Annotated in this window: 756 protein-coding genes, 2 tRNA genes, 3 rRNA genes and 7 pseudogenes (2 of these 768 running past the window's edge); 382 read left to right on the top strand and 386 right to left on the bottom strand. The window is 69.2% G+C overall.

What is annotated here, in order from left to right; genetic code table 11:
- From F0U63_RS04795 to F0U63_RS04765, 7 genes are all read left to right on the top strand, one after another.
- Nucleotides 1-1077: the 3' portion of a VWA domain-containing protein gene (locus F0U63_RS04795; RefSeq protein ID WP_395844159.1), read on the top strand. It extends 42 nt beyond the left edge of the window; only the last 1077 of its 1119 coding nucleotides appear in the window; its start codon lies beyond the left edge, outside the window; its stop codon occupies nucleotides 1075-1077.
- On the top strand, nucleotides 1074-3092 hold the full coding sequence (locus F0U63_RS04790; RefSeq protein WP_395844157.1) for a hypothetical protein: 2019 nt from the start codon (nucleotides 1074-1076) through the stop codon (nucleotides 3090-3092). The genes F0U63_RS04795 and F0U63_RS04790 overlap by 4 nt, the downstream gene beginning before the upstream one ends.
- An 84-nt stretch (nucleotides 3093-3176) precedes the next feature.
- Complete coding sequence (locus tag F0U63_RS04785) at nucleotides 3177-4919, top strand: ATPase, T2SS/T4P/T4SS family (protein ID WP_395844155.1); 1743 nt, start codon at nucleotides 3177-3179, stop codon at nucleotides 4917-4919.
- A 93-nt stretch (nucleotides 4920-5012) separates the two neighbouring features.
- The gene (locus tag F0U63_RS04780; protein ID WP_395844153.1) at nucleotides 5013-5927 is read left to right on the top strand and encodes a hypothetical protein; all 915 of its coding nucleotides are present in this window, start codon (nucleotides 5013-5015) and stop codon (nucleotides 5925-5927) included.
- 8 nt (nucleotides 5928-5935) lie between these two features.
- Nucleotides 5936-7474: a PE-PGRS family protein gene (locus F0U63_RS04775; protein WP_395844151.1), complete on the top strand. Its 1539-nt coding sequence runs from the start codon at nucleotides 5936-5938 to the stop codon at nucleotides 7472-7474.
- Nucleotides 7456-9012 (top strand): PE-PGRS family protein, encoded by a 1557-nt coding sequence (locus tag F0U63_RS04770; RefSeq protein ID WP_395844149.1) that lies wholly within the window; start codon nucleotides 7456-7458, stop codon nucleotides 9010-9012. Before F0U63_RS04775 ends, F0U63_RS04770 begins: the two co-directional genes overlap by 19 nt.
- 249 nt (nucleotides 9013-9261) lie before the next feature.
- Nucleotides 9262-10866, top strand: a complete 1605-nt coding sequence (locus F0U63_RS04765) for a serine/threonine-protein kinase (protein ID WP_395848316.1) — start codon at nucleotides 9262-9264, stop codon at nucleotides 10864-10866.
- A 16-nt stretch (nucleotides 10867-10882) separates the two neighbouring features.
- On the opposite strand, the gene F0U63_RS04760 is transcribed toward F0U63_RS04765, so the two are convergent.
- On the bottom strand, nucleotides 10883-11647 hold the full coding sequence (locus F0U63_RS04760; protein WP_395844147.1) for a transglycosylase domain-containing protein: 765 nt from the start codon (nucleotides 11645-11647) through the stop codon (nucleotides 10883-10885).
- Between the two features lie 59 nt (nucleotides 11648-11706).
- On the opposite strand from F0U63_RS04760, the gene F0U63_RS04755 reads away from it, so the two are divergent.
- Nucleotides 11707-12399 carry an NAD-binding oxidoreductase gene (locus tag F0U63_RS04755; protein ID WP_395844145.1) on the top strand — a complete coding sequence of 231 codons (693 nt, stop codon included), beginning with the start codon at nucleotides 11707-11709 and terminating at the stop codon, nucleotides 12397-12399.
- Here F0U63_RS04755 and F0U63_RS04750 read toward each other — a convergent pair.
- Complete coding sequence (locus F0U63_RS04750) at nucleotides 12396-14000, bottom strand: aspartyl protease family protein (protein WP_395844143.1); 1605 nt, start codon at nucleotides 13998-14000, stop codon at nucleotides 12396-12398. The genes F0U63_RS04755 and F0U63_RS04750 overlap by 4 nt on opposite strands.
- A complete protein-coding gene (locus F0U63_RS04745; protein WP_395844141.1) occupies nucleotides 13997-16159 on the bottom strand; it encodes a penicillin-binding protein activator in 2163 nt (720 codons plus the stop codon). The genes F0U63_RS04750 and F0U63_RS04745 overlap by 4 nt, the downstream gene beginning before the upstream one ends.
- Nucleotides 16160-16451: 292 nt before the next feature.
- Between F0U63_RS04745 and F0U63_RS04740 the strand changes: the two genes are divergently transcribed.
- Nucleotides 16452-16655 (top strand): hypothetical protein, encoded by a 204-nt coding sequence (locus F0U63_RS04740; protein WP_395844139.1) that lies wholly within the window; start codon nucleotides 16452-16454, stop codon nucleotides 16653-16655.
- Between the two features lie 35 nt (nucleotides 16656-16690).
- On the opposite strand, the gene F0U63_RS04735 is transcribed toward F0U63_RS04740, so the two are convergent.
- The 3 genes from F0U63_RS04735 to F0U63_RS04725 form a co-directional block, all read right to left on the bottom strand.
- Nucleotides 16691-18970, bottom strand: coding sequence for a protein kinase (locus tag F0U63_RS04735; RefSeq protein ID WP_395844137.1), 2280 nt, complete (start codon nucleotides 18968-18970; stop codon nucleotides 16691-16693).
- Between the two features lie 275 nt (nucleotides 18971-19245).
- The gene (gene dnaJ / locus F0U63_RS04730; RefSeq protein ID WP_395844135.1) at nucleotides 19246-20370 is read right to left on the bottom strand and encodes a molecular chaperone DnaJ; all 1125 of its coding nucleotides are present in this window, start codon (nucleotides 20368-20370) and stop codon (nucleotides 19246-19248) included.
- Between the two features lie 144 nt (nucleotides 20371-20514).
- Nucleotides 20515-20961: a hypothetical protein gene (locus F0U63_RS04725; RefSeq protein ID WP_395844133.1), complete on the bottom strand. Its 447-nt coding sequence runs from the start codon at nucleotides 20959-20961 to the stop codon at nucleotides 20515-20517.
- A 139-nt stretch (nucleotides 20962-21100) separates the two neighbouring features.
- On the opposite strand from F0U63_RS04725, the gene F0U63_RS04720 reads away from it, so the two are divergent.
- Together F0U63_RS04720 and F0U63_RS04715 are read left to right on the top strand one after the other, a co-directional pair.
- On the top strand, nucleotides 21101-22864 hold the full coding sequence (locus tag F0U63_RS04720; RefSeq protein WP_395844131.1) for an ABC transporter ATP-binding protein: 1764 nt from the start codon (nucleotides 21101-21103) through the stop codon (nucleotides 22862-22864).
- 130 nt (nucleotides 22865-22994) lie between these two features.
- A complete protein-coding gene (locus F0U63_RS04715) occupies nucleotides 22995-23951 on the top strand; it encodes a hypothetical protein (RefSeq protein WP_395844129.1) in 957 nt (318 codons plus the stop codon).
- 28 nt (nucleotides 23952-23979) lie between these two features.
- Here F0U63_RS04715 and F0U63_RS04710 read toward each other — a convergent pair whose 3' ends face one another.
- Nucleotides 23980-24603, bottom strand: coding sequence for a hypothetical protein (locus tag F0U63_RS04710; protein WP_395844127.1), 624 nt, complete (start codon nucleotides 24601-24603; stop codon nucleotides 23980-23982).
- A 153-nt stretch (nucleotides 24604-24756) separates the two neighbouring features.
- Here F0U63_RS04710 and F0U63_RS04705 point away from each other — a divergent pair, with 153 nt between their 5' ends.
- A complete protein-coding gene (locus F0U63_RS04705; protein WP_395844125.1) occupies nucleotides 24757-25521 on the top strand; it encodes a hypothetical protein in 765 nt (254 codons plus the stop codon).
- A 4-nt stretch (nucleotides 25522-25525) separates the two neighbouring features.
- Nucleotides 25526-26098, top strand: a complete 573-nt coding sequence (locus F0U63_RS04700; RefSeq protein WP_002625897.1) for a hypothetical protein — start codon at nucleotides 25526-25528, stop codon at nucleotides 26096-26098.
- A 39-nt stretch (nucleotides 26099-26137) separates the two neighbouring features.
- Here F0U63_RS04700 and F0U63_RS04695 read toward each other — a convergent pair whose 3' ends face one another.
- Nucleotides 26138-29179, bottom strand: a complete 3042-nt coding sequence (locus F0U63_RS04695; RefSeq protein WP_395844123.1) for a helicase-related protein — start codon at nucleotides 29177-29179, stop codon at nucleotides 26138-26140.
- A gap of 236 nt (nucleotides 29180-29415) precedes the next feature.
- On the opposite strand from F0U63_RS04695, the gene F0U63_RS04690 reads away from it, so the two are divergent.
- The 7 genes from F0U63_RS04690 (at nucleotide 29416) to F0U63_RS04660 (ending at nucleotide 38220) form a co-directional block, all read left to right on the top strand.
- Nucleotides 29416-29799, top strand: a complete 384-nt coding sequence (locus tag F0U63_RS04690) for a hypothetical protein (protein WP_395844121.1) — start codon at nucleotides 29416-29418, stop codon at nucleotides 29797-29799.
- A 210-nt stretch (nucleotides 29800-30009) separates the two neighbouring features.
- Nucleotides 30010-31806: a cytochrome C gene (locus F0U63_RS04685; RefSeq protein ID WP_395844119.1), complete on the top strand. Its 1797-nt coding sequence runs from the start codon at nucleotides 30010-30012 to the stop codon at nucleotides 31804-31806.
- Between the two features lie 37 nt (nucleotides 31807-31843).
- Nucleotides 31844-33007, top strand: a complete 1164-nt coding sequence (locus tag F0U63_RS04680) for an FIST signal transduction protein (RefSeq protein WP_395844117.1) — start codon at nucleotides 31844-31846, stop codon at nucleotides 33005-33007.
- A gap of 3 nt (nucleotides 33008-33010) precedes the next feature.
- Nucleotides 33011-35941: a response regulator gene (locus tag F0U63_RS04675; protein WP_395844115.1), complete on the top strand. Its 2931-nt coding sequence runs from the start codon at nucleotides 33011-33013 to the stop codon at nucleotides 35939-35941.
- The gene (locus tag F0U63_RS04670) at nucleotides 35934-36311 is read left to right on the top strand and encodes a PleD family two-component system response regulator (RefSeq protein ID WP_395844113.1); all 378 of its coding nucleotides are present in this window, start codon (nucleotides 35934-35936) and stop codon (nucleotides 36309-36311) included. Before F0U63_RS04675 ends, F0U63_RS04670 begins: the two co-directional genes overlap by 8 nt.
- 74 nt (nucleotides 36312-36385) lie before the next feature.
- Nucleotides 36386-37201 carry a tryptophan 2,3-dioxygenase family protein gene (locus F0U63_RS04665; RefSeq protein WP_395844111.1) on the top strand — a complete coding sequence of 272 codons (816 nt, stop codon included), beginning with the start codon at nucleotides 36386-36388 and terminating at the stop codon, nucleotides 37199-37201.
- Nucleotides 37198-38220: a methyltransferase gene (locus F0U63_RS04660; RefSeq protein WP_395844109.1), complete on the top strand. Its 1023-nt coding sequence runs from the start codon at nucleotides 37198-37200 to the stop codon at nucleotides 38218-38220. Before F0U63_RS04665 ends, F0U63_RS04660 begins: the two co-directional genes overlap by 4 nt.
- 6 nt (nucleotides 38221-38226) lie before the next feature.
- Here F0U63_RS04660 and F0U63_RS04655 read toward each other — a convergent pair whose 3' ends face one another.
- Nucleotides 38227-38910 (bottom strand): response regulator transcription factor, encoded by a 684-nt coding sequence (locus tag F0U63_RS04655; protein WP_395844107.1) that lies wholly within the window; start codon nucleotides 38908-38910, stop codon nucleotides 38227-38229.
- 530 nt (nucleotides 38911-39440) lie between these two features.
- Here F0U63_RS04655 and F0U63_RS04650 point away from each other — a divergent pair.
- Nucleotides 39441-39848, top strand: coding sequence for a response regulator (locus F0U63_RS04650; RefSeq protein WP_002625909.1), 408 nt, complete (start codon nucleotides 39441-39443; stop codon nucleotides 39846-39848).
- 156 nt (nucleotides 39849-40004) lie between these two features.
- A complete protein-coding gene (locus F0U63_RS04645; RefSeq protein ID WP_395844105.1) occupies nucleotides 40005-40658 on the top strand; it encodes a glycoside hydrolase family 15 protein in 654 nt (217 codons plus the stop codon).
- On the opposite strand, the gene F0U63_RS04640 is transcribed toward F0U63_RS04645, so the two are convergent.
- Entirely contained in the window at nucleotides 40646-43720 is a 3075-nt protein-coding gene (locus tag F0U63_RS04640; RefSeq protein WP_395844103.1) for an FAD-binding and (Fe-S)-binding domain-containing protein, read from the bottom strand. The genes F0U63_RS04645 and F0U63_RS04640 overlap by 13 nt on opposite strands.
- A 333-nt stretch (nucleotides 43721-44053) precedes the next feature.
- Here F0U63_RS04640 and F0U63_RS04635 point away from each other — a divergent pair, with 333 nt between their 5' ends.
- Both F0U63_RS04635 and F0U63_RS04630 read left to right on the top strand, forming a co-directional pair.
- Nucleotides 44054-45841 carry a thiamine pyrophosphate-requiring protein gene (locus F0U63_RS04635; protein ID WP_395844101.1) on the top strand — a complete coding sequence of 596 codons (1788 nt, stop codon included), beginning with the start codon at nucleotides 44054-44056 and terminating at the stop codon, nucleotides 45839-45841.
- Nucleotides 45842-45878: 37 nt separating this feature from the next.
- Nucleotides 45879-46985, top strand: coding sequence for an enolase C-terminal domain-like protein (locus tag F0U63_RS04630; RefSeq protein ID WP_395844099.1), 1107 nt, complete (start codon nucleotides 45879-45881; stop codon nucleotides 46983-46985).
- 14 nt (nucleotides 46986-46999) lie between these two features.
- Here the strand turns inward: F0U63_RS04630 and F0U63_RS04625 are convergent, their stop codons facing one another.
- The 3 genes from F0U63_RS04625 to F0U63_RS04615 form a co-directional block, all read right to left on the bottom strand.
- The gene (locus F0U63_RS04625) at nucleotides 47000-48307 is read right to left on the bottom strand and encodes an ABC1 kinase family protein (RefSeq protein WP_395844097.1); all 1308 of its coding nucleotides are present in this window, start codon (nucleotides 48305-48307) and stop codon (nucleotides 47000-47002) included.
- 15 nt (nucleotides 48308-48322) lie between these two features.
- Nucleotides 48323-50098: a protein kinase gene (locus tag F0U63_RS04620; protein WP_395844095.1), complete on the bottom strand. Its 1776-nt coding sequence runs from the start codon at nucleotides 50096-50098 to the stop codon at nucleotides 48323-48325.
- Between the two features lie 428 nt (nucleotides 50099-50526).
- Nucleotides 50527-50859 (bottom strand): type II toxin-antitoxin system RelE/ParE family toxin, encoded by a 333-nt coding sequence (locus F0U63_RS04615; RefSeq protein WP_395844093.1) that lies wholly within the window; start codon nucleotides 50857-50859, stop codon nucleotides 50527-50529.
- 240 nt (nucleotides 50860-51099) lie between these two features.
- Between F0U63_RS04615 and F0U63_RS04610 the strand changes: the two genes are divergently transcribed.
- The 3 genes from F0U63_RS04610 to F0U63_RS04600 all read left to right on the top strand — a co-directional run bounded on the left by F0U63_RS04610 (nucleotide 51100) and on the right by F0U63_RS04600 (nucleotide 55753).
- Nucleotides 51100-52443: a short-chain fatty acid transporter gene (locus tag F0U63_RS04610; protein ID WP_395844091.1), complete on the top strand. Its 1344-nt coding sequence runs from the start codon at nucleotides 51100-51102 to the stop codon at nucleotides 52441-52443.
- A gap of 76 nt (nucleotides 52444-52519) precedes the next feature.
- Nucleotides 52520-53026 (top strand): hypothetical protein, encoded by a 507-nt coding sequence (locus F0U63_RS04605; RefSeq protein WP_395844089.1) that lies wholly within the window; start codon nucleotides 52520-52522, stop codon nucleotides 53024-53026.
- Nucleotides 53027-53263: 237 nt separating this feature from the next.
- Nucleotides 53264-55753, top strand: a complete 2490-nt coding sequence (locus tag F0U63_RS04600; protein ID WP_395844087.1) for a sodium-translocating pyrophosphatase — start codon at nucleotides 53264-53266, stop codon at nucleotides 55751-55753.
- Nucleotides 55754-55855: 102 nt separating this feature from the next.
- Here F0U63_RS04600 and F0U63_RS04595 read toward each other — a convergent pair whose 3' ends face one another.
- Together F0U63_RS04595 and F0U63_RS04590 are read right to left on the bottom strand one after the other, a co-directional pair.
- Nucleotides 55856-56176 carry a transcriptional regulator gene (locus F0U63_RS04595; RefSeq protein WP_395844085.1) on the bottom strand — a complete coding sequence of 107 codons (321 nt, stop codon included), beginning with the start codon at nucleotides 56174-56176 and terminating at the stop codon, nucleotides 55856-55858.
- 72 nt (nucleotides 56177-56248) lie between these two features.
- Complete coding sequence (locus F0U63_RS04590) at nucleotides 56249-57115, bottom strand: fatty acid desaturase family protein (RefSeq protein WP_395844083.1); 867 nt, start codon at nucleotides 57113-57115, stop codon at nucleotides 56249-56251.
- A 294-nt stretch (nucleotides 57116-57409) separates the two neighbouring features.
- On the opposite strand from F0U63_RS04590, the gene F0U63_RS04585 reads away from it, so the two are divergent.
- Nucleotides 57410-57613, top strand: coding sequence for a cold-shock protein (locus F0U63_RS04585; RefSeq protein ID WP_002625921.1), 204 nt, complete (start codon nucleotides 57410-57412; stop codon nucleotides 57611-57613).
- Between the two features lie 60 nt (nucleotides 57614-57673).
- Nucleotides 57674-58246, top strand: coding sequence for a DUF99 family protein (locus F0U63_RS04580; RefSeq protein WP_395844080.1), 573 nt, complete (start codon nucleotides 57674-57676; stop codon nucleotides 58244-58246).
- A gap of 31 nt (nucleotides 58247-58277) precedes the next feature.
- Here the strand turns inward: F0U63_RS04580 and F0U63_RS04575 are convergent, their stop codons facing one another.
- The 5 genes from F0U63_RS04575 to F0U63_RS04555 form a co-directional block, all read right to left on the bottom strand.
- Nucleotides 58278-59744, bottom strand: a complete 1467-nt coding sequence (locus tag F0U63_RS04575; protein WP_395844078.1) for a TolC family protein — start codon at nucleotides 59742-59744, stop codon at nucleotides 58278-58280.
- A 40-nt stretch (nucleotides 59745-59784) separates the two neighbouring features.
- Nucleotides 59785-62907 carry an efflux RND transporter permease subunit gene (locus F0U63_RS04570; RefSeq protein ID WP_395844076.1) on the bottom strand — a complete coding sequence of 1041 codons (3123 nt, stop codon included), beginning with the start codon at nucleotides 62905-62907 and terminating at the stop codon, nucleotides 59785-59787.
- Between the two features lie 34 nt (nucleotides 62908-62941).
- A complete protein-coding gene (locus F0U63_RS04565; RefSeq protein ID WP_395844074.1) occupies nucleotides 62942-64042 on the bottom strand; it encodes an efflux RND transporter periplasmic adaptor subunit in 1101 nt (366 codons plus the stop codon).
- The gene (locus F0U63_RS04560) at nucleotides 64039-64809 is read right to left on the bottom strand and encodes a TetR/AcrR family transcriptional regulator (RefSeq protein WP_395844072.1); all 771 of its coding nucleotides are present in this window, start codon (nucleotides 64807-64809) and stop codon (nucleotides 64039-64041) included. Before F0U63_RS04560 ends, F0U63_RS04565 begins: the two co-directional genes overlap by 4 nt.
- Nucleotides 64810-64947: 138 nt before the next feature.
- On the bottom strand, nucleotides 64948-65643 hold the full coding sequence (locus F0U63_RS04555) for a DUF2293 domain-containing protein (protein ID WP_395844070.1): 696 nt from the start codon (nucleotides 65641-65643) through the stop codon (nucleotides 64948-64950).
- Between the two features lie 145 nt (nucleotides 65644-65788).
- Here F0U63_RS04555 and rnz point away from each other — a divergent pair, with 145 nt between their 5' ends.
- Complete coding sequence (gene rnz / locus F0U63_RS04550; RefSeq protein WP_395848315.1) at nucleotides 65789-66712, top strand: ribonuclease Z; 924 nt, start codon at nucleotides 65789-65791, stop codon at nucleotides 66710-66712.
- A 5-nt stretch (nucleotides 66713-66717) separates the two neighbouring features.
- Here rnz and F0U63_RS04545 read toward each other — a convergent pair whose 3' ends face one another.
- Nucleotides 66718-67233: a hypothetical protein gene (locus F0U63_RS04545; RefSeq protein WP_395844068.1), complete on the bottom strand. Its 516-nt coding sequence runs from the start codon at nucleotides 67231-67233 to the stop codon at nucleotides 66718-66720.
- 77 nt (nucleotides 67234-67310) lie between these two features.
- Here F0U63_RS04545 and F0U63_RS04540 point away from each other — a divergent pair, with 77 nt between their 5' ends.
- Nucleotides 67311-67832: a YkgJ family cysteine cluster protein gene (locus F0U63_RS04540; RefSeq protein ID WP_395844066.1), complete on the top strand. Its 522-nt coding sequence runs from the start codon at nucleotides 67311-67313 to the stop codon at nucleotides 67830-67832.
- A 121-nt stretch (nucleotides 67833-67953) separates the two neighbouring features.
- On the opposite strand, the gene F0U63_RS04535 is transcribed toward F0U63_RS04540, so the two are convergent.
- From F0U63_RS04535 to F0U63_RS04525, 3 genes are read right to left on the bottom strand one after another with little or no spacing between them, the layout of a single operon-like run.
- Nucleotides 67954-68181: a hypothetical protein gene (locus tag F0U63_RS04535; RefSeq protein WP_395844064.1), complete on the bottom strand. Its 228-nt coding sequence runs from the start codon at nucleotides 68179-68181 to the stop codon at nucleotides 67954-67956.
- A 7-nt stretch (nucleotides 68182-68188) separates the two neighbouring features.
- On the bottom strand, nucleotides 68189-68935 hold the full coding sequence (locus F0U63_RS04530) for a hypothetical protein (RefSeq protein WP_395844062.1): 747 nt from the start codon (nucleotides 68933-68935) through the stop codon (nucleotides 68189-68191).
- Between the two features lie 8 nt (nucleotides 68936-68943).
- A complete protein-coding gene (locus tag F0U63_RS04525; RefSeq protein WP_395844060.1) occupies nucleotides 68944-69897 on the bottom strand; it encodes an alpha/beta fold hydrolase in 954 nt (317 codons plus the stop codon).
- 123 nt (nucleotides 69898-70020) lie between these two features.
- Here F0U63_RS04525 and F0U63_RS04520 point away from each other — a divergent pair, with 123 nt between their 5' ends.
- The gene (locus F0U63_RS04520; RefSeq protein ID WP_395844058.1) at nucleotides 70021-70794 is read left to right on the top strand and encodes a rhomboid family intramembrane serine protease; all 774 of its coding nucleotides are present in this window, start codon (nucleotides 70021-70023) and stop codon (nucleotides 70792-70794) included.
- A gap of 142 nt (nucleotides 70795-70936) precedes the next feature.
- A complete protein-coding gene (locus F0U63_RS04515; protein ID WP_395844056.1) occupies nucleotides 70937-72658 on the top strand; it encodes a hypothetical protein in 1722 nt (573 codons plus the stop codon).
- Nucleotides 72659-72664: 6 nt separating this feature from the next.
- On the opposite strand, the gene F0U63_RS04510 is transcribed toward F0U63_RS04515, so the two are convergent.
- Nucleotides 72665-74650 (bottom strand): hypothetical protein, encoded by a 1986-nt coding sequence (locus tag F0U63_RS04510; protein ID WP_395844054.1) that lies wholly within the window; start codon nucleotides 74648-74650, stop codon nucleotides 72665-72667.
- Nucleotides 74651-74706: 56 nt separating this feature from the next.
- Between F0U63_RS04510 and F0U63_RS04505 the strand changes: the two genes are divergently transcribed.
- Both F0U63_RS04505 and F0U63_RS04500 read left to right on the top strand, forming a co-directional pair.
- Nucleotides 74707-75882 (top strand): DUF6068 family protein, encoded by a 1176-nt coding sequence (locus F0U63_RS04505; protein ID WP_395844052.1) that lies wholly within the window; start codon nucleotides 74707-74709, stop codon nucleotides 75880-75882.
- 62 nt (nucleotides 75883-75944) lie between these two features.
- Nucleotides 75945-76559, top strand: a complete 615-nt coding sequence (locus F0U63_RS04500) for a YdeI family protein (protein ID WP_395844050.1) — start codon at nucleotides 75945-75947, stop codon at nucleotides 76557-76559.
- A 15-nt stretch (nucleotides 76560-76574) separates the two neighbouring features.
- Here the strand turns inward: F0U63_RS04500 and F0U63_RS04495 are convergent, their stop codons facing one another.
- A complete protein-coding gene (locus F0U63_RS04495; protein WP_395844048.1) occupies nucleotides 76575-77063 on the bottom strand; it encodes a hypothetical protein in 489 nt (162 codons plus the stop codon).
- Nucleotides 77064-77289: 226 nt separating this feature from the next.
- Between F0U63_RS04495 and F0U63_RS04490 the strand changes: the two genes are divergently transcribed.
- The 3 genes from F0U63_RS04490 (at nucleotide 77290) to F0U63_RS04480 (ending at nucleotide 80003) form a co-directional block, all read left to right on the top strand.
- Nucleotides 77290-78102 (top strand): monalysin family beta-barrel pore-forming toxin, encoded by an 813-nt coding sequence (locus F0U63_RS04490; RefSeq protein WP_395844046.1) that lies wholly within the window; start codon nucleotides 77290-77292, stop codon nucleotides 78100-78102.
- 246 nt (nucleotides 78103-78348) lie between these two features.
- The gene (locus F0U63_RS04485) at nucleotides 78349-78744 is read left to right on the top strand and encodes a YciI family protein (RefSeq protein ID WP_395844044.1); all 396 of its coding nucleotides are present in this window, start codon (nucleotides 78349-78351) and stop codon (nucleotides 78742-78744) included.
- Entirely contained in the window at nucleotides 78744-80003 is a 1260-nt protein-coding gene (locus tag F0U63_RS04480) for an RNA polymerase sigma factor (RefSeq protein WP_395844042.1), read from the top strand. The genes F0U63_RS04485 and F0U63_RS04480 overlap by 1 nt, the downstream gene beginning before the upstream one ends.
- A gap of 38 nt (nucleotides 80004-80041) precedes the next feature.
- Here the strand turns inward: F0U63_RS04480 and F0U63_RS04475 are convergent, their stop codons facing one another.
- Nucleotides 80042-81103: a terpene synthase gene (locus F0U63_RS04475; protein WP_395844040.1), complete on the bottom strand. Its 1062-nt coding sequence runs from the start codon at nucleotides 81101-81103 to the stop codon at nucleotides 80042-80044.
- A gap of 14 nt (nucleotides 81104-81117) precedes the next feature.
- Nucleotides 81118-82434, bottom strand: a complete 1317-nt coding sequence (locus F0U63_RS04470) for a cytochrome P450 (RefSeq protein ID WP_395844038.1) — start codon at nucleotides 82432-82434, stop codon at nucleotides 81118-81120.
- 615 nt (nucleotides 82435-83049) lie between these two features.
- On the opposite strand from F0U63_RS04470, the gene F0U63_RS04465 reads away from it, so the two are divergent.
- The 8 genes and pseudogenes from F0U63_RS04465 (at nucleotide 83050) to F0U63_RS04430 (ending at nucleotide 87828) form a co-directional block, all read left to right on the top strand.
- Nucleotides 83050-83184 (top strand): hypothetical protein, encoded by a 135-nt coding sequence (locus F0U63_RS04465; RefSeq protein ID WP_395844036.1) that lies wholly within the window; start codon nucleotides 83050-83052, stop codon nucleotides 83182-83184.
- Nucleotides 83185-83416: 232 nt separating this feature from the next.
- A complete protein-coding gene (locus F0U63_RS04460) occupies nucleotides 83417-84115 on the top strand; it encodes a hypothetical protein (RefSeq protein ID WP_395844034.1) in 699 nt (232 codons plus the stop codon).
- Nucleotides 84112-85095: a type VI immunity family protein gene (locus tag F0U63_RS04455; protein WP_395844032.1), complete on the top strand. Its 984-nt coding sequence runs from the start codon at nucleotides 84112-84114 to the stop codon at nucleotides 85093-85095. The genes F0U63_RS04460 and F0U63_RS04455 overlap by 4 nt, the downstream gene beginning before the upstream one ends.
- A 297-nt stretch (nucleotides 85096-85392) precedes the next feature.
- Nucleotides 85393-85695, top strand: coding sequence for a hypothetical protein (locus tag F0U63_RS04450; protein ID WP_395844030.1), 303 nt, complete (start codon nucleotides 85393-85395; stop codon nucleotides 85693-85695).
- Nucleotides 85682-85822, top strand: a pseudogene (locus F0U63_RS04445) (NUDIX hydrolase); the annotation flags it as partial. The gene F0U63_RS04450 and the pseudogene F0U63_RS04445, both read left to right, overlap by 14 nt.
- Nucleotides 85823-86116: 294 nt before the next feature.
- Nucleotides 86117-86617 carry a hypothetical protein gene (locus tag F0U63_RS04440; protein WP_395844028.1) on the top strand — a complete coding sequence of 167 codons (501 nt, stop codon included), beginning with the start codon at nucleotides 86117-86119 and terminating at the stop codon, nucleotides 86615-86617.
- A complete protein-coding gene (locus tag F0U63_RS04435; protein WP_395844026.1) occupies nucleotides 86614-87261 on the top strand; it encodes a hypothetical protein in 648 nt (215 codons plus the stop codon). The genes F0U63_RS04440 and F0U63_RS04435 overlap by 4 nt, the downstream gene beginning before the upstream one ends.
- Nucleotides 87262-87357: 96 nt before the next feature.
- Nucleotides 87358-87828, top strand: coding sequence for an NUDIX hydrolase (locus F0U63_RS04430; protein ID WP_395844024.1), 471 nt, complete (start codon nucleotides 87358-87360; stop codon nucleotides 87826-87828).
- 36 nt (nucleotides 87829-87864) lie between these two features.
- Here F0U63_RS04430 and F0U63_RS04425 read toward each other — a convergent pair whose 3' ends face one another.
- Both F0U63_RS04425 and F0U63_RS04420 read right to left on the bottom strand, forming a co-directional pair.
- Nucleotides 87865-89067 carry a VWA domain-containing protein gene (locus F0U63_RS04425; RefSeq protein WP_395844022.1) on the bottom strand — a complete coding sequence of 401 codons (1203 nt, stop codon included), beginning with the start codon at nucleotides 89065-89067 and terminating at the stop codon, nucleotides 87865-87867.
- Nucleotides 89068-89079: 12 nt separating this feature from the next.
- Nucleotides 89080-89922 (bottom strand): AAA family ATPase, encoded by an 843-nt coding sequence (locus F0U63_RS04420; RefSeq protein ID WP_395844020.1) that lies wholly within the window; start codon nucleotides 89920-89922, stop codon nucleotides 89080-89082.
- Between the two features lie 183 nt (nucleotides 89923-90105).
- Between F0U63_RS04420 and F0U63_RS04415 the strand changes: the two genes are divergently transcribed.
- Both F0U63_RS04415 and F0U63_RS04410 read left to right on the top strand, forming a co-directional pair.
- On the top strand, nucleotides 90106-91092 hold the full coding sequence (locus F0U63_RS04415) for an endonuclease/exonuclease/phosphatase family protein (protein ID WP_395844018.1): 987 nt from the start codon (nucleotides 90106-90108) through the stop codon (nucleotides 91090-91092).
- 135 nt (nucleotides 91093-91227) lie between these two features.
- The gene (locus F0U63_RS04410) at nucleotides 91228-92709 is read left to right on the top strand and encodes an ATP-binding protein (protein WP_395844016.1); all 1482 of its coding nucleotides are present in this window, start codon (nucleotides 91228-91230) and stop codon (nucleotides 92707-92709) included.
- Between the two features lie 77 nt (nucleotides 92710-92786).
- Here the strand turns inward: F0U63_RS04410 and agmC are convergent, their stop codons facing one another.
- Nucleotides 92787-97550, bottom strand: a complete 4764-nt coding sequence (gene agmC, locus F0U63_RS04405) for an adventurous gliding motility protein AgmC (protein WP_395844014.1) — start codon at nucleotides 97548-97550, stop codon at nucleotides 92787-92789.
- A 20-nt stretch (nucleotides 97551-97570) separates the two neighbouring features.
- Entirely contained in the window at nucleotides 97571-99430 is a 1860-nt protein-coding gene (locus F0U63_RS04400; RefSeq protein ID WP_395844012.1) for an OmpA family protein, read from the bottom strand.
- Nucleotides 99431-99764: 334 nt separating this feature from the next.
- On the opposite strand from F0U63_RS04400, the gene F0U63_RS04395 reads away from it, so the two are divergent.
- The gene (locus F0U63_RS04395; protein WP_395844010.1) at nucleotides 99765-102086 is read left to right on the top strand and encodes an ATP-binding protein; all 2322 of its coding nucleotides are present in this window, start codon (nucleotides 99765-99767) and stop codon (nucleotides 102084-102086) included.
- Between the two features lie 9 nt (nucleotides 102087-102095).
- On the opposite strand, the gene F0U63_RS04390 is transcribed toward F0U63_RS04395, so the two are convergent.
- Nucleotides 102096-104309: a methyltransferase domain-containing protein gene (locus F0U63_RS04390; protein ID WP_395844008.1), complete on the bottom strand. Its 2214-nt coding sequence runs from the start codon at nucleotides 104307-104309 to the stop codon at nucleotides 102096-102098.
- 151 nt (nucleotides 104310-104460) lie between these two features.
- Here F0U63_RS04390 and F0U63_RS04385 point away from each other — a divergent pair, with 151 nt between their 5' ends.
- The 8 genes and pseudogenes from F0U63_RS04385 (at nucleotide 104461) to F0U63_RS04350 (ending at nucleotide 111384) form a co-directional block, all read left to right on the top strand.
- Entirely contained in the window at nucleotides 104461-105453 is a 993-nt protein-coding gene (locus F0U63_RS04385) for a hypothetical protein (protein WP_395844006.1), read from the top strand.
- Nucleotides 105454-105611: 158 nt separating this feature from the next.
- Entirely contained in the window at nucleotides 105612-106043 is a 432-nt protein-coding gene (locus F0U63_RS04380; protein WP_395844004.1) for a hypothetical protein, read from the top strand.
- 5 nt (nucleotides 106044-106048) lie between these two features.
- Nucleotides 106049-106792, top strand: a complete 744-nt coding sequence (locus F0U63_RS04375; protein ID WP_395844002.1) for a hypothetical protein — start codon at nucleotides 106049-106051, stop codon at nucleotides 106790-106792.
- A gap of 70 nt (nucleotides 106793-106862) precedes the next feature.
- The gene (locus F0U63_RS04370; RefSeq protein WP_395844000.1) at nucleotides 106863-108710 is read left to right on the top strand and encodes a serine/threonine protein kinase; all 1848 of its coding nucleotides are present in this window, start codon (nucleotides 106863-106865) and stop codon (nucleotides 108708-108710) included.
- Between the two features lie 61 nt (nucleotides 108711-108771).
- On the top strand, nucleotides 108772-109698 hold the full coding sequence (locus tag F0U63_RS04365) for a DUF2381 family protein (protein WP_395843998.1): 927 nt from the start codon (nucleotides 108772-108774) through the stop codon (nucleotides 109696-109698).
- A gap of 258 nt (nucleotides 109699-109956) precedes the next feature.
- Nucleotides 109957-110382: a hypothetical protein gene (locus F0U63_RS04360; protein ID WP_395843996.1), complete on the top strand. Its 426-nt coding sequence runs from the start codon at nucleotides 109957-109959 to the stop codon at nucleotides 110380-110382.
- Nucleotides 110383-110444: 62 nt separating this feature from the next.
- Nucleotides 110445-110690: pseudogene (locus F0U63_RS04355) on the top strand (DUF4265 domain-containing protein); the annotation flags it as partial.
- A 49-nt stretch (nucleotides 110691-110739) separates the two neighbouring features.
- Nucleotides 110740-111384, top strand: coding sequence for a hypothetical protein (locus tag F0U63_RS04350; protein WP_395843994.1), 645 nt, complete (start codon nucleotides 110740-110742; stop codon nucleotides 111382-111384).
- Nucleotides 111385-111394: 10 nt separating this feature from the next.
- Here F0U63_RS04350 and F0U63_RS04345 read toward each other — a convergent pair whose 3' ends face one another.
- Entirely contained in the window at nucleotides 111395-112531 is a 1137-nt protein-coding gene (locus F0U63_RS04345) for a hypothetical protein (RefSeq protein WP_395843992.1), read from the bottom strand.
- Between the two features lie 201 nt (nucleotides 112532-112732).
- On the opposite strand from F0U63_RS04345, the gene F0U63_RS04340 reads away from it, so the two are divergent.
- Entirely contained in the window at nucleotides 112733-113533 is an 801-nt protein-coding gene (locus F0U63_RS04340) for a M50 family metallopeptidase (protein ID WP_395843990.1), read from the top strand.
- Here the strand turns inward: F0U63_RS04340 and F0U63_RS04335 are convergent.
- Entirely contained in the window at nucleotides 113520-114053 is a 534-nt protein-coding gene (locus F0U63_RS04335; protein ID WP_395843988.1) for a TspO/MBR family protein, read from the bottom strand. The two genes, F0U63_RS04340 and F0U63_RS04335, sit on opposite strands and share 14 nt — an antisense overlap.
- 106 nt (nucleotides 114054-114159) lie before the next feature.
- On the opposite strand from F0U63_RS04335, the gene F0U63_RS04330 reads away from it, so the two are divergent.
- A complete protein-coding gene (locus F0U63_RS04330; RefSeq protein WP_395843986.1) occupies nucleotides 114160-114738 on the top strand; it encodes a DUF924 family protein in 579 nt (192 codons plus the stop codon).
- Nucleotides 114739-114747: 9 nt separating this feature from the next.
- Here the strand turns inward: F0U63_RS04330 and F0U63_RS04325 are convergent, their stop codons facing one another.
- From F0U63_RS04325 to F0U63_RS04300, 6 genes are all read right to left on the bottom strand, one after another.
- On the bottom strand, nucleotides 114748-115503 hold the full coding sequence (locus F0U63_RS04325) for a ferritin-like domain-containing protein (protein ID WP_395843984.1): 756 nt from the start codon (nucleotides 115501-115503) through the stop codon (nucleotides 114748-114750).
- Nucleotides 115503-116699 carry a hypothetical protein gene (locus F0U63_RS04320; protein ID WP_395843982.1) on the bottom strand — a complete coding sequence of 399 codons (1197 nt, stop codon included), beginning with the start codon at nucleotides 116697-116699 and terminating at the stop codon, nucleotides 115503-115505. The genes F0U63_RS04325 and F0U63_RS04320 overlap by 1 nt, the downstream gene beginning before the upstream one ends.
- Before the next feature lie 211 nt (nucleotides 116700-116910).
- Nucleotides 116911-118023 (bottom strand): extensin-like protein, encoded by a 1113-nt coding sequence (locus F0U63_RS04315; RefSeq protein WP_395843980.1) that lies wholly within the window; start codon nucleotides 118021-118023, stop codon nucleotides 116911-116913.
- A 32-nt stretch (nucleotides 118024-118055) separates the two neighbouring features.
- Complete coding sequence (locus F0U63_RS04310) at nucleotides 118056-119015, bottom strand: ParA family protein (RefSeq protein ID WP_395843978.1); 960 nt, start codon at nucleotides 119013-119015, stop codon at nucleotides 118056-118058.
- A 42-nt stretch (nucleotides 119016-119057) separates the two neighbouring features.
- Nucleotides 119058-120743, bottom strand: coding sequence for a HEAT repeat domain-containing protein (locus F0U63_RS04305; protein ID WP_395843975.1), 1686 nt, complete (start codon nucleotides 120741-120743; stop codon nucleotides 119058-119060).
- A 248-nt stretch (nucleotides 120744-120991) separates the two neighbouring features.
- Nucleotides 120992-121864, bottom strand: coding sequence for a lytic transglycosylase domain-containing protein (locus tag F0U63_RS04300; protein ID WP_395843973.1), 873 nt, complete (start codon nucleotides 121862-121864; stop codon nucleotides 120992-120994).
- A gap of 345 nt (nucleotides 121865-122209) precedes the next feature.
- On the opposite strand from F0U63_RS04300, the gene F0U63_RS04295 reads away from it, so the two are divergent.
- The 3 genes from F0U63_RS04295 (at nucleotide 122210) to F0U63_RS04285 (ending at nucleotide 124305) form a co-directional block, all read left to right on the top strand.
- Nucleotides 122210-122797, top strand: a complete 588-nt coding sequence (locus tag F0U63_RS04295) for an NYN domain-containing protein (RefSeq protein ID WP_395843971.1) — start codon at nucleotides 122210-122212, stop codon at nucleotides 122795-122797.
- A gap of 170 nt (nucleotides 122798-122967) precedes the next feature.
- Nucleotides 122968-123432 (top strand): helix-turn-helix transcriptional regulator, encoded by a 465-nt coding sequence (locus F0U63_RS04290; protein ID WP_395843968.1) that lies wholly within the window; start codon nucleotides 122968-122970, stop codon nucleotides 123430-123432.
- Nucleotides 123433-123624: 192 nt separating this feature from the next.
- A complete protein-coding gene (locus tag F0U63_RS04285) occupies nucleotides 123625-124305 on the top strand; it encodes a helix-turn-helix domain-containing protein (RefSeq protein WP_395848314.1) in 681 nt (226 codons plus the stop codon).
- Nucleotides 124306-124327: 22 nt separating this feature from the next.
- Here F0U63_RS04285 and F0U63_RS04280 read toward each other — a convergent pair whose 3' ends face one another.
- Entirely contained in the window at nucleotides 124328-125662 is a 1335-nt protein-coding gene (locus tag F0U63_RS04280) for a sensor histidine kinase (RefSeq protein WP_395843966.1), read from the bottom strand.
- A 49-nt stretch (nucleotides 125663-125711) separates the two neighbouring features.
- A complete protein-coding gene (locus tag F0U63_RS04275) occupies nucleotides 125712-126338 on the bottom strand; it encodes a phospholipase D-like domain-containing protein (RefSeq protein ID WP_395843964.1) in 627 nt (208 codons plus the stop codon).
- A gap of 143 nt (nucleotides 126339-126481) precedes the next feature.
- Between F0U63_RS04275 and F0U63_RS04270 the strand changes: the two genes are divergently transcribed.
- From F0U63_RS04270 to F0U63_RS04260, 3 genes are read left to right on the top strand one after another with little or no spacing between them, the layout of a single operon-like run.
- Nucleotides 126482-127921, top strand: a complete 1440-nt coding sequence (locus F0U63_RS04270; protein WP_395843962.1) for an aldehyde dehydrogenase family protein — start codon at nucleotides 126482-126484, stop codon at nucleotides 127919-127921.
- Between the two features lie 10 nt (nucleotides 127922-127931).
- Nucleotides 127932-128558 carry a phenylalanine--tRNA ligase beta subunit-related protein gene (locus F0U63_RS04265; protein ID WP_395843960.1) on the top strand — a complete coding sequence of 209 codons (627 nt, stop codon included), beginning with the start codon at nucleotides 127932-127934 and terminating at the stop codon, nucleotides 128556-128558.
- 29 nt (nucleotides 128559-128587) lie between these two features.
- Nucleotides 128588-129676 carry a hypothetical protein gene (locus tag F0U63_RS04260; RefSeq protein ID WP_395843958.1) on the top strand — a complete coding sequence of 363 codons (1089 nt, stop codon included), beginning with the start codon at nucleotides 128588-128590 and terminating at the stop codon, nucleotides 129674-129676.
- Here F0U63_RS04260 and F0U63_RS04255 read toward each other — a convergent pair.
- Complete coding sequence (locus tag F0U63_RS04255; protein WP_395843956.1) at nucleotides 129661-130191, bottom strand: gluconokinase; 531 nt, start codon at nucleotides 130189-130191, stop codon at nucleotides 129661-129663. The two genes, F0U63_RS04260 and F0U63_RS04255, sit on opposite strands and share 16 nt — an antisense overlap.
- 268 nt (nucleotides 130192-130459) lie before the next feature.
- Between F0U63_RS04255 and F0U63_RS04250 the strand changes: the two genes are divergently transcribed.
- Nucleotides 130460-131821 (top strand): serine/threonine-protein kinase, encoded by a 1362-nt coding sequence (locus tag F0U63_RS04250; RefSeq protein WP_395843954.1) that lies wholly within the window; start codon nucleotides 130460-130462, stop codon nucleotides 131819-131821.
- A gap of 166 nt (nucleotides 131822-131987) precedes the next feature.
- On the top strand, nucleotides 131988-132761 hold the full coding sequence (locus F0U63_RS04245; RefSeq protein ID WP_395843952.1) for a hypothetical protein: 774 nt from the start codon (nucleotides 131988-131990) through the stop codon (nucleotides 132759-132761).
- A 52-nt stretch (nucleotides 132762-132813) separates the two neighbouring features.
- Here F0U63_RS04245 and F0U63_RS04240 read toward each other — a convergent pair whose 3' ends face one another.
- From F0U63_RS04240 to F0U63_RS04230, 3 genes are all read right to left on the bottom strand, one after another.
- Nucleotides 132814-133995 carry a nitrogen regulation protein NR(II) gene (locus F0U63_RS04240; RefSeq protein ID WP_395843950.1) on the bottom strand — a complete coding sequence of 394 codons (1182 nt, stop codon included), beginning with the start codon at nucleotides 133993-133995 and terminating at the stop codon, nucleotides 132814-132816.
- Nucleotides 133996-134213: 218 nt separating this feature from the next.
- Nucleotides 134214-134822, bottom strand: a complete 609-nt coding sequence (locus tag F0U63_RS04235; protein ID WP_395848313.1) for an acyltransferase — start codon at nucleotides 134820-134822, stop codon at nucleotides 134214-134216.
- 101 nt (nucleotides 134823-134923) lie between these two features.
- Nucleotides 134924-135661 (bottom strand): phosphatase PAP2 family protein, encoded by a 738-nt coding sequence (locus F0U63_RS04230; RefSeq protein ID WP_395843948.1) that lies wholly within the window; start codon nucleotides 135659-135661, stop codon nucleotides 134924-134926.
- 335 nt (nucleotides 135662-135996) lie between these two features.
- Between F0U63_RS04230 and F0U63_RS04225 the strand changes: the two genes are divergently transcribed.
- Nucleotides 135997-136407, top strand: coding sequence for a DofA protein (locus F0U63_RS04225; protein WP_395843946.1), 411 nt, complete (start codon nucleotides 135997-135999; stop codon nucleotides 136405-136407).
- A 37-nt stretch (nucleotides 136408-136444) separates the two neighbouring features.
- Here the strand turns inward: F0U63_RS04225 and F0U63_RS04220 are convergent, their stop codons facing one another.
- Complete coding sequence (locus F0U63_RS04220) at nucleotides 136445-137143, bottom strand: class I SAM-dependent DNA methyltransferase (protein WP_395843944.1); 699 nt, start codon at nucleotides 137141-137143, stop codon at nucleotides 136445-136447.
- 197 nt (nucleotides 137144-137340) lie between these two features.
- Nucleotides 137341-138753, bottom strand: coding sequence for a hypothetical protein (locus tag F0U63_RS04215; protein ID WP_395843942.1), 1413 nt, complete (start codon nucleotides 138751-138753; stop codon nucleotides 137341-137343).
- A gap of 427 nt (nucleotides 138754-139180) precedes the next feature.
- Here F0U63_RS04215 and F0U63_RS04210 point away from each other — a divergent pair, with 427 nt between their 5' ends.
- The gene (locus F0U63_RS04210) at nucleotides 139181-140581 is read left to right on the top strand and encodes an NAD-dependent succinate-semialdehyde dehydrogenase (RefSeq protein ID WP_395848312.1); all 1401 of its coding nucleotides are present in this window, start codon (nucleotides 139181-139183) and stop codon (nucleotides 140579-140581) included.
- Here the strand turns inward: F0U63_RS04210 and F0U63_RS04205 are convergent.
- Entirely contained in the window at nucleotides 140571-141791 is a 1221-nt protein-coding gene (locus F0U63_RS04205) for a hypothetical protein (RefSeq protein ID WP_395843940.1), read from the bottom strand. The genes F0U63_RS04210 and F0U63_RS04205 overlap by 11 nt on opposite strands.
- A gap of 394 nt (nucleotides 141792-142185) precedes the next feature.
- Between F0U63_RS04205 and F0U63_RS04200 the strand changes: the two genes are divergently transcribed.
- On the top strand, nucleotides 142186-143151 hold the full coding sequence (locus F0U63_RS04200; RefSeq protein WP_395843938.1) for a COX15/CtaA family protein: 966 nt from the start codon (nucleotides 142186-142188) through the stop codon (nucleotides 143149-143151).
- Nucleotides 143152-143163: 12 nt separating this feature from the next.
- Here the strand turns inward: F0U63_RS04200 and F0U63_RS04195 are convergent, their stop codons facing one another.
- Nucleotides 143164-143991, bottom strand: coding sequence for an SIR2 family NAD-dependent protein deacylase (locus tag F0U63_RS04195; protein WP_395843936.1), 828 nt, complete (start codon nucleotides 143989-143991; stop codon nucleotides 143164-143166).
- Nucleotides 143992-144091: 100 nt separating this feature from the next.
- Between F0U63_RS04195 and F0U63_RS04190 the strand changes: the two genes are divergently transcribed.
- From F0U63_RS04190 to F0U63_RS04175, 4 genes are all read left to right on the top strand, one after another.
- Nucleotides 144092-144688 carry a hypothetical protein gene (locus F0U63_RS04190; RefSeq protein WP_395843934.1) on the top strand — a complete coding sequence of 199 codons (597 nt, stop codon included), beginning with the start codon at nucleotides 144092-144094 and terminating at the stop codon, nucleotides 144686-144688.
- Between the two features lie 254 nt (nucleotides 144689-144942).
- Nucleotides 144943-147282: an immune inhibitor A domain-containing protein gene (locus F0U63_RS04185; RefSeq protein ID WP_395843932.1), complete on the top strand. Its 2340-nt coding sequence runs from the start codon at nucleotides 144943-144945 to the stop codon at nucleotides 147280-147282.
- A 656-nt stretch (nucleotides 147283-147938) separates the two neighbouring features.
- Complete coding sequence (locus F0U63_RS04180) at nucleotides 147939-148466, top strand: cupin domain-containing protein (RefSeq protein WP_395843930.1); 528 nt, start codon at nucleotides 147939-147941, stop codon at nucleotides 148464-148466.
- 127 nt (nucleotides 148467-148593) lie between these two features.
- A complete protein-coding gene (locus tag F0U63_RS04175) occupies nucleotides 148594-149784 on the top strand; it encodes a cytochrome P450 (protein ID WP_395843928.1) in 1191 nt (396 codons plus the stop codon).
- Between the two features lie 16 nt (nucleotides 149785-149800).
- On the opposite strand, the gene F0U63_RS04170 is transcribed toward F0U63_RS04175, so the two are convergent.
- A complete protein-coding gene (locus tag F0U63_RS04170; RefSeq protein ID WP_395843926.1) occupies nucleotides 149801-150418 on the bottom strand; it encodes a TIGR02265 family protein in 618 nt (205 codons plus the stop codon).
- A gap of 189 nt (nucleotides 150419-150607) precedes the next feature.
- On the opposite strand from F0U63_RS04170, the gene F0U63_RS04165 reads away from it, so the two are divergent.
- From F0U63_RS04165 to F0U63_RS04155, 3 genes are read left to right on the top strand one after another with little or no spacing between them, the layout of a single operon-like run.
- The gene (locus tag F0U63_RS04165) at nucleotides 150608-153073 is read left to right on the top strand and encodes an Hsp70 family protein (protein ID WP_395843924.1); all 2466 of its coding nucleotides are present in this window, start codon (nucleotides 150608-150610) and stop codon (nucleotides 153071-153073) included.
- Complete coding sequence (locus tag F0U63_RS04160) at nucleotides 153070-153426, top strand: hypothetical protein (RefSeq protein WP_395843922.1); 357 nt, start codon at nucleotides 153070-153072, stop codon at nucleotides 153424-153426. Before F0U63_RS04165 ends, F0U63_RS04160 begins: the two co-directional genes overlap by 4 nt.
- Entirely contained in the window at nucleotides 153423-154910 is a 1488-nt protein-coding gene (locus tag F0U63_RS04155; protein WP_395843920.1) for a hypothetical protein, read from the top strand. Before F0U63_RS04160 ends, F0U63_RS04155 begins: the two co-directional genes overlap by 4 nt.
- Nucleotides 154911-154917: 7 nt before the next feature.
- Here F0U63_RS04155 and F0U63_RS04150 read toward each other — a convergent pair whose 3' ends face one another.
- The 7 genes from F0U63_RS04150 to F0U63_RS04120 form a co-directional block, all read right to left on the bottom strand.
- The gene (locus F0U63_RS04150; RefSeq protein ID WP_395843918.1) at nucleotides 154918-156417 is read right to left on the bottom strand and encodes a glycine betaine ABC transporter substrate-binding protein; all 1500 of its coding nucleotides are present in this window, start codon (nucleotides 156415-156417) and stop codon (nucleotides 154918-154920) included.
- The gene (locus tag F0U63_RS04145) at nucleotides 156414-157157 is read right to left on the bottom strand and encodes an ATP-binding cassette domain-containing protein (RefSeq protein ID WP_395843916.1); all 744 of its coding nucleotides are present in this window, start codon (nucleotides 157155-157157) and stop codon (nucleotides 156414-156416) included. The genes F0U63_RS04150 and F0U63_RS04145 overlap by 4 nt, the downstream gene beginning before the upstream one ends.
- 43 nt (nucleotides 157158-157200) lie before the next feature.
- Nucleotides 157201-158853, bottom strand: a complete 1653-nt coding sequence (locus tag F0U63_RS04140) for a mechanosensitive ion channel family protein (RefSeq protein WP_395843914.1) — start codon at nucleotides 158851-158853, stop codon at nucleotides 157201-157203.
- 156 nt (nucleotides 158854-159009) lie between these two features.
- A complete protein-coding gene (locus F0U63_RS04135) occupies nucleotides 159010-159507 on the bottom strand; it encodes a thermonuclease family protein (protein ID WP_395843912.1) in 498 nt (165 codons plus the stop codon).
- Entirely contained in the window at nucleotides 159495-160649 is a 1155-nt protein-coding gene (locus F0U63_RS04130; protein WP_395843910.1) for a lamin tail domain-containing protein, read from the bottom strand. Before F0U63_RS04130 ends, F0U63_RS04135 begins: the two co-directional genes overlap by 13 nt.
- Nucleotides 160649-162823 carry a hypothetical protein gene (locus F0U63_RS04125; protein ID WP_395843908.1) on the bottom strand — a complete coding sequence of 725 codons (2175 nt, stop codon included), beginning with the start codon at nucleotides 162821-162823 and terminating at the stop codon, nucleotides 160649-160651. The genes F0U63_RS04130 and F0U63_RS04125 overlap by 1 nt, the downstream gene beginning before the upstream one ends.
- 82 nt (nucleotides 162824-162905) lie before the next feature.
- Nucleotides 162906-163670, bottom strand: coding sequence for a TVP38/TMEM64 family protein (locus F0U63_RS04120; RefSeq protein ID WP_395843906.1), 765 nt, complete (start codon nucleotides 163668-163670; stop codon nucleotides 162906-162908).
- Nucleotides 163671-163892: 222 nt separating this feature from the next.
- Between F0U63_RS04120 and F0U63_RS04115 the strand changes: the two genes are divergently transcribed.
- Nucleotides 163893-164642 carry an alpha/beta hydrolase gene (locus F0U63_RS04115; RefSeq protein ID WP_395843904.1) on the top strand — a complete coding sequence of 250 codons (750 nt, stop codon included), beginning with the start codon at nucleotides 163893-163895 and terminating at the stop codon, nucleotides 164640-164642.
- Between the two features lie 19 nt (nucleotides 164643-164661).
- On the opposite strand, the gene F0U63_RS04110 is transcribed toward F0U63_RS04115, so the two are convergent.
- From F0U63_RS04110 to F0U63_RS04100, 3 genes are all read right to left on the bottom strand, one after another.
- Nucleotides 164662-165825 carry a carboxylate--amine ligase gene (locus tag F0U63_RS04110; protein ID WP_395848311.1) on the bottom strand — a complete coding sequence of 388 codons (1164 nt, stop codon included), beginning with the start codon at nucleotides 165823-165825 and terminating at the stop codon, nucleotides 164662-164664.
- Between the two features lie 99 nt (nucleotides 165826-165924).
- Nucleotides 165925-167265 carry a hypothetical protein gene (locus tag F0U63_RS04105; protein ID WP_395843902.1) on the bottom strand — a complete coding sequence of 447 codons (1341 nt, stop codon included), beginning with the start codon at nucleotides 167263-167265 and terminating at the stop codon, nucleotides 165925-165927.
- On the bottom strand, nucleotides 167262-169271 hold the full coding sequence (locus F0U63_RS04100) for a hypothetical protein (RefSeq protein ID WP_395843900.1): 2010 nt from the start codon (nucleotides 169269-169271) through the stop codon (nucleotides 167262-167264). The genes F0U63_RS04105 and F0U63_RS04100 overlap by 4 nt, the downstream gene beginning before the upstream one ends.
- A gap of 331 nt (nucleotides 169272-169602) precedes the next feature.
- Between F0U63_RS04100 and F0U63_RS04095 the strand changes: the two genes are divergently transcribed.
- Nucleotides 169603-171438 (top strand): protease pro-enzyme activation domain-containing protein, encoded by a 1836-nt coding sequence (locus tag F0U63_RS04095; RefSeq protein WP_395843898.1) that lies wholly within the window; start codon nucleotides 169603-169605, stop codon nucleotides 171436-171438.
- A 1-nt stretch (nucleotide 171439) separates the two neighbouring features.
- Here the strand turns inward: F0U63_RS04095 and F0U63_RS04090 are convergent, their stop codons facing one another.
- The 5 genes from F0U63_RS04090 to F0U63_RS04070 form a co-directional block, all read right to left on the bottom strand.
- Complete coding sequence (locus tag F0U63_RS04090) at nucleotides 171440-174217, bottom strand: DUF4135 domain-containing protein (RefSeq protein WP_395843896.1); 2778 nt, start codon at nucleotides 174215-174217, stop codon at nucleotides 171440-171442.
- Entirely contained in the window at nucleotides 174214-178011 is a 3798-nt protein-coding gene (locus F0U63_RS04085; RefSeq protein WP_395843894.1) for a protein kinase, read from the bottom strand. The genes F0U63_RS04090 and F0U63_RS04085 overlap by 4 nt, the downstream gene beginning before the upstream one ends.
- 73 nt (nucleotides 178012-178084) lie before the next feature.
- Nucleotides 178085-179530, bottom strand: coding sequence for a SagB family peptide dehydrogenase (locus F0U63_RS04080; protein WP_395843892.1), 1446 nt, complete (start codon nucleotides 179528-179530; stop codon nucleotides 178085-178087).
- 23 nt (nucleotides 179531-179553) lie between these two features.
- Nucleotides 179554-181803: a TOMM precursor leader peptide-binding protein gene (locus F0U63_RS04075; RefSeq protein ID WP_395843890.1), complete on the bottom strand. Its 2250-nt coding sequence runs from the start codon at nucleotides 181801-181803 to the stop codon at nucleotides 179554-179556.
- Nucleotides 181804-181831: 28 nt separating this feature from the next.
- Nucleotides 181832-182053: a hypothetical protein gene (locus F0U63_RS04070; protein ID WP_395843888.1), complete on the bottom strand. Its 222-nt coding sequence runs from the start codon at nucleotides 182051-182053 to the stop codon at nucleotides 181832-181834.
- Nucleotides 182054-182256: 203 nt separating this feature from the next.
- On the opposite strand from F0U63_RS04070, the gene F0U63_RS04065 reads away from it, so the two are divergent.
- Nucleotides 182257-183483, top strand: a complete 1227-nt coding sequence (locus F0U63_RS04065) for an amidohydrolase family protein (RefSeq protein WP_395843886.1) — start codon at nucleotides 182257-182259, stop codon at nucleotides 183481-183483.
- Nucleotides 183484-183612: 129 nt separating this feature from the next.
- Here F0U63_RS04065 and F0U63_RS04060 read toward each other — a convergent pair whose 3' ends face one another.
- From F0U63_RS04060 to ettA, 3 genes are all read right to left on the bottom strand, one after another.
- Nucleotides 183613-184383: a hypothetical protein gene (locus F0U63_RS04060; protein ID WP_395843884.1), complete on the bottom strand. Its 771-nt coding sequence runs from the start codon at nucleotides 184381-184383 to the stop codon at nucleotides 183613-183615.
- Nucleotides 184376-185527 (bottom strand): AAA family ATPase, encoded by a 1152-nt coding sequence (locus tag F0U63_RS04055; protein WP_395843882.1) that lies wholly within the window; start codon nucleotides 185525-185527, stop codon nucleotides 184376-184378. The genes F0U63_RS04060 and F0U63_RS04055 overlap by 8 nt, the downstream gene beginning before the upstream one ends.
- 78 nt (nucleotides 185528-185605) lie before the next feature.
- Nucleotides 185606-187285 carry an energy-dependent translational throttle protein EttA gene (gene ettA / locus F0U63_RS04050; protein ID WP_395843880.1) on the bottom strand — a complete coding sequence of 560 codons (1680 nt, stop codon included), beginning with the start codon at nucleotides 187283-187285 and terminating at the stop codon, nucleotides 185606-185608.
- A 154-nt stretch (nucleotides 187286-187439) separates the two neighbouring features.
- Here ettA and F0U63_RS04045 point away from each other — a divergent pair, with 154 nt between their 5' ends.
- From F0U63_RS04045 to F0U63_RS04035, 3 genes are all read left to right on the top strand, one after another.
- Nucleotides 187440-188420 carry an ABC transporter ATP-binding protein gene (locus F0U63_RS04045; protein WP_395843878.1) on the top strand — a complete coding sequence of 327 codons (981 nt, stop codon included), beginning with the start codon at nucleotides 187440-187442 and terminating at the stop codon, nucleotides 188418-188420.
- A gap of 11 nt (nucleotides 188421-188431) precedes the next feature.
- A complete protein-coding gene (locus F0U63_RS04040) occupies nucleotides 188432-189181 on the top strand; it encodes an ABC transporter permease (RefSeq protein WP_395843876.1) in 750 nt (249 codons plus the stop codon).
- Between the two features lie 93 nt (nucleotides 189182-189274).
- Nucleotides 189275-190831 carry a serine/threonine protein kinase gene (locus F0U63_RS04035; protein ID WP_395843874.1) on the top strand — a complete coding sequence of 519 codons (1557 nt, stop codon included), beginning with the start codon at nucleotides 189275-189277 and terminating at the stop codon, nucleotides 190829-190831.
- 12 nt (nucleotides 190832-190843) lie between these two features.
- On the opposite strand, the gene F0U63_RS04030 is transcribed toward F0U63_RS04035, so the two are convergent.
- The 3 genes from F0U63_RS04030 to treZ all read right to left on the bottom strand — a co-directional run bounded on the left by F0U63_RS04030 (nucleotide 190844) and on the right by treZ (nucleotide 195351).
- Nucleotides 190844-191914, bottom strand: coding sequence for an ATP-binding protein (locus F0U63_RS04030; RefSeq protein ID WP_395843872.1), 1071 nt, complete (start codon nucleotides 191912-191914; stop codon nucleotides 190844-190846).
- On the bottom strand, nucleotides 191911-193386 hold the full coding sequence (locus F0U63_RS04025; RefSeq protein ID WP_395843870.1) for an ATPase domain-containing protein: 1476 nt from the start codon (nucleotides 193384-193386) through the stop codon (nucleotides 191911-191913). Before F0U63_RS04025 ends, F0U63_RS04030 begins: the two co-directional genes overlap by 4 nt.
- Nucleotides 193387-193506: 120 nt before the next feature.
- Nucleotides 193507-195351 (bottom strand): malto-oligosyltrehalose trehalohydrolase, encoded by a 1845-nt coding sequence (treZ, locus tag F0U63_RS04020; protein ID WP_395843868.1) that lies wholly within the window; start codon nucleotides 195349-195351, stop codon nucleotides 193507-193509.
- Between the two features lie 187 nt (nucleotides 195352-195538).
- On the opposite strand from treZ, the gene F0U63_RS04015 reads away from it, so the two are divergent.
- Complete coding sequence (locus F0U63_RS04015; protein WP_395843866.1) at nucleotides 195539-196678, top strand: AAA family ATPase; 1140 nt, start codon at nucleotides 195539-195541, stop codon at nucleotides 196676-196678.
- 73 nt (nucleotides 196679-196751) lie between these two features.
- Here the strand turns inward: F0U63_RS04015 and F0U63_RS04010 are convergent, their stop codons facing one another.
- The 4 genes from F0U63_RS04010 to F0U63_RS03995 form a co-directional block, all read right to left on the bottom strand.
- Nucleotides 196752-197474 carry a LysM peptidoglycan-binding domain-containing protein gene (locus tag F0U63_RS04010; RefSeq protein ID WP_395843864.1) on the bottom strand — a complete coding sequence of 241 codons (723 nt, stop codon included), beginning with the start codon at nucleotides 197472-197474 and terminating at the stop codon, nucleotides 196752-196754.
- 253 nt (nucleotides 197475-197727) lie between these two features.
- Nucleotides 197728-198522 (bottom strand): M57 family metalloprotease, encoded by a 795-nt coding sequence (locus tag F0U63_RS04005; RefSeq protein ID WP_395843862.1) that lies wholly within the window; start codon nucleotides 198520-198522, stop codon nucleotides 197728-197730.
- Between the two features lie 301 nt (nucleotides 198523-198823).
- Nucleotides 198824-199399 carry a DUF2378 family protein gene (locus F0U63_RS04000; RefSeq protein ID WP_395843860.1) on the bottom strand — a complete coding sequence of 192 codons (576 nt, stop codon included), beginning with the start codon at nucleotides 199397-199399 and terminating at the stop codon, nucleotides 198824-198826.
- A 163-nt stretch (nucleotides 199400-199562) separates the two neighbouring features.
- Nucleotides 199563-203888 (bottom strand): DNA topoisomerase 3, encoded by a 4326-nt coding sequence (locus F0U63_RS03995; protein ID WP_395843858.1) that lies wholly within the window; start codon nucleotides 203886-203888, stop codon nucleotides 199563-199565.
- Between the two features lie 415 nt (nucleotides 203889-204303).
- On the opposite strand from F0U63_RS03995, the gene F0U63_RS03990 reads away from it, so the two are divergent.
- On the top strand, nucleotides 204304-204624 hold the full coding sequence (locus tag F0U63_RS03990) for a hypothetical protein (protein WP_395843856.1): 321 nt from the start codon (nucleotides 204304-204306) through the stop codon (nucleotides 204622-204624).
- Between the two features lie 199 nt (nucleotides 204625-204823).
- Here F0U63_RS03990 and F0U63_RS03985 read toward each other — a convergent pair whose 3' ends face one another.
- Nucleotides 204824-206113, bottom strand: a complete 1290-nt coding sequence (locus tag F0U63_RS03985) for a pyridoxal phosphate-dependent aminotransferase (protein WP_395843854.1) — start codon at nucleotides 206111-206113, stop codon at nucleotides 204824-204826.
- Between the two features lie 223 nt (nucleotides 206114-206336).
- Here F0U63_RS03985 and F0U63_RS03980 point away from each other — a divergent pair, with 223 nt between their 5' ends.
- The gene (locus tag F0U63_RS03980) at nucleotides 206337-206807 is read left to right on the top strand and encodes a CHRD domain-containing protein (RefSeq protein WP_395843852.1); all 471 of its coding nucleotides are present in this window, start codon (nucleotides 206337-206339) and stop codon (nucleotides 206805-206807) included.
- A 115-nt stretch (nucleotides 206808-206922) separates the two neighbouring features.
- On the top strand, nucleotides 206923-207564 hold the full coding sequence (locus tag F0U63_RS03975; RefSeq protein WP_395843850.1) for a hypothetical protein: 642 nt from the start codon (nucleotides 206923-206925) through the stop codon (nucleotides 207562-207564).
- 12 nt (nucleotides 207565-207576) lie between these two features.
- On the opposite strand, the gene F0U63_RS03970 is transcribed toward F0U63_RS03975, so the two are convergent.
- From F0U63_RS03970 to F0U63_RS03960, 3 genes are read right to left on the bottom strand one after another with little or no spacing between them, the layout of a single operon-like run.
- The gene (locus F0U63_RS03970; protein ID WP_395843848.1) at nucleotides 207577-209532 is read right to left on the bottom strand and encodes a 4-alpha-glucanotransferase; all 1956 of its coding nucleotides are present in this window, start codon (nucleotides 209530-209532) and stop codon (nucleotides 207577-207579) included.
- A 25-nt stretch (nucleotides 209533-209557) separates the two neighbouring features.
- Nucleotides 209558-209887: a DMT family transporter gene (locus F0U63_RS03965; protein WP_395843846.1), complete on the bottom strand. Its 330-nt coding sequence runs from the start codon at nucleotides 209885-209887 to the stop codon at nucleotides 209558-209560.
- A complete protein-coding gene (locus F0U63_RS03960; RefSeq protein WP_395843844.1) occupies nucleotides 209884-211086 on the bottom strand; it encodes an oxygenase MpaB family protein in 1203 nt (400 codons plus the stop codon). Before F0U63_RS03960 ends, F0U63_RS03965 begins: the two co-directional genes overlap by 4 nt.
- Nucleotides 211087-211377: 291 nt before the next feature.
- Between F0U63_RS03960 and F0U63_RS03955 the strand changes: the two genes are divergently transcribed.
- From F0U63_RS03955 to F0U63_RS03920, 8 genes are all read left to right on the top strand, one after another.
- Entirely contained in the window at nucleotides 211378-212052 is a 675-nt protein-coding gene (locus F0U63_RS03955) for a response regulator transcription factor (RefSeq protein ID WP_395843842.1), read from the top strand.
- The gene (locus tag F0U63_RS03950; protein ID WP_395843840.1) at nucleotides 212049-213530 is read left to right on the top strand and encodes a sensor histidine kinase; all 1482 of its coding nucleotides are present in this window, start codon (nucleotides 212049-212051) and stop codon (nucleotides 213528-213530) included. The genes F0U63_RS03955 and F0U63_RS03950 overlap by 4 nt, the downstream gene beginning before the upstream one ends.
- Before the next feature lie 64 nt (nucleotides 213531-213594).
- Nucleotides 213595-214500 carry an SMP-30/gluconolactonase/LRE family protein gene (locus F0U63_RS03945; RefSeq protein ID WP_395843838.1) on the top strand — a complete coding sequence of 302 codons (906 nt, stop codon included), beginning with the start codon at nucleotides 213595-213597 and terminating at the stop codon, nucleotides 214498-214500.
- 377 nt (nucleotides 214501-214877) lie between these two features.
- A complete protein-coding gene (locus tag F0U63_RS03940; RefSeq protein WP_395843836.1) occupies nucleotides 214878-216383 on the top strand; it encodes a hypothetical protein in 1506 nt (501 codons plus the stop codon).
- Nucleotides 216343-216768: a DUF5372 family protein gene (locus tag F0U63_RS03935; protein ID WP_395840196.1), complete on the top strand. Its 426-nt coding sequence runs from the start codon at nucleotides 216343-216345 to the stop codon at nucleotides 216766-216768. The genes F0U63_RS03940 and F0U63_RS03935 overlap by 41 nt, the downstream gene beginning before the upstream one ends.
- Nucleotides 216765-219134, top strand: a complete 2370-nt coding sequence (locus F0U63_RS03930; protein WP_395833432.1) for a recombinase family protein — start codon at nucleotides 216765-216767, stop codon at nucleotides 219132-219134. Before F0U63_RS03935 ends, F0U63_RS03930 begins: the two co-directional genes overlap by 4 nt.
- A 48-nt stretch (nucleotides 219135-219182) precedes the next feature.
- The gene (locus F0U63_RS03925) at nucleotides 219183-219539 is read left to right on the top strand and encodes a hypothetical protein (protein WP_395843834.1); all 357 of its coding nucleotides are present in this window, start codon (nucleotides 219183-219185) and stop codon (nucleotides 219537-219539) included.
- A gap of 326 nt (nucleotides 219540-219865) precedes the next feature.
- Nucleotides 219866-220915 (top strand): hypothetical protein, encoded by a 1050-nt coding sequence (locus F0U63_RS03920; protein WP_395843832.1) that lies wholly within the window; start codon nucleotides 219866-219868, stop codon nucleotides 220913-220915.
- A gap of 131 nt (nucleotides 220916-221046) precedes the next feature.
- On the opposite strand, the gene F0U63_RS03915 is transcribed toward F0U63_RS03920, so the two are convergent.
- From F0U63_RS03915 to F0U63_RS03895, 5 genes are all read right to left on the bottom strand, one after another.
- Nucleotides 221047-221676, bottom strand: coding sequence for a hypothetical protein (locus F0U63_RS03915; RefSeq protein ID WP_395843830.1), 630 nt, complete (start codon nucleotides 221674-221676; stop codon nucleotides 221047-221049).
- Between the two features lie 148 nt (nucleotides 221677-221824).
- Nucleotides 221825-224017, bottom strand: a complete 2193-nt coding sequence (locus tag F0U63_RS03910; protein WP_395843828.1) for a DUF4132 domain-containing protein — start codon at nucleotides 224015-224017, stop codon at nucleotides 221825-221827.
- Between the two features lie 93 nt (nucleotides 224018-224110).
- Nucleotides 224111-227899, bottom strand: coding sequence for an SUMF1/EgtB/PvdO family nonheme iron enzyme (locus F0U63_RS03905; RefSeq protein ID WP_395843826.1), 3789 nt, complete (start codon nucleotides 227897-227899; stop codon nucleotides 224111-224113).
- A gap of 39 nt (nucleotides 227900-227938) precedes the next feature.
- On the bottom strand, nucleotides 227939-228346 hold the full coding sequence (locus F0U63_RS03900; RefSeq protein WP_395843824.1) for a response regulator: 408 nt from the start codon (nucleotides 228344-228346) through the stop codon (nucleotides 227939-227941).
- A gap of 200 nt (nucleotides 228347-228546) precedes the next feature.
- Nucleotides 228547-230187, bottom strand: coding sequence for a carboxypeptidase-like regulatory domain-containing protein (locus F0U63_RS03895; protein ID WP_395843822.1), 1641 nt, complete (start codon nucleotides 230185-230187; stop codon nucleotides 228547-228549).
- 125 nt (nucleotides 230188-230312) lie between these two features.
- On the opposite strand from F0U63_RS03895, the gene F0U63_RS03890 reads away from it, so the two are divergent.
- Nucleotides 230313-230756, top strand: a complete 444-nt coding sequence (locus tag F0U63_RS03890; protein ID WP_395848310.1) for an HIT family protein — start codon at nucleotides 230313-230315, stop codon at nucleotides 230754-230756.
- A gap of 21 nt (nucleotides 230757-230777) precedes the next feature.
- The gene (locus F0U63_RS03885; protein ID WP_395843820.1) at nucleotides 230778-233648 is read left to right on the top strand and encodes a TonB-dependent receptor domain-containing protein; all 2871 of its coding nucleotides are present in this window, start codon (nucleotides 230778-230780) and stop codon (nucleotides 233646-233648) included.
- Nucleotides 233649-233654: 6 nt separating this feature from the next.
- On the opposite strand, the gene F0U63_RS03880 is transcribed toward F0U63_RS03885, so the two are convergent.
- A complete protein-coding gene (locus tag F0U63_RS03880) occupies nucleotides 233655-235793 on the bottom strand; it encodes a serine/threonine protein kinase (protein ID WP_395843818.1) in 2139 nt (712 codons plus the stop codon).
- Between the two features lie 308 nt (nucleotides 235794-236101).
- Between F0U63_RS03880 and F0U63_RS03875 the strand changes: the two genes are divergently transcribed.
- Entirely contained in the window at nucleotides 236102-236491 is a 390-nt protein-coding gene (locus tag F0U63_RS03875; protein WP_395843816.1) for a hypothetical protein, read from the top strand.
- 18 nt (nucleotides 236492-236509) lie between these two features.
- On the opposite strand, the gene F0U63_RS03870 is transcribed toward F0U63_RS03875, so the two are convergent.
- Together F0U63_RS03870 and F0U63_RS03865 are read right to left on the bottom strand one after the other, a co-directional pair.
- Nucleotides 236510-238168, bottom strand: coding sequence for a M14 family zinc carboxypeptidase (locus F0U63_RS03870; protein ID WP_395843814.1), 1659 nt, complete (start codon nucleotides 238166-238168; stop codon nucleotides 236510-236512).
- A complete protein-coding gene (locus tag F0U63_RS03865) occupies nucleotides 238165-239589 on the bottom strand; it encodes a cytochrome P450 (RefSeq protein ID WP_395843812.1) in 1425 nt (474 codons plus the stop codon). Before F0U63_RS03865 ends, F0U63_RS03870 begins: the two co-directional genes overlap by 4 nt.
- Before the next feature lie 73 nt (nucleotides 239590-239662).
- On the opposite strand from F0U63_RS03865, the gene nudC reads away from it, so the two are divergent.
- Entirely contained in the window at nucleotides 239663-240502 is an 840-nt protein-coding gene (gene nudC / locus F0U63_RS03860; RefSeq protein WP_395843810.1) for an NAD(+) diphosphatase, read from the top strand.
- Nucleotides 240503-240623: 121 nt separating this feature from the next.
- Nucleotides 240624-241316, top strand: coding sequence for a radical SAM protein (locus F0U63_RS03855; protein WP_395843807.1), 693 nt, complete (start codon nucleotides 240624-240626; stop codon nucleotides 241314-241316).
- Nucleotides 241317-241319: 3 nt separating this feature from the next.
- Here F0U63_RS03855 and F0U63_RS03850 read toward each other — a convergent pair whose 3' ends face one another.
- Together F0U63_RS03850 and F0U63_RS03845 are read right to left on the bottom strand one after the other, a co-directional pair.
- Nucleotides 241320-241853 (bottom strand): hypothetical protein, encoded by a 534-nt coding sequence (locus F0U63_RS03850; RefSeq protein ID WP_395843805.1) that lies wholly within the window; start codon nucleotides 241851-241853, stop codon nucleotides 241320-241322.
- Nucleotides 241854-241866: 13 nt separating this feature from the next.
- Nucleotides 241867-242151, bottom strand: a complete 285-nt coding sequence (locus F0U63_RS03845; protein WP_395843803.1) for a hypothetical protein — start codon at nucleotides 242149-242151, stop codon at nucleotides 241867-241869.
- Nucleotides 242152-242222: 71 nt separating this feature from the next.
- Between F0U63_RS03845 and F0U63_RS03840 the strand changes: the two genes are divergently transcribed.
- The gene (locus tag F0U63_RS03840; protein ID WP_395843801.1) at nucleotides 242223-242549 is read left to right on the top strand and encodes a hypothetical protein; all 327 of its coding nucleotides are present in this window, start codon (nucleotides 242223-242225) and stop codon (nucleotides 242547-242549) included.
- A gap of 25 nt (nucleotides 242550-242574) precedes the next feature.
- Here the strand turns inward: F0U63_RS03840 and F0U63_RS03835 are convergent, their stop codons facing one another.
- Nucleotides 242575-243495: a LysR family transcriptional regulator gene (locus F0U63_RS03835; protein WP_395843799.1), complete on the bottom strand. Its 921-nt coding sequence runs from the start codon at nucleotides 243493-243495 to the stop codon at nucleotides 242575-242577.
- 134 nt (nucleotides 243496-243629) lie between these two features.
- On the opposite strand from F0U63_RS03835, the gene F0U63_RS03830 reads away from it, so the two are divergent.
- Both F0U63_RS03830 and F0U63_RS03825 read left to right on the top strand, forming a co-directional pair.
- Nucleotides 243630-245258, top strand: a complete 1629-nt coding sequence (locus tag F0U63_RS03830) for a hypothetical protein (RefSeq protein WP_395843797.1) — start codon at nucleotides 243630-243632, stop codon at nucleotides 245256-245258.
- On the top strand, nucleotides 245255-246259 hold the full coding sequence (locus F0U63_RS03825) for an NAD(P)H-dependent flavin oxidoreductase (protein WP_395843795.1): 1005 nt from the start codon (nucleotides 245255-245257) through the stop codon (nucleotides 246257-246259). Before F0U63_RS03830 ends, F0U63_RS03825 begins: the two co-directional genes overlap by 4 nt.
- A 6-nt stretch (nucleotides 246260-246265) precedes the next feature.
- Here the strand turns inward: F0U63_RS03825 and F0U63_RS03820 are convergent, their stop codons facing one another.
- The 3 genes from F0U63_RS03820 to F0U63_RS03810 form a co-directional block, all read right to left on the bottom strand.
- Entirely contained in the window at nucleotides 246266-247507 is a 1242-nt protein-coding gene (locus F0U63_RS03820) for a sensor histidine kinase (RefSeq protein WP_395843793.1), read from the bottom strand.
- Nucleotides 247508-247654: 147 nt separating this feature from the next.
- Nucleotides 247655-247942: a GIY-YIG nuclease family protein gene (locus F0U63_RS03815; RefSeq protein WP_395843791.1), complete on the bottom strand. Its 288-nt coding sequence runs from the start codon at nucleotides 247940-247942 to the stop codon at nucleotides 247655-247657.
- A gap of 48 nt (nucleotides 247943-247990) precedes the next feature.
- Nucleotides 247991-248221 carry a CBS domain-containing protein gene (locus F0U63_RS03810; protein ID WP_395843789.1) on the bottom strand — a complete coding sequence of 77 codons (231 nt, stop codon included), beginning with the start codon at nucleotides 248219-248221 and terminating at the stop codon, nucleotides 247991-247993.
- Between the two features lie 183 nt (nucleotides 248222-248404).
- Between F0U63_RS03810 and F0U63_RS03805 the strand changes: the two genes are divergently transcribed.
- The 5 genes from F0U63_RS03805 to pdxA all read left to right on the top strand — a co-directional run bounded on the left by F0U63_RS03805 (nucleotide 248405) and on the right by pdxA (nucleotide 253631).
- The gene (locus tag F0U63_RS03805) at nucleotides 248405-249421 is read left to right on the top strand and encodes an alpha/beta fold hydrolase (RefSeq protein WP_395843787.1); all 1017 of its coding nucleotides are present in this window, start codon (nucleotides 248405-248407) and stop codon (nucleotides 249419-249421) included.
- 97 nt (nucleotides 249422-249518) lie between these two features.
- Entirely contained in the window at nucleotides 249519-250565 is a 1047-nt protein-coding gene (locus F0U63_RS03800; protein WP_395843785.1) for a peptidylprolyl isomerase, read from the top strand.
- Nucleotides 250562-251590 carry a peptidyl-prolyl cis-trans isomerase gene (locus F0U63_RS03795; RefSeq protein ID WP_395843783.1) on the top strand — a complete coding sequence of 343 codons (1029 nt, stop codon included), beginning with the start codon at nucleotides 250562-250564 and terminating at the stop codon, nucleotides 251588-251590. The genes F0U63_RS03800 and F0U63_RS03795 overlap by 4 nt, the downstream gene beginning before the upstream one ends.
- Complete coding sequence (locus tag F0U63_RS03790) at nucleotides 251521-252597, top strand: peptidylprolyl isomerase (protein ID WP_395843781.1); 1077 nt, start codon at nucleotides 251521-251523, stop codon at nucleotides 252595-252597. The genes F0U63_RS03795 and F0U63_RS03790 overlap by 70 nt, the downstream gene beginning before the upstream one ends.
- Nucleotides 252598-252656: 59 nt before the next feature.
- Entirely contained in the window at nucleotides 252657-253631 is a 975-nt protein-coding gene (gene pdxA / locus F0U63_RS03785; RefSeq protein ID WP_395843779.1) for a 4-hydroxythreonine-4-phosphate dehydrogenase PdxA, read from the top strand.
- Here pdxA and F0U63_RS03780 read toward each other — a convergent pair.
- The gene (locus F0U63_RS03780; RefSeq protein WP_395843777.1) at nucleotides 253561-254742 is read right to left on the bottom strand and encodes a hypothetical protein; all 1182 of its coding nucleotides are present in this window, start codon (nucleotides 254740-254742) and stop codon (nucleotides 253561-253563) included. The two genes, pdxA and F0U63_RS03780, sit on opposite strands and share 71 nt — an antisense overlap.
- A gap of 147 nt (nucleotides 254743-254889) precedes the next feature.
- Between F0U63_RS03780 and F0U63_RS03775 the strand changes: the two genes are divergently transcribed.
- The gene (locus F0U63_RS03775; RefSeq protein WP_395843775.1) at nucleotides 254890-255162 is read left to right on the top strand and encodes a hypothetical protein; all 273 of its coding nucleotides are present in this window, start codon (nucleotides 254890-254892) and stop codon (nucleotides 255160-255162) included.
- Nucleotides 255163-255270: 108 nt separating this feature from the next.
- Nucleotides 255271-257229, top strand: a complete 1959-nt coding sequence (locus F0U63_RS03770) for a lamin tail domain-containing protein (RefSeq protein WP_395843773.1) — start codon at nucleotides 255271-255273, stop codon at nucleotides 257227-257229.
- Nucleotides 257230-257417: 188 nt separating this feature from the next.
- Here the strand turns inward: F0U63_RS03770 and F0U63_RS03765 are convergent, their stop codons facing one another.
- Nucleotides 257418-257915: a hypothetical protein gene (locus tag F0U63_RS03765; RefSeq protein WP_395843771.1), complete on the bottom strand. Its 498-nt coding sequence runs from the start codon at nucleotides 257913-257915 to the stop codon at nucleotides 257418-257420.
- Nucleotides 257916-258083: 168 nt separating this feature from the next.
- Here F0U63_RS03765 and F0U63_RS03760 point away from each other — a divergent pair, with 168 nt between their 5' ends.
- Nucleotides 258084-259625, top strand: coding sequence for an ABC transporter substrate-binding protein/permease (locus F0U63_RS03760; protein WP_395843769.1), 1542 nt, complete (start codon nucleotides 258084-258086; stop codon nucleotides 259623-259625).
- 28 nt (nucleotides 259626-259653) lie between these two features.
- Here the strand turns inward: F0U63_RS03760 and F0U63_RS03755 are convergent, their stop codons facing one another.
- On the bottom strand, nucleotides 259654-259968 hold the full coding sequence (locus F0U63_RS03755; protein ID WP_395843767.1) for a hypothetical protein: 315 nt from the start codon (nucleotides 259966-259968) through the stop codon (nucleotides 259654-259656).
- Between the two features lie 424 nt (nucleotides 259969-260392).
- On the opposite strand from F0U63_RS03755, the gene F0U63_RS03750 reads away from it, so the two are divergent.
- Nucleotides 260393-260920, top strand: coding sequence for a pyridoxamine 5'-phosphate oxidase family protein (locus F0U63_RS03750; RefSeq protein ID WP_395843765.1), 528 nt, complete (start codon nucleotides 260393-260395; stop codon nucleotides 260918-260920).
- A gap of 222 nt (nucleotides 260921-261142) precedes the next feature.
- On the top strand, nucleotides 261143-262333 hold the full coding sequence (locus tag F0U63_RS03745; RefSeq protein WP_395843763.1) for a cysteine desulfurase-like protein: 1191 nt from the start codon (nucleotides 261143-261145) through the stop codon (nucleotides 262331-262333).
- A 66-nt stretch (nucleotides 262334-262399) separates the two neighbouring features.
- On the opposite strand, the gene F0U63_RS03740 is transcribed toward F0U63_RS03745, so the two are convergent.
- A complete protein-coding gene (locus F0U63_RS03740) occupies nucleotides 262400-262801 on the bottom strand; it encodes a helix-turn-helix domain-containing protein (RefSeq protein WP_395843761.1) in 402 nt (133 codons plus the stop codon).
- A 273-nt stretch (nucleotides 262802-263074) separates the two neighbouring features.
- Here F0U63_RS03740 and F0U63_RS03735 point away from each other — a divergent pair, with 273 nt between their 5' ends.
- Nucleotides 263075-263794, top strand: coding sequence for a hypothetical protein (locus tag F0U63_RS03735; RefSeq protein WP_395843759.1), 720 nt, complete (start codon nucleotides 263075-263077; stop codon nucleotides 263792-263794).
- Here the strand turns inward: F0U63_RS03735 and F0U63_RS03730 are convergent, their stop codons facing one another.
- The gene (locus F0U63_RS03730) at nucleotides 263795-265084 is read right to left on the bottom strand and encodes a CapA family protein (RefSeq protein ID WP_395843757.1); all 1290 of its coding nucleotides are present in this window, start codon (nucleotides 265082-265084) and stop codon (nucleotides 263795-263797) included.
- Between the two features lie 76 nt (nucleotides 265085-265160).
- Between F0U63_RS03730 and F0U63_RS03725 the strand changes: the two genes are divergently transcribed.
- The 4 genes from F0U63_RS03725 to gloA all read left to right on the top strand — a co-directional run bounded on the left by F0U63_RS03725 (nucleotide 265161) and on the right by gloA (nucleotide 267156).
- Nucleotides 265161-265493: a hypothetical protein gene (locus F0U63_RS03725; RefSeq protein ID WP_395843755.1), complete on the top strand. Its 333-nt coding sequence runs from the start codon at nucleotides 265161-265163 to the stop codon at nucleotides 265491-265493.
- Nucleotides 265490-265957 (top strand): NUDIX hydrolase, encoded by a 468-nt coding sequence (locus tag F0U63_RS03720; protein ID WP_395843753.1) that lies wholly within the window; start codon nucleotides 265490-265492, stop codon nucleotides 265955-265957. The genes F0U63_RS03725 and F0U63_RS03720 overlap by 4 nt, the downstream gene beginning before the upstream one ends.
- A gap of 72 nt (nucleotides 265958-266029) precedes the next feature.
- Nucleotides 266030-266764 (top strand): hypothetical protein, encoded by a 735-nt coding sequence (locus F0U63_RS03715; protein ID WP_395843751.1) that lies wholly within the window; start codon nucleotides 266030-266032, stop codon nucleotides 266762-266764.
- A 5-nt stretch (nucleotides 266765-266769) separates the two neighbouring features.
- Nucleotides 266770-267156, top strand: coding sequence for a lactoylglutathione lyase (gloA, locus tag F0U63_RS03710; protein ID WP_395843749.1), 387 nt, complete (start codon nucleotides 266770-266772; stop codon nucleotides 267154-267156).
- Between the two features lie 3 nt (nucleotides 267157-267159).
- Here gloA and F0U63_RS03705 read toward each other — a convergent pair whose 3' ends face one another.
- The 3 genes from F0U63_RS03705 to F0U63_RS03695 all read right to left on the bottom strand — a co-directional run bounded on the left by F0U63_RS03705 (nucleotide 267160) and on the right by F0U63_RS03695 (nucleotide 271171).
- Nucleotides 267160-268719 carry a CotH kinase family protein gene (locus tag F0U63_RS03705; RefSeq protein WP_395843747.1) on the bottom strand — a complete coding sequence of 520 codons (1560 nt, stop codon included), beginning with the start codon at nucleotides 268717-268719 and terminating at the stop codon, nucleotides 267160-267162.
- Between the two features lie 260 nt (nucleotides 268720-268979).
- Complete coding sequence (locus F0U63_RS03700; protein WP_395843745.1) at nucleotides 268980-269378, bottom strand: response regulator; 399 nt, start codon at nucleotides 269376-269378, stop codon at nucleotides 268980-268982.
- A gap of 203 nt (nucleotides 269379-269581) precedes the next feature.
- Entirely contained in the window at nucleotides 269582-271171 is a 1590-nt protein-coding gene (locus F0U63_RS03695; protein ID WP_395843744.1) for a glucose-6-phosphate isomerase, read from the bottom strand.
- 179 nt (nucleotides 271172-271350) lie between these two features.
- Between F0U63_RS03695 and F0U63_RS03690 the strand changes: the two genes are divergently transcribed.
- On the top strand, nucleotides 271351-272157 hold the full coding sequence (locus F0U63_RS03690) for an alpha/beta hydrolase family protein (RefSeq protein WP_395843742.1): 807 nt from the start codon (nucleotides 271351-271353) through the stop codon (nucleotides 272155-272157).
- Nucleotides 272158-272167: 10 nt separating this feature from the next.
- Here the strand turns inward: F0U63_RS03690 and kynU are convergent, their stop codons facing one another.
- The 11 genes from kynU to F0U63_RS03635 form a co-directional block, all read right to left on the bottom strand.
- Entirely contained in the window at nucleotides 272168-273448 is a 1281-nt protein-coding gene (kynU, locus tag F0U63_RS03685; protein WP_395843740.1) for a kynureninase, read from the bottom strand.
- Nucleotides 273445-274620 carry a hypothetical protein gene (locus tag F0U63_RS03680; protein ID WP_395843738.1) on the bottom strand — a complete coding sequence of 392 codons (1176 nt, stop codon included), beginning with the start codon at nucleotides 274618-274620 and terminating at the stop codon, nucleotides 273445-273447. The genes kynU and F0U63_RS03680 overlap by 4 nt, the downstream gene beginning before the upstream one ends.
- A 17-nt stretch (nucleotides 274621-274637) precedes the next feature.
- Nucleotides 274638-276200 (bottom strand): ATP-binding protein, encoded by a 1563-nt coding sequence (locus F0U63_RS03675; RefSeq protein ID WP_395843736.1) that lies wholly within the window; start codon nucleotides 276198-276200, stop codon nucleotides 274638-274640.
- A gap of 35 nt (nucleotides 276201-276235) precedes the next feature.
- Entirely contained in the window at nucleotides 276236-281518 is a 5283-nt protein-coding gene (locus tag F0U63_RS03670; RefSeq protein WP_395843734.1) for a HAMP domain-containing protein, read from the bottom strand.
- A gap of 108 nt (nucleotides 281519-281626) precedes the next feature.
- Nucleotides 281627-282058 (bottom strand): thiol-disulfide oxidoreductase DCC family protein, encoded by a 432-nt coding sequence (locus F0U63_RS03665; protein ID WP_395843732.1) that lies wholly within the window; start codon nucleotides 282056-282058, stop codon nucleotides 281627-281629.
- Between the two features lie 73 nt (nucleotides 282059-282131).
- Complete coding sequence (locus F0U63_RS03660; RefSeq protein WP_395843731.1) at nucleotides 282132-283478, bottom strand: hypothetical protein; 1347 nt, start codon at nucleotides 283476-283478, stop codon at nucleotides 282132-282134.
- Complete coding sequence (locus F0U63_RS03655; protein ID WP_395843729.1) at nucleotides 283475-284548, bottom strand: hypothetical protein; 1074 nt, start codon at nucleotides 284546-284548, stop codon at nucleotides 283475-283477. The genes F0U63_RS03660 and F0U63_RS03655 overlap by 4 nt, the downstream gene beginning before the upstream one ends.
- Nucleotides 284549-284703: 155 nt before the next feature.
- Entirely contained in the window at nucleotides 284704-285285 is a 582-nt protein-coding gene (locus F0U63_RS03650) for a transposase (protein WP_395841548.1), read from the bottom strand.
- Nucleotides 285282-285800, bottom strand: coding sequence for a helix-turn-helix domain-containing protein (locus tag F0U63_RS03645; protein WP_395848309.1), 519 nt, complete (start codon nucleotides 285798-285800; stop codon nucleotides 285282-285284). The genes F0U63_RS03650 and F0U63_RS03645 overlap by 4 nt, the downstream gene beginning before the upstream one ends.
- Entirely contained in the window at nucleotides 285764-286771 is a 1008-nt protein-coding gene (locus F0U63_RS03640) for a hypothetical protein (protein WP_395843727.1), read from the bottom strand. The genes F0U63_RS03645 and F0U63_RS03640 overlap by 37 nt, the downstream gene beginning before the upstream one ends.
- A 36-nt stretch (nucleotides 286772-286807) precedes the next feature.
- Nucleotides 286808-288766 carry a PAS domain S-box protein gene (locus tag F0U63_RS03635; RefSeq protein ID WP_395843725.1) on the bottom strand — a complete coding sequence of 653 codons (1959 nt, stop codon included), beginning with the start codon at nucleotides 288764-288766 and terminating at the stop codon, nucleotides 286808-286810.
- A 97-nt stretch (nucleotides 288767-288863) separates the two neighbouring features.
- Here F0U63_RS03635 and F0U63_RS03630 point away from each other — a divergent pair, with 97 nt between their 5' ends.
- The gene (locus F0U63_RS03630; RefSeq protein WP_395843723.1) at nucleotides 288864-289364 is read left to right on the top strand and encodes an ureidoglycolate lyase; all 501 of its coding nucleotides are present in this window, start codon (nucleotides 288864-288866) and stop codon (nucleotides 289362-289364) included.
- Nucleotides 289365-289367: 3 nt separating this feature from the next.
- Here the strand turns inward: F0U63_RS03630 and F0U63_RS03625 are convergent, their stop codons facing one another.
- Nucleotides 289368-290123, bottom strand: coding sequence for a hypothetical protein (locus F0U63_RS03625; protein ID WP_395843721.1), 756 nt, complete (start codon nucleotides 290121-290123; stop codon nucleotides 289368-289370).
- Complete coding sequence (locus F0U63_RS03620) at nucleotides 290123-290725, bottom strand: RNA polymerase sigma factor (RefSeq protein ID WP_395843719.1); 603 nt, start codon at nucleotides 290723-290725, stop codon at nucleotides 290123-290125. The genes F0U63_RS03625 and F0U63_RS03620 overlap by 1 nt, the downstream gene beginning before the upstream one ends.
- A 211-nt stretch (nucleotides 290726-290936) precedes the next feature.
- On the opposite strand from F0U63_RS03620, the gene F0U63_RS03615 reads away from it, so the two are divergent.
- From F0U63_RS03615 to F0U63_RS03595, 5 genes are all read left to right on the top strand, one after another.
- The gene (locus F0U63_RS03615; RefSeq protein ID WP_395843717.1) at nucleotides 290937-292196 is read left to right on the top strand and encodes a hypothetical protein; all 1260 of its coding nucleotides are present in this window, start codon (nucleotides 290937-290939) and stop codon (nucleotides 292194-292196) included.
- Complete coding sequence (locus F0U63_RS03610) at nucleotides 292193-292939, top strand: hypothetical protein (protein ID WP_395843715.1); 747 nt, start codon at nucleotides 292193-292195, stop codon at nucleotides 292937-292939. The genes F0U63_RS03615 and F0U63_RS03610 overlap by 4 nt, the downstream gene beginning before the upstream one ends.
- Nucleotides 292936-293997 carry an Ig domain-containing protein gene (locus F0U63_RS03605; protein ID WP_395843713.1) on the top strand — a complete coding sequence of 354 codons (1062 nt, stop codon included), beginning with the start codon at nucleotides 292936-292938 and terminating at the stop codon, nucleotides 293995-293997. Before F0U63_RS03610 ends, F0U63_RS03605 begins: the two co-directional genes overlap by 4 nt.
- Nucleotides 293998-294142: 145 nt before the next feature.
- The gene (locus tag F0U63_RS03600) at nucleotides 294143-294775 is read left to right on the top strand and encodes a hypothetical protein (RefSeq protein WP_395843711.1); all 633 of its coding nucleotides are present in this window, start codon (nucleotides 294143-294145) and stop codon (nucleotides 294773-294775) included.
- A 151-nt stretch (nucleotides 294776-294926) separates the two neighbouring features.
- Nucleotides 294927-296318: a cytochrome P450 gene (locus tag F0U63_RS03595; protein WP_395843709.1), complete on the top strand. Its 1392-nt coding sequence runs from the start codon at nucleotides 294927-294929 to the stop codon at nucleotides 296316-296318.
- Nucleotides 296319-296368: 50 nt separating this feature from the next.
- Here F0U63_RS03595 and F0U63_RS03590 read toward each other — a convergent pair whose 3' ends face one another.
- Nucleotides 296369-297193, bottom strand: a complete 825-nt coding sequence (locus F0U63_RS03590) for a hypothetical protein (protein WP_395843707.1) — start codon at nucleotides 297191-297193, stop codon at nucleotides 296369-296371.
- Nucleotides 297194-297578: 385 nt separating this feature from the next.
- Nucleotides 297579-299210, bottom strand: coding sequence for a DUF6895 family protein (locus tag F0U63_RS03585; RefSeq protein ID WP_395843705.1), 1632 nt, complete (start codon nucleotides 299208-299210; stop codon nucleotides 297579-297581).
- Nucleotides 299211-299392: 182 nt separating this feature from the next.
- Here F0U63_RS03585 and F0U63_RS03580 point away from each other — a divergent pair, with 182 nt between their 5' ends.
- Complete coding sequence (locus tag F0U63_RS03580) at nucleotides 299393-300046, top strand: sterol desaturase family protein (RefSeq protein ID WP_095983981.1); 654 nt, start codon at nucleotides 299393-299395, stop codon at nucleotides 300044-300046.
- 49 nt (nucleotides 300047-300095) lie between these two features.
- Here the strand turns inward: F0U63_RS03580 and upp are convergent, their stop codons facing one another.
- The 5 genes from upp to F0U63_RS03555 all read right to left on the bottom strand — a co-directional run bounded on the left by upp (nucleotide 300096) and on the right by F0U63_RS03555 (nucleotide 306160).
- Nucleotides 300096-300734, bottom strand: coding sequence for a uracil phosphoribosyltransferase (upp, locus tag F0U63_RS03575; RefSeq protein ID WP_395843703.1), 639 nt, complete (start codon nucleotides 300732-300734; stop codon nucleotides 300096-300098).
- A 32-nt stretch (nucleotides 300735-300766) separates the two neighbouring features.
- A complete protein-coding gene (locus tag F0U63_RS03570) occupies nucleotides 300767-301963 on the bottom strand; it encodes a URC4/urg3 family protein (RefSeq protein WP_395843701.1) in 1197 nt (398 codons plus the stop codon).
- Nucleotides 301956-303209, bottom strand: coding sequence for a GTP cyclohydrolase II (locus tag F0U63_RS03565; protein ID WP_395843699.1), 1254 nt, complete (start codon nucleotides 303207-303209; stop codon nucleotides 301956-301958). The genes F0U63_RS03570 and F0U63_RS03565 overlap by 8 nt, the downstream gene beginning before the upstream one ends.
- 40 nt (nucleotides 303210-303249) lie before the next feature.
- Nucleotides 303250-304734: a CoA-acylating methylmalonate-semialdehyde dehydrogenase gene (gene mmsA / locus F0U63_RS03560; RefSeq protein WP_395843697.1), complete on the bottom strand. Its 1485-nt coding sequence runs from the start codon at nucleotides 304732-304734 to the stop codon at nucleotides 303250-303252.
- A gap of 202 nt (nucleotides 304735-304936) precedes the next feature.
- Nucleotides 304937-306160 (bottom strand): cytochrome P450, encoded by a 1224-nt coding sequence (locus F0U63_RS03555; RefSeq protein WP_395843695.1) that lies wholly within the window; start codon nucleotides 306158-306160, stop codon nucleotides 304937-304939.
- Nucleotides 306161-306641: 481 nt separating this feature from the next.
- Here F0U63_RS03555 and F0U63_RS03550 point away from each other — a divergent pair, with 481 nt between their 5' ends.
- A complete protein-coding gene (locus F0U63_RS03550) occupies nucleotides 306642-307364 on the top strand; it encodes a DNA-methyltransferase (protein WP_395843693.1) in 723 nt (240 codons plus the stop codon).
- Between the two features lie 13 nt (nucleotides 307365-307377).
- On the opposite strand, the gene F0U63_RS03545 is transcribed toward F0U63_RS03550, so the two are convergent.
- The 4 genes from F0U63_RS03545 to F0U63_RS03530 all read right to left on the bottom strand — a co-directional run bounded on the left by F0U63_RS03545 (nucleotide 307378) and on the right by F0U63_RS03530 (nucleotide 314249).
- The gene (locus F0U63_RS03545; RefSeq protein ID WP_395843691.1) at nucleotides 307378-309936 is read right to left on the bottom strand and encodes an ATP-binding protein; all 2559 of its coding nucleotides are present in this window, start codon (nucleotides 309934-309936) and stop codon (nucleotides 307378-307380) included.
- Nucleotides 309936-310394, bottom strand: coding sequence for a response regulator (locus tag F0U63_RS03540; RefSeq protein WP_395843689.1), 459 nt, complete (start codon nucleotides 310392-310394; stop codon nucleotides 309936-309938). Before F0U63_RS03540 ends, F0U63_RS03545 begins: the two co-directional genes overlap by 1 nt.
- Nucleotides 310391-313453, bottom strand: a complete 3063-nt coding sequence (locus tag F0U63_RS03535; RefSeq protein WP_395843687.1) for an ATP-binding protein — start codon at nucleotides 313451-313453, stop codon at nucleotides 310391-310393. Before F0U63_RS03535 ends, F0U63_RS03540 begins: the two co-directional genes overlap by 4 nt.
- 265 nt (nucleotides 313454-313718) lie before the next feature.
- Nucleotides 313719-314249 (bottom strand): DUF2062 domain-containing protein, encoded by a 531-nt coding sequence (locus F0U63_RS03530; RefSeq protein ID WP_395843685.1) that lies wholly within the window; start codon nucleotides 314247-314249, stop codon nucleotides 313719-313721.
- A gap of 240 nt (nucleotides 314250-314489) precedes the next feature.
- On the opposite strand from F0U63_RS03530, the gene F0U63_RS03525 reads away from it, so the two are divergent.
- Complete coding sequence (locus F0U63_RS03525) at nucleotides 314490-315047, top strand: hypothetical protein (protein WP_395843683.1); 558 nt, start codon at nucleotides 314490-314492, stop codon at nucleotides 315045-315047.
- On the opposite strand, the gene F0U63_RS03520 is transcribed toward F0U63_RS03525, so the two are convergent.
- On the bottom strand, nucleotides 315044-315712 hold the full coding sequence (locus F0U63_RS03520; RefSeq protein ID WP_395843681.1) for a TetR/AcrR family transcriptional regulator: 669 nt from the start codon (nucleotides 315710-315712) through the stop codon (nucleotides 315044-315046). The two genes, F0U63_RS03525 and F0U63_RS03520, sit on opposite strands and share 4 nt — an antisense overlap.
- A 135-nt stretch (nucleotides 315713-315847) precedes the next feature.
- Between F0U63_RS03520 and F0U63_RS03515 the strand changes: the two genes are divergently transcribed.
- Nucleotides 315848-316858, top strand: coding sequence for a Rieske 2Fe-2S domain-containing protein (locus F0U63_RS03515; RefSeq protein WP_395843679.1), 1011 nt, complete (start codon nucleotides 315848-315850; stop codon nucleotides 316856-316858).
- Nucleotide 316859: 1 nt separating this feature from the next.
- Here F0U63_RS03515 and F0U63_RS03510 read toward each other — a convergent pair whose 3' ends face one another.
- Entirely contained in the window at nucleotides 316860-317360 is a 501-nt protein-coding gene (locus F0U63_RS03510; RefSeq protein ID WP_395843677.1) for a hypothetical protein, read from the bottom strand.
- A gap of 106 nt (nucleotides 317361-317466) precedes the next feature.
- On the opposite strand from F0U63_RS03510, the gene F0U63_RS03505 reads away from it, so the two are divergent.
- Nucleotides 317467-318765, top strand: a complete 1299-nt coding sequence (locus tag F0U63_RS03505) for a citrate/2-methylcitrate synthase (protein WP_395843675.1) — start codon at nucleotides 317467-317469, stop codon at nucleotides 318763-318765.
- A 69-nt stretch (nucleotides 318766-318834) separates the two neighbouring features.
- Here F0U63_RS03505 and ychF read toward each other — a convergent pair whose 3' ends face one another.
- From ychF to F0U63_RS03475, 6 genes are all read right to left on the bottom strand, one after another.
- Nucleotides 318835-319944 (bottom strand): redox-regulated ATPase YchF, encoded by a 1110-nt coding sequence (ychF, locus tag F0U63_RS03500; protein ID WP_395843673.1) that lies wholly within the window; start codon nucleotides 319942-319944, stop codon nucleotides 318835-318837.
- A gap of 31 nt (nucleotides 319945-319975) precedes the next feature.
- Nucleotides 319976-320515 (bottom strand): F0F1 ATP synthase subunit B, encoded by a 540-nt coding sequence (gene atpF / locus F0U63_RS03495; RefSeq protein WP_395843670.1) that lies wholly within the window; start codon nucleotides 320513-320515, stop codon nucleotides 319976-319978.
- Nucleotides 320516-320610: 95 nt separating this feature from the next.
- Nucleotides 320611-320841: an ATP synthase F0 subunit C gene (locus F0U63_RS03490; protein WP_071902781.1), complete on the bottom strand. Its 231-nt coding sequence runs from the start codon at nucleotides 320839-320841 to the stop codon at nucleotides 320611-320613.
- 100 nt (nucleotides 320842-320941) lie between these two features.
- Nucleotides 320942-322015 (bottom strand): F0F1 ATP synthase subunit A, encoded by a 1074-nt coding sequence (gene atpB, locus F0U63_RS03485; RefSeq protein ID WP_395843668.1) that lies wholly within the window; start codon nucleotides 322013-322015, stop codon nucleotides 320942-320944.
- Complete coding sequence (locus F0U63_RS03480) at nucleotides 322015-322410, bottom strand: hypothetical protein (RefSeq protein ID WP_395843666.1); 396 nt, start codon at nucleotides 322408-322410, stop codon at nucleotides 322015-322017. The genes atpB and F0U63_RS03480 overlap by 1 nt, the downstream gene beginning before the upstream one ends.
- Nucleotides 322407-322670: an AtpZ/AtpI family protein gene (locus F0U63_RS03475; protein ID WP_395843664.1), complete on the bottom strand. Its 264-nt coding sequence runs from the start codon at nucleotides 322668-322670 to the stop codon at nucleotides 322407-322409. Before F0U63_RS03475 ends, F0U63_RS03480 begins: the two co-directional genes overlap by 4 nt.
- Nucleotides 322671-322895: 225 nt before the next feature.
- On the opposite strand from F0U63_RS03475, the gene F0U63_RS03470 reads away from it, so the two are divergent.
- From F0U63_RS03470 to F0U63_RS03455, 4 genes are all read left to right on the top strand, one after another.
- Entirely contained in the window at nucleotides 322896-325028 is a 2133-nt protein-coding gene (locus F0U63_RS03470; protein ID WP_395843662.1) for an ATP-binding protein, read from the top strand.
- A 272-nt stretch (nucleotides 325029-325300) separates the two neighbouring features.
- On the top strand, nucleotides 325301-326323 hold the full coding sequence (locus tag F0U63_RS03465) for a hypothetical protein (protein WP_395843660.1): 1023 nt from the start codon (nucleotides 325301-325303) through the stop codon (nucleotides 326321-326323).
- 31 nt (nucleotides 326324-326354) lie between these two features.
- Nucleotides 326355-327764: a hypothetical protein gene (locus F0U63_RS03460; RefSeq protein ID WP_395843658.1), complete on the top strand. Its 1410-nt coding sequence runs from the start codon at nucleotides 326355-326357 to the stop codon at nucleotides 327762-327764.
- A gap of 61 nt (nucleotides 327765-327825) precedes the next feature.
- The gene (locus F0U63_RS03455) at nucleotides 327826-328299 is read left to right on the top strand and encodes an ankyrin repeat domain-containing protein (protein ID WP_395843656.1); all 474 of its coding nucleotides are present in this window, start codon (nucleotides 327826-327828) and stop codon (nucleotides 328297-328299) included.
- 13 nt (nucleotides 328300-328312) lie between these two features.
- On the opposite strand, the gene F0U63_RS03450 is transcribed toward F0U63_RS03455, so the two are convergent.
- On the bottom strand, nucleotides 328313-329260 hold the full coding sequence (locus tag F0U63_RS03450) for a hypothetical protein (protein WP_395843654.1): 948 nt from the start codon (nucleotides 329258-329260) through the stop codon (nucleotides 328313-328315).
- 342 nt (nucleotides 329261-329602) lie between these two features.
- Between F0U63_RS03450 and F0U63_RS03445 the strand changes: the two are divergent.
- The 6 genes and pseudogenes from F0U63_RS03445 to F0U63_RS03420 form a co-directional block, all read left to right on the top strand.
- A pseudogene (locus F0U63_RS03445) lies at nucleotides 329603-330157 on the top strand (cysteine dioxygenase); the annotation flags it as partial.
- Nucleotides 330158-330319: 162 nt separating this feature from the next.
- The gene (locus tag F0U63_RS03440; RefSeq protein ID WP_395848308.1) at nucleotides 330320-331285 is read left to right on the top strand and encodes an ABC transporter ATP-binding protein; all 966 of its coding nucleotides are present in this window, start codon (nucleotides 330320-330322) and stop codon (nucleotides 331283-331285) included.
- A complete protein-coding gene (locus F0U63_RS03435; protein ID WP_395848307.1) occupies nucleotides 331167-331925 on the top strand; it encodes an ABC transporter permease in 759 nt (252 codons plus the stop codon). The genes F0U63_RS03440 and F0U63_RS03435 overlap by 119 nt, the downstream gene beginning before the upstream one ends.
- Before the next feature lie 58 nt (nucleotides 331926-331983).
- Nucleotides 331984-332988 (top strand): ABC transporter substrate-binding protein, encoded by a 1005-nt coding sequence (locus tag F0U63_RS03430; RefSeq protein WP_395843652.1) that lies wholly within the window; start codon nucleotides 331984-331986, stop codon nucleotides 332986-332988.
- Nucleotides 332989-333117: 129 nt separating this feature from the next.
- On the top strand, nucleotides 333118-333582 hold the full coding sequence (locus F0U63_RS03425) for a hypothetical protein (protein ID WP_395843650.1): 465 nt from the start codon (nucleotides 333118-333120) through the stop codon (nucleotides 333580-333582).
- 41 nt (nucleotides 333583-333623) lie between these two features.
- Nucleotides 333624-334586, top strand: a complete 963-nt coding sequence (locus tag F0U63_RS03420; protein WP_395843648.1) for a ketopantoate reductase family protein — start codon at nucleotides 333624-333626, stop codon at nucleotides 334584-334586.
- A gap of 5 nt (nucleotides 334587-334591) precedes the next feature.
- Here the strand turns inward: F0U63_RS03420 and F0U63_RS03415 are convergent, their stop codons facing one another.
- On the bottom strand, nucleotides 334592-335041 hold the full coding sequence (locus tag F0U63_RS03415; protein ID WP_395843646.1) for a hypothetical protein: 450 nt from the start codon (nucleotides 335039-335041) through the stop codon (nucleotides 334592-334594).
- A gap of 236 nt (nucleotides 335042-335277) precedes the next feature.
- Here F0U63_RS03415 and F0U63_RS03410 point away from each other — a divergent pair, with 236 nt between their 5' ends.
- The 4 genes from F0U63_RS03410 to F0U63_RS03395 all read left to right on the top strand — a co-directional run bounded on the left by F0U63_RS03410 (nucleotide 335278) and on the right by F0U63_RS03395 (nucleotide 349153).
- Entirely contained in the window at nucleotides 335278-336984 is a 1707-nt protein-coding gene (locus tag F0U63_RS03410) for a glutamine--tRNA ligase/YqeY domain fusion protein (protein ID WP_395843644.1), read from the top strand.
- A 271-nt stretch (nucleotides 336985-337255) separates the two neighbouring features.
- Nucleotides 337256-342511, top strand: a complete 5256-nt coding sequence (locus F0U63_RS03405) for an AAA family ATPase (protein ID WP_395843642.1) — start codon at nucleotides 337256-337258, stop codon at nucleotides 342509-342511.
- Between the two features lie 95 nt (nucleotides 342512-342606).
- The gene (locus tag F0U63_RS03400; protein WP_395843640.1) at nucleotides 342607-347874 is read left to right on the top strand and encodes an AAA family ATPase; all 5268 of its coding nucleotides are present in this window, start codon (nucleotides 342607-342609) and stop codon (nucleotides 347872-347874) included.
- A 52-nt stretch (nucleotides 347875-347926) separates the two neighbouring features.
- The gene (locus F0U63_RS03395) at nucleotides 347927-349153 is read left to right on the top strand and encodes a lanthionine synthetase C family protein (RefSeq protein ID WP_395843638.1); all 1227 of its coding nucleotides are present in this window, start codon (nucleotides 347927-347929) and stop codon (nucleotides 349151-349153) included.
- A 45-nt stretch (nucleotides 349154-349198) separates the two neighbouring features.
- Here F0U63_RS03395 and F0U63_RS03390 read toward each other — a convergent pair whose 3' ends face one another.
- Nucleotides 349199-350338, bottom strand: coding sequence for a M12 family metallopeptidase (locus F0U63_RS03390; RefSeq protein WP_395843636.1), 1140 nt, complete (start codon nucleotides 350336-350338; stop codon nucleotides 349199-349201).
- Nucleotides 350339-350461: 123 nt separating this feature from the next.
- Complete coding sequence (locus F0U63_RS03385; protein WP_395843634.1) at nucleotides 350462-350845, bottom strand: hypothetical protein; 384 nt, start codon at nucleotides 350843-350845, stop codon at nucleotides 350462-350464.
- A gap of 121 nt (nucleotides 350846-350966) precedes the next feature.
- Between F0U63_RS03385 and F0U63_RS03380 the strand changes: the two genes are divergently transcribed.
- Nucleotides 350967-353120 carry a metallophosphoesterase gene (locus F0U63_RS03380; protein ID WP_395843632.1) on the top strand — a complete coding sequence of 718 codons (2154 nt, stop codon included), beginning with the start codon at nucleotides 350967-350969 and terminating at the stop codon, nucleotides 353118-353120.
- A gap of 44 nt (nucleotides 353121-353164) precedes the next feature.
- On the opposite strand, the gene F0U63_RS03375 is transcribed toward F0U63_RS03380, so the two are convergent.
- Nucleotides 353165-353653, bottom strand: coding sequence for an SMI1/KNR4 family protein (locus F0U63_RS03375; RefSeq protein WP_395843630.1), 489 nt, complete (start codon nucleotides 353651-353653; stop codon nucleotides 353165-353167).
- Between the two features lie 939 nt (nucleotides 353654-354592).
- Between F0U63_RS03375 and F0U63_RS03370 the strand changes: the two genes are divergently transcribed.
- The 3 genes from F0U63_RS03370 (at nucleotide 354593) to F0U63_RS03360 (ending at nucleotide 356175) form a co-directional block, all read left to right on the top strand.
- A complete protein-coding gene (locus F0U63_RS03370; RefSeq protein WP_395843628.1) occupies nucleotides 354593-354799 on the top strand; it encodes a hypothetical protein in 207 nt (68 codons plus the stop codon).
- Between the two features lie 158 nt (nucleotides 354800-354957).
- Nucleotides 354958-355458: an Hsp20/alpha crystallin family protein gene (locus F0U63_RS03365; protein ID WP_395843626.1), complete on the top strand. Its 501-nt coding sequence runs from the start codon at nucleotides 354958-354960 to the stop codon at nucleotides 355456-355458.
- A 120-nt stretch (nucleotides 355459-355578) separates the two neighbouring features.
- On the top strand, nucleotides 355579-356175 hold the full coding sequence (locus F0U63_RS03360) for an HD family hydrolase (RefSeq protein WP_395843624.1): 597 nt from the start codon (nucleotides 355579-355581) through the stop codon (nucleotides 356173-356175).
- A 105-nt stretch (nucleotides 356176-356280) separates the two neighbouring features.
- Here the strand turns inward: F0U63_RS03360 and F0U63_RS03355 are convergent, their stop codons facing one another.
- Nucleotides 356281-357012 carry a hypothetical protein gene (locus F0U63_RS03355; protein ID WP_395843622.1) on the bottom strand — a complete coding sequence of 244 codons (732 nt, stop codon included), beginning with the start codon at nucleotides 357010-357012 and terminating at the stop codon, nucleotides 356281-356283.
- 348 nt (nucleotides 357013-357360) lie between these two features.
- Here F0U63_RS03355 and F0U63_RS03350 point away from each other — a divergent pair, with 348 nt between their 5' ends.
- A complete protein-coding gene (locus tag F0U63_RS03350) occupies nucleotides 357361-358383 on the top strand; it encodes a LysR family transcriptional regulator (RefSeq protein ID WP_395843620.1) in 1023 nt (340 codons plus the stop codon).
- Between the two features lie 118 nt (nucleotides 358384-358501).
- Here F0U63_RS03350 and F0U63_RS03345 read toward each other — a convergent pair whose 3' ends face one another.
- Nucleotides 358502-359206 carry an endonuclease V gene (locus tag F0U63_RS03345; RefSeq protein ID WP_395843618.1) on the bottom strand — a complete coding sequence of 235 codons (705 nt, stop codon included), beginning with the start codon at nucleotides 359204-359206 and terminating at the stop codon, nucleotides 358502-358504.
- Between the two features lie 236 nt (nucleotides 359207-359442).
- Nucleotides 359443-360564 carry an NADH:flavin oxidoreductase gene (locus tag F0U63_RS03340; RefSeq protein ID WP_395843616.1) on the bottom strand — a complete coding sequence of 374 codons (1122 nt, stop codon included), beginning with the start codon at nucleotides 360562-360564 and terminating at the stop codon, nucleotides 359443-359445.
- A 97-nt stretch (nucleotides 360565-360661) separates the two neighbouring features.
- On the opposite strand from F0U63_RS03340, the gene F0U63_RS03335 reads away from it, so the two are divergent.
- A complete protein-coding gene (locus F0U63_RS03335) occupies nucleotides 360662-361036 on the top strand; it encodes a winged helix-turn-helix transcriptional regulator (RefSeq protein ID WP_395843614.1) in 375 nt (124 codons plus the stop codon).
- Nucleotides 361037-361174: 138 nt separating this feature from the next.
- Here F0U63_RS03335 and F0U63_RS03330 read toward each other — a convergent pair whose 3' ends face one another.
- Entirely contained in the window at nucleotides 361175-361621 is a 447-nt protein-coding gene (locus F0U63_RS03330) for a DUF441 domain-containing protein (protein ID WP_395843612.1), read from the bottom strand.
- A 72-nt stretch (nucleotides 361622-361693) separates the two neighbouring features.
- Here F0U63_RS03330 and F0U63_RS03325 point away from each other — a divergent pair, with 72 nt between their 5' ends.
- Both F0U63_RS03325 and F0U63_RS03320 read left to right on the top strand, forming a co-directional pair.
- On the top strand, nucleotides 361694-362230 hold the full coding sequence (locus F0U63_RS03325) for a hypothetical protein (RefSeq protein ID WP_395843610.1): 537 nt from the start codon (nucleotides 361694-361696) through the stop codon (nucleotides 362228-362230).
- A gap of 134 nt (nucleotides 362231-362364) precedes the next feature.
- Nucleotides 362365-364740 (top strand): FdhF/YdeP family oxidoreductase, encoded by a 2376-nt coding sequence (locus F0U63_RS03320; protein ID WP_395843609.1) that lies wholly within the window; start codon nucleotides 362365-362367, stop codon nucleotides 364738-364740.
- On the opposite strand, the gene F0U63_RS03315 is transcribed toward F0U63_RS03320, so the two are convergent.
- Both F0U63_RS03315 and F0U63_RS03310 read right to left on the bottom strand, forming a co-directional pair.
- Complete coding sequence (locus tag F0U63_RS03315; protein ID WP_395843607.1) at nucleotides 364737-365483, bottom strand: PP2C family protein-serine/threonine phosphatase; 747 nt, start codon at nucleotides 365481-365483, stop codon at nucleotides 364737-364739. The two genes, F0U63_RS03320 and F0U63_RS03315, sit on opposite strands and share 4 nt — an antisense overlap.
- Before the next feature lie 29 nt (nucleotides 365484-365512).
- Nucleotides 365513-367207 carry a dipeptidase gene (locus tag F0U63_RS03310; RefSeq protein WP_395843605.1) on the bottom strand — a complete coding sequence of 565 codons (1695 nt, stop codon included), beginning with the start codon at nucleotides 367205-367207 and terminating at the stop codon, nucleotides 365513-365515.
- A 235-nt stretch (nucleotides 367208-367442) separates the two neighbouring features.
- On the opposite strand from F0U63_RS03310, the gene F0U63_RS03305 reads away from it, so the two are divergent.
- Nucleotides 367443-369071, top strand: a complete 1629-nt coding sequence (locus F0U63_RS03305; RefSeq protein WP_395843603.1) for a fumarate hydratase — start codon at nucleotides 367443-367445, stop codon at nucleotides 369069-369071.
- 48 nt (nucleotides 369072-369119) lie between these two features.
- Here F0U63_RS03305 and F0U63_RS03300 read toward each other — a convergent pair whose 3' ends face one another.
- From F0U63_RS03300 to hemL, 9 genes are all read right to left on the bottom strand, one after another.
- Entirely contained in the window at nucleotides 369120-369512 is a 393-nt protein-coding gene (locus F0U63_RS03300) for a hypothetical protein (RefSeq protein ID WP_002624703.1), read from the bottom strand.
- 54 nt (nucleotides 369513-369566) lie between these two features.
- Nucleotides 369567-371483 carry a response regulator gene (locus F0U63_RS03295; RefSeq protein ID WP_395843601.1) on the bottom strand — a complete coding sequence of 639 codons (1917 nt, stop codon included), beginning with the start codon at nucleotides 371481-371483 and terminating at the stop codon, nucleotides 369567-369569.
- A gap of 22 nt (nucleotides 371484-371505) precedes the next feature.
- Nucleotides 371506-373269: an ATP-binding protein gene (locus tag F0U63_RS03290; RefSeq protein WP_395843599.1), complete on the bottom strand. Its 1764-nt coding sequence runs from the start codon at nucleotides 373267-373269 to the stop codon at nucleotides 371506-371508.
- Nucleotides 373266-374279, bottom strand: coding sequence for an ATP-binding SpoIIE family protein phosphatase (locus F0U63_RS03285; RefSeq protein WP_395843597.1), 1014 nt, complete (start codon nucleotides 374277-374279; stop codon nucleotides 373266-373268). The genes F0U63_RS03290 and F0U63_RS03285 overlap by 4 nt, the downstream gene beginning before the upstream one ends.
- The gene (locus tag F0U63_RS03280; protein WP_395843595.1) at nucleotides 374270-374650 is read right to left on the bottom strand and encodes an anti-sigma regulatory factor; all 381 of its coding nucleotides are present in this window, start codon (nucleotides 374648-374650) and stop codon (nucleotides 374270-374272) included. Before F0U63_RS03280 ends, F0U63_RS03285 begins: the two co-directional genes overlap by 10 nt.
- A 4-nt stretch (nucleotides 374651-374654) precedes the next feature.
- On the bottom strand, nucleotides 374655-375056 hold the full coding sequence (locus F0U63_RS03275; RefSeq protein ID WP_395843593.1) for an STAS domain-containing protein: 402 nt from the start codon (nucleotides 375054-375056) through the stop codon (nucleotides 374655-374657).
- Nucleotides 375057-375070: 14 nt separating this feature from the next.
- Entirely contained in the window at nucleotides 375071-375940 is an 870-nt protein-coding gene (locus tag F0U63_RS03270; protein ID WP_395843591.1) for an STAS domain-containing protein, read from the bottom strand.
- A gap of 170 nt (nucleotides 375941-376110) precedes the next feature.
- A complete protein-coding gene (locus tag F0U63_RS03265; protein WP_395843589.1) occupies nucleotides 376111-377484 on the bottom strand; it encodes a serine/threonine-protein kinase in 1374 nt (457 codons plus the stop codon).
- Nucleotides 377468-378763 (bottom strand): glutamate-1-semialdehyde 2,1-aminomutase, encoded by a 1296-nt coding sequence (gene hemL / locus F0U63_RS03260; protein WP_395843587.1) that lies wholly within the window; start codon nucleotides 378761-378763, stop codon nucleotides 377468-377470. The genes F0U63_RS03265 and hemL overlap by 17 nt, the downstream gene beginning before the upstream one ends.
- 379 nt (nucleotides 378764-379142) lie before the next feature.
- Here hemL and F0U63_RS03255 point away from each other — a divergent pair, with 379 nt between their 5' ends.
- Nucleotides 379143-380072 carry a DUF6929 family protein gene (locus tag F0U63_RS03255; RefSeq protein ID WP_395843585.1) on the top strand — a complete coding sequence of 310 codons (930 nt, stop codon included), beginning with the start codon at nucleotides 379143-379145 and terminating at the stop codon, nucleotides 380070-380072.
- A 1-nt stretch (nucleotide 380073) separates the two neighbouring features.
- Here F0U63_RS03255 and F0U63_RS03250 read toward each other — a convergent pair whose 3' ends face one another.
- The 7 genes from F0U63_RS03250 to lspA (F0U63_RS03220) form a co-directional block, all read right to left on the bottom strand.
- On the bottom strand, nucleotides 380074-381018 hold the full coding sequence (locus F0U63_RS03250) for a tol-pal system YbgF family protein (protein ID WP_395843583.1): 945 nt from the start codon (nucleotides 381016-381018) through the stop codon (nucleotides 380074-380076).
- Between the two features lie 311 nt (nucleotides 381019-381329).
- Complete coding sequence (locus F0U63_RS03245; RefSeq protein WP_395843581.1) at nucleotides 381330-381707, bottom strand: hypothetical protein; 378 nt, start codon at nucleotides 381705-381707, stop codon at nucleotides 381330-381332.
- Nucleotides 381708-381865: 158 nt separating this feature from the next.
- Complete coding sequence (locus tag F0U63_RS03240) at nucleotides 381866-382375, bottom strand: KdsC family phosphatase (RefSeq protein ID WP_395843579.1); 510 nt, start codon at nucleotides 382373-382375, stop codon at nucleotides 381866-381868.
- Between the two features lie 12 nt (nucleotides 382376-382387).
- Nucleotides 382388-383383, bottom strand: a complete 996-nt coding sequence (locus F0U63_RS03235; protein ID WP_395843577.1) for an MXAN_5187 C-terminal domain-containing protein — start codon at nucleotides 383381-383383, stop codon at nucleotides 382388-382390.
- A gap of 50 nt (nucleotides 383384-383433) precedes the next feature.
- Complete coding sequence (locus tag F0U63_RS03230; protein WP_395843575.1) at nucleotides 383434-384750, bottom strand: prolipoprotein diacylglyceryl transferase; 1317 nt, start codon at nucleotides 384748-384750, stop codon at nucleotides 383434-383436.
- A gap of 80 nt (nucleotides 384751-384830) precedes the next feature.
- Nucleotides 384831-385448 carry a signal peptidase II gene (gene lspA, locus F0U63_RS03225; protein ID WP_395843573.1) on the bottom strand — a complete coding sequence of 206 codons (618 nt, stop codon included), beginning with the start codon at nucleotides 385446-385448 and terminating at the stop codon, nucleotides 384831-384833.
- Between the two features lie 10 nt (nucleotides 385449-385458).
- Nucleotides 385459-386079: a signal peptidase II gene (gene lspA, locus F0U63_RS03220; RefSeq protein WP_395843571.1), complete on the bottom strand. Its 621-nt coding sequence runs from the start codon at nucleotides 386077-386079 to the stop codon at nucleotides 385459-385461.
- Nucleotides 386080-386214: 135 nt separating this feature from the next.
- Here lspA (F0U63_RS03220) and F0U63_RS03215 point away from each other — a divergent pair, with 135 nt between their 5' ends.
- From F0U63_RS03215 to rd, 3 genes are read left to right on the top strand one after another with little or no spacing between them, the layout of a single operon-like run.
- The gene (locus F0U63_RS03215; RefSeq protein ID WP_395843569.1) at nucleotides 386215-386556 is read left to right on the top strand and encodes a hypothetical protein; all 342 of its coding nucleotides are present in this window, start codon (nucleotides 386215-386217) and stop codon (nucleotides 386554-386556) included.
- The gene (locus tag F0U63_RS03210; RefSeq protein WP_395843567.1) at nucleotides 386553-387293 is read left to right on the top strand and encodes a Mut7-C RNAse domain-containing protein; all 741 of its coding nucleotides are present in this window, start codon (nucleotides 386553-386555) and stop codon (nucleotides 387291-387293) included. The genes F0U63_RS03215 and F0U63_RS03210 overlap by 4 nt, the downstream gene beginning before the upstream one ends.
- Before the next feature lie 45 nt (nucleotides 387294-387338).
- Complete coding sequence (rd, locus tag F0U63_RS03205) at nucleotides 387339-387503, top strand: rubredoxin (protein WP_395843565.1); 165 nt, start codon at nucleotides 387339-387341, stop codon at nucleotides 387501-387503.
- A gap of 24 nt (nucleotides 387504-387527) precedes the next feature.
- Here the strand turns inward: rd and F0U63_RS03200 are convergent, their stop codons facing one another.
- Entirely contained in the window at nucleotides 387528-388445 is a 918-nt protein-coding gene (locus tag F0U63_RS03200) for a LysR family transcriptional regulator (protein WP_395843563.1), read from the bottom strand.
- Between the two features lie 109 nt (nucleotides 388446-388554).
- Between F0U63_RS03200 and F0U63_RS03195 the strand changes: the two genes are divergently transcribed.
- The 3 genes from F0U63_RS03195 (at nucleotide 388555) to F0U63_RS03185 (ending at nucleotide 391342) form a co-directional block, all read left to right on the top strand.
- Complete coding sequence (locus F0U63_RS03195; protein WP_395843561.1) at nucleotides 388555-389259, top strand: type 1 glutamine amidotransferase domain-containing protein; 705 nt, start codon at nucleotides 388555-388557, stop codon at nucleotides 389257-389259.
- Nucleotides 389260-389333: 74 nt separating this feature from the next.
- Complete coding sequence (locus tag F0U63_RS03190; RefSeq protein WP_395843559.1) at nucleotides 389334-390497, top strand: endonuclease/exonuclease/phosphatase family protein; 1164 nt, start codon at nucleotides 389334-389336, stop codon at nucleotides 390495-390497.
- Nucleotides 390494-391342 (top strand): hypothetical protein, encoded by an 849-nt coding sequence (locus F0U63_RS03185; RefSeq protein WP_395843557.1) that lies wholly within the window; start codon nucleotides 390494-390496, stop codon nucleotides 391340-391342. The genes F0U63_RS03190 and F0U63_RS03185 overlap by 4 nt, the downstream gene beginning before the upstream one ends.
- A gap of 124 nt (nucleotides 391343-391466) precedes the next feature.
- On the opposite strand, the gene F0U63_RS03180 is transcribed toward F0U63_RS03185, so the two are convergent.
- The 4 genes from F0U63_RS03180 to F0U63_RS03165 form a co-directional block, all read right to left on the bottom strand.
- Nucleotides 391467-392180 (bottom strand): hypothetical protein, encoded by a 714-nt coding sequence (locus tag F0U63_RS03180; protein WP_395843555.1) that lies wholly within the window; start codon nucleotides 392178-392180, stop codon nucleotides 391467-391469.
- A 74-nt stretch (nucleotides 392181-392254) separates the two neighbouring features.
- Nucleotides 392255-392878 (bottom strand): imm11 family protein, encoded by a 624-nt coding sequence (locus tag F0U63_RS03175; RefSeq protein ID WP_395848306.1) that lies wholly within the window; start codon nucleotides 392876-392878, stop codon nucleotides 392255-392257.
- A 5-nt stretch (nucleotides 392879-392883) separates the two neighbouring features.
- Complete coding sequence (locus F0U63_RS03170) at nucleotides 392884-393720, bottom strand: AHH domain-containing protein (protein ID WP_395843553.1); 837 nt, start codon at nucleotides 393718-393720, stop codon at nucleotides 392884-392886.
- Nucleotides 393720-394844: a hypothetical protein gene (locus tag F0U63_RS03165; protein ID WP_395843551.1), complete on the bottom strand. Its 1125-nt coding sequence runs from the start codon at nucleotides 394842-394844 to the stop codon at nucleotides 393720-393722. The genes F0U63_RS03170 and F0U63_RS03165 overlap by 1 nt, the downstream gene beginning before the upstream one ends.
- 230 nt (nucleotides 394845-395074) lie before the next feature.
- Here F0U63_RS03165 and F0U63_RS03160 point away from each other — a divergent pair, with 230 nt between their 5' ends.
- The 4 genes from F0U63_RS03160 (at nucleotide 395075) to F0U63_RS03145 (ending at nucleotide 400089) form a co-directional block, all read left to right on the top strand.
- A complete protein-coding gene (locus F0U63_RS03160; protein WP_395843549.1) occupies nucleotides 395075-395536 on the top strand; it encodes a DUF4150 domain-containing protein in 462 nt (153 codons plus the stop codon).
- Nucleotides 395537-395940: 404 nt separating this feature from the next.
- A complete protein-coding gene (locus tag F0U63_RS03155) occupies nucleotides 395941-396462 on the top strand; it encodes a hypothetical protein (RefSeq protein ID WP_395843547.1) in 522 nt (173 codons plus the stop codon).
- A gap of 60 nt (nucleotides 396463-396522) precedes the next feature.
- Entirely contained in the window at nucleotides 396523-397560 is a 1038-nt protein-coding gene (locus F0U63_RS03150) for a DUF2169 domain-containing protein (protein ID WP_395843545.1), read from the top strand.
- A gap of 225 nt (nucleotides 397561-397785) precedes the next feature.
- Complete coding sequence (locus F0U63_RS03145; RefSeq protein WP_395843543.1) at nucleotides 397786-400089, top strand: protein kinase; 2304 nt, start codon at nucleotides 397786-397788, stop codon at nucleotides 400087-400089.
- A 32-nt stretch (nucleotides 400090-400121) separates the two neighbouring features.
- Here F0U63_RS03145 and F0U63_RS03140 read toward each other — a convergent pair whose 3' ends face one another.
- On the bottom strand, nucleotides 400122-400655 hold the full coding sequence (locus F0U63_RS03140; RefSeq protein WP_395843541.1) for a DUF6580 family putative transport protein: 534 nt from the start codon (nucleotides 400653-400655) through the stop codon (nucleotides 400122-400124).
- 98 nt (nucleotides 400656-400753) lie between these two features.
- Nucleotides 400754-402190, bottom strand: coding sequence for a serine hydrolase domain-containing protein (locus tag F0U63_RS03135; RefSeq protein ID WP_395843539.1), 1437 nt, complete (start codon nucleotides 402188-402190; stop codon nucleotides 400754-400756).
- A 156-nt stretch (nucleotides 402191-402346) separates the two neighbouring features.
- Here F0U63_RS03135 and F0U63_RS03130 point away from each other — a divergent pair, with 156 nt between their 5' ends.
- Nucleotides 402347-402748 carry a hypothetical protein gene (locus F0U63_RS03130; RefSeq protein WP_395843537.1) on the top strand — a complete coding sequence of 134 codons (402 nt, stop codon included), beginning with the start codon at nucleotides 402347-402349 and terminating at the stop codon, nucleotides 402746-402748.
- 53 nt (nucleotides 402749-402801) lie between these two features.
- The gene (locus F0U63_RS03125; RefSeq protein ID WP_395843535.1) at nucleotides 402802-403665 is read left to right on the top strand and encodes a class I SAM-dependent methyltransferase; all 864 of its coding nucleotides are present in this window, start codon (nucleotides 402802-402804) and stop codon (nucleotides 403663-403665) included.
- 3 nt (nucleotides 403666-403668) lie between these two features.
- Here the strand turns inward: F0U63_RS03125 and F0U63_RS03120 are convergent, their stop codons facing one another.
- Entirely contained in the window at nucleotides 403669-405024 is a 1356-nt protein-coding gene (locus F0U63_RS03120; protein ID WP_395843533.1) for an MEDS domain-containing protein, read from the bottom strand.
- A 184-nt stretch (nucleotides 405025-405208) separates the two neighbouring features.
- A complete protein-coding gene (locus F0U63_RS03115) occupies nucleotides 405209-406564 on the bottom strand; it encodes an MEDS domain-containing protein (protein WP_395843531.1) in 1356 nt (451 codons plus the stop codon).
- A 361-nt stretch (nucleotides 406565-406925) separates the two neighbouring features.
- On the opposite strand from F0U63_RS03115, the gene F0U63_RS03110 reads away from it, so the two are divergent.
- The 4 genes from F0U63_RS03110 to F0U63_RS03095 all read left to right on the top strand — a co-directional run bounded on the left by F0U63_RS03110 (nucleotide 406926) and on the right by F0U63_RS03095 (nucleotide 415734).
- Nucleotides 406926-407825 carry a hypothetical protein gene (locus tag F0U63_RS03110; RefSeq protein ID WP_395843529.1) on the top strand — a complete coding sequence of 300 codons (900 nt, stop codon included), beginning with the start codon at nucleotides 406926-406928 and terminating at the stop codon, nucleotides 407823-407825.
- Between the two features lie 236 nt (nucleotides 407826-408061).
- On the top strand, nucleotides 408062-409885 hold the full coding sequence (locus tag F0U63_RS03105) for a Hint domain-containing protein (RefSeq protein ID WP_395843527.1): 1824 nt from the start codon (nucleotides 408062-408064) through the stop codon (nucleotides 409883-409885).
- 282 nt (nucleotides 409886-410167) lie between these two features.
- Nucleotides 410168-411466: a cytochrome-c peroxidase gene (locus F0U63_RS03100; protein ID WP_395843525.1), complete on the top strand. Its 1299-nt coding sequence runs from the start codon at nucleotides 410168-410170 to the stop codon at nucleotides 411464-411466.
- A gap of 167 nt (nucleotides 411467-411633) precedes the next feature.
- The gene (locus tag F0U63_RS03095) at nucleotides 411634-415734 is read left to right on the top strand and encodes a protein kinase (RefSeq protein ID WP_395843523.1); all 4101 of its coding nucleotides are present in this window, start codon (nucleotides 411634-411636) and stop codon (nucleotides 415732-415734) included.
- A gap of 7 nt (nucleotides 415735-415741) precedes the next feature.
- On the opposite strand, the gene F0U63_RS03090 is transcribed toward F0U63_RS03095, so the two are convergent.
- Complete coding sequence (locus F0U63_RS03090) at nucleotides 415742-416497, bottom strand: ceramidase domain-containing protein (protein WP_395843521.1); 756 nt, start codon at nucleotides 416495-416497, stop codon at nucleotides 415742-415744.
- 155 nt (nucleotides 416498-416652) lie between these two features.
- On the opposite strand from F0U63_RS03090, the gene F0U63_RS03085 reads away from it, so the two are divergent.
- Nucleotides 416653-418011 (top strand): TonB C-terminal domain-containing protein, encoded by a 1359-nt coding sequence (locus F0U63_RS03085; RefSeq protein ID WP_395843519.1) that lies wholly within the window; start codon nucleotides 416653-416655, stop codon nucleotides 418009-418011.
- 29 nt (nucleotides 418012-418040) lie between these two features.
- On the opposite strand, the gene F0U63_RS03080 is transcribed toward F0U63_RS03085, so the two are convergent.
- The 5 genes and pseudogenes from F0U63_RS03080 to ileS all read right to left on the bottom strand — a co-directional run bounded on the left by F0U63_RS03080 (nucleotide 418041) and on the right by ileS (nucleotide 424507).
- Nucleotides 418041-418760, bottom strand: coding sequence for a hypothetical protein (locus F0U63_RS03080; RefSeq protein ID WP_395843517.1), 720 nt, complete (start codon nucleotides 418758-418760; stop codon nucleotides 418041-418043).
- A gap of 346 nt (nucleotides 418761-419106) precedes the next feature.
- A pseudogene (locus F0U63_RS03075) lies at nucleotides 419107-419466 on the bottom strand (DUF2019 domain-containing protein); the annotation flags it as partial.
- A complete protein-coding gene (locus tag F0U63_RS03070) occupies nucleotides 419451-420914 on the bottom strand; it encodes a hypothetical protein (RefSeq protein WP_395843515.1) in 1464 nt (487 codons plus the stop codon). The pseudogene F0U63_RS03075 and the gene F0U63_RS03070, both read right to left, overlap by 16 nt.
- 234 nt (nucleotides 420915-421148) lie before the next feature.
- Nucleotides 421149-421610: a DUF4430 domain-containing protein gene (locus F0U63_RS03065; protein WP_395843513.1), complete on the bottom strand. Its 462-nt coding sequence runs from the start codon at nucleotides 421608-421610 to the stop codon at nucleotides 421149-421151.
- The gene (gene ileS, locus F0U63_RS03060; RefSeq protein ID WP_395843511.1) at nucleotides 421607-424507 is read right to left on the bottom strand and encodes an isoleucine--tRNA ligase; all 2901 of its coding nucleotides are present in this window, start codon (nucleotides 424505-424507) and stop codon (nucleotides 421607-421609) included. The genes F0U63_RS03065 and ileS overlap by 4 nt, the downstream gene beginning before the upstream one ends.
- Before the next feature lie 122 nt (nucleotides 424508-424629).
- On the opposite strand from ileS, the gene F0U63_RS03055 reads away from it, so the two are divergent.
- Nucleotides 424630-424923: a hypothetical protein gene (locus tag F0U63_RS03055; protein ID WP_395843509.1), complete on the top strand. Its 294-nt coding sequence runs from the start codon at nucleotides 424630-424632 to the stop codon at nucleotides 424921-424923.
- A 38-nt stretch (nucleotides 424924-424961) separates the two neighbouring features.
- Here F0U63_RS03055 and F0U63_RS03050 read toward each other — a convergent pair whose 3' ends face one another.
- From F0U63_RS03050 to F0U63_RS03030, 5 genes are all read right to left on the bottom strand, one after another.
- Nucleotides 424962-425726 carry a hypothetical protein gene (locus tag F0U63_RS03050; RefSeq protein ID WP_395843507.1) on the bottom strand — a complete coding sequence of 255 codons (765 nt, stop codon included), beginning with the start codon at nucleotides 425724-425726 and terminating at the stop codon, nucleotides 424962-424964.
- Complete coding sequence (locus F0U63_RS03045) at nucleotides 425726-426715, bottom strand: pilus assembly protein (protein ID WP_395843505.1); 990 nt, start codon at nucleotides 426713-426715, stop codon at nucleotides 425726-425728. Before F0U63_RS03045 ends, F0U63_RS03050 begins: the two co-directional genes overlap by 1 nt.
- On the bottom strand, nucleotides 426715-428286 hold the full coding sequence (locus F0U63_RS03040) for a pilus assembly protein TadG-related protein (protein WP_395843503.1): 1572 nt from the start codon (nucleotides 428284-428286) through the stop codon (nucleotides 426715-426717). The genes F0U63_RS03045 and F0U63_RS03040 overlap by 1 nt, the downstream gene beginning before the upstream one ends.
- A gap of 26 nt (nucleotides 428287-428312) precedes the next feature.
- On the bottom strand, nucleotides 428313-429071 hold the full coding sequence (locus F0U63_RS03035; RefSeq protein ID WP_395843501.1) for a TadE family protein: 759 nt from the start codon (nucleotides 429069-429071) through the stop codon (nucleotides 428313-428315).
- Between the two features lie 165 nt (nucleotides 429072-429236).
- On the bottom strand, nucleotides 429237-430682 hold the full coding sequence (locus tag F0U63_RS03030) for a sigma 54-interacting transcriptional regulator (protein WP_395843499.1): 1446 nt from the start codon (nucleotides 430680-430682) through the stop codon (nucleotides 429237-429239).
- A 68-nt stretch (nucleotides 430683-430750) separates the two neighbouring features.
- Here F0U63_RS03030 and F0U63_RS03025 point away from each other — a divergent pair, with 68 nt between their 5' ends.
- The 4 genes from F0U63_RS03025 to F0U63_RS03010 all read left to right on the top strand — a co-directional run bounded on the left by F0U63_RS03025 (nucleotide 430751) and on the right by F0U63_RS03010 (nucleotide 434809).
- A complete protein-coding gene (locus F0U63_RS03025; RefSeq protein ID WP_395843496.1) occupies nucleotides 430751-431782 on the top strand; it encodes a RimK family alpha-L-glutamate ligase in 1032 nt (343 codons plus the stop codon).
- Between the two features lie 152 nt (nucleotides 431783-431934).
- Nucleotides 431935-432606: a DsbA family protein gene (locus F0U63_RS03020; protein WP_395843494.1), complete on the top strand. Its 672-nt coding sequence runs from the start codon at nucleotides 431935-431937 to the stop codon at nucleotides 432604-432606.
- Between the two features lie 91 nt (nucleotides 432607-432697).
- Nucleotides 432698-433795 (top strand): hypothetical protein, encoded by a 1098-nt coding sequence (locus F0U63_RS03015; protein WP_395843492.1) that lies wholly within the window; start codon nucleotides 432698-432700, stop codon nucleotides 433793-433795.
- 165 nt (nucleotides 433796-433960) lie between these two features.
- Nucleotides 433961-434809: a carboxypeptidase regulatory-like domain-containing protein gene (locus F0U63_RS03010; protein WP_395843490.1), complete on the top strand. Its 849-nt coding sequence runs from the start codon at nucleotides 433961-433963 to the stop codon at nucleotides 434807-434809.
- Between the two features lie 10 nt (nucleotides 434810-434819).
- Here the strand turns inward: F0U63_RS03010 and F0U63_RS03005 are convergent, their stop codons facing one another.
- On the bottom strand, nucleotides 434820-435965 hold the full coding sequence (locus F0U63_RS03005) for a tolB protein precursor protein (protein WP_395843488.1): 1146 nt from the start codon (nucleotides 435963-435965) through the stop codon (nucleotides 434820-434822).
- A gap of 9 nt (nucleotides 435966-435974) precedes the next feature.
- Nucleotides 435975-437597, bottom strand: coding sequence for an N-acetylmuramoyl-L-alanine amidase (locus tag F0U63_RS03000; RefSeq protein WP_395843486.1), 1623 nt, complete (start codon nucleotides 437595-437597; stop codon nucleotides 435975-435977).
- 310 nt (nucleotides 437598-437907) lie between these two features.
- Here F0U63_RS03000 and F0U63_RS02995 point away from each other — a divergent pair, with 310 nt between their 5' ends.
- Nucleotides 437908-438642: a metallophosphoesterase gene (locus tag F0U63_RS02995; protein WP_395843483.1), complete on the top strand. Its 735-nt coding sequence runs from the start codon at nucleotides 437908-437910 to the stop codon at nucleotides 438640-438642.
- A gap of 37 nt (nucleotides 438643-438679) precedes the next feature.
- Here F0U63_RS02995 and F0U63_RS02990 read toward each other — a convergent pair whose 3' ends face one another.
- Both F0U63_RS02990 and F0U63_RS02985 read right to left on the bottom strand, forming a co-directional pair.
- Nucleotides 438680-440785, bottom strand: a complete 2106-nt coding sequence (locus tag F0U63_RS02990; protein ID WP_395843481.1) for an HYR domain-containing protein — start codon at nucleotides 440783-440785, stop codon at nucleotides 438680-438682.
- Nucleotides 440786-441022: 237 nt separating this feature from the next.
- Complete coding sequence (locus F0U63_RS02985; protein ID WP_395843479.1) at nucleotides 441023-442954, bottom strand: potassium transporter Kup; 1932 nt, start codon at nucleotides 442952-442954, stop codon at nucleotides 441023-441025.
- A gap of 342 nt (nucleotides 442955-443296) precedes the next feature.
- Here F0U63_RS02985 and F0U63_RS02980 point away from each other — a divergent pair, with 342 nt between their 5' ends.
- The gene (locus F0U63_RS02980; RefSeq protein WP_395843476.1) at nucleotides 443297-443659 is read left to right on the top strand and encodes a hypothetical protein; all 363 of its coding nucleotides are present in this window, start codon (nucleotides 443297-443299) and stop codon (nucleotides 443657-443659) included.
- A gap of 44 nt (nucleotides 443660-443703) precedes the next feature.
- Entirely contained in the window at nucleotides 443704-444654 is a 951-nt protein-coding gene (locus F0U63_RS02975) for an HPP family protein (RefSeq protein WP_395843474.1), read from the top strand.
- Between the two features lie 172 nt (nucleotides 444655-444826).
- Here F0U63_RS02975 and F0U63_RS02970 read toward each other — a convergent pair whose 3' ends face one another.
- Nucleotides 444827-445696 (bottom strand): hypothetical protein, encoded by an 870-nt coding sequence (locus F0U63_RS02970; protein ID WP_395843472.1) that lies wholly within the window; start codon nucleotides 445694-445696, stop codon nucleotides 444827-444829.
- A 476-nt stretch (nucleotides 445697-446172) separates the two neighbouring features.
- On the opposite strand from F0U63_RS02970, the gene F0U63_RS02965 reads away from it, so the two are divergent.
- Nucleotides 446173-446763: a hypothetical protein gene (locus tag F0U63_RS02965; RefSeq protein WP_395843470.1), complete on the top strand. Its 591-nt coding sequence runs from the start codon at nucleotides 446173-446175 to the stop codon at nucleotides 446761-446763.
- A 76-nt stretch (nucleotides 446764-446839) separates the two neighbouring features.
- Here the strand turns inward: F0U63_RS02965 and F0U63_RS02960 are convergent, their stop codons facing one another.
- The 7 genes from F0U63_RS02960 to cra all read right to left on the bottom strand — a co-directional run bounded on the left by F0U63_RS02960 (nucleotide 446840) and on the right by cra (nucleotide 454613).
- Nucleotides 446840-448183: a nicotinate phosphoribosyltransferase gene (locus F0U63_RS02960; RefSeq protein ID WP_395843468.1), complete on the bottom strand. Its 1344-nt coding sequence runs from the start codon at nucleotides 448181-448183 to the stop codon at nucleotides 446840-446842.
- A 31-nt stretch (nucleotides 448184-448214) separates the two neighbouring features.
- The gene (gene ppsA, locus F0U63_RS02955) at nucleotides 448215-450593 is read right to left on the bottom strand and encodes a phosphoenolpyruvate synthase (RefSeq protein WP_395843466.1); all 2379 of its coding nucleotides are present in this window, start codon (nucleotides 450591-450593) and stop codon (nucleotides 448215-448217) included.
- Between the two features lie 90 nt (nucleotides 450594-450683).
- Nucleotides 450684-451361 (bottom strand): acireductone synthase, encoded by a 678-nt coding sequence (gene mtnC / locus F0U63_RS02950; protein ID WP_395843464.1) that lies wholly within the window; start codon nucleotides 451359-451361, stop codon nucleotides 450684-450686.
- A 5-nt stretch (nucleotides 451362-451366) separates the two neighbouring features.
- Nucleotides 451367-451909: a 1,2-dihydroxy-3-keto-5-methylthiopentene dioxygenase gene (locus F0U63_RS02945; protein ID WP_395843462.1), complete on the bottom strand. Its 543-nt coding sequence runs from the start codon at nucleotides 451907-451909 to the stop codon at nucleotides 451367-451369.
- A complete protein-coding gene (locus tag F0U63_RS02940) occupies nucleotides 451906-452538 on the bottom strand; it encodes a methylthioribulose 1-phosphate dehydratase (protein WP_395843460.1) in 633 nt (210 codons plus the stop codon). The genes F0U63_RS02945 and F0U63_RS02940 overlap by 4 nt, the downstream gene beginning before the upstream one ends.
- Nucleotides 452539-452549: 11 nt before the next feature.
- Nucleotides 452550-453578, bottom strand: coding sequence for an LLM class flavin-dependent oxidoreductase (locus F0U63_RS02935; protein WP_395843458.1), 1029 nt, complete (start codon nucleotides 453576-453578; stop codon nucleotides 452550-452552).
- Between the two features lie 48 nt (nucleotides 453579-453626).
- Nucleotides 453627-454613, bottom strand: a complete 987-nt coding sequence (gene cra / locus F0U63_RS02930) for a catabolite repressor/activator (RefSeq protein WP_395843456.1) — start codon at nucleotides 454611-454613, stop codon at nucleotides 453627-453629.
- A 139-nt stretch (nucleotides 454614-454752) separates the two neighbouring features.
- On the opposite strand from cra, the gene ptsP reads away from it, so the two are divergent.
- From ptsP to F0U63_RS02915, 3 genes are read left to right on the top strand one after another with little or no spacing between them, the layout of a single operon-like run.
- Nucleotides 454753-457611 carry a phosphoenolpyruvate--protein phosphotransferase gene (ptsP, locus tag F0U63_RS02925; protein ID WP_395843454.1) on the top strand — a complete coding sequence of 953 codons (2859 nt, stop codon included), beginning with the start codon at nucleotides 454753-454755 and terminating at the stop codon, nucleotides 457609-457611.
- Nucleotides 457611-458582, top strand: coding sequence for a 1-phosphofructokinase (gene pfkB / locus F0U63_RS02920; RefSeq protein ID WP_395843452.1), 972 nt, complete (start codon nucleotides 457611-457613; stop codon nucleotides 458580-458582). Before ptsP ends, pfkB begins: the two co-directional genes overlap by 1 nt.
- The gene (locus tag F0U63_RS02915) at nucleotides 458579-460375 is read left to right on the top strand and encodes a PTS fructose-like transporter subunit IIB (RefSeq protein ID WP_395843450.1); all 1797 of its coding nucleotides are present in this window, start codon (nucleotides 458579-458581) and stop codon (nucleotides 460373-460375) included. The genes pfkB and F0U63_RS02915 overlap by 4 nt, the downstream gene beginning before the upstream one ends.
- Before the next feature lie 10 nt (nucleotides 460376-460385).
- On the opposite strand, the gene F0U63_RS02910 is transcribed toward F0U63_RS02915, so the two are convergent.
- Both F0U63_RS02910 and F0U63_RS02905 read right to left on the bottom strand, forming a co-directional pair.
- Entirely contained in the window at nucleotides 460386-461168 is a 783-nt protein-coding gene (locus F0U63_RS02910; protein WP_395843448.1) for a DUF4184 family protein, read from the bottom strand.
- Nucleotide 461169: 1 nt separating this feature from the next.
- The gene (locus F0U63_RS02905; protein WP_395843446.1) at nucleotides 461170-464832 is read right to left on the bottom strand and encodes a hypothetical protein; all 3663 of its coding nucleotides are present in this window, start codon (nucleotides 464830-464832) and stop codon (nucleotides 461170-461172) included.
- A gap of 227 nt (nucleotides 464833-465059) precedes the next feature.
- Between F0U63_RS02905 and F0U63_RS02900 the strand changes: the two genes are divergently transcribed.
- The 3 genes from F0U63_RS02900 to F0U63_RS02890 all read left to right on the top strand — a co-directional run bounded on the left by F0U63_RS02900 (nucleotide 465060) and on the right by F0U63_RS02890 (nucleotide 468829).
- Complete coding sequence (locus F0U63_RS02900; RefSeq protein ID WP_395843444.1) at nucleotides 465060-466100, top strand: hypothetical protein; 1041 nt, start codon at nucleotides 465060-465062, stop codon at nucleotides 466098-466100.
- A 109-nt stretch (nucleotides 466101-466209) separates the two neighbouring features.
- Nucleotides 466210-467568, top strand: a complete 1359-nt coding sequence (locus F0U63_RS02895) for an AHH domain-containing protein (RefSeq protein WP_395843442.1) — start codon at nucleotides 466210-466212, stop codon at nucleotides 467566-467568.
- A 13-nt stretch (nucleotides 467569-467581) separates the two neighbouring features.
- Nucleotides 467582-468829, top strand: a complete 1248-nt coding sequence (locus F0U63_RS02890) for an imm11 family protein (protein ID WP_395843440.1) — start codon at nucleotides 467582-467584, stop codon at nucleotides 468827-468829.
- Nucleotides 468830-468858: 29 nt separating this feature from the next.
- Here the strand turns inward: F0U63_RS02890 and F0U63_RS02885 are convergent, their stop codons facing one another.
- A complete protein-coding gene (locus F0U63_RS02885; RefSeq protein WP_395843438.1) occupies nucleotides 468859-469317 on the bottom strand; it encodes a group II truncated hemoglobin in 459 nt (152 codons plus the stop codon).
- A gap of 188 nt (nucleotides 469318-469505) precedes the next feature.
- Here F0U63_RS02885 and F0U63_RS02880 point away from each other — a divergent pair, with 188 nt between their 5' ends.
- A complete protein-coding gene (locus tag F0U63_RS02880) occupies nucleotides 469506-470090 on the top strand; it encodes a hypothetical protein (RefSeq protein WP_395843436.1) in 585 nt (194 codons plus the stop codon).
- A gap of 18 nt (nucleotides 470091-470108) precedes the next feature.
- Here the strand turns inward: F0U63_RS02880 and F0U63_RS02875 are convergent, their stop codons facing one another.
- The 3 genes from F0U63_RS02875 to F0U63_RS02865 form a co-directional block, all read right to left on the bottom strand.
- A complete protein-coding gene (locus F0U63_RS02875; protein ID WP_395843434.1) occupies nucleotides 470109-470870 on the bottom strand; it encodes an SDR family NAD(P)-dependent oxidoreductase in 762 nt (253 codons plus the stop codon).
- Nucleotides 470871-470985: 115 nt separating this feature from the next.
- Nucleotides 470986-471738, bottom strand: coding sequence for a hypothetical protein (locus F0U63_RS02870; protein ID WP_395843432.1), 753 nt, complete (start codon nucleotides 471736-471738; stop codon nucleotides 470986-470988).
- 30 nt (nucleotides 471739-471768) lie between these two features.
- Nucleotides 471769-472527 carry a hypothetical protein gene (locus tag F0U63_RS02865; RefSeq protein ID WP_395843430.1) on the bottom strand — a complete coding sequence of 253 codons (759 nt, stop codon included), beginning with the start codon at nucleotides 472525-472527 and terminating at the stop codon, nucleotides 471769-471771.
- Nucleotides 472528-472839: 312 nt separating this feature from the next.
- On the opposite strand from F0U63_RS02865, the gene F0U63_RS02860 reads away from it, so the two are divergent.
- Nucleotides 472840-474234 carry a ferritin-like domain-containing protein gene (locus tag F0U63_RS02860; RefSeq protein WP_395843428.1) on the top strand — a complete coding sequence of 465 codons (1395 nt, stop codon included), beginning with the start codon at nucleotides 472840-472842 and terminating at the stop codon, nucleotides 474232-474234.
- A gap of 158 nt (nucleotides 474235-474392) precedes the next feature.
- A complete protein-coding gene (gene cglD / locus F0U63_RS02855) occupies nucleotides 474393-477212 on the top strand; it encodes an adventurous gliding motility lipoprotein CglD (protein ID WP_395843426.1) in 2820 nt (939 codons plus the stop codon).
- A gap of 101 nt (nucleotides 477213-477313) precedes the next feature.
- On the opposite strand, the gene F0U63_RS02850 is transcribed toward cglD, so the two are convergent.
- Entirely contained in the window at nucleotides 477314-478921 is a 1608-nt protein-coding gene (locus F0U63_RS02850; RefSeq protein ID WP_395843424.1) for a M28 family metallopeptidase, read from the bottom strand.
- A gap of 263 nt (nucleotides 478922-479184) precedes the next feature.
- Here F0U63_RS02850 and F0U63_RS02845 point away from each other — a divergent pair, with 263 nt between their 5' ends.
- Both F0U63_RS02845 and F0U63_RS02840 read left to right on the top strand, forming a co-directional pair.
- Nucleotides 479185-480819 carry a PAS domain S-box protein gene (locus F0U63_RS02845; protein WP_395843422.1) on the top strand — a complete coding sequence of 545 codons (1635 nt, stop codon included), beginning with the start codon at nucleotides 479185-479187 and terminating at the stop codon, nucleotides 480817-480819.
- Nucleotides 480812-481270, top strand: coding sequence for a response regulator (locus F0U63_RS02840; protein WP_395843420.1), 459 nt, complete (start codon nucleotides 480812-480814; stop codon nucleotides 481268-481270). Before F0U63_RS02845 ends, F0U63_RS02840 begins: the two co-directional genes overlap by 8 nt.
- Nucleotides 481271-481311: 41 nt before the next feature.
- Here F0U63_RS02840 and F0U63_RS02835 read toward each other — a convergent pair whose 3' ends face one another.
- Nucleotides 481312-483129, bottom strand: coding sequence for an ATP-binding protein (locus F0U63_RS02835; protein WP_395843418.1), 1818 nt, complete (start codon nucleotides 483127-483129; stop codon nucleotides 481312-481314).
- Nucleotides 483130-483562: 433 nt separating this feature from the next.
- Here F0U63_RS02835 and F0U63_RS02830 point away from each other — a divergent pair, with 433 nt between their 5' ends.
- The 6 genes from F0U63_RS02830 to F0U63_RS02805 all read left to right on the top strand — a co-directional run bounded on the left by F0U63_RS02830 (nucleotide 483563) and on the right by F0U63_RS02805 (nucleotide 489158).
- Nucleotides 483563-484705 carry a PilZ domain-containing protein gene (locus F0U63_RS02830; protein ID WP_395843416.1) on the top strand — a complete coding sequence of 381 codons (1143 nt, stop codon included), beginning with the start codon at nucleotides 483563-483565 and terminating at the stop codon, nucleotides 484703-484705.
- Nucleotides 484702-485106 carry a response regulator gene (locus F0U63_RS02825; RefSeq protein ID WP_002625589.1) on the top strand — a complete coding sequence of 135 codons (405 nt, stop codon included), beginning with the start codon at nucleotides 484702-484704 and terminating at the stop codon, nucleotides 485104-485106. The genes F0U63_RS02830 and F0U63_RS02825 overlap by 4 nt, the downstream gene beginning before the upstream one ends.
- Before the next feature lie 20 nt (nucleotides 485107-485126).
- Nucleotides 485127-485786, top strand: a complete 660-nt coding sequence (locus tag F0U63_RS02820; RefSeq protein WP_395843414.1) for a GAF domain-containing protein — start codon at nucleotides 485127-485129, stop codon at nucleotides 485784-485786.
- Nucleotides 485770-487434: a chemotaxis protein CheA gene (locus F0U63_RS02815; RefSeq protein WP_395843412.1), complete on the top strand. Its 1665-nt coding sequence runs from the start codon at nucleotides 485770-485772 to the stop codon at nucleotides 487432-487434. The genes F0U63_RS02820 and F0U63_RS02815 overlap by 17 nt, the downstream gene beginning before the upstream one ends.
- Before the next feature lie 124 nt (nucleotides 487435-487558).
- Nucleotides 487559-487933: a hypothetical protein gene (locus F0U63_RS02810; RefSeq protein WP_395843410.1), complete on the top strand. Its 375-nt coding sequence runs from the start codon at nucleotides 487559-487561 to the stop codon at nucleotides 487931-487933.
- Between the two features lie 163 nt (nucleotides 487934-488096).
- Entirely contained in the window at nucleotides 488097-489158 is a 1062-nt protein-coding gene (locus F0U63_RS02805; protein ID WP_395843408.1) for a chemotaxis response regulator protein-glutamate methylesterase, read from the top strand.
- Nucleotides 489159-489170: 12 nt separating this feature from the next.
- Here the strand turns inward: F0U63_RS02805 and F0U63_RS02800 are convergent, their stop codons facing one another.
- A complete protein-coding gene (locus F0U63_RS02800; RefSeq protein WP_395843406.1) occupies nucleotides 489171-489794 on the bottom strand; it encodes an energy transducer TonB in 624 nt (207 codons plus the stop codon).
- A 75-nt stretch (nucleotides 489795-489869) separates the two neighbouring features.
- Between F0U63_RS02800 and F0U63_RS02795 the strand changes: the two genes are divergently transcribed.
- Entirely contained in the window at nucleotides 489870-491186 is a 1317-nt protein-coding gene (locus F0U63_RS02795) for a hypothetical protein (protein WP_395843404.1), read from the top strand.
- Nucleotides 491187-491198: 12 nt separating this feature from the next.
- On the opposite strand, the gene F0U63_RS02790 is transcribed toward F0U63_RS02795, so the two are convergent.
- The 3 genes from F0U63_RS02790 to F0U63_RS02780 all read right to left on the bottom strand — a co-directional run bounded on the left by F0U63_RS02790 (nucleotide 491199) and on the right by F0U63_RS02780 (nucleotide 496740).
- Nucleotides 491199-492578 carry an MATE family efflux transporter gene (locus F0U63_RS02790; RefSeq protein ID WP_395843402.1) on the bottom strand — a complete coding sequence of 460 codons (1380 nt, stop codon included), beginning with the start codon at nucleotides 492576-492578 and terminating at the stop codon, nucleotides 491199-491201.
- A 65-nt stretch (nucleotides 492579-492643) separates the two neighbouring features.
- On the bottom strand, nucleotides 492644-494737 hold the full coding sequence (locus F0U63_RS02785) for a beta-propeller domain-containing protein (RefSeq protein WP_395843400.1): 2094 nt from the start codon (nucleotides 494735-494737) through the stop codon (nucleotides 492644-492646).
- Nucleotides 494738-494925: 188 nt separating this feature from the next.
- Complete coding sequence (locus F0U63_RS02780; RefSeq protein ID WP_395843398.1) at nucleotides 494926-496740, bottom strand: Hsp70 family protein; 1815 nt, start codon at nucleotides 496738-496740, stop codon at nucleotides 494926-494928.
- Between the two features lie 192 nt (nucleotides 496741-496932).
- On the opposite strand from F0U63_RS02780, the gene atpH reads away from it, so the two are divergent.
- The 3 genes from atpH (at nucleotide 496933) to atpA (ending at nucleotide 500802) form a co-directional block, all read left to right on the top strand.
- Nucleotides 496933-497478 carry an ATP synthase F1 subunit delta gene (gene atpH / locus F0U63_RS02775; protein ID WP_395843396.1) on the top strand — a complete coding sequence of 182 codons (546 nt, stop codon included), beginning with the start codon at nucleotides 496933-496935 and terminating at the stop codon, nucleotides 497476-497478.
- A gap of 82 nt (nucleotides 497479-497560) precedes the next feature.
- Nucleotides 497561-499078, top strand: a complete 1518-nt coding sequence (locus F0U63_RS02770) for an ATP-binding protein (protein ID WP_395843394.1) — start codon at nucleotides 497561-497563, stop codon at nucleotides 499076-499078.
- A gap of 176 nt (nucleotides 499079-499254) precedes the next feature.
- On the top strand, nucleotides 499255-500802 hold the full coding sequence (gene atpA, locus F0U63_RS02765; protein WP_395843392.1) for a F0F1 ATP synthase subunit alpha: 1548 nt from the start codon (nucleotides 499255-499257) through the stop codon (nucleotides 500800-500802).
- A gap of 84 nt (nucleotides 500803-500886) precedes the next feature.
- Here the strand turns inward: atpA and F0U63_RS02760 are convergent, their stop codons facing one another.
- The 4 genes from F0U63_RS02760 to F0U63_RS02745 form a co-directional block, all read right to left on the bottom strand.
- Nucleotides 500887-501213 (bottom strand): hypothetical protein, encoded by a 327-nt coding sequence (locus F0U63_RS02760; protein ID WP_395843390.1) that lies wholly within the window; start codon nucleotides 501211-501213, stop codon nucleotides 500887-500889.
- A gap of 3 nt (nucleotides 501214-501216) precedes the next feature.
- Complete coding sequence (locus F0U63_RS02755; protein ID WP_395843389.1) at nucleotides 501217-502179, bottom strand: hypothetical protein; 963 nt, start codon at nucleotides 502177-502179, stop codon at nucleotides 501217-501219.
- A 65-nt stretch (nucleotides 502180-502244) separates the two neighbouring features.
- Entirely contained in the window at nucleotides 502245-503099 is an 855-nt protein-coding gene (locus F0U63_RS02750) for an HAD family hydrolase (protein WP_395848305.1), read from the bottom strand.
- Nucleotides 503100-503462: 363 nt separating this feature from the next.
- Nucleotides 503463-503696: a hypothetical protein gene (locus F0U63_RS02745; RefSeq protein ID WP_395843387.1), complete on the bottom strand. Its 234-nt coding sequence runs from the start codon at nucleotides 503694-503696 to the stop codon at nucleotides 503463-503465.
- Between the two features lie 196 nt (nucleotides 503697-503892).
- Between F0U63_RS02745 and F0U63_RS02740 the strand changes: the two genes are divergently transcribed.
- Nucleotides 503893-504267 (top strand): flagellar motor protein MotB, encoded by a 375-nt coding sequence (locus F0U63_RS02740; RefSeq protein ID WP_395843385.1) that lies wholly within the window; start codon nucleotides 503893-503895, stop codon nucleotides 504265-504267.
- Between the two features lie 66 nt (nucleotides 504268-504333).
- On the opposite strand, the gene F0U63_RS02735 is transcribed toward F0U63_RS02740, so the two are convergent.
- From F0U63_RS02735 to F0U63_RS02725, 3 genes are all read right to left on the bottom strand, one after another.
- Entirely contained in the window at nucleotides 504334-505020 is a 687-nt protein-coding gene (locus F0U63_RS02735; RefSeq protein ID WP_395843383.1) for an NTP transferase domain-containing protein, read from the bottom strand.
- 155 nt (nucleotides 505021-505175) lie between these two features.
- Entirely contained in the window at nucleotides 505176-505466 is a 291-nt protein-coding gene (locus F0U63_RS02730) for a CBS domain-containing protein (protein WP_395843381.1), read from the bottom strand.
- A gap of 154 nt (nucleotides 505467-505620) precedes the next feature.
- Nucleotides 505621-506208, bottom strand: coding sequence for a hypothetical protein (locus tag F0U63_RS02725; protein ID WP_395843379.1), 588 nt, complete (start codon nucleotides 506206-506208; stop codon nucleotides 505621-505623).
- Between the two features lie 145 nt (nucleotides 506209-506353).
- Between F0U63_RS02725 and F0U63_RS02720 the strand changes: the two genes are divergently transcribed.
- The gene (locus F0U63_RS02720; RefSeq protein WP_395843377.1) at nucleotides 506354-507640 is read left to right on the top strand and encodes a YecA family protein; all 1287 of its coding nucleotides are present in this window, start codon (nucleotides 506354-506356) and stop codon (nucleotides 507638-507640) included.
- Nucleotides 507641-507668: 28 nt separating this feature from the next.
- Here F0U63_RS02720 and F0U63_RS02715 read toward each other — a convergent pair whose 3' ends face one another.
- The 3 genes from F0U63_RS02715 to F0U63_RS02705 all read right to left on the bottom strand — a co-directional run bounded on the left by F0U63_RS02715 (nucleotide 507669) and on the right by F0U63_RS02705 (nucleotide 511489).
- A complete protein-coding gene (locus F0U63_RS02715) occupies nucleotides 507669-508988 on the bottom strand; it encodes a carboxypeptidase-like regulatory domain-containing protein (protein ID WP_395843375.1) in 1320 nt (439 codons plus the stop codon).
- A 179-nt stretch (nucleotides 508989-509167) separates the two neighbouring features.
- Nucleotides 509168-509905 carry a class I SAM-dependent methyltransferase gene (locus F0U63_RS02710; RefSeq protein ID WP_395843373.1) on the bottom strand — a complete coding sequence of 246 codons (738 nt, stop codon included), beginning with the start codon at nucleotides 509903-509905 and terminating at the stop codon, nucleotides 509168-509170.
- Between the two features lie 24 nt (nucleotides 509906-509929).
- Complete coding sequence (locus F0U63_RS02705) at nucleotides 509930-511489, bottom strand: LVIVD repeat-containing protein (protein WP_395843371.1); 1560 nt, start codon at nucleotides 511487-511489, stop codon at nucleotides 509930-509932.
- A gap of 224 nt (nucleotides 511490-511713) precedes the next feature.
- Between F0U63_RS02705 and F0U63_RS02700 the strand changes: the two genes are divergently transcribed.
- Together F0U63_RS02700 and F0U63_RS02695 are read left to right on the top strand one after the other, a co-directional pair.
- Nucleotides 511714-512331: a hypothetical protein gene (locus F0U63_RS02700; protein ID WP_395843369.1), complete on the top strand. Its 618-nt coding sequence runs from the start codon at nucleotides 511714-511716 to the stop codon at nucleotides 512329-512331.
- 59 nt (nucleotides 512332-512390) lie between these two features.
- Nucleotides 512391-513710, top strand: coding sequence for a WD40/YVTN/BNR-like repeat-containing protein (locus F0U63_RS02695; RefSeq protein WP_395843367.1), 1320 nt, complete (start codon nucleotides 512391-512393; stop codon nucleotides 513708-513710).
- Between the two features lie 21 nt (nucleotides 513711-513731).
- Here the strand turns inward: F0U63_RS02695 and F0U63_RS02690 are convergent, their stop codons facing one another.
- Entirely contained in the window at nucleotides 513732-514358 is a 627-nt protein-coding gene (locus F0U63_RS02690; RefSeq protein ID WP_395843365.1) for an FMN-binding negative transcriptional regulator, read from the bottom strand.
- Between the two features lie 152 nt (nucleotides 514359-514510).
- On the opposite strand from F0U63_RS02690, the gene F0U63_RS02685 reads away from it, so the two are divergent.
- Genes F0U63_RS02685 through F0U63_RS02665 form a run of 5 tightly spaced genes read left to right on the top strand, consistent with a single transcriptional unit; the run spans nucleotide 514511 to nucleotide 519005 of the window.
- Nucleotides 514511-515128, top strand: coding sequence for a hypothetical protein (locus F0U63_RS02685; protein ID WP_395843363.1), 618 nt, complete (start codon nucleotides 514511-514513; stop codon nucleotides 515126-515128).
- Complete coding sequence (locus F0U63_RS02680) at nucleotides 515125-516441, top strand: AHH domain-containing protein (RefSeq protein WP_395843361.1); 1317 nt, start codon at nucleotides 515125-515127, stop codon at nucleotides 516439-516441. Before F0U63_RS02685 ends, F0U63_RS02680 begins: the two co-directional genes overlap by 4 nt.
- The gene (locus F0U63_RS02675; protein ID WP_395843359.1) at nucleotides 516438-517022 is read left to right on the top strand and encodes an imm11 family protein; all 585 of its coding nucleotides are present in this window, start codon (nucleotides 516438-516440) and stop codon (nucleotides 517020-517022) included. The genes F0U63_RS02680 and F0U63_RS02675 overlap by 4 nt, the downstream gene beginning before the upstream one ends.
- Nucleotides 517023-517038: 16 nt before the next feature.
- Nucleotides 517039-518295, top strand: coding sequence for a hypothetical protein (locus F0U63_RS02670; protein ID WP_395843357.1), 1257 nt, complete (start codon nucleotides 517039-517041; stop codon nucleotides 518293-518295).
- Entirely contained in the window at nucleotides 518292-519005 is a 714-nt protein-coding gene (locus F0U63_RS02665; RefSeq protein ID WP_395843355.1) for a c-type cytochrome, read from the top strand. The genes F0U63_RS02670 and F0U63_RS02665 overlap by 4 nt, the downstream gene beginning before the upstream one ends.
- A 6-nt stretch (nucleotides 519006-519011) precedes the next feature.
- Here F0U63_RS02665 and F0U63_RS02660 read toward each other — a convergent pair whose 3' ends face one another.
- A complete protein-coding gene (locus tag F0U63_RS02660) occupies nucleotides 519012-519971 on the bottom strand; it encodes a hypothetical protein (RefSeq protein WP_395843353.1) in 960 nt (319 codons plus the stop codon).
- A 461-nt stretch (nucleotides 519972-520432) separates the two neighbouring features.
- Between F0U63_RS02660 and F0U63_RS02655 the strand changes: the two genes are divergently transcribed.
- From F0U63_RS02655 to F0U63_RS02645, 3 genes are all read left to right on the top strand, one after another.
- The gene (locus F0U63_RS02655) at nucleotides 520433-520942 is read left to right on the top strand and encodes a hypothetical protein (RefSeq protein WP_395843351.1); all 510 of its coding nucleotides are present in this window, start codon (nucleotides 520433-520435) and stop codon (nucleotides 520940-520942) included.
- A gap of 68 nt (nucleotides 520943-521010) precedes the next feature.
- Entirely contained in the window at nucleotides 521011-521928 is a 918-nt protein-coding gene (locus tag F0U63_RS02650; protein WP_395843349.1) for an NmrA/HSCARG family protein, read from the top strand.
- An 81-nt stretch (nucleotides 521929-522009) separates the two neighbouring features.
- Nucleotides 522010-522681 (top strand): hypothetical protein, encoded by a 672-nt coding sequence (locus F0U63_RS02645; RefSeq protein WP_395843347.1) that lies wholly within the window; start codon nucleotides 522010-522012, stop codon nucleotides 522679-522681.
- 31 nt (nucleotides 522682-522712) lie between these two features.
- Here the strand turns inward: F0U63_RS02645 and F0U63_RS02640 are convergent, their stop codons facing one another.
- Nucleotides 522713-523003: a YgaP-like transmembrane domain gene (locus F0U63_RS02640; protein ID WP_395843345.1), complete on the bottom strand. Its 291-nt coding sequence runs from the start codon at nucleotides 523001-523003 to the stop codon at nucleotides 522713-522715.
- Between the two features lie 173 nt (nucleotides 523004-523176).
- Between F0U63_RS02640 and F0U63_RS02635 the strand changes: the two genes are divergently transcribed.
- The gene (locus tag F0U63_RS02635) at nucleotides 523177-523434 is read left to right on the top strand and encodes a hypothetical protein (RefSeq protein WP_395843343.1); all 258 of its coding nucleotides are present in this window, start codon (nucleotides 523177-523179) and stop codon (nucleotides 523432-523434) included.
- 9 nt (nucleotides 523435-523443) lie between these two features.
- On the opposite strand, the gene F0U63_RS02630 is transcribed toward F0U63_RS02635, so the two are convergent.
- The gene (locus tag F0U63_RS02630; protein WP_395843341.1) at nucleotides 523444-524406 is read right to left on the bottom strand and encodes an ornithine cyclodeaminase family protein; all 963 of its coding nucleotides are present in this window, start codon (nucleotides 524404-524406) and stop codon (nucleotides 523444-523446) included.
- A 142-nt stretch (nucleotides 524407-524548) separates the two neighbouring features.
- Between F0U63_RS02630 and F0U63_RS02625 the strand changes: the two genes are divergently transcribed.
- Nucleotides 524549-526612, top strand: coding sequence for an ATP-binding protein (locus tag F0U63_RS02625; protein ID WP_395843339.1), 2064 nt, complete (start codon nucleotides 524549-524551; stop codon nucleotides 526610-526612).
- Between the two features lie 27 nt (nucleotides 526613-526639).
- Here F0U63_RS02625 and F0U63_RS02620 read toward each other — a convergent pair whose 3' ends face one another.
- Nucleotides 526640-527050: an Mpo1-like protein gene (locus F0U63_RS02620; RefSeq protein ID WP_395843337.1), complete on the bottom strand. Its 411-nt coding sequence runs from the start codon at nucleotides 527048-527050 to the stop codon at nucleotides 526640-526642.
- A gap of 108 nt (nucleotides 527051-527158) precedes the next feature.
- Here F0U63_RS02620 and F0U63_RS02615 point away from each other — a divergent pair, with 108 nt between their 5' ends.
- A complete protein-coding gene (locus tag F0U63_RS02615; protein WP_395843335.1) occupies nucleotides 527159-528196 on the top strand; it encodes a hypothetical protein in 1038 nt (345 codons plus the stop codon).
- Between the two features lie 4 nt (nucleotides 528197-528200).
- Here the strand turns inward: F0U63_RS02615 and F0U63_RS02610 are convergent, their stop codons facing one another.
- A complete protein-coding gene (locus tag F0U63_RS02610; protein WP_395843333.1) occupies nucleotides 528201-528647 on the bottom strand; it encodes an acyl-CoA thioesterase in 447 nt (148 codons plus the stop codon).
- Nucleotides 528648-528761: 114 nt separating this feature from the next.
- Here F0U63_RS02610 and F0U63_RS02605 point away from each other — a divergent pair, with 114 nt between their 5' ends.
- From F0U63_RS02605 to F0U63_RS02575, 7 genes are all read left to right on the top strand, one after another.
- Nucleotides 528762-530609, top strand: coding sequence for a metallophosphoesterase family protein (locus F0U63_RS02605; RefSeq protein ID WP_395843331.1), 1848 nt, complete (start codon nucleotides 528762-528764; stop codon nucleotides 530607-530609).
- Between the two features lie 135 nt (nucleotides 530610-530744).
- Nucleotides 530745-532553, top strand: coding sequence for a hypothetical protein (locus F0U63_RS02600; RefSeq protein WP_395843329.1), 1809 nt, complete (start codon nucleotides 530745-530747; stop codon nucleotides 532551-532553).
- A gap of 204 nt (nucleotides 532554-532757) precedes the next feature.
- Nucleotides 532758-533141, top strand: a complete 384-nt coding sequence (locus F0U63_RS02595) for a hypothetical protein (protein ID WP_395843327.1) — start codon at nucleotides 532758-532760, stop codon at nucleotides 533139-533141.
- Nucleotides 533138-533743, top strand: a complete 606-nt coding sequence (locus F0U63_RS02590) for a type II toxin-antitoxin system VapC family toxin (RefSeq protein ID WP_395843325.1) — start codon at nucleotides 533138-533140, stop codon at nucleotides 533741-533743. The genes F0U63_RS02595 and F0U63_RS02590 overlap by 4 nt, the downstream gene beginning before the upstream one ends.
- 125 nt (nucleotides 533744-533868) lie before the next feature.
- Nucleotides 533869-534798 (top strand): aldo/keto reductase, encoded by a 930-nt coding sequence (locus F0U63_RS02585; RefSeq protein ID WP_395843323.1) that lies wholly within the window; start codon nucleotides 533869-533871, stop codon nucleotides 534796-534798.
- Entirely contained in the window at nucleotides 534795-535832 is a 1038-nt protein-coding gene (locus F0U63_RS02580) for an LLM class flavin-dependent oxidoreductase (RefSeq protein ID WP_395843321.1), read from the top strand. Before F0U63_RS02585 ends, F0U63_RS02580 begins: the two co-directional genes overlap by 4 nt.
- Before the next feature lie 41 nt (nucleotides 535833-535873).
- Nucleotides 535874-536989, top strand: a complete 1116-nt coding sequence (locus tag F0U63_RS02575; protein ID WP_395843319.1) for an MBL fold metallo-hydrolase — start codon at nucleotides 535874-535876, stop codon at nucleotides 536987-536989.
- Here F0U63_RS02575 and map read toward each other — a convergent pair.
- From map to F0U63_RS02560, 3 genes are all read right to left on the bottom strand, one after another.
- Complete coding sequence (gene map / locus F0U63_RS02570) at nucleotides 536959-537957, bottom strand: type I methionyl aminopeptidase (RefSeq protein WP_395843317.1); 999 nt, start codon at nucleotides 537955-537957, stop codon at nucleotides 536959-536961. The two genes, F0U63_RS02575 and map, sit on opposite strands and share 31 nt — an antisense overlap.
- 216 nt (nucleotides 537958-538173) lie before the next feature.
- A complete protein-coding gene (locus F0U63_RS02565) occupies nucleotides 538174-538575 on the bottom strand; it encodes a hypothetical protein (protein ID WP_395843315.1) in 402 nt (133 codons plus the stop codon).
- A gap of 196 nt (nucleotides 538576-538771) precedes the next feature.
- Nucleotides 538772-539191: a 2TM domain-containing protein gene (locus F0U63_RS02560; RefSeq protein WP_395843313.1), complete on the bottom strand. Its 420-nt coding sequence runs from the start codon at nucleotides 539189-539191 to the stop codon at nucleotides 538772-538774.
- A 121-nt stretch (nucleotides 539192-539312) separates the two neighbouring features.
- Here F0U63_RS02560 and F0U63_RS02555 point away from each other — a divergent pair, with 121 nt between their 5' ends.
- The 4 genes from F0U63_RS02555 to F0U63_RS02540 are packed head-to-tail and all read left to right on the top strand — an operon-like array spanning nucleotide 539313 to nucleotide 542776.
- Nucleotides 539313-540119 carry a hypothetical protein gene (locus F0U63_RS02555; protein ID WP_395843311.1) on the top strand — a complete coding sequence of 269 codons (807 nt, stop codon included), beginning with the start codon at nucleotides 539313-539315 and terminating at the stop codon, nucleotides 540117-540119.
- Nucleotides 540116-541021 carry a type VI immunity family protein gene (locus tag F0U63_RS02550; protein WP_395843309.1) on the top strand — a complete coding sequence of 302 codons (906 nt, stop codon included), beginning with the start codon at nucleotides 540116-540118 and terminating at the stop codon, nucleotides 541019-541021. The genes F0U63_RS02555 and F0U63_RS02550 overlap by 4 nt, the downstream gene beginning before the upstream one ends.
- Before the next feature lie 49 nt (nucleotides 541022-541070).
- A complete protein-coding gene (locus tag F0U63_RS02545) occupies nucleotides 541071-541877 on the top strand; it encodes a hypothetical protein (protein ID WP_395843307.1) in 807 nt (268 codons plus the stop codon).
- Nucleotides 541874-542776: a type VI immunity family protein gene (locus F0U63_RS02540; RefSeq protein WP_395843305.1), complete on the top strand. Its 903-nt coding sequence runs from the start codon at nucleotides 541874-541876 to the stop codon at nucleotides 542774-542776. The genes F0U63_RS02545 and F0U63_RS02540 overlap by 4 nt, the downstream gene beginning before the upstream one ends.
- A 17-nt stretch (nucleotides 542777-542793) precedes the next feature.
- Here F0U63_RS02540 and F0U63_RS02535 read toward each other — a convergent pair whose 3' ends face one another.
- The 3 genes from F0U63_RS02535 to F0U63_RS02525 all read right to left on the bottom strand — a co-directional run bounded on the left by F0U63_RS02535 (nucleotide 542794) and on the right by F0U63_RS02525 (nucleotide 547004).
- Nucleotides 542794-544155 carry a M24 family metallopeptidase gene (locus F0U63_RS02535; protein WP_395843303.1) on the bottom strand — a complete coding sequence of 454 codons (1362 nt, stop codon included), beginning with the start codon at nucleotides 544153-544155 and terminating at the stop codon, nucleotides 542794-542796.
- 66 nt (nucleotides 544156-544221) lie between these two features.
- On the bottom strand, nucleotides 544222-546090 hold the full coding sequence (locus tag F0U63_RS02530) for a serine/threonine protein kinase (protein WP_395843301.1): 1869 nt from the start codon (nucleotides 546088-546090) through the stop codon (nucleotides 544222-544224).
- Nucleotides 546087-547004: a DUF2381 family protein gene (locus F0U63_RS02525; protein ID WP_395843299.1), complete on the bottom strand. Its 918-nt coding sequence runs from the start codon at nucleotides 547002-547004 to the stop codon at nucleotides 546087-546089. Before F0U63_RS02525 ends, F0U63_RS02530 begins: the two co-directional genes overlap by 4 nt.
- A 103-nt stretch (nucleotides 547005-547107) precedes the next feature.
- Between F0U63_RS02525 and F0U63_RS02520 the strand changes: the two genes are divergently transcribed.
- Nucleotides 547108-547305, top strand: coding sequence for a hypothetical protein (locus F0U63_RS02520; RefSeq protein ID WP_395843297.1), 198 nt, complete (start codon nucleotides 547108-547110; stop codon nucleotides 547303-547305).
- On the opposite strand, the gene F0U63_RS02515 is transcribed toward F0U63_RS02520, so the two are convergent.
- Entirely contained in the window at nucleotides 547302-547937 is a 636-nt protein-coding gene (locus tag F0U63_RS02515; protein WP_395843295.1) for an SRPBCC family protein, read from the bottom strand. The two genes, F0U63_RS02520 and F0U63_RS02515, sit on opposite strands and share 4 nt — an antisense overlap.
- 111 nt (nucleotides 547938-548048) lie before the next feature.
- Here F0U63_RS02515 and F0U63_RS02510 point away from each other — a divergent pair, with 111 nt between their 5' ends.
- Nucleotides 548049-549551 (top strand): HAD-IG family 5'-nucleotidase, encoded by a 1503-nt coding sequence (locus F0U63_RS02510; RefSeq protein ID WP_395843293.1) that lies wholly within the window; start codon nucleotides 548049-548051, stop codon nucleotides 549549-549551.
- 19 nt (nucleotides 549552-549570) lie between these two features.
- On the opposite strand, the gene F0U63_RS02505 is transcribed toward F0U63_RS02510, so the two are convergent.
- Nucleotides 549571-550089 (bottom strand): YfbM family protein, encoded by a 519-nt coding sequence (locus F0U63_RS02505; protein WP_395843291.1) that lies wholly within the window; start codon nucleotides 550087-550089, stop codon nucleotides 549571-549573.
- A 65-nt stretch (nucleotides 550090-550154) separates the two neighbouring features.
- Here F0U63_RS02505 and F0U63_RS02500 point away from each other — a divergent pair, with 65 nt between their 5' ends.
- Nucleotides 550155-551072 carry a LysR family transcriptional regulator gene (locus F0U63_RS02500; RefSeq protein WP_395843289.1) on the top strand — a complete coding sequence of 306 codons (918 nt, stop codon included), beginning with the start codon at nucleotides 550155-550157 and terminating at the stop codon, nucleotides 551070-551072.
- A gap of 112 nt (nucleotides 551073-551184) precedes the next feature.
- A complete protein-coding gene (gene trxA / locus F0U63_RS02495; RefSeq protein WP_395843287.1) occupies nucleotides 551185-551520 on the top strand; it encodes a thioredoxin in 336 nt (111 codons plus the stop codon).
- A 31-nt stretch (nucleotides 551521-551551) separates the two neighbouring features.
- On the opposite strand, the gene F0U63_RS02490 is transcribed toward trxA, so the two are convergent.
- On the bottom strand, nucleotides 551552-552007 hold the full coding sequence (locus F0U63_RS02490) for a DUF2267 domain-containing protein (protein WP_395843285.1): 456 nt from the start codon (nucleotides 552005-552007) through the stop codon (nucleotides 551552-551554).
- A 167-nt stretch (nucleotides 552008-552174) separates the two neighbouring features.
- Here F0U63_RS02490 and F0U63_RS02485 point away from each other — a divergent pair, with 167 nt between their 5' ends.
- The 4 genes from F0U63_RS02485 (at nucleotide 552175) to F0U63_RS02470 (ending at nucleotide 554134) form a co-directional block, all read left to right on the top strand.
- A complete protein-coding gene (locus F0U63_RS02485; RefSeq protein WP_395843283.1) occupies nucleotides 552175-552675 on the top strand; it encodes a hypothetical protein in 501 nt (166 codons plus the stop codon).
- Between the two features lie 119 nt (nucleotides 552676-552794).
- The gene (locus F0U63_RS02480; protein ID WP_395843281.1) at nucleotides 552795-553061 is read left to right on the top strand and encodes a hypothetical protein; all 267 of its coding nucleotides are present in this window, start codon (nucleotides 552795-552797) and stop codon (nucleotides 553059-553061) included.
- Nucleotides 553062-553124: 63 nt separating this feature from the next.
- Nucleotides 553125-553781, top strand: a complete 657-nt coding sequence (locus F0U63_RS02475) for a hypothetical protein (protein ID WP_395843279.1) — start codon at nucleotides 553125-553127, stop codon at nucleotides 553779-553781.
- A gap of 83 nt (nucleotides 553782-553864) precedes the next feature.
- A complete protein-coding gene (locus tag F0U63_RS02470; protein WP_395843277.1) occupies nucleotides 553865-554134 on the top strand; it encodes a hypothetical protein in 270 nt (89 codons plus the stop codon).
- Here F0U63_RS02470 and F0U63_RS02465 read toward each other — a convergent pair.
- The 5 genes from F0U63_RS02465 to F0U63_RS02445 form a co-directional block, all read right to left on the bottom strand.
- A complete protein-coding gene (locus F0U63_RS02465; RefSeq protein ID WP_395843275.1) occupies nucleotides 554097-555278 on the bottom strand; it encodes a S1 family peptidase in 1182 nt (393 codons plus the stop codon). The genes F0U63_RS02470 and F0U63_RS02465 overlap by 38 nt on opposite strands.
- A 44-nt stretch (nucleotides 555279-555322) precedes the next feature.
- Nucleotides 555323-555862: a hypothetical protein gene (locus F0U63_RS02460; RefSeq protein WP_395843273.1), complete on the bottom strand. Its 540-nt coding sequence runs from the start codon at nucleotides 555860-555862 to the stop codon at nucleotides 555323-555325.
- Between the two features lie 17 nt (nucleotides 555863-555879).
- Nucleotides 555880-556227, bottom strand: coding sequence for a hypothetical protein (locus F0U63_RS02455; RefSeq protein ID WP_395843271.1), 348 nt, complete (start codon nucleotides 556225-556227; stop codon nucleotides 555880-555882).
- A gap of 17 nt (nucleotides 556228-556244) precedes the next feature.
- The gene (locus F0U63_RS02450; RefSeq protein ID WP_395843269.1) at nucleotides 556245-557147 is read right to left on the bottom strand and encodes a hypothetical protein; all 903 of its coding nucleotides are present in this window, start codon (nucleotides 557145-557147) and stop codon (nucleotides 556245-556247) included.
- A gap of 97 nt (nucleotides 557148-557244) precedes the next feature.
- Nucleotides 557245-558069 (bottom strand): CheR family methyltransferase, encoded by an 825-nt coding sequence (locus tag F0U63_RS02445; RefSeq protein ID WP_395843267.1) that lies wholly within the window; start codon nucleotides 558067-558069, stop codon nucleotides 557245-557247.
- Between the two features lie 218 nt (nucleotides 558070-558287).
- Between F0U63_RS02445 and F0U63_RS02440 the strand changes: the two genes are divergently transcribed.
- On the top strand, nucleotides 558288-558863 hold the full coding sequence (locus F0U63_RS02440; protein WP_395843265.1) for a CAP domain-containing protein: 576 nt from the start codon (nucleotides 558288-558290) through the stop codon (nucleotides 558861-558863).
- An 81-nt stretch (nucleotides 558864-558944) separates the two neighbouring features.
- On the opposite strand, the gene F0U63_RS02435 is transcribed toward F0U63_RS02440, so the two are convergent.
- The gene (locus F0U63_RS02435) at nucleotides 558945-559718 is read right to left on the bottom strand and encodes an FKBP-type peptidyl-prolyl cis-trans isomerase (protein ID WP_395843263.1); all 774 of its coding nucleotides are present in this window, start codon (nucleotides 559716-559718) and stop codon (nucleotides 558945-558947) included.
- A 290-nt stretch (nucleotides 559719-560008) separates the two neighbouring features.
- On the opposite strand from F0U63_RS02435, the gene F0U63_RS02430 reads away from it, so the two are divergent.
- Genes F0U63_RS02430 through F0U63_RS02415 form a run of 4 tightly spaced genes read left to right on the top strand, consistent with a single transcriptional unit; the run spans nucleotide 560009 to nucleotide 565197 of the window.
- Nucleotides 560009-561247, top strand: coding sequence for an ATP-binding protein (locus F0U63_RS02430; protein ID WP_395843261.1), 1239 nt, complete (start codon nucleotides 560009-560011; stop codon nucleotides 561245-561247).
- The gene (locus tag F0U63_RS02425; RefSeq protein WP_395843259.1) at nucleotides 561237-562805 is read left to right on the top strand and encodes an ATP-binding protein; all 1569 of its coding nucleotides are present in this window, start codon (nucleotides 561237-561239) and stop codon (nucleotides 562803-562805) included. Before F0U63_RS02430 ends, F0U63_RS02425 begins: the two co-directional genes overlap by 11 nt.
- Before the next feature lie 26 nt (nucleotides 562806-562831).
- A complete protein-coding gene (locus F0U63_RS02420; RefSeq protein WP_395843257.1) occupies nucleotides 562832-563938 on the top strand; it encodes a GNAT family N-acetyltransferase in 1107 nt (368 codons plus the stop codon).
- Between the two features lie 44 nt (nucleotides 563939-563982).
- Nucleotides 563983-565197, top strand: coding sequence for a tetratricopeptide repeat protein (locus F0U63_RS02415; protein ID WP_395843255.1), 1215 nt, complete (start codon nucleotides 563983-563985; stop codon nucleotides 565195-565197).
- Between the two features lie 4 nt (nucleotides 565198-565201).
- On the opposite strand, the gene F0U63_RS02410 is transcribed toward F0U63_RS02415, so the two are convergent.
- Nucleotides 565202-566836: an ATP-binding protein gene (locus F0U63_RS02410; RefSeq protein WP_395843253.1), complete on the bottom strand. Its 1635-nt coding sequence runs from the start codon at nucleotides 566834-566836 to the stop codon at nucleotides 565202-565204.
- Between the two features lie 198 nt (nucleotides 566837-567034).
- Nucleotides 567035-568342, bottom strand: a complete 1308-nt coding sequence (locus F0U63_RS02405) for an MFS transporter (protein WP_395843251.1) — start codon at nucleotides 568340-568342, stop codon at nucleotides 567035-567037.
- A 132-nt stretch (nucleotides 568343-568474) separates the two neighbouring features.
- Between F0U63_RS02405 and F0U63_RS02400 the strand changes: the two genes are divergently transcribed.
- Nucleotides 568475-569119 carry an AbfB domain-containing protein gene (locus F0U63_RS02400; RefSeq protein ID WP_395843249.1) on the top strand — a complete coding sequence of 215 codons (645 nt, stop codon included), beginning with the start codon at nucleotides 568475-568477 and terminating at the stop codon, nucleotides 569117-569119.
- Nucleotides 569120-569130: 11 nt separating this feature from the next.
- On the opposite strand, the gene F0U63_RS02395 is transcribed toward F0U63_RS02400, so the two are convergent.
- The 8 genes from F0U63_RS02395 to F0U63_RS02360 form a co-directional block, all read right to left on the bottom strand.
- Nucleotides 569131-570063 carry an alpha/beta hydrolase gene (locus F0U63_RS02395; protein WP_395843247.1) on the bottom strand — a complete coding sequence of 311 codons (933 nt, stop codon included), beginning with the start codon at nucleotides 570061-570063 and terminating at the stop codon, nucleotides 569131-569133.
- A gap of 1 nt (nucleotide 570064) precedes the next feature.
- Nucleotides 570065-570454, bottom strand: coding sequence for a MerR family transcriptional regulator (locus tag F0U63_RS02390; protein ID WP_395843245.1), 390 nt, complete (start codon nucleotides 570452-570454; stop codon nucleotides 570065-570067).
- Between the two features lie 95 nt (nucleotides 570455-570549).
- Nucleotides 570550-571110 (bottom strand): imm11 family protein, encoded by a 561-nt coding sequence (locus F0U63_RS02385; RefSeq protein WP_395843243.1) that lies wholly within the window; start codon nucleotides 571108-571110, stop codon nucleotides 570550-570552.
- A 19-nt stretch (nucleotides 571111-571129) separates the two neighbouring features.
- On the bottom strand, nucleotides 571130-571963 hold the full coding sequence (locus F0U63_RS02380; protein WP_395843241.1) for an AHH domain-containing protein: 834 nt from the start codon (nucleotides 571961-571963) through the stop codon (nucleotides 571130-571132).
- Nucleotides 571964-572591: 628 nt separating this feature from the next.
- Complete coding sequence (locus tag F0U63_RS02375; RefSeq protein WP_395843239.1) at nucleotides 572592-573779, bottom strand: Rieske 2Fe-2S domain-containing protein; 1188 nt, start codon at nucleotides 573777-573779, stop codon at nucleotides 572592-572594.
- On the bottom strand, nucleotides 573776-575425 hold the full coding sequence (locus tag F0U63_RS02370) for a GH3 auxin-responsive promoter family protein (protein WP_395843237.1): 1650 nt from the start codon (nucleotides 575423-575425) through the stop codon (nucleotides 573776-573778). Before F0U63_RS02370 ends, F0U63_RS02375 begins: the two co-directional genes overlap by 4 nt.
- Complete coding sequence (locus F0U63_RS02365) at nucleotides 575422-576192, bottom strand: hypothetical protein (protein WP_395843235.1); 771 nt, start codon at nucleotides 576190-576192, stop codon at nucleotides 575422-575424. Before F0U63_RS02365 ends, F0U63_RS02370 begins: the two co-directional genes overlap by 4 nt.
- Nucleotides 576193-576202: 10 nt before the next feature.
- Nucleotides 576203-579043 carry an FG-GAP-like repeat-containing protein gene (locus F0U63_RS02360; protein ID WP_395843233.1) on the bottom strand — a complete coding sequence of 947 codons (2841 nt, stop codon included), beginning with the start codon at nucleotides 579041-579043 and terminating at the stop codon, nucleotides 576203-576205.
- 102 nt (nucleotides 579044-579145) lie between these two features.
- On the opposite strand from F0U63_RS02360, the gene F0U63_RS02355 reads away from it, so the two are divergent.
- From F0U63_RS02355 to F0U63_RS02340, 4 genes are all read left to right on the top strand, one after another.
- The gene (locus tag F0U63_RS02355; protein WP_395843231.1) at nucleotides 579146-579781 is read left to right on the top strand and encodes a hypothetical protein; all 636 of its coding nucleotides are present in this window, start codon (nucleotides 579146-579148) and stop codon (nucleotides 579779-579781) included.
- Between the two features lie 44 nt (nucleotides 579782-579825).
- Nucleotides 579826-580185 (top strand): hypothetical protein, encoded by a 360-nt coding sequence (locus F0U63_RS02350; protein WP_395843229.1) that lies wholly within the window; start codon nucleotides 579826-579828, stop codon nucleotides 580183-580185.
- Between the two features lie 49 nt (nucleotides 580186-580234).
- Nucleotides 580235-582001 carry a hypothetical protein gene (locus F0U63_RS02345; protein WP_395843227.1) on the top strand — a complete coding sequence of 589 codons (1767 nt, stop codon included), beginning with the start codon at nucleotides 580235-580237 and terminating at the stop codon, nucleotides 581999-582001.
- 235 nt (nucleotides 582002-582236) lie between these two features.
- Nucleotides 582237-583796: a S8 family peptidase gene (locus F0U63_RS02340; RefSeq protein WP_395843225.1), complete on the top strand. Its 1560-nt coding sequence runs from the start codon at nucleotides 582237-582239 to the stop codon at nucleotides 583794-583796.
- 7 nt (nucleotides 583797-583803) lie between these two features.
- Here the strand turns inward: F0U63_RS02340 and F0U63_RS02335 are convergent, their stop codons facing one another.
- Complete coding sequence (locus F0U63_RS02335; RefSeq protein ID WP_395843223.1) at nucleotides 583804-584022, bottom strand: DUF3185 family protein; 219 nt, start codon at nucleotides 584020-584022, stop codon at nucleotides 583804-583806.
- Between the two features lie 198 nt (nucleotides 584023-584220).
- Between F0U63_RS02335 and F0U63_RS02330 the strand changes: the two genes are divergently transcribed.
- Together F0U63_RS02330 and F0U63_RS02325 are read left to right on the top strand one after the other, a co-directional pair.
- Nucleotides 584221-585750 (top strand): RAD55 family ATPase, encoded by a 1530-nt coding sequence (locus tag F0U63_RS02330; protein ID WP_395843221.1) that lies wholly within the window; start codon nucleotides 584221-584223, stop codon nucleotides 585748-585750.
- The gene (locus F0U63_RS02325) at nucleotides 585747-586103 is read left to right on the top strand and encodes a response regulator (RefSeq protein WP_395843219.1); all 357 of its coding nucleotides are present in this window, start codon (nucleotides 585747-585749) and stop codon (nucleotides 586101-586103) included. Before F0U63_RS02330 ends, F0U63_RS02325 begins: the two co-directional genes overlap by 4 nt.
- A 40-nt stretch (nucleotides 586104-586143) precedes the next feature.
- Here the strand turns inward: F0U63_RS02325 and orn are convergent, their stop codons facing one another.
- Nucleotides 586144-586722, bottom strand: a complete 579-nt coding sequence (orn, locus tag F0U63_RS02320; RefSeq protein WP_395843217.1) for an oligoribonuclease — start codon at nucleotides 586720-586722, stop codon at nucleotides 586144-586146.
- A gap of 51 nt (nucleotides 586723-586773) precedes the next feature.
- Between orn and F0U63_RS02315 the strand changes: the two genes are divergently transcribed.
- From F0U63_RS02315 to F0U63_RS02305, 3 genes are all read left to right on the top strand, one after another.
- A complete protein-coding gene (locus F0U63_RS02315) occupies nucleotides 586774-587688 on the top strand; it encodes a ribose-phosphate diphosphokinase (RefSeq protein ID WP_395843215.1) in 915 nt (304 codons plus the stop codon).
- Nucleotides 587689-587754: 66 nt separating this feature from the next.
- Complete coding sequence (locus F0U63_RS02310) at nucleotides 587755-588504, top strand: enoyl-CoA hydratase (protein ID WP_395843213.1); 750 nt, start codon at nucleotides 587755-587757, stop codon at nucleotides 588502-588504.
- A 281-nt stretch (nucleotides 588505-588785) separates the two neighbouring features.
- Entirely contained in the window at nucleotides 588786-591089 is a 2304-nt protein-coding gene (locus tag F0U63_RS02305) for a PAS domain S-box protein (RefSeq protein ID WP_395843211.1), read from the top strand.
- Between the two features lie 7 nt (nucleotides 591090-591096).
- Here the strand turns inward: F0U63_RS02305 and F0U63_RS02300 are convergent, their stop codons facing one another.
- The 3 genes from F0U63_RS02300 to F0U63_RS02290 form a co-directional block, all read right to left on the bottom strand.
- Complete coding sequence (locus F0U63_RS02300; RefSeq protein WP_395843209.1) at nucleotides 591097-591321, bottom strand: hypothetical protein; 225 nt, start codon at nucleotides 591319-591321, stop codon at nucleotides 591097-591099.
- Nucleotides 591322-591494: 173 nt separating this feature from the next.
- Nucleotides 591495-592835 carry an AAA family ATPase gene (locus F0U63_RS02295; RefSeq protein ID WP_395843207.1) on the bottom strand — a complete coding sequence of 447 codons (1341 nt, stop codon included), beginning with the start codon at nucleotides 592833-592835 and terminating at the stop codon, nucleotides 591495-591497.
- 54 nt (nucleotides 592836-592889) lie between these two features.
- Nucleotides 592890-595613 (bottom strand): M1 family metallopeptidase, encoded by a 2724-nt coding sequence (locus F0U63_RS02290; RefSeq protein ID WP_395843205.1) that lies wholly within the window; start codon nucleotides 595611-595613, stop codon nucleotides 592890-592892.
- Between the two features lie 93 nt (nucleotides 595614-595706).
- Between F0U63_RS02290 and F0U63_RS02285 the strand changes: the two genes are divergently transcribed.
- The 3 genes from F0U63_RS02285 (at nucleotide 595707) to F0U63_RS02275 (ending at nucleotide 597910) form a co-directional block, all read left to right on the top strand.
- Entirely contained in the window at nucleotides 595707-596693 is a 987-nt protein-coding gene (locus F0U63_RS02285; RefSeq protein WP_395843203.1) for a lysophospholipid acyltransferase family protein, read from the top strand.
- 2 nt (nucleotides 596694-596695) lie between these two features.
- On the top strand, nucleotides 596696-597361 hold the full coding sequence (locus F0U63_RS02280) for a metallophosphoesterase (RefSeq protein WP_395843201.1): 666 nt from the start codon (nucleotides 596696-596698) through the stop codon (nucleotides 597359-597361).
- A gap of 99 nt (nucleotides 597362-597460) precedes the next feature.
- The gene (locus tag F0U63_RS02275) at nucleotides 597461-597910 is read left to right on the top strand and encodes a thioredoxin family protein (protein ID WP_395843199.1); all 450 of its coding nucleotides are present in this window, start codon (nucleotides 597461-597463) and stop codon (nucleotides 597908-597910) included.
- Nucleotides 597911-597913: 3 nt separating this feature from the next.
- Here F0U63_RS02275 and F0U63_RS02270 read toward each other — a convergent pair whose 3' ends face one another.
- The 5 genes from F0U63_RS02270 to F0U63_RS02250 all read right to left on the bottom strand — a co-directional run bounded on the left by F0U63_RS02270 (nucleotide 597914) and on the right by F0U63_RS02250 (nucleotide 603538).
- Entirely contained in the window at nucleotides 597914-599029 is a 1116-nt protein-coding gene (locus F0U63_RS02270) for an isoaspartyl peptidase/L-asparaginase family protein (RefSeq protein ID WP_395843197.1), read from the bottom strand.
- Nucleotides 599030-599122: 93 nt separating this feature from the next.
- Nucleotides 599123-599929 carry a hypothetical protein gene (locus F0U63_RS02265; RefSeq protein ID WP_395843195.1) on the bottom strand — a complete coding sequence of 269 codons (807 nt, stop codon included), beginning with the start codon at nucleotides 599927-599929 and terminating at the stop codon, nucleotides 599123-599125.
- Between the two features lie 108 nt (nucleotides 599930-600037).
- Nucleotides 600038-601501, bottom strand: a complete 1464-nt coding sequence (locus tag F0U63_RS02260) for an ATP-binding protein (RefSeq protein ID WP_395843193.1) — start codon at nucleotides 601499-601501, stop codon at nucleotides 600038-600040.
- A 143-nt stretch (nucleotides 601502-601644) separates the two neighbouring features.
- On the bottom strand, nucleotides 601645-602424 hold the full coding sequence (locus tag F0U63_RS02255; RefSeq protein WP_395843191.1) for a hypothetical protein: 780 nt from the start codon (nucleotides 602422-602424) through the stop codon (nucleotides 601645-601647).
- A 43-nt stretch (nucleotides 602425-602467) separates the two neighbouring features.
- A complete protein-coding gene (locus F0U63_RS02250; protein ID WP_395843189.1) occupies nucleotides 602468-603538 on the bottom strand; it encodes a nicotinamidase in 1071 nt (356 codons plus the stop codon).
- A gap of 544 nt (nucleotides 603539-604082) precedes the next feature.
- Between F0U63_RS02250 and F0U63_RS02245 the strand changes: the two genes are divergently transcribed.
- The 5 genes from F0U63_RS02245 (at nucleotide 604083) to F0U63_RS02225 (ending at nucleotide 608319) form a co-directional block, all read left to right on the top strand.
- On the top strand, nucleotides 604083-605069 hold the full coding sequence (locus F0U63_RS02245; RefSeq protein ID WP_395843187.1) for a hypothetical protein: 987 nt from the start codon (nucleotides 604083-604085) through the stop codon (nucleotides 605067-605069).
- Between the two features lie 28 nt (nucleotides 605070-605097).
- The gene (locus F0U63_RS02240) at nucleotides 605098-605556 is read left to right on the top strand and encodes a SitI3 family protein (RefSeq protein ID WP_395843185.1); all 459 of its coding nucleotides are present in this window, start codon (nucleotides 605098-605100) and stop codon (nucleotides 605554-605556) included.
- Between the two features lie 354 nt (nucleotides 605557-605910).
- Nucleotides 605911-606699 (top strand): toll/interleukin-1 receptor domain-containing protein, encoded by a 789-nt coding sequence (locus F0U63_RS02235; protein WP_395843183.1) that lies wholly within the window; start codon nucleotides 605911-605913, stop codon nucleotides 606697-606699.
- 403 nt (nucleotides 606700-607102) lie between these two features.
- Complete coding sequence (locus F0U63_RS02230) at nucleotides 607103-607738, top strand: hypothetical protein (RefSeq protein WP_395843181.1); 636 nt, start codon at nucleotides 607103-607105, stop codon at nucleotides 607736-607738.
- Nucleotides 607735-608319 carry a head protein gene (locus F0U63_RS02225; RefSeq protein WP_395843179.1) on the top strand — a complete coding sequence of 195 codons (585 nt, stop codon included), beginning with the start codon at nucleotides 607735-607737 and terminating at the stop codon, nucleotides 608317-608319. Before F0U63_RS02230 ends, F0U63_RS02225 begins: the two co-directional genes overlap by 4 nt.
- 95 nt (nucleotides 608320-608414) lie before the next feature.
- Here F0U63_RS02225 and F0U63_RS02220 read toward each other — a convergent pair whose 3' ends face one another.
- From F0U63_RS02220 to F0U63_RS02200, 5 genes are all read right to left on the bottom strand, one after another.
- Nucleotides 608415-609065, bottom strand: a complete 651-nt coding sequence (locus F0U63_RS02220; protein ID WP_395843177.1) for a hypothetical protein — start codon at nucleotides 609063-609065, stop codon at nucleotides 608415-608417.
- A gap of 201 nt (nucleotides 609066-609266) precedes the next feature.
- Nucleotides 609267-611135: a hypothetical protein gene (locus tag F0U63_RS02215; RefSeq protein ID WP_395843175.1), complete on the bottom strand. Its 1869-nt coding sequence runs from the start codon at nucleotides 611133-611135 to the stop codon at nucleotides 609267-609269.
- 4 nt (nucleotides 611136-611139) lie between these two features.
- Nucleotides 611140-611946 carry a protein phosphatase 2C domain-containing protein gene (locus F0U63_RS02210; RefSeq protein WP_395843173.1) on the bottom strand — a complete coding sequence of 269 codons (807 nt, stop codon included), beginning with the start codon at nucleotides 611944-611946 and terminating at the stop codon, nucleotides 611140-611142.
- A gap of 77 nt (nucleotides 611947-612023) precedes the next feature.
- Nucleotides 612024-612713, bottom strand: a complete 690-nt coding sequence (locus F0U63_RS02205; protein WP_395843171.1) for an NUDIX hydrolase — start codon at nucleotides 612711-612713, stop codon at nucleotides 612024-612026.
- Nucleotides 612714-612786: 73 nt separating this feature from the next.
- Entirely contained in the window at nucleotides 612787-613800 is a 1014-nt protein-coding gene (locus tag F0U63_RS02200) for a diacylglycerol/lipid kinase family protein (protein ID WP_395843169.1), read from the bottom strand.
- Between the two features lie 393 nt (nucleotides 613801-614193).
- Between F0U63_RS02200 and F0U63_RS02195 the strand changes: the two genes are divergently transcribed.
- From F0U63_RS02195 to F0U63_RS02185, 3 genes are all read left to right on the top strand, one after another.
- The gene (locus F0U63_RS02195) at nucleotides 614194-615684 is read left to right on the top strand and encodes a PEGA domain-containing protein (RefSeq protein ID WP_395843167.1); all 1491 of its coding nucleotides are present in this window, start codon (nucleotides 614194-614196) and stop codon (nucleotides 615682-615684) included.
- 28 nt (nucleotides 615685-615712) lie between these two features.
- Nucleotides 615713-617131: an IgA Peptidase M64 gene (locus tag F0U63_RS02190; RefSeq protein ID WP_395843165.1), complete on the top strand. Its 1419-nt coding sequence runs from the start codon at nucleotides 615713-615715 to the stop codon at nucleotides 617129-617131.
- Nucleotides 617132-617245: 114 nt separating this feature from the next.
- Entirely contained in the window at nucleotides 617246-617698 is a 453-nt protein-coding gene (locus tag F0U63_RS02185) for a DUF2267 domain-containing protein (protein WP_395843163.1), read from the top strand.
- Nucleotides 617699-617770: 72 nt separating this feature from the next.
- Here F0U63_RS02185 and F0U63_RS02180 read toward each other — a convergent pair whose 3' ends face one another.
- The 12 genes from F0U63_RS02180 to F0U63_RS02125 all read right to left on the bottom strand — a co-directional run bounded on the left by F0U63_RS02180 (nucleotide 617771) and on the right by F0U63_RS02125 (nucleotide 629001).
- On the bottom strand, nucleotides 617771-618520 hold the full coding sequence (locus F0U63_RS02180) for an SIMPL domain-containing protein (RefSeq protein WP_395843161.1): 750 nt from the start codon (nucleotides 618518-618520) through the stop codon (nucleotides 617771-617773).
- 144 nt (nucleotides 618521-618664) lie between these two features.
- On the bottom strand, nucleotides 618665-619069 hold the full coding sequence (locus F0U63_RS02175; RefSeq protein ID WP_002629394.1) for a response regulator: 405 nt from the start codon (nucleotides 619067-619069) through the stop codon (nucleotides 618665-618667).
- Between the two features lie 477 nt (nucleotides 619070-619546).
- Nucleotides 619547-619927 (bottom strand): hypothetical protein, encoded by a 381-nt coding sequence (locus F0U63_RS02170; protein WP_395843159.1) that lies wholly within the window; start codon nucleotides 619925-619927, stop codon nucleotides 619547-619549.
- Nucleotides 619928-619946: 19 nt separating this feature from the next.
- Nucleotides 619947-620687, bottom strand: a complete 741-nt coding sequence (locus F0U63_RS02165; protein ID WP_395843157.1) for a YecA family protein — start codon at nucleotides 620685-620687, stop codon at nucleotides 619947-619949.
- Complete coding sequence (locus F0U63_RS02160) at nucleotides 620674-621837, bottom strand: hypothetical protein (protein ID WP_395843155.1); 1164 nt, start codon at nucleotides 621835-621837, stop codon at nucleotides 620674-620676. Before F0U63_RS02160 ends, F0U63_RS02165 begins: the two co-directional genes overlap by 14 nt.
- A gap of 89 nt (nucleotides 621838-621926) precedes the next feature.
- A complete protein-coding gene (locus F0U63_RS02155; RefSeq protein WP_395843153.1) occupies nucleotides 621927-623069 on the bottom strand; it encodes a B-box zinc finger protein in 1143 nt (380 codons plus the stop codon).
- A 7-nt stretch (nucleotides 623070-623076) separates the two neighbouring features.
- Nucleotides 623077-624120, bottom strand: a complete 1044-nt coding sequence (locus tag F0U63_RS02150; protein ID WP_395843151.1) for a chemotaxis protein CheB — start codon at nucleotides 624118-624120, stop codon at nucleotides 623077-623079.
- Nucleotides 624101-626269, bottom strand: coding sequence for a response regulator (locus F0U63_RS02145; RefSeq protein WP_395843149.1), 2169 nt, complete (start codon nucleotides 626267-626269; stop codon nucleotides 624101-624103). Before F0U63_RS02145 ends, F0U63_RS02150 begins: the two co-directional genes overlap by 20 nt.
- A gap of 12 nt (nucleotides 626270-626281) precedes the next feature.
- Entirely contained in the window at nucleotides 626282-627700 is a 1419-nt protein-coding gene (locus F0U63_RS02140) for a protoglobin domain-containing protein (RefSeq protein ID WP_395843147.1), read from the bottom strand.
- A 26-nt stretch (nucleotides 627701-627726) separates the two neighbouring features.
- Nucleotides 627727-628233, bottom strand: coding sequence for a chemotaxis protein CheW (locus F0U63_RS02135; RefSeq protein ID WP_395843145.1), 507 nt, complete (start codon nucleotides 628231-628233; stop codon nucleotides 627727-627729).
- On the bottom strand, nucleotides 628223-628624 hold the full coding sequence (locus F0U63_RS02130; protein WP_395843143.1) for a chemotaxis protein CheW: 402 nt from the start codon (nucleotides 628622-628624) through the stop codon (nucleotides 628223-628225). The genes F0U63_RS02135 and F0U63_RS02130 overlap by 11 nt, the downstream gene beginning before the upstream one ends.
- The gene (locus tag F0U63_RS02125) at nucleotides 628621-629001 is read right to left on the bottom strand and encodes a response regulator (RefSeq protein ID WP_395843141.1); all 381 of its coding nucleotides are present in this window, start codon (nucleotides 628999-629001) and stop codon (nucleotides 628621-628623) included. Before F0U63_RS02125 ends, F0U63_RS02130 begins: the two co-directional genes overlap by 4 nt.
- A gap of 244 nt (nucleotides 629002-629245) precedes the next feature.
- Here F0U63_RS02125 and F0U63_RS02120 point away from each other — a divergent pair, with 244 nt between their 5' ends.
- Nucleotides 629246-630157: a flagellar motor protein MotB gene (locus F0U63_RS02120; RefSeq protein WP_395843139.1), complete on the top strand. Its 912-nt coding sequence runs from the start codon at nucleotides 629246-629248 to the stop codon at nucleotides 630155-630157.
- Between the two features lie 25 nt (nucleotides 630158-630182).
- Here the strand turns inward: F0U63_RS02120 and F0U63_RS02115 are convergent, their stop codons facing one another.
- Together F0U63_RS02115 and F0U63_RS02110 are read right to left on the bottom strand one after the other, a co-directional pair.
- Nucleotides 630183-631541, bottom strand: coding sequence for an NAD(P)/FAD-dependent oxidoreductase (locus tag F0U63_RS02115; RefSeq protein WP_395843137.1), 1359 nt, complete (start codon nucleotides 631539-631541; stop codon nucleotides 630183-630185).
- 124 nt (nucleotides 631542-631665) lie between these two features.
- A complete protein-coding gene (locus F0U63_RS02110; protein WP_395843135.1) occupies nucleotides 631666-633306 on the bottom strand; it encodes a Kelch repeat-containing protein in 1641 nt (546 codons plus the stop codon).
- Between the two features lie 344 nt (nucleotides 633307-633650).
- Between F0U63_RS02110 and F0U63_RS02105 the strand changes: the two genes are divergently transcribed.
- From F0U63_RS02105 to F0U63_RS02085, 5 genes are all read left to right on the top strand, one after another.
- Nucleotides 633651-635870, top strand: coding sequence for a PhnD/SsuA/transferrin family substrate-binding protein (locus F0U63_RS02105; RefSeq protein ID WP_395843134.1), 2220 nt, complete (start codon nucleotides 633651-633653; stop codon nucleotides 635868-635870).
- 31 nt (nucleotides 635871-635901) lie between these two features.
- Complete coding sequence (locus tag F0U63_RS02100; protein WP_395843132.1) at nucleotides 635902-636582, top strand: Fe2+-dependent dioxygenase; 681 nt, start codon at nucleotides 635902-635904, stop codon at nucleotides 636580-636582.
- A gap of 90 nt (nucleotides 636583-636672) precedes the next feature.
- The gene (locus F0U63_RS02095; RefSeq protein WP_395843131.1) at nucleotides 636673-637536 is read left to right on the top strand and encodes an energy transducer TonB; all 864 of its coding nucleotides are present in this window, start codon (nucleotides 636673-636675) and stop codon (nucleotides 637534-637536) included.
- Between the two features lie 49 nt (nucleotides 637537-637585).
- Nucleotides 637586-638875 carry a PepSY-associated TM helix domain-containing protein gene (locus tag F0U63_RS02090; RefSeq protein ID WP_395843129.1) on the top strand — a complete coding sequence of 430 codons (1290 nt, stop codon included), beginning with the start codon at nucleotides 637586-637588 and terminating at the stop codon, nucleotides 638873-638875.
- Nucleotides 638876-638994: 119 nt separating this feature from the next.
- Nucleotides 638995-641277 carry a TonB-dependent receptor gene (locus F0U63_RS02085; protein ID WP_395843127.1) on the top strand — a complete coding sequence of 761 codons (2283 nt, stop codon included), beginning with the start codon at nucleotides 638995-638997 and terminating at the stop codon, nucleotides 641275-641277.
- Nucleotides 641278-641328: 51 nt separating this feature from the next.
- Here F0U63_RS02085 and F0U63_RS02080 read toward each other — a convergent pair whose 3' ends face one another.
- Nucleotides 641329-641655 (bottom strand): hypothetical protein, encoded by a 327-nt coding sequence (locus F0U63_RS02080; protein ID WP_395843125.1) that lies wholly within the window; start codon nucleotides 641653-641655, stop codon nucleotides 641329-641331.
- Nucleotides 641656-642593: 938 nt separating this feature from the next.
- On the opposite strand from F0U63_RS02080, the gene F0U63_RS02075 reads away from it, so the two are divergent.
- The 3 genes from F0U63_RS02075 (at nucleotide 642594) to F0U63_RS02065 (ending at nucleotide 646075) form a co-directional block, all read left to right on the top strand.
- A complete protein-coding gene (locus F0U63_RS02075) occupies nucleotides 642594-643961 on the top strand; it encodes an AAA family ATPase (RefSeq protein ID WP_395843123.1) in 1368 nt (455 codons plus the stop codon).
- A gap of 68 nt (nucleotides 643962-644029) precedes the next feature.
- Entirely contained in the window at nucleotides 644030-644698 is a 669-nt protein-coding gene (locus F0U63_RS02070; RefSeq protein WP_395843121.1) for a hypothetical protein, read from the top strand.
- A gap of 126 nt (nucleotides 644699-644824) precedes the next feature.
- Nucleotides 644825-646075: an imm11 family protein gene (locus F0U63_RS02065; RefSeq protein ID WP_395843119.1), complete on the top strand. Its 1251-nt coding sequence runs from the start codon at nucleotides 644825-644827 to the stop codon at nucleotides 646073-646075.
- Between the two features lie 353 nt (nucleotides 646076-646428).
- Here the strand turns inward: F0U63_RS02065 and F0U63_RS02060 are convergent, their stop codons facing one another.
- A complete protein-coding gene (locus tag F0U63_RS02060) occupies nucleotides 646429-646722 on the bottom strand; it encodes a hypothetical protein (protein WP_395843117.1) in 294 nt (97 codons plus the stop codon).
- A 238-nt stretch (nucleotides 646723-646960) separates the two neighbouring features.
- Between F0U63_RS02060 and F0U63_RS02055 the strand changes: the two genes are divergently transcribed.
- The gene (locus tag F0U63_RS02055) at nucleotides 646961-647749 is read left to right on the top strand and encodes a hypothetical protein (RefSeq protein WP_395843114.1); all 789 of its coding nucleotides are present in this window, start codon (nucleotides 646961-646963) and stop codon (nucleotides 647747-647749) included.
- Between the two features lie 133 nt (nucleotides 647750-647882).
- On the opposite strand, the gene F0U63_RS02050 is transcribed toward F0U63_RS02055, so the two are convergent.
- Nucleotides 647883-648428, bottom strand: a complete 546-nt coding sequence (locus tag F0U63_RS02050) for a hypothetical protein (RefSeq protein WP_395843112.1) — start codon at nucleotides 648426-648428, stop codon at nucleotides 647883-647885.
- Nucleotides 648429-648692: 264 nt separating this feature from the next.
- Nucleotides 648693-649937 carry a YncE family protein gene (locus tag F0U63_RS02045; RefSeq protein WP_395843110.1) on the bottom strand — a complete coding sequence of 415 codons (1245 nt, stop codon included), beginning with the start codon at nucleotides 649935-649937 and terminating at the stop codon, nucleotides 648693-648695.
- 206 nt (nucleotides 649938-650143) lie between these two features.
- Between F0U63_RS02045 and F0U63_RS02040 the strand changes: the two genes are divergently transcribed.
- Nucleotides 650144-652006 (top strand): glycoside hydrolase family 71/99-like protein, encoded by a 1863-nt coding sequence (locus F0U63_RS02040; RefSeq protein WP_395843108.1) that lies wholly within the window; start codon nucleotides 650144-650146, stop codon nucleotides 652004-652006.
- Between the two features lie 97 nt (nucleotides 652007-652103).
- Here F0U63_RS02040 and F0U63_RS02035 read toward each other — a convergent pair whose 3' ends face one another.
- On the bottom strand, nucleotides 652104-653051 hold the full coding sequence (locus tag F0U63_RS02035) for a hypothetical protein (RefSeq protein ID WP_395843106.1): 948 nt from the start codon (nucleotides 653049-653051) through the stop codon (nucleotides 652104-652106).
- A 361-nt stretch (nucleotides 653052-653412) separates the two neighbouring features.
- On the opposite strand from F0U63_RS02035, the gene F0U63_RS02030 reads away from it, so the two are divergent.
- The 3 genes from F0U63_RS02030 (at nucleotide 653413) to F0U63_RS02020 (ending at nucleotide 655999) form a co-directional block, all read left to right on the top strand.
- The gene (locus F0U63_RS02030; RefSeq protein WP_395843104.1) at nucleotides 653413-654672 is read left to right on the top strand and encodes an FAD-dependent monooxygenase; all 1260 of its coding nucleotides are present in this window, start codon (nucleotides 653413-653415) and stop codon (nucleotides 654670-654672) included.
- Between the two features lie 404 nt (nucleotides 654673-655076).
- The gene (locus F0U63_RS02025; RefSeq protein WP_395843102.1) at nucleotides 655077-655277 is read left to right on the top strand and encodes a hypothetical protein; all 201 of its coding nucleotides are present in this window, start codon (nucleotides 655077-655079) and stop codon (nucleotides 655275-655277) included.
- Nucleotides 655277-655999: a hypothetical protein gene (locus F0U63_RS02020; RefSeq protein ID WP_395843100.1), complete on the top strand. Its 723-nt coding sequence runs from the start codon at nucleotides 655277-655279 to the stop codon at nucleotides 655997-655999. The genes F0U63_RS02025 and F0U63_RS02020 overlap by 1 nt, the downstream gene beginning before the upstream one ends.
- A 59-nt stretch (nucleotides 656000-656058) precedes the next feature.
- Here the strand turns inward: F0U63_RS02020 and F0U63_RS02015 are convergent, their stop codons facing one another.
- Complete coding sequence (locus F0U63_RS02015; protein ID WP_395843098.1) at nucleotides 656059-656685, bottom strand: DUF2267 domain-containing protein; 627 nt, start codon at nucleotides 656683-656685, stop codon at nucleotides 656059-656061.
- Nucleotides 656686-656924: 239 nt separating this feature from the next.
- On the opposite strand from F0U63_RS02015, the gene F0U63_RS02010 reads away from it, so the two are divergent.
- The 5 genes from F0U63_RS02010 (at nucleotide 656925) to F0U63_RS01990 (ending at nucleotide 664052) form a co-directional block, all read left to right on the top strand.
- On the top strand, nucleotides 656925-657485 hold the full coding sequence (locus tag F0U63_RS02010; protein ID WP_395843096.1) for a Uma2 family endonuclease: 561 nt from the start codon (nucleotides 656925-656927) through the stop codon (nucleotides 657483-657485).
- Nucleotides 657486-657522: 37 nt separating this feature from the next.
- Nucleotides 657523-658527, top strand: a complete 1005-nt coding sequence (locus F0U63_RS02005) for a cysteine synthase A (RefSeq protein ID WP_395843094.1) — start codon at nucleotides 657523-657525, stop codon at nucleotides 658525-658527.
- Between the two features lie 202 nt (nucleotides 658528-658729).
- A complete protein-coding gene (locus F0U63_RS02000; RefSeq protein ID WP_395843092.1) occupies nucleotides 658730-659155 on the top strand; it encodes a response regulator in 426 nt (141 codons plus the stop codon).
- Nucleotides 659152-662946, top strand: a complete 3795-nt coding sequence (locus F0U63_RS01995; protein WP_395843090.1) for an SUMF1/EgtB/PvdO family nonheme iron enzyme — start codon at nucleotides 659152-659154, stop codon at nucleotides 662944-662946. Before F0U63_RS02000 ends, F0U63_RS01995 begins: the two co-directional genes overlap by 4 nt.
- Nucleotides 662947-663062: 116 nt before the next feature.
- Nucleotides 663063-664052: an ADYC domain-containing protein gene (locus F0U63_RS01990; RefSeq protein ID WP_395843088.1), complete on the top strand. Its 990-nt coding sequence runs from the start codon at nucleotides 663063-663065 to the stop codon at nucleotides 664050-664052.
- A gap of 21 nt (nucleotides 664053-664073) precedes the next feature.
- Here the strand turns inward: F0U63_RS01990 and F0U63_RS01985 are convergent, their stop codons facing one another.
- Complete coding sequence (locus tag F0U63_RS01985; protein ID WP_395843086.1) at nucleotides 664074-665360, bottom strand: hypothetical protein; 1287 nt, start codon at nucleotides 665358-665360, stop codon at nucleotides 664074-664076.
- A 161-nt stretch (nucleotides 665361-665521) separates the two neighbouring features.
- Between F0U63_RS01985 and F0U63_RS01980 the strand changes: the two genes are divergently transcribed.
- The 5 genes from F0U63_RS01980 to F0U63_RS01960 all read left to right on the top strand — a co-directional run bounded on the left by F0U63_RS01980 (nucleotide 665522) and on the right by F0U63_RS01960 (nucleotide 674922).
- Nucleotides 665522-665890: a hypothetical protein gene (locus F0U63_RS01980; RefSeq protein ID WP_395843084.1), complete on the top strand. Its 369-nt coding sequence runs from the start codon at nucleotides 665522-665524 to the stop codon at nucleotides 665888-665890.
- A 58-nt stretch (nucleotides 665891-665948) separates the two neighbouring features.
- Nucleotides 665949-666476 carry a hypothetical protein gene (locus F0U63_RS01975; RefSeq protein ID WP_395843082.1) on the top strand — a complete coding sequence of 176 codons (528 nt, stop codon included), beginning with the start codon at nucleotides 665949-665951 and terminating at the stop codon, nucleotides 666474-666476.
- 1632 nt (nucleotides 666477-668108) lie between these two features.
- The gene (locus F0U63_RS01970; RefSeq protein WP_395843080.1) at nucleotides 668109-671927 is read left to right on the top strand and encodes a serine/threonine-protein kinase PknK; all 3819 of its coding nucleotides are present in this window, start codon (nucleotides 668109-668111) and stop codon (nucleotides 671925-671927) included.
- 82 nt (nucleotides 671928-672009) lie between these two features.
- Nucleotides 672010-673464 carry a hypothetical protein gene (locus F0U63_RS01965; RefSeq protein ID WP_395843078.1) on the top strand — a complete coding sequence of 485 codons (1455 nt, stop codon included), beginning with the start codon at nucleotides 672010-672012 and terminating at the stop codon, nucleotides 673462-673464.
- Nucleotides 673465-673479: 15 nt separating this feature from the next.
- Entirely contained in the window at nucleotides 673480-674922 is a 1443-nt protein-coding gene (locus tag F0U63_RS01960) for a serine/threonine-protein kinase (protein ID WP_395843076.1), read from the top strand.
- An 8-nt stretch (nucleotides 674923-674930) separates the two neighbouring features.
- Here the strand turns inward: F0U63_RS01960 and F0U63_RS01955 are convergent, their stop codons facing one another.
- Nucleotides 674931-675701: a hypothetical protein gene (locus F0U63_RS01955; RefSeq protein WP_395843074.1), complete on the bottom strand. Its 771-nt coding sequence runs from the start codon at nucleotides 675699-675701 to the stop codon at nucleotides 674931-674933.
- Nucleotides 675698-676180 carry a hypothetical protein gene (locus F0U63_RS01950; RefSeq protein ID WP_395843072.1) on the bottom strand — a complete coding sequence of 161 codons (483 nt, stop codon included), beginning with the start codon at nucleotides 676178-676180 and terminating at the stop codon, nucleotides 675698-675700. The genes F0U63_RS01955 and F0U63_RS01950 overlap by 4 nt, the downstream gene beginning before the upstream one ends.
- Nucleotides 676181-676465: 285 nt before the next feature.
- On the opposite strand from F0U63_RS01950, the gene F0U63_RS01945 reads away from it, so the two are divergent.
- Genes F0U63_RS01945 through F0U63_RS01930 form a run of 4 tightly spaced genes read left to right on the top strand, consistent with a single transcriptional unit; the run spans nucleotide 676466 to nucleotide 679399 of the window.
- A complete protein-coding gene (locus F0U63_RS01945; protein WP_395843070.1) occupies nucleotides 676466-677179 on the top strand; it encodes an SDR family NAD(P)-dependent oxidoreductase in 714 nt (237 codons plus the stop codon).
- A 47-nt stretch (nucleotides 677180-677226) separates the two neighbouring features.
- Complete coding sequence (locus F0U63_RS01940; protein ID WP_395843068.1) at nucleotides 677227-677826, top strand: TetR/AcrR family transcriptional regulator; 600 nt, start codon at nucleotides 677227-677229, stop codon at nucleotides 677824-677826.
- 56 nt (nucleotides 677827-677882) lie between these two features.
- Complete coding sequence (locus F0U63_RS01935; protein ID WP_395843066.1) at nucleotides 677883-678923, top strand: hypothetical protein; 1041 nt, start codon at nucleotides 677883-677885, stop codon at nucleotides 678921-678923.
- A gap of 5 nt (nucleotides 678924-678928) precedes the next feature.
- On the top strand, nucleotides 678929-679399 hold the full coding sequence (locus F0U63_RS01930) for a hypothetical protein (RefSeq protein ID WP_395848304.1): 471 nt from the start codon (nucleotides 678929-678931) through the stop codon (nucleotides 679397-679399).
- 6 nt (nucleotides 679400-679405) lie between these two features.
- On the opposite strand, the gene F0U63_RS01925 is transcribed toward F0U63_RS01930, so the two are convergent.
- Nucleotides 679406-680161 (bottom strand): hypothetical protein, encoded by a 756-nt coding sequence (locus F0U63_RS01925; RefSeq protein ID WP_395843064.1) that lies wholly within the window; start codon nucleotides 680159-680161, stop codon nucleotides 679406-679408.
- Nucleotides 680162-680559: 398 nt separating this feature from the next.
- On the opposite strand from F0U63_RS01925, the gene F0U63_RS01920 reads away from it, so the two are divergent.
- The 8 genes and pseudogenes from F0U63_RS01920 to F0U63_RS01885 all read left to right on the top strand — a co-directional run.
- Nucleotides 680560-680868 carry a hypothetical protein gene (locus F0U63_RS01920; RefSeq protein ID WP_395843062.1) on the top strand — a complete coding sequence of 103 codons (309 nt, stop codon included), beginning with the start codon at nucleotides 680560-680562 and terminating at the stop codon, nucleotides 680866-680868.
- A 285-nt stretch (nucleotides 680869-681153) separates the two neighbouring features.
- Nucleotides 681154-681738: a Uma2 family endonuclease gene (locus F0U63_RS01915; protein ID WP_395843060.1), complete on the top strand. Its 585-nt coding sequence runs from the start codon at nucleotides 681154-681156 to the stop codon at nucleotides 681736-681738.
- A gap of 148 nt (nucleotides 681739-681886) precedes the next feature.
- Nucleotides 681887-684049, top strand: a complete 2163-nt coding sequence (locus F0U63_RS01910) for a hypothetical protein (protein ID WP_395843058.1) — start codon at nucleotides 681887-681889, stop codon at nucleotides 684047-684049.
- Between the two features lie 136 nt (nucleotides 684050-684185).
- A complete protein-coding gene (locus tag F0U63_RS01905; protein WP_395843056.1) occupies nucleotides 684186-684815 on the top strand; it encodes a hypothetical protein in 630 nt (209 codons plus the stop codon).
- Between the two features lie 32 nt (nucleotides 684816-684847).
- On the top strand, nucleotides 684848-685609 hold the full coding sequence (locus F0U63_RS01900) for a hypothetical protein (RefSeq protein ID WP_395843054.1): 762 nt from the start codon (nucleotides 684848-684850) through the stop codon (nucleotides 685607-685609).
- Between the two features lie 802 nt (nucleotides 685610-686411).
- Nucleotides 686412-687323 carry an alpha/beta hydrolase family protein gene (locus F0U63_RS01895; protein WP_395843052.1) on the top strand — a complete coding sequence of 304 codons (912 nt, stop codon included), beginning with the start codon at nucleotides 686412-686414 and terminating at the stop codon, nucleotides 687321-687323.
- Nucleotides 687324-687353: 30 nt separating this feature from the next.
- Complete coding sequence (locus F0U63_RS01890) at nucleotides 687354-687743, top strand: RNA polymerase sigma factor (RefSeq protein ID WP_395843050.1); 390 nt, start codon at nucleotides 687354-687356, stop codon at nucleotides 687741-687743.
- A 60-nt stretch (nucleotides 687744-687803) separates the two neighbouring features.
- Nucleotides 687804-688190, top strand: a pseudogene (locus F0U63_RS01885) (NrsF family protein); the annotation flags it as partial.
- An 852-nt stretch (nucleotides 688191-689042) separates the two neighbouring features.
- On the opposite strand, the gene F0U63_RS01880 reads toward F0U63_RS01885, so the two are convergent.
- Nucleotides 689043-690221, bottom strand: a complete 1179-nt coding sequence (locus tag F0U63_RS01880) for a right-handed parallel beta-helix repeat-containing protein (protein WP_395843048.1) — start codon at nucleotides 690219-690221, stop codon at nucleotides 689043-689045.
- A gap of 344 nt (nucleotides 690222-690565) precedes the next feature.
- Nucleotides 690566-691831 (bottom strand): dicarboxylate/amino acid:cation symporter, encoded by a 1266-nt coding sequence (locus tag F0U63_RS01875; RefSeq protein ID WP_395843046.1) that lies wholly within the window; start codon nucleotides 691829-691831, stop codon nucleotides 690566-690568.
- A gap of 406 nt (nucleotides 691832-692237) precedes the next feature.
- On the opposite strand from F0U63_RS01875, the gene F0U63_RS01870 reads away from it, so the two are divergent.
- Entirely contained in the window at nucleotides 692238-692654 is a 417-nt protein-coding gene (locus F0U63_RS01870) for a hypothetical protein (RefSeq protein WP_395843044.1), read from the top strand.
- Nucleotides 692651-693568 (top strand): DMT family transporter, encoded by a 918-nt coding sequence (locus F0U63_RS01865; RefSeq protein WP_395843042.1) that lies wholly within the window; start codon nucleotides 692651-692653, stop codon nucleotides 693566-693568. The genes F0U63_RS01870 and F0U63_RS01865 overlap by 4 nt, the downstream gene beginning before the upstream one ends.
- A 9-nt stretch (nucleotides 693569-693577) precedes the next feature.
- Here the strand turns inward: F0U63_RS01865 and F0U63_RS01860 are convergent, their stop codons facing one another.
- On the bottom strand, nucleotides 693578-694528 hold the full coding sequence (locus F0U63_RS01860; RefSeq protein ID WP_395843040.1) for a D-2-hydroxyacid dehydrogenase: 951 nt from the start codon (nucleotides 694526-694528) through the stop codon (nucleotides 693578-693580).
- A gap of 60 nt (nucleotides 694529-694588) precedes the next feature.
- Between F0U63_RS01860 and F0U63_RS01855 the strand changes: the two genes are divergently transcribed.
- Together F0U63_RS01855 and F0U63_RS01850 are read left to right on the top strand one after the other, a co-directional pair.
- Nucleotides 694589-694843: an FAD-linked oxidase C-terminal domain-containing protein gene (locus tag F0U63_RS01855; RefSeq protein WP_395848303.1), complete on the top strand. Its 255-nt coding sequence runs from the start codon at nucleotides 694589-694591 to the stop codon at nucleotides 694841-694843.
- 151 nt (nucleotides 694844-694994) lie between these two features.
- A complete protein-coding gene (locus F0U63_RS01850; protein ID WP_395843038.1) occupies nucleotides 694995-695624 on the top strand; it encodes an O-methyltransferase in 630 nt (209 codons plus the stop codon).
- Between the two features lie 261 nt (nucleotides 695625-695885).
- Here the strand turns inward: F0U63_RS01850 and F0U63_RS01845 are convergent, their stop codons facing one another.
- The 4 genes from F0U63_RS01845 to F0U63_RS01830 form a co-directional block, all read right to left on the bottom strand.
- Nucleotides 695886-696608: a copper homeostasis protein CutC gene (locus tag F0U63_RS01845; RefSeq protein ID WP_395843036.1), complete on the bottom strand. Its 723-nt coding sequence runs from the start codon at nucleotides 696606-696608 to the stop codon at nucleotides 695886-695888.
- Between the two features lie 5 nt (nucleotides 696609-696613).
- Nucleotides 696614-699022, bottom strand: coding sequence for a GH92 family glycosyl hydrolase (locus F0U63_RS01840; RefSeq protein WP_395843034.1), 2409 nt, complete (start codon nucleotides 699020-699022; stop codon nucleotides 696614-696616).
- 72 nt (nucleotides 699023-699094) lie between these two features.
- Nucleotides 699095-699598 carry a cupin domain-containing protein gene (locus tag F0U63_RS01835; RefSeq protein ID WP_395843032.1) on the bottom strand — a complete coding sequence of 168 codons (504 nt, stop codon included), beginning with the start codon at nucleotides 699596-699598 and terminating at the stop codon, nucleotides 699095-699097.
- 209 nt (nucleotides 699599-699807) lie between these two features.
- A complete protein-coding gene (locus F0U63_RS01830; RefSeq protein WP_395843030.1) occupies nucleotides 699808-701082 on the bottom strand; it encodes a hypothetical protein in 1275 nt (424 codons plus the stop codon).
- Between the two features lie 401 nt (nucleotides 701083-701483).
- On the opposite strand from F0U63_RS01830, the gene F0U63_RS01825 reads away from it, so the two are divergent.
- Complete coding sequence (locus F0U63_RS01825; RefSeq protein WP_395843028.1) at nucleotides 701484-702032, top strand: hypothetical protein; 549 nt, start codon at nucleotides 701484-701486, stop codon at nucleotides 702030-702032.
- A complete protein-coding gene (locus tag F0U63_RS01820) occupies nucleotides 702029-702928 on the top strand; it encodes a type VI immunity family protein (RefSeq protein ID WP_395843026.1) in 900 nt (299 codons plus the stop codon). The genes F0U63_RS01825 and F0U63_RS01820 overlap by 4 nt, the downstream gene beginning before the upstream one ends.
- 15 nt (nucleotides 702929-702943) lie before the next feature.
- On the opposite strand, the gene F0U63_RS01815 is transcribed toward F0U63_RS01820, so the two are convergent.
- Nucleotides 702944-704350: a sigma 54-interacting transcriptional regulator gene (locus tag F0U63_RS01815; protein WP_395843024.1), complete on the bottom strand. Its 1407-nt coding sequence runs from the start codon at nucleotides 704348-704350 to the stop codon at nucleotides 702944-702946.
- Between the two features lie 95 nt (nucleotides 704351-704445).
- Between F0U63_RS01815 and F0U63_RS01810 the strand changes: the two genes are divergently transcribed.
- Nucleotides 704446-704781, top strand: coding sequence for a TerB family tellurite resistance protein (locus tag F0U63_RS01810; protein WP_095983649.1), 336 nt, complete (start codon nucleotides 704446-704448; stop codon nucleotides 704779-704781).
- A 10-nt stretch (nucleotides 704782-704791) separates the two neighbouring features.
- On the opposite strand, the gene F0U63_RS01805 is transcribed toward F0U63_RS01810, so the two are convergent.
- Nucleotides 704792-705955, bottom strand: a complete 1164-nt coding sequence (locus tag F0U63_RS01805) for a hypothetical protein (protein ID WP_395843022.1) — start codon at nucleotides 705953-705955, stop codon at nucleotides 704792-704794.
- Between the two features lie 70 nt (nucleotides 705956-706025).
- Nucleotides 706026-706685: a DUF4476 domain-containing protein gene (locus tag F0U63_RS01800; RefSeq protein WP_395843020.1), complete on the bottom strand. Its 660-nt coding sequence runs from the start codon at nucleotides 706683-706685 to the stop codon at nucleotides 706026-706028.
- A gap of 338 nt (nucleotides 706686-707023) precedes the next feature.
- On the opposite strand from F0U63_RS01800, the gene F0U63_RS01795 reads away from it, so the two are divergent.
- The 5 genes from F0U63_RS01795 to F0U63_RS01775 all read left to right on the top strand — a co-directional run bounded on the left by F0U63_RS01795 (nucleotide 707024) and on the right by F0U63_RS01775 (nucleotide 710625).
- Nucleotides 707024-707227, top strand: coding sequence for a cold-shock protein (locus tag F0U63_RS01795; RefSeq protein WP_002629483.1), 204 nt, complete (start codon nucleotides 707024-707026; stop codon nucleotides 707225-707227).
- 89 nt (nucleotides 707228-707316) lie between these two features.
- Nucleotides 707317-707499, top strand: a complete 183-nt coding sequence (locus F0U63_RS01790; protein WP_095983647.1) for a hypothetical protein — start codon at nucleotides 707317-707319, stop codon at nucleotides 707497-707499.
- 470 nt (nucleotides 707500-707969) lie between these two features.
- On the top strand, nucleotides 707970-708425 hold the full coding sequence (locus tag F0U63_RS01785) for a response regulator (protein WP_395843018.1): 456 nt from the start codon (nucleotides 707970-707972) through the stop codon (nucleotides 708423-708425).
- A gap of 134 nt (nucleotides 708426-708559) precedes the next feature.
- Nucleotides 708560-709120 (top strand): hypothetical protein, encoded by a 561-nt coding sequence (locus F0U63_RS01780; RefSeq protein ID WP_395843016.1) that lies wholly within the window; start codon nucleotides 708560-708562, stop codon nucleotides 709118-709120.
- Between the two features lie 158 nt (nucleotides 709121-709278).
- Nucleotides 709279-710625: an SGNH/GDSL hydrolase family protein gene (locus F0U63_RS01775; RefSeq protein WP_395843014.1), complete on the top strand. Its 1347-nt coding sequence runs from the start codon at nucleotides 709279-709281 to the stop codon at nucleotides 710623-710625.
- Nucleotides 710626-710630: 5 nt separating this feature from the next.
- On the opposite strand, the gene F0U63_RS01770 is transcribed toward F0U63_RS01775, so the two are convergent.
- Complete coding sequence (locus F0U63_RS01770; RefSeq protein WP_395843012.1) at nucleotides 710631-712040, bottom strand: deoxyribodipyrimidine photo-lyase; 1410 nt, start codon at nucleotides 712038-712040, stop codon at nucleotides 710631-710633.
- Between the two features lie 83 nt (nucleotides 712041-712123).
- Here F0U63_RS01770 and F0U63_RS01765 point away from each other — a divergent pair, with 83 nt between their 5' ends.
- The 6 genes from F0U63_RS01765 to F0U63_RS01740 all read left to right on the top strand — a co-directional run bounded on the left by F0U63_RS01765 (nucleotide 712124) and on the right by F0U63_RS01740 (nucleotide 720401).
- Nucleotides 712124-712570 (top strand): hypothetical protein, encoded by a 447-nt coding sequence (locus F0U63_RS01765; RefSeq protein ID WP_395843010.1) that lies wholly within the window; start codon nucleotides 712124-712126, stop codon nucleotides 712568-712570.
- A gap of 88 nt (nucleotides 712571-712658) precedes the next feature.
- Nucleotides 712659-713987 carry a GDSL-type esterase/lipase family protein gene (locus F0U63_RS01760; protein WP_395843008.1) on the top strand — a complete coding sequence of 443 codons (1329 nt, stop codon included), beginning with the start codon at nucleotides 712659-712661 and terminating at the stop codon, nucleotides 713985-713987.
- A complete protein-coding gene (locus tag F0U63_RS01755; RefSeq protein ID WP_395843006.1) occupies nucleotides 713984-715954 on the top strand; it encodes a serine hydrolase in 1971 nt (656 codons plus the stop codon). Before F0U63_RS01760 ends, F0U63_RS01755 begins: the two co-directional genes overlap by 4 nt.
- Nucleotides 715955-716038: 84 nt before the next feature.
- Complete coding sequence (locus F0U63_RS01750; RefSeq protein ID WP_395843004.1) at nucleotides 716039-717388, top strand: serine/threonine protein kinase; 1350 nt, start codon at nucleotides 716039-716041, stop codon at nucleotides 717386-717388.
- 72 nt (nucleotides 717389-717460) lie between these two features.
- Nucleotides 717461-718033, top strand: coding sequence for an imm11 family protein (locus tag F0U63_RS01745; protein ID WP_395848302.1), 573 nt, complete (start codon nucleotides 717461-717463; stop codon nucleotides 718031-718033).
- A 358-nt stretch (nucleotides 718034-718391) separates the two neighbouring features.
- A complete protein-coding gene (locus tag F0U63_RS01740) occupies nucleotides 718392-720401 on the top strand; it encodes a protein kinase (RefSeq protein ID WP_395843002.1) in 2010 nt (669 codons plus the stop codon).
- Between the two features lie 43 nt (nucleotides 720402-720444).
- Here F0U63_RS01740 and F0U63_RS01735 read toward each other — a convergent pair whose 3' ends face one another.
- Nucleotides 720445-721062 carry a hypothetical protein gene (locus F0U63_RS01735; RefSeq protein ID WP_395843000.1) on the bottom strand — a complete coding sequence of 206 codons (618 nt, stop codon included), beginning with the start codon at nucleotides 721060-721062 and terminating at the stop codon, nucleotides 720445-720447.
- A gap of 596 nt (nucleotides 721063-721658) precedes the next feature.
- Entirely contained in the window at nucleotides 721659-723284 is a 1626-nt protein-coding gene (locus F0U63_RS01730) for a DUF262 domain-containing protein (protein WP_395842998.1), read from the bottom strand.
- A gap of 293 nt (nucleotides 723285-723577) precedes the next feature.
- On the opposite strand from F0U63_RS01730, the gene F0U63_RS01725 reads away from it, so the two are divergent.
- The 4 genes from F0U63_RS01725 (at nucleotide 723578) to F0U63_RS01710 (ending at nucleotide 731510) form a co-directional block, all read left to right on the top strand.
- Nucleotides 723578-723988 (top strand): VOC family protein, encoded by a 411-nt coding sequence (locus tag F0U63_RS01725; RefSeq protein WP_395842996.1) that lies wholly within the window; start codon nucleotides 723578-723580, stop codon nucleotides 723986-723988.
- A 79-nt stretch (nucleotides 723989-724067) separates the two neighbouring features.
- Nucleotides 724068-725159, top strand: a complete 1092-nt coding sequence (locus F0U63_RS01720; protein ID WP_395842994.1) for a glycoside hydrolase family 3 N-terminal domain-containing protein — start codon at nucleotides 724068-724070, stop codon at nucleotides 725157-725159.
- A 54-nt stretch (nucleotides 725160-725213) separates the two neighbouring features.
- A complete protein-coding gene (locus F0U63_RS01715; RefSeq protein ID WP_395842992.1) occupies nucleotides 725214-731048 on the top strand; it encodes a DUF3320 domain-containing protein in 5835 nt (1944 codons plus the stop codon).
- Between the two features lie 18 nt (nucleotides 731049-731066).
- Nucleotides 731067-731510: a hypothetical protein gene (locus F0U63_RS01710; RefSeq protein WP_395842990.1), complete on the top strand. Its 444-nt coding sequence runs from the start codon at nucleotides 731067-731069 to the stop codon at nucleotides 731508-731510.
- A 3-nt stretch (nucleotides 731511-731513) separates the two neighbouring features.
- On the opposite strand, the gene F0U63_RS01705 is transcribed toward F0U63_RS01710, so the two are convergent.
- The 8 genes from F0U63_RS01705 to F0U63_RS01670 all read right to left on the bottom strand — a co-directional run bounded on the left by F0U63_RS01705 (nucleotide 731514) and on the right by F0U63_RS01670 (nucleotide 743264).
- Nucleotides 731514-733289 carry a hypothetical protein gene (locus tag F0U63_RS01705; protein WP_395842988.1) on the bottom strand — a complete coding sequence of 592 codons (1776 nt, stop codon included), beginning with the start codon at nucleotides 733287-733289 and terminating at the stop codon, nucleotides 731514-731516.
- Between the two features lie 323 nt (nucleotides 733290-733612).
- Nucleotides 733613-735367 carry a hypothetical protein gene (locus tag F0U63_RS01700; RefSeq protein WP_395842986.1) on the bottom strand — a complete coding sequence of 585 codons (1755 nt, stop codon included), beginning with the start codon at nucleotides 735365-735367 and terminating at the stop codon, nucleotides 733613-733615.
- 132 nt (nucleotides 735368-735499) lie between these two features.
- A complete protein-coding gene (locus F0U63_RS01695) occupies nucleotides 735500-737263 on the bottom strand; it encodes a hypothetical protein (protein ID WP_395842984.1) in 1764 nt (587 codons plus the stop codon).
- Between the two features lie 569 nt (nucleotides 737264-737832).
- Nucleotides 737833-739515, bottom strand: a complete 1683-nt coding sequence (locus tag F0U63_RS01690) for a hypothetical protein (protein ID WP_395842982.1) — start codon at nucleotides 739513-739515, stop codon at nucleotides 737833-737835.
- Nucleotides 739516-739887: 372 nt separating this feature from the next.
- Nucleotides 739888-740391, bottom strand: a complete 504-nt coding sequence (locus tag F0U63_RS01685) for a hypothetical protein (protein ID WP_395842980.1) — start codon at nucleotides 740389-740391, stop codon at nucleotides 739888-739890.
- A 22-nt stretch (nucleotides 740392-740413) separates the two neighbouring features.
- Nucleotides 740414-741340 (bottom strand): hypothetical protein, encoded by a 927-nt coding sequence (locus tag F0U63_RS01680; RefSeq protein WP_395842978.1) that lies wholly within the window; start codon nucleotides 741338-741340, stop codon nucleotides 740414-740416.
- Nucleotides 741341-741651: 311 nt separating this feature from the next.
- Nucleotides 741652-742326 (bottom strand): hypothetical protein, encoded by a 675-nt coding sequence (locus tag F0U63_RS01675; RefSeq protein ID WP_395842976.1) that lies wholly within the window; start codon nucleotides 742324-742326, stop codon nucleotides 741652-741654.
- A 53-nt stretch (nucleotides 742327-742379) separates the two neighbouring features.
- Nucleotides 742380-743264 carry a hypothetical protein gene (locus F0U63_RS01670; RefSeq protein WP_395842974.1) on the bottom strand — a complete coding sequence of 295 codons (885 nt, stop codon included), beginning with the start codon at nucleotides 743262-743264 and terminating at the stop codon, nucleotides 742380-742382.
- 189 nt (nucleotides 743265-743453) lie between these two features.
- Here F0U63_RS01670 and F0U63_RS01665 point away from each other — a divergent pair, with 189 nt between their 5' ends.
- Nucleotides 743454-744074, top strand: coding sequence for an RNA polymerase sigma factor (locus F0U63_RS01665; protein ID WP_395842972.1), 621 nt, complete (start codon nucleotides 743454-743456; stop codon nucleotides 744072-744074).
- Nucleotides 744071-744544, top strand: a complete 474-nt coding sequence (locus F0U63_RS01660) for an anti-sigma factor family protein (protein WP_395842970.1) — start codon at nucleotides 744071-744073, stop codon at nucleotides 744542-744544. The genes F0U63_RS01665 and F0U63_RS01660 overlap by 4 nt, the downstream gene beginning before the upstream one ends.
- Nucleotides 744545-744554: 10 nt before the next feature.
- Here F0U63_RS01660 and F0U63_RS01655 read toward each other — a convergent pair whose 3' ends face one another.
- Complete coding sequence (locus tag F0U63_RS01655) at nucleotides 744555-746399, bottom strand: S8 family serine peptidase (RefSeq protein WP_395842968.1); 1845 nt, start codon at nucleotides 746397-746399, stop codon at nucleotides 744555-744557.
- 173 nt (nucleotides 746400-746572) lie between these two features.
- Nucleotides 746573-748276 (bottom strand): glycerol-3-phosphate dehydrogenase/oxidase, encoded by a 1704-nt coding sequence (locus tag F0U63_RS01650; protein ID WP_395848301.1) that lies wholly within the window; start codon nucleotides 748274-748276, stop codon nucleotides 746573-746575.
- 272 nt (nucleotides 748277-748548) lie between these two features.
- Here F0U63_RS01650 and F0U63_RS01645 point away from each other — a divergent pair, with 272 nt between their 5' ends.
- The 3 genes from F0U63_RS01645 (at nucleotide 748549) to F0U63_RS01635 (ending at nucleotide 750536) form a co-directional block, all read left to right on the top strand.
- The gene (locus F0U63_RS01645; protein ID WP_395842966.1) at nucleotides 748549-748974 is read left to right on the top strand and encodes a hypothetical protein; all 426 of its coding nucleotides are present in this window, start codon (nucleotides 748549-748551) and stop codon (nucleotides 748972-748974) included.
- Nucleotides 748975-749132: 158 nt separating this feature from the next.
- Nucleotides 749133-749480, top strand: coding sequence for a hypothetical protein (locus tag F0U63_RS01640; RefSeq protein ID WP_043431590.1), 348 nt, complete (start codon nucleotides 749133-749135; stop codon nucleotides 749478-749480).
- 45 nt (nucleotides 749481-749525) lie between these two features.
- Complete coding sequence (locus F0U63_RS01635; protein ID WP_395842964.1) at nucleotides 749526-750536, top strand: tetratricopeptide repeat protein; 1011 nt, start codon at nucleotides 749526-749528, stop codon at nucleotides 750534-750536.
- 12 nt (nucleotides 750537-750548) lie between these two features.
- Here F0U63_RS01635 and F0U63_RS01630 read toward each other — a convergent pair whose 3' ends face one another.
- On the bottom strand, nucleotides 750549-750848 hold the full coding sequence (locus tag F0U63_RS01630; protein ID WP_043431672.1) for a hypothetical protein: 300 nt from the start codon (nucleotides 750846-750848) through the stop codon (nucleotides 750549-750551).
- A 63-nt stretch (nucleotides 750849-750911) separates the two neighbouring features.
- Here F0U63_RS01630 and F0U63_RS01625 point away from each other — a divergent pair, with 63 nt between their 5' ends.
- Nucleotides 750912-751115, top strand: coding sequence for a SlyX family protein (locus F0U63_RS01625; protein ID WP_071902915.1), 204 nt, complete (start codon nucleotides 750912-750914; stop codon nucleotides 751113-751115).
- Nucleotides 751116-751142: 27 nt separating this feature from the next.
- On the opposite strand, the gene F0U63_RS01620 is transcribed toward F0U63_RS01625, so the two are convergent.
- The 6 genes from F0U63_RS01620 to F0U63_RS01595 form a co-directional block, all read right to left on the bottom strand.
- Nucleotides 751143-751592: a hypothetical protein gene (locus F0U63_RS01620; RefSeq protein WP_395842961.1), complete on the bottom strand. Its 450-nt coding sequence runs from the start codon at nucleotides 751590-751592 to the stop codon at nucleotides 751143-751145.
- A 193-nt stretch (nucleotides 751593-751785) separates the two neighbouring features.
- Nucleotides 751786-751902, bottom strand: a 5S ribosomal RNA gene (gene rrf / locus F0U63_RS01615).
- Nucleotides 751903-752064: 162 nt separating this feature from the next.
- Nucleotides 752065-755031: ribosomal RNA gene (locus tag F0U63_RS01610) — 23S ribosomal RNA — on the bottom strand.
- A gap of 249 nt (nucleotides 755032-755280) precedes the next feature.
- Nucleotides 755281-755353 (bottom strand) — tRNA-Ala (locus F0U63_RS01605).
- 65 nt (nucleotides 755354-755418) lie between these two features.
- Nucleotides 755419-755495 (bottom strand) — tRNA-Ile (locus F0U63_RS01600).
- A 177-nt stretch (nucleotides 755496-755672) separates the two neighbouring features.
- Nucleotides 755673-757208, bottom strand: a 16S ribosomal RNA gene (locus F0U63_RS01595).
- The 16S, 23S and 5S rRNA genes sit together here with 2 tRNA genes alongside, the layout of an rRNA operon.
- 1290 nt (nucleotides 757209-758498) lie before the next feature.
- Here F0U63_RS01595 and F0U63_RS01590 point away from each other — a divergent pair.
- The 3 genes from F0U63_RS01590 to F0U63_RS01580 all read left to right on the top strand — a co-directional run bounded on the left by F0U63_RS01590 (nucleotide 758499) and on the right by F0U63_RS01580 (nucleotide 761922).
- Nucleotides 758499-759434: a LysR family transcriptional regulator gene (locus tag F0U63_RS01590; RefSeq protein ID WP_395842959.1), complete on the top strand. Its 936-nt coding sequence runs from the start codon at nucleotides 758499-758501 to the stop codon at nucleotides 759432-759434.
- 71 nt (nucleotides 759435-759505) lie between these two features.
- Nucleotides 759506-761077 (top strand): aromatic amino acid hydroxylase, encoded by a 1572-nt coding sequence (locus F0U63_RS01585; protein ID WP_395842957.1) that lies wholly within the window; start codon nucleotides 759506-759508, stop codon nucleotides 761075-761077.
- Between the two features lie 152 nt (nucleotides 761078-761229).
- A complete protein-coding gene (locus F0U63_RS01580) occupies nucleotides 761230-761922 on the top strand; it encodes a TetR/AcrR family transcriptional regulator (protein ID WP_395842955.1) in 693 nt (230 codons plus the stop codon).
- Here F0U63_RS01580 and F0U63_RS01575 read toward each other — a convergent pair.
- The 4 genes from F0U63_RS01575 to dnaN form a co-directional block, all read right to left on the bottom strand.
- A complete protein-coding gene (locus tag F0U63_RS01575; RefSeq protein ID WP_395842953.1) occupies nucleotides 761910-762794 on the bottom strand; it encodes a hypothetical protein in 885 nt (294 codons plus the stop codon). The genes F0U63_RS01580 and F0U63_RS01575 overlap by 13 nt on opposite strands.
- Nucleotides 762795-762916: 122 nt before the next feature.
- Nucleotides 762917-766042, bottom strand: a complete 3126-nt coding sequence (locus tag F0U63_RS01570) for a two-component regulator propeller domain-containing protein (protein WP_395842951.1) — start codon at nucleotides 766040-766042, stop codon at nucleotides 762917-762919.
- Between the two features lie 66 nt (nucleotides 766043-766108).
- The gene (locus tag F0U63_RS01565) at nucleotides 766109-767230 is read right to left on the bottom strand and encodes an acyltransferase family protein (protein ID WP_395842949.1); all 1122 of its coding nucleotides are present in this window, start codon (nucleotides 767228-767230) and stop codon (nucleotides 766109-766111) included.
- Between the two features lie 25 nt (nucleotides 767231-767255).
- Nucleotides 767256-768362, bottom strand: a complete 1107-nt coding sequence (gene dnaN / locus F0U63_RS01560; RefSeq protein ID WP_395842947.1) for a DNA polymerase III subunit beta — start codon at nucleotides 768360-768362, stop codon at nucleotides 767256-767258.
- A gap of 291 nt (nucleotides 768363-768653) precedes the next feature.
- On the opposite strand from dnaN, the gene F0U63_RS01555 reads away from it, so the two are divergent.
- Both F0U63_RS01555 and F0U63_RS01550 read left to right on the top strand, forming a co-directional pair.
- On the top strand, nucleotides 768654-768959 hold the full coding sequence (locus tag F0U63_RS01555; RefSeq protein ID WP_395842945.1) for a hypothetical protein: 306 nt from the start codon (nucleotides 768654-768656) through the stop codon (nucleotides 768957-768959).
- A gap of 73 nt (nucleotides 768960-769032) precedes the next feature.
- Complete coding sequence (locus tag F0U63_RS01550) at nucleotides 769033-769506, top strand: DUF6748 domain-containing protein (protein WP_395842943.1); 474 nt, start codon at nucleotides 769033-769035, stop codon at nucleotides 769504-769506.
- 1 nt (nucleotide 769507) lies between these two features.
- Here the strand turns inward: F0U63_RS01550 and F0U63_RS01545 are convergent, their stop codons facing one another.
- Nucleotides 769508-771901: a YfhO family protein gene (locus F0U63_RS01545; protein ID WP_395842941.1), complete on the bottom strand. Its 2394-nt coding sequence runs from the start codon at nucleotides 771899-771901 to the stop codon at nucleotides 769508-769510.
- A gap of 270 nt (nucleotides 771902-772171) precedes the next feature.
- On the opposite strand from F0U63_RS01545, the gene F0U63_RS01540 reads away from it, so the two are divergent.
- Nucleotides 772172-772462 (top strand): hypothetical protein, encoded by a 291-nt coding sequence (locus tag F0U63_RS01540; protein ID WP_395842939.1) that lies wholly within the window; start codon nucleotides 772172-772174, stop codon nucleotides 772460-772462.
- Between the two features lie 166 nt (nucleotides 772463-772628).
- Complete coding sequence (locus tag F0U63_RS01535; protein WP_395842937.1) at nucleotides 772629-773528, top strand: DUF4202 family protein; 900 nt, start codon at nucleotides 772629-772631, stop codon at nucleotides 773526-773528.
- Between the two features lie 15 nt (nucleotides 773529-773543).
- On the opposite strand, the gene F0U63_RS01530 is transcribed toward F0U63_RS01535, so the two are convergent.
- The 6 genes from F0U63_RS01530 to F0U63_RS01505 all read right to left on the bottom strand — a co-directional run bounded on the left by F0U63_RS01530 (nucleotide 773544) and on the right by F0U63_RS01505 (nucleotide 779384).
- Nucleotides 773544-774734, bottom strand: a complete 1191-nt coding sequence (locus F0U63_RS01530; protein ID WP_395842935.1) for a cytochrome P450 — start codon at nucleotides 774732-774734, stop codon at nucleotides 773544-773546.
- A gap of 155 nt (nucleotides 774735-774889) precedes the next feature.
- Nucleotides 774890-775459, bottom strand: coding sequence for a PEGA domain-containing protein (locus F0U63_RS01525; protein WP_395842933.1), 570 nt, complete (start codon nucleotides 775457-775459; stop codon nucleotides 774890-774892).
- A 433-nt stretch (nucleotides 775460-775892) separates the two neighbouring features.
- On the bottom strand, nucleotides 775893-776306 hold the full coding sequence (locus F0U63_RS01520; RefSeq protein ID WP_395842931.1) for a hypothetical protein: 414 nt from the start codon (nucleotides 776304-776306) through the stop codon (nucleotides 775893-775895).
- A gap of 23 nt (nucleotides 776307-776329) precedes the next feature.
- Nucleotides 776330-777145: a hypothetical protein gene (locus F0U63_RS01515; protein WP_395842929.1), complete on the bottom strand. Its 816-nt coding sequence runs from the start codon at nucleotides 777143-777145 to the stop codon at nucleotides 776330-776332.
- A 98-nt stretch (nucleotides 777146-777243) separates the two neighbouring features.
- On the bottom strand, nucleotides 777244-778275 hold the full coding sequence (locus F0U63_RS01510; RefSeq protein WP_395842927.1) for a medium chain dehydrogenase/reductase family protein: 1032 nt from the start codon (nucleotides 778273-778275) through the stop codon (nucleotides 777244-777246).
- A 17-nt stretch (nucleotides 778276-778292) separates the two neighbouring features.
- Nucleotides 778293-779384, bottom strand: a complete 1092-nt coding sequence (locus F0U63_RS01505; RefSeq protein WP_395842925.1) for a hypothetical protein — start codon at nucleotides 779382-779384, stop codon at nucleotides 778293-778295.
- Nucleotides 779385-779567: 183 nt separating this feature from the next.
- Between F0U63_RS01505 and alr the strand changes: the two genes are divergently transcribed.
- The 3 genes from alr (at nucleotide 779568) to F0U63_RS01490 (ending at nucleotide 784006) form a co-directional block, all read left to right on the top strand.
- Complete coding sequence (alr, locus tag F0U63_RS01500; protein ID WP_395842923.1) at nucleotides 779568-780773, top strand: alanine racemase; 1206 nt, start codon at nucleotides 779568-779570, stop codon at nucleotides 780771-780773.
- A 178-nt stretch (nucleotides 780774-780951) separates the two neighbouring features.
- Nucleotides 780952-782004, top strand: coding sequence for an alpha/beta fold hydrolase (locus tag F0U63_RS01495; RefSeq protein WP_395842921.1), 1053 nt, complete (start codon nucleotides 780952-780954; stop codon nucleotides 782002-782004).
- A 58-nt stretch (nucleotides 782005-782062) separates the two neighbouring features.
- Entirely contained in the window at nucleotides 782063-784006 is a 1944-nt protein-coding gene (locus F0U63_RS01490) for an esterase/lipase family protein (RefSeq protein ID WP_395842919.1), read from the top strand.
- A gap of 81 nt (nucleotides 784007-784087) precedes the next feature.
- Here F0U63_RS01490 and F0U63_RS01485 read toward each other — a convergent pair whose 3' ends face one another.
- From F0U63_RS01485 to F0U63_RS01475, 3 genes are read right to left on the bottom strand one after another with little or no spacing between them, the layout of a single operon-like run.
- Nucleotides 784088-785635 (bottom strand): long-chain fatty acid--CoA ligase, encoded by a 1548-nt coding sequence (locus F0U63_RS01485; RefSeq protein ID WP_395842917.1) that lies wholly within the window; start codon nucleotides 785633-785635, stop codon nucleotides 784088-784090.
- Between the two features lie 33 nt (nucleotides 785636-785668).
- Complete coding sequence (locus F0U63_RS01480) at nucleotides 785669-786664, bottom strand: 3-oxoacyl-ACP synthase III family protein (protein WP_395842915.1); 996 nt, start codon at nucleotides 786662-786664, stop codon at nucleotides 785669-785671.
- Entirely contained in the window at nucleotides 786661-787344 is a 684-nt protein-coding gene (locus tag F0U63_RS01475; protein ID WP_395842913.1) for a TetR/AcrR family transcriptional regulator, read from the bottom strand. Before F0U63_RS01475 ends, F0U63_RS01480 begins: the two co-directional genes overlap by 4 nt.
- 114 nt (nucleotides 787345-787458) lie before the next feature.
- Here F0U63_RS01475 and F0U63_RS01470 point away from each other — a divergent pair, with 114 nt between their 5' ends.
- Nucleotides 787459-788205 carry an SDR family oxidoreductase gene (locus tag F0U63_RS01470; protein WP_002628560.1) on the top strand — a complete coding sequence of 249 codons (747 nt, stop codon included), beginning with the start codon at nucleotides 787459-787461 and terminating at the stop codon, nucleotides 788203-788205.
- 456 nt (nucleotides 788206-788661) lie between these two features.
- Here the strand turns inward: F0U63_RS01470 and F0U63_RS01465 are convergent, their stop codons facing one another.
- Both F0U63_RS01465 and F0U63_RS01460 read right to left on the bottom strand, forming a co-directional pair.
- Nucleotides 788662-788937 carry a hypothetical protein gene (locus tag F0U63_RS01465; protein ID WP_095983593.1) on the bottom strand — a complete coding sequence of 92 codons (276 nt, stop codon included), beginning with the start codon at nucleotides 788935-788937 and terminating at the stop codon, nucleotides 788662-788664.
- Nucleotides 788938-789122: 185 nt separating this feature from the next.
- Nucleotides 789123-790538 (bottom strand): S8 family peptidase, encoded by a 1416-nt coding sequence (locus F0U63_RS01460; protein ID WP_395842910.1) that lies wholly within the window; start codon nucleotides 790536-790538, stop codon nucleotides 789123-789125.
- Nucleotides 790539-790962: 424 nt separating this feature from the next.
- On the opposite strand from F0U63_RS01460, the gene F0U63_RS01455 reads away from it, so the two are divergent.
- Complete coding sequence (locus F0U63_RS01455) at nucleotides 790963-791781, top strand: prolipoprotein diacylglyceryl transferase (protein WP_395842908.1); 819 nt, start codon at nucleotides 790963-790965, stop codon at nucleotides 791779-791781.
- Nucleotides 791782-791803: 22 nt separating this feature from the next.
- On the opposite strand, the gene F0U63_RS01450 is transcribed toward F0U63_RS01455, so the two are convergent.
- The gene (locus F0U63_RS01450; protein ID WP_071898194.1) at nucleotides 791804-792085 is read right to left on the bottom strand and encodes a rhodanese-like domain-containing protein; all 282 of its coding nucleotides are present in this window, start codon (nucleotides 792083-792085) and stop codon (nucleotides 791804-791806) included.
- A gap of 64 nt (nucleotides 792086-792149) precedes the next feature.
- Here F0U63_RS01450 and F0U63_RS01445 point away from each other — a divergent pair, with 64 nt between their 5' ends.
- The 5 genes from F0U63_RS01445 to F0U63_RS01425 all read left to right on the top strand — a co-directional run bounded on the left by F0U63_RS01445 (nucleotide 792150) and on the right by F0U63_RS01425 (nucleotide 800896).
- Nucleotides 792150-792668, top strand: a complete 519-nt coding sequence (locus F0U63_RS01445) for a GreA/GreB family elongation factor (RefSeq protein WP_002628555.1) — start codon at nucleotides 792150-792152, stop codon at nucleotides 792666-792668.
- A 130-nt stretch (nucleotides 792669-792798) separates the two neighbouring features.
- Nucleotides 792799-795339, top strand: a complete 2541-nt coding sequence (locus tag F0U63_RS01440) for an ATP-binding protein (protein WP_395842906.1) — start codon at nucleotides 792799-792801, stop codon at nucleotides 795337-795339.
- Nucleotides 795340-795466: 127 nt separating this feature from the next.
- Nucleotides 795467-798301 (top strand): PAS domain S-box protein, encoded by a 2835-nt coding sequence (locus F0U63_RS01435; protein WP_395842904.1) that lies wholly within the window; start codon nucleotides 795467-795469, stop codon nucleotides 798299-798301.
- A 105-nt stretch (nucleotides 798302-798406) separates the two neighbouring features.
- Nucleotides 798407-799801, top strand: coding sequence for a VWA domain-containing protein (locus F0U63_RS01430; protein WP_395842902.1), 1395 nt, complete (start codon nucleotides 798407-798409; stop codon nucleotides 799799-799801).
- A 12-nt stretch (nucleotides 799802-799813) separates the two neighbouring features.
- Nucleotides 799814-800896 carry a hypothetical protein gene (locus tag F0U63_RS01425; RefSeq protein ID WP_395842900.1) on the top strand — a complete coding sequence of 361 codons (1083 nt, stop codon included), beginning with the start codon at nucleotides 799814-799816 and terminating at the stop codon, nucleotides 800894-800896.
- A gap of 34 nt (nucleotides 800897-800930) precedes the next feature.
- Here the strand turns inward: F0U63_RS01425 and F0U63_RS01420 are convergent, their stop codons facing one another.
- The gene (locus F0U63_RS01420) at nucleotides 800931-801272 is read right to left on the bottom strand and encodes a hypothetical protein (protein WP_395842898.1); all 342 of its coding nucleotides are present in this window, start codon (nucleotides 801270-801272) and stop codon (nucleotides 800931-800933) included.
- A 458-nt stretch (nucleotides 801273-801730) separates the two neighbouring features.
- Here F0U63_RS01420 and F0U63_RS01415 point away from each other — a divergent pair, with 458 nt between their 5' ends.
- The 4 genes from F0U63_RS01415 (at nucleotide 801731) to F0U63_RS01400 (ending at nucleotide 805846) form a co-directional block, all read left to right on the top strand.
- A complete protein-coding gene (locus F0U63_RS01415) occupies nucleotides 801731-802231 on the top strand; it encodes a DUF3304 domain-containing protein (RefSeq protein WP_395842896.1) in 501 nt (166 codons plus the stop codon).
- Nucleotides 802218-804002, top strand: a complete 1785-nt coding sequence (locus tag F0U63_RS01410) for a T6SS phospholipase effector Tle1-like catalytic domain-containing protein (RefSeq protein ID WP_395842894.1) — start codon at nucleotides 802218-802220, stop codon at nucleotides 804000-804002. Before F0U63_RS01415 ends, F0U63_RS01410 begins: the two co-directional genes overlap by 14 nt.
- Nucleotides 804003-804233: 231 nt before the next feature.
- Nucleotides 804234-804806 (top strand): hypothetical protein, encoded by a 573-nt coding sequence (locus tag F0U63_RS01405; RefSeq protein ID WP_395842892.1) that lies wholly within the window; start codon nucleotides 804234-804236, stop codon nucleotides 804804-804806.
- Nucleotides 804807-804970: 164 nt separating this feature from the next.
- Nucleotides 804971-805846 carry a Virginiamycin B lyase gene (locus F0U63_RS01400; protein ID WP_395842890.1) on the top strand — a complete coding sequence of 292 codons (876 nt, stop codon included), beginning with the start codon at nucleotides 804971-804973 and terminating at the stop codon, nucleotides 805844-805846.
- 12 nt (nucleotides 805847-805858) lie between these two features.
- On the opposite strand, the gene F0U63_RS01395 is transcribed toward F0U63_RS01400, so the two are convergent.
- The 6 genes from F0U63_RS01395 to F0U63_RS01370 all read right to left on the bottom strand — a co-directional run bounded on the left by F0U63_RS01395 (nucleotide 805859) and on the right by F0U63_RS01370 (nucleotide 812236).
- Nucleotides 805859-806983 carry an FAD-dependent oxidoreductase gene (locus F0U63_RS01395; protein ID WP_395842888.1) on the bottom strand — a complete coding sequence of 375 codons (1125 nt, stop codon included), beginning with the start codon at nucleotides 806981-806983 and terminating at the stop codon, nucleotides 805859-805861.
- A 77-nt stretch (nucleotides 806984-807060) separates the two neighbouring features.
- On the bottom strand, nucleotides 807061-808449 hold the full coding sequence (locus F0U63_RS01390) for an MFS transporter (protein WP_395842886.1): 1389 nt from the start codon (nucleotides 808447-808449) through the stop codon (nucleotides 807061-807063).
- Nucleotides 808450-808583: 134 nt separating this feature from the next.
- Nucleotides 808584-809708, bottom strand: a complete 1125-nt coding sequence (locus F0U63_RS01385) for an FAD-dependent oxidoreductase (RefSeq protein ID WP_395842884.1) — start codon at nucleotides 809706-809708, stop codon at nucleotides 808584-808586.
- A gap of 21 nt (nucleotides 809709-809729) precedes the next feature.
- Entirely contained in the window at nucleotides 809730-810086 is a 357-nt protein-coding gene (locus F0U63_RS01380; protein WP_395842882.1) for a Rieske (2Fe-2S) protein, read from the bottom strand.
- Nucleotides 810087-810097: 11 nt separating this feature from the next.
- Nucleotides 810098-811051, bottom strand: coding sequence for a VOC family protein (locus F0U63_RS01375; RefSeq protein WP_395842880.1), 954 nt, complete (start codon nucleotides 811049-811051; stop codon nucleotides 810098-810100).
- Nucleotides 811052-811078: 27 nt separating this feature from the next.
- Nucleotides 811079-812236: an alpha/beta hydrolase family protein gene (locus tag F0U63_RS01370; RefSeq protein WP_395842878.1), complete on the bottom strand. Its 1158-nt coding sequence runs from the start codon at nucleotides 812234-812236 to the stop codon at nucleotides 811079-811081.
- A gap of 111 nt (nucleotides 812237-812347) precedes the next feature.
- On the opposite strand from F0U63_RS01370, the gene F0U63_RS01365 reads away from it, so the two are divergent.
- Nucleotides 812348-813268, top strand: coding sequence for a LysR family transcriptional regulator (locus F0U63_RS01365; RefSeq protein WP_395842876.1), 921 nt, complete (start codon nucleotides 812348-812350; stop codon nucleotides 813266-813268).
- Nucleotides 813269-813281: 13 nt separating this feature from the next.
- Here the strand turns inward: F0U63_RS01365 and F0U63_RS01360 are convergent, their stop codons facing one another.
- Entirely contained in the window at nucleotides 813282-814265 is a 984-nt protein-coding gene (locus F0U63_RS01360; protein WP_395842874.1) for a fumarylacetoacetate hydrolase family protein, read from the bottom strand.
- Between the two features lie 137 nt (nucleotides 814266-814402).
- Between F0U63_RS01360 and F0U63_RS01355 the strand changes: the two genes are divergently transcribed.
- Complete coding sequence (locus tag F0U63_RS01355) at nucleotides 814403-815233, top strand: cyclase family protein (RefSeq protein WP_395842872.1); 831 nt, start codon at nucleotides 814403-814405, stop codon at nucleotides 815231-815233.
- Nucleotides 815234-816228: 995 nt separating this feature from the next.
- Here F0U63_RS01355 and F0U63_RS01350 read toward each other — a convergent pair.
- Nucleotides 816229-817422, bottom strand: coding sequence for a glycosyltransferase (locus tag F0U63_RS01350; protein WP_395842870.1), 1194 nt, complete (start codon nucleotides 817420-817422; stop codon nucleotides 816229-816231).
- A 228-nt stretch (nucleotides 817423-817650) separates the two neighbouring features.
- Here F0U63_RS01350 and F0U63_RS01345 point away from each other — a divergent pair, with 228 nt between their 5' ends.
- From F0U63_RS01345 to F0U63_RS01335, 3 genes are all read left to right on the top strand, one after another.
- The gene (locus F0U63_RS01345; protein ID WP_395842868.1) at nucleotides 817651-819357 is read left to right on the top strand and encodes a lamin tail domain-containing protein; all 1707 of its coding nucleotides are present in this window, start codon (nucleotides 817651-817653) and stop codon (nucleotides 819355-819357) included.
- A 728-nt stretch (nucleotides 819358-820085) separates the two neighbouring features.
- On the top strand, nucleotides 820086-820466 hold the full coding sequence (locus F0U63_RS01340; RefSeq protein ID WP_395842866.1) for a DUSAM domain-containing protein: 381 nt from the start codon (nucleotides 820086-820088) through the stop codon (nucleotides 820464-820466).
- Nucleotides 820467-820601: 135 nt separating this feature from the next.
- Complete coding sequence (locus F0U63_RS01335) at nucleotides 820602-821498, top strand: hypothetical protein (RefSeq protein WP_395842864.1); 897 nt, start codon at nucleotides 820602-820604, stop codon at nucleotides 821496-821498.
- A gap of 4 nt (nucleotides 821499-821502) precedes the next feature.
- Here F0U63_RS01335 and F0U63_RS01330 read toward each other — a convergent pair whose 3' ends face one another.
- A complete protein-coding gene (locus F0U63_RS01330; RefSeq protein ID WP_395842862.1) occupies nucleotides 821503-821859 on the bottom strand; it encodes a hypothetical protein in 357 nt (118 codons plus the stop codon).
- 282 nt (nucleotides 821860-822141) lie between these two features.
- Here F0U63_RS01330 and F0U63_RS01325 point away from each other — a divergent pair, with 282 nt between their 5' ends.
- Complete coding sequence (locus F0U63_RS01325; protein ID WP_395842860.1) at nucleotides 822142-824826, top strand: AsmA family protein; 2685 nt, start codon at nucleotides 822142-822144, stop codon at nucleotides 824824-824826.
- A 114-nt stretch (nucleotides 824827-824940) separates the two neighbouring features.
- On the opposite strand, the gene F0U63_RS01320 is transcribed toward F0U63_RS01325, so the two are convergent.
- The gene (locus tag F0U63_RS01320) at nucleotides 824941-826500 is read right to left on the bottom strand and encodes a methyl-accepting chemotaxis protein (RefSeq protein WP_395842858.1); all 1560 of its coding nucleotides are present in this window, start codon (nucleotides 826498-826500) and stop codon (nucleotides 824941-824943) included.
- A gap of 228 nt (nucleotides 826501-826728) precedes the next feature.
- On the opposite strand from F0U63_RS01320, the gene F0U63_RS01315 reads away from it, so the two are divergent.
- A complete protein-coding gene (locus tag F0U63_RS01315; RefSeq protein WP_395842856.1) occupies nucleotides 826729-827466 on the top strand; it encodes a GNAT family N-acetyltransferase in 738 nt (245 codons plus the stop codon).
- Between the two features lie 137 nt (nucleotides 827467-827603).
- On the top strand, nucleotides 827604-831638 hold the full coding sequence (locus F0U63_RS01310) for an AAA family ATPase (protein ID WP_395842854.1): 4035 nt from the start codon (nucleotides 827604-827606) through the stop codon (nucleotides 831636-831638).
- A 9-nt stretch (nucleotides 831639-831647) separates the two neighbouring features.
- Here F0U63_RS01310 and F0U63_RS01305 read toward each other — a convergent pair whose 3' ends face one another.
- The gene (locus F0U63_RS01305) at nucleotides 831648-834020 is read right to left on the bottom strand and encodes a D-arabinono-1,4-lactone oxidase (RefSeq protein WP_395842852.1); all 2373 of its coding nucleotides are present in this window, start codon (nucleotides 834018-834020) and stop codon (nucleotides 831648-831650) included.
- 212 nt (nucleotides 834021-834232) lie between these two features.
- Here F0U63_RS01305 and F0U63_RS01300 point away from each other — a divergent pair, with 212 nt between their 5' ends.
- Nucleotides 834233-835615 carry a sigma-54-dependent transcriptional regulator gene (locus F0U63_RS01300; protein ID WP_395842850.1) on the top strand — a complete coding sequence of 461 codons (1383 nt, stop codon included), beginning with the start codon at nucleotides 834233-834235 and terminating at the stop codon, nucleotides 835613-835615.
- Here F0U63_RS01300 and F0U63_RS01295 read toward each other — a convergent pair.
- The 8 genes from F0U63_RS01295 to kdpF form a co-directional block, all read right to left on the bottom strand.
- A complete protein-coding gene (locus F0U63_RS01295; RefSeq protein WP_395842848.1) occupies nucleotides 835612-836289 on the bottom strand; it encodes a hypothetical protein in 678 nt (225 codons plus the stop codon). The two genes, F0U63_RS01300 and F0U63_RS01295, sit on opposite strands and share 4 nt — an antisense overlap.
- 192 nt (nucleotides 836290-836481) lie before the next feature.
- The gene (locus F0U63_RS01290) at nucleotides 836482-837765 is read right to left on the bottom strand and encodes a hypothetical protein (RefSeq protein ID WP_395842846.1); all 1284 of its coding nucleotides are present in this window, start codon (nucleotides 837763-837765) and stop codon (nucleotides 836482-836484) included.
- Between the two features lie 244 nt (nucleotides 837766-838009).
- On the bottom strand, nucleotides 838010-839854 hold the full coding sequence (locus F0U63_RS01285; RefSeq protein ID WP_395842844.1) for an ATP-binding protein: 1845 nt from the start codon (nucleotides 839852-839854) through the stop codon (nucleotides 838010-838012).
- Nucleotides 839851-841005, bottom strand: coding sequence for a sensor protein KdpD (locus tag F0U63_RS01280; RefSeq protein WP_395842842.1), 1155 nt, complete (start codon nucleotides 841003-841005; stop codon nucleotides 839851-839853). Before F0U63_RS01280 ends, F0U63_RS01285 begins: the two co-directional genes overlap by 4 nt.
- The gene (gene kdpC, locus F0U63_RS01275) at nucleotides 841005-841604 is read right to left on the bottom strand and encodes a potassium-transporting ATPase subunit KdpC (protein ID WP_395842840.1); all 600 of its coding nucleotides are present in this window, start codon (nucleotides 841602-841604) and stop codon (nucleotides 841005-841007) included. The genes F0U63_RS01280 and kdpC overlap by 1 nt, the downstream gene beginning before the upstream one ends.
- Nucleotides 841605-841619: 15 nt before the next feature.
- A complete protein-coding gene (kdpB, locus tag F0U63_RS01270) occupies nucleotides 841620-843659 on the bottom strand; it encodes a potassium-transporting ATPase subunit KdpB (protein ID WP_395842838.1) in 2040 nt (679 codons plus the stop codon).
- A 1-nt stretch (nucleotide 843660) separates the two neighbouring features.
- On the bottom strand, nucleotides 843661-845379 hold the full coding sequence (gene kdpA, locus F0U63_RS01265; protein ID WP_395842836.1) for a potassium-transporting ATPase subunit KdpA: 1719 nt from the start codon (nucleotides 845377-845379) through the stop codon (nucleotides 843661-843663).
- A gap of 11 nt (nucleotides 845380-845390) precedes the next feature.
- Nucleotides 845391-845480 carry a K(+)-transporting ATPase subunit F gene (kdpF, locus tag F0U63_RS01260; RefSeq protein ID WP_063724950.1) on the bottom strand — a complete coding sequence of 30 codons (90 nt, stop codon included), beginning with the start codon at nucleotides 845478-845480 and terminating at the stop codon, nucleotides 845391-845393.
- Nucleotides 845481-845819: 339 nt separating this feature from the next.
- Between kdpF and F0U63_RS01255 the strand changes: the two genes are divergently transcribed.
- Entirely contained in the window at nucleotides 845820-846203 is a 384-nt protein-coding gene (locus tag F0U63_RS01255) for a C40 family peptidase (RefSeq protein WP_002628508.1), read from the top strand.
- Nucleotides 846204-846481: 278 nt separating this feature from the next.
- Here F0U63_RS01255 and F0U63_RS01250 read toward each other — a convergent pair whose 3' ends face one another.
- Both F0U63_RS01250 and F0U63_RS01245 read right to left on the bottom strand, forming a co-directional pair.
- A complete protein-coding gene (locus F0U63_RS01250; protein ID WP_395842834.1) occupies nucleotides 846482-847183 on the bottom strand; it encodes a DJ-1/PfpI family protein in 702 nt (233 codons plus the stop codon).
- Between the two features lie 286 nt (nucleotides 847184-847469).
- A complete protein-coding gene (locus tag F0U63_RS01245) occupies nucleotides 847470-847874 on the bottom strand; it encodes a DUF4145 domain-containing protein (RefSeq protein WP_395842832.1) in 405 nt (134 codons plus the stop codon).
- Between the two features lie 133 nt (nucleotides 847875-848007).
- Here F0U63_RS01245 and F0U63_RS01240 point away from each other — a divergent pair, with 133 nt between their 5' ends.
- Nucleotides 848008-850701 carry a hypothetical protein gene (locus F0U63_RS01240; RefSeq protein WP_395842830.1) on the top strand — a complete coding sequence of 898 codons (2694 nt, stop codon included), beginning with the start codon at nucleotides 848008-848010 and terminating at the stop codon, nucleotides 850699-850701.
- Nucleotides 850702-850716: 15 nt separating this feature from the next.
- On the opposite strand, the gene F0U63_RS01235 is transcribed toward F0U63_RS01240, so the two are convergent.
- The gene (locus tag F0U63_RS01235) at nucleotides 850717-851460 is read right to left on the bottom strand and encodes a phospholipase D-like domain-containing protein (RefSeq protein ID WP_395842828.1); all 744 of its coding nucleotides are present in this window, start codon (nucleotides 851458-851460) and stop codon (nucleotides 850717-850719) included.
- A 464-nt stretch (nucleotides 851461-851924) separates the two neighbouring features.
- Nucleotides 851925-852572 carry a hypothetical protein gene (locus tag F0U63_RS01230; RefSeq protein ID WP_395842826.1) on the bottom strand — a complete coding sequence of 216 codons (648 nt, stop codon included), beginning with the start codon at nucleotides 852570-852572 and terminating at the stop codon, nucleotides 851925-851927.
- Nucleotides 852573-852674: 102 nt separating this feature from the next.
- On the opposite strand from F0U63_RS01230, the gene F0U63_RS01225 reads away from it, so the two are divergent.
- From F0U63_RS01225 to F0U63_RS01210, 4 genes are all read left to right on the top strand, one after another.
- Nucleotides 852675-853256 carry a GNAT family N-acetyltransferase gene (locus F0U63_RS01225; RefSeq protein WP_395842824.1) on the top strand — a complete coding sequence of 194 codons (582 nt, stop codon included), beginning with the start codon at nucleotides 852675-852677 and terminating at the stop codon, nucleotides 853254-853256.
- A 40-nt stretch (nucleotides 853257-853296) separates the two neighbouring features.
- Nucleotides 853297-853557, top strand: a complete 261-nt coding sequence (locus tag F0U63_RS01220) for an acyl-CoA-binding protein (protein WP_395842822.1) — start codon at nucleotides 853297-853299, stop codon at nucleotides 853555-853557.
- 135 nt (nucleotides 853558-853692) lie between these two features.
- Nucleotides 853693-854154: a Wall-associated protein precursor gene (locus F0U63_RS01215; protein ID WP_395842820.1), complete on the top strand. Its 462-nt coding sequence runs from the start codon at nucleotides 853693-853695 to the stop codon at nucleotides 854152-854154.
- Nucleotides 854144-854809, top strand: a complete 666-nt coding sequence (locus F0U63_RS01210) for a hypothetical protein (RefSeq protein ID WP_395842818.1) — start codon at nucleotides 854144-854146, stop codon at nucleotides 854807-854809. Before F0U63_RS01215 ends, F0U63_RS01210 begins: the two co-directional genes overlap by 11 nt.
- A 102-nt stretch (nucleotides 854810-854911) precedes the next feature.
- Here the strand turns inward: F0U63_RS01210 and F0U63_RS01205 are convergent, their stop codons facing one another.
- The 3 genes from F0U63_RS01205 to F0U63_RS01195 form a co-directional block, all read right to left on the bottom strand.
- Nucleotides 854912-855307: a hypothetical protein gene (locus F0U63_RS01205; RefSeq protein ID WP_395842816.1), complete on the bottom strand. Its 396-nt coding sequence runs from the start codon at nucleotides 855305-855307 to the stop codon at nucleotides 854912-854914.
- A gap of 48 nt (nucleotides 855308-855355) precedes the next feature.
- Entirely contained in the window at nucleotides 855356-855832 is a 477-nt protein-coding gene (locus F0U63_RS01200; RefSeq protein WP_395842814.1) for a hypothetical protein, read from the bottom strand.
- Nucleotides 855833-856055: 223 nt separating this feature from the next.
- Nucleotides 856056-856856, bottom strand: coding sequence for a hypothetical protein (locus tag F0U63_RS01195; RefSeq protein ID WP_395842812.1), 801 nt, complete (start codon nucleotides 856854-856856; stop codon nucleotides 856056-856058).
- 343 nt (nucleotides 856857-857199) lie between these two features.
- Between F0U63_RS01195 and F0U63_RS01190 the strand changes: the two genes are divergently transcribed.
- Nucleotides 857200-857943 (top strand): PP2C family protein-serine/threonine phosphatase, encoded by a 744-nt coding sequence (locus F0U63_RS01190; protein WP_395842810.1) that lies wholly within the window; start codon nucleotides 857200-857202, stop codon nucleotides 857941-857943.
- 13 nt (nucleotides 857944-857956) lie between these two features.
- Here F0U63_RS01190 and F0U63_RS01185 read toward each other — a convergent pair whose 3' ends face one another.
- Nucleotides 857957-859291, bottom strand: coding sequence for a sigma 54-interacting transcriptional regulator (locus F0U63_RS01185; protein WP_395842808.1), 1335 nt, complete (start codon nucleotides 859289-859291; stop codon nucleotides 857957-857959).
- A 44-nt stretch (nucleotides 859292-859335) separates the two neighbouring features.
- Here F0U63_RS01185 and F0U63_RS01180 point away from each other — a divergent pair, with 44 nt between their 5' ends.
- Nucleotides 859336-860256, top strand: coding sequence for a serine/threonine-protein kinase (locus F0U63_RS01180; RefSeq protein ID WP_395842806.1), 921 nt, complete (start codon nucleotides 859336-859338; stop codon nucleotides 860254-860256).
- 24 nt (nucleotides 860257-860280) lie between these two features.
- Here F0U63_RS01180 and F0U63_RS01175 read toward each other — a convergent pair whose 3' ends face one another.
- Nucleotides 860281-861045, bottom strand: a complete 765-nt coding sequence (locus tag F0U63_RS01175) for a hypothetical protein (RefSeq protein ID WP_395842804.1) — start codon at nucleotides 861043-861045, stop codon at nucleotides 860281-860283.
- 226 nt (nucleotides 861046-861271) lie between these two features.
- Between F0U63_RS01175 and F0U63_RS01170 the strand changes: the two genes are divergently transcribed.
- Nucleotides 861272-863020: a hypothetical protein gene (locus F0U63_RS01170; protein WP_395842803.1), complete on the top strand. Its 1749-nt coding sequence runs from the start codon at nucleotides 861272-861274 to the stop codon at nucleotides 863018-863020.
- A 116-nt stretch (nucleotides 863021-863136) separates the two neighbouring features.
- Here the strand turns inward: F0U63_RS01170 and F0U63_RS01165 are convergent.
- The 3 genes and pseudogenes from F0U63_RS01165 to F0U63_RS01155 form a co-directional block, all read right to left on the bottom strand.
- Nucleotides 863137-863941, bottom strand: a pseudogene (locus F0U63_RS01165) (IS5 family transposase).
- A gap of 503 nt (nucleotides 863942-864444) precedes the next feature.
- Nucleotides 864445-868230 (bottom strand): hypothetical protein, encoded by a 3786-nt coding sequence (locus F0U63_RS01160; protein WP_395842802.1) that lies wholly within the window; start codon nucleotides 868228-868230, stop codon nucleotides 864445-864447.
- Between the two features lie 382 nt (nucleotides 868231-868612).
- Nucleotides 868613-869869 (bottom strand): glycosyltransferase, encoded by a 1257-nt coding sequence (locus F0U63_RS01155; protein WP_395842801.1) that lies wholly within the window; start codon nucleotides 869867-869869, stop codon nucleotides 868613-868615.
- A gap of 209 nt (nucleotides 869870-870078) precedes the next feature.
- Here F0U63_RS01155 and F0U63_RS01150 point away from each other — a divergent pair, with 209 nt between their 5' ends.
- Entirely contained in the window at nucleotides 870079-871083 is a 1005-nt protein-coding gene (locus tag F0U63_RS01150; RefSeq protein WP_395842799.1) for a hypothetical protein, read from the top strand.
- A 64-nt stretch (nucleotides 871084-871147) separates the two neighbouring features.
- Entirely contained in the window at nucleotides 871148-873376 is a 2229-nt protein-coding gene (locus tag F0U63_RS01145; RefSeq protein WP_395842797.1) for a glycoside hydrolase family 3 N-terminal domain-containing protein, read from the top strand.
- Nucleotides 873377-873396: 20 nt separating this feature from the next.
- Here F0U63_RS01145 and F0U63_RS01140 read toward each other — a convergent pair whose 3' ends face one another.
- The 3 genes from F0U63_RS01140 to F0U63_RS01130 form a co-directional block, all read right to left on the bottom strand.
- On the bottom strand, nucleotides 873397-874662 hold the full coding sequence (locus F0U63_RS01140; RefSeq protein ID WP_395842796.1) for a serpin family protein: 1266 nt from the start codon (nucleotides 874660-874662) through the stop codon (nucleotides 873397-873399).
- A gap of 25 nt (nucleotides 874663-874687) precedes the next feature.
- A complete protein-coding gene (locus F0U63_RS01135) occupies nucleotides 874688-875947 on the bottom strand; it encodes a serpin family protein (protein ID WP_395842794.1) in 1260 nt (419 codons plus the stop codon).
- Between the two features lie 192 nt (nucleotides 875948-876139).
- Complete coding sequence (locus tag F0U63_RS01130; protein WP_395842792.1) at nucleotides 876140-876907, bottom strand: RNase H family protein; 768 nt, start codon at nucleotides 876905-876907, stop codon at nucleotides 876140-876142.
- Nucleotides 876908-877107: 200 nt separating this feature from the next.
- Between F0U63_RS01130 and F0U63_RS01125 the strand changes: the two genes are divergently transcribed.
- On the top strand, nucleotides 877108-877530 hold the full coding sequence (locus F0U63_RS01125) for a hypothetical protein (protein ID WP_395842790.1): 423 nt from the start codon (nucleotides 877108-877110) through the stop codon (nucleotides 877528-877530).
- A gap of 159 nt (nucleotides 877531-877689) precedes the next feature.
- Nucleotides 877690-878751, top strand: coding sequence for an ADP-ribosylglycohydrolase family protein (locus F0U63_RS01120; protein WP_395842788.1), 1062 nt, complete (start codon nucleotides 877690-877692; stop codon nucleotides 878749-878751).
- Between the two features lie 56 nt (nucleotides 878752-878807).
- Here the strand turns inward: F0U63_RS01120 and F0U63_RS01115 are convergent, their stop codons facing one another.
- The gene (locus F0U63_RS01115; protein WP_395842786.1) at nucleotides 878808-879245 is read right to left on the bottom strand and encodes a hypothetical protein; all 438 of its coding nucleotides are present in this window, start codon (nucleotides 879243-879245) and stop codon (nucleotides 878808-878810) included.
- A gap of 183 nt (nucleotides 879246-879428) precedes the next feature.
- Nucleotides 879429-880358 carry a pirin family protein gene (locus F0U63_RS01110; protein ID WP_395842784.1) on the bottom strand — a complete coding sequence of 310 codons (930 nt, stop codon included), beginning with the start codon at nucleotides 880356-880358 and terminating at the stop codon, nucleotides 879429-879431.
- Between the two features lie 217 nt (nucleotides 880359-880575).
- Between F0U63_RS01110 and F0U63_RS01105 the strand changes: the two genes are divergently transcribed.
- Nucleotides 880576-880989 carry an OsmC family protein gene (locus F0U63_RS01105; protein WP_395842782.1) on the top strand — a complete coding sequence of 138 codons (414 nt, stop codon included), beginning with the start codon at nucleotides 880576-880578 and terminating at the stop codon, nucleotides 880987-880989.
- Here the strand turns inward: F0U63_RS01105 and F0U63_RS01100 are convergent.
- The 3 genes from F0U63_RS01100 to F0U63_RS01090 form a co-directional block, all read right to left on the bottom strand.
- Nucleotides 880958-881506 carry a PTS sugar transporter subunit IIA gene (locus F0U63_RS01100; protein ID WP_395842780.1) on the bottom strand — a complete coding sequence of 183 codons (549 nt, stop codon included), beginning with the start codon at nucleotides 881504-881506 and terminating at the stop codon, nucleotides 880958-880960. The genes F0U63_RS01105 and F0U63_RS01100 overlap by 32 nt on opposite strands.
- Nucleotides 881507-881762: 256 nt before the next feature.
- Nucleotides 881763-882284 (bottom strand): DUF6232 family protein, encoded by a 522-nt coding sequence (locus F0U63_RS01095; RefSeq protein ID WP_395842778.1) that lies wholly within the window; start codon nucleotides 882282-882284, stop codon nucleotides 881763-881765.
- Nucleotides 882281-882640, bottom strand: a complete 360-nt coding sequence (locus F0U63_RS01090; protein WP_232537290.1) for a DNA-binding response regulator — start codon at nucleotides 882638-882640, stop codon at nucleotides 882281-882283. Before F0U63_RS01090 ends, F0U63_RS01095 begins: the two co-directional genes overlap by 4 nt.
- Nucleotides 882641-882968: 328 nt before the next feature.
- On the opposite strand from F0U63_RS01090, the gene F0U63_RS01085 reads away from it, so the two are divergent.
- Nucleotides 882969-884942, top strand: a complete 1974-nt coding sequence (locus tag F0U63_RS01085; protein WP_395842775.1) for a potassium transporter Kup — start codon at nucleotides 882969-882971, stop codon at nucleotides 884940-884942.
- A 10-nt stretch (nucleotides 884943-884952) separates the two neighbouring features.
- On the opposite strand, the gene F0U63_RS01080 is transcribed toward F0U63_RS01085, so the two are convergent.
- A complete protein-coding gene (locus F0U63_RS01080; protein WP_395842774.1) occupies nucleotides 884953-886299 on the bottom strand; it encodes an FG-GAP repeat domain-containing protein in 1347 nt (448 codons plus the stop codon).
- Nucleotides 886300-886559: 260 nt separating this feature from the next.
- Here F0U63_RS01080 and F0U63_RS01075 point away from each other — a divergent pair, with 260 nt between their 5' ends.
- Nucleotides 886560-887111, top strand: coding sequence for a hypothetical protein (locus F0U63_RS01075; protein WP_395842772.1), 552 nt, complete (start codon nucleotides 886560-886562; stop codon nucleotides 887109-887111).
- Nucleotides 887112-887113: 2 nt separating this feature from the next.
- Nucleotides 887114-887854, top strand: coding sequence for a hypothetical protein (locus tag F0U63_RS01070; protein ID WP_395842771.1), 741 nt, complete (start codon nucleotides 887114-887116; stop codon nucleotides 887852-887854).
- A 9-nt stretch (nucleotides 887855-887863) separates the two neighbouring features.
- Here the strand turns inward: F0U63_RS01070 and F0U63_RS01065 are convergent, their stop codons facing one another.
- Genes F0U63_RS01065 through F0U63_RS01050 form a run of 4 tightly spaced genes read right to left on the bottom strand, consistent with a single transcriptional unit; the run spans nucleotide 887864 to nucleotide 892216 of the window.
- Nucleotides 887864-889225, bottom strand: a complete 1362-nt coding sequence (locus tag F0U63_RS01065) for a sigma-54-dependent transcriptional regulator (RefSeq protein ID WP_395842769.1) — start codon at nucleotides 889223-889225, stop codon at nucleotides 887864-887866.
- Nucleotides 889215-891332, bottom strand: coding sequence for a nitrogen regulation protein NR(II) (locus tag F0U63_RS01060; protein ID WP_395842768.1), 2118 nt, complete (start codon nucleotides 891330-891332; stop codon nucleotides 889215-889217). Before F0U63_RS01060 ends, F0U63_RS01065 begins: the two co-directional genes overlap by 11 nt.
- 39 nt (nucleotides 891333-891371) lie before the next feature.
- Nucleotides 891372-891764, bottom strand: a complete 393-nt coding sequence (locus F0U63_RS01055) for a hypothetical protein (RefSeq protein ID WP_395842766.1) — start codon at nucleotides 891762-891764, stop codon at nucleotides 891372-891374.
- Entirely contained in the window at nucleotides 891761-892216 is a 456-nt protein-coding gene (locus tag F0U63_RS01050) for a helix-turn-helix transcriptional regulator (protein ID WP_395842764.1), read from the bottom strand. Before F0U63_RS01050 ends, F0U63_RS01055 begins: the two co-directional genes overlap by 4 nt.
- Nucleotides 892217-892512: 296 nt before the next feature.
- Here F0U63_RS01050 and F0U63_RS01045 point away from each other — a divergent pair, with 296 nt between their 5' ends.
- A complete protein-coding gene (locus F0U63_RS01045) occupies nucleotides 892513-896616 on the top strand; it encodes an ELWxxDGT repeat protein (RefSeq protein WP_395842762.1) in 4104 nt (1367 codons plus the stop codon).
- A 56-nt stretch (nucleotides 896617-896672) separates the two neighbouring features.
- Here the strand turns inward: F0U63_RS01045 and F0U63_RS01040 are convergent, their stop codons facing one another.
- From F0U63_RS01040 to F0U63_RS01030, 3 genes are all read right to left on the bottom strand, one after another.
- Nucleotides 896673-900335 carry an FG-GAP-like repeat-containing protein gene (locus F0U63_RS01040; protein ID WP_395842760.1) on the bottom strand — a complete coding sequence of 1221 codons (3663 nt, stop codon included), beginning with the start codon at nucleotides 900333-900335 and terminating at the stop codon, nucleotides 896673-896675.
- A gap of 177 nt (nucleotides 900336-900512) precedes the next feature.
- Complete coding sequence (locus tag F0U63_RS01035) at nucleotides 900513-901154, bottom strand: HAD family hydrolase (RefSeq protein ID WP_395842758.1); 642 nt, start codon at nucleotides 901152-901154, stop codon at nucleotides 900513-900515.
- Nucleotides 901155-901180: 26 nt separating this feature from the next.
- The gene (locus F0U63_RS01030) at nucleotides 901181-902218 is read right to left on the bottom strand and encodes a Gfo/Idh/MocA family protein (protein WP_395842756.1); all 1038 of its coding nucleotides are present in this window, start codon (nucleotides 902216-902218) and stop codon (nucleotides 901181-901183) included.
- A gap of 93 nt (nucleotides 902219-902311) precedes the next feature.
- On the opposite strand from F0U63_RS01030, the gene F0U63_RS01025 reads away from it, so the two are divergent.
- From F0U63_RS01025 to F0U63_RS00990, 8 genes and pseudogenes are all read left to right on the top strand, one after another.
- The gene (locus F0U63_RS01025; RefSeq protein WP_395842754.1) at nucleotides 902312-904432 is read left to right on the top strand and encodes a type VI secretion system Vgr family protein; all 2121 of its coding nucleotides are present in this window, start codon (nucleotides 902312-902314) and stop codon (nucleotides 904430-904432) included.
- 25 nt (nucleotides 904433-904457) lie between these two features.
- On the top strand, nucleotides 904458-905759 hold the full coding sequence (locus tag F0U63_RS01020) for a hypothetical protein (RefSeq protein ID WP_395842752.1): 1302 nt from the start codon (nucleotides 904458-904460) through the stop codon (nucleotides 905757-905759).
- Nucleotides 905760-905810: 51 nt separating this feature from the next.
- A pseudogene (locus F0U63_RS01015) lies at nucleotides 905811-905894 on the top strand (hypothetical protein); the annotation flags it as partial.
- 128 nt (nucleotides 905895-906022) lie between these two features.
- Nucleotides 906023-909835, top strand: a complete 3813-nt coding sequence (locus F0U63_RS01010; RefSeq protein ID WP_395848553.1) for a DUF6531 domain-containing protein — start codon at nucleotides 906023-906025, stop codon at nucleotides 909833-909835.
- A 5-nt stretch (nucleotides 909836-909840) separates the two neighbouring features.
- Nucleotides 909841-911271 (top strand): HEAT repeat domain-containing protein, encoded by a 1431-nt coding sequence (locus F0U63_RS01005; RefSeq protein WP_395842750.1) that lies wholly within the window; start codon nucleotides 909841-909843, stop codon nucleotides 911269-911271.
- A 214-nt stretch (nucleotides 911272-911485) separates the two neighbouring features.
- Nucleotides 911486-913843, top strand: coding sequence for a glycogen debranching protein (locus F0U63_RS01000; protein WP_395842748.1), 2358 nt, complete (start codon nucleotides 911486-911488; stop codon nucleotides 913841-913843).
- Nucleotides 913844-913999: 156 nt separating this feature from the next.
- On the top strand, nucleotides 914000-915202 hold the full coding sequence (locus F0U63_RS00995; protein ID WP_395842746.1) for a hypothetical protein: 1203 nt from the start codon (nucleotides 914000-914002) through the stop codon (nucleotides 915200-915202).
- Between the two features lie 285 nt (nucleotides 915203-915487).
- A complete protein-coding gene (locus F0U63_RS00990; protein WP_395842745.1) occupies nucleotides 915488-916117 on the top strand; it encodes a hypothetical protein in 630 nt (209 codons plus the stop codon).
- 22 nt (nucleotides 916118-916139) lie between these two features.
- Here F0U63_RS00990 and F0U63_RS00985 read toward each other — a convergent pair whose 3' ends face one another.
- The 4 genes from F0U63_RS00985 to F0U63_RS00970 all read right to left on the bottom strand — a co-directional run bounded on the left by F0U63_RS00985 (nucleotide 916140) and on the right by F0U63_RS00970 (nucleotide 921415).
- A complete protein-coding gene (locus F0U63_RS00985) occupies nucleotides 916140-917024 on the bottom strand; it encodes a DUF2381 family protein (RefSeq protein ID WP_395848552.1) in 885 nt (294 codons plus the stop codon).
- Nucleotides 917025-917123: 99 nt separating this feature from the next.
- Nucleotides 917124-918962, bottom strand: a complete 1839-nt coding sequence (locus F0U63_RS00980) for a serine/threonine protein kinase (protein WP_395842743.1) — start codon at nucleotides 918960-918962, stop codon at nucleotides 917124-917126.
- Complete coding sequence (locus F0U63_RS00975; protein ID WP_395842742.1) at nucleotides 918959-920113, bottom strand: serine/threonine protein kinase; 1155 nt, start codon at nucleotides 920111-920113, stop codon at nucleotides 918959-918961. The genes F0U63_RS00980 and F0U63_RS00975 overlap by 4 nt, the downstream gene beginning before the upstream one ends.
- Nucleotides 920114-920221: 108 nt before the next feature.
- Entirely contained in the window at nucleotides 920222-921415 is a 1194-nt protein-coding gene (locus tag F0U63_RS00970; protein ID WP_395842740.1) for an XdhC family protein, read from the bottom strand.
- Between the two features lie 176 nt (nucleotides 921416-921591).
- Between F0U63_RS00970 and F0U63_RS00965 the strand changes: the two genes are divergently transcribed.
- Nucleotides 921592-922182, top strand: a complete 591-nt coding sequence (locus F0U63_RS00965; protein WP_395842739.1) for an NTP transferase domain-containing protein — start codon at nucleotides 921592-921594, stop codon at nucleotides 922180-922182.
- A 19-nt stretch (nucleotides 922183-922201) separates the two neighbouring features.
- Here F0U63_RS00965 and F0U63_RS00960 read toward each other — a convergent pair whose 3' ends face one another.
- On the bottom strand, nucleotides 922202-922746 hold the 3' end of the coding sequence (locus tag F0U63_RS00960; protein ID WP_395842738.1) for a DUF4032 domain-containing protein. It continues 751 nt past the right edge of the window; 545 of the gene's 1296 nt are visible here — the last part of the coding sequence; the start codon falls outside the window, past its right edge — the gene reads right to left on this strand; the stop codon is at nucleotides 922202-922204.

Genomic DNA, 922746 nt, shown 5'->3' with positions numbered 1-922746 from the left:
GAGGCCTCGGAGGGGGCGCTCGGCGACTGCCTGGACGCGCGCGGACGGGCGATGGACTCGGCGCTCTCGTGGCTCTACGGCCGGGAGGGAGACCTCTCCGGGCGCGGCGTGCGCGAGGGCGGCTCGGGCGAGTCCGTGCTCAGCGTTCCCGAGTGGATCAACGACGTCCACACGCTCTTTCCCAAGGAGACCATCGAGCGGCTCGAACAGGATGCCGTCGAGCGCTACCAGATCGACGAGGTGGTGACACGCGCCGACGTGCTCGAGCGCGTGGAGCCCAACGAGACGCTGCTGCGCGCGGTGCTGCGCACCAAACACCTGATGAATCCCGAGGTGCTCGCGGTGGCCCGCCGCATCGTGCAGCGGGTGGTGCGCGACCTGATGGAGAAGCTGGCCCAGCAGGTGCGCCGCACGTTCTCGGGGGTGCTCGACCGGCGGAGGCGCTCGCCCCTGAAGGTGGCGCGCAACTTCGACTTCCGGCGCACCCTGCGCGAGAACCTGCGCCGCTACTCCCCCACCGAGCGGAAAATCGCCATCGAGCGCGCCGCGTTCTACTCGCGCACCCGCCGCCACGTGGACCGCTGGCAGGTCATCCTCCTGGTGGACCAGTCCGGCAGCATGACGTCCTCGGTCATCCACTCGGCCGTCACCGCCGCGTGCCTGTGGGGACTGCCTGGCATCCAGACACACCTCGTCGCCTTCGACACGGCGGTGGTGGACCTCACCCGGGACGTGACGGACCCCGTGGAGCTGTTGATGAAGGTGCAGCTCGGCGGCGGCACGGACATCCAGCTCGCGGTGGCCTACGCCGCGGGGCTCATCGAGGCGCCCCGGCGCACCCTCGTCGTCCTCATCACCGACTTCTTCGAGGGCGGCCCCCCGGGGATGCTCGTGCGCCGGGTGAAGGAGCTGTGCGACCAGGGCACGAAGGTGCTGGGGCTCGCGGCGCTCGAGCCGGACGCCACGCCGAACTACGACCGCGACCTCGCCCGGCGGCTGGTGGACGTGGGCGCGCACGTGGCGGCGATGACCCCGGGCGAGCTGGCCGCGTGGATCGCCGAGAAGGTGCGCGCATGAGCCGCGCGGATCTGCTCGCGCTCACGCCCCAGGCCATCGCGAGCCTGTCCAATCCGGGGCTCGTCAAGCGCGCCCAGAAGGAGCTGGAGCAGGGCAAGGGGCCACGCCTGGAGGAGCTGGCGGACGGCACGGTGGTGGGCACCTTCGAGGACGGCATCATCGCCCGGCTCGTTCCGGGCAAGGCCTTCAAGGACAGTCCCTGCACCTGCAACGCCACCGCCGTGTGCCGCCACCGCGTGGCCACGGCCCTCGCCTATCCGGCGTTGATCGCCACGAGCGCCGCCCCCCCCACGGCCGAGGCGAAGGCGGAGGCCCCCTGGTCCCCGGGAGCGGTGGACGACGCGGAGCTGGCGCGAGTGCTGCCCCGCCGGGCCCTGGAGCGGGCCGAGGGCTTCCGGGACCGTGGCTACCTCGCGCAGGTGCGGCGCGGAACCTTCGAGGGGGAGGACATCCCCTCGGTGGCGCTCGCCACGTGCACGGTGCGCTTCCTCGTGCCGAGGGACTTGAGCTACGCGCGCTGTGACTGCTCGCTCGGGACGGGCTGCGAGCACCTGCCCCTGGCCATCTGGGCCTTCCGCGCCGCCGATGAGAAGGACCCCACGCGCCGCGAGGTCTCCGTCGAGGTGACCCGGGGCGCCATCACCTCCACCGTGGGGGGAGCGGCGCTGGACACCGCGGGCGACCTCGTGCGCTTCCTCCTGTTGGAGGGCGTCCAGCACGCCAGTCAGGGGCTCGCGGGGCGCTTCGCCGTGGCCCGCGCGGGCCTGGAAGAGGCGCGCATGACGTGGCCGCTCCTGGCGCTCGAGGAGCTGGAGGAGTTGCTCGGCGCCTACGTGAGCCGCGCTGCCCGCTATGACGCCCCGCGCTTCACCTCCGTGCTGACGGAGTTCTTCGCGCGCCAGAGAGCCTCGCGCACGCCGGGCCCGGTGCCCCCCCGGGCGGTGCTGGGCATGGACGAGGCGCCGGAGACGAAGCTCGACTACGTGCGGCTGGTGTCGCTCGGCCTCCGGCTCTTCGCCGAGGGCCGGGAGCGCCGCGCGGAGGTGGTGCTCGCGGATCCGGCCACCGCGGGCCTGCTCGTGGTGCGCCGCGCCTTCACCTACGCGGAGGACCAGACACCCGAGGACGGCGCCCAGCTCGGGCGCCGGCAGGGTGCCCCCGGTGCCACCCTGGAGGCGCTCGCGCGCGGACAGGTGCTGACGTCGGGCGCCACGCGGCGCACCAACCGCCTCATCCTCTTCTCCACCCAGGGCTTGCAGCGCACCTCGGTGACACCGCAGTCCGGGGACTGGAGCCTGCTGCCCGAGCCGCTGCTCGTGAAGGACGTGCGCGCGCTGGAGTCCGCCTGGCGCTCCCGCCCTCCGCGCTTCCTGCGGCCCCGGCTGCTCGCGGAGAACGTGCATGCCTTCGCCCTCTCCCGCGTGGGCGAGGTGACGTACGCCCCGGGCGCCCAGGAGGTGCACGCGCAGTTGGAGGACCCCCAGGGCCATGGCTTCCGCGTCGAGCTGTCCCACCGCTCGGTGGCTCCCGGGGCGCTGGACGCGCTCGCCGGGGCGCTCACGGGCAAGCACGGAGCGCCGCGCTACGTCTCGGGCGAGGTGCGCCGGACGGCCCGGGGGCTCGTCGTGGAGCCCATGGCCCTGGCCTGCGAGAACGGCGTGGTGGCGCTCGACGTGCAACCCGCCGTCACCTCGGGGAAGTTGAGCACGGCGGCGGACGCGCCCGCGCTGCCCCCGCTGGCCGCGGCCCTGAGCGAGGTGGAGGGCTGCCTCGCGGACGCGGTGCACCAGGGCCTGCGCCATGTGCCCCCCGCGTGGAGCACCCGGCTCGACACCGTGGCGTCACGGGCGCGGGGGCTGGGCCTGAAGCGGCTGGCGGAGGACCTGGGCGCGCTCGGCGCGGCGCTCGCGAGGGCCCGGGCCTCGGGCGCCGCCGGGGACGAGGCCGCGCTCGCCGAAACCTGGGCCAGCGCCGCCCTGCGCACCGGGGTGGGACACGAGCAGCTCGGCGGGTAGGAGGCGTCTCGCCCCCCCGCCCGGCCGCTTCCCGGGGCCGCTTCTTGGGCTTGGAGCCCCAGTCGGGCTAGCCTCCATGCCGCCATGTCGATGTACAACGAGTCGCTCCGCGCCTTCCTCAAGCCCGTGCTGCCCCATCTCGACGACCCCACGGTCTCCGAGATCATGATCAACGGGCCCACCGACATCTGGATCGAACGCAAGGGCAAGGTCACCAAGATCGACGCCTCGTTCACCGAGGAGGGCCTGCTGGGTGCCGCGCGCAACATGGCCCAGTTCGTGGGCCGTCTGCTCAACGACGAGCGTCCGCGCCTGGACGCGCGCCTGCCCGACGGCAGCCGCATCCACGTCGTCATCCCGCCCATCGCCCGCAAGGGCACGACCATCTCCATCCGCAAGTTCTTCAAGGACAAGCTGACGGTCGACTCGCTCATCAAGTTCAAGTCGATGACGCCGCAGATGGCGCGCCTCATCGACGCCGGCATCCACACCAAGCTCAACATGCTGGTGTCCGGCGGCACGGGCTCGGGCAAGACGACGCTGCTCAACATCGTCTCCTCGCTCATCCCCGACGAGGAGCGCATCCTCACCATCGAGGACTCGGCGGAGCTCCAGCTCAACCAGTCGCACATCGTCCCCTTCGAGAGCCGGCCCCCGGACAAGTTCGGCAAGGGCGGCGTGGACATGGGAGACCTGCTCAACTCCGCGCTGCGTCTGCGTCCGGACCGCATCGTGGTGGGCGAGGTGCGCGGCGGCGAGGCCTTCTACCTCGTGCAGGCGATGAACACGGGCCACGGCGGCTCGCTGGCCACCACGCACGCCAACACGCCCACGGACACGCTGCGGCGCATCGAGTCGCTCTGCCTCATGTCCGGCATCGAGCTGCCCCTGGTGGCCATCCGCGCCCAGGTGGCCAGCGCCATCAACTTCGTCATCTGCTGCGAGCGTCTGCACGACGGCAGCCGCAAGACGATCGCCCTGTCCGAGGTGCTCCCGCTCAGCGAGAAGGGCGAGTACCGCACCCAGGACATCTTCGTCTTCACGCCGGTGACCAAGGACGAGGAGGGCCACATCCTCGGCTACCACGCGCCCACCGGCATCATCCCCAGCTTCGTGGACCGGGCGCGCGCCTACGGCTTCAACGACCTGGACGAGTCCTTCTTCGATCCGGCCACCTACGGCGTGCCCCCGCCGCCCTCCTTCCGCCTGGGCGAGTCCTACAACGTGCGCTGGGTGCCCTCGCTCAAGCACCGCGAGCGCGGCGAGCCGGATCCCTCCACCTTCAAGAAGGAATGGTTGGCGTTCGAACAAAGGCTCAAGGACGAGGCGCACGACGCCAAGGGGGGCAAGCCCGCCGCGGCGCCCGCCGTGCAGGTGCAGGTGCCCGCCGCGCTGACGCCGCCACCGGTGGCGACCCCGCCGGCCCGGCCCGCGCTCCGGCCCAGGCCCCCACCGCCCGTGGAGTTCGACGCGCCGCTCGGGGACGACGACAAGACGCCGCCGCCCACACCCAACCCCTTCGCCATGGACGGGGACGAGGGTCTGCCGCCCATGGACGAGCCCAAGGTGCAGGTCGCCGCGGACTTGCAGGAGGAGATGGAGGCCACCCAGAGCCGGGCCACCGCGCTCTCGCGGGCGTCCCGTCCCACGCCTCCCGCCCGGCCCGCGGCGTCCGTGCCCCAGCGTCCCGCGTCGACGCCCGTGCGCCGTCCGCTCGCGTCCCGGCCGCCGCCGCCGGTGCCGGACGAGGACCTGGTGGATGACGCGTCGCAAGACAATTCGGAGAAGACGGCCATCCGGGCCATGCCCGAGAAGCCACGCCGCTGATTCGCGCCCCGTGGGGCCGGGCATCCGGAACCCGACCTCACGGAGAGGCCGTGTCCTTGCGGCAAGCACGACATGAGGGGAAAGTGGCACCCCGTGTTCCTCTCCCTTCTCACCACGCTCGTCGTGCTCGGCCAGGCCCCCGCTTCTCCTCCCAGTGCCTCGCCGCTCACCGTGCTGATCGCCCCACCCGATGCCGCGGGAGTGCCGCCCCACATCGTCTCCTTCGCCCAGGAGCACGTGTACGAGCAGCTCAAGACCGAGGGCCTGCAGGTGATCCGCGCCTCGGAGTTGTCCCAGGGGCTGCCGGCCGCGCAAAGAAAGGCGGTGCTCGGCTGCAACCGCCTGGAGGCCGCCTGCCGCATCACACTCGGGGAAGCGGCCGTGGCCGACGTGGTGATGATCGCCGAGCTGGTGCAATTCCTCAGCGGCTACCGGGTGGGGCTCAAGGCCTACGCCACGCGGGACGGGGAGCTGCTCGCCGAATACTACGTGCCGGGCGTGCACGAGGATCAGCTCCTCGACGCCTTCACGGAGGCGAGCAACAAGGTGCTGCCGCCGGTGCTCCGCGCGCTGCGCCCCGCGCAGGAGCCCGTGGCCCAGACACCCCCCGTGACGCCGGGAACGCTGGTACCGGGCGCGACCGGGCCCAAGTCCGGAGCGGCCACCGCCCGCCAGGGCACGCCGGAGTGGGCGTGGATGCCCGCCGCGGGAGGCGCGGTGATGCTGGGCCTGGGGACGTTCTTCACCATCCAGGCGGGCAACAACCACTACCGGCTGACGACGGTGAAGTTCGACAAGGCCGAGGATGCCCGGGCCGAGCGGGACGCGGGCCTGCGCAATCAAGCGCTGGGCACGACGGGCCTGGTGCTGGGCGTGGCCGGGGCGGCGACGACGGGCGCCCTCTACTTTCTGAAGGGCAAGAGCCCGCTGGACTTCCTCCCCGTGCGGCCCACCGCGTCGGTGGGGCCTTCGGGCGGCTCGGTGGGACTGGTGGGTACGCTGCCGTGAGAGAGCACATGCGAGACAACAAGGGCTTGTGGATCCTGGGAGGCGCGGCGGCGCTGGTGGCGGCCTGGGGCTGTTTCGACATCAATGGCGCCTTCAAGCAGTGTGTGGATCGGGGCGACTGTCCGGTGGAACCCGGCGCGTGTGACCCGAGCTACCGGGACGTGCCGGATGACAAGTTCGTGGATGCCAACTGCGATGGCATCGACGGCACGGAGAAGGAGGCCATCTTCGTCGACGCGGCCACGGGCGAGGACGAGCGCCTCAACGTGGGCGAGAAGATGACCCCGTACCGCACGCTCGGGGCGGCGTTGGCCCAGGCCGTTGAGTCCGGCAAGTCCATCTATCTGGCCAAGGGCGACTACACCGAGCGGAGCCTCCAGTTGGACAAGCCCGTTTCGATCTACGGCGGCTACTCGGGCACGAACGAGAACTGGACGCGCGGCCCGCAGTACACCACGCGCATCGTCGTGGGAGGCATTGGCCTGACGGTGATGAACCTGGGCGAGGACGCGGGCGTCACCCTGGACCGGCTCACCATTCAAGCCACGACGCCGGCGGACGTGGCGGGCGCTCCGTGCATTGGCGTGCGGGTGGTGGATTCGGGTGGGGTGCGGCTGCGCAATCTGGCGGTGTCGGCCGGCGCGGGCAGCCCGGGTGCCTCGGCTCCCAGCACGCCTCCGGCCGCCGATGGCGGAGCGGGCTTTCCGGGAACCGCTGGAGCGCAGGGCGGCGATGGGGGCCTGCCCGGCCCGAGTGACTGCAACCCCGCCGGGTTCGGGCAGGGAGGAAACGGAGGCATCTTCACGGCCTACGCGACTCGAGGACAGGCCGGCGCACCGGGCGTGGAGGGCGGGAGCGCGGGTTGTGACGGGGGCTCCGATTCCAACTGTGACAATCTCAAGGGAGGGCCGGGGCAGAATGGCCTGAATGGAGACGCCGGCACCCCCGGCCAGGAAGGCGATGGCCTCGGGCTGGTGGCCCAGGGCGTGTGGAGCGCGAGTTCTGGCGAGCAGGGCAAGCCGGGCACGGGAGGCACCCATGGCGGTGGGGGCGGCGGCGGCGCATTGGCCCTCATCGGCAACGGCTTGAACGGCGGAGGCGGCGGCGGGGGTGGAGCCGGCGGCTGTGGCGGACAGGGCGGCCTGGGGGGCCAGGGCGGAGGTGCCTCCATCGCCCTGCTGCTCATCAACGGGCAGGTCTCCGTGGAACACTGCGCCCTGCGCACGGCGGGTGGAGGCAAGGGCGGAGTGGGCGCACCTGGCGCCGAGGGTGGCCAGGGTGGACCCGGCGGCCCGGGTGGAGGCGGCGAGACCTCGGGCGGAGTGAGTGCCGGAAACGGAGGCAAGGGGGGTGATGGCGGCAAGGGCGGCCGGGGCGGCAACGGGGGCGGCGGCGGAGGCGGGCCCTCGGTGGGCGTGTGGTGCCAGGACTCGTCCGTCAGCACCCAGGACACCGCCATCAACCTGGGCAACGCGGGCGCGCCAGGCGTGTCCTCGGGCAACCCGGGGCTGCGCAAGGATTACCATCAGTGTCCCGGCTTCCCATGACGGTGCAGGGGGACAAGAGGTGGTGGCTCCTCGGCTCCGGGTTGGCGCTGGTCGTGGCCTCCGGCTGTCTGGACTTCGAAGGGGCCCACAGCGAATGTCAGCGCAACGGGAAGTGCCCGGTCTTCCCTCAAGAGTGCGACCCGAACTTCCCGGACGAGCCGGATGACACGTTCGTGGATGCCAACTGCGATGGCATCGACGGCACGGAGCGGAAGGCCATCTTCGTCGACGCGGCCACGGGCGAGGACGAGCGCCCCAAAGTGGGCGAGAAGATGACCCCGTACCGCACGCTCGGGGCGGCGCTGGCCCAGGCCGTTGAGTCCGGCAAGTCCATCTACCTGGCCCAGGGCGACTACACCGAGCAGAGCATCCGGTTGGAGAAGCCCGTTTCGCTCTACGGCGGCTACTCGGGCACGAACGGGAACTGGGCGCGCGGCCCGCAGTACACCACGCGCATCACCCTGCCGGGCATCGGCCTGACGGTGATGAACCTGGGCCAGGATGCGGGCGTCACCCTGGACCGACTCACCATTCAAGCCACGACGCCGGACGCGGCGGGCGCTCCGTGCATTGGCGTGCGGGTGGTGGATTCGAGTGGGGTGCGGCTGCGCAATCTGGCGGTGACGGCGGGCGCGGGCAGCCCGGGCGCCTCGGCTCCCAGCACGCCTCCGGCCACGGACGGCGGGGTGGGCATCCGGGGGAACAATGGAGAGGCGGGCGGCGCGGGGGGCCAGCCCGGCCCGAGTGACTGCAACCCCGCCGGATTCGGGCGGGGAGGAAATGGGGGCACCTCCACGACCCCCTCGACTCGAGGACAAGCCGGCGGGCCGGGCGTGGGGGGCGGGAGCGCGGGTTGTGACGGGGGTTACGGTTCCGGCTGTGCGGATTTCGATGGAGCGCCGGGGCAGAACGGCCTGAACGGAGATGCCGGCACCCCCGGCCAGGAAGGCGATGGCCTCGGGCGGGTAGCCCAGGGCGTGTGGAGCGCGAACTCCGGCGAGCAGGGCAAGCCGGGCACGGGGGGCACCCATGGTGGCGGAGGGGGCGGCGGAGCATTCGCCGCCGTCGGCAGCGGATTGAACGGCGGGGGCGGCGGCGGGGGCGGCGCTGGCGGCTGTGGAGGACGGGGCGGCCTGGGAGGCCAGGGCGGAGGTGCCTCCATCGCCCTGCTGCTCATCAACGGGCACGTCTCCGTGGAACACTGCGCCCTGCGCACCCTGGGTGGAGGCAAGGGCGGAGTGGGCGCACCAGGCGCCGAGGGCGGCCAGGGTGGACCCGGCGGCGAGTGGGGAGTCGGCGCGACCTCGGGCGGTATCAGGGCCGGAAGCGGCGGCAAGGGCGGTGACGGCGGCAAGGGCGGCCGGGGTGGCAACGGGGGCGGCGGCGGAGGCGGGCCGTCGGTGGGCGTGTGGTGCCAGGACTCGTCCGTCAGCGCCCAGGAAACCACCATCACCCTGGGTGACGGAGGTGTGCCGGGCGTGCCCTCGGGCCACCCGGGGCTGCGCGAGGACTCCCACCAGTGTCCGGGCTTCCCATGATGGCGCAGGGGGACCAACCACACCCCTGGACGCCCGCCCGCTTGTGGGAATCCGGCTCAGGTCTGATAACCTGGGAATAACTCCCCAATGGCTGACTCCCGTAACTGCGAAACCTGCGGCGGCACCGTGCCCGTGGACACGGACATCTGTCCGCGCGACGGCACCGTCCTGCTCGATTTCTCGACGGCGCCGCGCCTGGCCGACCCTGGTAGCACCCGGGAGACCTCGCCCGGCAAGAACGTGCACGTCATGGAAGACGTTTCCACGCAGGACACCCTCGTCGGATTGAAGGTCGGTGAGTACGAGCTCGGCCAGCGCATTGGCGTGGGCGGCATGGGGCTCGTGTACGACGGCATCCAGCCCCTCATCGGCAAACGTGTGGCGGTCAAGGTGCTGCGCCCCGAGCTCGCCGCCGCCGAGGAGCAGGTGGCGCGCCTGCTCGCCGAGGCCCGCGCCGTCAACGCCATCCGCCACCGCGGCATCGTCGACATCTTCGGCTTCGGCCAGGTGCCCGACGGCCGCCAGTACATCATCATGGAGTACCTCGAGGGCGTGGCGCTCGACGCGCACCTGGCCGAGCGCGGACGCATCCCCGTGTCCGAGGTGCTCGACATCCTCGACGAGGTGCTCAGCGCGCTCGGCGCCGCGCACGGCGCGGGCGTCGTCCACCGCGACCTCAAGCCGAGCAACGTCTTCCTCGTGAAGCAGCCGGATGGCTCGCGCTACGTGAAGCTGCTCGACTTCGGCCTCGCGAAGATGGGCCTGCCCGCCGGGCGCACCGCCCAGACGCGCACCGACATGGTCGTGGGCACCCCGGAGTACATGGCCCCCGAGCAGGCCCGCGGCCAGCCCGTGGGTCCCATGACGGACCTCTACGCGCTGGGCGTGGTGGCCTTCGAGATGATCACCGGCCGGCTGCCCTTCACGGGCACCTCGCCGGTGGACTTGCTGATGAAGCACGTGGACGCGCGGCCGCCCAAGCCCTCCGAGTTCCTCCCCGGGCTGCCCCCCGCGCTCGACGCCTTCATCCTGCAGATGCTCACCAAGGATCCCGAGGCCCGCCCCGGGTCCGCCGAGTTGCTGCGCCGGCAGCTCCAGCGGCTGCGCGACAGCCTCCAGGCACCCGCCGAGGTCCCCGCTCCCGCGCCCGCGCCCTCCGCGCCCGTGCGCCAGTCCAAGCCCACGGTCGTCGAGTCCCAGCTCCCCTCGCTCCCGGAGCCCCCGCCCCTCGATGCGCAAGAGCCGCTGCCCACGCTCGAGCCGTTGAAGACGACACCCTCCATCGAGCTGCCGCGCACGGCGGGCCACTCGCGGCGCTGGCTGTTGCCCCTGGGCCTGGGCGTGCTCGGCCTGGGCGTCGTGGGAGGTGCCGTGCTCGTCCTGCGCGAGCGTCCGTCGCAGCCCGCGCCCCCGGTCGCCGTCACCGCCCCACCCCGCCCGGAGCCCAAGCCCGCGCCCCAGGTGGCCAACCCGGTGCCCGAGGCACCGGCTCCGGCCGCGACTCCCGACACGGGCCCGTCCGCCGTGGCCCAGGCTCCGGCTCCCACCGGCGAGGCCACCACCACGGTGCCCGCGGTCGCCCACGCCGACGACGCACAAGGCTCGACGCAGAAGGGCCGGACCGTGGCCACCGCCGCCCAGGCGCCCAACCAGGCCACGCTGCGCCTCCGCATCCGCAAGCTCGAGCAGGACATCAACACTCAACTGGCGTCCGGCAACAAGCTCAGCCCCGCCACGCGCCCCACCCTGGAGAAGATCCGCAAGAAGGCGGAGGGGGCGGTGAGCGCGGAGGAGCGCCGCCAGGTGGCCACCGAGCTGGATGGTTGGGAGAAGCTCTTCCTGCGCCGCCGGTGATGGGGCGGCGCGCCCGCTAGTGGCAGGTGACCGGCTGGGCCATCGCGTTGCGGGCCCGCTCCACGGTCACCAGCTTGTAGTCGGCCAGGTCCGCCAGCAGCACGTCCCGGTTCTGGCGGATGATGCTCTCGTTGCGGCACTGCACGGCGTCCACGTAGAAGCCGTGCGGCGGCAGGGTGAGCGACAGCTCGGCGAGCTGCGACAGCTCGAGCGCGTCCAGCTCCTTGCCGAAGAGCTTGTACGCCGCGTCATCCACTCCGACGACGCCCCGCTCGAAGTAGATGCTGGCCAGGTCGTAGGCGATGAGCTGATCCTTCTGGAGGAAGGAGTGCAGGCGGTGGGCGGCCACGGCCTGCTGCAGCGGCTCCTCGATGCCCAGTGCCATGGCGAGCCGCATGGCCAGCTTGCGCTCACAGGAGCCATCCCCCGCGAGGTTGGCGCCCACGGCCACCTTCACCAGCAGACGCCAGGCCCACTTCGGCCCGTCCTCGCGCTCCGTCTGGAAGAAGGTGGGGCAGCCGAGCTGGGAGATGTAGAGGGCGACCAGATCCTTGGGCAGGCGGGAGAAGTCCGGCCGGGGGAACTCCACGGAGCGGCCCTGCTCGAAGGTGCCGGCGCGCATGCTCATGCGCTCGCCCTCGATGGAGTGGCGCAGCTGCTTCTCCAGGTCGAACTCCGTCTCCAACTGCGGCAACTTGCTGGCCGCATGAAGGTAGGCGGCGGGCAGCGCGACTCCCGCCAACCCGATGAGGAACAACACCAACCAGAGCACGGTCTTCACGCCCCCCACGCTATCAAAGGGAGACGGCGGGACGGGTCCACGTTAAACCTTCTTTTCACATGAACGACTGGCACCCCACCACCGTGGCGGCCGTGCTCCCCGCCGCGGAGGATCTCACCGAGCTCGTCCTGGACATCTCGGGCACCCCCCTGGTGGGACACCACCGGATGCCCGGGCAATACGTGCGCCTGTCGCTGCCAGAGGTGGGCGAGGGCATGTTCGCCATCGCCTCGGCGCCCGAGCCCTTCGGCACCCGGTGGGAGTTCCTCCTCAAGGGGGGCAGCCCCCTGTGCGAGCGGCTCTTCACGCTCGAGCCGGGGGCTCGGGTGTACAGCAAGCGGCCCGAGGGCCAGGGCTTTCCCCTGACCCTGGCGCGCGGGCGGGGGTTGCTGCTGTTCGCCACCGGCTCGGGCATCTCCCCCATCCGCTCCGTCATCGAGAGCATCCGTCAGGAGCGCATCGCCTACGGACGGGTGACGCTCTTCTTCGGGGCACGCACCCCACGCGCGTTCGCCTACGAGGACGAATTGCGCCACTGGGAGGAGGCGGGCATCCGCGTGGTGCGCACGGTGAGCCAGCCAGGAGCCAGCGGCTGGCAGGGGCTCACCGGCTACGTCCAGGCCCACCTGAACGAGGAGCCGGTGGAGGACACCGTGGCCTTCCTCTGTGGCCAGTCGAGCATGGTGAAGGGCGTCATCGAGGCGCTGTGCGCGCGCGGGCTGCCCCGCGAGGCCATCCACCTCAACTACTAGCGCCGCTGGACGCTGGGGGCGGCGTAGCGCACGGAGAAGAGGGCCGCGGCGGGATCGCTCTGCTGATCTCCCGTCACCTTCTGCGGCGTCCACGCGGCCACGCCCACGAGCCGCCCGTCCGGGCCGAAGCGGGCCCGGCGCACGGACCAGCCCAGGCGGCGCTCGGCCACGGGGGCCTCCTGGCCCTCGCGCCAGAGCAAAAGCCGCTTGTCCCAGCTTCCACTCACGAGCGCGTGCCCGTCGGGAGAGATGCCCGCGGAGGCCACCACGCCCTCATGGCCCGTCCACTTGCGCAGCACCGCACCCGAGCCCGCGTCCACCACCGCCGCGGCGTTCCAGGCGGAGGGCGGCTCGGCGAGGCCCTTCTTCTCCCGCTCGTACACGGCGCGGGTGCGCTCGGCCTTCGCCGCCGAGAAGGCCACGCCCAGGCGGCGCCCGGCCGCGTCCACGGTGACGTCGTTGACGTGCGCCTCGAAGGAGAACGTGGCGCGCGGGGCGAGCACCAGCGCCCGCTCCTCCACGGCAGCCGGTGGCGCGGGGGCCTTGAGGGTGAGGACGGCCTCGGCCGTGGCCTCGTCGAACGCCACGTCCACGCGCTCGGCGAAGGGCGCGCCCAACACCCCGCCCACGTCCGCGGGGAGGCACGCGTCACACACCGCCACGTCCACGCCCTCGAGCACCAGGCCCTTGAAGCGCAGGCGCTGGGCCCGCACGAGCCGCGCCAGGGTGGAGCCGAGCGCGGTGGGCAGGGACACCGTCTCCTGGACGAAGGCCGTGTCGATGCCCGCCTCGCGCGCCGCCGCCGTGCCGAGCACGAGGGCGGGCATGCGCGCATCCAGCGCGAAGCGCACCGGGGCACCACCGTTGACGGTGCCCACCACCACCGCGTGGCCCGAACGCCGCTCGAAATGCACCCGCGCGCCATCGCGCCGGGGTGCCTCCTCGCGCGTGGCGAGCACGTGGATGCGCTTGTCCCAACCGCCCGAGTACAGCGTCCCGTCCGGCGCGAAGGCGAGCGCGCTCACCCGGTCCGCATGGGGCCGCGCCTCGAAGGAGAAGCCCAGGTCCGCCGCGCGCAGCACGGTGACGAGTCCCCGGGCACTGCCCACCACGAGGTAGCCACCCGCCGGATGGAAGGCCACGGCGGTGAGGGGCTCCTCGGTGCGCAGGCTCGCCCGGGGCGCGCCAGTGGCCGCGTCGAACAGGCGCACCACGCCGTCCCACCCCGCGCTCGCCAGGAGCGCGCCGTCGGCGGAGAAGGCCAGCGCCTCCACGTCGAACTCGGAGGGGTTGAGCGAGGCATCCACCACGCGCGCCGGCGGGGGCCCCAGACTCCAGAGCCCGAGCCGGTAGTCCTGCCCGGCCAGGTGCGTGAAGGCCACGCGCGCGCCGTCCGGCGAGAAGTCGAGCGTCCAGACGAAATCGCGGCGCTCCAGCACGGCCGCGTCCGCGAGGCCCACCGCGTCGCCCGCGAGGTAGCCCCCCGGCGTGGACTCGAGCCGGGAGGAGACGTCGGGGGCGAGCACCGGCGCGGCGTGCTGGCAGGCCGCGAGCAGCAGGACTCCCGCGGCCCACCCGGCCCGCGGCGCGCCCCGGCTCACATGTCCCTCGCGGACGCTCTCTCGTCGGGAGTCACCTCGGTGACGCCCTTGCTGCTCACGGACAGCAGGAACAGGGGCTTGCGCGCCTCGCGCTTGTCGTCGAAGGACGTCTTGCCGGTGGCGCCATCGAAGTCCTTGAGGTTGGCCAGCGCCTCGCGCAGCTCCGCGCGGCTCTGCGGGGCCTGCTTGCTCTCGAGCATCTGCCGCAGCATGCGCGCCGAGTCATAGCCGTAGGCCTCCAGGAGGCTCGGGTCGCCGTTGTACGCCTGGCGGTAGGCCTTCACGAAGCGCTGCGTGGCCGGGCGCTGCGAGTCCACGAAGAAGCCATCCACGTACACCGAGCAGTTGACGAACTTGCCCCCGCGCTCGACGAGCTCGGGCAGGCCGCTGGCGCCCTTGGCGCTGCTCCACGCGTTGGTGCCCAGCAGCATGACCGTCTTGATGGTCTTCTTGCCCGTCGTCTTGCGGATGCGCTCCAGGTCGCGCGCGTCGCACGAGTTGGTGATGATGTCCTCCACCGCGAGCGCCGGGGCCACCAGGCTCACCCGCCGCCACTCGTCGGGGATGAAGATGGCCTCGAAGTCGATGATGGGCTCCACGCTGCCCTTCATCTTCTCCATGGCCTTGCGCTTGCGGAACGCGTCCTGGCCGCTCGTCTGCTGCTCCACCTCGCGCACGCCCTCGTAGTAGTCGCCGCGGTCCTCCAGGTAGTAGCGGCCCACGAGCTTCTTGGCCTCGGAGGTGAAGGTCGTCTGATCATGCGCGTACGTCTCGGCGCCGCGCACCTGGCCGCCGTTGTCCACCACCTGGTCCCAGAAGTCGTTGGCCAGCTCCACGCCGTAGGGCAGGTTCGGATAGAGCATGGCGAAGCTGCGCAGGCCCTTCTCCTTCATGGCGTAGTCGGCGATGGCGCGCGCCTGGGCGGAGTTGGTGAGCATGTTGCGGAAGACATACGGCCCGATGGCGGTGATGTCCTCCTGGCGCGTGAACGTGAGCAGCGGCACCTGGAGCTCCTCGGCCAGGAGCGCCGCGCGCCGCGAGTCATCGGAGGCGATGGGGCCGAGCACCGCGATGGCGCCCTCGTCATAGGCGAGCTGCTCCATCGCCTGGCCGGTGATGTTCACATCGCCCTGGGTGTCCTTGACGATGAGCTCCACGTCGCTGCCGGACAGGGCCAGTTTCACGCCCCGCAGCACCGCCTCGCCCCAGGCCTTGTACTTGCCCGTCATGGGCAGCAGGAGCCCCACCGTCCGGGGCTGCACCACCACGCGCCGTGTGGCGCGCGCGAGCAGCTCGCGGGCCTGGGGCGCGAAGGGATGAGAGGGGGCCTCGGCGAGGAAGCGGTTGAGCGTCTCCTCCAGGCGCGTCCAGTCACGCAGGTGGTAGTGGATGCGCGCCAGCTTGAAGGTGAGCACCGGCCAGGCGGGATGCGAGGCGGGCATGCCCTCCACCACCCGGGCCACGTCCACGAAACCCGCGCGGCCCTCCACCAGTTGCTGCACCCGGGCCACCGCGGCCTGCTGCTCCTCGGGCGTCTGCGCGCTGCCGGCCAGGTCCACGGCGATCTGCAGCGACTGGCCGTAGAGGCCCGCCTTCTCCCCGGCCCTCGCGGCGTCCTGGAGCAGCCGTACCCGCTCGGCACCCTCGGCACGCTCGGCGAGGCTGGAGAGCATCAGGTAGGCGTCGCGGTAGGCACCCACCTCGAGCGCGGAGCGGCCCAACCGGAGCTTGGCGTCCTCGGCCTCGGGATGGAGCGGGTTCTCGAAGAGCAGCTCGTTGAAGGACTTGCGCGCGTTGGCGTAGTCCTGCGACTCGTAGAAGAGCACGCCGGCGCGGTAGAGCGCCTCCTGGCCCGCGGTCGTCTCGGGGTAGGCCTTGCGCACCGCGAGGAAGAGCTCCGCGCCCTTCTTGCCCGGCGCCGACTGGGCCTGCTGGGCCGCCTGCGCGAGCGCCGCGTCCGCCGCGGCGTCCTGGCGCGCCTTCACGGTGGGCTTCGTCGGGAAGGGGTTTTCCTGGGTGACTTCACCCGGAGAGGAAGGGGTGGAGTCGGTGCCGGAGCTCGTGGCGGAGGGCGTCTTGCAGGCGGCAAGCAGCATCGTCAGCGCGAGCAACAGGGCGCGGCACGGAGAAAGGCGGGCATCCATGGTAGGGGCGTGCATAGCAGTGGGGCGCTTCTGCGTCGACAGCCGAGCGGGGGGAAGATTCCCCGGGGAGCGTGGCCTGCCGTGCAGCCAACGTGCCGTCGCGCTTCCCCTCGGGGCCGCCCGGGAGCGCGGACGGGTGTGGAGCGGGGACCACGCGGGTGCGGCCCCTGGGACTCGCCCGCTGGACCAGCAAGGAGGAGAGCGGGCATTCGGGAAGGACGGGAGGGGTCCGGGTGGGGCATTGCGCATCCCGTCACCCGACCCCAACGTCAATGATTCGAGGTTCTCTCCAACCCAGGAGCACACGATGGCGAACAAGCCGACGAGGACGCGAGAGGGGTATGGGAGCACGAGCGAGCAGCGGCAGCGCAATCTGGAGGGAGACGCCTTCCAGGAGCGCGCCCCCCAGACCCCCGAGGAGAGCGAGGCGGCGCGCGGCTCACCCGACAAGGGCGGGCAGGTCATCCAGGTGAACGCCCTGCCCGGGCCGCTCGACGAGCCCCAGGAGTAGGGCGCGACCCCTCCCGCGAGGCCCGCGGCGCGGGCTCATGACGAGACGACCGTCGCGGAGTCCACCGGAGCGGGGACGAGCGCCGGGGCCCGGACGCCCTTGGACTCGGCGGACACCCGCGCCATCACCTCCGTGCGGAGGACATCCAGAACGGGGGCGGGCAGCCGTCCAGCCGTGCGCAGCCGGGCGAGGGCCTGGGACACGTCCGACGCCCCGAGCGTGGCCGGGCCCGCTTCCTCCAGGAAGGCCACCGCGGCGGACAGGGCCAGCACGGCCTTGGGGGCGGTCGCCGGGGGAGGCGGCGCGTCCCGGACGCAGGCGTCGATGAGGCCGTCCAGTTCCTCCGAGCCCCGGCCGAGGATGACGCGCACGGCCTCGCGCGAGGGCCGCGTGAAGCGCGCACCGGACGCCTGGAAGGCCGCGAGCGCCACGGCATACGCCACCGCCGAGGCACTCTCGGCCTCCGTGGGAGCCGCGCCCAGCCGGCCCGCCACGTCCCGGGCCAGACTGGCGAGCACGGAGCCCCACACCCCCGCGCCTCCCAGCATCGCGAGCGCCGCGTCCACCACGCGCGAGTGCCACCGCGCCGCGCGGCTCATCTCTCCAGTCCCTCCCGGGGCCGCCGCCATGTCCCCGGCTCCACCGCCGGAGGTGGTGCCCCCCTGGCGCGGGTCCGAGCCTGCTGGAGGCAAGCGCTGGAACGACTCCCCGGCCCGCTCCACGGCCTCGCCCCGGTAGAAGCGGCCGAGGGCGCGGCGCAGAGCGCTCTGGGTGGCGTAGATGCCGCGCACGGCGTGCCCGGTGATGAGCTTCAGCTCGTCCAGACGCGCCAGGTCGCGGGGCTCGCGCATGGCGCACACCAGCACCCCGGCCTGCTGGGACACCGGGACCACCTCCAGCCGCTCGGCCGTCTCCAGCGGCAGCAGGGGCAGCAGCACGCGGGGCACGGGCATGGTGCGCAGCACCCGATCCGAGATGAAGGGGATGCCGCTCTGCTCGCTCAGGGCGCGCACCACGTCTTCCTCGGAGAGCAGCCCGTCGGCGACGAGCAGCTCACCGATGCGCCCGCCGGAGCACCGCTGCCGCTCCAGCGCGCCCCGGAGCTGCGGCTCCGACACCTTGCCGAACACCAGGAGCATCTCGCCCAGCTTGCGGTGCGCCGGACGCAGCACCCGCGAGGCCAGCTCCAGGACACCCGTGCTGGAGGGGGGCGCCGAAGCGGGAACGCGGCCCGGCTCCGTCTGCGTCCGGATGGGGGCGGGCGTGCCCAGCCGGGGCCCTCCGAGGAACGGCGGGCGCGAGCGCACCGAGGTGAGCGGCGTCGGGCGCTGCAGCCCCACATCCGAGCCCAGGCGGATCTCCTCCCCGAGCGCCTCGTGGGAGCCACCGTCCACGCCCTCCAGGAGCGAGCGCCGTCCCGGGAAGCAGCGCTGGAAGAGCGCCGCCACGTCCTGGGGCCCCACGCGCAACCGGTGCTCGTGGAGGAAGTCGCGCAGCGCGTCCGCGAGCTCTCTCGCCCGGTAGAAGCGCGCCGCCGGATCAGGCGCCAGCGCCCGGGTGATGATGCTCCAGAGCGCCGTCGGCACGCCGGGCAGCGGCACGAGGCGCCTCACGTCGAACTGGGCGATGGCGCGCAGCGTCTGGAAGGAGTCCGTCCCCTGGAAGAGCTGCCGGCCCGAGAGCAGTTCGTAGAGCAGCAGGCCCGTCAGGAAGAGGTCCGCGCGTTGATCCACCTCGGCGCCCTTCACCTGCTCGGGTGCGACGTAGCCCGCCCTGCCCTTCACCACCCCCGCCTGGGTGCCGCTCTGCGCGTTGAGGGCCTTGGCGATGCCGAAGTCGGCGAGCTTCACCTCGCCGCGGCTGGACACCAGCACGTTGGACGGGTTGACGTCGCGGTGGATGATGTGGAGCGGCCGGCCCGCCGCGTCCACGCGGCCATGCGCGTAGGCGAGCCCCTCGGCGAGCTGCTGGACGATGAAGCACACCTCGCGCAGTCCGAGCAGCAGGCCCCGCGCCGCGGCGCCGCGCTGCAGGGCGCGCAGGTTCTCCCCCTCCACCCACTCCATCACCATGTAGTACTGGCCCTCGAGCGCCCCGAGGTCGAGCACCTGCACCACGTTGGGGTGCTGGAGGCAGACGGTGAGCCGGGCCTCGCGCAGGAAGAGCTCCACGAACTCCCGATCCCTCGCCATGGACGGCAGGATGCGCTTGACGGCCACGGGCTTGTCGCACCCCTCCGCGCCCACCACCTTGGCGAGGAACACTTCCGCCATTGCGCCCACCGCCAGTTTGCGGATGAGTCGGTACGTGGCCATGCCCACCCCCCTTCCCAGGGTTGAAGGCTCGGTATGCGCACGCGCCGAGGCGTTGGTGAGTGTCCTTCTCCCGGGGACGCCATGAACGTCCAGACCCGGGCATTGCAACCGAGGGGACCCGGCCACTTCGTTCACCGATGGCCAGCGCGACGCGACTCCAGGTCCGGTGGGGTGAACCGCGCCCAGGGCGGACACCCCAACACATGCTCCCGCATCACCCTCCCTCTCCCCGAATCCCGTCCGCTCGTAGGATTCGAGGAGGGAGCGACAGGCGGCTAGCCGAACAGCTCGCGCACCTTCTCGAAGAAGTTCTTCGACTGCGGGTGCGCTTCCTCGCCGCTGGCCTCGGCGAACTTCTCGAGCAGCTCGCGCTGCTTCTGGGTGAGCCCGGTGGGCGTCTCCACGACGATGCGCACGTGCTGGTCGCCGCGCTGGCCGCTGTGCAGGTGCGGAACGCCCTTGCCCTTGAGGCGGAACACCTTGCCGGACTGGGCGCCCTCGGGGATGGTCATCTTCACCTTGCCGTCGAGCGTGGGCACGTCGATCTTCGCGCCCAGCGCCGCCTGGGTGAAGGAGATGGGCACCTCGCAGTAGACGTCGTAGTCCTCGCGCTGGAAGAGCGGGTGCTCGCGGACGATGACCGTCACGTACAGGTCACCCGCGGGGCCGCCCCGGTCTCCCGGCTCGCCCATGCCCGTCAGCCGCACCCGCGTGCCGTTGTCCACGCCCGGCGGGATGTTGACCTCGATGACCTCGTCACTGGGCACCTTGCCCGAGCCCTTGCACCTGGCGCACGGGTCCGGCACCACCGCGCCCGTCCCGCCGCACTCGGAGCACGGCCGCGACACGGCGAAGAAGCCCTGGGTGAAGCGCACCTCGCCCGCCCCGCCGCACGTGCTGCACGTCTTGGGCGCCGAGGCGCTCTTGCTGCCCGTGCCCGAGCACGTGTCGCACTTCTTCGGCCGCGGAATCGGCACCTTCGGCCGGCAGCCGAACGCCGCCTCCTCGAAGGAAATCTCCAGGTTGAAGCGCAGGTCCGCGCCCCGGTTGCTCGCCCGGCGGCCCCCTCGCCCTCCGAAGATGTCTCCGAAGATTTCCCCGAAGATGTCGTTGATGTTGACGCCCTGGAACCCGCCGAACGGGTCTCCCCCGGCCGCCCCGCCCACCCCCGCGTGACCGAAACGGTCGTAGCGGTTGCGGCGCTCCGGATCACTCAGGACCTCGTAGGCCTCCGAGGCTTCCTTGAACTTCTCCTCCGCCTCGTGGTTCCCGGGGTTGCGGTCCGGGTGATACTGCAAGGCCACCTTGCGAAAGGCGCTCTTGAGCTCCTGCGCCGAGACGGTCTTCTGGACCCCCAGCACCTCGTAATAGTCCCGCTTCTGGCCCGAAACCGCTGGCATTGCTTCAAACCCCTGGATTTATTGGACTTTGGCCGCGCGTGGCGAATTCCGAGTCACTATAACGCAGCGTTGGGGTCCAGCAATCCGCGCCCGCCCCGGCGAGGGAGCGGGCGCATCTCGGGGTGGACGCCTGGGGACGAGCCCTCAGACGGTCCAGATGCGGTTGGCCGTCAGCTCCATGCGCGCCAGACGGCGCTTGAGGATGGGGTCAATGACGCCCCGGCTGACCGACCACTTGGGAACCACGAAGTGGAGTTCCGCGTTGTAGAGCTTGGCGGCGCTCGACAAGAGGCTCCAGCGGTTCTCCGCGGCGGGCTCATCCACCATGCTCGGAGTGACGATCTCCAGGATGATGGGTGTGCGGGCCGAATCGGACTGGCGGCAGGTGAAGTCCGGCCGATGGTCCTCGATGGTCCCCGAGAGCACAGGGGGTGGCAGGAAACCAGGCAGGCGAGCCTTGATGTCCGTGCAGCCGATGGTCCTGAAGTACTCCGCCATCAGCCACAGCAATCGACGACGCTCCTCGTCCTCGACCACTGGCTCACAGCCCGGGCTGTTCAGCACTTCTTTCTCAGTGTTGTTCGTGTCCATGGCTAGCCGAAAGCTGTCCGTCCCGGGCCGCTGAGGCAATGAACGCACCTACATGGTGAGCTGGGAAGGCCGTGGGGCGGGCGGCCAGGCGAGTCCCTTTGCCTGGGCCCTGGCGCGATGACACAGTGCGCGCCTCGCCGTGGCGCCTCGTCCCTCCCCTCACGTCTATCGTCGGCTCCTGGGTTATGTGCGGCCCTACCGCCTGCTGCTCGGAGCGGGACTGGGTGCGTCGCTCGTGGCCGCCGCGGCGACCTCCACCTACGCCTGGCTCGTGGGGCCCCTCTTGCGCGCCGTGCTCACCGGTGGCCCGGTGGAGCTCGCGGGCGTGAAGCTGCCCGGAGAGCGGCTCCTGGGCGTGCTGCCCCTGATGGTGGTGGGCGTGGCGGTGCTCAAGGCGGGCGCGAACTACCTCCAGGGCGGGTGGATGCAGCGGCTGGGGCAGCGGGTGATGGCGGACCTGCGCGCGTCCCTCTACGCGCGCCTGCTGTCCTGGCCCCCCGCCTTCTTCGAGCGCCAGCACTCGGGCGAGCTCCTCACGCGCTTCACCGCGGACGTGCCCCTGGTGGAGTTCTCCGTCACCCAGGCGCTCTCCTCGTACGTGCGCGACGGGCTGCAGATTGTCGCGCTGCTCGTCACGTGCCTGCTCATCGACGCGAAGCTCTTCCTGCTCACCTTCGTGGTGATGCCGCTCACGGTGCTGCCGGTGCGTGCCTTCACCCGCTCGCTCAAGAAGGTGGCCCAGCGCTCGCAGACGAGCCTGGGCGCGCTCACCGCGCTGACGGCGGAGCAGTTGCAGACGCTGCCGGTGGTGCGCGCCTATGGCGCCGGACCCCGGGCGCTCGCGCGCTTCGAGACCGAGGCGGCGCGCTACCTCGGGGAGATGCGCCGCTCGCTCTTCCTGCGCGGCGCGTACAGCCCCACCGTGGAGCTGATGGGGATGGTGGGCGTGGCGGTGGCGGTGGCCTGGGGGGCGCGCGCCATCTCGGGGGACCCCTCGCTCTCCGGACGGCTCCTGTCCTTCATCACCGCCACGCTCCTGCTCTACCAGCCGGTGAAGTCACTCAGCGGCACGCTCTCCCAGGTGGTGACGGGCCTCGTCGGCGCCGAGCGCCTCTTCGCGCTCGCGGACCAGCCCGTGCCAGCGGATGAGGGCGAGGACGCCCCGCCCCTTACCCAGGCCCTGACGCTCTCGGGCCTGCGCGCCACCTACCCCGACGGCCGCGAGGCCCTGCGAGGGGTGGACCTCACGGTGCCCGCGGGGGCCCGGGTGGCGCTGGTGGGCGCGTCCGGCGCGGGCAAGACGACGCTCTTCTCCGTGCTGCTGGGCTTCTTGCCCCCCAGTGGCGGCACGGTGAGCTGGGATGGCGTGCCCCTGTCACGGCTCAAGCCCTCGCGCGTGCGCGAACGCCTGGCGTGGGTGCCCCAGGAGCCGGTGCTCTTCTCCGGCAGCGTGCGGCACAACGTGCTGCTCGGGCGGCCGGACGCCTCGGACGCGGAGGTGTGGGAGGCGCTGCGACTCGCGCACGCCGAGGACTTCGTGCGCGCCCTGCCCGGGGGACTCGAGGAGCCGGTGGGCGAGCGCGGCGCGCGGCTGTCGGGAGGACAACGCCAGCGCCTCGCCCTCGCGCGCGCCTTCCTGCGCCAGCCCTCCGTCCTCCTGTTGGACGAGCCCACCAGCGCCCTGGATGCCCAGAGCGAGGCGGCGGTGGGCGCGGGCCTCGCCACCCTGATGAAGGGGCGCACGGTGCTCGTCATCGCCCACCGGCTGTCCACCGTGCGGGACGCGGACCTGATCGTCGTCCTCGACGCCGGGCGCGTGGTGGAGGCGGGCACCCATGCCGAGCTGTCCGCCCGGGGCGGCCGCTATGCCCAGCTCCTCGGTGAAGGGGCCGTCGCCGCCTAGCGAACAGAGGGAGAACCCGGCGGCTGCCCGCTCGCTCCCCTGCCTTCCAGAGCGTTCACTGTTCGCCGGCTGTTCCGTACTCGGGGGCAAATTCATGATTTCACGGGATTCGGTTTATACTCTTTAAACCATGCTGACTCCCGTCAGATTCACGCCGCTCTCCGGACTGTTGCTCGCCGCGCTTCCCCTCCTGGCGATGGGGAGCGTCGGGCTCGCGCTTCCCCCGCTCCTGGGTGGAGGCAGCGAGGTGTGGCGGATGGCGGGCGCGCCCGGCCTCTACAGCGTCTTGATGTGGCTGGGCATCGGGGGGGTGACGCTCGTGCTCTCGACGCTGCTGTGCAGGGGAGCCGCGGGAAGACACGCGCCGCTGGTGCTGCTGGTGGGGCTGGCCACCCTGCCCTGGCTGCTGGGCATCGCCGGCACGCAGGAGGCGATGCGCCGGGTGCTGGCGGCGCTGCCGGAAGTGGGGGGACGGGACGCGCTGGCCATGCTGGCCGCGGGCACCGGCGAGGCCATGGTGACGCGCCGGCTGGGAGCCTGGACGAGCGCGGCGCTGCTCGGCGCCGTCGCGGTGGGACTCGTGCTGGTGCACAAGAACCGGCGCGCGGGAGAGGACTCCGAGCGGATGCTCGGCGCCGCGCTGGCGCTGGTGCTGGGCTTCAGCGCCCTGCTCGCGGCGCTCGAGGCCCACCTGCTCGTGGATCTGCTCACGCCCCGGACCCTGCCCGACGCCGGGGACCCCGCCGCGCGGCTCGCCACGGACACCGCGCGGCTCACCTCCTTGCAGGAGCTGCGCTGGGCGCTCCTGGGCGCCCTGACGGTCCTCGGCTTCGCGCTCGTCGGCTGGCGGTTCTTCCCACGCCCGAGGGCCGTGGCCCAGTGGGCGGGAAGCCTCACGCTCATGGCGATCGCCGCGGCGGTGCTCGCGCTGGACACGCGGCCCCTGCAACTGGCGGCCTGGGGCGCGTGGAGGGCGGATGCCTCGCACATGTCGCCGTCCTCACGGCTGCCCCACGTCCTGGCCGGGGCGCTGGGCGCGGTGCCCACCGCGCACTGCGCGAAGCCCGCGGTGCGCACCGGGCCCTGAGCAGAACCAGAGCCCCTCCCCAGGCCCCTCAGAGGAGCCAGATCAACAGGGCCACGCCCACCACGAGCCCCACCCCGAGCACGAGGAGCATGGTGAGGCCCTCGCGGCCCTGCCGGCGCTCCAGGTCCGAGGCGATGGCGCTCGGGGGAATGAGGGGAATGGGCGCGGAGGCCACTTCATTGGGAGCGCGAGCGGGGGAGGGAGCCGCCACGGGCGGCGGGGGGGCCGGCAGCGGGTTGCCGGCGAGCGCGAGGCTCTGGCGCGCGAGCGCGAGCACGCGCTGGATGTGGAGGATGTAGCGATCCTCGCCCTGGTAGTCCTCGAGCGCGAGCGCGGCGCGCAGGAGCCGCTCGGGGACGGGCTCGCGGTCGGGGTGGACGACGCTGGCCTCGGTGCGCGCGGCGTCCACCTGCTCCACACGTCCGGTGCGCAGGCCCACGCCGCTCGTCCACACACAGTGCTCGCCCAAGAGCGTCAGCTCCTGGCGTTGCACCCTTCCCTCGGGGTCCACGAAGGACAGCAGCTCGGCGCCCTGGGCGGACAGGTGCCAGACCGAGCGTTGACCGTCGTCGCCGGGAGGCCCCTCCACGGGGCGGGCCAGGGACAGCGCCTGGATGGCGAGCTTCACTTTCTGGGACGACGGTTCGCTCATGGAGGCGGGGGAGCCTAGGGACGGAAGGGCGAAAACGGAAGGCGCTCGTGACAGGGGAGAGGCCGTCCAGGACAGAACGGGTCATTCAGTCCCCCGGCTCCCTGGTGGGTTCTCAGGAGGCAAGAGGGCCCGTCAGGGGCTACGGTGAGAGGTATGAGCCGTTCCCGTTCCAAACAGATGGAGTTCACCCACGAATTCGAGGGCGCGCAGGTGCTCGACGGGCTCCTGGAGCTCGCGGGCGTGCCGCACGACAGCCTCACGGTGCTCGCCCACATGCGCCAGGCCCACGCCGAGGGACGCCCCTCGAGCGAGGTGATTCCGAGCCTCTTCGAGCGCGAGCCCCGCTTCGAGTCCCCGGAGCTCGCGCGCCGCTTCTTCCAGAACCTGCTGGGGCTGTGGGACCTGGTGCAGGAGGGCAAGCAGGTCCGCCTGGAGGACGGCCCCCGCCCCCCGCGCCCGAAGAAGCAGAAGGTAGAGCCCCCGCCCGTCTTCGCCCCGGGCGAGCCGGACACGGCATTCGTGGAGGCCGCCTGGCGTTACCTGGAGGACGACGAGAAGGCACGTACGCGGCTGCACGATTCCTTCGAGAACCGGCAGGACGCGCTGCTGGGAGAGCTTGACGCGGTGGGGCTCACGGACGAAGGATATGCCGTTGCCCGTCACTTGCTCTTCGAGCTGCACGCCATGCTGGAGCTGGGGTGGCCACGAGGAGTGGCGGGAGTGCCCCCCGAGGCGTTGAGGGGGACGGGCACGGAGCTTCCGCCAGTGCCCACGGCGCTCGCCGCGTACGCGGACGAGGCCCTGTTCGAGGCGGAGCACGACGAGGAGCACCCCCTGGCGTCCGAGGAGCTGACACGCGTCCGTTCCCTGGTGAGGAGCGGCCTGGCGGCGCTGTGGGGGGCTCGCAAGGGGAAGTGACGCAATGGCACGTGACAGGGATGACGATCGGGGCGGCGGCGGATTCTCCGGCAAGCGCACCAAGACGTGGCGGGAGCTGGACGCCCAGCGCGGCAAGGGCCGGGGGCACACCTCGCGGCAGGATGACCCGGCGCAGCAGCGCATCGAGCGCAGCGCCTCCTACGAGAAGTACAAGTCGGCCGCGGACGCGCTCTTCAATGGCGGCGAGCTGCCCGAGGGCCTGGCGAAGACCTTCGATCCGGAGGGCAAGCGCAAGGCGCAGAAGCAGGCCATGCAGAAGGTGCTGGAGAGCGCCGAGGACCCCCGCGCCTGGGCCCAGGGCGTGCTGGACTACCTGGAGAAGTACCCCGAGCTGCCCGAGGATCCGTACTTCCTCGACAGCCTGCTGGGCCACCCCAAGGAGCGCATCGCGGACAAGGCGCTCGGCAAGCTGGAGGCGATGGAGGCCGAGGGCAAGCTGGTGAAGGGCAAGCTGCCCAAGAGCCTGGACCAGCGGCTCAAGGGCATCGAGATGACGCACTCGGATCCGGAGACGCAAGAGCGGGCCAAGGCGCTGCGCGAGAAGGTGCGCGCCTGAGCCGGAGCCGGGGGGCTCCCCCCCGGACCCCCAAGCCCCTCAGCGGTTGATGACGAAGCCGCAGGCCGAGTCGAGCACCACCTGGGCCCCGGCGAGCGCCTGGAGCAGCCGCTCGTAGTGCTCGTGCTCGGCGTCGAGCTGCGCCCGCACCGACTTCTCCTCCAGGCCCTGGTGCGTGAGCGACAGCTTCATGCGCGCGAGCGCCGCGTCCCGCTCGGCCTCCACGGCCTTGCGCGCACGCGCCTGGAGCTTGCCCAGCTCGGCCTCGGCGGCCTTGAGCGCCACCGGCACACCCGCGTCCACGAAGGCCGCGAAGCCCGGGAAGGCCCGTGCCACCTCGTCCCCCTTGAGGGACTTGCCCTCCGCCTCCAGCGCGCTCAGCACCCCCGTGTCCGCCTTGGGACCCGAGGGGCCCTCCACCACCGCCACGTGCACCAGCGTGCGCTCCAGGAAGCGCGCGAGCTGACGGCTCGGCACCCGCGCACCCGGCGAGGTGTCCTCGGGCTCGGGCAGCTGCACGTGGTAGAGCAGCTCCACGCCCCGCGCCTTGAGCGGCCCGCGCTTCTCGATGAACCGCGCCGCGCTGCGCCCGTACGGCCCGTCCCGCAGGAAGCCGAACAGCGACTCCACGATGGGGTGGCCCGTGGCGTAGTACTCCAGCTCCTCGGCCTCCACCGCCGTGTCGCGCCAGAAGGTGCCCAGCACCGTGCGATCCTCGTTGATGTCGATGCCCGGCAGGCCCTCCACCTTGAGCGCGTGGCCGAACTGGAACGCGCACTGGAAGGCATCCACCTGCTCGTCCGTGTCCACGCCGATGCCCACCCGGCGCGCCAGCTCCGTCACCGACTCCTCCAGCCGCTCGTCCAGGTCGCGCGCCACGCTCCACAGCCCCTCCTCCAGGCTCGGCGTGTCCTCGTCCTCCTCCTCCTCGTCCAACCCCATGCGCTCCTGCGCCCGCTTCACCAGCCGCGCCACCGCGTCCTTGTCGAACGAGCGGATGTCCAGCAGCGGATCATACGCGCGCTTCACCTGCGCCCGCGCCGCCTCCACCTTCGCCTTGAGCTCCGCGGCGTACGCCACGCGCGACTCGCGCGGCAGCAGCGCCAGCTCGGCCAGCCGCGGCTCCACCTCCTCCAGCACCGCGTCCAGGCCGCCCACCGTCTCGCCGAAGACACCCACCGCGTCCGCCAGCAGCATCAACACGTCCGCGGCCAGCGTGCCCGCGGGATCGAAGACGTGGATCTCCACCGGGTGGTTCTGCCCGATTCGGTCCAGTCGCCCGATGCGCTGCTCCACCGTCGCCGGACTCCACGGCAGGTCGTAGTGCACCAGGTGGTGCGCGAACTGGAAGTTGCGGCCCTCGCCGCCCACCTCGGTGCACAGGAGCACCAGCGGGCCCTCGGGATCGCGGAAGCGCGCCACCTGCCTGTCCCGCTCCACCAGGGGCAGATCACCATGGTAGGCGAGCGCCTCGGTGCCCTCGCGGCCCAGCTCCGTGCGCAGGGTCTCGAGCGTGTCACGGCTCTCGGTGAACACGAGCACCTTGGCCCGGGGCTCCGCGCTCCAGATGCCGCGCAGCACGTCCTGGAAGGCGCTGAACTTCGCGTCGCGCGCGGGCAGCTTGAGCGAGCCCGCCACGCTCGCCAGGGCCTTGTTGCCCTGGAGCGCCTCGGCGAAGGCCGCGGGGCTCGACTCCAGGCGGCGCAACAGGTTGCCCAGGGGCGCGCCGCGCAGGGTGGACGAGGCGAGCGCGGCCAGCGCGGCGTCGCGCGTGCGCAGCTCCTCGGCGGACAGCTTCACCGGGTGCCGGTGCAGCCGGCGCGTGGAGAAGCCGCCCACCACCGCGCGCCGGTTGCGCACCAGCCGGTCCGACAGGCTGTACGTCTCCGCCAGGTGCTGCAGGAGCGCGTCCCGGTCCTTCAGCGCCGTGAGCCGCGGGTCATCGGGGAAGCGCGCCGCCAGCGCCTTCACCGCGCCCTTGGCGTCCTGGCCCTCGAGCAGCCCGCGCACCGCCGCGCTCAGCTCCTCCTGCCGCGCCAGCCGCTGCTCGAAGCCCGCCACCGTGGGCGCCGTCGCCGCGTCGATGAGCGTGAGCAGCCCGTGGTACTCGGCCGGATCCAACTGCATGGGCGTGGCCGTGAGCAGCAGCAGGCCCCAGCTGTTGGCGGCGAGGCCCTCGGCGGCCGCGAAGGCCTTCTCGCCCTTGAGGTGGTGCGCCTCGTCGATGATGACCAGGTCCCAGAACGCGTCCTCGCCCGCCACGGCGCGCCGGTGCTCCTCGCTCCGGGCGAGCATCTCCAGGCTCGTCACCACCAGGGGGAAGCGCGCCCACGGGGACACCTGGGGCTGCTCCTTGAGCGAGCTCGCGTACCGGTCCGAGTCCATGAACGTGAAGAGCTGGTTGAACTTGTGGAACAGCTCCACCAGCCACTGCACGGTGAGGTGGCTGGGGGCCACCACCAGCACGCGCCGCGCGAGCCCGGACAGCCGCAGGGCGCTGAACACCATGCCCGCCTCGATCGTCTTGCCCAGGCCCACCTCGTCGGCGAGCACGAAGCGGGGCCGGCGCGCGCTGAGCACGCGCTGCACCACGCCCACCTGGTGCGGCTTCACCATCACCCGGCTGGCCAGCAGCGCGCCGAGCGCGTCACACCGCCGCTCGTCGTCCAGCCGCAGCGCCTGCTTGCGCAACATGAAGGCGCGCGCCTCGCCCACCCGGCCCTCGCGCAGCGTGGACAGCACGTCCGAGCGCGGGGCGAGCGCGTGCACCTCGGACTCGGGCAGCTCGTCCTCCTCGCCCGTGTCGGCGTAGCGGATGACGTAGCGGCGCAGGCCTCGGCCGCCCTCCTCCTCGCCCACCACGGTGGCGCGCCGGCCCCGGGCCGTCTTCACGGGCTCGCCCTTGGCCAGGCGCTGGAGCACCAGGGCCCCGCCCTTGGTGGACACCAGCACCGGCTCGGCCTCCCGGGCGGGAAAGAGGACGAGCGCCTTGGCGCCCTCGTCCTGCAATTCGAGGAGATGCCCCACGCCCCACTCGGGCTGGGGGAGGTAGCGAACCTTGTTGCCTGAAACGAAGGACATGGTCGGAAACAGACCCTCACGTCGGAAGAAGCAGAAGAAGGGGTTGGCTCATAACCCCGCAACACCCTCCGGGCCATTGTCTGGCGCCCCCCAGGGGGCCTCCGGAGCACACGAGTGCTGTCCTTTAACGGACAGCGCTCCATCCCACGAGGGTGATTTCCTGGCCGTGAAGCCACGACCAAGTTGAAGAGCACCAGCGGCTCCGCCCCAGGGAGACGCTGAGGGGAGACCAACCCATGCCGCCGCGTCACTCAAGCCGCCCGCCGCTCGCGGGCGTGGGCCTGCTCGCGCTCATTCCCGCCACCCTCGCCGCCCTGGGTCTCGCCACCGGGTGGCGGCACCTCCCCCCCTTGGATGGCCTGGTTCCCCTCTCGCTCGGGGTGCTCGGGGGCCTGTTGAGCGGGGCGGGCTTCCTCGTCGGCTACGCCCTGGGCTGGATGCTGCGCCCCCCGCTCGCTCCCCCACCGCCCGCGCAGCTCGTCCCCGCGCGGGTGGATCTCTCGCGGCTGTCCACCGAGCAGCTCTACCTCGAGCTGGAGCGCATGAACCGGGAGGCCCTGCGCTCCGCGCCGGCCTGCCGGGCGCTCGCCCCCTGGCTCAGTGCTGAGTCTGAAAAATGACTTTTCAGCAGTGTGAATAATTCCCTTAGAAGTTGAAATCCATAGGGGAAACCGCTCTAATCTGTTCAGACGCGAATCTTCGTGTTTCCGGGAATAGGGAAACGAACGGGATTTCGCGGGCGCTGGGCTGGGTGGCACGGGCGGGGTCTACGCGAGAACCAAGGCTGGAGGGGTGGCCCCCGCCACCTCTACTGGGAAAGAGGGTCCGCCATGAGCGGTCAGTTAGCACTGGGCGTGCCATCGCCCGCGTCTGTCCTTTTGCGAGGCCTGGGTCTGGCGGCGCTCCTCTTCGGGGCGGGCTTTGGGCGCTCGGCGGCGGCCTCCGAGGTGGCCCCCGGGGAGAAGACCGGGGAGGACACGCGCGTGGGCTCCAAGCCCATCCCCCTGGCGCTCGAGGTGGGCTACGAGGGCCTGGCTCCTGGCAAGGCCCAGCCGCTGCGGGTGAAGGCCGGGCAGAGCTTCTACATCAACCAGATCGACGTGCGCGAGGTGGTGAAATCCACCCGGGACGAGGGCGTGGACGGACTGCGCCGGACGGGCCGGTTCGCGCAACTGCCCTGGCAGGGGCTCAAGCTGGTGGACGAGGAGCCCATCATCCTGGCCAACGCGGACAACACCTATACCCGGCGCCGCTTCTACCGGCAGGCGCAGTGGATGGAGCAGACGAGCGTCTTCACCGTGCTGCCCGTGGACGGGTGGGGCCGCCCCACCGGCCGCCCCATCCTGCTCAACATCGGCCGGGGGGATCGCCGCCAGCCCACGGACGACTTCTTCATCCGCCGGCTGCGCGCGGTGCAGACCACCGCCGACTGCAAGAGCGTGAGTGACTGCTCCACCGCGCGCAACTTCACCGAGGAGGCCATCGTCGAGGTGCGCAACGCGCGCACGGGCGCCACGCCCTTCACGCTCACGCGCAACACCCGCGCCCTGCGCCTGTTCTGGACGATGCGCGCCGGCGCGGACTACTACACCATCCCCATCGAGCAGGAGGACAAGCCCGCCTACGCCTATGGCGCCTCGGTGGACATCAAGGCCCTCACCCCGCCACGCGCCAATGGCACCTACGCGGCCGGCTCGAGCATCACCTTCCAGCTCACCCTGCGCGATGGGGCCGGCAAGCGCCTGCACCCCCAGGGCAGCCTGCCCACCTACAAGCAGTACACCTCGGGGCAGGTCGAGTCGGGCATCCAGTACTACCGGGCCTTCTTCGAGCCCACCACCACCTATTACCTGCGCAAGCACCGCGAGCGCATGCTGATGACGCAGATCATCGGCCCCGCGCAGAAGCTCCAACCCATCCGCAGCATCGTGGACCTGGATGCCTTCTTCGGCGACGACGACGTGCAGACGGTGGGCACGCTCGAGCGCGACGGCGTGTTCGCGCAGTTCCAGACCTTCCCGCCCGCCAATGACTTGTTCGGCGGCGCCTTCTTCCCGGACAAGGGCGGCTGGGACGCGGCCGTGAGCGACACCTGGACGTACACCCTGCCGGCCAACGCCGAGCCCGGCACCTACCTGGTGACGGTGAAGGGCCGCCGCGTCTACCTGGGCGAGGACATCCCCTTCAGCAAGACGATCAACATCCAGGTGGAGTCCGCCCAGCCCACCCAGCCCAGCCTCACCACCGGCCCGTGCAACAGCTGCCACAGCGAGGGCGGCGAGCTGGCCAAGGTGCTGCACGCCAATGACAACCGGGCCGGGTGCAACGCCTGCCATGCCCCGCTGGGCTTCGAGCTGGAGGGCCCCATCGCCGTGCGCACCCACTTCATCCACTCGCGCTCGGGCCGCTACGACTCGCCCCTGCAGCAGTGCGACAAGTGCCACCTGAAGGCCGAGGGCATCCAGCGCACGAGCAAGTCCGCGTGTCTGTCCTGTCACAAGAGCTACCCGGACTCGCACGTGCAACAGTTCGGTGCCATCGAGAGCATGTACGTGGGCGGCGGCCGCGAGTCCTTCCAGCAATGCACGGATAGCTGTCACAAAACCCACCCAGGCAGTAACCTGTAGGCCGCACTGCCCCTACTGCCCCCGCGGGAGGTCCTGGTTGGCTCGAGTGAAGATGCAGACGGCGCGCAGCACATTGGTGGAACCGGTTGCCGTGGCAGAGGATCTCATCCGGCAGCTCGAAGGCGGCGAGACCCCCCGGCTCGTCACCCTGTTCGCCTCACGCGAGCGGGATCAGCTCGCCCTCAACCGCGCGGTGCGCGAGCGGCTGCCCCCGGGCACTCGCCTGGTGGGCGCCACCACCGCGGGCGAGCTGGACAACCGCGGCATCCACTCGGGCAGCGTGGTGCTGGGCGCGCTCTCGGGCGACTTCGAGGTGGGGCTCGGGCTGGGCACCGGCCTGTCCGTGGACGCGGTGAGCGCGGGCGCCATGGCCATGAAGCGCGCCGCCCAGGAGCTGGGCGTGCGCCAGTCGGACATCGATACGCGCCGCTACGTGGGCCTCGTCATCGATGACGGCTTTCGCTACAAGAAGGAAGAGCTGCTGCTCGGCCTGCTCGAGAAGAACCAGGCGCTGATGCTCGTGGGCGGCGGCGCCGCCGACTCGGATCCGGATCCCCAGAGCCAGTCCGCCCAGCTCCACGTGGACGGAGAGGTGACCACGGACAGCGTGCTGGTGGCGCTCTTCAAGACGAGCGCGCCCTGGGCCGCCCTGCGCTCGCACTGGTACCAGCCGCTGGGCGAGCGCCTCACCATCACCCGCGTGGACGACAGCGCCACGCGCGCCCTGGAGATCGACGGCCAGCCGGCCGCGCGGCGCTACGCCGACATGCTGGGCGTGTCGGTGGAGGACCTGGAGTTCGGCAAGCCCCGGGGCTTCGCCGCGCACCCCACCGCCCTCAAGGTGGGCCGCGAGTACTTCATCCGCGCCCCCTGGAAGGTCCTGCCCGACGACTCCATCCTCTTCGCCAACCTCCTGGAGGAAGGCACCGAGCTGGAGCTGATGAAGGCCGGGGACCTGGCCGGCATGACGCGCGCCTTCTTCCAGGAAGAGCTGCCCCGCCGCGTCCTCAATCCCCGCGCCACCCTGCTTTTCCATTGCAGCGGCCGCATGTGGTACGCCCAGGCAACCGGAGCGGTCGGGGGCATCGCCGACTCCTTGCGCCACGCGCCCACAGCGGCTGGAATGAATGTGCACTTCGAGGTCTACTCGGGGTTTCACATCAACACGACGCTGACGGTCTTGGCGTTCGGGGAAAACTGACGGATGAGCATTCCGCCCCCTGTCGTGACGGACACCAGGACACTGAAGTTGCTGCTGATGGCGGGAGCGTCCGAGAGCGCCCGCATCCTCGAGGCCCTGCGGCGCGCGAACCTCGAGGTCTCCGCCGAGCACCCCTCCACCCCCGAGGCGTTGAAGACGGCGCTGGAGCGGGAGTGGGACGTGGCCGTGTGTGGCCCCGGCCTGCCCGGGTTGGGCTTCCGCGAGGCCGCTCCCCTCCTCCAGGAGCGCCAGCCCCTGCTGCCGCTGATCGTCATCGGGGCGGCCTGGGACGAGGCGGAGGTGCTCGCGGCCCTGGAGCAGGTGCGTGCCAACAGCTACCTGGAGATGGACCGCCTGGCGCTGCTCGCGCCGGTGGTGCGCCGCGAGCTCCAGCGCACCCTCGAGCGGCGCCAGCACCAGCAGGCCGAGCAGGAGCAGGAACACTCGCGCTGGCTGCTCGAGCGCATCGTGGACAGCCTGCCCTTCGTCCTCTTCGTGAAGGACGGCGAGGATCGCCGGCTGCGCGTGGCCAACCGCACCTTCGCCGACGCCTTCGGGGTGACCAAGGAGTGGTTGCTCGGCAAGCTCGACCACGACTACTTCCCCAAGGAGCAGGCCGACTCCTTCGTCGCCATCGACACGGAGATCCTCGAGACGGGCAAGCTCAAGACCTTCGAGGAGGTGGCGCGCACGGGCGGGCAGGATCGCGTCTACGCCACGCGCAAGCTGCCCCTGTTGGATGACTCGGGCCGGGCGCGCTACGTGCTCGGCATCACCGAGGACATCACCGAGCGCAAGGCCGCCGAGGAGAGCCTGCGCCGCTCCAAGGCCGAGCTGGAGGCGGCCAACCGGCGCCTCGCCGAGAACCTGGAGGAGCTCACGAAGAGCCGCGCCGTGTCCGCGCGCACGCTCGCCAGCTACCAGCAGCGCGCGCTGCAGATGGAGATCATCCGTCAGCAGAACGAGGACCTGGACCGGCTGGCCACGGAGCTCGCCGCCGCCAAGCGCAACGAGGAGGAGCGGGCGCGCGAGGCGGAGAGCGCCTTCCGGCTGCGCAGCGAGTTCCTCGCCAACTTCAGCCATGAAATCCGCACGCCGCTCAACGGCATCATCGGCTATTGCGACCTGCTCATGCGCGAGGAGGGCAGCCGGCTCACCGCCCACGGCCGGCGCGACCTCAACGTGGTGAAGAAGAACGCGCAGACGCTGCTGGCGCTCATCAACGACATCCTCGACCTGTCGAAGATCGAAGCGGGCCGGATCGAGGTCGTGGTGGAGCGGGTGGATCTGGTGGAGCTGGCCGAGGAGTGCACGGCCACGGTGAAGGAGTACCTCAAGGGCAAGGACGTGGAGCTGCGCACGGACATCGACGAGCACGTGGCCCACGTGCGCACGGACGCGCTCAAGCTGCGGCAGATCCTGCTCAACCTCCTGTCCAACGCGGCCAAGTTCACCGAGTCGGGCGAGGTGTCGCTCACCGCGCGCGCCGAGGGCAACGAGGCCGTCTTCATCGTCGAGGACACGGGCATCGGCATCCCGCCGGACCAATTGCCCTTCATCTTCGAGAAGTTCCGCCAGGTGGACGGCTCCACCACGCGCAAGGTGGGCGGCACGGGCCTGGGGCTCGCCATCGTGCGCGAGCTGAGCAAGATCCTGGGCGGCGGCGTGGAGGTGGAGAGCACGCTGGGCCGGGGCACCACCTTCACGGTGCGGCTGGCGGGCGTGCTCGAGGGCGAGGCCCTGGGCCAGTCGCGCGAGCTGGACAAGCCCGTGGCCGCCGAGGACGTGGGCGCCGTGCTGGCCCCCATGGTGCGCGGGGGCACCGTGCTGGTGGTGGATGACGACGTGCTCGTGCAGCAGCTCGTCGCCGGCCAGCTCGAGCCCTCGGGCTTCGTCGTGGTGACGGCCTCGGACGGCATGGAGGCCTTGCGCAAGGCGCGCGAGCTGCGCCCGCAGGCCATCGTGCTGGACATCCACCTGCCGCGCCTGGACGGCTGGAGCGTGCTGTCCACGCTCAAGAGCGAGGCGGACCTCGCGCGCATCCCCGTCATCATCATCTCCGTGGAGGAGCAGCGCGCGCGGGGCTTCTCGCTCGGGGCGTGCGAGTACCTCGTCAAGCCCGTGGAGCCCGAGCACCTGGTGGACGTGGTGCGCCGCAGCATCGGCTCCTCCGCGGGCGCCGGCGAGGTGCTCGTGGTGGACGACGACGCCTCCACGCGCGAGCTCGTCAGCCGCTCCTTGCGCCGCGCGGGCTTCTCCACCCACGAGGCCCACAACGGCGAGGACGCCCTGCTCAAGGCGCGCGTCTCCCCGCCCACGCTCGTGGTGCTCGACCTGATGATGCCCAACCTGGACGGCTTCGAGGTCATCCGCCGCATGCGCGCGGACAAGCTTCAGGTGCCCGTGGTGGTGCTCACCGGCAAGTCGCTCACCGCCGAGGAGCAGGCCGTGCTGCGCGACGGCTTCGCCGGCTTCGTGCAGAAGGGCGGCCACGCGCTGGAGGACGTCATCGGCCAGGCCAAGGGGCTCTTGCTCAAGCAGAGCGCCCAGCGCGCCAGTCGCCAGCCGCGCATCCTCTACGTGGAGGACAACCCGCAGAACCGCGACATCGTCCGCCGCTACCTCGGCGGCCAGTTCGAGGTGCTGGAGGCCGAGGACGGGGAGATGGGCGTGGAGCGCGCCACGCGCGAGGTGCCGGACCTCATCCTCATGGACCTGTCCCTGCCCCGCGTGGATGGTTGGGAAGCCACCCGGCGCCTGCGCCAGGTGCCCGCCGTGGCCAACGTCCCCGTCATCGCCGTGACGGCCCACGCCGGCCGCGAGTATCAGGAAAAGGCCTCGGCCGCCGGCTGCGACGCCTATCTCACCAAGCCCTTGGATCGCGAGGTGCTCCTCGACACCATTCGCAAGCATTTGGGGAAGACCCATGGCTGAGCGCATCACCACCAGGGCCCGCGTCCTGGTGGTGGACGATGATCCGGACCAACTGGATCTCGTCCGACGTACCCTGGCCCCCCACTTCGACGTGCAGACCCACGACTCGGCCCTGGGCGTGTCCAACCTGGTGCGCCAGGGCGAGCCGGATCTCGTGTTGTTGGACGTGAACTTCCCCGCCCTCAAAGGTGACCAGGTGCTTACCCTGGCACGCCGGTACGCTCCCAAGGGGACCAAGTTCATCCTGTACTCGGCAACGGACGAGTCCCGCCTGCGCTCCCTGGCTCTCGCCGCGGGCGCGGATGGTTATCTCTCCAAGAGCATTCAAGGGGCCGAACTCATCCAGAAACTCAACGCCTTCCGCGGATAGGTCCCCCTGGCTCCTGTCCGAGGCGGCCGTGTCCTCGAAAGGGGCCCCTGTCCCGGATGCCCCCAGGAGGACTCATGGAACAGATCCCCGAGGTCGTCAGCGCCGCCGAACAGTTGAGACGCCAATTGCAGGGCCCGTGGCTCAACCCGCTGCTCAAGAAGTGGGTGGGCCACGGCGAGCTGGACTACGAGAAGTACGTGCGCACCCCCGAGCTGCTCGCGCTCCAGACGCCCCCCGCCCAGCGGGTGACCCCCGACGAGCTGCTCTTCCAGGCCGTGCACCAGTCCCAGGAGCTGTGGCTCAAGCTGCTCGCCCACGAGTCGGTGGAGGCCGTGGATGAGCTGGACGCCAATGCCCTCTGGGCGGCCTCGGCGCGGCTGGAGCGCCTGCCCCGCATGGCGCGCGTGCTCGCCGCGGAGCTGGGCGTGCTGGAAACCCTCACCCCGGACACCTATCAGATCATCCGCCGCAGCCTCGGCAACGGGAGCGGACAGGAGTCACCGGGCTACAACGCCGTGAGCACCGCCGCCCGGGGCCTGGACGAGGCGCTGGAGCGGCTGCTGCGACGGCGCGACGTGCGGCTCGCCGACGTGTACGCGACGCCCCGCCACCCCGACCTCAAGCGCGTGTGCGAGCAATTGCTCGACTACGACGAGGCCTGGCAGAACTGGCTGTACACGCACTTCCAGCTCGTGCGCCGCACCATCGGCGTGGACTCCACGGTGAAGGCGCTCGATGGACTGCCCACGCGGGTGCTGCCCGGACGCATGACCCAGCCCCTCTTCCCCGAGCTGTGGCGGGTGCGCGTGGAGATGACGGCCACCTGGCAGCGCGAGGGCGGCCATGAGCCCGGCGCTCCCCGGGACGCGAGCGGAGCGGGTGCCCCATGAGCGAGCCGACCCCCGGGCCTCGCGCCCTGCTTCACCTGCTCTTCAACGGAGCGCGTGCCGTGGACGTGGTGGAGACGGCGCTGCGCCTGGGGCTGCTCGACGCGCTCGAGCCAGGGCCGGTGACGCTCGCGGCCCTGAGCGAGCGCCATGGCCTCGTGCCCGCGCGCCTGGACAAGTTCCTCGACTGCCTGGAGAGCCTGGGGCTCGTGCGGCGCGAGTCCACCCCGGACGCGCGCGGCGAGACCCGCTACGCGGCGGTCCCGGGCCTGCGCGCCGCGGCCGAGGCGGTGCTGGGTCCCCGCTCGCAGGAGAGGGATCGGGAGAGGTACGCTTGGCGCGAGCTGCACGGCCATCTGCCCGAGGTGCTGCGCGGGGAGCGCAGCGTGTCCCCCCGCTCCTTCGACTGGCCTCCGCGCACGCCCGAGCAGGTGGCCGGCTTCGAGGCCAGCATGGCGGCGGGGCTCGGCCCCATCGTGGAGACCTTCCGCGCCCACGCCAACGCCCTCTTCCCCACCGGCACGCGGCTGCTGGACGTGGGGGGGGGCGATGGCAGCCTCGCGGCGCACCTGCTGGAGGCCCGGCCCGACCTGCGCGTGGACGTCTACAACCTGCCCTCGTGCGAGCCCCTGGTGGAGCGCACCCGGCGGGCGCGTGGCCTCGAGGGCCGGCTCGGCTTCGTGGCCGGGGACTTCCTGCGCGAGCCCCTGCCCAACAGCCACGACGCCCTGTCCTTCGTGCGCGTGCTCCATGACTGGCCCGAGGACACGGCGCACGCCCTGCTGCGCGCCGCCTTCGAGGCCCTGCCTCCGGGCGGCCGCGTCCTCATCTGCGAGGAGTTCCGCACCCCGGAGCGGCTCGCCGCCCAGTTCTTCTGGTCCTACTTCCTCATGGGAGTGGACTCGTGCGGCAGCCGTCTGCGCGACGTCGCGTTCTACACGCGCGCCCTCCCGGCGTCGGGCTTCCGCGAGGTGCGCGTCCTTCCCGGCCCCTTCGAGCTCGTCACCGCCCTGCGTCCCTAGCAGGCGCTACTTGGGAAACTCGGCCTGCTGCGGCGACGGCGGCGGCGGGCGGGCGAAGCCGCTCTGGTAGGCGATCATCGCCATCTCCACGCGGTTCTGCACGCCCATCTTCCGGTAGAGGTTGGAGACGTGGGCCTTCACGGTGCGCTCGGTGATGCCCAGGCGCGCGGAAATCTGGAGGTTGTCCGTGCCGGCCGCCACGAGCTCCAGCACCTCGCGCTCGCGCTGGGTGAGCCGCTCCAGCGGGGAGGCTGGAGCGGCAGGGTTCAGGCTCACCAGCTCCGGGGGAACGAGGCTCTCCCCGCGCGCCACCTGCTCGACGGCGGACAGCAGCGCCGCGCCGCTCGCGTTGAGCTTGCACAGGTAGCCGGCCGCTCCCGCCTGGAAGCAGCGCTCCAGCAGGGAGGCCTCGCGGTGGGCGGAGAACACGATCGAACGGGTGTTGGGGTAGCGCTCGCGCAGCACTTCCACCAGGCGCAGGCCATTGTCCACCGCCCAGTTGCCCGGGTTCTCCAGGCGCAGATCCACGATGGCCACATCCAGCGGCTTGTCGTTCATCTGCGCCAGCAGGCTCTCCACGTCCCCACCCGAGGCACACACCTCCATCCCCGCTCCCTCGAAGAGGGCGACCAGGCTCTCGCGCAGAACCGTCTGATCCTCCAGGATGCCGACCCGAATACGTCCTTGCATGATGTGACTCCCCGCTGAGAGTGGTCCCCGCCCGCTCGGCAACACCTACGATCAACTTGAACTCTACTACCCGGGATACAACCGGCCCCCCCTGCGGCATGATGGACCTGTTGTGTAGCGCCCAAAGTCTCGTGCGGCGCGCATCTCACACACCCAGGGGTGAACGCCTCGCCGAGGGGCGGCGCGGCGACCGGCGCGGGAGCTTGTCCTCGAGTCCAGTTGCGCCGTCGCCCCGCCCTGCTGAAGGGCCGACGACGGACCTCCCGGGATGATTGTCATTGGGCGCCGTGCGGCCCACCGCCCGCCTGCCGCCTCCTGACTTTTCGTCCCTGGCCGGGTTCATTCCTGGAAGCTCTTGCTTGATTTACTCGCTTGACGGGGTTACAGGCGTCCGATTTCTGGCCTCCGGCGCGAGTTCCGGGAGGGTTGAGCCTCCCTGATAGCGGCCGGAGCAGTATTGTTCGGGTGCGCAGCCCCCGCTGCCTCTTGGGGAAGAGTCCCATCTCCGAACAGCCTCCGAAAGGGAGCCCATGTCCGAGATCGAGAACAAGATCCGCGTGCTGGTGGTGGACGACGACGTCGACCAGCTGATGCTGGTCGAACGCACCCTCCACGCCTACGGCTTCGAGATCCGCACCCACCGCTCCTCGCTGGGCGTGTCCAACCTGGTGCGTACGGTGATGCCGGACCTGGTGCTGCTGGACGTGAACATCCCGGCGCTCAGCGGGGACAAGGTGCTGGCGCTCGCGCGCAACCAGGCGCCCTCCACCACGCGCTTCATCCTCTACTCGGCCTCGGACGAGGCTCGGCTGCGCTCGCTCTCCCTGGCGTCGGGCGCGGATGGCTACATCTCCAAGAGCGTCCAGGGCGAGTCGCTCGCCCGCAAGCTCATCAGCATCTACAAGAAGAGCCGGCTGCCCGCCGCGAGCGCACGCTAGGAGCCTGGGCGGCCGGCGGCTCGAGCATGAGCAGCCCCTCTTCGCCAGGCACCCACTGAGCAGGCGCCGGGCCCTCGCCCATGGCTGATGCTCCCTCCGGAGATGACAAACATCCTGGGAGGGAGACCCGCATGCGGCCCGCGCGCATTCACGACTATGAAGCTGCTGACGTTCGGCCCCTCGGGAGGAGTGGTGGCGGCGCCCACCACGTCACTGCCGGAGGTGCCGGGCGGCGAGGACAACTGGGACTACCGCTTCTGCTGGGTGAGGGACTCGGCCTTCACGGCCCGGGCCTTCTACGGGCTGGGCTATGAGCAGGAGGCGGAGTCCTTCGTGTCCTGGCTGCTGCGCTGGGTGGTGGGAGGGAGCGCGGGCACCCTGGTGCTGACGGGGCTGCTGGCGGGGAGCCAGCGGCTGAGGCTGACGCGAATGAACCTGCCCTTCCTGCTGGGGACGATGGTGACGGCGGACCGGGACAGGGCGAAGCTGTACGGGCTGGGCCTGCACCTGCTCAACGGACTGGTGGTCTCCGGGGTGTACCTGGCGGCATTCGCCGCGTGGGGAAGAGCGGGCTGGTGGCTGGGAGGACTGCTGGGCGTGCTGCACGCGGGCCTCGTGCTGCTGGTGGTGCTGCCCGCGATGCCGACGCTGCACCCGAGGATGGCGGCCGAGTCCCAGGGACCAACGGAGGTGAAGCCATTGGAGCCCCCGGGCTTCCTCGGACTGCACTACGGGACGTGGACGCCGCTGACGGTGTTGGTGTCACACGTGGCGTTCGGCATGCTGCTCGGCGGCCTCTACCCACCGTGAGGGGGCTTGAGCAGCCGCGGGCCGCCGAGCAGCAGGCTCATGCCCACCACCACCGCCGCGCGCAGACCCCAGCGTGCCGGGGGCCTGCCCAGGCCATTCGTCACCCAGCCGCGCTCGGGGTACCCGCCCGCGGGGCCCGAGGCCCCGTACACCTTCGCCATCCGCACGACCTGCGCCATGTGCAGGGCCTTGCGGTCGGTGTTCTGGGCGATCTGCTCCCGGCAGCTGAAGCCATCCGCGATGAGGAGTGTGTCCTTGGGCGTCTCACGGACCTTGGGCAGCAGCACGCGCTCGCCCACCTTCTGGGACACCTCGTACTTCTCTCCCTCCTCGAAACCGAACGAGCCCGCCATGCCACAGCAGCCCGTCTCCGGTACCTGGTAGTCCAGCCCCAGCTTGTCGAGCAGGCCCTTCTCGTCGTTCAGCTTGAAGAGTGACTTGTGGTGGCAGTGCCCGTGCACCACCGCCTTCTTCTCCATGTGTGGTGGCTGCCAGTCCTTGGCGTACTTGCCGAGGAAGTCACTGAAGAGGAACGTCTGGCGCCTGAGCTGCGTGGCGAGCCCCCAGTCCGGGAAGAGGTTGCGCAGCTCGTCGCGGAACACGGACACGCAGCTCGGCTCCAGGCCCACCAGCGGCACGCCCTCCTCGATGTACGGCCGGAGCCGCTCGACCGTGCGCCGCAGCATCCACTTCGCCGTGGGCAGCATGCCGAAGTCGTAGAGCGGACGGCCACAGCACAGGAAGCCCTGGGGCACCACCACCTCGAAGCCCGCGTCCTCCAGCACCTCCAGCGCCGAGGCCGCTGTCTCCGGGAAGAAGTGGTTGTTGAAGGTGTCCGGCCACAGCAGCACCCGCTGGTGGCCCTGGTGGCGTGGCACGGGCCGCTGCCGCCCCACCCAGCGCTGGAAGGACTCGGGTGCGAAGCGGGGCATGGGCCGCTTCGTGGTGAGGCCGCCCAGCTTCTGGAGCAACTCCTTGGTGGGTGAGTGCTGCGTGAGCAGGTTCACCAGCCCCGGCGCCAGCATGGCCGCCCGCGCCCAGAACATGATGAGGCCCATGGCGTAGGCGGGCCTCGGGCGCAGGTGTCCCTGGTAGTAGTGCGAGAGGAACTCCGCCTTGTACGTGGCCAGGTCCACGTTCACCGGGCAGTCGCCCTTGCACCCCTTGCACGCCAGGCACAACTCCAGCGACTCCTTCACGTTCTCGTCGCGCCAGCCCTTCTTGATGACCTGGCCCTGCAACATCTCGAAGAGCAGGTGGGCCCGGCCGCGCGTGGTGTGCTTCTCCTCCTTCGTCACCATGTAGCTGGGACACATGGTGCCGCCGCTGTCGCGCCGGCACTTGCCCACTCCCACGCAGCGCTCGGTGGCCCGGTACAACAGGCCGTCGTCATCCGGGAACTTGAAGTGCGTCCGCGGCTTCCACGTTCGTGCCTCGTAGTCCCGTCCAAAGCGCAGCTGCTGGTCGATGGGGTTGGGGTCCACCACCTTGCCCGGGTTCATCTTCCCCAGGGGATCCCAGATGGTCTTGAACTCGCGGAAGGCGAGCACCAGCTCCGGGCCGAACATCCGCGGGAGGAACTCGGCGCGTGCCTGCCCATCCCCATGCTCGCCCGACAGCGAGCCCCCCATGGACACGCACAGGTCCACCGCCTCGTTCATGAAGGCGCGGTACTTCTGGATGCCCCGGGACGACTTGAGATCGAAGTTGATGCGCGTGTGCACGCACGCCTGGCCGAAGTGGCCGTAGAGCGAGGCGTCATAGCCATACTTGTCGTAGAGCTCGCGCATGCCCCGGAGGTAGTCGCCCAGCTTCTCCGGAGGAACCGCCGAGTCCTCCCATCCGGGATGGGTATCCGGCTGGCCGGGCACGCGCGCGGTGGCTCCCAGGCCCGACTCGCGAATCTTCCACGCGTGCTCGATGTGCTCCATGTCCGAGTACAACCGCATGTCCTCGGGGGGCCGCCGATCCTCGCGCAGCTCGTCCATCATCTCGCACGCCCGCTCGATGGCCTCCTGCCTCGTATCCCCTCCGAGTTCGAGCATGAGGTAGCCATGGCCCCGCGGCAGCAGCTCGAGGAACTCGACGTGCGAGCTCCGGGGATGAATGGTCGCCTGCTCGCTCGTATGGCCCTTCACGACGACGTTGTGGATGAGCCGGTAGTCCAGCCCCTCCAGCGCGAGTGGGTGGAAGCGCTCGGCCAGTTCATGGGCGTGGTCTCCCGCGGTGTAGATGTCGGGGTAGCCGAGCATCACCACCACCCGATGGGGCGGGCTGTGAACGAGCTTGAGCTTCGCCGAGAGAATGGTGACGCACGTGCCCTCGGTGCCCACCAGGGCGCGCGCCACGTCGAAGCCATGTTCGGGGAGCAGCGCGTCGAGGTTGTAGCCGGAGACACGCCGGGGAATGCGCGGGTAGCGGCGGCGGATCTCGTCCGCGTAGCGGTCTCTCAGGTCGCGCAACTCGCGGTAGATGTCACCACGCCGGCCGCCGGCCCGGATGATGCTCTGGAGTTCCTCGTCGCTGGTGGGGCCCACCGTCAGGCGCAGTCCGTCGTAGGTGAGGACATCCAACTCCAACACGTTGTGGGAGACGGGTCCGGCCATCTGTGCATGCGAGCCGCACGCGTTGTTGCCCAGCATGCCGCCCAGGGTGCAGTGATTGTGGGTGGAGGGGTCCGGGCCGAAGGTGAGGTGGTACTCCTCGGCCTGGTGGCGCAGCACGTCGAGGATGGTGCCGGGCAGCACCCGGGCCGACTTCGTGGCCACGTCTATCTCGAGCACCTTGCCGAGGTACTTCATCCAGTCGATGACCACGGCCACGTTGCAGCACTGGCCCGCGAGGCTGGTGCCTCCGCCGCGAGACAGCAGCGGAGCGCCGTACTCCCGGCAGACACGCACCGTCTGGAGGACGTCGTCGAGGCTTCGGGGGATGACGACACCGATGGGCACCTGTCGGTAGTTGGAGCCATCCGTGGCGTAGAGCGCGCGGCTGCCATCGTCGAAGCGGACCTCGCCCTCCAGGGCGCGGCGCAGGTCCTCCTCCAGCCCCCGCACGTCCACCGTGCTCTCGCCTCCTTGTGAGCATGGGAGCGCGCGGGGTGCCGGCCGTTTGCGCGCGACTCTCGAGAGTGCGTGTTGGATGGCATCCATGGGCCGCATGCCTGCTTCCTCCCTTGTTCATGCCTCACGATGTGCGGGCTTGGGTTTCAAGCTAGGCACCCCGCGCCAGGCGAGAGTGTTCAAGAGCGCCTGGATGGGGTCTCTCGCACGCATACCCCAGGGCGGATGAGACGAGGGCTCATCGAGTTCTCACCACTCACCTGGGTTCCACTCTCCACACGGAGATACCCAGCTTGAGCGGTGAACGCACCTCGCATGGAGGATGGAACCTCGATGAGTGCCACCGTCAGCGATTACCTGCTCTATCGCCTCGCGCAGTGGGGCATCCGCCGCCTCTACGGCTACCCGGGAGATGGCATCAACGGCCTCCTCGGCGCGCTCGGACGCAACTCCGAGTTCCAGTTCATCCAGGCACGCCACGAGGAGATGGCGGCATTCATGGCGTGTGCCCATGCGAAGTTCACGGGCGAGGTGGGCGTGTGCGTGGCCACCTCGGGCCCTGGTGCCATCCACCTGCTCAACGGCCTCTATGACGCGAAGCTGGACCACCAGCCCGTGGTGGCCATCGTGGGCCAGCAGAAGAGCATGGGATTGGGCGGACACTATCAGCAGGAAGTGGACCTGCCCGTGCTCTTCAAGGACGTGGCGTCCGAGTACACCGTCCTGGTCTCCAACCCCTCGGCCATCCGCCACGCGGTGGATCGGGCGGTGCGCATCGCCCAGTCGCAGCGCACGGTGACGTGCATCATCATCCCCAACGACGTGCAGGAGGAGCCCTATCAGCGGCCTCCGCAGGTGCATGGCTCCATCCACTCCAGCGTGGGCTACAGCGAGCCGCGCGTGATTCCCCAGGAGAGGGATCTGCGGCGCGCCGCCGAGGTGCTCAACGCCGGCAAGAAGGTAGCGATGCTGGTGGGCGCCGGTGCCATGCGCGCGGCGGATGAAATCATCGAGGTGGCGGAGCTGCTGGGCGCGGGCGTGGCCAAGGCGCTGCTGGGCAAGGCGGTGCTACCCGATGACCTGCCCTTCGTCACCGGCGCCATCGGCCTGCTGGGCACCAAACCGAGTTGGGACATGATGATGGAGTGCGACACCCTGCTCATGGTGGGCACCAGCTTCCCCTACTCGGAGTTCCTCCCGCCCGAGGGCCAGGCGCGCGGCGTGCAGATCGACATCGATGGGCGCATGCTCGCCATCCGCTACCCCATGGAGGTGCCGCTCACGGGCGACTCCCAGGAGACGCTGCGCGCGCTCGTTCCCCTGCTCAAGCGCAAGGAGGATCGGAGCTGGCGCGATGGATTGGAGAAGGGCATCCGCCAGTGGTGGAAGGTGGTGGAGGGGCGGGCGATGAACGGCGCCCATCCCATCAATCCCCAGCGCGTCTTCCATGAGCTGTCGCCGAAGCTGCCGGATGGGGTCATCCTCTCGTCGGACTCGGGCTCGGCGGCCAACTGGTTCGCGCGGGATCTCAAGATTCGCAAGGGAATGATGGCGTCCCTGTCGGGCAACCTGGCCACCATGGGCTGCGGCGTGCCGTATGCCATTGGCGCCAAGTTCGCCTACCCGGACCGGCCCGTCATCGCCCTGGTGGGCGACGGTGCCATGCAGATGAATGGCAACGGCGAACTCATCACCATCGCGAAGTACTGGAAGGAGTGGAAGGATCCGCGGCTCGTCATCCTGGTGCTCAACAACCGGGACCTCAACCAGGTGACGTGGGAGCAGCGTGTGCTGGCGGGAGACCCGAGGTACAAGGCGTCGCAGGAGCTGCCGGACTTCCCCTACGCGCGCTACGCCGAGTCGATTGGCCTCCGGGGCATCCGCGTGGACAAGCCGGAGCAGATCTCCAGCGCGTGGGAGCAGGCGCTGAGCGCGGACCGTCCGGTGGTGCTCGAGGCCTACGTGGATCCGGACGTGCCCCCGCTGCCGCCACACATCACCCTGGAGCAGGCCAGGCACTTCTCCGAGGCCATCCTCAAGGGAGACGAGAAGTCCGCCGGGCTCATCAGGCAGTCCATCAAGGGAGTGGTGGAACAGCTCATTCCTCACAAGAAGAACTAGCGCTGGGCGTTCCAGGAACGACGGGAGGGGGGCGGCCATGGGCCAGAAGAGCAGCGAGGTGGTGCCCATCGAGCGATGTGAGGCTCGGGCCTACGAGATACCGACGGACGCGCCGGAAGCGGATGGCACCGCCGAGTGGAACAGCACGACGCTGGTGGTGGTGGAGGTGACGGCGGGAGGCCGGCGGGGGCTCGGCTACACGTACGCGGATGCCACGGCGGCGAGCCTCATCCACCGCACGCTGTCCAAGGAACTCGAGGGGCACGACGTGATGGACGTGCCGGCGCGGATGGTGTCGCTGCTGAAGCGGGTGCGCAACAAGGGACGGCCTGGACTGGTGGCCATGGCGCTCTCCGCGGTGGACGCGGCACTGTGGGACACGAAGGCGCGGCTGCTGGACGTGCCGCTGGTGAGGCTGCTCGGGGCGGTGCGGGCGGCGGTGCCCGTCTACGGCAGCGGAGGTTTCACCTCGTATTCCATCGCGCAGCTGAAGGAGCAGCTCGCGGGGTGGGTGGAGCAGGGGCTGGCGCGGGTGAAGATGAAGGTGGGCAGCCACCCGGACGAGGATGGCGGGCGGGTGCGGGAGGCGCGGGAGGCCATTGGCCCGGACATACAGCTCTTCGTGGATGGCAATGGCGCCTACACGGCGAAGCAGGCGCTGGAGCTGGCCGACAGCTTCGCGGAGGCGGGGGTCGTCTGGTTCGAGGAGCCGGTGTCGAGCGATGATCTGGCGGGTTTGCACCTGCTCCGGCAGCGGATTCCCAGCGGGATGGATGTGGCGGCCGGGGAGTATGGCTGGGACGCCATCTACTTCCGCAGGATGCTGGGCGCCGAGGCGGTGGACGTCCTGCAAGCGGACGCGACGCGGTGCCTGGGCGTGACGGGCTTTCTCCAGGTGGACGCGCTGTGCGAGGGCTTCCAGGTACCGTTGTCGGGGCACTGCGCGCCGAGCCTCCATCTGCACGTGGCCTGCGCGGCGCGCAACCTCGTGCACCTGGAGTACTTCCACGACCATGTGCGAATCGAGCACATGCTCTTCGACGGAGCGCGGAGCCCGGTGATGGGGGCGCTACGACCGGACCTGTCCAGGCCCGGGATGGGACTGGAGTTCAAGCGACAGGATGCCGAGCGCTACGCCCTGTGAGACGGCGGGCGTGCTCACAAGAGCGCGGCGACCTCCTGGTACACCCGGGTGAAGTCGCCCTCCGCGCCGACCAGCCGCAGGTTCTGCACGAGCCCTCCGGTGGAGCGGAAGAACATGACCGCCTCGGCGGGCGGACGGATCTTCAGGAAGCGGGGCGCGTTGCGCGTGAAGTGCGAGCGCAGGTCCCGGGTGATGGAGCAGGTGGCGAAGTCGTACGGAGCCAGGCGCATGGGCCGGCCGACGATCTGGAACACCTCCTGGATGAGGGCGGTCCCCTCCTCGTCGGGCAGCTCGCAGGTGAAGCCCACCTCGCGGCTCAGGGCGAGGATGTCCATGGGCTCCTTGCGCATGGCGTGCAGGAACATGCGCCGGTTGGCGTCCACGAAGTGCGCGCTGAAGCGCTTGATGGAGCCGAAGTCGAGCACGCCCAGGCGCCCATCCTCGAGCACCATGAAGTTGCCCGGGTGGGGGTCGGCGTGCAGGTCGCCCACGGTGAAGAAGGGCCCGTAGATGGCGAGGATGAGCTGGCGCGCCACGCGGTAGCGCTCCTCGGCGGAGGGCTGGGTGACGACCCAGTCCTTGAGGGTACGGCCGCGCAGGAGTTCCAGGGTGAGCACGCGCCCGGTGGTGAGCGCGGTGATGACCTCGGGCACCTTGAGGTCCGGCAGGCGCTCGGCGCTCCGGGCGAAGGAGGCGCACAGCGCGGCCTCGCGCAGGTAGTCCGTCTCCAGCAGCATCTCGTCGCGCAGCTCGCGGAAGTAGGCGGTGCCGTCGGTGAGCTTCGACGCCTTGGAGACCGTCTTCACCACGAGGCCCAGATTGTCCATGTCCCCGGAGAGCGTCTCGGCGATGCCCGGGTACTGGACCTTGACGGCCACCGGCCGGCCATCGTGCAGCACGGCGCGGTGCACCTGGCCGAGCGAGGCGGCGGCGAGCGGCGTCTGGGAGAACTCGCGGAAGAGCTTCTCCGGCGCGTCGCCGAGCTCCTCGCGGATGACGCGCTCCACCAGGGCGTAGGGCATGGGAGGCGCCTCGTTCTGCAGCCGGGCGATGACCTGGCGCACCTCGGGCGAGAGCATCTCCGTGTCCATGGCCACCGCCTGGCCGATCTTCATCGCCGCGCCCTTCATCTCTCCGAGCGTGGTGACGAGCTTCTCCGCGGCGGACATGCTGAGCAGCTCCGGATCCTGCCCCACGAGCCGTTTGGCGCCGCTCTTGAGCACATCCGCGCTGAGCTGCGCGGAGAGGCCCGCGAGCTTGCGGAAGCGGGTGAACCGGCCCTGGGTGGGGAGCTTGTCGTCGTCGGGGGGATTGGAAGCCATGTCAGGACCCGCATCCTAACGGGATGCGGTGGCTTCCGCCGAGTGGCGCATCCTTGCTTGGAGGGCATACCAGCGCTTGAGGGCCTCGAGGTGGAGGGGGTCCACGCGCAGGGCGGCCTCGTAGCAGGCGAGCGCCTCGGACATGCGGCCGGCCGACAGGTAGGCCTCGCCGGAGGCGATGTGCAGGAGCGAGTGGCCCTCCGTCTCGGGGTGGCGCTCGAAGTAGCGGCGGCGGCACGCCTCCAGGACGGTGACGGTGAGCCCCGCGGACAGGCAGCGCATCACCCCCTTCACGTTGCGCAGCTCCGCGTCGTACTCCACGCGCCGCTCGGGGTGGCCCAACACCTGGAGGCACTCGGTCACCCGGGCGAGCGCGCGCTGAACGAAGGTCCGCTGGGCGTCGGACAACGGCAGGGAGAGCAGGGACTCGAGCCGGGCGCGCGCCTCGCGGGCGTGGGCCCGCACGCTGTCGGCGTCCGCGTCGCGCGGCACGCCCAGCACCGCGTACCGGTCTCCCTGGAGCCGCTGGCGGAAGTCGCGCAGCACGGCCTCGGCGCGCGGCTCATCCGGCGTCGGCGCCGCGGGCGCGGGAGGCGTCCCCGTGAGCAGGCGCGAGAAGCGCTGCTGGAAGGCCGGGGTGGCGTCGCGCAGCTCCACGCCGAAGCCCGGCGCCATGTTCCACGCCCGGGCCTGCTCGGCCGACACGTGGCGCACCACCTGGCCGACACAGGGCAGCTCCCCGCCCGGTAACTGGAGCACGAGCGACACGTCGGAGCGCAGCGGGGGCGGCGTCCCGGTGCAGCGAAGGAAGAGGCCAGCGCGGCCCACCCGCTCCGCCGGATAGTCCCGCGCGCTCGCTCCCGGCACCCGCGCGGTGAAGGCGGTGGGGGCGGGCGCCGCGGGCGCCGGAGCCGCCTTGAGGGCGGACTCCAGGGCGGCGCGCAGTTCGGCGGCGGTGGCGAAGCGCTCCTCGGGGCGCTTGGCCAGCGCGCGCATCAGCACGGCGGAGAGCGCCGGAGGCACACCCGGGCGCACCTCGTGCGGAGGCACCGGCTTCTGCGTCAGGTGCGCCACGAGCACCGCCGCGGTGCTCTCGTTGGAGAAGGGAACGCGGCCGGTGAGCAGCAGGTAGCCGAGGACGCCCACGGCGTACAGGTCCGTGCGCGCATCCACGGCCTCTCCGCTGCACTGCTCGGGCGCCATGAACTCGGGCGTGCCCAGCAGCACGCCCGTGCGCGTGGGCGTCTCGCCCTCCATGCGCGCCAGCCGCTTGGCGATGCCGAAGTCGAGCAGCTTCACCCGCTGGCGGCCCTGGGGGCCCGGCACGAGGAAGATGTTGGCCGGCTTGAGATCCCGGTGGACGATGCCGCGCGCGTGCGCCGCCCCGAGCGCGTCACACACCTGGGTGAGCAGCTCCACGGCGAGCGCCGGCTCGATGGGACCGCGCGCGAAGGCGGCGAGGCTCTGCCCCTCGAGGTACTCCATGACGACGTACGGACGGCCGTCGCGCGTGTCGAGATCGTAGATGGTGACGACGTTCTCGTGCTGCACGAGGCTCATCGCCCGCGCCTCGGCCAGCAGACGAGAGACGAGCTCCGGCTCCTCGGCGAGGTGACTGTGGAGGACCTTCACCGCCACGCGCTTGGGCATGAGGACGTGCTCGGCGAGCAGCACCGTGCCCATGCCGCCGCGGCCCAGCTCACGGATCGCCCGGAAGCTGCCGAAGCGTTGACCCACGAGTTCCCCGCCGCGCTCGGCCTTGGGCGGCAGCGTGGGCATGGACGCGGGCACGAACGTGGGGCATTCCGCGCCCTCATGAGGCGCCGGACAGCAGCAGGATGACTGGGAATTGAGTTCCACGCGAACATCCATCCTTGCGATGTTCATGCCGAGGGCTGGAGGGAGTCTCGGCGGCCAGGCTCCCACCTGGGATCAAGCGTGCTTCCCCTCGACAGGACGTCGGCGGCTTCTTCCCCCCTGACGGAGCCCTGCTCCGACAGCAGGCGGACAAGGATGTAAATAAAGCCAAAGTGGGCCGGTAATTCCTTCCGTCTTTCCGATCACCCGTCCGGTGGATGACACGTTTCAACCGTCAGCACCTCGCACCTGACGATCAGGGGAGGAAACCTGGGACGGGAGGAACGCGAAACGCACCACCCCTCACACGAGGAGCGGTGCGGAGCGCACGAGCGGAGCCGAGGCGGGGCGCCGTGGGCGCATCAGTGGTGTTCGCGCGCGGAGAACGAGTCCGCGCCCGGGAAGAGCGATTCGGTCTCTTCCAGCTCCACATCGAGCACGGAGACGGTGCGGCAGGACTCGTCGACCTCGTAGAGGAGCGCGTGGCCATCCACGATGCAGCGCAACAGGGGCCGGTCGGTGGCGCCGAGCTTCAGCCAGAGCGGGTTGAGCGGAGGAGCCACCTCGGCCAACTGGGCGATGCCATCCAGGCGCCGATGAACCTGCTCGACGAGCGCGGGCGGGAGCGATTTGAGGGTGCTCCACAACTCCACGGGGATATGGACGCGGTAGGCCATTGCCAACCAAGTGGCCATTGTCCCCAGGCGCGACAAGGGGGGGGTTGCGCATTGCCGGACACCTGCAACTTTGTGGGACCCCTGTTTGGATGACCGGAGGACATCCCCGCTGCCGGAAGTGTCCACGGGACGCCAGACGCGGCGCGGCGGTGGGAGACGCGCCGCGGAGGGGATTTCTCGGAAGACCCACTGAACCATGCTCAGATGGCGACGGGGGGTGGAAACACCCGCCGATCTTCCCAGGGAGCTCGACGTCGCGTGGAAACCCTCGTTCGCATCGCCGAGGCGCTCGGCCGGTTCTCCGCGCGCTACGTGCCCGGCTCGTTCGCCATCGCGGTGCTGTTGTCGCTCTTCACGATGGGACTGGCGGTGGGGTGGACGGACACGCCCGCGCCGCGTGTGCTGGACGCGTGGGGGGCGGGCTTCTGGGAGCTCTTGAGCTTCTCCATGCAGATGGCGCTGGTGATGTTCACCGGCTACCTGCTGGCGCTCACCCGGCCGGTGCGCGCGCTGCTCGAGTGGCTGGCGGGGCTGGCGCGGGGGCCCCGGGGCGCGGTGGTGCTCATGGCCACGGTGTCCATGGGGCTGGCCTACCTCAACTGGGGCCTGTCGCTCGTGGCGAGCGCCATGCTGGTGCGCTTCGTGGCGCGGCGCCGGCCCGAGGTGGACTACCGGCTGCTCGTGGCGTGCGCGTACTTCGGCCTCGGGGCCACGTGGCACGCGGGCCTGTCCGCCTCGGCCCCGCTGCTGGTGGCCACGCCGGGGCACTTCCTGGAGAAGCAGCTGGGCCTCATCCCCATCGAGCGCACGCTCCTGTCGCCCTTCAACCTCGGGCTCACCGCGGTGGTGGTGACGGGGCTCGCCCTGCTGGCCTGGGCGCTGCACCCCAGCCCCGAGCGCGCGGTGCGGGTGGACCCCAAGGTGCTCGAGCGCTTCCAGGACTTCGAGCCGCCCGAGCGGCCCGTGGGCAACAGCCCCGCGCTCTGGCTGGACTACGCGCCGGTGCTCACCACGGTGTTCGGCGTGCTGGGGTTGGTGTGGTTCGCGCGCGCGCTGTGGTTCGGCGGGGGCTGGAAGGCCCTCAACCTCAACGCGGTGAACTTCCTCTTCCTCACCCTGGCGGTGCTGCTGCATGGCACGCCCGCGCGGCTGCTCAAGGCGAGCGAGGAGGCCGCGAGCGTGCTGCACGGCATCGTGTTGCAGTTCCCGCTCTACGCGGGCATCTACGGCATCTTCAAGGCCACCGGCCTCACCGAGCGCATCGGCCAGCTCTTCGTGTCGCTGTCCACCACGGCCACCTTCCCCGCCATCGTGTATCTCTACAGCGGCGTGGTGAACTACTTCGTGCCCTCGGGCGGCTCCAAGTGGGCCATCGAGGCGCCCTACCTCCTGGAGGCCGCGCGCACGCTCGGCGTGGCGCCGGAGAAGGTGGTGCTCGCCTACGCCTGGGGCGACATGGCCACCGACCTCATCCAACCCTTCTGGGCGCTGCCGCTGCTCGCGGTGGCCCGGCTCGACTTCAAGGACATCCTCGGATTTCTCCTGGTGGCTTTTGTCTTCTACCTGCCACTCGTCACCCTGGCCTTTTTCGTCTGGGGTTGAGGGAAGAGGGGTTGTCCAGCGCGGGTCTGTCTTGTGCTAGACACCGCCGGAACACCCGAACATGGGGGAGGACAACATGACAGGCACCCTGAAGAAGCTGGCGATGTGCGCGCTGATGGCGTGGGGCGGTGGGGCGATGGCGCAGGACGCGGCTCCGGCTCCCGCCGCCGAACCGGTGAAGGCGCCGTCGGCCGACGCGGTGCGCGACACCTGGAACTACTTCTACAAGGCGCAGGGACAGGGCCCGGTGCTGGTGGAGGCCAAGCTGTGCACCGAGGTGGGCAAGGAAGGGCCCAACAAGTTCGAGTGCACCGTGGAGGTGCCCGCCGAGGGCGTCAAGGCCAACACGTCGGTGATGGTGTGGCAGTCCTATCTGGTGCCGCAGGGCGACTCCATCGAGGACCTGATGGTGCAGACCAAGCAGGGCAACGTGGTGCGCGAGACCAAGGACGTGAAGGTCAAGGGCGAGGGCTGGCGGGCCCGGCAGTGGACGGGGGTGCGCCTGAGCAAGCCGGGTGACTGGAGCGTCTCCATCCTGCGTGGCGATCAGGTGCTCAAGACCTTCAATGTGAAGGTACTGTAATCATCACTCCTCTCCGGGAATTCGACTTTCCTCCCGGGGACGTGGTACACGCGGGCCGCCTTCAAGGCGTGCTCTCCGTCCTTGAAGGGCGAGGCTGAGCTGAAGCGTTCGCGGGGGGGGGGACTTCAGGTGACCCACCGCGAGCGGCCAACCCCTCGATACTCACGTTTTCTTCATCAGCGCGCGCCGGCGGGGAGCGCCACGCGCCACGAGATGAGCTTTGAGGAGTTGCATCGAATGATTCCCACATCCCTCTCCGCCAAGGCCGGCAGGATCCTCGGATTCCTGGCGGTACTGGCCAGCAGCACCGCCCGCGCGAGCGAGGCGGATCTCATCCTCCCGGACTTCCGCGCAGTCACCTTCCTGGGTGGCGCGGTGAACGGGGCCACCCTGCTCATGGTGGGCATCGCCATCTGCATCGTGGGCCTGGTGTTCGGCGTGCTTCAGTTCTCCGCGCTGCGCCGACTGCCGGTGCACAAGGCGATGCTGGAGATCTCCGAGCTCATCTACGCCACGTGCCAGACGTACCTCGTCACCCAGGGCAAGCTCATCCTCCTGCTCGAGGTGCTCATTGGCGCGGTGATGGTGGTGTACTTCGGCTTCCTGCGTCACCTGGAGCCGCTCAAGGTCATCGCCATCCTCCTGGCGAGCCTGATGGGCATCGCCGGCAGCTACGGCGTGGCCTGGTTCGGCATCCGGGTGAACACGTTCGCCAACAGCCGCACGTCCTTCGCGTCGCTGCGCGGCAAGCCCTACCCCACCTACGCCATCCCCCTGCAGGCGGGCATCTCCATCGGCATGGTGCTCGTGTCCACCGAGCTGTTGCTCATGCTGCTCATCCTCCTGCTGGTTCCGGCGGACTACGCGGGCTCGGTGTTCATCGGCTTCGCCATCGGCGAGTCGCTGGGCGCGAGCGTGCTGCGCATCGCGGGCGGTATCTTCACGAAGATCGCCGACATCGGCTCGGACCTGATGAAGATCGTCTTCAAGATCAAGGAAGACGACGCGCGCAACCCGGGCGTCATCGCCGACTGCGCGGGTGACAACGCGGGTGACTCGGTGGGCCCGTCCGCGGACGGCTTCGAGACCTACGGCGTGACGAGCGTGGCGCTCATCACCTTCATCCTCCTGGCGGTGCCCACGCAGTACCAGGCGCAGCTGCTCGTGTGGATCTTCATGATGAGCAGCGCCATGGTGCTCGCGAGCCTCGGCTCGTACTTCATCAACGGCATCATCCAGGGCGGCATGTACAAGAACGCCGACCAGATGAACTTCGAGAAGCCGCTCACGGTGCTGGTGTGGCTCACCTCGATCGTGTCCGTGGTGGTGACGTTCATCGTGTCCTATCTGCTCATTCCGGACCTGGGCGGTGACAAGTCGCTGTGGCTGCGCCTGAGCGCCATCGTGACGTGCGGCACGCTCGCGGGCGCCATCATCCCCGAGGCCATCAAGGTCTTCACCTCCACCGAGAGCCGCCACGTGCGCGAGGTGGTGACGGCGTCGCGCGAGGGTGGCGCGTCCCTGAACGTCATCTCGGGTCTGGTCGCCGGTAACTTCTCCGGCTACTGGATGGGCATCATCATCATGGTGCTCATGGGCGCCGCCTACTACTTCAGCCTGGGCATCCCGAGCACGCTGATGATCGCCCCGGCGGTGTTCGCCTTCGGTCTGGTCGCCTTCGGCTTCCTGAGCATGGCGCCGGTGACCATCGCGGTGGACTCGTACGGCCCGGTGACGGACAACGCGCAGAGCGTGTACGAGCTGTCGCTCATCGAGAACATCCCCAACGTGAAGCAGGAGATCCAGAAGGACTTCGGCTTCGCTCCGGACTTCGACAAGGGCAAGGACTACCTCGAGCAGAACGACGGCGCGGGCAACACGTTCAAGGCCACGTCCAAGCCGGTGCTCATCGGCACCGCGGTGGTGGGCGCCACGACGATGATCTTCTCCATCATCGTGCTGCTGGTGGGCATCACCACGGGCACCGACGGGCTGCGCATGCTCAACCCGGCCAACACGGACAAGCTGTCGCTGCTGCACGCGCCCTTCCTGCTCGGCCTCATCGCCGGCGGCGCCGTGGTGTACTGGTTCTCCGGCGCCTCCATGCAGGCGGTGTCCACGGGCGCCTACCGCGCGGTGGAGTTCATCAAGGCCAACATCCGGCTGGAAGGCGTGGAGAAGGCGAGCGTGGAGGACTCCAAGCGCGTGGTGGCCATCTGTACCCAGTACGCGCAGAAGGGGATGATCAACATCTTCCTGGGCGTGTTCTGCAGCACGCTGGCGTTCGCCTGCTTCGAGTCCTTCTTCTTCGTGGGCTACCTCATCTCCATCGCCATCTTCGGTCTGTACCAGGCGCTCTTCATGGCCAACGCCGGTGGCGCGTGGGACAACGCGAAGAAGCTGGTGGAAGTGGAGCTCAAGGCCAAGGGCTCGGAGCTGCACGCGGCCACGGTGGTGGGTGACACGGTGGGCGACCCCTTCAAGGACACGTCCTCGGTGGCGCTCAACCCGGTCATCAAGTTCACCACCCTCTTCGGCCTGCTCGCCGTGGAGCTGGCGGTGGAGCTGAAGCAGGCGGGCCAGGGCACCATCACCCAGGTGATCGCCGCCGTGCTCTTCCTGGTGTCCTTCGTGTTCGTGTACCGCTCGTTCTACGGCATGCGCATCGAGACCCCGATGTCCGTCCTCACCGGCGAGGCGCCCAAGACGGGCGTGAAGCCGGCCTAGTCACCGGCCCCGGGGCCCTCGCGGCCCCGTCTGGGTGACACGAGCGGCGGGAGGCCCCAAGGCTTCCCGCCGCTTCGCTTTTGGGGAGCACGCCGCCCGCGCTCAGCGGATGAGGAAGGCGGGCGGATCGATGCGGGTGGAGCGGCACTCCGGGCAGGAGCCGGGCCGGGACAGGCGCTTGCGGTCGCGGAAGACATAGCCACACGCGACGCACTCGGCGGGCAGCACCGTGAGCGCGGCCCCTCCGGCCTTGAGGGACTTCTCCAGGTGCTCCAGGTGGCCCGCCACGTCCTTCTCGGAGATACCCACGAGGGCGGACAGCTCCTTGGCGGTGAGGCCCGTCTCGGGCGCCGAGGCCAGCTCCGCCTCCAGGGCTCCACGGACGGTAACGCCCCGGGGGGGCGGAACGAACTCTCGAGTCATGCGCCAGGCTCTCCCAGGGAAGAAGCCCGGCACGAGGCCCGGCCTCGGGGACCGGGACCCCTTCCGGAAAGACTAGGTCGTCTCCGCCCCGGCCATGGACGCCGACGCGGCCGACGCGGCCGAGGACGACGGGGAGAAGGTGGGCGGGCGCGCGGGCAGGAAGGGCCGCAGGATGAAGGTGCGGAACATGAAGCCCCACCAGCTCTTCACCAGCAGCTCGGGGTGGATGTTGTGGGCGTGCTCGGCATGCAGCGCGGGCGTCTGCGACCAGTGCACGCCCGGCTTCTGGTGGTGCACCGTGTGGTAGCCGTTGTTGAAGAGCAGCGCGTTGAGCACCGGGGAGACGAAATTGCGCGAGTGGTTCCAGGTGCTGCCCGTATCCACCTCGATGTGCTGCACGTAGTTGAACACCTGGATCATGAACAGAGAGAACTGCTGGGGGATGACGAAGAAGAGCAGCGCCTTGCGCCAGTCGAGCACCAGCAACACCGCCATGGTGCCGAAGTACACGACGAACTCGGAGAACGCCCAGGCGAAGGCCTTCTTGTCGCGCTGGTACAGGTTCTTCATGTAGGCGGAGATCTCCGGCGCCTGCTCCATGCCCGTGAGCGTGGGGTAGACGAGCAGCGCCAGCAGGTGGTTCTTCTTGAAGAACTTGGGGCCGCGCGAGGTGTCACCCTCGGCGAAGTTCAGCTTGTGGTGCGTCTGGTTGTGGGTGGGCACCCAGGCCACCGTCGGCGTGCCGTAGTAGAGCGCCAGCACGTAGTTGGTGAAGGTGTTGGCGGGCCGCCACTTCCAGATTCCCAGGTGGTTGTGGTTGTGGCTGATGACCGCCACCGTTACCCCCATGAAGAGACCCAGGGCGTAGAGCACCGGGTACACTCGATCCAGGTTCCACTGAAGGATGGAAAGGCCCACGGCGAGCGCGAGGTAGGCCACGGTACGGCGATCGGCGGTATAGCGAAGCAGAGGATGCCTCCTCGAAGAAAGGTGAGAGGGTGGAAAACCGCGCGGACTGTACCGTGCGTGAACCGAAAAGGCTCGAAGTCGCTCCCCGGAGCCCTGTCCCGGCAACTCTCGAAGCACGGGACTTCATCCCCGCACTGTTCGGGCATCAACAATCTTTCCCTCTTCTCTCGACTTTTGGATCCGGACGGACTACGCCAGTGCTCCGGCTCAAGTCCGGGCCGAGCAGGCGGCTCCACCCGTCTGGTGACGAAAGAAGAACGAATTATGGCAACCGGTGTGGTCAAGTGGTTCAATGACGCGAAGGGCTTCGGGTTCATCACGCAGGACGGCGGTGGCGAGGACGTGTTCTGCCACCACACCGCCATTCAGGCGGACGGCTTCCGCAGCCTGCAGGAGGGCCAGCGGGTGTCGTTCGATGTGACGCGCGGCCCCAAGGGCCTGCAGGCGCAGAACGTGCGTCCGGTCTGATTCCCACTGCGTGGGATTCCTGGAGCCTGACCTCAACCGGGGTCGGGCTCTTGCTTTTTCATGACCCCGCGATTGCCCCCCCTGCCCCGCGCCGTGGGCTTCGACGATGCGCCCTTCGCGCGGCGCGCGGGCGTGCGCGTCAACCTCGCGGGGGTGGTGTGCGCGGGGACGCGCTTCGAGGGGCTCGTCTGGGGCCACGTGCGGCGCGATGGGTGGACGGCGACGGCTGAAGTGTGCCGGCTGCTGGTGGGAGGCAAGTTCCTGCCCCAGCTCCACCTGGTACTGCTGGATGGGCTCGCCTTCGGCGGCTTCAACCTGGTGGACCTGCCCCGTCTGGCGCACACGCTCGGCAAGCCCTGTGTGGCGGTGATGCGGCGGATGCCGGACCTGGAGGCCGTGGAGCGGGCGCTGCGCAACCTGTCGCGGCCCAGGGCGCGTCTGGAATTGCTGCGGCGCGCGGGCCCCATCCATCAGCGCGGCGGCTTCACCTTCCAGGTGCAGGGCGCGGAGCCCCCGTGGGTGGAGGAAGCACTCCAGCGCCTCACGGATACGGGCCGCGTGCCGGAGGCACTGCGGCTGGCCCACCTCATCGGCTCGGCGGTGAAGACCGGGGAGAGCTCCAAGCGCGCCTGAGCGTCCCCGGTGTCACGGGGACGCGCGGGACTCACCGGGGCGAGGCGGCGTCGTCCGGCTCGAGCGAGGCGGCGATGCGGCCCGCGGCGGCCGCCAGCTCCACGCGGCGCACCTCCAACTGGGAGCGGGCCTGGGCCGCGCTGCTGGCGGCGAGGAAGCGGCGGTTGTCCGCGTCCGACATCTCCAGGCTGGTGGCCACTCCGGCCTTGTAGCCGGCGGCCACCTGCTGCTGCACCCGGGCGGCGAGCTGAGACTGGGACTCGGCCTGGGTCAGCGCCACCCGCGCGGCCTCCAGGTTGGCCTGGGCCGCCACCCAGTTGGCGCGAGCCCGGGCCCGCGCCGACTCGTACTGCGCCCGGGCCTGGGCCAGCCGCGCCTCGTCCTCGTGCAGGGCCGCGTAGCGCTGGCCCCGATCGTACAACGGCAGGCTGGCCGCGACGGACACCTCGTAGGAGGTGTTCTGCCCGGTGAAGCCCGTGTTGGAATTGTAGAGACCCCGGCCCTGGGCGACGACGCTCGGCAGCCACGAGAAGCGGTCATACGTCACCTTGCCCTCGTTGGCGCGCACCGCCAGCTCCGCCGAGCGCACCGCGTAGGTGTCCTCCCAGGGCCGCTGGTCCTCGGAGGGGATCCGCCAGGAGGAGTCCGAGTTCTCGAGGGGCACCGGCTGCACGGGCTCGCCCACCAGGGCACCCAGCAGCGCGAGCAGCTGCGTGTACTGGCCGGACAGCTGCGCCAGTTGCACGCGCGCCTGGGCCGTCTCCGTCTGGGCCCGCAGGAGCGCCGCCTCCACCGTCATGCCCACGTCGAGCTGCGCCTTGGACTCGGCCTCGCGCTGGAGCGCCACCGCCTCCGCCTCGCGCGCCGCCGCCGTCAGCTGCATGATGCCCTGCAACCCCAGGTAGGTGCGCGCCACCGCCAGCAACACCTGCTCGCGCGCCTCCAGGGCGCCCAGCTCCGCCGCCTCCGCGCCCGCCTTGGCCGGGCCGATGAGGAAGGCCCCCGCGGGCGTGAAGAGCGGCTGGGAGATCTGCACCGTCGCGTAGCGCGAGTTCTCCGCGGAGATGACGACAGGGCCCGGGATGATCTGCGGGTTGACGGGCTGAAGCGCGAAGACGCCTCCCATCAACTGGATGATGGAGCCCAGGTCGAACTGCGCCGGAGCGCTGGAGTGGACGAACTGCGCGCTGACCGTCAGCTCGGGCTGCCACGCCGTCCAGGCGCGGTTGACGCCCGCGGCGGCCACGGCGGCCTGGGCCCGGGCGGCGACCACGTCCGGGCTCTGCTTCGCGGCGAGCAGGAGCGTCTCGCGCAGCGTCGCGGTGCGCAACGTGCCCGGGGCGGGAGACTCCCCGGCGGCGGGCGGGGCGGCGGAGGGCTGCTGCTGGACGGGCGCGTCCGCGGGCGTCTGGGCGAGCGCGCCGAGCGGAGAGAGGGAGGCCAGCAGCAGCAGGGAGAGGGGGCGCCGGAGGGAGCCGGCGGAGCGTCGGATGGACATGGGGAACACAGGGGAGATGACGGGGGACGACGCGCCGCGCTCAGGCGGCGCGGTCGCTGTGCTGCCTCGGCTCGGGAATGGGGAGGACCGGGGCGTCGGCCGACTTCGGAGCGCGCTTGGAGAAGCCCAGGCTCTCCATGGCCGCGAAGACCACGGGGACCACCAACAGCGTGAGGAAGGTGGAGGTGATGACGCCGCCGATGACCGCGATGGCCATGGGGGCGCGGAACTCGGAGCCCACGCCCTGGCCGATGGCGGTGGGCACCATGCCGATGGCCATGGCGGCGCTCGTCATGAGGATGGGACGCAGCCGGCGAGGCCCCGCCTTCATGAGCGCCTCGTCCACCGTGGAGCCCTCGCGCAGGTACTGCAGCGCTCCATCCACCAGGAGGATGGCGTTCTTCGTCACCAGGCCCATCAACAGGATGATGCCAATCATGGCGCCCATGGAGACGTGGAAGCCGCCGAAGTACAGGCCCAGCAGCGCGCCCACGAGCGCCAGCGGCAGCGACACCATGATGGTGAAGGGGTGCTTGAAGGACTCGAACTGGCTGGCGAGCACCATGTAGATGAAGACGAAGGCCAGGATGAACGCCGAGCCGAAGGCGTCGTTCTGCTCGGTGAGCATCTTCATCTGCCCGTCGTAGATGATGGAGTAGCCCGCGGGCAGCGGCTGCGCGTCCACCTTCTGGCGGAACTTCGCCGCCACGTCGCCCAGGGGCGCGTCCTGGAGCTGGGCATAGACGGCGATCTGCTTCTGGCGGTTCTCGTGCTCGATGACGCTCGGGCCGTCGCGCAGCTCCACCTTCGCCACGTCCGACACCGGCACCATGCCCCGGGGCGTGGCGAGCAGCAGCTGGCCCACGCGCTCGGGCGTGTCCCGGTCCCGCGAGGACAGGCGCACGCGGATGTCCGTCTCGTCCACGCCCTCGCGCAGTTTGGCCGACACGTCACCGCCGATGGCCAGCCGCATCTGCATGGCCAGCGCCGCGGCGCTCAACCCCAGGTCCTTGGCGCGCGCCCGATCAATCTCGATCGCCAGCTCGGGCTTGGGCGGGTTGAAGTCCACGCGCACGTCCACCGTGCCGGGAATGTCGTGCAGCATCCCCGCGATGCGCTCGGCCTCCACCTTGAGCTGTGACAGCTCCGGGCCGGTGACGCGCACGATGATGGGATAGAAGTCCCCGCCGAGCCCATCGATGATGGGCGGATCCATCATCAGCACGCGGGTGGCGACCAGCTCGGGAACGAGCCGGGCCCGCGCATCCTCCTTGATGGCCTGGATGCCCCGGGTGCGCACGTGCTTCTCCGTGGTGAGCACCCGGATGCGCGCCTTGTTGACGTCGCCGTTCTCTCCCACGATGGAGTAGATGTCCGTGACCTCGGGAATCTCACGCAGCAGCTTCTCCGTCTGCTCCACGCGCTTGCCCGTCTGCTCCAGGTTGGAGGAGTCCGGCAGGATGAGCTGGACGAAGAACTGCGAGCGGTCCTCCGGGCTCATGAACTCCATGCCCAGGCTGCGCGCGGCTCCGAAGGACAGCACCATCGCCACCAGGGTGATGCCCATGGTGGCCCACTTGTGATCCAACACCCAGCGGAGGATGCGCGAGTAGACGCGCTCGCTGCCGTCCAGGAAGCCGCGGATGGAGCGCGCCAGAGCGTTCTCCTGGTGGTGCTCGCCGACCTGGCGCTGCTTGGCCAGGCGCGCGGACAACATCGGGTCCAACGTGAAGGAGATGAAGAGCGAGATGAGCACCGCCACCGAGATGGTGATGCCGAACTGCTGGAGGAACTGACCCACCATGCCGGGCATGAAGGCCACCGGGACGAACACCGCCACCAGCGCGAGCGTGGTCGCGAGCACCGCGAGGCCCACGTCCTTGGTTCCATTGGACGCGGCGGACACGGGGTCCTCGCCCTGCTCCAACCGGTGGGTGATGGCCTCGCGCACCACCACCGCGTCGTCGATGAGCAGACCGATGGCGAGCGAGAGCGCCAGCAGCGTCATCTGATTGAGCGAGTAGTCGAGCAGGTACATCACGAAGAACGTGCCGATGACCGAGGTGGGCAGCGCGAGCGACGAGATGAAGGTGCCGCGCGGATCCAACAGGAACATCAGGATGATGAGCACCGCCATCGCGCCACCGAAGACGAGGGCGATCCACACCTCGTGGGCGTTCTCGCGGATGGGCACCGACTGGTCGATGAGCAGCGTGGTCTTGAACTCGTGGCCCAGCGTGGGCACGAGCTTCGTCATCGCCGCCTTCACCGCGTCGCTCACCGCCACGGTGTTCGAGCCCGGCTGCTTGACGATCTCCAGGATGACCGCGTCCTGGCCATTGAGGCGCGTCGTGGTGCGCCGCTCCTCGGCTCCGTCGGTGACGGTGGCGATCTCCTCCAGCCGCACCTGCGCGCCCGTGCGGCTCTGCGCCACCGGCAACTGCCGCAGCTCCTCCACGCTCTTGAACTGTCCGAGCGAGCGCACCGTCAGCTCCGTGGAGCCGAGCTGCAACCGGCCCGCGGGCAGGTCCAGGTTCTCCGAGCCGATGCGCTGGCCCACGTCCATGGGGGACACGCCCACCGCGCGCGCCTTGTCCAGGTCGATGTCCACCTGGATCTCCCGCACGTCACCGCCGTTGATGCGCACGTCGGCCACGCCCTCGAGCTGCGCGAGCGCCGGCTTGAGCTGGTCCTCGATGAGCTTGCGCACCGTGCGCGAGTCGGCCTGCGCGCTCGCCGCGTAGGTGAGCACCGCCACCGCCGACAGGTCCACGCGGCCAATCACCGGCGCGTCCGCGTCGGAGGGCAGGCGGTTGGACACGCCCGACACCTTGTCGCGCACCTCCTGCACCGCCCGGTCCAGGTTCGTGGACAGCTTGAACTGCACCACCACCGTGCCCACGTTCTCGCGGCTGAAGGAGTGGATCTTGTCCACGCCGTTGATGCCCGCGACGGCATCCTCGATGGGCTTGATGACCTGGGTCTCGATCTCACCCGGGCCCGCGCCCTTGTAGATGGTGTTGACGACCACCACCGGAATGGACACGTCCGGGAAGAGGTCGGTGCCCAGCCGGGTAAAGCCCATCACCCCGAGGACGATGAGGCAGAGGGACATCATGGCCGTGAAGACCGGCCGGCGAATGGAGACGTCGCTGAGGAACATGGGGGGACGCTCGAGAAGGCGTGCGGCGGGAGGACTACTTCACGGAGACGCGCGTCCCCTCGGTGAGGGAAGGCGTGAGGTATTCGACGACCTTGTCCAGCGGCGCGGCGGCCTTCACCACCACCTCGCGCACCCCACGCTCGAGCACCTGGACGTCCACGCGGCGCACCTCGCCCGAGGGCGCCACCACGAACACGTGGTCTCCCCCGGAAGAGGACAGCGCGCTCGTCGGCAGGGCATGGGCCTCCTCGGCCTCGCCCAGCGGCAGCACCACGCGCGCCAGGGTGTTGGCCACGAAGCGGCCGTCCTTGTTCGGCACGAGGATGTCCACCGGGATGCGGCGCGTGGCCGGGTCCGCCGAGGGGATGACGGTGCGGATGACGGCCTCGTCCGTGAAGGTGCTGCCGCCGATGACCTCCACGCGCACGCGGGTGCCCGGCTTGAGGCGCGCGCGCGTGGACTCGGCCACCGTCGTCTTGAGCAGCAGCGTGCCCACGTTCTCCAGGGCGAAGAGCGACACGCCCGGGCCCACGATGGCGCCCACCTGCTCGGGCGCGTCGGTGACGGTGCCTGCGAAGGGCGCCTTGAGGTCATGCCGGCGGCGGCCCGCCTGCGCCTGGGCGAGCTGCGCGCGGGCGGCGAGCAGCTGCGCCTCGGCCTGACGCGCCTGGGTGCTGGAGGTGCGGTTCTGCAAATCACTCACGTTGCCCTGCTGCTGCAGCTTCGCGTTGCGCTCGGCCACGTCCGCGGCCATGGCGGCGCTCACCTCGGCGGCGGCCACCGAGGCCTGCGCCTGGGCGAGCTGGGCGTCGGCGATCTCCGGGTTGAGCTGGCCGAGCGTCTGGCCCTCCTGCACCGTCTGGCCCTTCTTCACCCGCACCTTCTCCAGCCGGCCTCCGACCTCGAAGCCCACCTGCAACGACTGGGAGGGGAAGAGCGTGCCCGTCACCTCCTCGCGGGGCGTACTGCGCACGGCGCGCGGCGCGGCGAGCGTCACCGACTGGAGGCCCGGCGTGGCGGCCGGAGTCGCGGCGGTCGGGGCCGCGTCCGCGCGGCAACCCGAGAGGGACAACGAGGCGGCGGCCATGCCCACGGCGGCGAGCCCGGCGACGAGCGGCGTCCTGAAGAGTTTCACGATCCTGACCTCGGGGTACTGCGAGTGCGGGAAAGCGCGCGGGACGAGGCCCGGCGCGAAGAAGTCGAAGTCTCCGGTGGCGGCGCGCGCGGCGGCTCCACCGGGGCGGCCACGTCACACCGGGGCACGCAGCCCTCGCGGATGAGCAGGTGGATGGAGTTGGCCCAGGCGGCCAGGTCCGGCTTCTCCTGCATCTGGCTCATCCGCTGCGCCAGCAACACGTAGGTACCGACAATGAGCGAGCCGATGACCTCGGAGGGCACGTCCGAGCGCAGCGCGCGGCCGGACTGCAGGCGCCGGAACTCCTGGGCCACCCGCGACACCTCCCTGTCCACGAAACCCCACATCAAGGACTCGAAGTCCGTGCCCTGGCTGCCGCGCATGAGCACCTGCATCACGTCGCGGTAGGCCCACATCAGCTCGAGCGTGCGCAGATCCCCCTCGGCGCTCATCGCCAGCAGGCGCTCGTAGCGCGCGGAGCGCTCGGACACGTCGCGCGCCTCCACCGCTCCCTGCTCGGCGAAGAACCGCTCCGTCTCCTCGCGCCGCTGGTCGATGAGGCCCTGCAGCGCGGACATGAACTCGCTGAGCACCTCTCCGAAGAGGGCCTCCTTGGACGCGGCGTGCAGGTAGAAGGCGCCCTTGGAGAGTCCGCACGCGGCGGTGATGTCCTCGATGCGCGCGCCCTTCAGCCCCTTCTTCATGAACTCCACCCGGGCGGCGGCGATCAGTGCTGCTCGGGCGTGAGGATCCGCGGGACGGGCCATGGTGGCCGCATTCCTAACCCGCCGGTCAGAAACGGCCAAGGGGGATTCCTGAACCCCCGGTCAAGAATACATCCAATCTACTTATGACACCCATCAGTACATCTTGATTCTGATTCCCCGGACTCCGGGTATGTCTGTCTATGAGGGCTGAACCGGAACGAGCTTCGCGAGGGCCTTGCACAGCGGACACGCGGCCACCGGGTGACTGCCCTCGCGGCGATGCAGGTCCAACACCGCGCGCGACACCTCGGCGAGCTCCCGGCGCACCTCGCGCCGTGCCCCCTTCACCCGGGCGATGGAGAGGTTGTCGTAGGCCGTCGTCTGGTGGCGCATCCACGCGATGACGGCCGCCTCGGCGCGCCGCTCGATGGGGATGCGCTCGGTGCGCGCCACGGTGCCGCTGCCCACGGGCGTGGCATGCGCGGACACCGCCACCGCCATCAACTTCGCCTGGGGCATGAAGGAAGGCGCGAAGGCGAGGAAGCGCAGCACCGCGTTGGCGAAGTCCACCTCGTACTCGGACTGCTCGCGCTCGCGGCGGCGCACGTCGGCCTCGCGGCGGCGGGCATAGGCCGGGGTGGCGCGCTCGGCCTCCAGGGCCGCCTGCGCGGCGGTGATGTGGGCCTCGGGTGCCCAGACCCCGCGGGAGAAGATTTTACGGCCCTTCTTCTCCACCACCGTCCAGCTTGGGCCGGCGGCCTTCACCCGGCGCGTGAGGCCCGCGTCGCCCGGGGGCAGCAGGGCCCAGCCAGCGGGCACGGTGAGGACGGAGCCATCGGCCGCGCGCACGCGGCGCGGGTCGCTCGTGGGGGACACGGTCAGGGAGTCGCTCATGGGAAGGGCGCGCCTCTTAGCCCACCCACCCCCCGGGCGAAAAGAGCCCCCACGTCAACCCCCTCGTCCTCGTGGTACATGAGGCGGATCGCGCACACATCCGGTCGCCGCGCCGGGAGGAGTTTCATTCATGGGCAGCGCTGGCATGTCCATCCTCAGGCTCACCTTCCTCGGCACCTCGGCCGCCCAGCCGACGTTGCACCGCAACCTCTCCGGACTCGCGGTGAAGGCCAACACGGATCTGCTCCTCTTCGACTGTGGCGAGGGCAGTCAGCGGCAGATGGTGCGCTACGGCACCGGCTTCAGCGTGGACGCCGTCTTCTTCACCCACTTCCACGCCGACCACTACCTGGGCATCATCGGCTTCCTGCGCACGCTCGGGATGATGGGGCGCGATGGCGCCGTGCAGCTCTATGGGCCCCCCACCGCGCGCCGGCTCCTGCACCAGGCGGTGCACCTGGGCGTGGAGTCCCTGTCCTTCCCGGTGGAGATCCACGAGCTGCGCGACGGCGACACCGTGCGGCGGCGTGGCTACTCGGTGCAGGCCGTGGCGGTGGATCACCGCATCAACGCGCTCGGCTACGTGCTGCAGGAGGACGAGCGCCCGGGGAAGTTCAACCTGGAGAAGGTGAAGGAGTTCGGGGTGCCGTCCGGGCCGCTCTATGGCCAGCTCCAGCGGGGCGAGCCGGTGCAACTGGCCGACGGCCGCACCATCCGTCCCGAGGAGGTCGTCGGCGAGCCCCGGCCTGGACGGCGGCTGGTCATCTCCGGGGACACCCGCCCCTGCTCCGCGATGGTGAAGGCCTCCCGGGAGGCGGATCTGCTCATCCACGAGTCCACCTTCTCCGATGACGAGCAGGCGCGGGCCCTGGAGACGCGGCACTCGACGGCGCGCGAGGCGGCCCAGGTGGCGCGCGAGGCGGGCGCCCGGCGGCTCATCCTCACGCACCTGTCCAGCCGCCACGACACGGACCCGTCCCGGCTGCTCACCCAGGCGCGCGAGGAGTTCAAGGGCCCCGTCGAGGTGGCCTACGACGGGCTCACCGTGGAGCTGCCCCTGCGCGACTGAGCCCCCTACTTGACGGCCGTCTCGGCCTCGGCGCGCAGGGCGCGGGCGCCCTCCGGGTCCACGCGCTGCAACAACTCCCACTCCAGCTCCCGGTCGCGCGTCATGTTGGTGGTGTCCGTGCCCAACGCCTGGCGCTGGCCCGTGCGCGAGTCCACCGGTCCCGGGCCGGACTCGGTGCGGTTCTGCCGGAAGATCTCCACCGCGCTCAGCGCCGGGCTGGGCTGCTTGCCCCGCACGTAGTAGCGCACGTAGTTGGTGCCCAGCGACGAGGGCGCGCCCACCATGGCCCAGTCGGTGGCGATCTCGAACGCGCCCGGTGCCTCGCGGATGGGCAACTCCTTCTCCTTCAGCAGCGAGCGCAGCTGGGGCCACACCTCGGCGAGGGGCTTGCGGTACACGTAGCCGCTCGCCTTCTCCTGGAGGTACATCTCGCGGCGGCTGGAGGCGCATCCAGCGGCGAGCAGGGCGGCGGTGAACAACACCACGAACTGAAACCACGGCGAGTGCTTCGAGGAACGCATGGCAGCTCTCCTGGTGAATGAGGCGGAGAGCGGGCATTTGAAGCATGGGGGCCCGGGGAGCGCTAGACTCACGCGCCATGAAGGATGGGCCCCTTCGCCGGAGCATCAAACGCCTCGCGCGGCTGCGCTACGACTTCGACCTCGCCGTCACGCGGCTGCTCCTGCGAGCCCGGGGGGAGCCCCGCTACCGGTTGACGGGCGCGTGCAACGGGTGTGGCCGCTGCTGTGAGTCGCCCACCCTCGCGGTGAGCCGGCCCGTCTTCTTCCTGCGCTCGCTGCGCTGGCTCGTGCTCACCTGGCACCGGCTCGTCAACGGCTTCGAGTACGTGGGCGAGGACCGTCGGCACAAGCTCTTCGTCTTGCGCTGCACGCACTACGACTCCACGACGAAGCAGTGCGACTCATACGACAGCCGGCCGGGGATGTGCCGCGACTACCCGCGCAACCTCGCCTTCGAGGCCCTGCCGGAGTTCTTCCCCGAGTGCGGCTACTCGGCCGTCTACAAGAAGGCCGAGCCGCTGCGCCAGGCGCTCAAGAACAGCAACCTGTCGCCGGAGAAGTACGAGGAGCTGGTGCGCAAGCTGCACCTGCGCGAGTAGCCCCGCGCAAGCCCTGCCTCACGTCGGGGGAAACTTGCGTTCCTCCCTGATGACTCGATTCGCATCCCCTACCTGCCTGTGAGATCACCACCGCGTGCCTCGTCGGATCTCCAGGTGATTCTCACTCGTCAGGGCGTCCCAGGGTCAGATCGACTTGACCGTGCCTTGCCTGTTGTACGGAGCGCATCCAATCGTCCCAGACTCCGGGATCCGCAGGTGTACCGTCTTCAAGCAGCGACATGCTGCCTAAAAAACCACCCAAGTCGTCCGAGCCTGTCATGTCGTAGAGCATTTTAAGGTAGGCGTACATCGCCGCGTATGCTTCCTTGATCGTGATCTTGTCTTCCATGTCAATCTCAAGGTTTTGAAGGAGCGGATAGACCCATTTGGGAATTGTAGTTTCGCGGAACTTGATTCAATCCACCGTTGATGATCTCACCATGACGCACTTGCACCCATACTTGCGTCCCATCCGGGTTTGTTCTCGCGAACCACTCGTTCCCGAATTTATCTGTCCCGAGTTTCGCTGATTCATCCGCCGCCATCTCTTGTAGCAATTGCCTATTGGTAGGGGTGTCACGAAGATGACCTGGTGTATTGCGAAAGATGTGCTTCGCTCTTCCGTCCGGGATTGCAATGTCCTTTTTCTGATTGCCGCCACCGCTCGGACCTCGCGCTGTCATCGCCACCGCGCCCGGCGCCAGGGCGATGGTGACGGTCTCGGCACTCACGGCGATCATCTCCACTTCCCCCACCGCCGCGAGACGGATGCCCACCTGCGTCTCGGCTTGTACGGCCGCCTGCATGGAGCCGGGCAGCTTCGGCACCTTCGCGGCCAGACCCGGTGCGGTGTTGCCAATGGCCGCCATGGCCAGCATGGCGAATGCTCGCGCCGCGTTCCGGCCCATGAGCTTGCCGTACCGCTCGCCCGCCGCGCGCAGCCCGTTGAACGTGGTGGCCCGATCCGCTTCGTCCATCAGCCGTTTGAATCCCACGACGAGTCCCCAGAAGGTCTCGACCCCCACGTAGGAAATGAGGGTGGCGGTCATCACCGCCGCCAGACCCTTGGAGACTGTCACGTCGGGAAGCGAGTAGCCCCGCACGCCCTGCCTCACGCCGGGGGATGAAGCTCGCGCTCCTGCTCCCGGGCGCGCACGTCCACCCGCTCCACGCCACTCGTGGCCCGCGCGGCGCGGAAGTGTTCGAGCAGCAGCGACGCCACCTTGTCCGGCGCCTCGAGCGGCAGGGTGTGGCCCTCCTCGGGCAGCCGGCGCACGATGGGGCGCTGCTCGAAGTACGGCTCCAGTCCCTGGGTGAACGCCGTGCGCAGGGCGGGATCCCGCTCGCCCCAGATGAGCATCAGCGGAGCGCGCGCACGCGGCGTGGCGAGCAGCCGGCGCCTGCCCCCGGGCGTGAAGAGGAAGCGGAACAGCTCGCGGTAGTAGGTGATGGGCGGGCGCACCGCCTCGGGCCGCGAGAAGTGGGCCTCGTACTCCGCCAGCTTCCCCGGAGGCACGCGCGAGTCGTCCACCATCTGCCGCCGCAGCATCCGGGACACCAGGGCCCCACCCCCCGCGGACAACAGCCGCTCGGGCAGCCACGGCAGTTGGAAGAAGAAGGCGTACCAGGAGCGCAGCATCTGCGCGGGTCTGGCCAGCTCGCGCACGAGCAGCGCCGGGTGTGGGGCGTTGACCACGGCCAGCCGGTCCACCACCTCCGGGTGATGGGCGGCCACGTAGAAGGCAATGATGCCGCCCCAGTCATGCCCCACCAGGTGCACCGGCCGACCCGGGCTCAGGTGTCTCGCCAGGTGCACGACATCCATCGCCAGGGTGTCCAGGTCGTAGCCCGTCTCGGGCCGCTCCGTGTCGCCGTAGCCGCGCATGTCCGGCGCGACGACGCGCAAGCCCGCCTCCGCCAGCGGACCCATCACCTCGCGCCAGCTCTCGGACAATTCGGGGAACCCATGGAGCAGGAGCACCAGCGGCCCCTGGGCGGGCCCCGCCTCCAGGGCCTGCATGCGGAGACCGGGCAGCGAGACGGGACGGGAGAAGATGGCGTTCATGGGCGTACAGTTAAGAATCGCCCCCCGCGCCAGGAAGCACCCCGCGTGCCCGTCCGCTCCCCCACAAGCAGGAGGGAAAGCGCTGCCCCCGCGCGCCGCAGTGGGCATGATGGGGCCCGCGCGATGATTCCTCTCAGTGACGACAACCCCACGCTCCGCAGTCCCGTCATCACCTACCTGTTCCTCGGTGCCATCGGCGCCACCTGGGTGCTCGTCCAGGGAGCGGGCTTGAACCCCACGGTGCTGGCCGCCAGCGTGTGCAACCTCGGGCTCGTTCCGGGCGAGCTCACCGGCCTGGCTCCCGAGGGCTTCCCCGTGCAGATCGGCCAGGGCCTCGCGTGCGTGGTGGACCGCGAGCCCATCAACACCTTCACGCCCCTCACCTCCATGTTCCTGCATGGCAGTTGGAGCCACCTCCTCGGCAACTGCCTCTTCTTCTGGGTGTTCGGCAACAACGTAGAAGACAGCATGGGGCGGCTGCGCTTCATCGTCTTCTACATCGTGTGTGGCCTGGCGGCGGCGGCGGCGCAGGTGATGGTGGACCCCTCCTCGCCCATCCCCATGGTGGGGGCCTCGGGCGCCATCTCCGGCGTCATGGGGGCCTACCTGCTGCTCTACCCGCGCGTGCGGGTGAACATGCTCTTCATCTTCATCATCTTCTTCAAGATCATCCCCCTGCCCGCGTGGATGGTGCTCCTCTATTGGTTCGGTCTCCAGGTCATCACCGGCCTGCCCCAGCTCAACTCCCTGAGCGCCGAGGGAGGCAGTGGCGTGGCGGTGTGGGCCCACGTGGGTGGGTTTGTCGCGGGGCTCGTCCTCATCAAGTTCTTCGAGAAGCCCCGGCTCACCCGTCAGCGCTCGGGATGGCGGCACCGGCTGCACCCCGACCATCCGTGAGAGCGCTCGGGACGCGCCGGGAACGAACGCGCCGGTTCGTCTGTTTCGGCGTCCGCGCCAGGGCATGAAGCTTGCTCCCTGGACAGCAATCACCCCCGGGGAGCCCGCCGCTCCCCAGAGAAGTCCGTGAGGTCGTGGCAAGATGCGCTGGGGCAGGCAGTTGCGGTGTGGCATTGCGCGGCACTCGCCGCTCCTCGTGGCGCTGATGTGCCTGGGGCTCTGGGACTCGCCCCCGCGGGCATCGACCCGCACGGAGACCGATCCCCTGTTCCCCCGGGGCCTCACGCTCGAGCTTCCTCCGCCGCAGACGGTGAACGAGGAGGAGGTGCTGCGCATCACCATCCCCGTGAAGGGCGGCCGTCCAGGCACCCGTGTCTTCGTGGAGGGCCTGCCGCCCGGGGCCATCTGGCATGAGCCCTCGCGCACCCTCACCTTCCAGCCGGACTTCATCCAGGGCGGCTGGCGCCACGAGGTGACGTTCACCGCCGTGGACGGGGAGCAGCGGGTCCGGGGCGAGTTGATGGTGACGGTGCGCGACACCGTGCGCCCGCCCGAGCCCCGCATCGTCCAGCGGGAGGAGGAAGCGGGCAGCCTGCGGCTGACGCTGGAGCAACCCACGGACACGTGGCTGGACAGCCCGAGTCAGGCCGGCCGTACCTTCCCCGCGGTGGTGACGGTGCCGCTGGCCGCCACGGCCCGCCAGCCCATGGCGGTGACGGTGCGCCTGCACGGGGTGGGCAACTGGCCCCCCGCTCCCGAGGTCGCCCGGGATCGCTTCATCATCCAGCCGAGCGATCCGCAGCTCACCTATTGGTACGGCTATTCGGAGGACGTGCTCCGGGGCACCGCGCCCCGGGGCAGCGTGCCGCCGTACACCGTGCGCCGGGTGCTGGCGCTGCTGGAGTGGGTGCTGCGCAGCTATCCCAGCGCGGATCCCAACCGGGTCTTCGTTGAGGGTGACTCCATGGGCGGAGCGGGCGCGCTGACGCTCGGCCTGCTGGACGCCCGGCACTTCGCGGGGGTGTTCGCCCGCCATGCCCAGCCCGTGGCCCGGGCCCACCGGCCCTGGCGGCTGGCGCAGCTCTCGTCCTTGTGGGGCATGCCCGAGGAAGAGGTGCCGGGGCCCGAGGGCCTGGGCGTCTGGAGCCGGCTGGACATGACCCGCGCCCTGCGCGACGAGCCCGAGGCGCGCTCGCAGTTCCTCATCCTGGAGCACGGCAAGGACGATCCCATCATCCACTTCGGCTCCATGGTGAGCCCCAGCACCCTCACCGGCGCCTCCTTCTACGAGACGCTGCAAGCCCAGCACATCGGCCACGTCGCCGTGTGGCACGAGGGCGGCCACATCGAGCCGGATCCCTGGCTCGGGGAGCGCTGGTGGGACCGGGGCTGGAGTCCGCGCACGGATCCGAAGTCCTTCCTGCGGCGGGACGTGGCCTTCCCGGCCTTCAGCCGCTCGTCCTGGGATGGAGATCCGGGCCGGGGCGGCAACGGGCACCAGCCGTGGCGCAAGGAGTCCGGCTACGCGGGAGACCCCAAGGTGGCGGGCGACACGGGCTGGGATGGAGACGTGGCGGGCATGTTCAACCGGGCGCTGCGCTGGGATGCCAGCCGGCTGGTGGACACCCCCCAGCGCTTCGTGATGCCGCTGCGCGCGGTGCTCGGCCCCGGTGTCAACACCACCCCCCAGGTGGATGTGACGCCCCGGCGCGTGCAGCGCTTCCAGTGCCTGCCGGGCGAGCGCATCCGCTGGTCCTTCGGGCATGCCCACGGCACCGTGTTCGCCGCGCCGGATGGCGGCGTCACCGTGCCCCGCCTGAGCCTGCGCGGGGACTGGACGCCGCTCGTGCTCGAGCGCGGCTGAGCCGGCTCACGGCTTGCCCGGCTCCGTGCTGAAGGCGAGCCGCTGGATCTGCCGGTTCACCTCCTCCTGCGCCTCGCGCTGCTCCTGGGAGAGCCGCTCCAGCTCCCGGGCGATCCCCTCCAGCCGATCCTCCTGCTCGTTGAGCTTGGTGACGAAGCGCGCGACCAGCTCGCGCTGCGGCGTGCCGCTCTTGAGCGACTCGATGTTGGCCCGGATGCGCTCCTGATCCTTGAAGAGCTGCGCCCGCTCCTCCGTGCGCTGGCGTACCTCCTCGGAGCGCCGTGCCACGCGCTCGCGCAGGGAGATGATCTCCCGCAGGCTCCGGGCCACGCGCTCGTCAATGAAGCCCGAGCTCAGGAAGAAGCTCACCTCGTCCAGGCCCGTGTTGGCCAGCAGGTAGGTGCGCTGGCGGCCCGAGGACTCCGTCACGGTGAACGTCTCCGACCCCCCCGCGGCCAGCCCCCGCGTGAAGCGCCAGTAGTGGTCCGTCGTCTCGTCGGGCGCGCCCACCTGGTCCAACCGCCACCCCTCCGTGCGCGGATGCTCCAGGAAGAGGATCTGCGCCCGCTTCGCCTTGTTGCGCAGGTGGTAGTGGGTGCGCCGCATCATCATGAACTCCACCGTCAGCACGCCATGGCTCACCATGGCCCGGCGCACCGGCCCCTCCTCGGAGCGATCCTCCACCGACACCACGAACCCGAGCTCCACCGCGTAGGGCACGAGCCGCCGGTCCTCCGGCTTCATGGTGTCCAGCATCGCCTCGCCCACGTACGTGTCCCCCTCCGTCACCGTCACCGGGCCCCCTTCCAGGGTGAGCCCCGTGGTGTTGCGCAGCTCCAGGCACGCCAGGGGGTTCTTCTCGCGCGTGGCGCGGTTGTAGAGCAGCACCCGCCGTCCCTCGAAGGGCCGGTGGAGGATGGGCACCAGCGCGCTCTGGTTGCGGCGCACCGTCACCGGGTGCTGCACGCGGTACTCGAAGAGCTCGCCCACCTCCTTCGTCACCGTCTGCACCGCCGCGCTGCGCTCCTGGGCCTCGCGCCGGGGCAGTCCCCCGGTCGACATGGCCCGCATCATGGGCGCGGCCACGGGAGCGGACGCGGCCATGGGCGCCACCACCGCTTCCGGCTCCGCGGCCATCTCCCGCACCGCGCCAAAGCCCTCCTCGGGGATGACGGGCGCGACGGCCGCCTCGGTGCGCACCTCCACCACGGGCCGCCGCAGGTAGCGCGGGTTGTACAGGTCGTGCACGAAGGACACCGGCAGCCCGGCCATGAGCGTCAGCTCCACCTGCTCCCAGTCCTCGTCCCCGGTGTTGTCCACCACCGCCCAGCCCTGGAGCACCGGCGGCTTCCCCTCCTCCAGGAGCATGCGGTAGCTCGTCTTCCACACCGGCGCTTCCAGCACGTAGGAGACGAACAGCTCGCGCTTGCCCTCGCCCGCGGTGAGCACCGACACGCGCTTGCTGTCCTTCTTGTACGAGGAGAGCATCGTGGACAGGTAGAACTCCAGGTCCGCGCGCACGGCGTCATCCAGGAAGGTGAGCTCGGCCACCTCCAGCAAGTCGAAGCCGCGCAGCGCCGCGCCCACCAGCAGCGTCAGGTAGGGCCGCTCCACCGCCGTGTCGCCTTCGGCCACGGGCATGGAGTCGAGCCCCACGATGACGCCCTCCACGAGCTGCTCCGTGCCCACGCGCACCCGCACCCGCGCGCCCTTCACCTGCCCGAGCAGCGCGGTGAGGCTGCCCGACTCGGGAATGCGCAGGGTGATGTCCTGCAGCCGCTGCTCCAGGGGCCGGGTGGAGTCGTAGCTCACCGAGGACACGGAGCCGCCCGACAGGTCCAACACCGTCATGGACTTGAGGACGTCGTTCATGTCCCGGGCCTTGAAGTCCAGGTGGAGCGTCTCACGGCCCTCCACCGTGCCCCGACGCTCGAAGTAGCCAACGCCATGCTTGTAGAGAACGACGCGGCGGATGGGCAACGACGGGGACATGCAGCGGCTCCAGCGAAAGATGGGAGGGGCTTCACCCCCGGTGTATCAAGTCCCCCATGCGAATGCGTTTCCCTTTCCGCTCCGCCTCCATGACCCTGGGCATGGCGCTCGTCCTCCTCGCGGGCTGCCAGAGCACGAAGTCCGGCGGCCTCGCCCCCACCCCCTCGGAACCCCCCACCGGGACCGCCCCCTCCGCGACGTCCCCCTGGCAGCGCGCCCGGGTGGGCGACGCCGTCACCTACACCTTCTCGGCACAGCAGGGCGCGGCCCCGGGCGGCACGGCGCGCTCGCTGCGCGGCCTGGTGGCGCTCGAGGTGGTGGCCGTGCAGCAGCCCTGGGTGTGGGTGAACGTGTCCTTCACGGACGAGGCCGGCAAGCCCCTGGCCCCGGTGTGGCTCGCCTGGCCGCAACTGCTCCCGGTGCGCTCGGACGTGACGCGCCCCATCGAGGTGCCCCCCCTGGGCGAGCCCGCCGCCGAGCGCCCCACCGTCGCCGGCCGCGCCTGGGACGCCCAGCGCTTCGAGAAGGACTCGCGCCCGGTGGATGGCCCGCTCGTCACGCGCGTGTACGCCACCGAGCCCGGACCGCTCTACCTCACCCGGGGGCTGCTCAGCGCGCGCACGCAGACCGCGGGCTTCCACGTCCCGGGCGGCAGCGAGCTGACGCTGCGCGACTTCCGCGAGGGCTCGTCCACGGCCAGCCCCGCCGCGCCCGCCCTGGAGCGCCCCCTGGGCTCCGGCACCTATTATGACCGGCGCCTGGAGCAGGGCCCCACGCCCACCCTGACGCGCGTGTGCTTCGGCGCCGAGCGCGGCTATCTCCTGCGCACCGAGGCCCCGCTGGACACCCAGGCCGCGCCGTGCACGAACTTCGCCGAGGCCGAGCCCGAGCCCCTCGAGGAGGTGCTGACGGGACTGGTGTGGGAAGCGGTGGCCGTGCCATGGCCCCCCGCCACGGCGGCCACCGGCGCGCGCGGCACCTTCGAGGCCGAGGGCCACGCGGTGCCCGCGCTCACGGCGCAGCGCACGGAGAACGACGGGAGCACCCAGCGCGTCCTCTCGGAGACGTACGCGGCCGACCCGTGGTCCCCCACGCTCGCGGGGCTGGCGCGCGAGGCGCGCTTCCAGCCGCTCGCCGAGAGCACCGAGCGCGTGGAGAAGGGTGGCAAGCGCGAGCCCGAGGGCGGCTCCCGGCTCGTGCGCTGGGGCTCCTGGTTGAGCGGCGCGAAGTAGCGCCCACCCAAAGAGGACGCGAGGGGAGGCGGCATGCCGGAGTCCGTATACTCCCCGGCACCATGAAGCCGCCCTCGAAACCCCCGTCGAAGCCCCTCTTCTTCGCGACTCCCGCCGACTGGCGCGCCTGGCTCGAGAAGCACCATGAGCAGCAACCGGAGCTGCTGGTCGGGTTCCACAAGAGGGATTCGGGCCGCCCCAGCATCACGTGGCCCGAGTCGGTGGATCAGGCGCTGTGTTTCGGCTGGATAGACGGAGTGCGCAAGCGGCTCGACGAGCACAGCTACACCATCCGCTTCACCCCCCGGAAGCCACGCAGCATCTGGAGCAGCGTCAACATCCAACGCGTCCGGGAACTCACCGAGCAGGGATTGATGCGTCCCGCGGGACTCCGGGCCTTCGAGGCCCGCACGGCGGAGCGCTCGGAGATCTACGCCTACGAGCAGAAGCAGGAGGCCGCGCTGCCCGAGGCGTATGACAAACAATTGAAGGCAAACAAGAAGGCCTGGAGCTTCTTCCAATCGCAGGCGCCCTGGTATCAGCGGACGGCCCTCCACTGGATCACCAGCGCGAAGAAGGAGGAGACGCGGCTCAAGCGGCTCGCCACCCTCCTCCAGGACTCCGAGGAGGGGCGCACCCTGCGCCACCTCACCCGGACGCCCCCGACGTCGAAGTGAGCACCGCGCCGCCGCCTACCTGCGCACCTCGGGCGGCACCTGCGCCAACCACCCCACCTCCAGCGCGCCCCACAGCCCGAGCAACACGGCCTCGGCGGCGTCGTGCCGCAGCGAGGTGGGCCGGGGCGCACCGGACCAGTCAATCACCCGGCGCGCGAGCACTCCGGCCGCGTCCTTGGCGACACCTCCGCTGCGCTGCTCGCGGGCGTACAAGAGCCGCGCCCGCCAGTCCTGGGCGGACACGCGCAGCACCGGAAGCGCCCGCCGGAGGGCCTCGCGCTCCCACACCTCGGCGATGGGCCCCCCGCCCTCCAGCACCAGCCACGCGAGCGGCCCGGCCGAGTGCAGCACCGCGGGCACCGCGCGCTTGAGCCGGGACGGGGAGCCAAAGTTCTGCGAGCGGTACCAGCGCAGCCGTCCGTCCTGGCCATAAAAGGCCAGCCCCGAGCGCAACCCGAGGTCCACCGCGAGCAGGCCCGGCGCCGCGGGCGCCTCCGGACTCACCCCGCCTCCGTCCAGGCGATGTCCACGCGCGTGCTCCTCGTCCTCAAGTCCAATTCCATATCTCCGAACACCGTGCATTGAAGCACACCGGGACGGATTGTCTTCTTTCGAGGGTTCATGGCGCTCCACCCCCGGGTCCACTCGACAGCTTGGGGAGCTTGCCGGGATGATCCGGCGGGAGGGAATCGGGCCGATGGCGACATGGGTCCGAGTGGGGGGTTCCACCATGAGCGACGAAAAACCCGTGAACGTGACCCAGCAAGACGCCAGCCTTCTGGAGCTGAGGAATGTGAGCGACTTCCTCCGGCACCAGAAATCGGCGGTCGCCGCGCCAAACATCGTCACGGGCCAGAGCAACTCGGCGAGCTATCCCTGGGCCGTGGGCGGTGACTTCGGCATCGACTCGTGCCTGAAGAACCAGGATCCGCCGCCGGGATGCTGGGTGGACGGAGAGACCGTCCATGGCGACATCTACATCAAGACCCAGAACTGGGGCACCTACACGCGGCCGATCTTCGCCTACCTGAAGTACGTGAGCACGTACACCTATCCGAGCGGCGCCACCCAGCACTACACCACGACCCAGACCGTGGGCCTCACGGAGACCTTCACGAAGGAGGTCAAGGCGAGCTACTCGGTGGGCGCCAACATCGACATCGTCAATGTCGGCTCCAGCATCGAGACCGGGTTCTCCAGGTCGTCGTCCTGGTCCCAGCAGACGATCCAGAGCTGGACCACGACGCTGCAGGGGCCCGCGACCTTCTATATCTATCAGGTCGCACTGGTGTACGCCCACTGCGCCACGGCGGCGGGCAGGAGTTGCGCCTCCAGCTTCAAGTACCAGCGCACCCGTGTCATCAATGATTGGCGGACTGATCTCTATTACCTCTCGTCCATCAGCAAGAAGGACATGGTGATTTTGGGCAAACCCCTCATTCCGCTGAGCTGGGACCAGGTCCAGCAATACGTGCTGATCGACAACTGGAACACCTGGTACTTCGATTACAGCGCCTACAGCGATCCGTTCCGCCGTTACTAGGCGCCTCCCCGCACGGTGGGAACGCGCGGGTGACCCGGGTTGGCCGTGTGCTCGTCCACGGTGGAAACGAGCAGGCGCCCCTTGGTGAAGGCGGCACCGCAACCCCCTGGAATCACGGGGTGACGCTGGAACCTTCCGGAAAAAAGGCCTCGAAAAAAGCGCCGATGTCGAGAACCCTCGTCCCGCTCCGACTCCTGGGTGAAAGCGCGCTCCAGGGAGGAGCGCCCGAACGAAAGGAATCGACCAATGAAGTACCTCCTGATGATGCACACCCCGGGCAAGGGCCCCTACCAGATCACCCAGTGGTCGCAGCAGGACTTCAAGGCGCACATCGCGTTCATGAAGGACTTCGCGAAGAAGCTCGGGGAGTCGGGCGAGCTCGTATCGGCCGAGGGCCTGGCAGGCCCCGATCAAGCCAGGCGCGTGCGTGCCGGAAAGGATGGCAAGCCCATCACGGACGGCGTGTTCCCCGAGGCGAAGGAGTTCCTCGTCGGGTACTGGATCGTGGAGGTCGGCAGCCCCGAGCGCGCCTACGAGATCGCCGCACAGGCCTCCGCCGCCCCGGGTCCTGGCGGCGCGCCCCTCAACATGGACATCGAGGTGCGGCAGGTGATGAGCGGGCCACCTCCCGAACTGCTCTGATGCCCCCGTCACTGGACATCCGCACCCAGCACCTGTTGCGCGACCTCGCGCCGCGGGTGCTGGGCGCCGTCATCCGGCGGTTCCGCGACTTCGCCGCATCGGAGGACGCGGTGCAGGAAGCCTTGCTCGCGGCGGCGACGCAGTGGCCGAGCCAGGGCCTGCCCGGCAATCCACGCGCCTGGCTCATCCAGGTCGCGTCACGGCGCATCACCGATCACGTCCGCGCCGAGGCGGCCCGCCGCCACCGCGAGGCGCTCGTGGTCAGCCTGGTGCCCCCGGAGGAGCAGCTCGCCCTGGCCGCGGATGAGGCACACGCCACGGAGCGGGATGACACCCTCGACCTGCTCTTCATGTGTTGCCACCCCGTGCTCTCGCCACCGTCCGCGATCGCGCTCACGCTGCGCGCCGTGGGTGGCTTGACGACCTTCGAGATCGCCCGCGCGTTCCTGGTGCCGGAAGCGACCATGGCGCAGCGGATCAGCCGGGCCAGGCAGAGCATCAAGGACTCGGGGGTGCCCTTCCAGGTGCCCACGGACGAGGAGCGCGCCGAGCGCCTCGGCGCCGTGATGCACGTGCTGTATCTGCTCTTCAACGAGGGCTACACGGCGACCTCCGGCCCAGCGCTCCACCGAGACGACCTCTCGGGGGAGGCCATCCGCCTCACGCGCATGCTCCATCGCCTCGTGCCCGAGGAGCGTGAGGTCGCGGGGCTCCTGTCGCTCATGCTCCTGACCGACGCGCGGCGCGCCGCACGGACCGGACCGGCGGGAGAGATCATCCCGCTCGACGAGCAGGACCGGACCCTGTGGGACCGGGACGAGATCACCGAGGGACTGGCGCTGCTCACCGCGACGTTGCCGCGAGGCGAGGTCGGCCCGTATCAGGTGCAGGCGGCGATTGCCGCGGTACACGACGAGGCCGCGAGCACCGAGGAGACGGACTGGGCACAGATTCTCGAGCTGTATGGCCTGCTGCGGGGCATGTCCGACAATCCAATGGTGGCACTCAACCAGGCGATCGCGCTGGCGATGGTCCACGGCCCGGCCGCGGGACTCGAGCGGCTCGACGCACTCGACAGGGACGCGCGCCTCGCGGGTCACCATCGCCTCGACGCGGTCCGCGCGCATCTGCTGGAGCGGGTGGGCGACAAGGAGGGAGCCATTGCCCACTACCGGCGCGCGGCGGAGCGAACGACGAGCCTGCAGGAGCGCAACTACCTCCTGACGCACGCGGCCCGGCTGAGCGAGACCCGGAAGTAGCAAGTCTCAGGGCGGTGCTCGCGCGGCCAGTCAGGGGCTCACCCCCGGTTTGTCCGGGTGAGCTCGTGCGTCAGCTCGATGCCCGCGTCCAGGTGCAGATCCTGGATGAAGCCCCGGCCCGCGATGGGCCGGGTGTGTTCGGGCCGGGTGGAATACCGGACGCACTCGGCATGTGAATAGACGGAGCCGTGAGCCATGAGTTCGAGACAGTGGATGTACCGCTCCATGCGGGCACGGTCGGTGGCGCCAAGACCGAGGGTGTCGTAGAGGGCGGCCATCCCCGCCTTGACGGTGAGGAACCGCTGGACCGTCTCGTCGACCAGGGCGGCGGTGCGTTCCAGGGCCTGGGCGGTGGTGAGGTTCTCCGAACGCTCCATGGCGAGGACCACGTTGACCTCTTGTTGATGCCGGTCCTTCGGAAGGGAGAAGACGTCGTTCTGCAGCAGCACGATGTCGATCACGCATTGGCGCAGCGTCTGGATCTGGCTGGTTCCAATGACAGACGCGGGTATCTCGAAGCCCTCCGCGACCTCGATGAAATCAATCATGGCATTCATGCCGATATCGAGGCGGCGGATCTCGAACGCGGTCTGGGTGTCGATCTCACTGAGGCGTTTGCGGAAGGTGGTCATCCGGAGCACCCCGATGAGGTACCATCTCAAGTGGTCGCGGAACCGGGCCATCCAGGTCGTGGACATCATCGGGGTGAGCCGGTGGAGGATATCCGCGATGCCCCGCGCGGCCGCGTTCCCGCCCGGTATCCCGGACGTGGCGTAGAGAACACCAATCATGTTCTCGGTGATGCGGGCCACCCGCTCCGGCTGGTTCCCGAGAGGGCCGGCGAACTGGTCGTCGTACAGGAACCCCCAGGTGATCCACTCCGTGGCCAGGTCCAGGACGTCACCGCGCCCGGTGGGCAGACAGTGTCCGGTGAGACGTCCCCAATTCCACGCCTCCAGTTGCCCGAGCGCGAAATCGGTGGTGGCCAATCCCATCTGGCGGGCCCATTCGACGCTGTGACGTTGGGCCTGTTCGATGTCGGGACTGAGGTCACGAGGGAACGGAAATCGGAACTCGATCGCGGCACGCTGAGTGTCCATCTGCAACGGCGCTCCTAGGAGGCAGGTGTGGAGGAACGGGGAACGGCGGTCATCAGGACCTGGTTGGGTCGCAAGACCGCGCGGGGAACCTCCCGGACACGGTGGCCGGGCACCGGGACGAGCCGCCACCGGGCGGCGATGGTGGCGACAGCGATCACCATCTCGGTGCGAGCGAAGACGTCACCGATGCACTTGTGTTTCCCGTCCCCGAAGGGGATGAAGGCATGACGCGGAATCTTCTGCATCCGTTCCGGCAGCCACCGGTCGGGGTCGAATCGCAACGGCTCCGGATGGAGACGGGGGTCGCGATGGACCATCATCGGGCTGATGATGACCTCGGCCCCCGCCGGCAGGTGGGTGCCCGCCAGTTCCACGGCGCGGGTGGTGCGCCTCGTCAACACCCAGATGGGCGAGTGCCGGCGCAGCGTCTCGGAGATCACGTTCTGGAGGTACTGCAACCGGGGCAGATCCTCCGGGGTGACGGGCCTGCCACCCAGCTCGGCGTCGACCTCGGCGTGGAGGCGCGCTTCCACCTCGGGGTGGCGTCCCACTTCGTGGAAGAGCCAGGTCAACGCGGTCGCCGTGGTCTCGGACCCGGCGACGAACAGACCGGAGATCTCCATCCGGAGCTGTTCATCGCTCATCCCCTGGCCGGTCTCGTCATCCTGTGACGCCAACAACGCGGACAGCAGATCCCCCTGGTCGCGGCCATCCGCGCGCCGCGCTTCGATGTACGCGGCGATGATCTCATTGAACCGGGCTTTCTTGCGCACGAAAGCCTGGTTGATTGGAATTGGCAGCATTTCGAAGAAGCGGCCAGAGAGCAGGGTGTGGAAACCCACCCAGGAGTTGGCGGCGTCGATGTAGTCGCCGATCTCGGCGGCGATGCGCGCCTCGGTGTTCGCGCCGAACAGCGTCCCGGTGACGGCATTGAGCGTCAGACGCTGCATCTCCTCGCGCAGGGAGAGGTGGGCACCCGGCGACCATCCGGCAATCTGCGCGTCCACTTGCCGGTGGATCGTCTCCATGTAGCCGTGGATGCGCGCGCGGTGGAACCCTGGCTGTAGGAGCTTTCGTTGCCGCCGGTGAAAAGCTCCGTTGGAGATGATGAGCCCCTTTCCGATCGCGGCGGCCGCCTTGTCGAAGATGCGCCCCCTCTCGAAACTCTCGGCGTGAGTGACCAGCACCTCATGGATGCACTCAGAAGAAGTAACCACATACAAGGGCGAGGGCCCGACCCGGATCTGGACGATGTCACCGAGTCCACGTAACGACTGCAGATAGTCGAGAGGTGAGCGCAGCAACCGGAGCGCATGGCCAAGCAGCGGCAACCCGCCTGGCGCCCCTGTGAAGGAGGCAGGGGGCGGAGAGGTCACGGTGTTCATGGGGGTGGACGCTCCTCGCTGGATGATTCCCCGCGGCGGCCATGGCCCACGTCGGGAGATCCGAAAGTTGGAGAGGAAAGCCTGGGCGGGAGGCAATGTTTCTCCTAGCGGAATCCCGGGTGGCCAGCAACGCAAGTTTCCCACGGAACATCGAGAAGACCCAGTGATGAGGCCCACGGGCCCAACAGGTGAAGTCACCTCCCGAGCACTCGCGGGGCTCGGCGCACTTCGCTCCGTCCGGGCCAGGCTCCGGTACCTCCGCCGCGAAGGGGTCATGGAGACAAAATGCCCATGCGGGACAGGTCATGTGGGAAGCGCGGTGCCGTCCTCCAGGTCACCGGACGAGCACCCGAGTCCAAGAGCACTTGCGCATGTGGCGACGTGACGACCATGCCCCGCCAGGGACGAGCCGCAAGCGGCTCGACATCCTGGTCGCGATCAGGGCCCTGGTGGTGTTCCGCCCATGCGTGAGCGCCGAGCTGCTGGAAGGAATCAGCGTAGACACCGCACGCCCCCCGGCAAGGTGTCGGGCGAGTGCCCCAACCATGAGTTGACGCGGGTGTGCGTGGAGGTGTCAGCGGCGACGAGGGACTCGACGTGTGGAGCACCTCCAGCGCGGAGCGTGAGCGAGCGGATGGGACCTCCATCCCAGCGGGCGATCCCTTCAACGAAGTGAACCACGTGTTCGACCGGTGACCAGGGCCCTACGGCACCGGCTCGGCCCCCCACACCGTCCACCATTGGTGGCACCACGTCCTCGACGGAGCACACGTCCTCGGTAATGCTTCCCGAGGGCTTGTTGCTGTGTCGTGATGTGGAGGGGCATATGCCGGAGGGATGGTTCGTATCGCGAGGGAACGGAAGTGCGCGAAAGAAGGCCGTGTGCGCACTGGCTCTCGCGGGCTTGGTACTGCTCTCGGGGTGTACCATGAGGCTGAGCGACCCGCTGGAGATGACCCCATCGCTCCAGAGTCAGTCTTGCATGTTCAGCCCCGGGTGCATGGCGCCAGCAGCCAGCGGAGAAATCATACCTGCGACGCCTGCGGTGATAAGGGCCGCGCAGAGAGTGCGGGGACTGCTCACGCTCAAGGACTTCCTGGACGAGGCGGAGGTGGCGCGAGTGGAGGCAGTGCTGGTGCAGTGCGCTCGCGAGGCGGACTTCGAGGTCAACGAGCGCGAGTATCCTCGAGAAAGGTATCCAAGCGACGCGGAGTGTAATCGAGAGGTAGGCCGTGACAGGAATGGTGATCCTATAACCCGCGCCATGAAACTCGGAATCATGAAGCATGAACGAGCGTTCGCATGTGTCGAGCGAGAACTCGGACGGGACTTCTCGGAGCATTTCACCCGCGAGCCTCGTTATGGCAAGGACGCCTCCACGGAAACGTATGTCCTCACTGAAGAGGGCCTGGGCTCGCTCGTTCCCGACATCGTGCTGCACCTGGTGCGAGATGCCACCCGGATCCAATTCCTCTATGACTTCTTCTTTCCCTGTACATCCAAGAGCAAGAGTGATCCGCTGGGTCCAGGCAGGCAGGTACTGATCAAGAAGTTGGTGAAGTATGGACCGCTGGCGAAACGTCAATCCCGTGCCCTCGTCACCCCTCAGTTGGGAATCAGCCGATGAGCCGTCGCAATCCCCGCATCCGCCACTACGCCGCAACGCCTCATGGAGAAGTGCTCGTCCAGCGGGACGTGGTTCGGCTCGTGTTGCACCTGCCTTTCGACCATGCGGACCTCTCCGCGGGAGTGAACCGTGCGCTCGACATGTACTTGAGTGCCGTGGGGCATGGACCGGAGATCCTGTCCGAGTGGTGTGACGTGAAGGGCGAAGACGATCTATTTCCGCTCGATGCTCAGGGCTGGGACTTCATCCGCTCCGAGTTGTCCCCGCCCCGGGGGGAGCGGTTCCTGGATGACGTCCCCGATGAACGGTACGTGCTTCGCCGAGTGAAGAAGCAGTTCGATCGTTCCGTGGAACTCTCGGGTGGAGAGGGGGGCCTGAGCGGCTACGGCTTCTTCTATTGGGCACGGCTACCATGGCGCACTCCACAGGCGGACGAAGTCAGTCTTGTGAGTTTCTCGTGGCCCACCGAGTACATGGAGGCGCGGGGCCCCGGGAAAATGCGAGCGGAGATAGAGCAACTGGCCGCGATGCTGCCCTATGCATCGGGCCACGCGGGGCTGGCGTTCTATTCGCCCAGCGTATGGGGGCCCGTCATGAAGGACATTCACGAGGAGGCACTGCGCTACCCGGGCATGGACGTGACCCACGGGCAGCGAGCGCTGGGCACACGGGTGGACGGGGTTCACTGGCTCAACTTCCTGGGCCCGGAAGTGCTGGCGCAACTGGGCGGAGTCGCGGCGCTCCGCGCCCGGCTGCACGCACCGACCACCACGGTGACAGCCCTGGAGGAAGAACGGGCTTTGGTAGCACTGGGTCCGGAACCCGAAGCAGGAGACGTGAGCCAAGGCGACACGTTACCGGCTTGGCGCGAACTGGCTCGTGTGCTTGAGCCCTGGCTCCTTCCCTTCCCCCACTACCTGTCCTGGCAGGATAGTCCGCCTGACACCGCAAGCCGCTGGTGGCGGCGATTCCTCGACTGAGCTAAACCGCAGGTATCGAGGAAGACTTCCTCTCCTTTAATTTCAACGTGGGCGCCACAACTCGCGTACATCCGATTCACCAGCGCGCTAGAATTTTCGTCAATCAGATCCGAGAAAAGCGACTTCACCCTAGGCAAAAAAATGACATTTGAGCCTGCCTCCCTATGTATTGAATGTGCAAAGCACTCCAGTCTCAAACGATTCATCGAATCTCGCGGCAGCATAGGCTTCCACTGTGCCGTTTGTGGGCAAGCGGACTCGACTGCTTCACGACCGGAGGACGTACGAGACATCGCAATGATTATTCGTGGCCTAATACGCTTCTACTACTCGGAATGGGAGTACAACGGGCACATAGGCGGCGAAGAAATAGAATCACTGCTTTTCAAAGAAAACAAAATTCTAACACTCCAATCAGAACCCGGGCGCAACCGCGACATCTACAACATAGAATCCTTCCTAAAAGAATCCATTTTCAACAATCCTCACGAAGGAATTGCTATTCATGCTGGCTACTCTGATCACGTCCCCCTACCACCACTCACAGCAATCTCAACCCACCCATCTCCTCTGTTAAAAATCAACCAGCTTCACTCCTGACACCCACAAGGAGCGGGTCATGCAGGCCAGGGCAGTGCTCCGCGACACGCCACCATCGCCCGGCTGGCATCCGCTCGGCCCTGACGACGAGTTGCTGCGCACGCTCCTGCCCGACGAGGAAGTCTGAACATCACCCTCACCATCACCAGCTCTTGTCGTGCCGCCCCACCTGTTCGGCGCGATGGGGCTCGACAACCACCGCCGACTGGGTTCTCTTCTCCCAGGTCTGCGGCGTCGACCCCCGCGGACCACCCTCTCCATGCGATGGCTCTCGCTCCTCTTCTTGCTCTGCTCCACCCCAGCCGTGGCTGCTCCGGAGGGGTCCCCCCGCGGAACCTCCCGCAAGAAGCCGAAGGCGCCCGCACGGGAGGTGCCTTCGCGCACCGGGACCCGACCGGCCACAACGCAGCCCACGCAGCAGATGCGCTACTCCCTCGCGCTCGCGGGTGGCGGGTTCTACGGCGGTGGCTTCAACCGAGGCCCCCAGGGCTCGGCGCAACTCACCTTGACGCCTCCCGGCTGGGGTCGCTTCTCCATCGACGTGGAGCTCGGCTGGCGGCTGGCGCGCTTCCGCGAGGACATCCCCGGCACCGGCGTGGCGGTCTCCGCCCTGCACTCCATGCCCCTTCTCGCGGTCGGGCGGATGAACCTCGTGCGGATGGCTCACCTCGGCGCGGACGTGCGCGTCGGCGTGGGGCCGCTCCTGGCACTGCACCACCTCTCCAGCGACTTCTCCGCGAGCTCCGTGCGCTCGGCGGTCGGCTGGGAATTGCTCGCGGGAGCCCAGCTGCGATTCCCGCTGGGGGCGCTCGAGCCGTTCCTCGACGCGCGGGTGGGGTTCGGCGAGGCGAACATCCCCTTTGTCCTCGGGCGCTCGACGGGTGTGCAGGGGCTCCTGGGTGTGAGGTATCAGCTGCCATGAGGAAGCTCGTCTCCATCGCCGCGCTGCTCTTGCCCCTGGCCTGCCGGGACTGGCCGGAGCCGGCCATCCGCTCGGTCTCGCCGTCGGAGATGCGCGCGAGCGAGGCCACGGCGCTCGCCGTCGACACCGAGTTGGTCCTGCCCGCGACGGTCGACTACGACAAGGGGAGCGTCGAGGTGGACACCCGGGCGTCGGTGCGCATCGGAACGCTCGAGGTGCCCACGCTCGCCGTCTCGCCCACGGGCGTCATCTCCACCCGCGTTCCGTCGGTGCTCGCGCCTGGCAGCTACGACGTGAAGGTGACGCTCGGGGACGGCCGCACCGCCGTGCGCCCGGGCGGCCTCACCGTCGTCGAGGGGGAGTGGCCGGAGGGCTACAGCATCGATCCCATCGGCCCGCAGAAGCGCCTGGAGCCCTTCACGCTGACGGTGCGCGCGACCGGCGCCAACGCGGCGGCGTTCCGCGGCAACGTGCGCCTGGACACAGGGGCCGGCGGCACCATCGGCCCGCGTGTGAGCGAGCCCTTCGTGGACGGGGTCCTCACGCAGCAGGTCGTGGTCAACTCCATCCAGTCGGACGTGGTCATCCTCATCACCGACATCGCTGGCCACGAGGGCAAGTCGAACACGTTCCTGGTGCAGTGACGGGGTGACTCGAGAGGACGGCGTCGCACGGCCCCTGCTCCCGGCCGCGGCACCATCCTCCTAAATCTCGATGAACTTCGTCCCCGGGAGAGGACCATGACAGAGGGGAGTGCCTGGCAGGGCCCCTGGAAGGTGCGCCTGTACGAGCGGGTTCGAGAGCTCGGGTACACCTCGCTCACTGCCTTCGCGGAAGCGCGCCCTGCCGTCCCGCTGTACTTGCTGGCCGAAGAGCTTGGCAAGGACGACGTCGCCGGGGTGCAGGTGTTGAGCGGGCTGCTCGCCGAGGCGGAGCAGCGCAAGCAAGTCACGCGCTTCGTGCGTGATGTACTCGTGCGCCTCTTTTCCCAGAGCGTCCCTGACGGCTGGCCGGCCGTGATGGACGACGCCAACCGTTTCAAGGTCGCCGAGGCACTTGGCTCGTGGTCTGCCTACACCCCTGAAACCCATGAGGAACGCGTCGCACGAGCCAGGGCAGCGCTCCGCGCCACGCCGCCACCGCCCGGCTGGCGTCCGCTCGGCCCTGACGACGAGCTGCTGCGCACGCTCCTGCCCGACGAGGAAGTCTGAACCTCAACCCCAAGAGAGGACGGCGTCGCAAGGCCCCTACTTCCGGCCGCGCACCATCTTCCCCTTGGTCAGGTGCCCCACCGCCTCGCCCAGTCCGTCGAGCGTCAGGGGGAACATGTCGAACACGTTGCGCACGGCGGCGATGGTGTTGCCCCTCCACGTCTGGATGGGCTCGGGGTTGAGCCACACGCTGCGCTCGAAATGCCGCGCCAGCTCCATCAGCCACACCAGCCCCTCCTTGCCTTCATCCAGCGCATAGCGGCCGTACACGTCCGTGCGCAGGGTCAGCTCGTAGGGCGCCATCAGCGCGTCCCCCACCATCACCAGCTTGTAGTGCCGCCCCACCTGTCCGATGAGGTCCGGCACGCTGATGCCACCCGTCAGCGTCGCGTTCTCGAACACGCGGCCATACACGCAGTTGTGGAAGTAGTAGGTGCGCAGCTCCTTGAAGTGCGTGGCCTGCTTCGCCACCGAGAACAGCCGGCTCACCAGGTGGGCGTACGGGTCCATCGAGCCGCCCACGTCCATCATCAACACCACGCGCGTGTTGGGCCGGCGCGGCGGACGCGTCACCACCTCCAGCTCGCCCGCGTTCTTCGCCGTCGCCGCGATGGAGCCCTCCACGTCCAGCTCGTCCGGCGCGCCCTCGCGCGTGAAGGCCCGGAGCTTGCGCAGCGCCACCGCCATCTGCCGCGTGTCCAGCACCACGTCGCCCCGGTAGCCCTGATACGCCCGCGCCCCGGCGAGCCGCATCGCCTGTTTGCTGCCACTGCCCGCGGGGCCTCCCACCCGGAAGCCCTCGCGCGGCTGCCCCGAGTGCCCGAAGGGCGACGCGCCCCCCGTCCCAATCCACTTCGGCCCGCCGTCGTGCCGCTCGCGCTGCTCCTCCAACCGCTGCTGGAAGAGCTTCTCCAGCTCCTCCACGTCGAACTGCTCCAACAGCGCCCGCTCCTCCGGCGTCAGCTCGCGCCGCTCCCGCGCCTCCTTGAGCCACTCGAGCAGCTCCTCGGTGAGCTGCTGCCCCGCGGCCTCCACTCCCTTGAAGTGCGCCAGGAAGGCCTGATCGAAGGCATCCAGGTGCGTCTCCGAGTGCACCAGCAGCGCGCGCGCCACGTGGTAGAAGCCATCCAGCGAGCTGTCATGCAGCCCCGCCTTCAGCGCCCCCGCGAGGGAGATCGCCTCGTGCGCGCCCACCGGCACCCCGCGCCGCCGCAGTTCGTAGAGGAAGGGCAGGAACATGGGTCGCTCCGCTCAGGCCTTCGTCCGCCGGCCGCGTCCGAACGCGTCCGCCACCGCCATCAGGTCCTGCTCACGCTTGAGCAGCGCCCCCAGGAACGGCAACTGCTCGTCCAGCTTCACCTGGGTGACACCGTTGGCCTTGAGCACGGCGATCCAATCCACCAGCTCGCTCGTGGACGGGCGCTTGCGCAGCCGCGTGAAGTTGCGCAGCTCGTAGAACACCTTGAGCGACTGCTCCGTGAGCGATGCGTCCAGGCCCGGGTGGTGCACCTCGACGATGCGCCGCATCAGCTCCTGGTCCGGGAAGTCGATGAAGTGGAAGACGCACCGGCGCAGGAAGGCGTCCGGCAGCTCCTTCTCGTTGTTGCTGGTGATGATGACCACCGGACGGTGCGTGGCCACCACGTCCTCGTTCGTCTCCGTGATGCGGAAGCGCATCCGGTCCAGCTCGTGGAGCAGATCGTTGGGGAACTCCACGTCGGCCTTGTCCACCTCGTCCAGGAGCAGCACCACGCGCTCCTTCGAGGCGAACGCCTCGCCCAGCGGCCCCAGGCGGATGTAGCGACGGATGTCGCGCACGTCCCCATCGCCAAAGCGCGAGTCGTACAGGCGCTGCACGGTGTCGTAGACGTAGAGCCCGTCCTGGGCGCGTGTGGTGCTCTTCACGTGCCAGGTGAGCAGGCGCAGGCCCAGGCTCTGGGCCACGGCCTCGGCCAGGAGGGTTTTTCCCGTGCCCGGCTCGCCGCGCACCAGCAACGGACGCTGGAGCGTCAGCGCGCAGTTGACGGCGGCCTGGAGGCCCTCGCTGGAGAGGTAGGTATCGGTTCCGTGGAAGCGGGAAGGAGGAGGCGTCATGGCGTGCCGACTCCTTTAACACCCCCCCGTCCCGCCCGCCCGCCTGGAGGACGAGTCCACCCCCGCCTCCGGCGGCTCACCCTCCGCCCCCCTGGATGCCTGCCCCCATGCCCCTCCCCCCGGGCCCAGGCAGGCCCTACTTTCCCACGGACCTCTCTCTTCCACGCGGTGTGGGTGATGGGCATGACCGACAGTCTCCGCATCGTCAGCTACAACGTCCGCTACTTCGGGCACGCCCTGCGGGGTCTGGCCAGCACGCTGGGCCCCAAGCGGCGGGTGGCCGCCGCGCTGGCCACGTTGGAGCCCCTGCCCGACATCATCTGCCTGCAGGAGGTGGAGACGCAGTCGTTCCGCAGCAGCGTCGCCCACCGCCCCTCGCGCCCCGGCGAGACCCAGCTCGAGGCCTTCATGGGCCGCATGGAGGAGACCTTCACCCTCCTCAACCGCCCCATGCCCTACGAGGCCTTCTACTTCCGCGCCCACCGCTACGGGGTGCGCGACTTCTCGCTCTACACCACGGGCCTTGCCATCCTCGTCAACACCCGGCGGCTCTCGGTGGACACCCACAACGTGGACGCCCCCCACCGCATCACCCACCACCACGTGCAGATGCTGCGCGAGCGCAAGCAGAGCCGCATCTGCGCCCACATGCGCCTGGTGCGCCAGGAGGATGGGCTGCCCCTGCATGTCTTCAACACCCACCTGAGCCTGCCCACGCCGTTCGCCCGCGCCTTCTGGGCCACCCGGGACAAGATGGGCAACGGCATCAACCAGTTGCACGAGGCGCGCGCCCTGGCCGAGCTCGTCCAGCGCCACTCGGGCGGCGAGCCCTTCGTCGTCTGTGGGGACTTCAACTCGCCCCCGGCCTCGCCCGTCTACCAGTTCTTCTGTGACGAGGCGCGCTTCACCAGTGCCCAGGCGGCGGTGGGGCAGATCGATCCGCGCTTCTCCCGGGGCTTCCCCACCGCGGGCTTCATGCACATGCGCATGCACCTGGACCACATCTTCTCCGGCGAGCGCGTGCGGTGGCTCGACACCGACGGCACGCACGCCTTTGGCGACCTGCGCAGCTGCTTCCATGGGCTGTCGGACCACATGCCCCTCATCGCGCGCTTCCAGGTGGAGCCCCCGGCCGCGCGGGCCGAGGCGTCCGTGGCCCCCGCGCCGTGAAGTCCCCGCCCCCGTCCGCTCGCTCGCCGCCCGAGCGGGGACACGATGCTCCGTGGATTCGCCCGGAAGGGCTCACGGCACAGCCGGGCCATCTCCACCCTACCCATCAAAGAGGCCGCCCTTTCGGGAGGAGGCATGTCTGGAGATGACTCACGGCGATGGATGGATGCGCTGGCGGATCCGCTCGTGGCTTGCGACGCGGGCGAGCGCGTGCGCTACCTGAATCCCGCCGCCGAACGCCTGCTGGGTTGGAGCGCGGGGCAGCTCGTGGGGCAGCCCTTCTCGCGCCTGCTGCCCGTGCGCCCGGAGACGTCCGGCGAGCGCTCCTTCCTCCACGCCTTGCTCTCCAAGGACTCCGGCGGGCAGCCCGTGCGGACCGTCCTCCTGCGGAGCGATGGGTCGCGGCAGGAGGTCGACGTGACGGTCGGGTGCTCCGGCCAGGAGCGCGAGGAATACATCAGCGTGCTCGTGCGGCGCCCCGCCGAGGTCACGTCCGGGGAGCGCGCCCACCAGCTCGTCTTCGACAACGCCCCCCTGGGCCTGTTCCACTTCGACGCGGCCTCCACCCTCCTGGCGTGCAATGACTATCTCGCGCGCATCATCGGCGCGGCCCGGCCCCGCATCATCGGGCTGCGCCTGCTGTCGCTGCCGGACAGGCCCCTGGCGGACTGCGTGCGCGACGTGCTCGACGGGCGCCATGCCTATTACGAGGGGGACTACCACTCCAGCACCTCGGACAAGGTGACGCCCGTGCGCGTGCACCTGGCCCCGTGCATCGGGGAGCATGGCGAGGTGGAGGGCGGCGTGGGCATCGTCGAGGACATCACCGAGCAGCGCCACGCGGAGACCGAGCGCACCCGCCTGCTGCGCGAGGCCCAGGAGGCCATCCGCGTGCGGGATGACTTCCTCACCATCGCCTCGCACGAGCTCAAGACGCCCCTCACCCCCCTGTCGCTGCGGCTGGCGGGCATGGAGCGCCGGCTGGAGCGGCAGGAGCCGGTGGACCCCGCCCTGCTGCGCCACGCGCGCCAGCACCTCATGCGGCTCACCGCCCTCATCAACGACTTGCTGGATGCCTCGCGCATCGAGGCGGGCCGGCTCGCGTTGCATTTCGAGCCCACTCGCATCGACATGATCGCCGAGCGGGCCCTGGCCAGCATGGACGCCGAGCGCGGCCAGCACCGCATCGACTACTCGCACCCGGAGGAGCCCGTGCGCATCCGGGGTGACACGTTCCGGCTCGAGCAGGTCATCGCCAACCTGCTGGAGAACGCCCTCAAGTACAGCCCCGGCACCAGCACCGTGCGCGTGGCACTGGAGGTGCGCGGGGACTTCGCGCTGTTGACCGTGTCGGACGAGGGCATTGGCATCCCGAAGGATCAGCAGGAGCTGCTCTTCGAGCGCTACTTCCGCGCGCGCAACGTCTCCATCACCTCCTATGGCGGACTGGGACTGGGGCTCTACATCAGCCGAGACATCGTGGAGCGCCACGGGGGCCGCATCTGGGTGGAGAGCGAGCTGGGCCGGGGCTCGACCTTCTACGTGGCCCTGCCGCTGCTGTCCGCCGTCAACCCCACGCCCCCCGAGCCCCACGCCCTGTCCCAGCACCTGCATTGAGCGGGAAGCAAGAAGGCCGGGCCCCGCTTCCCCACGAGGGAAGAGGAACCCGGCCTCCCGTCACGGCGCAGGGGGACTCAGCGGGCGGCGCGGCGGCGGCGAGCCATCGCGAGCAGCGAGCCCAGGGCCATCAGCACGAGCGAGGAATCACCGCCCGAGGCCGAGCAGCCGAACCCGCCGCCGAGGTAGGCGATGTCCGCCTCGCCCACGGTCCACGTCCGGGAAGCCGGGGTGGCATCCACGACGCCGCGGGCATCACGGGCGCGCACCTCGAACGTGTGCTCGCCCTCCGCCAGGCCGGTGTAGGTCACCGGCGAGGAGCAGGAAGCGAACTCCGCGCCGTCCAGGCGGCACTCGAACGACACGCCCTGCTGCGAGCCGAAGGTGAACGTCGCGTCGCGCTCCGCCGTGGTGCCCGACGGGCCCGAGGAGATCTCCGTGTCCGGCATGCGCGCGCTGTCCAGCACGGTGAAGGAGCGCGGGTCCGACTCGGGGCCGACATTGCCGGCCGCGTCCCTGGCCCGGGCCGTCACCTGGTGGGGACCGGGGGCGAGTCCGCTGGCGGTGTAGCTCCACTCGCCCGCGTCATTCGCCGTCACCACGAACTCCTGCCCATCCAGCAGGAGCGTCACGGTGCTGCCCGGCTCCGCGGTGCCAGTGATGACCACGGGCGAGTCGGACTCCAGCGCGGCACCCTCCGCCGGAGCCACCACCACCGGAGCCTCGGGCGCGACGGTGTCCACGGTCCAGGTGAAGGAAGCCGGAGTCGCATCCCTGTTCCCCGCCGCATCCACCGCGCTGACCGTGAGCGTGTGCACGCCCTCGATCACGATGAGCTCCAGGGACTCCGTGCACGCGATGGGCTGACCGTCCAGGGTGCACACATACGTCCCGGGCAACGACGCATCCTCCGCGCGGAAGGTGAAGGCCGCGTCCGTGGTCGCGGAGAACTCCGGGGGATGGGTGACGATGAAGGTCTCCGGCGCGCTCGCATCCACGGTGAAGTGGCGCACGGGAGCCACGGTGCTGTCGTTGCCCGCGGCATCCGTGGCGGAGGCCGTCACCGCATACGTGCCGTCCTCCAGCCGCGCCGTCCTGAAGCTCCAGTTGCCCACGCTGTCCACCGGCGCCGTGCCCACGGACGAGCCGTTGAGGTACACCGTCACCCAGGTGCCCACCTCGGCCGTCCCCATGATGATGTTGATGCGCGTGTTGACGAGCGCCCCGTCGTCCGGAGCGGTGATGACGGGAGCCGCGGGAGCGGTCGCGTCCACGCGGAAGGTGCGGGTGTTGGACTCGGGGCTGGTGTTGTTCGCCGCGTCCGTGGCCGTGGCCTTCACCGCGTACGTCCCGTTCGGCAGTTCCGCCGTGGTGAAGCTCCAGGCCCCCGCGCCATCCACGGGCGCCGTGCCCACGACCGAGCCGTTGAGATAGACCGTCACCGTGGTGCCCACCTCGGCCGTGCCCGAGATGACGTTGACACGCGTGTTGACGAGCGCTCCATCGGCCGGAGCGGTGAGGACAGGAGCCGAGGGAGCGGTCGCGTCCACGCGGAAGGTGCGGGTGTTGGACTCGGGGCCGACATTGCCCGCCACGTCCGTGGCCGTCACCTTCACCGCGTACGTGCCGTCCGTCAGTTCCGCCGTCGTGAAGCTCCAGTTGCCCAGGGTGTTCACCGGCGCGGTGCCCACGGCGGAGCCGTCGAGGTAGACCGTCACCGTGGTGCCCGCCTCGGCCGTGCCCGTGATGACCGGCGTGCGCGTGTTGAACAGGGTGCCCTCGTCGGGTGTGGACACCACGGGGGCCACCGGAGCCGTCACGTCCACGTGGAAGGTGCGGGTGTTGGACTCGGGGCCGACATTGCCCGCCGCGTCCCTGGCCGTCACCTTCACCGCGTACGTCTCTCCGTCCGTCAGCTCCGCCGTGGTGAAGCTCCAGGTCCCCGCGCCATCCACCGGCGCCGTGCCCACGGCCGTGCCGTTGAGATACACCGTCACCGTGGAGTCGGCCTCGGCCGTGCCGGTGATGACCGGCGTGCGGGTATTGACGAACGCCCCGTCGGCCGGAGTGCTCACGACCGGCGCCACCGGAGCCGTCACGTCCACGTGGAAGGTGCGGGTGTTGGACTCGGGGCTGATGTTGCCCGCCGCGTCCGTGGCCGTCACCTTCACCGCGTACGTCCCTCCGTCCGTCAGCTCCGCCGTGGTGAAGCTCCAGGCCCCCGCGCCATCCACCGGCGCCGTGCCCACGACCGAGCCGTTGAGATACACCGTCACCGTGGAGTCGGCCTCGGCCGTGCCCGAGATGACGTTGACGCGCGTGTTGACGGGCGCCCCCTCGGCCGGAGCGGTGACGACCGGCGCCACCGGAGCCGTCGCGTCCACGATGAAGGTGCGCGTGTTGGAATCGGCGCTGGTGTTGTTCGCCGCGTCCGTGGCCGTCACCTTCACCTCGCGGGGACCCTCCAGCACCGCGCTGATCTCATAGGTCCACTCACCCGAGGCGTTCGCGGTGGCGACCCCCACGGGCACGCCATCGATGACGACCGTCACGGTGCTGCCCGCCTCGGCCCTGCCCGTGATGATGACGGGAGTGGTCACATACGAACCCTCGGTGGGTGTCGACACGACCGGTGCGGCGGGGGCCTGCGTATCGATGGTGAAGGTGCGGGTGTTGGACTCGGGGCTGACATTGCCCGCCGCGTCCGTGGCCGTGACCTTCACCGTGTACGTGCCGTCCGTCAGCTCCGCCGTGGTGAAGCTCCAGTTTCCCGCGCCATCCACCGGCGCCGTGCCCACGGACGAGCCATCGAGGTAGACCGTCACCGTGGCATTGGCCTCGGCCGTGCCCGTGATGACGGGACGCGTGTCTTTGGAATGGGAGCCCTGGGCGGGCGTGCTCACCACCGGAGCGGCGGGCACCAGGGTGTCCACGTTGAAGCCGCGCACATTGGACTCGGGGCTGACATTGCCCGCCGTGTCCGTGGCCGTGGCCTTCACCGTGTGGCCTCCCTGCGCCAGGTCGAAATCCGGCGCATACGTCCAGACCCCCGTGCCGCTCGCGGACACGGTGACCGGAGGCCGGTTGTCCAGGTAGACCGTCACCGTGGTGTTGGCCTCGGCCGTGCCCTGGATGACGGGACGGAGCGTGCTCAAGAAGTCGCCCTCGCCCGGCACCGTCACGACCGGGGCCTCCGGAAGGAGGGTGTCCACGGTGAAGGCATTCGCCGTGCTCTTGAAGCTCTGGACGCCATCCAGCTCCGTCGCGGCCTGGACGGAGTGAGCCCCCTCGGCCAGGGCATCCAACAGCGCCACGACGTAACCACCCGCCGCGTTGGAGATCCCCCGGCCCGCCTCCCTGCCATCGATGTAGATGACCACGGTCGTGTTGGGCGTGGCCGTGCCCGCGACATTGGGGCGCGCGCTGTTCGTGGAGGTACCGTTGCCGGGCGCGCTCACCGTGGGCACGGTGGGCATGACGAAGCCCCGATCGATCGTCTCCACCCGGCCGCCCGCGCCCCTTTCCGCACCGTACGACGCCCCGCCTGGCGCGGAGGGCTCCTTCTGACTGCCCGACAAGCCGCCCAGGACGCTGCTGCTATCGGCCACGCAGCCAGCGCCGTTGGCGGCCTGCAACAGGATGACACCGCCACCACCACCACCACCCGGACCGACCTGCTTGGTGTTGGGGCTTCCTCCGTTGCCACCGCTGGCATCGATGTCACCGCAGGTCGCGCTCGTGGCCAGGCGCAGGTGGATGCTGCCACCCGCTCCACCACCGCCCCCGGCCTCCGTGTTGCTGAAATAGCCCGTGGAGCCCGTCGCGAGCAGGCTTCCCCCGCCTGAGAGGGAGAGGGCACGGATGAAGATCACGCCACCTCCGCTGCCCCCTCGCGGGACGGACGCCGGGCTGCCGTGACCCGCGCCACCCCCACCGCCAGGAATGAACCGACCGAGGAGCGAATAGTCGCGAATGGGCGCTCCGGCGAGGCCACCCACGCTCCGGCTCCCATCCGGGGAGGAGGAGAACCCTCCCATGCCGCCCTTGCCATGGTTGGCGCCTCCGCCTCCGCCAGACCTGAGGCAGACACCCCCACCGCCGCCATTGAGGACGTAGCCGCGTCCCGTATGGCCAGGCCCATGGTAGGCATTGGCGATGCCCTCTCCTTTTTGAGCCCCCTTGGCCGCGGACTCCGCACCCGAGCATCCCGTCGAGCCGCTCCCACCGGAGTCACCGACGAACACGCCCCCCCGGAAGCCCGCCCCGTCCGCGCTGATCATCCCCAGGTTGCGGACAGTGCCCGTGGCCAGGAACGCCAGGACCCCTCCCACCTTGCCATCCCAGGGCTTCGCGATGATGGTCTCCTCCGGACCCACGTTGACGTCGGTGAACTCGGGCACCCGGATGACCTGGGTCACCTGCGCCGCGTACCCACGAACGAGCGGCGCCCTGAGCTTCAGCGTCGTCCCCGACACGGACTCCACCCGCGCCAGCTCCCAGCGGCCCACCTCGGTGCTGTTGAGAGAAGTGGGCGGCGCGGGGTCCTCGACCGGGGGAGGAGTCCCCAGGAAGCCGGTCGTCTGGAACACCATCACCAGATCCCCGCCCGCGAAGCAGGGCGACGCCGTGCAGGCGGTGACCGAGAGCTCCGTGTCCCCCTCCAACAGGGGCGACACCACCTGGGCATAGCTGTTGACGGTGCTCTCGGCGCCCGCCCGGAACGCGCCGTTGTGCCCATCACCCAGATAGAAGGTATCCGGCTCGGCCAGCGCCGCCGTCGAACCGAGCGCCAGCACCCACAGCGCGGCCGCGAGCCACTTCGTGAAGAGTGTGTTCTTCATGGTCTTCCTGTCCTCGTCGGCTACTTCTGCGCGCGCTCAGGGGTGGCGATGATGAATTCCACGCGGCGGTTGGCCACGCGGCCGCTTTCCGTCAGGTTGGAGCGGATGGGCTGGTCGGGACCCAGGCCCTTCGTCTCCAGGCGCGAGGCCTGCACGCCCTTGCTCACCAGATAGGCCTTCACCGCCTCGGCGCGAGCCAGCGACAGCTTGCGATTGGCCGCCGCGTTGCCACGGTTGTCCGTGTGCCCCTCGATGATGACGTGCCCGAACTCCGGGTGCTGGCCGAGGATGCTGGACACCTGATCCAACAGCGCGAAGGAGCTCGGCTGGATGACGGCCTTGCGGTTGGCGAAGGCCACCTGCTCCTTGAGCTCGAGCTTGCCGGACTGAAGGGCCACGAGCTGCGGCTGCCGCGCCGGGCAGCCCTGGTTGGTGGCCACTCCCGCCTCGGCGGGGCAGTTGTCCAGGGCATCCGCCACGCCGTCCTGGTCCCTGTCCCCATTCGCGTTCGCGTTCGCGTTCGCGCGCTTCACCGGGCAGCCCTGGCTCGAGGCCGGACCTGGCTCCTTCGGACACCCATCCACGCTGTCCGCGACCCCATCCTTGTCCGCGTCCGCGTCCACGAGCCGCACCGGGCAGCCCAGGCTTGAGGCCGGACCCGGCTCCTTCGGGCAGTCATCGCCCGTGTCCGCGATGCCATCCTGGTCCGTGTCCTTCACCGGCGCCGGGCAGCCCAGGCTCGAGGGGGGCCCCGGCTTCGTGGGGCACTTGTCGTACTCGTCCGCGATGCCGTCCCGGTCCTCGTCCTTCACCGGGCAGCCCTGGCGCGAGGCCGGACCCGCTTCCGTGGGGCACTTGTCCCGCGCGTCACCCACCCCGTCCCCATCCGCATCCGGACCCACCGGCGCGGAGGCCGCCGAGCGGTCGCGGCCCCCCACGGCCACGCCGAACAGCACGCGGAAGGCCGGCGTGCCCGGGGCGGAACCGAACCCCGGACCGCCCAGCGCATAGGCCTCGGCGGACGAGCCCACCGGCAGGCGCAGGCCCGCCAGCACCTCCACGGCGCCCGACTCACGGGCGGCGAGCGGCACGGAGCCCCGCACGTTCAACTCACCGCGCAGGCCCTCGCCCCGGGTGGACACCGCCGCGCCCAGGCGCAGCTCGTTGCCCACCTCGTCCTGCACCTTCGTCCCATCTCCGAGGATGACCGCGGGGCGCACCAGCACCCCCGCCTCCAAGCCCGCGCGCAGCCAGCCCAGCTCACGGCCCAGCATCACCTTGGGGGCGAGCCGCACGGCGCCATCGCGCGAGAGCGCCTCCGCGCTGCCCAGGGGCAGGCCCGCGCCCAGCTCGAGCGCGAGGTCCACCGGCGCCTGGCGCTGTTGCGCGAGCAGGCCCAGCCGGACGTGGAGCAGGGGCGTGCCCAGGCCCGCGCTCGCGGGCGCCGGGACACCTCGGGCCGAGAGATCATCTCCCCGCTGCCAGACCACCAGGGGCACCTGCGCGCCCAGCTCCAACCAGCGCGTGGGCGCCCACGCCGCCAGCAGGTGCCCGGTCACGCGATCTCCCACCACCGCCCCCAGCCGCTCTCCCTCGCGGTAGAGCGACAGCGGGTTGCTCTCATAATGACCCGCCACCGACAGGCGCGCGCTGCCCTCGGGCAACAACTCGCCGGTGCCCAGCACCAGGGAGCCTCGCGCACTGGGATTCAGCTCCAGCCGCTCCAGCTCGAAGGAGGCCAGCCCCGCCGGTTGCGCGAACACGGCCGGGGAGGACAACAGGGAGGCGGCGACGCACAGGCGTCCAGCGACCGTCGACCACTTCGACGGGCCTCCCTCCCACTTCGTCCCCGGGGGGGAGGACGGTTTGGTGTGGCTCATGATTTCTCCGTGATGGGGTCTCAACGGGTCTCGTCCCAATCGAACCCCGCCATGGCACTGCGTTCCAGTTTTGGAGCAGGAGAGGAAAAACGCCTGGGCGCTGGAACGGCGGGCATTCCAACCACTCAGGCAACGGGGGCCATCCCAGGCCCTCTCCCAGGCGTCCGCCAGCCGGCCCAGCAAGGGGGCGCCCTTGGGAAGCCAGACGCCCGGGAAGGGGCCATCCGTTCCCACCTGCTCATGCATCCGTGAATGCCACCGTCCTACTCCGGGCGAGTAGTCAGGGCAAAAGAATCGTTGCCAGGACGTCATCTGGTGCGCACCCTGGGCGCCGATGAAAGTCCTGGGGCGAATCGGGTACGGTCTGGCGCTCGGGCTGTTCGGGTGCGGGCTGAACCTGGCGGCCCTCGAGGTGCTCCCCGGGGTGCATCTGCTGCTCGGGCCCCTGCTGGTGCTCATCACCGCGGTGCTGTTCGGTCCGGTGAGTGGAGGCATCGCGGGGGCCGTGGCGGGTCTGGCGACCCTGCGGCTGTGGCACCACCCGTGGGGCACGCTCAACCTGGCGCTGGAGGGGCTCTTCGTGGGCGCGCTGCGTCGGCGCCTCACGCCCCTGGTGGCCGATGCCCTCTACTGGCTGATGAGCCCGCTGTACTTCTTCCTCACCTACTACCTGGTGGAGGGCATCCCGGCCGAGGGCGTGCTGGTGGCGGGGGTGAAGCAGGCGGTGAACGGGCTCCTGGCGGCGCTGGTGCTCCAGGTGCTGCTGCTCATTCCCCGCGTGCGTCGGCGCCTCCGGCCGCTCTTGCCGCCGCCGCTGGCGGAGGTCTCCATCGGCCGGACCTTCAGCTCCGCGCTCACGCTGGGGGCGGTGGTGCCCCTGTTGGTGCTGGGCGGGGCCGAGGGCCGCGAGCGCTATGACTCGCAATTGCGCCAGGTGGAGGAGGAGAACCTGCACGCCGCCCGGGTGGTGGCCAACGAGGTGGAAAGCAGCATCGGGCACGTGCGGCATGGAGTGGGACAGCTCGCGCGCACGCTGTCCCAGGGGCTCACCGCCGGGGGCCAACTGCCCGGCCAGCACTTCCTCGAGGGCGAGCTGGACGCGCTCGTCACCTACTCGCCCGAGGTGCACCAGGCCTATGTGGGCAATCCCGAGGGCCTGTCGATCGCCTACTCCCCACGCCACGACCTGTCGGGCCGCCCGCTGGCCGGCTCGGACTACTCCGACCGCGCCTATGTGCGGCTCGTGCAGCAGGCGCGCGGGCCCATCGTGAGCGATGTGCTGAGCGGACGCAGTCACAGCCCCGGACCACTCGTGGTGGCGGTGGCCCCCATCCGCCAGGACGAGCGCTACGCGGGCTACGTGCTGGCGGCGATGGACCTGCCGAGGTTGCGCCAGCACGCGCACGCCCAGGTGCAGAACAGCGATCGGCGCATCCGCGTCACCGATGCGCGCGGCAGCGTGGTCTTCGACTCGGCCACCACGGGGCTCGAGCCCCTGCGCACCATCACCGGCACCGCCCTGGCGCGCGCGCTGGAGGAGGTGACCAGCGGCGGCACGGGCACCTATTCGACCGAGGCGGAGGGCTTGCCGATGTTGCGCGTGGGGCAGCTGCACCACTTCGGCATGGTGACGGTGCCCTCGCTGGGCTGGCGCGTGGTGGTGGAGCAGCCCGGCACCCGGCTGCAGCGCGAGGTGGAACGGGCCTACTTCAGCCTGCTGGGCACCATGGTGCTGGCCATCGGGGCCGCGGTGCTGCTGGCGCTCGTCTTCACGCGAACCATCGTCTCGCCGGTGCAAGCCGTGTCCGACGCGGCGGCCCGGCAGGTGGCCGGAGAGCGCATGGCGCGCGCCTCCGAGGCCGCCCAGGACGCCCCCCGCGAGCTCAGCCAGCTCGCGGAGACGTTCGATCGCATGACCGGGCAACTGTCGCGGCAGATGGAGGCCATCGAGCGCACCAGCCGGGAGAAGGACGCCTTCCTGTCCATCGCCTCGCACGAGCTGAAGACGCCGCTCACGGCGCTCAAGGCGCACGTGCAGCTCTTGCGGCGCAAGCTGGGCAGCGAGCACGGCGAGCGCCTGGACAACGTGAGCCGGCAGGTGGACCGGGTGACGCGCCTGGTGAACCAGCTCCTGGATGCCTCGCAGCTCGGCCTGGAGCAGCTACCCCTGCAGCGCACGCGCCTGGACCTGAGCGAGGTGGTGCGGCGGGTGGCCGAGGAGCTCGTGGCCGCCTCGCCCCTGCACACGCTCGCCTTCACCGCGCAGCCGCTCCTGGGCGACTTCGACGAGCTGCGCCTGGAGCAGGTGGTGCACAACCTCATGTCCAACGCCATCAAGTACAACCCCACGGGGGGAGTCATCGAGGTGGAGCTCCAGGAGGTGGCGGGCTGTGAGGCGGAGCTGCGCGTGAGCGACCGGGGCATCGGCCTGCGCGTGGAGGACGAGGAGCAGCTCTTCGGCCGCTTCGAGCGCGGGGACAGGCGCGAGCTGACGGGCATCTCGGGCATCGGCGTGGGGCTGTACGTGTCGCGGGAGATCGTCCGCCGGCATGGCGGCCGCATCTCGCTGCGCTCACGCGAGGGAGGCGGCGCGGTGGCCACGGTACGGCTGCCCCTGGCGCCCGTCGAGCAGCGCTCCGCCGCGCCCGCCTCCTAGAGCGCGCGCTCAGCCCAGCACGCCCAGCGCGTGCGCGAGGCGCCACGCCACCACCAGCAGGTGCGCATCCATCCCGTCATCCAACCGGGAGATGAGCGTCTCCAGCGGGAGCCAGCGCAGGCGGGAGTCACACGCCGCGTCGGCTTCGATCTCCACGGCGAAGGGCCAGGCCAGCTCCGGGGTGACCCCGGGCGTCGTGTGGTAGGGGCCACCCAGCTCCCACGCGCGGCGCACCGTCACGGAGAACTCCTCGCGCAGGCGCTCGGCCGCGAAGGCGGGCACCTGGGACAGATGGGAGAGCGTGCGCGGCAACCGCCAGGCCGGCGCCACCGCGAGCCCCGCGCCGCCCGTGAAGTGCTGCACCGCCGGCAGCTCGCGGTGCTCCAGACCCACCCGGAAGCCCTCGCGCGTGCGCACCACCGGCAGCGCCACCGCCGTGTTGCGGCTCGCCCCCGCCGGCACGAGGTACTCGCGGGGCACGCTCGCGAGCACGCGCCCCTGGGCGTCCCGCTCGGTGAAGGTGCCCGTGCGCGGAGACAGGTAGCCCGTGGCCCCATCGTCGTGCGCGGAGAAGACGGCGCGGCGCTCGGGGGTGAGCGCGTCCGGCGCCTCCCGAGGCCCGTGGGGCTGCTCGGTGAGCGCGAGCGGGGCGCCGATCCACGGCCCCGGGGAAGCGCCCAGCCGGCGCAGGAGCCGGTGGATGTTGATCTCCAGGCGCGCGTCCACCATGCCGCCCACGTGGCAGGCGCGCAGCACCTGGCGCGCGTCCAGCTCGCGCACCGAGCCCGCGCTCGTGAACGGGCCGTAGTCGAGCGCGGGCGGCACATCCGACGGGAGCACCTCCACCAGGTACGCGGAGACGCGCTCGTTCACCCCGCCGGGCGAGGTGAAGTAGCGCACCGGCTCGCTCACGTGGAGGACATGGCCCTCGCCCAGCCCGGCGCGCTCGCGCAGGATGCGGGCGATGGCCTGGGGCGCGGCCTCCCCCCCGAGGGTGATGGCGGCGAGGGGCTCGGTGACATAGCCCGAGAGCGCCGCGCCACCGAGGTTGGGATGGTCCGCGCACGCGTTGACGATGGGCCGCGGAAAGCCCTTCTTGGCGAGCACGAACACCTGGCCGTCCAGCCGGAACCAGGGCAGCACGTCCAGCGTGCGCCCCGGCCGCTCCACCAGCTCGAACACCTCGCGGGACGCCTCGTGGCGCCAGGTGCTCAACGACAGGAAGCGCGGCGTGGTGAGCGGCTCGGAGCGCTCCTCGCGCAGCTCCACGCCCGCGCCCGGCGGCACCTTCTCGCCCACGATGAGGTAGTTGGTGGGGGGAAACGGCAGGGGCCGCCCGTCCACGCCCGACAGGTGGAAGCGCCCCTCGTAGCGGTGGGCGAGGATCCACGGGTTGCGGATGGGCATGGAGCTGAGGATGCGCAGCCCGCGCGCGCGGAAGGCGGCCTCGAAGTCCGCCTGGGAGAAGTAGGTGTACTCCTCGAGCAGCTCCACGTCCCAGTCGGCGCGGTAGTCCTTGCGGAGGATGAACTCGTTGGCGGCGCGCAGGGCGAGCCGGTAGCGCGCATGGCCCGCGTGGGGCGAGGCGAGGCGCGTGTAGGGCACCGGCCCCGAGCGGTTGACGCTACAGCGGAAGTCGCGCGCGAAGCGCTCGAAGAGCGCGGCGGTGGACAGGCCGGGAACGTCGCCGTCGGCGGCGCCATCCGTGGTGGGCAGATCGAGCCAGACCTCGGCGGGGCCCTCGGGGATGACGAAGTCGCGGATGATGATGACGCCGCCGGTGCGTAGCGCGCGCACCTGGTTGTCCAGACACGTCTCCAGCCGGGCGAGGGAGAAGTCATTGAAGCTGGTGACGTGGTGGAGCACCGACGAGTCGAGCACGCCATCGAGGGACTCGGGCGGGAAGACGGGGTCGGCGATGTCCCCGGCCACGAAGCGCAGGTTGGGGCGCTGGTAGGAGGCCTGGGCCATGTCCACGGACACGGGGTTGATGTCCACGCCCACCAATTCCAAACCATTGTAGAGACAGGCCAGATCGTAGGTGCCCCGGCCCGAACCACTGCCCATATCGGCCACCCGGCCGCGCGTGGGGAAGTGCGCGGTGGTGAGGGCCACCTTCTGCTGCATGGAGGCATCCATGCCCGCGAAGTAGGTGGCGTAGTGGTCCGCATCGCCCCGGTGCTGGGCGGCGTAGAGCTCGGCGGTGTGCTTCGGCTGTGCCATACGGGGCGGGAGTCTAGCAGCGTGGGCTCGGTCCGACGAAACAGGCCCCTTCTCGAGCAGCTTCCCATGGCGCGGCGCCATGAGAGCGCGCCATGCACGACGTCAGACCTTCTGGGTCTTATGCCCCTGTCCATACGTATCAGGGGGTCCCATGTCTTTATTGAAACAAGTCTCCGCGCTGCTGCTCATGGCGGCACTGGGGGGCTGCGGATCGACGAACGAATCCGTCCACCCCGATGCCAACTCCGAGGTGTACGACGTCGAAGCCGATGAGTCCGCCGAGGATCTCTACTTCGAACTGATGCGCCTCCATTCGGCCGGACTGCTGCCACCAGGACGCATGGAGTCCCTCCTGCGCGCCCTGGACGAGGTCGATTCCCGCCATGAAGAAGGGAGCGATGAACACCGCCAGCAACAGCGCGTCGTCCTTGCCTCCTTCTTGCGCCGCGCGCTACGTGAGTTGCGTCACGGAGAAGACGCCGCTGTGGTGGAGGCATGGCACGAAGGCCGTGCCTACGCACGAAAACTGAACCATGCCGGAGTGCACGAAGCGGAGCGCTACGCCGAGAACACCCTCCAGATCGCCGGCATGATGGGGGTGCCCACCAGCAAGGAGGATCTCGTCCTCATGGTGGGTATTCCCGTGGGCGGCTACGTGGTGGTGAAGGCAGGGGGCATGCTGATCCAACGCGCCGCCTTCCTGATGCGCAAGCTCCGCTCGGTGGACGACGTGGTGGAGCACGCGAAGGTGTTGAAACTCCACATGAGTTATGCCGCCAACGAAACCGAACTGCGGCAGGTGGCGGGAGACGTGGCAGCGGATGCCGTGCTCCGAACAAAAGTTCATGTCGGTACCCATCAGGAGAAGCGGCTCCCGGGCAAGGAGAACGCCTGGAACCCCTCCGACCGTGATGATAACTGCAAGGCATGTGTCGCAACCGTCATCCGCAACAGCCTGGAGGGTTACTTCAAATATACGGCTGACGAGATGGAGCAACTCTTTGGTTACACTGGTCGTGAGAGTCGATTGAGCGTGGAAAAATCCTTGAAGTACATCGAGAACGCCACTGGACTGACGGCGGCTCCCACCCCCGTGTCCATGCTGGGAGGAGCACCCGTGAGCCACTACGCCGTCTTCACCTGATGGATTGATGGCAGCTACAATCACGTCGTCTATGGCCGGGTCACGCCAACGGGCCGCGTCGTCATCTTCGATCCTCAGACCATGGAGCACATGACCTATCAACAAATGCAGAAGCGATATGGCAACAGGGCAAGGCCGTATCGGTTGGAGGTAACGAAATGAGCGACGAGCAATTCTTCTGCGAATACTGCGGCTACAACTCCGGCAACAGGGAGCGATGCACCCACTGCGGGCGGGAAATCGCCCACCTGTTCGAGAATCCTCCCCAGTTCACCATTCCCCGCACGGGAAGGATAACGCTCCGCCTCCATGACAGAACTGACTCCGAAAATACCTGGAAGGAACTGGCCGAGGTCTGGCGAGAGAAGGTAGAGGATACGAGGCCCCACAAGCCAAGTCAGCTGGAGAATTTCAACACGAGCGCGGACACGGTGGAGTTGTACGGACTCAGCTACATGGTCAGCCTCATGCAAGAAGCCATGGGCGCACGCGGCTCCGTTGAATTCCAAGAACTCCCCCATGAGCAGATGCCTCACCGTCCAAAGTATCAACTTCCTCGTCCTCCCACCGTCCCTCGGAACAAGCGCTGACCCCCATGCCGACCCAGCCCATCAGGCTATTGCTCGTGGCGCTGCTCCTGCCCCTGTCCGCCTGCAAGAAGTCACCCTCCCAAGATGTGTCCGCCCCGCCGTTCACGGACTGCCAGGAAGACCTTGGCTGCTTCATCGCTCGGGCGCGCGCGTGCGCTCCAGCGTCCGTCCTGCGCCGGGAGCAGGTGGAGATATCCGGCAGCCAGGTGCACACGGTGACACGCCTCGAGGTGGTCGGCCGTGTCCGGGGCCGCTGCCACCTGCGACACACCCGGATGGAGCCACCACCGCCGCCCCTCCGTGAGCAGAAGGATCCCTTCGCCTGGAACGCGGAGCCCCAGGAGGAGGACAGCCCCGAGCAGAAAGCCCTCGACGAGCGCAGCCCACCCCGACTGCAATGCCTCTACCGTGAGACCCAGGCCACCGAGGCCATGCAACGGCTCGTGGAGGGGCACCCCACTCCCGAGGATCTCGAGCCATGCTACCCCGGTGACGGTCGCTGCGGCCCGGTCCCCTTGCTCATGCCCGGCTGCGTGCTGGGCGACTGCTTGCTGGGACGTTGGACCTACACCTGCGAGTCACGCGGAGGCAGGGACATCTTCCAATGTGAGGGGACACGATTGTCGGACACGAGCCCTCCCGAGGTGGTCTGTTCCTCGTGGTGCGGCGCGGATGGCAAGGAACAGGTGGATTGCCGCAAGAGAGACCCAGCCAAGCGTCCCACCTCTCCTTTCGACATGTCCCGTTAGAGCCCCCCTGGAAGACTCCCACCGGGCGTCAGGGGTCATGTTACACTGGCCCACTCTGGAGGTCAGGTGCATGGAGCGGGCAGCGCGAGGGGAGGGGCCACCGGGCGTGGGCGAGGTCGTGGATGGCTACCGGCTGGAGCGTCGGCTGGGAGAGGGCGGCCAGGGCACCGTGTTCCGCGCCCGCCGGGACGGACAACTCCATGCCCTCAAGTTCCTCCCCCTGCGAAACGAGGACCGGGCGTGGCGCGAGCTGGAGGTGCGGCTGCGGCTGCGGCGCATGCAAGAGGTAGGGGTGTCCGCGTGCGGGCCGTGGCCCTCGGCGCGGCCCCACTATCTCTACCTCGTCATGCCCTACGTACATGGCCGTCCCCTCCCCGACTGGGCAAGTGAGCACAACCCCACGGCGAGGCAGACCGCGCGCGTGGTGGCGGACGTGGCGCGGCAGCTCGTGCGGGTGCACCGGGCCGGCGTGGTGCACCGGGACATCAAGGGCGACAACGTGCTCGTGCGGCACGAGGACGGGTGCGCGGTGCTGGTGGACTTCGGCGTGGGCACGTACCGGGGCGCGCTCGACATCACCCACCCCCTGGCCATGCCCGGCACGCCCCACTACCGAAGCCCCGAGACGCTGCACTTCCGGCGCGAACACCTCGGCGAGCACTCTCCCGGGCGGCCCTCGGATGACCTCTGGGCGCTGGGGGTGGTGCTCTACTGGCTGCTCACGGGCGTCTACCCCTTCGACACGGACGTGCCCGACGAGGGAGCACTCGCCAACGTCATCCTTCAACACCACCCCGAGCCCCCGCATGTGCTCAACCCGCGCGTGCCCCGCGCGCTCAGCGAGCTGTGCCTGCGCATGCTGGAGAAGTCGCTCGCCGCGCGCCCCCAGAGCGCCCAGGCCGTGGGAGAAGAGGTGGAAGCGTTGCTCGCGAGCGCGGACGGCACCTGGGACGTGGCGCTGTGTGAAGAGTGGGAGGAGAGCGACGCCACCACTTCCCGGGAGGCGTGGCTCGACTGGGGCGAGTTGCGCGAGCGGGCATGGCGGCTCGCGCGCCAGGCCCTGCGGCGCCCCGTGCGCGGCAGGGCCCTCCCTCCCGAGGAAGCATCCACGGCCGCTGCGCCCCCCACCTTCGCGTCCCGACGGACCCGTCTCTGGTCCGGGACCCTGGCCACCTTCGTCCTCGGGGGCTCGCTGTGCATGTCGCCCCCGGTCTCGGGCCTCGTCCCACGAGGGGTTGCTCGCTCCGGCCAGGAAGTGGCGGCTCCTCACGAGCCACCTGAAGGTGGACGTGGCGCAGCGCCCGAGTGGTGGGCGGCAATCCCTGTGCCCGTCGCCAGCGCGACGCCCTGGAAGGACAGCACGCGCGTGAGCACTTCGACTCCATCTCCCGTTCAATCCCCAGCGCCCTCCTCTTCCCAGACACCGGTGTTCGGCAAACTGGCGTGGGCCTGCACCACGGCCGCCGCCCTGGCCCAGGCGTCCTGCGCCGGCCCGAGCCAGGAGCTGCGGCGCTTCTACGCCGAGCCGCCCCCCGCCGAGTGCCCCGAGGGCGCGGTGGAGACCATGAAGAAGCTGGGCATGTTCGATGTCCGGGTCGAGCCCACCGCGGAGTTCCCCAATCCAGGGTTGAAGAACGCCGAGGTCCGCCCCGGCCCCGTGACGGTCATCAGCCTCATGGACTGGGGAGAACTCCCGTCCCAGAGCACCCGCTTCACGGGAGAGCTGTTCTTCGGAGAGACCCTTGTCCACGGACGATTCACCCAGGCGCACACCGCGGATGGGCACACCTATCCCATCTGCGCGGAGCTCTGGCTCGGCTACATGCGCAAGGGCCTCGTCAAGGAGAAGGGCAGCACCCGGGACACCGCCCTCGTTCGAGCGTGGCCCACGCTGCGGGCCGTGAAGCGATTCGAGTAGACGAACAGCGCGGCCAACGTCAGAAGTCTCTGGTACCCTGACCACTCCGGAGGTCTGACACATGTCGCCGTCCCTTCCGACCACGCTCTTGTCGCTTCACCTCCTCGCGGGTGCACCCGGCGCGGCCGGAGCCTTCCCAGGACAGGCCGCGCCGACAGACGAGCGCCACATCGAGCTGACAGCAGACAGAGCGGGACAACACTGGGAGGTTCGGATCAGCCCCAATCAAGCCTCCAACCTGATGTTCAACGCGCCTCTGCGCAGAGGGAGCGTCACCGTCCAGGAGCGCGAACTCTTCCAGTCGGTGATGGTGGATGAAAGCGCTGGGTTGATCACCCTTCTTCCCACCGCGATGGCGCCGCCGGGCAAGACAGTGATGTTGGTGGTGGGCTTCGCGGACAACAACGTCCCGGAGAACACCACCTTCCGGCTGGTGGTGCGCACCGATCAGGTGGAGCGACAAGTCCGAGTCGACCGGAAACCACGCTCGGCCGCCTTCTTCCAGGAGGAAGCAAGACAGGCACGCGAGCGCGCCGAGCACTGCGAGGTGGCGCTTGCACGACAACCGGCACGAAAATGCCAGGAAGACCTCGTGGGCCTGTTCGGTGCCGGGCTCGTGAAGAAGGGGATTGGCATCCGCTCGCTGGACTTCTTTTCCGACTTCCCCCAGTCGCCCGCGGACAGCCTCTTCGTGAAGGAAGCCTACAGCTACCAGGCCATCGGCCGGGTCGCGGTGGAATTGTGGATGGTTGAATCCCACCAACAGCCCTGGCGGGTGAAATCGGCCGAGCTGGTCACCGAGGAAGGTCACGCGTTGCGAGTGCTCCGCACCTGGCAGTCGCCGGGCGTGCTCCGCCCGGGACAGCTGCGACAGCTCGTGGTGGAGGCAGAGGCCCCCGAGCCCCAATCCCGAGGGCCATACCTGCTGCGGCTGACGGAGTCGGAAGGAACCCGGACTCTCACCGTGCGCGGCGTGACGTTTCCTTGAACACACCCATGCCGCCACGGCCGATGCGAGTGCTGAACGGACTGGCGTGAGAACACGGCCAGTGGAGGAGACCTGAGACCCATGAATGAAGTCGACCTGAGCGAGGTGCTGGGTTGGGAGACGGAGCGGATTCGCCGGGATGCGGCAGCCGTCGCGCGGTTGGTGCACGCCTGACAAGCCCTGTCCGGGAGCGTAACCATGCGACGCACACGAAAAGAGCGCGGGCTGGCTCGCGGGCAGGAAAAGGACCAACTCCTCGTGAAGCTGCTGAAGGCCGACGCCCCATACGAGGGGATCAAGCGCGCATTGCTGGAGCTGGAGAAACGGTGGTTGCGCGAGGCGAAGACCGAGGTCGAGCATCAGCTGACCCGGCGCGGCATCGCGGAGGAGCTCGTCTCCCAGGCGTATGCGTTCGACATGCCGTGGGAGGAATTCGGCCAGTGGCTTCGTCGTATCCAGCGGCTCGGCTTCTCCAACCTCGCGCTGCGCGTCCATATCGCCTGCCTCTACGTGCAATCCCTCCACCTCTTCCCCCGCCGGGCCCGAGAAGCATGGGACATGCTGGAGGACGCGGAACGGAGGGTCCTGCGCCTTCGCAAGGAGCGCTTCCTCCGGAAGGAGAGCCTGAACGCCATTGCCCACGCGAAAAAGGTGGCCACGGTGAGCAGGCCCGCCTCCCGATGAAGGGGAGCAAGGAACCGAGCCAGGAGGAAGCGCCATGACCGCCTCCACAGCAGGAGCTTCGTTTCCGGGAGGTCGTGCGCCCCTCGAGTCACAGCACCCTTCGCCTCATCATCTACGACGAGAAGGACATTCCTCCCGTCAGGCAGTTACTCGAGGAACTGGGCTGCGATATCGAGCGAAGCCACATCCCGGGGCTGATCTCCGTGGACGTTCCCCCCTCTGTCCCCCTGGCGGTATTGAAGAGGCACTTGGACGAAGGCGAAGCCCAGGAGCGATGGGGCTACGAAGAAGCCTGTCTCGCTCCATGAAAGAAGTTCGTACTACGCTCCCCGCGTTCCAAGTGCGGGGAGGAAGCAGATGGCCGAGCAATCACGGGCGACGAAGATGCTGGAAGGCGCGCTCGACTGGGTGAAGCGACTGCCGTCGACGATGTCGGCGGACGTGGCGGTGGACGTGGGGCGCAAGCGGGTGCGCCTGACCCACGCCCGCGTCGAGGCCCTCACCCGCCAGGTGCTCCAGCAGGTGAAGCACCTGGAGCTGACCGCGTGGAGCTCCGGCCCCGCGCTGTACGACGTGCGGCTCTCCATCAAGGGCTGGCGCCTGCGGGTGGAGACCACCCTGGAGCGCGTGGAGCTGGCCTCGGGGCGCTACAAGGTGCGGCTGCGCACGCCCGGCAAGGTGGAGATGGAGGAGACCGCCGCCGCGTCCGCGCTCCTCATGGGCGTGATGCGCACCGGCGCCGGACAGGCCGCCCTGCGCGCCCTCGCGGACAAGCTGCTCCCCCCGGGCCTGCGCTGGGACGGCCAGGTGCTGGACATCGAGGGCAGCCTCCCGAGCGAGGGCGTGGTGTCCGCGCGCCTCTTCGAGTCCTCCTCCCTGGCCATGTCCGCCGAACATGCCCCGGAAGGGCTGTGGTTGTCGGCCGAGGCCTGGCCCGGACTGATGGATCTGCTCCAGGCCGTGTTCACCACGGACCTTCCCCGCAGGGCCCCAGGCACCTGACCCGCGGCGCTCACGTCCTGAAGCCCCAGCCCCCCGCCGGGCTCTCTCCGCGCAGGTGCGCCTGGAGCCGCCACACGCACCGCGCCGCCTCCGGCGCGCCCACCGCCTCCAGCCGCAACCGGTAGGGCTCCAGTTCCTCCGGGCGCCACCGCTCGCGCCCCCGCAGCGCGTGCACCCACTCGGCCTCCCCCGCGAAGCGCTCGAGCAACACCGCCTCGCGCGCCCGCGCGAAGGCCCCGAAGAACGCCACCGGCCGCGCCACCAGTACCTTGTAGGCCCAGGAGAACCACTGCTCCGCCTCCGGCGGCGACGAGCGATCCCTCCCCGCCGCCTCCACCCGGCTCAGCACCACCTGCTGCACCCGCGCGTCGAGCACTCGCAAGAGCGCCAGTCCGTCCGCGGCCGGCGCCCGGTCCGGATCCAGCGGCTCGCGCAACACCGCCGTCATCCACAGCCACTCCTCGCCATGGAGCACCTCGGGCGTGCGCCCCGCGAGGATGCCTCCCAGGATGGCCACCTCGAACTGGCCCAACAGCTCCATCAGCTCGGGGTCCACCCGGGCCGCCCGCTCCAGTGCCGCCTCGAGCACCTTGGGCTCCGTCACCACGCCCCCGATGAACCCCGCGTGGAGCCCCGCCCCGCGCGTGTTCCCCAGCGCCTCGTCCACCACCGTCTGCACGCGCTGACGGCGCGCCACCCACTCGTCCACCTGCGACATCAACAGCCACGACACCACCGACAGCCCCTCCTTCGGGTAGGGCGGATGCCGCGGCGCGGACAGCAGCTCCATCACCGCCACCGCCAGCGCGCACTTCTCGTCCGCCGTGCGCTCGGGGGACATCAACGCGCGGCGCAGGCCCTCGTTCAGCCGCTCCAGCCGCTCGGGATCGATCAGGTCCGGCGCGCAGCGCTCGAACAGCCGCTCGTGCCGCTCGTCGATGCCCTCCACCTCCGCCATGACCCGGAAGATGTGCCGCTCGACGGGCGGCACGAGCTCCTCCCAGGGCCAGCGCAGCGACGAGAGCGGCCCTCCCTCGCGGAACATCTCCCGCAGGAGCTCCATGCAGTCGGACATGCGCTGGAAGGCGTCGGGCGCGCCCAGCACCCGCTGCGCGTGGAGATAGGCCTCGGTGAGGACCGGATCCAACCCCGGCGGAGGCTGCTGGGGAAAGAGCGTCGCCCTCGCACAACACCGCGTGACTTTCCGTCCGCTACCGCAGGGACACGGTATCTCGCTCATCGTCATGACCCACTCATAACATAGGATTCGGGACATGACTTCCCCAGTCATGCGCCCCAGGGGCTGCGGATATTGGAACCCCCGGGGCCGTGGTAGCGTCCAAGGCCCATGCGTCCCCTTCCGGAGCCGCCGCCCCTGTCCACCCGCGCCCTGCTCGCGTGCCTGGTGCTCGCCGCGGCCGCCAGTGTCTTCCTGTGGCAGACGGTGTGGCTCTACCCCTTGAGGCTGCTCGTCACGCTCATGCACGAGAGCGGACACGCCCTCACCGCCTGGGCCCTGGGCTCACACGTGAGCAGCGTCACCATCAGCCCTGCCACCGGCGGCCTCACCTACCACTCCCTCACCGGCTCGCGCTGGAAGGAGATGCTCATCGCCTCGGGCGGCTACGTGGGCTCCTCCGTCGCCGGCGCCCTGCTGCTCGTGGCCGCCGGGCGCATGCGCAGCGGACGGTTGCTGTTATGGGGTCTCGTGGCGTGGATGGTGGGCGTCGCCGTGCTCTGGGTGCCCCTGCTCCCGCCGGATCCCGGCGGCTCCTACGCGCACTTCACCGGCTCCTCGCGCTCCGACGGCCTCTTCACGCTCGGCTTCATCGCCGGCATGGCCGCCCTGCTGGGACTCATCGCGTGGAAGGGGCCGGTGTGGCTGCGGCGCGGCGTGGTGCTGTGGATCGCCGCGCTGTCGTGCCTGCTGGCACTCCAGGACATCAAGGGTCTGTTTGGCTTTGGCCTGGAGGTGGGCGTCTCGGATGCCCACGCCATGGCCGAGCTCACCTGGCTGCCCGCGCCCTTCTGGGCGGCGGTGTGGATGGCGCTGTCGCTTCTGGCCATGGGGCTCGGGCTGCGCTCCATCCTCCGGCGGCGCGAGCGGGTGCGCTCGCGCATGCCGTTCGGTCAGTTCAGCGGGGGTTGAGCCGGACGATCTCCTCGTTGAGCGCGCTGGCGAAGCCCACCCACGCGAGGTAGGGCACCATCATCCACGAGGCCCCCCGGTCCACCTGGCGCGCCGCGCCGGTGTACGCGGCGAGGCTCACCCCGAGCGCCGCGATGTCCAGCAGCGCCGTGCGCGGGCGGTGCTTTCCGAAGAACAGGGGCGACCACAGGGCGTTGAAGCCCAGCTGCACGCCCCACAGCGCGAGCGCCCAGGAGCGCCGGGGGCCCGCGGGCCGGTTCCACACGCGCCACGCCGACAGGGACATGAGGCCGTAGAGCGTCGTCCACACCGGGCCGAACACCCACGCGGGCGGCTGGAAGCGCGGCTTGCGCAGGCGCTGGTACCACACCTGGGTGCTGCTGGAGGAGCGCGCGCCCAGCAGGGCCGCTCCCGCGGTGAGTACTCCGAAGGTCCCCAGGGCCGCGAGGGACTCGGTGCGCAGTGTCGGGTTGCTCAGCGTCGACAGCGAGGGGCTGTTGAGTGCGTGGTGCTCCGTCATCGTCCACCTCCAGTGGGCAGTGCCGGGCAAAGGTGCGGACGCCCCCATCCGAGGGCCACCCCCGCATAGGAGGGATGCTAGAAAGGAGTCCCTTCCAGGAGGCCCCATGGTCCGCGTGGATGACGTCCTCGGTTTCTGGTTTGGCCCACCCTCGGATCCCGCCCACACCCGGCCGCGGGGCGCGTGGTTCGAGCGCGACGAGGCCTTCGACGCCGAGTGCACCCGCCGCTTCCAGGAAGCATGCGAGCAGGCGGCCGCCGGAAAGCTCGACTCCTGGCGGGACGAGCCCCGGGGTGCCCTGGCCCTGCTGCTCTTGTTGGATCAACTCCCGCGCAATGTCTTCCGGGGTTCGCCCCGGGCATACGCCACGGATGAGCGGGCGCGTGAGGTGGCGCGGCAGGCACTCGCGCGCGGGCTCGACGTTCCCCTGCCTCCGGTATGGCGGTGGTTCTTCTACCTGCCCTTCATGCACAGCGAGGACCTCCAGGACCAGCGGCGGTGCGTGGCGCTGACCGAGCCCCTCACCTGGAAGAACGCGGACAGCGTCATCACGTACGAAAGCGCCCGGCGCCACCACGACATCGTGGCGCGCTTCGGGCGCTTCCCCCACCGCAATGCCGCGCTGGGCCGGGAGTCGACTCCGGAGGAAGTCGCCTTCCTCCAGGAGCCGGACTCCGCGTTCTAGCGGGACGGACTACGCCGGGGCGCCGGCGGCCTCCTCGCCGACGCGCGCCTCCAGCATCGTGCCCGTGGAGATCCAGCTGCGCACCAGCGCCAGGTGCTCCTGCTCCGCGTCGAGCGCCCGCTGGAACTCCTCGGCGATCTCCGTGTGCCCCAGTTGCTCCGCCAGCTCGATGAGCAGCTCCCAGCTCGCGTTGTCCACGAGCTCGGCCGTCAGCAGACCCTCGAGCGACTGCAGCAGGTTGACGTGCGGGTCCACCAGCATCCGGGGCACGCCCTCGGACATGTTGGCCTGCAGCTCCGCGGCGGGCGTGAGCGCCGTGGCGTCACCGCCGAGCTTCTCGATGGTGCGCACGACGAGCGCGAAGTGCGCCAGCTCGTCCAGGCGGATCTTCTCCAGCTCGACGCGCGAGGGTCCTCCCTCCCACGTGCCGAACACGTCCAGCTTGGACAGGGCCGCCTCGTACAGCCGCACGCCGGTGCGCTCGAAGCCGGCGCGCTGGCCCAGCTTGTCGATGAAGACGGTGGCCCGCCCGCCCTTGAGCAGGTCCACCGCGGCCTTCACCATGCCCTTGGGCGTGGGCGGCGGCACCGAGCCGAAGTTGCCCACCTCGCGGGCGAACTCCTGGCGCACCCGGGCGATGGCCGTGGCATCCCCGAGGCTCGTGGCCCCGCGCTTCTCCGCGCCCTCGATCTCCTTGGCGCTCTCCACCGGAGAGGTCTTGATGCCGGTCCGGTTCATCCCCATCTCACTCGCCTTGCGTTCCATTACTGAATCCTCCCTTCGGACACGACGCCCTCACGTTTGGCTTCGACCGACAGCTCGGTCCCCGGACGCCAGATGTACCCGGCGGAGGCGATGTCGGACGGCGAGCCGTCCGCGTTGAGCTGCTCGCGGTAGAGCAGCGTGCGCTCGGCCTCCTCGGCGCGCGGCACGAACTCGGTGCCCTTGGCGCTCAGGCCCTCCTCGTCGCGCAGCACCTTGCGCACGAACTGGCGGTGCTCGTGGAAGCCGATGGGCTCGGGCAGCTCCTTGGGCAGCACCTCGGCCGCGTCGCGGCCCTCGATGCGCTGGAACAGCTCCTTCACGTAGTGCAGGTGTCCCAGCTCGTAGTCCACGAAGCGCTGCCACACTTCCTTGAGGACGGGGTTCGTCTCGGATTGCAGGCAGCTGTAGTAGTTGTAGACCTCGTTGGCCTCGTGCAGCAGCCACTTCTCCAGCCACGTCTCGCTCGGGTCGCACAGCGCCTCGTACTGCGTGACGTGCTGCTCCTCGATGGCGGCGATCTCCGCGTAGAGCATGCGCGCCACCGGATCCGTGAACTGCGGCCCGATGTTCATGTAGTACGTGTGGACCTGGTTCTCGGCCGACACGATGGTGAGCGCGTTGAGCTTGGAGATGGGGTCCGCCGTGCGCGAGGCATAGGGGCGGCGCACGTCATCCAGCGGGTGGCGGTGCTCGAGCACCGTGGGCCGGCCAGGAATGATGTCCGAATAGCTCTGGACGATGTAGTTGGGATCCTTGCCCGTCAGCCGGTCGTACAGCGCCGAGTAGCGGTAGAGGTGATCGAAGTCCTCGAGCATGCCGAAGCGGTAGGTCTGCGCGAGGTAGGGATCCGGCTCGTGCAGGGCCACGCTCGCCGTCACCTCGATGGCCGTCTGCTCGTAGCCGAGCGTGGTCTCCAGCGGCGACTGGTTGCCCGGGTTGAGCCAGTTGACCAGCGTCTGCTGGAAGTGCTCCACGCGCCGGATGAGCGCCAGGGGCTCGCGCAGGTCGAGGTTCATGCGCGCGCACGCATGGCTGAAGCGCACCGATTCCGACTCGATGCCATTCATCAGGATGACGCGCACGCGCGTGAACGCGTCGTCATCCAGCTTGCTGATCATCCGCCGCGTCAGATCCTTCCAGGTGAACTTCTGGCGATCCAGGGGAACGCCCTTTTCCTTCAAGAGGTCCAAGCCCACGTGTAGCTCCTTCGCGCCCTGGGGGTGCACCGGTGGGCCGGAAAGGCCTTACCCCACCCCCTTCGCGTCGCGGGTAAAGGTCCGGCGCACCCACAGTTCCGGCAACCGGACCCAGGGCCAGCGGGGGTTTACGCTCGCGAGACGTCTGGAGTTACGAAGGCTCGACTGGCCGCCTGCCTTGGACGGGCGACCAATACAGCGCACGAGGGGCTCAGCGCGCCACGGCCTGACTGAGGGCGCGGTGCACGGCCTCGAGCGCCTTGCGCGCCTCGAGCAGCTCGGCGCGCTCGGCGGTGAGGGAGGCCACCTGCTGGGCCAGCACGTCGCGCTCGCCCTGGAGCGTGTCGACGGTGCGGCGCATCACGGCCACCTCGTCCTTGCAGGCCTCCAGCTCGCCGGCGAGCCGCTCCTCCTCGGAGAGGCTGTCGGCGAGGGCCTTCTTGGCCTCGGCGACGGCGGCCTCGAGCGTGGAGCGCTCGTCGGCGGCGGCCTGCATGGCCTGACGGGCCTCCTGCAGGGACAGAAGGGCCTCGTCGCGCTCGCCCTCGAGCGCGGCCAGCTCCCGCTCCAGGTCGGCCAGGAGCTTCACCCGGCCCTCCACCTCGGTGGCGAGCCGGCGCGCCTCGTCCATGCGCAGGCGGGCCTCCTCGGTGGCCTTCTCCGCCTGGCGCCGGGTGACTTCCAGGTCCTGGGTGAGCGTGAGGTTGATGGCCTTGACCTTCACCAGCTCGGTCTGGAGGGCGGAGATGCGCTCCACGGCGCGCATGCCGGCCTCGGCGACGCTGGCGGGCAGGGGCTCGGGGCGGGGGTTCTCGCGCACCGCCTTGAGGCGCTCCTTGAGCCGCTCGCGCCGGGCGTGGGTGTCCACTTCCTCGCGGGGCGGGGCCGGCGTCTGCACCTCCACCTCGGGCTCGGGCGCCTCGGCGCGGGCCATGGGCGCTACGGGCGCCTGGGCCACGGCGGCGACGGTCACCCGCGCCGGCTCCTCGTCCTGGGGGTCCTGGCCCGGCGGGGGCGTGGTGGAGGCGCGCAGGGCGGCGTCGAGCACCTCGGCGGCGGTGGGACGGGGGGCGCGGGCGCGCTCGATGCGGGCGCGCACCTCGGCCGACAGGTCATGGGCGGCGGGCACGGGCTCGGGGGCGCGCACGGGCTCCGAGTCCAGGGCCCGCGCGGGCTCGGCGGCCCGGGCCTGCTCGAGCTCGGCGTTGGCCCCCTCGGAGCCATCGGCCCCGTCGGGCGCCGCGGGGTCGACGGCGCCGGTGAAGGCGCCCAACCGCAGGCGCGGCTTGGCGCGGGACACGTTCTGTTCGAAGGCCTTCTTCATGGGCGGACTTGAAAGCGGAAGAGAGGAGGACGTCAACCGGCCTGCTGCGCACCCGTATCGCTACCGGGTGCCGCGCCCGCCCGCAAGCGCGGAAGTACATGCTGGATGAGGGATTCGATGTCCGTGGCCCCCTTGGAGCTGGGGTCGGCCACGAAGATGGGGCGGCCCTCACTGGCGGCCTGCGCGAATTTGGTGCACTGGCGGATGATCGTGGGCAGCAGGTACTCCGGGTAGTGCGTCTGCAGCGCCTCCAGCGCCTCCTTGGCGAGCCGGAAGGTGGCGTTGAAGGAGTTGACCACGATGAAGACGTGGTCCAGCACGTGGTTCAGGTCCTCGTCCAGGCCCTGCACCGTCTCGAAGAGCAGCTTGAGGCCGTGGAAGGACAGGAAGTCGGCCAGCACGGGGACGAACAAGTCGTTGGCCGCCATGAGGGCGTTGAGGTTGAGCAGGCCGAAGGAGGGCGGCGCGTCGAAGACGATGACGTCATAGCGGCCCTCGACTTCCTTGAGGGCGTTGCGCAGCTTGAACTCGCGCCCCGCCATGGGCATGAGCGCCAGGTCCACCGTGGACATGGTGAGGTTGGAGGGGACGAAGTCCAGGTTGGGCAGGCTCGTCTTCTGGATGACCTCGGACAGGGGCGCCTTGCGCACCAGCACGTTGAGCAGCGTCTGGTCGAAGTCCTCGCCCTCGTAGCCCAGGCACTTGGTGGCGTGGCCCTGGCTGTCCAGGTCGATGATGAGCACGGTGTAGCCCAGCTCCGCCAGGCGCCAGGCGTAGGAGGTGGACAGGGACGTCTTGCCCGTGCCGCCCTTGAAGTTGAGGAAGAGCTGCTTGCGCCGGCCGAGCGGCGCCGGAAACCGCCCGAGCCGCTCACGCAGGGCCCACACCTCGGCGCCGGTGTAGCTGTCCTGCTCGAGCGCCGGCGTGAGGGACTTCAGGGGCACGCCGAGCATCTCGGCGACCTGCTTGGGGCTGTACGTCGGCGCATCCATGAAGAACCCTTCGTCGAATCCGGGGGGGTCTCATACCTTGCCCTAAGCGGCGAAGTATTTGTGACCCCGGCGTATGACCGAGCCCCTGGCGACCAGCAAGGCGAGCGCCTCCTGGGCCAGCTCGGTGGTGGCCCGGATGCCCGCGGCGAGCTCCCCCAGGGAACGGCCCCGGATGGCGGCCCGGACCTCGGTGAGCAGGGGGCCACAGAGGGCCTCCACGGGAGAGGCGGCCGCCCGGGCGGCGGCCCTCGAGGAAGAGACGGGAGGAGGGGCGGGGGCGGCCGGCGGCGGGGCCCGGGGCGCGGGCCGGGGGGACGGAACGGCGGCCAGGGCTGGAGCGGGCCGGGGGGACGGCACGGCGGCCAGGGCTGGAGCGGGGGCCGGAGCGGGTTCGGGGGCCCGCGCGGGCGGCGGCCGGGCCAGGAGCGAGGCGCGCACCGGCTGCACGGGGAGCGTGGCGAGCCGACGGATCTCCCGGCGGCGGCGGCCCTCGTCCAGGTCCACCACGGCGGAGACGTCCTGGCCGAGGATGCGCCCGAGGCTCTGGGCGGCGGAGCGGCGCACGCGGACCTCGGGGTCCTTGAGGGCCTCCAGGAGCAGGCTCCGGGCGGACTCGCCACTGCCCGCGCCGAGCGCCAGGGCGGCGAGGCTGCGCACCTCGGCGTCGGGGTCGTGGATGGCCTCCTCGCCGAGCCGCCGCGCGCTCTCCCCCTCCAGGCCGAGCGCGAGGAGCGAGGCGCGCCGGCGCACGCTGCGGTCCGGATCCTTCACCGCCTGGGCGAGGTGGGGCGCGGCCTCCTGGGGAGAGAGGGACAGGAGCGCCTTGAGGGCGGCGATGCGCACCTCGGGGACGCTGGAGGACAAGAGCGGGGACACCACCGAGACGCCCTGCTCCTTGCCCACCTCGGCGAAGGCGGCCAGCAGGGCCACCTGCACACTGGGGTCGTCCTCGGCGTGCAGGGCGCTGGCCAGGGCGGGGGCGGCGGCCGGCTGGGCGAGGGCCTTGAGGCGCTCGGCGGCGCGCACGCGCGAGGTGGCGTCCGGCGCGGACAGCTCGCGCACGGAGAAACCGAAGAGCGACTCGTCTCCACCCCCTCCGCCACCGGCCAGCTCCGCGAGCTGCCCGGCGCTCACCGCCAGACGGCCCTCCTGCTGCAGGCGCCAGGCGTGCTGCACCACGGGCGAGGCGGTGGAGGCGGCGGAGGCCGAGGCCCCCACCACGGCGAGCGCGGGCACGGTGTCCGAGGCGGGCACGCTCTCACCCTGCGCGGGCCAGGGGAAGGCGGGAGCGGCGACACCTGGAGTCGCGGAGCCCGCCTGCGCCGGGCGCTCCAGCACCTCGCTGCGCAGCTGGGAGATGAAGGAGGCCAGGTCGATGCCCAGGCCGTCCTCGTCGTCCTCCTCGCGCTCGGGCCGGTCCGAGGCGCGGATGCGGCTGGCCTCCAGGAGCTTGCCGAGCAGTTGGCCGCGCTCGGTGCGCAGGGCCTGGTTGAGCCGCAGCAGCTCCTCGCGCTCGGTGCCCAGCCGGCCCATGCGCACCTCGAGCTGCGCCACCTCGCGCCGCAGGTCCAGCTCACGCTGCTCGGACAGGGTCAGCTCGCGCTTGAGGTGCTCCAGCTCCGCACGCGTGGACGTCAGCTCGTGGTGGAGCTGCTCGGCACGGGCCTCGAAGTAGACAATCTTCTCGAGTGCGCTCTTGAGCAGCGCGTCCGGACGCTCGTCACTCACGACCTGAACAGCCCTCCCTCGTTCCGGGGCATACCGGGTCGTCTGGTCCGTGCCTGGGAACACGGGGGGACCACCCGTTTCCCGGCCAAGCCGGGAGCGCGCAACCTATGTCAGAACGATCCGCGAGGTAAACCCCTGAAATGGTTGGGGGTTTTCCCACGAAGCGCCCGGTCGGGGATTGACAATCGCGCCGGGGCCGAGTTTTCGGCCCTCGCGGCGCTCAGCACCCCCACGACCGAGGGAGGGAATCAGGGAGGCAGCGTGCCGTTGCCGGACTCGATGATGTTCCAGAAGTTGCTCACCTTGTCCACGTAGGTGGCATCGCCGGTGCCGGCGGGCAGGGCGTTGAGGTTGCTCTTGTCCACGCCGTTGGGGCCGGAGTTGTAGGCGCGCAGGGCCGTCTTCCAGTCGCCGAACTGCTCCTTCATGTCCTTCATGTAGTAGGCGCCCGCGAGGATGTTGTTCTCGGGGGTGGACAGGTCCTTGCCCTGGAGCTCGGGGTGCTTGGCCTGCAACTCCCCGTAGGTGTTGGGGTTGACCTGCATCAGGCCGGTGTCCGTCAGGCCATTGCCGCCGTTGGTGGAGACGGCCGCCAGGTTGCCGCGCGACTCCTGCCAGATCTGCGCCGCCAGCATGTTGGCCGGCACGCCCGTCTTGGCCGAGGCGGACTCGATGGCGCCGCGGTACGGCTCGAGCTCCTTGGCCAGCCCGGGGCCCAGCTTCGACGAGCCGGAGCCCTCGGTGCCCGGGTTGGCCGACACGCCGTCCGGCGTCGTACCGCCCGGGATCTGGCCCTGGGGCGGGGTCGGGCCCTGGGGCGGGGTCGGGCTGAACAGCTCCTGCGGCGTGTTGCTCGGATCGCCCAGTTCGGGCGCCAGCAGTTCCTGGAGCTGACCGAGCGTCTCCATGAGCTGATTGGCCGTCTGGAGGAACTCATTCCACTGACCGCCCTGCGTGCCGTCGGTGAAGCCGTCGTTGAACAGGGAGGGCGGGTTGGATTCCAGCGGAGTCGGGGAAGGCGTCGTGGGGCTCGACGGGCCCTCGGTCTTGCTCTTCTCGGCCAGAGCGATGAGCGCCAGCAGGGCCGCGGCCTTGTTGCCTGAAACGGAGGAGACGGACATGGAGGTATTCCTGGGCGATGGAGGGATGACGTACTGATTCGTACCACAAACTAGACATGACAGCTACAGGGGTAGGCAGGAAAAACACATTATTTTTATCCCAGACATTGAGACTCAAACTCAGAAGTTGAGAATCCCGGTCCCTCGGGCCGCAGCGGGGGAGCGCTCTCCAGGAGCGCCATGGCCAGTCATGCCGGGCTCCAAACCAGACACGCCAGACGCGGTGTCTGTCTCGAAAGCAGAGGCCGCCCCCCTCTCACCCCGGGTCCGCTCGTCCTTGGACTCCCGGCGCGGGCGGCAAGAAGTCCAACGCCGCCGGAGGCACCCCGGCTATCTTCCCCCGCCATGACCCCGAGCCGACCCGCAGCCGCGTCCTACGTCCTCATCGATGCCGAGAACATCGACTGGGCCGTGTCCAACGTCGTGGGGCGCAAACCCGAGCCCCAGGATCGCGTGCAGTTCGACCGGCTGGTGGCCTTTTGCGAGAGCCGCTTTCCCAACCCCGTGCGCTGCATCGTGGTGCTCAACGCGCGGGGCGAGCAGCTACCGGACATGATGATCGGCTTCGTGCGCGCCCTGAAGACCGCGGGGTGCGAGGTGGTGCTGCTGCACGGCCGTCCCGAGCAGAAGGTGGTGGACATGGGCATCCTCAAGCTGCTGGAGGCCATCCGCCAGCAGCGGCCGGGCGCCGCCGTCGTGCTCGCCAGCCACGACGGCAGTGACTTCGCCGCCGCCCTGCGCCCCCTGCTCGAGGAGAAGCGCAAGGTGACGCTGCTGGGCCTGCGCGAGTACGTGAGCCAGCGCTTCCGCGAGTTCGTTCCCGCGGGCCTGGAAATCCTGGACCTGGAGATGGACGCCAAGGTGTTCCAGCGGCCCCTGCCCCGTCTGCTGCCCATCCGCGTGGACGAGTTCGACCCCTCTCCGTTCCTGTAGGCCCCCCTCCCCCGCCTCGCCTCCGCCCCCCTCCGGGTGTCCGCCACCCCAGGGGGGCTTCTTCTTTCCGCCAGCCCACACTCGATCGCACTACTTTTGAAGTTAGTCGCTGACACCTGACTTCATGAGTCATATAACCTCCAAAGTCGGTATGGAGGCGAGGTCGAGCCATGGCGTCGAAGACTACTTTTCCAGGCCCCCCCGAGAAGACCACCCCACCTCGGAGGTGGTCTCGCGGCAAGGAGGGGGCTCCCCGAAGCAAACACGAAACCCGGCAGCACCTGGCGAGGAGCCTGGGTGACACCGCGCGTGAAGCCCGCAAGCGCGAGGGGCTGACCCAGGCGGACGTGGCCGAGCGCATCGGCGTGGCCACGGAGGTCTATGGACGGCTGGAGCGCGGGCTGCTCATGCCGAGCGTGCCCACGCTGCGGCGGCTGTGCGTGACCCTGGGGCTGGCGGCCGATGCGCTCCTGGCGCTCGGCCCGGCCGAGCCCCCCGCCTGGGCCCGGGCCGCGCCCCCGCCCGAGCAGGAGTCCCCCCAGCTGCGGCGGCTCTTGCGCCACCTGCGCAAGCTCAGCCCCGAGCAGCTCCGGGCCCTGGGCAACGTGGCCGCCACGCTCCGACGTCAGGAGTGAACGGTCTCCAGACGAACCGGGCCCTCCGGCTCGCGGAGCGGTATGCTCCGCGCCGTGCGCTCCGCGGATGGACTGGACGACTACCTGCAGGATCCCATTGGCCGCTACTTCGTGGGGGAGAGCTTCCTCCACTGGTACGCCTCGCCCGATGTGTGCGGCTTCACCGTGTGGGGCCGTCCGGGCGAGGCGCAGATCTCCCGGCTCACCCAGGTGCTCAACGTGGAGCTGGCCCCCGCCGCGCCCCACGTGTCGCTCGTGGACGCGCGCCGCGTCGAGTCCCCGGACGCCAACGGCCTGTCCGTGCTGGTGAAGTACATGGCGCCGCGCATCTCCGACTTCTCCCAGACGGTGCGGCGTCAGGCGCTCGTGCGCCCCGAGGGCATCGCCGGCGCCGTCGTGGGCGGCTTCTACAGCCTGGTGAGCTCCAGCTACCCCACGCGCGCCTTCGCCGATCCGCTCGAGGCCCTGGGGTGGCTCGGCCGGCCCGAGCCCGAGGCGCGCACCCTGCTCGTGGAGCTCAACGAGCTGGTGATGCGGCAGCAGGGCCAGTCGCCGCTGCTCGGCGAGCTGCACCGCGTGCTGCGCACCCGGCTGTGCGACGAGCTGGTGCTCGCGGACATCGCGCGGGAGATGGGCATGTCCGAGCGCACCCTGCAGCGGCGGCTGCGCGAGTCGGGCACCTCCTTCCAGGCCGAGCTCAACACGGTGCAGGTGCGCACCGCCCAGGCACTGCTGCTCAACAGCGACGCCAAGCTCACCGCAGTGGCCGCCGAGGTGGGGTGCGCCTCGCTCCAGCACTTCAGCAGCCTGTTCCGCAAGCTGACGGGTGAGTCCCCCAGCGCCTGGCGCGCCCGGCACCGCCAGGGCCCCTGAGCACCGCTGAGCACCTCCGGCCTCACGCCAGCGCCGCGGCGGGCGCGCCAACCACGGGCAGCCGCAGCACGAAGCGCGCGCCGCCTCCCGGGCGGTTCTCCGCGTGCAGCGAGCCGCCCGCGCGCGACACGTACTCGCGGCACAGCGCCAGCCCCAGCCCGGTGCCCCGGCCCGGCGGCTTGGTGGTGAAGAAGGGCTCGAAGAGCCGGGGCAGCACCTCCTTGGGAATGCCCGGGCCGTTGTCATCCACCTCCACGCGCACCCCCTCCTCCACCTGCCACGCGCGCACGGTGATGTGGGCCTGGCACGTGGGGTCCGCCAGCTCCACCGCGTCCGCCGCGTTGAGCAGCAGGTTGAGCAGCACCTGCACCACGCGCCGCTGCTCCAGACGCACCGCCGGCAGCCCCGGGTCCAACGCCAGCGACACCTCGCCCCGCTCGCGCAGGCGCACCGACGCCAGCCGCCTCGCCTCGAGCACCGCCTCCTCCAACACCGCCCGTGCCTCGTCGCCCCCATTGCCCGCGCGCGAGAAGTCCTTCAGGTCCGTGACGATCTGCTGGATGCGCAGCACGCCCTGCTGCGTCTCGGCGATCACGCCGCGCAGCTCGTCCCGGTCCAACGGCCGCTGCGCGTCCTCCACCTCGCGCTCGAGGAAGCTCAGGTTGGCCTTCACGTAGGCCAGGGGGTTGTTCACCTCGTGCGCCACCCCGGCGGCGAGCTGCCCCACCATGACGAGCCGCTCCACCTCCGCGCGCTCGCGCGCCGCGTCCCCCCGCCGCCGCTCGCTCTCCGCGAGCTGCTCGAGCGCCACGAGCCGCGCCTGATGCGCCACGCGCTGCGCCTCCGCCATGCGCCGGTACGTGCGCGTGCCGAAGAGCGCCAGCCCCAGCAGCATGGCGAAGCCCACCAGCTGCAACACGATGGTGCGCGAGGGCACGCCGGCCAGCACGTCCACCACCGCCACCGCGCCCAGCGTCACCGCGCCGCCCACCAGCGTGGGCAGGAGCGTGGCGGGGGTGAACATGGCCAGCAGGAACGGCAGGGCGGCGAACACGTGGAAGTAGGGGCTGTCCGGCCCGCCGCTGAGGATGACGAACACCGTGGCGCCCACGATGGCGAGCACCGCGGCCGCCGAGTCCATGATGCGCGTGGGAATGCGCCCGGAGCCCAGGCTCCACGCCATCACCCCGAAGAGCGCGCCCACCGCGAGCTGCGACACGACGAGCCCCACGGGCAGCGTCCGCGTCACCAGGCAGTGCACCAACGCCACCGCCGGGAGGAACGCTCCACAGACGAGGTAGTTCTTCCGATCCGCGCGCAGCAGGGCCTTGGCGTCATCGGTGGCGTTGCCCATCATCACACTGGGAATCCTACTCCAGCGGCCCGGGCCGCACGGCGGGCAAGCCCTACCGGGAGGACTTCGCGCCCCGGCGCACCAGCCGCCGGGCCTTGCCGAGCTGGACTCCGCCCGGCGCGCCCTTCTGCGCCCGGGCCGCGCCCGCGGGCAGGATGGGATCCGGACACACCTCGCGCAGCCGGCAGCCCCGGCACGACGCGCCGCTCCACACCGACTCGTAGAACGCCGTCACCCGATCGATGACGTCGAAGTCCTCGGTGACGAAGCCCATCTCGAAGTTGCGCGCGTGCTCGCCCTTGGCCCCCAGCCCCGCTCCCGTGAGGTTGGCGCTGCCCAGGTAGGCCCAGGCCCCATCCACCAGCACCGTCTTGAAGTGAACACGCGGACACACCTTCAGCTCCAGGCCCCCCTTCACCAGCCGCGCCCGCCGGTCGAACTCCTCCCGGAAGGGCCTGCTGGGCAGCTCCGCGTGCAAAAGCCGCAGCGCCACTCCCCGCGCCGCCAGCCCGTCCAGCACCTCGAGCAGCGGCACGAAGCGCCCCGAGCGCTCCACGTACATGGCCTTCACGTTCGCCGTGGCGATCCACACCGACTCGCGCGCGTGCGCCAGCTTGCCGAGCACCACTTCCCGGTACAACGCGCCGCCGTCGAGCAGCTCCGCTTGGATGGGACGCATGCCTACATGCTCGCACATCCACCCTTCCACGTCCAGGCGTGGACATTGTCCTCGCGGGCCCGAGCGGGGGACGGGAGGATGACGTAGAGGCTGCGAGGCGTTGAAGCCAGGACGGCCATGGGCGCGGGCCCGGGAGGCAAGCGATGCACGTGGTGAGCAAGAGCGAGGCGAGCCGGACGAATCCCTTTCAGGACACCTTCGAGCGGCTGCGGGCGCGGCGCTGGGAGCAGGCGCGCACGAGCGCGAAGGAGCGGGTGGCCCGGTTGCGCAAGCTGCGCGAGGCGATCGTCACGCGGCGCGAGGAGCTCTATCAGGCGCTGTACGCGGACTTCCGCAAGCCGGCGGCCGAGGTGGAGAGCACCGAGGTGCTGGTGGTGCTCATGGAGCTGGACCACGCCCTCAAGCACGTGGCCCAGTGGATGAAGCCGCGCCGGGTGCCCACCCCGCTCCTGCTCGCCGGCACGCGCAGCCAGGTGCGCTACGAGCCCAAGGGCGTGGTGCTCATCATCTCGCCGTGGAACTACCCCTTCCAGCTCACCCTGTCGCCGCTGGTGGCGGCGGTGGCGGCGGGCAACTGCGTGTGCATCAAGCCGAGCGAGAAGACGCCGCACACCGCGCAGGTCATGGAGCGGCTCATCCGGGACGTGTTCGACCCGTCCGAGGTGGTGGTGGTGCAGGGCGGCGGGGCCGAGAGCCAGGCGCTCTTGGAGCTGCCCTTCGACCACTTCTTCTTCACGGGCGGCGCGCGCGTGGGGCGCAAGGTGATGGAGGCGGCGGCGCGGCACCTGGCGGGCGTGACGCTGGAGCTGGGGGGCAAGTCGCCCGCGGTGGTGGACGGCACGGCGGACCTGAAGGCGACGGCCGAGCGGCTCGTCTTCGGCAAGTTCATCAACGCGGGGCAGACGTGCGTGGCGCCGGACTACGTGATGGTGCCCGCGGCGCGCGAGGAGGAGCTGCTCGGCCACCTGCGCGAGGCCATCGAGCACGCCTACGGCAAGACGGAGGAGGCGCGCCGCGCCAGCCCCGACTTCTGCCGCATGGTGGATGACGCGCAGTTCGGCCGGGTCAACGGGCTGCTGGAGCGCTCGGTGTCGCAAGGGGCGCGCGTGGTGCTGGGCGGCACGGTGGACGCGGCCAGCCGCTACATCGCGCCCACGGTGCTCGCGGACGTGAAGCCGGAGACGGCCATCATGGAGGAGGAGATCTTCGGCCCGGTGCTGCCGGTGCTGCGCTACGACACCCTGGACGACGCGGTGCGCTTCATCCGCGAGGGGACCAAGCCCCTGGCGCTCTACATCTTCAGCCAGGACGACGCCACGGTGGAGCGGCTGCTCGCGGACACGACGGCGGGCGGCACGTGCGTGAACACGGTGGTGATGCACCTGACGAGCGCGGAGCTGCCCTTTGGCGGCGTGGGCGAGAGCGGCCTGGGCAACTACCACGGCGAGTTCGGCTTCCGCACCTTCAGCCACGAGCGCGCGGTGCTGCACCAGGGGCCCCTGTTCCTGCTCAAGAACTTCTTCCCGCCCTACGCGGGCCGGGCGGGCAAGCTGGGGCGCGTGGCCAGCCGCCTCTTCGAGTGAGGAGCCCGGCGTGTTCACCCAGGACGCCCACCCCCTGCTGGAAGCGGTGGCCTTCGAGACCCGCTTCCCCGCGCCCCTCTCCCAGCTCCCCTCGCCCGAGTGGCTGGTGGCGCTGCTGAGACCCGACGCGCCCGCGCCCCTGAGCGCCGACGACGCCGTGCGCGGCGCGGTGCGCGACCTGCTGCGCCACGGCGGCTACAAGCCCACGGGCCGGGGCAAGCCCGCCTCGGAGTACCTCGTGCGCGCCGCGGGCGAGGGCGCGCTCGGCACCATCAACGCCGCGGTGGACGCCTGCAACGCGGTGTCGCTGCACAGCGGGCTGCCCATCAGCGTGGTGGACCTGGAGCGGGCCCGGCCCCCCTTTCGCGTGGGGCTCGCCCCCGAGGGCGCGAGCTACGTCTTCAACGCCTCCGGCCAGGGCATCGACCTCGGGGGCCTGTTGTGCCTCTTCGACGCCGAGGGCCCGTGCGCCAACGCAGTGAAGGACTCGCAGCGCACCAAGACGCACGAGGCCACGCGCCGCACCTTCACCGTGCTGTGGGGCACGCGCGCCCTGCCCGGCCGCGCCGAGCGGGCCTTCTCCTGGTACCGCGAGCTGCTCGAGCGCCTGGGCGCGGCGGTGGAGCGCGCCCCCTGAACCCGCCGGAGCCGCTCGCGGACCTGTTGATGCGGGGCGCGCGGGCCCTGTCGGCCGTCTGGAGCCGGCCCGTCCTGCTCACCGCGCCCGAGCCCCTGGAGACGCGCCCCGGGCTCACCCTGGTGCGTGCCCAGGTACGCGGGGGCCTGGTGCCGGGCGTGCTCCTCAAGTCCTTCCCGGACGAGCCCGTGCGCGGCTTCGACGATCAGGCGGGCGCGGAGTTCCTCACCCGGCGGGGCCTGGACGCCGCGCCCCGCTTCCTCGCGGGCGACGTGGAGGCGCGCCTCTTCCTCCTGGAGGAGCCCGGGCCCGGCCGCACCCTGGAGGCCCTGCTGCGCGCGCGCGATGCACGCGCCGCCACCGCGGGGGTGATCGCCACCGCGCGGCTGCTCGGCCAGCTCCAGGCGCGCACGCTGGGCACCGCGTCCGACTACGAGCTCGTGCGCCAGGCACTGCCGCCCCGCCCCGAGCGCGTGCGCCTGGAGGAGGCCCGCGGCCTGCTCGAGCGCGAGGAGCGGCTGACGCGCTGGCTCACCGCGGTGGGCACGCGGCCCTTCCCCGGCACCCACGAGGAGCTGGAAGCGGTGGCGCGCGCCCTGGCGGACCCCGGCCCCCTGCTCGCCTTCACGTGGGGACACCCGTCCCCGGCCGGGGTGTGGTTCACGCTCGGGGGGCCGCGCCTGCTGGACCTGGGCGCCTCGGGCATGCGCCACGCCTTGTGGGACGCCCTGCCCTGGCTCGTCTCCCTGCCGCTGCCCGAGGAGCTCACGGCTCGCGCGGACACCACCTACCGCATCGGCCTGTCCCCCCAGTGCCAGGCGGCCCAGGTGGACTCGCACTGGGCCCGCGCCCGCGCCACGGTGGCGCTCGCCCGCACGGTGCACGTCCTCCAGGGCCTGCACCCGCGCGTGCTGGAGGAGGATCGCCCCGGCGCCTTCCCGGAGCTGTCCGCGCGCGCCACCGTGCTGCACCACCTGGCGCGCTGCCGGCAGTGGCTCGTCCCCGTCGACGACTTCCCGGGCCTCACCCGCACGCTGGAGGAGCTGGAGACACGGCTGCGCGAGCGCTGGACGCTCGCCCCCTTCACCTGGCCCGCGCTGCGTCAGACGGACGGCTGAAGGCCCAGGCCCCGGAGGATGCGCGCCACCACCTCGTCCGGCGGCACCGACACCTCCACCGAGCAGACGCCCTCGGGCTCTTCCAGCACCGCGAGCTGGTTGTCGAGCTGGCTCGGCGGCATGAAGTGATCCCTCCGGGAGGAGAGCCGCTGGGCGAGCAGCTCGCGCGAGCCATGCAGGTACACCCAGTGCTGCCGGGCCGGCTCCACCGTCAACCGCTCCCGGTAGGCGGACTTGAGCGCCGAGCACGCCAGCACCAGCCCCTCGCCCGACTCCAGCGCCCGCTGGATGACCTGGCGCATGCGCTCCAGCCACGGCGCCCGATCCTCGTCCGTGAGCGCGCCGCCCGCGGCCATCTTCGCGATGCTCTCGGCCGAGTGGAACTCATCCGCGTCCCGGAAGCTCCACCCGAGCACCCGGGCCAGCCGCGTGCCCACCGTCGTCTTCCCCGCCCCAGCCACTCCCATCACGATGACCACCACGCGCGCTACCTCCCAACGCTCCTGGATGCGCATGCACTTGCAACGGAGACGGGCACCCAGAACAGAAGTTCCATCAAAGCCGTGAAATGTGGAAGTTTTGAGCAATTCCTGTCTCACCGACTGAACGAATTGAACATTCCGTACAACACTTCCCGGCCCGTTCAGGAGTGGACGTTCCAAGGCCGCGTCTTCACGAGGCCAGAAAGGGGGGCTGCCCTCCAGGGCGGTGCATGGGGATTGCAAGTCGTTGACTGCTCCTCATCGCCCCACCTGGCCAACACTCATGAATCGAGAGCTTTGTTTGTCAGAAGACGCGGAGTCGACATGGACGGGGGCCGACATCACGGATCGGGTGTCGCGCCGACAGCCCAAGCTGAGGCCGGCCCCGGTGGACCTGTGTGGACGCGTGCTCGGGCACTACCGGCTGCTGGAGCCGCTGGGCAGTGGGGGCATGGGCACGGTGTACCTCGCCGAGCAGCGCATGGGCGAGCGCCGGGTGGCGGTGAAGGTGATGCACCCGGAGCTGGCGCGGGACGAGGCGCTGCGCGCGCGCTTCTCCGCCGAGGCGCGCACGGTGAACCTCATCGGCCACCCCAACATCGTGCGCATCTTCGAGATCGACGAGTCGCGCGAGGGCCTGAACTACTTCGTCATGGAGTACCTGGAGGGCACGCCCCTGTCGCGGCTGCCCCGGCCCATGGATCCAAGCCTGCTCGCGTGGCTGCTCGTCCAGGCCTGTGACGCGCTGGAGGCCGTGCACCGCAGCGGCGTGGTGCACCGGGATCTCAAGCCGGACAACCTCCTCATGGTGGAGCGCCCGGGCGAGGCCCCGGTGCTCAAGGTGCTCGACTTCGGCGTGGCCCACGCGCGGCACGAGCCCCTGCCCCCGCTGGCGAACCTGAGCGGCCAGGTGATGGGCACGCCCGCGTACATGGCGCCGGAGCAGTGGGTGGGCAAGCAGGTGGATGGACGCGCGGACATCTATTCGCTCGCGGTGACGGGCTACCTGCTCGCCACCGGCCAGCTTCCCTATCCCCGCTGCCAGCTCGCGGAGCTGGTGCTCGCGCCCCGGCCCCCTCCGCCGCCCATCGCGCCGCATGAGCTGGCGCCCGCGGTCCCCGAGGCGCTGTCACGGGCGCTGCTGCGCGCCCTGGCGAGGGATCCCGACGCGCGCTTCGCCAGCGCGGCCGAATTCAAGCAGGCCCTGTTCACCGCCGTGAGGACGGCGCCGCGCCCCGCGCCCCGCGTCCCGCTGCGCCCCTCGGGCCGCCTGCCCATTCCCACCTTCCCCTCGCGGCCCGAGCCCAATGATCCCACCCCGCCGCCCACCTGGACGGCGCGCGTGCACCTGGGCAGCGGCGTCAACCAGGTGGTGGTGCACTGCAGCGAGCTGCACCACGACGGCCTCTTCATGTGCTGCGCCGAGCCCCTGCCCGCGCTCGCCACGCGGCTCGAGTTCACCCTGCAGATGGGAGGCGAGGAGGTGGAGTGCGTGGGCGAGGTGGTGCGGCAGGTGGATCCGCTCCAGGCCCGCTCCCGCCGCCAGCCCCCGGGCGTGGGGCTGCGCTTCCTCCATCCCTCGCCCCGGCTGCGCGAGCTGCTCACGCGCCTGGGTCCTCCCCGCCTGGCGTCCCCCCAGGAGCTGCGCTCGCGGTGCTCCTGAATCCCGCGCGCTGTCCGCTTTCCATCACTCGGCCACACGCAGGGTGTCTGGCGTGGCATCGTGAGCGGCAGGGAAAAGGCGGTCCGCGGAGGCAGGGGTTACGCTCGTCTCCGACATGATGCACGGCGCGGCTGAATCAATCCGATGGGGCTGGAGACTGGTGCTCGTGGGCGCCGTACTGTTGGGGGCCTGCCGGGATCCGGCGAAGGCCTCGGGGACGGCGCTCTACGTCACCACGGAGTTCGATCCCTCGCTGCTCCTCACCCAGGTGCGCGTGTGGGGAGACGTGGATGGGCAGCCCCACTTCGGCCCCCAGGTGCTGCCCGAGAAGGCGCAGCGGGTGCTCAACAGCGGGGAGACGCTGCGGGTGCTGCTCGGGGACGTGCCCAACGGCGTGCGGGCGGACGTCAATGTCGAGGGACTGCGCGACGGCGCGGTGGTGGCGCGCGGGACGGGCGGCGCGGACATCCGCGATGGGTACGAGGTGGAGGTGACCCTGCGGCTGGAGCCCACCACCACCCCCGACCCCGGCACCTTCTGCGTGGGGTGCGAGGGGTGCTGCATCCAGGGCCAGTGCACCCCGTCCACCTTCAACACGTGTGGCACGGGCGGCATCGCCTGCACCGCGTGTGATCCCAACTTCGCCTCGCACTGTGACGGCCGGGGCTTTTGCGCGTGTGGCGGCAGCCCCGCCTGCTCGTCCCGGACGTCGGACCGCTGCCTGCTCGGGCAGTGCCGGTGTGGCAACAGCCCGGCGTGCGGCCCGGGGCTGCAGTGCGTGAGTGGCCAGTGCGTCTGCTCGCCGGAGAGCTGCGCGGGCTGCTGCGCGGGCAACGTCTGCGACGTGGGCACCACGTCGGACCGGTGCGGCCGGGGCGGTGTCGTCTGCCAGAAGTGCGACAAGAACAGGAGCTGCACCGCCGAGGCCGTCTGCGGCTGAGCGGCGCCCGTGCCGCCCCGCGAGACGTCCCTGGACTTCCTGGGGACGGCCTTCAGGAGACGCCGGGCAGCGTCACCCGGAACGTGGTGCCCCGGCCCCGCGACGACATCACCTCGATGTCCCCGCCGAGCTCGCGCACGATGTCGCGGCTCACGGAGAGCGCCGGCCCCGAGGCGTGCCCGTCCCCCGCGGGGAAGAGCGGCTCGAAGACGTGGGGCAGCAGCTCGGGGGCGAGGCCCGGGCCGGTGTCATGGACCTCGATCACCACGTGGCCCTGGCCGTCGTCGCGGGTGACGATCCGCACCTCGTGCGACTCGGGATCCTCTCCGTCGTCCGGCAGCGACAGCACCGCGTGCAGCACGAGGTTGAGCAGCGCCTGGCGCAGCGAGCCCCCGCCTCCGGGCACGAGCGAGCGGGCGCCATGGTCACGCACCAGCCGGCCCCGCGAGCGCAGCACGCTGGACACCAACTGCCCCACCGTATCGAGCAGCAGGTTCACATCCACCGGGCCCTGGCCGGGCTCGGGCCGGAAGCCGCGCAGGTGGCCGAGGGTGCGCCGCAGCCGCTCGGAGCCCTCGATGATCTCCTCCACCGCCTCGCGCCACGCGGCCACCTCGGACGAGGGGGCCCCCGCCGCGCTCGCCTGGCCCATGCTGGTCAGCAGGTAGTCGAGGTTGGCGGCCATGAAGGCCAGCGGGTTGTTCATCTCGTGCGCGAAGCCCGGCACGAGCATCCCCAGCGTGGCCAGGCGGTCCGCCTGTTGGAGCCGGGCCTGGAGCTGCCGACGCTCGGTGATGTCGGTCAGCGTGCCCAACAGCTCGCCCTGGCCGGTGGGTGAGCTGAAGGCGGCCAGTTCCACCCACTGCGTCCCCTGTGACGTGAGCAGCCGCACCTCCAGCCGGAAGGAGGCCTGCACCCGCGCGGCGATCGACTCCAGCAGGCGCTGCACGTCCTTCTGATCCTCCGGGTGCACCCGCTGCATCAGGGACTGGCCGAGCGCGCTCTCCACCGACACGCCCGTGAGGGATGTCCAGGCCGGGCTCAAGAAGGTGAAGTGCCCCTGGCGGTCGAGGTGGAACACCACCTCGTTGAGCCGCTCGGCCAGGAAGTGGTAGCGCAGCGCGTCCGCGGACAACCCCGGGCGGGGACTCGCGGCGGGTGCCAGCCGGGCCCGTCGCGAGGACTCCCGCGCCTCCCCGATGGCGGTGACTTGAGACGGTTGCGGGTATGACATGACCTCGCTCCTTTTCCCCAGTGAAGAAGGGGGACCCCCCGTGAGCCCACGCCGCACCCCACACCCCCCGCGGCCGCGGGCACTCCAACGCTCCGAAGAATAAGTCCGCCCCCGTAAAACGCGCCTTTCCGGAGAAGAATCCCGACTCCCGGACACGTGAGTGGACAGAAGGACGAGGGTGCCCCGGAGATCCAGGCGCCTGAAATGTCCAGTGGAGGTCACCCGTCGCTGGGGTCACCGGAGGAGGGGCTCCCAGAGGAGGGGCGCTCGCGGCGATCACCGATGACGCGCGCGGGAGCACCGGCGACGATGGCCCAGGCGGGCACGTCGCGGGTGACGACGGCGCCCATGCCCACCACGGCGTGATCACCAATGCGCACCCCGTCGGTGATGCCGGCGTTGGCGCCCACCCACACGTCCTTGCCCAGCACGATGCCCCGGGAGGTGACGGGCTGGGAGCGTACGGGCCGGTCCGGCGCCAGGCCATGATCGAAGGCGTAGAGCGTGGCACCGGTGGCGATGCGGCTGCCCTCGCCGATGTGGATGCCCGCGGCGCCCCCATCCAGACTGACGCGCGCGTTGAGGCTCACCCCGGCCTCGAGCACCACCGGGCCGTGCACGAAGGCGTTCGCGGCGATGCTCACCCCGGGGCCGGTGAGGCGGATGGGCCGGCCCGGCTCGGCGAACAGCCGCGCGTCCGGGGAGATGAAGCAGCCCTCGGCGATCTCCACCGTCTCCAGCTCGAGCAGCCGCGCCTGCACCTCGCGCTGCCAGGCCTCGGCCCACGCGCGGTGGCGCGGCTTGAGCGTGAAGTACAACCACGGCATCCAGGAGAGGCGCTGCTTGTGCTGCTCGCGCCGGAGTGCGTCCAGATCGTCCACGGCCCCTGCCTACCATGAGTGGCCACCCGGAGCGGCACGCGGCGGGCTCACGGCGGGGCGGTGTCGCCACGCGCCTCCTCGCGCAGGCCGGCGCTCTTGCGCCGGGCCACGCGCGCCACCAGGGCGGCGACGAGCGCCCAGCCGAGGCCGGCGATCCACCCGCCCACCACGTCCGTGGGGTAGTGCACCCCCAGGTACACCCGCGTCAGCCCCACGAGCAGCGTCAGCCCGAGCGCCACCGTCAGCAGGTACACCTTGAGCCAGCGCTTCTCCACGAGCTCGGACAGGATGGCCCCCAGCGTCAGGTAGACGATGGCCGAGAGCATCGCGTGCCCGCTGGGAAAGCTCTCCGAGAGCACCGAGGTGAGGTGCGGCACCACCGAGGGCCGCGGCCGGGCCACCAGGTTCTTCAAGAGCGCGTTCACCCCCGTGCCCCCGAGCGTGGAGCCGAGCACCAGGACGATGGTGCGCCAGCGCCGCACGAGCACCAGGAAGCCGCACACGGCGATCACCACCAGCGTGAGCACCGTCAGGCTGCCCAGCGCCGTCACATCCCGCGCCGCCTCGGCGAGCCACCGCGGCCCGAGCGGCTCGGCCGGATCGTCCGCGCGCCGCAGGGCGCGCAGCACCTGCTCGTCGAAGGACTGGGTATCCTGTTCGCGCACCTCTTCCAACAGGGTGAGGAAACCGCCGCCCAGCAGCAACAGGACGAGCAACAGTCCGAACACATCCGTGCCGCTCCACCGCACCAGATGCGCCCGGAGTCGATGAAGCGTGGGTCGCATGCCCACAACACCCTAGACGCCCCGCCATCCCGGAGGCGGACGCGTCCACGGAGTGTCGGCGGGCCAACGCGCGAGCCGTGCACCACTGGACGTTGGCGCGGGGCCATTCGTGTTCTCGAAGGCAGAGAAGGCCAAGAGGCCTTGGGAAAGGCCCAAAAGCGCCCCAGATTGCCCTCACCCTGTCGTCGCCGTGCCGGGCGCGTCAGCCCGCTCGAAATGCTCTTTCGGGCTCCCGTACGGCCGTTCTCGGAGTGATGGTCATGTTCGCTACCGCAACAACTACTACCACTGCTACCGTTGCCCCTCCGAACTACAAGACAGCCCTCATCAATCGCGTGTTCTTCATTCGGTGGGAGCAGCCGCCCAGCGCCCAGGACATCCAGCTGGTGACCACGCGCTTCCGCGAGGCCTACGAGGCGCACCGCCAGCAGCTGTGCGTGGTCATCGTCACGGGCGCCAAGGCGCGCGTGCCCAACGGCGAGCAGCGCAAGGCGCTCTTCAAGATGCTCGAGGACCACCGCAAGTACATCTGCGAGCTGCACCTGCTCATGGAGGGCAACGAGCTGCAGCACAACCTGCAGCGCATCATCGCCTCGGCGCAGCTCATCGTGACACGCATCTACGACAGCAACTACGCGCGCCTGCACAAGACGCCCGATGCGATCGCCCCCTTCCTCACCAGCCGACTGAAGGCGGACGGCAACCGCATCATCAACGACGCGCGTCTCCTGGGCGTGCTGCACTGACGCCCCGCGCGGGCGTCAGGCGGCGAAGGCGAGGGGCTCAGCGCGCCATGCAGACGTAGTAGTTCTCTCCGTAATAGTCATCGCTGTCCGCCGCGATGACGCGCGAGAAGCCCAGACGCCGCAGCGTCTCCACGAGCGCCTCGGGCTCGAAGAACGTCACCATCTCGTTGGGGTCCGTCACCAGCCGGCGCGTGAGGTCCACGTGGTAGGCGGTGGTGGCCTGGAGGGCCTCGTCCCAGCGGCCCTCGGCCTGCCATTCCTCGATGGACTTCGTCATCACCTTCTGGAGATCCGGCCGCTTCCGGGGACCCGCCGAGATGAGGCGCCCGCCCGGCTGCAGGTGCGCGAGGCTCTCGCGCAGCACCTCCTCCGGCTCGCGCACGTAGAAGAGGACGTTGTTGAGCACCACGGCATCCGCGCGCGCCGGCACCCCGGGGGGAAAGGAGCGCACATCGCCCTCCAGCACCGTCCAACGCCGGCGCTCCTCCACCGGACAGGCCGCCTGCTTGCGCAGGGCGAGCGAGAGCATGCCCGGGTTGTTGTCGAAGCCCACCACCGAGAGGCCGCGAGAGACGAGCGCCTGGCTCACCAGTCCCGTGCCGCACCCGGCGTCGATGACGGTCTCGCACCCCTGGGTGTCGCGCAGGATCTTGTCGACCATCCGCCGGTAGCAGTTGAGCTGGGAGCAGATCGCATCGTAGCTCTGGGCGAAGTCCGTCCAGATATTGTCGACCATGGTGGCAAGGCCCTCGGTGCCGCCCGGGGAAAGTCCCGGAGCGCGAGCCCTCCTCTATGGCACGAGTCCCCCGCCCAACGCCCCGGGCATGGCGCGGTTTGGTCGGAAAGACAAAAGACGAAAAAAACGAGGGGTCCCGCGCATGGCGCGGAGCCCCGGACTGGCTCGAGGGCCGCGAAGGCCCCGCGCCCCGTCTGCTAGTGCTTCTTCATCCACTTGTAGATGGGCGCCCACACCTTCTCCTGGGCGTCGCCGGCGAGCCACAGGTCCGCGTGGCCGTACTCGGCGGCGCGGCTCAGGTCGCGCTGGGCGCGCAGGATGGTCACGTCCTTGCTACCCAGCAGCGACTTGACCGTGTACTCGCCGTAGGTGCCGAAGCCGCCCGCGGCGCCCACGTAGAGCACCGGCACCTTCACGTCGTCGAGGTGGTCGTCATAGGGCAGGCTCGTCGTGCCGCACTGCAGCGCATCCCCTTCCACCTGCTCGCGCAGACTCTGGTAGGGGTTGGCCGAAGCGAGGAAGTCGAAGAACCGCGGCGAGGACACGTACCTCAGCCCCACCGGCGCGCCGTTGGCGAACTCGCCCGCGGTGAAGTGGTAGAAGGGCACGGGCGCGGAGATGAAGGAGTAGGTGGCCGCGCCCAGGGCAACACCGAGCTGGCCGTAGGGCAGCGGCGGCAGCGGCGCCTGGGCCGGGGCGTCGGGCGAGTTCAGGGCGCCCTGCCCCACGGCCAGGATGGCCAGGCCCGCGCCCGGACCCCCCAGGTTCCCCTCGTAGCGGCCCTGGGCGAGGATGGCCTCACCCGCCTGCGCGCGCTCGCACGCCGCCTGACGCTCGGCCTGGGCCTCGGGGCCGAACTTGAACACCATGTCCACCGGGATGAAGCCACGCACGTGGCGCTCCGACGCCGGCGCGCGCGTCTCCGCGCTCATATAGGCGTAGGCCACCTGCGCCCCGCGGCTCCAGCCCAGCAGGTTCATCTTGCCATTGCCGCTGCCCGTGAGGGTGCGCACCCGGCGCGCCACCGCCATGGCCTTGCCCACGTCCTCGGCGTGGGTGCCCAGGCTCCAGTCCTTCATGAAGGAGAAGTCCGCCGTCTGCAGCGGCACCTGCGTCCAGCGCAGATCAATGCCCCACACGTCCACGTCCTGCTGCGCCAGGTACACGGCGAAGGAAGACTCCGCGCGCGCCGTCTTCGTCTGCGTACCGGGCAGGAACGCGTCCTCGAAGTCCCACGCGTCCCCGTGCACCAGGAAGGCGGACTCGGAGGCGGACACCGGCTGCCACGCGAAGCGCTCCCGCACCACGCGGTGCAGGCCGATGATGTCGTGCCGCGCGTCCGGGCCCACCTGCACGCGCACGCTGTAGTGGTAGATGTCGCCCGTCACGTGCTCGCGCGTGAAGTCCCCCAGCAGGCGCGCCTCGCCCGACTCCACCAGGCAGCGCAACAGGGGCAACCACCGCATCGACAACGCCTGCTCCTGCTCCCCGACCTGCTCCTGCTGCCCGACTTCCGTCCCCACCTCGGACTGCTCGGGCAAGGACGACTCGACACCGCATCCCGTCGACAGCAGGGCGAGGGGGAGGATGTGGCGGAAATTGAAACGCATGGGTCCCTCTTCGAAAAATCTTATAAACCAAAAAAGCAAAACCGATACCACCCGTCCGTCCTATCTCGCCACCCAACAAAGTGGAGACAGAGCAGGAAATGGGCCAAGCCGATAAGCCCTCGGAAGAAGGGAAATACCTCAAAAAGCTCACCGTCAGCAGTGAAACATCACCGCCCCATCAAACAAAAGAAAGCCCTTTTGTCCGAGGAGGCCCCGCGGATGCGTCAAAAGTGAACTCCTGGATTCAAAAGTGAAGCAGAAAACCCGTGTTTCCCGGCGGGCAGGACATGTTTGTCAGGGCGTGGGGAAACACCCCGCTCTCCCGGCTCAACCCGGACGTCGGGCCGTGAACGGGGCAGGTGCAAGCGCCTTGTCGGCGCGCGGAGCGCGGACCCACACTCCGAGCCCCTCCCGCCAGGAGAGCCCCCTGCCCTTCGCCATGATCGATCCCCGCACCGGTGAGACGCTGCGCACCTTCGCCCCCCACACCTGGGAGCAGGTGGAGGAACGGTTGGAGCGAGCCGAGCAGGCCTTGCGCGCCCTGCGTGGCACCTCGTTCGCCGAGCGCGCCGGGTGGATGCGGAGGGTGGCCGGGCTGCTGGAGGAGGAGGCGGAGCGGCATGGACGGACGATGACGCAGGAGATGGGCAAGCCCCTGGAGGCCGCGCGCGCCGAGGCGCTCAAGTGCGCCGCCACCTGCCGCTACTACGCGGAGCACGCCGAGCGCTTCCTGGCGGACGAGCCCGTGGACACCGCGCCCGACACGAGCTTCGTGCGCTACCAGCCGCTCGGGGCGGTGCTGGCCATCATGCCGTGGAACTTCCCCTACTGGCAGGTGGTGCGCTTCGCGGCGCCGGCGCTCATGGCGGGCAACGTGGGCCTGCTCAAGCACGCCCCGAGCGTGCCCGGGTGCGCGCTCGCCCTGGAGGAGCTCTTCGCGCGCGGGGGCTTTCCCCCCGGGGCCTTCCAGACGCTCTTCGTGGAGGTGGCCGAGGTGCGCCGGCTCATCGAGGAGCCCCGCATCAAGGCGGTGACGCTCACGGGCAGCGAGGGCGCGGGGCGGGACGTGGGGGCGCGCGCGGGCGCCCAGCTCAAGAAGGTGGTGCTGGAGCTGGGCGGGAGCGATCCCTTCGTGGTGCTGCCTGGCGCGGACCTGGACGCGGCGGTGGAGACGGCGGTGAAGGCCCGGCTCATCAACACCGGCCAGTCGTGCATCGCCGCCAAGCGCTTCATCGCCCCCGCCTCCATCTACCCCGAGTTCGAGCGCCGCTTCGTCGAGCGGATGCGGCGCGTGGTGGTGGGAGATCCGCTGGAGGCCGGCACCGAGGTGGGGCCGCTGGCGCTCGCGCACATCCGCGACGGGCTGCACGCGCAGGTGGAGAAGAGCGTGGCCGCGGGCACCACGCTGCTGCTGGGCGGACAGAAGCCCCCGGGGCCCGGCTTCTGGTACCCGCCCACGGTGCTCGCGAACCCGCCCCCCGGCTGTCCCGCCCACCGCGAGGAGCTGTTCGGCCCGGTGGCGGTGCTCTTCCGGGCGAAGGACACCGAGGACGCGCTGCGCATCGCCAACGACACGCCCTATGGCCTGGGCGCCACGGTGTGGACGCGGGACGAGGCCGAGCAGCGGCTCTTCATCGACGGCCTCGAGGCGGGCACGGTGAGCGTCAACGGCTCGGTGGCGAGCGATCCCCGCCTGCCCTTCGGCGGGGTGAAGCACTCGGGCCACGGGCGGGAGCTGGCGCGCCACGGCCTGCTCGAGTTCCTCAACATCAAGACGGTGCGGATAAGCCCCTCCCGCGCGCCCGCCAGCACCCAGGCTAACGAGTAGGCACGCGCCCCCGCGGGGCCCCCAGGGGGACGTCGGACGGCTCGCCGTGGACCTCCTCCAGGGCGCTGGCCACCGCGTCCATCTCCAGGCCGAGCTGCTCCACGCTCCGGCGCAGGCCCGCGCCCGCCACGTCCGCGCTCGCCGCGTCCGCCGAGCGCACCCGCAGCACCTGCGTGTAGAGGTTCTCCAGCGTGTAGAACAGGCGCATGTGCTCGGCCTCCAGGCGCGAGGCCGCCGTGGCCAGCTCCGCGCGCTGCTGGCGCTGCTCGTCGAGCAGCCGCAGCGTCTTCTCCAGCCGCTCCTTCACCACCGCGTCCGTCTCCGACTCCACGCGCGCGCTCAGCCGTGCCCGCTCCTCCTCCAGCCGGCGCTCCTCCTCGGGAGGCGAGAGCGAGCGCAGCTCCCGCTCGCGCCGCGCCAGCTCGTGGCAGCTCTTGCGCAGCCCCTCCACCGTCTGCTCCGGCTGGTGCACCACGTCCCGCAGCACCCCGGGCCCCGAGCGCAACTCCCCGAGCAGCTTGTCGCACAGCACGTCCACCCGTGCCCGGCGGGGATCCTCCCCCTCGCGCGCCGGCGCGGGGGCCGCGGCACGCACCGGCTCGGCCACGGGCGTGCCCTGCTCCAAGCCCTCGCCCAATCGTGCCCGCTGCACCACCTCCAACTGCCGCGCCCGCCAGAAGGTGCCCGCCGCCGACGAGCCGAGGCCGAGCGCCACGAAGATGAGCCACCACATCTCCTCGAAGGAGTAGATGGCCATCCCGGCCATCACCAGCGCCGCCAGCGCGAACACCACCCCCTGGAAGGGATTGGCGCGGGCCTCCTCCTTGCGGCGCTCCTTGCGCGCGCGCTCCCGCTCCCGGCGCTGCTCCCGCCGCTCGCGGCGCAACTCCTTGCGGCGGTGCTGGCGCTCCACCCGCGAGGCCCACTTCTCCGCGCGCTTGGAGCTCTTCTCCGCCCACGCCTCCACGTGCCGGGCCTGGCGCTGCGCCCACTGCTCCACGCCCCCGACGTAGCGCTCCGCCCACTTCTCCCAGTCCGCCCCGCCCTTGCCCCCCTCGCCCTCCAGGCGCTCCCAGCGCGCCCGCTCCCGGGCCTCCATCCGCTCCCACTTCTCCAACCACTCGGCATGACGCTTGCGGCCCTCGGCGAGGGCCTCCAGCATGCGGCGCAAGTGTTTCTCGATGGGAGACTCGGGAGGAGAGGGAGCCATGGGGCTTTCATCCTGCCCAAGCGGCCCCGCGTCCACCAGATGCGCCGGCGCACCGCGCGAGCCCTTGGCGCGCCGCGAAGCCAGAACACATCCGAGCCGTGGGACGAAAAAGTGCGCCCGTGGGCCGAGGTGGGGGGGATCCTCGGCCCACGAAGCGCTTCGAACGATACTCCGTCCGAACCTGATACCGCGTGCGCCCACCGTTTCCGGGCGACGGCTCGACCATACCCTGGCTTTTACGCCTTGGCCAGAAATTTCCATCGTTGCTGTTAGCCGTACTGGGAGGGAGGGCTGGGAGGCAGGCGGGCGGAGGAGCGCGCCAGAGGGGCAACCGGAGACGAAGTGGGATAGGGAGGGAAGCCTCCCCCCGCCGAGCCAGGGAGCGTGATTGTCGATGAGCGCCACCGAGTCGTCCCGTGCCTTCCGAGTCTTCAGCTGGTTCTCCCTCGTGTGCACCCTGGGCGTGGTGCTGTGGGGGGCCTACGTGCGGGCCACGGGCTCGGGCGCGGGCTGCGGAGACCATTGGCCGGTGTGCAATGGCCAGGTGGTGCCGCGCGAACCCAGCGTGCAGACCCTCATCGAGTACACGCACCGGCTGACCAGCGGGCTGGTGATGATCTTCGCGGTGGTGCTGTGCGTGTGGGCCCTGCGCGCGCACGCCAAGGGCCACCCGGTGCGCCGGGCCGCGGTCTTCTCGCTCGTCTTCATGCTGACGGAGGCGGCGGTGGGCGCGGGGCTGGTGCTCTTCAAGATGGTGGCCCACAACGAGTCGATCGCCCGGGCCTTCTGGATGGCGACGCACCTGCTCAACACCTTCCTGCTGGTGGGAGCGCAGGCGCTGACGGCCTGGTGGGCCGGGGGCCGGGAGCGGCTGGTGCTGCGGCGCCAGGGCCTCACGGGGTGGCTGCTGGTGGGCAGCATCGTGGGGCTGCTGGTGCTGGGGGTGAGCGGGGCCATCGCGGCGCTGGGGGACACGCTCTTTCCGGCCACGAGCCTCACGCACGGCCTGAGCCAGGACGTGTCGCCCACGGCGCACATCCTCTTGCGGCTGCGGGTGCTGCACCCGGTGCTCGCGGTGCTCGTGGGCGCGGGCGTGGTGTTCAGCGCGGCGATGGTGGCGCGGCTGCGGCCTTCCCCCTCGGTGCGGCGCTCGGCGTGGCAGCTCGGGGTGCTCTACGGCCTGCAGTTGTTCGCGGGCATGTTCAACGTGGTGCTGCTCGCGCCCGTGTGGCTGCAGCTCGTGCACCTGCTGCTCGCGGACCTGGTGTGGATCGTCCTGCTGCGGCTGGGCGCGGCGGGACTCGCGCTGGGCGCGCCCCGGGCGGACGTGAAGGTGCGCTCCGTGCTCTCCCCCACCTGAGGCCCCGCGGGCTCACCCCCGCGCGAGCTCCTCGTCGAGGGCGCGCAGGGCCTCCAGCGCCCGCAGGGGCAGGCCTATACCGCCCTCGGGCACCTGGGGCTCGCGCACGTTGACGCGGATGAGCGTCCCACACCGGGCCGCCGCGCGCTCGCAGAAGCGCCGCACCGAGGGAACCGCCGTGCCCGCGCCGCACTCGATGACGGCGAGCGAGCTGGGATCCACCCCGCCCAGCCACCGCGCCAGCCGCGCCTCCTGCTCCCGGGTGCGCGAGTCATCCCACTCCCCGTCCCCGAACATGAGGATGTTGGGCCGCAGGAGCGCTCCGCAGCGGGCACAGGTGGGCAGCGCTCCCCGGGCCCGGAAGGACTCCGGCTCCACGTCGACGGAGAGAGACGCGGCGGACTCCACCCCGGCGCAGCCCTTCAGGCACTGGGTGAAGTGGATGGAGCCGTGCACCTCGAGGACACGCTCCTCGGGGAAGCCCGCCTTCTGGAACTGGCCGTCGACATTGGAGGTGAAGACGAAGGCGCCCTGGGGCATGCGCTCGGCCCAGGAGCGCAGGAGCGCGAAGCCCGCGTGGGGCAGCGTGTCGCGGTACAGGTGGAGCCGGTGGCCATAGAAGCCCCAGGCGAACGGGGGATCCTGCTCGAACCAATGCGGGTTGGCCATGGAGGCGAAGTCGAGCCCGAGCTTCGCGTACGGGGGGTAGGCCCGCCAGAAGCCCTCGGTGCCCCGGAAGTCGGGCAGACCCGAGTCCACCCCCATTCCCGCCCCCGCCCCGATGAGCAGGGCACGCGCGGAGCGGAGCACCTCGGCGGCACGGCGCAGTTCCTGGTTCATGTCACCAGTGTAATCCCCGGAGCGCTCCGCGACCCAGCGCCGCGGGCTGAAGACAGGCATGCTGTGAACCCTTGGGAAGGTCCGCACACGGGAGCACTTCATGTCGACGGATGACAAGCACACCGGCACCACGCCCACCGCCGCGCCGGAGGCCGGGTCCAGCCAGCGCCTCGCGGTCCCGCGCTGGGCGGAGCTGCTCGCCGTGCACCAGGCCGCCCTGCGCCGCTGGCAAGAGGTGCTGACCGGCCCGGACGACTCGCTGCGCCTGACGGTGCTCACCCTCTACGTGAAGCTCGAGCACCTGGGCTTGTGGGGCTTCGTCGGGGAGCCGGTGGAGAGCACCGGTGGCGGCCGGCTCGAGTTCAGGTGCCCGGATGTCCCCGGTCTCAAGCAGGCCCTCCGGATGCGGGAGGACTTCACCTCTCCGGAGGACTCGCCCAAGGACTGGTCCTGCCGCGAGCTGAGGAAACGGGGCTCGCTCCACTTCAAACACTTCAGCGGGTGGACCGACGAGGTGGTCCAGGCCCACATCGACAAGGAGGGCCTGTACCTCAAGGGATGGCGCAACCTCTTCCTCCCCATCCAGGCGGTGCTGCACCTGCTCGACGCGCGCGCCAATGGCTATACGGATGTCTTCGGCATCCGCGACATCCTGCTCGCGCAGGGCCTGGATCCGGTGGCGCTGCGGGGCAGGTGACGGACAGCGCCGAAGCGCATGCAACGGATTGAAAACCCATCGGGTCCAAGCCAAAGAAAAACAAAGGAAGCATTTCCTGTTCTCCCCGCCTCGCTCCTCCCCTTCTTCACCTTTTCCCAGACACCAAGAAAACCTCCGTGTTTCCCGTGAGGAGTATCCGCCGAGGTGCTCTTCAAACAGCCTGGGTTTTCCGTTATAACTATCATCTTCCCGGCGCGTGCCGGGATGGCTGTCTTACATGGGAAGGAGCAGCAATGCGGAAGCCCCCCTCCTGGCTGGCCTGGAGTCTCGTCGCGTTCGCCGCGCCCGCCGCGTACGCGGAGCGAGCCTGGTATGAGAAACCTCAACCCGATATCGCACCGCCATCCACGTTCCTGCGCAAGCAGGCCGAGGACCTCTCCGACAACCTGCCCCACCGGCTGGGCGAACAGCAGAAGGAGCTGCGGGCCCAGGCCTTGAAGGAGCGCCTCGAGGGTCGCGGCCAGGGCAAGGTGCACCGCGTGGGCCGCGGCAAGTTCGTGGAGCTGGAGCTGGAGCGCACGGATCGCGTGTTCGTCATCCTGGTGGAGTACGGCACGCAGGTGCACCCGGTGCTCGGCGACCCCGCCACCAACCCGGGCGGCGACGCCCCCGGACCGGTGCACAACCTGATTCCAGCGCCGGACCGGGTAAAGGACAACACCACCATCTGGCAGCCCGACTACGACCGCGCGCACTACGAGAAGCTCTACTTCGACACGACCCCGGGCGCCGACTCGGTGGCCAACTACTACCGGGCGGCGTCCTCGGGCCGCTACACCATCGAGGGCGCGGTGTCCGAGTGGGTGCGCGTGCCCTACAACTCCGCGCGCTACGGCAACAACCTGTGCGGCTCGACCAACTGCTCCAACTCCGTGTGGCCGCTGGTCAGCGACGCCCTCAAGACGTGGACGCAGAACCAGCTCGCGGCGGGCAAGACACCGGAGCAGATCAAGGCCTACCTGGACACGTTCGACGTGTGGGATCGCTACGACTTCGACGGTGACGGCGACTTCAACGAGCCGGATGGCTACATCGACCACTTCCAGCTGGTGCACGCGGGCTCGGGCGAGGAGACCGGCGGCGGCGCGCAGGGCACCAACGCGGTGTGGAGCCACCGCTGGTTCGCGTACAGCAACGGCCTGAGCGCGGACGGCCCGGGCCCCAGCTACAACCCGAACGGCGGCACGCGCTTCGGCGCGGGCATCGACAAGTGGGTGGGCGACTACACCATCCAGCCGGAGAACGGCGGACTGGGAGTGTTCGCGCACGAGTACGGCCACGACCTGGGCCTGCCGGACCATTACGACGGCCAGGCGGACAATGGCACCGGCTTCTGGAGCATCATGTCCAACGGCTCGTACCTCAACGATGGCACCCAGGACATCGGCTCGCGGCCGGGTGACTTCTTCGCCTGGGACAAGCTGCAGCTGGGCTGGCTGGACCATGAGGAGGCCAGGGCCGGCAAGCGCTCCAATCACAAGCTGGGCCCCGCGGAGGTGACGTCGCGCCACGCGGCGCAGGCGCTGCTGGTGAACCTGCCACCCAAGCCCCGGCCCCAGGTGACCACCCCGCCCTTCGCCGGCCAATACTCCTGGCAGGGCGGCGCGGCCAACAACCTGGACCGCACGCTGGTGAAGACGCTGAAGCTGCCCTCCAAGACGCCCATCACGCTGTCGCTCCAGACGTGGTTCGACATCGAGGAGGACTGGGACTACGGCTACATCGACCTCGCCGTGGACGAAGGTGACTTCATCCACCTGCCCAGCAGTGTCAGCCGCACCACGAACCCCAACGGCAACAACCTGGGCAATGGCATCACCGGCCTGTCCAACGGCTGGGTGCCGCTCACGTTCGACCTGAGCGCCTACGCGGGCAGGAAGGTGACGCTGAAGCTGCGCTACAAGACGGACGGCGCGGAGTTCGGCAAGGGCTTCCTGGTGGACGACGTGCGGGTGACGGCCCGGAACAAGACGGTGTTCGCCGACGGCGCGGAGGACGGCGAGGACGCGTGGGACGAGGCGACGTTCTTCCTCAGCGACGGCGCCAATGTCTTCTATGACCACTACTACCTGGCCGAGTACCGCCAGTACCGCGGCTACGACGAGGGGCTGTTCACGGGCCCCTACAACTTCGGGTTCTCCGCGGACGGCCTGCCCGACTACGCCGAGCGCTACGCCTACAACCCCGGCCTGCTCATCACGTACTGGGACACGTCGATGTCCGACAACCGCGTGTCGGTGCACCCGGGCGAGGGCCGCATCCTGCCCATCGACGCGCGCCCGCGGCCGATCATCCGCGCGGATGGCCGCTACTGGTCCGGCCGCGTGCAGACACATGACGCCACCTTCGGCCTGGAGGCCAGCCTCCCCCTGTCGCTCAAGCCCAATGGCCAGCCGCGTGAGGACTACCCCTCGCAGCCCGCGGTGCGGGTGTTCAACGACCTGAACACCTTCTGGTACCCCGAGCAGCCCTACGCGGGCGTGAAGGTCCCCCCCACGGGAACCCTCATCGAGGTCCTGAGTGAGAAGGACGAAGCGACGGTGTTGCACGTGCGCGTGCGTCCGGTGAACTGATTCGCCCAGGGGGAGCGGGGCGGCCACGTGGAGGCCCGCCTCGCTCCCAGCCCTCACCCCGCCCTCCCGCCTGTCTGGGTAGAATCAACCCCACTTCCCTCCCGCAGGGTGTTGGACGTGAGCCAAACGGGCCCGCCCGGGTGCCGTCCAAGGCCCGCCCGCCCTGCTTGTCTTCGAGCGGAAGAGGCCCAGGGTCCTGCCGCCGCCTCCGTAAACTTCCAGGCGAAGGGCGGCCCTTCGCGCAACGCAACTGGTGAATTCCATCTCGAGCGTGCTCTTCCCGCACCGTCACGAGAGTCCGAATCGTCAAGGCCAACGCGAAACAGAGCGCCCCCATCGCGGCGCCTGGGTACGGATGACCTCAGGAGGCACCCATCGAGGCATCTGGACCCCCCCCTTCCACCCTCTCCGCCCCCAACCGCTCGCGCCATTTCCCGCCCCGGGAAACAAGCGGAATGCTCAACCAGACGTGTCCGGGATGGCCCTGTAAAAACGGTAATTCCTCCTCTGTAGAAAGGGGGGTCGCGGACGTGAAGCCCGGAGGCGAAACCGGAGCGGGAGGCCCGCCCGACGCACGCCCAGGCGCCAGGACTCCAACGCGCAGGCCCGGCTGTTGCAATGGAACCCCGCCAACGTTCCACCTTCGGAGAGACACCATGGCTCATCAAAATCGGCGTGAAACCTGGCTCGTGGCTCTCTACGGTTCCGTCCTCCTGGGCCTCGTGAGCTCGTGCGGTGGCCTCCCGGAGCAGGAGTCCGCTCCCGCCACGCAGAGCCTGGCCTCGCGCGCGGCGGCGATGGGGGCTGCCTCGATGATCGTCTACTCCCCGGACGACACCATCGATCAGTCGACCCTCGCTCCCCTGGGGGCACCCGAGTCGCTGGGGGGCCGGGTCCTGCAGGGCTCCCCCACCCTCTCCGCCCGCATCGACTACAGCGCGCAGGGCCTGACGGCGGGCATCTTCAAGGCCACCACCGGCCGCATCGAGATCACCTTCCCCTTCACCGAGCACGCCACCATCCTCGTGGGCGAGGTCACCATGACCGACGAGTCGGGCCAGTCCCGCACCTTCAAGAAGGGGGACAGCTACTTCATCCGCCAGGGGCAGGTCGTCCTCTGGGACGTCAGGACCCCGTACGTCATCAAGAGCTTCTTCAACATCACCGAGCCGGCCCAGCCGTGAGCCGTCTCCCCCGGGCGCCACCCGCGCCCGAGGGACCCCGGATGCCGGCACGCACCGGGAGTATGAGAGGATTCCCCCACCGTGGACTCCCCACGGAGGCTCGACGCGAGCCCACTGGAAACCCTCCATGACCTCCCCCCGCGTGAACATCCTCGCGCCCGAGTTCCGGGCCAACCCCCACCCCGGCTATGCCGAGCTGCGCCGCAGCGCTCCCGTCACCCAGGTGGAGCCCGCCGGGTTCTGGGCCATCTCCCGTTACGAGGACGTGGCCTTCGTCATCAAGAATCCCCAGCTCTTCGCCTCCCAGGGCTTCAAGGCGGCGTGGCAACCGGAGTGGGTGGGCTACAACCCCCTGGCCAACTCGATGATCGCCTCGGACGGAGCGGGGCACACCCGGCTGCGCACCCTGGTGAGCCGGGCCTTCAACGCCAGCGCCATCCACCGGCTGGAGACCCGCATCCGCCAGCTCGCCCACCGGCTCGCGGAGGGGCTCGCGGAGAAGGGCGAGGCGGACTTCGTCTCCGCCTTCGCCATGCCGCTGCCCGCCTTCGTCATCGGCGAGTTGCTCGGGCTGGACGTCTCGCTCCACTCCCGGTTCAAGGGCTGGTCGGACGACATCGCCAGTGTCACGCCCGTGCCCCTGAGCCCCGAGCACGCCCAGCGCACGCTCACCTCCATCGCGGACGCGACACGCTACATCTCCGAGGTCATCGAGGCCCGCCGCCGCTCGCCCGCCGATGATCTGGTCAGCGATCTGGTTCGCGCGGAGGTGGACGGTCAATCCCTGACGGATCGGGAGATCATCGACTTCCTCATCCTCCTGCTCATCGCGGGCCTGGAGACGACGGTCCACCTGCTGGCCAACTCCCTGCTCTTCCTCGCCGAGCGTCCCGAGGAACAGGCGCGGCTGCGCGCCCAGCCCCACCTGGTGCCGAAGTTCATCGAGGAGATGTTGCGCTACGACTCTCCGGTGCAGTCCCTGGTGCGCATCGTCACCTCCGACGTGACGCTCTCCGGAGTGCGCATTCCAAAGGGAGCTGTGGTGCTCGCCATCGTCGCCTCGGCCAATCGGGACGAGCGCCACTACACCGAGCCCGATCGTTTCGATCTGCACCGCGACGATCCCGGCCTCTCCTTCGGGTACGGCGCCCACTACTGCATCGGCGCGCAGCTCGCCCGGATGGAGGCGCGCTGCGGCCTGGAGGCGCTGCTCTCCCGCTTCAGTGGCTTCCAGCGGACCTCCGCCGAGCTCACCTGGAGTCAGGCCATCACCGTGCGCGGCCCCCACACCCTGCCGCTGCGCTTCATCCCCGCCTGAGGCACGGCACCCGCCGTCACCAGGAGCACTCCAGGTCGAGGCTGAGCGGGCCCGTCCAGCGCGCGCGGACACTCACGGGCGTCAGGCCCATGCGCCCGGAGATCGCCCAGGCACCGCCCTCGTGGTACGCGAGCGGCATGAAGGAGGCCTGGACGGAGAGCACCCCCTGGTCCAACCGGGGGAAGGACAGCGCGGGCTTCCCATAGCTCGTCAGGCCCTCGTAGAGCGTCTGCAGCGCGAACATCAGGCGCTGCGGACGGGTTCCCGTCTGTTGCAGCACCGCGCGCCCGACCGGGGTGTCCATGTAGCTCTCGCCCCCCCTGGCGCCCAGTTGCCGCAGCACCTCCTCGACACTTCCATACCGGCCACTCAGGGCCTCGGCCGCGGTGGAGATCAACAACAGGAGCGAGCGCGTGGGGTAGTGGAAGAACTCCACGAAGGACGTCTCCCCAGTCGCCTCCAGGCAGCGCCGCACCACCTCGTCGTCACCACCCAGCTCCCTGACCGCCTTCAACATGGAGGGGAACAAGAAGCCACGCGTCGTGAACTCCGGCGTCGCAAGCCTCAATCGCTCTTGGAGATCCTGCTCCGCGGTCCGCGCGGAGTCGCTGCCCGAACTCGATCCGGTACTCATGTGCACGGGGGGCACCCAGGACAACACGGTGCCATGGCCTCGGATGCTACTACGAATCCCCACGCCCCCAGGACCCCCCTCCTCCGTCTCGAAGTCTCTGACACCTTCCCGGTCTCGAAGTCTCTGACACCTTCCCGGGGGGTCTCGAAGTCTCTGACACCTTCCCGGAGGCTATGCTGCCATCCCATCATGGCCACTCCCCTCTACCTAGGGATCGACCTGGGGACCACCAACTCCACCGCGGCCGCCTTCGACGGAGAGCAGCTCACGCTCATCCGCACGGCCCAGGGGGGCAACCTCACCCCCTCCGTGGTGCGACTGGATGCCCGCGGCACCGTGACCGTCGGAGAGCGAGCCCGGCGCCTGCTCGATTCGGATCCACAGAACACCCGCTCCGAGTTCAAGCGCCTCATGGGCACCACCCAGACGCTCGAGTTCACCGCCGCGAAGCTCTCCCGCCGGCCCGAGGAGCTGTCAGCCGAGGTCCTCAAGTCCCTGCGCAAGGACGTGGAGCAACAACTGGGCGTGGCCCCCACCTGCGCCGTCATCTCCGTGCCCGCCCTCTTCGAGTTGCCTCAGAACGCCGCCACCTCCGAGGCCGCCCGCCTGGCGGGCTTCTCCCGGGTGGAGCTCATCCAGGAGCCCGTGGCCTCGGCGCTCGCCGCCGGGTGGCGCGCCGACGCGGACGAGGGCAGTTGGCTCGTCTATGACCTGGGTGGGGGCACCTTCGACGTGTCGCTCCTGGAGACGCGCGACGGCCTGCTGCGCGTGGTGGGCCACGATGGCGACAACTTCCTGGGTGGACGTGACTTCGATCAGGCGCTCGTGGACGAGGTGCTCGCCGAGCTCCAGCGCACACAAGGCATCGACATCCGCCGCGCGGACCCCCGCCATGCCACCGCCCTGCGCAAGCTCAAGCACGCGGTGGAGGAGGCGAAGATCGAGCTGTCGCGCGCCAACGAGGTGCCACTGCTGGTACCCGCCGCCTTCGAGACCGACCAGGGCCCGGTGGACGTGGACATGCTCCTCACCCGCGAGCGCATGGAGGCCGCCTGCGCTCCCCTGGTGAAGCGCTCCCTCGACGTGTGTCTGCGGCTGCTGTCCTCCCAGGGCCTGGAGCCCTCCCAACTCGGCAAGGTGGTGCTGGTGGGCGGACCCACCGTCATGCCCTTCCTGCGTGCCCAGGTGCAATCCGTGCTGGGCGCTCCGTTCGCCGTGGGCCTGGATCCAATGACCCTGGTGGCCCAGGGCGCCGCGCTCTACGCCGCCTCCGCGGGGCTCGATGGCCGCCCTGCCGCGAGCGACCCCGTCCCCCAGCCCACCGGCCGCAAGGTCTGGCTCCAGTACCCGGCGATGAGCTCGGATCTGTCCCCGCACGTCGTGGGCCGGATGGTGGAGGGAGACCCGGGACCCCGGCCCACGCACGTCCGGCTCGTGCGGACCGATGGCGCATGGAGCAGTCCCGAAACCCCCTTGTCCGCCGAGGGCGCCTTCGTGCTCTCCGTGGAGCTGGTGCCGCGCAAGCCCAACCACTTCCAGTTGGAGGGGCGCGGTGCCGATGGCAAACCCCTGCCGCTGTCTCCCGCCCGATTCACCATCGTCCAGGGCCTCACCCTGAGCGATCCGCCCCTGTCCCGCAGCATCGGCGTGGCCCTGGCCAACAACACCGTGCGCGTCTACTTCGAGCGCGGCACGCCCCTGCCCGCCCGCCGCACCTTCCGCCAGCGCACCGTGGAGGCCGTGGCCAAGGGCTCCACCGGCCACGCGCTGCGCATCCCCATCGTCCAGGGCGAGCTGGAATGGGCCCACCTGTGCCGCCTGGTGGGCGCGCTGGAGCTTCGCGGGGAACAGCTCCAGGCCTCGCTGCCCTCGGACGCGGAGGTGGAGCTGACGCTGGAGCTGGACCGGGGCGGCCGGCTGTCGGCCCGTGCGCTGGTGCCCGCGCTCGGCCAGGTGTTCGAGCAGGTGGCCCAGCTCCAGGTGCCGGATGCCACGCCCGAGTCCCTCCAGGAGGGGCTCACCGCGGCCCGCGAGCGGCTGGGCCTGCTGCGCGGCTCCGCCTTCCGCCGGGGCGCATCCCAGGTGGTGGCCGGACTGGCCCACGTGGATCAATCGCTCGCGGAGGTGGAACGCGACCTGGAGGCCGCCCGGGGGGGCGACGCGGACGCGGCGCAGAAGGCCCGGCGCGGGCTGTTGGATCTCGACGCGCAACTGGAGCAGGCGGAGTCCGGCCTGCGGTGGCCGGAGTTGGAGGAGACGGCGCGTGAGGAGCTCGCCCTCGCGTCCTCGTGGGTGGCGCAGTTCGGCACGCCCGTGGAGCAGCGGCTGCTGGACGACGCCATGCGGGCGTGTGAGCGGGCCAGCGCGGGCCGCCAGGCGGTGGAACTGCAACGCAACCTGCGCAGCGTGCGCAAGCTGTGCAACGCCGCCTACTTCCGCCACCCGTCGGTGTGGGAGTGGCAGTTCGAGTCCGCCGCCAGCCGCGTGTCTGAGGCCTCCGACGTGGCCCGGGCCGAGGAGCTGGTGCAGCGGGGCAACCGCGCCCTGGCCCAGCAGCGCCGCGAGGAGCTGCGTCAGGTGGTGGAGCAACTCTGGCGCCTGCTGCCCGAGGACGCCAAGGAGCGCCGTCTGGCGCACGACTCGGGGGTCCGGTGAGCCTGTCCGAGCAGGAGGTCTTCGCGCGGCTGAGGGAGAACGCCTTCCACGTGCTGGGCCTGCGCCCCACCTGCACCCGGATGGAGGTGGAGCGCGCGGGCCAGAAGCTGCTGGCCATGCTGGAGCTGGGGCTCGCCGAGGCCGCCCACTACGACACCCCCCTGGGCCAGCTGCCGCGCACCGCCGAGACGGTCCGCGCCGCCATGGCCACCTTGAGGCAGCCCCAGGCCCGGCTGCTGCACGCGCTGTGGGCGCAGCTGCCCGCCCAGGGCCCGGCCCCCCTCGCCGCGAGGCCCGAGACCGAGCCGTGGTCCGAAGCCCTGGTGCGGCTCGGCTGGCGGAGACGGACATGACGCCCGCGCTCGCGGGCCTCATGCTGATCTTCCTGCTCCGGGCATTCAGCAACCGACGGAGCGGCCGGCAACGGAGCAACCCCTCCTACTCGCCCCAGGTGGGCTACTTCGGAATCACCCTCTTCTTCCTCCTGCCCCAGGCGCTGTTCCAGCTCGTCTGGATCGTGCAGGGGCAGTGGTGGATCACCCCCTTCTTCCTGGGCCTTCTCACCCTGTGTCTTCCCTGGACCACCACCCGCTGGGTGTTCATCCCCCTGGGCTGGCCCCGAGTGGCCTACGGCTTCAGCTACCTGGCCGCGTGGAGCTGGGGAGCGGATCCCAAGGGCGGTCGAGTGCTCGCCGCGGCCTGGGCGCTCCTGCGCGCACGCACGCCCCCCACCCAGGAATATGACCACTGGCTGCGACAACACCTGGAGACCACGTGCACCCCGAAACGAGGCGCGGCCCTCGTCGCCTCGGCACTTCTGGCCGCCTCGCGCGGAGACCTGGAGACCGCCCGGCTCATCTGCCGGGGCATGAATCACCTGGATCCAAGGGTCGCGCCCCGGCTCGCCCGGAAGATCGCCTTGGAGTGGAGCCTCGCCGATGCCGCCGCGCACGGACGGTGGCGCGAGGTGATCGAACTCGCCCGGAGCGGCAGTGGCTCCTTCCTGCTCGCCGCGTTCTTCCGCGACTCGGCCCGGCGGCTGCTGGGCGAGCCAAGCGTGGGAAGGTTCGTCCTGGGCATGGAGTGGGTGCTCGCCCGGCGCTGGGTGTCCACCTGGCCCCTGCTCGAGCGCGCGTGGCGGGCCACCCCACACGCCTCCTCACCTGGAGAGACGCCCGTGGCCACCGAGCCCCTGGAACACGCGCTGGCGTGCCACGCGGCCCTGGCCCGGGTCACCCCCGGCCACGAGGAGGCGGCGTTCTCCTCGGCCGTGAGCGCCTGGGAGCAGGCCCTGGACTCCGAGCGGGTGAGGGAACTCGTGGAGGAGCGCGCGAGGGGAGCGGGCCCCGGCGTGGACGCCCACGAGGCCCTCGAGACACTCCGGCACGAGGTCACCGAGGAGCTGGCCGCCTGGGCACTGGCGAGGGAGCTGCCCCTGCATTCGCTCGCGACGGGGAGCGCCTTGCTCGAGGCCGTGACGTACCAGGCCTGCAACGAGCAATTGGAGCGGATCGAGTCCATCGCCTGGGACATGTCCCGCCGGATGGAGGAAAAGCAGCCCCTGCCGTCTTCCGACGTGTACGAGCAGTGGCGCGACTTCCTCGCGCTCCAGCGGAGGTGTGCCCGGGTGACGGCCATGGGCGGGCTGGACGCGCGGCGGCTCGCCTTCGAGGCGGTGAACGTCCCCTTGTGCAACCTGGGCGCGTGGCTGTTCAACGTGCGCGAGGAGCGCGCCGTGGCGAACGGGATGTTCCGCTGGCTGCTCGCGGAAGCACGCGTCGTGGGCAGCCAGGAAGACCAGCAGCGCTACCTCGACAACGTGAACTGCGGACCTTGAGAGGGCGTCAGTCCCCCAACGCTCGGCGCCGCAGTCCCCGGGGCACCACCACCCGCTCGACGAGCCCGAACAAACCGCTGACGAGCAGCGCCAGCCCCGCGGCGGGAATGGCCCCCTGGAGGATGAGCGCGGTGTCATCCAACCGGATGCCCGTGAGGATGGGCTGGCCGTAGCCTCCCGCGCCAATGAGTGCGCCCAGCGTGGCGGTGCCCACGTTGATGACCGCCGACGTCTGGATGCCCGCGAGGATGGAGGGGGCCGCCATGGGCAGTTCCACGAGCCGCAGCCGCGCGCCGGACGGCAGGCCGAGCGCCTCGGCGGACTCGCGCACCTCCGGGGCAATGCCCGACAGCCCCGCCGCCGTGTTCCGGATGATGGGCAGCAGGCTGTAGAGGAACAGCGCCACGATCGCGGGCCGGGCCCCGATGCCCAGCAGCGGAATCATGAACACCAGCAGCGCGAGCGAGGGCACCGTCTGGATGATGCCCGCCAGCGCGAGCACTCCCCGTCCGAGCCCCGGCCGGCGCGCCACCAGCACCCCCAGCGGCACCGCCACCGCGATGGCCCCGAGCAGCGACAGGCCCACGAGGAACAGGTGCTCGCGCGTGTGCCCCCACACACTCCGCAGCACGCTCTCCCCCCGCACCGTCACCGCGAGGCCCAGCTCGCGCGCGAGGAACGAGGCCGCCACCTGGCGCTCGGGCACCCGCTGGAGCTTCGCGCTCGCGTTGAGCGCCACCATCTCGGACGCGGAGACGCGGCCCTCCAACCGCTCGAGCGCGGCCACCACCTGCGGGGCCCGCTCCGCGAGCTCCGCCCGGTACAGCAGCACGGCGTCATAGGCGGGGAAGTGGTGCAGGTCGTCCTCCAGCACGCGCAGGCCGTAGTAGGCGATCTCCGCGTCGGTGGAGTACAGGTCCGTCACCTGCAGGGCACCACTCTCCAGGCCCCGGTACGCCAGGTCATGGTCGAGCCCGCGCACCTCCGTCTGGGGCAGCCCGTAGCGCGCGCGCAGCGAGGGCCAGCCATCGGCACGGTCCATGAACTCGTTGCTGAAGGCCAGGCGCAGCTCCGGGTGCTGGCGCAGGTCAGACAGCGTGCGGATGTTCAGCCGCGCGGCCTCCTCCTCCTTCATGCCGAGCGCATAGGTGTCATTGAAGCCCAGGAACACGCCCAGGCGCACCCCCTCGGCGGCGAGTGCCTCGCGCAGCGCCTCGTCATTGGGCAGGGCGCGGCCGGCGAAGAGCTCCTGGCGCAGCGTGCCGGTGTACTCGGGGTACACATCGATGTCCCCGCGCCGCAGGGCCTGCCAGAGCACCTGGGTGCCCCCGAGCTCGCGCCGGTGCTCGACCCGCGCGCCGGTGCTCCGGGCGAGCTGCGTCGCCATGTCTCCGAGGATGACGGACTCGGTGAACTTCTTGGAGCCCACGCGCACCGTGGGGCCATCCGCGGAAGCCTCCGAGCACGCGCACAACACCAGCAGCACCCACGCGGCGAGCCACCTCATCGGGAGACACCCTCGAGGGGCAGGCGCTGGGCCTGGAAGAAGCGGGTGACGAAGGGATCGGCCGGCGCTCGCGCGAGCTCGGTGAGCGGCCCCTGCTGCACGACGCGGCCCTCGCGCAGGAGCACCGCGTGCTCGCCGAGGAAGGCCCCCTCCGCGAGATCATGCGTGACGAGCACCACCGTCTTGCCGAGCCGGGAGAAGATGTCGCGCAGGTCCTCCTGCAACTCGTAGCGGATCATCGGATCCAACGCCCCGAGGGGCTCATCGAGCAGGAGCACGTCCGGCTCGAGCATCAACGCGCGCATGAGGCTCACGCGCTGGCGCTGGCCTCCGGAGAGCTGGCCGGGGTAGCGGCCAAGGGCCTCGGCGGGAAAGCGAGTGAGGGCCACGAGTTCCTCCAGCCGCTCGCGCACCCGCGCCCGGGGCCACTTCAGGTAGCACGCCATGAGGGTGGCGTTGCCCTCGGCGGTGAGGTGAGGGAAGAGGCCGCCGCCCTGGAGCACGTAGCCGATGCGCCGCCGCACGGTGAGCAACGCCTCCTCCCGCAGGGGCTCGCCCCGGAAGAGGACGCGCCCCGAGTCGGGGCGCAACAGCCCATTCATCAACCGCAGCACGGTGGACTTGCCGCAACCGCTCGGACCCAGGAGGACGGTGGTGCGCCCCTCGGGCACCCGCAGGTCGAGCGGGTGCAGGGCCCACGTGTTACCGAAGCGCTTGGAGACCTGCTCGAGCTGGAACACGCGCCACCCTTCTCCGCCCCAGGCAGGGGCCCATGGCCGTGTGTTACTCCGCGCGTCCCCCGGGGGCCACCACGTTCCGGCCTCCGGTCGAGGGAAGCACCGGGGCCGTTCGGGACTCGACGGCCTCCGCGGGGAACAGCGCCTCGGCGCGCACCACGGGCAGACCCGCGGGCTGACGCTGGAGGAAGGCGATGAGCCGCTCGCGCACGATGCACCGCAGGTCGAACGCCTTGCCCGCGTCCGGCGCGCTCACCAGCGCGCGCAACGTCATCGTCCGCTCGCTGAAGCCCGTCACCTGCAACCCCTGCACCTTGCCATCCCACAGCGCGCGGCCCTCGTCATTGAGGATGCGCGAGAGCTCGGCCCGCACCGCCGGCACGTCCGTGCGGTAGTCCACGTACAGCTCCGCCGTGCCGAGGATCTCCGGCGACACCTTGCTCCAGTTCTGGAAGGGCTTGTCGAGGAAGTGCGTCATCGGCACCACCAGCCGCCGCAAGTCCCACACCTTCACCACGACATAGGTGAGGGTGATCTCCTCGATCCATCCCCACTCGTTCTCCACGATGACGGTGTCGCCGATGCGCACTGGCTGGGTGAGGGACAACTGGATGCCCGCGAGCAGGGTGGAGATGGACTTCTGCGCCGCGAGGCCCAGCACCAGGCCGGCGATGCCCGCCGAGGCCAGCAACGACACGCCCACGTTGCGCACGGCCTCGAACTGCAACAGCAGCAACGAGGCGGCGATGACATAGGTGGCCGCCTCGACGATGCGCCGCATCACCACGAGCTGGGTGCGCAGCCCCCGCGCGCGGCCCACGTCCTGGCCCGCCTGCTCCGCCACCTTCTGCTCGAGGAAGCCCGCCGACAGCTTGACGAAGCGCAAGACGAACCACGCCGCCGACACCAGGGCGAGCGAGCGCGCCCCCAGGTCCACCGCCTTCTGCGCTGGCGGCGGCAACAGCAACAGCCGCGATCCCGCGGCACCCAGCAGCGCCACGAGGGCGAAGCGCATCGGCCCCCGGCCCGCCGTGAGCATCTGGTCATCCCACCCGGACTTCGTCAGCCGCGCCGCGCGGCCTCCCAGCCAATGCGCCCAACGCTCCAGCACCTGGCTCGCCAGCAACACCACGCCCGCGAGCAGCACGAGCCCCAGCCACTGCCACAACTCCAGCACCCACGCCGGGCGCACGAAGAAGAACGACGGCAGGCGCTCGAGCAGCGGCGAGCCATGCTCCTCGAACAGCGCGTCGATGGCGCGCACCGTCCCCTCACTGAACACCCAGATGGGTGTGCCGTCCGGCCCCTCCACCCGGCGCAACCGGATGTCGCGTGTGCCCAGGCCCAGGGACACCTGGCCCAGCGACACACTGGCCGCCCCGGGCGCGTCCCCCAGGGGCTCCTGGCCGATGCGCGCGAAGTCGAACCACATCGCCCGGTCCAACACGAACATCAGCCGCCGCCCGAGCCGCTCGCCTTCCGCCCGCTGCTGTTCGGGCGGCAGATGCGACAACCACAGGTAGTGCGGCAGCAGCGCCATGTACCGGGCATGCGAGGCCTCCAGGAAACCCGTCACCGTGGCCGAGGGCGTCTGCCGATCCACCTCCGGTGGCGGCTCGCCGAGCCCTTCGTTGAGCCCTCCCGCGAGCGCGGACACGGGCGAGAGCAGCAGCAGCAGGACGAGGAGGTTTCGGTGCATCAGGGTTCCCAGGACAGGGCCTCACGGGAAGGAACCACCACCGCGTCCCCTCCACCGACAGCGTTCCCCTCCCCTTAAACTAGTTTGAGGGCAAATAAAACCCATGGTCACACGGAGCGACTCGCCGCGTGGGCGGGCAAGCAGGCGTCTCACTTCTCATTCGCACGCGACCTGGGCGCACTGGCCCCACATCCCCCGCCGGGCGCGCCGGGCCGCCGACTCGAGCGCCTGGAACTCCGAGCGCCGCGAGCCTCCCGCCGGAGGCACGTAGAGGACGCACGCATAACCCTCCTGGGCGAGCACGCTGTTCACCTCGCGCCCGTCCACGCTCACGTACGCGAGCAGCCGCCCATACCGGTCCGTGCAGGCCTCCCCGTACGTCAGCCGGACCACGCGCCCCTCGACGAGCGAGCGGTTGAAGTCCCGGGACTCGGCGCCGAAGCAGTCGTGCTTGCCCCCGGTGCTCTCCGGCGTGTCCACGAGCAGGTAGCGCACGCGCTCGCCGCTCTGGAGCACCACCGTGTCCCCATCCACCACGCGCGACACCACGCCCCCACCCGGGCCACAGGCGGACTCCGAGCCGCACCCGCTCCCCGCCCCGAGCCCCCACACCAGCACTCCCAGCCGGCGCCACCGTCCGCTCACGGCACGCATGGAAGGTTCTCCTGTCCGGGCGTGCCCCGCTCCCCCGCCGTGCCATAACGCCCCCCCTCTGGAGTCAGACACTCGCGCGTGCCCTGCCATTGCCTGGACACGCCCGGCACCGCCGCCCCCGTCCACGTCGCCTCCGCCAGCACCCCCCCGTCCAGGGACAACCGGAGCGCGTGAGGTCCCGCGGTGTTGCTCAACCCGAAGCCGAAGGTGCCCAACACCGGAGGCAGGCCGCCATTGAGCGAGGGCTCCTCCCCATGCGCGAGCACGGCGTAGGTCCCGGCCCGCATCTCCAGACACCTCGGCGGAGCATCGAGCACGCTCCGGCCACCGCCCTCGTTCGCGAGCGTCACGCCATTGAGGTCCACGTCCCTCCGCGCGTACACCTCCACCCATTCCCCCTGCGCATCCGCGACGGCCTTCGGATCGGCCATCACCTCGGTGAGCACGAGGTCTCCGGGAAGCGGTCGCGACACGCTCCTCGGCAAGCCCGTGCGTGGAGACAGACACGTTCCCGGGGACACGCCCGCGTCCGCGCCAGAGGGCTCCGGGCACGCGGGATTGGGAGCACCGGGGCTCACCCGGACACCGCCATCCGGGGACTCCGGCGTGTCACACCACCTGTCCGGCGCGTCGTTGTCGAAGGCATCCGGAACACGCCGGCCGTCATAGCTACGCGACACTCCGGCCCGGCTCGTCTTGGAATAGCGCACCTCATCCACCACCACCTCCGCGCATCTCAACCCCACGACGCCCCCCGCGTTGCCCAGCACGCGCAGGGCATCGCCATACGAATGATCCACGTGCACCGGCAGCTCCCCGGCGCGCACGTCCCCGAGCACCACGTAGTCCTTCGCGGCCACCGGCACGGACTCCTCGAAGAGGTACGCCCGCTCCTGCGTGCCGTCCAAGCGCGCCGAGTAGAGCATCAACCCGCGCAGTTCCACGTCGGAGCGCCCGGGGTTGTACAGCTCCATCCACTCCTGCCCCGTGTCCGTCCCCTCGGGGTTCGGCAACAGCTCGGTGATGACGAGGTCTCCCGGGCGCCAGCCCTCGCACGCGGGCTCCTCGCTGCGCGCGGGCTCCTCACAGCCGCTGAGCATCAGGGCCGCGAGGACCCACGACATGCGTTCCATGGGCGTCATCAGAAGCGGCCCTCCATGTCCAACCGGGCGGCGTGCCACGCAGGCTCGGGAGGCGTGACCGCGCCCACGGGCGCCTTCAGGTCCAGGACGACCTCGTAGCGGACGCGCGTGCTCCACCCGGACAGGAACGACCAGGCCACCTCCAGCGACGTGCGCAGGGTCTGGGACAACCGCGTCGCCTCGGCGAGGTCCTCGTCCCGCCAGCTCACGCGTCCGTGCAGTCGCAGCGAGGACATGGGACGCACGATCAAATCCACCAGCGCCTGCCCATCCTGGCGCACGCCCTCGGGGCGTTGGGAACTGCCCATCCAGGTGTGCTGGTACTGCGCCGCCAGGGCCCACTCCTCGACGGGCGCGAACCGCACCCGGGCCGCGATCCGGGAGCGCTCCCCCGCGCAAGGTTTGGGCTCACCGTCCGGAGACGTCCCCTCATCGCCCTCGAAGCACAGCCCGGGGCCATCGCGGCCCAGGTGCTTGTTCTGGTGCTCCACCCACACCGAGGGCCGCAGCTCCGGCACGCCCTGGAAGTCCACCCGGACCGAGCCCCCGTGGTTCACCGGCTCGGGGGTGCTCGCTCCAGGCGGTCGCGTCCACACATCCCACTGACCCACCAGCCGCCACGCGTCATCCGCCGTCGAGAAGAGGGAGCGCAGCCGGGCCCCCATCTCGTTGCTCGCGCGCAGTCCACGCCACTCATCGGGGCTGGAGAGGGCACGGCTGTAGGGATTGTCGAAGTCCCGCCCGTAATACCGCAGGGACACTTCCAACTCCCGGGAGCGCTCACCAAGCACCGTGCGCTGGAGCACCCCGACCCCACCCGCTCCCACCGGCCCCGAGAAGCTCCGAGCGCCCTCGAGGAAGAGGTTCACCGGCCCGGTGCCCCAGGCGGCATCCACGCCCAGCGCGCCATAGGCGCCTCCCCCGGGATAGCGGGCCTGCTCGCGGAAGTCGGGCGACAGCCCCGTCACCGCCCATCGCGGCCAGGCGCCCCACCCCGTCACGCCCACGCGTGCTCGCGGCGAGAACCCCACGCTGGCATGTCCTCCTGCCGCCAGCTCATGAAAGACATCCGGCAGCGTGCGCGAGACGAAGCGCGCGGTGCCAGACGTCTTCGTCCCGGGCAGCACCACGTCCGGCGCCTTGCACGTGCGAGCGTCCTTCGTGGACGGACACGTCTCCGGCTCGAACAGCTCGTATTGGGAGAGGCCTCGCGACTGGTAGGAGCCGAAGCCCGTGAACGACAGCGTCACGTCCTCCACCCGCCCCTGGACCTGGCCCACCGCGCCCCGGAAGCCCTCCGTCCAGCCGAAGTCCGGCGTGACGCGCCCCTGGAACTCCTCGGCCTCGCAGGCCCCCGGCCCCGTCAACACACACCGCCGCTCGGGCGCCCCCGGAGGAGCGAAGTCCTCATCGGGCACGAAGCCATCGGGTGCCGGGCGGCCCGTGGTGTCCAGCGTGAGGCGCTGGCCGAAACCCAGCCGGTACGTTCCCACCAGCACCGAGGCGTGCGCGCCCTCCCACCGCGCATACAGCTTCGGCAGCCGCACCCCCACCGAGGGCAACTCCGTCACCAGGGCCCGGCGCTTCGAGTCGTAGCGCACGCCCTCCAGCTGTCTGCGCGTGAGCGAGACACCGCCTCCCGCGCGCAGGCCCCAGGGTCCGTCCACCCGGGCGAGGAGCAACAGCGGCGGCACCCACGCATCCGCCGCGCCCTGGGCGCCCATCAGCCGCACGCGCCCGGAGAACTCCCGCGCTCCCCGCTCCGGCTCCACGAGAAAGGCCCGGAGCTGGCGCAGCTGCGTGGAAGTCAGCAGTCCCGCCTCCACGAGCGCCGCGCCCTCCATGGAGCCCCCGCCCCGCTCCCGGTACGCGAGCAGCTCATCCACCTGCGCCCACGTCAGTCCAGGCAGGGCGAACACCACCTCACGCGAGGCCGTGCGGAGATCGACCCCCGTGCGCAGCAGCTCTCGCAGCACCTCGAAGTCCTCGTCCGCGAGGGCGCCCTCCTCATTCAGCGCGCGCAGCGCCGCTTCGTCCTCGATGGGACGCGCATCCGCGTACGTCTCGGCGGAAGCGCGTTGGGGAAGCAGGGAACACCACGTCGTCACCAGGAGCAGGAAGTGGACACGTCGCACGCGGGCGGCGCTCTGCACGAAGGAGACCAGCGAGGACACCTCGGCGACCCCACCTCCGAGGTGTCCCGCGCGACGTCACCCCGTCCAGCCCGCGGACGTGGGAGGCCAGACGGCGCCAGGCTCAGGCGCTCACGCCGCGAGGCAGCTCGCTCCTCATGACGGGGTGGCGTGCGGGGGTTCTCGCCGCCTCCCGGGCGGAAGGCTCGGCCTCGCCCTTGGTGGTCAGCTCCCCGGCCAGCCGCCGCCCCAGGATGATGCCCAACGTCAGGCTCACCAGCAGACCGGCCACCGAGGCCACCGTCGTCCACGTCTTGCCCTGGCTCAGCGAGCTGCCGAAGAACGTGGTGAGCAGGGTGCCCGGCACGCTGCCCACGACGGCGCCCAACGCCAGCGGCCAGAACCGGGCCCCGGCGGCGGACGCGGCGGCCAGCATCACATCCGCGGGAATGACCGAGTTGATGCAGGCGAGGAAGCCCACCTGGAAGCCATGTTTGCGGGCCGCGCGTTGGATGCCATCGTGCCGGTGCCCGGCCAGCCGCTTCATGGGGCCCCGGCCGAAGCGGCTCGACAACAAATGGATGAGGGCGGTGGCCAGCAGGCTGCCCACGAGCGCGTAGACGGTCCCCATGAGCGTGCCGAAGAGGATGCCGCCCACCGCCGCGAAGAGTTGTCCAGGCAACAGTGTGACCGGGCGCGCGCCCAGCAGGAGCACGAACACCAGGGGAGCCCAATGTCCCAGGGGCCGCAACACCCCGGACAGATGCTGTTGATCCAGGTACTGGGGCCCCACGATTCGGAGGCCGACGAGCAGACCAACGGAGATGCAGAGCGGAGCCACGAGCTTGAGCCCGAGCTTCAACTTCCCGCCCTTGGTGTGTCCGTGCATGAGCATGGCGCAAAGGTGGCGGCCCTTCGCGCCCCCGGCAATTCCCACCCTCCGAGTGATTGGCCGCTGAGCAGCCGGGCGTCCCCCCAGGCCTTGCGTCATGCGCCGTTCATTGCCGCACGGAGACTTGACCGGAAGTGTTTGACGCTGACCGGAAGTGTTTGACGCGGGGTATGACCCATTTATCGTGAATGTCCCCCTTTTCACTGGTGCCCTCGCCCCATGGGTCACGTCCACATCATTCGCGACTTCTACTCTCCGTCGGAGGGCTTCTCCCGAACGGTGCGCATCTACACGCCGGATGGATACGACCAAGGCTCCGCCCACCGCTACCCCGTGCTCTACATGCAGGACGGGCAGAACGTCTTCGCGCACCCGGAATCAGCACGCTTCGACACCTGGTGCGCCAACACGGCCCTGGAGCAAATGGTGCACGAGCACCGCCTGGAGCCCTGGCTCATCGTGGGCATCGACTCGGGCATGGGGCGTCTGGACGAGTACTCGCCCTGGAGCCGGGGTGATGCCTACGCGCGCTTCCTCGTCGATTCGCTCAAGCCCCATATCGATGGCACCTACCGCACGCGCCACCAGCCCGAGTGGACCGCCGTCATGGGCTCGTCGCTGGGCGGGCTCATCTCGCTCTATCTGGGCATGCGCTACCCGGATGTGTTTGGCCGCATCGGGGCGCTGTCGCCCTCGGTGATGTGGAACGACTACCGGATCTTCCAGCACTGGACGGCCCACACCCACCGCTGGACGCGCATCTACCTGGATGCCGGCACCCACGAGTGGATCAACCCCGCGGGCACGCCCCTGCCCTACGGCGAGGCCACGCGCGACTTCTACCTCCACCTCAAGCGGCTCGGGTACGCGGACCACGAGCTGCGGCTGGTGTTGGACGAGAACGGCATCCACCACGAGAAGGACTGGCAGCGGCGCCTGCCCGACGCGATGCAGTGGCTGCTGAGCTGAGCACCCCCTGGGAGCCCGCTCAGAGGGTGGCCTGCACCAGGCGCACCGCCGCGCGCATGGAGTCCAGGTCCTCGTGGCGGGTGAGATACATCTCGTTGCCCATGCCGGCGTGAAAGACGGCGGGCATCTCCTGGTGCATCAGGAGCGAGCCCCCCAACCGGGACACCAGCTCCGAGTGCGAGTGACGGTATTGACGCATGGCGCGCCGGGAGCTGTGACAGACATGGTAGCGGGGCGAATAGGAGAAGCCCCGCACGTCGTCGCCGGTGAGCAGCCGGGCCCAGAGCCGGTACACGTCGATCTCACATGCGTAGTTCATCATGTCCGTCATGAAGGCGCCGGGGGGACGCAGGTTGGCCTCCAGCACGACGAAGCCGCCATCGGACAGGCGGAAGAACTCCAGGTGGAACCAGCGCTCGCGCAGGCCGAGTGCGTTCACGGCGCGGCGGCCGAGCGCCTCGAGCGCTGGGGGGATGTCCCGGAGGCTCCAGAAGGAGATGTCGCGCTGCTCGAGCACCACCTCCATGACGCCATCGCTGTACTCGTGGCTGAGGCGGAAGATGATTTCGCCGTCGCGGTCCACGAGTCCGTCATAGGTGACGATGGCGCCGCGCACGAAGGCCTGGGCGACGTAGCCAGTGAGGGAGGAACCGGAGAAGGCATGGTCGACGTCCGCGTCGGAGTTGACCTTGAAGGTGCGGGCGGCGCCGACGCCGACGTCAGGCTTGAGGACGAGCGGATAGCCGACGTCATGGGCGAAGGCCTTCACCCCGGCCGCGTCGCGCACGCGGATGCAGCTCGGGTGGGGCACGCCAGCCTGCTTGAAGACATCATGCATCCCGAGCTTGCTGCGCAGCCGGTCGATGTCGGCGGGACGCAGGCCGGGGACATTGAAGTCCTCGCGCAGCTGGGCCTCGATGCCGAGCCACGTCTCGTTGAGTGAGTCGATGCGATCGATGCGGCCATGGCGCCAGGTGAAGTAGGCGACGGCGCGCAGGACGGCGTTGTGGTCGTGGAGGTTGGGGACGAAGAAGTACTCGGAGAGGGCCTTGCGCAGCTCGGGGCGGAGGGTCTCCTGGGGGGTGTCGCCGAGCCCCAGCACGTTGACACCGCGCTCGCGCAGGGCGGTAACGAAGTGGAAGAACTGGGGCGGGAAGTGGGGCGAAATAAAGACGACGTTCATGGGCGGGAAGGGGCGGAGGACGCGCTCCGCGACCATAGCGCAACCCCGCCCCCGGCCTACTTCCCCGCGGGGCAGCTTGAAGGCGAAAGGTTGACTACTTCAGCTCCGATGCCTTTCGGCGACGCGGTAGAGCCAGGTGAGGGAGTAGTCCAGCAGCGCCTGTCTCGAGCCCATGTAGTGGCGTGCCCGGACGAAGGGAAACCACACGCGGTTGCCCACGAGCACCTGGGCTTCCTCGAGCTTCTGGCGCGGTATCCAGCTCCCTCCCAGGTGGCGTACCAGCACCTGGCCGAGGTACGCGCCGATGGCGGGTATCGCGTATTGCTCGATGGCTTCCGGCAGACGGCTCTTCGGGAACTCCTCGCGCCAGAAGTAGAAGTCGACCTCCGTGAGCGACTCGGGCGTCTCCTTGAACACGGAGGGGACCTCGGTGTGCAGCAGGGCCACGAGGTGCTCGGCGAGGGTGTCGTAGTGCTCGCGAGCCGCATCCGGGTCCTCCACGTCCGAGGGCAGAGCGGAGTCGGCGGGGCGCCACTCCTCGGGCTCGGGCGGGCGCCAGACGTTGAACTCGGCGATTCTCCGCTGGCGCTCGTGGCTGGCGGCGCGGTCCACCACGCGGGAGAGCAGCGGCGCCATGTCGGGGTCGAAGCAGGGCTCCACGGGAGCGAGCATGGCGCTGCGCTCCTGGAGGGTGCGCAGCACGGTGTCGAAATCCAGGTCGGGCCGGAGGTGGACGTGGGCGCGGGCCTGGGCGAGCCGTGCCTCGGGGCTGGCGAAGTCGGTCACCGTGGGCCATGTCACCAGGAGGATGGAGCCGTTGGGGAGCTCCTCCACCCGGTGGGCGGGAGTGGACAGCATGCGCTCGCGACCGACGGTCTCCACCAGCTTCGGACCGAAGACGTTGAGCCAGAACACCTCGTAGATTTTGTCGAACCCATCCCTGCGTCGGGTCTCGTCGTCACGGCCGAAATTGGGAGAGCCCGTCAATTCCTTGTCATCAGAGCTGTGGGCCGCGGCATGAGTGACCACGTAGCGGGAAGCCCAGGCACGCACCATCTCCACGAATTGGTGACAGCGCTCCACCTCCGAGAAGAAGGAAAGTGGCTTAACACTGACCATGATGTCCAGCATGGGAGGAAGAGGCGGCAACTTGACACCGAGAAATATATCCAACGCGGGCCACTTCGTGCGAGAGAAGCCACAAAATGTGTACCTTTCGTAGCCCCGTTCCTCCAAGGCCTTCCAAACGGCAGCAGTGGTATATTTGCGTCGCCGCTTGCCGTTGACGACGTCCGGCATCCACTCGCCGGCGTACGCTTCCAACGTTTGGAGAAAGGGCTCCAACTCACGTTGCAACTCCGTCTGCCGGGTGAAGGCAGCTTCAAGCATGAGTCTGAGGCTGTCCTCTGGCTTCACGCCATAAAACTCCAGCACCTTCATTGGAAGGACACCTCCACGCCCGGAACGATTGCCCGGGTCGATTCTACGGCTGCATTCAACACGTCTGCCTCATTGGGCCTGAGATCGCCCCCCTCGTAGATGAGGCGAACCCGTTGGACCGGCACCTCACCGCCCTCACGGAGAAGAGGCTGGAGAGAGTCTCGGCGGATGTCCAGGGTCTCGCCGTATTTCCGCAGAGCTTCCTTCGCATCCGCAATCATCTGCGCCGTCAAGGCTTCTTGCCTCAGCCCGGAAAAGTTTCGGCTCTTGAAGCTCAACGTCTCGACACGACGTGGCCGCCCGGCGAGTTCACCTTCTTCGATGATCAGTACATCCGCGTAGCGCAGGCCGATGCCTGGCTTTCTCACGCCCACGTAACTCTCGATCCGAGGCTTGTCGAAGTCCCCGAGGAAGCGGCGCTGTGTCCGAGGCAGTCTCGCGTCGGCCCTCAGCAGCTTCACCATGAAACGCTCGAAAACCAGTCCCCGGGTGAATCCTCCCCACATCGTCTCATAGGAAACCCAGCGCAGCGGCCCCTTGACTGTTTTGCCATCCTTGATCTCCCCCATCCTGTTCTCGTAGTAGGCGACGTACTCGCGCCAGCGCGGATTGTCCTGGGCCCCAGGCGGCGGAGCATCGAGGGTGGGACGCTGCTTCTCCAACACCGCCACGTTATTGGGCAGGCGCGGGCTCGTGGATTCAAGCTCAGCCGCCGCGAGCTTGGCCTCCACCACCTGCTGCGTGAGGCCAGCCTCGTGGTCCACCAGCGAGGCCAGACTTCCGGAGTGCTCCGCGGCACTGACTGTCTTCAGTCCAGGGCGTGAAGCTTCGCCCACCGCGCGGGCCCCTTCCCCTGTCCTTTCCGCCGAACCACTCCCTACCGCCGAGGAGAGCGTGCTCTCGGGTCTGGCCTTGGACATCATCGCCTGGGCCCTGGCCACGTCGCCCCGGGCCTCGCGAAGGGCCAGGGCGGCGTCCACTCCCCCCACGGCCACGAAGCGGCCCGCCTCCCGGCTGGCTTGGATGTCCCGAGCCAACTCTCGCAGGCCCTCCACACCCAGTCTGGCCTTCCACTGCCGCCCCAGTTCCTGGAGGCCCTTGAAGCGGGACTCCATCACCTCCAGCCCGCTCGGCACCCGCGCTCCCCCCGTGCTCCCCCGAGCCTCGGACAGGAAGCGCGCCCCCTTTCCCCCGGCGTACACAGTCACCAGCAGGACAGCGGGCGTCAACTCACGCACGGCCTGCTCGTAACGGCCCTGCCCCAGCGCATACACGCCGTGACCCGTTCCGGCCACCAGGCTGTAGAAGCCCAGCGGCACACCGAAGGTCATGTGGTCCAGCAAGCCCACCGCCAGGTGGCCCTTCGAGAACCGTCGCGCGAGCTGCTCGCGCTCCACCACGTCCAGCGCCTCTTGATAGGGCGGCGGCAACTGGGCCCGAATCGTGGAGAGTTCCATGAGCCGCGACTGGGCTCCGTCCACCAGGGGACTGGTGGAAAGCGCATCCCTGCCCGCACGAGCCAGACCTCGGCCCACGTCGCTCCATTGGAAGTCCCGCTCCGCGTGGGCCGAAGGCTTGATTTCCCTCGCCCCCAGCGCCGGACTCAGTGAGGGCAACAGCTCCAGCACTTCCTGGAGCCGCTTGTCCCGAGCCAGCAGGGTGAGGATGTCGCGCACGTCGTCGTCATGGGACGAGTCGAGGACGAAGTGGGCGAGAACCTCGGCGTTGGCCGCGCCGTAGCGCTCGGGAGACTGGAGCAGGAAGGAGGTGCGCTTGCGATTGAGCACTCCGGCGGCCTCCTCGCGTACGGGCCCCAACGAGCCGAGCCGTACGGCGCTCCAGTCGTCCAGCCGCATTACCAGCCGGGGCATGTCCACGCGCTGCTGCAAGGCGAGGAAGTCGGCGGGGGAGGAGCAGGCGAGGAAGGGCGCCAGCAACTCCTGACGGTCATCAGAGGAGAAGTCGGGCCAGCCTGGAGGGAGGGCCTGTCCTGCACAAGAGGACACTGTCCCCGGCATCTCAGCCCTGGAGGACGCGGCCACCTGCGCGGGCAGAAGCAGGAGCCAGGCCAGGACGAGGAACGCCAGGCCAACGCCTTGCGCGGTGAAGCAACGCCTCACCTCGTGGCCACCGAAGTGGAAGAACCGGGGCGGCAAGCGGGGCGAAATGAAGACGACGTTCATGGGCGGACAGAGGCGGAGGACGCGCCCCGCGACCATAGCGCAACCCCGCCCCTGGCCTACTTCCCCGCCTGGCCTCCTGGGGAGGAAAGGTTGACGACTTCGGCTCCGGCGCCGTCCGGCGACGCGGTGCGGAGTTCGCATATGCTCGCGCGCCATGGCACCTCACGCATCGCAGACCCGGGCTGTCATCGGCCCTCAACACAAGCTCGCTCTTTCCTCGAAGCTCCGTCCTACCGGTCCACGCTCCACGAGAGAGGCAGCGGGTCTGAGCCAGGAGCGCCTCGCCGTCCGCCCTTCGCCTGACGCTCCGCCCATCACGGTGACGTTCGTCCTCCGCCGCCGCAACCAGGTGCCCGCCCTCGTCGAGATGGAGCACAAGCTCCCGGCGGAACGAAAGTACCTCTCCCAGGAGGACATCGTGGCGAAGTACGGCGCCACGCACGAGGACATCCTCCGGGTCATGGGCTACGCGATCGTCGCCGGGCTCAAGGTCCTCGAGTGCAGTCGTCGAGGCGCTTTCGTCAAGGTGTCCGGCAGCGTGGAAGCCCTTCGGGCCGCGTTCCAGGTCACGGAGGATGCGCGGGGGTTCTTCACCTTTCGTGTTCCCGCGGACGTCAGTGAATGCGTGCGGTGGATCCTCGGCCTGGATGACCGGATCATCACGCGTCCATCCTTCCACTACAAGGCCCAGCCGCACACCAAGAAGACCACCGCGCCTCTGGAAACGGATGCCGCCCTCGCTTCCATGGGGTGGGCCCCCGATCCGCTCCAGCCCATTTCCTATACGCCTCAAGAGGTTGCCAGGCTCTACCAGTACCCTCCCCTGACAGGCCATGGACAGTGCCTGGGCATCATCGCGCTGGCGGGCAGCTACTCCGACCAGGACATGAAGGCATACTTCATGGCGCTCGGGGTCGAGATGCCGAGGATCATCAAACTCGGCGAGGGCACGCCCGACGACTCCTGGCTGCCCAACGCGGAAGTGACCCAGGACATCCAGATCGCGGCGGCGCTCTGCCCCCAGGCGGAGATTGTCGTCTACCATGCGCGGGGTACGGGGATCCGGGAGTACTTCGACATCCTCCAGTACGCCATCTTCGATGGCAAACACAGACCATCCGTGCTGTCGGTGAGCTGGTCCTTCCCCGAGGTGGACGGCCGGGGGCCCACCCCCGAGGAGGCTGAAATCTTCGACGAGCTGTTCCGGCTGGCGGCCCTCCAGGGCATCACCGTCTGCTCCTCCTCCGGAGACTATGGCTCGGTGACGCCTGTCATCCAGCAAGGCAACCCCTGCATGACTCCCGCGGCCAACTTCGCCGCCACGAGCCCCTATGTGCTGGGCTGTGGTGGAACGACCCTGCATGCGAGCCACGGCCACATCCTGGAGGAAGTGGTCTGGAACAGGCTCCATGAGCACACACTCTGGAGCGCCGACGAGGAGCAGCAGGGTGACGCCATCCACTTCTCCATGGCGAGCGGTGGAGGCATCAGCAAGATGTTCCCGCTCCCCAACTACCAGCGGAGCGCGCAGGTACTGCCCGCCATCACCCGGCGATGGAACAAGTTCACCCTCGCCGAGACCAGCAGCTACGCGGGCCGAGGCACTCCCGACGTCGCGGCGAACGCGGACATGCTGACGGGCTACCAGATCTTCTTCGATGGCCAACCCGCCGTCGGCGGGGGAACGAGCGCGGCGGCGCCCATGTGGGCGGCCCTCGTGCTGCTCATCAACCAGGGCCTGGCCCTCAATCACGGTCCGAAGGTGCGAGTGGGCTGGCTCAACCCCCTGCTCTACTCGCTCTGCGTGACGCAGAAGCTGAAGGTCATCCGGCCGGTCACTCAAGGGAGCACCGGTGGCTACTCGGCCTCCAGCAAGACTCCCTGGAATGCGTGCACCGGCCTCGGAACGCCCATCGGGGATGCACTGGCGGAGGCCCTCGGCGCCTGGCCTCTCGCGGACACACGGAAACACGCGAACACGGGGAGCTGACTCAAGGCGGAGCGAGCAGCCGCGGAGAAGAAACCCGAGGCTCGTGCAGGCGCAGGAAGGCGTGCGCCACGGCGGACAGCCCCCAGATGGCTGATAGCTGATGCGCATCCGCCTCGAGGCGCTCGGGAAACCAGCGTCCTCGGAGGCGGCGCCTCGCGAGCAGGGCGGCCCCGAATCGCCGTGCGCATGAGGTGAGCGCGGCGTCCTCCCACGTCTGGGCCGCGTCCAGGGCGAGCTCGATGGCATCCAGTTGGACGGCCACCGCGGACGCGGCTCGAGCCTCCTCGAGCGCGCGCAGCACGCGAGGCCGGAGCGAGCCGTCGGGTCGTTCTTGTTCGCGCACCATGGCGAGCCGGGTCAACAAGGCGCCAGGGGTATCACGCTCCCCTGGCGCGAAGCGCCGCCACCGCGGCACCGAGCCGAGCCGCTTCTCCACACGTCCGGCACACAGCCCCAATCCTTCGGCCAGGGGAGGCAGTCCGTCCAGGGTGTGAGCGCCCGGCCACGGCGGGGGCGCGGCGCCCGTCGCGAGCCGCTGCTCCAGCACCTCCACCACGAGCCGGGCGGCCCCGAGTTCATCGGAGGCGAGCAGGACCAGCAGCAAGCCCGTCATGCCCGACACCACGTCGAGCGAGGTCTTCGCGAGGAGAGCCTCCAGTGGAAGCGCGGCGAGACGAGCCCTCGCCAACGCCTGAAGCTCCGGCGCATCCAGGACGAGGCCGCATTGGTGCAATGCATGGAGCTGCGCTCCGAGGCCACGGAACGCACCGGTCTCGAGGAAGGGCGGAGGGGTGGAGCCGGCATGTGCCATGGCCCACCGCACCGGCTCGAGCGCTCCAAGCGCCGCGGCCCGGAAGCGCTCGAGGCCGCTCACCCTGTAGAGGTTCGCGAGCACGAGGGCGATCCCCGCGGAGCCCGTCAGCACGTCCGCGGGCAGGACATCCAGTTGCCAGAGATCGTGGAGTGGCTGGTAGGTCATTCCCAACCAGGCCAGCGCGCCCCCCTCGGAGATCGCCTCACCCAGCAGGGTGTCCCCGACGCCGATGGCCTCCGCCAGCCAATCCGGGGAGTCCTCCGCCTCGGCCCAGACCGGCTCCAAAGGTGCCAGGGCATGCCGTCCGGCCGCGAGCGTCGAGCGCAGCAAGTCCTCATGCCGCCCGAGCGGAAATCCATCCAGCTCCCGGATGCGCTGCCTCAGACGAGTGAGCGCATCGCCTTCGAAAAAGCCCTCCTGGAGTGGCTGCCCGTCGGCGCCGAGCAGCACATCGCCGCCGACAGGACAGAGGAAGTAGGGCACATCCAGCCAGCGCATGGCGTCCACCTCCGCATGCACCACCCGGCCTTCCGCCTCCGCCTCCGGGTGGGCACGGGCCCCGCGGAGCAGGCTGGAGAAGGACTCCTCGCGACGCTCCTGCTGGCTCAGCAACGCCGGCGCCAGCCCTGCCTGGATGAGCCGGTGGCACGACCAGGTATTCCGGTGGATGTACCGGACTGGCAGCCCAGCCATCCGCGCGAGCGGACTTCCGGCCTCGAGCAACTCCTGGCGGCTCGCTCGCAACCGGGCGTGCATCGCCCGGTACCCTTCCAGGAGGGCATCGAGGTGCTCCACGGCCCTCACGGGCTCACCCGCCAGCATCGGAGCATGCGCCTCATGCGTCCAGCGGGCGTGGCCCTGCCGCAATGGGCTCATGAAGACACGCGGCGGCGTCAGCGCTCCGACATCCTCCGCGGGGACACCCGGAGCAATGGCCAGAGGCGCGGCGAGGATGCCGAGCAGGGCCACCGACTCGCGAAGGTGCTCCTCCGCCAACCGCGAGACCGGTGGCTCCGCGGACATGCGCCGGCGGGGCTGCAACACCATCTCCAGGTCCACGAGCACCGGGAACTCCCCCGCCGCCACCACGTTGTCGAGCCAGAAGTCCCGTCCCTCCAGCAGTTGCAGCAGGCGCACGAGCATTCCCATGCGGAAGTAGAACCGCCCGGCCGCGGCGGCGCTCTCACAGGGTCGCGGCGGAACGAACTCCTCCCACGTGTAGCCCTCTCGGCAGAGGACCTCGCGGACGTGCAAGGACAGGGGGAGCCCCCGCTCGTTCAGGAAGGCGCAGAACTCCTGGACCTCGCGCGTGATGCGCAGATCCTTCGGCTTGTAGACGGCGTGAAGCCCTCCCTCGAACTGGAGGACCGCCACCGAGCGGCCACCGTGCAGGTCGCCGAGATCTCCCAGGACACCAGCGAGAACTGGCACGGGAGCACCGTGGAAGAGCCTCTTCCCCAACAGCTCCGAATCCACGGCGAGCCGCGACAGCATCTCGAGGACATGCACCCGCCAATCCAACATGCGCCGTGTCACAAGAGCGGCGAGGACGGGGTACGCCTCCAGCCGCTGCAACCACCCCTTCGTGCTCGCATCGAGCGCAGCGGGGCCGCTGGACACGGCCTCGATGGCCCGGCGCTCGTACGCCAGCACCTGGGCGCACGCGGCCACGAGACGGCGGGAGAGCAGCCCCACGAGCGCCCCGTGCGCGGAAGGAAGCATCCTCACGTCCACGTGCGCGAGCTGGCGCGTGAGGGCTGCCCCGGCGGCGGCGAGGAGCGGGCCCAGCACGGCCTCTTCCGGACTGGCGTTCCAGGCCATGACGGCCTCGCCCTCGGCCCGTGCGGCCTCCTCCAACCAGAGCGCGAGCTCACGCTCCCAACCCGGCACGCCGCCCGCCAGGGCCGCCCGGGCGGCGAGTCGCGCCACCCGGGCATGCAGCGCGGCCGAGGGCTCTTCCCTCATCGCCTGGGGAAGCCGGGTGCGAACACGTCCACCCAGCGCTCGGCGTGGCGGATCCCCTGCTCATGCATCACGGCCTCCGCCTCGGCGACGAGCGTCCGTCCCTCGTCTCCGCCAAGCAACCGCCCCTTGTGCCAGCGCGCGCACGCGGCATAGAGCGCCATGTCCGCCTCGGTGAAGCCCGCGAGCGCCGACTCCAGCTCACGCAGCGCCTCCTCGGGCTGTCCTCGCGTCATGGCCAGGCCCCCCAGGAGGAGCGCGGCCGATGCGCGAGCGTAGTGCCGGCCCTCTTGCCGCATCTGCTGCGTCTCCTGGGAGACGATCGCCAGCAGCCGCTCACGCTCCGAGGGCCGCTGACCCGCCAGCGCCAGCGCGGCTCCCGCGCGGAAGTGCAGCCCCTGCACGCGGGTGAACTGCCAGCCCATGGCATTGGCGGCGAGCGCCGTCTGCCACGCGCCCTCGATGAGCGTCCAGGCCGCTGCGGCATCCCCCTTGTACAGCTCGCACTTCGCCGAATCCACGACCCCATAAAGGTTCTGGGGCGTGAACAGCTCCGAGGACCACTTGGAGAGCGCCCTCCGGAGCTGCTCGAGCGCGGCCTCCGGCTGGTCCGCCGCCAGCAAGGCATCGCTCGTGTGGATCTCCAGCGAGACCCCGCCGAACAGATCTCCCGTCTCCTCGGCGAGCCGCGACCAGCGGTTTCCCCGGCTCGCCGCCTCCCGGAGCAGCCCCAGCTGCCCGAGCGAATAGACGTCGCACATGCGTGCCTGGCTGATCTCCCACGCGATGCCGGCGCAGCGCTCCTGCAACAGCTGGTCACCTTCCGTGAGCAGGCGATCCGCGACACGCCAGTGGCCCAGCGACATCTCCGCCGTGCCACGCGTCACCTTGTACAAACCCGTCAGATAGGGATCGTCGCCCCCGGCGCTCAGGATGCGCTCGCCCTCGGCGAACATGAGGTTGCCCGCCTCGACATCCGCGGGCGTACCGCGCGCCACGGTGACCAACCCGAGGACGGCCAACCCCCGCGCGGTGCGCCTGGCGTCTCCCGCCTGGGCGGAGAGCAGCGTGCTACGCGTGCTGTAGTAGCCCCCCCGCAGGATGTCCACCGAGCCCAGTCCCTTGGACGCGCTCCAGGCCACATCCGCCTGACGCAGCAACAACGGCGAGCCCGCTCCGTCCGGCTGCTCCTTGAGCCGGTAACCTCCGCTCTGCAACTGGATGGAGTGCTCGATGATTCCTTGCAAGGCCTCCTGAAGAGTCGCCGGGTACGACAGCCCCAGCTCGGTCACCAGCGGCCTGAGGACCTCGGTTCCCTCGCGCATGCACCCGCTGACCAGGTACTGCTCGGCGGCGCGCCGGCGCAACTCGAGAGCCTCCTCGGACGGGGCACTCCGCGCCGCCTCCAGGTACAGCGGCGCGGCCTCCGCGCACCGGCCCGCGTTGACGAGCGCGTCCGCCCGCTTTCCCACCAACGCCGTCTCTCCGGGCAGGCACTCCAGCGCGTCCCGGTACAGTTGAGCGGCACGCTCGAACGCGAGCGCGTTCGCGGCGCGGTCACCGGCCAGGGCCGCGTAGCGCCCGGCCTTCTCACGCACACCGGCGCCCCGGAAGTGCAGCGCCAGGAGTTCCGGCTCCGCTCCGCCCTTGTCCTCGAGGAGCGTGGCGAACTTCAGGTGATGCGCCGTGAGCACTGGCGCCGCCAGGTGGTTGAAAACGCTCTCACGGATCCGATCGTGATAGCACTCCACCAGATCCTCCACCCGCGCGCCCCGGGTGCGGACCAGGTTGGCCGAGCGCAGGAGGGTCCACGGGGCATGCGGGTCCGTTTGAATCCCGGCCGCGTCCGACACGAGCCCCTGCTCCACCGGCCTGCCCGCCACGGCCACCAGCTCCAGGAGGCGGCGCACGTGCTCGGGCAGTTGCCCCACCCGGCTCAGCACCACCTGCTCCAGCGTCACCGAGGTCAGCTCTGGCCCCCGCGCGCCCCGTGAGCGCGTGTACTGAACCAGCTCCTCGACGAAAAAGGGGCTCCCGTGCGCCTCTCGAGCGATGGCGTGGACCCGGGGATCCGCCACGTCCACCTGAAGCAGGGATGCCGCGAGCTGACGTGACTGCTCCTCCGTGAGGGGACCGAGGACCACCTCGCGCACATCGAGCGGGTTCTCCAACACGGCGCCGCGTGCACGGTGCGCCACGAGCAGTCCCGCGGCCTCCCCCTCCCCCGTGCGGTAGCCGCACAGCAACAGCAGCCGAGGAGCGTCCGGCGGATCGATCAACTCGCCCAACGCGATGATGCTGTCTTGATCTCCCCACTGGAGGTCATCGATGTGGAGGACCACGCGGTTGTTCCGCGCCAGGCGCGCCAACAGCTCCTTGAAGCCGCGGAAGGCGCGCAGGCGGAGCTCTTGTTGATCCCGGCTCGAGTCCGTGGGGCTGGGCGCCACGCGCGAGAACGCCTCCACCTGGCGCAGCACGGGGAAGATGCGCAGCAACTCGGGGAGGTGCTGGGGCGCCAGCGCCTGTGCCTCGGCCAGGGGCAGGGTCTGCAGGTAGCGGGCGAGTGCGTCGATGAGCGGATCGAAAGCCTTGTAGGGGACGGATTCACGCTCGTAGCACCGCCCGCTGAGGACGATGGCGTCCCGCTGCTCGCCGATGGCCGCGAAGAAGCGGTGCACGAGCGCCGTCTTGCCCATGCCGGAGAGGCCGTGGACGTGGACGACGACCGTCCGGCTGCCGATTCCCACGGCCGTGTAGGCATCCCACAGGGCGGCGAGGTGCTCCTCGCGGCCGATCAGGCCACTGTCCCGAGACGCCACCGCGAGCGGCGCGTCCGTGGCCTGCCCTAGCAGGGACAGCACCTCGTGCCCCTTGGGCCGCAGGGACGGGTCGCGCTGCAGCAGCGCACGGCACAGCGCGCCCAGATCCTCCGGCACCTCATTCGAGGGGGGAAGAGAGGGCGGATCGATCAGGACCTTCCCACTCAGCAGCCGGCTGCGCGAGAAGGCCTTCCTCCCGGTGAGCGTCTCGTAGAGCATCACGCCGAAGGAGAACCAGTCGCTCGCCTCGGAGGCGGGCAGCCCGGCGATCTGCTCGGGTGAGATATAGGCGGGGGTGCCGGCCAGCTCGCTCACACTCGGCTCCGCGCGGTTCTTCGACAGGCCGAAGTCCACCAGCACCACCCGCCCGTCACGCGCCAGGAGCACGTTGCGAGGCTTGATGTCGCAGTGGAGCCTCTTGGCTGAGTGCAATGCTTCGATGGCGAGGGCGATCTGCCGGAAGATGCGCCGGATCTCCTCGGCTGGCAGCAGGGGCCGGGGCGGAACCACCGCGAACGCCGCGGCGCCCAGAGCGTCCTCCGAGCTGGACGAAGCCTCCGGGACGCTCGCCATGGTGGCGGTCGCGCCCTCGTGGGTGTTCCTCACGGAGGTGACCGTGTGGGAGGGCTGGAAGGCGGTAGCCCCCGCGTTCTCCTGGACGGCCCGCTGCAGCCGCACCCAGAAATCCTCCCCGTCGATGTACTCCATGGTGAAGAACCAGCGATCCTCCACCGACATCAGCTCATGGAGCGACACGAGGTTCGGGTGGTTCACGTTCGCCATGAACCGGAACTCGTTCTTCAACCGCAGGAGCGCGCCAGGCTCCAGCCGGTGCAACGTCTTGAGCGCCACGATGGTGCCGCGCTCGAGATCACGCGCCTGGTAGACAACCCCCATGCCGCCGACGCCCACGCGCTGGAGGATCTCATACCGGCCGAGCCGGTATCCCGGCGGGAAGATCTCGTCAGGCGTGCTCACGTTGCTGGAACTGGCACCCTCTCCAACGCTCCCCGCGGTCATCATTCGCTCCGTTGTTGGGCGGCGCCGGACGTTAGGGCCTGGAGTGTGGCTCTGCCAAGGGTGGCCCCTCGGGAGTACATCCGTGGATCGCGAACTCCGCGACCGAGGACTCCGCCGCGCCCTCCGTCGCGGCAGCCTGCTCGAAAAGTTCCGGGTTGCCACGCCCCACCACACAGGTGGCGAGTCCCATGGCCGTGGCGGCCAGTGAGAGGGACTGGAGCAGGACACCCGCTTCCTTGAGGATGAGCGCGTAGGCGATGGACTCGTACTTGAAGGAAGTCCGTGCGAACCGGGCCGCGAGGATCAACAACACCCGCGGCGGATGCGAGCCCACCTGGGCATCCGCGAGCAGCGCCCGCACGGTGGGAGTCATCCCGCAGCGCTGCTCGAGCCGGTGACCCGCGGCATCATGATGATAGAGGCCGGGCTCCAGCCCCTCACACTGACCCACAACGACGTAGGTCTCCAGGGGATAGCGGGCACCCCCGGAGGGATGGGGACGGCTGGATTCCTCGTCGCGCTCGCCTGGATGCACCTGCCTCACGCGCGCGCACCGGAACAGAAGCTCTCCCAGGTGGGCGAGCATGAGGCCCCGCGCTCCAGGCTCCCGGTGGGAGCGGCGGCGCTCCATGGCCTCGACGAGGGGTAGATCCCTCCGCGCCAGCAGCGCGAGGTCGGGGCGGGGCAGCACGATGGCTGGCTCGGAGGGAGGAGGGACCACGGGAGGCGGGGCGAGCGTGCCCGCCAGACGGTAGGTGCCCCCCACGCGCCGCCCGTAGAGCCGTCGGCGGGAGGCCGCATGGAAGAGCAGATCGTGAAACTCCCAGGGGGCCAGGGCGGGGCGGTGCTCCTCCTCGGTGTTCCCATCGGACTCCGCGGCCAGGACGAACCCCGTGCGGAAGAGGAGCTCCAACAGGGTCAGGGCGGCGGGGATTTCGTGAGGAGCGAGCCGCTCCACCGCGGCGTCAGGCGTCGTGGGCATCGCGAGCCCGGCCAGGAGCACCAGGGCGGCCGCATGACCAAACACCACCCGGCCATGAGCGCGAGGGCTCTCGAGGACCAGCGCCTCCCCCTCCCTCCGGACGTGCGCGAAGCGCGAGAGCCGGAGCCGCCGCACCGAGGCCAGCGGCTGGGACGACAGCTCGAACCGCGGAGAGAGCGGCTCCAGGGTGGCGAGTGTTCCCGCAGGACCCTGGACGAGGTAGCGAAGAGCGCCCCGCCGCGCGAGCTTCGCCAGGGCGACATGCAGGAACACCACGGCCTGGAATCCCCCCGCCTTCTCCACCTGCCCGACGAGCGCGTCCTCGGAAACACTTCCTTCCGCGAGCCATGCGAAGGCCTCCCAGAGCGCCCGTGGCAGGACCCCCAGGGAGAGGAGTTCATCCCGAACCCAGAGCCGGGGGCCGTCCTCGCCCTGTTCGATGCGGATTCCAGCGGGAAAGGCGACGTGGAGGAACGAGGAACTGGAGTCAGACATGGCCTTCACTCGGAGGAATGCCTTCAGATGAAGATGCCCACCGGGTTGAGCTGCTCCTCGGGGGTGAGCTGGGACAACCATCCCAGACGCACGGGGACATCATAGAGACGCCCGGGGCCCAGCCGCGGCCACATATGGCGCAGCCCGGGCACGATGACCCGGGCCACCGAGAGCCCGACATCGGGCCGTGTCTGGTCGAGCACCAGCGTCTCCAGCCCGAGCCGCCGCGCCCTCTCGACACAGTGCTCCACGTCCTCGCGAAGATCCTCGCTCCCGGGGTGAGCCCGGTACGCGGCGGTGTCCGCGAGCGCCCCCTCCGCCGGAGCCAGATGCGGGTGCTGGGCCAGGGTGGCCGTCTCAAGCCACCGGGTGAACTCGGACTCACCAGGAGCGGCGCCCGCGGCCGAGTGCTCCAGCAACGGAAGGAACTGGTTCATCTCGGTCAACGCCCGGAGGATGCCCATGCGGGCCTCCAGGTGGGCGCCGAAGCCCATGCTGATCCGCTCGGGCGCCCGTGACACATCGCGCGAGAGGGCCGCGAACGTGGGGATGCCCAGATCATTCGTGAGGTCCAGGACCCAGAATTCGCGGCCCATGCGCTGGTAGGACTTCGCCAGCTCGTGGCAGTACGGCTCGTCGAAGTCCTCCAGACGCACGCGCGGGCGGCGCACCCGGTTGTACCACCAGAGGGCCACCGCATCCCGCTCCGCCAGCTCGAGGAAGCCCTGGAGGATGGCCTCTTCCAGGCTGTTGCCAGCGGCGCACCCGTTGGAGTCCGCCCAGCAGAAGGCGGGAGCACCGTCCGAGTAGCCGTAATAACAATAGGCGGTGGGCACGTAGCGCCTCTTCCGCTGCGTGAGGGACCACACGGGCGACCACTCCACCCGTCGGCCCTCGTCGAAGGGATGGGGAACCTGGTGGATGCGCGGGGTGCTCGTGGCGTTCCATTGCTCCCGGATGCGGTACTGCCGTTCGCTGAAGCCGAGCAGGAGTTGGGGAGGGAGCGCCTCCTCCCCGAGCCCCCGGAACGTGTCCCAGCGCCGGGCTTCATCTCCCTGGAACACACCGCAATAGCGCTCGATGGCCTCGCACAGTCCGCTGGCCCGGGCCTGGGCCCACGTCTTTCCCTTGCCGGTGCTCCGATTCCGCAGCGTCTGCTTGAGCAGCTCCAATTCCTGACTCCGACGGGCGAAGTTGGGCCCGGAGTCGATGATGGGCGCGAGTTCGCCCTGCCCGGTGTGGATGGGTTCGAGCTGTTGGACCACCCCCGTGAGCCGGCTGACGTGGTGTTGGTGGAGGCGCAACGTCTCCTCGGGGCTGATGAGCCGATGCCCCCCATCCTGGGTGAAGCGCTTGCGCTGGGATTCGAGCTGAAGGGGACGGAGCTGCCGCTCCTCCATGAGTCTGGGATTGCCACACGCGGGGCACTGCGGGCGATGGACCACCGTGTGGTGCTCCGTCCGGAGCGCCCTCATGTCCAGCGTGACGAGCACCTCCTCGAGCCCACTCTTCCCGGTGACGAGGCCTCGGACCATCGCCATGGCCAGCAGGGAGGCCGCCGCGCGCAGGGAGCTCTCGCTCGAGCCACGGCCCTGCTGGGAGAGGAAGCCCTGGCCGCGGCGCTCCTCGATGAACTTGAGGACGAGGCGGTTGGTGCGCAGGCGCTGGGCCAGACACTCCCAGCACGCCGTCTTCCCTGGCACGAAATAGGGGCCGAGCCAGGCCACCTTGCCCGTGAGCCGGGCCAGCACCCAGGGCCCGCCGGAGCGCAGCGCCCGCTGGTTCAGCTCCGCGAGGGAAGGATTCAAATAGTCATCGGTGACGACAAGGGTCAAACCACCGCCATGCTCGACGAGCGGGATACCCGCCGCCTCGAGCGCCTCTTCCAGGATCGTATCGAGCGTTGCATTCCCGGACCGCACCAGGGACACCCGCGACGAAGCCAGGGCTCTGGCTCCGCTGGCGGCGTCCACTCCCAGTCCATTCCAATACTCGACATTTTCGGGAGGGATTCCAGGAGCCGCCTCGACGAGCCAACCCTTCCGTGTCAGGCGTTCCAGCGCGTAATACACCTTCGCGGCCGTGTAGCGGGGCTCCAGCGCCGTGACGATGTCTTCCTGTGTTCTCCGGCCATCGGCCAGGGGCACCAGTGCCTGGTAAAGCTCTCCGCCAAGCCAGACGACATCCTCGTCGGTGATCAGGAAGACACCGACGGAGTCGACGGACTCGATCTGGAGATGCCGACTGAAGACAGGAATCCGGGGAACAGCCATGCGGCGAGGATACCACCTGCGACAACCCTCAAGCCGTGCTCGAGTTGGCGCAGCTGTGCCTCTCGGCGTACTCGGAGAGCGTCTCCAGGCTCTCGTCCTGCAGATCCCCCGGCTTCGGAGGAATGCTCAGGACCACGGAGATCACCGAGGCGGGATTATCGTAGACGACGACCTGATAGGCGGCGTCCTCGATGATGGGCAAGTCATACTCCTTGGCCACACTCAGCGGATCCCGCTTCAGCCGCTCCATGAATGCGTCGTCTGCCCATGCCCGCGCCACGATCTTGGGCCACGTCCGCTTCCAGGATGCATTCGCATCCGACACGCTGCGATCCGTCATCTGACCACCGTAGAGGGTAGCGCGAGAGGACCCGACCTAACCACGCCCTCCCCCTACCTGTCAACGCGGGAAAACTTGAGCTGTTTTCGCGTGCGGTCGAGGAAACTCAAGTCATGGCATCTCAACTGCCCATCCTGGATTCAGAAGCACACGTGATTGAACCCCTGGACCTGTGGAACAAATACCTGGAGCCCGCCTTCCAGTCGCGCGCGCCCACGTTCCGCGAGGCTCAGCGCTCCCAGGGAGAGGAGGGGATGAGCGACGTCGTGAACCAGGCGCGTTTCCATTATGCATGTGCCAGGCAGGGGCTCTCCCCCGAGGCGGTGCAGCGGGCGCTCGACCTGTCGAGCCCTGGCTTCCACAACATGGAGATCGACGGCGAGCTGCTGCTGGGACCCGTGGCCCAGCGTGTCTGGCATCGCGGCGCCATGCAGGCGCTCGTGCACTATCTGCCGCAGATGTTGGCGGGGTATGACGCGGCCTCGCACGTGGACACGCTGCGCGCCATGGGCGTGGAGCGTGCCTATCTGTACCCGACGAAGGGGCTCTTCCTGTTCGCCGTGGACTCGTTGGAGCCAGCGCTGACCGCGGCGCTGGTGCGCGCGTACAACGACTGGCTCCGGGAGTTCAGCGCCCATGCTCCGGAGTTCCTGCGCGGGGTGGGGGCGCTGTGCCAGCATGACCCGGAGCAGATGGTCTCCGAGCTGGAGCGGATCGCCTCCTGGGGCTGGAAGGCCGTGATGCTCCGTCCCAATCCCGTGCGGGGGCGGATGTTGAGCGATCCCGCCTACGAGCGCTTCTGGACACGCTGTGAAGCGCTGGACGTGGCGGTCGGCGTGCATGAGGGAACCCACGCCCGGGTGCCCACGCTGGGGAGCGAGCGCTTCCAGACGCACTTCGCGAGGCACGTCTGCTCCCACCCGTTGGAGCAGATGACGGCCCTGCTGGCGCTCATCGAGGGGGGCGTGCTCGAACGCCATCCCAGGCTTCGCGTCGGGTTCCTGGAGGCGGGCTGTGGTTGGCTTCCCTATTGGCTGTCACGCATGGACGCCAAATACGCGGACGTGAAATGGGAGGTCCGCGACAACGTCCGGATGAAGCCCTCGGACTACTTCCGGCGGCAATGTTTCATCACCTGCGAGGCGAACGAGCCGGGAATCGAGCTGGTCATCGACATGGTCGGCGAGGGGTGCGTCCTCTTCGGCTCGGACTACCCCCACGTCGATCATCCCCCCCGCATCCGCGAGGACAGCGCCCTGCTCGTGGAGCGGCTCACTCCCGCGGTCGCCAGACGGGTCCTCTGGGACAACGGCTGCCGCTTCTACGAAGGGCGGAGCTGAAGCGTCCGACTCAACTCCAGACACGCCCCCCGGCCCCTCCCCCCTCCGGGAGAGGAGCCATGGCCCCTCCCCCGCTCAGCTCTTGGTGAGCGGGCGTCAGGCGAACGCCTTGCTCGGAGAAGGAACTCCTCACGGGGGCGAGTGAGCTCCGGGTGCGCGGTGGCCACCCAGGATAGGGACAAGCCGTTCACGAACGTCCTGGAGATAGGCCGCGAGACCCGTTTCGCGTCCAAGGGTCGACAGAGTGCCCAGGGGAGTCTCCTCCAGACACACGCGCTCGCGCTCCGGGTCTCCTCGAGTCAGGGCCTCCAGTGCCTTCTTCGCGTCCTTCTTGGCACCGTGCTCACGCGCGGTCAGTTGGTGCGCGTCGCGAACGGGATGGAATGAGAGCCGCCGCTCTTCCTTTTGCAGTTGCGCCTTCTCCTCCTCGGTCCTGGGCTCGAACCCCACGAGCACCCAGCACTCACGCTTGGGCTCGGCCAGACCGATGACGACCGGGAAGGGCCACTTCCGTGCATCCCTCGCCTGTTCGAGTCCGGTGCGCCGCTCAGGGTTTCCATCGCTGTCACGAACCAGGAGCACGGCATCAGGGAGATGCTTGGACGAAGCCAGCAACAGGAGCGCGCGCCGCGCGGCGTGTGCATCAAGCGCCCCGGGCTGACCACCAAACCCGCCGAAAATCCCCTTGATGCCCGTGCTCTGGAACTCATCTCGCACGGAAGCCCACCTCAAGAAGGGCTCTTCCGAGGTGCGGCCCCTCCATTTTCGACAAGAGTCCAGCGTCTCGGGAGCGAGCCAATCCACCTCCTCGAGGAGCACGCGATCCGCGAGCCCACACGCGGCATCCCGGTCGGCCCGCGCCTCGCAAACCACCGCGAATTCGTGTGCGGCGTCACTCATTGCCCGCCGGAGTCTCCACCTTCTCCACCCAGGACTCGCCCACGGTGCTCCAGAACTCTCCGGGGCTCATGAGGTCCTTCCAGCGCTCGAACTCGGGGTGGGCCGTGAGCTTCTCACACCGAGCGAAGCCGTTTTCCGCGAGGAAGGTCATCCGCACCTCCTCGGGCTTGAGGTAGTTCAGGATGAAAGGCGAATGGCTGGTCGCGATGATTTGCAATTCAGGGTCGCGCTCTTGGAGTTTGCGCAGGGCTTCGATGAGCTTGCCTTGCGCCACGGGATGAAGATTCAGCTCGATATCATCCAGAAGAACCAACCGTGGCTTGCTCGGCCCCATCAAGACGGTGAGCAGCCCGAGCACCATGAGGGTGCCTTCGCCAGCGGAATCAGCGGCAACGCCCTTGGCCCCCTTCATGTCCAGAACGACCCTGTTCCCCCAGAGTGTCTGCTGTTCGGGAACCTGATGGCGTTGCTCATCCAGGGCAATGGTTCTGAACATGGTTCGCTCGACCGCCGCACGTTCGATCCGAATGCGACGAACCGAAGGAACGACCTGCTTGAGCGCTTGTTCAATCCCGTCGAACACCTCATCCTGGCTCAATTTCAAATAAGCCAAGACCGAGGCGAGTCCCTCTCCGCTTCCGCCAATGTCAGGGATTGGATCTTCACTGTAGGAGGCCTCCGCCAAGGCTTGCGCCTCGAAACGAAGGATGGAGGTCGACAGCAACGCATTCTTGAAGTCCAGGGGCCCAAGATATGGAATCGGCGCTCCTCTCCCAAAGCCTCCGGCTCGGCGCCTACCCAACTCAATACTGCTTTCGAAAGTCTCTCCCGCCCACATACCAGCCACCGTGGCGTCCTTCACATTGGACGCAATCGCGACTTGCACGGCCCCGGCCGTACCAGCCCACATCCCTGAAAGACTCCAGTCGATAGGACGGGTCGTTCCGTACGAATTCAGCGCGACTTGCGCCGAGGGGCTCACGATGTCTCCTCGTCCCCCCGCCAGACTCGTCGCGAGATGCAATCCCTGCAACAGCGTCGTCTTGCCCGACGCGTTGGGACCCACCAGGACGGTGAGCGGCTCCAGCTCCAAGTCGAGCGAGCGGTACGCCTTGAAGTTCCGGAACGAGACCTTCTGGATCATGACCACCCTCCCACCTGGAGCGAACAGCCCACCCGGCCCCTCCCCCGTCCGGGAGAGGAGCCGTGACTCCCGTGCCTCTCAGCTCTTGGTGAGCGGGCGGTAGCGGATGCGGTGCGGCTCGAGGGCCTCGGGGCCCAGGCGCTTCTTCTTGTCCGCCTCGTAGTCCTCGAAGTTGCCCTCGAAGAAGAACGCCCGGCTGTCGCCCTCGAACGCCAGGATGTGCGTAGCGATGCGGTCCAGGAACCAGCGGTCGTGGCTGATGACCACCGCGCAGCCCGCGAAGTTGAGCAGCGCCTCCTCCAGGCTGCGCAGCGTCTCCACGTCCAGGTCGTTCGTCGGCTCGTCGAGCAGGAGCACGTTACCGCCGCTCTTGAGCATCTTCGCCAGGTGCACCCGGTTGCGCTCGCCGCCCGACAGATCCTTCACCCGCTTCTGCTGGTCCTGCCCCTTGAAGGCGAAGCCCGCCAGGTACGCGCGGCTCGGCATCTGTCCCGCCCGACCCAGGTCCAGGAAGTCCAACCCACCGCTCACCTCCTCGAAGACGCTCTTGTCGCCGTCGAGCGCGTCGCGGCTCTGGTCCACGTACGCCAGCTTCACCGTCTCGCCGATGCGCAGCTCGCCCCCGTCCGGCTTCTCCGCGCCCGTGAGCATCCGGAACAGCGTCGTCTTGCCCGCGCCGTTCGGTCCGATGATGCCCACGATGCCGCCCGGCGGCAGCTTGAAGTTCAGGTCGTCGATGAGCAGCCGGTCCCCGAACGCCTTGCGCAGCCCCTTGGCCTCCACCACCAGCCCGCCGAGCTGCGGTCCGGGCGGAATCGTCACCTCGCCCGTCGGGTCGCGCTTCTCCTGCGTCTGGTTGAGCAGCTGCTCGTACGCCGCGATGCGCGCCTTGCTCTTGGCCTGACGCGCCTTGGGCGAGGCACGCACCCACTCGAGCTCGCGCTTGAGCGTCTTCTGCCGCGCGCTCTCCGTCTTCTCCTCCAGCTCCAGCCGCTTCTGCTTCTGCTCCAGCCAGCTCGAGTAGTTGCCCTTCCAGGGCACGCCCTCGCCGCGGTCCAGCTCCAGGATCCACTCGGCCACGTTGTCGAGGAAGTAGCGGTCGTGGGTGATGCAGACGATGGTGCCCTTGTACTCCTTGAGCGCCTGCTCCAGCCACGCCACGCTCTCGGCGTCCAGGTGGTTGGTGGGCTCGTCGAGCAGGAGCAGGTCCGGCTTCTCCAGGAGGATGCGACAGAGCGCCACGCGGCGCTTCTCACCACCGGACAGCTTCGTCACGTCCGCGTCCCCGGGCGGCAGGCGCAGCGCGTCCATGGCCATCTCCAGGGTGCGATCCAACTCCCAGCCGTTGCTCGCGTCGATGGCGTCCTGCAGCCGGCCCTGCTCGGCCAGCAGCTTCTCCATGGCGGCGTCGTCCATGGGCTCGGCGAACTTCGCGCTCACCTCGTTGAAGCGATCGAGCAGCACGCGGATGGGCTTGAGGCCCAGCTCCACGTTGCCCTTCACGTCCAGGGTGGGGTCGAGCTGCGGCTCCTGGGCCAGGTAGCCCACGCGCGCGCTCGGGTCCGGCTTGGCCACGCCGAAGAACTCCTTGTCCACGCCGGCCATGATGCGCAGCAGCGTCGACTTACCGGAGCCGTTGGGGCCGATGACGCCGATCTTCGCGCCCGGGAAGAAGGACAGGTAGATGCCCTTGAGGATGTCCTTGCCTCCCTTGACCTTGCGCAAGTCCTGCATGGTGAAGATGAAGTTCTGGGCCATCGTGCTCTCTCGCTCTCTTGAGGCTGGGTAACGGGACGCTGGCGGATACTAAGGAGCCACGGCGGGCGCAAGACGCACGGATGGTGCGATGGCGTCCAGCGGGCATCAAAACGCTGCCAGGACGCTCGGCCAGGGTGCTAAAGCCCCTGCCATCATGTCCTCGCCTCCCGCGCTCGAGCTCCGAGGTCTCTCCAAGACCTATGGCGGTAACAAGCTCACCGCCCTGTCCGATGTCACCCTCAGCATCCGCCCCGGGGAGATCTTCGCCCTCCTCGGTCCCAATGGTGCCGGCAAGACGACGCTCATCGGCTCGGTCTGCGGGCTGGTGAAGAAGACGAGCGGCAAGGTGCTCGTCTTCGGGCAGGACCTGGACGAGGATCCGGTACGGCCTCGCTACCAGGTCGGCCTCGTGCCCCAGGAGGTGAACTTCGATCCCTTCTTCACGGTGGCCGAGTCGCTCTACATCCAGCAGGGCTACTACGGGCTGCCTCGGGACGAGGCGCGGGTGAAGGAGGTGCTCGCCGCGCTCAACCTGAGCAACAAGGCGGACTCCATCACCCGGGCGCTCTCGGGCGGCATGAAGCGCCGGCTGCTCATCGCCAAGGCGCTGGTGCACCGGCCGAAGCTGGTCTTCCTGGACGAGCCCACCGCGGGCGTGGACGTGGAGCTGCGGCGCGACCTGTGGACCTACGTGCGCCGGCTCGCCGCCGAGGGCACCACCATCGTGCTCACCACGCACTACCTGGAGGAGGCCGAGGAGCTGGCCGACCGGGTGGGTGTCATCAACGAGGGGAAGCTCCTGCTCGTGGAGGACAAGACGACGCTGTTGCGCCGCCTGGGCGAGAAGCGCCTCATCGTCACCTTCACCGAGCCGGTGACCACGCCCCCCGAGTCCGCGCGCCAGGCGGGCGCCACGCTCTCCGCGGACGGCCTCACGCTCACCTACCCCGAGCGCGAGGGCGGTCTGCCGGGCAATGACGTCCTGCGCCTGCTGTACACCCAGGGCTTCCCGGTGGGCAACGTGGAGACGCGCAGCTCCCGCCTGGAAGACATCCTCATCGAGATCCTCCGCGGCAAACCCGCCGCCAGCGCCGCCGCCGCGCTCAACGCCCTGCCCTCCCCCGCCACGCCATGAACACGACTGGGATGAAGACGCTGTTGGTGAAGGAGGTCCGCCGCTTCATGCGCGTGCCGGGCCAGACGGTCCTCTCACCGCTCATCAGCACCTCGCTCTACTTCCTCGTCTTCGGCTACTCGCTGTCCGGACGGGGGGCCCACGCGGTGGAGGGGGTGCCCTACCTGTCCTTCATCGTCCCGGGGCTCGTCTTCCTGGGCCTGGCCAACAACTCCTTCCTCAACAGCTCCTCCTCGCTCTTCATCAACAAGATTCAAGGCACCATCGTGGACCTGCTCGTGGTCCCCCTGGGCCCGCTGGAACTGCTGGCCGGCTTCATCGGAGGCGCCATGGTGCGCGGGTTGATGGTGGGCCTGCTCACCTGGGGGGTGGCCACGCTCTTCACCGGCTTCCAGCTCGCGCACGTGCCCGCCACGCTCCTCTTCCTGCTGCTGTCCTCCTACACCTTCAGCGTGCTGGGCGTGCTCGCGGCGGTGTGGGCCGAGAAGTTCGAGCAGGTGAACTTCTTCCCCACCTTCGTCATGCTGCCGCTCACCTTCCTCGGCGGGGTGTTCTACTCGGTGCGCGAACTGCCTACGCCCTGGAACCACGTAAGCCTTTTCAACCCCATCGTCTACATGGTGGAGGGGCTGCGCTACGGGATGCTGGGCAGCAGTGGCTTCTCGCCGCTGTGGGGGGGAGCCATCCTGCTGGGGGTGGCGCTGGTGGCGACGGCCCTGGCCTGGGTGGCGTTGCGCTCGGGTTACAAGCTGAAGGCCTGAGGGCCCGGTGCCGGACGCTTCTCTTGCTCCGCCGGACGAGGAGCAAGCGGGGGCGTTCGCGGATTCTCGAAAGCCACGCTATGTTGGCGAAGCATGGCGGTACCCCTCGGTAAATACCATTTGCTGCGCAAGATAGCGTCCGGCGGGATGGGGCAGGTGTTCCTGGCGCGCGAGCACAGTGGGGGGATCGAGCGGCTGGTGGTCATCAAGCGGGTGTTGCCCCACCTGGCCGAGGACGAGGACTTCCTGGCCATGTTCCAGGAAGAGGCCCAGCTCGTGGCGAGGCTGCGCCACCCCAACCTCATCACCATCCTCGAGTGGGCCCAGGTCGACGGCCGCTACTGCCTGGCCATGGAGTACGTCCAGGGCGAGGACGTGCGGCGGCTGGACAAGTTCGCGCGGGCGCGGGGCACCCCCGTGCCGGTGGGGCTGGCGCTGCGCATCGTGGCGGAGGCGGCCGCGGGGCTGCACTACGCCCACCAGGCGCGCGACGCCGAGGGCCGGCCGCTCCACCTCGTGCACCGGGACGTGTCACCGCAGAACATCCTGGTGGGCTTCGATGGAGGGGTGAAGGTCATCGACTTCGGCGTGGCCAAGGCCGCCGGGAGCGCCGCGACCACGGCCACCGGAGTGCTCAAGGGCAAGTACCCCTACATGTCGCCCGAGCAGGCGGATGGCCGGCCCGTGGACGGGCGCAGTGACCTGTTCGCCCTGGGGGTGGTGCTGTGGGAGCTGCTCACGGGCCACCGGCTCTTCAAGGGCGAGTCGGACCTGATGACGCTGCGGCTGGTGCGCGACTGCCAGGTGCCCCCGCCCTCCCTGCTCAACCCCGCGCTGCCCGCCGGGCTGGACGCGCTCGTGCTCCGGGCGCTGGGCCCCACGCCCGAGGCGCGCTTTCCGGATTGCGGCGCGTTCCGGCTGGCCATCGAGGACTTCATCGTCCAGAACCGGCTGTCCGCCAGCAGCGCGCACCTGTGCGCTTGGCTGAGGGAGCTGTACGCCGAGCGCATCGCCAACGAGGCCAACCCCTCCTCCCTGGATCAGCTCACCGAGGACTCGGACCTGGACGCCCGGTCCAACACCTCGCGCAGCGGCAGCGACGCGCGCTCACTGTCCCTGACGTTCGCCCCCCTCACGCCCACCACCCACACCGGCGACTCCGGAAAGCGGGTGTATGTCACGCGCACCGTCTCACCCGAGGTGCCCCGGCGGCACATGAGGTGGGGTTGGGCGGCGATGGGCCTGGGCATGTTGCTGCTGGCCGGCGGAGCCGCCGTCATCCTCCTGCGCCAGCAGAAGCCCGCCCCGGCCCCTCCTCCCATCACGGCCTCGGCCCCGCCGCTCGCGGTGCCTTCCGAGCCGCAGCCGCTGCCACGGCCGGTGACGCTCACGGTGCGCTCGGAGCCGGCGGGCGCGCGGGTCGCGGTGGAGGGGGCGCCCTACGGCGAGACGCCGCTGGAGCTGCCCCTGGAGCCCAACGCGCCACCGGTGACGCTGGCCCTGACGCTGGAGGGGTATGAGCCCACGTCGCGGCGGGTGTCCGCCGGAGACGCCCCCGAGCTGTCCGTGAAGCTGCGCCCCCGGCAGGCGGTGCAGAAGCCTCCGCGCCGGGGCAACACCCCCCCGCTCGACATCAAGCTGGGCCGCTGAGCGCCGCGCGGCCTAGCGCATGAGGGGCAGCCGCAGGCTGAAGGTGGAGCCCTCGCCGAGGCTCGACTTCGCGCTGAGCGAGCCTCCATGCAGCCGGGCGATCGCCGAGGCGATGTACAGGCCGAGTCCGTGCCCGCTGCCTCCCGAGCCCTCCGCGCGGTGGAAGCGGTTGAAGATGTTGGGCACCTCCGAGGCCGCGATGCCCTGGCCCCAGTCCCGCACGTGAACGACGGCGAGCCCGGGCGAGAGCGACAACACCAGCTCGACGCGCTTGCCCGCGCCGCCGTACTTCACCGCGTTGGACAAGAGGTTGTTGAGGACGCTGCGCACGCGCTCGGCATCGAAGGAGAGCGGGAGCGGCTGCTCCGCGCCCTCGAGGGAGAAGTCCACCTGGGGCTGAAGCTCCCGCCACTCCTGCACCACGCCCTGGAGGAACGAGGCGAAGTCGCCGGGCTCCTGGCGCAGCACCATCTTCCCATCGGAGAGGCGGGCCGCATCGAGGATGGAGGTGACGAGGCCATTCATCCGGTCGAGCTGCCGCAGGATGACCTCGGCGTGTCTGCGCTCCTCGGGGTCCGCTCGCGCCGCCTGCCTGCGCAGCAGCATCTGGGCATTGAGCCGCGCGGAGCTCAGGGGCGTCTTGATTTCATGCGCCACCCAGTTGAGCATCTCCTCGCGCAAGGCGCCGCCGGGGTCCGCCGCGGGGGCCTTGGCCCGCGGCTCCACGTCCGGGGGACGCACGCGCAGCACCTGGCGCACCGCGCGCTCGAAGGTGTCGAGGTCCACGGGCTTGGCGAGAAACGCGGTGGCCTCTTCCAGGCCCGGCGGGCGCGCGGCGCTCAACAGCAGGAAGGGCACCTCGCGCAACGCCGCGTCCGCGCGCAACTCGCGCAGCAGCTCCATGCCGGTGCGCCGGGGCATCATGTGGTCGCTCACCACGAGATCCGGCGGCTGCGTCCGGGCCAGCAGCAGGGCCTCTTCTCCGTTGTGGGCCCGAAGCGTGCGGTGGCCCATGTCCTCCACGATCTGCGCGAAGATGTCGAGCATCGCGTCCTCGTCCTCGGCGATGAGGACGAGGCTCATGACGACGCACCACCCATGCTCGTGCCCACGGCTCGGGCCTGTCCCGTCAACAACCCCTCCGCCGAGCGCATGGGCGCCAGCACCCGGATGCCCTCGTCATTGATCTCGAACTCGCGCAGGTCCCCGTCGTACCGGCTGTCGCGCATCTTGAGGATGGACAGGACACGATGGATGCGCCCACGCAACTCCACGTAGCGCAGCAGCACCAGGTTCTCGCCGAGCATCGCGATGGGCGAGTCATTGAAGTCCAGCTCGGTGCCAGCCACCTTCGACACCTCCTTGGTGAACAGCGACGTCACGCCGGCGTGGCGCAGGTGCACGCTGAGCGCGGCCATGAAGATGTGCCGGCGCTCGGGGTCGCTGATGGACCGCTCCAGTTCCGACAGACCGTCCACCACGAGCCGCTGCGCGCCCAGCCGTGCCACCTCCTCCAGGAGGCGCTGGGCGATGGCATCGGCTTCCTGCTCGGACGGAGGAAAGTGGAGCATCTTGAGCGCCCCGCGTGACAGGTCCTCCGCCACATCGAGGCCAATGCGCCGCGCCCGGACGACGGACATCACCGGGGACTCGAAGAAGGACGCGAAGAGCGTCTTCTCCCCCTGCCGGGCCCCTTGCGCGGCGAAGTGTGTGGCGAGCAGCGTCTTGCCAATGCCCATGCTTCCCGCGAGCAGGGTCGTGCTCTGCACGGGCAGGCCTCCATGCAGGAGGGCATCGAACTCGGGCAGGCCAAAGCCGCACCGGCTCGAGGACGGGGCGCGCTCGGAGTCGGAAGGCACCTGGGTCTCCAGGCGGGGGATGACTTCCACGCCCCCGGCCCCCAGCCGCATGAAGTGCTCACCGGTCAGGTGCTCCCGGCCGCGCAGCTTGACCACCTCCATCCGGCGCAGGCGCTTGCCTCCCTGGCGCAGGACATCCAACGCCACGATGCCATCCACCGTCGTGGCCTCCGGCAGCGCCAGCAACTGCTCCAGGGAGTACTCGGTGGTGAACAGCCCGATGCAGTCCATCGCGGCCAGCCCGATGCCCAGCTCGTAGAGGAACTCGCGCAGCTTCGCCTCGTCCTGCCACAGGTCGCGGATGGAGCGAAGTCCGTCGATGAAGAGCAGCTTGGCGCCGCGCTCGCGCACGGTGTGCAAGAGGATGTCGCGCGCCTCCTTGGCGCCCTTCTTGAGCGAGGCATAGGCGCTCATGAGGAAGAGCTTGTCGCCCAAGAGCCCGCGATCGAAGAAGGAGAAGCCGGAGAGGGCCTGGACCAGCTTGTCGTGGGGCTCGGAGGTGACGGTGGCCACCACCACGGGGATGCCGCGCGCGGCGGTGTGGAAGGCCATCTGACCGCAGAGGATCGTCTTCCCGCAGCCGGGGTTTCCCGTGATGATGACCGACTGGCGCCGGGGGATGCCGCCACCCAGCAGCAGATCGAAGCTCGGAACGCCAGAGGAGAAGATCTGCTGGGAAAGGGATGTGTCCATCATGGCTTGCTCGCCGCGAGCAGGAAGGGGGATGCCGGGCTCCAAACCTCCTAGCATGGAACAGCACCCCTCCCATGCCCGTGTACGCCTGCCCGGCTCCCCTCCTCGCGTCTCGCCTTTCGTTCAACCCGCCAGACGCACCAGCGCGGCCGAGGGCCCGTCGAGCCGGAGCACTCCCCCGCTCAACGGAGCGTGAGTGGAGGCGCCCCCGAACCGGGACTCCTCGCTCCACAACTCCAGGCGCGCGCCGTCGGGCAGACGGTGCTCCAGGCCGCCCTTGACGTTGACGATGACCTGGAGCACGCCTCCCGGTCCCCGGCGCTCGAGCACCAGCGCGTTCTGCCCCAGGGGCCTCGCGTCGAAGGAGCCCCGGCGGTTGGCCTTGAGGATGGGCTCCTGGGCGCGCAGGCGCAGCAGCTCCCGGTAGAGCGCGAGCACCCCGGCATGCTCGGGCTTGCCCGCCTCGTTCCAGTCGAGCTTCGAGCGGGTGAAGGTCTCCAGCGCCTGGGGATCCGGTACCTCGCTGCCGGAGAACTTCGAGAAGCCGGCGAACTCCTTGCGCCGCCCCTCGGTCACGAGCTTGCCCAGCTCGGCGTTGTGGTCGGTGAAGTAGAGGAAGGGCGTGCTCGCGTTCCACTCCTGCCCCTGGAAGAGCAGGGGCGTGTAGGGCGAGAGCAACAGCAGCGTGCTCATGGCGCGGAAGGCCGCCGGAGAGACATCCGCCCCCAGCCGCTCGCCCTGCGCCCGGTTGCCAATCTGATCGTGGTTCTGGATGCAGTGCACGAAGTGCCACGGCTCCAGCTCGCTCGCGGGCGTGCCCCGGGTCTTCTTGTGCACCTGGGACGTCTGCCCCTCGTAGAACCAGCCCTGGCGCAGCGTGCGCGCGATGTCCTCCACGCTGCCCGTGTAGTCGGCGTAGTAGCCCTCGCTGTCCCCGGCGAAGGCCCGGCGCAACTGGTGGTGGATGTCATCCGCCCAGATGCCATCCAGCCCCAGGCCCTTCTTCTCCACGGGGCGCGCCAGGCGCGTGTCGTTGCGATCGTCCTCGGCGATGACGACCACGCTCCGGCCCCGCGCCGCGGCCCGCGCCCGCCGGGGAATCTCCTCCAGCAGGTGCGGCGAGCTGTCGTCGATGATGGCGTGCGCCGCGTCCAGGCGCAGGCCATCCGCGTGGTAGTCGCCAATCCACATGTCCACGTTGGAGAGCACCAGCTCGCGCACCACGTCGGAGCCCTCGCCGTCGTAGTTGATGGCATCGCCCCAGGGCGTGTGGTGGTGGTCAGTGAAGTAGTGGGGCGAGTAGCAGCGCAGGTAGTTCCCGTCCGGGCCGAAGTGGTTGTAGACGGCGTCGATGAGCACCCCGAGCCCCTGCGCGTGCGCCGCGTCGATGAAGCGCCGCAGGCCCTCGGGGCCGCCGTACACGGCCGAGGGAGCGAAGAGCGACACGCCGTCATAGCCCCAGTTGCGCGTGCCCGGAGCGCTCGCCAGCGGCAAGAGCTCCAGCGTCGTCACCCCCAGTTCCTTGAAGGCGCGCAGCCGGGGGATGAGCGCGTCGAAGGTCCCCTCGGGCGTGGCCGTGCCCACGTGGATCTCGTAGATGACCTGGGACTCCGGGTGGATCCCCTTCCAGTCGCCGTCCTTCCAGGCGAAGTCGGGCACCACCACCTCGGAGGGACCATGCACGCCCTCGGGCTGCGAGCGGCTCCAGGGATCCGGGAAGGGGCCCTCTCCATCCACCCGGAGCTTGTAGCGCACGCCGGCGCCCTTCCCAGCGAGCGTGGCGGTGAAGAAGTCACCGCTCTCCCGAGTCATGGGCAGCGTGTCGCCTGGCTGCCCCTGGGGCCCGAACAACACCACTTCGAGCTTCTGATGTCCGGGAGCCCAGACCCGCCAACGCACGCCCGCCCCCTGCTCCACCCACGCGCCCAGACGAGGCACCGCCGTCCGCGCCTTCTTCGTCTTGTCCATGGAGGGCTACTTACCCACCCGCTCCGTGCATGGAAGGCCCGAGCGAGTCCATCCCCGTGGAAGATGTTCACTGGTCACCCTGGAGAACGTCCGGTGGATGCCCCCTCCGAGAGCGGGCGGGCACTGGCGGCCAGAGCAGGCAACGCTTGTCCCCGACGGGGGCTACCGGAAAGATGCCGCCCACCGCATGAGCCTCCGCCCCGAACGTCGAGTCCTCCCCTTCGAGCCCAACGCATCCGTTCGCGATCATGTCGCCGCCCTGGAGGTGCTCTCGCCTCGGGACATAGACCGGCGCCTGTCGGAGCTGGGCTACCGGGGACAACAGGAGGCACGGCGCGCGGCGTCGGTGCTGGCCTACCGGCACCTGCAGCGGCTGCGGCGCATCCACCTGGAGGGCATTCCCCCCGAGCCGGGGATGCGCGAGAACTGTCTGTTCCTCGGGCCCACGGGCAGCGGCAAGACGTTCCTCGTGGAGCTGCTGTTCCGGGAGATATTGGGCGTGCCCACCGTCATCGTGGACGCCACGCAGTTCTCCGAGACGGGCTACGTGGGGGACGACGTGACCACGATGCTCTCGCGGCTGTACGAGGCGGCGGGCGGAGACGTGGAGTGGGCGGCCTGTGGCGCCATCTGCATGGACGAGTTCGACAAGCTCGCCACCAGCCGCTCCGACGCGCGGTTCGCCGGGCAGCAGACCACCAAGGACGTGAGCGGCTTTGGCGTGCAGCGCAGCCTGCTCAACCTGCTCAGCGCGCCCCGGGCGGACTTCCCGCCGGACTTCGGCTTCACCAGCCGCACCCCGCCCGTGCCGCTGGAGCTCTCGGCGCTCACCTTCATCGCGTGCGGGGCCTTCAGCGGGCTCAAGGGCACGGCGGAGGAGCTGGGCGGCCAGAAGGAGCGGCTGGGCTTCGGCCGCGAGGCGCGCAAGCGCGAGGCGGCCATCGCGGAGAAGGTGACCGAGGATCAGGTGGAGCAGACGGCGGCCTTCGCGCGCTACGGCTTCATCCCGGAGCTCATCGGCCGCTTCAGCCGCATCGTCTCCTTCGCGCCCCTGGACGAGACCACGTTGGGCAGCATCCTGGAGGACAGTGTGCTGCGCGGCTACCAGCGCGAGTTCTCCCACGAGGGGCTGGAGCTGGTGGTGGAGCCCGCGGTGCGCGAGTGGGTGGTGGCCCGGGCGCTCAAGCGCGAGACGGGAGCGCGCGGCCTGCGCGCCGCCCTGGTGCCCCAGCTCGAGCGCGCCGCCTACGAGCACTTCGGCGAGCCCGAGGTGTCCACCGTGCGGCTGGTGCTCGCGGGCGACCAGGTGGCGGTCGTCACGGACTGAGCGCTCCAAACGACGACGCGGTGCCAGGGAGGCTCCCCGGCACCGCGCGAGTCCTTCCAGAGCGTGGGCTTTCTCAGCCCTGGTACTGGTGGATGGACATGATGGGGTAGTTCATCGACGTCATGGTGATGCGCTGCGAGCCATCGCTGTTCACGTTGTTGGAGCCGATGAACTGGGGCTTGCCGTCCTTCATGCCGGCGTACATCACCACGTGGTGGCCGCCCGGGGTCTTCATGCTCACCACGTCACCCGGCTTGGCATTCGCGAGCGACACGCGCTTGAAGTTGGGATCCTTGTCCAGGTTGGCCTGCAGGCCCACCACCGCGTTGTGGTGCTGGCCGTTCTTGATCTGCCCGGCCTGCTCCAGACACGCGGAGACGAAGTTGGCGCAGTTGACGTTGTTGGGCACCCAGTCATCCATGTCCGCGCCCACGCCGTTCTTCTCCAGCTTGAGGCTGCCGGCGTTCTTCTGCAGGTGCGACCTGGCGATGTCGAAGGGGCTGCCGCCCGGACCGCGCGTCGCCGGGCCCGTGCCGCCCGTGCCCTGCGCGGAGCCCGTGCCACCCGTGCCGCCCGTGCCGCCCGTCTTGCCGCCGCCCTTGGCCGGCTCGAAGCTGTCCACCCGGCCCGGGATGTTCAGGCCCTTGCCCGCGTAGATCTTGTTCGCGTCCTTGATCTGCGGATTGGCCTTCATGAGCGCGTCCACCGTCGTGCCGTTCTTCTTGGCAATGCCCGACAGGGTGTCGCCCCACTTGATCTGGTAGTTCTGCGACCGGACGGGGGAGATGGAGCTCATGGGGATTTCCTCAGAAAAGGGGGTTCAAATTCGCAAACTCGAAGAAATTATCGAGTCCCCCGGGCGGAAGTTGCGGCCCCTGGCTCCAGATTCCCGACATGACCCCCGATAATCCCGTGACGCGGCGCGGCGAGAAAACCCCGCAAAGACGAAGGGCCGGAAGGCCCCGCCCCCGTGCTGGGAAGCGAGAACCCCTCCGGCCCTCGTCATGTCCCGTCCTCCTCCCGAGCGGGAGGAGGAGCTGGGAAGGGGCTTACGGGTAGAGCGCGCGGGCGCCGGTCTTGTCCGAGGACGTCAGCACGAGGTCACCCTTCTGGGTGCCCTTGCACTGGGGGTAGTGCATGACGGAGGAGGCGTCGTAGCTCGTCAGGGCGCGCCAGCTGGCGTCCTCGTAGCAGCCGGTGCTGGAGAGGCGGGTGTGCTCGTGGCGGAAGCCGAGCGTGTGGCCCAGCTCGTGGCGCAGCACGCCGGTGAGCGTCCAGACGCCCAGGTTGCCGAAGGCGCTGCTGTCCACGAGGACGTTGCGGCTCGCGCGGCTGGAGTTGGGGAAGAAGGCGCGCGCCGTGTAGGACTGGCCGCTCACCATGCGCACGTCGAACACCACGCCCGTCTGCGACGCGGTGCAGTTGGTGTCGAGGGAGCTGTTGTGCACGAAGTTGACGTTGGCCGTGGCCTCCCAGGCGGCCGTGGCGCTGTTCATCGCGCTCACCACGGTGTTGTAGCGCGTGCCGAAGGAGGACTTGCTGATGCAGTAGGTGATGTTCTTGGCCGCGGTGGCGCTCCACTTGATGTCGCTGCCGGTGTTGTACACGGCCAGGCCACCGGTGCTCTCGCCCACGTCACCACGCGCCACGACGGCGTCGTAGTACGCGCGCAGGTCCTCTACCGCCTCGTCGCCATTGACGATCCACACGTTGCCCTCGTCCTTGATGGCCGAGGCCTGAAACTCTTCGAACGACGGAATGCGAGCGCTCTCCTCGACGGACTCGGGACCGCCGCAACCAACGAGAGCCGCACCAGCCAGCAACGCCATGGAAATCTTGCGCATTGAACTTCCTCAAGGGGGACAACGAGGGGGCGCGAGCCGCCGGAGGTCACCCGCCGCGGCTACGCGCCCCGGGCCTTGAGCAACTCGCGGGCCAACGCCCTCGCCCCTCGAAGACGCCCCCCTCCTCCCTCTTTTACGCGGTAAGCCTGGAGTGCTCTTGCTCCAGGAAAAACTGCCAGACATGTAAACCCCCCTGACATCCCCCGCCCGGCGGGTCCACTTTCCGAGGGGTTGGAGGGCCCCCCTCGCACTGTCTGCACTCAGGACAGGGGTGTCCGACTTTCGGGCAGGGGCGGTTTCGTCATCCGAACAGGGCGCGGGAAGGGGCGTCGCGCCAGCGGATGAGGAAGGTGCCGGCGGTGCCATCGAAGGACCACACATCCACGAACACGTTGCGCGCGCCGGCCATCTGCTGGGCGCGGAGGATGAGACCGGCGGCGAAGGAGGAGTAATCGTCGAGGACGTCGTTCATCCACAGCTCGACGTAGCGGGGGGCGTGCTCCACCAGGCGAACCTCGCTGAAGTTGTTGCCGCTGCTCAGGTCCGCCCCGATGCGCTCGAGCATCCGGCGGGGGCCGAGCACCGGCGCCAGCTCCGCCAGCACGCGCCCCATGGACGTCTGGAGGTAGCCTTCCACGAAGTGGATGCCCATCCACCAGTGGGCCTCGGCGGAGGGCAGGTGCGGGTAGAGCACCTGGGCGGCGATGTGCAGGAAGACCTTCCACTGCGCCAGGGGGTAGGCGACCTCGAGGGGGCGCTCCAGGTCCAGCCCCACGTCGCGCAGCAGCCTGCGGCCCACGCCCGACAAGGTGGCGCCCAGCTCGCGCACGAACAGCGCCTCGACAGCGGTGGCGAACACCAGCTTCTGCGGCGGCATGGACGGCCTCCCTGTCACTCCAGCGGCGCTCCGCCCGACAGAAAAGCGGATCCCCGGCGAAAGTGCTCTCCCTCCCACCGGGCCGATGCTCACTTTCCCATAGACACACGCCCGTCAGCGGCCGTCCCGCCCCGACACAGGACACACGGCTCCGACTGGAGTCTCAGACGGGCATGCGCCCCACGAGCGCGAGGATGGTTTCGCCATAGCGCTCGGTGAGCGTGGGACCGACCCCGTGGATGCGCTGCAGGGCGGCACCATCCCGGGGACGGGCGCTGGCGATGGCCCCGAGCACCCGGTCGGTGAGGATGCGGAAGGCGGGCACGCGGCGCCTGCGCGCCTCGGTGAGACGCCAGGCCTTGAGCGCCTCCACGAGCTGGGGCGGGGCGCCATCCACGCCCGGAGCCGTCCCCGCGCGCCGCGAGCGAGAGCGCTCCAGGGCGCGCGACAGGGCCTCACGGCCGCGAGGGGCCTGGGGGGTGGATGGCGACGGCTCGGCCGCCTCGTATTCGAGCTCGGACCGGGCCGGGCTCTTGCGGCGCGAGCCCCGGCGGCTGGCCCGGGGCTTCCTGGCCGGGGCGCGGGAGTTCCGTCGTCCGCGAGCGGGAGCCTCCTCGGGGGGCAGCGGCAGTTGCACGAGGCCCGCGGCGGGAGCATGGGTCCGGCGGCCCTCGGGGGTGAGCGCCACGCGCTGGAAGGAGATGCTCTGGCCGTCCTTGTCGAAGGTGTCCTCGGACAGCCGCACGAGCCCGGCGCGCACGAGACCCCCGAGCAGGCGCTCGAAGTCGCGGCGGGGGAGCGCCTCGCCGAACAGCTCCCGGTGGAGCCGGCCGGTGGCCTGGGCATCGCGCTCGTGGAGCGCGCCGAGGATGCGGGTGAGCGCCTGGGTCTCGGCGGCGGAGGGCGCGCCGAAGCGCAGGGTGGCGCAGTCCTGGGGGGCGCACACGTCGCACAGGCCGCAGGCGGCGCCCGAGTCCTGCACGTCGCCGAAGTGCGCCACGAGGTGTTTCATCCGGCAGCCGTGCGCCTCGGCGTAGCGGGCCATGTGCTCGAGCTGCGCCTGCTTGTGCGCGCGCTGCGCCGTGTAGGACGTCTTCCAGCCGGGCTTGGCCTGGCGCACGGACTCGTCCGGGGACAGCTCCAGCCCGCCGTGGATCCACAACTGCTCGAGCGCCTTGTCGAAGACGTCCGACTCCATGCGCACCCGGGCCGCGAGCGCCTCCTTGGGCTCGGGCTCCTCGCGCGCGGCGCGGTAGAGCCGCTCGAGCACGGCGGGCTCGGGGTAGTCGCGCTGGTGGAAGAACTCGTGGGTGCGCCGGTCGATGAAGCCGTGCAGCAGCACCGCGCGCGAGGGCAGACCATCGCGGCCCGCGCGGCCCAGCTCCTGGTAGTAGCCCTCGAGGCTGGCGGGCAGCGCGGCATGCACCACGGTGCGCACGTCCGCCTTGTCGATGCCCATGCCGAAGGCGGTCGTCGCCACGATGACCTCCAGCCGCCCGCCGAGGAAGGCCGTCTGCACGGCGTCGCGCTCCGAGGCACTCATGCCCGCGTGGTAGGTGCCCGTGCGGAAGTCCGCGCCGAGCCGCTCGGTGTACAGCTCGGCGTGCTTGCGCGTGGCGGCGTAGACGATGGCGGGACGGTGGGAGGGCTCGGCGAGCAGCTCGCGGATGGCGTCGGGGCGCTGGCTCGGGTTGAGCTCGCGCACCTCGATGGAGATGTTGGTGCGCCGGAAGCCGTGGATGAAGGTGCGGGCGGGCGCGCTGCCGGCGCCCTCGAGGCCCAGTTGCTGGAGGATGTCGCGCTGGACGTCGGGGGTGGCCGTGGCGGTGAGGGCGATGACGGGAGCGGGGCGCAGCATGGGCAGCCGGGCACCCAGGAGCCGGTAGTCGGGACGGAAGTCATGTCCCCACTGGGAGATGCAGTGTGCCTCGTCCACCGCCACGAGCGCGGGGGTGCGCCGGGCGAGCAGCTCCACGAAGCCCGGCACGCCGAGCCGCTCGGGAGCGATGAAGAGGAAGTCCAGCCGGCCCTCGAGATAGTCCGCGCACACCTGGCGCGACGAGGCGCGATCGCGTCCGGAGTGGATGCGATCCGCCGCGAGCCCCAGGGACTGCAAGCGCGCCACCTGGTCCTCCATGAGGGCGATGAGGGGGCTGATGACCAGCGTCGTCCCGGCGCGCGCGAGGCCCGGCAACTGGTAGCACAGCGACTTGCCCGCGCCGGTGGGCATCACCAGCAGCAGATCCTTGCCCTCGGTGGCCGTGCGGCACACCGCCTCCTGGTACGGGCGGAAGTCCGGGAAGCCGAACACGGCCTTGAGCAGGCCGCGCAGCTCGGAGGGAGGCGTGCGCGGACGCACCGTGCGCTCGGGCCGGACGGTGCCGGGCAGGGCGAGCGCGGGCTGCCGGAGCGGGGAGGACGCGGGGGGGTCGCCCGGGGTGCTCGCGCGCTTGCCCTTCTTCACGGGGGCGGCTCTGGGAGCCGGGTCGGAGGCCACGGCCAGGGAGGGGCGCGATGGAGGGGAGAGGGCTCCGGGCGGCAGGGAGATGGAGGGAGGCACCTTGCCCACCACCTCGATGACATAGGCCTCGATGCCGCGAAGGAAGGAGTCGAGGTCCCCGCTGCCGCCCTCGATGCGCCGCAACCAGGCTTCCCACTGGCCCGTCATCGCCGGGCTCTTCACGTCCGGGTGCACCACGCGGATGAGGCCGATGCCCTTCTCCGTCGCCTCGAACGACTTGCCGCGCCGCACGAGGTAGCCCCGGTCCAGCAGCGTCTCGATGATGGCGGCGCGCGTGGCGGGGGTGCCCAGACCCGACTCGCGCATCGCGTCCGCCAGCTCCTTGTCGTCGAGCGTGCGCCCCGCCGTCTCCATCGCCGTGAGCAGGCTCGCGTCCGAGAGCCGGGGGGGAGGCCGCGTCCGCTTGGACACCGGTTTCACGTCGCGCACCGTGCGCGCCAGGCCCTTCACGAGCCCCGGGGGCAGTTCCTGCTCGTCCTCGGGCTCCTCCGCCTCGGCCTCGCCGTCCTTCTTCGCCTTGGCCGCCTCGCGGGGCTTGGGCGCGCGCTGTCCACCGCCCACGTCCAGCACCTTCCAGCCCTGACGCTCCACGAGGGTGCCCGCGCTGTGGAAGCGATCCACCGTGGGCACGGCGGGGTCCACGCCCGGCGAGGAGACGGCGGTGATGACGGTCGTCACCGACCAGACGAAGTCCTCGTGCCATGCCGCGAGCAGCCGCCGGCAGACGAGCTCGTAGATGTTGCGCTCCTCCACGGACAGCCGCGCGTCCCCGGGTGGGGTCGTCGTGGGGATGAGGGCATGGTGGTCCGTCACCTTCGCGTCGTCCACGAAGCGGCGGCCGAGCGCGCGCGTGCCGGTGCCCGGCGCGAGCTGGGCCTCCCAGGGGGCGCGGATGGCGTCCACCACCTGCGGCAGGGTACGGGCGATCTCCTGGGACAGGTGCCGGCTGGAGGTACGGGGGTAGCTCAACAGCTTGTGCTTCTCGTAGAGCGCCTGCGCCAGCTCCAGGGTGCGCTGGGCGCTGTAGCCATACAGGCGGTTGGCGTGGCGCTGCAGCTCGGTGAGATCGTAGAGCAGCGGCGGCGCCATGCGCTTGGTCTCGGAGGTGATGGACTCCACGACGGCGCGGCCCGTCTTCACGCGCGCCACCACCGCGCGCGCCTCCTCGCCATCCGCGGGCAGGCGCCGGGCCTCGCGCGCGTCCCACTCCTTCTCCTTGCCGGGGAGCGCGGGGCGGAACCAGGTGCCCTGGTAGCGGCCCGGCGCCTCGGGGCCCGCCGGGTCGAAGGTGGCGAGCACCTCCAGGTACTCCTGGGGGACGAAGTCGCGGATGGCCAGCTCGCGCTCCACCACCATGGCCAGCGTGGGCGTCTGCACCCGCCCCACCGAGAACGTGTCCCCGCAGGCGAGCGTGTACAGGCGCGACAGGTTCATCCCCACCAGCCAGTCCGCCCGGCTGCGGCCCCGGGCCGCGTCCGCCAGGGGCTCGTAGTCCCGCCCCGGCTTGAGCGTGCGGAAGCCCTCGCGGATGGCGCCCTCCGTCAGCGAGGACACCCACAGCCGCCGCACCGGCTTGCGGCACCCGGCCGCCTCGTAGATGTAGCGGAAGATGAGCTCGCCCTCGCGCCCGGCGTCCGTCGCGCACACCACGCCGTCCACCTCGGGGGCGTTCATCACCCGGCGCACCACCTGGAACTGGCTCGCCGTCTTCTCCTCCACCACCAGCGGCCAGTCGCCCGGCAGCATGGGCAGCAGCTCGCGCTGCCAGCGCTTCCACTCGGGCCGCATCTCGTGCGGCTGCGCCAGTCCCACCAGGTGGCCGATGGCCCACGTCACCACGTAGCCGTTGCCGCGGAAGCACCCCTCCCCCTGCTCGCGCGCGCCCAACGCCCGGGCGATGTCGCGCGCCATGGAGGGCTTCTCCGCCACCACGGCCATCACACCCCGCGCTCCCTCACCCATGCTCATCCCACCTCACTGGCGTCTCCCACCGGCGTCCCGGTCCCCCCGACCATACCCCGCGCCGCTCCCTTTCACCTGCAAGTCCGTTCAGCCCAGGGGTCTTCCCGCTGGAGAGCAGGCAAGCAGGCCGCCAGAGGTCCGCTGAGAGTGAAAATCGAGGGCCTCGCCCCTCCAGGATGGCGCTCGGTTCCCGGGTTGGCGCCTTCGCGCAAGCGGTTGTCGTCCGCGTGGAAAACTCGCCGGCGCGTTTTGGTCAATATCCGCGCCTGTCACCAACGCGCTCACGAGCAAGCCACGGGGTCGGGACACCATGCAGCTGCAAGTGGAACAGGGGATGGGGGCTTCGCGTCACGGAAGCCAAGGGGTGGTCGAGGGACGGGCGGGAGGCGTGCTGTACCGGGGGGGTGAGCACTCCGCGTCGGTGGCGAAGACTCTGACCCGGCTGTCCTGGACGGCCGGGAAACACGAGCCCGATGGGAGCCATCGGCTGGAGGTGTCGGCGCTGGCGTCCTTCGCGGGGGCGAAGCGAAGCCAGTTGGCGGCACTGACAGAGGCCGAGGTGACGGCTGGACTGCGCGGCGTGGTCACGGGGGTGACCACTCTGGCGCGGCTCCGGTCTCGCGCACCGCGGCTGGCGCTGGCTCCCATCGTGCTCGTCAGAGAGCGTGGTCTCGGCCCGTCCTCGTTCGAGCACGGTGCCGGGATTCACGAGGTGGACGAGGGCGGTATCTACAGCTGGTAGAGCCTCCCACCACCAACGACATATGCCGTACCAGGATGCCGTCAGGAGGACCCGCGGGGGCGGGGAGTCCTGGCGGACGACCCAACGATGCCCATCCGCCGCAAGGGGGAGGATGGAGCGGTCGGGGTCAAATATGGTGGGGGGTGTCTCGCTTTCAAACGAGGCACCCCCCATTTTTTTCTGGGCTCGCGCGTGGGGCCTACTTCACCACCTCGCGCAGCACCGCCTCCACGCGGGGCAGCGCCGCCTGGATGTCCTCCACCGACACGGCCCCGACCGACAAGCGGAACCACCCGGTGTCCTCCATGAGGCCGAAGGCCTGGAAGGGCACCAGCGCAAAGCCCGCCTTCTCCAGCAGGAGCTTGCGGATGTCGGTGTTGGTGCGCAGCCCCGCCTTGCCGATCAGCTCGAAGCGGACCGACAGGTAGATGGCGCCCTGGGGAGCAATGGACAGCACGGGCAGACCCGCCGCGCGCATCGCGGAGAAGCCCTGGTGCAGCGCCGTCAGCCGCTCGTCCACCCGCCGCCGCATCGTCTCCAGGTAGGCCGACACGGCCGGGGCGTCATCCAGGAAGCGCGCCACCGCCACCTGCTCGGCCTTGGGAGCCCAGGCGCCCACATGGCCCAGCACGTCCTTCATCCGCGAGATGATGGACGGGGCTCCCACCGCCCAGCCCACGCGCACGCCCGTGGAGGCGAAAGCCTTGGAGATGCCGTCCACGAACACCGTGTAGGGCGCCAGCTCCGGCACCAGCTCCACCGGCGTCACATGCCGCGACTGGCCGAAGGTGAGCGTCCAATAGATGTGGTCGAACAGCACCAGGAGGGGCCGGGCGCCCCGCGCCTCGCGCTGGCGGTTCTCCTCCACCACGCGCTGGCCAATGGCCTTCATGGCCTCGGGGGAGAGCATCGTCCCCGTGGGGTTGAGCGGACTGCACAGGCACAACAGCCGGGCCTGCGACAGGTGCGGCGCCAGTTGCTCCACCGTGGGCATGAAGCCGTGCTCGGCGTCCGTCTTCACCTCCACGGACCGCGCCCCCATCATGTGCGCGTAGTGGTTGTTGTTCCACGAGGGCACCGGGTAGACGACCGTGTCGCCCTCGTCCAGCACCGAGCGGTAGACGCCATAGATGATGGGCCGCGCGCCCGCGGTGATGAGCACGCCCTCCAGCGGGTACTTCAGGCCCAGCGCCCGCTCGTAGAAGCGCTGCACGGACTGACGCAGCGCCGGCATGCCGTCCGAGGGCGGATAGTTCGTCTCGCCCGCCTTGAGCGCCTGGGCGATGCCCTCGCCCAGGGACGCGGGGATGGGGAACTCGCGAGGGCTGAAGTCGCCCACGGTGAGGTTGCACACCTGCTTGCCCTGCGCCACCAGTTCGCGGATCTCCGCCGCAATGCGGAGGATTTCACTGCCCTGGAGTCCTCGCGCCATCGTGCCGACGGTGTCGTCCCGCCGGGGGCCAAACAGGGGATTGAGATCAAGAGCCATGGGTTTCACACTCCAGGGAAGCGCCAAGTGCGACGAGTCGCGGCGACGATATACGCGCCACGTGGCCTCCGCCCAAGCAGTCCGTGCGCTACCGGGCACTTGCCCGCACACCGAATCGATGAAGGCCCGCAAGTCCTCTAGACACGGACCGACACTCAGGGTCAGGGTCCCCGGCCCATCCCGGGCACCCGCCCGGACCCAGGTGGAAGACAGAGGAGAAGCAATGAACATGCGTTACACGATGCGTCAGGCGGTGCGGATGCTGGTGGGAGTGGGACTCGTCGGGCTGGTCGGCTGCGGAGGAGCGCCCTACGTCGCCACCGCCCAATTGTCGGGTGCCAACGAGGCGCCCGCGGTGAACACCAACGCCACGGGCGTCGCCACCGCCGAACTCGATGGCAGTGAACTCAAGGTCCAGGGCACCTTCAGCGGCTTGTTGAGCGACCTGCATGAGGTGTCTGGCAGCTCGGTCCACATCCACCAGGGCGCGCCCAGCGTGGCGGGAGGCATCGTCTTCGGCCTCCAAGTCACCACCGGCACCGACCTGCGCATCGGCAGCTTCTCGGGCACCCGTAAGCTCAGCTCCGAGGAGCAGGAGGCCTTCAAGGCCGGGCAGTTCTACGTGAACGTCCACACCGTGAACAATCCGGGGGGCGAGATCCGCGGCCAGTTCGTTCCCCGTCAGCAGGACTGAGTCCCCTCCGGCGGAACGGGCGCCAGGCCCGTTCCGCCTTCCTTCTTGGCTGCCGGACGTCCCCCGTGACACACCGGGCCTCCACTTGGCCCCAGGGGCCACCAGGAGGACGTGCATGAAGCGCAGGGGATGTTCGCTGTCGGCCGTGGGACTCGCGGCCTGTCTCGCACTCGTGGGCTGCAAGGAAGCGGCGCCTCCCGCTCCCGCGACTCCTCCCGCGAAGACCCAGCCCCCTCCCGCCACTCCCCCGCCGAGCGCGCCAGCCCCGGCCGCCGAGCCCGCCTCCCCCCCTCCTCCCGCCACGCCCACCCCGGCGGAGAAGGAGCCCGAGTGGATCCAGGCGAAGACGAACGTCCCGCGCTCCGGCCAGAAGGCCGCGACACTTCGCGAGGTGCGCGCCGCGCGCAACGAGGGCTTCGACCGCGTCGTCTTCCAGTTCGACGGGGAGACGCTGCCCGGCTACCGCGTCGAGTACCTCGACGGGCCCGCCATCCGCTGCGGCTCCGGAGACCCCACGGAAGTCGCCGGACAGGGCCGCCTGCAGGTGAGCCTCCAGCCCGCCCAGGCCCACGAGAACGGCCAGGCCACCATCGCCAGCCGCGAGCGCACCGCCGCCCTCCCCGTGCTCCAGGAGCTGGAGCAGACGTGCGACTTCGAGGGCGAGGTCACCTGGGTGCTCGGCGTGAAGCAGCCCCAGGCCTACCGCGTCCTCGAGCTGCACGCCCCCACCCGCATCGTGGTGGACGTGCGCCACTGAGGGTGCCACGCCCTACCCGTGCCGCAAGCGCGCCGCCAGCCGCTCCAGGTTCTCGATGAGCGGCTGCATCTCCGGCTTCACCGCGCGCAGCGCCAGCGCCAACGCCCCGGGCAGGTTCAGCGCCTCGTCGCGCCCGAGCTTCTCCCCATACTCGCGCCGGTACTCCTGGGGAATGCGCAGACTCCAATTCTCGTCGCTCACCGTGCCGGGCGCGTTGTACGTCTCCTTCAGCCCCAACAGGTCCGCGAAGAACACCATCACGTTCTCCGCCCGGCTGACGAACAGGTCCGCGAACTTCGCCTGCACCAGCATCCCCCGCTCCTCCACCAGCCGCCGGGCGAATTCCTCCCGTCCCTCCTCCTCGGGATGCAGCCGCCACGCCAGGTAGTCCGCCTGCGCCTGGGCCTCGCCCACCTTGAACCACCGCTCCGCCAACGCCCAGATGGACTTCGTGTCGTGGTTGCCCAGCATGATCCAGTCCGTGGGCTCGGCGTTCTCTCCCCGGTACACGTCCCGCGGATTCGTCAGGTCCGCCTTCTGCGTCACCCGGAAGCGCCCCAGCCCGTACTGCTCCAGCACCCGCCGCAGCGGATACGGCATCGTGCTGAGCACCTCGCACAGCAGGTCCGACACCTGGCGCCCCTGCGCGTGTACCGCCGCGATGATGGCGTCGAAGAGCGCGCTGTAGCGCGTCACCTGCTCCGGCGTCAGCTCGCGCACCCACCCGTCCGCGTAGCGCGCCACCGAGCGGTCCAACCCCTCCGGCGGCACGAGCGCGTAGCGCGCCAGCTCCGGATGATCCGCCAGGTCCGGTGACGCGAACAGCCGCGCCCCGTTCTGCACCGCGCGCACCGGCTCCAGCTCCCCCGCCCGGTACACCCAGGGACACACCAGCCCGTGCGGATGATCGATGCGCAGCCCGTCGTACTCGGCCAGCATCTTGTTCACCCGCGCCGCCATGAACCACAACACCGGGCCGGGCTTCGCCACCGGCTCGTAGGCATGGGGCTGCCCGGGCGGCTCGTGGTAGCGCGAGGGATCCAACACCGGATAGTTCCACGGTTGGCCCTCGGGATTGGTGCGGCTGGGCGGCGCCCCCATCAGATACGAACCCAGGAACAACCCCTGCCACGCCCACGCGTCCCGCGGCGAATAGCCAATCTGCAGATCCCCATACAGCTTCAGGCCCCACTCCGCCGTGCGCTCGCGCAACGTCCGATGCTGCTCGTGCACGAGGAATTGCCGGAAGGCATACGCCTCCACCCGCGCCGCGTGCTTCGTGCGCAGCACCTGCCGGCGATGGGCGAACGCCCCCTCCTCGCTCGGACGCGGATTCCACAACCTCCGGTCCCACTCGCTCGACCACTCCCGCCAGTACGAGCGGCCATGCTCCAGGCACAACACGTCATAGAGCGCGTCCCGCTCCAACCACTGCCCATGCTCGCGCTGGAAGTCCTCGAAGCGCTCGGCCACCCGCGCGATGACACTGCCCGGCTGCGCCTGGGCCCGCTTGAACTGGAACGTCTCCCACGCCTCCTCCAGAGCCTCCTCCTGCACCCGGAAGACATGGCGGTGCGGGACACGAGACTCCCCACCGGGCCGGGACGCGGCGACGGCGCGCACCCGCTCGGGCCGCAAGAGCGCCCCCCAGGGCTCCTCCCGCATGAGCTCGCCCAGCGCCACGTTCAACACGTTGCGCGAGAAAAGCGTCCCGTCATACGGCGAGGGGTTGTCCTCCGTCGTCTGCCCCTGCGGGCCCAGTTGGATGCCGGTGAAACCCAGCTCCCGCGCGAACTCGAAGAAGCGCTGCCCCCCCGCCGCATAGGGCGAGCCCCGGCCCACGTCCTCCCCAGGCGCCCCCGGCAGACTCGGGTCGTGCAGGCTCAGCACCAGATTGCGCACGTCGAGCGCGGCCAGGGCCGCCGTCACATGGCGTCGGTAGTCTTCGGGAAGAGTCACGGGAGGCATGGGCGCGCGAGAATACACCGCCCGCTCAGTGCCGCACCGTCCCCCCGACGTTGAGCACCACCACCCCCGCGATGATGAGGCCAATGCCCACCAGCCCGCTCCAGTGGAACGCGTCCCGGAAGTAAAACCAGCCAATCATGGCAGTGAGGGCCGTGCCCACGCCGCTCCACACCGCGTACGAGAACCCCAGTGGCAGCGACCTCAACGCGTGACTCATCACGTAGAAGGCCGTGCCATACCCGATCACCACCACGACGCTCGGCACCAGCCGGGTGAAGCTCTCGCTCGCTCGCAACGAGGAGGTCGCCACCACCTCCATGAGAATCGAAATGCCCAGCAACACATAGGGGTTCACGCGGACGATCTCTCCAGCAGGGATTCGTGCTCCTCGCGCATCCTCGCACGCTCCTCGGAGCCACGGACCCGCCAGGACTCCTGCAGCACCTCCGGAATGCGGAACGGCGGCCGGTTGCCACCCCCCCGCCCCATCCACACCAGCCCCTCCACCAGCTTGCGGCCGAACAGCCCGCACATCCTCGCCGTCAACTCACTGCACTCGCTGCCCTCCACCAGCCACCCCAGCAACCACAACGGCTTCATCACCGAGTGCGACCAGTCCGAGGGCGGCACCGCGAGCAGATCCGCCGTCTCGTCCCCCACCAGGTGACGGATGAGCGTGGCCGCCAACCCCTCGAACACCTGGCCCGGCACGAGGTGATCCAACCGCTCGATGAGCACGCGCGTCATCTCCCGGCCCTGCACGCTGGGGGCGAACACCCGCCCGAAGATGAGGTCCGCCAGGCGCTCGCCCTCCTCGAGGCTCGCGGGCAGCAGGCGCTCGTCCACGCCCATGAGGAAGCCCACCACCCGCCACGTGTGGTAGTACGCCTGCGCCTCGCGCGCCGAGGGCGTGTAGCCCAGCTTCCTCAGCGCGCGCAGCGTCACCACCGAGAAGGTCAGCAGCGTGCCCGCCATGTCCTCCTGGTTGACGGGCTGGCCCCACGCCTCGTCCCACCGTCCACTCCTGCGCACCAGATGGCGCACGGCCGCATGCATCAGCCGCACCCGCTGCGCGTCCCGGATCCCCCACCCGTTCTCCTCCAATCCTCCCGGGCCCATCACATCCACCACCATCTGCGCCGTCTCCACGATGCGGCGGTAGATGTCCGTCTCCATGCGCGACGTCAGGTGCAGCACCTGCACGCCCTGCGCCCCCGCGTAGCACGTGGGCAGTGCCGCCCCCACCAGCGCCACCACCGACAACGGCCCACACCGGTGGAACAGCGCCTGGCCCTCGCTCAACAGCTCGCGGTCCACCCAGGCCGGCAACCGCCCGCTCCGCTCGCAGTAGCTCCGCAGCGGCTCGGGCACCCGCTCCATCCCCGTCGAGCCCTGCCTCATCAGATAGGACATCCACACATTCGCCGCGCCCACCTCGCCCCGCGCGAACAACTCCTGGATGACCTCGTCCGCCAGCGGATCCACCTGCGCCCTCATGGCCTCCAGCAGTTGATTCGTCTTGTGTACGTCCATCATCTGGATGTCCCTCGACATGGCCCGGCCTCCGCGCTGAAGGGAAATGGGGAAAAAACGACGTTGTCAGTGTGACATGGCCCTCCAGTGCTCTTTGTCCAGAGCCGCACATCCGTGGGAGCTTTCCTCGCGAACTCTTCAATCCCTTACACTCGCGGACAAGCGGCCATGTCCGCCCCCGGGTCCACCGGGCGCGCGTCGCCGCATCCCCGAGCCGTCCGCCCGGTAAGCACCTGCTGGCCCCGCCGGACCCCGGCCGCAAGCCGCCGCCTTAAGATTCTCTTACGACTCGTCCGCTAGGAGACAGGACCCATGGGAGAACGACTCCTGCTCATCGAGGATGATCCCCAACTGGGCACGCAGATCTCCGGCTGTCTGGAGCGCGCCGGCTTCGAGCCCACCTGGTGGACCGTGGGCCGCCCCCTGCCACCTGGCGAGGCGTCCACGTATCGCCTCGTCATCCTGGACCTCATGCTGCCGGGCACCTACGGCCTGGACATCCTCCGGGAGCTGCGCGAGGGCGCCTCGGACGTGCCAGTGCTCATCCTCAGCGCGCGCAACGACACCGCGGACAAGGTGCGCGCCCTGAAGCTCGGCGCCGATGACTACATGACCAAGCCCTTCTGGCCCGAGGAGCTCGTGGAGCGCGTGCGCGCCCGGCTGCGCCGGCCCATGCTCCAACGCCAGAGCCTCGTGGAGGCCGGCTCGCTCCAGGTGGATCTCGACTCGCGCGAGGTCCGCGTGCTCGGCAAACCCGTGGAGCTCACCCGCGTGGAGTTCGATCTGCTCGCCGCGCTGGCCCGGCGGCGCGGCGCCTCGGTGACGCGGCAGTGGCTCGCCGAGCACGTGTTGGACCCCGAGCGCGAGGGCACCGAGCGCACCCTGGACGTGCACGTGTCCCGGCTGCGGCGCAAGCTCGGCCCCGGCAAGCACATCGAGACGGTGTGGGGCATCGGCTACCGGCTCGGCGAGGGAGACGACACGTGAAGCTGCGCATGCGGCTGGCCCTCACCACCGTGGCGGTGGCCATCCCCGTCGCGCTCTGCATGGGGTGGATCCACCTGGTCCTCGAGACGCGCGCCGTGGAGACCGCCCTGTCCGAGTACGCCCTCGCGCACATGACCGGCGAGGGACGCGAGCAGTGCGAGGCCACCCCGGACACCTGGAGCGTCGAGGGCTCGCGCGCCCCGCGTCCTCCCCCACCCGAGCGCCCCAAGGGCCCTCCTCCCGAGAGAGGCTGGGGGCCCCCACCCCGGCTCCGCGGGCCCCGGGGCAACACGCGGCTGTTCGCGTACGACCCGAACCTCACGGCCCGCAACGCCCAGGCCCCCCCGTTGGAGCCCTCGCTCGCGCGCGCCATGCGGCAGGGTGAGGACGTGGCCGGCCAGGCCCTCGGCTGGGGAGGACCCAATGACGCCCGGGACGTGCTCGTGCGCATGCCCTGGAACAGCGGACCGTGCGCCTTCGTGCTCGTGCGGATGTCGGAGCGCCCCGGACCGGGGCCTTCCTGGTACTCGCCCATTCCGCCGGAGTTCTGGCTGCTGCCCACGGTGATGTCGCTCGTGGGCGTGCTCTTCGCGCTGGGTCCGGTGGTGCGCCGCCTGCGCCAGCTCACCGGCGAGGTGAAGGTCTTCGTGCGCAGCACCTACCAGGGCCCCATCACCGTGCACGGAGACGATGAAATCTCCGAGCTGGCGCTCGCCTTCGACGAGGCGGGCCGCGCCATCCACGCGCAGATCGATCTGAAGGAGAAGCGCGAGCAGACACTGCGCTCCTTCCTGCAGAACACCACCCACGACGTGATGATCCCCCTCACGGTGCTCCAGGGGCACCTGGCGGAGATGCAGCAGCGCGCGGCGCGAGGCGAGCCGGTGGAGCGCGAGGTCATCGCGGCGGCCAGCCAGGAGGCGCACTACATGGCGGCGCTCCTGCACAACCTGGGGGCCGCGGCCCGGCTGGAAGCGGGCGAGCCCGGGATGCAACGCGCGCCGGTGGACCTCAACGCCCTGGTGGGCCGGTGCATCGGCCGCCACCGCCCCATCGCGCGCCAGCAGGGAGTGCAGTTGGAGCACGCCGTGCCCGAGCCGCCCGTGCTCGTCCTCGGGGATGACACCCTCATCGAGCAGGCGGTGAGCAACGTCATCTACAACGCCGTGCGCTACAACGCGCGAGGGGGCCACGTGGCGGTGGTGCTCGAGCGCGAGCCCGGCGCCACCTTCCGCCTGCGCGTGTTGGACGACGGGCCCGGCATCCCCGAGCACGAGCTGCCCCACATCCTCGAGCGCCACGTGCGCGGCGACGCGGCACGCACCCGCGGGCCGGGAGGACACGGGCTGGGGCTCGCCATCGCCTCGCGGGTGACGGTGCTGCACGGCTGGAGCCTGAAGCTGGGCCGCTCCGAGTACGGGGGACTCCAGGTGGACTTCCTCGGCGAGGAGTCGGCCCCCGGACAGAAGGACGCGTGAGCGGCGGCTCGCCGGAGCGGGCCGATATAACCGGGCGCTCAACCCCCCTTTAGGGAGGCGCGGGATGAGTGGAGCGAGTCAGGTGCGGTGCGTGCTTCGGGCCCGGGCCCTCAATGGCGAGAGCCCCGTCTGGGATGAGCGCTCGGGCCGCCTGTTCTGGGTGTGTCTGCGCGAGCCCGCGCTGCATGCCTTCGATCCAAGGACGGGCGAGGACACCGCCTGGAAGATGCCCGCGTGGATCGGCTGCTTCGGCCTGACGCCCACCGGGGCCGTGGTGGCGCTGCGCACCGGCCTGTTCGAGTTCACCCTGGGCGACGGCTCGCTGCGCTTCCTCGCGCCCGCGCCGTTCGATTCGCGCCGCTTCGTCTTCAACGATGGCGGGGTGGATCGGCAGGGCCGCTTGTGGGCCGGGCCCATGTACGAGCCGCTCGAGCCCGGAGACGCGAGCGACGCGCCGCGCGCCCTTCCCTTCTGGCGCTACGACGGCGCGGGGAAGTGGCACCCGGGCACGGCGCCCGTGCAGACGGCGAACTCGATGACGTGGAGCCCGGACGGGCGGACCATGTACCACGGCGACACGTCACAGAAGACGATCTGGGCCTCGGACTACGACACGGAGACGGGCACGCCGTCGAACTTCCGCGTCTTCGCGCGCATTACCGAGGGCACGGGTCCGGATGGCGCCACGGTGGACAGTGAGGGCTTCGTGTGGTGCGCCATCCACGGGGCCGGGAAGGTGGTGCGATTCGATCCCTCGGGCCGCGTGGAGCGAGAGGTGCGCATGCCGGTGCAGTACCCCACCATGCCCGCCTTCGGAGGCGAGGGACTGCGCACGGTCTTCGTCACCTCGGCCAATCACACGATGAGCGAGGAGGAGAAGCGCCAGCGGCCCGAGGAGGGAAACCTGTTCGCCTTCGAGGCCCCCGTGCCGGGCGTGCCCCGCGCCGACTTCCGCCCGCTCGGGACGTGAGGGTCACGGTGTTCATGCGCCTTGAAGGAAACGCGGCTCGACGACCCGCCTGCTCACACCTCCTGGTCCTGGTGGCGCTGGTGCTGTGGAGCGGGTGCTCCGCCAGACGCGCGAGCACCTCGTCACGCGTCCCCTCCGGCCAGCAACAGTCGGCCACTTCCTTGGAGATGGTGGGACGCACGGGTGGGTTTCTCCTCGACGATGGGCCACTGTCCTTCTGGCTCCGACCAGGAGACGGAACACCGCCCCGAGGATGGCTTGACTCATCCTCTCACTGCCCTGACAAGCTCTTTGCTCCCGACCCCGAGAAGCCCCTCTCCCGGCTTCTCGCGTGCACCTCGCCCGCCGCCTTCGTCGAGTTGCAGCGCGGTGTGGACATGACCCGGCTGGTGGAGAGGCTGGACGACTGGAACGCCGTCCGGCTTGGCTCGCTAGGACCCGTGCTTCCGGAGGCCGCCCAGGCCCTCAACCGCAAGCGAGCTTCATTCCTCGTCACCGCCACCCAGCAGTACGGCGTCGTGCTCGCCGAGGTGTTTGCGCTCTTCATCATCCACTCCGCGTTCGACAAGGACCTGGAGCAAGTGCTCCGCCAGCTCGCCCGCGACAAGCAATTAGGGCAGACGCTGGGGCAAATGGCCGTTGCTCGCGAGCACTTACGCCGACGAGGCCTCAACCTCACGGACTATCCGGAGCGGCCTGAACGTCCCATGAGGGATGGCGGCCGGGGTGCTCGCCAGGGATTGAGCGATCTCCTGTCATCCGCCCCAGTCCATGAAATGGGCGTGACCACCGAATACATCGCGCAGAAAGGGCAATTGCCTCCGCCCTACCGGCAGGCCCTCGACGAGGTGGAGAACTCACTGGCGAAGCAGACCCTCGAGCCGGGCAACGTGGCTCTGGGAGTGTTGGACGAGATGACGTTCGGTGTGCCGCTGGGCTTCTACCATCTGGCGGCTGGAATCAGCCACGGCGCGTACACCCTGTCGCAGGGACAGTACGAGCAGGCCACCCGCGAGCTGACGCCAGCGGCACTCATGGTGGCTTTGTACGCGAGCGGCAAGGGCGTCCGCTACCTCTCCGAGGTCCGGGGTGCCCCGGGCGATGCCATGCGAACACGCCAGGGGCTGGAACTGCGCCTGGAGGAGTTGAAGGCAACAGCGGAGCGCCTCCGGGAGCAACTGGGAAGCGGAGGCTTTCAGGAACTGGCTCGCTACATCCGGGCAGACCCGGAAGCGGCCCTCCTCGTTACCGAGGGAGGAGAAGCCGGTGCAACGGCCCTTTACGAGGCTCGCGGCAACGTGCCGAAGACGCAGGCCTGGTTGTCCCAAGCCAGGTCCGACCGCCCTGGCCCGCTCCGGACACAGGGCGGGGGAGGAAAGGGTCCGAGCGGCGTGCTCTCCCTCACGGACGAGGTAGCGGGCCTCCCCAAGGAAGTGCTGGACGCCAAGCGCCTGGAAGTGGAGTTCGACATCCCAGGCCCACGCCTGTCCGGGGACGTCGAAGTGCTGGAGAAGCAACTAGCGGCCCTGGAGAAGACTCCGCCGACCGGGGCCATGGACCACCCGCTCTGGAGCGAGTACCTCGACTACGGCAAGGGGCGAATCGCGGACCTCAAGCAAGGGACGAAGGTGAAACATGGAAGAAACCTCGAGCCGCCCCTTAAGTGGGAAAGCTACCAGACGATGCGTGGGCTGGTGTCCCGAGGACTGGCCTTCGAGCGCGACATGGCGAAACTGCTGCGCGAGGATGCGGCTCTCCCTCGTGCGCAGCGACGCTTCCTCCAGGACTTCAACAAGCCCCCATCGACGCACCCCCTCATTGTCGCAATGGTCGCGAAATTCGGTGGTCATCACCCATCCACTCCATCCGTTCGCAGGCCGTAGGCTTCCTCTGCTACAGCACATCCGGCACCTCGGACGCCCTTGTGTCGTGCTGCTCTTTCCTGATGGCCGACCCGCCAAGCTCCCCGAGGACTGGACGGACTTGAGGCCCTGGCCCACTCCGGTCGAGTTCCGAGGGAAATGTCCGAAGCTACACCCTGAATCGCTCCGCGAGCTGAGTGCCCTTCTTGACGACTTGAAGCATAGGTCGCAGCCTTATGACCAGAAAAGTAGTACGTCGAACGAGAAGCCCCCACGGTCGGCCACCGCCGGGCACGCTCTACGCCGCACTGACTGCGGCGGCCCGGCACGAGCTGCTGGGCGTGCTGGCCGACGTGCTGCTCAAGGCCACCACCGAAGCTCCCTCAAGACACGAGACAAGCGATGACCACCAAGATTCGGCCCGAGCACCTGGCCAGACCCGCTCTGGTGTACATCCGCCAGTCCACCCTGTTGCAGGTCCATGAGCATCGCGAGTCGACCGAACGCCAGTACGCCCTGGTGGAGCTGGCCAAGACGCTCGGCTGGGACGCCGCCCAGGTCGAGGTCATTGATGAGGACCTCGGCCAGAGCGGCGCCAGTGCAACCCAGCGCAAGGGCTTCCAGCGGCTGACGGCCGAGGTCAGCCTCGGCAAGGTGGGCGCCGTCTTGTCGCTGGAGGTGTCACGCCTGGCGCGCTCCTCGGCGGATTGGCATCGGCTGCTGGACCTGTGCGCGCTCTCCGACACGCTCATCATCGATGACGATGGTGTCTACGACGCCAACGATTTCAACGACAGGCTGGTGCTGGGCATGAAGGGCACCATGAGTGACGCCGAGCGCCACTCCATGCACCTGCGCCTGCGAGGCGGCATCCTGCACAAGGCCAAGAAGGGAGAGCTCGTCTTCCCCCCTCCCACCGGCTACGTCTTCGACAACGGCGCGCTCGTCATCGACCCCGACGAGCAGGTGCAGAAGGCCATCCGCCTTCTCTTCGAGCGCTTCCGCCTGGAAGGCAGTGTCAGCGGCACCGTGCGTTACTTCGCCCGCAACAAGCTGCTCTTCCCCTCGCGGCATGCCCACCGGGGCGCTCCCGCCGAAATCCGTTGGCATGCGCTGGACGTCCCGCATGCCCTCTCCATCCTGCGCAATCCGGTGTACGCCGGTGCCTACGTCTGGGGACGCACCCATGAGCGGCGTGTCCTCGTCAAAGGCGAGGTGCGTCGCAAGCAGGAGAAACTCGAGGCCCGTGAGCAGTGGCATGCATTCTTCCGCGATGCACACCCCGGGTACATCACCTGGGAACAACATCTGGAGAACTTGAAACGGATAGAAGAAAATGCGGTCAGGAGCGGGTATGTCCATGGACGCGGCGCTCCTCGCAATGGACAGGCGCTCCTCCAGGGGCTGGTGCTGTGTGGCAAGTGTGGCCGACGGATGAGCCCTGTCTACCCCGTCGCCCACTCCCCCAGTTATCAGTGCAGCCGGCACAACTACGGTGAGGGAAACTGCTGGTCCACCGTCGCGCGCCGCGTTGATGACAAGGTGGTGGAGACCATGCTCGCGGCATTCGCGCCGCCCGAGCTGGACCTCTCATTGGCGGTCCTCAAGGAAGTCGAACGGCAGGCCGCGGATGTGGACCGCCAGTGGAAGTTGCGCCTGGAGCGGGCGCGCTACGAGGCTCAGCACGCCGAGCGCCAGTACAACGCTGTGGAACCGGAGAATCGAGTAGTGGCCCGCACGCTGGAGACACGCTGGAATCAGAAGCTCCAGGAACTCGCTCAGGTGGAGCACGAATACGAGCAGGCCAGGAGTACGCGCAAGCTGGAACTGTCGGAAGAGGACAAGAAGAAGATACTGGCGCTCGCTCGTGATCTGCCTGGCCTGTGGAACGCGCCGACCACGACCAACTCGGACAAGAAACGGATACTGCGGCTGCTCGTCCAGGAAGTAGTGCTCTTGCCGGTGGAAGTGCCAAAGCGCGCCATCCGCATCCGAATCCTCTGGAAGACGGGGGCCATCACGGAGTTGCTGGTACCTCGGCCGACCATGCATGAGGCCAGAAGGACGCCGCCACAGGTCATCGCCGAAATCCGGCGCCTGGCCCAGCAGCACTACTCCGATACGCAGATAGCCGAGGACCTCAACCGGCGTGGCTTCAAGAGCGGCCTGCGCCGCGCCTTCAACACGCGGCTCGTGGCGGTCCTTCGTACGCGACGCAACATTGCTGCTGGGCGACGCCCGGGAGGATGCAACACGCAAATGCCCGAGCGCGACGAGCAGGGGCTCTATTCCACCAGAGGACTGGTCGTGCATTTCGGGGTGACGGTCGCGATGATCCACCACTGGGTCAGACGCGGCCTGCTCATCCCCGTGCACAGCCGCACGCCCATGCCCAAACGTGGGACGGAGCCCTTCTGGTTCGAGATGACGCCCCAACTGGAGGCGCTGCTGGCCAAGGCGCGCGCCCAGGGCTACGAGCCGGGCAAGCCACCGCCCGGCCTACACGTCAGTGGCCGCCCGCGCCCGCCGAGCCGTCTGCCAGATGGCCGCTACTCCACTAGCGGCCTCGTCGAGAAGTACGGAGTAACTTGGAACACCGTGCGGTACTGGATAAGGAAGGGCATCCTCACGCCCGAGCGCACTCTGCCGGGGGGCAGTTTCTGCTTCCGGCTGACACCCGCGGTCGAGCAGCGCATCCAGGCAGCCCTCACTCGAGGAAGGCGGTCACGTGGGTCCAAGCAAAACCACCGTCGTCACATCGATTCCCACTAACACAGGTGTTCTGATGCCAGTTCCAACAAGCCTCGTGTCGAGACGTATGTGGGAGTCCGCAAACTGGAGGCGGATCTGCGTTTCGCGGACGTTCTCGTCATCGAGCAGAAGCCGATTCCCGGACAATCTCCTCGAGTGGAGACGTTCAGTGTCAAGAGTCGCGACTTCTCGAGGATGGGATACCAGTCACTGGAAGCGCAATTGAAGGCAGATTCGAGGGAAGCCCTGCGGAAATATGGCGAGACACTCGACATCCGTCGGCCCGGTCTCGAACTCCGCGTCAAGGTCCAGCGGGTCCGCCTCATCTACGAAGGTGGCAAGCTCAAGCCCCTTGATTCAGACATGAAGAGAGCTGTGCGCACAACGGAACAGAAGATTCCGGGAGTGGAGGTGTTGTTCCAATGAAGGTGTTGAGTGTGCATGACCTGGAGCCAGAGGACAGCCTCTTGCTCACCTTCAACGGCGTCCTGGATCCACGGGCGGCATTGACGAGCGAACTGGAGCCATTCCGTGAAGCGCTGGAGAAGTACGCCGACGGATGGATGCCGGACGTCGTCAATGGCAAGCGACGACGCAAATACTCCCGCGATTCCCTCTGGAAGGCACTGGAGGAGGGGCACGATGAAGGGAGCACTGATCTAGGGCTTTACCGAACGCAGTGGCCCGCCCTGGACAGTCGACTCGGGGTCCGGCTCGCACCGCGGCCTCCTGAACTGGATCTCTTCCTTCGTGTGAAGCCACTCTCCTTCTTCGCGGAGGAAGAGCGCTGCCGCCAATTCATCGAGATGGTGCGCGCCTGGGCCCTTCGTTACCCGGTCTCCCATGCAGCGGCCCACAGTACGGCCGATAGGGAGCTGGCGGGCGATCCCGACTTCGGCCGGAAGAAGGAGGTCTGGCACAGAGACGGGTTCGACAAAGTCTACGAAGTGTCCTGGCTCAACGTCTTCGGCCCCAAACTGGTGGAGACCGTCGGCCGCGAGCACATGTTGTCCACACCCGCGCACCGGATAGAGGAACTCCCCAATGGCTCCGTCCTCCTGGTGACATGGCCCACGGCCACGGACTTCGCCAGCGACAAGGCACGCATCGCCCAAGCCCGGGCGCATGCCCACCTCCGACCGGACCTCGACTTCGACACCGTTCTGCGCGGCCTGCGCGAACGCAGCGCCACCCTCGCGCCTGTCGAGCCTCGCTTCCACCCAGACGTGGCCCCGCTCCTCGCTCGCGTGGTGGACCGCATCCCCATTCACGAGCGCCAGCGCAAGATTGCCGAGTTCAACGAGTGGCGGCCGCCCGAGCCGAAGGAGTGGCTACCCGCTGACGCCGCCCTCCCCTCGGATGTAGAGAATCCGGAGTGCGCTCGCGAGCAGTACAGCCTCCACGGGGAGCACCTCGTGGCGATGTTGCACACGGAGGTGCCCTCCATCTCCGACAAGACGTCCGAGTCGCTCACGGATACCGACTTCTACTTCTGGCGCGAGGACTTCCCCAAGACACGTCCACGAGAAGTGCTCGACGAGTACGTGGTACCGGCCGTGGGCGCTCATCTGGGCCAGGTGCTGGTGCATCACCTGGGCGGGCAGTGGATACCTCGCAAGAAGCTCATGGAGGCACAGGTGCTCGTCGGCAACCGCGTCTGGCTCCCCTTTGTCCGGGCCCACCACTACCTGCGCTCTTGCGAGTCACTGCTGGACTACTCCCTCACGCAGTTCTTCCGCGAGGCCGAGCACCACCGGGCCACCGGAGGGGAAGGAAAGCGCGGGGGACCAGGGCCCACCTGAGAAGGGCAAGACCTCGCCGCGGCCCGTGGAGGCGAAGGTTGACGTCGAGTTCAAGGCGTGAGGTGACGAGCACCGCGACGATGCAGGCCGTCGTGGCGTCCAATCGAGAAACCAGTGTAGTGGCTCCGCTCCTACTCCTCTTCCTCCGCGTCCAGAAGGCAGCGCTTCTCCATGTCACGGCATTGCGGCTCGCCGAGGAGACTGTTCGGCGCGATGTTCAGCCCCTCGATCCACGCGATGAAGCGGTCGACGACTTCTGGGTCGTGAATCCGCAAGTGCCCCTGTCCAGCCCTGATGATCTTGTGGAGGTCCTCCGGCAACTCGATCGGCTTGTCTCCGAAGTAAAAGAAGTGCGTCGAGAGGAGCGCATACTTGCCGCCCAGGTCGCGCTCGCGGTTGCGCTCATCGTGGACGCTCTTGCGTATGACGTACGGGTAAACGGTGAAGTCGTAGATGGAATCACCGAGTCGGCGGCGATGGTCAGCGTTGCCCCAGTCCGGGATCTTCTCGGGGAGTTTCTGCCGCGTCCACGCATTGTACGCCTGCATCGTGAGCTTCTCGGTCACACACATCGCGTAGACGACCTTGGTGGCGACGTCGCCGATCGGCGATCGGCGTGAACCAGTGCCCACGATCCAGTCGCCAACCTGCGCGACTCGACGAATGGCAGGCTTACAAATGACGAGCGTGCACACGCCCCAGAATGGGTTCGGCGCCGCGCCATCGTCGATCGGGATGCAGTAGCTGAAGAGATAGGCCACCCTGCTGCTCTCCGCGCTGGATGGCAGATGCTACACGCAAGTCGGGCTCCCCCAAGAGAAGGAGGAGGTGTTACCGAGCACGATCGATGAGGAAGAAGTGGGCCAAGGCCAGCGGGAAGAATGTGGAGGGACGACACGCCCCGGGGGATCAGGGCGTGTCCGCCTGGAGCGCCAGCGAGCGCATCACGTCGAGCAGACACGCGCACAGCACCGGCGGCAGCTCCCCGAGCGTGGGCTGGCCCTCCTGTGCGAGGCCGTGGCGCTGCCGGTACCGCGGCTCGAGCGTGTACTCGAGCTGCCCCAACTCCACCCGCTCTTCCAGCTCGAACCGCCGCTGGATGGGGGAGTGGAGCACGCGGAAGGCCACCCCGTGGTTCGGCAGGGCGCGCGCGTGCTCGTGGAGCATGCCGCTCTCCCCCACCGGGGCCCTGCACCCGAGCCGCTCCAGGGTGTTCCTCAGCCGGCTGGCCCACAGGGACACGCCCTGGAAGCGGGTAATGGTCGTGGCCCCGCGCTCCGCGTCGGTGGGCAGGAGGGCCTCTCGCTGGAGCTGGCGGAAGGGCTGCACGAGCCGGTAGTCCGCCAGGTGATCCCCCCACAGCACGTGCGTGCGCGCATCCTCCAGCACCGGGTGCCAGAGGCCAACGCGCTCGGAGGGGTGCAGGCGCACCTCCGCGTTCTGCACGTCCACCAGCGTCCCGTCCTCCGCGACGCGGAACGAGCCCACCACCTCGCCCGTGGGCGTGAGCCGGGACCAGAGCACGGGCTGGATGCCGAGCCGCAGCACCGGGTGGCGCAGGAAGAGCCGCTGCCAGCGCTCCCATGGGTAGTCGTCCTGGACGAAGAGCACCTCCTCGAGCCGCGCGAGCTGCGCCTTCAGCACCGGCTGGAGGTTCTTGCGGAGCACGTCGAAGCGCTGCTTGCCCTCCGCGTGCTTCACCGGGTCCTCGTCCTTGCGGAGGGCCGGGAAGGACCGCGTCACCCTGCCGCCCTCGTGGTGCACCTCCAGCGAGAGGTCCGCCCGCACCTTCACCCGAAGCCTGCGCGGGCCCAGGTCCACCACCAGGCCCTCCAGCGTGAGGCCCAGGTCCGGCACCAGCTCCTCGCGCAGCTGCTCGGGTGTCAGGCCACGCGCGGCCGCGGCCTCGGCGAGTCCCTCGCGTGCGTTCTGCACGAGCGACTCGGTGTACCGCCCGCCCGCGGAGGCGATGCGCTCCAGCTGCGAGAGGGCGAAGACGGTGCCCATCCTGCCGAGGGCACGGATGGCGGTGTTGGCCTTGGACTTCTGGTGGCGGCGCCACACGTCAATCTCGCGGCAGATGGTCGTCACCGCCTCGTCCCCGCCGTACTCCGCGATCAGCGAGAGCATCCAGGCGGCGCCCGTCTTGCCCTTCACCGAAAGCCAGCTCTCCAGCGCGTGCCGCCCGAGCGATGGGAGTGCCTGAGGAGGGAAGTGTCGCTCGAGCAGGTGCCGGAACGGGCGGGGCAGCCGCGCCTCCCCCAGCTCCTTCGCCTGCGTGAGCAGCCACCGCACCGGTAGCTCCCCGAGCGGCGCGAGCGCGGTGACGAGTGGGAGCCCGCGCAGGTCCTTCGGCACCACGTCCGCGCCCTCGACCCGGGCGAGCTCCGCCCAGCCCTCGAGCGGGAGCGTGCGCTCCCGGTCCAGAAGAGAGACGTCCTCGCCGAACGCCTCCAGCCGGTCCAGGAGGAGGCCCCGATCCAAGGCCGTCAGCTCCGGCCGCGTGCAGAGCTGCCGGAGCACCTCCATGGCGCCGTCCACGCGCGAGCGGCAGAGCGCCTGGAGAACCGCGCGGCGAACGCGGGGGGACGCATCCGTGGCGAGCCCCGCCTCCACCACCTGGCGCGGCGCTGCCCGGGCCAGGAACGTCTGCACGGTGCGGATGGGCTCGAGCGCCTGCGTCGTCGCGAGAAGCGCGCGGACTGCCGGCACCAGGGCCGGCAGGGACTCCGCGGGCAGCGCGGCGAGCGGGGAGCCGTCGCGGACATATGTCGAGGTCGTCTGCGCGAGCAGCTCCGGGTGGTGCGCGAGCGCCTCCAGCGCCAGCGGGCGCAGGCGCTCACGCTCCGCGCCCGCCTCCTCCCGGGACTCCGGCACCCCGGCCGCGCGCGCGGCCAGCGCCGCGTCCTCCACACCCGTCAGGACGGCGTGGACGGCCTCGAGCCGCCTGAGCAGGGTGAGCGCCGCCATGCGCGAAACCGCCGCCTCCCCCTGCAACTGCTCGCCCAACTGCACTGAGGAGAGCCGAGAGAGGTCGGTGCGCTCGGGCTCGGAGGAAGGCGCGCCGGGGATGGGAGCAGGAACAGGCGTGGGGGGACACATGGGGGACCTCCGCTCTTATACCAGCCGGGCGGGGGCCCCTGGACGGCGGCACTCTTCACCAGGCTACGTCAGCCCAGTGGAGAAACCAGCGCATCAACCGCCCGTGGGCACGTCGGCGCACACGCGCAAGCCCACGGTGATGTCGCGCAGGGTGCGCTCGGGCAGCTCGCGGTTGGCCACCCGCGCCGAGCCGGCGGCGAAGTAGTACGCGCCGCCCCTCGCCACCACGCGCCCCGGCTCCACCGCCGAGCGCGTCCACTCGAACGCGTTGCCCGCCAGATCCTCCACGCCAAAGGGACTGCGCGACGCCGGATGCGAGCCCACCTCGTCGGGGCCAAAGCCCCCGGGCTCCTTGCCATACGTCATGTCCACGTTCGCATCGTCCGGCGCGAGCGCGTCCCCGTGGGGGAACTCGCGTCCGTCCTCGCCCCGCGCCGCGCGCTCCCACTCCAGCTCCGTGCACAGCCGCGCCCCCGGCACCCGCCCCGTCCGGCCCAGCCACGCCACGTACGCCTCCGCGTCCTCGAAGGAAATGCCCGTGACGGGAAAGCGCAGCCAGTCCTGAGACCCCCGCCGCTCCCGCTTCGCGTAGAGCAGCCGTTGTCCGGCGCGCACCCGGTAGGGCACTCCCCCCGGCTGGAAGTCCAGGTGCCAGGTGCCTCCCACCCACTCCAGCGCGAGCCGCCCATGGTAGGCCGTGCTCGTGCGCGGCAGGCGCCGCGAGCGCTCGTCCGGAGGCAACTCGGCGAGATACTCCATCCACTCCGCGTAGGTCGTCTCGTGCCGCGCGATGAGGAAGTCCTCCGCGTGCCTGGGGTGCAACGGCAGGGCGTTGAAGAAGCCACGCACGCTCGCGTCCGCCGCGCTCCCGAACAGCACCCGCCCCGCCGGCACGTGGACGAATCCCCGGGGCAGGCTCCCCTCGGGTAGCAGCCTCGGCGTCAGGCTCCGGCGCTCTCCCCGCGCCAGCCGCAGCGGGAGGATCACCGGCTCGTGGCCCCGCGCCCGCACCACCAGCTGCCAGTCTCCCGGGGAAAGCTCCCGCTCCACCCACGGCCCCGGCTCCACCGGCACCGGCGCGCCGAGCACCTCACGCCCCTCCACGTCCCGGGACACGGGCCGCAACACCACCACCGCCTCCATCGGCAGCGCGAGTGTCACGCGCGCGGGCGCCGTCCAGTGCCTCCAGCGCTCCCCACGAGCGTCGTACAGCCGCAAGCGCCGCAACAGCGCCGGCAACGCTCCCTCCTCCAACGCCTGCTCGGCATGGAAGGCCCGCTCCAGGAGGAAGTCCGCCAGGGCCTCGTGCACGTCCTCGCGCGATGGATCCAACACGAGCGCGTGCTCCAGCTGGTCCCCCACCTCGTCCAGGCGCTGATGCAACGCGCTCTCCGCCAGGAGCGAGCGCGCCCACGCCGCGTCGCCCCGCTCCCGCTGCCCGGTGCCGTAGAGCGCGAAGGCCTCGCGCCGCGCGCCGGAGAAGACGTCGCGCTCGTGCCGCGCGGCCTCCAGGGCGCTCGCGGCCCCGTCCAGCCAGCCGCGCACCACCGCGTTCCGCTCGGCCGCCTCGCGCAGTTGCAGGCCCGCGTACACGAGCACCAGCGAGAGGACGAATCCCACGGCGAGCGCCCGCCGCAGATGTCGGCTGCGCACCAGCGTGCGGCGCGAGGCCTCCAGGAAGGCACGCTCGCGGCGGGTGAGCTCCGCGGGCTCCAACAGGCGCGCCTCGGCGAGCTGCCACGAGCCCCAGAGCAGGTCGCGCGCGTGGCCCACCTGCTCCCAGTGCGCCGAGTCCGCCTGGAGGCGCGCCTGCACCTCGCGGCGCTCGGCCGCCTCGGCCAACCAGCGCGCGAGCGTGCCCCAGTCGCTGAGCAACACCTCGTGGGCCACCTCGTAGCTCGTGCCCCCGTCCACCTCGCGCGCCACGAGCAGGCGCGCGCGCACCAGCGCCTCGAGCACCGCGCGCTGGCGGGGATCATCCCCCACCAGCTCTCCGTCCGTCTTGCGCGCCCTCGTGCCCTCCGGGGTGATGAGGCGCAAGAGCACGCCGCGCGCCACAGCGCGTTGATCCGGCAGCAGGCGCGCCACGGCCGCGTCCGCGTGCCGGGCCAGCGCTCCGGCCACCCCGCCCAGGCTGTCGAGCGCCGCCTGGGTGATGACGCTTCCCTCGCGTGCCTCCCACAGCTCGGCGAGCGCGAACTGCAACAGCGGCAGTCCGCCCTCCGTGGCCGAGATGGAGGCCACGAGCGCGTCCACCAGCGCCTCGGACTCGAAGCGCACGCCCTTGGCGCGCGCGGGACCCACCACCGCCTCGTGGCTCTCCTCGGGGCCCAGCGCCCTGAGGAGGTAGAGTGCCCCGGGCACCGCCGCGCCCAGGCCCGGCACCGCCGTGAGCCGGGTGAGGAAGTCGCTGCGGCACGTGGCGAGCAGCCGCACCCCGGGCACGCCCCCGGCCAGCTCCCCGAGCGCGCGCCCCACCCGCGCCGCCTCCCCGCCGTCCGAGAGCGTCACCAGTTCCTCCAACTGATCCACGTAGACGGCGAGCCCCTCGTCCGAGCGCAGGCGTACGCGCAGCTGGCGCGCCAGGCCCGTGGGGTCCGCGCGCAGCAGGTTGCCCAGGGCCTCCTCGTCCATTCCCAGCATGGGGGCGAGGGCGGCGGTGAGCGCGGGGAGTGGATGCCGTCCCGGAATCAGCCGCACCCCGCGCCAGCGCCGTCCGTCCTCCAGCGCGCCCTCGCCCAGGCGGGGCAGCACGCCCGCGAGGCACAGCGAGGACTTGCCCACCCCGGAGTCGCCGGTGATGAGCAGGAAGGACTCGGCGCGCAGCCGCTCGAGCACCTCGCGCTGCTCGCGCCGGCGGCCGAAGAAGAGCGCGCGGTGCTCGGCCTCGAAGGGTTGCAGGCCCCGGTAGGGGTTGCCCTCGGGCAACGCGTCCGCCGCCTCGTCGCGCGCGAGCTGCCCCAGCGCGTCCAGCAGCGACACGGCCGAGGCGAAGCGCTCCTCGGGCACGAGCCGCAGGCACCGGTCCACCACGGCGGCGAAGTCCGCGTCCACGCCCGGCACGGCCTCGCGCAGGGGCCGGGCGTCCTGGGTGCACACCGCCAGCGCCAGCTCGCGCGGGGGCACGTGCCGGAAGGGGCCCTGGCCCGCGCACAGCTCGTAGAGCACCAGGCCCAGCGAGTACACGTCGCTGCGCGCGGTGAGCTCCATGCCCGCCCAGGCCTCCGGGGACATGTAATAAGGAGTGCCCACCAGCATGCCCTCGGGCAGGGACGGCAGCGTCACCCCATCGAGCGAGCCCGCCACGGCCTCGGGCGGCAGCTCCAGGGCGGCGAGCGCCGGCTCACGCGGCGGCGGCGTGTCCTCGCGCGGAGCCGGACCCTCGTCCAGCAGCTTGGCCAGCCCGAAGTCCAGCAGCTTTACCTCCCCCGTCTCGGTGAGCAGCGCGTTGGCCGGTTTGATGTCCCGGTGCAGCACGCCCCGCCGGTGCGCGGCCCCCAGCCCCCGGGCCAGCCCCCGCCCGAGCGCCAGCACCTGCTCCCAGGGCAGCGGCTTGGGGAGCCGCTCCAGCGAGGAGCCCCGGACGAACTCGGAGACGAGGTAGGGATGGTTGTCCAACTGTCCCACCCGGTAGAGGGTGACGACGTTGGGGTGCTGGACGCGCGCCGCGGCCCGGGCCTCCACGAGGAAGCGGCTGAGGGCGCCGGGGCCCAGGGCGCGCACGAACTTCACCGCCACGGGCCGCTCGAGCAGCGTGTCCTGGGCGAGGTACACGCGTCCCGTGGCGCCGCGTCCCAACAGGCGCACCAGCCGGTATTCGTCGAACGCCTCGGGTGGACTCCACCCATCGGCGCTCTCGCGCGAGGTTGGAAGGGTGCCCACGGTCTGTCCTGGGGGACGACGAGGGAAGGGCCGGGTGGATCAGGGCTGGCTGTTGGACTTGCTCGGCTTGAGCATCCGGCGGATGCGGTCCTCCAAGTCTTGGGGCAGGCACGGCTTGGCGACGAACTCGTCCGCGCCCGCCTGGCGCGCCTGCTCGGCGTTGCCGGCCAGCACGTGGCCGCTGAGCGCCATGACGGGGATGTTGCGGGTGCGCTGATCCTGCTTGAGCCGGCGCGTGGCCTCCCAGCCATCCATCACCGGCAGGGACAGGTCCATGAGGATGATGTCGGGGAGAGCGCCCTGGGCCTTCTCCACGGCCTCTACTCCATTCCGGGCCACATCCACCTGGAACCCAACGAATTCCAGGTACTCCGCATACATCTCTCGGGCGTCATCGAAGTCATCGACTACGAGCACCCGCTGGCGGTGCGTGAGGGGTACAGTCATGGCGCGGGGCCCTCGTACAAGGTGGGAACGCCACACCATGCTATGCACGCCCCTGCGGATGCGCTCGTCCCCCCCGGGATTCGCCGAGCCTCCGTCACGCCCCGCCTGTTGGCCCGCGAACACTCCCCGAACGACGAGAGTGACGAACGACCTCCGGGCGGCGGGGGGCTGTCCCGGAGGTCGATACGACAGACGCGCGGCTAACGCGCGGGCGGCGTGATCGCCTTCTCCAGCACGGTGGTGGAGAGCACGGGGGCGCCCCACGCCGTCTCGTAGTACTGGGCGAAGTCCACCTTCTGGAAACTGCTGAAATCCACCCGGAGGCGCGCCGTGGGGGTGTTGGGGTTGATGGGAGGCAGGGTGGTGTCGGCCGGCGTGCCATACGTGAAGTAGAAGCGTGGGGTGGCCACGAAGCTCGCCGTGTCGATGGGAATCTTCACGGCCTCACCGGCGAAGCAAGTGCCCGGGGTGGTGGAGTTCGGGCCGGGGTAGGGCGCCGGCAGGGGCTTGTAGACCTTGTCCATCCCGCTCAACAGGAAGGCGTCGAGCTGGGCGGCGGTGGTGGTCACGACCTGGTTGAAGGTGAGGATGACGCACTCCCCCGGATCCAGGACGCCCACCGTGCCGGTGGTGCCGTCCTTGAAGGTGACGGACTCGAGCTGGAGCGGGCGCGGGGTCTTCACGTCGCCGCTGACGAAGTAGCCCTTCCACGTCTGCACGGCGCCGGAGTAGGCCGAGGTGGCGCGCAGGATGAGGTTGTACTCCTGGCCCTCGAGGGTGTTGGTCACCGAGGGGGTGAGCATGTACGCGTCGCCCGTATCGTTGGACTTCACGGTGAGCTCGATGGCGGTCTGCCCCTGCTCGCCGGTGAGGACGGCGACGAGGGAGTCACGCGCCACGGGCTGGCTGAAGCCCAGGTAGATGGGCTCGCCGGGCCGCAGCAGGTTGCGCAGGGGCTTCTTCGCCTCCGCGGACGACAGCTGGAGGCTGGGCACGTTGGTGGCCAGCAGGGTGAAGGTGTTGGCGCCGCCGTTGTTCTTCGCCGGGTTCAGGGTGATGAGCTGCGAGCCCGACTTGAGCAGCACCGAGGCGTCGATGGGAGCGGCGTAGCCACCCGAGTCGATGATGCCATCACCGTTCACGTCGACCGGATCCACCCAGAGGCGGTAGTACGCCGTGGAGGTGTTGCCCGAAGGAGGGGTCCCGATGCGGGTGAGCTCCGAGGGCGAGGGCATGTTGTTGAATTTGACGACGCCCATCTGGTCCGCCACGGCGGGAGCCGCGGTGACCGTGCTGGTGGCCTGGACGGTGGTGCCCGCGGCGGCGATCAATCCGGCGGGATAGGCCTCGAGGAACGCCTGGGCGCCCACCGCGGGCTGGCCCTTGTCCGTGAGCAGCGTGAAGCTCACCTCGCTCTGGGTCTTGGCGAGCATGACGAGGCCGAGGCTCGCGTTGCCGTCGTTGATGGGGATGTTGCCCGCGGAGGAGGGCACGATGGCGCTGGCGCGCAGGGTGGCGTAGCCCTGCTTGGAAATGGTCGCCAGGACGGTGGAGCCGGCCGGCACGTTCTTGATCATGAAGTTGCCCAGACCGTCGGTCTGGACGCCGTACTTGCCCTCCGTGGTGTCGCTGCCGATGGTCAGCCGGACCGAGGCGTCCGCGAGCGGCTGCATCGCGGTATCGAGCACCTGCCCGGAGACGGTGCCCTTCGGGTTGGCCGGAGCCACCACGGACACGGAGTCCGGATCGCGGATGCCATCGGCGATGCCGTCGCCATTCTCGTCCTTGGGTCCGCACGCCAACACGAGGAGCGGCAACACGACTGCCCAATGCTTCTTCATCTGTCCACCTTGGAATGCAATGCTTGGAGTTCGCCCGCGCGTGGCGGTAACGAGACAGTCTCCGACCGGGCCTATTGACGTCAAGCGGACGGCGGCGGATGGGCGCCCTGATAGGCTCGGGCGCCATGAACGACGTGGACGTGAACGACCCCTGCCGAGGCTGTGCCCTCGTGAGCGGCAGCCTCCGCCCCGTGGGAGGGGTGCTTGCCCGCTCGGCCGGGCTGGTGCTGCATGGTCTGGCCGGGCCGAGCCCCCTGCCCGGCTGGGTGGTGCTCACCAGCGTGCGCCATGCGCGCGCCCTGTATGATCTGGACGAGGAGGCGGCGCGGGAGCTGGGCCCCTTCGCCGCGCGGGTGATGCGCGCGCAGCGCGAGGTGCTCGGCGCCGAGCACGCCTATGCGTTCGCCATCGGGGACGTGCTGCGCCACTTCCACCTGCACCTGGTGCCGCGCTATCGGGACACGCCCGCACGGCTGTGGGGGCGGGGAGCCTTCGACGCCGCCCTCGGCGACTTCCGCCCGGACGCGGAGCTGGAAGCGGCGGCACGGGCCCTCGCCGCCACCCTGTGATGTGAGAGGATGGAGCCGCCCATGCGCGTGTTCCGACTCGGCCTCCTGCTGTCGCTGCTGTTCGGGTCACCGTGCGCGTGGGCCGGCAACACCGCGGACGAGGCGGACGTGGCGTTCGAGCTGGGCAACGAGGCCTATGCCCGGCGTGAATACGTCCAGGCGTTGCGCTCCTACTTCGCCAGCTACCGCCTGGTGCCCAACCGCAACGTCCTCTTCAACATCGCCCGGTGCTACGAGGCCCTGGGCCGCTACAACGAGGCCTACCGCTACTACCACGACCTGGCCCTGGAGGATCTCCCGGAGGTGGACGCCACCAAGGTGAACCACTCGCTCACGCGGCTGCGCCCCAAGGTGGCCCTGGTGCGTGTCACCACCGAGCCGCCCGGCGCCGAGGTGCTCGTGGATCGGGAGGATCTGGGCAGCCGGGGCCTGTCACCTCAGACACTCGCGCTGCCCCCCGGCGCCCACACGGTGGTGGTGCACAAGGAGGGCTACCGCCGCGCCGAGGCGACCATCCAGCTCACGCGGGGCCAGGCGGTGGTCCAGGCCTTCACGCTGGAGCTCATCACCGGCACGGTGCGGCTCACGGGCACCCCCGGGGGCGCGGAGGTGCGCGCGTCGCCGGAGGGCCCCGTGCTCGCACAGGTGCCCGGGGACTTGCGCTTCACCCCGGGGCCGCACGTGCTCCACGTGAGCGCACCCGGCCATGTCCCGGCCCAGTTGCTCGTGGACGTACCCGCAGATAACGAGGTGACCCTGGGCGTGGCGCTCGCCCCGCGCGAGGAGCCCACCGGACGCCTCATCATCACCGCCAACCGCGACAACGCCTCGGTACGCGTGGACGGCCGCCCCGCGGGCTTCACCCCCACCGTGCTCACCCTCCCCCACGGCGATCACTCCCTGGAGGTGGAGAGCCCCAACCTCAGCGCCCTGCGCCAGAGCGTCCACGTGGTGGCCAACCAGGAGACGCGCATCCACGCCGAGCTGCGCTACCTGCCGCCCTCCGTGCGCGCCGCGTCCAAGAACCTGGTGTCCGTGGACGAGGCACCCGCCTCCACCACCGTCATCACCCAGGAGGAGCTGCGCGCCTTCGGCTACACCACGCTCGCCGAGGCGCTCGCGGCCGTGCGCGGCATCTTCGTCTCGGATGACCGGACCTACACCTACCTGGGGGTACGGGGCTTTTCTCCCCCGGGTGACTTCAACACCCGCGTCCTCATCCTCTGGGACGGCCACCCGCTCAACGACATGGTGGCGGGCCAGGGCTACGTGGCGAGGGACCTGGCGGTGGACCTGGAAGAGGTGGAGCGCATCGAGGTGGTGCGTGGCCCGGGCAGCGCCCTGTACGGCACGGGCGCCTTCTTCGCCGTCATCAACGTGGTGCCGCGCGACACGCTGGGAGGGGATCAGCACGTGGAGGTCACCGCCGGGGCGGGGGCACTGGGCACCACCCGGCTGCGCGCCACCACGGCGTGGGAGTCCGGGTCCGGCTCGGTCCTGCTGTCAGGAGCCTGGGTGGGGATGCGGGGCGCGGAGGTGACGCGGCTGGGCGGGGACTTGCCAGCGGTGGTGGGCCTGGATGGAGAGCGCGCCGCCACCGCCTCGCTCCGGGCGCGCCTGGGCGGCCTCAGCTTCCACGCCCAGTTGCACGGACGCACCAAGGAGAGCCCCGCGGGGCCCTTCGGCACGGAGCTCGGGGTTCCGGGCACCAGGGTCCAGGACGTCCGCGGCTTCGCCGAGGTGCGCTACGACAAACAGCTCGGCGAGCGGATGAGCCTGTCGCTGCGCGGTGCCTACGACGCCAGCCGCTACCAGGGCTACTGGATATACTCGAGGCCCACGCTGGCCGGGGAGCGGCTCGACACCGACGCGGCGCGCGCCGACTGGCTGTCCGCCGAGACCCGGCTGCGCCTGCGCTTCTGTGACACCCACCACTTCACGCTGGGCCTGGAGGGCCAGGCTCAGCTGCGCGTGGAGCAGGAAGTCGACCCGCTGGGCGAAAACCTCGTGCTGAGTGATCCCCGCGGCAGCTTCTCCGCCTATGTCCTGGACGAGTGGCGGTTGCACCCCCGGCTGAGCCTCAGCGCGGGCCTGCGCCTGGACCGCTACTTCAACAATCTGAAGACGCTGCCCTTCACGCCGCGCCTGGCCCTCATCGGACGCCCCTACGCGCGGGGCCTCACCAAGCTGGTGATGGGCAGTGCCTTCCGGGCCCCCACTCCTTTCGAGCTCGACTACCAGGACAACGGCAGGACCCAGATCGCCGCGGGCACGCTCGAGCCGGAGACCATCACCACCCTGGAGCTCGAACACGCCCACAACCTCACGGACGAACTGCGCCTCACCGTGGCGGGCTACGCCAACAACATCCGCCACCTCGTGGCGCTCAGCGAGCAGCCGGGGCCCCCCCAGTGCACGGGCGGGCCCCTCGGCTCCATGCCATGCATCGTCTTCGTCAACCGCCCTGGGGAGACACGCGCCTTTGGCGCCGAGGCGGGCCTGCGCTGGCAGCCGGGACGCTTCATGCTCGTGGACCTGAACTATTCCTTCGTCACCCTGGTCAATGCCGCCGAGAAGGAGGCCCAAGCCACGCCGACGCACCTGGCGTCGGGACGACTGCTGATGCCCCTGGCCGATGGCAACCTGCGCCTGTCCACCCAGGCCACCTACCAGAGCGCCCGTGGACGGCGGAGCGACGACGGCACCGAGTATGGCAAGGCCCTGCTCCTCGACGTGGGTCTGTCCGGAGAGCTGCCCTACCTGCGCTACTTCGCCGGGGTGCGCAACCTGCTGGATACCCAGTACGCCCTGGCGCTCGGAGAGGAGCGCGCCGCGGGGCCCGTGCCCCAATACGGGCGCACCTTCACGCTCCAGCTCTCCGGCTCCTTCTGACACGCACTACCGGAAGGGAAACTCCCGCTGGCCCTCGGCGCAGAACAGGCCCAGGCGATTGCTGTTCACGAAGGGCACCTCGCGCCCGCCCTTCTCGAACGCGTTCAGGAGGATCTCCCGTGAGCCCCCGGGCGCCATGCCCCCGAGCTTGAACATGTCCCGGCCCTGGATCACGAGGATGCAGCCACTCCAGGTGATGGTGTCCGTGTTGGTGAGTTCGATCTTCTTCCCGAACGGGCCCGTGCGCTGCGCGATGCGTCCCTCCAATTGCCGGGGCGCCGTCGGCCTGGTGGGCGTCGCTGGCTCGGTCTTGGTGCTCGAGGTACGCGGGGGCTCCTCGGGGGTCTGCTTCGGCTCGGGAAGCACGACGAAGAGCGCGGACTTCGCCGCGCCGCGTGCGCGCTCATCGAGGCTTAGCGCCGCGCGCCGGGGGAACACCTCGCGGACGGTGGCCTCACCGAGCACCTTCGCCTTGCCATCCCGCGTGGGCGCCTCCACGACCTGAAGGACCATGCCGGAGGTGAGTCCCGAGTTGCGCCCCTGGGGAACGAAATAGGAGGACCCCACGGGCCGGATCGCCGCGACATTCTCCGCGGAGATGAACCGGGCCGCCGCGGGTGTCACCGCGGAGGGTTTCGTGACGGCCGCTTTCGGCTTGGGCACGGTGGGAGCGGTGGGCTCCTGGACTGGAGTCTCGCCAAAGGGGGGAGGCGGCTCGAACGAACCGGGCGGAGGTCCGCGAGGTCCCGGGGGTCCGTGAGGCGCACCGGGCTCACCCATGAACGGAGGTGGATTCGGTGGGAAGGGAAACCGGCCATCCGGGCTCGCCCGGGGCGGTGGCCGCCGGTTCGACATCACGACGGCGGTGATGCCCGCCGAGGCTCCGACCAGGCCGAGCGCCGCGAGGGAGAGCGCCACCAGCCACCCCTTGCGGCTGGGACCCTGGAGCTGGAACGCCTCGGGAGAGGCCCCCACGGTGGGCACCTGGGTGCTGCTCGGCCGCATCAGGGTGTCCGCGTAGCCCTGCGCGGGAGGCAGGGTCATTGGCATGAGGGTCTGAGAGGCGACCCCGTCCGCGGGCGGTGCGAATTGAACCCCCGTGTGCATGGGCAACACGACGGCCGGAGGCAGGGGGGTGCGGCGGGTGCTCGAGGCGGTGGCGAGCCGGCTGATGATCTCCCGCTGCGAGGCGAAGGCCTCGGGACAGATCTCCCGCACGAAGTTGCCCACCTCCTCGGCGCCCACGGAGGAGCCGGTGCGCAGGAAGTGCTCGTTGAGGGCGCGGGCGAAGTCGTCCGCGCGGGCATGGCGCTCCTCGGGCAGAGGGGCCAGGGCGCGGCGGACCACGGCGTCGAGCGCGGGGTCCACGTCCGCGCGCAGCTCGCTCAACGAGGGCACCACGGGCTGGGTCATGGCGGCCATCATCTCGCCCACGGTGCCAGGGGCGATGAGCGGCCGTCCCGCGAGCAGCTCCCACACCACCACGCCGCACGAGTAGAGATCGGTGCGGTGATCCACCGACTCGGCGCGGACCTGTTCGGGAGACATGTAGCCGAGCTTGCCCATGACGGTGGAGGGCAGCGTGTACTTGCTGCGCGCGGCGCTCTTGGCGAGGCCAAAGTCGATGACCTTCACCTCGCCCTCGTACGAGACCATTACATTGTGGGGAGACACGTCCCGGTGGACGATCCCCAGCGGCGCCCCGTCCGGGCCCATCTTGCGGTGGGCGTAGCCGAGCCCCTCGGCGATGCGCTGACCGAGGTAGAGCGCCACCGGGACGGGGATGGACCTGCCCTGGGCACGTGCCTGCTCCTGCAGGTAGGCCAGATCCACGCCGGCCACGTACTCGAGCGCCATGTAGTAGGTGCCCTCGGCCTCGCCCATGTCGTAGACCTGCGCGATGGACGAGTGCGCCAGGTGCACCAACACCTTGGCCTCATGGTGGAAGCGATCGAGGAACTGCCGGTCCTTGAGCAGGGCGGGCAGGACGGTCTTGACGATACAGGGCTTCTCGAAGCCCGCCGCGCCGGAAATCTTGGCCAGGTAGACCTCCCCCATGCCGCCCTGCCCGAGCAGCTGGACGAGCTCATAACGTCCGAGGGCACGAGGGGCGGGCGCGGAGAGATTCGAGAGGGAAGAATCCATGGCGAGGTGCGCCATTGTAGCCCGGGAGCCGCGAGGCGGGGGCGGGGCCCCCCACCCGTCGGAGATCAGGCGGGCGGGCTTGCGGGAGGAGGGGTCTCCTGGAGTAGGGTCTCCTCCATCCGCGGGTTGTCCGCAGGAGGTGGGGCGGTCAATCCGTCCACGGGGCCGGACTGTACTGAACTTTTGTACAGCCCCCCCCCCCCCCCCCCCCCCTCCCAAATACCCGTTTTTACTGGGTTTCGTCCAGGATGAGCCTTCCGTTGTCGCACCGAGCCGAGGGGCACTGGCCCCAGGGACGCCCGTCGCCCATGACGAAATACAACGTGAACTTCGATGTGGACTCCGTGCTGCGCACCGTGGAGGCGCTGAGCAGGAATCAGCCCGAGGGAACGCTGGAGGAAGAGTCGCTCCGGGTGTGTGCGGCCGCGCTGCTCTTCGTGCGCGATGACCAGCACAAGCTCGGCGAATTCCGGGAGTACTTCCGCAGGCTCACCACGCCGGCCGTCGAGGGCGTCAAGGTGGACCACGTCTTCGCCACGCGCGAGGCGGCGGAGACCTGGCTGCAGGAGGGGGACGCCCGTGCGGGCCAGCGGGTGCGCGTCGCTGGCCAGGGCTTCACCGTCATCGACCTCGGCGTCCGGGGGCTGAAACTCGTGCGGATGCCGCTGCCCGAGGCGGTACCGCCCCACAAGCCGTGAGGCGCCCCACCTGTCGAGTCACTCGGCCTTCCGGGGTACCGGCCCCCCGCTCACCACGCGGTGTACGGGGTACAGCTCACCCACGGTGATGTCCTTGTCGAGGAACTGCCAGCGGCAGAAACCGTCGTCGGAGTGGGGCTCGAGCAGGTACACGGCCAGCGTCCCGGCGCGCTGGGCGGTGGGGACGAGCAGCGTGCCCTGGGGGAACTCGCGCGAGGAGCGCTCGGGCGACACGGTGAGCACGGTCTCGAAGCGCACGGGCTTGGGCTTCTGGCTGAGCGGCACCTCGGCCTCACCGGGCGGCGGCACGTTGGCGGCCACGTCGGGGCTGAACGTCTCCTCGCGCCGCGCTACCCGGTAGCTGTCGACGGTGAAGCGCTGGGCGGCCGCGAGGCGCTCGAAGCGGATGCCATGCCCCTCCAGCCGCGAGGCGAGCGACTCGGGCACGAGGTACGCGGACGGCGTGCTCACCGCCTGGGTGGGCACGAAGGTGCGGTAGTGCGGCATGCGCCAGGTGCGCGGGCGCTTGCCCGGGTAGCGCCGCGCGGTGATGCTCGCCTCGTCGAAGGAGAGGATTTCCGCCTCGTCGCCGGGCTTCGCGTGGGCGGGGTACTCGAAGACCAGCGCGCCCTTCTCGTCGCGCGTGGCCACGCCGTAGTTGATGCCCACGAGCGCCGTGACGTCCGGGGACTCGCCGCGCGCGAGGATGCGCTCGCCCTCCGCCTCGGTGATGGCGAGGTAGGACCTGGCGTTCTTCGCCGCGTCCCGGAACAGCTCGATCAACCATGCCCGCATCACCGCGCAGCGGCGCGGGAAGTCGATGTAGCTGTAGGTCTCCAGCAGCACGTCGATGCGCCCGAGCAGGCCCCGGTAATGGCTGCCAAAGCGCGGGAGCGCGGGATAGGTGTGCCAGCCCGAGCGCGGGTTGCCCTCCTCCTTGAAATTGCCATACCAGAAGCTCTGGAAGTCATGGCGCTTGGACACCGCCGCGGCCACGCGATCGAGCATCACGCGGTTGAAAGCGCGCAGCTCGGAAAAGAGCGGCTCGTTCGAGTGAGACGTGTCATACGTCAGGTCGAAGGCGTGGATGCTGCCGTCGGTGGTGTGGCAGTCGATGAAGACGTGCGGCCACCACTCCTGATGGAGCTTCGCCAGGCAGCGCGTCTCGGGGGCCTCCTGCTTCATGTTGTCGCGGTTGAGGTTCCACCCCTCGCCCGTGTAGCGCATGCCCACGCCGCCCGGAGGGTTCACCTGCCCCTCGAGGTTGGCCAGGTCGAGCTTGCGGTTGTTCGGGCTGATGCGGTCGTTGCCATCGGGGTTGAAGTTGGGCACCAACACCAGACACAGCTTGTCGAGCAGCTTCTGGCCAAGCTTGGTCAGGGTGAGGTCACGCGCGAGCGCGAGCACGGACTCCTTGCCCTCGACCTCGCCCGCGTGGATGTTGGCCTCGACCATCACGATGACCTTCTTCTGCTTGCGCGCGAGCGCGGGGGTGAAGCAGTTGCGGTCACTGACCACGAGCGCGACCAGGGGCTGCCCCTCGCCGCTCTGTCCGAAGTCCACGCGCCGCGCGAGCTTCGTGCGCGCGCAGAGTGCGTCGACGAAGGCGAGCACGTCGGCGTGCCGGGAGGTTTCCTGATACTTCGTGGCTTCGGCGCGGGTGAGTAAATCTTTCATGGACGGGCATCCGAGCGCTCCGGCCCGGCACCGTCAAGCACTTCCCCCGGGACAGGCCCTGGTTCGCGCCGCCAGGCGATGACTCGCAAACCAAACCGGGGCCGCAAGGTCACCAGCGCCTGGGGAACGACGGGGTGTTCCGGTACGAGCTGGAAGCGGTAGCGCCGCGCGAGCATCGCCAGACAGAGCTGCCCCTCCAGCAGGGCGAGCCCACTGCCGATGCACATGCGCTGTCCGGCCCCGAAGGGCAGCCAGGCGAAGCGCGGACGCGTCCCCGAGCGCTCGGGCAGGAAGCGGTCCGGGTCGAAGGCATCCGGACGCTCCCAGAAGGCGGGGTGGCGGTGGATGACATACGGCAACATGACGACGATGGAGCCCCGGGGCAGCGTGTAGCCCCCGAGCACGTCGTCGGCGAGCGCCACCCGGCTGATGAGCCAGGCGGGGGGATAGAGCCGCATGGACTCATCGAAGACGCGCGCCGTGTAGCGCAGGCGGGGCAGGTCCTGGAACGTGGGTGTCCGCTCGCCCAGCACGCACGTCACCTCCTCGACGAGCCGCCTGGCCGCCTCGGGGTGCTGGTGCAGCAGGAGGAAGGTCCACGCGAGCGCGTTGGCGGTGGTCTCGTGCCCCGCGAGCACGAGCGTCATCACCTCGTCACGCAACTGCCGGTCGCTCATGCCCTCGCCGGTGTCCGCGTCGCGCGCCGCCATGAGCATGGAGAGGAGATCCCCGCCCGCGTCCGTGCCCCGGTGACGCCCGTCGATGATGCCGTAGACGATGCGATCCAACACGCGGATGGCCGAGCGCAACCGCAGGTGGCCCGGCAGGGGCAGGAGCCCGGGCAGCGGCAGCGCGGACAGGACGCGGTGGTTGAGCTCCTCCAGCACGGTGGTGACCGCGCGCGCCATGTCGTTCGCGGCGCCGCTCAAGTCCGTGCTGAAGAGCACCTGGCCGGTGATGGACAGCACCAGCCGCATCAACTCCGCGCACAGGTCGAAGGGCTCACCCCGGGCGGCGAGCGCGTCCCAGCGCGGCAGCGACTCCTCGACGAGCCGGGTGATGAGCGCGGCGATGCCCTCCATGCGCTCGCGGTGGAAGGCGGGCTGGGCGAGCCGCCGCTGGCGCTTCCAGAAGTCCCCTTCGCTCAAGAGCAGCCCCTCGCCCAGCACGGGCCGCAGCCGCTGCATCAGCGCGGTCTTCTGGTAGTTCTGCGCGTTGTCCACGAGGACACGTTTCACGTCGTCCGGGTGGCTGAGCTGGTACATGAGCAGGGGGCCCATGGGGTAGCGCACCACGTCCCCGTAGCGCTCGCGGCCCCGCTGGAAGAGCGTGAGCGGGTCGGATCTGCGCTCGGGAAGATTGCCGAGGAGCCAGTGCCCCTTGGGGCCGGGAGGAACGCGGGCGGTGGCGGCGTCTGTCATGGAAGGAGTGTTTCCAAGGTGGGTGCTCGGGGGTGCCCTGCGCAAGCGTAGCGGGTCCGCTAAGGTGTCGCGCGTGAGCCCTCCCCGATTCGTTCCTGGATTCGACGCCCCCGACCGTCCGCGTGACTCCGCCCTGCTCTTCGCCGCCCGTGGTTTCGACCTGCTCGTCACCGAGGGCGAGGGCGAGGGCAACGCGCTCCTGCCCACCGTGGGCCGGGTGTCCTCCCTCGCCACCCAGACCCTCTTCCTCGGCACGCTCGATGGCGTGGACTGCTACGTCACCGCCCTGCCCAAGGACACCGAGGCCCCCGCCGGCATGAAGTTCATCCCCGGACGCGCCCTCTACTCGCGCGTGGACGAGGACACCTTCGGTGTCGTCGGCCGCTCGCTGGCGATCGCCGAGTGGGATCTGCTGCACCGCTTCTGCGGACGCTGCGCGCAGCCCACGGTGCACACGCCGGGCGAGCGAGCACGCCGCTGCTCCGCGTGCCGCACGCCCTTCTATCCGCGCATCTCCCCCGCGGTCATCGTGCTCATCAGCCGGGGGGACGAGATGCTGCTCGCGCGCAACGCGAGCTTCCCCGATGCCTTCTTCAGCACCCTGGCCGGCTTCGTGGACGTGGGCGAGTCGCTGGAGGAGACGGTGGCGCGCGAGGTGCGCGAGGAGGTGGGGTTGGAGCTGAAGAACCTGCGCTACTTCGGCAGCCAGCCCTGGCCCTTTGGCCGCTCGCTCATGGTGGGCTTCACCGCCGAGTACGCCAGCGGGGAGATCCGCGTGGATGGCCAGGAGATCGCCGAGGCCGGCTGGTTCGGCGTGGACCGGCTGCCCCGCATCCCTCCGCCCCTGAGCATCGCGCGGCGGCTCATCGACTCCCACATCGCCCAGGTGAAGGGCCGCGCCCCCTCGCCCTGAGCCTCCTGCCTCCGGGCGCCCGCCGCGCCGCCTGGGGGGCGGGCCTGGCGCGTGGGCCAGCTCCGCGCTTGCATCGCCCGCGTGGGTGGGGTTGAAGCAATTCTCTCCTGGATTCTCGCCCATGCCCCTCGCGCGCCCCCACATCGAGCCCCGTCGTGTTCCCACCGCTGACTCGCTGGTGGTCAAGGAGATCTACCTCTCGGTGCAGGGCGAGTCCTCGCATGCGGGACTGCTGTGCTCCTTCGTGCGGCTCACCGGCTGTCACCTGCGCTGCTCCTACTGTGACAGCGAGTTCTCCTTCCATGGCGGCCAGCGCCGCAAGATCTCCGAGGTGGTGGACGAGGTGAAGGCGCTCGGCTCGCCGCGCGTGGAGGTGACGGGTGGCGAGCCCCTGTTGCAGCCCGGGGTGTATCCGCTGATGGAGCAGTTGCTCGGCGCGGGCCTCACCGTGCTCCTGGAGACCAGTGGCGCCATCGACGTGCGGCTCGTGCCCCCCGCGGTGCACAAGATCGTGGACATGAAGACGCCCTCCTCCGGCGAGAGCGATCGCAATGACTACCGCAACCTCGAGTCGATGAACGCCAACGACGAGCTCAAGTTCGTCATCGGCAGCCGCGAGGACTACGAGTGGAGCAAGCGGCTCATCGCCGAGCACCGCCTGCTGGACAAGCCCTACGAACTGCTCTTCTCCACCGTGCACGGGAAGCTCTCCACGAAGGACCTGGCCGAGTGGGTCATCGCGGACAGACTGCCGGTGCGCTTCCAGCTTCAGATGCACAAGTACATCTGGGATCCGAACGAGCGCGGGGTGTGAGCCTCAGGGCCCGCCCGGGGCGAGCAGGCCCAGGACGAGCCGCAGCACGAGGAAGCCCTGGAGCAGGACGAAGCCGAGGTTGAGCCACGCGAGCGCGCGGGTCCACCGCGCCAGCGAGCCCGCCGGAGTGGAGCGCGCGCCGGACCCCAGGCGGCGCAGTTCACGCGACGCCAACACCCCGCCCACCCCGGCCGCCAGCACGTTGAGCACGGGCAGGCGGCGCAACAGGGGCAGCACGATGAGGGCCCGCTCGGGGTCCACCTTCACGTGCAGGGGCAAGAGCAGGGCAAACGGCGAGGACATCATCGCGGCCACGCACAGGCCGAACGCCAGCTTGAGCGGGAGCGAGGCCGAGCCGTGGGCCCGGAGCAGCGGGAGGCAGGACGCGCAGCAGGCCACCTCGCCGAGCAACTCGGTGCACTCGCCGCACAGGAAGGTGCCGCAGCGCACGCAGGTGGTGACCGCCGGACGCTGGTGCGGCGGACAGCGGGGAGCGCTCGAGGCGAGCGGCTCGGCGGGGGGGACCACGGGCGCCACGTCGCGGGGCGGCTCAGAAGGGCGCGGGCGGAGGCGGACGCACCATCACCTGTTCCAGGGCATGGGCGCCGAGCCCCAGGAAGACGGCGGTGAGCAGGGTGCTGCCGAAGAAGCCCGCGAGGATGAGGTTCTTGCGCGAGTGCTCGAACTGACTGAAGGCATACACGGGCAGGTAGAACGGCACCAGGAGCACCATCATCCCCGTGCCCAGGCTGCGGCGGAACGCATGGACGAGCAGGAAGAGGGCACACACGAACGTGATGACCCCGAACAGGGCGGCGAGCGGAAGGAGCGGCACGGGTTTCCAAATAACACGCGCGCCGCCCCGTGCTAAAGGACGCTTCCCCGTCTCCTGACCGAGGTTCCTGGATGATCGCCGCCCTCAAGACACTGCTCACCTTCATCCTGGCGGGAGCCTTCGGGGGACTGGCCACCGCGTCGTGGCTGGGCCCCAAGTGGCTCGAGTGGGACAACACCACCCGCATCCAGGCGACCCAGACGATGTGCAACCTGCCCGAGGTCATCCGCAGCGTCACCGCGCAGCTCCTCGGCTACCAGCTCACCGGCACCGGCGTGGGCGCGGGCGCCGGGCTCCTGCTGGGCATCGTCTTCCTGGTGATGCGCTCGAAGAAGCAGAAGGCGCCCCAGGTGCCGCCCGCCGTGCCGCCCACCGCGCCCCCCTCCGCCACGGCCTGAGCGCGCCTCCGGCCCCTCCCCGAACTCACCGCCCGTTTCGCATCCAGGCATCCCAGGGAAGGGGCTCGGCGATGCGCTCGACGAGGAAGTCGACGAGGGTGCGCACCTTGGGCGACAGGTAGCGTCGGCTCGGATAGACGGCGTAGAGGGTGAGGGGTGTCACCGGGTGGTCCGGCAACAGCCGCACGAGGCGGCCTTGCCGCAGGTCCTCGCCCACCAGGAAGCTGGGCTCCAGGATGATGCCCCGTCCCGCCACCGCCGCCGCGCGCAGGGAGTCCCCGTTGTTGGTGGCGAGCCGGCCCTGGACGGACACCCGGACGGGCCCCGAGGGACCCTCGAACTCCCAGACGCCGGGCAGCGCGTCGTACGTGTAGCACAGGCACTCGTGGTGACGGAGCTCCTCCGGCGTGCGGGGCACCCCATGGCGCTCGAGGTAGGCGGGCGCCGCGCAGGCCACCAGGCGCGCCTGGGCCAGCGGCCGGGCCACCAGCGTCGTCTTCAGTTCATGGGTGATGCGCAGGGCCAGGTCATAGCCCTCCTCGACCAGGTCCACCATGCGGTCGGACAGCGACAGCTCCAGCTTCACCTCCGGGTAGCGCTCCATGTAGTCCAGGAACAGCGGCGTGAGGTGCTGCACGCCAAAGGACACCGGCGCCGCCACCCGCAGCAGGCCCTGCGGCCGCCCCGCCGCCGAGGAGATGGTCAGCTCCGCCTCGTCCAGGTCGTTGAGGATCTGCGCGCAGCGCTCGTAGTAGCTCCGCCCGCTGTCGGTGAGGTACAGCCTGCGCGTCGTGCGATGCAGCAGCCTCACGCCCAGCCGCGCCTCCAGCTCGGCCACCTGCCGCGACGCCGCCGTGGCCGAGATGCCCAGCCGCTCCGCCGCCCGCGAAAAGCCTTCCAGCTCCACCACCTTCGCGAACACCCTCATCGCTTGAAAGACATCCATCCGCTCATTATCCCGCTTCTCGGGATAATGATTTTACCAGAACCCCATTTTTCACCTCCTCGGGGAGTTGTATCGATTCAGCGAGCCGCCGTTGTTCGCTGTGGCCCAGCCCCCACCCCCGCGAGGAGTCGATCATGCAAGAAGCCCTGGGACACCTGGACGCCCTGTCGCGCGAACTGGAGGGGCACGCCCTCTACCGTTGGATTGGCGACTCGCACCTGAGGGACACGCGGCGGCACTACGACTGCTTCATTCCCCTGCTCGGCTTCGTGATGTCCTTTCCCTTCTACAACGAGCGTTATCTCGCATTCCGCAAGAATGAGAAGGAGTCCGAGCAGGACGCGAAGCTCAAGGACACCATCAACGGCCACGTCCTGGAGGACCGGACGCACGCGCGGCTCTTCCTGGCGGACTTCCGCCGGCTGGAGTTGGACGAGCTGTGGGGGACCCGGCGCGCCAGCTCGCTGATGTGGGCGTTGTGGCTGTCGCCCATGCTCGACCCGGGACGCGCCGTGGAGAGCCAGCGCATCCAGGAGGTCGTCGGTGACGAGGCGGCGGTGCCCGCCTACCGCTACCTGCACGTGGAGCAGCTCGAGAAGGATGGTCACCTGCTCTTCTCCGCCACGACGAGCCAGGCCCTGCAGGTGAGGCAGCAGACGGGCATCACCCCGGTCTACTTCGGCATGCACCACCTGGAGCGGGAGTCGGGGCACGTGGGCAGCTCGGAGTCCGAGCCGGTGACGTTCTCGCCCGAGCAGAGCGAGCGGGCCCTGAGGCTGGTGGAGCGCAAGCATGCGCTCTCGGTGGAGATGAACGACTTCATGCACCGCTTCGTCCAGACGGCGGAGCGGGCCGGTGGGCCGGGGCCGCTGCTGAAGCACGAGCGCGATGAGCGCATGCGGCTCGTTCGCGAGCAACTGGACGCGTACCAGGCCGGCCGGCTTCCGGCGCCGGCGTGGAACCCCCGGCCCGACAGGTTCACCGAGCAGGGTGACCTCATCGCCGCCTGGCACCGCCACCACGCCGACTTCGTGGGCCACCCCATCTCCACGATGATGCGCGAGGCGCAGGGCAAGGAGGCGCTCTTCATACTGCGCTGCGCGGCGCTGCTGTTCGCCCCGCGCATCAACGCGCTGCATACCTTCTACCTCCAGGACTGCCGGGTGCAGGAGCCCGCCACGGGGCCCGGCACCTCCACGGTGGACTTCCTGCGCCGCACGTTCTCCACCGAGGCCGAGCTGTTCCTGCACGACTGGAAGGTGCTGGACATGGATGCCCGCATCCCCTGGACGCCCGCGGAGCTGCTCGAGTGGTGGTTCTTCGACAAGGTGTATGGCCGGCCGGAGATGGAGGCCCTGCACGAGTTCCGGCGCGAGACGCTGCGCGCGCCCAACGATCCCCTGCTCAAGTACTGGGCCATCATGTCCGTGCACTTCATGTCGCGCGCCTTCTTCGGCAACCTGCGCGCGCTCACGGAGCGCTTCGCGGCGGACCACCCGGAGAGCCCTCCCCTCATCTACCTCGAGGGCACGCACCACCTGCTCTACGGACAGCAGGCGCCCGACTGGCGGGAGCCCACCTGCCCCACCTCGCTCGCGCACCTGCCGGCGACCTACGCGCAGCGGCGCGCGGTGCTGCGGATGATGGACACGTTCGCCAGGTATGGCCGCCAGCAGTTCGACAACCTGGCGCGCGCCCTGAGCACGGATCGCGAGCACTTCTCCTTCCTGCTCGACGAGGCGGAGGAGAGGATCTCGCTATGAAGACCCGGCTCACCCAACAATACGGACTGGACGTCCCCATCATCAGCGCCGGCATGGCCTTCCTGGCGGGGCCCGCCCTCGCCGCCGCGGTGAGCAACGCGGGCGGACTGGGCACGCTGGGTGGGGCGATGCTGCCGCCGCCCGCCCTGGGCGCCATGATCCGGGCCACCCGGGAGCTGACCGCGCGCCCCTTCGGCGTGGACCTGATCGGCGACTTCGTGGAGGACGCCCACATCGAGGTGCTGGCCGAGGAGCGGGTGGCGGTGGTGGTGTTCTTCTGGACCCTGCCCCGGCGCGCGCACGTGGAGCGGCTGCGCGGCGCGGGCACGCGGGTGTGGCTCCAGGTGGGCTCGGTGGCGGAGGCGCGCGAGGCGGCGGCCCTGGGAGCCGACGCCATCATCGCGCAGGGGGCGGAGGCGGGCGGACACAACCGCGCGGAGGCGAGCACCTTCGCGCTGCTGCCGGCGGTGCGCGCGGCGGTGGCGCCGCTGCCGGTGATCGCCGCCGGTGGAATCGTGGATGGCCGCGGGCTGGTGGCGGCACTGGCGCTCGGGGCGGAGGCGGTGTGGTGTGGCACCCGCTTCCTGGCCAGCGAGGAGGCCCAGGCCCACGACGAGTACAAGCGCCGGGTGCTGGCCGCGGGCGTGGGCGACACGGTGCGCACCACGCTCTTCGGCCCCGAGTGGCCCGGTCAGGCCATGCGCGTGCTGCGCAACCGCGCGGCGCGCGAGTGGGCCGGCCGGGAAGCCGAGGCCCTGGCACTGCCGGCGTCCGAGCCCATCGGCCACACGCTGCTGGGCGGCCAGCGCGTGCCCCTGCCCCGCTTCTCCGCGCTCCTGCCCACGGTGCACACCGAGGGCGACTTCGAGGAGATGGGCCTGACGGTGGGGGAGGCGTGCGGCAACGTGCACGAGCTGCGCCCGGCCGCCGAGCTCGTCTCGAGCATGGCGGCGGAGGCCCGCGAGGTGCTCGCCACGCTCGGCCAGACCGTGGGCGGCTGAGTCCACTCAGGCCGCGGGCAGCTCCACGATGAAGCGCGCGCCGCCCTCGGAGCGGTTCTCCGCGCGCAGCGTGCCGCCAAAGGACTCCACGTACTGCCGCGACAGCGCGAGCCCCAGCCCCGTGCCCTTGCCCGGCGCCTTCGTGGTGAAGAAGCTCGTGAACAGCCGCGAGAGGTGCTCGGTCTGGATGCCGGGCCCGTTGTCCTCCACCAGCACCCGCACCCGCTCCTCGTCCACCTGCACCCGCAGCGCCACCCGCCCGTCGGGCACCTTCGCCTCCTCGATGGCGTCCGCCGCGTTGAGCAACAGGTTGAGCAACACCTGCCCCAGCCGGCGCGGCTCGGCCCGCGCCCACGGCGTCTCCGGCACCTCCACCGCCAGGCGCACCAGGGTCTTGAGCCGCACCGACGCCAGCCGCACGCTCGTATCGATGACCGGCCCCAGGTCGCACGGGCTCACGGGCGTGGGCTCCTCCGAGCGCGACAGCGCCGTGAGATCCTTCACGATCTGATGGATGCGCTCCACGCCGTGCATCGTCTCCTGGAGCGCGGCGGCGTATTCGGAGTCGCTCGCGCCCTCCGTGGGCCGGGCCTCCTCCTGGAGGAAGCGCAGGTTGGCCTGGATGTAGGCCAGGGGGTTGCGCACCTCGTGGGCCACACCCGCCGCCAACTGTCCCAGCTGCGCCATCTGCTCGGCGCGCAACGCCCGCTCATTGGACTCGTCGAGCGCCCGCCGCGCCAGCTTCTGCTCCGCCGCGGCCTTCGCCCGCTCGAGCAACAACCGCTGATAGAAGAAGGTGAGCTGGATGCCCATCGACTCCACGATCAGCATCGGCATCCACGACAGGAAGCGCTCCTGGGGCGCGCCTCCCGCCCACAGCATCGCGCCCGCCACCAGCAGCATCAGCAGGGTGCTTGCCGCCCCATGCCACAGACCCCTGCCCATCAGCAGGGTGACCGCGGGCATCAGACACAGCCAGTGGAAGATGGGGCTGTTCAAGCCCCCCAGCCGGTAGATGATCAGGCCGAAGAACACGTTGGGCAGGATCACCCCGGAGAGGATCCGCAGCATCGAGCGCCACACCGGGCCCACCCGGGGCAGCAGCCTGCCCGACAGCACCGTCAGCCCCGCCCACACGAAGCGCAGCGCCAGCGTGTCCCAGGTCGGCCGGAGCACCGACAACATGTCGGCGCTCCAGAACAGCATCCACGTCAGGGACGCCGCGTAGAGCAGGCGCTGCTCGTCCACGAGCCGCGCATCCTGAACACGTGTCGCGGGCTGCTGCACACCCGGAGTAGACCCTTCGTACGCCGCTCGCATGTGCATCCCATGACGCCCAAGTTTCCCGGGAGAGGAACGCGTCGGGACGCAAAGTCACATGACCCGGGGTCAGGTCTAATTGGACCCGGAGTCATTTGATGCTTGGTGAACAAGGCGCAACTTCGCGGCGCGCGACAGGCGCTTGAGCGCCGCTTCCCGGCGCAGGGCGGCGCCCCGATCCACCGCGGGCTCGCTCCACACGAGCGTCACCGGCAGGCGCGCCCGGGTGTAGGCGGCGCCCCGGCCCCGGTTGTGGGTGGCCAGACGGCGCTCCAGGTGGTTGGTCGCCCCCGTGTAGAGCGTCCCATCCCGACAGCACACCATGTAGACGACCCAGGCTCCGGACACGGCGCCGGTCAGCATAGCGCACGCGCCTTCCCACCTGACCGCCCACTTTTCCCACCCCATGGCTCACCGGGGCACCAGCCGGGGTCCCAGCGGGCGCGGGGCCTCGCACGCCGCCATCACCAACGACACGGGCAGGAGCGGATCCACCTCCCACGCCGACATCACATGCTCCCGGCTGAGCAGCCCCACCATCCGTCCCGCGTCTCCCAGCACGGGCAGCAACCGGACACGGTAGCGCTCCATCACTCCCAAGGCCCTCAAGAGGGTATCCGTGGGCACCAGAGCGACCTTCATCGTGGACAACTTTTCCGCAAAGCTCGGCTTTTGCCGCATCTACCTGCCTCCCGGTTTGAATGGGTAGGACACCCTGCAACCCGCTTGCCGATTGGGGGGAGTGTGTAATTTTCCACGGAGCCCACCCTGGAAGGGCGTTAGAGTTCCCAGGTGACGAACCGAAACGGACCCAGGCTGACGAGGATGGCCGACCTGTTCTCGCGTGCGGTGAATCGCGAGGGCGAAGGGTTGCTCACGCTGCCCTTCAAGCCGGACGAGCTGTACCGGGTGCCCACGGACGACGGGGCGGCGGTGGCTCTGGGGCGCTACCACGCGCGGGGCGAGCGCCGCTTCGCCGAGCCCGTCATCCTCTGCCACGGACTGGGCGTCAACCGCTTCCACATGGACTTCGACGAGCGCTACAGCCTGGCGCGCTACCTGGCCCGGGCCGGCTTCGAGACGTGGGTGATGGAGCTGCGCGGCCGGGGGCTGGCGGGCCCCTGCGGGGAGTTCTCCTTCGATGATCTGGCCGAGCACGACGTGCGCTGCGCGGTGCGAACCGTGCTGTCCACCGGGGCCAAGGAAGTTCTCTGGGTGGGACATTCCAAGGGTGGGCTGACGCTCTACGGCCATCTGGCGCGAAACCCGCAAGTGCCCGTGCGCGCCGCGGTGGCGATCGGCAGTCCCTTCACCTTCGCGGTGCAGCCGGGTCTCAAGCAATTCATCCAGCGCATCGAGCCGCTCCTGCGGCTCAAGTCCATTCCCGTGCGCCGCATCACCGGCATCGCCCTGTTCGGCGCGCCCCCGGGGCCGCTCACCCGGTACATGATGCTGGCGGACAACATGGACCCGGACGTGGTGCGCCGGTGCCTGGCCAACATGCCCTCGGACATCTCCGGAGGAGTGGTGCGCCAGTTCGCCCAGTGGATCTCCACCGACTCCTTCTGCATGGCGGACGGCACCTGCTACCGCAAGCCCCTGGCCGGGGCGAAGCTGCCGGTGATGCTGCTGGCCGGAAGCAAGGATCTGCTCGCCCCGCCGCTCGCCGTGGCACGCGCCCAGGAGTACCTGGGTGGTCCGGTGAAGCTGGTGGTGGCCGGGCGGGGGCATGGCTTCGCCGAGGACTACGGGCACGCGGACCTGGTGCTCGGACGCCGGGCCCCGGACGAAATCTTCCCGCTGGTGGAAGCGTTCCTGTCGACACACGCGACCCGGGTCTGAAGGGCGGGAAGAGGCCGGAACTGGACCGTGACAGGGCCGGAAGGGCCGCCCCGTTGTCCCCTCCTCCCGGGCGTGCTACCCACCCGGAACCCCTTCCATGTCCCCCGCCCTCCGCCTCTCCACCCTCGCCGTGCTGGCCCTCGCCGTGCTGGCCTTCGTCGGCTGCGAGCGGAGTCCCGCCCCAGGCCAGGCCCGGGTGGACCTGCGCCATACCCGCGCGCCCGGAGGCACGTCCGTCGTCGCCTGGAGCGGCGACCGGGTGACGGCCGAGGAGCTGCGCCAGCGTCTGGAGGAGATGAGCCCCGCGCAGCGCGAGCGCTACCAGACCCTGGAGCGCAAGCGCGAGTACGTCGAGGGCCTCGCGCGCTACGAGCTGCTCGTCCAGGAGGCGCTCGCGCGCGGGTTGCAGGATGACCCCGAGGTGGTGGCGGCCACCAAGCGGGCGCTCGTGTCCCGGCTCATGCGCGCGCGGCTCGACGACGCCCTGCCGCCCGTGTCCGAGGCCCAGCTCGCCGACGCCTACGCCCGCCACCGTGAGGACTACGTGCGCCCGGAGCAGGTGCGGCTCTCCCACCTCTTCCTCGCGGCGCCCCGCGCGGACGCGGCCCGGGTGGCCCACGCGCGCGAGACGGCCGGGAAGCTGCTCGCCGAGGCCCGCGCGCTGCCCCCCACGGACTTCGCCGCCTTCGGACGGCTCGCGCGCGCGCGCAGCGAGGAGCCACGCACCCAACCCCTGGATGGGGACCTGCGCTACCGCTCGTTCGAGGAGCTCGCGCGGGACTTCGGGCCCGAGGTGGCCGAGGCCGCGCGCCTGCTCGTGCCCACCGGCCCGGGGACGCTCAGCGGCGTGGTGCAGACGGACACCGGACTGCACGTGCTCCAGCTCACCGGCCACCAGCCCGCGTTGAACCAGACGCTCGAGGACGTGCGCACCGCCCTGTCCGGCCGGCTCGCCCAGGAACAGCGCGCCCACGCCTGGACGCAGTGGATCTCCGAGCTCGAGCACCGCGCGGCCCTCACGGTGGACGCCGCCGCGCTCGCGCGGGTGCATGTGGACCTGAACGCCCCCGTGCGGCCCGCGAGCGGCCCCGCTCCCGGTAGCCTTCCCGCCCCCTTTCCGTCCGTCCAGGTGACGCCGCCATGACTCTCCCGAGCCGTCTCCCCTTCCGCCCGGCCCTCCTCCGCGCTCCCCGTGTGCTCGCCACCACCCTGGCGCTCGCCGTGGGGCTCGCCGGCTGCACCCAGAAGGACAAAGAGGAGCCGGACGCGCTCGCGGTGGCCACCGTCAATGGCGAGGTCATCTCCCGCGCCGACTTCGAGCGCGAGCTGGAGCGGGAGTTCATCGCCACGAGCTCCGAGTCCGGCCAGCAGCCCTCGCCCGAGGAGGTGGAGCCCTACAAGCGCGCGCTGCTCGACACGCTCATCGCCCGCACGGTGCTCCTGCAGGAGGCGCGCGCCCACAACATCACCGTGACGCCCGACGAGGTGGACCGGGGCGTGCTGCGCTTGTCGAGCGACTACCCCGCGGGCAACTTCAACGACGTGCTCGCCGAGGGCCAGCTGTCCATGGCGGAGCTCAAGAAGAACGAGGCCGCGCGCCTCACCATCGAGAAGCTCTTCACCAACGAGGTGTACACCCGCGTGGCGGTGACGGAGGAGGAGCTGCGCGACACCTACGCCCAGCACGAGGCGGAGTACTCCTCGCCCGAGCAGGTGCGCGCCGCGCAGATCGTCGTGAAGACCATGGAGGAGGCGCGGCGGCTGCAAGTGCAGCTCAAGGCGGGCAAGAAGTTCGCGGACCTGGCGCGCAAGTACTCGCTGAGCGCGGACGCGAAGGTGGGCGGGGACCTGGGCTTCTTCCCCCGCGGGCAGATGCCCCCCGCGTTCGACGAGGTCGTGTTCTCGCTCGCGCCGGGCCAGGTGTCGGACGTGGTGGAGACGGAGTACGGCTACCACCTGTTCCGCGTGCTGGAGAAGAAGCCGGGGCGCAAGCTGGAGTTCGTCGAGGTGCGCGCCCAGGTGGAGGCGAAGCTCCTCGCGCAGCGGCGCGCGGAGGCGCAGACGAAGTACGAACAGGAATTGCGGAGCAAGGCCCAGGTGTGGGTGAACGAGCCCACGCTGCAGGCCATTCGCGGCCGTCCCGTCACCCAGACGACGACCAGGCCCTGAGCGAAGGCTCCCCACGAGAGAGGCACGGAGGACAGGCGATGAAGAAGTGGCTTGGAACGATGGTGGCGGTGCTGCTGCTCAATGGCGCGGCGGCGCGCGCGGAGCTGGTGGATCGCGTGGCGGCGGTGGTCAATCGCGACATCATCACCCAGTCCGAGGTGGAGAAGCGCGCGGCGCCGGAGCTGGCGCGGCTGGCGGGCGAGCGCGACGCGCAGAAGCGCGCCGAGGCCCGCTCGGTGGTGATGAAGAAGGCCCTGGACTCCCTCATCGGCGAGAAGCTGATGGAGGAGCAGATCAAGGAGCTGGGCCTGGGCGTGACGGACGCGGAGCTGGAAGCGGCGGTGGCGGACGTGAAGCGGCAGAACAACGTCACCGACGACGCCCAGTTCAACCAGCTGCTCTCCGGCGAGGGCTTCAACGTCGCGACGTACAAGGAGTTTTTGCGCAAGCAGATGTCGCGCATGAAGCTCGTGCAGATGAAGGTCAGCTCCAAGGTGAAGGTGTCCGAGGAGGACCTCAAGGCGGCCTACACCCAGTACACGAAGATGGAGTCGGGTGACGCCGAGGTGCACGCGCGGCACATCCTCGTGCAGGTGGACGCCAAGGCGACGCCCGCGCAGGTGGAGGCGGCGCGCGTCAAGGCGGTGGCTCTGGCCGAGCAGGCGCGCAAGCCGGGCGTGGACTTCGCGCAACTGGCGCGCGAGAAGAGCGAGGGCCCGAGCGCGTCCGACGGCGGCGACCTGGGCTTCTTCCGGCGCGGGGTGATGGTGCCCGCCTTCGAGCGCGTGGCCTTCACGCTCGGAGAGGGCGAGGTGAGCGAGCCGGTGCGCACCCAGTTCGGCTGGCACGTGCTCAAGGTCGAGGAGAAGCGCGCCGTGGACGTGCCCGCCTTCGAGACGGTGAAGCAGGAGCTGGAGACGCGGCTCAAGATGCAGAAGACGGAGAAGTACGTGGAGCAGTACGTGCAGGAGCTGCGGCAGAAGGCGTCCGTGGAGACGAAGATCTGAGCGCCCGGGCCGAGAGTCCCGAGGGAGCGCGTCCCGTCGTCGGCATCTCGCTCGGGGACGTGTCGGGCATCGGCCCGGAGGTAACCGCGGCGGCGCTCGCGCTGCCCCGGGTGCGCCGCGCCCTCGTCCCCGTGGTGTTCGGCGATGAGCCGACGCTCGAGCGCTTCGCCCTCTTCGGCACGTACGCGCGCGCCACGCCCGAGACGCTGGAGCGTCCGTCGCGACCCACGGTGTGCGTGGTGACGCGGCTCGGGGAGAAGGATCGCCAGCCCGGCAAGCCCACGCGCCAGGGAGGAAAGGCCCAGTACGCCTTCATCCAGGCGGCCATCGAGGCGGCGCGCGCGGGACGGGTGGACGCGCTGTGCACGGCGCCGGTGTCCAAGGAAGGCATCTCCCGCGCGGGCATCCCCTTCATGGGCCACACGGAGGTGCTGGCGGAGGCGTTCGGCCGCGAGGTGCTCATGCTCATGGATGGTCCGCGCGTGCGCGTGGCGCTGGCGACCAACCACGTGCCCCTGGCGGACGTGCCCCGGCTGCTGACGGTGGAGCGGCTGGTGGCGCAGCTCAAGCTCCTGTCCACGAGCCTCGCGCCCGTGGTGGGCCACGCGCCGCGCATCGGCGTGCTGAGCTTCAACCCCCACGCGGGCGAAGGCGGCCTGCTGGGACGCGAGGAGGTGGACGTCATCACCCCCGCCATCAAGCTCGCGCGCCGGCAGCGCCTGGATGTGCACGGCCCCCTGGCGGCGGATGGGCTCTTCGCCCACGTGGAGCACTTCCCCTATGACGTGGTGCTCGCCATGTACCACGACCAGGGCCTCATCCCCGCCAAGGCCCTGGACTTCGAGCGCACGGTGAACGTGACACTCGGCCTGCCCGTGCCGCGCACCTCGCCGGACCACGGCACCGCCTACGACATCGCCGGCAAGGGCCAGGCCAACAGCGTGCCCATGGTGGAAGCGCTGCTCAAGGCCGCCCGGCTCGCTCCTCCTGGAAGAAGCGCTCGAGCGCGCGCAGCACGTCCCGGTCGGACATGAGCGCCACGTGCTCGGCGGCGCTGTCCAGGCGCTGATAGGGGATGGGCAGCACCGGCAGCGCGCTCGAGCTGAGCACGGCGCCGTCCCCGTCCGCGTGCGGCGCGTTCTTCAAGTCGAGCTTTCCTTCCACCACCCGCACCCCGCTCGTCGAGGGACGCCCCGTGCCCACCACCACGAGCGTCTCGAAGGGAGGAGGCGGCGGCGCCTCGCGGGGCGCGAGCGACTCGTGCAGCTCCCGGTTCGCCTGGAGCATGCGCCGAAGTTGCGCGCGGTAGGCCTCGTTCTCGCGCAGCGCGGGGTCCGCGAACGGGCCCCACCCGCGCGTCCACCAGCTCTCGGGCTCGAACAGGTTCCACGCCACGGGCTGGCCGCTCGCGTCCACGAAGACGTCGCCGCCCGGCGTCAGGAGCTGGAACACGGAGGCGAAGGAGAAGAGGGCCTCGGGCGACAAGAGGGCCCGGTTGCGCACCGTCTCCGTGCCGAGGAGCAGGTCATCGAAGAGGCCCGGCCCCCCCTGGAAGGGCGTGCCGATGAAGACCACGCGCTTGACCGCCGCCGCGCCCGCCCAGGGCTGTCCGCTCCCCGCCGCGCCCCCGTGCAGCAGACACCGCATCGTCACCAGCCCGCCCATGCTGTGGGCGACGATGTTCACCTCGCGCTTGCCCTGCGCCACGAGCTGCTCGATGCGCGCGCACAGCTCGTCCGCGCTCCGCCGCACGTCCTGGCGCCAGTCGTAGGAGAAGGGAACGAGACCCGGGAAGTGCTCGCGGCCGTACTCGAGGAACGAGCCGTACACGTCCACCGAGTAGAAGGGCACGGCGATGCGGGTGACGGGGCCCGCTGGCCGCAAGGGGCCGTAGGATGGCACCGGTCGCTGTCCTGGAAATGACAGGGCGAGCGAGCGCTCTCCCCGGGACAGCGCCTGGCCCGCGGTGACCCAGGCCCGCTCGGGCTCGGGCGCGTCGGTGTCGAGGAAACTGCCCCGGTAGCCGGGAACGAGGATCGTGACGGTGTCTCCCGCCGGAGGAGGAACGGTGACCTGGGTGGCGGCACAGCCCGCGAGCGACAGGCCCAGCACCAGCCACGAAAGACGGAGAGGGAAGCAAGTCATGGCGCACGAGCTTCCCGGAGCCCCCGGGACTCGGCAAGGGTCTCGCCCCGCCACCGAGCAGCCGAGCACGCCGCGCCCCCCGGACCGCGGGCCGTTGGCTGACGGATTCGCGGAGTCATCCGCAACTTGGACACCAGGAGGCACCACATGGTGAACGACCCAATGGAGAAGCTGCACCAGCGGGAGCGGGAACAGGAGCGGCGCCGTCTGCGGGAGCAGGAGGCCAAGGATCTGGAAGTGGAAACGCGGCATGGGCCGCGTCCCCTGGAGGGCTTCGCGGGCGGACACACCACGTGGGCGAGTCAACAGGACGACCGCGCCGCCGCGCAGGAGTACGAGTTGAATCCGGACGAGAGGGCGCCCTTCAGCATGGAGGAACAGACGCCCCAGGTGCCAGCTCCGGATGACGAATCCCCGTGACGTTCGCGCGAGGGGGTCGTGACGGACAGTATGAATGGCGGGGCGTGACTTGAAGCGCCATTCCGGTTCGGGGTACCCAGGAGAGGCGGTCCTCCTCCAGGCGAGCCCATGCGCACTCCTCCACGTCTCCCTTTCCGCCTCTCGCTGCTGCTCACCCTGCTGTGTCCGCTGCTCGCCGGGGCGCAGCAACTACGGTTCACCACCCTGGACATCGGCCAGGGGGATTCGGCGGTGCTCGTCGCGCCGGGAGGCTGCGCGGTGCTGTTCGACGGAGGCCCCACCGGCTCGGGCGACACCATCAAGGCCTATCTGAAGCAGTTGGGGGTGACGCGCATCAACCTGGCCTTCGTCTCGCACATGCACGCGGATCACATGGGCGGCATCGACGAGGTGGACGTGGGCACCGACGCCGTCCCCATCACCGCCGTGTATGACCATGGCGGCGCGTATGACTCGAAGACCTTCACGGAGTACGACACCCACTTCGCGGGCCGCCGCTTCACGGCGCACCGGGGAGACACCTTCTCGCTCTGCGGACAGGTGACGCTCACGGTGGTGGCGAGCAATGGCAATGGCGTCTCCACCGATGACGAGAACGCGAAGTCCGTGGTGGTGAAGGTGACCTACGGCGCGTTCGACGCGCTGGTGGGCGGCGATCTCACCTCCACGCCCGACGACATCGAATCCACCCTGCTCGAGCAGGTGGGAGAGCTCGAGCTGTACAAGGTGCATCACCACGGCTCGCGCTACTCGTCCGGCGACGCGTTCCTGGACAAGACCGTGCCCCTGGTGTCCTTCATCTCCGTGGGCTGGAACAACACCTATGGCCATCCCACGCGCGAGTGCCTGGATCGGCTGACGGCGCACCACTCGGACATCTGGCAGACGGAGGACCCCGCCACCAGCCAGGAGCGCGGCCACATCGAGCTGCGCTCGCAGGATGGCGCCACCTTCGTGGTGGAGCAGGGCGCGCGAAGCGTCTCGTACACCTCCCGCGGCGACACGCAGCCGCCGGGACCGGACACCGAGCGCCCCACCCCGCCCCGCTCCCTGGCGGGCAGCGCCGCTCCCGATTCGATCGAGCTGAGCTGGAGTCCCTCCCTGGACAACGTGGGAGTGGCGGGCTACCGGGTGTACCGCAACGTGTATGGAACCACCGGCTACCGGCTGGCCGGGACGACGGTCACCCCCGGCTTCGTGGACCTGGGTCTCGCTCCGGGCAACACGTACACCTACCAGGTGCTGGCCTTCGATGCCGCGGGCAACTCGAGCATGCCCGCGTCCATCACGCTGCGCACGCCCCTGCCCCGCGTCACCCTCACCAGCCCCGACGGCGGGGAGCGGTGGATCCGCGGCTCCACCCGCACCATCACCTGGATCGCCATCGGCTACACCCGCGTGAACCTGGACTTCACCGCCGACAACGGCGTCACCTGGACGAGCATCGCCACCAGCCTGGACGCCAGCACGGGAAGCCACGCCTGGAAGGTGCCCGACTCGCCCACGGCGCTTGCACGCGTGCGCATCCGGGACGTGGACGGGAAGAGCTCCGACGTGAGCACCGGTCCCTTCTCCATCACCGAGCCCCCCCCGCGCGTCATCTTCAACGAGATCCTCGCCAACGAGCCCGGCTCCAACACCAACGGCGAGTTCGTGGAGTTGGTGAACACGGAAAGCACCTCCGTGGACATCAGCGGCTGGGTGATCATGGACGCCACCGCCGTGCGGCACGTCTTCCCCGCCAACACGGTGCTCGGCGCGGGCAAGGCCATCGCGGTGTTCAGCGGCACCAGCGGAATCCCCGCGGGCACCCCCAACGCGGTGGCCGCCTCCACGGGCACCCTCAGCCTCAACAATGGCGGCGATACGGTGACGCTGCTGACCTCCACCGCCTCGAACGCGGCGACCGTCAACACGTACACCTATAGCGGGACCCAGGCCTCGAAGGATGGCGTGTCGATCAACCGCGACCCCGATGCGACGAGCACCGGGAGCTTCGTGTTCCACACGGCCCTGTCCCCGCTCGGGGCGTCACCGGGCACACGTGTGGATGGAAGCGCGTTCTGAAGAAAGAGCGTGTCCAACACGGGCTCACCCCCGCCCGCCTGACCACCATTCCCAACCATCGACCGGCACACCCTGCTCGTCCATGCCGGGCACGCATCTGAAACCTAAGGACGTGCACCGGGAACACCACCCCCGGTGTCCGCGCCCGGTGGCCCGGCGAACGGGGAGCCAGACACCGGGCGGAAGCGTCAGTCCTCGAGCTGGGACTCGAACACCAGCTCGCCCCGGAGCGTGAAGACGAGGCCCGTGCCGAGCTCGCCCTCCTCGTCGTCCCGGCCCACCTCCAGCTCCTCGCGCTCCTCGTCCCACTGGCCCATGTAGTACTCGCCGCCCGCCGCCATCCACGCCCGGCCGTCCGCGACGACCGTCTCCACGGTGTCGCCCTTGTCGCTGGTGGCGCGGTGCACGGTCCACTCCACGCCGTCCTCCTTCAGGTTCGCCACCACCTCGACGAGCTCCTCGTCCTGGGGCTGGCCGCCCTCCTTCGCGGGCTCCTGCTTCCACTTGCGCTCGTCCGGCTTGGGCTTCTGCGCCGTCCACGCGCGCACCAGCTCGCGCATCGCCTGCTCGGCCTTCTCCCGCTGTGCCTTCATGTTCGCGGGCAGTCCCACCTCGTCCAGCGCCATCAGCGCCGTCTCCAGTTGGATCGCCTTGAGGGCCCACTCGTTCATCGCCGTGTTCAGCATCGCCATCTCCTCGGGCCCCGTGCGGCCCAACCCACCGCGGGCGGGGAACCTCCCGCGCCCGGGCGCGGCTGCCTAGCACGTTCCCGTTTCGGGTGGCACCTCGCGTGGCCCCGGACGGGATTAGACTCGGCGGCTTCTTTGCTGGGAGGGCTGCCCCTGACACGAGCCGTGTGCCTCCGTCTCCTCCTCGTCTGCCTGTCCGTGCTCGCCTGGCCGCACGCCGCCCTCGCCACGTCCCCGGGGCTCGAGGCCGTGAAGGCCCGGGGGGAGCTGCTCTGGGGCGCGGACGCCCAGGGCGGTGCCCCCTACGTCTTCCCGGACCCGAGGGATCCCAACCACCTCATCGGCTTCGAGGTGGAGCTGGCCGAGGCCCTCGCCGCGAAGCTGGGCGTCCGGGCGCGCGTGGTGCTTGGGCCCTGGGACAGCCTCCTGGAGCTGCTCGCGCGCGGGGACTTCGACGTGGCGCTCAATGGCCTCGAGGCGACGGAGGAGAAGAAGCGCGTGTGTCTGCTCACCCGCCCGTACTACGCCGCCGCCGAGCGGCTCACCGTGCGCCGGGGAGACGCCCGCGCGCCGCACTCGCTCGCCGAGCTGAAGGGGCGCGCGGTGGGCACGCTGCCGGGCAGTCTGGCCGAGCGCATCCTCGTGCGCGAGGGCGCCCAGGTGAAAACGTACGAGGGGGGCCAGGACGACATCTACCGGGACTTGAAGCTGGGGCGCACGGACGGCGTGCTGCTCGATGAGCCCATCACCCAGTACTACGGCGCCGTCGAGCCGGAGCTGGACGTGGTGCCGGGCGGCTTCGGCGAGGTGCGCTACGCGGCGGCGGTGCGCCTGGGGGAGGAGTCCCTGCGGGACGCGCTCGACACGGCACTCGAGGAGCTGGCGCGGGAGGGCACCCTGCGCGCCCTCTACGAGCGCTGGGGCCTGTGGAACGCCGAGACGGCGGCGCTGCTGGGAGACCCGGACCCCACCCCGCGCGACGTGCCCGAGCGCTACACGGCGTGGCGCGCCGCGGTGGGCAAGCTGCCGCCCTTCTGGGAGCGCGTGCGCGAGCGCTACCCGGCCACGCTCTCGCTCTTCCTGCGCGGGGCGCTGATGACGCTGGCCGTGTCGCTGCTGGCCATGGCGGTGGCGATGGGGGTGGGCCTGGGGCTCGCGGTGGCGCGCGTCTTCGGACCCTGGCCCCTGCGCGCGCTCGCCCTCGTCTTCACCGAGGGGGTGCGTGGCACGCCCCTGCTCGTGCAGCTCGCGCTGGTGTACTTCGGGCTGCCCCAACTGGGCGTGCGGCTCGCGCCCTTCACCGCGGGCGTGCTCACGCTGGGGCTCAACTACGCGGCGGCCGAGGCGGAGAACTACCGGGCGGGACTCTCCAGTGTGCCCGCGGGCCAGTACGAGGCGGCGCACGTGCTCGGCATGTCCCGCTGGCAGACGCTGCGGCACGTGGTCTTCCCCCAGGCCCTGCGCATCTCGCTGCCGCCCATGACGAACGACTTCATCGCGCTGCTCAAGGACAGCTCGCTCGTGTCCGTGGTGACGCTCACCGAGCTCACGCGCACCTATCTCAACCTGGCCAACGCCACGCGAGACCATCTGGGCCTGGGGCTCGTGGTCGCCCTCATCTACCTGCTGCTCGGACTGCCCTTCGCGCATCTGGCGCGCCGGGTGGAGGCGCGGCTCGGCCAGCATCTCGAGGGGGCTCCGCGATGAGCCGCCCAGCAAGACGACTGACGCGCGTTCAGTACTCGAGCGCGGGATCGTACCGGGGTGCCAGCAACGAGGGCAGCACCAGGTCCGTCACGTCCTTGCCCCCCTGCAGGTTGGTGGCGAGACAGCGCGGCGTGTAGATGAAGCCCCAGGGCAGGCCCCACCAGCCAAGCAGCAGCGACAACAGCGTGTAGCCCAGGCTCAGCCAGAACGTCCCCTTGCCCGCGCGGACGAAGTACACGTCCGACGAGCGCCTCCGGGTCGTCAAGAAGAAGGACACGCAGTACTCGAACACGACGAAGCGTCCTCCGCGCTCGAGCTCTTCCTGCACCTGTAATGTCGACAAACCGTCCATGCCAAAGATGCCAGCCATTCCGCCCCCGGTACCGAAACAGCGGCCATCGCCGCGATGAAAACCGCGCCGCAGAGTACATGGATGACGCGCGACTGCACAGTCATGTCATCAAGAAATTCCTGGCCATACGGTAAGCAAAGAATCCACCAACCCTCCGCGTGGCATGGGCAGACGAAGTGCACTCGCGGATGAAGAGCACTCCGCTCGCGGTCCGTTGCGCGGCGCTCGCGCTCCAGAATTCTCGTCTATGTGTTGTCTTCCACGAAACACGCACTCGCCCGCGAGTGGTGTTGCCGCCCATGCAACACTTTTGCCTCCAACCTCCCCGCCGGGCGAGCGAGGGGACGACGAGCGGTCCGTGCCCCCACTGCCCGTCAGGGGGCCCCTGCTTAATGTGAGTTCTCGGGAGGCAGGAATGACCACGAAGAAAACCGAGAAGAAGGACGCGGTGGCGCACCTGGCCGAGCTGATCCAGGGCATCAAGGTCGCGATGATGACGACGGTGGAGGCGGACGGGAGCATCCGCAGCCGGCCCATGTGGACGCAGAACACGAACTTCGACGGGGAATTGTGGTTCTTCACCCACGACTCCGCCCCCAAGGTGGACGAGGTGCAAGGGGACCACCACGTCAACCTCTCCTACTCGGACTCCAGCCGGGACCGCTATGTGTCGGTGAGTGGAGTGGCACGCCTTGTGCGCGACAAGGAGAAGATCCACCAGCTGTGGGATCCCACCCTCAAGGCCTGGTTCCCCAAGGGCGTGGACGACCCGGACATCGCCCTCTTGTGCGTCAGGGTGAACAAGGCCGAGTACTGGGACACCCCCAACAAGCGCATGGTGCAACTGGTGGGCTTCGTGAAGAGCGTCCTCACCGGAGAGACCTATCGCCCGGGGGGCCACGAGAAGCTCGACCTCGAGGATACCCATTCGCCCATGCATTGATGGCTGTGTTGAATAATTCCAATACCGGCGGAGGTTGATGGGGAAATCAATTCCTCACATCCTGAGAATCGAGAATTGGCATATGAGAGTGGACGGGTTCCGGGCGGGGAGGCATTCCCTGTCCGGGGCCCGTTGTCCTTTGCGCCCCCAGGCGCGCCGGAGGCCGCTGGCGAGCAGCAAAGCCAGACAGGCGGCCTCCCCACTCCGGAGCCGAGAACCGCCATGATCCCATCCGTCGCCGAGCACTTCCCCGCGTTGCGCTCGGGCTTCAGCTACCTCGACAACGCCTCGGGGGCGCAGGTGCCCACCCACTGCATCGAGGCGCTCACCGACTTCCTCACCCAAGGCAGTTGCAACGTGGGCCAGCCGTACGCCGCGTCCGTGCGCGCCACCGAGGTGAAGGCCCGGGCGCGCGCCGCCACCGCCGAGTTCCTCGGCTGCGCGCCCGAGGAGGTCATCCTGGGCACCAGCGCCACCGCGCTCACCTTCCAGCTCTCGCGCGCCTTCTCGCGCCTGTTCCGCGCGGGCGACGAGGTGGTCATCTCCGAGCTGGAGCACGAGTCCAACGCCAGCCCGTGGCGCTGGCTGGAGGCGCAGGGCGTGGGGGTGAAGGTGTGGCGGGCGCGCTGGCCCGAGGGGCGGCTGGAGCCGGCGGACCTGCGCGCCCTGCTCACCCCGCGCACGCGCCTGGTGGCGGTGACGGCCGCGGCCAACTCGGTGGGCGCCACCCCGGACGTGGCCAGCGCGGCGCGGCTCGCGCGCGAAGTGGGGGCGTGGACGATCGTCGACGCGGTGCACTCCAGTCCCCACCAGTTGCCCGACGTGCGGGCCTGGGACGTGGACTTCGCCACGTTCTCTCCCTACAAGGTCTTCGGCCCCCACCTGGGGTGCCTGTACGTGCGCGCGGGGCTGCTGCCCCAACTGCCCGCGGACAAGCTGTGGTTCGTGCCCGACGACAGTCCGCAGAAGTTCGAGCCCGGCACCGCGCCCCACGAGAGCCTCGCGGGGTGGCTCGGCGCGCTGCGCTACCTGCGCGAGGTGCTGGGCGACGGACAGGCCGGGCGCGCGGGGCTGCAACGGGCCTTCGAGCGCATCGAGTCCCTGGAGCGTCCGCTGCTCCAGTCCACGCTGGAGCGGCTGCTGCGCCACCCGCGCGTGCGGCTGTACGGCCCTCCCGAGCCCCAGGGCCGGGTGGCGACCTTCTACTTCAACGTGGCCGGCCACGCCCCGCGCGCGGTGGCCGAGCACCTGGCCCGGCACGAGGTGGGCGTGGGCGCCGGCCACTACTACGCCACCCTGGCCGCGCAGGCGCTCGGCGTCATGCCCGAGGGCGCGGTGCGCGTGTCCCTGCTGCACTACAACACGCCGCGGGACGTGGAGCGGCTCCTGGCCGGCCTGGACGCCCTGCCCTGAAGCACGAGCGGCCCGAGGGCCCACCTTCCCCGTCAGGTTGGACAACCTGCCCTGGGGGGAGCGCCCTCAGCGCGTGAGCGCGGTGGCGATGACGTTGAGCACCTTGAGCTGGGACGGGGTGAGGTTGCGCAACGAGCGCGCGAGCCGCCGCAGATCCGGGGAGCGCTCCTCGCGCGAGGGGAGCGAGTCCACCCAGGCCGTCACCTCCGTGTGGCTCAAGCTCAAGAGCGTGTCGGAGGGAATCTTCAAGGCGATGCTCAAGCGTCTGAGCGTCGGGACGCTGGGCATCATGCCGCCGCGCTCGATGCGGCCGTAGACGCCCGGCGCCAGCCCCACCTTGGCGGCCGCCTCCGCCTGGGTGAGCCCCGCGCGCAGCCGGGCGGCGCGCGCCGCCGCCCCCAGGGCCAGGGCCAGCTTGTCGTCCATGCGCTGCTGCGAAGAAGGGGGCGGAATGCGTTTCGATGCCATGGTGCCTGACGTCCAAAGAGACGTTGGAGGACATTACCCGAGAGGCCAACCCGCGCCTAGGGACTTGCTGCATCTCTTCTCCTCCGAGGAACAGCCCTCCGAGCCCCCAGGTCGTGCCCCCCACTTCTGACCAGGGGCGTCACCCCGAGGGGATGCCAGGAAGGGCAGGAGGGCGGGCGGGAGAGCGGGCTTTGCGTGCACCTTCGAACAACGTCCCCAGGTTTCCGCGAGTCGCACAGACAACACCTCACGCAACACCTCACGGAGACGGCCATGACTGGAAAGAACACCAAGCGGTTCGCCCTGGTGGGCATGCTGGCGGGAGCGATGCTGCTGAGCGCCGGCCAGGCGGGGGCTCAGGCGCAGTCCGGCGCGCAAGGCACCCAGCAAGGAAGCAGCACGACCCAGGGCACGGGCGGCTCCACGACGAATGATCAGAACATCCTGCCCCCCGACGTGATCGACTCCCAGGGCCAGGGCACGGGCGGCTCCGGCCCCACGGGCACCCTGCCCTCGCAGGGCGACGCGATCGATCCCTCCCAGGGCGGTGGCAACACCACGCTGAACCCCGGCACGCAGGAGCCCAACACTGGGACGAGCGGCAGCACGGTCACCCCGGACGCGGACCGCAACACGACGCTCGATCCGGGCACGGGTGGCTCGGGCACGAGTGGCACCGGCACGGGCTCGGGCAGCCTGGGAACGGGGGGCTCGGGCACGACGGGCTCCGACCTCGGCACGGGTGGCACGGGCTCCGGCCTGGACACCAGTGACTCAGGCACGGGCGGTTCCGGCTCCGACCCGGGCACGGGCAGCACCGGCACCGGCACCGGCTCCAACCTCGGCACGGGCGGCTCGGGCACGGGCGGCACCGGCTCCGACCTGGGCACGAGTGGCTCGGACGACGTGAGCGGCTCCGACGTCGGCCAGAACCAGGATCAGGTGAATCCGGACAGCATGTACAAGAGCGGCTCGAGCTCCTCGACCCGGTAGCTAGTTCACGCCCCTCACGGAAGCAGCGGGCGACACGACGCCCTCGCCCCCGGACGGGGGCAGGGTCATGCGCAGGATGAGCGCGCGCCGGCGCCGGGCCAGGTCGAGCCGGCGCTCGAGTTCCCGGCGCTCCTCGCGGACCTTGCGCGGCGGACCGCTGGCGGAGAACGCCAGGAGTCGGCCGCTCAGGGTCTTCAGCTCCTCGTCGAGGAGCACGGGCTGGATGCGATGCTGCCCCTGGCGCTCGCGCAGTGCCACCACGTGGTTGGTGTCGATCCACACCGGCAGCACGGACGTGCCCGCGAGTTCCACGGGCGCCCCCGGCTGGGGACGTGACAGCGACAGCCGGAACAACATGGAGTCCCGCTTGCGGCCCCGCGCCTCCGCGCCCGCCCCATGGACGTAGTGCCCATCCTGGTTGGCGATGAGGTTGCCCAGGGAGAAGGCCACCACCGTGTCGCGTCCCGCGCGGGTGCGGTAGGACTCGACGGGCTGCAACACATGGGGATGGTGGCCGACGACGGCGAGCGCTCCAGCCTCCAGCAGGCTCTGGGCCAGCCGACGGTCCTCGGGCTTGGGGCTGTGGGAGTACTCCGTGCCCCAGTGGACCATGACGATGAGCGCGTCACAGCGCCGGGCGGCGGAGCCCACCAGGGCCGCGGCCGCCTCGGGCGTCAGGCCCAGCCGTTTCTTCGTGGGGTAGGGCACGTAGGCGACGTGGGGGGAGCGGTCCGGGTCATCCGGGTTGCTCGCCCCATTGAGCCAGCGGGTGATGGACAGCAGGCCCACGCGCATCCCCTTGCGCTCGACCACCAGGGGCTCCCACGCCATGGCCTCGGTGGGAGCCGAGCCCACGTGCTTCAGACCCGCCGCATCCAGGTGCGACCAGGTGGAGGGAATGCCCGCGCGGCGCTGATCGAAGGCGTGGTTGTTGGCGATGGACACCACGTCCACGCCCGCGGAGACGAGCGCGTGCGCGAGCTGGGGCGGCGCGTCGAAGATGAGGGGCGCGGTGGGCGCGCGGGGATTGCCGCTGATGGGCGTCTCCAGGTTCACCACCGCGATGTCCGCGGCATGCAGTTCCCGGGCGATGGGCTCGAGGACGAAGTCCCAGCCCTCGTGGTTGAGCGACACGGCGCGAGCGGCGTCTCCCGGCTGGCGCAGCGCATGTTCGGCCGCGGCCTGCTTCACCCCATCATGGGGGATGATGTCGCCACCAAAGACGAGGTCCACGCGTTCGGCGGGAGCAGCACCCACCAGGGACACGACGAGAAGCACTGGAACGAACACGCCGCCACGCTAGCCGATGAGTCCCACCCTCTTGCAACCCCCTGGCTAGAGTGGGCGACCCCCGTTGGAGACGCTGATGACGTCTACGTTACTGGTGTTGCCGCTGGCGTCGCATGGGGAAATGCCCGGCAATCTGCGGGCAGGCGCTCTGCGGGCACGGTGTACGGGCCTGCTGCTCGCCCTGACCCTGCTGACCAGCGGCTGCGCGACGATGATTGCACCTGAACTTGCGCTACACACGCTGCACGAGGCGGCTCCAGTTGGGTCAGCGGAGGGGCTCAGCGTTGAGCCTCCGCGCACCATCGCCTCCGAGCGGATGTTGACGCGGAATGAAATCCTGAGCCTCGTAGCGAAGGCCATGAAGCAGTACAACCTCCCGATGAATCTGACCCCTTGGAGAGGGCGATGAGCAACGGACGTACTTGGGAGGGCAACTGGAGCGTCCGCCTGCGTGAGCGGGTCCGCAAGCGGGGCTTCGATTCCGTCACGGCCTTCGCCGAGGCGCGCCCTGCCATCCCACTGTACGTGCTGGCTGAGGAGCTGGGCGATGACGTCGCTGGGGTACAAGTGTTGAGCGGGTTGCTCGCCGAGGCGGAGCAGCGCAAGCAGGTCACGCGCCTTGTGCGCGATGTGCTCGTGCGTCAGCTGTCCCAGAGTCTCCCCGAGGGCTGGCCGGCCGTGCTGGATGACGGCAACCGTTTCAAGGTCGCCGAGGCACTCGGTTTATGGTCCGCATTCACTCCAGAAGAATACGAGGAACGCGTCAGGCGGGCCGGTGATGCGCTTTTCGCCACGCCGCCACCGCCCGGTTGGCGTCCGCTCAGCCCCGACGACGAACTGCTGCGCACGCTCTTGCCCGACGAGGAAGTTTGAACCTGGGCTTCTTGTGCAGGGAGGCAACTGCCCGGAAGCCCACCAGCCGCACCAAGGAGGACGGGTCAACGCATGCGACTCGAGGATGTACAGGCCCTGCTGGATGCCTCCTTCCAAGGAGTGGAGGAAGGCGCCGCTCGGATGAACGAACCCGGGGACTCCCGGTTCGACGGTCGGCAGAGCGCCGTGTGGCTGGAGTACCGCTGGTACGTGGAGGGACGGGGACTCGCCGAGGTCTTCGTGAAGTGGAAGCGGGTGGACAAGGAGGCCTGCCCCGACGCGCAGGTCGACGTGCTGCGCATCCACCTGCTCGGCCAGTCGGACGTGCTCGCCGAGCGGGCCCGGCGGGTGTTGCGCGTGGGAACACCCTCCGCCGGGCGGCTGCTGGAGCTGCTGGACGGGGACGGCGTGCGCCGGGAAAGCAGCACGGCGGGGCCCACCGGCATCACGCTCGAATACTGGCCACCTCCCGAGCCACGGGCCCCCGTGCTGCCCACGGAGACCTTCCAGGCGCTCGCCTCGGTGTTGGGCGACGCCACCGCCACCTTCGAGGAGCGCCACGAGGCGGTGGACCGGCTGTGCCGCGAGCGCAGTGCGCGCGTGGTGGACACGCTGCTGGCCGCGCTGGAGGTAGGCACGTCCCTGTCCGCGCTGCGCCGGCTGTCGGAGTGGGGAGAGACGGAGGCCCTGCCCCACCTGGAGCGGGCCCTGGCGGGCCTGGCTCCCGACAACGCCTCGGACTTGTGGACGCTGCTCGCGCTGCAACGTCGATTACAGGCGTGGAGCCGCATCGCCCGGGTTATCTAGGAGGCATGCGAATCCTCCATACGATGCTGCGCGTGGGCGACCTCGAGAAGTCGCTCGATTTCTACACCCGCGTCCTGGGGATGAAGTTGCTGCGGCGCAAGGACTACCCGGACGGCAAGTTCACCCTGGCCTTCGTGGGCTACGGCCCCGAGGACACCCACCCCGCGCTGGAGCTGACCCACAACTGGGACACCTCGAAGTACGAGCTGGGCAACGCCTATGGCCACATCGCGCTGGGCGTGCAGGACATCCGCGCCAGGTGCGACGCCATCCGCCAGGCCGGTGGCAAGGTGGTGCGCGAGCCGGGCCCCATGAAGCACGGCACCACCGTCATCGCCTTCGTCGAGGACCCGGATGGCTACCGGGTGGAGCTCATCGAGCAGGGCACCTGAGCCCTACGGCAGCTGGCGCTCCAAGAGGTCCCACCGCTGCTCCACCCACTGGCGCAGGTAGGCCACCTCCTCCGCGTGGGTGGTGAAGTCGGTGCGATCCGCCCAGCGCGTGAAGGTGAGGTACTGCTCGCGCCAGCGCGCCTCGTCCCGCGCGGCGGGGATGCGCAGCTCCCGCGCGTACCCGTCGATGAGCGCGAGCACCTCCTGCTTGCTCAACGGGCCATGCAGCAGCGAGCGGTAGCGCTCGCGCAGGGGCGTGGCCACCCGCGGATCCGCCAGCAGGAGGGCGAAGATGCGGTTGTCGCCGGTGAAGTCGGGCAGGGCCCCGGCGTCGATGCGGCGCGTGTCCCAGAGCTGTCCGAAGCTCGCGTCGAGATCCCACGGGATGAAGCGCCAGGGCGCCCGGCTCACCGGATCGAAGTAGTGGTAGGCGTTCTTCGCGCTCGAGTCCGTGCCGAGGATGGCGGTATTGAAGATCCACCAGTCCTCGTAATCGAGCGGGTGGAGCCACTCGCCCCGCCGGGCGACGAAGGTCTCCGGGTCCGCGTCGGCCATGAAGGCGGTGAGGGCGTTGATGGTGTCGTAGGCGCCCACCCAGCCATCCTTGGGTTTGCCCTCCTTCTTCTCGAAGCCCGCCTTGAGCTCCGTCTTGGCGGCGCCGCTCTTGGTCACGCGCGAGAAGTTGGCGTCCGCCGCATCCGCCTTGAACAGGTCGCCGTCCTTCGACAACCCGTGGCGCTCCATGAGGTCCTCGTCCACGTGGTCCGCCACGGTGAACACGCCATGGAAGCGGCCGTTCACATAGAGGATGGCGCTGAAGGTCTTGATCTGGATGTGGTCCGCCGACATGCGGTTCCACAGGTCGAAGGCGAGCCGCGGCCGCATGTATGAGTTGTCATTGAAGGACGTGATGAGCACCAGCTTCCGGCGGCCGGTGAAGGAGCCTCCGGCGAGCTCCGGCTCGGAGAACGGCTCGTCCTTGGGGAACTTGAAGGTGTAGTTGCGCTTGGGGAAGACGCTGGAGGTGGCACCCCGGTACTGGGCCTCCATGGTGTAGCGGTGCCCCCGGTAGACGACCTGCACGGGCCGGTAGCCACCCGCCGTGAGCTCGCCCTCGAAACTCAGGTGGAAGACCGGCAGGCCGTACTCCTCGGTGTACGTGAGCGGATCCAACATCTGGACGGCCCGGGGAGACACGAGCCGGACCGCCACGCCCAGCTTGAGCGCGCCCGTCTCGCCCGTGCTCCGCTCGGTCACGCTCAGGTTCCAGACCGCGGCCTGACCCTTCGCGGGCGTCCAGCGCAGCAGGCCCTCCACTTCGTCCACCGTGGCCCCGGGAGGCAGCGGTGACACGGTGAAGCGCAGCCCCGGCGCGGTGTGGCCCGTGCCACACCGGAGCGTGACGGTCAGCGGCTCACCCTCCTGGAGCCAATAGGGTCCCGCTCCCGTGGGCGCGCACACCGTGGGAGTCGGCGGAGGCGGCTCGGTATCCGGAGCCGGAGGCTGCCCGCCACCCGGGGGCGGAGTCTCCCCCGGAGGCGGCGAGACCGGCGCGGAAGGCACCGGGGGCGGGGCGGAATCCTCTCCATCCCGAGAGGAGGCCTCCGGCCCCACCGGAGTCCCACAGCCCGCCATCATCAGACACAACAGCCCGACCCGAACGCACCGCGCCCACGCTCGCCCACCCATCCTGACCCCTCCACGAACTGCCTGGAGAGGTAAGCATCGGGCGAGCGAAGCGCCGTCACACGCGGCGCGTCATGGGCAAGGCATGTCCGCATGCCCGAAGGGCAGACAGGCGGCCTGGGACGGGCTCGCCGGGCTCAAACCCCGAGCGTGTCCGCCTCGCTCAGCGCCAGGTGCCGGCGCGCCACGGCCGCCAGCGCGTCGATGGAGATGGGCTTGCGCACGAACTCGGAGGCGCCCGCCTGCAGGGCCTTGGCCTCCAGGTCCGGGGCCTTGCCTCCGGTGAGCAGCACGATGGGCACCTGCCGCACCCGCGTGAACTCGCTGGCGCGTATCCGGCGCACCAGCTCCACCCCATCCATCGAGCCCGGCAGGTTGAAGTCCGCGATCACCAGATCCACCGGCTGGGTGATCAACAACCGCAAGCCATGATCGGCCTTCTCCGCCTCGAGAAAGTCCAACTTGAGGCGCATCAGGTACACCTTGAGGATGTGCCGGATGGTGTTGCTGTCTTCCACGAGTAGCACGCGCTTCACGGGAACCCCCTCAGCCTGGACCAGACCATTGTCGGCCCAGTTCTGTTCTCTCTCGCTATTCGCATTACCCTGGAAGCCTGGGGTACGACGAGCATCGAACAGATTAGCGCGGCGGGTGTGCACCATCCAATAGCCCGGGAGTCTCTGGACAGCCCCGGGCGGGGGAGGTCGTGTATGTCCCCCTCCCCCACGAACGAGCAGGCTCAGCTCGCGCGGAAGCGGGCGTCGAAGCGGCTGGAGCCCGGCTCACGCCGAACGCCCGCGGGCGCGTTGGCCGCCAGGTGCTCGAGCACCTTGAACACCGTCTCCACCTCGTCCGGAGCACCCACGGCGCGGGCCAGCTCCTCGGCGGACTGGGCCTTGGTGGGCTCCGCGCGCAGCCGCGCCAACACCTTGCGCTGCAGCTCCAACACCACGCCCGCGGCCTTCTTGCCGGCCTCCACGCCCGGCTGGTGGTAGGCGTTGATGTTCACCAACGACGCGTAGAGCCCCACCGCGCGCTCGTACAGGGCGATGAGGGCGCCCAGCGTCCGCCCGCTCACGTCCGGCACGGTGAGGGTCATCGACTCGCGGCCCTTCTCGAAGAGCGCCCGCCGCGTGCCGAGCAGGAAGCCCAGGAGGTAGTCGCCGCTGGTGATGTCCGGCTCCACCTGCATGGACTCGCCGTCGCGGTCCTTGAGCACCTCCACGAAGGTGGCGAAGAAGTTGTTCACGCCCTCGCGCAGTTGCTGCACGTAGGCGTGCTGGTCCGTGGAGCCCTTGTTGCCGTACACGGCGATGCCCTGGTTGACCACCGCGCCCGACACGTCCAGCTCCTTGCCCAGCGACTCCATCACCAGCTGCTGGAGGTACTTGGACAGGAGCATGAGCCTGTCCTTGTACGGCAGGATGACCATGTCCTTCTGGCCCCGGCCCCCTCCGGCGTGGAACCACATGAGCGCCAGGAGCGCGGCGGGGTTGCGCAGCCCGTCCCGCACGCGCGTGGCCACGTCCATGTCCCGCGCGCCCGCGAGCATCCCGTCCGTGTCCAGCCCCTGCAGCCGCGCGGGCAACAGGCCCACCGCCGACAACACCGAGGTGCGTCCGCCAACCCAGTCCCACATGGGGAAGGTGCGCAGCCACTTGCCCTGTTTGGCGACACGATCCAGCTCGCTGCCCTCGCCGGTCACCGCCACCGCGTGCGCGCCGAAGTCCAGCCCCTGGCGCTTCCAGGCGCGCTCGGCCTCCACCATGCCGTTGCGCGTCTCCTTCGTGCCGCCGGACTTGCTGATGACCACGGCGAGCGTCTCGCGCAGCGAGTCGCCCAGCTGCGTGAACACGCGGTCCATGCCATCCGGGTCCGTGTTGTCGAGGAAGAACACCTGCAGCTTGTCCGCGGCCGAGCCGAGCGCGTCCGCCACGAGCTGCGGCCCGAGCGCCGAGCCGCCAATGCCCACCAGCAGCACGCGGGTGAAGCGCGCGGCGCCCGGAGGCTTCACCCGGCCCGCGTGCACGTCCCCGGCGAAGGCGTTGATGGCCGCCACCGCGTCCTGGATGTCCTTGGTCAGGGCGGGCTCGGGCGCGAGCTCGGGGGCACGCAGCCAGTAGTGGCCCACGCGGCGCTTCTCGTCCGGATTGGCGATGGCGCCCTTCTCCAGGGCCTCCATCGCGTCGAAGGCCTTGTCCAACGGGCCGCGCATGCGCGCGAGGAAGTCATCGGTGAAGTTCATCCGAGACACGTCCAGCGTCAGCCCCACGGACTCCACCCCGCACAGGTGCTTCTGGTAGCGCTCCCACAATTGACGCTCGGTCATCGCAGCTCCTTCGACGGCTGGGCCCGGAAGGTCCCCGGGTGCGGCCCGTTCCTACCGCCCCCTCGGCGGCCAGAAAACCGTTTTGATCACCGCCGCGATCAGCTCCCGACATCCCGGGGGTACCCCGCCCCCCTCCCGGCTTGCTCCCCCCACCGTTGCTCCCTCATGCTCCGCCCCTCATGAGCCCCACCTGGATGCTGGAGACCCCCGCGCCGCCCGCCGACGAGCGGATTGCCTACGGCGGCATCACCCACCAGTTCGGCGACCTGCGGCTGCCCCCGGGCAAGGGCCCCCACCCCGTGGTGGTGGTGGTGCACGGCGGCTTCTGGCGCGCGCGCTATGACCTGGAGCACGTGGGCCACCTGTGCGCGGACCTCACCCGGCGGGGCCTGGCCACCTGGAGCCTCGAGTACCGGCGCGTGGGCCATCCGGACGGCGGCTGGAAGGGCACCTTCGAGGACGTGGCGCTCGGCACCGACTTCCTGCGCACCCTCGCCACACGCCACCCCCTGGATCTCCAGCGCGTGGTCATCATCGGACACTCCGCCGGAGGCCACCTGGCGCTCTGGCTCGCGGCACGGGGACGGCTCCAGGCCGGACAGCCCCTGCACACGGACCAGCCGCTGCGGCCCCGGGGCGCCGTCTCGCTCGCGGGCGTGGTGGACCTGGAGCGCGCCTTCGCCCTGCGCCTGGGCGACGGCATCGTCGAGTCCTTCCTCGGGGGCACCCCCACCCAGGTGCCCGAGCGCTACCGGCTCGGCTCTCCCTCGGCGCTGCTGCCCCTGGGCGTCCAGCAGGTGCTCGTCCACGGCACCGAGGACGACACCGTGCCGGTGAGCCTCAGCGAGGGCTACCAGCAGCGGGCCGCCTCGCTCGGGGAGAAGGTGCGGCTGGTGCGCCTGCCCGGGGCGGGACACTTCGAGGTCATCAACCCGAAGGCCCGCGAGTGGCCCCGGATCGTCGAGGCCATCCAGTCCCTGCTGTGAGCCGCGGGGCTCAGCCGCGCGCGTAGCGCTCGAGCACGCTCACGAAGCGGTGGACGTCGAGGAAGCTGTTGTAGAGGGGCACGGGCGCGGCGCGGATGATGTCCGGGTAGCGGAAGTCACAGTGGATGCCCTCCGCGCGCAGCGTCTCCAGCATGCGCTGGGGATCCTTCGTGAAGCGCAGCGACAGGTGGGCGCCGCGCTGCCTCGGATCCCTCGGAGTGAGGCTGCGCACGAAGCCCTCCGGGAGCCGGTCGATGAGGAACTCCAGGTAGCCCGTGAGCTTCTCGCTCTTGGCGCGCAGGGCCGGCATCGTCGCGCGGTCGAACAGCTCCAGCGAGGCGCGCAGGGCCGCCATCTGGATGATGGGCGGATTGGACAGCACCCAGCCCTCGGCGCCCGGCGCGGGCTCGAAGTCCGGCTTCATCTGGAAGCGCGTCCGCCTGTCGTTGCCCCACCAGCCCGGCAGCCGGTGCAGGGACGCATCGCGCAGGTGGCGCTCGTGGATGAAGACGCCGCCCAGCGCGCCCGGGCCGCCATTGAGGTACTTGTACGAGCACCACACGGCGAAGTCCGGCCCGTCCTCGTGCAGGGACAGCCTCAGGTTGCCCGCGGCGTGCGCCAGATCGAACCCCACCCGGCAACCCTGCCGGTGCGCCGCGCGGGTGATCTCCGCCATGTCGAAGGCCTGGCCGGAGAGGTAGTTCACGTTGCCCAGCAGCACCAGGGCGATCTCCTTCCCGTGCCGCTCGAGGGTGTCGAGGATGTCCTCGTGGCGCAGCGTCTCCTCCCCCGGGCGGGGCGCGAGCGGAATCACCGTCTGCTCGGGCGCGTAGCCATGGTGGCGCACCTGCGCGGCCACCGCGTACTGGTCCGAGGGAAAGGCACTCGCCTCCATGAGGATCTTCGAGCGCTCGGGCGTGGGCCGGTAGAAGGACACCATCATCAGGTGCAGGTTCACCGTGAGGGTGTTCATCACCACCACTTCCTCGGGCCGAGCGCCCACCACCCGCGCCATCTGCTCGCCCAGGCCCACGTGGAACTCCATCCACGGCGGCGAGCCCTTGAAGTGCCCATCCACGCCCAGCCGCGCCCAGTCCTCCATGGCCGCCAGCACGTACTCCTTCGCCTTGCGCGGCTGCAGGCCCAGGGAGTTGCCCAGCAGGTACAGCTCGTGCCCGTCGCCATGGACGGGAAAGAGGAACTCCTCGCGGAAAGAGCGCAACGGATCCTCCGCGTCCATGCGCCGGGCGAACGCCTCGCCGGGCTCGAACCGCACCGCCTCACCGCTCATCGGCCTGTCTCCTCGCGTCCAGCCGGGGACTTGCCGCCCCCCGGAGTCACCTGCTCGACCTTGCCAGAGTTGCTGACCTTCAGCGACAGCGGCGTGCCCTTCTTCCAGGAGAGGAACTCGGCCTCGGTTTTCGGCTCGACAACGTGGGTCTTGGTGGCGCCATCCGTGTACTCGACCTGGACGCGGTACTTCGCCTCGCGCTCCAGCCTGTCCAGGGCACCCGCCTGGAGCTCGGGCCAGCGCGGGGCGTCTTCGTGGCCGGACAGCGTGCGCTCATCCACCTGCTTCCACTGGTAGGTGTCATAAGCGCACTTCTGCGCGAAGACGGGCTCGGTGCGGTACTGCGTCTCGTCATGGCAGTCGCGGTACGTCTCGTCGCAGTACTTCGTCACGTCGTGACACGTCTCCTGCGCGTAGCCATTGCCGAGCTTCTTCGTCGTGCACTTCTCCTCGGTGCCGCACGCCACCGAGCGCGTCTTGTTCGAGCACACCTCGCGGGTGCCGACGGCCACCTGGCGGGTGCCGCGCTGCCGGCTGACGCAGTCGCGGATGTTCTCCACCCCCGCCACCTCTCCCTGCCCGTTCACGGGCATCCGGGCAGCGGCCTGGCGCAGCTCGTCCCGCCACCCCTCGAGCTTCACCCGCTGGAAGCTCTGACGCCGCACCGTGTGGGTCCAATCGGTGGACACCACGCGCCCCGGATAGTCATGGGTGATGGAGCCCCAGATCGCCAACCCCACGCAACTGCCGAAGAGGACGAACACGCCCACGCCCGCGTAGAGCAGCCACCGGGGAAGGGAGCGCTTGCGCGCGACGGGAGGCGGCGCGGCGGCGAGCAGTTCCTCCTCCGACAGCGCGCGCGAGGCACTGGAACGCTCGGCGCGGCAGTGATGGCACACCGCCGTGTCACCCCGGTTGGAGGCCTGGCAGTACTCGCAGAACCAATCCGCGCCCGCACCGGCGGCGGACAGGGCCTTCTCGTCCTGGGTGCCCCCGCGCTTGAGCCTGCCCGAGGCCGCGTCCACCTCTCCGAAATCGAACTCGGATTCCTGGCCGGACTCCTCACGCGGGTTGTTGCACGTGGGGCACTTGCGAAACCGCGCGGGGATGTCGCGGGTGTCGCACGAGGTGCAGTTCCAGGTTCCCTCGATGATGCGGGTGCGCTTCGCCATGTGCCCATCCTACCCGTTCAGGAGGAGAGCTCACGGTCCGCTTCGCTGGAGTGCAGGGGCAGGCGGACCTGGAAGGTGCTGCCCTCGCCCTCGATGCCCGAGGACTCCGCCCAGATGCGTCCACCATGCTGCACGACGATGCCCTGCGAAATCGTCAGCCCCAGCCCCAGCCCGCCATAGCGCGCGCCATGGGCCTGACCGAAGCGCTCGAAGATGAGCGCCAGCTTCTCCGAGGGAATGCCGACGCCCTCGTCGCTCACCCCCAGCGCCAGCTCGCCCCCCTCCACCCACGCGCGCAGCCGCACCGTGCCGCCTTGCGGCGAGTAACGCACGGCGTTGGACACCAGGTTGGTCACCACCTGCTCGATGCGTCCCGGGTCGCCCCACATGGGCAACCACTCGGGGACATCGAGGAGCAACGAGTGCTCGGAGGTGAGCATCTGCAGGCGCTCGCACGCGGTGCGCAGGAGCGGCACCAGGTCGAACTCCTCCTCTTCCAACGACAGACGGCCCGTGAGCAGCCGGCTCACGTCGAGCAGATCCGACACGAGCTTCGTCATCCGGTCCACCTGCCGGTTGAGCCCCGCGAGCGCCCGGCGCGGCCCCTCACCCATCTCCTCGCCATACTTGCGCTCGGCGAGCTGCACCTGCATCTTCGCCGCCGCCAGCGGCGTGCGCAGCTCGTGCGAGGCCGCCGCCAGGAAGGCATCCTTCGCCGCGTTCGCCCGCGCTAGGGCCTCGCCCGCGCGCTTCGGGTCATCGATGTCCGTGGCGGTGATGATCCACCCGGTGATGAGCCCCTGGCCGTTGCGCTCCGGCACGGCCCGGCCCAGGAACCAGCGGAAGGCACCGTCCTCGTGGCGGCGCATGCGGAACTGCACCTCGAAGGACTCGCCGGTGAGCACCGAGTGGCACCAGGCCGCGTACGCCCCCTCGCGGTCCTCGGGGTGCACGGCCTCCGAGCGCCATAGGTCCTCCACCTCGCCGGCGGGCAGACCGGACAAGTCGCACCACGCGCGATTGCCCTGGCGCAGCCGGCCCTGGGCGTCCGCGAAGAACACACACAGGGGCATGGCATCGGCCAGCACGCGGTAGCGGTACGCGCTCTCACGCTCCAGGGTCTCGCGCTCACGCTGGCGCAGCAGCGCTTCCTGGCGCTTGAGCTGCTGCTCCTTGAGGAACAGCTCCACGAAGACGGCCACCTTCGAGCGGAGGATCTCCGGCGCGAAGGGCTTGAGGACGTAGTCCACCGCGCCCTGGGCATAGCCCCGGAACACGTGCGAGGCGTCGCGGCTGCGCGCGGTGAGGAAGACGATGGGGATGAAGCGCGAGCGCTCGCGCTCCTTGATGAGCCGGGCCGTTTCGAAGCCATCCATGCCGGGCATCTGCACGTCCAGCAGGATGAGGGCGAAGTCCTCGCGCAACAGACGCAGGAGGGCCTCTTCTCCGGATTGCACCTTCACCACCTCGCCCAGGTCTCCCAGCGTCGCCTCGAGGGCGAGCAGGTTGGGCGAGTGATCATCAACGGCCAGGATACGGGCCCGGGAAAGGCTCGCGCGCCCCTCCCGAGAGCCGGTCATGCGGCCGTCTCCCGTCCAAGTCGTCGCTTCCATCATCAGTTCCCCCCGCGAGGTGATACCCAACGGCAAAGCAGCTCCAGGAGCCGATCGATGTCCACCGGCTTCGAAAGATAGTCAGAGGCTCCCGCTTCGAGGCACTTCTCGCGGTCGTCCTTGAGGGCGCGGGCCGTGATGGCGATGACCGGCAGCGACGCCCACCGGGGGTCGGCGCGGATGGCGCGCATCGCCTGGTAGCCATCCATCTCCGGCATCATCACGTCCAGCAGGACCACATCCAGTCCCGGGTTCTTCTCCAGCAGCTCCATGGCGGCACGCCCGTCCTGGGCGAACGTCACCCGCATGCCGTGGTTCTCCAGGACGCTGGTGAGGGCGAAGATGTTGCGGGCGTCATCGTCCACCAGCAACACCTCGCGGCCCGCGAGCAGGCGGCGCCGGGTTTCCCGTGCATCGGCGATGGCTCGTGACTGTTCACCCACGCGGCGCATGAACCGCCCCATTTCGGCGAGCATTCCCTCGGGTGAGCGGGCGAAGGATTCGAGCAGCACGGACTCCGCCGAGCGCCGCAGGCGCCGCTCGTCATCCGGCGGAAGCTGTGCGCCGCTGTAGAGCAGCACGGGGGGCAGGCGGCCAGGCCGGCGCACCAGCTCCACGAGCAGCTTCAGTCCCCGTCCACCCGGAGAGGACAGGTCCAGTGCCACCACATTCACCTCGCCCCGGTCCAGCGCCTCCACGACGGCGGACGGCTCCAGCACCGTCATGTCCAGGGCCCCCCCGCTCGCGGAGAGCTGCCGCACGCACTCGCTCAACTCGGAGCGGGGATCCACGAGCCCCAGCTTCCGGGGCCCTCCGTCCTCCGGGAGCACCAGGTGGCTGAAGGCGCCCTGGAGCGCCTCGGGCGAGAAGGGCCGGTCGAGGTAGACGAAGCAGCCGACGCACGAGCCGCCGCGCAGCCGATCCACGCTCACCACCTGCACCGGAATGCTCCGGGTGCGCGGGTCGCGCTTGAGCCGGTCCAGCACGCTCCACCCATCGAGGATGGGCAGATCCAATTGCAGCACGATCGCCGAGGGCTTGAGCCGCTGGGCCAGCGACAGCGCCACGTCGCCGCGGGGGGCCACCAACGCCTTGAGACCCTCCTGGTGCGCGATGTCCACCAGGCCCCTGGCGAAGTCCCCATCCGCCACCGCCACCAGCATCACCCGATCCTCCGGGCCCACCTCGTTGCGGTCGTCCACCCAGGTGACGGACGACGCCGGGAGGTCATGCACCTCGCCCCGGGGCAACAGCTCGCGCAGCATGGGCAGGTAGCCCACGTCCGCATCGGCCGGCGCCTCCACGCCCCGCTCGAGGCCGTTGTAGCTGCGCGGCAGGTAGAGGGTGAAGGTGCTGCCCTCGCCCCGGGCGCTCTTCACCCGGATCTCCCCGCCGAGCAGCCGCGCCAGCTCGCGGCTGATGGACAGGCCCAGGCCCGTGCCCCCGTACTTGCGGCTCGTGGTGCCATCGGCCTGCTGGAAGGCCTCGAAGATGAGCTTCTGCTTGTCCTCGGGGATGCCGATGCCCGTGTCGATGACGGAGAAGGCCAGCACCTGCTCGGCGTCCACCAGCTCGGGCGCGGAGAAGCGATCCTCCTCGTCCGCCCCGCGGATGCGCAGCGTCACCTGGCCCGTGCTGGTGAACTTGAAGGCGTTGGACAGCAGGTTCTTGAGGATCTGCTGCAGGCGCTTGGGGTCCGTGAAGACGGTGGCCGCCACGTCCGGATACACCTCGGTGATGAAGCCCAGATCCTTCTGCTCGGCCACGGGCCCGAAGGTGCGGCGCGCGAAGTCCACCAGCTCCACCACCGCGGCGTCCCGCGGCTCCACCTGCATCTTGCCCGCCTCCACCTTGGACAGGTCGAGGATTTCATTGATGAGCGAGAGCAGGTCTCCCCCCGAGGAGTAGATGGTCTCGGCGTACTCCACCTGCTTGGCGTTGAGCAGGCCCTCGGGGTTGTCCGCGAGCAGCTTGGCGAGCACGAGCATGCTGTTGAGCGGCGTGCGCAGCTCGTGGCTCATGTTGGCGAGGAACTCGCTCTTGTACTTGGAGATGAGCGAGAGCTGCTCGGCCTTCTCCTCGAGCGAGGCGCGTGCCTGCTCCACCTCGCGGTTCTTCTCCTCCACCTTGATGTTCTGCTGCACGAGCAGCTTGGCCTTCTCCTCCAGCTCGAGCGCCTGGGCCTCCAGGGCCGAGTTGGAGCGCTTGAGCTCCTGCTGCTGCTGGGTGAGCTCGCGCGACTGGCTCTGCAGCTCGTTGGCGAGGCTCTGCGACTGACGCAGCAGCTCCTCGGTGCGCATGTTGGCCATGATCATGTTGAGCACCACGCCGATGCTCTCGGTGAGCTGGTCCAGGAAGATCTGGTGGATGGTGCTGAAGGGGTGGAAGGAGGCCAGCTCGATGACGGCCTTCACCGCGCCCTCGAAGAGCACGGGCAGGACGATGATGTTGAGGGGCGTGGCCTCGCCCAGGCCCGAGGTGATGCGGATGTAGTCGGCGGGCACGTGCGTGAGCAGGAGCGTCTTCTTCTCCAGGGCGCACTGGCCCACGAGGCTCTCGCCGAGCCGGAAGCGGTTGGCCACCGTCTTGCGCTCGCGGTAGGCGTAGCTGGAGGTGAGCTTGGCCACGGGCACGCCGTCCTCGGTGTCCATGAGGAAGAAGGCGCCGTGGTGGGCGGAGACCAGGGGCGTGAGCTCGGACATGATGAGCTGGGAGACGGCCTCCAGGTTCTTCTGGCCCTGCATCATGCCGGAGAACTTGGCGAGGTTCGTCTTGAGCCAGTCCTGCTCGGTGTTCTTCTGGGTCGTCTCCTTGAGGTTGACGATCATCTGGTTGATGTTGTCCTTCAGGGCGGCCACCTCGCCCTGGGCATCCACCGAGATGGAGCGCGTGAGGTCGCCCTTGGTCACGGCGGTGGCCACCTCGGAGATGGCGCGCACCTGGGTCGTCAGGTTGCCAGCGAGCTGGTTCACGTTGTCGGTGAGCTGCCGCCACGCGCCCCGGGCTCCGGGCACCTTGGCCTGTCCGCCGAGCTTGCCCTCGATGCCCACCTCGCGCGCCACGCTGGACACCTGCTGGGCGAAGATGCCGAGCGTGTCCGTCATGCTGTTGATGGTGTCCGCGAGCGCCGCCACCTCGCCCTTGGCGTCCACCACCAGCTTCTGGGTGAGGTCGCCATTGGCCACGGCCGTCACCACGCGCACGATGCCGCGCACCTGGGTGGTGAGGTTGCGCGCCATGAGGTTCACGTTGTCCGTGAGGTCCTTCCACGTGCCCGCGACGCCGGGCACGCGCGCCTGTCCCCCCAGCTTGCCCTCGGTGCCCACCTCGCGCGCCACCCGCGTCACCTCCGAGGCGAACGCGTTGAGCTGATCCACCATCGTGTTGATGGTGTCCTTGAGCTCGAGGATCTCGCCCTTGGCGTCGACGGTGATCTTCTTGCTCAGGTCACCCATGGCCACGGCGGTGGTCACCTTGGCGATGTTGCGCACCTGGTTGGTCAGGTTGGAGGCCATCGAGTTCACGCTGTCCGTGAGGTCCTCCCACACGCCGGACACGCCCTGCACCTCGGCCTGGCCCCCGAGCTTGCCCTCGGTGCCCACTTCCTTGGCGACGCGCGTCACCTCGGCGGCGAAGGAGCGCAGCTGGTCCACCATCGTGTTGATGGTGTCCTTGAGCTCGAGGATCTCCCCCTTCACGTCCACGGTGATCTTCCGCGAGAGGTCCCCATTGGCCACCGCCGTGGTCACCAGCGCGATGTTGCGCACCTGGCTGGTGAGGTTGCTGGCCATGAAGTTCACGTTGTCCGTGAGGCCCTTCCACGTGCCGGACACGCCGGGCACGTCGGCCTGACCGCCCAGCTTGCCCTCGGTGCCCACCTCGCGCGCCACGCGCGTCACCTCGCCGGCGAAGGAGCGCAGCTGCTCCACCATGGTGTTGATGGTGTTCTTGAGCTCAAGCACCTCGCCGCGCGCGTCCACGGTGATCTTCTTGGACAAGTCGCCCCGGGCGACGGCGGTGCTCACCTCGGCGATGTTGCGCACCTGGGCGGTGAGGTTGTTGGCGAGCAGGTTCACGTTGTCGGTGAGGTCCTTCCACGTGCCCGCGACCCCCGGCACGTCGGCCTGGGCACCCAGCTTGCCCTCCACGCCCACCGTCTTGGCGACGCTCGTCACCTGGTCGGCGAAGATGCCCAGCGTCTTCGTCATGCTGTTGAGCGTGTCGGCGAGCGCCGCCACCTCGCCCTTGGCGTCCACCACGAGGCGCTGGGACAGGTCGCCATTGGCCACCGCCGTCACCACCTTCACGATGCCGCGCACCTGGGTGGTGAGGTTGGTGGCCATCAGGTTCACGTTGTCCGTGAGGTCCTTCCACACGCCGGACACGCCGGGCACATCCGCCTGGCCCCCGAGCTTGCCCTCGGTGCCCACTTCCTTCGCCACGCGCGTCACCTCGCCGGCGAAGGAGCGCAGCTGGTCCACCATGGTGTTGACGGTGTTCTTGAGCTCGAGCACCTCGCCGCGCGCGTCCACGGTGATCTTCCGGGACAAGTCACCGCGCGCCACTGACGTGGTCACCTCGGCGATGTTGCGCACCTGGGCGGTGAGGTTGTTGGCGAGCTGGTTCACGCTGTCGGTGAGGTCCTTCCACGTGCCCGCGACCCCGGGCACACGCGCCTGGCCGCCCAGCTTGCCCTCGGTGCCCACCTCGCGCGCCACGCGTGTCACCTCGGCGGCGAAGGAGCTGAGCTGATCCACCATGGCGTTCACCGTGGTGCCGATGCGCAGGAACTCGCCCTTCACGGGCTGACCCGGCAGGTCCAGCGCCATCTTCTGCGTGAGATCTCCCCGGGCCACCGCGCCGAGCACCCTTGCCACCTCGGTGGTGGGCTGCACGAGGTCCGCGATGAGCGAGTTGATGGAGCCGAGGCTCGAGGCCCAGCCACCACTCACGTGGCCGAGCGAGGCGCGCTCGGCCATCTGGCCCTCGCGGCCCACCACGCGCTCCACGCGGACGAGCTCGTCCTGCATGCGCTGGTTCATGGCCACCATGGCATTGAAGGCATGGGCGAGCTCCTCCATCGAGCGGGGCTGGGCCTCGGGGGTGAGGCGCACGGAGAAATCCCCGGCGGTGACGGCACGCAGGGAGTCGAGCAGGGTCTCCAGGGCCCGGGTGGACGCACTCCTGCGGGGGCGGGCCCGGGCCTGACGCGCGGCGGGGCGGGCCTTGCGCACCTTCTTCTTTCCGGTCTGGGGGCGGGCGGAGGAACGGGTCCGAGGATTCACGGCGGCTCCTGTCGAGAGTGAGGCTTGTTCCCAACCCCGTGGAGCCGTGGGTTCGTTCCTGCGCCGTGAGTGCCGGGTGCTGTGCGGACGGACGGACGGGCGCTCGCCCTACTCCCCGTCGGCTACGAACTTTCGCCGGAGTTCAGGGGGCGGGAGCGCGCACTGCTCGTACTTGCCGACGAGCCGGTAGCGGTTGCGCGCCACCAGGCCATAGAAGAAGTCGCCCACGCGCGCGGGGAGCAGGCCCATGAGCACGGACAGCCCCTTCCACACGCCGCCGAGTTGACCCAACACGAACCGCACGGCGGCATATTTCCAGAGGAGCCGCTCGTTGGGGGAGCCCCGGTCCGCCAGGAGGTACACCCCATCCAGGGCGGCCGCGTCCTTGCCGTGGCGGGCGAGGAGGTCCCGGGCGAGCGCTCCCTGGAGCTGGGCGAAGAGGAAGACGTCCTGACGGTCGCGCGCGTGGATGAAGTGGACCGTGTGGTTGCACAGCACGCAGACGCCGTCGAAGAACAACAGGTGATTCGAGGTGCTCACTCACGCCTCCCAGGGAAACCGGCTCGCCTCGGGGTTGTATGTACACCAGGGCGTGTCGTCGCCACGCGGGATGTCACCCGGGAGCGCGGTGCCGCTCGGCGACGCGGTAGAGCTGGGTGAGGGAGAAGTCCAGCAGCGACTGACAGGTGCGCATGTAGCGCCAGGCCCGGACGAAGGGGAGCCAGACCCGGTCGCCCACGCGCACCTGGGCCTCCTCGAGCTTCTGGCGGGGGATCCACTGGCCCCCGAGGTGGCGCACCAGCACCTCGCCCAGGTACGCGCCAATGGCGGGCACGGCGAGCGTGTCGATATTCTGCCGTTCGAAGACGCGCGGGAACTCCTGACGCCAGAACTCGTAGTCCACGTCCGAGAGCGACTCGGGCGTCGTGTCGAAGACGGAGGGCACCTTCGTGTGCAGCAGCGCCACCAGGTGCTCGGCGAGGTAGCGGTAATGCGCGCGGGCACGCTCCACGTCCTCCACGTCTGGAGGAAGGGCGGCATCGGCGGGGCGCCATTCGTCCGGTTCAGGCGGATGCCAGGCGTTGAACTCGGCGATCTTGCGCGAGCGCACGTGACTGGAGATGCGATCCACCACGCGCGAGAGGAACGGCTCCACGTCTGGAGGGAAGCGGGGTTCCACGGGGGCGAGCAGGGCGCTGCGCTCGCGCAGGCCGCGCAGCACGGTGTCGAAGTCCAGGTCCGGACGGAGGTGGACATGGGCACGGGCCTGGGCGAGGCGGGCCTCGTCGCTGGCGAAGTCCGCCGGCGTGGGCCGCGTCACCAGGAAGATGGAGCCGTTGGGCAACTCCTCCACCCGCCAGGCCGGCGTGGACAGCATGCGCTCGCGGCCCACGGATTCCACCAGCTTCGGACCGAAGACGTTGAGCCAGGACACCTCGTAGATCTTGTCGAACCCGTCTCGAATGGACGTCTGCATATCCCGGCCAAAGAGAGGAGCGCCCGCGACTTCTCCGTCATCAGAGCTATGGGCATCCGCATGGGACACCGGGTAACGAGAGGCCCAGGCGCGAACCATCTCCACGAATGGCCGACAGCGTTCCTCCTCATTGAAGAGGGAAAGCGGTTTTACATCGATCGTGCAGAACAATTCGGGGCTCCGCGGCGGCAACCGGAGCCGAAACGCCATGTCCAGGGCGGGCCATTTCGTACGATAGAAGCCAATTGTTACGAAGTCCCCGTCACGTGCCTCCTCTAATGCCTTCCAGATGGCGGCGCGGTTGTATTTACGTCGCCGCTTGCCTTCAACGACGTCTGGCATCCACTCGCCCGCGTACTCCTCGAGCGCTTGGAGAAAAGGCTCCAGTTCGCTCCCCGGCGAGGCCCATGAGCCCAAAGCACCTTTGAAATCAAGTCGGAGGTAATCCTCCTCCTTCACGCCGTGAAACTTCAGTCTCTTCATTGGAACGACACCTCGACTCCGGGAATCTGCTCCTGGGCCTCGCTCATGGCTCTATACAATTTGGCTGTATTCGTGGGATCGAGATGACTGTGCTCGTAGATGAGGCGGACCCTTTGAACCGGCACCTTGCTCCCCCCGCGCAGAAGGGACTGGAGGGAGGGCCGACGGATGTCCAACGTCTCACCGTAATAACCCAGGGCCTCCTTCGCGTCCGCCATTATCTGCGCTCGCAGGGCGCTTGCACTCAATCCGGTCAGATCGCGGCTCTTGAAACTGAGTGTCTCGACGCGAGGGGACCGTCCAGCACTCGGACCTTCCTCGATGACAAGTACATCCGCGAAACGCAGGTTGCTGTTGGGCTTCCACACGCCCACCCATCTCTCGATGCGTGGCCGGTCGAAGTCCCCGAGGAAGCGGCGCTCGGCCCGAGGTAAGGCCGCGTCGGCCCGCAGCCTGTCCACCATGAGGTTCTCGAAGACCAGCCCCCGGGCGAACCCCCTCCGCATCCGATCGTAGCCCTCCCAACGCAGAGGCCCTTTGGCAGCCTTGCCCTGCTTGAGTTCCCCGAGGCGATTCTCGTGGTAGGTGACGTACTCGCTCCAGAGCGGGTTGCCTTCCGCTCCGGGCGGCGGAGCCTCCAGTGAAGGCCGCTGCCGCTCCAACACCGCCACGTCCCTGGACAGGCGTGGGCCCTCGGCGTCGAGTTCCACCCACGCCAGCCGAGCCTCCACCACCTCCCGGGTGAGGCCCTCCGCCTCGTCCACCAACAAGGACATGCTCCCGGAGCGCTCGGCGGCCAGGGCCCGCGTCGGCGCGGAGCGTGTCCCCGTGCCGCCCTTCGACTCCCAAGGGACAGGGCGCGGAGGTTTCGCCTGGGACAGCCACACCTGCGCCCGCGCCACATCCCCCCGGGCCTCGCGCAACGCCAGCGCCGCATCCGCGCCTCCCATGGCCACGAAGTGGGCCGCTTCCCGCCGGGCCCGGATGTCCCGAAGCAACTCCCGCGTCCCCTCCACTCCCAGCCGGGCCTCCCACTGCCGCCCCAGCTCTCTCAGGAGCGAAAGACGCACCTCCAGACGCCCCCACCCCCGGGCTTCCCCCAGGGCGCGAACGCCCCGCCCTCCCGCGTACAGGCCCACCAGCAGCGCCGCCGGAGCCAGCTCGCGTGTGGCCTGCTCGTACTCGCCCCGCGTCAGCGAGGACAGGCCCTCGCCCGTGCCCACCACTAAGTAGGTCGCCAGAAGTTCTCTAACAAATCGCGCAGCCAGAAGCCTTCGGCGAGGCAGCCCGCCTTGCGGAGGGCTTCCTGGGCAGAGAGGCCCAGTACCCATTGGATGGCGGCGTCGACGTGCTGCTCCACGGTAGGGTACTGGCGATTGGCCGATACGAGCTGCTTGAGTGGACGCCACAAGTGGTCCATGCAGTTGAGCTCCGAGTGCTGCTTGGGCAGCAGGAGCAGATGGATACCGAGGCGGCAGGCCAGCTGCTGGGACTTCTGGGCGGTGTGGCAGCTGGCCCTGTCGAGCACCAAGAGCAGCGGGCGGCCGGGGTAGGCGGCGCGCAGCGTGCGCAGAAAGGCCATGAAGTCCTCCTGCCGGCTGCGCCTGGTGGCCATGACGACACGCCTGCCGGTGCGCGGGTTGATGGCGCCCCAGAGCGTGCGCTTGGCATTTTCACCTGTAATGGGCACCACTGCCTGCTGACCGACAGGAGCCCATACGGCGCGCAGCGGTGGAAACCAGCGCAGCACCGTGCTGTCCATGACGAGCAGCACCGCACGGGGGAACTGGCGTTTGAGGCGCTTCAAACGGCGGACAAGGCCCCCTTTTTCTGCCCTGGATGGGGCGCCGCCGTCACGTACACATACCGGGGTCGCTTCCACGCCAGCCCCGCCTCGTGCAGTCGGCGACGCAGCGTGCGGGGGGATACCTCGAAGCCCTGCCTCTGCAAGTGCGAGCGGAGCAGCGGCACCGTCCAGCCATGGCTCGCCCAGCCAGCCCTCTCTGGACTGCTGCGCACTACTCGACGCAGGCGCCTGCTGGTGAGGCGCGGGGCTTTTCTGGGCCGGCCTGAGCGCGGGGCATCCAACAGCGCTGATGGAGTGCGTGCTGCAAGGTAGCGCTCAAGCCAGAAGTAGACCGCTGGTCGACTCAGGGCTGCCAGGTGCGCGACCTCACCCGGGCCCTTGCCCTCGGCGATGAGCTTGATGGCCAGAAGACGACGGAAGTAGCGGGCGTCGCGCGCCTGCCGCAACGCCCGCTCCAGCTTCCGCCTGTCGTATGCTGTCAGCCCCAGTTCGGCAGGGCTCCTTGCCGGTCGCATGCTCCAGAAGCTGTGCATGCGGCCGGAATTTGTCTCGGAACTTCTGGCGACCTACTTAGGTAGAAGAACCCCAGCGGCACGCCGAACGTCGCCGCGTCGAGACTCCCCACCGCCACGCTGCTTGGGGCGAAGTGCCTCCACGCCAGTTCCAGTTCCACCTCGTGCGACGCGTCCTGGTAGGGCGCGGGCAACTGCCCCCGCCGCTCGGCCATCTCCGTGTAGCGCAGGCCCTCACTCACCTGACTCGTCGCCAGCGCATCCCGCGCGGCGCGGCCCAGCCCTCGCAGCACGTCACCCGCCTGCTCGCCCCGCTCCGCATAGGCCGAGAGCGGCATGCCTCGCCCCGCCAACTCCTCGCACACGGAGGGCATGAGTCCCAGCGTCCGCCCCAACTGCTTGTCGCGGGCCAACCACCGCAACACCGCGTCCACTTCGTCATCATGGGCCGCGTGCAGCACGTAGAGGGAGAACACCTCGGCGAGCACGAGGCCGTAGCGCTCGGCGGCGGCGAGCAGGAAGGAGACGCGCTTGGCGTTGAGGACTCCGACGGCGTCCGCGCGCACGGGACCCAGGGCCGCGAGCCGCATGGCGCGCCAGTCATCCAATGCCTCCACCAGCCGGGGCATGTCCACCCGCTGCTGCAACGCCACGTAGTCGCCAGGCGAGGGACACTTCAGCAAGGGAGCCAGCAGCGCCTCGGCATCGCCTGAGGACAGGTCGGGCCAGCCCGGAGGCATGGGCACGCCGCCACACGCGAGCGCTTCTCCTCGCCCACTCGTCTGGACGGAGAAGCCGCCCGCGCCTCCCATCGCCGAGGACAGTCCCCAGCCGCCGGTCAGTCCGCCGAGCGGAGCACCCGTGGCGCACCCCGCGAGGAGCAACAGCGCGGCCAGGGCCCACAGCATCAGGCCGAGGCAGGGGCTCGTGACGGGCAGCCCTCCGGTGACGGGCGCATGGGTGGTTCTCCGCATGAGAACCCTCCATTGGGATGCATCACCAGGGGCGAATCAACCACCCGTCCGGGGAACGCGCACGGTGAACGTCGTGCCCTCCTCGCACGTGGACCGCACGTCGAGCGCGCCCCCGTGCGCATCCACGAGGTGCTTCACGATGTAGAGCCCGAGCCCCACGCTGCGCCCGGCCTTGTCCACCTCGGCGGTGGCGCGCTGGAAGGGTTGGAAGAGCCGCTCCATCTTCCCGGGCGCGATGGGCGTGCCCCCGTTGTGGACGGAGAGCACCAGGGCCTCCTCCACGCCTCGGGACTCCACCCGCACGGGCGTTCCCTCCGGACTGTACTTCAGGGCGTTGGTGACCAGGTTCTGCATCACCTGGGCGATCCGGTCCGCGTCCCATTCCCCCAGGCCACAGCCCTCGCGCACCCAGCGCACCTCGCGGCCCGGATGGGCCACCTCCACCTCGTCGAGCACGCCGCGCACCACCTCGTGCATGTCCACCCGCTGGCGCTCGAGCAGGATGCCGCCGCCCAGGCGCGCCTGGGTGAAGTCGAGCAGATCCCGGATCATCCGGATGGCGCGCTCGACCGAGCCCTGGATGCGCTCCACGCCCCGGGTCTGCCCTTCGTCCAGGCCGCCGCGGCGCAGCAGGCTCCGGGTGGTCAGGAGGATGGCGTTGAGGGGATTGCGCAAGTCATGGCTGACCATGCCCACCAGGTGTTGCTCGGAGTCGGCGCGGCGTTGCAGCTCCTGCTGGGCCTGCCGCGACTCGTGCACGTCCGCCGACAGGCCCACCCACTTCACCACCCGGCCCGCGTCGTCCCGGACGGGCACGCCCCGCACGAGGTGCCACCGGTAGCTCCCATCCCGGCCCCGCACCAGGTGCTCCACCTGGAGGGGTGTTTCCTCCTCCATCGCGCGCGACCAGAGCTGCTGGGAGCGCGCCCGATGGTCCGGATGGATGATGGAGAGAAAGCCCATGCCCAGCAGCTCGTCCACGGCGAGGCCCGTGAAGCCGGGCAGCGCGCCATTCACGTAGATGAGACCGTGGGGGGGCTCGGCCATCCACACCGTCTCGGGCAGGGCCTCGGCGAGCGTGCGGAACTGCCGCTCACTCGCCTCGAGCCGGGCCTCCACCTGCTTGCGCTCGGTGATGTCGAGGAAGGAGGCCACCACCCCCGTGGGTGTCACGCCGTCGGACCCGAAGATGGGCTGGGCGTTGACGCACAGCCACACGAGCCGCCCGTCGGGCTGATGCACGCCCAGCTCCGCCCCGGTGACGGCCCGCCCGGTGCGCAGCGCCACGAGGGTCGGCAGTTCCTCCGCCGGGCAGGGACGGCCATCCCCGTGGAGCGAGCCCCAGCGCGGATCCTGCGACGCCCGTCCCACCATCTCCAGGGAGGAGAGGCCCAGGAGTCTCTCGGCGCTCTGGTTGGCGAGCAGCACCCGGCCCTGGTCATCATGGAGGATGATGCCCTCCAGGAGCGCCGAGATGACGGCCCGGAAGTGCTCCTCTCGCTCGCACAGGTTCGCGGTGGCGACATCGAGCTCCCGCCCACAGTGCAGCAGCTCCCACTCCCTCTCCAGGTGGGGCTCGTCGCGCACGGGCTCCCCACCCGGACGCGAGGGGGGCCGCACCGTGGGCCTCATCCGGGGCGACTCCAGCAGCTCGCGCACCCGGGCCCGGAGCAGCTCCGGCTCGACGGGCCTGGCGACACAGTCCACCGCGCCCGCCTCCTCGCCCTCCGTCAGGAAGAGGAGCGGGACATGACGGGTGCGCTCCAGCGCATGGATGAACAGCGCCGTCTCCCGGCCATCCAGCCCGGGCATCCGCGCGTCCAACAGGATGCACGCGAAGTCCTCGACGAGGATCTTCTTGAGGGCCTCCTGGCCGGAGTGGGCCCGGACCAGACGTTGGCCGAGCGGCGCGAGGCTGGCCTCCAGCGCCGCGAGCTCCTCCGGGCTGTCATCGACGAGGAGGATGCCCTGCTGTGGCGCGTTCACGGCCCGCATTCTCCCTCCTGGCCCGGGCGCGGAGGCTGTCCACCCCCGTGCCATCCCATAGCCCCCTGGCTTGAACTCCGGGTGGGGGTCATGCACTGTCGGCGTGATGATCCGACCGAAGCGGGAAGCATTGACGGCGGCGGCCTTCGCGGGATTCGGCGAGGTGGTGGAAGTGCCCGAGCAGGGCGGGCGCCTCATCAACAACGGCACGGCCTGGCGCTTCGATGACGTGGCGGCCCTGGCGCTCGACAAGAATGGCGGACGCGCGCTGCTGAGCCTCTTCCGCGTCCAACCCGCGCGCCTGCCGTTGCGCTGCACCCGGCTGGAACGCCATCCGGTGTCCTCCCAGCTCTTCCTACCCATCGGAAGCCGGCCCTTCCTCGTCGTGGTGGCCCATGGTCATGCCGCTCCAGACCCCGCGACCCTGCGGGTGTTCGTGACCAACGGACATCAGGGGGTGAACTACGCGCCGGGGACCTGGCATCACCCGGCCATCGCCCTGGACACGGTGACGGACTTCCTCGTGCTGGGCCGCGCGGATGCACGGCCGGACGACAACTGTGACGAGCTGCCCTTCCCCGGCGAGGCCGTCGTCGAGATCTCCTGAGCCCTAGCGGGGCACGAGCGTGAGGCGCGTCTGGGACAGCACCCGGCCCCGCGCATCCGAGAAGCTCGCGCGCACCTCCAGGGGTCCGGACAGCCAGCCGCCCTGGACCGGGGTGCTGTAGGGCAGCGGCACATCCACCCCCGCTTCGATCTCCTGCTCGCTGCCCTCCGCCGGGAAGAAGCGCAGGGGCTCACCCGAGGCGGAGAGCGTCTCCACCGTGAGCAGCGCCGCCTCGGGCGCCGTGTAGCTGAACTGCACCGCGCTCCCCTCGCCACACGCCAGCGTCTCGCCGGAGCGCGCCTCCTCGCGCACGTCGCCCTCCGGCCCCACACAGAAGGCCCGGACGCCCCAGGCGCTCGGCACCGCGCTTCCCCGCGCGCTCCACTCGGAGTCTGGAGCGGCGCGCAGGCGGGGCACCACCAGCACCAGCGCCACCGAGGCCAGCGCCAGGCCCGCCAGCGACGGCCCCCAGAACGAGGGCAGCGAGAAGCGCCGGCGCGCGGGCGCGGGAGTCCGGACGGGCTGGGGCGCTTGGGACAGCCGCGCGAACAACTCCTGCTCCAACAGGGCCTGCCGGTTCTCGGGCAACGCGCGTTGCTCCAGCGCCGACTCCACGCGCGCCAGCCGCTCGTAGGCCTCGCGGCACTCGCCACACCCGGCCACGTGCGCGCGCAACCGGGCGAAGCCCTCCGCGTCCAGCGTCTGCTCGAAGAGCGCCCGCAGCGCCTGCTTCGCCTGTCGGTCTCCACACGTCGTCATCACTGGTCCCGCCGCTTGAGGAAACTCCACCCCTTCACCTCCAACCCCTCCAGGTAGCCGCGCGCCCGCAGGAACTCGAGCAGCCGCGTCTTCAACCCCAACTCCCGGCGCCGCACCTGGATGCGCGTGAGGCCCAGGCGCTCGGCCGCGCCCTCCTGGGCCATGCCCTCCTCGCCAAAGCGCAGCTCGAAGAGCTGGCGCTCCTCCGCCGACAGCTCCGTCTTGAAGCGCGCGAGCAGCTCCTCCACCTCCCGGTCCTCCCAGGCCCGCGCCGCGCCCTCGCCCTCCTCCGGCACCTCGCCCACCTGCTCGAAGGGCTCCAACCCCACCGCCACCTCGCGCCGCCGCGACTGCTCCAGCAGCACATTGCGCGCGATCCCCACGAGGAAGTGCCCATAGGGGCGCACCCCGTCATAGGCCCCGCGCGTCCTCGGCTCGAAGGCCCGGGCGAAGGTCTCCAGCACCGTGTTCTCCACCTCCCATGCCCCACCCTGGTCTCGCGTCCGCCAGACCATGCCCCGCAGCACCCGCGCCAATGCCTCCGCGTGGGCCCGGTACACCCGTCCCATCGTCTCCGGGTCCCCGTCCCGAAAGGCCTGCAACGTCCGTGTGTCCCACTCCATCCCTCGGCGACTTACCGTGCCCGGCCTCCCGCGTCACCCCTGACGCTCTCTTCCTGTTGCGCGTGGACACCTGGATTGGATCGCCCCCGCGAGAAAAAAACGCCTGCCCGCTCGCCAGCCTACAAAGGCTTGTCGCCATGACACGGGGTCCCTTGCCCCGCCCCCTACCTCCCAGGGACACTCCGCGCGCATGCGATTGCTCCGATGCGCTCTGGTGATGGGGTGGGCGACGCTCCTGGTTGGAACCGCCGCGAGTGCCGCGCCCGAGCGCGTCACCTACGCGCTCATCATCGCCAACAACATCGGGACCGAGCCCCGGCAGGCCCCGCTGCGCTACGCCGATGACGACGGGGCGCGCTACTACGAGCTGCTCTCCCCGCGCGCGAAGGAGACGGTGCTGCTGAGCGTCCTGGACGCCGAGACCCAGGCGTTGCGCCCGGGACTCGCCGCCCGCACGGCGCCGCCCACCCGCGCCTCGCTCCAACAGGCCCTCGGCCGGCTCAACGCCCGCATGGCCGAGGACAAGGCGCGGGGCGACCTCCCGGTGCTCTACTTCATCTTCACCGGCCATGGGCAGCGGGGCGCCGCCGGCGAGGGCGCGGTGAGCCTGCTGGATGGGGCCTTCACCCGCACGGACCTCTACAACCAGGTGCTCGCGCCGAGCCAGGCGTCGCTCATCCACCTCATCGTGGACGCGTGCGACTCGTACTTCTTCGTCCACTCGCGTGGCGCCCTGCCCATGGCCCCCGCCCGGTTCGAAGCGGTGCGCGAGCGGCTGGCCATGCGCGAGCTGGCGCGCTACCCGCATGTGGGCGCCGTGCTGTCCACCTCGCGCGAGCAGGAGAGCCACGAGTGGAGCGCCATCCGCTCGGGCGTCTTCAGCCACCAGGTGTTGTCGGCGCTCGCGGGCGCCGCGGACGTCAACGCGGACGGGCGGGTGGAGTACTCGGAGTTGCAGGCCTTCATCGCCGCGGCCAACCAGGGCGTGGACGACGTGCGCGGCCGGCTGGAGGTGTCCATCCAACCGCCCGCGCTCGACCGGGCGGCGCCGCTGGTGGACCTGAGCCAGCGCACGGGCCTGGGCTTCCTCCTGCTGGCGCCGGGCCTGGAGGGCCGCGTGTGGGTGGAGGACGCGCGGGGCATCCGCGTGGCGGAGCTGAACAAGGAGCGCGAGCGCTCGCTGGTGCTGGGGCTGTCCCCCGGCCGGGGCTACTTCCTGCGCGCCCCGGGACGCGAGGCGCCCTTCCAGCTCACCCGCGCGGGCGCGGTGGTGGACGCGCGGGGCCTCACCTGGCGCGAGCAGTCCTTCGCGGCACGCGGCGCCCTGGAGGACGCCTTCCGGGACAAACTCTTCTCCGTGCCCTTCGGGCCCCACTTCTACGAGGGCTACATGGCCAGCCTCGGCGAGTCCCCCGTGGCGCCCGAGCAACAGGCGGACCTCACCCCATGAGCCTCGTGGCCCTGGCGCTGGCGCTCACGCTGGCCCAGACCCCCTGCCGGGGTGAGCGCGTGGTGCTCGTGCCCTTCCAGCCAGTGGCGTTGTCGACGGCCGAGGCCCGGCGGGCGGAGGACCTCGTGCGCCGCACGGTGGAGGCGCTTCCCGGCGCGTGCCTGGAGTCGCGGGCGGACACGGTGGCGCGGATGCGGGCACGGGGGGGCCGGCTCGCCAGCTGCTCGGACGCGGCGTGCCGGGGGGCGCAGGTGCTGGCGCTCGGCGCGCAGCGGCTCGTGCGCGGCGTGGCGCTCGGCGTGGGCGGAACGCGCAGCGTGGCACTCACCCTGGTGGATCTCGAGGGCCTGGAGTCCCACGCCACCCTGGAGCTCGCCCCGGAGGAAGCGGTGTCCGGCCAGGACGAGACCCGGGCCCGCGAGGCCCTCGGAGGCCTGTGGGCGGCGCGCACGGGACGCCGCGTGGACGAGCGTCCGGCGCGGGTGCTGCCCACGGTGCTGGTGACCGCGGGAGGCGTGGCGCTCGCGGTGGGCGTGGGCTTCGGGCTCGCCGCGCGCCAGAGCCAGAAGACCCTGTCCACCGGCGGCGCGGACTGCGGGGGCGAGGGCCAGGCGTTCCGCGACTGCTTCGCCGCGCGGCTGCGGGAGGGACGCTCGCGGGCCACCACGGCCAACGTGCTGCTGGGCGCGGGCGCGTTGCTCGGGGCGGGGGGAACCGTCCTCTTCCTCTGGGAGCTGCCATGAGCCGGTGGGTGCCAGGACCGACGTCGCGCCTCACGGTGCCGCTCACGTGGCTCCTCTGCCTGTCCGCGTGCGTCTTCGTGCCGGACCTCTCGCGCTTTCCCCCCTGTGATGACCAGGGAGGGTGTCCGGCGGGCTCCTCGTGCCTCGGCCCCGAGCGCATCTGCCTGCCGGACTGTGGCGCGCGGGGGCCGTGCCTCCCCGACGTACCGGCGCGAGACGACGCGGGCACACCTCCCCCGGAGCAGCAGGGCGACGCGGGAGTCGACCCCCTCCTGCTCGAGGAGGAGACCCTGGGCGATGGCGTGGAGGGGGTGGACTACGCCTTCCAGTTCCGGGCCCGGGGCGGCACGCCGCCCTACACCTTCTCGCCCCGGGGCGAACTGCCTCCGGGCCTGCGGCTCGATGGGGGCGTCCTGTCCGGCAAGCCGACGACGACGGGGGAGTTCCAGTTCACGCTCGGCCTGGTGGACAAGGAAGCACGAGCCACCGAGCGCGCGTTCTCCGTGCGCATCCATGCACCCCTGATCCTGGCCGGGCCGGGCGTGCTCGCGGACTTCCCCAAGGGGGAGGCCTATACGGAACAGTTGTCGGCACTGGGGGGCAGGCCGCCCTACCGCTTCGAACTCGTGCAGCCCAACTCGCTCCCCGCGGGCCTCGTCCTGAGCGCCAACGGGTACGTCCAAGGAAAATCGAGCGCCGCGGGCAACTCCTTCGAGGTCAAGGTGACGGATGACGCCCGGCCGCCCCAGACGGTCACCCTCCTGCTGCAACTCACCGCCAGCTCCTGCTCGCTGGGGGACACCTGCATCCGCACCCGCTCCGTGCCCATGGGCAAGGTGGGCGTGAGCTACGACTACTCCATGCAGGTCACCTCCCCCTACTCCGGCACCTGGAAGGTGAAGCCCGGTGGAGTGCTCCCTCCGGGCATCGGGCTCGACGCGTCCACGGGCCGCCTCTCCGGCACGCCCACCACGGCGGGTACCTACGACTTCACCCTCTCCCGCACGGACGTCTTCGACACCATCGAGTCCCCGGCCCTCAGGCTGCAAATCCACTGAGCGGAAACCGCCCGGAAAAAACTTTTTAAATCCGAGCGATCCAATCCTGGGGGGTTTTTCCAATTAATCGATGAAGGCGCGATGGCGCGGCGGGGAACTCCCTCCCCGGCCCAGCGCGGCTCTTCCCTCGACCCGGAGAAAAACCATGATCGCTTCCCTCAAGCGTTTCCTCGTTGGCGCGGCGTTCACCAGCATGGCCCTGCCGAGCATGGCGATGGCTGGCACCACGTGCGTGTATGTGCTGGGACACACGCCGGGTGGCACGGTGACCACGCCCGCGGTGCCCATCGTCATCCCCGCCAGCGAGGCGCTGACGGAGCCCGTGCGCGTCCACCTGGACGAGACGGCGCAGAACATCATCGGCTACTCGCTGAACCTGCCCGGCCTGGACCTGGGCACCGAGGGCACGCCGCTGTTCTCCCTCCCGGAGATCAACGAGGAGATCCCCAGCTTCAGCCTCACCATCCCGGCGGTGGACCTCACGCGCTACCGCTGCGTGGATGCCTCGGGCGTGACCGTGCCGGCCATCCCCTACTACATCCCCGCGTCGGCGTTCGTGCTGCCGGGCGGCTTCGTGGACGTGGGCGCCATCTACTTCAACATCACGGGCCACCAACTGACGGTGCCGGGCAAGCTGCTCACCTTCGACGGCAAGCAGATCATCTTCCCCGAGCAGAGCGGCAGCACGCCCAGCATCCCGGTGACCACGCCGGACCTGAGCGTCACGTTCAACGTGAACAACGCCACCGTGCTGGTGAAGTACCTGCAGCCCCTCTGAGTCCGGGCCGCGCGCCCGCTGCGCGCTCCCATGCCCGTGGCTCATGCTACGGGCCGCCTCACGCCCGTGTCCCCGGGGCGCCCCTGGCGATGGCACGCCGCGTCGTCCACAATGCGGGTCGCAGCTCTCCCGACCCCCGTGGTGGACCCCCATGAACAACTCCGCACCCCTGCCTCCCATGCCCCCAGGCCATTGGCTCTGGGGCCACCTCCCCGAGCGCACCAGCGATCCGCTCGGCCTCTACCTGCGCGGCCGTGAGCAGCTGGGAGACGTGGTGCGCTTTCGCATGGGGCCCATCTACGTGGAGCAGCTCACGCACCCGGATCACGTCAAGTACGTGCTCGCGGACGCGCCGGCGCGCTACACCAAGGGCCCCATCTTCCACAAGACGAGGCCCCTGGTGGGCAACGGCCTGGTGACGTCCGAGGGCGACTTCTGGAAGCGCCAGCGCCGGCTCGCCCAGCCCTCCTTCCACCGCGAGCGCCTGGCGGGGCTCGCGGGCGTGATGACGGAGACGGCCACCGAGGTGCTCGAGCAGTGGGAGCCCCGGGTGAAGGCGGGTGAGCCCGTGGCCATCTTCCCGGAGATGATGCGGCTGACGTTGCAGGTGGTGGTGCGCGCGCTCTTCGGGGTGGACGTGGCCGAGCACACCCGGGAGCTGGGCGAGGCCTTCACCACCGCGCTGGAGATCACCAACGAGCGCATCATCTCCCCGCTGCCCTACAAGCCGTGGCTCTACCGGATTCCCACCGCGAAGAACCTCGCCTTCCAGCGGGCCATGGTGCCGCTCAACCGCATCGTCGAGGGCATCATCGCCCAGCGCCGGACGCGGGGGCCCGCGGGTGAGTCGCAGGACCTGCTCGGCATGCTGATGGCCGCGCGTGACGCGGACACGGGAGACACCTTCGACGACGTGCAGCTGCGCGACGAGGTGATGACGCTGCTGCTCGCGGGCCACGAGACGACGGCCACCGCGCTCTCGTGGGCGTTCCACCTGCTGGAGAAGAACCCGGAGCAGGAGGCGCTGCTGCACGAGGAGGTGGACCACGTGCTCGGCGGGCGCACCCCCACGCTCGAGGACGTGCCGAAGCTGCGCTACACCAACTGCGTGTTCGAGGAGACGCTGCGCCTCTACCCGCCCATCTGGGCCATTCCGCGCGTGGCGGAGGAGGAGGACGTGGTGGGCGGCTACCGGATTCCCAAGGGGGACCTGGTGCTGCTGGTGCCCTACGTCACCCACCGCCACCCGGACTTCTGGCCGGACCCGGAGCGGTTCGACCCCACGCGCTTCCTGCCGGAGAACAGCAAGCAGCGGCCGCGCTGGGCCTACCTGCCCTACGGTGGCGGACAGCGCCAGTGCATTGGCAACAACTTCGCGATGATGGAGGCGCAGTTCATCCTCGCCATGGTGGCCCAGCGCTTCCGCCTGCGAGGCACCGGAGCCCCCGTGAAGGCCGATGCCCACGTCACCCTGAGACCGCACGGCACCATGCCCATGCACGCCACGCGCCGCGAGAAGCAACCCCAACTGCAGAGCGCGTGAAACCGGGAGCGCGGCCCCCCCCCCGGCCGCGCGTCCCTCCTCCCGGCGGCTCAAGAGCCGCAGTCGACGCCGCAGTTATCGGCGGTGTAGCCCGTGCCCTTGCGCTCACCCACCTGGCACACGCCATCGCCGCAGGTATTCACGTCCGAGAGGCGGATGCGGGTGGTGAGCGGCTTGTACGTCACGCCGTTGTAGGTGCACTCGCTGTAGAAGTTGCCATTGGGCTCCAGCCGGCAGTGCTGCATGCACTGACCGATGCGCTGCATCTGGGTGCAGGCCGGGTTGCTCATCGCGCCCAGGCCGAGCAGACCGCATGGCCGCGGAGTGCTCTGCTCGGGCGACAGCGCGTCCATGTGGTTGCCGGCGAAGAGCGCCGCACCGCCCGGGGTGAAGAGGTTGCCGAAGAAGCACGCCTCGCGCTGGGCGAAGTTCACGAGCTCCTGACGCGTGAAGGGGATGACGTCACCCGTCGCGTCCTTGCCCAGCACGGAGATGGGGACGTGCACCCCATAGTTGTTGGCGTGGGCCGCCAGACACGCGGAGATGACCTGCTGCTCGTCCAGGGTCGCCGGGCTGCCGTCCGACCAGAGGGGAGCCAGCCCCATGCCGCCTTCCCAGACATGGCGTACTCCCGTGGCCGGATTGACGAAGACACGGACCTGGCCCTCGGGCACCGCGCAGCGCACCAGGTACTGCATCAGCGATTCATGGCCCGCCAGGTTGCCGCCATCGGCGCTATTGAACCAGGTGATGAAGTCCGCGCTGTTCAACCCATTGAGCGACAGCCCATTGAGCGACAGCCCATTGAGCGACAACCCATTGAGCGACAGCCCATTGAGCGACAGCCCATTGTCTTCCTGAAACGTTTGCGACATCGACTCCAGGACCTGCGGCTCGTCGGGCGGTTGCTCCACGCCACACGCCACGACCGCAATCAATGACAGTACCAACGACAATCGACACGTCACCCCCCGTGACGCGGCCCCACGCCCGGCCATCCCGCTCCAAAGACTCCTGAAAGACGTGAACCCCATGGCGCAACCTCCGGCTCACGGCCAGCTGGGTCTCACCAGGGGCCGTGAACGCAGAATGCGGATGTACGGCCTTCCTTGCATCCACCGGAACTCAAGAAAAGCCTTAGCGGTGAGAGGTTTGACATCCAGGCCGTGTAGAGCCAGACGTTCGCGAAAGGGCGCGTCGGGTCTTCAACAGACAGGCACGACCGCCTGTCTGACGAAACCGAATGCCATACACGGCGTCTCAGCGCGCGGAGACGGTGCGTTCAAGCGCGCCAGCGAACGCGAGCAGGGCCGCCGCGGTGGAATGCGCATCACCCACGGCGCCATCGGGCCGCTGACACGCGGCGAGCAAGGCCAGGAGGGCCTCATGCGCGCCGCCTCCGGACTCTCCCGCGCACTGAAGGCAGAAGACCACTTCGGCCGCCAGGTCCAGGTCCATGCCCTCGATGAGCTCGGGCGTGGCCGCCAGCAATTCCTCCGTCCACGCGCTGGCGTCCGGGGCGAGCAGCGGGGCACGCAGGTAGCGCGTGTCCAGCAAGAACAGGTGGGTGAGCCAGTAGAGGTCCGCCCGGCGCGACACACCGCGAAACACCCGCTCGGGGATGGACAAGCGCACGTCCACACCGCGAGTGGCGGCGATTTCACCCAACAGCCACCCATGAAGCCCATACCCCTCGTCATCGAGGTGCAGCAGGTAGTCACGCAGGGCCGCGGGTGCCAGGGGTGCGGCCGACAAACCGCGCTCGCCCCGCACGTACCAGGCATCCACCCGGGACATGCCCACGTCCGGGGACAACCCGGCGGGAAACTCCAGGGACACCTCCGTGAGGGCCTCCACCGCCTCCTCCACGCGGGCGCCCAGCCCCCAGCGCGCGAAGACCCCCGGGGCGTGACCTTCCAGCATGTGCAGCGTCAGCGCGCGCAGCGCTCGGGACGCGTCATCCGCCCCCGCTGTCAGCGTGAGGAACGCGCCCAGGGCGCGCTCCGCTTCCCGCTCCCGCGCCGGAGGCGGGAGCCCGGGAGGTGCCGGCAGCCGCAGGAGGGCCAGCGCTTCCGGGGTGAAGACGAAGGAGCCCGGCCCCGCCCCGGGCAGCACCCGGCAAGCAGCCGCCACGGCCCGCCGGGCATGGGTATAGCGCTCCCGGAAGGTGCGGCCCGGCACCTCCACGCGGTACGCATCCAGCCGGCGGGCGCCGGTGCGCTCGGCGAGCGTCGCCTGGTGTCCGCTCTTGAAGCAGAGGACGAGCGGAGCGTCCGGAAGCGGCGCCTGGTGCTGGCCGGGCCGGGCGGCCGCGCGCCGCAGCTCCTCGAGGACCTCCTCGGCGGCGCGCGACACGGCCCGCTCGGTGGACACGGCGGTCTTGGTGCACACATAGCCCACCCGCCCCTCCAGCCCCGCCCGCAGCACGTCGTCCCCCGAGACGAACACGGCGGGCACCCCCGCCTCCGACGCCAGCGCCAGCACGAGCTCCGCCTCGGACAGCGTCCGGCCCGCGCACGTCCAGACGCACACCGGCCCTCCAGTATGCGCGCCAAAGCCCCCCGTCCCGGCCGCCGCGTGCATGCCCACGCACGCCACCGCCTGGACGTCCTCGAGCCACGAGGGCGCGAAGGGGTCCTCCCCGGAGCACGGCTCGGCCCCGGGGAGGAGTGCTTGCTCGCCTGGGAAGGGAGCAGCGGAGCACGAGGCATCGCTCACCCGCACGCGCGTGAAGCCCGCCGCCAGCAGGCCCTCCACGGCGGCGTTCACCTCGGCCATCATCCAGGCCCGGGCCTGGGCGGCCCCAGCAGCCCCGGGAAGGAGCGCCCCGAGGGTGTCCACCCCCGCCACCCCCACCACGTCCACGACGAGCCACGCCCCGCGTCCGGTCATCCCTGCCTCCTCGGGGCCAGGATGCCGTGGCCCGATGCTCAGTGGGAGACACCTTCCGGCCAGGCTTCTCCCCCCCCGTTTCGTCACGAGCCCTCTTGACCCCGGGCCTTATAAGGAGGATGGCGGTGTTTTGGCCGGGGGCTCACCGCCCCCGACCTTCCATCTTCCCTGCTGGTACGCCCATGAAGACCGAGTACGAGCGCCACGCCTCCGCACGGATGTTCGAGAACGACTTCCTCGAAGCCGCCTCGAAGATCCATCCCGCCACCCCCTTCGCCTTCTACATCCCGCTCATCACGGGCCTGCTGGCCTGGGCACTGTGGAGCGGGACGACCCAGGTGAAACAGGTCGTCCTGTTCGCGCCCCTGGGCTACCTCACGTGGTGCTTCATGGAGTACACGCTGCACCGCCACCTCTTCCACTGGGAGGGCAACGGTCCGCTCACCCGGCGCTTCCACGCCATCATCCATGGCTACCACCACACGTACCCGGATGATCCGCAGCGGCTGGTGATGCCGCTGGGCGCGAGCATCCCGCTGGCCATCGTGATCGCCGGGCTGTTGTGGCTGGTGGGCCGGCCGGACGCCACCATCCCCTACTTCTTCGGCATCGTCGCGGGCTACCTCGCGTACGACTACCTGCACTGGGCGGTGCACTACAAGAAGCCGTGGACGGCCTGGGGCAAGGCCCTGCGGGCGCACCACATGGCGCACCACTTCGCCTGCCCGGACAAGAACTACGGCATCAGCCACCGGTGGATCGACTCGCTGGTGGGCTCGCTGCGCGTGCGCGAGCAGGCCGCCAGGCCCGAGGCCTCCTCCAGCACGGCGGAGTAGTCCCGGCGGCTGGTCGCGGGCGGGAGTCCAGACCCGCCCGCCAGGGTGCTCAGCGGGTGCCGAAGAGCCGGTCGCCCGCGTCGCCCAGGCCCGGCACGATGTAGCCGTGCTCGTTGAGCTTCTCGTCCACCGCGGCGGTGATGACGTGCACGTCCGGGTGGTGCTCGCGCAGGTTGGCCAGCCCCTCGGGACAGGCCAGCAGGCACATGAAGCGCAGACTGCCCGGCTTGCTGCGCTTGATGCGGGTGAGCGCCGCCACCGCCGAGTTGCCCGTGGCGAGCATTGGATCGCACACGATGACGTCGCGGTCCGCGAGCTGGTTGGGCACCTTGTAGTAGTACTCCACCGCCGAGAGCGTCTTCGGGTCGCGGTACAGGCCGATGTGGCCGATGCGGGCGCTCGGCACCAGTTGCAGCATGCCGTCCAGGATGCCCTGGCCCGCGCGCAGGATGGCCACCAGCACCAGCTTCTTGCCCTCGAGCACCGGCGCGTTCATCTGCGCCATCGGCGTCTCGATGGTCTCCTCCGTCAGCTTCAAGTCCCGCGTCGCCTCGTAGGCGAGCAGCAGGGAGATCTCCTGGAGGAGCGCACGGAAGGACGCCGTGCTCGTGTCCTTGCGGCGCATCAGCGTCAGCTTGTGCTTCACCAGTGGATGGTCCACCACGGTGCAGTTGTCCGCGTATTTCATCGCGATCTCCCCTTCCCTGTTGCCGTTGACACTCAGAACACTGTTCCGTCGCTCTCGATGCGGATGGGCGGTGGGCCCCCCGGGCGTTTCTGGGCGGCCAGCTTCCGCCCCGCGCTCCACGTGCCGCCCTGGAGCACCTTGGCCAGCGGGAGCTGCTCGGCCGTCATCCCGAGCCGCTCGCGCACGCGCTGGCCCACCTCGTCCAGCAACGCCACCGTCAGCGCCCGCCATTCCACGATGGGCTCCGAGCCCGGCTGGTACGCGTCCGTGAAGAGCCGCTCGTCCCGGGGCACCAGCACGCCCCCGTCCACCAGCAGCCCGCCGTTGCGGTACTCGGGCAGTCCGGTGAGCGCCTCCAGTCCCGTCACCTGGAGACCCCCTTCCTCCAGCGGCTCCAGCAGCGAGTAGGTGAGCCACTGCGACAGCTTGTGGAAGGGCACCAGGGAGTCGGGATGATCCAGGGCACCCAGCGCCGAGTGCGGCCACACGTCGCCCAGGTTCACCCCATCCAGGGTGATCCGGCCCGGCCAGATGGGACCCAGCGACTGGAGCACCTGCCCCAGCACCTGCGTCGCCGTCACCTCCCGCCGGCCATGGGCCGCGAGGCGGTCATAGAGCGACCCGGGTCTGGGCAGCACCCGGCCGAGGCCGTGCAGCAGCGACAGCCGGCCCTCCAGGCCCTCGAGCGGATTGTCCTCCGTCACCTGGAAGCCCTCCGCGAGCGCCTCGAGGCTCAGGTTGCGCAAGCCCTCGGCGTCCGCGCGCAGGGGCTGGGAGGCGTCCGAGGAGAACGCGCCCGCGAGGAACATGCGGAAGCTGGCCACGGCGAGGCCCTCGGAGCGCGCGTAGGTGCCGCCACCGGGCTCCTGGTACTTCCACCGGGGTCCGCTGCCCGCGTCCAGGAGCACGCTGGTGACCACCAGGTCCAACTTCGCCCGGGCGCGCTCGGCGGGAGGCAGCGCGGAGAGCCGCGCCTCCAGCTCCGCGTTGCGCCGCACACCGCCCACGTCGAAGTGGCCCCAGCGGCTGTGCACCGGAATGTCGAGCGAGGGATAGGCCTCGCGCGTCACCTCCAGCACGTAGTCCGCCACGGCGGGCAGCCGCGCCGTGTCCACGCGGAAGTGCTCGAGCCGGCCCTCGAGCCCCAGCTCCAGCAGGGCCTGGCACCGCTCGCGGATGGCGCGCGGGCCGAGCAGATAGGAGACAGCGGCCGCGGGCGCCTCAGGCATCGAGCGCCCTGCCCTTCACCGCCTGCAGCTCCGTCTCGGTGGCCACCTTGCCGGTGGTGAAGTAGCCGGCGGCCTTCTTCGCCTCCATCTCCACCTTGGCGTCCGCGGGGATGAGCTCCTCGGGGATCGGCACGCGCTCGAGGATCTCGATCCCCGAGTTGACGATGGCGTCGTGCTTCATGTCGCTCATGGACACGAAGCGGTGGATGCGGGTGATGCCCAGCCAGTGCAGCGAGTCCGGCATCAGCTCCTGGAAGCGCATGTCCTGCACGCCCGCCACGCACTCGGTGCGGTGGAAGTAGGTGGCGGCCGAGTCGCCGCCCTCCTGGCGCTTGCGCGCGTTGTACACGAGGAACTTCGTCACCTCGCCGAGCGCGCGGCCCTCCTTGCGCGAGTAGGCGATGACGCCCGCGCCGCCCTCCTGCGCCGTCTGGATGCAGACCTCAATGCCGTGCGTGAGGTAGGGCCGGCAGGTGCAGATGTCGCTGCCGAACACGTCCGAGCCGTTGCACTCATCGTGCACGCGCACCGCGAGCGGGATGTCGGGGTTGGGAATGGTGTCCATGTCCCCGAAGAAGTAGAGCGTCTGGCCGCCGATGGGCGGCAGGAACACGTCCAGGTCCGAGCGGGTGATGAGCTCGGGGAACATGCCGCCCGTCTGCTCGAAGAGGCCGCGGCGCAGCGCCGCCTCGGTCAGCCCGAAGCGTTTGGCGATTCCCGGCAGGTACCACACCGGCTCGATGGCCGCCTTCACCACGGTCACGTCGCCGTTGGCGCAGAGGATCTTCCCATCCGGCTTGAGGCGGCCCGCGGCGATGGCGTCGCGCAGCTCCGGCATGTTGATGTGCGCGCGGGTGATGGCGATGGAGGGCCGGATGTCCATGCCCTGCTGCACGTAGGTCTGGAAGACCTGCGGCGCCACGGCGCCCCAGGGATCCAGGGACACGATGCGGTGGGGATCACTCCAGGACTTGTGGGGGCCCACCTGCACGGCGGGCGCCGTGTTGGTGAGGTCCGCGCGGTGGTCCTGCGTGAGCTGGCCCGCGGCCACGGCGATGGCGCGGTAGATGGCGTACGAGCCCGAGTGCGTGCCGACGACGTTGCGGTGCGCGGGCTCGGTGAGCGTGGCGATGACGGGGCCCCGGCGCAGGGGGTCCGGGTCTCCCCAGCGGATGGGAAGGACCTGCGTGTCGCTGTCGGGGTGGGACGTGAGACGAATGTGGTTGCTGGCCTTCTTGTCGGGCATGACTCGCCCTCCTTGGAACTCGAGATGCGACTGGCGTGCGTCAGCTCATCCAGCTGCCGTCGGTGCGGGTGCTCCACTTCCGGGTGACCTTCTTGAGGTCCGTCCAGAAGCCGAGGCTCGCGACCCCGGTGATGTCGCCATGGCCGAACTTGGACTCGCCGGTACCGCCGAAGGAGAAGGGCTCGCGGGGCACGGGCACGCCCACGTTGACGCCCACCATGCCCACGCGCGCGCCCTCCACCACCGCCTGCGCCACCGCGCCGTTGGTGGTGAAGATGGAGGCCGCGTTGCCGTAGGGCGAGGCGTTCTCCACCTCGAGCGCCGCGGACAGCGTGGGCACGCGCACGATGGACAGCACCGGGCCGAACAGCTCGCGCTGCGCCGCCTCCATGTCCGGGCGCACCCCATCGAGGATGGTGGGCCCGAGCCAGTGGCCCCCCGCCCATGGCTCGCCCGCGGGACGCTTGCCGCGCCCATCCAGCACCACCCGCGCGCCGGCCTTCTCCGCCGTGGCGATGGCCGTCTCCAGCCGCGTGAGGCTCGCCCGGTCGATGATCGCGCCCATGCCGGGGCCACACTCCAGCCGCGAGGCGCGCTCGCGCACCTGCTCGAGGATGTGCTCCACGTCGCCCACCGCGAGCATCACGCTGGCCGCCATGCAGCGCTGGCCCGCGCACCCGGTGAAGGAGTCCACCACGGCCTGTGAGGTGAGGGCCTCGTCGGCGTCCGGCGCGACGATGAGGTGGTTCTTCGCGCCGCCGAGCGCCAGCACGCGCTTGCCCCGCGCGCTGCCCTCCGCGTACACGCGCCGCGCCACCGCGGACGAGCCCACGAAGCCCACCGCGCGCACGTCCGGGTGGGCCACCAGCGCCTCCACCGCCTCGCGTCCGCCGTGCACCACGGAGAACACGCCGCGCGGCAGGCCCGCCTCCACCAGCAGCTCCCCGAGCGCGCACGCCGTGAGCGGCACCTTCTCCGAGGGCTTGAGGATGAAGCAGTTGCCCACCGTGAGCGCGATGGGAATCATCCACATCGGCACCATGGCGGGGAAGTTGAACGGGGTGATGCCCGCCACCACGCCCAGGGGCTCGCGGCGGAACTCGCAGGTGATGCCGCGGCTCACCTCCATGGCGCCGCCCGCGTCCAGGTTCTGCAGCGACAGCGCGAAGTCACACACCTCCAGGCCCTTGAGCAGACCCGCGCGCGCCTCGGCCACCGTCTTGCCCGCCTCGCTGGCGGCCAGATGGGACAGGCGCTCCAGGTGGGACTCGAGCAGCGAGCGGAAGCGCGCCATGAGCACGGTGCGCTCGCGCAGGGGCGTGGCGCGCCAGCCGGGCACCGCCGCCCGCGCCGCCTCCACCGCCTGGGCCACCCCCGCCTCGGACGTCATCGGCACCCGGCCGATGACCCCTCCGGTATAGGGACTGACCACCTCGGCGAGCGGAACGTCTCGCGGAACCAGCCACTCGCCACCCACGAGGTTACGGCAGGTGATGAGGCTCTCGGGCAACTGGACGAAGGACACGCACTCCCCCACGGCGACGAGGATGTCTTGGAAAACGCAGCCTAGCAGGAGGTCCGACCCATCCTGAAATCAGCCCGGGTCCAGCCCCCCTGTGAGGTATGTTAACCGACAGCATCCTGTCCCGCGGGACATGCCCGGCATCGGCTCGTGCACGCTCCACCAGCCTGCGGCCAGACAAGGGCCCCGTCCGCCCGAGCGTCCGTCACCACCGCACGGGCAGTGTCTCGAAGCCTCGCGCCAGCGGACCGTGGCGCTTGAGCCGGGGCAGGCGCTCCTCGTCCAGGCGCAGGCCGGGGAACTCCTCCAGCAACACCTCGAGGACGCACTCCAGTTCGTGACGGATGAGCCCCGCGTCCAGACGGTGGTGCAGTCCAAAACCAAACGTCACGTGCTTCTGCCGGGCGGCGTCCCGGTGGGGCTCGAAGCGCTCCGGCGTGGTGAAGACCTGGGGATCCCGGTTGGCGGTGGCCACGTCCAGGAACACCGCCTCGCCCGGCCGCAGGGCGCGCCCGCGCAGCGTGAGGGACTCCCCGACGGCGCGGTACAGCACGGGCCGCGCGGGCTGCAAGCGCAGCGCCTCCTCCACGGCCGGCCGGATCCTCGAGCGATCCACCCGGAGCATGCGCCAGAGCTCGGGACGCGCGAGCACCTCATGCAACACATTGCCGAGCTGATCCGTCACGAACCCGAGCTCGCAGACGAGCAGCAGGGCGAGCGTGGACACCCGCTGCACCGCGGTGCGCGCTCCCGGCTGCTCGACCTGGAGCATCCGGCTGAGCAGATCCTCGCCGGGTGCGCGGCGCCGCGCCTCGAGCAGGGGGGTGAGCCAGGAGAGGAAGCCACGCGTCGCGTCCAGGGCCGCCCGTGCGAGGGCGCCCCGATCCGCATCCGCGGCCGGGGAGTGGAAGTCCGCGAGGTGCCAGGCCCAGGCGAGGAAGGACTCCCGGTCCCGCTCGGGAAGGGCGAACACCTCGGCGAGCACGCGCGCGGGCAGGGGCGCGCACACGGCCCGCACCAGGTCCATCCGGTCCTGCCCGCCCCGCCGCACCAGCCGCGCCGCGAGGTCGCGGATGACCGGACGACAGGTGTCGAGCACCTGGGGCGTGAAGCCCGGAGCGGCCTGGCGGCGCAGCGGCGCGGCCTCGCGCCCATCCCACGGATGCGCGGCGAACGTCTCGCGCAGGGCCCCGGCCAGCTCGGGGCTCAGCCCCCGCAGCCGCACGTCGAGCAGATCCTCATGTGAGCTCCCCAACCGCGAGTCGCGCAGGCAGCCCAGCACGTCCTCGTGGCCGCGGATGATCCAGCCCCGCGACGCTTCCGACCAGGACACCGGCTCCTCTTCCCCCAGCGCTCGGCGCGGCGTCGGATCGAACAGGGTCTCGCTCTCGAGCGGATGGTGGTGGGGCTGACGGGCCGCAATCGACATGGTCTTCCTCGCTGGCATCCATCGGGTTTTCACAGAACTCGCCTGCTATTCAGGCAATCCTCGAATGTATTGATTTTAAGTGCATGGGTTGGGCCAGAAGCGGAAACCCCCTCTGGAAAGCAAGGGGGCGGTAAAGCAATGAGCCTGGCTGTAACCGGAGCGCTCCGAACGTGGGTCGATGAACAGCCGTCCCTCCCAGCAGGGCCACTTGAGGTGGAGTGGAGGAGGACCCAGCGGGTCATATGTCACCCCTGGAGTGGGCTCCCGGAGGGGGACATGGCGGGTGGTGGACGGAGGAGGGAGCTGGGAGGGAGGGCAAGCGAGGAATCCGGTGGGGATGAGCCCCCGGGGTGTCGGCGCGGGGACAGTCCGCGCCCCCGTGGGAGGCGGGTGCCGCGCAACCCATGCCCCCTCGCGGGGGTGTCAGAGGCAGGGGTCATAGTCCCGGCCTGCTGGCGCCCTCGGGCCAGACGAGACCACCATGTCCCACTATCGCCTCGCGCACGGTGACGCCGTCGAATGGCTCCGGACCCTCCCGGCGGCCTCGGTCGATCTCGTCGTCACGGATCCCGCCTACGAGTCCCTGGAGAAGCACCGCGCGGTGGGCACCACGACACGTCTCAAGCGGGGCAAGGGCTCGACCAACGCCTGGTTCCCCATCTTCCCGAACGCGCGCTTCCCGGAGCTGTTCCGGGGGCTGTGGCGGGTGATGAAGCGCGACTCGCACTTCTATCTCTTCTGTGACGCGGAGACGATGTTCATCGCCCGGCCGCTCGCGGAGGCCGCGGGCTTCCGGTTCTGGAAGCCACTCGTGTGGGACAAGCAACACATTGGAATGGGCTACCACTACCGGGCCCGCTACGAGTTCATCCTCTTCTTCGAAAAGGGCCGGCGGCGCTTGAGCGACCTGGGCGTGGCGGACGTGCTGAGCGTGCCGCGCATCCACCGGGGCTACCCGACGGAGAAGCCCGCCGGCTTGAGCGAGGTGCTCATCCGCCAGAGCAGCGAGCCAGGGGACGTGGTGGTGGACCCGTTCATGGGCTCGGGCTCGGTGGGCGTGGCGGCGGCTCGGCTCGGCCGGGACTTCCTCGGCACGGACATCTGTGTCGAGGCGCGGGTGCTCACCGAGGCGCGCCTGCGCGCGGAAGGAGCGCGGCCCGAGGAGCGCACCGAGCCCGCGCGGTTCATGCTCCAGAGCGGCTGAGGGGCTGGGCGGCTCACCGCGCGCCGCCCCGGCCCCCCCGTCCGGAGAGGGAGGCCAGGACGGCGAACAACTCGAGCGGCTCCACGGGCTTGGGCACGTGGCTGTTGAAGCCGGCGCGCAGCACCCGCGTGCGGTCCTCCGCGAGCGCGAAGGCGGTGAGGGCCGCCGCGGGGATGCCGCCCCCGGCGTCCACGGGCAAGGAGCGCACCCACCGGATGAGGGCCTCGCCCTCCCCTTCAGGCCCCTCCAGGTCGGACAGCAGGACGTCGGGGGACAGGCGGGCGAGCGCCTCCAGGGCCTCGCGGGCGGAGGCGGCCACCGAGACACGGGCCTGACAGGACTCCAGCCACGTGCGCAGCAGCTCCCGGGTGTCCGCGTCCTCCTCCACCACGAGCACGTGCAGGCCGATGAGCTCGGGAGGGCAGGACTCGGAGGCCCGCGCCCCTTCCAGCCACGTGTCGCCGGGGAGCGGGGTGTTCGCCCGGCGCGAGGACGAGGCCTCGGGCAGGTCCACCGTGAAGGTGGCGCCCCGGCCCACGCCGTCGCTCGCGACGGCCACCGTGCCCCCATGCATCTCCACCAGGTGGCGCACGATGGACAGGCCCAGTCCGAGCCCGCCGAACCTGCGCGTGGTGCTGCCATCGGCCTGACGGAAGCGCTCGAAGACATGCGGCAGGAAGTCCGGGGAGATGCCCTCGCCGGTGTCCGTCACGGTGAGGTGCACGAGCGCGCCCCGCCGGGCCAGCTCCACCCGCACCTGGCCCGACGGGGGCGTGAACTTCACCGCGTTGGCGAGCAGGTTCCACGCCACCTGTTGCAGCCGCTGCGCGTCCCCCATCACCCGGCACGAGGCGTCGAGCGCGAGGTGCACCTGGATGTTCTTCGCATCCGCGGCGGGGCGCACCACCTCGAGCGCCTGCGCCACCACGGACGAGAACTCCACCGGCACCACGTCCAGCTTGAGCTTGCCCACCATGATGCGGCTCACGTCGAGCAGATCCTCGATGAGCTGGGCCTGGGCGCGCGCGTTGCGCTCCACGGTCTCCAGGGCGCGCTCGCGCTTGTCCCCGGACAGGCCGCCCATGCGCAACAGGCGCACCCAGCCGAGCATGGCGGTGAGGGGCGTGCGCAGCTCATGGCTCACCGTGGCGAGGAATTCATCCTTGAGGCGGCTGGCCTCCTCGGCGGCGGTGCGCGCGGCCTTCTCCCCGGCGAACAGGCGCGCGGCGTCCTCCTCCGCGCGCAGCCGCTCCAGCCCCAGGGCGATGCTGTCCACGGCATGCTGGAGGGTGTCGAGGCAGCCCTGGGTGAAGGGGTTGCGTGACACCACCACCACCACGCCCAACGTCTTGTTCCCCACGCGCAGCGGATGGCCCGCGAAGCCCCCCAGGCCCTCGCGCTCCACCCACTCCAGCTCCGCCTCCCGCGCGCCCTCTCCCGGGAGGGTGAACACGAGGGGCGTGTGCGTCCGGGCCAGCCGGCCCACCAGCAACGGCGAGTCGAGCGGCACCTGGCCGAACAGCTCCTCGGGGGGAGCGGACGGGCCCGCGCTGGCCTCGGGCACGAGCAGCTCCACGGGCTCCTCGAGCAACCACACCCGGGCGAGCGCCGCGTCCAGGTAGCGCGCCAGGGCCTCGACACACCGCCCCAGCATGTCCCGCCGGTGCGAGCCCCGGGTGAGCGCCAGCCCCACGTCCGCCATCAACTGGCCGAGGCGGGCCTGGCGCGACAGCACCGCCTCCACCTCCTTCTGCGCGGAGATGTCCTGCATCACGCCCACCATGCGCACCGGCCGGCCCGAGGCGTCATGGGAGACGTGGCCCCGGTCCACCACGTGGGTGTAGCGGCCATCCTTGCGGCGGAAGCGGAACTCCTCCTGCCAGCGCCGCGCCCCCGATTGGACGGCGGCCTCGATGCCCCGCTTCACGCGCTCGCGATCCTCGGGATGGATGGCCTTTTCCCACCAGAAGACGTCCTGGCGGATCTCCTCCCGCGAGTAGCCGAAGAGCGTCTCCACGGCGTCGTTCCACTGCACCACGTGGGTGAGCAGGTCCCAATCCCAGACGGCATCCGAGGTGGCCAGGGTGGCCAGGCGGTAGCGCTCCTCGGACTGACGCAGCGCCACCTCGGCGCGCTCGCGCTCGAGCGCTCCCTGGGCCTCGCGCAGGGCGCGCTCGACACTGGGCACCAGGCGCTCGAGCCGGTCCTTGAGGACGTAGTCCGTGGCGCCGCTCTTGAGCAGCTCGATGGCCCGGTCCTCGCCCAGCGCGCCGGAGACGAAGAGGAAGGGCGTGTCGGGGCAGGCCTGGCGCGCCGTGGCGAGCGCGGCGGTGCCGCCAAAGCCCGGGACGCTGTAGTCGCAGAGGATGACATCGAAGCGCTCACGGCCGAGCGCGGCGGTGAACGCCTCCTGGGTGTCCACCCGCACCACGTGCGCCTTGAGGCCTCCGTCCTCGAGGCGGGCGTGGATGAGCTCGGCGTCCAGCGCACTGTCCTCCAGCATCAGCACGGCGAGCGGACGCCCCGTCCTGGACGGAGCCCGCGCGGAGGCCTCCGGGTCCGGAACGCGCATCAGAGGTTGTCCTTGCGCACCGTGCCCGGAGGTGGCTCGTTGAGGATGGCCCAGAACAACCCCAGCTCCTTGAGCGCGGAGGTGAAGGCGTTGAAGCCCACGGGCTTCACCACGTAGGCGTTGACGCCCAGACCATAGGCGCGCTTGAGGTCCGGCTCCTCCCGGGACGAGGTGAGCATCACCACGGGAACCGTCCTGAGCTCGGGATCGCCCTTGAGCCGGGCGAGCACCTCGAGGCCATTCAACTTGGGCAGCTTCAGGTCCAGCAGCACCACCGCCGGGTGCTCCTCGCCCCGTGCCTCGAAGGCCCCGCGGCGGAAGAGGTAGTCGAGCGCCTGCTGGCCGTCCTTGACCACGTCCACCTCGTTGGCCAGGTGCGTCTCCTCGAGGGCGGCGAGGGTCAATTGCACGTCGTTGTCACTGTCCTCGACGAGAAGGATGCGCTTGAGGGTGCTCATGTCGTGGGGGTCTCCGCTTGAGGCGGGCTCGCCTTGGGCAGGGTGAAATGGAAGGTGGCTCCCTCGTCCACGGCCCCCTCGGCCCAGACGCGGCCGCCGTGCCGGGAGACGATGCGCCGCACGTTCGCCAGACCGATTCCCGTTCCCTCGAACTGCTCGGACGTGTGCAGGCGTTGGAAGACGCCGAAGAGCTTGTCCACGTACTGCATCTCGAAGCCCACCCCGTTGTCACGCACGTGGATGACCACCTCGCGGGGGGACTCCTCGGCGGACAGCTCGATGAGGGCCTCGCTCCGGGGCCGCGTGTACTTGAGGCAGTTGGACAGCAGGTTCTTGAGGACCAGCCGCAAAAGCGCGGGGTCGCCCAGCACCAGGGGCAGGGGCGCCACGTGCCAGAGCACCCGGCGCCCCTCGGCCTCGGGCGCCAGCTCCGAGCGGAGATCGTCCACCAGGGGCAGCAGATCCACCCGGCTGCGCTTGAGCTCGCCCCGCCCCAGGCGGCTGAAGGCGAGCAGATCATCCACGAGCTGGCCGCCCTTCTGGGCCGATTCCATGATGGTGCGCAGGTAGCGGCGCGACTTGTCGTCGAGGCCCCCCCCGGCGCTCTTTCCGAGCAGCTCGGCGAAGCCGAGGATGTGGCGCAGCGGCGCGCGCAGGTCGTGGCTCACCGAATAGCTGAAGCTCTCCAGCTCCTGGTTGGACTCCTGGAGCTGGGCGGTGCGCTCGATCACCTTGAGCTCGAGCTGCGCGTTGAGCTGACGGACCTGCTCCTCGTTGGCGCGGCGCAGCCGGGAGATCTCCAGCCGGGCGCCCACGCGCGCCAGCAACTCGCGCGCGGAGAAGGGCTTGATGAGGTAGTCATCGGCGCCCGCCTCCAGGCCCTCCACGTGCGCCTCCTCGCCGGCGCGGGCGGACAGCATGATGACGGGCACCGAGCGCGTGCGCTCCTCCGCCCGGAGCGCGCGCAGCAGCCCGAAGCCATCCAGCCCCGGCATCATCACATCCGTGAGGACCAGCTCGGGCGGCTCGCGCAGCGCGGACTCCAGGGCCCGCCGGCCATCCCCCACGGCCTCCACACGCCAGCGAGCGCCCAGCAGCCGGGAGACGTACTCGCGCATGTCCGCGTTGTCGTCGGCGAGCAGGATGCGCGCGCCCCCGGTGGACAGGGGTTGGGCGCGCTCCCCTGGGGAAGCGGTGACCGGCACGGAGGACGGCCCGCCCTCGGCGCCCACCCAGCGCAGCGCTTCCTCGACATAGGCGTCGGCCCGGGAGACCGTCGAGGCGAGCGCGCGGGGAGCCCCGAGTCGCTCGGGCGGCAGGTGCGCGTGCCCCATGGGCAGCGAGACGAAGAAGGCGGTGCCCTCGCCCAGGGTGCTCTCGGCCCGGACGGAGCCACCATGCAGCGCCACGAGCTCGCGTACCAGCGCCAGACCGATGCCGCTGCCCTCGTGGGTGCGCGAGCGCGCGCCCTGGACGCGATGGAAGCGCTCGAAGAGCCTGGGCATCGCCTCGGGCGGGATGCCGGTGCCCGTGTCGCGCACGGTGAGCTCCACGTGCGTGCCCCGGGCCTCCAGGCGCACGGAGATCTCCCCGGCGAACGTGAACTTGAGCGCGTTGGAGAGGAGATTGAGCACGATCTTCTCCCACATGTCGCGGTCGACGTAGACGGGCGCGGGCAACGGCGCGCACTCCACGCTCAGGCGCAGTCCGGCGCGCTCCACCGCGGAGCGGAAGATGCTCGCCAGCTCACACGTCAGCTCCGCCAGGTCCATGGGGACGAAGGAGGCCTCGAGGCGGCCCGCCTCGAGGCGGCTGAAGTCGAGCAGCGTGTTGACCAGCTTCAACAAGCGCAGCTCGTTGCGGTGGACCATCTCCAGCGCCGGCCCGCGCAGCACCGGGTCCGGCGAGGCGAGCGCGTCCTCGGTGGGACCGAGCATCAACGTGAGCGGCGTGCGGAACTCGTGACTCACGTTGGAGAAGAAGAGCGTCTTGGCCCGGTCCAGCTCCGCGAGCGCCTCGGCCCGCTTGCGCTCGACCTCGAACGCCGTGGCGGTCGACACGGCGCGGGCCACCAGCGCCGCCGCGCGCTCGGCGAACTGGAGATAGTCCTCGTCGACGGCCCGGCGAGGGCTGGCCCCCATGATGAGGAACCCGGACGCCTCGCCCGCGCCACCCGGCAGGAAGGGAGCCACCAGCGCCGTGTGCGTGGGCTCCGGCCAGTTACCGCCGGGGGGAGCGAAGCCGATCCGCTCGGACAGTCCCATCACCTGCTGCACACGGCCCGTGCTCCGGGCCTCGGTCAGGGGCCAGGCCACGTGCGGCCCGGACTCCAGCGGGAGCCGCTCGGGGAAGGTGCCCGTGGGAAGTCCCGCCTCCGCGACGAGCCGCGCGTCGGAGAGCCCGTCCTCCACGAGGTAGAGCGCGCAGAAGGTCACGTCCGCGAGCGACGAGCCCAGCGTGCTCGCGGCCAGGGTGCAGGCCTCCCGGGCCGAGCGCGCCAGGACCACCCGCTCTCCCAGCTCGCGCAGCACCTGGTTGCGCCGCGCGTTGATGACGCGGTAGGTCGTCTCCATCACCGCGTTGAAGATGCCCTCGACCCGGCCGCTCTCGCCCCGGATGGGGCTGAGGGTGTAGTTGAAGTAGCACTCCTCGGTGTACCCATGGCGGTGCATGAGCAGGAGGCTGTCCTCGAGGTACGTGGCCTCGCCGGTCGCCATCACCCGCGCGAACGCCTCCCCGATGGAGTCCCAGATCTCCGGCCACACCTCGCGCCCGCTCCTGCCGAGCGCCCACGGGTGCTTGCCTCCGGCGATGGGGGCGTAGCCGTCGTTGTACAGCATCACGTATTCCGGGCCCCAATAGAGGTTGATGGGGAAGCCCGAGCCCAGGCAGATGCTGATGGCCGAGCGCAAGCTCTGGGGCCAGGACTCGACGGGACCCAGGGGAGACTTCGACCAGTCCAGGGCGCGCATCAGCGCCCCCGTGTCTCCACCTCCCGAGAGGACCTCCGCGGCGGAGGCGCGGTCGCGCGAGGGGGCCTCGCCGACGGACGCCTTCATCGGGACATCTCCCGCCAGCCGCGAAGCTGCTCGGTCCACGCCATCACGCATTTCCTTTCCGGACACCCCGGAGCCTGTCCGCCGGCGCATCCGCGCACCACGCCCGTGCCTCGCATCATCCCCCGTGTCGGGTCACGAAGAGAATCCAGGAGAAGAGCGGGAACCGAGCAGTGAATGCCCGGGAGAACACATTCCCCTCCCGGAAAATGCGTGTTGCTGGCGGCTCGTGGGGCAAGCGTCCGGAGCCCCCGCGTGGTGGGCGCGGCTACGTTCCGGCGACCAAGCCCGGGGCGCGGGTCCGGCGGGCACGGCGCTGCTCACGCTGGGCGCGCTGCCGAGACACCATGCCGTAGGTGATGCGGTAGCCGAGCCAGGCGGTGGGCACGCCCAGCATCAGACTGCCGAGCACCAGGCCCAGCACCACCTCCAGCGCATCGGGGCCGGAGAAGGACAACGTGGACAGCTCGAGCGCCGCGGACTCGGTGTTCGCGGACCGGAACGAGACGGGCAGCAGGTAGTGCGCCAGGGGACGGCCGACGACGTAGCACAGGCCGTAGAGCGGCGCGGCGGTGAGCGGGTTGGTGAGCCACACTCCCGCGAGGGCGGCGACGCGCGACACGTGGATATGCGCCAGACGGCGCAACAGCTCGGCGATGAGGACCACCAGCGGCAATTGCAGACCCAGCAGGGGCAGCATCGCCACGAACAGGCCGAGCGCCATGCCTCCGGCGATCTGTTCCGGTTGACCCGCGCTTCGCAGCAACCGCACCCGGGCCCGGCGCAGCTTCCTCTTCACGTGCTTCCACCACGACGACACGGTGCACCACTTTTCGCAGGCCGAACGGCTTCGGCGGCGTCGCCACATTAACGTGGAGCGCGCGCGTGTGCAGGCCCTGCCCGAGCGACATGTCTGGCCGCCCGCCAGAGCACGACATTTGGAGAACGAAGGGTCCAACCGTTGGGGAACGAAGAATATGTCGCGCGGCGTTACACCCCCCGCCGGGCACGGCGCACGCCGCCTCCTTATCCTTCCGCCATGAAGCCCTCGAACAGGAAGACAAGGGGCCAGGTGCTCGGGGTGGCCGCCGCCGCGCTCGCGTGGGGGACGGCCGCCACGGCCCAGCCACAGGAGCAGTACCTCACCTTGCGCACGCCCCAGAGCGCCATCACCGCCCGGATAACGGGGGACAGCATCACCAGTGCCGACATCCAACTCACCCGCCAAGGCCAGGAGCTGCGGGGCAGGATGTTCGGCCGGGTGGTATTCCTCGGCCTCGAAGCCGACGAGGTGGGGGGCACGGTGGGAGACCAGCTCACCCGGTTGCACCTCCAGGAGCGGGACGGCGTCACCCAGGCGCGCGGCAACTTCCTCGGCACGCTCATGAACCTCAGCCTGGGCCCCCAGTCGCTCACGGGCAGCGTGGGCCGTTGTGGGTATAACCTGAAGGTCACCCCGGAGGGGACGTACCAGGGCTCGCGCAGTTGTGGGGGCACGCCCCAGCGGCCCGTGGTGCTCTCCCTGCCACCGGCCCTCACCCAGCAGGGTCCCGCGATGACCCTGACCACCCTCGCGATATTGCTGGGGAACGCCTAGGCCCGGCGGCCCGCCCCGGAGCGCGGAGGGGCGGGAGGCTCCACGGCCACGGCATGGGCCCGGAGGAAGGTGTCCAGGTGGTCCTCCAGGAAGCGCTCCACGTCGAGCGGGCGGCAGCTCGCCCCCGACAACTGCAACTGGTGCAAGAGGCCGAGCACCACCGGACACACCAGCTCCAGCGCGGCATGGCGCACATCACAGCGGCGCAGCTCCCCATCGGCGATGTGGCGGGCCAGACGAGCCTCGGCGGCCTGGAGCGTGGGCTCGAGCAACTCCTTCACGTACGCCGGCCCCAGCGTCGCATGGCCCAGGCCCGCGGACAGGCCGAAGGCGTGCACCGCGCCCACGCCCAGGCGCCAGCCGGTGAGCAGGGTCTGGAGGAACCACTGGAGCGACTCGCGCACCGGGCCATGCGGCTCGGTGGCCGAGGCGAGCAGGTAGGGCAGGCCCCGCCGGTGCATGTCCGCCATCACCTCCAACACCAGCGCCTCGCGTGAGCCGAAGTAGTGGCGCAGCGTGGCCACGCTCACCTGTGCCGCCTCGGCGAGTTCCCGGAAGCTCGCCTGGGCTCCGTCCGGCGCGAGCAACCGCAGGCGCGCCGCCTCCAGCAGGCGCGCCCGCTCCTTCTCGTAGTCCGCGTTGCGGCTTCCCTTCACCCGGGCCATGTCGCTTTGAATAAGCCGGATGTCGTACGGAATCTAACCTTCCTCCACTCGCGACACCCACTCCCTGCCATCCGGCTTGAAATTAAATAAACCACTCGTGATATTCTATCCAGAGAGATTGGCGCGGGAGGAACGATGTTGGATGGATTCGCCCAGGAGGGCCTGACGGAGGTGTGGACGCCCGTGGCGATGTCACGCGAGGTGCAGGGCAAGCCGCTGGGGCTGACGCTGGCCGGCGAGCGCATCGCCTTGTTCCGGGATGGGCGGGGCACGCTGGCGGCGCTGAGGGACCAGTGCCCGCACCGGGGGGTGAAGCTGTCGCTGGGCAAGGTGGGGGCGGACGGATGCCTGGAGTGTCCCTTCCACGGGTGGCGCTTCAGCGCGAGCGGCTCGTGCACGCACATCCCCCTCAACGCGCTGCCCGAGGAGAAGCGCCAGCGCTACGCCGTCACGGCCTATCCGGTGCGCGAGCGCGGGGGGCTCATCTGGCTCTATACGCGCCCGGGCGGCGAGGCCCCCGACGAGCCCTACGTCCCCGAGGCCCTGGAGAAGCCGGGGGTGCACGTGGGGTTCTACGCGGAGACGTGGAACGCGCACTGGACGCGGGCGATGGAGAACATGCTGGACTCGCCGCACCTGCCCTTCGTGCACCAGCGCACCATCGGCCGGGGGCTGCGCCGGAGGATGAAGCCGGAGTCGACGATGGAGGTGGAGGTGGAGCCCACGCCCACGGGCTTTCGCACCTACTCGAGCATGGATGGAGTCCCGCCCCAGGGCTCCCTGGACTGGCTGCGTCCCAATGGCATGCGGCTGAACATCCCCATTCCCGGGCGCCTCATGCAGTTGCACATGTGGTGCATCCCGGTGGACGCCAACCACACGCGGATGCTGCTGGCGGCCGCGCGCGACTTCGTGCGCATGCAGCCGCTCGCCGCCCTGGTGGACCGCTACAACACGCGCATCCTCCACGAGGACCGGGCCATCGTGGAGTCGAGCCACCCGGTCGAGGCGCCGCCTGTGTCCGAGGAGCGCAGCGTGGCGACGGACCGGGCCACGCTCGCCTTCCGCCGCTGGTACCACGAGCGCAAGAAGCAGGCGACACGCGCAGCCGCGGACGAGCCGGCGGCCACACCGCTCGCGGTCTGACTCAACGCCGCGGGACGAGGCGCTCCAGGACGTCGCGGTTGCGCGGGGCGAAGAAGGGCTCGCGCAAGAGCCGAGGCAGGGAGGACTTGCTCACGCACAGCAGGTGGAGCGCATCGTTCCACTCCCCGAGCACGGCGATGGCGCGCACGTCGGGCGCCTCCCGGTAGAGGTCGTTGAGGTTGTGCGCGAGCGCGGCGAGGTCCTCCACCTCCCAGCGCTCGGACACGTCGCCGGCGAGGATGTGGAGTTCCAGGAAGGGGCGCTCGCGCACGTCGATGACCTTGAAGCGCCGGGCCGCACCTCCCATGGCGAGCGTGAGGGGCGCGATGAGCTCCTCGGGCTGAACCCCGAACGACACGGCGAGTCCACCGGCGAGCAGGCCCGCGTCCGACAGCCGCAAGAGGGCGAGGTGGGGCGGTTCGTCGGAGCGGAGCACCTCGCGCGCCGCCTCGCGGTCCTTGAGGAGGCGCGCACGGTCGAGCGAATCCAGGAGGGAGGCCATGAGCCGCACGAGCCTACCTCACCGCCTCTCCAGAAGCTCCGATGTCCGGTCATGACTCGACAATGAATCGAGTCGAGTCGACACTCCCCACGGGGAGCCACGGGACATGGTCAAAGGGAGAGCCACACCGGCTCAATCTCGATACGACAGTCGACATGAAGAGCTGGTGTCCGCGCAGCAGGCGGCGGAGCTGCTCGGGGTGAAGCGGGCCACGCTCTACACCTACGTGAGCCGAGGGCTGGTGCGGTGCGTTCCCGAGCCCGGGACGAAGGAGAAGCGGTACGTGCGGGCGGACCTGGCGCGGTTGAAGGTCCGGCATGACGCGCGCGCGGGGCACGCGGCGGTGGCGGCGGGCGCGCTGCGCTGGGGCGAGCCCGTCATCGACTCGGCGGTGTCGCGGGTGGGCGCGGAGGGGCTTGCGTACCGGGGGCACTCCGCGGTGCGGCTCGCGGTGGAGGGCCGGAGCCTGGAGGACGTGGCGGAGCTGCTCTGGACGGGCAGCCTGCCGGTGAGTCCCATGCAGTGGCCCTCCCCCGAGCCGCCCCTGCCCCCCGCCTCGGTGGCGGCGCTGCTTCCCGGGGACTCCCCCCCGCTGGCGGTGCTGCTGGCGGTGGTCCCGCTGCTCGGCGCGTGGGACGCCGTGCGCTTCGCGGCCCCCGCGGAGCAGGAGCGGATGCGCGCCCGGCGCCTGCTGCGGCATCTGGCGGCCTGGGTGGGAGGAGGCCGTGCCCCGTCGCGGGTGGGCCGGGCACTCAAGGAGCGGAGCGTGGCGGACTCGCTGGCGGTGGCCTGGGGCGTCACGGAGAAGCGCGCGCCCGAGCTGTTGAATCGCGCCCTGGTGTTGTGCGCGGATCACGAGCTGAACGTGTCCACCTTCGCGGCGCGGGTGACGGCCTCGTCGGGGGCGGATCTCTACGCGTGCATGAGCGCCGCGCTGGCGGCGGTGTCGGGGCCCCTGCATGGCGGCGCGAGCGATCGCATCGAGGCCCTGCTCAACGAGGTGGGCACTCCCCAGCGGGCGCGCCAGGGAGTGCTCGAGCGGCTGCGGCGGGGCGAGAGCGTGCCGGGCTTCGGACACCCGCTCTATCCGGAAGGAGACCCGCGCACGCCACCGCTGTTGGAGGTCGCGTACGCGCTGCGTCCGGAGCCCGTGGCGGTGCGGGCGTTGCGCGGGGTGGAGGAGACGATGCGGGAAGCGGGCTACCCCGAGCCCGCCGTGGACTTCGGCCTGGTGGCGCTGGCCTCGGCGCTGGGGCTGCCGGCGGGCGCGGCGGCGGCGCTGTTCGCGGTGGGGCGCGCGGCGGGCTGGGTGGCGCACGTGCTGGAGCAACGCGAGCAGGGAGAGCTGTTGCGTCCACGGGCCCGCTACGTGGGGACGCCGGGCACGCCCGAGGCGTCGAAATGACAGAGGGTGCCGGGACCCGAGCCTCGGTCCCTCCGGCACCCTCGCATGCCCTTCGATGGGGCGAGCCGCTCAGACGTTGAAGCGGAAGTGCATGCAGTCGCCGTCCTGCACCACGTACTCCTTGCCTTCCACGCGCAGCAGGCCCTTCTCCTTCACCGCCGACTCACTGCCGAGCTTGATGAGGTCTTCCCACCGCATGACCTCGGCCTTGATGAAGCCGCGCTCGAAGTCCGAGTGGATGACGCCCGCCGCCTGCGGCGCCTTGTCGCCCTTGTGGATGGTCCACGCGCGGCACTCCTGCTCGCCCACGGTGAAGTAGGTCTGCAAGCCCAGGAGCTTGTAGCCCTCGCGCACCACCTTGTGCAGACCCGGCTCGGTGAGACCCGCGCTCTCCAGGAAGCCCGGACGCTCCTCCTCGGGAAGCTGCTGGATCTCCGACTCCATGGCGGCCGCCAGCACCACCACGCCCGCGCCCTCCTTGGCCGCCATGTCGCGCACCTGCTTCACGTACGGGTCGGTGTCTTCCTTGCCGATCTGCTTCTCGCCGATGTTGGCCACGTACAGCACCGGCTTGTCCGTGAGCAGGAAGAGATCGCGGATGACGGCGCGCTCGTCGTCGGTGAGCTTCTGCGCGCGCACCGTCGTGCCCGCGTCCAGCCCCGCCTTGATGCGATCGAGCAGCGCGAGCTCGGCCTTGGCCTCCTCGGCCGCCTTGCCACCCATCTTCGTGTTCTTCTGGGTGCGCTCGCGGCGCTTGTCCACGGTCTCCATGTCCTTGAGACACAGCTCCGTGTCCACCACGTCCCGGTCGCGCACGGGATTGACGCCCCCCTCCACGTGGGTGACGTTGTCGTCCTCGAAGCAGCGCAGCACGTGCAGCACCGCGTCCACCTGGCGGATGTTGGCGAGGAACTGGTTGCCCAGGCCCTCGCCCTTGGAGGCGCCGCGCACCAGGCCCGCGATGTCCACGAACTCCAGCGACGTGGGGATCTTCTTGAGCGGCTTGATCAGCGCGGAGAGCTTGTCCAGGCGCTCGTCGGGCACCGGCACCACGCCCACGTTGGGCTCGATGGTGCAGAACGGGTAGTTGGCCGCCTGGGCCCCCGCCGCGGACACCGCGTTGAACAGGGTGGACTTGCCCACGTTGGGCAGACCGACGATGCCGATGGAGAGCGCCATGGTGGACTCCTATACGTCCTGACGGAAGGGACTACGAGCGGCGCTCGGCCACGCCCTTGGCGGGCAGGCCCTGCACGAACTGCTCGGCCAGGGCGCGGTGCTTGGTCTCGTCCAGCCGCTCGTTGAGCAGCTTGCCAGCCACTTCCATGGCCAGGTCCACCGTCATGGCCTTCACCTCGGCGATGGCCTTGGACTTCTGCTCCTCGATCTCGCGCTGGGCGGACGCCTTGAAGGCATCGGCCTCCTTGCGGCTCTTGGCCATCAGGTCCTCGCGGAACTTCTCCACTTCCTGCTGGTTGCGGCGCAGCAGCTCCTGGGCCTCGCGGCGGGCCTCGGCGATGGCCGTCTTCTGCTCGGCGAGCAGCTTCTCGGCCTCGGCGCGCTCACGCTTGGCGGCCTCGATGGAGCTGGAGATCTGCTTCTCACGCTCCTCCACGAGCGAGAGGATGGGACCCCAGGCCTTCCAGCGCAGGATGATGGCGACGATGATGAAGGTGACGAGCGTCCAGAAGATGAGGCCCGGGCGGACCTCCACGAAGCTGCTGGCGGCGAGAACGTTGGGCAGGAACATGGCGGCCTTCAGGGGTACGGCGTCAGGGTGGCGGCCGGCGCCCCCCGCGGCATGCGGAAGGGCGCCAGACCAGGAACTGCTTCAACGCGCCCGGCTCAGGCCTTGATGGCGAGCAGGATGCACACGACCAGCGCGAACAGCGTGGCGCCTTCGATGAGGGCCGCGGCGATGATCATGGTGGTGCGGATGTCGCCACCGGCGGCCGGCTGACGGCCCGTGGCGTCCATGGCGGCGGCGGCGAGCTTACCGATGCCCAGGCCGGCACCGATGATGGAGAGGCCGGCACCGATACCGGCGGCGAGGAAGGCGAGCGCGAAGTTGGTCATGGGAGTGCTTCTTCTTTCTTGCGGAAGGGGACCCACTTATTGGGGGGGTCGTGACAGCCCTGGGGACTACCTCCGGCGGCCTTTCGAACCGCCAGGTTCTTTACATGTGGGCACGGCCGTGGTCGTGGCTGTGGCCCAGCTCCTTGCTCTCGGCGCCGTGGTCGTCATGGTGGTGCGCCATGGCGACGCCCATGCCGATGAAGAGCGCGGAGAGCATGGTGAAGACGTACGCCTGCACGAAGGCCACGAACAGCTCCAGCAGGTAGATGCCGATGGCGAAGGGCACGCTGACCAGGGCCACCGCGGGGTGGCCGAGCATGAAGATGAGGCCGAGCAGGAAGAAGATGACGATGTGGCCCGCCAGCATGTTGGCGAACAGACGGATGGTGAGCGCGAAGGGCTTGGTGAACAGGCCGAGCACTTCCACCGGAATCATGATGGGCCAGAGCCAGGGCGCCACGCCGCCGGTGAGGTGCGCCAGGTAGCCACCCAGGCCCGCGGCGCGGATGCCGGCGATCTGCGTGAGGATGAACGTGCACACGGCGAGCGCCACCGTGACGCCGATGTTGCCCGTGGCCGTCGCCATCCAGGGGAACAGGCCCAGCAGGTTCATGAAGAGGATGAAGAAGAACGCGGTGAGCAGGTAGGGCGTGTAGCGCGGGCCCTCCTCCTTGCCGATGTTCTTGATGGCCAGCTCGTCGCGCACGAACAGCACGAGCATCTCGAAGAGGTTGGCCGACGTGCCCCGGGGCACGAGCTTCGACTTGTCGCGGTTGCTGAAGAGCAGCACCGAGCCGATGAGCAGCGCCGCCGCCAGCCACATCATCAGCGTGTGCTTGGTGATGGACAGGTCCAGGCAGCCCTCGCTCCAGCCGGGAACGACCTTGCCGTGCCCATCCGGCGTGGGGCGCGGCTCACAGGAGACGCCCGCGCGCAGCGGAATGCCGAACTGCGGCAGGTGGATGAGGATGTGGTTGTCGCTCAGGGGAATCTCGAACTCGTACTCGTTCGAGTCGGAGACGTGGTGGAGGATGTAGCCCGCCACGTCCTGCTCCTCTTTCTCGAGGTGCGACTGGGGCGCCGCGTGCCCGGACGCCGCGTGCTCGTCCTCCGTGGGAGCGGCGAACGCCATGCCCGCCATCAGGCTGGCGAGAAGAACCATTGCCTTGCGCATCACTCGTCTCCGCCCGCCGCGTTCCGCGACGCGGCCATGACATAGCTCAGTTCAATCCACTGCAGCACGAAGTAGGTCCCGAAGAACCCCGCCACGAACGCCACCACGTCCCACTCCCGCCGCACCACCCAGACCAGCCCCACCACCACCAGGGCCGCCCGCAGCCCGAACACCACCGCCACCACCTTCAGCGCGGCCACCATGTCCCGCCGCAACGCCCGCCGCTTGAGCCACAACCCCAGCGCTCCCGTCCCCACCGCGAACAGCGCGCCCAACAACGCGCCCCGTCCCCACCCCACCTGCCCCGGCACCCAGAGCGCCAGGCCCACCGCCAGCACCGCCACCCCCGCCGACAACCCCGCGTAGGTGCGAAAGGACCGCTCGCCGCCGTTCACCGCTTCCTCTTTCCCAGCCGGGCCATCTCGTGCAGGAACCCGTAGAAGCCCGCGGAGATGCCCACCAGGCTCAACCCCAGCAGCCCCCACGGCCCCGTCCCCAACCCCTTGTCCAGGAAGTAGCCACCCAGCACCCCGACGACCGCTCCACCCACCAGCTTCCACACCGCGGCGATATATGGCTCGGCCGCCCGCATCTGCCGGGCCGTCTCCGACAGCTCGCCGTCCTTCGTCTCTTCCCCGGGCTCCTTCTCCGCCATCGCCTCGACCAGCCTCGGGAAACCACGGGTTCGCCTGCCCTCACCCACCCCGCCGTCCTCACACGCGGGCGCCGCTTAGCACTGAAGGAGCACACCGCGCAACTCAGACGCGCCGGGGGGTCCAGGTCTAGAAGGAAGGCAAATGCCTGGGTCAAGCCGAAGTCCAGGCCCCCTCCGCTCCGGCTCCGCTTCCCTCCTCCAGGCCGGAGTGTCATCGTCCTCTCCGTGACGAAGCCTGAAACGGCCCGGGGGGGCACCTACGACCATCTGGATGCCCTGCCCTACGCCATGGTCGTGGTCCGCGACAGCCACATCATCCATGCCAACCCGGCGTTCTGCACCTTGATGGGCTACCCGCGCGAGCAGGTGCAGGGCGCGTGCATCGAGGATTTCTCCACCCACGAGGCCCCGCTCATGACCGAGCGGCACCAGCGCCGGATGCGCGGAGAGCGCGTCCCGGAACTCTACGAGACCTCGCTGCGCGCCGCCCGGGGGCAGTTGCGCGTGGAGCTGAGCGTGTCCGTGTCCGGGCCGGACGTGCTGGTGTTGGTGCGCGACCTGTCCGACCGCCTGCTCCAGCGCCAGGTCCTGCAACGCATGGCCACCCTGGGCGCCTCGCTGCCGGGCCTGCACTCCGAGCAGGAGGTGCTCCACCGCGTCTTCGAGGGGCTCGCCGCGCTGGGGCTGTCCCATGGCTACCTGGTTCCCGAGGGAGACCGGGTCCGGCTGGCCCATGCGTTCATCGCCGAACACACCACCTCCCAGGAGACCCGCTTCAACGGGCAGCACCTCGTGGATGCCCAGGGCTCGTGGAGTCCCCTCCTGCGGCGAGCCTGGCAGGAGGGGGCCGCCCATGCGGAGAGCCTCGCCTGGGAGGCGGAGCAGTTCGTGGGCAAGGAGCGGCAAGAGCCGGTGCGGGCCTTCCTCGGGCTGCTGGCCCCCCTGCCCGCCGTGTGCGCCCGCATCGATGGAGAGCGGGAAGGGCACGCCCTGCTGACGGTGGCCGCGCGGTGGCTCAGTGAGGAGGAACTGCCCGCGGTGCGCCTCTTCGCCGCCCAGGTGTCCGCCGCCCTGGCCTCCGCGCGCATCATCTCGCGCCTGTCCACGCACAACACCGCGCTCGCCGCGCTCAACCGCCTGGCCGCGGTGGCCGCCACCGCCCGGGAACCCCAGGACATCTTCGAGCCGGGCGCCGCCGAGCTCTTCGCCCTGCTGCGCTGCGAGGCCGTGAGCTTCCTGCTGTGGCTCGAGCAGAGCCATGAGATGCAGCTCGTCTGGCAACGGGGCCTCAGCGAGCAGGCGGTGCAATACTACTCGCGCTATCCGCTGGGCGGGACCATGGCCGACGCGGTGCTGCGCCAGGACTACCCCCAGGTGCGCTACATCGAGGAGTTCCCCGAGCCCACGCGCACCTATATGCGCAGCGGGCAGCGCTCCGCCCTGGCCATGGCCCCCCTCAAGACGGGCTCGCGCATGGTGGGCACGCTCGTGCTCGCCTTCAAGGAGCGGCGCGTCCTGACCCACCTGGAGCAGGAAACCCTGCGCGCCATGGGCGTGCACTTCGCCGCCGCCATCGAGTCCCACCGGCTGCTGCAGGAGGTGCGCGGACGCGCCGAGGAGCTCGCGCGCCTGCACGAGGAGTTGCAGCGCACCCAGCGCCAGCTCGTGGAGCGCGAGCGGCTGGCCGCGCTCGGCGAGCTGTCCGCCGTGCTCGCCCACGAGGTGCGCAACCCCCTGGGCGCCATCTTCAACGCCCTGGCCGCCCTGCGCCGCTACCAGGAGCCCGACAGCCCGGGGCACCTGTTGGTGGGCATCGTCTCGGAGGAGGCCCACCGCCTCAACCGGCTCGTGGATGACCTGCTCGACTTCGCCCGTCCCGCTCAGCCCCACCCCCAGCCCGTCCCCCTGGCGCACCTGCTGGAGGAAGCCGTCAACGCAGCCTCCCCCGCCCAGGCCCATGTCCAGGTGGAGTGGGCGCTGGCGCCGGACGTGCCCCCCATCCCCGTGGACGAGCGGATGATGCGCCAGGCCTTCCTCAACCTCGCCCTCAACGCCGTGCAGGCCATGCCCCAGGGCGGCACGCTGCGCATCTCCGCGCGCCGCCGCGCCGAGGGCCCCGGTGCCACCGTGGAGTTCACCGACACCGGCCCCGGCATCCCCCAACACCTGCGCGCGCGCCTCTTCGAGCCCTTCTTCACCACCAAGGCCACCGGCACCGGCCTCGGCCTCGCCATCGTCCGGCGCAACCTGGATGCCCACGGCGGACAGATCTCCATCGACTTTCCCGCCACTGGCGGCACCACCTTCCGGTTGGAGCTCCCCACCGCCCCCGAGCCCCAGAGTCCGCGGCAGGGCTGAGCTCCCCGCCCGTCCGTTGGACAGACATTCGCGCGCTCGTCCAGCCGCCTGCACTCCTTGCGTCCCAGTACGTTGTCCGGGAGTCATTTGACACACTCTGTCAAGAGATTCTTCCGGGGCTCTCTGGTCATCCGCGCATGGGAGGAATAAGAAAGAGCGGCCCAGGTTCCGTTCCCGCTCGTTCGGTGTGATCCGGTGCCCCATCGCCCTGGGAACCATGCATCCGGGCGCGATCGCGCCGAGCCTCGTGTCCAAATCCGGAAGGTGTCGTCATGCGTCTACGGCTCGTAGGGAGTGTCGTGGTGTCCACGCTGCTGTGGGGGGCCGCGGCCCAGGCGGAGGAGGGGTGTGGCTCGACCGCCGCCGGATGGAACGCGCCCAATGGAGCGGTGGTGTTCAACCGGGGCCCCGGACCCATCCGCTCCGTGCTGGATGCGATTGGCGAGTACCGCACCCACTCGATGCTCTCGCATGGGCCCGGCGCGAGCGTGACGCACGCCACCATGGCAACCCCCAAGCAGACGGACTGGCCGGGCGTGTGCACCAAGCCGATGAATGGCCAGCAGTTGCAGTACGGCTACCCGGGCCTGGAGCAGATCAACCAGGGCGGCATCTACAGCTACATGTACACGAATGACGGCACCGAGTGGGCCGGCTGGCAGCAGGGAGATCCCACCCAGGCCGCCATCATCGGCGACGCCATCTGGTACAACCACCCCTACACCAGTGACTTCTCCCACGTGGATAAGGACCAGGCCATCGACCGGCCCCTGCGCCATGGCCAGCGCGTCAGCTACTCCCTCTTCCAATACCGGGACCTGCAGGCCGCCCATCAGGTGCCGGGCGACTCGGTGAACAACGGCATGGTGTGTTCCACCTTCCTCGCCTACGCGCACAACTACGCGGGCCGCGGAGTGGTGACGCCCCACACCTACTCGCACGAGGCGATCGCCAACGCCTCCAACTCGCTCTACACGGGCGTCTACAACCAGTGCAAACAGTCGCTCGGCTGGTTCATCAACGCGGCGCTCACCGTCGCCTGCCCCTTCTACAACGTGTGTGGCAACGCCGGAAACCAGGCCGCCAACTGCATGTCCACCAACCTGTGCGACAACACGGAGAGTGGCTACTGGAAGAGCGTGCGCGATGATCCCAACGCCACCGCCACCTCCATCAGCCCGGATCGCATTGGCGGCTGGGGCGTGCACCCCCTGAGGAACACCGTCTGGGGCGTGGACTACACGCACGAGCTCCAGTGGAACTCGGGCGGCAACGTCTACGGGTGCTGGCAGTAGCTCCCCCTGCGCACAGGACGCTCCCCCCGAGATGACCTCGACCCCCGAGAACCGTTCCCGGCGTCCCGGACGCCCGACGTGGGTGCTGCTCGCGCTCCTCGCCCTCGGAGCCGCCGTGGGCTGGTGGTTGTCGCGCGCGGAGCCAGACGCGCCGCCAGCCGTGGCCCAGCCCCACACCCGCGCCGCGCCGTCCCCCGGTGACACGGCCGCTCCGCCGGCCATCGCCGCGGGCCCGGCGGCCCCCCTGGCCGCGGCCCCGGAGCCCCAGGCTCCCACCCCCGCGCCTCCCATCGTCGACGAGGTGCGCGTGGAGAAGGAAGAGGTGTGCTCGGGCGAGGAGAACCTCGTCTCCGTGCGCGCCCACACCCCGGACGGCAACGACGCCTACCTGCACTACACCGTGGGCGACGGCACCGGCCAGCGCATCCCCGTGCGCGTGTGGCGCGACGACACCGGCGCCTACGAGCTGCCCCGCGTCACCGTCTTCACCAAGGACAACGTGTCCGTCACCGTCCCCATCCCCGCCTACCGGGTGAAGGACTGCGAGCCCGAGCGGCTCGTGCACGTCATGTCGCGGCGCCTGCCCAACTCCGAGGCCGACTACGAGTTCTTCGCCCGCGTGATGGACAAGCCCGTCGCCCCCGGACAGCCCGCCCCCAAGCCCTTCGTCCCCACGCGCTACGTGTGGACCTTCGACGACTCCGCCCCCGAGACCACCTCGGGGCCCCTCGTCTCGCATGCCCTCGCCCCGGGCCCGGGCCTCGGCGGCCAGTACACGCAACACCTCGTGCGCGTGGAGGTCTTCGATGCCTCGGGCCGCAAGGAGACGGGCCGCTCCTCGCTCCAGGTGCTCAACACCTCCTTCGAGAACTTCGACAAGAAGGGCATCGTCACCCTGTTCGCCGCCGGCACGCCTCGCTTTCCCGTGCTCGACGCGGACGGCGTGGTGCGGCAGACCTTCCGCCTCTCCCACCACTTCCGCGGAAGCGTGCGCCTCACCCGCGTCACCACCACCCGCGCCTTCATCGGGGACAAGGAGGGTCCGCCGCCCCCGGAGCAGGTGGAATCCGCGACCCTGCCCGTGTCCGAAATCCCCGAGGGCCCGGGCACCGAGGTGAAGCTCGCCTTCGACACCCAGGCCGAGCCCGGCGTCTTCTCCATCACCTACGCCCTGGAGGGCGTGAGCGCCGACGGCCACCCCGCACGCGGCACCTTCTCCCTCATGCGGCCTCCCCCCCGCCCCACCCGCGACAACAGCACCCCCATCACCAACCCCGTGCTGCTCGCCAAGGTCAAACGCGCGCGCGAGCTGCTCAAACAGGAGTTCGTCACCGACGAGGATCTCCTCCGCCTGGAGCGCGAGGGTCGCTTCGCCGACCTCCAGGCGAGCGCTCCCCCACCCGCCACGACGCGGCCCCCCCCTCGCAACCCCGGGCGCTAAGGGCCCTCCCGGTGGCGCGGCGCGGGGGAACGCGCCATGCTCCGCGCCCTGGAGGCCGTTCATGTCCCTCTTCGATGCCGTGGTGGCGGGAGATCTCTCGCGCGTGGAGTCCCTGCTCGCCGGGGGCGCCGATCCCAACCCCTTCGACGCCGAGGGCCGCACCCCCCTCATGCTCGCCGCCGAGCGGGGCGAGGAAGAACTCGCGCGGGTGCTGCTCGCCGGGGGCGCGGATCCCTCCCTCACGGACCGCCTGGGCGAGTCCGCCCTCACCAAGGCCGCCGCCCACGGCCACCGCCGGCTCGCCGCGCTCTTCTATCCCCATGCCTCGCCGGACGAGCAGGACATGGCGCGCGCGCTGCTCCAGGTGGGCTCCGACTTCTTCTCGATGCCGAGGCAAGCGCCGCCTCCCCCCAGCGGGCTGATGCGCAAGCTCGCCTCGGCGAGCGCCTACGTCTCCCAGAAGCTCGGCGACGACGTCCCCGCGCAGCGGCTCGAGCGGCTCGAGCGCGCGCAGAAGAACAACAAGAAGTCCTGAGCGGACGACGGGCTCAGAACTGGTTGGCGCGTGCCTGCTCGAAGGGCACGCGGTGCTTGAGGTACGTCTCCTGGATGCTGTGGTTCTTCACGAGGTTGAGGCCCCCGTCGCCGAAGCGGTGCACCACCGCGCCCTTGCCCGCGTCCTTGAGGAAGCTCAGCGGATCGAAGCTGCCCCCGAGCCCGGTGAGCGTGGGCACGGCATCGCGGTTGTTGATGTAGTGCACGTACTGGGGCCCGTCCGGGTACTTCGTCGAGGCCGCCCCGAAGGTCTCCACGTTCACGCGGCCCATCGTCTTCTCGACGTCGGCCTTGCTCATCCCATCTTCGATGCGCAGCCGGTTCTGCACGTCGAACAGGGCGCGGGCGGTGATGAGGCCACCCTGGCTGTAGCCCATGAGGCTCACCTGCCGGCCCGCCTTGATCTCCGAGTAGACGGTGTCCGCCAGCGTGTCCACGGCCGGGTTCTTGCCCTTGTCCAGCTTGTCCTTCACACACTGCGCCAGGTCCGCGATGGCCCCCCCGGTGGAGTTGTGGATGCCGATCGCCTTCGCGCCCGACTTGTCGGCGATGGCCTGCAGGTCGCTGGACTGGTTGGCCAGCGGCGTGAGGATGCCGTTGACGTAGATGATGGTCTTGTCCGGGTTGGGGTTGTTGCGCGGCGTGACGCCCGGAATCTGGCTCAGCGGCGTGCCCGGCGCGAAGACCTGGCCCCCGGCGCCCACGAGCATGCCGTCCAGCTCCTTCTCCTTGGGCTTGCCCGTGCCCGACAGGGACAGGGGCTGCGCCGTCGGCGCGAGGAAGGCGTCCGACTTCGCGGCTGGCGCCTTGGCGGTACCGGCCACCGGGGGCTTCACCGTGTTCGGCGTGGGGGCCACCGTCGAGGGCGTCTTTTCGAGTCCCTGGCGGGCACCCGTTCCAATCGGAGAGGGGAGATTGCGGTTGCGATCGATGCTCGACACGGGGGGCTCCTGCGAAGTCGCTGAGAAATCCGTCTCCTGATTCTCTTTGAAAACGAGAAGGAGTTGCGTGGGGCCCCGCTCTTTTTCCCGATCAGGCTCGGCCTGGCGGGCGAGCGCTCCCCGGAGCCCTCCCCCGGAGTCCCTGGCGGGGTCGGGGGCCGGACAATCCGGACAGACGAGACCACTCGGGCGGTCGAATGCCTCTCCCCAAAACCAGGGGAAATCCCATTTTGGGACACCTCCCCGCCTTGGCGGCTGAAGGTGGAGGACACACCTTTAACGAGACGCACCACCCCGACTCCGGGGCACAAGTGCCAGGGCGGAAGCGGAAGGAGAGCGGCCATGTACGAAAGCCTCAGCGGTCCGTGGCAGACCCGGGACGCGCTCTCGACCCGACGGCACGACAACACCCTGGCCACGGCCCCCTCATCCCTCGCGCACTACATCCACCGGCTCCGGCTGGCCCACGCCCGGGGAGGCATGCAGGCCATCGAGCAGGTGATGCGCGAGAGCCGCCTGCCGCGCGCCCTGGTGGAGCCCTATGCCCTGCTGCAACCGGGCCGGTACACGCGCACGCTCGTGTACCGGGACGAGGACATGGAGATCCTCGTGCTCGGGTGGGGCCGTGGTTCGCGTGCGCCCGTGCATGGGCATGACGGCCAGGACTGCTGCCTGATGACGGTGGCCGGTGAGCTGGAGGTGGAGGACTACCGGCTCGTGGCGGGAGGGAGGGAGCCGGGCTACGCCCTCATCGAGCGCGTGGGACCGCGCCGGACCCTGCTGCCCGGAGCCCTGGACTCCCGTGGCGCCCTCCAGGACCTGCACGCGGTGCGCCCGGGCGCGCGCAGCGGCCACGCCATCTCGCTGCACGTCTACTGCCGCCCCATCGATGCATGCCTCGTCTATGACCCCCTCCACTCAAGCTGTGAACTGCGCCAGTTGCGCTACGACCGAGCCATGAGCCTCGCCGACCCCGCCGCCTCGCGCACGACGCCCTCCCCGGCCGCCCCACCCACGCCGGGGCCCCTCTCCCGCCTGTGGCACACCCTGTTCCGGCGCATGCGCCAGGTGAAGGAGACCGTGAAGGAAACCCTGGTCCCCGCCCGCGTGGGCGAGGACTCGGCGAAGATCGCCGTCAAGGGCATGCAGCACCGCTATGCCAACAAGGTGGTGGCGCTCCAGGACGTCAATCTCAACATCCGCTCGGGCGAGTTCGTCTGCCTGCTGGGCCCCTCGGGCTGCGGCAAGTCCACCCTGCTGTACGCGCTGGCGGGCCACATCCGCCCCACCGGCGGCCACGTGCGCCTGGACGGCAAGGAAATCCAGGGCCCCGGGCCGGACCGCCTGCTGATGTTCCAGGAGGCGGCGCTCTTCCCGTGGCTCACGGTGCGGCAGAACCTGGAGTTCGTGCTCGCCGCCCGGGGCCTGTCCAAGGCCGAGCGCGCCGAGCGCGCCCAGCGCTTCATCCGCTACGTGCAGCTCGAGGGCTTCGAGAACACCCTGCCCCATGAGCTGTCGGGCGGAATGCGGATGCGCACGGCGCTCGCCCGGGCGCTGGCGGTCAACTCGCAGGTGATGCTGATGGACGAGCCCTTCGGCTCGTTGGACGCGCAGACGCGCCAGCACATGCACGAGTTGCTGCAGCGCGTGTGGATGGAGACGCACAAGACGATCGTCTTCGTCACCCACGACGTCACCGAGGCGCTGATGCTGGCCAACCGGGTGGTGGTGATGGCGCCCCGGCCCGGACGCATCCTCCAGGATCTGGAGGTGCGGCTGCCCATGCCCCGGGGCCCGGACGATCCCGCCCTGGTGGAGCTGGCACGGCGCATCCGCGTGATGCTCAAGGCGAGCGAGTCCATGACTGGCCCGGGCGCTCCGGGAGAACGGCGAGAGCACCATGAAGGTGTGGCACCTGGGACAAAAGCTGGTGGTCCTCGTGGGGTTGTTGGGAGCGTGGGCGCTGGTGGCCCACTTCGGTCCCTGGCCGCACCACCTGTTCCCGGGCCCGAGGGCGGTCGCTGACAGCCTCTGGGCGATGGTGCGGGATGGGCGGCTGTGGGACGCGCTCGTGCGCTCCATGGGCCGGCTCGCGCAGGGCTATGGCATCTCCGTGCTCATCGGCGTTCCCCTGGGACTCGCCATGGGGCGCATCGCGCTCGTGCGGCGCACCCTGCGGCCCCTGGTGGTGGGCCTGCAGGCCCTGCCCTCCATCTGCTGGCTGCCGCTGGCGCTGCTGTGGTTCGGCCTGACGGAGACCTCCATCATCTTCGTGGTGGTGATGGGCTCGGTGCTGGCCATCTCCATCGCGGTGGAGGACGGGGTGATGAGCGTGGACCCGCTGCTCCTGCGCGTGGCCTCCACGTACGGCATCCGCGGCGGGCGCTTCTATGGCGGCGTGCTCTTGCCCGCGGCCCTGCCGGGCATCGTCACCGGGCTCAAGCTGGGCTGGAGCTTCGCCTGGAGGGCGCTCATGGCCGGCGAGCTGTTGTACGTCTCCGGGGGCCTCGGCCAATTGCTCACCATGGGACGCGAGCTGATGGAAACGGCCCAGGTGATGGCGGTGATGGTGTGCATCATCCTCGTGGGCACCCTCATCGACCGGGTCCTCTTCCAGACCGTGGAGACGCGCGTGCGGCGCCGCTGGGGTCTGGTCTCGGGATGAGCGCTCGCGGTGGTTCTCCGTGGAGGGGCCTCATGGCCCGCTCCACGCTCGGAGGCATATGCGCGGTGGACTTCTGGCGGTAGGTCTCTCGGTCCTGTGTGTGGCGGCGGCCGGTTGCAAGAAGGAGCAGCCGGCACAGGGGGTGGCGAAGCAGGACGCGGCGCATCCTCTCCGGGTGGGCTTCTTCCCCAACATCACCCATGCCCAGGCCCTGGTGGGCAATGACTCGGGGGCCTTCCAGCAGGCCGTGCCGGGCGTGGAGATGAAGATGTTCAACGCGGGCCCCGCCGCCATGGAGGCGCTCACCGCCGGCTCGCTCGACGCCTCGTACGTGGGCACCGGCCCCGCCATCAACACCTTCCTCAAGGGCGGACGGGAGCTGCGCGTCATCGCCGTGGCGGTGGACTCCGGCGCGGTGCTGGTGACGAAGACAGCGCGCACCCCCGCGGAGCTCAAGGACAAGACGCTCGCCAGCCCCCAGCTCGGCAACACCCAGGACATCGCGCTGCGCCACTGGTTGGGACAGCAAGGATTGAAGGTCAACCGGGACGTCACCGTCACCCCGCTGTCCAATCCGGACATCCTCGGCCTGTTCATCCACGGCAAGCTCGAGGGCGCCTGGGTGCCCGAGCCGTGGGGCGCGCGCATGGTCGCCGAGGGCGGGGGCCACATCCTCCTGGACGAGCGCCAGGTGTGGCCCCAGCGGCGCTTCCATACCACCGTGCTCGTGACGACCCGCGAGGCGCTCGAGCAGCAGCGCGAGCCCCTCAAGAAGCTGCTGCGCGTCCACGTGGAGCTCACCCGGCAGTGGCAACGAGAGCCCGAGACCTTCATCCCCCGCGTCAACGCGGCCTTCGGCAAGGTGACCGGCAAGCCGCTGGCCGAGACCATCCTGCGCGATGCCTTCTCCCGGCTCGAGCCCGCGATGGACGTCATGCCGGATCAACTCCAACAAGCCGCCGAGCACGCGCGGCAGTTGCAGTTCATCCCCAGCTCGGACCTCTCGGGCCTGGTGGACACCTCGCTGCTGGAGGAGGTGCTGCGCGAGAGCCCGGCGCCCTGAGCCAGGGGGTGAGGGGACATGAGACGGCACGTCCTCCTGGCTGGTCGTCTCGTGAACATTTCACCTATGCTTGCGTGAGAAAGCCTGCCCTTCCATCCGGAATGACCCGGAAGGACGAGGGGGTGCCCCTTGCCCGCTTCCCGGAACATCGAAATCGACGATTCGCTCTGGCCCCTGCTGACCATCCGGTACAGGGGCGTCACGACGACTTCGCAATACGCGGAGCTGCTCGCCGCGAGGAGCCGGTACCTCGATCGCCGCGAGCGGCACCTGATTCTCCATGACATGAGCCAGTCGAGCAGCACCAACTCGGGAGAACAGCGCCGCCTCCAGGTGGAGTGGATGAAGCAGGAGGACATGCGGATGCGCCAGTGGGTGGTGGGCATCGCCTTCGTCACCGACTCCCTGCCACTGCGGCTGCTGTTGAGCGTCATCCAACACGTGCGCCCCCTCACCATGCCTCATGCCATCTTCCCCCGGATGTCCGAGGCGCTGCCCTGGATCGCGGCCCAGATGCGGCAGTCCGGACTCGACATCGGGAGCCCCTCGCTCCACGAGCACCTCGGCCTGGAGCACGGCAGGAGCCTGGGCTGAGAAGAGGTGCGCCCCCGGGGGAGGCGAGGTAGGAGGGGCCCATGAACGACAAACCTCGAGTCCTGCTCGTGGGGGCCGGAGCCGTGGGCCAGGTGTTCGGCAAGTACCTGCGGGCGGCGGGCTGTGAGCTGTCCTTCCTCGTGAAGGAGAAATACGCGGAGGAGGCCCGGCGGGGCTACACGCTGTACGAGCTGGGCTCCCGCCAGCGCGCGCCCGAGCCCACCCTCCTGTCCGGCCTCGACGTCCTCGTGTCGGAGCCAGAGGCCGCGCGGCGGCGCTTCGATCAGGTGTGGCTGTGCGTCTCCTCCACGGCCCTGCGCGCGGGAGACTGGGTGGAGCAGCTCGCCCGGCACACCGGGGAGGCCACCTGGGTGATGCTCCAGCCCGCGCTCGATGACCGCGACTTCCTCCTGCGGTTCATCCCCCCCGAGCGGCTCGTCTCCGGGATGATTCCCTTCCTCAGCTTCCACGCGCCCCTGCGGCCGGAAGACACCTTCCCCCCCTCCGGCACGGCCTTCTGGTTCCCCCCCCTGGCGCGGGGACTGTTCAGTGGCCCGCCGGAGCGGCTGGGGGCCGTGCTGCGCACGCTCCGGGCCGGGGGCTATCCGGCGCGCGCCACCGGGGATGCCACCCGCGCGGCGGCCATTCCCACCGCGGTGCTGACCGTGACGGTGGCCGGACTGGAGGCGGCGGGGTGGCGCTTCGAGCGCTTCCTCCACCCGGACTCCCTGGAGCGGGTGCATCGCGCCGCGCGGGAAGCCGTGCGCATCGTCGCCCGGCACACGGGGGCCTCGGCCACGCTCGTGCTGCCGCTGCTGCGGCCCACCCTGTTCAAGGCGCTGCTGCCAGTGGCCTCCCGGGTCGTGCCCATCGACCTGGAAACCTACCTGCGCGTCCACTTCACCAAGGTGGGCGACCAGGGCCGGGCCATCCTGCGCACCTACATCTCGCTGGGAAAGAGCGCGGGGCTGCCGGTGCGCTACCTCCAGGAGTTCCAGGGCTGAAGCGCTCAGTGCACGGCGGACTGGGGCACCAGGGCGGGCGCGTCCTGCCGGGTGTAGAGCCGGTAGAAGGCCGGCAGCGCGTGGATCGGGCCCTGATCCAAGCGCTTGAACACCTTGCCGATGGGATTGCAGTACCTGTGGCCGTCGAGCTGGATGACGAGCGGGAAGCCGGTGACCCCTTGCATCGGCGAGCCCTCGGTGGCGCACCACGCGCCGCCCGCCCGGCGCACGAACACCTCCCCCATGTAACAGCCGAACGCGAAGACGACCTCGGCCATCCGCTCCGACGTCAGGCCCCCCTGGCGTAGGTACTCGAGCAGGCCGTCCAGCCGCATCACGCTGTCGACGGAGTAGTCCAGATCGATGTCGTTGAGGAGCAGGGCGGCGGAGACACACAGGGCCGCGTGCCGGGGCGCCGCTTCGGGTGTGGGGGGGTACTTGAGCCGCAGTTGCATGGGCGGATGTTCCTTGTGCTGGGAAGCAATGGGAACGATGACATGGAGGGTTCGCCGTCGCGACCGCCCCCAGGTATGAGACGCACCGCGCCCAGGGGGCAGCGCCGCCGCCCGTCCACCCGCCTGCTGGGAATAGCGCCCGCGCGGGGAGACTTTTCCAGGGAGCCCCCTGCCTCGGCCCTGGACGTCCCGGAGCCGTTGGGCGAGTGTTCGCTCCTCAGGAGACCGATTCCAGCATGGCCGAGACCGAGTCCAACAAGCCCGTTCACTTCATCCGGCAGATCATCGCGGAAGACAACCAGTCGGGAAAGTTCGACGGACGCGTCCACACCCGCTTCCCGCCCGAGCCCAACGGCTACCTGCACATCGGGCACGCCAAGAGCATCCACCTCAACCACGGCATGGCGGTGGAGCACGGCGGGCTGTTCAACATGCGCTTCGACGACACCAACCCGTCGAAGGAGGAGCAGGAGTACGTCGACTCCATCCTCAAGGACGTGAAGTGGGTGGGCGCGGACTGGGGCGACCGGCTCTACTTCGCCTCGGACTACTTCGAGCAGATGTACGCCTACGCCGAGCAGCTCATCCAGAAGGGCAAGGCGTACGTGTGCGACCTGAACGCGGAGCAGATGCGCGAGTACCGCGGCACGCTCACCGAGCCCGGCCGCAACAGCCCCTTCCGCGACCGGAGCGTGGAGGAGAACCTGGACCTCTTCCGCCGCATGCGCGCGGGCGAGTTCCCCGACGGCTCGCGCACCCTGCGCGCGAAGATCGACATGGCGTCGCCCAACTTCAACCTGCGCGACCCCGTCCTCTACCGCATCATCCACGCCCACCATCACCGCCAGGGCGACAAGTGGTGCATCTACCCGATGTATGACTGGGCGCACGGCATCGAGGACTCCATCGAGCGCATCACCCACTCGCTGTGCACGCTCGAGTTCGAGAACCACCGGCCGCTCTACGACTGGTTCCTCGACGAGCTGGGCGTCTACCACCCGCAGCAGATCGAGTTCTCCCGGCTCAACCTCACCTACACGGTGATGAGCAAGCGCAAGCTGTTGGAGCTGGTGCAGGGCGGCTCGGTGCGCGGCTGGGATGATCCGCGCATGCCCACCATCTCCGGTCTGCGCCGGCGCGGCTGCACCCCCGAGGCCCTGCGCGCCTTCTGCGAGGACGTGGGCGTCACCAAGTTCGACGCCATCATCGACGTGGGCCGGCTCGAGAACGCGATGCGCGACGACCTCAACCGCCGCGCCCCGCGCCGCATGGCCGTCTTGCGCCCGCTCAAGCTCATCATCGAGAACTTCCCCGAGGGCCAGGTGGAGATGCTCGACGCGGTGAACAACCCCGAGGACCCGTCCGCGGGCTCCCGGCAGGTGCCCTTCTCGCGCGAGCTGTACATCGAGCAGGAAGACTTCATGGAGAACCCGCCCAAGAAGTTCTTCCGGCTCGCGCCCGGGCAGGAAGTGCGGCTGCGCTTCGCCTTCTTCGTCAAGTGCACGAGCGTGGAGAAGGACGCGGCGGGCAACATCACCGCGGTGCGCTGCACCTATGATCCCGCCACGCGCGGCGGCGACGCGCCGGATGGGCGCAAGGTGAAGGCCACCATCCACTGGGTGTCCGCGCAGCACGCGGTGAACGCCGAGGTGCGGCTGTTCGACCGGCTCTTCAACGTGGCCGAGCCGGACCGAGCCCCGAAGGATCCCAAGGCCGCCGCGGGCTTCAACTACAAGCAGAACATCAACCCGAACTCGCTGGAGCTGCTCACCACGGCGAAGCTGGAGCCCGCGCTGGGCTCGGCGGGCGAGGGCGAGCGCTTCCAGTTCGAGCGCCTGGGCTACTTCTGCGTGGACTCCGACTCCAAGCCCGGAGCGCCCGTGTTCAACCGCACGGTGACGCTCAAGGACACCTGGGCCAAGGAGCAGGCCAAGGGCGGCTGAACCCAGACGTCACGGAAGGCTTGAAACCCAGTCACCCTTCGAGGTGGCTGGGTTTTTCTTTGCTCTCATGTGGGCTCGCAATCCCATGGGCAGCGCTTGTGAGCGGACTGGTGAGCGTCTGACTTCATGTGATTCCACAGCGGCGAGCAGGCGAGCCCCCGCGGATGAACAACCCGGACAAGGCACCTGTTCACCCATGAATGCGTACAATCTGACGTGTTGGCGCGACGACGTCATGGGGGCGGGTTCTCGCCAACGGGTGTGATCATCCATGTTGGAGCTTCCGGGGTACAAGGTTCTTGGCACCCTCCGAGCCACGGGCTCGAACGTCCTGTTCCAGGCGGTACGCGAGGCGGATGGCCTGCCCGTCATCATCAAGACGCCCACGGCGCCATCGCCCGGAACCAGGGAGAGCGAGCGCTACCGGCGCGAGTTCGCCATCCTGCAGCGGTTACAGGACGTGCGCGGGGTGGCCAGGGCCTATGCCTGCGAGCGGCTCCACGAGCGTCCCCTTCTCCTGTTGGAGCAGGTGCAGGGCCGCACCCTGTCCGAGTCCACCGGCCAGCCCCTGGAGCTCTCCCGGTTCCTGAGTCTGGCCGTCTCCCTGGCCTCCACCCTGGGGGAGATCCACTGCCGCACCGTCATCCACAAGGACATCAAGCCCTCCAACATCATCGAGGCGTCCTCGGGTGAAGCCCGAATCATCGACTTCGGCGTGGCCACGCTGCACAAGGTGGAGCACCTGGACGCGGCTCCGATACATCTCGTCGAAGGCACGCTGGCCTACATGTCACCGGAGCAGACGGGGCGGATGAACCGGGCGGTGGACTACCGCACCGACTTCTACTCCCTGGGCGTCACCTTCTACGAGCTGCTCACGGGACAGCGCCCCTTCCAGGGCAAGGACGCGCTCGAGTGGTTCCACGCCCACATGGCGCAGCGGCCCCGGCCCCCGCACGAACTGAACCCACGGGTGCCCCCCGCCTTGTCCGCCCTCGTGATGAAGCTGCTGGCCAAGGTGGCCGAGGAGCGCTACCAGAGCGCCGAGGGACTCCAGGCCGACCTGGAGCGCTGCCGCCAGGGCGAGCAAGAGGTCTTCACGCTGGGCACTCGGGACACGCCCACCCAGTTCCAACTGCCACAACGGCTCTACGGACGTGAAGCCCAGGTGGCCACCCTCCTCGAGGGCTTCGAGCGGGTGGCTCGCACTGGCCAGCCAGAGCTGCTCCTCGTCAGCGGCTACTCGGGCATCGGCAAGTCTTCGGTGGTGAACGAGTTGCACAAGCCCGTCGTCGAGCGCCGTGGCTTCTTCCTGAGCGGCAAGTTCGACCAGTTCCAGCGGGACATTCCCTACGCCACCCCGGCCCAGACGCTCCGGGGCCTCGTGCAGCAATTGCTCGCGGGCAGCGAGAAGGAACTGGTTGGGTGGAGGGTGCAGGTGAATCGGGCCTGGGGAACCGAGGGCCAGGCGCTCGTGGACCTGGTGCCCCAGCTCGAGGTGCTGGTGGGCCCCCAGCCCGCGCTCCAGCAGGTGCCCCCTGGCGATGCCCAGCGCCGCTTCCATCGAGTGGTCCGCCAATTCCTCTCGGTGTTCGCCACCCCGGAGCACCCCATGGTGGTGTTCCTGGATGACTTGCAATGGGCGGACCTCGCCAGCCTGCAATGGCTCGCGCGAATGCTGTCCCAGCCCGAACGCCTCCCGGTGCTCTGGATTGGCGCCTACCGGGACAACGAGGTGAGTTCCACCCACTCGTTGATGCAGGTGTTGGAGGAGGCACGCAAGGCGGGGGCGAGGATGACCGACCTCCACCTGGGGCCGCTGAGCAAGGAGCAGGTGGAGCACCTGGTGACCGATACGCTGCCGGGCGCGGCGAGAGAGGTGGTCGATCCCCTCTCGGCCCTGGTGCACGAAAAGACAGGGGGCAACCCCTTCTTCCTGCTGCAACTGCTGGTGGCGCTCCACCAGGATGGCCTGCTGGTGCGGGCGCCCGGAGGCGGCTGGCGGTGGGACGCCGAAGGGGTACGGGCCCGGGGCTATTCGGAAAACATCGTCGACTTCATGGTGGGCAAGCTGCGCCAGTTTCCACCAGACACACAGCAGCTGCTGCGGCTGGCGGCGTGTGTGGGCAACGTCTTCTCCCTTCAGATGTTGACCACCCTCTCCGGTCTGTCCACGGAAGGAGCGGTGGAGCAGGGAATCGAGCCCGCGCTCCAGGAAGGCATGCTGGTGCGTGCCGGCCCGGAGCAGTACCGCTTCCAACATGACCGCATCCAGCAGGCCGCCCATGCCCTCATTCCCGAGGAGGAGCGCAAGGCCGTCCACCTGCGCATCGGACGCCTGCTGCTCGCGAGCCTCTCCCCGGAGGAGTTGCGCGAGTCGCTCTTCGACGTGGTGAGCCAGCTCAACACCGGGTGGGAGCTCATCGAGGAACCCGCGGAGCGCCGCCACCTCATGCGCCTGAACACCGAGGCGGGGGACAAGGCCCGGGCCGCGATGGCGCTGCGTCCCGCCATCACCTACTTCTCGACGGCCTTCGCGCTCATCCCGGGAGACCCCTGGGAGACGGAGCCCGCGCTGGCCTTCAAGCTGCGACTCTCCCAGGCGCGCTGCGAATTCATGGACGGCAACATCGTCGAGGCGCGCCGACAGGTCGAGGAGTTACACCCCCGGGCGCCAACCCGTGCGGACGCCGTGGCCGCCTACCTCCTGAGGATAAGCATCCACTTCGCCATGAGCGAGAGCCAGCAGGGTCTGGCCATCATGCGGGAGTGCCTGGCCTTGCTGGGCATGCCACTTTCCCCAACGCCCACCTGGGAGGAGGCGGTGGCCGCCCACGAGGAGGTGTGGTCCTTGCTGGGGGAGCGCTCCATCGACAGCCTCATCGATCTGCCAGCCATGACCGACCCGGACGTGAAGCTGGCCGTCAGCACCCTCCTGGAGTTCTACCCGACCGCGCACGCCACCAGCAACCACCTGTTCATCATCATCGTGAGCCGGATTGTTTCCCTCTCCATCCGCCACGGCTTCGTGGATGCCGCCACGCCCGGATACAGCTGGTTTGGCTTCATCTCTTGCGCATACTTCAAGCGCTACCGGGAAGGCCTTGCCTTCTCCAAGCTCGCCCTCGGGTTCGTCGAGCGCTACAACCTGACCGCCCACCGCGGAAGGGTTTTCTACAGCATGCAGTTCTGCAGCTGTTGGAACCGGCCCCTGCCCCAGGCGCAGGAGCTCGTCATCAAGGCACTCCACCACTCGCTCCAGGTGGGCGACATCCTGGGCGCCGCCTACAGCAGCTGGTACATCGTCTACAACCGGCTCTTCATGGGACATCACCTGGATGAGGTCCACCGGGAGACGCTCGTACGCGGCGAGTTCTTGCGCGAGACGGGAATCAAGGAGCCCCAGGACTATGTGCTGATAGAGCAGCGCTACGTGCAGAACCTGCGCGGGCTCACCCACGCGTTCGGCACGCTGAACGGGGAGGGCTTCGATGAGCAGGCCTTCGAGGCTCAGCTCCCCAAACGCCATGCGGCCCTGAAGAGCAACTATTGGCTCGCCAGGCTCAAGTCACGATTCATGAGTGGTGCCTACGCGGAAGCCCGGAAGGCCGCGGACAAGGCCACCGAGTTCGTGTGGGTCATGCGCGGCACCCTCCCCCACTGTGCCTTCCACTTCTACCGCGCCCTGACCCTGGCGGCGTGCTTCGAGGAGGCCACACCCGAGGAGCGGCCACGGCTGCTCGAAGCCCTCCAGGAGCATCAGCGGCAGTTCGCGGAGTGGGCGGAGAACTGTCCCGAGAACTTCCTCGCGCTCGAGCGGCTGGTGTCCGCGGAGTTGGCCCGCATCGAGGGATGCTCCGAGGAGGCCACGCGCGCCTATGAGCAAGCCATCCGCCTGGCCCGGGAGAAAGGGGCCGCCCACTGCGTGGCCCTCGCCAGCGAGCTCGCCGCGAACTTCTGGCGCACCCGAGAAGCGCCCATCGTCGCGCAGACCTTCGCGCGAGAGGCCCGGGTGGCGTACCAACAGTGGGGCGCCCTGGGCAAGGTGCAGCACCTGGAGTCTCTCTGGCCCTTCCTCTCCGCTTCGGCTGCACCCCAAGACGCGCAGACCACCAGCAGCACGGATTCCACCCACATCGACGCGCTCACGGTCGTCAAGGCCCAGCAGGCCATCTCCAGTGAAATCGAGCTGGGGCGACTGGTGAAGACGCTGCTGCACGCGGCCATCGAGAACGCCGGCGCCCAGCGAGGCGCCCTGCTGCTGCCCGATGGGGACACGCTCTCGGTGGCTGCCATCTCCGACACCTCGGCGGAGGGAGCGGCGCCCGCGCTGCCGTGGACACTCCTCGCCTATGTCCGGCGCACCCGGGAGCACGTGCTCATCGGCGATGCCTCCAAGCCCCACCCCTTCTCGTCCGATGCCTGGCTGGCGCGAAGCCAGGCGCGCTCGGTGTTATGCCTGCCCTTGTTGAGACAGGAGCGGTTCTCCGGAGCGCTGTACCTGGAGAACGACCTGGCGGCCAATGCCTTCAATCCCGCGCGCCTCGTGCTCCTGGGACACCTGGCCTCCCAGGCGGCCATCTCCATCGAGAACGCCCGGCTCTATGAGGACGTCCAGCGCGCCAGGACGGAGCTCCACCTGACCAATGAAGAGCTGGAACAGCGGGTGGAGGCGCGCACGCGCGAGCTCAAGCAGGCCCAGGCCCGGCTGGTGGATACGGCGCGCGAGGTGGGCATGGCGGAGGTGGCCTCCAACGTGCTGCACAACGTGGGCAACGTGCTCACCAGCGCCGTCGTCAACCTCGAGGTGATGCGCAAGGCGGTGGGCTCGCTGCGTGTGGGCCGCGTGAAGCAGGCGGGCACGCTCCTCGTGGAGCATCAGGAGGACCTGGCGGACTTCCTGACGAACAACGCCCGGGGCAGCCACCTGCCAGACTACCTCTCGTCGCTGGGAGAGGAGTTGATGAAGCAGCAGACGCGCCTGATGGAAGACATGGAGGCGATGAACCGGCACATCGAGCACATCCGCGCCATCGTCCAGGTACAACAGACGTATGCGAAGAGCTCGCTGATGACCGAGGAGTGCGAGCTGCCCCTGCTCGTCGACGACGCGCTGCGCATCCAGATGGCGGCCTTGCAACGCCATGGGGTCACCGTGCACCGGGAGCTGTCACAGGTACCTCGGGTGAGGGCGGACAAGCACAAGGTGCTGCAAATCCTCATCAACCTCATCAGCAACGCCAAGCAGGCGTTGGATCCAATGCCCGAGGGTCAGCGCAACCTGTGGGTGAGGATGAAGACGGAGGGGCCGGTGGTCCGCATCCAGGTGGTGGATGATGGCGTGGGCATCGCCCCCGAGGTGAAGGGCAAGCTGTTCTCCCACGGCTTCACCACGCGCAAGGAGGGCCATGGCTTCGGACTGCACTCCAGCGCGCTGGCCGCCCAGCTCCTCCATGGCCGCTTGACCATCGAGAGCGAGGGACCGGGCAAGGGCGCCGTCACCACCCTGGAGCTCCCTCTCCCCTAGCGCAAAGCACCTGTTCACCCACGAACGCGTACAATCAGGCGCGTTGGTGCGACGACGTCATGGGGGCGGGTTCTCGCCAACGGGTGTGATCATCCATGTTGGAGCTTCCGGGGTACAAGGTCCTTGGCACCGTCCGAGCCACGGGCTCGAACGTCCTGTTCCAGGCGGTGCGCACGGCCGACGGCCAGCCCGTCATCATCAAGACGCCCATGGCGTCATCGCCTGGCTCCAGGGAGAGCGAGCGCTACCGGCGTGAGTTCGCCATCCTGCAGCGGCTACAGGACGTGCGCGGCGTGGCCAGGGCCTATGCCTGCGAGCGACTCCACGAGCGTCCCCTTCTCCTGTTGGAGCAGGTGCAGGGCCGCACCCTGTCCGAGTCCACCGGCCAGCCCTTGGAGCTCTCCCGGTTCCTGAGCCTGGCCCTCTCCCTGACTTCCACCCTGGGGGAACTCCACTGCCGCAACGTCATCCACAAGGACATCAAGCCCTCCAACATCATCGAGGCGTCCTCGGGTGAAGCTCGAATCATCGACTTCGGCGTGGCCACGCTGCACAAGGTGGAGCACCTGGACGCGGCTCCGATACATCTCGTCGAAGGCACGCTGGCCTACATGTCGCCGGAGCAGACGGGGCGGATGAACCGGGCGGTGGACTACCGCACCGACTTCTACTCCCTGGGCGTCACCTTCTACGAGCTGCTCACGGGACAGCGCCCCTTCCAGGGCAAGGACGCGCTCGAGTGGTTCCACGCCCACATGGCGCAGAAGCCCCGGCCCCCGCACGAGCTGAACCCGCGGGTGCCTCCCGCCTTGTCCGCTCTCGTCCTCAAGCTGCTGGCCAAGGTGGCCGAGGAGCGCTACCAGAGCGCCGAGGGACTCCAGGCGGACCTGGAGCGCTGCCGGCAAGCCCTGAGCCAGGACGAGCCAGCGGTATTCACGTTGGGCACGAGGGACACCCCCACCCAGTTCCAACTGCCGCAACGGCTCTACGGACGTGAAGCCCAGGTGGCCACCCTGCTCGAGGGCTTCGAGCGGGTGGCTCGCACCGGCCAGCCGGAGTTGCTCCTCGTCCGGGGTTACTCGGGCATCGGCAAGTCCTCGGTGGTCAACGAGTTGCACAAGCCCGTGGTGGAGCGCCGCGGCTTCTTCATGAGCGGCAAGTTCGACCAGTTCCAGCGAGACATCCCCTACGCCACTCCGGCCCAGACGCTCCGGGGCCTCGTGCAGCAATTGCTGGCGGGCAGTGAGGAGGAGCTTGGCAGATGGAGGGAGCAGGTGAATCGCGCCTGGGGAGTGGAGGGCCAGGCGCTCGTGGAGCTGGTGCCCCAGTTGGAAGTGCTGGTGGGCCCCCAGCCCGCGCTCCAGCAGGTGCCTCCGAACGAAGCCCAGCAGCGCTTCCATCGGGTGGTCCGCCAATTCCTCTCGGTGTTCGCCACCCCGGAGCACCCCATGGTGGTGTTCCTGGATGACTTGCAATGGGCGGACCTCGCCAGTCTGCAATGGCTCGCGTGGATGATGTCCCAGCCCGAGCTCCTCCCAGTGCTCTGGATTGGTGCCTACCGGGACAACGAGGTGAGCCCCACCCACTCGTTGATGCAGGTGTTGGAGGAGGCGCGCAAGGCGGGGGCGAGGATGACGGACCTCCACCTGGGACCGCTGAGCGCGGAGCAGGTGGAACACCTGGTGGCCGACACGCTGCCAGGAGCGGGACAAGAGATCGTCGGTCCTCTCTCGGCGCTGGTGCACGAGAAGACGGGGGGCAACCCCTTCTTCCTGCTGCAACTGCTGGTGGCACTCCACCAGGATGGTCTGTTGGTGCGAGTGCCCGGAGGAGGCTGGCGCTGGGACGCCGAGGGGGTACGGGCCCGAGGCTATTCGGAGAACATCGTCGACTTCATGGTGGGCAAGCTGCGCCAGTTCCCCCCGGACACGCAGCATCTGCTGCGGCTGGCGGCGTGTGTAGGCAATGTCTTCCCTCTCCAGATGTTGAGTACTCTCGCCGGTCTATCCGCGGAAGGAGAACTCGAACAGGGAATCGAGCCCGCGCTCCAGGAAGGCATGTTGGTGCGCGCCGGCCCGGAGCAGTACCGCTTCCAACATGACCGCATCCAGCAGGCGGCTCACTCACTCCTCTCCGACGCCGAGCGCAAGGCGGTCCACCTGCGCATCGGCCGGCTGCTGCTCGCGAGCCTCTCCCCGGAGGAGTTGCGCGAGTCGCTCTTCGACGTGGTGAGCCAGCTCAACACCGGGTTGGAACTCATCGAGGACTCCGAGGAACGCCGCCACCTCATGCGGCTGAACACCGAGGCCGGTGACAAGGCCCGGGCCGCGATGGCGCTGCGCCCCGCCATCACCTACTTCTCGACGGCCTTCGCGCTCATCCCGGGAGACCCCTGGGAGACGGAGCCCGCGCTCGCCTTCAGACTGCGACTCTCCCAGGCGCGCTGTGAATTCATGCACGCCAACGTCGCCGAGGCGCGCCGTCTGGCCGAGGAGTTACACCCCCGGGCTCGCACCCGTGCGGACGCCGTGGCCGTCTACCTCCTGAGGATGGACGTCCACTTCGTCATGAGCGAGAGCCCTCGGGGTCTGGCCTTGATGCGGGAGTGCCTGGCCTTGCTGGGCATGCCACTTTCCCAGAATCCCACCTGGGAGGAGGCGGTGGCCGCTCATGAGGAGGTGTGGACCCTGCTGGGAGAGCGCTCCATCGAAAGCCTCATCGATCTGCCAGTCATGACCGATCCGGACGTGAAGCTGGCCATCAGCACCCTCCTGGAGTTCTACCCGACCGCGTACGCCACCAACCACCACCTGTTCATCATCATCGTGAGCAGGATTACATCCCTCTCCATCCGCCATGGCTTCGTGGATGCCGCCACGCCCGGATTTGGTTGGTTTGGCTTCATCTCCAGCTCGTACTTCAAACGGTACCGGGAGGGCCTTGCCTTCTCCAGGCTCGCCCTCGGGTTCGTCGAGCGCTACAACCTGACCGCCCATCGGGGCAGGGTTATCTACTGCATGCAGTTCTGCAGCTATTGGACCCAGCCCCTGCCCCAGGCGCAGGAGTTCGTCATCAAGGCACTCCACCACGCGCTTCAGGTGGGAGACATCCTGGGCGCTGCATTCAGCAACTGGTACATCGTCTACAACCGTCTCTTCATGGGGCATCACCTGGATGAGGTCCACCAGGAGACGCTCGTGCGCGGCGAGTTCTTGCACAAAACGGGGGTCAAGGAGCCCCAGGACTATGTCCTGCTGGATCAGCGCTACGTGCAGAACCTGCGCGGGCTCACCCACGCGTTCGGCACGCTGAACGGGGAGGGCTTCGATGAGCAGGCTTTCGAGGCTCAGCTCCCCAAACGCCAGGCGACCCTGAAGAGCAACTATTGGCTCGCCAGGCTCCAGGCGCGGTTCATGAGTGGTGCCTACGTGGAAGCCCGGGAGGCCGCGGACAAGACGACCGAGTTCCTATGGGTCATGCACGGCACCCTCCCCCACTGCGTCTACCACTTCTACCGCGCCCTGACCCTGGCGGCGTGTTTCGAGGAGGCCACGCCCGAGGAGCGGCCACGGCTGCTCGAGGCCATCCAGTCACACCAGCGGCAGCTCGCGGAGTGGGCGGAGAACTGTCCCGAGAACTTCCTCGCGCTCGAGCGGCTGGTGTCCGCGGAGCTGGCCCGCATCGCGGGACGAGCCGAGGAGGCCACGTGCGCCTATGAGCAAGCCATCTGCTCGGCCCGGGAGAACGGGGCCACCCACTGCGTGGCCCTCGCCAACGAGCTCGCCGCGAACTTCTGGCGCACCCGGCAGGCGCCCACCGTCGCGCAGACCTTCGCGCGCGAGGCCTGGGCGGCGTACCAACAGTGGGGCGCCCTGGGCAAGGTGCAGCATCTGGAGTCCCTCTGGCCCCTCCTCTCCCCTTCGGCTGTGCCCCAAGACGCGCAGACCACCAGCACCACGGATTCCACCCGCATCGACGCGCTCACGGTCGTCAAGGCCCAGCAGGCCGTCTCCAGTGAAATCGAGCTGGGGCGACTGGTGAAGACGCTGCTGCACGCGGCCATCGAGAACGCCGGCGCCCAGCGAGGCGCCCTGCTGCTGCCCGATGGGGACACGCTCTCGGTGGCCGCCATCTCCGACACCTCGGCGGAGGGAGTGGCGCCCGCGCTGCCGTGGACGCTCCTCGCCTATGTCCGGCGCACCCGGGAGCACGTGCTCATCGGCGATGCCTCCAAGCCCCACCCCTTCTCGTCCGATACCTACCTGGCGGGTGGCAAGGCGCGCTCGGTGTTGTGCCTGCCCTTGTTGAGACAGGAGCGGTTCTCCGGAGCGCTGTACCTGGAGAACGACCTGGCGGCCAATGCCTTCAATCCCGCGCGCCTCGTGCTCCTGGGACACCTCGCCTCCCAGGCGGCCATCTCCATCGAGAACGCCCGGCTCTATGAGGACGTCCAGCGCGCCAGGACGGAGCTGCGCCGGGCGAACGAAGAGCTGGAACAGCGGGTAGAGGCGCGCACGCGCGAGCTCAAGCAGGCCCAGGCCCGGCTGGTGGATACGGCGCGCGAGGTGGGCATGGCGGAGGTGGCCGCCAACGTGCTGCACAACGTGGGCAACGTGCTCACCAGCGCCGTCGTCAACCTCGAGATGATGCGCAAGGCGGTGGGCTCACAGCGCGTGGGCCGCGTGAGGCAGGCGGGGATGCTCCTCGTGGAGCATCAGGAGGACCTGGCGGACTTCCTGACGAACAGCCCCCGGGGCAGACACCTGCCGGAATACTTCGTGGCGCTGGGGGAGGAGTTGATGAAGGATCAGACGCACCTGATGGAAGACATGGAGGCGATGAGCCGGCACATCGAACACATCCGCGCCATCGTCCAGGTGCAACAGACGTATGCGAAGAGTTCGCTGATGACCGAGGAGTGCGAGCTGCCCCTGCTCATCGACGACGCGCTGCGCATCCAGATGGCGGCCTTGCAACGCCATGGGGTCACCGTGCACCGGGAGCTGTCGCCAGTGCCTCGGGTGAAGGTGGACAAGCACAAGGTGCTGCAAATCCTCATCAACCTCATCAGCAACGCCAAGCAGGCGTTGGATCCGCGGCCCGAGGGTCAGCGCAACCTGTGGGTGAGGATGAAGGCGGAGGGGCCGGTGGTCCGCATCCAGGTGGTGGATGATGGCGTGGGCATCGCCCCCGAGGTGAAGGGCAAGCTGTTCTCCCACGGCTTCACCACACGCAAGGGGGGCCATGGCTTCGGACTGCACTCCAGCGCGCTGGCCGCCCAGCTCCTCCATGGCCGCTTGACCATCGAGAGCGAGGGACCCGACAAGGGCGCCGTCACCACTCTGGAGCTCCCCCTCTCCTAGTACTACCTGGACAGCTCAACCCTTTGCCCGACCGTGGTAGATGCTGGGGCTTATGACAGCACTTTCCGATCCGGAGCGTCATCAACCATTGGCCGGCGCGGCGTGGGACGCCACCATCGCGCGGGCCGCCATCGAGCGAATCGTCCAGGAGACGCGCGACACGTTCACACTTGAGAGCCTGTGGCCGACCCACCCCAACGACGAAGAGGCCGGAGACCCTCCCGGCCCTCAGGCATCCCTCTATTTTGGCGCGGCGGGCGTCATCTGGGCACTGGATCATCTCGCGCGCGAGGGCGCGGTGAGCCCCGGCCCCTCGTTCGCGGACCACTTCCTCGACATCCAGCGCCGGAACCGGCGGCTGTTCGACTCCGAGGCGTGGCGAAAGATGCTCGGGGCTGGCTGGCAGACGCGCTCATGGCTCCTGGGGGACGCGGGCGTTCTCTTCACCTGGTGGAAGACGGCGCCGTCCGAGCCAGTCCTGTCCGCCCTGGCCGAAGCCATCGCGGAGAACACGGAAGACCCGGCCCTGGAGCTGATGTGGGGAGCGCCGGGGACGATGCTGGCGGCGCTCGCGCTCTACCGGGCCAGCGGCTCGGCACGTTGGGCGGACCTCTACCGCGCGGGCGCACGGGCACTGGAGGCGTCCCTTCAATGGGACGAAAGCCTCGGCGCGGATATCTGGACGCAGACCTTGTATGGGGAGCGCGCCCAATACCTGGGACCGGTGCACGGCTTCGCCGGCAACGCCTTCGCCCTGCTCCAGGGGCGCGAGCTCCTGGAACCCGGACAATGGGCATCATTGTCCTCGCGCATCGTGAGGACCCTGGAAGTGACCGCGATCCGGGGCGCCCAGGGAATCAATTGGGCCCCACACACCGGCTCGCGGCGTCCCGGAGCGCCGCTGCTGGTGCAGCACTGCCACGGCGCCCCCGGCATGGTGACGGCCTTGTCGGCCCTGGAGGCGCCGATCGACGAACTGCTGCTTGGAGCGGGGGAGCTGACCTGGGCCGCGGGCCCGCTGGCCAAGGGCGCCAACCTCTGCCACGGCACCGCTGGAAACGCCTATGCCTTCCTCAAGCTCTTCCAGAGGACCGGTGACGGCGAGTGGCTCGATCGGGCACGTTCCTTCGCCATGCACGCCATCCTACAAAGTGACGCCGAGGCCTCCCGGCTGGGACGCCGCCGCTACTCCCTCTGGACGGGAGACCTCGGCCTGGCCTGCTTCCTGTGGGAATGCATTCGCGCGAGCGCGAGATTCCCCACCATGGATGTCCTGTGAATCTCCCGAGCCGCTCGGCGGCCCGGGCCCGGACGAGGGGTCTCGTTACTTCCGCTTGATCCGGAACGAAGAGGTGAGATCGTTGAAGTTGTGCGTCACCAGGTTGGGAATGTCACAACCACACCCCAGACCACTTCCGCCGAAATTGATGTCGTTGAACAACGTGAACTCGAAGCCAGGGCTCACCTTGACCGAGGAGATGCGGTCGTTCCATTCCGCCCCGACCCAAGAGTTGTCGCTGGTCGCGCAGAAGCTCGCTCCCTTGTAGTCGACGTCAGAGTAGAAGCAAACGCCAGTGGCCGTGCCACCGCCGTAGATGGCGCTAATGGCGTTGAGGTCGCCAGCGGTGAAGGTGTTGACGCGGTCGTTGCCAACCCACTCGGGCGGAAAGCCATTCTTGGGCACGTAATCCCAACGGCCGTTCACGAAGTAATTGCGGTAGTGCATCATCGACTCGAAGTCATACGCTCCGATGGGCGTGCCCGCCGACCCCCAATCGATGGCGTTCTGGCTGCCGCCCGCGTTGACCGTGACCCATGTATCGCGGTCTTGCCGCACCTGCTCGTGCGCCAGCCCGACCGCGTGGCCGAGCTCGTGCCGCGCGGGGTTCACACCGCAGCCGTTGCCCAGCGACAAGTCCTGCCGTCCTCCGATCTTGCCGACGTAGCTCCAGCATCCGTCGCTGGTAACGATCCGAACGTAATCGGCCTGATTGGTCCGGGGAACCCAGCGGATGGAGGTCTTCGCATGGTAGTCGGCCTTGGCGCCCTCGAAGGCCGTACGCGTCGCCGCCGACGCGGCGGGATCGATCTCGTACGGAATCACGCCCCCTGGCCACTTCTGACCGTTGGCGTTGACGATGCCAGAGCCCATGGCCCTGACTCGCGCTTCACCATCCAGCTCCAACAACACCTGCTTGTCCACGCTGAGCACCTGCGTGCCAGAGACCTGACCGATCACCTGGTCGCCGACAAAGGCATGGTCACCCTTGAGCACCGCCGTGACGGGGTCTTTCAGGCCAGCCAGCCGCACCTGGAAAGACTGACCCTGGGGGTACTGTGAGTTGTACACGGCGTCGTTTTCCAACTCGCGCTCGTGCTCCGTTGCCGCCTCTTGATCTCCACACGCGGAGCTCAACAAACCCAAGGCAAGAAAAGCCGCATGACGCATTCCACGGTTGAACATTTCGCCTCCTTCGAGTTGTGCGGTACGGCGCGTCGCGTCGAGTGCAGGCCACGCACCTTCCCGAACCCTTTGCCACTACAGAGGCAGCCATTGGCAAAACCGGGTTAAACGAAAAATAACGGCTTATACCGCCACAAAGGCTATAACCGTTTTATTCGTTTTCTTGGAAAATTTTCTACCTGAGGCTGAGAGTGGGCTTGGCGGTCTGAAGGCCCGTGAGGGAGTCCTGACGCGTGGCGGCATACCCCCATGGCCATGGGCTTCTCTTGGGAAGTCGCGGGTGACGGCGGGGTCCACGAACCAGGGGAAGAGGGCCCTGGGATCATACAGGCCGTCGATCAACGCCGCGGCCACCGCGGGCACCTGGTGCGGGGCGATGTGCAGTCCCACCGAGCCATCGGGGTTGAGCAGCTCGAGGATAGCGCCTTCCCCCCGCGTCATCACGAGCAGGCCAACGCCGAGGAAGAGCCCGGCCTGACCCGCGCCAGTGATCGCGATGTTCGCCATGCCCTGGAGCATATCCGCCCTCGGCGGGTAACCGATATGTCACCGATATGTAATCAATAGGCCATGGTCTTGATGCAAGGGTGTGGGCCTGGATTCGAACGATTCTGCACGGAGTTCAGTAATGGGAATCAAGATGAGGTCGCGCCCGGCACACACTGGCGCGGCGATGCTGGCGGCACTGTCGTTGTCCTCGTGCCACCACGACGTCCCCCCGCCAGAACAGGAAGCGCCCGCGGGCAGCCCCAGCGTCGCCTTCATGTCGGATGTGCACTTCGCGAACGTCTATGGCGATTTCAAGAGCGCGCGGTTCGCGGGCATCCCGACCCAGAAGGGAAGGAACGCGACCATCCGCACCATGTATGCGCAGCTGACCTCGACCCGCTTGTTCAACGAGAACTACTTCGCCTTCCGCGCCGCGCTGGATGATGCGTACGCGAAAGGCGTGCGGCTGGTGGCGCTTCCTGGCGATTATTCCGACGATGCCCAGCCGATCAACGTCAACGGGCTCGCCGACATCCTGCATGAGTACCAGGCCAAGGGCATGCGCTTCTTCCTCGCGCCCGGCAACCACGATCCCAACGAGCCCCATGACGATGAGGAGGCCGGCAAGAACGACTTCCTGACCCAGGAGGGCAAGGAACAAAAGATCTACGCTCCCGGCAACGCCGCCTGTCTCGCCAATGACCCGAGCGTGGTCTGCACCCAGGAGTTGATGGAGCAGGGCTACGAGAAGTTGCTCGCCACGCTGGGCGATTTCGGCTTCATGCCGAACAAGGCGGACCTGTACTGGGAAACGCCCTTCAGCCACTACGAGGACGGTGGGTACAGCCATGAGGAGGCCGTTCTCCAGGCCGAGCTGAAGAATCGCCAGTTCGAGATGTGCGCGGAAGGCGAGGGCGGCAGCTACAAGGCGGCTGGCGAGGCCGCGCTGGGCAGGGCCTACACCCGATGCAGCAACATCATCGACTCCAGCTACCTGGTGGAGCCGGTCCAGGGATTGTGGCTGCTGTCGATCGACGCCAACGTCTTCATCCCCAACGGCAAGTTCGATCCGGCCAACCCGAAAGCCTCCAAGGGGTTCGATGGTGCCGGCAACGCGGGCTGGAACAAGGTGCTGACGCACAAGAAGCACCTGATGGATTGGATCAAGTCGGTGGCCGAGCGCGCCAGGGCCCAGGGCAAGCACCTGATGGCGTTCTCGCACTATCCGACCATGGATTTCTATGCCAACCAGACCGATGCGATGAAGGCGGTGTTCAAGCCCGGCGCCTTCCAGACCGCCCGTGTCCCGGAAGCGGCCACCACGGCGGCGTTGGCCGCCACCGGCCTGCGACTGCACATCGGCGGCCACATGCATTTCAACGGCACCAATGACTACCAGGACGCGGCCGGTCATTTTCTCGTCAATGTCCAGTCGCCGTCCCTGGCCGTGTACGGCGCGGCCTACAAGCTCGTCACCTACACGGACAAGGAGACGGTCGAGGTGCGGACCATCGGCCTGAACTCGGTAGCGCGCCATGACGAGCTGTTCCCGCTCTACCAGGCCGAGTACGACTACCTGCAGGGCAGCACCGCCAGCGGCGATGTGGCCAAGAGATGGAACCGCGCCATCCTGGACACCCGGTCCTACGGCGAATTCACGCGCTACTACTTCGGCGAACTGTCGCGCCTGCGCTTCATGGACGAGTACTGGCCGTGCGAGATGAAGGAAGCCGCGACGTCATTGGACGCGAAGCAGATGCTGATCCTCTCGCAGTTGCGGACCCAGGTGACGCTGGCGCAGCTCAAGGATGCACCGGGCATCGTGCCGCTCAGCGCGGCCTGCGCGGCCAAGGGCACGGCGACCACGGCAGCGGTCCCGGCCAGCCAGTTGAGCGCCGACTGGGCCGAGGCCACCACCAAGGCCGACAAGCTCGCTAGCGCCGCGGGCCTGAAGCTGGACGACTTCGCCAGGATCTCCGCCTATGAGTTTCATGGTGACTTCCACCGCACCGTGTATGCGGGCGAGCTGGCGCTGCGCGACATGGGCGCCGAGCGCGTGAGTCAGTACAAGGTGTTGATGGGCGCGTTCCCGGCCAGCCCGGAGGAGATCCTCGAGATTGGCGGGAAGCCCTCGGACCAGAATGCCGTCCATGTGCTGTTCCAGCACCAGTTCAAGCAGGTGTTCGCGATCTTCAAGGGACTCGGTTCGGCCAAGCCGAGCGGGCACTTCACGATCGACTTCAAGGGCCAGAAGGTCAGCAACGCCGAGGACAGCGCGCTGAGCTTCAATTGAGCGTCCCCCCTGAGGGATGCGGATGGGTGCACCGAGGGCCGCTGCTATCTGGCGCTCAACGCCCAGCCCTTCTTCAGCCAGAAGAAACTGTCTCCGCCGCGGAGGGCCCGCTCCAGGAAGTCCTCGAAGGAGCGGGCGATCTGCTTGCAGTGCTTCGGGTTGGGCCACGCCTCATGCCAGCCATCCACGATGGGGTACGCGCCGTCCTCCTGCCGCCCTGTATCCACCAGAACGTAGTCGCCATCTTGGAGATCACAGATGACATACATCGAAGAGGGGCCGTCTTCGTCCTTGTCCTCTCCGAAGATGGCGACTCGGGCCCGGACGATCTCCGACAGCGGAAGGAAGCGGTAGTTCGCATCCGGTCCGCGCTTGAACAAGGTCCCCCCGTTGCAATGCAGGTAGAAGGCACGGAGAGCGGAATCCAGCCGCCAACCCACCCGCCGCTCGAACTCCTCGATCTCTTCAGGAGTGGCGGGAGGACTCGGGAAATGGTGGCGCGAGATCTCTTCGAGCAGGGACTGGAGGGACATGGGCTTCAATCCGTATAGGGCCGGTCGAGACCGACTGTACGCCACTGGTTCGCGCCCTTGTAGCAGAGCGGGTACTGCTTATTGAGCACCTCATGCACACTGCTGGGAGTCGGGAGCAGATTGCCCTCGGCGATGGGCCCACCGCCGTGCAAGAGGTCATGAATGTGATGCCCCGGATAGTGTGTGTCCCCGCTCTTTGGCCAGCCTCCGAACTCCTCCCCCCATTTCCGCCGGAAGGAATCTCGTTTGTTCGTCCATTCATCTCGGAGTGAAGCCGCATCTTCTACTTCGGGGTAGTCACAGCAGCAGTGCGTAATGGCGTACCGGCCTCCCGCGTACACGGGGAAGCTCAAATACCGCCCCTTCCAATCCGTCTTGATGTCCGCGATCCAGATACAGCCCATCAACTTGTGACCTTGCGAGGCACACTTGCGCTGGCAGCGATTCATCCACCGTTGGCTGCACTGCCATGGGCCGTAATAGATGGTCGTCTGGATCTCGCCCCCGCCAGGTCCTGGCACCGGCTTTCCCATCCACTTTCCGGACGCGGGACCTGCTCCAGGAGAAGCACCCACTCCATTCGTCGTCCCGCAGCCGACCAGGAGCACGGCTGGCAGCAGCCCTACGGGAAGCAGTCTCATTGAAGCGCACTCCAGGCCATGGGTCCTCATTAGAGCGCGCCATTGGCCCCGAGGGGTAGTCCAACAGAGGGGCGAGTTGCTCCCCCGGGCCTCGCGCTGGGCCGATGGAGAGTCAGTTCGCAGGATCTGGCTGGACATCTGGCGCGCGGAGGGAGTGTCGCTCGTCTGTACGGACGCCCTACGGCCAGGCGGCCCTCCTCCACTTGGTACCACGATCCTCGGAACACCCAACCCTGTTGGCACGCGGACACTTGCCAGGCCTCGGCGCTGCGTTACTGGTGAGGGCGTGGAGGTACCGATGATCGAGGTGAAGGCGGATTCGGAACAGCAGATGGCGGATCTGAGCGTGGGTGGGGGCTGCCCCAGCTGCGGCGGCGCGTTGAGCGTGCGCAAGACACCGGGACAGGTGTGGGGCTACTGCCCGAGCTGCCGTCGTTTGTCCCAGCCCCGTATGGCTGTCGGCCCGCAGGGGATTGTCCTCATGCACCGCACGGCCGCGGCCTGAAGTGAGAGGGATTGGCTCGCCGGAGCGACTGGACAACGCCGCGAGCTGGTTAGATTAGAGGCAAGAGAGAGTTCTTCCGCGAGGGATGCCGGGATGACCGTCTCGGACTCCCTCCCCAATCAACAATCAACCGTATTCCATCCAGGAGGTACTTGGTTATGTCGCTCATTCGTCGGAACAACAATGACCGGGGTCTCAGCCAGAACCGTGGGGTGGACCCGTTCGAGGTGATGAGGGACTTCCTGCAATGGGACCCCTTCCGGGAGCTGTCCCGGGGCGTGCCGGGCAGTGGCGCCGTGACGGGCTTCCTCCCCTCCTTCGAGGTGAAGGAGACCAAGGACGCGTACGTCTTCAAGGCGGACCTCCCCGGCGTCAAGCAGGAGGACCTCAACATCTCCCTCACCGGCAACCGCCTGACCATCTCCGGCCAGCGCCACGAGGAGAAGAAGGACGAGGGTGAAACGCACTTCGTCTACGAGCGCAGCTTCGGCTCCTTCTCGCGCTCCTTCTCCCTGCCGGAGGGCATCGACGCGGAGCACGTCCAGGCCGACCTGAAGGACGGCGTGCTGAACGTGGTGGTGCCCAAGAAGCCGGAAGTGCAGCCCAAGCGCATCCTCATCAAGGGCGCGCACGAGGGTGACACGAAGGCGAATGCGTAGTTCCCCCCTGGGGCCTGCCTCGAGTTCGGGGCAGGCCCTGTTGCGTTTCGGAGCCTCACGGCGTGGGCGCGGGCGCCACGGCCTTCTCCTCCTGTCCGGAGCGTGGCTACGCTCGGGGACATGCACACCAAGGCCGCTCCCTCCTTCGCGCTGCTCCAAGGCCGGCGCACCCCGCCCCTCATCGAGGCCTATTTCGAGCTGCACCACCTCAAGCAGCTCTACCGTCAGGGCTGGCTGCGCGTGGGCATCCCCCGCGAGAAATGCGAGAGCGTGGCCGAGCACTCCTTCTTCGTGGCGCTCCTGTGCCTGTTCCTCGCCGACACCTGCTTTCCCGAGGCGGACGCCTCGAAGCTGGTGCGCATGGCGCTCCTGCACGACGTGGGCGAGGCGCGCGCCGGAGACATCACCCCCCATGACGGCGTGAGCCGCGAGGAGAAGCAGCGGCGCGAGCGCGAGGCCGTGCAGCGCATCTTCTCCGGGCTACCCCGCAGCGCCGACTACCTCGCCCTGTGGGAGGAGTACGAGCAGGGCACCTCCTTCGAGGCCCGGCTCGTGCGCCAGGTGGACCGGCTGGAGATGGGCCTGCAGGCCACCGTCTACGAGCACCAGGGCGCCGGAGACCTGTCTCAGTTCTTCGCCTCGGTGCACAAGGCGCTGGAGACGCCCGAACTCCAGGCGCTGCTCTCCGAGCTGGAGACCCTGCGGCCTGCCCGCTGAGGGGAGGGGCTCACTCGCGGGAAGACGCCCGCGCCCCGAGCGCCTCGCGCCCCCAGTTGCTCCCGTGTTCTCCACAGCATCCACACTGCCCGGCGCTCCGCCGCATTACTGTTTGACCACCCCGATCGCGAGGCTTAGCAGGACAACGCTGATCGGGGCGATGAGCGCGGGCCAGAGCAGGTTGGCGCGCGCTCCTCCGTTCTTCTTGTGACGCGCATACACCACATTCACATCAAAGCTGGCCAGGAAGGTGGCACAGCCATTGATGACGAAAACCAAGAAGGGTCGTTCGAAATCCGACAATGAATAGAGCACGGTGAGCACTGCGCCCAGCGCGGCGTAGAAGGAGGCATAGCGCATCAGGGACCTTTCGCCCAGCCGCTTCCAGTTGATGGCGGAGAGAATGCCCGCGAAGGTGAAGTTCAAGCAGAAGCCAAGCAGGATGATGAACCACGAGGGGTAGAGCCTGATTTCCTTGGCTGGGAGGACGGAGGGTTTACTGCTCCTCTCCAGCCGCATCCCGAGCTCATCGGCCCACTGTCTGCGTTCACCCATGACGAAACGGGATTCGCCGTCCGCCGCATCGATGGCGAGCGCGTTGGGTACCAGCGGCAACACGCCGAAAAGCTTTGTAAAAACGAGCCGCGTTCCCCGCACGGTGTCAAGCGCAATCTCCTTCGGTCCCAGCTGCGCGTTGAGGTTGAATCGGTGGGGCTGGAACACGAGCCGCCGGTCGGTGAGGAACAGCCACCCGCCCACGGCTCCGATGCCATGCTGAAGATTCGCAGGAGACTTGCGAATCAATTGCTCGCCTTCTCTCAGTTCAATATTTTCCATTTGTATCCCGATATCATCAGTGCACTCGAACCCCTAGAGCGACCCTTCGGTATACACGCCGCCCAAGGCGAGCAGGACCGTCGCCTTCTTGCCCGTGACGAGGCCCTGCCCGTCGTGGCCCAGCGTCAATCCCTTGCGCACGATGTGATCCACTCACGCCTTCAGGGCGGCCGGCACGTTGTAATCAATGATCGCCACGCGGACTGGTTTCAATGACGAGAAGCCTGGGCATCGGAGGTCTCCTGGAGAGAGGACGGGGGTTGCTCGAATGACACCAGGCTACGCGCCATCTCTCCCTTGCGGGAGTGACGAAATCATGATGATGTCCATCGGCGTGGATGATGGATCATGCTGAGCAACCTCACCCTGGATCAACTGCGCGTCCTCGTGACGATCGCCGACACGGGCAGCTTTTCCGCGGCCGGCCGTGAACTCAGACGTGCGCAATCGGCGATCAGCCAGGCCGTGGCGACGCTCGAGAACCTGCAGGGAGTCCTGCTCTTCGACCGGAGCGGTCACCGGCCACGGCTGACCGAAATCGGGCGCGTACTCGTCGAGCAGGCACGTCTGGTGTTGGCGAGCGCGACCCGGTTCGAGGCGGTGGCGGCGAGCACGCGCGCGGGGCTGGAGCCCGAGCTCGCGCTCGCGATCGATCCCCTGGTGCCAACGGCGCCGCTGATCGACAGCATTCGCGCGCTCAGCGGCACCTTTCCCGATCTCCCCGTCAGCTTCTCCACCGAGGGGCTTGGAGGCGCGGTGCGACGCCTGCGAAACGGTTCGGCCGCGCTGGGAATCTGCCTGCTCCTGCCCACCATCCCCGAGGACATCGCCGCCTCACCGCTGCTGCGTATTGGATTGCAGGCCGTGGTGGCGCCCACGCATCCGCTCGCCACGCTCGGACGACCGGTGACGCGGGGAGACCTGGAGCCCTATGTCCAGCTCGTCCTGTCGGACCCGATGGATGCCGGTGGCGCGAACTACGGACTCTTGAGCTCCAGGCTCTGGCGCTTCGTCGACCTCGGGCGGCGTCTGGACTTCCTGCTGGCTGGCTTTGGCTGGTGCCGGATGCCCGAGCACCTCGTCGCCGGCTTCATCGCCGCGGGGCACCTGGTGCCGCTCCAGCTCGACGACGATTCGACTCCAGCCGGAGGGCTGACCATCTACGCGGCCCACCGACGCGACCGCGTGCTGGGGGTCGCCGGCCGGTGGTTGCTCGACGAGCTGAAGCGCCGTTTGTCTTCGGAGTCAGGTCCGGGGCCCTATCCCTCGGCGCCGGGCCGCCAGACCTCCCAGGTGGTCGACAGGGCCTCGGCGGCGTCCCGGGTGGCGCCCACGACGAGGAAGGTGCCGCGCAAGCCCTCCACGAGCTGATGGCCCGCCCGGGGCTCGGCGAGCGGAGGCCCCGGCGGGAGACGGGGGGAGCGGACACGCTGCTCCGGGGCCGGCGCCCCCCGGAAGACGTGTGAGAGCGCGCGCTGCGCGGCGGGACTCACTCGCGGGAGGACGCCCGCGCCGCGAGCGCCTCGCGCCGCACTTCGTTCACCAGCCGGTGCGCGTGCCGCGTCGTCTCCGGCTCCCGGTAGCGCGACGTCATCCGCAACACCCACTCCACCGCCGTGGGCAAGTCCATCAGGTGCCCCGGCGACACGTAGACAGGCAACACGCCGCGCCGCGTGCGCACCGCCCGGCCCACCACCTCGCCCTGGTGGAGGATGTCCGCCACCGCGCCGCGCTCCTCGCCCAGGGGCCCGTGCTCGCCCACCAGCAGGGACTTGGCGCAGCCGATGGACGGCACCCCGAACAGCAGGCCCCCATGACATGCCAATCCCAGACGCCGGGGGTGCGCCGTGCCCTGGCCATCGAAGATGAGCAAATCCGGCCGCACCTCCAGCCGCGCCCACGCCTCCATCAGCACGGGCAGCTCCCGGAAGGACAGCAGCCCCGGTACGTAGGGAAAGCCCAGCCGCGTCACCGCGCTCGCCCGGGCCACGGGCTCCCGGCTCCCCGCATCCAGCACCACGAAGCCCCCGGAGGCCCAGTCCTCCCCCCGGCTCATGGAGATGTCCGCCCCCGCCACCCGCTCCACCTTCCACCCCCTCGGCGGACGCAGCACCACGCGCTCCTTCAACTCCCGCTGCAACGCCACCGCCTGGGTCGGCGTCAGGTCCCAGCCATGCAGGGAATGCCGTTCCATCCCGCCCTCCTCGTGAGGTCAACCCGCTCGCACTACCTCCCAGATTAGTGCTTCCCCCGCCGGAGCACAGCCGTCCCCCGTTGAAGACCCGCGGATGGGCAGGCAAACCGCTCCTGGCAGTCAGGCGGGCAAGCCCCTTCGCGCCACGCTGGGAGGGGTAGACCTCCGCCCCGTGGGTCCGCCGTAGCGCTCTGTGCTGCCCTATCTCCCGCGCCGTGGGCCCCCTGAGCTGAACCTCAGGTCAACGCCCCGAGCGAGGCGGGGTTGAAGCCCCGCAGGCTGGCCAGGTCGCCCACGCGCACCTTGGCCACCCACCGGGGGTCATCGAGCAGCGCCCGGCCCACGGCGATGAGATCGAACTCCTCGCGCTCCATGCGCCGCAGCAGGTTGTCCAGGCTCGCGAGCTTGCTGCCCTCGCCGGCGAAGGCGCCCATGAAGTCGCCCTCCAGGCCCACCGAGCCCACGCTCAGGGTGGCGGCCCCGGTGAGCTTCTTGGCCCAGCCCGCGAAGTTCAGTCCGTCCGCGCCGTCGAGCTCCGGGAACTCCGGCTCCCAGAAGCGGCGCTGCGAGCAGTGCAGGAGGTCCACGCCGGCCTCCACCAGGGGCGCGAGCCAGTCAGCCATGGCCTCCGGAGTCTCCGCGAGCCGCACGCGGTAGTCCTGCTGCTTCCACTGGCTCACGCGCAGGATGAGCGGGAAGTCGGGGCCCACCGCCGCGCGCATCGCCCGCACCACCTCGGCGGCGAAGCGCGAGCGCTCCTTGAGCGTGGCGCCACCGTAGCGGTCCTCGCGCAGGTTGGTGCCCTTCCAGAAGAATTGATCGATCAGGAAGCCATGCGCTCCGTGGATCTCCGCGGTGTCGAAGCCCAGCCGCTTCGCATGGGCCGCGGCGCGACCGAACGCGGCGACGGTGTCCGCGATGTCCTCCTCGCTCATCGCCACGCCGCGCGGAGTGCCTGGCGCCAAGAGCCCGGAGGGGCTCTCCACCGGACTCGCCGGGACCCAGTCCGTCGTCGCGTTGATGGTCGAGCCCGTGTGCCACAACTGGGGCCCCATCTTGCCCCCCGCCGCTTGCACCTCGTCGATCACCCGTTTCCAGCCGGCCAGCGCGGCCTCGCCATGGAAGAAGGGAACCCTGGCGTCGTTGCGCGACGCGGGCCGCTCCACCACCGTGCCCTCGGAGAGGATGAGCCCCACGTCCGCCTCGGCCCGGCGGCGGTAGTAGGCGGCGACGTCCGGACCGGGCACGCCCTCGGGCGAGAAGTAGCGGGTCATCGGCGCCATCACGATGCGGTTCTTGAGCTCCAGGGACTTGAGCCGGAAGGGGCGGAACAGCGGGTCGACATTCGAGGCGAGCATGCGGTGGACTCCGGGGGGGTTGAGTCCAAGATATATTTTGGATATCTGGTGTCAATCAGGCACTTTGAAGCCATCAAGTATCCTCGAGGAAACTGCTATGCGCTCACCCAAGGTCTTCGCGGTGGATTGTCCGAGCCGGCTGCTGTTCGACGAGATCGCGGACAAGTGGTCGATGATGGTGCTCACGGTGCTCGACACGGGGCCGTTGCGCTTCAACGAGATCAAGCGGCGGCTGGAGGGCGTGACGCAGAAGGCGCTCACCCAGTGCCTGCGGCGGCTGGAGCGCAACGGTCTGCTCACGCGGCGGGTCCTGCCGCTGTCCCCGGTGGCAGTGGAGTACGAGATCTCGCCGCTGGGGCGCACACTGCAGAAGCCCTTCAAGGCGCTCTACGCCTGGACCATGGAGTCCATGGACCAGGTGGAGGAGGCACGGCGGGCCTTCGACGCCCGCGCGCGTGCCACGACGGGCTGAGCGCGACCGAGGGCGCGGAAGTCCTCGTCGGAGAGCTTGATGTGGGCCGCGGCGGTGTGCTCCTCAAGGTGGCGCACCTTGCCCGTGCTGGGAATGGGGAGCATCAGCGGGCTGCTCTACCACTGGCAGACGTGGCGCTCACTGCCGGCCAAGCATCAACGACAGCAATCCCGCCGCAATCAGTGGCCCGACCGGCACGCCCCGGAACAGGGCCACACCCAACACCGTTCCCACCAGCAGCCCCGCCACGATGGTCGGCTGGCTGCTCATCAGCGTTACACCGCGCCCACCCAGCCAGGAAACAAACACCCCAACCGCGATCGCCACCAGCGATTTCCAGTGAAGAAAAGATTGAAAAAGTGTCGATGGAGGCAAAGTTCCACTGGCGATCGGCGCCATCACGCCGATAGTAAGAATAGTGATACCGATGATCAGCCCCTTTTTTTCCACCCAGGGGAAGAACTGATTCAGCGGCGTCATGCGGATGACGATCAGTACGAGGATGGAGACGGCGACCGGCCTGTTGTGGCTGATAAACCCCAGCGCGGCGAGCGCGAGCAGGATGAGCAGCGTCATATCGAACATTCAAAGCTTCTTACCAAAAAAGCAGTAACGGGAGCAGCCGTCTCATCTCTCCACGAGCCAATGGAGGCGCGGGTGGCACGAGAGTGGGGGCAGTGGAGCAAGACGACGGTTTCGGGCAAGTATTGGCTCGAGGTTTCAACATCCCATCACTCGCCATGCGCGAGCGGCTCGCCACTGGAGCTGGAGCAATGGTTGTCGTTGTCGGGATGGACAGACAGCGTGAGCTTTATCAACCGCGAATGGCTCCTGCCGTGTGAGGGCAATTTCATTGATGGCCTCCTGGAGGAGATTGTCGCGAGCGACCTCAATCAGGTTTCATCCAAAGAGGTGGCCTCCAGGCGGGGGGCTGAGTTGATCGGTCTCTTCGAAGATCTTCAGGCGCTGCTTGGACTGGACGAAGTGGAGCCCTGGCGCCGCTACGAATTCGCCCGCTGGTTTCGGGGACAGGGCCAGTCGCAAGGCAGGAGGTACTCACCCGAGACCGACGTGTTTTTCTCTCGCGAGCAGTCGCTCTACCAGGGCGCCGTCTGGAAGCTCACGACGCTCATCAGTGGGCACCTTGTCTGTCCTGACGTGGGTCTTCATTTCAGGAAAGGGTGGGGCTGGTGAAGACACGCTGATGGGCAGGGAAACCGCTCCTGGCAGCCAGGCGGGCAAGCCCCTTCGGCCCGCTCCGGGAGGGGTAGACTCCCAGCCCCCTGGGTCCGCCGTAGCCCCTGTCCCGGACCCACGAGGAGGAGCGCATGGCGGCCACACCCCCATCGGCACGGACGGCGCAGTCCCACGAGCACGGCCCGACTCCCTCCGAGCCGCTTCCGAGCGCCCAGCCCCCCATCGTCCCCGAGCCGCTGCGCATCGGCGCGCCCTCGACGGCCGCGGGCGGCGTGCCGGCGGTGCTCTCCTCGATGAAGCACGCCTGGGAGGAGATGGGCGTGGCGCGAAGCACCCAGACGCTCCTGCGGGTCAATCAGCCGCACGGCTTCGACTGTCCCGGCTGCGCGTGGCCCGACCCCGCCCACCGCTCGGCCTTCGAGTTCTGTGAGAACGGCGCCAAGGCCGTGGCCGAGGAGGCCACCACCGCCCGGGTGACGCCCGAATTCTTCCAGCAGTGGAGCCTCGTGGACATGGCCGCCCAGACGGATCACTGGCTGGGCAAGCAGGGCCGGCTCACCCACCCCATGGTGCTGCGCGAGGGCGCCACGCACTACGCGCCCCTGTCCTGGGACGAGGCCTTCGCGCTCATCGCCAGCGAGTTGCACGCGCTCGGCTCGCCGGACGAGGCGTGCTTCTACACCTCGGGCCGCACGAGCAACGAGGCCGCCTTCCTCTACCAGCTCTTCGTGCGGCGCTTCGGCACCAACAACCTGCCGGACTGCTCGAACATGTGCCACGAGTCGAGCGGCACCGCCCTGAACGAGACCGTCGGCATCGGCAAGGGCACGGTGACGCTCGAGGACTTCGAGAAGGCCCGCGTCATCGTCGTCATCGGGCAGAACCCGGGCACCAACCACCCGCGCATGCTCACCGCGCTCGAGGCCGCCAAGCGCCAGGGCTGCCGCATCCTCAGCATCAACCCCCTGCCCGAGACGGGCTTGCAGCGCTTCAAGCATCCGCAGACGGTGCGCGGCGTGCTCGGCTCGGGCACGGCGCTCGCGGACCTGTTCCTCCAGGTGCGCATCAACGGGGACGTGGCGCTCCTACAGGGCCTGGGCAAGGCGCTGCTCGAGCGCGAGGCGAAGCAGCCGGGCTTGGTGGTCGCGCGCGACTTCGTCGAGGGCCAGACGCTCGGCTTCGAGGCGTACGCGGCGCACCTCGCGGGCGTGTCCTGGGACGACGTGGTGGAGCAGAGCGGCATCCCCCGCGAGAGCATTGAAACGGCCGCGGGGTGGCTCGCGGAGACGGACCAAGTCATCTGGTGCTGGGCCATGGGGCTCACCCAGCACCGCAACGCGGTGGGCAACATCCAGGAGATCGTCAACCTGGCGCTGCTGCGCGGGAGCATCGGCAAGCCGGGCGCGGGCCTGTGCCCGGTGCGCGGCCACAGCAACGTGCAGGGGGACCGGACCATGGGCATCTGGGAGAAGCCCCCGCCCGCGTTCCTCGACGCGCTGGAGCGGGAGTTCGGCTTCACCCCGCCCCGCCACCACGGCCACGACGTGGTGGGCGCCATCCAGGCCATGCACGCCGGCGAGGTGAAGGTCTTCTTCGCCCTGGGAGGCAACTTCCTGTCGGCCACGCCCGACACGGAGCTCACCGCCGAGGCCCTGCGCCGCACCCGGCTCACCGTGCACGTGTCCACCAAGCTCAACCGGGCCCACCTCGTCACCGGACGCCGGGCACTCATCCTGCCGTGCCTGGGGCGCACCGAGCGCGACAGCCAGGCCGGTGGCGCCCAGTTCGTCACCGTGGAGAACTCCATGGGCGTGGTGCACGCCTCGCGCGGCACCCTGCCCCCCGCCTCCGAGCACCTGCTGAGCGAGCCCGTCCTGGTGGCCCGGCTCGCGCGCGCGGTGCTCGGGCCGGCGGATGCCATTGCCTGGGAGTCGCTCGTGGAGGACTACGACCGGGTGCGCGACCTCATCGCCCGGACGATTCCCGGCTTCACGGACTTCAACCGCCGGGTGCGCGAGCGGGGAGGCTTCGCCCTGCCCAACGGGCCTCGCGAGGGCCGCTTCACCACGAAGAGCGGCAAGGGGCACTTCACCGTGCACCCGATGCCTCGGCTGGCGTTGGAGCCGGGCCAGTTGCTGATGATGACGATCCGCACGCACGACCAGTACAACACCACGGTGTACGGGCTGCATGACCGCTACCGGGGCATCCACAACGGCCGGCGCGTGGTGCTGCTCAACGCCGAGGACATGAAGGAGCTGGGCGTGAAGGCCGGGCAGGAGGTGGACCTCACCAGCCACTTCGAGGGCCAGCGGCGCGTGGCGCGGAAGTTCGTCGTGGTCGCCTACGACATTCCCCGGCGGTGCGCCGCCACCTACTTCCCCGAGGCCAACGTGCTGGTGCCCCTGGGCAGCGTGGCGGAGAAGAGCCGCACGCCGACGTCCAAGTCGGTCGTCATCAGCCTCGCCCCCTCCGTGGAGCTGCCCGCCCTGGCGTCCGGGGCCTAGCCGTTGTCCAGCACCCGGAGCACGATGCCCGTGATGTTGTCCGTCCCGCCCCGCTCATAGGCCCGGGCCACGAGCCGCTCGGCGATCTCCCGCGCCGAGCCACCCTGGGCGAGCAGCTCGACCATCATGTCCGGTGGCACCAGTTCGTACAGGCCATCACTGCACAGGAGCAGCACGTCGCCGGCCCTCAACGGCACCCGGCCGCAGTCCGGCTCCACGCTGTCCTCCATGCCCACCGCGCCCGTGAGCGAGTTGCGGTGGCGCAGCGCGAAGGGCGTCTTCGTGTCGAGCCCCGCCGCCTCCATCTCCGCGATGACGGTGTGGTCGCGCGTGAGCCGCTGCACCGCCCCGTCGCGCACCAGGAAGGTGCGGCTGTCGCCGATGTTGCACACCACCGCCTCGGCCTCCTGCAGCAGCACCCCGGTGAGCGTCGAGGCCATCATGGACAGCTTGCCGCGCTGCTGGGCCCGCACCTCCTCGTGCGCCAGCCGCACCGCATGGAGCAGCATCTGCTCGGGGGTCTCCGCCTCGAGCGGGGCCGTGGCATCCTCCCGTGAGGCCAGGAAGTCCGTCACCGCGCGCAGCACGAGCTGGCTGGCCACTTCCCCACCCTCGTGGCCGCCCAGTCCATCGGCGACCGCGAAGAAGCCCAGCTCGGGCCGCTCGCAGAAGGAGTCCTCGTTGTTCGAGCGGCGGCCGATGTGGGTCGCGGCGCCACTGTCGATTCGTGGTGTGACGGGCATTGAATGCCTTTTAGACGAGATGATGCCCCTCAGGGGGCGGGAGCGACCGTGGGCTTCGACTGGGGGACGGGGGCCGGGGGCTTGACGTCCGGCGCCGCGGCAGCGGGGGTCCCGGGAATCGCCAGCTTGGGGCCCGCGTCCTTCACGATGGTCCGGTACCACGAGTCCGGGTACCTGGGATGGTTCACCTTGCCCGCTTCGTCGCGCACGTTGCCGTCGATGTACTTCACCAGGAGCTGCTCGCCCAGCTTGCGCCAGCGCGTGTGCACCTTGGTGCCCTGCTGGGAGGAGTAGTCGGTGAGGTAGGCCCGCGCCTGCTCGGGCGAGTTCTTGTACAGCTCCAGCGCCGCCTTCTCGATGTCGCCCTGGTCGGCGAGGAACTGGCCCTCCAGCTCCCCCTGGACCTTCTGCACGTCGACGATCATGTCGCTCCAGCGCCCATAGGCCTGGTTGGACACCCAGTTGAACACCCAGAAGGAGGAGTCCCAGGAGAACTGGCCCCGGCTGGCCACGCCCTGGGCGAAGTTGGCTGGCGCGCGGCGCACGCCCGCGTACATCGGCGTGTAGACAGTCGTGAAGGTGTCATCCACGCCGAACCACAGCACCCCGCCCACCGGCGCCGGCATCCACGAGCGCATCTGCGCCACGAACGAGAAGCCCGTCTGCTGCGTGGAGATGGCCCGCTCGTGAACGTACTCCTTGCCATCCACCTTCCACGTCATCGGCCGCCAGCGGTAGGGCGCCGCGTAGGGCCCCGCTCCCACGTCCTTGGACATGTCCAGCGGCGTGCCCTCGAAGTGGTCGCGCATCAGCCCCATCACGTCCTGCACCGACAGCTTGCGGTCCGGCTTCACCCACAGGGGCAGCCGCTTGTCCGGCGCCGAGCCGTCCGCGTACTCCACCCCCAGCCCGAGCGACGGCGCCGCGCGGCGGAAGATGCTCCACACGCGCCCCTCGGAGAAGCGGGTGCCGCCGAAGTCGAGCGGGTGGTAGGTGTCCGCGAAGCTGAAGTCCTTGTCCGCCCCACTGAACCAGCCTTTCTCGCGCGCGAAGGAGATGACGTCCTTGGAGTACAGGGCGTTGGCCGGATCATTGAGCGGGAACTGGCGGATGCGCGCCTGGTTGGCGTGCGCGGAAAGCGTCCCCTCGGGCAGCCGCCGGGCCACCCATACCGCCCCCTTCTGCCCCGCGCCCTTGCCAATCAGCTCGAGGATCCACGCTTCCTTGGGGTCCGCGATGGAGAAGGACTCGCCCGTGGAGGCGTAGCCGTACTCGGCCACCAGGTCCGTCATCACCTGGATGGCCTCCCGGGCCGTCTTCGCGCGCTCCAGCGCGATGTAGATGAGCGAGCCGTAGTCGATGATGCCCGTCGGCCCCTTCAACTCCTCACGCCCGGTGAAGGTGGACTCACTGATGGAGAGCTGGTGCTCGTTCATGTTGCCCACCACCGACCAGGTGACGGGGGCTTCCTTGATGCGGCCGAGGAACTTGCCCGTGTCCCACTCGAAGATGTCGCGCTGAGCACCGGGCGCGTTGCGGCGCGCCGGGGTGTAATACAGCTCGCCATACAGCTCGTGCGCGTCCGCCGCGTAGGTGATGAAGGTGGAGCCATCGGCCGAGGCCCCCTTGCTCACCAGCAGGCTGGTGCAGGCGAGGGCCGCGGGCGCCGCCAGCCCCGCCGCGACGGCCAGAGGGGGGAGGAACTTCGAGAAGGAGCGGATCATGGCGGCGGATGCTACCAGGGAGCTTCGCGTCCCGGTGGGCCGGAGAGGAGTGCTTCCCCAGCACTCGGGCGAGCCAGGAGCCCCGGCTTGCCTCTACAATCACTCGTGACTCGCATGAGGGCAGGTTCTCGGCGCGTCCGCGCCCGTCCGCCGGGGGGATGGCACCCGGTGGACAATCAGGGCATGGCAACCCGGGCCCCCGCGGCCCCGCCCCCCATCTTGGAGAAGGCCCACGATGAACGACTTCCAGTTCCAGGACATGCTTCCGCTCGGCAAGGACGAGACGCCCTACCGGCTGCTCACCCAGGACGGCGTCTCCACCTTCGAGGCCGGGGGCAAGAGCTTCGTCCAGGTGGCCCCCGAGGCGCTCACGCTCCTCACCCGCGAGGCCATGCGCGATATCTCGCACCTCTTGCGGCCCGGCCACCTCCAGCAGCTCGCGAACATCCTCAAGGATCCCGAGGCCTCGCCCAATGACCGCTTCGTGGCGGTGGAGCTGCTCAAGAACGCCAACATCGCCGCGGGCGGCGTGCTGCCCTCCTGCCAGGACACCGGCACCGCCATCGTGATGGGCAAGAAGGGCCAGTACGTGCTCACCCAGGGCGGCGACGAGACGGCCATCGCCCGGGGCGTGTTCGACACGTACCGCACCGCCAACCTGCGCTACTCGCAGATGGCCGCGCTCGACATGTACAAGGAGGTCAACACCGGCAACAACCTCCCCGCGCAGATCGAGCTGTACGCGACCGACGGCGACGCCTACAAGTTCCTCTTCATGGCCAAGGGGGGCGGCTCGGCCAACAAGAGCTACCTCTTCCAGGAGACCAAGGCGCTGCTCAACCCGCAGAGCCTCTTGTCCTTCCTCGACGCGAAGATCCGCTCGCTGGGCACCGCGGCGTGCCCGCCCTACCACCTGGCCATCGTGGTGGGTGGCACCTCGGCCGAGTTCGCGCTCAAGACGGCCAAGTACGCCTCGGCGCGCTACCTGGACACGCTGCCCACCGAGGGCAACGCGCTCGGCCGGGGCTTCCGCGACGTGGCGCTGGAGCAGGAGGTGCTCAAGCTCACCCAGCGCACGGGCATCGGCGCCCAGTTCGGCGGCAAGTACTTCTGCCATGACGTGCGCGTCATCCGCCTGCCCCGCCACGGCGCGTCCTGCCCGGTGGCCATCGCCGTGTCGTGCTCGGCGGACCGGCAAGCGCTCGGGAAGATCACCCGCGAGGGCGTCTTCCTCGAGCAGCTCGAGACGGATCCGGCGAAGTACCTGCCGGAGACGGCGGACGCGGACCTGTCCGGCGAGGTGGTGAAGATCGACCTGCGCCGCCCCATGGCGGACATCCGCGCCGAGCTGTCGCGCTACCCCATCAAGACGCGCCTGTCGCTCTCCGGCCCCATGGTGGTGGCGCGCGACATCGCCCACGCGAAGCTCAAGGAGCGGCTGGACAAGGGCGAGGGCATGCCCCAGTACCTCAAGGACTACATGGTGTACTACGCGGGCCCGGCGAAGACGCCGGAAGGGTACGCCTCGGGCTCGTTCGGCCCCACGACGGCGGGCCGCATGGACGCCTACGTGGACCAGTTCCAGGCGGAGGGGGGCAGCTACGTGATGCTCGCCAAGGGCAACCGCTCGCCCGCCGTCACCGAGGCCTGCAAGAAGCACGGGGGCTTCTACCTGGGCTCCATTGGCGGCCCCGCGGCGCGGCTGGCCAAGGACTGCATCACCAAGGTGGAGGTGCTCGAGTACCCCGAGCTGGGCATGGAGGCCGTCTGGAAGATCGAGGTGGTGGACTTCCCCGCCTTCATCGTCGTGGACGACAAGGGCAACGACTTCTTCGCCAACATCAACAAGCCCACGAAGAAGTGAGCCGCTCGGGGGCTCCGGGTCAGCACCCGGGGCCCCGCGTCAAGCGCGTCAGTGCTTGAGCCCGGCCACGTGCTGGGTGGGCATGTTCTCCAGCCCGTGGGTGAGCTGGAAGGTGTAGCGCACGCGCGGCGCGGACTTGGTCCCACCGAGCACCTTGAAGAGGAAGTAGCCCCGGTCCACGTTCTCCGGATCCGCCAGCACCTGCACGTGCATCAGGTCCGTGGTGTCGAGCACCATCTCGCCCACCAGGCGCTTGCCCATGATGAGCTGCACCACGGGCGTGCCGTTGTCCTCCGAGAACAGCACCCAGTGGAGCGCCTCGGTGTCGTACAGCCAGGACTCCTCCGTGCCGACACTGAGGAGGCAGTTGGTGTGGTCCAGGATCCAATCCCAGAAACGTTCGAAGGGGAGCGTCACTCCCGATTCCGTCTCGATCGCCATGGTCCCCCACATAGCGCAGGTCGGGCCGTGGGGGGCATGGCCAATCGCGCGGGGCTAGGCCCTGGGCTTGCGCGCCGGGAGCTGGTTGAGCAGCCGCTCCAGTTCGTCCGGTTTCACCGGCTTCACCACGTGCAGGTCGAAGCCCGCTTCCACCGCGCGTGAACGGTGCTCGCCGCTGTAGCCCGTGAGCGCCACGAGGTAGACGTCCTGGCCGCCCTCGCTCTCGCGGATCTTCCGCGCCACCTGGAACCCGTCCATGCCCGGCAGGCCCAGGTCCACCAGGGCCACGTGCGGCCGCAGCGCGGGGAAGCGCTCCACGCCCCGGAAGCCGTCCTCGGCCACCGCCACCTCGTGGCCCCACATCTCCAGCAGCTCGCGCAGCACCTCGCGCGTGTCCTCGTTGTCCTCCACCAGCAACACCCGCCGCGCCGCGCCCGCCTCGGGGGGAGCGATCCGCGCCTCGGCGGGCGTGGAGGCCACCGCCTGCGCCGTCAGCGGCAGGGTCACCACGAGTTCGCTGCCCTTGCCCTCGCCCTCGCTGAACGCCCGGACATGGCCCCCATGCAGCTCCACGAGCCGCCGCACCAGGGTCAACCCGATGCCCAGGCCCCCACGGGAGCGATCCAACTGCTGCTCGCCCTGCACGAAGAGCTCGAACACCCGCGCCTGGAGCTCCGAACTCATGCCGATGCCCGTGTCCTTCACGCGCAGCACCACCTGGCGCTCCGGGCCCCGCGGCTCCACCGTCACGCCGACGAAGACGTGGCCACCCACCGGGGTGTACTTGCGCGCGTTGTCCAGCAGGTTGGACACCACCTGCTCCAGCCGCGTGGCATCTCCCTCCAGCCACAGCGCCTCGGGCGGCAGCGTCAGCTCCAGGTGCAGCCCCTTGTCCAGGAGCGACTGACGGCGCGCCTCCACGCCGTGCTGCACCACCTGGCGCAGGTCCACCAGCGCGCGCCGCAGCTCGATGTGGCCGCGGTTGAAGCGCGACACGTCCAGCAGATCATCCACCATGCGCGCCATGTGCTGGCTCTGCCGAGTCAGCACGCGCATGGCCCGGGACTCGGCGCCCTGGGGCTGGGTGGCCTCGGCCAGGTGCAGGGAGTTGACGATGGCGGCCAGGGGATTGCGCAGCTCGTGCGCCAGCATCGCGAGGAACTCGTCCTTGCGCCGGTCCGCCTCCGCCAGCTCCGCCGCGCGCCGCCGCAGCTCCTCCTGGAGCTGCCGGTGGGGCGTGATGTCCGTGAGGATGCGCACCGCGCCCGCCACCCCGCCCCCATCGCCCTCCACGGGGTTGGCCGCCACGCGGTACCAGCGCGAGCCCAGGCACACCGTGGCCTCCTCGCGGCAGTCCAGCGCCTCGCCACAACTCGCGGGCAGCGCCTCCTCGCCGCCCGCCGCCTCGCGCAGCAGCGCCGCGAAGGACCGGCCGAGCACCGCCTGCTCGCTCCCGCCGAACAGCGACACGAAGGAGCGGTTGGCGCGCATCACCCGGCCCTGTCCATCCAGCAGACACACGCCATCGCCCAGCGAGTCGAAGGTCGTCTTCCACTGCACGGCCGCGCGGCGCGCGTCCTCCTCGGCCCGGCGCAGGCGCAACAGCGAGCGCACCGTGGCCAGCAGCTCCGCGGTGTCCACCGGCTGCGTCAGGTAGCCATCCGCGCCGCTCTCCAACCCCTCCACCTTGTTCTCGGTGCGGATGTAGTTGGCCGACAGGTGCATCACGACGATGTTGGACGTGTGGGGATCCGACTTGAGCCGCCGGCACACCTCGATGCCATTGATGTCCGGCAGCTTCACGTCGAGGATGATGAGGTCCGGGCGCAGCTCGGCGGCGAGTTGGAGCGCCTCGGCGCCCGTGCCCCCCTCGGCGACCTGGAAGCCCGACGCGCGCAGGATGCGCGACACCGCGTACCTATTCGCTTCATTGTCGTTGATGTTGAGCAGGATGGGTTCGCGGTGAGGCACGAGGCGATCTCCAAGATGGGCGTCAGGACCGCCGTTCCGGGCCGGACAGGGCACGTTGCAGAAGGTCGAACGCGGCGTCCCGGGTGAGTCCACTCTTGGAGAGGATACCCAGCACGTGGGGGAGCAGGCGTCCACGCTCCTGCTCGGTCAGGGAACGGCTGGTGTGGATGATGACGGGGATGTCGCGCGTGGTGCGCTCGCGCCGCAACGTCTCCAGGACCTCGAAGCCATCCATCCCCGGCAACGACAGGTCCAACACGATGGCGGAGGGGTGGAGCTGGTTGGCCAGACGCACGCCCTCCACGCCCGTGGTGGCCTCGCGGAACTGCAGCGAGGCGTCGGCGAGCAGGCGCTTGAGCAGGTAGCGCACCACCTCGTCATCGTCCACGAGCAGCACGGTGCGCGGGCGCGATGCGTCCCGCGGTTCCTCGGGCTCCAACGGCTCGTCATCCACCAGGGACTTCTGCCGCTGGGTGTAGTCGAGCGCCACCCGGGCCCGGAAGGTGCTGCCCTGGCCCTTCTGGCTCTCCACGGTGAGCGAGCCCCCCAACAGCTCCGCCAGGCGCCGCGACAGGGGCAGGCCGAGCCCCGTGCCCTTGACGCCCTGCTGGTGCGGACCCTCCACCTGCACGAACTCCTCGAAGATGCGCTCCTGGTCCTCGGGCGCGATGCCCACGCCGGTGTCGCGCACCACGAACTCCACCATGCCGCGAGGGCCGGCCACCACCGACACCCGCACCTCGCCCCGCTGGGTGAACTTGAGGGCGTTGGAGACGAGGTTGCGGAGGATCTGCGACAGCTTGCGCTCGTCGGTGTGCAGCTCCGGCACTCGCACGGGCTCGTCGAAGACGAGCGCCACGCCCTCGTTCACCTTCAGGGGGCGCAGCATCCCGCGCAGCGAACCGAACAGCTCCCCCACGGAGAAGCGCGTGGGGAGCACCTCGGAGCGGCCGGACTCGATCTTCGCCAGGTCCAGCAGATCATCGATGAGCTCCTGCAGGGCCTCGCCGGACTTGCGGATGAAGGTGACCTGCTTCTCCTGCTCGTCGTTGAGCGGCCCGTCCAGCCGGTCCAGCAAGAGCCGCGACAGGTTGACGACGGAGCTGATGGGCGTGCGCAGCTCGTGGCTCACGTTGGAGATGAAGCGCGTCTTCATGTCCGAGGCGCGGCGCAGCGCCTCGGCCTTCTCCTCCAACTCGGCGTAGAGCGCCACGACGCCGCGGTTGGTCTCCTCCAGCTCCCGGTTGAGCCGCTCCACCTCGGCCTTGCGCGCCTGGAGTTCCTCCAGCGTGCGCAGGAGCTCCTCGTTCTGCCGCGACAGCTCGTCCACGGCGTTGGAGCGCCGCTGCCGCTCCAGCTCGGAGCGCAGCGACTGCAACATGTGCGAGGGGGGCGCGGCACGCGGCAGGCGATGGGCCAGCTCCAGCACCAGCCAGCCCTCTCCCTCCAGGTGCAACGACACCCGGTCCATCAAGCGCTGCGCGGGGGCGAGCGCGGGGCCGGGCCGGGGCGCCGCCGGGGGCACCCCCGACATGAGCCCCGGAGTCGACACCGGAGCCCGCACGCGCACGAGCAGCGAGGGCGACTGCGTCTCCTCCAGGAGGAACTCGATGTGGCCATTGGCCTGGGAGGCCGCGAGCCGGGCCACCTCGGAGATGGCCGTGGCGATGCGCACCTGATCCTGTCCCTCGAACCCGAGCACCTGGGCGATATGGCGGCCCCGCTGCCGGGTGTTCACCACGTCCTGCCCGGTGCGCAGCTCGGATTGAAAGAGGGAAACACTCACGGAACGCTCCGCGCGGTCTCTCGGGCCACCAGCACCGTCACGTCATCCCGTCCCCGGCAGAAATCCCGGTAGAGCACGCCCGCCACCAGGGAGGGGTGCCGGTGGAGCAGCCCGGGGGAGCCATCCACCCGCCACTGGGTGAGCAGACCATCCGAGCACATCACCAGCACCGAGTCCGGGCTCCACGTATAGGCGAACGACTGCACGCGGTGCATCTGATGGCCCAACGTTCCATTCATGGACACCATGCGCTGCACGCCGCCCTGGGGCGAGAGCACGGAGGCGGAGATGTTGCCCACCCCGGCGAAGTCGAGCCGCGCGTCCCCGGGACGCAGGGAGGCCAGCGCCACCGCCGCGCCCCGGGTGCTGTGCAGCTCCCCATGGGCGCCCTTGAGCAGCGCGGTCACGTCCGACGTGCCCTGTTCGAGGAAGGAGACCACCGCGGCGCGCGAGGCGCGGGCCGCCTCGGGCCCATGGCCCAGGCCATCGGCGACGAGGAACACGGAGCGGCCGTCCTTGGTGTCCAGGCTCCAGGCATCCCCACACACCTCCTCGCCCCGCATCGGCACACATACCGCGCCCACTTCCACCTCGGCGCGCGGCGGCTTGCTCAACCAGAGCTGGGCGAGCAGCGCCGTGCCCACGCCAGGCTGGGAGTAGATGTCGAAGACGGAGGACATGCGCCGGATGGCGCCCAGTCCCGAGCCCCCCGTGCCGGCGGTGGTGTAGCCATCGCGCATGCAGCGGTCCACGTCCGCCATGCCGGGCCCCTTGTCGAGCGCGAGCAGCTCCACGCCCACGTGGGAGCCGGCATGCAGGGTGCGCAAGAGGAGTTGGCCCTCGCGAGCATGGGCCACGAGGTTCTTGGCGGCCTCGCTCGCCACGAGCGCCACCTTGCCCTGGGCCTCCTCGTTGAAGCCCAGCTTGGAAGCGAGCGCGGCGGCCGTCCGGCGGGCGTGTCCCGCCTGGCTGCTCTCCGTGACGGCGAGCGCCGTGGTGCTCACTTCCATCGCGTCACCGTGACCCGTGTCCCCTCCCCCACCTTGCTGACGATCTCGAAATCATTCACCAGCCGCTTGGAGCCACCCAACCCGAGTCCCATACCGCCTCCCGACGTGTAGCCATCACGCAGCGCCAGTTCGACATCGGGAATCCCTGGCCCTTGATCTTCGAAAGACAACCGCAGACCGCGCCGGATTCCATCCTGGACCTGTTGCAGGGTGACGTTGCCTCCCCCCCCGTAATCCAGGGTGTTGCGCGCCAGCTCACTGGCCGCCGTCACCATCTTCGTCTGCTCCACGAGGCTGAACTTCAGTTCAGCCGACCAGGTACGGACCGCCTGGCGCACGAGCACCAGGTCCTGGGAGGAGCGGATGGGCATGGTGTCACTCCTCAAGATAATCATCCGAGACCTCGATTCGAGCCTCGTCCTCCTCCATGGAAGCCCGTAGGAGCGCCATTCCCTTCTCGATGTTGAGGGCGGTGCGGATGCCGGGCAGGGACATGCCCAGCTCCACCAGGGTGATGGCCACCGCGGGCTGCATGCCCACCACGACAGTCTGGGCGTCCAGCACCCGCGACATGGTCGCGATGTTGCCCAGGATGCGGCCGATGAAGGAGTCCACCACCTCGAGCGAGGAGATGTCGATGAGCACGCCGCGCGCGCCCGTCTCGACGATCTTCGACGTGAGGTCGTCCTGGAGGTTGACGGCGACCTGATCGTGCATGTCCATCTGGATGGTGACGATCAGCACCTGCCCCATGCGGAGGATGGAAATACGCTCCATGAGCTGGGGCCCCCCTAGACCTTGCCCGGGGCCTGGGAGCCGGGGGCCTGGACGTTCTGGTTGAGGCGCCGCAGGGCCCAGCGGAAGGCTCCCGCGAGGCTCGACTTGGTCACCACGCCGGACAGGTCCACGCCCAGGTGGACGATGGTCTGGGCGATCTGCGGCCGGATACCGCTGATGACGCACTCGGCGCCCATGAGGCGCGTGGCGGTGACGGTCTTGATGAGGTGCTGCGCGGTGAGCGTGTCCACGGTGGGCACGCCGGTGATGTCGATGATGGCGATCTCCGCGCCCGTCTCCACGATGCGCTGCAGGAGCGTCTCCATCACCGTCTGGGTGCGCCCGCTGTCCAGCGTGCCGATGAGCGGCAGGGCCACGATGCGATCCCACAGCTGCACCACGGGGGTGGACAGCTCCAGCATCTCCTGCTGCTGGCGCATGATGACCTCCTCGCGCGTGCGCTGGTGCACCTCGGTGGTGAACAGGCCGAGCTTGTCCAGCAGCTGCGTGGCGGTCCACATCTCCTCGGCCACCTGCTGCGGCTGGCTGGCGGACTCGCGGCGCAGCCGGTCGAACAGGGGCTGCTTGAAGCTGAAGATGAAGGTGGCCGTCTCCGAGGGGGAGAAGCCCTGGAGGCTGCGCGAGCGCGACAGCCGCTCGAGCTGCTCGCGCACGGGCGTGAACGCCGAGGCATTGATGTCGGCGACGTTGCCGTTCTGGGTGGCTTGCGTGAGCAGGCGGAGGAACTCCGCGCACTGCTCACGCAGCTCGCCTTCCTTCATCAGGGCATCGCGCCGAACACCGCTGTTGGACAGGTTGGAAAACCATTCCGTCAACAGCTCGGACGAGTGGTTCTTGAGGATCTCGTGGATGCGGTTGGTCAACAAACTCCTCCTGACGAGCAGCCTGTACCACAAGGGGTCGCACCACGAGCCAGCCACGAACCGGGCGCCGGAAGGCCCGGAGACGACTGTTCAATGCCCAATAACCCCCGGGAGCAGACGGGCCATTCCCCGCTTCCCTGGAGGAGCGGCACGCACGCGGCGACGGGGTTTCAGGCCAGCAGCCACACCAGGAGGAAACCCAGCACGAGCGCGGCGAGGAACAGCACCCCGGCGCGCCAGCCCGTCCAGGACGGAGCGGCCGGGGCGGCGGGAAGCACCTCGTCCCCGTCTTCCTCCACGACGGCGCGCACCAGCCCGGAGCCCTCGTCGCGCCGCGCCACCTCAGACTCGTGCGTGGTGAGGTCCACGTCGAAGGCCACGCGCACCTCGCGCGAGGTGGGCGAGTGGGCGAGGGGCGGCCGGGTCTCCTCCACCAGGGTCACCGCCGAGGAGGGCAGGAAGTCCGCGGGCGCGTCGAGCGCGCGGTGCTCGAAGGCGAGCGCGGTGGGGGGCGCGAAGGCGGGCAGTTCCTTCTCGGTGAGGGGACGGCGCAGGGAGGAGCGGCCCCGGAGGAGCTCGCCGAGCACGCCATCCTCCACCCGCTTCTCGCGCGCGAAGGCGTCGCTCATCAGCCGCGCCAGGTCCGAGTCGCCCAGGCCGGGCGACACCTCCTCGCGCACCGAGCGCAGCGCGCGGGCGAACGCCGTGGCGTCCTGGAAGCGCGCCTCGGGCTCGGTGGCCAGCGCCTTCATCACCACCGTGTCCACGCGCGGCGACAGGCCCTCGCGGTGCTGGCTGGGGAGAGCCCACTCGGGGTAGGCCGCGCGGCGCCAGCGCTCGACGACGTCACCCTGCTGGGCCAGGGGCTGCCAGGAGAGCAGTTCCCAGAGCACCACCCCCGTGGCGTACACGTCCGCGCGCCGGTCCACGCGCTGCTTGCGCGCGTGCTCCGGCGCCATGTACGCGAGGCTGCCCATCACCACGCTGGGCGCCGTCTGGGCCTCCTTGAGCGTGGACTGCGCCGCGCCGAAGTCGATGATCTTCACCTCGCCCGCGTAGGAGATGCACACGTTGGCGGGCGACAGGTCGCGGTGCACCAGGTGCAGGGGGTGGCCATGCTCGTCCGTCACGTCGTGCGCGTGGGCGAGGCCCTGGCACATGCGCTCGGCCACGAGCAGGGCGAGCCCCACGGGCAGCACCCGGCCCTGTTTGCGCAACCGCCAGGCGAGCCGGTTGAGCGTCTTGCCGGCCACGTACTCCATGGCGAGGTAGAGCTCACCGGCCACCTCACCCATGTCCCACACACGGGCGATGTTGGGGTGGGACAGCCGCCGCACCACGCGCGCCTCGTCCCGGAAGCGGGCGAGGAACTGCGCGTTGCCGGCGAGTCCCGGCAGGACCTTCTTCACCACACAGGCACGGCCCAGCGCCTCCTCGCGCGCGAGGAACACCTCTCCCATGCCCCCGTACCCGATGCGCCGCACCAGGGTATAGGGGCCGAAGGAGACGGGCCCTTGGGCCTGTGGCTCAGGAACCTTGTCCAAGCGCGCGGAACGCCCGGCGAGCCGCCCGGAGGATGTGCGCCACCTCGGGCTCGTTGATGGACAGCGACAGGAAGGCGGACTCGAACTGGCTGGGCGGCAGGTACACGCCCTCCTCCAACATGAGGTGGAAGAAGCGGCCGTAGCGCGCCGTGTCGCTCTTCTTCGCGCTCGCGTAGTCGAACACCGGCCCCTCGGTGAAGAAGACGGTGATCATGCTGCCCACACGGTTGATGGTGACGGGCACGCGCGCCTCCTCCGCCTCCGCGCGCAGACCCGCCTCCAGCTCCCGGCCAATCGCGTCCAGGCGCTCGTACACGCCCGGCGAGCGCAGGGCCTGGAGCGTCGCCAGGCCCGCGGCCACCGCCACGGGATTTCCCGACAGGGTGCCGGACTGGTACACCGGCCCCTCGGGCGCCACCTTCGCCATGACGTCGCGCCGCCCGCCGTAGGCCGCCAGCGGCATGCCGCCGCCCACCACCTTGCCGAAGGTGCTCAGGTCCGGCCGCAGCCCGTACACCTCCTGGGCGCCCCCGCGCGCGAGCCGGAAGCCCGTCATCACCTCGTCCAGCACGAAGAGCACCCCGTGCGCCCGGCACAGCGCCTGGAGCCCCTGGAGATAGCCCTCCTCGGGGATGAGCACGCCCATGTTGCCCACCACCGGCTCGATGATGGCGCAGGCGATGTCCTTGGCGCGGTCGGCGAACAGCCGCTCCACCGCCCCCAGGTCATTGAAGGGCACCGTCAGCGTGAGCCCCGCCACCGCCGCGGGCACCCCCGGCGAGTCCGGCAGCCCCAGCGTCTCCACGCCGCTGCCCGCCTTCACCAGGAAGGGGTCCCCCGCGCCGTGGAAGCAGCCCTCGAACTTGAGGATGTAGTCGCGGCCCGTGAAGCCCCGCGCCAGCCGGATGGCCGCCACCGTGGCCTCCGTGCCGCTGGACACCAGCCGCACCTTCTCCACGCTCGGCACCGTGGCGCAGATGAGCTCGGCGAACTGCACCTCCACGTCCGTGGGCGCCCCGAACGTCGTGCCCCGGCGCGCCGCCTCGGTGACGGCCGCGACCACCGGCGGCCACGCGTGGCCGAGGATGAGCGGACCCCAACTGCCCACCAGGTCCACGTACCGGTTGCCGTCCACGTCCGTCAGCCACGCGCCCGACCCCTCCTTGAAGAAGACGGGCTCGCCACCAACTCCACGAAAGGCGCGCACCGGCGAGTTCACCCCTCCCGGAATGAGCTCCTGCGCACGCGAGAAGAGAGCCTTGCTCTGCGAGTGGTTCATGAGCGCTCCATACCACGCGCCCCCCTCCCGTCGGCTCTCTTCACTCCAGGTGGATCGCTTGATTCTCAACGTGTAATCGTTTACAGATTATCAACGCTTACACTCGCGGTCATTGTTATAAGCAGAAGGAAAAATTCCGCGACGCCGGGATGGGACTCCGCCCGCGCGCGCCATCGGAATGGGCAGCACTGGTGGCTCTCCCGCTCCTCGCGTCCATGAGGACGTCGCGGTCGAGCGAGAGCAACCGGCCTCCATCGACTTCATCCGGAGGCCGGGCCGGAGCGCTGAACGAGAGCTGGGGTGGGGGTATCCGGGGGAAGTCCCCCGCCCCGGCTCTCTCCCTGGGACGGGTGAGGGACGGTTGGGGTAAGCCCCGCCCATGCTCCACCTCCGCCAACGCCGGACCCTCACCCTGCGTGCCCCCGAGAGCCCGGGAGCCGCGGCACATGTCTCCGCCGCGAGTGGCCTCGTGCGCGTGGGGCAATGGCTCCACGTCATCGCGGATGATGCGCTGGCCCTGGCCTCCTTCCCCCTCCAGGGAGAGGAGCCGGGAGCGCTCGTGCGACTGCTACCGGGGGAGCTGCCGCTCGAGCACCGCGAGCGCAAGGCGCGCAAGCCGGACTTCGAGGCGCTCTGCCTGCTGGGAGCACTGGCCGGGGCGCCCAGGGGAGCGCTGCTGGCGGTGCCCTCGGGGAGCACACCGGTGCGCGTGCGGGGCGCGCTGGTGCCACTGGAGGCGGACGGGAGCCCGGGAGGAGCGGTGCGCGAGGTGGACTTCCAGCCCCTCTACGCGCAGCTCGAGCGGGAGCTGGGGCCGCTCAACATCGAGGGGGCCGCGGTGACGGGCACGCGCCTGCGCCTGCTCAACCGGGGCAACGGGGACGCGGGCACGGACGCGGTGGTGGACCTGGACCTGGCTCGGGTGCTGAGCGCGCTGGAGGCGGGACGGCCGGCCCTGCCGGACGTGGTGCGCACCGTGCGCCGGTGGGAGCTGGGCCGCGCGGGCCCGGTGCGCCTGTCCTTCACGGACGCCTCGCCCCTGCCGGACGGGCGCGTCGTCTTCACCGCCGCGGCCGAGGACACGCGCGACGCGTACGCGGATGGCGCGGTGACGGGCTCGGCGGTGGGCGTGCTCGCGCCGGATGGCACGCCCGTGTTCCTCGACGGCGTGGACGCGAAGGTGAAGCTGGAGGGCGTGGACGCGCGCGTGGAGTCGGGCCGCATCCACCTGCTGCTCGTGTCGGACGCGGATGACCCCGCCCGGGCCGCGCCCCTCTTCGAGGCCGTGCTGGAGGGCGTCGCCGGCTAGCTCAGTCGCCGTGATCCCTCGCGGCTTCCTCGGCCGAGCCGCCCACCGCCTCCACCGAGGTGCGCGCGGGCCGCGCGGGCACCTTGGCGAAGGCCGACACGCGCGAGCCGATGTTCTCCGGCGTCGTCGCGGCGAGGCGGCGGCGCGCCCGGGCGATGGCGTCCTGCACCATGGCCGGGTCCGGGTGGCTCTTGAGGGCCTGCACCCACATCTCGATGGCCTTCTCGTTGTCGCCCGCCTCGGCCTTGAGCTTGCCCGCCTCGAACATGGCGTGCGGGGCCAGCTCCGAGTCGCCAAAGCGCGTGAGCAGGGCCGCGTAGGCGAGCGAGGCCTCCTGCCGGAAGCGCTGCACGTCGGCGGTGCTCGGGGTGCCCTGGACCGACTGCATGTGCAGCGCCTGGGCCTGCAGGAAGAGCGCGTCGTCCACGAAGGCGCTGGTGGCGAAGCGCTCGGCCAGCTTGCGCGACTCCAGCACGCACTGGCTGTAGTCCTGCAGCTCGAAGTACAGCTTGGCCACCTGGTAGTGCAGCTCGGCGCCCTGGGGCGGATTGCGCGCGAGCGCGGCGGTGAGCTGATCAATCGCGCCGCGGGGGTCGCGGAAGTGCACCCGCAGCAGCTCGGCGAGCACCACCCGCGACTCCTGGGCCTCGGGGGACTCGGGGCACTGGGTGATGAGCTCCTTGTAGACGCTCACCGCCTCCTTCACCTTGCGCAGCTCCAGCCAGTACACGTCCGCGGCGCCCTTGAGCGCGCGCGCCCGGAGCACCGGCGCCTGCGGCGAGTCATCCAGACGCAGCGCATCCAGCGCCTTGCGGTACTCCACGAGCGCCTCGTCGGGACGCTTCTCGTAGACGGAGTCGCGGGCGCGCTGCAGGTGATCGGTGGCGCCGTCCCGGGTGCAACCCGGGGCGAGCACGAGGGCCAGGAGGAGAAGGGAACGCCGCACTAGCAGGTCTCCGGCGGGACGCGGACACACTCGGTGTTCAGACAACGGATGCATTCCAAGGGGCCCGGGATGTCCCTCACGCACAACGTCATGGTCGAGGAACGGGGACAATCCTCGGAGGCGACACAGCGGTAGGCCTGGCCCTGGTCATCGCGCACGGGTACCGGGCGACACGCCTCGGAGTCGGAGGGGCCACAGCCCGCGAGTCCCGTCACGGTGGCGAGGATGAGCGCTGTGATCCGGGTTCTCACGGGGCCGGAGTTCTAACCGGATTCAGCCGCTCCGTCACGCGCGCGACACCCGCCAGGGGACTAGCGGCTCATCGCTCCCTGGAAGGCCGAGGAGAGGACCGTGCCCGCTGACGCCATGCGTTGAGCGCGCGCCTTGTCCTCCTGCCGCTTCAGCAGGTTCGCCATGCCCCGGAGGTGCTCGTCGGACACCTGGCACTGGATGGCGGACACCTGGCCGTGCCGCTGCTCCAGCTCCTGCCACAGGTGCATCCGGGCCTGATTGCCCAGCAACCGGACCTCCACGGCGTCGAACGCCGCGTCCATGCGCCGCTCATCCTCCTCGAGCAGCGCGAGCCGCGCCTGGGCCTCGTCCGGGGGGAAGTCGACCGCGCATCCACTCGCCAGCCAGAGCACCATCATCGCCCCCGCGAGCCTCCAGCGCCGTGTCCCTCCAGCCATTCTCCCACCTCAGGTTGTTCCAAATGCCCGTTCGCGTCCACGAGGGCCGGGAGGCTCCTCGCGCGGCGCGCAACCTAGGGACCCGCGCGCCCGGGGGGAACCATCTCGTGCGACGGGCGGGCGTTTTGGGAGGGGAGAAGGCTCAACACCCGACAAAGTCAGGGCACGCGGCGGTGTCGGAGGATGAACTCACACACCTCACGCGCCGCGCCAAAGCCCGCCGCCCGCTGCGCGACATAGTGCACCCGGGAACGCACCTCGTCCGGGGCCTCGGGGGGCGCCGCCGAGAAGCCCACCGCCTGGAGCAGCGGCAGATCCACCAGCTCATCCCCCATGTAACCACATCGCTCCGGCGTCACCTTGAGCAGCTCCAGCAGCGTCTCGAAGTGCGCCACCTTGTCCTGACTGCCGAAGTGCACGTGCTTGATGCCCAGCGACTGCATCCGCATCTGCGCCGAGAGGCTGTCCCCGCCGGAGATGGCCGCCACCTCCATGCCCGCCTCCTGCAGCCGCTTGATGCCCATGCCGTCGCGCACGCTGTACATCTGCGTCCAGCCCGAGTTGGGCACCCAGAAGATGCGTCCGTCCGTGAGCGTGCCGTCGATGTCGAAGATCATCACCGACAGCCCGCTCACCCGCGCCTTGAGCGACTCGAGGTTCTGGTTCATCCGCGCGGGCGCCTACTTGGGCACGGCCTTGAGCACGGCCTTGCCATCCTTGATGACGACCTTGAACTCCACCGAGTTCGCCTTGTGCTGCTTCATCAACTCCGGCACCTGCTTGCGCAGCGAGGCGGCCACGGAGTCGTAGTTCATCTTGGAGGTGTCCTCCTTGTTGTTGCGCTTGGCCGCCACGTAGGCGTCGTACACGGACTTGAGCCGGGCATCGGACAGGTCGCTCGAGCCGGACGCGGCGGGACGCGCCGCGGGCGGAGCGGCACGGGGCGCCGCGGGACGGGCCGCCACGGGCGCCACGGAGGGCACCAGGGGCTTGACCGCGGGCGCCACCGGCGCCACCGCCGGCACCAGGGGCGCGATGGCCGGAATGACGGGCGCCACGGAGGGCACCAGGGGCTTGACCGCGGGCGCCACCGGCGCCACCGCCGGCACCAGGGGCGCGACCGACGGCACCAGCGGGGCCACCGACGGCACGCCGCGCACGGGCAGCGACGGCCCGTCCAGCGCGTCCAGCTCATCGTCGGGCAGCTCCAGCGAGCCATGGGTGCGCGGCCTGTCGGAGCCCTTCTTCTCGACACGGCGGCGGGCCTTGACCACATCCCGCTTGTAGGTGCCGTTCTCGATCTCCTGCATCGTGCGCTGCCACAGCCGCTCGTAGGTGACGAACTTGCCGTGGATGGACTGCACGCGGAACTTCGCCGAGGTGTTGCGCACGAAGCTGCCCTTGAGCCGCATCACGCGCTTCTTCAAGTCCTCGTACTGCCGCGTCGGCGGGACGCGCTCGGTGCCCAGGAAGTAGTGCTCGTAGGCCACCTTGAGCGCCGCGATCTCCTCCTCGATGGCGTCACACTCCTGGAACGTCACCTCGCTGCCCGACATGGTGGGCATGCCGGACTTCGTGTCGCCGCTGGTGGCGGCCAGCTTGGCGGCGGACTTGGCCGAGGTACCGACCTTCGTGGCCTGATTCTTCGTGGATGACTTCGCGGACTCGTACGCCATGGGCACCCACGAGTGTCCCCAAGACGCGCTTTCCGATCAACCTCGCAGCCTCACGCGGGGCTGGGAGTCGGTCCCACGCCCGGCAGCTCACCGGCCTGGCGGATCCGCCGGTACAACAAAGTAGCGCCAAAGGTGAACATGCACAGCGAGATGAACTGGCTGGTGGAGATGTTGTACCAGGCCTCCAGGGGCACCGCGTCGGCCAGACGCGCCGCGCCAAGCGACTCGAGCAGGCCGTGCAGGGTGCCGCGCTCGGTGTCCCCGCGGAACAGCTCCACCGTGGTGCGCAGCACCGCGTAGCACATGAGCCACAGGGCGAAGATCTGCCCGTGGAAGCGCCGGTAGCGCCGCGCGTACAAGAGCACACAGAAGAGCACGAGCTGCCCGACGGACTCGTAGAGCTGCGTGGGGTAGACCGGCAGGGTGGTGCCGTGCTGGGCGACCCACTCGGAGATGCGCAGCGCGCCCGGGACGGGATAGTGGAGGATCAGCCCGGAGTCCGGCAGGACGAAGCGTCCATCCTGGGCCTGGGACTGGAAGGCGAGGCTGGAGGAACCCGAGAGCCGGCCGAACAAGTCCTGGGCGAGCCCCGCGCCCGGAAAACGGGCCATGAAGCGCGCGCCGGACGCGGCGACATCGCCCCAGCAGCACCCGGCGGAGAAGCACCCGAGCCGGCCCAGGCACTGGCCGAGCGACACCGTGGGAATGGCCAGGTCCGCCAGGCGCAGGAAGTCCATGCCGTGGCGGCGCGCGAAGAGCCACGCCGCCAGGGCCGCGCCGATGAGGCCGCCGTAGAACACGAGCCCGCCGCCCAGCGAGAACACCTGCGTCCAGTCGCGCGCGTAGTCCTTCCAATTGACGAGCACGAAGAGGACGCGGCTGCCCACCAGGCCGCCCACGAGCACGTGGAAGCCCAGGTCCAGCACCGCCTCGCGCTTGCGCGGCCCCTCGGTGTCCACCCACTGGCCGCCCCCGGACGCGTCCGGCACCCACGACATCGAGCGCCACTCGTCCTGGGCCAGCCGCGCCGCCACCGACATCGCCGTGAGGAAGCCGGCGGCCAGCAGCAACCCGTAGGTGTGCACGGGGATGCCCTGGCCCTGGCCTCCGGGGAGGGCGTCCGCGGGCAGGGCGTAGCGCAGACCGACGAAGGCCAGCCCCGCCGCGACGGCGCCATAGCCGAGCGCGCGCGTGAGCCGCTGTCCGGACGTGGGCGGCGAGGCCTTCCCACTCCCCTCGGGCGAGGGCCCCTCGGCGCCGAGCCAGCCATTCCGGGCGATGGACACCACCGCGACGAGCGCCACCGCGTACAGCAGGAGCTGCGAGGCGAACGAGGTGAAGGTGAAGTGGATGAGGACGGGGAGCATGATGGGGGAGCCTCGGGAAGCGCGCGGCCCGACAGCCTAGCCGCTCAGGGCATCCGGAAGGAAAAGGGCCGCCCGGCGGCTCAGGAGCCGAGCTCCGCGGACTTGCGCTCCGCGGGCGTCTCCTTGCGCACGAAGGCATCCACCAGCAGCAGCCCCACGCCCACCACGATGGCCGAGTCGGCCACGTTGAACGAGGGCCACGCGGCCTTGTCGTACCAATGGGCCTCGAGGAAATCGATGACGAAGGCCCGGGCGAGCCGGTCGATGTAGTTGCCCAGCGCGCCGCCGAGCACCAGCGGCAGGCCCCACAGCGCCCAGCGCTCCTTCGGATCCTTCCCACTGAGCTTGCTGAAGTACCAGGTGATGAACACCACGGCGCCCAGGCTCACCACGTGGAAGAGCGGTCCCCGGATGTGGGGCGGCAGGCTGCGGAACATCCCCCAGGCGGCACCTGGGTTCTCCGCGTAGCGCAGGCGGAAGAACGAGGGGGAGATCTCGATGTGCCGCTTGGACCGGAAGTGCAGGCCGTCATAGCCCAGCGGGGGCGGATCGCCATACATCGCCGACAGCCGCTCGCCCAACGTGGGCCGGTCATCGAAGCGCGTGGTGAGCTCGCGCACGACGAGGTACTTCGTCCACTGATCCAGAACGATGACGCCAAGCGCCACCGACAGCAGGAGAAGGTATTTACGGGGCACGGCAGGCGGCTTACACCACCTGGCCCCCCGGCGTCACGGATTCCACGGGCTGGCGCGTCTGGAAGGAGTCGAGCAGCAGCAGTCCCACCCCCACGCAGATGGCCGCGTCGGCCACGTTGAAGGTGGGCCAGCGCATCCCGGGCTGGTTGCGCCAGTGCCAGTCGATGAAGTCGATGACGTAGCCGCGCAGGAGCCGATCCACGAAGTTGCCCAGCGCGCCGCCGGTGACGAGCGCCAGCGCCCAGCGCGACCGGGTCTGCTCCGGCGTGAGCTTCAGGTACATGTAGAGGATGAAGCCGAGCGCGATGAGGCTCACCCCGTGGAAGAAGGGCCGGCGCACCCCCTCGGGCAGGTTGGCGAACATCCCCCACGCCGCCCCGGGGTTCTCCACGTAGCGGAAGTGCCAGTAGTCCTCGATGAAGCGGTAGGGCCGGGTCGAGCGGCGGAACGCCCCCTCCACCGGCGGATCGTTGTCCAGGTTCTGCTCGGACACGAAGCCTTCCAACCGGGCCAGGCCCGTGCGCCCGTCGAGCGCCTCCGTCAGATGGGCCACGGCCAGGTACTTGGTCACCTGGTCGGCGGCGAGGGTGGCGAGGCCCACGAGGATGAGGACACGAAAGCGTTTCACCATGAGACCCCCACCTCTACCCCGGCCGCCCGGATCCTGACAATCCACGCCGCCCTGGGGACGGACAGGCGTCAGGCTCGCTCGCTGGCTTCCCGGAAGTGGGGCATGGTGGGGGCAATGGCGACTGTTGAACCTCCCGTGACCCCGAATCCAGACCTGACGCCCACTCCCCCGGCCTCCTTGAAGCCCAAGCCGAAGCTCATGGAGCGGCTCCAGGAGTTCATCACCCGCTACGGCATGCTGGCCATCGCGGTGCACTGGGGCCTCTTCACCCTCTTCCTCCTGGGCTTCATGCTGCTCATCCGCGCGGGCTTCAAGGTGGAGAGCGCCGCGGGCGCCGCGGGCACCTTCGCGGGCGCCTACCTCGCCTGTCAGGCCATCAAGATTCCCCGCTTCGCCCTCACCTTCGCCGTCACCCCGCTCATCGATCGGCTCATCCAGCGGATCCGCCAGAAGAAGCAGCCGCCGCCCGTGCCGTGAACCCCCTCCGGCTGCGCTTCCACGGCCCCCTCAACGACTTCCTCGCCCCGGAGCGCCGGGGCGTCGAGTTCGTCCATCCCCTGCCCGCGCCGTGCTCGGTGAAGGATCTCATCGAGTCGCTCGGCCCGCCCCACCCCGAGGTGGACGTGGTGCTCGTGGAGGGCGAGGCGGTGGACTTCTCCCACCGCGTCCAGCACGGACAGCGCATCGCCGTCCATCCCCCCGGCTGCCCTCCCGACGAGCCGCCCTCCCTCCGCGTGGGCCCGCCCGCCCTGAGCGAGCCCCGCTTCCTGCTCGACGTGGGCCTGGGCCGGCTCGCGTCCCTGCTGCGCATGCTCGGCTTCGACACCGTGTGGCGCAACGACTTCGCGGATGACGTGCTGGCCCGGCGCTCGCGCGACGAGCAGCGCATCCTGCTCACCCGGGACCTGGGGGTGCTCAAGCGCTCCGAGGTGGTGCACGGCTACTTCCCCCGCGAGACGGACCCCTCGCGGCAACTGCCCGAGGTGGCGCGGCGCTACGGACTCGTCTCGCGCATGCGCCCCTTCACCCGCTGCCTCGCCTGCAACACCCCCCTCGCCCCCGCCTCCCCCGACGAGGTGCGCGGACGTGTGCCCGAGCGGGTGCTCGCGACGTTCCCGAGCTTCCAGCACTGCCCCGGCTGCCAGCGCGTCTTCTGGGCGGGCTCCCACCACGAGCGCATGCGGGCACTCATCGACTCACTGCGCGGGGTGTAGTAGTCCCCGTTCGTCGTCGTTGTCGCACCAAGGAGCTGGTCCTCTATGAAGAAGTACCGCTGCATCCCCTGTGGTCACATCTATGATCCCGCCGTGGGCGACCCGGACTCCGGCATTGCTCCCGGCACCGCCTTCGAGCAGATTCCAGACGACTGGATGTGCCCGGAATGCGGCGCGTCGAAGGCGGACTTCGAGCCGCTCGACGACTGAGCCACACCTCGAGCTGGCGCGGGCTCAGCCCTTGGAAGTCCCCTCCAGGAGCCAATCCCGCACGGCGAGGAAGCGCGCGGTGGGCGCCGCGGCCCGGCGCCACGCGACCCAGAGCGTCCCCCGCGGACGCCGGCCCGGGCGCCGTCCGGACTCCGGCGAGAGCACCACCACGCGCCCCGCGCGGACCGCCGGCTCCACCAGGTAGTCGGGCAGCACCGCGATGCCGCTGCCCGCCTCGGCGAGCGCCAGCATCTCATCCAGGTTGGCGATGCGGCACACCACCTGAGTGGGCAGTGGCTCGCGAGCGCCGAAGGCCGCCCGCCACCACGGGCCGAGCATCGCCAGGTCCGCGTCGAACGCGATGAAGCGCTGGGCGGCGAACTCCCGGGCCGTGCGGGGCGTGCCCCACCGCCGCACATGGGCGGGCGAGGCCACGGCCACGAACTCCTCCTGACCCACCGGCCGCACCTCCAGCCCCGGGGCCTCGGGAGGCACCCCCACGAGCGCCACGTCCAGCTCGCCCGCGAGCAGCCGGCGCTCGAGCAGGCTCGGCACGTCGAAGCGCACGCTCAAGCGCAGCTCCGGATGGCGCTCCAACAACGCCGGCAGGCGCGGACGCAACCAAAACCGGAAGAAGGGCCAGGGCCCGCCCAGGGACACCTCGCCCCGCACGGCGCGCTGGGCCTCGGAGGCCTCCTCGAGCGCCGCGTCCAGCGCGGGCAGGTGCTCCCCGAGCCGTGCGACGAGCGCCGCCCCCGCGGCCGTGAGCCGGGCACGCCGCCCCACCCGCTCGAACAGCGCCACGCCCACGCGCGCCTCCAGCGCCTTGAGCTGCTGTCCCACGGCGGACGGGGTGATGCCCAGACGCGCGGCCGCCGCGGCATGGGTCCCCGCGCGGCTCACCTCCCAGAGCGTCCACAGCGCCTCGTGATTGCCAAGCATGGCTTCACATTATGCGAAGAGCCCCTCGATTTTCTTCAACCTGGGGCGGCGGTACTTGTTCGCTCCGTTGGCCCCCGAACCCGGTGGGCCCGATGAAGGAGCACGCACCATGAAGGCCCTGACCGCCGTGAAGATCCTGCTGATCGTCACCAGCCACACGCAGCTGGGAAACACGAAGGAGCCCACCGGCTTCTGGCTCGAGGAGCTGACGGCGCCCTACGCCGAGTTCACCCAGGCGGGCGCGCAGGTGGACATCGCCTCGCCCCTGGGTGGCAAGGCCGTGGCGGATCCCAAGAGCGAGAAGGAGCCCAACGAGGCCACCCGCGCCTTCCTCGCGGACGCCGAAGCGAAGAAGAAGCTGGCGAACACGCTCGTGCTGGAGAAGGTGAAGGACACCTATGACGCCTACTTCGTGGTGGGCGGCCACGGCGTGATGTGGGATCTGGCGACGCACAAGCCGCTGCACTCGCTGCTCACGGCGGCGTATGCCCGGGGCGCGGTGGTCTCGGCCGTCTGCCACGGGCCGGCGGCGCTCGTGGGCGTGAAGGCTCCGGATGGCAAGCCCATCGTGGCGGGCAAGCGCGTGGCGGCCTTCACCAACGAGGAGGAGAAGGCGGGGAAGCTCGACACGGTGATGCCCTTCCTCCTGGAGACCCGGCTGCGCGAGCAGGGTGCCCGCCACGAGTCCGGCCCCATGTGGGGCAGCTTCACGGTGCGTGACGGCAACCTCATCACCGGACAGAACCCGGCCTCGTCCGTGGCCACCGCGCGCGAGGTCATCACCGCGCTGCGTGAGAAGAGCGAGAAGAAGTAGTCCCCGGCTTCCACCACGGGGGGAGCGGCATTCCCCCTGGCGTCCGGCTCGTGCCGACGTAGCATCCACCGCGCATGAGACGACTCCGCCCGCTGCTCCTCTTGATGCCTCTGCTGGCCGGCTGCGAATGGGTGGCCGACCCCCTGTCCTTCACCCGGGAAGACGTTCCGCGCTTCAAGGCCCACGCGGACCACCCCGCGCCGGTGGACAACCCCACGTCGCTCAAGGTGATGGCGTGGAACGTGAAGTACGGCGCCTGCCGCATCGACTTCTGGTTCGACTTCTGGGGCGACCGCGTCCAGATGTCCTCCACCGAGGTGACGGACTGTCTCACCCGGGTCGCCGCGCTCATCCGCGAGTACGACCCGGACATCCTCATGACGGAGGAGATCGAGGTCGACTCCAAGCGCAGCGCCTACATCGATCAGGTGCGCTTCCTGCTGGAGAACACGAACCTGCGCTACGCGGCCTATATGTCCACCTGGAAGGCGCGCTACGTGCCGTCCGAGGGCGTGGGCCGCATGGACCTGGGCAACGCCATCCTCTCGCGCTACCCCATCCTCAAGGCCGAGCGCATCCGCCAGGAGGATCGCACGGATCAGGATCCGCTCACGTCGACCTTCTACATCAAGCGCGCCATCGGCCGGGCGGAGCTGGACGTGGGCCAGGGCCGCAGGGTCGCCACCTACGTGGTGCACACCGAGGCGTATGACCAGGACGGCACCAAGCAGAAGCAGATCCAGCAGATCCACGACGTCCTGAAGGCAGAGACGCTGCCGTGGGTCATCGGCGGAGACTTCAACGAGCTGCCCCCCGTGTGCGACGAGCGCGCGCCCCGGGGCGCTCCCGAGTCGTGTGAAGGCAAGCTGCGGCTGAGCGGCTTCCTCGACGAGCGCGAGAGCAGCAAGGGCACCGACTTCGAGCAACCGCCCTACACCCCCAGCGTCATGAAGCAGTACTACGACGACTTCGAGCCCTACATTCCCCTCTCCCGCTACGGCGTGGGCGAGGAGAACCAGCGGCGCTACTTCACGCACACGGTCCTCGGCCCGGACAGCGTGAACGACCAGGGCGTGCCCGGGTCTTGGAACCGCACGCTGGACTACCTCTTCATCCGCAAGGGCGAGCAGTGGACGGACACCGACGTCATCCAGGGGCCCGGCCCCTTCGGCATCCAGAGCGACGCCCTGCGGTTGTCGGATCACGCCCCCGTCGTCGGAACCTGGAGGCTGCCATGAGGGCGCTGCTTCTCTCTGTACTCCTGGCCGGCACGCTCGCCGCCGCCGATCCCCGTCCCGCGAGGAACACCGCGGACGTGGGCCCGCGAGGCTCCTGGAGCGTGGGCGTGTTCAACCCGTTGCGCCTCGCCCTCCTCGACGGCGTCGAGCTCCAGACCCATCCCCTCGTCTTCCTCGTGGCCCCCAACCTGGACGTCCGCCTGGGCCTGGTGCGCTCCTCGTCGGTGCGGCTCACGGTCGAGGCCGGGGTGTCGCTGCCCACCTTCGGCCTGCGGCTCACCAAGGGCTACCTCTTCCCGGCATGGGCCACGAGCGAGAACGACATCGGCTGGATGCTGATTCCGCGCGCGGGGCTGCTGCTGTCCGGCGACGTGGGCCGGCACGACGTGTGGACGCTCAAGGCGGACGGCGCCTGGCGCGCGCCGCTCGGACCCAACAGCGCCACCCAGCTCCACTCCTTCCTCGCCCCCCTGGACCTCCTGCTCGCCGCGCCGCTCACGGGCTCCTGCTACCGCGTGGGCGGAGCGTACGACCACGCCCTCTCCGAGCGGCTGCGCCTGCGCGGTGAGCTCAACCTCTACGCCACCGGACCCCAGGGCCGGCTCACCGTGTCGGGAACGGACGTGGGTCCCATCGCCGAGCTGTCTCCGCTCATCGTCACCGCCCACGTGGGCCTCGACGTCGCCGTCTTCAAACACAGCCGTTTCACCGTGGGTGTGTTGTGGGCCAACGCGGACCAGGGCGCCACGCGTCTGGTGACGGGCCCGGACGGCTACTCGGAGCGCGAGCGGGTGCGCGGCAACAACATCGTGCCGACCCTGGACTTCATCTGGGCGGGACCCTGAGCTCCTTATCGGTGGTTTGATTCCGCCCCTGGGCGAAATGTAAAGAGTTCAAACGCCACGAGGACCCATTGAGTCGTCGTGGCGTTTGTCGTTTCGAAACGAATATTAAGCACGACGGAGCGGCTCAGGCAGTTCTCCATGCATCTGCGGCAGGCAGTGGCGTTCCGATTGGAACCCTCGCCAGGAGCGGAACCATTTCGAGCGCGGGTGGTGGCGGTACGGCCTCCAGTTCGGCCACCCTCAAGAGGGCCAGCCCATCCATGTAGATCTTCCCGGTCGTCGCCCCCACCTCGGGATCGAAGTCGAGTTGCCGACGGTACTCGCGAAACTGCTGCTTACGTTCGATGATGAGCGTTTCGAACGCGCGATGGAAGCCGACAGCATTCTTCTCCAGAAGGGCCAGGCACGCATCGAGCCGCGGGTCGACCCCGCCCTGCAGTACTTGCGCCCACCGTGCCAACACGCGATGCAACCCCTCGGTATCTCGGGGCTCAAGCATCATGCGGTGGAGAAAGTGAGAGAAGAGGAAATCCTCTTCGTACTCCACACCCTCGAGATGGTGGCTCGCCGACAGCCGGGCGATCGCTCGAGCGGTGGCGACATCACCCGAGGCCAGCGCATCGCTGAAACCAACGTTGTCGCTTCCTGGCAGGCTCTCCGGGGTGACGCGCTGTGTCCCAGAGGTAGTGAGGGTCAGGAGTTGGAGCCGAGCCTGACCCGCCCTGCACAGCAATCCGGCGAAACCCTCTACATCCGCTTCCTGCAACAGTGCGCAAATCCCCAACACCCGGTAGGCCACGCAGACGTTCGAGGCGTGCTCGGCCAGTTGCTCGTGCATGTGCGCCATCCCCTCCAGGCTGGAGCGAAGGGTCTGGGACATGTTGTACCGGGCTACTTCCACATAGTCGTGGCTCATAGGGTGATGGCCACTTCGGAACCCACCGCGTACCAGGTGGCACCCGTGACGCCCTCTTTCTCGAATTGCTCCTTGAGGTCTCGCCGAACGATCATCATCCGAGGTGCCGCGGTGGGGCGGAACAACTTCGCCGCCGGGTCGAGCATGTCCTCCCTCAAGACCAGGCGCCTCAAGTACATGAAGCGGTCCGGCTTCAATGCGTCCCGATCTCCCTCACTTCGCTCCATGTCCACACAATCCAGCATGCCAATGACGTTCGCGATGTAGCAGTCTTCACTCGCAACCCGCCCGCGGTGGTTCAGCAGCACGAACCGGAGGAATTCGATCTCGGCACCGGAGTGTTGCTCGAGAATTCCTTTCATCCGATTCGAAACCATCAGGTAGTTCACGGCATTCGGAATGATATCCGCGATCTTCATCCCACGTTCTTCTTTGGCCATGCGGAACCGCAGCCCGTCCGGATATTCACTCCCCATGCGAACGCCGCGCGCGGGCTTGTGGATCTTCGGCATCGTCTCTGGCAAATCGAAGATGGCGCAATACCCGTCGAGAACATCCCATTCCAACATAAAGTAATTGCTCATCCCCTCCCCAGTCGTCTCCATTTTCGGCTCCACCATCTCGTTCACCTGCTGAACACATCGTTAACTCTTGTTGCACCCTTTTTCAAGATCGCTGTGGCTCGACCAAAATCGACGATCTTCTTATACGTATTGTCTTCCCAGGTTTCTATGTTGGTACGAATTCCTGTTACATTTTCTTCTGTGATTTCATGTTCCTCCTCCCCCTCCGAGAGCGACTGTTTGTAGCTGATGAGGAGATTGATGCACTCCTTGTTGTAGGTGCGGTGCCATCCCTTGTGTTTCGGCAGCATCAACGCGTAGGCAACATCACTGGTGATGGGCAGGATGATGATATTCTTTCCAGCGTTGATATTGTAACCAGCGGCTTGCAGCACCTGCGCTTCGCTCTCGGTCAGCTTCTCGGAGATCGCTTCCTGCGGCATGATGTGGTGATATTCATTACCGAATGGAAGATGGCCCACTTTATAGTTTTGGCCATTTTCACCCTTTCCGAAGCACCATGCCTCGCGGTTTGATCCCGGATAGATATTCTGGTGCTTTTTTCGGGATAGCCCTTGCTCCTTCTCCGCCTTCTTCTGCCGCCCGGTGGACGAGAAGGTCTCCATCTTCATCATTGGAGGTAAACGCGCACGATGGTTCTTATCGATAGGGGTCTCAGGGGGATGTGGGCGGGTGAAGTCGTACTCGTAGAGGGAGTTCTTCGCAGTGGTTGTGCCCTTTACCAGTTCGCTCAAGGTGGCTTGGTACCCGTTTGGCTTGTAGGCGCAGTTGGGATACGTCGGTGTCGGATCTTCGAATCCGAGTTCGTGTTTGTTCACGCAGCCTTTCTGATCCTTGTGGTCCTTTTCTTTCCAGAGTGCGACGTGCTTGCTGGCCATCACATCCTCCTTTCTTCTGACGATTGCTTGTCCGGAGCCCTCACGTAGAACGCGCCCCGGCTCCCGTCATCCCCTGCGCTCCATACGAGGACGCCGCGGGTCTTGGCATAACCCCGGGCGAAGCCCCGGATTGCCATGCAGAGCCCAACCAGTGCTGTCGCGGCACCGATTTCCCCGAAGCTCTGGGCAGGGTACCACTGCCGCAACTCGCCCAGGTTCCGCTCCCGGAGGCGAACGAGCGCGGTCCCCCAGTCGTGGGCCCGGTACACATCCCCGTTCAGGGCTCCGATGACGAGCCCGATCTCCCGCCCACCGTCTGGGAGTGCCTCCACGGTGTCACTGATGCACTGGGACAGCGCTACGCCCATGGCGGGCTGCCGGGACAGTCGATGGAAAGGTTCAGCCGCGGCCCGGGGGGCCTCGATGAGGGCCTCGATCCTGGCGCCACGGCGAGACGCCGCTGTGGGCAGTTCGAGTACCGCGAACGCAGCGGCTTCTCCCGGGAGCACTCCGGCGGGTCGCTCTGGACCCTTGAGGAGTCCAAGCCGCTCCAATGTCCAGGCGACCTGGGGCTCCACCAGGCTATCCAGCCCGCCGATGATGCAGCGATCCACGAGTCCGGAGCGGAGCCGCTCGGCGGCGTCTCGTATGGCATCGATGATACCGGTCTCGCCGAACAGCACGGTCTGCAACTTGGGCGGAACTCCGACCTTCAGGAGTTGAAGGACAGTGGGGACCAAGCGCTTCGCATAGACCTCACGCCTCGTCTCATGCTCCTCGGGTAACAGGCCCAGCTCCTCGAGTAGTCGGCGATGGAAATCGTTCGGGGCAACGAGATAGAGCGCGCACCTGGACAGATCGCTGACCTGCGCGCTCCGTCCAAGATCCCGAAAGCCCGCGACCGCCAGGGCGGCAAGTCGACCAAGACCGGTGAAGCCCCCCGTTACCTGCGGCAGGCTGTGTCCGCGCGCCAGCTCGCCCTCGCCGGTATCCGGATCGAACAACCGGGGTTCATCAAGCGGTAGGATGCGCACGATACCCGCCCGGCTGGCCGCGCAACTTCCCACCACCCCCTCCCCGAGCGCCGAAACCATGCCTACTCCCGTAACGGCGAGCATTTCCATGTCCTCCGCACACAAGGGCTATTCCAGGGGCACTGCGCGAAGAGAGGTACTCTTCGTGACCTGGACTCCTGATGTCCATCGCGGCATCCGCTTATACCGTATACTCTCCTCTTCGAGGTAGGGACGAGAGCCCCCGACCACCATAAGAGACAACTACCTGCGTGGTGCATGTCAGCCGCCATGGAGACGTGGTATCGTCCTACCAACTGGAGTGCTGCCGCGGGGGAGCCATGGCGAACACGGTAGGCGTCAACAAGCTGTCGGTGGTTACCAAGGACAGCAATGGGGTGACCATCGCGTTCCCCGATGTATGCAAGACCCCGATGCCAGCCGGACCGGTTCCCATCCCGTACCCCAACATCGCCAGATCCTCGGACACCGCCTCCGGTAGCAAGAACACCACTGTCGAGGGTAATCCGGTCTGCTTGTCGGATTCCAACTTCAGCACCAGCACCGGCGACGAGGCGGGCTCGGTCGGCGGCGTGGCCTCGGGCAAGACCAAAGGCAAGGCCGAATTCGTCAACTACTCCTTCGATGTGAAGATCGAGGGCAAGAACGTGGCCCGTGCGCTGGACCCGATGCTGCATAACGACAAGAACACGCCTCCGGCGCCTCTGATTCAACCGCCTGTCATCGCCGAGGGCAAGAGGGCCGGGCCAGCCAAATGCCTTACCTGCAAGCACGACATCTAGTCAGGAGACCTCTCAAGATGCGTGTTCCTCTCAAGAACCTGGGAGGTGCTCCAACACCCGGGCCGGAGGCATCCATCCCCGGTTCGTGGGTGGGGAGGGGCGTTGGCTACGAGCCCTCCTGTGGCCTTCTTCTGGACCTCAGTGGCCATAGGGAAGGCCCGCTACCTGCCCGCTCCACGCTATCGTTGGTCGAGGGCGGCAATCCCTCGCCCTCGGCGATGGGGGTCCACCGCATCAAGGATGGTTCGTTCCAGTTCCAGCAGCGGCCATGACGACCCCTTGGGATATCTACGAGGAGCACCTGGAGGAGGCTTCATTCCTCTGGGGACAGCGGGACAACGCGCTCATGTCCGCCTCGGCTGGAGGACGCCAAGGCGCGAGGCACGGCCCTCTGGGCGCTCGGGTTGAGCGGGCGAGTCGCCGCCGCGAACGCCTGCCTGTCATACCTGGGAGACGGGAACAAGCTCGTGGCGCGGCTGGCGGCGGAGGCTTTCTGCGCCATCACGGGACTGGTGCTCGAAAACGACTACCTCGCGGAGCCCAAGCCGGAGTCCGAAGAGCCTATTCCCTTGGAGGAGGAGGACCTCGACGCATCGCTGGTTCCAACCCCGGAGGAGGCGCTTCCGCTGGCCAACCCCGAGCAGGTGGAGGAATGGTGGAGGGACGCCCAGAAGGGCTTTTCGCAAAATGGTCGCTACCTCTACGGGAAACCATTCGAGGCCACCTGGTTCCTCCAGGTCCTGGCGCGGGCCCCCATGCGCCGTCGGCATGTGCTGGCCTTGGAGTTGGCCGTGCGGACTCGAGGCCAGCTCTGGCTGGAGCCGCGGGACACGGTGGCACGGCAGTTCCGGCGGATGAAGGCACTCGGTGAGCTTCAAGGCGTGCGCTTCACCCTGCCTTTCAAGAGCCTGCTCACGGTCGCCTGAACGCGAAACCGTCCCTCAAACTTAGGTAGCACACTCCCAGGCCATCCAAAACCGAGACCCATGGGCCAATTCACCACTGAAAACGAAACGCCGTTCGCCGTCGAGGTGCTCGCGCTCTCCGATGAGGAAATGCGACCGATCCTCACCGTCGTCGTGAAGGCGACGTATTCGCTCGTGGAGGGTGCGCCGCGGCTGGCAAAGACACAGATGCCGGTGAACGTGGCGGGAGAGTTCAGGGGAGTTCCAGAGACGTCCAGTTACAAGTTCGAGCCTGAGTGCGCCTTTATCAAGCCGGCCACGGACGTGGTGTTGACAGGCCACGCACATACCCCGATGTCAAAGGTGTCGGAGGTGCTGGTGGACCTCCGGGTGGGAGCACTACGCAAGACAGTGCGGGTGCTGGGCGAGCGCACTTGGTTCAAGAGCGTGGGGCAGGTACTCATGACGAAGCCCCTGCCCTTCGAGAAGATCCCCCTTTCCTACGAGCGGGCTTTCGGCGGCTGGGACAAGACGGACAAGGACCCGGATAAGCACCGCTACGAGCCGCGCAACCCGGTGGGCGTTGGATTCCGGGCCAGTGCGCGCCACTTCGAGGAGGGATTGCGGCTCCCCAATCTCGAGGAGCCGGAGCAACCACTGCGCTCCTTCGGTCAGGTGGTTCCGCCTGCGGGCTTCGGCTTCGTCTCTCCCCATTGGCAGCCGCGCGCCGCATTCGGGGGCACCTACGACAAGAACTGGGACATGACGCGCAAGCCGCTGCTGCCGAAGGACTTTGATCGGCGCTTCTTCAACGCTGCCTCGACAGGCTTGGTGGCGGCCGGCTACTTACGCGGCGACGAGCCAGTGCTCGTCGATAACGCCTCACCCCGGGGGCGGCTCTCCTTCCGCTTGCCCGGACAACCTGCGCCGAGGGTCACGATCACCCAGGCAGGAGCCAAGGACGTGACGCCCGACATGCGGCTGGACACCGTCATCCTGGACACGGACGAGGACCACCTCCTGATACTCTGGAGAGGACACCTTGCACTTCCGGGTACTCTCCATGACGTCCGGAGCATTGCCATCCATGCCGAGGGAGTGTCCACGAAAGGTGCTTGAGCCCGGAACATCCCACGTGTCCAGGCACTCAGCTGAAGCACTCCGCCCAACGGAGTTGGAAGGGCTCCCGGCCCTTTTATGGACTGAGGCTCCATGGCGGGGGGTGGGAGGACACGTTAAGATCCCGCCGCCTTGGCCGAAACACCTCCGTCCCCCCGCCCCCTCCCTGACGAAGGCGACCGCACCGTCATCCGTCCCCCTTCCCCGGAAGACGGGGGGGGCGCGTTGTTCGCCGGACGCTACGCGCTCCTGCGGACGCTGGGCCGGGGAGGCATGGGCACGGTGTACCAGGCACGAGACAGCCTGGTGGGCGACCTCGTGGCGCTCAAGATGCTGCAACTCGGCGAGCACGCGGGCCCGGAGGCACTGGAGCGCTTCCGCCGCGAGGTCCGGCTCGCCCGCCGCATCACCCACCCCCACGTGGCGCGGATGCACGACCTGGGCACCCACGAGGGCCAGGCCTTCCTCACCATGGAGTACGTGCAGGGCGAGGACCTCCGCTCGCGGCTCGCCCGCGAGCGCACGCTGAGTGCTCCGCACGGCGCGCGCATCGCCCTCGCCGTCTGCGAGGGGCTCGCCGCGGCCCATGCCGCCGGCGTGGTGCACCGCGACCTCAAGCCCGCCAACGTCCTGCTGGAGTCCGAGGGACGCGTCGTGCTCACCGACTTCGGCATCGCCCGCGCGCTGGCCCGGGAGGCCGCCTCGAGCACCCAGGGCGCCATCGGCACGCCCATGTACATGGCACCGGAGCAGGTGGCGGGAGAGCCGGTGGATGCCCGCGCGGACCTCTACGCCGTGGGCCTGCTGCTCTACGAGATGCTCACGGGCCAGCCGCCCTTCGGCTCGGACGAGCCCTGGGCGGTTGCCATGGCCCGCCTGCGCCAGCCCGCGCCCGATCTCCGCCAGCATCCGGGCATCCCCCCGCCGCTCGCCGAGCTGGTGAACCACTGCCTGGCGCGCGCACCCGAGGATCGGCCCGCGAGCGCGAGTGAGATCGCGTGTCGGCTGCGCGACTGGCTCGCCAGCGAGGGACAGCTCGCCGAGCCGCGGTACACCCGCCCCGAGCCCACCGGGCAGCAGTGGCCCTCCGTGTCCGGCCCGCCCACGCCTCGCGCCACGCCCCGCTCCGCCCACACCCCGGTCATGCGAGGCGTGGCCATCCTGCCCCTGCGCTTCCAGGGCCCTCGCGAGTCCGAGTACCTCGCGGAAGCGCTGACCGACTCCCTCATCGATCAGCTCGCGCGCGCGCGGGGCTTCCGGGTGCTCGGCAGCGGGGTGACGGCGCGCTTTCGCGACACGCGCGACCCGCGCACCGTGGGCAGCGAGCTGAAGGTGGAGCTGGTGGTGGATGGGACGGTGCAGAGCGCGGGCAAGGCGGTGCGGGTCGCCATCCGGCTGCTCGAGGCGCGCTCGGGGACGCAATTGTGGAACGACCGGTTCGAGTACCCCTCCACGGAGGTGTTCGAGCTGCAAGACAAGCTGGTGCCCCGCGTCTCCGAGCAGCTCCGGATGGAGGGGGTGCTCTCCACCTGGAGCACGAGCCTGTCCCCCGAGGCGCTGGCGCTCTATCGCCAGGCGAACCAGCAGCTCTACATCTCGTTCTGGAGCCTGAACGAGGGGCCCCTGGCGATGATCAACGCGTGCCTGGAGCTGGCGCCGGACTTCCCGCCCGCCCTGGCGATGCACGCCGTCGCCAGCGCGCGCACGTGGTTCATGGGGACGAGGAACTCCAGCGACAACCTGGGCCAGACCGCGCGCGACAGCATCGAGCGGGCGCTGCACCTGGCGCCCGACATGGTGGAGACCCATCTGGCGCGGGCGATGCTCGCGGCCCAGGAGAATGACTGGCGCCAGACGGTGCGGGGCGTGCGCAAGGCCCTGGACATCGCGCCCTACCATGCGCCGTCGCTGCTGTACCTCGGCAACATGCAGTGCGAGTCGGGCCAGGCGGACGAGGGGCTCGTGCGCTTGCGGCTGGCCCACGAGCTGTCTCCGTCCCTAACGATGTCGCTCTACGAGTTCGCCCGTTGCAGCGCGCTGCGCGGACGGAGGGAGGACTACCACTGGGCGGTGGAACGGCTGGCGGCCTCGCCGCCCCACCACTCCGCGACGGCGGCCCTGCGGCTGCGCGTCGCCGCGTGGAACCGGGACCTGGAGGAGCTGCGGCGCCACCGGGAGTCCGTCTCGGGAGGAGGACATCCCATCTCACACCTGGTGAGCCTCTATACCGCCGCGGTGCTGGGCGAGCTGCCTGTCTCCGAGGTCGCGGCCCAGGTGGACCAACGGCTGCTTCAGAACAACAACCCGCGGTTCGTCGCCCTGCTGTGCCAGCTCACGACGGAGGTGCTGTGCCTGTGCGGCGAGCCGGACAAGGCCCTGGGCTACTTCCAGCGGGCCGCGGACACGGTGCTCATCGACCTGGAGTGGATCGAGCACTGCCCGGCACTCGAGCCCCTGAGGGCGCTGCCAGGCTTCGTGGAAGGGCGCCGCGAGGTGCGCGCCCGGGTCGAGGCCATCTGGGCCGGGTGAGGGCCCGGAAGCGAGCACTCAGAAGCGAGCGCTCAAGCGGTGGCGCGGGCAACGGCCGAGCGCCGGGCGGCGCCGACGAGCGCCCAGGCGCCGAAGAGCATCCCGGACCAGAAGAGGTCGCCCAGGAGCGAGTTGCGCAGGAACGGCAGGGCGGCGACGTAGCAGTTCACGAGCCCCGAGAGGGAGTACTCGTACATGCCGGAGGACAGCCAGACGGCGAAGTTGGTGCCCACGAAGAAGAGCGCCGAGGAGCCCACGGCACCGGCGCCCACGGTGGTCACCGCCAGGCGGCGCTTGAGCACGGCGCTCAGCAGCACGGGGGCCATGAGGCAGAGATAGACCACGCCCATGACCTTGTAATCATAGACACCCAGCACCGCGTCGCTGATGAGCATGCTCGCCAGGGGCACGCAGGCGGCGAACGAGACGTGCCGCATGAAGTAGCCGGAGAACAGGGCCGTGGCGGCGATGGGGGTGAAGTTGGGCTCATGGGGGAGCAGGCGGCCGGCCACGCCGAGTGCCACCAACATCACGAACATCCCCACTTCGGTCATCCAAGCTTTCATGAGTCCCTCCAGACGTGCGAACCTGGAACTTCTATCCCCCGTCTCCCTACCCGTCAACTGGGCCTGGGTGAGTGTCGTAGACCCTGACACTGTTCTGACTAGGGCACGCGCCTGCCAATGGGCTGGCCGTCGAAGAGCAGACTCAGGCCACCGTCCGGCTCGCGCTGGAAGCTCACCTTCGTGCCCTCGAGCAGGCCGTAGTCATCGCGCTCGACGAACTCGTTGTCGCCGTAGGCCTCCAGCTCCCCGCGGATCGCGGGCTCCGCCATCCCGAAGGTCGCCCACAGCCGGCCTCCGTCCACGGAGATGCCCACCGGGCCCACCGCCGTGTCGAACAAGCCCACGTAGTCCCGCCACACCCCGGTGTCCGGCACGAAGGTGCTGGGCGCCCTGTCCCCCGACGGAGACGCTGGCGCGGGCTCCTCGCCGAACACCATCGCGGCGACGCCCAGCGCCACCTCCTCCGAGACCTTCGTCTCGAGGTTGCTGAGCACCGCCACGGCGGTGCCCTCTTCGGGGAACAGCAGGAACATGGAGCTGGTGTTGAGCGTGCTGCCACCATGGGCCACCATCCGCCGGCCGAACTGCTGGGAGAGCCTCCAGCCCATTCCACTGGTGGGAATCACCACGGGCCGCCACATCCGCTCCACGCCCTGCGCGGAGAGCACCCGGCCCCCGGGCCCTTCGCCCCCGGCGAGCAGCCCGGAGAAGTAACGGGCCACATCCTCGGCGGAGGTGTAGGTGGCCGCGCCCGCGGGCACGTGCGCGCTCGACCAGGTCGACGACAGCGGGCGCAGCTGGCCCCGCGACCACAAGTAGCCCTGGGCCACGTCCGGCACCTGCTCGGACTCCGGGTCCAGCAGCGTGTGCGCCATGCCGAGCGGCTTGAAGACGGAGTCGACCACGTACGGCGTGAAGGGCTTGCCCGTCACCGTCTGGACGATGAGGCCCACCAGGGCGAAACCATCGTTGGCGTACTCCTCGCCCTGCCCCGGCGTGAAGCGCAGGCGCACCTGGGCGAGCGCACGCGCCCTGCGCTCGAGGGCGCCCTCATCCCGGGAACCATCCCAGAAGTAGCTCATGGGCAGGCCCGAGGTGTGCGACAGCAGATGCTTGACGAGGATTTGCTCCTGGAGCCCGTCCGCCGTGCGGAACCAGGGCAGGTAGCGCGTCACGGGCGCCTCCAGGTCCACGCGCCCCGCCTCCACCTGCTGCATGAGCGCCAGCGCCGCCATCGCCTTGGTGGTGGAGCCGATGGACACCCGGGTCGTGACGTTCATCGGCTGGTTCGTCTCCCGGTTCGCCACGCCATAGCCCTTGAGGCACACGGGCTGGCCGCCCTGGAGGATGACGAGCGAGAGCCCCGGGATGTGTCCTTGTCGCATGCGCTCGGTGATGAACGGATCGATCCGCTCACGCAGCGCGGCGGGCAGGGCCGCACAGGCATCCGGGGGTGGGGTCGTCTCGGGCGGAGGCGTGCATCCCGCGTTCAGGGCGGAACCGAGCAGCAGGACAACCAGGGAGTGCTTCAACATGGCGAGGCCTTGAGCCCCCCGCGATGCGCGAATGGGGCGGAAAATGAATCGGTCACGGCCTGGAACACCCCAGGGCCCGCGCGGTGTCACCGCGGGACGTCACATGGGCGGATTCGGGACTCCATTGGGATGTACGCCCCCACAAGGAGTCCTCTCATGCCCTTCCGCCTTCCCGTGGTGAGCGCGCTCGCCCTCACCAGTGCCCTGCTCGGTATGTCCGGAACCTCCTGGGCACAGGCGTCCGCCCCACCCGAGCCCAAGGTGCTCCAGCACCTCACCCAGTCCTGCGGTGGCTTTCCCGGCACGCCCTGTCCCCAGGGGCAGGTCTGCCTCGACGACCCCAGCGATGATTGCGATCCGGACAACGGCGGCGCCGACTGTATTGGCATCTGCGTGAAGAAGAGCCAATGCGCGTCCTCGTCCTGTGACTACAACGATTCACGCAAACGCTATGTCAGCAGGAGCCCCGCGCTGTGCAGCGCCATCCGCTTCGTCTGCCAACCGGGTGAACGGACATTCTTCGACGCCTGTGGCTGCGGCTGCGAACGCGGACAGTAGGAGGAAGTCCCCCCGGAGGTGATAGCCTTCCGCCTCCTGCCCGGAGCGCGCGCATGAGTCTGGAAGAGCGTCCACGTCTTGCCCTGCCCCTGACCGCGGAGGGCTACGCCGCGGCCAATGAGGCCTTCCGGCGTTGCTGGTCGGCGGACCGTGAGCAGGTGCTGTCCTTCCTCCGGGCCCATCCTCCCCAGGTGGGCACCGAGGGCATGGACGTGCTGGGAATCGGGGTCGGAGACGGCTCGTTCGATCTCCGGCTCATCGAGACCCTGCGCACGCTCGGCGGCGAGGTGCCGCTGTCCTACGTGGCTCTCGATCCCAATCAGGCGCAGCTCGACGGCTTCCGCTCACGCGTGGGTGGGGCCGCGCGGGGGACGACCGGCTTCACCTTCCTGGCGCTCCGGGCCGAGGACTACGTGCCCGACCGGCGCTTCGATCTCATCCACTCCATCCACTCGCTCTACCACATGCCCGGCGGCGAGGAGCGCCTGGTCCGCACGTGGCTGGAGCACCTGCGCCCCGGAGGCCGGTTGCTGATCGCCCTCTCCTCGGAGCGAGGCGGCATCTATCAGCTCATGCAACGCTTCTGGAACGAGATCGACTACAGCTTCTTCACCGGTGGGTTGTTCGGCCAGGAGAGCCTGCGCGCCCTGTTCGAGCGGCACGGGACGGCCTACGACTTCGAGCTCTATCCCGAGGTGTCGATCGACGTGAGCGCCTGCTTCGAGCCGGACTCGGCGCTGGGAAGACACCTGCTCGACTTCCTGCTCCAGGCCGACCTGCGACGTGCCCCCGAGTCGCTGCGCCAACGGGTGCTCGAGTCCCTCGAGGAGCTGTCGCGGGTCGTCGAGGGCCGGCGCCTGCTGCCCCACCCCAGCGGCGTGTTCACGGCGCCCGCGTTCTCCGGCGCGATGAAGTGACGCTCAGTCGAGCGGCAGCATGAGCGTGAACGTCGCGCCCGCCCCGGGCCGGCTGGACAGCGTCACGCTGCCCTGGTGGGCCTCCACCATCTGCTTCACGATCCACAGCCCCAGGCCGAATCCACCCGCGAACGTCTGGCTCCCCGCCTGCACGAAACGCTCGAAGATCCGCTCGTGGTCCTTCTCGGAGATCCCCGGCCCGGCGTCTCGCACGACGATCCTCACCCAGGGGCCTTCCGCCTGCACCCGGATGTGCACCGGAGCGCCCGGGGCGTAGCGGACCGCGTTCTGCAACAGGTTGGTGAGCGCCTGCTCGACACGCATCTTGTCCCAGCAGCCCACGACGGCCTCGCGCGCCTCGACAGTGACCTGGCACCCCGCCCGCGCGAACTCCTCCGCGAAGCGCTCCACGGTCTCCGCCACCAGCTCCGACATGTCGAAGCACTCCCGCTGGAGCATCGGCGCCCGGGCGTCCGCACGCGACACATCCAGCAGGTTGTTGATGAGCTTCTCCAACCGGCCGCACTGCTCCTGGATCCGGCTCAGCCGGGCGTTGAGCTGTTCCGCGCTCAGCACCCCCTTCGTCTGGGCACGGACCATCCCCTGGACATAGAGCTGGAGCGAGGTGATGGGCGTCTTCAGTTCGTGCGACGCGACGGAGAGGAACTCATCGCGTGCCTGGACCGCGTGCGCGAGCGCGGCGGTCCGCTCGAGCACCCGGCGTTCGAGCTCGGCGTTGAGGCGCTGCAGCTCCTCCTTCGCCATGCACAGCTCGGCGCTCTCGATCATGTGCCAGTGGCCCGCGCGACGCGTGAGGGCGAACTGGTGGTTGGCGACCACATCGAGGATGTCATGCGGCTGGCAGCGGCCCAGGCAATAACTGCACATCCCGATGATGTGCCGGTCCTTGAAGGTGCGCGAGACACGGGCCTCGTAATCGACGAAGCCGTTCCAGTCCGAGCGCTCGACCCAGTACGTATTCCCCGTCAGCCGCAGCCCGGCGAACCCATCCGCCAGGGCCCGCTCCTCCCGCTCGACCCATCCGCGCAAGGTGGAGTCCGGATCCGCCTTTCCCGTGCGCGCGTACCAGTCCTGGTGGTTGATGATCTCGATCTGGTTGCGCCGCTCCCGCTCCACGAGGTCCGGGACGGCCTGGCGAAGCGCCGTCCGGGCGTCTTCGGCCCGAAGAGGCTCCGAGGTCACCCACAAGCACGTCTCGTTGTTGTCGAGGCCCGCCTTGAAATAGGGCACGAGCGAGTCCACGAGATCTTCCCGCCCCTCGTAGAACTGGCAGAAGTGTGCCCCCCAGGGCAGGGAGCCGACGACCGAGAGTCCGCTGGGCCTGAGATTGTCGTGCATGGAGGATCCTCTTAGGGCGGAGCCCATGGTCCCACAACCCAAGGAAGGGTCCTTGTCGGAAAGTCCCTACAAGCGGCCCATATCACAGCCCGCCAGGCGAGCGCTCGCCGAGGGGCGTTGGACCTCGACGCGGCGCACCAGGAGACCTTTGTCCGCGCCTTCCGGCCCGCCCTCCGACCTGGGCTCAGTCGAGCGGCAGCATGAGCGTGAACGTCGCGCCCGCCCCGGGCCGGCTGGAAAGCGTCACGCTGCCCTGGTGGGCCTCCACCATCTGCTTCACGATCCACAGCCCCAGGCCGAATCCACCCGCGAACGTCTGGCTCCCCGCCTGCACGAAACGCTCGAAGATCCGCTCGTGGTCCTTCTCGGAGATCCCCGGCCCGGCGTCTCGCACGACGATCCTCACCCAGGGCCCTTCCGCCTGCACCCGGATGTTCACCGGAGCGCCCGGGGCGTAGCGGACCGCGTTCTGCAACAGGTTGGTGAGCGCCTGCTCGACACGCATCTTGTCCCAACAGCCCACGATGGCCTCGCGCGCCTCGACAGTGACCTGGCACCCCGCCCGCGCGAACTCCTCCGTGAAGCGCTCCACGGTCTCCGCCACCAGTTCCGACATGTCGAAGGACTCCCGCTGGAGCACCGGCGCCCGGGCATCCGCACGCGACACATCCAGCAGGTTGTTGATGAGCTTCTCCAACCGGCCGCACTGCTCCTGGATCCGGCTCAGCCGGGCATTGAGATGTTCCACGCTCAGCATCCCCTTCTTCTGGGCGCGGGCCATGCCCTGGACATAGAGCTGGAGCGAGGTGATGGGCGTCTTCAGTTCGTGCGACGCGACGGAGAGGAACTCATCGCGTGCCTGGACCGCGTGCGCGAGCGCGGCGGTCCGCTCGAGCACCCGGCGTTCGAGCTCGGCGTTGAGGCGCTGCAACTCATCCTTCGCCATGCACAGCTCGGCGCTTTCGATCATCTCCCAGTGACCCGCGCGGCGCGTGAGGGCGAACTGGTGGTTGGCGACCACGTCGAGGATGTCATGCGGCTGGCAGCGGTCCAGGCAATAGCTGCACATCCCGATGATGTGCCGGTCCTTGAAGGTGCGCGAGACACGGGCCTCGTAATCGACGAAGCCGTTCCAATCCGAGCGTTCGACCCAGTACGCATTCCCCGTGAGCCTCATCCCGGCGAACCCCTCCGTCAGGGTCCGCTCCTCCCGCTCGACCCATCCGCGCAAGGTGGAGTCCGGATCCGCCTTTCCCGTGCGCGCGTACCAGTCCTGGTGGTTGATGATCTCGATCTGACTGCGCCGCTCCCGCTCCACGAGCTCCGGGACGACCTGACGAAGCGCCGCCCGGGCATCTTCGGCCCGAAGAGGTTCCGAGGTCACCCACAAGCACCTCTCGTTGTTGTCGAGGCCCGCCTTGAAATAGGGCACGAGCGAGTCCACGAGGTCTTCCCGCCCCTCGTAGAACTGGCAGAAGTGCGCCCCCCAGGGCAGCGAGCCGACGACCGGTAGTCCACTGGGCCGGAGCTTGTCGAGCATGGAGAATTCTCCTCCGAGCGGAGTCCACGAATCCATAATCAGGGAAGGGGCCCGTGTCGAAGGTACCAACCGGCGGCCCATGGAATGAACCACCAGGCAAGCGTTCGCCGGAACCGGGGAGCAAGGCACCCGGGTAACAGTTGCAGTTCCCAGCTCTCGGGGCAGGGGTGCCCGAATCCCAGGCACTCGAACCCTATCACCCCAGCCAACGCGTGAGTCCTGATCATGAAGCTCGCCATTGAAGCGTTCGACGTGATAGCTGCCAGGAAAGCCGCGGAAGCCCGACAGCGGTGTTTGCACCCCAAAGCCTCATGAAATGTGAAAGGTCCTCACCTTGAAATTCGTGACGTCTGGAATGTTCTTGTTCGCAGCCTCCCTGCTGTCTGCCTGCGGCACCGCGCCCGAGCAGGGCGGCGAGTCACAGACGGGCTCGACCCCCACGGCCTCGAGCCAATCCCGGCAAGCCGCGACAGCGGACACGTCCGCGTGCCTGAGCTGGGAGAACGATCCCGTCACGGGCCAGAAGTGCCCGATCCACACGCCCTGCACCGCCTACGCGGACTGCGGCGTGCAGACGCCCAGCCCGAGCGGCGTGGGCCCGGGCAACCCGTACTGGTACTGCTCCACCAGCAACGTCTGCCAGTTCCTGCCGGTGTCGAACGGCTTCTCGACGGCCACTGGCACCTGCACGGGTCAGTTGCAGTTCCGGCAGAACACCGCCGCGCCCCATGACAAGAAGATCCTTCCGCCCGACGGGGTGAACTTCCGCCAGGGCACGACACTGGCCTTCGAGGTCACCAACACGACGACGAGCACCCTGTACCTGGATCAGCTTCCTCTCACGCTCGAGATGGCGGGGACCAGCCCGTCGCGGTTCGATGTGAACTCCATCAAGTTGTATCAGGCCGGCACCCGCGCCGACTCCGGCGACGGCTCGGGGCTGCAGCTCATCTGCGGCAGCCCCACCACGCCGTTCGGCAGCTCCGCCAACTTCACCCTCGGCACCGGCGCCACGGGAGGGTGCGGCGGCAGCTACTTCTCGCGCATCACGGCCGGCGGGACGGTGCGCTTCCTCATCGATCTCACGTTCTCGGCCAACGCGACGTACATCGCCAGCCGGCAGTACCGGCTGAAGATCGGCTCGCTCGCCACGGGTCTCAAGGCGCGCACGTCGACCGCCAGCACGGCGGCCGCCTATACGGGCTGCACCTTGCCGACGACCGGCATGACCGGTGCGTACCTCATCTTCAGCAATCCCTAGCAGGCGCCTGAAGGACGGAGTGGAGCGGGAAGGCGCCGCTCAGCGTGCCTCCTGCTTCCACTCCGCCGCCACCAGGGGCTTGAGCCGGATCCCGTCCTGACATGTCAGCGCCAGACGCGACATGTCAGCCGGCAATGATTGACACAACAAACAAGACCATTGCATTCCCCGCCGTGGATGGATGAAAGTCCATTCGCATTCACGTGCGAATCACTCGCACGACCAGAGGGGGAAGAATGTCAAAATCGCAATCCATGCTGTGGAAGACGCTTTGTGGGAGCCTGCTCCTGGGGCTCATGGGACCTGCCGCCGCGAGCGCGCTGCCGGCTGACGGGCAGATCGACTGGACGCAGTCCGAGTTCTCGGGGTCGGCTCGTCCCGATGCGTTGTCCCTGACAGAATGGAAGACGTACCACGAGGATCGCGCGTACGTCCGGAGCCTGGTGAAGCCGGACGTCGCCACGAGCCTCGACTACTCGGACCCGAAGGTGTACCGGTTCGTCGTCTCCCGGCTGAAGATGGCCGGGAAGACGCCGCGGACGGCGCCCCGTCTCTTCGACCTCATCAACCGGCGGCGCGTCGCCGATCAACTGCGTCCGCACGATACGCAGAACGCACGGACGCTCACGGTCGCCCGGACGCCCCAACACTTCATCAACTCGACCAACTTCCTCACCGAGAGCAGCCCGTACATGGAGGCCAACGCGCTGGTCACCTACCCCGGCGTGGCCAACTACCTCTATGTCGACAGCGCCACCTGGGACAACAACGGCACTGCCCTCGGAGCGATGGCCTATGCCGAGAAGTACAGTGGCTCCATCGCGAGGTCGGCGGCGGTCGGAGATATCACCCTGACGGGTGCGCTGGACTACGTGGTGGACTCGTACTCGCTCATCGACTCGGCCACGGGCCTGCAGGAGACCTACACCCTGCGCGAGAACAACAGGAGGTGCCAGTTCGACCTGTCCACCCTGAACATCACCGACCCCGTGAACAGGACGGGCGGACAGTGCGTGGACCTCTGCCTGAACCGGACCTGGACGGGTGATTGCGACTACGACCTGACCGGAACCCCGACGGCGTTGAAGATCCCCTTGTCCGGCTCGATCGGCATCTCCTTCAACAACCCCACCTGCGTCTTCGATGCCAACAGGATCGCGCGGTACCAGAACGGAACCTTGACGCCTCCGGGAAACATCAAGGCCGTGTTGGCCAACGTGGGCGGCGGCTGCGACGTGGACAGCAGCAATGCCCTGTACAGCCCGATGCAGAACTTCTGGCAGCACGTCACGATCTCCCCTGACGGCAAGACGCTGAGCTGGAATCTCACGGGAGCGGACGCGGCGCTCTTCGACTCGAGCTGCCGGCAGGTACAGGATCAGCTGGAGCTCAGCATGATCCTGGGCATTCCGCTGAAGCAGGGAGCCGTCGAGATTCCGCCCCGTCCCATCGTCATCAGCAACGATCCAGACTCCCAGGCCACGGACTGGCAGTTGCCGTGCATGACCATGACGAACAGCTGCCTCGCCGAGGGCACGAAGGTGCAACTGGCCGACGGCCGCATGGTGCCCATCGAGTCCATCCAGATCGGTGACAAGATCTTCAATCCCTTCCACCCCGGTGCCCAGGCGCTCACGGTGACTGACATCGCCAAGGGCTTCGAGACCGTGCCCATGGTGCGCATCAAGGACAAAGCCGGCAGGGAGCTGCTGATGACGGAGATGCACCCCATCGCCACGGTGGACCGGGGCATGGTGCAGGCCCGCAAGCTGCGGGTGGGAGACAAGGTCCAGACCCGGACCGGCATCAGCCCCCTGGTGAGCGTCACCCGCCAGCCGTTCGGCGGCAAGGTGCACAACCTCAAGGTGGGCTCGAACGAGGAAGCCCTGAAGCTGGGCGCGGATCAGACCGTGGTGTACGCCAACGGCTTCCTCGTCGGTGACGGGCAGATCCAGCAGAAGTACGAGTCCGCCGAGCAGAACGCCAACGCGAGGCTCGACATGCGCACGCGCGTGGACAAGCGCTGGCGCCAGGACTACGTGAAGAGCGCCACCCGGTAGGCCGGACGGCCTCACGCCAGACGCCATGAGCGGATTCCTCCAGGCGTGGACATACTCTGGCCGTCCATCGTCCCAGGTGTGACCACGTCCTGGAGTCCGCTTCCCGCGCTCGCTCCGGATGGGGCGCGTCCCGGCCGCGCGGTGCCCGTGTTCTCGATCGCACAGGGCCGCTTCTGGCAGAGTTTTCTTGAAATGCTGGACAATCACCTGCGCCCCCGAGCCCATGGCCGACGGCGACAGCCGGTGTCACTCATCGGGTCCCCCCTCCCTTGAGGTGCTCCGATGCGTTCGTGGAAGACCTGGGTGCTTGCATCCTTGATGTGTGGACTGGTGGCCTGTGACGTGGGCCCCGCCCCGAACGAACCGCAAGCGCCAGGAACACCGGAAGCGCCGGCCGGGTTGCTCGCGGAGGTGGAGGCCCCCGTGGCGACGCTCCACCCCAAGGAGCAGCTCGGCAGGCTGTTGTTCTTCGACAAGAGACTCTCCGAGCCCCCCGGTCAAGCGTGTGCTTCCTGTCATCACCCGTCGACGGGCTGGATGGGACCGGACACTCACGGCAATGCGACCGGGGGCGTGCACGAGGGCGCTGTCCCGGGGCGGTTCGGCAATCGCAAACCTCCCTCGAGCGCCTATGCCACGCGCGCCCCCCTCTTCCAGCCGGCCAGCTGGGCGAAGGGGGTCTTCGTGGGGGGCAGCTTCTGGGATGGCCGCGCCACGGGCGAGGAGCTGGGCACTCCCGCCGCGGATCAGGCGCAGCTGCCCTTGCTCAATCCGGTGGAGCAGAACAACCCCAGCGAGGCGGCCGTCGTCGCCAAGGTGTGCACCGGGCCCTACGCGGCGCACTTCCTTCTCGTCTACGGGTGGACCATGTGCCAGCCGGGCCAGGCGGCACGGGCCTTCGACAACATCGCCCGGGCCATCGCGGCCTACGAGGCCTCGTCCGAGATGAACCCCTTCTCCTCCAAGTACGACGCGTACCTGGCCGGGCGCGTCCGTCTGACGGACCAGGAGACGCAGGGCCTGGAGCTGTTCGAGGGCAAGGCGATGTGCGCCAGCTGCCACCTGAGCCAGCGCGGCGCCCGCGGCGAGCCGCCCCTCTTCACCGACCACACCTATGCGAACCTCGGCGTGCCGCGCAACCCGCTCAACCCCTGGTACGAGCAGCGCGAGTTCAACCCGCGGGGCTGGGAGTGGACGGATCAGGGCCTGGGGGCCTTCCTGCAGACGCGCCCGGAGTGGCAGCGGTACGCGCGGGAGAACCTCGGCAAGCAGAAGGTTCCCACCTTGCGCAACGTGGACAAGCGGCCCAGCCCGGCCTTCGTCAAAGCCTACATGCACAACGGCTACTTCAAGGACCTCAAGAGCGTGGTCCACTTCTACAACACGCGCGACGTGCTCCCCGTGTGCCGCGCGGAAGGCCCCCTGGAGCAGGCCGTCCCTGGCGTCGATTGCTGGCCGTCCCCCGAGGTGAAGCAGAACGTCAACACCAGCCAGATGGGCAGCCTCGGCCTCACCTCCGCGGAGGAAGACGCCCTCGTCGCCTTCCTGCGGACCTTGTCGGACGGCTACGTCCAGCGCTGAGCGGTTCCGGGTCGGTGGCCGAGACGTCCGACGCTCGGTCCGCTGCTGAACCCACCCTCGCGGCCAAGCATACGTCGAGCCCTGCCTCTCACCTGAATCACAAATGAGAACGTACTGTCTATCCGGAGGGAAAACGGGAGAGAACCTGGAGAGGCCGAGGACACACCATGGGTCCCAAGGGCTTGAATTCCAAAGAAGAAGTATTCCTGCGGAAAGTGATTCAGGTGAGCACCCCTCCACGCCTGCCCTTTCCCGGGATGCGTCTTGGAGGACCTGACGACCGCCGCTTTGAAATCATCGGGTGGCTGGGCCTAGGAGGAATGAGTCAGGTCTTCCGGGCTCGGGACACGAAACTCCAGCGTGAGGTGGCGCTCAAGATCCTGGTACCCCGCCAGGGGCACGAAGACGCCGCGCTCAAGGAAGCGCGGTCGGTCGCTCGCCTGGACCACGAAAACATCATCAAGATCTTCGATGTCGGGATGTGGCGTGACACGGCGGGCAGGAGCCAGACTCCCTTCCTGGTCACGGAGTATCTGGAGGGAGAATCGCTCGCCTCGCTGCTCCGGCGGGAACGCCCCTCCCTGCAACGCACCCTGGAGATCATGGACGCCGTCGCCGCGGGCCTGGCTCATGCCCACGAGCGCCACCTCGTCCACAGGGATCTCAAACCGAGCAATGTCTTCCTGACCCGGCAAGGGACAGTGAAGTTGCTCGACTTTGGCATTGCCCACCTCATTGCCGTGGACTCTCCGCGAATACCCGACCTGCCAACCTCTGGCACACCGGCCTACATGGCGCCAGAGCAGTGGTTGGGGGAACGGCAGGACCCGCGGACCGATGTCTGGTCCGCCGGAGTCATGATCCACGAGATGCTCACCGGGCAACTGCCCTACTCGAGCAGCACCTTGGGGGAGCTGCGGACTCGGGTGACATCCACCGGACCTGCTCCTTCAGTCAGGGCGTGCTGCCCGGAACTGCCCCAGGAAGTAGAGGACTTCTTGTCCGCCGCGCTGACCAAGAAACCGGCGCGGCGATTCCCGACGGCACTGGAGCTCCGACAGGAGTTGCGGGAACTCAGGGTGCACCTCGGCTTCCAACCCGCGGAACCACGACCCGAGGTGCCCCAGCGACGGCAGATGACCCTCATGTGCTGTCAGCTCGTCGGGCGCGGAGACCTCGGGGAGCAGTTCGACGAGGAAGCGTTGGGGGAAGTGGAGGCGGCCTTTCTCCGGGGCTGCTCGGAAGTCATCCAGCAACAGGGGGGCGCGGTCTTTCACTCCATGAGAGGCGAAGTGCATGCCTGGTTCGGTCATCTCCAGACGCGGGAGAATGATGCGGAGCGTGCCGTGCGAGCCGGGCTCCACCTGATCGGGAGCGTCAGGGAGGAACTCTCGCGGAGGGTGCCGGAGCTACCACGGTCTGGATTGGCCGTGAAGGTGGGCATCCAGACCGACATGGTGACCCTCGGCGTGAACGCGTCGGACCCGGGAAGCCAGACCCTCAACCTCCTGGGTGAGACCCCCAAGGTGACGGCCTGGCTCGCGGCGCAGGCCAGTCCTGGAGAACTCCTCCTGGGTGAATCCAGTTACAAGCTCGTGCGGGGAGCCTTCGAGCTGGAACCCCTCGGTCCTCGCTCCTTCGAGGGCTTGTGGGGAGGCGTGAGCGTGGAGATTCATCGTGTCCTGCGCGAGAGGAGCACGCGGGTCCGGTTCGACCGGGCGGTCGCCGCGGGGGGACTTTCGCTTCTGGTGGGACGGGAGCAAGAGCAGCAACGGCTGCGCGAGCATTGGGAGCAGGCCCGGCGGGGACAGGGGGCGTTCGTCGTGATCCAGGGTGATGCGGGCATTGGTAAATCCCGCCTCATCCGGGAGTTGACCGAGCAGGTGTCCCAGGAGCCAGCCATGCAGTTGCAGTTCCAGTGCTGGTCCCAGCTCTACACCTCGGAGCTGCATCCCATCGTCCAGGTGCTTCAACGCCTGTTCCAACTCCCCGAGGAAGGCACTCCCCAGCAACAACTCGAGGAATTGGAGGAGCGGCTGGGAGCGCTGGGCATGTCCTCGGAGGAGGTGCACGTACTGGGGATGCTCCTCTCGCTTCCCCTCCCCGAGGATTCAGCCATCCGCCGCTTCACGCCCGAGCGACGCAAGGAGAAGCTCTTCTCGACCCTGGGGACGTTGCTCCTGCGCGTGGCCCAGGTGCAACCCGTGCTGCTCACCATCGAGGATCTCCACTGGGCCGACTCCATCCTGATGGAGTTCCTGGGGTTCCTCCTCGAGCGCATCGAGCAGGCACACGTCCTCGTTCTCCTCAGCACCCGCCCAGGGCTCCAGGTGACATGGCCCCAACGCCCCTGGCGTCACTGGCTCCCCCTCGAGCACCTGTCGGCCGGATCCGCGGCCCTCCTGGTGAAGGAGGTGGCCCGAGACCGGCACCTGCCCGAGGAGACCCTCCAGCAGTTGGTGAGCAAGACGGACGGCATTCCGCTCTTCATCGAGGAGATGACCCGGATGGTGCTCGAGCAACCCACCGCCCATGAGGACTGGGAAGGAGGGCTGCCGCGCGCCATTCCAGTCACCCTGAGCGAGCTGCTCCTGGCGCGGTTGGACAGGCTCGCACCACGCCAGAAGGAGCTCATCCAGCTCTGCGCGGTGGTGGGGCGCGATTTCACCCATCAACTGCTCGCGGCCGTCGCGGAACGGGATGACGACTCGTTGAAGCGCGGGCTCTCGGGGCTGATGGAGATGCAGTTGCTCCAGGCCCGCCCGGGAGTCCTCGATCCCAGCTACCAGTTCCGGCATGCGCTCATCCAGGAGGCGGCCTATCAATCCCTCTCACGAAGACTGCGGCGGCGATACCATCGGCACATCGCCGCGGTGATGACGGAGCGGTTTCCCTGGCTCGTTCTGTCGAAGCCCGAGGTGCTCGCGCACCACTACACGAAAGCAGGAGAGAACGAGCGGGCCATCCCCTACTGGGCCCAGGCCGGACTGCGGGCCAGGATGCGCTCGGCTCCCGTGGAGGCGGTGAGCCATCTCACCCAGGCGTTGAAGCTGTTGCGCGGCCTTCCAGATGCTCCCCAGCGCCTCCGCGACGAGTTGCAGTTCGTGAGTACGCTGGGCGACCCGCTGACCTATATCCAGGGATTCTGCTCGCCGGAGGTGGAGCGAACCTACGCCCGGGCACGGGAGCTCCTTCGCCAGATAGGCGAAACGCTGCCCACCCTCGAGCCGTCCTACTGGGAAGTTTGCACCTATTACCTGGCACGCGCGAAGTTCCATTACCTTCAGGAGCTGGCCGAGCAACTGGTGCAATGCGGGACGAGCCAGCACGATGAGGAGACGCGCGCCCTGGGCTACCGGCTGATGGCCACCGTTTTCCTCTGCTGGGGCCAGGTGCGGACCGCCTCGGAGTATCTCGAACGCGCGGAGGCGTGTGCGCGCTCCGACCTCGAGCCACACCGGCCCCAGGAACTGCGGCAAGGGATCGCACCGGTGTTGGCGGCCCTGGCCTACGCTCCCATCATCCATTCGGTGTGCGGCCGGCCCGAGCAAGCCCGGCACTACAGCGACATGGTCATCGCGCTCGCCAGACAAGTCGGCCATCCACACACGACAGCCTGTGCATTAACCTGGGTGGCCGTGGCCTGCCAGTTCCGCGGAGACGCCCCTGGTGCCTTGACCTGGGCGAACAAGGTCATCGACAGCTGCAGCGAGCGCAGCTATTCCTGGGCATGGCAGACGTGGTCGATGTTCATCAAGGATTGGGCCCGCTCCGAGAAGGGGGAGGAACACCCCCAGGAGCGCCTCGACCACATGCGGCAGCTCGACAAAGAGTGGCGGTCCCGGGGCATCCGCGCGGGAGTTCCCTACAACCTCAGCATGGTCGCGGAACTCCAGCTGAAGCTGGGGCAGTTCCAGGAGGGGATGGACACGGTGCGCGAGGCCTTGGACTGGGCGGAGACCACAGGAGAGCGCCTCTGCGAAGCCGAGCTGCATCGCCTGTACGGAGAGCTGTTGTGGGCGGACGGACAGCAGCGGGAGGCACGGGCGCGTTTCCTCCGCGCTCTCCGGCGAGCCCGCGAACAGGGGGCTGGCCTCTTCGAGCTGCGCGCGGCGGTGAGCCTGGGCCGCCTGCTGCGGGAGCAGGGTCGGCCCAGAATGGCCCGGTGGCTCCTCGAGAGAACCTGTGCCCGAGTCGGCGTGAGCCCGAACTGGCGCAACTTCCAGGAGACCAGGGAGCTGCTCGCGGAGCTCCCCGCGCCTGGGTAAAGCCGCCTCACGCAGGACTGGCAGTTGGCTTTTGAGAACCACCTGCGTCTTCCAGCCCGAAATGGTGCCGCGCGGCGAACAGCAACGCGAGCGCGCTCAAGACATGCCAGACCGCGTGTCCTTGCAGGAAGTGGTTGTTGGGAGCGCACCACAGCCCCGTCACGTCCACCACCGAGAACGCCGCCGCCGCCGCTATCAGCCCCACCGCCCACCAGAAATCCCGGTACGACTCGTGTCGATCCTTCCGCCGGGACAAATGAAGCTCGGTGCCAATGATGACCAGCACCGCCACCAGCACCACGGACTGGTACGGAAAATCGAAATGCCTCATTACCGGCACGAGCACGGTGCACCCCATCGTCAGCCCCATGTGCACCGATCCCACTTGTTGCCTCGGCAACCAGCCCACCCGGTGCAGGTTCAACGCCACCAGCAAGAAGACCAGCACGTACATGCCAACGAAGTCCAAGAGCTGGGTGCCGAAGTTGTTCGTCGCATGGTAGATGAAGGAAAAGATGCCCACGAGTCCGGTCGTCCAAGCGAAGCGCCGCATGGCGCGGCTACCGGTGGCGCGCCACCGCCAGACGCACCAGAGCGCCACCACGAAGTAGGCCAGATTGGACCAGGCATTCGCGGGCTCGTTCACCCACCCACACAGCGTGGCCTCGCACCATTTGACGTTCGGCTCGCCCCAAGCTTCTCGCAGGTCCCACCAGGGACAACCTGCGTGGAGGAGTTGCTCGGCGGCCGTCGTGCCATCCATTCCCCGAGTGTACCAGGGAGCGCCAGGGCCCTCCGTCCCGACGCGGGAGGGTGGCGACCACTGTCGCACTCCAAGCGAGTGAGAAGTTCCGTGCCAGACAACCGTTCTCTTGATGTGGCGTTGAGTCCGAGCCGTCTTTTTGGAAATGTGGGGCCATGCGGAGCACACGGCTTGGGTGGGCTGGTCTCATCTCACTCCTCATTCATGCGGTGCTCCTGGCCCTCCTCTGGGGGAAGGAACCCGAGCACCCGGAGAGCACCCCAACCGGGCCTCACCCGTTCGCGGTGGATCTCGTCTTCTCGTCCCCCCCTCCTGCCGAGCCGCCCCCGAGTCCTCCTCCCACGGCCCGCACCGAGCGGCCCCGCCCCCCGCCTCGGGCGCTTCCAGTTCCCCGGCCGCCTCCGGCCAGGCCGGCTCCCCCGGAGCGGCCCTCCTCCGAGCCGTCCACCCCCGAGCCGGCACCTCCCCTCGAGGCCTCCGCTCCGGCGGCCTCCTCGGACACGGCGCCCGAGCGGGCCGCGTCTTCCTCCGAGGTGGAGCACCCCTCGTCTCCCGCCGCGCCTTCCCCTCCCCTGGACGCACCGCGAGACGTGCCGCTCACGGCGGAGGCACGGCGCCCCTCGCTGCTGCCCTCCCTTCCGTCAGGGGGCTGGAGCCTGCCCATCCCCGAGGAGAAACCGCGGGGACGCACGATCCGCCCGGGTGATCCGAGCCTCTCTCCGGAGACACTCGCCGCCGAGGAGCACGCCCGCGTGAGCGCCCGGGTGCAGTCCTTCGCCGAGGATGACCTGGCCGCGCGGCGGGTGGACAACGGCCTGGTGCATCCGTACTTCAGCGAGGTCCGCGAGGCCCTGGAGAAGCAGCTCGAGGGTGCCCCGCTCTTCAAGGGGAAGACCTCCCCGGGGAAGCTCCAGCAGTTCGCCCAGACCTACTTGAAGGATGCCGAGCGCTACGGCCACAGCGGGCGCGTGGGCAAGGACCGGGAGCGGAATGCGCACGAGCCCCTCACTCCCCTCGAGCGGCTCGAGGCCCTCTCCCAGGGGAACCCGGCCCATGACCGCATGCGCGGGTTCCTCAAGACGGGAGAGGCGCTCCAGCAGCATGCCGAGCCCGAGCCAGGGCTCGTCGTCATCCTGGAGTTGCGGCAAGCCCCCGACGGGCAACTCCGCTCGGTGCAGGTGGTGGAGCCCAGCGGCGACAAAGCCTTCGACAAGTACGTGAGCGAGGCCGTGCCTCCCGCCCTGGCCAGGCTCACGCCTCCTCCCTTGAAGACCCCGGGAGTGCACATGGGCGTCCAATCGGATGGCATCCGAACCCTCTGGGCCGTGGAGGGCCGCGTCGTCTACCTCAAGCACGTCTCGGAGATGAAGGAGAAGGACGCCGCGTACGCCGCGGCCATGGCCAGTCTGGGCGCGCTCGCCGGCCGCTTCGACGAGACCACCGGCGATGTACAGGTGATCGACCTGCTCGACCCGAAGTTCCGCTGCCGCGCCCGCCTGCTGCGTCTCTGGTGAGCGGCCCTCCCCGCCTTCCTCTCTCGTGCTCAGTCGACGGTGATGTCGTCGAGTTCGATGGAGACGACGAGGGTCTCGGGGACCGCGCGGTTCTGGGCGTCGCGGCCGTAGATCTTCCGCGTCGTGGGGATGACGATGCCGGAGATCTCCCGATGGCCGCTCATGTACTGCACGCTCGGCACGCCGCCCGCGATGTCCACCTGGTAGTCGCGCCGGCGAAGCAGACCGTCGGAATCGACGTACAGCGTCTGCTCGGGGTTATGCGTGGCGAGACTGCTCGGATAGCTGACATTGAGCCGCCGCCACGTCTCGCCCTGCTCCTTCCAGGGCTCGAGCTCCACCGTCTGGACGCCAGGGAAGGTGAACGAGTACGGCTCGCTCACGTAGGTCCACATGGCGTAGCCGGTGAAGTACGCGAGTTGGAGCGGGCTCCAGGGCGTCTCCAGGGTGTGGCCGGCGAACGAGGCGCGCGGATCATTGAGTTCCTCGATGATCCCCTTGCTCGTTGATTCGATCGCCACGTGCGTCGGAGTGAAGACGCTGCGACGGTCCGCCGCGGTGAAGGGAGTGATGGAGGTCCACGGCTTCTGGATGGCGACGGTGACCCTCGCGTCATTGACGATGCCGTCCACCTGCTTGAGCGGCCAGAGGACGCCGCCGAAGCGCTGATGAGCGGAGATCTTGTTCACCTTCTTCCAGCGCTCGAGGCCGCCGTAGGTGCTCAAGACTCGTGCGAGAAGGTCTGACATGGGTTGCTCCCTAGGAGTGGCCGCTGGAGCTCTCCGGCGGTCGCGATGGCTTCGAGGCGGTAGTATATGACCGGTCGTATTATACGGCCAGACAAATGCGCCCGGGCAGGCGCCAAGGGGTTCTTGGAGCGCCTACAGCGCGAACTTCCAGAGCACCTGGGAGGGGAGCGCCGCGCCTCGGCCTGGGTGGCCTCCCAGGCCGTCATCCCCTGGCGTATCACCCGCCAGGCTTGTCCCGCTTGCTCCCTCTCCGCCTGTCACTCGCGGCGCGCTCCGTGCGTGGTCGGCTGCGCTTGCTGGGCGGTGCCACGCGGGGTGATTCTGGCTGCCCCGCGGCATCCTCGGCTGGATCTAGTGCCCAAGTGCCCTCTTCCCAGCGTTTCAGGGCCTCCGAAGCTTCAAAAGCGGCCAGTCCTTCACCTTTTGCGATCTCCAGTAAGACGGCCTTGGCTTCCGCCGTCCGATAGCGCAGCAGGTAGACCGCCGCCATGCCTCGTACGTCCATTCGCGGGTGCGTGAGCAACATGGCGAGCGCATCCCGCCCCGCGTTCCCGTGAGCGCGCAACTTCTTGAACGTGGCAATCCGCTGCTTCGCGTGCCTGTTGCCAATCCTGGCATCACCTCGGAAGATTGCGTCCGTCTGTTCTGCTGTGTGGTGGGCAAATCTTTCCGCCAGTTCTTCTAGCTGTCTTACCTGATCTTCCAAGTTCCTCTCCTGATGTTTTCAATTGCCTTCAATCCGAACTGACGTTGGGCTTCGTATGACTGAGTGCCAAGCCATTTCCGGACCGTCAGGGTGTTGGAGCCGGTGATTCCTTCTCGGATCGACGAGTAGAAGGCGCTCACGTCGGTGTGTAGCCCCTCGTTGAGTGCGGTGATGTTTTCGGTATTGTGAAGGGCCTCGCCTCCAAACCGCTTCACATTGCCCGGGGTCTGCTCCACAATGTGATGCCATTGCTTTCCCGAGCTCGCTCGCCCCATGGCCGACTTGAAGCCACTGAACGACCCCCACGCCCTGTGCCCGTTGGGGAGGAGCTTACCCCGAGTTGGGGCAGGACTCCCAGCGCCAACACCCCGGGCGACCATGGCCACGGCATGAGGCGCCAACACCACGCGGATCGCCCCCTCTGGCACAGAGACAATAAGGCGCTCGGCTCCGTTTGCGGTCTCCAGCAGGCCCAACCCAGTACGAGCCGCGACTTTCTCCGTCGCTTGCGCAAATCCGGGGAGCTTGGGGGCCTTGGAAGCAAGGGCTACCGTTTCACCAATGGCCGCCGTCCCCACGACGACGAGAATCCGCACACTGTTGGGACCGATGACACGCCCAAAACGCTCGCCAATCTCGCGTAACTCCGCAAAGGTGGAGGCCCGGGGCGCATCTTCGTAAAGCCGCGCATAGGCCCGCAGCAAATCGAAGAACTCATAACCGAGATAACCCCACAAAGCGGCACTAAACACCAGGGCCGCGCCCTTTGTTATCGGCTCGGGCACTGGCGCCAACAGCAGCGCCATATAAACCGTGATGCTCATGCTCAGCATTGCGAGCATTTGTGTAGGGTTGAGCATGGCGCGTACTTCCGCGTTTACACCCTCCAGGGCTGGCCCTACCGCCAGGGCGAGCGCAAGACTTCTCTTGTCGTCATCCTGGAAGAGAGGCCCGTCCTCAAACAGCGTCAGGCAGTCCCCTGGAGTGCCGCACCGCTCACAAAACCGCCCATAGGACCGGGCCAGGTCAGATTGCCACACCTCGCCGCTCACGGACGCGGAAGCCCACGCCAGCCTACGGCCGACATACAACGGGGGTTGAGACGCGGCCACCCGAAGCGGCATGTCAAGCCAAAGCGTTGTCATGGCTGCCGAAAACTCAGCGTCGCTCACCTGCACAGGCGCGAAGTCCGTGGGCAGCCTGGCAAAGAAAGCCTCTCCCTGGCCCCAGTCCTCCAGGCTCCAGTCCTGGGCTTCTGACTTCCGCGCCCAGGGCTCGGGCGAGTCACGCGGCACGGGCGGATGGTAACGAAAAGCCGTCGACCCTCCACCCATGGGGGTGCCTGTAGCACATGCTGTCATCAGCATCAGTGCCGCCATGGCCAGCGCCGCCGCGCGCAGGGGCCGCCGCGTGTCCACGGAACGCGAACTGTCGGAATGTTTCAACATCGCCGCACCTCTTCGGGCGGGCCACCCGAGTTGGAAGCCCAAACCCGAAGATTACAGAGGGCCGATGACAGCAAGGTCAATTCAACGGGTCTGTGATATACTTGGGACCTATTGAATAGGGTAGACTTGCCCTCGGCCGAGTGCGTTTGCTGGGTGCTGATGTAACCGTTCACCGACTCAGGCCGCGTTCGCGAGCTGAATCGGCTCAGGGTTCAAGAACTTCGTGGACACTCATCAGGAACCCGATGGAGGGGGCGGCGCGAACTTCCAGAGCACCTTGTCGCCCGCCTGGAGCACCTTGGCGCCCACGCCCGTATCGGCGTAGGTGCCATTGACCAGGAATTGCCAGTTGCGCTTGTCGCGCCCGCCGCCCTGGTTCTTCACCCCATCGATGCCGGTGACGAACACCATCGCGCCACTGCCCGAGTGTTTGATCTCGATGGGAGGAGCGCGCCGCGCCGCGGCCTGGGTGGCGTCCCAGGCCGTCATGCCCTGGCGCCACTCGATGCCCGTCAGGGCCTTCTCCTTGCCATTGCCATAATCAAAGACAACCGAGACGGTCGCGGGAGCGCTCTTGGCTTCCGGGGCCTTCTTCGCCGGCTCATCCGCCCAGGCGGGAACCGAGGCGAACCCCAGCACCACCAGGGCCAGACAGCCCAGCAGGGAACGGCGTGACGGCTTCATCGTGCCACTCATGACAGTGCCTCCTGGCATTTGCCGCAGACGGAAGCGCCCGCGGCCACCTGCTCCGAGTACGTCCAGCAGCGAGGGCACTTGGCGCCCCGCGCCGGCAGCACCTCCGCCTTCACGTCCTCGCCCAGCGTCTGCGCCACCGCGAGCACCTGGGCCTTGTCCCCCGCCCCGTCCGCCAGCTCCACCTGGCTCACGATGAGCAGCCCCGGCAGCTCCGCCGCGTGGGCCTGGAGGAACTCGCGCGCCTTGCCGCTCGCGCTCAGCACCACCCGCGCCTCCAGCGAGGAGCCGATCATCTTCTCGCGCCGCGCCGCCTCCAAGAGCCCCTGCACGGCGCCCCGCACCGCGAAGAGCTTCGCGTACCGCTCGGCCAGGGCAGCGTCGGGCTTCACCGCCGGCTCCGGGAAGTCCGTCAGGAAGACGCTCTCCGCCTTCTTCCCCGGCAGGTACTGCCACGCCTCCTCCGCCGTGAAGCTCATGATGGGCGCCAGCAATTGCAGCAGCACCGTGGCCACCTCGTGCAGCACCGTCTGCGCGCCGCGCCGTGCCTCGCCCGTCGCCTTGGACGTGTAGAGCCGGTCCTTGAGGATGTCGAAGTACACCGCCGACAAATCCCCCGCGCAGAAGTCCACCACCGTCGCGTACACGAGGTGGAACTCGTACGCCTCGTAGGCCCGCTTCACCCGCGCCACCACCTCCGCGAGCCGGCCCCGCGCCCACGTGTCCAGGGGCTGCAACCGCTCCGCTGGCACCGCGTCCAGCTCGGGCTCGAAGTCATACAGGTTGCTCAGCGCGTAGCGGATGGTGTTGCGGATCTTCCGGTAGCCCTCGCTCAGGCCCTTGAGGATCTGATCCGACAGGCGCACGTCATTGCGGTAGTCGCTGCTGGCCACCCACAGCCGGAGCACCTCGGCGCCGTACTGCTGGATGATCTTCTCCGGGGCCACCGTGTTGCCCACGCTCTTGGACATCTTCTCGCCCTTGCCGTCCACCACGAAGCCGTGCGTGAGGCAGGCCTTGTAGGGCGACACGTCGCGCGTGCCCACCGACACCAGGATGGACGAGTGGAACCAGCCCCGGTGCTGATCACTCCCCTCGAGGAACAGGTCCGCCGGAATGCGCTGGCGCCGGTCCAGCACCGCGCTGAACATGCACGCCGAGTCGAACCACACGTCCAGGATGTCCGTCTCGCGGCGGAAGCTCGTCTTGCCGCACTTGCCGCACGCGCGCTGGCCCTCGGGCAGGAAGTCCGCCACCGGCGTGCGGTACCACACACCCACGCCCTGCTTCTCCACCGCCGCCGCCACGTTCTCCATCAACTCCGGCGAGATGAGTGCCTCGTCGCAGCCCTCGCAGTAGGCGATGGGGATGGGCACGCCCCAGCTGCGCTGACGGCTGATGCACCAGTCCGGCCGCGTCTCCAGCATGCCCCTGATGCGGCTCTGCCCCCACGAGGGCACCCACTGCACCCGGTCCACCTCGTCCAGCACCTGCTGGCGGTACGTCTTGCCCTCGCCGCCGTGCAGCGGCTTGTCCAGCGGGATGAACCACTGGTACGTGGCGCTGAGGATGACCGGGTTGTGGCAGCGCCAGCAGTGCGGATAGCTGTGCTCCACCTTGTCCGTCTTGCCGTTGAGCAGCGCGCCCTTGTCGGCGAGCACGTCGATGACGAGCGGGTTGGCCTCGAAGACCTTCTTGCCCACGAGCCACTCGCCCACGCTGTCGTCGAAGCGGCCGTCGTGGCGGATGGGGTTGTAGATGTCGAGCCCGTACTTCAGGCCCACCTCGTAGTCCTCCTGGCCATGGCCGGGCGCCGTGTGCACCAGGCCCGTACCGGCCTCCAGCGTCACGTGCTCGCCGAGGAGGATCTTCCCCTGGCGCGCATAGAAGACGTGCTGGTAGGTGCAGCCCTCCAGCTCATCGCCGCGCGCGTAGGCGAGGATGCGCTCGGGCTCCACCAGCGCCGTCGCCGACACCTCACTGCCCTTCACCTTCACCGTCTTCACTTCCAGCTCGTCCGCCTTCACCTCGGCGAGCACCCGGGACAGCAGGTCCTTGGCCACGCAGATGACGCGCTCGCCGAGCGCGTAGAACACGTACTCGTACTCGGCGTTCATCGCGATGGCGAGGTTGGCCGGCAGCGTCCAGGGCGTGGTGGTCCAGATGACGAAGGAGACGCTGCGGCCCGCGAGCGCCGGCACCCGCTCGGCCACCTCGGGGCCCGCGGGGAAGGCCACGTACACGGACGGGCTCGCGTGCTGCTCGTACTCCACCTCGGCCTCGGCGAGCGCCGTCTGGTCCGTGAGGCAGAAGTACACCGGCTTCTTGCGCCGGTAGAGCATGCCGCGCCGGGCGAAGGTGGCCAGCTCGCGGATCTCCTGCGCCTCGTAGTGGAAGTCGAGCGTGCGATAGGGATTGTCCCAGTCCCCGAGCACCCCCAGGCGCTTGAACTCGGTGCGCTGGATGTCGATGAACTCCAGCGCGTACTCGCGGCACTGGGTGAGGAAGGCCTCGCGGTCCAGCGTGCGCTTGTCGATCTTCTTGTCCTTGAGCCGCTTCTCCACCGCCTGCTCGATGGGCAGGCCGTGCGTGTCCCAGCCGGGGATGTAGTCACACTGGCGGCCGGAGAGATTGCGGTACTTCACCACGATGTCCTTGAGGACCTTGTTGAGCGCGTGGCCCGCGTGCAGGTGGCCGTTGGCGTACGGCGGCCCGTCGGCGATGACGAAGGGCTCGTGGCCCACGCGCCGCTGAAGGATCTTTCCCCAGATGCCGTGGTCCGCCCACCAGCCGAGCATGCGGGGCTCGAGCTGGGCGAGGTTCCCCTTCATGGGGAAGTCCGTCTTGGGAAGGTTGACCGTGTCCTTGGGATCCTGGGGAGGTGCTCCAGCGTCGCTCATGCCGGGGCCGTAACACGAGCGGGATGGGCGCTTCAATTACAGTGCAGCGGCTCCTATAATCGCTCTCCCGCCGGGCAGCGCAGTCCCTCGGCGAGCCACCGTCCTACCCCCGGAACCCCTCCATGAAAAGCTCCTCGCTGCTGCTGGCCCTCGCGCTCTCCTGTCTCCTGCCCGCCGCCGCCCTGGCCAAGGATCCAGCGCCCACCCGGCGGGACAAGGAGCCCAAGCCGGTCATGAACACCCAGCAGGCCCAGGCACTCAACAAGTGCATGTCGAAGTGCCAGGACCCCATGAAGTCGTGCGTGGACGATTGCAAGGGCAACCAGGACTGCAACATGACCTGTGGCGAGAAGTTCACCACCTGCATCACCAAGACGTGCGGGGACCTGCTCCCCGAGGCCAAGCCGCAGGACTAGGCGCGCGGGGGCGGAGGCGGCCCGGCGCCCAAGCCCGCTCAAGGGGCTGGAGCCGCCGGGTCCACTCCGCCCAGCTGACGCACCAGCCACACCATCAGGCCCTTCGCGTCCGGCCGGGCGCGCACCCGCAGCCACTCCGAGCCCCGCCGGTATTCGCCCGGCTGCCCGGTGGCCTTGTAGCCCGCCTTCTCCAACTCCTCGCGATAGAAGGTCTGGACCTTGTCCGGTGTGCTGTCCACGTCGTAGGCCGCGCTCGACTGTCCCTCCGCCTCCGTGCGCAAGAGGTTGCGCGCGCCCGGCATCAGGGGCGCCCACCCGAGCGACTGGCTCTGCTTCTGTGGCTTCCAGGCCCCCACGTTCGCCGTGCCCAGGATGACCGAGGTGGTCTTGTCCGGATTGGCCTGGAGGATGACCGTATAGGACAGCATCTGCTTGGGATCCAACGCCGTGAGCTGGGGCTCACGGGTGATGGCGGCCTGTTTCTCGAGCGGAGCAACGAAGAGCCCCTCCTTCTCGAAGAAGCGCACGAAGTGCGAGGCGAGGTCATCCACGGAGCGGGACGAGCGCGCCAGTTGGATGAGGACCGGTATGCCATTGGCCGCGATGGGCCCATCCGTGTCCACCCACGCGAGCAGTCCCGGGACATCCCAGCGCAGGGGAACTGGCGTGCTGGAAGGCGCGGACGGCAGTCCGTTCGCCGGGGTCCCCGATGGCGCGCTCGAGGTGCCCGCGGTGGCGCGCTCCGGAGCAGGGGAAGGCGAGGTGGGGCTCGCCGCCAACATCCAGGTCAGGACGAGGAGCATCAGGGGCAATCCCTCCCGAGGAAGCAGCCATCCCGCTTGAGGTAGGCAAACGAATACGCCAGGCCAGGAACACCGATGGGCGCGGCCCCGGGAGTGGTGGGCCAGAGCGGCCAGCCCTCGGCCATGGAGAAGCCCGTGGGCTGGAGGAAGAGCGGCTCGCCCGCGCTGCTCATCCAGAACATGTTCTCGCCGCCATAGAAGAAGGGCATGGGCATCCTCTTGACGATGCCCATGGCCATCTTGCTGCCGGAGATCCCCTGGCCCAACCCGTTGAGGGTGAAGACGCTGGCGGCCATCGCATAGAAGGGAAGGTTGGTGGGGCACGGCGCGGGCACGTCGGGGATGAACGGGCAGATGCCGGACTCGTTGTCCCCGGACAGGCCCCAGTCATCCAACGCCATGGTCAACCGCCCCGTGCAGACGCCCCCCCGGGCCCGGCCCATGCCACACACGCGGAAGGGATCGGGACGTAGCATGTGCGGCTGGGAGAAGAACCCCCCGGGGCCCTCCATGAACTTCCGGGGAAGCGTGTAAGCGCCCACTGGCTCGACGAGCGCCTCGGACTGGCAGCTCAATCCGCCCGCGTCCTCATACGCCACGCTGGTCAACGGGCTCGGACCGAACGAGGGGCCGGCGCCCGTGCGGCAGGTCACGTTCAGGCCCGAGACGCGGGTGAAGACCTGGGCGAGCCCGTCTCCGTGGGCGGTGGAGGTCCGGCTGTCGAAGTCGCGGTAGCGCTCGGTGGCCTCCGCGGCGGCGAGCTCCGCGGCCCGGTCGGAGGGATTGTTGTTCGACGGCCACGAGTGCAGTTTGTGCCCGGTGGTGTCCAGCAGCGCCGAGTGCGACGCCTCCGTCACCTTCACCGACAGGTAGCCGATCTCCGCGAAGTGGATGCCGAACATCAGCACCGTGACGAAGACCAGCAGCCCGAGCACCAGTTCCACCAGCGACTGACCGCGCGAGGCGCGACGGCGCGAAAGGCTTCTCATCACGGACCTCCCTCATAGCCCTGGCCACGCAGGGCCTCGAAAGTCTCCCCCGCCCACCCGGTGCCCACGTCGCCGAGCGTGTCGGGGACATCGCCCTCGCCCTGATCATCGACCGTGAGGGGAACCAGGGTGGCGCGCCAGTAGGGGTTGAGCAGGTTGGGCGGCTCCTTCCAGTGCCCCTTGCGGTGGTAGTAGGCGATGCCCGCCGACAGCGCCGTCTGCTTGCTGATGTCGGTTCCGTCCGCGAGCACCAGTGCCCGGTTGTCGAAGCCAGACTCCCGGGAGGGACTGAAGCGGAAGCGGAAGCCGAGGTTCCACGGGTCCACGGACTGACCGCTGGCCGCGCGCACGCTGTAGTCGCGCTGGATGACGGCGAAGTTCTTCGGCTGCCCGAAGTTGTCATCCTCCTGCACCAGGGGCAGGGGATTGTAGTCGATGAAGGTGGGCCACATGCTCGGACAGCGCACGCACCGGCCCAGGGTGTGACGCGCGGGCGCGGGGACGGTGTCCACGAAGAAGAAGGGGCTCCAGACGTGCAGGTCCGTCGGGTCCGTCGAGTCCGTGGAGTTCAACAAGACCATCGTGGGGAACGCGGACTGGTAGCGGCGACACGGAAAGAAGAAGTGGTTGTAGCGCAGCGTGTTCACGCCGTGGTCATCCGTCCAGGAGTACTTGCCGTTGACCAGGGGCCACAATGCGCCGTGGTTGGGCAGCGTGGAGAAGTAGGAGCTGCCCTGGTTGACGACCGTCGCCCTGTCCGGGGGCACCACGTAGCCCAGGGCCTGCAATTGCTGCTGGATCACCATCGCGGGAATGCCGGAGCGGCCGGTGATGAAGGAGAAGCCCCGGCTGCCCATGGCCGCGAAGACATGGTGGGAGTTGAGGATGTCGATGGGCGTGGTCGCGCCCGTGAAGAAACCAATCTCCCGGTTGGAGACCGAGTCACCTCCCCCCGGCGCGCTCCACTCTCCCGCCACCCGGCTGCCCGCCTTCGCGGCATCCACGATCTCATCGGCCAGGCTCTGGTTGTTGATCTCTCCCATCAGCCGCGTGTACTCGAGCAGCTGCACCGCGTGCAGGCGCATGGCCGCGTCCTGCAGGCGCAGGGACTGGGCGGCCGCGGCCGTGTCCAGCGCCTCGAACTGCATGGACTCCGCGACGTCCCGGGTCCAGACCTGGAAGGCCCTCATGGCCGAGTCGGCGGCAGCGGCGCCGGAGCAAGCACACAGGTGGGGACAGGGCGAGAACTTCTTGCAGCACCTGGCGGCGTCCTTGGCGTGCTGCGCCGAGATGATGGAGTAGTTGAGCGAGGTGGCGGCGACGTTGGCCCGGAAGAGCGTGGACCAGCTGATGAGGCTTTGCACCGCCGCCATGGACACCATGTGGGCGATCTGCGCGCGGCTCAGCAGGGCAATCTCGTTGTAGACGCGCGCGGTGACGGCCGCGTTGCTGTAGGCGGCGGCATCCGCCACGGCCTGCACCTCCATCTTCTCGCGCACCTTGGCGCCGATGGACAGGGTGAGCGTCACCATCAGCGTGAGCAGGAAGAGGGAGATGACCATGAGGACCATGGTCTGGCCCCGACGAGGGTAGGGGTTCACAGAACCTCCGGCGCCGGAGCGCAGTTCTGGGTCACGAAGTGCCGTTGGCGCACCGGCGTCATCATCCGCAGGCTCGCCGAGGCGTGAATGGGCATGGAGTAGAAGCCAACCGAGACGCGGCGCAGCAGCTCGGCGCGAATGGCCCCCTCGAGCGAGGTGGGGTTCTCCGCGGTCCAGTTCGCCCGCCGCACGGGGGTGAGCGGATCCTGCGCCGTGTAGTCCTGCAGGCCCCAGCGCGCCAGGGTCATGCGGCTGATGACCCAGTCGGCGAAGGGAATCTTGAGCGGGTACCAATAGACGAGCCGGATCTCCATGCGCCGGTTGGCGCCGTCCGCTTGATCGAAGTCCTGATCCTCGTTGGGGACCGACGCGACCAGGGGGCTGTCGCGGAGGATCCACACCAGGGCGCCCTCGACGGGACTGCCCCGCGCCGAGGTCCGGTAGACGTTGTCCTTGTACCTGCCAAACGCCTGGCCGAGCTTCTGGGCGGGCGAGCCACCGCCCGCCATGAAGGAGTGGTAGCTGGGCATCAGGGCGAGCACGGCCGCGTGCGTCATCGCCGTGCAGTCCCCATGCTTCACGCTCCCCGAGCGCACCGCCCGGAAGGCCGCGTACTCCGCCATGATGCGGCCCTGGAGCATCAGGAACAGCTGCAAGGTCCCCAGCATCAGGAAGACGACAAGCGGCAAGGACAGGGCTGCTTCGACGGATGCCTGCCCGGACTGTCCTCGGTTGGGGGGAACACGCGGAGTCATGGGACTCTCGTTTTCTTATAACCGATAGTTGAAATCCCATCGGTCAAGTGGACGCCTCCCCGCTTGGGCAAAGGCTCGCCCTCAACCCCTGGCGAGGACCGAGGCTCTCCCGTGCGCAAAATATTTGTAAATTCGTCCCCCGGCCCGCCCGCCGGGCCACCGGGCTCAGCGCGGCTTCATGCCCTTGGCATCGAGCTGGTACTTCTTCACCAGCCGCTCGATGGACTTGCGGTGCAGGCCGCTCTCGCGCGCCGCGCGGGACAGGTTGCCCTCGCAGCGAGAGAGGACCCGGGTGATGTACTCGCGCTCGAAGTTCTCCAGGAGCTGTTCCTTGGCGTCCTTGAAGGTGAGGTGCTCGTTGAAGGGCAGCGGCACCTCGCGGGCCTGGCCCCGCACGCGCGCGGGCAGGTGCTCGGGCAGCACCTCCTCGCCCTCGCTGAAGGCGAGCACGTGCGAGAGCACGTTCACCAGCTCGCGCACGTTGCCCGGCCAGGCGTAGGCCATGAGCAGGGCGAGGGCCTCGGGGGAGATGTGCTTGCGGCCATGGCGCGCGAGCACCTCGGGATCCGCCAGGGCACGCGAGAGGATGAGGGGAATGTCCTCGCGGCGCTCGCGCAGCGGCGGCAGTTGCAGGTGGATGACGGACAGGCGGAAGAAGAGGTCCTCGCGGAAGTGGCCCGCGGCGATCTCCTTCACCAGATCGCGGTTGGTGGCGGCGATGACGCGGCAGTCCACCGACAGCACGTCGTTGCCACCCACGCGCCGCACCTCGTGGTTCTCCAGCACGCGCAAGAGCTTGGGCTGCAGGTCCAGCCGCAGCTCCCCCAGCTCGTCGAGGAAGATGGTGCCGCCGTGGGCGCGCTCGAAGGCACCCGGCCGCTCCGTCACCGCGCCGGTGAAGGCGCCCTTCTCATGGCCGAACAGCTCGCTCTCGATGAGGTGGGGCGGAATGGCGCCACAGTCGAGCACCACCAGCGGGCCCTTGCTCCGGCTGCTGCGCTCGTGGATGGCGCGCGCCACCAGCTCCTTGCCCGTGCCCGTCTCGCCCCCGATGATGACGGAGACGTCCAGCGGGGCGATCTTCTTGATGAGCGCGAACACCTGCCGCATGTGCACGCTCTGCCCCACCAGGCCCCCGAGCTCGCCCTCGCGGTCCGGCTCGACCGTCACCTCCTCGTCGATGGGGGTGAAGGAGAGCACCGAGGAGCCCGCGCGCACCACGGCCCCCGCCGACAGGTAGGCGCGCTCCACTCGCCGCCCCTCCAGGAAGGTGCCATTGGTGGAGTTGAGGTCCACCAGGAGCCAGCCCCGCTCGGTGTTGAGGATCTCGAAGTGGTGGCGGCTGGCGGTGCGATCCTCGGCGAGCACCAGGTCATTGGTCGGGTGGGCCCCGCAGCGCAGGCGCTCCTTGTCCGACACGATCGAGCGCCCCTCGTCCGGTCCGGCCGTCACCTGCACGCGGCATTTGCGCAACTTGAGCGTGGCGCGGGGCTCCAACACGAGGATTTCCGTGCCGGCGCCGGCGCCCGCCTCCGGGGCCACGACGGAGTCGAGACCGTTCTCTCCCGGATTGGTGAGGATGTCGTCCGGGTGCGGTTCGGGGGTACGCATTCTCACGTCATCATAGCAAACACCACCGGCGCGGCCCGCCCACGTCCGTGGTAGGGTCCCGCGCCCCCATGCCCGCCAAGAAGGTCTCGTCCAAGAAGGCGTCCGTCCAGGCGCGCGCCAAGGCGCCCCCGCGCACCGTGGAGCCCCGGCCCTCCTCCGGTGCGGCCTCCCCCCCCCGCCTGACCCGGTCGAAGCGGACCGTGGTCATCCTCTCGCGCAAGCGCTCGCTCTACTCCACCCGTCGGCTCGTGGAGGCCATCCGCCAGCGCGGGCATCGGCCGCTGGTGCTCGACACGCTGCGCTGCACCATGGTGCTCGCCCCCGGCCAGCCGCGGATGCTCTACCGGGGGGTGGACATCAAGGGCGTGGACGTGGTGATTCCGCGCATTGGCGCCTCCATCACCGGCTATGGCCTAGCCGTGGTGGCGCACTTCGAGATGATGGGGGTGCCGGTGCTCAACAGCGCCCTGGCCATCTCCCAGAGCCGCGACAAGCTCCGGGCGCTCCAGTTGCTGTGCCGCGCGGGTCTGGACGCGCCGCGCACGGTGATGGCGCATGACCGCAGCAACATGCGCAAGCTGGTGGAGGAGGTGGGAGGGCTGCCCGTCATCATCAAGCTCTTGCGCGGCACGCAGGGCGTGGGGGTGATGATCGCCCACACGCTCCAGGAGGTGCAGACCATCGGCAGCACCTTCTGGGACCTGGGGCAGGAGGTGGTGCTCCAGGAGTTCGTCGCGGAGAGCAAGGGCCGGGACGTGCGCGCCCTGGTGGTGGGCAACCAGGTGGTGGGTGCCATGCGCAGGCGGGCCAAGCAGGGCGAGTTCCGCTCCAACATCCACCGGGGCGGCGAGGGCAGTCCGGTGGAGCTGTCCGCCACCTATGTCGAGGTGGCCGTGCGGGCCGCGCGCCTGCTCGGGCTGGAGATCGCCGGGGTGGACATGCTGGAGGGCCACAACGGGCCGCGGCTCATGGAGCTCAACTCCAGTCCGGGCTTCGAGGGCCTGGAGCAGGCGACGGGGCAGGACATCGCCGGGGAGATGATCGACCACGCGCTCGCCCTGGTCGAGGCGCGCGCGGCCGCCACCCGTCCGACGTTGTAGGACAGGGCGCGGAGCGAAGTTGGCAAGGACTTCCAGGGCAGGCGGGCGGACGAGCCCCATGCCTGGCCCTCCTGGGAATGGCCTGGGCGGCGATGGGTTGCGGGGGGAGTGACAACGAGAGCGGGGCCTTCGTAATCTGTGCGCGCTCGCACATGAAGCCCTCCTCCAAACCACTGCAGATCACCGTCTACCAGGATGTGTTGTGCGCCTGGTGCTATCTGGCCGACCTGCGGCTGGAGACCCTCAAGCATGAGTTCGGAGACATCGTCCGCTGGCGCGTGCGCCCCTATCCCCTGCGCGTCCACGACAAGCGGCCCACGGAGAAGGAGCTGCGGGGACTGACGCAGGAAATCACCCTGGCGCAGAAGGAGCCGGAGCCCACGGCGCGGCTGTTGTCGACGGAGCTGTGGCGGGGAGGAGATCCACCGCGCTCGAGCATCCCGGCGCTCGCGGCGCTGGAGGCGGCGCACCTGCAGGGCCCCGCGGCGCGCGCGCACCTCGCGCGGGCCATGCAGAAGACGGCGCTGGAGCAGGGCGTCAACGTGACGCGCACGGATGTCATCTTCGAGCTGGCCAGCCGCGTGGGTCTGGACATGAGCCCCTTCTCGGTGGCGTACCACTCGGCCGACACGCGCAAGCTCATCCTCGACGAGCACCAGCTCGCGGCGAGCCGGGGCGTGCGCGGGGTGCCCACGCTCGTCATCGCCGGCAGGTGGATGGTGTGCGGCCTGCGCGAGGTGAGCGAGTACCGCGAGTACATCCTCGGCTGCTTGAGCAAGCTGTACACGCCCCGCGCCGGCTCGGCCGAGCGCGTGGTCCATTGAGGGTTGAATTTTCATCTCTCCGGGCCGTCCAGGCGTGTCGTCGTGCAGCACTGCGCGGGTAGGCCCACCGCCCCGGGCCTGGAGAACCTCAATGCGTCGCCTTCTCTTCCTCAGCGTGTCGGCTGCCCTGGTGATGGGCTCCGGCTGTGTCGCCCACTACCATCGGCCCGCGACGTACCGCGTGTACGAGTACCATTACGCGGGCGCCCACCCGGACGTGTACGGAGGGTGGTGCACCGAGGACTACGATCACGTCCACGACTACGCGCCCTCGGACGTCAACGCCTACACCTACTCGAATCAGGTGTACGTCTACCGGGGCCCGCGCCAGGTCTGGTACTTCGACTACCACCCGGGTCCGAACGGGGACACCTGCTACCTGCACGGCCGGCACCACCACGACTACTTCCCGCGCACCTACTCGGGCAGCACGTACAACTGGGACCGGGGCCGCTCGGTGTACGTCTACAACAACTACCGCCCACCCCCGCCGCGCCACTCCTCCGGGGGGTGGGACCGGGACAGGGACAACGGCCACGACGCCTCGCCCGCGCGTCCGCCCCGGGGTGGAGGCTACTACCCGACTCCATCGCCCTCCTCGCCGCGTCCGCGTGACGATGACTGGGGCTCGTCGGGCAACCGGCCGCCTCCGGGCACCAGTCACGGCTCGAGGCCTCCCCGGGGAGACTCGGGAGGATGGGGCAACCCGCCGCCTCCGCCCGCCTCGGGTGGAGGCCAGGACCGGCCGCCTCCGGGAACGAGCACCGGCTCCCAGCCTCCGGGTGGCGGCTGGGGCCAGCCCAATCCATCTCCGGGCAATCCGAACACGAATCCTCCCGCGCCCCGCGACAACACCGGCCCGGGGCGCCCCTCGAGGGATCGGGATGATCCGCCTTCCCGCGGCGGGGGTTGGGGCCGCAGCGGGGGTGACAGCTCACCGCCTCCCTCGCGCGGCGGGGACAATGGGGGCGGCAACGGTGGCGGCTGGGGCCGCGGTGGCAACAGCGGCAGCGGCGACAACGGCGGTGGCCGGGGCAACAGTGGCGGCAACGGGGGCGGCTGGGGCCGGGGCGGCAACAGCGACAGCGGCGGTGGCCGGGGCAACGGCGGAGACAGCGGCGGTGGCCGGGGCAACGGCGGAGACAACGGCGGTGGCCGGGGCAATGGCGGAGGCTGGGGCCGCCGCTGACCGGGGGTAACGACCCTCGCCGGGCTTCCAGGGGCCGCTCCCTTCCTCTCTGGAGGACGGGGGGCGGCCCTTCTTCATGTCCCGATGTTCGTTCTCCGCCCAACGCCCAGGACCCGGGGGGTGGATTGCCAACAGGCCGGAGCGTGGAGAACTTGGCGTCCAGTCATGAAGCATTCGAATGTCCTCCTTTGCTGCGCTCTGGTGGGTCTGCTCCCCACCGCCTGTTCATCCGGTGGCGCTCCGGATCCCGGCGATCGCAGTACCCAGGTGGATCTCGATCACCTGACCATCGCCGTGTCCGGCCGCGCCGAGCTGCTTCCCGAGGCCGCGCGTCTGCTCGACGCCCAGGGGCAAGGGCTGCCCGCGCTCGACGGGCTCACCGTCATCCTCGAGGAACCCTGGGGCATGGGGGTGAATGACGAGCACGCCGTCCTGGGCGAGGGACTCCTCGGCGAGGACCATGCCTTCTCCGTGCCCGACGTGCGCGTGCGCGACATCCACCTGAGCCTCGCGGCGCGCCTGGAACACCCGGGACTCGTGCGCAGCTCCACCGTCATCTTCGACACCTCGCTCACGCGCACGCGGCCGAGCACCGACATCTCCGGCACGCGCGCCTGGGCCCTGCCCGAGGCCTTCGAGCAGGCCCTGACACGATCCATCGGCGAGGCGGCCATCCGCGGCCACAGCGATCAGCGCGCGGGCACCCTGCGCGACGCGGGCTTCGTGCTCGGCCGCGTCGTGGATGCCTCCGGCGCGCCGCTCGCGGGGGCCGTCGTGGTGCCCGACCGCGAGGAGCTCGCCTCGCGCATCTACTACCCCTCGCCGGACTTCCAGGGCGCCCCCCAGGACGGCACGAGCGCCACGGGCCTCTTCGTCTACGTGCACCCGGGCACCGCGCCGGAGAGCTTCCTGCTGTCGGTGAAGGGGAGCGAGGAATACGGGCCCCGCAACGTGGCGGTCACGCCCGGCACGGCCCTCGTGCTCACGCTCTCGCCGGGCAACGACGCACGCTGAGCCGCCCGCGTCAGGGGCCGCCCGCCTCCGGTGACAGCGGCTTGCGGGGAATGAACCAGCGCGGCAGCCAATCCGCGCCCCGGGACGTCGTCAACCGGGTCTGCCCGCTTCCGTCCGCCCGCATCAGGAACAGCTCCACGTCTCCGGTGCGGTCCGAGGCGAACACCAGGTGCTTGCCCCCCGGGCTCCACGCCGGTTGATCCTCCACCGCCTGGCCTCGCGTCAGCGCCACCGGCTCGCCGCCCGCCACGTCCACCACCCAGATGCGCGCCTTTGTCGCCTTCGGCTCCTTCGTGTCCTTCGCGGCCGCGACGAACGCCAGTCTGCGCCCATCCGGACTCCACGCGGGCTCGCGCTCCTCGCCCACCGTGGCGCCGCCCGACACCGGGCGCACCTCCGTCCCGTCCGGCTTCATCACATACAACCGCGTGCGCCCCTCCCGGTCGCTCAGGAAGGAAATCCACTGCCCATCCGGACTCCAGCGCGGCGCCAGGTCCTCCCGGTGGAAGTGGGTGAGCCGGTGCACGTCCGTCCCGTCCGACTTCATCACGTAGAGCTCCGGGTCCCCCTCGCGGCTGGACACGAACACCACCCGGGAGCCATCCGGAGACACGCTCGGCTCGAAGTTGCCCTCGCGCGCCGTGGCCAGCCCCCGCACCTCCGCGTCCGCACGCGGCGCCTGCCGCACCACATCGCTGAAGCCCTGTGCATCCGACTCGGCCACCAGCCAGCTTCCGTCCGGCGCCCAGCTCGGGTTGCGTGCCCGCCCGCGGGGCTCCGTCACCTTCACGCGCGGGCCTCCGTCCAACGGCACGAGCCAGAGCTGCTCCAGGTGCAGCCCCCGCACCTCCGCCGCGGACACCACCAACATCGCCGCGCCATCCGGAGACGGCGCGGCGGGGTACTCGTCCTCGGGAGCATGCGTGAGCTGGGACTCCTCGCCCGTGGGCCGCACCAGCCACACGTCGCGCTGGGGCGCTCGCTCGGACACGAAGGCGATGACGCCCGGCAGGGCCCGCCGCTCTTCCAGGGACAGGGGCGCGGACGCATCCCCGCCACACTTCCCCGCCCCACACCCGGCCAGGGCCAGGGCGAGCACGGCCAGCCGCCGCGCTCCCCCCCCTCCCCTCCTCATCACCCGCTCACGCGTCCTCACGTTCCACGCCTATTGCACGCGGATGGCGTCCGCGATGACCACATAGCCATCGCTGGTCCAGCGGCTGAGCTGCACCTTGTTCCACCCGGCCGGGAAGCTCCAGGTGCCCAGCGTGTTCCAGGTCCCCCCGCCCGTCTGCTGGTTCTTGTTCACCGTGGCCACCGTGCTGCCCGCGTAGACGATGAAGGGCGCCGAGGGCGAGCGGTTGGTGCCCGCCGTCCACCAGGCGGAGATCGTCCGGGTGCCCGCCGCGGGCAGGTAGAAGTAGAAGGTCGCCGGGTCCGACACGGCCGCCGTGTTGGCGTAGTAGTAGCCCGAGCCGTAGAACCCCGCCGTCGAGGACGTGGACACCCAGTTGGACGACACCTCGATGTAGCCCTTGTTGACGGTGTCGTTGTTGGCGTTGTTGCTGTCGACGATGATGGCCGTGGTGCTCCCACCGTCCGTGCCGCCGCAGTAGGTCTTCACCTTGCTGAGGTACGTGCTCCACGGCCAGTTGGGGCCCGGGTCCGTGCGGCTGGCCGGCTGGAGCTTGCCGTGGGCCACGATGTGGTAGCTGTCGATGGGGATGGCCTGGCCCTTGGAGATGTCGCACGAGAGCTTCGCCGACGCGTCGATCTGACCCGCCGGGAAGGAGCTCTGGCCGGCCGAGCCGCCGTGCTCGATGCCCACCGAGAAGTGGTTCACCGACACGCCACTCAGCGAACCCATCGTGCCCCCGTTGAGGCTCGGATCGTAGGACGCGCCCACGTGCCAGCCCCGGTCCGACTCGCGCACCAGCTGGGAGATCTCGCCGCCGTCCTCCCTCACCACGTAGTGCGCGCTCACCCCGGAGGCCGAGCTCGTCAGCCAGCTCCAGCAGCTCGAGTAGGTGCCCTCGCACGTGTGGATGACGATCATCTGCACGTCACCCTGGCTGCCCGTGGGACGAGAGTTGTAGTTGGGCGAGGGACGCCAGACGGCCGCGGCGTAGTCCGGACCCGCCAGCATCGCGCGCACGCTCGGCGAGGCGAACCGGGCCGCCACCTCGCTCGGCATCAGCGACACCGCCACCCGGCCCTCCGGCGTCTGCGCCACCACGCCCTTGCGCATCACCCCGTACACGTCCCGGTGCACGTACTCCGCCTGCGCCTCCGGATTCGTGATTCCACTCAGCTTCACCACCACCGGAGCCCACGCCCCCACGTCGCTCCGGTCCAGTCCCGCTTGTGCCGCGTAGCTCGACAGCAGCGCCGCCGCCGCCCGGATGTTCTCCTCCGGCCTGGTGCGCGCCGCCTCCTCCGTCACTCCCGCCAGCCTCGCGCCTTCCGCCAGCTTCTCGCCCCGCAGCGCCATCAGGCCGTGCGCCGCCGGCATTCCCTCGAACTCCTGCTGGGTGGAGAGCATCTCGAAGCGCGTCTCCGCGTAGGCAATGGCCTTGAGCAGATCCGCCGGGACCTGGAAGTCATTGGCCGCCCGGGCAAAGGCCTCGTTCAGCTCATAGGGCGTGCGCTGCGCCTCGCGCTGCTCCGGGGTGCGCGTGTCTTCCACGGCGGAGCCAGCAGCGGCGCCCTCCACGGTGTCTTGCGGACCACAGGCGGAAAGGCACAACGCGGCGACAGCGGCCACCATCGGGGGACGGAAAGGACGCATGGGCAATCTCCTTCGAGCAAGGGGGGGGGAGGCGGCTAAAATGCTCTTTCCCTTTCCTCATGGGAAGTCTGTTTTTTCTCAAAACCTGAGTTTCGAGAAAAAAACCGTTTTTTTCGCACCGCGTCCAACGCCTCGCTCCGACGCGGAGTCCGTCCTGGCTGAGACTGTCATTCATGGTGATGGGCGCGCGCCCCGCGCAACGCCATGCGGCGAAACGTCCGCGAGCCCGCACCCCATTCGTCCCGAGGGCAAACAGATGGGGGACGTCGAGGACGACGCGGGTAGCGGCTTTGGGTTAGGAGAAGACACCATGCGTCTCTTCGCCATCGGCGACACCCACCTGCCCTCCACCCGCAACAAGGACATGCACCGCTTCGGGTGGACGGATCACCCCCTGCCCCTGCAACGCGCCTGGGACGAGAAGGTCCGGCCCGAGGACGTGGTGCTCGTGGTGGGCGACATCTCGTGGGCCACGCGCGCCAACGAGGTGCTGGAGGATTTGAAGTGGCTGGACGAGCGGCCGGGACGCAAGGTGCTGGTGCGCGGCAACCACGACTACTGGTGGGGCGACTCGGCGGCGAAGCTGCGCCGGCTGCTCGAGCCCTACAAGACGGTGGAGGGCTTCCTCCACAACAGCTCGGTGGTCATCGGCCGGTGGGTGATCGCCGGCACGCGGCTGTGGACCGCGCCCGAGGCCCCGCCCATGCCCGGCGGGGAGATGGGCGATGAGTCCGGGGACGCGGGCTACGTGGAGCGCGAGACGCGCCGGCTGATGACGTCCATCGCGGAGGCGGAGAAGAAGGAGAAAGAGAGCCCCACGCCCCTCACGCGCGTGGTGGCCGTGCACTTCCCGCCCATCTACGCCAACGAGAAGCCCACGGCGTTCCTCGGGCCCATCGAGGCGTACAAGCCCAAGGTGTGCGTCTACGGGCACCTGCACGCCGGGGGCATCCCCGCGGGCTTCACCGGGGAGAAGGCCGGCATCCGCTACGTGCTGGCCTCGTGCGACGCGGCGGGCTTCTCGCCCCTGCTGCTGGACGAGTAGCCCGCCCCGCCTTTGGTGGAGCCAGGCATGGCCCCCTTCAGCGGGCCCGGGAGACCAGGGGCTTCCACGAGGGCGCGCCGCCCTCGCTCCGGCACGTGCGCCACTGCTCGCCGCTGTCCTGCACGGGCGCCCCGCCGCGCTCCAGCGGCACGCCCACCGGGCACAGCCCCCGGGTGACATTGCCCGCCGCGTCCCGCACCTCGAAGTGCAGCGAGTACACGCGGCCATCCCCTTGCGCCTCGAGGTCCACGCGCACCTTCACCGTCGTGGCGTCCACGAAGACGACGTCCGGCTCGCTCCCCTTGGGCTCGTCCGAGGACACGCAGGTGATGCCGCCCGTGGCCCCCGTCTGCGTGAGCCCACCGCTGCACCGGTCGTACACCGTGAGGCAGTCCTCCAGGCGCAGCGTGCGGTACTTCTGATCCACCGGCCACAGGGGCTCGGGCGGCGTCACGTCCACCGTGGGCGGCGTCTGGTCCACCACCTGGATGGTGGAGGTGCACGACGCCTCGTTGCCCGAGCTGTCCCGCGCCGTGTAGCGCACGGTGCTCACGCCGAGCGGGTAGAAGTCCGCCTCGGGGCCGGACAGCGCGGCCTCGGTGCAGGAGTCCGTGGCGTGGGCCGCGCCGGGCGTCACCCAGGCGGAGTTGCGGCCGGTGCACTCGGCGGTGATGGGCGCGGGGCACGCCACCGAGGGCGGCCGCGAGTCCACCACCGTGACCTTGGGCGCGCACGTGGCGGTGTTGCCGGCCGCGTCCGTCGCCGTGTAGACGAGCTCATGCGTGCCCAGCGGCAGAGTGCCCCCCTCGGGACGCGTCACCTGGGCCACGGCGCAGTTGTCCGTGGCGGCCACCTCGGGCGGCGTCACGGGCGCGCTGCCTTCCGCCGAGCACTCCACCGTGAAGTCCGCGGGGCACGCGAACCGGGGCGCCTCGCAGTCGCGCACCGTCACGTTGGACCAGCACGAGTCGATCTTCCGCCCATCCGACGCGGTGACGCACAGGCCATGCGTGCCCGGAGCATAGGGGCCCAGCGGATGCGTGTCCCATGAGATCTCGTCCCCGTCCGCATCCGTGGCGGTGGCCAGGCCCGTGGGGCTCGTGGCGACACACAGCCCCGGGTCCGTGCACACCGTGGCATCGCGGCAGGTGACCTCGGGCGCGTGGTTCTCGTTCTGGCACGAGGCGCCACACCCGTCGCCGTCCACCGTGTTGCCGTCATCGCACGCCTCGCCGGGATCCACCCGGCCATTGCCGCACACCTGGCAGTCCGGGTCCGCGCCATCCACCGCGCCATCCCCGTCGTTGTCGCGCCCGTCCGCGCAGTCCTCGGCGGTGAGGACGATGGCCGAGCCCCCGAGCATCACCGGCTGACCCTTGTCCGGATGGTAGACCTCGTCGTTGACGGCGAGCACGCGCAGGCCCGAGTAGCCACTCGGCCCGGTGAAGACGTTGTGGAAGGACTTGTGGCTGAGCTCCGCGCTCGTCAGCGCGGGCGCGAAGGCGGTCAGTTCCTGGGTCGGCTGGGCGACGTCGAACTCGGTGTCGCGGGTGGTGAGCGGCAGCGGGAGGAAGCCCCAGCCTCCGGTGACACCCGCCTGGGTGAGCGCGATGAGCGAGCCGCCCCGCTCGTTGACGAAGCGCGCCAGGTCCGGCTGGCGCTCGTTGAGGGCGCCGATCTGCTTGGCGGTGAGTCCCCCGTGAGTGTGCTGCTGGGCCGACGGCAGGTAGACGAAGGCGTAGAGGGTGAAGTCCACGCGCGAGATGTCCTCGGTGGAGCGCACGTGGGTGACGGCGGCGCCCGGGCCGCCCTGGGCCGGAGCATTCCAGCTGTCGAAGGCCGTCAGGGCCTGCTCGCCGTTCACGCCGATGGCGAGGATGCCCTGGCCCCCCGTGCGCGAGCGGGAGATGGCCTCGCGGAAGAGCGAGGGGAAGAGCCCGCCACACAGCGAGCCCTCGCAGTGCCACAGGTCATCGGCGTCATCGCCGGTGACCACGACGAAGCCCCCCAACGCGGGCGTCTTGCCGGGCGGGGTGGGCGTGGGCCGGGGCGTGGAGGGGTTGCCGGTGGACGGCAGACCGCCCGGCGGAGTGTGGCCACTCCGGGGCGGCACGAGCGGCTCGTCCTCCCAACTGTAACTCACACACGCCGTCCCCAGGGACAGCCAGGACAGCAGGCACAACGACAGACCGAGACGGACACACGCACCGGGTGGGCGGTGAGGAGAGAGCGGGGGGGGCATGGGGCACATCAGTAAGTCCACCCGGGCCCGACCGACGAGCGCATGGGCGGCCGAAGCCCTCCCAGGCCCGCACGGGCTGTTCAGCCGTGGACGAACCAGCGGCACCGCCGTCCGCTGGTGATATGTCGCCGCGCCCCGCTACAGCTCCACCTGCGCGCCCAGCTCCACCACGCGGTTGGGGGGGATGCGGAAGTAGGACGTCGCGCTGCGCGCGTTGCGGCTCATCCACGCGAACAGCGCCTCGCGCCACATGGCCATGCCGGGCTTCTTGCTCGGAATGAGCGTCTCGCGGCCGAGGAAGAAGGACGTGCCCATGAGGTTGAACTGCAACCCCTTCTCGCGCGCGCGCTTGAGGATCTCCGGGATGCTCGGGTTCTCCATGAAGCCGTGGCGCGAAATCACCCGCACGAACCCCGCCTCCAGGCGGATGACCTCCACGCGCTCCTCCCCGGGCACGTGCGGCACGTCCTCGGAGGCGATGGTCAAGAGCATCACCTGCTCGTGCAGCACCTTGTTGTGCTTGAGGTTGTGCAGGAGCGCGGGCGGCGTGCCCTCGGGGTTGCCCGTCATGAAGATGGCCGTGCCCGACACGCGCACGGGCGGGTGGTCGCCGAAGCTCTCCAGCAGCTGGGTGAGCGGGATGCTGCTCGAGCGCAGCCGCTGGGCCAGGATGTCGCGCCCCCGCTTCCACGTCGTCATCAGCGTGAACACCACCAGGGCGAGCAGCAGCGGGAACCAGCCGCCCGCGGCGATCTTCACCGCGTTGGCGCTGAAGAAGGACAAGTCCATGATGGCGAAGATGCTCGCCACCGGCAGCGCCACCGCGCGCGACACGTTCCAGCGCTCGCGCGCCACCACGTACGCGAGCACCGTGGTGATGCTCATGGCCGTGGACACCGCGATGCCGTAGGCCGCCGCCAGGTTCGTGGAGGACTTGAAGCCGAGCACCGTCAGGATGACGCCCACGAGCAGCGCCAGGTTGATGCCCGGCAGGTAGATCTGCCCCCGCTCCTCCGCGGACGTGTGCACCACCTCCAGGCGCGGCGTGTAGCCGAGCTGGATGGCCTGCTGGGTGATGGAGAACGCCCCGGAGATGAGCGCCTGGGCGGCGATCACCGCCGCGCCCGTGGACAGGGCCACCAGCGGGTAGAGCGCCCAGTCCGGCGCCAGGAGGAAGAAGGGGCTGCGCGCGGCGCTGGGATCGCGCAGGAGCAGCGCGCCCTGCCCCATGTAGTTGAGCATCAGCGACGGGAGCACCACCCCGAACCAGGCCAACTTGATGGGCTTGGCGCCGAAGTGGCCCATGTCCGCGTAGAGCGCCTCGCCACCCGTCACCACCAGGAACACCCCGCCGAGCGCCAGGAAGCCGTGCCCCTTGTTCGCCACGAAGAAGTGCACCCCATTCAGGGGCGACAGCGCCCCCAACACGGCCGGGTACGTCACCATCCCATGCACGCCCAGCGCCGCCAGCGACAGGAACCACAGGAGCATGAAGGGCCCGAAGATGGCGCCAATGCCGGCCGTGCCATGCCGCTGGATGAGGAACAGGCCCACCAGGACGAGGATCGTCAGGGGACGGATGTAGGCCTCGAACATGGGCGTGGCCACGCTCAGGCCCTCCACCGCGCTGAGCACGGAGATGGCCGGTGTGATGAGCCCATCTCCATAGAGGAGCGCGGCGCCGAACAGGCCGAAGGTGATGACCACCGGCCGCACCTTCACCTCCTCGCCCCGCTTGCGCTGCATCGCCAGCGCCATGAGCGCCAGGATGCCGCCCTCGCCCCGGTTGTCCGCCCTCATCACGAACACCAGGTACTTCACCGACACCACCATGATGAGCGCCCAGAAGATGAGCGACAGCACCCCGAGCACGTTGTCATGCGTCGGCGCCACGCCGTGCTCACCCGTGAAGCACTCGCGCAGCGCGTAGAGCGGGCTCGTCCCGATGTCTCCGTAGACGATGCCCAACGCCGCCATCGCCAGCGCGGCGATCCGTTTGTTGGAGTCCGGAGCACCCGGAACGGAGGGCACGGAGGGCACGGAGGACAAGGAGGGAGGTGATGCACTCATGGGCGCTCCTCCTAGCCCAACCCCAGCCCGGGAACAGCAGTTTGCCACCCGTCCGTCACCTGAAATTCCAGGAAAACTGGAATACATCCCCCATTTTGTCACTCCGAGTCCGTTCCAGCATCACTCCACGGAACAAACGGGCGGTGCGCGGTCCAGAACGACCCGGTCACGGCCCCAGGCTCGCGGCGCGCCCCCCCCAGCCCCGGGTGCAGGCGCCGGGTGGGTCCTGCTCCTCTGGTTGAAGGGTGGACGTCGTCCCTCCCGCCCGGCCAATGGCAGACGAATCCGTGCACGCCATCTTGTCCACCGACTCACAGGGGGAGACGGGGAATGGGGGGAAGCGTGAAAGCAGGGCACGGAGACGTCCTTCTGCTGGGCCTGTGCTGTGCGCTCACCGCGGGCCCCGTCCAGGCTTTCGATGAAGCGGCGGCGGCGAGGACCTTGGAGGTCGCCCGGCGGAAGCTCGCGCGGACGGCGGAGGAGGTCCCCGTCGGGCAGTACCCCGCTGGCGCTCCCGTGACCGATGACCTCGGGCAGCTCACCCTCAAGAGCACCACCGCGGGCGAGTTCCAGCTCACGGGCCATACCCTGGGACTCGCTCCGGGGCGCGCCCGGCGGAGGAGGAGGCGAGAAGTCCCTCGTCATCCCGGGAGTCCGGCGGAGGAAGGGACGGAAGCGGATTGCCCCTTGCCTCGGGCACCCTGAACTTCGTGAGAGAGGACAGCGGCTCACCGCTGAAGGAGGGCACCATGGCATCCCAACATCCGGAAACACCCGGGTCCGGCACGGCCCGGCTGGAGTCCACCCAAGCCGGGAAGCATGCCAGCGTCCCCCTGACGTCGCGGCTGTGTGTACGCGACGTGATGAGCCAGAAGGTGTCCACCCTTCACGCGAGCGAGGCCTTGCCCCTGGAGGGGCTGCTCAAGAAGTTCCGCCATGTCCGGCACCTTCCCGTCATCGGAGCGAACAGCCGCCTCGTCGGCATGGTGACGCGGATGGACGTGCTCGAGGAGGCGCTCCTGCTCGGCAGGGAGCGCTGGGTGCGCGTGAGGGATCTGCTGTCCTGCCCCGTGGTGAGCATCTCCGAGAACGAGAGCCTTCCCGAGGCCGCGCGGGCGATGCGCAAGGCGCAGGTCCACTCGCTCCCGGTGGTCGATGCGAGCAAGCGCATGGTGGGCATCCTGAGCGATGGAGATCTGCTCTCCGCCATGGCGGGCGAGCACCTGTCCGCACCTGGCGACCCGTGGGAGCTGCCCGTCGACCTGCTGATGACGCACGAGCCGTTGGCGCTCGGACCGGACGCGACGCTGGGGGAGGCGGCCGGGGTGCTCATCGACGCGGACGTACGGCACCTGCCGGTGGTGGATGATGACGAGCGGCTGGTGGGCATCCTCTCCGAGCGCGACCTGCGCGAGCGGCTGGGAGGGAGCGCTCGGGAGTGGCCCCAGGCCGCCCGCCAGGCGTTGGAGGTACGGCTGGGCGAGGCGATGACGCCCGATCCGATCTCCCTGCGCTCCGGGGCCTCGGTCGCCCAAGCCCTGGAGATCTTCACCGACGAGCGGGTGGGAGCGATTCCGGTGGTGGACGAGGACGAGCGGCTGCTGGGAATCCTCTCGTACATCGACCTGCTGCGCTGGCTGCGCGAGCGGCAAGGTGAGACACGGGAGCGGGAAGGCGGCCCGCCCCCGCCATCCCAATAGACATACGAGAAGGAGGGGAACGACATCGGGCATACGGCAAGCTATGCACCCGCCTCGAAGACCCGGGAGTGGAGGCCCGTCCGGCGCGTCCTCCGACGGACGCTCACCGCCGGGCTCATTCCTCACCAGACATCCGGCTTGGCCACCCGGGCGGGGCGGGCGTGGGAGGATTTCACTGCACGCCCGTCAGCCGGTAATACGCATGGGGACGGTGCCTGCGGATGAACGTCCGCGCGAGCGGGGCCATCTCCCACTTGATGGGGACGGGGTCCACGACGAATCCCATGTCATCCTTGAACTGGCTCAGCTGGGGGGACTCGCGTGAATGAAGGCCTCCCATGAACGTGTGCACGCACTGGAGCCTGCGGCAGAGCTGCGCGAACTCGAAGACCAGCCCGGTGGAGATGTTGGTCGGCAGCGCCCAGGTGGCGTAATACGCGTTGAACCCATACGCGACGCCATCCACCACATAACCATCCAGGTACCCGCCCAGCTTGCCATCGATGATGCCGGCGAGGACGCACCAATGGTTGCCTCGAAAGTATTTCTTCACCTGTTCGAGGTACCTCTCACGGGAGGGCGGTTTCTTGTGCTGGGTTCGCGAGAGCGCCTCGATGACCAGCTCATGACCTTGCTCCTCCAGGAGCGCGGGACCGGTCAACTGAACGATCCTGACGAGTCTCTGGCATTTCCTGAGCTTGTTCCTCCGGTTCGAGGAGAGGCTGTTGAGATCATAATTCGCCAGGTCCGGGATGCACACGATGGGGACGGCGCCATTCGCGGCGTCCGAGGCCTTCGGCGTCAAGGTCGCGCGGTAGCCCCAGCTCCAGGGCGTGGGCCTGGTTGCCTCCTCGGGTGTCAGACGTGCCAGCAGGTGCACGGGCTGGAAGAACCCGGGTGCTCCCGTCTGCTCCCAGTAGTGACCGCCGTGTTGGATGACGCGTGCGCCTTCCTTGCACCGGATCTCGGCGAGCTCCCGCTCGGTGAGGACCGAGAACGTCGCCACCGAAGCATCACGTACCTGCTGATTGGGGATGAGCATTCAGACCTTTCCGCCAGGGATATGGGTGTATGGTTATTCGCGGGGGAAGGTATTCATGAACCCAGACATCACGAGCAGGAAACACCAGGAGACGGTATGAAAGCATCGTAGCGGACGCGATCGCCACCACGGCCTGTGTACTTGTGGATTTCCTCCCGGGCTCCGAGGGCAGGAAAATGGCGGGTCTCGAGGGCAGCGGAGCGAGCGGGCGGTGAATCCCATCCTATTGCCTCCTCATGAGGTCATTTCTTGTCGATGATTCGACGCCCCTGCTGGTCAGCTTGCTGGTCAGCGATTGCCAGCCATTCCCGAACCCGCCCCCTCTCTTGCCCCGGCCGCGGAAACGACGACACGCGAACAGGCGGAGCCCCGCGTTCCTTCTTCCTGACCGGGAGGAACGGCGAGCCGCGCAGGTCAGCGCGCCCTACCGTTCAGGCGAGTGAAATGACTCACCCACCGCGTATGGAGGCATCATCATGAAGGCTCGGTATGGAGCACTGCTCGCCACGACCCTCTTCCTCGGGCCCCTTGCCCTTGCCCAACAGAGCCCCTCCGGCGAAGAACAACCACAACCGGGCCAGGGCTCGGGCCAGTGGCCGGGCCAGGGCTCCGGAGGAGGCTCGGGCCACTGGCCGGGCCAGGGCTCCGGAGGGGGCTCGGGAGGAGGCTCGGGCCAGTGGCCAGGTCAGGGCTCGGGAGGAGGCTCCGGAGGGGGCTCGGGCCAGTGGCCGGGTCAGGGCTCCGGAGGAGGCTCGGGCCAGTGGCCGGGTCAGGGCTCCGGAGGAGGCTCGGGAGGAGGCTCCGGCCAGTGGCCGGGTCAGGGCTCGGGAGGGGGCTCGGGCCAGTGGCCGGGTCAGGGCTCCGGAGGGGGCTCGGGCCAGTGGCCAAGTCAGGGCTCCGGAGGAGGCTCGGGAGGAGGCTGCCCGATGAGCGAACTGGCCAATGTCTCGGTCGAGCAGACCGCCGACGGCGCCGTCCTGCGACTCACGGCGAAGGATCCCAGCCAGGTGGAGCAGGTCCAGCGCATGGCGCAGATGATGGGAAACTGCACGGGGCAGCAGCCGTAGTACCCGGCACCAGGGCAGTGACGCGCACGCCAGACGGCCCGGCCATCGCCGTCTCGCCGCTGCTCTCCGGACCGCCTCAGGGAGCGTGCGACTCCTCACGAAGCTCCGCGACCACCTGCCGTCGCGCCGCGCTCAGCTCGGCGCTCACGTCCACTGGATAGGGAGGCCGCGCGGACTCCAACCGCCGCACCGCCGAGGGCAAGCGCCCCAACTCCTCCCGTGCGTGCGCCCGGATGGCCTCGAGTGGCGGCGAGACATCCGCCAGCCGCTGGCCCGCGTGCATCACCCGCCGCAGCAGCGGCCGGCCCGGCAACGCCTCGCCATGGCGGGCGAGCACGTCCCGCCGGGCCACGCCGTCCTCCTCCTCGCGAAACACCTGCTTGCGCCCAGGCAGCAGCACCTTGCCCGGCGACAGCTTGAGCCGTCCGCGGCCCGCGTACTCCACCAGCTTGTAAGCCATGTCCAGCGAGGGCGCGTCCGCGGAGACGCCCATCGCCGTGCCCACGCCGAAGGCATCGATGGGCGCGTGGTACGCGAGCAGCCGCGCCACCTCGTCCTCGTCCAGCCCGCCACTCGCGAAGATTTGAACGTGCGCCAGCCCCGCCGCATCCAGCAGCGAGCGCGCCGCGCGGGACAGGGCCACCAGGTCTCCCGAATCCAGCCGCACCGCGCGCACCTGGAAGTCCGAGCCGAGCCCCCGTGCCAGCCGCACCACCGTCCGCACGCCCTCCAGCGTGTCGTATGTGTCCACCAGGAGCGTCGTCTCCGGGAAGCGGCGGACATAGGCGCGGAAGGCGGCCAGCTCGTCGTCGTGCGCCTGGACGTAGCTGTGCGCCATGGTGCCCGCCACCGGAATGCCATAGCGCTGGCCGGCCAGCAGGTTGGACGTGGCGCTCACCCCGGCGACATGGGCGGCACGCGCCACCTCGAGGCCCGCATCCTCCCCGTGCATGCGCCGCACCCCGAAGTCCACCACGGGCCGTCCTCCCGCCGCCTCCACCACCCGGGCCGCCTTGGACGCCGCCAGCGTTTGCAGATGCATCTGGTTGATGAGGGCCGTCTCCACGAGCTGCGCCTCGGGCAGCGGAGCGATGACCTCCAGCAGGGGCTCCTCGGCGAAGAGGGGTGTCCCCTCGGGCAGCGCGTGCACGTCGCCGGTGAAGTGGAAGTGCTCCAGCCAGTCCAGCAGCCGCCGCGAGAAGCGCCCCAGTGACTCCAGCCAGGCGAGTTCCTCCGAAGAGAACCGGAGTGTCTCCAGGTACGAGAGGGCCTGCTCCAGTCCGCATGCGAGCAGGTAGTTGCGGCGCGTGGGCAACCGGCGGACGAAGAGGCTGAAGGCCGCCTCGTCGTGGAGCCCCTCCGAGAGGTAGGCATCCACCATGGTCAGCTCATAGAGATCCATGAGGAGCGCCGCCGCCATGCTCTTCCTCCCAACCCTCGCGATGCCCATGTCAGGTGAGGTGGAGCTGGCGGGTGCCGGCCCCAGCCCGCGCGGCTTCCAGCAGCAACCGGCGTTCGGCGGCGGCCACCACCCGCCGCGCATCCCCCACCGCGCCGGGGTCCACCGAGATGGAAGTGATTCCCGCCCGCACCAGGTGCTCGGCGAACTCGGGCCGGTTCGAGGGGGCCTGGCCGCACAGCGAGCACGTCACCCCCGCTTCCCGGCTGGCGCGGATGATGCGGACAATGGCATCCAGCACCGCCGCGTCTGACTCGTCGAACAGCTCCGCGCACGTCTCCGAGTCCCGGTCCACCCCGAGCATGAGCTGGGTCAGATCATTGGAACCGATCGACACCCCCGTCACCCCCAATCGGGCGTACTCGGGGATGCGGTACACCACCGAGGGCACCTCCGCCATCACCCAGCGCTCGAGCCCGCGCTGCCGCCCCAGGGGGCTCGTGTCCATCAACTCCAGACACGCCTCCAGCTCCCAGAGCGTGCGCACGAAGGGAATCATCACGTGCAGGTTGGGGGACTCCTCCCGCACCCGCGCGAGCGCCTCCAATTCCAACCGGAACACCTCCGGCTCACGCAGGTAGCGGTAGCAGCCACGAAAGCCAATCATCGGGTTGGCCTCGACGGGCTCGTACTCCGCACCGCCCTCCAGTCCCCGGAACTCGTTGGTGCGGAAGTCCGTCGTCCGGTACACCACCGGCCGCGGATGGAACGCCCGGGCGATCTCCCGGAGCGGGCCCACCATCCGCTCCACGAACTCCCGCTGGCGTCCCTCGGCGATCAGCTTGCGCGGGTGGACTCCGCCCAGCGCCTCGGTGAGGAGGAACTCCGCGCGCAAGAGCCCCACGCCGTCCACGGGCAGCGCGGCCGCCTCGCGCGCCTGTTCCGGCAGGGCCAGGTTCACGTACAGCTTCGTCGCCAGGGGCTCGGGCTCACCCGCGGCGACGACACGGGGCGCCTCGGCGGGCCATGCCGCGTCCACCCGGGGCGGGGCCACCTCCTCCACCCGGCCCTCGAGCACCTCGCCCGAGCGCCCATCCACCGTGACCTCCTCGCCGTCACGCAGCACGCGCGTGGCGGTGCGCGTGCCCACCACGCAGGGCAGGCGCAGCTCGCGGCTGACGATGGCCGCGTGGCTCGTCATGCCGCCGCTGTCGGTGATGATGGCCACGGCCCGGCGCATGGTGGCCACCCAGTCGGGCGACGTCATGGGAGCGACGAGCACCTCGCCCTTGAGCAACCGCCCCCCTTCCTCGGGGCGGCTCAGCACCCTCACCTTGCCGGTGACGCGCCCCGGCGAGGCGCCCAGCCCCGTCACGAGCGCGGCCTTCCGGGCCTCCCGCGCCGGCTCGGGCGCGCCCTGGCCCAGGGTGGTGATGGGCCGCGACTGCACCAGGAACAGCCGTCCTCCCTGCTCGGCCCACTCGATGTCCTGGGGCGAGCCATAGTGAGACTCCACGCGCGCGCCCAGGTGCGCCAGCGTCAGCACCTCCTCGTCCGCCAGCACGCGCGCGCGGGCCCGCTCCTCGCTCAGCTCCACGCGCCGGTCTCCGCCCTCGGGCGCGCGCTCCAGCAGGAAGTCCTTGTGCCCCACCCGCACCTCGCGCAGCCGCGGGCCCTGCTTGTCCACCGAGTACGTGTCCGGCTCCACCTGCCCGCCCACCACCACCTCGCCCAAGCCCCAGGCGGCCTCGATGATGAGCCGGCGCGTGTCCCCCGTGGCCGGGTCCGCGGTGAACATCACCCCCGAGCGCGCCGAGTCCACCATCTCCTGCACCACCACCGCGAGGGCGGGCAGCTCGGTGAGGCCCTGGCTCTTGCGGTAGGCCACCACCCGCTGTCCGAACGCCGAGGCCCAGCAGTCGCGCAGCCGTGCCAGCACGGCCTCGTCCCCCAGCACGTGGGTATATGACTCGTGCATGCCGGCGAACGACGTGGCGGCCGTGTCCTCGTCCGTCGCCGAGGAGCGCACGGCCACCCACCCCTCGTGGCCCAGCTGGTGGTAGGCCGCGAGCAGGGCCTCGCACAGCGCGGCGGGCAGCTCCACCTGACGCACGAACTCACGCAGTTCGGCCGAGCGCTCCGCCAGCGCCTCCGGGTCGTCCACGTCGATGTTCCGCCACAGCTCTTCCAGCCGCGAGCGGACTGGCCGCAAGGCTTGTCGGAAGGACTCGGACGTCACCACGAAGCCCCGGGGGACCGGCAGTCCCGCCTGGGTCATCTCGCCCAGGTTGGCGCCCTTGCCTCCCGCGAGCGGCACGTCCTCCCGAGAGAGAGCATCGAACCACACCACCCAGGGAGGCCGCTGCTCGCCCGCGCGCTCCCCTCGCACGTCCTGGAGAGACTCCTGCCCCAGTTCCGTCGTCGGTTCCATGCCCCACAGGGTGGGGATGGGCGCGGCGCGGAGCGACCTGTCCGAGGGCAGGCGTGAAACGAATGGCCTGCCCTCGAATGGACGGCCCGCCTAGACGGACAGCTCGTCGAAGCTGCGCGCCACCGGGTGCGGCCCCGGGTCCACGGCGGGGCCCTCGCCGCGCATGAGGCAGGCGGTGCGCAGGCCCGAGGCGGCCGCCGCGTCCAGCTCCGCCCGCACGTCCGACAGGAAGAGGATGTCCTGAGCGGGCAGCCCCAACTCCCGGACGATCTCCGCGTAGGAGGCCGCCTCCTTCTTGCCGCCGATGCCGGTGTCGAAGTAGCCGCGGAACAGGAGCGTCAGGTCCCCGAAGCGGGTGTGGCGGAAGAGCAGCATCTGCGCGTGCACCGAGCCCGAGGAGTAGACGTACAGGCGCAGTCCCCGGGCATGCCACTCGCGCAGCCGCCGGGCGGCGTCCTCATAGACGTGGCCCTGGAAGTCTCCCTGGCGGTAGCCCTCTTCCCACATGAGGCCCTGGAGCGCCTTGAGCGGCCCCACCTTCCGATCCTCCTCCATCCACCGCCGCAGCACGGCCACGAGCCGCGCGTCGTCCAGGTCGCCCCCGGCCAGCTCCCGGGCTCCGTCCAACAACCGGCGCACCTGGGGCTCGTGGCCATGGGCGCGCACGAAGTCCTCCAGGTGGCGCGCCGCGTACGGGAAGAGCACCTCGTGGACGAAGGACAGGCTCGAGGTGGTGCCCTCGATGTCGGTGACGATGGCCCGGAGCATGCGGCTCATTCCAGACGGGGAAAGCGCGAGGCGATGTCATCGCCCGTCATCCGCGCGATCCACCCTTCCTTGTTGGTGAAGAGGCGGATGGCGGTGAAGCTCGGCCGGGGGCCCATGTCGAACCAGTGCGGCGTCCCGTCCGGCACGCTGATGAGGTCGCCCTTCTCGCACAGCACGAAGAAGACGCGGCCCGCCTTGTGGATGCTGAACAGGCCCTGTCCCTCGACGAAGAAGCGCACCTCGTCCTCGCTGTGCGTGTGCTCCTCGAGGAACTTCGCGCGCATCGCCTCGCGCTGCGGGTGGTCCGGCACCATGCCCAGCACGTCCACCGATCGCAGGCCCCGCTCCTCCATCAGCCGCCGCACCGGCCCCTCGTAGGCCGCGAGGACCTCCTCCTGACTCGCCCCGGGCGCGAGCGGCCGGCTCGCCTCCCAGCGCTCGAAGCGGATGCCCACTTCGCCCAGCTCGCGCCGGATGGCGTCGAAGTCGCGCGTGTGCACCCGCGCCCGTGCACTGTCTGCCTCGTCGAAAACCCTCAGCTCGCTCATCGGCTCAACCTCCTGACTTCCAGCTCGCACGCCAGCAGGAACTCGAACGCTTCCACATGCCGCCGGGCCTCCGCCACCGAGCGGCCCCACGTGTACAGGCCATGGCCCTCGATGAGGTAGCCGGGCAGGCCCGGGTGCTCGCTCAAGTGGGCCTCCACGCGGGCGGCCAGCCGGGGAATGTCCTGATCATTGCCGAACACGGGCACCTCCAGGCGCGCCGTGTGCGAGTCCACCCCGGGCAGGGCCTTGAGCACCTCGTAGCCCTCGAGCACCACGCCGCCGGGGCTCAGGCGCGAGAGCACCGTGGCCGCCAGCGAGTGCGTGTGCAGCACCGCCCCCACGTCCGGCCCGCTCCGGTAACGCCGCAGGTGCAACGCCGTCTCCGCCGAGGGCTTGCCACCCGGGGGCCGCACGTCCTTCAGGGTCTCATCCTCCAGGCCCACCACCAGGAAGTCCCCGGCTCCGAGCTCGCCCTTGTGGCGGCCCGAGGCGGTGATGACCATGTGGCGCGCATCCAACCGCGCCGAGAAGTTGCCGGCGGTGGCCGGCACCCACCCCCGCTCGAAGAAGAGCCGGCCCGCGCGGCTCAACTCCTCGCCTCGAGCGCCCATCTGCTCCATGCCGTCCATGGCCGCGGACTCTACACCGCCGCCGGGGCCTGGGGAGCCGGAGCGCTCGCGGCGAGCGCGTCGCGCACCTGCGCGGTGAGTTCGAAGGAGCGCAGCCGGGCGGCGTGGTCGTAGATCTGCGCTGTCACCATCAACTCGTCCGCGCGCGTGCGCTGGAGGAAGCGCTCCAGACCCTGACGCACGGTGGCGGGCGAGCCGATGAACGAACAGGCCAGGGCGTGCTCCAGCCGGGCGCGCTCCAGTTCCGACCAGCGCCCCTCCATGCCGTCCACGGGCGGCTCGAGGGGCCCGGGCGTGCCGCGCTGGAGGTTGACGAATTGCTGCTGGACCGAGGTGAAGAGGCGTGTGGCCTCGGCGTCCGTGTCGGCGGCGAAGACGTTGACGCCGAGCATGACGTGGGGCCGCGCCAGGGCCTCGGAGGGCTGGAACTGCTCGCGGTACAGGTCGATGGCCGACCACATCAGCTCGGGGGCGAAGTGCGAGGCGAAGGCGAACGGCAGGCCGAGCGCGGCGGCGAGCTGGGCGCTGAAGAGGCTGGAGCCCAACAGCCACAGGGGCACCTTCAGCCCCTCACCCGGCACGGCCCGCAGCCGCTGACCAGGCGTGGCCGGACGGAAGTAGGACTGCAACTCGAGCACGTCCTGGGGGAAGGAATCGGCGCTGGCCGCGAGGTTGCGGCGCAGGGCCTGGGCCGTGCGTTGATCCGACCCCGGCGCCCGCCCGAGCCCCAGGTCGATGCGGCCCGGATAGAGCGACTCCAGCGTGCCGAACTGCTCGGCGATCACCAGCGGCGAGTGGTTGGGCAGCATGATGCCGCCCGCCCCGACACGGATGGTGGAGGTGCCTCCAGCCACGTAGCCGATGACCACCGACGTCGCCGCGCTGGCGACGCCCGGCATGCCGTGGTGCTCGGCCAGCCAGTAGCGCTGATAGCCCCAGCGCTCGGCGTGGCGGGCCAGGTCCAGGGTGTTGTGGAAGGACTGCGCGGCGGTGGAGCCCTTGAGGATGGGCGACAGATCGAGAACGGAGAAGGGAACCATGGCCCCTCTCATAAAGCGGGGCCCTATTCACGGCATCCCCAACAGCCCTCAGTCCCGGCGCTTGAGCTCCCGGGCCACCACCTCGCAGCCAGGCGTGTAGGTGCCACGCACCGCGGCCAGGGCACGCGCCAGGGTCACCTCGGCGATGCGCTCGTGCCGCTGCGGCAGCGAGTTGATGCGCAACGGCAGGAAGTCCAGCAGGCGGTCATCCCCGAACGTCGCCATCCGCAGCCCCCGGGGCAGGCCATCGGGGAACTGAAGCAGCACGTCGAGCACGCCCTGCATCAGCGTGTACGAGCACGTGACGAGCGCGTCGGGCAGGCCCTGCTTCTCGATCAGCTCGCGCATCATCTGGGCACCGCTCTCCCGGTCGTAGCGTGCCCCGGACAGCTCGTGCACCTGCTCGATCTGCCCCTGCACCGCGCGCCGGAAGCCCTCGCGCCGCTCGGTGGTGACCGCCAGCGAGGGCACCGCGTCCAGCCAGGCCACGCGCCGCGAGCCCTCGTGGAGCACCGAGCGCGTCAGCGTCTCGGCCGCCAGGGTGTTCTCGCTGACGACGCACACGAAGCGCTCCGGGTTGAGCGCCCGGTCCACGGCGATCACCGGCGTGCCCGACTCCATCAGCCCCGCGTAGAACGTGTCCTCGGGCGGCAGCGCGCTCGCGACGATCAGCGCGTCACAGCGCCGCGCGCGCAGCATCAGCGCCAGCTCCCGCTCGGTGTGCGGCTCGTCATCGGAGCCGACGATCAACAACTGGTAGCCCTCGCGCCGCGCGCCGTGCTCGAACAGCTTGGCCAGCCGCGCGTAGCTCACGTTCTCCAGATCCGGAACGATGAGGCCCAGGGTGCGGCTGGCGCCTCGCCGCAACGCCGCCGCCTGGGCGTCGATGCGGAAGTTGTGGTGCTCGACCACCGCCATCACCCGAGCCGCCGTCTTGGCGCTGATGCGTCGGGCCTCTGCCTGCCCGTTGAGCACGTAGCTGGCCGTGGTCCTCGAGACCCCCGCCAGGCGAGCGATGTCCGTCAGTGTCATCATGACTTCCCGCGCAATGAACTCCCCGACCCGACACCCATGCCACCCCGAAATTTTCGGGTGGCCCCCACCTATTCTACCCTAAAGGGTGACACGATTCAGCACTTCCATTATAAGCGGCAAAACAAGGAGACCGCAATAGATGCTAATGCTGACACGAGAGGACGTCCAGCTCGGTTGTCATGCCGCGGACTGGAGGGGGGCCTTGGCTCAAGCAGCGGCGGCACTGGTCGACGCGGGCCGGGTCTCGGCCGAGTACGGCGAGGGTCTGCTCGCCCGGGAAGCCCAGTCCTCCACCTACCTCGGCAAGGGGATCGCCATTCCGCACGGCACGCCGGAGAGCCGCCGCCACGTGCGCTCCACGGGCGTGCGCGTGTTGCAGTTTCCCGAGGGAGTGTCGTGGCATGACGGCTCGCGCGTCAACCTGCTGGTGACGATCGCCGCGCAGTCCGACGAGCACCTGGACATCCTGCGCCAGCTCACGCACGTGCTGGACCGGGAAGGCGTGGCCGAGTCGCTGGCGCGCGCGACGAGTCCCGACGAGGTCATCGCCACGCTCTCGCGCCAGCCGGTGACGGCGAAGCTCGACGCCCAGACGCTGTGCCTGGGCCTGCCCGTGAAGGACCGCTGGGAGCTGGCGCTCGCCGCCGCGGCCCGGCTGCGCCACGCGGGCTGCGTGGACGCGGGCTTCGTCGCCACCATCGCCGGGCAGCCCCCCGTGTCGCTCGGCCAGGGGCTGTGGCTCGTGGTGGGCACCTCGGGCGTGCGCGCCCCCGCGCTCGCGCTGGCCACGCCGGACAAGCCCCTCCGGGATGAGGCCGGAGACGTGGCGGGTGTCTTCTGCCTCGCCGCCCAGGGCGAGGCGCACCGCTCCCTGCTCGAGCGGCTCGATGGGCTGCTCGCCCACGGCGAGGGCGCGCGGCTGCTCGGGCTGTCCGCGGAGGCCGTCCTGTCGCGGCTCGCGGGCGAGTCCGCCCAGGCGCAAACGGCCCGCGTCCGTCTGCTCAACGCACATGGTCTGCACGCCCGGCCCGCCCAGGCGCTCGTCCAGGTGGCACGGGAGCAGACGCTGCCCGTGCGCGTCCGCCTGCTGGAGGGCAACGGGGAGGCCGTCTCCACGACGAGCTTGAGCAAGGTGCTCGGCCTGGGAGCACGCCGTGGCCAGACGCTCGTGTTCTCCGCCGAGGGCGAGGGCGCCGCCCAGGCGGTCTCCGCTCTGGTGGACGCGGTGCGCGGCGGACTCGGGGAGCCGGTGACGCCCCTGAACGAGGCGAGCGAGAGCGTGCCCGTTCCCCTCGCCCCCCGGAAGGAGCCCGCCGCCGCGCCGCCCGTGGATGAGCCCCTGACGGCCGTGCCCGCCGCGCCCGGCATCGCGATCGCGCCCGCCTACGTGCTGCGGCCCCCGGAGTTCCGCTACGCCGAGCGCGCCCAGGACGCGGCGCGAGAGCGGAGCCGGCTGGACAAGGCCCTGCTCGGCGCGCGGCAGCAGCTCTCCGCGATGGTGCAGCGCACCGTGGGCAACGAGGTCGCTCAAATCATGTCCATCCACCTGGAGATGCTGGGGGACCCGGCCCTGAAGGATCCGGCGCTGGAGGCCATCGGCGAGGGCGCGTCGGCGGAGGCCGGCTGGTGGCGGTCCGTCGAGACCGCGGCGCGTGCCCAGGAGTCGCTCGCGGATCGCCTGCTGGCCGAGCGCGCCGCGGACCTGCGCGATGTGGGCCGGCGCGTGCTCGGCCTGTTGTGCGGCGTGGAGCTGCCCACGCCCCCCGAGCATCCCTACATCCTCGTGGCCGAGGACGTGGGGCCCTCGGACGTGGCCCGCCTGGACACCGCCCTGGTGCGCGGCCTCGTCACCGCGAAGGGTGGAGCCACCTCGCACAGCGCCATCCTCGCCCGGGCGCTCGGCATCGCCGCCGTGGCGGGCGCGGGCGAGGCCGTCCTGGCGCTCGTGTCCGGCGTGGAGCTGATCGTCGACGGAGAGCTCGGCCGGGTGGTCCACGCGCCGAGCCCCACGCGCCGCGAGCGCACCGAGCGGCGCATCCAGGAACAGGAGACGCGGCGGCAGGCGGCCCACGCGCGGCGCCACGAGGAGGCGCGCACCCAGGACGGGCACCGCGTGGAGGTGGCCGCCAACCTGGGCAGCACCGCGCACGCCGCGGACGCCGTGGAGCGCGGCGCCGAGGGCGTGGGCCTGCTGCGCACCGAGTTCGTCTTCATGGCGCATCCCCAGGAGCCCGACCTGGCGACGCAGATCGCCGAGTACAGCAAGGCGTTCGACGCGCTCGCGGGCCGGCCGCTCGTGGCGCGCACGCTCGACGTGGGCGGGGACAAGCCCTTGTCCTACTGGCCCATGCCCCAGGAGGACAACCCGTTCCTCGGCCTGCGCGGCATCCGCCTGACGCTCACCCGGCCCGAGGTGCTGGAGACCCAGTTGCGCGCCCTGCTCACCGCGGCGGGGACGCGCCCGGTGCGCATCATGTTCCCCATGGTGAAGGACCTCGAGGAGTTCCGCGCGGGCAAGGCCCTCTTCGACAAGGTGCAGGCCCAGGTGCGGGCGGCCGACGTGCAGCTCGGGGTGATGATCGAAGTGCCCTCGTGCGCGCTGCTCGCCCCGACGCTCGCGAAGGAGGCGGACTTCTTCTCCATCGGCACCAACGATCTCACCCAGTACACACTCGCCATCGACCGCGGCCACCCACAACTGTCCGCGCAGTCCGACGCGCTCCACCCCGGCGTGCTCCAGCTCATCCGCATGACGGTCGAAGCCGCCCATGCCGAGGGCCGCTGGGTGGGCGTGTGCGGCGAGCTCGGCTCGGATCCCCAGGCCGTGCCCGTGCTGGTGGGCCTGGGCGTGGACGAGCTGTCCGTGAGCAGCCGCCGCGTGCCCCTCGTGAAGGCCCGCGTCCGTGAATTGACCCTGTCCCGAGCGCGCGAGCTGGCGCGGCTCGCCCTCCAACAACCCACCGCCGCGGCCGTCCGCGAAGCCCTGGAGAACGCGTGATGGCACGCATCCTCACCCTCACCCTCAATCCCGCCCTCGATCTCACCGTCCGTGCCGGAGGCCCCCTGCGGCTCGGCGAGGTCAACCGCACCGAGAGCACCCGCATCGACGCCGCCGGCAAGGGCATCAACGTGGCGCGCGTGCTCGCCAAGCTCGGCCACGACGTCACCGTCTCCGGCCTGCTCGGCGCCAACAACGAGACGGACTTCGTGCGCGCCTTCGACACGTGCGGCCTGCGCGACGCGTTCATCCGCGTGCCGGGCGAGACGCGCATCAACATCAAGCTGTCCGAGGCCGGCGGGCGCGTCACCGACCTCAATGGTCCCGGCCTGCGCATCCCCGCCTCCGCGCTGCAGGCCCTGTTCGCGCGGCTGGACACCCTGTTGGCCACCGGGCTCGACGCCGTCGTCATCTCCGGCAGCCTGCCGCAGGGGGTGCCCCTCACGACCCCCTCGGACCTCATCACCCGGATCCGCGAGCGCCAGGTGCCGGTCTGGCTCGACACCAGCGGAGCAGCCCTCGTGTCCGGACTCGCCGCGCGGCCCTCGGGCGTCAAACCCAATGATCTCGAGCTGGCCGACTGGGCGGGACATCCACTCGACACGTACGAGGCGCGGCTGCGGGCGGCGCGACGGCTCCATGACGATGGCATCGCGGACGTGCTCCTGTCCCTGGGTTCCGAGGGCGTGCTCTGGGCCTCGGACGGCGCGGCCCTGACCGCCACGCCGCCTCCGGTCTCCGTCGTCAGTACCGTGGGCGCGGGGGACACGCTGCTGGCCGGCACGCTGCACGGCGTGTTGTCCGGCTGGCCCCGCGAGCGCGTGCTGCGCTTCGCCACGGCGCTCGCCGCCGAGTCCGTGCGGCACATCGGCGTCGGCGAGCCCGACGCCGTGGATTTCGAGCAGCTCCACCAACACACCCTCGTCCAAAGCCTGTCCGTGGATCCGAGCGCCGGGGAGACGCACCCATGAACGTGATTCTCATCACGGCCTGCCCCAGCGGCGTGGCCACGACCTTCCTGGCGGCGCGGGGGCTCGAGCGCGCCGCGGCCCAGCGCGGCTGGAAGACGTCCGTGGAGATGCACGGCCAGCTCGCGCCGCTCGTCCCCGTCGACGCGGCCACCCTCGAGGCCGCCCAACTGGTCGTCGTCGCGGCGAGCGCGCCGGTGGACCTCGCGCGCTTCGCGGGCAAGCGCGTCTACCAGGCGCCCATCTCGGACGCGCTGCCCGACCCGCGCGCCTTCCTCACCCGCGCCGAGGCCGAGGCCCGTCCCTGGAGCCCCACGGTCCCCACCAACAGCGCGCCCCCACTCCCCGCGGCCACCGAGGGCTCACCGCGCATCGTCGCCGTCACCGCCTGTCCCACGGGCGTGGCCCACACCTTCATGGCGGCCGAGGCGCTGCTGCAGGCCGGACGGGGACTCGGCTATACGCTGCGCGTGGAGACGCAGGGCTCGGTGGGGGCGCAGGACGCGCTCACGGCGGAGGAGATCCGCGCGGCGGACGTGGTCATCCTCGCCTGTGACATCGAGGTGGACCCCTCGCGCTTCGTGGGCAAGCGCGTCTTTCGCACCTCCACGGGCGCCGCGCTGAAGAAGTCCACACAAACGATCCGCGAGGCGCTGGACAAGGCCACGGTGCTCGAGGGCGCCCAGGGCGAGCGGGCCGCGGCCCCCGCCAGCAAGGGAGGCCAGCGCGGGCCCTACCGGCACCTGCTCACGGGCGTGTCGTTCATGCTGCCCATGGTCGTCGCGGGCGGCCTGATCATCGCGCTGTCCTTCGTCTTCGGCATCGAGGCCTTCAAGGAGAAGGGCACGCTGGCGGCGGCGCTGATGGACATTGGCGGAGGCGCGGCGTTCAAGCTGATGGTGCCGCTGCTCGCCGGCTACATCGCGTACTCCATCGCGGACCGGCCCGGCATCGCGCCCGGCATGGTGGGCGGCTATCTGGCGAGCACCCTGGGCGCCGGCTTCCTCGGAGGCATCGCCGCGGGCTTCGTCGCGGGCTACGGTGCCCAGGCCCTGAGCCGCTACGTCAAGCTGCCCGCCAGCATGGAGGCGCTCAAGCCCATCCTCATCATCCCCCTGGTGGCGAGCCTCGTCACCGGACTGGTGATGATCTACGTCATCGGCGCGCCCGTGGCCGCGCTCCTCGCGTCCGTCACCACGTTCCTCAAGACGATGAACACCGGCAACGCGCTCATCCTGGGGGCGCTGCTGGGCGCGATGATGTGCTTCGACCTCGGCGGCCCCATCAACAAGGCGGCGTATGCCTTTGGCGTGGGGCTCATCTCGGAGAACACCTACGGGCCCATGGCCGCCATCATGGCCGCCGGCATGGTGCCGCCCATCGGCATGGGCATCGCGAGCCTGCTCGCGCGGAACAAGTTCTCCGAGCCGGAGCGCGACGCGGGCAAGGCGGCACTGGCGCTGGGCCTGTGCTTCATCTCCGAGGGCGCCATCCCCTTCATGGCCAAGGACCCCTTGCGCGTGATTCCCGTCAGCGTGCTCGGGGGAGCCATCACCGGGGCCATGTCCATGTTCTTCGGCGTCCAGCTCATGGCACCCCACGGGGGCCTCTTCGTACTGCTCATCCCCCACGCGGTGAACCACGTGCTCATCTACCTGCTGTCCATCGTCGCGGGCTCGCTCGTCATCGGCGTGGGCTACGCGCTGGTGAAGACGGGCAAGGCGGAGCTGCCCGGAGCCACGAAGGAGCCCTCCCCCGTGGCGGGCAAGAGCGGCGCGGCGGTCGGCTCGAACTGAGCGGGGGCCGTCACCGGGGCGCGGAGGCTTCGGCCGCGCCCCGCCCTCCGCGCCACCGCACGAGCGCGCACCCGAGCGAGAACCCCACGAGCGCGCCCGTCACCGTGGGCCAGAACGCCCACCAGAGCTGCGCCTCGAGTGCCCCCATGGACTCGTAGCGCGACAGCCTCCACGCAAGGCCCGCGCAGGCCCCGGCGAGCGTGGGCAGCAGCAGCCAGAGGAAGGCCGCCCACGAGCCTCCCGGCACGGGCTCCAGGTGCCGGTAGCGCCTCGCCATGTACCCGAGCACCCCGAGCGAGCCGGCCACGGACGAGAGGTGTTGGAAGACGCGGGAGAGCGACAGCTCCCGGCTCCCCACGGGGACGTAGATGCCCAGGTAGAGCGCGTTCGCGGGCCACATGTCGCGGTGGGTGAAACCGTCCCAGAGCAGGTGCGTGGCGGCGCCCACCAACAGGGCTCCGGGCACCGCGGCCCACGCGAGCACGGTGCGCGGAGGGCGCTCGGGCCGCACGAAGCGGCCCCACTGCACACCCGCCGCCTCGGGCAGGGCCCACCTGAGCGCGGGCAGGACGAACACCTCCAGCCACACCAACACCCCGAGCCCCATGGGGAGGCAGTACCGGAAGAGACCTGGAACGGTGTGCGCCACCCGTCCCCAGCCCTCCGGCACGTAGATATAGGAGAAGTCCGGGGCGCAGGCGCCGACGACGAGCGCGGTGCGCACCCAGCCGCTGGGAACGAACCGGAAGAACGGCAGGACCGCGGCGGCGTGCGCGGGCAGGGTCACGGGCATGTCAGGCGGCGTCCGTGCGGGAAGGGGCGTCCTCCGCCCCATCGGGTTTCCAGGGCCATACGCGGGGAGCGATGCGCGCGTAAAGCAGGAACAGGGCCTCGCCCTCCCCGTGCTCGGCGCAGACCCGGCTGGCCTCGCGCAGCAGCGCGCCCGGCCCCAGCGATCGCCCGGACCTGCGCAGCATCTCGCGCAGCTCCCCGGGTACCGCCGCGAGGATGCCCTCCTTGGTGAGCCGCTCGTCATTGGCCTCGGCGCACAGCTCCAGGTGCCGCGCCAGCTCGGCCTTCAACCGCGCGTCGTACCCGAAGACGTACGCGCACATCTGGAACAGCTCCGAGCCCGCCTCCGTCATCAGGTCCGACTGCTCGCGCGCGAAGCCCGGCTCGCCCGCGGCGCGCCACAGGCAGTCCCACCGCGCCTGGGACGCATACCGCGCGAACAGCGCCCGGGCCGTGAGGTAGCTCTGCATCGAGTCATGGAAGAAGCGCACGTGCGTGGGCACCGGGCCCGGCCGCGCGTCCGCGGGCACCAGCAGCCCCGCGTCCAGCAGCCCCTGGAGCTTGTGCTCGTCCGGACTGTCCCGGAAGATGATGAGCCGGCTGCGATGCTCCCAATAGCTGTTCAGGCACAACGTCTCCGCGAACGCGAGCATCTCCGAGGTGGCCGCGTCGTCCGGGTCGCGCTTGAGCAGCCCCGCGAACACGGAGCGATAGAGGTTGATGACGCTGTCCACGCCCCCTCCGCCGAAGCGCAGCGCCAGGCGCACCAGCAGCGGCACATAGGTGCCATCCGCCCCGCGCCCCCGGCAGATGCGTTGCAGGGTGCCGGAGAGCACCTGGGGCTGTCCCTTCTCGTCCGGGTACGCGGCCTGGAAACGCGCGAGCCCCGCCTCGTCCAGGCGCTTGGGCTCCACCGCCATCCAGCGCAGCGCGTGGGACATCGCCAGGCGGTAGGCCTCGTTGGGCCGGGCCGACAGGAGCAGCGGCGCATGCAGCCCCATCTCGCGCTCCAGGTAGCGGCGCAGCGCCTCGGGCTCCACCCGCGACTCGGTGAGCCCATCCAGCACGAGGAAGAAGTCCCCCGACTCGAGCAGCGCGTCGCGCAGCTCCTCCGGCAGGCCCAGGTCCTGGAGCGCCTCCTGCGCCGCGCTCTCCAGGTCCTCCGCCGCGGGGTCGATGAAGACGGGCAGGGGCGAGGAGGGCCGCTGCTCGAAGCGCTCCAACGACAGCCGCACGAGCTGGCGCAAGAGGGCGCTCTTGCCCCGGCCTCCCGCGCATTGGAGGAGCAGGTGCGCGCGCTCGTGCGTGAGCAACAGGCACAGCTCCGCGGCGGTGCGCTCGGAGGGAGAGGGCGGCATGCCGGGCCCCGCGTACTCGACGACGTGCGCGGAGAGGTCCACGAACACCTCGCCATTGGCCTGGGCCGAGGCCACGTCCACCCGGCGGCGCACCTGCCGCACGTGCGTGGCGAAGAAGCGGCGGCGGAAGGCGGGCGAGCGCAACAGCGGCGCGGCGGCCCAGGAGAACGGGTGGGTGTAGACGAGCTTGCGGAACACGGCGGGAGACAGCAGGCCCAGGCACGCGCACAGCACGACCTCCGCGCTCACCACGCCCACCACCGTGGGCAGGTGGATGCGCAGTCCGCTCAACAACCCCAGCACCTCGCTGCCCCCCGCGCCCACGAGCGACACGCTGTAGCCAAGCAGGGGCAACCACCGGCGGGGCGCGGCCGAGGGACGCAAGAACAGCAGCGGCAACAGCAAGAACAGCGTCAGCCCGACGCACGCGAGCGCGGTGCGCACCCAGACCTGATCCATCAGGGGCACGCCGAAGGGCACGTGGCGGAAGGCGGCGGTGAGCCGCGAGCCGTTCTCCACCTCGGGCGAGGACACCTGGAGGTCATAGAGGTGCTCGGTGCTCCCTGGCGGCTCCGTCCATTGGAAGAGCAGGCCCTCGGGCTCGACGAACCGCCGCAGGCCCTGCCCCACCAGGTTGCCGTTCTCGTCGCGCACTTCGATCCGCAGGCCGCTCTCCAGGCCCTTCGCCCGCGTGAGCCCCGGCCAGTCCACCTCCAGGGAGGACAGCGCCGCCCCCGCCTCGGGCGTCCCGGTCATCTGGACCGCGCCCTCCGCGCCGCGCTCCAGCATGGCCCCTCCCGCGAAGCCCACCTCCACGCGCCGCACCTCGGAGGCGGGAGCCTGGACGTAGCTGCGCGGGGTGCCGGAGATCCAGAAGCGCTCCGTGCCCGAGATGGGCCGCACGTCGCCCAGGCCCACGCCCTCGAGCACCAGGGAGAGGGAGAGCCCCTCCGCGCCGAGCCGCAGCCGGTGCAAGCGCGTCTCCTCGTCCGAGACGAACCACACGCCGTGCGCATCCCACGCGCGCGCCACCGGAGCGCGCAGGTTCGTCGGATCCGAGGCCGTCACGACGAGTGCCGAGCCCTTCATGGACAGCAGGCGGACGAAGCCGTCGCGCGACACGATCCACGCCTGATCCGCCGACACCGGCAGGAGCGCGTCCACGTCGGAGAATGACTTGCTGCGCGCCAGCTCATCCCCCGTGTCACCCAGGCGGTAGACGCGGTGCTCATCGCGCGCCCACGCGGCCCCGTCCGCGGAATGCTCGATCGAGGGAGTGCCTTCCACCTGCACGCCGGAGCCCACCGGCCCCTCGGGCGTCACCAGCTTCAGCGAGAACCCCGCGGGCGAGGTGGCCGAGCCCTCTGGGGACTTCGAGGCCCGGGGCTCGGGAACCACCAACCAGAGCGAGTCACCGCCCTGATGGACGAAAGGCCGCTGGAACGTGTCGGGGAGGGGCGTTGGGGGCACCAGCTTCTTGTGGGCCCCGCCCTCCTGGCCCGTCTGGAGCAACCGGGGCGCCGTCTGTCCGGACGGCTCCACCACCCAGACACGCTGGGCCTGAGAGGTGGGAATCAGCTCCCTCACGTTGCGAGTGCTCAGCGGACGGGGGTTGAACTTGGACTTCGCCTGGAGATCCACCTGGTGGAGGTTCTGGTCGAGCACGAGCCAGCCCTGCCGCCCATCCCCCACCGGCACCAGCGTCGCCCGGCCCACGGCGGCGGAGGCCTGTCCCGGGATGGACAGGGGAACGCCCTCCACGCCCCCCGCCGGGTCGATGACCCAGAGGGTCTTCGTGGTGAACAGGGACACGACCCACAGCCGCTCATGGCCCTTGGAGGGCGCGAGCACCAGTTCCTGCGAGGGAAGCGCGTCGATGCGCTGGAGCGAGCCCTGGTGGTCCACGCTGTACACGGCGTTGGCCCGCCCGGCCTCCGGTGAGACCACCTCCACGTGGACCCAGGCACGCTCGGGGTCCGCCGAGGGGATGACGTCCACCACCCGCGCGCTCTCGTCTCCGAGCTTCACCGCCAGCTCGCCGCCATCCGCGTCCACCAGCCCCAGCCCGGCCCGCTGGGGTGTCCAGGCCCAGACATGGTTGCCGTGTCCGCACGGCTCCAGGCGGCTGGCCCGGGAGAAGGGCCGCACCCAGTACCCCTCGACCGAGGCCTCCACGGGCACGGGAGCCTGCTCGCTCCGAGCACAGCCCACCCCGCCCACGAGGCCCAGCAGCACGGCGCTCGCGAGCCACGGCACCCGGTGAACCAGGCTCCGCCAGGTCAATCCAGCGCGGGGGGAAGTCTTCATGGGGGCGGCCCTCCGTGACACCGGAGAATCCAGGCGCCGATGCCCGGCCTCCCGCGACACACCACATTGTGCCACAGCGAGGAGGCTTGTCCGGCTCGCCTCCCAGGGTCTCCACCAGCCAACACTTCGAGGCCCCGCGGTCGGAAAAGAATGAAGGGGTAGGTGGTGCACTCCCCGGGAGGGCGACCCATCTTCCGCGCACGGTTATGACCAGGAGACCCGTGTCTATGCGGCTTGTCGCTTCCTTGTTGTGTCTTGGACTGCTGTCCGCCCCGGGTATCGCGCGGGCACAATCCTCGCAGGCCACGGAGGCCTCGCCTCCCCTGCTCGCCCAGACGGAGCCCATCCCGGCGGCGCCGCCTCCTCCCGAGTACGTCCCGCCGCCCCCGCCCAGCCAGGGGCCCGCGGAGGCTCCCGCCGAGCGAGCGGCGCGCTACAGCCGCTTCTCCAGTGGCGAGGGCGGCCTGCTGCTCATCTTCACCGAGCTGCTCAGCGGCGTGGTGACGGGTGGCATCTACGGGCATGCGCTCGGGACGCAGAACGGGGCGTACGTGGGCGGAGTCGTCACCGGGTTGACACTCGGCACGGCGGCGGCGGTGTACCAGTACTACGTGCCGGTGGAGCGCAACGAGTCGATGCTCGCCGCGGGAGGCGCGGCGCTCGGCTTCCTGGCGGGCTTCGGGTACGGCACCACGCAGAAGCTCAGCGACACGAGCCGCGCGGTCACCGCCCTGCTCACCACCCAGCTGGGCATCATCGGCGTGCTCGCGGCCACCGCGCCCTACGGAGACGTGAGTGATGGGGACACGGCGCTCGTGGGGATGAGCGCGCTCTACGCCTTCGTGCTCACCGGGCTGGTGCAGTCCACGTTCGTGCTCGCGGACGACCGGGACATCGATCTCACCCCGGCGCTGGTGGCGCCCCTGATTGGCATGGGCGTGGGCGGCCTGCTGGCGGTGCCCTTCGAGCTGTCGCCTGGCCGCGTCTTCAAGCTCACCGCGCTGCCCCTGGGCGTGGGCGCGGTGCTGCTGGTGGTGGGCACGGCGCTGGCGGATGGTCCCGCGGTGCCGCTGTCCGCGCTGGGAGGCGTGGCGGCCACCTTCGTCATCACGCTGCTGGCCACGGCCGAGCCGCCCACGGAGTACCCGCCCTCGCGGACCGGGCCGGGGCTGCGCTCCACGCGCTTCCAGGCCATGCCGGTGCCGGTCATCATGCGCAACCGCAATGACTCGATGACGGCCGGCCCCGGCATGCTGCTGCGCTTCTAGGCGCGGGAGCACGTCGTGGCGGAGGGCGGGCACACCCTCCCCCCTGTCTCGTGGGAATGACCCTCGTCTATCCTCCCGGGTGGTTTCCACTTGGGGGGAGGCACCGGCCTTGGAGAAACGAGTACGTCCACGATGGGCGGCAGCTGGAGTCCTCTGGCTGAGTGTCCTGGTCCTTCACGCCGCATGCGCCACGAGCATTCCTCGGGGCAGCCTGCCGGCGGAGGCCGAGAAGGAGCAGGCGGGCGAGGCCGCGGACGAACAGGTTCGCCTCTCCCTGCCCACCCGATTCGGGGCCGTGCGGGTGAGCGACTTCGAACTCAACGAAGCCCTCACCACCCTGGTGCTGAACATGCCGCTGCGGGTGGCCGGCTCCCACGTCCCGCTCTACCTCCACCGGAAGCTGGCGCTGGCCTCGGTTCCGCTCACGGGCGAGGAGTGGCGTACGCCCCTGGCGCGCTCCTACGGGGGCTTCTGCGAGCGGCAAGGTACGCCGGGCGATTGCCTCGAGTTGTTCAAGGACGGGCCGGGCCTGGATGGCGAGGACAAGCGAGACCTCGCGCTGGCGCTCTCCGTGAATGCCGCGCTGGAGTCCCGGGACGAGCAGTTGCGCGGCATGTTCTCCACGACGCAGCTGTGGACGACGCTGAGCCTCACCCTCATTGGATACCTCGCCTTGGTCGCGGCGCCCGAGCCCGTTTCTAAAGGCGTCGCCGCCGCACTGGCCCTGCTCATGTGGGGCTATCTCGGGTGGGAACTCTTCGACCTGGTAGAGGCCTATTTCCAGCTCTGGGAGGAGGCGGCGGAGGCCAGCACGTTCGCGGAGCTGCGCGAGGCGGGGGACCGCTTCGGCAAGGTCATCGGGCCCAACAGCGTGCGGGTTCTCCTCCTGCTGGGCACCGCGGCGGTGGGGGAGACGGCGGCGCTCGTGTCCAAGGCCCCAACGCTGCCGGGCTTCGCGAAAGCCGCCGGCGCACTCAAATCCCAGGCCGGCATCCGAGACGTGCTCACGGCCATGCAGGAGGCGGACAAGGTGAAGGTCGCCGTGGCCGAGGGCACCTTCAGTGTCGTCCTGCCCGCCAATGCCGTGAGCATGGCGGCGAGGGGCGCTCCGGCACGTGCGGACCCACCGAAGAAGAAGCCGGAGGTGCACCACATCGCCACCGTCGAGAACAGCAAGTCCACTGCGCGAGGCGGGCCATGGACGCAACGGTTCAAGGAACTCTTCGACAAGGCGGGCATGTCGATGGAGGATCAAGCCAACAAGGTCGCCCTCGAAGGGCACAAGGGACCTCATCCACAGACGTACCACGAGGCGGTCTACAGGCGGCTGCGCGACGCAACGAGCACATGCCGGAGCACCCTGGATTGTCGAAAAGCCCTGGTCACTGAACTCCGACAGATGGCACAGGAACTCACCGATAGAAGTTCCAAGCTCTACAAGCTCCTCTCCGAGGACGCTCGGCGTTAAGTAATAATGTGTCATGCCGAACCGGTATTTCGACCTGAGTGACGACGTCTACGTTCCCGGTCGATGGGACCTGGACACCCCCACTGACGCGCAGGGCCGGGAGGTTGATGACTACGTGTTCACGAAGGGAGCGCCGGCCACCATCGAGGGGCGGCTCAGAATTCCCTTCCGAGGAGGCGATGGGAAAGCACTGGACTACTCCGAAGCGGGCATCGGCGTTCCCCTCGTCAGCGCCAGAGTCGCCGCGGTCTTCGCCGAGCTGGCCCCCAGGGATGTGCAGCTCATCCCGGTGGATGTCGAAGCGCACGCCGAGCAGTTCTACATCCTGGTCTGCACGCGCGTCGTGAAGTGCATCGACGACGAGGCATCCGACGAAGTGCGGTATTGGAAGCCGGAGGACGACCGTCCGGAAAAGACGGGCAGGTACCGGTCCGTGATCGGCATGCGCATCGACCCCACGAAGGTGGGTGATGCCAAGGTCTTCCGCCCGTGGGGGTGGGACGTGGTCCTCGTCGTTTCCGAGGACATCAAACAGGCCCTGGAGCACATGGGCGCAATGGGGGCGAAGTTCACGGAGGTCACCGGCCCCAGCACCCTCAGCGCGGAGGAACGCGCGCGGGACCAGAAAAGCCGCGAGTTGTTCGAGCAGGCGGACACCGCTCGTGAGGCGGCGTGGCGCACCCTGGGGTCGCTGGACAAAGAGGTCTTCATGCCCATCGCCATGAGCGGCGCGTGGCCGGGCCACCGGCAGCTCTGGAGCGTCATCCGTCGCGAGGCGGGGCGAACCCTGCTCGTCACGCACGGGCTCTCGGACCCCTTCATCGAGCGCCTGGAGCCCTCCGTGGGCTTCGGTCTGGAGCTCGCCCTGGAAGTGGACGCGGCCGTGAAGGACATCTCCAAGGGCTGGCCCCTGCTGCTGTTGAACCGAGTGGCGGATGAAATCGCCGAGCACGAGCAGGTGCGCGAGAGCGTGAAGGCGGGCCTCTTCTCCATGGAGGTGTCCGGTAAGGGCCTGCCCAAGTCGCTCGTCACCGAGGAGGGCCGGGTGGCCGTGCTGCTGGGCGTGGCGTCACGCACGCTGCCGGGTCACTTCTCCACGCCTTACGGGGAGGTGAAGCTCGTCACCGTCAAGGCGCTGCTGCCCTCGGAGCTGGCGTACCTGCTGGAGCACGGCGCGGAGGGCCAGGCCGAACTGGCACAGCGCTTCGCGCAGAGCGGCGAGGAGCACCTGTCCCGTCTCAGAAGAAAGCCAGTGGCGTAGCACGGCGCGGCGATGGTTCCGGGCCAGGCTCACCCCTCGGTGTTGCGCAGGAAGTCGGCCACCTCGGCGAAGCGCTGATCGAGGAAGCGCCGCACCCCGCCCTTCACGCCCCGGGCATCCAGGGCCCGCTGCATGCTGCGCACCCAGGCGTCGCGGTGGGCGACGTTCACCGGCAGGTGGCCATGGCGCATGCGCAGGCGCGGATGGCCGTGCTTCTCCATGTAGTGCTGGGGACCGCCGAGCCAGCCGATGAGGAAGAGGCCAAAGCGCTCCCGGGTGCCCGGCCCCACCCGGCCGTTCGCATCCAGCTCGTGCAGCCGGGCGAGCTCCGGCTCGTTCGCGTCCATGGCGTCATAGAAAGCCTCGGCGAGGGCGCGCACGCCGGCTTCTCCCCCCAGACGATGGAAGGGCATGTCCTCCATGCGGGGAATCCAGTCATCGTCGGGGTCGGGAACGTTCAGCCCGACGGGCTTCAGCTCAATGGACATAGTGTTGTTCAACCCACTCTACCTCTGCGCCATTTCGGCGCGTCCCACAACCCCGGAGATAGGGCGGGGGCGCGGGCGAGCAACACACGCGGTATGAGCCATGCTCATGCAAGTGAACGTACTCAGAAGGACGTCCCCCGCGAGGGGTGGACCTGGGAGGGCGGGTCTGGGCTAAGCTGCGCCCCCGAATGCGACGCGCGACGAGTCTCGGAAGCCTGGTGGTGCTGCTGTGGGCGGGGACGTCGGAAGCGGGGCCGTGGCGGGGGTATGCCTCGCTGGGTGCCGGTTTCGTCATCGACCATACATCCGGAATCGGAGCCCGAGGAGGAGGGCTCCAGGCCTACGTGGGCGTGGAAACCCCCTTCGGGCTCTCCCTCGGCGTGGTGGGCGAGGGCGTGGAAACCTGGGGACGGCGCTTCCAGGGGCAGACGACCGAGCTGGACTACCTGTCGCTGGGAGGCGAGCTGCGGCTGCGCTTCCTGCGCGACGGCAACGTGACGCCGTGGGTCGGACTGCGCGTGGCGCAGAGCCGCGCCACGCCCCTGACCCTGACGGACCTGGGAACGGGCTCGCCGCAGCGCATGCTGCATTCGGGGTTGAGCACGGCGGTGCGCCTCGGCGTGGACGCGTGGCTGGGCGAGCACCTGGGCATCACCGCCTCCACGGCCTGGCAATGGTGCGACGTGCGCGTGGACAGCCTCGAGTCCGCCACCGCCGAGGCCTGCGCCAAGCCGCTGCACTCCATCCTGCTCGGGCCCACGCTGCGCTTCTGAGCGGGCCCGCCCGGGGCCTCAGAGCACCTTGCTGGCCACGGCGTCGAAGAGCGCGTTGGGCACCCACCGGGCCATTCCGACCGCGCGGGCCATGGGCCAGGGAAAGCCGTACACATCCTCCCCGCGCAGGATGGCCTGGCCCATGTGCTCCACGGCGGGCTCCGCCTCCAGCAGGAAGGGCATGGGGTGCTGGATGCCCGCGGTGATCTCCGTCTTCACGAAGCCGGGCCGGATGCAGGTGACGCGCACCCCGGTGCCGTGCAGGTCCACGCGCAGGCTCTCCAGGAAGGTGTCGAGGAAGGCCTTGGAGGCGGAGTAGGCGGCGTTCTGCGGAAGACCGCGGCAGCTCGCCAGACTGGAGATGCCCACCAGGTGGCCGCGATCGCGCTCCACCATCCGGGGCAGCACCGCGGACAGCGTGGCCGCGGCCCCGGTGACGTTCACGTCGATGACCCGCCTGGCGTCCTCCCAGGGGAAGTTCCGGGCGTTGGTGGGAAAGCCCACACCCGCGTTGGCCACCACCAGATCCAACCCGCCACAGGCGTCATCCAGCTCGCGCACGCGCGCGAGCGTGGCGTCCGCCTGGGAGACGTCCAGCTCCACGGGCTCGAGGGTGGCGCCCACGGCCTTGCCCTGCTGGGCGAGTTCCTCGAGCCGGGACAGCCGCCGCGCGGCGGCGTACACCTTCACGCCCCGCTTGCCCAACCACAACGCCAGACCCCGCCCCAGACCGCTGGAGGCCCCCGTCACCAGAGCCGTCCGATAGCTCATCTCCGCCATGTGCTTCCTCCTCGGAGGAAGGGCTTAGCGTGGGGCCCGGTGGCCGCCAATACCGCTCTCGCGCCCGGGCTCACCAGCGCACACCGGTCGACACCTCGGCCGGTGACGCCAGGAGCTAGGGAATGACGAAGCCCGGGTTCGTCTTGAAGCCGTTGTTGATGATGTTCTGGGCCTCGGTGCGGGCGAAGTCACGCATGGCCTGGGTGGTGCGGGTGCCGTCGACGCGGAACCACCACAGGTAGAGCACCTGATACATGTTGGCGCCCTTGTAGCCCCAGCTGCTGTCGCACGAGGCCCCGCGGGGGCACGACGTGCCGGCATCGTGTGACTTGCCCGCGCCGTGGCGGGACTCGTGGAGGATGGTGCCCGCGCGCTGCACCACGTTCTCCCCGTAGAAGAAGGGCCAGTACAGCTCGGTGTAGTTGTCGATGATGGGGCCGTGCACGGTCGTGGCCCGAGCGCCCGTGTTCTTGTCGCCGGAGCCACAGCGGCCATCCAGCTCGTCGATGTACGTGGACGAATACGGATAGGCCCAGCGCAGCGCGTTGCCGCTGAAGTCACTGGTGCTGCGGGCGTAGTCCTCGGCCGAATAGGCGAGCAGATACAGCGCGTTGAAGGTCCGCGCCAGGGGACGGTTCAGATCGCACGCGGCCTCATAGCCGAAGCCATCGTCCCAGTCCCCCTTGTCGAAGTCGAAGTGATTCCAGAACTGGTCGATGTACTTCTGATTGCAGGTGAAGGCGCCATAGAAGACGTCACCGCTCGTGGTGTTGTTGCCCGGCTGGTAGTAGCAGGTGGCGGCGCGCGCGGAGAGGGACGTCAGGCTGACGGCGGCCAGGAGCATCATCTTCGGAACGAAGTTCTTCATCGTGGGTTCTCCTCAATCAGGGGGACGGATTCAGCGGGCGATGGGGCTCTCGTCGTCGCGCTCGCGCGTCCGGGGCCGCAGGTCCTCGGGGGTGTCGTCCGGATGCGTGACGCCACGCACCTCGGTGACCCGGAGGGTGATGAGCCAGTGGTCGCTGGTGGGCAGGTTGGCCTGCAAGAACTTCACCCGGACGTCGTAGTCCGGACCGGCCGCGAGGTAGCCGCGCACCGCGCGCTGGCGGATGGACAGATCCGAGTGCTGGGAGAGGCGCAGCAGGTAGCTCCCGGCCTCGGTGACACCGAGCTTCGCCAGGGAGGCGAGCCCATCCACGGCGGCCACGCGGATGTTGGACTCCTGCCCGGTGGTGAAGAACTCGTCACTGCCGCCGCGCTCGGCGGGAATCGTGGACAGGGCGATGCGCACGAGTCCCGACAAGGCCTCGCGTTGGTTCAGCGACGCGAGCGTGTAGACGAGCTGCCAGCGCAGGAAATACTCGGTCTCCACCGTCTTGGAATAGGCGTCCTGGAGCAGGCGCACGGCCTCGGGCTCCTTCTGGATGAGGCGCAGGGACTCCTGGTAGCGCGACTCGACCTCCTCGCCCACGGACACCATGAGGTTCAAGTGGCGCGTGAGCAGGTCGCCCACCGTCGACGAGGGGAAGAGCGGCGACGTGGGCACGGGAGTGCCGGGCTGGGCGACGTCGGGCAGGGGACGGGTCTGGGCACTCGCGGCCCCACCGGTGGACAACAGGACGCAAGCGCTCAGCAGCGTGGCTCGAACAACAGTCATGGGATCCTCGACGGGATGAAGGAAATGCCAGACAGCCAGTGCCCACCCGGCTCGGGACCGGGCGTGGGCTTCAACTCCTCGCTGCCTCGCACATGCTCTACGCAGCGCCCGGCGGATATTCCCGGGGCTTTTTCTCGCGGCCCACGCGGGGACGGGCCCATCGGAAATCCCGTGCGAATCTCCTCAGGTTTTTGAGTCGGGTGGCACCTCTCGGTGCTCTCCGGACGAGCTCCTCCTCTGAGGACGGGAGCAGGCGGCCCTGGCATCCGCATTGCTCTTTCAGCGCCCCGCGTTCCTCCTCCAGGAGATTCCATGCACTCGCCCCGGCTGCGCCTGCTCTTCGCCCGCACCCTTCGCGCCTCGCTCGCCTCCCCCCTGGTGCTCACGGGGTGTGGAATCGTCGAGCCACCGCCCACTCCCCCCATCGAGAACCCCACGCAGTGTGGAGAAGCCCATCAGGAGCAGTGTCCTGGCGTGGACCTGAGGGGCTACGCCCCGCCCATTTGTGACCAGAACGCGCTCGCGGTGAGCGGCCTCTCGCCCGCGGTCTCTCCGGACGTCGTGCAGCTCCGGGTCGCCGGCACGCGGGACCACTCCGGGATGTTCCCCGAGCGGGTGGTCTCGACCTCGGGCACGGCCTGCGCGACGGCCTCCAATCCCCCGGCGTGCCAGAGCGCGCTCGACCAGCTCTCGGCGAACCAGGGCTTCCACAGCCGCTGCGAGATGGTGTGCAGCGCCTATTACCTCGCGACGACCCGGGGCGACGAGGTGGCCGCACACACCTCCCTGGAAGCACTCAAGAGCTTCCTCGGACCCATCGACACGGCCCAGGAGGCGGTGCTGCTCGCCTTCGGCCAGGGGCTCAACGTGAGCTGTGGGAAGCTGACGTTCGGCGCGGTGAAGGCCAACCCCGACGGCACCTTCAACGTCCTGGGCACCGAGGGCAGTACCTGCGGACAAGGCACCCGGTTGGACCAGGTCGTCCTGAAGGTCTCCCGGTCGGGAGAGCTCACGGAAGTGGACCGCGCGTTGCTCCAGAAGGGCGATCCCAATTGCATCGTTGGCCGGAGGCCGGACGGGTTGCACGCCGCGGCGAGCGTGGACTGCGACAGTGCCCTCGGCCGGCACTTCGCCCACGCCGCGCACATGGAGGCGGCCTCCATCCAGGCCTTCCTGCGGCTGCGCGAGGAGCTCGCCGAGCATGGCTCGGACGAGTCCCTGCGCACCGCGGCCCTGGCGAGCGCCCTGGACGAGGTGATGCACACTGACGTGAGCACCCGCCTGGCGCACCGCTTCGGCGCGACGCCTCCACGGCTCCAGGTGGAGACGCTGCCCCCGCGCTCCCTGTTCGAGATGGCGCTGGAGAACATCGTGGAGGGCTGCACGCGCGAGACGTATGGCGCGCTGGTGGCGCACTACCAGGCGCTGCACGCGCGGGACGAGGAGATCCGCGGCGTCATGGCGCGCATCGCCGAGGACGAGACGCGCCACGCCGAGCTGTCCTGGGCCATCGACCGCTGGGCCCACGAGCGGCTGTCGGACGCGGAGCGCGCCACCCTGCGCGAGGCGCGGCAGCGGGCCGTGGAGACGCTGCGCGAGGAGCTGACCCATCCGCTGGACGCCCAGCTCATCGGCGAGGCGGGCCTGCCCCCGCCCGAGGTCGCCGCGTCGATGCTGGCCTCGCTCGAGCGGGAGCTGTGGGCCTGAGTCCCGGCGGCGGCGACTTCGCGGAGGCGCAGCGGCTGTCCGCGCAGTTGCCGGTGAAGGCGCCCAGCTTGGGAGTGAGGAACCAGCACCGAGAGTGTCAGACGACCAGGGTAGACAATGAGCGCGCAGTCGCTCGTTCCCATTCCCAGAAGAGGCTTATGAGAAAGACTTCCCATTCCCTTGCCACGTTCCTGACCCTGCTCCTCGTGGGTTGTTCCTCGAGGGAAACGGATGAGCCCGGCACGGGCGCTCCGGCCGATGTCACGAGCCGGGGCGCCACGTCCGATGACCCCTCGTTGAAGCTCGCGCCTCCGTCCGGGCTCACGATGCAGGCGCTCGTCGAACTCGACACGGACTGTGATGGCCTGACGGACGCGGAGGAGTGGAGCAACGTCTACGTGGGGGTGAAGCTCACGGACCGGAGCAAGCAGGACACGGACGGCGATGGCCTGCGCGATGGCGTGGAAGTGACCCGGACTTCCACCCTCAACACCCAACCCGAGTGCGCGCTCTCCTTCATCGCGGACGCGGATCCCTCGAGCCGCACCAACCCGACCAACCCAGACACGGACGGGGACGGCATCCTGGATGGCGTGGAGGACCGCAATCAGAACGGCCGGGTGGACCCGGGCGAGACGGATCCCGCCAGGCAGGACTCGGATGGTGATGGCCTGACGGATGGCGCGGAAGACGCCAACCACAACGGCCTGGTGGACCCGGGCGAGACCAACCCCGCCCAACCCGACACGGACAGCGACGGCCTGTCGGATTTCATCGAGCTCAAGACCAGCGGCACGGATCCGCTCAACGCCGACATGGACGGCGACACGTGCCTGGATGGGACCGAGGATCGCAATGGCAACGGCATCCCGGACCCGGGCGAGACGAACCCGAAGAATGGCGCGGATTGCTCGGCGCCCAGCCCGGATACGGATGGCGACGGCCTCTCGGACGCGTTCGAGCAGGCGCATGGCACCGACTGGCGCTCTCGGGACTCGGACTGCGACGGGCTCTTGGATGGACCCAACAAGAACGGCTTCCTGGGCGAGGACCTGAACGCCAATGGCGTGCTGGACCCGGGCGAGACGCACCCCAGCCGGCGTGACACGGATGGAGACGGCCTGCTGGACGGCGTGGAGCGCGGCGTGGCCACCAGCGCGGCCCCCGTCACGACCTGCGGCTATGTCGGCGACGCGGACCCGTCCACCCAGACGAGCCCCACCCAGGCGGACAGCGACGGCGATGGTCTCGCCGATGGTGTCGAGGACACCAACCAGAACGGCAAGGTGGACCCGGGCGAACTCAACCCGGGCAATGGCTCGGACGGCACTCCGCCCCAGAGCGATCCCTGCGCCCCGCAGAACCAGCGTCAGGTGATCTTCAAGGAGGACAACGGCAGTGACATCCGCCTGGCCCTCCGCCCCTCCTTCCAAGAGGTGAAGGCGATCTCCTCGGGCACCCTCAAGGGCTTCATCGGCTACGACAGCACCCACAAGGTGGCCTTCATCGCCTACAAGCGCCCCCAGGCGGGCAGCTCCACCACGGTGGCGGGCGACGAGCTGTTCGTCCGGAGCCAGTTGAATCCGACGGTAACGGAGACCACCCAGCTCTTCACCACCTGGGACGGCCATCCCGCCTCGCAGGCCTTCTACGCGCAGTCGGCAACCTCCACCCTGAGCGCCTACACCAACGCGCTGGCCAACACCCTCGTCGGCGCGGGGGCGGGGACGCTCGCGGGCGGCACCGACGTCACGGGCCCGTTCAAGCTCCAGGCACAGTACGTGCACCGCTCGGACTCGAGCGTGCTCGTGGTGCTGGCCATCACCCCCATGGCGCGCTTCGTGGAGCCGGGGCTCTTCGTCATGGGCGACACCGCGGGGGGCACGGCGCTGGCCCAGTTCGGTGACGCGGACGCGGTGCAGTGCGAATCCTTCACCACCGTTGGCAGCGGCCCCACGGACTTCCTGTTCGTGGTGGATGACAGCGGCTCCATGGCCGCGACCCAGGCCGCCCTGGGCGAGGCCGCCAACGCGGTGGCCGCGCGGTTGGGCAACTCCCAGCTCGACTGGCGCATCGCCCTGGTCACCACCTCCTACGGCGCGACGTACAGCAACAACCGCAACATCATCCGGGGCTTCACCCGGGACATCAACCAGTTCAAGGCCTGGCTGCAGCAGAACGCTCCGTGCCCGGACACCACGCAGGGTTGCTGGATTGGCGTCAATGGCATCGCCGATGAAGTACACCTGAAGCCGGCGCGCAAGGCGATCAACGACATGGCCGCCACGACCGACGTCACCAAGCAGTTGCGTCCCGGCGCCCGCCTGGTCGTCATCCTCCTCACGGACGTGCGCGATCAGTCCACCGACAATGCCGCGCCCGGGTCTGGGGACACGCTCCCGGAGTTCATCAACTATTTCAAGAGCGGCAACCCCACGGGCAAGGCCATCCAGATGCACGGCATCCTCTGCGATCCCGCCGAGAGCACCACCCGGTGCAACACCTCAGAGGAAATCCTCAACCCGGTGCACAAGGACGCCATCCAGGCGCTGGGCGGCATCGTGGGCAGCATCCGCACCACCTCGGGCATCCAGGCGGGCATCAACGCCATCCTGGACAGCGTGATCAGCTCCTCGGGCTACAAGACGCTCAAGCTGCCCATCGGTGCGTCCGTGCGCGTGGCGCTGGCGCAGGTGCGTGACGCCTCGAAGTGCAACCCGAACGATCTGCCGCGCAGCCGCACGGATGGCTTCGACGTGGACGGCCGCAGCCAGGCCCTGTCCTTCTACGGGGCGTGCCGTCCGCCCGAGACGGGCACCACCGCGGGCACCATCTCCTACCGCTCCTGGAGCGACGTCACGAGCAACCCGAATGGCAATCCGCCGCCCTGCTCCACCGACATCAACTACGACCCGGCCGAGCCGGACTTCTGCCTGGGCACCCGCGTGTGCAACCGGCAGGCGGGCCGGTGCGAATGACTCGCGGCTCGCGGCGGCACACCCGGACTGAACTCGGGCGGGTGTGAACGCGGGGGCCCGGCGGCGAAGTGGCCGCCGGGCCCCCGTCGCGACGGGCTCCTTCAGGGAGCCAGGGGCGGAACGGGGGGCTGCTGGGCGAAGCGCCGGAAGAAGCTGTCGTCGTTCCAGCGCGGCCGGCTGGGAGCATTGGCCACTCCCTGGGAGAGCTCCTTCATCAGCCGCACGAAGCGGACCGCGGCCTCGAGGTTCACCGGTTGTGACAGGTCATCCGCCGGGCCGTGGTAGCGCGCCGAGCGCCACTCCTTCATGAGGCGCTCCTCCCGGGAGCCCTTGCGGTAGCCCACCTTCAGAGCCAACGCCGGAATCCCCTTGCGGATGAAGCTGTACTGGTCGCTGCGCACGAAGGAGTTCGCCTGGGGGTTGGGATCGTCCACCAGGCGCAGGCCCAGGCGCGTGGCGCTGGCCTTGAGGGCGGCGGACAAGGAGGACTCCTGGGCCCCATAGGCGAGGAGCTCCTTGAACGGGATGATCGGCAGGAACATGTCCGTGTTCACGTTGGCCACGATCTGCCCCGAGCCCTCGGGCGGGCGCTCGGCGAACCAGCGCGAGCCCAGCAGGCCCTTCTCTTCTCCCGTCACCGCCACGAAGAGCAGGGTGCGGCGGGGCTTGGGGCCCTTGTCCTGCTGGAAGGAGCGGGCCACCTCCAGCAGCGCGGCGACCCCGGAGGCGTTGTCCATGGCCCCGTTGTAGATGCGGTCCCCCTTCAGCGGCTCCCCGACGCCCACGTGGTCCAGGTGCGCCGTGAGGACCACGGACTCGGCGGCCAGGGTGGCATCGCTGCCCGGCAGGCGGCCCACGACGTTGCGGCAGTGCACCTGCGCGCGCTCCAGTGCCACGTCGCTCCGCACGGAGGTGGGCAGGGCGAAGTGCGGCAGGGGCTTGCCCGCGTCCGCCAGGGCCACCAGCTCCTCGAAGGTGTGGCCACTGCCCGCCAGCAACGTGTTGGCGTGCTCCAGGTTGAAGATGGCCGACCACGGCAGCAACCCGTCCTGCAACGCGGGCTCGTCCAGCATCATCACGGGATGCCGAGACCCCGCCACCACCCGCTCCCAGGGGACTTCCTGGGCGCTCGGGCTCGGCAACACCAGCATGCCCACGGCCCCCGCGCGCTGGAGGGCCGCCGCGCGCTCCGCGCGTGAGCCGTAATGCGCGGCGAGGTTGCTGGACACCCCCTTGGGACTACCACCGAACAGGACGACGGCGATCTTCCCCTCGAGCGCCTGTCCGGCCAGGTCATCATGTCCGGCCTCCGGGATGCTCAAGCCATAGCCCACGAAGACGAGCTCCGCCTCCAGGGGCCCCTCGCGGCTGGAGTTGGAGCCGAGCACCACCTCCTTGCCGAGCTCCAGGGGCGTCTCCTTGCCCTCCCGGACCAGCGACATCCGGCTGCGCTCCCACACCAAGCGCTGGGAGATGAAGGGCACGTCCTGGAAGAAGCCCTGGTCCGTGCCGGGCTGGACTCCGGCCTCGGCCAGCTTCGCCGCGACGTACTCGGCGGCCCGGAGATAGCCTGGGCTGCCCGTGTCGCGGCCTTCCAGCTCGTCACTGGCCAGGGCCTCGACGTGGGACCACCACCGTTGACCTTCGGGGCTCGGGGCCTTGGCCCAACAAAGGGAGGGGAGAAGCAGCAGCAACAAACAGATTCGCATGGGGCACAAGCCTCCCCGGCCCCCGTCCTCCCGTCCAGGAGCTCATCCCGCGCGGCGGCCCAAGCGGGATTCCAACCGGCGCGGCCCTGGCTCATCCGACTGCCAGGCATCCGTCCCCTCGCGACGGGCAGTGAGATGACTGTCACGCCGGACGATGGTTATGCTCGCCCCGTCCGAGCCTCCACGTCCATCTCCAAGCGTCTCCGCCGTTTCGCGGCCGGCCCCACGTGTGAGCCCCGCGCCGACGGCCTTCGTCCCGCGCCATGACCACTCCGTCCTTCACGATGTCCTCTCCCGAAGAGAAGGCCACGCTCCTCTTCCAGGTCCAATACCTGGAGATGCTGCGCGCCATCCTCGACAGCGCCTCCGAGGGCATGGCCGTCGTCGACATGACGGGCCGCCAGCTCTACATGAACGAGCAGGGCCACAAACTGCTCGGCATCTCGCCCACGGACGGCGCCCCGGACGATTGGAGCGCGGAGTACGGACTCTTCCTCGCGGACACGCGGACGCTGTGCCCCACCGAGCGGCTCCCGATGAACCGCGCCTTCCTGGGCGAGGAGGCCGTCGTGGAGGAACTCTTCGTGCGCAACCGAGCCATCCCGGAAGGCCGGTACATCCACTTGAGCGCCAAACCCATCCGCGACCGCCAGGGAAGGCAACTGGGCGCCGTGCTCTACGTGCGTGACATCCACGAGCAGCGCCTGGCCGAGGCCGAGCGGCGCCGCACCGAGCAGAGCTTCCAGCGCATCGTGGAGGCCGCCCAGGAGGGCCTCTGGATGATCGACGACAACCGGCGCGTCACCTACGTCAACCGCTTCGCGGCCGAGCTGCTGGGCTACACGCCCGAGGAAATCATCGGCAGGGACCTCTACGAGTTCCTCGTGCAGGAGGAAGTCCGCCGCACCCAGGAGACCATCGAGGTGCAGCGCCAGGGCCAGACCGTCCTCATCAATGACTTCAAGATGTTGCACAAGGATGGAACGCACATCTGGACCATGATCTCCACCTGCCCGCTCAACGACGAGGGCGGCAGCTACGAGGGCTCACTGGCCATCGTCATCGACATCCGCCAACGGCGCGAGGCCGAGCAGCAGGTGCACCAGCTCAACGCGCAGTTGGAGCGCCGCATCGCCGAGCGCACCGCCCAGCTCGAGTTCTCCAATCGCGAGCTGGAGGCCTTCGCCTACTCCGTGGCGCATGACCTGCGCACTCCCCTGCGCAGCATCTCCAACTTCACCCTCGCGCTGACGGAGGACTGCGCGGACAAGCTCGATGCCACCGGCCTGGACTACATCCAGCGCATCCGCGCCGCCTCGCGGCGCATGGCCGAGCTCATCGACGGCATCCTCTCGCTCTCGCGCGTCAACCGCACCGAGTTCATCGAGACGGACGTGGACCTGTCCGCCCTGGCGCACGCCATCCGCGAGCAGCTCCAGCGCTGGCAGCCCCAGCGCACCGCGCGCTTCCACATCCAGGACGGGCTGGTGGACCGGGGGGACTCCCAGTTGCTGGGCGCGGTGCTGGAGAACCTGCTGGGCAACGCCTGGAAGTTCACCCGGAACCGGGAGGTGGCGGAGATCGAGTTCGGCACCCTCGCGCCCCAGGAGGGCCCGCGCGTCTACTTCGTCCGGGACAACGGAGACGGCTTCGACATGGAGTACCAGAAGAAGCTCTTCGGCGTCTTCCAGCGGCTGCACACCCAGCAGGAGTTCGAGGGCAACGGCGTGGGACTCGCCACCGTGCAGCGCATCATCCAGCGCCACGGAGGGCACGTCTGGGGTGAGGGGCGCGTTGGACAGGGCGCCACCTTCTACTTCACCCTCCACGAGCCCGCCGCGCAGCGCGCCAATCCTCCACCCGCCCAGGAATCCCCGAGGAAAACCCCCCATGTATGATCCCAGCCAACGCATCATCCTGCTCGTCGAGGACAACGCCGACGACGAGCTGATGACCCTGCGGGCCTTCCGCAAGAGCAACATCCACAACCCCGTGGTCGTCGTGCGCGATGGGGCCGAGGCGATCGACTACCTCTTCATCCAGGGCAAGCACGCGAACAGGAATCCGGACATCCGGCCCCAGGTCATCCTGTTGGACTTGCACCTGCCGCGCATCGACGGGCTGGAGGTGCTGCGGCGCATCCGCTCCCACGAGCAGACGCGGACCCTGCCGGTGGTCGTCCTCACCTCCTCCAAGGAGGAGAGGGATCTGGTGGACAGCTACCAGCTCGGGGTCAACAGCTTCGTGCACAAGCCGGTGGACGTCACCTCCTTCTTCGAGGCGGTGCGGCAGCTCGGCATGTACTGGCTCGTCCTCAACGAGATGCCGCTTCCAAAACGCGGCCCCTGAGCAGCCCCGCGCGCCCTACCCCCTAATGCCTTCCGGGCCCGTCAGGCGTGCCGGGAGGAGACGAGCGACGCCACCACCGAGATCAACCGCGAGGCGTTCACCGGCTTGGCGACGTGCACATCGAAGCCCTCGGCCAGGGCGCGCCAGCGATCCTCGCTCCGGGCGAAGGCCGTGAGCGCCACCGCGGGCAGCCGCGCTCCGGCACGCTCCTGGGCGCGGAGCCGGCGAATCAACTCGTAGCCGTCCTCTCCCGCCATGCCGATGTCCGAGACGAGCACGTCGGCGCGGAACGGGCCGTGAAGCAACGCGAGGGCCTCCTGGGCACTCGCCGCGCACACCACCTGGGCCCGGCTGCCCTCCAACATCTCGGTGAGCAGGGCCCGGGTATCCGGCGCGTCCTCCACCACGAGGACGCGAACCCCCTCGAGCGAAGGCGCCTCGGCCGCCGGAGACCCGAGGCCCCGCGCCGGCAGGGCCCGAGGGGCGGAAAGCGGTTCTGGCTCGTCCGACGGCGTCAACGGCAGGACGACGCGGAAGGTGGAGCCCCGGCCCGGCCCTTCGCTGTGCGCCGACACGCTGCCCCCATGCATCTCCACCACGTGGCGCACGATGGCCAGGCCCAGGCCCAGGCCTCCATGTTTGCGCGTGGTGCTGCTGTCCGCCTGACGGAAGCGCTCGAAGACGTGGGGAAGGAAGGCCGCATCAATGCCCTGGCCCGTGTCCTCCACTTCCAACCGGGCCTCGCCCTCTCCCCGCGCCAGCCGGACCACCACCTGACCTCCCGAGGGCGTGAACTTGATGGCGTTGGTCAGCAGGTTCCACACCACCTGCTGCAAGCGCTCGGCGTCCACGAGCAGCTGCCCCATGCCGGGGGCGACGCGCAGGGCCAGCCGGACTCCCCGGGCCTCGGCCGCCGGACGGACCGCGTCGAGCGCCTCCTCCAACACCGGCAGGGGCTCCACCGGGCGCACCTCCAGCCGCATCCTCCCCGTGACGATGCGGCTGATGTCCAGCAGGTCCTCGATGAGCTGCGTCTGCGCCCGCGCGTTGCGCTCGATGGTCTCCAAGGCCCGCTGGCGCTTGTCCTCCGGCATCGCGCGCGTGCGCAGCAACTGGGCCCAGCCGAGGATGGAGGTGAGGGGCGTGCGCAGCTCGTGGGACAGCGTGGAGAGGAACTCGTCCTTCATCCGGCTGGCGGCCTCGGCCTCGTGGCGGGCCAGGCGCTCGCGCACCAGGAGGCGCTCGCGCTCCTGTTCGGCCTTGGCCTTCTCCATGGCCACCGAGGCGATGTGGGCCATGGTCTCGATGAGGTGCAGCTCTTGCTCCGTGGGGGCCCGGGGCTCGTTGTAATACATGGCCAGCGTCCCCAGCACCCGCCCCTCCGAGGAGAGGATGGGACCGGACCAGCACGCCTGGAGCCGGAACGCCTTCATCGTGTCCCGGTAGGGCGCCCAGTTGGGATGCGTGCCGATGTCCGTCACCACCACCATCCGCTTCGAGTACGCGGCCGCGCCACAGGAGCCCACCGTGGGGCCGATCGCCAGCCCCTCGACGGCGGCGTTGTAGGCTGGCGGCAGGCTCGCCCCGGCGCCCACGTGGAGCAGACCGGCGTCATCCAGCAACAGCACCGAGGCCATCATCCCCGGGCTCAACAGCTCGATGGCCCGGGTGATGGAGTGCAGCATGTCCGGCAGCGGCGTGCCGCGCGCCACCAGCTCCAGCAACCGGCTCTGCATCGCCAGGCGAGCTTCCACCTGGTCGCGCTCGTCCGCCTTGCCGCTCGCGGCCTCGGATAGCGGCTCCGAATTCCGAAGCGGTGCGTCCGGCGCACCTGGCGAGCAAGCAGGGTGATGCTCCATGCGAGAACCTCGTTCGCGCGAGCACCCCCGGGGAGACCGCGCGTTCAGGCTGAGTTTATGGGTCTCCGAGGTGACGCACAGCGGGCCCTTGCCCGCCTGGAGGAGACAACTCTTCCTCCCCACAGTGCCCGCATGCCAAGGCCCCCCGCCGCGCCCGTGACCAGGCAGGCAAGAGCTCCGCCCCGACGCGGCGCGGCGCCCTCTCCGTCCCCGGCGGGCCTGCCTCCTCGACTTCACCCCGCCCGCCGATCTCTGGGTGCCCCCCTCGCCTCCCATGCTCTATGCTCCCCTGCCCCATGCGCTTTGACATCGAAGCAAAGGCCTGCCACCAGCCGCGGGAGGAGCGCGACGCCTCGGAAGGTGCGGCCCGGGGACGAAGTGTGCCGAGGGGGAGGACCTCCATGCGGGTCGTGAAGAGGGACCGAGGCAGGCCATGAGCGCGAGCGGCGGGGTCATCCTCATCGAGAACGCGAACCCGTTGCGGGCGCAGACCATCCAGGCGATCGAGGCCGCGCGCCTTGAATGCGTCGCCGTGGAAGACCTCACGCAGGCCCTGGCCGAAGCCAGGAGACAACGTCCCCTCATGCTCATGCTGGACTGCCCGTCCTTCATGCCAGCGGAGGAGGGCACCCTCACCCGGTTGCAGGAGCTGAGGCGGATGGTAGGCGCCCCCCTGGTCCTCCTGGCCAACCTGGAGACCCCCACCGAGTTCATCGAGAGCCTCAGTCAGATGGGCGCGGATGACTGTCTGCTCAAGCCGCTGCGGCAGCATCAACTCCAGCCCCGCTTCGAGGTGGCCGCCGCCGCCACGCCTCGCGTGTCCCCCGCGTCCCTGGGAAGGCTGGGCCCGAAGGTCGTCTCCCTCCTGCATGGGCAGCAGAACTTCGCCTGGCGCACGGGCGAGCTGCTCGAGCAGAGTGGCTACCATGTGCTTTACGGCTCGTTCGAGGACGAGCGCGAACCGCCCCCCGAGTCCAACATCGAGTTGCACATCCTGTGCGCCGCGTCGCGCGAGGAGCTGGCCCGGGTACTGCGGCTGCGCCACCCGGAGGAGTCCCGGGCGGGGTCGCGCTGGTTCCTCATCTGCCCCGGAGGTCCCGGGGAGCTCGTCACCCACTCCGGCGGGGGCCTGGTGGCCGGCTTCGACATGACCCAGGTCTTTCCGGAGCACGTCGTCCAGAAGGCCAATGCCTGGTTCTCCCGCGTCAGCAATGCCCTCCAGCCCGAGGCGCGCGTGCCCTTCTTCTGTCCCGTCGAGTATCGTGAGGCGGGCAACCTCTTTGGCGACTGGAACTCCTGTTACTCGTATGACCTCAGCCCCGGGGGCATCTTCCTGCGCACGCTCGTGCCGGCGCGTCCGGGGGCCGCGGTGGAACTGAAGATCCACCTGACCACCCACCGCACGGAGCTGCGGGGCTCGGGGGTGGTGGCCTGGGCCAATACGTATGCCCAGCGCAAGGCCTTCTCCCATCCCGTCGGCATGGGGGTGCAATTTCTCGGGATGAGCCCCAAGGGACTCTCGCTGCTGCGCGAGTTGTGTGGTGTGGATCCCACCGCGCGCGACAAGCCGGCATGAACGGCTCGCTCCGTCTGGAGAACGTGACGATGACACGCAAGAAGATCCTGCTCGTGGATGATTCCAACACCGTGCTGCTCATGCACCGGATGATGCTGAGTGGCGGCGGCTACGAGCTGCTGATCGCCCGCAATGGCGTGGAGGCGGTGGACCTGGCGCTGCGCGAGCGGCCGGATCTCATCTTCATGGACGTCGTGATGCCGCAGATGGACGGCCTGCAGGCCTGCAGGCGCATCCGCGCGAGCCCGGAGATGCACGCCACCCCCATCATCATGGTCACCACCCGCGGGGAGCCGCACAACGTGAAGGCTGGCTTCGAGAGCGGCTGCACCGAATACATCACCAAGCCCTTCGACAAGGGCGACCTGCTCCAGAAACTGCGCCAGCACCTCGGCGAGTAGCCGTCCCCCTCGTGTTCCTCATGAGCCAGGACCCTCCCTCCAAGCCCTCGACCCCCGACCCTGAAGCGCTCCAGGGCACCGACGAGCGTCTGGGAGAGCTGCGGGCGGAGAACGCGTCCCTGCGCACCCAGTTGGACGCCTTGCACCAGGAGCGGGCCCGGCTCGAGGAGCAGCTGTCCGAAGCGGACGCCCGGGTGACGAGCCTGGTGGGCCTGTACGCGGCCAGCCACCGGCTGCACGAGACCTTCGAACGGCCGGCCCTGCTCGACATCCTGCGCGACATCATCAACAACATCGTCGGCTCGGAGGAGCTGGGCATCTTCGAGCTCGAGGAGGGCAGCTCGACGCTCGTGCTGGTGCACTCGATGGGCATCGAGCCGGCGGGGCTCCAGTCCATCCCCCTGGGCCACGGCATCATCGGCCAGACGGCCCTCACCGGGCAGCTCTTCGTCGCCAGTGAGGGCAGGGCCCCCCCCGCCGCCGGCAACGAGCCGGCGCTCACCGCCTGCGTCCCGCTGCTCATCGGAAGCCGCGTCTGGGGCGTCATCGCCATCTTCGGCATGCTGCCGCACAAGCCCACGCTGGGTGATTCGGACCTGGAGCTGTTCGCGCTGTTGGAAAAACAAGCGGGTCTGGTGCTGGCCGCTTCCGAGACGGATCCCGATGGACATCGATCGTGACGAGCTGCTGAAGGTCTTCCTCCTCGAGTGCGATGAGGTCTTCGCCCTCATGGAGGAGCAGCTCGTCGGCCTGGAGCAACAGCCAGATCCCGAGCGGCTGCGGACCATCTTCCGCGCGGCGCATACCCTCAAGGGCAACGCCACGTGCGTGGAGCTTCCCGCCTTCGTGGAGTTCACCCATGAGCTGGAGGACCTGCTCGAGCACCTGCACACCGGAGAGCTCGCCGTATCGCATGAGCTCGTGTCCCTGCTGCTGTCGGCCGTGGATGCGATGCGGGAGCTGAGAGGACAGCTCGCCAGGGGCCAGGCCGAGCTGACGGTCCAGCATCGCTCGGTGATGGCGCTCATGACGCGCTGGGCCCGGAAGGAGCTCACGGCCCCGGCTCCGGCCGCCAGCGAGAAGGAAGCCTCGCCTCCCGCCCCTCCCCCGCCCGCCGAGCCGCCCGGACGCAAGCCCCTGGCCGAGGAGGAGCGGGCGCGCAACCTCCGGGTGGGCATCACCAAGCTGGACCGGATGGTGGATCTCATCGGGGAGCTGTCCATCGCCCAGGGGAAGTTGACCGCCATGCTCGAGGGTGACCGGCCGCGCGAGCAGCTCATCGAGGCGAGCCGCGACGGCGAGCGCCTGCTGCGCGAGTTGCAGGAGCTGGTGATGAACGTGCGCATGGTGCCGCTCGGCCCCACGTTCCGCCAGTACGTGAGGACCGTGAGGGACCTGGCCGCGTCGCGGGGCAAGCACGTCGAGCTCGTCTTCGAGGGCGAGGACGTGGAGATGGACACCGCGCTGGTGGAGAACGTGAGGGATCCGCTGCTGCACATGATCCGCAACGCCATCGACCACGGCATCGAGACGCCGGACATCCGCCGGGCGCGGGGCAAGCCGGAGCTCTCCCAGCTCAAGCTGCGCGCCGCCCATGACGCGGGCGGCATCCTGCTTGAGGTCATCGACGACGGGGCGGGCCTGAACAAGGAGCGGATCATCGAGCGCGCCCGCGCGCTGGGGCTCTCGCGGGAGCCCGAGGCGCTGCCGGAAGCGGAGCTCTTCTCGTTCATCTTCGAGCCGGGCTTCTCCACGGCGCGCGAGCTCACCGCCACGTCGGGCCGGGGCGTGGGCATGGACGTGGTGCGCCGCAACGTGGAGGCCCTGCGGGGCAAGGTCACCGTGCAGAGCAGGGAGGGACACGGGGTCACCCTCTCCCTCCGGCTCCCCCTCACGTTCGCCATCATCGACGGGTTCCTGGTGGGCGTCGGCGAGGAGACGTACGTCGTGCCGCTCGAGGCCGTACACGAGTGCATCGAGCTGCCCGAGGGCGCACGGGGACGGACCGGGGAGCGCGATGGGGTGTTGAACCTGCGGGGCGAGGCCATTCCCTATCTCCGGCTGCGCCACCTCTTCAGTCCCCACACCCCGGCGCCGGCTCGCGAGAGCATGGTCATCGTCCAACACCCGCAGGGCAAGGTGGGCCTGGTCGTGGACATGCTCCACGGAGAGCGCCAGACGGTCATCAAGCCCCTGGGCTCGCTGTTCAAGGACCTTCCGTGCATCTCCGGCGCGAGCATCCTGGGCAACGGGCGGATCGCGTTGATCCTCGATGACGCCGCGCTCCTGCGCGAGGCCACCCGGGCGAGGCGCTCCGCGGCGTCCTGACCGACGAGGAGGAGGAAGAGGAAGGGCTCGCTGACGGGGGCCCGGCCAAATCCCCATCTTCCCTGGTGGGACGGCTGGGTGGAGCCGGCCGCCCCTGTTCCCTCAGCGCGCGGAGGAGCGAGCGATGGCACAGCGAATGGATGTTCGGTCGGGCATGGTGGTGAAGAGCAGGGACGGGCACCGGATGGGCAGGGTCATCGGCCTGCTGGAAGACGCCTTCGTCGTGGAGAAGGGCGTGCTCTATGCCCGGGACTATCGGGTCCCCTTCTCCGCCGTGGAGCGGATCGAGGACGAGGACATCCACCTCGTCCTGGACAAGGACCAGTTGCACAAGGCGAGCCTGGGAGAGGTGCTGGATGCGTCGATCGGGAACGGGTTGACCCTCGGACCCCAGGCGTTGAGCGAGGCCCGCATGGACAGCGCCAAATACCAGGACCATGACGCGTACGACGTGCGCCCCGAGAAAGAGAAGGACGAGGAGGCGGTGCACCACCCGTAAGCCCCCACGCGCGCCGCCCTCTCCGGGAGCCGGACGATAGGGCCGCCAGCATGCCTGGCACGGACCCGGAGTCCTACCCACGGGGCCTCGGGTGGCGCGGGCGCGGAGTGGCGCGTAACCTCCAGGGGCCGCGACTCCTGGCGTCGGCGGACGAGGGTGCGACTTGGCTCCTGTGTTGCGGGTGCTCGTGGTGGATGACTCGGCGGTGGTGCGCCAGGGCATGCTGATGCTGCTCAAGCACGTGCCGGACATGGTGGCCGAGACGGCGTCGGATCCCCTCATCGCCCGGCAGAAGATGACGGGCCACCGGCCGGACGTGATCCTGTTGGATCTGGAGATGCCGCGCATGGACGGGCTGACGTTCCTGCGCGAGCTGATGCGGGAGGAAGCACCGGTGCCGGTGGTGGTGTGCTCGGGGCTGGCGGGACCGGGCACGGAGCTGGCGGTGCGCGCGCTGGAGGAGGGCGCGGTGGAGATCATCTCCAAGCCCCCGCTGGGCGTGGGGGAGTTCCTGCGCGAGTCCCGGGAGCGGTTCGTCCAGTCCCTGCGTGACGCCGCGAAGGCACGTCCCCGGCCGGAGCGCTACGTGCCCCCGACACGGCTGGAGCCGGAGCCCGCGGAGCGGCCCGTGGTCTCCCTGCTCACGGTGACGACGGACAAGGTGGTGGCGGTGGGGGCCTCCACGGGGGGCACCGATGCGCTGCGGCAACTGCTGCGGCCCATGCCTCCGGACTGCCCGGGGATCGTCATCGTGCAGCACATGCCGGAGCAGTTCACGTTGGCCTTCGCCCGGCGGCTCAACGAGCTGTGCCGCATCGAGGTGAAGGAAGCGGAGCAGGGGGACCGGGTGCTGCAGGGCCGAGCGCTCATCGCGCCGGGCAACCGGCACCTGCGGGTGCGGCGCACCGGGGGCCACTACCAGGTGGAGGTGTTGGACGGGGCGCGGGTGTCGGGACACAAGCCGAGCGTGGACGTGCTGTTCCACTCGGTGGCGCACGCGGCGGGGGCGAACGCGGTGGGCGTGCTGCTCACGGGGATGGGCGAGGACGGAGCGGACGGGCTGCTGACGATGAAGCAGGCCGGCGCGGCGACGATCGCCCAGGACGAGGCGAGCAGCGTGGTGTTCGGCATGCCGCGCGCGGCCATCGAGCGGGGCGCGGTGGACCAGGTGCTCCCGCTCACCGCCATCAGCGAGGCCATCCGGCGCCGGGCCCGCCAGGGCTGAGCGGGTGCCGTTTCAGCTCGACGTGGGCACGCGGACGACGAAGGTGTAGTCCACATCGAGCGGCTTGCCCTGGGCTGTGGCGGGGGTGACGTGCCAGGTGGACAGGGCCTCGAGCAGTTCCTGATTCATGTAGGGCAGGCCATTGAGCAGCCGGCAATTCGTCACGCGGCCCTCGCGGGTCACCACACAGCGCACCAGCGCGGTGCCCCGCACGCGCTCGGCCTGGGCCTCCGGGGTGAGCCGGGGCTCCCGTCCGCTCACCCGCTGGGGCCGCGTCATCGCCGAGGGATCGAAGGCCACGGGCTCGCCCGACTCGAGCGACAGGCCGTCCGACTGAGGCCGCCTCGGCTCGGGCGCCCTCGCCGCCATGGAGGTCCTCGTCGCCGCCTTCGCCTCGGACGCGGGCCGGGCCGCGCGCTTCGAGGCCTTGGGGCGCTCGGCCTTCACCACGGGCTCCGGAGCCGGCGGGGGCTCGGGCGCCGGAGCCGGCTCGGCGATGGGCTCGGGCGCGGGAGTCACCGGGGCGATGGTCGCCCGAGAGGCCGTGGCACACCCGGTCCCCCCGAGGGAGACCACCGCGGCCAGCAGACAGAAGAGGGCAAGTCGAGACTTCAGGGAGAATGACGAGCCAGTCATGGCGTAATTTTACACCAAAACGAGCACCGTGCGATCACTCCTCCAAGCGCCGGTGAGAAACCGGAGGGCCGTGCCATGGTCCGGCGCATGAGTGCATCGACTTCTCGGGCGGGAAGAATCCTCGCCCTCATGCTGGTGGTAGGTGCGGCAGTCACCGCTGTGCTGGTGGGAGTCGGGAGGACATCGCCCGATCAGGCGCATGGGGCCACGTCCGCCGAGGCGCCCAAGTCCAGTCCCGAGGCCCCGCCCCGTGAGCAGGTGTTCATCTCCGGGTCGATGGTCAACCTGCGTGAGACGGCCTCCACGAAAGCCAACGTGGTCAAACAGGTGCCCATCGGGACCGGGTGCGCCGTCGAGGAGAAAGACGGCTCCGGCTGGTGGCGCATCCGCTGCGGTGACAGCCAGGGCTGGACGAAAGCCGAGTTGCTGTCGGCCGAGCGCCCCAAACTCGAGCCGATCCTGGCCCTGGCCGAGGACACCAAACGGCCCCTGAAGGAGCGCTTCGACGCGGCGCTGCGAGCCAGTGCGCTCGAGCCAGAGCACACCGGCGCGAGGGACCTCCTGCTGAATCTGTTCGCGGAGCAGGAGTGGGCGCAGCTTGAGCGCCTCCTCACCAGAGAGACCAAACAGCAACCGCAGATCCACGTCTCCGTGGCTTGTGAAGACGCGAGTTCGACGGAGGCCTGCATCAAGGGCATGCTCATGAGCGCACCGGAATCCCCCCCGTACCTCTTCAAGATGCATCACAGTGAGCGATTGGGGAGGAACGTGTTCGTGAACGCGGAGCTGCTCGGGTGGCCCAGCCCCGACAGGGTAAATCCGCTCGAGATCCTGGTCCGCACGGGAACGTTCGCGGACGACTCGGGGGATCTCGACGTCCAGGTGTTCGCGCAGAGCCGTTATGTCCCTCCCGATTCTCTGAAGAACGCGCTGGCGAAGCTCCCGGAGCCAACCGAGATGCAGGCGACGTTGTCGAAGCTCGACCTGGTGCTCTCCGAGGAGGAGGAGACGGCGATCCAGCAGTTGGTGGGGACTTGGCGCCAACCGACGCGGACATCGCAGGGGTTTGTGTTAGCTCCCGATTGCCGCGGGCACGAGAAGCTGAGGCTCCGTATCGAGATGACCGGGCACCATGTCTCGGTCTACTTCGAGGATGAGGATACCTTTGAACAAGACGTGGGTGGCGTCCAGCTCGCCAAGGATGGCTCGATCACGTTCAGAGTTTTGGATGGGGGTATGATCAGGCACAAGATCTCACCCGACGACAACCGCATGTCGCTTTGGACTTTGAACTGGACCGGGATGGGGGAGAACAGCCTCTTCGTGAACCCCAGCCATGTGGACGATTTCCCCGAGGTGAAGCCAGATCCCAAGGAGTGCGAGAATCTTTGAGCCAGCCCCAGGTCACCCTTCCATGGGGCGGAGGGTACCGGCGCTCTGGCGCTCGAAGCGCCACAGGAGCGCGAGGCCCACGAAGGTGAGACCCGCGCACAGGCCCCACCAGATGCCCACCACGCCCAGCTTCAGTCCGAAGCCGAGCCCCAGCGCCACGGGCAGGCCCACCGCGTAGTGCCCCACCACGTTGGCCAGGAAGGTGAAGCGCGTCTCGCCCGCGCCGCGCAGCACGCCCGCGCCCACGCCCTGCACGCCGTCGGACAACTGGAAGACGGCGCACACCATCAGCAGGGGCACCACGAGGGGCCGCACCTCGGGGGGCGTGCCCATGAGGTCCGCCAGTTGCGGAGCGAAGAGGGCGTAGCCCAGTCCGGCGAGCGCCATGAAGGCCGCGCCCGAGGCGAACGCCATCATCCCGCTGCGCCGGGCGCGCGGCGTATCCCGCGCCCCCACCGCCCAGCCCACCCGCACGCTGCCCGCGTTGCCGATGCCCAGCGCCATGGCGAAGGAGAGGCTGCCGTAGGAGATGGCGATCTGATGCGCGCTCATGCTCTCCGGGCTCACCCAGCGCGCGAGCACTCCCGCCAGGGAGAAGACGCCCACCTCCGCCGCGAGGTGCAGGCCGATGGGCACGCCCACGCGCAGCGCCTGGAGGATGTCCGCGCGCACCGGACGCACCCAGCCCGGCCCCGCCGCGCCCGGAGTCATCCGCACCGCCCACGCGACGATGGCCCACTGCACGAGCGTCGCCAGCAGCGTGGCGAGCGCCGAGCCCTTCACGCCCAGGGCGGGCATCGCGCGCAGGGGCCCGAGGAAGGAGGGCAACCCCTCGCCGCCGAAGACGAAGAGGACGTTGGCCGCGAGGTTGAACACGTTGGCCACCACGGTGGACACCACCAGGACGTGGGGCCGCCCCACCCCCTGGAGGTAGGCCCGGGCGGTGATGAAGAGCAGCACCAGCGGCAGGCTGGGCGCGCGCCAGGTGAGGTAGTCCCGAACCTCGGGCAGCTCCGGGAAGCTCACGCCCACGAGCGGCAGCAGCCGCGGCCCCACCACCAGGGGCACCGCCAGCACGGTGCCGACGATCAGCGCCAGGTAGCTGCCCTGCCAGAAGAGCACCCGCGCGCGGGAGAGGTTGCGCGCGCCGATGGCCTGGGACACCAGCGGATCCAACCCCATCATCAACCCCATGGCGAAGCTGCTCAGGGCGAAGAAGATGGAGGAGGACAGCCCCACCGCCGCCAGCGCCTGGGTGCCCGCGCGGCTCACCACCGCCGTGTCCACGAAGCCCATGAGGTGCTGACCCGCCTGGGCGATGGCGATGGGCAGGGCGAGCTTCCAGAGTTGCAGGAGTTCCTCGCGGCGGCTGGGAAGGGGAGCGGACGTCATGGCAGCGGGGCCCTTATCACGGCCCGGCACGCTCGGCGCACGCTCCCCTGCCCCAACGCCGTGCGTCAGTACGGGGCGGCGGGCTGGAAGGGCGCCGTGGCCAGCGGAGTGGAGAGCTGGTTCACGTGGGACACGCGCACACCCGCGTCCGAGATGGCGTACACGTAGTCATCCGCCATCACGCTGCGGCGCACGTAGGGCTGGTACCAGGGGTTCCACCGGCTGGTGTCGTGGGTGCGGTACACGTCGCGCATGGAGAGCGAGCCCAGGGGCGTGAAACCCGTGGCCGTATCCACGCGGAAGACGCGCAGGTCGCTCACGAAGTAGTCCCAGTAGTAGCCGGAGGAGGACGAGGCCCAGTCGGTGAAGGGAATGGCCAGCAGGCCCTTGGCCGCGAAGAAGTTGAAGGCCTTGTGATCATAGAGCGCCTCGCTCCAGCTGCTGGGCGAGCCCACCAGCTGCGTGAAGGCCTCGCGGGGGTGGGCGAGGTCGGACACATCGAAGAGCGACAGCTTGAGCGAGCGCGAGCGCCAGTCGCCGTTCTCCGCCATCTGCACGCCCAGGGTCAGCAGGTGCGAGTCGCCCAGCGGGTGGATGTACGTGGAGAAGCCCGGCACCTTGAGCTCGCCCACCTTGCGCGGGCGCGCCGGGTCCGAGAGATCGAAGGTGAAGAGCGGATCCACTTGGCGGAACGTCACCACGTAGCCCTTGTTGCCCAGGAAGCGCGCGCTGTAGATGCGCTCGCCCTTGGCGAGATCCTCGCTGCGTCCCAACACCTTGAGCCGGTTGCCGTCCTGGCGCAGGGTGGAGACGCGGTTGGTCGTCTCGGTGCGTCCCCAGGGGTTGCCGGCCTCCGGCACCCGCCAGGAAATGGTGGTGGCCGCGCGCAGCACGCCCTCGTGCTCGTCCAGGCTGAACTGGTCCAGCAGGTGGCCCTCCAGGGTGCCGCTGGCCACGTAGCGGGCGCGTCCCGGCTGCTCCAGGTCGAGCTTGTGGACGTAGGTGTAGTCCCGCTGCCCCGGCTCCCACCACCACCACCAGTGCCGCGCGGTGAGGTAGAGCGCGCCGCCATTGGCGTAGAGCATGTCCGGCTGGGCCACCAGGGTGGTGCGTCCGGGCGCCTGCGTCACCGCCGCGTCCAGGTCGATCGAGGCCACGGTGACGTAGCCGAGCTGCGAGGGCGCGTTCGTCCTGTGGAAGTCGCGGCAGTCCTGGGCCACCGGCACCCGGGTGCCATCCGGCTGCTTGAAGTACCCCTCCCGCCTCCAGTCCGACAGGGAGCGCGCGCGGATGAGCTGCTCGTTGGTGTCCTTGAGCGCGTCGATCTCCCGCTCCAGCCGCGGCGTGTCATTCCACAGCCCCGGCTCGTAGTCGGGGTACCAGCGCATCCCGGCGGGCCAGGCGAAGGACTCGTTCAACACCAGGCGCACCGAGCCGCCCGACAGCCGCGCGTCGTGGTAGCCGCCGGGCAGATACAACTCGCCCGTCACCTGGGGCGCGGACAGCTGGGACACGTCCACCGTGGTGACCTTGGTGGAGGCAATCCCACCGGCCACGCAGAGCGACAGGTAGCCGCACCCGACCGACGAGTCACTCGCGCTCCCGGTTCCCGACGGGTTCGTATACACCTCGGAGAAGACGACCACCTTGTCGCCGTGCAGGAACATCTGCCGGGGCCAGCCCTCGATGGGGACAAAGGACTCGGTGTGCAACGACTCGGCGGGCCAGGAGCGGTGGACATAGAGCTTCTGTCCGGAGAGGACGAAGAGGCGCGTGCCGTCGTTCTTCACGAAGTCCGCCTCGTCCACGCCGGTCACCTGGTTGTTGGTGCCCGTGTAGCTGCCCGGCGAGCCCGGCGGGGCGCCCGCACCGGAGTCGGAGTTCGGGGCGGTGGGAGACGCCACGTCATCCATGGGCACGCCGCCCCCCCGGCCCTGCCAGTAGGAGGGCTTGGAGCGCTCCATCGAGGCGCGCATGTCGAGCACCGCGGCGTCCTCGATATAGGACTCGAGCCCCTCACAGCTCTCGAAGGCCTCGAGTCTCGCCGACATCTGCACGGGCTGGTTCTCCGGGAGACCCCGTGAGTTGGAGCACCCCACGAGGCCCATCAGCGCGAGAACCACCCCAGCTTGTTTGTTTGGATGTTTGTTTGAATGCATGACCCAGACTCCTCGCAATGTGTTTTCCGGCCGGGGCGCGTATTGCCACGCGTGTGCCAGCGCGGAGTGCGCGCCGGGTGTCTGGGATTCCAAGGGGTTGGCGCGGCGCACGCGGAGGCGGGGCCCTCGGAAAACCGAGACCCGGTGGAAAGGGTGGGCCAGAAAACCGCCAGCGCGCGCGCCGCCGCCTAGCGTCCCGCAAGGAGTTGGGTGAGCTGACGGGCCACCTGGGCGCACTGCTCGGCGTCCTGGGCCTGGAGGGCGGCGTGCCCCGACTCCAGGAGCGAGCGCACGTTGGCCACCGCCGCCTGGGCCTGCTCGCCGGGGTTGTCCTCGGCGGTGTGCTGCAGGAGCCGGGCGAGCTTCTCCCCCCGCTCCAGCAGCTTGCGGAACTTGTCCTCGGACTTGCGCGCGTCCTGCTGGGCCTGCTTCTGCGCGTACGCGGCCTGCTCCTTGCCGAGCCGGTCGGCCTCCTTGGCCGGCAGGTGGGGGCGCGCCTCCATGCGCACCTCCTCGCTCAGGCCCGATTGCAGGTCCACGGCGCGCACCGAGAGCAGCCCCTCGTTGGACAGCTCGAAGGTGACCTCCAGGGACGTGTCCGCGCGCGAGCCCGCCTGGAGGTTGCGCAGCACGACCTCGCCGAGCTTGCGGTTCTCGTCCTGCAGGTCGCTCTCGCCCTGGTACACGGGGATGCGCGCCTCGGTCTGCCCATGGCGGCCGGGGTGGAAGATCTCCTTGGCCACCACGGGCACCGAGCGGTTGCGGGGGATGAGGCGCCGCACCTTGCCGCCCAGCACCCCCACGCCCAGCGAGTTGCTCACCACGTCGAGCAGCAGCGCCGCGCCGGACTGGCGCGCCAGCTCGTCGGCCTGGATGGCCGCGCCGAGCGCCACCGCCTCGTCCGGGTTGACCTCGGTAGAGGGGGGCTTGCCGAAGAAGTCCGTCACGAGCTGGCGGATGAGGGGCACGCGCGTCATGCCGCCCACGAGCAGCACCGTGTCCACCGCCGAGGGCTCCAGGCCCGCGTCCTTCATCACCGAGCGGCACACCGCCAGACAACGCTCGGAGAGCGGCTCGCACAGCTGATTGAAATAGGAGCGCGTGAGCACGGTCTCCAACCCCGTCAGCTTGCGCGCCGACTGCGACTGATCCCCCAGGCCCGCCAGCGAGATGAGCGTCTCCTCGTACTCGGACAGCTCGCGCTTGGCCTGTTCGGCGGCCACCTTCAGCTTGTGCTGGGACACCACGTCGCGCTGCACGCTCTCACGCAGGGGCTCGTCGATCTGCGACAGCAACCAGTCGACGATCTTCAGGTCGAAGTCCTCGCCGCCCAGCGCCGAGTCGCCCCCGGTGGCCTTGACCTCGTAGACGCCGTCGGTGACCTCCAGCACGGTCACGTCGAAGGTGCCACCGCCCAGGTCGAAGACGAGCGCGTGGCCCTGGAAGCCCCGCGACAGACCATAGGCGAGCGCCGCGGCGGTGGGCTCGTTGATGAGGCGCAGCACGTCCAGCCCGGCGATGGCGGCGGCCTCGCGCGTGGCCTGCCGCTGCCCGTCGTCGAAGTTGGCCGGAACGGTGATGACGCACCGGCTCGTCTCGCGTCCGAAGTAGGCCTCGGCATCCAGCTTCAGCTCGCCGAGGATCATCGCCGACACCTGGGTGACGGGCACGGTGCGCCCGGCCACCTTCACGCGCACGTCCCCGGTGGTGCCGCCCAGGATGGGATAGGGCACCACCGAGCGCGCCGCCTGGACGAGCTCCGGGGTGAAGCGCCGCCCGATGAAGCGCTTGGTGGCCCACACCACGCAGTCCGGGTGCTCCGAGGCGAGCGCCTGGGCGGGAGCGCCCACCACGCGCTCGGTCGTGTTCGGGGTGAAGCCCACGACGGAAGGCGTCAGGCGCCCTCCGACACGCGAGGGAATGACACGGGGCCGTCCCTCCTCCACGGTGGCCACCACGCTGTTGGTGGTGCCCAGGTCGATACCGATGATGGGGTCACGCATGGAGGGAAACCAGGGTCCGGAGGGCAATTCCGTACGGTCATGATACGCCGGGAAAGCCGGACGCTGGCGCGCCTCTTTCACCGCTTCACCCGGCGTGCGGCCGGGGGGCGCAGGAGAACTAATGGCTCGCTCCGGACGGAGGATGCGCGAGGCATTGCCCAGAAAGGAGGGGCGTGCTAAGCGCGCCGCGCCATGGTGAACGTGTCTATTGCCCGCCGCTACGCCCGTGCCCTCCTCGACGTCGCCACCGAGACGGGGCGCGCCGACGCCGTGTCCGAGCAGGTCTCGACCTTCGCCAGACTGGTGGCCGACAACCGGGAGCTGGCGGACATCCTCCTCAATCCGGCCTACAGCCGCGAGCAGCGCCTGAGCGTGATCGAGGCGCTCATCAAGGCCTCTGGCACCCTGGAGCCCGCGCTGGTCAACACCCTGCGCCTGCTGGTGGACCGCAACCGGCTCGCCTACCTGCCGGACATCGCCCGGCTCTACCGCGACATGGCCGATGCCCAGGCGGGCCGCCTGCGGGGCCACGTCACCAGCGCCATCCCCCTGTCCAAGGACACCCTCCAGAAGCTCTCGGGCACCCTGCAGGGCCTGACCCAGCGCAACGTGGTGCTCGAGCCCCGGGTGGATCCCAACGTGCTCGGTGGAGTCGCCGCCCAGGTGGGCAGCATCCTCTATGACGGCACCCTGCGCACCCAGCTCGAGCAGATGCGCCGCGAGCTGAAGCAGCGCTGAGCACCCTCCCTGGAAAGTCGCGCTGTCCGCTCGCGCGCATTTCCCAGCAAGCCCGGTATTCCCAGCGCCTCCGGGAACGGCTATGGTGGGGTCACGGGCCCGGCCCGTGACCCTTCCGATCATGGCGCAGCCCGTCCTCCACCGTTCTCACGCCGGTTTACTGGCGACCTCCCCAGCCGAGGAGCTCTTGCCCTGTCTGGGTGCATTGCTCCAATCCACGGGGTTGGCTCTGGCCTGCGTGGATCGGGACTCCCGCTTCCACTTCGTCAGCACCGCCCTCATTGCCCTGAGCGGGCTGCCTGGCGCCTCGTATGAAGGCCGCACGGTGGCGGAGGTCTGGCCGGGGCTCGCGCCGGCGCTGATGCCCCTGCTCCAGCGAGCACAGGCGGGTGAGGCCCTCCAGGGCTCGCGGGTGTCCGGCACGTTCGGGAACACCCCGGGCAACGTCCGCCACTTCCGGCTCTCCCTGTTTCCGGCTCCCGCGGGTGCGTCGCGTCCGAGCGTGAGCCTGATGCTCGAGGACGACACGGAGCGGGTGAACCGGGAGCTCTCCCTGCGCGAGAGCGAGGAGCGCCTGCGCAACCTCGTCGCCGTTTCCTGTGATGGCTACTGCCTGCACGAGAACGGCATCATCCTCGAGACGAGCCCGGCCCTGGCCCAGCTCCTGGGCACCACCCCCGAGGACATGGCGGGCCAGTCGCTCATGCGGTGGATCGCCCCCGAGTCGCGCGAGACCGTGCAGCGCGCCATGACGCGGCGGGTGGAGGCACCCTACGAGGCGACGGGCATGCGCGCCGACGGCAAGCGGCTGTTCCTGGAGCTGCTGGCCCGACAGGTGGAGCATGGCAGCCGCTCGGTGCGCATGGCGGCCGTCTGGGACATCAGCGCGCGCAAGGCGACCGAGGAGGCCGCGGCCCGCGCCGACACCTTCCGCGAGCAGTTGCTGGGCGTGGTGGGGCATGATCTGCGCACCCCGCTGCATGCCATCCAGCTGAGCGTGGGGGCCCTGCAGCGCGGGGGCGAGCTGAACGAGAACCAGGCCCGGCAGGTGACGCACGTGGCCACCGCCACCCGGCGCATGGAGCGGATGATCCACGAGTTGCTGGATTACACCCGCGCGCGGCTCGCGGGGGGCATCCCCGTGCGCCCCACGCCCTTCGCCCTGGACAAGCTCCTGGAGCGGGTGATGGATCAATTCCAGGTGTCGCACCCTACCCGCCTCATCGTCTCCAAGGTGGAAGGCGACCTGGTGGGCACCTGGGACGAGACCCGGCTCGGCCAGTTGCTGGACAACCTGGTGGGCAACGCCCTGCAACACAGCCCCGAGGACACCCCGGTGGAGGTGCGCCTGGAGGGCAAGGCGGACGGCATCAACCTGTCGGTGCGCAACGAGGGGGCGCCCGTGCCCCTGGAGGAGCGCGCCACCCTCTTCGAGCCCTTCAAGCGGGGCAAGCGCGCCAATGGCGATGGGCTGGGCCTGGGCCTGTACATCGTCCGGCAGATCGCCTCGGCGCACGGGGGCCGCATCTCGGTGGAGTCCGGAACGGGCCTCGGCACGCGCTTCGTCGTCTGGCTGCCGCGTCACGCTCCTGGCTGCTGAACCCCGTCAGCGGCGAGTCCGTGGCTTAAGGGCCCGATGATCCCCTGTTTCCGAGAGCCCCCATGCGCGTTGCGGTGGGCCGGGAACGCGTGTTAAGGGCCCCCCCAACGACGACTTTCAGGTAGCCCCCCCTCCGGCGGCCCCTCGCACGTGCCGCCCCGTGCCAAGGACTCAAGATGGAAATCCGCGCCGACGAGATCAGCAGAATCATCCGGGAGCAGATCAAGGACTATGGCAAGAAGGTCACCGTCTCCGAGACCGGAACGGTGCTGTCGGTGGGCGACGGTATCGCCCGCATCTACGGCCTGGAGGGCGTGCTCTCGGGCGAGCTGGTGGAGTTCTCCAACGGGGTGAAGGGCCTGGTGCTCAACCTCGAGGAGGACAACGTCGGTGTCGCCATCATGGGCGACTTCAAGGACATCCGCGAGGGCGACACGGTCAAGCGCACCGCGCAGATCGCCTCGGTGCCCGTGGGCAAGGGCCTCTTGGGCCGCGTGGTGAACCCGCTGGGCGAGCCGGTGGACGGCAAGGGCCCCATCACCGCCACCGAGACGCGCAAGCTGGAGGTGAAGGCCCCCGGCATCGTCAAGCGCAAGAGCGTGCACGAGCCCCTGCAGACGGGCATCAAGGCCCTGGACGCCCTGGTGCCGATCGGCCGCGGCCAGCGCGAGCTCATCATCGGTGACCGTCAGACGGGCAAGACGGCCGTCGCCATCGACGCCATCATCAACCAGAAGGGCCTCAACGTCTTCTGCGTGTACGTGGCCATTGGCCAGAAGCAGTCCACCGTGGCCCAGGTGGTGGAGAAGCTCACCCGCGCGGGCGCCATGGAGTACACCGTGGTGGTGACGGCCAACGCCTCCGACCCGGCCCCCATGCAGTTCTTCGCCCCGTACGCGGGCGTGGCCATCGGCGAGTACTTCCGCGACAACAAGATGCACTCGCTCATCGTGTACGACGACCTGTCCAAGCAGGCCGTGGCGTACCGCCAGCTCTCGCTGCTCCTGCGCCGTCCGCCGGGCCGCGAGGCGTACCCGGGCGACGTGTTCTTCATCCACAGCCGCCTGCTCGAGCGCGCCGCCAAGCTGTCGGACGCCGAGGGCGCGGGCTCCCTCACCGCCCTGCCCATCATCGAGACGCAGGCCGGTGACGTGTCCGCCTACATCCCGACGAACGTCATCTCCATCACCGACGGGCAGATCTTCCTCGAGACGGACCTGTTCTTCGCCGGTGTGCGCCCCGCCATCAACGTGGGTCTCTCCGTGTCGCGCGTGGGCAGCGCCGCGCAGATCAAGGCCATGAAGCAGGTGGCCGGCACGCTCAAGCTGGACCTGGCCCAGTACCGCGAGCTGGCGGCCTTCGCCCAGTTCGGCTCGGACCTCGACAAGGCCACCCAGGACACGCTGGCGCGCGGCGCCCGCCTCGTGGAGGTGCTCAAGCAGGGCCAGTACGAGCCCATGCCCGTCGAGAAGCAGGTCATGCAGATCTACGCCGCCACCAACCGCGACGACCCGAACAAGCGCGGGTGGATCCGCCAGGTGCCCGTGAGCGACGTGGTGCGCTGGATGAAGGAGTTCCTCGAGTTCACCGACAGCCGCCACCCGCAGGTCGCCAAGGACATCCTCGCCAAGCGCGAGCTGACGGCCGACATCAAGACCGCGCTGAACAAGGCCATCACCGAGTTCAACGAGCTGTTCCAGGCCACCCCGGGCGCCAAGGTCTGACCCAGGCCCCACCCCGGTGAAGTCCCGCCCCGCCCCGCGCTCCCTCTCTGGGAACGCGGGGCTCGGCGTTTCAGGGGCTCCGCTTCAGGCGATGACCTTGCCCGCCACCGCGAGCGCCTGATCCAGGTAGCCGGCGAGCTCGCCCAGGCGCTCCACCACCTGGGTGGCCTGCTTCACGTCCTGGGCGGCGCGGGACAACTCCTGGTTGGTGTCACTCAGGGAGGCGCTGGCCTTCTGGAACTCGGCCGAGGCCGCGTCGAAGCGCGCGCCAAGCAGCCGCATCAACAACTCGCGCAGGCGCTTGCCGTGGGCGAGGTACTCGGCGCGCGTCGCGGGCGGCACGGCGCCACTCATGGACAGGTCGAAACAGCGCTCGACGAGCTGGGTCAGCGTCTGGGTATCGAAGTACATGGCTCACTCCCGGGGCGGCGCGTGGATGGCCTGGACGGCGGCGGCGGCGATGCGCACCCGGCCCTGGAAGGCCTGCATCGCGCCGGACAGCTCCTCGAACGACTTCACCTCGCGCCCCGCGCGGGCGAAGCGCAACAGGGCCTCGTGCGCGTCGCGCAGCGCCCGCGCCAGCTCCACCGGGTGCGCCACCACCAGGGCCTCGTAGACGGTGGAGGCCTCGCGGATGTCCTCGAGCACCGCCCGGCGCTCGGCCAGCGAGAGCTTGTCGCGCTGCAGGTTGTAGAACATCACCCGCGAGGACAGGGCCTGCTTGGCCCCCGTGAGACGCTGGGGCCCGAGCACCTCCACCAGGTCCGCCTCGAGCAGGTCCAACAGCGCCCCCACCGCCGGAGCCCCCTGCTCCAGGCCCTTCTGGAGCGCCTGGGCCTGCTGGTGCTCCACGTAGAGCGAGGTCACCACGCCCACCAGCGCGGTCACCGGGGCCACGTAGCGGCTGGCGGTGGCATCCCCCCGGCCCGCCAGCGTCTCCATCCGCGCGCCCAACGAGCCCAACTGCTTGCCCAGCACCTGCGCGCCCTCGGGCAGCTTGCCCGCGTCCTCGGCGCCCGCCAGCGTCGCCAGCCGCTCGGCGTACACCCCCAGCAGGGCGATGGCGTCCATGCGCGCCTGGATGGACTCGGGCGAGAAGAGCTTGCCCACCAGGGGCGTGGGCTGGCCGGCCGCATCGGTGGCGAGCACTTCCAGCCCCGTGTCGTACAGGCGCTCGTCGAGGTAGAGGTCGCGCTCGAACCGGTTGAGCTCCGCGTAGTACGTGCCCAGGGCGGTGCTCGCCGCGGTGTTGCCCTCCTGGAAGAGGGCCACGGGCTCACGGAAGCTGCCCGGCGTCTTGCAGCCCGGCCCCAACGCCAGCGCCAGCGCCAGCATCCCCCCCGGCAACGCCCGGGTCCTGCCTCGCATGCGATTCATCGGCTCCCCCTGGAGACGGTGTGGCGGATGTCTCCGGCCCACCAGCCTAGCGCGATGAGGTGACTTCAGCCCACCACGCGCGGGAGGATGGCGCGCAGGCTCGGATCCATGCCGCCCCTGTCCCCGAGCGCGAGGATGGCCCGGCGCTCGTACTCCAACGCGTTGTGGCGCGTCACGAACTGCACCTGGGCGCCCAGGGCCGCGGGCATCGCCAGGTCCAACTCGAAGATGTCGCCCGCCACCAGCGTCGTCTCCGGGGTGGTGCCCGTGTCGCGCCAGATGCGGCGCAGCGCCTCATAATAGTGGCCCCGGCGCAGATGGATGGGCCGCTTCAGGGCCCCCTCCACCCGCGTCGTCTCGGGCAGGGCGCCAAAGCGCGCGTCCGGCTCCGCAGGCGGCTCGACGAGGAACTTGCGCGCATCCCCCGACACCCGCAGGCGCTCGCGGCCCCGGGGCGCCAGCTTCGTGAGCTTGGCCTCCACCGTGTCCGTGTGCGCATTGGTCACCACGTGCACCGGCAGCCCCGTGTCCAGCAGCGCCTCCAGCACCTCCTTGGCCTCGGGCTTGAAGGCCACCCCCGCCAGCACGTAGGCCTCGCGGTAGAGCACGTTGAGCAGCTCCGCCCGCTCGGCCAGGTCCGGCAGCACCCCGAGCCGGTCACACAACCGCCGCGCCACGAAGTTGCTCAGCAGGTAGGGGTCCGCGATGGCCGGCGCCACCACCCGCCCCGCCACCTCCCAGCCGGGCTCCTCGGAGCTGTGCAACACCCGCTCCTCCTCCTCCTCCCACCCCGCCTCCACCACGTTCCGGCCGAGCACTTCCGACAGGCGCCGACGGAAGTGCTCGACGTACGGGGCCCCCTCGGCCACCACGTCCGTGAACGTCCCATCGAAGTCCAACACCACGCACCGGATCGCCATCGTCGCCATGCCCTCCCTGTCGAGCCGGGCAGTGTGCAACAGGAGCCCTTTCCTTTGGAACGCACCCCGGGCGAGGGCATGTCAGACCCCCCCTGTACATCCGTGGACGTTGGCGCGCGACACGCCAGCTGCCCCGTGAGCCCCCTGGGAGGAGCTCCGGTGCACCTCGAAGTACCGCTGCACGTCCGCCCGCTCCTGCCCGGGAGCGGCGTGGTGGAGGCGGCGCGTCCGAACCCCTCCACGGACGCGCCGCCTTTATTTTTGACGCGATGCGCCGTCCGGCCCTCCCCACCCATTCACTGAGTGACACGGCCCGCTCCTTCTCCTTGAGACCTACCCGCGCCCTCTGAATACAGTCGGGCTTCAAACCTTCTCCCGGAAGGAGCCCATGGAGCTGACGGCGGATGACGAGGTGGTGCCCCGAAGCACCCGGCGGCCCAGGTGGCTGCTCCTGGGAACGGTGGCGGTGCTGGGGCTGGGCGGCTGGATGGCCACCCGGTCCATCAGCTCGCTGGTGGAGCGCACGGAGCAGCTGGAGCGCGAGGCGGCCGAGTCCGAGGCCCGGGTGGCGGAGTTGCAGGTGCTGCGCGACAGCATGGCCCGGAGGTTGCGCGTGCTGGAGCAGCAGCAGCGCGCGGAGGCCGCGCAGCGGGTGGCCTCGGCGCGGCGGCAGGGCGAGGCGGGAGCGAGGCTCGCACGGCGCGAGGCGGTACGCGGGGAACTGGAGTCTTTATTACAGCCCGAAAGGGAACGCGGCGCCGCCTTCCTGGCGGAGTCGGAGGGCCAGCTCCGGGTGGGGTTGGCGGATCCCCTGCTCTTCGCCCCGCGCGGCACGGCGCTGACCCCCGAGGGCACGGCACTGCTCACCCGGGTGGGGGCGAAGCTGGCGGTGGAGGGACATATCCTACAGGTGGCGGTATACACCGACACCCTCCCCGAATCCTCCCCCTCGAGCTGGGAGCTGTCGGCGGCCCGGGCGGTGACGGTGACGCGCCTGCTGGCGGAGACGCTGAAGCTTCCCCCGGAGCGGCTCGTGGCCATGAGCCACGTGCTTCCCCCGGCGCCGGCATGGACGGAGCAGGGCTCCGGGATGGAACTCACCCGGCGGCTGGAGCTGCGGTTGGTGCCCGCGCCCCGCGCCCCGGGCCACGACCGGCCCAGGGGGTAGGAGCCAACAAGGGGCCGGGGCCTTGACGCCCTCGGGACCCGGGCCGGGTCCCGAGCCCCCCGGCACTCACGTGCCCTGCAGGCCCTCGGAGGCCGCGTTCAGGGACGGCGCGGACGTGTCCTCCTGGGTGGTGGTCTCCGCCTTCTTGCCGCGGCGCTTGGGCGGCGGCGCGAGCTTGGGCGCCGAGCCGAACAGCCGCTCGTAGGTCTCCGGGGTGTTGATGTTGACGATGACGCCCGGATCCTTCACCGGGATGCGGCGCAGTTGCAGGCCGCGCGCGGCGCCCTCCAACTGGCCCTCCCCCGCCGTCTCGCGCAGCCGCTCGGCCGTCGCGCGAGACAGGAGCAGCGGATAGCCCGGCGCCCCCTCGAACTCGGGACGCAGCCCCTCCGTGGACTCCCCGAGCGCCTTGAGCAGCGACTTGAGCGTGGTGGCGCGCACGGCCGGCATGTCCACCGGGTGGAGCAACACCACGTCCGCCCCTTCTTCCAACGCCGCGTCCAGGCCGGCCTTCACCGAGCTGAACTGGCTGTCGTTCCACCGGGTGTTCTCCACCAGATGGATGGCCGGGTGCTGCTCGCGCACCGCCTCCGCGTCCTTGCCCACCACGGCGAGCACCGAGCAGCCCGCCTTGCCGAACGTCGATGAGAGCGATTGGAGGAAGCTCTTGCCCCCCTCATGCTCGATGAGCGCCTTGGAATGGCTCATCCGCCTGGCTTCACCCGCTGCGAGAATGACCGCGATGACCTTCATGGCCCACGCCTCCTTCTAGCCCCCATCGGTTGGCGTGGGGGCGACCCATTACACCCTGGCAAGCCCGGAAGCTTCTGGCCGCGACCCCAAGGGCAGGTCGTCGGGAAGAAGGCACTTGGCGAACACGAGATGTTCACCAGGTGGCCACTTTTCCCTCAATGAACCCAGGTCGAGCGCGACCCCTGTCCTTCCGGGACGAAATCCACGCGCGGGGGACGCGCCGCTGCAATTCCTTCCGAGGCCAGCGCCGCACGCGCCGTCAGAATTTCAGCCATCCGGGCCAGCGGCAGCGTGTTGCCCAGCCGACGCAGCTCCTCGAGCGTCACGTGCCCGAGCACCTCGCCGTGCCGCTCCTCCACCACCGGCAACAGGTGCGCCCCATAGCGGTGCATCACCTCGAGCGCCCGCATCACCGTATCCCGGGGATAGAGGATGATGTCAGGCATTGCTTCGACTTGGGTCTCGACCGTGTGCGGCATCGCAGCGACCTCCGGTGGGAAAGCCATCCAGTGGTCTGAAGCCTTAGCAATCTCCTTGCCGCCGTCCGCGCGGGAGGACCCACCCGGGTGGGCCCTCGACCGCTCGTCTACCCGCCTGCCCCTACTTCTTCTTCACCGACTCCACGAGCTTGCGGAAGCCCTTCTCCGCGCCGGCCACCGTGCGCTCGGCGCCGGTGAGCTTGAAGAACAGCGGCCCCTCGGGACCCTCGACGATGACGCCCAGCAGCCGCGAGCCCGCCTTCGGCGAGGAGGGACCCATCATCGGACCGCCCCCGGTGTAGGTGCCCTTCACGTCCACCGTGGTGACGCCAAGCCCGTTGAGCGTCTCCTTCTTCGTGCGCACGTCCTTGTCCGTGAGCGCCGTGCCGTCCGCCTTCTGGAACTGCCCCACCCAGCGCTTCACGTTGGCGTCCACCGCGCCGCCCTGGCCCTGGCCGAAGTAGAAGACGGCCAGCTCCGCCGGCTCCGTGTCTCCCTTCGCGGGCGCGATCCGATAGGTCGCCGCCCGCATGGGCCGCGGCGGCAGGGCCTCCCACTCCTTGGGAGCCGTCCAGCTCAGTCCGCCCGCCTCCGCCTCCGCCGCCGACGCCGCTGGCTGCGCCGCCGCGGGAGGAGTCTTCTGCGTCTGCTGCGCCTGGGCCAGGCCCACCGCCGCCAGGATGGTCATCGCACCGAGGAATCGTTTCATGCCCTCGAACCTAACGCCAAAACCGCCTCCTGGCATGAACCGTTTCCCCTCCAGCGCCGCCGTGGCCGTGGACCTCGCGACGCCGGAACACCTCTGCTAGAGGGGCTCGGGTCAATCACCAGGTCAATCAATCGGAGAGGTGGACGTGAGCCGCCAGAAGCCCGGACGCAACGAGCCCTGCCCTTGCGGCAGCGGCAAGAAGTACAAGGTCTGTCACGCCGCCGAGGACCGGGCGCGCGAGGCAGCGGCCCCTCCCCCGCCTTCCCGCCACCCGCTCACCGAGGATCTCCAGGCGGCCATGGAGATGCTGCGCGGCGAGGACCTGTCGCGCGTCTCCTCCACCCTGGAGCACCTGGGCACGCTGCTCACCGGCTGGGGAGCCGTGCCCGGCCTGCGCTTCGACGCCGAGCGCTTCCACGCGCACGTGTCGCGGCAGCTCGAGCAGCTCACCGAGGCCGTCGAGCGCGACCCCGCCCAGGCGCGCCACATGCTGCGGCTGAGCACCGTGCGCGAGCTGGGCACACGCGCCTTCCTGGAGAAGCTGCGCGCCACGCTGCTCGCGCGCGCCACCACCGCGGGCCTGTCCGCCGAGGACCGGCGAGCGCTGTGCCTCGGCGCCCTGCTCGCCTCCACCCCCAAGGATGGCCGCGTCGCCGCCGAGGATCGCCCGGTGCTCGACGTGCTGTTCAACGTGCAGTGGCGCGAGTGGGGCGCCCAGCACGGCCAGAAGCTCGCCGCGGGCCTGGAGGGGCAGGAGACGGACCTCCCCGAGGAGGCGCGCGAGGCGCTGCGCAAGGCGAGCGAGGGCGAGATGGAGGCCCTGGTGAAGTACGTGGAGTCGGATCCCGGCCTCGCCGCGCGCATCGCCCAGGAGGCCCGCGAGCGCGCCACGCGCGTGGAGGCCCTCATGCGCCAGCCGAACACGCCCTCGCTGCTCGCACCCGAGGAGCAGGTGTGGCTCACCGCCGTCCTCTGGGAGCCCTTGAGCGCGCTCAAGTCCCCGGACATGGACGCGAAGGCCCGGAGCGCCGCGGTGGTCACCTTCCTGGGCGCCGTGCGCAAGGCCCTGGACTCGGACAAGGAGTTCCTCGCCCACCTGCTCGAGCGCGTGCGCACCCGGTCCAAGGACTCCGCGCTCGACGACGCCATGCGCGCCTTCTTCACCGAGGCCGCCGTGGCCTTCGAGGCCGAGCCGGTGCGCATGGTGCTCGCCGCCATCCTCACCTCGCGCGCCGAGCCCGAGGCCCGCTCGGCCGAGGAGCAGGTGGTGCGCGCGGACCTGGAGGCCAAGACGCGCTGGACGGCCGAGGACCTCGAGCCCTACCGCGCGCTGCTCGCGAGCATGAACCTGCCCGCCGCCACCGAGCGCATCCACCGCGCCCAGGAGTGGCTGCGCGCCCATCCCATCGAGCTGCCCCCCGCGGGCGCGTGAAGGCCCGCGGGGACACCGCGCCGTCCGGCTACGGGTGCGTCTGGACGTAGAGGTGCGAGCCACACGGGTGATCCCCCGCCGCCACGTCGGCGAGGGTAATAACGTTGCCCGCGGCGTTCTTCGGGTAGCCGGTGAAGGTCTGAGGCCCGGTGATGAACTGCGTGAGTCCGCCCGTGGCCCAGTACTGGGGGAAGGTGGGGGACGCCGGGGGCGTCGAGTTGAGCGTGAGGTTGGCGCCGCAGTAGGCGGGCGCGCCCGGCGGGAACTCCACGGACAGCTTCAGGGCGGTGCTGGCGCGCAGGTTGGTGAGCGCGATGAACGACGTGCCCGAGCCCACCCCCATCGTCTTCGACTTGGGCACTCCGCTCAGGGTGTTCTGCTCGAAGCTCACCTCGATGCCGGGCTCGGGCGTGGTGCCCGGAGGCGGGTTGTAGCAATCCAGGGGGATGTTCACGAACTCGATGAGGGTGCACGCGGGGGTGGTCACCTCGATGTCCGCGTTCCACGTCCCCAGGCCGTCACCCGCGAAGACCTCGCCCCTGCGCTGGCCGACGATCTTCAACGAGGTGCCCCCGGTGGAGAACTGAGCGCTCGCCGCCTGCTCCTTCCACAGGCCGGTGAGCGGATCGAACAGCCAGCTCGCGGCCCGGCACGTCCCGTTGAGCACGCACGCGGGCATGCTTCCCCCCACGGCCGCGGGCACGGGGATGCGCACGTCCAGGATCTTGCCGGGAATCAGGCTCAGGGTGTTGCCACTCGCGTCCGTCGCCGCCAGCGTCACCGCGCCCACGGTCTCGAGCGCCACCAGCTGTCCGGCGGAGTTCCTCGCGCTGAAGTCACCGGGCATCGTGTCCGGGCCGTGCGGCGAGATGGAGAACGACACCTGTCCCGTGGCGGGCACGCCCGCCGAAGTCTGGAGACTGTTGGCGGGAATCATCACCCAGATGCCCGACGTGGGATCGATGAGCTCGGTGGTGGCCGCCGGGTTGATTACCTTCGTGAAGCCTCGGGCGAGCACGTGCTTCTGTCCGATCTGCCCCGCCGTATGAATCGTGTTCACCGGCGCGTAGCCATCCTTGCGGATGTCGAGCAGATAGCCCGTATTCGACTCGGTGACCGAGACGCTGTACGCCCCGGTGCTGCTGGTGAGGCGGAGGATTCCATTCACCGTCACGCGCGCGCCGGAGATGGGCTTGCCCAGCGCATCCACCACCGTCCCCGAGAAGACCGCCGAGAGGGCAGCGGACTCGAGCCGGGTGGGCTCGGGGGTGGACCCGGCGGCGGTCTCCGCCTCGCCACAGGCGAGACCGAGAAGCGAGGGCAACAGCAGTAGGGCAGTGCGATTCATGGCGGGGTTCTCCTGGAGGGTTGTCCTGTCAGGAGTTGCACGGCTCATACCAAGACACACCGCGCCCGCGTTCTCCTCTGGAGCGCCAGCGCCCCGCGCCCGCCATGCGCCGGTTTGTCGACCCGAGGGCAACAAGGAGGGCCCTGGCAGTGGCCCTCCTGGCTACGCGCCCGCGCGGTTCAGGGCGTCTGGTGTTGGAACACGAGAAAGTACTGCTCGGGCAGGAAAGAGAGCGTCTGGATCTGGCGGTAACCCGCGGCCTCCAATTCCTCCCGTACACGCTCGGGCGACAGCTTGTGCGCGGGCGGAGGCCCCATGGAGGACTCCACGCGGAAGTCGATGATGGCCACGCGCCCGCCCGGGCGGAGCTTCTCCGCCAACCGCTGGAGCCAGGCCACGCGCTCGCCCACGTGATGATACGTGTCCACGATGAGCGCCAGATCCACCGGCTCGGGCAGCCTGGCGTCCTCGGCCGAGGCCAGCACGGGCGTGAGGTTGCTCAATCCCTCGCGCTGGGCGCGCTCGCCCATGTAACGCACCATGTCGGGCTCGAGGTCGACGCCGTACACCCGGCCCTGGGGCACGGCGCGCGCGAGCCGCACCGCGAAGTAGCCCGTCCCCGCGCCGATGTCCGCCACCTTCGCGTCCGCCGCGAGGCCGAGCGCCTTCACCACCTCGTCGGGCTTCTGCCACGCCTCGCGTCCGGGCTCCTCGAAGCGCTTCACCCACTCCTCCGCGTTCTCGAAGCGGTGGGGCATCCCTCCGTGATGTCCTCCGTGACCGTGCCGCGGTGCGGCGTCCGCGGCCGGCGCGGGAGCCTCGGACGAGGTCTGGTGCGCACAAGCTCCCAAGCCCAACAGCAGCGTGGTGCCCCAGGTGCATGCGGCGCGGCGGAAGAAGGAGCGCTTCGAGATCATGTCGGTCTCCAGAGAGGGGGGGTGTCAGGGCTCGGGGAAGACGAGCAGTCCCCGCGAGGTGTCGATGACATACACAAACCCATCGCCCGGCACCCGCATCCCGATGGCACCATCGTAGAAGCTCGAGCCCCGCCCCGGGTCCGTCTCGCGGAAGGTGTTGGAGTAGGCCACCTCGCGCGGGCGCTCCGGCACCGACACGTCCAGCACCCGCACGCCGTGCTGGTAGTGCGCCACGTAGAGCCTCGAGCCCTTGAGCACCATGTTGTGGGGGGACACGTTCGCGCCCAGCGAGTACTCGCCCACCTTCACCGGATGCGCCGGGTCCGTCACGTCCAGCACCCGCAGGCGCGCGCCCCAGCTCTCTCCGCCCTCGAAGGCGATGAGCCGCTCGCCGAACCGGCCCACCGCGTTGGCGTGGCTCGTGGCGTAGGGGTAGACGAACCCGCCCAGCTTCCTCGGGGCCGCCGGGTCGCTCACGTCCACGATGAGGTAACCCTGGGACCAGTGATTGATGTACAGCCGCCCCTCCAGGGCCAGCGCGTCATGGGGATAGCCCGGGGAGAGGCCAGCGGCTGACGGCTCCACGTACTCCCCGAGCAGCACCGGCTCCTGGGGCTGATGGATGTCGAAGACGAGCGTCCGGGCGCGGGGGCTCGGCGACATGGCATACAGCCGGTCTCCCTCCACGAACACGGTGTGCACGTCGAGCGCCCCCTGCTCCGAGGGAACCTGCCGCACGAGCCTCGGCGTGGCGGGCTCCGAGATGTCGAAAACGATCACTCCCGAAGCGGCGCTCGCCACGTAGAGCGCGTTCCCCTTCGCCCACACCCCATTCCAGTAGTTGTCCGTCGGCAGGCTGAGGGTGCTCCGGAGCACCGGGGCCGCCGGGTTGCTCACGTCGAACACCGTGAGCCCTCCCTTCTCGGGACCATCCGGTACGGACACCACATAGGCATGGCCCTGGGTGACGTAGATGTCCACCGGCATGCCCTGCTCCACGAAGGACTCGGACGCGAGCCGCAGCCCCGAGGCCTCCTCCTCCCCCGCGCGCCGCGTCCACCGCTCGGCCAGGAAGGTGCCGAAGCTGGTGTACCGGCCGTTGCGGCAACTGGCATAGCAGCCATACAGCCGGGTGCCCTCGGCGCGGCAGCCCACCAGGGTGTTGCGCACCGTGACGGTCGGGGACAGGGTCCGGGTACTCGTCAGGAAGAACTCGCGCGGGCCGATGCGGCGTTCCGTCGGGAGCACGCCGCGAAAGGAGTCGAGGCGGCCATCCGCCGACACCCGGAAGGCGTCCGGGCCGATTCCGGGCACCTGGGAGTCGGTGCGATACACCAGGGTGTAGATGCCATCCGCCGGGACCTGGGCCAGCGACGCCGCATCACACGAGGACACCTCGATGGTCTCCCGGTCCCCACACTCCCTGCCCTGCACCGAGTACACGTTGCACGCAGCATAGCGGCCCGTGTCCGTCCAATCCCCTTCCTCCTGGAGGACAGGCGGCGGAACAGGCTTTTCCCCCTCACAGCCCGACCCCCCCACCATCCCGGCGATCAGGATGGAGAGTCCCCACTTGCGGCTCATGTGCATGCGGCCATCATACCGAGCCCCTCCCGAGCCAAAGTCCGGGCCGGGACTCCCCGAATCGGCGCGGGCTCGCCTGGTGGGGAGCCCATGGCGAGGGGGCTCCAGGGAGGGGGAGCAGGGAGACGGCACCCTCTGACGTCCAAGGACAGATGCTTTTTACGGGATTTTCATGGTACCATCTGGCTGGAAGATTCTTTCACCATGGTCCGAGGAGCCCGAAGATGCACCAGTACCGGATGAAATCCTGGGTGGGTTCCTTGCTCGTCGGACTGCTGGGGGTGGGCTGTGGAGGCGCGCTGGAGACGCCACCGGCGCCCTCCCCGCTGCCGGTGGCGGCCCGGGAATCCAAGCTGTGCGCCGAGCTGGGTGTCACCACGCTGACCTTGACGGGGAGCAACACCCAGCAGGGCGAGCTGGCCGGGAGCGGAAGCTGGGCGGTCTCGGGCCCCGCCAACGGGGTCCGGCTGGAGTACTACGTCGACGACGTCCTGTACGCCGTCGAGGAGCAGCCTGGGAAGTCCGGCACCTGGTACTTCAGCCGCACCGGTGTCTCCTGCGGAGTCCTGCACCCCATCCAGGTGAAAGCCTGGCCGATGCTCATCGACGGCGATGGGGTCCGCGGCACCTGCACGTCTGGTTCGAAGACGGTGTCCAAGGCGGACGTGGGGGAGGAGTGCGTGGGCAACCTTCCCTGTGAGCGCTGCCATGTGAGTGGAGCCATCCGGGGACGCTCCACGCGGGCGCTCGCCGACCACTGCCCTCGCGGTGCCCTGGACGAGCAGAACATGATGAAGCTGCTGGAGCGCGCGAGAAGCGGGGAAGGGACCGCGCGGAGGTAGGCGGTATACCGGTCCTCCTGGGGGTATCTATCGTGCCTCCTTCCCCCGGAGTGCCCCCGATGAGAGTCCCCTCCCTGGTCCGCCGCGGCGTGTCGCTCGCCCTTCTCGCGCCCTGGGCCGCGCCCGCCCTGGCGCACAATGGCTACCCCGACACCACCAGCGTCACCCTGCGCCAGGGCCACCCCGAGGAGATGCTCCTGGGCGCCACCTTCGGCGCCGTCATCACCCACAACGGTGGCGCGAGCTGGCACTGGGTGTGCCCGCAGGCGCTCGGCCTGGGCGGCTGGAGCCCCGAGAGCTATCTCTGGCAGGCCGACGGCACCTTGTTGGCCGCCACCGGAGCCGCCCTCATCCGCTCGCGGGATGGGGGCTGCACCTGGGCCCCTCACCCGTTCTTCACCCCTCCGGACAAGCCCCAGGCCGCCCTGTGGCCCAAGAGCCTCGCGTCGCTCCCGTCCCAGTCCTCGCGCCTGTGGGTGTCCACGGGCCGCCCCGGACAGAGCAACGCCCTCTACCGCAGCGACGATGGCGGAGAGACCTTCACCCCCACCGCGCTCCAGAGCACCACCGAGGTCTACCCCAGCGTGAAGGTGGCCCCCTCGGATCCGCGGCGCCTCTACGTCTCCGCCAGCACTCCCACCGGCCCCCGGCTGTACCGCAGTGATGACGAGGGGCTCTCCTGGCGGCCCTTCCCCTCACCCTTCCCCGGGAACCTGGCGAACGCGAAGCCCTACGATCTGTTCGTCCTGCGCGTGTCCGACCACGACCCGGACCGGCTCTGGGCTCGCATCAGCGCGGGGTTCTGGACCTACGTGCTGGAGAGCCGGGATGGCGGCCAGAGCTTCCAATCCATCGTGCACCCAGCCGGCCAGACCGAGGACGGAATCGACGAGGCGCTCATGGGTGTGGAGGTCTCCGAGGATGGCGACACGCTCTGGGCCGCCACGCCCACGCGCCTCTTCCGCGTGCGCGCCGGGGAGACATCCGCCACGCTGCTGCCTCTGCCCACGGGCAACGCCTGCGTGGAGCGGGAGAACGGCGTGCTCTTCGTCTGTGGCGCCTCGCGCCTGCATGACTGGGCCCTGGCCACCACCGCCGACGAGGGCGCCACGTACACGCCCCTGCTCGATCTCCCCGACATGAAGCCCTCGGCGTGTCCCGTGGGCACTCCGGCGCGGGATGTCTGCCAGCCCCTCTGGCCCCAGCTCGCCGCGCTCGTCGAGGCCGATCCCCTGTCCACCCCCGGTGGAGACGCCGGCACGCCGCCGGTCCAAGAGCCCCCGCCTCCGCCGCGCAAGGGATGCTCCGCCACGGAGGGACTGCTGCCCGCCGCCATGCTGCTCGCCCTTGCCCTGCCGCGCCGCTCCCGGCGGTCCTGACCCGGAGCGGGCCGGGAGCGCTCACCCCTGGGGCTCGTATGCCTTCATCAACTCGACGAGCCCCTGGCTCCCGTGCTGATCGCCGAGCCCCACGAAGCGCATGACCCCGTCGTAGTCCCGCGCATCGCGGTTCTGGCCCAGCTTGAACTTGCCCTCCAGGCGGGTGATGGCGAGCTCGAACGCGACGATGCCCGCGAGCAGCCGGTTCACGACCGCCTCGGCCGCGTCCGGACTCCAGGGCGCGTCCCTGCCCGCTTCGTACTTGCTGGCCAGCTGCCGCAGGGAGTGCAGGACCTTCTCGGGCTCCTCGACGAGGGAGGGCGTGCCGTACGCATGCACGGCCGCGTAGTTCCAGGTGGGAACAGAGGGCGCCGAGTAACAGGAGGGAGAGACATAGGCGTGCGGCCCCTGGAAGATGGCGAGCACCTCCCGCTTGTCCGCGAAGGATCGCCACTGTGGATTGGCCCGCGCCACATGGCCCTTGAGCAACAGCCGTCCCCCTTCCTCCCGCTCGACGAGCAGGGGCAGGTGCGTGGCGAAGGGCACCCCCTGGGGGTCGGAAGTCACCAGCGTCGCGAAGCCGTACTGGCCCATCAGCGCGAGCAGCCGGGACTCGTCCTGCTCGTGGAAGTGGCGTGGGATGTACATTTCAGTCCTCCTCGGGTTTTCCGTCCCGATCGGTGCTGGGGAGCCTGGCTCATGCGAGGCATCTCGTTTGGAGCACACTCGTGGCCTCGTTCTCTCGTCCGGCCAGGACATCCGCTCGAAGCGCGCCCACCCACCGAATAACCTTCCGGCCCATGAACATGAAAGCCCCGAGCCTCGCCGCCCTCGCCACCACCCTCGCCCTGGCCGCTTCGGCCTGCGGGGAGCAGCCCACCGAAAACGAGCCCACGTGCGCCGAGCCCATCTATGCCGGCAAGGCCACGGACGAGGCCTGGCACGCGCTGGTGGACGTGCGCGACAAGCCACTGGACAGCTCGGGCTCCGTGTACCTGACCTCGCCTACCGAGGGCCAGGAGTACGCGGTGGGCTCGCCGCCGCCCACCTGGGAGTGGAGCCGGCCCTTGAGCTCGCGCCCGAGTGGCCTGCCGGCCACGCCCCGCGCGACATCCCGCTCCTTCACCACCTGGCTGGGTGAGTTGCTGCTGCCCTCGGCCCGCGCCCACCTGCCGCCCTACACGGGAGAGATCTACTGGGTGGAGGTGTTCGCTCCGGGGAGCACGTGCCCCGTGGCGCAGGTGCTCACCTCGGAGTTGAAGTGGCAGCCGGACACGGACACCTGGGCGGCGCTCGGCCAGCGCGGGGACCCGTCCCTCTCCGTGCAGGTGACGCGCGCCTACCTCCTGCAGAACCGCGTCACCGAGGGCCCCTACCGCCTGGAGCAGCCGCGCACCATCCGCTGGAGCGCTCCTTGACGCGGAGCACGCGCGCACTGCTCACGCCGTCACACATCATCCTTGCCCTCTGCCTGCTGCTGGTGCCGCTCGCTGTCCAGGCAGCTCCAGCCGAAGTTGAATCGCGGCTCTCGATACTGGAGCCCGTGACAGTGAGCGAGTACCGGGGTGCTCCGGCGCATGGGCTGAAACTCACCTTCGAGAAGCTCGGGCCGAACCCTGCCCTGGCGCTGTTCTCCTTGAAGGACGCGCGGGAAGTGCTCGCGGCGATGGAGCAGACCGGGTCATCACCTGATGCCCGGTCCTCCAACCTGGAGGGCCGTGTACGCGAGGAGTTCGAGGCGCTGTATGGGCCACCTCTGGTCTCTCCACCGTCATCACTGGAGAGCGCCAGGTGGTTCCAGGCCCTGAAGCTCTCACCGCGCTACATGGGGGACGGGACGCGGGAGGCGGCCGTGGAGATGTTCAAGTCTCCGGCCATGCTGCTCTCCGTGGGCATGTCGATGATGCTCTACATGATGGCGTGGGCCGCACCGGAACCCGTGTTCACCAAGGCCTTCGCGACGGCGGTGACGCTGGGACTGCTGATGACCTACACGGTGGTGGAACTCCACAACGTGGGAATGGCGTGCCTGACCCTGTACCGGGAAGCGGAAGCGGCGAGGACGAGGGAGCAATTGGAGGCGGTGGCCGAGCGCTTCGGCAAGGCGATGGGGGGAGTGGGGCTGCGAGTGCTGGTGACGGTGGCGGGGACGCAGCTGGCCAAGGGACTGCCGGAGGTCCCCGGAGGCGGCTTGTGGGCACGGCTATCACCTCCGCGCTTCGCCTTCGCGGGTGGGGGCGCACGGGGAGGATTGTCGGTGGGAACGGGGGCCCGCGCCCAGGTGAGCGTGGCGAACGGAACGGTGGTGCTCATGGGCGTGTCGGCGAACATGACCGCCTCCGCGGTGGCTTCGGCGGTGTCCTCGGCTCGAACCACAGGCGACTGTGCTCAGTCGAAGGCCGACGACAACCATGCGCACCATCTGTGCACGAACAAGAACAACAAGTCCGAAATCACGGGAGGACCCTGGACGCCGCGGTTCGAGGAACTCTTCGCACGGGCGAGGATGAGCCTCGATGATCCGGCGAACATCGTCTACCTGCGAGGCCACCAAGGGCCCCATCCCCAGGAATACCACCGCGAACTCTTCAATCGACTGGAGGCTGCTTTGCGGACCTGTAGGACTCGAGCCGAATGCCGAGCCAAGCTCCTGGAAGAACTCGACAGGAGTGCAAGGGACGTGTGTACGCCAGGCTCCAAACTCAACAAGCTCGTCACGAGGAGTCCATGACAAAGCAGGTGAAGTACTATGACTTACACGATGACGTGTATATCCCAGAGCGATGGCATTTGAGAATGCCTTTGGATGATGAAGAGGGGCGGGAGGAACTATTCGACGTCGGGCGATTCAAGGAGGGGCGGCTCCTGGACATCCAGAAGCCCATCCGCATCTCCATGAAGCCCGCGGGCATTCCCCTCGAGTTCTCTCATGCCCTGGGGGTACCCATCGTGCACCGCCGGGTGGTCTCCCTCTTCGAGCGTCTGGGTCTCCAGAAGGAAGTGCAGTTCATCCCCGTCGAGGTGGAAGGACAGAAGGAGCCATGGTTCATCCTCAACGCCTTGCAGATCATCAAATGCATCGACGACGCCCGGTGTGACGAGGTCCTCCACTGGCTCCCGGAGGACAACCGCCCGGACAAGCAGCCGGGCGAATACCGCAACGTCTCGGGGCTGAAGGTGGATCCGGAGAAGATCGGAGAGGCCCACATCTTCCGTCCCTGGGGCTGGAAGGTCATCCTCATCGTCTCCGAGCACGTCAAGCGAGCCCTGGAGGAAGAGGGCATCACTGGCACGAAATTCATCGAAGTCTGAATCACCAGGAAGCACCATGCACCTGAAGCTCCCACGCCTCACGCTCCTCGCCACGCTCGCGCTCGGCGCCTGCATCGACACGAGCGGCGAGCCGCCCCCGCTCGACTACGAGCACCCCAATGGCTGGCCCGGCCGGAGTGAACTGCCTCCCCTCGGCAGCGGGCGCATCGTCGTCACCAACAGCATGGACGACACCGTCAGCCTGCTGGACCTCGACACCCTCGACACTCCGGACTGGGGAGAGCTCGCGCGCGTGCCCGTGGGACTCAACCCCGTGGAACTCGAAGGGCCCCACCACGCCGCCTTCTCGCCGCGCGGGGACTTCTATTACGTGGGCCTCTCCTACTCCGTGCCCGGCGCGGGCTCGGGCCCTCACGGTGCGCATGGCACCGGCACCGCCGACGGCTACTGCCTCAAGCTCGATGCCAGGGACAACCACCTCGTCGCCTCCACGCGCGTGGACCGCAACCCGGGCGACCTCGTGCTCAGCGCCGACGGCCGCACGCTCTACGTCACCCACTTCGATCTGCTCAAGCTCCAGGAGGCCCTCCAGAACGGCACTCCCCACGACAACCTCGACGCCAACCTCGTCCTCATCGACACCGACACCATGCGGGTGAAGAAGCGCGTCGCCGTGTGTCCGGCTCCCCACGCCGTGCGCCTGTCCCCGGACGAGACGCGCGCCTACGTCGCCTGCCTCTCGGACGAGGTCGCCGTGGTGCGCCTGGATGACCCCGCCTTCCCCGTCACCCGCCTCCCCCTGCCCAACCCGGGCACCGCCCACGCCCCCCGCTACTCCCCCTACTCACTCACCCTCTCGCCCACGGATGGCTCGCTGTGGGTGGGCTCCCTGGACAGCCCCATCGCGTACCACCTGGATCCCCAATCGCAGCGCATCCTCCCCGAGCGCTCGCTGCTCCCCGAGCGCATGGACGAGGAGTTGCGCCAGGGCGTGCCCATGTTCGGGGCCTTCAGTGTCGATGGCCAGACACTCCTGCTGCCCTACCAGCGGGTGGACACCGTGGCCATCATCGACGTGAGCGGGAGCGGGCCCGCCGTGAAGGGGAAGATTCCACTGTCGCCCGCGGGCTGTCTCAACGTGCATCAAGTGGAGCTGATACCAGGGGGCAAGCAGGCGTTGGCGGTGTGCGAGGGAGACCATGTGGGCCCGGGCACCCTGCACGTGCTGGATCTGGAGGCGGGCGCGGTGAAGAAGACGGTGAAGGTGGGCATCTATCCGGACTCGGTGGGCCTGCTGAGGAGCAAGCCATGAGGGCACGAGGGGTGGCGGGCGCGGTGGTCTGCGCGGTGGCGGGGCTGATGGCCGGGTGTGGTCCCACTCCCGCGGAGGAGTACGGCGAGGCCCTGTTCCGGGACTCCCGGCTGTCGACGAGCCAGTACAACGCCTTCTCGTGCGCCACGTGCCACGCGACGTCGAGCGAGCAGGCCCGGGACAAGCTGTACACGGGCCTGTCGCTGGAGGGCGTGGCCTCACGCCCCCACTGGTGGGGCGGCTACGAGGTGACGCTGCTGGACGCGGTGAACTTCTGCTACACGGCCTTCATGCGCGGCACCGAGCCCCTGGCGGCGGAGGATCCCAAGAGCCGCGCCCTCTACGAGTACATGGTGGGCCTCAGCCCCCAGCCCGAGGCGCCAGCGCAGCCCTTCACGCTCGTGCGCGACATCACCGACGTGCCGCGCGGAGACGCCCGCCGGGGCGCGGAGGTGTACCGCGCGGCGTGCCAGGACTGTCATGGCGAGGCGCGCACCGGTGAGGGCCGGCTCACGGCGCTCGCCCCCGTGCTGCCCGACGTGGCCCACGAGTACCACCAGCTCTTTCCCAACAGCCCCCCGGGCCTCGTCTTCATCGAGAAGGTGCGCCACGGCCGCTTCTTCGGCGTGGGGGGCAACATGCCGCCCTACAGCCGCGAGGCCCTGTCGGATGAGGACCTGGGCGCGCTCCTGGCATACCTCGGGCTGTGAGGAGGCTCACGCCACGCGCGAGCACTCGGACGCGGCGGTGCGCGGATAACGGCCCGTCAGCAGCGACCAGTCGAGGTTGGCGCGGATCCACCGGCGCAGCCCGAGCACGAGCCGCGACACGGCGGCGTCATGCGCGCCGAACGAAGGCAGGGCGCGCTCCTGGACGAGGAAGCGCCGCACCGCCGTGTCGTGCATCTCCGCCGCCGCGCGCAGCGCCTCGTCCAGCGGCAGCGTCCGCTCGAGCCGCAGCGAGAGCACCAGGTTCGGGTGGAAGTCGTCGCGCAGGTCGCGCTCCAACGAGAAGAGATCGTTGGCCCAGGCCATCACATCCGTGGCGGTGCGCAGCAGCTGCACGAGCGCCGGGTGGGCCAGGGTGTCCTCCGGGAGGAAGAAGCCCTCGAGCACCTCCATCTGGGTGAACACCATGGACGTGCCCGCCGACAGGCGGCGCAGCTCGATGTAGGACGACACGTCCAGGCACAAGCGCTCGGCGCGCACCCGCGCCTCGCGAATCGTCCCCCGGAAGTACGACTGGCAGGCGCGGATGAAGCGCTCGCGCCAGGCGCGGGGCGTGGACCCGAGCAGCCGCTCGCGGATGTCCTGGAGCAGCCACAGCGAGGGCGGCGCGGCGCGCGCGGGCGTGGCCCCCTGCAACACCGCCAACGCCAGCCAGCTCTGCTCCTGGAGCCAGACCGGCGGCACCCCGACCATCTGGTCATTCCAGGAGAAGATCCAGATGAGGAAGTCGAGCGCCGCGCCCAGCCGCTCCGGGGGCAGCGTGGGATGGGCGCGGCCGAGCAACAGGGGGAAGTGGCCGCGGCACAACTTCTCGAGGTCGACATACTGCGTGGGCGTCTCCAACTGGCCCGCCCAGCGCGTCAGGGCCTCCTCCTCGAGTTGCCACAGGCGGGGATGTTCCTGCGTGGGGAATGGACAGAACAGCGGGGGCGAGGCGAGGGGGCTCATGCCACGAGGTTCTGCAAGACCCGGTCCCACGCGGGCACTCGCGCGGGGCCCGCCGCCCCTCCCAGAGGGAAGAACCGTCTGTCCTCCCCGGCACGCCGCTCCTTCCGCGGCATCCGCCCGGAGGTGGAAAAGACCCGTGAGGTCCCCCCCTACCCGCGTCCCCCGGGGACGAGGAAAGCGCGCGGAGGTGAACACTCTCCGGACGGCCTCCAGCGCGCGAAGCACCTTGTCTGTCCAGGACTGAAAGCCAGCTGCCCGGACGTCTGTCCTTGGGCGCGAGGGAGACCCCGGGGGAGGGGTTCCGCGCGGACCCGGGGGCCCGTCATGTCTGGTGTTGGAGCGGAAGACGGAGCGCCCGTCCGCCCGCCTGCTCCGGACCCATTCCCGGGCACGGGGCACGACCTACCTTGGAAGGCTCAACGAGAAGATTCAACGACGCGTCCAAACGCGAGGAGCCGAGGATGACCAAGACGTTCCGTGATGAGCAGAACACCGTGGCCGCCCCCGACGAGAACACCCGCTCCACTCCCAAGAGCCAACCCGCTCCGGAGGCGGCCAACAAGGTGCACTACGGCCATGCCCACGCCCGCACCGAGCAGCTCTATCAGGAGCGCCGCGCGCGCTATGAGCTGAAGAAGCAGCAGGAGGCGGCCCAGGCCGCGCGCGAGCAACAGGCCCACACGCACGAGGAGGCAGCCCCCTCGGTGGAGGCCCACGCGAGTGAGACCGCTCCGCGGACGCCTGATCTGGAGAATCCTGGCGAGAGCTCCGGCGAGGGCTTCGGCCGGGAGCGCGTGAAGGAGCTGGCGCTCGACGCCGTCAAGAGCGTGCTGGGCGCCGCGCGCGAGGCCGTCCACGGCCATCCGCTGGTGGGTGCTCGCAAGCTCGCCGGGGATGCGTTGTCGGGCGCGCTCAAGGTGGCGCGAGAGGTGACGTCGCGCCCCAACTCCCCGAGCAACGGGGAGCACTGAGCCCCCCTGGGCTCGCTCCACGTGCGCGGCGTGCCCACCTTGGATGTGATTGTCTGGAGGATGCATAAATGTCCCGACTACTGACGGTGTTGGTGACCGGAGCGACCGGCAAGCAAGGGGGGGCGGTGGCACGCATGCTCCTCGCGCGTGGGCATCAGGTACATGCGCTCGTCCGCTCACCGGACAACGCACAGGCCAAGGCCTTGGAGCACCTGGGAGCCCGGCTCGTCCCAGGTGACTTCGAGGAGGTGGATACCCTGGAACACGCCATGACGGGCGTGGACGCCGTGTTCGCCATGGCGACGCCCCAGGGCGAACACGGCCTGGAGGGCGAGGTACGCCACGGCCGGCACCTCATCGATGCCGCGAAGCTCGCCCGCGTGCCCCACTTCATCTACTCGTCCGTGGCGAGCGGCAACCTGCCCACGGGCGTGCCCCACTTCGAGACCAAGCTCGTGCTGGAGGAGCACCTGCGCCACGGCACCCTGCCCTACACCATCCTGGCGCCCGTGTTCTTCATGGAGAACTTCCTCGGGCCCCTGTTCGCCCAGCGGCTGCATGAGGGCATGCTGGCCATGCCCCTGCCACCCCACCGCGGCCTGCAGATGATCGCCCTCGCGGACCTGGGCGCCTTCGCCGTCCGGGTGATGGAGCGCGCGGAGGACTTCATCGGCAAGCGCGTCGAGCTCGCCTCGGACGAGGTGACGGGAGAGCAGGCCGCCGCGCTCATCTCGTATGTGAGCGGACACAAGCTGCGCTACGAGGAGGTGTCCCTGGAGGCCATCCGCTCGCGCAGCGAGGATCTGGCGCGCATGTACGCCTGGCTCCAGACCGAGGGCTACCACGTCGACAGCACCCTCTTGCGCCAGGACTACCCGGACGTGGGCTGGCACACCTTCGAGGACTGGGCACGCGTCCAGGATTGGAGCGGGCTGCTGGGCACCACCTGGCGGGGACCCGTCGCCGCGGAACCCGCCCTGACCTAGTCCGCCCAGCGAGCGGGCACCGCCCGGCGCCCCGCGTCCCCTCCGAGCTCTTCCTACCTTCCGGGTAGGAGGAGCTTTTCCATGCGCATGCGTGCTTTCCGGCCCGTTCTCGCCACGGCGCTGCTCGCCGTGGGGTGTGTGTCCACGACGACGTTACGGCCGCTGGCCTCGACGCCCACCACGCCGGCTGGCACGCCCCTGGCCCAGGAGCACGGCGTGCGGCTGGTGGCCAATGGCGCCGCCTGGAAGGGCTCGCCTTCCAACCTCGGCCGCATCGTCACGCCGGTGGAGGTCCGCCTGGAGAACCAGAGCGGGCGGCCCCTGCGCGTCGACCCCAAGGACTTCACGTTGGTGGGCACCTCGCGCTTCGAGTACGCCGCGCTCACGCTCCCGGAGCTCAGCCAGGAGAACGGCTCGGGCGTGGGCGGCTCGGGCGTGGCCGAACCCATCCTCGTGGGCCGCCCGCCGCTCTGGCCAGGCTTCGGCTGGGGACCCTGGTTCGATCCCTTCTATGATCCGTTCTACGGGCCCTACGCGTACGGCTACGCCCCCGAGCCCCTGCCCACCGAGGACATGGTGAAGACCGCCCTGCCCCAGGGGACGTTGCAGCCCGGAGGCGCCGTGACGGGGTTCCTCTACTTCCAGAACGTGAGCGAGCGCGAGGGCCAGGTCACCCTGCGCGCGAGGCTGGTGGATGCACGGACGGGCGAGCAGTTCGGCACCCTCGACATCCCCTTCCAGGTCCAGGGCTAGCCCACCCGGGGCGGCCCGGAGGCCGCCTCCCTCAGTGCAACAGCAAGGGGCGATCGGACGGGAACAGCGGCGGGTGAGGCAGGAGCGAGTCCTCGCCGATGCGTCCCGCCTTGCGGCGGATGGCCTCGCCCTGGATGGGCAGACCGAAGAGGGGGCCCAGGACACAGACGTCGAACGCCCCCTCGACCAGGGGAAGCAGGCCCAGCAGCGCCATCACCCGTCCCGAGCTGGACCTCCGGGCGAGCCCTCCCACCACCAGCGAGGCGCCCGCCAGCATGCGTGCCCAGCGCCCCGTCCTCGATGCGATCCATCCCATCAACATTCACACACCTCCTGGAGGGAAGATGGACATGCGCGGGGAGAGGACACCAGCGCCCGTGCCCTTCCCGGGTTTTCGTATACCGGCCAACCCTCGGACGCCCCCCTGGCCGCCGGGCCGGTGCCAGCGCCTCGTGCCGGGCCCTAGCTTGGACGCCAGGGAGAGGAGAGGTGGCCATGGTGGATCGCTCGGTGTTGCACGCGGGGATGGCGGTCTGGACCCCACGTGGCGAGAAGCTCGGGTACGTCGTCGAGGTGACGGACGAGGAGTTCATCGTCGAGAAGGGAGTGCTCGTGTGGCGCCGGGGCTATGCGGTGCCCCTGGGCGAGGTGCGGGAAGTCATCGAGGACGAGGTGTTCCTCCACCACGGTCCGGACGCCCTGCTGTCAGGCCCCCGGGAAATCCCCCCCACCTCCCGGCGCACCTCGCACTGAGCGCCCACGTCAGGCGCCGAAGTCCAGGCGCTGCACGGAGTCGTCGCCTCGCGCGCCCTGGTAGACGTGCCAGGCGGCGACCAGATCCTGGAAGGGCAGCCCCACCGAGCCGAAGACGGTGACCTGGCTCGCGTCGCCGCGGCCGGGTTTCTGGCCGGCCAGCACCTCGCCCAGCTCCGCGTGGATGACGTCCGCCCCGAGGCCCACGCGCGCGGGCGCGCCCTGGCGGGCGTTGAGCTCGCGGTGATCACAGAAGAAGGTGGACTGGCGCAAGAGCCCGGCGGAGACGGCCACGGACTCCGGCGCGTCCGCGTCCAGCACGGTGACGTGCGTGCCCCCGCGCAACATGCCGGGCAGGAGGAAGGGCTCGCGCGAGGCCATGGAGATGACGACGATGTCCGCGTCCTCCACTGCTTCCTCCACGGACAGGGCGGGCCGCACCGGGAGGTTGAGCGCCTGGTACATGCGGGCGGCGAAGTCCACCGAGCGCGCCACTTCCTCGTCATACACGCGCACGTGCTGGAGGCTGCGCACCAGCCGCAGGCTCTTGAGCTGCATGGACGCCGCGGGCCCGGCGCCCAGCAGCGCCACCCGGGACGAGTCGGGCCGGGCGAGCACGTCCGCCGCCAGCGCCCCCACCACCCCGGTGCGCAGCGCCGTGAGGTGGCCCGCGTCCATGATGGCCAGGAGCGCCCCCGTCTCGAGCTCGTACAGGTGGACCACGCCCTGGCGGGAGGCCGTGGGCCCGGACGCCCGCGACAGCACCTTCACGGTGGAAGCGGCGACACCGGACAGGCTGCCGGGAAAGGAGACCTCCAGCGAGGCCTGGCCCGGCGGGGAGGAGCGGAGCAGCTGGGGCTCGGCGGTTCGGCGCTCGGCGTCCACGCGGAACGCGGCGCGCATGTCCTCCAGCAGGGGGAGGGCCTCCATGGACCGGAGGACATCGGTGCGGCGGAGAAGCAGGGTGCTCATCCTCCCAACGTATCCCTTCTTCGGGGTGACACAGCCAGCCGGAAAGGCGGCCGGTGCGTCCCGCCGGGCGCCGAGCGATACGGCGGACCGGGAGTGAAGGGCCGCTTCTCGCCTCTGGGGACGACAGCCACGCCCGCGTGCCATGCGCACCTTAGGCTCGGACAGAGGGGAGGTGACCTGGGGGGTGTTCGTGATGCAGGAGAAGGGTGAGCAATCCTCGGACGAACCATACGGACTGGCGGACTCCCTCCGGCGGCATCGCGAGGACATCCTGAGGGACTGGGAAAGGGCCGTGGCGGAGCACCAGCCGGACGGGCTGACGCGCGAGGCACTGCTGCGCGACTACCTGCCTGGCTTCCTCGAGCGGGTGGCGGACGTGTTGGAGCACCCTCCGGACGAGGGGCGCCTGGCCCAGCTCGTTCCCGACGAGCACACCCTGCGGCGCCTGGAAGCGGGCCTGGAGCCGGATCAGGTCACCCTGGAGTTCGGGCTGTTGCGCCACTGCATCCAGCGGAGGCTGGCCCAGGTGGCCGGGGCGGCGAGCTTCGCCCAGTGGGCGTTGCTCCACGAGAGCATCGATCAGGGCATCCTGCGCGCCACCGCGCTCTACACGAACATGCGCGACCGGATGCTCAAGGCCCTGGAGCGCGTGTCCGAGGCGGTCGTCGTGAGCCAGGACATCGACAGCTTCCTGTCACGGCTGCTGGGCATCATGCTGGAGTGCTCGGTGTCGGTGGATAGCGCCGCCCTCCTGCTGAACGAGAAGGGGGAGTTCCGGCTGCGCGCCGCGGTGGGCCTCGGTGCCCGGGAGGCCCTGGAGTCCGACGTCCGCCTTCCGCTCGACACGGGGCTCTCCGGCCAGGTGGCCGCCGAGCGCAGTCCGCGCCTGGTGCGCATGGCGTCCACCCATCCCCAGCTGCGCTCGGACCTCGTCCGCCGGCTTGGCCTGCGCGCCGTCTACAGCGTGCCCCTGTTGCAGGGCGAGCGGCTCATCGGCGTGGCGCACATGGGCTCGAGAACCCTCTTCGACTTCACCGCGTCCGACAAACAACTCTTCCGCACCATGATGACGCGCGCCCTCAACGTCATCGTGAGGGCGGAGCTGGTCGAGCGGGAGCACGCCGCGCGGGCCGACGCCCAGCGCCTGCGGTCCCTGGTGGACACGATGGTGGAAGCATGCCCGGTGGGCCTGTGCCTCATGGACCGGGAGCTGCGCTTCATCTACATCAACGACACCCTGGCCCGGCTCAACGGCCACACGGTGGCGCGGCATCTGGGAAGACCCTTGCGCGAGATGGCGCCCGGCTGGATCGCCACGCTGCTCGAGCCCCACTTCCTCCGGGTCCTGGAGGAGGGCCGTCCCGTCTGCAACCATGAATTCACCAGCCCGCCCTGGCAGGACAGCCCCGAGCAGCACTGGCTCTGCCACTACTACCCGGTGCGCAACACGGACGGCCTGGTGGACGGGCTCGGCTGCGTGTTGGTGAACATCACCCAGCAGAAGCGGGTGGAGGCGGAGCTGCGCCGGGCGGGCGAGTTGCGCGAGCGGCTCATCGGCGTGGTGGGGCATGACCTGCGCAACCCGCTCAACGCCATCAGCATCTCGGCCGGGCTGCTGCAGCGCCAGGAGGATCTGGAAGAGGACGCGCGGCGGGCGGTGGAGCGCATCCGCACCAGCGCGGCGCGGATGGCGCGGATGCTCAACGACATCCTCGACTTCGCGCGCAGCACCATGGAGGGGGGCCTGCCTGTCCACCGCGAGCGGGTGAACCTGCACGAGCTCTGCCGGAGCGCGCTGGAGGAACTTCAGGTGGCGTACGCGAACCAGCGGATGGAGCTGGACGCGCGGGGCGACGGCTGGGGGTGGTGGGATCCGGACCGGCTCACCCAGGTGGTGGGCAATCTGGTGAGCAATGCCGTGCAACACGGACGCAAGGGCACGCCCGTGCGCGTGGAGGTGCGGGACGAGGGAAACGACGTGCTCCTGGCCGTCCACAACGAGGGCGAACCCATCGCCCCCGAGCTGCTCCCATCGCTCTTCCAGCCCTTCCGCCACGGCGCCACGGGCAAGGCCAGCTCGCGCAGCGTGGGGTTGGGGCTGTACATCGTCCAACAGGTGGCCCGCGCGCACGGAGGCGAGGCGCAGGTGAGCTCCAGCGAGCACGGGCACACCGTCTTCACGGTGCGCCTGCCCCGGGGCGGCTAGGGAGCGCGCGAGGCTCTCGCCGGGGGCTCAGCGCCCGTGGCGGCGGTGGTGGTTGCTGCGCACGGGCAGGGGGATGGGCTGTAAGTGACCGCCGGACTGATCATCCTCGTCGCGCACGCCCGCGCGCGCCAGGTGCTTGTCCAGGCGGCCCACGAGCATCAGGCCCGCCATGCGGAAGTCCGAGAAGAGCGACCACAGCGGATAGGTGAAGGTCGCCGGACGGTTCTTCTCGAGGGTGAAGTGGCTCACCCAGGCGAAACCGTAACCCGCCACCAGCGAGGCCGGCAGCAGCCCCACCCGGCCCGTCAGCACGGCGGTGCCCGCCAGGCAGACCGCGACGGAGGTGCCCAGGAAGTGCAACCACCGGGTGCTCGCCAGGGCGTGCTCGCGCAGGTAGTGGGGCCAGAACTCAGCGTAGGTTGGGATTCGCTCGTTCATAGAATGGATTCTGCCGCCGGAGGAGCCCCCTTCGTCAACCCTCCACGGGCCTCTTTGGCGCTCCGGTGTCATTCGGCCTAGGCTGAGAGGGGCCGAGGGAGCTGGATCGTGAACGACTGGACGCCCAAGCCCATTCCCACCGCCGCCCTCGCCCGGCTTCCGCTCACGCCCGAGGAGGGCTTCGTCCTCTCGCGTCTGGATGGCGCCACCCCCGTGCGGCACCTGACCGCCCTCACGGGCCTGTCTCCCGAGCGCATCCAGAGCATCCTCGCCAGGCTGCTGACACTCGGCGCCGTGCTTCCCCCGCCCACCTCCGCCGCCCCGCCTCCCACTCCCACCCCCGCGGCCTCCGTCCCGGCCGCGCCGCCGCGGGCGCCCGGGGAGCTGTCCGACGCCGGGGAGGAGGAGGACACCACGGAGCCGGAGGACGAGGACGCCGAGGCCCACGCGGGCACCTTCCGGCAGCTCTTCGAGCGGCGGCTGCATCCGCTCCCGGCGGATGAGCGGGCCCGGCTCGCGCGCGAGTCCGGCGAGCCGGAGCTGTCCGCGTTGTGCTTCGACCCGGTGCCCGCCGTCATCCACGCGTTGCTGGAGAACACGCGCCTGGGGCTCGCGCATGCGCGGCTCATCGCCCGGCACCACCTCAACCCGGTGGGGCTGGAGGCACTGTGTGGCCGCGCCGCCTTCGCCTCGGACGCGGGGGTGAGACGGTGGCTGGTGCGCAACCCTCAACTGCCCGCGGGGCTCTTCCGCCGGCTGTGGGGAGGCCGCCGGCTGATGGAGCAGTTCAAGGTCGTGGGCCATCGCGACGTCCCCGAGGGCACCCGCCGCACCGCGCGCGAGGTGATGCGCTCACGCTTCAGCACCGCGCCCGCCGAGGAGCGCGTGGAGCTCATCCTCCTCACCGAGGGCCGGGTGCTGGGCGCGCTCATGGGGCTGCCCGTGGACGGCAAGACGGCGGCGCTCTTGTGCGGGCGCGTCTACCGCTCGCCCCTGCTCATCCAGAACCTGGCACGCTGGAGCGCGGCGCCTCCGGCCCTCATCGCGCACCTGCTCAAGCAGGAGGCCGTGCGCCGCCAGCCCCAGCTGCGGCAGCTGCTCCAGCGCCACCCCAACGCGCCCGCGGACGCACGCCGGGGCGACTGAAGGCTCACTCGAAGACGCGGGTCTCCACGACCTCGATGGCGGCGCGCACCTCGGCGGGCACGGCCACCTTCTGGTGGTCGGCGTAGCGCAGGGTCACCATCACCGCGCCTCCACGCGCGTAGAGCACCCCGCTGTTGGCGTCCTCCACGGCGTACTCCATGGTGAAGCTCGTCGTGCCGATGCGCGTGACGCGCGCGCCCACCACCAGCTCCGCCGGGTAGACGACCGGGCGCAGGTACTCCGCGTTCGTCGCGGCGACGATGGGACCCACGCCCTTTCCCTCGGGCTTGCGCATCTCGGGGCTCACCAGCCCGACACGGGTCATGTACGCGATGCGCGCCGCCTCGAACCAGGTGAAGTAGCGCGCGTTGTTCACGTGGCCAAACGCATCCATGTCGGACCACTGGATGGGAAAGCGCACGGTGATGGGGAAGTCGTTCATGGGACCCATGCACCACGGGGGCTCCTCCAGTTCAACTCCAATCAACCCCTCGCCCGCCCGCCTGGCGGTAGGGGAATCCAGGAGTTGACCGGGGCGGGGCGCATGGGAGACCGTTTTGTCTCCGTGACACGCCCCGAGCCCGCCCACACGCCCAAGCCCTCTCCCCCGAAGACGAGCGAGGAGGCCTCGAGCGATCGCATCCTCTATGTGCCCTCGAGCCACAAGCTCATGCCCTGGAAGCGCGCGGACATGGTGCGCTGGCTCCACCCGCAGCACCTCATCCGCTCGGGCATGGACGCGCTCGTGGCCAGCATCTTCGGCGTGCGCGCGGACCACCGGCTCATCGAGGCCGTGGTGCGTCCGCAGGCGCCCTACTTCGACTACTCGGACGAGGCGGCGGGCGAGGACTTCTGGCTCGACTACGTGTCGGACACCGGGGACGGGTGGAACTCCACCTACGCCGTGGCGCGGCTGCTGGCCAAACCACAGCTGGAGCTGAAGGATCCGAACGGAGATACCCACGCACTGGAGCGCGGACGCATCCTCGTGTTCGGCGGCGACCAGGTGTACCCGGGCGCGAGCCGCGACACGTACGAGCAGCGCCTGGTGCAGCCCTACCGCGAGGCCATGTCGCGCTCGCCCGAGCCCAGCCCCCACCTGTTCGCCATCCCCGGCAACCACGACTGGTACGACGGCCTGTCCGCCTTCATGCGGCTGTTCTGCGCGGACCGCTGGTTCGCCGGGCGCCGCACGCGCCAGAGCCGCAGCTACTTCGCCCTCAAGCTGCCGCGCGGCTGGTGGCTCATCGGCACCGACGTCCAGCTCAACAGCGACATCGACGTGCCCCAGCTCGAGTACTTCCGCCAGACGGCCACGTCCATGCAGCCGGGGGACCGCATCATCCTGTGCAACGCGGAACCGGCGTGGATCCACGCGGCCACCACGCCCCGGCCCCGGGGCTACATGGAGAACAACCTGGAGTACCTCCAGGAGAAGGTGTTCGGCCGGCGCATCAGCCTCTTTCTCGCCGGGGATCTGCACCACTACAAGCGGCACGAGGACGCCGAGGGCCGGCAGAAGATCACCGCGGGCGGTGGCGGAGCCTTCATGCACCCGACCCACGCCCCCCAGGCGCAGCGGCTGCGCTGCGGGTCCGAGCAGAAGAAGTGCTTTCCCGACGAGAAGACCTCGCGGAAGCTCACGCGCCAGAACCTGATGCTCATCCGCCACAGTCCCTTCTTCGGACTGCTCACGGGCGCGCTCTACCTGATCCTCGCACTGTCGGCGTACACGGAGCTGGGCAACCAGGGGCTGTTGAACATCCACCAGGCGCTGCAACAACTGGCCGCCTCGCTGGTGAACCGGCCCATGTCGCTGGTGGTGGGCGCGGCCACGCTCGGGGGGTTGGTGGGGTTCGCGGATCCCGCCCTCGGGCGCTGGCGCGTGCCCATGGGGTTCATGCACGGCCTGGCGCACATCGCCTGTGCGTTCCTGGTGGCCTGGGGCGCGATGTACTTCACCGTCAGCACGCTGGGCATCTGCGCCGAACCGCCCTCCCCGAAGCTCGCGGCCTTCATCATCCCCGGGGCCAACGCCTGCGCCGGCGGGTGGACGCACATGTGGGCCAAGTTCCTGCTGGGCACCTTCCTGACCTTCGCGGGCGGCTTCCTCGTGGGCCCCTTCGTCATGGGCCTGTACCTCACGGTGAGCCTCAACCGCTTCGGCGCCCACTCCAACGAGGCCTTCATCTCCCTGGCCATCCCCGACTGGAAGAACTTCCTGCGGCTGCGCATCGCCCCGGACGGGCAGCTCACCGTGTTCCCCGTGGGCCTGGAGCGCGTGCCCCGCAGGTGGAAGGCGACCTACGCCGATCGCTCCTCCCCCGCCTACGATCCGGACGACCCCCAGGCCACCGACCCCATCCTCATCGAGCCGCCCGTGCGCGTGATGCCTCGGGAGCAGGCGCCCTAGTGGACAGGGGTAATGCCTGTCTACCCACTCGTGCATCCTGGACCAGGTGAACGGGTGGGCGGAGAGGCGGTCGTACTCGGGCCAGCTCGCTTCACGGAGGTGCCCTCATGACGGGAGAAGTCATATCCTGTGGGCATGACTTCCAACGTCGAGCAGCAAGAAGGGGGGAGACCCCGGCCCCTCCACCTGACGGAAGGCGAGGGCCACAAGCTCTCGCTCAAGGCCTTCTGGGAGGCCATGGAGAAGCGGCTCGGTGCCTCCTCCCTCGAGGATTTGCGCACCGTCCTGCGCGCCATGGCCAGCCGCGTACACCCCTCCGAGCGGCAGTCCTTCCTGGACTCGCTCGCCCCCGTCCCGGATGACCGGCAGCAGGCACTCGAGCACGCCCTCCAGGACAAGCTGCTGGCCGATATCACCGAGCAGGCCCAGCGCTTCGAGGAACTCATGGACGAGGCCCATTCCGTCTGGGACGAGTATGGCGAGGACTCCGGCCCCGGACCCTACGCGGAGCTCGTCGCGCCCGTGACGGCCCTGTTCCAGCGGGCGCAGAGGGCCTTCGAGAGAGGCCGCTGGCCGCTCGCCCGGGACGCCTACCGGGCCCTGTTCGAGCTGCTCCAACGCGAGGACGACTACGGCCTGGGCCTGCGCCCGGAACACCTCGAGGAGGTGGACATGCCCGAGGCCCAGGCGCGCTACCTGTGCGCCCTCTATCAGGTCACACCGCCCGCCCGGCGCGCCGGGGCGCTGTGGGAGGCGATGAAGGAGGAGGACCGGTGGAGGTTCGGCCCACCGCCCAAGCTGCAGGAGGTGCGTGACGTCTCCCCCGAGCCGCTGCCGGACCTGGAGGCCTTCCTGTCCGACTGGGAAGCCCTCCTGCGCAAGCTGGAGGACGACCCGGAGGCCGAGGCATGGTTGCGCGAGGCCGTGGGCCTGTCTCGAGGCGCCCAGGGCCTGCGTGAGCTGGCACGTACCGGACGGGGCCACCACCCGCGAGCCTGGGTGGACCTGCTCGCGTTGCTAGAGAAGGAGGGGCAGCCGCGCGAGGTGCTCGACACGGCCCACGAGGCACTGAAAGCCCTACCGGCCAGACTGCCACTCCGAGCCTGGGTGGCGGACTTCCTCGCCACGGCCGCCGAGCGCCTCGCGCTCCCCGAGCAGGTCCGCGAAGCCCGCTGGGAGTCCTTCGTGGCCTGTCCGGGCCTGAAGCGCCTGCTGGATCTGCGGGAGTGTGGCGAGAGCGAGCCCGAGCGCGCGCGCCTGATGAAGCAGGCTGCCCGGCAGATGCAGAAGGCCCTGGGCCAACCGCGCGACACGGGGCCGATGCCCTGGGAAGAGCCCCCGCTGCCCAGGGGTGAGTGGGATGAGCCGTCCCCCAGCCTGGATGAGGTGCTGCTCGCCCAGGCCCGGTTGCTCGGGCACGACTGGCAGGCGGCCTGGAAGAGCGCCGCGGGAGCGGAGGTGCTCGGGTGGTCGAGCGATGACAATCCCCAGGGGCTCGTGGTGCCCTTCCTGCTGCTGTGGCTGTCGGGTCCGTCCTCCCCCGAGGGGCCCCCGCGCTCCGTGGAGGTGCTGTGGAGCAAGGTATTGGAGAACAGCTCGGTGTCCGAGCCCTGGAGCACGGAGGAGGCGGCGCGGGAACTGTCGGAGCGGCTCACCCACGCGTATGACGAAGTCCTCGCCGTGCTTTCGGTGAGCCGCCCCCAGCAGGAGGAACTGCTGGAGGAGTGTTTGGAGGTGGCCCGCGAGCGGGCGCGCACCATCGTGCGGCAGAAGCACCGGCGCAGCTACGGCAAGGCCGCCCTGCTGCTGGCGGCCTGCGCCGAGGTACTCCAGAGACGAGGACAGCCGGCACGGGCCCAGGAGTTCCTCCGCCGGTTCCGCGAGGAGTTCCCCCGGCACAGCGCCTTCCAGGCGGAGTTGGACGCGGCAATGCACCCGCGCTGAGGACTGGTTGCCAATCTGCCACGGCAGGGAGTGGCTGAGGGCCCAGCCACCTGACCTCATGCAAGAATGGGGGTGAGGGCCCGGATTGTCCCGTAGAGGGACCCGCTCCATAATAGGAAGATGGAGCCTCTTGGTCCGGATGAGCGTCACGCTTCACGATTCAGATTCGATTTCGCTGCGTACCGCGCCGGTCGACCGACGGCGATGATCGAGGCGAAGCGTCGGTTGAGGACGAATGGCTCCTGGGCGGCCCAATACCGGGGCAACCTGCTGGCGCATGGGCAACCTCCTCCCGCCGACCTGCTCGCGATCATCGTGCCTGATCGGCTCTACATCTGGAGGTCGTCCGATCCGCCGCACGCACCGCCGGCCTACGAGATTGATACCCGCCCTCTGCTTGCGCCCTACTTCGAGCGGATAGGTGTCCGCCCCGAACAGATCCAGCCGATGGCGTTCGAGGCTCTTGTCTCCTGGTGGTTGAACGATCTCGCTCGAGGCGATGTGGCGCCCGTCACCCAGGAGTTGTCGAAGTCGGGACTGCTGGATGCGGTGTCGGGTGCGCAGATCATCCATGAGGATCCTGCTTGAGGATCTACGTCGAGACGAACTTCCTGCTCGAAATGGTGTTCGAGCAGGAGCAGCGCGACGCGTGCGAAAGCATCCTGCGGTTCGCCGAAGGCAACGCCACGGTCACCCTCGCGATACCTGCGGTCTGCTTTACCGAGCCGCATGGCCGGCTGCGGCGGCAGAAGGGGCTTCGAGACGAGTTGCAGGAGATGCTGGCGAAAGAACATCGTGAGTTCGCCCGGACGCGGCAATTCACCAAGGAGAAGAGTGATGCTTGGTCCGCGGTGACTGGCATGCTGGTGAGCAGTACACAGGAAGCGGAACAGCGGCTCGAGTCCATCAGCGAACGGTTGCTCCGACACCAGGTACTGCCACTGACGAACGAGGTCATCAAAGCAGGGCTGAAGTATCGCGAGGACTACGGGCTCTCTCCGCCGGACGCGCTGGTCCTGGCCTCCATCCTGCACGATCCCGCCCTGGGGCAAGGACCCTCCTGCTTCATGAACAGGAACACCAAGGACTTCGATGAGTCGTCCATCAAGAACGAATTGGAGAAGCATGGCTGCAAGTTGAAGGGCAGCTTCGAGGCCGGACTCGCCTACGTGCACGCGGCGCTACGCTAGGAACGCGTCTTTCCCCTCGCCTGGAAGGCCGCGCGCCCCCCCCGGGCATCCTTCCCGCCGCTCGCGCATCTCATGCCAGGTGCGCCGCTCCAGGCGCATCCAGGAAAGGGAAAGGCGGGACTCGCATGGAGACACGGAAGCTGGGATCTCTCGAGGTGTCGGTGGTGGGCCTGGGGTGCAACAACTTCGGATGGCGCCTGGACGCCCAGGGCACCGCCACCGTGGTGGACGCCGCGCTCGACGCGGGCATCAACTTCCTCGACACCGCCACCCTCTACGGCGAGGGGAAGAGCGAGGAGTTCCTCGGCCGCGCGCTCGGCAAGCGCCGGAGCCAGGTCCTCATCGCCAGCAAGTTCGGCCACCCCGGCGAGGGCCCCGGCAAGGGAGCCAGGCCCGCCTATCTCCAGCAGGCCATCGAGACGAGCCTGCGCCGCCTGGGCACGGACTACATCGATCTCTATCAGCTCCACATGCCGGATCCCGAGACGCCCATCGCGGACACCCTGGGCGCCCTCGACGCGCTCGTGCGCGCGGGGAAGGTGCGGGAGATTGGCTGCTCGAACTTCTCGGCGGCCCAGTTGCGCGAGGCCGCCCAGGCCGTGCGCCCCGGCGCGGCGCGCTTCGTGAGCGTACAGAACGAATACAGCCTCCTGCACCGTGAGCCCGAGGCCGAGGTGCTCCCGGAGTCCGAGCGCGGCCAGCTCGCGTTCCTCCCCTACTTCCCGCTGGCCAGTGGACTGCTCACCGGCAAGTACCGCCCGGGACAGGCCCCACCCGAGGGCAGCCGTCTGAGTGGAGGTGGGCTGGCCAATCGCTTCCTCACCGAGGCCAACATCGCCCGCGCCGAGGAGCTGCGCCGCCATGCCGAGTCACGCGGGCATACGCTGTTGGATCTCGCCTTCTCCTGGCTGCTCGCGCGGCGGCCCGTCGCCTCGGTGATCGCCGGGGCGACCTCGGCCGAACAGGTGCGCGCCAACGTGGCCGCGGCCGGCTGGCGGCTCGACGCGACGGACCTCGCGAAGGTCGACGCCCTCACCGGGAGCACCTCTCGATGAGCACGGGAACGCCCCGCCTGCGCCTGAGCGTGTTGGATCAATCCCCCATCCCCGAGGGCTCGACGGGCGCCGAGGCCCTGAGGAACACGCTGGACCTCGCCCGGCACACGGACGCGCTCGGCTACCACCGCTACTGGGTGGCGGAGCACCACGGGGGCACCATGCTCGCATGCGCGAGCCCCGAGGCCCTCATCGGCCCCATCGCCCTGGCGACCTCGCACCTGCGCGTGGGCAGCGGCGGCGTGATGCTGCCCCACTACAGCCCGTTCAAGGTCGCCGAGACCTTCAGCATGCTCAGCGGCCTCGCTCCGGGCCGCATCGACCTGGGACTCGGCCGCGCGCCGGGCTCGGACCGGCTCACCGCGCTCGCGCTGCAGCGCGACCGCCGCCACCAACTGCCCGACGACTTCCCGTCCCAGCTCGCGGAGCTGCTCGCCTACCTCGCGGGAGAGATGCCCGCGGACCATGCCTTCGCGCGGCTCACGCTGCCGGGCCTGCCCGAGGTGCCCGAGCCCTGGCTGTTGGGCTCCTCGCCGCAGAGTGGCATCTGGGCGGCGGAGGCGGGCCTGCCCTACGCCTTCGCCGACTTCATCCAACCGGTGGGCGTGCCCATCGCCGCGCGCTACCGCGAGGAGTTCACCCCCTCGCGCTGGCTCGACGCGCCGCGCGTCCTGGTCGCCGTCTGGGCGCTGTGCGCCGCCACCGACGCGGAGGCCGAGCGGCTCGCCTCCAGCATCAAGATGGCGGGGGCCATGCTGGTGCGGGGCCAGCCCATCCCCGTGCCTCCGGTGGACACCGCGCTGCGCTTCCTGAGCAACCTGGGCGGCATGTCGGCCCTGCCCTTCCGGGAGCGGCGGCTCATCGTCGGCTCGCCCGCGCGGGTGAAGGAAGCCATCGAGACGGTGGCGCGCGAGTATGGGGCCGACGAGGTGATGATCGTCACCATCACGCACGAGCACGTGGCGCGCCGCCGCTCCTACGAGCTCATTGCCGACGCCTTCGCCCTGCCCCGGCCCCCGCCGACCAGGGGCTGAACGGCTGGCGGGGGGGAGCGGGTCTCGTTACAACCTCCCTCATGCCCAAGGGATCCGTCTTCGGCGGAAAGGCCCACGGCCTCCGCCTCGAGCGCATGACCGCGTCGCCCCGCTTCCGCGAGGGGGTCTTCCACAACACGGCGGGGGTGGGCCGGGGACTCAAGTCTGGCACCACGCTGCCGACACTCGGCGAGTTCTTCACCGGGGGCCAGGCGCGCACGCCCCCGGGCCTGCTGCCCACGGAGAACCCGCTGGCGACCTGGGCCCGCCCGGTGGACACGGGCCTGCGGGCGACGTGGCTCGGCCACTCCACGGTGCTGCTGGAGGTGGATGGGCTGCGCGTGCTCACGGATCCTGTCTGGGGCGAGCGTGCCTCGCCCTTCGGCCTGCTCGGCCCCCGGCGCTTCCAGCCCATGCCGGTGACGATCGCCCAGTTGCCACCGCTGGACGCGGTGATCATCTCGCACGACCACTATGATCATCTGGATCATCCGAGCGTGCTGGAGCTGGCGCGCCTGGGGGTGCCCTTCTACACGTCGCTCGGGGTGGGCGCGCACCTGGAGGCGTGGGGGGTGCCGCCCGAGCGCATCACCGAACTGGACTGGTGGGAGTCCGCGCGGCTGCCGCGCGGCGAGCTGCGCATCACCGCCGCGCCCTCGCAGCACTTCTCGGGGCGGGGGCTGGGCGACAGCAACCGCACGCTCTGGTCCTCGTTCGTGGTGGAGGGCCCGCGGCACAAGGTGTTCTTCAGCGGCGACACGGGACTGACGCCCGAGTACACGGAGATCCGCCAGCGGCTCGGGCCGTTCGACCTGGTGATGCTGGAGGTGGGCGCGTTCCACGAGGCCTGGGGAACCATCCACCTGGGACCGGCCAACGCGCTCGAGGCGCTGGAGCTGCTCGGCGGGGGAACGCTGCTGCCGGTGCACTGGGGCACGTTCAACCTCGCCCTGCACGCCTGGGACGAGCCGGCGGAGACGCTCTTGAGGCTGGGGTCGGAGCGGGGCGCGCGGCTGGTGATGCCCCGCGCGGGCGCCCCGGTGGAACCCTCCCGGGTGGAGGGGGTGGAGCCCTGGTGGCGCGCCGTGGGTGCCGGCGCGCCCGAGCCCCTCGAGCCCCAGGAGGCTCAGGCGACGGTGAGGATCTCCGCGCCCTGATCCGTCACCACCAGGGTGTGCTCGAACTGGGCGGTGCGGCTGCCGTCGGCGGTGACGGCGGTCCACCCATCGTCCCACTGCCGGTGGTGCCAATGGCCGAGGGTGATCATCGGCTCGACGGTGAACGTCATGCCCGGGAGCATGATCGTCTTGGCCTCGGGGTCGAAGTGGTGGGGAACCTGGAGCGAGCTGTGGAAGCGCTCGCCGATGCCGTGGCCGCAGTAGGCGCGCACCACGCCCATGTGGTTCTTGGTCGCGTGCGCCTCGATGGCCCGGCCGATGTCATTGATGGGCCGGCCCGGCTTCACCGCCTCGATGCCGAGCATGAGGCACTCCTTGGTCACCTCCACCAGGCGCCGGCTCTCGGCGTCCACGTTGCCGATGAGGTAGGTGGCCGAGCAGTCCCCGTGCACCCCATCCAGGAAGATGGTGATGTCGAGGTTGATGATGTCCCCGTCCTCGAGCGGGCGGCTGTCGGGGATGCCGTGGCAGATGACCTCGTTGACCGAGGTGCACAGCGACTTGGGGAAGCCGTGGTAGTTGAGGGGGCTGGGGTAGCCGCCGCGGCGGATGTACTCCTCGTGCGCGATGGCGTCGATCTCGTCCGTGGTGATGCCGACGCGCAGGTGGGCGGCCGTCGCGTTCATCACCTCGGCGGCGGCCTTGCAGGCGCGGCGCATGCGGGCGATGACGTCGGGGCTCTGCACGTCGGAGATGGGGCCGCTGCGGGAGGGACGCCCGGTGGCCGCGTAGTCGGGCCGGGGGATGTGCAGCGGGACGGGGCGCATGGGGCTGATGACGCCCGGCCGGATGCCGCGCGAGCGGGCCTCGGGCCCTCGCTTGCGAGCCTCCACGGCGTCCGCGCCCCGATGGCACTTCTTGTACTTGGTGCCACTCCCACACCAACAGGCGTCGTTGGGCTTGGGAAGCACGGCGGGGGGAACACGTTCAGTGGAAACGTCGGTCATGACGGGGAGCTATAACCGGTGGGCCCCAACGAATCCATCCCCCGTGTGCCCTCTTGTCCGATGGTTCCAGGGTCACCCTCCTGGAGCCCACCGCGGGAGGTAGGCCCGAGCCCTCGGCCGTGGGCCTCCCGGGCGCCTTTGGCCAGGGTGCTCGGCCGATCGAGTACGAGCGGCTCATCCAAAGGGTCCCCCGCCCGGCTTGAGTCCAGACAAGGCTCAGACCTGGACGTGACGCCGCATGCCCATGTCTCCGCGCATGGGCCGCTCGGCGGCCTTGTAATCGGTCCCCAGCCAGACCAGGAAGAGGCCAATCGCCGAGACGATGAAGAAGTCGCACGCCGCGACCACCTCCGAGAAGCCAAACAAGAAGGGCGCGGCGAGCAGGACGATCGAGATGACGGCCTCGATGGTGCCGTGGACGGGGAAGGGGAGGAGTCTGGCCACGCCGAGCGGATAGGCGGTCAGCAGGCTCATGCCCAGCTGCATCAAGGCCAGGATGTAGCAAAGCACCGCTGGCGGTCCCGAGAAGCCAAACAGGGTAGGAGCCAGGGCGAACAACGCCACGATGAGGTAGTCACCGTAGCCATGAATCTTGGGGGAAAGAGGGGCTTTCATCATGGACCTCGCGCACCACGGGTAGACCCAGACGGACACCAGCCGTCCGGGCAGGCACGGCCCCGCCCGGAAATGGATGTCTTCCGGGAGCGGACATGCCCTGACCTCCAGCGTGGACACACCCAGAGCCCATGCCATCTCCCCGCGAAGGATGCTCACGCCCCAGGGAAGCAACCCCTCGCGAGGAGAGTCCGCGAGCCTACCCGGTGCCAGCCCTCTTCATGGCACCGAGCACCAGGCCCATGACATGGAAGGCGAGTCCCATGCCCCAGGCCACCGCGGGCCACTGGAACCACCAACCCGGGCCGCTCATCACGTCCACGATGGCGAGCCCACTCATGACGATGCCGTAGCTCATACCGTGGGCCGCCAGGCCAATCAGCGCGCCCCGGCGGCGAGACTGGCGCTTGAGCCTCTTCGCCCGGTCGGCGAGCACCTGCTCCACGGCGTCCTCGCTCACGCCCAGCTCGCGAGCCAGGGCGAGGAGATCCTCGCGCGTGAGCTGGCGCGACCCGGAGGAGGGGTGCCGGAGCTCGAGCATGCGCGAGGTGGCCTCGCGAACGATCTCCGCCGCCTCGTCCTGGGTGAAGCGCGGCGGTTGTTGCCGGGTGTCAGCCATTGGCGAAGGTTATCCACGGAGACGCCCCGCGCAACAGGGCCGCGCCCCTCCACGCTTCCACTTCATCGACCGGCCCCGCCATGCCAGAGTCCACGGAGCCCATGCCCCTCGGGAGCACACCATGCCCTCTGTCTTGAAGCGGTGGAGACCTTCGGTGTTGTTCCTCCTCGGGGGCCTGCACTGGGTTTGCGGTCCGGTGGGGTACGCCGCCGATTCCGTCACGAACGCCTGCCGGCAGAACCCCGCGAACTGCGCGCTCCTCCATGGACAGGAAGCGGGCGCCGCTCCCACGGTCCGCAGCGGGGCCGAAATCGCCTCCATCGCCGCCACGCTCCGCTTCCTCTCCCCCGAACTGAAGCTCCGCATCGAGCGGACCCTGCATGAATGCGCCGCGTGGGCGGATGCCGAGGTCAACCGGCGGCGCCTGGGCGGCAATGAGCCTTCACGCCAGCAGTGTCAGGAAGTCCTTCCCAAACTGGACCCCTGTGGGCAGAAGGTGACCCGGGCGATGCAATGGGGCGCCGAGAAGCACGGCCTGGCCACCCAGTGCGTCCAGGAACAGTTGGACCCGCTGATTCCTGGGCGGTTCAGCCTGGAGCCCCGCTACCGTTACGACAGACAAACGGGACAGGTGCAGTGGCTCAGCCCAGCGGAAGTCCGCGCCCTTCTCCGGCAAGATTGTGGAAAAGAACTGAAAGGAACACTGGTGCCGGACGTGGTCATCCACTCCGGCAATCCACTCCAAGCCGTCTCCATCTACGACTTCAAGTTCCCTTGTCCTCCCGGTAATGATGCGGCTTGGAAAACGTACACCCAGGGACACGCAAACCAGGGCTTGAACCAGGGAGATGTGTACGTCGACGCACTCAAGACAGAAGCTGCCCTCGTCACTCCGCGACGAGGAGTAGAGCAGAGAATCCATCCATGAGCAAACACTGCCCGACCATCCGCATCTACGCACAAGATGGCAGTATCCTGATACGAGACGGCTTGAGCATCTGCTTCTACATGCGCCGCCATCACCACGAGGTGGCACAAGGCATCGCTCGTTCCCTGGAGACGTATTTACAGGCCTTTGAGCCAGAAGCACTCGGCTGGTATATGGATGACGAGGGGGACCCGCAGGAGTTGGATGCGGCGGGCTGGACATACATCCGAACCCGGATGCAGTGGAGCAGCCCTATCATCACGTTGTCAGACAACCCCCGCGAAGCTGGTCCCTATCGGTTCGAGTACTTCGGCAAGGACCTCGGAGCCGCGCCCTTCATCAACAACCCCCACGCGGTCTGTGCGTTGGAGTTCTGGCTGCCCACCGAGTTCCTCGAGCAACGAGGGCCCGCGCGCGTGCGCGAACTGGCCCTGGCCCTGGCCGCTCCCCTCCCCTTCAACTCCGGCCATGTCAGCCTCTCCCTCAATGCCCTTCACCAACTCGCCGGCGTCTCCGATGAACTCCGTCAGTTGCGCCTGCGCTACCCGGGCATGGACGTCCATGCACTGGGACATATCGGTCGGCACATCGGCACAAGGATACGCGGCCCCCACTGGTTGACCTTCCTGGGTCCGCCCGTCCTCGGCGAGCTGGGCGGAGTCCCGGGGCTGCGCTCCCGCCTCGTCTCCCCGGACATCTCCGTTCAACCCCTGGACGGCGAGCGCGCCCTTGTCATGCTCGGCGAATGGCCCGAGGCGGGTGACACCACCCGGGGCCACACCCTTCCCCTGCACCGTGAGCTGGCTCGCATGTTGGAGCCCTGGCTCTACCACGCGCCTCCCCTCCGCGACCCCGTGGCCAACGCGGACACTCTCCGCTGGGAACGCCGCTTCCTCGACTGACTCCGCAGTGCGAAAGTCCACGCGAGCCCATGCCCCTCGGGAGCACGCCATGCCCTCTGTCGTGAAGCGCTGGAGACCTTCGGTGTTGTTCCTCCTCGGGGGCCTGCACTGGGTTTGCGGTCCGGTGGGGTACGCCGCCGATTCCGTCACGAACGCCTGCCGGCAGAACCCCGCGAACTGCGCGCTCCTCCATGGACAGGAAGCGGGCGCCGCTCCCACGGTCCGCAGCGGGGCCGAAATCGCCTCCATCGCCGCCACGCTCCGCTTCCTCTCCCCCGAGCTGAAGCTCCGTATCGAGCGGACCCTGCATGAATGCGCCGCGTGGGCGGATGCCGAAATCAACCGGCGGCGCCTGGGCGGCAATGAGCCTTCACGCCAGCAGTGCCAGGAAGTCCTGCCCACGCTGGACCCCTGTGGGCAGAAAGTGACCCGGGCGATGCAATGGGGTAGCGAGAAGCACGGCCTGGCCACCCAGTGCGTCCAGGAACAGTTGGACCCGCTGATTCCAGGACGGTTCAGCCTGGAGCCCCGCTACCGTTACGACAGACAAACGGGACAGGTGCAGTGGCTCAGCCCGGCGGAAGTCCGAGCCCTTCTCCAGCAGGACTGTGGAAAAGAGCTGAAAGGCACAGTGGTGCCGGACGTGGTCATCCACTCCGGAAATCCACTCCAGGCCGTCTCCATCTACGACTTCAAGTTCCCCTGTCCTCCCGGTAATGATGCGTCTTGGAAAAAGTACACAGAGGGTCACGTCAACAAGGACTTAACCCAGGGAAAGGTGTATGTCGAAGCACTCAAGGCAGAAGCTGCCCTCGTCACTCCGCGACGAGGAATAGAGCAGAGGATCCATCCATGAGCGAGCACTGTCCGACCATCCGCATCTGCGCACAAGATGGCAGTATCCTCATACGAGACGGATTGAGCATCTGCTTCTACATGCGCCGCCATCACCGCGAGGTGGCACAAGGCGTCATGCGCTCCCTGGAGACGTATTTACAAACTTTTGGGCCAGAAGCACTCGGCTGGTATATGGATGACGAAGGGGACCCGCAGGAGTTGGATGAGGCGGGCTGGGCGCACATCCGCAGCCGGATGCAGGAGAGCAGCACCCTCATCACGTTGTCAGACAACCCCCGCGAAGCTGGTCCTTATCGGTTCGAATATTTTGGCAAGGACCTCGAAAATCTATTCTTCATCAATAAGCCCGCGGTCTGTGCGTTGGAGTTCTGGCTGCCCACCGAGTTCCTCGAGGAACGAGGGCCCGCGCGCGTGCGCGAACTGGCCCTCGCCCTGGCCGCTCCCCTCCCCTTCAACTCCGGCCATGTCAGCCTCTCTCTCAATGCCCTGCACCAACTCGCCGGCGTCTCCGCTGAACTCCGCCAGTTGCGCCTGCGCTACCCGGGCATGGATGTCCATGAACTGGAAGATCTCGGTTGGCACATCGGCACACGGATACGCGGCCCCCACTGGTTGACCTTCCTGGGTCCGCCCGTCCTCGGCGAGCTGGGCGGAGTCCCGGGGCTGCGCTCCCGCCTCGTCTCCCCGGACATCTCCGTTCAACCCCTGGACGCCGAGCGCGCCCTCGTCACCCTCGGCCAATGGCCCGAAGCAGGTGACACCACCCGGGGACACACTCTTCCCCTGCACCGTGAGATGGCTCGCGTCTTGGAGCCCTGGCTCTACCACGCGCCTCCCCTCCGCGACCCCGTGGCCAACGAGGACACTCTCCGCTGGGAGCGCCGCTTCCTCGACTGACTCCCCGCACGGGCGTTTCAGGGAGAGCTGGCCCGGCCCTCATCTCCCTGGATGAGGTAGTACGCCTCCTGCCGGGGCACGAAGAAGCGCCAGCCCTCGGGGGTGAGGTACACCGGGTCCTCCGCCATCGCGAACACCTCCTGCCCGTCCCACTCGGCCACCGGGGCGCGCGTGCTGAGTTCCATCGCGAGGTAGGAGCCCTCTCGCAGCCTCTTGGGCTCCTCCTTGCGCAGGGTGGAGCGGAAGTCGATGGACGCCCCCAACCCATGCCCCTGGTTGCCCAGCGGATGCGAGTACACCTGCGCCTGGATTCCCTTCTCCTTCATCTCGGCCATCACCTCCTCGTACACCTCGGCCGACGAGCGCCCCGGACGCGACGCCTTCACCAGCGCGTCCTGCAGCGCGTTCGTGTTCGCCAGCACCCGCTTCAACCCCTCGGGCACGTCCTTCTCCCCCTCATGCGGCACGTAGGCCATCTTCTGCCAGTCGCTGTGCAGCCCCAGGTAGCTGATGCCGAAGTCCACGTGCAGCAGGTCCCCTCTCTGGATGACCACGTCCTCCGGCGACACCGCCAGGAAGCCGCGTGACGTTCCGTTCGCCCCTCCCTTGCGCTGCACGCGCAGATCCGGCTGGAACCACGTCCCCACGCCCCGCCGCCCCAGCTCGTCGTACAACCAGCGGCGCACGTCCCCCACCCGCGTCACCCCCGGCTTCACCACCTCGGCCGAGAACGCCCGCTTCACCACCCGCTCCGTGAGCGCCACCAGCGTCCGGTAGTGCTCCAGCTCCTCGGGAATGCGCGTGTCCAGGTACTCCTCGATGAGCGGCGCCGCGCTGATGAAGCGCCCCTCCGCCTCCGGCCCCATCGCCTCGACGAGGTACGCATACCCATCCCGCGTCAGGCTGTGCGTCACCCCCCTCTTGCCCTCGATGCCCAGGGCGATGGTGCGCGGCTGGTACTGCTTGTAGAGCTCGCCCAACACCTGCTTGGACTCGCGCTTCTCCTCCGGCAGTTCGAAGAAGCGCGTGAGGTTCTCCTCCCGGTAGCTCGGCAGGGCGAGCTTCCTCAACCCCTGCTCGCCCGCGTCGATGAAGACGAAGACGTCACGCAGCCCCGCATAGGGCCGCGGCGGTGCCACGTACTGGGTGAGCGGATCATCGTGGAACTCCTCGTTCACGATGATCCACATGCCCACCCCGTGATGGCGCATCATCGGCAGCAACGACTCGTGACGCCGGGCGAGCCAGGCCTCGCGCACGGCGAGTTGCTCGGACCAGGACAGCAACCGTGGCGTCTCTGCCTCCACGGAAACCGGCCGGGCCGTGGCACACGCCACGTTCAAGGCCAGCAGCAGACAGGGGGCGGGCCAGCGTTTCATCTCGGGGACTCCCAGGTGAAGGGGAGCCCCAGGATACAGGCCCGTGCCAGCCGCCGGGCTGGAACCTCAACGCCAGTCCGGTGGGGCCAGACGGATGGGCGGCACCTCATAGCCCTCGGGCCCCTGCAGCACCGTCTCGAAACGCGGGTCGTTGAGCGTCACACCGCCCCCCGTCGTGTCCACCCGGGACGGATCCACACCCGCTCCCGGAATGGCGAACTTCTGCCAGGTCGCGATGCCGTACTGGTGCATGTCGTCCACGGCCACCCCGCAGATGGGAAACTCGGCGCCCTCGGGCATGCGGAGACGGTCGAACCGCATGTGGACGCGGTTGGGGCTCATCTCCGCCACACCGAAGATCGTCACGTACAATTCCTTCCCCTTGATCTCCACGAGCATGTCGGCGGAGACGGGACCCGGCTTGATGTTGAGCGCTCCCGCTTCCTCGATGGGCAGGTCCGAGGCCGGAGTCCCCGACGTCGGCGTCAGGAAGGAGGGGTGCTCGTCGGGTTTGATGCCCAGCTTCACCGGCGTGGCACGCGCCTCGGGAGTGCACTGGGAGAGATAGCCCTGGGGGTCGGGCTGCCGGGGCACGGTGGCGCATCCGGCGAGCTGCGCGATGGACGCACCCAGCAAGCCCGTGAGCAGCGCGCACCAGCGCGAGGCAAGAGGCACCGGAGCGGTGTCGGCGGAGGATTCGGGGCGAAGGGAGGAGGGCACGGGCTGCGTTCCTTTCTCGGACGGCACCGGAGGAACCGGTGCGGTGGGCTCCGTGCGAACGCCCGCCTCCCAAAAAGGAGGATGCGCCACGCGGAGGCACATCCACCCTATCCCGAGCACTCCGAGCACCAACGCCAGGGCGGCGAGGCGTCCCAGCCTCGCACCGGTCCGCCCCCGTCCCTTACGAGGCCGCCGCGCCTCCAGAGCGGCGGGAAGACCCTCCTCGGCCGCGTTCAGCAGTTCCATCTCCTCGGGCAGTTCCCGTCCCCACTCACACTCGGACGGCCGCTTCGACGGAGCCCTCCAGACCCCGGTGTCTCCGCCCTCCGCCCGCACCCGTTCCAACACCAACCGGACGGCCTCGGCGTTCGGAGGACGCTTCGCGGGCTCCTTCTCCAGCAGGGACAGCGTCAGCGCCGCCAGGGGCTCGGGAATCGAAGGGTCGAACCGCCGGGGATCCGGCACGGGCGAGGAGGCGATGGCGATGAGCAATCGCGACAACGGCAACCGGCTGCTGAAGGGACGGCACTGCGTGAGGGTCTCGTACAGCAGCACACCAAAGGCATACAGGTCCGCCGAGGGCAGGGCCCGCATGCGCGCGCCGGGCACCCGCGCGTCGGAGAACAGGAAGGAGACGACCTCGGGTGGCTGACAGTAGAGCGTTCCGGGCGCCACCCCCTCCGTCAGGGTCCGCGCCCCGGGCAGGTGCGCCGAGCCGAAGTCGATGAGCAGGGGCTCGCCGTCCGCCTCATGCACCAGGACGTTGTCCGCCTTGAGGTCCCGGTGGCACACGCCTCGCCAGTGCAGCACCTCGAGCGTCCGCGCGAGCGTGCTCAACACCCCCACGGACTCATGGAGCGAGGCGCGCCGACGCCAACGCCAGACATGAAAGGTGTCTCCCGGAACGTACGTCGTGAGGAAGTACGCGTAGCCCGTCCGCGCATCCGGCCACCGGCTCCACTCGAAGACCGGCAACACCAGGGGATGACCCACCATATGATCCATCGAGGCCACCTCGCGGCGCATCCAGGCATCCACCTGATCCGGATCCTCGGCGGACAGGGGCTTGGCGGCCATCTTCAGGGAGAACTGAAGTCCTCCGCGCTCCACCAGGAAGACGAAGGAAAAGCCTCCCACCCCCAACCGGCGCACGATGCGGTAGTCGCGCACGAAGTCTCCCGCGCGCAACTCATGGGGATGCCGGGGTGGGCTCATGGGGGCGTGCTCGGCTCCTTCCGGGACAGCGGTTGAAAGACTCCGGGGGTCTCGGCTTCATCCAACGCCAACTCCACTCCCGAGCTTTCCCCTGGCAGCAGGCCCGTCGCGATGTGCCGCTGGAGGGTCGAACCCGCCACGCCCGAGACCAGACGCACGGGCTCTTCCCACACCTCTCCGTCCTGGAGCGTGACCCGCATCCGGACCTGGGCCAGGGGCCAGGGCGGGACGCCCTTGTTGCCGCCACGCACGGACACCGTGGCGAAGAAGCGCCGTCCCAGCCACAGCACGGAATCGATCCGGCCTCGGGACTTTCGTGCGTCGTACTCCACCACCCGCTGGGGCAGCTCAAGCGTGGCACGGGCCCCGGGCGCGTCGAGCAGGCTCCGGGCCACACCGTCCACCCCGTCCTCGTCGGAACCCGACGCGGCCCGCACCACCTGCACCCGCACGTCCACCTCGTCGCGCCGCATCACCAGCACGAAGCGCAGCGGCTCGGCACCGGGCCTGGTCCTCACGGAGAGTGGCACCTGTTCACCCGGAGCGAGTTCCGCGGAAGGAGAGAGGATCAGCGAGCCCCCGCCCATGTCGATCAGACGCAGCGAGGGATGACCCTGCTCGAAGTCCAGGACCTCGGGCCGCGCGCACTCCGCGAACGACACGAGTGTCGCCACCCCCACCGCCACGTGCAGTTCCAGGGGCGGCACCCGCCCGGGATTCGAGGGACGCACGAGCGTGCGCCGCTGGAGCACGGCCCCTCCCGCTTCGTCCCATGCGGAGGCAGGAGGGGCGGCCAGGATTGACAGGAGAAGCCATGCCCCAGGGCGCACGCCTCGGACAGTACGGGCAGGCCCTCGCGGCGGCAAGAGAAAAACCACTTCTCCGGTCACTCCCTCCGGGATGACCTCCGCCATCCCCTCCGCCCGTTTTCCAACGGACCCGCGCGGCCCGGGTTGCCGCGCGCCCCAGGAGTCAACGATGCTTCATGAGGACGCACCCAAGAGGGGGGAGAAGATCATGCGCGTGAACGTCCAGGGCTCTCGACTCCGTGTCATGGGAGGAGTGCTCCTGTTGCTGCTGCTCGAGGGATGCGCCACGGGCGCCCCACTTCCGGGGCTGCTGGGAAACCGCAAGCCGCGTCCGGCCGCTCGCGAGCGCCCCCCCGTCCAGCCGGAGCGCTCTCCCCGCGAGGCCGTGACCATCTACAAGACCTAGGGCGTCGCGGTGCTCCGCGCGGCGAGCTGGCGCGCCCGCTTCTCCACCGCGCGCACCGTGTCCAGCACGGCGTCCTTCTGTCCCACGCCGGCGAGGAAGCCGGGGATGGAGCCTCCCGGCTCCACGGTGAAGCGGTAGACGTAGCGCACCCGGTCCTCGCCCTGGGGCGTGAAGAGCCAGCTTCCCGAGTTGTGGCGCAAGCGCACCACGCCGCTGCGCTCGGGCAGCGCCTCGTTGTCCGGCGTCCAGCGTTGCAGGAACGTCACCGACCCGTCCTCCGCGTGGCCCTCTTCCTCCACCACCCGCAGGACGTAGTCGCGGTTGGAGATGAGGGGGAAGTCGAGCTGCGTGTACGTCAGGCGCGTGCCGGGCGCTTCCTCCAGGACGCGCGACTCGGTCACATAGGGCATCCACTGGCGGAAGTTCGCGTGGTTGCGCAACGCCGCCTGCACGTGGGGCAGACCCACGGCCATGCTGCCCTCGGCCCACACCTCGCGGCCTCCGGGAATGTCCGGCCGCAGACGCACGCGGATGGACACCGGCCCCGTCGACACCGTCTCCCACTTCTCCTCGGCCACCGCCACCGTCGCCACCGCCCACACCAGGAGCGACACCCCTAGCGAATTCCGCATGTTCATCTCTCCTGATTCGAGTCGGAGCGATTGTCCGCTGTCCCGCCCGCCACCAACACCCACCACGCCAGAAACAGTGACTTTTGTCACGGTCCAGGGCACGAAGTGGCCATGATTGGCCACTTGAAAGCACCCCCACCCGAGCGCGGCCTCTTCTGCAACCGCACCCTCAACCTGAGGGCCATCAAGGCCATCGGGTACGACATGGACTACACGCTCATCCACTACAAGGTGGAGGTCTGGGAGAAGCGTGCGTACGAGTACATGAGGGATCGGCTCGTGGCCCAGGGCTGGCCCGTGGCGCACCTCACGTTCGATCCGGTGCTCGCCATGCGCGGGCTCATCATCGACACCGAGAAGGGCAATCTGCTCAAGGCCAACCGCTTCGGCTTCGTGAAGAAGGCGCTGCACGGCACCCGGCCCATGAGCTTCGAGTCCCAGCGCGACGAGTACATGCGCACCGTCATCGACCTGTCCGAGCGGCGCTGGGTCTTCCTCAACACGCTCTTCTCGCTGTCCGAGGCGTGTCTCTACGCCCAGGTGGTGGACCTGCTGGATGACGGCAAGCTCGAGGGGCCCATGGGCTACAACGACCTCTACGAGCACGTGCGCCAGAGCCTCGACGCCACCCACATGGAGGGCGCGCTCAAGGCGGAGATCATCGCGGACCCCGCGCGCTACGTTCAGGCGGATCCGGACACGCCGCTCGCGCTGTTGGATCAGAAGTCCTCGGGCAAGAAGCTGCTGCTCATCACCAACAGCGAGTGGGCGTACACGCTGCCCATGATGCACGCCGCGTTCGACCCCTACCTGCCCCAGGGCATGACGTGGCGCGAGCTGTTCGACGTGGTCATCGTCAGCGCGCGCAAGCCCGAGTTCTTCACCACGCGCTCCTCGCTCTTCGAGGTGGTGACGGTGGCGGGACAGGAGGGCCTGTTGCGTCCACACTCGGGGCCGCTCAAGCCCGGGGTACCCTACTTCGGCGGCAGCGCGAGCGAGGTGGAGCGCTCGCTGGGCATGAGCGGGGATGAAATCCTCTACGTGGGCGACCACATGTTCGGCGACGTGCACGTGAGCAAGAGCGCGCTGCGCTGGCGCACCGCCCTCATCCTGCGCGAGCTGGAGGACGAGATCCGCGCCATCAGCGCCTTCCGCGCCACCGAGGCGCGGCTCGCCGAGCGCATGCAGCAGAAGGAGCGGCTGGAGGCCGAGGCGTGCCAGGTGCGTCTGGAGTTGCAGCGGCGGCGCCTGGGCTACACCGCGCGCGACGAGTCGATGCCGGGCGATGAGCAGTTGCACGCGCGCTCGCTGGAGCTGCGCGCCCAGCAGGAGGCGCTCGACGCGGAGCTGGGCCCCATGGCGCGCGCCGCGAGCGAGCTGTCCAACCCGGTCTGGGGGCTGCTCACCCGCGCGGGCAACGACAAGAGCCACCTGGCACGCCAGGTGGAGCGCTACGCGGACATCTACACGTCCCGGGTGAGCAACTTCCTCTTCGCCACGCCCTTCGTCTACCTGCGCAGCCCCCGGGGCAGCCTCCCGCACGACCCGAGCACCCCCGGCGGCACGCCCGTCTTCCCCCACCCCACGACGGGAGGAGACACGGGCGGGGCCTGAGGGGCGCTCTTCCGGAGCGTCAGTTCAGGTACACGAGCAGGGCCTGGCCCTGCTCGGCGCCCTCGCGCAGGAAGCTTCGGAGCGTGTCGAAGTCCCCGAGCAGCGACTCCACCGACTCCGCGTCGTCGTTGTCCGACCAGCCCTGCGGGTAGATCTCCAGCTCGTCCATCTTCCTGGCGTTGAAGCGCCGGCGCAGCGACTCGCCGTCGACGCCCTCGAGCGCCCGGGAGATCTCCTTCACCTGCGCGGCGGTGAAGGCGCGCGGAGGGCCGTAGCCGACGTCCTCCTCGCCCACGCGCTGGCCACCCGCGGCGATGAAGTTCAGCGGCGCCGAGCCCTCCCAGGCCGTGCCCGTCAGCAGGAAGTGCAGCCCGTGCCAGTTCTTCTCCAGGGGCAGGTGATCGGCGTTGGAGGCGCCGTCCTCGTCCAGGTCCTCGTCCTCGGGGGGATAGACGATGTCGTTCACCTGCTCGGGAGAGGCGAGCAGGGCGCGGAGTTGGTCGGCGCTCACCCGCCGGAGGTTTCCTTGGATGCTCATGGGCGGGGAGAATCCCCCAAGATCCACCCCGGAGCCAGCGGACACTGGGTAGGCTGGCGGCGCCCGTGCCCCCCACGCCTCCATTGCTCGATGACATGCTCGTCTTCGCCGAGGTGGCGGACACGGGGAGCCTCACCGCGGCGGCGGCGCGGCTGGGCCTGCGCAAGTCCACGGTGAGCCGGCGGCTGGCGGCCCTGGAGGAGCGCCTGGGCACACGCCTGCTGGAGCGCAACACGCGGCGGCTGCGGCTCACGGAAGCGGGGCGCGAGTACCACGCGCACTGCGCGCGGCTCGTCGCCGAGGCCCGCGCGGTGAACCAGGCGATGAGCGAGGCGCGCGACATCCCCCGGGGCACGTTGCGCGTGGCCACGTTCTCGCTGCTCGGCGAGCTGCTCACGCCCGTCATCGCCGACTTCCTCTTGCGCCACCCCCAGGTGCGCGTGGAGGTGTCCCTGGCGCCCGCCCACGTGGACCTCGTGGCCGAGGCGTATGACGTCGCCCTGCGCACCGGGCCGCTCGTGGACTCGGCCCTGGTGGCGCGCCGGCTCGGCCACGTGCGCACCGGCTATTACGCGAGCCCCGCCTACCTCGGCCGGCGCGGCACGCCCCGCACGCCCGAGGAGCTCGCCCACCACGAGTGCGTGCTGGTGGCGGAGCCGGGCACGGACGAGGTGTGGTTCTTCACGGGCCCGGGCGGCGCGCGCACCGTGCCGGTGACGGGCCGGTTGCAGGTGCCCAGCGTGCGCGCGGGCCACGCCGCGGCCCGGGCCGGGCTCGGGCTGGTGCGCCTGCCCACCGTGCTCGTCGCGGAGGACGTGCGCGCCGGCGCGCTCGTGCCGGTGCTGGAGGCGGTGTCACCCCCGGGCCTCGCGCTCTACGCCGTCCATCCCAGCCGTCAGCGGATACCCGCCAAGGTGAAGGTCTTCCTCGAGGCCCTCACCCGGGGCGGCCCGGGACTGCCCTGGGAGGATGGGCCCGGGTAGACGGGCCCCGGTAGGGGGCTCTTCACGCAACAATCCGTCGCGCGCCGGGCCCTCGTCCCCGCCCGGCCCCACCGCTATCTCTCTTCCCACACCACACACGAGGGAGAAGACCATGGCGGGAGACATCATCGACGTGAGGGACGCGGAGTTCGGCGGGCAGGTGCTGCGGGCGGACGGGCCGGTGCTGGTGGACTTCACCGCCTCCTGGTGCGCCCCGTGCCGCGCCCTCACCCCGGCGCTGGAGGCCCTGGCCACCGCGAACAAGGACCGGATGAAGGTGACGCGGCTGGACATCGACGAGAACCCGGAGACGGCCCAGGCGTATGGCATCCGCTCCGTGCCCACCCTGCTCCTCTTCAAGCAGGGCCGGGTGGTGGGACAGATCGTCGGTGCCCAGCCCCGGCAGAAGCTGGAGGGCGCCGTGGAGAAGTTCCTCCAGGCGCCCTGAGGCCCCCGCCGGGGCGCGCTCCCGAGGCGCGCTACTGGGTGCGCCGCCACAGGTAGTGCAGGTCCCAGGACAGGCTGCGCTCCACGTCCTGGCACTCGCCCTCGGAGAGGAAGCCGCGCAGGGTCTGGAAGACGGTGCGCACCAGGGGCTCCACGGCGGAGACGTCCAGGCGCAGCTCCCGCGCCACGCTCGTGAACAGGGCCTCCTGGCCCCCGATGGGCTCCGGCGAGGCCTTGCCCGCGTCCCGGGCGGGGAGGAACTCCACCAGCTTGCGCATCAGGTGGCCCTGTGGCTCCTGGTCCTCGTCCAGCTCGAGGTTGCGCAACAGGGCGGTGACGACCGAGACGGCCGCGCACTCGGCCAGGCCCGGGTCCAGGCGTCCATCCTGGACGAGGGACGTGGTGAAGGCGGCGGAGGAAGGCCCGGGACGGGAGGGGGGACGCTTGTCACCACGGCTCAGGGGATTGCCCGGTGGGGTGTCAGACACGTGACGCTCCTCGCGAAAGGGTGTCTGGAGAAGGTGCTCATTCCGGCCGCGAAGGGGGCGGGGCCGGGGCGCACCGGGGCCTGGGGGGAGCCAGGCCGCCTGGGCGGCGGGCAGGCCACCTCGATGATCAGCAAGTCATGTCAGACTCGGTTAGTATGAAGGACGCCGTGAGCTACTCGACCAACGGCGCGTTGAGCATCCTGGGGCAGGGCAACCTTCTCGGGGAGAATCATCTCATGCCTGTCCTCAATGGGGGCGGACGGAAGAAGCGGGCCCGGAAGCAGGAGGCCACCCCGAAGCCGGGGTTCGCGGCCGCCCTGAAGCTCGTGGTGCAACTGGGCCGCGAGAAGGAAAAGGAAGTGGGGAAGACGGCGCTCTCGCGCTGCCCCCGCTGTGGCCACGTGGGTCCCACCGAGCAGGACTTCGGCACGCGGGTCATCCGCGGCGAGCGCCGTCCCCAGTCGTGGTGCCGCAGTTGCCGCAAGGTGAACCTGCCGCCCCTCAAGGCCCTGCCCCACGCCGCCAACCGCAAGGTGAAGGCGACGCTCGTGGAGACGGCCAACGAGAAGCCCGAGCGCTCGCGCAACACGCCCAAGCCCGCCCCCGTCCAGGACGGCTGGCTCTTCCCGCCCGACGCGCTCGGCAAGCGCAAGCGCCGCAAGTCCTGACGGGACGCTCCCCCGCGAGCGGCCGTTCAGGCCCCCCGGTGCTTCTCCCCCGGGGTGACACCGCCGTGCCTCACGCCCCACCTTGTCCTGAAGTCCATGCTCAGTCCAAGGGAGCGCACATGGCAGTTCGAACGGATATCGTGGGCATCAAGAACCGGCGGCAGGTGGGCGTGCACGCCGCGCAACCCAGTCCGCAGGCGAGCAAAGGCAGAGCCATCCCCTTCCATGATGAGATTCCCCTCTTGCGCCGGGAGCGGCTGCTGGAGCGGGTGACGCTGGGACCCGCCGCCGAGCCCCGCCACCCGAAGACGCCCCGGTTGGCGACCTCGGTGAACGGGCGCAAGAAGCCGCCCAGCCAGATGCACATCCGCCGCAGTGGCGGGTAGACGACGCCCTCCCAACGCAACAAATCGGGACGTGGGGCGGAGGCGGTCTATGTTGGGGAGAGAATGAGCGACACGCTGTTCTCCTCCGACGTCGAGACCGCCGACACCCTCCACCTGGGGCGGCAGTGGCTGGGCGATCTGCTGGATCTGGCCCTCTCGCTGCTCTTGGGGTGGGGGTTGCTGCGCGCCTTGGACGTGACCCGGACGCCCGGACGGCTCATCGCCGTCACGGCGGGCGTGTGGTGCGTGGTGTGTCTCGTGGGAGGGTTGAGCGGGTGGACACTGGGACAGGCCCTGGTGGGCCTGCGGTTGGGGCGGGGCGACGGTGTGCCCGGGGCCTCGCGCGGAGCGGCCCGGGCCCCCCTGGCGCTGGTGGACCTGCTCGTCTCGCCCATCCTCCAGCGCCGCGTCTTCGATAGGACGCTCGGGCTCGAGGCGAAGTCGGTGCCGCCCTGGCGCGGGGGGCTGCCGTGGAAGGCGGCCTGGCTGGTGCTGGCGCTGGCCGCGGTGTGGTTCATGGTGGCGCCCACCCGGACCGAGACCCTTCGCTACCTGAAGACCCTGGATGGGTGGCGGTGCTGCCATGGACGGGCGACGCCCTCGCCCTCGCGGTGCGAGAACGCGGTGTCCCGCGCGGTGCGCGAGGCGGCGGGTGGAGACACCCAGGCCCAGGCCGTGGTGGCGGATTGTCCCACGGCCGCGGCGGCCATGGGCCGCTGAGGGGCAAGCGTCCTCCGAGGGAGCGGGAAGGCGGAGGATGAAAAACCGCCGGGCGGTCCCTACCTCCATGGAAGGAGGCAGCCATGGCCGTCAGAACTCGAATGGCAGGAACGAAGAATCCGCGGCGGATGACGAGCGTCGACGAGGCGCAGACCAACCGGCAGGCGACGAATGGGAAGAAGACCGTTCCGCGTGATCAGGCCGCGGCGCTGCGCCGGCAGAAGTTGATGCGCAAGGCGACCCCGGGGCCCGCCATGACGGAGCCGGTGGGACACGGCCCCGCCACCACCGAGGTCCGGCCCACCCAGAGGACCGTCACCCGGCGCAAGATGAAGCGCGGCAACGCCCAGTAGCCCGCCGCGCTCGCGGGAGCAGCCCCCGGCGGAGGTACAGCCACGTGGCGAGTGCTCCCAGCGCCAGCGCTCCCGGGCCCGGCGCGCCCGTGCAGCCCGGGGGGAGTTCCTCCCCCGAGGTGGGCTCGGAAGGGGGCCCGGAAACGGGCTCCGCGCACGGGGTGAAGCAACGGCACATGTCATCGCCCTCGGGCTCCAGACGCGCGCACACGCCCCCGGCTCCGCACTGGGCGTCCTCGGCGCACGAGGCGCCGTAGTCTCCCGGTTGAAGCGCGGGCAGGAAGCAGCGGCGCGACGCGTCCGCCGTCTCGGCGCAGGCGAGGCCCGCGGGGCAGTCCGCGTCACGCGTGCACGTTCGCGTGCAGAGGGCGTCCAGGGCGAGCCCCGGGCCGGGCGGCTCCGGGCGCTCGTCGAGGAAGGGCTGGAGGAAGGAGTCGCGCACCGCATCCACCCGCAGGTTGACGGCCTCCTTCTGGCAGGCGAAGTCGCCGCTCACGGTGACACCCGCGAGCACCTCGCCGCCCTCCGCGTCCCGCACCAGCACGGGCCCGCCGCTGTCGCCCACGCAGCTCATCGCGGGATCCGGCCCGGCGAGGAAGACGTCCGGCCGCACCTGCGTCACGCGCAGTCCACCCTGGCGCCTCACGCCCGGCGGCGCGCCGTCCCGCGTGTCACCAAAGCCCACCACGCGCGCGGCCCCGTCCGGCATCAGCACGTCCTCGCCCGGGCCGGCAAGCCGCAAGGGAGCCACCTCCACCGCGACCGCCAGACGCAGCAGGGCCACGTCGTGGGCATGGGTCTCCCGCTCATAATCCGGGTGCCGCACCGCGCGCGCCACCCGGACGAAGCGCCCCTCGGTGCGCGTCTCCGGCAACAACCGCGCTCCGAAGAAGACTTCGTAGGCGCCCTCCGGACCGAAGACATCCAGGCAGTGCGCCGCCGTCAGCACCACGTCCGGGGCAATGAGTGCCCCCGAGCACAGCAGCGTCAGGGACTCCCCCGCGCAGCGCACCCGCCGGGCCACCAGCGCCACCACCGCCCCATCCCCGGGTGCCTCCGTGCCTCCCACCACCGCGTCCCCCCGAGAGGCCGGAGGCCCGTCCACATCAGAAGAAACAGGCGCGCAGGCTCCGAGGCTCGCCATCCACAGCCCCCCCCACGTGGCAAGTCCGCGGAGCCTGCCCCCCCTCACCGCGCCTGCTCCTCCTGACGGGCCGCGTCCGCCACCACCGCCGTCTCCTCACGCAGCGAGCCCAACCTCGCCCGGTGACGCGCGAGCTGCACCACCAGCCGCCGCGACTCCGCCTCATCCCCTCGCGCGCTCGCGGCCTGGCGCTCCGCCTCCAGCCGCTCCACGTCCCGATCCAGCAGCTCCGTGATGCGCACCAGCTTCCCGTGGCGCCACGCCGCCGTCTGGGGCTGCTCCGGCTCGATGGGATCATTCTCCTGGGGTGGGGAAGCCGCGTCCCCGGACTCCGGCGGCGACTCCTCCCTCGCCGCGAACTCCTGACTCGCCGTGGAGGCCGGACCCGCCGCCACGCTGGACGGGGCGGACGGAGGCGGCTCGGACGGCCCGGGCACGGAGGAAGCGGCGGCGGCAGCGGAAGGCACCGCCGCGGACGGCTCCGGGGACGGAGCGGAAGAGACGTCCCGGAGCGCCCACGACAGCATGCCTCCCAACACCAGACACGCGGCGAGCGGAACAACGACACGGAAGCGGGGATTCATCGCACGATCCTTCTTATCTACAGACGCAGCTTCCAACCCTCGGGGTGGCGCTCCACGCGCAGCAGCATCGGCTGCTCGCGCACCCGTCCATCCCGAGCCACGCGCGCACGCACCATCACCGCGTCCGCGTCGCGTCCATCCAGATTCACGTCCAGCACCTCCACCAGGGAGAAGCCGTGCGCGATCAAGTCCGCCACCTGCTCCTGGCAGGAGGAACCGCCCTCCCCGGCGAGCATCGGCCCGAGCACCGCGCAGTCCCCCGAGGGCAGCTCGGAGAAGAAGCGCCGCACGGTCTCACGCGCGGCCTCCGTCTTGCTCGCCGTCGAGGGGGCACAACCCACCAGTGCCCCCACGAGCAATGCCAAACCTGGTCGCCGCATCGTCAGTAGCAGTCCGGAGCGTACAGCTCGTCATCACTCGCGGAGGTGAACTGGTCATCGCAGTAGGCACTGGCCAGCGCATGGCCGTTGCGCACGCAGCCGTCATGGTTGGTGGCATCCACCGTGTACTGGGTGTCTCCGCCACAACCCCCGCCGCAGCGGCCGAAGCAGTTGCCCCGCACCTTCGGACGGCTCCAGTGGTCGGGCTCGCCGCACACCCAGCTGCCGTTGCTCAGGTACAGCTCGTCCCCGCTGCACGTCCCGTGGTCACCGAGCTGGGCGATCTGCTGGTTGCCCGTCAGATCGAAGCCGCCATGCTGGCAGTCGTGCTTCGCGTACGAGTACCAGTTGTAGGTGGAGCAGCTGCCCGTGTAGTAGCCGCCGCACTTGGCGTAGCTGCACAGCATCGTGTAGCCCCGGCCCTGCTCGCCCATCACCGTGCGCTGCAGTTGCACCGACCCCGGGTGCTCGGCCCACAGGCCCACCGCGCGCCGCAGGTACTTCAGCTCGGGCGAGAGGGCGGTGCCCGCCGGCAGCTCCGCGTTGAGCGCCGCGTACAGAGCCGTGAGCAGCTCCCGGTCCCCGTCCAGCATCTGCGTGTCCTGGCCACTGTCCTCCGCGAAGCCATCCAGTGACGACACACCGTTGGCCGTGTCCACCAGGCCCGTGAGCGTCATGCCGTTGTGCCGCACCTCGAGGCGGAAGACACCCGGCTCCACCTGCTTCGAGGAGAAGAAGGCCTCCACCCCCCCGTGCGCGAAACGGCCCGAGGCGCTCTCCTGCCCCCGCGTCAGCGACAGCCCTTCCGCCGCACCGACCTGCTGCTCGGAAGTCCCCCCCTCCCCCATCTGCCCACCACAACCGCTCAACATCACCGCGACGGCTGCACCCAAGAAGTTACGCATGTGCTCACACCCCTCCCGCCCGTTTTCCTAGAAAACGAGAGTGAGCCAGTAGTACGAGAATTGTCCGGTTTCGGGCAAGTCGGGTCGCGTCACGTACTCACGGTGCCGCCCAGCGGAACAGGGGCAGCTCCGGCCCGGCGGCCCGCGTGAGTCCCGGCACCGGCTCGGGGAGGGACTCGTGGGCACCGAGCACGAGCAGACCCCCGGGGAGAAGCCGCGTGAGCAGCCGCGCCAACACCTCCCGCTGCACGGGGGGCGCGAAGTAGGTGAAGGCCACGTTGCGGCAGAGCACCAGGTGGAAGGGCCCCTCGGGCATGTGCTCGCGCAGATCCTCCCGGCGGAAGTCGAGGCCCTCGCGGTACTCGGGCCGCAGACAGTCCTCGTCCCCGAGCGCGGTGAAGGCCTCGTGCCGCCACGCGGCGGGCAGCTCGCGCAGCGTGGCGCGCCGGTAGCAACCCCGCCGGGCGCGCTCCAGGAGCGAGGCGTCCGCGTCCGTGGCCACCAGCTCCAGGCGGAAGTCCGGGAAGCGCGGCGCGAGCCCCCGCCGGAAGAGGACGGACACGCTGTAGGGCTCCTCGCCACTGGCGCACCCCGCGCTCCAGACACGCAAACAGGACTGCCCCCGGGCACGCGCGGACACCAGCACCTGGGGCAGCAGTGGCTCGTGCAGCGCGTCGAAGAGGGCCGAGTCCCGGTAGAAGCGGGAGATGGTGACGCGGCACAGCGCATCCAACACGGCCCGCTCGGAGGGCTCCGCCTCCAGCCGCGCGACATAGGCGTCCAGGCCGGACAGCCCGAGCGCCTTCATCCTCCGGCCCACGCGCTTGCACACCTGGGCGCGCACCCGGCGGAAGCCCTCCTCGCGCAGCCCCAGGCGCGGCGCGGCCCACCGCAGCAACTCCCGGCACTCGGCGTCCGTCATCCGGGCCTCGGCCTCACTCGCGCGCCGAGAGCACTTCCAGCAACCGCGTGGGAGTCCCGGGGAGCCACGGCCGGACGGAGACCAGCGAGGGGGTCGTTCGAAGTGTCCAAGGTCGACTCGGGTCAAGAGCGAGGCGCTAGGGTGTTCCCATCCTCGGAGTGCATCCTTGCCATGAATCGCCCCTCCACCTGAAGTGGGAGGAGCCCCTGGAGTCCGACATGCCCCTGTTCCGTTCCCCCCTGCTCGCCCTGTCCCTGGGCTACCTGGCCTGGGCCACCCTCGGGTGTGGCGGCGAGAGCGAGGCCGCGCCCAAGGCCCCCGCCCGGACCGCCACCACCCCGCTGGCCACGGAGATGATCGCCGCGCACAACGAAGCGCGCCGGGCGGCGAAGCCCACTCCCCAGCCCGCGCTGCCCGCGCTGACCTGGTCGGAGGACGCCGCCCAGGTGGCTCAGGCGTACGCGAAGCAGTGCAAGTTCGAGCACAACGCCAGGCGCGGCCCCTACGGAGAGAACCTCGCGGCGGCGGCGCCTCCGGGCTCGAAGACGAACGCCCAGATCGTGGCCGACTGGGTGGGCGAATCCGCCGACTACACCTACTCGACCAACAAGTGCGCGCCGGGCAAGGTGTGCGGCCACTACACCCAGGTGGTGTGGCGCAAGAGCACGCAGGTGGGGTGCGCGACGGTCACCTGCACGAAGAACTCGCCCTTCGGCGCGCAGTTCCCCAAGTGGCAGCTCTGGGTGTGCAACTACTCGCCCCCGGGCAACATCGTGGGACAGAAGCCGTACTAAGACGGCGGGCCCTCGCCTCCCCTTCACACCGGGGAGGAACGAGGGCCCGTGAGGGCGGCTCGGGGAGAGCCGCGAGCCGGACTACTTCTTGGCCGGCTGACCCTGCGGCGCGGGAGCCGCCGGCTGACCCGCCGGAGCGGGAGGCGCGGGGGGCGGCTCGTTCTTCTGCACGTCCAGCAGCTCCACCTCGAACACGAGCGCCGAGCCACCGGGGATGCCCGGCGTGCCGCGATCGCCGTAGGCCAGGTCCGACGGGCACACGAGCTTGGACTTGCCACCCACCTTCATCTTCTGCACGCCCTCGGTCCAGCACTTGATGACGCCGTTGAGCGGGAACTGGGCCGGCTCATTGCGCTTGTAGGAGCTGTCGAACTCCTTGCCGTCCGGCAGCGTGCCCCGGTAGTTCACCTTCACGATGTCGGTGGCCGTCGGCTGCGCGCCCGTGCCCTCGGTGATCGTCTTGTAGATGAGGCCCGACTCGGTGCGCTCGGCGCCGGACTCCTTGGCCGCCTCCTCGAGGAAGGTCTTGGACTTCACCTTCTCTTTCTCCGCCCGCGCCGTGGAGCGGGTGCGCGCCAGCTCCGGCAGCTTCGGGCCGAAGGCCTGGATGTCCACCGCGGGCTCCTTGCCCGTCACCTGCGCCGTCAGACCCGCCTTGACGTACTCCAGCTCCTCGGGCGACATGTCGAACACCTGGATCTGCCGCGCCAGGGTGACGCCCAGCGCGTAGAAGGTCTTCTGATCGTCCGTCTGCGGGTTGGCGCCGGCGCCGCTGGCCCCCCCGGCGTTGTTGGAACCCTGCGGCTGACAACCCGCCACGGCGAACAGTGCCGCCACCACCAGAATCTTCCGCATGTGTCCTGCCTTTCTCTCCAGGGCAGCAAGCGCCACCCGTCCGCGCGCCCTTATACAAAAAAAAGCCAGCTCGGCGGCAAAGCTCGCCGTCCTTAACTTTTCCCTCGGAGGATCCGCCCCGGTGGGGTTGAAGATATGGGACCCAACCAGCGGAGCCCTGGCCGTCAGGAATGAAAGGGGGCAGTCTGGCATGTTGTCCCCCGGACGCGGGCTCCCGTCCGGAGCGACATCACTTCTCGCGGGAGCGGACCGTATCTGTTACGGCGGATACCGGAGTCCATGGAGGCGCCGTGCAAGCAAGGGAAGTCCTGCGCACCAGCGTCTTGCTGGTTGATGACCAGCCAGCCGACCTGGCCGCCCTGGAGCGCTACCTGGCCCCCTTCTCCCTCCATCTGGTGAAGGCCTCCTCCGGCGAAGAAGCGATCAATCACGTGCGGGACGAGGATTTCGCGCTCGTGCTCATGGACGTGCGGTTGCCGGGCCTGAATGGGGTGGAGACGGCGCGGCGCATGCGCGAGTTGCTGGCGCGGAGGCCCCTGCCGCTCATCTTCCTCACCGGGGCGAACACCGAGGATGCCATCATCGCGACCGGGTACGCGACGGGAGGGGTGGACTGGCTGAACAAGCCGGTGGATCCCGAGCGGCTGCGCGCCAAGGTGCGCGTCTTCGTGGACCTCTACCGGGAGCGCGAGGCGCTACGGCTGCGGCAGGCGGCGCTGCGCGAGCGCGAGCGCGAGGAGCTGGAGGAGCGGCGGCGGCGCGCCGAGGTGGAGCGCGAGCGCCTGGTGGTGGAGCTGCGAGAGGCGGTGCGCCTGCGCGACGAGTTCCTCTCCGTGGCCAGCCACGAGCTGAAGACGCCCCTCACGCCGCTCGCCCTGCGCCTGCAGCTGATGCGGCAGGAGCTGGGCAAGCCCCAGGTGGACGTGGGGCGCCTGCTCGGACACGTGGAGGCGGCGAACGCGCAGGTGCGGCGGGTGACGGCGCTCATGGACAGCCTGCTGGATGCCACGCGCATCACCAGCGGGCGGCTCACGCTGCGCCGCGAGCAGGACGTCAACCTCGCGGCCGTCGTGCGCGACGTAGTGTCCAGCTTCGAGCATCAGGCCGCGCGCGCCAACTGCCCGCTGGAGCTGGAGGCCCCCGCCCGGGTGCTGGGTCAGTGGGATGTCTTGAGACTCGAGCAGATCGTGACCAACCTGTTGTCCAACGCGCTCAAGTTCGGCGCGGGCGGCACGGTGAGCGTGCGCGTGGAAGAGGACGAGGGGTGGGCCCGGTTGACCGTGCGCGATGAAGGCATTGGGATGGACGAGTCCATGCGCACGCGCCTCTTCGGCCGGTTCGAGCGGGGTGTGTCGGAGCGGCACTATGGAGGCCTGGGCCTGGGCCTCTTCATCACCCAGCAGGTCACCGAGGCCCTGGGGGGACGCATCCACGTGGAGAGCCTTCCGGGCAGGGGGTCCACCTTCATCGTGGAGTTGCCCTGCGCGACAGGAGGAGAAGACAGCGGAGGCGTCACGCATGGCGCGTGAACTCCTCGAGCCCATCGAGCGGTTGAGGGTTCTCGTCGTGGACGACAACCCCGCGGATCGGCTCATGGCCGTGCGCGTCCTCAAGCGGGCGTTTCCCGGCATCCTCCTGGAGGAGGTGGGCGAGGAGGCCCAGTGGGACCAGGTACTCGGCCAAGAGCGGTTCGATGCCGTGCTCGTCGACTACCTGCTGCCCTGGACCACCGGGTTGGATCTGCTGCACGACGTGCAGCGCACGTGGCCGGGCATCCCCGTCATCATGCTCACCGGCACCGCCGAGGAGTGGCAGGCGCTGCAGGCGGTGCAGGAGGGGCTGGAGGAGTACCTGCCCAAGACGCCCGAGTCCTACGCGGTGCTGCCACGCGCCCTGCGCTTCGCCCTGGAGCGCACCCGCCAGCGCCAGGCGCTCATCGAGTCCAAGGAGACGCTGCACCTGGTCATCGAGGGGGTGTACGGGCACGCCATCTTCATGCTGGACGCCGAGCGGAGGATCGTGAGCTGGAACGCGGGCGCCCAGAGCATCACCGGCTACTCGGAACGGGAGGTGCTGGGCCAGCCCTACCGTGAGCTGCTCGTGCCCGCGGAGCTGCGCCACGCCGTGGTGGACAAGGAGATGGAGGCGGCCGAGCACCATGGCGTCTACACGGGCGAGGGCTGGCGTTCCCGCCAGGGAGGAGGCCGGTTCTGGGCCGACGTCACCGTGAGTGCCCTGCACAAGGAGGGCGGCGCGCTGCGCGGCTTCGTCGTGGTGCTGCGCGATGCCACCGAGCGCCGGCGCATGGAGGAGGAGCAGCGGCGGGCCAACGAGTTCCGCGAGCGGCTGCTGGGCATCGTCAGCCACGATCTGCGCAGCCCCTTGCAGGCCATCATGCTGCATTCGCAGCTGCTCTCGCGCCAGGTGAACGATCCCAAGGTGAAGAACGCCACCACGCGCATCAACCTGGGCGCCGAGCGCATGACGCGGATGATCGCCGACCTGTTGGACTTCACCCGGGGCCGGCTGGGCGGTGGCATCCCGGTGGAGCGCCGGCCCGATGATCTCTTCGCCATCGCCGCCGAGGTCATCGAGGAGCTGCAGCTCACGGCGCCCCAGAGCCCCATCGAGATGAGCACCCACGGCGACGGCCAGGGCGAATGGGACCGGGGCCGCCTCATCCAGGTGGTGCAGAACCTGGTGACCAACGCCGTGAAGCATGGGGCCCAGGGACAGCCCGTCCAGGTGACGTTGGCGGGAATGGATGACCTGGTGGTGATGCGCGTGCGCAACCAGGGTCAGCCCATTCCCCCCGAGTTCGTGCCCCACCTGTTCGATCCCTTCCGCCGGGCCGGGTCGCAGGAGACGAGTGATCCGATGTCCGGACTGGGGTTGGGGCTCTACATCGCGCAGGAGATCGTGAACGCCCATGGCGGCACCATCCACGTGTCCTCCGGACTGGAGGAGGGGACGACCTTCACCCTGCACCTGCCGCGCAAGGCCGCGCACCGCAGCGACTACCGACGCGCGGGCCTGCGCGCCGAGCGCAGGGACGCCCCCGCCTCGCGGGAAGAGGAGCACACGTGACGCGCGGCCCGGGGAGCGCGTTCCCGGTGTCCCCCCGACTCGCCACGCCAGCGGACAACGAGCGGCTGCTCGAGCTGTTCGGCGCGGTGCCCATGCAGGGCGAGCTGGTGCTGTCCACCCAGCGCTCCCCGGACTTCTTCCGCCTCTATGACATCCAGCGGGGGACGGCGGAGGTGTGGGTGCACGAGGCGGCACAGGGGCTCTCCGCCATGGGGACCTTCTTCGCGCGCGAGGGCTGGCTCGACGGCCGGGCGTGCCGCGTGGGCTACCTGGGAGATCTGCGCACGCGCTTCTCCGCGCGGCGTCACCGGAGCGTGGCGCGCTTCTACGGGCCCCTGCTGGAGGAGGTGGCCCGGCGGCTGGGCGTGGAGACCTTCCTCACCTCGGTGATGGCCACCAATGCCGCGGCGCTCCAGGCGCTGGTGAGACGCCAGGAGCGCCGCGTGGCCCAGCCGGAGTACACGCTCTTGCGCCGCTTCTCCGCGGTGTCCGTGCACTTCACCCATCGCCGCGCGCCGCGCCCGGGCCGCTTCCACGTGCGCCGCGCCCGGCCCGAGGACGTGCCAGCCATGGCGGCGCTGCTGGACGCGGATCACCGCGCGCGTCCCTTCGGCTACCGCTACGACCAGGGAGAGCTGCAACACCGCCTGGCGCACTGGCCGGGGCTCGGCGTGGACGGGTGCTACCTGGCCTTCGACGAGCACGGGGCACTGGTCGGCTGCACCTCGGTGTGGGATCCCCACGAGGTGAAGCGCTACCGGGTGCTGGCCTACCGGGGCTCGATGCGCTGGGTGAAGTGGGGCTACGACGCGATGGCCACCGTGCTGCGCTCGCCCCGCCTGCCCGAGCCCGGCCAGGACTTCCGCTACTTCTACCTGTGCAACACCAGCATCACCGGTGAGGATCCCGCCATCCTGCGCGCCCTCGTGGAGCGCGTGTACGCGGATCATCAGGACCGGGGCTACCACTTCTTCTCGCTCTACATGGGGGAGGAGGATCCGCTCCAGCCGGCCCTGCGGGGCTTCTTCCAGCGGCGCCTGGACTTCCACCTCTACGCAGTGACCCCGGCGAGCCTCGCGGGGCGGCCCTCCCCGCCCGGGGGACGGACGGGCTTCGAGATGGCCCTGGCGTGAGCCCGCGGGTTGCGGCACGTGCCCACCGCGCCCATGCTCCGCGCATGCCACGACTCCGACTTCCGGGCGCCCTGCTCGCCCTGCTGCTCACGGGGGCCGGCTGTGCCGCGAGCCGCGCCGCCCGCCCCATCTCCGAGGAGGATCGGGAGGGCTACGAGGCACGCCTGCGCAAGGCCCAGGCCCTCCAGCGCGGGGCTCACCTGGAGGCCTCGCGCGAGGAGCTGGAGTCGCTCGCACGGGAGATTGGAGAGCGGCTCGGGAAACACCCCCGGGACGTGGGGCTGCACGCGGTGCTCGCGCGCGCCGCCCTCGCCCTGAACCAGCCCGACAGGGCCCGCGTGGAGACCGAGCGGGTGCTCGCGCTCGCGCCGGAGCAGGCCGAGGCCCACTACCTCCAGGCCTTCCTCCTGGGCGGGGCCCGTCAGCCCGCCGCCGCCCTCGCCGAGGCCCGGAGCGCCACGCGGCTCGCGCCCCACCAGGGGCGCTACTGGCAACTGCTCGGCACGCTCCACCTGCAGTTGGATCAGCCCACCGAGGCGCGCGCCGCCCTCACCCGGGCGCTCGAAGTGGAGCCGCGCGATGCCCAGGGCCACTTCCTGCTCGGCCTGCTGTCGCTCGAGGAGGGCAAACCCGACGAGGCGCTCACCGCCCTCGAGCGGGCGCGCGAGTTGGAGCCGGACTACGTCCTGGCCCACACCCATGCCGGACAACTGCTCCAGCAACGGGGCGAGTCCGCCGCCGCCCTGGCGTGCTTCCAGAAGGCCGCCACGCTGGAGCCCCGGAACTGGAGGACGCGGGAGTCGCTGGTGCAGGTGCACCAGGCGCTCGGGAACACGGCGCGACGGGACGCCGAGCGCGAGGCCCTGCTGAAGCTGCGCCAGGAGGGGCTCGTGGCGCAGGACTACTTCATCCGGGAGCGCTTTCGCGAGGGCGAGCACACCGTGGTGGTGGTGGAGGACTTCGAGCTGAAGGGGGACTGGGCGAAGCGCTACGAGTTCCAGGTGTACGCGTCCGGAGGCCAGCAGCCCGTGCGCGTCATCTCCCTGGGTTCCTACGCCTTCACCAACGCCTTCGCCCACGAGCAGAACCCCTCACTGCCGCGCCTGTTCCACCTGGACGCCTACGGCCCGGACAACACCCACGAGACGTATGGCCTCTTCGAGGGCGAGCCCTCCTACGACGACACCCGGGCGAAGGTGTTGGCCATCCTGCGCGGGCAACTCGTGCCCACGTCCTCGACGAAGCCCGGCGCGGGGTGAGCCCTCACGAGGCCAGGGCGTGACGAGGCTCGGCGAGACGCGCGTGCTGGGGCAGCAACAGGGAGAAGGTGGTGCCCCGGCCCAGCTCGCTGTGCACCCGCAGCTCGCCCCCCATCTTCTCCACGAGCGCGTGGCTCACGGACAACCCCAGCCCCGTGCCCGAGCCCGCCGGCTTGGTGGTGAAGAACGGATCGAAGATGCGCGGCAGCACCTCCGGGGCAATCCCGTGTCCGGTGTCCGAGATATCCACGCGCACACGCTCACCCTCGCGCACGGTGCGCACGCACAGCGTGTGCTGCCGCGGGCCGCCGGGCTGCATCGCCTGGATGGCGTTGATGATCAGGTTGAGGAACACCTGGCTCAACCGCCCTCCGCTGGCGAGCACCGGAGGCAGCTCCTCGTCGAGGCTCTTCTCCAGCCGGGCCGTGCTCTTGAGCTCGGGCGAGGCCATGCGCAGCGCGAAGTCGAGGCTCGCGTTGACGTCCACGGGCGAGAACGCCTCGTCGGAGGAATGGGAGAAGAAGCGCATGTCGCGCACGATGTCCCGGATGCGCTGACAGCCCTCGATGGACTCGGCCAGCACCTCTCCGGCCTCGCCGAGCACCGACTGCAACTGCTCCGGAACGCCGGGCAGCTCCGCCAGCCGCCGCTCCAGATCCTCGCGCCAGCTGTGCAGGAAGTTCAGGTTGGAGAGCACGAAGGCCAGGGGGTTGTTGATCTCATGGGCGATGCCCGCGGCCAGGGCTCCCATGGACGCGAGCCGATCATTCTGCAGGCTCTGCCGCTCCAGGCGCCGCCGCTCGGTGAGATCATGCCCCACGAGCAGCAGCCGCCGCGCCGAGCCCACCTCCTGGAGCGAGAGGGCCACGTCCATCACCACGCGCTCCCCGCGATGCACGCGCAGCCCCAGGTTCTCCAGGCGCGCCGAGCCGTGCGCGCGCACCTCCCGGAACGCCCGGAGCACCGTCTCGCGCTCGTCCGGCGCGACGAGCGTCTCGAAGGGCACGCCCAGGAACCGGCCCGCCTCGCCGCCCAACAGCCGCGCCGCCACCGGGTTGAGCTCCAACACGTCTCCCCCCTCGTCGAGCAGCAGCACCGCGTCTCCCGAGGACTCGAGGAGCTGCTGGTTGCGCGCCTCGGTCTGCTTCACCTTCAGGCGCAGGCGCAAGAGCAGCTCCACCTGGCGCTTGAGCGCGAGCAGATCCCGGCGCTGCGTCTCGGTCAGCGTCCGGGGCACGGAGTCCAGGACACACAGCGTGCCCAGGAGGAACCCGTCCTCGGACTGGAGGGGAGCCCCGGCGTAGAAGCGCACGAAGGGCGCCCCCGTCACGAGCGGGTTGGTGGCGAAGCGCGCGTCCTCGCGGGCGTCCTCGACGACGAAGAGCTCCTCACGCTCGATGGCGAAGGTGCAAAAGGAGATACAGCGCTCCGTCTCCGACACCCCGGGCAGTCCCACGTTCGCCTTGAACCACTGCCGCTCCCGGTCCACCAGGCTCACCAGCGCCATGGGCACACCACACAGGCTCGCCGCGAGCTGGACGACGTCGTCGTACTCGCGCTCGGGGGGCGTATCCAGGATGGCGTGGCGCTCAAGCGCCTCGAGGCGCTTCTCTTCGTACAGAAGACCGGGGGAAAGCATGATCCCGATATGAGGAGTCTTCGCCCGGAACGACACCGGGCCCTCGCCTCGACTGTGTGACGCCAGACAGACTTGGCGCACCAGAGACTTCCCTTCGAAAATCACGGTATTCCTACACCTTGGCGGATGTAGACGAACCCGCTACTTCCGACGCCATCACCCGACAAGTCCCCGGCCTCCCGCCCCTCGGAGGAGGGATCAGGACTCCGAGGTGTCGAAGCGGTGGTGGCGCGCCGTGTCGCGCATGAGCAGGTAGACCAGGAGCGAGCAGAAGATGCCGCCGGTCACGTACCAGTAGAACCAGGACTCGTGGCCCTGGAGCTTGAACCAGGTGCCCACGTACTCGGCCGTTCCGCCGAACACGGACACCGTCAGGGCATAGGGCAGACCCACGCCCAGGGCGCGGATGCTCGCGGGGAACAGCTCCGCCTTCACCACGGCGTTGATGGAGGTGTAGCCCGAGACGATGACGAGCGCCGTCATCACCAGGAGGAAGGCGGTGAAGGCATCGCGCGTGCTCGTGAGCGCCGTGAACAGGGGCACGGTGCACAGCGAGCCCAGCAGACCAAAGCCCATGAGCACCGGCCGGCGGCCCACCTTGTCGGACAGCAGGCCGAACGCGGGCTGCAGGAGCATGTAGAGGAAGAGCGAGCCGGCGGAGATGAGCGTGGCGTCGTCGCGCGACAGGCCCACGGAGCTCACCAGGAACTTGGGCATGTAGACGGTGTACGTATAGAAGGCGAGCGTGCCGCCCAGGGTGAGCCCGACGACGAGGGCGAGCTCCCGGGGATGGCGCAAGAGCTCGCGCATGGGCCGGCGCTCCGTGCGCCTGGCCGCCTCCGCCTGGAAGGCCTCCGTCTCCACCATGTTGCGGCGCATGTAGAAGCCGAAGATGGCGAGCGCCGCGCCACACAGGAAGGGGATGCGCCAGCCCCAGGCCTCCAGCTCGGGCCCGGTGAGCACCAGGCGCTGGAGCACCAGCAGCGTCAGCGTCGCGAGCAACTGACCCATGATGAGCGTGACGTATTGGAAGGAGCTGTAGAAGCCGCGGTGGCGCGAGGTGGCCACCTCGCTGAGATAGGTGGCGCTGGTGCCGTACTCGCCCCCGAGCGACAAGCCCTGGAGCAGCCGGGCCAGGACGAGCACGATCGGCGCCAGGATGCCCACCTGCTGATAGGTGGGGCACAGGGCGATGACGAGCGAGCCCAGACACATCAGGGACACGGACAGTGTCAGCGCGGCGCGCCGCCCGCGCGAGTCCGCGTAGAGCCCCATCAACCAGCCGCCGATGGGACGGATGAGGAAGCCGAGCGCGAAGATGCCCGCCGCGTTGAGCTGCCGCACGAGCGGGTTGTCGCCGGGGAAGAACGACGGGGCGAAGTACAGCGAGAAGGCCGAGTAGATGTAGAAGTCGTACCACTCGATGAGGTTGCCGACCGAGCCGCCGAAGATGGACAGCAGGCGTTGGCGGACTCGGGGTGCGTCGGAGGAAGGAGTCGGGCTCACCGCATCGCTTCTATCCCATCAGGGCGCCAGGACGATGCCCGTCGGCGAGGGCCGCTCGGCGGCCTGCCCTGAATATTCCGCGCCACGCGGACGTCCGTGCCTCAACGTTTTCCCCTTGAAGGAATACACAACATGGCTCGCATGGCGTCCAAGCGGTTCACCTTCTTCCTGGCGATGGCGATGGCGACGACCTTGTCCGGGTGCGTCGTCGAGGGCGGCGGTGGACACGGCCACGTGGACCCCCCGCCTCCTCCCCCTCCCGCGCCCTCGTACCCGGGCTGCCCCGCGCTCCAGGGTCCGGGCAACTCGGGAGTCATCTCCCTGAACGACTGGCGGGGCCACGACGCCTCCATCGAGTCGTACATCGCCCCGCACTTCTTCATCCGGCACTACGAAGGCCAGGAGGTGGCGGCGTCACTCATCTACTCGGGGCGGGACATGGACGAAGCCACGTTCCGCATCGTCCCGGGCCTGGCGGACGACCGGTGCATCTCGTTCGAGGCCCTCGACTACGACGGGTACTTCCTGCGACACCGCGGCTCGGACATCTTCCTGGATCCGGACAACAACACCCTGGGTTTCAGCGAGGACGCGACGTTCTGCCCGCGCCCCGGCCTGGCGGATCCGAACGAGCTGAGCTTCGAGAGCTGCAACGTCCCCGACTCGTACCTCAACATCGACGACTACGACGGGCGCACCTATGGGCTCTACCTCGACAGTGAGTACAGTGCCGCGTTCGAGGAGGACGCGACCTTCCTGCTCATGCCCCCCTTGTAGTCGCTTCGGGTTCACCCCGCCTTGAGGCCCGCCAGGAGTTCGGCGAGCCGTGCCGGCTGCGACGCGAAGGGCGAGTGGCTCGACTCCAGGGTCTTCTGCTCGAACGTGTTGGCGGGAGTGAAGGCATCCGCCTCGCGAATCATCAAATCCTGGAGGGCGGGCGCCGTGGCGCGGTCCTTGGTGCAACGGATGTAGCTGCGCGGGATGCGGCCCCAGCGCTCGCGCGTCGCGATGACCTCGGACGTCCACAGGGCGACCGGGAGGTCCGGTGTGAGCATGAGCGCGAAGGGCAGGAACTGCTGGGCGTCCACGTCGTTGTAATAGGTCTCGCGCAGCGCCTCGAGGTACGCGGCGTCCCCGCGCGGATTGATGCGGGCCGCCCCCAGGGCCGCCGGGTTGCCCACGAAGAGCTTGTCTCCGTAGCCGGTCTTCGCCTCGGGCAGTTCCCCATAGGCGCTCGGCTTCTTCAGCCGCACGGGGCAATAGGCACTCAGATAGACCAACCGGCCCACCAGTTCGGGGGCGAGCTCACCCGCCCGGGTAATCACCACTCCGCCCATGCTGTGGCCGACGAGGATCGGCCGGCTCGCGCCCCGCAGTGTCTTGAGCGCGTCGACCACCGCCGAGGCGCACTCCTCGAGGCGGAGCTCCCGTTGCGGCGAGGGCTCCTCGGCGAACTTCGCCCAATCCCCCGAGAGATACGAGGAGGGGAAGCGGGCGTTGAGGCCGTGGCCCGGCAGATCGATCGACACCACGCGGTGGCCGAGACCGGAGAGGTGCTGCGCGACGCGGCCCCAGTGCAGGGAGTTGTGCCAGGCGCCGTGCACCAGGAGGAAGGTCTTGCCCTCCGCCCGGGGGGCCGCATGGGCCTGGGAGGCGGGCCCGGCGAGGGAGAGGGTGGCGGTGGTGAGCAAGGTGCTCTTCAGGAGGTCTCTGCGGTTCATGTCATCCTCGTTTGGCGGAGGCGACCCTTCGCCAGGGGATGCTGGCGGGGGCCGCGTGTGAGAGCGTTTCGATGAGCCGGGCACGACGGGACTCCAGCTCGGCGATCTGACGCTCGATGTCGGCGAGCTTCTCCTGGTGCGCGGCGAGGGCGTCCGGACAGATGACGGCCGACTCGCTCCGGAACATGCACGGGGAGAAGGTGGCGATTTCCTCGAGGGAGAAGCCCAGACGGATCATGCGGGCGATGTGCTGGACCCGGAGCACAGCCTCGGGCCCGAACTCACGGTAGCCATTGCTCCGGCGGCTGGAGACGAGCAGCCCCGCCTTCTCGTAATGGCGGATCGAGCGCGCGCTCGCGCCCGACAGTCTGGAAAGTTCTCCGATGTTCATTCCTGCCTCGATGAGAAAGGACCGTAGCACCTGACACTGGTGTCAAGGTCAAGTGCTCTCCGCAACCGCCATGCGCGATGAACGGGAGCAGCCCCTCACACCTCACTGAACTTCGTGCCGGAGATCCCTTCCTTCTCCATTGCCTGTTTGAGGTCTTCGGAGACCACGAGCACGGGCCACCCCCAGGTCCGAAAGAGACGAGTGCCGCTCACTCGGCTGGGGTCGATTCGCATGCGCTCGACGACGCGGTATTCGCCCACGCGCTCAGGTGCTCCATCCTCCGGCGTCCAACGCTCAACTCGAAGGCATCTCGATTCGTCGATGCACTCCACCACTCGGGTAGCATTGAGAGCGAACCAGGGAGCGCTGTGTGACAGCACCTGGACAGGAAAGAACTGCACCGCATCTACACCCAGGCGTTCGAGGAGTTCCTTCAATCTCTGGCTCACCATGGGGATGCCAAGTGCGGCCTCGCTGAAGTCCAGCGGATGTCCAGGAACGAGCTGGCGGCAACTCATCTTCTCCACGAGTTCAAGGGACTTGCCTACCAGGAACAGTTCGGAGTCTATTTTCTTGCCTTGTTCATCTACGAGGCCGTCGAGCAACCAGCGGCCTCGCGTCCCCATATCATCACTCAATTGGAAATAGCGTCTCAAGCGGGTCTGACCTATCTCATCACTTCGTAAGCAGGTTGTTCAGCAAAGAGCCCGGCGTACAAACTTCTTTTGCAATACGCCTGAGTTCAGCGGCAAGCCGACCCCGGCACGCATCCTCATTCGGGCATCGCAGCAAGGCAAAGCGCAGACGCCTGTAAACCTCTTCGTGATACTCCTGTGGGTGCGGTCCGTAGTGCCCCTTGAGCTGGACGATGTTCGCAGGATCGTCCAGGCTCATGCCGGCTTGAGCAAAGAGTAGTGCGAACAAAGGAGTCCAAGGCCCTCCCCTAACTGCTGATGTATCATTCTTGTCGGTGGCCAGGTGGTGCCGCGAGTAGCCAGCTACACTCTGATTCTCATCGTTGCAGTCCGCGCCCAGGACCGAAGCCGCGGTTCCCACCGCTGCGCCTGCGATCACAAGCGTACCATCAGCTACTACATGGGCAGTGGCCGTGCCCTCAACGACGAGATTCCCTACTGCCGCGTAGCGGGGAGGCATCAGCAGCGCCCCCAATCCTCCCTCGGGTACATTGGGAAGTGCTCGGCCAATACCCGCCCCAGCCACGATGACCAGAACCCGCAGAGCGGTGCCTCCCATGGCCCTGCCGAAGCGTTCTGCTACGGCCTCCAACTCCGCCATCGTAACTGCTGCGTCCACCTCCCGGTACAATCGTACACACGCCCGTGCCAGATGAGAGAGTTCCAACAATCCTACCGCCAGCGCCAGACGAATCGTCAGTGCAACAGCGAAAGTTTTGGAAAAGAAGGGTTCGGGAAGAACCCAAGCGGAGAAGTACACGAGAACCGAGAGGGTGACGCTGGTGAGGAAGGCAGGGGAGTTGAACAACTCCATGGCGGCATCGCGGAGGCCCGGACCCATGTAGCGAGTCGACAACTTGAGGGCCATGTAGAGACGACTGTTCTCCACGGTATCCGGCAGTGGCAGAAGGGACTCCCCGAAACGGGAGAGAAAATCCTGCCGCAGTTGCTGCTCCCACGCGGCTGGGGTGCCAGTGGATGCGTTCCAAGAACTGGATGAGACCGTGACACGGCGAAACCGTGGCTGAAACGCTGGCCGAAGGGCCCGGTGGAACTCGGCGAGTTCCGCGCGTGCGTCCTCCACCCTCAGCGTTTCCCAGACCAGGTCGGGGGGTAGTGGCTCGAAATCAAGCCGCAGCCGTCCATCGAAGAGCTGAGTGACTTGCACGGGCTTGGACCGTGGCTGCCATGCATCACCTCCTGAGCGATTCTCCGGGAGAGTGGTACAGGAGAAAACCAGAGGAAGACTCAGGACCAAGGCCACGCGGAGTAGGACGAGAGTTGTCCTCATGTTGGTAGAATGCCCGACACTCCGATGAAGGACTACCGGTTCCTCCTACTGCTCACGGCCACCTGCTCTGGATCGTGCCAGCCATGTTCCCTGGCTGACACAACCGAACGTCTTGAGATGGCCCGAGCAGCTGACCACGTGGCTCCGTGTCTCAAATCCAGAAGGCGATGTCCCGCTCCTCGTCCGCGGGACCCGCGCCCTCCCCACCCTCGAGCAGCCAGCGGCGATACGCCTCGATGTCCGCGTGGAGCAGGTCCGCCTCGGTGCCGGAGAAGACACCGCCCCCAGGGCCGTTGAGTAATCCCTCTCGCTGCACCTTCATCACCTCCACGTCCTGGCGAATCACCTGCGTGGTGTACCAGCGCACCAGCGGCTTGAGCGCCTGCCCCACGAGCGCGCGCGGCAGGTCATACGGCAGCCGGTAGCTGATGGCCGTGTACACGAGGCTGTCGGTGGGGCCGATGGGAGTGATTTGCGAGTTGATGGCGAACCCGCTGCGCTCCCCCCACATGTAATCCACCCGCGTGACGTTGGGCGCGAAGAAGTGGTCGGTGTGCACCATGGGCAGGCCCCCCGGATTGAACAGACGCCCCAGCCCCGTGACCGTGTCCTGATCCTGCTTGTAGGTCACGAGCACGCTGCCCTCCGAGCGCTTCACCGTGGCGGGCACGCGCTTGCGCGCCTTGCGGCGGAACCACCCCTCGTGGACGAAGACCGTGTGCGGCACGTCCATGAAGTTCTCCACCAGGTTGGTCACCCCGTTGGGAAAACGCGTCACCATGAAATAGACATTCCACTCGGGCTGGCCCCAGAACGGCACCCGGAAGGCGGGACGGCGCGCGCGCCGTGAATCGCCTCCCATGAAGACGAACACGAGCCCGTCCTGCTCCAGCGTGTCGAAGCGCCGCACCCGGCCCAGGTCACACGGGCGCACCTGAAGACCCGCGCGCGCATGCCCCTGCGCGTCCAGCGCCTCGCCACACTGCGATGGTCCGAGCGACGGCACCTCCACCACCGCCCCCGAGCCGTCATACACCCAGCCGTGGTACGGGCAGCCCAGACGCCCTCCAAAGACAGCCCCCGCGGACAGACGCGCGTTGCGGTGCAGACACCGGTCGAGCAGCGCCACGGGCTGGCCCCGCTCGTCACGGAAGAGCACCACCCGCGTGCCGAAGAAGGTGCGCGCCAGCGGCTCGCGCGAGGTCAGCTCCGAGGACAGACACGCCACGTACCAGTAGTCCTTGAGCGCCCCACAGCGGGACAGGTCCGCCTCGGCCTCGAGGTCCACGGCGGGCGTGGTGACGAGCGCGAGTGGCGAAGCATCGGTGGGATTCCTCATGAAGGCGTTCCTCGTTGCGAGAACCACGCGGTCCAGCCGGACCGGCGATGAAAGTCGGTGGGTTTGATGTCCCCGGCGCGCTGGCCCAGCGCGATGCAGCGGGCCTCATAGTGGCGCGCCCCATCGGTGACGCGCAGGACGCGCACCGGCCCGAGCTGTCCCAGCTCGCGGGCATAGCGATAGTGGTAGCCCTCGCACAGGGCCTCCTCGATCGCCCGGGCACTCGCCTCCAGACGCGCCTCGGGCACGTCGGTGTCGACGAAGAGCCGGTACGCCGGAGGCGCCGGAGCCTCCCACTCGGGCGCCATCATGGCGAAGGACGGCTGCTGGCCGAGCACCCGGGACAGCATGGCGGCGAGCACGGTGGAGACGCGGTGGGCGGAGAGCTTCTCGCCCACGAGATCGCTCACCGCATCCGCCCGGCCGAGAAAACGCAGACACGGGGTGGCGTGATGGAAGCCCTCGACCCGGACCAGGTCTCCCAGGTGGTAGCGCAGCAGCCCTCCGGACGTGGAGAGCAGCACGGAGTAGGTGCGTCCCTGCTCCAGCTCATGGGCGAGCCGCGGCCGGGCCTCGGGGTGCTCGGGCTCGAGGAACTCGAAGAAGTGGCTGCGCACGGCGAGCACGGGCGCGGGGGCCGCGAAGAGGGGCAGCGTGATGACGCCCTCCGTGGCGAGCAATCCCTTTCCCTGGATCTCCACGCCCGGAAAACGCAGACGGACCGGCTCCACGGCATGCGCGGCCTGGGCGTCGGTCCACATGCTCAGCAATGACAATCGAGGCCAGAGCGCGGGGCCTCTCAACCCCGAGCGCAAGGCCTCCCGAAGCACCCGGGCCCGCCGGGGCTGGGGCGAGAAGCGCATCCGCGCGAGCACCGCCCCCACGTCTCCCCCGCTCCCTCCCGGCGGCCTGCACACCCCGTGCTCCAGGTCATCCGCCAGCCGCTCTCCGTGCCGCTCCAGCGCGTCCATCAACAGCGTGAGGAAGCTCGGGTTCCACACGCTCACCAGGGCCAGATCCTCCCGGGCCACGAGGAACCACAGCGTCACGTACCGGCAGGACTCCACATCGGGCAGCTGGGCCACGGCCCCCGGTACGGCGAACACGCGCGTGAGCAGCGGTTGCAGGAAGCGGGGGAAGTACGCGGAGTCCTCCACGCTGCCCACCGGAATGCCTCCCGGCGTGCGCCCCTGCTTGCGGCCGATGGGCGAGATGGACCAGTAGCTCGGACCGGCGCGCAGCGCGGGGCGCGCGGTCAACAGGTCGAACAACATCGGCGCGAGCGCGTGGTGGAACTCGCCGAGCAACCCCTGGGTGACGGGGATGTACTTGGATGCTCCCGAGGAGCCTCCCGAGGGCTCGAAGCGCGACACCGGCGCACGGGTGAGCACCCGAGGCGTTCCGGCCTTGAGCGCCTCGATGTCCGCGAGCACCGAGTCCGGCGTGGACAGGGGCACGGCGTCCTGGAACTCGCGCGCGGTGCGCACGCGCGAAAAGCCCGGGAGCCGCGCGGCCTGCGTGGTGCCCTCGACGGCGCGCAGGACGCGGGACAGACACTCCGCCTGGGCCCGCTCCGGACGCGAGAGCGCCTGGTGGAACCGGAGCGCCGACGGGGCCAGCGCCACCCGGAGGCCCGACAGCATCATGCCCGCGCCCTCTCGCCCCGCTTCGAGCCCCGGCGCGTCCACTGACGCCACTGCTTGCGCAGGGCATCCATCAGCGTCCCCACCAGATCCCTCACCCGCAGCTCGGCGAGGCAGACCAGCTCCTCGCCCTCGACGTGGCCCGGGTTGCGCCGCGCGAAGAAGGCGATGTCCGGATGGGCCGCCGCTTCCCGATCGATGGGAGACACCCCCTCGCGGACCCGGTAGTGCGCGCCCGAGAAGCGCACCGTTCCCCGGGCCGGGTCGAACTGCTCACCGAACCAGCGCGAGGCCAGCGCGTTGAGGAACGCCAGCCGCTGCGCGGGAGGCTCCCAGTCATGGCGCGGCACGGTGTGCCGCACATGGTTTACCGCGAGCAGGTACGTCTTGTAACCCGCGCTCAACAACAGCCACATCAAGGGCCGCCAGGGACGGCGCAGCTTGCGGTGGAGCAGCAGCCGCGTGAAGCGCATCTGCAACTCCTTCTGCCCCCAGTAGTCCGGGTGGATGACGGTGTCTCCGGAGAAGATGATCTCCGCCGTCCGGCCCTCCATTTCCTCCTCGGCGATGCGCACGGTGCTGAAGCCCACCAGTTCCCCCGTGTGCCGCGCGTTCAGGAGGATGACGTATTGCTTGTCGTCCAGGTCGCGCGTGAAGCGCTCGGCGCTGACGCCCGCGTAACACGTCTGCATCAACGCGAGCATCTGCGCGCGCTGCGCTCCGGTGAGGGCTTCCCGGGCCACGGTGGCCCCCTTCAAGGCAGACAACATCTCTTCCCTCTCAATGACTGTCCCGCGCGTCCGCGGTGACGGCGGGCTGATGGATGACGTGGTAGCGATCCACGTCGAGCTGCACGGACTGCGTCTGTCCGCCGTACCAGTGAAGGGTCGCCGTCACGGGGCCCGTGTGGCTCCCCACCCCGAAGTGCAGCCGGGGATCCGCCGAGGCGCCCAGGCCGCCCATCAACCCCACCTCTTGCACCTGCTCCACGTGCCGGCCGCCCTCGTCGTAGGACACGACGACCCGCGTGCCCACGGCGCTCCGGGAGGTATGCCGGCCCTCGCCCACCAACGACAGCCCCACGAAGTGCGCCTGGTCCCGGCCCGCGCCCTCGCGCAGGGTGTTGCGGTAGGCGGACACGGGCCCGTGTTGATTGGTGATGAGCGCGTCCAGGTCGCCATCGTTGTCCAGGTCCGCGAGCAACACGCCGCGCGAGTTGTCCGGATCCTCCAGGCCCAGTTCCTTCGCCACGTCCACGAAGTGGCCCGGCTTGTCGTCCCCGAGGTTGAGGTAGGCCCGCCGCGCCTCGTTCGGATAGACGGTGCGCCCGCGGATGTCTCCCCACTTGTCCGCGTACGTGTGCACCTCGGGGCCGGACTGCATCAGCTTGTGATTGATGTACCAGTAATCCTTGCGGCCCGAGTCGATGAGGTGATCCAACCGGTCATCGAGGTGTCCATTGGCCTGCACGATGTCTGGCCAACCATCGTTGTCGAGATCCCCCGCCGCCGCGCCCCAGCCGAAGCGCCGCTCGTTGAGCGCGCCCCGGAAGGTGGCCTCGTCCTTGAACGTGGGAACGAACGGCTCCTGTCCCGGGGACACCATCCACAACAGACTGCCCTCGGCCTGCAGGGAGTGGTGCACGTTGGAAACATAGACATCCAGCCAGCCATTGCGGTCGAAGTCCGCCACGGAGGCGTTCATGCCCTTGTAGGTGTCCTTGCCAATGTCTCCGAACAGCGAGCCCCGGATGCGGCGGAAGTGCTTGCCCTGCTCGTTGAGATAGATCTCGTCCGGCCCGAAGTCATTGGCGATGTAGAGATCCGTCCAACCATCCTGGTTCAGGTCCACGGTGCTGACGGCGAGCGACCAGCGCGTCTCCTTGAAGCCAATCGCGGCGGAATCCACCTTCTCGAAGGTGCCGTCGCCCCGGCCGCGATAGAGCGCGTTGAGCCCGCCGTTGTCGGCGTCATGCCAGCCATTGTGCATGAAGCGGAGCATGCGCCGGTCTCCGGGGTACTCGGGCGCGGGCAGGTGGAAGAAGTTGAAGGGCGTGGGCGTGGCGTAGTCCGGCAGGTGCGTGGTGAGCGCGTTGGCCACGAAGAAGTCCAGGTGCCCATCCCGGTCGAAGTCGAGCATCGTCACGGCGAGGCTCACCGAGTGGTCGCCCACGCCCGCGTGCGTGGTGACGTCCTCGAAGGTGGCGCTGCCCGTCTCGCGCAGCAGGTTGCGCAGCAGCCGCGAGGGCCCGAAGGCCACGGCGATGGCCAGGTCCTGGTCCCCATCCCCGTCGTAGTCCACGAAGGTGCCCCCGGCGGCCGCGCCATCGGTGGTGTAGCTCGCGGCGATGCGCTCCAAGGCGGGCACCTTCACGCGCTCGAAGCGCAGGTCGCCCACGTTGCGGAAGAGCGCCGCGCGATCCCCATCCGACTTGAGCGCGTTGGACAGGAACACATCCAACAGCCCGTCCCCGTCGAAGTCGCCCGTGGCCACCGCGTCGCCCACGCTCAGCACCCACTTGGACACATGCAGCACGCGCGGATCCGCGTGCGTCAACACATCCCCCATGGTGGAGCCCAGCCCGGTGTGCGAAGCCTCCAGGCGCTCCATGTGGAAGGGCAGCGGACGCACGCTCGCGGAGGGCGCGATGACGAGAAAGTACCCCGCCGCCAGGGCGAGCCCCAGTCCTCCCACCGCGCCGAAGCGCCGCAGGGGCTCGCGGGAGAACAGGCCCGGGAACCAGGCGCGAGGCCCCGTTCGCCACAGCGCGCGGCCATGCAGGAAGAGGAAGCGCGCGGTGGCGCAGGTGAGCGCCGCGTAGAAGAAGGTGAAGACGCTCTCCTTGAGGTGGAGCAGCAGGTCCACGAAGGTGAGGGCGAAGGCGAGGATGACCTGATCCCGGGGCCGCTTCGGGGACGTGCCGGGATCAGTGATCATGTAGAAGGTGAAGATGAAGAAGGGGGGCGCGCCGAGCGTGCCCAGGAAGAGCACCTCGGGGGGCAGGTGGTGGCGAAGGATGTAGGCGCGCAGGGCCGTCTGCAGCGCGTAGAAGAAGAGGAAGCTCACCACGAGCCACCCGCGGCCCACGCGGAAGAAGAAGAGCACCAGCGCCGCCATGATGATGAAGGCGCTCAGGGCGACTTCCCCGTTGGCCCACTGATAGGCGGGCGCGGCGGTGATGAGCTCGCGGGTGAAGAGCAGCGAGGTGGCCACGCCGAACATGGACGGGTTGAAGACGTGGCGCCCCTCGAAGGTGAGCACGTACTTCGAGCCGATGGTGAGCCACACCGGCAGGAGCAGCATCCAGCTCGAGTGCGAGTAGTTGAGCAGCAGCGCCAGCGAGCAGCAGGAGATGTAGCCACTCAGGGGCACCACCTTGCGCCGGTACAGCAGCCAGGTGAGCCCCGCGTCCAGCGCGCTGCCGCTCACGACGATGGCCGCCATCTGCGCCGGGCTGCGGTTGAAGCCGAAGAAGCAGAAGCCCAGCACCCCGTAGAGGGTGAGGATGGCCGCGAAGGGAATGCGCGGATCGCTCCAGGTGGGCCAGACCCATCCCCAGCGGACGGACTGGGGACGCGGGGGCATGGGCACGGCGGGTGCCATGGACGGCTGTGCTGTCATGGGAAGGGCGCCTCCGAGCGCGCGCGGAGCCTGCCGTGCCCCCGCGCTCCTGTCCAGGACACGCGCCCGGGCCTGCCTTTCGGGCTACCGTGCGAGAACGACATGCTCGCCCCCGTCACCCGAGTCTTCATCCTCCTGCTGTTGAGCCTATGCGGGGGACTCGGTGTCCTCTTCTGGCGCCGGCAGAACGTGCACGCGGCCAAGGGGGGCCGCATCTCCCCGCCCAAGATGGCGTGGCTGCTCTACGCCATCTTCCTCTGGTTCTTCCTCTGTCCGCTCGTGGCGCTCGACCCGGGAGTGTCCCCGCGGCTGCGGCTCGTGCTCGGCGGCTTCGGCGCCTTCATGTGGCTGCGCGGGCTCGCGGAGCTGTACATGCTCTACGTCAGCCACAACTGGCGGCCCCCCTATGGCATCGCCCATGACGTGCTGAGCCTCGTCCTCGTGCTCGGTGGCCTCGGCGCCCACCTGCTGTCGCCCCCCGGAACTCCCTCGCCCCTGGACACCTGGGCGGTGTGCCTCGTCGCGCTCGTCGTGGTGAGTCTCGTCATCGAGGTGCTCTACGCCGCGCTCTTCTTCCACGCCGTGGAGGGGCGCACCATGGGCGAGGAGGGCATCTGGTTCGCCGACGAGGAGCAGGTCCGCTTCCGGCGCATCAACCGCATCACGCTCGCCTGCAACATCCCCCTGTATCTGCTGCTGGGGGGATTGCTCGCCGTGGCGCTGGGCTTTGGACTATAGAGGGCGCGTCCACGACACCCGATTCACGGGGGGGAAACACACTCATGAAACTCAAGACGCTCGCGACCGCCGCCACCCTGTTGTGCACCCTGGCTCCGCTGACCCTGGCCTCGGCACAGTCCAGCAGTCCGACCTTCGTGTTCGAGACCGTGGACAGCATCGAAAACGGTTACACGTACAACGCATTCAAGCTCACCGGCATCCTCCAGGGTGAAGCCACTGCACGGACCATCTCGTTCGACACCTCCAGTGGTCAGAACAACGAACAGATGGTGAGGTTCATCCGTACCTGCGAACACTTCGCGTTGATCTCCATGAACAAGCCGGGCCAGTACTACCTCGAGGTGCGGGGCAACAACGGCTATGGCCTTGGCCTCGCGAGCTGCAAGCTCACCCGTCGCTAATCCCGCTCCACCCCGAAGACAGACAGAGGGCGGACAGATGACACGATGGATGAGATGGGCGCTCGTGCTGGCGCTGATGGGCGCGCAGCTCGGCTGTGGCTCGGACAGCGACGGCGATGGAATCCACGACGGCGCGGACTGTGCCCCGGACTCGGCCGGCACCTGGAGGCAGGTGCAGGTGTATAGCGACCCCGATGGGGACAGGTATGGCAGCGGCGAGCCCCACACGCTCTGCCTCGGCAAGTCCCTGCCCCTGGGGTTCTCCACCCAGGGCGGCGATTGCGCGCCCGAGGACCCCAAGCGGTGGATGTCCCTGACGGGCAAGGGCTACTACGCCGACGCGGACCGCGACGGCAAGGCGGCCAACACGCCGTCGAACGACTGCGTGGGCGACAACCCCACCGGCTACCTGCGGACCCAGGGCTCGGACTGCGACGACACGGATCCAACGGTCTGGGTGTCGCGCCCCCTGTACGCGGACAAGGACGGGGATGGTGCCGCGGAGGGAGAGCCCTCGCTCCACTGCATGGGAAGCAGCCCGCCGCCAGGGCTGTCCGAGACGGCGACGGACTGCGCGCCCGGGGACCCCACCCGCGCTTTCTCCTGGAACTACCTGGGCCGGGACACGGATGGAGATGGGTTCTTCGTGCCCGCCTCGGGCACCCTGTGCACCGCAAGGACGCTTCCCAAGGACTACGCCGACCGGGTGCCGAGCCACCCCGATTGTGACGACACCCGCGCGGACGTGTGGACCTCCCGCGTCCAGTACCTCGACCCCGACGGAGACCAGGTGGGAAGCGGACCCGCGGAGACCCTGTGCTCCGGCACTGGCGCCCGGCCCGGCTACGCCCTTGGGGAGGGAGACTGTGCTCCCGACGACAGCGCCCGCTGGATGTGGCACTCCTATTCGTGGCGCGACGCGGATGGGGATGGCGCCACCGTGTCCGAAACGGGACGGGTGTGCGGGGGCTACGCCGCGCCGCCCGGATACTCCGTGACGCCCGGTCCCCACCTCGACTGCGATGACACCCGCGCCGAGGTGAGTGTCACCTGGAGTGTCTTTCCGGATGCGGACCAGGACGGAGTGGGTGCCGGTGAACAGCGGACGCTCTGCGCGGGCACGACCCGTCCCGCCGGCTACTCGGACACGGGCACGGACTGCGCGCCCGATGACGCCCTGCGCTGGCGCACCTTCACCCCCAGTTTCCGCGACGCGGATGGGGATGGCTTCACCGTGGCGCCCGGCGGCCCGCTCTGCCTGGGTGCGTCCACCGAGGGCTACCCAGACACCAGCCGGGGCACCGACTGCGACGACACCCGGGCGGACGTGTACCAGTCCCTCCAGGCCTATGTGGACACGGACGGAGATGGCGTGGGCTCGGGCCCCGCGCTGACGCTGTGCACCAATGGCTCGCTCCCCGCGGACCACTCGCTCCAGGGCACCGACTGTGCGCCCGAGGACGCCCTGCGCTGGCGGCTCCACGCCTTCAGGTACGTGGACGCGGATGGGGACGGCCGCACCGTGCCCTCCACCGGACAGGTCTGCGCGGCCGCCACCCTCCCCCCGCCCTACACTCCCGCGGCCTCCGGCAACGACTGCGACGACTCCGACTCCGCCCGCTTCCTCTGGCGCGTCCTCTACCCGGACCGGGATGGCGATGGCGTGGGCACGCCGCCCCGCGTCGTGCAGTGCCTGGACGACGGTCCCGCCCCGCCCGGCTTCTCCATCTACGGCTTCGATCCGGACGACTCCGACCCGGCCTCGCGCGACCCGGCCGATGAGTCCGAGCTGGATGAGTTTCTCTTCACGCAATGAGTAACGGGAGAAATTGAGAATTTAGGAAATCTTGACTTGGCCGACATATTTCCCAGAGTGAAAATATCTGCTAATACCTCCCACCGCGAATGCATGTGTTGTGGGAGGCCCATTCAGGACAAGCATTGAAACGGGCCGCCCACGTGACCCCGGGGGGAAGGTTCGGGCCCTCGGGCCCGCGTCCCAGCCTCCGAGGTCACGGTCATGTCTCCCCCCCACACCGGAGTCAGGACGGATGACGAAGGCCTCTTTCCTCAAGTTCCATGTAACGCCCACGGTGCTGCTCGGTCTGAGCCTGCTGGTAGCGCCCTGTGCGGAGGCCGCCAAGGTCCTGGAGCCGCGGCTGTCCACGGTGAAGCCCACCACGCCCGAGCTGGACGAGGAGACGCCGGTCCAGCGCCTGGTCGTGAAGTTCCACGAGGGGACGCGGGTGCGCCTGCGCGGCGGGGTGATGCAGATCCTCAGCGAGGAGCGCGACTCGGACGAGCGTGGCCGCATGCAGCGCCACCACATCACCGACGTGCGGCTGAACACGGACGTCTCCGAGTTGCAGCGCGTGGTGCAGAGCAAGGCCCGCGGGCGCCGGCCCGAGCGGCTGTTCCGCGAGCCCGAGTCCACCCTGGCCGCGCGCAAGCGCCTGGCCGAGGATCTCAGTGGCAAGGAGATGGCGGACCTGGACCTCTACTACGAGCTGCAGCTGGAGCCCGGCATGCAGGCGGCCGACGTGAACGAGCTGGTCATGCAGCTCAACGCGCTGGACAGCGTGGAGATCGCCTACGCCGAGCCCATGTCGTGGACGGCCAGTGTGTCGGCGTGGGACGCGCGGGGTAACGCCACCGCGAGCTATGAGCTGAAGCAGGGCTACCTGGACGCGGCGCCCGCCGGCATCGACGCGCACTACGCCTGGTCGGTGCCCGGCGGCCGGGGCCAGGGCGTGCGGCTCATCGACGTGGAAGGCGCCTGGAACACCCGGCACGAGGACCTGCCGGCCTTCTTCTACTGGGGAGGCGAGCAGTTCCAGGGCGCGGACTGGCGCGACCACGGCACCGCGGTGATGGGGGTGATGGTGGGCCAGGACAATGGGTATGGCATCACTGGCATCGCGAACGGGGCCTCGGCGGGACGCCAGGGCATCGCCACCCAGAGCATGGCGAGCGCCATCCAGCACGCGGCGCGCGCCGCGGGCCGGGGCGGCGTGGTGCTGGTGGAGTTGCAAGCCCCGGGCCCCAAGACCCAGAAGGGCTGCGCCTGCAATCTCAGCCAGTGCAACTACGTGCCCCTGGAGTACTGGCGGGCCAACTTCGACGCCATCGCGCAGGCCACCGCCCACGGCGTGCACGTGGTGGAGGCGGCCGGCAATGGCGGCGCGGACCTGGATGATCCCGCCTACCATGGCGCCTTCAACCGGGCGGTGCGTGACTCGGGCGCCATCCTCGTGGGCGCCAGCTCCGCCACCGGCCACGTCCCCATGTGCTGGACCAACCACGGCTCGCGCGTGGACGTGCACAGCTGGGGCGAGAAGGTCGTCACCCTGGGCTACGGCGACCTGAGCGGCCTGGGCGAGAACCGGGGCTACACGGACTCCTTCAATGGCACCTCGAGCGCGGCCCCCATCGTGGCCGGAGCGGTGGCCGCCATCCAGGGCGCCGCGTTCGCCGCGGGCAAGGGCCCGGTGCCTCCCCGCGAGATGCGCGCGCTGCTGCGCGCCACCGGCACGCCCCAGGCGCCCTCCTCCAAGCACATCGGCCCCCAGCCCAACCTGCGCCGGGCCCTCCAGCAGGTGCTCTCTCGCTGAGCGCGGCCTAGCGGCGGCGCTTGCCTCCTCCCAGGGCGAGGAGCAACACGCCGCCCACCACCCCCGCGCCACCGATCGCCAGGTCGCGCTGGGTGCTATCGGTGTAGCGCCCGGTGAGCTTCTGCGCGGCGCGCTCCACCATGGAGTCGGTGGCGCGCCAGGCAGACACCAGGAACACGGTGCCAGCGACAAGGAGCATGATACCCAGGATGCGGACAATCCCCACGGCGTGAGTCCTCTCGGCTTTGGGTGCGACGGGCCGGGACCACCCGGCGCCGCGCGACATTAGCCCCCAACCCCCCTGGGAGTGTCCAGAACTCCACGAACCCGGGGGGGTTCGGGCACCTTCGGACATTCGTGGCGGAAAGCACGTCTGAGTACATCTTGACCCAGTAGTGTGGGACGGGCGAGAGGAGCGGGCAGCGTGAGTGACATCAAGCCAACCGAGGAGCCCGTGCGCCGAGTGGTGACCGGTTCGTCCGGACTGGACGCGCTGCTCAACGGCGGCTGGGTCCACGGGGGGACCTACATGGTCTCGGGAGCCCCGGGGACGGGCAAGACCGTGCTGGGCAACCAGCTGTGCTTCTCGCACGTGGCCAGCGGCGGGCGCGCCGTCTTCATCACCATGCTCTCCGAGTCCCACGAGCGGATGATGACGCACCTGCACGGCATGCGCTTCTTCCGCCGCGAGGTGATTGGCCAGTCGCTGCACTACGTGAGCGCCTACGCCACGCTCAAGGCCGAGGGGCTCGAGGGGCTGTCGCGGCTGCTCTACCGCGCGGTGCGCGAGCACCAGGCGACGGTGCTGGTGGTGGACGGGCTGCTGGCGGCGCAGGAGAGCGCCGGCTCGGTGCTCGTCTTCCGCGAGTTCCTCCACTCCCTGGGGGTGCACAACGCGCTGGCCGGCTGCACCACGCTGGTGCTCACCAACCGCCAGGAGAACGCGGCGGATCCTCAATTCGCCATGGTGGATGGGGTGCTCGTGCTGGAGATGCACCTGGAGGGCCTGCGCTCCGTGCGCGCGCTGGAGGTGACGAAGCTGCGCGGCGAGCCGCAAATCACCGGCCGGCACGTCTTCGAGATCAACTCCGAGGGGCTCGTGGTGTACCCGCGCCTGGAGGCGTTCGTTCCGCCCCCGCGCGAGGAGCCCGCGGACTCCGCGCGGCGGGTGGGCTTCGGGGTGCCGCGCCTGGACGAGATGCTCCTGGGCGGCGTGCCGGAGCGCTCCTCCACGCTGCTGTCCGGGGCACCCGGCAGTGGCAAGACGCTCTTGGGGATGCACTTCCTGGCGGAGGGGGTGCGGCGGGGAGAGAAGAGCCTGTACTTCGGCTTCGGGGAGACGCGCGACCGGCTGCTCGCCAAGGCCCAGGGACTGGGGCTGAAGCTGGCCCCGGCGCTGGCGTCGGGTGGGCTCGTGGTGGAGTCGCGCACCCCGGTGGAGTGCCTGCCCGATGCCCGGGCGCACGAGCTGCTCGCGCTCGTGGAGCGCCACCAGGCGCGCCGGCTCGTGCTGGATGGCCTGGAGCTGCTCCTGCATACGATGGACCCACGGCGCACGCTCGGCTTCGTCACCTCGCTGCTCAACGCGCTGCGCGCGCGCGGCGTCACCCCGCTGATGCTCCAGCGCACGCCCATGCTCTTCGGGCCGCGCGAGGAAGGGCCGTTGCAGGGCTTGGAAGCACTCATCGACAACATCGTCTTCCTCCGCTATGTGGAGTTGCGCTCGCGGCTGTACCGGATGCTCTCCATCTTCAAGATGAGCGAGAGCCCCTACGAGTCCACGTCGCGTGAGTTCTCCCTCTCCTCGCGGGGTATCGACGTGGCGGACAGCTCCGAGAGCGCCGAGAACATCCTCCAGGGCCAGCACCGGCCGCGGGCCACCAAGCGCCCCTCCACCCGGAGCAAGGCCGCGCCCCGGCGGCGCGCATCCCTCAAGCGCGGAGGTCGCGCATGAGCAAGCTGCTCATCGTGGACGACGAGGTGGCCATCCTGGAGGCCCTCACGGACATCCTCTCCGTGGAGGGCTACGAGGTCTCCACCGCCGCCAATGGCGCCGAGGGGCTGCAACAGGTGGGCCGCGACCGGCCGGACCTCATCCTCCTGGACTTGATGATGCCGGTGATGGACGGCCAGGAGATGCTGCGCCGGCTCAAGGACGACCCGTCCCTGCGCACCATCCCCGTGGTGGTGATGAGCGCCGGGCGGGTGACGAAGGCGGAGTTGCAGGGCAGCCGCTTCCTCGCCAAGCCCTTCGAGCTGGATGACCTGCTGGACACCGTCACCGCGGAGCTGAACAAGAAGGCGTGACGCCCGAGCGGGGCGCTTGGGCGCGCCCCGCCACCCCGTCTCAGGAGTTGCCACCCGGAGGCGTCGCGGGGGGCACGAACAGGTGGGTGCGGTAGTGGGTGAGCTCGGCGATGCTCGAGCGCAGATCCGCCAGCGCCGTGTGCCCCGAGGGCGCCTTGCGCTGGGCCACCTTGTCCGGGTACCACGCGCTCGCCAGCACCTTGAGGCTCGACACGTCCACCTGGCGGTAGTGCAGGTAGCGGTCGAGCATCGGCATGTACTTCACCAGGAAGCGCCGGTCGGTGTGGATGGAGTTGCCGCAGAGGATGCCCTCGCCCACGTCGCAGTGCTGCGACACCAGGGCGGTGATTTCCTTCTCGGCCACGCGCAGGGACGTCTGCGACTCGCGCACCCGCTTGGCCAGACCGTTGCGCGTGTGCATCTCCCGGACGATGGGCTCCATGCGCGCGAGCACCTCCTCGGGCTGCCAGATGACGCGCTCCATCTCCGCCCGGGGCACCAGATCCGGGCCGGTGATGATGACACCAATCTCGATGATGGCGGAGTCGTCGGGGTCCAGTCCGGTCATTTCCAGATCGAGCCAGACGAAACACGGGGGCGGCGGGGCGGATACGGGCATGGGCCGCGCAGTCTACCCCGAGCATGGGCGATTGAGGGATGATGCCGCCCCATGGAACTGACCGTCTTCAGTGGCACCGCCAACCGCGCACTGGGTGAGAACCTCGCCCGCACGCTCGGACGGCCCCTGGGCCGCTGCCACCTGGAGCGCTTCCCGGATGGCGAGCTGTACGTGGAGATCCAGGAGGACGTGCGCGGCCGCAACGTGTGCCTCATCCAGCCCACGGCGCCGCCGGTGGGCGAGCACCTGATGGAGCTGCTCTTGATGGCGGACGCGTGCTGGCGCGCGGGCGCGGCGCGGCTCATGGCGGTGGTGCCCTACTTCGGCTACGCGCGGCAGGACCGGCGGGGCAAGCCGGGCGAGGCGCTCGGCGGCAAGCTGGTGGTGGACCTGCTCGAGCGCGGCCGCTTCGAGCGGCTGGTGGCGGTGCACCTGCACACCCCCGCGCTGGAGGGCTGCTTCGGCATGCCGCTGGAGCACCTGGACGCCAGCCACCTCCTGGCCGAGGCCGCGCGGCCCCACGCCGGAGAGGGCGCGGTGGTGGTGTCGCCGGACCTGGGCGCGGTGAAGCTCGCCGAGCGCTACGCGCGCCAGCTCGGGCTGCCCCTGGCCATCGTGCACAAGCGCCGCATGAGCGGCTCCGAGGTGAGTGTCCGGGGGCTCGTGGGCGAGGTGCGCGGCCTGCGGCCCATCATCGTCGACGACATGATCTCCACCGCGGGCACCATCGCCGCCACGGCGGAGACGGTGCTCAAGGAGGGCTGCACCGAGGACATCACCGTGGTGGCCACCCACGCGCTGCTGGTGGGCCCCGCGGTGGAGCGGCTGAGCCAGGTGCCCATCCGCCGCCTCATCTCCACGGACAGTGTGCCCCAACAGCGCACGCTCCCCTTCGACCACGAGGTGGTGGGACTCGCCCCGCTGCTCGCCGACGCCATCTGCCGCGTCACCTCCGAGCGGCGCTGAGCCCGAGGCGCACCCGGGGTGCGAGTCGCGCCCCTCCGCGCGTCCACCGGGATAAGGTGCCCGGCCATGTCCGACACGCTGCTCAGCCACCTGGAAGCCGGAGTCCTCACCCTCACCTTCAACCGGCCGCAGAAGAAGAACGCCTTCACCGCCGAGATGTACTCGCTGGCGGCCCAGGCGCTGCGCGACGCGGACTCGAATGACGCGGTGCGCGTCGTGGTGCTCGCCGGCGCGGGCGGGACCTTCACCGCGGGTAACGACTTGAAGGACTTCCTGGAGAATCCGCCCACGGGCGAGGACTCCCCCGTGTTCCGCTTCCTGCACACGCTCGCCCACTTCACCCGGCCCATCGTGGCGCGCGTGGAGGGAGTGGCGGTGGGCATCGGCACCACGCTGCTGCTGCACTGTGACTACGTGGCCGCCAGCGAGCGCGCCGTCTTCAGCATGCCCTTCGTCAACCTGGGCCTGAGCCCCGAGGGCGCCTCCAGTCTGCTGTTGCCCCGCCTGGCCGGCATGGCGCTCGCCTCCGAGCTGCTCATGTTCGGCGAGCCCTTCGACGCCGCCACCGCCCTGCGCGCGGGGCTCGTCAACCGGGTGGTGCCCGACGCGGAGCTCGAGGCGCTGGTGAAATCGCGCGCCGCCGCGCTCGCCTCCCGGCCCGTGGAGTCCGTGCGCCTCACCAAGAAGCTGCTGCGCGAGCCCCTGCGCGCCGCCGTGGACGAAACCCTCTCGCGCGAGGGCGCCCTCTTCATGCAACGGCTCGCATCGGCCGAGGCCCGCGAGGCCTTCAACGCCTTCCTGTCCAAAAAGAAATAAATTTCCAATCCACCTCCCTTCCGGGCCGGGAAATGGACTCACCTTCACTGGGATACTGTTGGATTCACGGCGCCGGGGGAGTACCTGCTGGGTGCACTGCTTTTCCGGTGTTTACCCTGCAACTATGATGAGCCCTTGAGCGCCGACCATCCCCGAAGGAAGGCGTGTACGGGGGAAGATGACATGCAAAGCGTTGGATGGGCGGCTGCCATGCTGTTGCTGTTGTCCGCGTGCTCGCGCGTGCCGGACAGGACCTCGAACGTCCTGACCCAGGTGTGCCCATGAGCCCCCTGCGAAGGCCCCCCGCCTTCTGGCACCGCTTCCTCGCGGTGCGCTGGTTCATCCCACTCATCATCCTCGTCGCCGCGGTGTTCTTCTTCCTCTACACCTTCGAGGCGGACGTGGCGCAGGGCCACCTGCAGACGGAGAAACAAGCCGTCGCGGAGATGACCCTGCGGATGGCGCACCTCAACAGCATGATCGAGTACCTGCTGCAGAACGGGCAGCTCGACGCGGCGCGCAAGGAGTTGTCCACCCTGAGCGCCAACACCACCCTGCAGCAGGGCCTGCTGCTCGACGAGCAGCAGCGGGTGCTGGCCTCCATCCGGCCCGCGCAGATCGGCCTGACCCTGCGCGACGCCTGGCCCCAGCTCGACCCGGCCGAGCACGCCCAACACCTCGCCACCATGCTCGAGTACATGGCCGGCAACGTGCACCTGAGCGAGGACCGGCGGCAGGTGGTGGCCTACTACCCCATCACCCTCCAGGCCAGCCCCGAGGGCACGCGGATGGGCCTGCTCCTCTTGCGGCAGGACCTGACGGCCCAGAAGCTCGCGCGCCAGAGGGAAGCCGAGCGGTGGGCGGCGCGCTCGTGTCTGGTGGTCGCGGTGCTGGTGTGTCTGGTCAGCCTCGTCGTGCACCTGGTGCTCGGACGGCGGATGCAGCGGCTGACCGCCACCGCGCACCGGCTCGCCCTGGGCGAGTTGCACGCACGCGCCCACCTCCGGGGCGTGGACGAGGTGGGCCTGCTCGGCCGGGCCTTCGACTTCATGGCCGAGCAGATCGACCGCGGCAACCGCCAGCTCCAGGAGAGCCAGGAGCGCATCCGCTCCCTGCTCGACTCCACCGCCGAGGCCATCTTCGGCCTGGACCTCGAGGGCCGCTGCACCTTCTGCAACCGCGCCGCCCTGCGCCTGTCGGGCCACGAGCACGCGGACGCGCTGCTGGGCCGCTCGCTGCACTCCATCATCCACCCCGGCCACGAGCCGTCCGGCGATTGCCGCGTGTGCGAGTCCTTCCGCGAGGAGGGCGCCCTGCACGGCGACGACGAGGTGCTGCGCCACCCCCGCGACGGCGACGTGCCCGTGGAGTACTGGTCCCACCCGGTGACGCGCAGTGGCGAGCGCGTGGGCTCGGTGGTGACGTTCGTGGACATCCGCGAGCGCCTGCGCGCGGAGTCCACCCGCCGGCGCATGGAGGAGGGCTTCCGCGCCCTCATCGAGCACTCGCCGGACGCCATCTTCCTGCACCGCGCCGGCACCCTGCTGTTCGCCAACCGCGCCGCCGCCACGCTCCTGGGCCATGCGAGCCCCGAGTCCCTGCGCGGCCTGCCGGTGTCGGAGCTGGTGCTGCCCGGCGAGGAGGCCGCCCTCATGGTGACGAGCCAGGCGGGGATGCCCCGCGAGGCGCGCTTCCGCCGCCCCGATGGCCGCCAGGCGGTGGGCGAGGTGATGACCGTGTCGCTGCTCTTCGAGGGCCTGGCCACCGTGGCCTGCATCACCCGCGACATCACCGAGCGCCGCCAGGTGCAGGAGCGCATCCTCGCCACCGAGCGCATGGTGTCCCTGGGCACGCTCGCCGCAGGCGTGGCCCATGAAATCAACAACCCCCTGGCCTACCTGCTCAGCAACCTGCGCTTCGTGGAAGCCGAGGTGCGCGACATGGCCGGGCACGTGGCCGAGCTGTCCGGCGCGGAGGGGGTGGAAATCCAGCAGGCGCTGCGCGAGGCCATCGACGGCGGCAACCGCGTGCGCGACATCGTGCGCGACTTGAGGACGTTCTCGCGCGGCGGCAATGACTCGCGCGGCCCCGTGGACATCCATACCGTGCTCGACTCGTGCGCGAACATGGCCCGGAGTGAGATCCGCCACCGCGCCCGGCTGGTGAAGAACTACGGGACGGTGCCGCGCGTGTTCGCCAATGACTCGCGGCTCGGGCAGCTCTTCCTCAACCTGCTCGTCAACGCCGCGCAGGCCATTCCCCACGGCAACGCCCACCAGAACGAGATCCGCGTCACCACCACGTGCGAGGAGGGCCAGGTGCTGGTGGAGATCCAGGACACGGGCGTGGGCATTCCCCCCGAGCACCTCCCCCGCCTCTTCGATCCCTTCTTCACCACCAAGCCCGCGGGCGTCGGCACCGGCATGGGACTGTCCGTCTGCCACGGCATCGTCACCGCGCAGGGGGGGCGCATCTCCGTGGAGAGCCACCCCAACCAGGGCAGCACCTTCCGCGTGGTGCTGCCCGCCATCGAAACTCCCCTGGAGCACTTCGGCCACGACGAGCCCGAGCGCGCCGCCTCCTGAGCAGCACTCAGCCCGTCTTGCCCACCAGCCGCACCCGCGGCTCGGGTTCCCGGACATGCTCGGTGGAGCCCCTCAGCCGCCGCATCGCCCGTCCCAGATCCGCCTGGGAGACCTGCGGCCAGACCCCCGGAGGTGTGCGTGCCACGTTGGGCGGCCGAGGCGCTTCGTCCTGCGCGCCTCGCTTGAAAGGCGACTCGGACACGGACAGCTCCTTCAAGTCCTCATCCTTCATGTGCCCCATCTCCACCTCCTGGAAGGGTTCCCCCGTTAGTGAGGCTAATGGGTCAATTGCCATTTGGTCAAGCTTTTCTGGAATTTAACCGAGAGGGTGTTCTCCAACGGAAACATGCTGGAAGGTCCTGTCCTCGGGTGGACGGGACCGCACTGGAGGGTGATGGCGCGCGGTCAGGGCTTCTGGATGTTGAAGAAGCTCGAGTAGATCTCGTTGCCCGTCATCAACTTGGGCCAGGTGGGCGGGGCCTCGGCCAAGACATCTCCGTGCTCGTCCAGGCGGAGCATGACGATCTCGTGCCGTTCGAGCGCGGGCAGGAGCATGGGCGAGTGGGTCGTCACGATGAACTGCATGCGCGGAAATACACGCTTGAGCACCGGCACGAGCCGCACCTGCCACGTGGGATGGAGGTGGAGATCGAGCTCGTCGATGAGCACCATTCCCTCCATGTCCTCCAGGGGAACGGCCTCACCGATGTCGAGGTACATCTGCCCGATGAGGTCGGCGATCCACGCGATGGTCGACTGGTAGCCCTGCGAGAGCCAGGTGGCGGGAACCTTCGTCTTCTGGCCGGAGAACGCGAACTCGAAGCTGTGGGACCGGACCAGGTCTCCCGGCTGCGTCACTCCGCCCCGGCCGCGCAGCTCGACAGCGTCCACATGGGGCAGGAGGTGGTTGTCGACGAAGACCTTCTTGAGCGCCTGGATGAAGGGCTCGAAGCGAGGCGTGTCGGCGAACTGGTTGGCGAAACCCGTGCCAACGAGCGGTGCCTTGCCAAAAAGCGGTTCGAGCCGGTTGAGCACACGATCCTTCAGCTCGGACGCGCTGAGCGGTACCGGGAGCTGACGCTGCGTGCCGTAGCCAGCGACAAACCAGCCTGGAAGGGATTTCGCACGGGCTTCCGCGAGGGGGTTCTGAAGAGCAAGTGCATAGCCGCCCAACCAAGACAAGAGCGCGGCATCGGAACGCACGTCCTCCCCCTCGAGCTTCCAACGGAAAGGTGTCTTTTCATCCTCCTCGTCCTTGATTTCCGACAACAACTTCTTGAGGCGAGCCACCATCACAGTGGAATCAGCGGGGAGATGGTTCTCGTCAGAGGACGCCAGCGCGTTGACGGAGGCAAACAGGGATGTTCCCCGGAACGTCGACTGTCGGGGCTCGATGTCCAGGGAACTTCGCAGCCCCAGGGAGGGTTGCTCCTTGAAGAAGACCTTGGAGGCCTCGGGAAAAACGCGCCATTTGTCCAATCGGGTACCGAATTCGAAATCAGCGCGAAGCCGCACGGACTCCTCGGCCGGTCGCCTCAAGTCCGGCAGCGAAGGCACATCCGCCAATTGATTGGCCCGGTCGGAACCACTCGCCACCAGGGCGATCGCCTGGAGCAGTGTCGTCTTGCACGCCCCGTTTTCCGCGACGAGCGCGGTCCACATCCGGGGCTTGCCCTCGTGCGTGAAGTCGAGGGCGAGATCCCGCATGCGCTTCAGGTTCTTCACGTGCAGCCGGTTGATGTACATGCGTTCCTCCGCCCTCTTCTTACGCCCCCTACACGGGAGCCGTCGTGTGGATTCCTAGCGCCCGCGCCGGGGCGGGGCGAGGAAGGACTCGATGCTCGGGCCCTGGGCCGCCTTGAAGGCGATGCACAGGTCGATGGATTCCAACACCAGGGCGAGGGAGCGGGGGCCTCCGGCGGCACGCGCCATGCGCTCGGTGAAGAAGGCGGTGGCTTCCTGGCGGTGCACCGGATCGCAGTAGGACGAGGCGGCCATCGCGAGGTACGCCACCATCTCATCCGGCATCCGCGCGACGAGCGCGTCGTAGTTCTTCGTCACGAAGGCGTAGGCCACGTCCCGCGAGCGCACGTCGGTGGCCGCGCCGAACAACAACCGCCACACCTCGCGCAGATCCACGGCCGGCTCCAGCAGCAGCCCCAGGTTCTGTTGGACCAGGTCCGCCTGGTGGAAGTCGCGCAGCGCGCCGAGGATGTCCTCCCGCCGCTTGCGCTCCGTCGCCGCGCTCAGCGCCGTCATCATCCTCGCGTGCAGGGCCGCGTCCCCCCAGACGGCGGCGGTGGCCAGCGTGGACTCCAACAGCTCGGCGTCGATCGCCCGGGTCTCCCCCCCGAGCCACCGCTCCGTCAGGCGCCGGGCCTCCGCCGTGAGCCGCGGGTCCCCGCCCTGCTTCCCGGCGAGCTCCAACAGCAGGGGCCGCATCAGCCGCGTGTCCACATCCTCGTTGGCGCGCGGCGTGAAACCGAGCGCCCGGGCCCGTGCGCCATAGGTGTCGCGCAGGAAGCGCTGGCGGTCGGTCTGGCGCGGCTCGGACAGCAGCGGGGGATTCATCAACTCCAACAGCTCCAACGAGGACTGGAACACCCGCAGGTCCTTCTCCCCGGCCAGGCCCGACAGCAGGCCGAGCGCGTCCGCCGCGGGCATCGCGCCGGCGCCCACCAGGGCCCGCACGTCCCCGAGCAGGGCCACGCGCTCGGCGCGCGAGAGGTGGCGGCTGTCGGTGGAGAGCAGTCGGCTGAGCATCCGCGCGTCCACGGCGGTGCGGTAGTAGCCCGCGCCATCCGCGTTGGGCTGGAGCCAGGCGGGGCAGCCCCGGGCCTCGGGCAGCGGCAGACGGGCCGTCTCGGTCTCCAGGAGCGTACAGGCGCGTCCCGCCCGGGCGCCCGTGCCATGGCGCACGCACACCGGCACCTTCCAGAGTTGCGGCGTGCCCCCCGCAGAGCCCAGGGGCAGGAAGCGGCGCTGGGAGAACTCCACCTCGGGCACCCGGGCCGAGCAATCCAGCCGGGCGGTGATGAGCGGCGCGCCGCCCTGCTCCAGGAAGGAGTCCAACACCCCCGACACGTCCCGCTGCGCCTCCGCCGACAGGGCGGCGATGAAGTCGCTCGCGGTGGCGTTGCCGTGCTCGTGCGCGCGCAGGTGGCGGCGCACCCCGCGCTGGAAGACGTCCGGGCCCAGCCACTGCTCCGTCATGTACAACACCGCCGCGCCCTTGCCGTAGGTGATGACGTCGAAGGCGTTGAAGACGTCGTCCTCGCTCTGGATTGGCTGGCGGATGCGGCGCGCCGACAGCAGGCTGTCCGCGTTCAACGTGCGCGAGCGGTTGCCCACCCGCGTCAGGGGCTCGTCCCACGAGGGCTGCGTGTCCGCGACGGCGCGGCTCGCGGCCCAGGAGGCGAAGGCCTCGTTGAGCCACAGGTCATCCCACCACTGCATGGTGACGAGGTTGCCGAACCACTGGTGCGCCAGCTCGTGCGCCTGCGTTTCGTAGAAGGCGCGCTGGCGCTCCACGGAGTCCTCCTCCTCCCGGGCCAGCATCAGCTCCGAGTTGAACGTCACCAGGCCCGGATGCTCCATGGCCCCCCCGAACAGGGGCACGGCGAGCACGTCCAGCTTCTCGTAGGGATAGGGCACGCCGAAGTAGCGCTCCAGGTAGGCGAGCAGTCCGGGCGTCACCCGGGCGGCATGGGCGCCCTCCGCGGCACGGCCCCGGGTCGTGACGATGCGGGTGCGCACGGCCTTCTCCCCCGAGGCCGGGGCGTCCAGGAAGTCGAAGGGGCCCACGCCAAAGGCGACGAGATAGCTGGGCAGCGGCTGCGTCCGGGCGAAGCGCCAGGTGGAGCCTCCCGCGCCTCCCGGCTCCTGGCTCACCACGGGCGTGTTGGTGACCACCGTCAGGCCCGCGGGCACGTGGAAGGTAAGCTGCCAGGGCACCTTGAAGCCCGGCTCGTCGAAGCACGGGAAGACGCGCCGCGCCCCCAGCGGCTCGAACTGGGTGAAGGCATACCAGTCACCCGCCTCGCGCGCGCGGAAGGCCCCACTCACCTCGCGCTCGGACAGCACGCCCTCGTAGACGAGGCGCAAGTGCGCGGGACCGGGCCGGAGCGCCACTTCGGGCTGGAAGCCGAGAAAGTCCCCCGTGCCCTTCACCTGGGAGACCGCCACCGGCACGCCTCCCACCGTCAGGACCGCCTCCTTCACCGTGAGCTCATGGCCCAGCAGCCACACCGTTGCCGTGGCCTCCTTCACGTCCAGGTCGATGTCGAGCACCCCCTGGAAGGTGGGCTGGGTGGGATCCAGGGTCAGCTCGGCCGCGTACCCCGTGGGCCGCACGCTCGTGGGCAGGCGCAGGGTGGGTGACACCGGCGGGGAGCGAGGGGACGCCGGCGCGGGGCCAGGCGCGGGCGCGGAGGTGGATGCGGGAGGCACCGGGGCGGGCCGGGTGGCGCACGCCGTCAAGGTGGCCGACAGGACGAGCGCCGCGCATCGAAAGATTCTGAGCATGCGCGCGGATCTAGCCCAAGACGACTGGACGGTGTAGCGACACGGCGGAAGCGCCTCTTGCCTCGGGCACCTGCTTCCAGGTGGAGTGCCAACGTGTCCAGCTCCCTTTCCCCCTCCTCGAGCCTCACCCGACTTCCGCCCGCGCCCCGACTCTCCCAGGTGATGGGCGAGCGCCCCTCGCCCGTGGTGGGCTGGCTCGCCAACCGGGTGATGGATGCGCTGTGCGCCCTGCCCGCCTCGATGCGGGATGGCCTCGCCCGTTTCGTGGGCTGGCTGGCATTCACCCTGGGCATCCGCCGCCGGGTGGCCCTGGAGAACCTCGCGCACGCGTTCCCGGAGAAGAGCGAGGCGGAGCGGCGGAGCATCGCGCGGGGGGCCTACATCACCATGGCGCGCGTGGTCATCGAGTCCATCGACACGAGGGATCTGGTGAATCTGTCCTGGGTCGCCCCCGAGGCGCCCGGCGGAGACTGGGAGGCGCTCAAGGCCCATGTGGCGACGGGCCGGGGCGCGCTGTTGGTGACGGCGCACTTCGGCAACTGGGAACGGGCGGGCAAGCTGCTGCCCCAGTGGGGCGTTCCCCTGGACGCGCTGGTGCGCCCGCTGAAGGGGGCGCTCAACATGCGCATCGTGGACAACCGGGTGGCCGCGGGCGTGGGCCTCATCTATCCCAAGGGCGCCATCGCCCAGGCGCAAGAGGCGGTGGGGCTGGGCGAGTCGGTGTTGATGCTGTTGGATCAAGCGCTGCCGGCGAAGGCGGCGGTGTTCGTCCCCTTCTTCGGGCGGCTGGCCTCCACCACGCCGGCGCTGGCGGTGGTGGCCCAGCGCACCGGGGCGCCGGTGTTCGTGATGATGGGCGTGCGGGACGCGAGCGGGCGCATCCTGCGGATAGAGGTGGAGGGGCCCATCCCCGCGCCGCCGGCCCAGGAGGGGCCGGATCCCATCGTGGCCCACACGGCGGCGGTGACGGCGGTGCTGGAGCGTCACATCCGGCGCAACCCGGGTCAGTGGCTGTGGCTGCACCGGCGCTGGAAGGTACAACCCCCCGCGGCGGAACTGGCGCCGGGCGGGAAGGAGTGAGGATGACCCGGACCCTCTTCATCGGAGACGTGCACGGGTGCGCGGAGGAGCTCGACGCGCTGCTGGAGGAGTGCGGCCACCGTCCGGGAGACCGGGTGGTGCTGGTGGGAGACCTCGTGGCCAAGGGGCCGGACTCGGCGGGAGTGGTACGCCGGGCGAGGGAGCGCGGCATGCTCGCGGTGCGCGGCAACCACGACGAGCACGTGTTGCGCTGGCACAAGGGGCTCATGCCCAAGCACAAGAAGCTCAAGCCCGAGCACAGGCAGGTGCTGGACACCCTCACGGACGCGGACTGGGCCTACCTGGAGTCGCTGCCCCTGCACCGCCCCTTCCCCGAGTTCAACGTGCGCGTGGTGCACGGGGGCCTGGTGCCCGGCGTGCCTTTGGAGCAGCAGGATCCGGAGTTGATGATCAACCTGCGCAGCATCACCTCGGAGGGCGAGCCCTCGAAGAAGCTCGAGGCCGGGGTGCCATGGGCGAGCCTGTGGCGGGGACCCGAGTTCATCATCTTCGGCCACGACGCCCTGCGCGGGGTGCAGCGCCATCCCCATGCCATCGGCCTGGACTCGGGCTGCGTCTACGGCCGGCGCCTCACCGCGTACGTGTTGCCCGAGGCCCGCTTCTACTCGGTGGCGGCGAAGCGGACGTACCTGGACATCGACGGGTAGAGGGCCCACCCCCTCTCCGCATGCCCGAGGGGCGGGCGCCCGGCCCCGCTCGCCCGCCTCCGGAGCACTATCTTCCGGCCAAGAGCCTGGGAGGTCCTCATGTTCCGCTGCTCCTCGTGTGGTGCCTTCAACCGCGTGCGCCAGCCCGCGCCTCCGGGTCAGCCCACGTGCGGCCGGTGCCAGCGACCCCTCGACCTGTCGGGCGCCCCCCAGGAGGTGAACGGCGAGGCGCTCTGGCGGGCGGTGCAGTCCTCTCCCGTGCCCGTCCTGCTCGACCTGTGGGCGCCCTGGTGCGCGCCATGCCGTGCCGCCGCGCCCATCTTCGACGCGGTGGGCCGGGCCCACGCGGGTCGGCTCGTCGTCCTCAAGCTCAACACCGAGGCGGAGCCCCACGCGGCCAGCCAATTGGGCGTCCGCGGCATTCCCACCTTCGTCCTCTTCTCCGGGGGTCAGGAAGTGGCGCGCCGCAGCGGGTTGATGCCCCGTCCGGAGCTGGAGCGCTGGGTGCTCTCGGCCACCCAGGGCTCGGGACCCACCGCTCCGGTGTGAGGCTCAGGGCTCCTTGAAGATGGCGACGGAGGGCTCTCCCTCTGGCCCCATGTAGCCGCGGTACATGCCCGAGGTGTTGAACGGCATGGCCACGTTGCCTTGCGCGTCCATGGCGATGACCCCCCCCTCGCCACCGGCCTTGAGCAGCACCTCCATGACCATGTGGTTGGCGGACTCGCTCAGCGGCAGATCCAACAGCTCCACGTGGGCGCAGATGTCGCGCGCCACGCTGTAGCGGATGAAGTACTCGCCATGGCCGGTGCCGGACACCGCGCAGCGCTCGCTGGCGTATGTCCCCGCGCCGATGATGGGCGAGTCCCCCACCCGGCCGAAGCGCTTGTTCGTCATGCCCCCCGTGGAGGTGCCCGCGGCGAGGTTTCCCGCCTGATCGAGCGCCACCGCGCCCACGGTGCCGAACTTGTGGTCTCCGTCGATGGGACCCTGGTAGGTGGAGGGGCCCTGGGGCTGGCCCGGCTCGGGAGGCGCCTGCTGCTGCTTCTTCTCGGCCTCGAGCGCGCGCTGCAACGCCTGCCACCGCTCCTCGGTGTGGAAGTAGTTCTCGGGCACGAGCTCGAGTCCCTGCTCACGCGCGAACGCCTCGGCGCCCTCGCCGATGAGCATCACGTGGGGGGACTTCTCCATGACGGCGCGCGCCAGGGAGATGGGGTTCTTCACGTGGCGCAGGCCCGCCACCGCTCCGGCCTCGCGCGTGCGCCCGTTCATGAGGGACGCATCCAGCTCGTTCTTGCCCTCATGGGTGAAGACGGCGCCCTTGCCCGCGTTGAAGTAGGGCGAGTCCTCCAGGACGCGGATGGCGGAGGTGACGGCCTCCACGCTGGTGCCACCCCGGGCGAGCACGGCATGACCGGCCTGGAGCGCCTCGGTGAGCGCGGCGCGCACGGCGGCCTCGCGCTCGGGGGAGAGGGATTCGCGGGGGATGATGCCCGCACCGCCGTGCAGGGCGATGCCCCAGCGCGGCGCGGGCCGGACGGTGTCGTCGGGAGCGCGCAAACGAGCCTCGTCTTCCCTCACGGTGGTGAGGGGCGTGTAGCAACCCAGGGGAAACAACAGTGCCGCCACGAGGGCGGAGCCAAGGGCACGGCGGAGCGGAGCAGGCACGGGGCGGTTTCTACTCCACCTGCCCGCCCGGCCGCAGGAGGCGCCCCACGCGTGAGACGCCTCCTCGACACTTGGGCTTGGGGCCCGCGCGTCCTACTTCGCGCAGTAGGCTTCGGCCGTGGTGTAGCCGATCACCTGGGCGATCGCGCCCGACTTCACGACGTACTCGCTGGCGCCCACGTGCGACGGGCTCCCGCTGCACCAGTCGTAGGTGTATCCCAGGCCCGTGAACGGGTACTTCGTCGTCTGCCAGGGGCTGTAGCTGCCGCCGTAGTAGTTGTTGAGCCAGGCCTTGTGGGCGGACGTGGCGTCGCTGGGGTACGTCAGGGCGCACGTGGTGTCGTCGACCTGCGCGTCCGGGCAGGGCCGGAACAGATCTTCCGGCTTCACCCACAGCTCCACGATCTGCCGGGTGTTGTTCGCATCGGCGGGCAGGCCCAGGTACTGGTTGATGCGATTGGCTCGCTCCTGGCCCGTCAGCGTCAGCGACTTGCAGAGATCCTGCACCTGGGGGGCCGCGGTGACGAACACGTCGCGGGAGAACGTGTAGTCCCCATTATCGTCATTCGTATAGCCAGTGAAGGTGGTCCACACCACCACGCGCACCGCGCTCTTCTCGGCGTCCCTCCAAACCAGACGGGAGTTGGACGGGGAGATGGCGAAGAGCTCGTTGCTGATCTCCGACTGGGTCGTCTGCGCGGCGTCGAGGACGGCCCGATCATAGGCCGCCTGGTCGCACACGGGGGGCCGGGTCTGGGGACCACACTCCTCCGGGTGGGCCTGGGCATAGTCGGCCTTGTCGCAGGGCTCGCCATCGGTACCATTGTGAGGGCAGCCGGTGAGCGCGAACAGGGCCAGGGTGGACGGCAGCAGACTCTTCGAGAAAGGGAGGTGCTTCATCGTGCTTCTTCACTCCTGTGAAGGGACAAGGGGCCCGCACAGTCGCGCAAAGAAGCCGTCGCCGTCGATAGGCGACGTACAAAAACCTCCCTCAAAGAAGGCCGGAACCTAGGAGAACACCGGGTCCGGAGCGAAGGGTCCCGGCCGGGCCTCCCGAGCGGCGGGCACACTGGGAGCGCGGGGCAGCCGGACACGGAAGGTGGAACCCCGGCCCGGACTGCTCTCCACCTCGATGCGGCCGCCATGCGCCTCCACGATGCGCCGCGCCACGGACAGACCAATGCCCACGCCGGGGGCCTTCTCGCGCGCGCTCCCCGTGCGCTGGAAGGGGGTGAAGAGATGACGCTGTTCCTCGGCGGAGATGCCGATGCCCTGATCCTTCACGGACAGCCACACCTCCTCGCCCTCGCGTCGGACCTCCACCTCCACCACACTGCCCTCGCGCGAGTATTTCAACGCGTTGCTCACCAGGTTGTTGAGCACCTGCTCCATGCGCGTGGCGTCGCAGCGCAGTGGCAGCGGCCCCTCCGGCAACAGCAATCGCAGCTCGTGCGCGGCGCCACTGGAGCGATACAACTCCACCACGGAGGTGGCCAGCTCGCCCGCGTCCCGCTCCTCCAGCTTCAGCTCGAAGTGGCCCGCCTCGATGCGGGTGGCGTCGAGCAGGTCTCCCACCATCCGGTCCAACCGTGACACCTGACGGCTCACCAGGGCCATCGTCTTGCGCAGACGCTCCTCGGACACGGGGCCCCGCGAATTGACGAGCGCGGCGGACATCTTCAACGCGGAGAGGGGATTGCGCAGATCATGCGCCACGCCGGCGAGGAAGGTGAGCCGCGCCTGGCGCTGGCTCTGGAGGGAGTCGGCCATCTCGTTGAAGGTGCGCGCCATGTCGCGCAATTCCTCGGCCCCCTCGATCGGCGCCTGGGTCCGCTCGCCGCGGGAGCCGAAGCGGCGCATGGCCCGGCTGATGCCCAGCAGGGGATGGAAGACGGCGCGGCGCATCCACACCAACAGGACGACCACGCCCAGCACCAGGAGCACGGCGACGCCCAGGCCCGCCATGTCCGCCATCCGGTCCCAGCGATCGACCCGGGATTGCTCCACCCGCGCCTCCTGGATGTTGAGGGCGATGAGCTGGTTGATGGCCGCGAGGGTGGTTTCCAGACGGAGGTTGAGTTCCGCGCGCATCTGTCCGTCGGTCTCCAACGCGCGGCCCTGGATATCGAGGTAGAGGGAAAAGGCATTGTCCACCTGGGTGAGCAGTTCCCGCTCCTCCTCCGACTGGGCCTGACGCCGGGTCCGCTCCAGTTGGACGGACAACTGCCGCTCGGCCTCCTCGATGATGTTGACGGTCACGGCCTCCCCCCGCCGGAGCGCCCCTTGAAGCCGGTGCAGGTTGAGCAGGGACACCTCCAAGCCCTGGGCGGCCTGGATGCCTTGCACGGCCGCCTGCATGCTCAGGGTGGCCCGATGCAGATAGGTCGTCAGGACGACGAGCGAGCTAGCAGCCACCAGGCCCAGGCTCGCGAGCAGGGCAACCGCGAACGTGATGACACGCTTCAGACTCATGTGCAGACCATCCGTTCCGTGCGACCTCTCAGCAGGGAAAGATGGGGCCCGGCGGAAGCGCGCGCCGTGAAGGGGACGACGAAACCCTGGAAGGAGGGAGAGCGGCACGCCGGGCGTCCGCCCCCCTGGGCATTCCCGAGGCGCTATGCCCCGAAGCCACCCAGGGCACCGGCATGGAAGGTGGCGGCGCCCTGACTCACCCGGACGGCGGACTGGCTGAACACCTGGAAGGCCTTGCGGATGTCCTGGGCGTTGTGCCCCGGGGTGAGGATCCACTTGTCCTCGATGCCCATGCTCCGGAAGACCTTGCGGAAGTCGGTGCTGCCGTCGTCGATGCCCATGCCCGCGACGATGTGGTTCTCGGCGCGGCGCAGGTCCTCCACGAGCGCGGCGACCTCACGGGCCCGGGCGCGCTGGGAGTGCGCATCCGCGCCGTCGGTGATGAGCAGGGTGACGGTACGGGTGGCCACGCCGTTGCGGGTGAACTCCTGCGCCTTGGCGAGCACCGTGCCGAGCAGCACCACCGCCTGATCATAGAGGGGCGTGCCCTGGTCGGGGTCGTAGTTCTTGTCGTGCATGCGCACCACGTCCTCCAGGGGCCGGAAGGGGTTGAGCACGAAGCCGTTGAGGTAGCGGGTGTGGAAGAGGACGCCGTCCTTCTGCTGGCTGGCGAGGAGCGCGTCGAGCACGAGGTTGTGGCCCTCGCACACGGTGCGCGCATGGCCCGCCATGGAGCCGGAGTCATCCGGCATGACGGTGACGAGCACGACCTCGCTGGACTGCACGTCGTCCACGCTGACTCCCAGGCCGGCTTGAATCTGCGCGCCCAGGTCCACGGTGGTGAGGGCCTGGAGGGAGGTGGGGCTGAGGACGCCCTCGGCGTGCGCGTCCTCGAGGAGCTGGGAGATGGGAGAAGAGCTCATGGCTGTTTCCTTTCCTTTCGAGTCGGAGGGACGGCGAGGGGAGTCAGGCGATGCGCAGATCCGGCCACGAGGCGAGGGGCTGGGTGGACTTGACCAGGTGCATGCCCGCGTCGGCGAAGCGCTGGAGCGCGGCGTCGGCCTGGGGGGTGAAGTCGGCGGCGAGGCCGCCCTTGCCATCGGGGACGGTGACGGCGGACATGCAGTCGGTGAGCAGGTACACCTTGCGCGCGAGCGCGGCGTCCTGGGCGAGGATCTCCCCGAGCAGGTCATCGATGGAGCTCTTCACGCAGTGGCTGGCGGCCTGGCCGGCGATGACGACGGCGTCGGCGGTGAGGAGCGTCTTGAGGAACTGGGTGTTGCGCTGGGCGAGCGGCTGCCCGTCATGGCGGGTGAGCACCTCGGGGCGCAGCACGGAGTAGTTCTCGGTGAAGGGGTTGCCGCCCTTGACCTCGGCCCAGGACTGGGCGCCGCGCACGAACGAGTGGAACAGACGGGCCTCCTGCACCACGCCGGCGAGCGCGTGGCCGTCACTGCCGAGCAGGCAGTGAGGGGGCCACAGGTAGAGGGTGTACTTGCCCGCGCGCTCCAATTCCTCGCAGTAGTACTTCACCTGCTTGAGCAGCCAGGGGTAGTTGCCGCCGCAGAGCCACTTGGCCATGGCGGGGTTGGGGCGGACCTGGCCGCGCTCGATCTGCTCGCGGGTGATTTCGCGGTGGGCGGTGAGGGGCTGATCGTCCTGATCCACCCAGAAGGAGGGGAAGAAGATCTGGTAGGCGAAGTGCGTGTCGAGCGTGGTGGTGACGTTGGTGAGGGCGCCGAGGTTCTTGTAGATGAACTCGGCGATGCGGCGGCTGTCATCGATGGCGCCGCGGCCGCTGCGGCCCGCGACGTAGAGCGAGCCCTCGGGGAAGCAGAAGTCCTTCTGCACGTCGATGAGCAGCAGGTGCAGGTTGAACGAGTCGGTGGCGGAGGCGGCGAGCCCGTGGGAGTCACGCCAGGCGCCCGCGTCGGCCTGGAGCCGCGAGGCGTTGGGGCCGTAGGCGAACATCCCCGCGTTGGCGGGCGCGTAGAACGACGGCAGCGGAAGCTCCTGGACCTTCGAGACGGCCTTCATGGTGCGTCCTCCCGACTTCGTGTAACCACGACACCAACATAGTGTCCAAGTTACACGTTGTCAAATCAGAGAGGGAGAAGTGCCGACGGTGGCCTCCAAGGGCGCTGTCAGATCCAACTGATAGGCTCCCCAAGAAAATGGCCTACTCACTGGGGTGGAGAGAGCGCACATGCACAACAGGAGGATCAGGGTCGGGTTACTACTGGTAGTTCCCTGGCTGGCGAGTTGCATGAGTGGACCCCAGGTCCACCCGGATACGAATCAGGGTGCGCCCATCGTCCACAGACCTGCGGCTAACGAGCCCCCGCCAGTGGAAGTGCGCCAGGAAGAGTTCGTCTCGGCCCTGACAGACCTCGTGCTGCACATCCCCCTGTCCCTCAAGCTACCGCGCCGGGAGGGCCGGGTAGTGCGAACCTCCTGGGGTAGCAGAGGAGAGCGAGACGAGGCCCAGGAGATGATGGAACGCCAGTGCTCGCCCTCTGAGGCGCCGGGGGGATGTCTCGTACTACCGAGCAGCGCGCCACCACCCGAGACGCTGGCGCGCATGAGACTGGCCCTCTCGTTCTCCATGGAGACCGTATGGGACGGGGCGGCCGTGCCCCTCAGCGAGTACCTGGACCCGCTGGCCATCAAGGTGCTGGTGTACACGGCGTTGTGCACCTATCTGGTCCTGCTGCTGATGCCAATACCCGAGCCAGTGACGAAGGGCATAGCGGCGGTGTTGACGCTGTACCTCGTGGTGTACTTGGGATTGGGACCGATGCACGAGATGGTGCGTGCGGGGAGGAGATTGCTGGAGGAGGCCGCACGGGCAACCACGACCGGGGAGTTGAGAGAGGCAGGCCAGCGCTTCGGCCGAGAACTGGGGGACAGCGGCATGCGGGTGCTGCTGCTGCTGGCCACCTCGGCGTTGGGAGGACAGGGAACGCTGGTGAGCAGGGGGCCGAAACTGCCGGGGTTCGGCCGGGCGGCACTGCTGTTCCCGGTGCGTACGGGCATGAGGGTGGAGGCAGCCGGGCAGGTGGGGGTGGTGGTGCTGGGCACACGAGAGTTGGTGGTGGGGCTGGCGCCCACGGTGGTGGCCGCCAATGCCATGGAGCCAGGCAGTGAAGTTCTACCCCCAAAGAAAGGCCGCCTTACCGGCCAACCCACCAAGCCCGGTCCCAAGGACAAGGATCCGGAAAATCTGAGGTCAATCGAGCGCGAGAACGAGTCGGCCCGCCTGCTCGCTGAGAATGGTTACGATGTGGAGCAGAATCCTGTTTCCGAGTTCAGCCGCAAGAAACCCGATTACAAGCTCAATGGAGAGTACGCGGACTGCTATGCTCCCAGCACGTCCAATCCTCGGAGCATTGTCGGCGGCATCGCGAAAAAGGTGAACGAGAGGCAGGCGGAACGAATCATCCTCAACCTTGAGGACAGTCAGGTAGCACTCGAGGCACTCAAGAACGAACTCTTGGAGAGCCCCGTTGTTGATTTGAAGGCGGTCATCATCATCAAGGGCGGAAAAGTGCTCTCGTTCTACCCATGAGCATTCGTTTTTGAAGCAGGAGCTTGAAATGGCGCTTGAGTACGATCTCGATCTGGCAACCCGCATGGCTCCCACACAGGCACTGGAGGAACTGGCCAGTAAAATACCTGGACTGGGCTGGGGTGAGGATCGCTCCTTCTTGTTCGACGAGTCCGTGCAGATCACCGCCGCAGAGTCACTGGCGATCACACAAAGCATCATCCGGGATGGATTTCACTTCACCCCGACATTGGGAGTCGGGTTTCGCCACATCAACAATTCAGACTGGGACAGATTCAAGGACACCACACTCCAAGCCGTGGCGCTCCTGTTAGAGCACAGCCAGGACGCGGTCCTCCTCTTCAATGGAGAAACCATTGTCTTTCAAAGGCTCGAAGGGAAGCTCACCTTCAACTCCGGCTATCGCCTGTGGGAGGATGACAACGGGCTGAGAAGCAGGCTCGCCATTCCCTTCGAACGCCGCCCCTTGCCGTCCCCCCTGCTATAAGCTCATAGAATTCTGTGCCTACCTGAAATTTGCTCGCTGACGCATGCGTGCGTCAAGGCTGCAGCAGAATGTGCGTCATGGTGGGTGGACGACTCACGAGACGGATGGTCGTGCTTCTCGTGTCGGTGCGGTGAGGCCGGATCACGTACCATTGTGCTACCGCGAACAGCCCCAGCATCCTGAAGGCCCCCGCATTCAGGCCTCAATCCTATGCCACCAGTGTTGAGGCGAGTGGAGTAATTCCGCTTCTGTTGAGCCTTCGTCGATGCGGGAGGCCGATCCTGTCGTAAAGTCACTGCACAGGCTCGCCAGATAGACGACCCTCAAGGCGATGTCCGTGGTATAAGGTCGCGCATGTCCTACGTGTTCCTTAGCCACTCCCATAACGACAAGCCCTTCGCGCGACGTCTCGCCGCTGATCTCCGGAATGCCGGCCATTCCGTATGGATAGACGAAGCCGAGATCAACATTGGTGACTCGCTTATCGGCAAAATCAGGGCAGGATTGGATCAAGTGGACTATGTCGCCGCCATTCTCTCCGCGACCTCGGTCAAAAGCACTTGGGTTGAAAAAGAGCTTGAGATCGCATCAAACAGGGAAATAGACGAGAAAAGAGTGGTTGTTTTGCCACTGCTCATTGATAACGTCGAGCTGCCTGGTTTTCTTCGTGGAAAACTCTACGGAGACTTCCGCGACAAGAGCGCTTACGAGCAAACTCTTTCTCTCCTTCTGCGCGCGCTTGGCCCTTCCATGGCGGTCCCTCTCGTCGAAGAAAAGGAACTCAAGCAACTTCGTGAGGAACTCGCCATCGCTCGCCAATTGGCAGCAAAGCACGAAGCGAATGCGCGACGAGCAGGAGAAGCCGCTTTTCAAGCAAAAAGCAAAGAACTGAAAGCAGCGATCAACGCATCAAACCAAAAATTCCCTCAGCATGCCCCGATCAACAAGACATACGCTTTCCAGATTGGCACCATTATGATTACACTCGATTATGTTCTGTGGGCCATCGCGAAGTCTTCGCATAGAGGTTCGCATCCCCTTGCTACCCTCCTGAGCATCGAAAATCGGTGGAGCGATATAGATCACATGCTTGAGGCCTATGAAGAAATGCTGTCTCGGCAGGGAACGGCCAACAATGTCTAACGAACGTTCCGTAAAGAAGGATGAGGGAATGGTTGAGTGTGTTGTATGGCACAGAGAGATCGCGGAGGGCAGCGAACGGGTGGTGCCAAGAGTTGAATTCTGGAGAGCCCGCCACCATCGCCCAGCGCGGACCCAAAAGGACCAAGCCAAATGAACGCGCCTGGACTCGCCCAGCCAGAAAAGCGACCGCTCTACAGAGGGGTACAGGTGGGCGGTTCGCTGCTTCCGACTGGATGCGGACGGCCTCAGCGCTCGCTCCGATTCCCGCAGCTTACAGCAACGCAGTCAAAGACTGTGCCACGTGCGTATGGGTCTGCTAAAATTCTACAGATCCACCTGTTCAATCCGGTTCCATCACTTGGCCGGTCCGCAGATAGAATGACACCCGAGGAGGATCTGACCCATGAAGAGCAGCAGATCCCAGTGGTTCGTGGCAGCGGCCCTCAGCACCTTGCTCGTCTCCTGTAGCGCCACTCGCTACACGGTTCCCGCTGACGCCGAGGAACTGTCCCGTCTTGTGCTCGTCATAGAAGAGGCGCCTGATGGGAGGGTCAACCACTCCTGGCTCCCTGCCGGGTCATTTGACCTTGAGCGCTACAGGGACAGGCCAGATGCCGAGGGAAGAGCCGGACGTATAGTGCTTGTCGCGAACCAGCAAATCGACTGTTATGCGCAATACCTTGAGTGCTACCAGCAGTGCCGTCAAACTCCAGTCCCCCCGGACTTCAACCAGTACATTTATGACTTCGGCCCACGTGCTGGACACGACAGGTACTGCTCCGACAAGTGCATGCCGCAGTATACGGAGTGCCTGAAGGCACAGGGGAACCGTGCTCAAGTGTTCACAAAGGTGGACCATGCAGTCGATTGGTTGAAGAGCAACCATGAATCAGTGCTGGTCGGAAGCATGGTTGTCATCGCGGGAGTCGTCTTCGTCACGGTCTCCGCGGGGGCTGGGGTCGTCATCCTGGCCCCGTTGTTGGTGGTGACGTCATCCGAAACCCCAGTCACCTCGCACATCGCAGCGGCGTCGCCATGAACATCCATGAACTCATCCTCGAAGTACAAGGTCTCCTCGGACGGACCCAGCGGAGTGCTCAGTCGCCCGAGGAGAGGGAACTCTTCAGGGTCGCCATGGCGGCGCTCATGTTCATTTCGGAGACCGGCACGGTCCACTCCTTCGAGGATTACCTTCAGTTCCGCAAAGAGGCTCCTCCTTATGCGGTGGCATCCTTCAAGACCCGAGAGGATGCGGACGCATGGCTACGGCAGCACTCCGAACCTCCGCACGGCGCTTTCGTATTGATTGCGGATGAATACCACATCGTCATGCATGTCCGTGAGATGAATCACCGTCAACTCTTCCCGCATCCCATACTCGAAGGCTACCTCGAGCAGATTCAGCAGGTGGCCCCTCCCGCCGCCATTCCTTCCTTTGAGAACCGAGAAGAGGCGGAGGCCTGGTTGGAGGAGAAGACCGAGCCGCGACAGGGAGTTCTCATGAGCATCGCGGGTCAACCCCATATTGCACTGCATCACCGCCATCTCGCTCGTTATTCCATACACCCGATCCCCAACCGAGGCCCCACCGCCCAGGGTGAAGAGCGGGGACTTGACTGAAGACTCCCTTCAGTCAGGGGAACGCCTGGACGACCTCTACACTTCCAACGAGGCACCGTGCCCCCTTGAGGGCGCCGCGCGTCACCCACGCCCCCCTAATGCGTCCCAAGTTCGTGATCCCAGTCGTACAGCGTTTCGATCAAGGTCCCCGGATGAGCCCCCGACACTCGCTCGAAGGCAGCGGAGTCGAGAGTGGAGAGTCGTTGGCGCTGGAACGAGGGGTCGGCCACCGATTCCCGGTGCTTCAAGTCGCGTACGAGGGTAAGCACCCGGGGCAGTTGGCGGAGGATGGCCTCCATGCTGTCTTCACGGGTTGCTCGTGACATGCGTTCCGCCGCTGTTTCCAGGCGTTCTCGGACTGAATCGACTCCTCCCGGACACCAAGCATCCATGGCCCAGGAGCAGGACTTCTCCACCAGTTCTCTCAGGGTCAGCGCGGCGCTCGGAGAACTGAAGAGATAGCGCATGGATTCGAGCGGCTCCCAGAAATGCAGCAGGGATTGGAAGCGCAGCGACATGCACTCCGCGTCATGGGGAGAGGTCCGCCCAATCGCGAAGTACAAGGCGCCCCAGGTCGTCTCGCGGCAGAAGGCCTCGTAGGCATCTCTCAAAGGGTAGGTGTCCTGCCAGTCCAACGCTTCCGATAGCCCGCTCAGGACATGCGGCACCCGATGCAACCGCCACGCGGGGCGCTCGCGGTTGAAATCAATCGCATCATTGGCCACCACCACTTCGCCAGGAGGCACTTCCAGCAACTCTTGAGGGAGAGGGAAGCAACCTTCCTTCAAATACAGCCTGCCACATCGCAGGCCCTCATCGTGCGCCTTCTGTTGAACTTCCGAGTAGATCCCTCGCAAGAAGGAGGGGAGCAAGAGAGGTGAATGCCGTCCAGGCGCCATATCGAATGAGACCACCCTGTTTACCATGGGCACTCAACCCCACGAGAATCACGTCATCCGCAGCGCCGTCACCTCCTGGTGGCCCACAACTACGAGTCCCTGGCGTGTTAGGAGCAGGCGGCTGTCGGCGTCGACGAAGGGCTCGGTGTCGGGGAACTCGCGGACGACCTCCACCCGGCCCTGGCGCACTTCCACCCGGACCAGTCCCGCGTCGGTCGCGGCGAAGAGCGCCTCCCCCGCCGCGCACTTGCCCCGGAGCGTCCCCAGCCACGAGCCATCCCCGGCCTCCGCCGTCGCGCTCGCCCGCATCACCCCATCCGCTCCCAGCACCACGCAGTGGTGCACCGTGCGTCCTCCCGTCTCCTCCGCGAGGAACAGCCAGCACACCGCCCCGTCGAACGCCGCCTCCGCGTCCACGAGCCGCCCCGAGGGCCACGGCAACGTCAGTCCATCCTTGAGCCCTGGACGCTCGGCATCGAAGACGAACGCGCCGCGCAGCGCTACCGCCCGGTGGAAGCCCAGCCCGAAGCGCGGCCCCACGAAGAGCCGCGTCTGTCCCTCGAGCACCTCACCCAGGCGCTCGGGACCGAACGCCCCGTCCCGCCACAGCGCCCCTCCTTGTGCCCAGTACCGGTGACGCGCGTTGGTCGCGAAGGCCGGACGTTGCTCCGGTGCGTCCACCCCGAGCCGCTCGGGAGCCCGTCCCGGCGCGAGCACGGCGAGTTCCGCGCCCTGCCCCACCAGCGTGACTCCACCCTGAATCGCCCAATGCAACGCGGGGTTCAGCGGTCCCTGGAGCACCACCGAGCCATCCTCTCGCCGATAGGCCCCCCGCTCGTGGAAAAGCCAGCGCGCGGTTCCGTCCTCCACACAGGCGTGCAGGAGCACTCCCTCGGTGGAGAACAAGCGCGTGGCCACCACCTGGCCCCGCACAGTCGAGACAGGCGTGGCCGTCCGTGTCGCGCTCGGACGGCAGGTGGGGCAGGACGCCCGCGCGTGCTCCACGCCACACGAGGCACACACGGTGAAGCGCAGCGCGTCCAGCAACGGCAGGGGAAAGGCGCCCCGCTCGTCCTCGACGAAGACGCGGTGCAACCGGTGCAGCAGCTCATCCGGAAGCACACCGAGCGGCGTCGCGGGTTTGGGATACTGCACGTCCGGGTGGAAGACCGTGAGGCGCTGGAGCACCCGGGCCGTCGGCGTGGCCTTGGGTCCGGACGCGCGCGGGCGGTGGATTCCCCCATACGGCCCCACCCCGAGCAGGCTCTGCATCAGCGCCACGTTGAAGGCATACCAATCACTGTCCGCGGACGCCGGGCGCGAGGGGCTCAATCCCTGAGCCTGTGCTCCCAGTCGCAGCGGATCCAGGAACCGCTCGGTGAAGACGGTGGACAGGTAGGGCCCGAACTGGAAGCTGTCCGCATCGATGAGCCAGGCGTCGTCCCCAATGACGAGGATGTTCAAGTCATTGAAGTCCCCCACCACCACGCCCGCGCCATGGAGCGCGCCGAGCGTGCGGTGCAGGTCCCGGAAGATCGCCGCCACCCGGCAGGACGGCACGCCCGCACGGCGGAAGGCGGGCTCTCCAAAGCGGCGCAGGGGCTCGGAGCCCTCCAGCTTGCGCATGGCATAGCCCCGCACCTTCCGGCCCCACCGGTCCGTCGCGAGCGTCTGGGGCGACACCACGCGTGGAGGCAACGGCCGGGGGAAGGCGGGCAGTTTGTGCTGGTGCTCGGCGAGCCGGGCGCGGGCGGCGTCCTGCTGCTCGGGCTGGGCGTCGTAGTCGGGGTGCTCGGGCGGCTTGAAGAGCTTGAGGACCCGTCCATCCCCCAGGTCGAACACATCCGCCTCGCCCCCCTTGCCGAGCGCCCGCGAGGGATCCACCCGGAGCTTCTTCCCTTCCAGATAGACGTCCATGGCGTCAGTTCCTCTCCCGCTGGCGGCGCAGGATGACGAGGGTGGTGTCGTCGGCGAGCAGGCCCGGCACGCGCACGAGGCGCCGGGCGGTGAAGTCGGCGCGGACAGACTCGCGGTTGAGCAGCGACAGGCGGCGGCGCAGCGCGTCTGGATGGGAGAAGTACCGGTCCTCGGTCCACAACCTCGACAGCGGTCCCACGGGCTCGTCACTGTCGGGGACGCACGCCCCGGCGAGCCCGCCCAGGTCCGCGGCCCCGTCCGTGCCGAGCACCAGTGAGTCCACCTCCGCCGTGGGCCTCAGCGCCAGGGAGCACAGCGAGCCCGTGCCCGGTTTGAACAGGCCATAGGCGAGGTACGGCGGCGCGTTGCCCGGAAAGGGGCCGATCGGGTGGACCTCGCCATTGAGGGCCCAGAGCCCATCCCCCGCGCAGAAGACGAGCGCCTCGTCCGGGGTGAGCACGGCGCCCACGAGCGTGAAGAGCAGGGCCTCGCCCACGGCCGAGGGCCCCAGTTCCCGGGCGAGTCCTCCCAGGAAGCACAGCAGGTCCGCCTCCAGCCGCGCGAGGAAGCCGGGCGAGCCGGGTGACACGCCCTCCTCCAGCAGCGCGAGCGCGCCCTCCACGGCGCGGCGGGCCCCGAGCTGCGCGCCCAGCTCGCTCTGGCGCCCACTGCCACACCCATCCGCGACGGCGGCGGCGAGGCCCCGGGGGCCTGTCCGGGTGAAGAAGGCATCCTGGTTGTTGCGCCCCGCCCGGGCGTGTTCCCGGCCCTGGACGGTGGCGGCGGCGAGCTCGAAGGGCAACGGCGACATGGCGCTCCTCCCCTGACTCCGTGTTCGACGGACACCAACTTAGTGTCGTAAAAACACGAAGTCAACGAAGAGAGGCGTTACAGCTCGAAGTTGAAGCCGGCCTTCTCCAACTGTTTGTATTTCTTGTGGTCGAAGCGGTAGAGGCGCGCGGCGCGGTGGGAGACGTCCTGCTCCACCTCGTCGAGTTCCTCGAGCAGCCCCATGGCGAGCAGCTTCTTGCGGAAGTTGCGCTTGTCGAGCTCGCGCTCGAGGATCTTCTCGTACAGGCGTTGGAGCTGGGTGAGGGTGAACTTGGGGGGAAGCAGCTCGAAGCCCAGGGGCTGGTAGCGCACCTTGCCCTTGAGCCGCTGGAGCGCCGTGGCGGCGATGTCGGCGTGGTCGAAGGCGAGCCTGGGCATGTCCCAGACGGGGAACCAGGCGGCCTCGCGCGCGTCGGTGGCGGCGTGGACGCGGTGGTCGGACAGCTTCACCAGGGCGAAGTAGGCCACGCTCACCACCCGGTCGCGCGGATCCCTCCCCGGGGCGCCGAAGGTATAGAGCTGCTCCAGGAGGACGGGGCGGATGCCGGCCTCTTCCTGGAGCTCGCGGCGCGCGGCGTCCTCGAGCGACTCGTCCATGTGCACGAAGCCGCCCGGCAGGGCCCACCGGCCCTGGAAGGGCTCCAGGTCCCGGCGGATGAGGAGCACCTTCAAGTCCTCCTCGTCCAGGCCGAACACCACGCAGTCCACCGTCAACGCCGGGCGCGGGTACTCGTAGGTATGGCTCACGGTGGCTGCCTCCGCTGGGGTCGTGTCCCGCCGCCCTTAGAGGCTCGGGCGGGACGCGGTCAAGCGGGGCGTGTCACGCGCTCGCGACGAGCCGGCCCAGCTGCCGCCAGTCCACGAGGTTCACCGATTCCTCGGCGAGGGAGAACTCCAGCGAGCGGCGGATGCCCATGATGTCGCCCCCCATCTGGAAGGGCACGTCGCGGTCGAAGTCCATGCGCAGGCGCTCGACGAAGAAGTCGTGCATGCCGGGCATGGGGTGCTGGCCGCGCCACAGCTTGAACACGTTGCGCGCGCCCTCCAGCGCTCCCACGCCATAGACGCGCACGGACAGGCGGTGGGGCACGGCCTGGGCGAAGGGGAAGGCCTTGAAGCCGAAGCCGAACTCGGGCGTGGTGGCCGCTCCGCACACGCCCACGGGCCCGTCGTAGAGCAGCGCGCCCGTCTCCCCGCCCGGCATGGGGATCACCCGGCCCTGCTCGTCCACGGTGAGCGCGGGCGCCCCCAGGTTGAAGACCTTCGCCCGCAGGTCCGCCTTGCCCAGCAGGTGCCGGGGAATGGTGCGGGTGGCCAGGGCGCCCAGGTAGCCGCGCAGGCCCGCGTTCGCCTCGCGCAGGGGCCCGGCCGGGAACTTCGCCAGGTTGTCCTTGAAGTCCTGCAGGGCCTCCGCGTCCCACCCCGTCCCGGCGAAGGGCGCCACCCGGCCCTCCAGCCCCACGAGCGAGAAGGGCCGCAGCGGCGGCAGGCTCTCACCACACCGGGCGAGCTGACGCAGGGCGACCGAGACCCTCGGTGCCCCGGTGACGCGCGCCCACGCATTGCCCGTGCCCAGCGGCAGCACGCCAATGGCCGGCAGCGCCAGCCCCTGCGCGCGCATCTCGTTGATGAGCCCGGTGATGGTGCCGTCCCCTCCTCCGGCCAGCAGCAGCGTGGGAGGATCCTGCCGCAGGGTGCCGCTGATCCACGACCGCGCGTCCTCGAGGGAGCGGGTGAGCGCCAAGCGGGCGCGGGGGAAGAGACGCCGCACCAGACCGCCGACCTTCTCGGAGCCGCGGCGTGCGCGCAGGTTGACCATCACGGCGAGATTCATGGCGCCCCTACTTTTCGATGATCCATGTCATGGAGTTGTCACGGAGAGCGCGTCCATCCGACATCGGGGGGAAGATGGCCACGCCGTCCCACCGGACAGGGTATGGCCCAAGGCCTCCCCGCCGGGCAAGCAGGACGGCGTCCGGTCCTTTCCACCGCCCAGGATGCGCCGTCCATGATTGGGACGGCCGCGCGGGGAAGCGTGCGCCGGGCCTCCGGGCACCGAGCGGGAGACACCGTGATGGGTAGGGCGCGTGGGAGCCGTCCAAGGCCGCGAAATGACAGCGGTTGGGGAGGGAACCGGGCGGGTTGTGGGCAGGGCCCGGCGGCTGCTATCTGGGCGCCTCGGTTCCCGGTCCGCTCCGGAACGGGCCCTGCAACCGCGCGCCCCACCATGACCTTCTCTTCCAGATTCAACCCGGTGGCGGTGGTGCTCGCCCTCGCGCTCGGTGGCATGACGCAGGCGGCGCCACGCCGGGCGGTGCTCGCCAGCGGCGATTGCAAGGACGCCACGCTCAGCAGCCAGACCAAGGCCCTCCACGACACCCTGTCGGCCCGCGCGGGCGAGAGCGTGCTGACGCCCACGGACTTCGCCGAGCGCCTGTTCCCCCCACCCTCCGGAAGCCTCGAGGACATCCAGCGTCAGTTCGAGGCCGCCCGGGGCCAGTTCTACGAGGCGCGCTACACCCGGGCTGCGCAGGGCCTGGGCGAGGTGCTCGAGCAGGTGGTCCGGCTGCCGGTGGGGGAGACGCGCTGGAAGCTGTTCGTCGACACCTGGTTGTTGCAGGGCATGACGCTGCGCGCGCTCGGCCGGGTGAAGGAGAGCGACGACGCCTTCCTCAACGTGCTGCGCCTGGACGCGCAGTACCAGCTCGATCCCGACTACTACACGCCCTCCACCCGGCAGGCCTTCGACAAGTTGCGCCGCGAACTCGCCCGGGCGCGCAAGGTGCGGCTCTCGGTGAAGTCCACCGTGCAGTCCTCCGAGGTGTTCCTCGATGGCCGGAGCGTGGGGCAGACGCCGCTGGCGCTGGAAGTGCCGCCCGGCACCTATGCGCTCACGCTCAAGAAGGGCGACGCCGTGAGCTTCCCGCGTCAGTTCTCCGTCCAGGGAGAGGAGACGCCGGTGCACGTGGATCTCGCCTACGAGGGCGCCGTGTCGGCCACGCCCTTTCCCTGCCTGGCCACCCCCGAGGAGGGTGGCGAGCAGGGCCTGTCGTACGCGGTGCGGCTGGGCGGAACGCTGGGCGTGGAGGAAGTCATCGTGGTGCGCCTGGAGGGGGCGAGCAACGGGCCCAAGTGGCTCGCCGCCACCGTGCTCAACGTGGAAGGCGGGCAGAAGCTGCGCGAGGGGGGATTCAAGACACGTGGGCTCGATGCCCCGGCCGAGTCGCTCTCCGCGCTGGTGGACTTCATCACCACCGGCAAGAGGCAGCCCAACGTCGTGGTCGCCCAGCCCGATCTCCAGCCGCCCTGGGAGGCTCCGCTCATCCCCACCGTGAGTGCCACGGGACCCGAGCGCTCCGGCCCGAGTGCCACGCGCGTGGCGTCGTACGTGACGCTGGGTGTGGGCGTGGCGGCCCTGGCGGCGGCGGGCGGGGTGCGCCTGTCCGCGGAGCAGGAGTGGGCGGAGCTGCAACGCGGCGGCCATCTCAACGAGAACAACCGGATCGAGGAAGACGACGTCACGGGCCGGCGGCTCGTGGGCCAGCTCTCGCGCAAGGGCCAGGTGCTGACGGGGCTGCTCATCGGCTCGGGGGCGGCGCTCGCCACGGGCGCGGTGCTCTTCCTCGTATCGCCGTCCTCCCGCGCGCCTCCCGCGGTGTCGGTGGACGTCACGGCGGGCCCGGACGGAGCGGGCGCCTCGCTGTCGGGGACGTTCTGACGGCGGGCTTCGGGTACGGTGCCGGGCCATGAACCTCCTGCTGGCCCTGCTCCTGGCCGCGAGCCCCGCCGCCGCGCCAAGCCCTCGTACCTTCCGCGTCGACTACTTCCATACCGGCAACGCCACCGAGGAGCGCTTCAGCCTCGACCGGCTCGTGGTGGAGCCCCTGCCCTGGCCCGGCAACCCCTCGCGCGCCATCGACGAGAGCAACCTCGGCAAGTACCTCTTCGAGGTGCGGGACCGGGACACCAACCGCCTGCTCTACTCGCGCGGCTTCTCCTCCATCTACGGCGAGTGGGAGACGATGCCCGAGGCGCGCGAGGAGAACCGCACCTTCCACGAGTCACTGCGCTTCGCCGCGCCGGACAAGCCCGTGCAGGTGCTGCTCAAGAAGCGCGCGAAGGACAACTCCTTCCGCGAGGTGTGGAGCCTGACGGTGGACCCGGCGGCTCCCTTCGTCGACCCCTCCACGCCCGCCCCGCCCGGCGCGCTGCTCAAGCTCATGGAGGGGGGCGCGCCCGCGGACAAGGTGGACGTGCTCATCCTGGGGGATGGCTACACGGAGAAGGAGCGCCCCAAGTTCGAGAAGGACGCGCGGCGGCTCGTGGACATCCTCTTCACGTACTCACCCTTCAAGGAGCGCAAGCGGGACTTCAACGTCTGGGGGCTGATGCCGGCCGCGCGGCAGTCCGGCATCTCCCGGCCCTCCACGGGCATCCATCGGGACTCGCCCGTGGGCTCCACCTATGATGCCTTTGGCACCGAGCGCTACGTGCTCACCTTCGAGAACCGGCGCTTCCGGGACATCGCCGCGTTCGCCCCCTACGAGTTCGTGGAGATCCTCGTCAACGGCAACACCTACGGCGGAGGAGGCATCTTCGGCCTCTACAGCACCGTGGCCGCCGACAGCCTCTGGTCCCCCTACGTCTTCGTGCACGAGTTCGGCCACCACTTCGCGGGACTCGCGGACGAGTACTACACCTCCGAAATCGCCTACGCGCCGAGCGAGGACCGCGTGGAGCCGTGGGAGAAGAACGTCACGGCGTTGAAGGATCCCGCGCGCCTCAAGTGGAAGGCCTGGGTGACGCCCGGCACGCCGCTGCCCACGCCCTGGGCCAAGGACGAGTACGAGGCGCACGCGCGCGAGGTGCAGGAGCAGCGCCGCCGCATCCGCGTCGAGCGCCGTCCCGAGTCGGACATGGACGCGCTCTTCACCCGCCAGCGCGATTGGGAGGAGGCCTTCTTCCGCGCCCAGCCCGCCGCGAAGCAGACGGGCGCCTTCGAGGGGGCCCTGTACGAGGCCCGGGGCTATTACCGGCCCCAGCTGGATTGCTTGATGTTCACCCGAGACCGGGTGCCCTTCTGCTCCGTGTGCCAGCACGCCCTGTCCGAGGTCATCGACCTGTACGCCGGCCCCAGCGGCAAGGCCCCCACGGCACCGAAGTAGCCTGGCCGCCTGGCCCTGGGGCGGGGAGCCGGGCCAGGGCCGCGACTCCCCGCCGCCCCGATGCCATTCCGGCCCGACGTCTCCAAGCTGACACGAAAGGAGGCGGACACACCCATGATGCATAACCAGCAGACGACGTCCTGGTCTGGTGATGGTGTTGGAACGAGCGCGGAGTCCTTCCTCGCGCGAATCAACCGCGAGGTCCCCGAGTACCCTCCGACCGATGCGGCCGAGGCCGTCATCTGCGCGCTGTGCGAGCGGCTCCCTGGCGGGTTGGTGCAGGAGATGAAGGAGCAGTTCCCCGAGAGCCTGCGCGAACTCTTCCAGCATTGTTGGAAGGAGCGGAGCGCGAACGCACGCAAGTTCGACAAGGATGATTTCTATCTGGATGTCGCCGAGCACCTGCAGGTCGACGCCGAGCAGGTGCGGCTCGTGCTGCACGTCGTCTTCGCTTCCATCCACTCGCAAATCACCGAGCGGCTGGCGGAGAGGATTGCCCGCGAGATGCCGCCCAACGTGGCGGGGACGTGGGACGCGGCGCGCCGTGCCGCCGATCTGCCCCGCTGAGGCACTGGGGTGACAGCGGGCCCCGGGGACGCGTGTCTCCGGGGCCTCTTCGCGTTCTCGAGGGAGCGTGGACTACTTCGACTCGATGGCGTAGATGAGCGTCACCGTCGCCTGCACCGTCTGCTCCTGCGGCTGGATGGGCGTCGCCACGTCCGCGCTCTCGGCGGTGGCCATCGCGAAGCGCGCCAGGGGCATGGGGCGGATGGGCTCGGTGATGGTGCTCGCGTCCAGCACGGGCCCGAGCTTCACGCCCAGCGCCGTCGCCAGCACCTGCGCCGACTGCCGCGCCCGCTCCACCGCGTCACGCAGCGCGCCGTCCCGGCCCGTCTCCGGCTTGCTCAGACCGAAGCGCACCGAGTCCACCCGGTTGGCGCCCGCCTTGAGCGCCGTGTCCAGCAGCGCCCCCACCTTCGTCAGGTCGCGCACGTGCACCTGCACGGTGTTGTTCACCTGGTAGCCGCGCGGCTTGGGCGTCTCCGCCCCGTGCACCGGGGGCTCGAACTCCATGGCCACCGAGTAGTTGCGCGTCTCCAGGTCCTTGCGCACCACGCCCGCCTGCACGAGCGCGGCGATCACCTTGTCCATCTTCTTCGCGTTCGCATCGGCCGCCGCCTGGGCCGAGGGGGCCCGGGTCTCCACCGCCAGGTCGATGAAGGCCTCGTCCGGGGACACCTTCACCTCGCCCTGGCCCTCCACGCGGATGGTGCGCTCCTGCGTCGCCGTCACTGGCACCACGGCGGGCGGCCGGGGTTGGGCCAGGGCGCCTTGCAGCGGAAAACCCAGCAGCAGGGCGGACAACAACACGGCACGGGGCGACGGCATGGCGGAAACTCCTCGTTCAACGGGGTGGGTGCATCACTTCGAGGGCCAACCTACCCTCGAATGAAGGTGGGCCTCGAAGAGAAGACGCAGCACCCCGGTCCGTCATTCATCGCGACCCGCACACGAGCGGGCGCCGGGCACGCCTCACGCCGCCTGGCCAGGCTCCATCGTGCGCGCCTTGACCACCCACTCGCGCACCTGCTCGCGCAGCTGCTGCGAGTCGAAGGGCTTGTCCACCCGCGCGTTCTTCACCTGATCCATGAAGGCGCGCGCCGCGGGAGTGAAGGCCCCACCGGTGACGAACACCATCCGGCGCGCCACGCCTGGCGCCTTCACGGACAGCTCCGCGTGCAGCTCCATGCCCGTCAGGTCCGGCATCATCAGGTCGCACAGCACGACGTCCACCTCGGCGCCCTTGGGACCCGACAGCAACTCCAGGGCCTGACGTGAGCTCGTCACCACCTCCACGTCATGCTCGCGTGCCAGCGTCCGGCGCAGCGCCGAACTCACCATCACATCGTCATCCACGATCATTACCCGGCCACGCACGCGTGCACCCTCCTGCTCTCGTTGCATCGGACGCACTCCCAACTGGATTCGGGCGCCGCCACGCTTCGCAGTCTCACACGAAACCCATCCGCCGTGCCCAGACCGTGCCCTCGGCCTGCTTGCCTACCCTCCAGGCAAGTCATGTACCAGTCGACATCTTCATGCGCCTCTACCAGCCTATACCCACCACACCCCGCCAACGAAAAGGCCCTGAGTGAAGAGCCTTTCTCATTACATCCGCGTACCTCGCGAGAAGATGCGGCGCAACAGGGCCTCGCCCTCGGAACGAGGGGGCGCCGAGGAGACGAACGACGGCAGCGCCCAAGGGGTGGAAAGGCCCGGAGGCGGCCCACCCCGAGAGGAGAGGACGGGGAGCGTCGGGCCGAACAAGGGAGAAGAACAGGATCCGGTCAGTTCGAGCATGAAGTCCTCCAGCAAGGCGCCACCCAGACGCAGTATTGCCCGCCCGTCTGACACTCAGGGGAAGCGCGCCACGAAGGCCCCCAGCTTCGCCCCCGCCTCCCGCGTCGAGGGATCCAACCCCTTGGGTCCCGAGGCGGGCAGTTGCAGCGCCAGCTCCACCAACGCGGGCCGCATCTCCTCCCAGGCGGCGGCCGCCTCCGCCTCGCTCGAGAAGTAGCGGCGGTGCACCAGCCAGCCCGTCACCCCACACGTCAGCGCGTGGAACGAGCGCGACACATCCTCCTCCAGGGTGAGCCGCAACCCCGCGGGGTGCTCCTCGTCACGGACGATGGTTCCCCCCTCGCCCCCCGTCAGCCCCAACGTGCGGCCCCCCTCGGTGGGCCTCCAACCCGGCTCCTCGCTCATCGCCTCGTGCACCTCCCGCTCGGGGTGCACCCTCCCCCACCCGGGCCCCTCACGGCAACCGTCCCCGGTCCTCGCCCAGGTGGCATTTCTTGTACTTCACCCCGCTGCCACACCAGCAGGGCTCGTTGCGCCCGGGCCGTGGCTCCCGCCGCTCGGGCCTGCTCCCGCGCCAGCGATCGATCATCTCGTTCCACTCCTCGCCCAGGCGCCGCGCGGCCTCGAGCTTCAGCTGCTGCGACGGCGTCAGCGTGCCCCCCAGCTCCTGGATGGCGAATCCCAGCTCGAGCACCGTCTGCTGGGCGAACACATCCGCCACGTCGTCCTCCAGCGCGTACGCGTCCAGCGCCCGGCTCAGCAACTCGAGCGCCCGCGCATCGCCATAGGCCGACAGGTTGACCGCCCCCAGGAAGGGCTCCTCCTCGAGCAGCGCCAGCAGCGCCGTGTAGATGCGCTCGTCCCGCGCGCCGCAATGCGACAGCACATGGAACAGCTCGAAACGGGACTCCCCCTCTTCAGTGGCCTCCAGTACCTCCAGCGTGGCGGGCACCACCTCGGGCCCCCAGTCCTTCAGTCCCGCGAGGAGCAGCTCGTACAGCTCCGTCCCGGGCTCGGTGCGCGTGAGCCACCGCACCAGGGGAACCAGGGCCTCGGGGGCCCGGAGCCGCAAGAGCCGCCGCGCCGCGGAGACGAGCGCCTCGTAGCCGACATCGTCCTGATCGGACCCCTGCTCCAGGACACGCACCAGCGACTCCACACTCTCGCCGGACTGCTCCCGCTCACCGCTGTCCATGAGGCCACCCTCCGCGAAACACCCGGTGCACCTCGTCCACGAGCGCGCCATCCCCCGACACCTCGAATTGCTCGCCCAGCCCCCCGAGCAACTCCCACGCCCCCTCCCACCACCCGGCCAGCTCCCCGGCCTCCACCAGACCGAGCCCATGAAGGAACTCGCCCCACGGACGCAGCGCGAGCGCCGTGGCGGCATGCACATGCGGATGCAGCGCACGCGCCTCGGCCTGGCCTCGCACCCACTGCTCCACATCCCCCAGCAGCGGCAGGAGCACGTGCGGCGCGCCCGAGCCCGAGTCGCCCTGTCCGAACGGGCCGGGCAGCAGGTGGAAGAGCTCCGGGAAGACGAGCTGCGTGCGGCCCCAGGGCCAGCCCTGGCGCAACCGCAGCTCCGGCTCGAAGGCCATCAGCAGCGCCCGCTGCGCGTCGAAGAACCGCTCCGGCGGCAGCGCGAGCACCTCCCGCCCCGAGCGCCTCCGCCACGCCGCCCGGCCCGTGCGCAACGCCAACGCCTCCGAGGCCCAGTGCGGCACCGCCCGGTCGAACGGCGACAACACCCCCGCCATCCGCTCCCAGGACGCATCCGGCGCCCGCAACAACTCCGCGTCCATGCACGTGAGCACCGCGCGCACCACGTAGTCCACCCGGGTCCATTCCGCGAGCGACTCGTCCTCGCGCACCCGGGGCCAGGCCTCCAGCAGGCCCGCGCGCGCCTCCTCCACCCGGCCCCGGTAGAGACACCACTCGGCCAGCCGCGTCACCAGCGCGCAGTCCCCCGTGCGCCGCGCCAGCGACACGAGCGCGCCCTTCACGTCCCGGCCCGGCAGCCGCAACGCCAGCTCCACCCTCCAGGTAGCCACCGCGGGCTCCGCCTCGTGCACCCGCGCGGCCCGCTCCTTCCACGCGTCCAGCACCGACTCGAACTCCGCGTACCGGCCCGCCTCCTCCAGCGCCTGCTCCAACCGGCTGCCCACCTCGAAGGCATCCTCCTCGTCGAAGCCAGGACAGCTCGCCGCCTCCCGCGCCAGCCGCAGCTTCTCGTCCACGGTGGCCTCTTCCCACCGCGCGTAGAAGCTCAGCGGCAATCCCGCCGCCTCCCCCTCCTCGGGCCGCGCCCGCCACGCGCGCTCCTGCCGCTCATCGTTCGCCATGCCGACGGCACTCTAGACATGACTGGAGAAGTCAGCACGAAAAGATGACTTGAAATGTCATCCCCCGGGCAGGCGGGCGCGCGGAAGCCTCACCAGGTCCAGCGCAGCGCCCGGGCCGTGGCGGGCCCCACCGCCACCTCCGCCAGGGACTCCGGCAGCCGCCCCCGCGCCTCGCCGAGCGGCACCTCGCCCACCATCACCTCGGCCGCCGGCTGGGGATAGAGCGGCTCGCGCCCGGGCTCCACCAGCCCCTCGGGCACGCGCGCGTGGCCCTCGGCGTCGTAGGCATCCGCCGCGCCCAGGCAGTGGAAGAACTCGTGCGCCACCGCCGTCAGCTCCAGGGTGAGCCCGGTGTCGCCGCGCACGCCCCGCACCAGCCCCATCGTCCCTCCCGCCTCGGCCATGCCCTCCACCAGCCGGGGCCCGCCCTCCTCCGCGTCCTCCAACACCACGTAGATGCGCGCGTCCCACGGGCGAGACGACACCCCGGCCGCCTCGTCCACCGCCGCCAGCGCCGTCGACCAGCGGTGCGCCTGGCGCAGCCGCGCCCACCAACCCGTGTCCTCGGGGGGCTCGAAGCGGAAGTCCCCCGCGCTCACCGGACCCGCCAGGACGAAGCGCACCGGCCGCCCGAGTTCCACACGGTAGCGGCCCGCCTCGCGCGCGGCCCAGTCCCCGAGCCGCTCCACGCCCTTCTCCCAGGCCCCGCGCACCCCGGGCGTCACCTCGCCCCGGGACAGCAGCACCACGGCCACATCCAGCGGACGCTCCCAGGTGAGGCGCCTGTCCCTCGAGCGCTGACGTGAAACACCCCAGAACACCAGCGCCACCAGCACCCCGAGCAGCGCGCTCACGCGCAGCCACTTCGCCCGGCTGCGCCGCACCCGCCGCGCCGAGCACCCCGCGCACAGCGCCCGTCCGTCCGCCCCCCGGCACAGCACGCACACCAGGGCACGGCACTCCTCGCACGGCAGCTCCGCGGACAGCACGGGGTGGCGCCCACACACCGCGCTCGCCCGCCCCACCACCGGCACCGGCGCGCACGTCACCCCCTGCCGCCGCAGCACCTCCACCAGCCGCCCCGCCTCGGCCTCGTCCAAGTCCCTCGGCAACACCCGCGGCTCGGCCAGCAGCCGGCGCGCCTCTTCCAGGGGAAGCTGGAACGCGCGCGCCACCCCCATCGCCGCGCCTCGCGATTCGGACGACTCCACCTGGACACGGAAGGCGCGCACCAGGGCCTCAGCTCCTCGGGGACATGCGCGCGAGCGCGACCACCAGGGCGCACATGGCCGAGGGCGTGAGCGTCTGGACCGCCGCCCCGAGCGCCCTCGCCGCGCCGGGCATGCCGTCCACCACACAGCTCGCCCCGTCCTGCGCCACCGTCAGCGCCCCCGCCTGCCGCATCGCCAGCAGGCCCTCGGCGCCGTCCACCCCCATGCCCGTGAGCAGCAACCCCACCGCCCGGTCTCCATAGAAGCTCGCCACGCTCTCCAGGAGCACGTTCACCGAGGGGATCGCCACCCCCCGTGCCGGCTGGGTCCGCAGCTTCCCCGCCCGCACCACCATGTCCCGGTCCGCCGGCGACACGTACACCGCGCCCGGCTCCAGCCACTCGCCGCCCCGCGCCACCACCGCGCGGTGCCCCGTGCCCGACAGCCACTGGGCGAAGCCCGGCTCGAAGCCCTGGACGATGTGCTGGGAAATCAGCACCGGGAAGGGCGCCGGGGCTGGCAACATGCGCAACAACTCGTACACGAGCGGCGGCGCGCCCGTGGAGCCCCCAATCGCCAGCAGCGAGCAGGGCCGGGGCGCCACCACCGGCGTGGCCACCGACGGCGTGCGCACCACCGGCAGGCGCCGCGACAGCCTCCCCCGTCCCACCACCCGCGCGTGCGCCATCGTGCGCACCGTGCGCAACAGCCGCTCGCGAAAGGCCTGCACCTCGTCCGGCCCGCTCAGCATCGGCTTGGCCAGCACGTCCACCGCCCCCGCGCTCAGCGACTCGAAGGTCCGATCCCTTCCGCGCGTGTCCAACTGCCCGCTGAGCACCACGATGGGACAGGGCGCCGTGGCCATGATGGCGGCGATGGCCTCCTCGCCGCCCATGCCTCCGGGCAGCACCAGGTCCATCAACACCAGCTGCGGCTTCCAGCGCTGCACCGCCGCCACCGCGTCGTGACCATTGTCCACGGGCGGCAACAGCTCGATGTCCGGCTCCCGGCGAAGGAGCTGCTCGAGGAAGGCGATGACGGAGCGCGAATCCTCAACCAACAGCAGCTTCAACGCGGTGCTCTCCCGTGTTCGTCAGCTTCCGCACGAGCCCCAGGAACGAGGCCTGCTCGAATTCACCTTTTACCACGTATGCGTCCACACCCACGTCCCGCGCCCGACGCCGTTCCTCGGGGCCGCCCTGGGAGGTTATCAGGAGCACGGGCGTCCGGGGCCGTTCCGAGCGCCGCACGAAGCGGCACAGCTCCACCCCATCCAAGCGCGGCATCTCCAGGTCCGTCACCACCAGGCCGAACTCCTGGCGCCGCCACGCCTCGATGGCCGCCAGGCCGTCGTGCGCCACCACCACGGGGAAGCCGGCGGCTCTTAACACGTTGCGCAACAACGTCCGCAGGGTGGGGGAGTCATCCACCACCAGCACCGCGCACGGCTCGGGCACCGCGCGGGGCACCAGGCAAGCCGAGACGCTCCCCTCGCCCGCTCCCTGGGCCGCGCGCGCGAACAGGGCCGGCAGCTGGAGCACCGGCAGCACCGAGCCGTCCGGCCGCGGCGCCCCCCCGAGCACCAGCGGGGCCCCGGCGAACGCGGGACCGAGCGGCTTGATGAACAAGCGCTCCTCCCCTGGCACGTCGTCCACCAGCAGCACCAGCCGCTGCCTTCCCTGGCGCACCACCACGCCCGTGCGCCGGAGCGAGCCCTCGTCGCCCCCCAGGCCCAATAGCGCGGACAGGGCCACCAGCGACACCGGCTCGCCCCCCACCCGCACCGTGGCATGGCCCTCCAGGCTCCCCACGTCGCTGGCGCCCACCCGCAGCACGCGCTCCACGTGCTGCAGCAACACGCCGAAGCAGTCCTCCCCCACGCGTACCACCAGCCCCCGGTGCGTGGAGGTGGACACCGGCACCTCCAGCAGGAAGGCCGTGCCCTGGCCCGGCGTGTGATCCAGGCGCAGCGAGCCCTCCAGCTCGCGCAGCGTGCTCATCACCACGTCCAGCCCCACGCCCCGTCCGGACAGCGCGTCCACCTCGTCACGCGTGGAGAAGCCCGGCAGGCTCAAGAGCGCGAGCAGCCCCTCGGCGTCGAGCGCCCCCGCCTCCCCGCTCCACCCCGCCTCGCGCGCGCGCCGCACCACGCGCTCCACGTCCACCCCCGCCCCATCGTCCGCCACGCGCACGAAGGCCCGCGCCCCCTCGCAGTACGCCTCCAGCGTGAGCGTGCCCACCTCCGGCTTGCCCGCCGCGCGCCGCCGCTCGGGCGTCTCCACCCCGTGCACCACCGCGTTGCGCACCAGGTGCAGCAGCACCTCGCGCAGCCGCATCAACACCACCCGGTCCACCTCCGCCCCGCCCGCGCGCACCTCCAGCCGCACCTCCTTGCCACACGCGCGCGCCGCCTCGCGCGCCCCCCGCGCCGACTCCTCCAGGAAGGGCTGCAAGGGCATCAACCGCAGCTCGCGAATCCCCTCCTCCAGCGCCGCGTCCACCCCCGCCTCGTGCGCCAAGAGCGCTGGGGCCTCGCGCGCCACCGCCGAGAGCGCCTGCCACGCCCCCCTCATCGCCGGGGCGCACGCGTCCCGCGCCGCCTTCAGTCCCGCCCACTGCGCCCTCGGCAGCGTGCGCTTGCACGGCTCCAGCCGCGCCCCCAGCTCGCGCCACCGATCCATCGCCTCGCCCAGCTGGTCGCGCGCCTCCACGAGCCGCCGCGCCAGCGCCTCCTGCCGCAGCCGGCCGAGCACCAGCTCCCCCACCCGCGCGTGCAACGCGTCCACCCGCGCGGGAGGCACCCGCAGGAACTCCTCCGCCTCGCTCCCCGGTGCTCCCGCGGCGAAGGCCAGGCCCGGCGCCGGCGCCGCGGCGTCCGTCTCCGCCGGCTCCGGCTCCAACGCCTCGTAGACGCCCTCGAGGCCCGAGAAGAGCCCCTCCAGCCCCTGCCCCTCCAGCGCCACGCGGCCCGCCTGCACCCCGTGCACCAGGTCCTCCAGCGCATGGGTAGCGCGCGCCACCTCCTCATGCCGCGAGGCCGCCGCCGCCCCCTTGAGAGTGTGCAGTCCGCGCAGCATGTCCCGGCAACGTGACTCCCGCTCGGACGCGTCCCCTCCGGCGAGCCCATGCAGCGCCCGCTCCACCTGGCGCAACAAGTCCCTCGCCTCGGCGGCGAAGGCCATGCGGATGGCCTGATCCAACTCCTCGGTCGACCGGGGCATGGGCGGGGGATCTCACGCCATCCGGTACTCGGCGGACTTGGGCACCTTGGGCCGCGAGAACGAGTCCACGAGCTGGTTGACGCTCCGGGTCAAATCGTTGAGCTGGTTGGCCGACGTCTCCGTCTGACCGAGGCTCGTGAGGGTGCTGTTCATCGCGTCGCTGATGTCCCCCATCGCCTCGGACACCTGCTGCACGCCGGCGGTCTGCTGGCGCGCGGCGCTGGCGATGAGGCGCGCGGCCGCCGAGGACTCCTCGATGGTGCCCCCGAGTTGCTGGATGCTCTGGCCCGCGCGGTTGGCCAGTTCCACCCCGGCCTCCACCTTGCGCGTGCCCGCCTCGGAGGCCACCACCGCCGAGTTCGTCGCCGACTGGATGCTGCCGAGCAGCTTGCGCACCTGCCCCGTGGCCTGCTTGGACTGATCCGCCAGGCTGCGGATCTCCGTGGCCACCACCGCGAAGCCCCGGCCATGCTCGCCCGCGCGCGCCGCCTCGATGGCGGCGTTGAGCGCCAGGAGCTTGGACTGCTCGGCGATCTCATTCACCGAGGCGATGATCTCTCCAATCTGCTGCGTCTGCTCGCTCAAGGAGAGGATCTTGTCCGCGATGGCCTCCACCTGCTCGCGGATCTCCCGCATGCCCTGGATGCACGCCTCCACCGCCTGGCTGCCCAGGCGCGAGGACTCGATGGAGCGCTCGGACACGGTGATGACGGCCTCGGCCTTCTCCAGGGCCTGCATCGACGTGAGGCGCAGCTCGCTCAGGGTGCTCGTCACCTCGGCCACGGCGCTCGCCTGCTGCTGCGCGGCGCCGGTCTGCCGGGACGTGGCATCGAGGATCTCCCCAGAGGAGGACGACAGGCTCACCGACAGGCTCTCCAGCGCGCTCACGAAGCGGCCCACCTGGGTGGCCTCCCGGTCCGTCATCGCCTCGATATAGGTGTCGATGGCGAGCGACATGTCCAGGCAGATGATCTTCACCAGGGACTGGAGCTTCTCCGACAGCTCCTCGTTGCCCGGCTGGCCCTGCCCCAGCACGATGGGGATGAGCGCGCAGAGGTACTGGCTGTAGGAGCCCACGTACCACATGGGCCCCAGGCCGATGCGCTCGTGCGCCCTGCCCACGCGCAGCCGGTCCTCCACGTAGGCCGGGTCGTACCGGCCCTGGAACAGCTCCAGGAAGTACTGGGACTGGGCGCGCTTGAGGGCCGCGATGTGCGCCTCGCTCTGGAAGTGCGCGCGCATCTCGGTGTGCGACATGAGGTGCGCGTAGAAGCGCTCGATGATGGCGTCATTGCTCGACTCGGCCACGGGGCGCAGCTCCGCCAGGCGCCGGGCATCCTCGTCCGAGAAGCCCAGCACGCGCCGGCGCCGCTCGAGCTCCTCGGCGGCGGAGCCCAGACGGCCATCATGAGAAACGGGAAGGGGAGCCATGGGCGGGAGTCCTTTCGGGGTGAGCGCTAGAAGGCCCGGAAGAAGGCGGGAGTGGAGAAGAGCCGTTCGGGCTCGAGGAGCAGGCGCTCGGCGCCAATCACCCCACGAAAGCACACCCCGCGCTCCCCGAGCAGCACCGGCACGGCGCCCAGCTGGCCAGCCTCCCGCCGCTCGATGCCCTCCACGGTGTCGGCCACCAGCCCCAGACGAGCCCCCCGGTGCTCCACCACCACCAGCCACTCCGCACGCGGGCGTGCGCCTGGCCCCGGCTCCCGCCAGCCCGCCAGATCATGGGCGCTGAGCAGCTCGCCACGGAATTGGAAGACGCCCGCCACCACGGGCGAGGCCCCGGGCACGCGCGCGACGTGGCCCCGCGGCCGTACCTCGCGCAAGCACTCCAGGGGGAGCGCGTACTGGCCCACGCCGCGGCTGAAACACAGGTGCTCGGCCACCTCGAGCGCCTCGGGCGCGCCGCGCGCCGCGTACCGGGCGGCACGCCGGCGCAGGAGCGCCTCGTCCGGCTCACCCGCCATGCGCCACCACCTCGCCGGGCTCCAGCACGCAGAAGAGTTCCTCCCCCACCAGCGCCATCCGCCGCGTCCGGCCTCCGCCCACCGGGCGCGGCGTGAGCGCCTGCTCGGACAGGAACACCACCTCGTGGGCCTCGTCCACGATGAGCCCCACCCGCGCGCCCCCGGCCTCGCGCAGCACGAGGATGAGCCGCGAGGGCTCCAGGGGGGCCTCGGGCCCGTTGCCATCGAAGACGGGAATCAGCTCGCCGCGCAGGTTGAGCACGCCCCGGCACCCGCCCCACTGCCCCTCCACCTGGGCCAGGGCCATCATCGGGACCACCTCCTGCAGGTCTTCCACCCGGACGAGCCACCGCCGGCTCCCGGTGGAGACGCGCACGAGCGGTTGGTTCATCCCAACGCCCTGGCCGTGCGGCGCAGCGCGCTGTTGATGATGCAGCGCGCGGCGTCCGAGGAGGCGCCCTTGGGGATGATGCCCACCGCGCCCACCTGCTGCGCCGCGGCCTCCATCTCCTGCCACGGCAGGCCGGAGTGGATGATGAGGGACAGGCGCCGCTGCTGCACGCGGCGCATGAACGCCGCCCACTCCACCCCGGGCAGGCTCGGCATCCGCAGATCCAGGAGGATGAGATCCGGCCGCATGGTGCTCAGGTACCCCGGCAGCTCCGACACGGTGTCGACCGTCTCCACGACATGCCCGTCGTCCATGAGGAGCCGGGACATCGACAACGCGACCGTGGGGCTGTCATCAATGACGAGGATACGGGCCATGGCTTTCCCTGGAGCTGCTCAAGGGGGGGATTCCCTTCCAAAACCGGAAAGGAACTGAAGCTCCGAGAAAATTGATAACGCTCGGGACAATTGTCTGCTGCTCCCGTGCACCTACCTATCGTGCACTGAGCACTGGGGGTCAATCCCGGAGCGGGGCGTCGGAGGTCCGCGGTCGCGAAGTGTTGGCTTGGCGAAACTGCGCGAACTTGCTGAAGATGGGCGCCCCGAACAGGAGACCCGACGCGTGACCCTCCGATGGGTTGTCTCTCTCGCCACCCTGCTCCTCGCGGGCGTGGGCGAGGCCCAATCCCCCTCCACCCTGCCCTCCTTCGAGCTGCAGCGCCTGCACCTGGAGCCCTCCGGACTGGGCTCGCTCGCGGTGGGCACGGGCCGCACGCTGACGCCCGGCGTCGTGCGGGTGTCGCTCCAGGCCCACTACGAGCACCTGCCGCTGAACTTCCTGCGCACCTGGGACCCCGGCGTCAACGCGATCGGGCTGGTGGAGAACAAGTTCTCCGGGCACCTCACCGCGGCCGTGGGGGTGCTGCCCTGGCTGCAGCTCGGCGCGAACCTGACCTACATCGTCGGCCAGCGCGGGCAGCGCTTCATGGACCTGGCACCGCCCGAGGGAGGAGGACTCGACGAGCCCTGGCTCATGGTGCGCGCGGCGCTGTGGCGCATGAGCCAGGGGGCCCCGGTGAACGTGGCGGCGGAGCTCGCGTCCGCGCTGCCCGTGGGACGGGCGGAGCTGCTCGGCCGGGACCGCTACGCGCTGGCGCCCCGGCTCCAGGCCGGCTTCGTGGGCGAGGGCTTCCAGGTGGGCGGCGAGGTGGGCGCCCTGCTGCGCCCCCGGTATGACCTGTCTCCCCTCACCCACCGGGAGCACGACGTGATGGGCAACGAGCTGCGCCTGGGCGCCACCGTCACTTCGTTGGGACAGAACGACACCGCCACCCGCCCCGAGGTGAGCGTGCTCCTCAACGTGCCACTGCAGGGCGGGCGGCTGAGTGCCGAGGTGCTCATCGGCGTGCGCAAGCACCTGGGCAAGGGCGTGGCGCTCTACTTCCTGGGCGGCCCCGGACTGGGCAGCGCCATCGACATGCCCACCCTGCGGCTGCTGGCGGGCGCCGCCTTCGCCACGGGCGAGGCCGACTGACGGCCCCACCCGGCGGCCCGGCGCTTCAGTGAACGGGAGAAGGAGCCCCCGCGTCGTGCGCCGGAGGAGGGGGCGCCGCCTCGGGGAGCGGGAGCGCGGGAGGCTCGGCGTTCTTGGAGAACGGCGGCAGGTGCGGCGCGTACGCGCCGGTGATGAGCCGCACGTCGCGTCCCCGGGTGAGGAAGGTGAAGGCCCAGTTGAGCATCACCGCCAGGCGGTTGCGGAAGCCCACGAGGTAGGCGATGTGGATGCCGGCCCACATCAGCCACGCCAGCGGGCCGCTCATCTTCAGCTTGTTGAAGACGAGGCCCACGGCGTAGCCCCGGCCGATGACGGCGAAGCTGCCCTTGTCCACGTAGTGGAAGGGCTGCAGGGGCTTGCCGTCGAGGCGCAGGCGGATGTTCTTCGCCACGTGCCGGCCCATCTGCATGGCCGCCGGGGCGATGCCCGGCACGGGCTTGCCGTCCTGAACGACCGACGCCACGTCCCCCAGCACGAAGATGTCCTCGTGGCCGGGCACCGTGAGCGTGGCGTCCACCTTCACGCGGCCCGCCTTGTCGAGCGGCACGTCCAGCGAGCGCACGAGCTTGGAGGCCGCCACGCCCGCGCCCCAGAGCACCGTGCGCGCGGGGATGCGCTGCTCGCCCACGCTCACGCCCCGCTCGTCCACGCCCGTCACCATGGAGCCGGTGTGCACCTCCACGCCCAGCTTCTCCAGGTCCTTGCGCGCCGTGGCCGAGAGCTCCTCGGGGTACTGGGTGAGCACGCGCGGCAGACCCTCCAGCAGCAGCACGCGGGCCTTGGCGGTGTCGATGCGGCGGAAGTCCCGCGGCAGCGAGTGGCGCAGCATGTACGAGATGGCTCCCGCCAGCTCCACGCCCGTGGGGCCTCCGCCGATGATGACGAAGGTGAGCCACTCGGCCTGGCGCTCGGGATCCGTCTCGCGCTCGGCGGCCTCGAGCGACAAGAGGACGCGCTCGCGGATGGCCACCGCGTCGTTGAGCGTCTTGAGACCCGGGGCGACGTTGGCCCACTCGGGGTGGTTGAAGTACGAGTGCGTGGCGCCCGTGGCGAGTACCAGCGTGTCATAGGGCACCTCGCCGCCGTCGCACACGAGCACCTTGCGCGCCGCGTCCACCGAGCGCGCCTCGGCCAGCAGCACCTGGGTGTTGCGGCCGCGCAGGATGCTGCGAATGGGCGCGGAGATGTCCGCGGGGCTGAGCACGGCGGTCGCCACCTGGTAGAGCAGCGGCTGGAAGAGATGGTGGTTGTAGCGATCCACCACCGTCACCTTGACGGGCGCCTTCTGCAGCTTGCGCGCGGCCTGGAGTCCCCCGAAGCCCGCTCCGACGATGACGACGTGATGCTGATCCTTGTGGTCCATGCCCCCTAGAGTGGGGAGCATCGGCCAGATCGACCACCTGCCGCGCCGCGTCAGGTTTATTTCCGGATAATCGAGCGTCCGCCCGCCTCCCTGGCTGGAGGGTCCGGCCCCCCCGCTCCCGCGCTCACCGCGTGGTGAAGACGAGATCATCCACGTCGTCGAAGACGCCCTCCGGACACGGCTCGGCACGGCCCGCGTAGCGGAACACGCCCCGGAGCGCCTGCGACGCCCCCACCGGCAACACGTACGTGGCCGTCAACACCTGGGCCCCCGCACGGTCCGGCGTGAGCGTCGCGAGGTGCGTCCACTCCGGAGCGCGCGCATCCGCCGCGGCGTACAGGTCCAACCGGTTCACCCCCGGCCGCGCGTACGCCCAGACCGTGGCCTCCACCCGCACGCGCCTTCCCGGTGACAGCCCCTCCCGCTCCTCGGCGATCACCCGCAGGCCGTCGAGCGCCTCGTCCCGCGCGTGCGTGCCGCCCTGCCCATCCGCGCACGAGCCACCCAACGTGTTGGGCGCGTGGGGCTCCGGACCGAGCAGCCCACGTCCCGCCAGCAGGCCCACCGAGTCACACCCCGCGCCCGCCTCGCCACACCGGGGCACGCCCAACACGGCATCGAACACGGCGCGCTCCACGCCACACCCCTCCTCGGCGCACCGGGGCGGCGCCTCCTCGCAGGGGCCGCACGACAACGTGCCCCCACAACCATCCGGGGGCTCGCCACACGTGCGGCCCGCGCTCGCGCAGCTCAAGGGCAGACACCGCTCCGGCACATACCGTTCGCTCGCGGGCGAGCCCCCCGGTGTCTCGCTCGAGCCGCTCACCACCAGCACCGCGCCATCCGGCTGGGGCACCAGCACCGCGCCCCTGCGCGCCGCCCCGAGCGGCGGCTCCACGCTCCAGGTGTCCGCCACCGGGTCGTACGTCTCCACCGACGCGAGCGCGCCCTTCTTCATGTGGAAGCCGCCCACCACCCGCACGCGTCCGTCCTCCGTCACCATCGCCCCATGTCCCTCGCGGGGCACGCCCGGCGCCGCCACCAGTCGCCACTCACCACTCGCCGGGTCGTACACCTCCGCCGTGGCCGCCGCGCGCGCCGTCATGCCCCCCACCACCAGCACCCGTCCATCCGGCAGGCGCGTCACCGAGTGTCCCGAGCGGTGCGTGCCCGCCGCGCCCCCCACCGGGCCCGCCTTGCGCCACTGGCCGCTGGCCGGGTCGTACAGCTCCGCGAGCAGTCCGCCCACGAAGAGCACCTCGCCCGTGTCGAGCACCACCGCCGTCCCGGCGCCCTGCCGCGACGACACCGGCGAGCCCGTGCGCGTCCACCGGCCCGTCGCCGGCTCGTACAGCTCCGCCGAGCGCACCGGGAGCCGATCCGCGTCCACCCCGCCCGCCACCAGCACCCGCCCATCCGACAACACCACCGCCACCGCCTCCGCGCGCGCCTCGGCCAGCTCCGCCACGCGCGACCACCGGCCCGTCGCCGGCTCGTACACCTCGCAGCTCGCCAGGACGCCCGAGGCCGACATGCCCCCCACCACCAGCACCCGCCCGTCCTCCATCCGCACCGCGGCGGAGTGACGCCGGGCGGTGCGCATCGCCCCCGTGGCCCGCCAGGCCCCCGTGCCGGGCTCGTACACCTCACCACCCGCCAGCACCCGGCCGCCCTCCAACGCCACGAGCGGCCCCCCGGCCCATGCCGGGAGGCACACGAACACCAGCGCGAAGAGCGCCGACGCGGCGCGCCCAACCCTCGTCATGACCTGGTCCTCCCCTCTTCGGTGAAGGACGGTTTGTACCCGCCGGGTCTGACATCGCCGGGGCGTACTTTCCCAGTGATTCCAATGGTTTATCGCCCGACATCCCACCCACTCCGGCGGTGGGACGAGGCGCCCTGCCGCGTCGCGTCGTCTCGCGGATGGACACGGCGGAGCGAGTGTCGTCCGGACTCCGAGGAAGGGAGCGAGGAGGAGAGCGAGCGGGCTCGGACCCAGCCTGGGGGTGAGATGCGCGCGCCCTGGATGTCCGGCATGATCCGTCGTCTCCGCGCGGAGGGGGGATGCTTCCGCTCTCCGGTCGGAGTCCCTCAGGAGAGACCCCGACCATGAGCCTGACGGCCATGCCCATCCGCTTTCTTCTCTCGCCCTCGCTGGGAGAGGTGAAGGAGCACGTGCGCGCGGAGCTGTTCGGCCGGGCGCTCGCTCAGCGGCTGGGCCGCCCCATCCTGGTGGAGCTCGCGCCGTCCTACGAGGTGTTGGAGCGGGAGCTGGCCGAGGAGCGGGTGGAGCTGGTCTGGGGCACGGCCGAGCAATGCACCCACTACGAGCCGCGCGCCCGGGCGGTGCTGCGCGCGGTGCGGGCCGGACAGGGCAGCTATTACTCGGCGCTCCTGTGCCGGGCGTCGCGGCCGCTCACGTTGAGCACGCTCCAGGGCACGCGCGCCGCCTGGGTGGCCCCGCGCTCCACGGCCGGCTACCTGCTGCCCACGCGCTACCTCACGGAGATGGGCCATCCTCCCGCGGACACCTTCCGCGAGGAGCACTTCCTCGGCACCTACCGCAAGGCCCTGCTGGCGGTGCTCGAGGGTGAGGCGGACGTGGCCGCCATCTACGCGAGCCACCCCGAGGAGGACACCGTGCGGGCCTACCTCGCCGAGCACCTGGGCGCCGACGAGCGCCACCTACAGCCCTTCGCCTACACCCACGCCACGCCCGCCGACGGCCTCATCATCACCTCCCGCATGAGCGAGGCGGACACGGCCACGCTGGTGTCCGTGCTCACCTCGCTCGCCGGCAGCACGGGCGGACTCGAGCCGATGCTGGGCCTCTTCGACAGCGAGGGCTTCGTCCTCGCCTCGGAGGCCACCGCGCGCACGCACACGCCCCGCGCCGTGCGGCAGACGGACTACCTGGCGGCGGAGGTGGATGCCGGGCAGCGCTGTCTGCGGCTGTGGACGCCCACGGGCAAGGCGTTCGGGCGGGACGTGCGCGAGGCGGAGGGACGGCCCCTGGGGGAAGCCCTCGGCATGGAGGCGGGAGGCGCGTTGGCGGCGCTCGCGCGCTCGGCGCGGCACAGCGGTGGAGGCCGGGTGGAGTACCGCCTGGAGGTAGAGGGAGAGACGCGCTGGTTCGCGGCCGAGGCCACCCTGCGGACTCCGGCGGACCCCGCGCGGGAGGCCACCACGGCGGTGCTGGTGTGCGACGTCACCGAGCTGCGCGCCCAGGAGGAGCGGCTCTACCGCCTGGCCTCCTTCCCACTGCTGCACCCCGAGCCCATGCTGGAGCTGGGTCCGGACGGCGTCCTGCACTACGCCAACCCCGCGGCGCACAAGGCCTTCACGGATCTGTTCCCGCTCGGCTCGGGCCATCCGGTGGTGGAGGCCTCGCTCGCGGCGGCCCGGCGCGCCTCCGCGGGCGACACGCCGAGCGTCCAGTGGGAGGGCCGTCACTGGGAGCTGACGGTGACACACCTGGTGGATCCCGAGGGCCTGCGGGTATTCGCCAAGGACGTGACGGTGCGCAAGCAGATGGAGGCGCAGCTCTTCAAGGCGGACCGGCTGGCCGCACTGGGCTCGCTGGCCGGAGCGGTGGGCCACGAGATGGGCAATCCCCTCGCCTACATGCTGGCCAACATCGGCTTCGCACGCGAGGAGCTCACGCGCGTGGCGGAGGTGCTGCGCTCCCAGAACCATGCCCTGTCCACGGACGTGGCCGACGTGCTCGAGGCGCTGACCGAGGCGGCCGATGGCGCCCACCGGCTGAAGACGATCGTCCAGGATCTGCGCACGCTGTCGCGCGCGCCGCCCGAGCAGCACAAGACGGTCGACATCATCCCCGTGCTGGAGCACGCGCTGAACCTGGTGCGGGTCGAGCTGCGCCACCGGGCGCGGTTGGAGACGGACTTCCAGCCGGTGCCTCGGGTGGAGGGCGACGAATCCCGGCTGACCCAGGTGTTCGTGAACCTGCTGCTCAACGCCCTGCAGGCCATGGACGAGCCGGACGCGGCGAACAACGTGCTGCGGGTGGCGGCGTACACGGGGGAGACGGGCGAGCTGGTGGTGGAGATAAAGGACACCGGCCGGGGCATGTCCCCGGAGGTGGTCGCGCGCATCTTCGAGCCCTTCTTCACCACGCGCAAAACGAGCACGGGCCTGGGGTTGTCGGTGAGCCACGCCATCGTGACGGGGCTGGGCGGCACGCTGCGCGCGGACAGCCGCGAGGGCGAGGGCACGCTCTTGACGGTCATCCTGCCCGCCGCCCAGGAGCAGTCCCTGCTCGAGGCCGGGTTCGAAGACGAGCCGGACCGCGCCGCCGAGGGCAAGTGACGCCGGGCCCGGGGGTGGTTACAACCCGCCCATGCTGGTGCACATCCCCCACGTCCTCACGGCCGCCCAGGTCGCCCACTGCCGCGACGTCTTCGCCCAGGCCACCTGGGAGGACGGCCGCGCCACCGCCGGCCACCAGTCCGCGCGGGTGAAGCAGAACCTGCAACTGCCCGAGGACAGCCCCCAGGCGCGCGAGCTGGGAGAGCTCGTGCTCCGGGGCCTCGAGCACAGCCCCCTGTTCATCTCCGCCGTGCTGCCCCAGCGCGTCTTCCCCCCGCTCTTCAACCGCTACGAGCCGGGGATGACCTTCGGCTCGCACGTGGACAACGCCATCCGCCCGCTCGCCGGCACGCCCCTGCGCCTGCGCACCGACGTCTCCGCCACGCTCTTCCTGTCCGAGCCCGACAGCTATGACGGCGGCGAGCTCGTCGTGGAGGACACCTACGGCAGCCACGCGGTGAAGCTGCCCGCCGGAGACCTCATCGTCTACCCGGCCTCGAGCCTCCACCACGTCACCCCGATCACCCGCGGCGCGCGGCTCGCCTCCTTCTTCTGGGTGCAGAGCATGGTGCGCGACGTCTCCCAGCGCGCCCTGCTCTTCGACCTCGACATGGCCATCCGCCAGCTCAACCAGGAAGTGCCCGCGAGCCCCACCCTCGTCGTGCTCACCGGCGTCTACCACAACCTCCTGCGCCAATGGGCCGACCCCTGAGCGCTGCTTCTGGGATCCTCAACTTCCGCTCTCCCCCCTCGTTGACGCCCCCAGCATCGTGGGATATTGCTCGTCCGAGCAGAAATGAGAATGATTCTCAATTTCCCCATTGAGATGCCTCCGCCCGGCACCGACAACGCGAGTGCCCCCGCGGTCCGTGAGCGGCTCTTCCGCATGGGAGAGACGTCGCGAGTTGGAGGCGAGCGGGAGCGCTGGGGCTGGGCCCTGCTGCTCGCGGCGCTCGTGCATGGGGGAATCGCGGGAGTGACGGCGGTGGGGCTGACGCTGCCCTCCGTGCCCCGGGAAGCGGCGCCCGAGGAGCCGGAGCTGGTGTTCATGCACTTCGCGCCCCCGCCCCCGCCGGCCGCCAGCACCACGGCCACGCGCGCGGTGCAGCCCGAGCGGGTGAAGTCCCGCTCGCGCACGCCCACCCCGCGCCCGGTGTTCCCGCGCGTCCTCCCCCAGGAGCCCCTCCCCGAGAAGCCCGTGGAGACGCCCCCCGAGCCCGAGCCGGCCGTGTCCGAGCCGGAGACGGCCACCGAGCAGGCCCCGGCCCAGGAGCTGGCCCTGGACAGCGCGGGCGTGGGCAACACCCTGGCGGGGGTGCTCGGAGGCGTGATCGGTGGCCAGGAGGGCGGACTGGTGGGAGCCACCGGGGGCGCGCTCGAGCTGAAGCAGGTGGCGAGCCCGCCGCGGGTGCTCCAGCAGGTCAAACCCCAGTATCCCCGCTCGGCCCGGAACGATGGCATCGAGGGACTCGTCCTCGTGCGCGTCATCATCGGCGTGGACGGACGCATCGAGCCCGGCAGCACGCGGGTGGTGCGCTCCGTGGCGGCGCTGGATGCCGCGGCCATTTCCGCCGTCAGCCAGTGGCGCTTCTCTCCGGCGCTGGGCCGTCAGGGCCGCCCGGTGCGCGTCATCGTCGAGATTCCCGTCCAGTTCTCCTTGAAGTGAAGCACGCGCGGCGGGGGGGCCCTCCCCTTTTCCGCGCGCACGAGCAGCCATGCGCATCAGTGTCCACACCCTCGTCTTCTGGCCCCACTTGATCGCGGGCCTCCTCGCCGGGCTCATCATCGCGGTCATGTCCTTCACGGGCATCGCGCTCGCCTTCGAGCATGAAATCCTCGACTGGGCGGACCAGGAGACGCGGCGCGTGGAGGTACCCTCGCCGGGCGCGCCCCGCCTGCCCATCGACGAGCTGCTCGCGCGCGTGCGCACCGCCCGCCCCGGAGCCCAGCCCTCGGCGGTGACGGAGTACCCCGAGCCCACGCTCGCCGTGACGGTGAGCACCGGCCGCACCGGCGGCGTCTACGTGAATCCCTACACGGGCGAGGTGCGCGACTGGGGCGCCACGGGCTGGCGCTCCTTCTTCCACCTCATGGAGGACTGGCACCGGTGGCTGGGCGCGCAGGGCGACAGCCGCCCCATCGGCAAGGCCATCACCGGCGCGAGCAACGCCATCTTCCTCGCGCTCGCGGTGACGGGCCTCTACCTGTGGTGGCCGCGCAAGTGGACGTGGCGCACCGTGCGGCCCGCGCTGTGGTTCCGGCGCGGCCTCAAGGGCAAGGCGCGCGACTGGAACTGGCACAACGTGATCGGCTTCTGGCTGCTGCCGGCACTCATCGTCATGACGGCCACGGGCATGGTCATCTCCTACAAGAGCATCTCGGACCTCGTCTTCAAGCTCGCGGGCGAGACGCCTCCCGCCACCGGAGGGCCGCCGCCCGGGCCCACCGTCCAGGTGCCCACGCCTCCGCCGGGAAGCGCGCCACTGCCGCTCGAGGCGATCTTCGCCCAGGCCCGCCAGCAAGTGCCCGCCTGGGAGAACATCACCCTGCGGCTGGGCGGTGGCGGACCTCCGCGCGGCAACGCGCCCGCGCGCGGCCCGGGAGCGAGTGGTCCCCGGCCCGGCGGCAACGAGGGCCCCGGAGAAGCGCGCAAGCCTCCCGCCCCTTCCGCCCTCACCCTCGCCGTGCGCGAGCCGGGCACCTGGCCTCCCTTCGCGGCGACGCAGGTGTCGTTGGATCCCTACACCGCCCGGGTGCTGCGCCAGGACGCCTTCTCGGACCTGTCCGCGGGCAACCGGGCGCGCCGGTGGATGCGCTTCCTGCACACGGGTGAGGCGCTCGGGCTGATCGGCCAGTTCCTCGCCGCCGTCGGCTGCCTGGGCGGACTCTTCCTCGTGTGGACGGGCTTCACCCTGTCCTGGCGCCGCTTCTTCCCGGGCAAGCGCGCCGCCGCTGCCTCCGCCGAAGACACCGCGGGTGCCGAGCGGGTCGAACCCACCGTCTGATCGCCGCCCCCCTCCACCCGTCCTCCGAAACGCACCGCTCCACCGGCGCGCCCCACCCGGCGCGAACGGCCGGGGTGCGCCACGGAGGACCGAACTCCCCGCACGCACAAGGACCGAACATGTCATCCAAGCTCAACACCCCTGGCATCCGCGCGACGAAGGGCCTCGCGGGAGGAGTCCGCGGCAAGCTCTGGCCCCTGGGGCAGGCCGCGGTGGGCCTCGCCTCGGCGCTCGCGACGGGGGGCGCGCTCGCCCAGGAGTCCACGCCGCCCACCGAGACCCCGCGCACCGAGAGCCCCGCCGCGCCAGCCTCGTCCGAGGGCACGGAGAACACCTTCGTGCTGCCCACGGTGAAGGTGCAGGAGGCGGCGGACCCGCGCGAGTACCACACCGAGCAGAGTGGCCTCACGCGGCTGCCCCAACCACTGCTCAACACGCCGCAATCGGTGACGGTGGTGCCCGAGAAGGTCATCGAGGAGCAGAACGCGACGACGGTGCGCGATGCGCTGCGCAACGTGTCCGGCATCACGGTGAGCGCGGGTGAGGGCGGGCGCCAGGGAGACACCTTCAACCTGCGAGGCTTCTCGGCGCAGAGCGACACGTTCCGCGATGGCGTGCGGGACCTGGGCTGGTTCACGCGGGACACCTTCAACCTGGGCGGCGTAGAGGTCTTCTTCGGTCCGTCCGCCGTGCTCTTCGGCCGGGGCTCGACGGGAGGCGCCGTCAACCTCACCACGAAGCGCCCGAGCAAGCGCGCCACGAGCAGCGTGAGCCTCACGGGCGGCACGGCGCCCTCGGGCCGGCTGGAGGTGGACGTCAACAGCGTGATCAGTGAGCGCGTGCAGGCGCGCATCAACGTGCTCGGGCAGCTCGCCAACATCGCGGGCCGCGACGACGTGAGCGAGAACCGCCTGGGCTTCGCGCCCTCGCTGACGATCGCGCTGGGGCAGAACACGTCGCTGGACTTCGACTACTTCTACCAGCACGAGCGGAGCGTGCCGGACTACGGGCATCCCTACTACCAGGGCGGCCCGGTGGGCATCACCTACGGCGTGGGGAGGGAAGTCTTCTACGGCGTGAGGGGCGAGGACCGAGAGCGCGTGAACGCCCACGTGGGCACCGCGCGCTTCCAGCACCGCTTCGGCGAGGGGCGTGAGGGCAGCCCGCGGCTGACGAACACGCTGCGCCTGGGCGGGGTGGACCGCTTCTCCCGTCCCACGTCTCCTCGAGGGCTCGTGCCAGCCATCAATCCGGAAACGATTGGCCGCGAGCGCTACCAGACGGACACGGACCACCTCTACCTCATCAACCAGACGGACCTGCGGGGCGAGCTCCAGACGGGCATCGTCAAGCAGACGGCGAACATCGGGCTCGAGCTGTCACGGGAGTCGCGCGACCAGTACCGGGACAACCTGACCGCGTCGGGCGCCTCACCGAACCTGCCCGCCGACCTGTTCGACCCGGAGCCCACGCCGGACCTGACCACCGTCAACCGCGTCTTCTCCGGCTCCAACGAGAGCCGCCAGTGGGACGTGGGTGTGTACGCGGCGGATCAGATCTCCATCTCCCGCTTCGTGGAGGTGCTCGGCTCGGCGCGCGTGGACGTCTTCCGCACGAGGTATTCAGCGGTGGACCGGGCGGGCGTGCGCACGAGCCTGCAAAACAAGGACACGCTCTTCAACTGGCGCGTGGGGCTCGTGCTGCACCCACTGGACAAGACGAGCGTGTATGCCATGTACGGCACGTCCGCGAACCCGTCGGCGGAGGCGGGAGCGCTCGCCAACAACAACGCCACGCTCGAGCCGGAGAGCAACCAGACGTACGAGATTGGCGCCAAGGCGGAGCTGCTCGAGTCGCGGCTGGGGTTGAACGCATCGGTGTTCCGCATCGAGAAGACGAACGCGCGCGTGGCGAACAGCGATCCCACCCAGCCGCAGCTGGTGCTCGAGGGAGCGCAGCGGGTGCAGGGCTACAACGTGGGGGTGACGGGGCAGCTCACGAGTGCCTGGAGGGTGCTGGCCAACTACACGCACCTGGACTCGGAGATCCGTGAGCACACCAACCCGTACCTGGTGGGCCAGCCGCTGCCGAACACGCCCAAGCGCAGCCTGTCGCTGTGGACCACGGTGAGCATCCTGGACGGCCTGACGCTGGGTGGCGGCGCCGTGTACCAGGACGTGACGACGGTGAACAACCCGACCTCGGCGGCGCAGGGCTACAACAAGGTGCCCAACTACTGGCGCTTTGATGCCTTCGCCAGCTACTCGCTCTGGGAGCGGCTGGACCTGCAGCTCAACGTGAACAACCTCACGAACAGGTTCTTCTACGACCAGTACTACGCGGGCCAGGCCATCCCGGCCGCCGCGCGCTCGGCGTTCCTCACCGCGCGCGTGCACTTCTAAGCCCGCACGGAGAAGGCGGCGGGGCGGAAGACCGCGACCGCCGCGCCCGTCTTACACGTAGTGGTTCAGGTCATTGGAAATCAACGCGGCCAGCAGCGTTGAGCCACCGGGTGGGCAGTGCTCGACCTCCACGTCGGGCACGACCACCAGGGCCTCTTCTGGCGAGAGCCGCTCGTAGTTGAACACCTCCTGGAGTGCCCGCTCGATCAGCGCGATACCCTCGGCCACTTGAGGACGCTCTCGCGGCAACACCTCGGGCTCTTGCTCCAACCCCTGGAGGCCGTAGCAGAAGAAAACCGGGGCGAGCACACTCACGCATCCCACCGCGATGAACGGCGTGCCTTCACGCAGGAGCGCCACCCGCCAAGAGGGATGCATGTACGGCACCGTGAGATCTCGCACGCGATAGGCTGGCGCGGCTCGTTCCCGCAGAAGCGCCAGCACACGTTGCCAGGGCTCCGCGTTCCGCGATGCACGCCGCCATGCCTCACGGGCGCGGAGGTACTCGGGGGTCTCGGTGTACCGCTCATCCGCTGGACTGATGCCGCGCGGATGGAATCGTCGAGCGGTTTCGATGAGCGAGGCAAGGCGGGCGCTTGTCATTGTCCATCCGGTGAAATGGGGATGACTGGGATATCGTGCACACAGGTATTGTTGACTCGGGATCCAGGTAGACTGATTTTGAGAATTCGATTGTACTCTTCGACAAAGGCCCCGCAGAGTACAGCGGACATTACCTCGGGTGAGGCCTTCGAGAGCACGAGATATGCGGCTTGATTGGCAGCACTCGCCCCTGCTACTTGTGCCCGCTCTCTCGTGATTTCTCGCGGAGGTGGTGCGCCCGGACGAAGCCGGATTGGTGTGCCAACCGTGAACGTACAACGAACGGTATTCCCTGTGTTCCCATGGATAAATGCCGCACGAAAGCAGACCGCTTGCCATCCCCCATCAACATCTACCGGGACAATTTGTCTGTAATCGAACTTTCCTGGCGTGATGAATCCCCGTACCTCATTGGGTCCTGCGCCACATAAAGCGAAGGTCATCAACAGGATGAGGAACCACTTCAAGGATTTCATCATTCGCGCTCCAAAGGACGCAACGTGGAGATGAAAGAGGCGAGAGTACGAAGAGAAAGGGCGGCGCGACAAGACCAAGCGCAGTTGTCCAGGACGGAATGAGGTCAGCCCACCTCGCCATCCTGTGAGCCGCGAACTCCCCCCATCAGCGAGCCTGCAGCCTGGGCTGGGCGGAGTCCGACCTTCGTGGTACATCGCCTGCATGTGGCGCCGAGGTAGGCACGCGTGAGGATCAACATGGCCACGAAAAGCCGGGGAAGAGCACAGCAGTCCAAGAGGGTAAGGGCGGGCTCGCGCAAGCAACTCCCCTCGAGGCCCCTGCCCGTCTACCTGCTTTCGTTGACCCTCGAGAACGTCCGCTGCTTCGGGCCCACGCAAACCCTGCGGCTCGCCGATGAGCAGGGACGTCCGGCGAGGTGGACGGTGATTCTCGGCAACAACGGCATGGGCAAGACAACCCTGCTGCAGGCTCTCACGACGTTCGAACCCGATTCGCCGCGCTCCAGTCGCGAGAACGCCTACGTTCCCAAAGCTTTCGGTCAGCCTTGGTTTCCGACTCATCAACACATGGGTGTAGCCCGTTTGGCTGTCGAAGCCATGGAGGGCGGACTCCTCGCTGGTGATGAACGAAAAGAACCTGTCCGGGTGGAATACAAATTCGAACCTGAAAGGGGATACTTTGAATGGGATGGTATCGATGAATCCTTCCTCTCATTGGTGTGCCACGGCTACGGAGCGACTCGCCGAATGGGAACTGGCGCATTGTCCGCGCCGAAGGAAGCCCAGCACAACGACAGTCTCTTCTTTGAAGATGTACCCCTGAGAAACGCCGAGGAGTGGCTCCTGCAAGCGGATTACGCCGCCAGCAAGGCGTCACGCCAACCCGGTGGAGCCGCGCGGAAGCGCGACCGAATCAAACAGCTTCTCATTGACCTGCTCCCGGAGGTGAGCGACCTGCGCTTCATCCCTCCCAATGAGAGCAGCCGCAATGCCAGGGTGGAGGTCCAAACGCCCTACGGATGGGTCCCAATGCGGGGCTTGAGCCTGGGATACCGGACGCTCATCGCATGGCTGGTGGACCTCGCGAGCCGCTTGTTCGAGCGCTATCCCGAAAGCCCCAACCCGCTCGCGGAACCAGCGGTGGTCCTCGTGGATGAAATCGATCTCCACCTGCACCCGACCTGGCAGCGCCAGCTCATCGGCTACCTGACCGAGCGCTTCCCTCGAACCCAATTCATCGTGACCGCGCACAGCCCGCTCGTCGTTCAGAGTGCCACGGATGCGAACATCGTGGTCCTGAGACGAGAGGGCGACCACGTCGTCATCGACAACGACGTGGAATCCATCCGGGGTTGGCGGGTGGACCAGATACTCACGAGTGATCTGTTCGGACTGAAGACGGCCCGGCCGCCCCAGATCGAGGAACTCCTCAAGGAGCGGACCGCCCTACTCTCCAAACCCCGGTTGACACAGAAGGACAAAGCCAGACTGCGCGAGTTGGAGTCCATGATCGGTCCTCTGCCCACGGGCGAGACGAAGACCGAGCGCGAAGCTCTCGAACTCATCCAACGCGCCGCCGAGCGCCTGAAGGATGGCCGGAAGTGATCCGCGTCCGCAAGCCGGCCGAGCCGCCCGAAGTCCTTCGGACGAAAGGAGCACACGCCCTGCGTACCATGAGAGCGGCGCATTCACGCTCGCCCCGGAGCTACGAGACCGGCAAGAAGTCGTTCGAGTTCGACTCGGGCCTCTATGGGCATGAGACCGTCAAGGCGGCTCTCCGGAAAGCACAGCATCTCAAGTGCGCCTTCTGTGAATCGAACTTCGCCCACATTTCCTACGGGGACGTCGAGCACTTCCGCCCCAAGGCGGGGTGGCGTCAGAAGGAGAAGGAGCCCCTCGGTCGACCTGGCTATTACTGGCTCGCCTACGAGTGGACGAACCTCTTCCTGTCCTGCACGCTCTGCAATCAGCAGTTCAAGAGGAACCTGTTCCCCTTGAAGACGCCCAAGCGAAGGGCTCGCAACCACAAGGACGATGTGTCAGTGGAAGACCCTCTGCTGCTCGACCCGGCGGCGGATGATCCCGAAACCTTCATCTCCTTCCGGCAAGAAGTGCCCTACGCAGTGGAGGGCAACAAGCGCGGGGAGACGACGATTCGCACCCTGGGGCTCCGGCGGGTGGAACTGGCCGAGCAGCGGAGAAGACACCTGAGTCATGTCAAAGCGCTGCAAACCATCAGCAAGCTCCCCATCCCCGAGGCCTCGGAGGCCCGGGACCAGCTCCAGAGCATGCAGCAGGACTCCAGTGAATACGCCGCGATGACCCGCGCCTTCCTGCGCTGACGTCCGCAGAGCACCAAATGCAGGGAAGCACTCGTCGGGGAACTCCGGGTTCCGGCGAGGGAGATCTCCACATCTGGCACGCCCCTCAACCAGTGGGTCACTCGGAACTGACGCGCAGGCAGGCTCATGACCATGCGGTACTTCAAGCTCTCCGATGACATGGAAGTTCCTGGGCGCTGGCTGCTGGGAGATCCGACGGATTCACAAGGCCATGAACTCGATGACCCATGGCAGTTCACGGATGGAGTCCCTGTCCGCGTCGAGAAGCGACTCCGAATCCCCATCGATCATCCAGGGAAACCGCTCGATTTCTCCCTGGCGGGCGTCGGTGTCACGCCCATCGTTCACGAGCGGGCCGCCAGCATCTTCGCGGAGCTGGCATCCGACGATGTACAAGTCATCCCGGTCGATATCGACGGACAGCCCGGGCCATACTGCATCCTCGTCGCGACCCGCACTCTCCGGTGCATCGACGACCATGCATCCGCGCAGGTGCAGTACTGGAAGCCGGAGGATGGCCGACCGGACAGGGTCGGCGAGTACCGAGCCGTCCACGGACTGCGTATCGACCCGGCCCAGGTGGGCGAGGCCAGGGTGTTCCGCACCTGGGGGTGGACGGTGGCGCTCATCGTGTCCGAGGACATCAAGGAAGCATTGGAGCGCGCGGGTGTCACAGGCATGAAGTTCAAGGAGGTCTCCGGCCCGAGCGCCATCGCTCCTGAGGAGCGCGAACGCAACCACAAGCTCCTGGAGCTGCGAGCACAGATGGACGCGGCCCGCGAAGCCTTCTGGCGCACCCTGGGGAGGATGGAGGAGGAGGTCATCATCCCCATCGTCGTCGGAGGGAACTGGCCGGCACGACGGCAGGTCTGGCGCGTCATCCGCCGCACGGAGGGACGTACCCTGTTGGTGACCGACGGACTCTCGGACTTCTTCGTGGAGCGCGTGGAGCCATCCGTGGGCTTCGGCCTGGAACTCGCGCTGGAGACAGGTGAACCCCTTCAGGATGTCGAGAAGAGCTGGCCCCTGCTACTGCTGGAGAGGGTGAGCAACGAAGTGGCCGAACACGAGCAGTTGCGCGAAAAGCTCGAGGCAGGCTTCCTATCCATGGAACTCCCCGGCAAGGACATGCCCGAACCGCTCCTGACGAAGGACGGCAGGGTGGGGGTGTTGCTGGGCATGGAATCGAGCACGCTGCCAAGCCGCTTCACCCTGCCCGCCGGGGAGGTGCGGCTGGTCACCATCAAGGTCTTGATGCCGCCGGAGTTGGCGTACCTACTGGAGCACGGGAAGCGCGGACGGGACGAGCTGGTGCGCCGCTTCATCCAAGGCAGCGACGAACACCTGTCCCGCGCTTGGCGCCGCTCCGTGGTGTGACGGCGCACAAATCAGGTGACGAGAGGGCCACCTGCTCTCGGCTCTGGATGGTTCCAGCATCCGCACCGTACCCGACAGAACCCGCCCAGGGCCTTGACTCGAAAGGTCAAGTCCGCGTCCTATGGCGAGAAAGGAGCGGCACATGGCGGACGAGCAACACTGCCTGAGGCTTTTCCAGACATGGGCGGAGCCAGCGAAACAAGAACTGGTCTCGGCGGGTTGCTCCGCCACGTCCCAGGATCAGCAGCATCCACGCCAGTCCACGTACCCTCTCGGGGTACAGCGGCCCGCCCTGCATGACCAGGGCGGGTCACCGCATTCGCGGAACGGCAGGTGTTACCTCGGCAATGGCCTCAGGAGCAGATGCCGCCGCGCTCGTTTTCGTTGCAGTAGCGGCCACAGAAGATCGCCGTGTTGATGCATTCGGTGCCATCGCAACAATAGAACAAGTGAAAGCCGGCTTCGGTGCGGGTGGGCTCAGCCGGCTCCACCTTCGCACCAGACAGGCCGCACTGCTGTTCGCACTCGACGGCGGAACCGATACACGTGGCGCCGTTGGCGCACGAGATCTCCTCCTGTCCGTCGGACATGCCACAGCCCGCCAGCAGTCCCGCCGCCATCAGCCCTGCAATGATTGCCGCTCGCATGTATTTCTCCTGGTCCTGACAGCTTTTGCTCTCTTTCCAGGATATCCATGCCAATGGCGACAGGGCAAGCGCCGTTTCCGTCCTCGCCCGGCGCTCCCACCCTCCCGAGTTCACGTCCCGGGTGGCGGACCCTCCGTCCCTCAGATTCTTCAGCGTCCGCATCGTACCCGACAGGACCCACCAGGGGCCTTGACTCGAAAGGTCAAGTCCGCTTCCTATCGCGGGAAAGGAGCGGCACATGGCGGACGAGCAACACTGGGCGAGCGTCAGATTGGGACCCTTCCACCTCGGCGCGAGCCATGACGAGCTGGGACCGGGTCTCGGGCGTCTCTACGAGGCCTGGCACACGGACACGGGAGCCCCGGTGCTGCTGTTGCGGCCCGGTGGGGACGTGAACTGGCAACCCGAGGGCCCCTGGCGGGTCCAGCTCCTCTTCGACCCGAACTGGTCCTCCGTCGTGGTGAAGGTGGAGCAGGCGCCCGCCCCGCTCGATGTGTCGGACCTGGCCAACCTCCTCGTGATGACCACCGCGGCGGTCACGCGGGTGGAGGACAATCCGCAGGTGCGCGCCCACCTCGCCTCCTCGCGCGGGGGAGATGCGAAGTCCTCGGCGCCGCACACGGGCCGCAAGTCTGTCTTCAGACAAGAAATGGCGCTCGCGGGTCTCGCCATGCTCTCACTGGGGCTGAGCGTCTGGCTGTACGTCGAGAAGCATCCCAACACTCCACCTCAGCCCACGGCCAGCCTGGATTCCGAGGTCCGCTCCCCGAAGAAAGCCGTGTACTTCATCGACTCGGAAGAGTCCGGTACGACCGCCATTGCCTATCCCTTGCCCGAGAAGCCCTTCCAGAATCAGTTGATCCCACCCTGCAATGTCAAAAAACGAGGGGAAGTGGCCATCAACAATGGGTGCTGGGTGGCGCTCGAACAGCGTCCTCCGTGCGAGGACGATCACGCCGAGTACAAGGGCAAGTGCTACCTGCCCGTCGCGCGAAAGGACCGTCCGCCCCAGTCGGCCCAACCGTGAGATCGCTTCCGCTCGCTCGGGCACGGCTCGAGCGTGTGCCCTGGCGAGGTGTCACGCGGCAAGGGCAACACTCCTCCATTGCCCTCGCCGCGTGAGCATCAAGACTGTCGTACTCCCTGCTCAGCGGAGGTCATCACAGGGCATCGCGAACGAGCACGAAGGACCAGTGATCGCTCCCGAGGCCCGGGTTGTCGATGCTTCCCGTGACCACCAGCTGGTTCTGCGGGCCGGCGTAGCACACGACGTTCTGCAACTGCAGCCAGCTGCCGCTCCAGGTGACGGAGCGGAGCCAGAAGCTTCCGCCGCGCGCGACCCACAGGGAGGTGCGGTCCTCGTCGCCGTTGCCACGGTCGGTGAACACCTCGGTGAAATCCCCCGTGAACACGTCCGACGTCGCGTTGTACCCGAGCGCGAACGTCGCGCTCTGGGGGGCCGCCGACGTGTGAAGCGGAGTCGTCTCGATCTGATAGCCCTGCGCCATCGCGAAGTGCGTGAAGCCAAGGGCTCCACGGGCAGTCACCGCGGACCCGATCCCCAGGACCCGCCTGCCGTCGGACCGCGAGGCGTTCAGGAAGGAATCGACGCGGGTGCTGCACGCAATGGGCGCGCTCGCGTACGCAGGCGCCGCGGACAGGGCAATGGCCAGAGCAACACCCGAAATGCTCGATACGACGTTCATGTGAACTTCCTCCAGATATTTCATCGACATGGAATGGAACCGCACTCTCACCGAAGACCCACGCGCCCCCCTCGAGAACGGCCCATCGACTCGGGGGTACCGGTGGAGTGGGCGCTTCATACGTTCGCCCGCGTGATGGGAGCGTGACGGACCAGGGCCTCGTGACGTTGGCCCGAGTGATGGGAGCGTGACGAACCGTGGCCGGGTATGGAGGAAGTGAAGCGGCTGGCCGGCCACGGGCCTGAATCGATGGGGGCTCGTTCTTCAGGGGAAGAGCGGCGCCGCGAGTTTCGCGGTGCGCGCACGCTGTGGGTGGTCGCCGACGGGGATCCGGGCCACCTCCTGCTCGGTCGCGTAGGAGAGGACCGACACGGTGTCGTCGCCCGCCACCGAGACGAAGCAGTAGTTGCCATCGGCGCTGGTGGTCGCCCAGTAGGTCCGCGCGCCGAGCGGGTGGATGCGGTAGCGGAGCGTCTCGCGAGAGACGATCGCCGCGTAGTTGGACATCGTTCCCGCCACGCAGAGCTTGGTCCCATCGCCGCTCATCGCGAGTCCGTGGTGGGCGGAGTCGAGCACGTATTGGTCACGGCGCAGCGCTTGGACTTCCTCGGGGACCGGCAAGTGGGCGAGCCGCGTCACGCGATCCTCCTGCAGGTCGTACTCCACGAAGCCGTGGAAGAACGACACCTGGAAGTAGAGGAACCGCTCGTCGGGGGAAAGCGCCATCGGCCGGACCGACGCACTCATGTCGGGCATCCCGAGCGCGGCGAGCTTCTGGCGCACGTTGATCTTCTTGAGGACCTGCAACGTGCGTGCATCGACGATCTGGAGAAAGCGATCCCCCTTGGTGCCGTCCAGGTCCGGGGTATCGAAAGGCGTGTAGACGAAGCCGATGCTGGCGTTGAAGATCTTGCTGCCGTCGCGGGTGTAGTTGTTCTCGTGCGGGTTGTCCCCCGCGGAGAAGGAGCCGACGATGCTCCCCGTGGCGGTGTCGATGACGTTCACGCGATTGGCCGTCGAGGCCGAGACGGCGAGCCGGGTACCATCCGGCGAGATGGCCATGTGGTCGGCGCGCTGACCGTCGACCCGCGTCCGCCACAGGATCTTCCCGGTGCCCACATGGAGGGCAACGACGTCCGCGAAGCTCGGCCGCGAGACGTAGATGACCTGCCCGTCCTTCGAGGCGAACATGTCATCCACGAACTGATCATGGCCCTCGCCCACCTGCTCGCGGATGAGCAGGAAGTACGTCAGGCGCGCGGGGTCGAGCAGGATCTCCTGCATCCGCTCGCTCTGGTCCGGAATCACGTTGATGCGCTTCAGCCGCTGGTAGGTCCGCACGTCAATGACGTCGGCGGTCCCGTCCCAGTTGTTGCCGACCAACAGGACGTCGCGCATCGGCGCCTGGGCGGCGGCACTGAAGGAAACCAACATCGATACGGCGGAGAACAACGAAACGGCCCGAGCGCACCATCGGCACAAGCTCACGCCCACTTGCTGGGTACTCATCGTAGGACCTCTTCGGGAGGAGTCAGCGTTGCAGTCTGGACCGCAACGCGAGGGGAGTTACCAAGCCACGCCGCGACATCGCCCCCACCAAAGGGAGGGGAAACACCCCCCCACCCGTTCCGATCATCCACATTAAACGGCTTTATCCACTATTACTTGACAGTCAGGATCCTGATTTGTACTCCTTCGGGATGAATGCAAGACGCTTGAACAGGTTGCTGCTGGCGGTGTCCCTGGCGCTCAACGCGGCGGGATGCGTGGAGCAGGATGAAGCCATGCAGCCGCGCCCCACGGAACCAGCGGGCGAGACGACACAAGCGGTCGTCTCGCAGGGGATCAAGGACAAGGTCATCGCCGGTTACCAGGGCTGGTTCTCGGCCTATGGTGACGGGTCGCCGGTCGAGCGGTGGTACCACTGGTCGGGGGGGACCTACCGGTCCAACCAGGGAATGCCCGCTCCGGGTTATCAGAGCTTCGATCTGTACCCGGACGTCTCGGAGTACCCGCCCGGGTCGCTCTTCCAGACCGGCTATGCGCCGCTGGGAAACGGAGCGCCAGCGAAGCTGTTCTCCTCGTACTCGGCGGACGTCGTGAACAAGCACTTCCAGTGGATGCAGCAGTACGGCATCGACGGGGCCGCGGTGCAGCGGTTCATGACGACGGATGGGGTGTTCATGGAGCACCGCAACAGCGTCGCCACCAAGGTGAAGACCGCCGCCGAGGCGACCGGACGCCTCTTCTACATCATGTATGACATTTCCGGCATGGACGATGCCACCTTCGTCCAGATGATCAAGGACGACTGGACGAAGACGATCGTCGGCCAGCTCCAACTCACCGCCTCCCCCCGCTATGCGGTGCAGGATGGAAAACCGGTGGTGGCCATCTGGGGAGTGGGCTTCGCGGATCGGTCGAACTCCGCGGCACGCTCCGCGGAGCTCATCGACTGGTTCCGCGCCCAGGGCACCTATGTCATTGGCGGAGTGCCGACGAACTGGCGCACCAGCAGCGGAGACTCGAAGCCGGGCTTCACCGAGGTGTACAAGAAGTTCCACATGATCTCTCCGTGGACCGTCGGGCGCTACAAGCACGACGTGGAGATCGACAGCTACATGAACACCCACGTGATTCCCGACCGCGATTACTGCGCCACCTACGGCATGGCCTACCAGCCGGTCCTGTTCCCCGGCTTCGCCTGGTACAACTGGAACGGCGGGCCGAAGAACGAGATCCCCCGGCGCGGGGGCGCGTTCATGTGGAAGCAGGCCGTCAACATCCGGAGCGCGGGCATCCCCGCGGCCTACATCGCCATGTTCGACGAGTACGACGAGGGAACGGCCATCGCGAAGGCGGCCGAGGACTCGTCGATGACGCCCACCAACCAGTACTTCCTCACGCTGAGCTCCGACGGCAGCTACATCTCCTCCGACTTCTACCTGCGCCTGGCGGGCAAGGTGACGAGGATGATCGAAGGGCTCGATGCGCTCACGCCGACCGTTCCCATCCCCTACACGAACGGACCCGTCTGGTTCCGCACGGGTGGGGAGGAGACGGATGCCGCGCTCACGTGGAGCAACACCATCGACCCGACGGGAGGGGGAAGCGTGGGAGTGACGGGCCCTGGAGGCACGGGCAGCGCCGGGTTCGGCGTCGTCTCGGGAGAACGGGCCCACGGCGGAAGCAGGGCCCTGCGGCTCTCCGGGCGAGATACCGCGGCCACGGGCTCCTTCGCGTACTTCAAGGCCTATGACGTCCACATCCCGGTGCAGGCGTCGACCCAGCTGTCCTTCTGGACCTACCCCCAGAACAGCCTGTCCCAGCACGTGACCGTGGATCTCATCATGACGGACGGCACGTCCCTCCGGGACTCGGGCGCGACGGACGTCAACGGCCTCGGCATGCACCCGGGAGCCATCCGCGGCACCGTCAACGCGTGGACGCAGACGAAGTCCCGGATCGGCCAGTGGCTCGCGGGCAAGACGATCGACAGGATCTTGATCGCCTACGACTACGGTCCCCTGACGGGTGACTTCGTCGGGTACGTCGACGACATCGAAATCAGCAACTAGGCCCGGGGGGGACGAGGGGCTGGAGGGCCCCCAGAAGGAGCCCTCCAGAAGGTGTCAAACACCTCGTACAACCTCTACGCGCCGTCCGAGCGAGGGCTCAGGGCATGGTGCGCAACTCGAGGTTGTCGAACCAGATGTCACCCACGCCGCCGTCGGAGCCCTGGCCGAAGCGGACCATGACCTGCTTGCCCAGGGGAACGCCGGAGGAAGGGGCAACGAAGGTCACGCCACTGGTCAGCACCCAGTCCGCCCCCACCGTGACGCGGCCCGTGACGAGCGCCACGAAGGAGGTGGGGGAGTTGTCGATCGCGGCGTAGCCGATCTGGTAGGGCACGACGCCGGTGTTGTCTCCCCCGCCCTGGGCATAGCTGCGGAAGGTGTAGCTCTTGTTGGCCTGGAAGCGCAGCCCGGGGATGAGCTGACCCACCGTCTCCTGGGTGCCAGCCGAGTAGTAGCCGAAACGGGCGCCCAGGCCCGCGTTGCCGTTGCGCGGATACTGGGAATGCCACGCCCAGGCTCCGCTGGGGCCCCAGTTGGCGATGGTGCCGTACTGGGCCGTGCTCTGCGTCTCCATGCTGCCGTTCTCGAGCAGGATGATCGTGCCGGTGTTGGGCGTGATGGTGACGGTGGCCGTCTCGGAGAGGCCGCCGCAGGTGGCGGTCACATAGTAGGTGCCCACGGTCGGCGGGGTGAGGGTGCCCAGGTTGGCGGGATAGACCAGGTAGCCGTTGGGACCCGTCACGGTGATGGTCGTGCAGCAGGAGGTGATCTGACCGGAGCCATTCTGGAACGCCCCCACATTGATGCTCCCTCCCAGCGTCATGGAGAGGGTCTGCGTCCAGGGGATCGTGATGTTCGGCTGCACGCGCGACTGGATCGAGTTGTAGGGACACGTGGCCAGGCTGGCGCCCTCCTCGCGGAGTCCGGTGGCGTGCTCCGACAGCTCGGGGGTGGGGCCGCAGCCGGCCAGGCTCCATGCGGCGCCCAACACGGCCAGGGACACGCCGCGCCACGTCTGGAAGAAACTCTCTCGGTTATTGCTCATGGTTGTTGCCTTTCTTTGCCAAGGCTCCTCATGTCGGGCCTGGCGGGGAAGGGAGGGATCTGGCTATCGAGGTGCTGCCGCGAGCAGAGCGGACAGTGGCCCAGTGTCCCCTTTTTTCTTTTTCGCTACACACACCAGGACGCCAACCATTTACGTCAAGGCGCCAATGTCCCTTTCAAGCACGCGGCGTCGTTTGGGGAAGAGTCCGGTGCGACGGCCATCGCCTATCCCATGCCCGAGAAGCCCTTCCAGAATCAGTCAACCCCACCCTTGCAATGTCAAGAAACGAGGGGAAGTGGTGCTCAACCATGGATGCCCCGGAAGGTGTCAAACACCTCGTACAATGCGCCCGGGAGGACGCATGGACATGGAGGTATCCGCTTCGGAGTGTGCGAAGGGGCTGAGGGTCGGAATCGTGGGGGGCTCGATCGCGGGCTGCGTGTGCGCCATCGAGCTGTCTCGCGCCGGGTGTGAGGTGGAAGTATTCGAGCGCTCCACGGGGCAGTTCGAGGACCGGGGAGCGGGCATCACCACCTCCCTCCCCCATCTGGAGCTGCTCAAACAACGCGACCTGGTGGACTCCCATTTTCCCGTCGTCGAGGCGGGGAGTTCCATGTGGACGGTACCGGCGGAGGGAGAGCCTCGGGGCCGCATCCTCCGGGTGCAGCCGGCCTCCGTGGCGGGCATGAATTGGGGCCAGCTCTTCGCCAACCACCGCAAGCGCGTCCCCGAGAAGGTGTACCACCGGGGGTGCGACGTCACGGGCGTGGAGGCGCGGACGGACGGCCCGGTCACCCTCGTACTGGAGGACGGGCGGCGTTTCACGTTCGACCTGGTGGTCTTCGCGGATGGCTATCAGTCCTGGGGCCGCGGGCAACTCTTCCCCGAGGTGAAAGCGGAGTACGCCGGCTATCTCATGTGGCGGGGGATGGTGGAGGAGGAGCGGGTGCCCGCCGCGACGTATGGAGCGGAGGGCCGGGTGGAGTGGGCCGTCCACGAGGGAGGACTGTGCATCCTCTACGCCATTCCCGGGGTCAGGGAGGAGTGCGCGTCGGGGCAGCGGAGGGTGAACTGGGCCTGGTACACGCTGACGCCCGAGGCGCGGCTCGGGGAGTTGCTGACGGACAAGCGGGGCCGCCGGCACGAGACGTCACTGCCGCGAGGGGCGGCACGGGGGGAGCACGTCCGAGCCCTGCACGAGCACGCCCGGCAGGCGCTGCGCGGGGTGGCCGCGGAGGTCATCTGTTCCACGGCGGAGCCCTTCATCCAGGTTGTCTATGATTTGCACGTGCCGGCATATGTGCGGGGGCGGGTGTGCCTGATGGGAGACGCGAGCTCCATCGCCCGGCCGCACACGGCGGGGGGAGCGATCAAGGCGCAGCAACAAGCGATGGCGTTGAGCCAGGCGCTGCGGACGCACGGCACGTTGGACGAGGCGCTGCGGGCGTGGAACGAGGAGGTATGGGAGGCGGGGGACAAGCAGGTGAGCCTGGGCAAGGCGCTGGGGCGAGCGATGCTCACCGAGGCGCCGGACTGGGGCGCGATGGACGAGGCGCGCATGGTGGAGTGGTGGGACGCCACCACGCGCGGGATGCACGTGTATTACGCCCGGCCCCGGTGAGTCGAGCAGGATGCGCCGCAGATCGCCGCGATGCACCTCGAGAAGGACCGTGCCGTGCTGGTCGAGCACCCGCGAAGTCTCGGAGAGAGGACGCGACGACCATTCATGAGCCGACACCCGACCTTCCGAACCGCCCGAGTACAACCGGGGCCCCGGAGTCCTCGGAGCCTCACCACTCGGTCGGCCGGGCGGTGAGCCGTCGAGGAACATGCACTGTGTCGCGATCAGTCACTGCCACAAAATCCGAGGGAGCGGCCCCATCTGAGGATCAGGAGGCCAAGGCTTCGGGGGCAGTAGCACAGAGCGAATTGAACGGCGAGCAGTCAGGCGCTACCTGTTCGCGGGATTCGTGGATAAGGTGCACCTTGATCACGGCGCGTTAAGGTGTGTCTACGGAGGTTGCCATGTCCAAGAGCGGTACGAGTCACGGCTCGAGGGGTACCAAGGCGGATGAGGACTCCGTTTTCGTCAAGGAGCGGCAGTTCCGCGATGATCCCGAAGCCTGGGCCCGTCGTGCGGATGAAGCGCCACGCGTCGTTGTCACATCGGACGATGGTGAGCGGGTGAGCTTCGTCATCATCCAGCAACGTGAACCCCTCGACTGATGGTCGCGGTGACCAGGGAGCCCGCGGACGTCGTCGTCGAGATCATGCGGAAGTACCTTCGCAATGGTCCGACGGGCTGCGCCTTCGCGGCGGACTACGCCAAAGCCGCAGACGCCATCCAGTGGGGAGTCTGGTCCGGAACATCTCTATCGGTGCTATCCCCGTCGGTGCCACTCCACGAGGACCTGGCTGCCTTCTTCACGGGTGCCGCCCGGATGCAGCGACCGGGGATCGCGGTGTTCCCGGAGATTCGAACCGCGGAAGACATCGTTGAACTCCTGGTGGGACTCGCGGGCAAATCCGGCTGGTCGCTTTCACGAGAGGAGTGGAAGCGGTATCCGCGCGGCGATGAGTTGGCGGGCCTGTGGTGGCAAACCCCCGCTGGACAACGGACCAGCGTGATGGGGTTCGCGCCTCTCGGGTCGATGCCGGTCACGCGCCGTGCTCCCTTCGTCGCTGTTGCCGCGTGGACCGGCCCACAACTCAATCCACAGAAGACCAAGAAGATGAAGGTCCCGGGCCCGTCCAACGAAGTCGGATTCGTGGACATGAAACTCATCCATCCCGACACCCACGACAGCATGTGGGATTCCACGAGCGAAAAAGTGCGCGAGCTCAAGGCACTGACGAAGGAGGGAGCCGCGCGACCCACGGTCGCTTTCTGTTTGCCCGCCTCGTGTGCGCCGCACCTGGCCAAGCACTATCAAGTGGCAGCGACCTGATTCGCGGCGCGGTAACGAGAGACATGGCACTCAGGCAGCGCGGCGCTCCTCGTCCGAGCTCACTTCCGTTCGCTCAGGGGACGGTGCGACCCCGGACGTCCAGTCGCGAGGGTCTCCCCTTCGCGCTCCTGGGTGAGCCCGGTGGCACTGGAGAGCTTCGAGTCCCCATGGGGGTTGTCCGTGCGCGCCATGGACTGGGATTGCGCCCGCTCGGGCCTGGCCTCGGACAGGGGATGCGTGCTTCCCGGTCGGCCCTCCGCGAGTGTCCCGCGGCTCGGCTCGAGGTGGACGGGCTCGAAGCGCTCGCCGGACTCGCGGGGTGAGAAGAGGGCCCCCATGGGCTCGGGGAGTTCCTCGCGAAGCCGGAGCAGCGTCCCCGGGCTCAACGCCTCCGCGAGGAATTGACAGACGACGCCCGTGAGTTCCACGGCGCGTCCGAGCGGCACCTGCATCCGGTCCGCGACACGCGCCTGGAACTCCGCGAGGTTGAAGTCCTGGCGGTCAACCCCTTCCCTCATGCCCGCGGTCAGCGAGCCGGGAAGGTCATCCGCCACGGCCTGGATGACGGGCCAGCTCAAGCGCTCGCTCAGGATCTCGAGCACCATGTGCACCATGCGCTCGGCGTCCTGGGTGCCAGCTTGTCCGGTGTGCTCGGCCACATCCGCTAGAAGTTCCTCGTTCATCATCGCCATCCCTCCTCGCGAGCGGTGGCACCCAGGCGAGCGAGCCGTGAGAGCCGGTCGCCGGGAGCGCCCACTCGAAGATGCGCATCGACGTCCGCGAAGGCGATCGGCCCGACTCCGAGAGGAACCACCCGCTACCCCATGTCAGAGGTAGGGTGTAGCTTGTTCGCATGAATCCCGACTCCAGCGGTGCTCCCTGGCCAGCCCTTGAAGAGACACGCCCGGCTGCCCATGCTCCAGGCATGGGCAGCCGCCAGAAGCGCAAGGCGACCTACGCGGACCTGGAGGCAGTCCCTGCGCACCTCGTGGCGGAACTGGTGGACGGCGAGCTGTACGCCAGTCCCCGGCCCGCCTCCCCTCACGCGCTCGCGCATGGCGCGCTGCTCGGAGTGCTCTACAACCCCTTCCACCTGGGAAGGGGAGGCCCGGGCGGATGGCTGCTCCTCTTCAAACCCGAGCTGCACCTGGGCGAGGACGTGCTGGTGCCGGACCTCGCCGCCTGGCGCCGCGAGCGCATGCCGGAGGTGCCCGACGTCGTGGGCTTCACCCTCGCGCCCGACTGGGCCTGCGAGGTGCTCTCTCCTTCCACGAAGTTACTGGACCGGGAGAAGAAGATGAAGATCTACGCCCGCGAGGGTGTGCGCCACCTGTGGCTGGTGGACCCGCTGCAACAGTCCTTGGAGGTGTACGGACTGCACGGCGAGCAGTGGGCGCCACGGGGCACGCACTCCGGTCCGGCCCGCGTACACGCCGAGCCCTTCACCCCCCTCCTCCTGGAGCTGAGTGTTCTCTGGGCGAGGTGACTCCGCCCCTGCGCCGCGCGCTATGCTCGGCCCCCACATGGCACCCCGCATTGGCTCGCTCTGGGACTCGGTTGGAAACACGCCGCTGCTGCGCATCGGCTCGCTCTCGCGCCTCACCGGCTGTGACGTCCTCGGCAAGGCCGAGTTCATGAACCCCGGCGGCAGCATCAAGGACCGCGCCGCCAAGGGGATGATCCGCCGGGCCGAAGAGGAAGGGCGCCTGACTCCGGGCAGCACGATCATCGAGGGCACCGCCGGCAACACGGGCATCGGGCTGGGGCTGCTCGGCCGCGAGCGGGGCTACCGCGTCGCCGTCACCATGCCCGACAACCAGGTGCGCGAGAAGTACGAGTACCTGGAGGCCATGGGCGTGGAGGTCATCAAGGTCCCCGCGGTGCCCTTCTCCAACCCCTCGCACTTCTACCACCGCGCCCGCGCGCTCGCCGAGGAGCGCGGCTGGGTGTGGATGAACCAGTTCGAGAACACCGCCAACGGTGACTTCCACTACGAGACCACCGGGCCCGAGCTGTGGGAGCAGTGCGAGGGCCGCGTGGACGTGCTCGTCTGCTCCGTGGGCAGCGGCGGCACCCTCTCCGGCGTGAGCCGCTACCTCAAGGAGAAGAACCCCGCCCTGCGCGTGGTGCTGGTGGACCCGCACGGCTCGGGGCTCTACTGCCAGGTGCGCGAGGGGAAGATGGAGGGCTCGGGCAGCTCCATCACCGAGGGCATCGGCATCATGCGCCTCACGGAGAACTTCCGCCGCGCGCGGGTGGATGAGGCGATGCGCCTGTCGGATCAGCTGATGCTCGAGATGCTCTACCACCTGGCCCGCGAGGACGCGCTGGTGGTGGGCACCTCCGCGGCCCTCAACGTGCGCGCGGCCTACGAGGTGGCCCGGCGGCACCTCGGCGAGCGGCTGCGCATCGTCACCCTGCTGTGTGATCACGGCAGCCGCTACAGCTCGAAGATCTTCAACCCGGACTTCCTCGCCTCCAAGCAGCTCGAGGTGAAGCCCCTGCCCCCTCCCGACGCCCCACTCTGAAGACGCGGCGGGTGCTCGCGAGGAATCCCTCTCATGGGTGCTCGCCCGGATGCTGGACGAGCCACGGAGCGTGAAGCCAGGATGGGTGAATCCCGGAGAATCGGTGGAACTGTTCAAGCACCACCGATTCTGTCAGGATGGCTCCTCGCCCCCCCCTTCCCCAGGTATGATGGACCCCGGTCACAAAACGTCCCCGTCCGAGATGGCGGAAACCGAGGCGGAAGCATCCAGCCCGGAAGGACGCAAGGTCCTCGTGGTCGATGACTACGATGATGCCCGGGAGATGTACGCCGAGTACCTCGAGTATCTGGGCTACGAGGTGCAGACGGCTCGCGATGGACAGGAAGCAGTCGAGCGCGCGCGCGAGTCCCACCCCGACGTCATCCTGATGGACCTGTCGCTGCCCGTGCTCAGTGGCTGGGACGCCACGCAGCAACTCAAGACCGACGAGGCGACCCGCGACATCCCCGTGATGGCGCTCACCGGCCACGTCTTCGAGCCCTCGTCGGAGCGGGCCCGGGAAGTCGGCTGTGATGCCTTCGTCACCAAGCCCGCCCTGCCCGACACGGTCGCCAGTCACATCCAGGCGCTCCTGAAGAAGGCGGGCAGCAAACCGCCCTCCCGGTGAATCCGTCCGCGCACCAACCCCCGGGTGCTCGCCCCCGCGACGACTGGCAACCGCCCTCCGAGGTCGATGAGTACCGGCTCCTGCGCCTGCTGGGCCAGGGACGCACCGGGCGCGTCTACCTCGCCCAGGACACGCTGCTGGAGCGCACGGTCGCGCTGAAGTTCATCCCGGTGCTCGACGCGGACGCCCTGCCACGCTTCCTCATCGAGGCACGCGCCGCCGCCCGCATCCAGCATCCCAACGTCGCCACCCTCTACCGCGCCGGTCAGTTCGAGGGGCACCCCTACCTCGTCTCCGAGTACATCCGGGGCACGGGCCTGGACCGGCTGCCCCGCCCCCTGCCCTGGCGGCGCGTGCTGGAGATCGGCGTGGGGCTGGCGCGCGGGCTCGCCGCCGCGCACCGCCGCAACGTCCTGCACCGCGACATCAAACCCGGCAACGCCATCCTCGAGGAGTCCGGCACGGTGAAGCTGCTGGACTTCGGCCTGGCCAAGCTCCTCGACGCGCCCGGGGCGCTGCCGTCCGCGGCCGACGACGGTCCGGGGGAAGCGCTTCCCGCCCAGGCTCCGCCCGGGCTCGAGCTGCCCTCGCTCACCCGGGGCGCGCTCGTGGGCACGCCCTACTTCATGTCCCCCGAGGCCTGGGCACGCGAGCCCGTCTCGGCCCGCGCGGATCTCTTCTCCCTGGGCGCGGTGCTCTACGAGCTCGCCGCCGGACAGGGCCCCTTCCGCCACGTGCCCCCCCGGGAGCTGGCCCGCGCCGTCCGGGAGCAGGACGCACGCCCCCTGCACCTGGCCCACCCGGACGTGGACACGCGCCTGGCCGCGGTGGTGGACCGCTGTCTGCGCCGCGACCCGCTCGAGCGCTTCGCCTCCGCCGACGCGCTGCTGGAGGCGCTCGAGGACGTGCGCACCGGCGACACCGCCCCGCGCGTGCCCGAGGGCAATCCCTACCGCGGCCTCAACGCCTTCCAGGAAGAGCACCGGGCGCTGTTCTTCGGCCGCCAGCGAGAGGTGCGCGCCGTGGTGGAGCGGCTGCGCGCCAGTGCCTTCGTGCTCGTCACCGGCGACTCCGGCGTGGGCAAGTCCTCGCTGTGTCTGGCGGGCGTCGTTCCGCGCGTCGTCGAGGGCGCGCTGGAGGATGGCTACACCTGGCGCCCGGCGCGGATGGTGCCCGGACGCCGCCCCATCTCCCTGCTGGCCGCCGCGCTCGCCCCGCATTTTCCCCTCGAGGAGGCGCGCATCGAGCAGCTCGCCCGCGAGGAGCCCACCGCGCTGGTGCGGGCCCTGCGCGCCTCGCTCGGGGAGAACACCCGCCAGGGCCTCTTGCTGCACGTGGATCAGCTCGAGGAGCTGGTGACGCTCAGCGAGCCCGGGGAGGCGCAGCTCCTGGCGGAGCTGCTCGCGCAGTTCGCCTCGGGCGTGGCCGGGGTGCGCCTGCTCGCCACGGTGCGCAGTGACTTCCTCACCCGGCTGGGCGTGCTGCCGGGCCTGGGCGAGGCGCTCTCGCGGGCCCTCTACCTGCTGCGGCCCCTGGGCCGCGCCGAGGTGCGCGAGGTGGTGACGGGCCCCGCCCGCATCAAGGGCGCGCGCTTCGAGTCCGAGGCCCTCATCGACGCGCTGGTGGACTCCACCCTGAGCGCCGAGGGCGGACTGCCGCTGCTCCAGTTCACCCTGGCGGAGCTGTGGGAGGCGAGGGACGCGGCCCGGGGCCTCATCTCCGCCTCGGCGCTGGAGGCGCTGGGGGGCGTGAGTGGGGCGCTCGCGCGCTACGCCGACGGCATCATCGCCCAGTTGCTGCCGGACCAGCAGGTGGCGGCGCGGCGGCTGCTCATGCGGCTCGTCACGGTGGACAACACCCGCGCCCGCCGCTCCGAGGCCGAGCTGCTGGGCCAGGAGCCCGCCGCGCCCGCCGCGCTGGAGGCCCTCATCCGCGCACGGCTGGTGGTGGCCCGCCGCTCCGAGGAGGGCGCCTCCTTCGACATCGCCCACGAGGCGCTGCTCACCGGCTGGCCCACGCTCGCCCACTGGCTCGCCGAGGCCCACGAGGCGCGCCAGCTCCACGCCCGGCTCGAGCGCGCCGCCGCCGAGTGGGAGCGGTTGGGCCGTCCCCGCGAGGCCCTGTGGGGTGCCCGGCACCTCGCCGAGCTCCAGGCCCACCCCCAGGAGGCGCTGTCCGCCCGAGAGACGGCTTTCCTCGACGCCTCGCGCGGGGCCCTGCGCCGGGGCAAGCTGCTCACGCGCGCCCTCGTCGTGGGCTTCGTCGCCTCCCTCGCGCTCGTGTACGCGGGGCTGCGGGTGAACGCCTGGTACACCCTGGAGCGCCATGTGCGCGCGCGCCTGGGCGAGGCCCGCCCCCTGCTGGAGCAAGCCCGCGAACGACAGCGCGCCCTGGAGCGCACCCGGGCGGAGGCCTTCGCCCTCTTCGACGCGGGCAGGCTGGAGGACGCCTCGGCGCGCTGGGCCGAGGCGCTGCGGCTGTCGCGCGATACGGAGCGGGACTACCTGCACGCCAGCGAGGCGATGGAGAAGGCCCTGGTGCTGGCGCCGGACCGGGAGGAGGTGCGCGAGGCCTTCGCCGACGTGCTCGCCGAGCGCGCGCTGCTCGCCGAGCGCGCCTTCCACCCCGGAGACCGGGACGAGTTGCTGCAACGGCTGAGCCTCTATGACACCTCGGGCACCCGGATGGCGCGCTGGAACGCGCCCATGCGCCTGAGCGTGCACACCCGGCCCGCGGGGGCCACGGTGACGCTGGCCCGGTACACGCTCGTGGACGACCAGTACGTCCCCACCCCGGTGCCCTCCCCCGGCCCGACCCCATTGGAGGAACTGGCCCTGGAGCGCGGCTCGTGGCTCGTGGAAGTGCGCGCGCCCGGCCATGCCCCGGTGCGCTACCCCTTGCGTGCCGAGCCGGGCACGGCGCGCGTCCTGGAGCTGGTACTCCCCGAGGAGCGCCAGGTGCCCCCGGGCTTCGTCTACGTGCCCCGGGGCACCTTCCTCTTCGGCACCGCCGAGCAGGAGAGCATCCGCCGCTTCTTCAACACCACGCCGCTGCACGCCGTGGAGACGGGCCCCTACCTCATCTCCCGCACCGAGGTGACCTATGGGGAGTACCTCGAGTGGCTGGAGACGCTGCCGCCCGAGCGCTTCGCCCGCCATGTGCCGCATGGGGCCTCGGCGACGTCGGTGAACGCCGAGGTGAAGCTGACGCGCTCGCCGGAGGGCCGGTGGAGCCTGCGCATCATGCCCAACGTGGTGGCCTACGAGGCGCGCGAGGGCGAGCCCATCCGCTACACCTCGCGCCCCCGCGACGTGGAGCAGGACTGGCGGCGCATGCCGGTGGGGGCCATCGACTACGAGGATGCCCGGGCCTACGCCGCCTGGGTGGCGAGCACGGGCCGGGTGCCCGGGGCGCGGTTGTGCACCGAGTGGGAGTGGGAGCGCGCCGCCCGCGGTGCCGACGAGCGCGAGTTCCCCCAGGGCGACGTGCTCCTGCCGCACCAGGCCAACTTCGACGAGACCTACGGCAAGGTGGGCGCCAACTTCGGCCCGGACGAGGTGGGCCGGCATCCCGGCTCACGCAGCCCCTTCGGGCTGGACGATATGTCGGGCAATGTCTGGGAATGGGCCGACTCGGTGCTGACGCCCGGCCGCCCGGTGGCTCGCGGGGGGAGCTACTACTACGCCTCCAGCACCGCCCGGATCACCAACCGCGAGTCCCCCGAGCCCAACTTCAGGGATTTGAGCGTGGGCCTGCGTTTGTGCGCGTCGGCTCCACCCGGAGTGCAATGACAGCCAAGCGACAGTTGTGGCGTCCAATCGGCGACGCCTCACTTGTCGTTGAGTCCACGGATGGCTTCCCTATTGCCCGTCCATTGGACACTCCCTCCCTCCTCCCGAGGACATTCATGCGTTCCCTCCCGACCTCCTCCTGGCTCCTTGGAGCCTTGCTGCTGGGCGCCTGCGCGGGCCCCATCGAGCCCGACAGCAACCCGGACGCCGAGCTGGCCATTGCCGCGGATCCGCTCCAGGCGGAGAACGGCGGCAACCTCAACGGCGGCAACCTCAACGGCGGCAACCTCAACGGCAACGACCTGTCCAACTTCGTCGTCAGCGTGAACTTCAATCCGGCGCGCAAGAACGACTACACGGTGGACAACGTGTGGCTCCAGGGCACCACCTTCTATGGCTATGAGAAAGGCCAGGTCATCCGTGACCGGGAGTTCACCGGCGTGGAATTCCGGGGCAACCTGGGTGACGGAGAGGGCGGCACCGTGCGCATGCGCATCGCCGGGATGAACCAGGCGCCGGCGCCCAACTCGGACATCACGCTCTACAGCGTGCAGTACTTCGACACCACGGACTACGCCTGGAAGCCGGCCTGCCGCGACGCCGCGGGCACCGTCGTGCAAGCCATTCCCATCGCGGGCGTGTGGAACTATCAGCAGGACGTGCCCGGCGGCGGCTCGAAATACAGCGACCCCGAGCGCTTCACCTTCGCGTGTCTCGGCGGCGCCATCGCCAAGTGCACGCTGTGGGGCTACCGGCCCTGGGCCAGCTACAACGGCACCCCGCTCGAGCAGTACCACCAGGCCTGCACCCGCCTGGTGCGCGCGGACTACTGCGGCAATGGCAAGACCTACACGGTCCCCGGCAACCGCATCAACCTCTACGATCCCCTCGGCATCCAGCAGGACACCGAGGGCTGGTTCTTCGAGGCGGCGTGGGACGTGAACGGCGCGAAGTGCTTCTACGCGCTCAACCGTACCCACTCGTCGCTGCCCTGCTTCAGCTCCCGGCAGGACCTGCTGTGCGGAGTGGACCTGGGCTCGAGCAACATGGGCATGCTGCTGGCCAACGAGACGCCCGGCACCCTGGGCATGGATCCGGGCTGGTAGCCCACCCGGACCCGGACGCGCTCAATCACAGTCGTACTTGAAGTCGCGGCGCACGGGGCCGTCGTCCAGCCCCGGCGTCCCCGAGTACTCCTCGTGCACGAGCCGTCCCTGGGCATCGCGCTCGTGGGTGCGCCGGGCATCCACGACGCCGTCCCCGTTGCCATCCCACTCATCGAGCCAGACGATCTTCGTGCCACAGATGTACGTGAGCCGGCGGGTGGTGCGCAGGTGGGTGGTCACATCCGGGGAGCCAGGATGATCCCCCGACGGTCTGGTGGTGTCCTTGCCGAGCCGCTCGAGCAGCAGCAGGCCCGAGGCGTCGTAGTAGAAGGTCCTGACGAGCTCGTGCTCGTAGACGTCCCCGCCGTCCTGCTCCCAGAGCCGGAACAGACGGCCAGCCGAGTCGTGGGAGTAGACGGTGTGCCGCTGCCCCCCGGCACCGCCCTCCTGCTCGTCCACGATGTAGCCGCGGTCATCGTATTGCGTCGTGACGCCCCAGATCGCGGTCTCCCAGCTGTCCTCGCGCAGCTTGCCATTGGGCCAGTAGGTGAAGGTCTCGCACCGGGCGACGTCCCGTTGACAGTTGGGCTCGCTGTCGATGGCCACCAACTGCCCCGCCGCGTTGTAGCGGTAGAAGATGGGCGTGTTGCGGTCGCTCGCGGGCAGGCGGTCGATGCGCTGAAGCCGACCGTCCTCCTCACGGACATACTGGTACACCACGGTCTCCCGGGACGAGGCCGTTTCGGTGCGCTTCTGGAGCCTGCCCTCCGCGTCGTAGACCCAGTCGACCTGCGTCCAGGAACCATTGGGCGCGAGAGACTCGATGCGGCGGAACGTCTCGCGGCCGTTCTCCCAGGTGTGCTGCTCGAGCGAGTCCGATCGATGGGGCTGGTTGGAGGTGCGCAACTCCAGCAGGCGGCTGTCGGCGTCGTAGCGGGCCACCTCGCGGTGGCCGTCCTGGAAGACCGAGGTGCCCTCGCAGGCCGTGGCGCGCTGGGGCGGAACGCTCCCCGTCCACGGTACGCAGGCCACGGGCTTCAGGGTGGGCTCACCCTCCAGGCCCGCCTTCACGGGTGGGACATTGGCCGGTGGCGGGGGCAGGGGCTGCACCTCGGGCACGGTGGGCTGCGGCGAGGGCGTCTCCGGCGTGTCCGACGGCGTCTCGCCCGTGGGAGGCTGAGGGTTGTTCGGCGTGGGCTCGGAGGGGACGGGTGTGTCCTGCCCGGGAGGCAGCTCCTCGCGCGTCGTTCCACAGCCCACGAGCACCGCACACAATCCCCAACTCAACACTCCCTTGTACCCGCGCATCGCTTGAACCCCCCTCGTTTGACTGACAGGGGACCAAAGTGCGCACTCCAGGAGCAGGCACCAGGAGCCGGAGGAACGCCTGCCTGGTGGGCGGGCACGGAGGAGCCGCGTCAGGCCGATTCCCGTCTCACCCGCACCAGCGCGCGTCCGAAGTTCGTCCCATGGAAGAGGCCCGCGTTTTGAGCTTGCAACTCAACCGCAGAAGTTGGAAGCATGGCCCAACTGCTCGCGTAACTCCGATGAGACGGCTGACGAGCCGCGAGCCGCTGCGAGAAAGCCCCCAAATGAAAACAGCCGGGGCTGCTCACTGGTTCTTGGCGAAGATTGACGCCATTCGCGCCGGGGCGGGACATGACGCCGCCAGATTCGAGGCGCTCTGTAAAGAACCGGCGCTTGCGCGCGAGGCAGCAGAGAAGTTCCCCGATGACCCGCTTTTGTACCAGCAGTTACAGGCCGCGTTGGAGAACGAGATCATTCTCGCGAGATGCGGCATCTTCTTGACCGACCCCCCATTCTGGGACGAACTCTAGTGGGCATGTCCCACGGGGGGTGTTGATTTCGCCTGACAGCGAGAACAGCATCCCGCGCATGCGCTCACTCATGACCTTCCCGCTGTCGCGCATCCTACTCGTAGGGCTCGTGGTGCTGTTCGCACTGGATGGCATCCACCTCGTGGTGACGTTGCTGGGCAAGGCGGACGACAACGCGCTCGATGTCGCGTTGCACCTGGGCACGGTCGGGCTGGCGCTCGGGTTGCTCGGTGCCGCGCTCGCGCTCGCCTGGAAGAGTGATGGCGTCTTCGGCTTCTCGTGGGCCCTGTCCCTGGGCTTGTTGCTGGGGCCCGCGCTGTACGCGGCGGCCCTGTGGGCGGAGAAGCACCCGGAGCACGTCCCAGGCCGGTGGATGCTCGCGCCCTTCGTGGGCTCGGTGGGTTACGTGCTGGGTGGCATCGCGGCGCTGGCGTGGCCATGGCCGTACCTCGCGAGCGCCGTCCTCGCGGCGGCCTGCCTCGTGAGAAGTCCGCGCCGGGCCGGAGCCGTCCAGGCCCTGGTGCTCGTCGGCGCCCTGGCCGTGTGCGTCTGGGGTCAGGGCGTCGCGGACTTCATCGCGGACTGAGAGCGGGCCCAGAACCTGTTCCGGGAGGGAAGGCGGCGTACTACGGGATGATTTCTGGATCGCTTGTAAAAAGCGCATGGAAGAGCGTGGTTTCTGGGGGCTCTCGCGCTCCGGCGAAGAGAGGCACGGGCGTTTCCGCGATCTCCCGAGGAACCGCGCTGAAACCGAATGAGGTTTCAATCATCCTGGCGACGACCTGAGCCGGGAAAGCCATGCTGGGTGGAGGTTGCTCGAAGCTCGCTTTATGACCCCGCAACCGGCCATCGAGGAAAACACACTCCACACCGTACACGAAATAAACAGGCGCCAAGATACTCACACAGCCCACAACAATCCAATCAGACGCAAGCGCCCTCGAACTCCTTGGCGGATAAACAATACAGCGAGGACCACCATCATGCGTTGAATACGTCTCCCCGGTATTGTAATCGGGAAGCTCATTTCTCAACCTGGCCCTGAACGCCTTCCAGGGGCTCATGTTCCCGATCCATTGCGCCCATAACGCGTGACGCCGATTTGATTCAGGGCTCACCTCTGTCGTAAAAAGAAAGTGGTTGCTGGAATCATAATAACTCCGAACGATGGCGAGCAGTTCTTCGCTTGAGGGGATCATGAAAGGCCCAGTCACTCAGTATCCGGGAGCGGGAATGCCAAAAACAACGGGGGTCGTTCCGGGGGCACAGGTCGACATGACTCGCGAGCCAGCGATGGCAGCATTGAGCCTCAAGCCGTATGCCTTTCTCACACTCATGCATAGCGTGTAGAGGGGTGGAGGGGGAGGCTTGGTTATCGCCGAGAGCACTGCGTATGCGGCATCGTTGGCACAGTCCGCTGAGATTCGCTGAGCAAGGGCTGTGGATATAGGTCCGTTTGCGCTGTTCTCGATTGGCATCTCGACGCCAAGAATGCAGAGATATGGCTCTCCTGTGTTTCCGTTGGCAATCCGCGCATGGACACATGCCGCGCGCCATCCGCCCTCGCCGGGCTCCGTGTGTGGTACAATCGTGGTGAACTGGAAGTGCATGGGTTGGATCCGGCCTGTCACGGCTGACACACAACCCGGAGACAGCACGCCCAACGTCAGAAGCGCAGCCAGTTGAACAAGCCGTCCAGGCGTGACCGCTGCACCAGCGACAACGCACCAACGGTTCGTCTTGAATGCAACAAAGGCATTAGTGGCGACCTCTTTTGTCAGAAGAAGCAAAGCCATTTCTCGTCCCCCTCGATGTCGTCCCCCAGGGTGGCCGCGAAGTGTCGAGCGCGTGAAAGCACCGCGTCACCACCACTGCGCGCCAGGACGGGGAGGACATCAGACCACAGCTCGCACGAGCCGTGCCTCATGGAGGCGTCCCAGGTGGGAAGCCACCTCGTAGCACCTACCCCATCGGAAAGACCCGCGCCATCCGCTGTCCCGCGCTCCTCGTTCGCCATGCTCGGCTCCTTACTTGGCCCTATGCAAAAGGCGACGGAGCCTATACCCATACCCTTGGAGCCAAGGGGGCGGCCCTCGAAGGTTCGGTTCCGTCTCGGACATCATCTCCCCGGCATGGAAGGAAGCGGCCCGGCGAGCGCCCGCATCCGCGTCCACATCCGCTCTGCTAACCTCACGGCCCCGCCCACCACTACTCTCCCATGCGCTGCCCGGTCTGCTACCGCCGACTCGCCCCCAGCACCGCCTGTCCGCTCCACGCGGAGCGGCCCCGGCTTCCCCTTGAGGAGGCCGAGCCGCTCGCGCCACCCCAGGTGCCCGGACTCCCGCTCCTCGCGCCCCTGGGCGCTGGAGGCTTCTCCCAGGTCTTCTCCGCCCGCCGGGAGCAGGACGGCACCGAGGTGGCCGTGAAGGTGGCCCTCGCCGCCTCCGCCTCGCCCCGCTTCGCCCACGAGGCCGCCGCCCTGCGCCGCGTGGGGCCCCCCACCGCCCCCGCCCTCCTGGGACAGGGAGAGCTGCCCGGAGGCCGCGCCTTCCTCGTGCTGGAACGTCTGCGGGGACAGACGCTCGCCGCCTGGATGGCCGCGCTCCCCGGCTCCGGCGCCGCCTCGCTCCCCCACGTGCGAGAGCTGCTCTCCGGCCTGTGCACCGCCCTGGAGCACGTCCACGGCCTGGGGCTCGTCCACCGCGACCTCAAGCCCGAGAACCTCTTCCTGCGCGAGGGCGGCGCGCTCAGCCTCCTGGACTTCGGCCTCGCGCGCTTCCTCGACGCCCCGGACGCCAGGGAGTCCGAGCCCTCCGTCCGCCTCACCCGCACCGGCGAGCGGCTCGGCACCCCCTTCTACATGTCGCCCGAGCAGTGCCTCGCCTCGCCCGGCGTGGACACGCGCGCGGACCTCTACGCGCTCGGCGTCCTCCTCTTCGAGCTGCTCACCGGCGCCCCGCCCTTCACCGGCGGGCCGGACGAGGTGCGGCGAGGCCATGTGAGCCTGCGCCCGCCCCTCGCCTCCGAGCGCGCCGCCCTGCCCCGGGCCCTCGACGACGTCCTCCTGCGCTGCCTCGCCAAGGAGCCCGCGGAGCGCTTCGCCTCGGCCTCCGCGCTGCTCGCCGCCTTCGACGCCGCGTGCCTCACCGCGTCCGACAGGCCCACTACGCCCGAGCTTCCCCGGCGCCCCACGCCCTCCCAGGGGGTGCGGCCCGTGGCCCTGCTCGGCGTGGCCGGAGACGTCGAGGCGCCGTGGCTCGCCGCGGCCGTCTCCCCCGAGGGCGGACTGCTCGCGCGCGTCCACCCGGGCCGCTACCTCGTCGCCTTCCCCGAGCACCCCTCGGCCGAGGCGGGACTGCGCGCCGCCCTGCGCGCCGCGCGCCCCCTCTCCCGCGAGCCCGGCATGTCCACCGTGCTCCACCTCGCCCCGCTGCGCGTGCGCCCCGGTGCCTCGCAACTGCGGCTCGCGGGCGAGGCCCTGGACGCGCCCGACACCTGGTGGCCTCGCGAAGGCCTCCTCACCTCCGAGGCCGCGCTCGCGCTCGGAGAGGGCGCCACGGCTCCGGGCCCGGAAGACACCGCCCCCGAGTCCGAGCCCCCGCCCCTGTTCGGCCGTGACGCGCTGCTCGACACCCTGTGCGCGGACGCGGCGCGCGCCTTCTCCGGCCCGGGCCCGGGGCTGACCGTGCTCACCGGCGAGCCGGGACTCGGCAAGACGCGCGTGCTCGACGCGCTCGCCACGCGCCTGGAGACGCAGCCCGGCGTGCGAGTGGTGCGCCTCGCCGCGCCCCCACCCGATTCGGCGCCAGGGGACGCCCTGCTCCACGCGCTGTGGGACGCCCTTGCCCCTCCCCTGCCCTTTCCCGCCCCCACCCGGCGCCAGGCGCTCGCTCGCGCCGTGGCCGAGACCGTGCGCCAGTCCGCCGCCCGGGGGCCGCTGGCCCTGCTGATAGACGACGCGCACCAGGCGGACCCCACCTCCCTGGACGCGCTGGAGGTGGCCACGCTCGCCGCGCCAGACGTGCCCCTGTGGGTGTGCGCCGCGGCGCGTCCCGAGCTGCGTGGCCTGCGTCCGCTGCTGGGCGAGCGCGCCGGGCACCTCGCGCACCAGACGCTGCCGCCGCTCGCGCCCGAGGCCCAGCGCGCGCTCCTGCGCCACCTGCTGCGCCCCGCCGAGTTCATCCCCGAGCCGGTGCTCGCCCGCCTGGAGCAACTGACGCAAGGCGTGCCCCTGTCCCTGGTGGAGGTGGCGCGGGCGCTGCGTACCTCGGGCGCACTGCGCGCCACGGCGGACGGCGAGGGCTACGTGGCCGCGGACGAGCTGCTCCACATCTCGGTGACGCCCCTCTTCGAGCGGCTCGCGGCGCGCGCGCTGGCGGTGCTGCCCGAGGCGCACCAGGGCCTGGCGCGGCTGTGCGCGGTGCTCGGCCAGGAGGTGACGGTGGCGCGGGTGGACGCGGCCCAACGGCACCTGGAGAAGAAGGAGGACACCGCGCGCATGGCGGGCCTGGACGCGGGCACGGGGCTCGCGCGGTTGGAGCGCGCGGGTCTGCTGCGCGCGGTGGGGCCCGGGCGCTATGCCTTCCGCCAGCCCCAGTTGCGCGAGGCGCTCGAGCGGGCGCTGCCTCCCACCTGGCGCCGCTCCCTGCACCTGGCGGCCCTGCGCGCGCTCCCGGAAGGAGACACGGAGCCGCGCGCGCGTGCACGCCATGCCGCGGCCAGTGGCGCGCACGAGGAAGCCTTCGCCGCCTGGTTCGCGCTCGGCGAGGCCGCGCGGCGCGCCCACCGTCACGTGGAGGCCGAGCAGGACTACACCCACGCGCTCGCGCAGCTCCCCGAGGGGGACCGGGAGCGCCGGGCGCGGGTGCTGGCCGGCCGGGGCCGGGTGCGCTACCGCACCCACCGCTTCCACGAGGCGCTGGCGGATCTGGGACAGGCACGCGCGCTGGCCCGGGCCCTGGGGAACACGGCCCTGGAGGTGGACCTGCTCCTGGAGGAGGCCACGCTCGTGGACTGGCTGGAGGACGCCGAGGGCTCGGCGGCGCGCACCCACGAGGCGTTGGAGAAGGCCGAGGCGCTGGATGATCCGCGGCTGTCGGTGCGCTGCTCGCTGGCGCGCGCGCGGCAGTCCTGGCGGGAGGGGGACTGGGCGCGCGCCACGCGGCTGCTCACCGCCACGGTGGAGGCGGCCACGCTCGCGCGGGACACGGAGACGCGCATCATCGCGCTGATGATGCAGGGCACGGGGCTCGCGCTCGACGGGCAGGAAGCCCCCGCCTCCGCGGCCTTCGACGAGGCGCTCGCGCTGAGCCAGCGCGAGGGGGACGCGCTGCACCGGGCCGCGACCCTCATCAACCGCACCTTCCTGTGGCGCCTGCGCGGGGACCTCCAGGGCACCGAGAGCGATCTGCGCGAGGCCATCGCCCTGGGGCGCGAGCTGGGGCATGCGCAGGTGGAGCGCTGGAGCGTGGGGCAGCTCGCCGAGTGCCTGCACTGGATGGGGCGCGACGCGGAGGCGCTGGGGCTCGCGCGGCGGGCGCACGAGCTGGGGGTGCGCTTCTTCGGGGCGCACCCGGTGGCGGTGGACGCGGTGTTGCTCGCGCGCGTGGCCCTGGCGCTGGGGAATGCGCGGGAGGCGCGCGCGCTGCTCGACTGGCTCGACGCCCACTGCGCGCCGGAGCGGACCCCGCCCAACACCCGGGCCCTCTGGCGTCTGGTGGCACTGCGCGTGGCGGAGGCGGAGTCCGGCACCCGCGACGCCGCCGCCTGGCGCGCGCTCGCGGACGAGGCGGCGCCGGACACCTCGGGCGATGAGCACACGGAGGTGCTGCACCAGGCCGCCCTCGCCGCGTGGGAGGCCGGCGCCTGGGACGAGGCCCGGCAGTGGCTCGTCCGCGCGCGCGACACCGCCCGGGCTTCCCCCCTGTGGCGCTCGCGGCTGGACGCGCTCACTGTGGACTGGGAGGCAACACCCACGCCCGAGACCCGTGGCCTCCCCGGCAACAGCCCTTCGCCCCTCCCGCTTTCTCCAAGGTGAACACCCGGCCCTCCGGCTGGTCCACCTCCTGCATCCGAGGCCGAACATGAATTTCTCGCGAGTCCCATCCTTCCAGAAGCCCATGTCCTCCCCGCTCGGGGCCCTCCTCCTGGGAGTGGCGTTGTCGAGCGGGGCCATGGGTTGTCAGCCGGAGCAGGACAGCGCGTGGGGGGATGAGGAGCCGCGCACCGGGGAGCACTCACTCCGGGTGGCCAACTCGCTCACCACCCAGGCCCTGGTGCTCAACGCCATCACCACCAACCCCACGGCGAGCGCGATGATCATCGGCGGCGGCTTGCAGAACATGTTCTACCCGCCGGGGGGCATCTACGCCTCGCTGCAGCGGCAGCTCCTGGACCCGGACGCCCAGCAGGTCATGTCCTACCTGGTGAGCTGCGCGCTGGACGCGAGCAGCCAGGTGGCGTGGACGGATCCCACCACGGGCACGCCGCGCACCTGGAAGGGCAAGCTCGGGCTGTGTCCCGAGTGGAAGACCGGAGCCCCCAGCGCGGAGTGCAAGAACCGGGTGTCGGCCTGTCTGCTCGCGCGCAACAACGCCCTGGGCCGCCGCGTGGAGTTGTCCCTGCGGGGAGAGGATCCCTCGCGGCCCAACCTCTTCTCGCTGGAGGGGGTGACGCTGCCGGTGGAGTACGATCCGAACACGGATGCCCTGGTGCCCAGCTACACCGCCTGTTCCACGCCGAGCACCGTGACGACGCGCGACTGTGGCTGGAAGGGGGACGGCATCGGGCGGTGCGTGCCGGGGCAGATCGTACGGCTGGGAGCGGGCGCGCGGGCACCGGACCAGTGCGGCACGGGCGCGGTGTTGGGCTCGTCGAGCGGCGCTCCGATGATGCTGCGCGCCTGCGAGGGCATCACCGGGTGCGATGACGGCAGCGTGCGGCGTCTGGCGCACGGCGTGGGCACGTGCGGCACGAACCAGCCCGCGATGAGCTTCACCTGTCCGGCCTCGGGCGTCTTCAGCGTGATGAGCCAGGCGGCCGACAGCACGCAGACGGGCACGGTGTCGGTGCAGGAGGAGACGGGCACGCCAGCGGGCACGGGTTATCCCCTCTCGGAGGCCGAGGTGTTCTCCGTGCGCGAGGGAGCGTACTTCGGCAACATCTTCGAGCCGTCGGCCCTCGGGGCGAAGGTGTACGTCGACGAGGCCGGGAAGATCCAGGGCAAGCAGCAGGTCATCCGGGGCTCGGTGTACCGCAAGATGTACTCGTGCCAGGCGGCGGGCTGGAGCGACGCGGCGGCCTACGCGACGAACCGGCTGTGCGCGCTGCCCTCGAGCGGGGCCAACTGCGCGGCGATCCCCACGGGCACCTGCGTGAACCCGACGGCCCCCGCCTATCCGGGCTCCCGGTGCGAGCTGTCGGACGGGCCGGTGGTGGGGGGAGACATGGACTTCGAGAAGTGCCGCGACTCGACGGGTGCGACGTGGAACGAGCCCATCACCGTGTTCCTGCATGACGCGTGCGCCCTGATGTCCAAGGCCCCCGAGTCCTGCCGGATGAACAGTCAGAGGTAGAGGGGAGACACGGCCATGACGCACAAGCGGGACGACGCCTATCCCTGGCCGGACGCCGCCGAGCCGAGCGCCCAATCCCTGTATGGAGAGGAGTTGTCACCGGGGGCGCTCGTGGGGGGCTCCGTGGTCGAGGCCGTGCGCTACCGGGGCAGTGCGGCGACGCTCTACCGGGCCCGGTCGGCACGGACGGGCGAGCCCGTGGCGCTCAAGGTGCTGCACCTCCAGTTCGCCTCCACGCGGGGTGCCCTGCGCCGCTTCCAGCAGGAGGGGGAGACGTTGCGCAGGCTGCGCCATCCCCACATCGTGGACGTGATGGAGCACGGCACGCTGCCGGATGGACGGCCCTTCATCGCCATGGAGTGGCTGGAGGGAAGAGACCTGGCGGCGGAGCTGGAGGCGCGCGGCCCGCTGTCGGCGAGGGAGGCGTTGGAGGTGCTGGAGCAGGTGGGCTCGGCGCTGCGGGCGGCGCACGGGGCGGGCGTGGTGCACCGGGATTTGAAGGCGCAGAACGTGGTGGTGGTGGGGGCGGGGACGGCGGGCCCACACGTGAAGCTGGTGGACTTCGGGGTGGCGAAGCTGCTGACGCCGGAGGACGCGGGCACGGGTGTGACGAGCACGGGGCTGTTGCTGGGCACGCCCCTGTCCATGGCGCCGGAGCAACTCCGCGGAGAGACACCCGACGCGCGCACGGACCTCTATGGGCTGGGGGTGCTGCTGTACCAGCTCGTCACCGGGCAGCCGCCCTTCCAGGGCCCCACGCAGGTGGAGTTGGAGGAACAGCACCTGCACGCGCCGGTGCCGAGGGCGAGTGAGCGGGCGCCGGTGCCGGTGGGGCTGGACGCGGTGGTGGCGCGGTGCATGGAGAAGCAGCGGGAGGCGCGCTACCCGGGGGTGGACGCGGTGTTGGAGGAGCTGCGGCGGGTGGTGCGGGGCGAGGGCGCGGGCCGCATCCGGCAGGTGCGAGCGCTGGGGCTGTACGTGGAAGCGCGGCCCTGGGGACGGGTGGACGACACCACACTGGACACGGTGGACGCGCGGCTGGAGGGCGTGCGCGCGAGGATGGATGCACAGGGGCTGACGGTGATGGTGGAAGGCAGCGGCTTCCTGTTGGGGGTGGCGGCGCTGCCGGAGGAGCCCGAGGCGGAACAGGAGTTCCGGCGGCGGGTGTTGGAGATGGCGTTGACGCTCGCGGAGGAGCCCGGGGCGCGGACGGAGGAGGCGCGGGTGTCCCTGGAGCCCACGCTTCACGTGGACCTGGCGACGCTGCGCTCGGATGGATTGGGAGGAACGGGGCTGGGCGGTGGCCGGTTGATGCGCCTGTCGGCCTGGACGGGGGAACACCCGGGGCGGGGCGTGCTGGTGACGCGGGAGGCGCTGACGGGCCTGGAGACGGGCCTGCACTCACGGCCCCTCTCCAGCGGCGCGCAGCTGAGTCACGTCTGGCGTGAGGCGCACTGAGCCACGTCTCAGGCGTCTCGCAGAGCCATGGAGAGCGGATAGAGCGCCCGGTGATTGACGTTCGGGTGGTACACCGCGAGATGAAACTCCCCCGCGATCAGCACCCACGCCCGTAGAGGCGGATGGGATTGCTCACGCAGCCAGGCCTGCGCTTCCTCGCGAGTGGCGAACGAGGCGCTGGCCACCGGCGGGTCATTCACTTCGAGCCAGCCGAGATAGCGCTCGAGATCCCGGTTCCATGGCAAGCGTCGGAAATTACTTTCGCGATCGTAGACCACGTCATGATAGCGGTCGCCAATCAAGACATCGGCGAACACGGGCGGGCTCGGATGGCTCCTGAGCCATGAGTCCGCCTGTGCACTCGTCTCGAACGCGGCCACGACCATGGGGGGAGCGTTGGATTCGACACGCTGGATGAATCCCGCCAGGGATTCGTACTGGCAGGTCGAGGGAATGAAACGAAGCGCATCGAGAATGGCGCGGATGGCGTCCTGTTCTCCGGCGGACGTGGGGTCATCGAGAAGCGCCTTGAAGAAGCGCTCCGTCTTGCTCAGGAGTTCTCTCAGCTCCGGTGCGCACTCCTCCGGGGTCACGGTGGATGACCGAACCTCCTGGCCTTCTCGAAAGTCCAGGAAGGAATACCATTGGCCGGTGGCGGAGATGAAGTCCAAGGTATCCCGGGCGAGGCCGAGAATCCGCTCCTGCTCTTGAGTCTGCCCCTCGCTCCAACGCCTCCCAATCACCTGCTGGGCATCTGAGAGAACCATGGGGTCCTTCATGGATGCACCGCCAGGAATGAGGACTCGGAAGCCGCTTTGGACGAGGCGAGGACGAGGACAGGAGCGAGCCACAGCGCGCCACCACCACTCGCCCCGACAACGACGACGAACGACACGCCCGCGATCACGACAACAGCCCCCACCAGCAACTTCTCGCTATTGCGTTCAATCCAATCGACCGCGTCATCCACAGCATGAAACTTCACGGCCTTGCCTTCAGCCAATTCCTTGAGACTGCTGCAATCGAGATACGGCTGCCTGCACGCCCGACGACAATGCTCTTTCTTGGAACCGATTTTCATATGGCTCCAATGACGGCCGCTCAATCCCGCGAGGCACATGCTCTCACACGCGATAAGTTCCTCGTCACAGTCCCGATTGAAGGACACCTGGATGACACGGCTTTGCAGATCGCGAGAATCCGCCAGATACGGATATTGGACCCGGAATGCCTCGATGGGCTTCCATGAATGGGTCATCTGCCCATCTGCCCCTCTTTCAACGACGAGAACATGTCGGACCAATTCCCGAGCATCGCGAGGGGCTGGAGTCACGTGACGGGTCGCGCCACACGACAGCAACAATACGCAGAGGCTCAAAGCCATGAGCCTTTTGGCCACAGATGGGGGTCGCATCGAAGCTGGCGTTCTCGCACGCCCCACACACCATGTCCACCGTCCACGTGCCCCGACGGAGCGTTCAACCACGGACGGAAGAAAGCGTGGGTCTTGAGCCCCGGACCCTCGGCCATTAGTCCCGAGACCATGACGACCCAGGTAGCGGCGGTGTTTGGAGTAGGCCCAGGATTGGGCGCGGCGGTGGCCCGGCGCTTCGCGCGCGAGGGCTATGCGGTGGCATTGCTCGCGCGAGGAGAAACGGCGGCGCGCGAGGTCCGCGCCGATATCCAGAAAGAGGGAGGACGCGCGGAAGTCTTCACCGCGGACGCGGGAGACGCGGGCTCGGTCTCGAGCGCCTTCTCGCGGATCCGCGCGGAGCTGGGCGCCCCCGAGGTACTCGTCTACAACGCGGGCGCCTTCCACGTGGCGAGCGTGCTCGATCTGGATCCCTCCACCTTCGAGGCCGCCTGGCGCACCAACTGCCTGGGCGGATTCCTGTGCGCGCGCGAGGTGCTCCCCGCCATGCTCGAGCGCGGACGTGGCACCCTGCTCTTCAGTGGAGCCACCGCGTCCTTGCGCGGCGGCGCGCGCTTCGCCGGACTCGCCGTGGGCAAGTTCGGCCTGCGCGCACTCGCCCAATCCCTTGCACGAGAAGTCGGGCCCCAGGGCATTCACGTGGCCCACGTGGTCATCGACGGGATGATCGACACGCCCCGCGTGCGCGGCATGGCCCCGGAGCGAAGCGCCTCGACACTGCTCTCCCCGGAGGACCTGGCGGAGACGTACTGGCAATTGCACCGACAGCCCCCCTCTGTCTGGACGCAGGAGTTGGATGTGCGCCCCGCGGGCGAGAAGTTCTGAATCCGCGGAACTTGACGAAGCACGACCGGTCGTGCTTTTTCTGGGACATGGCGAAGCGCGCCCCCAAGACGAACGAGCGGATCCTCCAGGAAGGCCTTGCCCTGATGAGCCAGGAAGGCCTGGGGGGAGTGACGATCGGCCGGCTGGCGGAACAGGTGGGGATGTCGAAGAGCGGGCTCTTCGCCCACTTCCGGAGCAAGGAAGACATCCAGGTGGGGCTGCTCGAATACGCCGGCCGCTTCTTCCTCCCGCGCGTCCTCGAGCCCGCGATGAAGGCGCCCGAGGGGCTGCCCCGCTTGGAATCCCTGGTACGGCATTGGCTGGGATGGGCGAAGCGGGCGGGACTCCCGGGAGGCTGCGCCGTGGCCGCCGCGATGTTCGAGCTCGACGACGTGGAGAGCCCCGTCCGGGAGTATGTCCTCGGTATCGAGGCGCAGTGGCGCGCCACGCTGGGACAGTTCGTCCAGCAGGCGGTTGAGCTCGGGCACCTGCGCGCCGGACTCGATGTCGAACAATTCGTCTGGGAACTCTGTGGCATCTACCTGAGCCATCACACCTCGAGCCGCTTCGTGCGGGACCCGCGCGCCGACGAGCGGGCCCGCGTGGCCTTCGAGGCGCTCGTGAACCGGGCCCGTCCCGGGAAGTAGTCGCGCTGTCTGGATTTGTCCGCGAACGCTCCTCGCATGCCTTCAGGTGTCTGTTCATGCTCTCCGCACGCGCTGGTGCAGTCCTGCTCATGCTCAGCCTGGGGATGGGGTGTAACCGGAAGCCCCCGGACACGTGGACCGAGGTGGACGGAGGCGTGCGCTGCGAGGGCGACCCCCGCCACCTGGCTTGCACCGGCTTGTATGGCGAAGGCGGAACGGGGTGGACGGCGAGGCAACTCGGTCCGGGGGTCCGAGCCTTCACGCCCGGGCTCCAGCTCTGGAGCGATGGCCTGGAGAAGTCCCGCTTCGTGTGGCTGCCTCCGGGGACGCGGGTGGACACCTCGCGCATGGACGAGTGGCGCTTTCCGGTGGGCACGAAGTTCTGGAAGGAGTTCCGCTGGAAGGGCCGGCGCATCGAGACCCGCTTCATGTGGAAGCGCGCCGACGGCTCCTGGCTGCGGACGACCTACCGCTGGAGCGAGGACGAACGCGTGGCGCTCGAGCTCACCGGGGGCGAGCGCGACGTGCCCGGCACTCCGGGCTTCGAGATTCCCAGTCAGTTGGACTGCCAGGCCTGCCATCGGGGCCGGGAAGACGGCGTCCTCGGCTTCGAGGCGGTGGCGCTCGCGCATGAGGCGGCCTCGGGGCTGACGCTCGGGCAGCTCGCCGAGGAGGGACTGCTCACGCACCCGCCCGGAGAGGCGCCACTCATCCCGGGAACGCCCGTCGAGCGCGAGGCCCTGGGCTGGTTGCACATGAATTGTGGCGTCTCGTGCCACAACGCGAACGAGACGGCCCTGGCGAGCTTTTCGGGCCCGCGGCTCCGGTTGGAATCCCAGGAGCTCGCGTCCGTCCAGGCCACGGGGGCGTTCCGCACGGGAGTGGGAGTGCCTTCCCAGTTCCGGCCCTCGCTCGGGACTGGAGGGAAGTTCCTGCGGGTCGCCCCCGGAGATGGGTCGCACAGCACGCTGCTTTACCGGATCGGCAGCCGCGAGCCGGCGGTCCAGATGCCGCCCCTGGGCACGCACGTCGTGGACGAGGTCGGCCGCGCCGCTGTCCGCCGATGGATCGAATCGATGCGAAGGACAAACCCGTGAAGGACATGCTCTATCAAGCCGTTCTCTTCCTGCACTCCTGGTTGCGCTGGGGCGTGGTGATGCTGGGCCTCATCACCGCCGCCCGGGCGGTGCGGGGCTGGGCGGGAGGCCTCGAGTGGACCCGGACGGATCAACGCGTGCGGCTGCTCTTCATCACCCTGCTCGACAGCCAGGTGTTGCTCGGACTGACGCTCTACTTCGTGCTCAGTCCGCTGACGCCCCGGAGTCTGGAGGGCTTGCGGTCGGTCATGTCCATCTCCGTGCTCCGCTTCTTCGGCCTCGAGCACGCGACGACGATGCTGATGGCGCTCGTCATCGCGCATGTCGCCTCCGTCGCGAGCCGCAAGGCCCGGGACTCCAAGGCGAAACATCGCCGGTGGGTGGTGGGACTGCTCATCGCGCTGGTGTGCATCGCGGCGGGAATCCCCTGGCCCGGACTGCCCTACGGGAGACCGCTCCTGAGGACCTTTGGATAGCCGCGCTCAGGGGTTCCAGATGTGCAGGAAGGGGGCCACACCTTCGTTCTTGAAGGTGTTGACGTCCGCGATGCACTTGCCGAGCTTCGACTCGTCAAGGAACAGCGGGTTGTGGGCCTTCGAGACGTCCGGGTCATGCAACAACTCCCGATAGGGATTGGTGTTGTTGCTGTAGTTGATGAGCCAGATCCGGTTCAGGTGCATCGACCAGATGGCATTGCGCCACTTGAAGGCGGAGGACGAGGAGGCGAAGGCGGGGACCCCGGGCTCGAGGGTGCGCGCGAAGCCGCTCTTGGTCGCCTCGATGTCGCTCGGGTACTCGAAGGCGTGGAAGACCAGGAGCACGTCGGGCGTGGACCCGAAGGTCTCGAAGACGAGGTGCGCATGGAAGAGGTTGTTGCGGCTGAGCACCCTGGCCACCCCGGACTTGCTCGCGATGTGCGCGGCCGCCGTGTCGAACAGGGTCTCGACGTAGGTGGTGACCGCCGGCTTCGTGAACCGGGCGAAGGGGGCGCCGCCACTGGCCCAGTTCTCGACCTTGTTGTAGCCGGGGGCCTTCGCGAGGTTCGACTCCTGGGTGATGTCGTTGGCCACGACCACGGTGGTCTCGCCGTGAAGTGCCGTGATGGCCGCGGCGGCCGTGGGCTTCGTGAGCAGGACGGAGAGTTCGGCCGGGAGGCTCCCGGGCCCCGCGACGACCTCGACATGAGCGGATGATGTGGAGGCGGTCTTGAGTGCTTCGTATGCGTCCTTGACGGGCATGGTGTCCTCTTGAGTGGGCAGAAGATGCCTCGCCGGATGGCGATGGGCCTCTGCACCAGATAGGACGCTGATCTCGCCGCGGTGTGAAAGCGAAAAGGCGTGGACCGGAGACTCTTCTCTTCCCTGGGTGTGAAACCCGTTCGAATTGCTGACAAGGATTGAAGGCCTGTTGAGCTCGTGCCGGGGCCCACCTCGCACCTACCGTGGGCAAGCCCAGGTGCTCCAGAATCGCCCGTCTCCCATTCCCCAGACGGGCAATTGCCAAGATGGACGGGCGGACCTCCGCGGACGCGGCACGGGCGGCATGCTCTGCGCCCTGAGCCCGTGACGACCGCCGTTGCTGCACGGAGGCTCGGAACTGGGATAGACTGTGCCAGTCGTCTCTACCTGGAGTGCACATGCGCGATTGGATGAAGCAGCTTGGCACGAGTCTCGGCCTCCTCATGACCGTGGGTACTGCGTCGACGGCCCTGGCCTACCCGCCGCAGTGCATGGACGTCTGTTCATGCAACAGCAGCTGTGCCGCGCCTTGTTACCAAGGCACCTTCCGGACGACCTGTTCGGAGGAGATCTGTGTGGATTATTGCCGGGCCACCGACACCCAGGCCGCTCTCACCCAGGAGCAGCAGGGAGCCCAGGAGCAGCAGGACGCTTCCGAGGACGTCTGCAGCGAGCAGACCCCGCGGTCCACTTCCGTCAAGAGCTGAGACCACGCCTCACACGAGGCCTGCGCTCTGGCTGTCTTGAGCCTCAGCCCCACGCGGCCTGGGGTGGCCCTCGTGCCGGGGCCCACCTCGCACCTACCGTGGGCAAGCCCAGGTGCTCCTGAATCGCCCGCTCCCCGGGTGCTCCTCCGATGGGCGCGGTGGCCCTGTTTCTCAACTACCGCGCCTGGACGCGTTCTGGCCGTGGCCGCCAGCCCTACCTTTCCCGTCAGACCTTCCAGTAGAATGTGAGCGGTCAGGCGAGAACGTCTGTGGGGAGGAGCGGTCATGGGTCGGGGAAAGCGTCCAGCCACCTACGAGGACATCGAGGCCCTGCCACCGGGGTGGGTGGGGGAGATCATCGACGACGAGCTGTGGGCCTTCCCACGGCCGGCGAAGTGGCACGCGTGGGTGGCCTCGGTGCTCGGCGTGAGGTTGGGGGCCACCTTCGGTATGGGGGAAGGAGGGCCCGGAGGCTGGTGGTTCGTGTTCGAACCGGAGTTGCACCTCGGCCGGCAGGTGTTGGTGCCGGACCTGGCGGCGTGGCGGTACGAGCGGGCTCCGGGGCTGTTCGAGCGGGATGAGCCCTTCTTCGACCTGGCACCCGATTGGGTGTGCGAGGTGCTGTCCCCCTCGACGGCGGCGCTGGACCGGGGCCGCAAGCTGCCCCTCTACCATCGGGAAGGCGTGAGCCACGCGTGGCTGGTGGACCCGAGGGCCCACACCCTGGAGGTTTACCGCCGGGGCGCGCGAGGTTGGCGGATTTCCCGGTACGGAGGCGAGGAGGTGGTCTGCGTGGAGCCGTTCGACGCGGAGCCGCTCGACCTGGGGCGGCTTTGGGCACCCCGGTCCACACCAGCGCCTGGACCTTGATCCCATGCTTGTTTGTGCATTTGAGCATTCAATCGTCAAAACGGGTTGTCTCAACGTCATTGAAAAAACAAGCTTTCGTTGATTGATGGCTCGTGATTGGAACGCACGATAACGTGTCTCGGAAGCCAGACGTCGGGGGGACGTTCAAATGTACCAGCAATACAGTTGGTGTCGGTCCATCGTGGCCGGCCTCGTTTTCGCGCTCACTGCTTGTTCTTCGCCCTCGGACGTCGGGGGCGCCAATGGCAAGAATGCCTCGGTCCGGCTGGTTCCGGAGCCGCCAGGCGCGAGGTGTCCGCAAGGGGGAACCGCCATCCAGACCGGCCTCGACGACAATGGGGATGGCGCCCTGGGCGACAATGAGGTGGAGCAGACGTCGTTCGTGTGCAGTGGGAGCAGCAGCCCGAGCGGCGGCATGTCGCTCGTGAGACTGCTGCCCGAGTCCGCGGGCGTCCGATGCGCGTCTGGTGGCACCGCTGTTCTGTCGGGCCTCGACATGAACGCCGACGGGTTCCAGGGAGACACCGAGGTCTCCAGCACGCAGTACATCTGTAACGATAGCGAGGGAAAGAGCGGGGGCGCGTATCTGGTGAAGCTGATCCCCGAGTCCTCCGGTGCGAACTGCTCACGGGGCGGCACGGCCGTTCACGGGGGCATCGACGTGAACGCCAACGCGCAGCTCGAGAGCACGGAGGTGACCACGAAGCAGTACGTCTGCAATACCCTGACGGAGACAACGGGCACCAACGCCCTCATCCGGCTCGATGTCGAACCGGCCGGTGCGAACTGCTCCCAGGGCGGCACGGCCGTGAAGAGTGGCCTCGATGCCAATGGCAACGGAACGCTCGAGACGAGCGAGGTGACGCACACCACGTTCGTGTGCAATGGCCTGCGTGGCAATGACGGTCAGAACGGAAAGAACTCCCTCGTGCGGCTCGACCCCGAGCCCGCGGGCGTCAACTGCGTGTACGGCGGCACGGCCGTGAAGAGTGGCCTCGACTTGAATGGCGACAAGACTCTGAACAACGCCGAGGTCACGGCGACCCAGTTCGTGTGCAGCGCGGCCTCGCTCTTCCGGACGAAGTGGGCGAGCAACCCGCTGGGAAGCTACACGTCTGGAGAGATCACCAACCTGTGGGTCCCCGTGTCGCGCCGGGTCACGATCTACAAGACCAAGGATACGTCTCGCATCAAGCTCACCGTCTCCGACAACTTCCGGGTGGGGTTGCAAATCAACGGAGGAAGTGGTTGGTACTCGGTGCGCATGAATGGCAGCGGGATGGGTTGCGATGCTCGGCAGTATAACTGGAACGCGGCCGGATGGGGCAACAATTATCACCTGCCGTTCGCGAATGTCTGCCTCACGGATCAATTGCCCAAGGGGCTGTACGAGTTCGATGTGTGGGCATACTCGGATGTGGGGACTGGCTATATCGGCAATGGAACGAGCGGCAGTGCGTTGCTCCTCGCCGAGGAAATGGATGATGCTCAGCCCTACGCATTTTCAAAAGCGGGCGCTCCGGGGTTCATGACGAGCACGGCCTACGCCAAGGTGAACGGACGGGAAGTCGCGTTCACGAAGCGGGCTGCATCCACTCTGCTCAAGGTGACGCTCGCGGACACCCTTCGCGTGGGTCTCAACCAGAACGGGGGATCGGGCACGGTGATGGTACGGCTCGATGGCGCCACCACCAGTTGCTACACGGGCAAGTACGACGCACAGGGTACTGGCGGCAACTTCCAGAATCCTTTCGTACTGACATGTATCCTCCCAAATGTCTCGGCGGCTCAGCACACGCTGGATGTCGCCTTCGTGTCGAACTCGGGCGGCGAGATATACATTGGCTGGGACAGGAGCAATCCACTTCTTCTCGTCGAGGAAATTCCCAACACGGGACTCACCTACTCGAACATGAGCATTGAAAGTGGTGAACTTTCTGGAAACTGGGCTGGCGTCGGTGCGCGGCAGATCATGCACGCCGTCAGCGCAATCGGGAAGACTCTGAAGGTTACCTACTCGGACACGTTCCGGGCGGTTACCGGTTGCAACGGGCGTTGGGGTTTCGTCCAACTCTATGTGGATTTTCAGCCGACCGGTTGCATCAACGGCCAGTATGTGTGGAATGGGGGCGCGATTCAAAACCACCACCATCCGCTGAACCTGACGTGCCTGGTTCCCAATCTGACGCCTGGCAACCACACGTTCTCCATCTGGTCGACCACGTTGCATTCGGATGGAATCACCTGCGGTTCCAATTATTTCGGATGGAACCGCGGACAGAACCTGCTGCTGGTCGAAGAACTGCCGTAGATGGGGAGTCCCCTCGGGTGGTGCATCCCTCATCGTGTGCGGCCGGCAGGCCACGCCGGGAGTTGTCCGCACCACCCAATCGCGGCACCCGCCGACCATGGTTGGCGGGTGCCCCTTCTGGAGGACTGCCCGCTAGTTGCACCGGGGCGAGGCGCGGTACGTCGAGCGGCCCAACTGGCGGGGCAACGTGAGGACCATCCAGCAGGCAGTGGCCGACTCCAGGGTGGACGGGAAGCATGACCCGGCGGTGCTCGGCCGGGCGCTCGGGCTGCCAACCAAGAACCTCGAGGGGCCGTTGAAGACGATGACGCTGAACTTGGCCACTTCGAAGACGTGCGCCTGTGGAAGGTGTCTGTGGAAGGTGTCAAAGGACTCGTTCCGACACGAGTCGTCTGACACCCGGGCAGCGAGCCGGGAGCGGCTGAAGGTGCACGAGAAGACGGAGTGCCTGCGGGAGTTGTCGCTGGGGGCGCTGAAGGCGGCGGCGGAGAAGCTGAAGGCGGCCATTCACTGCATGGAGACGGCGGAGTCCCTCACGCCCGCGGAGCAGCGGCACTACCTGCGGTGCGCGGAGAGGCGGGTGGAGTGGGCGCTGTCGCTGGCGGGAAAGGTGCAGCCTTTCCTGGCCGCGGCCCTGGAGGCAGCGGTGCACAGCTTCACGTTCGTCCCCGGCGAGCTGAGCGCGGAGGAGGAGCGGCCCGAGGTGCCGGCGAGCGAGCCCATGTTCCGTCTTGTGTCGCTGGGGGAGGCGGGCGAGGGGCAGTAGCGCGACGGGGGCGGGGTGGGCAACTTCGAGAGATGGCTCCGAATGAGTCGTTCCCGGAGGGGAGCAGTTCTCGCAAGAAGCTCATCATCGGCGGCGTTGTCGTCGGTATCGCCACCGTCGTCGGCTTCATTGTCTGGGCCGCGCGCGTGGGCCGCCAGTTGGACGGCTTCCAGCAGGAACTCCTTCTGTCCATCGTGGACAAGCTCGTCCTCGCCAGCGTCGTCGTTCTCCTGGGCTACCTTGTCCAGAGACAACTGGAGATCTTCAAGCGGAACCAGTCCCTTGCGGCGGAGTGGGCGAAGGCAAGCATTGCCGCCTACAACCGGGCATTCGCTGCTATCTACTCTCTCGACTATGCCGGCTTCCTCGTGTTGGATGCGGCGCATAACGCGGCAAACGCATCCAAAGAGCAGAAGAAGGGCGCCTCCGCAGTGTTGGCAACGCAGAGCGCCGCGTATGACAAGGAGAGCGACGCACTCATCACCATACTGAAGACGGATCAATATCTGCTCGGCGCTCCCTTCTGCAAGGCGGCCTCGAGACTCGTGCAGCAGACTCGCTCCGACATCAATAATGCGACGGGCGCCAATCCTCCTGATGACGAGGAGCGCATGCGACGAAGGAGGGAACGGTTGAGACTTCGGCAGGAGATCGTTCTCTACGTACCTGCCTTTGCACGCCCCCCAGCGTCGGACATCCATTTCAGGCTCCCAGAATTCGAGAGCGAGGATCCTGCCTCCAGCGGGGAAGTGCAGACGCCTGTCGAGCGGGATGAGCAGCCCTCGAAGAAGTAGCCGACGGCGCCGCGCTGCTGCAGCGGCTGGGGAAGGAGTCGCTGGCGGACTTCCTCACCGGCTACGCCGAGTTCACTGGGTGCTACTGAAGGACGTGGGACTGCTCTCGGACGTCCTCACCGTCTTCCTGCGCGCAGTGTTCGCCCTACAACGTCGGCGAGCGCGGAGGCAGGGCATCCGTCGTGGACAGGTAGGGGCCGTGTCGTTCATCCAATTCTTCAGCTCGGCCTTGCAGGTGACGCCTCACTTCCACTCGCTGGTGCCGGACGGTGTTTTCGTGCCCAGGGAGGGTGGCATGCGCTTCGAGCCGTTGCCGCCGCCCACACGAGGCGAGGTAGAGTGGCTGCTGAAGGTGGTGCGCCACCGGGTGTTGCGATTGTTGGAAAGCCGAAGTCGAACGTCTTCCTCAGAAGTTGCGCCCAGTCCACTCGCTCTTTCGCCTCTGGTCCGGAGGGAGGATGTCTGGCGCCGATACCGAGGAGGCGTGAGAAGAGACTCATGGCTGACCGGTCCATACCACGGCGTCAGAGGAGGCACGTGCTGGCCTCGAGGTCGCGCCGGGAATTCGGCTCGCACCGCTCGCTGGGACGTCTGCTCGTCGCGTAAGCGTCATCCTCCGAGGTATTCACTCCCGGCTCGTTCGCGACCTGCACCTGTATGGGAATCCTCCAGTGAGTTCAACAAGGGCCACCGCGCAAGTCTTCAAGAGCTCGCGAGACTGGCCTGACCCTGAAGGTGCGTGTATAGTTGCGCCGCATGCCTCGGCGGCTGGCAGGTCTTTGTCCAGGAAAGCGGGATTTTGATGTCTCACTTCACCCACTCCTTGCGTTGTCTGGCTGTCCTCCTGGCCTGTTCCTCCGCCGCCAGGGCCGGGGATTCCGACTACTCGCGGGCACGCCAGAGCTTCCGCTCCCACCTCGTGCGCGAGCAGCCCTCCCCCCAGAAGGGAGAGCCCTTGGAGACGCCCGCGGGTGCCAGCCGCGTCGAGTATGACAAGGAACGGCACCTCGTGGCCTTCCTGGGGGGAAACTCGCCGAAGGGAGGCCGTCAGCCCGCGGTGCTCTTCCTGCACGGAGGCTTCGCCTACAGCCCCGAAGATTGGATGATGGCGGAGCCCTATCGGACCGCGGGATTCATTACGATGATGCCCATCCTGCGTGGCGAGAACGGACAGGCGGGTCACTTCACCTTGTTCTACGACGAGGTGGACGATGTGCTGGCCGCCGCCCGTGCACTCTCGAGCCTTCCCGGAGTCGATCCCAAACGCGTCTTCATCGCGGGTCATAGCGTGGGCGGCACGCTCACGCTCCTGGCGGCCATGGCAACGGATACCTTCCGTGCCGCCACATCACTCTCGGGTTCACCCGACCAGTTCGGCTTCACACAGGGCCGTCCCTTCCTCGTTCCCTTTGACCCGGCCGACCAGCGGGAGTTCCTCATCCGCTCGCCGCAGGCCTTCGCGACCAGCTTCCAGTGCCCGGTGCGCATCTTCTACGGGTCCGAGGAGAAAGGCTTCGCGGCCTCAAGCCAGGACACCGCGCAGCGCGCCGCCGCGAAGGGCGCCGACGTCAAGGCTCTCGCCATTCCCGGAAATCACTTCTCGGCGGTGCCCGAGGAGATCCGCCAGAGCATCGCGTTCTTCCAGGGATTCATGGGCAAGGCCGCCCCCGCCCCCGCGCGGAAGCCCGCCACGCCCTCGCGAGCAGCCCCGTAAGAGGGTGTTCCGCTGTAGTCATCCACGCGATTGTCGCTGGTGCGGGGCCGGGGCCGCTTCCAGGAGGGCGCGCGGGTGAAGCCGTGGCTGTACGCCATCGCAACCAACGCGGCGCGCGACTGGCAACGGCGCAAGCGCCCCGAGGAGCTGACGGACGAGGGCGAGCTGCCCACCCGCGTGCCCGTGGACGAGGCGGGGCCCCGGGACGTGGGGCTTGAGCGCGCCGTCCAGCGTGCCCTGGAGCAGCTCCCCGAGGGCCAGCGCATCCCCATCGTCCTGCACCGCTTCGAGGGGATGGGCTTCGCGGAGATCGCCGAGTCGATGGGGCTGACGGAATCCGCGGTGAAGGTGCGGGCACACCAGGGCTACGCGCGGCTGCGCGAGCTGCTGGCCACCCTGCGCGAGGAGGCGAATCCATGACGCCCGAGTGCTCGCACGTGCTGGACAGCCTGGGCCAACCCCTGCCGCCGGAGCTGGCCGCGCATGTGGCCTCGTGCGCGGGTGGCCTGGGGTCTGCTGGGCACCTGCACGGCCATGGTGGCGCTGTCCGTGGTGCTGGGCGGTTCGGGGCTGGTGGTGAAGAGCTTCCTCGCGGGCGCCCTCGGATGCGTGCGCACGCACATGCTGCTGTCGGCCCTGCCCCTGCTGTCGGCGCTGGTGATGCTGCGGCGCTCGGCGTACCACCCGGCGCGGGCGGTGGCCGCGGGGCTCTCCGCTGGCACCGTGGGCCTGCTGCTGCTGCACGTGCACTGCCCGGACGGCAGCGCCGCGCACCTGACCGCCTCGCACGTGGGCCCCTGGCTGCTGCTCGGCGGACTCGCCCTGCTGGTGCGCTCGCGCCTGCCCACCTACAACCACGCGCCCTGACCAACGAAGGAGCAGCCCCAGGGCCAGTGGACGCCTGCCTCGCTCAGCAACTCGTCGGCTGACAAGTCCCCGCGCAATCATACGTGCAGTCAATGCGCGCATCACACGTGACGAGCCACCACGCTTGCGGATCGAAGCACGAGCCGTTGACGGGCCCTATGCAGGACATGCGCGCGAGCTGCTGCTCATAGTAGAATTGACCACTATAACATGCCGCGGGCAGGCCCCTGCCGACAATACACCATTGTGTACTGTACATGAATTGCCCATAGGAGTCGACGGTCACCCATATCGAACTGTGCAACCCCGCCCTCGGATCGCAGGACAGAGCAGCCTGCGTCTCGCCCTGCTCCAGAGTCCCCTCTGCTGCTCCTGCCTGAGCCTCCTCATCTATCGGCGCATTGCAGCCTAGAATCATGAACGCGCTGCACATGGATGCCGCGAACAGCGAAAGCGCCCTGCGGTTGCTCACCAGAACCCCCTTGGAATCAACGGAGTACTCTCCGCGTGAAAAACGAACATACTCCTACGCGGTCGTGGTAAGCCAGACAATACAGGGATGAACTGAAATTTCTGGCATCCCCCGAGGCGAAGAAGAACGGGAAGACGATGCCAGTCCCGTCCTGGGTGGAGAGTTCCGTCCATAGCAGCACGGGGTAGGCGTGTGCCGCGCGGGGCAGGGCCACCCACTGAAACACCTGTAGGACCAAGCGCTCACCGCGCAGCCCTCCGCTCCGGTGAAGCTGCTCGCGGGCTGGGCGTCAGCGGGCGCCATGGCCTCCGCTCATCTCGGGCCCATCATCGCATTGTTTCAGCCAGGGCAGCCGGAGCGCGCCGCAGCCAGCGGGGACGTCAGAACATGGCGCAGACGATGCCCACGCAGTCGCCCGCGGTGTTGCCGCGCGCGACGTTTCCGCCGCCGTCGGAGGCCGTGGGCGCGTAGATGCCGAAGCCCGCGTTGCCCAGGGCGAGGTTGTTGCTCACCGTGGGTGTGCTGGGCGGCTGCACTCGGAGTCCATCGCCGTCGTTGGCCAGGAACTGATTGTCACGGACGATGCCCGTGAGCGGAACGGGGAAGAACGTCTGCAGGTCGGACAGGCGCAGACCGTCCGCGTTGTCATAAAAGGTGTTGCCGTCGATGTGGACCTTGAAGGCCGCCACCTTGAGCCCCGCGCCATTGCGGACGGCCAGGGTGTCGATCATCGCCAGTTCGTTCGTCTCCCAAACCGGCCGGATGGCGGGCGCGAACGCGGCGTTGTTGGCCAGCAGCGAGTTCTCGAACCGCATCTCAGCGCAGGTGTAGGGGCCACCGGTGTCGAGCTGCATCCTGCCCACGGCGTCGTTCCACGCGAGCGTGCTTCCGCGGATGCGGGCGGAGCCACCGAAGCAGTTGATGACGATTTCATTGGACGTGAAGGTGGAGTCGATCACGTCGATGTGATGGAAGTCCGCGACCATCGCGGTCCCGTTGTGGGTGAAGAGGGATGACCGCACGTCGAAGTTGCCATTGGACGCATCGAACTCGCTGCTCAGCCCGGTCCCATTCCCCTTCAGGCGTGAGTTCGTGATGAGGAAGTTCCCATAGGAGGTCCGGTGGTAGACGCCGATGCCGTTGTCGAGGAGCGTGAGCTCATGCAGCCGCACGTTCAGCTGGCCCGAGCTGCTGGTGGTGATGCCGCTGCCGAATCCCCGGACGGTGCCATTTCGCACCATCCGGCCCCTTGCGAGCACGATGCCTTGTGAGTCCCTGTTCTCCGGACCGGTGCGGCGGATGGTGTGTCCGCCCAGGTCCAGGACGATGCCGTCGCCGTCGAGCTGGAGCGCGAAGGGCGCCGAGCTGGGGCAGTGGAGATCGTGCGTCAGGCGCGTATGGGTGGTGAGGGTGTCACCGCACTGGACGGTGAGACCTGCGGTGAACGTCACCTCGCCATCCGCATCGGAAGGAGTCGTGCCACGGGCCTGGACGTCCGGCGCTCCCGTGAACAAGGTGGTCACAGCCAAGGCCACGGTGAATCCACGCGTCTGCTTCATGCTGCCCCCTCGGGCCGGAGACGTCCAGCCACCGGCACAAGAGGCTATAGCCACGGCGCCTCTCCCGGCTTCCCGTCCGCAGGTGTCAGCGCGCAGTCCGGAGCGCGACAACGTGGAGGCGCCCAAGTCGGCGGATGAACCGGCACTCCGCGCGTTGGGCTTGCCGTGGTGACGTGGACAGGACGCGCGCCCCGACAAAGGCCGCTCAGCGCGGGAAGACCTCCTTCAGCGTGCGGTTGACGATGTCGGGGCGCTCACGCATGACGAAGTGCCCGCACTCGTGCACGTAGTCGATGGTGTAGTCGCGGTACCAGACTACTGAACTGCTATCAAAGCAGGCCAGACTAGGACGGCTCCTCCACCCCGACGTTGCTGGAGGCCCGGTCGTACACGGCCACGTCGAGCAGTCCTTCCTCCCTGGCCACCAGGACCGGCACCAGCATCTGGCCGGTGACGTTGGTCAAGGTGCGCATCATGTCCAGGATGCGATCGATGGCGAGCAGGTAGCCCAGTCCCTCCAGCGGCAGCCCGGCGGAGCTGAGCACCACCGTGGCCATCACCACCGCCGTCCCCGGCACGCCCGCGGTGCCGAAGCTGCCGAGCACCGAGGCCAGCAGGATGATGAAGTACTGCGACGCCGACAACTCCAGGCCGAAGTACTGCGCGACGAAGAGGGAGGCGAGAGCCGGGTAGATGGCGCCGCAGCCATCCATCTTGATGCTGGCGCCCAGCGGCACCGCGAAGGCCGCGTAGTCGCGGTTCACCCCGAGGTTGTGCGTGACGCTGCGCAGGGCCACGGGCATGGACGCGAAGCTGGACGAGCTGACGAAGGCCACCTGCATCCCGGGCGCCGCGCCCCGGAAGAAGCGCAGCGGATTGAGCCCGTGCGCCAGCAGCAGGCCGCCATAGACGAACACGACGTGCAGCGCGCAGGCCACGTACAACGCGAGCACGAACCGGCCCAGCGGCAGCAGGCGCTCGAAGCCGTAGGTGCCCACCAGGGCGGCGATGAGCCCGAAGGTTCCGAGCGGGGTCAGCTCCAGCACGAAGCGGGTGACCTGGATCATCGCCTCGCTGGCCTCGCCCACCAGCGCGCGCAGCCTCGCCGTCTTCTCGCCCAGCTTGACCAGCGCGAAGCCCAGCAGGCCGGCGAAGAAGATGACCTGGAGGATCTTCCCCTCCGCCAGGGCGGCGAAGGGATTGGTCGGCACCACGCCCAGCAGCACCTGCACCGCCCCCGGGACCTCGCGCGGCTTGTAGCCCTCGGCCATCATCAGCGTGCCCACGCCGAGCCCTGGGCGAAGCAGGGCGGCGGTGCCCAGACCCACGCCCACCGCCAGTGCCGCGGTCACGGCGAACCACAGGAACGTCTTGCCGCCCAGCGCCGCCACGCTCTTCTGCCCGTGCAGCGCCGACACCGCGTGGATGACCGCGAAGAACACCAGCGGCGTGGCGATCATCCGGATGAGGTTGACGTACAGCGTGCCCAGCGGCTGCAGCCAGGGGCCCGCCGCTTCGCCCATCGCCCAGCCGGCCAGCGCGCCGAGCACGAACCCACCCAGCACGCGCTGCCAGAACGGAATGCGGAACCACCAGGACAGCAGTCTCATGGGCGCTGTCTAAGGACGCCATCACCCGTTGTCAATTCGGGCTGGTGCGACCAGGGCTGGGGGGATCGACCTGCTGGTGGTGCTCTTGCCTGGCGACACGGCCTGGCCGCTGGTGGCCCGTTGCACGCCGCGAGGACACCAATTCGACCAGGCCGCGGCTCCGGAAGACCTTGCTGGGTGAGCGCGTCTAGTTGGCTGTTTGGATTTCCGCGAGCTCTGGAACCGTGGAGGGCAAGCCGATGCATGAGATCGCGCACGAGGTCGCCCGCGAGCGCGTGGAGGTGCTCAGGTCGGCGCTCCTCAAGGGATTGACGCCCGCGAAGGCGGCGGCATTGATTGATTTCAAGGCATAAGGCAACGTGCGGTTACCTGAAGTACCTTGAGAAGCATTTTTAGAAGAGAAGACATGAGCGCGAACGACACCGTGGTGCGTATGGATCGGGTACGGAATGTCCGTGATGCCAACGAGAACCAGCTCGACACCAAGCTGGATCATGCTCCCATTGGCAAGCCGACCCGCCGTCTGTCGGATCCCCTCCCGGAAGCCCAGCCTCCAGAGCAGTTCGTGAAGGAGCTGACGAACCACATCGTCAAGTCCGCCGCCGCGAACGTCGGTCCCTTCTATGAGGAGCTGCTCGCCGGCCGGATTCCCATCGAGGGTCTGCGCGAGTGGATCAAGCAGTGGTACTTCGACTCGCGGACCTTCCCGTCGGTCATCGCGCAGATCGCCGCCAGCGCGACGTACTACTACGATGCCCGCCAGTTCATGGGCGCCAAGAAGGATCCGAACTGGAAGAAATTCTGGACGGCCGCGGCTCAATGAACTGGAAGCTGCTCATCCTGCTCGTCGCGGTCCCCCTGACCGCGGCGGGCAATCTCATCGCCGGCAAGTTCGCCCTGCGCAGCTTCTCGCCCGCGCAGGCGAACGCGCTGCGCTACCTGCTCGCGCTCGTCTTCCTGCTGCCGATGCTGCGCCGGTGGCCGAAGCCCACGGCGCGGGAAATGGGCGTGCTCGCGGCCACCGGGCTGTTGGGCATCTGCATCTACAACCTCCTCTTCTTCGAGGCGATGCGGCTCATCCCGGTCTCCGAGGTGGCGCTGTTGGAGATGACCATCCCCGCGGCGTCGCTGGTGCTCGCCAGGTTGTTGCTGCGCGAGCAGGGCTCCGGCCGCCAGGTGGTGGGCATCATCGTCAGCTTCGCGGGGGCGGTGTGGCTGCTGCGCATCCTGCCGCCCGAGGCCTCCGCCATGAAGACGGACATGGACTGGCGCGGCGAGGTGCTCATGCTGCTCGCGGTGGCGTGTTTCGCGCTCTATTCCGTCGTCAGCAAGTTCGCCATGAAGCGCCTGCCCCCCACCGGGGTGGCCACCTGGAGCTGTCTCTTCGGCAGCCTGCCGCTGCTGCTCATGAGCGCGCCGGACCTGTTCTCCGGAGCGCTGCGCCTGGGGGACGTCTCCCTGGAGAGCTGGCTGGGCATCCTCTACGGAGGGCTGATCGGCTTCGTGTTCAACATCATCGCCTGGTACTACTGCTTCCGCGAGGCAGGGGTCTCCAAGACGAACATCTTCCTCTACCTCGTCCCCATCTTCGGGGCGATCCTGGCCTTGCTCATCTTCGGGGAGAGCCTGAGCGGGTGGCAGCTCTTCGGTTCCGCCATCACCCTGGCCGGGGTGGTGCTCGCCACGTTCGAGCGCAAACCCCCGCAGGCTGTCGAGAAGGTGGCGCGCACCGAGTAGCGCCGCGTCTCACGAATCCACTGCGCGCGGGAGATCGACTTGATTGCGAAGCGGCATACCGGCACGGAAGAAGGTGAGGTTGTCCAGGATGAGCCTGGACAGGTCCGCGGCCTCCTGGGGATAGCGGAAGGCCCCGTGGGGAGTCACCCACAGGCCCTCCACGTCCCACAACGGGCTGTCGGGAGGCAGCGGCTCCTGCTCGTGCACATCGAGCAGGGCCGCGCGCAGCCGCTTCTCCTGGAGCGCCCGCACCACGGCGCCGTTGTCCAGCACGGCGGCGCGGGCGACGTTGATCAGCACGGCCCCATGCGGGAGTGCCCGGATGGCCGCCTCGTTGATCAACGGAGGCTGGGTGGTGCTTCGGTTGGAGGGCAGGGCGATCACCAGGTGGTCGGCATCCCGGAGCGCGTCCGGCAGATGGGAGGCCGGTCTCACTTCGTCCACCAGGGGCGAGGCCCGTCCGCTGTGGGTGATGGCGACGGTGCGCAGCTCGAAGCTTCGCGCCCGGAGGGCGATCTGCTGTCCGATGTGTCCCAGGCCGGCGATGACCAGGGTGCCGCCAGCCAGGAGCCGGGCACTGGGCGGCTTCCACTCATGGGCGCGCTGCTGGCGTACCAGGGTGGGCGCATCCTTGGCGAGCGCTAGCAGGCCCATCCAGGCGAACTCGGCCACGGCCCGGGCGGGGACGTTGCCCGCGTGGGTCAGCAGCAGGTGCTTGGGAGGGGAGCCAGCGGGCACGTGCTCCGTGCCGGCGCCGGTGAGTTGCAGCCAACGCAGCTTGGGACAGCGCCCCAGCATGCCGGGCGGAAAGGTGTTGGCGACCAGGACCTCGAGCTCGCCGGCGCAGGGCGGATCCCGCTCCGTGTCGGTGACCACCTCGATGTCGAGTTCCGGGAGCACGGCACGGAGGGCGGACCCGATTTCCGTGCCCATGCGCGAATGGAAAATGCAGACTTTCATGGGGAGAACAGTCGAGGCTAGCACAGGTGAAACGGGACTGACCGGCGGGGCACTGCCCATCTGCGGCGGCATGGTGCTGTCGACCGAGCGGATGGCACCGAGGAGCGCCGCGTAGAGGAGATGCGGGCCGACCTGATGCGCACGGTCCTCTCGCTCGGTGGGACGCTCGCCGGGGAGCACGGCGTGGGCTATGCCAAGCGGAGCTTCCTCGGCTGGGAACTCTCCCCCGAGGCCATCTCCCTGCAGCGCAAGATGAAGGCGTTGATCGATCCGAAGAACCTGCTGAATCCGCAGAAGATCTTCCCGGAGGCTTAGGACACAGGCGGGTTCAGCAAGGCCTTTCCGGTGTTCTAGACCATCCCAACTCAATCCGTTCAGGGGTCGCAGCACCGAAGCCCGGTTTCCGGCCTCGGCGAGGCAACCCCCTGACAGGACCTACTGACTCACACTCGCTTAGGGGAAAACCATGGACGCGCGTATCGCTGCAGTGTTGAACCGGTTGGAGGAGCGATCGAAGCACGAACAGCAGGAACTGGCGGAGCTCAACAGCAAGGGAGCGCGCTTCGTGCGCGAGGCGGCGGGCCGCTTCATGCTGGACGTCGGGCCGGATGTCGGCCGGCTGCTCAACTCCCTGACGCGCTCGCTCGGAGCCCGCCAGGTCGTCGAGATCGGCGGCTCGACAGGCTACTCGACGCTCTGGTTCGCCGAGGCGGTGCGAAGCACCGGAGGCCGCGTCATCACCTTCGAGATCGACACCGAGAAGGTCAAGCAGATGCGGCAGAACCTGACCGAAGCGGGTCTGCTCGAGCACGTGGAAATCATCGCCGAGGACGCCTCCCTGCACCTGCTGAAGATGACGGGGCCGTTCGACCTGGTGCTGATCGACCACTGGAAGGACATCTACGTCCGGGACTTCGACCTGGCCTGGCCCAAGGTGCGCCGGGGCGGGATCGTGGTGGCCGACAACATCCTCATCCCCGAGGCGACGCGCGAGCAGATGAAGGCCTACCAGGCGCACGTCCAGAAGGCCCCCGGCGCGCGGTCGTTCACGCTCCCCCTGGGGCAGGGAATCGAAATCACCCAGCGGATCGACTGACGAGGCCCTCGACGATCGAGAAAACCCAGACGCTCTGGCTGGATGGTGCGCTCACCGGATGGGATGACGGCACCACCCATCTGATAAGCGAATGGTGGGACGGCGATCTTCCGGTTGGAGGAGCACATCGACCAGCTCTTCGCGTCATCGAAGGCGGCAGGGGCGGTCAGCGCAGTACAAGCACTGGCTCACGCCAGTCTGACGGGACTCCCCCGTCACCGGCGCTCGCTCAGCGACAGCCGGTGACGGAGGGCCGGTGCGCTACCTCATCTGCGCCAGGAGGCCCGCCAACTCCTGCTCGTCCGGCAGGTAGACGTTCCCGAAGTCCAACACCCTGGGGTTGCCATGCGTCATGGGGTTGGCCGTGGGTCTGCGCACGGAGCCGTGGTACTCCCGTGCACCGGACTCCTCCATCAGCTTCGCGAGATTGGATGAGCGGATTCCCGCCCCCGGCATGATGATGATGCGCTCGCCCGCGGCCTTCACCAACTCCCCCAGCACTCGTCCCGCTTCTGGCGCGCCACTGGCCTGACCCGACGTGAGCACACGCTCGCAGCCCACTTCGATCAGATCCTCCAGGGCCTGGAACATGTCCGGCGTCGCATCGAAGGCGCGGTTGCAGGTGACGCCCATCGGCCCCGCCAGCTCGACGAACCGTTTCATCAAGTCCTTGTCGATCCGTCCATCGAGCAACTGCGCGCCAATGGAGATTCCATCGCAACCGAGCTCACGGCAGACGCGGATGTCTTGCTCGATGATGGCGATCTCGTCTTCATCGTAATAGTAGTTGCCCGCCCGGGGTCTCACGAGGGGGTAGAGCTTGATGGAGAGCTTCTCCCGGGTCCGCTTGATGGCACCGTGGCTCGGAGTGGTTCCACCTTCCGTTGGATTGTCGCAAAGCTCGACGCGGGAGGCACCCGCCTTCTCCGCGATGAGGCACGACTGGATATTGAACGAGCAGACTTCGAGGATGGCCTTGGGCATGGGGGCTACCGGGTGGATCGTGGGCCAAAGGACGGCGGAGCATCCGCGGCAGCGGCGCCCCATCCGCGCTCGGGCGTGGGCGAGAGTTCGAACTCCAGGACGCCTTCGCGAGCAATGAAGTCCGCCGGCAGCCAGGCCCGCTGGGAGGGCTTTCCATTGACCTTGAGTGCGCGGACATAGGGCGCGTCGGGTGCGGCGCCCGTGCCCTTGATGGTGAGCGTCGCGCCCGGGCGGGAGATCCGCGCCGACGGGAACAGCGGACTGCCAACGACCAGCTCGGCGCGCCCCGGGTAGACCGGATACAGCCCCAAGGCAGACCAGACGTACCAGGACGACATCTGCCCCAGGTCGTCGTTTCCGGAGATGCCTTCGGGTGCGTTGGTCCAGATCTTCCGCATGGCGGCACGGACGACGGCCTGCGTCTTCCAGGGCTCGCCGGCGAACACGTAGAGCCAGGGGGCCGCGATGGACGGCTCGTTGTCCAATTCGGCATGCAACGGGCCGGCCTTGGTGACCACCCACGCCCCCTTCTCGTCCTGGAAGAACCCGTCCAGCCGGGCCCGCGCCTTGTCGCGTCCGCCCATCAGGTCGAACAAGCCAGCGGGATCGAACGGGACCATCCACAGGTAGTGGGCCCCCGACCCCTCGACGAACTCGTCATCGGAGGCCGGGTCGAAGGCGGGCCAGCTTCCATCGGCGTTGCGCGGCTGGAGGTAGCCGCCCGCGCTCGTGGCGGCGGGGTTGTACAGGTTGCGCCACCAGCCCGACCGTTCGGTGAAGCGCCGGACGTTCGTCTTGTCGCCGGCCAGGCGCGCCAGCTGCGCCATGGCGAAATCGGCCGCCGCCAGCTCCAGCGTGTCGGACGCGCTGCCCCAGCCGGGCGAGCCGACGGGCATGTAGTGGTGCGACAGCCATTGATCGAGCCCCGGCCGCTGGCCCTGACAGAGGACCGGACAGCCAACGCGGCCGAGGTCCTTGGGCGTCGGAACCGTCGCGGCCTTGAGGAGCGAGGCGTAGGCGCCCTTCAGGTCGAAGTCGCGTCCACCGAAGGCGTGGATGGCGGCCACGGTGGGTGGCGAGGGGTCGCCGTTCATCACCCCCGTCGCTCCCGTGACATGCGTCCAGCGATCCCAGACACCGCCGTTCTGGTGGGCCTGGTTGAGCAGGGACTGGGCGAGGTCGGAGCCGACCTTGGGCTCCAACAGCGTGACCAACTGCACCTGCGAGCGATAGACGTCCCAGCCGGAGAAGTTGGCGTATTGCGCCTTCTGGGCGCCCGAGACCTCGTGAATCCTGCCATCCATGCCGCGGTAGCGACCATCCACGTCGCTGTGCAGGCTGGGATGAATCAGGGAATGGTAGAGCGCCGTGTAGAACACCGTGCGGTCGTCACGGCTTCCGCCCTCGATGCGGATCTTCCCCAACAGTTGGTTCCAGGCGTCACGCGTGGCGCCTTGCGTCCCCTCCAGCGTCGCCGAGGCCGGACTCTCGGCCTCCAGATTGGCCCGGGCGCCCGCCTCGTCGACATAGGACACGCCGATCCGCACGTTGACGACGGGAGAGGTCTTCGGCTCGAAGGAGATCCATCCGCCGGAGCCCTTGCCAGCCGGTGGGAAGCCCTGCTCGCCATAGGTGGTGCCTCCCTCCGCCGAGGCCGAGCCGGGCGTCACCACGCCATCGCGCCACGTGCCGCCCGTCGTGAAGGGCTGGTCGAACACCGCCACGAAATGAAGCGTGTAGTAGCTCTCGCGCCGGTCGGCGGCGAGGTAGCCACAGAAGTTGCCGCTGGTCACCGAGCCCGAGACCGTTCGTTTGTCCGGATCGATGCGGGTGACGGCGGCGGTGCTGCCGGTCTGCGAGTCGGAGGTGCGGAACAGGACGTTCGCGGGCTTGTCGGCCGGGAAGGAGAACCGGCCCACCGCCGTCCTCGGCGTCGCCGCCAGCTCGACGGTCACGCCGTTCTCCATCGCCACGCGATAGGCGCCGGGCGAGGCGCTCTCCTTCGCATGGCTCATCAGGCTGGAATAGACGGTATAGGCGTCTGGCGAGGAGGGAGAGACGCGCACCGGGGTGGTGATGGGCAGGAGGGGGATGTCGCCCCCTGCTCCGGCGCAACCACTGCCCGACAGGTGGGTGAGGCTGAAGCCCCGGATTCCATTGGAGCGCCACTCGTACCCTCCGGGCGCGGCGATGGGCGCGCGCCTGCCGGGCAGGGGGCTCTGGTCGGGGCTGAAGGACACCATGCCGAACGGCGCGACGGGCCCCGGAAAGACGTTGCCTCCGTTCGTCGTGCCGATGAAGGGATTCACTTCCTGAGCTGGCGTCGGAGCCTGGGCCAGGGCGTCCAAGGCCAGGAAGAGGACGCCAAGCGCCAGGCCGGCGCCGCGGCGGGTCATGAAGGGATGGGACGACAAGGAGAGGCCTCCATCTGACTGGGGCGTTAGGGCTGCCCGTCCGAGGCCTCTTACCGCCCTCTTCCAGGCGAGTCACCGGGTGATGTTGAAGAAGCTCTTGATGACGTGCTTGCCCTTGACCTCCCAGACGACGGTCTGCCCCTGGCGGATGAAGTAGCTGTCACCCTTCTTCAAGGTGCGGGTCTGCTTCGTCTCATCGGTCAGGGTGACTTCCCCCTCGAGGATGGTGGCGTGTTCGGTGAAGGGGAAGTGGATCCTCACCTTCCCGGTGGTCGACTTGAAGATGCCAGCCATCATGCCCTGCTCGTTGAAGTCGATCCGGGCGGAGAGGACGGGATCGCCTTCGAGGACCTCACCACCGATGTCCTCCGGGGGCCCCAGCGGACGCAGCAGCGATTCGTCCACGCGCCGCCGCGGCGAGTAGACGATCATCGACTGGCCCCTGAGTGTCTCGGGCAAGGCCGTGGGCCTTTCGAGGAAGCCCGGCTCCTCATGGCCTACACCAAAGGCCTCCAGAATCCCATCGAGCGTGAACAGCGCCCCCCCCAACGAAAAATGACGATCGAGATGAAACATGACTCCCCCAGTGCTCGGATTCGTTCGCGTCCAACATCAGGGACCACCCCCTGACACGCACCAAGGTGCTACATCCGCCCTTTCGAGTCTGTGTTTCGCTTCACGCGAAAGGTGTGAACGCCGTCACAGGAGGCCGGGCACTCGTGGGCCGGCATCCCGGGGTATTGGAATTCTGGGGTTGGAGCGGATCAGAGCGCCCTGAAACCAGGTCAAGGCAGGGGGATCTTGTCCGCGAAGGCTCGCATCCAGGTCAGCTCGTCCCGGGCCCTGGGTTCGCAGGACTCCTCCTGCAAGGAGGCCAGGGGCCAGCGATAGTAGGCCGCTTGCAGCAAGGACTCCTGCCATCGCCCGACGTCCATCCACACCGTGATGCAGTCGTCGCGCGACGGTGGGTGCTCCATCCATTCACTGCCGAGCATCTGCAGCCGGAGCCCCTGTTCCACTTCCAGGCACGAGTGCTGCTCGCGCAAGCGCGCTCCGGCGACCCATAGCAGACGGCCCAACCACCGCCGGTCCTCGTCGTTCAGGTGCGCCTTGCTGGCCCGAGCCCGGTGATAGAGCAACACGCCCAGGGAGACCCCCTGCGCCAGGGTGGCCGCCGACCACGCATGATGACCCGGTGGGGACAACGCCTCGAAATGCCCACGCATCTCCACGAAGAATTGCTCGCTGGAGGGCTGCTTCCACTCGGACAAGGTGACCAGATTCTCGAGCGTTTCCAGTTCCCCTCGGGTGAAGGGCTGGGAGAGCTGACTGCCGGTCAGGAAAGAAATCAAGGCGAGCTGGAGGGTGCGGGGAGAGGATCCGGCGAGCTGCCCGATCCGCTCCTCCACGGCGGGCAACAAGCCCGGACGCGGTGGATCTCCTTCCTCGTAGGCGTAGAGGTGCTCGCGCAGTGCCACGAGAAGGGGAAGGGAGTCAGACGAGAGGACCAGCCCACGCACCTCTTCCAGGTGTACCCGAGCCAGCTCGGGATTCAACACCACCAGGGGCAAGCGCCGGGATTCGTGGGTTGCATCCCAGGGCGACCAGGTGTCGGCCATCAGATGATTCCACTGCAAGGGATTGGGGAGCAGGGTGCTCTGACGGAAGTCCGGCCTTCCGAGCGACTGCCAGGCATCGAAAAAGGCATGGCGCCATTGGGACACACCCGGCTGGCGCTCGGCGAGGTGGCGCAACAGGAGTGCCTCCGGTGACTGCCTGATCGCGGCGCCTTCGAGGTAATCCAGAGCAAGGTCCCACTTGCCCACCTGCATGAACCAGCACGCCGCCAGCAGTTGGGCGGGCGTATGGATCCTGGCGGCTTTCAGCACCCGGCCGAGCAAGGGGAGCCCGCCCAGACTGCCGTCAAAGGCATGCTCGGCGGCTTTCTGGGTCAGTTGCGCGGCCGAATCTCGCGTCTTCTTGCGTTCGTCGAACCACTCGAAGGCCGACCACCCTACCCCCGCCGTGAGGGGCACCAGACCCAGGGACCAGAACAACACCCGGCGGCGTGTCCAATAATGAGACTGTTCGCCCTTCCGCCCCGCCTCTCCGCCTTCAACCGATGTGCCCATGAGCCCTCGGAGCTTCATGTTACCATCAGGTGCGTGGCCCTCCACTCCTCGAAGAAGGTGTCCTGGGTGCTTGCCCTCCTGGCCCTGCTCCAGGTCGACTGCTTGGCGGAGTCCGACCCCGTTGGACCAGAAGGCGAATGCGGTCCGCGAGACCTCACCCCCGAATGCTGTCTCAAGCAGTTTCCGGGCGAATGGGAGCGCTGCACGGGCTTCGAGGCGGAGCAGGTGGTGCGCTCGCCATCCCCGGCGATGAAGTTCGCTGCCACCGGCATGGCGACCATCGTGGCGGTAACGATGCAGCCCCGGATCAATGCCGCCGAACATCGGGAGTGGAGCTGGCGGCGGACCTGCTCGCGAAGGTCGAGCGGGCGATCGAACGGTGCACGCGCGAGGCGGACCAGCAGGTCAACGACCACCACTTCCAGGGCCGAAGCCCGAGCGCGGAGATCTGCCAGCAGCTCAAGGCGGGCGACCAGGTGACGTGGGCCGTCTATCTGGGGCTTTTCAAGCACGAGCAGGCCTGGCCCTGCCTGCGCAAGGCGTTGAACCTGCTACTCCCCGGGCGATACTGGCTCCATCCTCGTTTCCGGCTCGATGACCGGACCGGCCAGTGGGAGTTCCTGGACAAGAAGAGGGTGGAGGAAATCGTGGCGAAGCAGGGCTGGAAGGGTTGGATGAACAGGGTTTCATCGTCAGCGTGTACGATCTCAAGTTCCCCTGTCCGGAAAGCAATATTGCCCGGTGGGAGAAGTACCGCAAAGGCCCCTGGCTGGATTGGTTTCAAGGAGAGCGCTATGAACAAGCACTCGGGGTCCCTCCTCGCCTCGTCTCACCTCGACAGGGAGTCATCCGGGAATAGGAAGAGATACTCACCATGAGATACCCTCGGATACGACACTTCAACGAACACGGTGGATTGCGCGCAAGCGATGCGGTGATTCTGTGTTTCTACCTGCGGCATCCCAATGAGCGGTTCGCACCGGCCGTTGTACGCGCCCTGGAACTCTTGCGAGAAAGAATACGTCCCTATTCCTTCGAACGATACGTCGGCGAAGGACAAACCGAACCACTCGAGGAGTCCTCTTGGAAGAGACTCCTCCAGGAAACACTCGCACCAGGACCCGAGGAGGCCGTTTTTCTTGTCTTGGAGGGAAAGACAGACGGGGCAGATGACCTCCATTTGGACTACCGGGGCTTGGACATCGTCCCACTCCCCTGGCCCGATCGGAAGCATGATGTGAGCGTCTTGTACATCCGCCTGCCCACGGAATATCTGGAAGAGCGAGGCCCGGCTCACGTGCAAACCCTGGCCCTCGAACTGGCGGCGGAGTTGCCCTTCAACTCCGGATATGTGGACTTCGCGCTCTGCACGAAACCGTGGTACTTCAGCGAGGTCCTTCCTCTCATCCACCCGCGCTTCCCCGGGGTCCATCTCGCCTCGAAAAGCGCGGTACTGCGCATGGACACCTGGGTGGATGGAGTTCACTGGATGAACTTCCTCGGGCAACCCGTGCTGGGCCAACTCGGTGGCGTGGCCGCCCTGAGGGAGGCCCTGTCCCTTCCAGGCATCACCCTGCAAGAGATGAGCGGAGACCGGGTGCTCATCACCCTGGGCGAGCGGCCCGAAACTGGAGACCTCCAGGCGGGCCAGACACTTCCCAGACACCGCGCCCTCGCCCGGCTCCTCGAGCCCTACCTGCACCGCTGGCCCGCGTCGGACTTCCGGGTAGCGACCGAGCAACTGCGTCGCTGGGAACGCCGCTTCCTGGATTGAGGAGCGCGGGTCGCCCTACTTGATGCCGTGGCGCCGGAGCAGGCGGTAGAGGTACACCCGGTCCATGTCCGCGCCCGTGGCCGCCTGGGACACCTTGCCCTGGTGCAGCGCCAGGAGCGCGCGCAGGTAGCGCCGCTCGAAGTCGTCCAGCGCCAGGCGCCTCGCCTCGGCGTACGGCACCTTCGGGTCCACCTCCGCCCGGCTGCCCTGGGGCGCCACGTCCGTGAGCTCCAGCGTGTCCTCGAAAACGAGGCAGCGCTCGAGGTAATTGCGCAGCTCGCGCACGTTGCCCGGCCACGCCGCCTGCTCCAGCCGCGAGATGAAGCCCGGCGAGCGCAACGCCTGGGTCCGCTCCGGCTCCGCACCCAGCCCCAGGAGGATCTGCTCCACCAGCAACTGCAAGTCCTCGGGCCGCTGGCGCACGGGCGGCAACGGCACGCGCAACACCGCCAGGCGGAAGAAGAGGTCCGAGCGGAAGCGCCCCGCGTTCACCTCCGCGCGCAAGTCCCGGTTGGTGGCGGCGATGATGCGCACGTCCACCGGCACGTAGGCGTTGGTGCCCACCCGTCGGATCTCCCGCGCCTCCAGCACCCGCAGGAGCTTGGGCTGGAGCTCGGCGGGCAGCTCGCCAATCTCGTCGAGGAAGACGGTGCCGCCGTGCGCCTCCTCGAAGGCGCCGATGCGCCGCGTGGCCGCGCCCGTGAAGGCCCCCTTCTCGTGGCCGAACAGCTCGCTCTCCAGCAAGTCCGCCGGAATGGCGCCACAGTCCACGGTGAGGAAGGGCTTGTCCCGGCGGGCGCTCTCCTGGTGGATGGCCTGCGCCGCCTGGCTCTTGCCCGTGCCCGTCTCCCCCTCCAGGAGCACCGTCACGTCCCGGGCCGCCGCGCGCTCGAGCAGCGCGAAGCACATGCGCATGGGCACCGATACGCCCACGAGCGAGCCGAAGCGCGTGCGCTCGGACACCGGCAGCCGGTTGCTGTCCGGACTGAAGTCGAAGCGCACCACGGCGCGCCCCAGCCGCAGCAGGCTGCCCCCGCGCAGGTAGCCCTCGGACACCTGCACCCCATCCAGGATGACGCCGTTGGTGCTGTCCAGGTCCTTCACCCGCGCGCCCCGGGGGCTCACGCGAATCTCACAGTGGAAGCGCGACACCGTGGGGTCATCCAGGGTGAAGTCGTTGCTCGGGTGCGAACCGATGGAGCAGGCATCGGATACCGAGTCCCACACGGTCCCCGGCCCGGGCCCCTCCACCACGGTGAGCAGGAAGCGGCGGACGGCGGGCACCTCGGGCGCGTTCGGCACATGCGTGTAGGGCCGGGTCACGCTCAGGTCCTGGGGGTCCGCTGCCCCAGGCACCTCCGCGCTCTCCCCGTCCTCCTTGCGCGAAACAGGCGTTGCTCGAGTCCGATCGGACGAAGTCATGGGGCGCCACGCTAGCACGCGGGCCCCTTCGCCCAGGGTGGATGGACGTGGGAGGAAGAAAAGGCGACGCTGGGCCCGCGGAGACCCCCCCGGGAATGACCACCCCCATCGACGACCGCTTCTACATCGAGCTGCTCAAGCTGCTGCTGCACGTGGCCTGGAGTGATGACGAGATCGACCCGCGCGAGGCCCAGGCGCTCGTGGGCGCGGCGGCGCGCTGGAAGGTGCCCCTGCCCGAGCTGCAACGGCTGGAGCGCTGTCTGGAGTTGGGCGAGCCCCTGCCCGCGCCGAACCTCGGCCTCTTGCGCCAGCACGCCGACGAGGCGATCGCCACCGTGCGCACGCTCATCGAGACCGACGCCTCGGTGCACGTGTCCGAGCAGGAGATGCTCGCGCAGGTGCGCGAGATGCTCGGCCTGCCCCCGGCCTGAGGCCCCGGCCCTACGCGCCGAGCAGGGCCGCCCAGAAGTCCGCGAGCCGCCAGACGTCCGGAGGGCTCGCCACCCGGTCCATCTCGGCGTGGGTGATGAGGGGCGTGAGCAACAGGCGCACCCGCGTCCGCGGCTCCAGCACCCGCGCGAGGCGCTCGGACTCGACGGCGGGGATGACGGTGTCCTCCGTGCCATGCAGCAGGAAGACGGGCGTGGGGGGCACGGGCGAGTGCTCGGGAGACAGGGCGGGCGCGCTGGCGAAGTCCTTCACGTGCGGCAACAGCAGGGGCCCGAGCGCGGCGACGTTCCGCTCGTTCACGTGCCGCAGCAGGGTGGCGGCGGGCTCGGGCAGCTCGGCCTGCTGGCGGCGGGCCTCGGCGAAGGTCTCCGCCGCCCGCCGCGCGTCGTGCATGGCCAGGTGCGAGGCGCGCAGGAAGGTGAGGATGCCCGCGCGCAGCGGCTCCACCTGCTCCGCGGGCACGAGCTGTCCAGCCACGTTGAGCAGGAGGATGACGACGCCATAGTCATGCGGCGCGCGGTGCACGCCATCCGCCTGGACCCCCGTGCACAGGAAGGCGAGCACGCGCGTGAGGTCGCCATGTCCCCCGAGCGAGAAGGTGAAGGCCACCTTGTCCGCGAGCGCCGGCCTCCCCGCGGCCACGAGCGACAGCCCTCCCGAGAAGCTGATGCCCATGAGGCCCACCCGGCCGTCCGGCGCGAGCTCCGACCGCGCGGAGGCCCAGAGCGCGGCGTCCTCGATCATGTCCGGCTCGCGCGGGGTGAGCTGGTAGCGCAGGAGATCCGGCAGCTCGAGGGTGAGCACGGTGAGTCCTCCGGTGGCGAGATCCGCGGCGAGCGCGCCCAGACGGGGCTCGTCGATGCCCTCCGCGTGCACCCCGGGGATGAGCAGGACGGTGCGGCCCTCGGGTTTCGCGGGGCGGAAGACGCGGGCACGCAGGGGCCCATGGCGCGAGGGCACGGAAGTGTCCTCCACGGTGAAGGACTGGGTGCCCCAGCGCGCGAGCTGCCCGGCCAGGCCCTCGTCCCGGCCGGAGGCGCGGGCCACGAGCGACAACCCCCGGAGCCGGGGATGCAGGGAGAGCGGGACCGAGAGCAGCACCGCTCCCAGCAGGGCCAGGAGCGTCACGCGGCGGAAGTGCAAGGGGGAGCGCATCGGGGGGCGCATTCAACCAGCGAACGCGCACCCGTGAAACCCGCGAGCCCGGGGCTCGCCCGCTCCAGGCTCAGCCGGAGATGATGCGCTGCAGTTCCTGCTTGTCGCTGGAGAACGAGAACGAGCCGTTGAGCTGGTAGCCGTTCTGCCGATCCAACACGCGCGGCCACAACATGCGCACCACGGACAGCCGATCCCCGGAGAAGGAGAACTGGTCGACCGCCCGCGCCACCTGGCTCACGAGGAAGTAGTCCCCGCGGCTGGCCGTCTCGAGCACGCGCAGCTTCTCCGAGGCGAAGGACTCGCGCGACACGGCGTTGAGGATGTCGCGCAGCCGCTGCTCCGGGATGGCGGAGACCGCGGGCGCGGGCGGCGCGGGTGGACGCGACGGCGGACCGTTGTAGCCGCCGCGCGCTTCGGGCGCGCGGGCCACCACCTGGCGCAGGGCGGACAGCTCCTGGTACGCCTCGTTCAGGCGGCCATCGCCGCGCCGGCCGCGCTCGGACTCCTTCAGCAGCGACTCCAGACGGGCCAGGCGCCGCTCCAGGTCCTCGCGCTCGACCACCACCTGCGTGCTCCTGCCCCCACGCCAGGACTCGGCGTCACCGGAGCGCGCACTCGCGGACGCACCCGGGGGCGCCAGACCCGTGGCCTCACCCGAGGGCGGCGGGGTCTGGGCGGAGGCGGTGAACGCGGTGAGCAGGGCCAGGGCGGCAAACAGGGCTTTCATGGAATCATCTCTCGGAGGGAAGGCGGAAGCTGCAACTGGTCTCCTCCGACGCAGCCTCCCCCGGCTCCATTCAAACCTCACGCTCCGAGGAGCGCTCCAGGGGCCGGCTGGAGAGCAGGCGGACCAGGAAGCCCCACATCCACCTTCCCCTGGAACAGAAAAGGGCCCGAACTCGTTTTCCAACAGGTCGCGATCCCCACCCGACTGTCGTGAAAATGCCGCTGGGAGATTTCCTGGCTCGACTTCACGGGGGGGCGGGTTATAGGTCACGATCAACGCTCGGAAGAGCGAACAGTTTGGCGATTGGACGCCCTGCTGTACCGGAAAGCATCAAGTCAATGGCAACTGGCACCGTGAAGTGGTTCAACGATTCGAAGGGCTTCGGTTTCATCGCGCAGGATGGTGGCGAGGATGTGTTCTGCCACCACACCGCCATCCAGTCGGACGGCTTCCGCACCCTGGCCGAGGGCCAGCGCGTGGAGTTCGACGTGAAGCGTGGCCCCAAGGGCCTGCAGGCCGAGAACGTGCGCGTTACCGGCTGATCCGCCGCGCGCCGCACCTTATTTTTCAGTCATGAGGCCCGGCCTCCCCAGAGGCCGGGCTTCTTTTTTCCTCTTTCCCCGGAGCAACCATGCAGGGAAGGTCCACGAAGAGACAGAAGGAAATGGCCCGTCAGCAGAAGCAGCGCGACAAGGAGGCCAAGAAGGCAGAGCGGCAGCGCGACCGGGAGACCAAGCCCGCTCGGCTGCCCGGTGAGGAGGACCCCGATATCGCGGGCATCATCCCCGGTCCCCAGCCGCCGCTGGAGATGTGAAACCGAGTGAATTCGAGTGAAACCGCTTGATGGGCGCCGGTGGCGGCGACCGGGCCTGGAATCGATTGAAGATTCCGGTCCCCCGCTGTCCCGGGAGCCCTCGGCCTCTCTTTCCCCACCTACCGCCCCTACCGCGGCGCGTCGCGCGCGGCCCGCTCCTCGAAGGTGAAGAGCCCAGGGCCCGCGACCCCCGCCCTCCCAGCGAGTCCTCGTCCGCCCGGCAGTCCTGTCCTCCCGTCCATCCTCGGGCAAGGGACTTGGCACTATGCCCCCAGACCCTTCCGCCTCCACCGGCGGGGCAAGCGGGCCCCGGTGTGGAAACGCTGGTCTTTCAACGACCTGCGTACCAAATCATACATGTCACCCAGTGAGCGGACGAAGAACCGGTCATGAAGTGGTGTGCCCGGACGGCCCTCCTGGTCGAGGCGAAACGATCTCACCGCTGCGACGTGAAAGGGACCGGTGCGGCCATGAGCACCATTTTGCTAGTGGATGACGAGACCGAGCTCCTCGATCTCTATACAGAGGTCCTGGAGCTGATGGACCACCGGGTGCTGCGCGCCCGGGATGGACGCGAGGCGCTGCACCTCGCCCAGCAACGGCATCCGGATCTGGTAGTGACCGACTGGCAGATGCCGCGCATGACGGGAGTGGAGTTGTGCCAGCACCTCGTCCAGGACGAGGAGCTGCGCGACATTCCCATCATCATGCACAGCGCCGCGACGGATCCCCATGCCCCCGGGGTGATCGCCTTCCTCTCCAAGTGCGCGGAGCTGAGCCAGTTCGAGGAAGTGGTCAACCAGGCCCTCGTCGACTCCGGCGCCGAGGCGCAGGGCCCTCCCCATGGTCCCCACCCGGACGAGCTGTCCCGCTCCTCGCGAGAGGCCCTCTGGCATCGCGATGAGGCGTGCTCGCTCATGCAGTGAATCCGAGGGGCCGCGCTGCTCCGCGACGGCTCCTTCCTCGCCCACCAGGCGAGCCGCCCCCACTGCGCTGCCGACATGTGGGGCGTGTGTAGCTTCAGCGTCACACCACACACGCAGTACGGAGGGGTTCTCCCATGACGACACCCGTTCTCACCACCAGCGCCTATGTCCTCCACAACCTCGGCCTCGCCGTGGGCTTTGGTGGCTCGCTCTTCGGCCAGGCGGCCCTCAATCCGTCGGTCAAGCTCATCAGCGACAAGCAGGAGCGCGCCAAGCTCGTCAACACGGCGTGGAACGGCTACAACATCATCAATGCCCTGAGCATCGGGACCGCCGCCATCACCTGGCTGGTGGGCCGCACCGCCATCAGTGGCCGCTTCATCTCGCCCGAGGCGCGCAGGCTCGTCATCGCCAAGGACTTCCTGATGGGCGCCACGCTCGTCAGCGGCTTCGTCAACCTGCTGAGCGGCGGCTTCCTCGCCAAGCGAGCCCTCAAGGAGGGCATCCCCATGGACTCGGGCTACAAGGCCTCGCCCGAGGCGCCGCAAGACGTCAAGAACGCCACCCGCCTCGTCAACGGCCTGGGCCTCTTCAGCATCATCAGCATGGCGGGCCTGATCGGCGTGTCCACCTGGCTGGACAACCACGCCTCCACCAACACCAAGTGGAACCTGCTCGCCCGCATCCTGCCGTGAGGCGTCGGCATACCTGAGGTCTTCCAGCCTCCTCCCGTCCGCGTGATGGGGGGAGGTTGTCTCGTTTTCCGGGTTGCCGGACCGTGATTCAGACGCGGGTGCACCTCCCCATCGGCCGGGAGCGTGCACACCCTCTGGGCGCGATCGGAGGGGTGGGTATGGGCGGATATGGACGAACGCGGTGGGCGGTGTGGACGTGGGCGCTCCTGATGGTGGGATGCGGGCCATCGGACGGCTCGGCCGTGGAGCCACCCATCGCCGGGGAGGAGCCGCCCGCGCTGGAGGCGCCGCCCCCCCAGGAGCAGCCCCTGCCGGATGTCATCATCGTGGCCCCGGTGCGGCCCGATGACGAACAGGAGAGCGCGCCCCGCCCCACTCCGCCGATGTTCCAACCCGGCTTCCACCAGGCGCTGCGCTGGTCCTACAACACGTCCCAGGTGACCAGTGGCACCCTCACGGTGCGCCTGCGCGTGCCGGTGGGGCGTCCGGGCCAACGCGTGCGGCTCACCTTCCGCTCGGGAGACGGCTCGCTGACGCTGAGCAAGGCCACGGTCGCCAAGGCGGGAGCCAATGGCGCGCTGGCCTCGAGCCCGGTGGCGGTGACGTTCGCGGGCTCCGCGGGCTTCTCCGTGGGCGCCCGCGCGCTCGCGGTGTCCGATCCCGTCCCCTTCACCGTGGGCTTCCGCGACGAGCTCGCCATCTCCTTCGAGGTGAAGGGCGCCCTGGGCGCCAGCGCCATCGAGACGCTGCCCGGCAGCTACCTCCGCTCGGGCTCCTACGCGAGCACCTCCGGCGCCCTGGGCGGCACGGCGTCGGGAGTCGGCCTGGGGCTGGCCACCGTGGACGTGGAAGGCCCGCCCTCCCGCGCCTTCGTCGCGATCGGCGACAGCATCACCGAGGGCTACATCTCCGAGCGCGACGACACGCGCAAGGCCTGGCCCTCGCTCGCCGAGGCCCAGCTCGGCGTCCCCGTCGTCAACTCGGGCGTCTCCGGCCAGGGCTTCTACGAGGAGCTGGAGAACCTGGATCAGGAAGTGCTCTCGCTCCAGGGCATCACCGACTGCATCGTGCTGCTGGGCACCAATGACTTGAGCTCGCTGGACATGGGCGGGTTGCAGAGGCGCATGGAGGGGCTCGTCACGCGCCTCCAGCCGCGGTGCCGCACGTGGGTGAGCACGCTCCTGCCCAAGGAGAAGAGCAACCACGGCGACTACGAGGTGGTGAAGCGGGACCGTCTCGCCTTCAACGCCTGGCTGCGCACCACCTACAGCACCTCGCTCATCGACCTCGAGGCGGTGACGCGCCAGCCCGACAACGTGCACCTGTTCATCGACGGGCTGGAGGTGGATGGCATCCACCCGAGCGCCAAGGGCCACCAGGTCATGGCCGCCGAGGTGACGCGCGTGTTGCGCGCGGCGGGTGTGCAGGCCGCGGCGGGCGTGCAGGTGCAAACGCCCACCGCGGATGCATCGACCGACGCGCCGCCCTCGCCTTCCGCGCCCTGAGCGCCTCAGTCCCCGTCGAAGCGGACTCCGGCCGCCTTCGCCTCGGCCACGAGGGCGTCCACCTTGCGGATATACGCATCCATGTCCGCCTTGCGCTCCAGTCCCCCCGCGGACATGTAGCGCACGGTGCCGAAGATCTCCCGCCGGGCCCAGGGCCGGTCATGCAGGCCGAACACCCAGCCCGCGTTGGCGTAGGAGTTCGCGTCACGCCCATCCAGGAAGTAGGTGTTGTTGAGCGTGAGCAGCGTGCGGTACGCGTGCTCGGGGGTACTGCTCCACTCGAGGATCTTCTTCCCCCAGTACATGCGCATCGCGTTGTGCATGTAGCCCGTGTAACGCATCTCCCGCATGGAGGCGTTCCAGTACGGATCATGCGTCTGCGCCCGCTCTAGCTGCTCCAGGCTGTACTGGTGCTGCCGCTCGTCGCCGCGGTGCTGGTGCAACGTCTCGCGCGCCCATTTGGGCAGACAGTCGTAGGTGTCGTAGTTCGGCGTGAACTCGCAGAAATTCTGCGTCAGCTCGCGCCGGACGATGAGCTCCTCCAGGAAGCTCTCGCGCTGAGGGTCCGCCGCCTTCGCCGCGCGCGCCGCGAGCGCCACCACCACCGGGCTCACCTGCCCGAAGTGCAGGTACTTGCTCATGTGTGACACGTGCCCGCTCTCCGGATGCGGCCGGTTCTCCTTGTACTCGGGCAGATGCTCGGTGACGAACGCGCGCAGCAGGCGGAGGGCCTCGCTCGTGCCGCCCCGGAAGCGGTGGTGGACGGGAGGCACGCCGCGCTCCAACTTCAGCTTGCCGAGCAGCGCGTCCACGTCCTCCAGCTCCAGGCCCTGCACCCCCAGGCGCGTCGAGTCCGTCTGGAGTTGCGTGGGCGCGAGCGGCACCAGGTAGGCATCCCACGCCCGGTGGAGCTTCGGCCGCAGGGTGCGCGCCGCCCACTCGGCCTTGTTGGAGGCGATGTCCACGGGCACCACCACGTCGCCCTCCACCTGGAACACCGGACAGGTGGCCTTGTCCGCCAGCGTGCGGCGCCATTGCTTCTGGTGACGCAGGTAGCCCCGGTCCGCCACCACGAGCGCCGCGCGCCGCGCGAGCTTCAGCGCCACCACCTCCGGACTGCCCCGCTGGACGACGAAGGGAATCCTCCGGCGCGCGAGCGCACGCGCCGTGTCGCGCAACCCCTCCAGCAGGAAGCGGTAGTGACGCGCGTTGGCCTCGGGGTAGTCATCCATGAGCCCGAAGCCCACGAGCAGCGGCAGCTTCGCCTCGTTGGCACGCTGGACCGCGAACTCCAGCGCCGGGTTGTGCTCGGCCCGCGCGCTCTGCTGCATCCAATAGAGGACGTAGTCGCCCTCACTGGACTCCCGGGTGTTGAGCCGTTGGATGCGGCCGGCCTCGATGCGTGTGTTCGCCATGATCCTCTCCTCGCCCCGCCAGCGGCCATCGACCCATAAAACCCCCCGGAGGAAAAGCGCTTCGCGCGCTAGACTCGCGCGCCATGGCTCGCCGCAAACAAGCCTCCGATGAAACCACCCTCCGCGTGCGCAACCTGATCGCCCTGGATGCCGCGGGCCTCATGCGCCGGCTCGAGGCGCGCCGCGGCGAGATGTTCGTCCTCTTCTCGCGCCTGCGCAGCCGCGAGCCCATGCTCCAGACGCTCGCCACGCGCTACACCAGCGCCACCTTCCAGGAGCTCGTGCACCTGCCCGTGCGCGAGCAGTCCGTCGTCGACCACTTCTACGAGTGCCTCGACACGATGCGTTGGTACTTCACCTACACCGAGGACATGCCCAGCACCGCCCAGCAGACCTTCACCACCCTGCACCGCCGCTTGGAGGAGGCCCACCGCAAGCTCGTCGCCACGCTCGGCCCGCCCGCCTCCCCCGATGGCGTCACCGTGGTCGAGGGCGAGGTACTGCGCCGCGAGGACAAGGCCCTCCCCTGAAGGGCGGGGAAGCAGGCGGCACCCTCGTGGCCACGCCCTGGCCGCTTCCTGTGTCCACCCGGGGCTTTCGTCTAGAGTCCGCGCTCGAATGATCGACGCATCCCGTGACCAGCGGTGGAGACTCCTCCCGCTCGTCCCCCTTCTCGTCGGCGTGCTCGCCTGGACGCCCACGCTGCCCAAGCCCTCGCCCCGCGCGCTCCAACTGGCCGCGCTCGGCAAGAAGCTCGGCACCCGGCCGCCCCGGCTGGAGAACCCCTGCGTCACCCCAGCGGACGGCACCTGCGAGCGCACCGCCCTCGCCCCCTTCTTCGAGTCACTCAACGCCCTCGCCACGGGCACCGCCTCCGCCCCCACCGTCATCGCCGCGTTCGGCAACTCGCTCATCGCCGGAGACCGCATCGTCGACATCCTGCGCGAGGAGCTGCGCGCCACCTTCGGCGACGCGGGCCGGGGCGTGCTGCTCGCGGATCGGCTCGCGCCCTATGGGCCCCGCGTCCGCTCGGGCTTCGCCCAGGGGGGTTGGCAGCCACGCACGCTCGGGGAGATGAAGCTCGCCGAGCTGCCCTTCGGCATCAGCGGCGTCTACCACCAGGCCACGTCCAAGGCCCGGAGCCGCTTCGCGCTGGAGGGTGAGGCCCAGGCCACCCTCTGGTGGTTCGATGCGCCCGGCAGCGGACCGCTCTACGTCCACGTCGACGGCCGACCCCTCACCACCACCCTGCCCCTGGGCACCGGCGAGGCCCATTCCCAGCGCTTCCAGCTCCCCGAGGGCGCGCGCTCCCTGGAGCTGGTCGCCGAGGGCGGAGGCGCCGTGGTGCAGGGGCTCGTCCTGCAGCGCTCCCGCCCCGGCATCGTGCTCGACACGCTGGGCGTGCCCTCCGCGGATGCGAACCTCTTCCTGCGCGCGCGCGAGGACCTCTTCCGCGCCCAGCTCGCCGAGCGCGCCCCGCGCCTGCTGCTCTTCATCCTCGGCGGCAACGAGGCCAAGCGCCTGGAGTGGCGCCGCTCGGAGTTCGACGAAGTCGAAGCGGGTCTGCGCACCCTGGTGCGCCGCTCGCGCGCCGCCGTGCCAGACGCGGCCTGTCTCGTGGTCGGCCCCATCGACGCGGTGCGCGGAGGCACCGGCCCCCAGCGGCTCGTGCAGCGGCCCTTCCTGGACGAGGTCATCACCCTGGAGCGGAAGATCGCCCTCGACGAGGGCTGTGCCTTCTTCGACATGTTCTCCGCCATGGGCGGCTCGGGCTCCATCTCGCGCTTCGCCCAGGCCGGACTCGTCCACGACGACCTCGTCCACCCGCGCGGCAAGGGGTTGGACCTGCTCGGACAACTCCTCACCGACGCGCTCCTGCACGCCTGGGTGGACGCGGGCACGACACCAGAACGCCCTTCAGAGCACACCACGGAGAGCCTCCCATGAAGAAGACGTTGCTCACCGCGCTGCTGCTGCTGAGCGTCCCGGCCCAGGCGGCTCCCCGGGCAGCCCTCCGCGTGGCCCGGGCGTCCGCCTCCGCCGAGCCCGCCACCGAGTCCAGCCTTCCCCCGGCCCCGCCCTTCTCCGAGGACATCCAGCGCGCGCTGGATGAGCTGGTGCGCGCCGAGCTCGCCCGCGGCCCCCACGCGGGGCTGTCGGTGGGCGTGCTGCACGAGGGCAAGCGCTGGACGCGGGGCTATGGGTGGAGGGACCTCGCCCACCGGCTACCCGCCACGCCCCGGACGACCTACCGGATGGCGTCCATCACCAAGTCCTTCACCGCCGTGGCCGTGCTGCAGCTCGCCCAGCAGGGCAAGCTCGAACTCGACGCGGAGATCCAATCGCTCCTGCCGGACTTCCCCCCGAAGGAGTGGCCCGTCACCGTGCGCGAGCTGCTCGGGCACCTGGGCGGCGTGCCGAACTACGACGGGCCCGAGTCCTCCAACAACGTGCGCCACCTGGACACCGCGGGCGCCCTCGCGCTCTTCATCCAGAAACCCCTGGTGGCCGAGCCCGGCACGAAGTTCGTCTACACCACCTGGGGCTACAACCTGCTCGGCGCCGCCGTGGAGTCGGCCTCGGGCCAGGGCTATGGCGACTACCTGCGCGAGCACGTCTTCGAGCCCGCCGGCATGAGCCACGCGGCGCTGGACGACTACCGCACGCGCGACCGGCAGCACGCCGTGGGCTACCGCCTGGAGAAGCGGCAGCTTTTGCCCTCGCAGTACCTGGATGTCTCCAGCCGCTTCGCCGGAGGAGGCACGCGCGCCTCGGTGGAGGATCTGCTCGCCTTCGGGCAGGCCATGCTCCGACACGAGCTCGTCACCGCGGACACCGCGCGCCTCATGCAGACGTCCATGAGCACCCGCGAGGGCCAGCTCACCGACTACGGCATGGGCTTCGCCACCTACCCGCTGCGCGGCCACTACACGGTGACCCACGCCGGCGGGCAGCCCGAGACGAGCACGCTGCTGGTGCTGCTCCCCGCCGAGGACGTCGTGCTCGCGCTCGCCACCAACCTGGAGAACGACGCGAAGCGGCTGCGGCGTGTGTCCAGCCGCATCCTCGAGACGCTGCTGGAGGACGGGCAGGTGCGCCGCGAGGCCGCGCTGGCCGATCCGGTGGACGCCGTGGTGCACGAGGGCCTCGGGCGGCTCTTCACCTACGGGCTCGCCTACTACCAGTGGGCGGTGCACGGGCCCGGCGTCCTCCCCGAGCCGGGTGACCTGAGCGCGGCGTTCACCCAGGTGAGCACGCTGCTCGACCGAGCGCGCATCTCCGAGAATCCCCAGGAGGCGATGGTGCGCGTGCGCGCGGGCCATCACCCGCTCGCGGACTCACTCCTCATCCGCGTGGGCGCGCACATGGCCCGCACGCTGGAGCAGGTGGAGGGAGCCCAGGCCCTGCGCGACTATCCCCGGCGGGGCCCACTCGCCTTCTTCAACGCCTATGTCGCCGCGTGCGAGCGGGTGGGCTGCCCCGCTCCGCTGCGCTTTGGCGAGCCCCTGCGCGAGGACGCGCGGCGCTACGAGCAGGACTGGCGGCGCTCACAGGTGCCCGAGTTGCTGCGCGTCCGGCTGGACGAGGTGGCCCGCCCCGAGACGCTCTGGCCCGCGCTGGAGGCGGCCACGGCGGGCGTGTCGACGCACCCGGACTACGTGGAGGAGATGCTGCAAATCGCCGCGCTCAAGGGCCGCCTGGGACAGCGCGAGCAGCAGCGGCGCTGGCTCGAGCGCGCCGTGGCCCTCCACCCGCGCTCGGACGAGGCCCGGCAGGCACTCGCGAAGCTGCCGGGGCAGGACAAGCCAGCGCCCCGGAGCACCCCGCCCCGCGCGCCCCCGGTCGCCGCCCCCGTGGACCCCGTGCCGGACAACGCCGGGCGCCTGCCGAAGCGCGCCGCCCAGCAGGAGTAGCCCGGCGGGCCGGCGACGACAACGCGCCACGGGACTGATATCCACGAGGCTTCCCCACGGGAACGGAAACGAGGGACTCCGCGCGTGACGCAGCAGGTCGGCAAGTACCAACTCATCCGCAAGCTCGCCACGGGCGGCATGGCCGAGGTGTATCTCGCCAAGGCCGCCGGGCCCATGGGCTTCGAGAAGACCCTGGTGCTCAAGCGCATCCTGCCCCAGCTCGCCGAGGAGCCTTCCTTCGTGAAGATGTTCCTCTCCGAGGCGAAGCTCGCCGCCCGGCTCACCCACTCGCACATCGCGCAGATCTTCGACTTCGGCGAGGCGGACGGCTCGTACTTCCTCGCCATGGAGTACATCGACGGGCCCAGCGTCGGCGAGCTCATCAAGAAGGCCGCGCGGCGACAGCAGGCGCTGCCGTTCACCCTGTGCGCCCGCATCATCTCCCACGCGTGCGAGGGGCTCGCCTTCGCCCACGGCTTCAAGGATCCGGAGACGCGGCGGCCCCTGCACCTCATCCACCGGGACGTCAGCCCGGACAACCTGCTGCTGTCGCGCCAGGGCGAGGTGAAGGTGGTGGACTTCGGCATCGCCAAGGCCGCCGGACAGAACCACCAGACGCAAGTAGGGCTCATCCGGGGCAAGCTCGCGTACATGGCGCCCGAGCAGCTCCGGGGAGAGACCCTGGACCGGCGCGCGGATGTGTACGCGCTCGGGGTGGTGCTCTATGAGCTGCTCACGGGACACCGGCCCCACGAGACGAAGGCCAAGGCCGATCTCATGCGCGCCCTGCTCCAGGATCCGCCCACCCCCGCGGTGACGTTCCGGCCCGAGCTCCCCGAGCCCCTGCGGCGCATCCTCGACCAGGCGCTCGCCCGCGACCCCGGGCTGCGCTACCAGGACTGTGTCGCCTTCCAGACGGACCTGGAGGAGTTCATCGTCGAGTCCGGCAAGCCGGTGACGGCGCAGCACCTCGCCCAGCTCATCACCCAGCTCGACGCCGAGCCCGAGCTGCCGCAGTACCCCCGGCTCGACACCGCGGTCCACCACAGGGCCGCCCCCGAGAGTCCGGGGCTCGTGGCGCGGCCCGGCGACGCGCTCCCGGAACTTCCTCCCCTGTCCACGGGGAGCCACGAGCCCGGCCCCCGGGTCGCCCTGGGAGAGGACTCGACGGACGAGACGATGGTCGCGCCCCAGACCCAGGAGATGCGAGCCCCTGAGGAGTTCTCCGGGGAGCCCTCCAACGAGTCCCCCGTGCGCGGCCGCCCGGTGATCCCCCCCGCGCCCCTGTCCCTCAAGGTCCGCTCCGCCGCGCGAGCCGTCGCCGATAGCCACACGCCCCCGAGGCGGATCCGCCCGTGGATGCTGGCACTGGCGGCGGTCGCGCTGCTCGTGGTCGTGGAACTGCTGCTCTGGTGGGCGACGCTTCCGTCTTAGACTCGGATCATGGGGACGTTGCTCTCGGGGAGCGCCATGAAGACATCACGAGAATTCCCGAGGGATGATCCGATGGCGCGCCGCTTTTTCTCTCTCGACTTCGATGTGTACGTTCAGGGGCGTTGGTATCTCGCCGAGCCCACGAATCTGGCTGGGCAGGAGGTCCCGGATATCTGGGGGTTCATCACCGGAAGGCCAATCACAGCCCCCGGGCCTCTTCGGGTTCCCGTTCCCCGTCCTGGCAGACCGCTGGATTTCGATAAAACGACAGTGGCCGGAACTCCTATTGTCAGCGCACGGGTTTCGTCTGTGTTCCAGGAGATGGCATCCCGGGACGTCCAACTCTTCCCAGTCGAGGTGCAGGGTCAGGGAGAAGCCTTCTTCTTGCTGAATGTCACGCGGACGGTTCGATGTATCGACGACGCGGCATGCGAGGAAGTGCAACTCTACACTCCAGCGGATGGGCGGCTGGATCGAGTGGGCGAATACCACTCCGTTTCCGGGCTGCGTATAGACAAGTCGAAGGTGGGCGAGGCTCGCGTGTTCCGGCTTTGGGGCTGGCACCCGCCGATCATCGTCGATGGAGAGGTCAAGGAGGCGCTGGAGCGAACCGGCATCGTGGGTGGGCGGTTCGACGAGGTTTGATTGGAACTGGAGGAAGAAGCCGCGGCAAGCCGCTCTGTTGGAAGTTGCACATCAACCCCGCGGGCTCGAGCGTCGACACTCCCCGCCGTAGTGCCGCCCATCCACGGCCACGCCGGACGCTGGAGTGTCCCCTGGCGGGCGTCCCAGCCGGCACGAGCCCGTGAGGAAACCCCGGAGGAGCCGGAAGCGGAGGAAACACGGCGCGGAGATCCCGGCTCCGCCCCCTCCACTCCAGCGGGAAAACGACAAGAGCGGCGCCTCCTGCTATTCATTCGCCCCATCCGCGCGCCGCACGGGCTGACCCGCCGTGAGGCTCCGCGGGACCGCCAGACCGGATGTGGCGGAGGGGAGCGCGCTCGTGACGCAACAGGTTGGCAAGTACCAGTTGATCCGCAAGCTCGCCACCGGCGGCATGGCCGAGGTGTACCTCGCCAAGGCCGCGGGTCCGCGGGGCTTCGAGAAGACCCTGGTGCTCAAGCGCATCCTGCCCCACCTGGCCGAGGAGCCCACCTTCGTGGAGATGTTCCTCTCCGAGGCCATGCTCGCCGCCCGGCTCACGCACCCGCACATCGTGCAGATCTTCGACTTCGGCGAGGCGGACGGCGCGTACTTCCTCGCCATGGAGTACATCGACGGGCCCAGCCTGCGCACGCTCATCAAGCGCGCCGCGGCCCAGGGCCTGCCGCTGCCCACCACCCTGTGCGCGCGCATGGTCTCCCACGCGTGCGAGGGGCTCGCCTTCGCCCACGACTTCACCGACCCGGACACGGGCAAGGCCCTGGGGCTCATCCACCGCGACATCAGCCCGGACAACATCCTGCTCACGCGGCAGGGGGCGGCGAAGGTGGTGGACTTCGGCATCGCCAAGGCGGCGGACCAGGGGCACCGCACGGCCAGCGGCGTCATCAAGGGGAAGATCTCGTACATGCCGCCCGAGCAGCTGCGCGCCCAGGAGCTGGACCGGCGCGTGGACGTGTACGCGCTCGGGGTGGTGCTCTACGAGTTGCTCACGGCGCGCAAACCCCACGAGTCGACCTCCGAGGTCGGCCTGATGCAGTCCATCCTCTTCGAGCCCGCGGTGCCCGCGACGAAGCACCGGCCGGACCTGCCCGAGGCCCTGCGCCACATCCTCACCCGGGCGCTCTCGAAGGAGCGCGAGCAGCGCTACCCGGACTGCCACGCGTTCCAATCGGACCTGGAGGACTACATCCTCTCGGCGGGCAAGCCCGTGACGGCGCAGCAGGTGGCCCAGCTCATCACCCATGTGTCGAGCACCGACCTGCCAGTCACCCCGGCCCCGCGTGGGCCCCAGGCGCCCGGTACGCCGACCCACACGCCGCATCCCGCCCGGTTGGGCCTCGACCCCGACGCCTCCGCCGACATCGAGCCCACGATGCAGTCGCCCCGCTCACTCCCCACGAAGCTGGAGACGCCCCAGCCGAGAGCCCTCGAGGCGTCCCTGGGTGCGGACATGACGCCACCCCCGGAGCATCTGCCCTCGGGGACGAGGCTTCGCGCGGCCCCCGAGCTGGTGACCGCGGAGCAGACGCCGGATTCCCAGACGACGAAGGTACGGACTCCCCGCCCGCTGCGTGCCCCGGTGCAGCCGCTCCCGGCGGCGAAGCCCTCCGCCGCCAAGGCAGTGGAGGCACGGCGGGAGACAACGCCCGACAAATCCCGCGGAGCGGGCCGATGGGTCGTGGGGGTGTGCGTGGCCGCGCTGCTGCTCGGTGGAGGGGGCGTCCTCCTCTTGAAGACGAACTCCGCCCCCGAGCGGCGGGAGCCACCCGCCGTGGCCACGCGTCCCGAAGTCCCCCCGGCTCCGGAAACAGCGCCTCCGCGACAGGCCGAGCCCCTGGCGGCTTCCCCCTCTTCGCCCCCCGGAGGAGGGAACAACCCGGCACCCGCCGTGGCGGCGGCCCCACCCGTGGAGACGCCGGCCGAGCAGCACCCCACGCCCACGGAGCCGGAGACCTCCGAGCCCCAGGTGGCCGCGCGTCCCCCGGATGAAACGAAGCCCGTGAGCCCGGAGCCGGAGGCCGAGCCCACTCCGGCGACTCCGGAGCCCGTCGCGGAGAAGGCGATCCCCGCCCCCGCGAAGCCAGCGGCGCAGGAGCCCAAGCGCGCCGCGCCTCGCGCGAAGCCCACCGCGAAGGGGAAGCTGGAGCTTCGCATCCGGCCCTACGCCATCGTCTATGTGGATGGGAGGAAGGTGGGCGAAACGCCCCTGGAGCCCCTCGAACTGCCCGCGGGGCGCCACAGCGTGAGGCTCCTCAACGAGGAGTCCGGGGAGAGGCGGGAGAAGTGGTACGACGTCGACATCAAACCCAACGAGCCCTACCTCCTCAAACACACCTTCCTCGAGTAGGCCGCCCGGGCGGCGCGGCGCTCCTTCTCGGGAAGCACACCCATCACTCGACGCTGGGGTCCTCTCTCGTCTGGGGCCGCGGGGAGGCGTCCATCGGAGAAGCGGAGACCGGCGGCTCGGCGGGCTCCACTGAGGCGGGAGTCCGCGCCTTCGGCAGGGCCGCGACGGTGCGCGTCTCCGAGGCCTCCACCGGGACGACTCCGTCCTGCTCGTCGGTATCCGCCTGCACGGCGGCATCCTGGTCCTCGTCCTCCTCGTCCTCCTCTTCTTCTTGCGCGGACGGGTGCGCCTCGGGAGCCGGTTTGCGCGAAGCGGGAAGAACAGCCTTTTCCCGTGCGCTCTCCAGTTGGACGGCCTCGAAGAAGTGCTGGACCTTGGGGGCGACGTCCTCGGGAAGATCCGCGCCGGGCCGCATCTGGAGCGCTTCACGGAACGCCGCCCGAGAAGGCTCCTGGAGACCCATCTCGTACAAGATGATCCCCTCATACAGCGACAGCGTCACCTCCCCCTCCACCCCTCGGGGAAGACGCCGGGCCCCCTGGATCAGGGTGAAAGCCTGCTCGTACTCGAGTTTCTCGTAGAGCTGGCTGATCTTGTGGACGGCGTCCCAGATCCTGTCGTCCTCCTCCGCATGTCCTACCGCGGGGGGCAGCACGACCAAGGCAAGACATGGAAATCCAACCAGAAAGGACTTCCAGAAGGAGTGGCGCATGTGGGGTGACCTCGTTTTCTCAACCTAAGCACACTGCCAGTGTTGGGCTCAAGTGAAGAAATCGAGTGCCAGTAGATGAAGAAATGTCCCACCGCGCCCCGAGGCAAAGGAAAACAGGCAATGGCCGCCAGACACGAGCACGGCCACGAACCAGGGTAAACACATCAATTCATGGAACTGGAACTCGCTTCGGGGAAAACAAGTGCAACAGGGAGATGTCCTTGATGGACCTGCCCGTGATGAACGTCCAGATGATAGGGACCTCCTGCCCAGCCAGGTTCGTTGGCTCGACAAGAAGGCAGGACATCACCGACCACACGGGCGCGAACGTCGAGACCATCTCCCTGCCCCTTCCACGACCACATAGGCAATGGGGTGTCCGCTTGGTGGGGCGTTCCAGCCGGCGCGGACCTCAAGGGAGTGGGTGCGAGCCAATCCCATGCCGACCCACGCAAGAAAAGTGCTCACCTTCGCAGCCAGGTGATTTGGGCGACTCATCCAAAGACAAGCCGGAGCCCCCAGCCTGTGCTCATCACACACTCCCCTCAGACAATGACCCATGTCTCCTTGGCGAGTTCCAAGAGGCGCTCATGCCGTGCCTTGATCTCCGCAACCGACCACTCTGGCTGATCACAAACCTCCTTGGTGAGATCGAAGGACACATTCTTGCTCCGCTCCTTGTAGATCTTCTTCTTACGATCGAAGCCGTAGTACTGCGCTCTATAGTTCTTACGTCCGCTGAGCAGCGCGAGATTTCCAAGGCGGTGCAACCACAAGCCATGCTGCTCATCCGAGAAACGCTCCTTCCAATAAGCGTCCTTGAGGGCCTGCGGAAGTACATGCTCGATGGTCAGGAGCCCGCTGTAAGTCTTTGTCACCGACTCATCTTGTGCGGCATCCTCGAGCCGCAGGAGCACGGCAGTGTCGAAAGGCATTCCATAAAGCTCCCCATCGAGCAACCCGAGAAACTCTGTGTTCTGCGCGTTCCTGCGGAAGATCTGCCGGACTTCATCCGCGTCCTTTCCCTCTCGGATCGCATTAATGAGCTGGTAGTACACGGTGAGCCGTGCAGTTCGGCCAAGCCGACGCACCCAGTTTTGCATCGTAATCTTCTCGAGCAGATTGGTGAACTCAGCCTCCGACAAGCCCTCAACAGGTTTGTTCAAGTACGCCAGGAGAGGAGCGATCCATTCATCGTATTCGACGCGCCACAACGCATTCAAAGCTCTGAGTGTAGAGACATCGTTGAACTCGCAATCCACAATGCGCACATAGTTCTTGGCCGAACCGATGACCTTTTCAAGAAACGCGAATGGCCCACCTTCGGTCGCTTCGATAAGGGGCTCGATCTCCTCGTGCAACGCCCGGCGCGCCTTCGCAGCCAGAACGGACGTGCGGTGATGACTGAAGAATGCATCGAGGCGTTCGATGCCGAGTTCCTCCTCCAATTCGAGCCATCGCTCTTCAAGTTCCTCGCTACGATTCGCATGTCCTTCAAGGTGGCTGAAGAGGGAGTTCTTGATGAGGTCAGCGTTGGAAAGAGGCATGCCTCGCGCATTCAGGACGTTGAAAAGGCGATAAGCGGATTGCAATGACTGCGTCGTAACGAAGACGACGTAAACCTTCGACAGCAGATAGTTGGCGAACAGCTTGAGTACCTGCTGGCTCTTGCCCTCGCAAAAGGCATCGACGGCCTCCAGGTTCTCAATCAGGCGAAGCTGGGGCACATCGAGATTGTCCTTGTTTCCACCAGGGAGCGGTTGACCCTCGAGTACGTACTTGCGAAAGAAGGATTGGTCGCTCTTTCTCAGTAGTAAGCGAGGAGTCTCTGCTTCTCCAGTCAGCACATTGCGCGGAAGAATGCGCTTGCCGAGCTCGACCTTCGCCGCATCATCTGAGATATGATCCCGCAGACGAGCGAAGATGAGGTTCAATGTGGTCAAGCGCTGCTGTCCATCCACCACATCGTAGCGGCGATCGTGCTCCTTCTCGATGGTGATGAGCGACCCGATGAAGTACTCGGTAACATTGCCCTCGTAGGCCTCCCATATGTCCTCGAGAAGTTGAAGGACGTTTGCTTTTCTCCAAGAGTAAGGCCGCTGGTAGGGCGGGATTTCGTAGCGGATTTGCTCCGTCAAGATCTTGGATATGGTGCGTTCTTCGGCTTTCATAAGGAGTTCCCCTCTTAATTAGTCGCGGACGCAGGCGATAGTACGAGGCGCGAAGTTCTTCATTCTGCTGCGTCAGATTACTCCACCTGAGGTCCACGTACGAAGATGGATAATGCCGCCCCAGCAGGGGCCTTCAGAGCGGACTTCTCGCGAGCACCGAAAGCAGCCCGTCGAGCCGCAGCGTCCAGAACCCGGACAAAGCCCTCTCGCCAAGTACGTTACGTCCATGATCCCCAATCCTCGCTCCGAATTGCTCATGCCCTGAAGGCCGTGCACCCTCCCCTCCTACGACCATGCTCCCACTGCGTGTCTGCATCGATGTCGCCGATCTCGACCAGGCCCTCGCCTTCTACACCCAGGCCCTCGGTCTGACGCCCGGCCGCCGCCAGGGCTCCGACTGGGTCGAGCTGCTCGGGGCATCCTCCCCCATCGACCTGCTCGCCAAACCCTCCGGAAGCCCACCCCACCCGGGCGCCTCCTCCCCGCGCGACTACCGCCGGCACTGGACCCCCGTCCACCTGGACTTCACCGTCACCGACCTCGACGCCGCCGTGCTCCGCGCCCAGGCCGCCGGTGCCACCGTCGACGTGGGCATCCAATCGTTCCCCTGGGGCCGCATGGCCAATCTCGCGGACCCCTTCGGCCATGGCTTCTGTCTCCTGGAGTTCCATGGCCGGGGCTATGACGCGCTCGCCGGCCCCTGATCGAGGAGCGAGCACCCATCCAGGCCCCGCCTCGCCCTGGATTGCCCGGACCCTCACTCCTGGACTATCCCCATCCCCGATGCCCGCCGTCCCGGCCCTCCTGCTCACCCTGTTCCTGGCCACCGGCGCCGGAGCCACGCCCCCTCGCCCCCTCCCCTTCTCCGAGCGCGTGCCCGACGAGGCCCGCGTGGAGCGCGTGCTTGGCTCCCTGTCGCTCCGGGACAAGGTGGGGCAGTTGCTGCTCGCCTACCCCCAGGTGGGCAAGGACACCCCCGTCGAGGTGGGCGGCGTGCTCTTCGTGGGCGGCACCCTGCGCAAGCCCGACGCGGCCCGCGAGCGCATCCGCTCGTCCCGGGAGCGCGCCCGCATCCCCCCCTTCTTCGCCGTGGACATCGAGGGCGGCGGCTTCAACCGCCTCTCCCGGCACGCCGCGCTCAAGGAGCTTCCCCTCGCTCGGGACATGGCCGCTCTGGAGGACGCCCAGGTGGAGGACTGGGGCCGGCGCGTGGGCGAGGCCATGCGGCAGGTGGGCCTCAACATGAACCTGGCACCCGTGTTCGACGTGGCCCCCACGGGGCACATGTCCCGCAACGGGCGCGCCTTCTCCGGCGAGCACGAGGTCGTCCAGCGCAAGGCCACCGCCTTCGCCCGCGGCCTCTCCCGCGCCGGCGTGGTCTCCATCGGCAAGCACTTCCCGGGCTATGGGGACCTCGACGCGGACTCGGACCATGTGCGCGCCCTCGCCGACTGGAGCCAGGAGCGCGTGCGCCACGAGGCCTCGGCGTTCCGCGCCGCGGACCGCTTCCTCGGCGGGGTGATGATGTCGAACATCGTCTACACCGCCTTCGGCCCGGCCCCCGCCATCCTCGAGCCCTCGCTCGTCGCGCTGGCCCACGAGGGCGGAGGCCTCTCGGTGACGGACGACGTGGCCATCCAGGCCCTCGCCGCGCACCTGGGCACCACCCGCGAGGAGGTGGTGCGGCGCGCCTTCCTCGCGGGCAACGATCTCATCCTCACCACCGAGCCCCCCGACTGGTCCGGCGGCCTGGACTACTTCGGCATCCTCACGGAGCTGGTGGGAACGGACACGGAGAGGCTCGGACGCCTGGACGCCGCGGTGCGGCGGGTGCTGCGCCTCAAGGACCGGATGGGCCTGCTGGACGGACGCTGAGTCCTACGGGGCAGTCCCGTGACGGGCGGCGCCGGCATGGCATGATCGCCCCACATGTCGACTTCCGCACCCGCCCCGACGCCGTCCCCGGTCCAGGTCGAACTGCTCACCGCGCCCACGCTCACCTTCGCCATGGAGCAGAGCGGCGTGCCCCTCATCCGGGACGTGCTCCTGCGCAACACGAGCGACACGGCGCTCGGGCCCACCGTGCTCGAGGTGCGGCTGGAGCCGGACCTGGGCGAGCCCCTCCGGGTGCCCGTCCCCCCGCTGCCCGCCGGAGAGGAGACGAACCTCGGGGTGGTGGATCCCCGCCCGCCCCCGGGGCGGCTGCGCTCCGTCCTCGAGACCGAGCGCGCCCAACTGCGCTGGACGTTGCGCCGGGAGGACACGACGCTCGCCGAGGGCGCATCGGACGTGGAGGTGCTGCCCTACAACCACTGGCCCGGGGCACGTGCGCCGCTGGGGCTGCTGGCCACCTTCGTCACGCCCAACCACCCCGTCATCCCCGAGCTGCTTCAAGACGTGCGGCGGCTGCTGGAGCAAGCGGTGGGCGACGGGGCCCTGTGTGGCTACCAGAAGCGCGACCCCCTGCACGTGCACACCCAGGTGGCGGCCCTCTACGAGGCGGTGCAGGCGCTGGGGCTCGGCTACCGGGAGAGTCCCCCGAGCTTCGAGGAGCGGGGACAGAAGGTGCGCCTGCCGGATCAGCTCCTGCGAGAGCGCGCGGGGTGCTGCCTGGATCTGACGCTCTTCTTCGCCTCGGCGCTCGAGGCCATGGGCCTGCACCCGTTGCTCGTCCTCATCGAGGGCCATGCCTTTCCCGCGGTGTGGCTCATCGACGAGCGATTCCCCGAGGGCCTCGTCGAGGACGCCGCGCGCCTGCGCAACCTCATCGCGCTCGGCCACCTGCTGCCCTTCGACTCCTCCACCGCCGTGGACGCGGGTCGGCCCATGCTCGACCAGGCCATCACCGTGGCCAAGGAGCACCTCCAGGACGACGCGCGCTTCACCGCCGCGCTCGACGTGCGGGTGCTCCGGCTCGACCGCTACCGGCCCCTGCCCCTGCGCGCCGTGGAGACGCCCGCGCCCCAGCTCGCGGCCTCCCCCGGGGAGTCCCACGCCCGCATCCGCACCCTGCTCGAGCGCGCCGCCACCACGCCGCCCGTCACCGAGGACAAACCCGCCTCCGCCCAGGTCGTCTCGCGCTTCAGCAAGTGGAAGGAGAAGCTGCTCGACCTCACCCTGCGCAACAAGCTGCTCAACTTCCGGCTCGACACCCAGGGCGCCCTGCCGCTGCACGTGCCGGACCTCGCGAGCTTCGAGGACCTGTTCTCCAGCGGCGAGCCCTATGAGCTGCTGCCCGCCCCCGAGGAGGACCCCCGGGACGGACGCACGGCGAAGTTGCAGCGCGCCCGGGGCACCGAGGAGGAAGTCGCCGCGCGCCGCCTGGAGGACCTGGGCAAGGGAAAGCTCCACTCGCCCCTGCGCGAGGCCGAGCTGTGGAACCGCGCGCGCAACCTGGACCGCACCGCGCGCACGGACCTGGAGGAAGGCGGAGCCCAGACGCTCTACCTGGGCATCGGCATGCTGCGCTGGGTGGCCGAGGGAGATCCGACGCCGCGGCTCGCCCCACTGCTGCTCTACCCCGTGGCCTTCCGACTCGACCGCGACCGTCAGCGGCTGGGCCTCACGCGCCTGCCGGAGGAGCCGCTGGGCAACGTGACGCTCGCGGAGAAGCTGCGGCGTGACTTCGGCCTCGACGCGAGCTTCCTCACCCAGCTCGAGCCCGACGAGAAGGGCCTGGACGTGGCGGGCATGCTGCGCGCCATGCGCTCGGCCATCCAGAGCCGGCCGGGCTGGGAGGTGCTGGACGAGGCGCACGTGGGCCTCTTCACCTTCACCAAGTTCCTCATGTGGAAGGACCTGGAGGACAACGAGTCCGTCCTGCTCTCCAACCCGCTCGTGCGCCACATCGCCGCCGCGGGCACCTCGGCGCCGCCGGTGAAGGGGCGCGAGTTCCACCCCGAGCAGCTCGACACCGAGCTGCCCGCCGCCGAGCTGCCCTGCGTCGTCAACGCGGACTCCACGCAGATGGCCGCCGTGGCCTCGGCGCTCTCGGGGCGCTCCTTCGTCCTCCAGGGCCCTCCCGGCACGGGCAAGTCGCAGACCATCACCAACCTCATCGCCGCCGCGCTCGCCCGGGGCAAGAGCGTCCTCTTCGTCTCCGAGAAGATGGCCGCCCTGGACGTCGTCCACCGCCGCCTCGAGGACGTGGGGCTCGGCGACTTCTGCCTGGAGCTGCACAGCCACAAGAGCAACAAGAAGGAGGTGCTCGCCTCCTTCGGCCGCGCCTACGAGCGCACCCGGCGCACCCCCGAGCCGCCCTGGCAGGCGCGCTCGCGCGAGCTCACCACCACGCGCGAGGACCTCAACGCCTACGTGCGCGCGCTGCACCACCCCTGGCCGCTCGGCCTGAGCCTCTATGGCGCCACCAGCCGGCTGCTCTTCCTGCGCGAGGCCCCCGAGGTGCGCCTGTCCCTGCCCGCTCCCCAGGAGCTGACCGAGGCGCGCTTCCGCGAGGCCCGCGCCGAGGTGGAGTCCCTGGCGAGCACGCTGCGCGCCGTGCAGGCGCTCGGGGAGCACCCGTGGGGAGCCGTGCGCGGCCTCACCTGGTCCAACGCGCTGGAGGAGCAGCTCGAGCGCGCCCTGGACGAGGCCCGCGCCGCGCTCGACGGCGTGGAGAAGACGGCCGCGCCGCTCGCCGCGTCCCTGGCCCTGGAAGTGCCCGCCTCCACCCAGGCGCTGCGTCCGCTGCTGGAGCTGGCCGAGGTGCTCGCCAGTGGGCCCGTGCCCGCCGTGGCCCTGCTCGATGACGCCTGGCCCGAGGTGGCGCGGCGCACCCAGGAGCACGCCCTCGCCCTGCGCGAGCAGTCGTCGCGCGAGAGCCAGCTCGCCTCCCGGTGGAAGCCCGAGCTGTTCTCGCTGGAGCTGCCCTCCCTGCACGCCCTCTTCCTCAAGTGGGCCCGGGCCTTCTTCCTCTTCGCCCTCTTCTTCCTGTGGAGCGCGCGCAAGCAACTGGCGGCGCTCGCCACGCGCGGACTGCCCGGCAACCCGGAGATCGAAAAGGACCTGTCCACCGCCCTCAAGGTCGTGGAGAGCCGGCCGGTGCTCGCCTCCCAGGCCCGCTCGCTCTCGGGCGTCCTGAGTGGCGTGCCCTCCGAGTTCATGGACCACCCCGAGGCGCTCGAGGCGCTCGGCCAGCGCGTGCTCCAGGTGCGCGCCCTGCGCGAGGCCCTCGGCGTGAAGCGGGTGCAACTGCCCTCGGACGCGGCGTCCCGCGAGGTGCTGGCCGCCCAGGCCCTGGCGCTGCGCACCGCCCTGGGCAGGCTCGCCCAGGCCGAGGAAGCCCTCGCCGGAGGGCTCCAGGCGCGCCCCTGGGAGCCCCTCACCTCGCCTCGCCACCGTGAGTCGCTCCGCCAGCAGGTGGACGCGTGGAAGGCGGGCCTGCGCGGTCTGCGGCCCTGGTGCCTGTACCAGGCCCAGGCCGAGAAGCTCCGGACGCTCGGCCATGGACGGTTCGTGGACGCGGTGGAGGACCAGGGCCTGCCCGCGGACACCCTGGAGCGCGCCTTCGAGCGCGCGGTGCTCTCGGCCTGGACGCGGGCGCTGCGGGACGCGGAGCCCGTGCTGCGCGACTTCGAGGGCACCACCCACGCGGGGCGCATCGAGCGCTTCCGCCGGCTCGACGGGGAACACGTGCAGCTGTCCCGCCAGCACGTCATCGCCTCGCTGGAGCAGAAGCTGCCCACGGGGCTCGCCGCCGCCGCCGACAGCTCCGAGCCCGGCATCCTCGCGCGCGAGCTGCGCAAGAAGGCGCGGCACATGGCGCTGCGCAAGCTGCTCGCCTCCATTCCCCAGCTCTCGCGGCGGCTCAAGCCCTGCTTCCTCATGAGCCCGCTGTCCGTCGCCCAGTACCTCCCGGCGGATGGGCGGCGCTTCGACCTGCTCGTCTTCGACGAGGCGTCACAGATCGGCACCCACGACGCCATCGGCGCCATCGCCCGGGCCGATCAGGTCATCGTCGTGGGCGACTCCAAGCAGCTCCCGCCCACCACGTTCTTCACCCGCGGCGAGGACACCGAGGCCGTCCCCGACGAGAACGACGTGCTGGAGCTGGAGAGCATCCTGGAGGAGGCGCTCGCCAAGCAGTTGCCGCAGCAGATGCTCGGCTGGCACTACCGCAGCCGCCACGACAGCCTCATCGACTTCAGCAACCGGCAGTACTACGAGGGCCGCCTGCACGTGTTCCCCGCCGCCCGGGCGCGCGTGGAGGACCTGGGCGTCAAGTGGCACCCGGTGCCCGACGGCGTCTACCAGTCGCGCACGAGCGGCAAGACGGCCGCCATCAATCCGCGCGAGGCCCGGGTGCTGGTGGACGAGCTGGTCCAGGCGCTGCGCCGCCACGCGCCGCACGAGCGCACCTTCGGGGTGGTCACCTTCAGCGTGGTGCAGCAGCAGCTCATCCTGGAGCTGCTCGACGCCGAGCGGGCGCGCTTCCCGGAGATCGAACCCCACTTCGCCTCGGCCGAGCCGGTGTTCGTGAAGAACCTGGAGAACGTGCAGGGCGACGAGCGGGACGAGATCTTCTTCAGCATCTGCTACGCGAAGGACGACACGGGCAAGCTGCGCATGCACTTCGGCCCGCTGAGCCGGGCGGGCGGCGAGCGGCGGTTGAACGTGGCCATCACCCGCGCGCGCTGCTGCCTGCGGGTGTTCTCCACGCTGACGTACGAGCAGATCGACCTGACGCGCACGGCGGCCGTGGGAGCGCGCCACCTGCGCGAGTTCCTGCGCAAGGCGGCGGAGGCGGCGTCCCCGGTGGCCCATGCGGCCGAGCGCAAGCCGGAGGGCGCGCTGGAGACCGAGGTGGCCGAGGCGCTGCGGGGCCTGGGCCACACGGTGCACGCGGACGTGGGGAGCGGGGGCTACCGGGTGGACCTCGCGGTGGCGCACCCCGAGCGGCCGGGCGAGTACGTGCTGGGGGTGGAGTGTGATGGGCCGCACTACCGCTCGGCGGCGAGCGCGCGGGACAGGGACAGGCTGCGCGCGGAGGTGCTCCAGGGGCTCGGCTGGCGGCTGCACCGCGTGTGGTCCTCCGACTGGGCCAAGGACCGCGAGGCCCAGGTGAAGGCGCTCGGGACGGCGGTGCGGGACGCGCTGGAGGCCAGCAACCGGCCCGTGGCGCCCGCTCCTTCCGCGCCAGCACCAGCACCAGTGGCCGAGGCAGCCCCCGCCGAGGAGGCTCCGCCCGAACCAGAGGCGCTCCAGGACGAGGCCCGGGCCGTGCGGCCCTACGTGCCCACGAAGCTGCCGCCGGTGAAGGCGGGCACGGACTTCTTCGCGCCCACGGCCGCCACGCGCCTGCGCGAGCAGATCCACCTCGTCTTGGAGCAGGAGGGGCCGGTGCACGAGGAGCTGCTCGCGCGGCGGCTCTTGGAGGCCTGGGGGCTGCAGAAGCTGACGCCCCGGGTGCGCCAGCGCATCGAGGAGCAGGTGGCGGAGCTGACGAAGCGGGGGGCGGTGCTCGAGCGGGGCGATTTCCTCTGGTCGGGAGCGAACGGCCCCGAGCGCTACACGGACTTCCGGGGAGCGCACCCGGAGCGCGAGGCGGCGCAACTGCCCGCCGAGGAGGTGGCCAACGCGGCGGCCTGGGTGCTGTCCCAGGCGCTGTCGCTCGGCCAGGAGGACCTGCTGCGCGCGACGGGCAAGCTCTTCGGGGTGCAGCGGCTCACGCGCACGGTGCTGCCGGTGTTGCAGGAGGGCGTGAAGCTGCTCGCGAGCCAGGGCCGGTGCGCGGTGGAGGACGAGCGCGTGGTGTGGAAGGGTTAGGCCCCGAGGGGAACTTACATGGCATTCCAGAGAGAAGAGCGTGAGGGCGGAGAGGTCCGGCTGAAGAGCGAGCGGTGCACGTTCATCTACTGGCGGCCGAGGCCAGGCGTGGTGGTGCTCCGCATCGTGGGGGAGGATCGGGGCGAGTTCGGCAACACCCCCATGGACGAGCTGCGCGGGGACATCAGCCGCTATGCCCCCCTCGAGCTGTTCATCGAGATGGAGGACTCGGCGGAGGCCAGGCTGCCCGTGCAGGAGGCGTGGACCGAGTGGTTCAACACCCACCGCTCGGCGCTCAAGAGCGTGAGCATCCTCACGCGCAGCAAGTACATGCACTTCTCCGCCGAGATGGTGAAGTTCTTCTCCCGCACGGGCGAGCTCATCCGCGTCTACCTGGAGGAGGCGCCCTTCGAGGAGGCCCTGCAGCGCGCAGCCCCCAGTGCCCGGAGGCCGCGCACGTAGACGTCAAGGCGTGGCGGCGCTGATCTCCATGAGCGCCTGCTCGAGCGCATGGCGCAGGGCGGCCCCATCATTGGCCCGGAAGAAGCTGCCCTGACCGGCCAGGGCAACGCTCTGGAGCATGGGGTGGGAGGAGCCGTAGCCCACGACATACGTGCGCACGCGCTGGGTGCCAGGCCAATACCCGCGCAGGTCCGCGTGCGAGAGGAAGAAGGCCACGTCATCCATGAAGTTCTTGTTGCCCGCCGCCAGCCCCGTGGGCCAGTTGTAGTCGGTGTAGTCGCAGTCCGCCTTCGTGGCCAGGACGCCGGGGCCCATCTCGAACTGGTCGCAGTAGTTGACGCCACCCGAGTTGGGATTGTGCTCGGGATCGACCGGATCGAACGTGAGCGGCGTGCCGTCCGGGTGCTGGGCCCCCTGCGCGATGAGTAGCTCCATCATCTTCGTGATGGGCACCGCGTTGTCGGAGCGGGGCTCTCCCCCCGTCACCACGATGATGGCGTTGGCCTGCTCCAGGAAGCACATGGACCGGTTATCTCCACCCGGCTCGAAGCGCTGGCCCGGAAGGATCATGCCCGTGAAGGAGTCGAAGTAGGGCGCCTTGAGCCACTCATCCGAGGCCTTCGCGTAGCTGGCACCGCTCAGATATGCCCCATAGGGGCTGTCGTACGTCCCACCATTCGGCAGGCCCGGCCAGCCCCAGGAGGGAGTGCCCACGGGCTGGGTGAACCAGGAACTCCACAGGCCATCCAATCCTTGCGAGGAGAAGTAGCCGCCCAGGCCGAAGAGGGCCTCACCCAGGGAGCGCTCGTTGTGCCTGAACAACGTGCTGTTGACGGCCTTCATCAACAGGGGTCGATCGAGAGAGGCCTCGTTGATGGCAGGCACGGACTTGCTACAGCCCGGACGCACGTCCGCGAGCATCCAGGGTGGGTCGAACCAGCCACGGTCTCCGCCGAAGGAGGCCACGCCCATGCGCACGTGGCTCGCCGTCTGGAGGACGTCCTTGAGCACCTTGCGAGCCACCACGAATCGGGGCGGGCGCAGGTTCAAGATGCGGCCGCTGACGATCCATTTGCGCTTGGCCTCTTGGGGCAACGGCGGCTCGTCCTTCGCCCGTGGTGGACCCAGCATCCCGAACTTGTCGTTGATGTCCGCGGGCACGAGAGGGCCGCGCCACCATCCCTTGGTCGTCAGACACGCCACGCACTCATTGTGAATGGGGGTGTTCAAGTATTTGATTTCGGCTTGCCACATCTGCCGGCAGGCGACCACGGGGTCGGCGGTCTTCGCCATGCTCTTGAACTGCGGTCCCAACGAGTACGGAAGCTCTTCCGTCTGCCAGGCGATCCGCCGGCCCCGTGAGTGATAGAAGCTGGCGGAATCGAAGTAGGGATCGACCAGATCGGGGTCGCTGTCATAGACCACCGAGCCATTCTTCGCCGGATCCTGGCTGCCCTTGTCGAACCAGCTCATCGCCTCGACGAGCGCGGGATCCGTGCAGCCCGTGTTGATGGAATGGCCGTATTTCGGGTCATTGTAGCCCAAGTCACCCGCCTTGGCTCCCGTGGTGGGAGAGGAGCCTGGAGTGAAGGCCTCGGGCAGGGAGGTGGGGAAGTCCTGCATGGACTCACTGTTGTCCAACAGGAAGATGACATTGGCGGGAAGGACGATGTCGTCAGGGGCCTGCGCCTGACTGGCGAGCGGCAGCAGCCCCACCGCTCCCATCATCCCCCCGAGGACCAGACTCCGCTTCGCACCGCGATTCCACCGGTTGTTCATGGTGTGGCCACTCCAGGCTCGCGAGGAGGCAGTTCCGGCCCCCGCCGCGCGTGTTGCCCCATCACTACGTCACGCACGTCAAGAGACGCCAAGCCCTTGGACAAGGCCGACAACTGGTCTCTCGGCTCGATGAGGCCCGGAAAGTGCCAGACCGCGGTGACGGCAGCGTGACCGCACTCCATGGCAAGGCGCTGTTCTGGCCATCACGCGGGCGTCACCGCCGGATGTGCGTCCCTTCCACGTCAAGAGACGCCAACGGCCCCCGGAGGAGGCCGAGCGCTGGCCTCCTCCGGGGGCGTCTTCACTTCATATCCGCCAGGAACTCAGGGCGTGGCGGCGCCAATCTCCGCGAGCGACTGCTGGAGCGCGTCGCGCAGGGACGTCGTGTCGTCGGCCCGGAAGAAGCTGCCCTGGCCCGCCAGCGCGATGCTCTGGAGCATGGGGTGGGAGGAGCCGTAGCCCACCACGTACGTGCGCACGCGCTGGGTGCCGGGCAGGTCGCCTCTCAGGTCCGTGTGCGACAGGAAGAAGGCCACGTCATCCATGAAGTTCTTGTTGCCCGCCACCTGTCCGTGCGGCCAGTTGTACTCGGTGTAGTCGCAGTCCGCCGTCGTGGCGCCGACCAGGTGGCAGTAATTGACCCCCCCTGTGTCCACGTCGGGATAGACCCTGGGATCGAGCGGGTTGAACCAGAGCGGCTCGCCGCTCGGGTGCCGGGCCCCCTGTGACACGAGGAGGCTCATCATCTTGGTGATGGGCACCGAGTTGTCGGAGCGAGGCTCGCCCCCCGTCACCACGATGACGGCGCTGGCCTGGGTCTCGGAGCAGATGGAGCGCTGGTCCCCCCCTACCTCCCAGGGCTGGCCCGGATAGAAGTAAGAAGTCTGGGTGGACTCGTCGTAGTAGGCGAACGGCGCCTTGAGCCACTCATCCGAGCCCTTGCCGTAGCCAACACCAAACTGATTGCTGAAATAGGGACTGTCGTAGGTCCCGCCCCTCGGCTGGCCCGGCCAGCCCCAATTGGGAGTGCCCACGGGCTGGGCGAACCAGGAAGTCCACCGGCCATCCACCCCTTGCGAGGAGAAGTAGCCGCCCAGGCCGAAGAGGGCCTCTCCCGTGGAGCGCTCGTTGTTGTGGAAGAGCGTGGTGTTGACGGCCTTGGCCAGTTGGGCGCGATTCAACTGGGTCTCGTCGAAGGGGGAGGACGCGCCGCAGCTCGGGCTCACCTGCGCGAGCATCCAGGGCGGGTCGAACCAGCCACGGTCTCCGCCGAAGGTGGCCACGCCCATGCGCACGTGGCTCGCCGTCTGGATGACGTCCTTGAGCACCTTGCGGGCCACCACGAACTTGGGCGGGCGCAGGTTCAAGACGCGGCCACTGACCACCCACTTGCGCTTGGCCTCGGGGGGCAGCGGCGGCTCGTCCTTGGCCCGCGGCGGCCCCAGCTTCCCGATCCTGCTGTTGATGTCCGCGGGAACGAGGGGACCGCGCCACCAGCCCTTGGTCTGCAAGCAGCTGATGCACTCGTTCCAGATGGGCGTGCCCGTATACTTGCTGCTGTAATCCCACACCTGCCGGCAGGCCCAAGTGGCATCGGGGGTGCTGCTCAGGGTCTTGAAATCCGGCGACAGCGAGTACGGAAGCTCTTCCCTCTGCCAGGCGATCCGCCGGCCCCGCGAGTGATAGAATTGGGCGGGCGCGAAGGTGGGAGAGGTCAGATCGGGGTCGCTGTCATAGACCACCGAGCCATTCTTCGCCGGGTCCGCGCTGTCCTTGTCGAACCAGCTCATCTCGGCGACGAGCGCCGGATCCGAGCAGCCCGTGTTGATGAAGTGACCGATGTCCGGGTCATTGTAGCCCGGGGACCCCACCGTGGTCCCCGTGGTGGGCGAATAGCCCGGCGTGAAGGCCTCGGGCAGGTACGTGGGAAAATCCTGCATGGACTCGCTGTTGTCCAACAGGAAGATGACATTGGCGGCAGACTGCGCCTGGCTCGCGAGCGGCAGGAGCCCCACCGCTCCCAACACTCCCCCGAGCACCAGACTCCGCTTGGTACCGCGACTCCAACGGCTGTTCATGATGTGACCACCCCAGGTCCGCACGGAGGCAACTCCATCCCCCGCGCTTCCGCTTCAAGAGACACGAACGCCCCCGGAAGAAGCGAGAGCCAACCTCTTCCGAGGGCTTCTTCACTTCACACCTTCAAGGACTCAGGGCGTGGCGGCGCCAATCGCCGAGAGCGACTGCAGGAGCGCGTTGCGCAGAGACGTCGTGTCGTCGGCCCGGAAGAAGCTGCCCTGGCCCGCCAGCGCGATGCTCTGGAGCATGGGGTGGGAGGAGCCGTAGCCCACCACGTACGTGCGCACCCGCTGCGTGCCGGGCAGGTCCCCTCTCAGGTCCGAGTGCGAGAGGAAGAAGGCCACGTCATCCATGAAGTTCTTGTTGCCCGCCGCCAGTCCGTGCGGCCAGTTGTACTCGGTGTAGTCGCAGTCCGCCTGGGTTGCCAGGACGCCGGGGCTCTTCTCGAACTGGTCGCAGTAGTTGACCCCGCCCGAGTTGGGATTGAACTCGGGATTGATGGGGTCGAACGTGAGCGGCTGGCCATTGGGGTGCTGGGCCCCCTGCGCCACGAGCAGGCTCATCATCTTGGTGATGGGCACCGAGTTGTCGGAGCGGGGCTCGCCCCCCGTCACCACGATGACGGCATTGGCCTGGGTCTCGGAGCAGATGGACCGATAGTCCCCGCCCCGCTCGAAGCGCTGGCCCGGCAGGGTGACGTAGGTTTGGTAGATGGGGTCGTAGGAGGAGTAGGGAGCCTTGAGCCACTCATCCGAGGCCTTGCCGTAGCCACTACCGGCCTGACCGCCATAGGGGCTGTCGTACGTCCCGCCACTCGGCAGACCCGGCCAGCCCCAATAAGGAGTGCCCACGGGCTGGGAGAACCACGAGGTCCACTGGCCATCCGTGACTTGCGAGGAGAAGTAGCCGCCCAGGCCGAAGAGGGCCTCTCCCGTGGAGCGCTCGTTGTTGCGGAAGCGCGTGTCGTTGACGACATTGGCCAGGTGGGCGCGATTCAACTGGGTCTCGTTGATGGGGGAGGACGCGCTGCAGCCTGGGCTCACATCCTCGAGCATCCAGGGCGGATCGAACCAGCCGCGATCGCCGCCGAAGGTGGCCACGCCCATGCGCACGTGGCTCGCCGTCTGGATGACGTCCTTGAGCGCCTTGCGCGCCACCACGAACTTGGGCGGGCGCAGGTTCAGGATACGGCCGCTGACCACCCACTTGCGCTTGGCCTCTTGGGGAAGCGGCGGCTCGTCATTGGCCCGCGGCGGCCCCAGCTTCCCGCTCTTGTCATTGATGGCCGCAGGCACGAGAGGACCGCGCCACCAGCCCTTGGTCTGCAGGCAGCTGATGCACTCGTTCCAGATGGGCGTGTCCTTGTACTTGCTGTTGAAGTCCCACACCTGGCGGCAGACGTACTGCGCGTCGGAGGAGCTGCTCAGGCCCGTGAAATCCGGCGACAGCGAGTACGGAAGCTCTTCCGCCGCCCAGGCGATCCGCCGGCCCCGCGAGTGATAGAATTGGGCGGGCGCGAAGGTGGGAGAGGACAGATCGGGGTCGCTGTCATAGACCACCGAGCCATTCTTCTCCGGGTCCGGGCTGTCCTTGTCGAACCAGCTCATCTCGGCGACGAGCGCCGGATCCGAGCAGCCCGTGTTGATGAAGTGACCGATGTTCGGGTCATTGTAGCCCGGATACCCCGCCGTGGTCCCCGACGTGGGCGAATAGCCCGGGGTGAAGGCCTCGGGCAGATAGGTGGAGAAATCCTGCATGGACTCGCTGTTGTCCAACAGGAAGATGACATTGGCGGGAGACTGAGCCTGGCTCGCGAGCGGCAGGAGCCCCACCGCTCCCATCATTCCCCCAAGCACCAGACCGCGCCTCGTGCCGCGACTCCAACGGCTGTTCATGATGATACCTCCAAACACACGCGCGAGCGATTCATCATCCACTCGCGCGGTGTCAGTCATTACTGCCTGTCTATTTCATTCACGTCAAGAGATGTGATTGCCCGGCTGAAATTGAGCAAGGTTTACCGGCATTCTCCGAGAGCGCCTTCATCCTCGCGGCACCCCGTGAGGAAATTTCAACCGGAACCAGGTCGAGCGGCTCTTTCAGCACGATGAGGCACGGAAGGTGACACACCGCGGTGACGGCAGCGTGACCGCTCTCATGGCGAGGTGCTGTTCTGGCCGTCACGCGGGTGTCTCCGCTGGCGGCCCCGGCTGTTGCTCCGGGGACGTCTCTGGTTTTCAGCAAGGACTGCCTCTCGGCCCCTTGGGGGTGAATGATTGATGGAGCCTGGGTTCATCCCTTGATGCCACATCCCCTTCGGAGCCGCTGTGAAGCGGTTCACACCTCATGCCGATCTTTCAATGGACTCGAGGAGCTGGGCGTGGAGAAGAGACGCGAACGCCCCCGGAGGAGGCCGAGAGCCGGCCTCTTCCGGGGGCGTCTTCACTTCACACCCGCCAAGGACTCAGGGTGTGGCGGAGCGGATCTCCGTGAGCGCCTGCTGGAGCGCGTCGCGCAGGGCGGCCGGCTGGCTGGCCTGGAAGAAGCTGCCCTGGCCCGCCACGGCGATGCTCTGGAGCATGGGGTGGGCGGTGCCATAGCCGACGACGTACGTGCGCACCTTCTGGGAGCCACTCAGGTCTCCACGCAGGTCCGTGTGCGACAAGAAGAAGGCCACGTCATCCATGTAGTTCTTGTTGCCCGGCACGGGCCCCGTGGGCCAGTTGTAGTCGGTGTAGTCGCAGTCCTCCGAGGTGCCGAACAGGTAGCAATAATTGACGCCGCGCGGATCCGGCCAGGCATTGGGGTCCGCCACGCCGTGCGGAGGCGTGATGCCGTTGGCCTTGAGCAGCTCGACCATCTTGGTGATGGGCACCGAGTTGTCGTACTGGGGCGCGCCGCCGCTCACCAGGATGATGGCGCTGGCCTGGTCGCTGGAGCAGATGGAGCGCTCGTTGCCTCCCGTCTCCCAGGGCTGGCCCGGACGCACCGAGCCGGAGACGGGATCCGTGTACGCCAGCTTGAGCCACTCGTCGGACGTCGCGGCCCAGGTGGCGCCCGCGCGGCCCGTGTAGGGGTTGTCCGTGGTGCCACCGTTGCAGCAGCCCGGCCAGCCGAAGGCGCCCGGGGTGATGGGCTGCGCGAACCAACCGCTCCACTTCGAGTCCACCTTCTCCGAGGAGAAGTAGCCGCCCAGGCCGAAGAGCGACTCGCCGATGGAGCGCGCGTTGTTGCGGAACAGCGTCTGGTTGACGGCCTGGTTCAGCCGGGGCCGATCCAGTCCGGCCTCGTCGATGACGGGCGTGGACAGGTCACAGCTCGGGCGCAGCTCCGCGAAGAGCTCCGGCGGGTCGAACCAGCCGTACTCGCGGCCCACGCTGGCCACGCCGATGCGCACGTGGGACGCCGAGGCGATGGCCTCCTTGATGGCCTTGCGCGCCACCACGAACTTGGGCGGGCGCAGGTTCAGGATGCGGCCACTGACCACCCACTTGCGCTTGGCCTCGGGGGGCAGCGGCGGCTCGTCCTTGGCGCGCGGCGGGCCCAGGTGCCCGCTCTTGTCATTGATGTCCGCGGGCACGATGGGGCCCCGCCACCAGCCCTTGGACTCCAGGCACGACAGGCACTCCTGCCACAAGGGCGAGTTCCTGAACTTGCTGTCGAAGTTCCACACCTGCCGGCAGGCCAGCTGCGCATCAGGGGTGCTCTGCAGCGAGGTGAAGACGCTGCCCATCGAATACGGAAACTCTTCCGATTGCCAGGCTACGCGCCGGCCCCGCGAGTGATAGAAGGCCTCCGGCTCGAAGAACCGCGACCCCAGCGAGGGATCGCTGTCCACGATGACCGAGCCATTCCTCGCCGGGTCCTCGCTGCTCTTGTCGAACCAGCTCATCGCCTCGACGAGCGCGGGATCCGTGCAGCCCGTGTTGGTGAAGTGGCCGTAGGGTCCGTTGTAGCCCTGCTCTCCCGGCAGGGGCGCCTCGGGCGTGGGGTAGTAGCCGGGCGTGGCGGCCTCGGGCAGGAACTCCACGAAGTTCTGCATGGCCTCGCTGTTGTCCAGCAGGAAGACCACGTTGGCCGGCGCCTGGGCGTGGCTCGTGAAAGACATCAGCCCCACGGTTCCCGCCGCCACCCAGCCCAGGGTCATGCGCCTCTTCTGTTTGTCATACCTGCACGAGGAAATTCCACGAGGACTTGAATTGTCTTGCATGTCTCAGGCTCCTGGCGCTCGACGACTGTCACCCCCGACCCGCCGCTCCTGGCCCGATGATTCTTACTGCAACGAACCTGTCTTTCCAATGATGAAAGGACATCCTTTATCAATTCCAGAGATTGTCTGTCATCACGACAAGAATCCAGCCGGGGCCGACACGGTTTACCGCCCTCTTGTCAGGAGATGCCGCGGACGGAAGCTCCCGCCGGAGTGGTGCATCCGCTCCAGTCCCGTGACGACATGTAAGGAATTGAAGCCGGAAAGCGTGCCTGGCGGGCTCCCCCGGCGAGGGGAGCCCAGGCCGGCTCAGCGCTTCTCGAGTTCCTCGGGGTGGAAGACGCGCGAGGCGACGCGGTCGAGCACCTCGTCGCCCCACACGAGGCTCGCCTTGGCCAGGCGCTTCATGTCCCGAGCGAAGGCGGCGCCCTCGGGCACCACGGAGTACTCGCGGCTGAGGAACAGGCCACGGTTCTCCCGCTCGTAATCCACCGAGCCGCCGCCCGTATCGGTGCCCTCGCGCGCCTCGGCCTCGAAGCCCTCGATGACGCCCGGCCTGGGCGGCTCGTTGAAGCGGTACACGAGCGCGCTGCACTCGAGCACCCCACGCGCCTCGTGGTACTCGAAGTACACCTGGGCGCCGCCCACGGCGAACCCCCCGAAGCCCTGGGGGTTGAGACCGGGGCCGGGCGCCGCGCCCTGGGAGCGCATCAACCAGCGCACCAGTTCGCCGGCCGTCTCCCGCGTCAGGGGACCACCACTCGCGGGTGGGGGCGGACCGAGCCCCACCGCGGACATCAACCATTGGAGCATGCTGTGCGCACCCTTTCCGCGGCTAGTGGCCCGCGCGTGCCTGTTCGAAGGGGACGCGATGCTTCAGGTAGACGCTGTCGAACGAGTGCGTCCCCTCGATGCCCGAGCCCTGCTCGAAGCGGCGGATGACGGCGCCCTTGCCCCCATCCCGCGCCCACTCGTCCACGCCATCGCCATCGCCCTGGCCGAACCACGTGGGCACCAGGTCGTTCTTGTTCACGTAATGCACGTACTGGGGGCCATCCGGGAAGTGGGCCGCGGCGCCGCCGAAGGTCTCCACCTTGAGCTTGCTCATCGCCTTCTCCACCTGGGCCGAGGACAGTCCGTCCTCGATGCGCAGGCGGTTGGCCACGTCGTTGAGGGCGCGGCTGGTGACGAGCGCGCCCTGGCTGTGCGCCACCAGGTGCACGCCCCGGCCCGCCTTGAGCTCCGCGTAGACGGTGTCCGCCATCGTGTCCACGGCCGGGTTCTTGCCCTTGTCCAGCTTGTCCGTCACGCACTGGGCCAGGTCGGCCACCATGCCCTCGGTGGCGTTGTGCACGCCGATGACCTTCGCGCCCGTGCGTTCGGCGAGCTGCTGCATGCTCGCGAACTGCTTGTCCTTGGTGTTGTTGATGCCGTTGACGTAGAGGAGCGTCTCGGCCGGGTGGGCGTTGTCGCGCGGGGTGACGCCCGGCACCTGGCTCAGCGGTGTGCCCGGCGGGAACGTCGCGCCCTTGGCCCCCACCAGCAGCCCGTCATACTTCTTGTCCCCTCCCCCGAAGATGCCGCCGAGCAGCTTGTTCACCGGCCCGGCGCGCGATGCGCCCTCGAAGCCGTCAGCGCGAGCCCCCGTCGTCGCCGGGAGCGGGGCCGGCCCCCCCGACACGGGCACCGGCTTCTTCTCGGCGGGAGTCGAGGACGTGGCCGTGCGAAGGGCGGGCGAGGCATTGCGGTCGATGCTCGTCATGGAAGAGTCCTGCCTGTCTGGAAAAAGTGGACGGTTTTGAAAAGGTTATCGTAGAAATCAGGAGGCATGTTGCGCCTACTGTCCTACTTTTTCCCACGGTGAAGGACAGCACCCCCTGGGTGGATGCGGCGGGGGTGGGATTTCGCGGCTCTGACAGGTGCGGTCACCAGGTCCATGCCTGAGTAAATCCCCGGGAGCGCTGGCCATATCGCCGCATCCGTCAGCGCCACGCATCACCGCGGCCGGGAGCGGCGCGCGGGATGTTCGGGCGGACAGGGAAGGATGGAGCCTCCCGGCCCCGGAGGAGCGGCTCACCGGGTGGGGAGGATCTCGATGCGCGACACCGGGTTGCCTGGGGAGGACAGGTTCGCGGAGGTGCGCACGAGCGTCCCCTCCTCGAGGCTCTGGAGGGACACCCGCTGCCGGCCGCGCAGGACCTGGACGTCACTCGCGAGGGGCAGGGTGGTGGAGATGCCCCCTTCCTCCGCGAGGACGATCTGCTGGCCCGACACGGAGCGCACGCGGCCGGTATGCAGCACGTTGGCGAGGGCGTAGCCCGAGTCGTCGTCCTCCGAGGGCGCCGTGCCCGTGGGGTAGCCGATGCTCGTGGGAGAGCCGATGCCCGTGGCGCCCTCGGGGGCCTCGGCGTTGGGGTCTCCGATGGCCGAGGTCCGGCCGGTGTCGCCGCTGGCCGTGTCCGTGCCGCTGCCGCCCACGCCCTGCTCCGTGGAGGACGCGGGCGCATTGGACTGGGCCTGCGCGAGCTGGGTGCGCATCCGCGCGAGCTGCTGCTGGAGCTGGGCCACCTGCGTGCGCAGCCGGGCCACTTCCAGGCGCTGTTGGGCCTCGGCCTCGGCCTGCGACTGCGTGCCGCCGTCCTGCTCCGTCGTCTGCTCCGTCGTCTGGGCGGCCCCCTGCTCCGCGCCCAGCACGAGGGCCATGCCGAGCGCCGCCACGCCCAATCCCATCCAGGTTTGCCTTGCCATCGGACTTGCGCTCCCTTCTTCACGAAACCCCGGGGAGGCCCCCGGGGGTGGGCCTACTTCTGGGACTTGCGTGGCGAGGACTGCACGACGATGTCGCGCGCACGCTCGACACCATCGACGTACGCGAACGAGGTCTGCACCCGCGCGCCCTCGGAGATCTGCTTGAGGGGAATCTGCTTTCGCGTGGAGCCCTTGAACGCCCGCGTCTGATCATCGATGGCGAGCCGGGAGACGGTGCCATCCGTGACGTCGACGACGTCGATGTGCTGGGGCGTGACGTCGCGCACGCGCCCATCGAACTCCACGGTGACCACCGTGACCGGCTGAGTGTCATCGTCCCGGGAGGCGTTGGCCGTGTCGTTCGTGGCTCGGGGCGCCGAGGCCGAGCCTCCCGCGCCGGAGCCCCCTGCCCCTCCGGTGCCGCCCGTCCCGCGCAGAGTGGAGACCTCGCGCTCCAGGGCCTCCACGCGCCGCTGGAGGTCGGTGAGGGACCCCTGCCCGCCGCCGCCCGTCGTGGCGCCAGCATTGCCACCCGAACCGCCGGTTCCGCCGGAACCACCTGTTCCGCCCGCCGCCCCCGTGCCCGTCTGGGTGCCTGGGCTCAAGAAGGGCGACGCGGAGGGCATCTCCGGCGTGGTCCCCCAATAGGTGGGCCCCCCGGGTCCAGCCGTCCCGGTGCCGCCTGTTCCCTGAAGCCCCGCGCCGCCCGCCTGGGTGTTGTTCTGCAAGGGCACGCCATTGAGTCCCGCGTTGCCCTGTTGCCCGAACGGCCCGAAGGTGCCCGGGCCCGCCGTGTCCTGTCCCTGCTGGATGCTGGCCGCGCCCGTCGGTCCCGCCGCGGGCTGCTGTTGCTGCCCCACTCCGCCCTGCTGCTGCGCCAGGGCCACCAGAGGGGTGGTCCCCAGCAAGGCCAGCGCCATCCACATGGCTCCGCGCATCTCACTCCTCCTCGTCGTGAACCCCTACCTGCCCGCAAGGTGGGAATCGTTCACCAAGACACCCACCCGGACGGGGGGAAGGGCTGGCTCCCAGGCTGCCCTTGGGGCGGGGGAACGGGCCGGACGGTGGAAAACGGAATGAAAGGCGGGAGGGGTGAAACTTCCGGCGGCTTCGTGTCACGTTGAGGCGTGGCCCATCTCTTCGCGATCCGAATGCCCTTCACGGGCAGCGCGGTACCCGCCGGCGACGCCGAGCGCCGGCTCGTCGCCCGCGCGCGGAGAGGGGATCCGGCCGCCTTCCGGGGCCTCTTCGAACAGCACTCGCCCGCCGTCTGGCGCTTCCTGCGCGACCTGCTACGGGACGAGGCCGCCGCGGACGAAGCCACCCAGGAAACGTTCGTGCGGGCGCATGCGCGGCTCGGGGCAATGCGTGACGACACGCGGTTCGTCTCGTGGCTGCTGGGCATCGCGCGCCACGTCTATTTGGAGTCACGCCGCGGCCAGGCCACGCACCTGGACGTCGCCTCCGAGGAGAACGAGCCCCTGCTGGAGGCGGCGCGGCCCTCGCCCACTCCCGAGGCGTGGTTGTTGGATCGCGAATTGGAGGGCCTGCTGAGCGAGGCCCTCGGCGAGGTGCGTGAGGAGCGCCGGGCGGCGCTGCTGCTGCGCATCGACCATGGGCTGGCCTACGAGGACATCGCCCAGGTGATGGGCTGGTCACTGCCCAAGGTGAAGAATGAAATCCACCGGGCCCGGTTGCAGTTGCGCGAGCGGCTGGCCGGGCACGTGGCAACAGGAGGTCGGTCATGAGTCTCCCCTGCCGCGAGTCGGACCTGGACGCCCTGCTCGCCGGAGAGTTGTCCGCGGAGGAAGCCGGCCGCGTGGGCGCGCATGCGGCCGCATGTGACACGTGCGCGCGGACGCTGGAGTGGCTGAGGATGGAGCGCGGGTGGATGGCGCGGCGGGCGAGGCGTCAACCCACGCGGCGGGCGTTGGAGACGGGCGCGTGGGAGGCCCGGTCGCGGCCCGCGCCATCGCGCTCCTGGCTGAGGGAGTGGCGCGGGGGGATGTGGGCCGCGGCGGCGCTGGTGTCGTGCGTGACGCTCAGCCTGCTGCCCACGGCGCGCCCCACGGCCCGCCCCGAGGAGCCCTGGGGAGAGGGGCTCGTGTCCATGGCCCGGGTGGAGGTGTGCACGGATCCGGGCATCGAGGCGGTGGCCCGCATGGAGGCCCGGGTGGGCGCATGCCTGTTGGCCTCGCCCACCCAGCCGCCCTGGTGAACCCGCCGCGTCAGGGCGACGACGGGTACACGAGGGCGCGCTCCACCGCGGCCCTGGCCTGCACGAGGCCGTAGCCGAACACGTCGTTCTGCTCCGTCTTCGAGGGCTGTGCGGGGTTGGGGATGTACCGGGCGGACTTCTGGAGGATCTCCAGCACCTGGTCGCTCGTGAGCTCCGGGCGGGCGCTCCACACCAGCGCGGCGACGGCGGACGCATAGGGCGTGGCCATGGAGGTGCCGGTGCTGAAGGCGTAGTCGCTGCCCTGGATGCCCAGGCGCACGTTCTGGCCCACCTGGGCGAGGAAGGTGGGCACGAGCGTGGTGGTCACCGCCGTCACCGGGGGCCAGCTCCCGTTGGAGCCGAGCGTGAAGAGCAGCGACTCGTCATCCGTGGGATCGTTGTTGCCGATGATGACGGCGCGCGCGCCCTGGGAGCGCACGTTGCGCACCTTGTCGGCGAAGGTGATGTCCCCCCCGCGCTCCACGTAGGCGACGAAGCCGTCGCAGGTGGCCTCGGGGCAGGAGCGCAGGCCCCTGCCCTGACCGCAGTTGAGGAGCTTGCCCTCGTACTCCTCGTAGGGCACGTAATCCAGGGCCGACGAGGCGTAGAAGGTGCCGCCGATCGACAGGTTGGCGTAGGGCGCATTGCCCCGGGGATAGGTGGAGTAGATGTTCACGCCAGGGGCCACGAAGTCCAGGTGGGGGCCGATCTGGGAGAACTTGGGGTGCTTGGCCTCCTCGTCCACCGCGCCCACGGCGATGACGGAGTCATAGGCGGCAGGGTAGACGCGCGACTCCTCGGTGGCCGTCTCGCCGCCGTTGCCGCTGGCCGCGAAGGACAGCAGACCCGCGGCCCTGGCCTTGTCGAAGGCCTCCCTCTCGAGGTCGCTGCTATCCGACGAGCCCAGCGACAGCGAGATGATGTTCGCCTTCTTCTCCACGCACCACTCGACGGCGGTGATGACGTCGGACACCTTGCCGTTGCCATCCGTGTCGAGCACGCGCGCGACGAGCAACCGCACGCCCGGGGCGGCGCCCACCACGCCCGAGGGGCTCAGGGTGGGGTCATTGGGATTCACGTTGCCGTGCACACCGGGCTGCGCGGCGATGATGCCCGCCACGTGGGTGCCGTGGCCTCCGCCCCAGGCGCCCTGCGCGTCCTTGTCCTCGGGATCCTCGTCATCATCGACGAAGTCCTTGCCCCCGGCGTAGACGGCCTGGAGCTCGGGGTGTTGCAGGTCCATGCCGCTGTCGACGACACAGACGGTCCGGCCCGAACCCGTGGGCGTCCCTGGCTTGAGGGAGCCCGCGTTGTCGGGGTCCCACACCTCGTTGGCCTGCGTCATGCGCAGGGCCTGGGTGTACTCGGAGGGAATGCCACCGCCCTGGAGCCTCGGCGTGGCCGACGACGCCGCCATGGGCCGCGTCCAGGTGGAGACGCCGCCGAGCGCGGACACCTTGTGATCCGGCTCGATGGAGAGCACGTCGGGGTCCTTGGCGAGCCGGGCCTGGGCCTCCGGGGTGAGGGAGAGGGCCATGGCCTCGAGCGTGGGCCAGTGGCGCTTCACGCGGGCGCCCAGCGAGCGCACGCGGTCCTCGCGGCCGCGCAGTGCGGCGGCGGTGCGCGGGCCCTTCTGGGGACGGAAGCGCACCAGCATGGGCTGGGCGTCGCCGGAGGACAGGGCGGAGGAGGCGGTGCCGGTGGCGCGGGAGGAAGCGGCGGGCGCCGCCTTCGATTGGACGACGAGTTCCGGGCACAAAGGCTGCTCCTGCGGCATGACATCATCCGGAGGGGGCTCGACCCCACAGCCACCCCCCGCGATTCCCAGCAGGCCCAACAGAACCAGTCGCCTCATGTCGTGACGTCTCCTTGCACCCCGTTCGCGACGGGGGATCGCACCACGCCGGTGCTTCGCGCCCTGCGGGCCGGGCATCACCAACGGTGGATGCGCCGGCCCCATTCCTGGGGAACTAGGCTAGGCCGTCTACTCGCCCGGCGATAGGGCCCCCCGAGAGGAGGGTGGGGCCCTCAGCGCGAGGCGGACTCGATTCCGAACAGCCGCTCCACGTGACGCGAGTACTCGGCGAGCTGCCGCTCGACGTCCTCGGGGCTCCAGCCCAGCAGGGGGGCCATGTCGGCGGCGGCGAGGCGGGCGGCGGCGCGGCCGAGGTCGCGCGTCTCGAAGGCCAGCTTGAGGCGGCGCACGAGCAGATCATCCAGGGAGTGGACGAACTCGTGGGTGACGCCGTGGACGGCCTCGGCGCGCAGGTAGGGCAGACCGGGCGCGAGGGGCTCGGCGAGCGCGGGCCGCTCGCGGGTGAGGGCCCAGGGCAGACGCCAGCGGTTGCCGTAGGCGCGCACGAGGTGGAGGGCGACGTCGTCACGGCCCACCTCGGCGCGCGCGGCGGCGAGCTCCGCGTCGAAGGAGGCGAAGTCCCCGCCGGGCAGCGCGAGCGAGCCGGTACGGGCCTTCTGGTGGGGCACGCCGAGCTGCTTCTCGACGGCGTTGACCATGTCGCTGGCCATGACGCGGTAGGTGGTGAGCTTGCCACCGGAGATGGCGAGCACGCCCGAGGGGCTCGCGTGGATGGCGTGTTCGCGGCTGGCGCTGTTGGCGTCACCGGAGCCGGAGTAGGCGCTCGCCACGAGCGGGCGGATGCCGGCCCAGGCACTGACGACGTCCTCGCGCACCAGGCGGGCCTCGGGGAAGAGGCCGTTGGCGGAGGCGAGCAGGTAGTCCAGGTCGGACACGCTGGCGCGCACCTCGGCGGGATGGGACTGGGTGGGGGTCTCGGTGGTGCCGATGATGGTGTGGGTGGCGGCGGGGAGGATGAACATCACCCGGCCGTCCACGGGGGACAGGAGGGTGATGGCGGTATCGGGGGGCGTGGGCAGGCGCTCGCGGGGCACGGCGATGTGCACGCCCTTGGAGCCGCGCACGGCGGGCGAGCCCTCCTGGGCGGCATCGAGCTTGCGGATCTCATCGCTCCAGGGGCCGGTGGCGCTGACGACGGCGCGGGCGCGCACGGTGTGCTCCTGGCCGGTGAGCATGTCGACGACGGTGGCGCCCTGGGCCTTGCCGTTCTCCAGGAGGAGAGCGCGCACGGAGGCGTGGTTGAGGATGACGGCGCCGGCCTCGGAGGCGGAGATGACGTTGGCGAGCGTGAGCCGGGCATCATCGGTGGCGGCGTCGTAGTAGCGAGCGCCGCCGGTGAGGCCCTCGGAGCGGATGCCCGGGAAGGTGTCGGAGACCTGGCGCGAGTTGAGCAGGCGCGAGTTGCGCACGTTGCGGAAGAGGGCCAGGGCGTCATAGAGCTTGAGGCCGGCGGCGAGCTTCCAGCGCTTCAGGCGGGCGCCCTTGTAGACGGGCCAGACGAAGGCCAGGGGGCGGACCAGGTGGGGCGCGAGCCGCAGCAGCCGGTAGCGCTCGATGCTGGATTCGAAGACGAGGCCGAGGTGACCATGCTCCAGGTAGCGCACGCCGCCGTGGACGAGGCGGGAGGAGCGGCTGGAGGTGCCGGAGGCGAAGTCCTCGCGCTCCACGAGCGCCACGCGCAAGCCCCGCAGGGCGGCGTCGCGAGCGATGCCGCAGCCGGTGATGCCGCCGCCGATCACGAGGACATCGAAGGCCTGGGACGACAGGGCGAGCAGGCGCTCGGAGCGAGGAGCGGGCGGACGGGGAGCGGGCAGGGAGACGAGCGACTGGACCTCTTGGCGGGAGAAGGGGGCCAGGGCACTCGGGGCGGCGGATTCAGGAGTCACGGAGGGAGTCTAGCGGCGAAGGAGATTGGGTGGCAGTGGGAACGAAACGCGGCGCGTCAAGGGGGTAACGAAGGGGCGACGAAGAGGCAACGGAGGGCGGGGGGGTGAGGAACAACGGACACTGCACCGGGAGGGAGCGTCGGGGAGTGTCGTGCGGACGAGGGGAAGAGGTGCCTGGAAGGCGGGGCATGAATACCTCCATCACTGGAGCACCACTGGAGCGCGAAGTGGGGAGGTGGCGCGTGAGCACGTTGACGTACGAGCGCAGCGGGAGGACGAACACGGGGGCGCAGGCGGTCCGGCTCGAGGGCATGAGGAACCTGCGCATCCTGGTGCAGGGGGAGACGGTGCTGGAGCGGGCGCTGACCGTGGAGGAGCAGGAGCGCCTGGGCCCGCTGGTGGAGGAAGCCAGACGCCTGCCGGCACCGGTCATCGTGCTGCCCACCCCGGGAGGCCCGACGGGGATGGCGGTGAGCCTGGCGTTCGAAGGGGAGGAAGCACCGCGAGTGAGAGCGGGGGCCCATCCCGGGCAACCCGTACGAGGAGTGGGCTCGTCCTATGACGCGCTGTTGGAGGAGCTGGACGAGCTGCTGACGGAGGAGTTGCACGCGCGCTCGCCGAGACACGCCTACGCGGTGTTGCCCCACGAGTTGCGGCAACAGGAGTGAGGGGCCCGTGACGGACGTCTCCCCGGAGGGCACCGGGGGATGTCTGACGGCCCGAGCGGCTGCTGTCCTGGGGAGGAAGACAGGGAGCCGGAGGGGACCGGGGTCGGGGCGGCGCACGTCGGGTTGCCGGCGGCGGGCGACCATGCCAGAGAGACAGCATGAAGCGAGTGCGGTTCTCGGTCCACCGGACGGTAGGAGAGGCGAGACTTCGAGCAGGGTTGTTGTCGGGCTCGGGGTTCTCGGTCGAGGTGCGAGGCGAGGCCCTCTCGCCGCTGGGCGGGGAGATTCCCAACACGGAGACGTGGGTGGAGCTGTGGCTTCCGGAGGAGGAAGTCGCGCGCGCGAGGGAATTGGAAGCCGAGGTGGAGGAGGGCAAGGAGAAGGCGGAGCGGATCGTGGACTGTCCGCGCTGTGGAGAGGGCAGCCCGGGGAACTTCGAGCTGTGCTGGAACTGCGAGGAGGAACTGCCCGCCTCGCCGCGACCGCGACTCCGGGCGGTGTCCTGAGCAGGACCCGCGCCTACAGTGAATCCCCTACCCTCGAGAGAACCCGTGTCGAACGAGCCACGCGCCGAAGAAGCCCGGGAGGAGCCGGGCGTCCCCCGAGCCGAGAATCAGGACCGCGCTCGTCGCGTCGGGATGGATCCAGGCGTGCGCAAGGTGCTGCTCGTCTGCCTGGCGGCGCTGGTGTTTCACCTGTTGGTGATGTTGTTGCCGAGGAACATGCCCGAGCAGGAGCTGGCGATCGCGCGGGCGATCCCCGATTCGTCGAAGCGCGTGGCGCTGTTGAAACCATTGAAGGACCACCCGAAGGCCACGGGAGCGAACCTGCGGGAGGCGGCGGAGCTGCTGCGCGAGGGCTCGCCGATGGATGCCTACGAGCTGACGAAGGAGTCGGAGCGCAGGGAGCCCGGTTCAGTGGAGACGCAGCTGCTGATGGCGCGGATCTGCCATGGGCAGCGGATGAACCGGTGCGAGGAGGAATCCCTCCGGAAGGCGGAGGAAGTGGCACCGGGGGATGGCCGATCGGCGTTGTTGCGAGCGGACTTCCGGGAGGAGGAGGGCGACCTCGCGGGGGCGCTGAAGTCGGTGGAGGAGGCGTACCACAAGGAGCCCGGGAGGAAGGAAGTGGGCGTGAGGTACGCGCGGCTGCTGAGCGCGGCCCACCAGGGAGAAGAGGCCCTGGAAGTGCTCAGGACGCAGGGGGTGAACCTGGGGAAGGCCCGGCTGTGGCTGGAGGAGGGGCTGGTGCGGGTGGATCAGGGGCGGCTCGAAGAAGCGCGGCAGCTCTTCTCGAGGGCGGTGGAGGCGGATCCGAAACTGGCGATGGGGTACTACCACCTGGGCGTCACGGCCTTCCGGCTGGGGGACATCCAGGCAGCGGAGGACGCGTTGAGGACGGCGGACCGCCTGGACATGACGGACATGAAGGCTCTGTCGGCGCTGTGTGCGATTCAGCGCAGCACGGGGAGGACGGACGCGGTGACGGCGACGCGCATGGACCTCGAGCGCCGGTTTCCCGAGCGGCTGGACGCGGTGCGGACCGCCTGCATCACTCGCTGAGGACGGCGGCTCCTACTCCTCGGGGATGCCACGAATGCGCCGGAGCAACTGCGCGGCCGCCTTCACCTCGGCATCCACGGAACCATCGGCGATCTCGGTTCGCACGACGGCCTGGAGGAAGGCCATCGCCTCCTCCTCACGGTGCTGCTCGACCAGGAGACTGCCGAGCGCCATGCGCACGCGAGTGAGCACGACCAGATCCTCGGCGAGCACCGCGGCGTCGATCGCATCACTCAAGGCGGACTCGGCGAGCTCGGGCCGGCCCCGCTCGAGAAGCTCACGAGCGCGCTGAAGGTGACGGGACGCATCCATGGAGGGGACTCCCAGAGACACGAGGGGGGACAACATGGCCGGGGCCGGGTTATCCCGGGGAACATGGACGACGAATCGCGAATCGTGGAGCTGGAGCTGCGCTACATGCAGCAGCAGGAGTTGCTGCAGGAACTGAGCGAGGTGCTGTACGCCCAGGGGCGCGAGCTGGAGGGGCTCCGGGTGGAGCTCGCCCTCATGAAGAAGAAGCTCGAGGGCGAGCCCGGCCTGGTGGATGCGCAGCGACAGGAGAAGCCACCGCATTACTGAGCGGCGGCCACTCCGCCGGGCACGGGCCTACAAGCGCCAGCCGACCCGCAGACCGACATGGGGGCTGGGCGTGAGGTAGCCCACTTCGAGGCCGAAGGTGAACGACCTGTTCTGGTAGCCGAAACCAAAGGCGCCGTGGGCGCGAACGAAGTCGCCGGTGAAGCGCAGCCACGGGCCGACGAGCGCCTCCAGGTAGATGGGCGCGCCCCGAGGGCTGATGCGCAGATCCAGATCGATGGGGATACCGAACGACGTGGGATTGGTCGCCAGCATCGCGCCAAACCGGGCGCCAATGGACAGAGGCCCGATGAAGATGAAGTCCACCGCGCCGGTGATGTCGAAGAAGGCTCCGTGGTTGATCTGGTAGTCCGCGCCGAGCGTCAGGCGGAAATCCGATCTCGCCTCCGACTGGGTCGGGACGAGGCACACGGCAAGCGCGAGGAGGACGGCGACGAGAGGACGCGACAGCTGCTTCATGAGCAAAGCGCTCCGGGTTGAATGGATGAATGCCAATCAACCAAGCCTGGAGCAACACCGCCAGTGCGAAAGCACGAAGAAGCAACGCGTGTCGCCCAGCGGACGGCCCTCTGAGGCCGCCACGGCGAAGCCCGCAAAAGGCGAAGGCCTCGAGTCGACACCTTGCGGTGCGGACTCGAGGCCTTCAAAAAAAATCCGGCAGCGACCTACTCTCCCGCGCGGTTTCCCGCGGAGTACCATCGGCTCTGGAGGGCTTAACTTCCGTGTTCGGGATGGGAACGGGTGGGACCCCTCCGACATTGCCACCGGAAAAACAGGACAGTTCATACGAAGGGTAGGGAAATCAACTTCCACTGCGAAGCTCTCGTGCCTTCTTCCGGGCCCGGCGTCGCGCTCTCGCGCTCGCTCGGGGCCTCGACCTTGGCCTCGTGTCTCCTGCACCCCCTGAGGTGGGGCTGCTGAGAGATTGAGGTAAAGTAAGCCTCTCGACCTATTAGTACCGGTTAGCTCAACGCGTTACCGCGCTTACACACCCGGCCTATCAACGTCGTCGTCTTCGACGGGTCTTCAGGGGCTTGCGCCCGGGATACCTGTTCTTGAGGTCGGTTTCCCGCTTAGATGCTTTCAGCGGTTATCCAATCGACACATGGCTACCCAGCGATGCCTCTGGCGAGACAACTGGTACACCAGCGGTGTCTCCAACCCGGTCCTCTCGTACTAAGGTCAGAGCCTCTCAAGTATCCTACGCCCACAGCAGATAGGGACCAAACTGTCTCACGACGTTTTGAACCCAGCTCGCGTACCGCTTTAATTGGCGAACAGCCAAACCCTTGGGACCTGCTCCAGCCCCAGGATGCGATGAGCCGACATCGAGGTGCCAAACCTCCCCGTCGATGTGAACTCTTGGGGGAGATAAGCCTGTTATCCCCGGAGTACCTTTTATCCGTTGAGCGATGGCCCTTCCATTCAGGACCACCGGATCACTATGACCTGCTTTCGCACCTGCTCGACGTGTCCGTCTCGCAGTCAAGCTCCCTTATGCCATTGCACTCGCCGCCCGGTTTCCAATCGGGCTGAGGGAACCATCGCGCGCCTCCGTTACGTTTTGGGAGGCGACCGCCCCAGTCAAACTACCCACCAGACAGTGTTCCAACTCCCGGTGAGGGAGCATGGTTAGACACCAGAATCCGACAGGGTGGTATTTCACCGTTGCCTCCACCGAACCTAGCGGCCCGGCTTCAAAGGCTCCCACCTATCCTACACAGTCGAACCCTAGTGTCACTGTCAAGTTGTAGTAAAGGTTCACGGGGTCTTTCCGTCTTGCTGCGGGTAAACTGCATCGGCACAGCTATTTCAATTTCGCTGAGTCCCTCTCCGAGACAGCGCGGAAGTCGTTACTCCATTCGTGCAGGTCGGAACTTACCCGACAAGGAATTTCGCTACCTTAGGACCGTTATAGTTACGGCCGCCGTTTACTGGGGCTTCGGATCATCGCTTCACCTTGCGGCTGACGAATCCCCTTAACCTTCCAGCACCGGGCAGGAGTCAGACCCTATACGTCGGCTTCTTGCCTTCGCAGAGTCCTGTGTTTTTGGTAAACAGTCGCTACCGCCATTTCTCTGCAACCTCTCTCGGCTTCGGCTGTACGCCTACACCTGTCAGAGGCCCACCTTCTTCCGAAGTTACGGTGGAAATTTGCCTAGTTCCTTGGAGGAGAGTTCTCTCAAGCGCCTTAGGATTTTCTCCTCACCCACCTGTGTCGGTTTGCGGTACGGACACCCTGTAGACTCCCCGCGGAACTTTTCTTGGAAGCCGAGCATCAGCGACTTGCCCCGTGAGGGGGGCCATGGGGTCTCGGGGATAGCTGCCGCGCCTTTATTCGTACGCGACACCCCTACGCCTTTGGACTGACACAACCACCGGTCAGCTCGCCTAGCTTTCTCCGTCCTTCCTCGGTTCAACGTCTACAAGATGGCGCAGGAATATTAACCTGCTTGCCATCACCTACGCCTTTCGGCCTCGGCTTAGGTCCCGGCTAACCCTGGGAAGATTAACTTGACCCAGGAAACCTTGGGTTTACGGCGAGGGGGTTTCCCACCCCCTTTATCGCTACTCATTTCGGCATCAGCACTCGCAACCGCTCCACCAGCCCTTGCGGTCTAGCTTCTCAGCTGTTGCAACGCTCCCCTACCACTGCATGCACCGAGTGCATGCAATCCGAAGCTTCGGCGCTAGTCTTGAGCCCCGTTACATTTTCGGCGCGGCCTGTCTCGACCAGTGAGCTATTACGCTTTCTTTAAAGGATGGCTGCTTCTAAGCCAACCTCCTGGTTGTCAATGACTTGCCACATCCTTTCTAGTGTTCACTTAGACTAGACTTGGGGGCCTTAGCTGTCGGTCTGGGTTATTCCCCTCTTGCCAATGGACGTTATCACCCACTGACTGCTTCCCGAGCTAACAATTGCTGGCATTCGGAGTTTGGTACGGTTTGGTAATCTGGTGAGACCCCTAGCCGTTCCAGTGCTCTACCTCCAGCATTGAATTACTCGAGACGATACCTAAATATCTTTCGGGGAGAACCAGCTATCACGGAGTTTGATTGGCCTTTCACCCCTACACACAGCTCATCCCAGAAATTTTCAACTTTCATGAGTTCGGTCCTCCATGAGGTGTTACCCTCACTTCAACCTGGCCATGTGTAGATCACCCCGCTTCGGGTTATAATGCACGCAACTGTGTCGCCCGTTTCGGACTCGCTTTCGCTCCGGCTCCACCTATCGGCTTAGCCTCGCTACGTACATTAAGTCGCCGAATCATGATGCAAAAGGTACGCCCTCGCACTGGGTTGCCCCGTAGTGCTCGGACTGCTTGTAGACATGCGGTTTCAGGTTCTTTGGACTCCCCTCACTGGGGTTCTTTTCACCTTTCCCTCGCGGTACTAGTTCACTATCGGTCGCCAAGGAGTATTTAGCCTTACCGGATGGTCCCGGCGGATTCAGGCAGGATTGCACGTGTCCCGCCCTACTTGGGTACCCCGCTCGGCTCCAGTTCGTTTTCGCGTACGCGACTGTCACGCCCTTTGGTCCACCTTTCCAGATGGTTCCGCTAACAAACCAGAGTCCTACCGCGGACCCGCAACCCCGATGCCATTTTCATGACACCGGTTTAGGCTCCTCCCATTTCGCTCGCCGCTACTCTGGGAATCACTCGTTGTTTTCTTCTCCTCAGGGTACTGAGATGTTTCACTTCCCCTGGTTCGCTCCTTCAGCCCTATGGATTCAGGCTGAGGTAACGCGGCTTTCACCGCGCTGGGTTTCCCCATTCGGACATCTCCGGCTCAACGTTCGGTTGGCAACTCCCCGGAGCTTTTCGCAGCCACCCACGTCCTTCATCGCCTCTTGGCACCTAGGCATCCACCGCACGCCCTTAGTAGCTTACTTACCTTAATCCCTCATCAGCCCGCCTCCCGGCGGGTTGCATTGAAACTCGAGACCAAGGTCCAGGCCCCGGCTCTTCGCCGCGGACCCGAAAGAATTCACTTGATGCGTCGTTGTGTCCCAACCAGGCCGCTATCGCAGCCGGGCTGTCACCTCAATCGACGCTGAGAACTTCTCAGCAGAAATTGATTTCTACCCTTCGTATGAACTTGTCAAAGAACGTTCTGACTCAAACTTCGTCAGTAACTTGTGTGGAGCTGGACGGGATCGAACCGACGACATCCAGCTTGCAAAGCTGGCGCTCTCCCAACTGAGCTACAGCCCCTGAATGTGTCGCTGTCCCTCCACCTGCCGGCTGTCGTCGCGTCCCCAATCTCCCCGGTGGGAAACTGGTGGGCCTAGGTGGACTTGAACCACCGACCTCGCGCTTATCAGGCGCGCGCTCTAGCCAGCTGAGCTATAGGCCCAGTGGATTTCCAGCTACCGTCTCTTTCAAAGAACCGAGCCTCTTCGCTCGGCCTCTCAAAACCAGACAGCAAACCCTCGACAGTTGCAGAAACGTTGACCTGGTTGACCTAAGGCGACTTGCGTCGCTGGTGCACCCTGTCGCGCCGAAGCGTCGACCGTGCACCCGGTCTCCTTAGAAAGGAGGTGATCCAGCCGCAGGTTCCCCTACGGCTACCTTGTTACGACTTCACCCCAGTTACCGACCACTCCTTGGGCACCTCTTGGTGAGATGACTTCTGGAGCAATCGACTCCCATGGTGTGACGGGCGGTGTGTACAAGGCCCGGGAACGTATTCACCGCAGCGTGCTGATCTGCGATTACTAGCGATTCCGCCTTCATGGAGTCGAGTTGCAGACTCCAATCTGAACTGAGACCGGTTTTATGCGATTAGCTCCCTCTCGCGAGTTGGCAACGCTTTGTACCGGCCATTGTAGCACGTGTGTAGCCCTGGTCATAAAGGCCATGAGGACTTGACGTCATCCCCACCTTCCTCCGGTTTAACACCGGCAGTCCCTCTAGAGATCCGCTTGCGCGGCAACTAAAGGCGAGGGTTGCGCTCGTTGCGGGACTTAACCCAACATCTCACGACACGAGCTGACGACAGCCATGCAGCACCTGTCTCTCGGTTCCCTTGCGGGCACCGCCTCATCTCTGAGGCATTCCGAGGATGTCAAGACCAGGTAAGGTTCTGCGCGTTGCGTCGAATTAAACCACATGCTCCACCGCTTGTGCGGGCCCCCGTCAATTCCTTTGAGTTTTAGTCTTGCGACCGTACTTCCCAGGCGGAGAACTTAATGCGTTAGCTACGGCACCGCGGGGGTCAACACCCACGACACCTAGTTCTCATCGTTTACGGCGTGGACTACCAGGGTATCTAATCCTGTTTGCTACCCACGCTTTCGCGTCTCAGCGTCAGTGACCGTCCAGGTGGCCGCCTTCGCCACCGGTGTTCCTCCCCATATCTACGAATTTCACCTCTACTTGGGGAATTCCGCCACCCTCTCCGGTACTCAAGCTCTGCAGTTTCGAACGCACTTCCTCGGTTGAGCCGAGGGCTTTCACATCCGACTTGCAAAGCCGCCTACACGCGCTTTACGCCCAATAATTCCGAACAACGCTTGCACCCTCTGTATTACCGCGGCTGCTGGCACAGAGTTAGCCGGTGCTTCTTCTCCCGGTACCGTCAAGCCGTTGGATGTTAGCCAACGGGTTTTCGTCCCGGTCGAAAGTGCTTTACAATCCAAAGACCTTCATCACACACGCGGCGTTGCTGCGTCAGGCTTTCGCCCATTGCGCAAAATTCCCCACTGCTGCCTCCCGTAGGAGTCTGGACCGTGTCTCAGTTCCAGTGTGGCTGATCGTCCTCTCAGACCAGCTACCCGTCGTCGCCTTGGTGGGCCATTACCCCGCCAACTAGCTGATGGGCCGCGGACTCATCTGGATGTGATAGCTTGTATACAGAGGCCACCTTTTCCCTCAAGAGCCGAAGCTCCCGGGGGCTTATCCGGTATTAGCCAATCTTTCGACTGGTTATCCCAGACACCCAGGCAGATTATCCACGTGTTACGCACCCGTGCGCCGCTCTACTAGGATTGCTCCATTCGCGCTCGACTTGCATGTGTTAGGCACGCCGCCAGCGTTCGTTCTGAGCCAGGATCAAACTCTCCAATTGAATTTTTTGAAGGGTTGAACCGGCTAGGCCAGGTCCCGACTAAGGGGTTACCTGACTTCGCTGTGTTCATCAGGGTTCCCGCCAATCGACTCACGCCGACTCGCTGCGGAACCCGTCTCAAGAATTGACTGCGGTTTCCGCAATCTGTCTTCTTTGGGTTTGCTATCTGGTTTTCAAAGACCGAGCCGCTTGCTTCCGGCTGTCCTGCTGTGCTACCGTTCTTCTCAGCTTCACCGCTTTCAACCAGCGGGGCGGCTGTTGTATTCTGAACCGTTTCTGCTGTCAAGCGGCCGTTGCCGCTTCGCTTTTTCGGTTCACCGCGAAGGAGAGCTGCTTTTCTCTTTCTCGGGGGCGCGGAACCTACTGCCGTTCCGCCCTTCGTGTCAACTCGCTTCGTCGACTCGTTTTTTCCCGCCCGCCGCTTTCGTCACCTGCGTGACTTCTTCGGCTTGGGGGAGGCGGCTTCTACCACCACCGCGTTTCGAGTCAACCTCGCTGCGTCGACTTCTTATTTCGCTCTGTTGTGCTTCGCTCGGCCAGAGGCTCCCACCGCCAGTGCGGCTTCGCCTTTCTTTCCGAGGGGGCGCGGCTTCTATCGCTTCGCCCCAGGGGAGTCAACCACCTTCGTCGACTTCCTCTTCCCCGCTCGCCGCCTGCTGTCGCCTGCGCGACTTCGTCCGGTTCGTGGGGGCGCGGCTTCTACCACCGCCGCGTCTCGAGTCAACATCCCTTCGTCGACTCTTTCTTCCCCCCTTCACCGCTTCGGCCGCTCGCGCGACCTCGCCGGTTCGTGGGGGCGCGGCTTCTACCACCGCCGCGTCTTGAGTCAACATCCCTTCGTCGACTCGGTATTTCGTCTTTCCCGTCCAGGTGTCCCACCGCCAGCGCGGCTTCGCCTTCCTGTTCGAGGGGGCGCGGCTTCTACCACCGCCGCGTCTTGAGTCAACACCGCTTCGTCGACTCCTTCTTCCCACGTTCCGCTTCCGCCGCCTGCGCGACCTCGCCGGTTCGTGGGGGCGCGGCTTCTACCACCGCCGTGTCTTGAGTCAACAGGCGTCTGCCCACCTCTTCTTCCCCTCCGCATGGGCGTGGTTCACGCCCCTCCACGCCTCCTCCTTCTTCTCTCGCGTCGCCTGCCTCCAGGAGTCCGCACCCCGGCGAGCCTCGCCATGCTCTGCGGCCAGGCAGCCGCCCAGGCACGGCCTCTCCTCCTTCGGGCCTTCAACGATAGAGCCTCCCAACACCCCCTCGCCCCGGCGCCCACCTGCTCCCCATGACAGGATGGGCTGGATGCCTCCCCGAAAGCTCCCACGACACCTCGTCTGGCTCGAGTCCTTCGCGGCCGCGGTCGAGTCCGGCAGCCTGGAAGCCGCCGCCGAGCACCTCGGCGTCGCCCGCTCCGTCGTCAGCGAGCACCTGCGCGCCCTCGAAACCACCCTCGCCGACGGCCAGCCCCTCCTCGAACGCGGCCCCGGCCGCCGCCTCCACCTCACCGCTCGCGGCGAAAAGCTCTACGAGGGCACCCAGACGCCCCTCCACCAGCTCGATCTCAAACGACTGCGCGACCTCGCCAGCACCGAGCCGAGCCTGCGGCTCGGCCTCAACCCCACCCTCTCCCACTTCCTCCTCGCCGGCATCGCCGGAGACGTCGCCCGCGCCCACATCAAGCTGGAGGTCAGCTTCGGCGGCACCTTCGAGCTCGTGCGCCAGGTGCAAACCCGCCAGCTCGACCTCGCCGTGGACTTCACCCCCCTACCACCCCACCGCGGCGTCGAGGCGGAATCCCTCCTCCACCTGCCCTTCGTCGTGCTCTGCGGCCCCGACAACGAGCTGGCCACCCGCCACGGCGCCCGCCGCTCGCTCCATGTGCGCGACCTGACCGGCCAGCCCTTCATCGACTGGCAGCGCGACGACCCCTACGGCACCGCCAACAGCGCCCGCTTCAGCGCCCATGACGTCTCCGTGCGCGAAGTGGCCCGCGTGCAGAGCTTCCTCCTCCTCTTCGATCTCCTGCGCGCCTACCACGCCTGCGCCATCGCCCCCGACCTCCGGCTGCTGCGCTCCTTCCCCGAGGACCTCTCCGTCTGGCTGCTGCGCGAGGAGGAGCCCCAAGCCATCGAGGTCGTCGCTCTGCGCTCCTCCGGCGGCCCCAGCTCCGAAACCGCTCGACTCGTCCTCGACGGATTGCGTCAGCGCCTCGCGTCGAAACGGCGGAAAAACGACTAGGACGTCGTTTTTTATCGGATTTCCGTCCCCGTCATTCCTCCCTAAATTTGGTTCCTCCGGGAGGAACATCGATGACCCCCACTGAACGGACCCTCGCCCGTCTGCCCGCCCACCTGCGTCGTTACGTGGTGAGCCAGGACTATGCGTCCTATACGCCCAGGGATCAGGCCGTCTGGCGGCACATCCTCCGGCAACTGCGCGGCCAGCTCGCCGGCAAGGCGCATCCCATCTACATCGAGGGCCTGGAGGCCACGGGCATCGGCACCGAGCGCATCCCCAGCCTGGATGAGATGAACGAGCAGCTCTCCAAGCTGGGTTGGGGCGCGGTGAGCGTGCGCGGCTTCATTCCCCCCGCCGTCTTCACCGAGCTGCAATCGCTGGGCGTGCTCGCCATCGCGGCGGACATCCGCACCCACGAGCACATCCAATACACCCCCGCCCCGGACATCGTTCACGAGAGCGCGGGTCACGCCCCCATCATCGCCAACGCGCGCTATGCCGAGTACCTCAAGCGCTGCGGGCTCGTGGGCTTCAAGGCCATCTCCACCGTGGAGGACGAGGCCGTCTTCCAGGCCATCCGCAACCTGAGCGTGGTCAAGGAGGACCCCTCCGCCACCCCGGAGCAGATCCACCACGCCGAGGCCCGTCTGGACGCCGCCAACCAGAGCCGCCGCTATGTCAGCGAGAGCAGCCGCGCCTCCCGGCTCTACTGGTGGACGGCCGAATACGGCCTCATCGGCGCCCTGGAGGCCCCCCGCCTCTATGGCGCCGGGCTGCTCTCCAGCATCGGCGAGGCCCGCCACTGCCTCACCGCCGAGGTGAAGAAGGTCCCCCTGAGCCTCCAGTGCGCGGACACCGAGTACGACATCACCCGCATGCAGCCCCAGCTCTTCGTGGCCCGGGACTTCGAGCACCTCTTCGAAGTGCTCGAGGAGTTCGAGGCAACGCTCGCCTGGAAGCGCGGCGGGGACTACGGCCTCCAGGAGGCCCTGCGCGCCGCAACGGTCAACCACCTCGTGCTCGCCGATGGCCGGGAGGTGACCGCCCGCGTCGCCGAAATGCTCCCTGGCCTCCACCCCGTCGCCGAGGGGCTCTCCACCGCGCTCGTGCGGCTCGATGGCCCCGTGCTCGTCTCCCGCGATGGCAAGGCCGAGGGCAAGCCCTGGCCGGGACTCGCGCTCGTGGCCTTTGGCGACGGAGCGCTCCCCGACCAGGGGCCCTTCCAGCTCGAGCTCGCCAGCGGACTCCAACTCCAGGGCTTCGCCGCGGGTGGGGGTGAGGTGCTCAACCTGCGCGGGCAGCTCGCCGGCCGCCCCGTGGCCCTGCCCAGCGTGGCGCAGCTCTTCCTCACCCCCCGCCTGCCCTCCGTGGCCGGCGGCCCGGCGGACCCCGGCACCTGGGACCGCTGGTTCGGCGACCTCAACGCCTTCACCGAGGGCGAAGGTGAAGCCCAGGCCCGCGCCAAGAAGGCCTCTGCCCTGCACCCCTCGCTCGCGGCGCTCTACCGCGAGGTGCGCGCCCAGCGCGAGTCCAAGAGCCTGGATGTCCGGAGGCTCGAGCAGATCTCCCGCGCCGCCTCCGATTTCCCCGAGGACTGGTTGCTCCGGACGGAAATCGACGAACTGAAGGCCGCGCGCGCCTGAATCCGGGATTCCCGGGGGCCTGGCACGACCGGCCCGTCACTCTCTTCCTCTCCGCGAATGGCGTGGGATAGTCCCCAGACGAAGCGCGAGCGGCATGACCGCCTCGCCTCTGTCCCGCCATGCGCCGCAAGAGCCCACACGCTGATCCCCCGGTGAAGACCCCTCCCCCCCGCGCGGGCAAGCCCCCCGCCCAGGGCCTGCGCGAGCGCATCCGCCGCGAAGCCACTCACCTCATCGCCTCGCGCGGCTTTGGCGCCATCTCCGTCAATGACGTGGCGCTCGCGGTGGGCATCAGCAAACAGGCCCTCCTCTACCACTACCCCTCGCGCGAGGCCCTGCACGCCGCCGTGCTCGACTCCCTCATCGAGCACTCCAACCGCCACCTGCTGCTGTTGCTCGGCGCCTTCACCGACAAGAGCGCGGAACGGCTGGAGCGCGTCATGGAGCAGCTGCGCGAGTTCTTCGACACCGAGCAGGACGCCGCGCGCGTCTTCCTGCGCGAGGTGCTCGACGCGGACAGCCCCCACATGTCCGTGCTCATGCAGGGCATGGAGCCCTGGATTCGCATCGCGGTGGACGTGCTGCGCCAGGGCCAACGCGAGGGCCACGTCCGCCCCGAGCTGGACCCCGAGGCCGCCGTGGGCCACGTGGGCCTGCTCCTGCTCACCTCCTTCGCCATGCGCCGCCCCACCTCCGGCTGGCCCGAGAGCGACGAGGCCGACTGGCGCGAGCGGTGGCTCGGCGAGGCGAGCCTCATCATCAAACGCTACCTCTTCACCGAGCCCACCCCCACCCCGGCCCGCCGCAAGCGCCCCCTCCGTCAGACCAAGCGTCAGACGAAGTAGGAGCGGCGCCGCACTTCCTCGGGCAGTTGGTGCAGGTCGAAGCGCTCCATCTCCTTGAGCACGTTCTCATCGAACCCGAGCGCCCGGTACTCGGGCGTGGAGCCAATCACCCCCCGCATCACTCCCGGCGCCATGCTCCGCGCCGCCGCCAGGCCCCGCGCCCCCACCGCCATGCGGTTGAAGGCCACGTGCCCCACCTCGTCCACGAGGATCTCCGTCAGCCGCTGCTCCATGGACTCGCGCAGCGCGGGTTGATCCCGGAAGATCTCCCCCACGCGCTTGAGCATCCACTGGAACACGAAGACGCCGGAAATCTCCGACGCCAGCAGGATGGGATGGAAGAACACGCCCGGCGCGTACGCCAGCGCCCCGATGAGCAGGCGCAACTGCAGGTTCGGCTTCCACGCCCCCTTCACCTGCACCCCGAAGTGCTGCGTGGCGCCAATGAGGATGCGCGTGTGGTACGTCTCCTCGTAGCTCAGCAGCCGCTCGATTTGATGGAAGAGCTGGGTGCTGTCCTGGCGCTTCTGGCGCACGCGGTTGACCACCTCCACGCCGTAGGCCTCCCCCGCGTTGGCCTTCACGAAGGTCAGCAGCGCCAACACCGGCAACGACAGGTGCTTCACCTCGCGGAAATCCAGGTACGCCCGGTTGAAGGCCTCGGCGTCCACCGCCCCCGCGAATTGCGCCTCCCAGCCCGCCGCCTCGCCCAGCCACGCCTCGCGCCGCGAGAAGCCCTTCGTGAAATCCATCTCCCCGTTGCGCTGCTCGAGGAACTCCCGGTACGCCTTGAGGAGATCCTCCCGCGGCGTGTCCGCCACGGACGAGTACAAGCCGGATCGCAGGGAAGTGGGCATCAGGGAGTCAGCCATGGGGACCTCGGGAGCGAAGGGGAGTCTGACCGTTCGGTCAGCTCCAATTTGCCTCCTGGTCATCATCTCGTCCAGCCACCCCGACCCCGATTGTCGTCCTCCAACGGCTTCACGTGAGGATGTCAGGCCGCCTCGCGGCCCTCCTGGACGAGCGGCAGCCCCACCCGGAAGCACGCTCCCCGAGCCACCGACTCGTCGAGCTCGAACGAGCCCCCGTGGTTCTCCGTGATGATCTGCCGGCAGATGGCGAGCCCCAGGCCCGAGCCCTTGCCCACGTCCTTCGTGGTGAAGAAGGGCTCGAAGATGCGCGAGCGCAGCTCGGGGGGAATTCCCGGGCCATCGTCCGCCACCACCAGCTCCGCGCGACCCTCGCGCACCACCGTGCACACCCGCACCTCGCCGCCCTCGCCCAGCGCGTCGAACGCGTTGCGCAGCAGATTGAGCAGCACCTGGCCGAGCTGCCCCGCGTGGAACGCCAGCGGCGGCACCTCTCCACACCGCACCTCCAGCCGGATGCCCGGCGGCAACGAGCGCCGCACGAACTCCACCGTGTCCAGCACCGTCCGGTTCAAGTCCCCCACCTCCAGGCGCGGACGCTCTCCGCGCAGGAAGGCGCGCAGGTCCTCCTGGATGGAGCGGATGCGCTCGGTGGCGACGCGCATCGCCTCCAGCGCGTCGGGCGTGTCCTGGAGCACGTAGTCCAACTCCAGCTCGCTCCACACCCGCGCCACCGCCTCCACCTCCTCCGGGTGCGTCTCCAGCCGCTCGCGCAGGCGCCGCAAGCCCTCGGCCTGCTGCTCGAAGTACTCGCGCACCGGCGGCAGGTTGTTGTGGATGGCGGTGAGGGGGTTGTTGATTTCGTGCGACAGCCGCGCCAGCAACTGCCCCATGGCCGAGAGCTTCTCGGCCTGGGCCACCTTCGCGCGCACCCGATCCAACTCGGAGGTGCGCGCCGCCACCAGGCGCTCCAGCTCGGCGTTCTGCCGCCGCAGCGTCAGGTTGCGCCAGCGCACCACGCCCGCCACCACCAGCCCCAGTCCCAGCACGACCAGGCACCGCCCCCACCACGAGGCCCACCAGGGAGGCCGCACCCGCAGGGCGAAGCCCGTCACCGGCCCCCACGGCCCCTGGTCATGGCGCGCGCGCATCTCGAAGCGGTAGTCCCCCGGTGGCAACATGCTGTAGTGCACCGGCTGCTCCGTCACGGTGTGCCACTCCTCCATCCCCACCATGCGCACCTGCCGCTCCAGGCTCTCCTCGTCCACGTCGCCCAGGACCGCGAAGCGCACCTCCAGGTTCGTCTCCTTCGGATGGGTCTCCAGACCCTCCTCCGGCGGCCGCGGCCACGTGCGCGTCCCCAGGTGGGTGCTCAACAGGACGACACGCGGGGGCTCCACCGGACCGCGGTAGCGCGTCCCGTCGAAGCGGCCCAGTCCACTCGCGCTCCCCACCCAGACCGTGCCGTCCGCGTCCGCCAGGAAGGAGTTGCCCGTGGCCTCGTTGCCCGCGGCTCCGCCACTCGCGCCGAAGTGCTCCGGCACGCCGTCCGGCCCCACCACGTGCACCCCCGCCCCCGTGCCCACCCAGAGCCGGCCCGCCGCGTCCTCGCCCAACTGGTAGACGACGTTGCTGTGCAGCCCGTGGCCACGGTTCAGGTGCGAGAAGTCCGTGAGGCGCCCCTCCCGGTAGTTGAAGCAGCTCACCCCCAGGGGCTCCACATAGGACACGCACATGCGGCCATCGCGCCGCACCAGGAGGTAGCGCAGCTGATCATCCAGCAGCCCCTCGGCCACTCCGAAGCTCCGGGTGGACTCCCCCTCGCGCACACTGAGCCCGTTGCCCGGCATCCACAGCCGCCCCGCCGCGTCGAGCGCCATGTCCATGGCGAGCACCCGCTGGGTCATGCGCAGCACGAGCGTGAAGGACGGCACCCCGTCCTTGAACACCCCCCGCGCGAAGCCCGAGGGCGTGGCCACCCAGAGCGAGCCGTCGGGCATCCACTGCATCGCCAGGGTGTAGCGGAACAGGTAGCCGGACTCCGGGCCGAACGTCCGCAGCCGTCCGCTCCACGGCTCGTAGCGGTGCAGCCCCGCCGGGTTGCCCGCGGCCCACACCACCCCGTCCCGATCCACGTTCACGGCCTTGAGCGAGTAGCCCTCCAACCCCGGCACCGGCACCCACCCGGCCGCCGTGCCCCGCACGAGCCCCTTGTCCGTGCCCACCCACAACGTCCCGTCCGCGCCCCGCGCCAGCCCCCACACCATGTTCGAGGGCAGCCCCGTGGTGGTGTCGTGCACGCTCCACAAGCCCCGCCCCAGCGAGCGGTGCACCCCCATGCTCGCGGCCCACAGCGTCCCCTGGCGATCCTCCAGCACGTCCTTGATGCGCGCCGACTGGTTGGCCAGGCCCAGCCGCAACAGCGTCGAGCGCTCGCCGCGGATCTCCAGCAAGCCGCCATAGTGGGGCACCAGGAGCTGCCCCTCGTTGCCCACGCGCAGACGGAGACCCGCCCCCGGCAGCCCGCGCAACACCGAGGAGCGATCCACCAGGGGTGCCCCCGGCCGCGGCTGCATCACCAACCAGCCCTCATAGCCCAGCCACAAGCGGCCCTGACCGTCGCGCACGAGCGCGTTGATGGAGGTCGGCCGGCCCGGCACCTCGCGCACCGACCACTTCCCCTGGGGGTCGCGGCTCACCAGCCGCAGCTCGGACACGGCCTGGATCGCGCCCGAGTCATCCGCCCACAACTTGAGCGCCGGGCCTCCCGGCCAGCCGGGCGCCGGAATGAAGTGCCCCGGCTGCTCCTCCCAGTACAAGCCCTTTTCCGTCCCCGCCCACATCCGCTTGCGCGCGTCCACGCGCAGGCTCCACACCCGCTCGGCGACGCCCGGCATCGGCACGTCGACGAAGCGCTCCCCCTCCCAGCGCACCACCCCCGCGCGCGTCACCACCACCAGGTGGCCTCGCGCATCCAGCGTGATGTCGCTCACGATCGTCGAGGGCAGGCCGGCCTCCCGGCCAAAGCGCTCGAAGCGCTCACCATCGAAGCGGTACACCGCGTCCGCGGCGCATACCCAGATGAAGCCGTCCGCGTCCTGGAGAATCCAAGACAGATCGTAATTGTCGACCCCGGCCTCCGTGCCATAGCTGCGAAAGCCAAGGCGTCCGGGTGGCTCGGCGGTCCAAGCGGGTGTGCCCAGGAGGGAGTAGAGGCCCACCAGGAGCACGGCGAATCGATTCAACGGCATGACTCCATGGCCCTTGAACGACGAGGCCGTACAACCCTGGAAGTCATCCTACCACGAATGGACACATCACTCCGAGACTGGCGGCCTGGAGGGCAGGGCTCCGTCACGCTCGGCGGAGGGCCGCGCACGCTTGCGCCAGCGCCCATAGGCCGCCTTCGCGGGCAGTGCGATCGCCAGCGACGTGGCCAGGACAACCAGCGCGAGTCCCAGGGCGGCGGGGGCCGTCTGTGAATGGCCCAGCCGGCTGCCCAGGCCGGGGAACGTGGACCAGCCATAGGCGAGCGGCAGGTGCACCACGTACACCCAGAGCGACGCGCGCCCCACGGGCCCGAGCCAGCCATCCAGCCGGGAGGGCAGCAGCATGGCCACTCCCGCCGCCACGCCCAGAAGGCCCACCCGCCAGCACACCAGCGTGACATCTCCCCCCCACCGGGAGGCCACGGTCGCGCCCCACAACGACACCACGCCCAGCATCCCCGTGCCCCCGCCCAGGAGAATCATCCAGTGCGGAACGCGCTTCACCCCCGCGAGCCCCAACCCCGCCACGCAGCCCACGAAGAAGTAGGCCGACCAGGGGAAGAGCGGGAAGTTGGACATGCGGCCCACCAGGGCCAGCTCCAGCGCCAGGGGCCAGTGCCCCGCGGCCACCACCTGGCGCATCCACGGGCTCACCCAGGGAAAGAGCAGGGCGAGCCCCGCCAGCACCACCATGCGCGGCCCCCGCCCGGCCACCACCGACAACACCCCCGAGCCAATCAGCAACGCCCCCGCCACGCCGTGCAACGCATCGAAGGCGAGGAAGTGCCGCCAGATCTCCACACGGCCCGCGAGCAGCCCCTCGAGCGCCCAGCCCGGCCAGCGCAGCAGGTAGCCCCAGAACAGCAGCAGCCCCACGCGCGGCAGATAGCGGCGCCACACCGGCAGGCCGTGGGCCCCCGTGCGCTGCACCGTCGTCGCGAAGGCCCACCCGGCCACGAAGAGGAACAGCGGGGCGGTGATCGCCCGGAGCGACCAGTAGGCCAGCATGCCCGTGCTCTGCCGGGCCGTGTCCGACAACACCGCGTCCAGCGTGTGCCCCATCACCATGGCGATGACCGCCACCGCGCGCGCCCGGTCCAGGCCGGTGTTGCGCGGGGTGGGGGCCACGGGGGGCGGAGCGACGCTCACGTCCTGGGAAGCGACACCCATCACGAGACTTGGAGGCCCGGCGGACTCAGACGCGCATCGGCATCACGACGGCCGTGAAGCTGCGGTCCCCCGGCGCGTGCAACACCCCCGGGCTGTGCTCATCCCCCAGCTCGAACGCCACCTCGTCCGTGTCCGTCACGCCCAGCACGTCGATGAGGTAGCGCGCGTTGAAGCCGATGGTGATGGCGGCCCCCTGGTAGGCGATGTCCAGCGCGTCCTTGGCCTCGCCCAGGTCCGGGTTGTTCGCCGTGATGAGCAGCTGGTTCTCCGCCAGCCCGATGCGCACCGCGTAGCTCTTGTCCGCGCTGAGCAGCGCGATGCGCTTGAGGCCCTCCAGCAGGCGCGTCTTGGGCACCAGCACCGCCTTGTCCCCCTCCTTGGGGATGACGCGCTGGTACTCGGGGAACTGCCCGTCGATGAGCCGCATCACCATGGTGAGGCCCGTCTTCTTGAAGAGCGCCGAGTTCTCCGCGAACCCCAGGTGGCACTCGGCGTCGGGCGCCTCGTCGAGCAGGCGCTTGAGCTCCATGAGGCCCTTGCGCGGGATGATGACGCCGCCCTTGAGCTTGAAGTCCCCCGTCAGCTCGCGCTCCACCAACGACAGGCGGTGCCCGTCCGTGGCCACCATGCGCACCTTGCCGCCCGCCTGCGGCTCGAAATACACGCCATTGAGGATGTAGCGCGTCTCGTCCGTGGAGATGGCGAACTGCGTCTTCTTGATCATCTCCAGGAGCGTGTTGCCCGTCACCTGCACCAGCGGCGCGTTCTCCTCGCGCGGCAGCTTCGGGTACTCCTCGGGGGCGGTGCCCACGATCTTGAAGTGCGCCGGACCGCTGGTGATGTCCACGTAGTTGTTCGCCAGCTTCTTGAGCGTCACGTGCGCGTCCGGCAGGTTCTGCACGATGTCGAACACGTACTTGGCGCTCAACGTCACCGCGCCCGGCTTGATGACCTCGGCGGCGTGCTCGGAGACGATGCCGATCTCCAGGTCGAACGCCGTGACCGTCACCCCCGTCTTGGTCGCGGTGAGCAACACGTTGGCCAGGATGGGCATCGTCGTCTTGCGCTCCACGATGCCCTGGGCGCGATAGAGGGCCTTCTTCAGCTCGTCGGCGGCGATGCGGAATTCCATCTCGGGGGACCTTGAAGAACCAGGGTGCGGGATAAGAGGTGGCGACCCGGCAGGCCGCCTCGATCCGGATGTAGCCCGGCCCTCTCGGGTCGTCAACGAACGTGACGTCCGGGGTCATGCCGACTTGTCCGGCATCCGATCGAGGCGTCCAGCGCCGGGGACTCCCGCCTGCCCGGCATGTAGGACACGGCGGGCGCGGGGAAGGCACCACCCCCCGCGTCACCTCCCCCTTCAGGTTGGAACTTTGGATTGGAATCCACCCGGTGGGACGGCGAGACTGCCCGCCCCCTCATGACCACCCCAGAGCCCCCCCAGGAATCCGTCGTCTACATCGTGAAGGACAGCGGCGTGCGCTGCATCACCGCCCCCTGCCCCGTCTACCTCGCCCTCCGGGCGGACAAGCCCGAGGAGGCCGGGCTCAAGGTCACCGACCTCGACCTGTCCGCGCTGAGCCTGGGCGACGAGCAGCGCTCCTCGCTCCTCAAGTCCACCCACAAGACGGGCCCTGGCCTCAAGGTGGAAGCCACCGTGCGCACCGTCCCCCACGCGGGCCCCGGGGGCACCGCCACCATCCTGCGCGTCAGCCGGGTCCTCTGAGACCGAAATGGGGGTGGCATCCGTTCAGGGAGAGGATGAGACTGCGCCTCTTCCTCTCGCGAGAGCCCCTGCCATGACCTCACGCTCGTCGTTGCTCGCCCTTCCCCTCGCGCTCGGCCTGCTCGCCGGGTGCACCAGCAACACCCGCCCCGCCGTCGAGGCCCGGCCCGCCGAGTCCGGTGGCACCCCCGCCGCGCCCACCCCCGCGCCCGAAGACACCACGCCGGGCCAGGACGTCTCGGGTGGCACCACCGCCGCCAGACCCGTCATCTACATCGTGAAGGACAGTGGCGTGCGCTGCATCGCCGCCCCCTGCCCTTCCCTGGTCGCCCGGCCGGCGGATGACCCCAAGTCGGAGGGCCTGAGCATCACCGACCTCGACCTGTCCGCGCTCGGCCTCACCGACGAGCAGCGGGAGCGCCTCATGGAGAAGGTCCACCAGGGGGCCGGCCTCAAGGTCGAGGCCTCGGTGGGCAACGTGCCCCACGCGGGTCCCGCGGGCACCGCCACCGTCCTGCGTGTCACTCGGGTGGTCGAGGGCAAGTAGCTCAACCTCCCATCGGGGGCGGGGCGGCGGAGGACGAAACACGCCGCGCCACGAGCCCCGCCCCGAGCAGCACCAGCAGCGTGACCCCGCTCACCCAGGCGCCCAGGGCGAGCCCTGGCATGCGGTAGCTGAAGACGACCCGATGCGCTCCCGGGGGCACCGCGACGGCCCGGACGGCCCCATTGGCGGGCAGGATGGGAGTGGGCGTCCCGTCCACGCTCGCCGTCCACCCCGCGTAGAAGGCGTCGTTGAGCACCAGCACCTCGCCCCCCCGGGCAGTCAGCTCCACCTCGACCCGCTCCGGCTCGAACCGGGCCGCGGAGACCTCCCCCAGGGGCGCCTCCACCGGCGCCTCGCTCAGCGGCGTCTCGCATTCGACCACCACCTCCCGGGGGACCTGGAGTCCGCCTCCGAGCCGACGCACCGCCTCCGGCGCATCGGCCACGCAGCGGGGATGGGCGAGGTACACGCGCGGCAGCGCGCTCGTGTCCTCCAGCAACAGCAGCCCGAAGGCGTCCAGGCGCTCCACCACCCGGCGCGGTCCGTTGAGCACCTGCTCGGAGAACTCGCGCGAGATGACGAGGTAGCGCGTGCCGAAGAGGCCCGCGGAGCGCATGAACCACTCGCGCTGCGCGTCCCAGAGGGTGATGACCCGCCGGGAGACGGCCGGCATGTACGCGCTCGTGCTCTCCAGGCCGAACATGCCGGGCACGAGCGGCTCCAGCGCGGCGCCGTTGAAGAGCGCGAGCCCCTCCTCGGGAGAGGAGACCGGCGAGGACTCCGGCACATGGACGCGGCCCGGCAGCCGGAACAGCCGGGGAGGCGGCCCACCCCGGGCTCGCGACTCCTCCTGGATGCGCTGGACGAAGGGCGAAGGCGACTCGAGCAGCAGCGGATCTCCCACCTTGTAGATGGGACCATTGGCCAGCATCAGGCCCGCCAGGCACACGGCCCCGATGAGCCCGGCCCTCATCCCCACGGAGCGCACTCTCACGAGGACGCCGCCGAACAGCAGCAGGCTCACGCCGGCCAGCACACTGCCCAGGACGAATTGCCCGCCAATGCGCTGCTGCGCCTCCAGCAGCGGACCGCCCTCCCACAGCCCCCCGAGCCACACCTCGGAGAACACGTGGGCGCGCCACTCGAGGAGTCCCGTCGCGAGCAACAGGGCGCCCAGGACGAACGCGGTGCGCCCCACCCAGCGAGGGGGCACGGGCTCGCGCTCGAGCCGCTCGAGACCCACGCCCGCCGCGAGCGCCAGGGAGAAGGTGACGAACGGCATCAACTTCTCGGGGTAGCGGAAGGCGCGCCAGGGGGGCACCCACTCGAAGACCCAGGCGTACAGCCCCGCGTGCTTGCCGAGCGCCAGCAACAACACCCCGAGCGCGGCACCGGCGAGCACGGCCGCCCGCGGACGCCGCACGTGGGTGACCAGGGCCACGCCCACCAACAGGAGCGCGGGAGCGCCGATGAAGAGCGAGTCCACCCACAAGTTGGTCCTCGCGGTGGAGAGCAGCCGCTGGCTGATGGCCATCTGCACCCGCTCGCCCGGGATGCCCGCGAAGATCGGGCCGAGGAAGAACTCCAACAGGCGCACGGGATGGACGGACCACGCCATGGCCTCCGTGGGCGTCTGCCCGGACGCGCGCACGTCCCCCACGACCTCCAGCGTCGGGAGGATCTGCACCGCCGACAGCAGCACGGCGACGCCCACCACTCCCAGGGCCTTGCCCAGCGAGCGGCTGCGTCCCTCGGGGGCCAGGCGGCACGCGCTCCACAGGAGCACGCCGCCCAGACAGACCGCATAGCCCTGCACATCACCGGAGAACAGCACCAGGGCGAGCAGCGCGCCGGAGCCCAGCAGCCGCCAGGCCGTGGGCGCCGCGAGGAACCCCTCCAGGGCCCAGAGCACCCAGGGCACGGTGGCCGCGGCCATGAGGTACGGGGGGTTGTTGGTGATGCCGACGAGGTAGCCGCTGAAGGTGTAGAGCAGGGCGGCCAGCAACGCGGGCCGGGCCCCCCATCCGAGCCGCCGCGCCAGGGCGTTCATGCCGAGGAACGCCACCGGAAAGCACAGCAGGACGCACCACTTGTAGCCCTGGGCTCCCGGCAGCACCAGCGACACCAGCTGGGCCGGGTGGAAGGTCCCGGAGATGACCATGCCCACGTAGGGCTGACCGAGCCCGTCGAGGGGATACCACTGCGGAAATCCGCCCCCCAGCACCCGCTCCCGCCAGTAGGCACGCAGGGGCAGGTAGACCCGTTGGATGTCCCGGAGGAAGAAGACCTCGGCGGAGAAGACGGCCCGGTGGAAGAAGAGGGCGGTCAGCCCCAGCGCCAACACGAGCGGGCGCCACCGGGGCTCGGCAGGCGGGTTCGTCGGCTCATGACTCACGCTGCCTCCACGACCTCGCCCATGCGGCGCGGAGTCTAGGGAATCGCCCCGACGCCCTCAAGAAGACGCTGGGCACCATGGCACCCGCCCGGCCCATCACCTTCTGAACACCCCGCTGGGCTCCAGGTCCACGAGCCGCGAATTCGCCCTCCGGTCCCCTTCGCGCTCCAGCAATTCGTGATCACTTAGAATCCACGGAATCCAGCTGTCGGAATGGAAGCTCCGACGCCGGGTTGGTGGGTGACGAACGGCATCACGGAGGTGTGGGTCATGATGGCACGGCGACTCGGTCTGCTGGCCGTGGTGGGCATCCTCATCGGGGGCATCCTCATCGAGGCACCCGTGGGAATGGCGTGGCAGCACGAACCGCCATGTCCTCCTGGCGCGCGGGAGTGCACTCCCCCCGAGCCCCTCGACGAGTCCTCCGCGCCCCGCGCGGACCGCACCGAACAGCACCCCTGTGATTGGGTGGAGACGTGTCAGTTTCCCTGTGGGGAGGGGAGCGTCTGCTGTCAGGCCGATTGGAATTGCCCCGCCGACGCCACGCTCCCCCGCTGCTGAGCGGAAACCCTCTCATGGACACTGACCTCCAGGGCCATGGGAGTCCCCCTGGTTTTTCCGCGATCACGACCGCAACTTGCCACGTCATCAGGTGCCGACCCACACGGGGGACACGATGCTGCGACAGCTCTTGCTGTCTGACTCCAGACTCCGGCCCGGCGAAGCCATGCACCCCCCACGCGGGGCCTTCGCCCTGCTCACCACGGAGTTTCCCACCCTCACCGTGCGGCCCCTGGAGCAGGCGGGCGACGCGAACGTGTTGTGGCTGGACGCCCAGGCCTGGCGTGCGCCCGGCTTCGATCCGTTCGACTGGGACGAGCACGTCTTCGGCCCCTCCAGGACGTGTGGAGAGGCGCGAGGACTCGCCCTGCACCTCACCGGCGCACCCAGCGAGGCACTCGCCACCACCGCGCTGGAGATCCTCACCCGCTACCAGGGCCTCGTGCGCCGCCGCAACAGCGCATCCGAGGGAGCACTCTTCGACACCCTCCTCGCGCGGCACCTGGCGCTGCACGACCTGAGCAAGCCGCTCGTCGTCGCCGATCACCGGCACGCGCTGGACACCTGGCAGTGGGTGCTGCGGCTCGCCCCACGCGCCGACCTCGCCCTGCAGATCGCCGCCCTCTTCCATGACGTGGAGCGCCTGCTGTCCGAGGCCGACCAGCGCGTGGAGCACCACGCCCGGGACTATCAGTCCTTCAAGGACGCCCACGCCTCCCGGGGCGCGGACATGGCCTGTGCACTGCTCACCGAGGTGGGCATCGCTCCGGACACCCGCGAGCGCGTGCGCTGGCTCATCGGCCGCCACGAGCGCCCCGAGCACGACGAGGACCTCGCGCTCCTCAACGACGCGGACGCCCTCTCCTTCTTCTCGCTCAACGCCTCCGGCTTCGCCCGCTACTTCCCGCGCGAGCACACCCGCCGCAAGCTGGCCTATACCCTGCGGCGGCTGCGCCCCCATCAGCGCTGGCGGCTCGCGCACGTCCGCTTCGCTCCCCAGGTGCGGCGCCTGCTCGAGGAGACCCTCGAGACGACCTCCCATGACACAGCGCGGGAGCACGCATGAAGCGGGGGGCGGGTGCTACGCGGACCCGTGCGCTATCACCGGCAGGCGACGGGGGCCGCGCACCGTGAAGGAGTGATTCCACTCCAGGGGACCCGCGGGCGTGAGGCGCTCGAAGCGAGACAACAGCGCCTCCAGGCCGAGGCGGGCCTCCAACCTCGCGAGCGGCGCGCCCAGGCAGAAGTGGATGCCGTGGCCGAAGGGCAGGTTGTTCACCCCCTCGCGATCCATGTCGAAGCGGTCCGCGCCCGGAAAGCGCGTGTCGTCGTGGTTGGCCGAGCCGATGAGCAGCATCACCTTCGCGCCCGCCGGAATGCGCACTCCGCTCAGCTCTGCCTCGGCGGTGGTGAGCCGACCCATGGCCTGCACGGGCGGCTCGTAGCGCAGCACCTCCTCGATGAAGCGGGGAAGCAACGAGCGATCCGCCCTCAAGCGAGCGAGCACGTCCGGACGATCCATGAGGACGCGCACGGAGTGGCCGAGCAGGTGGATGGTGGTCTCCAGACCCGCCACCAACAGCAGGAACATGAAGCTCATCAGCTCCGCGTCGCTCAAGGACTGGCCGTCCACGCGCGCCTGGAGCAGATCCGTGACCAGATCCTCGCGGGGCTCACGGCGGCGCAGGGCCAGCACCTTGGCCATCTCCGCCTCGGTCTCGCGCACCGCCGCGCGGATCTCCTCCCGGCGCTTCTCGTCCTGGGGGTTGGCGGTGATGCTGGTGAGGTCGTCCGCCCAGCGCTTGCAGCGCGCGTGCAGGGAGGGCTCCAGCCCGAGCAGCTCGCCGATGACGCTGGCGGGCAGCGGGAGGGTGAAGGCATCCACGAAGTCCACCTCCCGCCCCTCGGGGATGCGCGAGACGATGGCTTCGGCGTAGTGGCGCACGCGCCCCTCCAGCCGGGCGAGCACCGGGGGCCCGAACGCCCGGTTGACCAGGTTGCGCAGCCGGGTGTGCTGCGGCGGATCCTGTCCGATCATCGAGTCCGAGAAGGGGTTGTGCCCCAGCCACGCCGGCTTGGTGGCCATGCCCATGCCCGTGCTGGAGAAGAGCTGGGGATTCTTGAAGGCCGCCACCACGTCATCGTGGCGGGTGATGACCCAGTACCCCCCGGGGTCCACCTGGCACACCGGCGCATGGCGCCGCAGCTCGGCATAAACGACATAGGGATTGGCCCGGACCTCGGGAGCCAACAGGTTGATGCGTCCACTCATCAGACAGTCCTCCGAATGGAGGGCGGCGCGTGGGTGTACCGGCCTCGCCCCACGTCCCCCCCGCCGACTGGAACTGTCCCCGATTCGGACCCGCGAGGCCAGACGCTCGCCTCAAGCGGGAGGCCCCGCGTGGGCCCTCCGGCAGCACGGGCCGACTACTGCGCGCTCCGCTGACGCCTGCACTCGTCGAGCAGCTTCTTCTTCTGGATGGCGGACGCTTTCTTCCACTCCTCGCTGCCCTCCAGGTTCTTGCAGCGTTCCGAAGGGGACTCCGCGGGTGACTCGGCACCCTCGCCCTGCTCCACGCCTTGCTGGGGAACGCCCGGAGCCTCTTCCCGTGCCGGGGCCTCCTCTTCGGGCGGCAGCATGGACACCTTCACCGAGGAGGGCTCGAGCGAGTACCAGGCATCCGTGCTCATGTCGATGAGGACGGGCCAGAGGCCCAGGACCACATCGAGCACGACCCAGCCCACACCCACCTGGTTGCGCACGTCGAAGACCTTGTCCTCCAGACCCTCCTTCTTGAAGACGATCGTGTAGGAACGCCGGGGATCCAGTTGGAGCGTCAGCGGCGTGCGCCCACGCTTGAGGCCGTCGATATAGACATCGGCATGGGTCGGGGTGGACGAGATGGGGATGAGGTTGGTCTTGTCCGCGAACACGGTCGCGCAACCCACCGAGAGAGACACGGCACCGGCCAGGACCATCGTTGCGAGCTTCTTCATCGTTCCTCTGAATATGTGGATGTGACAGCGGCCCCCCCGGACGCGCCAACCCCCCATCGGACGAGGCCGGTGACGGGCTCGGAAGCCGGGGCCCATCCTCACAGGAGCCACCGGGAGGACGCCAGGACGTTTGACGCTCCCCTATTCCAGGGGGCCCGACTTCCGAGGAAAGCTCTCACGAGTCCAGGCCCCAGCCGATACACCGAATTGGGACTGTGCTTGATGCATTGCACCCTCAAGAGTCTGGTGCCACGTGTCGCCCATCATGTTTCCAGCCGCATCGTAGCTGAACAGGAAGAAGGCCCCCTCCTCTTCTGAAATCTCGAGCGCCACTGTCTGCAAGTCTCGACTGAGCGAGGGTTCTTCCAGAGCAGCAGTCTTGGGTGGGAATTGCTTCTCCCTGCCTGGAATCCGAGCAACGAGCTTCATGGGCTCACCGGAATGTGGTCTTCATCGAATGAACTTCCACGGCCTCGCCGGCGAACCGAATGAAGGAGTTCCACGTCGAGACGTAGATCCACACCATGACGACTGCTGAATTCTCCACGGGGAAAGACCAGTTGGTCGTGGGCGGAACCCCTTCACCGGCGCTGTCGATCAAGGGTGGACCAAACCCCTTGAGCAGAGACAAATCAGCAGGAGGCTCGACGACACAGAACTGAAGCCCCGAGACCACCATGCGACGAGGCTGGTAGGACTCCCGCTCCTCCTCGGAGACAGCCTCTGGGTTGCCAGCTTGGACATTGAGCCGAAGTTCCAAGATCTCGCGTGCATAGTCCACCGAAAGCGAGAGCAACTGTGCGTCATGCAAGCAGGCCAACCAGCGTTTCAACTCAGCAGGGCTCATCGAAGACTCTTGACCTGGTAGCATTATCGGACTCGGGTCAGGGTCAATGCGGCCACCTCACGAACCAACTCGTCGTGGGACAGCCGCTGGATCCACTCACGCGGCTTGCCGATTCCTTCCAAATAATCGCCGAGCAGTTCTCTCAGGCGCTGCTGACCCATGGGCGTATCCTCGGCGGGTTCGAGTTCGACATGATCGATGACCGCGCTCATCAAACCGAACAGCATGCGCGTCTTCTTCGAGACCACCTTGAATCGAAGGCGAAGACCCGTGCTGTCGAAGGCCTCGAAGGGTTCAGAGTCGATGTCGGCCGGTTCCAAGGACAGCCCCGCGTCTTCAACGCAATGAAACGCATGAACACCAGCGCCCACGATGAAGATGGGGACTTGCATACGCGCAGAACCCACTTCAATAGTCTCCCCGCGCGCATCACGGATGTTCCGGTTCCGTGGGTCATCCCCTCCAGACGACTCCACCGCCCCCTTGCGCAACCCGCAGTGCATGCACTTCGACGTGTACGGGTTTCTGGTGAATCCTTTCGTATAGAAGGACTCCCCACAACGCGGGCAAGCGAACATAAACACCTTGAACCCCAGAAGCACGCACCCCGGCAGCCACGTGGCCATCACAATGGGGAAGAGCGCATTCGGCGAGGGCCCCTTCTCCAGGAGTTCCCGCAGCCACTCCTCTTGCCGCGGCGGAAGCAGGTGTTCCAGCAACAGGACGAGCCCGCCGAGCCCGAACACGAAGAGCGTGAAGCCCACGGGCAAGCCAAGCGCCCACAGCAGCAACCACCTCCAGCGTCTCCGGTCTTCTCGCCAGGCATCGGCGTAGCTCATCCATCGTCTCCCTGGGACTCGCTCGTGAACAGCCTGTTGAATCCACTCCGCCCGCCGACATATCGGCCAGACGCGAGAGCGTCACCGGAATCCTCTCCTCACGGCACCAGCACGAGCTTGCCCACGGTGGCACCGGACTCGAGCGCCCGGTGCGCATCGGCGACGCGATCGAACGCGAAGCGGGTGATGGGAGGCGGCGTGATGCGGCCCTCGTCCAGCCAGGTGAGCAGCCGGCCCATGGACTCCTCGAGCACGTCCCGCCGCTCGAAGAGATAGGACAGGTTGAAGGCCAGCACGCTCGCGTTGTCGCCCGTGAGCTGCAAGGGATTGAAGCGGGGCGTGCGCAGGAAATCCGCCGCGAGCTTCACCCAGTTCGGCCGGCCCCCCTGGCGCGGCAGCATGGAGTGGAAGCCATAGAGGACGAGCTTGCCGGGCTGGGCCAGGTGCCGGTAGCTCTCGCGCAGCGTGGAGACGCCATTCGCATCGAGCACCACGTCATAGCCATGAGGAGCCGCCCGCTCGGCGGCGCGCCACAGGTCCTCGCGGCTCTTGTCGATGACGACGTCGGCGCCCAGGGCCCGCGCGGTCTCCACCTTGTGCGAGGCCCCCACCACGCCCACGGTGCGGCAGCCCGCGATGCGCCCCAATTGCAGCAGGGCGCCCCCCACCCCACCCGCCGCCGAGTGCACGAGCAACGTGTTGCCCGGACGAGGGTGGGCCAGCTCGAAGAGGGCGAAATACGCGGTGAGGAAGACGGTGGGAAACCCGGCGGCCTGCGCCATGTCCAGGCGCGCGGGCAGCGAGAACACCTGGTGCCGGGGCACGGTGACGTGGGTGGAGTAGCCGCCAAAGCGCGTGACGCCGAACACCCGGTCTCCCGGCTTCAGGTCCGTGACGGAGGCGCCCACCGCGTGCACCGTCCCGGCGAACTCGAAGCCCGGGGTGATGGGCCAGCCCACGTACTTCCTGGCGGACGCGTACAGCCCCATGCGGACGACACAGTCGGCGTAGTTGACGCCGATGGCCTCCGAGGCGACGACCACCTCCTCAGCGGCGGGCGTGGGATCGGGCCGCGTCTCGAACGTGAGCCGGTCGTAACCACCGGCTCGGGGGATGACCACCTGGCGCATGGGACCGGGACCTCGCGTCAGCGCGAAGCGTCTTCGTCATCGAATGGAAGCACCTCGGCGGCCTCGGCCTCCGGTCGTGGCTCCGGCGAGGCGATGGCCTCGGCGCCCTCGTCATCGAACGGAAGCATCACGGCGGACGGGGACTCCGGCTCGCTAGCGGCGTCGGCCTCTGGCACGTCCTCGTGCGCGGCGGGCCCCTCCTCCACCTCGACGATGAAGTCCTCCCCGGCCTCGGCGGACATCTCGGAAGCCCCCTCTTCTTCCGCGGCGGCCTCCCTCTCCTCCTCGGAAGCCCACTCTTCGGATTGCTCCTCCGCGACCTCTCCATCGGCCTCGGCGTTGGACCCGGGGACGAGCTGGGCGATGTCGTCGAGGCTCGCGAGGAAGCTGCCCGCGTGAGGATCCTCGGCCGGTGCCTGTTCCAGGTTCTCGACGTCCTCGAGGCTCGCGAGGAACGAATCCGCCTCGGGATCGACGTACTCCTCCTCTTCGTCCTCCTCGCCGGAATCGTCGGACTCGCCGTCCTCGTCCTGGAGCATCGCGAGCTCCTCGGCCATCCAGTCCACCTCCTCCGCCTCCTCCGGGGGCGCCTCCTCGTCCAGCATGGGGACGCTCTCCCGAGCGGCTGCTTCGGCCTCCTCGGCCGCGGCGAGCTCCGCCGCGATCCGCTCCGCCTCGGCCCGCTCCGCCGCGGCGCGCTCCTCCCGGGACACGCGCTCGTACACATTGGCCCGCGCCAGGTGCGCGAGGGAGACCCCGGGCTTGTTCGCCTTCTCCCGGGCCTGCAGCTCCAACAGGTCCCGCTCGTACGCCTCGCGCGCGCCCCCCGTCAGGTCCACCAGCTCCTCGGAGCGGGCCTCATACCCGTCGCGGAGCACGAGCTGCGCGCGCAGGGACTCGGTCTGCTTCGCCTTCTGCTCCCGCTCGGCCTGGAGGGCCTCCATCTCGGCGTGGTGCAGATTGTTGAGGGCGTCCAGCGCCTCTTCCTCGGTCTTGAGCTCGGTGTCCTCGGCACCGATGTGCTTCTCCACCCGCTCGATGCGCCGCTGGGATTGGATGAGGCTCGCGGTGTTGACGAAGGGGTTGGGACCGATCCTTCGGATGGACATGGCCGGGGCTCGCTGGAGGCACGGGGGAGAAGGCTACGGGCGCGGATTGTCGCAGAAAGCGGCGGGTACCGGAACGAGGCATGCCCTTCCCCGCCCGCCTGGTCGAATGGCGCGTGCAATGCGGGGGTTTCTGGCGCACAACCCGGGAGCGCCGCACGGGCGCACAGGAGGAACGAGCGGCAGATGCACGAGGACATCGCGGGAGGCACGGGCAAGGTGGCGTCGTGGTTGGAGCTGTCGGCGGGAGCGCTCGCCGCGAACGTGGCCACGTTGCGCGCGGTGGCCACGGAGACGGGAGGGCCCCGGGCCCTGGGCGCGGTGCTCAAGGGCAATGCCTATGGCCATGGCCTCGCGCAGATGCTGCCGCTCGTGCACCCGCTGGTGGACCTGCTCTACTTCATCACCGCGGCGGACGCGCTGGCGGCGCGGGCCCACGAGCGCGGCCGCGGCCTCGCGCCCAAGCAGATCCTGGTCATCGGCGCGCTGGACGCCGAGGAGGCCGTGGCCCTCGCGCGAGCGGGCGTGGACGCGGTGCTGGCCGACGGCTCCTGGCGGGAGATGGTGGCCCCGCTGCGCCAGGCGAAGCTCGAGCGCCCCCTGCGGGTGCACGTGCACGTCGACACGGGGTTGGGCCGCGAGGGCTTCACGCCAGGGCAGCTCACCTGGGGCGAGCTGGACTTCCTGCGCGAGGCGGGGGACGTGCTCCAGGTGGTGGGGGTGCTGAGCCACTTCGCCAACACGGAGGACGTGACGGAGCAGATGTACGCCCAGGCCCAGTTGGACGCGTTCGAGGGCGGGCTGAAGGCGCTGCGCGCGGCCGTCCCGGTGCACGAGCCCCTGCAGCGGCACATGGCGGCGAGCGCGGCGACGCTGGTGCTGCCCCAGGCGCGCTATGACGCGCAGCGCGTGGGCATCTCGCTGTATGGGTTCTGGCCCTCCACGGAGACGCGGCTGTCGGCGCGGCTGGTGCTGGGGCGGGTGCCAGACTTGAAGCCGGTGCTCGCCTGGCGCAGTCCGAGCCAGGTGGTGAAGTGGCTGTCGGCGGGTAGCTACATCGGCTACGGGTGCACGCACCGCTGCTCCGAGGCCACGCGCGTGGCGGTGCTGCCGGTGGGCTACTTCGATGGCTACCCGCGGCTCGTGTCGGGCAAGGCGCACGTGCTGGTGAACGGGCACCGGTGCGCGGTGCTCGGCCGGGTGATGATGAACCACATCATCGTGGACGTGACACGAGCCACCCACGACGAGCGGCCGTTGACGGCGACGCTGCTCGGAGTGGACGGCGACGAGCACCTGCACGCGGAGACGCTCGCCTCCTGGGCGCAGACGATTCACTACGAGTTGGTGACGCGGCTCGGCGCGCACCTGCGGCGTGTCGTCGTGCCCTGAAGCCCCGCCCCATCACGCGTCGCGTCACGTCCGGGGAACGACCTCCGAGGAGGGCCTTCGTTTGACCCGTGCAAAAGTTCTGGGCTATCAAATCTGACAGTTGAATCAGTCGTCACCTCGACGAGGGAGCGGGCGGTGCTTTCGGGGGGGGACGAGATAGCCCAGAGGAGCGGCGCAGATGAGTGATCAGGCCCGGGCCGTGGAGGCCCGTAGCATCCAGACGAAGCGGCTGAGCATGCACACGCGCATGGCGGGCGAGGGCTTCCCCGTCCTGTTCGTGCATGGCAATTGCTCCTCCTCGGCCTTCTTCCAGGGCCTGCTCACGCGCCTGCCGCGGGGGCTGCGCGGCATCGCGATGGACCTGCGCGGCTACGGCGACACGGAGCCCAAGCCCATCGATGCCACGCGCGGCATGCGCGACTCGAGCGACGACGTGGCGTCGTTGATGGACGCGCTCGGGCTGACGCGGGCGCTCTTCGTGGCGCACTCGGCGGGGGCGGGCGTGGTGATGCAGCTGGCCATCGACCACCCGGAGCGCGTGGCGGGCCTGGTGCTGGAGGCGCCCATCTCGCCCTTCGGATTCGGGGGCACGCGCGACGTGGACGGCACGCCCTGCTGGGATGACTTCGCGGGCTCGGGGGGCGGCACGGCCAACCCGGACTTCACGCAGCGGCTGAAGAACAAGGACCGCTCGGCCGAGGGCAACACGGCGCCGCGCGTGGTGCTGACGGGCAGCTACGTGAAACCTCCGTTCAAGATGGAGGACGAGGAGGCGATGCTCGACTCGGTGCTCTCCACGCGCGTGTCGGACGTGCACTACCCGGGCACGTTCTCCCAGAGCGCGCACTGGCCCGGCGTGGCCCCGGGCGACACGGGCATCAACAACTCGTTCTCGCCCAAGTACTTCAACCTCTCGGCCTTCGCGGACATCTCCCCCCGGCCGGACGTGCTGTGGATCCGCGGCACGGACGACGTCATCGTCTCGGACACGTCGCTGTTCGACTTCGGCTACCTCGGCAAGCTGGGCTTCATTCCCGGCTGGCCCGGTGAGGAGCAGTACCCGCCACAGCCCATGGTGAGCCAGACGCGCCGGCTGCTCGAGCGCTACGCGGCCCGGGGCGGACGCTTCCACGAGGAGGTGTTCGCGGAGACGGGCCACAGCCCGCACGTGGAGCGCCCTCGCGAGTTCGAGCGCGTCGTCTTCCCCTTCCTCCAGGAGCACGCCCGCTGACGAGCCCCTGAAGCCCCCCTACCCCCGTGCCCCCCAGCCGTAGCCTCAAGGAGTGTGTATGACCCCGACGTGGAAGCTGTCGCTCCCGACCCTGGCGTTGCTGTACGCGCCCCTGGCCACCGCCGCGCCGCCCGCGGACCTGGCCCCCTACTTCGACACCAACGCGGCTCCGGCCAACACCTACCGGGTGGTGGGCACGCTCACGCCGCCGAGCTGGTCCTGGGGGCAGATCGAGCTGCTCGAGGGCCAGCAGCTCTTCCGCGGGGAGTACTACAACCGCCGCACGGAGAAGCTGCGCTCGCAGGACACCTACCAGTCGTCCGACTATCCGCTGCGCACGTACTACGGCTCGCTCAACCAGCAGCTCGTGGACGCCTTCAACCTGTACTACCAGAACAGCTGCGCCACGGCGGCGGGGAGCACCTGCCCGGTGCCGGGGCCCACGCGGCCCGAGGCGCGCTTCGCGCTGTTGCACAAGGGCCGCAAGACGGCGGCGCGCACGTGCAACGTGAACCTGACGCCCACGCTGCTGGTGCACGGCGCCATCCAGGACGCCAACGTGTGGCTGTTCCCCAATGGCAACGATGGGACGGGGAGCGCCTATGGGGGCGCGGCGCAGGTGACGGGCTTCGTGCAGGACCTGGAGGCCAAGAACCGCTGCGTGTACGCGCTCACCTTCGGCAACTTCCACGGGGACAACTTCAACCAGGCCATCCACGTGTCCAACGCCGTCAAGCGCATCAAGGCGCTGCACGCGGGGGTGGCGCGGGTGGACGTGGTGGCGTGGAGCAAGGGCGTGCTGTCGGTGGACGCGTGGCTGACCAACGCGCCCACGTGGACGGGCTTCAGCACCACGCGCTTCTTCGAGCGGCTCGCGGCGGAGCAGGCCAAGGCGGTGCCGGCGTATGACGACTCGGTGCGCAGCTACGTGGCGCTGTCGGGGCCGCACAAGGGCATCGACCTGAACTTCCGCCACCCCATCCACACGCTCACCATCGCGAGCACCTCGTCCAACGCGCCGGTGGGCCGCGGCCCCATGCCGTGGACGTACTTCTCCGCCTTCCAGTGCGTCACCTGGGGCACGGACGTGCCCTGGTACAACAACCCCTACGCGGAGAGCGTGTGCGAGGGCGCGGGCGGCACCTGGCTGGATTACTTCCGCCGCATCTACGTGTCCAACCTCACGGGCCTGGACTCCACGGGCAAGCCCGTGTCGAGCAGCACGCTCCAGGCGTTGAACGTGGGCCAGGGCCTGTCCTCGAGTTCGTTCAGCTTCGACGAGTACAACCTGAGCCTGTTCGGCAGCGTGAACGACAGCGGCAAGTACGTGAGCGCCTACGTGGGCCAGCTGCAGACGGCGGATGACCTGCGCGGCACCTACCCGATCCCAGACCGCTCCTCCTCCACGTGGTCGAGCGTGGACCCGGACGAGTCGCGCTACTTCTCGTGGGTCTCCCAGAAGCTCGTCTACAACCCGTACAACATCTACGTCGCGGCGGGCTACCTGGACAGCACCCATCCCCAATGCAAGACGACGGCGTATGACCCGGTGGGCAGCCCCTGCTTCGCGTACCACGCGTACAACACGAACCAGAACCGCGAGGCGTATGACTCGCTGAACTACGGCAAGTACCGCATCATCCACGGCCTGGGCATCGCGGCGGCCAAGGAGATGGGGGGCAAGTTCATCACCCGGCTGTCCGAGCGCGGCCTGGACTCGCGCCTGCCCTCGCTCTACGTGCTGTATGGCAACTCGTACGGGGCGAGCACCGACGCGCGCTACGAGACGGATGGCATGACGTGCACCACCTGCTCGGTGCGCGGTGATGGCGTGCTGTTCGAGGCGAGCATCGCCGCGGTGGATCAGCTCACCCAGGGCTGGACCACGACCAAGAAGAGCGCCTCGGCGAAGCAGGAGGGCATGGCCTACGGCCACCTGGAGATGGGCGTGACCCCGGCGGTGTGGAACAAGATGTCCGCGCACTTCGGCTCGCTCGACTGACGCGGAGCACGGGCAAGCGCGACGGCCCCGGTTGCCCTCTCGGGTGACCGGGGCTTTTTCATGGGGCCTCGCCGGCGGTACTCAGCGGCCCTGGGCCGCGAGGGCCCGCTCGCGCAGCTCGCGCTTGAGGATCTTCCCCGCCGCCGACATGGGCAGGGACGCCACGCACTCCACCTGCCTGGGCACCTTGTAGCGGGCCACCCGTCCGCGCAGGTATTCCAGCAGTTCATCGGGGGTGGCGTGCGCGCCCGGCTCGAGCACCACGAAGGCCCACCCCACCTCGCCCCACTTCTCGTCGGGCAGGCCGACCACCGCGCACGTCCGCACGGCGGGGTGCTCGTGGAGCACCGTCTCCAGCTCGAGCGGGTACACGTTCTCCCCGCCGGAGATGAACATGTCCTTCTTCCGTCCGGCGATGAAGTAGAAGCCGTCCGCGTCGCGGCGCGCGAGGTCCCCCGTGTGGAACCAGCCGTCCGCGTCGATGGCCTCGGCCGTGGCGCGCGCGTCCTCGAAGTAGCCCGAGCACATGGCGGGCGACTTGAGGAGCAGCTCGCCCGTGGCGCCCTCGGGCACGTCCCGGCCCGAGTCGTCCACCAGCCGCGCGTCGACGAAGTAGTTGGGCCGGCCGATGGAGCCCGCCTTGGACTCGGCGAACTCGGAGCCCATGCTGAAGATGCCGGGGCCGAACTCCGTCATCCCGAAGCCCTGCTTGAAGGGCACCCGGTGCACGTCCTGCCACGCCTGGAGCAGCGGCACCGGCAGGGGGGCTCCGCCGCTCGTCATGAAGCGCACGTGGGACAGGTCCGCCGAGCGGAAGCGCGGCGCGTCGTGCATCTGCTGGTATTGCGTGGGCACGGCGAAGAAGAAGGTCACCTTCTCCTGCTCCACCAGCCGCAGCATCTCGTCCGCGTCCCAGCGGCGCATGAGCACCACGGTGCCGCCACAGGTGAGCAGGGGCAGCGTGTACACGAGCAGGCCGCCCGTGTGGAACATGGGCGTGTGCGTCACGGTGATGTCGCCGGGGCGCAGCTCGTGGAGCAGCGTGTTGAGCGTGTTCCACGCCACCATCCGGTAGCTGATGCGCGCGCCCTTGGCCCGGCCCGTGGTGCCCCCGGTGAAGAGCAAACAGAGGATGTCCTCCTCGCTCACCGCCTCGTTCGTCACCTTCGTGGCCGGGACATGCGCGAGCGCCCCGGCGTACGCGTGGCTGTCCTCCACGCCCGGCCCGTCCAGGTGGACGAGCGTCAGGGCGCCGCCCACCTGCCGCCTCACCGCCTCAAGGGCCGGAGCGAACTCGCCGCCGAAGAAGAGCACGCGCGGCCCGGTGTCGCGCACCAGCTCCGCCAGCTCCTGGGTGTGCAGGCGCCAGTTGAAGGGAACGAAGAGGGCGCCCAGCTTGCCGCAGGCGAAGAAGACGTCGAGGAACTCCACGCAATTAAGGGCCACCATCCCCACACGGTCCCCTCGGGACACGCCGGCCACGTCGCGCAGCCAGCCCGCGAGTGCCTCGGCGCGCGCGTTCATCTCCCGATAGGTGAAGCGGCCAGCGGCTCCCCGGGCCACGTCCACCACCGCCGTGTGCTCGGGCCAGTACATGGCCCCCCGCCCCATCCAGTCACCGATGAACATGGCGCGCGCGTTCCTCCAGGAGCGAGGGGGGGCTCAGGCCGTCCAGCGGAAGAGCGCCGAGGCCATGGCGAGACCGCCGCCACTGGCGCACAGGGCCACGAGGTCGCCCTGCTTCACCTTGCCCTGCTCCACCGCGTCATCCAGCGTCATCGGGATGCAGGCCGAGCCGGTGTAGCCCCACTTGTCCATCGTCCAGTGCGTCTTGGACATGGGCTGCCCGAGCACCTGCATGGTGGCCTCGATGGCACGCAGGTTGAGCTGGGTGAAGATGAACACATCCACGTCGTCGAGCGTCAGCCGGGCGCGTCCGAGCACCTGCTGGAGGAGGAGGGGCCAGCGCTCGGTGTTGAAGGTGGCGGGGAACTTGCGCAGGAACTGCACCGCGGGCCGGCCCTGGGTGAGCGCCAGCGTCTCCGAGGTGGCGGGCCGGTACGTGCCGCCGGTGTAGATGCCCAGGGCGTCATGGTACTCGCCCGCCGCGAGCAACCGGGCACCGAGGAAGCCCGGGGTGTCGCCCGCGCCGAGCACCACCGCGCCCGCGCCGTCCGCGAAGAGCGTGCAGGTCCGCTTGTCCTTCCAGTTGACGAACCGGCTCATCCCGTACGCGCCCACCACGAGCACGCGCTGGTAGCTGTCGTCCGCGGCGATCGTCTTGCTCGCCACGTCGAGCGCCGTCACCCAGCCCGCGCACGCGCTGTTGAGATCGTAGGTGCCCGCGTTGCGCGCGCCCAGCTTCGCCTGCACCACCGAGGCCGTGGCCGGGCTGAGGTAGTCCGGGGTGTCGGTGGCGATGACGAGGAGATCCACCTGCTCCGGCGTCACGCCCGCGCGCCGCATCGCCTGCTCCGCCGCGTGCACGCACAGGTCGGACGTCACCTCGTGATCCGCCATCACATGGCGCTGCTCGATGCCCACGTTGTGCCGCAGCCACTCGTCCACGGGCTCACCGAGCACGCGCTCCACGTCGGCGTTGGTGAGCACCCGCTCGGGCACGTAGCGGCCCGTGGAGAGGATGTGGGCGTATCTCATGACGTCTTGCTCCGGGAGGCGCGGGGCTTGCGCGTCCGCTTCTTCTCGGGGGCGGGCGCCCCGGCCGAGCGCGCGTCCAGACCGTGGCGCAGCAGCGCCATCGCGGTGTCCAGCACGTGCTCCAGCCCCGAGTCCCCCTCCCAGAGCACCCAGCGCATGCCCAGGAAGTCCCCCATGCCCATGAGGCAGTAGGCGAGCACCTCCGGATCCATCCGCCGCACCTCGCCCGCGTCCATGGCGCGCTTGAGCCCGGACACGTAGCCGCGGGCGAAGCGCTCGTAGTAGCGCCGGTAGCACGCCTCATCCACGAACTCCGCCTGGCGCACGATGCGGTACAGGTGGCGCTCGCGGCTGGCGAACTGGAAGAACGTGCGCAGGCCCTCGCGCTCCACCGCCAGCCGGTCCTCACAGCGCGCCACCGACTCGGCGAGCAGCCGGCGCAGCCGCGCGCCCAGCTCGTCCACCACCTCCACGAAGATGGATTGCTTGTCGGGGAAGTAGACGTAGAACGTCCCCAACGCCACCTCCGCCTCGCGGGTGATGTCCGCGATGGAGGCGTGCTCGTAGCCCTTGTCGCCGAACAGCGTCTCCGCCGCCCGCAGCAGCTTCTCTCGGGTACGCTGCCCACGAGGGGTCAGGGGCACGACGCGGGGAAGGGCCGGAGTTGAAGACCGATTCATCCTTCACCTTGCGTAACATCCCCCTCACGATATTGTCAAAACCCCCCAATCCACACTCATGCGCTGGCGCCCGGCGGAAGCGAACACGCGGCGCCGGCCTGGAGCGCCAGACACATGCAACTCAAGGACTTGAAGGTCATCGTCACCGGAGGAGCCCAGGGGATGGGCGCTCACTTCGCCACGCGACTGCTCGAGGCGGGCGCACAGGTGGCGGTGGGAGACGTGAACGAGGAGAAGCTCGCCGCGCTGCCCGCCGCCATCCACCGCCGCCGCCTGGACGTGGCCAACGAGGAGGACTGCGCCTCGTTCGTGAAGTGGGCCCACGAGCGCATGGGGGGCCTCAATGGCCTCATCAACAACGCGGGCATCCTGCGCGATGGCCTGCTGGTGAAGAAGGACCGCGCCACCGGTGAGGTGAAGACGCTGTCCACCGCGGACTGGAACGCCGTCGTCGGCGTGAACCTCACCGGCGCCACCCTCATGGTGCGCGAGGTGGTGGCCCACATGGCGCGCACGGATCAGCGCCCCGGCGTCATCGTCAACATGAGCTCCATCGCCCGGCACGGCAATCGCGGGCAGACCAACTACGTGTCCGCCAAGGCCGCGCTCGCGGCCAACACCGTCACCTGGTCGCGCGAGTTCGCCCCCTTCGGCATCCGCGTGGGCGCCGTGGCCCCGGGGATGATCGAAACGCCGATGACCCAGGGCATGAACCAGAAGGCCCGTGACGCGCTGGTGGCCCACATCCCCGTGGGCCGCATCGGCGAGCCCGAGGACATCTGGCTCGCGGTGAAGTTCGTCCTCGAGTGCGACTACTTCAACGGCCGCACCATCGACGTGGATGGCGGCCTGAACATGTAGGCTCGCCCCCCGGTCCGATTTTCCGGACTGTCAGACCCTTCTGGCCCACTCGTTCGTTGAAGAGAGCAACGGGCCCTCGAGGCCCCGGGGCCCCGAGGGGCCCCTCAGCGAGCGGGAGAGCCCTGGCTTGGCTCTCCCCTGGAAGAGCAGGCAGGCGGTTGCCCTGCGGGGCATGGTGCGGACAAAGGGGTCCAAGTTGGGGCGTCCGCGCACAATCGCAAGCTGCACAGGTGTTCAGGGGGTTGCCGCATGGCCGTCAAGTGAGTAAATCATTTCCAGTCGAGAATAGACGGGAGGCCCGGAAGTTCGGGTCTGGTAGGAGAAACGGGGATTCACGTCGCACACCCGTTTCGCGGTCCGCAGCACACCGGCGGGGGGGCCGGAGGACAGGACAGACCGGGGAATGAGGGAACCCAGATTCCCGCTCGGATGTCCAATGAAGGAGAAGCGCTCAGCTCAGGTATACATCTCGCAGCTCGCGGTGCGGCCAGCTTCGAACAGGGACGAGCCCTGGAGCTGCTCCAGCACACGCTGCGTACACAAGAGCGTCACCATGGGCGTGGAGCCCGGGTCGCTCATCCATCGTACGCCACCCAGAAGCTGGTTGGCCTGGAGGAAACTCAAAACCGAGTCCCGGAACTGCTTGCCCTGCTCGCAGGCCGTGCGGTGCACGACGGACCGGTCCCGCTGAATGGAGGGCTGCCAGGCGGCCTCCATCTCCTCGCGGGCCATGACCAATACTTCCATCCACCCGCCCTCGGCGCCCTCGTTGCGAGAGCCCGGCAAGGGAGTGACCGAATGGATCTTCGGAAATCGGCCGGAGGCCGGGCGCGGCGATGTCGCTATCTTCCTGCTCATCCGACTTCCTCCTCCCAGGCCCGGCGCTCGCACGGCGCCGACCCTGGTAGCCGCCATCCCTACTTGTAAACCGCCAGACCCCTACCCGCACGTCCTTCAGCGGTCTTGGGCAGTTTCAGCACGTTCGCGAGAATCAAATCCCTGACCTCGAGCGCCGTCAAGTCGGGGGACCGGCAGCGATATAGCGCCGCAAGACCCGCGACGTAAGGGGCTGCCATGCTGGTTCCGCTCATTCGTTCATAGAACGCCTGGTTGTTACACCTTCGTTCTGTGCTCGAGTAGACATTCACCCCATAACCCATCACATCGGGAACAGAGCGCTGATTCACCACTCCGCTGGCGGAGAAACTGGCCACGCGACGCGCGAAGTCGACTGCGCCCACGGCGAGGGCCTCTGGGAAGGCCGCAGGGTAGCCAGCCGTGCCAGCGCCGCCATTGCCGGCGGCCACCACGGGCAGGACGTTGGAGTCCACCAGGCGGCGCACCAGGGTCTGCAGGGCGCGGATGTTCAAGCGGTACTCCATGTCGCTGACGCCCGGCGGCGGCTGCACCGGGAAGCCCAGGGACATGTTCACCACGGCGGGGCGCATGGCGTTCTCCGGGCGGGAGAACTGGTGCAGCAGCCACTCCATGCCGGCGGCCACGCGCCCGAGGCTCGTGCGGATGGTCTCCGATTCGATGACCGAGGCGACGTAGAGGTCCACCTCCGGGGCGACGCCGTGGAAGGAGCCCGCGGCGATGCCGGCCACGTGGGTGCCGTGGCCGTCCGGATCGAAGCCGCGCACGTCGCGCGCGGGGTTCTGCGGCGAGTTGGGAAAGAGCGAGACGTAGCGGAACTGGATGAGGCGGTCCTGGTGCTCGGGATGGTCCGCGTCCACGCCGGTGTCGAGGATGCCGAGCATCACGCCCGCGCCCTTGATGCCCTGGGCATGGGCGGCGGCGATGCCGCTCTCCTCGGGCCACTCGCGGTTGACGAGCGAGGACAGGCCCCGGTTGCGCGGGCCAATCTGGCCCGCGGCCACCGGCCCCGGGAAGGTCAGGTGCACGGTGTCGGGGATGAACTCGAAGTCGCCGCCGAGCTCCTCGCGCGCGATGCGCTCGGCCTTCTCCGACACGAAGTGGGCCATGGTGGCGCCGATGAGCGGCATGTGGCGGTAGGTGCCCACCTCCGAGGCGGACGCCAGCTCCATCACCGGACCATCGCTGGCCGCGACACTCACCTCGTTGGACTTGCGGCCCCGCTTGCCCGCCGTCTTCCTCTTCGCGACGACGGGCACGCTCACCTGCGGCAGGCGTCCAGGCAGTGTGGCGGAGTGCAAGCCGAGGTCCCGCAGCATGTCCGGCGCCCGCCCGCTCATCATGAACTGAAGGGCGGTGGTGCGCTGCAACACGCGCTCTCCCTGCTCCGTGCCCCGCACGCCGGGCTTGGCGTGGGTTTCAATCGACTCCTTCGGCACCAGCAGATAGGACTTCATGGTGGGTCTGCTCCTTGACTGAATACCGACTGCACCGGCTGGGCACGCCAGACCACGGGTGGGCGCCAGCCGCGCCCGGTGGGAGCCAGAGTGGGACAACGTCGTCCCCACACCCGGATCTCATAGTGGGACTAGACCGCTTCCCCCTGACATCCCCCCCGCCGTCCATGCTCTGGACGCCCGGGGGCGCGCTCGCCGTTCCCTCGGATGTCGCTCACAACGTCCGAAACCGGAAAACATTCTCATCCGCGAGCGTAATACGAACCCGGAGAGCACGGAAAACAACGGTCCGGCGGTAGCTCCCCCCCTCGGCCCGGGTCCGAATCGGAAAACCCCCGGGAAAGCCCGGGGGGCCATCATTGTTCGCCACCTCGTGGCCAAGGCGGACTATGGCTGGCATGTCATCCGCCCGCCGGAGAGATTCGTGATTCCCTACCTGTACGTCCCCCCCCTCAAGCTCGGTCCCCTCACCATCGAGCCCTTCGGCATCTTCGTGGCGATGGGCATCTTCCTCGCCGCCCGATTGCTGGACAGTCAGGCCAGACGGGAGCGGCTCGACGCCACCCCGTTGCTCGACTACGCCCCCTGGGGGGTGGGCGTGGGCATCGTCACCGGCCACCTGCTCCACCTCTTCGCCTACCACCCCGAGGAGCTCTCCAAGAGCCCCTTTCAGATCTTCAAGGTGTGGGACGGCCTGTCCTCCTTCGGAGGGCTCGTCGGAGGCATCCTCGCCGCCGTCGTCTTCTTCCGGGTGCGCAAGCTGCGCTTCCGCGACTACGCGGACACCTTCGCCCTGGCCGTGGCGCCCGGCTGGGCCGTGGCGCGGCTCGGCTGCTTCGCCGTGCATGATCACCCCGGCGCGCGCACCGACTTCTTCCTCGCGGTGAACTTCCCCGAGCGCTTCTACGGCGGCCCCCGCCATGACCTCGGCCTCTATGACGCCGCCTACCTCTTCGCCCTCACCGCGCTCTTGTGGGCCCTGCGCAACACCCCCGCCATGAAGGGCAAGCTGCTCCCCCTGCTCTCCCTGCTCTACGCCTTCGGCCGCTTCTTCTTCGACAGCCTGCGCGCCACCGACCTGTCCTATGTGGACGCGCGCTACTTCGGCCTCACCCCGGCCCAGTACGGCTGCTTCGCGCTCGTCCTCTTCGGACTGTGGGGCCTGGCCACGTGGAAGTCCTCCGCGCCCGGGCCCCGGGCCGCATCCGGGCCGCCCGGCGACGTCCAGCCCCAGACCCGCTAGGCGCGGGCCCGCCCGCGGCCCCCTACCAGTTGTTCACCGAGCGCAGGTCGAACAGGTCCGGGTAGCCCGCCGCGCGCAAAATCTCCACCGCGCGCGCGCTGCGGCCTCCCGCCTGGCAGTACACCACCACCCGCGTGCCCGGCGGCCCCACCTCGGCGAGGCGCTGTGGCAGCTCCTGCACCGGAATGTTGCGCGCGGGCTCCGGGTGCCCCTGGCGGTACTCCTCCGGCGTGCGCACGTCCAACAACACCCACCCCTGGCCCACCAGCTCCCGGGCCTTCTCGGACAGCTCTTTCGGCGTCATGGGCCCCGGACTGTAGCCGGAAACTGGAGCCCGCGCGGCAGGGCGCTACAGTCCTGTCACTCGCATGCCACTGCTGGACAAGAACGCCCTGCTCGCCCAACTCGTCGACCGGCTCCACCAGAGCGACCGGCTCGCCCACCGCGCCGAGGCCGACGCGCGCGAGGCCGCCCGCTCGCTCGCCACCGAGTCCGAGAAGAAGGAAGACGGCCGCGCCGCCATCGAATACGGCAGCCTCGCCACGGGCCAGGCCCAACGCGCCCGCCGCGTCCACGAGGAGCTCCAGGCGCTCGCCGATCTGCAGAAGACGGGGCTGCCGCGCCAGCCGCCCAAGGGTCCCGTCGCCCTGGGCGCCATCGTCGACATGTCCACCGAGGACGAGGAGGGCTTCGCCGAGCGCACCTTCTTCCTCCTGCCCGTGGGCGCCGGCACCGAGCTGACGGGGCCCGATGGCGATGGCTTCCTCTCCGTCATCACCCCCTCCTCGCCCGTGGGCCGCGCCCTGATGGGACGTCGGCCAGGTGACATCATCGAGGTCACCCTCGCCGGCGAGGTGCGCGAGTGGACGGTGCTCGAGATCGCCTGAGCGCGCCCGCTTGCACCCACCCCGCGCCTGCTCCCACGCTGGGAGGACGGCCGTCTCACCTGTCCAACGATGGACGGTCCTCCCCGGGGCGGTGGATTTGATCGCGGCAAGCTGATTTGGAAGGGTCATCATGAGCTCGTCCACCGAGCCGGGCCTGGCGACCGAGCCCGCGCGCACGCCATCCCTGCCCATCACCTGGCCCGCCGCCCTCTTCGGGCTCATGTTCGGCGTGGCGATGACGTACGCGCCCTACGAGTTCCACGCGACCTCGTTCCGCCCGCTCTACCCCTACGTGCGGCACCTGGGCATGGCCTACCTCGTCAGCAGCATCGTGCTGATGGCCACCATGCTCTACCCGCTCGCGCCACGCTGGCTGGACGTGCTCGGGCGCGTGGGCTTCGGCGCCGTCACCACGCTCTACTGGTGGGTGCTCAACGTGCGCACCGGCGGGCTCACCGGCGCCGTCCTCTACCCGCTCCTGCTCACCGGCGTGGCCCTGGAGGCGAGCCCCCGCTGGCGCAAGCGCGAGGTGCTGCGCACCATCGTCGCCCTCATCGCGCTCGCCTTCGGCGTCATCATGCTGGTGGCCCACCAGCGCTTCCCCTCCGTCTTCTACGCCGCGCTCTCGCCCCTGCTCGTGCCCATGGGGCTCGTCTTCCTGGCGTGTGGCGTGGGCCTGCTCGCGCCCCCCATCACCCGGCGCTACCCCCGCCTGCCCCGGCTGCTCTTCGCCCTGCTCGCGGTGGACTTCTGTCTGCTCGCCTGGGGCTTCGGCCGCATCGGCTCGGGGCCCGCCGCCAGCATCTACGTCATCCTCACCCTGGCGTGCATCGCCGCCTCCACCGGCTTCCGCCCCCGCGCGCCCCGCACCGTGGGCTTCAAGCTGTTGCGCGGCCTGGCCTTCGCCGGCCTCGTGCCCCTGCTCGCCCTGGGCGGCTTCGCGGCCTGGCTCGCCCAGAACGCCATCGAGCGTCAGGTGCGCGACGACACCCTGCGCGCCGCCGCAGGCGAGGCGGACTTCCTCGTGCGCTACCTCGACGACTCGCGCGAGTCGCTCCAGCTCATGCTGGAAGCGCCCGGCTTCCGCTCCGCCTTCGCCGCGCGCGACCGGCAGCTGCTCGAGCTGTACCTGCGCAACCTCCCCGCCCAGGCGCGCGCCTTCGACGCCGCCATCGTCGTGGACAAGGACGGCCTGGGCATGGCCGCCTCCTACGGCAAGGAGGACCTGGGCACCTTCGCCCACCGCGACTTCTACGCCGGAGTGCTCAGCACCAACGCCCCCTACGTGTCGCGCCCCTATGTCAGCCAGCTCGGCCTGCCCCACGTCGCCGTGGCGCTGCCCTTCAAGCAGGACGGCAAGGTGGAGGGCCTGCTCGTGGGCCTGCTCTCCCTGGAGCGCCTGAGCGCCGCGGTCACCCCCGCCGCCCAGCGCTTCCGCGTGCAGGTGCTCGACCGCCGGGGCCTCTTGCTCCTGCGCGACACCCAGGCGGGCGCCCCGCTGTTGAGCGTGGCGCAGCTGCCCGAGGCCCTGCGCCTGCACCTGTCGAGCAGCGACGAGGGCGTGGTGGAGACGTTCGGCCAGGACAACCAGCGCATCCTCCTGGCCGCGGACGCGCCCGTGCCCGGCACCGAGTGGAGCGTCGTGGTAGCCCAGGACATGGGCGTGGCCTACCGCGCCATCACCCGCACGAGCGTGGCCTTCATCCTCATCCTCGCGCTGGGCGTGCTGCTCATGCTCGGCCTGTCCCAGTTCGTCGCGCGCGACATCATCCGCCGCCTGGACACCCTGCACGCGGCCACCGCCGCCATCGCCCGCGGAGAGCTCAGCCAGCGCGTGCCCGTGGGCGAGGACGACGAGCTGGGCGAGTTGTGCCGGGGCTTCAACGAGATGGCGCTGCGCACCGAGCTCGCCCAGGGCGAGCTGCGCGAGGCGGTGCGTCTGCGCGAGGAGTTCCTCTCCGTGGCCAGCCACGAGCTGCGCACGCCCCTCACCCCCCTCAAGGGCTTCGCCGCCCTCACCTTGAGCCGCGTGGAGAAGGGCGGCGACTTCCCCGAGCGCGAGCGCACCCTCAAGGCCCTGCGCTCCATGGCCCGGCAGACCGACCGGCTCACCCGCCTGGTGGATGACTTGCTCGACACGTCCCGCATCCAGGCGGGCCGCTTCGAGCTGGAGTGCGCCCCGGTGGACCTGGTGCCGCTGGTGCGCGAGGTCATCGAGCGCTTCGAGCTGCGCGGCACCGAGGGCCTGCGCTTCTTCTTCGACTCACCGGAGCAGCCCGTGGAGGGCGTGTGGGATGGCCCCCGCCTGGAGCAGGTGGTGACCAACCTGCTGTCCAACGCCGTGCGCTACTCGCCCCACGGCGGCACCGTGCGCGCCAGCTTCCACTTCACCCCCGAGTGGGTGGAGCTGCGTGTGCGCGACGAGGGCATCGGCATCCCCCCCGAGAGCCTCGCCCAGCTCTTCCAGCCCTTCGCCCGCGCCTCCAACGCCACCGCGCGCCACTACGGCGGCCTCGGACTCGGCCTCTTCATCTGCCGTGAAATCGTCCAGCGTCACGGTGGCACCATCTGGGCCGAGAGCCCCGGCGCCCAGCAGGGCAGCTGTTTCCACGTGCGCCTGCCCCGTCACGTTCCCATTGCCGACCCCATTCCCTCCGCCGCCGCGAGCTAGGAAGTGGCACACGGGAAAAACCCGTTTAGTGTGAGTGGGATGTACAAGTCTGGTGGGCAGGCTATCGTAATTCTTTAGCGAAGCGGTTCACGGCTGATCCTGTCCGTGGACACGGCGCCTCTTTCCCATGTCCTTGAAGCCCCAGCCGACCCTCTCCATCCCCGCGCCCCTCGCGGCGCGCCCCCGGCTGACGCTCGAACGGCCGGGAGAAGTGGTGTTCCAGCTCGACACCCAGGGGCGGCTCACGCACCTCACCCCGGTGTGGACCGAGCTCACGGGCTTCCCGCTGGAGGAGTGTCTCGGACAGCCCAGCCGGCAGTACGTGCACCCGGCTGATCGCTCGCTCTACGACGAGCAGGGCTGTCCGCGGCTGGGTGAACTCCAGGAGGTGCGCAAGCGCGAGCTGCGCTACCTCACCCGCGAGGGCGGCTTCCGCTGGGGCGAGGTGCTCGTGCGGCCCGTGCTGGAAGACGGCAGCGTGGTGGGCCTGAGCGGCACGCTCCACGACATCACCGAGCGGCGCCGGGCCCAGGAGGCGCTCACGCGGCGCGAGCGCTACCTCAGCGCGCTCGTGGAAATCCAACAGCGGCTGCTGGGTACGTCCGCCTCGGAGGATCTCTTCACCCGGCTGATGGCCCCGCTGGGCGAGGCCTCGGGCGCCAGCCGCGTCTACACCTTCGAGACGCACCGCAGCCCCGACGGCGAGCTGCTCATCAGCCAGCGCGCCGAGTGGTGTGAGCCCAGCGTGAAGAAGGAGCTGGCCAACCCCCTCCTGCAGAACCTGCCCTTCGAGAAGGCCATCCCCCGCTGGTACGAGCTGATGTCGCGGGGCCAGGCCATCAGCGGACTGGTGAGGGACTTCCCCGCCGAGGAGCAGGCGCTGCTCATCCCCCAGGGCATCCGCTCGCTCCTGGCGCTGCCCTTGTGGGTGCACGGCACGCTCGCGGGCTTCATCGGCTTCGACAACTGCGTGGAGGAGCGCGAGTGGGACCGGCTGGAGGTGGACCTGTTGCTCGCGGCCACTGGCGCCATCTCGCTCGCCCTGGAGCACCGCCACGCCGAGCGCGCCCTGCGCGAGCGCGAGCAGCGCTTCCGTGCCATGGCGGAGAACTCCTCGGACGTGCTCTACCGCTACCAGCTCGCCGGCACGCGCAGCTTCGCCTTCGTGAGCGGCGTGGTGACGCGCAACCTGGGCTTCACCCCCGAGGAGCACTACCGCGACAGCCTCTTGTGGCACCGCCGCGCGCACCCCGAGGACGTGGAGCTGCTCGAGCAGCTGCTGTCCGAGCCCCGGCGCATGGCGGACGCCCCCGTGGTGGTGCGCTTCCTCAAGCCGGATGGCAGCACCGTGTGGCTGCAGCACGCGGTGACGCCCGTGCTGGACGGCGCGGGCATGTGCGTGGCGGTGGAGGGCATCGCGCGCGACGTCACCCAGCACCGCCACTTCGAGGAGGCCCTCAAGCACTCCGAGGCGAGCTTCCGCATCCTCCTGGAGGGTGTGCCGGAGCCGGCCGCCATCCAGCGCGACGGGTGCATCATCTTCGCCAACATGGCGCTCGTCACCTCGCTGGGCTTCGCGCGCCCCGAGGAGGTGCTCGGCCGATGTCTGCGCGAGTTCATCAAGGACGACCCTCCGTCTGCCCCGGACGCGCTGGTGACCGGGGAGCGGCGGCTCTTGCGGCGGGACGGCCAGGTGCGCGTGGCGGAATTCGCCTCGCTGCCGCTGCTCTTCGATGGCAAGCCCGCCGTGGTGTCCATCGCGCGGGACGTCACCGAGCAGCGCCAGTTGCAGTCGCGCCTCAACCTCGCCGACCGCATGGCCTCCATGGGCACGCTCGCGGCGGGCATCGCCCACGAAATCAACAACCCGCTCGCCTTCGTCATCTCCAACCTGGGCTTCCTGTCGGACGAGCTGCGCCGCATGCCCTCCTTCGTGCCCGGGGGCGTGGCGTCGCGCCCCGAGGTGAGCGAGTGGCGCGGCGTGCTGAGCGAGGCGCGCGAGGGCGCCGAGCGCGTGCGGCAGATCGTCCGCCAGCTCAAGTCCTTCTCCCGGCCGGACGAGGAGCGGGTGGAGGCGGTGGATCTGCACGCCGTGCTGGACTCGGCGGTGATGCTGGCGGCCAACGAAATCAAGCACCGCGCGCGGCTGCGGCGCGAGTACGGGCCCATCCCCCGCGTCAAGGGCAACGAGGGCCGCCTGTGCCAGGTGTTCCTCAACCTGGTGGTGAACGCGGCGCAGGCCATCGCCGAGGGCGCGGTGGACAAGAACGAGATCGTCCTGCACACGCGCCCGGACGAGGATGGCCGGGTGCTCGTCGAGGTGCGGGACACCGGCAGCGGCATCCCCCGCGAGGTGCTCGGACGCATCTTCGATCCCTTCTTCACGACGAAGCCCGTGGGCGTGGGCACGGGGTTGGGGCTGTCCATCTGCCATGGCATCATCACGGGCCTGGGCGGCGACATCCTCGTGGAGAGCGAGCCCGGACGCGGCACCACCATGCGCGTGGTGTTGCCCGCGGCCGCGGACGGCACGCCCGAGCAGACCCAGCCGGTCGCGCCCCCCGTGGCGCCCGTGACCCAGCGCGGCCGGGTGCTCATCGTGGACGACGAGCCCGCGGTGGGCCGCGCCCTCAAGCGCATCCTGCGCGATCACGACGTGGAGCTGGCCACCAGCGGACGCCAGGCGCTGGACCTGCTCCAGCGGGACACGGGCTTCCACGTCATCCTCTGCGACGTGATGATGCCGGACCTCGGGGGCAAGGATCTCTACGAGGCCATGCAGCACGCGGGCGCGGGAGTCGAGCAGCGGTTCGTCTTCGTCTCCGGCGGCGCCTTCACCCCCGGGGCGCGTGACTTCCTGTCGCGGGTGTCCAACCCCACCCTGGAAAAGCCCTTCGACGAATCCGCCGTCAAGCGCGTGGTGCGCGAGCTGGTGCTCAAGACCATGCCCTCGAGCCGCTGACGGCATCCGCCGGTTGACGGACCTCCTCCGGGTGACCGATGCGCGCCCGAGGCACCTCGGTCAGGCTGTGCGCACCCGTTGCCCGCCGCCACGAGGTCTCCCCGCATGAACCGTACCCACCTGCTGCTGGCCCTCACCACGCTGCTCGCCCTCGGGGCGCTCGCCGTCGGACTGCCACCTCCTCCTTCCCTCCAGCCCCCCACGGTGCGAGCGCCTTCGGGCGAGGTGCTCCCCCCCGTCACGGCCCGCGAGGGCGTGCTCACCCTGGAGGGCAAGCTGTCCGGCGCCTACGTGCGCACCGGGCCGGGCGAGGCCCATGCCCTGTTCACGGTACGCGCGAACACGATCCCCACGCATCAGCGCATGCCCGTGAACCTGGCGCTCGTCATCGACCGCTCGGGGTCCATGCGGGGCCAGAAGCTCACGGACGCGCGGCGCGCGGCACGCATGCTCGTGGAGCGGCTGCAGCCCGGAGACCGGCTGGCGCTCGTGCACTACGGCTCGGACGTGCGTGTGTATCCCAGTGAGGAGGTGACGCCCCGCTCGCGCGAGCGGATGATCTCCTTCGTGGGCTCCATTGAGGACGAGGGCGCCACCCACCTCAGCGGCGGCCTGGAGGCGGGCGCCGAGGCGCTGCGGCCCCACGTGAAGGACTACCGCGTGAGCCGCATCATCCTCTTGAGCGATGGCGAGCCCACCGAGGGCATCGTGGACGAGGCCCACCTCGGGCGCCTGGCGGCCGACTACCAGCGCGAGGGCATCGCGGTGAGCGGGCTGGGCGTGGGCGAGCAGTTCAACGAGCGGCTGATGCGGGGCCTGGCCGAGCAGGGCGGAGGCTTCTATGGCTACCTCCAGGACTCGGAGCGGCTGGCGGAGATCCTCGGGCGCGAGCTGGAGCAGGCCACGGGGACGCTCGCGCGCGGAGTGCGGCTGCGGCTGGAACTGCCCGAGGGCGTGACGTCCGCGGAGGCACTGGGGGTGGCGTCGGTGCAGGAGGCCGGCGCGCTGTTCATCCCGCTGTACGACCTGTCCGGAGGCCAGGAGGTGCGCGTGGTGGTGAAGCTGACCCTGGCCCTGGAGGCGCCCTCCCGCGCGCGCACCCTGGTGAGCGCGCGGTTGGACTACAATGACCTGGTGGCGGACAAGCCCGTGCGGATGGGACTCGAGCTGGGGGCCGCGGTGACCGAGGACGAGGAGCTCGTGCGCACACGAATGGACCCGGACGTCGGGCTGGCCGTGACGCGGGCGCTCGGGGCGAGCCAGATGCAGGCGGCCGCCGAGGCGATGAAGCAGGGCGACCGCACGCGCGCGCTGGACATGCTCGGCAACGTGCGCCGGCTCTTCGGCGCCTCTTCCTCGGCACTGGCCGGGGAGATGCATGAGGTGGAGCAGACCGAGGCCGCCTACCGCGACGCCCAGGATGAAACTTCCGTGCGGCGTGAGGCGTTGAAGCTCCATCGCAAGTCGCTTCGGTCCTTCGGACAGAACAACTCCTACTAGGAAAGACGGGCCATGTCCCTGTTGGTACAGCTTGAGGAGCGCGAGGACTTCGAGAAGCGCACGCTGCTCGCCCTGGCGGGGGCGGCCGCCCTCACCCCCGTGTTGGCGTTGACCACCCGCGTGTACCTGCCCGTGAACACGGCCTGGCTGGCGCTGCTGGGCGCGGGAATCGCCAGCACCCGGGGAGGCTGGAAGACCCGGCTGGCCATGGGGGTGGGATTGATGGTGGGGCTGACCGTCCTCTGGCAGCTGCGCGCTCCGGCGGCCCTGACACATTTCTGCATGGGCATGCTCGCGGCCGGCGCTGCGGACATCTGGCAGGCGGCGCGACGCCCCTACCGGGTGCTCGCGGGAGTGCTGGGCGCCGGGGCGCTCGTGCCCCTGGGGATGTACGTGAAGTCCGTGCTGGACGCGCGGCTGTTCTACCCGCGTCCGGGGATGGTGAGCGCCCTCGTGGGGCTGACGGTGGTGGCGCTCTTCTGGAGCGTGGGGCGGCTGGCGGCGTATGTGCGGGTGCACGGCAACAAGGTCGAGGCCCGGGGCGCCGCCCTGGAGGGCCAGTTGACGGGCGAGGCGCAGGGCCTGGTCATGCGCACGGTGAAGCTCCACAAGGAGTGCCGACGGGAGGTGGAACGGATGGAGGCGGGGCCTGGCAGAAAGGAGCTGGTGGGGGTGCTGGACAAGCTGGCCACCGGCGTCTTCACCCTCGCGGAGGAGTACGCGGAGATGTTGGCGCGACTGCAGGGGGCCCGGGCGGCGGACGTGAGCACCCAGGTGCAGGAGCTGCGAGCCAAGGCGGCCGCGGCGACGGACGCGGTGGCACGACGGCAGTTGGAGCTCGCCGCCTCGTCACTCGGCGAGGAGTTGAACCACCTGGATGTGTTGGATCGCAAGCGCGAGCGGCTGCTCGCGCAGTTGCACGCGCAGGTGGCGCTGGTGGAGCGGGCGCGGGTGTCGCTCATCGGAGCGCGGGGAGGCGACGTGGCCGCGAAGGGCGCCCAGGCGGCGCAGCTCGCGCAGCGGCTGGCCGAGCTGGGGCAGGAGGACGCGAGCACTCCCAGGCCCCAGCCGGACTCCAATCGCGTGGTGAGTTGAAGACCCGTCTGCTCCGGCGCGACGAGCCAGCGGCTCACGGCGGGGGCGCGGCGGGCGCCTGCTCGGAGGGAGTTGGTGTGGGCTTGATGATGAGGGCGTTGTTCGCCAGGCCCTGAGCGACACACCGGTGGACCAGCCCCTCCTGGAGGCACTCCTGGTAGGGAGCGCACGCACCACGGCAGGGGAGTTGCTCACACAGGCCCGTGGCCTTGTCGCACGTGGTTCCCATGGGGCACGCGGCATAGCAGCCACCGCGGGAGCGCGAGACGGCCGACGCCCCGAGCGCGCTCGCGGTGTTGAGCACCGCGTCCCCAGCACATCCGCACAGGGAAAGGACCACCGCCATCACGGCACCGCGCCACGGTATCGGGCTCATGGTTGCTCCTTTGGGGTTGAGCTCTTCGCGTACCCGTCGAGCCTACTGGGTCCACGAGCTCCGGTGCCAGATCATGGCCAACGCCAACAGCAGGGACATCCACCACCAAGAGCATTGACCCCCATGGCAAGCCACACTTCCAATATGGATGTGCCGTCAGCACCCAACCCAGCGTCCAGGAGCTACGGGCCAAGGCGCCCGCGATGACGGACGCGGTGGCATTCGTTGGCGCCTGGGTTCCACCTGTTGGCGGCTTTTTGGAAGGTGCGCGGGCCCCACTGCCTGTACAACGTCGCCCCCATGGCACTCAGCGGAGTCGAATCATGAGATTCTCCCCCTTATCCAATCCACGTGGCAACTCGCGGCGGTACCCGAGGGCCGCACCAGCCGTGGCCCGAGGAGAATCCTGGAGTGTCACGCGCAGGGCGGGACAGGGATTGCTACTACTCGGATTGTGTTTGGGATTGTCTGCCTGCAAGAAGAAGCCGGAGGAAACTCCCAGCGCACCCGGGGCCGATGGCAAGACCGACGAAATCAAGTCCGTGTCGCTCGAAGTCAATGCCTTCAACTACACCGACTTGTACATTGAAAATTTCAGTGTAGCCGGAGTAGGGGGAGGCAATGTCTTCGTTAGCGCTCCCGACTCGGGGGGAGGAGGAAGCACATGCTGCATGAGATGGTATCCAGGCGTGACCCTCCCATTCCCGGTGAAAGTCGTTTGGACTCGCGACAGGAAGCGCATTTGCGAAAAGGAAGTGATGATCAAGGGGCCAGTGCCCGCCCACCCGCAGCACCTCGTCGTCCAATTCTTCCAGGATGGACGCATCGAGGTGGAACTCACAGAAGACTTTCCAGATGTGAAGCTTCGGTTGGAGCGCTTCAGCCCTGTCGAGCGCAAGAAGTCAGGCAACTCCGTGTTGGATGAACAGATCGCCAGGTGCCACGATGCCTTCCCTTGATGACCAGAAGACAGCAGTCGCAATCGGTGCCAAGGACCACAAGCATCTAAAGCCTTCTCTGGCGCCAGGCCTCCGCGTCTCCTTCTTTTTCGACGGCACCGGGAACAACCTGGACGCGGACCTGCCCACCCAAGAACACAGCAATGTGGCCCGGTTGTACCGGGCGCATCGCGCGAACTCATCGCAAGGCTCGATTCGCTATTACATCCCCGGTCTCGGTACGTATTTCAAGGAGGTAGGCGATCCTGGCAACGAGATGCGGGGAAATGGGGGCGGCTATAGAGGAGAGGATCGCCTCCAGTGGGCCATGAGTCGGCTGAAGTCTTGTCTGGCGAGCAGCGATGGGCGGCAGACGATACACCTGGCGTTGTTTGGCTTCTCTCGAGGCGCTGCGCTGGCTCGTGCGTTCGCCGTGCGAATCGCCAAGAACTGCCAGCGACAAGGTGATGGCTCCTGGCGTCTCGTGTTGGGGCAGCGAGCAATCACGCTCCGCCTGTACTTCATGGGTTTGTTCGACTCCGTGGCCTCAGTGGGAGTACCCATGGGAATGAACAACGCGGGTTCCCTGGTCAAGGGGTTTGGGAGCACGCTTCTGGCGATGCAGCACCGGAAAGGCTCCGATCTCGGGAATCTCGCCTTTGGGAGCGCGCCCGGCGCGGATCCCTCTCCTGGCCACTACACTGGGCACATGGCGTGGGCCAGTGATCTCCGCATCCCCGAGATGGTAGAGGACTGTCTCCACATGGTGGCCGCCCATGAGGTCCGCAACTCCTTCCCAGTGGACAGCATTCTGCAGGGGCAGCGCTACCCGTCCAATTGCCGCGAGATGGTCTATCCGGGCGCTCACTCGGATGTTGGCGGCGGCTACCGCGTGGGAGAAGGGGCGCGGAGCCGAAGTACTGGCGCGCTCCTAAGCATGATTCCCCTGCGCGTGATGCGGGCTCAAGCCATCCAAGCCGGAGTACCATTGGATGACTCCGTCAATGCCCAGGACTTCGCCGAGGATTCCGCGAGCAGGGAGCCCTTCGACCTACTCCACCAACGCTTCACCGCCTATATGAATGCCGCGGGATGGGGAGGTGAGCCCCTGGGAAAGGTGATATTGGCCAACATGGAACGCTACTTCCAGTGGCGCTTCCACAAGATTGCTCGCGACCAGAAGGACAGAGATGCTGGGCGTCCGACGAAAGACGAGGCACTCTTGCACCCATTCAAGGGCGGATGGATCTCCGAGAAGAAGGCACTGACAAAGGAGATGGAACCAATCCGCAACAGGTATTTCGCACAGGCGGAGCGCACCAACGCACTCAAGAACGCGGTCAACGCAAAGAGCAACCAGACGCGCATCCGCGACGAAACGGCAGTGCTGGATGCCGCCTCGAACGAGTACTTCGCGCTCAAGGCTCGCATGGACACGCTCCCAGGCATGGATGACTCGTTCCTGGATTGTGTGAGGCTCTATGATACTCAGCTCCTGGCGGACTCGTGGATGCTCCAGCAGCTGTCCTGGTCGAAGGGGCGGGCCAACCTGCGCCCCCATTACCAGCGGTTGCTCAATGCCTACGAGGCGGAGCAGCGGGGACGGGGACTGAGAGACATGGCCATCATCCAGTTCTTCGACACCTACGTTCACGACTCCCTGGCTGGCTTCGCGATGGATTCGACCCTGCCCTCCGACCCCCGGGTCATCTTCACCGGGGGCAACGCCAAGCTGCCCTACGCGATGAACTCGCTCCCAGGACAAAGGCCCTCACGCTCGGCGCTCGGCTGAAGAGACCAGCCTGGACGAGGACGAAACGGTCCGCCTCATGCTCCTCCCACGCGTCAGCGCGACGTCGACGGGGTTCGCGGCCTGGCCACCTCAACGGCCGTGATCGCGTTCACAGGAAACGTATCGGCTGGATCACAGCCCTGAGAAGAGCCTCTCCGTAGTCTGTGCTTGTTCACGACGTGAACGGCCTTTCCGAAGGCCTCTACCCGCAGCGCACAGATGGAGACGCACATGAAGAAGACCCTCCTGCTCAGTGTTGGTATTGCCCTGATGACCACCGCCTGCGGCCCGGCGGACACCGCGGAGACCGAGGTGCCCGGCCTCGAGCAGAACCACGGCGCCCTCTACGGCGAGGTGCAGAAGGTGGTCGGTGACACCCCGTGCCCCACGGGCTACTCCATCGCCACCCCCAATGATGCGCTCGCCAACCAGAGCACCATCTGCGGCAAGATGGGCGTGTGGGACATCGCGCGCCTCTCGGGCAGCGGGGCGATGAAGGGTCCCGGCTATGGCTGCGCCATCACCAGCTACGAGTCGGCCCCCCTGGGCAACACCCTCTGCAAGCTGCCGGGACAGACCAACCTCGTCGAGGTGGTCGGGGACTCGCCGTGCGGCGCGGGCCGTACCCTCCTCACGCCGCAAGAGGCCAGGTCCCAGCAGTCCGCGGTCTGCGCCAAGCTCGGCATGTGGGACATCGCGCGGCTCGAAGGAGGCGGCGCGATGAAAGGCTCCGGTTATGGCTGCGTCATCACCGACCAGGAGACCCAGAAGTTGGGCCACGCCCTGTGTAAGTCGCTCAATTGACATCCCCTCACCGGGTGCCGCTGATGACGTCATGCGCCAGCAGCGCCTGATTACACTCCGCCGCCTGAACGACCTCGAAGGCACAACGGGTCCCACACGAACCCCGGCGTGTACTCGGGAAGAGTCAGGAGGGAAGCAGCATGCAGGGAGCGTCGAGCAATGTCATGACGGAGCATCCCCTGAACAACCCGTCCGCGGGCCCATACGGCATCGTGGGCGGTCCGGATGGAGCTCTGTGGTTCACGGAGATCCACTCGGGCCGGATTGGCCGCCTCCGCATGGACGGCGAGCTGGCCTCCTTCCCGCTCCCGACGCCCGACGCGGGGCCCTCCCTCATCGTGGCCGGGCCCGACCGTGCGCTCTGGTTCACCGAGTACAAGGCGAACCGCATCGGGCGCATCACGACGGAGGGCGCGGTCACCGAGTACGTGCTGCCCACCCCGAACGCGGGGCCCTTCGGCCTCACGGTGGGACCTGATGGCGCGCTCTGGTTCACCGAGTCGGCGGCGAATCAGCTCGGCCGCATCACCTTGGACGGCACGGTCACCGAGTTCCCCCTCCCCTCCCCCGACCTGTTCCCCTCCACCCTCACCACGGGACCGGATGGCGCGCTCTGGTTCACGGAGAACAAGGCGAACCGCATCGGCCGGATGACCACGCGGGGACACGTCACCGAGTACCCACTGCCCACCCCCAACGCCGGACCCGTGGGCATCACGGTGGGGCCGGATGGCGCGCTCTGGTTCGTCGAGATCCTCGTGGACCGCATTGGCCGGATGACCACGGAGGGCCACGTCACCGAGTTCCCCCTCCCGCGAGCGGGTGCACGGCCCCACGCCATCGTCACCGGAGCCGACGGCGCCCTGTGGTTCACACAGTGGGGGAGCAACCACATCGGTCGGATGACGACGGGGGGAGCCGTCACCGAGTACGCCATCCCCACCCCACAGGCGGAGCCCCACGGCATCACGTCGGGCCCGGACGGCGCACTCTGGTTCGCGGAGGAAGCGGGAAGAATCGGCCGTCTCGCCCCGCGGTGAGTCGTTCACGCTTCAGAGGGGTTGGGCGATGACGTCCATCACCTTCTTCACGAGCCCGGACCGGTCGGCTCGGGACGCGCCCTGCATCTCCCAGTCGCCAATCTGGATCGCACTCTCCACGATGAACTTGCAGCGCTCGTAGCGCCGCCGCATGAAGCGAGACAGGAGCACTTCCACCGGTGCGTCCTCCACGAGCAGTTCCGAGAGCACCACCGCGTCCTCCACGGCCATGCCCGCCCCTTGCGAGACGTGTGGCGTCATCGCATGGGCCGCATCGCCCATCAGCACCACCCGCCCCCGGTACCACGGTCCGGGGACGAAGATGACCTCCATGGGCTTGTAGACCACCTGCTTCGGGTCGGTGATCTGCTCTCGCAACCGGCCGAGGATGCCTCCGAACTCCGCCATGCGCTCCCTCATGAGGTCCGCGAGCTGGTCCTCCGGCATCCGTGGATTGCCAGGCTCCGCGGACGTCACGAACATGTACATCAGATCCTTGGAGAGCGGACAGAGCCCAGCGTTGTGATTCTCGCCGTAGCAGAGCATCAGGTGGTCAATCTCCGGTGGACGCGGGAAGTTGTGACGAAAGACCGACTGCCCCGTGAAGCGCGGCTTCAGCTCCTTGCCGAAGACCATGCTCCGGACCTTGGAGAAGAGCCCATCGGCGCCCACGACGAGGTCATACCGGCCCCGCGTGCCATCGGTGAACATGACGTCCACGCCATCAGCGTCCTGCCCGAGGTGCTCGACCGTGAGGCCCAGGCGGATGCGGGTCCCCTTCTCCTCCGCCGTGGAGCTGAGCACCTGGTGGAGCGCCAGCCGGGAGATGCCCAGGTTGGCCGGATACTCCGGCCCCGCCGAGCGTGCCCCGGGCAGCATCTGCACGAGCTCGCCCGCCGCCGTGTAGAGGCCCATGTTCTCGTAGGCGAATCCCGCCTCGAGGACACGGTCCATCAGCCCCAGCTGGGCCATGGCCCGGATGACGTTGCATTGCTGGATGATGCCCACCCCGTGGACGGTCCACTCCGCCTTGACCTCGACGAGGTCGACCTCGATGCCACGGTTGCGCAGGCCCGAGGCCAACGACAGGCCTCCAATTCCACCACCGACAATCAACACCTTGTTCACACGAGCCATCGTGGCTGTCTCCTGGACATCAGGGCGTGCGCCCCCCATGGGTGCGGTTGAAACACGAAGCGTCTGGACGACGGGCGCTACGGTACCACCTGGACGTCGACCTGCCGATGGTGCCGGAAGGTGCTGACCACGGCCGACACGGCCGTGACACACGCACCGAGCCCCAGCGCCACGGTGGGCCCACGGCTCTCGAACACCCTGAAGCACACGGCGACCAGGGTGGCTCCGCACGTCTGCCCCAGGAGACGGGCCGTCGCCTGCATGCCGCCCGCGCCGCCACTGCGCGCCTTCGGAGCCGAGGAGAGCATCGCGCGGTTGTTCGGCGACTGGAAGAACCCGAAGCCCACGCCACAGAGGCTCATGCAGCAGACGATGGCGCCGCTCGCCACATGCGCGGGCAACAGCGCGAGCAGCGTCAACCCCGCCGCCATCACGACCGACCCCACCCCGCACAACAGAGCCGCCGAGAAGCGATCCGCCAGCCGCCCCGCGATGGGCGCCATGATGGCCACCGCGACCGGCCAGGGCGTCATCAACAGGCCCGTCTCCACCTGACCGCGCCCCAGGACGTTCTGGAAGTAGAAGGGCAAGGAGACGAAGGCGAGCATCTGCGCCGAGAAGGAGCAGATGGAGGCCACCACGGAGAAGGCGATGACGGGGATGCGCAACAGGTCCACCGGCACGAGTGGCGCGGGCCGTGAGAGCTGCCGCCGCACCATCACGCTCCCCGCGGCGAGCCCTCCGGCGAGCAGGAGGGCGGCGGGAAGCACACCGGTCGTCAGGGTCTCGACGCCAATGAGCAGCAGCCCGAACGTCAGGGCATTGAGCAGCGCGCTCGTCAGATCGAAGGGGAGACCCGAGCACCGGGTGTGCGGCAGGCTCCGGTACGCGATGAGCAGCGCGACAAGGCCCGTCGGCAGGTTGATGGCGAAGAGCCAGGGCCACCCCGAGACCGACAGGATGGCCGAGGCGAGCGTCGGTCCCATCGCGGAGGAGACCGCGACCACCAGGGCGTTGATGCCAATGGCCCGGCCCAACAGCCGATTCGGGTAGGTGAAGCGGATGAGGGCGGCATTGACACTCATGAGCGCGGCCGCGCCGAAGCCCTGGAGGACTCGTGCGAGCGTCAAGCCCACGAGGGAGCCCGACAGCGCGCAGGCCAGCGAGGCCACCGTGAACACCAGGAGGCCGGCCTGGAAGACCCGGCGGTAGCCCACGATGTCTCCCAGCGAGGAGAACGGGAGCAGCGAGACGACGATGGCGAGCTGGTACGCGTTGACGATCCAGATCGACGCGGCGGGCGAGGCGTTCAGGTCCCTCGCGATGGCGGGCAGCGCCACGTTGGCGATCGCCCCATCCAGAACGGCCATCGTGATCGCGAGCAGGATGGCGGCGATCGCCCAGTACCGGCGCGGTGTGGGAAGACCGTCGGAGGCCTCCAATCCAGTCTTCTCGCCGCCATTCATACAGGACTCCGTTCAGAGGGACTGGGCCGGTCCTGGTCGGTCAGTGGACCCGCCCTCCATCTCCCCGTCACAGATACATCGGCGGAGGCGACAAGCGCCAGTACGCCCAGGGAAGCGGGCAAGCCCGGGCGTCCTCAGATGGGCTGGGCCGTGACTTCCATCATCTTCTTCACCACGCCGGTCCGGTCGGCGTGGGACGCGCCCTGCATCTCCCAGTCGCCCACCTGGATCGAGTTCTCCACGATGAACTTGCAGCGCTCATAGCGCCGCTGCATGAAGCGCGGCAGGAGCGCCTCCACCGGAGCGTCCTCCGCGAGCAGCTCCGAGAGCACCACCGCGTCCTCCACGGCCATGCCCGCTCCCTGCCCGAGGTGTGGCGTCGTCGCATGGGCCGCATCGCCCATCAGCACCACCCGGCCCCGGTACCAGGGCTCGGAGACGAAGATGACCTCCATGGGCTTGTAGACCACCTGCTTCGGGTCGGTGATCTGGTCCCGCAGCCGGCCGATGATCCCGCCGAACTCCTTCAGGCGATCCCTCATGAGGTCCGCGAGCCGGTCCTCCGGCATCCACGGGTTGCCAGGCTCCGCGGACGTCACGAACAGGTACATCAGGTCCTTGGAGAGCGGACAGAGCCCGGCGTTGTTCTTCTTCCCATAGAAGGCCGCCAGATGGTCGATCTCGGGCGGGCGCGGGAAGTTGTGACGGAAGACCGCTTGCCCCGTGAAGCGCGGCTTCAACTCCTTTCCAAGGACCAGGGTGCGCACCTTGGAGAAGAGCCCATCGGCGCCCACGACGAGGTCGTACCGGCCCCGCGTGCCATCGGTGAAGGTGACGTCCACGCCGCCGGGGTCCTGCGTGAGGTGCTCGACGGTGACGCCCAGGCGGATGGAGGTGCCCCGCTCCGCGGCCGTGGAGCTGAGCACCTGGTGGAGCGCCAGCCGGGAGATGCCCAGGTTGGCCGGGTACTCCGGCCCCGCCGCGCGCACCCCGGGCAGCATCCGCTGAAGCTCCCCCTCCGCCGAGTAGAGCCCCACATTCTCGTAGGCGAACCCCGCGTCGAGGAAGCGGTCGACGAGCCCCAACTGGGCCATGGCCCGGATGACGTTGCATTGCTGGATGATGCCCACCCCGTAGACGGTCCACTCCTTCTTGACCTCGACGAGCTCGACCTCGATGCCACGGTTGCGCAGACCCGAGGCCAATGACAAACCGCCAATCCCACCACCGACAATCAATACCTTGTTCACTCGGGCCATCTTGGCTGTCTCCTTGGCTCTTCAGGCTTGTTGCGTCTGGATCACGACCTGGACGTGGTCGTCGGAATCCAGCAACACGGGCACGCGGGTCAGCGCCTGCCCCAGGCAGGGCCCCAGCGTGCAGACGCCGGTGGCGATGTCGAACCGCGCGCCGTGGGCGTGGCAGACGATGCGGCTGCCGTCGCGGTTGAGATAGGCATCCTTGCGCCAGGCCATGGCCGTACCGGGCTGGTGCGGGCAGTCATCGCGCCAGGCGTACAGCTCGCGGCCCTGGCGCACCACCAGCACGGAGTCCTGGCCAGACCGCAGCGGATCGAAGCCCCGCGACTGCCCATCGGGCAGCTCGTCGAGCCGGCACAGGAAGACCACGCGCTCCATGGCCAGACGTGTCAGTGTTTGCCAGGTGCGCCAGCCGGCGGCGGGCCCACGGGAGCCCATTTGGCCCGGTGCTGGAACAGGAACAACTGCGAGGCGTCCGCGCTCATCGGCACTTCACGCGCGACCCAGCGCTCGTCGTGCTGGTCCATGTCGGCGTCGTACTCCACATGGCAGCCGAGCGGGCTGTTGAAGTACCAGAACCAGTTGGAGCCGAAGCGGTGCCGGCCCGGACCCCAGAACGACTGGTAGCCCTTCTCGACGAAGCGGGTGCCGGCCAGCATCATCTCGGTCGGGCCGCCGAGGTGGAAGGTGAAGTGCTCGATGCCCTTCATCTGCGGCGGGGTCTGGATCATGAACAGCGTGTGGTGGTCGGCCGTACCGGCCGGGCGCAGGAACGGGCCCACGCCGGTGAAGCGATCCGTGCAGATGAAGCCGAGCCGCTTGACGTAGAAGGCCTCGGCCTTGACGGCGTCGGGTACGAAATACACCACGTGCGACAAGGTTCGTGGCCGCACCTCCCGAGAAGGATCCACCCCGAGCGCGTTCACCGGGCGCTGAGCGGCGGCACCGGGTGCGTTGACGGTTTCACCCGCCAGCGTCAGCGGCCGGCGCACCGTCACCTGGAAGGCCAGCGCGAAGCCCAGGTCATCCACCGTGTGCAGGCGGCCATGGGCATCGCGGCGCACCTCGCGGTCCCGCCCGAGCTCGGCGGCGATGGCGTCCAGGGTGGCGCTGTCGGCCACGCCGTAGACGGTCTCGCGCAGCTGGCTGGCGGTGCCCAGGGCGGGCGGCAGCGTGGGGTCCGCGTGGTGCTTGATGACGATGTACGTGCCGTCGAGCGCCTCGAAGCGGCCACCCTGCTCGTTCACGTCCACGCCGCGCAGGCCGTAGTCGAGCAGGTACTGGCTACAGGCGGCCACGTCATCCACGCCAAAGACGAGGGCGTCGGGTCCGATGATGTTCATGGAGGGATTCCTTTCCGAGGGAGGGGCTCAGGCCGTGCGACCGCCCAGGGTCTCGGCGACCCAGTCGGCGATGAAGGCGCCAGCGTTGGCGCTGTTGTCGAAACTGCTGTGCTGCACACCGCCTTCCCGCGCGGTGAACACCTTGAGCTCCCGCTTCGGGCTGTTGATGAGTTGTTCGTAGGTGCGCTCGGCCCACTTGAGCGGGATTTGCGAGTCCTTCTCGCCGTGCGTCACCAGGAAGGGCACCCGGATGCGCTCGAGGATGCCGTCGAGGTGCACGTTCTCGGCGATGCGCATGAAGTCGTCCATGTCCCTCGCGCCCCAGACCCAGCGCACGTGCTCCCAGTAGTGAGGCACCGGGAAGCTGCCTTCCTTCTGCAGCCGCTTCTTCTGCACGTCGCGCCAGTCGTGGTTCGCACCCCAGACCACGCCCATCGCGAACCGCGGCTCGAAGGCCACCGCCCGCGGGCAGTAGTAGCCACCGAGCGATACACCCTCGAGACCAATACGCCGGGCGTCGATGTCCTCGCGGGTCTCCAACCAGTCGACGACCTTGCTGGCCCAGCGCTCGCTGTCGTACACCGCCTTCAAGTCGTGCAGGCGCAGCGCCTCGCCGGTGCCGGGCTGATCGATCACCAGCGACGCCACTCCCCGCTGCGCCAGCCAGCGCGGCAGGCCCACGAAGTATTTCATCTCCTTCGTGCTGTCCAAGCCGTTCACCTGCACCAGGATGGGCTGGCGGCCACTCACACCCTCGGCGCGGACATAGAGGCCCGCGAGGTGCTTGCCTTCATATGGGATCTCCACCCGCTCGCAGTTGGCATGCGACAGCGCCAGGCCCTTGCTGAAGGTCTCCAGCACGCGGGCGTACAGCGGCGCGCGCTCGGGATTGCCATGGCCCTGCATGCGCTCGGCGGTGAGGTAGTACATCGAGGCGCGCTGCAGCTTGTCGCCCGCGGAGATCAGCCGGCCGGCGCGCTCGTCGTCCTCCGCCAGCGCGCGCAGCTTGTCGCCCATCGCGACCCAGCTCCGCATGAACGCCCGCGTGCCCTCGGCATCCGGCTGCTCCGAAGCGGCGAGCAGCGGCGCGCACATCTCCTCGATCTCCCCGATGCGCGCGCCCATCTCGATCGCCAGGTCGACCGACAGGTTCCAGACATAGTTCTTGGGGAAGTATCGAAACATGGGCTCCTCGGCTCCACCGCGATCCTCCGTTCTACTTATGGACCTCCGATCTATCGGGGAAGTCGTATTTCCCAATACGATGTATCGATCCCATCGATGCATGATGGCGCCATGAGGTTCCAGAACCTGGACTTGAACCTGCTGGTGGCGCTCGACGTTCTGCTCGAGGAGCGGAATGTCTCCCGTGCGGCCACCCGGTTGCACATGAGCCAATCCGCCATGAGCGGCGCGCTCGGGCGGCTGCGGGAGTTCTTCGGAGACGAGCTCCTGGTGCAGGTCGGACGCCAGATGGTTCCAACCCCCCGGGCCGAGAGCCTCGCGCACAGTGTCCGGGACATCCTGTTGCGCATCCAGTCAGCGGTCGAGTCGAAGCCCAGCTTCGACCCGGCGTCGGCCCGGCGCACGTTCCGGATCGTCACCTCCGATTACGTCACGGAGGTGTTGCTCGCGGACGTGGTGCGCCGGCTCCAGCGCGTGGCGCCGGGAATCTCGCTGGAGCTCACGGCCCCGGGCACGGCCATGGGCGAGGCCCTCCAACGGGGAGAGCTCGACTTCATCATCACGCCCGACACGCACACCCAGGAGCTCCATCCCAAGGAAACCCTCTTCGAGGAGACCTACTGCTGCGCCGTCTGGACGGGCAACACGCGGGTTGGCGATACCCTGTCACTCGAGCAGTATCTGGAGTTGGGACATATTGGCGTCACGCTCAGCAAACAGGCGCCGTCCGCCGAACAGGGCTTCCTGGCGCGGTTCGGGCACGAGCGCCGGATCGAGGTGACGGTCCCCAGTTTCTGTACCGTGCCCCACCTGCTCGTCGGCACGAACCTGGTTGCGACAATGCATTCCCGGCTGGCCCGGCTCCATGCGCGACTGCTGCCGCTGCGCATCCTGCCGCTGCCGATCGAATTCCCACCCCTGGTCGAGATGCTCCAGTGGAGCCGCTACTTCGAGGACGACCCCGGGGTGCGCTGGATGCGCGAGCTGTTCCAGACATGTGTGGCCGAGCAGAAATCCAACCCGGGCACCTGAGCCCCGCAGGTTCTCAGGGCGTGGCGGAGACCATCTTCTGGTCGATCGCGCCAAAGACACCGTGGCCGTCGGCGTCGAGGACCTCCATGTGCACGGTGTCCCCGAAACGCATGAAGCTGGAGACCGGCTTGCCGTGCGCGATCATCTCCAGGGCCCGGCGCTCGGCGATGCAGGCGGAGCCCACGCTGGAGTCGGCGTTGGAGACCGTCCCCGAACCAATCACTGTCCCCGCGCCCAGCCGGCGCGTCGCCGCCGCATGCGCGATGAGCTGGTGGAAGCTGAAGTTCATCTCCCCGCCATTCGGGTGCCCGAACCACGCGCCGTTCCAACGCACGCGCAGTGGCAGGTGCACGCGTCCCTCCTTCCAGGCACCACCGAGCTCATCGGGCGTGACGGCGACGGGCGCGAAGCTGGACGAGGGCTTGGCCTGGAGGAAGCCGAAGCCCTTCTTCATCTCGATGGGGGTGAAGGCGCGGAGGCTGACGTCATTCACCTGGAGCAACAGCTTGATGTGACTCGCGGCCCGTTCGGCCGTGCACCCCATGGGCACGTCGTCCACCATGATGGCGAACTCGCCCTCGAAGTCGATGCCGTGGGCCTCGCTCGGAAGCGGGACATCGTCCCGAGACCCGAGGAAGTCATCCGCCGCGCCCTGGTACATCAAGGGGACGGTCTCGAAGTCCGGGACGGGAGGAATGCCGAAGGCCTTCTCCATGAGCCGGCCATGGTTCAGGAAGGCCGAGCCATCGCACCACTGGTAGGCCCGAGGCAGGGGCGCCGCCGCGGCCACCGGGTCGAAGTCGAACGCCTTGGGCGCGCGCTCCGCGTTCAGCGCGTCATAGAGTTCCCGCAGGGCGGACTCGACCTGGGCCCAGTTCTCGATGGCGTCCTGCATCGTCGACACGATGGAACGAGCGTGCACCGCCCGGCGCAGGTCGCGCGAGACGACGACCAGCATCCCGTCCCGGGTTCCATTCTTGAGCGTTCCCAGTTTCATGACGGAGTTGAATAGACCGCCGCCCGGAGCCCGGGAAGTCGGTTGTATCGATGCCATCCATCGGTGCCGCCGATGCCTCGTATCGCGAGAAGCGCGTTCCCTCGCGAGCCCCAGGTGCGGGATCCTCCAGGCCGAACATGGCTCGGAAGTGGGCCATCCGCCGGAAAGGCCAGGACATGAACCCCCAGGGGCTGCGCTTCGTCGATCTCTCCGTCACGCTCGAGAACAGTGAGTACACGGACCCGCCCACGCTCCTGCCGCACATCGAGTATTCGGATCATGCGGAGGGTGCGAAGGAAATGGCCACGATGTTCCCGGGCCTCAACCCCGACCACCTGCCGGAGAAAGAGGGCTGGGCGGGCGAGCGGATGAAGCTCACCGCGCACAACGGCACGCACATGGACGCGCCCTGGCACTACGCCTCGACGACGGATGGCGGCAAGCCGGCCTACGGCATCGAGGCGCTGCCACTCGACTGGTGCTTCCGTCCGGGCGTGAAGCTCGACTTCCGCGACAAGCCCAACGGGCATGTGGTCACGGCCGCGGAGGTCGAGGCGGAGCTGAAGCGCATCGGCTACACGCTCCAGCCCCTGGACATCGTGCTCGTGAACACCTCCGCGGCCGTGCTCTACGGCAAACCCGGCTATCTGGAGGCGGGGTGCGGCATGGGCCGCGAGGCGACCCTCTACCTGCTGGAGAGAGGCGTGCGCGTGGTGGGCACGGACGCCTGGAGCTGGGACGCACCGTTCAAATACACGCGGGAGCGGTTCGCGAAGACGGGCGACGCGTCGATCATCTGGGAAGGCCACAAGGCCGGCCGCGACATCGGCTATGGCCAGATGGAGAAGCTCACGAACCTCGACCAGTTGCCGCCCTTCGGCTACACGGTCTCCTGCTTCCCCTACAAGATCAAGAATGGCTCGGCGGGCTTCACGCGCGCCGTCGCCATCTTCAACGCACAGGCTTGAAACCTCGGGGTCGATGGGCAAAGAGTCCGCCTTCCTCGACGGACTCTCAGGCAGGGGCGGAACAACCACTTAATGACTGACAACACACGTCATCAGGTCCACGTCCACCTCAAAACCAACTATTGAATAGAACAACACATGGCAATAGAGGAAACTGTGCCAGAACTTGCTGGAGCGTCATTCGAGAGCCTGCAACTATAGGTACTGGCCGTCAGCACTGACGACACAGACGAAGACAATGCCCCAGCCTGCTTGCAAGACCCGCCCATTGTAATCTGGCCCGCCGGACAAGTCGCGATAGAACTTGACCCAGGGCCCGTAGCGAGGCCTGACACAATTCCACATTGGACGATTGCCTTGGGCCCAATTGGACCCTGTGGGCCGACGGGACCACTCGCCCCAGGCGGACCCTGCGGACCGGTATCTCCTTTCAAGCCTTTCTCGCCTTGTGGGCCGACGGGACCACTCGCCCCAGGCGGACCCTGCGGACCGGTATCTCCTTTCGAACCTGGATCGCCCTTGGGTCCAGTAGCTCCCGTTTCCCCCTTGGGACCTTGAGCACCAACCGTAACCCCAATGGCCGAGTTCTGCTCTGGAGCCGCACCGGACGAAACGCTGAGCAGGTAGGTACCGGGCGTCCTAAGTAGACTGAACGGCACCGCCACGATCATGGACGAGTCGTACTGAGGAGTGATGACCGAAACGGGCAGACCGGCGAAGCGAACCACTGCTCCCGACGTCCCAAAGTTCTCTCCATAAACGTAGAGCTTGCCTGCCGGCGCATCCACTTCAACAGAAGTAATGAGCAGGGGTGCAGCAGAAGCAGCCGTTGCAAAGAAAAAATTGACATACAATACCGCGCGCCACCCCGATAAATTTTTTACCAATATCGTCTCCTGGTAAAGGCCCGAAGAACCGAGCAAGCCCAAGGTACCAAGAAGCAATCCCCCCCCAAGAAGTAAAATCAAGTCCAGCCGCGCGACAGAAAGTGTCCGTCAGCTCCCAGCGGGCAAGGTCTTCTCCCGGGCCAGCCGCTCCAGCAGGGCCACGCCGTGCTCCAGCCCCGGCAGGGCCAGGGCCTCGGCCTGCAAGCGCCGCGCACGCTCGCGGTACGCGCCGTCCGCGAGCATTTCCCGCACCTGCTGGCGGATGAGCTGCGGCGTGAGCGTGTCCGGCAGCACCACCCGCGCCAGGCCAATCCGCGCGCACGCCTGGGCGTTGATCGGCTGATCCGCCGCGATCGGCATGATGATGCCCGGCAGCCCCGCGTACAGCGCGCTCATCACGCTGTTGTAGCCCCCGTGCATGATGGCCAGGTCACACCGCGGCAGCAGGAGCGACTGGGGAATGTAGCGCTCCACGTGCACGTGCGCCGGCTGCGGCCCGAGCACCGCCGGATCCAAATCCCTCCCCACCGTGATGATGAGCTCCACCGGCTCCTCCCGGAGCCCCTCGGCGATGGTGCCCAGCAGGTGGACCAGCTTGTTGAACGCCGTGCCCAGCGTCGCGTACACCACCGGCCGGCCACTCAGTGAGGACACCCACCCGGGCAGCCCCTCGGAGCCGGACTGGTCGAACACCTCCAGCTTCAGGTAGCGCGTCGTCGGCGGCAGCCGGGGCTCGAAGTAGGACGCGGGCATGAACGACAGGTGCAGGTGGCGGAAGGGCTCGCGCAGCTCCGGATCCGGCTTCAGGCCGAACTCCACGCGCACCGCCTCCATGCGCTGGACGAAGAGCGGCTGATCCGCCCCGCCAATCGAACCGCCTCCCACCTGGATGGAGGCATGCGGAATCCCCAGCTTCTCGCCCACCAGGGCCCCCGCGAGATCCATGGACTCGCGGACGATCAGCTCCGGCCGCCAGCGCTCACAGAGAGCCAACAGGTCCGGCAGCTTCCGGCGCGCGAAGCCGTCGACGAACATGCGCGTCATCATCTCCAGCCGCTCGGAGGCACCCGCCCTCATCGCCGCCTCCTGCCGTTTCTGGATCTCCCGGGGATCCGTCCCCACTACCGCCTCGAAGCCGACGCCCGCCGCGAAGGAGCCAAACCCATTGGCCTCCACCACCGGCTGGAATGGCGCGGGCACGGCGAAGGCCACTTCGTGACCGGCTTTCTGGAGCGCCCGCGCCGTGGGCACCAGCGGATGGAAATGACCAGTTCCGGAGAGGGACGAGAAGAGCACGCGCATGGAAGCGAAACCTCGTGGAAGGAAGGCGCGCATCTAACCGCCTGACACTGACGGTGCACTTCCAACCCATTGTGGCCGCACTCAGGCTCCGGGTACTTACAGCACCCTCGTTAATAAACCGTAACACAACAACTCTTTCTCAGGCGGCGATAATCTGAGAGCGGAGCCACTCGCGCTCCGTTTCCCCTCACCGCTTCCGGACGCCGGAGCAGGGATTCCCTCGTGCGCATGACAAGAACCTCTTCCTGGTACACGCCTCTCGACCGCCGTTGGCTCTCCAACGCCCTGGCCTTCACCCTGATGGCGTGCGGAGCCGCACCCCAGGAGGAAACGGAGGCGAGCACCACGAGCATCCAGGAGGCGGAGCTGGCCGGCACCACCCGGGTGCGGTTGATGGCCGCCAACATCTCCAGCGGCAACAACCAGAGCTACGACCCGGGCGAGGGCATCCGCATCTTCCAGGGCACCAAGCCCGACGTGGTGATGATCCAGGAGTTCAACTACGGCGACAACTCCGCCACCGCCATCCGCTCCTTCGTCAACACCGCCTTCGGCTCGAGCTTCTATTACTACCGCGAGGCGGGCGCGCAGATCCCCAACGGCGTCATCAGCCGCTACCCCATCATCGCCTCGGGCGAGTGGGATGACACCCAGGTGAGCAACCGCGACTTCGCCTGGGCGCGCATCGACATCCCCGGCCCCAAGGATCTCTGGGTGGTGAGCGTGCACCTGCTCACCGCGGACAGCGCCACGCGCAACACCGAGGCAACCAACCTCGTGAAGTTCATCCAGGCCAACGTGCCCTCGGGGGACTTCCTCGCCATCGGTGGCGACTTCAACACCGATACCCGCAGCGAGCCGTGCTTCTCCACCTTCTCCCCCGTGGTCTCCACCGCGAGCCCCTACCCGGCGGACAAGAATGGCAACGTCAACACCAACGCCAGCCGCGCCAAGCCGTATGACCACGTGCTGGTGAACAGCGCCCTGCGCACCTACCAGACGTCCACCGTCATCGGCGCGAGTTCCTTCAGCGCGGGCCTCGTGGTGGACACGCGCGTGTACTCGCCCCTGTCGGAGATCTCCCCGGCGCAGAGCGCCGACAGCGGCGCCACCAACATGCAGCACATGGCCATCATCAAGGACTTCCTCGTGCCTTCGGACACCACCACCGCGGGCGTCACCGTGCTCTCGCCCAACGGCGGTGAGAGCTGGACGACGGGCAACACGTACGCCATCACCTGGTCGGCCTCGGGCGTGACGAACGTGAAGCTGGAGTACACGCTCAACGGCTCCACCTGGACGACTCTCACCTCCAGCACCCCGGCCTCCGCGGGCAGCTACTCCTGGACGGTGCCCACCACCGCCACCACCACCGCCCGCGTGCGCGTGAGCGATGCCGCGAACTCCGCCCTCACCGACTCGAGCGACGCGGCCTTCACCCTCACCTCGTCCGGAGGCGGAGGTGGCTCCGCCCAGGTCATCATCAACGAGGTGCTCGCCAACGAGGCCGGCTCGGACGTGAACGGCGAGTTCATCGAGCTGGTCAACACCGGCACCGCCGCGGCGGACCTCTCCGGCTGGACGCTCTCGGACGCAACCGGCACGCGCCACACCTTCGCCAGCGGCACGAGCCTCGCCGCGGGCAAGGCCATCGTCGTGTTCGGCGCCGCCGCGGGCATCCCCTCGGGTCTCACCAACGCCGTGGGCGCCTCCACCGCCCAGCTCAACCTGAGCAACAGCGGCGACACCGTGACGCTCAAGACCTCGGCGGGCACGACCGCGGACACCGTCACCTACGGCTCCGCCCTCTCTGGCACGGATGGCGTGTCCTTCAACCGAAACCCGGACGTCACCGGCACCTCGTACGCGCTGCACACGAGCGTGGCCAGCACCTCCTCGTCCCCGGGCAAGCGCGCCAACGGCACCGCCTTCTGAGCCGCGTCTCCTCCTTCTTCCATTGGGAGGGGGAGACGAAGTGCATCCCCAGTCGTTTCGAGCACCTGGCCCGGATTGATGCGTGACGAAAACCATCAATCCGGGCTTCCTCTGGCGCGCGTAGCGACATCCGCCACGACACGGGACGCGCACCGGTGGTGAACCGGCCGCCGGGGACTTCTAGCGGAGTGTCTCGGTCGTCAGTGGTGGACGGGGAAGACGAACAGCCCCTGCCGAACCTGTCCCATGTTGGCACTCCCTGTATGACTTCCCTAGCGTCGCGGGCATGAAACATCGGAACTACGCCCTGAGCCTCGTCGGTGTGGCTGTGCTGGAAAGCGTGCTCGCATCGGGTTGCTCAGCCGGAACTGCCGCCGTGGGACTGAGCGACTGTGGAAACAACACCATGACCTGCTGCATTCAAAAGCATCCCTACGACCCAGTAGGAGCGTGCGGTGCCACTGCCGCGGACATAGAGGAGGCGATAGGGGCCGGGGTGGTGATAGGGGTCGGGGTAGTGGTCGAGAACGCTCTACAGGAGGGAGCGGGGGAAGGGGTGGACGACCCCGACGAGGGATGGCGGGAGCACTGCCGTGACCTCTTCGTTCAGTGCAGAGATCAGAAGAAACCGCGCTGGGTCGGTAACTGCTATGACTGCTTCCGGTGGTGCGAGGGACAGCACCAATGGCCCTTTCAGATGTGCTGGCAAAAAACAAGGTGAGTCAGGAATGGGTGAGCCCCACGATTGGGACAGGGTTCTTGGGTTGTATGCCAGGCTCGAGCGGAAAGAGGCGATAGAACCAAACGCCGAAGTGCGCGACCTCTGCCGGAGAGTGGCGCGGGATGTCGCTATCAGCGATGACGACGCGGAACGTGCATTGCTCACCTCCTCCGGAGCGGAAACACTCATACGAGAGATGCGCCGCCGGATTTTCGAGGGAAGCCGACGGCTATCCCGAGCGCTCGTTGATTCCGCCCGCCGCAAGAAAGCAGGTGATGTGGTCGGAGCGCGAGAGATGCTGGAGGCAGTACTGGCTGTTGAGGTCGTCCCCCTCTACCGGGAACAGGCCGAAATCGCACTTGATTACGTGGATGACCCAGAGGATTAGAGCCTCATGGCGCGACGCTGAGCGGGGGCGGCTGTTGACGGGTGGGCATGCATCCCGAACCCCGGGGCGGGTGTCCACCCGTGACAGGGAGGGCAATCGTACGGGGCCTGGGTTGCTCGCTTCCCTGGAGGTGCCATGCGTGCCCGCCCCGCTGCCCGTCTCACCCTCGTCCCCCGCCCCGAGACTCCCGCCGACTCCCCGGCCGACCGGGGTGATTCCCCCCGGCAACACCTCGCCCCACCGCACCGCGCCACGCGCCGCCCCACCGCGCCCAACGAGGGACTCGGCGCCCTGCTGCGACAGGGAGTGGTGAGCGCGGGCATCGGTGCCCTGAAGAACTCCGGCGAGGCCCTGCGCAGCTTCGGGCTCGGACTGGGTGCCCTCGCCCGGGGCCACCTCCTCCTCGGCGGCGCGCGCTTGAAACGGGGCATGGTGAGCCTGCTACGGCTCGCGCTCGATGCCCCGCTGAGCGTGGGCGGACGGCTGCTCAGCGGCGTGCAGACGCGGCTCGGCCTGGAGACGCCGGGCTGTCCCCTCGGCGCGCGGCAACTCCTGGAGCTGCGCAAGGTGTTCGGCGGCAGCATCGACTACGGGCGGGTGTGCATCAAGACCGGGCGCCTGGGCCTGCTCGCGCTCCCGCGCCGCCCCTTCGTCCTCGGCTACACGCTGTATGTGCCCTCGCAGGAGCCCCTCTCGTCCACGGGCGCGGTGCAGTGGCCCCTCCACCTGCTCGTGCGCGAGCTCACCCGGGTCTGGCAATACCAGCATGGCGGCACCGACTACACCTGCCAGACCTTGGGCGCACGCTGGTTCGCGAAGAAGGCCGACTGGCGCCAGGCCCTCCGCGAGGGCCGGGGCTGGCGGGAGCTGGACCCCGAGCAGCAGCTCCGCTTCCTGCAGGACGCCTACACCCGCTCCTCGTACTTCCGGGTGCCCGGCCATCGCTTCATCGACGACGACTCGGGCGTGGACTACACCGCGCAGCTCGAGGCCGCGCTCCACCACATCCGCTCGGGCCAGGGCGCTCCCTGAGCGTCTACTTCTGGGCCCGGGCGCGTCCCGGGCTCCCCGTTCTCGTCGAGGACATGACACCCGTCCGGACTGGAAGGACACGGCGGGGCGCCTCCTCGTGCAGTCCCAGCTCGATGCGCTGCTCGATGTCCTCGCGCATGCGCAGGGCCTCGAAGAGCGCCGCTTCGATCTGCTCGCGCACCTGCACCGAGTGCTCGTCCAGGGCCAGGGCGGGCGCTAGCGTATCCGCCGGCTCTCTCCGCCGGGCGATACGCCCCGCGGGCGCCTGACGCCGACGCTTGACCGCCGGGCGCTGGGGCGCCGACGCTGCCTTTGCTTCCTTGCGCTTGTTGGCCATATCCGCCTCGAGGGCTGCACACATCCACCCGCCTTCAAGGTGAGGTGGATGGTTCCCGAGGGGAAGTCCCCTCGCTGTGGCTGTCCCGTCCACTGGACAGCCGGGCGGGCGGCCCCCCCCGCCGCGCCATGCATGTTTCCGGGCCGGGCCCGTCGGGGGGTGTATGTCATCTTCCCCGTTCCCGGCCCCGTCCCGGTGCATGCGACACGTGCGGGCGCGGCCCTCCTGGGCTAAGGCGTCCCCTGCTCGCCCGCTGGAGCTTCGAGCATCCCCCCGATTCCCGCTCGCGGGAGGAGGAACCGAGTGATGTCGCAACAACCGCTGAAGAAGAAGCGCTGGCCCTACATCCTGGGCGGCGTCGTCCTGTTGCTCGTGGTGGCCGGAGCCATCGCCCTGTGGAGGCTCGACGCCTACCTGCTCGAGCGCGCCCGCACCGAGGCCGCCACCTACGCGAAGCAGCTCGGCCGGCCCATCGAGATTGGTGACGTGTCCACCCGCCTGCTGCCCTCCGTGGGCGCCGAGGTGGAGAACGTCGTGGTGGGCGCCGCCGAGGGCGAGCCCGTGCCCCTCCTGGAGATGAAGCGCCTGGAGGTGGCGGTGGCGCTCTGGCCCGCGCTCACCTCGGGGGGCAAGGACATCCAGGTGAAGAACGCCGAGGTGTCCGGCCTCACCCTCAACTACGTGCAACTGCCGGACGGCACCACCAACGTCTCGCGCGTGCAGGACAAGCTCGCCGAGCAGCCCCCGGCCGAGGAGCCCGCCGACGACACGCCCACGGACCTGTCCGCCGTGCGGGTGGACCGGGCGGCGCTCACCGACGCCACCCTGCGCCTCATCGACCGGACGGGCGCGCAGCCGCGCGAGCTGGCCATCAACGATCTCGACGTGGAGGTGAAGGATCTGCGCGCGGGCAAGCCCCTGGAGGTGGTGCTCCACGCCGCGGTGCTCGCCGACAAGCAGAACTTCCACGTCACCCTGAACGCGGCGCCGCTGCCCCCCTCGCTCATCCCCGTGCCCGAGCGGCTGGTCATCCAGTCCGAGCCCATCGATCTCACCCCGCTGGGACCCTTCCTCGGCCCCGAGGTGGGACTCCAGGCGGGCTCGCTGCGCGCGGACTGGAAGGCGGAGCTGGGCGCGGCGGTGCCCGGAGGCAACGGCCCCACGTCGCTCCAGGGCGGGCTCCAGGCCCGGGGCCTGCGCTTCGCGGGCGCCGAGGGCGGCAAGGCGCTCGACGTGGTGGTGGACACCGACGTGTCGGGCGACATGAAGGCCGGAGACCTCTCCCTCAAGAAGCTGCTGCTGGAGCTCGGCCCGGCGCGCCTCACCGGCAAGGGCGAGGTGAAGGGCCTGCTCTCGGAGACGCCGTCCATGAAGGACTTCGAGCTGGTGGGAGAGAACCTCGATCCCGAGCTGCTCGCCGAGTACTACCCGCCACTGCGCAAGTCGCTGGCCAACCAGGTGGCGGGCCCCGTGGGCCTGGTGGTGAAGGCGGAGGGGACGCAGCAGGAGCAGGCGCTGAACGTGGACGTGGACCTGACGCCGGTGCGGCTGCGCATCCCCGAGCAGCTCTCCAAGGAGAAGGGTGGCACCATGCGGCTGACGGCCCGGGTGTCGGGCGCCGCGGCCAGCGGAGGCGCGCTGCGCTTCGAGGCGAAGACGGACCTCGGGGGCGTGGACATGCGTCCGGGTGGCCTGCTCAACAAGCGCCCGGGGCAGACCTTCACCGTGGACACCGCGGGCACCTACCAGCCCGAGAGCGGCAAGTCGCCCCTCAAGGTGGACCTGAGCCGGCTCAACGTGGCGCTGCTCGACGCCACCATGACGGGCAAGGCGTCGGTGGCGATGGCGGGTGAGGGCGCGAAGCAGACGACGACGTTCGCCCTGTCCATGAAGAGCCCGCGCCTCAACGCGGACGAGCTGATGGTGGAGGACGAGCCGGCCCCCGAGGGCGACAAGAAGCCCACCGGGGAACCCCCGTCGGATCCCCAGCGCTTCAAGGGCATGAGCGGCGACGTGCACCTGGAGATCGGCGCGCTGCGGATGAGCGACATGGACTTCTCCAACATGCTCGTGGACGTGAAGATGAAGGATGACCTCATCACCGTGGAGCGCTTCACCACGGGGGTGTATGGCGGCACGGTGTCGGCGAGCGGCAGCTCGGTGCGAATGGGGCCTCCGGCGGCGGAGCGGCCCTTCGAGCTGAAGGCGGAGGTGAAGGGCATGGACATGGCCGAGGCGCTCTCCTCGCGCGTGCCCAAGAAGGTGCTGGGCGGCAAGTTCGACGGCCAGATGAACCTGCAGGGCGTGGGCTACGAGACCGAGAGCCTCAAGGAGCGGCTCGCGGGCGCCATCGAGGGCAACCTCGCGGGCGGAGTGTTCTTCGGCGCGGACCTGCCCGCGGTGGTGTCGGGACCGCTCGTCAAGGCGCTGCCCTTCGCGGGCAAGGCGCTGAGCAGCGAGGGCGTGACGCAGCTCGCCGAGCAGCTGCCCTTCGGCGTGAAGATCGCCAACGGCGTGGCACAGCTGTCCAAGCCCATCACCTGGACGCGGCCCGAGGCGGCGATGAGCTTCGATGGCGGCATCCGGCTGGATGGCACGCTGGACCTGGCGGGCTCGGTGAACCTCCAGCCGCCGCTGGTGCAGAAGCTGACGCTCGGCAAGGTGACGCCCCCCGAGGCCCTGCCGGTGACGATGAAGCTCACGGGCAAGGCGTGGAGCCCCGAGGTGACGGGGCTGGACGTGATGCCGGCCGTCACCACCCTGGCGAAGCTGGCGGCGGCGGGCGCGGCCACGAGCCTGCTCGGCGACAAGGGCAAGCAGGTGGGGCAGATCATCACCGGCGGCACGGACGCGGCGAAGGAGGCCGCGCGCGCCGAGGCGGAGAAGCGCAAGCAGGAGCTGGAGGAGAAGGCCCGCCAGGAAGCGGAGGCCGCGCGCAAGAAGGCCGAGGAGAAAGCGAAGGACAAGCTCAAGGGCATCTTCAAGCGCTGAGCCGCTTGGGCCTCAGGAGCGGCCGGAAGCGGGGATCGGGAGGGGGGCCAGCCGTCGAGGCCCCCACCGGTCCCGGTCATGAGGGGCGCGCGGTAGACGAGGTCGAGGGCCCGCTCAGTCGTGGAAGCGGGCCGCCACCTGCTTGAGCTTGTCCAGGGACTGGTTCACCTGGCCCACCGCCTCCTTCGCGTCCCGCGTCGACTCGGACACCGCGCTCATCCGGTCCGTCAACGTGGCGATCACCTGGTGGAGCTGCTCGAGGCCCACGTTCTGCTGCTTCACCGACGCGACGATCTGCCGGGCCGCCTTGCCACTCTCGTTCACCACCGTGGTGATTTCCCTCAACCGGTCCGCCGACGTCATCACCTGGGAGATGCCCTCCTCCACCTGCTGGCTGTCCTGCTCCGCGATCGACACCGCGTTGCGGATGGCCTGGTTGATCTCCAGCAAGATCTTCCCGATGCGCTGGGTGCTCTGCAGCGACTGGCCACTGAGCGCCCGCATCTCGCGCGCCACCACCGCGAAGCCCCGCCCCTCCTCGCCCGCGCGCGCCGCCTCGATGGAGGCGTTGAGCGCCAGCACGTTCGACTGGTCCGCCAGGTCGCGCACACTGCCGATGATCTCCCCCGCGCGCGCCGCCTGCTCCGACAGGCTGGCCACGCTGCGCATCATCTCCTCCACGCGCGTGCTCAGCTGCTGCAACCCCCGCGCGCTGGTCTCGATGGAGCCCCGCCCCAGGGCGCTGAACTGATCCGCCTGCCCCGCCACCTTCAACACCACCTCGGCCCGCCCCGCCGCCTGACTCGCCGTCTGGGCGATCTGCCGCGTCATCTCCTCCACCTCGGCCAGCGAGTTGGACAGGTGGCCCAGGAACGTCACCTGCCGCTGGCTTGCCTCGGTGAGCCGCCCGGCCGCCCACGTCAGCTCGTCCACCGTGCCCCGCAGCGTCACCGGCACCGTGCGCAGCCGCGTCACCAGCGCCTCGATGCCCCGCGCCAGCTCGCCGAGCTCGTCCTGCGAGTTCACGTCGATGCGCTGGGACAGATCCCCCTCGGTCGCGATGCGCGTGGTCACCGCCGTCAGGCGCGTGAGCGGCCCCACCACCCCGCGCGCCAGCCAGACCGACAACCCCCCCAGCACCAGCACGCACAGCAGCCCCAGGCTGAGCACCCAGCCCTGGCGCCAGCGGTGCAACAGGCTCACCTCCTCCAGCGACCGCTCCAGCCCCGCCTGGGCCCAATCCCCCGCGCCGCGCAACACCTGGACCAGCGCCGCGTGGCGCTCCATCACCAGTGCCATGTTCCCGGGCCCGGCGCGCTGGGACGCATCCCAGAACGCGTCGAAGGCCTCGCGCATCATCCGCAACCGTCCCGGCTCCATCACCGGATTGTCCTGGACGCGCGCCAGCTCCCGCTGGAACTCCCCCGCCAGCTGCAACATCGCCGTCCGGCGCGCCGCGTCTCCCTCGGGCGACTGGTCGCGCAGGTGCCAGCGCAACAGGGACGCCAGCGAGTCGAACTGCCGCATCGAGGCGATCGCGGGCGAGTAGCCCTGGATGATGCGCGCGTTCAGCCGGTACACGTTCCGCCCCACCACCGCCACGATCGCCAGGATGAGCAGGAGGAACAGCGTGGCCACCATGGGCAGGACGGACGCCTTCTGCTTGAACGTCATCCGTTCACCCTCGTGCTCGACATGGAGTCCGGACGGACGCTCCGAACCGGAGGCGTACGACGCCTGGGCATGAGACTCCTTTCTTGGCGGGCCAGGGTGGCCGCGTCCTCAAGGATACCGGATGCCCACGTCCGGAAAAGCCCCCTCCCCGGACGGCCGTACGCCCTCGCCTGCCCTCTCATACGGTTGTTCGCGCATCGCCGCGGCGAGTCGGCTAGGACTCGGAACATGGCCGAGACGAAATCGCCCGCTCCCTCCCACAAGGGGCCCCTGGAAGTCCGCGTGCGCCGCATCCACCGCCGCGACCTCAACCGGGCCTGGGAGTTCCTCAAGCTCGTCTTCCGGGACGTCAACCGGGAGACCGTGGAATACCAACGGCCCCGCTCCAAGCGCCGCTTCCTCGAGGTGTACTCCTCCGAGTGGATCGAACAGCTCGTCTACGAGGTGGGTGGGGAGATCGTGGGTTACTCCGAGTGCGCCTTCGAGGCCTCGGGAGACGACAACTGGGTCAACCCGCGCTGGTTCGAGAAGCGGGGCATGCGGCCGCTCTTCGTCGAGGAGCTCGCCGTGCATCCGGACTACCAGGGCCGGGGCGTGGGCAGCTTCATCCTCGAGCAGCTCCAACACCTGGCGCGCACCCGGGGCTGCACCCACCTGGTGCTGGAAGTCGCGGAGAACAACGAATCCGCGCTCACCTGGTACCGCACGCGCAACTTCACCAAGCTGGATGCCGCCATCTTCCTCGCCCAGAAGGTGCCCGGCGAGCCGGATCTCCTGCCCCCGCGCCGCATCAAGCCCCGCCCCACCAAGCCCGTCGAGGGCACGCCCAACGCCGGCCCCATCCCCCAGGAGGGCGGTACCCCCACCCTCACCTCCGGCCGCAAGGCGCGCATGGTACGCGCGGTTTCCGGGGGAAGCCGGAAGAAGACGGCCGCCAAGGGGGCACCCAAGCCAGCGGAGGACTAGCCGGCGCGCGGGGGCCCCGCCGGGTGTCGTCCGTGTCACGCGACGGCGCCGCGAACAGGGGCCGGGTTCACTGCCAGAATGAGGAGTCATCGGGTAGCCTCCAGGCCCCCCCGCGCCACACTGGTCGTGAAAAACCCATGACGATGTCGCCCGAGCTGGCCGCCCATCTCCCCGAGTGGCTTCGCCGGAGGATGTCCGCTCGATCGCCCGCTCCGCCGACCCCCGAGGCGGAGCCCCTGCCCTGTGCCTTGTTGTTCGCCGACATCTCCGGCTTCACGCCCTTGATGGAGCGGCTGAGCCAGCATGGCCTGCAAGGGGTGGAAGAGCTGTCGAGGACCATGAACGGGTACTTCGATCAGCTCATCCGCGAACTCGCGGCGCATGGAGGCGAGGTTGCGCGCTTCGCGGGAGACGCGGCCCTGGTGCTCTGGCCCGCGTTAGACGCCTCGCGAGAAGCCCTGGCGGAGGCCACCCGGCGGGCGGCGCGGTGTGGTCTGCGCGTGCAGGAACGCCTGCACGCCTATCCGGTGAGCGAGGGCCTGACGCTCTCGCTCCGGCTGGGGTTGGGCACCGGGCAGATGCACGCCCTCATCGTGGGCGGCGATGACCGTTGGGAGTACCTCGTCCTGGGCGCGCCGATGCAGCAGGCCGCCGCGGCGCAGCAGGCCGCCCGCCCGGGAGAGCTCGTGGCCTCCCGCGCCGCCTGGGAGCACCTGGAGGGGTCCTTCGACGGCGTGGTGCGCTCGTCCGGCAACGTCCGGCTGCTGTCGTGCCGCGACGCCCCGCCCCCGCGCGCGGCGATTCCCCCCGAGCTCGCCCCCGGAGCGGAGGCGGCCCTGCTGCCCTTCGTGTCGCGCACGCTGCGCGCCCTGTTCGAGGTGCCCCACTCCGCCTGGCGCGCGGAGCTGCGGCGCGTCTCCGTGCTCTTCCTCGAGCTGCACGGTCTGGCCGAGCCCTCGTCGCCGGCGCTCCTGGCCCAGCTCCAGGCGGTCACGCTCGAACTCCAGAAGGCCGTGTATGCCTTTGGGGGAAGCATCAATCAATTGCTCGCGGATGACAAAGGCACCGTCCTGCTCGCCGCGTGGGGGCTGCCGACGAGCTCCCATGAGGACAACGCGGTGCGGGCCGTCCGGGCCGCCCTGCAAGCCCAGACAGCGCTCGAGCGGCTGGGGCTCTCCGCGTCCGTGGGCATCACCACCGGCCATGTCTTCTGTGGAGACCGGGGCGGGGTGTCCCGGCGCGAGTACGCCCTGGCCGGGCGTGTCGTCAACCTGGCCGCCCGGCTGATGCAGGCGGCGCACGGGGGGCTGCTGTGTGACGAGACGACGGCCCGCGAGGCCAGCCCGCGCATCGGGTTCGAGCGCCTCGAGTCCCTGACGCTCAAGGGCGTGGACAAACCGGTGCCGGTGCTGCGCCCCGTGCTGGAGCAGCGCCGCCCCGAGCAGCCCGCGGCCATCACCGGCCGCGAAGCGGAGCGCGCCCTGCTCGACGAGGCCCTGCGGCAAGTGGCATCGGGGCGCGGAGGCCTCGTGGTGCTCGAGGGCGAGGCGGGCATCGGCAAGTCCAGCCTCGTGCGCTACCTCCAGGGCCGGGCCCAGGACCACCACGTGTTCCAGGCGGCCACCGACGCGGTGGAGAGCACCACGCTCTACTACGCCTGGCGGACCGTCTTCGCCGACATCCTCGGGTGCACCCACGCCCCGTCGGCCTCGGCCCGGCGCTCCCTGCTGCTCGAGCGGTTCGCCGGGAATGAACGCCTGCTCTCGCTCGCCCCGTTGCTCAATCCCGTGCTGCGGGTGGATCTGCCCGACACGGAGCTGACCGCCCAGCTCCAGGACGAGGCGCGGGCGGACACCACCCAGGGCCTGCTGCTCGAGCTGCTCGCCCGGGAGATCCGCGGCAACCCGAGCGTGTTCATCCTCGAGGACGTGCACTGGCTCGACTCGGCCTCCTGGGAGTTGACGCGGCGGTTGCTGCGCGAGCACCCCCAGCACCTGCTCCTGCTGACCACCCGCCCGGATCCCGACGACGCCGCCTCTCCCCTCAAGTCCATCCTCCGCATGCCCTCGGCCCGGCACCTGCGGTTGCAGCCGATGCCGGCCCGGGACATCTCCCGGCTCATCTGCTCGCGGCTCGGGGCCACCCGGCTGTCCGCGCCGCTGGAGTCCTTCATCCACGAGCGCGCCGAGGGACACCCGTTCTTCACCGAGGAGCTGCTCTACGTGCTCCGGGACCAGGGCCTGCTGGTCACCGAGGCGGGCGAGTGCCGCTTCTCCGAGTGGGCCAGCACCTCGGCTCCCCTCTCGATTCCCTCCACGCTGGAGGGACTCATCACCAGCCGTATCGATCGGCTCAGCCCCACCGAACAGCTCACCATCAAGGCGGCCAGTGTCATCGGCCGGGCGTTCCATCCCGAGACGCTGCGCGACATCCATCCCATCGAGGACGCCCGGGCCTCGCTGGACGCCCAGCTCGAGCACCTCGGCCGCCTCGAGCTGATGGTGCGCCCCCCGGCCCCACGGGAGGACACGTCGTACCTGTTCAAGCACGTCATCACGCAGCAGGTGGTCTACAACCTGCTGCTGTTCGAGCAGCGGCGCCAGCTCCACGAGGCCGTCGCGCGCTGGTACGAGCGGACCTACGCCGACGACCTGTCCGCCTACTACGCGCTGCTCGCCCACCACTGGCTCAACGCGGACGCCACGTCCAAGGCCATCGACATGCTGGAGAAGGCGGGGGAACAGGCCTTCCAGACGAACGCCTGCCACGAAGCACTGGGGTTCTTCTCCAAGGCGCTCGAGCTGGACGCGCAGAGCGGCCACCCGGTGGAGCCGTTGCGCCGGGCCCGCTGGGAGCGGCAAATCGGTACGGTCCAATCCCGCCTCGGCCACCTGTACGAGGCCCAGGACGCCCTCTGGCGCTCACTCACCCGGCTGGGCTTCTCCTCGACCACCGCGCGCAGCTTCCGGGTGGACGTGCTGCGGGAGATCCTCCAGCAACTGCTCCACCTGCTGCTTCCTCCCCGGCTGCGCCTGGGCCGCGCACGGGACGAGCCCCGCCTGCTGGAGGCGGCCCTCATCTGCCTCGAGCTGTCGACGCTGTCCTATTGGAGCGGCGAGGAGCAGCGGCTCGGCTACTTCATGCTGCGCTCCATCAACCTGGCCGAGCGCGTTCCCCCCTCGGGGGTCCTGGCCCGGGCCTATGCCAGCCTGGTGCTGGCGCTCGGCCATCTGGGCATGCACCGGCTCGCCCGCCGCTACCAGAAGTCCGCCTCCGAGCTGAGCGCGCGTCTGACGAATGTCCAGGAGCGCGCCCACGTCCAGCGCGCCATTGGCTCCTACCTGCTCTCCACGGGCCAGTTCGCGCGGGCCGAGGCCGCCCTCGAGCTCTGTCTGTCCGACTTCCGCCAGCTCGGAGACATGAGGCTCGCGGAGGAGGAGATGTTCGAGATCTTCAACCTGTGCTTCCTCCAGGGGCGGCTGGACCCCGCCCTGGCGCTGGCCCACGAGCTGCTGGCGCTGGCACGCCGCCGGGAAGACCGCCAGACGGAGAGCTGGGCGCGTGTGGCCCTGAGCCGGATGCTCCTCAAGTTCGGCCGGGAGCGGGAGGTGCTCGAGCTGCTCAAGGGCCATGAGACGCCCCAGGACATCCTCGGTGGCATTCCCCTGCTCGCCGTCCTGGCCCTGGCGAGGCTGCGCGTGGGCCGCCTGGCCGAGGCGCGCGCGGCGGCCGAGCAAGGCGTGGCGCTGCTCTCCCAGCGCTCCAGCACCGCCATCAACGCCGAGGCCTACACGAACATCGTCACCGTGCTGACGACGCTCTGGACCCAGGCGCAGGAGGACGCTCCCGAGCGCGCGCACTTCGAGCGGCTGACGAAGCGCGTCTGTGACCGGGTGAGCAGGGTCGGCCAGGTCTTCCAGCTGGCCGCTCCCGCCGCCTGGCTGTGCCAGGGCAAGTACCAGCTCGCCCGATCGCGGCGGCGCGCGGCGCGCAAGGCCTTCGAGAAGGCCCTGCGGATCGCCCGGAAGCTGGGAATGCCTTTCGAGCAGATGGAGGCCCACGATGCGCTGTACCTGCTCGGGGAGGCCGACCGGGCGTGGCACCTGGAGCAGGCCCGGAGGCTCCAGCCCGAGCCCCCCGCGGAGACCGCGCGCAAGGGGTGGGTGGCGTAGGCCCCGCCCTCAGCTCGCGCGGGGGTGCAGCTTCTCGTGGATGAACATTCCCAGGAACGCCCCGCCTCCGAGCGCCAGGGCGACGGAGAAGAGCGCGAGCGTCTCCCACAATGGCTCGCTCCGCCGCAGCCCGTCCAACAGCAGGGCGATCTCGAACGCGAAGAAGACGAGGTTGACGCTCACCGCGAAGCGCAGCAGCGACTGGAAGCGGCTCGCGGTGCGGGAGGAGAAGCACAGCAGGCCATACCCGGCGACGAGGGCATTGAACGTCACCACGGGCACCTCGAAGAGATGGAAGGCGAGCACGCACCCGAGTGAGCTGCCTGCCACCTCGCACGTCGTCCAGGGCGTGCCGAGGAGGAAGGGGACGTGGGCCACGGCGATGCCGTAGAGCACGGTCGCCAGGGTCAGCCAGCAATAGAAGCGCACCCAACCCGCCACGTCCCAGCCCTGGGCGCTCCGGGAGGGAGGCTCGAGGGGCTTGGACGGCCATCGACAGCGGATCTCATCCTGCCCTGCGACGGAGGGCGCGGGGATGATCATGATGAGCGGCGTCCCGGCGTCCTCGCGCGGCTGGGGCGCGGGCAGGTGCGACAGGTCGAAGCGCTGGCGCCAGTAGCGGGTGAGGAAGATGTTGTTCGGATCCAGCTTCCGCCGGCGCTCGAGGAAGTCGTCCCACCGGGCATACTGGCCGCGGAAGAAGGCGGCCCAGTCCGCCAGTTCCTCCTGACTCCCCACGGGATGGCCCTTGCCCCAGTGCAGACGGAAGGGGATGCCGTTGTCCCGGAACAACTTCCAGAACTGGGGATAGAAGACCTCGGCCGGATCGCCCGCGTTCCTCTGGAACCAGTAGAAGTCGATGCGCAGCACGCCGTCGCGCCACACGTCCTGCCCATCGCTGTAGGACATGCTCATCCACGCCGGATTGGGAGGGGCACCATAGAGCTCGATGGCATACGTACCCGTGCGCCGCAGGGCCTCCTGGGCCGAGGCCGGCTCGTCGAAGTAGTCCTTCAGCAACTTCATGGCCCGCTGGGTGTACGGGAGGGGAATCCACAACTCCGTGAACGTGGTGGGCAGCAGCGAGCCGATGACCTGGTTGTCCATGGGCAGGCCCCGCCAGCTCCAATCGCGGAAGCACTGGGGCTCGCCCTTGTCCTGGCCCTTCTTGCTCGAATCCAACGGCATGAACGTGTCGAGCGCCATCCCCATGAGGTTCGGCAATTCCTTGCGCAAGAGCGGAGCCGCGAGCGCGAGCACCTCGATGGCCGCGTCCAGCGTTCCCTCCAACGCCAGGGTGAGGGCCTCGACCAGGGGCTGGCCCACCCGGCCCAGACACGCGAGGCGTTGGATGAGCTCCTCGTCCACCTGCTCGAAGATGGGCTCCAGCTTGGAGCGGGCCGCCCGGAGGTCATCCAGATTGCCCAGCAGGGTGAAGAACAAGCAGACGAAGACCTGGGACAGCTCGGGGTCCCCGCTGAACTCCTGATAACGCGCGGGCCGGAAACCCGGCTCCGGATCGATGCGCTGGGCCTGCCAGACGACGAGCCGCTCGCCCTTGCGCTGAGGGAACCACTCCAGGCGCGCGTACTCCGTGCGCTCCAGGAACCGCGCCAGCGAGGGACGCTCTTCGCTCCCCTCCCCGAACAGGTCCACCGACGCGTCCTTCACGCGGGTGATGGCCTCCTGGCCGGTGATGTTGAACGCCGGCACGCAGCGCAGGACCACCTTGGAGATGATTCCCAAGAGGCCCATGGACGTGACGGTGGCCTGGAAGTCCTCGGGCGTCCGGTCCCGGTCCACCTCGTACACCTCGCCCCGGCCGTCGATCATCCGCAGGCCCTGGATGTCGTCATAGACGGACCAGCTCAACGAGCCGCCGCTGGAGCCCGTGGAGAAGAAGCCACTCACCGTCTGATGGGTGATGCCGCCCAGGTCCGACAGCGTCCAGCCCAGCCGCCAGAGATTGAAGAGCAGGCTGTTCTCCAGCGTGGAGGTACGGCTGGGGTCCTCCGGATCCACCCCCAGGTTCACGCCCGCCTCCACCTCCACGAGCCGCTGCCCGACATCCACCACCCGCATGCCCCGGTAGTTGTTGAGCAGGACATGGATGGCGCCGGAGGCAGGCGCGCTCGCCGGGCCGGCCGGGCCGTCCTCGGTGACGAGCGGATCCGCGTAGATGGAGGCCGCGACCGAGTGCGCCGAGCCCCGGACCCGCAATTGCTTGCCCTCGGCATGGGCCTTCTTCACCAGGGCGATCAACGCCTCCTCGCTCGCGGGCCGGTAGAAGCCGTCCGCATCCCTCTCGATGGTGACGCTCGCGCGGCCGGCTCGGGTGCTCTTCCTCGCTCCGGACTCTTCCCACGGGCTGATGACTGCCATGTCTTTCCCCCTCGCTGTGATTGCCCCCCCGAGAAGGAAGACTAGGGGAAGGCATTAGCCCAGGCTGTGATCCGGCTCACACACCCGCCGTGAAGCATTTCACACGGCCGTTGGCCCGAGATGCCTTTGTAAGTCATTGAACATTCGTCTGGGTTCACCGCCGGGAAGCCTTCTCCCCCCTGATGCCCCGGCGCGGACATAGGATGGGCCTCATGGAGACCGGACCTGTGACGCCCGTGGTGGAGCCCCGCCCGATGCGGGTGCTGGTGGTGGATGACGAGCGCAACATCCGCACCACCCTGCGCGTCTGCCTGGAGGGGCTCGGGTGCGAGGTGCGCGAGGCCGCCACCGGCGACGCCGCGCTCGCCGCGCTCGCCCAGGCCCCGGCGGACCTGGCCTTCGTGGACCTGCGCCTGGGCACCGCGAGTGGCCTGGAGCTGCTGCCGCGCCTGCTCGCCGAGTCCCCTACCCTGGACATCGTCCTCATCACCGCCTACGCCACCTTCGACACCGCCGTGGAGGCGGTGCGGCGCGGGGCGCGTGACTACCTGCCCAAGCCCTTCACCCCGGCGCAGATCCGCCACCTGGTGGACAAGACGCGCGCCCACCGCGAGCGGGGCTTCCAACTGGACGCCCTGGCCGAGCAGCTCGCGCAGTCCGTGCCCGAGGCCACCCTGGAGACGGCCTCGCCCCTCATGCACGCCGCGCTCGCGCTCGTCACCCGGGCGGCGGCCTCGGACGCGGCGGTGCTCCTGCGCGGCGAGAGTGGCACCGGCAAGGGCGTGCTCGCGCGCACCCTGCACTCGCTGAGCGCGCGGCGCCGCCGCCCCTTCGTCACCGTCAACTGCCCCACCCTGTCCGAGCAGCTGCTGGCCAGCGAGCTGTTCGGCCACGTGCGCGGCGCCTTCACCGGCGCGGTGCGCGACCAACCGGGCCGGGTGGAGCAGGCCGAGGGCGGCACGCTCTTCCTCGACGAGGTGGCGGAGATGAGCCCCGCGCTCCAGGCCCAGTTGCTGCGCTTCCTCCAGGAGAAGCAGTTCGAGCGCCTGGGCGAGGGGCGCACGCGCCGGGCGGACGTGCGCGTGGTGGCGGCGACCAACCGCGACCTCGAGAAGGACGTGGCCGAGGGGCGCTTCCGCGAGGATCTGCTCTACCGGCTCAACGTCATCGAGGTGAAGCTGCCGGGCCTGCGCGAGCGGCCCGAGGACATCCTGCCCCTGGCCCGGCGCTTCGTGACGTTCTTCGCGCGCGCGGCCCAGCGCGCCGTGCCCGAGTTGTCCCCGGCGACGGAGGCGATGCTGCGCGCCTATGCGTGGCCGGGCAACGTGCGCGAGCTGAGGAACGCCGTGGAGCGCGCGCTCATCGTCTGGCCCGCCGGGGTGCTCGAGCCCCAGGCCTTCCCCGAGCGCATCGCCGCGGCCACGGGCTCACATGTCACCTTGGGCGGGCCCCATACGCTGGAGGAAGTGGAGCGCGAGCACATCCTCCGGGTGTTGGCGAGCGTGCCCACGCTGGACGAGGCCGCGCGGGTGCTCGGCATCGACGCGTCCACGCTGTGGCGCAAGCGCAAGCGGTACGAGACCCCGCCGGACTAGAACGCCCAACCCAGACCGACTGACAGGCGCGGATCCACGCTCCAGCCAAACCGGGGCGAAGTGTCGATGTCCACCGAGGGAGCGTCCGAGGTCATCGTCGTGCGGTCGCTGAGCGCCCCGAGCCCCAGGCCCACCTGCACGGTCAGGCCCGGAGAGAAGATGGCGGTGTAGCCCACCCGGAGGCTGCCTCCGTAGGAGAGGACGTTCGAAGTGGTTCGCACGGTTTGCGACCCATTCTGCCCGAGTGCGAGGCCATAGGAGTTGTACTGGGACATTGCCGCCTCCACATGAGGACCCACCCAGAACCCCTCGGGCGCACGGCCCGAGAGATAGAAGTGCACGCCTGGATCGACACGCACGCCCCAGTTCAGGGAGGGAGCGAGTCCGAGACCTGCCCCCTCCAGATTGGGATCGAGGGAGCGCACGCCGCCGGACACCGACGCCGCGAGCGCCACGTTCGAGCCCACCGCGTGCTCCACGCTCGCCCCCTGAGTCGACGTCTGAAACGAGAGCAGGCCCAACCCCAGACCCATCGACTGCACCATGATCACGGTACCCCGCGAAGGCGCTTCGGCCTCGGCTTCGGCCTCGTCCTGGGCCCGACCCGTCCCCGGCAGCAGTCCCATTCCCACGCTCGCAGCCACGACACTCCACCGCATCCACGTCCGCATCATCCGTCTGATTCCTTCCAAGTTCCGGCCCTGTGCCGCGTGGGAGGGATTGCAGCGCGCGTGCCACGCATCGGCCCCGAGGGAGACGGAGCGGAGCAACACCCCGCGTGTGACAGATTGATCCGCTCCGTGACGAAGGCGGTGGGACAATCTGTCTTCAGCCCTGAATGCCTTGTGGGTCGTGTACCCGCGGCGTCAGTGGCCATGCCCGGGTGCGCCCCTCATCACGGGCGCCAGCCGCACGTACACCATGCCGCCCAGGGGCGTACGGCCCCCATACAGGGCGGCGAGGTCCTCGGGGACGAGGTTCAGCGCGCCGCGCACGCCCACGCCCGCCTTCACGGGGCCCCAGGGATTGAATTGGTAGAGGTAGCCGAGCGCCAGGACACCCACGTCGAAGGTCTCGTGCTCCAGGAGGCCAGACAACGCCAGGTCATGCCCCGTCTTGCGCACGTACTCCACCCGGCCGAAGACGGCGTGGTGGCCGTCCAGGTCCACGTTGCTCTCCAGGAGCGCGGAGTTCGTGGGGCGCTCGTCGCCCTCCACGTTCCGTCCGAAGACGGCCGTGGTGGCCCAGAAGCCGTGCGCGCCCACCGGCGCGTGGTACATGGCCGACGCGGTGAAGCGCTGCACCGGCACGCCTGGATGGAGCGCCTCGGGGCTCGGCAGGTAGCCGTAGGACACCTGGGTGCTCACGCGCGACGTGGGGTTGACGGACAGGCGCGCGGAGAAGGAGTCGGGCAGCCGCAAGTCCAGGTCGTAGCGGAACTCGTCGGGCTCGCGGCCGTTGAACGCGGAGACCTCCAGTCTGGCCAGGGGGGTGACGAGGCCCGCCGTGACCACGCCAAAGGAGATGTGGGTCGAGTCCTGCCAGTGGTGGCCCAGGACGGCGAGCGGATCGAAACGGGCGGAGGCGCGGTGCGGGAAGGCCACGGGCCCCAGTGCCGGCTCGCCCGCCGGGGCCACGTAGAGCATCAGGCCCCAGGTGTCCGAGAAGTAGTGGGTGTAGGACGCCGCCAGCTCCATGAAGAGGTCATGCGGGTGCTGACGGTCATGCAGCGGCTCACCCCGGTAGGACTCGCCGGACTGGAGCAGGAGCGGGTAGCCGCCGTTGGCCCCGGCGGTGAGGGGATCGGGGCTGAGCATCACGCTGAGGACGAGCTGCCCCGAGGGCAGCTCCCGGTCGGCCATGAGCATCAACCAGCCGAGCGCCTCCGGAGCGCTCGCGCCCCGGGGTCCGCCCTGCACGTCGTAGCCGCCGAAGAGCAGGCCCTGGAACATGAGACCCCACCCCGCCACCCGCGCGTGAATCATGGAAGGAGGGAAGCGGTCCGGCTGCCACGACGTGCCCGAGCCCCGGCGCATCAGGGGAATGTCGCGGAGGGAGCGCACCTCGGAGTCGTCGGCGCCCATGCCCATGTTCCTCATGGAGGACTCGTGGGCGTGCGCGTCATGCGCCGGGGTGTCGGGCGGAGACATGTCACCGTGCTCGTGCCCGGACATCGGCTCTTGGGCTCGGGCGAACGCAGACAGGAGCAGACAGAGGGCGAGAAGCGGAGCGCGCATGTCCCGGCACTGTTCCGGAAATGCACCTCACAGCTCAAGGGATGACCTCGGGCTCCTGCGCGCTCCTGGACAGAAGGTGCCGATGCTCAGATCTGTCAGCGACACGGCACCGAACACACCAGCACCTCGGGCGGTGAGTGGGACCAAGACGTCCCTCTCAGACCTGTTCGTCCCGCCGTGAACGCGGAAGCGAGAACCCGAAGGTGCTTCCCCGGCCCACCTCGCTCGTCAATCCCAGCTCGCCCCCGTGCGCCTGGACGATCTCCTGAGCGATGGACAGGCCCAGTCCCGCGCTGCCCGTCCCGGCGCCCGGCACCCGGTAGAACTTCTCGAAGACCCGCGTCTGGTGCTCCGGGGCGATGCCCTCGCCCGTGTCCACCACCTCGAAGCGGATCCGCGCCTCGCCGTCCCGCCGCGCCCGCACCACCACCTCGCCCTCGCGCGGCGTGTGCCTCACCGCGTTGGCCACCAGGTTGGAGAGCACCAGTTGCAGCCGCTCCGGATCCGCCTCCACCCGCACGTCCTCCACCTCCGGGTCGGACTCCTCCCGCAGGCGCACGCCCTTGTCCTCCGCCGCCATCCGATGCGGGGCGAGCGCCGCCTCCAGCACCTCGCGCGTGGATACGGGCCGCAATTCCAGCACCTCCCGGCCCGATTGCAGCTTGGACAGGTCCAACAGGTCATCCACGATGCCCTGCAATCGCTCGCAGTCCTCGCGCGCCGCGTGGAGCAGATCCGCCTGCTTCTCCGTGATGGGGCCCGCCGCCTCCTCCACGCACAGGTGGATGGCCATGCGCAACGACGTGAGCGGCGTGCGGAACTCGTGCGCCACCGTGGCCACCAGGTCGTTCTTCAGCTCGTCGAAGCGACGCAGCCGCGTCACGTCCTGGAGGATGACCGTCGCGCCCACCACGCCACCGCCCTCGCCATACACCGGGCTGCCCCGCGGCAGGAGCCAACGCGCCCCCTCGGACGCCTCCAGCCGCACCGCCTCCTCGTAGCCGGTGGGCAAGTACGCGCCCTTGCCGCCCAACACGTGCGCGCGCACCCGCTCGAGCACCTCGCGCACCTCGGGCGCCACCTGGCCCAGCGTCCCGCCCGCCTCCATGGACAGACGCAACGCCTCCTCCGCCGCGCGGTTGACGTTGAGCACTCCCCCCTCCACGCCAAACACCACCACCAGGTCCGGCAGGCTGTCGATCGCCGCCTGGGCCGACGCCTGCGCCTGGAGCAACTCCCCCAGGGAGCTGCGCTGGTAGCGCTGGAGCGCCTCGGCCATGGCGTTGAAGTCCCGCGCGAGCCCGGCGATCTCATCCCCGCCCTCCACCACCGCGCGCGTGCCCAGGTCTCCCTCGCCCAGCCGCCGCACCGCTCCCGACAATACCCCCACCGGCCGCAGCGCCCGCTGCGTGAGCGAGGCCGAGGCCAGCAGTCCCCCCGCGAGCGCGCCCACCACCGCCAGCCCCATGAGCACGTTCACCCGCTGGCTCTGCCGCTGCTGGGCCTCGCTCTTGCGCACCATGGCGTCCTGGTTGAGCACGAGAATGGCCCGCGCCGCCTCCCTCGCCGCCTGGAAGCCCGGCGCGAGTGTCTCGAAATACACCCCGCGCACCTCGCCGGGCTCCCGTCCGAGGAAGCGCTCGTATTGGCTCTGGTAGCGGGACCAGGCCTCGCGCAGCCGGCGCGTGGCCTCGGCCTCACCGGACTCGGTGATGTTGCCCTCCTGGATGCGCAGCGTCGTCTCGAGCGGCACCCGGTGGGCCTCCACCTGCTCCAGGCCCCGTTGCCGCTCGCCCGCCACGACGAAGAGCGCCGCGCTGTCCAGCCGCTCCAGGTGCTCGATGATGTCCTGCATGGCCAGCACGCTGCGGTAGTTGTCCGCGAGGATGCCCTGCCCGGCGCGCCCCAGCTCGCGCAGCGTGTTCACGGCCACCACACCCACCAGCAGCAGGGCGAGCGCCAGGGGCACCTGGGCCAGCAGCAGCTTGTGACGCAAAATCATGGCCGCCGCTCCTCACGCGGGGGGTGGAAGGACACCACGTGGATGTCGATGCCCTCTCCCTCTCGCAACAGCCGCACGTCCGAGGCGAGCCCCAGCATGCGCCGCCACCAGGGCTGGCGCGAGCGGCCCACGATGATGTGCCCCACCCCGTGCGAGCGCGCGAAGTCCAGCAGCGCCCCCACGGGGTCTTCCGACTTGAGCCGCACCACCTCCGCGCCCAGCTCCCGCGCCAGCTCGATGTTCGTGAGCAGATGGCGCTGCGCCTCGGCGTCGATGAGGTGTGGGGCCTCGCGCGGCGTCTCCACGTACACGACGAACCAATCCGTGTTCAGCCGGCCCGCCATGCGCGAGCCCCGGCGCAGGAGCGTGGCCGCGTGCGGCGGGTTGCTGCTGAGCGCCACCATCAACCGGCCCCAGCCCCCGGGCTTCGGCGAGTCCTCCCCCGCTCGCGTCCGCGTGCCCGTGGCCCGATCCAGGCTCTCGGCCACCTCCCGCAGCGCCAGCTCGCGCAGCGTGGACAGGTTGTCCTGGCGGAAGAAGCTCTCCAGCGCGCCCGGCACCTTGTCCGCCGCGTAGATCTTCCCCGCCCGGAGCCGCTCGTGCAGATCCTCCACCGCCAGGTCCAGGTTCACCACCTGGTCCGCGCTCTTGAGGAAGCTGTCCGGGAGCGTCTCGCGCACGCGCACGCCGATGGTGCGCTCGAGCAGATCATTGAGGCTCTCCAGGTGCTGCACGTTGAAGGCACCAATGACGTTGATGCCCGCGGCGAGCAGTTCCTCCACATCCTGGTAGCGCTTGCGGTGGCGGCATGGGGGCGCGTTGGAGTGCGCCAGCTCGTCCACCACCACCACCTGGGGCTTGCGCGCGAGTACCCGGTCCAGGTCCATCTCCTCCACGGACACGTCGCGGTAGGTGAAGACGGCGCGGGGAATGGACTCCAGCCCCTCGACGAGCGCCTGGGTCTCGGCGCGGCCGTGCGTCTCGACGAAGCCGAGCACCACGTCCACGCCGCGCTTTCGCAGGGCATGGGCCTCCTCGAGCATGCGGTACGTCTTGCCCACGCCGGCGGCGAAGCCGATGTACAGCTTCAGCCGCCCGCGCCGGCCGCGCTCGACCAGCTCCAGGAAATCCTCCGCGCGCCCTCGGGGCATCAAGACCCTCCGGCCAACGTAGCCGTCCCCAGACGGCGATCCAACGCCAGATTGAGCAGGAGCACGTTCACCCGGGGCTCGCCGAGCACGCCCAGGGTCCGCTCCTCGACGAGCGAGTCCACCACGGCCTGGACACGCTCGGGCTCCACGCGGCGCGCCCGCGCCACCCGGGGCACCTGCCAGCGCACGGCCTCGGGCGACAGGTGGGGATCCAACCCCGAGCCGGAAGCCGTGACGAGTTCGGTGGGCACCGGCCCCGGGGCCTCGGGGTTGTCCTGGCGCAGGCGCTCGGCGTCGGCCGAGACGCGCTCGCGCAGCTTCTGGGAGGTGGGCCCCAGGTTGCTGCCCGAGGAAGCAGAGGCGTCATACCCGGTGCCCGCCGCGGAGGGACGGGGCTGGAAGTAGCCCGCGCGCGAGAAGCCCTGGGCGAGGAGGGAGCTGCCCACCACCTGGCCGCGGTCATCGGTGACGAGCGAGCCCTGGGCCTCATGGGCGAAGAGCACCTGGGAGAGGCCGGTGACGGCCAGGGGGTAGAGCAGCCCGGTGAGGGCGAAGGTGACGAGCGTGGCGCGCAGGCCGCACAGCAGGGTGGAGAGCATGGAGAGAGTCCTTTCTCAGGCGAGGCCCACGGCGGTGAGCACCACGTCGATGGCCTTGATACCGATGAAGGGCACGAGCACGCCGCCCACGCCGTAGAGCAGCAGGCTGCGGCGCAGGAGGGCCGCGGCACCCAGGGGACGGTAGCGCACGCCCCGGAGCGCGAGCGGGATGAGGGCGATGATGATGAGGGCGTTGAAGATGACGGCGGAGAGGATGGCGCTGTAGGGCGACGTGAGGCCCATGATGTTGAGCGGGCTCATCTCCGGGAAGACGCCGAGGAAGAGCGCGGGGAGGATGGCGAAGTACTTGGCCACGTCGTTGGCGATGGAGAAGGTGGTGAGCGTGCCGCGCGTCATGAGCAGCTGCTTGCCCACCTCCACCACCTCCAGGAGCTTGGTGGGGTTGGAGTCCAGGTCCACCATGTTGCCGGCCTCCTTGGCGGCCTGGGTGCCGGTGTTCATCGCCACGCCCACGTCGGCCTGGGCGAGCGCGGGCGCGTCGTTGGTGCCATCGCCCGTCATCGCCACGAGCTTGCCCTTGGCCTGCTCGGCGCGGATGAGGGCGAGCTTCGCCTCGGGAGTCGCCTCGGCGAGGAAGTCATCCACTCCGGCCTCGCGGGCAATGGCCCCCGCCGTGCGCGGGTTGTCGCCGGTGATCATCACCGTGCGGATGCCCATGGCGCGGAAGCGCTCGAAGCGCTCCTTGATGCCGCCCTTCACCACGTCCTTGAGGTGGATGAGGCCCAGCGCCCGCGCCCCATCCGCCACCGCGAGGGGCGTGCCGCCCGCGTCGCCGATGCGCGCCGCCGTCTCGCGCAGCTCTGGCGGCACGGTGGCCCCCTGGGACTCCACGTACCGGATGACGGCGTCCACCGCGCCCTTGCGGATGGCGCGCGGGTGGGGCTCCACGAGATCGCACCCGCTCATGCGCGTCTGGGCGGAGAACGCCACGAAGGTGGCCTGGTGCGCCTGGAGCTCGCGGGGACGCAGCTTGTAGGAGTCCTTCACCAGCACGACGATGGAGCGGCCCTCGGGCGTCTCGTCCGCGAGGCTCGCGAGCTGCGAGGCCTCGGCCAGCTCCTCCATGCGCACGCCTGGCAGGGGGAGCAGCTCCGTGGCCATGCGATTGCCCAGGGTGATGGTGCCCGTCTTGTCGAGCAACAGCGTGTCCACGTCTCCCGCCGCCTCCACCGCCCGGCCGCTCATGGCGAGCACGTTCTTGCGCAGGAGCCGGTCCATGCCCGCGATGCCGATGGCCGACAGCAGGCCGCCGATCGTCGTGGGAATGAGGCACACGAGCAGCGCCACCACCGCCGTGCCCGACAGCCTCACCCCCGAGTAGAGCGCGAGCGGCACCAGCGTCACGCACGCGAGCAGGAAGACAACCGTCAGCCCCACCAGGAGGATGTGCAGGGCGATCTCATTGGGCGTCTTCTGCCGCGCCGCGCCCTCCACCAGGCCGATCATCCGGTCCAGGAAGGACTCGCCCGGATTCGTGGTGATGCGCACCACGATGCGATCGGAGAGCACCTTGGTGCCGCCCGTCACGGACGAGCGGTCTCCACCGGACTCGCGGATGACGGGGGCGGACTCGCCGGTGATGGCGGACTCGTCCACGCTGGCGATGCCCTCCACCACCTCGCCATCGCCGGGGATGAGGTCTCCCGCCTCGCACACCACGCGGTCGTCCTTGCGCAGGTCCGGCGCGGACACCCGCTCCTCGCGGCCGTCCACGAGCCTGCGCGCGGGCGTGTCCCGGCGCATCTTGCGCAGGGCACCCGCCTGGGCCTTGCCCCGGCCCTCGGCCACCGCCTCGGCGAAGTTGGCGAAGAGCACGGTGAACCACAACCAGAGCGTCACCCCCACGGTGAACCACGCGGGAGTGGCGCCGGGCCCCGGGGTCACGAGGTCCTTCACCACGAGCACCGTGGTGAGCACACTGCCCGCCCACACCACGAACATCACGGGATTGCGGGCCACGTCGCGGGGGTGCAGCTTGCGCAGGCTGTCCAGACTGGCCTGCTTGAGGAGCGCCGGTTCGAGAAGCGAGGACATGTCAGAACGCCTTTCCGGCCCCGGCGAGGAAGTGCTCGACGAGGGGACCGAGGGAGAGAGCGGGGAAGAAGGTGAGCGCGCCCACGATGACGACGACGCTCACCAGGAGCCCCGTGAAGAGTCCACCGTGGGTGGGGAAGGTGCCGGGGCCCGCCGCCACGACCTTCTTGCCCACCATGCCGCCCGCGAGCGCCAGCACCGGGACGATCATCAGGAAGCGCCCGGCGAGCATGGACAGGCCGAGGCTCACGTTCCAGAAGGGGGTGTTGGCGTTGAGGCCGGCGAAGGCACTGCCGTTGTTGGCCGTGCCGCTGGTGAAGGCATACAGCAGCTCGGACAGACCATGGGGTCCGGCGTTGTTGAGCGAGGACACGCCCTGGGGCAACACCGCCGCCACCGCGCTCAGGCCGAGGATGACGAGCGGGAAGACGAGCACGTACAGCATGGCGAGCTTCATCTCGCGCGCCTCGATCTTCTTGCCGAGGTACTCGGGCGTGCGGCCCACCATGAGGCCGGCGATGAAGACGGCGAGCACCACCATGACGAGGATGCCGTAGAGGCCCGCGCCCACGCCGCCGAAGATGACCTCGCCGAGCTGCATGTTCACCAGGGGCACCAGCCCCCCGAGCGGCATGAAGCTGTCATGCATGGCGTTGACGGCGCCGCACGAGGCATCCGTGGTGACGGTGGCGAAGAGGGCCGAGGCGGCGACGCCGAAGCGCACCTCCTTGCCCTCGAGGTTGCCGCCGGGGGCCACCTGGGCGGCGGCCACGGCGGGGTTGGACGCGGACTCGGCGGCGTAGGCCACGGTCACGCCCACGAGGAACAAGAGGCTCATCGCCATGAGGAGCGCCTGGCCCTGGCGCGTGTCCCTGGCCATCCGCCCGTAGGTGTACGTGAGGGCCGCGGGGAGGAGGAAGATGGAGAGCAGCTGCACCAGGTTGGTGAGCGGCGTGGGGTTCTCGAAGGGGTGGGCGCTGTTGGCGTTGAAGAAGCCACCGCCATTGGTACCGAGCATCTTGATGGCCTCCTGGGACGCCACGGGCCCGAGCGCCAGCGTCTGCTTCACGCCCTCCAGCGTCGTCAGCTCGCGCGAGGGCGCGAACGTCTGCGGCACGCCCTCGGCCACGAGGAAGAGCGCGTAGACGAGGCACAGCGGCAGGAACACGTAGAGCAGGCCGCGCACCAGATCGACCCAGAAGTTGCCCAACGTCTTGGAGCCCTCGGGACCGGGCCGCCGGGTGAAGCCCCGGGCGAGCGCCAGCGCCACACCGAGGCCCGCCGCCGCGGACGTGAAGTTGTGCGTGGCGAGCCCCAGCATCTGGCTGAGGTAGCTCAGCGTGGACTCGCCCGCGTAGGACTGCCAGTTGGTGTTGGTGGTGAAGCTCGCCGCCGTGTTGAAGGCGAGCTCCGGCCCCACCGCCGGCAGGCCCTGGGGGTTGAGCGGCAGCACGTGTTGCAGGCGCAGCACCGCATAGGTGGCGAGCATTCCCAGCAGGCTGAAGGCCAGGAGCGCCAGCGTGTACTGCCCCCATGTCTGCTCACGTGCCGGGAAGGCACCGCACAGCCGCAACAGCAGGCGCTCCACGGGGCCGAGCACCCGGGGAAGGGGTTGCTCGGGTCCCTCGAAGACCCGGAAGAGGTAGGCACCCACGGGCCGCGTCAACACGAGCACCAGGGCGAGGAAGAGGAGGATCTGCGACCAACCGAGGAGACTCATGGCTGTCTTTCCTAGAAGCGCTCGGGCCGCAGCAGGGCGTAGACGAGATAGACGGTGAGCAGCACCGCGAGCACGGCACCGGCGACGTAATCGAAGGTCATGGACGATGACTTCCTTTCACGCGTTACCCAGAGCACACGCCGTGCCCGTCTCCCCCACTCCTCCCGCTCGTGATTCCAGGGGCTTGGGCGCGGCCCCATGTCCCCCGGGTTGCACCTTGCACGATGGGCCCCTCGCGGCCGTGCGACTTACACGAGGGGGCCCGTCCTCTCGCGGCGGGGACTCGACGCGCGTGGTCCGTACGAGCAGCGCGTCCCGCTCGGCGAGCGTGCATCCGTCTGGCAATCGACAGAACCACCCAAGCTCCCCCAGCCGAGTAACCTCTTCAAGTTAGACTTCACTCTCCGTACGACGTGCCCTCTCCCACAAAAGGAGCAGACATGCCCACCTCGCACGAAGTCAAATCCATCGCCGGCAAGTGGACGAACACGCCTTACGAGTTTGGTGGTGGGGATGGCAATGGCATCGACTGCTCCCACTTCGTCTGGGAAGTCCTCAAGGAAGCGGGGTATGCCAATGCCCCCTACACGCAAGCCACGGACATTGCTCGTTCACCCTCCTTTTCCCGCATCAGTCCAAACGAAGTGAGGGAGGGTGACATCGTGCATTTCAGCGGCGGCAGCGATCACATGGGCATCGTGGTCGACGCGAAGGCGGGCACCTTCATCGGCGCGCAGAGCAGCACGGGCGTTGCCCCGGCGAGTTACGTCCGGGACTACTGGTCTGGACGGCGCCCGACGTTCTATCGATACGTGGGCAAGTGAGTGGCTGTGGCTGGGAAACGGCAGCCGTTCACAGGCGCTCGCAGCCGCGGGCGTAGACCCATGTGAGCGCGAAGAAACCAACGGTCACCAGCAGCAGGACGGCATCCATGGGTGGCTCCGGCCACCACGAGGGTCTGGGTGGGCCCGATGCCTGGCCCCCCCCTCGTGATTCCGGGACATGGGCGGGGGCGCACCGCCCCCGGGCTGCACCTTGACGAGGGGTCCGGCGCGGACCGTGCGCCCTACATGATGAGCCGTGGGGGTCCCCGAGCAGTCGCTCAGGTGCTCGTCGCGCGGAGTGCGGCCTGGGCGCTTCGCAGCATCTGCTGGTTCGACGGCTCGAGGAAGTCCATGACGTCCTTCACGATGCGGGGCTCGGCGCTCTTGGGAGTGCCCGAATCGAAGGGAGGCTGAGGGTCGTACTCCAGCATGAGCTGCGTGCGCTTCGCGGCATCCTCCCCGCGCAACCGCGCCAGGAGCACCAGCCCGAAATCGATGCCCGCAGTCACACCTCCGCCGGAGATCCGGTTGCGGTCGACCACGACGCGTGCCTGGACCGCTTCCGCACCAAACATCGGAAGGAGTTCGTGCACGGCCCAATGCGTCGTGGCCTTGTACCCACGAAGCAGGCCCGCGGCCCCCAGGAGGAGTGACCCCGAGCACACGGACGTCACGTACCGGGCCCGCGCCGCCCGGTTCGCGAGGAACCGCAGAATCTCCGGATCCTCCATGGCCTGTGCCGTGCCGAACCCACCCGGCACGAACAGGATGTCCAGGTCGTCCGGACAGTCTTTGAAGGTCGCGGTCGGCTGGAGGCCCACCCCCGAGTCGCTGGTGACCGTGTCGAGCGTCTTCCAGAGCAGGTGGGTCTTCCCATTCATGGAGCCCAGCACGGCCTGGGGACCCGTCAGGTCCAGGAGCGTGAAGTCCGGGTAGAGCAGCATTCCAATCTGGAGCGGCGGCGGTTGTGTCTGATTCATTTCACTTTCCCTCTCATGGGTCATCGCCGTACCCGATGCGGAGTCTGGCTTCACGGGCGCGGGGATATTTTTGATTAAGCCTGGGCCCGGCCTCTTCCGCGAGTGGCCAGAACGACAACTTTCGACGGATTCTGGCCACGCGTCGAACGAGTGGCATGACCCCGAGTTCCGTCCCGAGTCTCTTCCTGTTACGGCTCCTCTTGTGGATGAGCCTCACCACCGCCTGCTCCGCGAATCACGGTCCGGTGGCCCCCGCCGATGCGAAGTAGACCAGGGCTGATTTCGCTCATCGGCGTGGGGGAATCGTGGACCTCAAGGCCTCCACCCGCGCCTCGGGAAAGTATGCGACGCGCAGCAGGGTCTCGATGAGGCCCAAGATGAGCCGAGCATCGGCCTCCTCCAGTTCCAGTCCGCGATGCAATACGGCGTTACCCACCTCCACCACGATCTGCAGCTGCCGCCGAAGGCGGTGGGTGATGAACCCCGCGTCCTTAAGGGCGCGGAGTGGCTCGCCCGGGTTGCCGGACTCGCCAAGCAGATCTTGAGCAACCCGCTCGATGAGGGTTCGTGCAGCGGGAGCGACCAGCGTATAGCGGCCCGGACCCATGGAGCCCCGAGCCGCATCCCACATCGCCTTCACGGCGTCGGGCAGGAGGTCGCACCAGTACTGGCCACTGTCGAGAGTCGTCATGGAGCACCTCTTCGTCATGTTTGAGATGGCCTGAGGTTACAGGTGAGCATCACTGCTTCCAATCGCCTCGGAATCCGGCTCAACTTGAGTCCAATTGGACGAGACCTGAGGCATCCAGGAGGAGCAAGAACCCATGGGGTGGATTCGCGAGCGAATGGCGCAGCTAGAGCCCCCGAGCACCAGCCTGAGCGAGCTGGCACAGCGGGTGCGCAAGGCGCACGCTTGGCCTCGGGGCAAGAAACTCAAGGCGGCGTCGCTGGCGACGTACCTGGGGAAGTTCGACGGGGGCGAACAACTGGAGTGGCTCGATCAACATCCCGAGGTGTCCCGCGCGCTCGCGGAAGCCCTGGAAATGGCCCCAGAGGAGATGGACGAACAGTTGGCGGAACGCCAAGCCAACAAGCCCGCCCCTGGCTCGAAGCTCCGGCTCCGCGATGTGCAGACACGACCGTTGGACCTGATGCATGAGCCGCTACCACCCGGAATCCGGGTCGAGGTCCAAGACCCAGCCTTCTGGCCCTTGTGGTGGTACGCGCCCAGTGGTTCGGGTCGGACACTGGTGGGTCATTGGCTCCAAGCACGTGGGCTGGCGGTCTTCATTCAGGCCAGGACGTGGGCTGAGGCCGAGCAGCAATTTCCGGACAATGGCCACCCGGTATTCGTCGAACTGGACTCCGCGGAAGAAGCTCCCGACTGGGAACAGAGGTGGGAAGGATGGAAGATCTGCGTGGCCACCGAGTCCCTTCCCTCCGCACCACCGATAGAGAACCGCCCAGAGGAGGAGGAGCATCCCTTCCGCGAACCACCGCCCAATTGGAGACTCGTGAAGAACGCCAGCGCTTCTGAGTGGATTGACGATTTCCTCGAATGGCTCGAGGAGCGTGTCACCATGAAGAGGTTCAATGCGAAGGCGTTCCGCCAATGGCTCTCCCAGTCCACCATTCTCAACCGCATCGACAACGTCGGCACCGCATTGGGACTGGCGGGGCTCTTCGCAACCTATGACCGGAATGATGGCACCACGGGCCCTCTCTCCAGGACACAAGAGCTGTCCGAACTGGCGAAGCTCTTCCTGCGTATGCTCATCCAGCATCGCGAGCATGAAGTAGACCTCTCGGTCCCCAAGCTCTGGGAGCGGTTGTTACACCTGAGCCACTCTCTGCTCCAGGACGACTCAGCCCCCTCCCACGAGGCACGCCCACTCGATGCATGGCACGCGCTCGTCCGAGTCCGGCCCGACAGGGTTGACCTCGAGTGGCTGGAGAAACTCGTGGAAGACGGGTTGAAGATGGACAAGGCGCACATCGACAAGGCACGCACCCACCTGCCCGCGGATGCATTCCGGACCGTGAAGGCACTCCGCAGCCTCGGATTGCTGCGCGAACGGCAACCCGGGCAGTATGCCTTCCGTCCACCCTGGGTTTTGGAAGCACTGCTCCAACACACCCTCCTGGCTCTCTTCGAACAAGGGCCCGAGGCATGGGGAGGCGTGCTGCTCCGGCAGGAGCACGCCGTCACGGTGTTCGAGGAATTGTTCAAGCGCTGCCGCAACAAGGACTTCACCCTCGTGGAGCAGCTACTCGCTCGACCCGCCCCCGCCTCTTCCGCATGGGTCGCGGGGCTCGAGGCATCCTTTCGCGCGCTTGGATTCGCCTCACTCATGGGCGTACAGTTCCCCGAAGCCCTTCGTCGGGACATCCTGCGGCACCAGCGGGCGCTCATCATCCCCACCCATGACGGCATACCTCTGCCAAGAATCACCTATGCCTATAAATCCGAGCAGGAAGAGCCACTGCTTGATCGCGGGCTCTGGTACGCGGCCCTGTTCTCGCTCACCGAGGCGTTGCCGCCACACAGCGAACTCTCGATTGAAGACTGGTGCGCTGGAATACCCGAGCAGGCTCGGATCTGGCTGTTGAACATGGCGGCCTGCCGGACGGCTCGAGAGAAGGGCGTCCGTTCTGATTGGTGGACCCCCCTACTGGATCTGGGGGGCCGGCTGATGAACAGGCTTCAGCTTTTCAATGACTCAGCCTCCTGGGTTCCAGAATTGGTTCAACCCGAGTATCTGCTCAGACGGTTCCAGCGCAAGGACTTGACGCTGAGGGAATTGGATCAATACTTCACTTGGCGCGAGATCAGCACCGTCCTGCCTGATTACGTCCAGCGTCGCGGTCTGGCGTGGGAAGAACTCGCCCGAGTGATCTGGGATGTCTGGATCAAGGAACGCAATGACAAGCAGCTTCCTCAGTTCCTTGCACCTGATGCACCGCACGCGCAACTATTCTGGAAGACACCGCCCGCCGCTGCCATCGAGATCCTCGTCGAAGATAGGTTTTACCACTCCATGTTCCGGCAGGAGTCCGTGTTTTCTTTTTTCCAGTGCGAACACTGGGATGTGTTCCTCCGAAGCTGGACGAGCTCAGGTGGTATCTCCCGAGCCAAGACGGGCTATTCTCAACTCACCGCACTCCAGAAGATGCCCGAAGAACACGTCCGGCAGGCCATCCGCGCCGGGTATCCCGATGCGTATGACCACTCCAGCCGAAGGCTGCTGTGGCGACTCTGGCCCGAAGTGCTCTGTGAGGAAGTCGGGCGCATGTTGCAACAAGCGCAGTGGGAGACAGCCCTGCACCAGGCATGGGCCGCACCTGCCAACTTGGTTCCGAGACTGCTGGCGAGTGCTGAGCAGGGAATGACGCGGCCCTCCACCCCTCCCTCCCCCATGCTGGCTCGATGGCTCCATGGCCAGATTGGCGAGCGGGTTCCGGGCTGGGACAAGGCGTGGATGCTCCTGGAACGGCTCATGCCCTCCACCAAGCAGTGAGAATGCAGCGGGGTCTCAGCCGGTCATCCTCCGGTAACAGCTCCGGCACAGGGGCTTGTTCATGGTGGCAGGGAACTCCTTGCCACAGCCATGACAAAACCTGTCTTCATAGTCCGCGTTCTCGTACTCAGCCCACTTCTGGAAGTCGTCCCAGCAATATGGCTTTTCTGGGTTGAGTGCAATCCCGGTGGCACACCGGATGCACACCCCTTGCATCGCAACTGGAGCACGAGAGCGTTCCGTCTGCCTGACACTCCTGGTGAAATGGGTGTCTCCACCAGCATTGGTGGCCGCCCGCTTCTTGATGTCTTCCGCAGAGAGGAGGTGCGGCTCAATCTCCTGGCCGATGAACTGCCTCACCAGCGCTACGTCCGCGGACTCCTGCGACCAGAGCCCCACCTCGATACTGGAGAGGAACGAGGAGGAGAGCAGGTTCAGCGAGGAGATGATGACCTCGGACTCCGACCAGTACAGCTTCGCATGGAGCTTTGGGAGAACACGGATGAGCAGGCCCCGTGCGGTGAGTTCCTCGAGGTACTCACTGTAGGTCCGTACGAAGGCCTGGAAATCGTCATCAAGCCGGAAGATCAAGACGACGGAGACCTTGTTGTTTAGCGCCGCGCGAATGGCTTGACCGATCCGGTCTTCTCTTCCCAACGTGACGTAGGGAGAAACGAGCAACACCTGTTTACGTGCGTTCTTGATGAGCGAGACGAGCTTGCTGATGGTCTCATCTGTATTCAGTAGAGTCAGGTTCATAGCATCACCATGTTCAAACATCCCTGCATGCTCAGCTCAGGAACTTGCGTTCGTCCCAGTACCAAACAGCAGGCGGCGCCTCGCACATTAGCTGTAGCGCGGAGTTCTTTCAAATCGAGGCCCACGGCCAATCCGCCCAGAGGTACCGCCAAGACGCGCCATCAAGCGACGAGTCCCGACCCAAGAGGTACAAGACAGGGCATGACCCCGCACGCCGTCCCGAGTCACCTCCCGCTCCGGCTCCTCTTGCTGATGAGCCCTCGCCACCGCCTGCGCCGCTCATCGCGGTCCGGTGGACCCCGTCACGGCCTCGTCTTCCGCTTCGAAGGGAGACCCCCTACGTGGTGGAGGGCGAGGTCTCGCTGGAGTTCCACCTGCCCGCTTACAGCTTGGCGGACGCACGGCTGGAGCAGCTCGCACTCCCGGAGGGCACCACATCCTCCCAGCGGTGACGCCAGCGCCCGTCAGAACAACCGGACTCCCGCGGAGAACACGGTGCCGAGGCCCAGGCGGACCCACTGGCGATCCTCCTGGGTGAAGGCGTACGAGCCTCGGGTGAGGGAGAGCGCGTAGAGGCCAGAGGCGAAGCGGAGCCGGGCCTCGCAGCCCACGAAGAACCGCGACGAGAGGAAGTAGTTGCCGCCCACGGCGAGGCCGAAGGCCAGGCCGCGACCCCGCCCCTCGTACCGGAACTCCGGGGTGTCGCGGAGGATGCGCGCCTCCATCACGCCCCCGAGCAGGGCGCCCTGGAGGTCCACCTTGCCCTGGCTCTTGCCCGGCCAGATGAAGTGGTAGCCCAGGCGGCCGAGGACGTGGACATCGCGAGTCGAGATCCGCTCCAGGGCCAGGACGCCGGAGAGTGAGCACGCGAGCAGACATTGCCGGAGGCCGAGCTGCGCGCCCACGGAGAGCGTTCCAGGACCGAGCCCGACCACGCCGACTTCCGTGCTGGCACCGGCCTCGAAGGAGGGAGGGATGAACGAGAGTCCCCCTTCGGCGTGCACATCGAGCTGCCCCGGACGCATCAACCAGGACGGCTGCTGGGCCAGGACGCTCGGGGGAGCCACCGCCAGACAAAGCAGCAGCAGCACGGGGGAAAGGGAGAAGGTCATGACCGGGTCCTCGCCCGTGAGCATGGGGCTGGACAAGACGGGAACCGTTCATGATGTTCGCCGCTTGATTTCACACGTGCCGCCCCGGGGGTCGGAGACACCATGCACCTGCCCATCTTGGAAACGAAGAGGCTGCGGATCCGCCCGCTGCGGATGGAGGACCTGAACGATTGCCATCGGCTCTACGTCGACATCAACTGGGCGGACAAGGCGGTGAGCGAGGAGGAGAACCTGAAGCGGCGCCGCGAGTGGCTGGAGTGGACCGTGCGCAACTACGAGCAGCTCGCGCGGCTGTACCAGCCCCCCTATGGAGAGCGCGCGGTCGAGCACAAGGAGAGCGGCCAGTTCGTGGGACTGGTGGGCCTCGTGCCGTTGCTGGCCCCCTTCGGCCAGTTGCCCTCTTTTGGGAGAGTGGAAGGCTCGCGCTTCTCCGCGGAGGTCGGGCTGTTCTGGGCAACGGCACCAGCCTGGCAGCGGCGGGGATACGCCACGGAAGCGGCTCGCGCGCTGGTGGCCCATGCCTTCGACCACTTGAAGCTGGGCCGGATCCTGGCGGGGACCCAGCGGGACAACACCGCCTCGCTCGAGGTGATGCGCCGGCTGGGGATGCGCATCGAGGAGAATCCGTTCAACGAGCCCCCCTGGTTCGAGGTCACCGGCATCCTGGAAGCGGCTTCCTGGTAGGGTCGCGGGTGCAGCCGTCCCCCTCTTCCGAGAGAGTCCCATGTCCGACCTGAATGCCCAGTTCCAGGAAGCGCAAGTCCAGGTGAAGACCCTGACGAAGCGTCCCGACAACGACACCCTGCTCCAGCTCTACTCCCTCTTCAAGCAGGCCACGGAGGGCGAGGTGAAGGGGTCGCGTCCGGGCATGATGGATTTCACCGGCCGCGCCAAGTACGACGCCTGGGCCAAGCTCAAGGGCACCGCGCCCGACACGGCGAAGCAGCGCTATGTGGAGCTGGTGAATCGCCTGTTGGGGAAGTAAGTCGCCCCACTTCGGGCTCGAACCCAGGCCATTGATCTCGGGAGGACTCCCATTCTCACGCTCATATTGCTGCTGCTCACACAGATTCCGTGCGCACCGGGCGACCTGTCGACAGTGTGCCACTGTAAGGCGGGTATGCTCACCGCGTGCGAGACGCTGCGATTGAGCGAGCCGAAAAAAGCGGCGGAGATTCTCACTCAGTTGGAGCGGATTGCGACGCAGGCCAAGGCGTTGCAGGAGGCCGGCCAGAAAACAGAAGAGGCGATCCAGGCCGAAGCCGACTCATCCACCAATTGTTCCGACCCCACTGAGTGCAAGGGACAGTTACACCACATCATCTCCAAGCGTATCTCCAGGGAGTTGGAGAAGCATCGAACGCTCCAAGGCCACTACAAGCCCCGAGACCCACGCTTTGTCACCCGGGCCGTGGATGAACAAGCGCACTGTGGCTACCAAGAGTGGCACCGAGATGTGGACGAGGAAGTCATCCGCTGGCTCCAAACGTACCGTCGGGCCACTCCCGAGCAATTCATTGCATTCCTCCGAGAACTCTACAGTCGCGCGGGGATGCGTGCGAGGTTCCCCCATGGGTTCTGAACTGCCCGCATCCTCGCGCTTTTTCGTCCTGGAGGGAGGCACAACCGTCGAGGTCGACGCGATCGAGCCCGTCAACCTCGGAGCGGGCGTCGATTGCCCGCGATGCGGAGGCCCCATCGGGATGCGGCAATGGCTCCCTCCCTACCGCGCCAACCTCGTGTTGCATGGCGAGGCGTTCGGCGATTTCGTTGGCGCGTCCGGAGACGACCTCCTCATCTCCGAACGCTTCGCCCAGGCCTTTCGCGACGAGGGACTCACGGGGCTCGAAGGCTTCCACCCTGTCGAGATCCTCCGGGTACGCAGAAGAGGGCGAGGCCCCAAGCCCTCCTCGAGCCTTCACTACGTCCTCGTCAGGGCCTGCTTCGGCCGCGCAACGGTGGACCTGGCGCACAGCCACCTGCAAGGCGCGCAGCCCCCTACCTGTGAAGAGTGCCGCTACACGCACTTCGAGTCCATCCATGGCTTCACCCTGGAGCCCGGCACCTGGAACGGAGAGGACGTCTTCCGTCCCCGGGGACTGCATGGTGTTCTGACCGTTTCCGAGCGCTTCGAGCGCTTCGTCGCCCGGCATGAACTCACCCATCTGCGGCTGACTCCCAGCGAGAACTACGTATGGGACCCGCATGCGCCCCAGTCCCGACCTGGAGCGCAATAAGGCTCGGACAACCAGGGCCTACTCTCCGACGCCTGCTCCCGATGTGGCACACGGGCCCCATCCACCCGGGAGAGGAGGGGGCCGGGTGGTGGAGTTTGAAGCCTACTCGGAATCCTGCCCCGATTCGTCTTCCTCCACCTCTTCGTCTTCAAGAGGTGCGATCATGAACGTAAACCTCCCAGGCAATCGAACGACCATGAAACCCTTGCCAGCGATCTTGACGCGCTCCGCGTCCTCTGCCTTCCCGCTGGCCAGCCATTTGTCTGCCTCCTCCCGCGTTGCAAACTCATGGGAGACCTTGAGCTTGAATGAGGGATCAAAGAATTCTTTATAGAACCTGCGAAAGTCATCCTCTTTCCGGACGTGGCGAGGGTAGACCAATGCGATCTGCGCGAGTTCGATGACGTCCCTCTCCGGGGAGCCCTCCGGATGCTTCTGGCTGATGGCATTCAGAGCGCTGAGGATTGCGTCTGTGTCGAAGTCTGGAATGTAGGGCATTTTAGCGTCGAGCCTTTCGCGCTTCTGTTTTTGGATGCGACATCTGGCTTAGATGGGAACAAGAAAGAGTGCGCCGCCGACGATCGCAACAACAAAGCCTACTCCAGCCACGACCACATGGGTTCCGGGCGGCGCCTCGGGTGTGTGTTCCTTGAGCCAGTCGAGCGCTTCATTGATGTTCGGGAACTGAATTTTCTTGCTCTGTGACTCCTGCCTCTCCATTTCCTCCATTTTCTTGACGCAATCCATGAATTCGCCGAGGCACTTCGTGGTACAGTGCTCCTTATGCTTGCCAGAGTGCTTCGGTATGGATGGAATCTCGGGCTTGCGCCTCATACACTTGGTGTGGCACTGCTTTTGTAGCTCGTTGCAGTAGGCCTCAGCTCCAGCGCCACCGATCCCGCGTGCATCTTCTCGAAAGTCGATGCTGCGTGCGTCCTCGGCGATCAGGTACATCTTGCGCTCGGACTCCTGCGTGTGGGCACATCCGAGGTTCGCCACCGCAACCGCCGTCAGCAGCGCCATCAATCGCGTTAGAGCTACTGGGTGCATTGCCTTGTCCCTCGGTGATTTGCTACGTTGCCTACCTGCACTCCCGTCCGGTGAGTGTCAACGTAGTTGTCGCGAGAAGCTGACTCAAAGCAGACAGTCGTGACGAAGGCACTACAGAGGAGCGAAGGACGTGGCGCTCGGCGGCCACATGCAACAGCTCCTCGACGGCGGCGGCCTGCTCGGCAGGGTTGGGGCTCTATAGACTCCCGAGCTGCCTGTCCCAGGCATACAGCTTCTCGAGCAGATCCGCCGTGCACGCACCGGACACGTATTTGAAGGACACCGGTTCGAGCGCCGCGAGACGCTCGCGCTGGAAGGCCGGATCCGCCACCACGTCCCGGTGTTTCAAGTCACCCGCCAGGGACAGCGCATGGGGCAGCTGCCGGAGGATGGCCTCGATGCTGTCTTCCCGAGTCGCCCGGGCCATGCGTTTCGCGGCCAACTCCAGACGCGTGGGCACCGAGCCTTCTTCCCCCGGGCACCACGCATCCAGGACCCAATCGCAGGAGGCCCTCATCAACTCCTCCAAGGTGAGCACCTCCTCGAGGCTCTTGAACAGGTAGCGCGCGGACTGGAGCGGCTCCCAGAAGCGCAGCATCGCCTCCAGGCGATGCGCCGTGCGCTCCGCGCTCACCGGGCCCGTGGGCGAAATCGCGAAGTACAGCGCCCCCCAGGCCGTCTCCCGGCAAGACGCCTCGTACGCGTCCCTCGCGGAAAACACATCGCGCCAGTTCAAGGCCTCGTACAGTCCGCCCAGGACATCCGCCAGCATGTACAGCCGCCAGACCGGGTGCTCGTGCTGGAAGTCCGCCAGCTCGTGCACCACCACCACTTCTCCGGCAGGCACCTCCAGCATCCGCTCTGGAACCGGAAAGCCACCGCCCCGCCGGTACTGCTCGCCACACCGCGTCCCCTCCTGGCGCACCCCCTGACGAACCGCGGGGTAGCTGCCATGGAGGAACGGCGGCATTCGAAGACAAGAGGGTTGTCCCATCATGAAGCACCTCCTCCGACAGTGAGCCCGTGGCTACTTCCGGGTGAATCGCGTTAGCCATTGCCTGTTGGAATCGAGGCTCCTTCCCACCACCGGTCCACACATGTCCCACCTCGTTTTCTCATAAATCGGGACTACCCAAGTTGTACGAAAAATCTTATAGATACGTCAAATTGCAGCCTGGATGTACGGAGGGGGGCGGCAATGGGGTGGGGTCTGGAGTCCCCGGGCGCACTCGGGCGGGTCCCGGCGGCCCTGGGGAGTGGAGACCCCAGGCGCTCCCGTGGTTCCGCGCGGTTACGGGCGGCCTCCCCGTTGCTTTGTCTCCGGCCAGGAGGAACGACCGATGCAGATCGACAGCGCGGGATGGACGCACGTGGGCCGCCGAGCCCACAACGAGGATGCCTGGACGAGCCGGGCCGACCTGGGCCTGTTCGTCGTGGCCGATGGAATGGGCGGATACGCGGGGGGCGAGGTGGCCAGCCGCTGCGTGGTGGACACCTTCTCGGGCCTGTGCGAGCGCCTCGTCCGGGACCCCGAGGGCACCTGGCCCCACTGCCGCCAGCCCCAGCTCAGCCCCGAGGAGGATCTGCTCCTCAACTGCACGCGGCTCGCCCAGCGCGCCGTGCGCGCCCGCCGCCAGGGGCCCCTGCACCAGATGGGCTCCACCGTGGTGGCGCTCGCCCTCGGGGCCCGGGGCGCGGCCGTGGCGCACGTGGGCGACAGCCGCCTCTACCGGCTGCGGGATGGCTTCTTGGAAGTCCTCACGCGCGACCACTCCATCCTCGAGGAGATGCGACAGGCGGGCGTCAAGACGTCCTCCCGCGCGGACAGCCCGTATGGCCACCTCATCACCCGCGCGCTGGGCACCGACAGCGCGGAGCCCACCGTGCGCCGGCTCGACGTCCAGGCCGGGGACGTGTACCTGCTGTGCTCGGATGGGCTCTATGAGCCCCTCGGGCCGGAGCGGCTCGCGGCCCGCCTGGGTGAGGGCGACACGGAGGGACTCGCCGAGCGGCTGGTGGAGGAGGCCTACGAGCTGGGAGGCCGGGACAACATCACCGCGGTGCTCGTCTCCGTGAAGGAGTGAGGCCCCCTCCGCACTACTCGGGCTCCTCGGGCAGGAGGCCGTGACGGCGGGCCAGGGCGCGCAGGTGTTTGCGATCCACTCCCGCCTGTCGCGCCGCCTCCGAGAGGTTGCCCCCCGCGCGCGCCAGCACGTCCCGCAGGTAGTGCCGCTCGAAGGACTCCACCACCGCCTGCTTCGCCTCCGCGAAGGGCAGATCCGTGCGCAACGTCAGCTCCGCGCCCGTCCCCTGGGGCTGGAGCGACAGCCGCAGCTGCTCGAAGCGCCCCGCCCCGGGCGAGAGCACCAGCGAGCGCTCCAACACGTTGCGCAGCTCGCGCACGTTGCCGGGCCAGTCGTGTCCGGACAGCAGCTCCAGACCCGCGCCTCGCACCGATCCCGGCTCGAAGCCCCGGCGGCGCAACAGCTCCGCCACCAGCAGGGCCAGGTCCTCGCGGCGCTGGCGCAGCGCGGGCAAGGTCAGCGTCACCACCGCCAGCCGGTAGTAGAGGTCCGAGCGGAACGTGCCCTCGGCCACCGCCAGCGACAGGTCCACCCGCGAGGCCGCCACCACGCGCACGTCCACCGGCTGCTCGGCATCGCCTCCCACCGGGCGCACCCGGCGCTCCTCCAGCACGCGCAACAGCCGCGCCTGCACCGCCGGGGAGATGCCCGCCAGCTCATCCAGGAAGAGCGTGCCCCCGCGCGCCCGCGCGAAGGCACCCGCCCGCGCCGCCAGCGCTCCCGTGAAGGCGCCCTTCACGTGGCCGAACAGCTCGCTCTCCACCAGCCCCTCCGGCAGCGCGCCACAGTCCACCGCCACGAAGGGCCCCTTGCGCCGCGCGCTCGCCTCGTGGAGCGCCCGCGCCACGCCCTCCTTGCCCGTCCCCGTCTCACCCTGCACCAGCACCGTCGTGTCCGTGGGCGCCACGTGCTCGAGCACCGCGAACAGCTCGCGCATCGCCAGGCTCTCGCCCACCAGCTCCCCGAAGCGCCGCGCCTGGCTGGGGCTCACCTCCCACGGCTGCCCCTGTGCCTGGATGCGCACGAAGCTGCGCCCCAGCTTGAAGGTGGCCCCCACGCGCACCCGCGCCTCGCCCAGCCGCGAGCCCTCGTAGAGCGTGCCGTTGCGGCTGCCCAGGTCCCTCACCCCGAAGCCCGCCTCCTCGGCCCATACCTCCAGGTGCTCGCCCGACACGCGTGGGTCGCTCAGCCGCAGCGCGCACCCCTCGCGCGTGCCCACCCGCACCGGAGTGCTCCCGAGCGCCACCGCGCGGCCGGCATCCGGCCCGTCGATGACGACGAGCTGGCAGCGCCGCGGCACGGGGCCACCGGGGCTGTCCTGCTGGGTGGAGAGGGCGGTGTCGGACACGGGGCCGCGCTAGTCTAGGCCGGGTGAGGGAGCTGCCGCGACAGTTGGGACCCTACCGCCTCGTGCGCCGGCTGGGCGCGGGGGGCATGGCCGAGGTGTTCCTCGCCCTGGCCTTCGGCGCCAGCGGCTTCGAGAAGCGCGTGGTGCTCAAGGTGCTCCGCCCCGAGCACGTGGGCAATCCCACCTACGAGCGGATGTTCCTCGAGGAGGGCCGGCTGGGCGCGCGGCTGAGCCACCGCAACCTCGTGGGCGTGCACGACCTGGGCTTCGCCGAGGGCGTCTACTACGTGCGGCTGGACTACGTGGAGGGCGCGGACCTGGCGAGCCTCCTGACGCGCTCGCTCCCCGGAGAGGCGCTGGCGCTCTTCGTGGCGGACGAGCTCGCCCTGGGGCTCGCCGCGGTGCACGGGCTGGAGGACGAGGCGGGCCGGCCGCTGGGGCTCGTGCACCGGGACGTGACGCCCTCCAACGTGCTGGTGTCCCGGCTGGGCGAGGTGAAGCTGGCGGACTTCGGCATCGCCAAGGCCACGCTGCTGCGCGACCAGACGCGCGCCGGGGTGCGCAAGGGCACCTATGCCTATATGTCCCCGGAGCAGGTGCGGGGCCGCGCGCTGGGGCCCGCGAGCGATCTCTTCTCGCTGGGCATCACCCTGCACGAGCTGCTCACCGGGCGCCGGCCCTTCGATGGGGACACGCCGCTGGAGACGATGGAGCGCATCCGCGAGGCCCAGGTGGGTGCGCTGTCGGACGTGGCCGAGGACGTGCGGCCGGTGCTCCGGGCGTGTCTGGCGCGCGGGCCCGAGGATCGGGTGGCCTCGGCCGAGGCGTTGCGGCGGATGCTCTCCCCGCTGCGACGCGCGCGGCCCGAGGGAGGGCCATCCGAGCTGGCCCGCTGGGTGCGCGAGGGCCTGGGGCAGGGGCCCTCGGGCGGCGCTCCCGGCGAGACGGTCCTGGAGGAGACGTGAGCCCCGCCAACGGGCGCGCTGCCATCAGTCGCTGCGGATCTCCAGATACACGTGGCCCCCCGTCGTCACGGCCCGGCTGGTCACCTTGAGGGCGTAGACGCGTCCGGCCTCCAGCGGGTGGGTGAGCGTGGCGCAGTCGGAGCTGGACGTGCCCTCCGCGCCGTCACTGGCGAGCAGGACCGTGCCCGACTCATCGAACAGCGCGAGTCCGGTCGTCTTGCCCTCGCACCGAGACACCTGGAAGGTGTGCGGCCGGTCGGGCCGCGAGGCCACCACCTTCAGCCACTTCGAGGGCTCGTCCTGGTAGGAGAAGAAGGCGTGCTGGCAGCCGTTGTCGGCGCGAACCGTCTTCGCCTTGGACAGCTCGGTGCTGGCGGAACCCGTTGCCCCGCACTCGAGCGTGGCGAGCAGCGGCTTGAGGGTCTCGATGTCGATCACCTGCTGCTCCGAGCAGGAGGAGTTGAACTCCCGGGCGACGGCTTTGCGCTCCTGGCCCGCCGCATCCACGACCACGAGGGAGTACTCCATGACGTCCTGCATGCATCCCTCGGCGCTTCGGATGAACTTCAGACCGGAGAGCGCCTCGAGCTGCTCGCCTGTCATCGTATCGCGACGCCCCACCCACTCGAAGGTGCCTCCGAAGAAGCCAAAGGCCTGGAGGGTGATCTGCTGGTCATCGGGACGCCAGAGGGGCTGAGCGGGGAGGTCCTCGGGGGCTGGCGAGCACGCGCTCACGAGGGAAACGAGGGCAACGGCTCCCATCACCTTGCATCGACGAAGCATTCGCATGGCCGGGCATCGTGCAAAGCGCGAGCCGCCTCCCCCGCTCTCCGCATCCCCGAGGCCCGGCTCCCGGACGAGGGCGCCGTGAGCCTCGGGATTCTGATGAGCCATGACCACGCCTTCAGCTTTTTCGAGTGCACCGTCCGTGACGGCCCCAGGTGGGTGTGCCAGCGAACGCTCGCGGTGAAGAAGGAAGTGACTTCGTCCGGCGAGCGCTGTAACGCGCGGCGCCATGCGTCATCCCCCGCCGCCTGGAACCTCGCTGGAAGCCCCGGAGCCCCCGGCACGCGCCCGGCCCTCGTGGCTCGTGGACGCGGGCTGTCTGGCGCTGCTGCTCGTGACGAGCTGGAAGCTGCTCCAGGGGTTGGAGCACGGTGTGGATCTCTCCATGTGGGACGAGGCGGACTACCTGCGCCGGGGGCTGACGCTGTCCTGGTCCCACCTGCCGGCCGCGGAATGGGGGCCGCTGTATTCCCTCTGGTACACCGCCCTGTCGCGCCTCTGGCCGGAGCCGGTCGCGCTCCACTCCGCCAACTTCCAGGTGCTCTGCGTCCTCACCTCCGTGGGCGCCTATGTCTTCATGCGGAGGATGGGCGCGCGGCCGCTGCTCGCGCTCCTGGGCGCCGCCGTCTACCTGCTGTCCGCGGCCCCCCACGTCCTGCCCCGGCCGACGCTGCTCGCCCTGCTCGTGCTGGAGCTCGCGCTCGTGGTGGCCTCCTTCCTCGAGTCCTGGGAGGAGTTCTGGGCCGTCATCGCGGGCGGCCTGCTCGTGGCCTCGTTCGCGCGTCCGGAATTCTTCCTGGCCTTCCTGCTCGCCTCGGCCCTCTGCCTCGGGTGGCTCGTGCGCGCGGCCGTGCGCGAGCGCCACACCGGGCACGGGCGGCGGGCAGCCGTGGCCGCCGGGTTCGCCCTCGGGGTGGGGGTGCTGCTCCAGGGGCTCGGCAACCCCTTCGGCGACACGCACAACCGCCGCTTCTACGCCTTCTGCCAGCACTTCGCCGTCCAGCACGTGCAGCACACCCACGAGCCGGTGGACCCCTGGAACCAGTGCCCCCGGGTCATCCGCTCCGTCTTCGGCGACGTGGACAGCGTGGGGGCCGCCCTGCGCGCCAACCCCGAGGCCTTCCTCTGGCACGTGGGCACCAACGTGAAGGCCTTCGCCGACGCCTCGCTCGCGCTCTTCGCCCAGGGCCCGGCCGGCCTCTCCGCCACGAGGGGGCCGTGGGACCCGGCACGGGCGGAGCGGGTGTTGCTGCTCGCGGCCCTCGGGGCGCTGGGAGTGGGCCTGCTCTGGCGGTGGCGGCGGTGGCGGAGCGCGCTCGCCGAGCCACGGCTCCAGCGGATGCTCTGGGTGCTGGCCCTCGTGGAGGTGCCCACCCTGCTGTCCTGCCTGCTGCTCATGCCGCGCAAGCACTACCTCATCATCCAGGGAGTGTTCGTCCTCGCCCTGTTCATGCTGCTCGGCTCCCAGGTGGACGCGGCGGCACCGCGCCGCGTGCGGGGGGCCGTGGGCGGGCTGCTGGCGCTCGGCCTCGCGCTCCTCACTCCCAACCTCGCCGAGCGCCTTTCCGTGACAACGGGCGGCACCCCGGCGCGGCAGGTCCACCTGCGGCGGGTGCGTGCCATCGAAGCGCTCGGGCTGGTGGAGCGGCTGCCTCCGGGCGAGCGGCTGCCGCTGCTGGAGGCCGAGGGCGGCTACGATGCCTACCTCGGGCCTCGCTCCTACTACGCGGTGCTGCACTACACCCCCGGGGTGTCGTTCGAGGAGTTGCTGCGCGAGCACAAGGTGGCGGCGATCCTCCTGACCGATGCGCTGCGCCGGCATCCGCGCTTCCAGGACGACCCCCTCTTCCACTCCTTCGAGGCGAACCCCGAGGACTTCGGCTTCACCCTCTTGCCCCTGAGCGCGAGCGGCGAGGCCCTGGCCCTGCGCTCGCCCGGACACGTGGAGCCGAGCCGCGCCGGGTTGGAGCGGCGCTGACTGCGCCCTTCTCCGCCATTCCCAAAATTGACAGTCACATCCTCTCGACGGGCAACGGAGCCAATGAGCCGCGCCTGCGAGCCGATGACCTCCGGCGTACTACGCGACTTGAGCGCCTAACAAAAATAAGGTTTGAGGCGCCGGAAGAGAATCAGGCAGCAGCCCAGAACGAGGAGGCCGAAGTGGACATCGTCCCGGCGTTCGTCGCGCACCCGCAGGCGCCGCTGTCGGTTCTTCCACGCGTTGGTTCGCTCCACGACCCACCGGTGCTGCCCCAACCGTTGCTTCGATTCGACGCCGGGTCGCGCGATACGTGCCTTCACACCACGCCGTCGCAGGGCTCGTCGGTTCTTGCGCGAAGAGTACGCCTTGTCCGCGTGCAACTTGCCGGGTCGATGACGGGGACGACCCCGGGGCTGCTTCACCTCGGACACTGCATCAAGCAGCGCGAGCAACTCGTGCGTGTCGTGGACGTTGGCCCCGGTCTGGCTCTCTGCCAGCGGCTGGCCGTTGGCGTCGACGAGAAGATGATGCTTGCTGCCCGCCTTCGCTCTGTCCGTCGGGTTCTTGCCCGTGAGGGCCCCCCTTTTGAGGCCCGGACCGAGGAGGAGTCGATAGAGGCGCGACTGAGGTCCACCAGGCCCCGCTGTCCCAACTCGTCGAGCAGGTCGCGTTGGAGCTGCTCGAACACTCCAGCACCTGTCCACTGCTCCAAGCGCAGGCCGTCATCCCCGACATGCCGAACTGCTTCCGCGGGAGCATCTCCCAGGGAATGCCCGTCCTGAGAACGAAGACAATGGCCTCCAAGGCCGCCCGGTCATCTGCCCGCAGTCTCCCACGACCCGTCTTCTTCTTCTTGGGAACTGGCAGCAGCGGAGCGACTCGTTCCCACAGCGCGTCCGGTACGAGTTCGAGGGCCATGAGCTTCAGGTATTCATGGCCCTCCTCTTCGTCCACCGTGCCTGTCCACCCTCAAACCTTATTTTTGTTAGGCGCTCAAGGCCGCGATGGATATACCGGGCAATGTGCTGAGGGAAGGCTGTAAGGCAATCAAGAAGCTGTAAGGCAATCAAGAAGTTGTTTGGGAAGAAGAAGTGTTGAGGGGGCCGTGTTTTCAAGTAGATGACCCACAGGCTGCACCGCCTCATAACTGCGAGACGGCACGTCTACTCGGTGAGGGTCCTGGCCTCTATCTGCTGCGCGCTGCGCTCGCCGCTATGGAGCAGCCCAGCGCCTTCACGCACCCCTCCAGCGCCAACCGACCTCGCTTCGACGCCGGATGGGCTCATCCTCGTCTCTTCCAGACGGGGTGCCTGTTACGCCCAACGAGTTCCGGCCGGACCTGATTACGCTACTCTTGAGCACCTGCATCCACCGGTGCTGGGGAGGCGTTTCACCCGGTACGCGCGCTGAGATTCCTGGCTCTACTCCGACGAGCCGTTCGACTCATCCGAGGCCCGACGCTCCGCTCGGTGGCTGAAGATCCAGTCCTCGCCGTCGATGTCGCGCTCCACGCGAAACGACTTCGTCCGCCGATTGAACGCAGCGTGGCGAACCGCGCCAACCTGCTTCTGGAGGTCCTTTTCGGCGCCAAGCTCCTTCAGGCGCTCCAGGACGAGGTCGTGGGTCCAAATCAGTCGAGGCGTTCTTTCAGGAGACGAATAGAACACCGTGACGAGTTCGCTGAACCCTTCGACGGATTCCTTAAGCTGGACCATCGCTGTGAGAAGGACTCTGTCGGGATGAACCCGCGACAGCACCATGCTGAAAAGAGCTTCATCCTCGAAGAGTTCCGGCGGGCTCTGGAATCTACACACGTCCTCCAACTGAGAGGCGAGTTGCTCGCTCCAGAGAACCCGCTGCTCGTCCGTGGAGTTTTGACTCCACAACGCCGACCAATACTCGCGGAGGTCCGTGTTAACGATGGCAGTCAAGGTGATGAGCACCTCGAAGAGCAGCTCCAAATCCTCTGGTTTCGTCCCCGTGCACAGCGCCTGCCACTGCTGCAGGAGCGCATCAGGATCCTCGTCTCCCACTAAGTACGCGGCGCGCCAGGCGCGCCCGAATGCCGCATGTGTCGGCTGGGAGCGAACGTAACCTGCCGCAGCACGCCAGACCGGGTGGATGCCGCTCTGCATTCCCAGCCACCCCAAGCGCTGCGGATTGCCAAAAGAAACCTCAAGGCAGCGTACGAAGAACTCCGTTGAAACGACCTTCTCCAGTTCCGCTGGTGACAGGCCGAGTGCATCCGTCTGCCCACAAATCGCCTCGACCAGCGCGGAAGGCACGGACCGACTCGTCAGGGCGGCCGCTCGGATCCACTGCCGATCCTTCCGCGCCCCGGTCACCAGGGCACGCACGGCATCACGCTCGACAGGCAACAAGTTGTCCCAGTGGTCGATAAATGCCCTGACGTTGATCAGCGTGAACCCGGTGTCCTCGTGCTGCAACAACTCGGGAAGCAACGACCCGCGCTCGGTCGAATCTGTCGGAACGACCTCAAGCAGGAAGTCAGCAACCGCGAGCGTGTCGCCAGAGGGGAGCGTTTCCCTCAATTCCCTCTTCACCCAACGCAGCCAGGCCCAGCAGATGTCGCGCTGGAGATCTTGGGACAGGTACTGACGGGCTTGGTGGAACAGCCCGTAGAGGGTGTCCTCGCGGAGCGTCCAGCGAAGCGGCGGCGCGGCGTCCAGAAACGTTGGCAGCAGCGCGCCCCACAGTTGCCACCGCTCGCCCTGGACCTTGGCGGAGCCCTCCTCGCATTCGGACTCGAAGCGCCACATCGTCCAGGAGAGCGCCGCGGCACCGAGTGGGACGGACGCTGCTCGCGTGAGTCCCTCCAGGAGAAATTGCTGCAGTTCCGGGGAATAGGATGGCCAGTTGCGGATTGCTCCCTTGAACGCGGCGGCGAGCACGAGTGGGTGGTCGTCCAATATCGCGCGCCACGTTCTCTCTGACTCCCTCGATGCGAGCGACATGTATCGCTTCGCGGCCTTCGCCCGGATGAAGACTTCCGGGAACCGCAGGCCGTGCTCGACCACCGCGAGGGTGGAGGAACCCTGGAGCGCCCTCCACGCCTTCTCGGGTGTATCGAGTTCGGTAGGAGAGAGCGCGTCGTCCGCATGCATCAGGTCGCGGAACATCTCGCTCCAAGATGTTTGCGGCGCGAACCACGCCTGCCCTCGATGAAAAGACACCACGGCGCCACTTCGTCCGCCGTTGGCGAGCCAGCTCCAGACCATCTCCTGGTCGGCCTTGTCCAACCGCGAATGTTGAGACAGCAGAAACAGGAGGGCCTCGTCCGAAGCCGCGGGAAAGATCGAGTGCAACGCGTCGAGCCCAATCCGAAGCAGCCGCTGCCGGTCGTCCTCCGACTTGTGTTCTTCGAACAGGCGCGCGAGCATCCGCGTCGCCGTGGGCGCGGCGTTCACCCCGAGCCCCACGATGGCCCGCTCCAGCATCGACCATAGGTCACGCCGCTGCCCCTGGGGCAATGGCGCCAACAGACTGCGGGCAGCCTCTTCGTAATCCGGATGCGCGAAGAGGATCAGATCGCCGTCACGGCGGATCCAGCCTCTGCGCTCTAGGTCGTCGAGAAGAAGAGAATCCGGCTGGGGCAGTCGCGGCGGAGGCGAGTAGGTCGGAAAAGGGGTGGACTCGATCCCGGTCGACACAAGCCCGCCGGCTTTCGAATCGCCGAGCCCCGGCCGGTCCTCCCGATCCGTCATGAGGAAGGCCAGATCATCCAGATGGATGGGCCGCGTCGCAGTCATGCTGATGCCAAGCGCACGCACGAGTCGGGCCATCTCCGGCTCGGAACGAACCTCGACGGCCAGCGCGATTGCGTTGACGCGCGCTTTGCGGTCCAAGGCATCCAGGCGGGTCTCACCCTTGGGAAAGTTACGTGCGAGGTGCCACAGTTGCCCCGGTTGCACGAGGAAGTCGGGCGAAAGACGGCGCAGGTGTTCGGAGTACCGCTCGCGATCCACCTCGGAGAGCCCGGCAAGCCCCGCGTGCTTCCTCCAGATACGGTCCGCGAGCGCGGGATCCCGGACCGTGAGATCCACCCAGGGATGCCCTTCCATCGGAATCGGAATCCCGTTTGCGTCCAGCGTGTCGCGGAGCGATTCCTTCGACGCCGTGACGATGAGCCTGCAGTGCTCCGACAATTCACGGATCACCTGCTCTACCGCCTCCCAGGTCCGACGGACGGTTCCCGACGCGGTCGCCTGCTCGAATGCATTTTCGATGATGAACAGGCGGTCGTATTCATTCCCTAGGAGAAGGAAACGCATGGCGTCCTGAGAATCTCCCCGCCCGATTTCGAACCCCAGATTCTGTAGAGCCTGGGCGAGCCACTTGGCCAGGAAGGTCTTTCCGCACCGGCTCGGGCCGGTGAGCAGCAGAACGCGCTTGTCCTGCAGCCTGTCGAGGAGTGCGCTCTCCTCCGGCCGCTCGATGCGCTCTGCCTCTTCGTTGAAGATGCGCGACTTGGCGCTCTCCCTCAGGAGTTTCCGGAGCCCGGGGGCTACGTCGTCACGGTCGGGGACTTTCTCACGGACGTAGTCCACCATCCGCCGGAATACATGGTCGGCTTGGCTCGTCGGCACGCGATGGCGGACGAGCAACCGCCGACTTTCGGCCAGGATGTGCTCACGCGTCACTCCCTCAAGGACGTGGATGCGCCGAGTGAGCCGAAAGACGTCGTTTAGACTCAGGACCAGGGCCGAACGATGCGCGCGGCGCTCCTGCTCCAACCGAGTTCTCTCGGGCATTTCGGCGACGTTCGAGACCATCCGCAGGAACTCACCCGCTTCTGCTCGTTCGAGCCCGAACTCGCGCTCTCCCACCGTATTTGTGCCGTCGGAGACCAGTCGCCGGACAGAATCGGTGCACCGCCCGCCCGTGAAGAACAGAGCACTGCTCTGCAGATTGGAGAGCAACCGTTCGAGGAGCGAATCGGAAGCCTCTCTTTCAGGGAATTTCCATAACCACCCCAGTAAGAGGGGAATGTCCACGTCACCTCGCTCGCTCTTGCTCTGAATTTCCACGTTCCAGGGAATGGCCGGGAACGTGGCTTTCGCGTCCTCGCTCCCTCGCGGCTCATTCACCAGCATCAGCCCAGGCTCTCCTGCATGGAGCAGGAAGAACCAGACGTCAGCCTCATATTGGTACGTATAGGCAGCGGTGCTTGTGGTCGCGATCGACATTTGGGTCTTCGTCCAGGCAGCTGAAAAGTGGCGGCTTCTCTTCTCGATTATCGCGACAGGGCCTCCTGCCAACCCCCTTGGCGAAGTGATGGGTTTGCTCCCCCGGGGCACATGAGGTTGCTGGCGCGCAGAACAGGGGCCCCTAGCTGGCGCGGCAGCACCCTCCGCCGTGCTGGATTGCTACCTGCCCACCTCCTCGGCAGGCAACCATCGGCACACGGCTCTTGGTCCGCTACACCCTCCTGGCGTTCCGTTACGCAGCGTACCTGCGACCGAAAATGCTCCTGCACGATGTACCAAGGGCTGCATAAAACCTATCACCGCATAACATCCTTCTTTATGTGGTGAACCGCATAAAGGACGGCGTGCCCCTCGTGGACTGTCAGCCCGTACGGGCCACCCGCTCCTCGCCTCCAGGCAGGGCGCTCTCGAGCCACGTGACGGCGGCGCGCAAGGGCTCCCGGCTCCGGATGCTCTCGCCGGTGACGCGAGCCCGCTCCCGCATCGCCCCGTCACTCGCGAGCGCGCGGAGTCCCTCGGCGAGCCGCTCCACCGTCAGCGCCCGCTTGGGAAGGGGCTTCGGTCCCAGGCCGCGCTCGTGGACGTGATGGGCGAACATGAACTGGTCGAACGCGTGGGGCACCACCAGTTGGGGAATGCCCGCGCGCGCCGACGCCGCGGTGGTCCCCGCCCCGCCATGGTGCACCGCGCCCGCCAGCCGCGGGAAGAGCAGCCCATGCGACACGGGGCCCAGCACCCTCACGGAGGGACCGAGCGCCTCGCCCTCGCCGAGCCCCGCCCATCCCGCGGACAGGAGCAGCCGGACCCCGGCCTTTCGCGCGGCCTCGAGCACCCGCCGCGTGGTGCTCGCGGGGTCTTCGTCCGGCATGCTCCCGAAGCCCACGTAGAGGGGCGGAGGCCCGTCGCTCAGGAACGCCTCGACCTCGGGCGGCAGCGGCCGATCGTCCGGCAACGCGAAGGAGCCCACCTGGGGCACCTGGGCGAGGTCGGGCGGCGCGGGCATCAGCTCCGGATCGCACGCGAGCAGCGTCTTGTCCGGGGGGAAGATGGCGCCGAAGAGATCCTCTTCGCGCGGCAGTCCCCGTTGCGCGCGCCGCGCGTTGTAGGGCGCGTCCATCATCCGGTTGTAGAACCGCCTCGCGGCCCCCCAGAGCAGCCGGTTCAACACCCGAGGAGACCGGGTGAGCGGCACCATCAACATCGGATGGAACGCGGAGGGGAGGATCTGCGGCGTGTAGCCGATGTAGCGGTAGGGCACCCCCGCCGCGTCCGCGAGCAGGTGCGCCGCCATCGTCGAGCCCCCGCCCACCACCAGGTCCACGCCCCGGAGCCGCGGCTCGATGTGCGCCACCTGCAGCTCGAACTCGCTGGCGATGATGGAATGGAGCGTCCGGACGAAGCCGAGCGGGGTGCGCGTGCGCTCCCGGGTCTGCGCGAGCACCTCCCGCACGTCATGGCCACACGGATGGAAGGGGATGCCGAACGCCTCGGCCTCCCCCTGGAAGACGGGAGAGGCGAGCAGCGTCACCGTGTGACCGGCCCGGCGCAGCGCCACCGCGAGCGCGAGCATGGGTTGGAAGTCACCGCGCGAGCCGGAGCCGATCAACAGAGCGTGCATGGGGGCGAGGATACGCCACCCGGCCCCGGGGCCCCCAGGGAGAGCGCCCGAAGCACCAGGCAGGCAGGGGGCGACAAGTAGCCCGGACATGAGGCGGTGATGCCCGGGATGTCAGCAGGTAGGCAGCTGTCCCCGGTGCCTTGCTTGCTGGCAAGCGAAGGTCTGAACACCTTGTAAGGAGAATGGGCCGATTCGCCTCAGCATGGGCGGTGATCCTCACCGTAGCGCTCTGGGCGCTCCCCGCCGGGGCGACGGTTCTCGAGCTTCATCGGCCGCTCGCTCCCCCTCCAGCCGTGCCGGATCAACCCGCCTTCGATGAGCTGCTCTTCTCGCTCGCCGATCCCGAACGCGCCCTGGCCGGGGGGCTGACCGTGCCCTCGCTCGACCTGGCCGTCCGAGCCCGGGCCTGGGGCTTCATCCCGGCGACGCAGTACGAGCAGCGCGCCGCCCTGGACTCGCTCTCCGAGCCCATGAAGAACCTGACCATGTCCGAGCTCCCGGCGGGACGGCAGCTCGTCTCCCTGCTCGCCCTGGGCCCCGATGGGGAGCAGGTGCGCCTGCGCGACCTGGGCCCGAGGCTCAGTGGACCCGACAGCCTGTTGCAGCGCGGACTCAACTCGACGCTCGGCTTCCTGCGGGTGCCCAAGCCGGTGGCGGTCCTCGCCGCGAGCGCGGCGGCGCTCGGGCTGCTCCACCAGTTCGGAACCAAGCCAGTCGACAACCTGGGCGTGCCCCTCTCGCTCAGCGGCACCCTGCTCAACAGGCGCCTGCACACCTCCGTCCGTCTGAGTTCCGAGCGCCATTTCCAGAACGCCCGCGCGGACATCTCGTTGCGATGGAGCCTGCCGGAGATCTCCCTGCACACCCTGCGCCTCGAGCAGCTCGAGCTGGGAGGCGCGGCGGCGCGCACCCCCGAGGGGCTCCTGCTCGACACGCGGTGGGCGAACCTGCGGGGCCGGCTGTCCTGGCTCGAGTTCTGCCTGGGCGTCCATTCCAGTCAGGCCGAGCCGGCCCTGTGGACGGTGCTCGAGACGGGAGTGCGGCGCGAGAACTTCAGCGTCCACACCCTCGTCAGCCACCAATGGGAGACGGCGCGCTTGCGCCTCATGGCCACGGCCACGCTGCGCACCGGCCAGGTGATGTCCGGATTCTTCGTCGGCAGCCAGGACCGCGTGAAGCACACCTTCGGGCTGATTGGCATGGGCACCTTCTGAACCCATTGGCTACTCTGCCCGAATGGCCAAGGGTTTGCGGAAATGGAGTCAGGTGAAGCGCGGCGTGCGGAACCCGGCGCCCTCGAACGAGCAGCTCGCGGGCGGCGGGCTCCAGCGCCGGGTGGAGGCCCTGCTCGCGCGGATGACGCTCGAGGAGAAGGTGGGGCAGCTCGCGCAGTACTCGGCGGGAACGCCCACGGGACCGGGCACCGGCCGCAGTGACTACGAGACGCTGGTGCGCGCCGGCGCCGTCGGCTCGATGCTCAACGTGGTGGGCGCCCAGGAGACCAATCGCTACCAGCGCATCGCGGTCGAGCAGAGCCGCCTCAAGATTCCGCTGCTGTTCGGCTTCGACGTCATCCACGGCTATCGCACCACGATGCCCATCCCCCTGGGCATGGCGGCGAGCTTCGACCCGGCCCTGGTGGAGCAGGCCATGCACCTGGCCGGCACCGAGGCCGCCGCCGAGGGCATCCGCTGGGTGTTCTCGCCCATGGTCGACATCGCGCGTGACCCGCGCTGGGGCCGCGTCGCCGAGGGCTCGGGAGAGGATCCCTTCCTGGGCGCCGCCATGGCGCGCGCGTACGTCCGGGGCTACCAGGGCCCCTCGCTGTCGGAGTCCACGTCGGTGGCGGCGAGCGTGAAGCACTTCGCCGCCTATGGCGCGGCCGAGGCGGGCCGGGACTACAACACCGTCGACATGTCCGAGGTGAGCCTGCGGCAGACCTACCTGCCGCCCTACCAGGCCGCCATCGAGGCGGGCAGCGCGACCCTGATGAGCGCCTTCAACACGCTCAACGGGGTGCCCGCCACGGCCAACGCCCACCTGCTGACGGACATCCTGCGCGGGGAGTGGGGCTTCAACGGCTTCGTGGTGAGTGATTGGACGGCGGTGGCGGAGCTGAAGAACCACGGCATCGCCCTGGATGGACCGTCCGCCGCGCTCAAGGCGCTGAGCGCGGGCGTCGACATGGACATGGAATCCCATCTCTACGCGCCGGAGCTGCCCCGGCTGGTGCGCGAGGGGAAGCTGTCCCAGGCGGTGGTGGACGAGGCCGTGCGCCGCGTGCTGCGGGTGAAGTTCGCGCTCGGCCTGTTCGAGCACCCCTACGTGGACGAGAAGGCGGCGGCCTACGTCGCCACCCCGGAGAAGCGCGAGCTGGCCCGGCGCCTGGCGGAGGAGTCCATCGTCCTGCTCGAGAACAAGGGGGGCGTGCTGCCGCTCTCCCCGGGCCGGAAGGTGGCCCTCGTCGGCCCGCTCGCGGACGCGCCCGTCGACATGCTGGGGACGTGGAATGGCAAGGGTGACCCCAGGGACGTGGTGACCCTGCGCGCCGCCCTAGAGCACCGGCTGCGCGACACTCCGGGCGCCTTGCGCCACGCGAGGGGCACCGACGTCCTCTCGGCGGACAGCTCGGGCTTCGCGGAAGCGGTGGCGGCGGCCCGCGCCTCGGACGTGGTGATCGCCGCCCTGGGCGAGGACACGAACATGAGCGGCGAGGCCGCCTCCCGGACGCGCATCGACCTGCCTGGCAATCAATTGCAACTGCTCGAGGCGCTGGCCGCCACCGGCAAGCCCGTCGTGCTGATTGTCTTCAGTGGCCGCCCGCTGGCCCTCACGGACGCCCAACGCCAGGTGGCGGCGCTCGTGCAGGCGTGGCAGCCCGGCATCGAGGCCGGTCCCGCCCTGGCCAACCTGCTGTGGGGCGACGTGGATTTCAGCGCCCGGCTGCCCATCACCTTCCCCCGGAGCCTGGGGCAGGTGCCCCTCTATTACAACCACCTCAACACCGGCCGCCCGGCGGACCAGACGGACCTGACGCGCCCCGCCGCCAACGGGGCGGAGAAGTACGTCTCGCGCTACCTGGACGAGCGCAACTCACCGCTCTACCCCTTCGGCCACGGACTCTCCTACACCCGGTTCGACTTCTCCCCGCCCCAGCCGAGCGCCCCGTCGCTCCAGGCCCGAGCCGTGCGCGAACAGCGGGGGGAGGTGTTGCGCGTGAAGACCCAGGTGCGCAACGCGGGCGAGCGCCAGGGCACGGTGGTGGCGCAGCTCTATCTGCGCATCCTGGGCACGAGCATCACGCAGCCCGTGCGCCAGCTCGTGGGCTTCCAGCGCGTCACGCTCGCGCCCGGCGAGTCGCGCGAGCTGGAGTTCCCCCTGGGCTTCCAGGAGCTGTCCTTCGTCGATGCCCGCGCGACCCGCGTGGTGGAGCCCGGTACCCGCTACGAGCTCTGGGTGGGTGACAGCTCGGAGGCCACCCGGCACGCGTCCTTCACGATGGAGTGAAGGCGCGCGTGGGGGGCGGGTCAGGGGTTCACGAAGCGCCCGAGGAAGAGCACGCTCTTCGTCTCCACGTCCTCGATGAGGAAGAGGAAGGGGCGGTCCACGATGAACGGCGGGGGCGCGGACGTCGGCCCCACGCCGACCACGGTGGCGGCGGCCGCCTCGGTGCCCTGCTCTTTCACGGCGATGAAGGCCTGGTGTTGCGCGACCGAGAGGCGGAAGTCCGCCTGTTGGATCATTCCCGACAGGTCGGCGCGCTCCGTGAAGGCGTCCACCATGCCGAGCGCCTTCAGCGCTTCGTCGAGGGAGAACGCCTGCTTCATCTCGAACCTGGGGAACTCGAGGGCGATGGAACTGTCGCTCAGTCCCGCCCGGACGCCCTCCAGGAAGTCCGCCGACAGCCGCGACTCGACCTGCTCGAACCGTCCCGCCTCGGGAACGATGACGAGCATGCGGAAGGCCTTGCCCACATACGGGAGCGCGAAGGCCGTGAAGTCCTCGCTGTCGAGGAACGGGACCGAGACCGAGGCGCTCATCATCGGGACCTGCCGCGTGTCGCCCCCCAGCGTGTGGAACGGGGCCTCATAGGTTCCCGCCTCGTTGAAGGGCTGCTGCCACGCTCCCTTGAAATAGAGCGCGTTGGCGAGCAGCAGGCGCGTGGCGGGAGTCACCGCGTCGACCGGGAGCAAGTCCTCGATGCGCCCCATGGTCTGCTTCTCGACCCAGGTGTTGATGTCGTCGCGGATGGACTTGGACTTCGTGGTGAAGTCCACCGCGTACATCCCCGTGCCGTAGTCCTGAGCGAGCACGTCGAGGAAGGAAGGCTCGAACGTGAGCCCCTTCTGGCCCCAGGCGGCGTTCACCAGACGGAGCGTGGGCGGTGAGCCTCTGCCCTTCACCGGGGCGTCGGCGCGGGAGTGGAGCGCCAGATTCAGCGCGTTCACGGCCGGGTGGAGCCGCTCCTGCGGCAGGGTGAAGTGGAGCGCCTGGGCCATCTGCGACTCGGTGTCGCCGCGCGCCCCCGTGTACACCATGGCGAACGCCTGACTGATGCTGAAGGGCGAGAAGAGCAGGTTGTCCCCCGGCTTGGAGATCCGCCGGTACAGCGAGGCGGCGAAGTCGGTGTTGCCGGAGACGAGCGCCGCGAGGTCCTCGGCCGGGACGTCGGGCTTCGTCACCCGTGTCTTCTCCGAGGCGATGCGTTCTCCGGGGGGCTCGTCCGAGGCGCAACCCGCGAGTCCCAGCGTGGCGATGAGTGAGGGAATCAACCAACGGCGAAGTGATGTCATGTCTTGTTTCTCCAAGCGGGTGCGGTCAGGGATTCACGAGGCGGCCGAGGAAGAGCACGCTCTTCGTCTCCACGTCCTCGATGAGGAAGAGGAAGGGACGGTCCACGACGAACGGAGGGGGCGCGGACTCCCTGACGATGACGACCGCGGTGGCGGCGGCCGCCTCGGTGCCCCGCTCGTCCACGGAGATGAAGGCCTGGTGTTGCGCGGCCGAGATCAGCAGTTGATCCTGCCGGCTCACTCCGGACAGGTCGGCGCGATCCGAGAAGGCGTCCACCATGCCGAGCGCCTTCAGCGCGTCGGCGAGGGGGGTGGCCTGCGTCACCTTGAACTTGGGCAACCCGAGGGCGATATGGCTGCTTCGCAGTCCCGCCCGGACGCTGTCCAGGAAGTCCGCCGACAGCCGTGACTCGACTTCAGCGAACCGGCCCTCGTGGGGAACGATGACGAGCATGCGGAAGGCCTGCCCCTTGTACGGGATGGCGACGGCATCGAAGTCCTCGCCGTTCAGCAAGGGAGCCGTGATCGGGCCGTGCATCATGGAAACCTGCCGCGTGCCGCCCTCCAGCGTGTGGAACGGGGCCTCGCGGGTTTTCGCGAAGGACTCCTGCCAGTCCCCCTTGAAATAGAGCGCGTTGGCGAGCACCAGGCGCGTGTCGGGGGTCACGATGTCGGCCGGGAGCAGGTCCTGGATGCGGCCCTGCGTCTGCCCCTCGACCCAGGTATTGATGTCGTCGCGGATGGACCTGGGCTTCGTGATGAAGTCCACCGCGTACATGCCCGTGCCGTAGTGCTGCGCGAGCACGTCGAGGAAGGGCGACTCGAACGCGTACCCCTGCTGACCCCAGGCGGCGTTCACCACGCGCAACGTGGGCGGCGAGCCTCCGCCCTTCACCTTGGCCTTGGCACGGGCCTGGAGCGCCAGATTCAGCGCGTTCACGGCGGGGTGGAGCCGCTCCTGCGGCAGGGTGAAGTGGAGCGCCTGGGCCATCTGCGACTCGGTGTCGCCGCGCGCCCCCGCGTACACCATGGCGAACGCATGACTGATGCTGAAGGGCGAGAAGAGCAGGTTGTCCCCCGGCTTGGAGATCCGCCGGTACAGCGAGGCGGCGAAGTCGGTGTTGCCGGAGACGAGCGCCGCGAAGTCCTCGGCCGGGACGTTGGGCTTCGTCACCCGCGCCTTGTCCGAGGCGATGCGCTCTCCCGGCGGCGCGGCCGAGGAGCAGCCCGCGAGTCCCAGCGTGGCGATGAGTGAGGGAATCAACCAACGGCGAAGCGAAGTCATGTCTTGTGCCCCCAAGGCGTATTCGCGCGCCGGTAGAGCAAGGAGCGTGCGCGGGGCGGAAATGAGAGACTTCAAGGACTTGGCGAACCGCTGGCGGAGGGAGCCTCGGATTTTCGAGCACAGGATGTTGAGGCGGGCCCGTCCACCCGGCCTGGAATTCCCGGGCCCGCCCCTCACCAAGGCCGAGCGGGCTCAGTCCTCCGACTGGACGTCCTGGAGCGAGAAGCCCCACTCCTCGAGCACCTTCACCTCGTCCTGCGCGCTGCGTGTCTTCTTGAAGCGGGCGCCCGGCACGCCCTTCACCCGGCGCTCGCACGCGGCCCAGGTCGCGTGCCGCTTCACGCTGCGGCCCACCTCGCTCAGATAGGAGTATGCCTTGGCCGAGGAGCCCTCGCGCTGCCGGGGCTTCTCCTCGGGCAGGGAGGTGTCCTCGGGCACCTGGAACACGTCCACGCCGTAGCCCGACAGCGGGCCCACGTAGAGCTTCACGCTCCGGCCCTTGGAGTAGGCGACGGCGATCTCATCCACCCGCTCGTTGCCCGGCACGCCCGCGTGCCCCCGCACGTAGCGCCACTCCACGGCGGCGGCCTCGGGGGGGAAGGCCTGCTTGCGCTCGGCCAGGAGCGCCATGAGCCGCTTCCAGTAGACGGCGTTGGCCACGTCACCGCCCTCGGCTGTCTTCCACCCGCGCCGGCTCCACCCGAACGCCCAGCGGGTGATGCCCTGAATCACGTAGGTGGAGTCCGTGTGGATGAGCAGCGGCCCCGGCGTGCGCTCCAGGTGGCGCAGCGCCTTGCCCACCGCCGTCAGCTCCATGCGGTTGTTGGTGGTCTCCGGCTCGTGGCCCCCCAGCTCCGTCACCTCGCCCGCGGACGTGACGATGATGGTTCCCCAGCCTCCCGGGCCGGGATTGCCGGAACATGCACCATCAGCGAAGACCAGGGTGGGACGGCTCTCCATACCGGCACCCTATGCCGCCCGGCCTCCCACCGCCAGGACGGCGAACACCGGCGCGCGGGGGCGTGGTGAAGCGAGACACCATCTCCCGGCCTCCACCCATTTGAACACATACGTCACGGCGGTGAAAACATGTTCACAGGGAGATACGTTTGTCTTAAACTCCCCACGGCCGGATTCCGGCCATGACGAAAGGAAATGAGATGACCAGGTCGCTCTTGTCTGTTTTTGCGGTCGCGTTGCTGGCAACGGGTTGTGGTCAGCCGTCCGAGGAGATCCTCACGACGGGCACGCAGTCGAAGAACAACGAGGTGGCGGTCGAGGGGGGCCAGGAGGAGGGCCGCGTGTCGGCGATGGCGCTGTGTGGTACCGGCCTCTACTGTTCCGCGAGCGCCGCGAATGGCGCCACGGGGTGTCAGCAGTACACGGGCGGGCCGACCATCTACTGCTGCCCGAGCGGCTATGGGCTCATCAATGGCTCGTGCGTGCCGCCCTGCGGGACCGGCCTGTTCTGCGGCTGGAACTACGTCTCGGGCTCCAATGTCTGCGTCCAGAACCCGAGCAACACGACCGCCATCTACTGCTGCCCGTACGGCAAGAACTACACCAGCACCGGCTGCATCTAGCCCGCGGACGACAGGGTGTCCGAGCAGCGGCCGAGCGGCTCGGACATCCTGTCTCCTGGCGGCTCCACGCGGCGCCTCGCCGAGCGGCGGGACGGCGGTGGGCCCCGAGCACAGGCCTTGCACACGGTGAGGGGTGGACTCCGTGCGGAGGCAAGACACATGAAGCAGGACGCCATCCTGGGCGCGCTCCTGGGAACAGTGGTGGGAGACGCGCTCGGGCTGCCGCGCGAGGGACTGTCCCGGCGGCGTGCGCTGCGCATGTTCGGCGGAGCGCCGCTGCGTCACCGCTTCTTCCTCGGCCGGGGCGTGGGCAGTGATGACACGGAACACGCCTGCATGGTGGCGCAGGCCCTGCTCGCCGCGTCCGACTCCCCCGAGCACTTCGCCCGGAACCTCGCCTGGAGGCTACGGGGCTGGCTGCTGGGACTGCCGGCCGGGGTGGGCTGGGCCACGCTGCGCGCCACGGTGAAGCTGTGGCTCGGCTTTCCACCGGGCCGCAGCGGGGTGGTGTCCGCGGGCAATGGCCCGGCCATGCGCGCGCCACTGCTGGGCGTGTGTCTCGCGGAGCACCCGGAGCGGCTGGAGGCCTTCGTCCGGGCCTCGAGCCGGATGACCCACCGGGATGCCCGCGCCGAGCAGGGCGCGCTGGCCGTGGCGCTGGCGGCGGCCCATGGCGCCCGGCGGGGCGGCGTGGACGCGGAGGAGATGATGCGCGAGTGGGCGGCCCGCATCGACGAGCCCTCGTTGCGCGAGGCCCTCGTCCGGCTGCGCGCGGCCTGGGAGCGGGGCGCGAGCGTGCCGGAGTTCGCCGCGGAGCTGGGGCTCGCCGAAGGGGTGAGTGGCTATGTGATGCACACCGTGCCGGTGGTGCTCTACGCCTGGCTGCGTCATGGCACGGACTTCCAGCGGGCGGTGGAAGAGGTCATCCTGCTCGGCGGCGACAGCGACACCACGGGCGCCATCGTCGGTGCACTGGCGGGCGCGACCACGGGCGCGGGGAGCATTCCTCCGGAATGGCTCGAGGGCCTCGCCGAGTGGCCCCGCTCGGTGGGGTGGCTGCGACGGCTCGGGGAGCGGCTCGCGGCCCGGTACTCGGGACCGGGAGAGCTCGCGGCGCCGGGTGCCCTGCCCCTCTTCTGGCCGGCGCTCCTGCCGCGCAACCTGCTCGTGCTCGGCCTCGTGCTGGGGCATGGATTCCGGCGGCTGTTGCCTCCCTACTGAGCCCGAGCCCGGACTCCGCCGCCCCAGGCACGGGCCCGAGGCGGCAGCCGCGCTTCCTACTGCTTGACGAGCTGACCACCCGGCTGGGCCGTCAGCGTGATGTTCTGGCCCCAGCCGGTGGGGAAGGTCGCGGTGGCGTAGACGGAGCCCCCCGCGGTGGTCGTGCGGCAATTCCAGCCACTCCCAGTACAGGCGTTCAACCCCAGCCCGTCATTGAAGAAGCTCGACCACGAAAGGACCGTGGACTGCCCCGCGCCGACCGTCGTCGTGGTCATGTTGACGGTGAAGGAGAGTCCATAGGGCTTGGGGCAGGCACAGCTGAACGTGAGCGCCTGCGTCGTGCTGTTCGTGAGCGTCCACTTCGTCGGGTAGCTGGCGAGCTCACGCTGGGACTCGGAGGTCTCCTCCGTCCCGGCCACCTCTTCCGCCGACATCCCACAGGCGGTGAGCGCGAGTCCCGACAGCATCCCGATGAGCAGTCCATTCATCCGCATTCGTTGCATTCCTCCCGTTATGGGGCTCGGGAATTCAAGCCCACCCCCAATTATCAGGAATCCTGGGCTGTCGGACTTGTTCCAGAGGCCGCGCGATGAATGTCTTTTCTGTCCGTGATCAGCCAGACAACAAGCGTGCTCCTCTCTCTTTTCGAGAAATCGAAAAGGCACCTGATGGAACACTCACGGATAGCGCACGGGCGCGGGCGGCTCCGAGGGCAGCGGGATGAACTCCGTCTCCTCGGGGACGGCGGCGAAGCGGCGCTCGCGCCAGTCCGCCTTGGCCTGCTCCAGCCGCTCCTTCGAGCTGGAGACGAAGTTCCAGAAGATGTAGCGCGGACCGTCCATCGGCTCGCCCCCCAGCACCGCCATGCGCGTCGCGCGGGTGGCTCGCACGACGAACTCGCTGCCCGGACGCAGCACGAGCAGTTCGCCCACGCCGAACTCGGTGCCGTCCACCTCCACCGCGCCCTCGGCGAGGTAGAGCCCCCGCTCCTCGTGCTCGGCCGGGATGACGAAGCGCGCCCCCTTCTCCAGTGCCACGTCCGCGTAGAACATGTCCGAGAAGGTCTTCACCGGCGAGCGCTTGCCATGCAGCGCTCCGGCGAGCACGTGCATGCGCACGCCCTCACCCTCGAGGAAGGGCATCGTCTCGGCGGGGTGGTGGATGAAGGTGGGCGCCGTCTCCTCGTGGGCCTTGGGCAGCGCCACCCACGCCTGGAGCCCGAAGAGCTTGCCGCCCGTGGCGCGCGTCTGCGGCGCCGTGCGCTCGGAGTGCACGATGCCCCGGCCCGCCGTCATCCAGTTCACCGCCCCCGCGTGGATGGACTGCACCGTGCCCAGGCTGTCCCGGTGCAGGATGGAGCCCTCGAAGAGGTAGGTGACCGTGGCCAGGCCGATGTGCGGGTGCGGCCGCACGTCCAGCCCCTTGCCCGCCTCGAACAGCGCCGGCCCCATCTGGTCCAGGAAGATGAAGGGGCCCACCATCCGGCGCCTCGCCGAGGGCAGCGCCCGCCGCACCTCGAAGCCATCCCCCAGGTCCTTCGTCGGGGCGACGATCAACGTCTCCAGCGCGGGGTGCGACTTGAGTTCCATCGTGTCTTGGCTGTTCATGGACGGCTCCCTGGAGTCCTCGGACTCGCGAGCGGCGTGTTCCCCGCTGTTCGATGGACACATCCTGGGGGCTCGGGCCCTTTCGCACTAGCCGATGACCACGGGAAGCGTCGTCCCACCCATGGAACAGTGCTTCCAGGCCGTTCCCGCTAATCGCCGGCGCCGTCCCCCGCTAGTTTGTCCCGGGTCAACCCCTCCCACCCCAGGACGACTTCCCATGGCCATCCAGAGTCAGACCGAGCAGAGCGGCGCGTTCCGTCAGGTCCTCCATGCTGGCACCCACACCCTCCACGCCGACACCCCGACCACTCCCGGCGGCGAGGCTTCCGCCCCCAGTCCCCATGACTACTTCGATGCCTCGCTCGCCTCGTGCAAGGCCCTGACGGCCATGTGGTACGCGAAGAAGTACGGCATGGCCCTGGAGCGCGTGGAGACCGTCGTCGAGCGCGACGACTCGCGCGAGCGTCAGGGCACCTATGTGCTCAACGTGAAGCTCGCCTTCCACGGCGCCCTCTCCCCGGAGGAGAAGCAGAAGCTCCACGACGCCGTCGCGCGCTGCCCCATCCACAAGCTCATGACCTCGACCACCATCGAGGTCGTCACGGCACCGCTCGATCCGGCCGGCACCTGAGCGCAGGCGGCGAGAGGCTCGCCGGCGGGTGGAGACCCTGCCGGGCGTGCTGGGCGGACAGGTAGGCGTCCTCCGCCCGGACGAACAGCGAGCGGATGGCCCCGGCCGAGGGCGTCTCCAGCACCGCTCGGCGCAGGTGCTCATCCCGGAGCAGCGCCGCGATGCGGGTGAGCAGGCCCAGGTGCAGGCCCGCGGCCTTCTCCGGCGACACGAGCGTCACCAGCAGCCGCACGGGCCGCCCGTCCCGGGCGCCGAAGTCCACGCCCGCCGGGTGCACGGCGACACACACCGTGGTGCGCTTCAGCCCCTCCACCCGGCAGTGGGGAATGGCCACCCCCTCGCCAATCGCCGTGCTGCAGATGCGCTCGCGCACCGCGAGCCGCTCCTCGATGTCGCGCACCGGCGCGTGGGCATGCGCCGAGAGGGTCCGGGCCAGCTCATGCAACACGCCGTGCTGATCCCTCGCCCACAACGCGGGAAGGATGCCGCCTTCTGGCAGGTGATCCGTGAATCGCATCGCACATTCCCCCTCACGGCGCGGCGGCGAATCGCTCGCGCCTGGAGAGTGCGCCTCGCACCGCGGGCCGCGGCGGCCGTCGCCCTCTCTCCGCACATGCTCGAAACGGGGCCGTGCATCGGCAAGCCCCTCGCCGCCAAGAAGCACGCCCTCCCCGGCGCTGGTGTCGGGTGGCGCACCAGAGCGCCTCGGCGAGACCCCTCCCCGGGGGACACTCCACGCGCCGCCCACCCGACATCTCCTCGGGGTGCCCGCGTCAGCGCACGAGGACGAGCCGGCGCACCGGGGCCGGGCGCGGGGGCTCGGCACGCTCGAGCTTCTCGCCCAGCTCGCGCACCACCCGCGCGAGCAGCTGATGATCCTGTCCGCACCACACCTGGCGCTCCCCCTCGGCGGTGCGCACCAGCAGCCGGTAGGTGTCCGCGGCGGCCACCACCCGGGCGATGGCGGCGAAGACGAGCAGCGTGGCCACCACCAGCGCGGCCGTCACCCGGAACGAGCCCGGCTGCAACAGCAGTCCCGGCACCAGCAGCGCCGCGCTTCCCCCCACCCCGAGCGGCAGCCACAGCCCCGGGGACTCACGCCGCGTGCCGAAGCCGCGCAGTTCCTCCAGCCGCCACGAGCGGCCCTCCACCTCCAGCCGCTCGCTGGTGAGCCGCAAGCCCTCGCCCTCCACCAGCACCCGCTCGCCCGAGGGCGTCACGGCGGGGGGAGGCGAGGAGACCAACCGCAACACGGGCCGTGCCCGCGCTCCCTGCCCGGATTCATGCCGCCTCATCGTGCCTCCCCGCCCCAGCCGCCCGGAGCATTTGACAGGCCCACCTCGCGCAGCAGCCGCTTGAGCGCCTCCAGCGGCGTGCCCAGCGCGTAACAACTCCGGGCGCCCAGGCGCATCGCCAGGCACCGCAACCGCTCGTCCTCGAACGGCAACAGCACGATGACGGGCGCCGCTCCCGACACCTCCCGCAGCACCCCGCGCACGCTGTCCTCGCGCTCCACCAGCGCGAGCACCACGTCCGGACGCGCCCCCCCGCCGTCCTCCTCCAACGGAATGCCCATGTCCCCCAACACGTCGCTCAACAGTGAGCGCAGGGACTCGTCCGCGCCGTGCAACCGCACCGTCCTTGGCAGCACGCCCTCCATCCGCTCACCTCCCGCCCGTCATGACGCGGACGGCCACCGGAATGACGCGACAAGGCAAGACACAAGACATGGACGCGCGGTCTCCTCGGCTCCTGGCTTCAGCAAGCCACATGCCCGGGCCGCGCCTCTCTCGGAGGACGCCCCCCGCCCCCACTGGAGCGTGGCAAGGTGCCAGGGTGCCCTGGCGGATTTCCACTGGCGCCGCCCCATGCCCCGCGTCCGCCAGGCGACGGCGCGCCGCGTCGCTCCACCCCCATCGTCCAGGGATGGAACGGTGGCGCGCCTGAGACGCCCGGCGTGCTTGCCCCACGCCACGCCGATGAGCACGCTCGAAGCCGTGGGAGACCAGCGAGAGGAGCCCCCCCGAGGGGCCACGGGCGCCAGGCGCGCTCTTCCCACGAGGCGGGGGCCTTCCCGCCTGGGACAGACGCACCGCGAGCCCCAGGGGCTGGCGCTGCTCACCCTGACCGCCCTGGGCGTGGTGTTCGGCGACCTGGGGACGAGCCCCCTCTACGCGCTCCAGGAGAGCTTCCACGGACCACATGCGGTGCAGGTGACGTCCGGCAACATCCTCGGGGTGCTGTCGCTCATCATCTGGTCGCTGCTGCTGGTGGTGTGCGTGAAGTACCTCACGCTCCTGTTGCGCCTGGACAACGAGGGCGAGGGCGGCATCCTCGCGCTGGTGGCGATGCTGCGGCCGGCGCGCTCGCGCGGGGGGCGCGCGGTGCTGGTGGGGCTCGGGCTGTTCGGCGCGGCGCTCCTGTATGGGGATGGCGTCATCACCCCGTCCATCTCGGTGCTCTCGGCGGTGGAGGGGCTGAAGGTGGCCACCCCCGTCTTCGAGCCCTACGTGGTGCCGCTCACGGTGCTCATCCTCCTGGCGCTCTTCTTCGTGCAGCCCTGGGGCCCGGGGCGGGTGGGCGTGGTGTTCGGGCCCATCGTGGCGCTGTGGTTCCTGAGCATCGGGGCCTTCGGGGCCTGGGGCGTGCTGCGCGCCCCCGAGGTGCTCGCCGCCTTCAATCCCTGGCACGCGGTGCGCTTCTTCCAGGAGTCGGGCTGGCATGGCTTCCGGGTGCTCGGCTCCGTCATCCTGTGCCTCACCGGCGCCGAGGCGCTCTACGCGGACATGGGCCACTTCGGCCGGCGGCCCATCCGGCTCGCGTGGTTCTCGCTCGTGCTGCCCGCGCTCCTGTTGAGCTACCTCTCCCAGGGCGCCTTCCTCCTGCACCACCCCGAGGCCGCCAGCGCCCCCTTCTACCGCTCGCTGCCCGGCCCGGCGCTCTACCCCATGGTGGTGCTGGCCACGCTGGCCACGGTCGTCGCGTCCCAGGCGCTCATCAGCGCGGTGTTCTCCCTCACCCACCAGGCGAGCCAACTGGGCTACTGCCCGCGGCTGACCCTGCGCCACACGTCTCCGACGCACGAGGGGCAGATCTACCTGCCCGCCATCAACTGGGCGCTGATGACGGCGTGCGTCGCCGTGGTGCTGAGCTTCCGCACCTCCCAGTCGCTCGCCTCGGCCTACGGGCTGGCGGTGTCGGGCACCATGCTCATCACCACGTTCCTCTTCGGCTCGGTGGCCCGGCGGCGCTGGCACTGGCCGCCATGGGCGCTCGGGCTCGTGGTGGCTGGCTTCCTCATCGTGGATGCCTCCTTCCTGGGCGCCAACCTGCTGAAGATCGCCGAGGGCGGCTGGCTGCCGCTGGTGATGGCCGCGGTCGTCTTCCTGCTGATGGCGGTGTGGCGGAGGGGGCTGGAGTTGCTGTTCGACAAGCGCGACACCCACGCCGTGGAGCTGGAGAAGCTGCTCCAGACGCTCTCGCGCAGCCCCCTGCCCCGGGTGCGCGGCACGGCGGTGTTCCTGACCGGCACCAGACACGGCGCGCCGCCGGTGCTCCTGCACCACCTGGAGCACAACCAGGTGCTGCACGAGCAGGTGGTGCTGCTCACGGTCGTCACCGAGAACGAGGCCTCGGTGGAGCCCTCCGAGCGCGTGAGCTGGCGGTCCCATGGCCAGGGCATCACGCGGGTGACGGCGCGCTACGGCTTCATGGAGCACCCGGACGTGCCGCGGGTGTTGGAGCAGGCACGCCAGCTCGGACTGGAGGCGCTCGCCAATCCGGTGACCTTCTATATCGGGCGGGTGATGCTGAGCGTGCGGCGCGGCCGTGGGGCGCCGCTGTGGGTCAAGCGGCTGTTCCGGTTGATGCTGCGCAACGCGCCGCCCACCACGGACCACTTCCGGCTGCCCGCCCAGCGGGTGATGGAGCTGGGCACGCAGGTGGATTTCTAGCGGGCGGACGTCAGCGGCAGATGCCCCAGAGCAGCTGCACGCCCGAGCCGGTGAGGACGGCCAGGTCGTTGAAGCCATCCTTGTCGAAGTCCGCCGAGGCCAGGGCACGGATGCCCGCCTCCAGGTTGGTGGCGGGCAGGGCCACCTGCGCCGCGAAGCTCCCTCCCGGCTGGCCGAGCAGCACACCCACCTCGTTGCCCAGCGAGCCCACCACCAAGTCGGGCACCGTGTCGCGGTTGACGTCCATGAGCAGCAGGCGCGAGGGCGAGCGGACGGTGGGATAGGAGGCCTGGGCGAAGAAGGAGCCATCTCCCCGCGCGATGAGCACGATCACCTGATTGCGGCGCGAATCGGCGACGATCAAATCCGGCAGGGCATCCCCGTCCAGCCGCGCCGCCACGAGCCCGATCGGCGTGCCACCCGTCTGGGTGATGCGCTGCGCCGCGAAGGTGCCATCGCTCTGGCCCAGCAGCAGGCCCACGGACTCGCACGCCGTGTCTTGCGTCGAGGCGCAGGCGGCCGCGTGGGCGACGGCGAGGTCGGGGCGCCCATCCCCATTGAAGTCCGTGACCACCAGGGCCCGGGGCTCCGGAGGCGCGCGGTAGGAGGTCGCGGTCCCCAGCGAGCCGTCACCGTTCACCGGGAACACGGAGACCTCCTGGGTGCCCGCGTTGATCGCCGCGACGCGCCGGCTCCCGTTCTCCTCCCACACCGTCAGGTCGCGCAGCAGGGGGGCGGACGGCGAGGAGAGGAGCCGCTCGAAGGAGCCATTGCCCAGGCCCCGGTACAGCCCGAGCGTGGAGTTCCCGCTGTTGGTGGTGAGCACATCCAGGGACGAGTTCCCATCGAGCCTCGCGAGCACCATGGACGTGGGCTGCTCGGCGCGCCACAGGCTGGGCGTCTGGAAGAGCCCCTGGCGGCGGTTGAGCAGCACGGCGATCGCCCTGCCACTGGTGTCCGCGGTGACGAGATCCTCGGAGCCATCGTTCTGCAGGTCTCCCACCGCCAGCTCCACCTGATCTCCGCCGAGCACGTAGCGCACCGGGGGCAGGAAGCCGCAGTTGCCCAGACAGACGGCGCCGCCATCCGGACAGGCGCCCTGGCACGACGTGCTGCCCCCCGTGCACGAGGGCTTCGCCTCGAAGGTGCCTCCATCACTGGCCAGCACGAGGCCGCCATCCGCGTCGCCCCCCGGCCCAGGATTGTCAGGGTTGCCAGGGTTGCCAGTTCCTGGATTGTCGCCGATGGGGGGGGGCCGCCGTGGTGGCTCCTCGCACGCCACGGGCAATAGACACAACGCGCCCAACAGCGGCACCAGGAGCAGGGAGGAAAAGGCGGAGTTTCTCGTCGACGACACGCGGGTGACCTCCGGGAAGGGAAGGGCCCGGAATCTAACCTCCCCACGCGCGCTCGCGCTCGCGGCGATGGAGGGTGGACACCTCGATGCCGGGAGTTCCGCTGCGCACGTCTTGTTTTCACCACACTGCGCTGCCAGAGCCGCTCCAGCCGGGTTCCAACGCGTGATGGGACCAAGGCGCACAGGTGGAGTCCTGGCCTCGACAAAGCCGTACAAGGCTCATGGGCTTGACTTCAAAGCGTAGTATAACACGCTCTCCCATGGCGAACATCAGATCCATGTTTATCGTGTTAGTGCTTTGCGGCTGGGCAGGGACCGTGATGGGTGCCCCAACCGTCCCCCGGCTCGTGGCCGGGCAGGTGTTGACGGTAGACTCGATCCGCTCTCAGACCTTGCAACTGCTCGCTCGCGGGCAGGTGTCGGAAGCCATTGAATACTGGGCGCTGGCGACCGGAAAGGACGCTCCCGCGTGGCTGCTGGCCGCCAAGGCGGCCTTCGAAACCAGCAAGCAGATGGCCGGAGCGTGCCAGGGAGTGGCGAAGAATATCCATACGGCGTTCACCCAATTGGGGGGCAAGCCCGAGTTCGTGGAACTCACGACCAAGACGCACTTCATCATGTTCAAGATGCCGGGCGGGAAGGACATGCGACTCACCGAGACGGGCTACCATGTCCTGGTTCGGATGAATGGCCGAGCCTACGACGCGTATACAGGGTCCGCGGGGATGCCCTGGGCTGAGTACATGAGCAGAGCGGGCTCCCGCTTGGAAATCAAACAGACAGTGGTCGATACCATCACGAGGGCGCCCTGATCATGTCTTCCCAGGAGAAGATCGCTGTTCCCCTGCTGGATGTGCTCATGACCCTCCGCGAGGACATGACAGCTCGCGGCCGAGGACCCTATCAATACATCGGCATGCCCGATGTGGAGCACGTGACAGGCTTCATCGTGGGTTACAGCGAAGGCCTTGACAACCTCGAAGTCGAAGTGGGGACGGATGCATTGTTCAGGGATTGGTTGCGCGACGTCAAGAAGGCTCTGCCCGGCCAGGGTTGGGCGGCGGCCTATCTGGCGGAGTTCCAGGGCGACCAGGAACGGGCCCTCCGCAAGTACCTGGACTTCGTCGCCGAGTTCCGTGCCCTTCCACCTCAATCCCTGGCAACCCTTCGCTGGCTCTATCAGGGCCCGCATCCCGCGCTCCGGACGCCCTCCTGGACGTTCTCGCGCCCGCCCCCGACCACGTTGGATGTCTTGCTGAACATCCGCCAGGAGGTGGGTACGGTGCCGGGGCGTCTGGGAATGTTCATCGGCACCATCGACGTGAGGCGGATGGCGGGCTTCGTGGATGGCTACCGGTTGTGCCTTGCCCTCGCGGGCGCACGGGATGAGGAATATCCTCGCTTCGAGCGTTGGCTGCACGAGGAGAAGTCCCTCCCTGCGGGTCAGGAGTGGCCTCGGCTCTTCCTCCAGGCGTGCCAGGGAGACGATGAGCAGGCCATCCACCGGCTGCTCGGGTTCGCGGCGGAGTTCCGCTCCGCGCGGCCCCATTCCTAGACACCTCCGCTAGCCGCCCCGCTCCCGCTCGCGGCGGTGGATGGTGGACACGTCGATGCCCAGGATTTCCGCCGCGCGTGTCTTGTTGCCGCCACACTGCGCCACCACATAGGCGATGTACTCGCCTTCCAACTGGCGCAGCGGCACCAGCCGCGTCTGGGCCTGCACGAGCGGGTGCACGTCTCCCGTCACCCCGGGGGCGTGCAACTGGAGCGTGGGCAGGTCCACCGTCTCCTTCACGGTGACGACGGCGAGCCGCTCCACGAGGTTCTCCAGCTCGCGCACGTTGCCCGGCCACGGCGCGGCGGCGAGCGCGGCGAGCGCCTCGGGGGTGAAGCCCGAGAGGCGCGCGCGGGGGTTGCGCTCGCGCGACTTCGCGATGAAGTGCTCCACCAGCAGGGGAATGTCCTCGCGGCGCTCGCGCAGGGCCGGCACGCGCAGGGGCACCACGTTGAGCCGGTAGAAGAGATCCTGGCGGAACTTCCCCTCGCGCACGCGCGCTTCCAACTCCTGGTGCGTGGCGGCCACCACGCGCACGTCCACCTTGCGCGCCGCGTCCGCGCCCACCGCGCGCACCTCCCCATCCTCCAGCACGCGCAACAGCTTCGCCTGGAGTTCGGGCGCCATGTCGCCAATCTCGTCCAGAAAGAGCGTGCCCCCGTCCGCCTCCAGGAAGAGGCCGCGCCGGGGCGTGGTGGCCCCCGTGAAGCTGCCCTTCACGTGGCCGAACAGCTCGCTCTCCAGGAGCGCGTTGGGAATGGCCGTGCAGTTGATGGCCACGAAGGGGCCCGCCTTGCGGGGTCCCTCGAAGTGCAGCGCGCGCGCCACCAGCTCCTTGCCCGAGCCGCTCTCGCCCCGCACCAGCACCGGCGCGTGCGAGTGCGCCACGCGCTCGATGAGCTCGTACAAGGCACGCAAGGGCGCGCTGCGGCCCACCAGCGCCGCGAACGCCGAGCGGTCTCCCACCGCCTGGCGCAGGGCCCGGTTCTCCTCGCGCAGCCGCCGCTCGGCGATGGCGCGCTGCACGTACAAGAGCACCTCGTCCAGCCGGAAGGGCTTGGTGAAGTAGTGCGCGGCGCCACGCCGCATGGCCTCCACCGCGTTCTCCACCCCGCCGAAGGCCGTCATGATGAGCACCGGCAGCGTGGGGTCCGCCTCGTGCACGGCCGCCAGCACGTCGAAGCCGTCCACCTGCTCCATGCGCAAGTCACACACCACCGCGTCCAGCACGCGCCCGCGCACCGCGGCGAGCGCCTCCCGCCCACTCGTGGCCACGTCCACCGTGTAGCCCGCGTCCGTGAGGGCATCGGCGAGCAGCCGCGCCATCTCCACGTGGTCATCCACCACCAACACTCGCCCCTCAGACGGCATGCCGCTCCTCGCTCGGCGGGGGCGTGACGGGCCACCACAACGTCACGCACGTGCCCTGCCCTGGTTCGCTCTCCAACTCGATGCGGCCCCCGTGGTTGCGGACGATCTGCGCCACCATCGTCAGCCCCAGCCCCGTGCCCTGGCCGCGCTTCTTCGTGGTGAAGAAGGGATCGAAGACGCGGTTGAGGCTCTCCGGGGGAATGCCGCACCCATCATCCCGCACCGTCAGGCGCACCCCGCTCCACGCCCCCGGCGTCCCCGGCGCCTCCACCTGCGCCGCCAGCCGCACCGTGCCCCCGGGCTCGCACGCATCACACGCGTTGAGCACCAGGTTGAGCACCACCTGCTGCAACTGGTCCGGCTCGGCGAGCAGCGGCGGCAGCCCCTCGGGCACCTCCATCTCCAGCCGCACGCGGCGCCGCTCCACCTCGCCGTGCAAGAGCTCCTGCGCACCGTGCAACAGCCCCCCGAGCGCCACGCCCCGCACCGCCACCGGCTGCACCCGCGAGAAGTCCAGCAACTGGCGGATGGTGCGGCTCACCCGGTCTATCTGCTCGATGATGACCTGGATGCCCGCGGCCTGGGGATGCTGGGCGCCGAGCTTGCCCACCACGTACTCGGCCCGGCCGCGCACCACGCCCAGTGGGGTGCCAATCTCGTGCGCGATGCCCGCGGCGAGGATGCCCACCGTGGCCAGCTTCTCCGCGCGCAACAGCTGCGACTCGAGCGCGTGCACGTCGCTCAGGTCCTCCACCACGAGCAGCACCCGCACCTCGGCGTCGTGCCGCTCCAGGGGCACGGCGTGGATGCGGTACTGGCCCTCGGCGCCGAAGAGCGGCAGGGGCTCGCCATGCAGGCTGAGCACGCGCTCGGTGGCGCACGCCTCCTTCACGAGCGACTCGAGCCGGTCCACCACCGCGGCGGGCGCGTCCGGGAAGGACTCGCGCAGGCTCGCGCCCACGGCGGTGGGGGGCAGGCGCTCGCGCAGGGCCTGGTTCACCGCGGTGATGTGCCCGCCGGCCGACAGCGCCAGGACGCCGGTGGGGATGTTGTCGAGGATCTTCTGCGTCTTCTCGTGCAGGTGGGCGAGCTGATCCGCGTGGCGGCGGCTCTCCTGGAGCGCGAGGGCGCGGCGCGAGGCGATGATGACGTAGGCGCCGAAGACGACGAGGAAGAAGGTCACCAGCAAGGCGCCGAGCGCCACGCGCAGGATGACGCCCCGCTCGTGGGCACGCAGCTCCTCGGTGGAGGCGAACAGGGCCACGCCCCAGAAGGGACCGCCGCGCATGCGCACGGGGGTATAGGCGGCGATGGCATCCGCCGCGCCCAGGCCCAGGCGAGCCGCCTCGCCCTCGGGCAGCCGCACCGTGCCGCGCTCGCCCGCGCGCAGCCGCCGCAGCAGGGCGGCGAAGCCCGGCACAGCGTCCGACGCGAGGTCCACCCGGTTCACCCACTCGAGCAGCGTGGGCGCGCTCGCGCGGATGGGCAGGCCGTGCGTGCCGATGAGCAACAGCCGCACCTCGGGCTGGGTGGTGACGAGCTTGAGGGGAGCGAAGAAGGCCTCGGTGTCCACCAGCACCGCCAGGGCGCCCCCCGGCCCGTCCTCGCCGGGCGCGTAGGCCGTGGCGAAGATGCGGTACCAGTCCCCGGGCGCGGCGGCCACGGGCAGCGAGGTGAGGATGTCCCCGGGCGCGCGCGCGAGCGCCTCGCGGGCCTTCTCCGTGAGGGCGGTGCTCACCGCGCCCCGCGTGACGGCCGGCCCCGCGCGCCGGTCCACGATGGTGAAGCGTGACTGCCCCTCGGCGTCCAGCACGACGATGGCCTTGAACTGCCCCACCACCTCCAGGAGCGCGAGCAGCTCGCGCCGGTGCTCGGTGACGGAGCCGGGACGCGAGAGCAGCTCGCCCGCGAAGCGCAGGTCATCCGCCGCGTCGTCGAGCGCGTCGGACACCTCGCGCGCCGCGGCGTCCACCTGGGCGGTGCGCTCGGCGGCGAACTGCTCCACGAGCGCCGCCCGGTCCCTCCGGATGAGGTGCACCACGCCCACCACCACGCTCGCGAGCGCGATGCACAAGAGGAGCACGGAGACGGCGGCGTTGCGGTTCATGGCGGGGGCCCCGAGTGTGCCAGGAGCCCGGGCGCCGGGCTACGTCGCGGCCGGATGGCAGGACACCTCCAGCGGGAGCCCGAGCGCGGCGATCTCCGCCAGTTCCCCGGGAGACAACGAGAAGTGGCAGTCCCCCGTCCAGGCGACCACGAGCGAGAGGGTGACCTGGGTGGCGCCGAGCGCCCGGAGGCCTGGCAGCGCGGCCTTCAATTCCCGCAGGGGCTCCAGGACGGAGCCGCCGGGGATGAGGTCATCATCGAGCAACACGAGCAGGGCGCTGCCGTCGGCCAGGGCCTTGCCAGCGTAGCGCCCCGAGGGAGGAACGTCCCCGGGCTCGTTCGCGTCCACGAGTACGAGCCCGGTGCGCTCGGCGGCGCGGGCGGGAGAGAAGGCGGAGCCCTGGAGGACACAGTAGAGGAAGCGCCGGTTCATCCCATGTCCACCACGAAGGCCAGGGGCGTACCGCGCCGCACGAGCAGCAACGCGAGCACCTCGGGGGCCGGGGGCTGGGGAGCCGCGAGCACGCGCCAGGGGTCGGTGCCGCCGAGCGGATAGAGAGAAGACGCGAGAGGTGGGGCCGGGGCGTACGCCGCGCGGGAGGGGGCGCGCACGCGCGAGACGGCCGGGCGCGCGGGACGCCGGCGCCGGGAGGGACGCTCGGCGCGGTGGACGGCGTCGGCGCACCGCGAGCCGACGAGGGACTCCAGGGTGAGACACAGGGCCGCGCAGAGCTGACGCAGGGTGGCGGGTCCCGGGGCCAATGTCCCCCGCTCCAGACGCCCGTAGGTGGAGGTGGCCAGGCCGATCCGCCGCGCCATCTGCTCCTGGGTGAGCGCCGCGCTCTGGCGGGCGGTGCGCAGCGTTCCCCGAAGCCTCTGGGCCAATCGTTTCCGGACATCGGCGGGCAGGTGACTTGGCATGGTGGCACGAACCCTACCGACCCTGGACGTCAAGTCAACAGGTCATCCTATTTTGGCGGTCACTTGCCAACTTCCCGCCGTTTCAAGTAGGGCGCTCGCGCACCGGGCCCTCACGTCTCGATTCCAGTCCCCCGCGCCGCCTGCCCGTCACGGCGCCGTCACGCCTGCCTCGCTAAACGTCCGCCCCTCGCTTGCGGTAGAAGGGCGCCAGCGCGCTCCGGCCGGAATGCCCGCGCTCTCCAGAGGGGGAAATACACACCATGATGATGCAACCAGCGCCCATGCGTCTGGCGTTCCTGTGCCTCGTGCTGTCCGCCTGTGCGCCTGGCGGTGGTGCGGATTCGCGGGCGCCGACGCGGATGGCCCAAGCCGCGCTCGCGACGGCCGACACCCGCCCCGTCCGCCCCATCCGGGACATCCATCCCGCGGAGGACACGACCTCCGGCTCCGGTCCCTCCGGCTTCGTCCGCATGGGGCCGTTCGTCTACTTCTCCGCGGCGGATGCGCAACTGGGGGTCGGTCTGTGGCGCACGGACGGCACCGACGAGGGCACCGTCCATGTGGCCAGTGTCTATGTGTCCACGCACGGCCCGGGGGCGCTCACCGAGGTGGATGGGCTGCTCTACTTCTCGGGCGGGAGCACCTCGTCGGACGACGAGCCGTGGCGGAGCGACGGGACTCCCGAGGGCACCTTCCGGCTGGCGGACCTCCTACCCGGGGCCGATGGCTCCTCCCCCAAGGGCTTCACCGGACTGGCCGGAGCCGTCTACTTCTTCACCGAATACGGCACGCGCGCCCTCTGGCGGTACGACCCGGCCACCGGCGTCACCACGCGCCTGCTCTCCGTGTGCGAATCGTCTTGCTCGGTGAGCAACCCGGTGGTGCACGCGGGCCGCCTGTACTTCACCGTTCACGGCGAATCGACCGGCTCCGGGCTGTGGACGAGTGATGGGACGGAGGCGGGGACCGTCCGCGTCTCGGAGGTGCACCCGTTGTACTTCCGTCCGGGCGAGCCCGGGCTGGTGTCGCTCGATGGCGCCCTCTACTTCCTCGCCCGGGAGTCGTACTCCTCCGGCCAGTGGCTCTGGCGGAGCGATGGGAGCGCGGCCGGGACGCGGCCCGTGCTCCGGCTCGACCCCGAGGGCACCTCCTCCCTGGACATGAGTCTGATCCGGGTGGAGGGCGCGCTCGCCATCCTCGTCGAGCAGAGCTCCACCCAGTGGAGCCTGTGGTGGAGTGACGGCACCACGCCGGGCACGGTGCGCCTCAAGGAGTTCACCCTGTCCTATTCGAACGACGGGCTGGTGTCGCCGACAGCCGTGGGCAACAGGCTCTTCTTCGTCGTGGCGGGCACCGGGAGCTACCCCTCCTTCGACGAGCTGTGGTGCAGCGATGGCACGGTGTCCGGCACGGTGCGCGTCAAGCAGGACAAGAGCACCACCGCCTACTGGAATGCCGCGGTCCGCGAGCTGACGGCCGTCGATGACAAGCTCTACTTCGTCGCCGAGGACCCCACCATCGGCGTGGAGCTGTGGCGCACCGATGGCACGGAGCAGGGCACGGTGCTCGTGCGCAACATCGACCCGAGGGATGCCCCGGGCGCGTCTTCCTCGTCGGGGCCCCACTACCTGTCAGCCATCGGGGACACCCTGTACTTCACGGCCGACGACGGCCACTCCGGCTACGAGCTGTGGAAGTCCCAGGGCCAGGCGTGGAACACCGTCCGCGTGAAGGACATCTACCGCGAGTGGTGGATCGCCGGGGGCACCAACCCGCTCCTCCTCGGTACCGCGGGAGGCCTCTGGTTCTTCCATGCGCGCGAGCACAAGGGAGGCTCCTACTCCATCTTCACCGACTCCCTCTGGCGTACGGACGGGACGGAGGCGGGCACCTTCGCGGTGATGACCCTGGACTCCGACTGGGCCGACCTGCCCCCGCCCGAGTGGGCCTCCCTGGGCTCGGACTTCATCTTCTCGACCGATGGCTCCACGGGCGCGCTGTGGAAGACGACGGGGGCGGCCACCGGGGACGTGGTGCAGCTGTGGACGGGCTCCTATCCCGGAGCCCTCGAGACGGCCGTCGGACAGGTCTTCTTCTACGGGACGACGAGCGGCATGGGCGAGGAGCTGTGGCGCACCGACGGCACGCCCGAGGGCACCCGCGTGGTGAAGGACCTCGTGCCGGGCTGGGGCTCGAGCGCTCCCCGCTCGTTCACGCCCGTGGGGCAGTGGCTGTACTTCACCGCCCAGGATGGGGTCAGCGGACGCGAGGTGTGGCGCACCGATGGTACGCCCGAGGGCACGTCGAGGGTGGCGGACCTCATGCCGGGAAGTGGCTCGTCCAGTCCGTCGGGTCTCACGGACGTGGGCGGCGCGCTCTTCTTCGTGGCCACCACGGACGTGGGTCTGGGGCTCTGGCGCGTGGGAGCGCCCCAGGAGGCGCCCGTGCTCGTCGCGGTGCTCGCTCCTCCCGGGACGGGCACGGTGGCGCCGACCAGCTTCACCGCGGCGGCGGGCCGCCTCTTCTTCGTGGCCACGGACCCGGAGCACGGCGCCGAGCTGTGGACGAGCGATGGCACCTCCGCAGGCACGCGCAGGGTGGGTGACCTCTGGCCTGGAACCGGTGGGTCGTTGCCGAAGGAGCTCGTGGCGGTGGGCGGGCTGCTCTTCTTCACCGCCGAGGACGGAGTCAGCGGGCGAGAGCCGTGGCGCAGCGACGGCACCGCGGAGGGCACCTTCCGGTTGGCGGACATCCATCCCGGCTCCGGCTCGTCCTTCAAGGACGATGACCGCCGGTTCCTCCAGGGCTCGCGTCTGTTCGGGCTCGAGTCCGAGGGGCTGTTGCTCTTCGCCGCATCCGCGCCGGGCTTCGGCAACGAGTCGTGGTTGTCGGATGGCACCCGGGAGGGCACGCGCCGGCTGGTGGATCTCTTCCCCGGCGCCCACAGCTCGATGCCGCGTGGCTTCGTCCGGCTGGGCAACCGTGTCGCCTTCGCCGCGGACGACGGGCACACCGGGCGGGAGCCCTGGCTGCTGGAGGTCGCGGCCCTCACCAACCGTGAGCCTCCCACCCTGACGTGCCCCGAGGACCTCGTGGTGGAAGCCCTCCAACCCGCGGGCGCGCCCGTCTCCTTCCCCGCCCTCGAGACCCACGACGACGTCACGGCCTCTCCCACCCTCACCTTCAGCCGGACCTCCGGAGGGTTCTTCCCCCTCGGCACGTCCGAGGTGACGGCGACCGCCTCGGACGAGGCCGGCAACCAGGCCTCCTGCTCCTTCCACGTCACCGTGCGCGACACCACGCCTCCGGCCGTGTTCTGCCCGGGCGACGTGACGGTGGAGGGCACCGAGGCCGCGGGTGCCCATGTGGACTTCCGGTCCGCGACGGCCACCGACGGGCGCATGGCCTCGCCGCACGTGACACTCTCCACCGCGCCGGGCAGCTTCTTCGGCTTCGGCTCGCATACCGTGACGGCGACGGCCACGGATGCGGTGGGCAACACGTCCTCCTGCTCCTTCGTCGTCACCGTCAGCGACACCCAGGTGCCCTCGCTCGCCTGCCCGGATGACCTCGCCGTCGAGGCCACCGGCCCCGAGGGCGCGCGCGTGGACTTCCCTCCCGCGACGGCCTCGGATGGCGTCCGGCCCGCGCCCACGCTCACGTCCCAACCCGCCTCGGGCAGCACGCTGGCGCCCGGTGTCCACCGCGTCACCGTCACCGCCACGGATCTGGCCGGGCTGCGCAGCACCTGCACCTTCCGGGTGTCGGTGCGGGACACCACCGCGCCGCGGCTGACGTGCCCCGGGGACGTCCAGGTGGAGGCCACCAGCGCCCAGGGCAGCCCGGTGAGCTTCCCGGCGCCCACCGCCGTGGACACCGTCTCCGCGGCCACGCTCGAGGCGAGCCACGCCTCGGGCGCGCTCTACCCGCGAGGCACCACCCGGGTGAGCGTCTCCTCGAGGGACGAAGCGGGCAACACCTCCGTCTGCCGCTTCACCGTCACCGTGCAGGACACCACCGCGCCCCAGGTGACGTGCCCCGAGCCGGTGGAGGTCCGGGCCACGGCCGGCTGGGGCGCCCAGGTGACGTTCCCGGACGCGGTCGCCCGGGACGGCATCACCCCCGCGCCCACCGTGGTGGCGGACCCGCCTGGCGGCGGCGTCTTCGCGGTGGGTGAGCACTCCGTCACCTTCACCGCTCGCGACGAAGCCGGGAACACCGCGACGTGCTCGCTCCCGGTGCGCGTGCTGCCCGGGGTGGCGGAGCCGGGAGGTTGCTCCACCGTTCCGGTGGGCTCGGGCCTGGCCTGGAGCGTGCTCGCCCTGCTGGCGTGGCTGGCCGGGCGCCGGCGGCCGGTGCACTGAGCCGGGCGGGGGGAGCCGCGGCGCGTCCGCGCGGCTCCCGCCCCGGCCCCGGGGGTTCAGCGCTGGAGGAGCAGCGCGCTCCTCCCGAAGAGGCCCAGGCCACTGCCGAGGAGCAGGTCCAGCAGGCCATCCCCATTCGCGTCCAGCACCGCGAGATTCATGGCGGCGTAGTCGTAGACCCCGAAGACCTGAGCCGGAGCGAGCACTCCCTGGCCCACGCCCCGCAGCAGGGACACCGAGTCCATGCCCGGGTTGGCGCACAGCACGTCCCGCCCTCCATCCTGGTCGAAGTCCACCACGTCCAGGCTGTAGCAGTTTCCTTCCGCGGGGTACGTGCCGACACGGACGAATTGACCGGTGCCGGTGCCCTTCATCACGTAGAGGCTGTACGGCATGGCCGCGCCGTGGACGCTGTACACGGCGTCCAGGAAGCCGTCGTGGTCCAGGTCGGCCAGGCGCAGCGCGTCCAGGTAGACGTCATACCCGAGCATCAACGAGGGTCCGTCCGTGAAGGTGCCATCACCGCGGCCCATCAACACCTTCGTGACCTGGCCATACGACCCCTGCGGCACCACCAGGTCCAGCGTGCCGTTGTGGTCCAGGTCTCCCAGAACCGCTCGTATCGGGCTGTCTCCGGCACTCAGGACGACGGGAGGCTCGAAGGTGCCATCCCCCCGGCCGAGCAGCAGCCGCACCTCGTTCAGGTAGTAGGTGCCCTCGTCGCGCCGGGTGTAGAAGACGAGGTCCACTCTTCCGTCCCCATTCACGTCGCCCGCGTCGGCGTGGATCGCTACTCCACCAGGCGAGAGATCGGGGCCGGGACGCAGGGTGCCGTCGCCGTTGCCCAGGAGGATCCCCACGGTCCCGTCGGTGGAACCGCGCATCACCACCACGTCCAGCGCCGCGTCCGCGTCCACACGCGCGACCAGCAGCCCGTGCACGAGGGACCCCACCGCCACGGCTGGCCGAGGCGACAGGCCCCCGGGGCCACCGAGGCTCACCCCCACCTGCTCCAGGCCCGGCCCCGTGGAGGAGACGGCATCCGTCCAGCCATCCCCATTGAAGTCTCCCGTGCCGAAGTGGCCGCCAGGCCCGGTGGGCAGCGCCCGGCTCGTGCGGCCCGGGCCCCCGTGCCACACGCGCACGTCGTCGCTTACCTTCTGGAGCGTCGCCACGTCGGACACGCCGTCCCCATCGAAGTCTCCGGTGGTGACGAAGTAGGGCCTGCGTCCCGCGGGCAGCCGCGGGCCGGGCGCGAAGGTTCCATCCCCCAGTCCCCGCAGCAGGGCGAGGGTGTTGTCCTCTTCGACCTTCACCGCGAGGTCCAACTGGCCATCACCGTCCAGGTCCGCCGCCGCCAGGGAGGCATGTTCCCAGAAGAAGGTGTGATCCTGGAGCGTGGCCACGTGCTGCCCCGCGGAGAAGCCGCCCAGGCCGTCTCCCCGGAAGAGGGAGAGCTGGGTGGTGTCGTCCCGCACCGTGGCGGTGATCAGGTCCACATGGCCGTCCTCGTCGAAGTCCCCCAGCACCTGGTCGTGCGTCCCGAACACCCCCCGCACCTGCTGGATGCGCGAGGGGCCCTCCCCATTGGACAGCACGGCGAAGGCCGCACCGCTGCCCGCGGCCAGCAGATCCGGGTGGCCATCCTCGTCGAGGTCGGCCAGAGCGAGCCTGGCGCCCGAGGAGCCCACGCTTCCCAGGGGCTTGAAGTCGCCGAGCGTCCCGTCTCCCTGGTTCAACAGGAGACCCAGGGTGCCATCACCCGCCACCGCGGCCACGTCGGGAGTGCCATTGCGGTCGAAGTCGGCGACGGCGACCCCCTGGTGCGTGTTCTCGTTCCACGAGCTGAGTCCCAGGCGATAGGCGCGGGCGGTGTCGAACGCGCCATTGCCGAGGCCCCTGGCCACGCTCAGGCCCGGGTACATGCCCGTCCAGATGAGGTCCAACGAGCCGTCCCCGTCCAGGTCCGCGGCGACGAGCTGGGTGTTCGCCCCCACGAAGGAGCCGAGCTCGTGCTCGCGGGCCGGCTGGAAACCACCGTTGCCCAGTCCCATCAACAGCACCAGGGTGGAGTTGTAGGGCTCTGGGACGATGGCGAGGTCCAGCTTGCCATCCCGGTCGAAGTCTCCCACCGCGCCCGAACGGGGATGGGCCCGCAGCGTACTGACGCGGCCGGTGTCCATCCGCTGCTCGCAACGCAGACCGGCGGCGGGCAGGGACAGCGCCACCGTCTTCGAGTCCTGCCCGGTGCCGCCGACCCGGGCACTCACGCGCACGCGGGCCGAGGTGGCACCGGGCACGTCGACGGCGCGGTTCCACAGGAAGCGGTGAGGGGCGCCCGCCGGAGAGGTGGCGCGCGCGAGCAGGCCCTCGTGGTCGGTGGAGCCTGCCTGGGTGACGCGCTGGAAGGAGCCGTCTGCCTTCGTGTCCACCTCCACGATGACGTCGGCGCGCTCCCCGTCCTGCTGACGGAGTGTGTAGGAGAGGGAGAGGCACCCCTCCTGGGAGGAGGGCACCGTGAGGGCCGTCACCTGCACGGGCGTCGGCAGGGGCCGTACCGCGGATGAAGCGGACGACACGGCACCGCTTCCCACCGCGTTGGTGGCGGACACGGTGAAGGTATAGGCGCGCGTGCTGGGCAGCTCCGGCAGCGTCACCTCACGCGTCTGCGCGCCCACCTGCACGCGGGTGCCCGTGGGGTGGACCTCCACGGTGTAGCCGGTGATGGCGGAGCCACCGTCCCCGGCGGGGACCTCCCAGGAGACCGTGGCCGAGCGCACGCCCCCGGTGGCCTTCACCACGCCGGGGGCGAGGGGCACATCCCACGTGCGTTGCCTGGACGCGCTCGCTTCGGAGCCCTCGCCCACCTCGTTCCTCGCCGTCACGGTGAAGGTGTATTCGGTGCCGTTGCTCAGCCCGGTGACCGTGGCGCTCCGGGCCTCGGCGCCCTGGCGCAGGCGCGTGCCACCTGGCTCGACCGTCACCACGTACTCCTCCACGGGCAGCCCGCCGGTGCTCGCGGGCTCGCCCCAGGTGACGGTGGCCTCGCGGATGGCCGCGGTGGCCTTCACCTCCGTGGGCGCCGAGGGCACGGTCGCGGGCACCACGCGCACCGAAGCGGGGGAGTCGGGTCCCTCCCCCACGGCATTGAGCGCGCGCACCGTGAAGGTGGAGGGCGCGCCATTGCTCAGCCCACCCACCACGACCGAGCGTGCCTCGGCCTCCACCTTCACCCGCACGCCCTGGGGATGCGCGGTGACGAGGTAGCCGGTGATGGGACGCCCTCCGTCCGACCCGGGCTCCTTCCACGTCACCTCCACCTGCGCATCGCCACGCCTCGCGGACAGCAGGGCGGGGGCGCCGGGGACGTCGGGAAGGGTGACGGCCGCCGAGGAGGTGGCCGGCCCCGCTCCCGCCACGTTCACCGCCGCCACGGAGAAGCGGTAGGTGACCCCCGCGTGCAGGCCCGTGACATGGGCCGTGGTTGCCTCGAGCTGGACGGCCAGCGTGGCCTCCCGGGGCTCGCTGTCCACCCGGTAGCCGGTGATGGGGCTTCCACCCTCCTGCGCCGCCGGGGCGCTCCACGTGAGCGTGGCGCCGCCCACCTCGGCGACGGCCTCCACCGGCCCCGGGGCCGAGGGCGCTACGGGCTGCGCGGGTGGGTTGGGCGGAGGCGGCTGGGGCCCATTCCCAGACTGGCAGGCAGTCCCCACCACCATCCAAACGACAAGCAAAGAGTACAAGTGCCGTGACACGACAATCCCCCCGATTGAGAGTGAAAGCAGCGGCGTGCGCCGCGGAAGCAGACGCGGCGTTATCTCCACTCCTTCTCAAGCGCGTCAACTGCATTGACCCGTCACGGCGCCATCACGCCCGTCTCGCTAGCATGGCCCGCCTCAGGGCGTCGGCGCGCGCTCCAGATGGTCGAGGATGTGCGCCGGGGAGTCGACGATCACCTCGGCGCCGGCTTCCCGCAGCGCGGAGAGGGAGTCGAAGCCCCACGACACGGCGATCATCCTCACGCCCACCTGCCGGCACGCCTCCACGTCCCGGCGCTCGTCTCCGATGTAGACGAGCTGCTCGCGCGACAGGCCACGCCGCTTCATCAGCGCTCGCAGCGGCCGGGCCTTTCCGAAGACGCGGCTGCCGCCCTGGATGCCCGCCACCCAGTCCTCCACGCCGTGCCGCCGCAGCACGTCGCGGATGTTCGACTCCTCGTTGGAGGACAGGATGCTCACCCGCAACCCCCGGGCGCGCAGCTCGCTCAACAGCTCGGGGATGCCCTCGTAGAAGCCGAGCCCGGACAACTCCTTGCGGTAGTTCTGGAGGAACTCGCCCACAAGCCCCGGCACGTGAAAGGGAGACACCCCCAGGCGTCGGCCCCGCTCGAGCAGCGGCAGGCCTCGCATCTCCTCCAGGTTGCTCGGGGTCAACAGGCTGAAGCCCCTGCGCCGGGCGATCTCGTTGTAGAGCCGGAGGACCAGCGCGCGCGAGTCCACCAGCGTCCCATCGAAATCGAACACGACGTCCGTCACCATCCGCATCACTCCCATGGCCCGTCCACTCACGAAACGTAGCCAACCTGACGGCGTGCCGCGTCGATCGTTTCGAGCACGGCGATGGAGCGGGCGAGCGGATGCAAGGGCGACTCGGTGAGGCCCTCGGCGATGTGCCGGGCGGCCGCCGTGGCCTGGTAGGCGAGGCCGCCGCTGCCGCTCAAGGCGGAGGAATCACTCCAGCGCAGCCGCTTCTCTCCATGGGGGGACGAGAGCGTGAAGCCCCCGGGGGCGATGAAGCGCGACTCCACCTGGAGGCGAGCGAGCGTGCCGCTGATGGCCGCCTCGTTGGGAGTGTCGACGAAGAGCGAGGTGTGCACGAGCGCCTGCGCGCCCGAGTCCGTGGTCAACACGAGCGCGGTCTGCCCATCCACGCCCGTCTTCGCGAGCACGCCCGTCGCGAGCACCTGAGCGGGCGGGCCGAGCACGAAGTGCGCGAACCACAGGGGGTAGACGGCGAGGTCGAGCAGGGCCCCACCGCCGAGCGCGGGACTGAAGATGCGCCCCTCGGGCTCGAAGTCGAAGCGGACGCCGAAGTCCGCCACGACGAGGCGGGGGTCACCGAGCACGCCGTCGCGCAGGAGCCGATCGATGAGCACGGTCTGCGGCAGGAAGCGGGTCCACATGGCTTCCATGGCGAACACGCCCGCGGCGCGCGCGGCCTGGGCGATCTCCCGGGCCTCGGCGGCATTGAGCGCGAAGGGCTTCTCCACGAGCACGTGCTTGCCCGCGGCGATGGCGAGCAGGGCCTGCGCCTTGTGCCCGCTGTGGGGCGAGGCCACGTAGACGATGTCGATGTCGGGGTCCGCCACGAGCTGCTCGTAGGAGCCGTGGACCCGTGAAATGCCATACGTCGCCGCGAAGCTCCGCGCGCGCTCGGGCTCGCGCGAGGCCACGGCGTGCACGCGCTGGTCGGTGTGCTGGTGGAGCGCCCAGACGAAGGCCCCCGCGATCCGGCCGGGCGCGAGCACGCCCCAGCGCAACACGGGCCCTCCGCGCAAGGGGGTGATGTCGGGCTCGGGCAGGGCGGAGGGAAAGACACTCATGTGCCCGACCCTAGCAGTCGACCCGCACCGCGTGGGTGCGCGCGTGGGACTCCATTTCATCCCTGCCCTATTTACCTCCAGTGAAATATGTTCATGCTCATGGTCGCACGTACCGCCGTGGTGGGTAGCACGTCCCTGTTCCGGTTCGAGGTGTCTGGCGGCGCGGTGCCGCTACGTGTCGTGAGCTTCTCCGGACACGAGCACCTGTCGAACCTCTATGAGTTCCAGCTCGAGCTGGCCTGCGAGGATCCGGCGTTGAGCTTCTCGGACGTGGTGGGCCAGCAGGCCCTGTTGACGATCGAGGGCGAGCAGGCACCTCGCCACGTGCACGGCATCGTCTCGCGTTTCGAGCAGGTGGGGAGCAAGCCGCGCTACACCCTCTACCAGGCCACGCTGGTGCCCCTGGTGTGGCGCCTCCAGCACCGGCGGGACAGCCGCATCTTCCAGGAACTCGCCACCCCGGACATCCTCCAGGAGGTGTTGCGCCGGGCGGGCGTCTCCGGTGAGCACTTCGAGCTGCGGCTGAGCAGCACCTATGAGCCTCGCAACTACTGCGTGCAGTACCGCGAGTCCGACTGGGACTTCCTCTGCCGGCTCATGGAGGAGGACGGCATCTTCCACTTCTTCGAGCACCACGAGGACAAGCACGTGCTCGTCATGGGAGATGCCCCGGGGGCCTGCCAACCCATCGCGGGCGGCGAGGCGATCGTCTTCCGCCACGAGCGTGGGCTCGTCACCGAGGTGGAACAGATTCTGGGCTTTCGCTTCTCGGAGGAGATTCAATCGGGGCGGGTGAGCCTGCGCGACTTCAACTTCAAGAAGCCACGACTGGCCATGGACGCCGGGCATGAGGCGGAGCGGGACACGGACCTGGAGGTGTATGACTATCCGGGCGAGTACCAGGAGCCGGCGCGAGGCTCCTCGGCCAAGGGGGGAGGCATCGCGAAGCTGCGGCTGGAGGAGTTGCAGGCCCGGCGCCAGGTGGGCCAGGGCGAGAGTGATTGCGAACGGCTGCTCCCCGGCGCCTTCTTCACCCTCTCCGAGCATGCCCGGAGTGACTTCAACACCCGCTATCTGCTGACGAGCGTGGGACACCGGGGCCACCAGCCGCAGGTGCTGGACGAGGAGGCGCCCTCCGATGCGTTCAGCTACGCCAATACCTTCTCATGTATTTCCGCGAAGGTGCCCTTCCGGCCGCCCCGGCACACACCGCGGCCCGTGGTGCGCGGCATCCAGACGGCCATCGTCGTGGGCCCCGCGGGCGAGGAGATCCACGTCGACGAGCACGGCCGGATAAAGGTCCAGTTCCACTGGGACCGGGAGGGCCAGCACGACGACAGGAGTTCCTGTTGGGTGCGGGTGAGCCAGCCCTGGGGCGGTGAGTCCTGGGGCGGCATGTTCATTCCACGCATCGGCCAGGAGGTCGTCGTCGACTTCATCGAGGGCGATCCGGACCGTCCGCTCATCACCGGACGCGTGTACAACGGGGTCAACCCCCCGCCCCATCCCCTGCCGGACCAGAAGACGAAGAGCAGCCTCCGGACGAACTCGTCACCGGGCGGAGGGGGCTTCAACGAGCTGCGCTTCGAGGACAAGAAGGGCGCCGAGCAGGTGTTCATGCACGCCCAGCGCAACATGGACGTGCACGTCAAGAACGACTCCCTGGAGGACATCCTCCACGACAGACACCAGAGCATCGGCAGGGATCAGAACGAGTGGGTGAAGCGGGACCAGAGCCTGAAGGTGAACCGCCACCGTCAGGAGCACATCGGCGGGGACGCGAAGCTTCTGGTGGGCGGCATCGATGGGGCGGGCAACCAGGACATCCACGTCAAGGCGAGCCGCAAGGAGAAGGTGGACGCGGACAGCCACCTCACCATCACCGGCAAGCGCAACGAGCACGTGGGGGACACCTGGTCCATCACGCTCGGCAATGACTTGCAGGTGAAGGTGGGCATCAACCACGCGCTGTCGGCGGGCAATGAAATCCACCTGAGCGCCCCCACGGTGGTGATCGAAGCGACCCAGGGACTGACGTTGAAGGTGGGGGCCAACTTCATCACCCTCAATCAGGCCAGCATCTCGGTGATGGGGACGGTGCTCAACCTCAACAGCGGGGGCGCGGCGCTCGATGGCCAGGGCGTGAAACCCGTCAAGCCGGAGGAGCCCGCGGACGCGCAGCCCACCGAGCCCACGCCCGCGGACGGCGGGTGAGCCAGAACGCACCGGAGAAAGCCCCATGGTGAAGAAGAACGCGGTGGAGCGACGGCTGGACGTGCTGCACGACCAGTGGACGGAGTTCGCCCAGCTTCCCGAGGCGCGCCTGTTGCGCTGGGTGGTGGAGCCGGACGAGGTGCGCATGGTGGAGGCCTTCCTGCGAAAGGAGGAGGACGAGCGGCTCGGGGAGTGTCCGGACCTCTTCCTGCGCCTGGAGGAGCCCTTCGACGAGCCGGCACGGTACGGGCGGGCACTGCGCGAGGCCCTGGTGCGGATGGAGGAGGAGAGCCGCGCCGGGCTGGAGGAGGAAGGCCTGCCGGGCTGGCGATGTCCGCCGGTGAAGGGGGGCGCGACGGACGAGGAAGCCTTCCTCGCCGCGTGCGAGTCCCTGCGCAGCCATTACGAGAGCCTGTGCGAGCACCTCGTCCTGGTGCTGCTGCCGGTGAGGGGGACGGACGCGGGCGCCTGGCGCGAGTGGTTGCGGCGCACGGTGGAGAAGGCGGAGGCCCCGCATGTCCGTCTGGTGGTGCTGGATGACGCGAGGACGCTGGCGCTGGAGCCGCTGGCGGAGCTGCTGCCCAAGCGGGTGGTGACGATTCCGGCGAGGTTGGACATGGGGCGGGCGCTGGAGGAGCTGTCGCGGGAGGCCGGGCACGTGGACACGCCGGGAGGACAGTTCCGGGAACTCTTCGTGCGGATGGGCAACGCAGCGACGAAGGGGCACGTGGACAAGGTGGAGCAACTGGGGGCACGGGCGGTGGCGGTGGCGGCGGCGCATGGGCTGGACTCGCTGGTGGTGACGGCGCGCTTCGTGATGGGGGGAGCACACCTGGGAGCGCAGCGGCCGCGCGAGGCGCTCGAGCACTATCGTCAGGCGGAGGCGGCGGCCGAGCAGGCGGAGGCGAAAGGTGAGCCGGAGGGCACGCCCCTGCGACTCAAGGCGCGCCTGGCGCAAGGCGCCGCGCGGGTGACGGCGCAGGAGTACGCCCAGGCGGCGACGCTGTACGAGGAGACGGCGCCCCTGGCGCGCGCGTTGAAGGACGCACGCATGGAGTTGGAGTGCTGGCGGATGGCGAGCTGGTGCTGCGAACTCCAGAAGGAAGTGGAGCGGGCGTGGGAGCACGGCCAGCGCGCGTGGGAGGTGGGCCGGACCCTGGACGCCGGGACGCGGGAGACCTCGACGCTGCCCTACGTGGCGGAGGCGCTGGTGCGGCTGAGCCACGAGCGGCGGGGGCCTCGGGCGGCCCGGGAGATGGAGTTGGAAGTCGAATCGGTGCTGGGCCAGGACTGGCGGCCGGAGACTCCGGCCGCGGGAGGTCGGTGATGCTCGCGGTGAAGCACCTGGACCCCGTGCTGGGCGTGGACATCCACTTCATCATCACCCCGCCCGGGGCGGTGGTGCCCATTCCCCACCCGCATATCGGAATCGTGTTCGACCCGTTCGACTACCTGCCTCTGATTGGGGCGACGGTGAAGGTGAACGGGCTGCCCCGGGCACAGGCGGGCACGGGCGGGCGCACACTGCCGCCGCACTTCCCCATTGGAGGCGTGTTCGCCAAACCGCCGGGCAACGAGAACGAGACGTTCATGGGCAGCTCCACCGTGGTGGTGGAGGACGAGCCCTTCACCTACATGCTGCTGCCGGTGTTGAGCTGTCAGGACATCGGGATGCCCTCGCCGCCGCGCAAGAAGGGGCCGGGGGCGAAGACGCTGCTGTTGCCCTTGTCCATCGCGCTGTCCATTCCCGCCGGGCCTCCGGTCTTCGTGGGAGGGCCGCCCACCATCTCCCTGATGGGCTTGGGGATGAAGCTGGCGATGGGGGGATTGCTCAAGGGACTGAAGAAGCTGCGCCGGGTGCAGAAGGGCAGCCGGAGGATGGAGGCGCTGTCGGACCGCATCCACCGCAAGGCGGCCAGCGTCATGGACAAGCTGGGGATGAGCCAGCGTGCCCGCGACCGGGTGCACAAGGCCATCTGCACTCTGACGGGGCACCCGGTGGACGTGGTGACGGGGCGGGTGGTGACGGAGGCGACGGACTGGGAGTTGCCGGGGCCCATTCCGTTGCGATTCACCCGCCACTACTCCTCCAGCCTGGGGTGGCGGGACACGGCGATGGGGTACGGGTGGAGCCACTCGTTGGACCTGGCGGTATGGGAGGAAGACGGGCGGGTGGTGTATCGGGCGGAGGATGGACGGGAGCTCGAGTTCGACACCACGGGCTTTCCCAGGAAGCGGATGCCCGTGGGCGCGCAGCTCCACGAGCCCACGGACAGGCTGACGCTGCTTCGGGTGGGCGAGCTGCGCTGGGAGGTGGAAGCGGCGGATGGCCTCACACACGTGTTGCGGCTGCTACCCGGGGAGCGGCAGGCGGGCGTATGCCGGGTGGTGCGCACACGTAACCGGGCGGGTCACTCGGTGGAGTACGAATACGACGGGCAGGGCCGTCTGCGGTGGGTGAAGGACAGCGCGGGCCGGCGGGTGCTCTTCGAGAATGACACGGCCGGACGCCTCATCCGGGTAGCGCTGCCGCATCCACGCGAGCCAACCCAGGTGACGCACAACCGCTATGTGTACTCGGAGGTGGGCCATCTGATAGAGGCGCGAGACGCCTTGGACCAGGCCATGCGCTACGCCTACGAGGGCGCGCTCCTGGTACGGGAGACGGACAGGACGGGGCTCTCCTTCCACTTCGAGTATGACGGACAGGGGCCGGACGCATGGTGCGTTCGCACCTGGGGCGACGGCGGCATCTACGACCATCGTCTGCGTTACGACAAGACGGGTGGCATCACCGAGGTCACCAACTCATTGGGCCACACGACAACGTACCACTCCAATGGCCAAGGGGTCGTCTCCAGGAAGGTGGATCCATACAGCCAGGAATGGCTGTATACTCATGACCAATCGCTGCGTCTGACAGCCGAGGTGGATCCCCTCGGAAACACCAGCCACTATGAGCATGATGCACGAGGGAATAGATCCCGAATCACCAGCCCCACCAATGCGGTCGTCTGCCTTGATTACAACTCCTTCAACCAGCCGGTGCGCGCCATCGACTCCATGGGGGGTGCCTGGTATTGGTCATATGATTCCACTGGGAACCTCACGGAGATGACGAACCCGGTGAAGGAGGTGACTCGCCTCGGCTGGGTTGACGGAATGCTGGCGTGGATCGAGAGGCCCGGGGGACGCCGCACCACGATCAAGCACGACTCTCAAGGGAATGTCTCGCATATTCAGGATCCGACTGGGGCGACGACACGGTACGCCTATGATCGCCTGGGTCGGCTTGAGCTGATTTCAGAGGGGTTCGAAGCGGAGACTCACTTCGAGTACGATCTGGCGGGGCGGCTGCGGCGTGTACGTTCCAAGTCGGGGGGCCTCCAAGAGCGGACTTATGATGCCGAGGCCAATCTCCTTGAAGTTCGTGATGCGACACGGCATGTCCGGTTCTCGTACGGGAATCTCCACAAAATCGTAGCACGTGAGGAGATGGGTGGGCGTCTGGGCTTCTCGTATGATCCGGAGGGACAGCTCATCGCCGTCGAGAATGAGGCTGGAGAGAGCTGCTCCTTTTCTTTCGATTCCTGCGGACGGCTCATTTCCGAGACAGGTTTTGACGGCCGCACGCGTCACTATGAAAGGGACAGGGCGGGCCGCGTGTCCAGGTCCTTGCTGCCCAGTGGCCGGAGCAGCTCCTTCCAATACGACGAAGCGGGACGCATCACGCGCATTGCGCATTCGGATGGCTCGGGGGTGGAGTTCCTGCTTCGCGCGGATGGGCTCGTGGTTGGTGCGAACAGCGATGGGGTTGCAATCCTGCTCGAGCGGGATGCCGCTGGAAGGGTGGTACGGGAAACCAGGGAGGACCTGTGGGTCGCCTCGCACTACGGAGCGGATGGCGAGCGGGAACGAGTTGAAACCTCTTTGGGTGCCCGGGCGCTCATCGGTCGCGATCCGCTAGGAAACGTTTCATCGCTCAGGATGGGGCCAACGGCAGAAGGACCTGGAGCCTTCGCCATCACCATCCAGAGAGACCCGTTCGGCCGGGAGAGCATGCGACGGATGCCAGGGGGTGTACTCGTTCAGTGGGAACGAGATCGCTCGGGCAGACCCAGCAAGCGCAACGTGACAGTTCCTGGTTCCACGCATCTGAATCAAGACTCGCTCACCTTTCTGTGGCGGGGAGAGAGCCAGCTTTCGGCCATCATTGATGCGGTCCGGGGTACAACCCACTACGAGCACGACACGCGCGGCCGGCTGGTCACGCAACACCACCCCTCCAAGGGCCGCATTCATCGCATGCTGGATGCGATCGGCAACATCCACCACACTCCTGACGGGAGCGACCGACGCTACGCGCGTGGGGGCATCCTCAAGGAAGCGGATGGTGTGCGGTACGTTCATGATGAAGATGGAAATCTCATCGAGCGCCATGAGCAGGATGGCCTTACTTGGCGATACCGCTGGAGCGGCAATGGCCTGCTGCGTGAAGTCGAGCGTCCGGACGGGCATTGTGTCCGCTTCGAGTATGATGCTTTCGCAAGGCGCACCCGGAAGTCGCTTGTCCACATCTCGCGGGATGGCGGTGAGTCCCTACTCAGTGATTGCCACTTCGTCTGGGATGGGCACTTCGTCATCCATGAGCTTTCCTCGGTGCAGGGGATGACCACCTGGTACTGGGAGCCCGAGGTGTTCTCGCCCCTCGCCAAGGAGCGAGGGGGCCAGCACTGGAGCATCGTCAGCGACCCATTTGGCACCCCCTCGGAAATGTATGATGAGCAGGGCCGGCTCGTCTGGAGAATGCATATCGACATTGGCGCGACCGCACATATCGATACAGGCGAGCCAATGGACTGCCCCTGGCGGTGGCCAGGGCAATACGAGGATGAAGAAACGGGCCTGCTGTTCAACCGGCATCGCTACTTCGATCCAAAGCTGGGCGCCTACATCTCCCAGGACCCCCTGCGTTGGTCCGGAGGGCTTCACCTGTACGCCTATGTGGAAGATGTGCTCTGGCAGCAGGATCCCCTCGGGCTGCATACGGTACGGGCCTGGCTGGTACGCGGAAACGAGAAGTCAGACATCATCCATCCTGAAACCGGAAGGCCGTACTGGAAGAACAACGATGGCTCTGGCAGGAATGGAATGTCTGCGAGTGGCTTTGGCCGAAAGGGAGACAGCGAGAACCTCTTGATGGATCACCTCAAGAACCAGAAACTCCAAAAAGGAGATGTCTTGGTCATCGAATCACTCGGCGAGGGAAAGAAGCTCCCTCCCATTCCTCCCTGCGATTTGTGCGGTGACGGTCTTGACAAATTCGCCAAGAAGTACGAAATCGAAATAATATATATGTACAAAGACAAGATCGAGAAATATCCCAAGCGGGTGTGCGGGTAGGATTCATGAACAAGAACACCTATGAGGCCAACCTGAGAGAAGTGAGCTGGTCCGAGTTCCCGGGTGCCTATGGACCCTCCTTCGAGATGGCCTCCCACCTGCTAGCGGCCTCATCTCGAGAGGAGGATACGGCACGCGAAGCGATCGGCATGGTGCTGGGTCACGTGTGCCACCAGCAGGTGCTCGCACCGAGTGCCGTTCCGGCCGCGCGGTTCTTGCTCCAACTCGCCGCATTGAGGGAGCCGGTCCACCACTGGTTGGCGCTCCAAGCCGTGGAACAGCTCCTGGAGTCTTCTTGGATGTTTCGCGAGGCCTTCGGCTTCGTGCCGAGGCGGAAGGAGTTCGCAGGAAAGCGGCCTCCTCTCTCGGGAGAGACCCTCCGCTGGGCGCGGGAGTACGACCAACTCTCGGAGCAGCTCCAAGCGTTGCTAGTGCAGCACGTTCCGCATCTTCGAGGGTTACTCGGAAGCACGGATGCGCGGACTCGCGCCCACGCCGCGCGCGTCCTGGGGTTGGTTGGAACGCGCGATGAGGCTTCGTTGAAGTCGCTCCTCGCGGCGCTTGCTGCCGAGGAGGACCCTACGGTGCGTGCGGTGATGATCCTCTCCGCCGTTCTCCTGGCCAGGCACATGGAGCCTGGTCAGCTCGAAAACATGCCTCTGAGAGACTGGGCGGCCAGTCCGCTGCTGGACGGCGCCGTCGGGACAGTGGCATCCCTGCTCCTAGAGCCTGAACAAGTCCTGGCTCTCCGCGCGAACTCCGTGCGCAGGGCGCTGCGGGCACACAGGTTGGATGTGGACATCTTTCCCTGGTGTGACGGGTCTCCCGCTGGTCTGGTTGCCGAAGCACTCGTCCTGACCCAGACGGCCAACGAGTCCATCCCCCAGCTGATGCTCGAGGCGCTCCGTTACTGGAAGGAACAGCCAGAGCCTGACGAGGGCGTTTTCCAGGAGTGGAGCGAGTTTGAAATCATTGGAGAGCGACTCGTCGAGCAAATGTTCGGCGAGTGCTCAGGGCGCAGGGAGTTCCTGTCGCGTGAGGAACTGTCACCGGCCCAGCGCTCCTTTCTGTCCCAGCTCAGGGAGTTCCTACCGCTGATACCGGGGGTCCATGGGCTCCAAGCCAGTGGGATCCGCAGCCCCAGGCGGGACATGCCGCGGCTGCTGAGCGAGGTAACGGGGGGGATGGATCAGGAGATGTGCTGGTTCTGGGATGGGCGCCGTGTCAGCTGGCCACTATGGAAGTGGTGGCACCAAGCAGAACTCGTGGATGGCTGGTCGGAAGACTCCTGCTTCGTCGCGCGAGAGTATGTTCTGGACATAATGCAACGGCAGCTCACCCCCGCGCAGCTCACTTCCGCGGCCACGGACGTGGTCGAAGGGGCCTACGATATTCCACCAGCGCTCTGGATCGGCAGGGTGGAGCGACTGGCATAGTGCCGTGGTGACGCACGTGGCGCCCCCACCCTCCCGGACCACCAGCGACCCCGAGTGACGACGCGGCGCGTCCCCAGTGCGCGCTGGCCATCACCTCTCCCGAGCCGTGGTCCCTCTGGATTGACTCCCGAGTCAGGGGTGTGCAGGAGAATGGGACGCGGGCAGGCGCGGGCCCGCTGCCTGCCTACCCCTCCGCCGCGCCGGGAGTTCCACCATGAAGCTTCCTTCCTCGAACCGCCTCCCCTGGCGGGCCCTGCTCGCCGCCGGCACCGTCCTGTCCTGCGGCACCCCGCCGCCTCCCGAGCCCGGCACACCCGACACCTCCAACACCCAGGTGAGCCAGGCAGGGCTGTCCTGGACGCTCGGCGCCCAGTACGACGCGACGCAGAGCAACATCACCTTCAGCGTCTACTCCTCGCGCGCCACCCGCATCGAGGTCTTCGTCTACAACGCGGCCCTGAACGAGCAGGAGAAGGCCCGCTACACCCTCACCAAGAACGCCAACAACGTCTGGAGCACGACGGTGCCCGTCTCCGCGCTGCGGAGCGCTGGCGTCGCCGGCACCGTGTACTACGGCTATCGCGCCTGGGGCCCCAACTGGCCCTACAGCGCCTCGTGGACCAAGGGCAGTTCCACCGGCTTCGTCTCGGACGTGGACGCGCAAGGCAACCGCTTCAACCCCAACAAGCTCCTGGTGGACCCGTACGCGCTGGAGATCAGCCACGACCCCACCAACCCGAGCAACACGGACGGCACCGTCTTCGCCTCCGGCCCCACCCACCGCACCAAGGACAGCGGCACCAAGGCGCCCAAGGGCATCGTGCTCGCGCCGGACACCACGACCTATGGCACCAAGCCCACGCGCGCCCTCAAGGACGACATCATCTACGAGGTGCACGTGCGCGGCCTCACCAAGGGCGACTCGAGCATCGCCGCCGCCTACCAGGGCACCTACAAGGGCGCGGGCCTGAAGGCCGCGTCGCTCGCGGCGCTGGGCGTCACCGCCGTCGAGTTCCTCCCCGTGCAGGAGACGGACAACGACGACAACGACGTGGCCCCCACCACGACGACGGACGACAACTACTGGGGGTACATGACCCTCAACTTCTTCGCGCCGGATCGCCGCTACTCCTCGGACCGCAGCCCCGGCGGCCCCACGCGCGAGTTCAAGGAGATGGTGAAGGCCTTCCATGCCCAGGGCATCAAGGTCTTCATCGACGTGGTCTACAACCACACGGGCGAGGGCGGCTCGTGGAGCAGCTCCGACACGAGCACCTACAACGTCCTCACCTTCCGCGGCCTGGACAACCCCACCTACTACAGCCTCACCAACGACAAGCAGAGCAGCTGGGACAACACGGGCGTGGGCGGCAACTTCAACACGCGCAACCCCGTGGCGCAGGATCTCATCATCCACTCGCTCAAGTACTGGAAGGACGAGCTGGGCGTGGACGGGTTCCGCTTCGACCTGGCGTCGGTGCTGGGCAACACGTGCGAGCACGGCTGCTTCAACTACGACAAGATGGACAGCGGCAACGCCCTCAACCGCGTGTGGAACAACCTGTCGCCGCGCGCGCCGGGCGGTGGCACGGGCGCGGACCTCATCGCCGAGCCGTGGGCCATTGGTGGCAACAGCTACCAGGTGGGCAACTTCCCGAGCGGCTGGGCCGAGTGGAACGGCTACTACCGCGACACCTTCCGCAAGGACCAGAACCAGCTCGGCTCGGCCACCGTGACGCCGGGCGATCTGGCCACGCGGCTGGCGGGCTCCTCGGACCTGTATGGGGATGACGGCCGCAAGCCCGCCCACTCCATCAACTTCCTGGTGGCCCACGATGGCTTCACCCTCAAGGACCTGTACAGCTGCAACAGCAAGAACAACACCCAGGCCTGGCCCTACGGCCCGTCCGACGGCGGCGAGGACCACAACATCTCGTGGGACCAGGGCGGGGCGGGCGCGGACCAGCGCCGGGCCGCGCGCAATGGCCTCGCGCTGCTGATGCTCAGCGCCGGCACGCCCATGTTCAACGGCGGAGACGAGTTCCTGCGCAGCCAGAGCTGCAACAACAACGCCTACAACCTGGACTCCAGCGCCAACTGGCTCAACTACGCGCTGACGGTGGATCAGACGAACTTCAAGACGTTCGCCCAGCGGCTCATCGCCTTCCGCAAGGCGCACCCGGCGCTGCGCCCGGCCAACTTCTTCAGCGGCTCGGACACCAACGGCAACGTGATGGAGCAGCTGCGCTGGTTCCGCCCGGACGGCTTCGTGGCGGACTCGGCCTACATGGCGGATGGCAACAACCACGCCCTCGCCTGGCGCATCGACGGCACCGAGTTCGGCGACCCGGCCGCGGCCATCTACGTCGCGTACAACGGCTGGAGCGGCGCGGTGAACTTCACGCTGCCCTGGCCCTTCGCCGGCAAGAACTGGTACCGGGTGACGGACACGTGCAACTGGGCCGAGGGCTCGGACCAGGTAGCGAGTCCCGGCAGTGAGACGCTCATCGGCGGGGAGAAGACCGTCTACGGCGTGTGCGCCCGGGGCCTCGTGGTGTTGATCGCGAAGTAGAGCGCAGCGGCGGGCTCACCCGCGGGGCGCGGCGCCAGCAAGGGCCGCGCCCCGTGGCGTTTCCACGCTTCGTGCTCGCGGAGGGCTGGACTTCTTTGGTAGGTATCCGCGCCATGACTTCAAAAGTCCACCGGATGGACTGTCAGGGCGCCTCTCATGTCGAAGCGGTACTTCGAACTCACTGACGACCTCCACATCCCCGAGCGCTGGGACCTGGACGCGCCCCTGGACGCACGGGGCCAGCGGTTGGCGGAGTCGCTGTTCACGGCGGGCGAGCCCGTCACATGCGAGGAGCCACTGAGCCTGCCGCTGCGGGCGTATGACGGCGTGGCGCTGGACTTCACCGAGGCGGGCGTGGGCATCCCGGTCGTCAGCGCGCGGCTGGCCGCCGTCTTCGCCGAGCGGGCGAGCCGGGACACGCAGCTGTTGCCCGTGCAGGTGGAGGCCCATCCCGAGCCCTTCTTCCTGCTGGTGTGCACGCGGCGGGTGGAGCGGGAGGAGACGCGCCACCGCTCGGGTCCGCCGCGGCTGGATGTCACGCGGGTGGGGGACGCGCAGGTGTTCCGCGCGCGGGGGTGGCAGACGCTGCTCGTCACCGAGGAGCTGAAACAGGCGCTGGAGGCGGTGGGCGGCACGGGCCTGCGCTTCTGGGAGCTGCCCGCGGCCCCGAGCCCGGGCACCGGCGCTGGCGCCTCGGCGGAGACCCGGCGCCAGGCGCGGGAGCGGCACGAGCAAGCGCGGGTGGCGCGCGTGGACTTCTGGCGCACGCTGGGCGTGGTGGATGAACAAGCGCGGATTCCCCTGGTGAACCACGGAGCGTGGCCGGGCAGTCGTCAGGCCTGGCGTGTCCTGCGCCGAGCCGGGGGCAACACCCTGCTGGTGACGGACGGACTGTCGGATCCCTTCCCCGAGAGCGAGGCCCCCTCGGTGGGCTTCGGCCTGGAGCTGCTGCTGGAGACGGACTCGGAGATGAAGGAGGTGCACAAGAACTGGCCCCTGCAGTTGCTGCAGCGGGTGGGTGATGAGCTGGCGCGGAGCGAGCCCGTGCGCGAGGCGGTGAAGGCGGGCCCCTTCTGCCTGGATGTGTCGGGCAAGCGGATGCCCACGTTGCTCGTCACCCAGGAGGGCCGGGTGGGCGTGCTGTTGGGCGTGGAGTCGGGGACGCTGCCCGGACACTTCGCGCTGCCAGAGGGAGACGTGAGGCTCGTCACGGTGAAGGCGCTGCTGCCGGCCGAGTTCGCGTACGTGATGGAGCGAGGAGCCGAGGGCCGGGAGCAACTGGCGCGCTACTTCTCGCACAGCGGCGAGGAGCACCTGTCCCGGGCGCGGAGGAAGTCCGTGCTCCCCAGGCTCCGGTGAGTTCGAGGCGGACACTCCATGAACTGGCGCATCTTGGGCACGGTCCTCGTCGGCGTTCTGCTCCCCACCCCCATGCTATGGCTGCTCGCCTCCGCCTCACTTGTCCCTGGCTGGAAACCAACACACGCCCCGCAGCGGGATGTCATTCCCATGCTGACTCCGGTCGAGAGGCAGAGCGCACTCACCTATGGCCGGGATTGCGAAACAGACGCGGACTGTGATCCGCGGCTGCGCTGCTTCTTCAGCATGGTAACCCATCACAGCTACTGTGTGGATAGCAGATGCATGTCGGACTCGCAGTGTCCGGAGGGGTTCACCTGCCAGACCTATACATCCGACAGCGGCAAGGACCTCCTCAACGCCTGCTCCCTCGTGGGAGATCGCAAGGAAGGAGAAGTGTGCGCGGGCTTCACTCGCGAGCGGCAGTACGGCTGTGAACAAGGGCTGCGCTGCCATTACCGGTGCGGCCGCCCATGCCAGCCGGAAGACCCCGCCAGTTGCCCGGAGGGCTTCTTTTGTAAGGACGTGCCCACCGGTGCTGTGTGTCAGCCCACGTGCGAGGGGCGCACCTGCCCCGAGGGGCAGCAATGCGTCTCGGTGGCCCCGCGCATCTCCATCTGCGCCACAGTACACGGAGAGAACTGTCAGCAGACTCCTTGCGAGCAGGAACAGGTCTGCACCGTCAGCGACTACCCCCTGTCTCCGGGCGAGGTGTGGATGGGATGCCGGCAACCCTGTGATACCCAGGCCGAAGGTCCGTTCTGTCCCGAGGACTCGGTGTGTGACCTGTACCATTGTCGCAAGAAGTGCACACCCGGGGATTCCGCCGTCTGCGGAGACGGGTACATCTGCAAGCACCGCACCGATGAACTGTGGCTATGCGAGTCCGACCACCGGACCGCGAGTTGTGATTGACCTCCATGCTCCACCCGAGCCATCAAAAGGCCGTCCCCGCCCCCAGCACGGGAAAGGCCACACGGCCCAGCCGCACGGTGCGTGACCCGTTCGCCTCCCACAACTTCAAGACGAAGGGCCCCTCCATCCGCACGTCCTCGACCCGCGCCTCGATGAAGAGATCGACGGATTTGCTCGGCGGAACAGGTTCCTCGGGCCACACCGAGCCTCGCCAGGCTTCGCCCTTCGGGCCCACCAGCTTCGCCCCTTGAGCGATCCAGGGCGTCTCACTGTTGTTCCGCACCCGGACTCGCACATTCACCCTCGTTGCAGTTCGGCAGGTCGAGAGTTCCACCGCGCTCAACATCGCGCCCAATGGTTGGACGATATCGCTAGGCGAACAAGACATTCCTCGCTCGTCCACCACTCCAGACACCAACATTCCCGCCAGTCCGAGCGGCGAGTCGCGTCCGGCGTTCAATCGCGTGAGTTCCGCGTGGAGCCGTGCATTCTCCTCATGAGATTCCCTCAGCTCCGCTTCCAGCGAATCCGCCGATCGGGGGTGACGCAGAAGCCGGACCTGCCGTTCGGCCATCACTGGATGCATGAGCAACCGGAAGGAGACGCACGCAGGTGCGGCGCTGTCCGCGAAACACACCTTCAATGCACCAGGCTGTTCGCTCCTCGGACTGTCCGTGGGCATGAGCGCCAGCGTGCGTTTTCCAAGCTCTGCCACTTCGAATCGACCGGAGTCCTCCAATATCATCCCTTCCGGGTGCACGTCTGAGTCGAAGACAAACGTCGTCATCAGTCCCGGGCTCAATTGGACTTCATGCATCTCCGTCGGCTGCCCCGCGCGCACCTCGATGCATCGGCCCTCCACATCTTCTGGAGGAGGACACGTCTGGAAAGGAGCGGATGCGCCCATGAGAAGCAACCACATCAGAGGTGAAGCAAACATGGGACTTGAACCTCGGTGCGAAAGCGGAGGGGAGCGGGCCCATGACCTTCCGGACCACGCATCCCCTCATTGAAACTGCTTCACGGCAACCACATACTCCGAGGAGTAGATCAAGACCGTGTCTGGACTCCCGCCGGGCTCCCGGATGAGCACACCTCTCCCTCCCTTGAACATGTCCGTCATCTCCAGGCAGACCGGAAACGGTTCTCCGTCTCGAATGCGCGCCTCGGTGAAACGGCCAAACACACGGTCCCGCCCCAGGGAGAGCGTCCCGGAAATGAAGATGCCGCTCTCCCCCGCCCAGCGGCCCTTTCGCAAATCGATTTCCACCCGCGCGGGACCTTCCCGCACGGGGACGTTGTGGACCCACCGACTGTCAAACAGGATCAGAGCCCTATCACCAACAGACAGCGCCAACTCGTTGGCCATGGCCTCGCTCGCTCCCGCCGGGCACCTAGCCGGCTCCGGAGTGGCCGACACCTGCCGCTGCGAGGCCGAGCACCCCGTCAAGGCGTGGCACACCAGTCCCGCCGCCGCCACCCGGGCCGTAAGTCCGAGGGCCTTCTTCGTCTTCGTGTCCTTGTTCAAGCGCGTGTCTTCCTTACCGAGCATCGTGGGAACCACGACGGGCGCGGGGATGAGTTCCTCGGGAGAGGACACCGCGCCCCCCTCAGCGTCCATTGGCCTCCCCGGCGGCGCCATTTCCTGGCCCGAGAGGGATTGAAGCCCCCCGAGCGCCAGCCCCAGCACCAGCACCCCGCCGAGCCCCCACCTCCACCCCCTCGGGGAACGCCCGGGCACCAGGGCCTCTTCGCTGACCACGGGACGGCCCCGCACGGGCGGGTGGTGCTCGGCATGAGCCGCCAGCCGTTCGAGGCGGGCCAGGGCCTCGTCCGTTTCCAGGGGCGCCACCTCGTGCGTGGTGGCGGTGTCCGGCCCATGGGCGTCACACAACGGCACGTCCCAGTCCGCCCCCGCCCCCGCCCGCGCCGCCTCCAGGGCCTCGCCCACCGCCCCCGCGTCCGCGAAGCGCTCCTCGGGAGTCCTCGCCAGCAGGCGCAGGCACAGCGCGCTCAGGGCGGCGGGCACCCGGGGGTTGCGCGCGCGCGGCGGCTCCGGCTCCGGGTGCAGCACCGCCCCCCACTCCGTCCCCTCGAAGGGCCAGCTCCCCGTGAGCAGCCAGTACAACAGCACCCCGAAGGCCCACAGGTCATCCCCCGGCGGGGACTCGTAGCGCTCGCCCCGCGAGTGCCCCAGCAGGAAGCGCATCGCCTCGGGGCTGCGGTAGCGCGGCGTGCCCGGAGGCAGCAGCACGGTGAGGCGCGGAGCGTTCGCGTAGCTCGCGGCGCCGAAGTCCACCAGCACCACCTCGCCCCCCTCCTCGCGCACCAGCACGTTGTCGCCCTTCACGTCCCGGTGCACCACGCCCGCGCCATGCACCGCCTCCAGCACCCCCACCAGCGCCCGCCCCTTCTCCACCACCTCGCGCGCCGAGGGATTCGTCTCCCTCGCCCAGGCGTACACCGTGCGGCCCTTCACGTACCGGGTGACCAGGAAGAGAAAGCGCGGCGCCACCGCGGGCCAGTGTCCATGTCCCTCCAGCGCCGCGATACCGGGCAGCTTCAGCCGTGCCATCACCTCCAGCTCCCGCTGCCCCCACGCGCGCGCGAGCGCCAGCGGAATGAGCTTCACCGCGAACACCCCGCCCTCGCGGCGCGCCCGGTACACGCTGCCCTGTCCTCCCGTCCCCAGCCGCGCCTCCAGGTGATAGCCGCCCACGTTCGCGCCCGGGCGCGGGAACTCGCACGCCCGGACGTGCTCCCGCCTCCAGCCCCTCGGACGCCGCAGCACGAAGGCGCCGCGCGGGCGGACGCCCCACCGGGCCTGTCCTTCCGCCCGGCTCATCGGGTCGTCGTGGAGCGCGCGGAGTCTTCACCGCGAGCACTGTAGGAGCCCACGGCCTCGGCCCCGTGCGTCATGTGGGCCACCTCGCGCTCCAGTTGCCGCACCTCCCGCGCGGCCCGCCAGGCGCCGTACCAGCGGCTCCGACCCTTCAGGCAGCGCAGCAGCTCCGCCCGCGCTTCGGCGGCCGTCACGTAGCGCTCCCCGGGCGCCTGGCGCAGCAACTTGTGGACAACCGCCTTCACCGGCTCCGAGACGTCCCGCGCGGCGTAGTCCACGTCACTGGGACGGAAGAGCTCGGCCCGGAGCGCCAGCTGATCCACCATCCGGGCCTCTTCTCGCGACATGGGGTGGACGGCGGCCCGGAGCAGCAGGAGGATCCGCGCCACGCGCTGGTCCACGGTCGCCACGTAGTAGAGGTGCTGGTGGGTGAGCAGCTCCAGCAACACGAGCCCCAGGGAGAACAGGTCCATCCGCGCATCCGGCCTCGTGCGCACCAGCCGCGGGCACAGCCGCTCGGGCGCGGCGTAGTCGGGGTCTCCGAGCGGATCCGACAGCCCCGTGAGCGTCTCGCGCCCCGGCGGGGGGCACGCGGCGAGATCGAAGTGGGTGAGCTTGGGCTGGCCGTCGCGGTCCAACCGGATGTTGTCCGGGCACACGTTCCGATGAACCAGGCCCCAGGGCGGGAAGTCCCCTCCCCGCATGGAATGCGCGGCGTGGAGGGCCCCGGCCACCTGGGCGCAGACATACAGGGCGAACTCCTCGCTCAGGGGCCTGCCCCGCAGCGCCGCGTAGCCGAGCAGTTTGGTCAGGGAGTGGCCCTCGATGAACTCCGACACCGTGAAGTGCTGGACCCCACGCGAGTGGCAGCCGAGGACGCGGGCGATCCCCGGATGCACGAGCCCCGGCAGGAGCCGCGCTTCCGCCTCCAGGCGCCGGCGCGACTTCCAGGGCTGCAGGCCGCCCAGGCTCTTCACCACCACCGGGGTGGAGCCGTGGTGCGCGGCGTGCCGCCAGGCCAGGAAGATGAGCTCCCCGTAGGGACCCGTGCCCACGCACTTGATCTGCTCGTACTCGACGCCTTCCTCGCGGAAGAGCAGCCGCCCCGTGCCGGGCGGGACACGCCGGTGCCGGGGCGGGATGAAACCGAACATGAGGTGACCTCCGTCTGGCGACATGACTCGCCAGGTGGGGTCCACCCTACTTTCAATGTGACGTCCGCCGGAATGACCTGGAGGGTCAGGCACCCCTGGGCGGATGCATCAGGACTCCAGGGCGCACGTGGCCTGGACGATGTTCTCCGCGGCACGCGGCAGGGGCCGCGCGACGAAGGGCTCCGGGTCCGGATGGATGGGCACCGGACGCTGGCGCAGCGCCCCGCCCTCGCGTCCGGCGACGAAGGCCTGCAGCTCCGAGACGATCGACAGGGCGATCTCGTCCGCCCCCTCCGCCCCGATGTCCAGCCCCACCGGCCCGTACAGCCGCGCGAGCTGCGCGGGCGTCGGCCGTACGCCCTGCCCCTCCAGCGTCGTGAGCAGCCGCTCCAGGCGGCGCCGGGGACCCAGCACGCCGATGTAGCGCACGGGCGAGGGCAACAGCCGCGAGAGCAGCTCCTCGTCCTCGGTGAAGTTGTGCGTCATGAGCACCGCGAGCGTGCGCGCGTCCAGGTTCAGCGCGTCCAGCGTCATGCCGGCGCGGGCGCCCACCCACGCGTCCGCCCGGGGAAAGCGCGTCTTCAGGTTGCCCGAGGGCCGCGTGCCCACCACCGTCACGTGCCAGCCGATGTTCTTGGCCAGCTCCACCACCGGGTGCACGTCGAAGCCCGTGCCGAAGAGCACCAGCGGCACCGGCGGAGGCACCACCTCGATGGCCACCTCCACCACGCACGTGTCCGTCTCCCGGCGCTGGTACCCCGAACGGCCGCTCGCGAGCGCCTGCGCCAGGTCCTCCATCAGCAGCGCGCGCAGGGCCTCGTCCTGGACGCTCGAGTCCGTGCGTCCGAGCGCGTCGCGCATCACCCGCGCCCCCACCCGCTCGCGCCCCGTGCCGGAGACGACCACGGTGGCGATCGCCGCCGTCACCCGCTCGCCCTGGCTGCGCTCCAGGAAGTCCAGCACGTGGGGCCGGGAGCCATCCAACCGCTCCAGGAGCAGCTCGACGAGCCCGTTGCAGCCCAGGCCCATGGTGAAGGCGAACTCGTCATCCGCGCGCGAGTCGTACTGGATGACGACCGCCTCGCCCTGCTCGGTGCGCCAGAGCGCCTTGCGCAGCACGTCGGATTCGAGACACCCGCCGCTGATGCCGCCCGCGAGCTGACGCTCGCCCGTCATCAGCATCCGCGCGCCGGGCCGCCGGTACGTCGAGCCCTCCACCCGCACGAGCGTGGCGAGCAGCAGCGGCTCTCCGCTCGTCCGGGCCGCCCTGTACGCGGTGAGGACCTCGCTCAACTCTCGCATGGGGCGTCGTGCCTCCTCGCAGCTCGCGTCCAGGTGAATGCCCAGTGTCGCACACGCCGGGCCGTGGCATGAAATACGGGGGTCATACCTAGTTGCCCGGTGTTTTCGACGCCAATCTCATTCACGCTTCACTCCCAGGGAAGTCCCCCGGCGCCGGGTGAAGAAAGGGTGTGCGCATGGAAGCGGTGACGGTGGTGGTGCTCGCGGCGGGGGCCTCCTCGCGGCTCGGCCGGCCCAAGCAACTCGTCGAATGGCGGGGGGAGACGCTCGTACACCGGGCGGCGAGGCTCGCGGTGGAGTCAGGGCTGGGCCCGGTGCGGGTGGTGACGGGGGCACGCGCGGAGGACGTCTCCCGGGCCGTGGCCTCCCTGCCCGTCACCTGCGTCCACAACCCGCGCGCCGAGGAAGGAATCGCCAGCTCCATCCGCCAGGGGCTGACGGGCGTCGACACGGCGGTGCTGGTGCTCACGTGCGACCAGCCGTTGCTCACGGCCGAGCACCTGCGCGCCCTGGCCCACACCTGGCGCGACACGGGGGCGCCCATCGTCGCGTCGGCCTACGAGGGCGTCGTGGGGGTGCCCGCCCTGTTCTCCCCGGCCCTGCTCCCGGAGCTGCTCGCGCTCAGGGGGGACCAGGGGGCGCGCGCCGTGTTCCGGGGACACCGGGTGGAGCCAGTGACACTCGAGGGCGGAGGCCTGGACGTGGACACCGAGGCGGACATAGAGCGGCTCCAGGAGCGGCTCGAGCGGGGCGGCGGGCCCGGATGAGCCGCCGCCCGGAGGCGCGCTACGCGGACGGAAGCCGCCGGGTGGACTCCACGAGGGCCGCCAGGGGGGCGCTCTCCGAGCGCAGGAGCGCGGGGGCGGGCTGCTCGCGGCGCAGCGCCACGTACGCCTTGATGGCGGCGTCCAGGCCCACGTCCCGTTTGGCCTTCTCCGACAGGAACCACTTGTGCTCGAGCACCTGGCAGTACAGCTCGGCCTCGTCCGCCACCGCGCCCAGGTCCTTCTGGAACTTGTTGATGGTGGGCCGGAAGCGCTCGTCGAGCCAGCGGAACGCCGCCACGCTCAGGGGCACGCTCCGGTTGAGCTCGCGCGTGAGCGTGGCCTTCAGCTCGCGCACCTCGTTGAGCAGCATCGCCGCCTGGCGCTCCTCGGCCACCAAGCCCGTGAGGTTGTGCAGCTGGTGGCGGTGGTACTCACGGTCCGTGACGATGGTGCGCATGCGCAGCTGGCTGCCGTCGCCGCTGGCCACCAGGTCCACCTCGCCCACCGAGAAGCCCAGATCGTTGAGCGCCCGGATGCGCTCGTGGATGCGATAGCTCTCGCTGC

It is taken from the genome of Cystobacter fuscus (assembly GCF_044360685.1).
In the GTDB taxonomy this organism is placed as follows: Bacteria; Myxococcota; Myxococcia; order Myxococcales; family Myxococcaceae; genus Cystobacter; species Cystobacter fuscus_C.
Note: the sequence above shows the minus strand (reverse complement) of the source record. Positions and strands in the feature narration are given on the sequence as shown.

Coding starts and splice junctions, on each gene's coding strand:
- F0U63_RS04790 (WP_395844157.1), top strand. CDS start 1,074: ATGAGCCGCGCGGATCTGCTCGCGCTCACGCCCCAGGCCATCGCGAGC.
- F0U63_RS04785 (WP_395844155.1), top strand. CDS start 3,177: ATGTCGATGTACAACGAGTCGCTCCGCGCCTTCCTCAAGCCCGTGCTG.
- F0U63_RS04775 (WP_395844151.1), top strand. CDS start 5,936: ATGCGAGACAACAAGGGCTTGTGGATCCTGGGAGGCGCGGCGGCGCTG.
- F0U63_RS04765 (WP_395848316.1), top strand. CDS start 9,262: ATGGAAGACGTTTCCACGCAGGACACCCTCGTCGGATTGAAGGTCGGT.
- F0U63_RS04755 (WP_395844145.1), top strand. CDS start 11,707: ATGAACGACTGGCACCCCACCACCGTGGCGGCCGTGCTCCCCGCCGCG.
- F0U63_RS04745 (WP_395844141.1), bottom strand. CDS start 16,159: ATGCACGCCCCTACCATGGATGCCCGCCTTTCTCCGTGCCGCGCCCTG.
- F0U63_RS04740 (WP_395844139.1), top strand. CDS start 16,452: ATGGCGAACAAGCCGACGAGGACGCGAGAGGGGTATGGGAGCACGAGC.
- F0U63_RS04735 (WP_395844137.1), bottom strand. CDS start 18,970: ATGGCCACGTACCGACTCATCCGCAAACTGGCGGTGGGCGCAATGGCG.
- dnaJ (WP_395844135.1), bottom strand. CDS start 20,370: ATGCCAGCGGTTTCGGGCCAGAAGCGGGACTATTACGAGGTGCTGGGG.
- F0U63_RS04725 (WP_395844133.1), bottom strand. CDS start 20,961: ATGGACACGAACAACACTGAGAAAGAAGTGCTGAACAGCCCGGGCTGT.
- F0U63_RS04715 (WP_395844129.1), top strand. CDS start 22,995: ATGCTGACTCCCGTCAGATTCACGCCGCTCTCCGGACTGTTGCTCGCC.
- F0U63_RS04710 (WP_395844127.1), bottom strand. CDS start 24,603: ATGAGCGAACCGTCGTCCCAGAAAGTGAAGCTCGCCATCCAGGCGCTG.
- F0U63_RS04705 (WP_395844125.1), top strand. CDS start 24,757: ATGAGCCGTTCCCGTTCCAAACAGATGGAGTTCACCCACGAATTCGAG.
- F0U63_RS04700 (WP_002625897.1), top strand. CDS start 25,526: ATGGCACGTGACAGGGATGACGATCGGGGCGGCGGCGGATTCTCCGGC.
- F0U63_RS04695 (WP_395844123.1), bottom strand. CDS start 29,179: ATGTCCTTCGTTTCAGGCAACAAGGTTCGCTACCTCCCCCAGCCCGAG.
- F0U63_RS04690 (WP_395844121.1), top strand. CDS start 29,416: ATGCCGCCGCGTCACTCAAGCCGCCCGCCGCTCGCGGGCGTGGGCCTG.
- F0U63_RS04685 (WP_395844119.1), top strand. CDS start 30,010: ATGAGCGGTCAGTTAGCACTGGGCGTGCCATCGCCCGCGTCTGTCCTT.
- F0U63_RS04675 (WP_395844115.1), top strand. CDS start 33,011: ATGAGCATTCCGCCCCCTGTCGTGACGGACACCAGGACACTGAAGTTG.
- F0U63_RS04670 (WP_395844113.1), top strand. CDS start 35,934: ATGGCTGAGCGCATCACCACCAGGGCCCGCGTCCTGGTGGTGGACGAT.
- F0U63_RS04665 (WP_395844111.1), top strand. CDS start 36,386: ATGGAACAGATCCCCGAGGTCGTCAGCGCCGCCGAACAGTTGAGACGC.
- F0U63_RS04660 (WP_395844109.1), top strand. CDS start 37,198: ATGAGCGAGCCGACCCCCGGGCCTCGCGCCCTGCTTCACCTGCTCTTC.
- F0U63_RS04655 (WP_395844107.1), bottom strand. CDS start 38,910: ATGCAAGGACGTATTCGGGTCGGCATCCTGGAGGATCAGACGGTTCTG.
- F0U63_RS04650 (WP_002625909.1), top strand. CDS start 39,441: ATGTCCGAGATCGAGAACAAGATCCGCGTGCTGGTGGTGGACGACGAC.
- F0U63_RS04645 (WP_395844105.1), top strand. CDS start 40,005: ATGAAGCTGCTGACGTTCGGCCCCTCGGGAGGAGTGGTGGCGGCGCCC.
- F0U63_RS04635 (WP_395844101.1), top strand. CDS start 44,054: ATGAGTGCCACCGTCAGCGATTACCTGCTCTATCGCCTCGCGCAGTGG.
- F0U63_RS04630 (WP_395844099.1), top strand. CDS start 45,879: ATGGGCCAGAAGAGCAGCGAGGTGGTGCCCATCGAGCGATGTGAGGCT.
- F0U63_RS04625 (WP_395844097.1), bottom strand. CDS start 48,307: ATGGCTTCCAATCCCCCCGACGACGACAAGCTCCCCACCCAGGGCCGG.
- F0U63_RS04615 (WP_395844093.1), bottom strand. CDS start 50,859: ATGGCCACTTGGTTGGCAATGGCCTACCGCGTCCATATCCCCGTGGAG.
- F0U63_RS04605 (WP_395844089.1), top strand. CDS start 52,520: ATGACAGGCACCCTGAAGAAGCTGGCGATGTGCGCGCTGATGGCGTGG.
- F0U63_RS04600 (WP_395844087.1), top strand. CDS start 53,264: ATGATTCCCACATCCCTCTCCGCCAAGGCCGGCAGGATCCTCGGATTC.
- F0U63_RS04595 (WP_395844085.1), bottom strand. CDS start 56,176: ATGACTCGAGAGTTCGTTCCGCCCCCCCGGGGCGTTACCGTCCGTGGA.
- F0U63_RS04585 (WP_002625921.1), top strand. CDS start 57,410: ATGGCAACCGGTGTGGTCAAGTGGTTCAATGACGCGAAGGGCTTCGGG.
- F0U63_RS04580 (WP_395844080.1), top strand. CDS start 57,674: ATGACCCCGCGATTGCCCCCCCTGCCCCGCGCCGTGGGCTTCGACGAT.
- F0U63_RS04575 (WP_395844078.1), bottom strand. CDS start 59,744: ATGTCCATCCGACGCTCCGCCGGCTCCCTCCGGCGCCCCCTCTCCCTG.
- F0U63_RS04570 (WP_395844076.1), bottom strand. CDS start 62,907: ATGTTCCTCAGCGACGTCTCCATTCGCCGGCCGGTCTTCACGGCCATG.
- F0U63_RS04560 (WP_395844072.1), bottom strand. CDS start 64,809: ATGGCCCGTCCCGCGGATCCTCACGCCCGAGCAGCACTGATCGCCGCC.
- F0U63_RS04555 (WP_395844070.1), bottom strand. CDS start 65,643: ATGAGCGACTCCCTGACCGTGTCCCCCACGAGCGACCCGCGCCGCGTG.
- rnz (WP_395848315.1), top strand. CDS start 65,789: ATGTCCATCCTCAGGCTCACCTTCCTCGGCACCTCGGCCGCCCAGCCG.
- F0U63_RS04545 (WP_395844068.1), bottom strand. CDS start 67,233: ATGCGTTCCTCGAAGCACTCGCCGTGGTTTCAGTTCGTGGTGTTGTTC.
- F0U63_RS04540 (WP_395844066.1), top strand. CDS start 67,311: ATGAAGGATGGGCCCCTTCGCCGGAGCATCAAACGCCTCGCGCGGCTG.
- F0U63_RS04535 (WP_395844064.1), bottom strand. CDS start 68,181: ATGGAAGACAAGATCACGATCAAGGAAGCATACGCGGCGATGTACGCC.
- F0U63_RS04525 (WP_395844060.1), bottom strand. CDS start 69,897: ATGAACGCCATCTTCTCCCGTCCCGTCTCGCTGCCCGGTCTCCGCATG.
- F0U63_RS04520 (WP_395844058.1), top strand. CDS start 70,021: ATGATTCCTCTCAGTGACGACAACCCCACGCTCCGCAGTCCCGTCATC.
- F0U63_RS04515 (WP_395844056.1), top strand. CDS start 70,937: ATGCGCTGGGGCAGGCAGTTGCGGTGTGGCATTGCGCGGCACTCGCCG.
- F0U63_RS04510 (WP_395844054.1), bottom strand. CDS start 74,650: ATGTCCCCGTCGTTGCCCATCCGCCGCGTCGTTCTCTACAAGCATGGC.
- F0U63_RS04505 (WP_395844052.1), top strand. CDS start 74,707: ATGCGAATGCGTTTCCCTTTCCGCTCCGCCTCCATGACCCTGGGCATG.
- F0U63_RS04500 (WP_395844050.1), top strand. CDS start 75,945: ATGAAGCCGCCCTCGAAACCCCCGTCGAAGCCCCTCTTCTTCGCGACT.
- F0U63_RS04490 (WP_395844046.1), top strand. CDS start 77,290: ATGAGCGACGAAAAACCCGTGAACGTGACCCAGCAAGACGCCAGCCTT.
- F0U63_RS04485 (WP_395844044.1), top strand. CDS start 78,349: ATGAAGTACCTCCTGATGATGCACACCCCGGGCAAGGGCCCCTACCAG.
- F0U63_RS04480 (WP_395844042.1), top strand. CDS start 78,744: ATGCCCCCGTCACTGGACATCCGCACCCAGCACCTGTTGCGCGACCTC.
- F0U63_RS04475 (WP_395844040.1), bottom strand. CDS start 81,103: ATGGACACTCAGCGTGCCGCGATCGAGTTCCGATTTCCGTTCCCTCGT.
- F0U63_RS04460 (WP_395844034.1), top strand. CDS start 83,417: ATGAGGCTGAGCGACCCGCTGGAGATGACCCCATCGCTCCAGAGTCAG.
- F0U63_RS04455 (WP_395844032.1), top strand. CDS start 84,112: ATGAGCCGTCGCAATCCCCGCATCCGCCACTACGCCGCAACGCCTCAT.
- F0U63_RS04450 (WP_395844030.1), top strand. CDS start 85,393: ATGATTATTCGTGGCCTAATACGCTTCTACTACTCGGAATGGGAGTAC.
- F0U63_RS04440 (WP_395844028.1), top strand. CDS start 86,117: ATGCGCTACTCCCTCGCGCTCGCGGGTGGCGGGTTCTACGGCGGTGGC.
- F0U63_RS04435 (WP_395844026.1), top strand. CDS start 86,614: ATGAGGAAGCTCGTCTCCATCGCCGCGCTGCTCTTGCCCCTGGCCTGC.
- F0U63_RS04430 (WP_395844024.1), top strand. CDS start 87,358: ATGACAGAGGGGAGTGCCTGGCAGGGCCCCTGGAAGGTGCGCCTGTAC.
- F0U63_RS04425 (WP_395844022.1), bottom strand. CDS start 89,067: ATGTTCCTGCCCTTCCTCTACGAACTGCGGCGGCGCGGGGTGCCGGTG.
- F0U63_RS04420 (WP_395844020.1), bottom strand. CDS start 89,922: ATGACGCCTCCTCCTTCCCGCTTCCACGGAACCGATACCTACCTCTCC.
- F0U63_RS04415 (WP_395844018.1), top strand. CDS start 90,106: ATGACCGACAGTCTCCGCATCGTCAGCTACAACGTCCGCTACTTCGGG.
- F0U63_RS04410 (WP_395844016.1), top strand. CDS start 91,228: ATGTCTGGAGATGACTCACGGCGATGGATGGATGCGCTGGCGGATCCG.
- agmC (WP_395844014.1), bottom strand. CDS start 97,550: ATGAAGAACACACTCTTCACGAAGTGGCTCGCGGCCGCGCTGTGGGTG.
- F0U63_RS04400 (WP_395844012.1), bottom strand. CDS start 99,430: ATGAGCCACACCAAACCGTCCTCCCCCCCGGGGACGAAGTGGGAGGGA.
- F0U63_RS04395 (WP_395844010.1), top strand. CDS start 99,765: ATGAAAGTCCTGGGGCGAATCGGGTACGGTCTGGCGCTCGGGCTGTTC.
- F0U63_RS04390 (WP_395844008.1), bottom strand. CDS start 104,309: ATGGCACAGCCGAAGCACACCGCCGAGCTCTACGCCGCCCAGCACCGG.
- F0U63_RS04385 (WP_395844006.1), top strand. CDS start 104,461: ATGTCTTTATTGAAACAAGTCTCCGCGCTGCTGCTCATGGCGGCACTG.
- F0U63_RS04380 (WP_395844004.1), top strand. CDS start 105,612: ATGAGCGACGAGCAATTCTTCTGCGAATACTGCGGCTACAACTCCGGC.
- F0U63_RS04375 (WP_395844002.1), top strand. CDS start 106,049: ATGCCGACCCAGCCCATCAGGCTATTGCTCGTGGCGCTGCTCCTGCCC.
- F0U63_RS04370 (WP_395844000.1), top strand. CDS start 106,863: ATGGAGCGGGCAGCGCGAGGGGAGGGGCCACCGGGCGTGGGCGAGGTC.
- F0U63_RS04365 (WP_395843998.1), top strand. CDS start 108,772: ATGTCGCCGTCCCTTCCGACCACGCTCTTGTCGCTTCACCTCCTCGCG.
- F0U63_RS04350 (WP_395843994.1), top strand. CDS start 110,740: ATGGCCGAGCAATCACGGGCGACGAAGATGCTGGAAGGCGCGCTCGAC.
- F0U63_RS04340 (WP_395843990.1), top strand. CDS start 112,733: ATGCGTCCCCTTCCGGAGCCGCCGCCCCTGTCCACCCGCGCCCTGCTC.
- F0U63_RS04335 (WP_395843988.1), bottom strand. CDS start 114,053: ATGACGGAGCACCACGCACTCAACAGCCCCTCGCTGTCGACGCTGAGC.
- F0U63_RS04330 (WP_395843986.1), top strand. CDS start 114,160: ATGGTCCGCGTGGATGACGTCCTCGGTTTCTGGTTTGGCCCACCCTCG.
- F0U63_RS04325 (WP_395843984.1), bottom strand. CDS start 115,503: ATGGAACGCAAGGCGAGTGAGATGGGGATGAACCGGACCGGCATCAAG.
- F0U63_RS04315 (WP_395843980.1), bottom strand. CDS start 118,023: ATGAAGAAGGCCTTCGAACAGAACGTGTCCCGCGCCAAGCCGCGCCTG.
- F0U63_RS04310 (WP_395843978.1), bottom strand. CDS start 119,015: ATGGATGCGCCGACGTACAGCCCCAAGCAGGTCGCCGAGATGCTCGGC.
- F0U63_RS04300 (WP_395843973.1), bottom strand. CDS start 121,864: ATGTCCGTCTCCTCCGTTTCAGGCAACAAGGCCGCGGCCCTGCTGGCG.
- F0U63_RS04295 (WP_395843971.1), top strand. CDS start 122,210: ATGACCCCGAGCCGACCCGCAGCCGCGTCCTACGTCCTCATCGATGCC.
- F0U63_RS04290 (WP_395843968.1), top strand. CDS start 122,968: ATGGCGTCGAAGACTACTTTTCCAGGCCCCCCCGAGAAGACCACCCCA.
- F0U63_RS04280 (WP_395843966.1), bottom strand. CDS start 125,662: ATGATGGGCAACGCCACCGATGACGCCAAGGCCCTGCTGCGCGCGGAT.
- F0U63_RS04275 (WP_395843964.1), bottom strand. CDS start 126,338: ATGCGTCCCATCCAAGCGGAGCTGCTCGACGGCGGCGCGTTGTACCGG.
- F0U63_RS04270 (WP_395843962.1), top strand. CDS start 126,482: ATGCACGTGGTGAGCAAGAGCGAGGCGAGCCGGACGAATCCCTTTCAG.
- F0U63_RS04260 (WP_395843958.1), top strand. CDS start 128,588: ATGCGGGGCGCGCGGGCCCTGTCGGCCGTCTGGAGCCGGCCCGTCCTG.
- F0U63_RS04255 (WP_395843956.1), bottom strand. CDS start 130,191: ATGCGCATCCAGGAGCGTTGGGAGGTAGCGCGCGTGGTGGTCATCGTG.
- F0U63_RS04240 (WP_395843950.1), bottom strand. CDS start 133,995: ATGTCATACCCGCAACCGTCTCAAGTCACCGCCATCGGGGAGGCGCGG.
- F0U63_RS04235 (WP_395848313.1), bottom strand. CDS start 134,822: ATGCCGTGGTTGTACTTCACGCTCAAGCCGCGCCACCGCGCGTGGGCC.
- F0U63_RS04230 (WP_395843948.1), bottom strand. CDS start 135,661: ATGCGACCCACGCTTCATCGACTCCGGGCGCATCTGGTGCGGTGGAGC.
- F0U63_RS04220 (WP_395843944.1), bottom strand. CDS start 137,143: ATGGTCGACAATATCTGGACGGACTTCGCCCAGAGCTACGATGCGATC.
- F0U63_RS04215 (WP_395843942.1), bottom strand. CDS start 138,753: ATGCGTTTCAATTTCCGCCACATCCTCCCCCTCGCCCTGCTGTCGACG.
- F0U63_RS04205 (WP_395843940.1), bottom strand. CDS start 141,791: ATGGCTCCCTCTCCTCCCGAGTCTCCCATCGAGAAACACTTGCGCCGC.
- F0U63_RS04200 (WP_395843938.1), top strand. CDS start 142,186: ATGAGCGCCACCGAGTCGTCCCGTGCCTTCCGAGTCTTCAGCTGGTTC.
- F0U63_RS04195 (WP_395843936.1), bottom strand. CDS start 143,991: ATGAACCAGGAACTGCGCCGTGCCGCCGAGGTGCTCCGCTCCGCGCGT.
- F0U63_RS04190 (WP_395843934.1), top strand. CDS start 144,092: ATGTCGACGGATGACAAGCACACCGGCACCACGCCCACCGCCGCGCCG.
- F0U63_RS04185 (WP_395843932.1), top strand. CDS start 144,943: ATGCGGAAGCCCCCCTCCTGGCTGGCCTGGAGTCTCGTCGCGTTCGCC.
- F0U63_RS04180 (WP_395843930.1), top strand. CDS start 147,939: ATGGCTCATCAAAATCGGCGTGAAACCTGGCTCGTGGCTCTCTACGGT.
- F0U63_RS04175 (WP_395843928.1), top strand. CDS start 148,594: ATGACCTCCCCCCGCGTGAACATCCTCGCGCCCGAGTTCCGGGCCAAC.
- F0U63_RS04170 (WP_395843926.1), bottom strand. CDS start 150,418: ATGAGTACCGGATCGAGTTCGGGCAGCGACTCCGCGCGGACCGCGGAG.
- F0U63_RS04165 (WP_395843924.1), top strand. CDS start 150,608: ATGGCCACTCCCCTCTACCTAGGGATCGACCTGGGGACCACCAACTCC.
- F0U63_RS04155 (WP_395843920.1), top strand. CDS start 153,423: ATGACGCCCGCGCTCGCGGGCCTCATGCTGATCTTCCTGCTCCGGGCA.
- F0U63_RS04150 (WP_395843918.1), bottom strand. CDS start 156,417: ATGAGGTGGCTCGCCGCGTGGGTGCTGCTGGTGTTGTGCGCGTGCTCG.
- F0U63_RS04140 (WP_395843914.1), bottom strand. CDS start 158,853: ATGCACCGAAACCTCCTCGTCCTGCTGCTGCTGCTCTCGCCCGTGTCC.
- F0U63_RS04135 (WP_395843912.1), bottom strand. CDS start 159,507: ATGCGTGCCGTGAGCGGACGGTGGCGCCGGCTGGGAGTGCTGGTGTGG.
- F0U63_RS04130 (WP_395843910.1), bottom strand. CDS start 160,649: ATGACGCCCATGGAACGCATGTCGTGGGTCCTCGCGGCCCTGATGCTC.
- F0U63_RS04120 (WP_395843906.1), bottom strand. CDS start 163,670: ATGCACGGACACACCAAGGGCGGGAAGTTGAAGCTCGGGCTCAAGCTC.
- F0U63_RS04115 (WP_395843904.1), top strand. CDS start 163,893: ATGGGTCACGTCCACATCATTCGCGACTTCTACTCTCCGTCGGAGGGC.
- F0U63_RS04110 (WP_395848311.1), bottom strand. CDS start 165,825: ATGAACGTCGTCTTTATTTCGCCCCACTTCCCGCCCCAGTTCTTCCAC.
- F0U63_RS04105 (WP_395843902.1), bottom strand. CDS start 167,265: ATGAAGGTGCTGGAGTTTTATGGCGTGAAGCCAGAGGACAGCCTCAGA.
- F0U63_RS04095 (WP_395843898.1), top strand. CDS start 169,603: ATGGCACCTCACGCATCGCAGACCCGGGCTGTCATCGGCCCTCAACAC.
- F0U63_RS04090 (WP_395843896.1), bottom strand. CDS start 174,217: ATGAGGGAAGAGCCCTCGGCCGCGCTGCATGCCCGGGTGGCGCGACTC.
- F0U63_RS04080 (WP_395843892.1), bottom strand. CDS start 179,530: ATGTCTGACTCCAGTTCCTCGTTCCTCCACGTCGCCTTTCCCGCTGGA.
- F0U63_RS04075 (WP_395843890.1), bottom strand. CDS start 181,803: ATGGCTGTTCCCCGGATTCCTGTCTTCAGTCGGCATCTCCAGATCGAG.
- F0U63_RS04070 (WP_395843888.1), bottom strand. CDS start 182,053: ATGGAGCGGCTGAAGCGGGATCCGCTGAGTGTGGCCAAGGAGTATGAC.
- F0U63_RS04065 (WP_395843886.1), top strand. CDS start 182,257: ATGGCATCTCAACTGCCCATCCTGGATTCAGAAGCACACGTGATTGAA.
- F0U63_RS04060 (WP_395843884.1), bottom strand. CDS start 184,383: ATGAGTGACGCCGCACACGAATTCGCGGTGGTTTGCGAGGCGCGGGCC.
- F0U63_RS04055 (WP_395843882.1), bottom strand. CDS start 185,527: ATGATCCAGAAGGTCTCGTTCCGGAACTTCAAGGCGTACCGCTCGCTC.
- ettA (WP_395843880.1), bottom strand. CDS start 187,285: ATGGCCCAGAACTTCATCTTCACCATGCAGGACTTGCGCAAGGTCAAG.
- F0U63_RS04045 (WP_395843878.1), top strand. CDS start 187,440: ATGTCCTCGCCTCCCGCGCTCGAGCTCCGAGGTCTCTCCAAGACCTAT.
- F0U63_RS04040 (WP_395843876.1), top strand. CDS start 188,432: ATGAAGACGCTGTTGGTGAAGGAGGTCCGCCGCTTCATGCGCGTGCCG.
- F0U63_RS04035 (WP_395843874.1), top strand. CDS start 189,275: ATGGCGGTACCCCTCGGTAAATACCATTTGCTGCGCAAGATAGCGTCC.
- F0U63_RS04030 (WP_395843872.1), bottom strand. CDS start 191,914: ATGAGCCTCGTCCTCATCGCCGAGGACGAGGACGCGATGCTCGACATC.
- F0U63_RS04025 (WP_395843870.1), bottom strand. CDS start 193,386: ATGATGGACACATCCCTTTCCCAGCAGATCTTCTCCTCTGGCGTTCCG.
- treZ (WP_395843868.1), bottom strand. CDS start 195,351: ATGGACAAGACGAAGAAGGCGCGGACGGCGGTGCCTCGTCTGGGCGCG.
- F0U63_RS04015 (WP_395843866.1), top strand. CDS start 195,539: ATGAGCCTCCGCCCCGAACGTCGAGTCCTCCCCTTCGAGCCCAACGCA.
- F0U63_RS04010 (WP_395843864.1), bottom strand. CDS start 197,474: ATGAGCTCCATCTCCCCCGTCCGGTCGCAGAACTACCAGATCAAGTGG.
- F0U63_RS04005 (WP_395843862.1), bottom strand. CDS start 198,522: ATGCGCAAGATTTCCATGGCGTTGCTGGCTGGTGCGGCTCTCGTTGGT.
- F0U63_RS04000 (WP_395843860.1), bottom strand. CDS start 199,399: ATGCCGCCGCAGAAGCTGGTGTTCGCCACCGCTGTCGAGGCGCTGTTC.
- F0U63_RS03995 (WP_395843858.1), bottom strand. CDS start 203,888: ATGAGCATGGGTGAGGGAGCGCGGGGTGTGATGGCCGTGGTGGCGGAG.
- F0U63_RS03985 (WP_395843854.1), bottom strand. CDS start 206,113: ATGGCTCTTGATCTCAATCCCCTGTTTGGCCCCCGGCGGGACGACACC.
- F0U63_RS03980 (WP_395843852.1), top strand. CDS start 206,337: ATGAACATGCGTTACACGATGCGTCAGGCGGTGCGGATGCTGGTGGGA.
- F0U63_RS03975 (WP_395843850.1), top strand. CDS start 206,923: ATGAAGCGCAGGGGATGTTCGCTGTCGGCCGTGGGACTCGCGGCCTGT.
- F0U63_RS03970 (WP_395843848.1), bottom strand. CDS start 209,532: ATGCCTCCCGTGACTCTTCCCGAAGACTACCGACGCCATGTGACGGCG.
- F0U63_RS03960 (WP_395843844.1), bottom strand. CDS start 211,086: ATGTCGAGGGACATCCAGATGATGGACGTACACAAGACGAATCAACTG.
- F0U63_RS03955 (WP_395843842.1), top strand. CDS start 211,378: ATGGGAGAACGACTCCTGCTCATCGAGGATGATCCCCAACTGGGCACG.
- F0U63_RS03945 (WP_395843838.1), top strand. CDS start 213,595: ATGAGTGGAGCGAGTCAGGTGCGGTGCGTGCTTCGGGCCCGGGCCCTC.
- F0U63_RS03940 (WP_395843836.1), top strand. CDS start 214,878: ATGACCCGGCTGGTGGAGAGGCTGGACGACTGGAACGCCGTCCGGCTT.
- F0U63_RS03930 (WP_395833432.1), top strand. CDS start 216,765: ATGACCACCAAGATTCGGCCCGAGCACCTGGCCAGACCCGCTCTGGTG.
- F0U63_RS03910 (WP_395843828.1), bottom strand. CDS start 224,017: ATGTGTCCCCCCACGCCTGTTCCTGCTCCCATCCCCGGCGCGCCTTCC.
- F0U63_RS03900 (WP_395843824.1), bottom strand. CDS start 228,346: ATGACTGTACCCCTCACGCACCGCCAGCGGGTGCTCGTAGTCGATGAC.
- F0U63_RS03895 (WP_395843822.1), bottom strand. CDS start 230,187: ATGAAGAAGCATTGGGCAGTCGTGTTGCCGCTCCTCGTGTTGGCGTGC.
- F0U63_RS03890 (WP_395848310.1), top strand. CDS start 230,313: ATGAACGACGTGGACGTGAACGACCCCTGCCGAGGCTGTGCCCTCGTG.
- F0U63_RS03885 (WP_395843820.1), top strand. CDS start 230,778: ATGCGCGTGTTCCGACTCGGCCTCCTGCTGTCGCTGCTGTTCGGGTCA.
- F0U63_RS03880 (WP_395843818.1), bottom strand. CDS start 235,793: ATGGATTCTTCCCTCTCGAATCTCTCCGCGCCCGCCCCTCGTGCCCTC.
- F0U63_RS03875 (WP_395843816.1), top strand. CDS start 236,102: ATGACGAAATACAACGTGAACTTCGATGTGGACTCCGTGCTGCGCACC.
- F0U63_RS03870 (WP_395843814.1), bottom strand. CDS start 238,168: ATGAAAGATTTACTCACCCGCGCCGAAGCCACGAAGTATCAGGAAACC.
- F0U63_RS03865 (WP_395843812.1), bottom strand. CDS start 239,589: ATGACAGACGCCGCCACCGCCCGCGTTCCTCCCGGCCCCAAGGGGCAC.
- F0U63_RS03855 (WP_395843807.1), top strand. CDS start 240,624: ATGCCCCTCGCGCGCCCCCACATCGAGCCCCGTCGTGTTCCCACCGCT.
- F0U63_RS03840 (WP_395843801.1), top strand. CDS start 242,223: ATGATCGCCGCCCTCAAGACACTGCTCACCTTCATCCTGGCGGGAGCC.
- F0U63_RS03835 (WP_395843799.1), bottom strand. CDS start 243,495: ATGGATGTCTTTCAAGCGATGAGGGTGTTCGCGAAGGTGGTGGAGCTG.
- F0U63_RS03830 (WP_395843797.1), top strand. CDS start 243,630: ATGCAAGAAGCCCTGGGACACCTGGACGCCCTGTCGCGCGAACTGGAG.
- F0U63_RS03825 (WP_395843795.1), top strand. CDS start 245,255: ATGAAGACCCGGCTCACCCAACAATACGGACTGGACGTCCCCATCATC.
- F0U63_RS03815 (WP_395843791.1), bottom strand. CDS start 247,942: ATGCTGACCGGCGCCGTGTCCGGAGCCTGGGTCGTCTACATGGTGTGC.
- F0U63_RS03810 (WP_395843789.1), bottom strand. CDS start 248,221: ATGAAGGTCGCTCTGGTGCCCACGGATACCCTCTTGAGGGCCTTGGGA.
- F0U63_RS03805 (WP_395843787.1), top strand. CDS start 248,405: ATGGCCGACCTGTTCTCGCGTGCGGTGAATCGCGAGGGCGAAGGGTTG.
- F0U63_RS03800 (WP_395843785.1), top strand. CDS start 249,519: ATGTCCCCCGCCCTCCGCCTCTCCACCCTCGCCGTGCTGGCCCTCGCC.
- F0U63_RS03795 (WP_395843783.1), top strand. CDS start 250,562: ATGACTCTCCCGAGCCGTCTCCCCTTCCGCCCGGCCCTCCTCCGCGCT.
- F0U63_RS03780 (WP_395843777.1), bottom strand. CDS start 254,742: ATGACTTGCTTCCCTCTCCGTCTTTCGTGGCTGGTGCTGGGCCTGTCG.
- F0U63_RS03775 (WP_395843775.1), top strand. CDS start 254,890: ATGGTGAACGACCCAATGGAGAAGCTGCACCAGCGGGAGCGGGAACAG.
- F0U63_RS03770 (WP_395843773.1), top strand. CDS start 255,271: ATGCGCACTCCTCCACGTCTCCCTTTCCGCCTCTCGCTGCTGCTCACC.
- F0U63_RS03765 (WP_395843771.1), bottom strand. CDS start 257,915: ATGCTGAACACGGCGATGAACGAGTGGGCCCTCAAGGCGATCCAACTG.
- F0U63_RS03750 (WP_395843765.1), top strand. CDS start 260,393: ATGACCACGAAGAAAACCGAGAAGAAGGACGCGGTGGCGCACCTGGCC.
- F0U63_RS03745 (WP_395843763.1), top strand. CDS start 261,143: ATGATCCCATCCGTCGCCGAGCACTTCCCCGCGTTGCGCTCGGGCTTC.
- F0U63_RS03740 (WP_395843761.1), bottom strand. CDS start 262,801: ATGGCATCGAAACGCATTCCGCCCCCTTCTTCGCAGCAGCGCATGGAC.
- F0U63_RS03735 (WP_395843759.1), top strand. CDS start 263,075: ATGACTGGAAAGAACACCAAGCGGTTCGCCCTGGTGGGCATGCTGGCG.
- F0U63_RS03725 (WP_395843755.1), top strand. CDS start 265,161: ATGACGTCTACGTTACTGGTGTTGCCGCTGGCGTCGCATGGGGAAATG.
- F0U63_RS03720 (WP_395843753.1), top strand. CDS start 265,490: ATGAGCAACGGACGTACTTGGGAGGGCAACTGGAGCGTCCGCCTGCGT.
- F0U63_RS03715 (WP_395843751.1), top strand. CDS start 266,030: ATGCGACTCGAGGATGTACAGGCCCTGCTGGATGCCTCCTTCCAAGGA.
- gloA (WP_395843749.1), top strand. CDS start 266,770: ATGCGAATCCTCCATACGATGCTGCGCGTGGGCGACCTCGAGAAGTCG.
- F0U63_RS03695 (WP_395843744.1), bottom strand. CDS start 271,171: ATGACCGAGCGTCAATTGTGGGAGCGCTACCAGAAGCACCTGTGCGGG.
- F0U63_RS03690 (WP_395843742.1), top strand. CDS start 271,351: ATGAGCCCCACCTGGATGCTGGAGACCCCCGCGCCGCCCGCCGACGAG.
- kynU (WP_395843740.1), bottom strand. CDS start 273,448: ATGAGCGGTGAGGCGGTGCGGTTCGAGCCCGGCGAGGCGTTCGCCCGG.
- F0U63_RS03680 (WP_395843738.1), bottom strand. CDS start 274,620: ATGGCGAAGCGCACCCGCATCATCGAGGGAACCTGGAACTGCACCTCG.
- F0U63_RS03675 (WP_395843736.1), bottom strand. CDS start 276,200: ATGACCGGCTCTCGGGAGGGGCGCGCGAGCCTTTCCCGGGCCCGTATC.
- F0U63_RS03660 (WP_395843731.1), bottom strand. CDS start 283,478: ATGAAGAGACTGAAGTTTCACGGCGTGAAGGAGGAGGATTACCTCCGA.
- F0U63_RS03645 (WP_395848309.1), bottom strand. CDS start 285,800: ATGCGACCGGCAAGGAGCCCTGCCGAACTGGGGCTGACAGCATACGAC.
- F0U63_RS03640 (WP_395843727.1), bottom strand. CDS start 286,771: ATGCGGAGAACCACCCATGCGCCCGTCACCGGAGGGCTGCCCGTCACG.
- F0U63_RS03635 (WP_395843725.1), bottom strand. CDS start 288,766: ATGCGGGCCGTGAACGCGCCACAGCAGGGCATCCTCCTCGTCGATGAC.
- F0U63_RS03630 (WP_395843723.1), top strand. CDS start 288,864: ATGATCCGACCGAAGCGGGAAGCATTGACGGCGGCGGCCTTCGCGGGA.
- F0U63_RS03625 (WP_395843721.1), bottom strand. CDS start 290,123: ATGACGACGTGTGGAGACCGACAGGCGAAGCAGGCGCTGCGGGCGCTC.
- F0U63_RS03615 (WP_395843717.1), top strand. CDS start 290,937: ATGCGATTGCTCCGATGCGCTCTGGTGATGGGGTGGGCGACGCTCCTG.
- F0U63_RS03610 (WP_395843715.1), top strand. CDS start 292,193: ATGAGCCTCGTGGCCCTGGCGCTGGCGCTCACGCTGGCCCAGACCCCC.
- F0U63_RS03605 (WP_395843713.1), top strand. CDS start 292,936: ATGAGCCGGTGGGTGCCAGGACCGACGTCGCGCCTCACGGTGCCGCTC.
- F0U63_RS03600 (WP_395843711.1), top strand. CDS start 294,143: ATGATCGCTTCCCTCAAGCGTTTCCTCGTTGGCGCGGCGTTCACCAGC.
- F0U63_RS03595 (WP_395843709.1), top strand. CDS start 294,927: ATGAACAACTCCGCACCCCTGCCTCCCATGCCCCCAGGCCATTGGCTC.
- F0U63_RS03590 (WP_395843707.1), bottom strand. CDS start 297,193: ATGTCGCAAACGTTTCAGGAAGACAATGGGCTGTCGCTCAATGGGCTG.
- F0U63_RS03585 (WP_395843705.1), bottom strand. CDS start 299,210: ATGACCGGACGCGGGGCGTGGCTCGTCGTGGACGTGGTGGGGGTGGCG.
- F0U63_RS03580 (WP_095983981.1), top strand. CDS start 299,393: ATGAAGACCGAGTACGAGCGCCACGCCTCCGCACGGATGTTCGAGAAC.
- upp (WP_395843703.1), bottom strand. CDS start 300,734: ATGAAATACGCGGACAACTGCACCGTGGTGGACCATCCACTGGTGAAG.
- F0U63_RS03570 (WP_395843701.1), bottom strand. CDS start 301,963: ATGCCTGAGGCGCCCGCGGCCGCTGTCTCCTATCTGCTCGGCCCGCGC.
- F0U63_RS03565 (WP_395843699.1), bottom strand. CDS start 303,209: ATGCCCGACAAGAAGGCCAGCAACCACATTCGTCTCACGTCCCACCCC.
- F0U63_RS03555 (WP_395843695.1), bottom strand. CDS start 306,160: ATGTCGATTGCGGCCCGTCAGCCCCACCACCATCCGCTCGAGAGCGAG.
- F0U63_RS03550 (WP_395843693.1), top strand. CDS start 306,642: ATGTCCCACTATCGCCTCGCGCACGGTGACGCCGTCGAATGGCTCCGG.
- F0U63_RS03545 (WP_395843691.1), bottom strand. CDS start 309,936: ATGCGCGTTCCGGACCCGGAGGCCTCCGCGCGGGCTCCGTCCAGGACG.
- F0U63_RS03540 (WP_395843689.1), bottom strand. CDS start 310,394: ATGAGCACCCTCAAGCGCATCCTTCTCGTCGAGGACAGTGACAACGAC.
- F0U63_RS03535 (WP_395843687.1), bottom strand. CDS start 313,453: ATGAAGGCGTCCGTCGGCGAGGCCCCCTCGCGCGACCGCGCCTCCGCC.
- F0U63_RS03525 (WP_395843683.1), top strand. CDS start 314,490: ATGAAGCCCTCGAACAGGAAGACAAGGGGCCAGGTGCTCGGGGTGGCC.
- F0U63_RS03520 (WP_395843681.1), bottom strand. CDS start 315,712: ATGGCCCGGGTGAAGGGAAGCCGCAACGCGGACTACGAGAAGGAGCGG.
- F0U63_RS03515 (WP_395843679.1), top strand. CDS start 315,848: ATGTTGGATGGATTCGCCCAGGAGGGCCTGACGGAGGTGTGGACGCCC.
- F0U63_RS03510 (WP_395843677.1), bottom strand. CDS start 317,360: ATGGCCTCCCTCCTGGATTCGCTCGACCGTGCGCGCCTCCTCAAGGAC.
- F0U63_RS03505 (WP_395843675.1), top strand. CDS start 317,467: ATGGTCAAAGGGAGAGCCACACCGGCTCAATCTCGATACGACAGTCGA.
- ychF (WP_395843673.1), bottom strand. CDS start 319,944: ATGGCGCTCTCCATCGGCATCGTCGGTCTGCCCAACGTGGGCAAGTCC.
- atpF (WP_395843670.1), bottom strand. CDS start 320,515: ATGTTCCTGCCCAACGTTCTCGCCGCCAGCAGCTTCGTGGAGGTCCGC.
- F0U63_RS03490 (WP_071902781.1), bottom strand. CDS start 320,841: ATGACCAACTTCGCGCTCGCCTTCCTCGCCGCCGGTATCGGTGCCGGC.
- atpB (WP_395843668.1), bottom strand. CDS start 322,015: ATGCGCAAGGCAATGGTTCTTCTCGCCAGCCTGATGGCGGGCATGGCG.
- F0U63_RS03475 (WP_395843664.1), bottom strand. CDS start 322,670: ATGGCGGAGAAGGAGCCCGGGGAAGAGACGAAGGACGGCGAGCTGTCG.
- F0U63_RS03465 (WP_395843660.1), top strand. CDS start 325,301: ATGCGTCTACGGCTCGTAGGGAGTGTCGTGGTGTCCACGCTGCTGTGG.
- F0U63_RS03460 (WP_395843658.1), top strand. CDS start 326,355: ATGACCTCGACCCCCGAGAACCGTTCCCGGCGTCCCGGACGCCCGACG.
- F0U63_RS03455 (WP_395843656.1), top strand. CDS start 327,826: ATGTCCCTCTTCGATGCCGTGGTGGCGGGAGATCTCTCGCGCGTGGAG.
- F0U63_RS03440 (WP_395848308.1), top strand. CDS start 330,320: ATGCGCCAGGTGAAGGAGACCGTGAAGGAAACCCTGGTCCCCGCCCGC.
- F0U63_RS03430 (WP_395843652.1), top strand. CDS start 331,984: ATGCGCGGTGGACTTCTGGCGGTAGGTCTCTCGGTCCTGTGTGTGGCG.
- F0U63_RS03420 (WP_395843648.1), top strand. CDS start 333,624: ATGAACGACAAACCTCGAGTCCTGCTCGTGGGGGCCGGAGCCGTGGGC.
- F0U63_RS03415 (WP_395843646.1), bottom strand. CDS start 335,041: ATGCAACTGCGGCTCAAGTACCCCCCCACACCCGAAGCGGCGCCCCGG.
- F0U63_RS03410 (WP_395843644.1), top strand. CDS start 335,278: ATGGCCGAGACCGAGTCCAACAAGCCCGTTCACTTCATCCGGCAGATC.
- F0U63_RS03405 (WP_395843642.1), top strand. CDS start 337,256: ATGTTGGAGCTTCCGGGGTACAAGGTTCTTGGCACCCTCCGAGCCACG.
- F0U63_RS03400 (WP_395843640.1), top strand. CDS start 342,607: ATGTTGGAGCTTCCGGGGTACAAGGTCCTTGGCACCGTCCGAGCCACG.
- F0U63_RS03395 (WP_395843638.1), top strand. CDS start 347,927: ATGACAGCACTTTCCGATCCGGAGCGTCATCAACCATTGGCCGGCGCG.
- F0U63_RS03390 (WP_395843636.1), bottom strand. CDS start 350,338: ATGTTCAACCGTGGAATGCGTCATGCGGCTTTTCTTGCCTTGGGTTTG.
- F0U63_RS03385 (WP_395843634.1), bottom strand. CDS start 350,845: ATGGCGAACATCGCGATCACTGGCGCGGGTCAGGCCGGGCTCTTCCTC.
- F0U63_RS03380 (WP_395843632.1), top strand. CDS start 350,967: ATGGGAATCAAGATGAGGTCGCGCCCGGCACACACTGGCGCGGCGATG.
- F0U63_RS03375 (WP_395843630.1), bottom strand. CDS start 353,653: ATGTCCCTCCAGTCCCTGCTCGAAGAGATCTCGCGCCACCATTTCCCG.
- F0U63_RS03370 (WP_395843628.1), top strand. CDS start 354,593: ATGATCGAGGTGAAGGCGGATTCGGAACAGCAGATGGCGGATCTGAGC.
- F0U63_RS03365 (WP_395843626.1), top strand. CDS start 354,958: ATGTCGCTCATTCGTCGGAACAACAATGACCGGGGTCTCAGCCAGAAC.
- F0U63_RS03360 (WP_395843624.1), top strand. CDS start 355,579: ATGCACACCAAGGCCGCTCCCTCCTTCGCGCTGCTCCAAGGCCGGCGC.
- F0U63_RS03355 (WP_395843622.1), bottom strand. CDS start 357,012: ATGGAAAATATTGAACTGAGAGAAGGCGAGCAATTGATTCGCAAGTCT.
- F0U63_RS03350 (WP_395843620.1), top strand. CDS start 357,361: ATGCTGAGCAACCTCACCCTGGATCAACTGCGCGTCCTCGTGACGATC.
- F0U63_RS03345 (WP_395843618.1), bottom strand. CDS start 359,206: ATGGAACGGCATTCCCTGCATGGCTGGGACCTGACGCCGACCCAGGCG.
- F0U63_RS03340 (WP_395843616.1), bottom strand. CDS start 360,564: ATGCTCGCCTCGAATGTCGACCCGCTGTTCCGCCCCTTCCGGCTCAAG.
- F0U63_RS03335 (WP_395843614.1), top strand. CDS start 360,662: ATGCGCTCACCCAAGGTCTTCGCGGTGGATTGTCCGAGCCGGCTGCTG.
- F0U63_RS03330 (WP_395843612.1), bottom strand. CDS start 361,621: ATGTTCGATATGACGCTGCTCATCCTGCTCGCGCTCGCCGCGCTGGGG.
- F0U63_RS03320 (WP_395843609.1), top strand. CDS start 362,365: ATGGCGGCCACACCCCCATCGGCACGGACGGCGCAGTCCCACGAGCAC.
- F0U63_RS03315 (WP_395843607.1), bottom strand. CDS start 365,483: ATGCCCGTCACACCACGAATCGACAGTGGCGCCGCGACCCACATCGGC.
- F0U63_RS03310 (WP_395843605.1), bottom strand. CDS start 367,207: ATGATCCGCTCCTTCTCGAAGTTCCTCCCCCCTCTGGCCGTCGCGGCG.
- F0U63_RS03305 (WP_395843603.1), top strand. CDS start 367,443: ATGAACGACTTCCAGTTCCAGGACATGCTTCCGCTCGGCAAGGACGAG.
- F0U63_RS03300 (WP_002624703.1), bottom strand. CDS start 369,512: ATGGCGATCGAGACGGAATCGGGAGTGACGCTCCCCTTCGAACGTTTC.
- F0U63_RS03285 (WP_395843597.1), bottom strand. CDS start 374,279: ATGGAAGTGAGCACCACGGCGCTCGCCGTCACGGAGAGCAGCCAGGCG.
- F0U63_RS03280 (WP_395843595.1), bottom strand. CDS start 374,650: ATGCCCATCCGCTCCTCCCAGGACCTGGTGCTCGTGCGCCAGGCGGTC.
- F0U63_RS03275 (WP_395843593.1), bottom strand. CDS start 375,056: ATGGAGCGTATTTCCATCCTCCGCATGGGGCAGGTGCTGATCGTCACC.
- hemL (WP_395843587.1), bottom strand. CDS start 378,763: ATGAACCACTCGCAGAGCAAGGCTCTCTTCTCGCGTGCGCAGGAGCTC.
- F0U63_RS03255 (WP_395843585.1), top strand. CDS start 379,143: ATGCTCCACCTCCGCCAACGCCGGACCCTCACCCTGCGTGCCCCCGAG.
- F0U63_RS03245 (WP_395843581.1), bottom strand. CDS start 381,707: ATGGCTGGAGGGACACGGCGCTGGAGGCTCGCGGGGGCGATGATGGTG.
- F0U63_RS03240 (WP_395843579.1), bottom strand. CDS start 382,375: ATGAACCAGAACCTCGAGTCGCTCAAGGCGCGGGTGAGCGGGCTGTCG.
- F0U63_RS03235 (WP_395843577.1), bottom strand. CDS start 383,383: ATGGCGTACGAGTCCGCGAAGTCATCCACGAAGAATCAGGCCACGAAG.
- F0U63_RS03230 (WP_395843575.1), bottom strand. CDS start 384,750: ATGCTCCCCGTCCTCATCCACTTCACCTTCACCTCGTTCGCCTCGCAG.
- lspA (WP_395843571.1), bottom strand. CDS start 386,079: ATGGTGAAACGCTTTCGTGTCCTCATCCTCGTGGGCCTCGCCACCCTC.
- rd (WP_395843565.1), top strand. CDS start 387,339: ATGAAGAAGTACCGCTGCATCCCCTGTGGTCACATCTATGATCCCGCC.
- F0U63_RS03200 (WP_395843563.1), bottom strand. CDS start 388,445: ATGCTTGGCAATCACGAGGCGCTGTGGACGCTCTGGGAGGTGAGCCGC.
- F0U63_RS03195 (WP_395843561.1), top strand. CDS start 388,555: ATGAAGGCCCTGACCGCCGTGAAGATCCTGCTGATCGTCACCAGCCAC.
- F0U63_RS03190 (WP_395843559.1), top strand. CDS start 389,334: ATGAGACGACTCCGCCCGCTGCTCCTCTTGATGCCTCTGCTGGCCGGC.
- F0U63_RS03185 (WP_395843557.1), top strand. CDS start 390,494: ATGAGGGCGCTGCTTCTCTCTGTACTCCTGGCCGGCACGCTCGCCGCC.
- F0U63_RS03180 (WP_395843555.1), bottom strand. CDS start 392,180: ATGCACGAGCAACTGGCCGAGCACGCCTCGAACGTCTGCGTGGCCTAC.
- F0U63_RS03175 (WP_395848306.1), bottom strand. CDS start 392,878: ATGGTGGAGCCGAAAATGGAGACGACTGGGGAGGGGATGAGCAATTAC.
- F0U63_RS03170 (WP_395843553.1), bottom strand. CDS start 393,720: ATGGCCAGCAAGCACGTCGCACTCTGGAAAGAAAAGGACCACAAGGAT.
- F0U63_RS03165 (WP_395843551.1), bottom strand. CDS start 394,844: ATGGAAATGCTCGCCGTTACGGGAGTAGGCATGGTTTCGGCGCTCGGG.
- F0U63_RS03160 (WP_395843549.1), top strand. CDS start 395,075: ATGGCGAACACGGTAGGCGTCAACAAGCTGTCGGTGGTTACCAAGGAC.
- F0U63_RS03150 (WP_395843545.1), top strand. CDS start 396,523: ATGGGCCAATTCACCACTGAAAACGAAACGCCGTTCGCCGTCGAGGTG.
- F0U63_RS03140 (WP_395843541.1), bottom strand. CDS start 400,655: ATGAAAGCTTGGATGACCGAAGTGGGGATGTTCGTGATGTTGGTGGCA.
- F0U63_RS03135 (WP_395843539.1), bottom strand. CDS start 402,190: ATGTTGAAGCACTCCCTGGTTGTCCTGCTGCTCGGTTCCGCCCTGAAC.
- F0U63_RS03130 (WP_395843537.1), top strand. CDS start 402,347: ATGCCCTTCCGCCTTCCCGTGGTGAGCGCGCTCGCCCTCACCAGTGCC.
- F0U63_RS03125 (WP_395843535.1), top strand. CDS start 402,802: ATGAGTCTGGAAGAGCGTCCACGTCTTGCCCTGCCCCTGACCGCGGAG.
- F0U63_RS03120 (WP_395843533.1), bottom strand. CDS start 405,024: ATGCACGACAATCTCAGGCCCAGCGGACTCTCGGTCGTCGGCTCCCTG.
- F0U63_RS03115 (WP_395843531.1), bottom strand. CDS start 406,564: ATGCTCGACAAGCTCCGGCCCAGTGGACTACCGGTCGTCGGCTCGCTG.
- F0U63_RS03105 (WP_395843527.1), top strand. CDS start 408,062: ATGTCAAAATCGCAATCCATGCTGTGGAAGACGCTTTGTGGGAGCCTG.
- F0U63_RS03100 (WP_395843525.1), top strand. CDS start 410,168: ATGCGTTCGTGGAAGACCTGGGTGCTTGCATCCTTGATGTGTGGACTG.
- F0U63_RS03095 (WP_395843523.1), top strand. CDS start 411,634: ATGGGTCCCAAGGGCTTGAATTCCAAAGAAGAAGTATTCCTGCGGAAA.
- F0U63_RS03090 (WP_395843521.1), bottom strand. CDS start 416,497: ATGGATGGCACGACGGCCGCCGAGCAACTCCTCCACGCAGGTTGTCCC.
- F0U63_RS03085 (WP_395843519.1), top strand. CDS start 416,653: ATGCGGAGCACACGGCTTGGGTGGGCTGGTCTCATCTCACTCCTCATT.
- F0U63_RS03080 (WP_395843517.1), bottom strand. CDS start 418,760: ATGTCAGACCTTCTCGCACGAGTCTTGAGCACCTACGGCGGCCTCGAG.
- F0U63_RS03070 (WP_395843515.1), bottom strand. CDS start 420,914: ATGTTGAAACATTCCGACAGTTCGCGTTCCGTGGACACGCGGCGGCCC.
- F0U63_RS03065 (WP_395843513.1), bottom strand. CDS start 421,610: ATGAGTGGCACGATGAAGCCGTCACGCCGTTCCCTGCTGGGCTGTCTG.
- ileS (WP_395843511.1), bottom strand. CDS start 424,507: ATGAGCGACGCTGGAGCACCTCCCCAGGATCCCAAGGACACGGTCAAC.
- F0U63_RS03055 (WP_395843509.1), top strand. CDS start 424,630: ATGAAAAGCTCCTCGCTGCTGCTGGCCCTCGCGCTCTCCTGTCTCCTG.
- F0U63_RS03050 (WP_395843507.1), bottom strand. CDS start 425,726: ATGCTCCTCGTCCTGACCTGGATGTTGGCGGCGAGCCCCACCTCGCCT.
- F0U63_RS03045 (WP_395843505.1), bottom strand. CDS start 426,715: ATGAGAAGCCTTTCGCGCCGTCGCGCCTCGCGCGGTCAGTCGCTGGTG.
- F0U63_RS03040 (WP_395843503.1), bottom strand. CDS start 428,286: ATGGTCCTCATGGTCATCTCCCTCTTCCTGCTCACGCTGATGGTGACG.
- F0U63_RS03035 (WP_395843501.1), bottom strand. CDS start 429,071: ATGACTCCGCGTGTTCCCCCCAACCGAGGACAGTCCGGGCAGGCATCC.
- F0U63_RS03030 (WP_395843499.1), bottom strand. CDS start 430,682: ATGCGTACCCCCGAACCGCACCCGGACGACATCCTCACCAATCCGGGA.
- F0U63_RS03025 (WP_395843496.1), top strand. CDS start 430,751: ATGCCCGCCAAGAAGGTCTCGTCCAAGAAGGCGTCCGTCCAGGCGCGC.
- F0U63_RS03020 (WP_395843494.1), top strand. CDS start 431,935: ATGAAGCCCTCCTCCAAACCACTGCAGATCACCGTCTACCAGGATGTG.
- F0U63_RS03015 (WP_395843492.1), top strand. CDS start 432,698: ATGCGTCGCCTTCTCTTCCTCAGCGTGTCGGCTGCCCTGGTGATGGGC.
- F0U63_RS03010 (WP_395843490.1), top strand. CDS start 433,961: ATGAAGCATTCGAATGTCCTCCTTTGCTGCGCTCTGGTGGGTCTGCTC.
- F0U63_RS03000 (WP_395843486.1), bottom strand. CDS start 437,597: ATGCGTCCTTTCCGTCCCCCGATGGTGGCCGCTGTCGCCGCGTTGTGC.
- F0U63_RS02995 (WP_395843483.1), top strand. CDS start 437,908: ATGCGTCTCTTCGCCATCGGCGACACCCACCTGCCCTCCACCCGCAAC.
- F0U63_RS02985 (WP_395843479.1), bottom strand. CDS start 442,954: ATGAGTGCATCACCTCCCTCCTTGTCCTCCGTGCCCTCCGTGCCCTCC.
- F0U63_RS02975 (WP_395843474.1), top strand. CDS start 443,704: ATGGCATCCCAACATCCGGAAACACCCGGGTCCGGCACGGCCCGGCTG.
- F0U63_RS02970 (WP_395843472.1), bottom strand. CDS start 445,696: ATGCTCATCCCCAATCAGCAGGTACGTGATGCTTCGGTGGCGACGTTC.
- F0U63_RS02965 (WP_395843470.1), top strand. CDS start 446,173: ATGAAGGCTCGGTATGGAGCACTGCTCGCCACGACCCTCTTCCTCGGG.
- F0U63_RS02960 (WP_395843468.1), bottom strand. CDS start 448,183: ATGGCGGCGGCGCTCCTCATGGATCTCTATGAGCTGACCATGGTGGAT.
- ppsA (WP_395843466.1), bottom strand. CDS start 450,593: ATGGAACCGACGACGGAACTGGGGCAGGAGTCTCTCCAGGACGTGCGA.
- mtnC (WP_395843464.1), bottom strand. CDS start 451,361: ATGCTCCGGGCCATCGTCACCGACATCGAGGGCACCACCTCGAGCCTG.
- F0U63_RS02945 (WP_395843462.1), bottom strand. CDS start 451,909: ATGAGCGAGCTGAGGGTTTTCGACGAGGCAGACAGTGCACGGGCGCGG.
- F0U63_RS02940 (WP_395843460.1), bottom strand. CDS start 452,538: ATGGACGGCATGGAGCAGATGGGCGCTCGAGGCGAGGAGTTGAGCCGC.
- F0U63_RS02935 (WP_395843458.1), bottom strand. CDS start 453,578: ATGGTTCCCTTCTCCGTTCTCGATCTGTCGCCCATCCTCAAGGGCTCC.
- cra (WP_395843456.1), bottom strand. CDS start 454,613: ATGATGACACTGACGGACATCGCTCGCCTGGCGGGGGTCTCGAGGACC.
- ptsP (WP_395843454.1), top strand. CDS start 454,753: ATGCTAATGCTGACACGAGAGGACGTCCAGCTCGGTTGTCATGCCGCG.
- pfkB (WP_395843452.1), top strand. CDS start 457,611: ATGGCACGCATCCTCACCCTCACCCTCAATCCCGCCCTCGATCTCACC.
- F0U63_RS02915 (WP_395843450.1), top strand. CDS start 458,579: ATGAACGTGATTCTCATCACGGCCTGCCCCAGCGGCGTGGCCACGACC.
- F0U63_RS02910 (WP_395843448.1), bottom strand. CDS start 461,168: ATGCCCGTGACCCTGCCCGCGCACGCCGCCGCGGTCCTGCCGTTCTTC.
- F0U63_RS02905 (WP_395843446.1), bottom strand. CDS start 464,832: ATGAAGACTTCCCCCCGCGCTGGATTGACCTGGCGGAGCCTGGTTCAC.
- F0U63_RS02900 (WP_395843444.1), top strand. CDS start 465,060: ATGCGGCTTGTCGCTTCCTTGTTGTGTCTTGGACTGCTGTCCGCCCCG.
- F0U63_RS02890 (WP_395843440.1), top strand. CDS start 467,582: ATGCCGAACCGGTATTTCGACCTGAGTGACGACGTCTACGTTCCCGGT.
- F0U63_RS02885 (WP_395843438.1), bottom strand. CDS start 469,317: ATGTCCATTGAGCTGAAGCCCGTCGGGCTGAACGTTCCCGACCCCGAC.
- F0U63_RS02880 (WP_395843436.1), top strand. CDS start 469,506: ATGCGACGCGCGACGAGTCTCGGAAGCCTGGTGGTGCTGCTGTGGGCG.
- F0U63_RS02875 (WP_395843434.1), bottom strand. CDS start 470,870: ATGGCGGAGATGAGCTATCGGACGGCTCTGGTGACGGGGGCCTCCAGC.
- F0U63_RS02870 (WP_395843432.1), bottom strand. CDS start 471,738: ATGAAGAACTTCGTTCCGAAGATGATGCTCCTGGCCGCCGTCAGCCTG.
- F0U63_RS02865 (WP_395843430.1), bottom strand. CDS start 472,527: ATGACTGTTGTTCGAGCCACGCTGCTGAGCGCTTGCGTCCTGTTGTCC.
- F0U63_RS02860 (WP_395843428.1), top strand. CDS start 472,840: ATGCACTCGCCCCGGCTGCGCCTGCTCTTCGCCCGCACCCTTCGCGCC.
- cglD (WP_395843426.1), top strand. CDS start 474,393: ATGAGAAAGACTTCCCATTCCCTTGCCACGTTCCTGACCCTGCTCCTC.
- F0U63_RS02850 (WP_395843424.1), bottom strand. CDS start 478,921: ATGCGAATCTGTTTGTTGCTGCTGCTTCTCCCCTCCCTTTGTTGGGCC.
- F0U63_RS02845 (WP_395843422.1), top strand. CDS start 479,185: ATGACCACTCCGTCCTTCACGATGTCCTCTCCCGAAGAGAAGGCCACG.
- F0U63_RS02840 (WP_395843420.1), top strand. CDS start 480,812: ATGTATGATCCCAGCCAACGCATCATCCTGCTCGTCGAGGACAACGCC.
- F0U63_RS02835 (WP_395843418.1), bottom strand. CDS start 483,129: ATGGAGCATCACCCTGCTTGCTCGCCAGGTGCGCCGGACGCACCGCTT.
- F0U63_RS02830 (WP_395843416.1), top strand. CDS start 483,563: ATGAGCGCGAGCGGCGGGGTCATCCTCATCGAGAACGCGAACCCGTTG.
- F0U63_RS02825 (WP_002625589.1), top strand. CDS start 484,702: ATGAACGGCTCGCTCCGTCTGGAGAACGTGACGATGACACGCAAGAAG.
- F0U63_RS02820 (WP_395843414.1), top strand. CDS start 485,127: ATGAGCCAGGACCCTCCCTCCAAGCCCTCGACCCCCGACCCTGAAGCG.
- F0U63_RS02815 (WP_395843412.1), top strand. CDS start 485,770: ATGGACATCGATCGTGACGAGCTGCTGAAGGTCTTCCTCCTCGAGTGC.
- F0U63_RS02810 (WP_395843410.1), top strand. CDS start 487,559: ATGGCACAGCGAATGGATGTTCGGTCGGGCATGGTGGTGAAGAGCAGG.
- F0U63_RS02800 (WP_395843406.1), bottom strand. CDS start 489,794: ATGACTGGCTCGTCATTCTCCCTGAAGTCTCGACTTGCCCTCTTCTGT.
- F0U63_RS02795 (WP_395843404.1), top strand. CDS start 489,870: ATGGTCCGGCGCATGAGTGCATCGACTTCTCGGGCGGGAAGAATCCTC.
- F0U63_RS02790 (WP_395843402.1), bottom strand. CDS start 492,578: ATGACGTCCGCTCCCCTTCCCAGCCGCCGCGAGGAACTCCTGCAACTC.
- F0U63_RS02785 (WP_395843400.1), bottom strand. CDS start 494,737: ATGCATTCAAACAAACATCCAAACAAACAAGCTGGGGTGGTTCTCGCG.
- F0U63_RS02780 (WP_395843398.1), bottom strand. CDS start 496,740: ATGCGTGACCCCATCATCGGTATCGACCTGGGCACCACCAACAGCGTG.
- atpH (WP_395843396.1), top strand. CDS start 496,933: ATGGTGAACGTGTCTATTGCCCGCCGCTACGCCCGTGCCCTCCTCGAC.
- F0U63_RS02770 (WP_395843394.1), top strand. CDS start 497,561: ATGGTGGGGTCACGGGCCCGGCCCGTGACCCTTCCGATCATGGCGCAG.
- atpA (WP_395843392.1), top strand. CDS start 499,255: ATGGAAATCCGCGCCGACGAGATCAGCAGAATCATCCGGGAGCAGATC.
- F0U63_RS02760 (WP_395843390.1), bottom strand. CDS start 501,213: ATGTACTTCGATACCCAGACGCTGACCCAGCTCGTCGAGCGCTGTTTC.
- F0U63_RS02755 (WP_395843389.1), bottom strand. CDS start 502,179: ATGAATCGCATGCGAGGCAGGACCCGGGCGTTGCCGGGGGGGATGCTG.
- F0U63_RS02750 (WP_395848305.1), bottom strand. CDS start 503,099: ATGGCGATCCGGTGCGTGGTGTTGGACTTCGATGGGACGTTCACGGAC.
- F0U63_RS02745 (WP_395843387.1), bottom strand. CDS start 503,696: ATGCTGTCGCGCAGCACCTGCAACTCCGCCACCCGGGCCTCGGACTCG.
- F0U63_RS02735 (WP_395843383.1), bottom strand. CDS start 505,020: ATGAAGGTCATCGCGGTCATTCTCGCAGCGGGTGAAGCCAGGCGGATG.
- F0U63_RS02730 (WP_395843381.1), bottom strand. CDS start 505,466: ATGCCTGACATCATCCTCTATCCCCGGGATACGGTGATGCGGGCGCTC.
- F0U63_RS02725 (WP_395843379.1), bottom strand. CDS start 506,208: ATGAAACGATTCCTCGGTGCGATGACCATCCTGGCGGCGGTGGGCCTG.
- F0U63_RS02715 (WP_395843375.1), bottom strand. CDS start 508,988: ATGAATCGCACTGCCCTACTGCTGTTGCCCTCGCTTCTCGGTCTCGCC.
- F0U63_RS02710 (WP_395843373.1), bottom strand. CDS start 509,905: ATGATCTCGAAGCGCTCCTTCTTCCGCCGCGCCGCATGCACCTGGGGC.
- F0U63_RS02705 (WP_395843371.1), bottom strand. CDS start 511,489: ATGAGCCGCAAGTGGGGACTCTCCATCCTGATCGCCGGGATGGTGGGG.
- F0U63_RS02700 (WP_395843369.1), top strand. CDS start 511,714: ATGCACCAGTACCGGATGAAATCCTGGGTGGGTTCCTTGCTCGTCGGA.
- F0U63_RS02695 (WP_395843367.1), top strand. CDS start 512,391: ATGAGAGTCCCCTCCCTGGTCCGCCGCGGCGTGTCGCTCGCCCTTCTC.
- F0U63_RS02690 (WP_395843365.1), bottom strand. CDS start 514,358: ATGTACATCCCACGCCACTTCCACGAGCAGGACGAGTCCCGGCTGCTC.
- F0U63_RS02685 (WP_395843363.1), top strand. CDS start 514,511: ATGAACATGAAAGCCCCGAGCCTCGCCGCCCTCGCCACCACCCTCGCC.
- F0U63_RS02675 (WP_395843359.1), top strand. CDS start 516,438: ATGACAAAGCAGGTGAAGTACTATGACTTACACGATGACGTGTATATC.
- F0U63_RS02670 (WP_395843357.1), top strand. CDS start 517,039: ATGCACCTGAAGCTCCCACGCCTCACGCTCCTCGCCACGCTCGCGCTC.
- F0U63_RS02665 (WP_395843355.1), top strand. CDS start 518,292: ATGAGGGCACGAGGGGTGGCGGGCGCGGTGGTCTGCGCGGTGGCGGGG.
- F0U63_RS02660 (WP_395843353.1), bottom strand. CDS start 519,971: ATGAGCCCCCTCGCCTCGCCCCCGCTGTTCTGTCCATTCCCCACGCAG.
- F0U63_RS02655 (WP_395843351.1), top strand. CDS start 520,433: ATGACCAAGACGTTCCGTGATGAGCAGAACACCGTGGCCGCCCCCGAC.
- F0U63_RS02650 (WP_395843349.1), top strand. CDS start 521,011: ATGTCCCGACTACTGACGGTGTTGGTGACCGGAGCGACCGGCAAGCAA.
- F0U63_RS02645 (WP_395843347.1), top strand. CDS start 522,010: ATGCGCATGCGTGCTTTCCGGCCCGTTCTCGCCACGGCGCTGCTCGCC.
- F0U63_RS02640 (WP_395843345.1), bottom strand. CDS start 523,003: ATGTTGATGGGATGGATCGCATCGAGGACGGGGCGCTGGGCACGCATG.
- F0U63_RS02635 (WP_395843343.1), top strand. CDS start 523,177: ATGGTGGATCGCTCGGTGTTGCACGCGGGGATGGCGGTCTGGACCCCA.
- F0U63_RS02630 (WP_395843341.1), bottom strand. CDS start 524,406: ATGAGCACCCTGCTTCTCCGCCGCACCGATGTCCTCCGGTCCATGGAG.
- F0U63_RS02625 (WP_395843339.1), top strand. CDS start 524,549: ATGCGCACCTTAGGCTCGGACAGAGGGGAGGTGACCTGGGGGGTGTTC.
- F0U63_RS02620 (WP_395843337.1), bottom strand. CDS start 527,050: ATGAACGAGCGAATCCCAACCTACGCTGAGTTCTGGCCCCACTACCTG.
- F0U63_RS02610 (WP_395843333.1), bottom strand. CDS start 528,647: ATGGGTCCCATGAACGACTTCCCCATCACCGTGCGCTTTCCCATCCAG.
- F0U63_RS02600 (WP_395843329.1), top strand. CDS start 530,745: ATGACTTCCAACGTCGAGCAGCAAGAAGGGGGGAGACCCCGGCCCCTC.
- F0U63_RS02595 (WP_395843327.1), top strand. CDS start 532,758: ATGATCGAGGCGAAGCGTCGGTTGAGGACGAATGGCTCCTGGGCGGCC.
- F0U63_RS02585 (WP_395843323.1), top strand. CDS start 533,869: ATGGAGACACGGAAGCTGGGATCTCTCGAGGTGTCGGTGGTGGGCCTG.
- F0U63_RS02580 (WP_395843321.1), top strand. CDS start 534,795: ATGAGCACGGGAACGCCCCGCCTGCGCCTGAGCGTGTTGGATCAATCC.
- F0U63_RS02575 (WP_395843319.1), top strand. CDS start 535,874: ATGCCCAAGGGATCCGTCTTCGGCGGAAAGGCCCACGGCCTCCGCCTC.
- map (WP_395843317.1), bottom strand. CDS start 537,957: ATGACCGACGTTTCCACTGAACGTGTTCCCCCCGCCGTGCTTCCCAAG.
- F0U63_RS02565 (WP_395843315.1), bottom strand. CDS start 538,575: ATGATGAAAGCCCCTCTTTCCCCCAAGATTCATGGCTACGGTGACTAC.
- F0U63_RS02560 (WP_395843313.1), bottom strand. CDS start 539,191: ATGGCTGACACCCGGCAACAACCGCCGCGCTTCACCCAGGACGAGGCG.
- F0U63_RS02555 (WP_395843311.1), top strand. CDS start 539,313: ATGCCCTCTGTCTTGAAGCGGTGGAGACCTTCGGTGTTGTTCCTCCTC.
- F0U63_RS02550 (WP_395843309.1), top strand. CDS start 540,116: ATGAGCAAACACTGCCCGACCATCCGCATCTACGCACAAGATGGCAGT.
- F0U63_RS02545 (WP_395843307.1), top strand. CDS start 541,071: ATGCCCTCTGTCGTGAAGCGCTGGAGACCTTCGGTGTTGTTCCTCCTC.
- F0U63_RS02540 (WP_395843305.1), top strand. CDS start 541,874: ATGAGCGAGCACTGTCCGACCATCCGCATCTGCGCACAAGATGGCAGT.
- F0U63_RS02535 (WP_395843303.1), bottom strand. CDS start 544,155: ATGAAACGCTGGCCCGCCCCCTGTCTGCTGCTGGCCTTGAACGTGGCG.
- F0U63_RS02530 (WP_395843301.1), bottom strand. CDS start 546,090: ATGAGCCCACCCCGGCATCCCCATGAGTTGCGCGCGGGAGACTTCGTG.
- F0U63_RS02525 (WP_395843299.1), bottom strand. CDS start 547,004: ATGGCGGAGGTCATCCCGGAGGGAGTGACCGGAGAAGTGGTTTTTCTC.
- F0U63_RS02520 (WP_395843297.1), top strand. CDS start 547,108: ATGCGCGTGAACGTCCAGGGCTCTCGACTCCGTGTCATGGGAGGAGTG.
- F0U63_RS02515 (WP_395843295.1), bottom strand. CDS start 547,937: ATGCGGAATTCGCTAGGGGTGTCGCTCCTGGTGTGGGCGGTGGCGACG.
- F0U63_RS02510 (WP_395843293.1), top strand. CDS start 548,049: ATGATTGGCCACTTGAAAGCACCCCCACCCGAGCGCGGCCTCTTCTGC.
- F0U63_RS02505 (WP_395843291.1), bottom strand. CDS start 550,089: ATGAGCATCCAAGGAAACCTCCGGCGGGTGAGCGCCGACCAACTCCGC.
- trxA (WP_395843287.1), top strand. CDS start 551,185: ATGGCGGGAGACATCATCGACGTGAGGGACGCGGAGTTCGGCGGGCAG.
- F0U63_RS02480 (WP_395843281.1), top strand. CDS start 552,795: ATGGCAGTTCGAACGGATATCGTGGGCATCAAGAACCGGCGGCAGGTG.
- F0U63_RS02475 (WP_395843279.1), top strand. CDS start 553,125: ATGAGCGACACGCTGTTCTCCTCCGACGTCGAGACCGCCGACACCCTC.
- F0U63_RS02470 (WP_395843277.1), top strand. CDS start 553,865: ATGGCCGTCAGAACTCGAATGGCAGGAACGAAGAATCCGCGGCGGATG.
- F0U63_RS02465 (WP_395843275.1), bottom strand. CDS start 555,278: ATGGCGAGCCTCGGAGCCTGCGCGCCTGTTTCTTCTGATGTGGACGGG.
- F0U63_RS02460 (WP_395843273.1), bottom strand. CDS start 555,862: ATGAATCCCCGCTTCCGTGTCGTTGTTCCGCTCGCCGCGTGTCTGGTG.
- F0U63_RS02450 (WP_395843269.1), bottom strand. CDS start 557,147: ATGCGTAACTTCTTGGGTGCAGCCGTCGCGGTGATGTTGAGCGGTTGT.
- F0U63_RS02445 (WP_395843267.1), bottom strand. CDS start 558,069: ATGACGGACGCCGAGTGCCGGGAGTTGCTGCGGTGGGCCGCGCCGCGC.
- F0U63_RS02440 (WP_395843265.1), top strand. CDS start 558,288: ATGCCCCTGTTCCGTTCCCCCCTGCTCGCCCTGTCCCTGGGCTACCTG.
- F0U63_RS02435 (WP_395843263.1), bottom strand. CDS start 559,718: ATGCGGAAGATTCTGGTGGTGGCGGCACTGTTCGCCGTGGCGGGTTGT.
- F0U63_RS02425 (WP_395843259.1), top strand. CDS start 561,237: ATGGCGCGTGAACTCCTCGAGCCCATCGAGCGGTTGAGGGTTCTCGTC.
- F0U63_RS02415 (WP_395843255.1), top strand. CDS start 563,983: ATGCCACGACTCCGACTTCCGGGCGCCCTGCTCGCCCTGCTGCTCACG.
- F0U63_RS02410 (WP_395843253.1), bottom strand. CDS start 566,836: ATGCTTTCCCCCGGTCTTCTGTACGAAGAGAAGCGCCTCGAGGCGCTT.
- F0U63_RS02400 (WP_395843249.1), top strand. CDS start 568,475: ATGGCTCGCATGGCGTCCAAGCGGTTCACCTTCTTCCTGGCGATGGCG.
- F0U63_RS02395 (WP_395843247.1), bottom strand. CDS start 570,063: ATGAACCGCAGAGACCTCCTGAAGAGCACCTTGCTCACCACCGCCACC.
- F0U63_RS02390 (WP_395843245.1), bottom strand. CDS start 570,454: ATGAACATCGGAGAACTTTCCAGACTGTCGGGCGCGAGCGCGCGCTCG.
- F0U63_RS02380 (WP_395843241.1), bottom strand. CDS start 571,963: ATGGAGTTGTTCAACTCCCCTGCCTTCCTCACCAGCGTCACCCTCTCG.
- F0U63_RS02375 (WP_395843239.1), bottom strand. CDS start 573,779: ATGAGGAATCCCACCGATGCTTCGCCACTCGCGCTCGTCACCACGCCC.
- F0U63_RS02370 (WP_395843237.1), bottom strand. CDS start 575,425: ATGATGCTGTCGGGCCTCCGGGTGGCGCTGGCCCCGTCGGCGCTCCGG.
- F0U63_RS02365 (WP_395843235.1), bottom strand. CDS start 576,192: ATGTTGTCTGCCTTGAAGGGGGCCACCGTGGCCCGGGAAGCCCTCACC.
- F0U63_RS02360 (WP_395843233.1), bottom strand. CDS start 579,043: ATGACAGCACAGCCGTCCATGGCACCCGCCGTGCCCATGCCCCCGCGT.
- F0U63_RS02355 (WP_395843231.1), top strand. CDS start 579,146: ATGCTCGCCCCCGTCACCCGAGTCTTCATCCTCCTGCTGTTGAGCCTA.
- F0U63_RS02350 (WP_395843229.1), top strand. CDS start 579,826: ATGAAACTCAAGACGCTCGCGACCGCCGCCACCCTGTTGTGCACCCTG.
- F0U63_RS02345 (WP_395843227.1), top strand. CDS start 580,235: ATGAGATGGGCGCTCGTGCTGGCGCTGATGGGCGCGCAGCTCGGCTGT.
- F0U63_RS02340 (WP_395843225.1), top strand. CDS start 582,237: ATGACGAAGGCCTCTTTCCTCAAGTTCCATGTAACGCCCACGGTGCTG.
- F0U63_RS02325 (WP_395843219.1), top strand. CDS start 585,747: ATGAGCAAGCTGCTCATCGTGGACGACGAGGTGGCCATCCTGGAGGCC.
- orn (WP_395843217.1), bottom strand. CDS start 586,722: ATGCCCGTATCCGCCCCGCCGCCCCCGTGTTTCGTCTGGCTCGATCTG.
- F0U63_RS02315 (WP_395843215.1), top strand. CDS start 586,774: ATGGAACTGACCGTCTTCAGTGGCACCGCCAACCGCGCACTGGGTGAG.
- F0U63_RS02310 (WP_395843213.1), top strand. CDS start 587,755: ATGTCCGACACGCTGCTCAGCCACCTGGAAGCCGGAGTCCTCACCCTC.
- F0U63_RS02305 (WP_395843211.1), top strand. CDS start 588,786: ATGAGCCCCCTGCGAAGGCCCCCCGCCTTCTGGCACCGCTTCCTCGCG.
- F0U63_RS02300 (WP_395843209.1), bottom strand. CDS start 591,321: ATGAAGGATGAGGACTTGAAGGAGCTGTCCGTGTCCGAGTCGCCTTTC.
- F0U63_RS02295 (WP_395843207.1), bottom strand. CDS start 592,835: ATGTACATCAACCGGCTGCACGTGAAGAACCTGAAGCGCATGCGGGAT.
- F0U63_RS02290 (WP_395843205.1), bottom strand. CDS start 595,613: ATGCTCAGAATCTTTCGATGCGCGGCGCTCGTCCTGTCGGCCACCTTG.
- F0U63_RS02280 (WP_395843201.1), top strand. CDS start 596,696: ATGACCCGGACCCTCTTCATCGGAGACGTGCACGGGTGCGCGGAGGAG.
- F0U63_RS02275 (WP_395843199.1), top strand. CDS start 597,461: ATGTTCCGCTGCTCCTCGTGTGGTGCCTTCAACCGCGTGCGCCAGCCC.
- F0U63_RS02265 (WP_395843195.1), bottom strand. CDS start 599,929: ATGAAGCACCTCCCTTTCTCGAAGAGTCTGCTGCCGTCCACCCTGGCC.
- F0U63_RS02260 (WP_395843193.1), bottom strand. CDS start 601,501: ATGAGTCTGAAGCGTGTCATCACGTTCGCGGTTGCCCTGCTCGCGAGC.
- F0U63_RS02255 (WP_395843191.1), bottom strand. CDS start 602,424: ATGAGCTCTTCTCCCATCTCCCAGCTCCTCGAGGACGCGCACGCCGAG.
- F0U63_RS02250 (WP_395843189.1), bottom strand. CDS start 603,538: ATGAAGGCCGTCTCGAAGGTCCAGGAGCTTCCGCTGCCGTCGTTCTAC.
- F0U63_RS02245 (WP_395843187.1), top strand. CDS start 604,083: ATGAGACTGGCCCTCTCGTTCTCCATGGAGACCGTATGGGACGGGGCG.
- F0U63_RS02240 (WP_395843185.1), top strand. CDS start 605,098: ATGGCGCTTGAGTACGATCTCGATCTGGCAACCCGCATGGCTCCCACA.
- F0U63_RS02235 (WP_395843183.1), top strand. CDS start 605,911: ATGTCCTACGTGTTCCTTAGCCACTCCCATAACGACAAGCCCTTCGCG.
- F0U63_RS02230 (WP_395843181.1), top strand. CDS start 607,103: ATGAAGAGCAGCAGATCCCAGTGGTTCGTGGCAGCGGCCCTCAGCACC.
- F0U63_RS02225 (WP_395843179.1), top strand. CDS start 607,735: ATGAACATCCATGAACTCATCCTCGAAGTACAAGGTCTCCTCGGACGG.
- F0U63_RS02215 (WP_395843175.1), bottom strand. CDS start 611,135: ATGGACGTCTATCTGGAAGGGAAGAAGCTCCGGGTGGATCCCTCGCGG.
- F0U63_RS02210 (WP_395843173.1), bottom strand. CDS start 611,946: ATGTCGCCGTTGCCCTTCGAGCTCGCCGCCGCCACCGTCCAGGGCCGG.
- F0U63_RS02200 (WP_395843169.1), bottom strand. CDS start 613,800: ATGAATCTCGCCGTGATGGTCAACCTGCGCGCACGCCGCGGCTCCGAG.
- F0U63_RS02195 (WP_395843167.1), top strand. CDS start 614,194: ATGACCTTCTCTTCCAGATTCAACCCGGTGGCGGTGGTGCTCGCCCTC.
- F0U63_RS02190 (WP_395843165.1), top strand. CDS start 615,713: ATGAACCTCCTGCTGGCCCTGCTCCTGGCCGCGAGCCCCGCCGCCGCG.
- F0U63_RS02185 (WP_395843163.1), top strand. CDS start 617,246: ATGATGCATAACCAGCAGACGACGTCCTGGTCTGGTGATGGTGTTGGA.
- F0U63_RS02180 (WP_395843161.1), bottom strand. CDS start 618,520: ATGCCGTCGCCCCGTGCCGTGTTGTTGTCCGCCCTGCTGCTGGGTTTT.
- F0U63_RS02165 (WP_395843157.1), bottom strand. CDS start 620,687: ATGGACAGCGGTGAGCGGGAGCAGTCCGGCGAGAGTGTGGAGTCGCTG.
- F0U63_RS02160 (WP_395843155.1), bottom strand. CDS start 621,837: ATGGCGAACGATGAGCGGCAGGAGCGCGCGTGGCGGGCGCGGCCCGAG.
- F0U63_RS02145 (WP_395843149.1), bottom strand. CDS start 626,269: ATGCCCCGGTCGACCGAGGAGTTGGATCAGGCCATCCGCATGGCCTTC.
- F0U63_RS02140 (WP_395843147.1), bottom strand. CDS start 627,700: ATGGCTCCCCTTCCCGTTTCTCATGATGGCCGTCTGGGCTCCGCCGCC.
- F0U63_RS02135 (WP_395843145.1), bottom strand. CDS start 628,233: ATGGCGGGTGAGCCGGACGAGGCGCTCCTGCGCCGGCGTGCCGCCCGG.
- F0U63_RS02130 (WP_395843143.1), bottom strand. CDS start 628,624: ATGAACCAACCGCTCGTGCGCGTCTCCACCGGGAGCCGGCGGTGGCTC.
- F0U63_RS02125 (WP_395843141.1), bottom strand. CDS start 629,001: ATGGCCCGTATCCTCGTCATTGATGACAGCCCCACGGTCGCGTTGTCG.
- F0U63_RS02115 (WP_395843137.1), bottom strand. CDS start 631,541: ATGGACCACAAGGATCAGCATCACGTCGTCATCGTCGGAGCGGGCTTC.
- F0U63_RS02110 (WP_395843135.1), bottom strand. CDS start 633,306: ATGACGAGGGTTGGGCGCGCCGCGTCGGCGCTCTTCGCGCTGGTGTTC.
- F0U63_RS02105 (WP_395843134.1), top strand. CDS start 633,651: ATGAGCCTGACGGCCATGCCCATCCGCTTTCTTCTCTCGCCCTCGCTG.
- F0U63_RS02100 (WP_395843132.1), top strand. CDS start 635,902: ATGCTGGTGCACATCCCCCACGTCCTCACGGCCGCCCAGGTCGCCCAC.
- F0U63_RS02095 (WP_395843131.1), top strand. CDS start 636,673: ATGATTCTCAATTTCCCCATTGAGATGCCTCCGCCCGGCACCGACAAC.
- F0U63_RS02090 (WP_395843129.1), top strand. CDS start 637,586: ATGCGCATCAGTGTCCACACCCTCGTCTTCTGGCCCCACTTGATCGCG.
- F0U63_RS02085 (WP_395843127.1), top strand. CDS start 638,995: ATGTCATCCAAGCTCAACACCCCTGGCATCCGCGCGACGAAGGGCCTC.
- F0U63_RS02080 (WP_395843125.1), bottom strand. CDS start 641,655: ATGCATCCCTCTTGGCGGGTGGCGCTCCTGCGTGAAGGCACGCCGTTC.
- F0U63_RS02075 (WP_395843123.1), top strand. CDS start 642,594: ATGGCCACGAAAAGCCGGGGAAGAGCACAGCAGTCCAAGAGGGTAAGG.
- F0U63_RS02070 (WP_395843121.1), top strand. CDS start 644,030: ATGAGAGCGGCGCATTCACGCTCGCCCCGGAGCTACGAGACCGGCAAG.
- F0U63_RS02065 (WP_395843119.1), top strand. CDS start 644,825: ATGACCATGCGGTACTTCAAGCTCTCCGATGACATGGAAGTTCCTGGG.
- F0U63_RS02060 (WP_395843117.1), bottom strand. CDS start 646,722: ATGCGAGCGGCAATCATTGCAGGGCTGATGGCGGCGGGACTGCTGGCG.
- F0U63_RS02055 (WP_395843114.1), top strand. CDS start 646,961: ATGGCGGACGAGCAACACTGGGCGAGCGTCAGATTGGGACCCTTCCAC.
- F0U63_RS02050 (WP_395843112.1), bottom strand. CDS start 648,428: ATGAACGTCGTATCGAGCATTTCGGGTGTTGCTCTGGCCATTGCCCTG.
- F0U63_RS02045 (WP_395843110.1), bottom strand. CDS start 649,937: ATGAGTACCCAGCAAGTGGGCGTGAGCTTGTGCCGATGGTGCGCTCGG.
- F0U63_RS02035 (WP_395843106.1), bottom strand. CDS start 653,051: ATGAGCAATAACCGAGAGAGTTTCTTCCAGACGTGGCGCGGCGTGTCC.
- F0U63_RS02030 (WP_395843104.1), top strand. CDS start 653,413: ATGGACATGGAGGTATCCGCTTCGGAGTGTGCGAAGGGGCTGAGGGTC.
- F0U63_RS02025 (WP_395843102.1), top strand. CDS start 655,077: ATGTCCAAGAGCGGTACGAGTCACGGCTCGAGGGGTACCAAGGCGGAT.
- F0U63_RS02020 (WP_395843100.1), top strand. CDS start 655,277: ATGGTCGCGGTGACCAGGGAGCCCGCGGACGTCGTCGTCGAGATCATG.
- F0U63_RS02015 (WP_395843098.1), bottom strand. CDS start 656,685: ATGATGAACGAGGAACTTCTAGCGGATGTGGCCGAGCACACCGGACAA.
- F0U63_RS02010 (WP_395843096.1), top strand. CDS start 656,925: ATGGGCAGCCGCCAGAAGCGCAAGGCGACCTACGCGGACCTGGAGGCA.
- F0U63_RS02005 (WP_395843094.1), top strand. CDS start 657,523: ATGGCACCCCGCATTGGCTCGCTCTGGGACTCGGTTGGAAACACGCCG.
- F0U63_RS02000 (WP_395843092.1), top strand. CDS start 658,730: ATGGCGGAAACCGAGGCGGAAGCATCCAGCCCGGAAGGACGCAAGGTC.
- F0U63_RS01990 (WP_395843088.1), top strand. CDS start 663,063: ATGCGTTCCCTCCCGACCTCCTCCTGGCTCCTTGGAGCCTTGCTGCTG.
- F0U63_RS01985 (WP_395843086.1), bottom strand. CDS start 665,360: ATGCGCGGGTACAAGGGAGTGTTGAGTTGGGGATTGTGTGCGGTGCTC.
- F0U63_RS01980 (WP_395843084.1), top strand. CDS start 665,522: ATGGAAGAGGCCCGCGTTTTGAGCTTGCAACTCAACCGCAGAAGTTGG.
- F0U63_RS01975 (WP_395843082.1), top strand. CDS start 665,949: ATGCGCTCACTCATGACCTTCCCGCTGTCGCGCATCCTACTCGTAGGG.
- F0U63_RS01970 (WP_395843080.1), top strand. CDS start 668,109: ATGCGCTGCCCGGTCTGCTACCGCCGACTCGCCCCCAGCACCGCCTGT.
- F0U63_RS01965 (WP_395843078.1), top strand. CDS start 672,010: ATGTCCTCCCCGCTCGGGGCCCTCCTCCTGGGAGTGGCGTTGTCGAGC.
- F0U63_RS01960 (WP_395843076.1), top strand. CDS start 673,480: ATGACGCACAAGCGGGACGACGCCTATCCCTGGCCGGACGCCGCCGAG.
- F0U63_RS01955 (WP_395843074.1), bottom strand. CDS start 675,701: ATGAAGGACCCCATGGTTCTCTCAGATGCCCAGCAGGTGATTGGGAGG.
- F0U63_RS01950 (WP_395843072.1), bottom strand. CDS start 676,180: ATGACCCATTCATGGAAGCCCATCGAGGCATTCCGGGTCCAATATCCG.
- F0U63_RS01945 (WP_395843070.1), top strand. CDS start 676,466: ATGACGACCCAGGTAGCGGCGGTGTTTGGAGTAGGCCCAGGATTGGGC.
- F0U63_RS01940 (WP_395843068.1), top strand. CDS start 677,227: ATGGCGAAGCGCGCCCCCAAGACGAACGAGCGGATCCTCCAGGAAGGC.
- F0U63_RS01935 (WP_395843066.1), top strand. CDS start 677,883: ATGCTCTCCGCACGCGCTGGTGCAGTCCTGCTCATGCTCAGCCTGGGG.
- F0U63_RS01930 (WP_395848304.1), top strand. CDS start 678,929: ATGCTCTATCAAGCCGTTCTCTTCCTGCACTCCTGGTTGCGCTGGGGC.
- F0U63_RS01925 (WP_395843064.1), bottom strand. CDS start 680,161: ATGCCCGTCAAGGACGCATACGAAGCACTCAAGACCGCCTCCACATCA.
- F0U63_RS01920 (WP_395843062.1), top strand. CDS start 680,560: ATGCGCGATTGGATGAAGCAGCTTGGCACGAGTCTCGGCCTCCTCATG.
- F0U63_RS01915 (WP_395843060.1), top strand. CDS start 681,154: ATGGGTCGGGGAAAGCGTCCAGCCACCTACGAGGACATCGAGGCCCTG.
- F0U63_RS01910 (WP_395843058.1), top strand. CDS start 681,887: ATGTACCAGCAATACAGTTGGTGTCGGTCCATCGTGGCCGGCCTCGTT.
- F0U63_RS01900 (WP_395843054.1), top strand. CDS start 684,848: ATGGCTCCGAATGAGTCGTTCCCGGAGGGGAGCAGTTCTCGCAAGAAG.
- F0U63_RS01895 (WP_395843052.1), top strand. CDS start 686,412: ATGTCTCACTTCACCCACTCCTTGCGTTGTCTGGCTGTCCTCCTGGCC.
- F0U63_RS01880 (WP_395843048.1), bottom strand. CDS start 690,221: ATGAAGCAGACGCGTGGATTCACCGTGGCCTTGGCTGTGACCACCTTG.
- F0U63_RS01875 (WP_395843046.1), bottom strand. CDS start 691,831: ATGAGACTGCTGTCCTGGTGGTTCCGCATTCCGTTCTGGCAGCGCGTG.
- F0U63_RS01870 (WP_395843044.1), top strand. CDS start 692,238: ATGAGCGCGAACGACACCGTGGTGCGTATGGATCGGGTACGGAATGTC.
- F0U63_RS01865 (WP_395843042.1), top strand. CDS start 692,651: ATGAACTGGAAGCTGCTCATCCTGCTCGTCGCGGTCCCCCTGACCGCG.
- F0U63_RS01860 (WP_395843040.1), bottom strand. CDS start 694,528: ATGAAAGTCTGCATTTTCCATTCGCGCATGGGCACGGAAATCGGGTCC.
- F0U63_RS01850 (WP_395843038.1), top strand. CDS start 694,995: ATGGACGCGCGTATCGCTGCAGTGTTGAACCGGTTGGAGGAGCGATCG.
- F0U63_RS01845 (WP_395843036.1), bottom strand. CDS start 696,608: ATGCCCAAGGCCATCCTCGAAGTCTGCTCGTTCAATATCCAGTCGTGC.
- F0U63_RS01835 (WP_395843032.1), bottom strand. CDS start 699,598: ATGTTTCATCTCGATCGTCATTTTTCGTTGGGGGGGGCGCTGTTCACG.
- F0U63_RS01820 (WP_395843026.1), top strand. CDS start 702,029: ATGAGATACCCTCGGATACGACACTTCAACGAACACGGTGGATTGCGC.
- F0U63_RS01815 (WP_395843024.1), bottom strand. CDS start 704,350: ATGACTTCGTCCGATCGGACTCGAGCAACGCCTGTTTCGCGCAAGGAG.
- F0U63_RS01810 (WP_095983649.1), top strand. CDS start 704,446: ATGACCACCCCCATCGACGACCGCTTCTACATCGAGCTGCTCAAGCTG.
- F0U63_RS01805 (WP_395843022.1), bottom strand. CDS start 705,955: ATGCGCTCCCCCTTGCACTTCCGCCGCGTGACGCTCCTGGCCCTGCTG.
- F0U63_RS01800 (WP_395843020.1), bottom strand. CDS start 706,685: ATGAAAGCCCTGTTTGCCGCCCTGGCCCTGCTCACCGCGTTCACCGCC.
- F0U63_RS01795 (WP_002629483.1), top strand. CDS start 707,024: ATGGCAACTGGCACCGTGAAGTGGTTCAACGATTCGAAGGGCTTCGGT.
- F0U63_RS01790 (WP_095983647.1), top strand. CDS start 707,317: ATGCAGGGAAGGTCCACGAAGAGACAGAAGGAAATGGCCCGTCAGCAG.
- F0U63_RS01785 (WP_395843018.1), top strand. CDS start 707,970: ATGAGCACCATTTTGCTAGTGGATGACGAGACCGAGCTCCTCGATCTC.
- F0U63_RS01780 (WP_395843016.1), top strand. CDS start 708,560: ATGACGACACCCGTTCTCACCACCAGCGCCTATGTCCTCCACAACCTC.
- F0U63_RS01775 (WP_395843014.1), top strand. CDS start 709,279: ATGGGCGGATATGGACGAACGCGGTGGGCGGTGTGGACGTGGGCGCTC.
- F0U63_RS01770 (WP_395843012.1), bottom strand. CDS start 712,040: ATGGCGAACACACGCATCGAGGCCGGCCGCATCCAACGGCTCAACACC.
- F0U63_RS01765 (WP_395843010.1), top strand. CDS start 712,124: ATGGCTCGCCGCAAACAAGCCTCCGATGAAACCACCCTCCGCGTGCGC.
- F0U63_RS01760 (WP_395843008.1), top strand. CDS start 712,659: ATGATCGACGCATCCCGTGACCAGCGGTGGAGACTCCTCCCGCTCGTC.
- F0U63_RS01755 (WP_395843006.1), top strand. CDS start 713,984: ATGAAGAAGACGTTGCTCACCGCGCTGCTGCTGCTGAGCGTCCCGGCC.
- F0U63_RS01745 (WP_395848302.1), top strand. CDS start 717,461: ATGGCGCGCCGCTTTTTCTCTCTCGACTTCGATGTGTACGTTCAGGGG.
- F0U63_RS01730 (WP_395842998.1), bottom strand. CDS start 723,284: ATGAAAGCCGAAGAACGCACCATATCCAAGATCTTGACGGAGCAAATC.
- F0U63_RS01725 (WP_395842996.1), top strand. CDS start 723,578: ATGCTCCCACTGCGTGTCTGCATCGATGTCGCCGATCTCGACCAGGCC.
- F0U63_RS01720 (WP_395842994.1), top strand. CDS start 724,068: ATGCCCGCCGTCCCGGCCCTCCTGCTCACCCTGTTCCTGGCCACCGGC.
- F0U63_RS01715 (WP_395842992.1), top strand. CDS start 725,214: ATGTCGACTTCCGCACCCGCCCCGACGCCGTCCCCGGTCCAGGTCGAA.
- F0U63_RS01710 (WP_395842990.1), top strand. CDS start 731,067: ATGGCATTCCAGAGAGAAGAGCGTGAGGGCGGAGAGGTCCGGCTGAAG.
- F0U63_RS01705 (WP_395842988.1), bottom strand. CDS start 733,289: ATGAACAACCGGTGGAATCGCGGTGCGAAGCGGAGTCTGGTCCTCGGG.
- F0U63_RS01700 (WP_395842986.1), bottom strand. CDS start 735,367: ATGAACAGCCGTTGGAGTCGCGGTACCAAGCGGAGTCTGGTGCTCGGG.
- F0U63_RS01695 (WP_395842984.1), bottom strand. CDS start 737,263: ATGAACAGCCGTTGGAGTCGCGGCACGAGGCGCGGTCTGGTGCTTGGG.
- F0U63_RS01690 (WP_395842982.1), bottom strand. CDS start 739,515: ATGACCCTGGGCTGGGTGGCGGCGGGAACCGTGGGGCTGATGTCTTTC.
- F0U63_RS01685 (WP_395842980.1), bottom strand. CDS start 740,391: ATGCTCCAATGGTTGATGTCCGCGGTGGGGCTCGGTCCGCCCCCACCC.
- F0U63_RS01680 (WP_395842978.1), bottom strand. CDS start 741,340: ATGACGAGCATCGACCGCAATGCCTCGCCCGCCCTTCGCACGGCCACG.
- F0U63_RS01675 (WP_395842976.1), bottom strand. CDS start 742,326: ATGGCAAGGCAAACCTGGATGGGATTGGGCGTGGCGGCGCTCGGCATG.
- F0U63_RS01670 (WP_395842974.1), bottom strand. CDS start 743,264: ATGCGCGGAGCCATGTGGATGGCGCTGGCCTTGCTGGGGACCACCCCT.
- F0U63_RS01660 (WP_395842970.1), top strand. CDS start 744,071: ATGAGTCTCCCCTGCCGCGAGTCGGACCTGGACGCCCTGCTCGCCGGA.
- F0U63_RS01655 (WP_395842968.1), bottom strand. CDS start 746,399: ATGAGGCGACTGGTTCTGTTGGGCCTGCTGGGAATCGCGGGGGGTGGC.
- F0U63_RS01640 (WP_043431590.1), top strand. CDS start 749,133: ATGAAGCGAGTGCGGTTCTCGGTCCACCGGACGGTAGGAGAGGCGAGA.
- F0U63_RS01630 (WP_043431672.1), bottom strand. CDS start 750,848: ATGGATGCGTCCCGTCACCTTCAGCGCGCTCGTGAGCTTCTCGAGCGG.
- F0U63_RS01625 (WP_071902915.1), top strand. CDS start 750,912: ATGGACGACGAATCGCGAATCGTGGAGCTGGAGCTGCGCTACATGCAG.
- F0U63_RS01620 (WP_395842961.1), bottom strand. CDS start 751,592: ATGAAGCAGCTGTCGCGTCCTCTCGTCGCCGTCCTCCTCGCGCTTGCC.
- F0U63_RS01590 (WP_395842959.1), top strand. CDS start 758,499: ATGCCTCCCCGAAAGCTCCCACGACACCTCGTCTGGCTCGAGTCCTTC.
- F0U63_RS01585 (WP_395842957.1), top strand. CDS start 759,506: ATGACCCCCACTGAACGGACCCTCGCCCGTCTGCCCGCCCACCTGCGT.
- F0U63_RS01575 (WP_395842953.1), bottom strand. CDS start 762,794: ATGGCTGACTCCCTGATGCCCACTTCCCTGCGATCCGGCTTGTACTCG.
- F0U63_RS01570 (WP_395842951.1), bottom strand. CDS start 766,042: ATGCCGTTGAATCGATTCGCCGTGCTCCTGGTGGGCCTCTACTCCCTC.
- F0U63_RS01565 (WP_395842949.1), bottom strand. CDS start 767,230: ATGGGTGTCGCTTCCCAGGACGTGAGCGTCGCTCCGCCCCCCGTGGCC.
- dnaN (WP_395842947.1), bottom strand. CDS start 768,362: ATGGAATTCCGCATCGCCGCCGACGAGCTGAAGAAGGCCCTCTATCGC.
- F0U63_RS01555 (WP_395842945.1), top strand. CDS start 768,654: ATGACCACCCCAGAGCCCCCCCAGGAATCCGTCGTCTACATCGTGAAG.
- F0U63_RS01550 (WP_395842943.1), top strand. CDS start 769,033: ATGACCTCACGCTCGTCGTTGCTCGCCCTTCCCCTCGCGCTCGGCCTG.
- F0U63_RS01540 (WP_395842939.1), top strand. CDS start 772,172: ATGATGGCACGGCGACTCGGTCTGCTGGCCGTGGTGGGCATCCTCATC.
- F0U63_RS01535 (WP_395842937.1), top strand. CDS start 772,629: ATGCACCCCCCACGCGGGGCCTTCGCCCTGCTCACCACGGAGTTTCCC.
- F0U63_RS01530 (WP_395842935.1), bottom strand. CDS start 774,734: ATGAGTGGACGCATCAACCTGTTGGCTCCCGAGGTCCGGGCCAATCCC.
- F0U63_RS01525 (WP_395842933.1), bottom strand. CDS start 775,459: ATGAAGAAGCTCGCAACGATGGTCCTGGCCGGTGCCGTGTCTCTCTCG.
- F0U63_RS01520 (WP_395842931.1), bottom strand. CDS start 776,306: ATGAGCCCTGCTGAGTTGAAACGCTGGTTGGCCTGCTTGCATGACGCA.
- F0U63_RS01515 (WP_395842929.1), bottom strand. CDS start 777,145: ATGAGCTACGCCGATGCCTGGCGAGAAGACCGGAGACGCTGGAGGTGG.
- F0U63_RS01510 (WP_395842927.1), bottom strand. CDS start 778,275: ATGCGCCAGGTGGTCATCCCCCGAGCCGGTGGTTACGACCGGCTCACG.
- F0U63_RS01505 (WP_395842925.1), bottom strand. CDS start 779,384: ATGTCCATCCGAAGGATCGGTCCCAACCCCTTCGTCAACACCGCGAGC.
- alr (WP_395842923.1), top strand. CDS start 779,568: ATGCACGAGGACATCGCGGGAGGCACGGGCAAGGTGGCGTCGTGGTTG.
- F0U63_RS01495 (WP_395842921.1), top strand. CDS start 780,952: ATGAGTGATCAGGCCCGGGCCGTGGAGGCCCGTAGCATCCAGACGAAG.
- F0U63_RS01490 (WP_395842919.1), top strand. CDS start 782,063: ATGACCCCGACGTGGAAGCTGTCGCTCCCGACCCTGGCGTTGCTGTAC.
- F0U63_RS01485 (WP_395842917.1), bottom strand. CDS start 785,635: ATGTTCATCGGTGACTGGATGGGGCGGGGGGCCATGTACTGGCCCGAG.
- F0U63_RS01480 (WP_395842915.1), bottom strand. CDS start 786,664: ATGAGATACGCCCACATCCTCTCCACGGGCCGCTACGTGCCCGAGCGG.
- F0U63_RS01475 (WP_395842913.1), bottom strand. CDS start 787,344: ATGAATCGGTCTTCAACTCCGGCCCTTCCCCGCGTCGTGCCCCTGACC.
- F0U63_RS01470 (WP_002628560.1), top strand. CDS start 787,459: ATGCAACTCAAGGACTTGAAGGTCATCGTCACCGGAGGAGCCCAGGGG.
- F0U63_RS01465 (WP_095983593.1), bottom strand. CDS start 788,937: ATGGCCCGCGAGGAGATGGAGGCCGCCTGGCAGCCCTCCATTCAGCGG.
- F0U63_RS01460 (WP_395842910.1), bottom strand. CDS start 790,538: ATGAAGTCCTATCTGCTGGTGCCGAAGGAGTCGATTGAAACCCACGCC.
- F0U63_RS01450 (WP_071898194.1), bottom strand. CDS start 792,085: ATGACGCCGAAAGAGCTGTCCGAGAAGGCCCGGGAGCTGGTGGGCCAG.
- F0U63_RS01445 (WP_002628555.1), top strand. CDS start 792,150: ATGCCACTGCTGGACAAGAACGCCCTGCTCGCCCAACTCGTCGACCGG.
- F0U63_RS01440 (WP_395842906.1), top strand. CDS start 792,799: ATGAGCTCGTCCACCGAGCCGGGCCTGGCGACCGAGCCCGCGCGCACG.
- F0U63_RS01435 (WP_395842904.1), top strand. CDS start 795,467: ATGTCCTTGAAGCCCCAGCCGACCCTCTCCATCCCCGCGCCCCTCGCG.
- F0U63_RS01430 (WP_395842902.1), top strand. CDS start 798,407: ATGAACCGTACCCACCTGCTGCTGGCCCTCACCACGCTGCTCGCCCTC.
- F0U63_RS01425 (WP_395842900.1), top strand. CDS start 799,814: ATGTCCCTGTTGGTACAGCTTGAGGAGCGCGAGGACTTCGAGAAGCGC.
- F0U63_RS01420 (WP_395842898.1), bottom strand. CDS start 801,272: ATGAGCCCGATACCGTGGCGCGGTGCCGTGATGGCGGTGGTCCTTTCC.
- F0U63_RS01410 (WP_395842894.1), top strand. CDS start 802,218: ATGCCTTCCCTTGATGACCAGAAGACAGCAGTCGCAATCGGTGCCAAG.
- F0U63_RS01405 (WP_395842892.1), top strand. CDS start 804,234: ATGAAGAAGACCCTCCTGCTCAGTGTTGGTATTGCCCTGATGACCACC.
- F0U63_RS01400 (WP_395842890.1), top strand. CDS start 804,971: ATGACGGAGCATCCCCTGAACAACCCGTCCGCGGGCCCATACGGCATC.
- F0U63_RS01395 (WP_395842888.1), bottom strand. CDS start 806,983: ATGGCTCGTGTGAACAAGGTGTTGATTGTCGGTGGTGGAATTGGAGGC.
- F0U63_RS01390 (WP_395842886.1), bottom strand. CDS start 808,449: ATGAATGGCGGCGAGAAGACTGGATTGGAGGCCTCCGACGGTCTTCCC.
- F0U63_RS01385 (WP_395842884.1), bottom strand. CDS start 809,708: ATGGCCCGAGTGAACAAGGTATTGATTGTCGGTGGTGGGATTGGCGGT.
- F0U63_RS01380 (WP_395842882.1), bottom strand. CDS start 810,086: ATGGAGCGCGTGGTCTTCCTGTGCCGGCTCGACGAGCTGCCCGATGGG.
- F0U63_RS01375 (WP_395842880.1), bottom strand. CDS start 811,051: ATGAACATCATCGGACCCGACGCCCTCGTCTTTGGCGTGGATGACGTG.
- F0U63_RS01370 (WP_395842878.1), bottom strand. CDS start 812,236: ATGTTTCGATACTTCCCCAAGAACTATGTCTGGAACCTGTCGGTCGAC.
- F0U63_RS01365 (WP_395842876.1), top strand. CDS start 812,348: ATGAGGTTCCAGAACCTGGACTTGAACCTGCTGGTGGCGCTCGACGTT.
- F0U63_RS01360 (WP_395842874.1), bottom strand. CDS start 814,265: ATGAAACTGGGAACGCTCAAGAATGGAACCCGGGACGGGATGCTGGTC.
- F0U63_RS01355 (WP_395842872.1), top strand. CDS start 814,403: ATGGCTCGGAAGTGGGCCATCCGCCGGAAAGGCCAGGACATGAACCCC.
- F0U63_RS01350 (WP_395842870.1), bottom strand. CDS start 817,422: ATGCGCGTGCTCTTCTCGTCCCTCTCCGGAACTGGTCATTTCCATCCG.
- F0U63_RS01345 (WP_395842868.1), top strand. CDS start 817,651: ATGACAAGAACCTCTTCCTGGTACACGCCTCTCGACCGCCGTTGGCTC.
- F0U63_RS01340 (WP_395842866.1), top strand. CDS start 820,086: ATGGGTGAGCCCCACGATTGGGACAGGGTTCTTGGGTTGTATGCCAGG.
- F0U63_RS01335 (WP_395842864.1), top strand. CDS start 820,602: ATGCGTGCCCGCCCCGCTGCCCGTCTCACCCTCGTCCCCCGCCCCGAG.
- F0U63_RS01330 (WP_395842862.1), bottom strand. CDS start 821,859: ATGTGTGCAGCCCTCGAGGCGGATATGGCCAACAAGCGCAAGGAAGCA.
- F0U63_RS01325 (WP_395842860.1), top strand. CDS start 822,142: ATGTCGCAACAACCGCTGAAGAAGAAGCGCTGGCCCTACATCCTGGGC.
- F0U63_RS01320 (WP_395842858.1), bottom strand. CDS start 826,500: ATGACGTTCAAGCAGAAGGCGTCCGTCCTGCCCATGGTGGCCACGCTG.
- F0U63_RS01315 (WP_395842856.1), top strand. CDS start 826,729: ATGGCCGAGACGAAATCGCCCGCTCCCTCCCACAAGGGGCCCCTGGAA.
- F0U63_RS01310 (WP_395842854.1), top strand. CDS start 827,604: ATGACGATGTCGCCCGAGCTGGCCGCCCATCTCCCCGAGTGGCTTCGC.
- F0U63_RS01305 (WP_395842852.1), bottom strand. CDS start 834,020: ATGGCAGTCATCAGCCCGTGGGAAGAGTCCGGAGCGAGGAAGAGCACC.
- F0U63_RS01300 (WP_395842850.1), top strand. CDS start 834,233: ATGGAGACCGGACCTGTGACGCCCGTGGTGGAGCCCCGCCCGATGCGG.
- F0U63_RS01295 (WP_395842848.1), bottom strand. CDS start 836,289: ATGATGCGGACGTGGATGCGGTGGAGTGTCGTGGCTGCGAGCGTGGGA.
- F0U63_RS01290 (WP_395842846.1), bottom strand. CDS start 837,765: ATGTCTCCGCCCGACACCCCGGCGCATGACGCGCACGCCCACGAGTCC.
- F0U63_RS01285 (WP_395842844.1), bottom strand. CDS start 839,854: ATGATTTTGCGTCACAAGCTGCTGCTGGCCCAGGTGCCCCTGGCGCTC.
- F0U63_RS01280 (WP_395842842.1), bottom strand. CDS start 841,005: ATGCCCCGAGGGCGCGCGGAGGATTTCCTGGAGCTGGTCGAGCGCGGC.
- kdpC (WP_395842840.1), bottom strand. CDS start 841,604: ATGCTCTCCACCCTGCTGTGCGGCCTGCGCGCCACGCTCGTCACCTTC.
- kdpB (WP_395842838.1), bottom strand. CDS start 843,659: ATGTCCTCGCTTCTCGAACCGGCGCTCCTCAAGCAGGCCAGTCTGGAC.
- kdpA (WP_395842836.1), bottom strand. CDS start 845,379: ATGAGTCTCCTCGGTTGGTCGCAGATCCTCCTCTTCCTCGCCCTGGTG.
- kdpF (WP_063724950.1), bottom strand. CDS start 845,480: ATGACCTTCGATTACGTCGCCGGTGCCGTGCTCGCGGTGCTGCTCACC.
- F0U63_RS01255 (WP_002628508.1), top strand. CDS start 845,820: ATGCCCACCTCGCACGAAGTCAAATCCATCGCCGGCAAGTGGACGAAC.
- F0U63_RS01250 (WP_395842834.1), bottom strand. CDS start 847,183: ATGAATCAGACACAACCGCCGCCGCTCCAGATTGGAATGCTGCTCTAC.
- F0U63_RS01245 (WP_395842832.1), bottom strand. CDS start 847,874: ATGACGACTCTCGACAGTGGCCAGTACTGGTGCGACCTCCTGCCCGAC.
- F0U63_RS01240 (WP_395842830.1), top strand. CDS start 848,008: ATGGGGTGGATTCGCGAGCGAATGGCGCAGCTAGAGCCCCCGAGCACC.
- F0U63_RS01235 (WP_395842828.1), bottom strand. CDS start 851,460: ATGAACCTGACTCTACTGAATACAGATGAGACCATCAGCAAGCTCGTC.
- F0U63_RS01230 (WP_395842826.1), bottom strand. CDS start 852,572: ATGACCTTCTCCCTTTCCCCCGTGCTGCTGCTGCTTTGTCTGGCGGTG.
- F0U63_RS01225 (WP_395842824.1), top strand. CDS start 852,675: ATGCACCTGCCCATCTTGGAAACGAAGAGGCTGCGGATCCGCCCGCTG.
- F0U63_RS01220 (WP_395842822.1), top strand. CDS start 853,297: ATGTCCGACCTGAATGCCCAGTTCCAGGAAGCGCAAGTCCAGGTGAAG.
- F0U63_RS01215 (WP_395842820.1), top strand. CDS start 853,693: ATGCTCACCGCGTGCGAGACGCTGCGATTGAGCGAGCCGAAAAAAGCG.
- F0U63_RS01210 (WP_395842818.1), top strand. CDS start 854,144: ATGGGTTCTGAACTGCCCGCATCCTCGCGCTTTTTCGTCCTGGAGGGA.
- F0U63_RS01205 (WP_395842816.1), bottom strand. CDS start 855,307: ATGCCCTACATTCCAGACTTCGACACAGACGCAATCCTCAGCGCTCTG.
- F0U63_RS01200 (WP_395842814.1), bottom strand. CDS start 855,832: ATGGCGCTGCTGACGGCGGTTGCGGTGGCGAACCTCGGATGTGCCCAC.
- F0U63_RS01195 (WP_395842812.1), bottom strand. CDS start 856,856: ATGATGGGACAACCCTCTTGTCTTCGAATGCCGCCGTTCCTCCATGGC.
- F0U63_RS01190 (WP_395842810.1), top strand. CDS start 857,200: ATGCAGATCGACAGCGCGGGATGGACGCACGTGGGCCGCCGAGCCCAC.
- F0U63_RS01175 (WP_395842804.1), bottom strand. CDS start 861,045: ATGCGAATGCTTCGTCGATGCAAGGTGATGGGAGCCGTTGCCCTCGTT.
- F0U63_RS01170 (WP_395842803.1), top strand. CDS start 861,272: ATGCGTCATCCCCCGCCGCCTGGAACCTCGCTGGAAGCCCCGGAGCCC.
- F0U63_RS01160 (WP_395842802.1), bottom strand. CDS start 868,230: ATGTCGATCGCGACCACAAGCACCGCTGCCTATACGTACCAATATGAG.
- F0U63_RS01155 (WP_395842801.1), bottom strand. CDS start 869,869: ATGCACGCTCTGTTGATCGGCTCCGGCTCGCGCGGTGACTTCCAACCC.
- F0U63_RS01140 (WP_395842796.1), bottom strand. CDS start 874,662: ATGACATCACTTCGCCGTTGGTTGATTCCCTCACTCATCGCCACGCTG.
- F0U63_RS01135 (WP_395842794.1), bottom strand. CDS start 875,947: ATGACTTCGCTTCGCCGTTGGTTGATTCCCTCACTCATCGCCACGCTG.
- F0U63_RS01130 (WP_395842792.1), bottom strand. CDS start 876,907: ATGGAGAGCCGTCCCACCCTGGTCTTCGCTGATGGTGCATGTTCCGGC.
- F0U63_RS01125 (WP_395842790.1), top strand. CDS start 877,108: ATGACCAGGTCGCTCTTGTCTGTTTTTGCGGTCGCGTTGCTGGCAACG.
- F0U63_RS01120 (WP_395842788.1), top strand. CDS start 877,690: ATGAAGCAGGACGCCATCCTGGGCGCGCTCCTGGGAACAGTGGTGGGA.
- F0U63_RS01115 (WP_395842786.1), bottom strand. CDS start 879,245: ATGCGGATGAATGGACTGCTCATCGGGATGCTGTCGGGACTCGCGCTC.
- F0U63_RS01110 (WP_395842784.1), bottom strand. CDS start 880,358: ATGAACAGCCAAGACACGATGGAACTCAAGTCGCACCCCGCGCTGGAG.
- F0U63_RS01105 (WP_395842782.1), top strand. CDS start 880,576: ATGGCCATCCAGAGTCAGACCGAGCAGAGCGGCGCGTTCCGTCAGGTC.
- F0U63_RS01100 (WP_395842780.1), bottom strand. CDS start 881,506: ATGCGATTCACGGATCACCTGCCAGAAGGCGGCATCCTTCCCGCGTTG.
- F0U63_RS01095 (WP_395842778.1), bottom strand. CDS start 882,284: ATGAGGCGGCATGAATCCGGGCAGGGAGCGCGGGCACGGCCCGTGTTG.
- F0U63_RS01085 (WP_395842775.1), top strand. CDS start 882,969: ATGAGCACGCTCGAAGCCGTGGGAGACCAGCGAGAGGAGCCCCCCCGA.
- F0U63_RS01075 (WP_395842772.1), top strand. CDS start 886,560: ATGGCGAACATCAGATCCATGTTTATCGTGTTAGTGCTTTGCGGCTGG.
- F0U63_RS01070 (WP_395842771.1), top strand. CDS start 887,114: ATGTCTTCCCAGGAGAAGATCGCTGTTCCCCTGCTGGATGTGCTCATG.
- F0U63_RS01065 (WP_395842769.1), bottom strand. CDS start 889,225: ATGCCGTCTGAGGGGCGAGTGTTGGTGGTGGATGACCACGTGGAGATG.
- F0U63_RS01060 (WP_395842768.1), bottom strand. CDS start 891,332: ATGAACCGCAACGCCGCCGTCTCCGTGCTCCTCTTGTGCATCGCGCTC.
- F0U63_RS01055 (WP_395842766.1), bottom strand. CDS start 891,764: ATGAACCGGCGCTTCCTCTACTGTGTCCTCCAGGGCTCCGCCTTCTCT.
- F0U63_RS01045 (WP_395842762.1), top strand. CDS start 892,513: ATGATGATGCAACCAGCGCCCATGCGTCTGGCGTTCCTGTGCCTCGTG.
- F0U63_RS01040 (WP_395842760.1), bottom strand. CDS start 900,335: ATGGTGGTGGGGACTGCCTGCCAGTCTGGGAATGGGCCCCAGCCGCCT.
- F0U63_RS01035 (WP_395842758.1), bottom strand. CDS start 901,154: ATGGTGACGGACGTCGTGTTCGATTTCGATGGGACGCTGGTGGACTCG.
- F0U63_RS01030 (WP_395842756.1), bottom strand. CDS start 902,218: ATGAGTGTCTTTCCCTCCGCCCTGCCCGAGCCCGACATCACCCCCTTG.
- F0U63_RS01025 (WP_395842754.1), top strand. CDS start 902,312: ATGCTCATGGTCGCACGTACCGCCGTGGTGGGTAGCACGTCCCTGTTC.
- F0U63_RS01020 (WP_395842752.1), top strand. CDS start 904,458: ATGGTGAAGAAGAACGCGGTGGAGCGACGGCTGGACGTGCTGCACGAC.
- F0U63_RS01010 (WP_395848553.1), top strand. CDS start 906,023: ATGGGCAGCTCCACCGTGGTGGTGGAGGACGAGCCCTTCACCTACATG.
- F0U63_RS01005 (WP_395842750.1), top strand. CDS start 909,841: ATGAACAAGAACACCTATGAGGCCAACCTGAGAGAAGTGAGCTGGTCC.
- F0U63_RS01000 (WP_395842748.1), top strand. CDS start 911,486: ATGAAGCTTCCTTCCTCGAACCGCCTCCCCTGGCGGGCCCTGCTCGCC.
- F0U63_RS00995 (WP_395842746.1), top strand. CDS start 914,000: ATGTCGAAGCGGTACTTCGAACTCACTGACGACCTCCACATCCCCGAG.
- F0U63_RS00990 (WP_395842745.1), top strand. CDS start 915,488: ATGTCGGACTCGCAGTGTCCGGAGGGGTTCACCTGCCAGACCTATACA.
- F0U63_RS00985 (WP_395848552.1), bottom strand. CDS start 917,024: ATGGGCGCATCCGCTCCTTTCCAGACGTGTCCTCCTCCAGAAGATGTG.
- F0U63_RS00980 (WP_395842743.1), bottom strand. CDS start 918,962: ATGAGCCGGGCGGAAGGACAGGCCCGGTGGGGCGTCCGCCCGCGCGGC.
- F0U63_RS00975 (WP_395842742.1), bottom strand. CDS start 920,113: ATGTTCGGTTTCATCCCGCCCCGGCACCGGCGTGTCCCGCCCGGCACG.
- F0U63_RS00970 (WP_395842740.1), bottom strand. CDS start 921,415: ATGCGAGAGTTGAGCGAGGTCCTCACCGCGTACAGGGCGGCCCGGACG.
- F0U63_RS00965 (WP_395842739.1), top strand. CDS start 921,592: ATGGAAGCGGTGACGGTGGTGGTGCTCGCGGCGGGGGCCTCCTCGCGG.